Source organism: Pseudorhodoplanes sp. (assembly GCA_032027085.1).
Taxonomy (GTDB): Bacteria; Pseudomonadota; Alphaproteobacteria; order Rhizobiales; family Xanthobacteraceae; genus Pseudorhodoplanes.
The window spans coordinates 3,410,785-4,310,116 of sequence record JAVSMS010000001.1; the positions used below are offsets into that span (position 1 = coordinate 3,410,785).

The 899,332-nt window shown below is 62.3% G+C and carries 909 protein-coding genes, 12 tRNA genes, 10 pseudogenes and 3 riboswitches (2 of these 934 running past the window's edge); of the genes and pseudogenes, 445 read left to right on the forward strand and 486 right to left on the reverse strand.

Translation table 11 applies throughout. The features are described from left to right. Positions 1–134, reverse strand: the beginning of a protein-coding gene (locus RO009_16500; protein ID MDT3686634.1) for a P-II family nitrogen regulator. Its footprint begins 205 nt before the window's first position; 134 of the gene's 339 nt are visible here — the first part of the coding sequence; its start codon is at positions 132–134; its stop codon lies off the left edge, out of view. Positions 135–388: 254 nt separating this feature from the next. Between RO009_16500 and RO009_16505 the strand changes: the two genes are divergently transcribed. Next, entirely contained in the window at positions 389–1,888 is a 1,500-nt protein-coding gene (locus RO009_16505) for an NAD(P)H-hydrate dehydratase (protein ID MDT3686635.1), read from the forward strand. A 1-nt stretch (position 1,889) separates the two neighbouring features. On the opposite strand, the gene RO009_16510 is transcribed toward RO009_16505, so the two are convergent. Next, complete coding sequence (locus tag RO009_16510; GenBank protein MDT3686636.1) at positions 1,890–3,338, reverse strand: multicopper oxidase family protein; 1,449 nt, start codon at positions 3,336–3,338, stop codon at positions 1,890–1,892. Between the two features lie 236 nt (positions 3,339–3,574). Here RO009_16510 and RO009_16515 point away from each other — a divergent pair. From RO009_16515 to RO009_16545, 7 genes are all read left to right on the forward strand, one after another. After that, a tRNA-Leu gene (locus tag RO009_16515) sits at positions 3,575–3,659 on the forward strand. Positions 3,660–3,747: 88 nt separating this feature from the next. After that, positions 3,748–5,103, forward strand: a complete 1,356-nt coding sequence (gene tig, locus RO009_16520) for a trigger factor (protein MDT3686637.1) — start codon at positions 3,748–3,750, stop codon at positions 5,101–5,103. A 127-nt stretch (positions 5,104–5,230) separates the two neighbouring features. Beyond that, positions 5,231–5,863, forward strand: a complete 633-nt coding sequence (gene clpP / locus RO009_16525) for an ATP-dependent Clp endopeptidase proteolytic subunit ClpP (protein MDT3686638.1) — start codon at positions 5,231–5,233, stop codon at positions 5,861–5,863. A gap of 402 nt (positions 5,864–6,265) precedes the next feature. Further along, the gene (clpX, locus tag RO009_16530) at positions 6,266–7,540 is read left to right on the forward strand and encodes an ATP-dependent Clp protease ATP-binding subunit ClpX (GenBank protein MDT3686639.1); all 1,275 of its coding nucleotides are present in this window, start codon (positions 6,266–6,268) and stop codon (positions 7,538–7,540) included. A 295-nt stretch (positions 7,541–7,835) separates the two neighbouring features. After that, positions 7,836–10,262 (forward strand): endopeptidase La, encoded by a 2,427-nt coding sequence (lon, locus tag RO009_16535; GenBank protein ID MDT3686640.1) that lies wholly within the window; start codon positions 7,836–7,838, stop codon positions 10,260–10,262. Between the two features lie 133 nt (positions 10,263–10,395). Further along, positions 10,396–10,471 (forward strand) — tRNA-Val (locus tag RO009_16540). Positions 10,472–11,265: 794 nt separating this feature from the next. Continuing rightward, a complete protein-coding gene (locus RO009_16545) occupies positions 11,266–12,303 on the forward strand; it encodes a DUF4344 domain-containing metallopeptidase (GenBank protein ID MDT3686641.1) in 1,038 nt (345 codons plus the stop codon). A 267-nt stretch (positions 12,304–12,570) separates the two neighbouring features. On the opposite strand, the gene RO009_16550 is transcribed toward RO009_16545, so the two are convergent. Continuing rightward, positions 12,571–12,873: an HU family DNA-binding protein gene (locus RO009_16550; GenBank protein MDT3686642.1), complete on the reverse strand. Its 303-nt coding sequence runs from the start codon at positions 12,871–12,873 to the stop codon at positions 12,571–12,573. A gap of 222 nt (positions 12,874–13,095) precedes the next feature. Further along, positions 13,096–13,172: transfer RNA gene (locus RO009_16555), tRNA-Asp, on the reverse strand. 197 nt (positions 13,173–13,369) lie between these two features. Here RO009_16555 and RO009_16560 point away from each other — a divergent pair. After that, positions 13,370–15,082 (forward strand): sulfatase-like hydrolase/transferase, encoded by a 1,713-nt coding sequence (locus tag RO009_16560; GenBank protein ID MDT3686643.1) that lies wholly within the window; start codon positions 13,370–13,372, stop codon positions 15,080–15,082. Between the two features lie 2 nt (positions 15,083–15,084). Here the strand turns inward: RO009_16560 and RO009_16565 are convergent, their stop codons facing one another. The 4 genes from RO009_16565 to RO009_16580 all read right to left on the reverse strand — a co-directional run bounded on the left by RO009_16565 (position 15,085) and on the right by RO009_16580 (position 19,391). Further along, entirely contained in the window at positions 15,085–16,119 is a 1,035-nt protein-coding gene (locus tag RO009_16565) for a TIGR01620 family protein (protein ID MDT3686644.1), read from the reverse strand. 10 nt (positions 16,120–16,129) lie between these two features. Continuing rightward, positions 16,130–17,596, reverse strand: coding sequence for a YcjX family protein (locus RO009_16570; GenBank protein MDT3686645.1), 1,467 nt, complete (start codon positions 17,594–17,596; stop codon positions 16,130–16,132). Between the two features lie 67 nt (positions 17,597–17,663). Beyond that, entirely contained in the window at positions 17,664–18,041 is a 378-nt protein-coding gene (locus RO009_16575; protein MDT3686646.1) for a hypothetical protein, read from the reverse strand. A gap of 42 nt (positions 18,042–18,083) precedes the next feature. Next, positions 18,084–19,391, reverse strand: coding sequence for a patatin-like phospholipase family protein (locus tag RO009_16580; GenBank protein MDT3686647.1), 1,308 nt, complete (start codon positions 19,389–19,391; stop codon positions 18,084–18,086). Between the two features lie 328 nt (positions 19,392–19,719). Between RO009_16580 and RO009_16585 the strand changes: the two genes are divergently transcribed. The 40 genes from RO009_16585 to RO009_16780 all read left to right on the forward strand — a co-directional run bounded on the left by RO009_16585 (position 19,720) and on the right by RO009_16780 (position 62,940). Then, on the forward strand, positions 19,720–20,085 hold the full coding sequence (locus RO009_16585; GenBank protein ID MDT3686648.1) for an NADH-quinone oxidoreductase subunit A: 366 nt from the start codon (positions 19,720–19,722) through the stop codon (positions 20,083–20,085). Positions 20,086–20,107: 22 nt separating this feature from the next. Further along, positions 20,108–20,671, forward strand: a complete 564-nt coding sequence (locus RO009_16590; protein ID MDT3686649.1) for an NADH-quinone oxidoreductase subunit B family protein — start codon at positions 20,108–20,110, stop codon at positions 20,669–20,671. Positions 20,672–20,680: 9 nt separating this feature from the next. Further along, the gene (locus RO009_16595) at positions 20,681–21,304 is read left to right on the forward strand and encodes an NADH-quinone oxidoreductase subunit C (GenBank protein ID MDT3686650.1); all 624 of its coding nucleotides are present in this window, start codon (positions 20,681–20,683) and stop codon (positions 21,302–21,304) included. 1 nt (position 21,305) lies between these two features. Then, positions 21,306–21,734, forward strand: a complete 429-nt coding sequence (locus RO009_16600; GenBank protein ID MDT3686651.1) for a thioesterase family protein — start codon at positions 21,306–21,308, stop codon at positions 21,732–21,734. Continuing rightward, entirely contained in the window at positions 21,734–22,186 is a 453-nt protein-coding gene (locus RO009_16605; GenBank protein MDT3686652.1) for a GFA family protein, read from the forward strand. The genes RO009_16600 and RO009_16605 overlap by 1 nt, the downstream gene beginning before the upstream one ends. 13 nt (positions 22,187–22,199) lie before the next feature. Then, entirely contained in the window at positions 22,200–23,390 is a 1,191-nt protein-coding gene (locus tag RO009_16610; protein ID MDT3686653.1) for an NADH-quinone oxidoreductase subunit D, read from the forward strand. Positions 23,391–23,475: 85 nt separating this feature from the next. Beyond that, the gene (gene nuoE, locus RO009_16615; protein MDT3686654.1) at positions 23,476–24,219 is read left to right on the forward strand and encodes an NADH-quinone oxidoreductase subunit NuoE; all 744 of its coding nucleotides are present in this window, start codon (positions 23,476–23,478) and stop codon (positions 24,217–24,219) included. After that, positions 24,219–25,523 carry an NADH-quinone oxidoreductase subunit NuoF gene (nuoF, locus tag RO009_16620; GenBank protein MDT3686655.1) on the forward strand — a complete coding sequence of 435 codons (1,305 nt, stop codon included), beginning with the start codon at positions 24,219–24,221 and terminating at the stop codon, positions 25,521–25,523. The genes nuoE and nuoF overlap by 1 nt, the downstream gene beginning before the upstream one ends. Before the next feature lie 13 nt (positions 25,524–25,536). Next, complete coding sequence (locus RO009_16625) at positions 25,537–26,037, forward strand: hypothetical protein (protein ID MDT3686656.1); 501 nt, start codon at positions 25,537–25,539, stop codon at positions 26,035–26,037. A gap of 4 nt (positions 26,038–26,041) precedes the next feature. Beyond that, positions 26,042–28,120 carry an NADH-quinone oxidoreductase subunit NuoG gene (gene nuoG, locus RO009_16630; protein ID MDT3686657.1) on the forward strand — a complete coding sequence of 693 codons (2,079 nt, stop codon included), beginning with the start codon at positions 26,042–26,044 and terminating at the stop codon, positions 28,118–28,120. 4 nt (positions 28,121–28,124) lie between these two features. Next, positions 28,125–29,150 (forward strand): NADH-quinone oxidoreductase subunit NuoH, encoded by a 1,026-nt coding sequence (gene nuoH, locus RO009_16635; GenBank protein ID MDT3686658.1) that lies wholly within the window; start codon positions 28,125–28,127, stop codon positions 29,148–29,150. Positions 29,151–29,158: 8 nt separating this feature from the next. Further along, positions 29,159–29,647 (forward strand): NADH-quinone oxidoreductase subunit NuoI, encoded by a 489-nt coding sequence (gene nuoI / locus RO009_16640; GenBank protein MDT3686659.1) that lies wholly within the window; start codon positions 29,159–29,161, stop codon positions 29,645–29,647. Between the two features lie 8 nt (positions 29,648–29,655). After that, complete coding sequence (locus tag RO009_16645) at positions 29,656–30,267, forward strand: NADH-quinone oxidoreductase subunit J (GenBank protein ID MDT3686660.1); 612 nt, start codon at positions 29,656–29,658, stop codon at positions 30,265–30,267. Then, positions 30,264–30,572 (forward strand): NADH-quinone oxidoreductase subunit NuoK, encoded by a 309-nt coding sequence (gene nuoK, locus RO009_16650; protein MDT3686661.1) that lies wholly within the window; start codon positions 30,264–30,266, stop codon positions 30,570–30,572. Before RO009_16645 ends, nuoK begins: the two co-directional genes overlap by 4 nt. Positions 30,573–30,579: 7 nt before the next feature. After that, positions 30,580–32,508, forward strand: coding sequence for an NADH-quinone oxidoreductase subunit L (nuoL, locus tag RO009_16655; protein MDT3686662.1), 1,929 nt, complete (start codon positions 30,580–30,582; stop codon positions 32,506–32,508). A gap of 1 nt (position 32,509) precedes the next feature. After that, positions 32,510–34,072, forward strand: coding sequence for an NADH-quinone oxidoreductase subunit M (locus tag RO009_16660; protein MDT3686663.1), 1,563 nt, complete (start codon positions 32,510–32,512; stop codon positions 34,070–34,072). 3 nt (positions 34,073–34,075) lie between these two features. After that, on the forward strand, positions 34,076–35,512 hold the full coding sequence (gene nuoN, locus RO009_16665; protein MDT3686664.1) for an NADH-quinone oxidoreductase subunit NuoN: 1,437 nt from the start codon (positions 34,076–34,078) through the stop codon (positions 35,510–35,512). Positions 35,513–35,515: 3 nt separating this feature from the next. Then, entirely contained in the window at positions 35,516–36,307 is a 792-nt protein-coding gene (locus RO009_16670) for a biotin--[acetyl-CoA-carboxylase] ligase (protein ID MDT3686665.1), read from the forward strand. Continuing rightward, the gene (locus tag RO009_16675; GenBank protein MDT3686666.1) at positions 36,307–37,977 is read left to right on the forward strand and encodes a ribonuclease J; all 1,671 of its coding nucleotides are present in this window, start codon (positions 36,307–36,309) and stop codon (positions 37,975–37,977) included. Before RO009_16670 ends, RO009_16675 begins: the two co-directional genes overlap by 1 nt. A 16-nt stretch (positions 37,978–37,993) precedes the next feature. Then, positions 37,994–38,398, forward strand: coding sequence for a methylmalonyl-CoA epimerase (gene mce, locus RO009_16680; GenBank protein MDT3686667.1), 405 nt, complete (start codon positions 37,994–37,996; stop codon positions 38,396–38,398). A 3-nt stretch (positions 38,399–38,401) separates the two neighbouring features. Next, the gene (locus RO009_16685) at positions 38,402–38,668 is read left to right on the forward strand and encodes a DUF1467 family protein (protein MDT3686668.1); all 267 of its coding nucleotides are present in this window, start codon (positions 38,402–38,404) and stop codon (positions 38,666–38,668) included. Positions 38,669–39,458: 790 nt separating this feature from the next. Beyond that, positions 39,459–40,778 carry a proline--tRNA ligase gene (locus RO009_16690; GenBank protein ID MDT3686669.1) on the forward strand — a complete coding sequence of 440 codons (1,320 nt, stop codon included), beginning with the start codon at positions 39,459–39,461 and terminating at the stop codon, positions 40,776–40,778. 121 nt (positions 40,779–40,899) lie between these two features. Continuing rightward, positions 40,900–42,165, forward strand: coding sequence for a lipoprotein-releasing ABC transporter permease subunit (locus RO009_16695; protein MDT3686670.1), 1,266 nt, complete (start codon positions 40,900–40,902; stop codon positions 42,163–42,165). A 7-nt stretch (positions 42,166–42,172) separates the two neighbouring features. After that, positions 42,173–42,868: an ABC transporter ATP-binding protein gene (locus RO009_16700; protein ID MDT3686671.1), complete on the forward strand. Its 696-nt coding sequence runs from the start codon at positions 42,173–42,175 to the stop codon at positions 42,866–42,868. Between the two features lie 849 nt (positions 42,869–43,717). Further along, positions 43,718–47,149 (forward strand): DNA polymerase III subunit alpha, encoded by a 3,432-nt coding sequence (gene dnaE, locus RO009_16705; GenBank protein MDT3686672.1) that lies wholly within the window; start codon positions 43,718–43,720, stop codon positions 47,147–47,149. A gap of 198 nt (positions 47,150–47,347) precedes the next feature. Next, positions 47,348–48,346 carry a 30S ribosomal protein S2 gene (locus RO009_16710; GenBank protein ID MDT3686673.1) on the forward strand — a complete coding sequence of 333 codons (999 nt, stop codon included), beginning with the start codon at positions 47,348–47,350 and terminating at the stop codon, positions 48,344–48,346. Between the two features lie 56 nt (positions 48,347–48,402). Further along, the gene (tsf, locus tag RO009_16715; GenBank protein ID MDT3686674.1) at positions 48,403–49,326 is read left to right on the forward strand and encodes a translation elongation factor Ts; all 924 of its coding nucleotides are present in this window, start codon (positions 48,403–48,405) and stop codon (positions 49,324–49,326) included. A 36-nt stretch (positions 49,327–49,362) separates the two neighbouring features. Next, positions 49,363–50,079, forward strand: a complete 717-nt coding sequence (gene pyrH, locus RO009_16720) for a UMP kinase (GenBank protein MDT3686675.1) — start codon at positions 49,363–49,365, stop codon at positions 50,077–50,079. Positions 50,080–50,139: 60 nt separating this feature from the next. Next, positions 50,140–50,703 (forward strand): ribosome recycling factor, encoded by a 564-nt coding sequence (gene frr, locus RO009_16725; protein MDT3686676.1) that lies wholly within the window; start codon positions 50,140–50,142, stop codon positions 50,701–50,703. 27 nt (positions 50,704–50,730) lie between these two features. Further along, entirely contained in the window at positions 50,731–51,486 is a 756-nt protein-coding gene (locus RO009_16730; GenBank protein ID MDT3686677.1) for an isoprenyl transferase, read from the forward strand. Continuing rightward, positions 51,486–52,343 carry a phosphatidate cytidylyltransferase gene (locus RO009_16735; protein ID MDT3686678.1) on the forward strand — a complete coding sequence of 286 codons (858 nt, stop codon included), beginning with the start codon at positions 51,486–51,488 and terminating at the stop codon, positions 52,341–52,343. The genes RO009_16730 and RO009_16735 overlap by 1 nt, the downstream gene beginning before the upstream one ends. 22 nt (positions 52,344–52,365) lie before the next feature. Further along, positions 52,366–53,577 carry a 1-deoxy-D-xylulose-5-phosphate reductoisomerase gene (gene dxr / locus RO009_16740; protein MDT3686679.1) on the forward strand — a complete coding sequence of 404 codons (1,212 nt, stop codon included), beginning with the start codon at positions 52,366–52,368 and terminating at the stop codon, positions 53,575–53,577. 27 nt (positions 53,578–53,604) lie between these two features. Continuing rightward, positions 53,605–54,765 carry an RIP metalloprotease RseP gene (rseP, locus tag RO009_16745; GenBank protein MDT3686680.1) on the forward strand — a complete coding sequence of 387 codons (1,161 nt, stop codon included), beginning with the start codon at positions 53,605–53,607 and terminating at the stop codon, positions 54,763–54,765. Between the two features lie 158 nt (positions 54,766–54,923). Then, on the forward strand, positions 54,924–57,338 hold the full coding sequence (gene bamA, locus RO009_16750; GenBank protein MDT3686681.1) for an outer membrane protein assembly factor BamA: 2,415 nt from the start codon (positions 54,924–54,926) through the stop codon (positions 57,336–57,338). A 43-nt stretch (positions 57,339–57,381) separates the two neighbouring features. Further along, entirely contained in the window at positions 57,382–58,461 is a 1,080-nt protein-coding gene (gene lpxD / locus RO009_16755) for a UDP-3-O-(3-hydroxymyristoyl)glucosamine N-acyltransferase (GenBank protein ID MDT3686682.1), read from the forward strand. A gap of 8 nt (positions 58,462–58,469) precedes the next feature. Next, a complete protein-coding gene (gene fabZ, locus RO009_16760; GenBank protein ID MDT3686683.1) occupies positions 58,470–58,931 on the forward strand; it encodes a 3-hydroxyacyl-ACP dehydratase FabZ in 462 nt (153 codons plus the stop codon). A 10-nt stretch (positions 58,932–58,941) separates the two neighbouring features. Next, positions 58,942–59,760 carry an acyl-ACP--UDP-N-acetylglucosamine O-acyltransferase gene (lpxA, locus tag RO009_16765; GenBank protein ID MDT3686684.1) on the forward strand — a complete coding sequence of 273 codons (819 nt, stop codon included), beginning with the start codon at positions 58,942–58,944 and terminating at the stop codon, positions 59,758–59,760. Next, the gene (gene lpxI, locus RO009_16770) at positions 59,760–60,617 is read left to right on the forward strand and encodes a UDP-2,3-diacylglucosamine diphosphatase LpxI (protein ID MDT3686685.1); all 858 of its coding nucleotides are present in this window, start codon (positions 59,760–59,762) and stop codon (positions 60,615–60,617) included. Before lpxA ends, lpxI begins: the two co-directional genes overlap by 1 nt. After that, positions 60,614–61,780: a lipid-A-disaccharide synthase gene (lpxB, locus tag RO009_16775; protein ID MDT3686686.1), complete on the forward strand. Its 1,167-nt coding sequence runs from the start codon at positions 60,614–60,616 to the stop codon at positions 61,778–61,780. Before lpxI ends, lpxB begins: the two co-directional genes overlap by 4 nt. Before the next feature lie 122 nt (positions 61,781–61,902). Beyond that, positions 61,903–62,940: a beta-ketoacyl-ACP synthase III gene (locus tag RO009_16780; protein ID MDT3686687.1), complete on the forward strand. Its 1,038-nt coding sequence runs from the start codon at positions 61,903–61,905 to the stop codon at positions 62,938–62,940. Positions 62,941–62,966: 26 nt separating this feature from the next. On the opposite strand, the gene msrQ is transcribed toward RO009_16780, so the two are convergent. The 4 genes from msrQ to gltX form a co-directional block, all read right to left on the reverse strand. Further along, positions 62,967–63,617, reverse strand: a complete 651-nt coding sequence (gene msrQ, locus RO009_16785; protein MDT3686688.1) for a protein-methionine-sulfoxide reductase heme-binding subunit MsrQ — start codon at positions 63,615–63,617, stop codon at positions 62,967–62,969. A 2-nt stretch (positions 63,618–63,619) separates the two neighbouring features. Beyond that, entirely contained in the window at positions 63,620–64,570 is a 951-nt protein-coding gene (msrP, locus tag RO009_16790) for a protein-methionine-sulfoxide reductase catalytic subunit MsrP (protein MDT3686689.1), read from the reverse strand. Positions 64,571–64,828: 258 nt separating this feature from the next. Further along, entirely contained in the window at positions 64,829–66,142 is a 1,314-nt protein-coding gene (gene gltA / locus RO009_16795) for a citrate synthase (GenBank protein MDT3686690.1), read from the reverse strand. A 213-nt stretch (positions 66,143–66,355) separates the two neighbouring features. Beyond that, a complete protein-coding gene (gene gltX, locus RO009_16800) occupies positions 66,356–67,777 on the reverse strand; it encodes a glutamate--tRNA ligase (protein ID MDT3686691.1) in 1,422 nt (473 codons plus the stop codon). Positions 67,778–68,024: 247 nt separating this feature from the next. Between gltX and RO009_16805 the strand changes: the two genes are divergently transcribed. Continuing rightward, positions 68,025–69,704, forward strand: coding sequence for a glutamine--tRNA ligase/YqeY domain fusion protein (locus tag RO009_16805; protein MDT3686692.1), 1,680 nt, complete (start codon positions 68,025–68,027; stop codon positions 69,702–69,704). Between the two features lie 79 nt (positions 69,705–69,783). Continuing rightward, positions 69,784–72,042: a ComEC/Rec2 family competence protein gene (locus RO009_16810; protein ID MDT3686693.1), complete on the forward strand. Its 2,259-nt coding sequence runs from the start codon at positions 69,784–69,786 to the stop codon at positions 72,040–72,042. A 9-nt stretch (positions 72,043–72,051) separates the two neighbouring features. Here RO009_16810 and lexA read toward each other — a convergent pair whose 3' ends face one another. The 9 genes from lexA to RO009_16855 form a co-directional block, all read right to left on the reverse strand. After that, on the reverse strand, positions 72,052–72,747 hold the full coding sequence (lexA, locus tag RO009_16815) for a transcriptional repressor LexA (GenBank protein MDT3686694.1): 696 nt from the start codon (positions 72,745–72,747) through the stop codon (positions 72,052–72,054). Positions 72,748–72,888: 141 nt separating this feature from the next. Then, positions 72,889–74,100: a molybdopterin molybdotransferase MoeA gene (locus tag RO009_16820; protein MDT3686695.1), complete on the reverse strand. Its 1,212-nt coding sequence runs from the start codon at positions 74,098–74,100 to the stop codon at positions 72,889–72,891. 3 nt (positions 74,101–74,103) lie between these two features. Next, positions 74,104–74,595, reverse strand: coding sequence for a cyclic pyranopterin monophosphate synthase MoaC (gene moaC, locus RO009_16825; GenBank protein MDT3686696.1), 492 nt, complete (start codon positions 74,593–74,595; stop codon positions 74,104–74,106). A gap of 9 nt (positions 74,596–74,604) precedes the next feature. Next, positions 74,605–75,423: an indole-3-glycerol phosphate synthase TrpC gene (gene trpC / locus RO009_16830; GenBank protein MDT3686697.1), complete on the reverse strand. Its 819-nt coding sequence runs from the start codon at positions 75,421–75,423 to the stop codon at positions 74,605–74,607. Positions 75,424–75,430: 7 nt separating this feature from the next. Further along, positions 75,431–76,444 (reverse strand): anthranilate phosphoribosyltransferase, encoded by a 1,014-nt coding sequence (gene trpD / locus RO009_16835; protein MDT3686698.1) that lies wholly within the window; start codon positions 76,442–76,444, stop codon positions 75,431–75,433. Positions 76,445–76,456: 12 nt separating this feature from the next. Further along, entirely contained in the window at positions 76,457–77,050 is a 594-nt protein-coding gene (locus RO009_16840; GenBank protein MDT3686699.1) for an aminodeoxychorismate/anthranilate synthase component II, read from the reverse strand. 120 nt (positions 77,051–77,170) lie between these two features. Beyond that, on the reverse strand, positions 77,171–77,644 hold the full coding sequence (locus tag RO009_16845; protein MDT3686700.1) for a cupin domain-containing protein: 474 nt from the start codon (positions 77,642–77,644) through the stop codon (positions 77,171–77,173). 64 nt (positions 77,645–77,708) lie between these two features. Then, positions 77,709–79,229, reverse strand: a complete 1,521-nt coding sequence (gene trpE / locus RO009_16850) for an anthranilate synthase component I (protein MDT3686701.1) — start codon at positions 79,227–79,229, stop codon at positions 77,709–77,711. A gap of 1 nt (position 79,230) precedes the next feature. Then, complete coding sequence (locus RO009_16855; GenBank protein MDT3686702.1) at positions 79,231–81,135, reverse strand: SurA N-terminal domain-containing protein; 1,905 nt, start codon at positions 81,133–81,135, stop codon at positions 79,231–79,233. A gap of 165 nt (positions 81,136–81,300) precedes the next feature. Here RO009_16855 and tpiA point away from each other — a divergent pair, with 165 nt between their 5' ends. From tpiA to RO009_16870, 3 genes are all read left to right on the forward strand, one after another. Next, positions 81,301–82,056 carry a triose-phosphate isomerase gene (gene tpiA / locus RO009_16860; protein ID MDT3686703.1) on the forward strand — a complete coding sequence of 252 codons (756 nt, stop codon included), beginning with the start codon at positions 81,301–81,303 and terminating at the stop codon, positions 82,054–82,056. Positions 82,057–82,165: 109 nt separating this feature from the next. Further along, a complete protein-coding gene (gene secG, locus RO009_16865) occupies positions 82,166–82,537 on the forward strand; it encodes a preprotein translocase subunit SecG (protein MDT3686704.1) in 372 nt (123 codons plus the stop codon). A 115-nt stretch (positions 82,538–82,652) separates the two neighbouring features. Next, complete coding sequence (locus tag RO009_16870; protein MDT3686705.1) at positions 82,653–84,284, forward strand: CTP synthase; 1,632 nt, start codon at positions 82,653–82,655, stop codon at positions 84,282–84,284. 420 nt (positions 84,285–84,704) lie between these two features. On the opposite strand, the gene ctaD is transcribed toward RO009_16870, so the two are convergent. Further along, a complete protein-coding gene (gene ctaD, locus RO009_16875) occupies positions 84,705–86,309 on the reverse strand; it encodes a cytochrome c oxidase subunit I (protein ID MDT3686706.1) in 1,605 nt (534 codons plus the stop codon). 199 nt (positions 86,310–86,508) lie between these two features. Here ctaD and RO009_16880 point away from each other — a divergent pair, with 199 nt between their 5' ends. From RO009_16880 to RO009_16890, 3 genes are all read left to right on the forward strand, one after another. Further along, positions 86,509–87,381, forward strand: a complete 873-nt coding sequence (locus RO009_16880) for a VOC family protein (protein MDT3686707.1) — start codon at positions 86,509–86,511, stop codon at positions 87,379–87,381. A gap of 91 nt (positions 87,382–87,472) precedes the next feature. Further along, on the forward strand, positions 87,473–88,312 hold the full coding sequence (kdsA, locus tag RO009_16885; GenBank protein MDT3686708.1) for a 3-deoxy-8-phosphooctulonate synthase: 840 nt from the start codon (positions 87,473–87,475) through the stop codon (positions 88,310–88,312). 49 nt (positions 88,313–88,361) lie between these two features. After that, positions 88,362–89,528, forward strand: coding sequence for an MFS transporter (locus tag RO009_16890; protein MDT3686709.1), 1,167 nt, complete (start codon positions 88,362–88,364; stop codon positions 89,526–89,528). Here RO009_16890 and queF read toward each other — a convergent pair whose 3' ends face one another. After that, positions 89,529–89,996, reverse strand: coding sequence for a preQ(1) synthase (gene queF, locus RO009_16895; protein MDT3686710.1), 468 nt, complete (start codon positions 89,994–89,996; stop codon positions 89,529–89,531). A 112-nt stretch (positions 89,997–90,108) separates the two neighbouring features. On the opposite strand from queF, the gene eno reads away from it, so the two are divergent. Beyond that, entirely contained in the window at positions 90,109–91,398 is a 1,290-nt protein-coding gene (eno, locus tag RO009_16900; protein ID MDT3686711.1) for a phosphopyruvate hydratase, read from the forward strand. Here the strand turns inward: eno and RO009_16905 are convergent. Further along, the gene (locus RO009_16905; protein MDT3686712.1) at positions 91,383–92,207 is read right to left on the reverse strand and encodes an MBL fold metallo-hydrolase; all 825 of its coding nucleotides are present in this window, start codon (positions 92,205–92,207) and stop codon (positions 91,383–91,385) included. The genes eno and RO009_16905 overlap by 16 nt on opposite strands. An 89-nt stretch (positions 92,208–92,296) precedes the next feature. Here RO009_16905 and RO009_16910 point away from each other — a divergent pair, with 89 nt between their 5' ends. From RO009_16910 to RO009_16930, 5 genes are all read left to right on the forward strand, one after another. Further along, complete coding sequence (locus RO009_16910; GenBank protein ID MDT3686713.1) at positions 92,297–92,614, forward strand: septum formation initiator family protein; 318 nt, start codon at positions 92,297–92,299, stop codon at positions 92,612–92,614. A gap of 151 nt (positions 92,615–92,765) precedes the next feature. Then, positions 92,766–93,800, forward strand: a complete 1,035-nt coding sequence (gene pdhA, locus RO009_16915; protein MDT3686714.1) for a pyruvate dehydrogenase (acetyl-transferring) E1 component subunit alpha — start codon at positions 92,766–92,768, stop codon at positions 93,798–93,800. Between the two features lie 50 nt (positions 93,801–93,850). Next, the gene (locus RO009_16920) at positions 93,851–95,269 is read left to right on the forward strand and encodes a pyruvate dehydrogenase complex E1 component subunit beta (GenBank protein MDT3686715.1); all 1,419 of its coding nucleotides are present in this window, start codon (positions 93,851–93,853) and stop codon (positions 95,267–95,269) included. A gap of 21 nt (positions 95,270–95,290) precedes the next feature. Beyond that, a complete protein-coding gene (locus RO009_16925) occupies positions 95,291–95,584 on the forward strand; it encodes a DUF5076 domain-containing protein (GenBank protein ID MDT3686716.1) in 294 nt (97 codons plus the stop codon). A gap of 19 nt (positions 95,585–95,603) precedes the next feature. Then, positions 95,604–96,944, forward strand: a complete 1,341-nt coding sequence (locus tag RO009_16930; protein MDT3686717.1) for a pyruvate dehydrogenase complex dihydrolipoamide acetyltransferase — start codon at positions 95,604–95,606, stop codon at positions 96,942–96,944. Positions 96,945–96,947: 3 nt separating this feature from the next. On the opposite strand, the gene modA is transcribed toward RO009_16930, so the two are convergent. Beyond that, a complete protein-coding gene (gene modA / locus RO009_16935; GenBank protein ID MDT3686718.1) occupies positions 96,948–97,688 on the reverse strand; it encodes a molybdate ABC transporter substrate-binding protein in 741 nt (246 codons plus the stop codon). Between the two features lie 127 nt (positions 97,689–97,815). Between modA and RO009_16940 the strand changes: the two genes are divergently transcribed. The 5 genes from RO009_16940 to RO009_16960 all read left to right on the forward strand — a co-directional run bounded on the left by RO009_16940 (position 97,816) and on the right by RO009_16960 (position 101,544). Further along, complete coding sequence (locus RO009_16940; protein ID MDT3686719.1) at positions 97,816–98,058, forward strand: hypothetical protein; 243 nt, start codon at positions 97,816–97,818, stop codon at positions 98,056–98,058. A 1-nt stretch (position 98,059) separates the two neighbouring features. Continuing rightward, the gene (gene lpdA, locus RO009_16945) at positions 98,060–99,478 is read left to right on the forward strand and encodes a dihydrolipoyl dehydrogenase (GenBank protein MDT3686720.1); all 1,419 of its coding nucleotides are present in this window, start codon (positions 98,060–98,062) and stop codon (positions 99,476–99,478) included. Between the two features lie 21 nt (positions 99,479–99,499). After that, entirely contained in the window at positions 99,500–99,781 is a 282-nt protein-coding gene (locus tag RO009_16950; GenBank protein MDT3686721.1) for a GlsB/YeaQ/YmgE family stress response membrane protein, read from the forward strand. Between the two features lie 326 nt (positions 99,782–100,107). Further along, the gene (gene lipA, locus RO009_16955) at positions 100,108–101,064 is read left to right on the forward strand and encodes a lipoyl synthase (protein MDT3686722.1); all 957 of its coding nucleotides are present in this window, start codon (positions 100,108–100,110) and stop codon (positions 101,062–101,064) included. A gap of 6 nt (positions 101,065–101,070) precedes the next feature. After that, positions 101,071–101,544 (forward strand): SRPBCC family protein, encoded by a 474-nt coding sequence (locus RO009_16960; GenBank protein MDT3686723.1) that lies wholly within the window; start codon positions 101,071–101,073, stop codon positions 101,542–101,544. Positions 101,545–101,578: 34 nt separating this feature from the next. Here RO009_16960 and RO009_16965 read toward each other — a convergent pair whose 3' ends face one another. From RO009_16965 to RO009_16980, 4 genes are all read right to left on the reverse strand, one after another. Next, the gene (locus RO009_16965) at positions 101,579–101,992 is read right to left on the reverse strand and encodes a hypothetical protein (GenBank protein ID MDT3686724.1); all 414 of its coding nucleotides are present in this window, start codon (positions 101,990–101,992) and stop codon (positions 101,579–101,581) included. A 43-nt stretch (positions 101,993–102,035) separates the two neighbouring features. Further along, complete coding sequence (locus RO009_16970; GenBank protein MDT3686725.1) at positions 102,036–102,224, reverse strand: hypothetical protein; 189 nt, start codon at positions 102,222–102,224, stop codon at positions 102,036–102,038. A gap of 304 nt (positions 102,225–102,528) precedes the next feature. After that, complete coding sequence (locus RO009_16975; protein ID MDT3686726.1) at positions 102,529–103,038, reverse strand: CinA family protein; 510 nt, start codon at positions 103,036–103,038, stop codon at positions 102,529–102,531. Next, the gene (locus RO009_16980) at positions 103,035–104,210 is read right to left on the reverse strand and encodes a bifunctional 2-C-methyl-D-erythritol 4-phosphate cytidylyltransferase/2-C-methyl-D-erythritol 2,4-cyclodiphosphate synthase (GenBank protein ID MDT3686727.1); all 1,176 of its coding nucleotides are present in this window, start codon (positions 104,208–104,210) and stop codon (positions 103,035–103,037) included. The genes RO009_16975 and RO009_16980 overlap by 4 nt, the downstream gene beginning before the upstream one ends. Positions 104,211–104,356: 146 nt before the next feature. Between RO009_16980 and dusB the strand changes: the two genes are divergently transcribed. The 8 genes from dusB to hflX all read left to right on the forward strand — a co-directional run bounded on the left by dusB (position 104,357) and on the right by hflX (position 114,542). Further along, positions 104,357–105,427 carry a tRNA dihydrouridine synthase DusB gene (gene dusB / locus RO009_16985; GenBank protein MDT3686728.1) on the forward strand — a complete coding sequence of 357 codons (1,071 nt, stop codon included), beginning with the start codon at positions 104,357–104,359 and terminating at the stop codon, positions 105,425–105,427. Next, positions 105,424–106,581 (forward strand): nitrogen regulation protein NR(II), encoded by a 1,158-nt coding sequence (locus RO009_16990; GenBank protein ID MDT3686729.1) that lies wholly within the window; start codon positions 105,424–105,426, stop codon positions 106,579–106,581. The genes dusB and RO009_16990 overlap by 4 nt, the downstream gene beginning before the upstream one ends. Before the next feature lie 43 nt (positions 106,582–106,624). Beyond that, positions 106,625–108,067 (forward strand): nitrogen regulation protein NR(I), encoded by a 1,443-nt coding sequence (gene ntrC, locus RO009_16995; GenBank protein ID MDT3686730.1) that lies wholly within the window; start codon positions 106,625–106,627, stop codon positions 108,065–108,067. Between the two features lie 208 nt (positions 108,068–108,275). After that, on the forward strand, positions 108,276–110,477 hold the full coding sequence (locus tag RO009_17000; GenBank protein MDT3686731.1) for a PAS domain-containing sensor histidine kinase: 2,202 nt from the start codon (positions 108,276–108,278) through the stop codon (positions 110,475–110,477). A 7-nt stretch (positions 110,478–110,484) separates the two neighbouring features. Beyond that, positions 110,485–111,852 (forward strand): sigma-54 dependent transcriptional regulator, encoded by a 1,368-nt coding sequence (locus RO009_17005; protein ID MDT3686732.1) that lies wholly within the window; start codon positions 110,485–110,487, stop codon positions 111,850–111,852. Positions 111,853–111,862: 10 nt separating this feature from the next. Further along, positions 111,863–112,720 (forward strand): D-amino-acid transaminase, encoded by an 858-nt coding sequence (locus RO009_17010; GenBank protein ID MDT3686733.1) that lies wholly within the window; start codon positions 111,863–111,865, stop codon positions 112,718–112,720. A gap of 178 nt (positions 112,721–112,898) precedes the next feature. Beyond that, positions 112,899–113,159 carry an RNA chaperone Hfq gene (gene hfq, locus RO009_17015; GenBank protein MDT3686734.1) on the forward strand — a complete coding sequence of 87 codons (261 nt, stop codon included), beginning with the start codon at positions 112,899–112,901 and terminating at the stop codon, positions 113,157–113,159. A 33-nt stretch (positions 113,160–113,192) separates the two neighbouring features. After that, positions 113,193–114,542 (forward strand): GTPase HflX, encoded by a 1,350-nt coding sequence (hflX, locus tag RO009_17020; GenBank protein MDT3686735.1) that lies wholly within the window; start codon positions 113,193–113,195, stop codon positions 114,540–114,542. Here the strand turns inward: hflX and mazG are convergent. The 8 genes from mazG to RO009_17060 all read right to left on the reverse strand — a co-directional run bounded on the left by mazG (position 114,534) and on the right by RO009_17060 (position 123,091). After that, positions 114,534–115,373: a nucleoside triphosphate pyrophosphohydrolase gene (gene mazG / locus RO009_17025; GenBank protein ID MDT3686736.1), complete on the reverse strand. Its 840-nt coding sequence runs from the start codon at positions 115,371–115,373 to the stop codon at positions 114,534–114,536. The genes hflX and mazG overlap by 9 nt on opposite strands. Before the next feature lie 194 nt (positions 115,374–115,567). Continuing rightward, positions 115,568–116,365, reverse strand: a complete 798-nt coding sequence (locus RO009_17030; protein ID MDT3686737.1) for an MBL fold metallo-hydrolase — start codon at positions 116,363–116,365, stop codon at positions 115,568–115,570. Beyond that, positions 116,362–117,144, reverse strand: a complete 783-nt coding sequence (locus tag RO009_17035) for a TatD family hydrolase (protein MDT3686738.1) — start codon at positions 117,142–117,144, stop codon at positions 116,362–116,364. Before RO009_17035 ends, RO009_17030 begins: the two co-directional genes overlap by 4 nt. A 2-nt stretch (positions 117,145–117,146) precedes the next feature. Then, positions 117,147–119,039, reverse strand: coding sequence for a methionine--tRNA ligase (gene metG / locus RO009_17040; GenBank protein ID MDT3686739.1), 1,893 nt, complete (start codon positions 119,037–119,039; stop codon positions 117,147–117,149). Between the two features lie 75 nt (positions 119,040–119,114). After that, positions 119,115–120,155, reverse strand: a complete 1,041-nt coding sequence (locus RO009_17045) for a DNA polymerase III subunit delta' (protein ID MDT3686740.1) — start codon at positions 120,153–120,155, stop codon at positions 119,115–119,117. Continuing rightward, the gene (gene tmk, locus RO009_17050; protein ID MDT3686741.1) at positions 120,152–120,820 is read right to left on the reverse strand and encodes a dTMP kinase; all 669 of its coding nucleotides are present in this window, start codon (positions 120,818–120,820) and stop codon (positions 120,152–120,154) included. The genes RO009_17045 and tmk overlap by 4 nt, the downstream gene beginning before the upstream one ends. A 52-nt stretch (positions 120,821–120,872) precedes the next feature. Beyond that, entirely contained in the window at positions 120,873–122,096 is a 1,224-nt protein-coding gene (locus tag RO009_17055; protein ID MDT3686742.1) for a D-alanyl-D-alanine carboxypeptidase family protein, read from the reverse strand. 179 nt (positions 122,097–122,275) lie between these two features. After that, positions 122,276–123,091, reverse strand: coding sequence for a septal ring lytic transglycosylase RlpA family protein (locus RO009_17060; GenBank protein MDT3686743.1), 816 nt, complete (start codon positions 123,089–123,091; stop codon positions 122,276–122,278). Between the two features lie 292 nt (positions 123,092–123,383). Here RO009_17060 and RO009_17065 point away from each other — a divergent pair. From RO009_17065 to RO009_17105, 9 genes are all read left to right on the forward strand, one after another. Next, positions 123,384–123,473: transfer RNA gene (locus tag RO009_17065), tRNA-Ser, on the forward strand. A 188-nt stretch (positions 123,474–123,661) separates the two neighbouring features. Continuing rightward, entirely contained in the window at positions 123,662–125,041 is a 1,380-nt protein-coding gene (locus RO009_17070) for a hypothetical protein (GenBank protein MDT3686744.1), read from the forward strand. A gap of 32 nt (positions 125,042–125,073) precedes the next feature. After that, entirely contained in the window at positions 125,074–125,508 is a 435-nt protein-coding gene (locus tag RO009_17075) for a hypothetical protein (GenBank protein MDT3686745.1), read from the forward strand. 61 nt (positions 125,509–125,569) lie between these two features. Continuing rightward, positions 125,570–126,759, forward strand: a protein-coding gene (locus RO009_17080) for an IS3 family transposase (GenBank protein MDT3686746.1) whose coding sequence is annotated in 2 segments (ribosomal slippage) — positions 125,570–125,819 and positions 125,819–126,759 — 1,191 coding nt in all. Because the reading frame shifts where the segments join, the coding sequence is not laid out codon by codon here. 50 nt (positions 126,760–126,809) lie between these two features. Continuing rightward, a complete protein-coding gene (locus RO009_17085; GenBank protein MDT3686747.1) occupies positions 126,810–126,959 on the forward strand; it encodes a hypothetical protein in 150 nt (49 codons plus the stop codon). Between the two features lie 254 nt (positions 126,960–127,213). After that, positions 127,214–127,570: a transposase gene (locus RO009_17090; GenBank protein MDT3686748.1), complete on the forward strand. Its 357-nt coding sequence runs from the start codon at positions 127,214–127,216 to the stop codon at positions 127,568–127,570. Then, positions 127,567–127,911 (forward strand): IS66 family insertion sequence element accessory protein TnpB, encoded by a 345-nt coding sequence (tnpB, locus tag RO009_17095; protein ID MDT3686749.1) that lies wholly within the window; start codon positions 127,567–127,569, stop codon positions 127,909–127,911. Before RO009_17090 ends, tnpB begins: the two co-directional genes overlap by 4 nt. A 73-nt stretch (positions 127,912–127,984) precedes the next feature. Further along, the gene (locus RO009_17100) at positions 127,985–129,589 is read left to right on the forward strand and encodes an IS66 family transposase (GenBank protein MDT3686750.1); all 1,605 of its coding nucleotides are present in this window, start codon (positions 127,985–127,987) and stop codon (positions 129,587–129,589) included. Between the two features lie 422 nt (positions 129,590–130,011). Further along, a complete protein-coding gene (locus RO009_17105; GenBank protein ID MDT3686751.1) occupies positions 130,012–130,134 on the forward strand; it encodes a hypothetical protein in 123 nt (40 codons plus the stop codon). A 306-nt stretch (positions 130,135–130,440) separates the two neighbouring features. On the opposite strand, the gene RO009_17110 is transcribed toward RO009_17105, so the two are convergent. Beyond that, on the reverse strand, positions 130,441–130,860 hold the full coding sequence (locus tag RO009_17110; GenBank protein ID MDT3686752.1) for a hypothetical protein: 420 nt from the start codon (positions 130,858–130,860) through the stop codon (positions 130,441–130,443). A gap of 1,024 nt (positions 130,861–131,884) precedes the next feature. On the opposite strand from RO009_17110, the gene RO009_17115 reads away from it, so the two are divergent. Next, positions 131,885–132,190 carry a hypothetical protein gene (locus RO009_17115; GenBank protein ID MDT3686753.1) on the forward strand — a complete coding sequence of 102 codons (306 nt, stop codon included), beginning with the start codon at positions 131,885–131,887 and terminating at the stop codon, positions 132,188–132,190. 394 nt (positions 132,191–132,584) lie between these two features. On the opposite strand, the gene RO009_17120 is transcribed toward RO009_17115, so the two are convergent. The 15 genes from RO009_17120 to RO009_17190 all read right to left on the reverse strand — a co-directional run bounded on the left by RO009_17120 (position 132,585) and on the right by RO009_17190 (position 147,569). Then, on the reverse strand, positions 132,585–134,888 hold the full coding sequence (locus RO009_17120) for a tape measure protein (GenBank protein ID MDT3686754.1): 2,304 nt from the start codon (positions 134,886–134,888) through the stop codon (positions 132,585–132,587). A 7-nt stretch (positions 134,889–134,895) separates the two neighbouring features. Continuing rightward, positions 134,896–136,512: a terminase TerL endonuclease subunit gene (locus RO009_17125; GenBank protein ID MDT3686755.1), complete on the reverse strand. Its 1,617-nt coding sequence runs from the start codon at positions 136,510–136,512 to the stop codon at positions 134,896–134,898. Then, positions 136,472–136,882, reverse strand: a complete 411-nt coding sequence (locus tag RO009_17130; protein ID MDT3686756.1) for a phage terminase small subunit P27 family — start codon at positions 136,880–136,882, stop codon at positions 136,472–136,474. The genes RO009_17125 and RO009_17130 overlap by 41 nt, the downstream gene beginning before the upstream one ends. Next, the gene (locus tag RO009_17135) at positions 136,883–137,188 is read right to left on the reverse strand and encodes a head-tail adaptor protein (protein MDT3686757.1); all 306 of its coding nucleotides are present in this window, start codon (positions 137,186–137,188) and stop codon (positions 136,883–136,885) included. A 17-nt stretch (positions 137,189–137,205) separates the two neighbouring features. Beyond that, entirely contained in the window at positions 137,206–137,676 is a 471-nt protein-coding gene (locus tag RO009_17140) for a hypothetical protein (protein ID MDT3686758.1), read from the reverse strand. Beyond that, a complete protein-coding gene (locus RO009_17145) occupies positions 137,676–138,296 on the reverse strand; it encodes a hypothetical protein (protein ID MDT3686759.1) in 621 nt (206 codons plus the stop codon). Before RO009_17145 ends, RO009_17140 begins: the two co-directional genes overlap by 1 nt. A gap of 99 nt (positions 138,297–138,395) precedes the next feature. Further along, the gene (locus RO009_17150; protein MDT3686760.1) at positions 138,396–138,752 is read right to left on the reverse strand and encodes an HNH endonuclease signature motif containing protein; all 357 of its coding nucleotides are present in this window, start codon (positions 138,750–138,752) and stop codon (positions 138,396–138,398) included. Positions 138,753–138,948: 196 nt separating this feature from the next. Beyond that, complete coding sequence (locus RO009_17155) at positions 138,949–140,142, reverse strand: phage major capsid protein (protein MDT3686761.1); 1,194 nt, start codon at positions 140,140–140,142, stop codon at positions 138,949–138,951. Then, positions 140,139–140,681 carry an HK97 family phage prohead protease gene (locus RO009_17160; GenBank protein ID MDT3686762.1) on the reverse strand — a complete coding sequence of 181 codons (543 nt, stop codon included), beginning with the start codon at positions 140,679–140,681 and terminating at the stop codon, positions 140,139–140,141. The genes RO009_17155 and RO009_17160 overlap by 4 nt, the downstream gene beginning before the upstream one ends. Continuing rightward, positions 140,681–141,880 carry a phage portal protein gene (locus RO009_17165; protein ID MDT3686763.1) on the reverse strand — a complete coding sequence of 400 codons (1,200 nt, stop codon included), beginning with the start codon at positions 141,878–141,880 and terminating at the stop codon, positions 140,681–140,683. The genes RO009_17160 and RO009_17165 overlap by 1 nt, the downstream gene beginning before the upstream one ends. A 1,085-nt stretch (positions 141,881–142,965) precedes the next feature. After that, complete coding sequence (locus tag RO009_17170; GenBank protein MDT3686764.1) at positions 142,966–143,241, reverse strand: hypothetical protein; 276 nt, start codon at positions 143,239–143,241, stop codon at positions 142,966–142,968. Then, on the reverse strand, positions 143,238–143,417 hold the full coding sequence (locus RO009_17175) for a hypothetical protein (GenBank protein MDT3686765.1): 180 nt from the start codon (positions 143,415–143,417) through the stop codon (positions 143,238–143,240). Before RO009_17175 ends, RO009_17170 begins: the two co-directional genes overlap by 4 nt. Positions 143,418–143,866: 449 nt before the next feature. Next, complete coding sequence (locus tag RO009_17180; GenBank protein MDT3686766.1) at positions 143,867–145,099, reverse strand: integrase arm-type DNA-binding domain-containing protein; 1,233 nt, start codon at positions 145,097–145,099, stop codon at positions 143,867–143,869. A 653-nt stretch (positions 145,100–145,752) separates the two neighbouring features. Next, positions 145,753–147,042, reverse strand: a complete 1,290-nt coding sequence (locus RO009_17185) for a hypothetical protein (protein MDT3686767.1) — start codon at positions 147,040–147,042, stop codon at positions 145,753–145,755. Positions 147,043–147,308: 266 nt separating this feature from the next. Continuing rightward, a complete protein-coding gene (locus RO009_17190) occupies positions 147,309–147,569 on the reverse strand; it encodes a DUF6428 family protein (protein MDT3686768.1) in 261 nt (86 codons plus the stop codon). 45 nt (positions 147,570–147,614) lie between these two features. Between RO009_17190 and RO009_17195 the strand changes: the two genes are divergently transcribed. The 3 genes from RO009_17195 to arsB are packed head-to-tail and all read left to right on the forward strand — an operon-like array spanning position 147,615 to position 149,561. Next, a complete protein-coding gene (locus tag RO009_17195; protein MDT3686769.1) occupies positions 147,615–147,974 on the forward strand; it encodes a metalloregulator ArsR/SmtB family transcription factor in 360 nt (119 codons plus the stop codon). Next, complete coding sequence (locus tag RO009_17200) at positions 147,967–148,494, forward strand: arsenate reductase ArsC (protein ID MDT3686770.1); 528 nt, start codon at positions 147,967–147,969, stop codon at positions 148,492–148,494. Before RO009_17195 ends, RO009_17200 begins: the two co-directional genes overlap by 8 nt. Beyond that, a complete protein-coding gene (gene arsB / locus RO009_17205) occupies positions 148,491–149,561 on the forward strand; it encodes an ACR3 family arsenite efflux transporter (GenBank protein ID MDT3686771.1) in 1,071 nt (356 codons plus the stop codon). Before RO009_17200 ends, arsB begins: the two co-directional genes overlap by 4 nt. A gap of 134 nt (positions 149,562–149,695) precedes the next feature. Here arsB and RO009_17210 read toward each other — a convergent pair whose 3' ends face one another. The 9 genes from RO009_17210 to RO009_17250 all read right to left on the reverse strand — a co-directional run bounded on the left by RO009_17210 (position 149,696) and on the right by RO009_17250 (position 157,130). Then, positions 149,696–149,968, reverse strand: coding sequence for a hypothetical protein (locus RO009_17210; protein MDT3686772.1), 273 nt, complete (start codon positions 149,966–149,968; stop codon positions 149,696–149,698). A 55-nt stretch (positions 149,969–150,023) separates the two neighbouring features. Continuing rightward, positions 150,024–150,557, reverse strand: coding sequence for a DUF934 domain-containing protein (locus tag RO009_17215; protein MDT3686773.1), 534 nt, complete (start codon positions 150,555–150,557; stop codon positions 150,024–150,026). Then, positions 150,544–152,202, reverse strand: coding sequence for a nitrite/sulfite reductase (locus RO009_17220; GenBank protein ID MDT3686774.1), 1,659 nt, complete (start codon positions 152,200–152,202; stop codon positions 150,544–150,546). Before RO009_17220 ends, RO009_17215 begins: the two co-directional genes overlap by 14 nt. A 3-nt stretch (positions 152,203–152,205) precedes the next feature. Further along, complete coding sequence (locus tag RO009_17225; GenBank protein ID MDT3686775.1) at positions 152,206–152,523, reverse strand: DUF2849 domain-containing protein; 318 nt, start codon at positions 152,521–152,523, stop codon at positions 152,206–152,208. Next, positions 152,520–153,929 carry a siroheme synthase CysG gene (gene cysG, locus RO009_17230; protein MDT3686776.1) on the reverse strand — a complete coding sequence of 470 codons (1,410 nt, stop codon included), beginning with the start codon at positions 153,927–153,929 and terminating at the stop codon, positions 152,520–152,522. Before cysG ends, RO009_17225 begins: the two co-directional genes overlap by 4 nt. Positions 153,930–154,067: 138 nt before the next feature. Then, positions 154,068–154,880 (reverse strand): heme ABC transporter ATP-binding protein, encoded by an 813-nt coding sequence (locus tag RO009_17235; GenBank protein ID MDT3686777.1) that lies wholly within the window; start codon positions 154,878–154,880, stop codon positions 154,068–154,070. Further along, entirely contained in the window at positions 154,877–155,956 is a 1,080-nt protein-coding gene (locus RO009_17240) for an iron chelate uptake ABC transporter family permease subunit (protein MDT3686778.1), read from the reverse strand. The genes RO009_17235 and RO009_17240 overlap by 4 nt, the downstream gene beginning before the upstream one ends. Beyond that, positions 155,953–156,924: an ABC transporter substrate-binding protein gene (locus RO009_17245; protein ID MDT3686779.1), complete on the reverse strand. Its 972-nt coding sequence runs from the start codon at positions 156,922–156,924 to the stop codon at positions 155,953–155,955. The genes RO009_17240 and RO009_17245 overlap by 4 nt, the downstream gene beginning before the upstream one ends. After that, positions 156,921–157,130, reverse strand: a complete 210-nt coding sequence (locus tag RO009_17250) for a hemin uptake protein HemP (GenBank protein MDT3686780.1) — start codon at positions 157,128–157,130, stop codon at positions 156,921–156,923. Before RO009_17250 ends, RO009_17245 begins: the two co-directional genes overlap by 4 nt. A 258-nt stretch (positions 157,131–157,388) precedes the next feature. Between RO009_17250 and RO009_17255 the strand changes: the two genes are divergently transcribed. The 4 genes from RO009_17255 (at position 157,389) to hutX (ending at position 161,684) form a co-directional block, all read left to right on the forward strand. After that, positions 157,389–159,587: a TonB-dependent hemoglobin/transferrin/lactoferrin family receptor gene (locus tag RO009_17255; protein ID MDT3686781.1), complete on the forward strand. Its 2,199-nt coding sequence runs from the start codon at positions 157,389–157,391 to the stop codon at positions 159,585–159,587. After that, positions 159,565–160,650, forward strand: a complete 1,086-nt coding sequence (locus RO009_17260; protein ID MDT3686782.1) for an energy transducer TonB — start codon at positions 159,565–159,567, stop codon at positions 160,648–160,650. The genes RO009_17255 and RO009_17260 overlap by 23 nt, the downstream gene beginning before the upstream one ends. A gap of 195 nt (positions 160,651–160,845) precedes the next feature. Further along, positions 160,846–161,181 carry an antibiotic biosynthesis monooxygenase gene (locus tag RO009_17265; GenBank protein ID MDT3686783.1) on the forward strand — a complete coding sequence of 112 codons (336 nt, stop codon included), beginning with the start codon at positions 160,846–160,848 and terminating at the stop codon, positions 161,179–161,181. Positions 161,182–161,186: 5 nt separating this feature from the next. Then, on the forward strand, positions 161,187–161,684 hold the full coding sequence (hutX, locus tag RO009_17270) for a heme utilization cystosolic carrier protein HutX (GenBank protein ID MDT3686784.1): 498 nt from the start codon (positions 161,187–161,189) through the stop codon (positions 161,682–161,684). Between the two features lie 238 nt (positions 161,685–161,922). On the opposite strand, the gene RO009_17275 is transcribed toward hutX, so the two are convergent. Next, the gene (locus RO009_17275; GenBank protein ID MDT3686785.1) at positions 161,923–162,843 is read right to left on the reverse strand and encodes a LysM peptidoglycan-binding domain-containing protein; all 921 of its coding nucleotides are present in this window, start codon (positions 162,841–162,843) and stop codon (positions 161,923–161,925) included. Between the two features lie 302 nt (positions 162,844–163,145). Here RO009_17275 and rimO point away from each other — a divergent pair, with 302 nt between their 5' ends. Continuing rightward, a complete protein-coding gene (rimO, locus tag RO009_17280) occupies positions 163,146–164,468 on the forward strand; it encodes a 30S ribosomal protein S12 methylthiotransferase RimO (protein ID MDT3686786.1) in 1,323 nt (440 codons plus the stop codon). Positions 164,469–164,618: 150 nt separating this feature from the next. Here the strand turns inward: rimO and RO009_17285 are convergent, their stop codons facing one another. The 6 genes from RO009_17285 to RO009_17310 form a co-directional block, all read right to left on the reverse strand. Beyond that, positions 164,619–165,797, reverse strand: a complete 1,179-nt coding sequence (locus RO009_17285; GenBank protein ID MDT3686787.1) for a urate hydroxylase PuuD — start codon at positions 165,795–165,797, stop codon at positions 164,619–164,621. 5 nt (positions 165,798–165,802) lie between these two features. Continuing rightward, entirely contained in the window at positions 165,803–166,150 is a 348-nt protein-coding gene (gene uraH / locus RO009_17290; GenBank protein MDT3686788.1) for a hydroxyisourate hydrolase, read from the reverse strand. 64 nt (positions 166,151–166,214) lie between these two features. After that, positions 166,215–167,192 carry a quinone oxidoreductase gene (locus RO009_17295; GenBank protein MDT3686789.1) on the reverse strand — a complete coding sequence of 326 codons (978 nt, stop codon included), beginning with the start codon at positions 167,190–167,192 and terminating at the stop codon, positions 166,215–166,217. Positions 167,193–167,337: 145 nt separating this feature from the next. After that, positions 167,338–168,090 (reverse strand): TerC family protein, encoded by a 753-nt coding sequence (locus RO009_17300; protein ID MDT3686790.1) that lies wholly within the window; start codon positions 168,088–168,090, stop codon positions 167,338–167,340. 14 nt (positions 168,091–168,104) lie between these two features. Beyond that, positions 168,105–168,836 (reverse strand): CDP-alcohol phosphatidyltransferase family protein, encoded by a 732-nt coding sequence (locus RO009_17305; protein MDT3686791.1) that lies wholly within the window; start codon positions 168,834–168,836, stop codon positions 168,105–168,107. A 36-nt stretch (positions 168,837–168,872) separates the two neighbouring features. Further along, positions 168,873–169,688: an alpha/beta hydrolase gene (locus RO009_17310; GenBank protein MDT3686792.1), complete on the reverse strand. Its 816-nt coding sequence runs from the start codon at positions 169,686–169,688 to the stop codon at positions 168,873–168,875. Positions 169,689–169,805: 117 nt separating this feature from the next. Here RO009_17310 and RO009_17315 point away from each other — a divergent pair, with 117 nt between their 5' ends. Then, entirely contained in the window at positions 169,806–171,011 is a 1,206-nt protein-coding gene (locus RO009_17315; GenBank protein ID MDT3686793.1) for a UbiH/UbiF family hydroxylase, read from the forward strand. Here RO009_17315 and RO009_17320 read toward each other — a convergent pair. Beyond that, entirely contained in the window at positions 171,008–172,099 is a 1,092-nt protein-coding gene (locus RO009_17320; GenBank protein MDT3686794.1) for a CoA transferase, read from the reverse strand. The genes RO009_17315 and RO009_17320 overlap by 4 nt on opposite strands. A gap of 11 nt (positions 172,100–172,110) precedes the next feature. Then, on the reverse strand, positions 172,111–173,067 hold the full coding sequence (locus tag RO009_17325; GenBank protein ID MDT3686795.1) for an AEC family transporter: 957 nt from the start codon (positions 173,065–173,067) through the stop codon (positions 172,111–172,113). Between the two features lie 152 nt (positions 173,068–173,219). Between RO009_17325 and RO009_17330 the strand changes: the two genes are divergently transcribed. After that, on the forward strand, positions 173,220–174,260 hold the full coding sequence (locus RO009_17330) for a CoA ester lyase (GenBank protein MDT3686796.1): 1,041 nt from the start codon (positions 173,220–173,222) through the stop codon (positions 174,258–174,260). Positions 174,261–174,301: 41 nt separating this feature from the next. After that, entirely contained in the window at positions 174,302–174,673 is a 372-nt protein-coding gene (hspQ, locus tag RO009_17335) for a heat shock protein HspQ (GenBank protein ID MDT3686797.1), read from the forward strand. A 71-nt stretch (positions 174,674–174,744) separates the two neighbouring features. Here hspQ and RO009_17340 read toward each other — a convergent pair whose 3' ends face one another. Next, positions 174,745–175,512: an invasion associated locus B family protein gene (locus RO009_17340; GenBank protein MDT3686798.1), complete on the reverse strand. Its 768-nt coding sequence runs from the start codon at positions 175,510–175,512 to the stop codon at positions 174,745–174,747. Between the two features lie 301 nt (positions 175,513–175,813). Here RO009_17340 and RO009_17345 point away from each other — a divergent pair, with 301 nt between their 5' ends. Genes RO009_17345 through RO009_17360 form a run of 4 tightly spaced genes read left to right on the forward strand, consistent with a single transcriptional unit; the run spans position 175,814 to position 181,222 of the window. After that, positions 175,814–177,601: an extracellular solute-binding protein gene (locus tag RO009_17345; protein MDT3686799.1), complete on the forward strand. Its 1,788-nt coding sequence runs from the start codon at positions 175,814–175,816 to the stop codon at positions 177,599–177,601. A gap of 7 nt (positions 177,602–177,608) precedes the next feature. Then, a complete protein-coding gene (locus RO009_17350) occupies positions 177,609–179,174 on the forward strand; it encodes a class I adenylate-forming enzyme family protein (GenBank protein MDT3686800.1) in 1,566 nt (521 codons plus the stop codon). A 56-nt stretch (positions 179,175–179,230) separates the two neighbouring features. After that, positions 179,231–180,508 (forward strand): GGDEF domain-containing protein, encoded by a 1,278-nt coding sequence (locus tag RO009_17355; GenBank protein ID MDT3686801.1) that lies wholly within the window; start codon positions 179,231–179,233, stop codon positions 180,506–180,508. Between the two features lie 39 nt (positions 180,509–180,547). After that, positions 180,548–181,222 carry a DsbA family oxidoreductase gene (locus RO009_17360; GenBank protein MDT3686802.1) on the forward strand — a complete coding sequence of 225 codons (675 nt, stop codon included), beginning with the start codon at positions 180,548–180,550 and terminating at the stop codon, positions 181,220–181,222. Here RO009_17360 and mfd read toward each other — a convergent pair whose 3' ends face one another. Next, positions 181,223–184,726 (reverse strand): transcription-repair coupling factor, encoded by a 3,504-nt coding sequence (mfd, locus tag RO009_17365; protein ID MDT3686803.1) that lies wholly within the window; start codon positions 184,724–184,726, stop codon positions 181,223–181,225. It lies immediately after the preceding gene. After that, a complete protein-coding gene (locus RO009_17370) occupies positions 184,726–185,019 on the reverse strand; it encodes a succinate dehydrogenase assembly factor 2 (GenBank protein ID MDT3686804.1) in 294 nt (97 codons plus the stop codon). The genes mfd and RO009_17370 overlap by 1 nt, the downstream gene beginning before the upstream one ends. A gap of 113 nt (positions 185,020–185,132) precedes the next feature. On the opposite strand from RO009_17370, the gene recG reads away from it, so the two are divergent. After that, positions 185,133–187,232, forward strand: a complete 2,100-nt coding sequence (gene recG, locus RO009_17375) for an ATP-dependent DNA helicase RecG (protein MDT3686805.1) — start codon at positions 185,133–185,135, stop codon at positions 187,230–187,232. A 1-nt stretch (position 187,233) separates the two neighbouring features. On the opposite strand, the gene RO009_17380 is transcribed toward recG, so the two are convergent. The 4 genes from RO009_17380 to glmU form a co-directional block, all read right to left on the reverse strand. Continuing rightward, positions 187,234–187,599, reverse strand: a complete 366-nt coding sequence (locus tag RO009_17380; protein ID MDT3686806.1) for a DUF805 domain-containing protein — start codon at positions 187,597–187,599, stop codon at positions 187,234–187,236. 32 nt (positions 187,600–187,631) lie between these two features. After that, positions 187,632–188,408: a DUF502 domain-containing protein gene (locus RO009_17385; GenBank protein ID MDT3686807.1), complete on the reverse strand. Its 777-nt coding sequence runs from the start codon at positions 188,406–188,408 to the stop codon at positions 187,632–187,634. A 98-nt stretch (positions 188,409–188,506) separates the two neighbouring features. Continuing rightward, entirely contained in the window at positions 188,507–190,333 is a 1,827-nt protein-coding gene (glmS, locus tag RO009_17390) for a glutamine--fructose-6-phosphate transaminase (isomerizing) (protein ID MDT3686808.1), read from the reverse strand. Positions 190,334–190,450: 117 nt separating this feature from the next. Beyond that, positions 190,451–191,836: a bifunctional UDP-N-acetylglucosamine diphosphorylase/glucosamine-1-phosphate N-acetyltransferase GlmU gene (gene glmU, locus RO009_17395; GenBank protein MDT3686809.1), complete on the reverse strand. Its 1,386-nt coding sequence runs from the start codon at positions 191,834–191,836 to the stop codon at positions 190,451–190,453. A 142-nt stretch (positions 191,837–191,978) separates the two neighbouring features. Here glmU and RO009_17400 point away from each other — a divergent pair, with 142 nt between their 5' ends. Both RO009_17400 and RO009_17405 read left to right on the forward strand, forming a co-directional pair. Then, complete coding sequence (locus RO009_17400; GenBank protein MDT3686810.1) at positions 191,979–192,818, forward strand: hypothetical protein; 840 nt, start codon at positions 191,979–191,981, stop codon at positions 192,816–192,818. Between the two features lie 29 nt (positions 192,819–192,847). Continuing rightward, positions 192,848–193,246, forward strand: coding sequence for a hypothetical protein (locus RO009_17405; GenBank protein MDT3686811.1), 399 nt, complete (start codon positions 192,848–192,850; stop codon positions 193,244–193,246). Here the strand turns inward: RO009_17405 and RO009_17410 are convergent. Beyond that, positions 193,206–194,846: a beta-(1-6) glucans synthase gene (locus RO009_17410; GenBank protein MDT3686812.1), complete on the reverse strand. Its 1,641-nt coding sequence runs from the start codon at positions 194,844–194,846 to the stop codon at positions 193,206–193,208. The genes RO009_17405 and RO009_17410 overlap by 41 nt on opposite strands. A 218-nt stretch (positions 194,847–195,064) precedes the next feature. Between RO009_17410 and RO009_17415 the strand changes: the two genes are divergently transcribed. Together RO009_17415 and RO009_17420 are read left to right on the forward strand one after the other, a co-directional pair. Further along, the gene (locus RO009_17415; GenBank protein ID MDT3686813.1) at positions 195,065–195,559 is read left to right on the forward strand and encodes a beta-1-3, beta-1-6-glucan biosynthesis protein; all 495 of its coding nucleotides are present in this window, start codon (positions 195,065–195,067) and stop codon (positions 195,557–195,559) included. 157 nt (positions 195,560–195,716) lie between these two features. Next, the gene (locus tag RO009_17420) at positions 195,717–198,473 is read left to right on the forward strand and encodes a glycosyltransferase (protein ID MDT3686814.1); all 2,757 of its coding nucleotides are present in this window, start codon (positions 195,717–195,719) and stop codon (positions 198,471–198,473) included. 78 nt (positions 198,474–198,551) lie between these two features. Here RO009_17420 and RO009_17425 read toward each other — a convergent pair whose 3' ends face one another. Next, entirely contained in the window at positions 198,552–199,727 is a 1,176-nt protein-coding gene (locus tag RO009_17425) for a M20 aminoacylase family protein (protein MDT3686815.1), read from the reverse strand. Positions 199,728–200,115: 388 nt separating this feature from the next. On the opposite strand from RO009_17425, the gene RO009_17430 reads away from it, so the two are divergent. Beyond that, positions 200,116–200,191 (forward strand) — tRNA-Lys (locus RO009_17430). Between the two features lie 23 nt (positions 200,192–200,214). On the opposite strand, the gene RO009_17435 is transcribed toward RO009_17430, so the two are convergent. Beyond that, on the reverse strand, positions 200,215–200,928 hold the full coding sequence (locus RO009_17435; GenBank protein MDT3686816.1) for a DJ-1/PfpI family protein: 714 nt from the start codon (positions 200,926–200,928) through the stop codon (positions 200,215–200,217). A 192-nt stretch (positions 200,929–201,120) separates the two neighbouring features. Between RO009_17435 and RO009_17440 the strand changes: the two genes are divergently transcribed. The 3 genes from RO009_17440 to RO009_17450 all read left to right on the forward strand — a co-directional run bounded on the left by RO009_17440 (position 201,121) and on the right by RO009_17450 (position 203,221). Continuing rightward, positions 201,121–201,333 carry a hypothetical protein gene (locus tag RO009_17440; protein MDT3686817.1) on the forward strand — a complete coding sequence of 71 codons (213 nt, stop codon included), beginning with the start codon at positions 201,121–201,123 and terminating at the stop codon, positions 201,331–201,333. A gap of 82 nt (positions 201,334–201,415) precedes the next feature. Continuing rightward, positions 201,416–201,838 (forward strand): CHRD domain-containing protein, encoded by a 423-nt coding sequence (locus tag RO009_17445; protein MDT3686818.1) that lies wholly within the window; start codon positions 201,416–201,418, stop codon positions 201,836–201,838. Positions 201,839–202,039: 201 nt separating this feature from the next. After that, a complete protein-coding gene (locus tag RO009_17450) occupies positions 202,040–203,221 on the forward strand; it encodes a 3-hydroxybenzoate 6-monooxygenase (GenBank protein MDT3686819.1) in 1,182 nt (393 codons plus the stop codon). Positions 203,222–203,338: 117 nt separating this feature from the next. Here RO009_17450 and RO009_17455 read toward each other — a convergent pair whose 3' ends face one another. From RO009_17455 to RO009_17470, 4 genes are all read right to left on the reverse strand, one after another. Then, positions 203,339–204,190, reverse strand: a complete 852-nt coding sequence (locus tag RO009_17455; protein MDT3686820.1) for an amidohydrolase family protein — start codon at positions 204,188–204,190, stop codon at positions 203,339–203,341. A 19-nt stretch (positions 204,191–204,209) separates the two neighbouring features. Next, entirely contained in the window at positions 204,210–205,202 is a 993-nt protein-coding gene (locus tag RO009_17460) for a tripartite tricarboxylate transporter substrate-binding protein (GenBank protein ID MDT3686821.1), read from the reverse strand. 104 nt (positions 205,203–205,306) lie between these two features. Then, positions 205,307–205,768 (reverse strand): DoxX family protein, encoded by a 462-nt coding sequence (locus tag RO009_17465; protein ID MDT3686822.1) that lies wholly within the window; start codon positions 205,766–205,768, stop codon positions 205,307–205,309. An 85-nt stretch (positions 205,769–205,853) separates the two neighbouring features. Further along, complete coding sequence (locus RO009_17470) at positions 205,854–206,726, reverse strand: amidohydrolase family protein (protein ID MDT3686823.1); 873 nt, start codon at positions 206,724–206,726, stop codon at positions 205,854–205,856. Positions 206,727–206,955: 229 nt separating this feature from the next. Here RO009_17470 and RO009_17475 point away from each other — a divergent pair, with 229 nt between their 5' ends. After that, a complete protein-coding gene (locus RO009_17475) occupies positions 206,956–207,867 on the forward strand; it encodes a LysR family transcriptional regulator (protein ID MDT3686824.1) in 912 nt (303 codons plus the stop codon). Between the two features lie 38 nt (positions 207,868–207,905). Here RO009_17475 and tgt read toward each other — a convergent pair whose 3' ends face one another. The 5 genes from tgt to coaD form a co-directional block, all read right to left on the reverse strand. Then, entirely contained in the window at positions 207,906–209,030 is a 1,125-nt protein-coding gene (gene tgt, locus RO009_17480) for a tRNA guanosine(34) transglycosylase Tgt (GenBank protein MDT3686825.1), read from the reverse strand. 6 nt (positions 209,031–209,036) lie between these two features. Beyond that, positions 209,037–210,116, reverse strand: coding sequence for a tRNA preQ1(34) S-adenosylmethionine ribosyltransferase-isomerase QueA (gene queA / locus RO009_17485; GenBank protein MDT3686826.1), 1,080 nt, complete (start codon positions 210,114–210,116; stop codon positions 209,037–209,039). A 224-nt stretch (positions 210,117–210,340) separates the two neighbouring features. Continuing rightward, the gene (locus tag RO009_17490) at positions 210,341–210,802 is read right to left on the reverse strand and encodes a peptidylprolyl isomerase (GenBank protein ID MDT3686827.1); all 462 of its coding nucleotides are present in this window, start codon (positions 210,800–210,802) and stop codon (positions 210,341–210,343) included. A 28-nt stretch (positions 210,803–210,830) separates the two neighbouring features. Further along, entirely contained in the window at positions 210,831–211,364 is a 534-nt protein-coding gene (locus tag RO009_17495; protein MDT3686828.1) for a peptidylprolyl isomerase, read from the reverse strand. Positions 211,365–211,409: 45 nt separating this feature from the next. After that, the gene (gene coaD, locus RO009_17500) at positions 211,410–211,907 is read right to left on the reverse strand and encodes a pantetheine-phosphate adenylyltransferase (GenBank protein MDT3686829.1); all 498 of its coding nucleotides are present in this window, start codon (positions 211,905–211,907) and stop codon (positions 211,410–211,412) included. A gap of 190 nt (positions 211,908–212,097) precedes the next feature. Between coaD and RO009_17505 the strand changes: the two genes are divergently transcribed. Further along, positions 212,098–212,481 carry a hypothetical protein gene (locus RO009_17505; protein MDT3686830.1) on the forward strand — a complete coding sequence of 128 codons (384 nt, stop codon included), beginning with the start codon at positions 212,098–212,100 and terminating at the stop codon, positions 212,479–212,481. A gap of 3 nt (positions 212,482–212,484) precedes the next feature. Here the strand turns inward: RO009_17505 and RO009_17510 are convergent, their stop codons facing one another. From RO009_17510 to gyrA, 3 genes are all read right to left on the reverse strand, one after another. Then, positions 212,485–213,987, reverse strand: coding sequence for an aldehyde dehydrogenase family protein (locus RO009_17510; GenBank protein ID MDT3686831.1), 1,503 nt, complete (start codon positions 213,985–213,987; stop codon positions 212,485–212,487). A gap of 249 nt (positions 213,988–214,236) precedes the next feature. After that, positions 214,237–214,836 carry a DUF4337 domain-containing protein gene (locus RO009_17515; protein ID MDT3686832.1) on the reverse strand — a complete coding sequence of 200 codons (600 nt, stop codon included), beginning with the start codon at positions 214,834–214,836 and terminating at the stop codon, positions 214,237–214,239. A gap of 93 nt (positions 214,837–214,929) precedes the next feature. Next, positions 214,930–217,650: a DNA gyrase subunit A gene (gyrA, locus tag RO009_17520; protein MDT3686833.1), complete on the reverse strand. Its 2,721-nt coding sequence runs from the start codon at positions 217,648–217,650 to the stop codon at positions 214,930–214,932. Between the two features lie 213 nt (positions 217,651–217,863). On the opposite strand from gyrA, the gene RO009_17525 reads away from it, so the two are divergent. The 3 genes from RO009_17525 (at position 217,864) to RO009_17535 (ending at position 220,594) form a co-directional block, all read left to right on the forward strand. Then, a complete protein-coding gene (locus RO009_17525; protein ID MDT3686834.1) occupies positions 217,864–218,487 on the forward strand; it encodes a MarC family protein in 624 nt (207 codons plus the stop codon). A 219-nt stretch (positions 218,488–218,706) separates the two neighbouring features. Next, positions 218,707–219,129: a YciI family protein gene (locus RO009_17530; GenBank protein ID MDT3686835.1), complete on the forward strand. Its 423-nt coding sequence runs from the start codon at positions 218,707–218,709 to the stop codon at positions 219,127–219,129. A 202-nt stretch (positions 219,130–219,331) separates the two neighbouring features. Then, the gene (locus RO009_17535; protein ID MDT3686836.1) at positions 219,332–220,594 is read left to right on the forward strand and encodes an RNA polymerase sigma factor; all 1,263 of its coding nucleotides are present in this window, start codon (positions 219,332–219,334) and stop codon (positions 220,592–220,594) included. A 75-nt stretch (positions 220,595–220,669) separates the two neighbouring features. Here the strand turns inward: RO009_17535 and ipdC are convergent, their stop codons facing one another. After that, positions 220,670–222,313, reverse strand: coding sequence for an indolepyruvate/phenylpyruvate decarboxylase (ipdC, locus tag RO009_17540; protein ID MDT3686837.1), 1,644 nt, complete (start codon positions 222,311–222,313; stop codon positions 220,670–220,672). A gap of 73 nt (positions 222,314–222,386) precedes the next feature. Between ipdC and RO009_17545 the strand changes: the two genes are divergently transcribed. Further along, positions 222,387–222,878 carry a DUF1772 domain-containing protein gene (locus RO009_17545; GenBank protein MDT3686838.1) on the forward strand — a complete coding sequence of 164 codons (492 nt, stop codon included), beginning with the start codon at positions 222,387–222,389 and terminating at the stop codon, positions 222,876–222,878. Here RO009_17545 and RO009_17550 read toward each other — a convergent pair. Both RO009_17550 and RO009_17555 read right to left on the reverse strand, forming a co-directional pair. Beyond that, positions 222,875–223,354, reverse strand: coding sequence for a single-stranded DNA-binding protein (locus tag RO009_17550; GenBank protein ID MDT3686839.1), 480 nt, complete (start codon positions 223,352–223,354; stop codon positions 222,875–222,877). The two genes, RO009_17545 and RO009_17550, sit on opposite strands and share 4 nt — an antisense overlap. Before the next feature lie 393 nt (positions 223,355–223,747). Beyond that, positions 223,748–224,059: a hypothetical protein gene (locus RO009_17555; GenBank protein ID MDT3686840.1), complete on the reverse strand. Its 312-nt coding sequence runs from the start codon at positions 224,057–224,059 to the stop codon at positions 223,748–223,750. Between RO009_17555 and RO009_17560 the strand changes: the two genes are divergently transcribed. Beyond that, on the forward strand, positions 224,060–225,754 hold the full coding sequence (locus RO009_17560) for a class I SAM-dependent methyltransferase (protein ID MDT3686841.1): 1,695 nt from the start codon (positions 224,060–224,062) through the stop codon (positions 225,752–225,754). Here the strand turns inward: RO009_17560 and ligD are convergent, their stop codons facing one another. The 4 genes from ligD to RO009_17580 form a co-directional block, all read right to left on the reverse strand. Then, positions 225,755–227,641, reverse strand: a complete 1,887-nt coding sequence (ligD, locus tag RO009_17565) for a DNA ligase D (protein MDT3686842.1) — start codon at positions 227,639–227,641, stop codon at positions 225,755–225,757. It abuts the gene before it with no gap. Between the two features lie 4 nt (positions 227,642–227,645). Continuing rightward, positions 227,646–228,428 carry a DNA polymerase ligase N-terminal domain-containing protein gene (locus RO009_17570; protein MDT3686843.1) on the reverse strand — a complete coding sequence of 261 codons (783 nt, stop codon included), beginning with the start codon at positions 228,426–228,428 and terminating at the stop codon, positions 227,646–227,648. 2 nt (positions 228,429–228,430) lie between these two features. Then, a complete protein-coding gene (locus tag RO009_17575; protein MDT3686844.1) occupies positions 228,431–229,324 on the reverse strand; it encodes a Ku protein in 894 nt (297 codons plus the stop codon). A 127-nt stretch (positions 229,325–229,451) separates the two neighbouring features. Continuing rightward, positions 229,452–230,207, reverse strand: coding sequence for an SDR family oxidoreductase (locus RO009_17580; protein MDT3686845.1), 756 nt, complete (start codon positions 230,205–230,207; stop codon positions 229,452–229,454). A gap of 152 nt (positions 230,208–230,359) precedes the next feature. Between RO009_17580 and RO009_17585 the strand changes: the two genes are divergently transcribed. Both RO009_17585 and uvrA read left to right on the forward strand, forming a co-directional pair. Beyond that, entirely contained in the window at positions 230,360–231,250 is an 891-nt protein-coding gene (locus RO009_17585; protein ID MDT3686846.1) for an AraC family transcriptional regulator, read from the forward strand. A gap of 377 nt (positions 231,251–231,627) precedes the next feature. After that, positions 231,628–234,693, forward strand: coding sequence for an excinuclease ABC subunit UvrA (gene uvrA, locus RO009_17590; GenBank protein ID MDT3686847.1), 3,066 nt, complete (start codon positions 231,628–231,630; stop codon positions 234,691–234,693). A 3-nt stretch (positions 234,694–234,696) separates the two neighbouring features. Here the strand turns inward: uvrA and RO009_17595 are convergent, their stop codons facing one another. From RO009_17595 to dgt, 3 genes are all read right to left on the reverse strand, one after another. Beyond that, entirely contained in the window at positions 234,697–235,032 is a 336-nt protein-coding gene (locus tag RO009_17595; protein MDT3686848.1) for a hypothetical protein, read from the reverse strand. A 27-nt stretch (positions 235,033–235,059) separates the two neighbouring features. Beyond that, positions 235,060–236,192, reverse strand: a protein-coding gene (locus RO009_17600; protein ID MDT3686849.1) for an IS3 family transposase whose coding sequence is annotated in 2 segments (ribosomal slippage) — positions 235,060–235,931 and positions 235,931–236,192 — 1,134 coding nt in all. Because the reading frame shifts where the segments join, the coding sequence is not laid out codon by codon here. A 48-nt stretch (positions 236,193–236,240) separates the two neighbouring features. Then, on the reverse strand, positions 236,241–236,918 hold the full coding sequence (dgt, locus tag RO009_17605; protein MDT3686850.1) for a dNTP triphosphohydrolase: 678 nt from the start codon (positions 236,916–236,918) through the stop codon (positions 236,241–236,243). 522 nt (positions 236,919–237,440) lie between these two features. On the opposite strand from dgt, the gene RO009_17610 reads away from it, so the two are divergent. The 6 genes and pseudogenes from RO009_17610 (at position 237,441) to RO009_17635 (ending at position 241,654) form a co-directional block, all read left to right on the forward strand. After that, entirely contained in the window at positions 237,441–238,241 is an 801-nt protein-coding gene (locus tag RO009_17610) for a methyltransferase domain-containing protein (protein MDT3686851.1), read from the forward strand. A gap of 101 nt (positions 238,242–238,342) precedes the next feature. Beyond that, the gene (locus RO009_17615; protein MDT3686852.1) at positions 238,343–238,975 is read left to right on the forward strand and encodes a hypothetical protein; all 633 of its coding nucleotides are present in this window, start codon (positions 238,343–238,345) and stop codon (positions 238,973–238,975) included. A 251-nt stretch (positions 238,976–239,226) separates the two neighbouring features. Next, entirely contained in the window at positions 239,227–239,427 is a 201-nt protein-coding gene (locus tag RO009_17620) for a hypothetical protein (protein ID MDT3686853.1), read from the forward strand. After that, positions 239,424–239,680 (forward strand): annotated as a pseudogene (locus RO009_17625) (hypothetical protein). Before RO009_17620 ends, RO009_17625 begins: the two are co-directional and overlap by 4 nt. 80 nt (positions 239,681–239,760) lie before the next feature. Further along, entirely contained in the window at positions 239,761–240,405 is a 645-nt protein-coding gene (locus RO009_17630; GenBank protein MDT3686854.1) for a hypothetical protein, read from the forward strand. Positions 240,406–240,568: 163 nt separating this feature from the next. Beyond that, entirely contained in the window at positions 240,569–241,654 is a 1,086-nt protein-coding gene (locus tag RO009_17635; GenBank protein ID MDT3686855.1) for a fatty acid desaturase, read from the forward strand. A gap of 104 nt (positions 241,655–241,758) precedes the next feature. Here RO009_17635 and RO009_17640 read toward each other — a convergent pair whose 3' ends face one another. Continuing rightward, positions 241,759–241,884, reverse strand: a complete 126-nt coding sequence (locus RO009_17640; GenBank protein ID MDT3686856.1) for a hypothetical protein — start codon at positions 241,882–241,884, stop codon at positions 241,759–241,761. Between the two features lie 88 nt (positions 241,885–241,972). Between RO009_17640 and RO009_17645 the strand changes: the two genes are divergently transcribed. The 6 genes from RO009_17645 (at position 241,973) to RO009_17670 (ending at position 246,046) form a co-directional block, all read left to right on the forward strand. Next, positions 241,973–242,191, forward strand: a complete 219-nt coding sequence (locus tag RO009_17645) for an amphi-Trp domain-containing protein (GenBank protein ID MDT3686857.1) — start codon at positions 241,973–241,975, stop codon at positions 242,189–242,191. A gap of 821 nt (positions 242,192–243,012) precedes the next feature. Then, positions 243,013–243,411 (forward strand): hypothetical protein, encoded by a 399-nt coding sequence (locus RO009_17650; protein ID MDT3686858.1) that lies wholly within the window; start codon positions 243,013–243,015, stop codon positions 243,409–243,411. 95 nt (positions 243,412–243,506) lie between these two features. Further along, the gene (locus RO009_17655; GenBank protein MDT3686859.1) at positions 243,507–244,202 is read left to right on the forward strand and encodes an HAD hydrolase-like protein; all 696 of its coding nucleotides are present in this window, start codon (positions 243,507–243,509) and stop codon (positions 244,200–244,202) included. Positions 244,203–244,234: 32 nt separating this feature from the next. After that, positions 244,235–244,972 carry a hypothetical protein gene (locus RO009_17660; GenBank protein ID MDT3686860.1) on the forward strand — a complete coding sequence of 246 codons (738 nt, stop codon included), beginning with the start codon at positions 244,235–244,237 and terminating at the stop codon, positions 244,970–244,972. 56 nt (positions 244,973–245,028) lie between these two features. Further along, positions 245,029–245,814 carry an ion channel gene (locus RO009_17665; GenBank protein ID MDT3686861.1) on the forward strand — a complete coding sequence of 262 codons (786 nt, stop codon included), beginning with the start codon at positions 245,029–245,031 and terminating at the stop codon, positions 245,812–245,814. Between the two features lie 55 nt (positions 245,815–245,869). Continuing rightward, on the forward strand, positions 245,870–246,046 hold the full coding sequence (locus RO009_17670) for a hypothetical protein (protein MDT3686862.1): 177 nt from the start codon (positions 245,870–245,872) through the stop codon (positions 246,044–246,046). Between the two features lie 101 nt (positions 246,047–246,147). Here the strand turns inward: RO009_17670 and RO009_17675 are convergent, their stop codons facing one another. Together RO009_17675 and RO009_17680 are read right to left on the reverse strand one after the other, a co-directional pair. Then, positions 246,148–246,531 carry a hypothetical protein gene (locus RO009_17675; GenBank protein ID MDT3686863.1) on the reverse strand — a complete coding sequence of 128 codons (384 nt, stop codon included), beginning with the start codon at positions 246,529–246,531 and terminating at the stop codon, positions 246,148–246,150. 220 nt (positions 246,532–246,751) lie between these two features. Further along, the gene (locus RO009_17680) at positions 246,752–247,081 is read right to left on the reverse strand and encodes a hypothetical protein (GenBank protein ID MDT3686864.1); all 330 of its coding nucleotides are present in this window, start codon (positions 247,079–247,081) and stop codon (positions 246,752–246,754) included. Between the two features lie 133 nt (positions 247,082–247,214). On the opposite strand from RO009_17680, the gene RO009_17685 reads away from it, so the two are divergent. Both RO009_17685 and RO009_17690 read left to right on the forward strand, forming a co-directional pair. Then, the gene (locus RO009_17685) at positions 247,215–247,760 is read left to right on the forward strand and encodes a Spy/CpxP family protein refolding chaperone (protein MDT3686865.1); all 546 of its coding nucleotides are present in this window, start codon (positions 247,215–247,217) and stop codon (positions 247,758–247,760) included. A gap of 229 nt (positions 247,761–247,989) precedes the next feature. Then, positions 247,990–248,385: a GNAT family N-acetyltransferase gene (locus RO009_17690; protein ID MDT3686866.1), complete on the forward strand. Its 396-nt coding sequence runs from the start codon at positions 247,990–247,992 to the stop codon at positions 248,383–248,385. 64 nt (positions 248,386–248,449) lie between these two features. On the opposite strand, the gene RO009_17695 is transcribed toward RO009_17690, so the two are convergent. Both RO009_17695 and RO009_17700 read right to left on the reverse strand, forming a co-directional pair. Then, entirely contained in the window at positions 248,450–248,827 is a 378-nt protein-coding gene (locus RO009_17695) for an SPW repeat protein (protein ID MDT3686867.1), read from the reverse strand. A gap of 702 nt (positions 248,828–249,529) precedes the next feature. Then, a complete protein-coding gene (locus tag RO009_17700; protein MDT3686868.1) occupies positions 249,530–250,243 on the reverse strand; it encodes a haloacid dehalogenase type II in 714 nt (237 codons plus the stop codon). Between the two features lie 217 nt (positions 250,244–250,460). Here RO009_17700 and RO009_17705 point away from each other — a divergent pair, with 217 nt between their 5' ends. Together RO009_17705 and RO009_17710 are read left to right on the forward strand one after the other, a co-directional pair. Then, entirely contained in the window at positions 250,461–250,847 is a 387-nt protein-coding gene (locus RO009_17705; GenBank protein MDT3686869.1) for a hypothetical protein, read from the forward strand. 83 nt (positions 250,848–250,930) lie between these two features. After that, the gene (locus RO009_17710; GenBank protein MDT3686870.1) at positions 250,931–251,221 is read left to right on the forward strand and encodes a DUF2218 domain-containing protein; all 291 of its coding nucleotides are present in this window, start codon (positions 250,931–250,933) and stop codon (positions 251,219–251,221) included. 70 nt (positions 251,222–251,291) lie between these two features. On the opposite strand, the gene RO009_17715 is transcribed toward RO009_17710, so the two are convergent. Then, positions 251,292–251,531, reverse strand: a complete 240-nt coding sequence (locus RO009_17715; protein MDT3686871.1) for a hypothetical protein — start codon at positions 251,529–251,531, stop codon at positions 251,292–251,294. Between the two features lie 199 nt (positions 251,532–251,730). Between RO009_17715 and RO009_17720 the strand changes: the two genes are divergently transcribed. After that, on the forward strand, positions 251,731–252,129 hold the full coding sequence (locus tag RO009_17720) for a hypothetical protein (protein MDT3686872.1): 399 nt from the start codon (positions 251,731–251,733) through the stop codon (positions 252,127–252,129). A gap of 12 nt (positions 252,130–252,141) precedes the next feature. Here the strand turns inward: RO009_17720 and RO009_17725 are convergent, their stop codons facing one another. Together RO009_17725 and RO009_17730 are read right to left on the reverse strand one after the other, a co-directional pair. Beyond that, positions 252,142–252,936, reverse strand: coding sequence for a type II CAAX endopeptidase family protein (locus RO009_17725; protein ID MDT3686873.1), 795 nt, complete (start codon positions 252,934–252,936; stop codon positions 252,142–252,144). A 13-nt stretch (positions 252,937–252,949) separates the two neighbouring features. Next, on the reverse strand, positions 252,950–253,648 hold the full coding sequence (locus RO009_17730; GenBank protein MDT3686874.1) for a metal-dependent hydrolase: 699 nt from the start codon (positions 253,646–253,648) through the stop codon (positions 252,950–252,952). Positions 253,649–253,848: 200 nt separating this feature from the next. On the opposite strand from RO009_17730, the gene ruvX reads away from it, so the two are divergent. After that, on the forward strand, positions 253,849–254,328 hold the full coding sequence (gene ruvX / locus RO009_17735; GenBank protein ID MDT3686875.1) for a Holliday junction resolvase RuvX: 480 nt from the start codon (positions 253,849–253,851) through the stop codon (positions 254,326–254,328). Between the two features lies 1 nt (position 254,329). Here ruvX and RO009_17740 read toward each other — a convergent pair whose 3' ends face one another. From RO009_17740 to RO009_17755, 4 genes are all read right to left on the reverse strand, one after another. Then, positions 254,330–254,878, reverse strand: a complete 549-nt coding sequence (locus RO009_17740; GenBank protein ID MDT3686876.1) for a disulfide bond formation protein B — start codon at positions 254,876–254,878, stop codon at positions 254,330–254,332. Between the two features lie 2 nt (positions 254,879–254,880). After that, positions 254,881–255,033, reverse strand: a complete 153-nt coding sequence (locus RO009_17745) for a DUF5993 family protein (GenBank protein ID MDT3686877.1) — start codon at positions 255,031–255,033, stop codon at positions 254,881–254,883. 122 nt (positions 255,034–255,155) lie between these two features. Continuing rightward, complete coding sequence (locus tag RO009_17750) at positions 255,156–255,545, reverse strand: hypothetical protein (GenBank protein MDT3686878.1); 390 nt, start codon at positions 255,543–255,545, stop codon at positions 255,156–255,158. Positions 255,546–255,645: 100 nt separating this feature from the next. Beyond that, complete coding sequence (locus RO009_17755) at positions 255,646–257,253, reverse strand: acyl-CoA dehydrogenase family protein (protein ID MDT3686879.1); 1,608 nt, start codon at positions 257,251–257,253, stop codon at positions 255,646–255,648. Between the two features lie 121 nt (positions 257,254–257,374). Between RO009_17755 and RO009_17760 the strand changes: the two genes are divergently transcribed. From RO009_17760 to dprA, 4 genes are read left to right on the forward strand one after another with little or no spacing between them, the layout of a single operon-like run. After that, entirely contained in the window at positions 257,375–258,328 is a 954-nt protein-coding gene (locus tag RO009_17760) for an aspartate carbamoyltransferase catalytic subunit (protein MDT3686880.1), read from the forward strand. 2 nt (positions 258,329–258,330) lie between these two features. After that, entirely contained in the window at positions 258,331–259,638 is a 1,308-nt protein-coding gene (locus tag RO009_17765; protein MDT3686881.1) for a dihydroorotase, read from the forward strand. Between the two features lie 32 nt (positions 259,639–259,670). After that, positions 259,671–260,294 (forward strand): glycerol-3-phosphate 1-O-acyltransferase PlsY, encoded by a 624-nt coding sequence (gene plsY, locus RO009_17770; protein MDT3686882.1) that lies wholly within the window; start codon positions 259,671–259,673, stop codon positions 260,292–260,294. A 20-nt stretch (positions 260,295–260,314) separates the two neighbouring features. Then, positions 260,315–261,415 carry a DNA-processing protein DprA gene (dprA, locus tag RO009_17775; protein MDT3686883.1) on the forward strand — a complete coding sequence of 367 codons (1,101 nt, stop codon included), beginning with the start codon at positions 260,315–260,317 and terminating at the stop codon, positions 261,413–261,415. Here dprA and RO009_17780 read toward each other — a convergent pair whose 3' ends face one another. Beyond that, entirely contained in the window at positions 261,416–261,604 is a 189-nt protein-coding gene (locus tag RO009_17780) for a hypothetical protein (GenBank protein ID MDT3686884.1), read from the reverse strand. A gap of 260 nt (positions 261,605–261,864) precedes the next feature. On the opposite strand from RO009_17780, the gene topA reads away from it, so the two are divergent. From topA to rpmG, 5 genes are all read left to right on the forward strand, one after another. Then, a complete protein-coding gene (gene topA, locus RO009_17785; GenBank protein MDT3686885.1) occupies positions 261,865–264,603 on the forward strand; it encodes a type I DNA topoisomerase in 2,739 nt (912 codons plus the stop codon). Positions 264,604–264,639: 36 nt separating this feature from the next. Further along, complete coding sequence (gene rnr, locus RO009_17790; GenBank protein ID MDT3686886.1) at positions 264,640–266,928, forward strand: ribonuclease R; 2,289 nt, start codon at positions 264,640–264,642, stop codon at positions 266,926–266,928. A 19-nt stretch (positions 266,929–266,947) separates the two neighbouring features. Next, entirely contained in the window at positions 266,948–267,352 is a 405-nt protein-coding gene (locus RO009_17795; GenBank protein ID MDT3686887.1) for a DUF983 domain-containing protein, read from the forward strand. Beyond that, positions 267,349–268,080, forward strand: a complete 732-nt coding sequence (locus RO009_17800; GenBank protein MDT3686888.1) for an NUDIX hydrolase — start codon at positions 267,349–267,351, stop codon at positions 268,078–268,080. Before RO009_17795 ends, RO009_17800 begins: the two co-directional genes overlap by 4 nt. 77 nt (positions 268,081–268,157) lie before the next feature. Then, positions 268,158–268,325 (forward strand): 50S ribosomal protein L33, encoded by a 168-nt coding sequence (gene rpmG / locus RO009_17805; GenBank protein ID MDT3686889.1) that lies wholly within the window; start codon positions 268,158–268,160, stop codon positions 268,323–268,325. A gap of 404 nt (positions 268,326–268,729) precedes the next feature. On the opposite strand, the gene RO009_17810 is transcribed toward rpmG, so the two are convergent. Both RO009_17810 and RO009_17815 read right to left on the reverse strand, forming a co-directional pair. After that, positions 268,730–270,103 carry a PleD family two-component system response regulator gene (locus RO009_17810; protein ID MDT3686890.1) on the reverse strand — a complete coding sequence of 458 codons (1,374 nt, stop codon included), beginning with the start codon at positions 270,101–270,103 and terminating at the stop codon, positions 268,730–268,732. Continuing rightward, positions 270,103–270,474 (reverse strand): response regulator, encoded by a 372-nt coding sequence (locus tag RO009_17815; GenBank protein ID MDT3686891.1) that lies wholly within the window; start codon positions 270,472–270,474, stop codon positions 270,103–270,105. The genes RO009_17810 and RO009_17815 overlap by 1 nt, the downstream gene beginning before the upstream one ends. 139 nt (positions 270,475–270,613) lie before the next feature. Between RO009_17815 and RO009_17820 the strand changes: the two genes are divergently transcribed. The 3 genes from RO009_17820 to RO009_17830 all read left to right on the forward strand — a co-directional run bounded on the left by RO009_17820 (position 270,614) and on the right by RO009_17830 (position 272,985). Next, positions 270,614–270,916, forward strand: coding sequence for a DUF3572 domain-containing protein (locus RO009_17820; protein MDT3686892.1), 303 nt, complete (start codon positions 270,614–270,616; stop codon positions 270,914–270,916). After that, a complete protein-coding gene (locus RO009_17825; GenBank protein ID MDT3686893.1) occupies positions 270,913–272,190 on the forward strand; it encodes a DNA polymerase IV in 1,278 nt (425 codons plus the stop codon). Before RO009_17820 ends, RO009_17825 begins: the two co-directional genes overlap by 4 nt. 144 nt (positions 272,191–272,334) lie before the next feature. Then, positions 272,335–272,985, forward strand: a complete 651-nt coding sequence (locus tag RO009_17830; protein ID MDT3686894.1) for a glutathione S-transferase family protein — start codon at positions 272,335–272,337, stop codon at positions 272,983–272,985. A 1-nt stretch (position 272,986) separates the two neighbouring features. Here RO009_17830 and RO009_17835 read toward each other — a convergent pair whose 3' ends face one another. After that, positions 272,987–273,835, reverse strand: coding sequence for a cell envelope integrity EipB family protein (locus RO009_17835; protein ID MDT3686895.1), 849 nt, complete (start codon positions 273,833–273,835; stop codon positions 272,987–272,989). 157 nt (positions 273,836–273,992) lie between these two features. Between RO009_17835 and RO009_17840 the strand changes: the two genes are divergently transcribed. From RO009_17840 to RO009_17860, 5 genes are all read left to right on the forward strand, one after another. Further along, a complete protein-coding gene (locus RO009_17840; protein ID MDT3686896.1) occupies positions 273,993–274,460 on the forward strand; it encodes a RidA family protein in 468 nt (155 codons plus the stop codon). A 26-nt stretch (positions 274,461–274,486) separates the two neighbouring features. Then, entirely contained in the window at positions 274,487–275,233 is a 747-nt protein-coding gene (locus RO009_17845) for a glycerophosphodiester phosphodiesterase family protein (GenBank protein MDT3686897.1), read from the forward strand. Positions 275,234–275,253: 20 nt separating this feature from the next. Next, the gene (locus tag RO009_17850) at positions 275,254–276,513 is read left to right on the forward strand and encodes a GNAT family N-acetyltransferase (protein MDT3686898.1); all 1,260 of its coding nucleotides are present in this window, start codon (positions 275,254–275,256) and stop codon (positions 276,511–276,513) included. A gap of 3 nt (positions 276,514–276,516) precedes the next feature. Next, positions 276,517–276,945: an HIT family protein gene (locus RO009_17855; protein MDT3686899.1), complete on the forward strand. Its 429-nt coding sequence runs from the start codon at positions 276,517–276,519 to the stop codon at positions 276,943–276,945. An 80-nt stretch (positions 276,946–277,025) separates the two neighbouring features. Then, positions 277,026–277,463, forward strand: a complete 438-nt coding sequence (locus RO009_17860) for a VOC family protein (GenBank protein ID MDT3686900.1) — start codon at positions 277,026–277,028, stop codon at positions 277,461–277,463. A gap of 136 nt (positions 277,464–277,599) precedes the next feature. On the opposite strand, the gene RO009_17865 is transcribed toward RO009_17860, so the two are convergent. From RO009_17865 to RO009_17885, 5 genes are all read right to left on the reverse strand, one after another. Next, the gene (locus RO009_17865; protein ID MDT3686901.1) at positions 277,600–277,959 is read right to left on the reverse strand and encodes an AzlD domain-containing protein; all 360 of its coding nucleotides are present in this window, start codon (positions 277,957–277,959) and stop codon (positions 277,600–277,602) included. Continuing rightward, the gene (locus tag RO009_17870; GenBank protein ID MDT3686902.1) at positions 277,956–278,687 is read right to left on the reverse strand and encodes an AzlC family ABC transporter permease; all 732 of its coding nucleotides are present in this window, start codon (positions 278,685–278,687) and stop codon (positions 277,956–277,958) included. Before RO009_17870 ends, RO009_17865 begins: the two co-directional genes overlap by 4 nt. A gap of 508 nt (positions 278,688–279,195) precedes the next feature. Next, entirely contained in the window at positions 279,196–279,645 is a 450-nt protein-coding gene (locus RO009_17875) for a low affinity iron permease family protein (protein ID MDT3686903.1), read from the reverse strand. A gap of 348 nt (positions 279,646–279,993) precedes the next feature. Then, positions 279,994–280,230 (reverse strand): hypothetical protein, encoded by a 237-nt coding sequence (locus RO009_17880; GenBank protein MDT3686904.1) that lies wholly within the window; start codon positions 280,228–280,230, stop codon positions 279,994–279,996. Positions 280,231–280,449: 219 nt separating this feature from the next. Then, entirely contained in the window at positions 280,450–280,665 is a 216-nt protein-coding gene (locus RO009_17885; protein ID MDT3686905.1) for a hypothetical protein, read from the reverse strand. 170 nt (positions 280,666–280,835) lie between these two features. On the opposite strand from RO009_17885, the gene RO009_17890 reads away from it, so the two are divergent. Beyond that, on the forward strand, positions 280,836–281,456 hold the full coding sequence (locus RO009_17890) for a glutathione S-transferase family protein (protein MDT3686906.1): 621 nt from the start codon (positions 280,836–280,838) through the stop codon (positions 281,454–281,456). A gap of 217 nt (positions 281,457–281,673) precedes the next feature. Here RO009_17890 and RO009_17895 read toward each other — a convergent pair whose 3' ends face one another. From RO009_17895 to clpS, 4 genes are all read right to left on the reverse strand, one after another. Next, positions 281,674–282,138: a YidB family protein gene (locus RO009_17895; GenBank protein ID MDT3686907.1), complete on the reverse strand. Its 465-nt coding sequence runs from the start codon at positions 282,136–282,138 to the stop codon at positions 281,674–281,676. 55 nt (positions 282,139–282,193) lie between these two features. Further along, positions 282,194–282,457 carry a GlsB/YeaQ/YmgE family stress response membrane protein gene (locus RO009_17900; protein MDT3686908.1) on the reverse strand — a complete coding sequence of 88 codons (264 nt, stop codon included), beginning with the start codon at positions 282,455–282,457 and terminating at the stop codon, positions 282,194–282,196. Between the two features lie 165 nt (positions 282,458–282,622). Beyond that, a complete protein-coding gene (clpA, locus tag RO009_17905) occupies positions 282,623–285,064 on the reverse strand; it encodes an ATP-dependent Clp protease ATP-binding subunit ClpA (GenBank protein ID MDT3686909.1) in 2,442 nt (813 codons plus the stop codon). 75 nt (positions 285,065–285,139) lie between these two features. Continuing rightward, complete coding sequence (clpS, locus tag RO009_17910) at positions 285,140–285,472, reverse strand: ATP-dependent Clp protease adapter ClpS (GenBank protein ID MDT3686910.1); 333 nt, start codon at positions 285,470–285,472, stop codon at positions 285,140–285,142. Positions 285,473–285,849: 377 nt separating this feature from the next. Between clpS and RO009_17915 the strand changes: the two genes are divergently transcribed. Both RO009_17915 and RO009_17920 read left to right on the forward strand, forming a co-directional pair. Further along, positions 285,850–287,121 carry a VWA domain-containing protein gene (locus tag RO009_17915; GenBank protein MDT3686911.1) on the forward strand — a complete coding sequence of 424 codons (1,272 nt, stop codon included), beginning with the start codon at positions 285,850–285,852 and terminating at the stop codon, positions 287,119–287,121. Between the two features lie 196 nt (positions 287,122–287,317). Further along, entirely contained in the window at positions 287,318–288,700 is a 1,383-nt protein-coding gene (locus RO009_17920) for a TadE/TadG family type IV pilus assembly protein (GenBank protein MDT3686912.1), read from the forward strand. A gap of 73 nt (positions 288,701–288,773) precedes the next feature. On the opposite strand, the gene RO009_17925 is transcribed toward RO009_17920, so the two are convergent. Beyond that, complete coding sequence (locus RO009_17925; GenBank protein MDT3686913.1) at positions 288,774–289,109, reverse strand: phasin family protein; 336 nt, start codon at positions 289,107–289,109, stop codon at positions 288,774–288,776. Positions 289,110–289,405: 296 nt separating this feature from the next. Here RO009_17925 and RO009_17930 point away from each other — a divergent pair, with 296 nt between their 5' ends. Continuing rightward, positions 289,406–291,112: an SPOR domain-containing protein gene (locus RO009_17930; GenBank protein ID MDT3686914.1), complete on the forward strand. Its 1,707-nt coding sequence runs from the start codon at positions 289,406–289,408 to the stop codon at positions 291,110–291,112. A 35-nt stretch (positions 291,113–291,147) separates the two neighbouring features. Here the strand turns inward: RO009_17930 and RO009_17935 are convergent, their stop codons facing one another. From RO009_17935 to RO009_17945, 3 genes are all read right to left on the reverse strand, one after another. After that, positions 291,148–291,849, reverse strand: coding sequence for a DnaJ domain-containing protein (locus tag RO009_17935; GenBank protein ID MDT3686915.1), 702 nt, complete (start codon positions 291,847–291,849; stop codon positions 291,148–291,150). 3 nt (positions 291,850–291,852) lie between these two features. Continuing rightward, a complete protein-coding gene (locus RO009_17940; protein ID MDT3686916.1) occupies positions 291,853–292,590 on the reverse strand; it encodes a VWA domain-containing protein in 738 nt (245 codons plus the stop codon). A 95-nt stretch (positions 292,591–292,685) separates the two neighbouring features. Next, complete coding sequence (locus tag RO009_17945) at positions 292,686–293,606, reverse strand: division plane positioning ATPase MipZ (protein ID MDT3686917.1); 921 nt, start codon at positions 293,604–293,606, stop codon at positions 292,686–292,688. A gap of 154 nt (positions 293,607–293,760) precedes the next feature. Here RO009_17945 and panC point away from each other — a divergent pair, with 154 nt between their 5' ends. Further along, on the forward strand, positions 293,761–294,612 hold the full coding sequence (panC, locus tag RO009_17950; protein MDT3686918.1) for a pantoate--beta-alanine ligase: 852 nt from the start codon (positions 293,761–293,763) through the stop codon (positions 294,610–294,612). Positions 294,613–294,622: 10 nt separating this feature from the next. Here the strand turns inward: panC and RO009_17955 are convergent, their stop codons facing one another. The 5 genes from RO009_17955 to RO009_17975 form a co-directional block, all read right to left on the reverse strand. Next, the gene (locus RO009_17955) at positions 294,623–295,516 is read right to left on the reverse strand and encodes a dioxygenase (protein ID MDT3686919.1); all 894 of its coding nucleotides are present in this window, start codon (positions 295,514–295,516) and stop codon (positions 294,623–294,625) included. Between the two features lie 38 nt (positions 295,517–295,554). Then, complete coding sequence (locus RO009_17960; GenBank protein MDT3686920.1) at positions 295,555–295,992, reverse strand: DUF1489 domain-containing protein; 438 nt, start codon at positions 295,990–295,992, stop codon at positions 295,555–295,557. A 12-nt stretch (positions 295,993–296,004) separates the two neighbouring features. Next, positions 296,005–297,966 carry a biotin carboxylase N-terminal domain-containing protein gene (locus tag RO009_17965; protein ID MDT3686921.1) on the reverse strand — a complete coding sequence of 654 codons (1,962 nt, stop codon included), beginning with the start codon at positions 297,964–297,966 and terminating at the stop codon, positions 296,005–296,007. Positions 297,967–298,037: 71 nt separating this feature from the next. Then, a complete protein-coding gene (locus RO009_17970; protein ID MDT3686922.1) occupies positions 298,038–299,003 on the reverse strand; it encodes a hypothetical protein in 966 nt (321 codons plus the stop codon). 81 nt (positions 299,004–299,084) lie between these two features. Beyond that, the gene (locus tag RO009_17975) at positions 299,085–299,420 is read right to left on the reverse strand and encodes a GYD domain-containing protein (protein MDT3686923.1); all 336 of its coding nucleotides are present in this window, start codon (positions 299,418–299,420) and stop codon (positions 299,085–299,087) included. 80 nt (positions 299,421–299,500) lie between these two features. Here RO009_17975 and RO009_17980 point away from each other — a divergent pair, with 80 nt between their 5' ends. Beyond that, entirely contained in the window at positions 299,501–299,716 is a 216-nt protein-coding gene (locus tag RO009_17980) for a hypothetical protein (GenBank protein MDT3686924.1), read from the forward strand. A 21-nt stretch (positions 299,717–299,737) separates the two neighbouring features. On the opposite strand, the gene RO009_17985 is transcribed toward RO009_17980, so the two are convergent. Next, positions 299,738–299,938 carry a hypothetical protein gene (locus RO009_17985; protein ID MDT3686925.1) on the reverse strand — a complete coding sequence of 67 codons (201 nt, stop codon included), beginning with the start codon at positions 299,936–299,938 and terminating at the stop codon, positions 299,738–299,740. A 346-nt stretch (positions 299,939–300,284) separates the two neighbouring features. On the opposite strand from RO009_17985, the gene RO009_17990 reads away from it, so the two are divergent. From RO009_17990 to RO009_18005, 4 genes are all read left to right on the forward strand, one after another. Next, positions 300,285–301,346: a YeeE/YedE thiosulfate transporter family protein gene (locus RO009_17990; protein ID MDT3686926.1), complete on the forward strand. Its 1,062-nt coding sequence runs from the start codon at positions 300,285–300,287 to the stop codon at positions 301,344–301,346. Next, entirely contained in the window at positions 301,343–302,563 is a 1,221-nt protein-coding gene (locus tag RO009_17995; protein MDT3686927.1) for an MFS transporter, read from the forward strand. The genes RO009_17990 and RO009_17995 overlap by 4 nt, the downstream gene beginning before the upstream one ends. A gap of 127 nt (positions 302,564–302,690) precedes the next feature. Continuing rightward, the gene (locus RO009_18000) at positions 302,691–304,160 is read left to right on the forward strand and encodes a sulfotransferase (protein MDT3686928.1); all 1,470 of its coding nucleotides are present in this window, start codon (positions 302,691–302,693) and stop codon (positions 304,158–304,160) included. Positions 304,161–304,356: 196 nt separating this feature from the next. Further along, on the forward strand, positions 304,357–305,145 hold the full coding sequence (locus tag RO009_18005) for a porin family protein (GenBank protein MDT3686929.1): 789 nt from the start codon (positions 304,357–304,359) through the stop codon (positions 305,143–305,145). 96 nt (positions 305,146–305,241) lie between these two features. On the opposite strand, the gene RO009_18010 is transcribed toward RO009_18005, so the two are convergent. Further along, a complete protein-coding gene (locus RO009_18010) occupies positions 305,242–305,445 on the reverse strand; it encodes a cold-shock protein (GenBank protein ID MDT3686930.1) in 204 nt (67 codons plus the stop codon). Positions 305,446–305,689: 244 nt separating this feature from the next. On the opposite strand from RO009_18010, the gene RO009_18015 reads away from it, so the two are divergent. Next, complete coding sequence (locus RO009_18015) at positions 305,690–306,421, forward strand: MBL fold metallo-hydrolase (protein MDT3686931.1); 732 nt, start codon at positions 305,690–305,692, stop codon at positions 306,419–306,421. Between the two features lie 6 nt (positions 306,422–306,427). Here the strand turns inward: RO009_18015 and RO009_18020 are convergent, their stop codons facing one another. The 3 genes from RO009_18020 to RO009_18030 are packed head-to-tail and all read right to left on the reverse strand — an operon-like array spanning position 306,428 to position 308,329. Further along, the gene (locus RO009_18020; protein MDT3686932.1) at positions 306,428–306,553 is read right to left on the reverse strand and encodes a hypothetical protein; all 126 of its coding nucleotides are present in this window, start codon (positions 306,551–306,553) and stop codon (positions 306,428–306,430) included. Beyond that, positions 306,550–307,077, reverse strand: a complete 528-nt coding sequence (locus RO009_18025; protein MDT3686933.1) for a class I SAM-dependent methyltransferase — start codon at positions 307,075–307,077, stop codon at positions 306,550–306,552. Before RO009_18025 ends, RO009_18020 begins: the two co-directional genes overlap by 4 nt. Before the next feature lie 4 nt (positions 307,078–307,081). Beyond that, on the reverse strand, positions 307,082–308,329 hold the full coding sequence (locus RO009_18030) for a DUF3419 family protein (GenBank protein ID MDT3686934.1): 1,248 nt from the start codon (positions 308,327–308,329) through the stop codon (positions 307,082–307,084). Between the two features lie 97 nt (positions 308,330–308,426). On the opposite strand from RO009_18030, the gene RO009_18035 reads away from it, so the two are divergent. Next, positions 308,427–308,987, forward strand: a complete 561-nt coding sequence (locus tag RO009_18035) for a hypothetical protein (GenBank protein ID MDT3686935.1) — start codon at positions 308,427–308,429, stop codon at positions 308,985–308,987. A gap of 223 nt (positions 308,988–309,210) precedes the next feature. Here the strand turns inward: RO009_18035 and RO009_18040 are convergent, their stop codons facing one another. The 3 genes from RO009_18040 to RO009_18050 all read right to left on the reverse strand — a co-directional run bounded on the left by RO009_18040 (position 309,211) and on the right by RO009_18050 (position 310,612). Continuing rightward, the gene (locus RO009_18040; protein MDT3686936.1) at positions 309,211–309,450 is read right to left on the reverse strand and encodes a hypothetical protein; all 240 of its coding nucleotides are present in this window, start codon (positions 309,448–309,450) and stop codon (positions 309,211–309,213) included. A gap of 64 nt (positions 309,451–309,514) precedes the next feature. Beyond that, a complete protein-coding gene (locus tag RO009_18045; protein ID MDT3686937.1) occupies positions 309,515–310,228 on the reverse strand; it encodes an SDR family NAD(P)-dependent oxidoreductase in 714 nt (237 codons plus the stop codon). A gap of 72 nt (positions 310,229–310,300) precedes the next feature. Next, the gene (locus tag RO009_18050) at positions 310,301–310,612 is read right to left on the reverse strand and encodes a hypothetical protein (GenBank protein ID MDT3686938.1); all 312 of its coding nucleotides are present in this window, start codon (positions 310,610–310,612) and stop codon (positions 310,301–310,303) included. Positions 310,613–310,857: 245 nt separating this feature from the next. On the opposite strand from RO009_18050, the gene RO009_18055 reads away from it, so the two are divergent. Both RO009_18055 and RO009_18060 read left to right on the forward strand, forming a co-directional pair. Next, positions 310,858–311,898, forward strand: coding sequence for a tellurite resistance/C4-dicarboxylate transporter family protein (locus tag RO009_18055; protein ID MDT3686939.1), 1,041 nt, complete (start codon positions 310,858–310,860; stop codon positions 311,896–311,898). 156 nt (positions 311,899–312,054) lie between these two features. Further along, on the forward strand, positions 312,055–312,843 hold the full coding sequence (locus RO009_18060) for a cytochrome c (protein MDT3686940.1): 789 nt from the start codon (positions 312,055–312,057) through the stop codon (positions 312,841–312,843). Between the two features lie 42 nt (positions 312,844–312,885). On the opposite strand, the gene RO009_18065 is transcribed toward RO009_18060, so the two are convergent. Then, a complete protein-coding gene (locus tag RO009_18065; GenBank protein MDT3686941.1) occupies positions 312,886–313,938 on the reverse strand; it encodes a patatin-like phospholipase family protein in 1,053 nt (350 codons plus the stop codon). Between the two features lie 69 nt (positions 313,939–314,007). Next, the gene (locus RO009_18070) at positions 314,008–315,615 is read right to left on the reverse strand and encodes a carboxyl transferase domain-containing protein (GenBank protein MDT3686942.1); all 1,608 of its coding nucleotides are present in this window, start codon (positions 315,613–315,615) and stop codon (positions 314,008–314,010) included. A 91-nt stretch (positions 315,616–315,706) separates the two neighbouring features. Here RO009_18070 and RO009_18075 point away from each other — a divergent pair, with 91 nt between their 5' ends. The 3 genes from RO009_18075 to RO009_18085 all read left to right on the forward strand — a co-directional run bounded on the left by RO009_18075 (position 315,707) and on the right by RO009_18085 (position 317,422). Continuing rightward, the gene (locus RO009_18075; GenBank protein ID MDT3686943.1) at positions 315,707–316,054 is read left to right on the forward strand and encodes a hypothetical protein; all 348 of its coding nucleotides are present in this window, start codon (positions 315,707–315,709) and stop codon (positions 316,052–316,054) included. Positions 316,055–316,204: 150 nt separating this feature from the next. After that, complete coding sequence (locus tag RO009_18080) at positions 316,205–316,519, forward strand: hypothetical protein (protein MDT3686944.1); 315 nt, start codon at positions 316,205–316,207, stop codon at positions 316,517–316,519. Positions 316,520–316,768: 249 nt separating this feature from the next. After that, positions 316,769–317,422: a DUF1236 domain-containing protein gene (locus RO009_18085; GenBank protein ID MDT3686945.1), complete on the forward strand. Its 654-nt coding sequence runs from the start codon at positions 316,769–316,771 to the stop codon at positions 317,420–317,422. Between the two features lie 176 nt (positions 317,423–317,598). Here the strand turns inward: RO009_18085 and RO009_18090 are convergent, their stop codons facing one another. The 4 genes from RO009_18090 to RO009_18105 form a co-directional block, all read right to left on the reverse strand. Then, the gene (locus tag RO009_18090) at positions 317,599–318,318 is read right to left on the reverse strand and encodes an endonuclease/exonuclease/phosphatase family protein (GenBank protein MDT3686946.1); all 720 of its coding nucleotides are present in this window, start codon (positions 318,316–318,318) and stop codon (positions 317,599–317,601) included. Continuing rightward, complete coding sequence (locus tag RO009_18095) at positions 318,315–320,435, reverse strand: VTT domain-containing protein (protein MDT3686947.1); 2,121 nt, start codon at positions 320,433–320,435, stop codon at positions 318,315–318,317. Before RO009_18095 ends, RO009_18090 begins: the two co-directional genes overlap by 4 nt. 82 nt (positions 320,436–320,517) lie before the next feature. Then, a complete protein-coding gene (locus tag RO009_18100) occupies positions 320,518–321,171 on the reverse strand; it encodes a glutathione S-transferase family protein (protein MDT3686948.1) in 654 nt (217 codons plus the stop codon). Between the two features lie 90 nt (positions 321,172–321,261). Beyond that, the gene (locus RO009_18105) at positions 321,262–321,678 is read right to left on the reverse strand and encodes a rhodanese-like domain-containing protein (protein ID MDT3686949.1); all 417 of its coding nucleotides are present in this window, start codon (positions 321,676–321,678) and stop codon (positions 321,262–321,264) included. Positions 321,679–321,794: 116 nt separating this feature from the next. Between RO009_18105 and RO009_18110 the strand changes: the two genes are divergently transcribed. Beyond that, positions 321,795–322,478 carry a DUF599 domain-containing protein gene (locus RO009_18110; GenBank protein ID MDT3686950.1) on the forward strand — a complete coding sequence of 228 codons (684 nt, stop codon included), beginning with the start codon at positions 321,795–321,797 and terminating at the stop codon, positions 322,476–322,478. A gap of 65 nt (positions 322,479–322,543) precedes the next feature. Here the strand turns inward: RO009_18110 and RO009_18115 are convergent, their stop codons facing one another. The 10 genes from RO009_18115 to RO009_18160 all read right to left on the reverse strand — a co-directional run bounded on the left by RO009_18115 (position 322,544) and on the right by RO009_18160 (position 328,803). After that, positions 322,544–322,648: an LPXTG cell wall anchor domain-containing protein gene (locus RO009_18115; protein ID MDT3686951.1), complete on the reverse strand. Its 105-nt coding sequence runs from the start codon at positions 322,646–322,648 to the stop codon at positions 322,544–322,546. A 163-nt stretch (positions 322,649–322,811) separates the two neighbouring features. After that, entirely contained in the window at positions 322,812–322,979 is a 168-nt protein-coding gene (locus tag RO009_18120; GenBank protein ID MDT3686952.1) for a hypothetical protein, read from the reverse strand. 78 nt (positions 322,980–323,057) lie between these two features. Continuing rightward, positions 323,058–323,888: a YdcF family protein gene (locus tag RO009_18125; GenBank protein MDT3686953.1), complete on the reverse strand. Its 831-nt coding sequence runs from the start codon at positions 323,886–323,888 to the stop codon at positions 323,058–323,060. A 41-nt stretch (positions 323,889–323,929) separates the two neighbouring features. Then, positions 323,930–324,499, reverse strand: a complete 570-nt coding sequence (locus RO009_18130; protein ID MDT3686954.1) for a VUT family protein — start codon at positions 324,497–324,499, stop codon at positions 323,930–323,932. Further along, positions 324,496–325,209: a 7-cyano-7-deazaguanine synthase QueC gene (queC, locus tag RO009_18135; protein ID MDT3686955.1), complete on the reverse strand. Its 714-nt coding sequence runs from the start codon at positions 325,207–325,209 to the stop codon at positions 324,496–324,498. The genes RO009_18130 and queC overlap by 4 nt, the downstream gene beginning before the upstream one ends. Before the next feature lie 7 nt (positions 325,210–325,216). Beyond that, positions 325,217–326,038: an aldo/keto reductase gene (locus RO009_18140; protein MDT3686956.1), complete on the reverse strand. Its 822-nt coding sequence runs from the start codon at positions 326,036–326,038 to the stop codon at positions 325,217–325,219. A 72-nt stretch (positions 326,039–326,110) separates the two neighbouring features. Further along, positions 326,111–326,464 (reverse strand): helix-turn-helix domain-containing protein, encoded by a 354-nt coding sequence (locus tag RO009_18145; protein MDT3686957.1) that lies wholly within the window; start codon positions 326,462–326,464, stop codon positions 326,111–326,113. A 75-nt stretch (positions 326,465–326,539) separates the two neighbouring features. Beyond that, a complete protein-coding gene (locus RO009_18150) occupies positions 326,540–326,968 on the reverse strand; it encodes a thioesterase family protein (protein ID MDT3686958.1) in 429 nt (142 codons plus the stop codon). Between the two features lie 5 nt (positions 326,969–326,973). Further along, a complete protein-coding gene (locus RO009_18155; GenBank protein MDT3686959.1) occupies positions 326,974–328,146 on the reverse strand; it encodes an isovaleryl-CoA dehydrogenase in 1,173 nt (390 codons plus the stop codon). Between the two features lie 177 nt (positions 328,147–328,323). Continuing rightward, positions 328,324–328,803 carry a PaaI family thioesterase gene (locus tag RO009_18160; GenBank protein MDT3686960.1) on the reverse strand — a complete coding sequence of 160 codons (480 nt, stop codon included), beginning with the start codon at positions 328,801–328,803 and terminating at the stop codon, positions 328,324–328,326. A gap of 91 nt (positions 328,804–328,894) precedes the next feature. Between RO009_18160 and RO009_18165 the strand changes: the two genes are divergently transcribed. Further along, positions 328,895–329,485: a TetR/AcrR family transcriptional regulator gene (locus tag RO009_18165; protein ID MDT3686961.1), complete on the forward strand. Its 591-nt coding sequence runs from the start codon at positions 328,895–328,897 to the stop codon at positions 329,483–329,485. Positions 329,486–329,488: 3 nt separating this feature from the next. Here the strand turns inward: RO009_18165 and mgtE are convergent, their stop codons facing one another. Continuing rightward, the gene (gene mgtE, locus RO009_18170; GenBank protein MDT3686962.1) at positions 329,489–330,901 is read right to left on the reverse strand and encodes a magnesium transporter; all 1,413 of its coding nucleotides are present in this window, start codon (positions 330,899–330,901) and stop codon (positions 329,489–329,491) included. Positions 330,902–331,123: 222 nt separating this feature from the next. Here mgtE and RO009_18175 point away from each other — a divergent pair, with 222 nt between their 5' ends. Next, positions 331,124–332,182 carry a polysaccharide deacetylase family protein gene (locus RO009_18175; protein ID MDT3686963.1) on the forward strand — a complete coding sequence of 353 codons (1,059 nt, stop codon included), beginning with the start codon at positions 331,124–331,126 and terminating at the stop codon, positions 332,180–332,182. A gap of 41 nt (positions 332,183–332,223) precedes the next feature. Here the strand turns inward: RO009_18175 and RO009_18180 are convergent, their stop codons facing one another. The 4 genes from RO009_18180 to RO009_18195 all read right to left on the reverse strand — a co-directional run bounded on the left by RO009_18180 (position 332,224) and on the right by RO009_18195 (position 334,898). Then, entirely contained in the window at positions 332,224–333,726 is a 1,503-nt protein-coding gene (locus RO009_18180; GenBank protein ID MDT3686964.1) for a hypothetical protein, read from the reverse strand. Between the two features lie 8 nt (positions 333,727–333,734). Next, positions 333,735–334,232 carry a hypothetical protein gene (locus tag RO009_18185; GenBank protein MDT3686965.1) on the reverse strand — a complete coding sequence of 166 codons (498 nt, stop codon included), beginning with the start codon at positions 334,230–334,232 and terminating at the stop codon, positions 333,735–333,737. A gap of 181 nt (positions 334,233–334,413) precedes the next feature. Continuing rightward, a tRNA-Leu gene (locus tag RO009_18190) sits at positions 334,414–334,498 on the reverse strand. 157 nt (positions 334,499–334,655) lie between these two features. Then, positions 334,656–334,898 carry a FliM/FliN family flagellar motor switch protein gene (locus RO009_18195; protein ID MDT3686966.1) on the reverse strand — a complete coding sequence of 81 codons (243 nt, stop codon included), beginning with the start codon at positions 334,896–334,898 and terminating at the stop codon, positions 334,656–334,658. Positions 334,899–334,970: 72 nt separating this feature from the next. Here RO009_18195 and lipB point away from each other — a divergent pair, with 72 nt between their 5' ends. Both lipB and RO009_18205 read left to right on the forward strand, forming a co-directional pair. After that, positions 334,971–335,699, forward strand: a complete 729-nt coding sequence (lipB, locus tag RO009_18200; GenBank protein MDT3686967.1) for a lipoyl(octanoyl) transferase LipB — start codon at positions 334,971–334,973, stop codon at positions 335,697–335,699. Positions 335,700–335,858: 159 nt separating this feature from the next. Beyond that, complete coding sequence (locus tag RO009_18205; protein ID MDT3686968.1) at positions 335,859–336,767, forward strand: PepSY-associated TM helix domain-containing protein; 909 nt, start codon at positions 335,859–335,861, stop codon at positions 336,765–336,767. Between the two features lie 3 nt (positions 336,768–336,770). Here the strand turns inward: RO009_18205 and RO009_18210 are convergent, their stop codons facing one another. Beyond that, the gene (locus RO009_18210; protein ID MDT3686969.1) at positions 336,771–337,196 is read right to left on the reverse strand and encodes a tautomerase family protein; all 426 of its coding nucleotides are present in this window, start codon (positions 337,194–337,196) and stop codon (positions 336,771–336,773) included. A gap of 100 nt (positions 337,197–337,296) precedes the next feature. Between RO009_18210 and RO009_18215 the strand changes: the two genes are divergently transcribed. Then, entirely contained in the window at positions 337,297–338,151 is an 855-nt protein-coding gene (locus RO009_18215; GenBank protein MDT3686970.1) for a LysR family transcriptional regulator, read from the forward strand. A gap of 3 nt (positions 338,152–338,154) precedes the next feature. Here RO009_18215 and RO009_18220 read toward each other — a convergent pair whose 3' ends face one another. From RO009_18220 to RO009_18240, 5 genes are all read right to left on the reverse strand, one after another. Then, positions 338,155–338,451, reverse strand: a complete 297-nt coding sequence (locus tag RO009_18220; protein MDT3686971.1) for an acylphosphatase — start codon at positions 338,449–338,451, stop codon at positions 338,155–338,157. Next, complete coding sequence (locus tag RO009_18225; GenBank protein MDT3686972.1) at positions 338,451–338,915, reverse strand: gamma-glutamylcyclotransferase family protein; 465 nt, start codon at positions 338,913–338,915, stop codon at positions 338,451–338,453. Before RO009_18225 ends, RO009_18220 begins: the two co-directional genes overlap by 1 nt. 70 nt (positions 338,916–338,985) lie before the next feature. After that, positions 338,986–339,303, reverse strand: coding sequence for a hypothetical protein (locus RO009_18230; GenBank protein MDT3686973.1), 318 nt, complete (start codon positions 339,301–339,303; stop codon positions 338,986–338,988). 65 nt (positions 339,304–339,368) lie between these two features. Next, the gene (locus tag RO009_18235; protein ID MDT3686974.1) at positions 339,369–341,378 is read right to left on the reverse strand and encodes an acetyl/propionyl/methylcrotonyl-CoA carboxylase subunit alpha; all 2,010 of its coding nucleotides are present in this window, start codon (positions 341,376–341,378) and stop codon (positions 339,369–339,371) included. Positions 341,379–341,427: 49 nt separating this feature from the next. Then, positions 341,428–342,726: a DUF4010 domain-containing protein gene (locus RO009_18240; GenBank protein ID MDT3686975.1), complete on the reverse strand. Its 1,299-nt coding sequence runs from the start codon at positions 342,724–342,726 to the stop codon at positions 341,428–341,430. Positions 342,727–342,964: 238 nt separating this feature from the next. Between RO009_18240 and RO009_18245 the strand changes: the two genes are divergently transcribed. The 3 genes from RO009_18245 (at position 342,965) to RO009_18255 (ending at position 344,819) form a co-directional block, all read left to right on the forward strand. Next, complete coding sequence (locus RO009_18245; GenBank protein ID MDT3686976.1) at positions 342,965–343,624, forward strand: peroxiredoxin; 660 nt, start codon at positions 342,965–342,967, stop codon at positions 343,622–343,624. Between the two features lie 71 nt (positions 343,625–343,695). Then, positions 343,696–344,322: an alpha/beta hydrolase gene (locus tag RO009_18250; protein ID MDT3686977.1), complete on the forward strand. Its 627-nt coding sequence runs from the start codon at positions 343,696–343,698 to the stop codon at positions 344,320–344,322. Positions 344,323–344,420: 98 nt separating this feature from the next. After that, on the forward strand, positions 344,421–344,819 hold the full coding sequence (locus tag RO009_18255) for a PaaI family thioesterase (GenBank protein ID MDT3686978.1): 399 nt from the start codon (positions 344,421–344,423) through the stop codon (positions 344,817–344,819). Between the two features lie 6 nt (positions 344,820–344,825). Here the strand turns inward: RO009_18255 and RO009_18260 are convergent, their stop codons facing one another. Beyond that, positions 344,826–345,704, reverse strand: coding sequence for a DMT family transporter (locus tag RO009_18260; GenBank protein ID MDT3686979.1), 879 nt, complete (start codon positions 345,702–345,704; stop codon positions 344,826–344,828). A 202-nt stretch (positions 345,705–345,906) separates the two neighbouring features. Between RO009_18260 and RO009_18265 the strand changes: the two genes are divergently transcribed. The 4 genes from RO009_18265 to RO009_18280 all read left to right on the forward strand — a co-directional run bounded on the left by RO009_18265 (position 345,907) and on the right by RO009_18280 (position 348,420). After that, entirely contained in the window at positions 345,907–347,034 is a 1,128-nt protein-coding gene (locus tag RO009_18265; GenBank protein ID MDT3686980.1) for an S-(hydroxymethyl)glutathione dehydrogenase/class III alcohol dehydrogenase, read from the forward strand. Between the two features lie 299 nt (positions 347,035–347,333). Beyond that, a complete protein-coding gene (locus RO009_18270; protein MDT3686981.1) occupies positions 347,334–347,489 on the forward strand; it encodes a hypothetical protein in 156 nt (51 codons plus the stop codon). A gap of 50 nt (positions 347,490–347,539) precedes the next feature. Next, positions 347,540–347,983, forward strand: a complete 444-nt coding sequence (locus RO009_18275) for a hypothetical protein (GenBank protein MDT3686982.1) — start codon at positions 347,540–347,542, stop codon at positions 347,981–347,983. Between the two features lie 59 nt (positions 347,984–348,042). Beyond that, positions 348,043–348,420, forward strand: coding sequence for a hypothetical protein (locus RO009_18280; GenBank protein MDT3686983.1), 378 nt, complete (start codon positions 348,043–348,045; stop codon positions 348,418–348,420). An 11-nt stretch (positions 348,421–348,431) separates the two neighbouring features. Here RO009_18280 and RO009_18285 read toward each other — a convergent pair whose 3' ends face one another. Further along, positions 348,432–348,818, reverse strand: coding sequence for a carboxymuconolactone decarboxylase family protein (locus tag RO009_18285; protein MDT3686984.1), 387 nt, complete (start codon positions 348,816–348,818; stop codon positions 348,432–348,434). A gap of 14 nt (positions 348,819–348,832) precedes the next feature. After that, positions 348,833–349,774: a cyclase family protein gene (locus RO009_18290; GenBank protein MDT3686985.1), complete on the reverse strand. Its 942-nt coding sequence runs from the start codon at positions 349,772–349,774 to the stop codon at positions 348,833–348,835. A gap of 367 nt (positions 349,775–350,141) precedes the next feature. Between RO009_18290 and RO009_18295 the strand changes: the two genes are divergently transcribed. After that, positions 350,142–350,477, forward strand: coding sequence for a PRC-barrel domain-containing protein (locus RO009_18295; GenBank protein ID MDT3686986.1), 336 nt, complete (start codon positions 350,142–350,144; stop codon positions 350,475–350,477). Between the two features lie 169 nt (positions 350,478–350,646). After that, positions 350,647–351,102: a VOC family protein gene (locus RO009_18300; protein ID MDT3686987.1), complete on the forward strand. Its 456-nt coding sequence runs from the start codon at positions 350,647–350,649 to the stop codon at positions 351,100–351,102. Positions 351,103–351,136: 34 nt separating this feature from the next. Here RO009_18300 and RO009_18305 read toward each other — a convergent pair whose 3' ends face one another. The 6 genes from RO009_18305 to RO009_18330 form a co-directional block, all read right to left on the reverse strand. Continuing rightward, the gene (locus tag RO009_18305; protein ID MDT3686988.1) at positions 351,137–351,622 is read right to left on the reverse strand and encodes a pyridoxamine 5'-phosphate oxidase family protein; all 486 of its coding nucleotides are present in this window, start codon (positions 351,620–351,622) and stop codon (positions 351,137–351,139) included. A 651-nt stretch (positions 351,623–352,273) separates the two neighbouring features. Beyond that, positions 352,274–352,684, reverse strand: a complete 411-nt coding sequence (locus RO009_18310; protein ID MDT3686989.1) for a hypothetical protein — start codon at positions 352,682–352,684, stop codon at positions 352,274–352,276. A 39-nt stretch (positions 352,685–352,723) separates the two neighbouring features. Then, on the reverse strand, positions 352,724–353,170 hold the full coding sequence (locus RO009_18315; GenBank protein ID MDT3686990.1) for a DUF2214 family protein: 447 nt from the start codon (positions 353,168–353,170) through the stop codon (positions 352,724–352,726). A 16-nt stretch (positions 353,171–353,186) separates the two neighbouring features. Continuing rightward, positions 353,187–353,636: an FKBP-type peptidyl-prolyl cis-trans isomerase gene (locus tag RO009_18320; GenBank protein ID MDT3686991.1), complete on the reverse strand. Its 450-nt coding sequence runs from the start codon at positions 353,634–353,636 to the stop codon at positions 353,187–353,189. Positions 353,637–354,106: 470 nt separating this feature from the next. Then, positions 354,107–355,315, reverse strand: coding sequence for an OmpA family protein (locus tag RO009_18325; protein ID MDT3686992.1), 1,209 nt, complete (start codon positions 355,313–355,315; stop codon positions 354,107–354,109). 41 nt (positions 355,316–355,356) lie between these two features. Continuing rightward, entirely contained in the window at positions 355,357–356,889 is a 1,533-nt protein-coding gene (locus tag RO009_18330; GenBank protein MDT3686993.1) for an acyl-CoA carboxylase subunit beta, read from the reverse strand. A gap of 233 nt (positions 356,890–357,122) precedes the next feature. Between RO009_18330 and RO009_18335 the strand changes: the two genes are divergently transcribed. After that, complete coding sequence (locus tag RO009_18335; protein MDT3686994.1) at positions 357,123–357,494, forward strand: hypothetical protein; 372 nt, start codon at positions 357,123–357,125, stop codon at positions 357,492–357,494. Positions 357,495–357,544: 50 nt separating this feature from the next. Here RO009_18335 and RO009_18340 read toward each other — a convergent pair whose 3' ends face one another. The 3 genes from RO009_18340 to RO009_18350 all read right to left on the reverse strand — a co-directional run bounded on the left by RO009_18340 (position 357,545) and on the right by RO009_18350 (position 360,530). After that, positions 357,545–358,501: a hypothetical protein gene (locus RO009_18340; GenBank protein MDT3686995.1), complete on the reverse strand. Its 957-nt coding sequence runs from the start codon at positions 358,499–358,501 to the stop codon at positions 357,545–357,547. Between the two features lie 173 nt (positions 358,502–358,674). Then, a complete protein-coding gene (locus RO009_18345; protein MDT3686996.1) occupies positions 358,675–358,932 on the reverse strand; it encodes an EscU/YscU/HrcU family type III secretion system export apparatus switch protein in 258 nt (85 codons plus the stop codon). Beyond that, positions 358,929–360,530, reverse strand: a complete 1,602-nt coding sequence (locus tag RO009_18350) for a flagellar hook-length control protein FliK (GenBank protein ID MDT3686997.1) — start codon at positions 360,528–360,530, stop codon at positions 358,929–358,931. The genes RO009_18345 and RO009_18350 overlap by 4 nt, the downstream gene beginning before the upstream one ends. 139 nt (positions 360,531–360,669) lie before the next feature. Between RO009_18350 and RO009_18355 the strand changes: the two are divergent. Further along, positions 360,670–361,086, forward strand: a pseudogene (locus tag RO009_18355) (DNA starvation/stationary phase protection protein). Positions 361,087–361,100: 14 nt separating this feature from the next. Here the strand turns inward: RO009_18355 and RO009_18360 are convergent. Next, positions 361,101–361,874, reverse strand: coding sequence for an ATP12 family protein (locus RO009_18360; GenBank protein MDT3686998.1), 774 nt, complete (start codon positions 361,872–361,874; stop codon positions 361,101–361,103). Positions 361,875–362,238: 364 nt separating this feature from the next. Between RO009_18360 and RO009_18365 the strand changes: the two genes are divergently transcribed. After that, positions 362,239–364,065 (forward strand): alpha/beta fold hydrolase, encoded by a 1,827-nt coding sequence (locus tag RO009_18365; GenBank protein ID MDT3686999.1) that lies wholly within the window; start codon positions 362,239–362,241, stop codon positions 364,063–364,065. Positions 364,066–364,142: 77 nt separating this feature from the next. After that, positions 364,143–365,064 (forward strand): IS630 family transposase gene (locus RO009_18370; protein ID MDT3687000.1). Its coding sequence is split into 2 segments (ribosomal slippage): positions 364,143–364,493 and positions 364,495–365,064, totalling 921 coding nucleotides; the frame shifts between segments, so codons are not numbered across the junction. A gap of 66 nt (positions 365,065–365,130) precedes the next feature. Here the strand turns inward: RO009_18370 and RO009_18375 are convergent. Together RO009_18375 and RO009_18380 are read right to left on the reverse strand one after the other, a co-directional pair. Continuing rightward, complete coding sequence (locus RO009_18375; protein ID MDT3687001.1) at positions 365,131–367,377, reverse strand: SulP family inorganic anion transporter; 2,247 nt, start codon at positions 367,375–367,377, stop codon at positions 365,131–365,133. Further along, positions 367,367–368,092: an HAD-IA family hydrolase gene (locus RO009_18380; GenBank protein ID MDT3687002.1), complete on the reverse strand. Its 726-nt coding sequence runs from the start codon at positions 368,090–368,092 to the stop codon at positions 367,367–367,369. Before RO009_18380 ends, RO009_18375 begins: the two co-directional genes overlap by 11 nt. A gap of 420 nt (positions 368,093–368,512) precedes the next feature. Here RO009_18380 and RO009_18385 point away from each other — a divergent pair, with 420 nt between their 5' ends. The 3 genes from RO009_18385 to RO009_18395 all read left to right on the forward strand — a co-directional run bounded on the left by RO009_18385 (position 368,513) and on the right by RO009_18395 (position 373,330). After that, complete coding sequence (locus tag RO009_18385) at positions 368,513–370,315, forward strand: FAD-dependent oxidoreductase (GenBank protein ID MDT3687003.1); 1,803 nt, start codon at positions 368,513–368,515, stop codon at positions 370,313–370,315. Then, positions 370,288–372,129, forward strand: a complete 1,842-nt coding sequence (locus RO009_18390; protein MDT3687004.1) for a 2-oxoacid:acceptor oxidoreductase subunit alpha — start codon at positions 370,288–370,290, stop codon at positions 372,127–372,129. Before RO009_18385 ends, RO009_18390 begins: the two co-directional genes overlap by 28 nt. A gap of 145 nt (positions 372,130–372,274) precedes the next feature. Continuing rightward, complete coding sequence (locus RO009_18395; GenBank protein MDT3687005.1) at positions 372,275–373,330, forward strand: 2-oxoacid:ferredoxin oxidoreductase subunit beta; 1,056 nt, start codon at positions 372,275–372,277, stop codon at positions 373,328–373,330. Here the strand turns inward: RO009_18395 and RO009_18400 are convergent. The 9 genes from RO009_18400 to RO009_18440 form a co-directional block, all read right to left on the reverse strand. After that, positions 373,311–374,207, reverse strand: coding sequence for an arginine deiminase-related protein (locus tag RO009_18400; GenBank protein MDT3687006.1), 897 nt, complete (start codon positions 374,205–374,207; stop codon positions 373,311–373,313). The two genes, RO009_18395 and RO009_18400, sit on opposite strands and share 20 nt — an antisense overlap. Before the next feature lie 26 nt (positions 374,208–374,233). Further along, a complete protein-coding gene (gene rocD / locus RO009_18405) occupies positions 374,234–375,454 on the reverse strand; it encodes an ornithine--oxo-acid transaminase (GenBank protein MDT3687007.1) in 1,221 nt (406 codons plus the stop codon). A 123-nt stretch (positions 375,455–375,577) separates the two neighbouring features. Next, positions 375,578–376,087 (reverse strand): Lrp/AsnC family transcriptional regulator, encoded by a 510-nt coding sequence (locus RO009_18410; GenBank protein ID MDT3687008.1) that lies wholly within the window; start codon positions 376,085–376,087, stop codon positions 375,578–375,580. 69 nt (positions 376,088–376,156) lie between these two features. After that, complete coding sequence (locus RO009_18415) at positions 376,157–377,410, reverse strand: diguanylate cyclase (GenBank protein MDT3687009.1); 1,254 nt, start codon at positions 377,408–377,410, stop codon at positions 376,157–376,159. A 60-nt stretch (positions 377,411–377,470) separates the two neighbouring features. Continuing rightward, positions 377,471–377,902 carry a hypothetical protein gene (locus RO009_18420; GenBank protein ID MDT3687010.1) on the reverse strand — a complete coding sequence of 144 codons (432 nt, stop codon included), beginning with the start codon at positions 377,900–377,902 and terminating at the stop codon, positions 377,471–377,473. A 93-nt stretch (positions 377,903–377,995) separates the two neighbouring features. Further along, positions 377,996–379,282 carry an RluA family pseudouridine synthase gene (locus tag RO009_18425; protein ID MDT3687011.1) on the reverse strand — a complete coding sequence of 429 codons (1,287 nt, stop codon included), beginning with the start codon at positions 379,280–379,282 and terminating at the stop codon, positions 377,996–377,998. 164 nt (positions 379,283–379,446) lie between these two features. After that, entirely contained in the window at positions 379,447–379,797 is a 351-nt protein-coding gene (locus tag RO009_18430; protein MDT3687012.1) for a hypothetical protein, read from the reverse strand. Positions 379,798–379,825: 28 nt separating this feature from the next. Continuing rightward, the gene (locus RO009_18435) at positions 379,826–381,157 is read right to left on the reverse strand and encodes a replication-associated recombination protein A (GenBank protein ID MDT3687013.1); all 1,332 of its coding nucleotides are present in this window, start codon (positions 381,155–381,157) and stop codon (positions 379,826–379,828) included. Next, positions 381,154–382,506, reverse strand: coding sequence for a DegQ family serine endoprotease (locus RO009_18440; protein ID MDT3687014.1), 1,353 nt, complete (start codon positions 382,504–382,506; stop codon positions 381,154–381,156). Before RO009_18440 ends, RO009_18435 begins: the two co-directional genes overlap by 4 nt. A gap of 217 nt (positions 382,507–382,723) precedes the next feature. Here RO009_18440 and RO009_18445 point away from each other — a divergent pair, with 217 nt between their 5' ends. Then, the gene (locus tag RO009_18445; protein MDT3687015.1) at positions 382,724–384,283 is read left to right on the forward strand and encodes a fused MFS/spermidine synthase; all 1,560 of its coding nucleotides are present in this window, start codon (positions 382,724–382,726) and stop codon (positions 384,281–384,283) included. On the opposite strand, the gene RO009_18450 is transcribed toward RO009_18445, so the two are convergent. The 33 genes from RO009_18450 to guaD all read right to left on the reverse strand — a co-directional run bounded on the left by RO009_18450 (position 384,216) and on the right by guaD (position 405,778). Then, positions 384,216–384,842: an ankyrin repeat domain-containing protein gene (locus RO009_18450; GenBank protein ID MDT3687016.1), complete on the reverse strand. Its 627-nt coding sequence runs from the start codon at positions 384,840–384,842 to the stop codon at positions 384,216–384,218. The two genes, RO009_18445 and RO009_18450, sit on opposite strands and share 68 nt — an antisense overlap. Before the next feature lie 83 nt (positions 384,843–384,925). Continuing rightward, entirely contained in the window at positions 384,926–385,354 is a 429-nt protein-coding gene (gene rplQ / locus RO009_18455) for a 50S ribosomal protein L17 (protein ID MDT3687017.1), read from the reverse strand. Between the two features lie 124 nt (positions 385,355–385,478). Beyond that, a complete protein-coding gene (locus RO009_18460; GenBank protein MDT3687018.1) occupies positions 385,479–386,498 on the reverse strand; it encodes a DNA-directed RNA polymerase subunit alpha in 1,020 nt (339 codons plus the stop codon). A gap of 113 nt (positions 386,499–386,611) precedes the next feature. Next, entirely contained in the window at positions 386,612–387,001 is a 390-nt protein-coding gene (gene rpsK, locus RO009_18465) for a 30S ribosomal protein S11 (GenBank protein MDT3687019.1), read from the reverse strand. A gap of 60 nt (positions 387,002–387,061) precedes the next feature. Beyond that, complete coding sequence (gene rpsM, locus RO009_18470) at positions 387,062–387,430, reverse strand: 30S ribosomal protein S13 (protein ID MDT3687020.1); 369 nt, start codon at positions 387,428–387,430, stop codon at positions 387,062–387,064. A gap of 161 nt (positions 387,431–387,591) precedes the next feature. After that, positions 387,592–388,530 (reverse strand): adenylate kinase, encoded by a 939-nt coding sequence (locus RO009_18475; GenBank protein ID MDT3687021.1) that lies wholly within the window; start codon positions 388,528–388,530, stop codon positions 387,592–387,594. Further along, positions 388,527–389,858 carry a preprotein translocase subunit SecY gene (secY, locus tag RO009_18480; protein ID MDT3687022.1) on the reverse strand — a complete coding sequence of 444 codons (1,332 nt, stop codon included), beginning with the start codon at positions 389,856–389,858 and terminating at the stop codon, positions 388,527–388,529. The genes RO009_18475 and secY overlap by 4 nt, the downstream gene beginning before the upstream one ends. 55 nt (positions 389,859–389,913) lie before the next feature. After that, complete coding sequence (gene rplO / locus RO009_18485; protein MDT3687023.1) at positions 389,914–390,471, reverse strand: 50S ribosomal protein L15; 558 nt, start codon at positions 390,469–390,471, stop codon at positions 389,914–389,916. Positions 390,472–390,476: 5 nt separating this feature from the next. Beyond that, positions 390,477–390,674, reverse strand: a complete 198-nt coding sequence (gene rpmD / locus RO009_18490; GenBank protein ID MDT3687024.1) for a 50S ribosomal protein L30 — start codon at positions 390,672–390,674, stop codon at positions 390,477–390,479. Between the two features lie 80 nt (positions 390,675–390,754). Further along, entirely contained in the window at positions 390,755–391,336 is a 582-nt protein-coding gene (rpsE, locus tag RO009_18495) for a 30S ribosomal protein S5 (GenBank protein ID MDT3687025.1), read from the reverse strand. 39 nt (positions 391,337–391,375) lie between these two features. Beyond that, positions 391,376–391,729 carry a 50S ribosomal protein L18 gene (gene rplR / locus RO009_18500; protein ID MDT3687026.1) on the reverse strand — a complete coding sequence of 118 codons (354 nt, stop codon included), beginning with the start codon at positions 391,727–391,729 and terminating at the stop codon, positions 391,376–391,378. A gap of 5 nt (positions 391,730–391,734) precedes the next feature. Next, positions 391,735–392,268: a 50S ribosomal protein L6 gene (rplF, locus tag RO009_18505; protein ID MDT3687027.1), complete on the reverse strand. Its 534-nt coding sequence runs from the start codon at positions 392,266–392,268 to the stop codon at positions 391,735–391,737. A gap of 2 nt (positions 392,269–392,270) precedes the next feature. Next, positions 392,271–392,669, reverse strand: coding sequence for a 30S ribosomal protein S8 (rpsH, locus tag RO009_18510; GenBank protein ID MDT3687028.1), 399 nt, complete (start codon positions 392,667–392,669; stop codon positions 392,271–392,273). A 10-nt stretch (positions 392,670–392,679) separates the two neighbouring features. Beyond that, a complete protein-coding gene (gene rpsN, locus RO009_18515) occupies positions 392,680–392,985 on the reverse strand; it encodes a 30S ribosomal protein S14 (protein ID MDT3687029.1) in 306 nt (101 codons plus the stop codon). Positions 392,986–393,024: 39 nt separating this feature from the next. After that, positions 393,025–393,603, reverse strand: coding sequence for a 50S ribosomal protein L5 (gene rplE / locus RO009_18520; protein ID MDT3687030.1), 579 nt, complete (start codon positions 393,601–393,603; stop codon positions 393,025–393,027). Continuing rightward, positions 393,596–393,913, reverse strand: a complete 318-nt coding sequence (rplX, locus tag RO009_18525; protein ID MDT3687031.1) for a 50S ribosomal protein L24 — start codon at positions 393,911–393,913, stop codon at positions 393,596–393,598. Before rplX ends, rplE begins: the two co-directional genes overlap by 8 nt. Then, positions 393,913–394,281 (reverse strand): 50S ribosomal protein L14, encoded by a 369-nt coding sequence (gene rplN, locus RO009_18530; protein MDT3687032.1) that lies wholly within the window; start codon positions 394,279–394,281, stop codon positions 393,913–393,915. The genes rplX and rplN overlap by 1 nt, the downstream gene beginning before the upstream one ends. A gap of 44 nt (positions 394,282–394,325) precedes the next feature. Continuing rightward, complete coding sequence (gene rpsQ, locus RO009_18535) at positions 394,326–394,577, reverse strand: 30S ribosomal protein S17 (protein ID MDT3687033.1); 252 nt, start codon at positions 394,575–394,577, stop codon at positions 394,326–394,328. 10 nt (positions 394,578–394,587) lie between these two features. Further along, complete coding sequence (rpmC, locus tag RO009_18540; protein MDT3687034.1) at positions 394,588–394,809, reverse strand: 50S ribosomal protein L29; 222 nt, start codon at positions 394,807–394,809, stop codon at positions 394,588–394,590. Continuing rightward, positions 394,806–395,219 (reverse strand): 50S ribosomal protein L16, encoded by a 414-nt coding sequence (gene rplP / locus RO009_18545; GenBank protein MDT3687035.1) that lies wholly within the window; start codon positions 395,217–395,219, stop codon positions 394,806–394,808. Before rplP ends, rpmC begins: the two co-directional genes overlap by 4 nt. 11 nt (positions 395,220–395,230) lie before the next feature. Beyond that, complete coding sequence (gene rpsC, locus RO009_18550; protein ID MDT3687036.1) at positions 395,231–395,935, reverse strand: 30S ribosomal protein S3; 705 nt, start codon at positions 395,933–395,935, stop codon at positions 395,231–395,233. Between the two features lie 11 nt (positions 395,936–395,946). Then, positions 395,947–396,327: a 50S ribosomal protein L22 gene (gene rplV / locus RO009_18555; protein MDT3687037.1), complete on the reverse strand. Its 381-nt coding sequence runs from the start codon at positions 396,325–396,327 to the stop codon at positions 395,947–395,949. A gap of 17 nt (positions 396,328–396,344) precedes the next feature. Beyond that, entirely contained in the window at positions 396,345–396,641 is a 297-nt protein-coding gene (gene rpsS, locus RO009_18560) for a 30S ribosomal protein S19 (protein ID MDT3687038.1), read from the reverse strand. A gap of 12 nt (positions 396,642–396,653) precedes the next feature. After that, on the reverse strand, positions 396,654–397,493 hold the full coding sequence (rplB, locus tag RO009_18565; GenBank protein MDT3687039.1) for a 50S ribosomal protein L2: 840 nt from the start codon (positions 397,491–397,493) through the stop codon (positions 396,654–396,656). 12 nt (positions 397,494–397,505) lie between these two features. Next, complete coding sequence (locus RO009_18570; GenBank protein ID MDT3687040.1) at positions 397,506–397,805, reverse strand: 50S ribosomal protein L23; 300 nt, start codon at positions 397,803–397,805, stop codon at positions 397,506–397,508. Continuing rightward, entirely contained in the window at positions 397,802–398,422 is a 621-nt protein-coding gene (gene rplD, locus RO009_18575) for a 50S ribosomal protein L4 (protein ID MDT3687041.1), read from the reverse strand. The genes RO009_18570 and rplD overlap by 4 nt, the downstream gene beginning before the upstream one ends. A gap of 2 nt (positions 398,423–398,424) precedes the next feature. Then, positions 398,425–399,252 (reverse strand): 50S ribosomal protein L3, encoded by an 828-nt coding sequence (rplC, locus tag RO009_18580; protein ID MDT3687042.1) that lies wholly within the window; start codon positions 399,250–399,252, stop codon positions 398,425–398,427. Positions 399,253–399,277: 25 nt separating this feature from the next. Then, entirely contained in the window at positions 399,278–399,586 is a 309-nt protein-coding gene (gene rpsJ, locus RO009_18585) for a 30S ribosomal protein S10 (protein MDT3687043.1), read from the reverse strand. Positions 399,587–399,709: 123 nt separating this feature from the next. Beyond that, positions 399,710–400,900: an elongation factor Tu gene (gene tuf / locus RO009_18590; protein MDT3687044.1), complete on the reverse strand. Its 1,191-nt coding sequence runs from the start codon at positions 400,898–400,900 to the stop codon at positions 399,710–399,712. Between the two features lie 64 nt (positions 400,901–400,964). Next, positions 400,965–403,037: an elongation factor G gene (gene fusA, locus RO009_18595; GenBank protein MDT3687045.1), complete on the reverse strand. Its 2,073-nt coding sequence runs from the start codon at positions 403,035–403,037 to the stop codon at positions 400,965–400,967. Positions 403,038–403,061: 24 nt separating this feature from the next. Beyond that, positions 403,062–403,532, reverse strand: a complete 471-nt coding sequence (gene rpsG, locus RO009_18600) for a 30S ribosomal protein S7 (protein ID MDT3687046.1) — start codon at positions 403,530–403,532, stop codon at positions 403,062–403,064. A gap of 80 nt (positions 403,533–403,612) precedes the next feature. After that, a complete protein-coding gene (gene rpsL / locus RO009_18605; GenBank protein ID MDT3687047.1) occupies positions 403,613–403,984 on the reverse strand; it encodes a 30S ribosomal protein S12 in 372 nt (123 codons plus the stop codon). A 462-nt stretch (positions 403,985–404,446) separates the two neighbouring features. Continuing rightward, positions 404,447–405,778, reverse strand: coding sequence for a guanine deaminase (gene guaD / locus RO009_18610; protein ID MDT3687048.1), 1,332 nt, complete (start codon positions 405,776–405,778; stop codon positions 404,447–404,449). Positions 405,779–406,152: 374 nt separating this feature from the next. Here guaD and RO009_18615 point away from each other — a divergent pair, with 374 nt between their 5' ends. Then, positions 406,153–407,526, forward strand: coding sequence for a hypothetical protein (locus RO009_18615; protein ID MDT3687049.1), 1,374 nt, complete (start codon positions 406,153–406,155; stop codon positions 407,524–407,526). 60 nt (positions 407,527–407,586) lie between these two features. Here RO009_18615 and rpoC read toward each other — a convergent pair whose 3' ends face one another. The 14 genes from rpoC to RO009_18685 all read right to left on the reverse strand — a co-directional run bounded on the left by rpoC (position 407,587) and on the right by RO009_18685 (position 424,386). Continuing rightward, entirely contained in the window at positions 407,587–411,789 is a 4,203-nt protein-coding gene (gene rpoC / locus RO009_18620; GenBank protein MDT3687050.1) for a DNA-directed RNA polymerase subunit beta', read from the reverse strand. Positions 411,790–411,899: 110 nt separating this feature from the next. Beyond that, the gene (gene rpoB / locus RO009_18625; GenBank protein ID MDT3687051.1) at positions 411,900–416,018 is read right to left on the reverse strand and encodes a DNA-directed RNA polymerase subunit beta; all 4,119 of its coding nucleotides are present in this window, start codon (positions 416,016–416,018) and stop codon (positions 411,900–411,902) included. 303 nt (positions 416,019–416,321) lie between these two features. Then, positions 416,322–416,702 (reverse strand): 50S ribosomal protein L7/L12, encoded by a 381-nt coding sequence (gene rplL, locus RO009_18630; protein MDT3687052.1) that lies wholly within the window; start codon positions 416,700–416,702, stop codon positions 416,322–416,324. A 43-nt stretch (positions 416,703–416,745) separates the two neighbouring features. Beyond that, a complete protein-coding gene (gene rplJ / locus RO009_18635) occupies positions 416,746–417,261 on the reverse strand; it encodes a 50S ribosomal protein L10 (protein MDT3687053.1) in 516 nt (171 codons plus the stop codon). 496 nt (positions 417,262–417,757) lie between these two features. Beyond that, positions 417,758–418,462: a 50S ribosomal protein L1 gene (gene rplA / locus RO009_18640; protein MDT3687054.1), complete on the reverse strand. Its 705-nt coding sequence runs from the start codon at positions 418,460–418,462 to the stop codon at positions 417,758–417,760. Positions 418,463–418,464: 2 nt separating this feature from the next. Next, positions 418,465–418,896: a 50S ribosomal protein L11 gene (gene rplK / locus RO009_18645; protein ID MDT3687055.1), complete on the reverse strand. Its 432-nt coding sequence runs from the start codon at positions 418,894–418,896 to the stop codon at positions 418,465–418,467. Between the two features lie 196 nt (positions 418,897–419,092). Further along, a complete protein-coding gene (gene nusG / locus RO009_18650) occupies positions 419,093–419,623 on the reverse strand; it encodes a transcription termination/antitermination protein NusG (protein ID MDT3687056.1) in 531 nt (176 codons plus the stop codon). Positions 419,624–419,638: 15 nt separating this feature from the next. Continuing rightward, positions 419,639–419,836 (reverse strand): preprotein translocase subunit SecE, encoded by a 198-nt coding sequence (gene secE / locus RO009_18655; GenBank protein ID MDT3687057.1) that lies wholly within the window; start codon positions 419,834–419,836, stop codon positions 419,639–419,641. A gap of 203 nt (positions 419,837–420,039) precedes the next feature. Further along, positions 420,040–420,116: transfer RNA gene (locus tag RO009_18660), tRNA-Trp, on the reverse strand. Positions 420,117–420,220: 104 nt separating this feature from the next. Further along, positions 420,221–421,090 (reverse strand): isocitrate lyase/PEP mutase family protein, encoded by an 870-nt coding sequence (locus RO009_18665; GenBank protein MDT3687058.1) that lies wholly within the window; start codon positions 421,088–421,090, stop codon positions 420,221–420,223. A gap of 21 nt (positions 421,091–421,111) precedes the next feature. Continuing rightward, a complete protein-coding gene (locus RO009_18670) occupies positions 421,112–421,846 on the reverse strand; it encodes an ABC transporter permease subunit (GenBank protein MDT3687059.1) in 735 nt (244 codons plus the stop codon). 1 nt (position 421,847) lies between these two features. Beyond that, the gene (locus tag RO009_18675; GenBank protein MDT3687060.1) at positions 421,848–422,597 is read right to left on the reverse strand and encodes an ABC transporter permease; all 750 of its coding nucleotides are present in this window, start codon (positions 422,595–422,597) and stop codon (positions 421,848–421,850) included. Further along, positions 422,594–423,415: an ABC transporter ATP-binding protein gene (locus RO009_18680; protein ID MDT3687061.1), complete on the reverse strand. Its 822-nt coding sequence runs from the start codon at positions 423,413–423,415 to the stop codon at positions 422,594–422,596. The genes RO009_18675 and RO009_18680 overlap by 4 nt, the downstream gene beginning before the upstream one ends. Positions 423,416–423,441: 26 nt before the next feature. Continuing rightward, the gene (locus tag RO009_18685) at positions 423,442–424,386 is read right to left on the reverse strand and encodes an ABC transporter substrate-binding protein (GenBank protein ID MDT3687062.1); all 945 of its coding nucleotides are present in this window, start codon (positions 424,384–424,386) and stop codon (positions 423,442–423,444) included. Between the two features lie 142 nt (positions 424,387–424,528). On the opposite strand from RO009_18685, the gene RO009_18690 reads away from it, so the two are divergent. Then, positions 424,529–425,194, forward strand: a complete 666-nt coding sequence (locus tag RO009_18690) for a GntR family transcriptional regulator (GenBank protein MDT3687063.1) — start codon at positions 424,529–424,531, stop codon at positions 425,192–425,194. A 37-nt stretch (positions 425,195–425,231) separates the two neighbouring features. Here the strand turns inward: RO009_18690 and RO009_18695 are convergent. Both RO009_18695 and RO009_18700 read right to left on the reverse strand, forming a co-directional pair. Next, positions 425,232–425,305 (reverse strand) — tRNA-Gly (locus tag RO009_18695). A gap of 261 nt (positions 425,306–425,566) precedes the next feature. Further along, a tRNA-Tyr gene (locus tag RO009_18700) sits at positions 425,567–425,651 on the reverse strand. A 177-nt stretch (positions 425,652–425,828) separates the two neighbouring features. On the opposite strand from RO009_18700, the gene rlmB reads away from it, so the two are divergent. Further along, positions 425,829–426,668 carry a 23S rRNA (guanosine(2251)-2'-O)-methyltransferase RlmB gene (rlmB, locus tag RO009_18705; protein MDT3687064.1) on the forward strand — a complete coding sequence of 280 codons (840 nt, stop codon included), beginning with the start codon at positions 425,829–425,831 and terminating at the stop codon, positions 426,666–426,668. A 6-nt stretch (positions 426,669–426,674) separates the two neighbouring features. Here the strand turns inward: rlmB and RO009_18710 are convergent, their stop codons facing one another. Then, on the reverse strand, positions 426,675–427,241 hold the full coding sequence (locus RO009_18710; GenBank protein ID MDT3687065.1) for a hypothetical protein: 567 nt from the start codon (positions 427,239–427,241) through the stop codon (positions 426,675–426,677). Between the two features lie 32 nt (positions 427,242–427,273). Further along, entirely contained in the window at positions 427,274–427,747 is a 474-nt protein-coding gene (locus RO009_18715; GenBank protein ID MDT3687066.1) for a hypothetical protein, read from the reverse strand. A gap of 140 nt (positions 427,748–427,887) precedes the next feature. Between RO009_18715 and RO009_18720 the strand changes: the two genes are divergently transcribed. The 13 genes from RO009_18720 (at position 427,888) to RO009_18780 (ending at position 439,159) form a co-directional block, all read left to right on the forward strand. Further along, positions 427,888–428,157 (forward strand): hypothetical protein, encoded by a 270-nt coding sequence (locus RO009_18720; GenBank protein ID MDT3687067.1) that lies wholly within the window; start codon positions 427,888–427,890, stop codon positions 428,155–428,157. 69 nt (positions 428,158–428,226) lie between these two features. Then, a tRNA-Thr gene (locus tag RO009_18725) sits at positions 428,227–428,301 on the forward strand. Positions 428,302–428,463: 162 nt separating this feature from the next. Then, positions 428,464–429,693 carry an integrase arm-type DNA-binding domain-containing protein gene (locus RO009_18730; protein MDT3687068.1) on the forward strand — a complete coding sequence of 410 codons (1,230 nt, stop codon included), beginning with the start codon at positions 428,464–428,466 and terminating at the stop codon, positions 429,691–429,693. Between the two features lie 30 nt (positions 429,694–429,723). Continuing rightward, positions 429,724–429,915, forward strand: coding sequence for a hypothetical protein (locus RO009_18735; GenBank protein ID MDT3687069.1), 192 nt, complete (start codon positions 429,724–429,726; stop codon positions 429,913–429,915). Positions 429,916–430,021: 106 nt separating this feature from the next. Beyond that, entirely contained in the window at positions 430,022–430,942 is a 921-nt protein-coding gene (locus RO009_18740; GenBank protein MDT3687070.1) for a hypothetical protein, read from the forward strand. A 130-nt stretch (positions 430,943–431,072) separates the two neighbouring features. Next, positions 431,073–431,294, forward strand: a complete 222-nt coding sequence (locus tag RO009_18745) for a helix-turn-helix domain-containing protein (protein MDT3687071.1) — start codon at positions 431,073–431,075, stop codon at positions 431,292–431,294. Further along, positions 431,291–431,647 (forward strand): hypothetical protein, encoded by a 357-nt coding sequence (locus tag RO009_18750; GenBank protein ID MDT3687072.1) that lies wholly within the window; start codon positions 431,291–431,293, stop codon positions 431,645–431,647. Before RO009_18745 ends, RO009_18750 begins: the two co-directional genes overlap by 4 nt. Further along, positions 431,644–431,991 (forward strand): hypothetical protein, encoded by a 348-nt coding sequence (locus tag RO009_18755; GenBank protein MDT3687073.1) that lies wholly within the window; start codon positions 431,644–431,646, stop codon positions 431,989–431,991. The genes RO009_18750 and RO009_18755 overlap by 4 nt, the downstream gene beginning before the upstream one ends. Positions 431,992–432,191: 200 nt before the next feature. Beyond that, positions 432,192–433,937 carry a Mu-like prophage major head subunit gpT family protein gene (locus RO009_18760; GenBank protein ID MDT3687074.1) on the forward strand — a complete coding sequence of 582 codons (1,746 nt, stop codon included), beginning with the start codon at positions 432,192–432,194 and terminating at the stop codon, positions 433,935–433,937. Positions 433,938–434,036: 99 nt separating this feature from the next. Next, positions 434,037–434,477, forward strand: coding sequence for a hypothetical protein (locus tag RO009_18765; protein MDT3687075.1), 441 nt, complete (start codon positions 434,037–434,039; stop codon positions 434,475–434,477). A gap of 110 nt (positions 434,478–434,587) precedes the next feature. Beyond that, a complete protein-coding gene (locus tag RO009_18770) occupies positions 434,588–436,444 on the forward strand; it encodes a phage tail tape measure protein (GenBank protein MDT3687076.1) in 1,857 nt (618 codons plus the stop codon). A 99-nt stretch (positions 436,445–436,543) separates the two neighbouring features. Beyond that, positions 436,544–438,226 (forward strand): hypothetical protein, encoded by a 1,683-nt coding sequence (locus tag RO009_18775; GenBank protein MDT3687077.1) that lies wholly within the window; start codon positions 436,544–436,546, stop codon positions 438,224–438,226. 504 nt (positions 438,227–438,730) lie between these two features. Then, complete coding sequence (locus RO009_18780) at positions 438,731–439,159, forward strand: hypothetical protein (protein MDT3687078.1); 429 nt, start codon at positions 438,731–438,733, stop codon at positions 439,157–439,159. A gap of 203 nt (positions 439,160–439,362) precedes the next feature. Here RO009_18780 and RO009_18785 read toward each other — a convergent pair whose 3' ends face one another. From RO009_18785 to RO009_18800, 4 genes are all read right to left on the reverse strand, one after another. Next, positions 439,363–439,611, reverse strand: coding sequence for a hypothetical protein (locus RO009_18785; protein MDT3687079.1), 249 nt, complete (start codon positions 439,609–439,611; stop codon positions 439,363–439,365). 172 nt (positions 439,612–439,783) lie between these two features. Beyond that, a complete protein-coding gene (locus tag RO009_18790; GenBank protein MDT3687080.1) occupies positions 439,784–440,131 on the reverse strand; it encodes a hypothetical protein in 348 nt (115 codons plus the stop codon). A gap of 229 nt (positions 440,132–440,360) precedes the next feature. Further along, positions 440,361–440,816 carry a hypothetical protein gene (locus RO009_18795; GenBank protein MDT3687081.1) on the reverse strand — a complete coding sequence of 152 codons (456 nt, stop codon included), beginning with the start codon at positions 440,814–440,816 and terminating at the stop codon, positions 440,361–440,363. After that, entirely contained in the window at positions 440,813–441,106 is a 294-nt protein-coding gene (locus tag RO009_18800) for a helix-turn-helix transcriptional regulator (protein ID MDT3687082.1), read from the reverse strand. The genes RO009_18795 and RO009_18800 overlap by 4 nt, the downstream gene beginning before the upstream one ends. A gap of 164 nt (positions 441,107–441,270) precedes the next feature. On the opposite strand from RO009_18800, the gene RO009_18805 reads away from it, so the two are divergent. The 4 genes from RO009_18805 (at position 441,271) to RO009_18820 (ending at position 444,035) form a co-directional block, all read left to right on the forward strand. Then, positions 441,271–441,606, forward strand: coding sequence for a hypothetical protein (locus RO009_18805; protein MDT3687083.1), 336 nt, complete (start codon positions 441,271–441,273; stop codon positions 441,604–441,606). Positions 441,607–441,665: 59 nt separating this feature from the next. Further along, positions 441,666–442,355 (forward strand): TerC family protein, encoded by a 690-nt coding sequence (locus RO009_18810; GenBank protein MDT3687084.1) that lies wholly within the window; start codon positions 441,666–441,668, stop codon positions 442,353–442,355. Positions 442,356–442,465: 110 nt separating this feature from the next. After that, complete coding sequence (locus tag RO009_18815) at positions 442,466–443,578, forward strand: AI-2E family transporter (protein ID MDT3687085.1); 1,113 nt, start codon at positions 442,466–442,468, stop codon at positions 443,576–443,578. A gap of 202 nt (positions 443,579–443,780) precedes the next feature. After that, positions 443,781–444,035 (forward strand): hypothetical protein, encoded by a 255-nt coding sequence (locus tag RO009_18820; protein ID MDT3687086.1) that lies wholly within the window; start codon positions 443,781–443,783, stop codon positions 444,033–444,035. A gap of 119 nt (positions 444,036–444,154) precedes the next feature. On the opposite strand, the gene RO009_18825 is transcribed toward RO009_18820, so the two are convergent. Beyond that, positions 444,155–445,174: a tripartite tricarboxylate transporter substrate binding protein gene (locus tag RO009_18825; GenBank protein MDT3687087.1), complete on the reverse strand. Its 1,020-nt coding sequence runs from the start codon at positions 445,172–445,174 to the stop codon at positions 444,155–444,157. A gap of 159 nt (positions 445,175–445,333) precedes the next feature. On the opposite strand from RO009_18825, the pseudogene RO009_18830 reads away from it, so the two are divergent. Continuing rightward, a pseudogene (locus RO009_18830) lies at positions 445,334–445,945 on the forward strand (MBL fold metallo-hydrolase). Positions 445,946–446,073: 128 nt separating this feature from the next. Next, complete coding sequence (locus RO009_18835) at positions 446,074–446,313, forward strand: hypothetical protein (GenBank protein MDT3687088.1); 240 nt, start codon at positions 446,074–446,076, stop codon at positions 446,311–446,313. 59 nt (positions 446,314–446,372) lie between these two features. Here RO009_18835 and RO009_18840 read toward each other — a convergent pair whose 3' ends face one another. After that, entirely contained in the window at positions 446,373–448,478 is a 2,106-nt protein-coding gene (locus tag RO009_18840; protein MDT3687089.1) for a TonB-dependent receptor, read from the reverse strand. A 221-nt stretch (positions 448,479–448,699) separates the two neighbouring features. Then, positions 448,700–448,922, reverse strand: a riboswitch (cobalamin riboswitch). A 215-nt stretch (positions 448,923–449,137) separates the two neighbouring features. Here RO009_18840 and RO009_18845 point away from each other — a divergent pair. Together RO009_18845 and RO009_18850 are read left to right on the forward strand one after the other, a co-directional pair. After that, on the forward strand, positions 449,138–449,713 hold the full coding sequence (locus RO009_18845; protein MDT3687090.1) for a tetratricopeptide repeat protein: 576 nt from the start codon (positions 449,138–449,140) through the stop codon (positions 449,711–449,713). 24 nt (positions 449,714–449,737) lie between these two features. Beyond that, a complete protein-coding gene (locus RO009_18850; protein ID MDT3687091.1) occupies positions 449,738–450,310 on the forward strand; it encodes a tetratricopeptide repeat protein in 573 nt (190 codons plus the stop codon). 122 nt (positions 450,311–450,432) lie between these two features. On the opposite strand, the gene cutA is transcribed toward RO009_18850, so the two are convergent. Then, on the reverse strand, positions 450,433–450,768 hold the full coding sequence (cutA, locus tag RO009_18855; protein ID MDT3687092.1) for a divalent-cation tolerance protein CutA: 336 nt from the start codon (positions 450,766–450,768) through the stop codon (positions 450,433–450,435). An 80-nt stretch (positions 450,769–450,848) separates the two neighbouring features. Here cutA and RO009_18860 point away from each other — a divergent pair, with 80 nt between their 5' ends. The 3 genes from RO009_18860 to RO009_18870 all read left to right on the forward strand — a co-directional run bounded on the left by RO009_18860 (position 450,849) and on the right by RO009_18870 (position 452,826). Continuing rightward, on the forward strand, positions 450,849–451,628 hold the full coding sequence (locus tag RO009_18860) for an NAD kinase (GenBank protein MDT3687093.1): 780 nt from the start codon (positions 450,849–450,851) through the stop codon (positions 451,626–451,628). 74 nt (positions 451,629–451,702) lie between these two features. Continuing rightward, positions 451,703–452,248 carry a response regulator gene (locus tag RO009_18865; GenBank protein ID MDT3687094.1) on the forward strand — a complete coding sequence of 182 codons (546 nt, stop codon included), beginning with the start codon at positions 451,703–451,705 and terminating at the stop codon, positions 452,246–452,248. Next, entirely contained in the window at positions 452,248–452,826 is a 579-nt protein-coding gene (locus RO009_18870; GenBank protein MDT3687095.1) for an Hpt domain-containing protein, read from the forward strand. The genes RO009_18865 and RO009_18870 overlap by 1 nt, the downstream gene beginning before the upstream one ends. Positions 452,827–452,841: 15 nt before the next feature. On the opposite strand, the gene RO009_18875 is transcribed toward RO009_18870, so the two are convergent. Both RO009_18875 and RO009_18880 read right to left on the reverse strand, forming a co-directional pair. Beyond that, positions 452,842–454,032 (reverse strand): DUF2336 domain-containing protein, encoded by a 1,191-nt coding sequence (locus RO009_18875; GenBank protein MDT3687096.1) that lies wholly within the window; start codon positions 454,030–454,032, stop codon positions 452,842–452,844. A 145-nt stretch (positions 454,033–454,177) separates the two neighbouring features. Next, entirely contained in the window at positions 454,178–455,248 is a 1,071-nt protein-coding gene (locus RO009_18880) for a transglycosylase SLT domain-containing protein (GenBank protein MDT3687097.1), read from the reverse strand. Between the two features lie 138 nt (positions 455,249–455,386). On the opposite strand from RO009_18880, the gene RO009_18885 reads away from it, so the two are divergent. From RO009_18885 to RO009_18895, 3 genes are all read left to right on the forward strand, one after another. Next, positions 455,387–455,872 (forward strand): MaoC family dehydratase, encoded by a 486-nt coding sequence (locus RO009_18885; protein MDT3687098.1) that lies wholly within the window; start codon positions 455,387–455,389, stop codon positions 455,870–455,872. Between the two features lie 166 nt (positions 455,873–456,038). After that, positions 456,039–456,920: a CoA ester lyase gene (locus RO009_18890; protein MDT3687099.1), complete on the forward strand. Its 882-nt coding sequence runs from the start codon at positions 456,039–456,041 to the stop codon at positions 456,918–456,920. Between the two features lie 304 nt (positions 456,921–457,224). Continuing rightward, the gene (locus tag RO009_18895; GenBank protein MDT3687100.1) at positions 457,225–458,379 is read left to right on the forward strand and encodes a glutaredoxin family protein; all 1,155 of its coding nucleotides are present in this window, start codon (positions 457,225–457,227) and stop codon (positions 458,377–458,379) included. On the opposite strand, the gene RO009_18900 is transcribed toward RO009_18895, so the two are convergent. From RO009_18900 to folE, 3 genes are all read right to left on the reverse strand, one after another. Next, entirely contained in the window at positions 458,380–459,642 is a 1,263-nt protein-coding gene (locus RO009_18900; GenBank protein ID MDT3687101.1) for a D-amino acid dehydrogenase, read from the reverse strand. 53 nt (positions 459,643–459,695) lie between these two features. After that, positions 459,696–459,846: riboswitch (glycine riboswitch) on the reverse strand. A 3-nt stretch (positions 459,847–459,849) separates the two neighbouring features. Further along, positions 459,850–459,950: riboswitch (glycine riboswitch) on the reverse strand. A gap of 40 nt (positions 459,951–459,990) precedes the next feature. Further along, the gene (gene hisI, locus RO009_18905) at positions 459,991–460,422 is read right to left on the reverse strand and encodes a phosphoribosyl-AMP cyclohydrolase (GenBank protein ID MDT3687102.1); all 432 of its coding nucleotides are present in this window, start codon (positions 460,420–460,422) and stop codon (positions 459,991–459,993) included. Between the two features lie 160 nt (positions 460,423–460,582). Beyond that, positions 460,583–461,254 carry a GTP cyclohydrolase I FolE gene (gene folE, locus RO009_18910; GenBank protein ID MDT3687103.1) on the reverse strand — a complete coding sequence of 224 codons (672 nt, stop codon included), beginning with the start codon at positions 461,252–461,254 and terminating at the stop codon, positions 460,583–460,585. Between the two features lie 177 nt (positions 461,255–461,431). Here folE and RO009_18915 point away from each other — a divergent pair, with 177 nt between their 5' ends. Next, entirely contained in the window at positions 461,432–461,884 is a 453-nt protein-coding gene (locus RO009_18915; protein ID MDT3687104.1) for an iron-sulfur cluster assembly scaffold protein, read from the forward strand. 99 nt (positions 461,885–461,983) lie between these two features. On the opposite strand, the gene RO009_18920 is transcribed toward RO009_18915, so the two are convergent. Further along, positions 461,984–463,147 carry a hypothetical protein gene (locus RO009_18920; GenBank protein ID MDT3687105.1) on the reverse strand — a complete coding sequence of 388 codons (1,164 nt, stop codon included), beginning with the start codon at positions 463,145–463,147 and terminating at the stop codon, positions 461,984–461,986. A gap of 368 nt (positions 463,148–463,515) precedes the next feature. On the opposite strand from RO009_18920, the gene yidD reads away from it, so the two are divergent. After that, entirely contained in the window at positions 463,516–463,875 is a 360-nt protein-coding gene (gene yidD / locus RO009_18925) for a membrane protein insertion efficiency factor YidD (protein MDT3687106.1), read from the forward strand. Positions 463,876–464,060: 185 nt separating this feature from the next. On the opposite strand, the gene RO009_18930 is transcribed toward yidD, so the two are convergent. Together RO009_18930 and RO009_18935 are read right to left on the reverse strand one after the other, a co-directional pair. Then, positions 464,061–465,056, reverse strand: coding sequence for a hypothetical protein (locus RO009_18930; protein ID MDT3687107.1), 996 nt, complete (start codon positions 465,054–465,056; stop codon positions 464,061–464,063). 377 nt (positions 465,057–465,433) lie between these two features. Beyond that, positions 465,434–466,621, reverse strand: a complete 1,188-nt coding sequence (locus RO009_18935; GenBank protein MDT3687108.1) for a TAXI family TRAP transporter solute-binding subunit — start codon at positions 466,619–466,621, stop codon at positions 465,434–465,436. A gap of 1,251 nt (positions 466,622–467,872) precedes the next feature. On the opposite strand from RO009_18935, the gene thrS reads away from it, so the two are divergent. Next, the gene (gene thrS / locus RO009_18940; GenBank protein MDT3687109.1) at positions 467,873–469,843 is read left to right on the forward strand and encodes a threonine--tRNA ligase; all 1,971 of its coding nucleotides are present in this window, start codon (positions 467,873–467,875) and stop codon (positions 469,841–469,843) included. Here thrS and RO009_18945 read toward each other — a convergent pair whose 3' ends face one another. Together RO009_18945 and RO009_18950 are read right to left on the reverse strand one after the other, a co-directional pair. Then, positions 469,844–470,185 carry a cytochrome c gene (locus tag RO009_18945; GenBank protein ID MDT3687110.1) on the reverse strand — a complete coding sequence of 114 codons (342 nt, stop codon included), beginning with the start codon at positions 470,183–470,185 and terminating at the stop codon, positions 469,844–469,846. Positions 470,186–470,378: 193 nt separating this feature from the next. After that, the gene (locus RO009_18950) at positions 470,379–471,422 is read right to left on the reverse strand and encodes a hypothetical protein (protein MDT3687111.1); all 1,044 of its coding nucleotides are present in this window, start codon (positions 471,420–471,422) and stop codon (positions 470,379–470,381) included. Between the two features lie 84 nt (positions 471,423–471,506). Here RO009_18950 and RO009_18955 point away from each other — a divergent pair, with 84 nt between their 5' ends. From RO009_18955 to RO009_18965, 3 genes are all read left to right on the forward strand, one after another. Next, the gene (locus RO009_18955) at positions 471,507–472,076 is read left to right on the forward strand and encodes a nitroreductase (GenBank protein ID MDT3687112.1); all 570 of its coding nucleotides are present in this window, start codon (positions 471,507–471,509) and stop codon (positions 472,074–472,076) included. Positions 472,077–472,082: 6 nt separating this feature from the next. Continuing rightward, positions 472,083–472,685: a flavin reductase family protein gene (locus RO009_18960; protein MDT3687113.1), complete on the forward strand. Its 603-nt coding sequence runs from the start codon at positions 472,083–472,085 to the stop codon at positions 472,683–472,685. 79 nt (positions 472,686–472,764) lie between these two features. Then, positions 472,765–473,766, forward strand: coding sequence for a patatin-like phospholipase family protein (locus tag RO009_18965; GenBank protein ID MDT3687114.1), 1,002 nt, complete (start codon positions 472,765–472,767; stop codon positions 473,764–473,766). Positions 473,767–473,772: 6 nt separating this feature from the next. Here the strand turns inward: RO009_18965 and RO009_18970 are convergent, their stop codons facing one another. Together RO009_18970 and RO009_18975 are read right to left on the reverse strand one after the other, a co-directional pair. Then, positions 473,773–474,204, reverse strand: a complete 432-nt coding sequence (locus RO009_18970) for a CBS domain-containing protein (GenBank protein MDT3687115.1) — start codon at positions 474,202–474,204, stop codon at positions 473,773–473,775. Positions 474,205–474,346: 142 nt separating this feature from the next. Beyond that, on the reverse strand, positions 474,347–475,090 hold the full coding sequence (locus RO009_18975) for a rhomboid family intramembrane serine protease (protein ID MDT3687116.1): 744 nt from the start codon (positions 475,088–475,090) through the stop codon (positions 474,347–474,349). A 398-nt stretch (positions 475,091–475,488) separates the two neighbouring features. Between RO009_18975 and RO009_18980 the strand changes: the two genes are divergently transcribed. The 4 genes from RO009_18980 (at position 475,489) to RO009_18995 (ending at position 478,296) form a co-directional block, all read left to right on the forward strand. Continuing rightward, entirely contained in the window at positions 475,489–476,070 is a 582-nt protein-coding gene (locus RO009_18980; protein MDT3687117.1) for a PAS domain-containing protein, read from the forward strand. A gap of 102 nt (positions 476,071–476,172) precedes the next feature. After that, positions 476,173–476,805 carry a PilZ domain-containing protein gene (locus RO009_18985; protein ID MDT3687118.1) on the forward strand — a complete coding sequence of 211 codons (633 nt, stop codon included), beginning with the start codon at positions 476,173–476,175 and terminating at the stop codon, positions 476,803–476,805. Positions 476,806–477,134: 329 nt separating this feature from the next. Next, positions 477,135–477,788, forward strand: coding sequence for a transglutaminase-like cysteine peptidase (locus tag RO009_18990; protein MDT3687119.1), 654 nt, complete (start codon positions 477,135–477,137; stop codon positions 477,786–477,788). 307 nt (positions 477,789–478,095) lie between these two features. Beyond that, a complete protein-coding gene (locus tag RO009_18995) occupies positions 478,096–478,296 on the forward strand; it encodes a hypothetical protein (protein ID MDT3687120.1) in 201 nt (66 codons plus the stop codon). Between the two features lie 17 nt (positions 478,297–478,313). On the opposite strand, the gene RO009_19000 is transcribed toward RO009_18995, so the two are convergent. Then, positions 478,314–478,844: a gamma carbonic anhydrase family protein gene (locus RO009_19000; GenBank protein ID MDT3687121.1), complete on the reverse strand. Its 531-nt coding sequence runs from the start codon at positions 478,842–478,844 to the stop codon at positions 478,314–478,316. A 67-nt stretch (positions 478,845–478,911) separates the two neighbouring features. Then, positions 478,912–479,241 (reverse strand): hypothetical protein, encoded by a 330-nt coding sequence (locus RO009_19005; protein MDT3687122.1) that lies wholly within the window; start codon positions 479,239–479,241, stop codon positions 478,912–478,914. Between the two features lie 168 nt (positions 479,242–479,409). Between RO009_19005 and RO009_19010 the strand changes: the two genes are divergently transcribed. Then, the gene (locus RO009_19010) at positions 479,410–480,129 is read left to right on the forward strand and encodes a hypothetical protein (protein ID MDT3687123.1); all 720 of its coding nucleotides are present in this window, start codon (positions 479,410–479,412) and stop codon (positions 480,127–480,129) included. 161 nt (positions 480,130–480,290) lie between these two features. On the opposite strand, the gene RO009_19015 is transcribed toward RO009_19010, so the two are convergent. The 3 genes from RO009_19015 to RO009_19025 form a co-directional block, all read right to left on the reverse strand. Next, positions 480,291–480,503, reverse strand: coding sequence for a DUF3126 family protein (locus RO009_19015; GenBank protein MDT3687124.1), 213 nt, complete (start codon positions 480,501–480,503; stop codon positions 480,291–480,293). 50 nt (positions 480,504–480,553) lie between these two features. After that, on the reverse strand, positions 480,554–481,375 hold the full coding sequence (gene cysE / locus RO009_19020; GenBank protein MDT3687125.1) for a serine O-acetyltransferase: 822 nt from the start codon (positions 481,373–481,375) through the stop codon (positions 480,554–480,556). 180 nt (positions 481,376–481,555) lie between these two features. Continuing rightward, positions 481,556–482,440, reverse strand: a complete 885-nt coding sequence (locus tag RO009_19025; protein ID MDT3687126.1) for an alpha/beta fold hydrolase — start codon at positions 482,438–482,440, stop codon at positions 481,556–481,558. A 136-nt stretch (positions 482,441–482,576) separates the two neighbouring features. On the opposite strand from RO009_19025, the gene RO009_19030 reads away from it, so the two are divergent. Both RO009_19030 and RO009_19035 read left to right on the forward strand, forming a co-directional pair. Further along, positions 482,577–483,059, forward strand: coding sequence for a DUF1801 domain-containing protein (locus RO009_19030; GenBank protein ID MDT3687127.1), 483 nt, complete (start codon positions 482,577–482,579; stop codon positions 483,057–483,059). Between the two features lie 7 nt (positions 483,060–483,066). Next, on the forward strand, positions 483,067–483,546 hold the full coding sequence (locus tag RO009_19035) for a DUF1801 domain-containing protein (protein MDT3687128.1): 480 nt from the start codon (positions 483,067–483,069) through the stop codon (positions 483,544–483,546). A 37-nt stretch (positions 483,547–483,583) separates the two neighbouring features. Here RO009_19035 and RO009_19040 read toward each other — a convergent pair whose 3' ends face one another. Both RO009_19040 and RO009_19045 read right to left on the reverse strand, forming a co-directional pair. Beyond that, complete coding sequence (locus RO009_19040) at positions 483,584–484,336, reverse strand: alpha/beta hydrolase (GenBank protein ID MDT3687129.1); 753 nt, start codon at positions 484,334–484,336, stop codon at positions 483,584–483,586. A gap of 159 nt (positions 484,337–484,495) precedes the next feature. Continuing rightward, complete coding sequence (locus tag RO009_19045; protein ID MDT3687130.1) at positions 484,496–485,656, reverse strand: hypothetical protein; 1,161 nt, start codon at positions 485,654–485,656, stop codon at positions 484,496–484,498. Between the two features lie 106 nt (positions 485,657–485,762). Between RO009_19045 and RO009_19050 the strand changes: the two genes are divergently transcribed. Genes RO009_19050 through RO009_19060 form a run of 3 tightly spaced genes read left to right on the forward strand, consistent with a single transcriptional unit; the run spans position 485,763 to position 488,270 of the window. Further along, positions 485,763–486,011: a zinc-finger domain-containing protein gene (locus tag RO009_19050; GenBank protein ID MDT3687131.1), complete on the forward strand. Its 249-nt coding sequence runs from the start codon at positions 485,763–485,765 to the stop codon at positions 486,009–486,011. A gap of 22 nt (positions 486,012–486,033) precedes the next feature. Further along, on the forward strand, positions 486,034–487,227 hold the full coding sequence (locus RO009_19055; GenBank protein ID MDT3687132.1) for an FAD-dependent monooxygenase: 1,194 nt from the start codon (positions 486,034–486,036) through the stop codon (positions 487,225–487,227). A 23-nt stretch (positions 487,228–487,250) separates the two neighbouring features. Continuing rightward, positions 487,251–488,270, forward strand: a complete 1,020-nt coding sequence (locus tag RO009_19060) for a methionine synthase (GenBank protein MDT3687133.1) — start codon at positions 487,251–487,253, stop codon at positions 488,268–488,270. Positions 488,271–488,276: 6 nt separating this feature from the next. Here the strand turns inward: RO009_19060 and RO009_19065 are convergent, their stop codons facing one another. Beyond that, positions 488,277–488,693 carry a DUF488 family protein gene (locus RO009_19065; protein MDT3687134.1) on the reverse strand — a complete coding sequence of 139 codons (417 nt, stop codon included), beginning with the start codon at positions 488,691–488,693 and terminating at the stop codon, positions 488,277–488,279. Beyond that, positions 488,690–488,965 (reverse strand): metal-sensitive transcriptional regulator, encoded by a 276-nt coding sequence (locus RO009_19070; GenBank protein ID MDT3687135.1) that lies wholly within the window; start codon positions 488,963–488,965, stop codon positions 488,690–488,692. Before RO009_19070 ends, RO009_19065 begins: the two co-directional genes overlap by 4 nt. A gap of 47 nt (positions 488,966–489,012) precedes the next feature. Between RO009_19070 and RO009_19075 the strand changes: the two genes are divergently transcribed. Further along, the gene (locus tag RO009_19075; protein ID MDT3687136.1) at positions 489,013–491,370 is read left to right on the forward strand and encodes a heavy metal translocating P-type ATPase; all 2,358 of its coding nucleotides are present in this window, start codon (positions 489,013–489,015) and stop codon (positions 491,368–491,370) included. Positions 491,371–491,675: 305 nt separating this feature from the next. After that, positions 491,676–493,181: an AMP nucleosidase gene (locus RO009_19080; GenBank protein ID MDT3687137.1), complete on the forward strand. Its 1,506-nt coding sequence runs from the start codon at positions 491,676–491,678 to the stop codon at positions 493,179–493,181. A 15-nt stretch (positions 493,182–493,196) separates the two neighbouring features. On the opposite strand, the gene RO009_19085 is transcribed toward RO009_19080, so the two are convergent. The 7 genes from RO009_19085 to RO009_19115 form a co-directional block, all read right to left on the reverse strand. Beyond that, on the reverse strand, positions 493,197–493,358 hold the full coding sequence (locus RO009_19085; protein MDT3687138.1) for a Thivi_2564 family membrane protein: 162 nt from the start codon (positions 493,356–493,358) through the stop codon (positions 493,197–493,199). A gap of 95 nt (positions 493,359–493,453) precedes the next feature. Further along, a complete protein-coding gene (locus RO009_19090) occupies positions 493,454–493,804 on the reverse strand; it encodes a twin-arginine translocation pathway signal (protein ID MDT3687139.1) in 351 nt (116 codons plus the stop codon). 23 nt (positions 493,805–493,827) lie between these two features. Further along, positions 493,828–493,912: transfer RNA gene (locus tag RO009_19095), tRNA-Leu, on the reverse strand. A gap of 102 nt (positions 493,913–494,014) precedes the next feature. Continuing rightward, positions 494,015–494,518, reverse strand: coding sequence for a xanthine phosphoribosyltransferase (gene gpt / locus RO009_19100; GenBank protein ID MDT3687140.1), 504 nt, complete (start codon positions 494,516–494,518; stop codon positions 494,015–494,017). A gap of 187 nt (positions 494,519–494,705) precedes the next feature. Beyond that, complete coding sequence (locus tag RO009_19105) at positions 494,706–495,302, reverse strand: intradiol ring-cleavage dioxygenase (protein MDT3687141.1); 597 nt, start codon at positions 495,300–495,302, stop codon at positions 494,706–494,708. Between the two features lie 201 nt (positions 495,303–495,503). After that, entirely contained in the window at positions 495,504–496,076 is a 573-nt protein-coding gene (locus RO009_19110) for a histidine phosphatase family protein (GenBank protein ID MDT3687142.1), read from the reverse strand. A 156-nt stretch (positions 496,077–496,232) separates the two neighbouring features. Then, entirely contained in the window at positions 496,233–497,000 is a 768-nt protein-coding gene (locus RO009_19115) for a competence/damage-inducible protein A (protein MDT3687143.1), read from the reverse strand. A gap of 232 nt (positions 497,001–497,232) precedes the next feature. On the opposite strand from RO009_19115, the gene RO009_19120 reads away from it, so the two are divergent. Both RO009_19120 and RO009_19125 read left to right on the forward strand, forming a co-directional pair. Beyond that, entirely contained in the window at positions 497,233–498,651 is a 1,419-nt protein-coding gene (locus RO009_19120) for a circularly permuted type 2 ATP-grasp protein (GenBank protein ID MDT3687144.1), read from the forward strand. A 164-nt stretch (positions 498,652–498,815) separates the two neighbouring features. After that, complete coding sequence (locus RO009_19125) at positions 498,816–499,757, forward strand: alpha-E domain-containing protein (protein MDT3687145.1); 942 nt, start codon at positions 498,816–498,818, stop codon at positions 499,755–499,757. 59 nt (positions 499,758–499,816) lie between these two features. Here RO009_19125 and RO009_19130 read toward each other — a convergent pair whose 3' ends face one another. Beyond that, positions 499,817–501,796, reverse strand: coding sequence for a hypothetical protein (locus RO009_19130; GenBank protein MDT3687146.1), 1,980 nt, complete (start codon positions 501,794–501,796; stop codon positions 499,817–499,819). Between the two features lie 326 nt (positions 501,797–502,122). Next, the gene (locus tag RO009_19135; GenBank protein ID MDT3687147.1) at positions 502,123–503,088 is read right to left on the reverse strand and encodes an AraC family transcriptional regulator; all 966 of its coding nucleotides are present in this window, start codon (positions 503,086–503,088) and stop codon (positions 502,123–502,125) included. A 217-nt stretch (positions 503,089–503,305) separates the two neighbouring features. On the opposite strand from RO009_19135, the gene RO009_19140 reads away from it, so the two are divergent. From RO009_19140 to RO009_19160, 5 genes are all read left to right on the forward strand, one after another. Continuing rightward, on the forward strand, positions 503,306–504,133 hold the full coding sequence (locus RO009_19140; GenBank protein MDT3687148.1) for a transglutaminase family protein: 828 nt from the start codon (positions 503,306–503,308) through the stop codon (positions 504,131–504,133). Positions 504,134–504,204: 71 nt separating this feature from the next. Then, positions 504,205–504,951, forward strand: coding sequence for a peptidase (locus RO009_19145; protein ID MDT3687149.1), 747 nt, complete (start codon positions 504,205–504,207; stop codon positions 504,949–504,951). Between the two features lie 151 nt (positions 504,952–505,102). After that, positions 505,103–507,385, forward strand: a complete 2,283-nt coding sequence (locus tag RO009_19150; GenBank protein ID MDT3687150.1) for an EAL domain-containing protein — start codon at positions 505,103–505,105, stop codon at positions 507,383–507,385. A 97-nt stretch (positions 507,386–507,482) separates the two neighbouring features. Next, entirely contained in the window at positions 507,483–508,238 is a 756-nt protein-coding gene (locus RO009_19155; protein ID MDT3687151.1) for an SDR family oxidoreductase, read from the forward strand. Positions 508,239–508,322: 84 nt separating this feature from the next. Then, complete coding sequence (locus RO009_19160; GenBank protein MDT3687152.1) at positions 508,323–509,573, forward strand: nucleoside transporter C-terminal domain-containing protein; 1,251 nt, start codon at positions 508,323–508,325, stop codon at positions 509,571–509,573. Positions 509,574–509,599: 26 nt separating this feature from the next. On the opposite strand, the gene RO009_19165 is transcribed toward RO009_19160, so the two are convergent. Further along, entirely contained in the window at positions 509,600–509,902 is a 303-nt protein-coding gene (locus RO009_19165; protein ID MDT3687153.1) for a hypothetical protein, read from the reverse strand. A gap of 113 nt (positions 509,903–510,015) precedes the next feature. Then, positions 510,016–510,285 (reverse strand): usg protein, encoded by a 270-nt coding sequence (locus tag RO009_19170; protein MDT3687154.1) that lies wholly within the window; start codon positions 510,283–510,285, stop codon positions 510,016–510,018. 303 nt (positions 510,286–510,588) lie between these two features. Between RO009_19170 and groES (RO009_19175) the strand changes: the two genes are divergently transcribed. The 7 genes from groES (RO009_19175) (at position 510,589) to RO009_19205 (ending at position 516,954) form a co-directional block, all read left to right on the forward strand. After that, complete coding sequence (gene groES, locus RO009_19175; protein MDT3687155.1) at positions 510,589–510,903, forward strand: co-chaperone GroES; 315 nt, start codon at positions 510,589–510,591, stop codon at positions 510,901–510,903. Between the two features lie 28 nt (positions 510,904–510,931). Beyond that, entirely contained in the window at positions 510,932–512,569 is a 1,638-nt protein-coding gene (groL, locus tag RO009_19180; GenBank protein MDT3687156.1) for a chaperonin GroEL, read from the forward strand. A 519-nt stretch (positions 512,570–513,088) separates the two neighbouring features. Then, entirely contained in the window at positions 513,089–513,532 is a 444-nt protein-coding gene (locus tag RO009_19185; GenBank protein MDT3687157.1) for a thioesterase family protein, read from the forward strand. A gap of 67 nt (positions 513,533–513,599) precedes the next feature. Next, positions 513,600–513,932 (forward strand): hypothetical protein, encoded by a 333-nt coding sequence (locus tag RO009_19190; GenBank protein ID MDT3687158.1) that lies wholly within the window; start codon positions 513,600–513,602, stop codon positions 513,930–513,932. Positions 513,933–514,363: 431 nt separating this feature from the next. After that, entirely contained in the window at positions 514,364–514,978 is a 615-nt protein-coding gene (locus RO009_19195) for a peptidoglycan-binding protein (GenBank protein ID MDT3687159.1), read from the forward strand. Positions 514,979–515,098: 120 nt separating this feature from the next. After that, positions 515,099–515,386, forward strand: coding sequence for a hypothetical protein (locus tag RO009_19200; GenBank protein ID MDT3687160.1), 288 nt, complete (start codon positions 515,099–515,101; stop codon positions 515,384–515,386). A gap of 365 nt (positions 515,387–515,751) precedes the next feature. After that, positions 515,752–516,954, forward strand: a complete 1,203-nt coding sequence (locus RO009_19205) for an NAD(P)/FAD-dependent oxidoreductase (GenBank protein MDT3687161.1) — start codon at positions 515,752–515,754, stop codon at positions 516,952–516,954. A 121-nt stretch (positions 516,955–517,075) separates the two neighbouring features. Here the strand turns inward: RO009_19205 and RO009_19210 are convergent, their stop codons facing one another. After that, positions 517,076–518,509: a DUF1254 domain-containing protein gene (locus RO009_19210; GenBank protein MDT3687162.1), complete on the reverse strand. Its 1,434-nt coding sequence runs from the start codon at positions 518,507–518,509 to the stop codon at positions 517,076–517,078. Between the two features lie 416 nt (positions 518,510–518,925). Next, positions 518,926–519,780 carry a GNAT family N-acetyltransferase gene (locus RO009_19215; GenBank protein MDT3687163.1) on the reverse strand — a complete coding sequence of 285 codons (855 nt, stop codon included), beginning with the start codon at positions 519,778–519,780 and terminating at the stop codon, positions 518,926–518,928. 385 nt (positions 519,781–520,165) lie between these two features. Here RO009_19215 and RO009_19220 point away from each other — a divergent pair, with 385 nt between their 5' ends. Then, positions 520,166–520,972, forward strand: coding sequence for a DUF72 domain-containing protein (locus RO009_19220; protein MDT3687164.1), 807 nt, complete (start codon positions 520,166–520,168; stop codon positions 520,970–520,972). Between the two features lie 421 nt (positions 520,973–521,393). On the opposite strand, the gene RO009_19225 is transcribed toward RO009_19220, so the two are convergent. Genes RO009_19225 through RO009_19235 form a run of 3 tightly spaced genes read right to left on the reverse strand, consistent with a single transcriptional unit; the run spans position 521,394 to position 524,873 of the window. Continuing rightward, entirely contained in the window at positions 521,394–522,353 is a 960-nt protein-coding gene (locus RO009_19225; protein MDT3687165.1) for a DUF1775 domain-containing protein, read from the reverse strand. Positions 522,354–522,376: 23 nt separating this feature from the next. Further along, positions 522,377–524,494 carry a TonB-dependent receptor gene (locus tag RO009_19230; GenBank protein MDT3687166.1) on the reverse strand — a complete coding sequence of 706 codons (2,118 nt, stop codon included), beginning with the start codon at positions 524,492–524,494 and terminating at the stop codon, positions 522,377–522,379. A gap of 49 nt (positions 524,495–524,543) precedes the next feature. Next, positions 524,544–524,873: a hypothetical protein gene (locus RO009_19235; protein ID MDT3687167.1), complete on the reverse strand. Its 330-nt coding sequence runs from the start codon at positions 524,871–524,873 to the stop codon at positions 524,544–524,546. Between the two features lie 233 nt (positions 524,874–525,106). On the opposite strand from RO009_19235, the gene RO009_19240 reads away from it, so the two are divergent. After that, positions 525,107–525,745, forward strand: a complete 639-nt coding sequence (locus tag RO009_19240) for a cyclic nucleotide-binding domain-containing protein (GenBank protein MDT3687168.1) — start codon at positions 525,107–525,109, stop codon at positions 525,743–525,745. 11 nt (positions 525,746–525,756) lie between these two features. After that, positions 525,757–526,221, forward strand: a complete 465-nt coding sequence (locus RO009_19245) for a DUF488 domain-containing protein (GenBank protein ID MDT3687169.1) — start codon at positions 525,757–525,759, stop codon at positions 526,219–526,221. Between the two features lie 10 nt (positions 526,222–526,231). On the opposite strand, the gene RO009_19250 is transcribed toward RO009_19245, so the two are convergent. Then, positions 526,232–527,464, reverse strand: a complete 1,233-nt coding sequence (locus RO009_19250) for an MFS transporter (protein MDT3687170.1) — start codon at positions 527,462–527,464, stop codon at positions 526,232–526,234. A gap of 159 nt (positions 527,465–527,623) precedes the next feature. On the opposite strand from RO009_19250, the gene RO009_19255 reads away from it, so the two are divergent. Both RO009_19255 and bcsS read left to right on the forward strand, forming a co-directional pair. Next, positions 527,624–528,382: a helix-turn-helix transcriptional regulator gene (locus RO009_19255; GenBank protein ID MDT3687171.1), complete on the forward strand. Its 759-nt coding sequence runs from the start codon at positions 527,624–527,626 to the stop codon at positions 528,380–528,382. A gap of 75 nt (positions 528,383–528,457) precedes the next feature. Further along, a complete protein-coding gene (bcsS, locus tag RO009_19260) occupies positions 528,458–529,195 on the forward strand; it encodes a cellulose biosynthesis protein BcsS (protein ID MDT3687172.1) in 738 nt (245 codons plus the stop codon). Positions 529,196–529,197: 2 nt separating this feature from the next. On the opposite strand, the gene RO009_19265 is transcribed toward bcsS, so the two are convergent. The 9 genes from RO009_19265 to RO009_19305 all read right to left on the reverse strand — a co-directional run bounded on the left by RO009_19265 (position 529,198) and on the right by RO009_19305 (position 537,631). Next, the gene (locus tag RO009_19265) at positions 529,198–530,343 is read right to left on the reverse strand and encodes an ABC transporter permease (protein ID MDT3687173.1); all 1,146 of its coding nucleotides are present in this window, start codon (positions 530,341–530,343) and stop codon (positions 529,198–529,200) included. After that, positions 530,340–531,272: an ABC transporter ATP-binding protein gene (locus RO009_19270; protein ID MDT3687174.1), complete on the reverse strand. Its 933-nt coding sequence runs from the start codon at positions 531,270–531,272 to the stop codon at positions 530,340–530,342. Before RO009_19270 ends, RO009_19265 begins: the two co-directional genes overlap by 4 nt. Continuing rightward, a complete protein-coding gene (locus tag RO009_19275; protein MDT3687175.1) occupies positions 531,269–532,042 on the reverse strand; it encodes an efflux RND transporter periplasmic adaptor subunit in 774 nt (257 codons plus the stop codon). Before RO009_19275 ends, RO009_19270 begins: the two co-directional genes overlap by 4 nt. Beyond that, a complete protein-coding gene (locus RO009_19280; protein ID MDT3687176.1) occupies positions 532,039–532,704 on the reverse strand; it encodes a TetR/AcrR family transcriptional regulator in 666 nt (221 codons plus the stop codon). The genes RO009_19275 and RO009_19280 overlap by 4 nt, the downstream gene beginning before the upstream one ends. 110 nt (positions 532,705–532,814) lie before the next feature. Further along, on the reverse strand, positions 532,815–534,437 hold the full coding sequence (locus tag RO009_19285) for a molybdopterin-binding/glycosyltransferase family 2 protein (protein ID MDT3687177.1): 1,623 nt from the start codon (positions 534,435–534,437) through the stop codon (positions 532,815–532,817). Further along, positions 534,434–535,126 carry an XdhC family protein gene (locus RO009_19290; protein ID MDT3687178.1) on the reverse strand — a complete coding sequence of 231 codons (693 nt, stop codon included), beginning with the start codon at positions 535,124–535,126 and terminating at the stop codon, positions 534,434–534,436. The genes RO009_19285 and RO009_19290 overlap by 4 nt, the downstream gene beginning before the upstream one ends. A gap of 6 nt (positions 535,127–535,132) precedes the next feature. Beyond that, a complete protein-coding gene (locus tag RO009_19295; GenBank protein MDT3687179.1) occupies positions 535,133–535,456 on the reverse strand; it encodes an XdhC family protein in 324 nt (107 codons plus the stop codon). A 43-nt stretch (positions 535,457–535,499) separates the two neighbouring features. Next, positions 535,500–536,699 (reverse strand): VWA domain-containing protein, encoded by a 1,200-nt coding sequence (locus RO009_19300; protein ID MDT3687180.1) that lies wholly within the window; start codon positions 536,697–536,699, stop codon positions 535,500–535,502. A 2-nt stretch (positions 536,700–536,701) separates the two neighbouring features. Beyond that, positions 536,702–537,631, reverse strand: a complete 930-nt coding sequence (locus RO009_19305; protein ID MDT3687181.1) for a MoxR family ATPase — start codon at positions 537,629–537,631, stop codon at positions 536,702–536,704. Positions 537,632–537,738: 107 nt separating this feature from the next. On the opposite strand from RO009_19305, the gene RO009_19310 reads away from it, so the two are divergent. After that, positions 537,739–538,230 (forward strand): VOC family protein, encoded by a 492-nt coding sequence (locus RO009_19310; protein MDT3687182.1) that lies wholly within the window; start codon positions 537,739–537,741, stop codon positions 538,228–538,230. A gap of 54 nt (positions 538,231–538,284) precedes the next feature. On the opposite strand, the gene RO009_19315 is transcribed toward RO009_19310, so the two are convergent. The 5 genes from RO009_19315 to RO009_19335 form a co-directional block, all read right to left on the reverse strand. Next, positions 538,285–539,103 (reverse strand): xanthine dehydrogenase family protein subunit M, encoded by an 819-nt coding sequence (locus tag RO009_19315; GenBank protein MDT3687183.1) that lies wholly within the window; start codon positions 539,101–539,103, stop codon positions 538,285–538,287. A gap of 10 nt (positions 539,104–539,113) precedes the next feature. Then, positions 539,114–541,477 carry a xanthine dehydrogenase family protein molybdopterin-binding subunit gene (locus RO009_19320; protein ID MDT3687184.1) on the reverse strand — a complete coding sequence of 788 codons (2,364 nt, stop codon included), beginning with the start codon at positions 541,475–541,477 and terminating at the stop codon, positions 539,114–539,116. Between the two features lie 47 nt (positions 541,478–541,524). Next, positions 541,525–541,995 carry a (2Fe-2S)-binding protein gene (locus RO009_19325; protein ID MDT3687185.1) on the reverse strand — a complete coding sequence of 157 codons (471 nt, stop codon included), beginning with the start codon at positions 541,993–541,995 and terminating at the stop codon, positions 541,525–541,527. Between the two features lie 194 nt (positions 541,996–542,189). After that, the gene (locus RO009_19330) at positions 542,190–542,636 is read right to left on the reverse strand and encodes a carbon monoxide dehydrogenase subunit G (GenBank protein ID MDT3687186.1); all 447 of its coding nucleotides are present in this window, start codon (positions 542,634–542,636) and stop codon (positions 542,190–542,192) included. 21 nt (positions 542,637–542,657) lie between these two features. Further along, positions 542,658–543,308: a polysaccharide deacetylase family protein gene (locus tag RO009_19335; protein MDT3687187.1), complete on the reverse strand. Its 651-nt coding sequence runs from the start codon at positions 543,306–543,308 to the stop codon at positions 542,658–542,660. A 129-nt stretch (positions 543,309–543,437) separates the two neighbouring features. Between RO009_19335 and RO009_19340 the strand changes: the two genes are divergently transcribed. From RO009_19340 to RO009_19350, 3 genes are read left to right on the forward strand one after another with little or no spacing between them, the layout of a single operon-like run. Then, on the forward strand, positions 543,438–544,805 hold the full coding sequence (locus tag RO009_19340; protein MDT3687188.1) for a 3-carboxy-cis,cis-muconate cycloisomerase: 1,368 nt from the start codon (positions 543,438–543,440) through the stop codon (positions 544,803–544,805). A 38-nt stretch (positions 544,806–544,843) separates the two neighbouring features. Then, positions 544,844–545,629, forward strand: a complete 786-nt coding sequence (gene pcaD / locus RO009_19345) for a 3-oxoadipate enol-lactonase (GenBank protein ID MDT3687189.1) — start codon at positions 544,844–544,846, stop codon at positions 545,627–545,629. Positions 545,630–545,646: 17 nt separating this feature from the next. Beyond that, entirely contained in the window at positions 545,647–546,033 is a 387-nt protein-coding gene (locus RO009_19350; protein MDT3687190.1) for a carboxymuconolactone decarboxylase family protein, read from the forward strand. A gap of 6 nt (positions 546,034–546,039) precedes the next feature. Here the strand turns inward: RO009_19350 and RO009_19355 are convergent, their stop codons facing one another. The 4 genes from RO009_19355 to RO009_19370 form a co-directional block, all read right to left on the reverse strand. Continuing rightward, positions 546,040–546,687, reverse strand: a complete 648-nt coding sequence (locus RO009_19355) for a hypothetical protein (protein ID MDT3687191.1) — start codon at positions 546,685–546,687, stop codon at positions 546,040–546,042. Between the two features lie 103 nt (positions 546,688–546,790). Then, a complete protein-coding gene (locus RO009_19360) occupies positions 546,791–547,711 on the reverse strand; it encodes a helix-turn-helix domain-containing protein (protein MDT3687192.1) in 921 nt (306 codons plus the stop codon). Between the two features lie 115 nt (positions 547,712–547,826). After that, entirely contained in the window at positions 547,827–547,964 is a 138-nt protein-coding gene (locus RO009_19365) for a hypothetical protein (GenBank protein ID MDT3687193.1), read from the reverse strand. A gap of 76 nt (positions 547,965–548,040) precedes the next feature. Beyond that, positions 548,041–548,817: a sterol desaturase family protein gene (locus RO009_19370; protein MDT3687194.1), complete on the reverse strand. Its 777-nt coding sequence runs from the start codon at positions 548,815–548,817 to the stop codon at positions 548,041–548,043. Positions 548,818–549,025: 208 nt separating this feature from the next. Here RO009_19370 and RO009_19375 point away from each other — a divergent pair, with 208 nt between their 5' ends. The 7 genes from RO009_19375 (at position 549,026) to mgtA (ending at position 558,260) form a co-directional block, all read left to right on the forward strand. Continuing rightward, positions 549,026–549,943 (forward strand): branched-chain amino acid ABC transporter permease LivH, encoded by a 918-nt coding sequence (locus RO009_19375; GenBank protein ID MDT3687195.1) that lies wholly within the window; start codon positions 549,026–549,028, stop codon positions 549,941–549,943. Position 549,944: 1 nt separating this feature from the next. Continuing rightward, a complete protein-coding gene (livM, locus tag RO009_19380) occupies positions 549,945–551,330 on the forward strand; it encodes a high-affinity branched-chain amino acid ABC transporter permease LivM (protein MDT3687196.1) in 1,386 nt (461 codons plus the stop codon). Next, positions 551,327–552,229, forward strand: a complete 903-nt coding sequence (locus RO009_19385) for an ABC transporter ATP-binding protein (protein MDT3687197.1) — start codon at positions 551,327–551,329, stop codon at positions 552,227–552,229. The genes livM and RO009_19385 overlap by 4 nt, the downstream gene beginning before the upstream one ends. Continuing rightward, positions 552,226–552,993 (forward strand): ABC transporter ATP-binding protein, encoded by a 768-nt coding sequence (locus tag RO009_19390; GenBank protein ID MDT3687198.1) that lies wholly within the window; start codon positions 552,226–552,228, stop codon positions 552,991–552,993. The genes RO009_19385 and RO009_19390 overlap by 4 nt, the downstream gene beginning before the upstream one ends. Continuing rightward, positions 552,994–553,380 (forward strand): hypothetical protein, encoded by a 387-nt coding sequence (locus RO009_19395; protein ID MDT3687199.1) that lies wholly within the window; start codon positions 552,994–552,996, stop codon positions 553,378–553,380. Between the two features lie 83 nt (positions 553,381–553,463). Beyond that, positions 553,464–554,597 (forward strand): branched-chain amino acid ABC transporter substrate-binding protein, encoded by a 1,134-nt coding sequence (locus RO009_19400; protein ID MDT3687200.1) that lies wholly within the window; start codon positions 553,464–553,466, stop codon positions 554,595–554,597. Positions 554,598–555,716: 1,119 nt separating this feature from the next. After that, positions 555,717–558,260, forward strand: a complete 2,544-nt coding sequence (gene mgtA, locus RO009_19405) for a magnesium-translocating P-type ATPase (GenBank protein MDT3687201.1) — start codon at positions 555,717–555,719, stop codon at positions 558,258–558,260. A gap of 3 nt (positions 558,261–558,263) precedes the next feature. Here the strand turns inward: mgtA and RO009_19410 are convergent, their stop codons facing one another. Then, positions 558,264–558,998 carry a cytochrome c biogenesis protein CcdA gene (locus tag RO009_19410; protein ID MDT3687202.1) on the reverse strand — a complete coding sequence of 245 codons (735 nt, stop codon included), beginning with the start codon at positions 558,996–558,998 and terminating at the stop codon, positions 558,264–558,266. Positions 558,999–559,279: 281 nt separating this feature from the next. Between RO009_19410 and RO009_19415 the strand changes: the two genes are divergently transcribed. Both RO009_19415 and RO009_19420 read left to right on the forward strand, forming a co-directional pair. Then, positions 559,280–560,269, forward strand: coding sequence for a P1 family peptidase (locus RO009_19415; GenBank protein MDT3687203.1), 990 nt, complete (start codon positions 559,280–559,282; stop codon positions 560,267–560,269). Between the two features lie 35 nt (positions 560,270–560,304). Continuing rightward, a complete protein-coding gene (locus RO009_19420) occupies positions 560,305–560,511 on the forward strand; it encodes a KTSC domain-containing protein (GenBank protein MDT3687204.1) in 207 nt (68 codons plus the stop codon). Between the two features lie 3 nt (positions 560,512–560,514). Here the strand turns inward: RO009_19420 and RO009_19425 are convergent, their stop codons facing one another. Then, a complete protein-coding gene (locus tag RO009_19425) occupies positions 560,515–561,759 on the reverse strand; it encodes an FAD-dependent oxidoreductase (protein MDT3687205.1) in 1,245 nt (414 codons plus the stop codon). A 232-nt stretch (positions 561,760–561,991) separates the two neighbouring features. Between RO009_19425 and RO009_19430 the strand changes: the two genes are divergently transcribed. The 7 genes from RO009_19430 to purB all read left to right on the forward strand — a co-directional run bounded on the left by RO009_19430 (position 561,992) and on the right by purB (position 568,218). Next, positions 561,992–562,960 (forward strand): Na+-dependent transporter, encoded by a 969-nt coding sequence (locus RO009_19430; protein MDT3687206.1) that lies wholly within the window; start codon positions 561,992–561,994, stop codon positions 562,958–562,960. Positions 562,961–563,186: 226 nt separating this feature from the next. Further along, positions 563,187–563,870 carry a ribulose-phosphate 3-epimerase gene (gene rpe / locus RO009_19435; GenBank protein ID MDT3687207.1) on the forward strand — a complete coding sequence of 228 codons (684 nt, stop codon included), beginning with the start codon at positions 563,187–563,189 and terminating at the stop codon, positions 563,868–563,870. Then, entirely contained in the window at positions 563,867–564,409 is a 543-nt protein-coding gene (locus RO009_19440; protein MDT3687208.1) for a hypothetical protein, read from the forward strand. The genes rpe and RO009_19440 overlap by 4 nt, the downstream gene beginning before the upstream one ends. A 262-nt stretch (positions 564,410–564,671) precedes the next feature. Beyond that, the gene (locus RO009_19445) at positions 564,672–565,343 is read left to right on the forward strand and encodes a hypothetical protein (GenBank protein ID MDT3687209.1); all 672 of its coding nucleotides are present in this window, start codon (positions 564,672–564,674) and stop codon (positions 565,341–565,343) included. Positions 565,344–565,441: 98 nt separating this feature from the next. Next, a complete protein-coding gene (locus tag RO009_19450; GenBank protein ID MDT3687210.1) occupies positions 565,442–565,834 on the forward strand; it encodes a DUF930 domain-containing protein in 393 nt (130 codons plus the stop codon). Positions 565,835–565,860: 26 nt separating this feature from the next. Beyond that, positions 565,861–566,631, forward strand: a complete 771-nt coding sequence (locus tag RO009_19455) for a DUF2259 domain-containing protein (protein MDT3687211.1) — start codon at positions 565,861–565,863, stop codon at positions 566,629–566,631. 273 nt (positions 566,632–566,904) lie between these two features. Next, positions 566,905–568,218 carry an adenylosuccinate lyase gene (purB, locus tag RO009_19460; GenBank protein ID MDT3687212.1) on the forward strand — a complete coding sequence of 438 codons (1,314 nt, stop codon included), beginning with the start codon at positions 566,905–566,907 and terminating at the stop codon, positions 568,216–568,218. A gap of 46 nt (positions 568,219–568,264) precedes the next feature. On the opposite strand, the gene RO009_19465 is transcribed toward purB, so the two are convergent. The 4 genes from RO009_19465 to RO009_19480 form a co-directional block, all read right to left on the reverse strand. Continuing rightward, entirely contained in the window at positions 568,265–568,666 is a 402-nt protein-coding gene (locus RO009_19465; GenBank protein MDT3687213.1) for a DUF4168 domain-containing protein, read from the reverse strand. Between the two features lie 188 nt (positions 568,667–568,854). Beyond that, positions 568,855–569,145 carry a hypothetical protein gene (locus RO009_19470; protein ID MDT3687214.1) on the reverse strand — a complete coding sequence of 97 codons (291 nt, stop codon included), beginning with the start codon at positions 569,143–569,145 and terminating at the stop codon, positions 568,855–568,857. Between the two features lie 186 nt (positions 569,146–569,331). Further along, positions 569,332–569,724, reverse strand: a complete 393-nt coding sequence (locus tag RO009_19475) for a hypothetical protein (GenBank protein MDT3687215.1) — start codon at positions 569,722–569,724, stop codon at positions 569,332–569,334. Positions 569,725–569,810: 86 nt separating this feature from the next. Beyond that, a complete protein-coding gene (locus RO009_19480; GenBank protein ID MDT3687216.1) occupies positions 569,811–570,458 on the reverse strand; it encodes a pyridoxamine 5'-phosphate oxidase family protein in 648 nt (215 codons plus the stop codon). Positions 570,459–570,535: 77 nt separating this feature from the next. Between RO009_19480 and RO009_19485 the strand changes: the two genes are divergently transcribed. The 3 genes from RO009_19485 (at position 570,536) to RO009_19495 (ending at position 572,393) form a co-directional block, all read left to right on the forward strand. Then, positions 570,536–571,069, forward strand: a complete 534-nt coding sequence (locus tag RO009_19485) for an AprI/Inh family metalloprotease inhibitor (protein MDT3687217.1) — start codon at positions 570,536–570,538, stop codon at positions 571,067–571,069. 59 nt (positions 571,070–571,128) lie between these two features. Beyond that, positions 571,129–571,713, forward strand: a complete 585-nt coding sequence (locus RO009_19490) for a carboxymuconolactone decarboxylase family protein (GenBank protein MDT3687218.1) — start codon at positions 571,129–571,131, stop codon at positions 571,711–571,713. 335 nt (positions 571,714–572,048) lie between these two features. Then, positions 572,049–572,393 (forward strand): hypothetical protein, encoded by a 345-nt coding sequence (locus tag RO009_19495; protein ID MDT3687219.1) that lies wholly within the window; start codon positions 572,049–572,051, stop codon positions 572,391–572,393. Here RO009_19495 and RO009_19500 read toward each other — a convergent pair. From RO009_19500 to RO009_19515, 4 genes are all read right to left on the reverse strand, one after another. Beyond that, entirely contained in the window at positions 572,371–572,679 is a 309-nt protein-coding gene (locus RO009_19500; protein MDT3687220.1) for a septal ring lytic transglycosylase RlpA family protein, read from the reverse strand. The two genes, RO009_19495 and RO009_19500, sit on opposite strands and share 23 nt — an antisense overlap. Positions 572,680–572,887: 208 nt before the next feature. Continuing rightward, positions 572,888–573,775 carry a hypothetical protein gene (locus RO009_19505; protein ID MDT3687221.1) on the reverse strand — a complete coding sequence of 296 codons (888 nt, stop codon included), beginning with the start codon at positions 573,773–573,775 and terminating at the stop codon, positions 572,888–572,890. Positions 573,776–573,958: 183 nt separating this feature from the next. Then, the gene (locus tag RO009_19510) at positions 573,959–574,543 is read right to left on the reverse strand and encodes a protein-S-isoprenylcysteine O-methyltransferase (GenBank protein MDT3687222.1); all 585 of its coding nucleotides are present in this window, start codon (positions 574,541–574,543) and stop codon (positions 573,959–573,961) included. An 11-nt stretch (positions 574,544–574,554) separates the two neighbouring features. Continuing rightward, entirely contained in the window at positions 574,555–575,754 is a 1,200-nt protein-coding gene (locus tag RO009_19515) for a hypothetical protein (protein ID MDT3687223.1), read from the reverse strand. A 252-nt stretch (positions 575,755–576,006) separates the two neighbouring features. Here RO009_19515 and RO009_19520 point away from each other — a divergent pair, with 252 nt between their 5' ends. The 6 genes from RO009_19520 to RO009_19545 all read left to right on the forward strand — a co-directional run bounded on the left by RO009_19520 (position 576,007) and on the right by RO009_19545 (position 581,640). Next, positions 576,007–576,288 carry an acyl carrier protein gene (locus RO009_19520; protein MDT3687224.1) on the forward strand — a complete coding sequence of 94 codons (282 nt, stop codon included), beginning with the start codon at positions 576,007–576,009 and terminating at the stop codon, positions 576,286–576,288. A gap of 62 nt (positions 576,289–576,350) precedes the next feature. After that, positions 576,351–576,821 carry a beta-hydroxyacyl-ACP dehydratase gene (locus tag RO009_19525; GenBank protein ID MDT3687225.1) on the forward strand — a complete coding sequence of 157 codons (471 nt, stop codon included), beginning with the start codon at positions 576,351–576,353 and terminating at the stop codon, positions 576,819–576,821. After that, positions 576,818–578,008, forward strand: coding sequence for a beta-ketoacyl-ACP synthase (locus RO009_19530; protein MDT3687226.1), 1,191 nt, complete (start codon positions 576,818–576,820; stop codon positions 578,006–578,008). Before RO009_19525 ends, RO009_19530 begins: the two co-directional genes overlap by 4 nt. Before the next feature lie 7 nt (positions 578,009–578,015). Next, the gene (locus RO009_19535; protein ID MDT3687227.1) at positions 578,016–579,296 is read left to right on the forward strand and encodes a beta-ketoacyl-ACP synthase; all 1,281 of its coding nucleotides are present in this window, start codon (positions 578,016–578,018) and stop codon (positions 579,294–579,296) included. A gap of 242 nt (positions 579,297–579,538) precedes the next feature. After that, positions 579,539–580,561, forward strand: a complete 1,023-nt coding sequence (locus tag RO009_19540; GenBank protein ID MDT3687228.1) for a zinc-binding dehydrogenase — start codon at positions 579,539–579,541, stop codon at positions 580,559–580,561. A gap of 176 nt (positions 580,562–580,737) precedes the next feature. Beyond that, positions 580,738–581,640 (forward strand): lipid A biosynthesis lauroyl acyltransferase, encoded by a 903-nt coding sequence (locus RO009_19545; GenBank protein ID MDT3687229.1) that lies wholly within the window; start codon positions 580,738–580,740, stop codon positions 581,638–581,640. 75 nt (positions 581,641–581,715) lie between these two features. Here RO009_19545 and RO009_19550 read toward each other — a convergent pair whose 3' ends face one another. The 5 genes from RO009_19550 to RO009_19570 all read right to left on the reverse strand — a co-directional run bounded on the left by RO009_19550 (position 581,716) and on the right by RO009_19570 (position 586,894). Further along, positions 581,716–582,768 carry a polyamine ABC transporter substrate-binding protein gene (locus RO009_19550; protein ID MDT3687230.1) on the reverse strand — a complete coding sequence of 351 codons (1,053 nt, stop codon included), beginning with the start codon at positions 582,766–582,768 and terminating at the stop codon, positions 581,716–581,718. A 74-nt stretch (positions 582,769–582,842) separates the two neighbouring features. Continuing rightward, positions 582,843–583,184 (reverse strand): rhodanese-like domain-containing protein, encoded by a 342-nt coding sequence (locus RO009_19555; GenBank protein ID MDT3687231.1) that lies wholly within the window; start codon positions 583,182–583,184, stop codon positions 582,843–582,845. Positions 583,185–583,244: 60 nt separating this feature from the next. Then, positions 583,245–585,167 carry a potassium transporter Kup gene (locus RO009_19560; protein ID MDT3687232.1) on the reverse strand — a complete coding sequence of 641 codons (1,923 nt, stop codon included), beginning with the start codon at positions 585,165–585,167 and terminating at the stop codon, positions 583,245–583,247. Positions 585,168–585,269: 102 nt separating this feature from the next. After that, entirely contained in the window at positions 585,270–586,100 is an 831-nt protein-coding gene (locus RO009_19565) for a flagellar motor protein MotB (GenBank protein ID MDT3687233.1), read from the reverse strand. A 20-nt stretch (positions 586,101–586,120) separates the two neighbouring features. Continuing rightward, positions 586,121–586,894 carry a MotA/TolQ/ExbB proton channel family protein gene (locus RO009_19570; protein ID MDT3687234.1) on the reverse strand — a complete coding sequence of 258 codons (774 nt, stop codon included), beginning with the start codon at positions 586,892–586,894 and terminating at the stop codon, positions 586,121–586,123. A 184-nt stretch (positions 586,895–587,078) separates the two neighbouring features. Between RO009_19570 and RO009_19575 the strand changes: the two genes are divergently transcribed. Beyond that, positions 587,079–588,575, forward strand: a complete 1,497-nt coding sequence (locus RO009_19575) for a CoA-acylating methylmalonate-semialdehyde dehydrogenase (protein MDT3687235.1) — start codon at positions 587,079–587,081, stop codon at positions 588,573–588,575. 74 nt (positions 588,576–588,649) lie between these two features. Here the strand turns inward: RO009_19575 and RO009_19580 are convergent, their stop codons facing one another. Beyond that, positions 588,650–589,828 (reverse strand): hypothetical protein, encoded by a 1,179-nt coding sequence (locus RO009_19580; GenBank protein ID MDT3687236.1) that lies wholly within the window; start codon positions 589,826–589,828, stop codon positions 588,650–588,652. Positions 589,829–590,050: 222 nt separating this feature from the next. On the opposite strand from RO009_19580, the gene RO009_19585 reads away from it, so the two are divergent. The 3 genes from RO009_19585 to RO009_19595 all read left to right on the forward strand — a co-directional run bounded on the left by RO009_19585 (position 590,051) and on the right by RO009_19595 (position 592,675). Continuing rightward, positions 590,051–590,461: a hypothetical protein gene (locus RO009_19585; GenBank protein MDT3687237.1), complete on the forward strand. Its 411-nt coding sequence runs from the start codon at positions 590,051–590,053 to the stop codon at positions 590,459–590,461. Positions 590,462–590,465: 4 nt separating this feature from the next. Continuing rightward, the gene (locus RO009_19590; protein MDT3687238.1) at positions 590,466–591,905 is read left to right on the forward strand and encodes a hypothetical protein; all 1,440 of its coding nucleotides are present in this window, start codon (positions 590,466–590,468) and stop codon (positions 591,903–591,905) included. A 122-nt stretch (positions 591,906–592,027) separates the two neighbouring features. Beyond that, positions 592,028–592,675: a glutathione S-transferase family protein gene (locus RO009_19595; GenBank protein ID MDT3687239.1), complete on the forward strand. Its 648-nt coding sequence runs from the start codon at positions 592,028–592,030 to the stop codon at positions 592,673–592,675. On the opposite strand, the gene RO009_19600 is transcribed toward RO009_19595, so the two are convergent. The 7 genes from RO009_19600 to RO009_19630 form a co-directional block, all read right to left on the reverse strand. Then, positions 592,672–593,991: a TRAP transporter large permease gene (locus tag RO009_19600; protein ID MDT3687240.1), complete on the reverse strand. Its 1,320-nt coding sequence runs from the start codon at positions 593,989–593,991 to the stop codon at positions 592,672–592,674. The genes RO009_19595 and RO009_19600 overlap by 4 nt on opposite strands. Further along, entirely contained in the window at positions 593,988–594,497 is a 510-nt protein-coding gene (locus RO009_19605; GenBank protein ID MDT3687241.1) for a TRAP transporter small permease, read from the reverse strand. Before RO009_19605 ends, RO009_19600 begins: the two co-directional genes overlap by 4 nt. 4 nt (positions 594,498–594,501) lie before the next feature. Beyond that, positions 594,502–595,548, reverse strand: a complete 1,047-nt coding sequence (locus tag RO009_19610) for a TRAP transporter substrate-binding protein (protein ID MDT3687242.1) — start codon at positions 595,546–595,548, stop codon at positions 594,502–594,504. Positions 595,549–595,627: 79 nt separating this feature from the next. Beyond that, positions 595,628–596,077, reverse strand: coding sequence for an urease accessory protein UreE (locus RO009_19615; GenBank protein ID MDT3687243.1), 450 nt, complete (start codon positions 596,075–596,077; stop codon positions 595,628–595,630). 21 nt (positions 596,078–596,098) lie between these two features. Continuing rightward, entirely contained in the window at positions 596,099–596,992 is an 894-nt protein-coding gene (gene pssA, locus RO009_19620) for a CDP-diacylglycerol--serine O-phosphatidyltransferase (GenBank protein ID MDT3687244.1), read from the reverse strand. 61 nt (positions 596,993–597,053) lie between these two features. Next, on the reverse strand, positions 597,054–597,752 hold the full coding sequence (locus tag RO009_19625) for a phosphatidylserine decarboxylase (protein ID MDT3687245.1): 699 nt from the start codon (positions 597,750–597,752) through the stop codon (positions 597,054–597,056). A 50-nt stretch (positions 597,753–597,802) separates the two neighbouring features. After that, on the reverse strand, positions 597,803–599,800 hold the full coding sequence (locus RO009_19630) for an ABC transporter ATP-binding protein/permease (GenBank protein MDT3687246.1): 1,998 nt from the start codon (positions 599,798–599,800) through the stop codon (positions 597,803–597,805). A 199-nt stretch (positions 599,801–599,999) separates the two neighbouring features. On the opposite strand from RO009_19630, the gene RO009_19635 reads away from it, so the two are divergent. Next, on the forward strand, positions 600,000–600,605 hold the full coding sequence (locus RO009_19635) for a TIGR00730 family Rossman fold protein (protein MDT3687247.1): 606 nt from the start codon (positions 600,000–600,002) through the stop codon (positions 600,603–600,605). A 30-nt stretch (positions 600,606–600,635) separates the two neighbouring features. Here RO009_19635 and RO009_19640 read toward each other — a convergent pair whose 3' ends face one another. The 6 genes from RO009_19640 to RO009_19665 all read right to left on the reverse strand — a co-directional run bounded on the left by RO009_19640 (position 600,636) and on the right by RO009_19665 (position 606,424). Further along, positions 600,636–601,010, reverse strand: a complete 375-nt coding sequence (locus RO009_19640) for a VOC family protein (protein ID MDT3687248.1) — start codon at positions 601,008–601,010, stop codon at positions 600,636–600,638. A gap of 144 nt (positions 601,011–601,154) precedes the next feature. After that, entirely contained in the window at positions 601,155–602,750 is a 1,596-nt protein-coding gene (gene cimA, locus RO009_19645; GenBank protein ID MDT3687249.1) for a citramalate synthase, read from the reverse strand. 203 nt (positions 602,751–602,953) lie between these two features. After that, positions 602,954–603,457, reverse strand: coding sequence for a GNAT family N-acetyltransferase (locus tag RO009_19650; protein MDT3687250.1), 504 nt, complete (start codon positions 603,455–603,457; stop codon positions 602,954–602,956). A gap of 196 nt (positions 603,458–603,653) precedes the next feature. Further along, on the reverse strand, positions 603,654–605,018 hold the full coding sequence (gene cysS / locus RO009_19655) for a cysteine--tRNA ligase (protein ID MDT3687251.1): 1,365 nt from the start codon (positions 605,016–605,018) through the stop codon (positions 603,654–603,656). Between the two features lie 243 nt (positions 605,019–605,261). After that, entirely contained in the window at positions 605,262–605,897 is a 636-nt protein-coding gene (locus RO009_19660) for a DUF6691 family protein (protein MDT3687252.1), read from the reverse strand. Between the two features lie 11 nt (positions 605,898–605,908). After that, the gene (locus tag RO009_19665) at positions 605,909–606,424 is read right to left on the reverse strand and encodes a YeeE/YedE thiosulfate transporter family protein (protein ID MDT3687253.1); all 516 of its coding nucleotides are present in this window, start codon (positions 606,422–606,424) and stop codon (positions 605,909–605,911) included. Between RO009_19665 and RO009_19670 the strand changes: the two genes are divergently transcribed. Continuing rightward, the gene (locus tag RO009_19670; GenBank protein MDT3687254.1) at positions 606,423–606,845 is read left to right on the forward strand and encodes a metalloregulator ArsR/SmtB family transcription factor; all 423 of its coding nucleotides are present in this window, start codon (positions 606,423–606,425) and stop codon (positions 606,843–606,845) included. The genes RO009_19665 and RO009_19670 overlap by 2 nt on opposite strands. Positions 606,846–606,956: 111 nt before the next feature. Next, a complete protein-coding gene (locus RO009_19675; GenBank protein ID MDT3687255.1) occupies positions 606,957–607,265 on the forward strand; it encodes a hypothetical protein in 309 nt (102 codons plus the stop codon). A 3-nt stretch (positions 607,266–607,268) separates the two neighbouring features. Here RO009_19675 and RO009_19680 read toward each other — a convergent pair whose 3' ends face one another. Further along, a complete protein-coding gene (locus RO009_19680) occupies positions 607,269–607,748 on the reverse strand; it encodes a CreA family protein (protein ID MDT3687256.1) in 480 nt (159 codons plus the stop codon). A gap of 211 nt (positions 607,749–607,959) precedes the next feature. On the opposite strand from RO009_19680, the gene RO009_19685 reads away from it, so the two are divergent. After that, positions 607,960–610,236 carry an ATP-binding protein gene (locus RO009_19685; GenBank protein MDT3687257.1) on the forward strand — a complete coding sequence of 759 codons (2,277 nt, stop codon included), beginning with the start codon at positions 607,960–607,962 and terminating at the stop codon, positions 610,234–610,236. A gap of 199 nt (positions 610,237–610,435) precedes the next feature. Here the strand turns inward: RO009_19685 and RO009_19690 are convergent, their stop codons facing one another. Continuing rightward, the gene (locus RO009_19690; GenBank protein ID MDT3687258.1) at positions 610,436–610,630 is read right to left on the reverse strand and encodes a DUF2783 domain-containing protein; all 195 of its coding nucleotides are present in this window, start codon (positions 610,628–610,630) and stop codon (positions 610,436–610,438) included. Positions 610,631–610,780: 150 nt separating this feature from the next. Between RO009_19690 and RO009_19695 the strand changes: the two genes are divergently transcribed. Beyond that, positions 610,781–611,200, forward strand: coding sequence for a four-helix bundle copper-binding protein (locus RO009_19695; protein ID MDT3687259.1), 420 nt, complete (start codon positions 610,781–610,783; stop codon positions 611,198–611,200). A gap of 57 nt (positions 611,201–611,257) precedes the next feature. On the opposite strand, the gene RO009_19700 is transcribed toward RO009_19695, so the two are convergent. The 6 genes from RO009_19700 to hmgA form a co-directional block, all read right to left on the reverse strand. After that, the gene (locus RO009_19700) at positions 611,258–612,868 is read right to left on the reverse strand and encodes an FAD-dependent oxidoreductase (GenBank protein MDT3687260.1); all 1,611 of its coding nucleotides are present in this window, start codon (positions 612,866–612,868) and stop codon (positions 611,258–611,260) included. Between the two features lie 280 nt (positions 612,869–613,148). Beyond that, positions 613,149–614,072, reverse strand: a complete 924-nt coding sequence (locus RO009_19705; protein ID MDT3687261.1) for an alpha/beta hydrolase — start codon at positions 614,070–614,072, stop codon at positions 613,149–613,151. Between the two features lie 206 nt (positions 614,073–614,278). Further along, positions 614,279–615,229: an MBL fold metallo-hydrolase gene (locus RO009_19710; GenBank protein MDT3687262.1), complete on the reverse strand. Its 951-nt coding sequence runs from the start codon at positions 615,227–615,229 to the stop codon at positions 614,279–614,281. Positions 615,230–615,237: 8 nt separating this feature from the next. Next, complete coding sequence (locus RO009_19715; GenBank protein ID MDT3687263.1) at positions 615,238–615,678, reverse strand: DoxX family protein; 441 nt, start codon at positions 615,676–615,678, stop codon at positions 615,238–615,240. A gap of 19 nt (positions 615,679–615,697) precedes the next feature. Further along, positions 615,698–616,714, reverse strand: coding sequence for a fumarylacetoacetate hydrolase family protein (locus RO009_19720; protein MDT3687264.1), 1,017 nt, complete (start codon positions 616,712–616,714; stop codon positions 615,698–615,700). Between the two features lie 6 nt (positions 616,715–616,720). After that, complete coding sequence (hmgA, locus tag RO009_19725; GenBank protein MDT3687265.1) at positions 616,721–618,139, reverse strand: homogentisate 1,2-dioxygenase; 1,419 nt, start codon at positions 618,137–618,139, stop codon at positions 616,721–616,723. A 319-nt stretch (positions 618,140–618,458) separates the two neighbouring features. Here hmgA and RO009_19730 point away from each other — a divergent pair, with 319 nt between their 5' ends. From RO009_19730 to RO009_19755, 6 genes are all read left to right on the forward strand, one after another. Further along, the gene (locus RO009_19730) at positions 618,459–619,862 is read left to right on the forward strand and encodes a DEAD/DEAH box helicase (protein MDT3687266.1); all 1,404 of its coding nucleotides are present in this window, start codon (positions 618,459–618,461) and stop codon (positions 619,860–619,862) included. Between the two features lie 15 nt (positions 619,863–619,877). Then, positions 619,878–620,150: a translation initiation factor IF-1 gene (infA, locus tag RO009_19735; GenBank protein ID MDT3687267.1), complete on the forward strand. Its 273-nt coding sequence runs from the start codon at positions 619,878–619,880 to the stop codon at positions 620,148–620,150. Between the two features lie 274 nt (positions 620,151–620,424). Next, positions 620,425–620,958, forward strand: a complete 534-nt coding sequence (locus tag RO009_19740; protein ID MDT3687268.1) for a MarR family winged helix-turn-helix transcriptional regulator — start codon at positions 620,425–620,427, stop codon at positions 620,956–620,958. Between the two features lie 57 nt (positions 620,959–621,015). After that, on the forward strand, positions 621,016–621,648 hold the full coding sequence (gene maiA, locus RO009_19745; protein MDT3687269.1) for a maleylacetoacetate isomerase: 633 nt from the start codon (positions 621,016–621,018) through the stop codon (positions 621,646–621,648). A gap of 54 nt (positions 621,649–621,702) precedes the next feature. Then, positions 621,703–622,590 carry a DMT family transporter gene (locus tag RO009_19750; protein ID MDT3687270.1) on the forward strand — a complete coding sequence of 296 codons (888 nt, stop codon included), beginning with the start codon at positions 621,703–621,705 and terminating at the stop codon, positions 622,588–622,590. A 109-nt stretch (positions 622,591–622,699) separates the two neighbouring features. Beyond that, complete coding sequence (locus tag RO009_19755; protein MDT3687271.1) at positions 622,700–623,815, forward strand: DUF2865 domain-containing protein; 1,116 nt, start codon at positions 622,700–622,702, stop codon at positions 623,813–623,815. A gap of 17 nt (positions 623,816–623,832) precedes the next feature. Here the strand turns inward: RO009_19755 and RO009_19760 are convergent, their stop codons facing one another. From RO009_19760 to rpiA, 7 genes are all read right to left on the reverse strand, one after another. After that, positions 623,833–625,575: an NAD+ synthase gene (locus RO009_19760; GenBank protein MDT3687272.1), complete on the reverse strand. Its 1,743-nt coding sequence runs from the start codon at positions 625,573–625,575 to the stop codon at positions 623,833–623,835. 51 nt (positions 625,576–625,626) lie between these two features. After that, a complete protein-coding gene (locus tag RO009_19765; protein MDT3687273.1) occupies positions 625,627–625,983 on the reverse strand; it encodes a diacylglycerol kinase in 357 nt (118 codons plus the stop codon). 72 nt (positions 625,984–626,055) lie between these two features. After that, positions 626,056–627,279 carry a chromate efflux transporter gene (chrA, locus tag RO009_19770; GenBank protein MDT3687274.1) on the reverse strand — a complete coding sequence of 408 codons (1,224 nt, stop codon included), beginning with the start codon at positions 627,277–627,279 and terminating at the stop codon, positions 626,056–626,058. A 92-nt stretch (positions 627,280–627,371) separates the two neighbouring features. Beyond that, positions 627,372–628,760 (reverse strand): 3-deoxy-7-phosphoheptulonate synthase class II, encoded by a 1,389-nt coding sequence (locus RO009_19775; GenBank protein MDT3687275.1) that lies wholly within the window; start codon positions 628,758–628,760, stop codon positions 627,372–627,374. A gap of 108 nt (positions 628,761–628,868) precedes the next feature. Then, entirely contained in the window at positions 628,869–630,254 is a 1,386-nt protein-coding gene (gene gor / locus RO009_19780) for a glutathione-disulfide reductase (GenBank protein ID MDT3687276.1), read from the reverse strand. A 34-nt stretch (positions 630,255–630,288) separates the two neighbouring features. Next, positions 630,289–630,798 (reverse strand): DUF2059 domain-containing protein, encoded by a 510-nt coding sequence (locus tag RO009_19785; protein MDT3687277.1) that lies wholly within the window; start codon positions 630,796–630,798, stop codon positions 630,289–630,291. 28 nt (positions 630,799–630,826) lie between these two features. Next, positions 630,827–631,519, reverse strand: coding sequence for a ribose-5-phosphate isomerase RpiA (rpiA, locus tag RO009_19790; protein MDT3687278.1), 693 nt, complete (start codon positions 631,517–631,519; stop codon positions 630,827–630,829). A 129-nt stretch (positions 631,520–631,648) separates the two neighbouring features. On the opposite strand from rpiA, the gene gph reads away from it, so the two are divergent. The 4 genes from gph to RO009_19810 all read left to right on the forward strand — a co-directional run bounded on the left by gph (position 631,649) and on the right by RO009_19810 (position 633,915). Further along, positions 631,649–632,353: a phosphoglycolate phosphatase gene (gene gph / locus RO009_19795; GenBank protein MDT3687279.1), complete on the forward strand. Its 705-nt coding sequence runs from the start codon at positions 631,649–631,651 to the stop codon at positions 632,351–632,353. Positions 632,354–632,518: 165 nt separating this feature from the next. Next, positions 632,519–633,019: a PEGA domain-containing protein gene (locus RO009_19800; GenBank protein MDT3687280.1), complete on the forward strand. Its 501-nt coding sequence runs from the start codon at positions 632,519–632,521 to the stop codon at positions 633,017–633,019. An 83-nt stretch (positions 633,020–633,102) separates the two neighbouring features. Continuing rightward, positions 633,103–633,177, forward strand: a tRNA-Val gene (locus RO009_19805). 141 nt (positions 633,178–633,318) lie between these two features. Next, entirely contained in the window at positions 633,319–633,915 is a 597-nt protein-coding gene (locus RO009_19810; GenBank protein MDT3687281.1) for a L,D-transpeptidase, read from the forward strand. Between the two features lie 131 nt (positions 633,916–634,046). Here the strand turns inward: RO009_19810 and RO009_19815 are convergent, their stop codons facing one another. Then, complete coding sequence (locus tag RO009_19815) at positions 634,047–634,427, reverse strand: DUF971 domain-containing protein (GenBank protein MDT3687282.1); 381 nt, start codon at positions 634,425–634,427, stop codon at positions 634,047–634,049. A 121-nt stretch (positions 634,428–634,548) separates the two neighbouring features. Here RO009_19815 and moaA point away from each other — a divergent pair, with 121 nt between their 5' ends. From moaA to RO009_19830, 3 genes are all read left to right on the forward strand, one after another. Next, a complete protein-coding gene (gene moaA, locus RO009_19820; GenBank protein ID MDT3687283.1) occupies positions 634,549–635,586 on the forward strand; it encodes a GTP 3',8-cyclase MoaA in 1,038 nt (345 codons plus the stop codon). Between the two features lie 157 nt (positions 635,587–635,743). Beyond that, positions 635,744–636,334 (forward strand): TRAP transporter small permease subunit, encoded by a 591-nt coding sequence (locus RO009_19825; GenBank protein MDT3687284.1) that lies wholly within the window; start codon positions 635,744–635,746, stop codon positions 636,332–636,334. A gap of 15 nt (positions 636,335–636,349) precedes the next feature. Further along, complete coding sequence (locus RO009_19830) at positions 636,350–638,002, forward strand: TRAP transporter large permease subunit (protein ID MDT3687285.1); 1,653 nt, start codon at positions 636,350–636,352, stop codon at positions 638,000–638,002. A gap of 54 nt (positions 638,003–638,056) precedes the next feature. On the opposite strand, the gene RO009_19835 is transcribed toward RO009_19830, so the two are convergent. The 5 genes from RO009_19835 to apbC all read right to left on the reverse strand — a co-directional run bounded on the left by RO009_19835 (position 638,057) and on the right by apbC (position 642,844). Continuing rightward, entirely contained in the window at positions 638,057–639,145 is a 1,089-nt protein-coding gene (locus tag RO009_19835) for a TRAP transporter substrate-binding protein (GenBank protein MDT3687286.1), read from the reverse strand. Between the two features lie 170 nt (positions 639,146–639,315). After that, the gene (locus RO009_19840) at positions 639,316–640,404 is read right to left on the reverse strand and encodes a TRAP transporter substrate-binding protein (GenBank protein MDT3687287.1); all 1,089 of its coding nucleotides are present in this window, start codon (positions 640,402–640,404) and stop codon (positions 639,316–639,318) included. Positions 640,405–640,867: 463 nt separating this feature from the next. Further along, positions 640,868–641,071 (reverse strand): hypothetical protein, encoded by a 204-nt coding sequence (locus RO009_19845; GenBank protein ID MDT3687288.1) that lies wholly within the window; start codon positions 641,069–641,071, stop codon positions 640,868–640,870. Between the two features lie 63 nt (positions 641,072–641,134). Continuing rightward, positions 641,135–641,716, reverse strand: a complete 582-nt coding sequence (locus RO009_19850) for a hypothetical protein (protein ID MDT3687289.1) — start codon at positions 641,714–641,716, stop codon at positions 641,135–641,137. 6 nt (positions 641,717–641,722) lie between these two features. Continuing rightward, positions 641,723–642,844: an iron-sulfur cluster carrier protein ApbC gene (apbC, locus tag RO009_19855; GenBank protein ID MDT3687290.1), complete on the reverse strand. Its 1,122-nt coding sequence runs from the start codon at positions 642,842–642,844 to the stop codon at positions 641,723–641,725. A 110-nt stretch (positions 642,845–642,954) separates the two neighbouring features. Between apbC and RO009_19860 the strand changes: the two genes are divergently transcribed. Continuing rightward, the gene (locus RO009_19860; protein ID MDT3687291.1) at positions 642,955–643,824 is read left to right on the forward strand and encodes an NAD(P)-dependent oxidoreductase; all 870 of its coding nucleotides are present in this window, start codon (positions 642,955–642,957) and stop codon (positions 643,822–643,824) included. Here the strand turns inward: RO009_19860 and RO009_19865 are convergent, their stop codons facing one another. The 3 genes from RO009_19865 to RO009_19875 all read right to left on the reverse strand — a co-directional run bounded on the left by RO009_19865 (position 643,825) and on the right by RO009_19875 (position 648,005). Beyond that, positions 643,825–645,327: a caspase family protein gene (locus tag RO009_19865; GenBank protein MDT3687292.1), complete on the reverse strand. Its 1,503-nt coding sequence runs from the start codon at positions 645,325–645,327 to the stop codon at positions 643,825–643,827. Positions 645,328–645,467: 140 nt separating this feature from the next. Beyond that, positions 645,468–647,285 carry a caspase family protein gene (locus tag RO009_19870; protein ID MDT3687293.1) on the reverse strand — a complete coding sequence of 606 codons (1,818 nt, stop codon included), beginning with the start codon at positions 647,283–647,285 and terminating at the stop codon, positions 645,468–645,470. A 108-nt stretch (positions 647,286–647,393) separates the two neighbouring features. Beyond that, positions 647,394–648,005: a glutathione S-transferase gene (locus RO009_19875; protein MDT3687294.1), complete on the reverse strand. Its 612-nt coding sequence runs from the start codon at positions 648,003–648,005 to the stop codon at positions 647,394–647,396. Between the two features lie 103 nt (positions 648,006–648,108). Between RO009_19875 and RO009_19880 the strand changes: the two genes are divergently transcribed. The 3 genes and pseudogenes from RO009_19880 (at position 648,109) to RO009_19890 (ending at position 650,692) form a co-directional block, all read left to right on the forward strand. Further along, entirely contained in the window at positions 648,109–649,707 is a 1,599-nt protein-coding gene (locus RO009_19880) for a HAMP domain-containing sensor histidine kinase (GenBank protein MDT3687295.1), read from the forward strand. Positions 649,708–649,776: 69 nt separating this feature from the next. Then, positions 649,777–649,980, forward strand: a complete 204-nt coding sequence (locus RO009_19885) for a DUF1289 domain-containing protein (GenBank protein ID MDT3687296.1) — start codon at positions 649,777–649,779, stop codon at positions 649,978–649,980. Between the two features lie 334 nt (positions 649,981–650,314). Next, positions 650,315–650,692: pseudogene (locus RO009_19890) on the forward strand (TIGR02281 family clan AA aspartic protease). A 9-nt stretch (positions 650,693–650,701) separates the two neighbouring features. Here the strand turns inward: RO009_19890 and RO009_19895 are convergent. Together RO009_19895 and dusA are read right to left on the reverse strand one after the other, a co-directional pair. Then, a complete protein-coding gene (locus RO009_19895) occupies positions 650,702–651,532 on the reverse strand; it encodes a sulfite exporter TauE/SafE family protein (GenBank protein MDT3687297.1) in 831 nt (276 codons plus the stop codon). Positions 651,533–651,555: 23 nt separating this feature from the next. Further along, positions 651,556–652,539 (reverse strand): tRNA dihydrouridine(20/20a) synthase DusA, encoded by a 984-nt coding sequence (gene dusA, locus RO009_19900; GenBank protein ID MDT3687298.1) that lies wholly within the window; start codon positions 652,537–652,539, stop codon positions 651,556–651,558. Between the two features lie 356 nt (positions 652,540–652,895). Between dusA and RO009_19905 the strand changes: the two genes are divergently transcribed. Further along, the gene (locus RO009_19905) at positions 652,896–654,251 is read left to right on the forward strand and encodes a ferric reductase-like transmembrane domain-containing protein (protein MDT3687299.1); all 1,356 of its coding nucleotides are present in this window, start codon (positions 652,896–652,898) and stop codon (positions 654,249–654,251) included. Positions 654,252–654,301: 50 nt separating this feature from the next. On the opposite strand, the gene RO009_19910 is transcribed toward RO009_19905, so the two are convergent. The 6 genes from RO009_19910 to RO009_19935 all read right to left on the reverse strand — a co-directional run bounded on the left by RO009_19910 (position 654,302) and on the right by RO009_19935 (position 661,336). Then, positions 654,302–655,030 (reverse strand): amino acid ABC transporter ATP-binding protein, encoded by a 729-nt coding sequence (locus RO009_19910; protein ID MDT3687300.1) that lies wholly within the window; start codon positions 655,028–655,030, stop codon positions 654,302–654,304. Positions 655,031–655,039: 9 nt separating this feature from the next. Continuing rightward, positions 655,040–655,732 carry an ABC transporter permease subunit gene (locus RO009_19915; protein MDT3687301.1) on the reverse strand — a complete coding sequence of 231 codons (693 nt, stop codon included), beginning with the start codon at positions 655,730–655,732 and terminating at the stop codon, positions 655,040–655,042. A gap of 7 nt (positions 655,733–655,739) precedes the next feature. Beyond that, positions 655,740–656,471, reverse strand: a complete 732-nt coding sequence (locus RO009_19920) for an amino acid ABC transporter permease (GenBank protein ID MDT3687302.1) — start codon at positions 656,469–656,471, stop codon at positions 655,740–655,742. 61 nt (positions 656,472–656,532) lie between these two features. Beyond that, the gene (locus tag RO009_19925; protein MDT3687303.1) at positions 656,533–657,435 is read right to left on the reverse strand and encodes an amino acid ABC transporter substrate-binding protein; all 903 of its coding nucleotides are present in this window, start codon (positions 657,433–657,435) and stop codon (positions 656,533–656,535) included. Between the two features lie 185 nt (positions 657,436–657,620). Next, positions 657,621–659,174 carry an indolepyruvate oxidoreductase subunit beta family protein gene (locus tag RO009_19930; protein ID MDT3687304.1) on the reverse strand — a complete coding sequence of 518 codons (1,554 nt, stop codon included), beginning with the start codon at positions 659,172–659,174 and terminating at the stop codon, positions 657,621–657,623. Between the two features lie 5 nt (positions 659,175–659,179). Further along, positions 659,180–661,336: an indolepyruvate ferredoxin oxidoreductase subunit alpha gene (locus RO009_19935; protein ID MDT3687305.1), complete on the reverse strand. Its 2,157-nt coding sequence runs from the start codon at positions 661,334–661,336 to the stop codon at positions 659,180–659,182. A gap of 298 nt (positions 661,337–661,634) precedes the next feature. Between RO009_19935 and RO009_19940 the strand changes: the two genes are divergently transcribed. The 4 genes from RO009_19940 to RO009_19955 all read left to right on the forward strand — a co-directional run bounded on the left by RO009_19940 (position 661,635) and on the right by RO009_19955 (position 668,691). After that, positions 661,635–662,336, forward strand: a complete 702-nt coding sequence (locus RO009_19940) for an ImuA protein (protein ID MDT3687306.1) — start codon at positions 661,635–661,637, stop codon at positions 662,334–662,336. Further along, positions 662,254–663,816 carry a DNA polymerase Y family protein gene (locus RO009_19945; GenBank protein MDT3687307.1) on the forward strand — a complete coding sequence of 521 codons (1,563 nt, stop codon included), beginning with the start codon at positions 662,254–662,256 and terminating at the stop codon, positions 663,814–663,816. The genes RO009_19940 and RO009_19945 overlap by 83 nt, the downstream gene beginning before the upstream one ends. A gap of 9 nt (positions 663,817–663,825) precedes the next feature. After that, entirely contained in the window at positions 663,826–667,143 is a 3,318-nt protein-coding gene (locus RO009_19950) for an error-prone DNA polymerase (GenBank protein MDT3687308.1), read from the forward strand. Between the two features lie 147 nt (positions 667,144–667,290). Next, positions 667,291–668,691, forward strand: coding sequence for a cation diffusion facilitator family transporter (locus RO009_19955; GenBank protein MDT3687309.1), 1,401 nt, complete (start codon positions 667,291–667,293; stop codon positions 668,689–668,691). Here the strand turns inward: RO009_19955 and RO009_19960 are convergent. Both RO009_19960 and RO009_19965 read right to left on the reverse strand, forming a co-directional pair. Next, a complete protein-coding gene (locus RO009_19960; GenBank protein ID MDT3687310.1) occupies positions 668,664–669,644 on the reverse strand; it encodes a zinc-dependent alcohol dehydrogenase family protein in 981 nt (326 codons plus the stop codon). The two genes, RO009_19955 and RO009_19960, sit on opposite strands and share 28 nt — an antisense overlap. A gap of 54 nt (positions 669,645–669,698) precedes the next feature. Further along, positions 669,699–669,971, reverse strand: a complete 273-nt coding sequence (locus tag RO009_19965) for a hypothetical protein (protein MDT3687311.1) — start codon at positions 669,969–669,971, stop codon at positions 669,699–669,701. 143 nt (positions 669,972–670,114) lie between these two features. Between RO009_19965 and pepN the strand changes: the two genes are divergently transcribed. From pepN to RO009_19980, 3 genes are all read left to right on the forward strand, one after another. Further along, complete coding sequence (gene pepN / locus RO009_19970) at positions 670,115–672,760, forward strand: aminopeptidase N (GenBank protein MDT3687312.1); 2,646 nt, start codon at positions 670,115–670,117, stop codon at positions 672,758–672,760. Between the two features lie 94 nt (positions 672,761–672,854). Next, complete coding sequence (locus RO009_19975) at positions 672,855–673,271, forward strand: MaoC family dehydratase (GenBank protein MDT3687313.1); 417 nt, start codon at positions 672,855–672,857, stop codon at positions 673,269–673,271. 318 nt (positions 673,272–673,589) lie between these two features. After that, complete coding sequence (locus RO009_19980) at positions 673,590–675,896, forward strand: ATP-binding protein (GenBank protein MDT3687314.1); 2,307 nt, start codon at positions 673,590–673,592, stop codon at positions 675,894–675,896. 141 nt (positions 675,897–676,037) lie between these two features. Here RO009_19980 and RO009_19985 read toward each other — a convergent pair whose 3' ends face one another. The 16 genes from RO009_19985 to RO009_20060 form a co-directional block, all read right to left on the reverse strand. Further along, a complete protein-coding gene (locus tag RO009_19985; GenBank protein ID MDT3687315.1) occupies positions 676,038–678,995 on the reverse strand; it encodes a bifunctional [glutamine synthetase] adenylyltransferase/[glutamine synthetase]-adenylyl-L-tyrosine phosphorylase in 2,958 nt (985 codons plus the stop codon). Next, positions 678,992–680,404: an ATP-binding protein gene (locus tag RO009_19990; protein MDT3687316.1), complete on the reverse strand. Its 1,413-nt coding sequence runs from the start codon at positions 680,402–680,404 to the stop codon at positions 678,992–678,994. Before RO009_19990 ends, RO009_19985 begins: the two co-directional genes overlap by 4 nt. Positions 680,405–680,411: 7 nt before the next feature. Next, the gene (locus RO009_19995; GenBank protein MDT3687317.1) at positions 680,412–681,092 is read right to left on the reverse strand and encodes a response regulator transcription factor; all 681 of its coding nucleotides are present in this window, start codon (positions 681,090–681,092) and stop codon (positions 680,412–680,414) included. A 256-nt stretch (positions 681,093–681,348) separates the two neighbouring features. After that, the gene (locus RO009_20000) at positions 681,349–682,854 is read right to left on the reverse strand and encodes a Do family serine endopeptidase (protein ID MDT3687318.1); all 1,506 of its coding nucleotides are present in this window, start codon (positions 682,852–682,854) and stop codon (positions 681,349–681,351) included. 160 nt (positions 682,855–683,014) lie between these two features. Then, on the reverse strand, positions 683,015–683,500 hold the full coding sequence (locus RO009_20005) for a cytochrome c-type biogenesis protein (GenBank protein ID MDT3687319.1): 486 nt from the start codon (positions 683,498–683,500) through the stop codon (positions 683,015–683,017). A 63-nt stretch (positions 683,501–683,563) separates the two neighbouring features. Continuing rightward, on the reverse strand, positions 683,564–685,543 hold the full coding sequence (locus RO009_20010) for a heme lyase CcmF/NrfE family subunit (protein ID MDT3687320.1): 1,980 nt from the start codon (positions 685,541–685,543) through the stop codon (positions 683,564–683,566). 37 nt (positions 685,544–685,580) lie between these two features. Next, positions 685,581–686,048, reverse strand: a complete 468-nt coding sequence (gene ccmE, locus RO009_20015; GenBank protein MDT3687321.1) for a cytochrome c maturation protein CcmE — start codon at positions 686,046–686,048, stop codon at positions 685,581–685,583. 60 nt (positions 686,049–686,108) lie between these two features. Beyond that, positions 686,109–687,236 carry a c-type cytochrome biogenesis protein CcmI gene (ccmI, locus tag RO009_20020; GenBank protein ID MDT3687322.1) on the reverse strand — a complete coding sequence of 376 codons (1,128 nt, stop codon included), beginning with the start codon at positions 687,234–687,236 and terminating at the stop codon, positions 686,109–686,111. Between the two features lie 57 nt (positions 687,237–687,293). Continuing rightward, a complete protein-coding gene (locus tag RO009_20025) occupies positions 687,294–688,700 on the reverse strand; it encodes a hypothetical protein (protein MDT3687323.1) in 1,407 nt (468 codons plus the stop codon). A 79-nt stretch (positions 688,701–688,779) separates the two neighbouring features. Beyond that, positions 688,780–689,265: an RT0821/Lpp0805 family surface protein gene (locus RO009_20030; protein MDT3687324.1), complete on the reverse strand. Its 486-nt coding sequence runs from the start codon at positions 689,263–689,265 to the stop codon at positions 688,780–688,782. A gap of 94 nt (positions 689,266–689,359) precedes the next feature. After that, entirely contained in the window at positions 689,360–690,727 is a 1,368-nt protein-coding gene (locus RO009_20035) for an ATP-binding protein (protein MDT3687325.1), read from the reverse strand. A 3-nt stretch (positions 690,728–690,730) separates the two neighbouring features. After that, a complete protein-coding gene (locus RO009_20040; protein MDT3687326.1) occupies positions 690,731–691,399 on the reverse strand; it encodes a response regulator transcription factor in 669 nt (222 codons plus the stop codon). A 29-nt stretch (positions 691,400–691,428) separates the two neighbouring features. Further along, on the reverse strand, positions 691,429–691,734 hold the full coding sequence (locus tag RO009_20045; protein ID MDT3687327.1) for a hypothetical protein: 306 nt from the start codon (positions 691,732–691,734) through the stop codon (positions 691,429–691,431). 73 nt (positions 691,735–691,807) lie between these two features. Further along, positions 691,808–692,143 carry a hypothetical protein gene (locus tag RO009_20050; GenBank protein MDT3687328.1) on the reverse strand — a complete coding sequence of 112 codons (336 nt, stop codon included), beginning with the start codon at positions 692,141–692,143 and terminating at the stop codon, positions 691,808–691,810. Positions 692,144–692,259: 116 nt separating this feature from the next. Beyond that, on the reverse strand, positions 692,260–692,694 hold the full coding sequence (locus tag RO009_20055) for a hypothetical protein (GenBank protein ID MDT3687329.1): 435 nt from the start codon (positions 692,692–692,694) through the stop codon (positions 692,260–692,262). A gap of 1 nt (position 692,695) precedes the next feature. Then, a complete protein-coding gene (locus RO009_20060; protein MDT3687330.1) occupies positions 692,696–693,709 on the reverse strand; it encodes a glycosyl hydrolase 108 family protein in 1,014 nt (337 codons plus the stop codon). 12 nt (positions 693,710–693,721) lie between these two features. Between RO009_20060 and RO009_20065 the strand changes: the two genes are divergently transcribed. Next, a complete protein-coding gene (locus RO009_20065; protein MDT3687331.1) occupies positions 693,722–694,246 on the forward strand; it encodes a hypothetical protein in 525 nt (174 codons plus the stop codon). 204 nt (positions 694,247–694,450) lie between these two features. Here the strand turns inward: RO009_20065 and RO009_20070 are convergent, their stop codons facing one another. From RO009_20070 to RO009_20090, 5 genes are all read right to left on the reverse strand, one after another. Beyond that, positions 694,451–695,446 (reverse strand): DUF2793 domain-containing protein, encoded by a 996-nt coding sequence (locus tag RO009_20070; GenBank protein MDT3687332.1) that lies wholly within the window; start codon positions 695,444–695,446, stop codon positions 694,451–694,453. Between the two features lie 97 nt (positions 695,447–695,543). Then, positions 695,544–699,428, reverse strand: a complete 3,885-nt coding sequence (locus RO009_20075; protein ID MDT3687333.1) for a glycoside hydrolase/phage tail family protein — start codon at positions 699,426–699,428, stop codon at positions 695,544–695,546. A gap of 39 nt (positions 699,429–699,467) precedes the next feature. Then, positions 699,468–699,944 (reverse strand): NlpC/P60 family protein, encoded by a 477-nt coding sequence (locus RO009_20080; GenBank protein MDT3687334.1) that lies wholly within the window; start codon positions 699,942–699,944, stop codon positions 699,468–699,470. Between the two features lie 182 nt (positions 699,945–700,126). Then, on the reverse strand, positions 700,127–701,020 hold the full coding sequence (locus RO009_20085) for a DUF2163 domain-containing protein (GenBank protein ID MDT3687335.1): 894 nt from the start codon (positions 701,018–701,020) through the stop codon (positions 700,127–700,129). A gap of 129 nt (positions 701,021–701,149) precedes the next feature. Continuing rightward, positions 701,150–701,794, reverse strand: coding sequence for a DUF2460 domain-containing protein (locus RO009_20090; protein ID MDT3687336.1), 645 nt, complete (start codon positions 701,792–701,794; stop codon positions 701,150–701,152). 142 nt (positions 701,795–701,936) lie between these two features. Between RO009_20090 and RO009_20095 the strand changes: the two genes are divergently transcribed. Further along, positions 701,937–702,173: a hypothetical protein gene (locus RO009_20095; GenBank protein ID MDT3687337.1), complete on the forward strand. Its 237-nt coding sequence runs from the start codon at positions 701,937–701,939 to the stop codon at positions 702,171–702,173. Between the two features lie 139 nt (positions 702,174–702,312). Here RO009_20095 and RO009_20100 read toward each other — a convergent pair whose 3' ends face one another. From RO009_20100 to RO009_20130, 7 genes are all read right to left on the reverse strand, one after another. Further along, positions 702,313–702,945 carry a phage tail tape measure protein gene (locus RO009_20100; GenBank protein MDT3687338.1) on the reverse strand — a complete coding sequence of 211 codons (633 nt, stop codon included), beginning with the start codon at positions 702,943–702,945 and terminating at the stop codon, positions 702,313–702,315. Continuing rightward, positions 702,935–703,129, reverse strand: a complete 195-nt coding sequence (locus tag RO009_20105) for a phage tail assembly chaperone (protein MDT3687339.1) — start codon at positions 703,127–703,129, stop codon at positions 702,935–702,937. Before RO009_20105 ends, RO009_20100 begins: the two co-directional genes overlap by 11 nt. Next, positions 703,126–703,446, reverse strand: a complete 321-nt coding sequence (locus RO009_20110) for a gene transfer agent family protein (protein MDT3687340.1) — start codon at positions 703,444–703,446, stop codon at positions 703,126–703,128. Before RO009_20110 ends, RO009_20105 begins: the two co-directional genes overlap by 4 nt. Before the next feature lie 18 nt (positions 703,447–703,464). Next, entirely contained in the window at positions 703,465–703,872 is a 408-nt protein-coding gene (locus RO009_20115; protein MDT3687341.1) for a phage major tail protein, TP901-1 family, read from the reverse strand. A 51-nt stretch (positions 703,873–703,923) separates the two neighbouring features. Next, a complete protein-coding gene (locus tag RO009_20120) occupies positions 703,924–704,343 on the reverse strand; it encodes a DUF3168 domain-containing protein (GenBank protein ID MDT3687342.1) in 420 nt (139 codons plus the stop codon). Between the two features lie 174 nt (positions 704,344–704,517). Continuing rightward, entirely contained in the window at positions 704,518–704,841 is a 324-nt protein-coding gene (locus RO009_20125; protein MDT3687343.1) for a phage head closure protein, read from the reverse strand. Next, positions 704,838–705,410: a head-tail connector protein gene (locus tag RO009_20130; GenBank protein MDT3687344.1), complete on the reverse strand. Its 573-nt coding sequence runs from the start codon at positions 705,408–705,410 to the stop codon at positions 704,838–704,840. The genes RO009_20125 and RO009_20130 overlap by 4 nt, the downstream gene beginning before the upstream one ends. A gap of 86 nt (positions 705,411–705,496) precedes the next feature. Here RO009_20130 and RO009_20135 point away from each other — a divergent pair, with 86 nt between their 5' ends. Next, entirely contained in the window at positions 705,497–706,249 is a 753-nt protein-coding gene (locus RO009_20135) for a trypsin-like serine protease (GenBank protein ID MDT3687345.1), read from the forward strand. Positions 706,250–706,479: 230 nt separating this feature from the next. On the opposite strand, the gene RO009_20140 is transcribed toward RO009_20135, so the two are convergent. Then, the gene (locus RO009_20140) at positions 706,480–706,644 is read right to left on the reverse strand and encodes a hypothetical protein (protein ID MDT3687346.1); all 165 of its coding nucleotides are present in this window, start codon (positions 706,642–706,644) and stop codon (positions 706,480–706,482) included. Between the two features lie 177 nt (positions 706,645–706,821). Here RO009_20140 and RO009_20145 point away from each other — a divergent pair, with 177 nt between their 5' ends. After that, positions 706,822–707,136, forward strand: a complete 315-nt coding sequence (locus RO009_20145; protein MDT3687347.1) for a hypothetical protein — start codon at positions 706,822–706,824, stop codon at positions 707,134–707,136. 192 nt (positions 707,137–707,328) lie between these two features. Here the strand turns inward: RO009_20145 and RO009_20150 are convergent, their stop codons facing one another. Further along, positions 707,329–708,189, reverse strand: coding sequence for a hypothetical protein (locus tag RO009_20150; GenBank protein ID MDT3687348.1), 861 nt, complete (start codon positions 708,187–708,189; stop codon positions 707,329–707,331). A 365-nt stretch (positions 708,190–708,554) separates the two neighbouring features. Here RO009_20150 and RO009_20155 point away from each other — a divergent pair, with 365 nt between their 5' ends. After that, a complete protein-coding gene (locus tag RO009_20155) occupies positions 708,555–709,010 on the forward strand; it encodes an MgtC/SapB family protein (protein MDT3687349.1) in 456 nt (151 codons plus the stop codon). 21 nt (positions 709,011–709,031) lie between these two features. Here the strand turns inward: RO009_20155 and RO009_20160 are convergent, their stop codons facing one another. The 3 genes from RO009_20160 to RO009_20170 form a co-directional block, all read right to left on the reverse strand. Further along, positions 709,032–710,282, reverse strand: a complete 1,251-nt coding sequence (locus RO009_20160) for a phage major capsid protein (protein ID MDT3687350.1) — start codon at positions 710,280–710,282, stop codon at positions 709,032–709,034. Positions 710,283–710,458: 176 nt separating this feature from the next. Continuing rightward, positions 710,459–711,040: an HK97 family phage prohead protease gene (locus RO009_20165; protein ID MDT3687351.1), complete on the reverse strand. Its 582-nt coding sequence runs from the start codon at positions 711,038–711,040 to the stop codon at positions 710,459–710,461. 183 nt (positions 711,041–711,223) lie between these two features. Further along, positions 711,224–711,400, reverse strand: coding sequence for a hypothetical protein (locus RO009_20170; GenBank protein ID MDT3687352.1), 177 nt, complete (start codon positions 711,398–711,400; stop codon positions 711,224–711,226). A 255-nt stretch (positions 711,401–711,655) separates the two neighbouring features. Between RO009_20170 and RO009_20175 the strand changes: the two genes are divergently transcribed. Then, on the forward strand, positions 711,656–711,946 hold the full coding sequence (locus RO009_20175) for a hypothetical protein (GenBank protein MDT3687353.1): 291 nt from the start codon (positions 711,656–711,658) through the stop codon (positions 711,944–711,946). Positions 711,947–711,957: 11 nt separating this feature from the next. Here the strand turns inward: RO009_20175 and RO009_20180 are convergent, their stop codons facing one another. From RO009_20180 to RO009_20195, 4 genes are all read right to left on the reverse strand, one after another. Further along, positions 711,958–712,143: a hypothetical protein gene (locus RO009_20180; protein ID MDT3687354.1), complete on the reverse strand. Its 186-nt coding sequence runs from the start codon at positions 712,141–712,143 to the stop codon at positions 711,958–711,960. A 92-nt stretch (positions 712,144–712,235) separates the two neighbouring features. Further along, entirely contained in the window at positions 712,236–712,499 is a 264-nt protein-coding gene (locus RO009_20185) for a hypothetical protein (protein ID MDT3687355.1), read from the reverse strand. Between the two features lie 117 nt (positions 712,500–712,616). Beyond that, positions 712,617–712,865 (reverse strand): hypothetical protein, encoded by a 249-nt coding sequence (locus RO009_20190; protein ID MDT3687356.1) that lies wholly within the window; start codon positions 712,863–712,865, stop codon positions 712,617–712,619. A 687-nt stretch (positions 712,866–713,552) separates the two neighbouring features. Continuing rightward, positions 713,553–713,726 carry a hypothetical protein gene (locus RO009_20195; GenBank protein ID MDT3687357.1) on the reverse strand — a complete coding sequence of 58 codons (174 nt, stop codon included), beginning with the start codon at positions 713,724–713,726 and terminating at the stop codon, positions 713,553–713,555. Between the two features lie 163 nt (positions 713,727–713,889). Here RO009_20195 and RO009_20200 point away from each other — a divergent pair, with 163 nt between their 5' ends. Beyond that, a complete protein-coding gene (locus RO009_20200) occupies positions 713,890–714,720 on the forward strand; it encodes a LuxR C-terminal-related transcriptional regulator (protein ID MDT3687358.1) in 831 nt (276 codons plus the stop codon). A 65-nt stretch (positions 714,721–714,785) separates the two neighbouring features. Here RO009_20200 and RO009_20205 read toward each other — a convergent pair whose 3' ends face one another. From RO009_20205 to RO009_20215, 3 genes are all read right to left on the reverse strand, one after another. After that, positions 714,786–715,955, reverse strand: coding sequence for a phage portal protein (locus RO009_20205; protein ID MDT3687359.1), 1,170 nt, complete (start codon positions 715,953–715,955; stop codon positions 714,786–714,788). Positions 715,956–716,661: 706 nt separating this feature from the next. Further along, on the reverse strand, positions 716,662–716,925 hold the full coding sequence (locus RO009_20210; protein ID MDT3687360.1) for a hypothetical protein: 264 nt from the start codon (positions 716,923–716,925) through the stop codon (positions 716,662–716,664). A gap of 343 nt (positions 716,926–717,268) precedes the next feature. Next, positions 717,269–717,871 (reverse strand): cupin domain-containing protein, encoded by a 603-nt coding sequence (locus RO009_20215; GenBank protein ID MDT3687361.1) that lies wholly within the window; start codon positions 717,869–717,871, stop codon positions 717,269–717,271. Between the two features lie 170 nt (positions 717,872–718,041). On the opposite strand from RO009_20215, the gene RO009_20220 reads away from it, so the two are divergent. Continuing rightward, on the forward strand, positions 718,042–718,869 hold the full coding sequence (locus RO009_20220) for a class I SAM-dependent methyltransferase (GenBank protein MDT3687362.1): 828 nt from the start codon (positions 718,042–718,044) through the stop codon (positions 718,867–718,869). Between the two features lie 41 nt (positions 718,870–718,910). Here RO009_20220 and RO009_20225 read toward each other — a convergent pair whose 3' ends face one another. After that, positions 718,911–719,678, reverse strand: coding sequence for a glucose 1-dehydrogenase (locus RO009_20225; GenBank protein ID MDT3687363.1), 768 nt, complete (start codon positions 719,676–719,678; stop codon positions 718,911–718,913). Between the two features lie 177 nt (positions 719,679–719,855). On the opposite strand from RO009_20225, the gene RO009_20230 reads away from it, so the two are divergent. Both RO009_20230 and RO009_20235 read left to right on the forward strand, forming a co-directional pair. Then, complete coding sequence (locus RO009_20230; GenBank protein MDT3687364.1) at positions 719,856–721,283, forward strand: GMC family oxidoreductase; 1,428 nt, start codon at positions 719,856–719,858, stop codon at positions 721,281–721,283. A gap of 104 nt (positions 721,284–721,387) precedes the next feature. Further along, positions 721,388–721,720 (forward strand): ATPase inhibitor subunit zeta, encoded by a 333-nt coding sequence (locus tag RO009_20235; GenBank protein ID MDT3687365.1) that lies wholly within the window; start codon positions 721,388–721,390, stop codon positions 721,718–721,720. Here RO009_20235 and RO009_20240 read toward each other — a convergent pair. Further along, positions 721,715–723,016: a terminase family protein gene (locus RO009_20240; GenBank protein MDT3687366.1), complete on the reverse strand. Its 1,302-nt coding sequence runs from the start codon at positions 723,014–723,016 to the stop codon at positions 721,715–721,717. The genes RO009_20235 and RO009_20240 overlap by 6 nt on opposite strands. Beyond that, positions 722,976–723,539 (reverse strand): hypothetical protein, encoded by a 564-nt coding sequence (locus tag RO009_20245; GenBank protein ID MDT3687367.1) that lies wholly within the window; start codon positions 723,537–723,539, stop codon positions 722,976–722,978. Before RO009_20245 ends, RO009_20240 begins: the two co-directional genes overlap by 41 nt. Positions 723,540–723,887: 348 nt before the next feature. On the opposite strand from RO009_20245, the gene RO009_20250 reads away from it, so the two are divergent. From RO009_20250 to RO009_20265, 4 genes are all read left to right on the forward strand, one after another. Continuing rightward, a complete protein-coding gene (locus tag RO009_20250; protein ID MDT3687368.1) occupies positions 723,888–725,285 on the forward strand; it encodes a peptidoglycan-binding protein in 1,398 nt (465 codons plus the stop codon). A gap of 194 nt (positions 725,286–725,479) precedes the next feature. Further along, positions 725,480–725,863, forward strand: a complete 384-nt coding sequence (locus RO009_20255) for a hypothetical protein (GenBank protein MDT3687369.1) — start codon at positions 725,480–725,482, stop codon at positions 725,861–725,863. A gap of 84 nt (positions 725,864–725,947) precedes the next feature. After that, on the forward strand, positions 725,948–726,265 hold the full coding sequence (locus tag RO009_20260) for a hypothetical protein (GenBank protein MDT3687370.1): 318 nt from the start codon (positions 725,948–725,950) through the stop codon (positions 726,263–726,265). 299 nt (positions 726,266–726,564) lie between these two features. Continuing rightward, positions 726,565–726,783, forward strand: coding sequence for a hypothetical protein (locus RO009_20265; GenBank protein ID MDT3687371.1), 219 nt, complete (start codon positions 726,565–726,567; stop codon positions 726,781–726,783). A 90-nt stretch (positions 726,784–726,873) separates the two neighbouring features. Here the strand turns inward: RO009_20265 and RO009_20270 are convergent, their stop codons facing one another. Next, complete coding sequence (locus RO009_20270) at positions 726,874–727,833, reverse strand: 1-phosphofructokinase family hexose kinase (GenBank protein MDT3687372.1); 960 nt, start codon at positions 727,831–727,833, stop codon at positions 726,874–726,876. Positions 727,834–727,884: 51 nt separating this feature from the next. Between RO009_20270 and RO009_20275 the strand changes: the two genes are divergently transcribed. From RO009_20275 to RO009_20285, 3 genes are read left to right on the forward strand one after another with little or no spacing between them, the layout of a single operon-like run. Beyond that, positions 727,885–729,429: a thymidine phosphorylase family protein gene (locus tag RO009_20275; GenBank protein MDT3687373.1), complete on the forward strand. Its 1,545-nt coding sequence runs from the start codon at positions 727,885–727,887 to the stop codon at positions 729,427–729,429. Then, positions 729,426–730,343, forward strand: a complete 918-nt coding sequence (locus RO009_20280; protein ID MDT3687374.1) for a ribose-phosphate diphosphokinase — start codon at positions 729,426–729,428, stop codon at positions 730,341–730,343. Before RO009_20275 ends, RO009_20280 begins: the two co-directional genes overlap by 4 nt. Next, on the forward strand, positions 730,340–731,962 hold the full coding sequence (locus RO009_20285; protein ID MDT3687375.1) for an MBL fold metallo-hydrolase: 1,623 nt from the start codon (positions 730,340–730,342) through the stop codon (positions 731,960–731,962). Before RO009_20280 ends, RO009_20285 begins: the two co-directional genes overlap by 4 nt. A gap of 55 nt (positions 731,963–732,017) precedes the next feature. Here RO009_20285 and RO009_20290 read toward each other — a convergent pair whose 3' ends face one another. The 4 genes and pseudogenes from RO009_20290 to RO009_20305 form a co-directional block, all read right to left on the reverse strand. Further along, positions 732,018–733,037: an LLM class flavin-dependent oxidoreductase gene (locus RO009_20290; protein MDT3687376.1), complete on the reverse strand. Its 1,020-nt coding sequence runs from the start codon at positions 733,035–733,037 to the stop codon at positions 732,018–732,020. Positions 733,038–733,207: 170 nt separating this feature from the next. Then, the gene (locus RO009_20295) at positions 733,208–733,558 is read right to left on the reverse strand and encodes a helix-turn-helix transcriptional regulator (protein MDT3687377.1); all 351 of its coding nucleotides are present in this window, start codon (positions 733,556–733,558) and stop codon (positions 733,208–733,210) included. Beyond that, on the reverse strand, positions 733,539–733,730 hold the full coding sequence (locus RO009_20300) for a type II toxin-antitoxin system RelE/ParE family toxin (GenBank protein ID MDT3687378.1): 192 nt from the start codon (positions 733,728–733,730) through the stop codon (positions 733,539–733,541). The genes RO009_20295 and RO009_20300 overlap by 20 nt, the downstream gene beginning before the upstream one ends. A 1-nt stretch (position 733,731) precedes the next feature. Next, positions 733,732–733,920, reverse strand: a pseudogene (locus tag RO009_20305) (hypothetical protein). 206 nt (positions 733,921–734,126) lie between these two features. Here RO009_20305 and RO009_20310 point away from each other — a divergent pair. The 3 genes from RO009_20310 (at position 734,127) to RO009_20320 (ending at position 737,583) form a co-directional block, all read left to right on the forward strand. After that, the gene (locus RO009_20310) at positions 734,127–734,579 is read left to right on the forward strand and encodes a cupin domain-containing protein (protein MDT3687379.1); all 453 of its coding nucleotides are present in this window, start codon (positions 734,127–734,129) and stop codon (positions 734,577–734,579) included. A gap of 531 nt (positions 734,580–735,110) precedes the next feature. Then, positions 735,111–736,031: a pirin family protein gene (locus RO009_20315; protein MDT3687380.1), complete on the forward strand. Its 921-nt coding sequence runs from the start codon at positions 735,111–735,113 to the stop codon at positions 736,029–736,031. A 598-nt stretch (positions 736,032–736,629) separates the two neighbouring features. Next, positions 736,630–737,583 carry a DUF4344 domain-containing metallopeptidase gene (locus RO009_20320; GenBank protein MDT3687381.1) on the forward strand — a complete coding sequence of 318 codons (954 nt, stop codon included), beginning with the start codon at positions 736,630–736,632 and terminating at the stop codon, positions 737,581–737,583. A 21-nt stretch (positions 737,584–737,604) separates the two neighbouring features. On the opposite strand, the gene RO009_20325 is transcribed toward RO009_20320, so the two are convergent. The 6 genes from RO009_20325 to RO009_20350 form a co-directional block, all read right to left on the reverse strand. Beyond that, positions 737,605–737,901 carry a hypothetical protein gene (locus tag RO009_20325; protein ID MDT3687382.1) on the reverse strand — a complete coding sequence of 99 codons (297 nt, stop codon included), beginning with the start codon at positions 737,899–737,901 and terminating at the stop codon, positions 737,605–737,607. Positions 737,902–738,038: 137 nt separating this feature from the next. Then, positions 738,039–738,431: a response regulator gene (locus RO009_20330; GenBank protein ID MDT3687383.1), complete on the reverse strand. Its 393-nt coding sequence runs from the start codon at positions 738,429–738,431 to the stop codon at positions 738,039–738,041. 179 nt (positions 738,432–738,610) lie between these two features. Beyond that, entirely contained in the window at positions 738,611–738,808 is a 198-nt protein-coding gene (locus RO009_20335; GenBank protein ID MDT3687384.1) for a hypothetical protein, read from the reverse strand. A gap of 211 nt (positions 738,809–739,019) precedes the next feature. Next, complete coding sequence (locus RO009_20340) at positions 739,020–740,354, reverse strand: globin-coupled sensor protein (GenBank protein MDT3687385.1); 1,335 nt, start codon at positions 740,352–740,354, stop codon at positions 739,020–739,022. Positions 740,355–740,480: 126 nt separating this feature from the next. Continuing rightward, the gene (locus RO009_20345; protein ID MDT3687386.1) at positions 740,481–741,356 is read right to left on the reverse strand and encodes a class I SAM-dependent methyltransferase; all 876 of its coding nucleotides are present in this window, start codon (positions 741,354–741,356) and stop codon (positions 740,481–740,483) included. A 151-nt stretch (positions 741,357–741,507) separates the two neighbouring features. Further along, complete coding sequence (locus RO009_20350) at positions 741,508–743,151, reverse strand: MDR family MFS transporter (protein ID MDT3687387.1); 1,644 nt, start codon at positions 743,149–743,151, stop codon at positions 741,508–741,510. 63 nt (positions 743,152–743,214) lie between these two features. Between RO009_20350 and RO009_20355 the strand changes: the two genes are divergently transcribed. After that, positions 743,215–744,381, forward strand: a complete 1,167-nt coding sequence (locus RO009_20355; GenBank protein ID MDT3687388.1) for a DUF2336 domain-containing protein — start codon at positions 743,215–743,217, stop codon at positions 744,379–744,381. Positions 744,382–744,500: 119 nt separating this feature from the next. Here RO009_20355 and RO009_20360 read toward each other — a convergent pair whose 3' ends face one another. Both RO009_20360 and RO009_20365 read right to left on the reverse strand, forming a co-directional pair. After that, positions 744,501–745,109: a hypothetical protein gene (locus RO009_20360; GenBank protein ID MDT3687389.1), complete on the reverse strand. Its 609-nt coding sequence runs from the start codon at positions 745,107–745,109 to the stop codon at positions 744,501–744,503. A 275-nt stretch (positions 745,110–745,384) separates the two neighbouring features. Continuing rightward, entirely contained in the window at positions 745,385–745,822 is a 438-nt protein-coding gene (locus RO009_20365; protein MDT3687390.1) for a hypothetical protein, read from the reverse strand. A 146-nt stretch (positions 745,823–745,968) separates the two neighbouring features. On the opposite strand from RO009_20365, the gene dcm reads away from it, so the two are divergent. Together dcm and RO009_20375 are read left to right on the forward strand one after the other, a co-directional pair. Next, a complete protein-coding gene (dcm, locus tag RO009_20370; protein ID MDT3687391.1) occupies positions 745,969–746,952 on the forward strand; it encodes a DNA (cytosine-5-)-methyltransferase in 984 nt (327 codons plus the stop codon). Continuing rightward, positions 746,945–747,415, forward strand: coding sequence for a very short patch repair endonuclease (locus RO009_20375; protein MDT3687392.1), 471 nt, complete (start codon positions 746,945–746,947; stop codon positions 747,413–747,415). Before dcm ends, RO009_20375 begins: the two co-directional genes overlap by 8 nt. 845 nt (positions 747,416–748,260) lie before the next feature. Here the strand turns inward: RO009_20375 and RO009_20380 are convergent. Both RO009_20380 and RO009_20385 read right to left on the reverse strand, forming a co-directional pair. After that, positions 748,261–749,393 (reverse strand): IS3 family transposase gene (locus RO009_20380; protein ID MDT3687393.1). Its coding sequence is split into 2 segments (ribosomal slippage): positions 748,261–749,132 and positions 749,132–749,393, totalling 1,134 coding nucleotides; the frame shifts between segments, so codons are not numbered across the junction. A gap of 911 nt (positions 749,394–750,304) precedes the next feature. Further along, positions 750,305–750,733, reverse strand: a complete 429-nt coding sequence (locus tag RO009_20385) for a YcgN family cysteine cluster protein (protein ID MDT3687394.1) — start codon at positions 750,731–750,733, stop codon at positions 750,305–750,307. A gap of 467 nt (positions 750,734–751,200) precedes the next feature. Here RO009_20385 and RO009_20390 point away from each other — a divergent pair, with 467 nt between their 5' ends. From RO009_20390 to RO009_20400, 3 genes are all read left to right on the forward strand, one after another. Then, positions 751,201–753,420, forward strand: coding sequence for a PBP1A family penicillin-binding protein (locus tag RO009_20390; GenBank protein ID MDT3687395.1), 2,220 nt, complete (start codon positions 751,201–751,203; stop codon positions 753,418–753,420). A gap of 63 nt (positions 753,421–753,483) precedes the next feature. Next, complete coding sequence (locus RO009_20395) at positions 753,484–754,062, forward strand: DUF1214 domain-containing protein (GenBank protein ID MDT3687396.1); 579 nt, start codon at positions 753,484–753,486, stop codon at positions 754,060–754,062. Next, positions 754,059–754,601, forward strand: coding sequence for a DUF1254 domain-containing protein (locus tag RO009_20400; protein ID MDT3687397.1), 543 nt, complete (start codon positions 754,059–754,061; stop codon positions 754,599–754,601). Before RO009_20395 ends, RO009_20400 begins: the two co-directional genes overlap by 4 nt. 2 nt (positions 754,602–754,603) lie before the next feature. Here the strand turns inward: RO009_20400 and RO009_20405 are convergent, their stop codons facing one another. After that, positions 754,604–755,341, reverse strand: a complete 738-nt coding sequence (locus RO009_20405; GenBank protein ID MDT3687398.1) for a hypothetical protein — start codon at positions 755,339–755,341, stop codon at positions 754,604–754,606. Positions 755,342–755,728: 387 nt separating this feature from the next. Here RO009_20405 and RO009_20410 point away from each other — a divergent pair, with 387 nt between their 5' ends. Then, positions 755,729–756,631: a hypothetical protein gene (locus RO009_20410; protein MDT3687399.1), complete on the forward strand. Its 903-nt coding sequence runs from the start codon at positions 755,729–755,731 to the stop codon at positions 756,629–756,631. A 4-nt stretch (positions 756,632–756,635) separates the two neighbouring features. Here the strand turns inward: RO009_20410 and RO009_20415 are convergent, their stop codons facing one another. The 3 genes from RO009_20415 to RO009_20425 form a co-directional block, all read right to left on the reverse strand. Next, positions 756,636–756,983 (reverse strand): DUF1491 family protein, encoded by a 348-nt coding sequence (locus RO009_20415; protein MDT3687400.1) that lies wholly within the window; start codon positions 756,981–756,983, stop codon positions 756,636–756,638. Positions 756,984–757,067: 84 nt separating this feature from the next. Next, positions 757,068–757,892, reverse strand: a complete 825-nt coding sequence (locus tag RO009_20420) for a peptidoglycan-binding domain-containing protein (GenBank protein MDT3687401.1) — start codon at positions 757,890–757,892, stop codon at positions 757,068–757,070. Continuing rightward, the gene (locus tag RO009_20425; protein ID MDT3687402.1) at positions 757,885–759,696 is read right to left on the reverse strand and encodes a PAS domain-containing sensor histidine kinase; all 1,812 of its coding nucleotides are present in this window, start codon (positions 759,694–759,696) and stop codon (positions 757,885–757,887) included. The genes RO009_20420 and RO009_20425 overlap by 8 nt, the downstream gene beginning before the upstream one ends. Before the next feature lie 428 nt (positions 759,697–760,124). On the opposite strand from RO009_20425, the gene RO009_20430 reads away from it, so the two are divergent. Further along, the gene (locus tag RO009_20430) at positions 760,125–760,550 is read left to right on the forward strand and encodes a DUF5330 domain-containing protein (GenBank protein MDT3687403.1); all 426 of its coding nucleotides are present in this window, start codon (positions 760,125–760,127) and stop codon (positions 760,548–760,550) included. Between the two features lie 94 nt (positions 760,551–760,644). Further along, entirely contained in the window at positions 760,645–761,073 is a 429-nt protein-coding gene (locus RO009_20435) for a SufE family protein (protein ID MDT3687404.1), read from the forward strand. A 2-nt stretch (positions 761,074–761,075) separates the two neighbouring features. Here RO009_20435 and RO009_20440 read toward each other — a convergent pair whose 3' ends face one another. Together RO009_20440 and RO009_20445 are read right to left on the reverse strand one after the other, a co-directional pair. Next, a complete protein-coding gene (locus RO009_20440) occupies positions 761,076–761,732 on the reverse strand; it encodes a DUF6456 domain-containing protein (GenBank protein ID MDT3687405.1) in 657 nt (218 codons plus the stop codon). A gap of 90 nt (positions 761,733–761,822) precedes the next feature. After that, positions 761,823–762,230, reverse strand: coding sequence for a MucR family transcriptional regulator (locus RO009_20445; GenBank protein MDT3687406.1), 408 nt, complete (start codon positions 762,228–762,230; stop codon positions 761,823–761,825). A 271-nt stretch (positions 762,231–762,501) separates the two neighbouring features. Here RO009_20445 and msrB point away from each other — a divergent pair, with 271 nt between their 5' ends. Continuing rightward, complete coding sequence (msrB, locus tag RO009_20450; GenBank protein ID MDT3687407.1) at positions 762,502–762,927, forward strand: peptide-methionine (R)-S-oxide reductase MsrB; 426 nt, start codon at positions 762,502–762,504, stop codon at positions 762,925–762,927. A 60-nt stretch (positions 762,928–762,987) separates the two neighbouring features. On the opposite strand, the gene RO009_20455 is transcribed toward msrB, so the two are convergent. Then, on the reverse strand, positions 762,988–763,809 hold the full coding sequence (locus RO009_20455; protein MDT3687408.1) for a hypothetical protein: 822 nt from the start codon (positions 763,807–763,809) through the stop codon (positions 762,988–762,990). A gap of 260 nt (positions 763,810–764,069) precedes the next feature. Between RO009_20455 and RO009_20460 the strand changes: the two genes are divergently transcribed. From RO009_20460 to RO009_20470, 3 genes are read left to right on the forward strand one after another with little or no spacing between them, the layout of a single operon-like run. Continuing rightward, positions 764,070–764,672: a superoxide dismutase gene (locus RO009_20460; GenBank protein MDT3687409.1), complete on the forward strand. Its 603-nt coding sequence runs from the start codon at positions 764,070–764,072 to the stop codon at positions 764,670–764,672. A gap of 26 nt (positions 764,673–764,698) precedes the next feature. Continuing rightward, complete coding sequence (locus tag RO009_20465) at positions 764,699–766,315, forward strand: glycosyltransferase family 39 protein (GenBank protein ID MDT3687410.1); 1,617 nt, start codon at positions 764,699–764,701, stop codon at positions 766,313–766,315. A gap of 11 nt (positions 766,316–766,326) precedes the next feature. Then, positions 766,327–766,992 carry a haloacid dehalogenase type II gene (locus tag RO009_20470; protein MDT3687411.1) on the forward strand — a complete coding sequence of 222 codons (666 nt, stop codon included), beginning with the start codon at positions 766,327–766,329 and terminating at the stop codon, positions 766,990–766,992. 31 nt (positions 766,993–767,023) lie between these two features. Here the strand turns inward: RO009_20470 and RO009_20475 are convergent, their stop codons facing one another. The 4 genes from RO009_20475 to RO009_20490 all read right to left on the reverse strand — a co-directional run bounded on the left by RO009_20475 (position 767,024) and on the right by RO009_20490 (position 771,777). Continuing rightward, complete coding sequence (locus RO009_20475) at positions 767,024–767,185, reverse strand: hypothetical protein (protein MDT3687412.1); 162 nt, start codon at positions 767,183–767,185, stop codon at positions 767,024–767,026. A gap of 271 nt (positions 767,186–767,456) precedes the next feature. Next, positions 767,457–768,689, reverse strand: a complete 1,233-nt coding sequence (locus RO009_20480) for an MFS transporter (GenBank protein ID MDT3687413.1) — start codon at positions 768,687–768,689, stop codon at positions 767,457–767,459. A 549-nt stretch (positions 768,690–769,238) separates the two neighbouring features. Then, on the reverse strand, positions 769,239–770,069 hold the full coding sequence (locus RO009_20485; protein MDT3687414.1) for an alpha/beta hydrolase: 831 nt from the start codon (positions 770,067–770,069) through the stop codon (positions 769,239–769,241). A gap of 436 nt (positions 770,070–770,505) precedes the next feature. Then, positions 770,506–771,777: a calcium-binding protein gene (locus RO009_20490; protein MDT3687415.1), complete on the reverse strand. Its 1,272-nt coding sequence runs from the start codon at positions 771,775–771,777 to the stop codon at positions 770,506–770,508. A 571-nt stretch (positions 771,778–772,348) separates the two neighbouring features. Between RO009_20490 and RO009_20495 the strand changes: the two genes are divergently transcribed. Further along, positions 772,349–772,507, forward strand: a complete 159-nt coding sequence (locus RO009_20495; protein ID MDT3687416.1) for a hypothetical protein — start codon at positions 772,349–772,351, stop codon at positions 772,505–772,507. A 208-nt stretch (positions 772,508–772,715) separates the two neighbouring features. Next, on the forward strand, positions 772,716–773,723 hold the full coding sequence (locus tag RO009_20500) for a metal-dependent hydrolase (protein ID MDT3687417.1): 1,008 nt from the start codon (positions 772,716–772,718) through the stop codon (positions 773,721–773,723). A gap of 9 nt (positions 773,724–773,732) precedes the next feature. On the opposite strand, the gene RO009_20505 is transcribed toward RO009_20500, so the two are convergent. The 3 genes and pseudogenes from RO009_20505 to RO009_20515 form a co-directional block, all read right to left on the reverse strand. Beyond that, the gene (locus RO009_20505) at positions 773,733–773,996 is read right to left on the reverse strand and encodes a hypothetical protein (protein MDT3687418.1); all 264 of its coding nucleotides are present in this window, start codon (positions 773,994–773,996) and stop codon (positions 773,733–773,735) included. Between the two features lie 27 nt (positions 773,997–774,023). Beyond that, positions 774,024–774,380 carry an ArsC family reductase gene (locus tag RO009_20510; protein ID MDT3687419.1) on the reverse strand — a complete coding sequence of 119 codons (357 nt, stop codon included), beginning with the start codon at positions 774,378–774,380 and terminating at the stop codon, positions 774,024–774,026. Positions 774,381–774,471: 91 nt separating this feature from the next. Continuing rightward, positions 774,472–774,687 (reverse strand): annotated as a pseudogene (locus tag RO009_20515) (LysR family transcriptional regulator). Between the two features lie 276 nt (positions 774,688–774,963). Here RO009_20515 and RO009_20520 point away from each other — a divergent pair. Next, positions 774,964–775,731 (forward strand): NUDIX hydrolase, encoded by a 768-nt coding sequence (locus tag RO009_20520; protein ID MDT3687420.1) that lies wholly within the window; start codon positions 774,964–774,966, stop codon positions 775,729–775,731. Positions 775,732–775,746: 15 nt separating this feature from the next. Beyond that, the gene (locus RO009_20525) at positions 775,747–776,574 is read left to right on the forward strand and encodes an alpha/beta hydrolase (GenBank protein ID MDT3687421.1); all 828 of its coding nucleotides are present in this window, start codon (positions 775,747–775,749) and stop codon (positions 776,572–776,574) included. Between the two features lie 26 nt (positions 776,575–776,600). Here the strand turns inward: RO009_20525 and RO009_20530 are convergent, their stop codons facing one another. The 7 genes from RO009_20530 to RO009_20560 form a co-directional block, all read right to left on the reverse strand. Further along, on the reverse strand, positions 776,601–777,953 hold the full coding sequence (locus RO009_20530) for an amidase (GenBank protein MDT3687422.1): 1,353 nt from the start codon (positions 777,951–777,953) through the stop codon (positions 776,601–776,603). 78 nt (positions 777,954–778,031) lie between these two features. After that, positions 778,032–778,406, reverse strand: a complete 375-nt coding sequence (locus RO009_20535; protein MDT3687423.1) for a cupin — start codon at positions 778,404–778,406, stop codon at positions 778,032–778,034. Between the two features lie 19 nt (positions 778,407–778,425). Further along, positions 778,426–779,124: a GntR family transcriptional regulator gene (locus RO009_20540; GenBank protein ID MDT3687424.1), complete on the reverse strand. Its 699-nt coding sequence runs from the start codon at positions 779,122–779,124 to the stop codon at positions 778,426–778,428. A 9-nt stretch (positions 779,125–779,133) separates the two neighbouring features. Beyond that, positions 779,134–779,892: a DUF2848 domain-containing protein gene (locus RO009_20545; GenBank protein MDT3687425.1), complete on the reverse strand. Its 759-nt coding sequence runs from the start codon at positions 779,890–779,892 to the stop codon at positions 779,134–779,136. Between the two features lie 298 nt (positions 779,893–780,190). Next, the gene (locus RO009_20550) at positions 780,191–780,685 is read right to left on the reverse strand and encodes a (2Fe-2S)-binding protein (GenBank protein ID MDT3687426.1); all 495 of its coding nucleotides are present in this window, start codon (positions 780,683–780,685) and stop codon (positions 780,191–780,193) included. After that, complete coding sequence (locus RO009_20555; GenBank protein MDT3687427.1) at positions 780,673–781,500, reverse strand: FAD binding domain-containing protein; 828 nt, start codon at positions 781,498–781,500, stop codon at positions 780,673–780,675. Before RO009_20555 ends, RO009_20550 begins: the two co-directional genes overlap by 13 nt. Positions 781,501–781,503: 3 nt before the next feature. Further along, complete coding sequence (locus RO009_20560; GenBank protein MDT3687428.1) at positions 781,504–784,452, reverse strand: molybdopterin cofactor-binding domain-containing protein; 2,949 nt, start codon at positions 784,450–784,452, stop codon at positions 781,504–781,506. 144 nt (positions 784,453–784,596) lie between these two features. On the opposite strand from RO009_20560, the gene RO009_20565 reads away from it, so the two are divergent. After that, positions 784,597–786,204 carry a benzoate-CoA ligase family protein gene (locus RO009_20565; GenBank protein ID MDT3687429.1) on the forward strand — a complete coding sequence of 536 codons (1,608 nt, stop codon included), beginning with the start codon at positions 784,597–784,599 and terminating at the stop codon, positions 786,202–786,204. A 38-nt stretch (positions 786,205–786,242) separates the two neighbouring features. Further along, a complete protein-coding gene (locus RO009_20570) occupies positions 786,243–786,731 on the forward strand; it encodes a thioesterase family protein (GenBank protein ID MDT3687430.1) in 489 nt (162 codons plus the stop codon). Positions 786,732–786,852: 121 nt separating this feature from the next. Here RO009_20570 and RO009_20575 read toward each other — a convergent pair whose 3' ends face one another. From RO009_20575 to glk, 7 genes are all read right to left on the reverse strand, one after another. Further along, positions 786,853–787,479: an ATP-binding cassette domain-containing protein gene (locus tag RO009_20575; protein MDT3687431.1), complete on the reverse strand. Its 627-nt coding sequence runs from the start codon at positions 787,477–787,479 to the stop codon at positions 786,853–786,855. A gap of 44 nt (positions 787,480–787,523) precedes the next feature. Beyond that, entirely contained in the window at positions 787,524–788,267 is a 744-nt protein-coding gene (locus RO009_20580) for an ATP-binding cassette domain-containing protein (GenBank protein MDT3687432.1), read from the reverse strand. Continuing rightward, complete coding sequence (locus tag RO009_20585; GenBank protein ID MDT3687433.1) at positions 788,264–789,199, reverse strand: branched-chain amino acid ABC transporter permease; 936 nt, start codon at positions 789,197–789,199, stop codon at positions 788,264–788,266. Before RO009_20585 ends, RO009_20580 begins: the two co-directional genes overlap by 4 nt. A 1-nt stretch (position 789,200) precedes the next feature. Next, the gene (locus RO009_20590; protein ID MDT3687434.1) at positions 789,201–790,097 is read right to left on the reverse strand and encodes a branched-chain amino acid ABC transporter permease; all 897 of its coding nucleotides are present in this window, start codon (positions 790,095–790,097) and stop codon (positions 789,201–789,203) included. A gap of 3 nt (positions 790,098–790,100) precedes the next feature. Beyond that, positions 790,101–791,306 carry an ABC transporter substrate-binding protein gene (locus tag RO009_20595; GenBank protein MDT3687435.1) on the reverse strand — a complete coding sequence of 402 codons (1,206 nt, stop codon included), beginning with the start codon at positions 791,304–791,306 and terminating at the stop codon, positions 790,101–790,103. Positions 791,307–792,144: 838 nt separating this feature from the next. Then, positions 792,145–793,332 carry a 6-phosphofructokinase gene (locus RO009_20600; protein MDT3687436.1) on the reverse strand — a complete coding sequence of 396 codons (1,188 nt, stop codon included), beginning with the start codon at positions 793,330–793,332 and terminating at the stop codon, positions 792,145–792,147. Positions 793,333–793,381: 49 nt separating this feature from the next. Then, positions 793,382–794,377: a glucokinase gene (gene glk / locus RO009_20605; protein ID MDT3687437.1), complete on the reverse strand. Its 996-nt coding sequence runs from the start codon at positions 794,375–794,377 to the stop codon at positions 793,382–793,384. A gap of 104 nt (positions 794,378–794,481) precedes the next feature. Here glk and RO009_20610 point away from each other — a divergent pair, with 104 nt between their 5' ends. The 5 genes from RO009_20610 to RO009_20630 all read left to right on the forward strand — a co-directional run bounded on the left by RO009_20610 (position 794,482) and on the right by RO009_20630 (position 798,030). Further along, positions 794,482–794,991, forward strand: coding sequence for a hypothetical protein (locus tag RO009_20610; protein ID MDT3687438.1), 510 nt, complete (start codon positions 794,482–794,484; stop codon positions 794,989–794,991). 376 nt (positions 794,992–795,367) lie between these two features. Then, positions 795,368–795,688, forward strand: a complete 321-nt coding sequence (locus RO009_20615) for a DUF2853 family protein (protein MDT3687439.1) — start codon at positions 795,368–795,370, stop codon at positions 795,686–795,688. Between the two features lie 78 nt (positions 795,689–795,766). Continuing rightward, positions 795,767–796,162 (forward strand): cupin domain-containing protein, encoded by a 396-nt coding sequence (locus tag RO009_20620; protein ID MDT3687440.1) that lies wholly within the window; start codon positions 795,767–795,769, stop codon positions 796,160–796,162. A gap of 48 nt (positions 796,163–796,210) precedes the next feature. Beyond that, on the forward strand, positions 796,211–796,693 hold the full coding sequence (locus RO009_20625; protein MDT3687441.1) for a TspO/MBR family protein: 483 nt from the start codon (positions 796,211–796,213) through the stop codon (positions 796,691–796,693). 119 nt (positions 796,694–796,812) lie between these two features. Continuing rightward, positions 796,813–798,030: an APC family permease gene (locus tag RO009_20630; GenBank protein ID MDT3687442.1), complete on the forward strand. Its 1,218-nt coding sequence runs from the start codon at positions 796,813–796,815 to the stop codon at positions 798,028–798,030. A 71-nt stretch (positions 798,031–798,101) separates the two neighbouring features. On the opposite strand, the pseudogene RO009_20635 reads toward RO009_20630, so the two are convergent. Then, positions 798,102–798,242 (reverse strand): annotated as a pseudogene (locus RO009_20635) (hypothetical protein). Positions 798,243–798,362: 120 nt separating this feature from the next. On the opposite strand from RO009_20635, the gene RO009_20640 reads away from it, so the two are divergent. The 13 genes and pseudogenes from RO009_20640 (at position 798,363) to RO009_20700 (ending at position 812,006) form a co-directional block, all read left to right on the forward strand. Next, positions 798,363–799,124 (forward strand): glutathione S-transferase N-terminal domain-containing protein, encoded by a 762-nt coding sequence (locus RO009_20640; GenBank protein ID MDT3687443.1) that lies wholly within the window; start codon positions 798,363–798,365, stop codon positions 799,122–799,124. An 11-nt stretch (positions 799,125–799,135) separates the two neighbouring features. Further along, on the forward strand, positions 799,136–799,738 hold the full coding sequence (locus RO009_20645) for a TetR/AcrR family transcriptional regulator (GenBank protein MDT3687444.1): 603 nt from the start codon (positions 799,136–799,138) through the stop codon (positions 799,736–799,738). A gap of 14 nt (positions 799,739–799,752) precedes the next feature. Then, entirely contained in the window at positions 799,753–800,040 is a 288-nt protein-coding gene (locus RO009_20650) for a hypothetical protein (GenBank protein ID MDT3687445.1), read from the forward strand. Between the two features lie 96 nt (positions 800,041–800,136). Next, positions 800,137–801,123 (forward strand): cyclase family protein, encoded by a 987-nt coding sequence (locus tag RO009_20655; GenBank protein ID MDT3687446.1) that lies wholly within the window; start codon positions 800,137–800,139, stop codon positions 801,121–801,123. Positions 801,124–801,219: 96 nt separating this feature from the next. Next, positions 801,220–801,831, forward strand: coding sequence for a DNA-3-methyladenine glycosylase I (locus RO009_20660; GenBank protein MDT3687447.1), 612 nt, complete (start codon positions 801,220–801,222; stop codon positions 801,829–801,831). A gap of 1,021 nt (positions 801,832–802,852) precedes the next feature. Continuing rightward, positions 802,853–803,524, forward strand: coding sequence for a Crp/Fnr family transcriptional regulator (locus RO009_20665; GenBank protein ID MDT3687448.1), 672 nt, complete (start codon positions 802,853–802,855; stop codon positions 803,522–803,524). 193 nt (positions 803,525–803,717) lie between these two features. Then, positions 803,718–804,014, forward strand: coding sequence for a GlsB/YeaQ/YmgE family stress response membrane protein (locus RO009_20670; GenBank protein ID MDT3687449.1), 297 nt, complete (start codon positions 803,718–803,720; stop codon positions 804,012–804,014). Between the two features lie 47 nt (positions 804,015–804,061). Continuing rightward, the gene (locus tag RO009_20675; GenBank protein ID MDT3687450.1) at positions 804,062–805,174 is read left to right on the forward strand and encodes a histidine kinase dimerization/phosphoacceptor domain -containing protein; all 1,113 of its coding nucleotides are present in this window, start codon (positions 804,062–804,064) and stop codon (positions 805,172–805,174) included. 147 nt (positions 805,175–805,321) lie between these two features. Next, positions 805,322–805,711 carry a hypothetical protein gene (locus tag RO009_20680; GenBank protein ID MDT3687451.1) on the forward strand — a complete coding sequence of 130 codons (390 nt, stop codon included), beginning with the start codon at positions 805,322–805,324 and terminating at the stop codon, positions 805,709–805,711. Between the two features lie 443 nt (positions 805,712–806,154). Beyond that, complete coding sequence (gene groES, locus RO009_20685; protein ID MDT3687452.1) at positions 806,155–806,469, forward strand: co-chaperone GroES; 315 nt, start codon at positions 806,155–806,157, stop codon at positions 806,467–806,469. A gap of 75 nt (positions 806,470–806,544) precedes the next feature. Next, on the forward strand, positions 806,545–808,176 hold the full coding sequence (gene groL, locus RO009_20690) for a chaperonin GroEL (protein MDT3687453.1): 1,632 nt from the start codon (positions 806,545–806,547) through the stop codon (positions 808,174–808,176). 1,172 nt (positions 808,177–809,348) lie between these two features. Next, positions 809,349–809,824, forward strand: a pseudogene (locus tag RO009_20695) (glycosyltransferase). Between the two features lie 22 nt (positions 809,825–809,846). After that, a complete protein-coding gene (locus tag RO009_20700; GenBank protein MDT3687454.1) occupies positions 809,847–812,006 on the forward strand; it encodes an amylo-alpha-1,6-glucosidase in 2,160 nt (719 codons plus the stop codon). Positions 812,007–812,341: 335 nt separating this feature from the next. Here the strand turns inward: RO009_20700 and RO009_20705 are convergent, their stop codons facing one another. Beyond that, complete coding sequence (locus RO009_20705) at positions 812,342–813,412, reverse strand: histidine kinase dimerization/phosphoacceptor domain -containing protein (GenBank protein ID MDT3687455.1); 1,071 nt, start codon at positions 813,410–813,412, stop codon at positions 812,342–812,344. Positions 813,413–813,698: 286 nt separating this feature from the next. On the opposite strand from RO009_20705, the gene RO009_20710 reads away from it, so the two are divergent. Continuing rightward, the gene (locus RO009_20710; protein MDT3687456.1) at positions 813,699–814,385 is read left to right on the forward strand and encodes a Crp/Fnr family transcriptional regulator; all 687 of its coding nucleotides are present in this window, start codon (positions 813,699–813,701) and stop codon (positions 814,383–814,385) included. Positions 814,386–814,495: 110 nt separating this feature from the next. Continuing rightward, entirely contained in the window at positions 814,496–814,654 is a 159-nt protein-coding gene (locus RO009_20715) for a DUF3309 family protein (GenBank protein MDT3687457.1), read from the forward strand. A gap of 722 nt (positions 814,655–815,376) precedes the next feature. Here the strand turns inward: RO009_20715 and RO009_20720 are convergent. Beyond that, positions 815,377–816,135, reverse strand: a complete 759-nt coding sequence (locus tag RO009_20720; GenBank protein MDT3687458.1) for a Crp/Fnr family transcriptional regulator — start codon at positions 816,133–816,135, stop codon at positions 815,377–815,379. A gap of 751 nt (positions 816,136–816,886) precedes the next feature. On the opposite strand from RO009_20720, the gene RO009_20725 reads away from it, so the two are divergent. From RO009_20725 to nhaA, 8 genes and pseudogenes are all read left to right on the forward strand, one after another. Further along, entirely contained in the window at positions 816,887–817,279 is a 393-nt protein-coding gene (locus RO009_20725; GenBank protein MDT3687459.1) for a BA14K family protein, read from the forward strand. 890 nt (positions 817,280–818,169) lie between these two features. After that, positions 818,170–819,276 (forward strand): glycosyltransferase family 4 protein, encoded by a 1,107-nt coding sequence (locus tag RO009_20730; GenBank protein ID MDT3687460.1) that lies wholly within the window; start codon positions 818,170–818,172, stop codon positions 819,274–819,276. Positions 819,277–819,441: 165 nt separating this feature from the next. After that, positions 819,442–819,675 (forward strand): hypothetical protein, encoded by a 234-nt coding sequence (locus RO009_20735; GenBank protein ID MDT3687461.1) that lies wholly within the window; start codon positions 819,442–819,444, stop codon positions 819,673–819,675. Between the two features lie 237 nt (positions 819,676–819,912). Further along, on the forward strand, positions 819,913–820,305 hold the full coding sequence (locus tag RO009_20740) for a PRC-barrel domain-containing protein (GenBank protein MDT3687462.1): 393 nt from the start codon (positions 819,913–819,915) through the stop codon (positions 820,303–820,305). 418 nt (positions 820,306–820,723) lie between these two features. Continuing rightward, positions 820,724–821,254: pseudogene (locus RO009_20745) on the forward strand (fatty acid desaturase). 243 nt (positions 821,255–821,497) lie between these two features. Further along, positions 821,498–821,929, forward strand: a complete 432-nt coding sequence (locus RO009_20750; protein ID MDT3687463.1) for a PRC-barrel domain-containing protein — start codon at positions 821,498–821,500, stop codon at positions 821,927–821,929. Between the two features lie 53 nt (positions 821,930–821,982). Next, positions 821,983–822,300, forward strand: coding sequence for a hypothetical protein (locus tag RO009_20755; GenBank protein MDT3687464.1), 318 nt, complete (start codon positions 821,983–821,985; stop codon positions 822,298–822,300). A gap of 99 nt (positions 822,301–822,399) precedes the next feature. Beyond that, the gene (gene nhaA, locus RO009_20760) at positions 822,400–823,755 is read left to right on the forward strand and encodes a Na+/H+ antiporter NhaA (protein ID MDT3687465.1); all 1,356 of its coding nucleotides are present in this window, start codon (positions 822,400–822,402) and stop codon (positions 823,753–823,755) included. Here nhaA and RO009_20765 read toward each other — a convergent pair. The 4 genes from RO009_20765 to RO009_20780 all read right to left on the reverse strand — a co-directional run bounded on the left by RO009_20765 (position 823,741) and on the right by RO009_20780 (position 828,980). After that, the gene (locus tag RO009_20765; GenBank protein MDT3687466.1) at positions 823,741–824,640 is read right to left on the reverse strand and encodes a transglutaminase family protein; all 900 of its coding nucleotides are present in this window, start codon (positions 824,638–824,640) and stop codon (positions 823,741–823,743) included. The genes nhaA and RO009_20765 overlap by 15 nt on opposite strands. Before the next feature lie 1,131 nt (positions 824,641–825,771). Further along, positions 825,772–827,004: a hypothetical protein gene (locus tag RO009_20770; protein ID MDT3687467.1), complete on the reverse strand. Its 1,233-nt coding sequence runs from the start codon at positions 827,002–827,004 to the stop codon at positions 825,772–825,774. Positions 827,005–827,192: 188 nt separating this feature from the next. Further along, the gene (locus tag RO009_20775; GenBank protein MDT3687468.1) at positions 827,193–828,170 is read right to left on the reverse strand and encodes a nucleotidyl transferase AbiEii/AbiGii toxin family protein; all 978 of its coding nucleotides are present in this window, start codon (positions 828,168–828,170) and stop codon (positions 827,193–827,195) included. Continuing rightward, entirely contained in the window at positions 828,171–828,980 is an 810-nt protein-coding gene (locus tag RO009_20780; GenBank protein ID MDT3687469.1) for a hypothetical protein, read from the reverse strand. 380 nt (positions 828,981–829,360) lie between these two features. Between RO009_20780 and RO009_20785 the strand changes: the two genes are divergently transcribed. From RO009_20785 to RO009_20805, 5 genes are all read left to right on the forward strand, one after another. Next, positions 829,361–829,924, forward strand: coding sequence for a hypothetical protein (locus RO009_20785; protein ID MDT3687470.1), 564 nt, complete (start codon positions 829,361–829,363; stop codon positions 829,922–829,924). Further along, the gene (locus RO009_20790; GenBank protein ID MDT3687471.1) at positions 829,924–830,277 is read left to right on the forward strand and encodes a hypothetical protein; all 354 of its coding nucleotides are present in this window, start codon (positions 829,924–829,926) and stop codon (positions 830,275–830,277) included. Before RO009_20785 ends, RO009_20790 begins: the two co-directional genes overlap by 1 nt. Further along, positions 830,274–831,551, forward strand: a complete 1,278-nt coding sequence (locus tag RO009_20795) for a hypothetical protein (protein MDT3687472.1) — start codon at positions 830,274–830,276, stop codon at positions 831,549–831,551. The genes RO009_20790 and RO009_20795 overlap by 4 nt, the downstream gene beginning before the upstream one ends. Before the next feature lie 890 nt (positions 831,552–832,441). Beyond that, the gene (locus tag RO009_20800; GenBank protein ID MDT3687473.1) at positions 832,442–835,093 is read left to right on the forward strand and encodes a PD-(D/E)XK nuclease family protein; all 2,652 of its coding nucleotides are present in this window, start codon (positions 832,442–832,444) and stop codon (positions 835,091–835,093) included. Continuing rightward, complete coding sequence (locus tag RO009_20805) at positions 835,090–838,395, forward strand: UvrD-helicase domain-containing protein (protein ID MDT3687474.1); 3,306 nt, start codon at positions 835,090–835,092, stop codon at positions 838,393–838,395. Before RO009_20800 ends, RO009_20805 begins: the two co-directional genes overlap by 4 nt. Before the next feature lie 29 nt (positions 838,396–838,424). Here RO009_20805 and RO009_20810 read toward each other — a convergent pair whose 3' ends face one another. The 11 genes from RO009_20810 to RO009_20860 all read right to left on the reverse strand — a co-directional run bounded on the left by RO009_20810 (position 838,425) and on the right by RO009_20860 (position 853,420). Further along, positions 838,425–838,946, reverse strand: coding sequence for a hypothetical protein (locus RO009_20810; protein MDT3687475.1), 522 nt, complete (start codon positions 838,944–838,946; stop codon positions 838,425–838,427). A 61-nt stretch (positions 838,947–839,007) separates the two neighbouring features. Then, the gene (locus RO009_20815) at positions 839,008–839,283 is read right to left on the reverse strand and encodes an ATP-binding domain-containing protein (GenBank protein ID MDT3687476.1); all 276 of its coding nucleotides are present in this window, start codon (positions 839,281–839,283) and stop codon (positions 839,008–839,010) included. A 321-nt stretch (positions 839,284–839,604) separates the two neighbouring features. Then, on the reverse strand, positions 839,605–841,698 hold the full coding sequence (locus tag RO009_20820) for a DUF87 domain-containing protein (protein MDT3687477.1): 2,094 nt from the start codon (positions 841,696–841,698) through the stop codon (positions 839,605–839,607). 50 nt (positions 841,699–841,748) lie between these two features. After that, entirely contained in the window at positions 841,749–843,038 is a 1,290-nt protein-coding gene (locus RO009_20825) for an SIR2 family protein (protein ID MDT3687478.1), read from the reverse strand. Then, positions 843,035–845,272, reverse strand: a complete 2,238-nt coding sequence (locus RO009_20830) for a 3'-5' exonuclease (protein MDT3687479.1) — start codon at positions 845,270–845,272, stop codon at positions 843,035–843,037. Before RO009_20830 ends, RO009_20825 begins: the two co-directional genes overlap by 4 nt. A 2-nt stretch (positions 845,273–845,274) precedes the next feature. Then, entirely contained in the window at positions 845,275–846,429 is a 1,155-nt protein-coding gene (locus RO009_20835) for a DUF3883 domain-containing protein (protein ID MDT3687480.1), read from the reverse strand. A 15-nt stretch (positions 846,430–846,444) separates the two neighbouring features. Next, on the reverse strand, positions 846,445–849,234 hold the full coding sequence (locus RO009_20840) for a site-specific DNA-methyltransferase (protein MDT3687481.1): 2,790 nt from the start codon (positions 849,232–849,234) through the stop codon (positions 846,445–846,447). A gap of 10 nt (positions 849,235–849,244) precedes the next feature. Continuing rightward, positions 849,245–852,277 carry a DEAD/DEAH box helicase family protein gene (locus RO009_20845; protein ID MDT3687482.1) on the reverse strand — a complete coding sequence of 1,011 codons (3,033 nt, stop codon included), beginning with the start codon at positions 852,275–852,277 and terminating at the stop codon, positions 849,245–849,247. After that, positions 852,274–852,468 carry a hypothetical protein gene (locus RO009_20850; GenBank protein ID MDT3687483.1) on the reverse strand — a complete coding sequence of 65 codons (195 nt, stop codon included), beginning with the start codon at positions 852,466–852,468 and terminating at the stop codon, positions 852,274–852,276. Before RO009_20850 ends, RO009_20845 begins: the two co-directional genes overlap by 4 nt. 133 nt (positions 852,469–852,601) lie before the next feature. Further along, positions 852,602–853,114, reverse strand: a complete 513-nt coding sequence (locus tag RO009_20855; GenBank protein MDT3687484.1) for a GNAT family N-acetyltransferase — start codon at positions 853,112–853,114, stop codon at positions 852,602–852,604. A 3-nt stretch (positions 853,115–853,117) separates the two neighbouring features. Next, on the reverse strand, positions 853,118–853,420 hold the full coding sequence (locus RO009_20860) for a DUF1778 domain-containing protein (GenBank protein ID MDT3687485.1): 303 nt from the start codon (positions 853,418–853,420) through the stop codon (positions 853,118–853,120). Between the two features lie 447 nt (positions 853,421–853,867). Here RO009_20860 and RO009_20865 point away from each other — a divergent pair, with 447 nt between their 5' ends. The 46 genes and pseudogenes from RO009_20865 (at position 853,868) to RO009_21090 (ending at position 892,655) form a co-directional block, all read left to right on the forward strand. Beyond that, positions 853,868–854,821 carry a zincin-like metallopeptidase domain-containing protein gene (locus RO009_20865; GenBank protein ID MDT3687486.1) on the forward strand — a complete coding sequence of 318 codons (954 nt, stop codon included), beginning with the start codon at positions 853,868–853,870 and terminating at the stop codon, positions 854,819–854,821. Beyond that, the gene (locus tag RO009_20870) at positions 854,818–855,189 is read left to right on the forward strand and encodes a DUF2958 domain-containing protein (GenBank protein MDT3687487.1); all 372 of its coding nucleotides are present in this window, start codon (positions 854,818–854,820) and stop codon (positions 855,187–855,189) included. Before RO009_20865 ends, RO009_20870 begins: the two co-directional genes overlap by 4 nt. 169 nt (positions 855,190–855,358) lie before the next feature. After that, positions 855,359–857,506, forward strand: a complete 2,148-nt coding sequence (locus RO009_20875; protein MDT3687488.1) for a ParB N-terminal domain-containing protein — start codon at positions 855,359–855,361, stop codon at positions 857,504–857,506. Positions 857,507–857,566: 60 nt separating this feature from the next. Further along, positions 857,567–857,788 (forward strand): hypothetical protein, encoded by a 222-nt coding sequence (locus tag RO009_20880; GenBank protein ID MDT3687489.1) that lies wholly within the window; start codon positions 857,567–857,569, stop codon positions 857,786–857,788. A 72-nt stretch (positions 857,789–857,860) separates the two neighbouring features. Further along, positions 857,861–858,511, forward strand: a complete 651-nt coding sequence (locus RO009_20885) for a hypothetical protein (GenBank protein ID MDT3687490.1) — start codon at positions 857,861–857,863, stop codon at positions 858,509–858,511. Between the two features lies 1 nt (position 858,512). Next, positions 858,513–858,707: a hypothetical protein gene (locus RO009_20890; GenBank protein ID MDT3687491.1), complete on the forward strand. Its 195-nt coding sequence runs from the start codon at positions 858,513–858,515 to the stop codon at positions 858,705–858,707. Positions 858,708–858,783: 76 nt separating this feature from the next. Then, positions 858,784–859,209, forward strand: coding sequence for a hypothetical protein (locus tag RO009_20895; protein ID MDT3687492.1), 426 nt, complete (start codon positions 858,784–858,786; stop codon positions 859,207–859,209). Then, a complete protein-coding gene (locus RO009_20900; protein ID MDT3687493.1) occupies positions 859,206–859,448 on the forward strand; it encodes a DUF6117 family protein in 243 nt (80 codons plus the stop codon). The genes RO009_20895 and RO009_20900 overlap by 4 nt, the downstream gene beginning before the upstream one ends. A 137-nt stretch (positions 859,449–859,585) precedes the next feature. After that, positions 859,586–863,932: pseudogene (locus RO009_20905) on the forward strand (strawberry notch family protein). Next, positions 863,932–864,993 (forward strand): toprim domain-containing protein, encoded by a 1,062-nt coding sequence (locus RO009_20910; GenBank protein ID MDT3687494.1) that lies wholly within the window; start codon positions 863,932–863,934, stop codon positions 864,991–864,993. Before RO009_20905 ends, RO009_20910 begins: the two are co-directional and overlap by 1 nt. Before the next feature lie 333 nt (positions 864,994–865,326). Then, positions 865,327–866,250: an SLOG family protein gene (locus tag RO009_20915; protein ID MDT3687495.1), complete on the forward strand. Its 924-nt coding sequence runs from the start codon at positions 865,327–865,329 to the stop codon at positions 866,248–866,250. A 72-nt stretch (positions 866,251–866,322) separates the two neighbouring features. Further along, complete coding sequence (locus RO009_20920; GenBank protein MDT3687496.1) at positions 866,323–866,817, forward strand: GNAT family N-acetyltransferase; 495 nt, start codon at positions 866,323–866,325, stop codon at positions 866,815–866,817. Positions 866,818–867,033: 216 nt separating this feature from the next. Next, positions 867,034–867,474: a hypothetical protein gene (locus tag RO009_20925; GenBank protein MDT3687497.1), complete on the forward strand. Its 441-nt coding sequence runs from the start codon at positions 867,034–867,036 to the stop codon at positions 867,472–867,474. Positions 867,475–868,051: 577 nt separating this feature from the next. Beyond that, positions 868,052–868,375, forward strand: coding sequence for a DUF736 domain-containing protein (locus tag RO009_20930; GenBank protein MDT3687498.1), 324 nt, complete (start codon positions 868,052–868,054; stop codon positions 868,373–868,375). A gap of 207 nt (positions 868,376–868,582) precedes the next feature. Beyond that, positions 868,583–868,834: a helix-turn-helix domain-containing protein gene (locus tag RO009_20935; GenBank protein MDT3687499.1), complete on the forward strand. Its 252-nt coding sequence runs from the start codon at positions 868,583–868,585 to the stop codon at positions 868,832–868,834. 138 nt (positions 868,835–868,972) lie between these two features. Beyond that, positions 868,973–869,218 carry a DUF2285 domain-containing protein gene (locus RO009_20940; GenBank protein ID MDT3687500.1) on the forward strand — a complete coding sequence of 82 codons (246 nt, stop codon included), beginning with the start codon at positions 868,973–868,975 and terminating at the stop codon, positions 869,216–869,218. A 126-nt stretch (positions 869,219–869,344) separates the two neighbouring features. Beyond that, positions 869,345–869,599, forward strand: a complete 255-nt coding sequence (locus tag RO009_20945; GenBank protein MDT3687501.1) for a DUF6499 domain-containing protein — start codon at positions 869,345–869,347, stop codon at positions 869,597–869,599. A gap of 136 nt (positions 869,600–869,735) precedes the next feature. Then, entirely contained in the window at positions 869,736–870,116 is a 381-nt protein-coding gene (locus tag RO009_20950) for a DUF2285 domain-containing protein (GenBank protein MDT3687502.1), read from the forward strand. Between the two features lie 131 nt (positions 870,117–870,247). Further along, a complete protein-coding gene (locus tag RO009_20955) occupies positions 870,248–870,523 on the forward strand; it encodes a helix-turn-helix domain-containing protein (GenBank protein MDT3687503.1) in 276 nt (91 codons plus the stop codon). Between the two features lie 10 nt (positions 870,524–870,533). Beyond that, the gene (locus RO009_20960) at positions 870,534–871,412 is read left to right on the forward strand and encodes a replication initiator protein A (GenBank protein MDT3687504.1); all 879 of its coding nucleotides are present in this window, start codon (positions 870,534–870,536) and stop codon (positions 871,410–871,412) included. A 208-nt stretch (positions 871,413–871,620) separates the two neighbouring features. Continuing rightward, positions 871,621–872,259, forward strand: coding sequence for a ParA family partition ATPase (parA, locus tag RO009_20965; protein MDT3687505.1), 639 nt, complete (start codon positions 871,621–871,623; stop codon positions 872,257–872,259). Next, on the forward strand, positions 872,256–872,510 hold the full coding sequence (locus RO009_20970; GenBank protein MDT3687506.1) for a hypothetical protein: 255 nt from the start codon (positions 872,256–872,258) through the stop codon (positions 872,508–872,510). Before parA ends, RO009_20970 begins: the two co-directional genes overlap by 4 nt. Continuing rightward, positions 872,507–873,016 (forward strand): DUF2840 domain-containing protein, encoded by a 510-nt coding sequence (locus tag RO009_20975; GenBank protein MDT3687507.1) that lies wholly within the window; start codon positions 872,507–872,509, stop codon positions 873,014–873,016. Before RO009_20970 ends, RO009_20975 begins: the two co-directional genes overlap by 4 nt. Continuing rightward, positions 873,013–873,558 carry a S26 family signal peptidase gene (locus RO009_20980; GenBank protein ID MDT3687508.1) on the forward strand — a complete coding sequence of 182 codons (546 nt, stop codon included), beginning with the start codon at positions 873,013–873,015 and terminating at the stop codon, positions 873,556–873,558. Before RO009_20975 ends, RO009_20980 begins: the two co-directional genes overlap by 4 nt. A gap of 45 nt (positions 873,559–873,603) precedes the next feature. After that, complete coding sequence (locus tag RO009_20985) at positions 873,604–873,939, forward strand: DUF736 domain-containing protein (protein ID MDT3687509.1); 336 nt, start codon at positions 873,604–873,606, stop codon at positions 873,937–873,939. A gap of 139 nt (positions 873,940–874,078) precedes the next feature. Then, a complete protein-coding gene (locus RO009_20990) occupies positions 874,079–874,720 on the forward strand; it encodes a lytic transglycosylase domain-containing protein (protein ID MDT3687510.1) in 642 nt (213 codons plus the stop codon). A 244-nt stretch (positions 874,721–874,964) separates the two neighbouring features. Then, positions 874,965–876,704 carry a DUF3363 domain-containing protein gene (locus tag RO009_20995; GenBank protein ID MDT3687511.1) on the forward strand — a complete coding sequence of 580 codons (1,740 nt, stop codon included), beginning with the start codon at positions 874,965–874,967 and terminating at the stop codon, positions 876,702–876,704. A gap of 28 nt (positions 876,705–876,732) precedes the next feature. Further along, positions 876,733–878,718: a conjugal transfer protein TraG gene (locus RO009_21000; GenBank protein ID MDT3687512.1), complete on the forward strand. Its 1,986-nt coding sequence runs from the start codon at positions 876,733–876,735 to the stop codon at positions 878,716–878,718. A 6-nt stretch (positions 878,719–878,724) separates the two neighbouring features. After that, complete coding sequence (locus RO009_21005) at positions 878,725–879,159, forward strand: CopG family transcriptional regulator (GenBank protein ID MDT3687513.1); 435 nt, start codon at positions 878,725–878,727, stop codon at positions 879,157–879,159. A 241-nt stretch (positions 879,160–879,400) separates the two neighbouring features. Next, positions 879,401–879,727 carry a helix-turn-helix transcriptional regulator gene (locus RO009_21010; protein MDT3687514.1) on the forward strand — a complete coding sequence of 109 codons (327 nt, stop codon included), beginning with the start codon at positions 879,401–879,403 and terminating at the stop codon, positions 879,725–879,727. Positions 879,728–879,738: 11 nt separating this feature from the next. After that, positions 879,739–880,464, forward strand: coding sequence for a hypothetical protein (locus RO009_21015; protein MDT3687515.1), 726 nt, complete (start codon positions 879,739–879,741; stop codon positions 880,462–880,464). 114 nt (positions 880,465–880,578) lie between these two features. After that, positions 880,579–880,812: a DUF2188 domain-containing protein gene (locus RO009_21020; protein ID MDT3687516.1), complete on the forward strand. Its 234-nt coding sequence runs from the start codon at positions 880,579–880,581 to the stop codon at positions 880,810–880,812. Positions 880,813–880,834: 22 nt separating this feature from the next. Continuing rightward, a complete protein-coding gene (locus tag RO009_21025) occupies positions 880,835–881,155 on the forward strand; it encodes a multiubiquitin domain-containing protein (GenBank protein MDT3687517.1) in 321 nt (106 codons plus the stop codon). Next, positions 881,130–882,311, forward strand: a complete 1,182-nt coding sequence (locus RO009_21030) for a ThiF family adenylyltransferase (GenBank protein ID MDT3687518.1) — start codon at positions 881,130–881,132, stop codon at positions 882,309–882,311. Before RO009_21025 ends, RO009_21030 begins: the two co-directional genes overlap by 26 nt. Further along, positions 882,308–882,742 carry a DUF6527 family protein gene (locus RO009_21035; GenBank protein ID MDT3687519.1) on the forward strand — a complete coding sequence of 145 codons (435 nt, stop codon included), beginning with the start codon at positions 882,308–882,310 and terminating at the stop codon, positions 882,740–882,742. Before RO009_21030 ends, RO009_21035 begins: the two co-directional genes overlap by 4 nt. Positions 882,743–883,038: 296 nt before the next feature. Next, the gene (gene trbB / locus RO009_21040) at positions 883,039–884,022 is read left to right on the forward strand and encodes a P-type conjugative transfer ATPase TrbB (GenBank protein MDT3687520.1); all 984 of its coding nucleotides are present in this window, start codon (positions 883,039–883,041) and stop codon (positions 884,020–884,022) included. Beyond that, on the forward strand, positions 884,019–884,378 hold the full coding sequence (locus tag RO009_21045) for a TrbC/VirB2 family protein (GenBank protein ID MDT3687521.1): 360 nt from the start codon (positions 884,019–884,021) through the stop codon (positions 884,376–884,378). The genes trbB and RO009_21045 overlap by 4 nt, the downstream gene beginning before the upstream one ends. Beyond that, on the forward strand, positions 884,375–884,656 hold the full coding sequence (locus tag RO009_21050) for a VirB3 family type IV secretion system protein (GenBank protein MDT3687522.1): 282 nt from the start codon (positions 884,375–884,377) through the stop codon (positions 884,654–884,656). The genes RO009_21045 and RO009_21050 overlap by 4 nt, the downstream gene beginning before the upstream one ends. 8 nt (positions 884,657–884,664) lie before the next feature. Further along, positions 884,665–887,103, forward strand: coding sequence for a conjugal transfer protein TrbE (gene trbE / locus RO009_21055; protein MDT3687523.1), 2,439 nt, complete (start codon positions 884,665–884,667; stop codon positions 887,101–887,103). Beyond that, complete coding sequence (gene trbJ, locus RO009_21060; GenBank protein ID MDT3687524.1) at positions 887,100–887,864, forward strand: P-type conjugative transfer protein TrbJ; 765 nt, start codon at positions 887,100–887,102, stop codon at positions 887,862–887,864. The genes trbE and trbJ overlap by 4 nt, the downstream gene beginning before the upstream one ends. Before the next feature lie 11 nt (positions 887,865–887,875). Next, complete coding sequence (gene trbK-alt / locus RO009_21065; protein MDT3687525.1) at positions 887,876–888,211, forward strand: putative entry exclusion protein TrbK-alt; 336 nt, start codon at positions 887,876–887,878, stop codon at positions 888,209–888,211. A gap of 4 nt (positions 888,212–888,215) precedes the next feature. Further along, on the forward strand, positions 888,216–889,568 hold the full coding sequence (gene trbL / locus RO009_21070) for a P-type conjugative transfer protein TrbL (GenBank protein ID MDT3687526.1): 1,353 nt from the start codon (positions 888,216–888,218) through the stop codon (positions 889,566–889,568). Further along, complete coding sequence (trbF, locus tag RO009_21075) at positions 889,568–890,251, forward strand: conjugal transfer protein TrbF (GenBank protein ID MDT3687527.1); 684 nt, start codon at positions 889,568–889,570, stop codon at positions 890,249–890,251. Before trbL ends, trbF begins: the two co-directional genes overlap by 1 nt. Then, entirely contained in the window at positions 890,248–891,228 is a 981-nt protein-coding gene (gene trbG, locus RO009_21080; protein ID MDT3687528.1) for a P-type conjugative transfer protein TrbG, read from the forward strand. Before trbF ends, trbG begins: the two co-directional genes overlap by 4 nt. Continuing rightward, positions 891,225–892,418, forward strand: a complete 1,194-nt coding sequence (locus RO009_21085) for a TrbI/VirB10 family protein (GenBank protein MDT3687529.1) — start codon at positions 891,225–891,227, stop codon at positions 892,416–892,418. The genes trbG and RO009_21085 overlap by 4 nt, the downstream gene beginning before the upstream one ends. Before the next feature lie 3 nt (positions 892,419–892,421). Next, positions 892,422–892,655, forward strand: coding sequence for a DUF2274 domain-containing protein (locus RO009_21090; protein MDT3687530.1), 234 nt, complete (start codon positions 892,422–892,424; stop codon positions 892,653–892,655). 135 nt (positions 892,656–892,790) lie between these two features. On the opposite strand, the gene RO009_21095 is transcribed toward RO009_21090, so the two are convergent. The 9 genes from RO009_21095 to RO009_21135 all read right to left on the reverse strand — a co-directional run bounded on the left by RO009_21095 (position 892,791) and on the right by RO009_21135 (position 897,586). Next, complete coding sequence (locus RO009_21095) at positions 892,791–893,096, reverse strand: antibiotic biosynthesis monooxygenase (protein ID MDT3687531.1); 306 nt, start codon at positions 893,094–893,096, stop codon at positions 892,791–892,793. 36 nt (positions 893,097–893,132) lie between these two features. Next, positions 893,133–894,053 (reverse strand): LysR family transcriptional regulator, encoded by a 921-nt coding sequence (locus RO009_21100; protein ID MDT3687532.1) that lies wholly within the window; start codon positions 894,051–894,053, stop codon positions 893,133–893,135. 291 nt (positions 894,054–894,344) lie between these two features. Beyond that, complete coding sequence (locus RO009_21105; GenBank protein ID MDT3687533.1) at positions 894,345–894,731, reverse strand: DoxX family protein; 387 nt, start codon at positions 894,729–894,731, stop codon at positions 894,345–894,347. A gap of 53 nt (positions 894,732–894,784) precedes the next feature. Next, positions 894,785–895,285 (reverse strand): SRPBCC family protein, encoded by a 501-nt coding sequence (locus tag RO009_21110; protein MDT3687534.1) that lies wholly within the window; start codon positions 895,283–895,285, stop codon positions 894,785–894,787. Positions 895,286–895,323: 38 nt separating this feature from the next. Continuing rightward, a complete protein-coding gene (locus tag RO009_21115) occupies positions 895,324–895,731 on the reverse strand; it encodes a VOC family protein (GenBank protein ID MDT3687535.1) in 408 nt (135 codons plus the stop codon). Next, a complete protein-coding gene (locus RO009_21120; protein MDT3687536.1) occupies positions 895,728–896,081 on the reverse strand; it encodes a metalloregulator ArsR/SmtB family transcription factor in 354 nt (117 codons plus the stop codon). The genes RO009_21115 and RO009_21120 overlap by 4 nt, the downstream gene beginning before the upstream one ends. A 220-nt stretch (positions 896,082–896,301) precedes the next feature. Continuing rightward, positions 896,302–896,742 (reverse strand): SRPBCC domain-containing protein, encoded by a 441-nt coding sequence (locus RO009_21125; protein MDT3687537.1) that lies wholly within the window; start codon positions 896,740–896,742, stop codon positions 896,302–896,304. An 80-nt stretch (positions 896,743–896,822) separates the two neighbouring features. Further along, a complete protein-coding gene (locus tag RO009_21130; GenBank protein ID MDT3687538.1) occupies positions 896,823–897,266 on the reverse strand; it encodes an SRPBCC domain-containing protein in 444 nt (147 codons plus the stop codon). Continuing rightward, positions 897,263–897,586 carry a metalloregulator ArsR/SmtB family transcription factor gene (locus RO009_21135; GenBank protein ID MDT3687539.1) on the reverse strand — a complete coding sequence of 108 codons (324 nt, stop codon included), beginning with the start codon at positions 897,584–897,586 and terminating at the stop codon, positions 897,263–897,265. The genes RO009_21130 and RO009_21135 overlap by 4 nt, the downstream gene beginning before the upstream one ends. Before the next feature lie 138 nt (positions 897,587–897,724). Between RO009_21135 and RO009_21140 the strand changes: the two genes are divergently transcribed. The 3 genes in view from RO009_21140 to RO009_21150 are tightly spaced (at most 15 nt apart) and all read left to right on the forward strand, a layout consistent with a single transcriptional unit that may run on beyond the window. Further along, on the forward strand, positions 897,725–898,444 hold the full coding sequence (locus RO009_21140; GenBank protein ID MDT3687540.1) for a DUF4440 domain-containing protein: 720 nt from the start codon (positions 897,725–897,727) through the stop codon (positions 898,442–898,444). Between the two features lie 15 nt (positions 898,445–898,459). Then, positions 898,460–899,164: a class I SAM-dependent methyltransferase gene (locus RO009_21145; GenBank protein ID MDT3687541.1), complete on the forward strand. Its 705-nt coding sequence runs from the start codon at positions 898,460–898,462 to the stop codon at positions 899,162–899,164. A 7-nt stretch (positions 899,165–899,171) separates the two neighbouring features. Beyond that, positions 899,172–899,332 carry the 5' portion of a hypothetical protein gene (locus tag RO009_21150; GenBank protein MDT3687542.1) on the forward strand. 310 nt of this gene lie beyond the right edge of the window, so the window shows 161 of its 471 coding nt (coding positions 1–161); it begins with the start codon at positions 899,172–899,174; its stop codon lies beyond the right edge, outside the window.

Sequence of the window (899,332 nt, forward strand, 5' to 3'; positions counted from 1 at the left end):
AGCTCGGTGTGACCCTTCTGGCGGCCGAATCCTTTCGCCTCGGTGACGGTGATGCCCTGCAGACCAACCTCCTGCAGCGCCTCCTTCACCTCGTCGAGTTTGAACGGTTTGATGATGGCCTCGATCTTCTTCATGGATGTCCTCTCCCGGTCCGCCGGTGGGGCGCACCGGAGGGGCCCGTTTGCCGTTAGCAGGTCTTGTGCCAATAACCAAACTTAAGAATAATCGTGCTTTATCAAAACGTTATGTCGTATTGGCGACAGCTTTTCCGACCACTGGGATGATCTCTGTCTATTTTATGTGCATTCTGCACATTTCATAGACAGCTCATTGCTGCAAGCCAAGGCGTGTTGTTCCCGTCTCGGGCTCCCCGTATTTTGCCTCGATGATCGAATTGCTGACCACCACGGAAATGGACGAAGCCGACCGCGCGGCCATCGCCAGCGGCATTGCCGGTATCGATCTGATGGAACGGGCAGGGACAGCGGTTGCCGATGCTGTCACCCTTGCCCATCCGGCTCGCGGGCGCGTCGTGGTTGTTGCCGGGCCGGGCAACAATGGCGGTGATGGGTTCATCGCCGCCCGCTGTCTGAGCGAACGTGGCTACACCGTTCGCGTGTTGCTCCTTGGAAAACCTTCGCAGTTGAAGGCAGATGCCGCCGAAGCGGCTCAACGCTGGGGCGGCGACACTGAAGCACTGGAACCGGAGCAACTGCAACGCACCGATGTTTTGATTGATGCTCTGTTCGGAGCCGGTCTCGCAAGGCCGGTGGACGGCGAAGCGCACGCGATGATCGAGGCGATGAACGCCAGCGGCGCGCATATTGTTGCGGTCGATCTCCCGAGTGGGATCAATGGCGACACCGGCGCGATCATGGGCGCCGCCGTGCAGGCGCACCAAACGGTCACGTTCTTTCGTCGCAAGCCGGGTCATGTCCTTTTGCCGGGACGTCTGCATTGCGGTCGCGTCGTAGTGGCCGATATTGGCATTCCGGCCGACGTGCTGACGTCCATACGCCCGCGTACATTTCTCAATTCGCCCGGTCAGTGGGGGAGCCTATTTCCAATACCCAAGATTGAGGGCCACAAATATGCGCGCGGCCACGCGGTGGTCATTTCAGGAGGGCTTTCCGCATCGACGGGCGCGGCCAGATTGGCGTCTCGCGGCGCGTTGCGGGCCGGAGCAGGGCTGGTGACCATCGCGAGCCCGCGGGATGCCCTGGTTGTGAATGCAAACAGCAGCCTGGCCGTGATGGTCCGTGCGGTTGATGGCGTCACCGAACTTCAATCACTACTTGAAGACCGCCGGATTAATGCGATCCTTCTTGGGCCCGGTGGGGGAACCGGCGCGTCGATGCGGGACAACGTCCTCTGTTCCCTGGAGGGTGAACGAGGTGTTGTCCTCGATGCCGACGCTCTGACCAGCTTTGGGGACAACCCGGAAAACCTCTTTACAGCGCTTTCGAATCGCTCGCGGCAGCCCACGATTCTCACGCCACACGAAGGTGAATTTTCTCGTCTGTTCAAGCAAATATTAAAAAATCATTCAGTTAAACAAAAGCTTGAGGTATGCCGTTATGCTTCACATGAAACACGCGCCGTCGTGCTCCTCAAGGGACCAGACACGGTGGTGGCGGCGCCGGACGGGCGGGCTGCGATAGCAGAGAATGCGCCCCCGTGGCTGGCCACGGCCGGATCCGGGGATGTGTTGGCTGGACTGGCGACGGGATTGCTGGCGCAGGGGATGCCGGCATTCGAGGCGGCCTGCGCCGCCGTCTGGCTGCATGGCGAGGCGGCAAATCGGGCAGGGCCCGGCCTGATTTCGGAAGACCTGCCTGAGGCGTTGCCCGCGGTTTATCGCCATCTGTTCCCGGAGATTGCCCGCTAGCTCAGATCACCTCGAACCAGGCGGCCATCCCGGTCTCCTGGTGCTCGAGCATGTGGCAATGGATCATCCATTTCCCCGGATTATCGGCGACGAAAGCAATGCGTGCAGTTTGCTGCGCATTGATCAGAACCGTATCCAGCCAGAACGGCTTCCAGCCGTCATCCAAACCGTCGAGAAGCCGGAAATGATGCCCGTGCAAGTGCATGGCATGCGGAAACGCCGTGTTGTTCTTGAAGGCCAGCATGACCGGGCGGCCGCGATTGACTGAAAACAGCGACGGGCCGTCGTGGCCGGAGGATGCAAAGCCGGCCATGGTCCATACGCGCGCGGAAGGATCGATGCCGTGCCCGGGGATAACCGCCCCGTCACGCATGCGCCCCATCATCATTCGGCTCATTGCCCCGCCTTCGAGCGGGACGTCGAGGCGATAGGCTGCTTTGAAATCGATCTTCGCGGGCAGCGGATTGGCGGGGAAGGGTTTGGGTTCGCCGCGCGGCGCTGGACGCGCTTTTTCTCCCACTTCGTAGACCAGGCGCGCAATGGCAATCTCGTCATTGCCGCCATTGTCAGCCAAGACCAGAGCCGTTGTGCCAGGATCGCGTGTGGCATCCACGAGAAGATCGATGCGGCTGCCAGGTCCGAGCGTGATGCGGCTGTCGCGGGCGGGGAATGGTTCGGTGGGCTGGCCGTCGATCGCCATCACCCGGGCCGCATGTTCCGCGACCCGAAGCGGAAAAACCCGCGCATTGGCGGCATTGATGAACCGCAGGCGCAGCCTTTCATTCGTCCGCACCGGGATGGTCATCGGATTTTGGCTGTTTGCGGTGAGCAATCGGCCATGCCGGCCAGCATGCGCGGCATCGTGGAACGACCGGAAACTTCCCTCGTGAATGGTGCCGTCTTCGGCGAGCCGCCAGTCGTCCAGGACGAGAACGATATCGCGGTCGACGTCCACGCCTTCCGGCTCGTCGACAATCAAGGGTCCGTAAAGGCCGCGTTCGAGTTGTTCGGACGAATAAAGATGCGAATGATACCAGTAGGTGCCGGCATCGGGGACTGTGAAGCGGTAGTCGAAGGTCTTGCCGGGTTCGACCGGATGCTGGGTGAGGTGCGGCACACCATCCATGGCGTTGGGCAGCCGCACGCCGTGCCAGTGGATCACAGTCGGCTCAGGCAGATCGTTGAACAGCCGGACCTTCAATTCATCACCGCGTTTCAGCCGCAAGGTAGGCCCCGGAACAAGTCCGTCATAGCCCCAGATCGGCGTCTCCGATTGTTCAGGGCCGCGCAGTCTCACCATTCCTTTGCGAGCCCGCAGCAGCCGGAAGCCGTTATCGGCGGCGGCGAGTGGCTGGGCGCCAGCGCCGCTCGGCATCGCGAGTGATACCAGCGTGACCGCCAGACCTTGCGCCACCTGCCGCCGGGAGAGAGACCTCGCTCGTCGCAACATTCCATCTGCCTGCTGGCTCGCCACGGCCGAGCTTGTGGTGCAGTTTCGGGCCGCCATCAACTCAACTCCGCGGCATCATGCAACCGGAGCGGCTTGCAAGCCTGCATCTAGGGGCTATTTTTATGGTGCGCCCGTGAAACCGCATGCTATAAGCCGCGCCGCTCGGCCGGAATTGCGGTGCCGCGCGATGCCCATCAAGCGGCGTCAGACTACGGCGTCCAACGCGGTGTCTTTGGGCGGGCGTGGCGGAATTGGTAGACGCGCTGGGTTTAGGTTCCAGTGACGCAAGTTGTGGGGGTTCGAGTCCCTCCGCCCGCACCATGCCCCTTGGGGATGCCGTTCGCTTTGGACGCAGTGAATTTGCTAGGAACGACGCCGCATGCGCGGCGACAAGGAAACGAAGACAGTCATGCAGGTGACAGAGACGCTTTCGGACGGCTTGCGGCGTGAGTATCGCGTGCTGATCCCCGCCGGAGAACTCGACTCCAAGGTCAACGACCGCCTCGGCGAAATGAAGGACCGCGTGCGTATCAACGGTTTTCGCCCCGGCAAGGTGCCGGTCGCGCATCTGAAGCGCGTTTATGGTCGTGCGGCGATGGCGGAAGCAATCGAGGCGGCGGTTCGTGACGCGAACGCCAAGATCGTCGCGGACAACAATTTCCGCTTGGCGATGCAGCCACAGGTCACGTTGCCGAACGAGGAGAAGGACGTGGAAGCCGTGATCGGCGGCAAGTCCGATCTGTCTTACACCGTTGCGCTGGAAATTCTTGCGCCCATCGAGTTCGGCGATTTCAAATCAATCTCGCTTACCAAGCTCGTGGCGGATGTCACCGATGAACAGGTGGACGAAGCCTTGAAGAAGATCGCCGAGCAGAATCGGCCTTACGCAGATAAGGGTGAGGGAGCCAAGGCTGAGAGCGGCGACCGCGTGATCATTTCCTTTGTCGGCAAGATCGACGGCGCGCCGTTCGAAGGCGGCACCGGCGAGGATGTCGCGGTGCAGCTTGGTTCGGCCACGTTCATTCCGGGCTTCGAGGACCAGTTGATCGGGATTGCGGCCGGTGAACAGCGCGTGGTGAAAGTGACCTTCCCGCAGAATTATCCCGCGGCGCATCTCGCCGGGAAGGAGGCCGAGTTCGACGTCACCGTCAAGACGGTCGAGGCGCCGAAGGAAGTGACCATCAATGATGACTTCGCCAAATCGCTCGGCCTGGAATCGCTGGACAAGCTGAAGGATGCCGTCAAGGAACGCCTAGCGCGCGAAAGTGATGCCCAGTCGCGACAGCGCCTGAAGCGCGAACTCTTCGACCAGCTCGATGAAATGCACAAGTTCGAGGTGCCGCAGGGGCTGTTCGAGCAGGAATTCCAGAATCTGTGGCAGACCGCGCAGAATGAAATGAAGCAGCAGGGCAAGAGCTTCGCCGACGAGAACACGACCGAGGAGGCCGAGCAGGCGGAATATCGCAGGATTGCCAACCGCCGGGTGCGGCTGGGCCTTCTGCTCGACGAGATCGCCCGCCGCAACGATCTCACCGTTACCGATGACGAGACGACGCGGGCGGTGGTGGAGCAAGTCCGCCAATATCCGGGCCGCGAACAGGAATTGTGGGACATGTTCCGGAAGAATCCGGAAGCCTTGGCCTCTATCCGCGCGCCGATCCTTGAGAACAAGGTCACCGACTTCCTGTTGGCCTTGGGCAACGTCACCGACAAGAAGGTGACGCGGGACGAGCTTTATCGCGAAGACGACGATAAGGCGGCTTAACCATCGCCTCTGGTCGACTTAACCATCGCTGCCTATATCTGCCTTCGTCCAGTCGCAGCGCGGGACGAAGGCGCTATGGTAAGGCATTGCGATTCGAGAGGCGGTCGCCACGGCCGCAGGAGATGTCATGAGAGATCCCGTCGACACCTATATGAACTACCTCGTCCCGATCGTAGTCGAGCAGACCAATCGGGGCGAGCGCTCCTATGACATCTATTCGCGCCTGCTGAAGGAGCGCATTATTTTTATCACCGGTCCGGTGGAGGACGGGATGGCGACCGTGGTTGTCGCGCAGCTCCTGTTCCTGGAAGCGGAAAATCCGAAGAAGGAAATTTCGATGTACATCAACTCCCCCGGAGGAGTGGTGACATCGGGCATGGCGATCTACGACACCATGCAGTTCATCCGTCCGGCCGTGTCGACCCTGTGCATAGGCCAGGCCGCGTCGATGGGGTCGCTGCTATTGACGGCCGGCGCCAAGGACCTGCGCTTCGCGCTGCCCAATGCGCGCATCATGGTGCATCAGCCATCCGGCGGCTTCCAGGGCCAGGCGACCGACATCATGCTGCATGCGCAGGAAATCCTGAACCTGAAGAAGCGCCTGAACGAAATCTACATGAAGCATACCGGCCAGCCGCTGAAGACGATCGAAGATGCGCTGGAGCGGGATTACTTCCTCACCGCCGACGCGGCCAAGGATTTCGGTCTGGTCGACAAGGTGATCGACAAGCGGATGGAAGATCTCCAGATCAAGGCTTGAGGGGTTCTAAGCTGTTCACGAGGCACCCGTCTGCAAGGGACGGATGGCGCGAATCGACGCAGCTCTGGCGAGGTTCGGCGGAGAAAGTTCCGATCCGTGCTGGCATTTCAAGCGGATGGGATGAGGGGATAGGGGTGTTTTCCCCATCAAATGACCGCATTCGTCGTCTGATTGGGACATTGGTCGTAGTGATGCGGCCGCCTATTCAACGTGCGGTTATCATTAATAGATTCTTGATTGTCCTGCCCTTAGCATGTTTGGCTAGTGTTAGGGTAAAGCTGGCTTTGGGGGAGGATTTCGGGGCTGCCTGTGCCTGCCAGGCAACATATTGGCAGGGATACGGGTGTTAAGTTTGGCCTGCGCTGCAAGGCGTGCGCCCTTGAGAAGCGAACGGAGACTGGAATGAGCAAAGCAGGCGGCAACGACTCCAAGAACACGCTTTACTGCTCGTTCTGCGGCAAGAGCCAGCACGAAGTCCGCAAGCTGATCGCAGGTCCGACGGTCTTCATCTGCGACGAATGCGTCGAACTGTGCATGGACATCATCCGCGAGGAAAACAAATCCTCGCTGGTCAAGTCGCGCGACGGCATCCCGACCCCGAAGGAAATCTGCAAGGTGCTCGATGACTATGTCATCGGCCAGCAGCACGCGAAGCGCGTGCTTTCGGTCGCGGTGCACAATCACTACAAGCGGCTGAATCACCAAACCAAGCACAACGATGTTGAGCTTGCGAAATCGAACATTCTGCTGATTGGACCGACTGGCTCCGGCAAAACCCTGCTGGCGCAGACCTTGGCGCGCATCCTCGACGTGCCGTTCACGATGGCGGATGCGACGACGCTGACCGAAGCCGGCTATGTCGGCGAGGACGTCGAGAACATCATTCTGAAGCTGCTGCAGGCCGCCGATTACAATGTCGAGCGCGCGCAGCGCGGCATCGTCTATATCGACGAAATCGACAAGATCAGCCGCAAGTCTGACAATCCTTCGATCACACGCGACGTGTCGGGCGAGGGCGTGCAACAGGCTCTGCTCAAGATCATGGAAGGCACCATCGCCTCGGTGCCTCCGCAGGGCGGCCGCAAGCATCCGCAGCAGGAATTCCTGCAGGTTGACACCACCAACATCCTGTTCGTCTGCGGCGGTGCCTTTGCCGGCCTCGACAAGATCATCTCTGCGCGCGGCCGCACCACCTCGATCGGCTTCGGCGCCACCGTGCGCGCGCCGGAAGATCGCAAGGCCGGTGAGATTTTCCGCGAAGTCGAGCCGGAAGACTTGCTGAAATATGGCCTGATACCGGAATTCGTAGGCCGCTTGCCGGTCGTGGCGACGCTGGAAGATCTGGACGAGGCCTCGCTCAAGAAGATTCTGGTCGAGCCGAAGAACGCGCTGGTGAAGCAGTACCAGCGTCTGTTCGAGATGGAGAATATCGATCTCACGCTGGCCGAGGAGGCGCTGGGCGCCATCGCCCGCAAGGCCATCGAGCGCAAGACCGGCGCGCGCGGGCTGCGTTCCATCATGGAAAGCATCTTGCTCGACACCATGTTCGATCTGCCGAGCCTGGAAGGCGTCGAGGAGGTCGTGATCTCGCGCGAAGTGGTCGAGGGTACGGCCCGGCCACTCTACATCTATGCCGACCGGTCCGACCGGGCGGGCGAGGCCCCAGCCAGCGCTTGATAACTTGCCGGCGGTGCGCGACACGGTCGAGAATCGCCTTAAGCTGAACTGTGCTAGGTATTCTGGGGGTGTCGGGCATGTGCTTGACACTGCCGCACTGCAACGCCACCTAAGGCATGCGAACGGAACGCGTACGAAGGCGAACTGACTATTCCGGGCGGGGTTTCGTACCCACCTCTCGCGCATGGTCCCCGTTGCTCTGGACCCTGCTCCCCCCGGTTCCCGATGGCACTCTCCTATGGCTGCGCACCAGGCGGGCCGCGGAGAGGGGCACAACAAAAAGGATATACGGGCTATGACCACGTCCAATAAGCCGCGCCCGCCGCTGATCGCCGGGGAAACCAAGGCCTATCCGGTTCTTCCGCTCCGCGACATCGTTGTCTTTCCGCACATGATCGTGCCGCTTTTCGTGGGCCGCGAGAAATCGATCAAAGCCCTCGAAGAGGTGATGCGCTCCGACACCTTCATCCTCCTGGCAACGCAGAAGAACGCGTCCGACGATGATCCGTCGACCGACTCGATCTATGAGGTCGGCACCATCGCGAGCGTGCTGCAATTGCTGAAGCTGCCCGACGGTACCGTAAAGGTGCTGGTCGAAGGCGCGCAGCGTGCCAAGGTTCTTAAATACACTGACCGGGCGGATTATTACGAAGCCGATGCTGTCGTCATCGAGGATGATCTCGGTGAAGCGGTCGAAGGCGAAGCGCTCGCGCGTTCGGTCGTCACCGAATTCGAGAACTATGTGAAGCTGAACAAGAAGGTGTCGCCTGAGGTTGTCGGCGTCGTCCAGCAGATCGACGACTACGCCAAGCTTGCCGACACGGTCGCGTCCCATCTGCAGGTCAAGATTCCCGACAAGCAGGCGATCCTCGAAATTCTCAGCGTACCCCAGCGGCTGGAAAAGGTTCTGGGCGTGATGGAAAGCGAAATTTCCGTCCTGCAGGTCGAGAAGCGGATTCGTACGCGCGTGAAGCGTCAAATGGAGAAGACGCAGCGCGAGTATTATCTCAACGAGCAGATGAAGGCGATCCAGAAGGAGCTCGGCGACGAGGACGGCAAGGACGAACTCGCCGAACTCGAGGAGAAGATCCGCAAGACCAAGCTCTCCAAGGAAGCGCGCGAGAAAGCGACGCACGAACTCAAGAAGCTGCGGCAGATGTCTCCGATGTCCGCCGAGGCGACAGTCGTGCGCAACTATCTCGACTGGCTGCTGTCGATCCCGTGGCAGAAGAAGAGCAAGGTCAAGAAGGACCTCAAGCTGGCGCAGGACATTCTCGATGCCGATCATTTCGGCCTGGAAAAGGTCAAGGAGCGCATCGTCGAATATCTTGCCGTGCAGCAGCGCGCTAACAAGCTGACCGGCCCGATCCTGTGCCTCGTTGGCCCTCCCGGCGTCGGCAAGACCTCGCTCGGCAAGTCGATCGCAAAAGCGACCGGCCGCGAATTCGTACGCGTGTCGCTCGGCGGCGTGCGCGACGAAGCGGAGATCCGCGGACATCGCCGGACCTATATCGGCTCGATGCCTGGCAAGGTCATTCAGTCGATGCGCAAGGCGAAGTCGTCAAACCCGCTGTTCCTGCTCGACGAGATCGACAAGATGGGCGCCGATTTCCGCGGCGATCCGTCATCGGCTCTGCTCGAGGTGCTCGATCCCGAACAGAATTCGACGTTCAATGACCATTATCTCGAGGTCGATTACGATCTCTCCAGCGTGATGTTCATCACGACGGCGAACACGCTGAATATTCCGGCGCCGCTGATGGACCGCATGGAGATCATCCGCATCGCCGGGTACACGGAGGATGAGAAGGTCGAGATTGCGCGCAGGCATCTGATCCCGCATGCGATCAGCAAGCACGGCCTCGAGTCCAAGGAATGGTCGATCACCGACGAGGCCTTGCTGACCATGATCCGGCGTTACACCCGCGAAGCGGGTGTGCGTAATCTCGAACGCGAAATTTCAACCCTGATCCGCAAGGCGGTGAAGGAATTGATGATCTCGAAGAAGAAGTCGGTGAAGGTCGAAGCCAAGGATCTCGCCGATTATCTCGGCGTACCGAAATATCGTTACGGCGAAGTCGAGGATATCGATCAGATCGGCGTCGTGACCGGTCTTGCCTGGACCGATGTGGGTGGCGAGCTGCTCACCATCGAAGGCGCGATGATGCCCGGCAAGGGCAAGATGACCGTCACCGGCAATCTGCGTGACGTCATGAAGGAATCGATCTCGGCGGCGGCCTCTTACGTCCGCTCGCGGTCGATCGCGTTCGGCATCGAGCCGCCGCTGTTCGACAAGCGCGACATCCACGTGCACGTGCCGGAAGGTGCGACGCCCAAGGATGGTCCGTCGGCCGGCGTCGCCATGGTGACTGCGATCGTTTCGGTGATGACCGGTATTCCGGTTCGCCGCGACGTGGCAATGACCGGCGAGATCACCTTGCGCGGCCGCGTGCTGCCGATCGGTGGCCTCAAGGAGAAGCTGCTGGCGGCGCTTCGCGGCGGCATCAAGACCGTGCTCATTCCGGAAGAGAATGCGAAGGATCTCGCAGACATTACCGAGAATGTGAAGAGCGGTCTGGATATCATTCCGGTCTCCCGTATGGACGAGGTCCTGGCGCGCGCTCTGGTGCGCAAGCCCGAGCCCATCCAGTGGGAAGAGGTGCCAACCAAGGCTGCCGAGGCGGCGGTTGAAGAAGATTCATCCGGTCTAACCGCTCACTAAGGGCATCTTTGAACTGCAAAAATGCCGAACGGCGGCGTCGAAAAGCGCCGCCGTTCATTTTGGGCGGCTTTACGTTTGAGTTCTACGTTTGGGGCTTGTCCCGGGCTGGGGTGACGCAATAAGAAGGGCGCACGGGCGGTTAGCTCAGCTGGCAGAGCGGCTCGTTTACACCGAGTAGGTCGGCGGTTCGATCCCGTCACCGCCCACCATCGCCAGACGAAAGTACCCGGCAAATCACCTGCTTTTCCAAAGAGCTGAGAGCGGCAATGCATGCGACATGGCATGTAGAAGTTGCGTTTGCAACGAAGCCGCAGTTTTAAGCACTGATCACCATATCATCACAAAAGCAAAATTTGTCTTCGTAAAAACAGCGGCAATCTCGCGCAAAAGCAACAAACGTTTCTTTGATCCGACTAGATTCACTTATCAACTTTTCGCAATCGTGTTGTCTCCTTGTCGTAAATACGGACGCGCTGACGTAAGGTCATCCTTGCTGAGCCGCGTTTCGATACTCGAATTGCCGGTGAGGCAAGATCGCGTTCGTCCCGCAAGGACGAAGCCGCGCGTATTGGAGACAATAAGATGTTGAAGAAGGCATATATCGCTGCGGCACTTGGGGTGCTCGTTGTGTCGAGCGCCGTCCCTGTGTTCGCGCAAACGAGACCCGAAAACCCTCCGGGTATGCGTCCTGAAAATCCTCCAGGAGCGCGGCCGGAGAATCCTCCAGGCATGCGGCCTGAGAATCCTCCGGGAGCGCGGCCGGAAAATCCTCCGGGAGCCCGTCCTGAAAATCCTCCAGGAGCGCGGCCGGAAAATCCTCCGGGCGCACGTCCGGAAAACCCGCCCGGAAAGAAATAAGAGGCGTCAGGCTGGTCTGAGCCGCTTCCTGCGGTCGGACAGCCGGAGTTCTCTTCACGGATTTCACATTGCGGTCGGAGCCATGCCCGGCCGCAATGTTCCGTGTCTGATGCATGTGTAAGTATTAACGAGGCCGAGGTGGGCCATGCAAGCATTGCTCAGGAACACGCTGTTGGCGGCTGCGACGTCAATTGGTTTGCTTTGTTGCCCGGTCCTGGCGGCGGCCTATGAGCCGATCCCGGCCGAAAAGCTGAAAACCAATCAATTCGACGTTGAATATGTCGAACCGAAAAACGAGGCGCATCGGCCGATTTACGAGATGCTGAAAGAGCAGCGCATGCTCGAAAAGTTTCAGGCCTTCCTCGCGCCGGTGAAGCTGCCGATCAGGATTAAGCTGAAGGTCGAGGGCTGCGACGGCGTCGCCAATGCCACGTTCTGGGATGACGCGATCAAGGTTTGCTACGAATATTTCGAATATATTTGGAAGCAGACTCCCAAAATGGCGACCAGAGGATTGTCGCCGAAGGACGCAATGATTGGGCCGACGGTCGACGTCTTTCTGCATGAAGCGGGGCATGCCGTTCTGGAAGTTCTTGATATTCCCTTCTTCGGACGCGAGGAAGAAGTCGCCGATTACTTTGCGACGTATCTTCTGCTGCAATTCTGCAAGGACGATGCGCGGCGGCTGATCCTCGGCGCGTCCTTTATCAGTGGCCGCGAAGCCATGGAGGAGCAGGACAAGACGCCGGAACTGCGATTATTGGCGGACACCCACTCCTTACCGGCGCAACGCCACTTCAATCGATGGTGCATGGCCTATGGGGCCGATCCGGTGCTGTTCGCGGATGCAATCAGCTTCGGCATGCTGCCGAAAAGCCGCGCGAAACATTGCCGGTACGAATATCAGACCAATCAATACGCGTTCCAGAATCTGATCTCGCCGTACATCGACCAGGAGCTGAAGCAGAAGGTTATGGCGCGGAAATGGTTCCAGTTTGAAACGCCGGTGGCGGCGACTTTCATGGACACGCCGACGGAAACCGCGACCGCCGTCTCTCCAGAGGACACGCCCAAGGCGTTCAGGCCTTTTGGCGACAGGACAGCTCCGAAAGAGGCCGCGACGGCCAGTCCTGCAGACGGCACGCCTAAGGCCATACGACCGTCCGGCGACAAGAAGCGCTAGTGTGGCGAATCTGGAGTTCGCTTGATTGTGCAGCATGCTCATTGAGCGAGCTTGGGATTCGCAGGACCCAAGGAAAACTATGCTTCTGGTGTGGTTTTGTTTCAGAACTTCGCGTGATGGATACGCCGCGAGAAGGAAGCGAACTTCTGAACCACCACATTAGGCCGGAAGGGATGGCAGCCTTCACAAATGAAACGCGCCGGCAAAGGCCGGCGCGTTCTGCGTTAGGAGGGCCATGCGCGCTGGTACTGCGCGGCTGGCAGGATTTCAGATGGCTTCCTTGAGTTCCTTGGCGGCGCGGAAGGCCACCTTCTTCGACGCCTTGATCTGAATTTGTTCCCCGGTCGCCGGGTTGCGGCCGATGCGAGCCGCCCGCTTGCGAACCTGCAGAATGCCGAGACCGCCGATACGGATACGGTCGCCCTTCTTGAGATGCTTGGTGATCGAGGTCACCAGATCACCGAGGATCGCCTCGCTCTGTTTCTTGGACAACTGGTGCTCCTCGGCCAGCTGAGCCGCGAGATGCTTCAGCGTAACGGTGGGAGCTGTCGCCGGCTTCTTGTCAGCCATGGTTGGCCCTCCTTTTCATCAAGCGGCGTTACGAAAATCCACAGAGTGTGGCCTTTAGACGATTCTGAGGCGGGGGAGAATGGCTTTTTCGCCTGAGTCCCAGGGGTTTTTGCAATTTTTGGTGAAAAAAGGTTGCAACCACAACGCGGTACAGCCCGGAATAGGTCGAATTGAACCGTTCAGGCGGTTGAAATCCGGAGGTATCGAATGCGGGATTTGGCATGGCGGGAGCGACGGGACTCGAACCCGCGGCCTCCGGCGTGACAGGCCGGCGCTCTAACCAACTGAGCTACGCCCCCATGCAAGGGAGTAGGGCGGACTTAAATGGCACCCCAGCGCAAGTCAACCCGCTTGCAGCGTCAGGCCTGCGACGTCCACGGCAGGCCGCGACAATGATCATGCTTGCCAGAGAAATTTGATTACAGAATTATGACGGTCGCTTTGCGCCGCCGGTCGCTCAAGGTTTCCATAATCCGGCGCCTGGTGTGCGTCGGTCATGTCGACTACAGATGATGTGCGGGTGCCCCAACGTTCCGGGGCCATAGCGGCGACGCAAAGGCTGGTGCGGTTCAATCTGGTCGCGGCGTTCCTGCTGCATCTGGCGGCGTTCGCCTGCCTGGTCCTGACCGAAGCCGACCCACTCGGACGGAGTCTGTTCCTCCTCACCTGGGGATTATTGAATTTCACCTGGCTCCTGCTGCTGCGCCGCCCTGTCATCTCGGCGGCGCTGTCGCTCGCGATGGTTGTGATCGTGATTCTGGTGTCGCAGTTCAAGTTCGACATCACCTGGATGACCATCACGTTTCTGGACATTCTGATCATCGATTCCGACACCTTCGCCTTTCTGCTGAAGATTTTTCCCGATTTGCGGACGTCGCTTCTCATCGCCGCTGCCGTCGCCATTCCCGTGGCGGGTCTGCTTTGGTTCTGCGACCGTTTCCGGGTCCGTCGGCGCACCTCGCTCGCCGGCGGTGCCTTATGCTTGGCGGGATTGATCACCCTGTCGAACCAATTTCCCGAACAGCCTTGGGAGCCGTTCCAGGGTGTCAACCATGTGTCGAATTTTGCTCGGTCGGGCGTATTGTCGGTCTCTGAATTGTCGACCAAGGGCTGGCTGGAATTCGATTCCGCCATCGCCAACCCGACCAGACCGGCCCGCGATCAGGCCTGCGCGCCGACCGCACGGCCGCCGCATATCGTGATGGTGCTGGATGAATCGAGTTTCGACATCACCATGGCGCCCGGCATCAAGGTGCCGCCCGACTACACCGATCATTTCCGCTCCTCTGACGGCAAGACGCGGCGGCTGCTCACCGAAGCGACTGGCGGCCCGACCTGGTACACTGAATACAATGTGCTGACCGGGCTGTCGGCGCGCTCGTTCGGGCGCCTGATGTTCTATGTCACACGCATCGCGGCGGGACGCGTGGAGCGCGGCCTGCCGCAAGCCTTGCGCCGTTGCGGATACAAGACCGTCTCGCTCTATCCCGCTTATGGCGCGTTCCTGAGCGCGCGGCGTTTCCAGAAGACCGCCGGCGTGGAGCGCATGATCGATTCGAAGGAAATGGGCGCCGGCGATGTCGAGCCGGACCGCTTTTATTACGACAAGGCGCTGCGCCTGATTGAAAAGGAAGGCAAGGACACGCCGCTCTTCATTTTTGTCTATACGGTCGCCAATCATTTCCCCTGGAATACGACCTTCCGCCCCGACCTGACGCCGAATTGGCGTCCGCTCGGCAACGTGCCGGAGGTCGATGAATATATCCGCCGGCAGACAATGAGCGCGCGCGACTATTCCGACTTTGCCGGCAAACTGAAAAAGCAATTCCCGGACCAGAAATTCCTGGTGGTACGCTTCGGCGATCATCCGCCCGCGATTGCGCATCGGATCATCGATCCTTCGCTCGACGACGAGGAGATCGCACGGCGGGTGATGAATTACGATCCGCGCTTCTACACCGCCTATTACGCCATCGACGGCATCAATTTCGAGCCGGTCGCGAGCCCCTCGGCGCATGAACGGCTCGATGCGCCCTATCTGCCTCTGGTTATTCAGGAGGCTGCCGGGCTTCCCCTCGACTCGACCTTTCTGGAGCAGAAGCGCATTCTGCAGCGCTGCGACGGCCTGTTTTACGCTTGCAAGGATGGCGCGGAGGCGCGCCGCTTCAACCGCCTTCTGGTCGATGCAGGCCTGATCAAGGGGTTTTGACGTCAATCATCCGCCGGGGCGCGGTCGGCACGCGTGCGTGGCTTGTCGGTTCGCAACAGGCCGCCGGCAAGATCAGCCAGGGTCGGGCGGGACAGGGCCGTGAATGGCAACGGCCGCGTCACCTCGATCGCCGCAAGTCCCAGCCGCGCCGTGAGAAGGCCGTTCAGCACGCCTTCGCCGAGCCGCGCCGAAAGCTTTGCCGCGACGCCGTGTCCGATCATCTGCTGAATCAGGCTGTCGCTCGCCGCCATCCCGCCGGTGATCGCGAGATGCGAAACCACCTGTCGGGCAAGACGGATAAGGCCCAGCGTGCCCGGCCGGCCGCCGTAGAGCAGCGCAAGGCGTCGCGCGAGCCCGAGCGCTGTGATCAAGACGAAAAACATGTCGACCGCGGCGCGCGGGCTGACTGCCGTGACAATGGAGACGCGCTTGGCGGCGGCGCTGACCAGCCGGCGGGCCTCTTGGTCCAGCGGCGTCATCAACTCACGTTCAGCGAGTTGAACAAGACCGGCACCGTCGATGATATCGCCCAGATGGCTTTCCAGCCGGGTTCGGGCGCGTGCCAGAGGCGCGGCATGCCGCTCAAGCGCAAGCAGATCGCGCACCACAGACCGCCCGTCGGTCAGGTCATCGCTTGCGAGCACGTCCGTCGCCCGCTGTCTCAGGCCTTCGATCGCCTTGAGGCGGGACAGCCCGCGCACTTCGCGGATCAGAATGGCGAGTAGTGCAATCACCGCCAGGACGGCAAGCGTCAGGCCGAGCCAGCCAAGCGGGGCAAAGCGCGCAAAGAGATCCTCGATCAGGCTAGTCACAGCGAGGCCAAGTCCGAGCGACACCAATCCGCCGGTGGCCCACCAGAATAGACTGCGCCATGACCAGGCGGGGCGGGGTGATGGGGTGCTCGGCAGCGCCGGCAATGCCGCATCATCGTCCGTGCGCAGATCGATCAACGACAGGTCATCGTTGGGCTCGGCAACAACGACATGCGGATCGTTCGGATCGAACATCGCCGGCTTGTGTTTGCGTGGCTGGCTCATGGCCGGTCCTTCATTGCAGTTTGTCGCCGATCAGAAATTGCAGCGTGCGATCGAGACGGATATGCGGCAAGGCGGGCGCGCCATTCTCGGCAGTTTCCAAGAGTGGCGGCCGGAAGCGCAGGAAACGGAAATCGGCGTCGTCCTGACCCGTGGATGCGAGCCCCCGGAATGAATTGCCTTTGCCTTCAAAGAACCCATCCGGCGTTGCCGGCAATTCGCCCGGATAGATCACCGTTTCGGTCGCGCCGTCGAATGTCTTGCCTCCGGCGATTTCGCCGGCCACGGGCGTGCCGACAATGGAGGCAAGGAGGTTGGCCCCGCGCTTGACCTGTGCCTCGCGTGTCGCGCGGACGGCGGCCAGCGCCACCACATCGATCTGCGCCCCGGAGAACTTGGCGCGCGCCACGGCGCGGTCGGTCATGCGCGAGAGGATGCGCTCAAGCCGGTCATGCGATGAGTGATGCAGGTGGTCCGCCTTGGTCGCGGCGAACTGGACGCGGTCGATCCGCGGCGCGAACATGGTGCTGAGCCAGCTATTCCGGCCGAAGTTGAAACATTCGAGGATGGCAGTCAGCGCGCGTTCGAGATCAGCCAGCGCGTCTGGTCCCGCATTGAGCGCCGCCAGCACGTCGATGAGGACGATCTGGCGATCAAGCCGCACGAAATGATCGCGGAAAAAAGGCCGCACCACCACATCCTTGTAGGCTTCATAGCGCCGCTTCATCATCGCGTGCAGCGAACCGGGCGCCGCCTCGCTGTCCGGCATAACGTTGAGGGGTGCAAAAGTTAGCGCCGGCGAATCCGCAAGATCGCCGGGCATCAGAAACCGGCCCGGCGGCAACAGGCTCATGGCGAAGCGCTCGTCGCGGCAGGCGCGCAAATAATCAGTGAACAATCTGGCGGCTGCGCGCGCATGATCTTCATCTTCCGGCGCCGAAGGCGCGAGGCCGGGATGTGACAGCCACGGCGCGGCGAGCGCCTTGCGTGGAGGCATATGCGCCAGCGTCAGCGTTTCTGCGGACCAGGTCTCGTAGCTTTTCTCGATGAGCGGCAGGTCGAGCAGCCATTCCCCCGGATAGTCGACAATATCCAGCGTGAGCTCGCGCAACGCGCCCTTCTTTGATTGGTATTCGATGACCAGGCGGATTTCGCTGATCTGACGGGTCGATTCCGGCCAGGCCCGCTCGGTCACCAGCGCATGAACATGCTTTTCGTAGTCGAACCGTGGAACGGCGTCGTCCGGCTGTGGCGACAGCCGCGCGCGGATGATGCGTCCGTTCGAGGCTTCGAAGACGGGGAAGCGTCCGCCGCGCAGCAACGCGTGGATCAGTGCCGTGATGAAAACAGTCTTGCCGGCGCGCGACAAGCCCGTCACGCCGAGCCGGACGGTCGGGTTGAACAGGGACGTGCCAAATTCGTACAGCGCCAAGGAGGCGGCACGAGTCTGTTCGGCCACCCGGGTCAGAGCGTTCGCCATCGAGCGCTTACCTAAGCGCAGGGAAGGGTGACTTCAATTGCCAGAGAAGGATGCGGCAGGAAGAGGCTCAGTTACCGCGTTTTTCGGCGCTCCAGATTCCGGAGCATTCCCCTTTGGACGAGCGCCAGGTCCCGGAGCCGGATGTTCTACTCATTCGTCCAGTGCCGTTAGCGCTCTTGTCGCCGCGGGTCACGCTGACCCGGATTCCGCCACCACGGGCGACGCGGCCCTGAATGCGAAAACTTGAACTGGCCGGATCAGCATGTCCAACGCGGCCATGCTTGATGCGGACGGCATAGCGATAGCCGCGATCGCAGGTGCCTTGCTCGGTGATGATCAGCACGCTCCACAGCCCGTCATAGCTCGCCACCTGCGCCCGCGCCGGCGTTCCTGCCAGGATGACCAGCATTCCCATCAGCGTAAGAGTCCTCAACAAGCGCGTCATGGCCTTGTCCCCAGCGGAAATGTCTAAATGTCTAGACGTGCGTCATCGCGCAGCTTTGGTTGGTCGTGTGAAAAAGTCGGGGGGTTCATTTCGGAACGCCAGCCCGCTTTTGCCTTGCGCGAAACCGAAATCGAATAAAGCCTTCATATAATCAGAATCGAAGGGTCCGCGGCTTGGCGCGCTGAAGGCCTCGTCAATGAAGGCGAGGTGAAAGGGCACATCGCTTCGTTGCGCCAGAACAAAGGCGCGGTCAATGGCATTGCGGGCCACGACCTTGATCGCCGCCGACACCGTGCGCCCAAGAATGCCGAGCGTGCTGCGCTCCGTCACCTGAAAGTCGGTTCCGAGCTTCATGTTGACGACGATATAGAGATCGGTGGCGGGAAGCTTGAAGCTGCTTGTGCTCATCTGCAGGGCATCTGGTGCGACGTAGAATTGCGCCCCAAGGCCGCCGTCGACATGCATTTCGTGAAAGCGCGCCGAGCCGGCCTCTGCCGGGATCAGAACAGGGGGAAACGCGCCCGGAATGCTGATCGCGGCCATGAGAATCTCGCGAACGAGTTCGAGCGCCTGCTGATCGCCTTTGCTGGCGATGGCGCCGATATCCCAGGCGACAGGCCGGCCAGCATCGAGGTTGGTGGTCAGAACGAACAGTCTGCGACCGCGCCTGTGCTCGGCGGCAACATCCGCAAGCAATTCCTTCGTAAACTGTTTTGCGACAAGCTCCTTCAGCGGCCAGGTGTCGAGCAGACTTTCGCCTTTGCCGCCGATCTCGAAGATGTCAGTGGCATTGATGGTTGTGTAGGCCGCGCGCAACTGGTCGTCGTATTTCGTGCCGGCAAATATAAAGGGCGCCATCAAGGCGCCCGTGCTGACGCCGGTGATGACTGAGAATTCCGGCCGCGTGCCCGCGGCGCTCCAGCCGGCGAGCAGGCCGGCGCCATAGGCGCCATCCTCGCCCCCGGTCGACAGGATCAGCCAGGGGCCGGAGGTCTGCGGCAACGCCCGGATAAAGTCCTGCGGTGAATCGGCCCAGAACCGTGCGTTCGGAATTCCCGGGATCACAGCCGCCGCCTGATCGGCTGCCGTGAATTCCTGCCGCGGAGCGATGGTGGGCTCTTCCGTCTTGGAGGACGGCGCGCGTTTTTGCGTTTTCTTGGCAGGGCCCTTTTGTATCTTCCTGCCAGATCGCTCCTGGCCGGAAAATTCGAGGAGGGGATCAGTTCGTGCGGAGGGCGATGCCAAATCCACGGCCCGGCTGGGCCGGGCATTTGCGGCGTTCAGGTCAAGAAAGACCGCCCCCATCAGTAGGGCTGAGAACAGGCCCGTCAGACTGACCATTGATGTCATCAAATGAGTCCGCATCGCGGTAATTTTGTAACAGGTGGTTCCACATGGCAATTCGGCACGGGTGCCGGCGGCTTTCATCCACATACGAAAGTTGATGCCCACAGTTTCAGAGAATGGTGGCAGGGCTGGGACACGGGAACGCTTGTTATTGTGTATGCACTGGGGTAAAGGGTCGCGCGTTCCCGCCGCGTCGCCATTTCGCACCGATTCCGGGGCTGTTTCGTGCTGGCGCCGTCCCACTGGCCGGCTGTGGTCCGGGGCGGGATTCCGCAAGGCGCGGGCGGCTATCCGTCCGCGCTCAGTCACTGAGGTGCGAGGCAGGGTCGGCATGAGCGAGCTTCTTCAGCAATATCTCCCGCTCGTGGTTTTCATTGCCGTTGCGCTGGGCCTGAGCGCCGCATTGCTGATCGCTCCCTTCATTGTCGCCTACAAGCAGCCGGATCCAGAAAAGTTGTCCGCATATGAATGCGGTTTCAATGCGTTCGATGACGCACGTATGAAATTCGACGTTCGCTTTTATCTGGTCGCCATCCTGTTCATCATTTTCGATCTGGAAGTCGCCTTCCTGTTCCCGTGGGCGGTGGCGTTCGGCAAGCTCGGTTTGTTCGGCTTCTGGTCGATGATGGTCTTTCTTGCGGTCCTGACCATCGGCTTTATCTATGAGTGGAAGAAGGGGGCGCTGGAATGGGATTGAGCGCGCACCCTGGGAATATCAAATGAGCGCGGTTATTGCTCCCGCCGCCAAAGGCATCATCGATCCGCGGACCGGAAAGCCGGCCGGCACGGATGATCCATTCTATGTCGGATTGAACCACGAGCTCTCCGACAAGGGATTCCTCGTCACCACCGCCGACGATCTCGTGACATGGGCGCGTACCGGCTCGCTGATGTGGATGACCTTCGGTCTCGCCTGCTGCGCGGTTGAGATGATGCAGATGTCGATGCCGCGCTACGACGCCGAGCGCTTCGGATTCGCGCCGCGCGCCTCGCCCCGGCAATCCGATGTGATGATCGTGGCCGGCACGTTGACGAACAAAATGGCGCCGGCTTTGCGCAAGGTCTATGACCAGATGCCGGAGCCGCGCTACGTGATCTCGATGGGATCATGCGCCAATGGCGGCGGCTATTATCACTATTCCTATTCGGTCGTACGCGGCTGTGACCGCATCGTGCCGGTTGACATCTACGTCCCAGGCTGTCCGCCCACGGCGGAGGCGCTGCTCTACGGCGTTCTGCTGCTGCAGAAGAAAATCCGCCGCGTTGGCACGATCGAGCGCTGAAGGTCGGTAATGCAGGATAAGCTTTCAGCTCTCGGTCAGACGATTGCCGACGCGGTTGCGGGATCGGTTATCGGACACGCCGTTGCGACCGGCGAACTCACCGTCACGGTGAAGGCGCAGGATATCGTCAAGGTCATGCGCTTCGTGCGCGACGATCCCCGCTGCCAGTTCGTGTGCTTTATCGATGCGACCGCGGTCGACTGGCCGGCCCGCGAAAAGCGTTTCGATGTCGTCTATCATCTGTTGTCGCCGAAGCTGAACGCGCGCATCCGCGTGAAGCTGGAAACTGATGAAGCGACTCCTGTGCCTTCCATCATCGAGGTGTTTCCGGGAGCCGACTGGTTCGAGCGCGAACTGTACGATCTTTACGGCGTGCTCATCACCGGCCACCCGGACATGCGCCGCCTGCTCACCGACTACGGCTTCGAAGGCCATCCCTTGCGCAAGGATTTCCCTCTCACCGGCTTTGTCGAGGTGCGCTGGGATGATTCGGTCAAGCGCGTGGTCTATGAGCCGGTGCGCCTGAACCAGGAATTCCGCAATTTTGATTTCCTGTCGCCCTGGGAAGGCACTGACTACCCTTTGCCGGGCGACGAGAAGGCCCAGGACGGGAAAGCCGGGAAGGGTAGCTGACGTGAAAGAAACCCTGAAACCGGGCCTCAAGCATCGCTTTAACTACCGTGTCCCGGACAACAAGACTGTTCCGCATCTCTATCCGGAAGCGGCGGATTTCCAGACCATGCCCCGGGTCCTCGCCACCGGCTATATGGTCGGATTGTTTGAATGGGCCTGCATCGACCTGATGAAGGAGCATCTCGATCCGGGCGAGGGCAGCTTGGGTATCCATGTTGACTTCAGTCATCTCGCAGCGACGCCGCCCGGGCTAACGGTGACGGTCGAGGCCGAATGCACCGCCGTCGACGGCAAGCGTTTGACCTTCCATGTGCGCGGCCATGATGGCGTCGACGTCATCGGCGAGGGCCGTCATGAGCGCGCAGTGGTGACCTGGGACAAGTTTAATGCGCGGGTCGCGGATAAAGCGGCCAAGGCAAGAGTGGCATGATGGCGAACGCTGCCTCTTATCGACAGTTACCCGGCGGCTGCCTGTGCGGCGGCGTGCGTTTTCGCGCAACCCCTAAGAATGGCGAATTCGGAGCCTGCCATTGCAGTATGTGCCGGAAGTGGACTGCCGGCCCGTTCCTCGCGCTGGAATGCGAAGGCCCGGTTGAATTCGAAAGCACAACGGCGTTGGGCGTCTATCGCTCGTCCGAATGGGCCGAGCGCGGCTTTTGCCGGCAATGTGGCACGCCGCTGTTCTACCGGCTCGTCGGGAAGGAATTCTACGCGGTGTCGACAGAGGCCTTCGACGACAGAAGCGGCTTCGCCTTCACAAGTCAGATCTTCATCGACGAGAAGCCGGCCTATTACGAATTCGCGAACAAGACGAAGACGATGACTGGCGCTGAGGTTTTTGCTGCCTTCGCGCAGGAAAACCAGTCAGCGGCGCAGGATTGATCGGTTACATTCGATGGCACAGACCGCCGAGCGCAATTTCACCATCAATTTCGGCCCGCAGCACCCGGCGGCGCACGGCGTGCTGCGCCTCGTGCTCGAGCTCGATGGCGAGATCGTCGAACGCGTCGATCCGCATATCGGCTTGCTCCATCGCGGCACCGAGAAGCTGATCGAGCACAAGACCTATCTGCAGGCGATCCCCTATTTCGACCGGCTCGATTACGTCGCGCCGATGAACCAGGAGCACGCCTTCTGCCTCGCGGCGGAGAAGCTGCTCGGTGTCACAGTCCCGAAGCGTGGGCAATTGATCCGCGTCCTCTATTGCGAGATCGGCCGGCTGCTGTCGCATCTGCTCAATGTCACCACGCAAGCGATGGACGTCGGCGCGCTGACCCCGCCGCTCTGGGGCTTCGAGCCGCGCGAGCAATTGATGGTATTCTACGAGCGCGCCTCCGGCTCGCGCATGCACGCAGCCTATTTCCGCGTCGGCGGCGTTCATCAGGACCTGCCGCAGAAGCTGATCAACGACATCGAAGCGTGGTGCGATCCGTTCCTGAAGACGCTCGACGATATCGACACGCTGCTCACCGGCAATCGCATCTTCAAGCAGCGCAATGTCGATATCGGCGTGGTGAAGCTGGAAGACGCCTGGGCCTGGGGCTTTTCGGGCGTGATGGTGCGCGGCTCCGGCGCCGCCTGGGATCTGCGCAAGGCGCAGCCCTACGAGTGTTACGGCGAGCTCGATTTCGACATCCCGGTAGGCAAGAACGGCGACTGCTACGACCGTTATCTCATCCGAATGGAGGAGATGCGCCAGTCGGTCCGCATCATGAAGCAGTGCATCGAGAAGCTGCGCGCGCCGGAAGGGCAGGGCCCGGTTTTGGTGGACGATAACAAGATCGTGCCACCCAGACGTGGCGAGATGAAGCGCACCATGGAGGCGCTCATCCATCACTTCAAGCTTTACACCGAAGGCTTTCACGTGCCTGCGGGCGAGGTCTATGCCGCGGTCGAGGCGCCCAAGGGCGAGTTCGGCGTCTATCTCGTCGCCGACGGCACCAACAAGCCCTACAAGTGCAAGATCCGCGCGCCCGGCTTTGCGCATCTGCAGGCGATGGATTTCATCTGCAAGGGCCACATGCTGGCCGACGTCTCCGCCATCCTCGGCTCGCTCGACATCGTGTTCGGGGAGGTGGACCGGTGATTGCCCGCTTCCTCCTTGCGCAGAATATTCGCGCGCTGCGAATCCTCCTTAGACAAGATTGCGTCTAGAAGACTGGAATTTGCCGATGGCCGTCCGCCGCCTTGCCCCCGCTGAAGTTCAGCCGAAGGAGTTTTCCTTCACGGCGGAGAATCTCGCCTGGGCGAAGACACAGCTCGAAAAATACCCGGACGGCCGTCAGGCCTCCGCCGTCATTCCGCTGCTCTGGAAGGCGCAGGAACAGTCCGGCGGCTGGGTGCCGGAAGCCGCGATCCGCTACGTCGCCGATTTCCTCAACATGGCGCATATCCGCGTCATGGAGATCGCGACCTTCTACACCATGTTCAATCTGGCGCCGGTTGGCCGCTATCACGTGCAGCTCTGCGGCACGACGCCCTGCATGCTGCGCGGCGCCGAGGAGCTGAAGAAGGTCTGCAAGAAGAAGATCGGCGAGCAGTTCGAGGTGACGCCGGACGGCGCGCTGTCCTGGGTCGAAGTCGAATGTCTCGGCGCCTGCGTGAATGCGCCGATGGCACAGGTCAATTACGACTTCTACGAAGACCTGACGCCGGAGAGTTTTGAACGCATTCTGGATGACCTGAAGGCAGGCAAAATGCCGCCGCCCGGTCCGCAGATCAACCGGCAATTCTCGGCGCCGGAGGGTGGGCCAACCACGCTGACCGATCCCGCGCTTTACGCGACCGCACCGAAATCCTCGGGCGCGCCCTTGAAAGACAGTAAGGCGAAGAAGCCGGGCGCGGCTGCCAATGTGCGGGAAGCGGCGGTGCCGGCAGGACCGGTCGGCGATTCCTCCGGCAAGGGACGCAAGTGATGCTCGCGGACAAGGATCGCATCTTCAGGAATCTCTACGGCCTTCATGACTGGGGGCTGGAAGGCGCGCGGGCCCGCGGCGCCTGGGACGGCACCAAGGGCATTCTGGAAAAGGGCCGCGACGCCATCATCAACGAGATGAAGGCGTCGGGCCTGCGCGGCCGCGGCGGCGCCGGCTTCCCGACCGGCCTCAAATGGTCCTTCATGCCGAAGGAATCCAAGGACGGCCGCCCAAGTTACCTTGTCGTCAACGCCGACGAATCCGAGCCGGGCACCTGCAAGGACCGCGAGATCATGCGGCACGATCCGCATCTGCTCGTGGAAGGCTGCCTGATCGCCGGCTTCGCCATGGGCGCGATTGCCGCATACATCTATGTGCGCGGCGAGTTCATCCGCGAGCGTGAGCGCCTGCAGGCCGCCATCGATCAGGCGTATGAAGCCAGGCTGATCGGCAAGAACAACATCCACGGCTATGACTTCGATGTCTACGTGCATCACGGCGCCGGCGCATACATCTGCGGCGAGGAAACGGCGCTGCTCGAAAGCCTGGAAGGCAAGAAGGGCATGCCGCGGCTGAAGCCGCCATTTCCGGCCAATGTCGGCCTCTATGGCTGCCCGACCACGGTCAACAACGTGGAGTCGATTGCCGTTGCGCCCGACATCATGCGTCGCGGAGCGGCCTGGTTCGCGGGCATCGGCCGGCCGAACAATGTCGGCACCAAGCTCTTCTGCATTTCCGGCCACGTGAACAAGCCCTGCAATGTCGAAGAGGCGATGGGCATCACCTTCCGCGAGCTGGTCGAAACGCATTGCGGCGGCATTCGCGGCGGCTGGGACAATCTGCTGGCCGTCATTCCTGGCGGCTCCTCGGTGCCGCTGGTGCCGGCGGACCAGATCGCCGACGCCTATATGGATTTCGACACGCTGAAGAATCTGAAATCCGGTCTCGGCACGGCCGCCGTGATCGTGATGGATAAATCGACCGACATCGTGCGTGCCATCGCGCGCTTGAGCTACTTCTACAAGCACGAGAGCTGCGGTCAGTGCACGCCGTGTCGCGAAGGCACCGGCTGGATGTGGCGCGTGGTCTCGCGCATGGCGGAAGGCCGCGCGCAGAAGCGCGAAATCGACCTGTTGCTGGAGGTCACGACTCAGGTTGAAGGGCACACCATCTGCGCGCTGGGCGATGCGGCGGCTTGGCCGGTGCAGGGTCTGATCCGGCATTTCCGGCACGAGATCGAGCGTCGCATCGACGAGTATGCAGCCAATCCGCATTCCGAACCGGTGCCGGTGGCGGCGGAATAGGCACGATTGGAACATGATCGCGATGGCATCCAACGGCACCATGTGGTGGCAGAAATGGGGAAACGCAGCGCAGATCGCTGCGGCGTTGGTCGCTGCCATCGGTTTCGCCGCGGTTCTTCTGCAATTCAACGAACTGCGACACAACAACCGGGCCACGAGCGCGCGTCAGGTCTATCTCGGCTATCTCGATCTGGAATTCAGGTACCCCGAGTTCACCGCACCCGATTACGACGCCATCAAGGCCGGCAATCAGGCCACACGGCTTCGTTACGAGTCGTTTGTGTCTTATCTGCTTTATGCGTGCGAAGAATCGCTGACCGCCTTCGCAGGATTGAAGGAATGGCAGAATTCCTGCGAGGGCGACGTCTCCGCTCATCTGCCGTTTCTGTGCGAGAAGTCCGTCCAGGAGCCGGGCTTCCTCAAGACCTATAGCGACAAGACGCAGAGCTTCGTGAAGGCGGCGATGGCCGCCGCGGGCGTGACGCCTCCCGACTGCAAGTTGAGAAAGACATGACGCGATGACCAAACTCATCGTTGACGGCACCGAAATCGACGTACCGGCGGAATATACGCTGCTGCAGGCTTGCGAGGCGGCAGGCGCCGAGATTCCGCGCTTCTGCTTCCATGAGCGGCTGTCGATTGCCGGCAATTGCCGCATGTGCCTGGTCGAGCTCGTGGGCTCGCCGAAGCCGGTCGCGTCCTGCGCCTGGGCCGTACGCGACTGCCGGCCGGGGCCGAACGGCGAGCCGCCGGTCGTCAACACCCGCACGCCGATGGTGAAGAAGGCGCGCGAAGGCGTGATGGAATTCCTGCTGATCAATCATCCGCTTGATTGCCCGATCTGCGATCAGGGCGGCGAGTGCGATCTGCAGGACCAGGCCATGGCCTATGGCGTCGATAGCTCGCGCTTTTGGGAGAACAAGCGCGCGGTCGAGGACAAGTATATTGGCGTCTTGGTCAAGACCTCGATGAACCGCTGCATCCATTGCACCCGGTGCGTCCGTTTTGTGACCGAGGTCGCCGGTGTTCCGGAGCTCGGCGCCATCGGCCGCGGCGAGGACATGGAGATCACCACCTATCTCGAAAGCGCGTTGACCTCCGAGCTGCAAGGCAACGTGGTCGACCTTTGCCCGGTGGGTGCGCTGACCTCCAAGCCTTACGCTTTCGTGGCGCGGCCGTGGGAGCTGAACAAGACCGAATCCATCGACGTGATGGACGCTGTCGGTTCGGCCATTCGGATCGATACGCGCGGCCGCGAGGTGATGCGCATTCTGCCGCGCAACAATGACAACGTGAACGAGGAATGGATTTCCGACAAGACGAGGCACGTTGTCGACGGCCTGCGCTCGCAGCGTCTGGATACCCCGTATATCCGGGAAGCCGGCCGCTTGCGCCCCGCCACCTGGAACGAGGCCTTCGCGCTGATCGCCATCAAGGTGAAGGATGCACGTCCCGATCGGATCGGCGCGATTGCAGGTGATCTTTGCGCGGTCGAAGAGATGTTCGCGCTCAAGGATTTGATGATGCGGCTCGGATCGAAAAACCTCGACGCGCGCCAGCGCGGCTCGATGATCGATCCGCGCTGGGGCCGCGCGCTTTACACATTCAATGCGACCATTCCGGGCATCGAGAAAGCGGACGCCGCCTTGATCGTCGGGTCAAATCCGCGTCACGAGGCGGCGATCCTCAATGCGCGCATTCGCAAGCGCTGGCGCATGGGACATTTCCCGATCGGTCTGATCGGCGAACGCGTCGATCTCACCTATCCATATCACTATCTCGGTGCCGGCCCCGACAGCCTCGCGGAAGTTGCGGCAGGGAGGGGCGATTTCTTCGATATTCTAAAGGACGCACAGCGTCCGTTGCTGATCCTCGGCGCCGGCGCGCTGGCCCGCAACGACGGTCCGCGCATCGCCTCGCTCGCTGCCCGCGCGGCGCTGAAGATCGGAGCTGTCAAGGATGACTGGAACGGCTTCTCGGTGCTGCACAGCGCGGCCTCCCGCGTCGGTGCGCTGGATATCGGCTTTGTCCCGGGCGACCACGCGCAGACCGCGTTGCAGATGGCCGATACCGGAAATCTCGACGTCTTGTTCCTGCTCGGCGCCGACGAGATCGACGTCATGCCGGGCGCCTTCGTTGTCTATATCGGCTCGCATGGCGATGCCGGCGCCCATCGCGCCGATGTCATTCTGCCCGGTGCCGCCTATCCGGAGAAATCCGGCATCTATGTCAACACCGAAGGCCGCGTGCAGATGGCGGCCCGCGCCGCGTTCCCGCCCGGCGACGCGCGCGAGGACTGGGCCATCATCCGCGCGCTGTCCGAACATCTCGGGCACAAGCTTGGCTATGACTCGCTTGCGCAATTGCGCCAGACTCTGTTCGCCGCGCATCCGCACATGATGCGGGTTGATCAGGTCGAGCCGGGCGATCCGGGTGACGTGCGGCGCATGGCGCAGGTCGACGGCGCGCCCGACAAGGCGCCGTTCACGTCGGTGATTGAAGATTTCTACCTTACAAATCCCATCGCCCGTGCCTCCGCGGTGATGGCCGAATGCTCGGCCCTTGCGGAAGGCCGGCGCAACGTGGCGGCGGAGTAGGGCGATGGCTGAATTCTTCACCGCCTATATCTGGCCGCTGATCATCATGGTGGCGCAGAGCCTGCTGTTGATGGTCATCCTGCTCGTGGCCATCGCCTATGTGCTCTATGCCGACCGCAAGATCTGGGCAGCGGTGCAGATCCGGCGTGGCCCGAACGTTGTCGGGCCCTGGGGTCTGTTCCAGTCCTTCGCCGATCTTCTGAAATTCGTGCTGAAGGAGCCGGTCATCCCGGCCGGCTCCAACAAGGGCGTGTTCTTGCTTGCGCCGTTCGTGACCTGCTTGTTGTCGCTGGCGGCCTGGGCGGTGATCCCGGTGCATCAGGGCTGGGTGATCGCCGATATCAATGTCGGTATCCTCTACATCTTCGCGATCTCCTCGCTCAGCGTCTACGGCATCATCATGGGCGGCTGGGCGTCGAACTCGAAATACCCGTTCCTCGCCGCGCTCCGTTCCGCCGCGCAGATGGTTTCCTACGAAGTCTCGATCGGCTTCGTGATCATCACGGTCCTTCTCTGCGCCGGCTCGCTTAATCTGAGCGCGATCGTCGAGGCGCAGAACGGGTCCTGGGGCCTGTTCAACTGGTACTGGCTGCCGCTGTTGCCGATGTTCGTGATCTTCTTCGTCTCGGCGCTGGCGGAAACCAACCGCCCGCCCTTCGACCTGGTGGAAGCAGAATCGGAACTCGTCGCCGGCTTCATGGTCGAATACGGCTCGACCCCGTATATGATGTTCATGCTCGGCGAATACGTGGCCATCGCCACGATGTGCGCCATGGCCACCATCCTGTTCCTGGGCGGCTGGCTGCCGCCGGCGCCGTTCGCCCCCTTCACCTGGGTGCCTGGCGTCGTCTGGTTCACGTTGAAATGCCTGTTCATGTTCTTCCTTTTCGCCATGGCGAAGGCGATCGTACCGCGTTATCGCTACGACCAGTTGATGCGGCTCGGCTGGAAAGTGTTCCTGCCGATCTCGCTGGCGGCGGTCGTCATCGTGGCCGGCGTTCTGCAATTCGCCGGTCTGGCGCCGAAATGAGGTCTGCGATGCGATTGGATCAGGCAGCGCGTTCGGTTTTCCTGACGGAATTCGTGCAGGCCTTCTTTCTCGGCATGCGCTATTTCTTCCAGGCCAAGCCCACGCTGAACTATCCGCACGAGAAGGGACCGATCTCGCCGCGTTTCCGTGGCGAGCATGCGCTGCGTCGTTATCCGAACGGTGAAGAACGCTGCATCGCTTGCAAGCTGTGCGAGGCGATCTGCCCGGCGCAGGCGATCACGATCGAAGCCGGCCCCCGCCGCAATGACGGCACCCGCCGCACCACGCGCTACGACATCGACATGGTGAAGTGCATCTATTGCGGGTTCTGCCAGGAGGCCTGCCCGGTGGATGCCATCGTCGAGGGTCCGAATTTTGAATTCTCCACCGAGACCCGCGAAGAACTCTATTACGACAAGGAACGTCTGCTCGCGAACGGCGATCGCTGGGAGCGGGAAATCGCCCAGAACATCCGGCTCGACGCGCCATACCGGTAAGCCCGCTCATGATCCCCTCCTTGTTCTTTTATCTCTTTGCGACCATTTGCATCGCCTCAGCGCTGATGGTGATCGCCTCGCGCAATCCGGTGCATTCGGTGCTGTATCTGATCCTCGCTTTCGTCAACGCGGCGGGACTGTTCCTGCTGCTCGGCGCCGAATTCCTCGCCATGATTCTGGTTGTGGTTTACGTCGGCGCGGTGGCGGTTCTGTTCTTGTTCGTCGTAATGATGCTCGACGTCGATTTCGCTGAACTGCGCGAGGGCTTTCTGCAATATCTGCCGGTGGGCGCGCTGGTCGGAGTGATCTTCCTCGCCGAAATCTTGCTTGTGGTCGGTGCCGTCAGCATCACCGGCGGCACCCCGCGTGTGATCGCCGAGCCGATCCCCGCCGATCTCAGCAACACCGAAGCCATCGGTCTCGTGCTCTATACGAAGTATCTCTATTTCTTCCAGCTCGCCGGTGTCGTGCTGCTTGTCGCCATGATCGGCGCCATCGTGCTGACGCTGCGCCATCGCGTCGGCATCAAGCGCCAGAGCATTTCCGCGCAGGTCGCGCGCACGCCGGCGACCGCAATCGAAATCCGCAAGGTCAAGTCGGGGCAGGGGCTGGACGCATGATCGTTGGATTGGGACATTACCTGTCGGTTGCCGCCGTCCTGTTCACGCTCGGGATTCTCGGCATCTTTCTCAACCGCAAGAACATCATCATCATCCTGATGTCGATCGAATTGATCCTGCTCTCGGTCAACATCAACTTGGTCGCGTTCTCGAGCTTCCTCGGCGACATCACGGGCCAGATTTTCGCGCTCCTGGTGCTGACTGTCGCCGCCGCCGAAGCCGCGATCGGGCTTGCCATTCTCGTCGTCTATTTCCGCAATCGCGGCTCCATCGCGGTTGAGGACGTCAATCTCATGAAGGGCTGAACCAGCGATGTATCAGGCGATCGTTTTCCTGCCGCTCATCGGCTGCCTGATCGCGGGCCTGTTCGGCCGCGTCATCGGCGCGCGCCCGTCAGAGCTCGTCACCACCATCCTGCTCTTTGCCTCGATGGTGCTGTCCTGGATCACGCTCGTGCAGGTCGGCTTTGGCCATCATGAAGAACGCGTCGTCCTGTTCAACTGGATGACCTCGGGCAGCCTGAAGGTCGACTGGGCGTTGCGCGTCGACGCGCTCACCGCTGTGATGCTGGTCGTGGTGACGACCGTTTCCGCGCTCGTGCACCTTTATTCCATCGGCTACATGCACGAGGATCCGCACCGTTCACGCTTTTTCGCCTATCTGTCGCTGTTCACCTTCGCCATGCTGGCGCTGGTCACCGCGGACAATCTCGCTCAGCTGTTCTTCGGCTGGGAAGGCGTCGGCCTCGCGAGCTATCTCCTGATCGGCTTCTGGTATCACAAGCCTGAGGCGAACGCCGCCGCCATCAAGGCCTTCGTGGTCAACCGGGTCGGCGATTTCGGTTTCGCGCTCGGCATCATGGCCGTGTTCATGATGGTGGGCTCGATCGATTTCGACATCATTTTTGCGCAGGCGCCGGCTTTGGTCGGCAAGACCATCAATTTCTTCGGCTGGCACGTCGATGCGCTGACCCTGATCTGCCTGTTCCTGTTCATGGGCGCCATGGGCAAGTCGGCGCAGTTCCTGCTGCACACCTGGCTGCCGGATGCCATGGAAGGCCCGACGCCGGTTTCCGCGCTCATCCATGCCGCCACCATGGTCACCGCCGGCGTGTTCATGGTCGCGCGGCTGTCGCCGCTGTTCGAGCTTTCGCCGGTCGCACTGACGGTCGTCACCTTCTTCGGCGCAACCACGGCTTTGTTCGCGGCGACGATCGGCCTCGTGCAAAACGACATCAAGCGCATCGTCGCCTATTCGACCTGTTCGCAGCTTGGCTACATGTTCGTCGCCATGGGCGTCGGCGCCTATTCCGTCGGCATGTATCACCTGTTCACGCACGCCTTCTTCAAGGCGCTGCTGTTCCTTGGCTCCGGCTCGGTGATCCATGCGATGCATCACGAGCAGGACATCCGTCACATGGGCGGGCTGAAGGACAAGATTCCCTTCACCTACTGGATGATGGTGATCGGCACCTTGGCGCTCACCGGCTTCCCCTTTACCGCCGGCTATTTCTCAAAGGACGCCATCATCGAAGCCGCCTATGCCGGCAAGAATCCGATGGCGGTCTATGCCTTCGCCTGCACGGTCGCGGCGGCGCTGTTGACGTCATTCTATTCCTGGCGCCTGATTTTCAAGACCTTCCATGGCAAGCCGCATGACCATCATCACTATGACGAGGCCCATGAAAGCCCGTTGGTGATGCTGGTGCCGCTTGCTGCGCTGGCCACCGGCTCGATCCTCGCCGGCTGGCCGTTCTACGAATATTTCGCCGGTCATCACGTCGCGGACTTCTTCCGCGAGTCGCTGAAATTCGGGCAGGGCAACACGATCCTCGACGACATGCATCACGTGCCGCTCATGGTTGTCGTCACGCCGACGGTGATGATGGTGATCGGATTCCTGATCGCGTATCAGTTCTACATCCGCAGCCCCGAAACGCCGGTCAGGCTCGCGCGCGAACATCCCGTGCTGTACCGGTTCCTGCTCAACAAGTGGTATTTCGACGAGCTGTACGAGCTCATCTTTGTGCGCCCTGCCAAATGGCTCGGCTACACGCTCTGGAAGCGGGGCGACGGCTGGCTGATCGACGGCTTCGGTCCGGACGGCGTTTCCGCGCGGGTGCTGGACGTGACACGCGGCGCGGTACGGCTGCAAAGCGGTTACCTCTATCACTATGCCTTTGCCATGCTGATCGGTGCCGCGTTGCTGATCACCTGGTTCATGTTTGCCGGAGCGCACTGACATGGCGAGCTGGCCCATTCTTTCCGTCACTACCTTCCTGCCGCTTGTCGGCGTTCTCTTCCTCATGGCGCTGCGCGGCGAGGACGAGGCGGCGAAGCGCAATGCGCGCTGGATCGCGCTGTGGACGACGATCGTTACCTTCGCCCTGTCGCTGATGCTGGTCTGGCGCTTCGATCCGACGACGGCCGATTTCCAGTTCGTCGAGAAGGCGCGCTGGCTCGGCGGGTATGCCTCCTATCACATGGGCGTCGACGGCATTTCGCTGCCGCTCGTGATCCTCACCACGGCGATCATGCCGTTCTGCATCATCGCCAGCTGGGATTCGGTGGAGAAGCGCGTCAAGGAATACATGATCGCGTTCCTCGTGCTGGAAGTGCTGATGATCGGCACCTTCTCGGCGCTCGATCTCGTGCTGTTCTATCTGTTCTTCGAAGGCGGCCTCATTCCGATGTTCCTGATCATCGGCATCTGGGGTGGCCAGCGCCGCGTCTATGCCAGCTTCAAGTTCTTCCTCTACACGCTCGCCGGCTCGGTGCTGATGCTGCTCGCCATCATGGCGATGTACTGGAGCGCGGGCACGACCGACATTCCGACGCTGATCAAGCACGACTTCCCGCACAGCCTGCAGACCTGGGTATGGCTCGCCTTCTTCGCGTCCTTCGCGGTGAAGATGCCGATGTGGCCGGTGCACACTTGGCTGCCGGATGCTCACGTGGAAGCGCCGACAGCGGGCTCCGTCATCCTCGCGGCCATTCTGCTGAAGATGGGCGGCTACGGGTTCCTGCGCTTCTCGCTGCCGATGTTCCCGCTGGCATCGGCCGATTTCGCGCCGCTGGTTTTCGTGCTCTCGGTGATTGCCATCATCTACACCTCGCTGGTGGCGATGATGCAGGAGGACATGAAGAAGCTGATCGCCTATTCGTCGGTCGCCCATATGGGCTTCGTCACCATGGGCATCTTCGCCGTTACCTCGCAGGGCGTCGGCGGCGGCATCTTCCAGATGGTGTCGCACGGAATCGTGTCGGGCGCGCTCTTCCTCTGCGTCGGCGTCGTTTACGACCGCATGCATACCCGCGAGATCGCAGCCTATGGCGGTCTCGTGGAGCGCATGCCGCTTTATGCGGCGGCCTTCATGATCTTCACCATGGCGAATGTCGGCCTTCCGGGAACCTCCGGCTTTGTCGGCGAGTTTCTGACGCTCATCGGCACCTTCAGGATCAACATTCCAGTAGCCACCCTGGCGACAACCGGCGTCATCCTCTCTGCCGCCTACGCGCTCTGGCTCTACCGCAAGATAATCTTTGGCAAGCTCGAAAAGCCGTCGCTGATCAACATCCAGGATCTCAACTATCGAGAGGTCCTCGTTCTGGGGCCGCTTGTCGTCCTGACGGTGCTGTTCGGCTTCTATCCGAAGCCAGTGCTCGACATGTCGGCGGTGTCGGTCGAGTCGCTGATCGCCAACTACAATCAGGCGGTGAACGGCAAGAAGACCGCCACGACCAAGCAGGAAGACGCGGACCACGCGATGCCGCGGCAACATACGCAGTTTCTTGTCCGGGATTGATCGATGACAGCATCCGCCCAAATCCCCAATCTGCTGCCGGTCTTTCCGGAGATCGTCCTCGTCGCCGGCGCGCTGCTGCTATTGATGTTCGGGGCCTATCGTGGCGAGCGCGCGTCACTGACGATCTATACCGGTGGCATCATGTTGCTGATTGCAGCGGCGGCGATCGTGCTTTGGCTGCCGGCCGGCAGGGTCGTCACGTTCAATGGCAGTCTGGTGCTGGATGACTTCGCACGCTTCCTGAAGGTGCTGGCCTTTGGGGGCTCCGCGGTCGCGCTTCTGATGTCGCTCGACTATTTCCGCAATGAGAAGCTTCTCAAATTCGAATATCCGGTTCTGGTGCTGCTCGCGACCGCCGGCATGGGCGTACTCGTGTCCGCGGGCGATCTGATCGCGCTCTATCTCGGGCTCGAGCTGATGAGCCTGTCGCTCTACGTCATCGCCGCCTTCCATCGGGATTCCGTGCGCTCGACCGAAGCGGGCCTGAAATATTTCGTCCTCGGCGCTTTGTCGTCTGGCATGCTGCTTTACGGTGCCTCGCTGATTTACGGCTATACCGGCACCGTCGCCTTCGGCGGCATCGCCAAGGTGGTGGCGCAGAGCGAGCTCGGCGTCACCTTCGGCCTTGTCTTCATCCTGGCCGGGCTTTGCTTCAAGGTCTCGGTGGTTCCGTTCCACATGTGGACGCCCGATGTCTATGAAGGCGCGCCGACTCCTGTGACGGCGTTCTTCGCATCGGCACCAAAGGTCGCCGCCATGGCGATCTTTATGCGCGCCGTCGTCGTTGCGTTTCCGACCATCGCGGTGCAGTGGCAGCAGATTCTGGTCTTCGTCGCCATTGCGTCGATGGCGCTCGGCGCCTTTGCTGCCATCGGTCAGCGCAATATCAAGCGTCTGATGGCCTATTCCTCGATCGGGCATATGGGCTTTGCGCTGGTCGGCCTCGCCGCCGGTACCCAGGAAGGTGTGCAGGGCGTCCTGGTCTATATTGCGATTTATCTCGCGATGACGCTTGGCACCTTCGCCTGCATCCTGTCGATGAAACGCCCGGGCGGCATGGTGGAAGAGATTTCCGATCTCGCCGGGCTCTCGCGGACCAGCCCGGGAATGGCGTTCCTCTTCGCCATGCTTCTGTTCTCGCTCGCCGGCATCCCGCCGCTCGCGGGATTCTTTGCCAAGTTCTATGTGTTTCTCGCTGCGATCAATGCCGGGCTTTACACGCTGGCGGTGATCGGTGTTCTCACCAGCGTCATCGGCGCCTATTACTATCTCGCCATCGTCAAGGTCATGTATTTCGACGAGCCGCAGAAGAGTTTCGATCCGATGCCGCGCGAGCAGGTTGTCGTCCTGGGGGTCGCCGGCCTGTTCAATCTTCTTTTCTTCGTCTATCCGGCGCCGCTGCTGGACGCCGCGACGGCCGCGGCCAAGTCACTCTTCTGAGACATGGCATTCGCGCTCGGGCCGCGGGCGGCGCAGGCAGGCTACCGTCTTGCCGGATATGACAGCATTGGCTCGACCAATACCGAAGCGCTGCAGCGCAGCCGCGCCGGGGAGCGCGGGCCGTTATGGATCGCGGCGCGTGCGCAAACGCAGGGGCGCGGCCGGCGCGGACGCACCTGGAGCAGCCCGGAAGGCAATCTCGCCGCCAGCTTGCTGATGACAGTCAATGCGCCGCTGTCTCTCGGCGCGACATTGGGATTTGTGGCGGGACTTGCGCTGTGGCGGGCGATTGAGAATTGCACCAGCGGACTTTCGGTGGCCTTGAAATGGCCGAATGATGTGCTCGCTGATGGCAGGAAATTCGCGGGCATTCTTCTCGAATCGGAAAGCGGCGATGCACCGGCCATTGTGGTGATTGGCATGGGCGTGAATATCGTGTCCGCACCGCATGACGTTCCGTTTCCGGCGGTGTCCCTGCACGCGCTCGGCCAGAACGTCGGCGCCGAACATGTTTTTGCGGAGTTGTCCGATGCCTGGGTCGATTTCTACGCGATATGGGACAATGGTCGCGGCATTGACGCGATCCGCGCGCAATGGCTGACCCATGCGGCCGGGCTCGGCCGGGAAATCACGATCCGAACGGGGGATACGACGTTGCAGGGCATTTTCCGCACGCTGGATGAGCAGGGCCGTCTGGTGTTGCAGACGGCCGATGGTGCGCAGGTTCCGGTGGCGGCGGGCGATGTCTATTTCGGGCCGGTTGCCACCAGTTCTATCGACGCGAGGCCGCATTGATGGCCGCAGCCGGAGAACTTGTTTTTACGCCGCTGGGCGGCGTCGGCGAGATCGGAATGAATCTCGCCCTCTACGGTCTGGGCGATGCTCGCCGACGCACTTGGCTCGCGGTCGATCTCGGCGTCTCCTTTGCCTCGGAAGAGCATCTTCCGGGCGTCGACCTGATCTTCCCGGACATCCGCTATCTGGTCGAGGAGCGTAAAAATCTTGCGGGCATTGTGCTGACGCACGCGCATGAAGACCATTTCGGCGCGGTGCTGGATTTGTGGCCGCAATTGCGGGTGCCGATCTATGCCACGCCGTTTACAGCGGCGCTGCTGGAAGCCAAGCGGCAGAGCGAGCCTGGCGCGCCGGAAATTCCGGTCAAGGTGGTCGACCTGGGGAGCCGGTTCACCGTCGGCCCGTTCGATATCGAACTCGTCTCCGTCGCCCATTCCATTCCGGAATCCAATTCGCTCATCCTGCGCACGCCGTTCGGCAATGTCTTGCATACCGGCGACTGGAAACTCGATCCGACGCCGATGATCGGGCAGGGGACCGACGAGAACAAGCTGAAGCGGCTTGGCGAGGAAGGCGTGCTCGCCTTTGTCGGCGATTCCACCAACGCCGTGCGCGGCGGGCGATCGCCGTCGGAGGCCGATGTCGCGAAAGCGCTGGCGGAGCTGATCGCTTCGGCTCCGGCGCGCGTCGCGGTGACGACTTTTGCCTCGAACGTCGCGCGCATCAAGGCCGTGGCGGACGCCGCGCACGCCTGCGGACGCGAGGTCGTGCTGGTCGGGCGCGCGATGGAGCGCGTGGCGCAGGTCGCGCGGGAGACCGGCTATCTCGACGGCGTGCAGCCCTTCCGCGGGCCCGACACCTACGGTTATTTGCCGCCGAACAAGGTGGTGGCGCTCTGCACCGGCAGCCAGGGCGAGCCGCGCGCGGCGCTCGCGCGCATCGCACAGGACGAGCATCCCGACGTCACCCTCAACAAGGGCGACCGGGTGATCTTCTCCTCGCGTACCATTCCCGGCAACGAGAAGGCGGTCGGCGCTGTCATCAACGGACTGATCGCGCAGAATGTCGATGTCATTACCGACCGCACGCATCTCGTCCACGTCTCCGGCCATCCGCGAGTATCGGAAATGGAAGAGATGCTCGGATGGGTGAAACCGCAGATCTTGGTGCCCGTACATGGCGAGGAACTGCATTTATACGAGCATGAACAAATCGGTCGTCGTCTCGGACTCAAGCATATCGTGCGCTGCCGCAACGGCGACGTGCTGAAGCTTGCGCCAAACGCCCCTGAGATCATTGATGAAATCCCGACGGGCCGACTCTACAAGGACGGCGCCCTTTTGATCCCGGCCGACGGCAAGACCATTTCCGAACGCCGCAGATTGTCCTTCGCCGGTATGGTTTTCGTCGCCATCGCATTGACCGAAAAAGGGATTCTCGCCGCCGATCCGGAAATCGATCTGATGGGCATTCCCGAAAAGGGCCGCGACGGTTCCGACCTTTCCGACATCGCCTATGATGCGGTGATGAGCACCATCGAGACATTGCCGAAACCGCGCCGGCGCGATCCTGATTCCATTGCGGAATCCATTCGCCGTGGCGTGCGCGCGGCCTTGGCGGCGCAATGGGGCAAGAAACCGGCCTGCCACGTGCATGTTCTGGTGGTGTGATGCAACGAGGACAAAAATGATCGGACGACTCAATCACGTAGCCATTGCTGTGCCGGATATCGTCAAGGCCGCTGACATGTACCGGAAATCGTTGGGTGCAGATGTCTCGGCCGCGGTGGCGCAGCCGGATCATGGCGTGACGACGGTGTTCATCTCACTGCCAAATACGAAGATCGAGTTGTTGGAACCGCTCGGTGCGGATTCGCCGATTAGCAAATTTTTGGAACGCAATCCCGACGGCGGGATGCACCACGTCTGCTATGAGGTCGACGATATTCTCGCCGCGCGCGACAAGCTGAAAGGCGAGGGTGCGCGCGTGCTCGGCGATGGCCAGCCAAGGATCGGCGCGCACGGAAAACCCGTGCTGTTCCTGCATCCCAAGGATTTCTGCGGCACGCTGGTCGAACTGGAGCAAGCCTGAGCCGTGTCGGTCACAACCGCCGTCGCCATCTATTTTTTGATCTGGTGGATCACGCTGTTTGCGGTTCTGCCGTTCGGCGTGCGGGCGCCAAATGAGGACGAGATGCCCCCTGGCACCGATCCGGGCGCGCCTGTCCTTCCCCGCATCATGGCGAAACTGTTCTGGAACACCATCGCTTCCGGCGTTATTTTCGCGATTTGCTACTGGGTCTATGTGAACCGGCTGGTCACGCTGGATGATCTGACGCGCTGGCTGGGTATGCCCAGCTAGTCCTGTGGATATCTATTCCGGCCGCCACGGAAGCGCCGCAGGACGCCCGGAACTTCGGATCGCGACCATCGTTAATCTGCGCTGAGATCAACGGGGAACCTGAGGAGCAATCCATGCCTCACTCACGGTATTTCATCGTCCAGGATCACGACGATTGGGTGATCCGCTTCCACGGCGAGGAATTCGGCCCCTATCTGAGCCAGAGAGAGGCGATTTTATTCGCGGTAGATGCCGCTCAGAMKSTCKSKKAKMMRSRYSWAGMYRYGKAWRWGWGMCWGATGGGCGAGAATGGCCATTTTCGCCCACAGTGGCGCTATGGCAAGGACAGCTACCCGCCCGCCCTGTAGCCCACTACGGGCGCAAAGGGGGCTGGAACCAACGGCGCGGTCGTCGGTTAAGGGATACGCAGCCCACCCGTCGGCTGCAGACCGCGCCGGACGGCCGACACCCCTCCCCCCCGACAGAGGTCGTCCGGCGCTTCCTTTCTCATTTCGCTAAAGAAAAAAGCAGGGCAACGGGCCCTGCTGATGTGATTTCGTGCGCTTCGTTGTGCTCTCTGGGTGAAGCGACGGCGGCGGTTTGCGCTCGCAATTCCCTCCCAAGACTTGGACCGGCCAGGCCCAGAGGCCCAACGCCCGCGGACGGTAGCCCGTGGCAAAAAAACTGGCAAGAGGTGGCTGCAACTGGAAGAAAATTAGTCCCCGCCATGGCCGAGCGTAGCCGCGCTTGTCTTTTCGGGCGCGATCCGCCACTCAGATCGGGTCCGGTCCCGATTCAGAAACCCCCTTATATGCGACTGTCGCGCTTCTTTCTGCCCATTCTGCGTGAAACCCCGAAAGAGGCGGAGATCGTCTCGCACCGCCTGATGCTGCGCGCCGGCATGATGCGGCAGGAGGCGGCCGGTATCTACGCCTTCCTGCCGCTCGGCCTGCGGGTGCTGCAGAAGATTTGCGGCATCGTGCGCGAGGAGCAGAACCGCTCCGGTGCCATCGAATTGCTGATGCCTACCTTGCAATCGGCGGATCTATGGCGCGAGAGCGGGCGCTACGACGATTACGGCAAGGAAATGCTGCGCATCAAGGACCGGCACCAGCGCGATATGCTGTATGGTCCGACCAACGAGGAGATGATCACCGACATCTTCCGCGCCTATGTACGCTCCTACAAGGACGTTCCGCTCAATCTCTACCACATCCAGTGGAAATTCCGCGACGAGGTGCGCCCGCGTTTCGGGCTGATGCGCGGCCGCGAATTCCTGATGAAGGATGCTTATTCCTTCGACGTTGACCAGCACGGCGCCGTCCATTCCTACAACAAGATGTTCGTCGCCTACCTGCGCACCTTCGCGCGCATGGGCCTCAAGGCGATTCCGATGGTCGCCGATACGGGGCCGATCGGCGGCAATCTCAGCCACGAATTCATCATTCTCGCCGAGACCGGAGAGAGCGAAGTCTTCTGTCACAAACAGTATCTCGATTTTGCGGTGCCGGATGAGAACGTGGATTTTGACGATATCCCCGGCCTGCAGCAGATCGTCGACAAATGGACGTCGCTCTATGCTGCGACGTCGGAGAAGCACGACACGGCTGCGTTCGACGCTTTGCCGGCGGAGGCGCGGGTGTCCGCGCGCGGCATCGAGGTCGGCCACATCTTCTATTTCGGCACTAAATATTCCGAACCGATGAAGGCCGTGGTGCAGCTCGCCGACGGCACCGAGAAGCCCGTGCATATGGGCTCCTACGGCATCGGGCCCTCGCGGCTTGTCGCCGCCATTATCGAAGCCTATCACGACGACGCTGGCATCAAATGGCCTGAAAGCGTGGCGCCGTTCAAGGTTGCAATCCTGAACCTCAAGCAGGGGGACGGCGCGACCGATCAAGCCTCGGAAAAAATCTACAACGCCCTGCGCGGAAAAGGCGTCGAGGTGCTGTATCATGATCTCGACGAGCGGCCTGGCTCCAAATTTGCCACCGCCGATCTGATCGGCATTCCCTGGCAGATCCTCGTGGGCCCAAAAGGACTCGCCAACGGGCAAGTGGAACTGAAAAAGCGCACCGACGGCAGCCGCGAGATGCTCAGCCCCGAGGACGCGGTTGCTCATCTGTCCTGATCGCCGCAGGGCGCCGCAAGGGCCATGGCGCGAAATATGGTGTGTGCTTCTGCCGCCCTCAGGTAATGGGCGGTGGCTTGAAAGCGCCAGAATCGGATGAGATCGGGGCTGGGGAGTGTTGATGAACGAACCCACCGGGACAAAACCCTTCGCGCCTTTCGAATGGATGCTGTCGCTGCGCTACCTGCGGGCGCGGCGCAAGGAAGGATTTATTTCCATCATCGCCGGATTCTCGTTTCTCGGCATCATGCTGGGCGTCGCGACCTTGATTATCGTGATGGCGGTGATGAACGGCTTCCGCAAGGAATTGCTCGGCAAGATTCTCGGCATCAATGGGCACGTGCTGGTGCAGCCGCTGGAATCGCCGCTGACCGATTGGGATGCCGTGGCCAAGCGCATTTCCGGCGTTGCCGGCGTGCGCCTTGCCGCGCCGATTGTGGAGGGACAAGCGCTGGCATCAGGCACTCAGGCGAGCGGCGTGCTGGTACGCGGCATTCGCGCCGCCGATCTTGAAAAGCTGCCGTCGATTGCCAAAAACATCAAACAAGGCACGCTGGAAGGATTCGACGAGGGGCAGGGGCTCGCGATTGGACGCAGACTCGCCGATCAGCTCTCGTTGCGCGCCGGCGACAACATCACGCTGGTCGCGCCGCGCGGCGCGGTGACGCCGATGGGCACGACACCGCGTATCAAGGCCTACAAGGTCGCCGCCGTGTTCGAGATCGGCATGTCAGAATATGACTCGGCCTTTGTGTTTATGCCGCTGCCGGAATCGCAGGCCTATTTCAACCGTTCCGGCGATGTCACGGCAATTGAAGTCTATATCGACGACGCCGACGCCGTGCAGTCGTTCCGCAAGCCGATCGCGGACGCGGCGCAACGTCCCATCTTCATGGTCGATTGGCGTCAGCGCAATGCCACCTTCTTCAATGCGCTGCAGGTCGAACGCAATGTGATGTTTTTGATCCTGACGCTGATCGTGCTAGTGGCGGCACTGAACATCATTTCCGGCCTGATCATGCTGGTGAAGGACAAGGGCCGAGACATCGCCGTCCTGCGCACCATGGGCGCTACACAGGGCGCCATCATGCGAATCTTCTTCGTTACCGGCGCATCCATCGGCGTGGTTGGCACCTTTCTCGGCGTCATTGTTGGCACTATTGTGTGTCTGAATATCGAGAGCATCAGGCAATTCGTGTCATGGCTGACGGCGACCGAATTGTTTTCACCCGAACTATATTTCCTCTCGCGTCTGCCGGCTGAAATGTCGGCCGGCGAAACCACAGCCGTGGTTCTGATGGCGCTGATCCTGTCCTTTGCTGCGACCTTGTATCCCTCCTGGCGTGCCGCCCGGCTCGATCCTGTCGAAGCCCTGCGGTACGAGTGAGGGCGCGATGGCTGAACGGAACAATCCGCCTGCCTTGTATCTGGATGCGATCGAGCGCCGTTATCACCAGGGCGACAACACCCTCGAGATCTTGCGCGGCGCCGAACTGGGCTGCTGGCTCGGCCAGTCGATTGCGCTGATCGCACCCTCTGGTTCCGGAAAATCGACGCTTCTACATATTGCCGGATTGCTGGAGCATCCGGATGCCGGAGAGGTCTACATCGACGGCGTGGCGACTTCCTCTTTGAGCGACGCCGAGCGTACCCAGATCCGCCGCACCGACATCGGCTTTGTTTATCAGGCGCATCATCTGTTGCCGGAATTCTCAGCGCTAGAAAATGTGATGTTGCCGCAAATGGTGCGGGGCCTCAGCAAGGCGGAAGCGAATAAACGCTCGACGGAATTGCTGGCTTATCTCGGCCTCAAGGCGCGCTTGACACACCGGCCGGCCGAACTCTCAGGCGGTGAGCAGCAGCGGGTTGCGATCGCGCGTGCAGTTGCCAACGCGCCGCGCATCCTGCTCGCCGACGAGCCGACCGGAAATCTTGATCCGCATACCGCCGATCATGTGTTCGACACCTTGATGCAACTGGTGAAAGCGTCGGGGCTTGCGGCGATCATCGCCACTCACAATCTCGACCTTGCCGCGCGCATGGACCGGCGTGTGACCATCCAGGAAGGATTGGTTGTCGAATTGGCGTAAGAGATTGGCAGCCCGCTCAGTCGTCAATGCAACACTGCGTCATGTGCCCGCAGGCAGCGCATTCAAAGGTCCAGATCGAGGCGTGATGCAGCATGTGGTGATGCCCGACGGCATCTCCCGTCAGCAGCACAAGATGGGCTTTGCCACCGCAGTTCTCACACGCAATCGGCGTGATATGCGGCAGGTTCGGAAAATGGACGTGCTGCGTCGACGACATACGGCGCCCCTTTCCCGTCAGCGGGAGCGCGAGTGAATTCTCACCCAGTGCTGAATTCCAACAACCGACAATAAAGTTTGTACCCGTTTGGCGAAGCTTGCGAGTGCGCATCGGGTGGGGGGCACTACCACTTTTTGAATAGCGGCTTAGGCCGGGCGGACCAGACGCATTTGGCGCCCTTAGTGCATCATTGCGGTTGACAATGAACAAAAGGGGAACTATGTTCCCTTTCTGTTCTTTAGGAGAGATCGATGTTTCGCACCGTTATTGCTGAAGCCGCCGCTCTGACCTCCATGGCACTGTTCTTAGGGATGATCGCCATTTGGGCGCAGGTGCTGGGGACCTTGTGAGAACCATGCCGCGCCTGCCGCTCGCGCGTCTGCCCCGCGTGAGCGGCCTCCTTGTCTGCCGTTGCCTCCGAGTATTCCCCAAGTGGCGTCTGGAGACGCCGTTTCGGCCGGGCGAGGCTTTGTTGCGTTGAGTTTGCGTAAGGCCTGCCCGGCCGCTTCTGGGATGATCCGCTCGTTTTGGGGACAGCGGGAATCCCGCCACGCCCGTCGTGAGGCACGGCTGGACTTGGCGCTCTGCAATCCCCACCATCGCGGCAAACCACAAAGATTCGCGAGGGCGTCATGGCGGATGCACCCTTCGTGCACCTGCATGTGCACTCTTCCTATTCCCTGCTTGAGGGGGCGCTGAAAATCGGCGCATTGGCTGATCTCGCCAAGGCCGACAAGCAGCCGGCGCTGGCGCTCACCGACACCGACAACATGTTCGGGGCGCTGGAATTCTCTGAAAAGATGGCGGCGTCGGGCATTCAGCCGATTGTCGGCTGCTGCCTGTCGGTCGACTTTGGCGATCAGGAGCGCGATCCGCGCAATCCGGGCCTCATGCGCAAGCTGCCGCGTCTTGTGCTGCTCGCTGCGCGGGAGGAGGGCTATCGCCGCCTGATGCGGCTCAACTCGCGCGCCTTCCTGGAAACGCCCGCGCACGAGGCGCCGCATCTCAAGCTCGATTGGCTGCAGGGTGAATCCGACGGGATCATCGCGCTGACCGGCGGGCCGCTCGGGGGCCTCGACCAGGCGTTGCTGTCCGGCCAGAAGGATCTGGCCTTGGCGCGAGCGGACAAGCTGCTGCGCCTGTTCGGCGACCGCCTCTATGTCGAGTTGCAGCGCCACGGCATGGCGGAGGAGCGGCAATGCGAGCCTTTGCTGGTCGAACTCGCCTACGCGAAGTCGTTGCCGCTGGTTGCAACCAACGAGCCGTTCTTTGCCGCCGCTGACGACTATGAGGCGCATGACGCGCTGATCTGCATCGCCGACGGCAAAGTCATTGCCGAAACCGATCGGCGCCAGCTCACACCCGAACATCGTTTCAAGTCGCAAGCCGAAATGAAGGCGCTGTTCGCCGATCTGCCTGAGGCCATCGCCTCGACGGCCGAGATCGCGCAGCGCTGCGCCTATCGTCCGCGCACGCGCGCACCCATTCTGCCGCGCTTCTCGACCGAGGCCAACGTTGTGACCGACGAAGCCGAAGAATTGCGCCGCCAGAGCGAAAGAGGCCTCGCGGCCCGTCTTGCGCATCACGGGTTCGCGCCAGGTCGCACCGCGCAGGATTATCAGGAGCGGCTGGCCTTCGAACTCGATGTCATCTCCCGCATGAAATATGCGGGCTATTTTCTGATCGTGTCCGACTTCATCAAATGGGCGAAGGAACAGGGGATTCCGGTTGGGCCGGGTCGCGGTTCGGGCGCAGGCTCGCTTGTCGCCTATGCGCTCACCATCACCGATCTTGATCCGATCCGGTTCAACCTGCTGTTCGAGCGGTTTCTCAATCCGGATCGCGTGTCGATGCCGGACTTCGATATCGATTTCTGCCAGGACCGCCGCGACGAGGTGATCCGCTATGTGCAGGAGCGCTACGGGCGCGATCAGGTGGCGCAGATCATCACCTTCGGTACGCTGCAGGCGCGCGGGGTGCTGCGCGATGTCGGCCGGGTGCTGGAAATGCCCTATGGCCAGGTCGACAAGCTCTGCAAGCTGGTGCCGCAAAATCCCGCCGCTCCGGTCACGCTGAAACAGGCGATCAACGATGAGCCGCGGCTGCAGGCGGCGCGAGATTCCGAGCCGGTGGTCAAACGCGCTTTCGATATCTCGCTGAAGCTCGAGGGGTTGACGCGCCACGCCTCGACCCACGCCGCCGGCATCGTCATCGGCGACCGCCCATTGTCGGAGCTTGTGCCGCTCTACCGCGATCCGAAATCCGACATGCAAGTGACCCAGTTCAATATGAAATGGGTGGAGCCGGCGGGCCTCGTCAAATTTGACTTCCTCGGCCTCAAGACCCTCACGGTGCTGCGGCAGGCGGTCGATCTCGTGAAGCGGCGCGGCATCGACATCGATCTGTCGGCGATCCCGCTCGATGACCCGAAGACCTACGAGCTCCTCGCGCGGGCGGAGGCGGTCGGCATCTTCCAACTGGAAAGTCAGGGCATGCGGCGCGCGCTGCTCGACATGAAGCCCGACCGTTTTGAGGACATCATCGCGCTGGTCGCGCTCTACCGTCCCGGTCCGATGGCGAATATTCCGACCTATTGCGCGCGCAAGCACGGCGACGAGGAGCCGGACTACATTCATCCGAAACTGGAAACGGTGCTGAAGGAAACCTTCGGCGTCATCGTCTACCAGGAACAGGTGATGCAGGCGGCGCAATTGCTCGCCGGCTATACGCTCGGCCAGGCTGACCTCCTGCGCCGCGCCATGGGCAAGAAGATCCGCAGCGAGATGCAGGCGCAGCGCGCCGAATTCGTGAAGGGCGCCACCGAGCGCGGCGTCGAACGCGCGCAGGCGGATGCGATCTTCGATCTGCTCGAGCGCTTTGCCGAATATGGCTTCAACAAGAGTCACGCCGCCGCGTACGCGCTGGTTGCCTACCAGACGGCGTATATGAAGGCGAACTACCCGGTCGAGTTTCTGGCCGCCTCGATGACGCTCGACATGAGCAATACCGACAAGCTGTCGGAATTCCGCGCGGAAGCGGAGCGTCTTGGGATCAAGATCGAACCGCCCTCGATCAACCGCTCATCGAAGAATTTCGAGGTCGAGGGCAACACGATCTTCTATGCGCTCGCGGCGCTGAAGGGAGTTGGCGGACAGGCGGTGGAATCGATCGTCGAAGTGCGCGGCAGGCAGCCTTTCCGCGATCTGTCGGATTTCGCACACCGCATCAATCCGCGCGCGGTCAACAAGCGCGTGCTGGAAAGCCTTGCCGCGGCGGGCGCCTTTGACGAGCTCGAGCCGAACCGCGCCCGCGCGCATGGCGCGGTGGAGGCTATATTGGCGACCGCGCAGCGCACGCACGAAGCCGCAACGATCGGTCAGGATGAATTGTTTGGTGGGCCGGCGCATCGGGAGGAATTGCGCATCCCCGCCCGCGAGCCTTGGCTGCCGTCCGAGCGGCTGCAGCGCGAATACGAGGCCATCGGCTTCTTCCTCACCGGCCATCCGCTCGATGACTATGCTGGAGCGCTGGCGCGGATGAAGGTGATGAACTGGGCGGATTTCTCGCGCTCGGTCAAAATGGGAGCGACCGCTGGAAAAACCGCTGCAACTGTCGTTTCCAGGACGGAGAGGCGCACGAAGACCGGAAACAAGATGGGAATAATCGGTCTTTCCGACCCGTCCGGCCAATACGAGGCGGTGCTGTTCTCCGAAGGCCTGCAGCAATACCGCGATTTGCTGGAGCCCGGCACGGCGGTTTTGCTGTTCCTGTCCGCCGAGGCCCAGGGAGAAGAAGTGCGCGCCCGCATCCAGTCGGTCGAACGCCTCGATCAGGCGGCCGAGAAGGTCCAGAAGGGCCTGCGCATCTTTTTGCGCGACGAGAAACCGCTGGAAGGCATCCATCGCCGCCTGGAGCCGCGCGGTGACGGGGATGTCAGCATGATTCTGATGCTGGCAGATGGCAGCGAGGTCGAGGTCAAGCTGCCGGGCCGCTTCAAGGTTTCCCCACAGGTCGCCGGTGCCATCAAAGCTGTCCCCGGGGTGGTCACGGTCGAGGCCGTCTAGATCGAAGGCGGAAAATCGGCCGTTTCCGGCGGTCCGGCTGGCTTTTCCTTGCATCTTGGGGAACCGGCGGCTATATGACCGCCCATCTCACACGCGGATCAAGGTTTTGGCCCCGACAACGGGCCTTCAAGCCGTCCGGTGGCGCCGGCCGGAAGGCGGGTGCTCACATATCCGCGGCGGATCAACCGGAGAATTTCTATGGCGCTTCCTGACTTCAGCATGCGTCAGCTTTTGGAAGCTGGCGTGCATTTCGGCCATCAGGCCCATCGTTGGAACCCGAAGATGAAGGATTACATCTTCGGCGTACGCAACAATATCCACATTATCGACCTGGCCCAGAGCGTCCCGGCGTTGCATCAGGCGCTGGCCGCGGTGTCCGAGACCGTGGCCAAGGGTGGACGTATCCTCTTCGTCGGCACCAAGCGGCAGGCGCAGGATTCCGTCGCCGACGCGGCCAAGCGGTGCGCGCAATACTATGTCAATTCGCGCTGGCTCGGCGGCACGCTGACCAACTGGAAAACAATTTCCGCATCTATCCAGCGCCTGCGCAAGCTGGAAGAAATGCTCTCCTCCAACGAGGCGCAGGGCTACACCAAGAAAGAACGCCTCGACCTGCAGCGCGAGCGCGACAAGCTCGACCGTTCGCTCGGCGGCATCAAGGACATGGGCGGCATTCCCGACATGCTGTTCGTGATCGACACCAACAAGGAAGACATCGCGATCAAGGAGGCCCGGCGTCTGGGCATTCCGGTTGCGGCGATCGTCGACACCAATTGCGATCCGCAGGGCATCACCTTTGCCGTGCCGGGCAATGACGACGCCAGCCGGGCGATTTCGCTTTATTGCGATCTGATTGCAAAGGCGGCCATCGACGGTATCTCACGCTCGCAGGGCGAACGCGGCATTGATATCGGCGCTGCGGCTGAGCCCGTTGCGGAAGACCTGACAGCCAAGACCAACGAACCGGGTTACGAAGTGCTGCCCGGGCCGCGCGGCGTCGCCGACGATCTCAAGAAACTGCCGGGCGTCTCGGGTGCGATCGAGAAGCAGCTCAACGACCTCGGCATCTTCCACTACTGGCAGATCGCAGACCTCAAGTCGGACGCGGCGCACGCGATCGGCGAGGAGGTGGGTCTGCCCGGCCGCGTCGATGGCTGGGTGGCACAGGCGAAGAAGCTCGTCGCCGAAACCGAATAACGTGATGCGCGGCGCAGGCCGCGTATCGTTTATCCTCAAGAGTTCGGACCTGAACAATGGCAGAGATCACGGCATCGCTGGTCAAGGAACTGCGCGAGAAAACTGGCGCAGGCATGATGGATTGCAAAGCGGCGCTCAACGAAACCCAGGGCGAATTGGAGGCCGCCGTCGACTGGCTGCGTAAGAAAGGTCTTGCAAAGGCGGCCAAGAAGGCCGGGCGCGTTGCGGCTGAGGGTCTTGTCGGCATTGCGCGTAGCGGCACCAAGGCGGCTGTGGTCGAGGTGAATGCCGAGACGGATTTCGTGGCGCGTAACGATCACTTCCAGGGGCTTGTGAAGATGATTGCAGACGTCGCGCTTTCCGCCGGCAGCGATATCGAGAAGATCAAGGCCGCCAAGGCTGGCTCGATGACCATCGATGAAGCGATCGCCCATGCGATTGCGACCATCGGGGAGAACATGACTTTGCGGCGCGCTGCGGAAATTTCCGTCAGCAAAGGCGCTGTCGGCATTTATGTTCACAATTCGATCTCGGATGGCCTTGGCAAGATCGGCGTCATCGTCGGGCTGGAATCGCCTGGGCAGGTCGATGAGCTGACTGCGCTCGGCCGCCTTGTTGCTATGCATGTCGCAGCTGCCAACCCGCTCGCCGTTGATGCGTCAGGGCTCGATCCCGCCGTGGTGGCGCGAGAGAAGAATGTTCTCGCCGACAAGTCCAAGCAGCAGGGCAAGCCGGCGAACGTGATCGACAAGATCGTCGAGTCCGGGTTGAAGACATACTACAAGGAAGTGTGTCTCCTTGAGCAGGCCTTCATTCATGACACCAGCAAGTCAGTGGCTCAGGCTCTCAAGGAAGCGGAAGGCAAGGTTGGTGGCCCGATCAAAGTCACCGGCTTTGTGCGCTACGCCCTCGGCGAAGGCATTGAGAAGCAGGAATCGGATTTTGCCGCGGAAGTCGCGGCGGCTGCCAAGTCCTCCTGATATCGGGATGCGGCGGTCGAACGAGGCGATCGCGTCATGACCGAGCCGACTTATCGGCGAGTCATCGTCAAGCTGTCGGGGGAAGCCCTGAGCGGGGCCGCCGGTTTTGGTATTGATCAGCCAACGCTCGATCGCATTGCGAAAGATCTGATCGCGACCACCAGGCTGGGTGTGCAGGTCGGTGTTGTTGTTGGCGGCGGAAACATTTTCCGCGGTGTTGAGGTGTCGACGCGAGGTGTATCGCGTGCGACCGGCGATTCCATGGGCATGCTGGCAACCGTCATGAACAGCTTGGCGCTGGAAGCGGCGGTCTCACGCGGCGGCTGCGAGGCGCGCACCTTGTCTGCCATCACGATGCCCGATATTTGCGAAAGCTTTTCGCGGCAGCGTGCGCTCAAGCATCTTCGTGAGGGGCGGATTGCCATTCTGGCGGGCGGCACCGGCAATCCATATTTCACGACAGATACGACGGCCGTGTTGCGCGCCGCCGAGCTCGATTGCCAGGCCGTACTCAAGGCGACGAATGTGGACGGCGTCTATAGCGCCGATCCGAAACGGGACAGGAACGCGACTCGTTACGAGCGCCTGACCCCGCAGGAAGCCATCGAGAAAAGCCTGAAGGTCATGGATGGTACGGCCTTCGCGCTTGCCCGCGAGACCCGTATGCCTATCATTGTCTTTTCGATCGGGGAGCCGGGGGCGGTCGAAGCGGTCATGCGCGGAAAGGGCCGCGCGACGATCGTTAGCGACTGAGCGCAGGCCGGCGAGCCAAAGCGGAATGCTGTGGCTGTTTGTAGGATAAATGAGAGAAACATGGCAGCGGCAACTCACGACTTGAATGAATTGAAGCGGAAGATGCAGAACACGCTCGGCGTTCTGAAGCAGGAATTTTCCGGCCTTCGCACCGGTCGCGCCTCCGCAAACCTGCTTGATCCGGTTCACGTGGATGCTTATGGCGCCAGCATGCCGCTGGCGCAGGTCGCAACTGTCAGCGTTCCGGAACCTCGTCTTCTCAGTGTTTCGGTATGGGATCGTTCCCTTGTTCATGCGGTCGAGAAGGCCATCACCGCGGCCAATCTCGGCCTCAATCCGCAGACTGAAGGGCAGACCATACGTCTTCGTATTCCTGAGTTGAACGAGGAACGCCGCAAGGAGCTCGTCAAGGTCGCGCACAAATATGCCGAAGCTGCCCGCGTCGCGATCCGCCATGTGCGCCGCGAAGGTCTCGATGTGATCAAGAAGCTGGAGAAAGATCACGCGATCAGCAAGGACGATCACGAACGGATGGGCGACGAAATCCAGAAGATCACCGATCAGATGATCAACGATGTCGATCATCTGCTGGCAGCCAAGGAAAAGGAAATCCTCACGGTGTGAGGAAGCGCGTCATGGCAGGAGCCCCCGATGTCGCTACCTGAAACGACATTGCCCGCAACGACTGGGGTTGAGATTCCGCGCCATGTTGCCATCATCATGGACGGCAACGGGCGCTGGGCGGCAGCGCGCGGGCTGCCGCGCGTCGAGGGACATCGCCGCGGCGTCGAGGCGTTGCGGCGAACCGTGCGGGCAGCGGGCGAGATCGGTATCCAGTTTCTGACCATCTTCTCCTTCAGCTCGGAAAATTGGTCGCGCCCCGCCACCGAGATTCGCGATCTCATGGGGTTGCTGAGACGCTTCATCCGCAACGATCTCGCCGAATTGCACAAGAACGGCATCCGCGTGCGGGTGATCGGCGAACGCGACAATCTCGACGCCGATGTGCGCCGGTTGCTGGAAGAAGCGGAAGATTTGACACGCGAAAACGATCTGTTGACGTTGGTCGTTGCCTTCAATTACGGCGCGCGGCAGGAAATCGCCGGTGCTGCGAGGAGGATGGCCGAGCAGGTCGCCGCGGGCAAACTCGACCCGGCGACCATCAACGCCGAGACGCTCTCGCGCTTTCTTGATGCGCCGGACCTGCCCGATCCCGATCTGATCATCCGCACGAGCGGCGAGCAGCGTTTGTCCAATTTCCTGCTCTGGCAGGCCGCCTATAGCGAACTGGTTTTCGTGCCGACCTTCTGGCCCGATTTCGATCGCGCCACACTTGAAAACGCAATCGCGGAATATTCAAAACGCGAGCGCCGATTTGGCGGTCTGTCCGCACAATCGGGGGCCTGATGATGGTCAGTGACCCTGCCACGGTGTCCGGCCAGAACACCAGCGTTCCTTCAAACCGCAACCTTCTGTTGCGCGTGCTGTCTGCATCGGTGCTGGCGCCGCTCGCAATTGCGGTGGCGTATTGGGGCGATTGGCCTTTCGCTGTGTTTTGGGCGATCGCCGCACTGGCCGTCTGGTGGGAGTGGGTGAGACTCATCGACCCTCGTGGGAGCCAGGGCGCGCTTGCACTGGGCGCTTGTGCTTTGATCTTGGAAGCTCTGCTCACGGCCAGTGATCGTGTCGACAAGGCCCCGATCATTATCCTGCTCGCGCTGTTCGGCATTGCCGTGACGGCGACGAAACATGCCAAATGGATCGCGGGCGGAATTGTATACGCAAGTGCCTTGCTCATTGCGCCGTTGGTCATCCGGGCCGATCCAGCATTCGGTTTTCAGGCCATCTTGTTTCTATTCGCCATCGTATGGTCGACAGATATCGGCGGCTATTTTGGCGGCCGGGCCTTGGGAGGGCCGAAGCTGTCTCCGGCCATCAGCCCCAAAAAGACCTGGTCGGGCGCAATCGTGGGAACGGCCGTCGCAGTGGGTGCTGCCTTGGCGATCGGGCGCTGGCAGGGATCGCCGATAATCCCGATTGCACTTGTCGCCATTTTACTGTCGATCGCGTCGCAGGCGGGCGATCTGTTCGAGTCGGCCTTCAAGCGTCGCTTCGATGCAAAGGACGCCAGCGGTCTTATTCCGGGCCATGGCGGCGTGATGGATCGTCTGGACGGATTTATCTTTGCGGGCTTGGTGGCGGCAATTTTCGGTGTTCTGCGCGGGGGACTGGAGAACGCTGGCGGCGGACTCATCGCATGGTGAGATCATGACGATCCGCGCGCCGATGGCGCAGCAAGCAATGGCGGGCAAGCGGGAGGCGCGATCCATCAGCCTGCTCGGCGCCACGGGCTCGATCGGCGCCAGCACCGTCGACCTGCTGCAGAGGGACCCGGGAGGATATTGCATTGAGTCCGTCACGGCGCATCGCAATGCGGCGGCGCTCGCGGCGTTAGCGCGATCACTCAACGCGCGGTTTGCGGCGATCAGCGATCCGGCGCACTACGCGGAGTTGAAAGATGCCTTGTCCGGGACCGGTATTGAAGCAGGGGCCGGCGGCTCCGCGTTGATCGAAGCCGCCCAGCGGCCAGCGGATTTGGTGATGGCCGCGATCATGGGCGCCTCCGGCCTCGCGCCGACCATGGCTGCAGTGGAACGGGGCGCCACAATCGCGCTCGCCAACAAGGAGTGTCTAGTATGCGCAGGGTCGTTGTTCATGCAGCGCGCGGCAACGGTCGGTGCGACGGTCCTTCCCGTCGACTCTGAGCATAATGGCGTCTTTCAGGCGCTGAAGGCGGGAGGGCGCAACGAGGTTCAGCGGGTCATTCTGACCGCGTCCGGAGGACCATTCCGGACCTGGGATGCCGCTGCAATTACCGCAGCCACGCCTGAACAGGCCCTGCGGCATCCGAACTGGTCGATGGGCGCCAAGATCACCATCGACTCCGCAACGCTGATGAACAAGGGCCTCGAACTGATCGAAGCGCATCACCTGTTTCAGTTGCCTCCCGACCAATTGGATGTCCTGGTTCATCCTCAGTCGGTCGTGCATGCCATGGTGGAATTCCGCGACGGTTCGCTGGTGGCCCAGCTTGGCGCGCCCGATATGCGCGTTCCGATTTCCTATTGCCTCTCCTGGCCCGACCGCAGCCAGCAACCAGCCTCCCGCCTCGACTTCAAGCAGCTTGCCACATTGACCTTCGAAGCGCCTGACTTTGCCCGCTTTCCGGCGCTTGCTTTGGCCCGGCAGGCACTTGCCGCAGGAAATGGGAAAACAACGGTGCTGAATGCCGCGAATGAGGTGGCGGTGGCCGAATTTCTCAACCGCCGCCTCGGATTTGCCGGTATTGCAATGCTCGTAGAGGCGACAATGCTCGCCGCCGAGCGCCGCAACATCAGCCGCGAGCCGACGAGCATCGAAGATGCTCTCGCCATTGACCATATATCGAGAAGCCTGGCCGCCGATCTCTTGCCAGAAATCGCGGCTAAGGCATCCTAGCCATCGTCCAGCCTGAGGTGCGCAATCATGAGTTTTGACCTTCTGTCTCCCCTCAGCGCGCTTGGCGGCGGCATCACCGGCTACCTGATCCCGTTTCTCTTCGTCCTTACCATCGTGGTCTTCTTCCACGAGTTGGGACATTTTCTCGTGGCCCGCTGGGGCGGGGTCAGGGTGCTCACCTTTTCTGTCGGCTTTGGCCCCGAACTCGTTGGCTTCAATGACCGCCACGGCACCCGCTGGAAGATTTCGGCCATTCCGCTTGGCGGCTATGTGAAATTCTTCGGCGACGAAAACGCCGCCAGCGCCCCCGACCAGGCGACCGTTGCAGCCATGACTGCGGCCGAGCGCAAGGAAAGCTTCCATCACCAGCCGGTGGCAAAACGCGCGGCCATCGTTGCCGCCGGGCCGATCGCCAATTTCATTCTGGCGATCGTGATTTTCGCCGGGATCTTCATGTTCCACGGCAAGCAGTCGACGACCGCCCGCGTGGATTCGGTGCAGCCGGACAGTGCGGCAGCCGCGGCCGGCTTTGTGGCCGGGGACGTCATCACCGCCATCAACGGCCGCCCGATCGCGACCTTCTCGGACATGCAGCGGGTGGTCAGCGGTAGCGCCGGCGAGCCGCTCGAAATCACGGTGGATCGGGGCGGCATGCGGCTGGTCCTGAAGGCGACCCCGTCTCTGCGCGAGGTGAAGGACAATTTCGGCAATGTGCATCGCATCGGCGTCCTCGGCATCAGCCGGGCGCTTGATCCGGGCGGTGCCAAGCTGGAAAAATCCCCGCCACTCAGGGCCTTGTCGGAAGGCGTTGAAGAGACATGGTTCGTGATTGAGCGCACCATGTCCTATCTGGGCGGCGTGATTGTCGGCCGGGAAGCGGCCGACCAGCTCGGCGGGCCGCTGCGGATCGCCCAGGTGTCGGGGCAGGTTGCGACGCTTGGATTTGTCGCGCTGATGAACCTGGCGGCCGTGCTCTCAGTCTCGATCGGCCTGCTCAACCTGTTCCCGGTCCCGCTTTTGGACGGTGGACACCTTTTGTTCTACCTGATCGAGGCCGTGCGGCGGCAGCCGCTCTCCGAGCGTAGCCAGGAGATCGGCTTCCGGATCGGACTGGTACTGGTTGCCGCCCTCATGATCTTTGCCACCCGCAACGACATCATGCATTTCCTCAAGGCGGCCGGGTCGTGACCTGATCTGTGTCTTGGGCGCAACTTGTTGAGGGCTCAGGGAAATGTGGCAGCCTATTTGTTTGCATGACCGATCAAAGCCTGTAAGAACATGGGGCGATTAGAGGCTTTTTTAACGATTCGGCGTTCGATAGAGGGCGGGGTATAGGGCGCGTGGGAATGGGAATTGCCCGGGTAATCCGAGGGCTCGGCCTTGCGGCCTTTCTCCTCGTGGGGAGCGTATTGGGGGGTGTTGCCACTGCCGTGGTGACGGCCGACGTAGCCTATGCTCAATCGATTTCGGTCGAAGGTAATCGCCGCGTCGAGGCGGACACCATCCGCTCGTATTTCCGGCCCGGTCCCGGCGGCCGTATTGGCCCGGTCGAAATCGACGCCGCGCTCAAGGCGCTTTACGCTACTGGTCTTTTCCAGGATGTGCGGATCAGCCAGCCCGGTGGCCGCATTGTCGTGACCGTGGTTGAGAACCAGGTTATCAACCGCATCGCCTTTGAGGGCAACAAGCGCGCCAAGGACGAACAGCTCCTCGCCGAAATCCAGTCGAAGCCGCGCGGCACGCTCTCGCGTCCGGTCGTGCAGAGCGACGTTCAGCGCATCGTCGAAACCTATCGCCGCAACGGCCGCTTCGATGTCTCGGTCACACCGAAAATCATCGAATTGCCGAACAATCGCGTCGACCTCGTCTTTGAAATCCGCGAAGGCGAGAAGACCGGCGTCAAGAAAATCCGCTTCGTCGGCAACAAGGCCTATTCCGATTTCCGGCTGAAGGACGTCATCAAGACGACGGAGAGCAATCTCCTCAGCTTCCTGAAGAATTCCGACATTTATGATCCGGACCGGATGGAAGCCGACCGCGACTTGCTGCGCCGCTTCTATCTGAAGCACGGCTTTGCCGATGTGCGCATCGTGTCCGCCATTGGCGAATACGATCCTGGCCAGAAGGGCTTCATCATCACCTTCACGATCGAAGAAGGCGACCAGTATCGCTTCGGCGCCGTCGAGCTGTTGTCGAATGTGCGGGCGATCGACGTCAACCAAGTGAAGTCCAGGCTGAAGACCAAGTCCGGCGCGGTCTATAACGCAGAGGCGGTTGAGAAGACGGTTGAAGACGTCTCGATCGAACTAGCCAGAGCCGGCTATCCCTTCGCCACTGTGCGGCCGCGCGGCGAGCGCGATTTCGAACGGCGTCTGATCAACGTCGCTTTTGTCGTCGACGAAGGTTCGCGCGCCTATATCGAGCGCATCAACATCCGTGGCAACACGCGCACGCGCGATTACGTCATTCGCCGCGAATTCGATATTTCGGAAGGCGACGCCTATAACCGCGCGCTGGTCGATCGCGCCGAGCGGCGCCTGAAGAACCTGAACTATTTCAAGACCGTCAAGATCACGAACGAGCCGGGCTCGGCACCTGACCGTATTGTTCTGAACGTCGATGTCGAAGAGCAGTCGACCGGCGAATTCGCCATCATGGGCGGCTATTCGACCGCGGACGGCTGGCTGGGCGAGGTGTCGGTCGGTGAGCGCAACCTCCTGGGCCGCGGCCAGTACGTGAGGGCGTCGGTGCAATACGGCCAGCGCGCCAGGGGCTTCGAGGTCGGCTTCGTCGAGCCCTATTTCCTCGGCTATCGCATGGCGCTGGGCCTCGACGTGTTCGCCAAGGAGACCAACAACAGCGACTACTCGTCGTATAATACCCGCAATATCGGCGGCGCCGTCCGGCTTGGATTCCAGTTGCGCGAGGACCTGACATTCCAGGTCCGTTATTCGCTCTATCAGCAGGAAATCACGCTGGATGATGATCTGAGCAGCTGCTTTACAACCATTCCTCAGACGCAGGCTCAGATCAACTCTTGCGCCTCCGCGGGCACCACGGTTCCCTCGCTTCCGGTGCGTATCACGCTGCTGGACGGTGCGACCCTCACGTCGATGGCCGGTTACAGCTTCATCTACAACACGCTCGACAACAACAAGAACCCAACCCAGGGCATTCGCGCCGAGTTCAAGCAGGATTTCGCCGGCCTTGGCGGCGACGTGAAATTCATCCGCACCACCGGTGACGCGCGCTTCTACCAGGAAGTGTTCCCCGACATCGTCGGCGTGCTTCGCCTTCAGGGTGGTCATATCGCCGGGTGGGGCGGCGGTGATTTGCGGTTCCTCGATCAGTTCCAGATGGGCCCCAATCTGGTGCGCGGTTTCCGCACCAACGGCATCGGCCCGCGCGACCAGACCCCCAATACGACGCAGGATTCCCTGGGGGGCACCATGTACTGGGGCGCCTCGGTTGAATTCCAGGTCCCGCTTTACTTCATCCCGAAGGATATCGGCATCAAGGCCGCCGTCTTTGCGGATGCCGGTTCGGTCTGGAATTACAAGGGACCGACCGCGTTCACGAGTGGCGGACTTACAGAAACCATGACCTTCGTTGACGAGAACGCCGTGCGCGCCTCGGTCGGCGCCGGCCTGATCTGGGATTCGCCATTTGGTCCGCTACGGTTCGACTACTCGATCCCGGTGATGAAGCAGAACTACGATATCGTTCAGGAATTCCGGTTCGGCGGCGGCACCCGCTTCTGATTATTCTTCACGGATTGGCCATCCCCGGCCACGGCATGGTGGCATGACCGAGCCGCACTTCTTCAAGGCAAAGAAAGGGCTGACGATCGGCGAGATCGCGGCCCTGACCGGCGCGACGCTCAGGAACGAGGGCGCGGCCGATCGCGTCATCACCAATGTGGCGCCGCTCGATCGCGCCGGTCCGCGCGACCTCTCCTTTCTGGAAAAAGGGCAGTATGCCGACGCGGCCGCCAAGACCCGGGCAGGGGCCTGCCTTGTCTCGGCGCGGCTCGCCGCGCGCGTTCCCGAGCATGTCGTCGCCTTGCAGGTGCGCGATGCGTTTCGTGCCTATGTGACGGTGTCGCGCGCGCTGTTTGCGGATGCGCTGCGTCCGTCATCTCTGTTCGAGGCACAGGGGGTCTCGCCCAGCGCCACCATCCACCCCACGGCGCGGCTGGAAGAGAATGTCACCATCGATCCGGGCGTCGTGATCGGGCCGCGGGCGGAGATCGGCGCCGGCAGCATCATCGGCGCCAATGCCGCCATCGGCACCGACGTCCGGATCGGACGCGACTGCAATATCGGACCCCAATGCTCGATCACACATGCCCTGATCGGCGACCGGGTCATCATTCATTCCGGATGCCAGATCGGCCAGGACGGCTTCGGCTATTCGATGGCGCCGACCGGGCATGTAAAGATACCGCAGGTGGGCCGCGTCATCATTCAGGACGATGTCGAGATCGGCGCCGGCACCATGATCGACCGGGGGGCCATTCGTGACACCGTGATCGGCGAGGGCAGCAAGATCGACAATCTCTGCCAGATCGCCCACAACGTCGTGATCGGCCGCCATTGCATCATCGTCGCCCACGCCGCGATCGGCGGCACCGTCACCCTCGAAGATTACGTGGCGCTGGGTGGACGGGTAACCATCGCGCCGCAGACCGTGATCGGCGAGGGGGCCCAGATCGCCGCCATGAGTGCACTGCACGGCATTGTGCCCGCAGGCGCCCGCTGGGCCGGCATTCCCGGGCGACCGGCCAAGCAATGGATGCGCGAAGTGTTTATACTTGAGCGCCTGGCCAAACGGGCCGACAAGGATCATTGGGACAATTCCGAAAAAGCCGATATCGACGAGTGAACTTTGCCATGAGTGATAGCCCAAGCCAGGTTGAAGCCGCCGATATCGCCAGAATCCTGAAGTCGTTGCCGCATCGCTATCCGTTTCTGATGGTGGATCGGGTGGTGCAGATGCGCGGCGCGCAGTCCGGCATCGGCATCAAGAACGTGACCTATAACGAGCCGCAATTCATGGGGCATTTTCCGGAAAATCCGGTCTTCCCCGGCGTGCTGATGATCGAGGGCATGGCGCAGACGGCGGGCGTCATCTGCATTTCGTCGGGCGAGGTCGGCGGCCCGTCCAACACGGTGTTCTTTCTCACCATCGACAAGGCCAAGTTCCGCAAGCAGGTGGGCCCCGGCGACACCCTGGAATATCACATGGCCAACATCGCCCGGCGCAAGAACATGTGGTGGTACCGCGGAGAAGCTAAAGTCGGCGACAACATTGTCGCCGAAGCCGAAGTCGGCGCCATGATTGTCAGCAAGTGAGCGAGCGCGCATGACGATGATCGATCCGACCGCCCGCGTCGCCGACGGCGCGGTCATCGCGAAAGATGTTTTCGTCGGCCCCTATTGCGTCATCGGCCCCGATGTGTCGATCGCCGAAGGCTGCCGGCTGACGGCACATGTGCATGTGACGGGGCATACGAGCATCGGCCCACGCACTAGGATCGCTCCCTTCGCGTCGCTCGGCACGCCGCCGCAATCGGCGCGCTACCGCGGCGGGCCGACGCGGCTCGTCATCGGCGCCGATTGCGACATCCGGGAACACGTGACGATGAATACGGGCACCGAAGACGATCGCGGCGTGACCGAAGTCGGCGACAAATGCTTCCTGATGGTCAACACGCATGTGGGGCATGATTGCAAGGTCGGCAACAACGTGATCATGGCCAACAATGCCGTGCTCGGCGGCCATGTGCTGGTCGAGGATTTCGTCTTCATCGGCGGCAATTCGGCGATCCATCAATTCGTGCGCATCGGCGAAAGTGTGATGATCTCCGGTGTGGCGGGCGTCGCCGCCGACATCATTCCCTTCGGATTCGCCATCGGACAGCGCGCCGTGCTGGACGGGCTGAATGTCGTCGGTCTGCGCCGGCGCGGTGTGTCCCGCACCGACATCCACAATCTGCGTCAGGCCTATCGCGCGCTCTTTCATGTGCGCGGCGTTTTCAAGGAGCGCGTGGAGGCAGTGTCGCGCGCCTTCGGAGAAGATCCGCTGGTGGCGAAAGTGCTTCAGTTCATTCGTGACGGCGGATCGCGTCCGTTGATGAAGCCGGACAGCGCCGGCCTCGAAAGCGAACCGGCCACCGTCTGATGAGCGCGGCCGCCGCGACCGAGACCGGGACCGTCGCCATCATTTGCGGCGGCGGCACCTTTCCGCAGACGGTGGCGGAAGCGGTGATGCGGCAGGGGCGGCGGGCCGTGCTATTTCCCCTGCGCGGTTTTGCTGACGCCGACGTGGTCGAGCGCTTTCCGCATCACTGGATGAAGATCGGCCAGGTCGGCTGGTTTCTGAAGACGGCGCGCAGCGAGGGCGTGCGCGATGTGATCATGATCGGTTCGCTGGTGCGGCCGGCGATTTCGCAGCTTGCGCTGGACTGGCAGACCCTGCTGGTGCTGCCGCGTGTGATCCGCGCCTATTATGGCGGTGACGATCATCTGCTGTCCGGCGTGGCGCGGATTTTCGAGCATCATGGCTTTCGCCTTCTGGGCGCGCATGAAGTGGCGCCGGACATTCTGGTGCCGGAAGGCGCGCTGGGGGCGCGCAAGCCCGATGACACCGACAATGCCGATATCGGGCGCGGCTTGGCGCTGTTGCATGCGATCGGGCCGTTTGACGTTGGACAAGCGGTTGTTATTGCGAACAATCATGTGCTGGCGCTGGAAGCCGCAGAAGGCACCGATCGCATGCTGGAACGCGTCGCCGAACTCCGGCGCAGCGGGCGTATTCGCAAGCAGAAGGGCGGCGTGCTGGTGAAGGCGCCCAAGCCCGGCCAGGACCGCCGCTTCGATCTGCCCTCGATCGGGCCGCGCACTATCGCAGGCGCTGCGCAGGCAGGACTCTCGGGGATTGCGGTAATCGCGGGCGGCACCATCGTCGCCGAGCCGCAGGCGTTGATCGATGCCGCCGACAAGGCCGGCCTGTTCGTGGTCGGGATGCGGGACACATGAAGGTCTTTCTGGTCGCGGGCGAGGAATCCGGCGACCGCCTCGGCGCGGCGCTGATGCGCTCGCTGAAGGCGAAAGAGCCTGGCATCGTGTTCCGCGGAGTGGGGGGCTTCGACATGGCGGCGGAAGGCTTGCCGTCGCTGTTCCGCATTGACGATCTCGCCATTGTGGGCCTCGCCACCATTCCGCAGCGGCTGCCGAAAATCCTGAGCCGGATTCGCCAGACTGCGCGGGCGGCAGTGAGCGAAAAGCCGGACGTGGTGGTGATCATCGACGCGCCGGATTTCACCCACCGCGTGGCACGGCGCATCCGCAAATATGCGCCGCAGATCCCGATCGTGGACTACGTCTCGCCCTCGGTCTGGGCCTGGCGGCCGCGGCGGGCGCGCGTGATGCGGCGCTATATCGATCACGTGCTGGCCTTGCTGCCGTTCGAGCCGGAAGTGCACCGCAAGCTCGGCGGGCCGCTCTGCACCTATGTCGGTCATCCGCTGGTGGAGCAGGCAGGCGATCTGCGGCCGGATGCGCAGGAGACAGCGCGGCGCACCGCCGATCCGCCGGTGCTCCTGGTTCTGCCGGGCAGCCGGCGCGGGGAGATCAAGCGGCTGATCGAGCCGTTCCGCCGCACCGTGGAGCTGATTGCGAAAAAGGTCTGGCCGCTCGACATCGTCATTCCAACGACAGCGCATCTTGCTGACGTGGTCACCCGGGAAACTGCGCATTGGCCGATACGGCCCCGTATTGTAGTGAAGCGGGAGGACCGCCACGCCGCCTTCCGTACGGCACGGGCAGCCCTGGCCAAGTCCGGCACGGTAACGCTGGAGCTCGCGGTGTCCGGAGTGCCGATGGTGACCGCCTACAAGGTGTCCGGCCTCGAGGCGGCGATCGCGCGGCGCCTGATCAAGGTTCCTTCGGTGATCCTTGCCAATCTGGTGCTGGCGGAGAACGTGGTTCCTGAATTCATCCAGCAGGATTGCCGGCCAGAGACGCTCGCCGCCGCCCTGCAGCCGCTCTTATCTGATACGCCGGAACGGCGGCGCCAGACCGACGCCTTTGCCCGGCTCGATGCCATCCTTGAGATCGGCACGGCCGCGCCGGCCGGTAAGGCCGCTGACATCGTCCTCGATCTCGCCCGGGCACCGTCGCAGGTCGGTTACAGACGGTGACAATTTGTTTCCAATGACGGCCGTGCATCGCGCCGAAAGGCTGGCATCCCGCGCTGCACCCGTCTAATTTGCCGCGGGGACGTGCCGGCGGATATTGCCGCGGTCGATGGGTCCGGGATTAGATGCAGAACGGCCATTTTCCAAAAAGAGCTGCAATTACAGGTGTTTACGGCTACCTTCCGGACTATGTCCTGAGCAATGCCGAACTCGCCCGCATGGTCGATACCTCTGACGCCTGGATCACCGAGCGCACCGGCATCAAGGAGCGCCGCATCCTGAAGGGCGAGGGGCTCGGCACCTCGCATATGGGGGCGGAGGCCGTGCGAGGGCTCTTGGAGCGGACCGGCACCAAGGCGAGCGAGATCGACCTTTTGATCTGCGCCACGACGACTCCCGATTTCGTTTTTCCTTCCACCGCCAATCTCATTTGCGACATGGTCGGTGTCGGTCCCATCGGCTCGTTTGACGTGCAGGCAGCGTGTTCGGGCTTTATCTACGCCGTCACCATCGCCTCGCAATTCATCGCCACCGGGCAATGCAGGAAGGTGGTGGTGGTCGGCGCCGACAAGATGTCCGCGATCATCGATTACACCGACCGCGCCACGTGCGTGATTTTCGGCGATGGCGCCGGCGCGGTGCTGGTTGAGGCGAGCGAGAACGGCGAAGGCATTATGGACACGCTGATCCGCTCCGACGGCTCCGGCATGATCCATCTGCACCAGAAGGCCGGCGGCAGCCGCCTGCCGCCAAGCGCCGAGACCGTCGCCAAGCGCCTGCACTACGTGCATCAAGAGGGCGCCGCGGTCTACAAATTCGCCATCGCCAAGATGGCGGAGGTGTCGCAGGAGATCATGTCGCGCAACAATCTGCGCGCCGACATGATCGACTGGCTGGTGCCGCATCAGGCCAACAAGCGCATAATTGAATCCACCGCCGAACGCATGGGCCTGCCGATGGATCGCGTGATGATGGTGATCCAGAAATACGGCAACACGACCGCCGCGACGATCCCGCTCTGCCTCTGGGACTACGAAGACAAACTGAAAGCCGGCGACCGTCTCGTGCTCGCCGCCTTTGGCGGCGGCTTCACCTGGGGCGCGGCGTATCTCACCTGGGCGTATGACGGGGCGCGTGCGAACGGAAACGGGAAGGTGCGATAGAGCGCCGCGAAGACCGCCGTCGGATATCAGACAGGCAACTTCGCTCGTGTCCGTCGGCGTTTGCGGAACGACATCACCAGCCGGAACAGCAGCAGTCCCGCAATCAGCGCGACATAAAGTGCCAGTTCCGGCGTCCACGATTTCACCAGCATCACAAAATGCAGGACGGCAGCCGCCGCCACGACATAAACTAGGCGGTGCAGCCGGTTCCAGGCCGAACCGCCGAGCCGGCGGATCATCGCGTTGTTGGAGGTGATGGCGAGCGGCACCAGCAGGGTAAAGGCCAGCATGCCGACGGTGATGAACGGACGTTTGATGATGTCGGCCCAGATCGCGGACCAGGCGAGCCCCTGATCCAGCAGCATGTAGACGCTCAGATGCAAGCAAGCATAGTAGAAGGCGAGCAGACCGATGGTGCGCCGCCAGCGGATCAGGTTGGGCCCGCCGAGCTGGCGCAACGGCGAGATGGCAAGCCCGATGATCAGAAAGCGCAAGGCCCAAAGACCGAGCAGCCGCTCGAGCGTCTTCTGCGGATCGGCGCCGAGCGTGTCGGTGACGCCGAGATAGAAATACCAGACTGCCGGAGTCAGCCCCATTATGTAGATGGCGCGACGCACCGGGTCGGTGCCGACGGCCAGACGGGTGAGCGGCGCGGGGATTGCGGCGGATATCGCCATGTTCAGTAATTGGCCTTCAGATCAAGGCCGGCATAGAGCGAGGCGACCTGTTCGCCATAGCCGTTGAACATCAGCGTCTCGCGCCGTTTCACGAACAGGCCGCTCTCGCCGATGCGGCGCTCGGTCGCCTGACTCCAGCGCGGATGATCGACCTTCGGATTGACGTTCGAATAGAATCCATATTCGCGCGGGTTCTGCAGATTCCACGACGTAGGCGGCTGCTTCTCGGTGAAGCTGATGCGTACAATCGACTTGATGCTTTTGAAACCGTATTTCCACGGCACTACGAGGCGAATAGGCGCGCCATTCTGATTGGGTAGGGTCTCGCCATAGAGACCGACCGCAAGAATGGTGAGCGGATGCATGGCCTCGTCCAGCCGCAGGCCTTCGACATAGGGCCAGGGCAGCGGTTGGAAGAATCCGCGCTGACCTGGCATTTCCTCCGGGCGCACCAGGGTTTCAAAGGCGACATATTTGGCGCTGCCTTGCGGCTCCACACGCTTGAAAATGTCAGCGAGCGGAATGCCGATCCAGGGGATCACCATCGACCAGCCCTCGACACAACGCATGCGATAGATGCGCTCTTCCAGTGCGGCGTTCCTGATCAGGTCGTCAAAATCATAGTCGGCGGGCTTGCCGACCAGTCCGTCGATTTTCACCGTCCAGGGCTTGGTCGTCAGCGTATGCGCGTTGCGCGCCGGATCATCCTTGTCGGCACCAAACTCGTAGAAATTGTTGTAGGCAGTGACGTCCTTGCGCGGCGTGAGCGGCTCCGTGGCGGACAGGGGGCTTTTGGAGAATTGTAGCGGCGCGGCCACTGCCGACGTCCACGGCATCATCGTGCCGACCAGCCCGGCCGAAACCGCACCAGCCACGAATTCGCGGCGCCGCAGATAGATGGCGCGCGGCGTGATTTCGGAAGGCGCAATGTCGGGGGTGAAGCGCTTGCCCATCGATCCTCACAAATGTCGTTCGCCTTAGGCCGAACAGCGGCGAGCCGGCAAAATTCCCGAACGTTAATGTCGGAGTTTGCCCGCTCCCCGTCCAGTCATTCGCTGGTGAGGACAACAATGTTACGCGCACACGCGTTCGTGAACGGACGCGACAGCTGCGACAAAAAGGCCGGTGCTCGGATAGTTCCGGCCTAGGCAAAACGATAATGACCGAACGCGGTAACCTCCGCGTTCGGCGTCAGCCGGCCTGACAAATCTTCACGATTTTCGCGTCGAAATCGGCACGTAGTCGCGCCGGGTGGCGCCGGTATACAGCTGGCGCGGGCGGCCAATCTTCTGGTGCGGGTCCTCGATCATTTCCTTCCACTGCGCGATCCAGCCGACGGTGCGGGCGACCGCGAACAGCACGGTGAACATCGAGGTCGGGAAGCCCATCGCTTTCAGCGTGATGCCCGAATAGAAATCGATATTTGGATAAAGCTTCTTCTCGATGAAATACTCGTCCGACAGCGCGATGCGCTCGAGCTCCATCGCCACTTCGAGCAGGGGATCATCCCTGTGGCCGACCTCGGCCAGCACTTCGTGGCAGGTCTTCTGCATGATCTTGGCGCGCGGATCATAGTTTTTGTAAACGCGGTGGCCGAAGCCCATCAGGCGGAAGCTATCGCTCTTGTCCTTCGAACGCTTGATGTATTCGGGGATCCGGTCGACGCTGCCGATCTCCTCCAGCATCTTCAGAGCGGCTTCATTGGCGCCGCCATGCGCGGGGCCCCAGAGGCAGGCAATGCCAGCCGCGATGCAGGCGAAGGGATTGGCGCCGGAGGAGCCGGCCAGCCGCACGGTCGAGGTCGAGGCGTTCTGCTCGTGGTCGGCGTGCAGGATGAAGATGCGATCCATCGCGCGCGCGAGAACCGGATTGGCCTTGTACTCCTCGCACGGCACAGCGAAGCACATCTTCAGGAAGTTCGACGAGTATTCGAGCGAATTGGTCGGATACACGAACGGCTGGCCGATAGTGTACTTGTAGGCCATCGCCGCCAGCGTCGGCATTTTCGCGATCATGCGGATCGAGGCGACCAGGCGCTGATGCGGATCGGAGATGTCGGTCGAGTCATGATAGAAGGCCGACAGTGCGCCGACCGAGCCGACCATCACCGACATCGGATGCGCATCGCGGCGGAAGCCCTGGAGGAAGCGGCTCATCTGCTCGTGCACCATGGTATGGTTCGTCACGCGCTTGACGAAATCCGCCTTCTGCGCGGCCGTCGGCAATTCGCCAAAGAGCAGGAGATAGCAGGTCTCCAGGAAGTCGCCGTGCTCGGCGAGCTGCTCGATCGGGTAGCCGCGATAGAGGAGGACGCCCTCGTCGCCGTCGATATAGGTGATCTTGGACTCGCAGCTCGCGGTCGAGGTGAAGCCGGGGTCATAGGTGAACATCCCGGCCTGGCCGTAAAGCTTTGCGATATCGAGCACGTCGGGACCGATGGTCCCCGGGTAGATCGGCATATCCCAGCTTTTCTCACCAATCGTGAGCTTGCCGGTCTTGGTATTGGCGCCCGTCTTCGCGTCCATGAAAATTTCCTCTGTGAGCGGGCAGACCTCATGACCCCGTCTGGTCGGGGCCGGGTGTCGGCCGCAAGCCCCGGAAACTTGCGGCGGGTGAGGTCTGTTGCCGATTGGCCTAGCCCATCCCATTCCGTGCTGCAAGATGCGGCAGGCGCGACCGGGGACCCCGACGAAAGGATGAAAATCGGGGGATGCCGGCGGGTTCACCGCGAGCCTGGATCAGGCCGCCTGATCCCTCAGACGCGCCAGGGTCTCGTCCTTCCCGAGAACCTCGAGCACCTCAAAAATGCCCGGCGAGGTGGTCCGGCCGGTCAGCGCGGCGCGCAATGGCTGGGCGACCGAGCCGAGCTTCACACCCGCGGCGTCCGCCACCGCCCGCACATCGAGCTCGGTCGAAGCCGCGCTCCACGTCGTGTTGGCTGACAGCTTCTCCACAAGCTGCGCAAGTAATTTGCGGGCATCGGGCGTGAGCAGGGCCTGCGCCTTGTCGTCGATCTGCAACGGGCGCTCGGCCCAGATGAAGCGCGTACCCTCGAACAACTCGATCAGCGTCTTGGCACGCTCCTTCAGCCCCGGCATGGCCTTCAGAAGCCTGGCCCGCAAGGCCGGCGTCATCTTCGCGGCCAGATCTGCGCCGCCGGCGATATGGGGCAGGGCCTGCTCCAGCGCCGCCAGCAAATCCGTATCGGCGCTCGCACGCATATAATGGCCGTTGAGATTTTCCAGTTTCGCGAAGTCAAATCGCGCCGGGGAGCGACCGATCTGCGGCAGGTCGAACGCAGCCACCATTTCCTCGGTTGAAAAAATTTCCTGGTCGCCGTGGCTCCAGCCGAGTCGCACCAGATAATTGCGCAAGGCCGCCGGCAAGTAACCCATCGCCCGATAGGCATCGACGCCGAGCGCGCCATGCCGCTTGGAGAGCTTCGAGCCATCCGGCCCGTGGATGAGCGGGATATGTGCCATGACCGGCACATCCCAACCCAGCGCCTCGTAGATCTGTTTCTGGCGCGCGCCGTTGGTCAGGTGGTCGTCGCCGCGGATGATATGCGTCACGCCCATGTCGTGATCGTCGACCACGACCGCGAGCATGTAGGTCGGGGTCCCATCGGAACGCAGCAGCACCAGATCGTCGAGATTTTCGTTCTGCCAGACCACGCGGCCCTGGACCTGATCCTCGACTACGGTCTCGCCGGTCAATGGCGCCTTGAGCCGGATCGCCGGTTTCGCGCCAGGCGGCGCCTCGCGCGGATCGCGGTCGCGCCAGAGGCCGTTGTAAAGGCGGGTCTTACCTTCGCTCCGCGCCTTCTCGCGCATCTCCTCGAGTTCCTGCGGCGTGGCAAAACAGCGATAGGCCTGCCCGCGCGCCAGCAATTCCTCGACCACCTCGCGATGCCGTGCCGCGCGGGAGAATTGATAAATGACGTCGTCATCCCAGGTAATGCCGAGCCAGGACAGGCCGTCGAGAATGGCGTCGATCGCCGCCTGGGTGGATCGCTCGCGGTCGGTATCCTCGATCCGCAGCAGCATCTTGCCGCCGCGTCCGCGGGCGTAGAGCCAGTTGAACAAAGCCGTACGTGCGCCGCCGATGTGAAGAAACCCGGTCGGGGACGGCGCGAAACGGGTAACGACGGTTTCAGTCATGGCAAGAGCGGCGGCGTCCCAATCGAAAGCCGCGTCCCTGTAGCACAGCTACAGGTCAGGGCAATGTGAAGGCGTGCCGCCGCAGGTGCTCGTAGGGTTTCCCGACGGTAAACGGCGGTTCCGTCCCCCGCTTCGGCGCGGAGTCGCCGGCCTTGGCGGATCGGCACGAAACTGGCAGATAGGCCGCGCATCGGGCCGCGCAACGGATGGCGGCGCGGCGCATAGACGACAGACAGGATCATTCAGAATGACGGCAGCCGAACCGGCCACGACGGAAGCAGGGCGCGATTTCATCCGCGACATCGTGCAGGCCGACCTTGCATCCGGGCGCCACAAACAGGTCGTCACCCGCTTCCCGCCGGAGCCGAACGGCTATCTGCATGTCGGCCATGCCAAGTCGATCTGCCTGAATTTCGGCATCGCGGAGGAGTTCGGCGGGCGCTGCCATCTGCGCTTCGACGACACCAATCCGACCAAGGAGGAACAGGAATATATCGATGCCATCGAGCGCGACGTGCGCTGGCTCGGCTTCGACTGGGGGGCGCATCTCTACCACGCCTCCGACTATTTCGAGCGGCTCTACGGCTGGGCCGAGGACCTCATCCGCGCCGGCAAGGCCTATGTCGACGACCAGACGCAGGAAGAGATGCGCGCCAATCGCGGCACGCTCACCGAGCCTGGAAAGAACAGTCCGTTCCGGGATCGCAGCGTCGAGGAAAATCTTGATCTGTTTCGCCGCATGCGGGCGGGCGAATTCCCGAATGGCGCGCGGGTGCTGCGCGCCAAGATCGATATGGTGTCGGGCAACATCAACCTGCGCGACCCGGTGCTCTATCGCATCCTGCACGCCACCCATCCGCGCACCGGTGACACGTGGAAAATCTATCCGAGCTACGACTACGCGCACGGACAATCGGACGCGATCGAAGGCATCACCCATTCGATCTGCACGCTGGAATTCGAGGATCACCGTCCGCTCTACGACTGGTTTATCGAAAATCTTCCGGTGCCGTCGCGGCCGCGCCAGTACGAATTCGCTCGGCTCAACCTGACTTACACGGTGCTGTCCAAGCGCGTGCTGAACGCGCTGGTGAAGGGCGGACACGTGTCGGGCTGGGACGATCCGCGCATGCCGACGCTGGCCGGCATTCGCCGCCGCGGCGTGCCGCCCTCGGCGCTACGCGATTTCATCAAGCGCATCGGCGTCGCCAAGGCGAACAGCCTCGTCGATCTCGGCATGCTGGAATTTTCCATCCGCGAGGTTCTCAACAAGACCGCGCAGCGTCGGATGGCGGTGCTGCGGCCGCTGAAGGTGGTCATCGAGAATTATCCGGAGGGGCAGAGCGAAGAGCTCGAGGCCGTCAATCATCCCGACGATCCGGCCGTGGGCACGCGGCGCCTGCGTTTCGGCCGCGAGATCTATATCGAGCAGGACGACTTCATGGAGAACCCGCCGAAGAAGTTCTTCCGCCTGTCGCCCGGCAGCGAGGTGCGGCTGCGCTACGCCTATTTCATCACCTGCCGCGAGGTGGTGAAGGACGCCGCCGGCAATGTGGTCGAGCTGCGCTGCACCTACGATCCGGCAACCAAGGGCGGAAACGCGCCGGACGGCCGCAAGGTGAAGGCGACGATCCATTGGGTCTCGGCCAAGGACGCCGTGCCCGCGGAAGTGCGGCTCTATAATCCGCTCTTTATAAAGCCGGAGCCGGATGCGGCGAATTTCGTCAACGATCTCAACCCGAATTCGCTGGAAGTGCTGAGCGATGCGCGGGTCGAGCCCGCCCTGGCGCAGGGCAATTCACCCGAGCCAGTGCAGTTCGAGCGGCAGGGCTATTTCTGCCTCGATCCGGATTCCCGGCCTGGACGCCCGGTTTTCAACCGCACCGTCGGCCTGCGCGACAGTTGGGCCAAGGTGCAAGGCACCTGACCTGCAACTTGCGGCTGTTCCCGCGGCCGCGCGCATGTCACAATGACGGTGGGCAGCATGCGCGGAACGGGGCCGCGCCATGGACAAGACGCGTGGGGGACAGGCGACAACCTGGCCGCCCGAGGCGCGGCAGCGCGCCGGGGCGATGCCGTGGCGGCTATCCGGCTTCGCCGACAGGGTCCGTGCGCAATTCAATCGCTGTCTTGCGGTTGATCTTGCACCGGGCCGGCCGATCCTCTGGCTGCCGGTCGCCTTCGGCAGCGGCATCATCCTGTATTTCACTGCCGCGCATGAGCCGTTCTGGTGGGCAGGTCTGGGGCTGACCTCGGCGCTTGCCGCTGCGGCCATCGCACTGCGCGCCAGTGCCGTCGGATTTCCGGTGCTTGTTGCCCTGGCGGCCATTGCAGCCGGCTTCACAACCGCAACCATGAGAAGCCGTTTCGTCGCACATCCGGTTCTGACGACGCCGATCTTCAGCGCGCAGCTCTCCGGCTTCGTCGAAGTTCGGGAAGAACGCGAGCGCAGCGACCGCATCGTGCTGCGCGTGCACCGCATGCAAGCGGGCAGGGTGACAGAAAAGCTCGAACGCGTCCGGCTCTCGGTGCGCAAGGGAACAGCGCCCGCCATCGGTGCCTTTGTCGAATTGCGCGCCCGGCTCAATCCGCCGCTCGCGCCCTTGCGGCCGGGCGGCTACGACTTCGCGCGAGATCTCTATTTCCAGCGCATCGGTGCGTCCGGTTTCGTGCTCGGTCAGATCAGACAGGTGACGCCGCCGGAGCCACCGGATTTGCGGCTGCGCTATGCCGCCGCCGTCAATAGCCTGCGCGACAGCATTGACGCGCGCATCCGCGCGGCACTGCCCGGCGACAAGGGCGCCATCGCATCGGCGCTGATCACCGGCAAGCGGGACACGATTTCGACGCCGGTCAATGACGCGATGTATGTCTCAAGCCTCGGTCATGTGCTGTCGATCTCCGGCTATCACATGGCCGTCGTTGCCGGCGTCGTCTTCTTTGTCATCCGCGCAGGGCTCGCGCTGGTCCCGTTGTTGGCCAGTCTTTATCCGATCAAGAAATGGGCGGCCTTCTGCGCGCTGAGCATGGCGGCGTTCTATCTGCTTCTGTCCGGCGCCGAAGTTGCAACCCGCCGCGCCTTCATCATGACCGCGATCGTGCTGATCGGCGTGATGTGCGATCGGCCGGCCCTGACCTTGCGCACCATTGCGGTGGCGGCTCTCGCCGTGCTGCTGCTCGCGCCGGAAGCCATTGTGCATCCGAGTTTCCAGATGTCGTTTGCGGCAACGCTGGCTTTGATCGCGGCCTATGAACGCGGGCTGCCGTGGCTGTCGGCGGCGCCAAAGACTTCGCTCGGGATGCGCGTCGCGCTCTGGGGTGGACGGGAAGTTCTCGGACTGGTGTTGGCGTCATTGCTCGCCGGTCTCGCCACCACGCTGTTTGCTGCCTATCACTTTCATCGTCTCGCGCCATACGGTCTGATCTCCAACCTTCTGGCCATGCCCATCGTCTCGGCCTGGGTCATGCCAGCCGGCCTTCTGGCGCTCGCCACCATGCCTTTCGGATTCGACGGCATGTTCTGGCATCTGATGGGCGGCGGCATTGACTGGATGACCGCCGTGGCTTTGTGGGTGGCGAGCCTGCCCGGTGCTGTCGGCCGCGTTCACGCTTTCGGGATCGGGCCGCTTCTGCTCGCGAGTTTCGGGCTGGTGGTGATCTGCTTGCTACGCTCGCCGCTGCGATGGGGCGGTGCGCTTCTGATTGGTGTCGCCTGTCTTGGCGCGTGGCGAGCGCCCTTGCCCGATGTTCTCGTGTCGCATGACGCGCGCATAGTGGCGGTGCGCGCGCCGGAAGGCCGCTTGTCCTTCATGAGCACGGAATCTGACGATTTCACCGTGCGGGAATGGCTCGCCGCTGACGCCGATCCGCGCCTTGTACGCGATGAGACGCTATCGAAACACGTGCGCTGCGACGATCTTGGCTGCACAGCGCCACTCATGAGCGGCGGCGTGGTAGCGATGGCAACAAGTGCGGAGGCATTCGCTGATGACTGCAATCGTGCGGCAATCGTCGTGACACAGCGGCAGGCGCCGCCGCATTGCAAGGCGCAGGTGATCGATCGCGACGTCTGGCGGCCTTACGGAGCCGCGACGCTGACTCGGGCAGCGGATGCGTTCGAGATCACCTATGCGCGTCCACCTGGATATGACAGGCCTTGGGCGAAACGCCTGCCAGGCACCAGCGAGAACCGGGCTGTTTCGTCTGCACAAACACCCGCGCGCGATGCCACGCCGCGTCGTGAGGACATGGAAGCAGGAGATTGACTCGCGCGATCAGTAACGCCGGAACAGGCCGATCAGCTTGCCCTGGATGCGGACCCGGTTGGGCGGAAGAATGCGCACTTCATAAGCGGTGTTGGCCGGCTCAAGAGCGATGGACGCGCCGCGGCGGCGAAAGCGCTTCAATGTCGCTTCCTCATCGTCGATCAGCGCCACCACGATATCGCCGGTATCGGCGGTATCGGACTTGCGGATCAGCGCCATGTCGCCATCGAGGATGCCCGCCTCGATCATGGAATCGCCGCGCACTTCCAGCGCATAATGTTCGCCCGAAGTGAGCAGATCCGGCGGCATGTTGATGGTGTGGCTGCGGGTCTGAATCGCTTCGATCGGCGTACCGGCAGCGATCCGGCCCATGACAGGCACCGGCACGGGACGGCCACTGTCCTCCTCGGATGCCGTACGGACGCGGCCGAGATTGCCTTCGATGACGCTCGGGGTGAAGCCGCGCCGCAATCCACTGGTTGGCGTCGCCGATTCGGGCAGCTTGATCACCTCGATGGCGCGCGCCCGGTTGGGCAGGCGGCGGATGAACCCGCGCTCTTCCAGTGCGGTGATCAGCCGGTGGATGCCGGATTTGGAGCGCAGATCCAGAGCGTCTTTCATCTCGTCGAAGGACGGCGGCACGCCGGCTTCCTTCAGGCGCTCATTGATGAAGCGCAGCAGCTCGAATTGCTTGCGGGTCAGCATCGGCAAGACACTCCAGGTTCGGCCTCAGGGCTCCGTTCGACGATCCAGCCTCAAGGGCTAGAAACAAATCATGAACGGACACTATATGTTCCATATGTGTTCCGCAAGTGTTTAATTTGGAGTGAAGAAATCTACAGATCTCTAAAGGGGAAGCTTAACAATGCGGCACGGCTCGCCGGCGCGCAAAGCCGGTGCAAAAGGCTCCCGCACGACAAGGCAGTCGGCCTTGGCAAGCGCCTGCATCATGGAGGAGTCCTGGGCGAAGAAGGGGGTGGCGACCGGGATTCCACCCGGACCGGCCTTCAGCGTTGCCCGCTGATAGTCGCTGCGCTCGCCATTTGCCGGCAGATCGATTCCCGCAACCGCCGGTTCGGTCAGTGGACCAAGGTCGCTGCGGCCTGACAGTCTGCGGATCAAGGGCGAGAGAAACAACACGGCACAGACGAAGGCGGATACGGGATTGCCCGGCAGTCCAAGCACATGCATCGCCCCGAGTCGGCCATGCATCATCGGCCGGCCGGGTCGCAGGGCGACTCTCCAGAAGGAGATATCGAGGCCTTCGGCGGACAGCGCCTGCTGCACCAGATCATAGTCGCCGACGGAAGCGCCACCCGTGGTGACAAGGATGTCGGCTTTCGCTTCCCGCGCCCGGCGGATAGCGGCGACGGTCTCCTCAACACGATCGGGCACGACCCCGAGATCAATCACCTGCGCGCCTTCACCGCGGGCCAGCGCCATCACCGAATAGCCGTTGGAATAGACGATCTGGCCGGGGCCGGGCTCGGTGCCGGGCATCACGAGTTCGTCGCCGGTCGCCAGCACGGCCACATGCGGCGCGCCATGCACCGGCAAAGTTGCGTGGTTCATCGACGCGGCCAACGAAATGTCGCGTCCCGTCAGCACGCGACCCTTCTTCAGCAGCACGTCACCCTTGCTGAAATCAAGGCCGGCGCGGCGAATGTGCTTGTTCAGGGGCGTCGCGATATTGATGGTGATCGTGTCACCCTCGCGCACGACATGTTCCTGAATGACAATGGTGTCGGCGCCGTCCGGGACGACGCCGCCGGTGAAAATGCGCGCCGCGCATCCCGGCGTCACCGATCCCGCAAAAGGCCGGCCGGCTGCGACTTCGCCGATCACCTTCAAGGTTGTCGGAACATGCGCGACATCGTCCGCGCGCGCGGCATAGCCGTCCATCGCCGACACATCTTCCGGCGGCTGCGTGCGGCGCGCGGCGAGGTCTTCGGCCAGCACGCGACCGTGCGCATCCTGCAATCCGACATGATGTGGCGGGAGCGGCGTGGCGTGCGCGAGGACACGGGCGAGCGCTTCAGCAACCGGCATCAGCGCCACGGGCTACTCCTTCACTTTATAGGGACCGGATTTGCCGCCCTGCTTTTCCACGAGGCGAATGCCTCCGATCACCATGTCGCGCTGGATCGCCTTCGCCATGTCGTAGATGGTGAGGCAGGCGACAGAGACTGCAGTCAACGCTTCCATTTCGACACCGGTTTGGCCCGATACCTTCACCGTGGCTTCGACCAGAATGCCAGGCAGTCGGTGATCCGGCGACAGGTCGACCGCCACCTTGGTCAGCGGCAGCGGATGACATAGCGGAATAAGCTGATGTGTTTTCTTCGCCGCCATGATTCCGGCAATGCGCGCGGCGCCCATCACATCGCCTTTTTTGGAATCGCCGGCGAGCACTTTGTCCAAAGTCTCGATCGACATTTCCACATGGCCTTCGGCGACGGCCATGCGCTCGGTGACATCCTTCCCAGACACATCCACCATGCGGGCCTCCCCGGCATTGCCAAGATGAGTCAGTTGCTTGTCGTCTTCAGCCATGATGTCAGTCTAACCAGTAGCGACGTGTCGACGTTGATCCTTCGCAACCAGCGCGCGTGTCGCAGCCGTCACATCCTGCGCGCGCATCAGGCTTTCGCCGACAAGGAATGTTGAAATGCCAACGGCCGACAGACGCGCCAGGTCGTCCGGGGTGAAGATGCCGCTTTCGCCGACCAGCACGCGATCTTTTGGCACGCGCGGCGCAAGTCTTTCGCTGACCGACAACGACGTCTCGAAGCTTTTCAGGTCGCGATTGTTGATCCCGACCAGACGCGACTTCAGTTTTAACGCGCGATCGAGTTCGGCTTCATCGTGCACTTCCACGAGCACGTCCATGCCATAGGCGAAGGCCGCGTCCTCCAGATCGCGCGCGGTTGCCTCGTCAAGGCTGGCCATGATCAGCAGAATACAGTCAGCGCCCCAGGCGCGCGCCTCCGCAACCTGATAGACGTCGTACATGAAATCCTTGCGCAGAGCGGGCAGGGCGACGGCGGCACGTGCATTGGTGAGAAATTCGGGACGGCCTTGGAATGAAGGCGTGTCGGTGAGGACCGACAGGCAGGCAGCACCGCCGGCTTCATAGGCTTTTGCCAGTGACACCGGATCAAAGTCGGAGCGGATCACACCGCGCGACGGCGACGCCTTCTTGATCTCGGCGATGAGCGCGTAGTGGCCGTCCGCGAGCTTGCGTTCGATCGCATTCAGAAATCCGCGCGGGGCGGAAGCGGCCTTCGCCGCCTGTTCAATCTCTGCAAAGGGCCGCGCGCGCTTGGCGGCGGCGATTTCCTCGCGCTTGTAATCCTCGATCTTCTTGAGGATGTCGGCCATGGCGGTCTCAGGCGTTGGACACGGCGATCAGGCGCTCAAGTTTCACCTTTGCCGCACCTGACTCAAGCGATTTCCGGGCCAGCGCCACGCCTTCCTTGATGTCTTTCGCCGCGCCGGCCACCACCAGCGCCGCACCCGCGTTCAGACAAGCGACGTTGAGATAGGCGCACTCCTTGTTGTCCAGGACGGCTTTCAACGCTGCCGCATTGGCGTCGGCATCGCCACCGCGCAGCGCTTCGGCTTTCACGGGCTTCATGCCGATCTCGTCAGGAGTGATTTCGAAGGTGCGGATTTTGCCGCCAGCGAGTTCAGCCACATAGGTGGGGCCTGCCGTTGTGATCTCGTCGAGACCGTCGGAACCATGCACAACCCAGACGCTCTCCGAACCGAGATTCTTCAGCACCTGCGCCAAGGGCTCGATCCATTGCCGCGAGAACACGCCGACGAGCTGCCGTTTCACGTTGGCCGGATTGGAGAGGGGGCCGAGCAGATTGAAGATGGTGCGCGTGCCAAGCTCGACCCGCGTCGGGCCGACATTCTTCATCGCCGGGTGATGCGCCGGGGCGAACATGAAACCGATGCCGGCCTCGCGGATGCAGCGGCCGACATCTTCAGGCGTCAGATCGATCTTGACGCCGAGCGCCATCAGCACGTCGGCGGCGCCTGATTTCGACGACAGCGCGCGATTGCCATGCTTGGCGACCGGGATGCCGGCAGCGGCCACGATGAAGGCGGCGCAGGTCGAGATATTGTAGGAGCCTGACGCATCGCCGCCGGTGCCGACCACGTCGACTGCATTGGCCGGCGCGTTGACGGTCAGCATCTTGGCCCGCATGGCGCTCACCGCGCCGGTGATCTCGTCCACCGTCTCGCCGCGCACACGCAGGGCCATCAGCAGGCCGCCCATCTGCGAAGGGGTCGCTTCGCCCGACATCATACGGTCAAAAGCCTGCGCGGATTCCTCACGGGACAACGCTGCGCCGGTGGCCGCCTTGGCGATGAGGGCCTTGAATTCGTCGATCATCGGAGACACTCAATGTGCACGGGTGGCATTCCAGGCGGCAGCAAGGTCGAGGAAATTCTTCAGGATCACATGTCCATGTTCGGAAGCGATGCTTTCGGGATGGAATTGCACGCCATGCACCGGCAACGTCTTGTGCGATAGGCCCATCACCAGCTCGTCATTGGTCTCTGCGGTGACCGCGAGATCGTCCGGCATGGTTTTGCGATCGACCACCAGCGAATGATAGCGCGTCGCCTTGAAGGGGCCGTTGATTCCCCGGAACACGCCGCCACCCTGATGCCGGATCTCATGCACCTTGCCATGCACCGGCTCCGGGGCGCGCACCACGCCGCCGCCAAAGGCCTGGCCCATCGCCTGATGACCGAGGCACACGCCGAGCATCGGGATACTTGCCGACGCCTTGTGAATCAGATCGAGGCAGATGCCGGCTTCGTTGGGCGTGCAGGGGCCGGGCGACAGCACGATGGCGTCGGGTTTTGCAGCGATCACCTCGTCGGCGCCGATCTTGTCGTTGCGATGGACGACAACATCCGCGCCCAGCCCACCGAGGTAATGGACCAGGTTGAAGGTGAAGCTATCGTAATTGTCGATCAGAACGATCATGACGCCCGCGTTTCCCGCGTTCATTCAAGGTCTTAGACGCGGCCTTCCGGGGGGTCAAGCGAGCCGCCATGCGCCTGACAGAATTGCCTTATCTGCGGACGCTGCCTCCAACGAGGGTGTTCAGCTGCGATGGATCGAGTCGATCCAGGGCACGTTCTCGGGCTTTTCGGCAGGCTCGATGTCGAGATTCACCACCACCGCCTCGTTATCGCTGCGGATCACCACGCATTCGAGCGGATCGTCGGAACTGGCGTTGATCTCCTGATGGGGCACGTAGGGCGGCACAAAGATGAAGTCGCCGGGGCCGGCCTCGGCGGTAAATTCGAGCTGCTCACCCCAGCGCATGCGCGCTTTGCCACGCACCACGTAGATCACGCTCTCGAGTGCGCCATGATGGTGTGCGCCCGTCTTGGCGTTGGGCTGGATACTGACTGTGCCGGCCCAGATCTTCTGCGCACCGACGCGCGCATAGTTGATGGCGGCCTTGCGGTCCATTCCCGGCGTTTGCGCCGTGTTGGGATCGAGCGAATGCCCGGGGATGACCCGGACGCCATCGTGCTTCCACTTCGGCTCATGCTCGTGATGATGGCTCATGACGCTGCTCTCGGGGAGGACAGGTGGCCAATCCTATCAGGCGAAGGAGAGGCCGGCCATGCGGTTACTGCCCGCGCCCAGCCGCGCTGGCGAAGCGGCGCGCTTCCTCGGCTGCGCGGAACAACGCCTTGGCCTTGTTGACGCATTCCTGTTGTTCGGAGGCCGGGTTGCTGTCGGCAACGATGCCGGCACCCGCCTGCACGAACATCCTGCCGTCCTTCACCAGAGCGGTGCGCAGGACAATGCAGGTGTCCATGTCTTCGCCGTTCGCCGAGAAATACCCGACGCTGCCGGCGTAGATCCCACGCTTCCCCTTCTCGAGTTCATCGATGATCTGCATGGCGCGGACCTTCGGCGCCCCCGAGACTGTACCGGCGGGAAAACCCGCGACGAGCGCATCCAGCGGGTCGCGATCCTTGGCGAGGTCGCCCTCGACATTGGATACGATATGCATGACCTGGCTGTAGCGCTCGATGAAGAACTGATCGGTGACGGTGACGCTGCCGATCTTCGCCACGCGGCCGACATCGTTGCGACCGAGGTCGAGCAGCATCAGATGCTCGGCGCGCTCTTTCTCGTCGGCGAGCAGCTCCGCTTCGAGTGCCTTATCCTCATGCGGCGTAGCGCCGCGCTGGCGCGTGCCGGCGATCGGGCGGATGGTGACGCGGCCCTCGCGCGCGCGCACCAGTATTTCCGGACTCGATCCGGCAATGGCGAATGAGCCGTAATCGAGAAAGTATAGAAAGGGTGCCGGGTTCACGCGTCGCAGCGCGCGATAGAGCGAGAAGGGCGGCAGGGTGTAAGGCGATTCGAACCGCTGCGACAGGACCACCTGAAAGATATCGCCGGCGAGGATGTAGTCCTTCGCCTTGCGCACCATGGATTCGTATTCGGCCGGGGTGGTGTTTGATTGCGGCGCGACAGCAATGGGTCCGGTGTCGATGCCGGCGGCCGATTTGTCGAGCGGCTTGTCGAGCGCATCGACAATTGCCGAGAGCCGCTCGGTTGCGCGCGTGAGTGCGATGTCGGCGCTGGCGCCTTTCTCGGGACGGACCGGCGTGACGACCGTGATGCTATCGGTCACCGCGTCGAACACAATCACGACTGTCGGGCGGATCAGGATCGCATCGGGTAAACCCAGCGCATCCGGATTGACGTCCGGCAGGTGCTCCATCTGCCGGACCATGTCATAGCCGAGATAGCCAAAAATGCCCGCGGCAGGCGGCGGCAAACCATGCGGCAACGCGATACGGCTTTCGGCGATTAGGCTGCGCAAGGCCTGCAATGGCTTTTCGCTGCACGGCTTGAATGCGTCAGGCGTCGCGCGGATCTTGCGGTTGATTTCTGCCTTGTCGCCGTTGGCTCGCCAGACAAGATCGGGATCAAGACCGATCACCGAATAGCGCCCGCGCACGGCGCCGCCTTCAACTGATTCCAGCAGAAAGCTCATTGGCTTTCCGCCCGCCACCTTCAGAAAGGCCGAGACTGGCGTTTCCAGATCAGCCACAAGCGTCGACCAGACCACCTGCGGTTCGCCGCGATTGTAGCGCCGGGCAAAATCCTCGGCGGAAGGCTCGATCCGCATGCTAGTTGGTTCTGGCGCCGATTGCCTGATTGAGCGCCGCCTCGTTGATGACGGCCCCGAGATCAGTCTGCAGCTGCCCGACATATTGCGCGATCAAGTCTTCGGCATAGGCCGTGCGCAGGCTTTCCCGAATCTCCTTCGTTTCGGCCGACTCCATGTTGAGCGGCGGCACGGTGATGTCAGTCAGGCGGAAGACGATCCATTGGGTCGGACTATCTCCCTCACTCGAACTGACGGCGCCTTTGGGAACCGAGAAGATTTCGCCGAGCGCGCGCGCAGGGACGCCTTCGGCGCTCTTATCGCGCTTCAAGCCGGAGGTCGTCTGCCATTTCAGCTCGCCGAGAACAGCGGCGTCGTTTCCGCCGGACATTTTCAGCTTGTCGGCGAGTTCGGTGGCCTTGGCGCGCAGACGCGCCGCGATCTGCTCCTGCCGCCAACGTTCGATCACGCGATCCTTGACTTCATCAAGCGTCCGCTCACGCGACGGCGTGATATCGAGCACTTCGTACCAGAGATAACCGCCGCCCGGCACTGACAAGGCGTCGTTCTCGGCGCCGACATCGGTTGTGAAGGCGTTGGAGATCAGGTCGACCCCTTGCGGCAGGCCGGTGACGGGTCCCCCCTCCGGATTGCGCCCGGAGCGATCGACTGCATCAATCGTGCGAGTCGGCAGGTTCAGCTTTTTCGCAATATCGGCGAGCGGTGCACCGGCCCCGCGCTCATCCTCGAACTTGTCGTGCAGGCTTGCGATCTGCGCGCGGGCGCGCTCCAGCGCCAGCTCTTTTTTAAGCTCGCCGGCCACTTCCTGAAAGGACCGTTCCTTACCTGGCTCTATTTTGGCCACCCGCACGATGGTGATGCCAAACCGCCCTTCGATCGGCGCGCTGACGCCGCCTTCGGCAAGAGCGAAAGCGGCCTCCGCAACCGCCTTGTCGAGAACGGCTGATTTCGCCAGCACACCGAGATTGAGGTCCTTTTCGGAAATCTTCCGCTCTGCGGCGAGTTGCGCGAAGGTCATGCCTTTGGAGAGTTGTTCGGCCGCGGCTTTTGCTTCTTCGGCGTTCGGAAAGACGATTTGCTGCAGTTCGCGCCGCTCGGGTGTCGCAAAGGTCGCACGCCGTTCCTCGTAGGCCTTCTTCAGATCATCGTCGGAGATTTGCGTCCAGGTGGCAATTTCCGACGGCGTCAGCGCGACATATTCGATCTTTCGAAATTCCGGCGCGCGGAAGACGGATTTGCGTTCGTCGAAATATTTGCTCAGCACATCCGGCGCCGGCGCTTCGATCTCGCCGGCCTGTTTGGTATCAAGCAGTACGTATTGAATCGTCCGCTCTTCATTGCGATACCGATGCTGGGCCTGCACAGCCGTGGCAGGAACATGCAAACCGTCGCTGAGAACGCCGGCAATCTGGCGCCGCAGGATCAGCTTGCGCTGTTCGGCGACGTAACGCTGCTCGGTGTAGCCTGCCTGGCGGATCAACGCCTGAAAGCGAGACTGGTCGAACTGGCCGTTGAAGCCGCGGAAATTTGGATCGTTGCGGATGCGGTCGGCAACCTGCGCGTCCGACACCGCGAGGCGCAGGTTCCGCGCTTCTTCGTCGAGCGCCGTTTCGGCGATCAACTGCGCCAACAATTGGCGGTGCAGACCCAGCGCCCGCAATTGCTCGGCATTCAACGCCCGGCCGAACTGACGGATCAATTGCTGCTGGCGGTCCGTATAAAGCTGCCGGAACTGATCAACCGTGATCTCTGTGCGGCCGATTTTCGCGACGGTGGATTGGCCGAAGCCGCGGAAGATGTCGCCGATACCCCAGACTGCGAAGCTGATTGCAATCAGGCCCAGGATCACCCCGGTGATGGCGCGGCCCAGCCAGTTGCGGGTCGCAGTGTGAATTCCTCGGAGCATCGGCGCTTTTATCTCGACTGTGGAAGGGGATAGTCCAAAGGGGGCGCATCATAGGGAGGGCGGTTGTGCCCCGCAACAGACGCAGCCGCCAGTCAGGAAAGCGCTGGCGCGGCTGCGGTCGGTTTGCTACCGCGTCTTCTACCGCCAACGCATGAGGTGTCAAAGATGGCGAACGCGCCGCGTCCGCTGGTCGCAGGTAACTGGAAGATGAACGGACTCAAGGCCTCGCGCAGCGAGCTTGAGAAAATCATTCAGGGGGCCAAGGCAAAGCCGACCAATTGCGACCTGATGATTTGTCCGCCGGCAACCTTGCTGGACAGTTTCGCGGCCACGGCGCAGGGATCACCGGTCGCCATCGGCGCCCAGGATTGCCATGCTGAAGTCTCCGGAGCGTTTACCGGGGATATTTCGGCGGAAATGTTGAAAGACGTGGGCGCCGGCGCCGTGATCGTCGGCCATTCCGAGCGCCGAACCCTGCACAAGGAAAGCGACGCCGATGTAAAGGCCAAGGCGGCGGCGGCGGCGCGGGCCGGGCTCATCGCCATTCTCTGCATTGGCGAAACGCAGGAGGAACGGCAGGCCGGAGCCACCCTGGCGCGCATCGAGCGCCAGCTCGATGGCTCTTTGCCGGACAGCTTTGATGAGCGGACCCTGGTGATCGCCTACGAGCCGGTCTGGGCCATCGGTACCGGCTTGACGCCCACGACCAAGGACGTGGCCGAGGTGCATGACTTCATCCGGAAACGGCTGGTCGGGGGCAATGCGCAGGCCGGCGAGGGCGTCCGCATTCTGTATGGCGGCTCGGTGAAGCCAGCAAATGCCAGGGAGCTTTTGGCGGTTCCCCATGTCAACGGCGCTCTGGTGGGAGGAGCCAGCCTGAAAGCAGAGGATTTTCTGGGAATTGTGGCTGCGTATCTCTGACAAGGGCGAGGGTGGAAATCTCGCGGGGGATCGTGTAGAGACGCGCCCGACTTCCTATATCGAGGCGGTTCCGGCGCGGCGCTGAGCCGGCCTTATCGGATTTTAGCTTATGCAGACCGTTGTGATCGTTGTCCACCTTATGATCGTGCTGGGTATTATCGGCCTGGTGCTTCTGCAACGCTCGGAAGGCGGCGGCCTTGGCATCGGTGGCGGCGGCGGCTTCATGAGCACCCGCGGCACCACCAACACCCTGTCCCGGACAACGGCAATTCTGGCAGGGCTGTTCTTTGCCACCAGCCTGATGCTGTCGTGGTTGGCGGGCTACGAGCGTCAGCCGACGTCAATTCTAAATACTGGGGCACCGGTGACGGCACCTGGCACGCCTGCCCCCCCGCTCAGCCAGGGAGGGGGGGTGCTCGACACCCTGCGACAGCAGGGACAGGGACAGCCATCGGGGCCACAGGTGCCTCGCTCACAGTAAGACCCATTCAGAAGGGCCGGGAAACCGGCCCTTCGAATTTGTGGGGATAGCCATACGGAAACAGGTAGATGCGCCTCTCGTCGAATCGAACGCCGATCGTTAAAGGTTAAGTCCCATGGCGCGGTATATTTTCATCACCGGCGGCGTGGTGTCCTCGCTCGGCAAGGGTCTCGCTTCGGCCGCGCTCGGTGCGGTGTTGCAGGCGCGCGGATACAAGGTTCGGCTGCGCAAGCTTGATCCCTATCTCAATGTCGATCCCGGAACGATGTCGCCGTATCAGCATGGCGAGGTCTTCGTGACCGACGACGGGGCGGAAACCGATCTCGATCTCGGCCACTACGAGCGCTTCACCGGGCGCCCGGCGACTAAGCGCGACAGCGTCACGACCGGCAAGATTTATCAGGACATCATCGCCAAGGAACGCCGCGGCGACTATCTCGGCGCGACCGTGCAGGTCGTGCCGCACGTAACCAACGCGATCAAGGATTTCATCCGCGACGGCAACGAGGATTATGATTTCGTCCTTTGCGAAATCGGCGGCACCGTCGGCGACATTGAGGGGTTGCCGTTCTTCGAGGCGATTCGCCAGTTTGGCAACGAAGTGCCGCGCGGTCACGCCATTTACATTCACCTCACTCTGCTGCCCTACATTCCGAGCGCCGGCGAATTGAAGACCAAGCCGACGCAGCACTCGGTGAAGGAACTGCGTTCGATCGGCATCCAGCCCGACATACTGCTCTGCCGTACCGACCGCCCGATCCCGCCGGAAGAGCGCCGCAAGCTTGGCCTGTTCTGCAACGTGCGCGAAAGCGCCGTGATAGAGGCGCGCGATGTCGACAACATCTACGCCGTGCCAGAGGCCTATCACGCCGCCGGTCTCGACCGCGAAGTGCTGTCGGCTTTCGGCATCGAAGACAAGACGCCGCCCGATCTGAAGACGTGGCGCATGATCAACGAGCGAATCCGCAACCCGGAAGGGCAGGTCACGATCGCCATCGTCGGCAAATATACCGGCATGAAAGACGCCTACAAATCGCTGATCGAGGCGCTTTCGCATGGCGGCATCGCCAACAAGGTGAAGGTCAATCTCGATTGGATCGAATCCGAAGTGTTTGAGCGCGAAGATCCGGCGCCCTTCCTTGAACACGTCAACGGCATTCTGGTGCCGGGCGGCTTCGGCCAGCGCGGCGCGGAAGGCAAGATCAGAGCCGTGCAATTCGCACGCGAGCGCGACGTTCCCTATTTCGGCATCTGTTTCGGCATGCAGATGGCCGTGGTGGAGGCTGCCCGCAATCTGTGCGGTATTGAGAAGGCCAACTCGACCGAGTTCGGCGAAACATCGGAACCTGTCGTCGGCCTGATGACCGAGTGGATGCGCGGCAACGAACTGGAGACGCGCAGGGCCGGCGGCGATCTTGGTGGCACCATGCGCCTTGGCGCCTACAAGGCGAATCTCAAGCGCGGCAGCCGGATCTCTGAAATCTACGACGGTGCGATCGAAATTTCCGAGCGCCACCGTCATCGTTATGAAGTGAATGCCCGCTACAAGGACCGGCTCGAGCAGCATGGGATGCGTTTCGCCGGCATGTCGCCGGACGGCCTTTTGCCTGAAACGGTTGAATACGAGAACCATCCCTGGTTCATCGGTGTGCAGTACCACCCCGAACTGAAATCGCGGCCATTCGAGCCGCATCCGCTTTTCGCATCCTTCATCGAGGCGGCCGTGGAGCGCAGCCGGCTTGTTTGATGCCCACCTTGATCTGGATCAAGGTCCTGGCACCGGCCGAGCATATCTTGCTCCATTGATGGGACACGAGCGATCAAAGTACGCGACCGCCGAAGACCTCGTGCGGCAGTGCACAGAGGCCATTCGGGATTCGGATTTCCCAACCGTCTGGCATTCCCTTCTGCGTCAACACCACTTGGTCGTCGGGCCGCCGGTGCAATACATGAACGGCGGCAACGCTGAATTGCACGTACGTCTGCTCAGCGGCCAGCGCTTGGTCTTTGACTCGGCCTCCAAGACATTTTCCGTAACTTGACCGTCAGATGAGAATGGACAACCGCGGGCCCGGCTTGGGGTCGGTCGGCGGTTGGAAACTGTCGGCGCGGCGTCCACGCAAAAAACCGTGGGCGTTTGTCACCCACGGTTCACGGGTCTTGCCGATCAGACGATCCGCGGCAGCTTCTCGAACTGATGGAAGGGCGGCGGCGACGACAGCGTCCATTCCAGCGTCGTCGCTCCAGCGCCCCATGGGTTGTTGGCGGCCTTTTCCTTGCGCGAGAATGCAAGAAAGACGCCGAGGAAGAAGACGACAAGCCCCGCCGCAAACGCATACGAACCGACCGAGGATAGGTAGTTCCAGCCCGCATAGGCGTCCGGATAGTCCACGATGCGGCGCGGCATTCCCGCCAAGCCGAGGAAATGCTGCGGAAAGAAGATCAGGTTGGCGCCGATGAACGCAAGCCAGAAATGCAGCTTGCCGACGAATTCCGAATACATGTAGCCGGTGATTTTCGGGAACCAGTAGTACCAGGCCGCAAAGATTCCGAATGTTGCTCCCAGCGACATCGTGTAGTGGAAATGCGCCACGACATAATAGGTGTCATGCAGCGAGCGGTCGATGCCGGCATTGGCCAGCACGACGCCGGTCACACCGCCGACGGTAAACAAGAAGATGAACCCAAGGGCCCAGACCATTGGCGCGCGGAACTCGATCGAGCCGCCCCACATCGTGGCGATCCAGGAGAAGATCTTTATGCCAGTCGGCACCGCGATCACCATGGTGGCGGCGACGAAGTAGGCCTGCGCACCAGTCGACATGCCGACCGTGTACATGTGGTGCGCCCAGACGATGAAGCCGACGGCGCCGATCGCGACCATGGCATAGGCCATGCCGAGATATCCGAAGACCGGCTTGCGCGAGAAAGTCGAGATAATCTGGCTGATGGCGCCGAAGGCCGGCAGGATCAGGATGTAGACTTCCGGATGACCGAAGAACCAAAACAGATGCTGGAACAGGATCGGATCGCCGCCTCCTTCGGGAGCGAAGAAAGTGGTGCCGAAATTGCGGTCGGTCAAAAGCATGGTGATGGCGCCCGCCAGCACCGGCAGCGACAACAGCAGCAGAAACGCGGTCACCAGCACCGACCACACAAAGAGCGGCATCTTGTGCATGGTCATGCCGGGCGCGCGCATGTTGAAGATCGTGGTGATAAAGTTGATGGCGCCGAGGATCGACGAGGCGCCGGCAATGTGCAGGGCAAGGATGCCGAAATTCATCGCCGGCCCAGGATGTCCCGTGGTCGACAGGGGCGCATAGACCGTCCAGCCCGCGCCAACGCCCGGCTCGCCGGGAGGTCCTTCCACGAACATGGATATCACCAGCAAGGCAAGTGCCGTCGGCAGCAGCCAGAACGAGATGTTGTTCATGCGCGGGAACGCCATGTCCGGCGCACCGATCATCAGCGGAACGAACCAGTTGCCGAAGCCACCGATGAGCGCGGGCATGATCATGAAAAATACCATGATCAGGCCGTGCGCTGTGACGAAGGCGTTGAAAGTGTGCGCGCTGGCAAAGACCTGCATACCGGGCTCTTGCAATTCGAGCCGCATGCCGATCGATAGGATGCCGCCGACAATGCCGGCAATGATCGCGAACACCAGGTACAGCGTACCTATGTCCTTGTGGTTCGTCGAATAGACATAGCGGCGCCACCCGGTTGGATGCGCATGTTCATCGTGTGTGGTTTGGATCGTCGCCGTGTCCATTGGCCCCTCGTCCCTATGTGGCTGGAAAATGCGAACGGTTTCAATTGCAACCATTGGCAATCAGGAACCCGGGCACGTCTTTGATTCAGATCAATGACAGCAATTCAGCGCATGCTCGCGCGGATGCGAATCTCGCCGTATATGCCGGGGGCCGGCGCGCCAGCCCGGCCAGCTGAAACCACCCTCGGATGCTTTATTCATGGCTCGCGGTCTTGATCACATCGTCCATGCCGTTCGCGACCTTGACGCGGCGGCGGATCTTTACCGACGGCTGGGCTTCACCGTGGGTGCGCGGAACCGGCATCCCTGGGGCACGCAAAACCACGTCGTGCAACTGCCGGGTTTCTTCATCGAATTGCTCACAGTTGCGGACCTCGAAAAACTTGGTCAGGACACCATCTCGATCCATTTCGGCCGGTTCAACCAGACCTTCCTCCAACATCAGCAAGGCTTCTCACTCCTGATCCTGGAAAGCCATGACGCAAAAAGGGATTCGGAGGAATTTTCAAAAAGCGGGTTTGGCCTCGGGACCGCCGCGCGCTTTGAACGTCTCGGCCGGCGGCCGGACGGTTCGGAGGTGAAGGTTGCGTTCTCGCTGGCCTTTGCGCGCGATCCTCGTGCGCCCGATTGCGGCTTCGCCGTCTGTCAGCAGCATTTTCCGGAAAATTTCTGGAACCCGGCGTTTCAACAGCATCGCAATGGCGTGACCGGCGTTGCAGGCGCCGTGCTGGTCGCTGACAACCCGAGCGACCATCATATCTTTTTGTCGGCGTTATCCGGCGAACGCGAATTGCTGTCGACCTCAAGCGGCATCAAGGTTGCCACACCGCGAGGCGACATCCAGGTCATGGATCGCTCCGCCTACAGCAATCATTTCGGCGCGGTACCCCCCGACGTTACCAAGGGCGCGCGGCTTGCAGCCCTGCGGGTAACGACGTCCGACATGAACAAAGCGCGTGAAGCCCTGTCGGAAGGACGTCTGCCTCTCCGGGAGGAACACGGACGCCTGGTCATCGGACCGGAACAGACGCTCGGCGCCGCGATTGCGTTCGAGACAGGGAATCCCGCCTGAAATCTGGGACCCGAGTGGCGCATGGGCGGTCCGTCCGGACCGTTGTTGATTCCGGGGCGGGCCGGAGGCATGGTCGCGGCCGCGAGGACAGATGGACGCACGACTTATTCCAAATCCCGTCGTTGAAGCGGGCCAGACCCGTTTCGGAAACGATTTGCCGCTGGCGCTGATCGCGGGGCCTTGCCAGCTTGAGAGCCGGGCGCACGCGCTCGAAATGGCGTCGGCGCTCAGGGAAATCGCCGCACGCGTCGGAATCGGCCTCGTTTACAAGTCATCCTTCGATAAGGCCAACCGCACCAGCGCCAAGGGCGCTCGCGGTCTCGGGCTGGAGGCCTCGTTGCCGATCTTTTCCGAGATCCGTTCGTCGCTCGGATTGCCGGTATTGACCGACGTACACGAGGCGGATCAATGCGCGCGCGTGGCGGAAGCCGTCGACGTCTTGCAGATACCCGCGTTCCTTTGCCGTCAGACCGATCTTCTGGTGGCGGCAGCGCAGACCGGTCGCACCATAAATGTGAAGAAGGGGCAGTTTCTCGCGCCCTGGGACATGAAGAACGTAGTCGAGAAGATCATCTCTGCCGGCAATCGCAACGTGCTGGTGACCGAGCGCGGCGTGTCCTTCGGCTACAACACGCTGGTCTCCGACATGCGCGCCTTGCCGGAACTCGCCAAGACCGGTGCGCCGGTCATCTTCGACGCGACACATTCCGTGCAGCAACCAGGCGGGCAGGGCACCTCATCGGGCGGGCAGCGCGAATATGTCGAGGTGCTGGCGCGCGCGGCGGTGGCGGTCGGTGTCGCCGGCGTATTCATCGAAACGCATCAGGACCCGGACAAGGCGCCATCCGACGGCCCCAACATGATTGCGCTGAAGGATCTGGAAGCCCTGTTGCGCAAGCTGGTCGCGTTTGACCGGCTCGCCAAGAACTGACCTTCCCGTTCCGCGTCCCTGAACTGCATTTGCTTCACGAATTTCCAATATGACCCGAGAATTGAGCGTCGTCGCGCTGATCGTGTTCGTGACGTCGCTGTTCACGCGTTCGGTTGATCCGGTCATACCGCAGATCGCGGATGGCTTGTCGGTCGAGATCGCGATGGCGGCCTTGCTGTCGACTGCCTTCGCGCTTCCCTATGCGATTGTCCAGCCGGTACTCGGCGCGCTCGCCGACATGATGAGCAAGACCCGCTTGATGACTGTCTGCCTCATCCTGCTGGTTCTCTCGACATTGGTCAGCGCGTTGGCGCCGAATTACACCGTGCTCATGGTGTCCCGTGCCGTGGCCGGCATTGCGGCTGGCGGCGTATTTCCAATTGCGCTGGCCGCCGCGGGAGACCGTGTGCCGGTGAAGATGCGCCAGGTGGCGATCGGGCGTCTGTTGGCCGCCGCGATGATCGGCAATCTCATGGGCGCCTCGGTCTCCGGCGTGATTGGCGATCTCGCCGGTTGGCGCGCGGTGTTCTTTGTGACCGGTGCGCTCGGTGTGCTTGTGATGATCACCGCCTTTGTCGGCTTCCGCAATGTGCCGAAGGAAGAAACCACAGGCTTCGATCTTTCCACCCTTGGTCCGAATTACCGCGCCATCTTCGGCAATCCTCAGGCGAAATATTGCTACAGCGCGGTGTTCTTCGAAGCGTTGTTCCTGTTCGGGCTGTTTCCGCATATGGCGGCGCTGCTTGTCGAATCGGGCGAGCCGCGCGCCTCGATCGCCGGCATCGTTATCGCGGGCTTCGGCGCGGGGGCTATCGTCTACACCTTCGTGGTCGGCTGGCTTCTCTCGCGTGTCGGCGAGATGAGGCTGATGCTGGGCGGCGGCCTGATCATGGCGCTCTGTTACCTGCTGATCAGCCTGCGACTGCCCTGGCCAATTGAATTCCTCGTCTTCGTGCTAATGGGCTTTGGCTTCTACTGGCTGCATGGCTGCATCCAGGTTTACGCCACCGAGCTAGCGCCAGCCGCGCGCGGCTCGGCCATGGCGCTCCATTCCGCATTCTTCTTCGTCGGGCAGGCAGCGGGACCAGTCGTTTATGGCGTCGGCTTCGCCTATCTGGGCAAGACACCGATGCTGCTGATCGCCGCTGTAGTCATTGCCGTGACGGGCTTTGTCTGTTCGCAACGGCTTCGCCGGGCGCCGGCGGTGACAACCTGATCATCCGCGCCCGCGATAGGAGGCGACGCCCTGATCCGGCACCCAGACGCCTGCAGGCAACTTGCCCGCTTGCCAGAAGACATCGATCGGCATGCCACCGCGCGGATACCAATAGCCGCCGATGCGCAGCCAGCGCGGCTTGAGCAGCCCAATCAGGGCCTTGCCGATCGTCACTGTGCAGTCCTCATGGAACGCGCCGTGGTTTCGGAAGCTGTTCAGATAGAGCTTTAGAGACTTCGACTCGATCAGGAGCTTGTTCGGAACGTAGTCGATCACGAAATGTGCAAAGTCAGGCTGGCCGGTGATGGGGCAGAGCGTGGTGAATTCCGGCATCACAAACCGGACGACATAGTCAGTGTCCGCATGCGGATTGGGGACGGCATCAAGCGTTGTCTCGTCCGGCGCCGCCGGGGGCGGGGTCGGTTTGCCAAGCTTCAGTGACGAGGGGGGTCTGCGGGGACCTTTCATAGTCTGTGTCTCCGGTGCGGCCGCCCGCCTGTCAAGGCCAGCGGTTGCGCGTTGCGGCCCATCCTGTAAAAGCAGCGCCATCCCAACCCGACCAACCTCCCGAAGAGCCATCATGACCGCCATCACCGACATTATCGGCCGCGAAATCCTCGACAGCCGTGGCAATCCGACCGTGGAAGTTGATGTGATACTTGAAGATGGTTCGATGGGCCGCGCGGCGGTGCCTTCCGGAGCTTCGACCGGCGCACATGAGGCGGTCGAATTGCGGGACGGCGACAAGGCCCGCTATCTCGGCAAGGGCGTGAGGAAGGCGGTGGAAGCGGTCGAGGCCGAGATTTTCGACGCCATCGGGGGCCTGGACGCCGAGGAACAAACGCAGATTGATGCGGTCATGCTCAAGCTCGACGGCACGCCTAACAAGGCGCGCCTGGGAGCCAATGCCATTCTCGGGGTCTCGCTCGCGGTCGCCAAGGCGGCGGCGGCGGCGCGCGGACTGCCGCTCTATCGTTATGTCGGCGGCACAGCGGCGCGGCTGTTGCCGGTGCCGATGATGAACATCGTCAATGGCGGCGCGCATGCTGACAATCCCATTGATTTCCAGGAATTCATGGTGATGCCGGTCGGCGCCAAGACCTTCGCCGAAAGCTTGCGGATGGGCGTGGAGGTCTTTCACACGCTCAAATCCGCATTGAAGGCGGCCGGCCACAACACCAATGTCGGCGACGAGGGCGGCTTCGCCCCCAATCTGCCGAGCGCGGAAGCCGCCCTCGACTTCGTCATGCAGGCGATCGGGAAGGCCGGCTACAAGGCCGGCGAGGATGTGTTGATCGCGCTCGACTGCGCGTCCACCGAGTTCTTCAAGAATGGCGCGTATCATTACGAGGGCGAGGGCAAGACACGCTCAGTCGAGCAGCAGGTCGACTATCTCGCCAAGCTCGTCTCGGCTTATCCCATTGCGTCGATTGAGGACGGCATGGCGGAGGACGACTTCGACGGCTGGAAATTGCTGACCAAGACGATCGGCGGCAGGTGTCAACTCGTCGGCGACGATCTCTTCGTGACGAATGTGAAGCGCCTGACGCAAGGCATTGCCGAGGGCATGGGCAATTCGATCCTGGTCAAGGTGAACCAGATCGGGTCGCTCACCGAAACGCTCGCCGCCGTCGAGATGGCGCACAAGGCGGGCTACACGGCGGTGATGTCGCACCGTTCCGGCGAGACCGAAGATTCAACCATCGCCGATCTCGCGGTTGCGACAAACTGCGGACAGATCAAAACCGGCTCGCTTGCCCGTTCGGACCGCACGGCGAAATACAACCAACTTCTGCGCATCGAGCAGGAGCTTGGTCCGCAAGCGCTCTATGACGGTCGCGCGGCGCTGAAGGCTTATCGTGCGGCCTGATCCCGCGATGCAATGGCTGCGACATAGCGCGCGGCCGATGTCTCAACTGCTGCCTTGGCGCCGGCCATGATCACGTTCTTGGCGAAGACGCCATAGATCGCATCGAATGCGAACGGCGCCAGCGCCGCGGTGATGCGCTGAACCTTATGCGCCGGCAGCGGAATGAGGTTCGGATAGCTGCGCATGAAGCTGACCGATTTGCGATCCGGTGCCACGTAAACGGTATCGCCGGAGCAGACGAGCCCACGCCCGCCGGCGCCTTGCGACCAGTGCAGCATGCTCGATCCTTCGAAGTGACCGCCGCCATGGATCAGCGTCACGTCCGGCATGAGCTCCAGCGTGCCGCCCTCCCACAGCCTCAGGATCGGATCAGGCCGCATGATCCATTCGCGATCCTTGACATACAGATGTACCGGCACGCCGAAGACGTGACCCCATTCCACCATGGTGGTGTAGAAATGCGGGTGTGAGATCGCCATCGCCTGAATCCCGCCGAGCGCCCTGATCAGCGTGATCGTCGCTGCATCCAGCATCGAGATGCAATCCCACAGGACATTGCCCTGCGCCGTGCGCAGCAGCATGGCGCGTTGGCCGATCCCAAAGCGAGGCTGCGTGACGAGGCCCATTACGCCCGGCTCGTATTCATGCCAGGCGTTTACATGGGTGAGGGGAAGTTGCTCCTGCGTGGTCCAGGTCTGCCCGGTTGGCAGAACATATTGACGTTCCTCGTCGCAGATCGCGCAGCGGGTCGGGGGCGTATCGGCGGGCGGGTATTGGGTGCCGCAGGTGGTGCAGATAAAGGCGGGCATTGCGCTTTCCGGCGCTGATTGTGCGTTAATTGGGAGCGCTGGCGCGTCCCATTAAAGACACCTTAAGACCGAATCCGCATGGTCGGCCAATGGTCTCCCGCCGTCGCCTAAAATCCGCTCTGACTGCGCTCGGGCTCTACGTCATGGCCGCGCTCATGATCGGCTATTTCTGGTTTCACGCCTATTCGGGCAACCGCGGCCTGCGCGCCAAGCAGGATATCGACGCCCAGATGGCCGAACTGTCGGCCGAGCTCGGGCGGCTCAAGCAAACGCGGGAGCAGTGGAACAAGAAAGTTGCGCTATTGAGGTCGGATAAGATCGATCCTGACATGCTCGATGAGCGAGCGCGGGCGCTCCTGAATCTTGTGCATCCAAACGACGCAGTGCTGATGCTGCATCGCCCCTGACGGGTTGCGGTGTCCGGAATTTCCTTGCACCGCCAGATATTTCGCCGCGCGGAAGCATTGGGATTGCATAGCTCTCGTGCTTCCGCCCCGGCATGATTTCCGCTATGGGAGAGGCCGAACAACCTCCCGTCGAGTTTGCCGAGGAACACGCATGGCCGTGGCCAAGAAGACGCAGGCGGCAGAGCCTGCCGCAACGCGTAGCCCTTCCGAGAAAGCGAAAGCCGCCGAATTTAGCAAGGAGCAGGAACTCCGGGCCTATCGCGACATGCTCTTGATCCGGCGCTTCGAGGAGAAGGCCGGCCAGATGTATGGCATGGGGCTGATCGGCGGCTTCTGCCACCTCTATATCGGCCAGGAAGCGGTCGTGATCGGCATGCAGATGGTGCTGAAAGAGGGCGATCAGGTCATCACGGGCTACCGCGATCATGGTCACATGCTCGCCTGCGGCATGGACGCCAAGGGTGTCATGGCCGAACTTACCGGGCGCCGCGGCGGCTATTCCAAGGGCAAGGGCGGCTCCATGCACATGTTCTCGGTGGAGAAAGCCTTCTATGGCGGGCACGGCATCGTCGGTGCGCAGGTCTCGCTCGGCACCGGTCTCGCCTTCACCAACCGGTATCGTGGCAACGATCATGTCTGCCTGACCTATTTCGGCGACGGCGCCGCCAATCAGGGTCAAGTCTACGAGAGCTTCAACATGGCGGAGCTCTGGAAGCTCCCGGTGGTCTACGTCATTGAGAATAATCGTTACGCCATGGGCACCGCGGTGCATCGTTCGTCGGCGCAGCAGGATTTTTCCAAGCGCGGTGTTTCCTTCAATATTCCAGGCGAGCAGGTCGATGGCATGGATGTCCGTGCCGTCAAGGCCGCAGGTGAGAAGGCGGTCAAATGGTGCCGTGAAGGCAAGGGCCCCTATATTCTGGAAATGATGACTTACCGCTATCGTGGACACTCGATGTCCGATCCCGCGAAATACCGAACGCGTGAAGAAGTGGAAAAGATCCGCGGCGAGCAGGATCCGATCGAGCAGGTGCGTCAGCGTCTCCTGAAGACCAAGATGGCAAGCGAGGACGATCTGAAGAAAATCGACGCTAAGGTGCGCGAGGTCGTCAACGAAGCGGCCGAATTTGCCACCCACGATCCCGAACCCGATCCGTCCGAACTCTGGACGGATGTCCTGCGCTGATGCCGCGTCGCTATTGCATAATCTGAATTGAACCGGATCAAGAAGCGTCCATGCCGATCGAAGTTTTGATGCCCGCGCTTTCGCCCACGATGGAGAAGGGCAACCTCGCCAAGTGGCTGAAGAAGGAAGGCGACGCCGTGAAGTCCGGCGACGTCATCGCCGAGATCGAGACCGACAAGGCGACGATGGAGGTCGAAGCCGTGGACGAGGGGACGCTCGGCAAGATTTTGGTGCCGGAAGGCACCGCCGACGTCGCGGTGAATACGCCGATCGCCGTCTTGCTCGGCGACGGCGAGAAGGCCTCCGACATCAAGGTCGGTGCAGCGCGCAAGGAAAGTCCCGCCGAGAAACAGAAGGACGAGGAATCCGCCGCGCCTGACGCACCCGCCGTGGCAAGGGCGGAAACGCCCGCCGAACCCGTCTCGGCCGTCGCAACGCCTCCGCAGCCGCAGGCTCAGCCCGAACCCGACGTGCCGGAAGGCACCGAAATGGTCACCATGACTGTGCGCGAAGCCTTGCGCGACGCCATGGCGGAGGAGATGCGCCGCGACGACACCGTGTTCGTTATTGGCGAGGAAGTCGCCGAATACCAAGGCGCCTACAAGGTGACGCAGGGCCTGTTGCAGGAATTCGGCGCGCAGCGCGTTGTCGACACCCCGATCACCGAGCATGGCTTCACCGGTCTCGGCGTCGGCGCGGCCTTCGGCGGTCTGAAGCCGATCGTCGAATTCATGACCTTCAATTTCTCGATGCAGGCGATCGACCAGATCGTGAATTCGTCGGCCAAGACGCTCTACATGTCCGGCGGACAGATGGGATCCTCGATTGTCTTCCGCGGCCCGAACGGCGCCGCTGCGCGCGTTGCCGCCCAGCACAGCCAGGATTACACCGCCTGGTATTCGCACATTCCCGGCCTGATCGTGATCGCGCCCTACACCGCTGCCGACTCCAAGGGTCTGCTGAAGTCCGCGATCCGCAATCCCAACCCGGTTGTTTTCCTGGAAAACGAAATCCTTTACGGCCATTCCTTCCCAGTACCGAAGCTCGACGACTATCTGGTGCCTATCGGCAAGGCGAAGGTGGTCCGGCCAGGCAATCACGTGACACTGGTGTCTTACTCCATCGGGATGACCTATGCGCTGAAGGCTGCTGAAGAGCTTGCCAAGAAGCATATCAACGCCGAGGTGATCGACCTGCGCACCATTCGACCGATGGACACGCAGACCATCGTCGATTCCGTGAAGAAGACGGGACGACTTGTCACGATCGAGGAAGGGTGGCCGCAATCGGGGGTCGGCGCGGAGATTTCCGCGCGCGTGATGGAAAACGCCTTCGATTACCTGGACGCCCCGGTGCTGCGCATCACCGGCAAGGACGTGCCGATGCCGTATGCGGCCAATCTCGAAAAGCTGGCGCTGCCGTCGGTTCCCGAAATTGTCGAGGCTGTGAAGGCCGTCACCTACAGGTGAGTGTCACTACAGGTAAGTGTCATGGCTGTGACCTATGACGCCTTGCAGATTTCGCCGACCGCCCAGGAGAGGGGCGGCATCGAGGTGTTGCGTGCGGGCGTGGTCGAAGGCGGTTTGCATGTCATGCTGCGCCGCGCCTTCAATGATCCCCGCGCTTGGGGAATCCTGCTCGCCGACGTGGCGCGACAGGTGTCGCGCATCTATGCGCAGGAGAAGAACGAGGAGGAAGCGCAGATGCTCGCCAGCATCCGCGACGCCTTTGCCGCCGAGATCAATGCGCCGGCCAATTCCGGCATGATCGGCCCCGCCGGTTGAATTCGAACGAGACGCAAGAATGCCGATCAACATCCTGATGCCCGCCTTGTCGCCCACCATGGAGAAGGGCAACCTCGCCAAGTGGCTGAAGAAAGAGGGCGACACGGTAAAATCCGGCGACGTTATCGCCGAGATTGAGACGGATAAGGCGACGATGGAAGTGGAAGCGGTCGACGAGGGCACGCTCGCCAAGATCGTCGTGCCGGAAGGCACCGCCGACGTGCCGGTCAACCAGGTGATCGCGGTGCTGGCTGGCGACGGCGAGGACGTGAAAGCGGCGGCCGCCGGTGTCGGCGCTGCACCAGCCGCGAAGCCGCAGCACCCAACCGAGTCGAAACCCGCACCCGCGCCTGCCGCCGCTCCGGCACCAAAAGCCGCGCCGTCGGCGCCTATCCCGCAGGCGCCGGCACCCGCGCCGCATGACGGCAATCGCATTTTCGCGTCTCCGCTCGCCCGCCGTCTCGCCAAGGAAGCCGGCATCGATATTGCGCGCATCCAGGGTTCCGGCCCGCACGGCCGCGTCATTCAGCGCGACGTTGAAGCGGCGCAATCCGGCAAGGGTCTGAAAGCGCCTGGGGCCGCGCCCGCCGCTTCGCCGGCCTATGTCCCGCCCGCCGGCCCGTCCGACGAACAGGTGCGTGCGCTGTTCGAGGAGGGCTCCTATGAAGTGGTGCCGCATGACGGCATGCGCCGCACCATCGCACAGCGCCTCGCGCAGTCGACGCAGACCATCCCGCATTTCTATCTCACGATGGACTGCAATATCAGCAAGCTGTTGCAGGCGCGCGAGGAGATCAACGCCTCCGCGCCGAAGGACAAGGACGGCAAGCCCGCCTACAAGCTGTCGGTCAACGATTTCGTCATCAAGGCGCTGGCGCTGGCGCTGCAGCGCATTCCAGATGCCAATGTAAGCTGGACCGACGCCGGCATGCTCAAACACAAGCATTCTGATGTCGGCGTCGCGGTCGCCATGCCAGGTGGCCTGATCACACCGATCATCCGCAAAGCGGAGACGAAATTGCTCTCGGCGATCTCGAATGAGATGAAGGATTTCGCCAGGCGTGCGCGCGACCGCAAGCTGAAGCCCGCCGAATATCAGGGCGGCACATCCGCCGTGTCCAATCTCGGCATGTACGGCATCAAGGATTTCACCGCCGTGATCAATCCGCCGCATGCGACGATTCTGGCGGTCGGCAGCGGCGAGGAGCGCGCGGTCGTGAAAAACGGCAAGATCGAAGCCGCCTGGATGATGAGCGTGACCTTGTCTTGCGATCACCGCGCGGTCGACGGCGCGCTCGGCGCGGAGCTGCTCGGCGCGTTCAAGACGCTGATCGAGAATCCGGTGATGATGGTGGTGTGACGCTCATTCCGGCGTCAGCCCTTTTTCTCTAATGACCGCTTGCGCCTCCGGCGTGCGCAGGAACGCAACAAGCGCCTTTGCGACATCCACGTCTGTCGCATCGACCAGCAGGCCAACCGAAAACTGTGTCGTTCCGTCAAGCTCCGACGGCAGCGGGCCGAGCAATTCCGCACCCGGCACGGCGATCAGTTCGGAGATCTGCTGCGCGGCGATATCGGCTTCTCCGCGCACCACAAAGCCTGCGGCCGGCGAGCCGAGTTTCGCTTTTGCCTTGATCGCATCGGTGATGCCAAGCCTGTTCAGGGCAGCCTCGAACAACGTGCCGCTCAGGCCGCCCTGCACATAGGCAACCGCTTTGGCGTCCAATAGCGCCCGTTTGACAGCTTCCGGCGTGGAAATGTCCGGCCGTTTGGCCCCGGCTTTGACGGCCAGTCCCACCTGGGCGCGGGCGAGGTCAGTGCGCGCGCCGGTGATCTTTCCCTCCTTCGCAAGCTCATCGATATTCGGCGCATTGGCGATCAAGAGATCGGCGGTTTCTCCCGCGCGCACCCGCTTCACCAACTGGCCGGACGGCGCCACCTCCAGCGTGACTTTGTGGTCGGTCGCCTTCTCGAAGTGGGGCGCCAGCTCCAGCAGGGAAGTCCGCAGCGCCTGGGTGCAGAAGACCTTGAGTTCGGCAGACTGTAATGGGGAGGGCAAGAGCGACAGTCCTAGGAACATGGTGAAACCAGCTGCTCTTACCATGATTGTCCTGCCGTCTGGTTTTCTTTGCAGGATAAACCTGCTATCCGGCCGCCTGCAAAGGCTCTGCACAAGGCAAACCCGGCATGGCCGCGTTTATTCGCCTCGCCGAATGTGAGGAGGGGACGCTATGACACGGCTGCCCTGGTTCACGCTGATTGCGGCCGCCGTCCTGATCCTCAATCCGCTGGGCCGTGACATCGTCGGCTCGGCGATTCGCTATTCCCCGACAGACTGGCTGCGGGATTTGTGGGTGACGGTGACGCTGATCGGGGTTGCGGTTCTGGTAGTGATGGGTGGCCTCGAAGCGTGGTACAGGGGGCGGCGCCTGCGGGCCAAGGCCGACTTGCTGAATTCGGGTACGGAGACATAGCGTGGCAGAAGCGTTCGACATCATCATCATCGGCTCCGGCCCCGGCGGCTACGTGACCGCAATCCGCGCCGCGCAGCTTGGCTTCAAGACCGCGGTCGTGGAGCGCGACTTCCTCGGCGGCATCTGCTCGAACTGGGGCTGCATTCCGACGAAAGCACTGCTGCGCTCGGCCGAAATCTTCCACTACATGCAGCACGCCAACGACTATGGACTGGCCGCGCAGAATGTCAGCTTCGATCCCGCCGCGGTTATCAAGCGTTCGCGCGGGGTTGCCGGTCGCATGAATACGGGCGTCGGATTTCTTTTGAAGAAGAACAAGGTGAGCGTGATCTGGGGCGAGGCCGTGATCGACGCCCCCGGCAAGATCACGGTGAAGGCGTCGAAGACCGAAGCGCCGAAAGGCGCGCTCGGTCCGGGCAGCTATCAAACCAAGCACATCATCATCGCGACCGGCGCCCGCCCGCGCGTGCTGCCGGGTCTTGAGCCGGACAAGAAGCTGGTCTGGACCTACTTTGAGGCGATGAATCCCGACAAGATGCCAAAGTCGCTCTTGATCGTCGGCTCCGGAGCCATCGGCATCGAATTCGCGTCCTTCTATCGCACGCTCGGCGCGGAGGTCACGGTCGTGGAAATTCTGCCGCAGATCCTGCCGGTGGAAGACGCCGAGATCGCTGCCTTCGCGCGCAAGCAGTTCGAAAAGCAGGGCATGAAGATCATCACCGGCGCGAAGGTGAGCAAGCTTGACAAGAAGGCCGACAGCGTCACAGCCACGATCGATGACGGCAAGGGCAAGACCGAGCAGATCACCGTCGACCGCGTCATCTCCGCAGTCGGCGTCGTCGGCAATGTCGAAAATCTCGGACTGGAAAAGCTTGGCGTGAAGACCGATCGCGGCACCATCGTCATTGATGGGTACTGCAAGACCAATGTGCCCGGCATCTATGCCATCGGCGACGTCGCAGGTCCCCCGATGCTGGCGCACAAGGCAGAGCACGAGGGCGTGGTCTGCGTTGAAGCGATCAAGGGTCTCAAGCCGCATCCAATGAAGAAGGAATTGATCCCCGGCTGCACCTATTGCCATCCGCAGGTTGCATCTGTCGGGCTCACGGAACAGGCCGCCAAGGAGAAAAAATACGACATCCGCGTCGGACGCTTCCCGTTCATCGGCAACGGCAAGGCGATCGCGCTCGGCGAGGACCAGGGCATGACCAAGGTCATCTTCGACAAGAAGACCGGCCAGCTCTTGGGCGCCCATATGGTCGGCGCGGAAGTGACAGAACTGATCCAGGGTTTCGTTGTCGCGATGAACCTGGAGACGACGGAAGAAGAATTGATGCACACGATCTTCCCGCATCCGACGATTTCAGAGACAATGAAAGAGGCGGTGCTGGATGCTTACGGGCGTGTACTGAACATGTAGCGATCTGAAGGGGAGGCGAAGATGGGCGACATCCAATACGCGCTGGGCCAGCCCGGTGTCGGCCTGTTTATGATGCTGATCATCGGCGCCATTGCCGGCTGGATCGCCGAAAAAGTCACCGCCTCCAATCACGGCATCTTCACCAATATCCTCGTCGGCATTGCAGGCGCCTTTGTCGGCGGCAAGCTAGCTGAGGTACTGAATGTACCCGTCTTCGGCTTCTGGCGCACGCTGGTGTCGGCGTCGATCGGTGCGATCATCATCCTGTGGATCTGGCAGGCGATCCGCACGCGATCAGCCTGACGGGCATCAGCACGCCCAGAATCGAAATCAGGGAGACGACAGCAGGTTTGCCGTTGTCGACATCGCGGCCGGCCCGAATAAACAGCGTGGTGGCCGCCGAGGCGAGCGTCTCGCCCACCAAAGAACCATCACCACGTACAGCGGAGCAGTACAGATAACGCAGGAATTCCAAGCGGCTGACAGGGTCGGTTCATTTGGGAAGTCCTGCATTTTCAGCTGATCTGGGTTCAATCCAGCGTGTTTTTTGTTCCTTGCGGTCGCGGCAAGGGCCCCGTAAGTAATTGACGCTACATTTCTTTGAACCCCGCCGACCCGGGAAACTCGCCTTGGCCGTTATCATCGACACCATTTCCAATCTGCGTCCGCGCCATCCCGAAAAGGTGCATCGGCCGGATGTCCCCGCGTTGCCCAAGCCGAACTGGATTCGCGTGCGTGCACCGGTGTCGAAGGGCTATGCGGAGACGCACAAGATCATCCGCGACAACAAGCTGGTGACGGTGTGCGAGGAGGCCGGCTGTCCCAATATCGGCGAATGCTGGGACAAGAAGCACGCCACCTTCATGATAATGGGCGACACCTGCACGCGGGCCTGCGCCTTCTGCAATGTGAAGACGGGCTTGCCGGGCGCGCTCGATGCGCTGGAGCCGGAGCATGTGGCCGAGGCGACCTTGAAGCTCGGTCTGCATCACGTCGTGATCACCTCGGTCGATCGCGACGATCTCGCCGACGGCGGCGCCGAGCATTTTGCGCAAACCATCGGCGCGATTCGTGCCCGTTGCCCGTCAACCACCATCGAAGTCCTGACGCCGGACTTTCTGCGCAAGGACGGCGCGCTCGAAATTGTCGTTGCCGCCAAACCCGACGTGTTCAACCACAATTTGGAAACTGTGCCGTCTCGTTATCTGACCGTCCGGCCGGGCGCGCGCTATTTTCACTCGATGCGTCTGTTGCAAAGGGTGAAGGAACTCGACCCGTCGATGTTCACCAAGTCCGGCATCATGGTCGGGCTGGGCGAGGAGCGAAACGAGGTCCTGCAATTGATGGACGATCTGCGTTCGGCCAATGTCGATTTTCTCACCATCGGCCAGTATCTTCAGCCGACCAAGAAACATCACCCGGTCGTGCGATTCATCACCCCGGAGGAATTCAAGGCCTACGAAACCATCGCTTATGCGAAGGGATTCCTCATGGTATCGGCATCGCCGCTGACCCGATCATCGCACCATGCCGGCGATGACTTCCAGCGCCTGAAAGCGGCGCGCGAGGCAAAGCTGTCGCGTTGACGACTGATGCCTCAATTCTCCACAACGCGACGGGTGCGGCACGCAGCGGCTGACATGTTCGCCCTCGTGGCCGATGTCGAGCGCTATCCGGAATTCGTGCCGCTATGTAAGTCGCTGCGCATTCGCAATCGGATCGACGAGCCAGAAGGCGTGCAAATCATCGTCGCCGACATGACGGTGTCCTTCAAACTGATCGAGGAGAAGTTCACCAGCCGTGTGACACTCGATCACGCTAACCTGCTTATTCTCGTCGAGTATCTTCAGGGTCCATTTAGCCGGATGCAGAACCGTTGGGAGTTTCATCCGGTTGAGGAGCAGATCTGCGACGTGAAATTCTTCATCTCTTACGAATTCAAGAGTCGCGCCCTTGGCTTTCTGATGGGCACCATGTTCGAGACCGCCTTCCGTCGCTTCTCGGATGCCTTCGAGCGGCGTGCCGACGTGGTTTATGGCAAACGCGACGTCCCACGGCGAGCGTAGCCGCGCGCCGTCAGAATGCGCGATTTGAATTTGCTCAGGCCGCCGCTTTACGGGGCGCTGGCTTGATATGCGTCTCAGTCGGCTTGGTTTCCCGCTCTTCTGCAAACCGGGTGGACGCGCCGAACGACGCCATGGCATATCGTTGACACGCCGTAACGTCTGCGATCACGCGTCCGAACGCGCCGGATGCCCAGTTCTGATACTCTCGCATCAGATCGAGCGGATTCTCCGCCTGGCACATGCGTTCTGCGGCCTCGAGGGCGTGGTGCGTGCCGGTGTGCCGCCGTTCAAACCAGCCGTTTGCAAATTCCTGCATCTCATTAAGAAGCTTGTCCTGGTTTTCCCAGAAGGTGCAGGCATTTTCCCGCATTGGGCCCGCCATGGTGCCGGGCAACGCAAGCATGCGTTGTATGGCATTCACCTGCTGCGCAAAAGTGGTCTCTGTCATCGCCTTTACTCCCTCTACTCGCGCTTGTTGGTTTTCTTTTATTTCAGTCTGTTTCCCGGGGAACGGTTAGAACACTGCCGGCAAGCGCCGACTCTTGCAGCGACATCTGCGTGCGATTGGCCTCGTCGTCGAGTCCCATCCAGCGCAGCTTTCGTGCCTGCTTCAGCAGCGCGTCGGAGATTTTCTGTTCCGGCGGAACTTCGGGTGTTGCTTCGCGTGGGTGATGAATCATGGACGAACTCCTCCTCTAATTTTGTCGTCGTTTCCGGCAAATGCCGGATAATCAACGACGCTTTTTTTTGGTGGTTGATGTGAGCGATCACTGCAGCGTCATGCTGCGAAGAGTTTTGCGACCTTTTAACGATCCAAGCTCGATTGAGTTTCAGGGCTGAATATAAAATGGAGAAAAAAAGCATTCCGAGCTTGATCTGGATCAATCGTGGATCTTTTACCCAGTTCGATGGATCGATTTCACGTGCCCCGAAGATATCGATGGATCATCAAAAAGCTGAATATCAATCGACTAAAAAAATAGTCTAGCGCCGCGCCGGCTCTTTCTCCGCCATTTCGTGCAGCATCACAAAGGCCTGCAGCACCGAGCGTTTCCGGATTTCTGCGCGGCCGGGATTACCGAACCGTCTTTCAACATGGTTCAGCAGCCCCGAGCGGGAAGCGGCGGCAAAATGCACAAGGCCGACAGGCTTGCCCCCTTCGTCTGCGGTTGGTCCGGCAATGCCGGTGACCGCGATCGTCAGATCGACCGGCGCATAGCCGAGCGCGCCTTTGGCCATGGCTTCGGCGGTTTCGCGGCTCACAGCCCCGTATTGCTTCAGGATATCTTCGGGCACGCCAAGCATCTCCTGCTTGGCTTCGTTGCTGTAGGTGATGAAGCCGCGGTCGAGCATGCCGGACACCCCCGGCACTTCCGTCAGCGTGCCCGCAACGAGGCCGCCGGTGCAGGATTCCGCTGTCGCAATCGTCAGTTTCTTGCGCTTGCAGATATCAAGCAGCCGCTTGGCCGCCTCGACAATGTCGTCGTCGATCATTGCGATGGCTCCAGGGGCAACCGAACAGTCGCAGTTGCATAAGCCACGATGCCTTCGCCGCGGCCGGTGAAGCCGAGACCTTCGCTGGTCGTCGCTTTCACCGCAACGCGCGACACGTCAATGGCGGCGATTCCGGCGATGCGCGCGCGGATCGCGTCGCGATGCGGGCCTATCTTCGGCGCCTCGCATACGATGGTCAGGTCGAGATGCGCGATCGTGCCGCCGCGGGCCCTGACACGTTCCACCGCGAATTCAAGGAAAAGATCGGACGAGGCGCCTTTCCACTTGGGATCGGAGGGAGGAAAGTGAGTTCCGATATCACCTTCCGCGAGAGTTCCAAGCAGCGCATCGACAAGCGCGTGTAGGCCGACATCGGCATCAGAATGGCCAGAGAGACCGCGGTCAAACGGTATACACACGCCGCCGAGCATGATGTGATCACCAGAACCAAAGGCATGCACGTCAAAACCCATCGCCGTGCGAACCTCAGTCTGGTTTGCGAGGGCCTGCGCGCGGACAAAATCTTCTGATGTCGTCAGCTTCATATTGGTGCTTTCGCCTTCAAATACGGTGACGCTCATTCCGGCCCATTCAGCCAGTGCGGCATCATCCGAAAAATCCATCAACCCGGCTTTTTCCGCCCGGCGATGCGCGGCAAGCAGCGCCTTGAAGTCAAACGCTTGCGGCGTCTGCACCGTGCGTAATGTCGCACGGTTGATAGTCCGCATGATACGCCCGGCCGCATCGACCTCCTTCACAGTATCGTTGATCGGCAAGGCCGGCACGGCTGCTCCGGACGCCCTGCCAGCCGCGATTGCGCGATCGATGAGTGCCGGCGTGGCAAAGGGGCGGGCGGCATCATGGACCAGGACCAGATCAGGAGTGTTTGCCTCCAACGCGGATAATCCAGCCAGCACCGAGGCCTGTCGGGTCGCACCACCGAAGACAGCCTTGGGAAGCTGAAATCCGTGGCTGGCAATTTCGAAGAGATCGACGTCATCCGGATGGATCACCGGCAGGACCCTGCCGACGTCGGGATGACCGAGAAACAATCCAAGACTCGCCCGGACCGCCGACGTTTGTTCTAAGTCCCTGTATTGTTTTGGTATTCCTGGTCCACTGCGCAATCCGCGACCAGCAGCAAGAACCAGAGCAGCAACAGAACTGGGCATGGAAATTCGGGTCCCCAGCGAATGGAGGTTTCCTTCTAACGCATAGGCCACCTGAACTCGCAAGTTTAGGATTTTGCACTGCAGCACTTGTGTTACTGCCAATTTTGGCTAAACTCTGAGCAGCTTCGAAATGGCGCCTAAAATATATGCAGACTGTGAGTATTTCCGTCGCAGACCATCGCCCGGCTGTCGGCAGAGTTGCCTTGCCGAACCGCGTCGTGCTCGCGCCCATGTCGGGGGTCACCGACGCCCCTTTCCGTAGACTGGTCGCGCGGCTGGGTGCGGGTCTGGTCGTTTCGGAAATGATCGCGAGCGAAAAACTGGTCGAAGGCCGTCGCGATGCCAAACTCCGCGCAGAGGGCGAGGGTGTCGGCATCCATGTTGTGCAGATCGCCGGTTGTGAAGCGCGCTGGATGGCGGAAGGTGCGCGCATTGCAGAAGCGTCCGGCGCGGCCATCATCGACATCAACATGGGTTGCCCGGCCAAACACGTCATCAACGGACAATCCGGCTCGGCGCTGATGCGCGATCTCGATCATGCATTGACGCTGATTGAGGCAACGGTTGCCGCGGTGAATGTGCCGGTCACCCTGAAGATGCGGCTTGGCTGGGACGACAGATCCATCAATGGGCCGGAGCTTGCGACACGCGCGGAGAATGCCGGCGTTCAGCTCATCACCGTTCATGGCCGCACCCGCTGCCAGTTCTACAAGGGCTTTGCGGATTGGTCGAAAGTGAGAACGGTCAAGGAGAATGTCTCGGTCCCGGTCGTTGTCAACGGCGACATCTGCAATACAGATCAGGCTGAGCGTGCGCTTACAGCGTCGGGCGCGGACATGGTGATGATCGGACGCGCTTCGCAGGGGCGGCCATGGCTCCCCGGACAGGTGGCGCGCTATCTGGAAAGTGGCGTGCGCGAAAATGATCCGGTCATTTCCGAACAGCATGACATCGTGTCGACGCTGTATCAGGAAATGGTGACGCACCATGGCGTCGACATCGGCCGCAAGCATGCACGCAAGCATCTGTCGTCGGCTCTCGATGTTGCCGCGGAGTATGTCAGTGCGCCGGCCGATGTGCTGAAGAAGCACCGCGCCGCAGTGCTCACGGCAGAAACGCCAGGCGACACGTTGAAATGCCTGGCAAATGCCTATTCTGCCTTTGCCGAACGCGAAGAGAAACCGTCAATGCTGAATGGTCTGAGGCCCGCAGCATGAAGATCGAACCCGCACTGGCTTCCTTCCCGGGCGTCGCTGATGCGGTCATCAATGCGTTGCCGCTGCCTGTGATCGTGGTTGCGCCAGACGGGCGCATTGCCGATGCCAATGTCGCCGCGGAGGCTTTTTTTGAATCTTCGGTCTCGCTGCTGAAACGGAACCTGTTGCGCGACATCATTCCATTCGGCAGCCCGCTGCTGACGCTGGTCGAGCAGGTCCGCGATCGCGGCGCGGCAGTCAATGAATATCGCGTCGACCTCGGCACGCCGCGTAACCCGGGCGAGCATGTCGTGGATCTTCATGTGGCGCCGTTGGTCGAACGGGCCGGCCACGTAGTTGTGATGCTGCAGGAACGCACGATCGCCGACAAGATGGACCGGCAACTCACGCATCGCGGGGCGGCGCGTTCCGTGATCGCGCTCGCGTCCATGCTGGCCCACGAGATCAAGAATCCGTTGTCCGGTATTCGCGGCGCCGCGCAATTGCTGGAACAGTCGGCCAACGACGACGATCGCACGCTCACGCGCCTGATCTGCGATGAAGCCGACCGCATCGTGAAACTGGTCGATCGCATGGAGGTGTTCGCCGACGAACGCCCGGTCGAACGCGAACCCGTCAACATTCATGTGGTGCTGGAGCATGTGAAACGGCTCGCACAGTCGGGTTTTGCACGGCATATCCGCTTCATCGAGGAGTATGACCCCTCGCTGCCGCCGGTGCTCGCTAACCGGGATCAGTTGATTCAGGTGTTCCTCAATCTGGTGAAGAATGCAGCGGAAGCTATCGGCGAGAATGCCATTGACGGTGAAATCCAGCTGTCCACCGCATTCCGGCCCGGAGTGCGGCTGACCTTGCCAGGCAGCAAGACAAGGGTCTCGCTGCCCATGGAATTCTGCATCAAGGACAACGGCCCCGGGGTTCCGGCGGACCTGTTGCAGCACCTGTTCGATCCGTTTGTGACTACCAAGCCCTCCGGATCTGGCCTCGGACTTGCATTGGTCGCCAAGATCATCGGGGACCATGGCGGGATCATCGAATGCGATTCCCAGACCCGCCAGACGGTCTTCAGGGTGTTGATGCCAATGTATGCCGCCAGCGAGAGCCGCCTGGACCAGTTCGAAGTCGCTGAAATGGCAAGCGAGGCCAATCCATGACCCGCAATAACGCAATAATGTGACAAGCGAGGTTGACGCCTAGATGCCCGCAGGAAGCATTTTGGTTGCCGACGACGACGCCGCAATCCGGACCGTGCTCAATCAGGCACTGTCGCGGGCGGGGTACGAAGTCAGGTCCACGAGCAATGCGGCGACCCTCTGGCGATGGGTCAGCCAGGGCGACGGCGATCTCGTGATCACCGACGTCGTCATGCCGGACGAGAACGCCTTTGAACTCATTCCGCGGATCAAAAAACTCCGCCCCGACCTGCCCATCGTCGTAATGAGCGCGCAGAACACCTTCATGACGGCGATCCGGGCGTCCGAGCGGGGCGCCTACGAATACCTTCCCAAGCCTTTCGATCTGAAAGAGCTGATCGGCATCGTCGGCCGCGCCTTGTCCGAACCCAAGGATAGGCCGCGCGCGAGCAGCAAGCCGGAAGACTTCGACGCGTCCATGCCGCTGGTCGGGCGTTCACCGGCGATGCAGGAAATCTACCGGCTGCTGGCGCGCCTGATGCAGACCGATCTGACGGTCATGATCACCGGCGAATCCGGGACCGGCAAGGAACTGGTGGCGCGGGCGCTGCACGATTTCGGCAAACGCCGGAACGGACCATTCGTTGCGATCAATATGGCCGCGATCCCGCGCGATCTGATTGAATCCGAACTGTTCGGTCATGAGAAGGGCGCCTTCACCGGCGCCAATGCCAAGAGTCCGGGGCGATTTGAACTGGCAGAGGGGGGGACGTTATTCCTCGACGAAATCGGCGACATGCCGATGGAAGCCCAGACCCGTTTGCTGCGCGTGCTGCAACAGGGCGAGTACACGACGGTGGGCGGGCGCACGCCCATCAAGACCGACGTCCGGATCGTGGCCGCAACCAACAAGGATCTGCGCATCCTGATCCAGCAGGGCCTTTTTCGCGAAGACCTGTTTTTCCGCCTGAATGTTGTGCCATTGCGCCTGCCGCCGCTGCGGGAGCGCACGGAGGACATTCCCGACCTGATCCGACACTTCTTTGCGCAAGCCGAGCGCGAGGGTCTGCCGCCCAAGCAGATCGATCAAGCGGCGCTCGACCGGCTCAAGCGTTATCCATGGCCGGGCAACGTCCGCGAACTGGAAAATCTCGCCCGGCGTCTGGCGGCGTTGTACCCGCAGGAGACCATTTCGCTCGCGGTCATGGAAACCGAGCTCGCCCAACCGGCCGTTGTGCAGGAGACTGGAAGCGCGGCGAATGACGGCCTTTCGGCGGCGGTGGAGCGCAATCTGGCCCGCTATTTTTCCACCTTTGCCGACGGCCTGCCGCCCCCGGGGCTCTACCACCGCATTCTCCGCGAGGTGGAATATCCGCTGCTGACGGCGGCCCTCGCGGCAACACGCGGCAACCAGATTCGGGCCGCAGACTTGCTCGGCGTCAACCGCAATACTCTGCGTAAGAAGATCCGCGATCTGGATATTCAGGTGATCCGGACTAGCAACTGAGCAATTCATCGGCCGATCGGATTTGTTCACCGGCCGATCGAACTGCTTGGGGCGGGTTCGCCCCGGAATTGTCGCAATCACGCAACATTGTTGTATAAATACATCAAGCCTTCTCCCAGAGGGCGCAATCGTCTATTCCCGCAAATGGGGCTTCATGGCGAGCACTGAGCAGACCGTGCCAATGGATCGATTGGCTGGCCCTCCCACCATGGGCAGATTCGCGACGCGCTGGATCGGCCCGATTGCCGTCGGCATCGCGCTCCTTTCGGCCCTGGCGACCTTTCTCGTCCTGTCGGGGCTGACCCCCTTCCTGCCGACGCACGACCTCGTCGTCAGCCTGCTGCTGGTCAACGCGGTGGCGGCGCTGGTGCTTGTTTTGGTGATCGCGCGCGAAGTGTGGGCGATCGTTCAGGCGCGGCGCCGGGGCAGGGCGGCGGCGCGTCTGCATGTGCGGATCGTCGGCTTGTTCGCCGTCATCGCCGCGGTTCCGGCCATCCTGGTCGCGATCGTGGCCAGCATCACCCTCGACCGCGGCCTCGATCGCTTCTTTTCCACCCGCACCAGGGCCGTCATCCAGAATTCGCTCGCTGTGTCGGAAGCGTATCTGCGCGAGCACGCGCAGATGATCCGTGGCGACATCATCGCAATGGCGACCGATATCAGCCGCGCCAAGACATTGTTCGACACCGATCGCGACCGCTTCCGCCAATTGTTGACTGCGCAAGCCACCGTTCGCGGCCTGCCGGCCGCCGTCATGCTTGACGGCGAATTGAATGTCGTCGAACGCAGCAATCTGCGCACCTCGCAGGACTTCAATGTTCCGTCCAAGGAAACGCTCGACACCATCACCGAGACCGAACCTCAGATCGCCCTGATCCCTGACGCCAATTACGTGGCGGCGATCATCCGGCTGCGTTCATTCGACAAAACGTTTCTTTACGTGACACGGCCGCTCGATCCGCGCGTCGTGGCACAGCTCCGCGAAACCCGCGCCAGTGTGAGCGAATATGCCTTGCTGGAATCCCGCCGGCTCGGCGTGCAGGTCGCATTTGGGCTGATGTACACGGTCATCGCGCTGATCGTTCTGCTGTCTGCAATTCTGATCGGTCTGAATTTCGCGAACAAGCTGGTGGCGCCGATCCGACGCCTGATCGGCGCCGCCAATATCGTCTCGACCGGCAACCTGCATGTTCAGGTCCCGGTTCGCAGATCGGAAGGCGACCTCGGCCAGCTCGGCGAAACCTTCAACCGGATGACGCATGACTTGCGCACCCAGCGCGACGATCTGATGCGGGCCAGCGAATTGATCGACAGCCGACGGCGCTTCACCGAGGCGGTGCTGGCCGGCGCCAGCGCCGGGGTGATCGGCGTCGATCACGACAGCCGCACCAGCATCCTCAACCGATCGGCCGAGCATCTGATTGGACGGACGGAAAACGAAGCGCTTGGCAAGCCGCTGCTCGAAATCTTCCCGGAACTCTCCGAGATCATGGGTCAGGCGGCCGAGAGCGGACAACGCCTGACGCAGGGGCAGGTCACGATCAACCGCCGCGGGCGCGAGCGAAATCTGTCGGTGCGGGTGACCAGCGAACAATCGGCAGAGGCCGAGCATGGCTATGTTGTCACCCTCGACGACATCACCGAGCTGGTGATCGCGCAACGCACATCGGCCTGGGCCGATGTAGCGCGCCGCATTGCGCATGAAATCAAGAACCCGCTGACGCCAATCCAGCTTTCGGCAGAACGTCTGCGCCGCAAATACGGCAAGGCGATCACCGAGGATCGCGCCGTTTTCGAACAATGCACAGACACCATCGTTCGGCAGGTCGACGACATCCGGCGCATGGTCGACGAATTCTCACGCTTTGCCCGCATGCCGAAGCCGGTGATGGAAGCGGAAGATGTCGCCGACACGGTCCGGCAGACCGTCTTTTTGATGCGCGTCGGACACGCCGATATCGATATTGATCTCAAACTTTCGGAGGACCCGATGCCTGCGCAATTCGATCGCCGGCTGATCTCGCAGGCGCTGACGAACATCATCAAGAACGGCACGGAGGCGATTGCGGCGCTTCCGGAAGGTTCGGAGAAGGGACGCATCGACGTGTCAACGTCGCGCGAGAATGGCGAGATCCATATCGATATTGTCGACAACGGGGTTGGGTTGCCCGAGAAAAACCGCTCCCGATTGCTGGAACCTTACGTAACAACGAGGGAAAAGGGCACCGGCCTCGGCCTTGCCATTGTCGGAAAAATTCTTGAAGACCATGGCGGCGGGCTTGAATTGCACGACGCCGCAGAAAAGAAGCCCGGCCAGCGTGGGGCATGGGTGAGAATTCGTTTCTTGGCCGATCCAAAGGCCGCCGCCGCTACACCTGACAAGACACCAACCATCCAGACCGCGGGTTAATGACGACATGGCTGCCGAAATTCTCATCGTCGATGACGAATCCGATATATGCGAACTGGTCGCCGGCATTCTGCAGGACGAAGGCTACGCCACACGAACTGCGCGCGACAGCGACGACGCGCTGAACGCAATCCGGAGCCGCCGTCCAAATCTGCTGTTTCTCGACATCTGGCTGCAGGGCAGCAAGCTTGATGGCCTGCAACTGCTTGAGGCGGCCAAGCAGGAATATCCCGATTTGCCGATCGTGATGATTTCGGGGCACGGCAATATCGAAACGGCGGTCGCAGCGATCAAGCAGGGCGCCTATGATTTCATTGAGAAGCCGTTCAAGGCCGACCGCTTGCTGCTTGTCGCGGATCGTGCGCTCGAAACGTCTCGCCTTAAGCGCGAGGTGAAGGCGCTCAAATCGCTGTCACCCATCGCATCGGGACTGATCGGACAATCCTCGGCCATGAATCAATTGCGGCAGACGGTGGAGAAAGTTGCTCCCACCAACAGCCGCACACTGATTATCGGCGCATCCGGATCAGGCAAGGAGCTTTGCGCGCGGTCCATTCATGCGCTGTCCGGCCGGGCCAATGGTCCTTTTGTTGTCATCAACGCGGCCGCGATCACGCCGGAGCGGATGGAGCTTGAACTCTTCGGCACCGAGCAGTCGAACGGCCAGGGCAAGAAAGCCGGCGCGCTGGAGGAGGCGCATGGCGGCACGCTGTTCATTGACGAAATCGCCGATATGCCGCGGGAAACCCAGAACAAGATTTTGCGGGTGCTGGTCGATCAGACTTTCGAGCGGGTAGGCGGCAACACCAAGGTATCGGTCGACGTCCGCATCATTTCGTCAACAGCACGCAATCTGGAGAGCGAAATTGCGGCCGGCCGGTTCCGCGAAGACCTCTATCACCGGCTGTCGGTCGTTCCGATCCGCGTGCCGCCGCTGGCCGAGCGGCGCGAAGACATCCCGATCCTCATCGACCACTTCATGGACCAGATTTCGCAGGCCACTGGCCTGCCGAAGCGGACAATCGGCGAGGACGCGATGGCCATTCTGCAATCGCACGATTGGCCGGGAAATGTCCGGCAATTGCGCAACAATGTTGAACGCCTGATGATCTTGGCCGGCGGTGATCCGGAGGCTGTGATCAATGCCAGTATGCTGCCGCAGGATGTCGGCTCCATGGTGCCGAAAATGCCGAACGGCAATGGCGGCGAGCAATTGATGGGCCTGCCCTTGCGCGAGGCGCGAGAAATGTTCGAGCGTGAATATCTCGTCGCGCAGATCAGCCGCTTCGGAGGCAATATTTCACGCACTGCCGAATTCGTCGGCATGGAGCGCTCCGCCTTGCACCGCAAGCTCAAGGCGCTGGGGATCGGCTGAGGATATCACGATGTCTCGCATTGCCTATGTAAACGGCCGCTATCTGCGGCGCGCCGAAGCCAGCGTGAATATTGAGGACCGCGGCTATCAATTCGCCGACGGCGTCTATGAAGTCTGCGAGGTGAGGGGCGGCCGGCTTGTGGACGAACGCCGCCACATGGAACGCCTGCAGCGCTCGCTGAAGGAGTTGCGGATCGCGCTGCCAATGTCGTTTGCTGCGCTCGGCGCCATCCTGCGCGAGACGGTACGGCGCAATCGCGTCGTCGACGGCATCGTCTATCTGCAGATCACGCGCGGTGTCGCCAGGCGCGACCATCCCTTTCCCACGGTCCCCGTTCCTCCGGCCGTCGTCGTCACCGCCAGTCGCCTCGATGTTCAGAAGATGGAAGCGATGGCGGCGGAAGGCGTGGCGGTGATCACTTTGCCGGACAATCGCTGGGACCGGGTCGATATCAAGTCAATTTCCTTGCTACCCAATGTCCTCGCCAAACAGACGGCCCGGGAGCAGGGCGCGCGGGAGGCCTGGTTTGTGGACAAAGCCGGCTTCATCACAGAGGGATCCTCCTCGAACGCCTGGATCGTGACCAAGGACGGCAAGGTCGTGACCCGGCAGGCCGATCACGCCATTCTCAAAGGAATCACCCGAGGCGTGGTGCTGGAGGCCATGCAGGCTCAAGGGTTGGAACTCGAAGAACGGCCATTCACGGTCGAGGAGGCTCAGCGGGCCCGCGAGGCTTTTTTGACCTCCGCCAGTCAACTGGTGCTGCCGGTCGTCCAGATTGATGGAAAACCCGTTGGAAATGGGGCGCCCGGGCTGATCGCATCGGCACTCCGGCGCGATTTCCACCGCTTTGCCGAAGTCTCGTGACGGACATATCGGCGCTCCTCTTGCTTCCATTGCAAGTTGGGCTTGCGTCGGTTCCGGCGCTGCCATCTAATAATGCGCCCCCAAGTCCTCGTGTGGGAGATTTTACGAGGGACGATGCGACTTGGCATAATCACTCGCGGGAAAAGGGGCCCGCGGGCAAAAAACGGAAACAACGGCAATGGCGGCCGAACGCGCTCAGAACCTTCAAGACACCTTCCTCAATCACGTCCGCAAGGCCAAAATCCCGCTCACCATCTTCCTGGTGAACGGCGTCAAGCTGCAGGGTGTGGTCACCTGGTTTGACAATTTTTGTGTCCTGCTCCGTCGGGACGGGCACTCGCAATTGGTCTACAAGCACGCCATCTCCACGATCATGCCAGGTCATCCGATCTCGCTGTTCGAAGGCGGCGAGGAGCCGTCAGCCGGAGAAAAGGTTTAGTTGGAGCAGAGAAAACGCGACCGAGAGGCAGGCCTGCCGATCCCCGGTGATTTGGGACGGCGGACCGGCCGTGCAATCGTGCTTGGGCCCTATCTGCGGTCACGGCCGGTCCGAGGCCCAGTCTCGGGGGCGAAGCACGCCGAGCGCGCGCCTGAGGCCCGGTTGTCAGAGGCGGTTGGGTTGGCGCAGGCCATCGACCTGGAGGTGGTCGAGGCCGGTATTTTGCCGCTGAGCGATATCCGGCCGGCCACCTATATCGGCAAGGGCAAGGTGGACGAGATCGCCGGGCTGGTGAAAAGCCTGGAGATCGAGCTTGTGGTGATGGATTGCGCCCTCAGTCCGGTTCAGCAGCGCAACCTCGAAAAAGCCTGGAACGCCAAGGTTTTGGACCGGACCGGGCTGATCCTTGAGATCTTTGGACGGCGCGCGCAGACGCGGGAAGGTGTGCTCCAGGTGGAACTTGCTCATCTGACTTATCAGAAGAGCCGCCTGGTACGGTCCTGGACCCATCTGGAACGACAACGCGGCGGCTTCGGCTTCCTTGGCGGGCCGGGCGAGACACAGATTGAAGCCGACCGCCGTGTGATCGCCGAGCGTATTGCACGCATTGAGGCGGAACTGGAAAAGGTCAAAGCGCGACGCAAGCTGCACCGGGAAAGCCGTAAGCATGTGCCTTATCCGATTGTCGCCCTGGTTGGATATACCAATGCCGGGAAGTCCACCTTGTTCAACCGCATGACGCGCGCCAGCGTGCTGGAAGCCGACATGCTGTTCGCGACCCTCGATCCGACGCTTCGCGCGATCAGCCTCCCGCACGGAGAGAAGGTGATTTTATCTGACACCGTCGGCTTCATTTCTGACCTGCCGACCATGCTCGTGGCCGCCTTCCGCGCCACACTGGAAGAGGTCATCGAGGCCGACGTGATCCTGCATGTGCGCGACGTGTCGCACGAGGATACTGAAGCGCAGTTGCAGGATGTCGAGACGGTGCTTCGCGAACTTGGCATCGACGATGACGCTCACGAGCGGCTGATCGAGGTTTGGAACAAGATCGATCTTCTCGACGCCGATGCGCGCGCGCAATTGGACAATCTCGCCGCGCGCCTGCCGCGTGACCGTCAGCCGGTATTAGTGTCGGCCGTGACCGGAGAGGGGCTTGACCAGCTTGCCGCCGTCATTGCCGAACGGCTGAGCCAAAAACGCACGGAAATGGAGCTCGTGCTCGATCCTGCGGATGGCGCCGGCATCAGTTGGCTGCATCGCAATACCGAAGTCGTCGATCGCCACACGGAAGCAGATGGTCGCGTCGCCATGACGATCCGCGCCGATCCCGCCAGAGCTGAGCAGGTGCGTGCGAAATTCAGCGCCGCGCTGCTACACTGAACGCTTTGCGGAGCCCGGCGCCGACTTTTCCGCGGCTTTGGCTTCGTTCCAAAGATCGTCCATCTCCGCCAGAGTCGCTTGCGACGGAGTCTTTCCGCGCGCTGCGAGCGCTGCTTCTATCGAGGCGAAGCGCCGTTCAAATTTCAGGTTGGTCGCCCGCAAAGCGGTTTCCGGATCGACATCGAGATGGCGCGCGAGATTGACCACGGCGAATAGCAGATCGCCGACTTCTGTGGCGGCCCGCGCGCTGTCGCCGCCTTCGATTTCCGCTTCAATTTCCCTGGTTTCTTCGCGGATTTTCGCGAGAACCGCCAGCGGATCGTTCCAGTCGAAGCCGACCTTGCCGGCTTTCTGCTGCAACTTGAGTGCACGCATCAGCGCGGGCAGGCCGGCTGGAATACCGGCGAGGGCGCCCGTCTCGTTCCCGGCCTTGCCGTTTGCGCGTCGCTCGGCTTTCTCTTCGGCCTTGATCTTGTCCCAGAGACCCTTGACTTCGTCTGGCGACAATCCGCGTACGTCGCCAAAAACATGCGGATGCCGGCGGATCAGCTTGCGCGTGATGCTGTCGACGACGTCGCCGAAATCAAACGCGCCTTGCTCCTGCGCCATGCGCGCGTGGAAGACAACCTGCAAGAGCAGATCGCCGAGTTCCTCGCGCAGATCATCGATATTGTTGCGCGCAATGGCGTCGGCGACCTCGTTGGCTTCCTCGATCGTGTATGGAGCGATGGTCCCGAAATTCTGCTGCAGATCCCAGGGACAGCCGGTGCCGGGCGTCCGCAAGGCGGCCATGATCTCGATCAGGCGGGCGATGTCGCGGGAAGGTTTCATTCGCTCGATGTGGCAAGGCCCAGCCACAGGCTACAAGGGCTTTTGCATGTCATCCCCAGCCGCCACCACTTGATTCGCATAAGACATATTATGGAACATGCGGGTTACCGCTCTGAATGACGCAACGGATGCGCCGCTGCGATTTATTCGCCAAATCAGACACATTTCGTCGGCCGTTGATGCGGACCTGAAACTCATGTCGAGATCTTCATTCCGTCAAAGGCCGGACGGATGTGGGCTGGCAGGCTTGTTTCCAGCGCCGTGTAGTCCAGGTCTGAATGCATGTTGGTCAGGATCGCGCGCCCGACGCCGAGCCGCTCGATCCAGGCCAAGGCGTCGCTCAGGCTGAAATGGCTGGGATGCGGCGCGTGGCGCAAGGCATCGACGATCCAGAGATCAAGTCCGGACAACGCCTCGATGCTTTGCGGCGGGATGTCGTTGAGATCGGCCGAATAAGCCACGTTGCCGAAGCGAAAACCCAAGGCCGGAATATCGCCGTGGTCCAGCAAAATCGGCAGCGCCGTGATCGGGCCGCCGGCGCCGTCGATGGTGACGGGCGTACCAGGCACCAGGCGGTGCTCGTTGGCGATCGGCGGATATTCGGAGCCCGGCGGCGTCATGAAGCAATAGCCGAACCGTGCGTGCATGGCGCGTGACGTCGGTTCGTCAAGATACAGGTCCAAGCGCTTGCGACGATGGATAAAAAGCGGCCGCAGGTCGTCGATACCGTGGGTATGGTCGGCATGCTCATGCGTATACAAGACCGCGTCCAGCGAGGTGACGGCGGCGTCCAGCAACTGCTCGCGCAGGTCCGGGCCGGTATCGACCAAAATGCTGGTTTTGCCTCCGTTTGCGCCATGGCGTTCAACCAGAATGGAGCATCGGCGGCGGCGGTTTTTCGGGTTTTTGGGATCGCAGGCGCCCCAGCCCAGCGCGGGTCGTGGGACACCGCCGGAAGAGCCGCAGCCAAGAATGGTGATCTCCAGACTCATGCAGGCCGCGGCACCTTGGAAAACAGGCGGAAGAAGTTTTGCGTCGTCTGTTCCGCGATCTGCTCCAACGAAACAGTCCGAATTTCGGCCAGAACTTTTGCCGTTTCCACGACGAAAGACGGCTCGTTGCGTTTGCCGCGCATTTTGCCCGGCGCGAGGTACGGCGCGTCGGTTTCGACCAGGATCCGGTCGGCCGGTAGCTCGGCAGCGATGGCGCGCAGCGCGTCGGATTTCTTGAAGGTCAGGATGCCCGTGAAGGAGACGTAGAGGCCGAGTTTGATCGCTTTCATCGCCAGCGCGCGGCCGCCGGTGAAGCAATGCAGCACGGCAGGGAAGGCCCCCTTCCCCATTTCGTCTTCCAGAATGCGCGCCATGTCGTCATCGGCTTCTCGCGAATGAATGACCAGCGGCAACTGGGTCTCGCGCGCGGCCGCAATATGCGCGCGAAAACCTTGCGCCTGCGCCTCGCGCGGTGAGTTGTCGTAGAAATAGTCGAGGCCGGCTTCGCCGATGGCGACAATCTTGATGTTGTCGGCCATGACGACAAGATCGGCGGCGGAAATGTCCAGTTCCTCATGCGCGTGATGCGGATGCGTGCCGACCGAGCAGAACACGTCCTCGTAGCGCTCGGCGATCGCCAACAGGCCATCGAGCTTCCTGACCCGGGTCGAGATCGTGACCATGCGGCGCACACCGGCGGCCCGCGCGCGATCCACCACGGCATCGAGCTCGGACGCGAAGTCCGGGAAGTCCAGATGGCAATGGCTGTCGACCAGCATGCTCAGGCGGTCTTGCTGACGTCAGGTTCGACGTAACGCGGGAAGACCGGGCTCGGGGCCGGAAGCGTCACGCCGCCGGCGAGCCGTGTCTTGCCGCCAAGCTGCGCGAAGTCGCGCGCATCCTGCGGCACCGCCAGGAGGTCAAGCAGCTTGCCGGCGGCCTCCGGCATGAAGGGCTGCGCCAGGATGGCGACCTGACGGATGACCTCGGCCGTCACATACAGCACCGTACCCTGCCGTACGGGGTCGGTCTTGGCCAAAGCCCAGGGCGCCTCGCCGGCGAAATAGCGGTTGGCGTCGGCGACGACGGTCCAGACCCCGTTCAGCACCTGATGCAGGGCCTGGCTCTTCATCGCCTCGCGCGCGTTGCGGATCATGTCATCGGCGGAGGCCAGGATGCCCTGGTCGTTATCGGAGAAGGCGCCCGGCTCCGGCAATTTGCCGCCGAATTGCTTGGCCACCATGGACAGCGAGCGCTGCGCCAGATTGCCGAGATCGTTGGCGAGATCGGCATTGATGCGGTTGACGATCGCCTCGTGGCTGTAATTGCCGTCCTGTCCGAACGGGATTTCGCGCAGGAAGAAATAGCGCAGCTGGTCGACGCCGTATTCGTCGGCCATGGTGAACGGGTCGACCACATTGCCGACCGACTTCGACATCTTCTCCCCGCGGTTGAACAGGAAGCCGTGGCTGAAGATGCGGCGCGGCACGGCGATGCCCGCCGACATCAGGAAAGCCGGCCAGTAGACCGCGTGAAAGCGCACGATGTCCTTGCCGATCACGTGCAGATCGGCCGGCCAATAGCGCCTGAACATCTCGCTCTCGGTATCGGGAAAGCCGACGCCGGTAATGTAATTGGTCAGCGCGTCGACCCACACATACATGATGTGTTTTTCGGCGCCCGGCACGCGGATGCCCCAGTCGAAGGTCGTGCGCGAGATCGACAGATCCTGCAATCCGCCGCGCACGAAGCTCGCAACCTCGTTCAGGCGCTCCTTCGGCATCACGAAATCGGGATGCTCCTTGTAGAGGTCGAGCAGCTTGTCCTGGTAGGCGGAGAGGCGGAAAAAATAGCTCTCCTCCTCGACCCATTCGACCGGCGTGCCGGTCTTGCTGGCAAGCCGCGTTCCCTGCTCATTCACATGCGTCTCGTCCTCGGCATAAAACGCCTCGTCGCGCACCGAGTACCAGCCGGCATATTTCGACAGATAGATGTCGCCGTTCTTCTGCATGCGCTCCCAGATCGCCATCGATGATTTGTGATGGCGGCTCTCGGTCGTGCGGATGAAGTCGTCGTTCGAGCAGTTCATGCGCGCGACCATGTCGCGGAAGCGCTGCGCATTGCGGTCGACGAGCGCTTGCGCGCTCAAGCCCTCCTTCGCCGCCGCCTGCTGGATCTTCTGGCCGTGCTCGTCGGTGCCGGTCAGGAAGAACACGTCATAGCCGTCCAGCCGCATGAAACGCGCGATCGCGTCGGTCGCGATGGCTTCGTAAGCGTGGCCGATATGCGGAACGCCGTTCGGATACGAGATGGCGGTTGTGACGTAGTAGCGGCGCGGCCCCGTGGGCGCAGCGGCTTTTGGCTGCGGCGCGGCTTTGGGTGCGGCCGGCTTTGCAGCCTTCGGTTTAACCGCAACCGGCTTTGCCGCACCGGATTTGGCCGGGGCCGATCTCGTGGATGTCCGCTTCGCCTTCGGTTTTGTCGCAGCCTTTTTCTTGCCGGCCCTCACCTTCTTTGCGGAGGTCCGCTTCGGCGTCTTCCTTGCGGTCTTCTTCTTGCTTGACGGTTTCGCTGTGCGCTTGCGGGCGGCCGCTTTTTTCTTCGACTTGCGAGCGGGCGCAGCCTTTCTGGCCTTCCTGGTTTTCTTCGTCCTGGATTTTGTTTTCTTCGCCATGGCCGACCCGTTCTATTGGGCTTCAGATCAAGATGCGAATGGCCGGGCAATCACCCGGCCAAATGCACTCAACAGCTAGCAGCCGCGCGCAGCATCGGCAAGCAGCCCGAATGTCTGGAAAATCAGCGGCTTGCGGTCGAGATTGAAGGTTGCAACCTCGCGCGCGGCCCGATTGATCTCCTCCGACACCTCGGCCATGCGCGCCATGCGCCTGCGGTCATTGTGGGCCGCGAGTTGGGCCGACAGCCAGCCGTTGATGGTATTGATGACATTGTCGAGCGCCTGCTGGTCGGTCCCGCCCAGCGCGTCGCCCAGGGCATGCAGCGCTTGCGGATTGAGCGCCGGCAATTGATCCAGCAAGGCGGCGACCTGCTGGTGCAGGGCCAGCATGTCGCCGTCGAGAAACGAGATTGTTCGCGCGACGCTGCCCTCCGCGAGCCGTGCGGCGGCAGCGATATCCGCCTCTCGCGGACTGCGGTTGAGGGCATTCGCGGTCGCCGCGATGACGTCTTCCTCCGACAACGGCCGCAATGTCAGCCGGCGGCAGCGCGAGCGCAACGTGGCGCGCACGCTCCCCGGCGAATGGCTGATCAGGAACAGCAGCGAGCGGGACGGCGGCTCTTCCAATATCTTGAGCAGCGCGTTCTCGCCTTCGGCATTCAGCTCGTCGACCGAATCCACAATGGCGACGCGCCAGCCGCCCTCTCCCGCGGTCGAGCCGAAAAACGTGACGCTGCGCCGAACATCATCCACCGCAATCGTCTTGCGCGGCTTGCCGCTTTCATTGAGACCGCGCTCCAGTGTGAGCAGGTCCGGATGAGCGCGGGCGACCACGCGGCGCACCGCCGAATTTTCCGGCGGCACGGACAGGTCGGATGCCGACTGGACGTCAGGAGACAAAGGATCGGGATGGGCCAGCACGAATTTGGCCATGCGGTAGGCGAGCGTCGCCTTGCCGATGCCGTGCGGACCGCCGATCAGGAAGGCATGCGGAATGCGTCCGCTGCGATAGGCCGCGAGCAAGGCCTGTTCGCAATCCGCGTGACCAAAGAGGCGTTCGGTCTCGCGCGGATGCGGCGCGTCGAGATTGCCTTCGGAGTCATCGACGGCGCTCACGAGATCTGATCCTCGAACACCATCGGAGCAGTCGCCGGATCGAGCCGCTCATTCACCAGACTCCAGATCTGCTCTGACACCTTCTCCCGCGGCTGGGTCGCATCAATCAGCACGCAGCGCCCCGGCTCGCTGGCCGCGAGCTGGCGATAGGCTTCGCGCAGCTTGCTGTGAAACTCGGCGGCCTCGCCCTCGAAGCGGTCGACCGCGCCCTCCCCGCGGCGCACATGCGCGCGCTGCAGGCCCTCCTCCACCGGCACATCGAGAACGATGGTCAGGTCCGGCCAGGTGTCGCCGATGATGATGCGCTCCAGCCGCTTGATCAGGCGCGGATCGACATGGCCCAGCACGCCCTGATAGACGCGCGTGGAATCGGCAAAGCGGTCTGAAATGACCCAGATACCCTTCTCCAAAGCGGGCCTGATCGTCGTCGCCAGATGATCGTCGCGCGCGGCCGCGAACAGCAGGGCCTCGGCTTCGGCACCGAGCGGCTTGGCGGCGCCGGACAACAGGATATGGCGGATGACTTCGGCCGCGGGCGAGCCGCCGGGCTCGCGGGTCAGCTTCACCCCGACGCCCAGCGTCTTCAACTTTTCGCCGAGGAGCCTCGCCTGGGTCGACTTGCCGGACCCCTCACCGCCCTCGAATGTGATGAATTTTCCGCGCATCTCGTGTCTCTGGCCGCCGGCAAACACCGGCTCCAAGCTTCTTGTTTTACACTTATAGCTTCTTGATGCCGGCGCGTACCATGCCGCCGAACAATTCGCCTACCGCATCGAAGGCCCGGCGCGTCAGCGAACCTTCATCCACACTCTCAGCGGCTTCCAGCGGCACTTCAAGAGCGACATTCTCGCCCCGCCAAACCTTGAGGACGCCGATCTGCTTGCCCTTCTCGACAGGCGCCGAAACCGGGCCGCGATAAACGATCCGCGCCAGAATCCGCTCGCCCGAATTCTTCGGCACCATCAAACGTACCGCCTTGCGTCCCGCGGCGACCAGCGGCACGTAACGGCTCTCGCCGCCAAACAGGCGCGCGTCGCCAATGCTCTGCCCTTCGGCGAAGAGCAGGCGCGATTCAAACCCGGTGAATCCGAAATTCAACAATTTGCGCGCTTCGTCCGCGCGTTCATTGGCGGTCTTGGCGCCGGCCACGACAACGATCAGACGCAGATTGTTCTGCACCGCCGATCCCACCAGATTGTAGCCGGCCTCGCTGGTGTAACCGGTCTTCAGGCCGTCGGCGCCGATGCCCATCGTCAGCAACGGATTGCGGTTCAGCTGCCGGATCTTGTTCCAGGTGAATTCGCGCTCGCCATACCATTTGTAGAATTCCGGATAGGTGGCGATCAGATGCTGTGCGAGCTTTGCCAGCTCGCGCACGGTGACGCGCATGTCCGGATCCGGCAATCCGGCGGCATTGGTGAAGTGCGACTTTTCCAGTCCGAGCTCGCGCGCCCGGCCGTTCATCAGGCGCGCGAAGGCCGCTTCATTTCCGGCGATGCCCTCCGCCAATGCGATGCAGGCGTCATTGCCGGATTGGATGATCACGCCCTGCAGCAGATCCGATACCTTGATGCGGCTGTGGATCGCCGCGAACATGGTCGAGCCGCCGGACGGTGCACCGCCCCGCCGCCAGGCATTCTCGCTGATGACGAATTCCTCATCGAGCTTGAGATTGCCTTCCTTGATTTCGTTGAACACCACTTCGCTGGTCATCAGCTTGGCAAGACTCGCCGGCGCGACCAGCTGATCGGCGTTCTTTTCGTAGAGAACGGTGCCGCTCTCCGCCTCGATCAGGATGGCGGTCGGCACGGAGGTCTGGAAACCGCCATCGTCTTTCTTCGTGGCCGACGACGGATTGGGCGCCGCGCCCGCGGACGCGAGAATGCCCGCCGTCAGCAACAAGACGGCCACCCTGCCGAATATGCGAGTGAAACGGCGCATGCCCATCATTACTGAAAATATCAACGGAGGCCGAAAATCCCCGCGGCCCGCCGATCAACCTGGTTGAAGTACCCATCCTCAGTCGGCCTCGAGACGCGCTCCTGGGGAGCGCTCCTCAGGATGAGGACGAACGAGATTTAACTCTGACTACACTTTCAACAAGAAGGAAATACGGCCTGTCAATAAAGGCCGCGGCCGCTGATGACACCGGCCGGCGCTGCATCGCGCGGGGCGGCAAAGGCCGACACCGGAGACGTCTGCGCATCGGCCATGGCCGGGCGCCGCACACGCGACAGCGACGTCATTTCCATGTCGGCGGAGGCGGCCGCAACCGGTTCACCCAAAGTGAAAGGCCGCGGTCCGGGCACCGGAACCGCGCCACGCGGCGCCCGCGCCGGCTCGGCGAGCGAGACGATGGGCCTGCTCGAGGCCACGAGAATCGGTGCCGGCGCCGGCTCGCCCTGACGCAATGTCGCCATCAGCTTGCGGTCGTCCGAGCCTTCCAGCGAGGCGGGGCCGACATATTCCACGCGCACGCGCGCCACGCCGTTATTGTGGAAGCCGAGCAGACCGGCGGCCTTGTAGGAAAGATCGATCACCCGGTCGGAATGGAACGGGCCGCGGTCATTGACGCGCACGATCAGCGACTTGCGGTTGCGCAGATTGGTGACGCGCACATAGGACGGCATCGGCAAGGTCGGATGCGCGGCAGAAATCGCTTCCTTGTCGAAGATTTCGCCGTTGGCGGTGAGACGGCCGTGGAAATCGGTTCCGTACCAGGAGGCGAGGCCCTCGGCGGCGTAATTCGGATTCTCTTCGGGGACGTAGTTGCGGCCGGCCACCACATAAGGCTTGCCGACCCGGTAGGTCCCGCCGCCCTTGGGAACGGGTTGTCCCTCCGCGATGACGCGCGGGCTCGAGGGCACGCCATATTTCGGATCGACCTTGCGGGCGAACTTGTCGGCGGAGCCGCAACTGGCGAGCAAGAGCCCCATCGCCGCAAGGCTCAGAGGCCAATACAGCCGCAAGGCGCGGTTCTGCCTCCCCCGATTCACCGCCATAACCCCGTACCCGTCCAAAAGGCTTCAAAAATGGGCCGTTTGCGGCAATTGTCCGCCTCCGGGTCCCGTCCCAGATTCACCATAGCGTGGCTTCCATGTCACGCAAATGGGCAGGACGCGGACGTAGTTAATGTCCGGTTGCAGGGCCGCTTTAGGCTCTTGTCATGGGGACCGCAATCCCCCATTGAAGCCGCGCATGTGAAGTGGACACATGCGAAGTGGACTTGGAGAGGTGGCCGAGTGGTTTAAGGCAGCGGTCTTGAAAACCGCCGTGGGTGCAAGCCCACCGTGAGTTCGAATCTCACCCTCTCCGCCAATTGGCGGCCTAAATTATTGATTTAAGCGGAATTTATTTAGACCAGCAATCTGTGCCCTATCATCTGCCCTAGCGTCACTTTGGGTCGGTGGATAGCGGGAATGGAGCCCGGATAAAGCCGCCCGAAGACTGGCGACGGCGAGGTACAATTTTACAATCCTGCCGCCCTATATCGGCGGAGGCTTATCTTGCGGTTATTTATCGCAAATGCGCTAGCGGCTATCTTCGCTCTGGTAACAACGGCCGCCGCGGCGTGGCTTGTATTTGTTGCCGCAGCGCCAATTTCCGAGCTGTTGCAAGATTTGGCTGCAATGGATTGGCGGCCATGGACGCTAGCTTTTCTCTTGCTGCTTTACCTGAATTTCGCGTTCTGGCGCTGGTCGAGATTGATTGTCGGATGGCGCCTCGAAACCTCTGTACGCAGCCGCATCGCGCAATCGATCGCCGCTATTTTTGGGCCGGTGAAAGATACTATCGGCTATCTGAAACAGGTTTCATGGTTCTTTGTACATATAGCATTTGCTCGGTTTCTTCATCGAGATTGGGACGTAATAATCAAAAGGGCGGCAGCAGTTTGCGCAATCATATGGATCACGACCTATTCGATTCTGTTTCTCGCCAACTTGTGGCCCCAGGGAATTGAAGCCTGCGCGTGGAAATTTCCGAAGATATTTGCTTGCGTTCTTACCCGTTATCAGGATCTCGCAGGAGGAGTGATAGGCGCAGGAGGAACAATCTTCGCAGGCTGGCTTGCATGGACCGCTGCCACCCTTGGGCAAAGGGCGCCTGATGATCAAACGCAACAACCTAACAATCTAACGACAGTTGCGCCACCGCAGCTCGTGTTGTTGCCCTCAACTCAACCTACACCGTCGGTGTGGGGACGAGCAGCAGTTATCGCGGTCGGCATCTACGTGGTGGCTATTCTTGCCCTTAATCTTGCTTATTTCGCATTTGGGCCAACAGCGGTCGAAGACGAAGGTGAGATATCGCTCGCTTCTTGTACCCCTCTCAAAGACGCGAGGGCTGTGGTACGTAATGGCGATGCAATTAAATCGGACTTTCCAATCGAGGTTTTGAACGAGACTTCAATTGTTCTGAGAAATTCGACAAATGCGGCTTTAAAGGCTGGGAAGTTGACGGTGCGACCGACCGGGTACCAATCCGGAGCACCTGAATTATTGTACTCAAGAATTTCAACAGACGCGTCCGAAAGGAATTCCTTTCAGGTCGCGCAAGACGCATCAACTTTGATTGTGCAATTTCAAGCATTGCCTGCCAGGAGCGCAGTTATCGTCCAGAATCATTTTAGCCGGCCGATTGGCTATATCGCTAGCCTCACTGCCGGCGAGGTAAATCAGCGTCAACATTTTGGAATTGGCTGCGACCAGAAACCTGAGCTGGAGGACGAGGAATCTGTGAACGTCGTTTACGAATATCTGAGCAATCGGTGTGTCAAATCTGGAACAGCTCTCATTCAATGTAATCTGCGATCGCCAAGCCAACAGATTCCTGCAGGGATATTGACCGCTGACGATACCGTTGAACAACTTATACTTCAGGATTGAGAACCGGGACTGCACTCCAAAGCGACCTCAGCATGGCAACAATACAATTCTTCCAGAGCTACTCTAAGGAAATTGTTTCGCTCCTGGTACCAATCGTCGGCGCCCTCCTTACGTATTTCCTGCGGCCTCGAGCGAAAATCATTTGGTCCGTCACAAGCTCAATGACTCTTCAAACTGAAGAGCCTCAAATTGGACCAGACGGGAAGGCCGTAGTTGATGAAACAGGCAAGCCCGTATTATCGCGTGCGATTGTACGAACTAAGTCGCTGTTCTTTAAAAATGTGGGCCGGGAAGCTGCGGTGGACGTTGAAATTGTTTTTAACTGGCGTCCTCCTCATTTCAATATGTGGCCACAACGCCATTACGAAGTTTCGATCAACCCAGAGAATCGATTTGTTATTCAGATCAAGAATCTGGCGGCTAAAGAATTCATCGGTGTTGAGACATTATCGGTGAATACTGTCTGACCTTGCCCCGTGGGCTTAATCCAGTTTGAAGTTCGCTCTGGGCCAAGCTGAGGACCGGAGCATGAAGCGCAGCCGTTTTTCGGAAGAACAGATCATCGGGATATTGAAGGAGAACGAGGCCGGCGTCTCGGTTGCGGATCTGTGCCGCAAGCACGGGGTCAGCGATGCCAGCATTTACAAATGGAAAGCCAGGTTCGGCGGCATGGACGTGTCGGAGGCCAAGCGGCTGAAGAGCCTGGAGGACGAGAACAGCCGCCTGAAGCGGTTGCTGGCGGATGCCATGCTGGACAACGTGGCCCTGAAGGATCTTCTGGGAAAGAAGTGGTGACGCCCGCGGCCAAGCGGACAGCTGTCGCGCATCTCAGGGAGGCCTACGGGATGAGCGAACGGCGGGCGTGTAAAACCATCGGCTCCTGCCGCATGACCATTCGATACGCTTCAACGCGGCCCGATGACGGCCGTCTGCGCGCGCGCATGAGGGCGATCGCGCAGGAACGCCGGCGCTTCGGCTATCGGCGCCTGCATGTTCTGCTCAAGCGGGAGGGCTTCGTGGTGAACCACAAAAAGCTGTTCCGGCTCTACCGGGAGGAAAGGCTTGCTGTCCGCCGTCGTGGCGGGCGCAAGCGGGCGATCGGGACCAGGGCGCCGATGATGATCCCGGTGGCGCCCAATGCGCGTTGGTCGCTGGACTTCGTGTCTGATCAGCTGACTGACGGCCGCCGCTTCCGCATCCTCACCGTCGTTGATGACTGCACGCGCGAATGCCTGGCGCTGGTGGCGGATAGCTCGCTCTCGGGCGCCCGCGTGGCGCGCGAACTCGATCGGCTGATAACCGAGCGCAGCAGGCCCGGGATGATCGTCAGTGACAATGGCAGCGAACTCACCAGCAACGCCATCCTCGCATGGGCGGAGCAAACCCAGGTCGAATGGCACTATATCGCGCCGGGCAAGCCCATGCAGAACGCCTTCATCGAGAGCTTTAATGGCCGCCTGAGGGATGAGCTTTTGAACGAGACGCTGTTCACGTCGCTCGCGCAGACCCGAATTGCCCTCGCTTGCTGGCGGGCGGATTACAATGGCACGCGCCCGCATTCCCAGCTCGGGTGGAAAACGCCGTCCGAGTTCGCCGCCATTTTCCACCCGCGCCGGGATCTGGCGCTGCGCTCCGCCAATGGCTCCGCGCCAGCTCCCGTCGCTCACACCGCCCCACAGGGCAATCAAAGTTCCAGAAGCGAACTCAGTCTTGGATAAAACCTGGGGGCAACGTCACCGTCCTACCCGAAATGATCCAAGCGAGATCAATGCAGGGTGTGGCGACCGAGATCGAGATGATTCCACAACAAGTTCATCCCAAGTGGAAGTTGATGCTTGTACTTTACGCGATGATTGCTGGCGCCGTAGCTAACGTTTACATGCTGATCACCGCGATACAATTTTTCGCCAATAATTGACGCTCCATCTTTTTCAGACGCTCCATCTCCTTTGGAAGAGCAATCGAATATAGCATTTTCAATGTAAATGGCGCGGCGGAATGGGACTAATCCGTTCGCCCGCTTTCCTTCATGGTACTCGTTGTCATCTCCGTAAGCGACAAGGACATCCCATCTAGCGTAGCGGGTGGCAAAGGAGCGATGGTGGCCCTGCTATTGCGAGCGGGGTGTCAATTTTCATGTCTACGCCTATGCCTGGAGATAGAAGCTTTCAGTTGATCGAGGCGGTTGCGGATCGCATCGAGGGTGCGCCAGTGGCGGGGCGCCGGCGCTGGTCGGATGCCTTCAAGGCGGAGATGGCGGCGCGGAGTTGTGAACCGGGCGCGAACGTTTCGGCGCTGGCCCGGGAGATCGGAATCAGCCCGTCGCAGTTGTTTGGATGGCGTTCGGTTTTGGTCCGGAAAGGCGCAATTGAGCGCCGTGACGCGGCGGGTTGCGGGGTCAGCTGTGAGCCGCAAAGGGCGCCGTCGCGGGTCATTGAGATCGACGTCAACGGCATGACGGTTCGCGCTGACGCGGATGTTGACGAAGCACATTTGCGGCGTTTTCTGCGCACGGTGCGTTCGGCATGATCCCGGCAGGCGTAAAGGTTTATCTGGCGAGCCACCCGGTCGACTTCCGCAAAGGAATCGATGGTTTGCTGGCGCTGGTGCGGGATGCTGGCTCGGATCCGTTCGATGGCGCACTGTATGTGTTCCGGGCGAAACGGGCGGACCGGATCAAGATCGTGTGGTGGGACGGCAGTGGCGCGTGTTTGTATTTGAAGCGGCTGGAGAAGGCACGATTTGTCTGGCCGCCGATCGGCCATCATCGGGTCCAGCTGCATCATGCCCAATTGATGGCTTTGGTCGACGGGATGGATTGGAAGCGGGTCCAGGCGACACCGATGGTGCGTCCGGAATCAGTCGGCTAGATATCGCTGCGGCACAGTGAATCAGGCCGCGAAAGCAGCGGGCAAACCATCGCCGGGTGTGCTCTGATTGGACATGGGGTCCCCTGAACCTGAGCTTCCGGATGACGTCGATGCGCTGAAGGCGATGATCCTCGCCATGGATGCGCAGCGGGCGCAGGTCGAGGCGCGGAATGTCGAACTCGAACAGCGCAACACCCATCTTGAGGCGATGACCAAAGCCGCCGACGAGCGCATTGCGCGGCTGACGGCGACGATCAAGGTCCTGGAACGGGGCCGCTTCGGTCGCCGCTCCGAACGGCTGGGCGCCGATGCGCTGAGCGAAGAGCAGTACGCGTTGGTGTTCGATGAGATCGCAACCGGCGTGGCGGCGATCAGGGCGCAACTCGCCAAGGCGGCGGGACCGTCGAAGAACCCGCGTGCACCGCGTCCACGCAAGAACTTTTCCGATCATCTCGAGCGAGTCGAGATCGTGATCGAGCCCGAGGTCCCGGTCGGTTGCGAGGGGCTGGAGCGTATTCTGATCGGCGAGGACGTCTCCGAACGGCTCGACGTGACGCCGGCGAAGTTCCGGGTGATCGTCACGCGCCGTCCCAGATACGTCTACAAGGGCTGGGATGGGGTTGCGCAGGCGGCTGCGCCCGCCCGCATCATCGAGAGCGGCATTCCGACGGAGGCGCTGCTGGCGCAGATCGCGGTGGCGAAGTATGCCGATGGCCTGCCGCTTTACCGCCAGGAAGCGATCTACGCGCGCGACAAGGTCGAGATCGACCGGGCGTTGATGGCGCAGTGGATGGGTCGGATCGGCTTCGAACTTGAGCCGCTGGCCGAACATCTGCTGCTGCGGATCAAGCAAGGCGAGCGGATTTTTGCCGATGAGACGACCTTGCCGACGCTGGCGCCGGGATCGGGAAAGACCAGGACAGCGTATCTTTGGGCGTATGTCCGGGACGATCGCCCCTTCGGCGGCAGCGACCCGCCGATGGTGGCGTATCGCTTCGAGGACAGTCGCGCCGGTGCATGCGTTGCCCGTCATCTGGATGGCTATAGCGGCATCCTGCAAGTCGATGGATATGCCGGATATCGGCGACTGGCCCGCACCGATCAGGGCAACGACGGCGTGACGCTGGCCGCGTGCTGGTCGCACGTGCGGCGCAAGTTCTATGAACTGCACGTCGCGGACCAGTCAGCGATCGCTTCGCACACGATCGCGCTGATGGCACCGCTGTGGACCATCGAGGCGGAGGTCCGCGGCCACGATCCCGAAATACGGATGAAAACGCGCCAGGATAAGTCCGCTCCCACCGTCGCCGCTCTCTTCGCGCTGTGGGAAAAGGAATTGCCGAAACTGTCGGGCAAGTCGAAGCTCGCTGAAGCGATCCGCTACGCCGTCTCCCGGCGCGGCGCACTCGAACGCTTCCTCACCGACGGCCGGATCGAAATCGATTCCAACACCGTCGAGCGTGCGATCCGACCGCAAACGATTACGCGCAAGAACAGCCTGTTCGCCGGCAGCGATGGCGGCGGTCAAACATGGGCGACCATCGCGACCCTGTTGGCGACAGCCAGAATGAACCAGGTCGATCCACTGGCCTGGCTCACCCGCACTCTTGAACGCATCGCCAACGGATGGCCCAATAGCCGTATCGATAAAATCATGCCGTGGAATTATCCACGCTGAACGGCCTCGGCTTCTCGCTTACTCATCTCCTGCATATCCAGGATCTGAACCGTGTCCGTCGGCCAACGCTTCTTGATCACGTGAGCTGCTGCATAGGCAGCCTGCTTGTCGTCTCGGAAGGTGCGGTTTACGCCGTTGACGAGGATATGGTAGCCCTAGTCGTCTTTCAGAATTCCACTTTTCATAAAGGCTGAGATAGCCGATTCCCGATTTTCTGAATGCGCTATGGTGCGCCCATGTAGGAACGCCTCATCAACTCTCCCGCGACTTTGGCGTTTATTCTGCATGGGCGCCGCTCAGACGTTGGGCGAAATAAAGCCCGCGATTGTGCGGAGCACGTCTTGTATTCGAGCCGCGCATTGCCAATTGAGGTATGTACCTGAGAAATCATTTTTGGGTTATTTCAAACGAGGACAATAAAAATGACAAACGAACCTCAGAAGACTCTCTCTCCCGATACGAAGCAGCCGGCGCAGAACCCGCAACAGAGCCAGGGCGATCCGAAGTCCGGCAGCGAAAAGTCTGACAGCCAGCAGCAGAAGTAACTGGCCCGAAAACGAAAGAGCCCGGCTTAGCAGCCGGGCTTTTGATATCTGCCAGTCCGGAGACAGGCGTTCTAGAAACAGAAAGAACCATGTATACACATCGTTTCGGACAAAAGATTAGACTGCCATCTACTGTGCAGATTAAACATCAGATTTTGATTTTAATGCTCAAGGACGAGATCAAAGCTGTTCCCCATGGATCACGTTTTGATGAAAAGAAGTCACCTGCATTGCTCAAATTACTACACTTGATAGATGCATGCGATGGTTCTTTCCACGTCGGTTCAGCTTGACGCATTCCGTCGATCAAGGGTTTTTTGCGGTAGACGGCATCGGTGCATGTTCACGGTGGGTGTGCAGGAAACGCGCGATCTGCCCGCGCAGATCGCCGGTACGCAACAATTCGCCCATCGAACTGGCACTATCGAAAAGCTCGCGGCGCAGCTTTGCGGGGATTGAGTTCCATTCCATGATCACCGCGGCACCAAGGCAGCGCAGTATATGCTCTTCGCCGTCCGCAATAGCGGCATGATCTGACGGCACCCATGCGCTTTCCGGCGCCCGTATGGTCTTTTCAAAATTCTTGGACAGCCATTCCTCGTTATTAGCTAACTCTGCGAAAGTGCGCTCAAGAGCTTTGAACTCGCGGATCTCGGCGGGGATTTGGGCCTGATTCGCACGTTTTCGATATTCTTGCTCCGTAGCTCGATATTTTGATGTGAACATGACGCCTCCTCCTGCGACAGGAACATACTGCGCTAGTGGCCACCGGGCGGCTGGACGTCAATGTCCGCTCGTCAGTGACACCCTCATATATGGATGATGAGGAGGACTTACGAGTAAATTCATGGCCACTGCGCAACCACAACTAGGCAGTTGATAAATGTCGCAGATAAATTCAATCGAGTGTCAAATGACGCACCAATTGAAAAAAGTGGCACCCTTCCGAGCAGCAAAAGCCTTGAGCTATCACGATTAGGTGCAGGGCCACCCTGCACCTCGCAATAAGGCCATTCGTGCCTATATCAGTACATCGCCGACAAACAGCCAATTCCGATAAGTCCGGGTCGCAGCGAATGGAAAATTCCAGCGCTCCCACCCGCCCACAGGTGGATCATGCCTCCAATTCAAGTCTATTCAGACGCGCACATTTTCCGCAACAAATCTGACCAGTGTCGTAATCTTGCGAATAAGACACGCTCCTTGCGCGATGGAAGTCGCTATCGAAAGATGGCACAGGCTTATTGGACGTTAGCTGCAACAGAAGACTGGCTCGCCGGGAAAATTGCCCCCTGTGAACAGGGGCACACCACATGACACTCTCCACATCTTTCGACACGCTCGCCCTGACTGCAGTTTTTATTTTCATCGCTGCGGTTCTGATCGGCGCCCTTTAAGTGCAACAGGAGAGGCCGCGTGAAGGACAAAGCAAGGAGAGATGCCTCTCAGAAAATCGCGAACAGCTACGCCCCCCGCCCTCAACACAGCCTCGTCATGTCCGCCATGGTTGGAGCTGTGCTTGCGGGGCTAGCTTTGTTGCTCTTTGGTAAGTTCTACACCATCAACATGGCGGCGCATCCCGTCATAGTCGGTGCTACCATCTGCTCAATAGCGGCGGGGTCGATTGTCGTATGGATCGTTAGACTACGTCAGCACAAAAACGCACATCGCAGAGAGTACGATAAGACAAACCCGGGTTGACACAGTTGCTACCATCATTGGGGCAGCGATCTCCCACATAGGAGCCGACATGGCCAGGATTCCAGTCAAGTTGCGTGAAAAGTCTGCGCCTGAAGAGGAAGCGATGTCGCAGACAAATGTCGCTGATGCAACAATTCAGAAGAAGCCTGAAGCCGAGGTCATATCCTCGCAAGCGCGAAAGCCTGAACTCGGGCGCTATTGGCTGCAAGTTGATCGCCAGACAAAGCGATCGTTTGACACACCTGCTGAAGCTGAAGCGGCAGGGCTATTGATTAAATCGGCCTTTTCTCAGCTTCAGGTGTCTGTATACGACAAGGAGGACGGCGCGAACAAGATTTTGGAGATACCCGTCTAGACTCCATGGCGAAGTAAGTCCTCATGTCGCTTTCTGCGACATCATGATACGGATGTTCGGAACTAAATCGATATGTTTGCCGGACAAATCGCGATTCCGTAGTTTGCGCAGCGCAACGGGACCAGTCAGGAACGATGGGTGTCCTAGTTCGTTTTCTGCATATGTTTGACTTGGCGACACTCATTACCTTTATTGCATCGCTTGTGGCGGGCATCGCGTCGCTGATTGGAGCGGCCGCCAAGCTCGCCGTGGCGTTAAAAAAAACAGGTAAGTGTTGGTTGTTGTGGAGCGTCGTCCAACGTTGACAATCAACATTGACGGTAACTGTACGCATAAGCAATGGCGGCTTAGTTGGCGAGCCAGTCCTGCACGGGCAAGCCCTAACTCGTCGCCATCACAGCTTCGGCTGAAGGCCGTAGCGACGCTCCAGCGACTTGTTCAAACGACTCTCGCCGCTATCGACGAGACCGGCGCTGGTGTCGTCGACCTGCCGGCGCATGATGACGTCAATGCGGCTTCCATCTGGCGACCGACGAACGTCCGCTTTATCACCGCCAGGCGCTTCATGGACGTGGATCTCCATGCCCGATCCACCGCCGCCGATGCGTGAGAGACCATCCATCACTCTCATGGTGCGGCCGGTGAGCTGGCGGGTCAGCACCGCCTCGCCCTCTTCGAGAATGCTCAAGAAGTTTCGCGGGCCAAGGCCGCTATCCGCAATCGGAATCGGACCTATCTTGGTCCTCGGACCGAACCCGACCATGCCGGCGATGCCGCCGCTGTCGTACTTGCCGCCGGTGAACATGCCTCCGATTGCGCCGAAAAGACCCCCCACGCCGCTGGGGCCAACATTGCCTCTCCCAAACGGGCCTGTTCCCAGAAGCGCAGCTTGAACGACTGCCTTCATAAGGTTCTTTGTGATGTCTTTCAGAACATCGTCGAATTTTTCACCGCTGAGCGCGAGCCGATCGAACGCATCGAATGCAGTCTCCGCAAAGAAGCGCTGCCGCTCATAAAGTCTCTCAAGACTGTTTTCCGCTTTCTCCAGACCCACGACATGGGTCGCATATTCATTGGAGAGGCGGGCGATCTCCTCTCTACGTTGAGCCGTGACCTGCGCGCCTGCCCGCTCGGCCGCGGTCAGAAGCTGGAGTTCAGCCCGGGATCTGGCTTGCTCGAACGTGCTGGCACCAATGGTCCTGGTCTGCCGCTCGATTTCTGCTGATCGGGTGCTGATCGATCTTGTGGCTCGCTCATACTCGTTGAGCGTTGCCGCGTTGTCCTGCTTGGCTGCTGGTGGCTTGAAGTCGGCCAGCGAGACTGGCTTCACCGACGGCACGTAGGGAGCACGGCCTTCCTGCGACAAGGCAAATTCCGGAATCCGTCGCGCGCTTGCCTGACTACCCGAGAGAAACGAATTCACCGCGGCCCGCGTCGTGGCACTGATGGCTTGTTCCTCTTCGCGCAAGGCCTTCACGGTCGCTTCAATCATTGAGAGACGCTGGCGGTCAACATCAAGGCCCGTTGCGGATGCCGTTGCCCGCGCGTCGGCAAGCTGCTTCTCCCAATCGGCAATTTCCTTTGTCAGCGAGACAAGCTTGCGAACCTCTTCGCTGTCGGCACCCGGCACATTGAGCGCCCCTGCCCGCAAAGCCTCTTCGGCGGAAAATTTTACGTTGGCGAGACGGCCCAGGAGACCGAAGAACGGATGAATTGCCAGGCGATCAAAGTATTTTTCAGTTCCTTTAAGTCGTGAGTTCAGAGCGTCGATCACTCCCGGCACGCGATCGATCACCGAAGCCACATTGTTTAGGTTTTGCGCAAAAGACTTCGATGCTCCGACCGTTTCATCAATTTTACCCACCAGGCCGATGAAGGAATTCGAAATACGGTTCGTTGCCTGTCCGACAGTGGCCTCCGTCATTGCAGCCTGAGCGCTCAATTGAGGCATACCCGCGAGAAATGCCCGGAAGAACGCCTCCGAGGATACTTTGCCCTCGAGCACAAGCTGGCGCAGCTTTGATACCGAATTGCCTGCTTCCAGAAGGCCAGCAGCGACCGCCTGCAGTATTGGGCGCGCGCCTTCGTTGACTGAGTTGAATTCCTCCGCTCGGACCGTACCGCTGCCCAAGGCTTGCGAAAGCTGCAGCAACGCTCCTGAAGCTTGTTCGGCATCGGAGCTCGAAACACGAAGCGCGAGCGCGACACCGTCGGTAAATTTCATCAGATCGGCAGACGAAGCGCCAAGTTCTTTCTGGACCTGCGATGCGCGCGAATAGAGGACTGCAAGCGGCGCGATGGCAGCGCCGTGTCGCTGTGCGATATCCGTCAGGCCTGAAATCGTGCTCTGAAGTTCCCTGCCCTGCAATCCTGTGACTTTAAGCTGGTTCTGAAGGGTAACGTACTGGCCAGCCGCTGACGTGATCGCGCTGACGGTTCCAGCCGCCGAAATGCCGAGACCAGCGACACCAAGCCCGCGAACCATGAACGCCTGTGCGTTTCCCAACGATCTATAGGCGGGCACCAATGTGGCGATCGACTTTGTCATCGCCGCATTGTGGGCAGTAACGGTCGCCAAGTGACGAGAAGTGTTCCTGCTGAACGCCGTGACGGTCCGTTCGCCACGCTGAAAATCACCGACGAACCGCTGCAGGTCCGCGGTCAATCCAACGTAAATGCTTCCAATTTGCGCGGCCATGGTTGCCTCACATTGTCACGACGTAGTTCTGTGGATCGAAGGTTTCGGATTCAAATATCGAGCGCCCGTTCTGCCCTGCACTGGCTCGTGATACGGCCATCGCGGCCGCGACCGCGCCATCGATGCTCAGCCAGCGTTTGGACTTGTGAAGGCTAGTTAGGTGACCGTGTTTGTTTCTTTCTGCCTCAGCATTGGCAAAACAGAACCGTAAAACGGGGTGCCCACCGTGGCGGAACCGTCCGGAAACAATTGCGCGTTCCAACTCAGTTAGCGCCGGCATCATGAGGCTCGGCACCTGCCTGAAATCCACAACAGGAAGGCCGTCCTCCAAGAGCTGAGGTTGCACCTGGCGCGCCAAGTAGGGATCGAATGCGATCTCCTGCACATCGAAACGATCGCACAGGTCGCGGATTGTGCGCTCGACCGCCCTAAAGTCGACGACGTTCCCCTCGGTTGTCGTTATCAATCCTTTGTTGGCCCAATCCAAGTAGGGCGCGCCCGTGCGGTCCTGGCGTTCTTGGAGGTTCGCCTTCGGACAAAAGAACCACGGCCGCACCGTGTAGCCGTCGTCATCGTCTCGCCAGACAGCGAGGATGACCGTCAGATCGGTGGTGGACGACAAATCCACGCTCAGCCAACACGGCCGGCCCTTCAAATCCGCAAGGCTGATCTGGTCACTGGCCTGATCATAGGCGGCCATATCGACAAACGGAGATAGCGCGTTATCGAGCCAAAAATTCAAATTGTACTGTTTGAAGTCATCTTCCTCGCCGGGCTTGTGCATTGCCTCTCGCACGGCCCCGCGCATTTCTTCGAGAACGGGAAATCCTTCCGTTAGCCCTGGATTGACGTAGTGCCAGAGATCCTCGTCTCGCCAGTCCGCGTTTGGCGGCGGCTCAAATATAATCGGCAAATAGGCGTCGTTTGGAATTTCGCCGGACGCTACGCGTCTAGCGTATTGGTATTCATCCCAAGCGAGACCCGTTTGGCTACGGCCGGCGGTCGTGGTGATGCAGAGCAGAGTTCCGGGGCTCTTGATCAGGCCAGTCTTTAGGGCACGCCAAAGTTTGCGGTTCTTGAAGGTATGCAACTCATCGAGGAAGACCGCCGACGGCGTGCTGCCGTGAGAAATATCGCCCTCAGCGGAAAGAAGCCGCAGCGTCGAGCCGGCGTCCTGGTGCTCCAGATAATCGCTGCGAATCTTCACCTTCTTTCTCAACGCCGGCGTTGAGCGCACCATGCCCACGGCTTCGTCGAAGGCGTATTCCGCTTGTTCCTCGCCACCGGCACCAAGCATAACCTGGCCAAGCGCAACCTTCTCGTGGCCCATCGAATGCAGCAGCCCCAGACCGCCACCAATCGTGGCTGTCTTGCGGGCCCCGCGCGGAATCATGATGAAAACGGTTCGGACAATGCGCCTGCCATCGAGGTGGCGTGGCCCGTAGATCCGGCGGACTATGCGCTCCCAGAAGCGGGGCAGACCGAAGCCTCGGTCCTGTGCAGTCGACAGAGGATGCTTCAGCGCACGGAAAAATCCGACCGCCCGCTCGCCATGACCGAGAGGATCCGGGATCGGCGAGTCATCAAACACCCAATGCGGTCGCGTCGCTGTCTGGCTTTTCATCGTGGCCCTGCATGCCCTTGCGAGAGCGCGCGGCCGGCGACAGGCCAAGCTCGCCTCCCAGCCTCGCCACGATCTCGTTTGCCTTGTTCATCAGGCCGTGAGCAGGATGCGGCTTGGGTTCGCCAGTCTTGGTGCGGACGAAGGCGCCATCTTTCTCGATAGCTTTCACACACTCCGCTATCTGCCAAATTGCGATCACGTATGACGCGATTAGAGGCAATGTGCTGTCGTGCAGCAGTTGTCGAGATCGAAGATCGGCAACGACTCGATCCCAATCGGGGCGTGCTGACTTCGGAATGTGAGACGGAGCTGGCGGAAGATCTGACAAGCCGCCCTCGATTGGCTTCAGTTCGGGATATCTGCCGCGCATTCACGTCTGCGCCTCGCAGACTATTTCCACACCTTCGCGGCGGCCGATTTCCCGAACGCCTTTCACATCGTATTGCGTGCCCTCGCAAATGACGCGGTCAGTGACATACACGGCGATATATCTTGTCTTGAAGGTCACCGCGCTGAACCCGTAGCGCTCCTTCGTGTGCTCATCGAAGCGCTCGGCCTCGCTGTTTTGCTTCTTGCCGGCCCAGACGCGATGCACGGGAAGCCATTCGTAGCGGGGCTCGTTGAAATCGTCGCGGCCGACGATCGTCGGCCTGAGGACCGAAATTATGCGATCCATGGAGCCTGCGGTCGGCATCAGCGTGCTACCTTTCTTGCAAGCTTCGCCGCCCTCGCCTCGATGGCAGGTCCGATACGCTCTCCGAACCGCTGAACGACAAGCTCCTTGGTTGCTTCGAAGGCCATGCGCAAGAAAGGCTTTGGCGTCGTTCCGGGATGCAGTGTGTCCGGGAACTGACCAGCGTTGGGATGCGGATCCGTCCCGAGCTCGACCAGATGCGCGTACCGGACCGCAGGACTGCCCGCACGCGGTCCAACGAGGTACCTCGGCCTGGTGCGCGGCGAGCGGTTGTCGCGCTTGATTGTGAGTGCGCGCTTGAGAAGCCCCGACAGGCTGATGTCCATCCGATCGATATTCAGCTTTGCTTCTGCCAGGAGCGGTCGCAGCGCATAGCGGCTCGCTTCGTTCGCTGGCGTAGCCACGTAGCGCGCCAGCTCTCGGAAGGCCGCTACGGTCTCGCGATCACCTCTGACATAGCGGGTGGCCATCAGAGTGCCCACACCCGGTAGTTTTCGAGCGCGTTCACTGCGGAGCGAGGCAGCATGAAGTACTGTGCCGCGGGCGTGATCGACTCCCGGAAGGCGTAGCGTGCGGCTACAATTTCCAGAATTGCGCTGCGAATAGTTGCGGGGACGTCCTCGGGAGTGTCGCCGTATCCTGCCCGGAACGTGATCAGGACAGCTTCAACATAGTCGCCCGTCTCCGGCCAATACGAGCCCGCCAGAGGCTCAATACGCCCTTTTCCTTCGTCACCGATGCCGGCAACCTGAAATGCCGTCTCAGGGAGCGTCTGAAGGGTGCCGGCAGGATCACGATAGGAGACTTCAAGCACTTCCTGAAGTGGCGGAAGTGGCAGTTCAACGACTCGCGGGAAGCGGTGGAGCCGCAATTGCCAAGTCTGGGTGATCAGCGCGCGCGACAGCAGACCGTTGATGCCGTCGACCTCTCCAATGGCCGCCTCGATCAACCCTCTGACGTGCGCCCGGTCCTCAGGGGCTTCCTCAGGCGGGCTAGTGCCCTGGTCAGCCAAAACCAGCCGGAGGTGATCCCAGACGGTTTGCTCGCTTACGGCCAAGGCCTGTGGGGCGCTGATCAGCTTAAGGCTCATCGGGCCCTCCATTTCCGGGGGCCGAATTCAAAAAAATCGCGCGCGACGGAACCCCCGCCGGTCCCGGCCTGTTTGGCAAAGTTTTGAACCGCCCCCCGCTCATGCGTGCGCTCTCCTCTCTTCACGCTGCTTCCTCGAGCTGTGACACTGGAACGCCATCGCCTGCCAATTGCTGCGGTCCCAGAAGAGCTCCCGATTACCCTTGTGCGGCTTGATGTGGTCGACCGTGTCAGCGCGGCGGCCGCAACCGCATGCGCAGTAGTAGTTCTCCGACTGCAGCAAGAACGCGCGCGATGCACTGTCCCACTCGGCTGTGTAGCCACGCTGGCGGGCAGACGGTCGACGCGCGTCGTGGCGCGCCTTGCGCTCATGCTCCCGCTTGCGTTCGCACGGGCATTGAGAGCCCGACGCGATGCGATAACCGCATCCGCATATCCGTGGTGCACGCATTGACATGCATCGCTCCTATTGAGGCGGCCGACGCTGAAAGGAAGCGCCGGCCGCTGTGAGCCCTTAACCGCTGAGGACGGCTGGTGCTCGCGATCCTGTCGGCCTTGGCTCCCACTGTCCCTTATGGGTGGCGCCGGAGAGGCCGACTTGCCGATGTTGGACCGACCGCAACGGCCCTCAATGAACACGGCGCCAAGCTCGTTTAGGCCGCTCCCTTCAACAGAACGATCGCTTCCGATTGCACCTTCTTGCCGCCGACGCGCCTCCGTGCGCGGATCTTCACGATGCCGTTGTCAGCGCCGGTGTAATCGTCGCGCATGATCTGCACTCCGACGCGGTCGACGATGCGATAGGCAGAAGCGAAGTCACCGAAGGCGATTGGATAAGTGTCTTCCGTCGGTGAGCCGCCGTGCTGCAGATCTTCCATGTCCACGGCTTCGCGTACCGGACGTCCCAGCAATGTCGCTGGCTGGCCATTTGCCAAGCCATCCGACCAGAGTGTTCCTTTGGTCGTCGTATCGGCCGCGGCGCGAATAATACCCATGGTCTTGCGGTTCATCTGCCACGCGCCGCGGGCCGCGTAGGCAGTCGGCAGTTTGTAGTAGAGTTCGATGATCCGTTCGATGATATCGGAGCCATCCTGAGCGGCACTCACCTGCTGATAGTCGGCAGGCGAATACAGAAAGCCCGTTGGCTTGCCGTTGCCGTCGCCAGTGACAAATGCCGCAGATTCTGCCTTGCCGAACTGCTGACCGATCTGGCCCGAGATATACGCGGACAGATCGATCATGGCGTCTTCGAGCAACTGAACGCTGATCGGCACGATTACCGCATGCTCGAAGGTCTTGATGTTGAGTTGGTCAAACACCGGCTCGCTAGACGGGCGTGCGCCGGTCTCGGTTACCCAGCCGCCCGCGATCTTCCCGGTAATGACCGGCAGATAGACTTCGGTTGTCCCGACGCCCATGATCGAGGCGAGCGCACGCATCGGGCTGAATTCAGTGATCGCCTCGATGATTTGTGTGGAATATTCGGGGGCAACGACGTAGCCGCCTGCCGCCGGAGTGGTGAGATTGAGAGTCTTGCGCTCCATGTCGTCCAGGGCGGCAGGACCAAACCGAAGGAACGTGTTGAGCGCTTTCCTCTCCAGAATGAGCGCCTCTTCCTTGCTGGCCGGTGCGGCCGCGCCAGGGCGCTGGACTTTGGCCTCGAGCTTGTCGATGCGTTCAACGACCTTGGCAATCGTCTTTTGCTCAAGATCGGTAAAGCGCGTGTCTTGTTTCTTCTGGAAATCTCCGAACTCGGTCGTGAGGCCGTCTAGGGCCTGCATCACCGGATCTTTCCCATCAACTTCCTGTGCGTTCTTTGTTTCAAGAGCTGGATTGACGTGCTTCATCGTCTGGCGGCCTCCTCGCCGCGGAGTGCCGCCTGGGCACGGTTGATAGCCCCCACTACCGCGCGCGCGTAATCGTCATCGCCCTTCACGCTGGCGATGCTAGCGCGTGGATTCATCGGGAACACGACCACGGAGATTTCGCGCAGGTCTATTTGTTCTAGAAAGCGAATGCCCTTCACCCGATCGATGCGATCCTTGATCGAACGATAGCCAATCGACAGCGCATCCAAGGCGCCTGCCTTCATCAACGCATAGGTCTCGCGTCCCTTTGTCGTGTCGAGAATAAGTTTGCCTTTGGCCAGGAGGCCCTTGCGATCCTCCTTCAACTCCGTCCAAACCCCGATTGGTTCGGAAGGGTCATGGGAACGAAGCATCTTCACCTTGCCAGCCGGACGGAGAGAAAGTGATTTCTCGAACGCTCCGGGCACGACAATGTCGCGGCCTAGATCTTCGTTGCTGAAGATCGACGCATAGCCGGTGAAAACGCCGTCCTCACCGACCGACTTGGTATCAATCTCGATGGCAAGGCGCTCGTTCATCACCGACCTCCCGCGGCCGGCGCCGGCGCAATATTGGGATTCACAAAGGCATCGCCGCCTTCGTAAGGCGGCATATTCTCCTTGGCGCGAACCTCATTTGGATTCACGACGCGCGCAGCGATCAGCTTGGTATAGCCTTCGGTCCGTGCGGCAAAATCAGCGCGAAGCAGATCATCCGTGATGAAATCAACGATATGAGTTTTGCGTTCCTCACGGCTCAGAAGCGTCCGGACATATCCGGCTTGCCACTGACGGAGCCACTCCAAGAGAGATGCCAACCATTCCTTTGCGGCAGCTTCTGAGTTGTTCCAGGTCGCACGGCCGTAATCCATAATGATCATCGGCGGTATGCGGAACAGCCGGGCAACCTCTTCGATAACGAGCCGCCAAATCTCAATCAGTTGCGCATCAACGCTCGTCAAGGCGGTTTGTGTGTAGTCAAAGCCATCCGTCAGAATGATCGCCTTTCCGGCGTTGCTCGATCCCGCATGCTGAGCTTCGAGCAATTTTCGGATGTTATTGATCGCTACCTCATTGAGGTTCTTTTCCGTTCGGAGAATGCCTCCCGGCTTCGCACCGTTCGAAAATAGACGTGCAACATGCTCTTGCACCGCTGACGCAATGCCGATGGTTTCGCGGCCAATCTGGATTGCTGCCTCACCTTTGAGGCCATTTAAGCTCAATCCAGCGATGTGGATTATCTCGTCATAAGCGTAGACGCGTTCGACGCCCGCCCTACTGCGATAGAGATACTGCGGCTCGCCCGTGACCTCGTTTTCTCGCGGCGTCACGCACTTTGGATCAAGGCGAATAAGCTCTATAGCTCGGCCAGTGACTTTGTTGGCCAGGGCATAGCCATTTCCTTCCAGCAGCGCGTCGACAGTGACTTGCTTTCGAAGCGCGCCCGCGGATTGCCAGTCGGACGCCCACGAGTGCACGAGCTCGAACGCGGGATGATTTGGATCCTGTTCTTTGCCACCCCCCTCAGTGCGACGAAACACCTTGCAAGGTAGCGTTCCAACCGTGTCGCTGATCGCTTTGACTGCGCATGCCACCGCGGGCACGCGAAGCGCGCTCACAGGCGTTATGTGCTTGCCCGCCGCCGTCGGTGCGGAACCAAACAGCTCGAACAGCCACGGCGCCGGCGCTGAAATCGCCGCGCTTTTTCGCTCGGAAGCGTGCTTGAACCAGTGGAGCATGCGCGGACAATGAGTCCACGTGAGTCACCATGCAAGTCAGCCTTAAAACGCTGTTTCAGGTTGTTGCGGCAAGTTTCATGTTGTTCGCGTTTCGACTCACATTCGCGAGGCAGTGCGCGTCACTCCGAATCACTGCGCTAGAAATCAGCTTCTGGAATCGCGCAGTTCGGGCGAACTCCACATCAATACCGAGCTTGAGGTAGACAACATCGAATGCGCCACTTTTGCGCTTCGAGGATTTTTCCAACATCACGAACCGGCCGGCTGAACGCCTCCGGCGTATGGGGGGCGCCGGCCGGTTCTGCTCAGCGCCCTGGGCTATCGGTTCTTGCGGTGTGGCACAGGTCCGTCCACCTACTGTCCTATTCCTTAGATTGTGGGTGGACACACTTGTGCCAGGCATTGGACAGCCTTTGCGATACCAAGTCCGACGCGAATAGCCGAACTCAGCCCAAGGCTCACGGGCGGAATTGCTTTGAGCTTCATACACTGGTCGCTGGACGGCGCCCTTGGCGGCCCGGGCACGTCTCTTGCGCTCCCTGTCTCGGCGACGCCGGTCATCCGCTAGCCGGCTCTTCCGCTCGGCCGCTACTTCGTCAACGCCGTGAAACGTTCGGAGGCCAAGGAGGAGCTTTTCCTCCGTCGTCACGTCGAGAAGGCGGCCCGCGACAGTCGCGTTAATGGGGCGATAAAACCTTCCCTTCCGCTCCATAATTGCGGAGGTTCGGCGGATTGCTCGCATCGCCGTCGCCTCGTCAATCTGAATGCCGACTTTCTCGGCCAAATCTGCAAATGTGAAATAGTCCAGCCCCCTCCTGCTGAACACGACAATATCGGCAATTATCGTTGCCCACGCCTGCGGATCAAATAACGCTGTGTGATGTTCAGCTCTATGGGCAACCAAGCTTCCAAGCTCCGCTCTTCGGCGGAACATTCGGATATGAAGGCGCGACAACCTTTTGATTGTTCGCGTCTGGCTTGCGGTGTTTTGTGACGGATTGTATATTCGTTGCGTGCTGCCAGGCACAATGGTTCTCCAAAAAGGCCCCGCCGTTTGCACCGGCGGGGCTTTTGTTTGCGACCGATTAGGCAGATCCCTCCGGATCCATCTGTTCCAGTCTCCATTTTCTGATCTGATCAAGAGCCATGATTTCGATTTCGTGAGCTCTTGTCTCAACTTCGGAGTCTGAGAGGCCAAGACGAGATAAGCCGTTGCGCAGAATGGCACCAAGTTTGGCTGCAATTGCATCACCTACCCCGGAGCGATCTTTCTCGGGGACGGTCAACTCAACCATCTTGATGCCGCCTAAAAGCGACTCTGCGAAACCTTCCGCGAAAGCTTTGATCTTCTCATCTCTCATCGCTCTGCGATCTCTATCGCTTCATCAATACGGTCGAGTGCGATGCGGAGCGCGTCAGCAATCGAATCAGCGGTGCCGTCGTCCTGCTCTGGCGAGCCATGCGCTGCGAGGTGTCCGACTTTCACCATCCTGCGCGCTGAATTCAGTGCATCGATGATATCAACTCGCTTGCTCATTGTTTATCCTCCGTGAGTGTTGGGTTTGTGCGGCTGGCCTTCCATGCGTTGTACGCGTCGACTCGAAAGCCCACGCGACCAGGCGACAACTGAACTTGCGACGGAAATTCGCCGCGTTTGATCATCCGCCAAATCGTGGCGTAGCCCAGCCCGGAATCGGCCATGACTTCTTTGAAAGAAAGGAAGTGAGGCGTCGGGGGTGGATGGCTAGCTTCAGGTCTACGTTGAGTTCTTGACACTACTGGCATCCTCTCGTTTCGAGGGTGCCTCCGCAGTGGCGGCCCTCAGTTAGGATCTCCCGCTGCGGCGGGTAGAAATCCTTCTGAGAGCCCGAACCATTTCGGACCGTCGATGTCTGCGACTATGCGTCAGACCCAGTGTTCGCTTTCGCGAACCGCGACAACCGAATCATTGCCACGCGTTTCGATCGATTTCAAGAGCTGCGAAACTCATCCAGTCGCTTTCAATTTTTTTTCCAACGCAACGACTTTATTTTCCTTGGGACTGCAAATTAGAAACGCTTCCCACGCATTCATCAACTTGCGACGACGGGCCAATGCGTCACCCCTGCGATATGCCGCCTCTGTAGCGTCATCGAGGGTGTGCGCCAAGGCAGCCTCGGCAAGCTCGCGTGGAAAGGTCGTGGCATCGAATACCCAGTCGCGGAACGAGCTGCGAAACCCGTGCACTGTGAATTGGCCGGCGCCCGCCCTTCTAAGCGCCATTGTCAGTGCCATCACGCTTAGCCCCGTACCTGGCGCTCTTCCGCTGAATACGAACTGATCACTTTCAAATCCGAGAGAAGCCGCCTGTTCGAGTATCTCCAGCATTCGATTGGTAAGTGGTACGCGATGCTCACGTTGCGCTTTCATTCGGACGGCAGGAATAGTCCAAACCTTATCGCGAAGATCAAGCTCGGCAGGAGCAGCGCCGCGGACCTCTCCGGATCTTGCGGCGGTTAGAATGACGAGTTCGAGCGCCAAGTTCGAAATCGTTACCTCAGAGCGAAGCTGTTGGATAAACGCCGGCACTTCTGCGAATGGCATTGCAGCATGATGGCCGCGAGATAGCTTCGTGCGAGCTGGCAGAACGGTACTGAGGTGGCCGCGCCATCGCGCCGGGTTTTCGCCCTTGAATTGGCCCTTTGCCTTAGCTGCGTCGATGACACGCTCAATCCGGCCGCGAAGGCGATGAGCTGTCTCCGGCTTTATATTCCAGATCGGCTTGATGACGCCCAAGACATCGTCTGTTGTCACCTTTGAGACCAGCAAATTTCGCAGGGGCGCAGCGTCTACGGTAAGAGTCGTCTTCCACTGAGCGACGTGCTTCTCATTTTTCCAACTCGGCTTCATCGCTTCAATCAGCGCATCTGCGACGTCGCCGAACGTTGGAACCGCGGTTTCAACTCTTCGCACTACGAGCGGGTTTTGGTCTTGAGCCAGCAGCTCGCGTGCTGCGGCGGCCTTCTTTCTGGCAATGGCTAGACTGACCGCTCTGGCGGATCCCAGACCCATCTCGCGGGTTTTGCCACCCCAGCGGAACAGAAAGACCCAGCGGCGCCCCCCGTTGGGGGAAACCGAAAGATATAGATTGCCGCCGTCTGCATGCCGGCCTGGAGCAGCAACGGTTGCAACGAACCGCGCCGACAATCGGTGAAGGGTGCGCGCCCCCGAAATCGTCATTCCAAGATCCTGCCCTAGCATCTGCCCTATCGGCAGCCTGCGCTTGGGTGAAAGAAATTGGAATCCGGTGAGAACTATTTCAACAGATATTCAATAAAAATCAGTGCGTTAATGACGCAGATGGAAGAACCTGAAACTCGGTGAGAGCTTCAGTTTAATTCCACCCTCTCCGCCAGTATTTCATCTATCTATTTGTACGGATTCATTTTTTTGCGAGCGAACGGATTTCGCCCCACATTCCGCCCCCTGTTTTTTTCCCGCTGCGCTCACCATCGGTGCTTCTTCTGCTCGTTGCTGCGCACGCGCTCCATGCACCTGCGCCGAAGCAAGATCTCTCGGCGCGCCAGGTTGGTGTGGTCGAATGTTGTGATCACGACCGCAAAGGAGCGATCCGATGGCGCACAAGCCTCTCACTCATAAACTGACGCGCGACCAACTCTATGCGCTCGTGTGGCAATCGCCCGTAGCGACCCTGGCAAAGCAATTCGGCGTCTCCGGCCGCGGTCTTGGCAAGATCTCGCCGGCGCCTGCACGTTCCCGTCCCGCCACGCGGCTACGGGGCCAGAAGGGCTGCCGATCCTGCACTTTGACCATCAATCCGTGGCTATGTCGTTGAGCCCGGCTGCAGACTGAGGCAGATCGCACGCGCAGGTCTAAATGACGAAAACCGGCGCGAATCCGCCACCCGGCGTTCTGAAGTTCGTTGTCTGGCCTTGGTAGAGGCGGGCCGCGGTGAGCAGCACCTGACCGTCATAGACGTAGAGCCGAACGTCAGTCTTTCGGGTCTGCGGCAAACCATCCAGCTTGATCATGCGCTCGCTGGGTGCTGCAAATTCTTGAGCAACGTATCCACCGCGAGCAATCTCCGCCCACACCCCCTTGGTCACCTTGTCGCCGCGATAGACCGCCTTGCTTCCATGTCCGCCCTCTGGCTTGAAGAACAACCGCTTCCTAGCCTCCCAAAGACGCTGCGCATTGTCGGGGGTAACAAGCACCGTGCGCGGCACTCCCCCAAGATCCGAAATCAACTCCGCAGGAATCCCCCAAGCGCGTAGTGCAGCGTGATCAGACAACAGCGACAAGTTACGCTTATCGGCATAAAGCGCATGCACGCGTGGATTCGGCGTGACGACAACAGCGTTATTTTCATATGCAGCGCGCAGAGCGACGTGTTCAGGACGATTGAGCGCGAAATCAACCAGCCGGTTGTACACCAAATCAATCGGTTCGCTTCCGATGAGTAGCTGACCGCGCTCATAGCGAAGCATTCCGGCATCGGCAATCACCGCTTCGATGCCGTGTTTCACAAAGACTCGCTGGGCCACGACAAACTCTGGATAGAGATACTGCTCCTCGGGCCGATCATCGACGATCGCGATCTTCCGCGGCACGCCACCCCCGCGCTGCAGCACCCACTCACGCTGGAACATATGCAGGACAGCCGCCTCAAAACCCGCAGCTTCGGATCTGCTCATCGCGACTTCGATTTCGCTGCAGCAGGCCAGTTGTGCCTTGGCCAGCAACGCATTCAAAAAGGCGCCGCCCGCGTTGGTATTGATTTCGATCAGCTTCGGCCCGTCAGCAGCAAGATGGAAGTCGTAACCCATGAACACGCCACGCGGTCCGAAATCACGTCGCGCAATCTCAGGGGCCCAAGACAACACGGCATCTTGATAGGCGAGCATTCGGGTCGCGGCTTCAATGGCATTTACGATCCGAACCATCCCCCCGGTGTCTGCCTCCGACAGGAAGACCGGAGCATTTGAGAACAGATGCGGCCGCGATTTGATAAAGGTTGCACAGAAGTCCGGATCGCCGACCTCCCGTTCGAGCGCGTGACACAGTGCGTCTCGGTCGAGCGTAATGCAGAAGCATTCCTGGTTGAGGCGCTCCGAAACCAGGCGGGCTGCAATTTTTGGCAACTGATCAAGTTCTGTTGTCATTCACGATTGCAATTTTAGCTACAAGACGAGATGCGGCACCACTCTCCGCTACCGAGGCCGCAAGTGAGTTTAGGCGCTCGACGCCGACGGGCTCTTCCGCTTGAAATGGGATCAACGCCACCCGCTTTGCAAGGTGCTCTTAAACTTTTGTATTTGCGCAATCTCCGCAGCCGCACGGGCTCGTGACGCCGTCGTTGACTTCAAATGTCAACTTGGCTTCGGGGTGAAAGGGAAGCCTCAGCGACCTTACCCATGATCGCCAGAAATTATCCAACCGGTATGTGCTGCCGATTTTGCTCCACGATGTCCCATAGCTGAATGAAGGTCTCGTGCCAGCTTTCGGGATTGGCACCGCAGTCTATCGCTTTGAACGCGCCGCATTTTACCTCGGTCACGTGATAGCTCGGGCGAACATTGCGACCGTTGTACTGAAAAATCAGCTTTTTGCCGCGTTGAACGTCAAGCGTCTCCAAAAGCTGAGCAATCGAAATTTCCGGTGCAGATTGGGGCTTGGCGAGTGCGAGCATTTGAGGTATCCATATTTCAACATTTGTTGAAGTGTAGGATGTTCAATGAACGAGCGTCAAGCAACAACTGCTTTTGGTGCGCTGTCTCAGGAGACCCGGCTACGGATTGTCCGGCTTCTCGTGCAAGCTGGCACGGATGGAATGGCGGCGGGCGCGATTGCTGAGGCGGTCGATGTTTCGCCATCCAACGTGTCCTTTCACTTGAAAGACCTGGAACATGCGGGCCTGATCACGGCACGACGTGAAGCGCGCTCGATCATTTATTCTGCGGACTATCCTGCCCTCACGGCCATTATCCAATTTTTGATGAAAGATTGCTGCGCGGGTCGCCCTGAGATTTGCGCGCCAGCGTTTGAAAAAGCCTTTTGCCCGCCTGCCAAAAAAGGAAAGCGCGCTTATGCCTGATCGGGTTTTGAACGTTCTATTTCTTTGCACCGGCAATTCGGCTCGCTCGGTGCTGGCTGAAAGCATTTTGAACAGAGTCGGAGCTGGCCGATTTCGGGCATTCAGCGCGGGGGCGCAGCCAAAGGGCGCAGTTCATCCGCAGACGATTGCTCTACTCCAATCTCTGGATTATGACGTTTCATCTCTGCGTTCGAAATCTTGGGACGAGTTCGCCAAGGCAGACGCGCCGCCTATCGATTTTATCTTCACCGTTTGCGACAACGCAGCAGGCGAAGCCTGTCCGGTCTGGCCCGGAAAGCCGATCAGCGCACATTGGGGCATTCCCGATCCGGCTGAAGCTGTCGGCTCCGACGCGGAAGTCGCCCTTGCCTTCAAAGATGCCTATCGAATGCTGAGACAGCGCATTGAACTGCTGACAGCATTGCCGCTCGAAAAGCTGAACAGAGTTGCGATCCAGAGCCGCCTCCGCGAAATCGGCCAGATCGAAGGTACTACCTCTCCGCGACCCAATGTAGCATGAACAATTTTGAACGATATCTTTCCGTGTGGGTCGCGCTCTGCATCCTAGTCGGCGTTGGGCTTGGACACATCGCCCCCGATCTGTTCGCGCTCATAACGAGCGCCGAGATTGCAAAGGTCAATCTGCCGGTGGCTGTGCTGATCTGGCTGATGATTATTCCGATGCTTCTCAAAATTGATTTTGGAGCACTTGGACAAGTTCGGGAGCACTGGCGCGGAGTCGGAGTTACGCTGTTTATTAATTGGGCCGTAAAGCCGTTCTCGATGGCATTACTAGGAAGCTATTTCATCGGCCATCTCTTTGCGCCATTGCTTCCGGCGGATCAGGTACAATCTTACATCGCCGGTTTGATCTTATTGGCCGCAGCGCCTTGCACAGCGATGGTGTTTGTTTGGTCAAATCTCTGCGAAGGAGAACCGCACTATACCCTGTCGCAAGTCGCGCTGAATGATGTGATTATGGTCTTTCTGTTTGCTCCACTTGTTGGCCTTTTACTCGGAGTCGCCTCGATCACTGTGCCTTGGGCCACGCTACTGCTGTCGGTAGCTCTTTACATCGTTATTCCCGTCATCATCGCTCAACTTCTCCGCAAATTTCTCCTCGCTGACGGACAACCAAGATTGGATGCCACGCTTAAGGCATTGCAGCCTATTTCATTGGTTGCGCTGCTTGCGACGCTCGTTCTTTTGTTCGGCTTCCAAGGAAAGCAGATACTCGAACAGCCGATCGTCATCGCCTTGTTGGCCGTCCCGATCCTGATCCAAGTCTACTTCAATGCCGGACTAGCCTATTGGCTCAGCCGTCGATTGGGCGTGGCGTGGTGCGTGGCAGCGCCTGCCGCGCTTATTGGAGCCAGCAATTTCTTTGAATTGGCTGTTGCCGCTGCGATCAGCTTGTTTGGATTGAATTCAGGCGCGGCGCTGGCAACGGTGGTCGGCGTGCTAGTCGAAGTTCCAGTAATGTTGTCCGTAGTGAAAATCGCGAAAGCCACGCGCGGCTGGTATGAACAGCATACTCCCTCAGTATCATTCTTCAAACAGAACAGAAAAGAATGTCCACGCGCTTGATGGTGTTGCACTGGAATTATGACTGATATGGAAGATTTCTATACCTCAAGAATCCTGATGGACGGGGCACCCGCGCCATGCGCAGTCTCCCGCCACTGGCGGCAGGTATCGTGATCTCAGTCTCTCCGCTACCGCTAACCCGAATTCGGGCGGCCGTTATAGTGCTCGTGTGACGGCACCTTCACCCGCTTGATCGCGTCATAGGGCATCCGCGCGGTGCAGCCGTCACGCCAGTTTTCAAAGCCGTCCTCGAAAAAGCGGAATTCGCCGGTCAGCGTGAGAATGTGATCCGAGGCATCCTGGATAATGAGCACACCGGTGCGCGCCACGGCCTCGCGGCACGCGGCGGCAACCTTCTGCCGGCGCCTGCGCAGACGGTAGGGCTCGAATTGCACAACGTTTGACATGCGAGACAAACGCAATCGGGGCCGCACCGGTTCCGCATGCCTCTTCCCCAAAAGGTCAGGCCGGAGACCGCTCCTTTGGTGCAAGCGCGGACATAGCCTTTCCGGCAAGACGCCTGCGGAAAGCGGTCAGGCTGCCGTCGCTTGCCGGCTGGTAAAAGACGCTGAAGCGCGACACTGCCTCGGCGAAGGCCATGGCGTCGGCGGCCTTCCTGACGTCGAATGAGTTGAAGCCGGCGCGCTGCAAAAACAGAAACTGGTCGCGCAGAATATTGCCGGTCGCGCGCAGCTCGCCGCGAAAATGATAGCGCTCGCGCAGGATGCGCGCCTGGCTGTAGGCCCGGCCGTCGCGAAAGCTGGGAAAGACCAGAGCAACCAATGACAGCCGTTCGATGTAAGGCGCAAGCTCACTGACCGGTCTGTTGTTCGGCCAGACCAGGCCGGTGCGGCCGCTGCGGTTTGCCACCGCGCCGGCGTCGGCGAGAAGCCGCTCCGCCGAAACGAGCGCGGAGACGCGGTCGGTAATCGGGGCATCGTCTCCCGCGTGCAGATAGGTGTCCTCGACAATCCGGCCGCTGCTAACGAGTGGCATAAACCCGCTCCTTGAACGGTTCGACGCCGACCCGCTTCACCGTATCGATGAACAATTCGTCCGGCCGGTTGCGCAATTCGACATAGGCAGCGACCACATCCTCGATCACGTCCGCCACCTCGGCGTAAGACACCGCAGGCCCGAGCAGCGCGCCGAGCTCCGCCTTTTCGTCGGCACGGCCGCCCAGCGTGATCTGGTAGAATTCCCGGCCGTTCTTTTCGACGCCCAGAATGCCGATATGGCCGACATGGTGATGGCCGCAGGCGTTGATGCAGCCGGAAATGTTGATGTGCAGCCGCCCAAGCTCGCGCGCGGAATCGAGATTGCGGAAGCGCCGGGTCAGTTCCTGCACCAGCGGAATCGAGCGGGCATTGGCGAGGCTGCAATAGTCCAGCCCCGGGCAGGCGATGATGTCGGAGACGAGGCCGACATTCGGCGTCGCCACGCCAATGGCATCGAGCTTGGCCCACAATTCCGGCAGATCGCGCTGGGCGACATGCGGCAGCACCAGATTCTGCTCGTGGCCGACGCGGATTTCGCCGAATGAATAGGCATCGGCGAGATCGGCAATCGCGTCCATCTGCTCCGCGGTGGCATCGCCCGGCGGGGTGCCGACCGGCTTCAGCGACAGCGTCACGATCGCATAGCCGGGCACCTTGTGATTGGCAACGGAATTGCCGAGCCAGGTCCTGAAACGCGGATTGCCGCCGCTCGCGCGCTTCAGCTCCGGCGGATCATCGTCGAGCCGCTCGTAATCGGGATAGCGGAACCGCGTCCTGATGTCGGCAATGATCTCCGGATCGAGCGCCAGCGCGCCCTCGCGGATCGCCTGCCATTCCGCTTCGACCTCGGCGGCGAATGTCTCGGCGCCGAGTTCATGCACCAGCATCTTGATGCGGGCCTTGTAGATATTGTCGCGCCGTCCGTACTGATTGTAGACGCGCAGAATGGCTTCCACATAACTCAAGAGATCGCGTTTCGGCAGGAACGGCTTGATGGTCTTGCCGATGAAGGGCGTGCGGCCGAGCCCGCCGCCCACGACCACTTCGAAGCCGGCCTCCCCCGCCCCGTTCCGGTGCAGCCGCAGGCCGATATCGTGGATGCGCACCGCGGCGCGGTCGTGCGCGCATGCCGTGACGGCAATCTTGAACTTGCGCGGCAGGAACGAGAATTCGGGATGCAGGGTCGAATATTGGCGTAGAATCTCGGCCCAGATGCGCGGGTCTTCGACCTCGTCGGGCGCGACGCCGGCCCATTGGTCGGTCGTGATATTGCGCACGCAATTGCCGCTGGTCTGCATGCCGTGCAGGCCGCCGCGCGCGAGGTCCGCCGTCGCGTCGGGCAGGTCTGCCAGCTTGATCCAGTTGTACTGGATGTTCTGGCGCGTGGTGAAATGACCATAGCCGCGATCGTAGCGGCGCGCCACATGCGCCAGCGTGCGCAACTGATCCGACGACAATGTGCCGTACGGTATGGCGATGCGCAGCATATAGGCGTGCAGTTGCAGATAGACGCCGTTCATCAGCCGCAGCGGCTTGAACTCTTCCTCGGTCAACTGGCCGGACAGCCGACGCCCGACCTGATCGCGGAATTCGCTGACGCGCTCCTCCAGCAGCGTACGATCGAAGTCGTCGTAAACATACATGGATCAGATTCCGAACGTGACCGGCAGATCAAAAGTGACGCCGCGCGCGCGGATGCGCTCGCGCAGATTGCCCGGTTCGATGCGGCCGGCATTCACGTCGACCGGCGCCACATAGGCGCCGACGGCGCCGACATCATCAGCAAGCGCCTCCGACAACAACTGCGTCGCGGCCGGCACCGTCGACACAACCAGCGCTTCCTCGAGGCTCGTCGACCATGTGCCCTCAGCCGTGCGATAGACCACGGCGCCGTCGCTCAGCCGGTTCGCCGTGACGACGACCGGACCGGTGATCTTGAGTTTGCGTTCCAGCGGCGATGTCATGCGGCGGCCTCGACAGGCGTTGCCTCGGCGTTCCACGCGCGCGACCGCGCCACGACATCGCCGATCACGAGCAGCGCCGGCCCCTCTCCCACCGCGCGGGCGAGCGCCGGAAGGTCACCGAGCCTGCCGAAGGCCGACCGCGCATCTGCGCGCGTCCCGCGCGCCAGCACCGCGGCGGGCGTGAAGGCGTCGCGGCCGGCTGCGATCAAGCCGTCGCGCACCGCTGTTGCGGCGGACAGGCCCATATAGACCACGACGGAGGTCTGCGGATCGCCCGACAGCGACCAGTCCACCGCGTCCGGCCCGTCCGCGGTATTCGCCGTGAGGAAAGACACGCGCGTCGCTTCGCCGCGGAATGTCAGGGGAATCCCCGCTTCCGCCGCGCAGCCCAACGCTGCGGTAATGCCGGGGACGACCACGACAGCGATGTCCGCCTGCTGCAGATAGTCCTGCTCTTCGCCGCCGCGGCCGAAAATGAAGGGATCGCCGCCCTTGAGACGGACGACGCGATGTCCGGCTCTGGCCGCGTCGGCAAGCCGCCGGTTGATCTCGTCCTGGCCGATTCCCGGCTCGCCCTTGCGCTTCCCGACAAAGACCTTGTGCGCATCGCGGCGCGCGCGCGCGAGAATGTCGGCGCCGATCAGATCGTCGTAGAAAATGACATCTGCGGATTGCAGCGCCTGCAAGGCGCGCAGGGTGAGAAGATCCGGGTCGCCGGGCCCGGCGCCGACCAGATGCACAATGCCTTGCTTTGCGGTTTGCGATGCGCCGGCTTTGTCGATCTCATTCAGCAAGGCTGTTTCCGCTTCGCGCGTGCGGCCGGCCAGAAAGGCGGCGCCGATCGGCCCGTCGATCACGCGCTCCCAGAACAGGCGCAGTGACAATCCGCGATGACGCAGCGGCGCCAGCCGGTCGCGATAACGTTGCATCAGGCCGGCGAAGTCGCCAAGCCGCGCGGGCAGGATCGATTCAATGCGCTCGCGCAGCCGTCGCGCCAGAACCGGCGAAGCGCCGCCGGTGCCGATCGCAACCACGACATCGCCGCGGTCGACGATGGCGGGAAAAATGAATGTCGACAGATCGGGGCGGTCGACGACATTGACCGGAATGTGGCTCGCCCGCGCCTGCGCGGCGATTGTCTCGTCGATCTCGCCGCCGGCGGCCGAGATCACGGCGAGAGCGCCTGCGATGTCGCCGGCCTCCGGCAGGCCGGCGCGACATTCAATTCGTCCGGCGTAATGGCTCGCCGCAAGCGGCGCCTCGCTTGCGTGCGCACCGGAGGAGAACCAGCGAACATTGGCTCCCGCCGCGCGGAGAAGCTGCAATTTGGCGATGGCCGGCGCGCCCGAACCAACCAGGATCACCTGTCCGGAAGACAGGTCCAAAAATACGGGCAGAAAGCGCATGGCAGAATCATCCGCTCCGAGAACATTCTTCTCCGGAAGAAGGAATATCAGCGCTGTTGCAGAATGTTCTGCCGAATATATCAGCCCCGCTAGAACGAAACTGATTTAAGCAGAAAGGATTTTGGGGATTTATATTTTTCAGATGCGCGGTGCGGCGGATCGGCCGCCGATCGAATGCGGCAGGACAAAGGGAATGCCGGACGGCGGCACGCGGCCGACCGCCGTCGACACCTTGAACACACGCTCCAGCCATTCGTCGGTGATGGTCTCCGCCGCTCGTCCGTCGGCGGCGACGCGCCCGCGATCGAGCATCACGATGCGGCTGGCAAACAGCGTCGCCAGGTTGAGATCGTGCAGAACGGCAATGACGGCCGTGCCCTTCGCGGCTCGTTCCCGCGCCAGCTTCAGCAGGTCGAGCTGATGGCGCAGATCAAGGCTTGCGGTCGGCTCGTCCAGCAGCAGGATGCCGGGTCCGTGCTCCGCCTCACCGTATGTCAATTGCAGGAGGATGCGCGCGAAATGCGCGCGCTGCTGCTCGCCGCCGGAGAGCGTGGTCATGATGCGGTGGCGACAGGCGCTAAGATCCACAGCGTGCAGCGCCTCTTCCACGCCGCGCGACACATCCGCCGTCTTGCGGTCGCCGGCGCCCATGCGCACGATTTCCTCGACCGTGAACGGAAATGTCAGCGTGATGCTTTGCGCCAGGACGACCCGATGCGCCGCCAATTCGCGCGGATGAAACGCGCCGGTGGGCCGCCCCTTGATCAGGACCTCGCCGCGCTCCGGCACCAGCTCGCCGGACAATATCTTGAGCAATGTCGACTTGCCGGCGCCGTTCGGCCCAACCAGGGCGACGGTCTCGCCGCTCTCGACCGACAGCGACACCTTGTCGAGCAGCGTCGCCGCGCCGGCCCGGAACAGAATGTCGGATGCGGACAGCATGGCGCTCATAGCGAAACCAGCGAGCGCTGCCGCAGCAGCAGATACAGAAAGAACGGCGAGCCGATCACCGCGGTGATGATCCCGATGGGAATCTCGGCGGGCGCCGCAAGAACGCGCGCCAGGCTGTCGGCGCCCATCATGAGGCTGGCGCCGAGCAGCATGGAGGCCGGCAGCAGCATGCGATGGCCGGGCCCGATGACGAGGCGCAGCAGATGCGGCACAACGATCCCGATGAAGCCGATGACACCGGACACCGAGACCGCCGCCCCGGTCACCGCGGCAATCAGGACAATCGACAGGCGCTTCAGGCGTTCGACGGCAATGCCGGAATGGAACGCTTCCGATTCTCCCAGGGCCAGAAGATCGAGCCCGCGGCAGATGATCCATCCCGCCATGATGGACGCGATCAGGAACGGAAAGATCGTCGCGACCTTGCTCCAGGTCGCGCCGCCGAGCGAGCCCAGCATCCAGAATGTGATGTCGCGCAGTTGACGGTCATCCGACAGGAAGACGAGGAGGCCAATGCCCGCATTGGCCAAAGCCGCGATGGCGAGGCCACCCAGCAGAAATATCGCAATCGAGGTGCGGTTATGGCGCGTGGCGATGCGGTAGAGGATCATTGTGGTGACAAGCGCACCGCAAAAGGCCGCGAAGGGCAGGATTTCAAACGGAACAGAAGCGAGGTGGCCGACAACATATCTGTCGCCGACCACGATGGTGATGGCAGCCGCGAGCGCGGCTCCGCTCGATACGCCGACCAGCGCGGGATCGGCCAAGGGATTGCGGAAAAGTCCCTGCATCGTGGCGCCACCCGCCGCCAGCAGGGCGCCGACAATGCCGGCCAGGGCGATGCGCGGAAAGCGGATAGACCACAGGACGACCTCATCGCGTGCGATCGCCGCCGCGTCGCCGGTTCCCAGCCCGAATGCCGCCAGCAGCCGCGGCAATGGGATCCCGGCCGCGCCGATGGTCATGGAGCCGACGGCGACCGCGATCAGCAGCACAACCAGAAACGCAAAGACAAGAGCCGGAGCGGGCCGATGCGCCCGCCCTGCCCGCGCATGTGCGTTCGCGACGCTGGTCATTCGCGACAGGAGACGACGCCGGAATGATCTGCCGCGGGTTTTTCCGCAGCCAATGCCGGGTAAAGCGCATGTGCCAGATCGGTCGCGGCCTGCGCCGTGCGCGGACCAAATCCCAGAAGATAAAGCCCGTCCATCGAGATGTAGGATTTGCGTTCGGCGGCCGGCGTCAGCGCAAAAGCGGCGTGCTCGAAGACGTCCGACGGCGTCATCCTGAAATCGGCGCGCTCCATGCCGAGGATCGCCTCCGGCCCCGCCGCGACCACGGCTTCGTCGCTGATCACCTTGTAGCCTTCGAAGTCGGTGATGGCGTTCACGCCGCCCGCGAGCGTGATGATGCCGTCGGCCGCTGTGTTGCGCCCCGCCACCATGGGCTTGCCGTTTGTGAATGAGAGAATGAACATCACCCGGGCCGGCTTGCCGATGGTTTTCCGCAAGACGGCGAGACGCGACAGGTTCGCCTCGACGTCTTTGGCAAGACATTCGCCGCGTGCGGGAACGCCGGTGGCCGCAGCCAGCAGGCGGATGCGTTCGACAATTCCCTTGGCTGTGTAATGATCCGGCACGCGCACGAACGGAACCGCAGCCGATTCAAGAACCGCCACCGCCTCCTTCGGACCCGCGCCGTCATTGGCAAGCACGAGAGTCGGCCCGAGCCCGAGCACGCCTTCCGGCGACAATTGCCGCATATAGTCGACATTCGGCTTTTCCTTCAGCGCCCGCGGCGGAAAGATGCTGGAGGTATCGACGCCGATGATCCGATCCTCGAGGCCCATCGCGTAAAGGATTTCGGTGATGGCGCCGCCGATGGAAATGATGCGGCTTGCATTCTCGATTGTGATGTCGCGCCCCTGGGCGTCCTTCACCTGAACCGGCGCGGCGTCCGCAGTTGCAGATATGAAGAGCGCCGCCACCGCTCCGATCGCAGTCCGCAGACATGCGCTTTGCGCAATGTGGGTCCGCTGCGTCATTTTGTGAGGATCAGCTTGTTCTGCGCCGTCAACCGCAGGCGATAGACGTCGTCGCCGTGAGCAATCGTCACTTCGCGCGTCGCGACGAACAGATCACGGCTGTCTATGCGATGATCAACGATTGCAACTTCGCGGCGCGAGTCAGGATTAGCCCCGATCCCGTTTCTGGTAATACCTCGATCATCTTGTCGCCCATCAGCATTCATGCGCGCTATTCTAAAGTATTTGTCAGTATATGATTGCCGATATTCTCACTTTAGAGAGCCTTCAAACTGATCATCTTGTAGTTTAGAGAGCTTATAAGCTGCCGTTACTCTTCTTGACTGAAGTATTACAATTGATTACCGAATTCAACACTTAGCAAATCCGGTCGAACCGGATGATGAGCCAGCAAGCGCCGTGTCCATCCACGGCAGCCCGCCAGCCGCCGGAAACACAAAAAACTTTGGGCACGGGGGCTCATCATGCGGAATGTCGGAGGCGCGCAAGCGCTGCTTTATGGAGTTTCGGTCGTCGCTTTGATGTCGGTGTCGTCAGTCGCAAGCGCGCAAACGGTGCTCGATACGATCACGGTGCTGGCCACGAAGACGGAAGAGAATGTGTGGAACACGCTGGCGCCGACCAGCTCAGTCCGACTGGAAGACATGAACCGGATCATGCCCACGACAGTGCGTGACGTCTTCTTCGGTGTTCCGGGCGTATCGTTTCAGGGACGACCGGACGATCCGGGTGCCGCGATCAATATTCGCGGCTTGCAGGATTTTGGCCGCGTCGCTGTTGTTATCGACGGAGCCCGACAGAATTTCCAGCGCAGCGGACACCACGCAGACGGTCAGTTCTATCTCGATCCTGAAATGCTGGCCGGTGTCGACGTGGTGCGCGGTCCAACCGCAAACATCTATGGCACCGGCGCGATCGGCGGTGTTGCGTCCTTCCGCACCAAGGATGTCGAGGACGTCCTCAGGCCAGGTGAACGTTGGGGCGTGCTCACGCGTGGCATGATCGGCTCAAACACCTATCAGGGCATGGGTTCGGCGTTCGCCGCTGCACGGCCGAATCAGAATGTCGATTTCATCGCCGGCGGCGTCTATCGCGACAATGCCGATTATAAGGACGGCTCCGGCAATACCGTCTTGAACAGCGCAAACGAAATGGCGTCAGGTCTCGCCAAGTTGACGGTTCGCCCGGCAGACGGTCACGAGGTCAAATTTACCGGCCTGACATCACAAACAAAATTTGAGAGCGGGACGCCGACGACTGTCAGCCCTCCCCCTGCAGGTACAAGAGGTTCTGTTTTCAGCAGCCTGGTGGAAAACAATATCGCGACGGCGCGCTGGCGCTATCATCGTCCCGAAGATCGCGTGTTCGATTTTGATGCCAACGTCTATTGGACAACAACAGAACTTGATCAGACCAAGGTTGATGGAACGAACAGTGCCAATTTCGGTCGGCTCGGCTCCACCAGAAACTTCAAGCTTGAAACCATCGGCAGCGATGCTCACAACACCTCGCGATTCGAGACCGGCCCGTTCCGCCACGCATTGACGTTCGGCGGCGACGTATTTACCGACAAGGTTGAAACAAACGACGTCACCGGAACCGGCGACCTTTTTACCCCGGCGGGCGAACGCACGGTCGGCGGCGGCTTTGCGCAGTTGAAGACGAATTATTCGTCTTGGCTCGAAGTGATTTCCGCGCTTCGCTACGACACCTATGAAATGTCCGGTGGCCCCAATAGCGCGTCGAGCGAGGGCGATCGCATTTCTCCAAAAATTACTGTCGGCTTGACGCCGGTTCAGTGGCTGACCCTCTATGGCAGCTATGCTGAAGGTTATCGCGCTCCGGCCCTGACGGAGGCGTTTGTTCTGGGGCAACATCCGTTCGCAGGACCGGGCTCCGATTTCCTGTTCCTGCAGAATACTGCCCTGCGCGCTGAGGTTGGAAAGAACAAGGAAATCGGCGTTAACTTACGCTTCGATAATCTCTGGGCACCTGCCGATGCGTTGCGCCTGAAAGCCAGCATCTTCAGAAATGACGTTGAGGACTTCATCGAACAAACAACTGTCCTCAACCAGCAGACGGGCGCTAATGGCCAGTTCTGCAATAATCCGCCTCTAGCGCCGATTTTCCCAAGTGGTAATTGCATCCAGTATCAGAACATCCCGCACGCGCGCATCGACGGCTTCGAGCTGGAAAGCAAGTATGACGCGGGAGCGTGGTTCCTGAATACGAGCTATACCAAGCTCAATGGCAAGAACGAAGATATTGGCGTGCCGCTTCTGAAGATCCCCGCCGACACCTTCACCGCGATGCTTGGTTTCCGGTTCCTGGATCGCAAGCTGACAACTGCGATCGGCCTGTTGAGCGTTGCCGCAAAAGACCCGAACGATATTCCAGGGGGCCCGGCAGATCCCAGCCTGCCGCCCGTTGCAGGCTACAACATCGTAAATCTGTATCTGGCCTACCAGTTCAACGAGGATGTGGCGTTCAATGCCGCGGTCGAAAATTTGTTCGACACCCATTATGAACGTTATATGGACGTCACGACCAAGGACAATTCTACCATCGCTTCCCCCAGTCCTGGCCTCACCTTCAAAGGCGCACTCAAGATTCGCTTCGGAGAACGTTTTACAAAGGCGGATGACCAAAACAAGCGTCCATAAGTCCCGCGGTCCTTCACCATCCGCGGATAACGGCACGCACCGCGCCGATGACCTCCTCGGCACGGTCGTGCCTCTGCGCGCGCGCGAGATGCCGGCGACCTCCGAAAAAAATGATCTCAGCAATGTCATTCCCTTTCACCCGCGCCTCCGCGCGGCGGAAAACGACAACAGCGGCAAGCCGGCGCCGGCTGTGGTCTGCGATCAGAGCACGCGGCCCTGCCCGTTTTTCTCCGGCTTTGACTGGCGCAGGCAATGGCTGCTGCTGCTCATCGGATCGGTCGCCGCCCATGCCAGCGTATTTGCCTGGTTCCTTAAGGAGCCGCCGCCGAAAGCCAGCATCGGACTTGAAGTGATTTCGGTGGAAATGGTTCTCGGCGCGCAGAACGAGGCCGGCACGGCACAGACACCGGGCGAGACGTCGGTTGAAAGCGCCTATTCCCCCGACCTTGGCAAGCCTGACGATACAAAGACCGAACTGACCGACCAACCCATCAAGGAAGTCAAGCAAGAGACAAAGCCCGAGGTCCAGGAGGAACCGAAGCCGGCTGTTCAGGAGGAAACCAAGCCGCAGATGCAGGCGGCCGCGCCGCCGGAGCCGCAACCCGAGCCGGAGCTGGCAGTCGATCCGGAGCCGAACAAGGAGCCACCTGTTGAAGCCGTCAAGGAGGTTCCGATGCCGGTGGCCAAGCCGGTCCAGGAAAAAGGCAAGGCCAAACGCCAGCGCATCGCCGCTCCCTCGCAGCACAGCGCTGCCGCCAACAGCATCGGCCGCGGCCGCTCCGATGCCGACGCGAATTACCGCGGCATGGTCATTGCCCACCTCAGCCGGCACAAGAAATTTCCCGCAGAGGCGCGCAATCGCGGCGACACCGGTGTTGCATCGGTGACTTTCAGCATCAGTGGCAGCGGCGCCGTGACGTCGGTGCGTCTTGCGCGCAGCTCCGGCAGTTCAATCCTGGATCACGAAGCACAGGCCATGGTCCGCCGTGCGTCGCCCTTTCCGCCGCCGCCCTCGGGACAGAGCATGTCCTTCACCGCGCCCGTCAATTTCAATCTGCGATAAGGAAAGGTCGCAAGTGTGTGATTCAGACGTTCGCTTCATCCTCGCGGCGTGTCTGCGAAGCGAACTTCAGTACCAAACCACACCAGTAAACATAACGAGTGTTCCGCGAATCCAAAGTTCGCAAGATGGGCTACACGATCAAGCGAACTTCGGATTTGGGACCCTCGCCAAATCCAGCAGCACAGGGAGATTGCAATGTTCATCGCGATGAATCGTTTCAAGGTGAAGAAGGGCTCGGAAGAAGCCTTCGAGAAGGTCTGGGCCAGTCGCGACTCCTATCTTGATCGCATGCCGGGCTTTGTGGAATTTCATCTGCTGAAGGGGCCCGAAGCCGAGGATCACACGCTCTATTCCTCGCACACCACCTGGCAGAGCAAGGCCGCCTTCGAGGCCTGGACCAAGTCGGATGAGTTCCGCGCCGCGCATGCGCGCGCCGGCAACGACAGCAGCTCGGCACCGCTCTATCTGGAACATCCGAAATTTGAAGGCTTTGAAGTGCGCCAGACCCAGGCCCGCACCAAGGCGGCCTGAAGCTGATGTCAGCCCGACAGGATCTGGTTCGTCTTCTCGCCGAGGATCCCGGCGCAATTGTCGAAGACGTCGCAAAGGGCCAGAACGCCACTGCGCGCGACGTTGTCGAAGCCCTACCCGCGCAGATGCGCAAATTTGCGCCCGGCAGCGCCTTCATCGACGCCATGCGGGATATCGCCGGCTGGGGGGATGTCACGCTGATCGTGCATACCGACGACGGCATCATGGAATTCGGCGGTCCGGTTCCCGCCGGCGAGGTTGGCCGCGGCTATTACAACGTGCCCGGCAGCAAGGGCTTTCACGGCCATCTGCGGCACGAGCGCTGCGCCGGTATTGCCTTTGTCGAGCGCCCCTTCATGGGCCGCCTGTCGGCGTCGGTGCTGTTTCTCAACACCGACGGCGGCATCATGTTCAAGGTGTTCGTCGGCCGGGACGAGAAGCGCGAACTGAAGGCGGATCAGCTCAAGCAATTCCGCCAGCTGGCGGACAGACTCTGCAATTGAATTGATGTGTCATGGCCGGGCTTGTCGCGGCCATCCACGTCTTTGCGTTGCTCAAGCAGCTTTGCAACCCGGATGGAGCGAAGCGAAATCCGGGGTAACATGTGCAGATGGTTCGATATCGGCGCAACAAGCGCGGTCCGACCTTAAACTCCGCGGAATCGGGGATCTTTGTGGAGAGGCTGCCCCGGATTTCGCTTCGCTCCATCCGGGCTACTGCTACTTGCTGAGTGCGCGAGCGTTACTGCCGCGGGGCAAAGCTGGTCAGCGGGCCCGTCGCCGGCGGCAGTGAATCCAGATAGCGCGGAATGATCAGCCGGTGCCCCGGCTCCAATGATGCCGACGTGCTGAGATTGTTGATCTGCGCCACCGCCCAGACCGGCACCGCGTATTTGGCCGCAATGGAACGCACGGTCTCCGGACCTTCCGTGCGAATGGGCAGGCCTGAATCCCACAATTCGATCTTCTCGCCGCGCGGCATCACGTAATGGATCGGCACGGTCGGCCCTTCGAGCTGCGGGGGCATGTTCACGATCTGCACCATCTTGGCGATGATCTGATCCTGCAGGCCGCGCATCTTCACCAGATTGACGTGCAGCACTTCCCAGTAATTCTTCAGGTCGATGCTGGCGTAATGTCCGCGAAAATCGGAGCCCGGCGCGACAAAGCCGCCGCCAAAGAAATTCATCGACTGGTAGATGTTGATGAAGCGGTCGACATTCGGCGGCACCGCCTTCGGCCGGCGCGTCGGGTCGAAGGAGACGATCAGGCTGACCGGAACACCGGCCTCTTTCAGTTTATATGCGAACGAAACCGACGCATCAGCACCGGCGGAATGCCCCACCAGCATGATGGGGAAGTTGCCGTTCTGACGCTTGTAGCGCGCGATCGCCTCGTCAGCGGGCCCGCTCCAGTTGAAATGATTATAGGTCTCCGCGTCGACGCCGCTCTTTTCCAGCTTTTCGGAGAGGCGGTCCATTTCGAACGAGGCAATGCGGCCGCCCATGCCGCGGAAAATGTAAACCTTTCCTCTGGCTTGCTGAACCGACCCGGTCGTCTCCGGGGAACTCGTGAAAAAACCCTCGAAGGTCGAAAGCGAGCCGCAACCAGCCAAGCCCACTGCGATCAGCAAAGCCCCAGCGAGACGACTGACGGTGAGCATGCAGGTCCGGCCTCTTCTTTTTCACCCCAAGCCAATATCCGGCTGACGCGGGTGGAGTGCGCCGTGGCAGCGCGCTTAACGAGCAGATGCGTTTTTCGTTAAAATTTTCCGAACCTCGCCCCTGGTATAAGCCAAGCTGCTGACAAATAAACATTATTTCTGTCAACGACGGTGGCGGCCGCAAGGCCAAATTTCGGTGCGATCAGGCCGGGAATCGCGTTTCGCACCAAACGACAAACCGGTTGACGTCCGGCCCGCCCTGCCCTAACGCCGCGTCTTTCCAACGGAAAGCTGCTGCTGCCATGTCCGCGCCCGCCCCGCGCATCTCCTTCGTTTCGCTCGGCTGCCCCAAAGCGCTGGTCGATTCCGAGCGCATCATCACCCGCCTGCGGGCGGAGGGATACGAACTCGCGCGCGGCCACGCGGGTGCCGACATCGCCATCGTGAACACCTGCGGTTTCCTGGAAAGCGCGCAGGAAGAGTCGCTCGCGGCAATCGGCGAGGCGCTTAACACCAACGGCAAGGTGATCGTCACCGGCTGCATGGGCGCCGAGCCTGACAAGATCACGTCGAAATATCCGAACGTGCTCGCGGTCACCGGACCGCAGCAATATGAAAGCGTGGTCGACGCCGTGCACCGCGCGGTGCCACCACAGCACGACCCGTTTCTCGATCTTGTGCCGCCGCAGGGGATCAAGCTGACGCCGCGGCACTACGCTTATCTGAAGATTTCGGAAGGCTGCAACAACCGCTGCAGCTTCTGCATCATCCCGAAACTGCGCGGTGATCTGGTGTCACGGCCGATCTCGGATGTGATGCGCGAAGCGGAAAAGCTCGCCGCCGCCGGCGTAAAGGAATTGCTGGTCATCTCGCAAGACACCTCGGCCTACGGCGTCGATGTGAAATACGCGGCCGGTGACTGGAAGGGGCAAGAGCTTCGCACCAAGTTCATCGACCTCGCGCGCGCGCTCGGCGAACTCGGCGTCTGGGTGCGCATGCATTATGTCTATCCCTATCCGCATGTCGATGAAGTCATTCCGCTGATGGCCGAAGGCAAGGTCCTGCCCTATCTCGACATCCCCTTCCAGCATGGCCATCCCGATGTGCTTCGGCGCATGAAGCGCCCGGCTGCGCACGAGAAGACGCTGGAGCGCATCAAGACCTGGCGCGATATCTGCCCCGATCTCACCATTCGCTCCACGTTCATCGTCGGGTTCCCCGGCGAGACCGATGCGGAATTCGACTTCCTGCTCGACTGGCTGGACGAGGCTTCGCTGGATCGCGTCGGCTGCTTCAAATATGAGCCGGTGCAAGGCGCGCCGGCGAACGATATCGCGCCGGCTGTCGCTCCTGAGGTGATGGACGAGCGCTGGCACCGCTTCATGAAGCGCCAGCAGGCGATCTCGGAAAAGCGGCTGAAAAAGAAAGTGGGCACGCGCCAGCAGGTCATCATCGACGAAGCGACTGCCACCGGCGGCAAGGGCCGCTCAAAGGCCGATGCGCCGGAGATCGACGGCGCCGTCTATGTGACCAGCCGCCGCCCCTTGCGCGTCGGCGAGATCGTGTCGGTAAAGATCGATGGCGCGGATGCCTATGACCTGCACGGCACCGCGTCGGGATTCTAGCACAATCGTCGAGCGCGGGCCCCGACCCGCGCATCCACCTTTCTGGAAGATGGATTGCCGGGTCGAGCCCGGCAATGACGCCCAAAACTTTGAGCAAATCCCCGCAGTGTCGCGCGTCGGATTCTGCAATGTCGATAGACGAAACCGCGCTCATCTGAGCGACCGGATCCAGCGCCCAAGCTGCTCGCGCTCTTCGTCCGTCATCTGCGTCTGATTGCCGAGCGGCATCGCCTTGTTGCGCACGGCCTGGATCATGATCGGCTGCGCGTAGCGCTTCAGGTCAGCCAATGTCTCCAGCGTGACATTCTTCGGTGGCTCCTGGAAGCTCTCGTGCGTCGGCCTTTTCGCATGGCACATGACGCAATGTTTCGTCGTCAGCGATAATGCCTCGGCATCCGTGACCGCGGGACCGCCCTCCGCCTGTTCGCTTGGCGCCGTGGCATAGATGGCGCAGAGCAGCGCAAAGATCGCGACCGGCGCCGCCCAGCCATATCTGTTCCAATCGTCGCCGGCGTCGATCCGATTCAGCACATGACGGAACAGCGAGCCGGTGATCAGGATCAGCGCGACGATCAGCCAGGCCTGCGGATGCGCCGCCAGAAAGGGATAGTGCGGCGACACCATCATCAGCAGCACCGGCAAGGTCAGGTAGTTGTTGTGCAGGGAGCGCTGCTTGGCGATCTTGCCGTATTTCGCCTCCGGCTCCTCACCGCGCAGCAATTGCCCGACCATGATCTTCTGGCCGGGAATGATTGTGACGAAAACGTTGAACGCCATGATGGTGCCGATCAGCGCACCGACATGGATGAAGGCGCCGCGGCCGGAAAAGACATGCATGTAGAATACGCTCGCGGCCATGATCAGAAGGAACACCGCGATCGCGAGCGGCACGGTGCGCTCGCCGAGAAACTTGCAGATCTGGTCATAGACAAACCACCCAACCAGGAGCGAGGCGACCGACAGTCCGACCGCCTGCAGCGTGCTCAGCGGCATCACCGCAGGGTCGATCAGATAGGCACTCGCGTGAAAATAATACTGGACGATGAGCAGGCCGAACCCGGTCACCCAGGTCAGATAGGCTTCCCATTTGAACCAATGCAGATGCTCGGGCAGATGCGGCGGCGCGACGGTGAATTTCTCGACGTGATAGAAGCCCCCGCCATGCACCTGCCAGGCGGTGCCGAACACGCCCGGGCTTTTGCGCTCCTTCTGGTTCAGCGAATAGTCGAGCGCGATGAAGTAGAACGAGGTGCCGATCCAGCCGATGCCCACGATCATGTGCGCCCAGCGCAGCAGCAGGTTGCCCCATTCTCCGAGAAAGACGTCCATCCGCGCTAGCTGCCCCGGTAGGTGGAATAGCCGTAGGGCGAGACCAGGAGCGGCACGTGGTAATGGGCGTCCTCGGAAATGCCGAAGCGGATCGGCACGATGTCGAGGAAGGCGGGATCTGCGAGAGTCACGCCGCGGGCGCGGAAATAGTCGCCGACATGGAATTGCAATTCATATTGTCCCGGCTTGAACGCAGGCCCCTCCAGCAGCGGCGTATCCAGCCGTCCGTCCGCATTGGTCACCGCTTCGACCGGCGCACCGGCCGGCCGGTCCAGCACCTTGAAGAGAATGCGCATCCCCGCCGCCGGCTTGCCGGCAGCGGTATCGAGGACATGCGTGGTCAAGCGTCCCATGCGTCACAAACTAGCAGGCGGCGTTTCGTCCGGCGACATCAACCGCGCCGGACGGCCCGTTCTGCTACGGGATGAGAATGGTCGAACCGGTGGTTTCGCGCGCCTCGAGGTCTTCATGCGCCTTGCGGGCGTCCTTCAGCGGGTATTTCTGATTGACCGGGATTTTCACCGCACCGCTGCCGACCACCTTGAACAGGTCATTGGCGGTGGCGACCAGATCTTCGCGCTTGGCAACGTAATTATTCAGCGTCGGCCGGGTGGCGAAAAGCGAGCCCTTGGCCTGCAGGATGTTGATGTTGAAGGCCTCGATCTGCCCCGAGGCGCTGCCGAAGCTCGCGAACATGCCGAGCGGCCGGATGCAGTCGAGCGAGGCCGGGAACGTGGTCTTGCCGATGCCGTCATAGACCACATCGCACAGCTTGCCGCCGGTGATCTCCTTCACCCGCGCGACAAAATCCTCCTCCCGATACAGGATCGTATGGTGGCAGCCGTTCTTCTTCGCGATCTCGGCCTTCTCCTTCGAGCCCACGGTGCCGATCACGGTCGCGCCCAGATGATTGGCCCATTGGCAGAGAATCTGGCCGACGCCGCCGGCGGCGGCATGCATCAGGATGGTGGTGCCTTTCTCGACCTTGAAGGTGCGGTTGAGCAGATATTGCGCGGTCATGCCCTTCAGCATCATGCCAGCGGCCTGCTCGTAGGAAATATTGTCCGGCAACTTCACAGCCCGCTCGACCGGCAGCAGGCGCTCGACGGAATAGCCGCCGAGCGCGACGACATAGGCGACTCGGTCGCCGACTTTCAGATCGCTGACGCCTGGACCAACGGCGATCACCTCGCCGGCGCCCTCATTGCCGGCCACGAACGGCAGGCCGACCGGCGAGGGATACATGCCCATGCGGAAATAGGTGTCGATGTAATTGACCCCGCAGGCATGCTGCTTGATCCGGATCTGTCCCTGACCAGGCGCGCCGACTTCGATGTCCTCGAAGGTCAGCACGTCCGGTCCGCCATGCTTGTGAACCCGGACCGCCGCAACCATCTATCCCTCCATCCCATTGAAATCGCGCACGAAACGGCGCGTTTGATCCGCGGCAAAGGCCGCGCCGGGATCATAGGGGCTGGCCGCCAAGACGCAAGCGCGGCTCACGATGATCCCCCACGCGCCGATCGCACGGCTTCCGACGTTACTTCTGTTTGGCGCTCTGCCCCATGCGCGGGCGCCGCCGCTTGTTACGCAGCGCCATGATGTTGAACGCTTCCACCGCTGCGGCGAAGGCCATCGCGGAATAAATGTAGCCGCGCGGGATATGGAATTCGAAGCCGTCGGCCACCAGCGCCACGCCGATCAGCAGCAGGAAAGCAAGCGCCAGCATCTTCGTGGTCGGGTGGCGATTGACAAAATCGCTGACCGGGCCGGAGGCGACATACATGACACCGATGGCGATCATCACTGCCGCCACCATGATCTCGATATCCTCGGCCATCCCGATCGCGGTGATGATGGAATCGAGCGAAAAGACCAGATCGATCACGATGAGCTGCGCGATCACCCAGCCGAGGGACGCGGCAGCGACGGAGACTTCGTGCTCCTCCTCGTATGTGCCTTCAACCTCCGAATGGATTTCATGCACGCCCTTGGCGATCAGGAAGAACCCGCCTGCGACCAGAATCAGGTCGCGCCAGGAGACGCCGCGGTCGAACAGTTCAAAGAGCGGCTGGGTCAGACTCATGACCCAGGTCAGGCCCATCAGCAGCGCGATCCGGAAGACAAGCGCGAGGCCCAGTCCGATCTGACGCGCCAATTTCCGCCTGTTCTCGGGAACGCGGCCGACCAGGATCGAAATGAAAATGATGTTGTCGATGCCGAGGACAATCTCCAGCACCGTAAGCGTCACCAGCGCGGCCCAGGCGTGAGGATCTGTCAGCAATTCGAGCATGTCGAACCCCGCATTTACCGTTCATTCGGCGCGCTGAAGAATCCCGCGCCAAGGAAATAGACGCCGATGGCCACCAGACACCATGCGACCCAGGGTCCCGGCTCCAGGCCGCTGATCAGCGCATATAAGGCCAAAGCCGACCACGCAATCAACGCAGCAATATTCAACAGCCGCAATCGCCGGACGCGAAACGGATGAATGACCCGTAACGGCAAGAACGTCATGATCACGAGAATCACAATGAGTGCAGCGGACAAGACAGGCGGCGGCTTGAGAACGAACAGGTAGAGAGCGATTCCGTTCCACAAGGCGGGAAAGCCGCGAAAATAATTGTCGGCCGTCTTCATGTGCTCGTCGGCGAAATACAGAGCGCTGGAGACGATGATGGCAAGCGCGATCGGGATCGCTGCGGCGTCAGGCACGAGCCCGCTCCTGGCGATCGCGAAAGCGGGCACAAACACATAGGTTGTGAAGTCGACGACGAGATCGAGCGCATCGCCCGACCAGCGCGGCAAGATTTCCGCAACCTTGAAACGGCGCGCCAGCGTCCCGTCGATACCGTCGATAAAGAGCGCCGCGCCGAGCCAGGCGAACATTTCCACCCAGTTCGCATCCGCCGCCGCCATCATCGCCATGAAGGCGCAGGCGGCGCCGCACGCGGTCAGAATATGGACGAGGAATGGCCGCACCCGCGCCTTCACGGGCGATGCTTGCAGACCGGCGGCAGGCGGCTCCTCATCCGACATGACGCTTCGTCCCGTTCGGGCATGATGGCCGCGCGCTCATCGCACAATATCCGCCAGAGCTTTTGCGATGACCGGATTGACCAGATCCGGGTACGCGACCGGCGCCATGTGCCCGCCTTTGTCAAACTCTTGCAGCGACCATTGCCGGTATGTGTTCGTCAGCAAGGACGCGATGGCAAATGTCGGCCGGCAAGTGTCAGCGGCGCGCAGGACATGAACTGGCCCAGGAATTCCGCCCCAGTCCTGCAACGGACGCGACGGTTCGATGACGGCGTCCCATTCATGCAGCACATTCGGCAGCATGAGCCGCAATGCGGCCTTGCGCTCATCAGACATCGCTGACCAGGCTCCCGCGCCCGACCAGTAATCGACGAATATTTCTCCGGCCTGATCCCATTCACCTGCCTTGCCGAGAGCACAGTATCGCCGGGAGAGATCGTGGATTTCCGTGAAGGCCTCCGCAGGCCCGTGGGTCTTCAGCAGCGAGAACAGGATCGGCTCGAAAACGATCAGTCCCTGCAGCCGGTCAGCCAGACGCAGGGCCGCTTCCATCGCGACCGCGCCACCCAGGGAGTGCCCCACCAGCGCGACGCGTCCTTCCACCTGCGCGGCAACCTGCGTCACGAGCCGCGCCTGATCGGCCAAGGTCTGAACCTTGCCGGCTGGCCAGGGGGATGTCGCGCCATAGCCGAACAAGTTGACGGCGATCACCCGGTAGCTGTCCTTCAACTGTTCGAACAGACGCCGCCATTGGCGTAAGCCGCTTGCCGAGCTGTGCAAAAGAATGACAGCGGGCCCGGTGCCCGCCTCCACATATTCGACGTCAAAGGTATCGCTCTTGATCAATGGCATCTGTCGTCCACCCGTCCGGGCACAGGCTAAATCATAAACACTCCGAAAAAGCGAACGGAACGGGCCTGCTCGTCAGCGCGGAACGGACACGCTACAAGGCCCGGCGAAGGACTGGACATGGCGGAACGAATTTCAGGCGACGTTGTCGTGGTGGGGGCGGGCCCGGCCGGCCTGACCGCCGCGGTCGCGCTCGCCGGTGCCGGCCTGAAAACGATTCTGGTCGCCGGCTCCCTCCCGTCGGACAACCGCACCACGGCGCTGGTCGCAAGTTCGGTGACGGCGCTTGAGACATTGGGCGTCTGGAAGGCCTGCCGGGACCAGGCAGCCCCCTTGCAGTCCCTTCGCATCGTCGACGATACGGCGCGTCTGCTCCGCGCGCCGGAGGCGCGTTTTGAGTCGCAGGAAATCGGGCTCGATGCGTTCGCCTACAACATCGAAAACTGCCATTTGATTTCCGCGCTGGTTGGCCGCTGCGCCGGCCTTCCCGCTTTGACACGCGTCAGCGCAGACGCCCAGGCGGTGGACATTTTTTCCGACCGCGTTCGCGTGCAGACAGCCCATCATGCGATCGACGCTTCGCTTGTGGTCGCAGCCGACGGAGCGCGCTCGATCTGCCGCGCGGCGGCCGGTATTGAGACACAGGGCTGGAGCTATCCGCAGACGGCGCTGACCTTCACTGTCGCGCACACGCGGCCGCATCATAATATTTCGACGGAATTTCACACCGAGCATGGTCCCTTCACCACGGTCCCGCTCCCTGGCCTGCGCTCCAGTATCGTGTGCGTGGTCGACCCGGCGGACGCGGACGTGCTGAAAGGGCTGTCCGATGGCGCGATGAACGCTGAAATCGAGCGGCGCTCCCATTCCATTCTTGGCAAGGTTTCCATCGAGCCTGGCCGTGGCGCGTTTCCCCTGGCAGCCGAAACGGCGCGGGTGTTCGGCGCGCGGCGGACCATGCTGGTCGGCGAAGCCGCACATCGCATTCCACCGATCGGCGCGCAGGGCCTCAATCTCGGTCTGCGTGACGCGGCGACGATCGGCGAACTGGTCGTCGCGGCAAAACACGCCAACGAGGATATCGGCTCAGATGAAATGATGGCGCGTTACGAGACGCTGCGGCGCCCGGACGTGACCAGCCGCACATTCGCCGTCGACCTGCTCAACCGCTCGCTGTTGTCCGCGCTTCTTCCGCTGCAAGGCGCACGCGGGCTCGGCCTCTATCTGATGAATAATGTCGGCCCGCTGCGGCGCGCCGTGATGCGCGAAGGGGTGGCGCCGATTGCCGCGCAGCCGCGGCTGATGCGCGGCGAAGCCTTGGTCTAGACGGCAGGCGGCGCGGTCTTCGCCTGCTCCGGGTCGTCCCTGAACGGCGCGGAGATCGGCACCGGCAGAGCCAAGATGGCGCGGGATCCCATCGCCAGTTTTCGTGCGAACAATCCGCGCTCCAGAAAATGCGGGTCGCGCCAGGCCTCCTCGAGCGTCGCGACGATCGTGGCGCAGCAATCGGCCTGCTGCAGAACCGGCGCCCATTCGGCCGCGGTCCGGCCGGCGATCAACCGCGCCACTTCGGCTTTGGTCTTTTGCGGATCACGGCGGTCATCCGAAAAAGCCTCGGACAGGCCGATCGCGGCTGCAAAGCTCTTCCAGAAATGATCCTCAAGTGCCGCGCAGGCCACGAGCCGGCCGTCCTGCGTCGGATAAAGCTGGTAGCGGGGCGATGCACCCGTCAGCATGGTTTGTCCCGAGCCCGGGTGATGTCCATTAGCCGCGCCATACGCCAGCGCATGCCAGGCAAAGGTGAACATTGCGTCGGTCATGGCGATGTCGAGATAACAGCCCTCGCCGGTGCGGTCGCGCTGGCGCAAGGCCAGGAGGATGTTCATCACCGCCGGAAAGCTTCCGCCCGCGATGTCGGCAATCAGAGCTGGCGGGACGACGGGATGCTCGTGCAACCTGTCCTGCAAAGACAGCAGGCCGGTCTGGCCGATATAGTTCAGATCATGCCCCGCTTCGCCGGCCCGCGGGCCGCCCTGGCCGTAGCCGGAGATGGAGCAATAGATCAGGCGCGGATTGCGGGCTTTCACTGTCTCATAACCCAGCCCAAGGCGCTGCATCACCCCCGGCCGGAATTGCTCAACCAGGATGTCAGCAGCCTCAAGCAATGGGTCAAGCTTTGCGCGGTCTTCTGCGGACTTCAGATTCAGAATGAGGCTGGTCTTGCCGCGGTTGAGCAATCCGAAGGCAGCGCTTTGGCCGTCCAGGAATGGCGGAAAAGAACGCATGTCGTCGCCGCCCGGCCGCTCGATCTTGATCACCTCGGCGCCCGCTTCCGCCAGTATCAGGGTGGCTAGCGGCCCGGGCAGCAGGGTCGTGAAATCCAGAACCCGAAGACCTGCAAGCGGCTGAACCATGGCGGCTCCGTTCAAAAGAGTTGCACCGGCAGCAATTCCGACTTGACCAGCCACATGACCGTGGTGAGCGTCAGCACCGAGATGACGGTTCCGATCAGCACCGAGCTGGAGGCCGGCTCGACCCAGCAGTCATATTGCCGCGCCAGAATGAAGACATTGAGCGCCGGCGGCAACGCCGCCATCAGCACCGCCGTGTAGATCCAAGTCTGCGGAAACGGTCCGAGCAGCGAAAGAAGAAGCAACACGATGACCGGATGCACCGTCAGCTTGACCAGCACGATCACGGGCACTTCCCAGGACATGCGCTGCAACGGTCGCAGCGCCACCGTCACGCCGAGCACGAACAGTGCGCAGGGCGCCGCTGCATTCTGAAGAAACTGCATGAGGCGATCGAGCGCCACCGGCGGCTCGAAATGCAGCGCCGCCGAGACGACACCCAAAGCCGTGGCAACGATGAAAGGATGCAGGACGATGCGCTTCACGACCAGCAGCGCGTTTTCGCCAAGACTCTTCTTGTCGGTGCCGGCCAGCGCCATCAGGAACGGCACCAGCGAAAACAGCAGGATACTGTCGAAACAGAAAATCAGCGCCACCGGCGCGGCGGCCTGCGGCCCGAGTGTCGACAGCGCCAATCCGGGACCCATATAGCCGATATTGCCATAGCCGCCCGCCAGTCCGGCGATGGTCGCATTCTCCAGCCGGTCGCGCGCCAGCAGGCTGATCGCAAAAGCAATGCCGAAAGCCGCCGTCGTCCCCAGCGAGGTGGCCACCACATAGGAAATGCGGGTCAGCTCTTCGAGCGGCGTCTTGGCGACGATCCGGTAGAACAGGCAGGGCAAGGCCACGTAGATGATGAAGAAATTCATCCAGGCGAGGCCGGTATCGGGAATGCGCTGGAGCTTGCCGCAGGCAAAGCCGAGGAAGATCAGCCCGAAATAGGGCAGCGCGAGATTGAGGACGTCGATCATCGAATCCCGTCACCGGCGGGCTGGCAGGGTCCGTTTGCTATCGGCCCCGTCCCTTGCGGTCAATCGCGGGCTGCAAGTCAGGCTTGGCGGGCGTCTCCACATGCTCTAAACGGCCCGGGCAGGCCCCTCCCACGACGTCCCAAATACCGCCCATGAAACTCCCCCGCCAGTTCTACAAACCGCTTGCCGTCGGTGCCCCTGCCCCGTTGCGGGACCTGCCCGTGCGGCTCGAGCGCATGATCCATTTCGTGCCGCCGCATCTTGAGAAGATCCGGGCCAAGGTGCCGCAACTGGTCAAGGAGGTCGACGTCGTCCTCGGCAATCTGGAAGACGCGATCCCGGCCGATGCCAAGGATGCCGCGCGCAAGGGATTCATCGAGATGGCGGGTGCGACCGATTTCGGCGCCACCGGTTTGTGGACGCGCATCAACGCGCTGAATTCGCCCTGGATGCTGGACGACGTGACCGAGATCATCGCGACGGTCGGCAACAAGCTCGATGTCATCATGGTGCCGAAGGTCGATGGCGAATGGGACATCCACTATCTCGACCAGTTGCTCGCGCAGCTTGAAGCCAGACACGGTGTGACAAAGCCGATCCTGCTGCACGCAATTCTGGAAACCGCGGAAGGCGTGAAGAATGTCGAGGCGATTGCTGCCGCGTCTCCGCGCATGCAGGGCATCAGCCTCGGTCCGGCCGATCTTGCAGCTTCACGCGCCATGAAGACGACGCGGGTCGGCGGCGGCCATCCCGACTACAAGGTTCTCGCCGATGCCGACGGCGACAAGCCGCGCGCGGCGTACCAGCAGGACCTGTGGCACTATACCCTCGGCAAAATGGTCGATGCCTGTGCCGCCGCCGGTATCAAGCCCTTTTATGGCCCGTTCGGGGATTTTGCCGACCCGGCCGCCTGCGAGGCTCAGTTCCGCAACGCCTTCCTGATGGGCTGCGCCGGCGCCTGGTCGCTGCATCCCACCCAGGTCGAGATCGCAAAGCGCGTCTTCTCACCCGATCCCGGCGAGGTCGCCTTTGCCCGCAAAATCCTCGACGCAATGCCGGACGGCACCGGAGCGGTCATGATTGACGGCAAGATGCAGGACGACGCGACCTGGAAACAGGCCAAGGTGGTGGTCGATCTCGCCCGTCTGGTTGCCGCCAAGGACCCCGCCATGGCCGCTGTCTACGGGCTCTGAACGCTGGTCCTGCCACAATTTTCAGGTATGTAGGCGTTCTCATGCCAAAGATCGTGCACACTAAAGCTGGCAACCACACGGACCTGAAAGCGCGGGTCGCCAAATACAAGATCGGACAGGTGGTCAAACACCGGATCTTTCCGTTCCGCGGCGTCGTGTTCGACATCGACCCCGTCTTCAACAACACCGAGGAATGGTGGCAGTCGATTCCGGAAGAGGTCCGTCCGGACAAGGACCAGCCCTTCTATCATCTGTTCGCGGAAAACGCGGAAACCGAATACGTCGCCTACGTCTCGGAGCAGAATTTGCTGCCGGACACGTCGAGCGAACCGATCCGCCATCCGCAGGTCGCTGAAGAATTCGTCAGGGATGCGAAAGGCGGCTATCGTCCGCGCGATTTCATCATCAACTGATCGAGTTGCAGCTATTCAAAACAAAAAAAGCGCGCTTCTCAGCGCGCTTTTTTATTTGTGGAGGGCGAGGCTTATTGCGGCTTCGCGCCGGGCGCCTGGCTCTGCGCCGGCTGCTGCTGTTGCAGCTTCTGCCGTGCTTCGTTGGCACGACGCTGCAATTCGTCCTGCAGCTTCTTCTGCTGCTCCTCGAACACCTTCGGGTCGGTGGGCGGGCCGTCATAGGCTTTCGCGAAATCCGCAAGCGGCAGGTTCAGGCTGATCGGCTGCCCATTGGAATTGATCGCCTGCACCGCAAGCTGCTGGCCCTTCTTCAGCCGGTTGATCAGGTCGGCACTGGCTTCATAGTCGGCCATGCAGCCATTGGTGAAGCAGATGACGTAAGGTCCCTGCGCCGGCTGGCCCTGGTCGACAATGATGCGGGTGCCGTGCACGATCTGCATCCCGAGCGGCAAAGTGACGCGCAACACCTTCTTCGGGTCGCCTTCCGGCTCAATCAGCACGGCCGCGACGACGGGCATGCCGGATTCAAGCCGAGCATCCTTGCCCGTAAAGCAGACCTGCTTGGCATTGGCTTCCTGGCCCTTCAGGCAGAACTTGGTCCAGGGCGAATAAATGAGCTGCGGCTGCTCGGCCTGCGCCTGTCCCTGCTGCGCTGCCGGTTTTTGTCCCTGGGCGGCAGGTTTCTGGGCCGCCGGCTTCTGGGCCGGGGCAGGCTTCGCGGGCTGCTGCTGCGCGAAAACCGATCCCGATGCGAGCAGCGCCATCAACGAAGCCGCTGTAAGCGTAGCGAGCGTCCTTGCAGCCGGCCGGGCCGGTGCGGACGCAATCCGATAGGTCATGTCGTACTGTTCCTCTCTCTCGCCGTGATGACGGCGGCAGGCCGATGGCCGTTCCGGGTGTCTCCTCGCCAAAAGCGGCGACAGCGTGACGGTCGGGCACCGTCTGTTAGCCGAATTTGCGGGGCGGATAAAGACATAGAGGTAAATGATGGTGATAACGCGGCTCCCGCCGCCCGGACCTTGGTCGCATCGGCGTCGGGGCCGGGGTTAGGATGTATGGTCCTGGTTGACCCCGAATCACCGCGTATCCGCCGTGCCCCAGTTCTCTGCCCCACGTCGCCTGCCCGGCCGCCTCTGGCGGATGGCGCTCGGCTGCGTCGTCGTGCTGGCGGGCCTGCAGGCGAATCTAGCCCTGGCCGGCCCCTCCCATGCCATCGCCATGCATGGCGAACCGGCATGGCCGAAGGATTTTGCGAGGCTTCCCTATGCCGACCCGCAAGCGCCGAAGGCCGGGCGGCTGGTGCAGGGCGTGCTCGGCACCTTCGATACGCTCAACCCCTTCGTCGTGCGCGGGCTCGCCGCGCAATCCATCCGCGGCTATGTGATCGAAAGCCTGATGGCACGCGGCTACGACGAGCCTTTCACGCTGTATGGACTGCTCGCCCAAAGCGTGGAGACCGACGACGAGCGAACCTTTGTCAGCTTCACGCTCAATCCGGCAGCGCGTTTTTCCGACGGCAAACCGGTCACCGCGGAGGATGTCGTCTTTTCATGGCAATTGCTGCGCGACAAGGGACGACCCAATCACCGCACCTATTATGCGAAGGTGAAAAACGCCGAGATCACCGCCGAACGCACCGTCCGCTTCGACCTCACCGGCAGCAACGACCGCGAGTTGCCGCTGATCCTCGGACTGATGCCGGTTCTGCCCAGACACGCAATCAATCCGGACACGTTCGAAGAAACCACCTTTGAGCCGCCGCTCGGCAGCGGACCTTATATCGTCAAGGACGTGCAGCCGGGTCGCAGCCTGCTTTTCGTCCGCAATCCGGATTATTGGGGGAAGGATCTTCCGATCAATCGCGGCTTCTGGAATTTCGACCAGATCCGTTTCGACTATTATCGCGACGACAACGCATATTTTGAAGCCTTCAAGAAAGGTCTTTACGATGTGCGCGCCGAGCTCGATCCCAGCCGCTGGCAGACTGGCTACGATTTTCCCGCCAGGCGTTCGGGACGCGTGATCAAGGATTCTTTCCCGACCGGTTTGCCCAAGGGACTGTCCGCTTTCGTCTTCAACACCCGCCGGCCGGTTTTCGCCGACAGCCGGGTGCGTGAAGCGATCGCCACCTTGTTTGACTTTGACTGGGTAAACCAGAATTTTTTCTTCGGTCTGTATGCGCGCAGCGCCAGCTATTTCGAGGGATCAGAATTGTCCTCGGTCGGCCGCCCCGCCGACGAACGCGAGCGTAAACTGCTTGCACCGTTTCCCGGCGCCGTACGTCCCGACATCATGAACGGCACCTGGCGTCCCGAAGCGAGCGATGGATCGGGACGTGATCGCGACAATCTGAAGAAGGCACTCGCATTGTTCGCCGCCGCCGGCTTTGATTTGAAGAACGGCGTCTTGCGCAATCAAAAGACCGGCCAGCCCCTCTCATTCGAATTTCTGGTCACCAGCAAGGATCAGGAGCGTCTCGCTCTGGCATTCAGCCGCGACCTCAAACGCGCCGGCATTTCCGTGCGGGTGCGCGTGGTCGACGCGGTCCAATACGATCGCCGGCGCCTGACCTACGATTACGACATGATCCAGAATCGCTGGGATCAATCGCTGTCGCCCGGCAATGAGCAGCACTTCTACTGGAGCTCCGAAGCGGCCGGCGTCGACGGCACGCGCAATTACATGGGCGCGCGCAGTCCCGCGGTTGACGCCATGATCGCGGCGCTTCTGCGCGCGCGTGGCCGCGAGGAATTCGTATCCGCTGTTCGGGCGCTCGACCGCGCGCTGATTTCAGGCTTTTATGTCGTGCCGCTGTTCCATCTGCCAGAACAATGGGTGGCGCGCTGGTCACATATCGAACATCCAAAGACGACATCGCTTTTCGGCTATTTGCCGGAAACCTGGTGGCGCAAGCCGGAAACGCAGTGAACCGTCGATGATCCTGGGCGACGCACCTGCAGACCAATCGAGCGCGCTCTCCGGCGCGGTGACCACGCTCGACGACATGTTCCGTCGCGCGATGATGCGTCATCCGGATTTGCCGGCGCTGGTCGATCCGCAAAATCGCGGAAGCTTCACCGACGGCCCGGCGCGCAGCATGACCTACACGCAGGCCGATGCCATGATCTCGGCGATCGCCTTGCGTTTGCGCCGCCTCGGACTGTCGACCGACAGCGTCATTGGCATCCAGCTTCCCAACACCATCGAAAATATCCTGACCATTCTCGGCGTGTTGCGCGCCGGCATGATCGCGGCGCCGCTGCCGCTGTTGTGGCGTCAGGCTGACTGCATCGCCGCCCTGTCGCGCGTCGGCGTGAAGGCGCTGATCACCTGCGGCCGCATCGGCAATGCCGATCATGGCCGGCTGGCCATGGACGTGGCGGCCGAGATTTTCCCCATCCGCTATGTCTGCGGCTATGGCGCGGAAACCGCCGACGGCATCATCCCGTTCGACGATCTGTTCGAGCAGACCGAGGTCCCCTACACCGCCGCCGCCGCGCCGGAGCGCAACGGCCACGCCGCCGACCATCTCGCGCTGATCACATGGGAAGTCACGCCAAAAGGATTGGCGCCGGTTGCGCGCAGCCACCGTGAGCTCATTGCGGCTGGACTCGCGGTGATCCTGGAAAGCCCGCTGGCCGAGAGCAGCGCCATTCTTTCGTCCATGATGCCGACGTCGTTTTGTGGATTCACGGTGGCGTTGATGCCGTGGCTCCTGAACGGCGGCACGCTTGTGCTGCATCATCCCTGCGATTTCGCGATCATGTCGGCGCAGTTGGCCCGGCATCATTGCGCCCTCGCCATCCTTCCCGGCTCGGTGATACCGCGTCTGGCGGAAGCGGGCGTGTTGTCCGAGGACCACGGGTTGCAGAGCTTGCTGGCGGTCTGGCGATCCCCCGAGCGCATTGGGACCGCGGCACCCTGGCGCAAATCCGACATGGCCCTGACCGATGTGCTGGCCTTCGGCGAGACGGCATTGCTGGCCGTTCGCCGTGACGCGGACGGCAGGCCGGGGCCAATCGGGCATGGCCCGATCATGGTGCCGCGCGATGCGCCGAACGCCGTGCAGATTGCGGAAATTTCAGTGACGGCAAAAAGCACCCTCGCCATCCGCGGGCCGATGGTGCCGCGCGCGGCCTTCCCGCCCGGCGCCGAGCGCAGCAATGGGCCCTGCCTGGAGATCGGCGCCGACGGCTATGTCGATACCGGCTATCCCTGCCGCTTCGACGGCGCGGCGTGGTCCACAATCATCAATGGCCCCCCGGCCGGCATTGTGAGCGTTGGCGGCTACCGCTTTGTGATGCGCGACTTGCAGAATCTCGTGGCTCGCGCCGGACCGATGAATACTCTCGCCGCCCTGCCGGATACCTTCGCCAGTCATCGTCTCGCCGGGAGCGCCGAGGATCGCGCCGGAATGCGCGAAGCTTTGGTCAATTACGGCGCCAATCCCCTGATCGTGCGCGCGTTCCGGGAGCGGTCCGACCGGGCCAATACAGGTTAGCTCCGAATTCTTGCTCCGAATTGACCGGCCATTAAGCACGCAGGGCGAAGATATGCGTGACTTCAACACGCCCGTACAATTCCATGTCCCTGCAAGGTCCGCTTGTCATCGTCGCCGAGGATGCTCCTACGGGGCTCGCGGACAGGCTTGGGTCGGACGGCGCCTTTCCGGTGGTCTGGACGCGGGCAGACCAGACCGCCGATGCCGTCGCGGCGGCACAGCCGTCCGCCATTCTACTTGCCGATACGGAAGCCGCGGGCAATGAGCGGGTTGCGCTGCTTCTTACGGAAACCATTACCGCGCGCATGCCAATCGTTCCGGTCATCGCTTGCGCGAGCGTGGACCAGGAAATTCCGTATCGCGAAGCGTTACCGCTGCCGGCCGACGCCTCTGCCGACATGATTTCGACGCGCATTTCATCTGCTCTGCGCGTGCGTGAATTGCACGCGGCCGTGCTGCGCCGGGCCGAACTGGCCAAGGAAAAAGGGCAGGCCCTGCCCTCACAACCGACGACCGATCCGCTTGAAGACGCGTGTATCATCGTCGCCGGACGGGGGCGCGACTATCCCGGCATTGCCACTGCTGTTGCCGAGCGGGCCGGCCTGATCGGTGCCTTCAGCATTGAGATCGCCGCCCGCTATCTGAAGGCGCGCGATGCCGACGGACTGTTGATCGCCGACGGATTCAATCCCTGGAATGTCGGCGCGCTGCTGACCGTGCTGTCGGAGGACAGCCGCTTCCGCGATCTTCCGGTCGGAATATTGGGCCAGCCGGCGCCGCCGACGAGCATCGGCCTCATTCACACAATTCACGCTACCGATCCGCAGCGCCTGGTGGCACGTCTGGCGCCACTGGCACGCCTGCACGCCTTCGAAGCGCGCCTCCGCCGCCTGATGGAGTCGTTCGACAGCAATGGCGTGATCGACCCGGTCACCGGCCTGCACGTCACGGACAGCTTTCTGCAGGCGCTTGATCACGCCTTGCGCAAGGCCGAGGAGCGCGGCACGGGATTGTCGATCGCGCGCTTCGTGTTTGATGGCGGCGGGCGCATGAAGGCGGATGCGGCGCGTCTCGTCAGCAAACTGATCCGCGGCGCGGACTTTGCCTGCCAGGATGACGACGGTTCGGTGCTGGTGGTGTTCACCGCGACCGATCTGAAGGACGCCCACATCGTGGCGCGCAGGATTGCCTCCGTGCTCAAGCACACCATGCTGGCGCCCGGCTCGTCCGCCACTCCAACAGCGCCGGACGTGATCTTGGCGGCACGCAAGGCCGACGACGATATCGCAACGCTGCTTGCACGGGTCAGTGCTCCGGCGGTTGCGGCGGAATGAGCGAAGGCATAGCTTGAGGCGAACTCACGGGAGTGCGCCATGCCGGTAACCAAAGAGCCGCTGATTGTCGACGTCGTCTCGGATGTCGTCTGCCCCTGGTGCTTTATCGGCAAGAAACGGATCGAAAAAGCGCTGGCGCTGATACCGGATATTCCGGTCGAATTGCGCTTCCGGCCCTATTTTCTGAATGACTGGATTCCGCGCGAGGGCATTGCGCGCGAGGACTATCTGAGCCGCAAGTTCGGCGGCGTCGAGCGCTACAAAGGCATTGCGCAGCGTGTCGCCGCCGCGGCCGCCGAGGAAGGCCTTGTCTATGCGATGGACAAGATCAGCCGTCAGCCCAACACGCTCGACGCGCATCGCCTGATCCACTGGGCGACGCCCTTGGGCAAAGCCGCGCAAATGAAACAGCGGTTGATGGACCTCTATTTCACAGAAGGAGCCGACCTGACCGACAAGGCGGTGCTGGCGCAGGCCGCGGCCGATGTCGGGCTCGCCCGCAATGAGGTTGCGCAATGGCTCGACAGCGACAAGGACGTGGCACTGATCACGCAACAGGCCGAGGCAGCGAAAGCGGCAGGCATCGAAGGGGTACCGACTTTCATTTTCGGCAATGTGCTGGCGACATCCGGTGCGCAGGCGCCGGAATATCTTGCCGACGCCATCCAGCGCGCGGCAGCCGAGCGCGACCGACGGAATGCTGCGGCAGAGTAACTATGCGGCTTTCGCCTGCTCCGCGATGCCGACCAGCTTGCGCAGGATTGCCGCCGTCCCTGTAAGGCGTTCGTCCGGCTGTTCCCAATCGTCGAGGAAAACAACCTTCATGTCAGGGCGGATTTTTGCAACCGGCCTCTGATCGTGCACGTAGCGCACCAGACCCTCCGGGTTGGCGAAAGAGTTGTCGCGGAAAGCCAGCACCGCCCCTTTTGGACCGGTATCGATCTTCTCGACATTGGCGCGGCGGCAGAGCGCCTTGATCGCCACGATCTGCAAGAGATGCCGGACCTCCTCCGGCATCGGCCCGAAACGGTCGACAAGCTCTGCTCCGAAGGAGTCGATCTCGCGATCGTCGTCGAGATCGGCCAGTCGGCGATACAATCCGAGGCGCACCGAGAGATCGGCGACATATTCGTCGGGGATAAGCACCGGTGTGCCGATGGTGATCTGTGGCGACCATTTGTCGGCAACCGGCTCGGTGATGCCGGCCTTCAGGCTTGCCACCGCCTCTTCCAGCATCTGCTGATAGAGTTCGAATCCGACTTCCTTGATGTGGCCTGACTGCTCGTCGCCGAGGAGATTTCCGGCGCCACGAATATCGAGATCGTGCGAGGCAAGCTGGAAGCCGGCGCCCAGTGTATCGAGCGATTGCAGCACCTTCAGCCGTTGCTCGGCCTGAGCGGTGATCTTGCGTTCCGGCAACGTGAGCAGCGCATAGGCACGAACTTTTGAACGTCCCACCCGGCCGCGCAACTGATAGAGCTGCGCGAGACCGAAGCGGTCGGCGCGATGCACGATCAACGTGTTGGCAGAAGGAATGTCGAGCCCGGATTCAACGATGGTGGTGGAGAGCAGCACGTCGAACTTTGCGTCGTAGAAGGCCGACATGATGTCTTCCAGTACCGTCGGCGGCATCTGGCCGTGCGCGACCGCGACCTTGATCTCCGGCACGTTCTTTTCGAGAAATTCCTTGGCGCCGGCCAGGTCCTCGATACGCGGACAGACATAGAAGGATTGCCCGCCGCGATAGCGTTCGCGCAACAGCGCCTCGCGCACGGTGAGCGGATCGAAGGGCGACACGAAGGTGCGCACCGCAAGGCGATCCACCGGCGGCGAGGCGATGATCGAGAGATCGCGCACGCCGGTGAGTGCGAGTTGCAGCGTGCGCGGGATCGGCGTCGCGGTCAGCGTCAGCATGTGCACTTCGGCGCGAAGCTGCTTTAGCCGTTCCTTGTGGGCCACGCCGAAATGCTGCTCCTCGTCCACGACGACGAGGCCTAGATCCTTGAAATGCACGTTCTTGCCGAGCAGCGCATGCGTGCCGATCACGATATCGATCTCGCCCGCGGCCATCCCCTTGCGGGTCTCCTTCAGCTCGGCCGCGCTCACAAGGCGTGACGCCTGGCCGATCTTCACCGGAAAACCGCGGAAGCGCTCGGTGAAGGTCTTGAAATGCTGGCGCGCGAGCAATGTCGTCGGTACCACGACCGCCACCTGCTTGCCGCTCATCACCGCAACAAAGGCCGCGCGCAGCGCCACCTCGGTCTTGCCGAAGCCGACATCGCCGCAGATCAGGCGATCCATCGGCGTGCCCTTGGTGAGGTCTTCAAGGGTGGCATTGATCGCGGCAAGCTGATCCTCGGTTTCCTCATAAGGGAAGCCGGCGCAGAATTCCTCGTAGGAGCCGGTTTCGACCGTCAGCTTCGGCGCCGCATGCAGCTTGCGGGCGGCGGCAATCTTGAGCAGTTCATTCGCCATCTCGCGGATGCGGCTCTTCATCCGCGCCTTGCGCGCCTGCCACGCACCGCCGCCGAGACGGTCGAGATCGACCTGAGTTTCCTCCGCGCCGTAGCGCGAGAGCAGCTCGATATTCTCCACCGGCAGGAAGAGCTTGTCGCCGCCGGCATAATGCAGCTCGAGGCAATCGTGCGGCGCACCGGCAGCCTCAACGGTTTTCAGGCCGACAAAGCGGCCGATGCCGTGGTCGACATGCACCACAAGATCGTTGGCCGCCAGACTCGTCGCCTCGGCAATGAAATTTTCGGCGCGCCGCGAGGCGCGGCGGGAACGGACAAGGCGATCACCCAGGATGTCCTGTTCGCCGATGACAGCCGCATTGTCGGTCTCGAAACCCGTTTCGAGCCCGAGGACGGCGAGTGCAATCTGCGGCTTCGGCTGGCCCAGCGCCTCCGGCCACGATCTCACATTGATAAGATTGGGCAAACCATGGTCGCGCAGCACATGGCTCATGCGCTCGCGCGCGCCCTCGCTCCACATCGTCACGATCACACGCTTGCCGTTCGCCTGCAGCGCGTGAATGTGCCTCGTCACCGCGTCAAACACATTGGCGTTCGGCTCAGCGCGCTCGGCGGCGAAGTTGTGGCCCTGCTTGGTGCCGCAATCGACAACAGCCCCTCCGCCCTCCGGCACCGCAAACGGCGTCACGCGGACCAGCGAAAAGGCCTCGAGCTTGTCCTTCCATTCCTGTTCGGAAAAATAAAGCCGGTCCGGCGGCAAGGGTTTGTAGGGCGCACCGCCGGCGGACGCCGGCACGTCCTTGCGTGCGCCGTAATAGTCCGTGATCTGAGCGAAACGCTCATGCGCGGCTTCTTCCGCCAGCGGTTCGATCGCAACAGGCGATCCAGGCACATAATCGAACAGGGTGTCGAGCCGGTCATGAAACAGCGGCAGCCAATGCTCCATCCCGGGATAGCGGCGGCCTTCGCTGACGGCTTCGTAGAGCACGTCGCCGGGCTCGGTCGCGCCGAAGGCTGCGACATAGCCGGTGCGGAATTTGCGGATAGTCTCGGTGGTGAGCTGGAATTCTGCGACCGGCACCAGATTAAGCGCGCGCATGTCGTATTGCGTGCGCTGCGTTTCCGGGTCGAAGGCGCGGATCGTCTCCAGCGTGTCGCCAAAGAAATCGAGCCGCACCGGATCATCCATGCCGGGCGGAAACAGGTCGAGGATGCCGCCGCGCACGGCGTATTCGCCCGGCTCGCGCACGGTCGATGCGCGCAGGTAGCCGTTCAGCTCGAGCCACGCCACGACATGATCCATGCCGAGTACGTTGCCGGGCGCCGCCGACAGGGATTGCCCCGAGACCCGGTCGCGCGGCGGCACACGCTGCAAAGCGGCGTTCACAGTCGTCAGCAGGATCGAGGCTTTCTCATGCCCGCGTGTTGTGGCGAGCCGCGCCAGCGTCATCATGCGCTGCGCCATCACTGCGGCATGCGGCGAAACGCGATCATATGGCAGGCAATCCCAGGCGGGAAATTCCAGCACGGGTATGTCCGGTGCAAAGAAAGACAGCCCGCGTGCCAGTGCCGCCATGCGTGCCCCGTCGCGGCAGATGACGACCAGACTGACGCCCGCCGCGTTCGGCTTTGCCGCCACCGCCCGCGCCAGATCGGACAGGACCAGCCCCTCCGCGCCGTCGGCTACGCCGGACAGGGTCAGCGGCTTGCCAGCGCGCAACAGCTCGCCCGGGGATTTCGCCATCAGCGCAACCCGTCATTGGCGTTATGGAAAGCGCGCAGCCGCTTCATCACCGTCGTGTCGTAGATCGCCGGAATGTCGATCTCGCCGGTGACCCAGACATAGAGATCATGGTCCGGCACCTCGAGCAGGCTTTCATATTGATCCAGCTCGGCGTCCGACATTTCCCCGATATGGGCGTCGGCAAAACGTCCCATGAGCAGGTCGGCTTCCCGGATGCCCCGGTGCCAGGAGCGGAACAGAAGTCGCCGCCGGCGCGGATCCAGCCCCTCACTCGATCGCGTCGTTCCGGTCATTCGTTCCTTCTCCTGCAACGCCAAACGCCCGGACGGGCCGGGCGCGGGTTATATATGCTGCGAGTCTGCGCCTGTCAGCCGCCATGAGTGCATAAACCCCTTCCGAAGCCCGCATGCGCCCATCTTTGCTCGATCCGTTCTTTGCCGCGATCAGTTCCCTGCCTGGGGTCGGTCCCAAGGTGGAGAAGCTGTACCGCAAGCTGCTCGGGCGCGAGGAGGAGCCGCGTGTTCTCGATCTATTGTTTCATATGCCGACGGGGGCGATTGACCGCCGCGACCGGCCGAAGCTGCGCGATGTCGAGCCGGGAAAGGTGGTGACTGTCGCTGTGACGATCGACAGGCATCGCCCGGCGCCGCCGGGCCGCGCGCGTGCGCCGCATCTGGTCTATGCCAGCGACGAGACCGGCGACATCGTTCTCACCTATTTCCACGCCCGCAAGGATTACCTGGAAAAGCTCCTGCCGGTCGGCGAGACTCGCTACGTCTCCGGCACGGCGGCGCTGTATGACGGGATGCTGCAGATGGTGCATCCCGACCGCGTCGTCGATGAAAAAGGCCTCGCAGCCCTGCCGATGATCGAGCCGGTCTATCCGCTCACCGAAGGGCTCGGCGGCAACCAAATTCGCAAGGCGATGGATGGAGCGCTCGCGAAGATTCCGGCGTTGCCGGAATGGCAGGATAAGGCCTGGCTTGCGCGCAACCATTTCCCCTCCCTCAAGGACGCGTTTCATGCTCTGCATCGTCCGGCCGAACCTGGCGGCGCGTTGCCCGACAGCGCAGCCTGGAAGCGTCTCGCCTATGACGAATTCCTCGCTGGACAATTGGCGCTTGCGTTGGTGCGCGCCGATCTGAAGAAGCGATCCGGGCGGCCCAGCGCCGGCGATGGACACATTCGAAAGAAGGTTATTGCCGCCCTGCCCTATTCGCTGACGCTGTCTCAGCGCCGCGCGGTCGATGTCATTGTCGAGGATCTCGGCAAGCCAGAACGCATGTTGCGCATGCTGCAGGGCGACGTCGGCTCCGGCAAGACCGTCGTGGCGCTGCTCGCAGCGGCAGCAGTGATCGAAGCCGGGCGCCAGGCGGCGCTCATGGCGCCGACCGAAATTCTGGTGCGCCAGCACTTCAAAACCATTGCGCCGTTCGCGGAGGCCGCCAAACTGCGCATCGCCATCTTGACCGGGCGGGAAAAAGGGCGCGAGCGTGACGAGCTTCTGCAAAAGCTTGAAGAAGGCGATATCGACCTTCTGCTCGGCACGCATGCCTTGTTTCAGGACGATGTTCTTTTCCGAGATCTGGCGCTGGCGATCGTGGATGAACAGCATCGGTTCGGCGTGCATCAAAGGCTGGCGCTTGCCCGCAAGGGCAATGCGGTCGATATGCTGGTCATGACCGCGACGCCCATTCCGCGCACCCTGGTGCTGACCTATTTCGGCGATATGGATGTATCGGAGCTGCGCGAGAAGCCGGCCGGACGACAACCGATCGATACCCGCACCATCCCGCTCGACCGGCTGCCTGAGGTCATCGACGCGGTCGGACGCGCGCTGGACGAAGGCAAGCGGGTCTACTGGGTCTGCCCGCTGATCGAAGAGTCCGAGAAAAGCGATCTTGCGGCCGCCGAAGATCGTTTCGCGGTCCTGAAGCAGCGTTTCGGCGGATTGGCCGATCTGGTCCATGGCCGCATGCGCGGCGCGGACAAGGATGCCGCCATGCAACGCTTCGCAAGCGGCAAGACCCGGTTAATGGTGGCAACGACGGTGATCGAAGTGGGTGTCGACGTGCCCGAAGCCACGGTCATGGTCATCGAGCATGCCGAGCGCTTCGGCCTCGCGCAGTTGCATCAGTTGCGCGGCCGCATCGGCCGCGGCAGCGGCCATTCCACATGTCTGCTGCTTTACAAGACGCCGCTCGGTGAAACCGCGAAGGCGCGCCTCGCCATCATGCGCGAAAGCGAGGATGGCTTCCGAATTGCGGAAGAAGACCTGAAGCTGCGCGGCGAAGGCGACGTGCTCGGCACGCGCCAAAGCGGCCTGCCGGGCTTTCGCATCGCCCGCATCGAGACCCATGGGGCGCTGCTCACCGCCGCACGCGATGACGCCAATCTGATCCTCAGTCGCGATCCTAAGCTCGCGAGCGAGCGCGGGAAGACGCTGCTGCATCTCCTCTATCTTTTCGAGCGCGATGAAGCGGTGCGGCTGATCCGGGCCGGCTGACCTACGCGGTCTTGGGCGCAGGTCCGCCGAACCGGTTGTCGCCCGGCTGGCCGGGCTGGCAATACCAGTAGATCAACAGGATGGTTCCAATGATTGTGAAAGCGATCAACTGCCACCAGCCGGTCCGATCGATATCATGCAGACGCCGCGCACCCACGGCGAGTGACGGCAGAAGCGTAACGACCGACGCGATGGAATTGAGCGGCGAAATCTCGTTGCCCGGGAAAATGGCCATGTCGAGGATGGCTGTCGCGGTTCCGAGGATGAAGCAGAACAGCACCCAGTACCAGAATTCCGACCTTACGGCGCGGCCGGAGAAATTCACGTAGTTCACAAAGCCGGATTTGATCGCATCTATGAAATTCATTGGTCAAACCCCGTTGATGAAAATTCACTACGCTATTTTGCGGGCTCCTTCATCTCCTGATTGCGGATCACCTGCGCTGCGCGCGCGGCGGCAGCCATTGCCGAGAGCTTCTGCTGTTCGCCGTTGCCGTTGCTGCCCGGCTGGATCATGCCAGCGGACATGATCAACGTCGCCGCAGATTCGACTGCGATGTCGAGCTCGATAATCCGCTTACGCGGCAGATAGAAAAAGAAGCCGGTTGTCGGATTGGGCGTGCAGGGCATGAAGACCGAAACATGTTCCTCTTCCCCCGGCAAGCGCGCGGCGACATCGGCGCTCGGCGGCTGCGAAATGAAAACCAGCGACCACATGCCGGGCGACGGAAACTCGACAAGGCCGACCTTGCGAAAGCTCGTTCCCGATTTCGAGAACAGCATGGTGAAGATCTGCTTCGCTGTCTTATAGATCGGCCGTACGATCGGCATGCGGTCGATCAGATTATCGCCCAGTTGCAGCAGCGTGCGCCCGACCAGATTTGCGGTCAGGAATCCGAGCAGGGTCAACGCAAAGAACGCAATCACCAACCCTGAGCCTGGGATCTTCCAGGGCAGATAGGTTTCCGGCCGGTAGATTTCCGGGACCAGCGGGCGCACCCAATCATCGACCCAGGTCACAAAGGCCCAGATCAGCCAAGCCGTCACCGCGACGGGACCGGCAACGATCAGGCCGGTCAGGAAGTAATTGCGGACGCGCCCGCCCAGACTTGTCGGGTGTTGATCGCTTTCGATGATGTCAGGTGGTGGCGTGCTGGGAGTGTGGTGGTCGCTCATGGTCTCGTCAATTCGCGGCAAATGCCGCAGGCGGATCAATATAGCCTATCGGCTGAGACTTGCGACGGAACTATGACCGCCCGGGTTCCGCGGCCGGATTACTCAACCGTGACCGATTTGGCCAGATTGCGGGGCTGGTCGATATCTGTCCCCAGCGCCACAGCGGTGTAATAGGCAAGTAATTGCACCGGAATGGCATAGACCAGCGGGGTGACCGAAGACGGCATGTCCGGCAGGACGATGGTAGTCAGGGAGGGCATGGTCGCCTCGCGCGCCCCCTTGGCGTCGGTCAAAAGGATGATTCGGCCGCCGCGCGCCGCCACTTCCTGCATGTTGGAGACGGTCTTCTCGAACACGCCGTCATAGGGCGCGATCACGATAACCGGCATGGTTTCGTCGATCAGCGCGATCGGACCATGTTTCAATTCGCCGGCGGCGTAACCCTCGGCGTGAATGTAGGAGATTTCCTTCAGCTTGAGCGCGCCTTCGAGCGCCAATGGATAGCTCGTGCCGCGGCCAAGATAGAGCACGTCGCTGCTCTTGCCGAGATCGCGCGACAGCGTCTCGATCTGGTGTTCCAGCAGCAAGGCTTCATTCATGTGCCGCGGGATTTCGATCAGCGCACGTACCAGCTTGCGCTCATCTTCGGCCGACAGAGCGCCGCGCACGCGGCCCGCAGCGATGGCGAGGCAGGCCAGCACCGACAACTGGCAAGTGAAGGCCTTGGTCGACGCAACGCCGATCTCCGGACCGGCCAGCGTCGGCATGATCACGTCGCTGTCGCGCGCGATGGACGAGGACTGCACGTTGACGACCGACAGCACATGCTGGCCCTGCTGCTTTGCGTAACGCAGCGAGGCGAGCGTGTCGGCGGTCTCGCCCGACTGCGACACGAAGATCGAAAGGTCGCCCTTGCGCAGCGGTGCCTCGCGATAACGAAATTCGGAGGCGATATCGATCTCGACCGGGATGCGGGCGTAGCGCTCGAACCAGTATTTGGCAACGAGACCGGCGTAATAAGCGGTGCCGCAGGCGGAGATCGAGATACGCTCGAGAGATTTGAAATCGAACGGCAGCTTGCCGGGCAACACCACGCACTCGTTGGTCATATCGAGATAATGCGACAATGTATGCGCGACGACTTCCGGCTGCTCGTGGATTTCTTTCGCCATGAAATGGCGGTGATTGCCCTTGTCGACGAGGAAGGCCGAGCCTGTCGTCTTGATGAGCTGGCGATTCACCTTGCGGCCTTCGGCATCGAAAATCTCGACGCCGCCACGCCGCACCACGGCCCAGTCGCCGTCCTCCAGATAGCTGATCGTGTCGGTGAAGGGGGCGAGCGCAATCGCATCGGAGCCGAGATACATCTCGCCGTTGCCATGGCCGATGGCGAGCGGCGATCCCTTGCGCGCACCGATCAGCAGATCGTCTTCGCCGGCAAACACAAAGGCGAGAGCGAAGGCGCCGCGCAAACGCGGCAGCGCCGCCTTCACGGCCTCGACCGGCGAGCGGCCCTTCTTTATTTCTTCGGTGACGAGATGTGCGACGACCTCAGTGTCTGTCTCCGAGCCGAATGTCGCGCCGCTCTTTTCGAGCTCCTCGCGCAATTCGCGGAAATTCTCGATGATGCCGTTATGTACGACGGCGAGCCGCTCAGTCGCATGCGGATGCGCGTTGTTTTCAGTCGGCTTGCCGTGCGTCGCCCAGCGCGTGTGGCCGATACCGGCGAGGCCGGTCAGCGGCTCCTTGCCGAGCCGCGCTTCCAGGTTCTTCAGCTTGCCCTCGGCGCGGCGGCGCTCAAGATGGCCATTCTCGACGGTGGCGACGCCCGCGGAATCATACCCGCGATATTCCAACCGCTTCAGCGCATCGACCAATTGGCCGGCGACGGCCTCACGGCCCAAAATTCCGACAATTCCGCACATCGATGGCGTGCCACCCTCTCCGTTCCCCGGATCGTCCTTAAAGCCGCCCGTCTCCGGTCACGGAAATCAAAAACCGTTTCGACATGTGACAGGCGGACAATGCCGCCGCCACACTCACTAACGCTGTTCCGACGGCACCCTCTTCTTGCCTGCCGCCTTCAGCTTGCGCAAGCGCTCCGCCCAACCTTCCTTAATGGTCTGCCGCACCCTGCCCAAAGCCAGGGCATCGGCCGGCACATTGTCGGTTATCACCGAACCAGAACCGATATAGGCGCCGTCGCCGACGGTCACCGGCGCCACAAGCGCCGAATTCGACCCGACAAAAGCGCCCTTGCCGATCTCGGTCCGGTGCTTTTGTACGCCGTCATAATTGCAGAAGATGGTACCGGCGCCGATATTGGCGTTCTCGCCGACGCGACCATCGCCGATATAGGAGAGATGATTGGCCTTGGCGCCATCCTCCATCACCGCTTCCTTCAGTTCGACGAAATTGCCGATCCTGACGCCCTTGCCGATTTTCGTTCCCGGCCGCAGCCGCGCATAAGGCCCGATGGACGCGCCTGCGCCGACATGTGCGCCGGTCAGGTGCGAGAACGAATGAATGACGGCGTTGTCGTCGACCGTGACATCCGGACCGAAGACAACATACGGTTCCACCGTCACGTCGCGCCCGAATTTAGTATCGGCTGACAGGAAAACCGTGTCCGGCGCGATCATGGTGACGCCGGAATCCAGCGCCGCCTTGCGCAAACGCTGCTGCAGCACGGCCTCGGCTTCGGCAAGTTGCGCCTTGGTGTTAATGCCTCTCACATCGTCCTCCTCGACCTCGACCACGGCGGCGCTCAGTCCCATGTCCCCTGCAAGCGATACCGCGTCGGTGAGATAGAATTCCTTCTTGCGGTTGTCGTCCTTGATGCGCTCCAGGAGCGATAGCGCATGCTTGCCGGAGAAGGCCATCAACCCGCCATTGCAGAGCGTGATCTTGCGTTCTTCTTCACTCGCATCGTTATGTTCGCGAATGGCGACAAGCTTGCCGCCCTTCAACACCAGCCGCCCGTAGCCGGTCGGATCGGCAGGACGAAACCCGGTCACGGCCACAGCCGCGCCCTGCGCGATCGGCGCGCGCAGACGCGCCAGATTGTCCGCAGTGACGAGCGGGGTATCCCCGAAGATCACGAGGATATCGTCAGCTCCCTTCGCCAGCGCCTCGCGTGCGGCCAGCACTGCATGCGCGGTTCCGCGGCGCTCCCTCTGCACCGCGATCGTGGCCTCCGGCACAAGACGCCGGGCTTCGGCTGAGACGGCATCATGATCCGGACCGATGACCACCGCGGTGGCGGTCGAACCTGCTGCTTTCACGGCGGTCAGCACATTGGCCAGCAAGGTGCGGCCGCCCACCTGATGCAGCGCTTTCGGCAATGAGGACCGCATGCGCGTACCCTCGCCGGCAGCGAGGACAATGGCCAGACAGGTCCGGGATGGTTTCGTGGTTTCGGCATTCATGGGGTCCTCTTATCCGAGCAGCCGGATGTGGAAAAGCCATGACCGCCGATTCGGCTGCCGGGAAGAGATATTGCCCGCTTCCTGCTAGCATTTCCGCTGGCTGATTCGCGAAGATGCAATGCCCGAACCCAACGACCGGACCATGAGTACGGACTCCCTGGCGCGCGAGGATATCGACTTGCGCGGGCTGATCCGTCTGGCGAGCTGGGGCGCCGCAGCCGCGGTTGCCCTGTTGCTAGCGGTCTTCGCGACACGCTCCGACATCGGCAGCCGGCGCATGACGGCCATGTTCGGTCCGGCGTCAGGGGCACAGACCGCGCGGCTGCAAGCCGAACTCTCGCCGGCCGCGACCCGCACCGCCGAACTCGAATTTGAAACCCAGCAGATGGCGGTCGCTGTGCGTTCTCTTTCGGCCGACCGCGACCGCCTGCTCGCGCGTGTCACCGTGCTCGAGCGAAATCTGGACGATGTGACGGGCTCAATTTCCCGACAGGCGAAACCGACGACGGAACCGTCACCGAAGCCCGAAGCTGTCGCGCAGACGGACACGACGCAGTCCGTTCCGGGTCCGGTTGCCATCGGCCCGTCGCTCGTTGCCACGATATCTTCGCCGCTGACCATTCCCTCGCCATCGCCGCAGGTACTGGCGAGCGTCGGGCTACCCTCCATTCCGACAATTGACGACGAAGAAAATACCGCGACGCGCACCGACTTCGGCGTCGATATCGGCAACGGTCCCAATCTGAAGACCCTGCGCAACGCATGGGTGTCCATCAAGCGGAGTCATGCCGATCTGTTCGAGGGACTTTATCCGGTGGTCGCCGTCCGCGACGGCGGCAAACCCGGTTCGGTCGAATTGCGGCTGATTGTCGGGCCGCTGAGCAATGCCGCGGCTGCCGCGCGGCTCTGTGGTCGCGTGGCGAATGCCGGCATGTCATGCCAGCCGGCGATTTTCGACGGGCAGCGCCTCGCCTTGCGCTGAGCCGTCGGCTGCGGTCATAGTGCCGCCTCATGCAGAACCCGAAGACCCGTCCGCTTTTCATGCCGACGCCGCGCCAGACAAACTGGCTGATCGCCGCCGGATTGCTGTCTGTCGGCTATGCGCTCTATCTGCGATATCTGGCCATCGAACTCTCGACCGTCGGCCTTGCCTGCCAGGCCGGCTTGCAGACTTGGCTTTGCTTCACCCGCAAGGTCGTCATCGCGCTGTTTTCGAATTCGGTCTTCGGCTTTGTTGCGCTGGGCGCGGCCCTGCTCAATTTGATCCGCCCCTCGCTGGTCCTGTTCGCTATCGGGCTGGTCGCTGCCGGTTTCGGCATTGTCCTTTACAATGTCGGACTGTCGGCATTGTCCGTGGGACTTCTGATCCTCAGCCTGGCGCGGCCGCGTCCCTCGACCGGAACAGAATAACGGCAAGCGCCACGATCAAGGCGCAGAACCAGACCGACTGCCAGTTCGCGAGGGTTTCGTTGAACACAATGTAGACGGCCGACAGGACAAGCGTTGCTGCGGATACGATCTCGGCCGCGCCATGCCTGCGTCCCGGCGCAGCCGTCGTCAGCGACAGCAGCAGGAACGGAGTAACGGCCGCAGACAGCGGCGCGTAAGGGAAATCCTTGTAGCGCGGATCGAAGACAAGGCCGAGCGCGACCTGGATCGCCACCAGTGTCAGCGCAACAAGCAGCAAGCCCAGCGCGATCGCCAGCGGGCGACGCGATTCCGGTCGGAATGTCGCGAGCACGACGGCAAAAGATGGGATCGTCGTTTTTTGCATCACGGCCGCCGACGCAACCGGCGGGATGGCGGCCGCCAGCAGCACCAGCGCGACGGAGCGTATCCACCCGCCAAGCCCAAGACTCTCGATGAACATCAGTTCAGTCGCCAGGATGATGAAAATTCCAGCGACGGCGGCATTCACGGCAACGGCAAGCCAGGCGCCGATGGAGGCTGTCAAAGACCCGGTGAGGCGCAGGCGCGCGATCCCGGCTGCGGCGAAGACGAGCCCCGCCAAGAGAATTCCGGCGATGGCCTGCCGCTGCCAATGCGGATGGTTCGATACCGCGACCCCCCAGGGAAATTTCTGCTCGCGTGTCCTCGCATCGAACAGGCCCCAGTAGCCGCCGACCGTTCCCTCGAGTCGACGCTTCCAGGGCTGATCGAATGCTTCGATCACGTTGATGCGGAAATTGTCGCGCTTGGCGAGCGCGAGAACGCCCTGGATGACCAGCGCCTGATTGGCGAGCGACGGCAGCGCCCCTTCGCGCATGCGCCCGGCGCTGGGCCAGCCGGTTTCACCGATTAGGATATCCTTGTTGGGGAACGCGGCGACCATTCGCCGGCGAATGGAATCCACATGCGCCACCGCCTCATTGGCGGGAATTGGGAAGTCCTCCCAATACGGCAGGATGTGAATGGTGATGAAGTCGACTGCATCATAGATTTCGCGATGTCGAAGCCAGAACTCCCAGACATCGGCATAGGTCACCGGCATGCTCACCTGTGCCTTCACCCGGCGGATGATGCCGGCAAGATCGGTCGCGGATATTTCACCACGCAGCAAGACTTCATTGCCGACCACGACGGTCTGAATCACGTCCGGAAAACGCTTTGCCAGTGAGATGGTGGTCGCGATCTGCGCTTCATTCTTGGCCGCTATGCTCGACAGCCAAAGGCCATGAATGACCTTCATCCCGTGCTTGCGCGCGATTTCCGGAATCTGCTCGAGGCCATGCTCGATCGAATAGGTGCGCACACAGTCGGTCAGGCTTTTGAGGCGCGCCAGATCCTCATCGATCTGCCAGGCCGGAATATGCGTCCCCTCCGACAGCGGGTTTTGGTCTCCGCGAAAGGGCGCATAGGACACGCAGTGCAGCTTCTCGCCTGCAACCAGCGGCGCCGCAGGCATCGGCACGGCCATCCCTATCCACCACCAAGCTGCCCCGACAACAGCGGCAGCAGCGGCCAGAAGTCCAAGCGGGATCGTCAACGAGATAAACAAACGTTCATACATGCGAATGAAGAGCCAGGCGCCTGAAGGTAGGGAAACAGAAAGCTTCGATGCTTTAAGCACAAGTGCGGCTGCCGCTGGACAAAAGTTTGGAAGTTGGATTTCCTTTTATCCTGCAAAGCCGTGCGGCAAGGCGCCGTATTGCTGACCGATTTAGATGAGAATTTGCGTCCGCTCAGAGCTGGATTCCCTGGCCCGACCTATCGAGAAATCACACCACCATGTCCGTTCGCGTCCTGCGCCTCTTACCCGCGCTTTGTCTTGCGGGAGTACTTGCTGCGGCTGGCAGCCAGCCCGCATTCGCCCAGAGCGGCGGCGATCAAGGAGCCGCTGACAAGGCGAAACAACAGCCGAGTGGCGAGGCCAAGAAAGAGCCTTCGCAGCGCAAGGCGGACGACTTGATGGAGGTGTCCCGTCAGATTACCGGCCCGGCGGGCAATCCGGAATGCGTCTGGCTCGGCCGCCGGGTGGTGAATTTGCTCTGGCGCGACGACATGGACACCGCTTTCCGTCATCTTGATCTTTATGACCGCTTTGGATGCCCGGGCGGGCACATTCAGGCGACCTTCCGCTGCGTCGTCAGGCAGGGTTCGATCGACCCGAAAGCACCAGATACCCTGCAGGGACGGGTGAACACCTGTTGGGTCAATCCTGCGGCACCGCCGGCGCCGGCGGCTGCAGCAAATTCACCGCAATCCGGAACATCCACACAGTAAAAGAGTTGTCTGTCCGGCTGCGTGCGGCGTCATTAAAACGCCACGTCCGGATTTAAATTGTAGAGCCGCCTCGTTCGAGGTATTTTGCATCGCAGCAGGCGCCTTCCCAGGGGACGGGGTGGACGCCTTCCTCACAGCCCCGTTGGTCTAGCGTATGATGCGCCTCGCCGTTTTCGTCGTCGCGCTTGTGGCAATTGTGCATACGGCACTCTGGGCTCTCGCTGAAAAGCGGGTAGCTGCGCCCGATATCGAAGGGCCGCTCGCCAGCGTTTCTTACGCTCCGTTTGCAGGCGCGACGCATGCAGACAAGACACAAACATCTGCCGCGCAGATTCGTTCCGACTTGCGCATACTCGCTCCGATCACGCGCGCGGTGCGTACCTATTCGTCTACGCAAGGCGTCGAATTGGTGCCGACCATTGCGAATGAATTCGGATTGAAGGTGACTGCCGGCGCCTGGCTCGACAACGACGCCAAGCGCAATGAACGTGAAATTCGCTCCGTCATCGATCTGGCGCGGCGCAATTCCAACATTCATGGCATTGTCGTCGGCAACGAAACTGTGTACCGCGGCGAGACTGTTCTCATCGGCGATGAGAAACTCGACCTTACCCCTGAGGAATTGAAGAACCTTCAGGACACGGAAGCTTCGGGCGATGCGATGCGCATCAACCGCGCCAAGGAAGACATCAATGTTGCCCGCCTTATCAAGGTGATTCAGCGGGTCAAGCGCGAAACGCAGGTACCGGTGACCACCGGTGAAATCTGGAGCGTGTGGCGCGATCATCCCGAACTGGCATCGGCCGTCGATTATATCGCCGTACACATCCTCCCCTACTGGGAAGGCGTACCCGACGCGAACGCCGTCGACAAAGGCATTGGCGGCTACCAAGAGCTGCGTCGTATGTATCCCGGCAAGCGGATCGTCATTGCCGAGTTCGGTTGGCCAAGTGCGGGCTACAACCTGAAAGATGCCAATCCCGGACGCTTCCAGCAGGCCAGCATATTGCGCGATTTCGTTGCCCGCGCGGATGCGCTTGGCATCGATTACAACATTGTTGAAGCCATCGATCAGCCCTGGAAGGTGTTCGAAGGAAGCGTCGGCGCCTACTGGGGCATGTTCGATGATGCCCGCCAACAGAAATTCGCCTTCAGCGGACCGCTCACCGATCCGGATCACTGGCGGCAGATGCTGCTCTCGGTCCTCCTCGGATTGCTTCTGTCATTGCCCGTCCTTGCAATGACCGGCGCGACCTTCGGTCAGGCCGCCCTGCTTGCGGTATCCGCGCACGCGGTCGGCGCCTGGTTCGCCACAGTTTTTGGCTTTTGGAAGGGCCACTATTTTGTCCCGGGCTCCGCCTTCGCGCTTGGTCTCGGCGTCACGCTGCTCGTGCCTATGGTGATGATCGCATTTGCACGCATGGAAGAGATCGCGGCCATCGCCTTTGGCCGCAAGCCGCAACGCCTGATCGTCTCGCCACCGTTGGCACCCGAAGGTTTCGGCCCGAAAGTCTCGATTCACATTCCCGCCTACAAAGAGCCGCCGGAAATGTTGAAGGCGACGCTCAATGCGGTGGCGAGCCTCACCTATCGGCATTTCGAATGCATCGTCATCATCAACAACACGCCGGATCCGGCCTTCTGGCAGCCGATCGAGGAGCATTGCCGTGCGCTCGGCGACCGCTTCAAGTTCGTGCGTGAGGACAACTTGCAGGGGTTCAAGGCCGGCGCGCTGCGCCTGGCGCTGACGCAGACGGCGCCCGATGCCGAAATTATCGGCGTGATCGACGCTGACTATATCGTCACGCCCGACTGGCTGACCAATCTTGTTCCGGTCTTCGCCGATCCGAAGGTCGGCCTGATCCAGGCGCCGCAGGATCACCGCGACGGCGACCGCAGCGTCATGCATTACGCGATGCAGGGCGAATATGCCGGCTTCTTCGACATCGGCATGGTCCAGCGCAACGAAAAGAACGCCATCGTCGTGCACGGCACCATGTGCCTGATGCGCCGCGAGGCGTTGGCCGCCGCCGGCAACTGGTCGAGCGACACGATCTGCGAAGACACCGACCTCGGCCTAACCATGATCGAACTTGGCTGGAAGACGCATTACACCAACCGCCGCTACGGCTTCGGCCTGCTGCCCGACACGTTCGGCCAGTTCAAGACGCAGCGTCACCGTTGGGCCTATGGCGGCATGCAGATCGTCAAGAAGCACTGGCGGCGTTTTTTGCCCGGCGTATCGAGTCTCAACCGCGAGCAGAAACGCGAATTCCTGCTCGGCTGGCTGAACTGGCTGGGAGCCGAGTCGCTTGGCGTCGTCGTCGCCATCTTCAATCTGCTCTGGGTTCCGGTCGTCGCATTTGTCGGCATCGCTATCCCGGACAAGATACTCACCATTCCGATTATCGCCTCGTTCGCGGTGTCGGTGCTGCATTTCATGACGCTCTATCGCCTGCGCGTCGACATCAACAAGAAGCAGACCTTCGGCGCGGTGATTGCCGCGATGTCGGTGCAATGGACGGTGGCGCATGCGGTGTGGGACGGTCTCGTTAAGGACCACCTGCCCTTCGCGCGCACCGCGAAAGGCGGCCGCGGCCGCCTGAAGACTGACTTCCAGGCCTTCTGGGAAGCGGTGATCGGCGGACTGCTCGTTCTTGGCGCCGCGATTCTGGTCGCCACCAACGACCGGCAGGTCAGCGAAATCTACGTCTTCGCCTTCGTGCTGATGATCCAGAGCCTGCCGTTCCTGGCGGCGACGATGATCGCGGCCTTCGACGGCAACCGGGTCAACGACTTCGCCTATTGGGCCGAACTGCGCAGCCGCGCCGTCGCGCTCGGCAAACGCCGCCCGGCGCTTGCCAAGGCGATCGCTGAAGCGCCCGCGGACAAGCAGATGGAAACGATTCAGTAGCGCCGCTGCACTCGAAAAATGAAAACGCCGCCCGATCGGGCGGCGTTTTGCTATAACAACGTACGTTCCTGCCGGCTGTTACGCCGGCAGCGCTTTCTCCACCAGGCGAGCCCAATAGGACGCGCCGATGGGAATGATCTCGTCATTGAAGTTGTATTTGGGGTGATGCAGCCCGGCGCTGTCGCCATTGCCGACGAAGATGAACGCGCCCGGCCGCGCATTCAGCATGAAGGAAAAGTCCTCCGCGCCCATCACCGGCAGGATATTTTCGTCGACACGCTCCTTGCCGACGATCTCGCTCGCGACCGATCCCGCGAAAGCCACCTGATCCGGGTGATTGCGGGTGACTGGATAGCTGCGCTTGTATGCCACCGTTGCCTTCGCCCCGTGCGCCCTGGCAACGTTCTCGACGATCTCGCCGACGCGCTTCTCAACCAGGTCCTGCACCTCCGGCGTCAGGCTGCGGCAAGTGCCGCGCAGCAAAGCCGTCTGCGGGATGACATTGTTGGTCGAGCCGGCCTGGAACTGGCATATCGACACGACCGCCGAATGCAGCGGATCGACGTTGCGCGACACAATCGACTGCAACTGATTGACGATCTGCGCTCCGACCATAACCGGATCGACGGTGAAATGCGGTCGCGCCGCATGGCCGCCGCGGCCCTCGATCTCGATATCGATATGGTCCGCCGCCGCCATGATCGGTCCCACGCGCATCGCGAATTGGCCCGTGGGAATGCCCGGATAATTGTGCATCCCGTAGACTTCCTCGATGCCGAACCGCTCCATCATGCCGTCGGCGACCATCAGCTTGCCGCCGCCGCCGCCTTCCTCGGCTGGCTGGAAGATCACGACCGCGGTGCCGGCGAAATTGCGCGTCTCGGCGAGGTATTTCGCGGCACCCAGCAGCATTGCCGTATGGCCGTCATGGCCGCAGGCATGCATCTTTCCCGGAATGGTCGACTTGTACGGCAGGTCGTTCGCTTCCTCGATCGGCAGCGCGTCCATGTCCGCGCGCAATCCGATCACCTTGGCGCGCCCGCCGTTGGCCGGCCTGCGGCCCTTGATCACGCCGACCACGCCGGTGCGACCAATCCCCGGCACGACCTCATCGCAGCCGAACGCCTTGAGCTTCTCCGCCACAGACGCCGCCGTGCGGTGCACATCGAAATCCAATTCCGGATGGGCATGCAGGTCATGCCGCCAGGTGGTGATCTCGGGATGAAACTCGGCGATGCGATTCACGATTGCCATTGGGCCGGAACTCTCAATTACGGGCGGAAATTCGAAGGAGCGGGATCTCGCGTCAACCTAGGCAATTCCCGCCGCGCTGACGAGCCCATGGCCGAAACCGGCCTGTCAAATCTGCGGCACGCGTTCTCAGAGCCCATCGCCGCGTCTCGGTTCCACTTATGTTCCGGCCGCACCGCTTCACTTCCATCTCCAACCCCGACGGCTTTCGGAAAGGCTGCATCTGCCCCAACCAAAGCCCTCCGGGAACGGAATTTTCCGTTGTCCGGGCCGCCCATTCGGCTTATGTGTCCGCCCAGCCGGTCGCGCCCTTCGGGTCTTATCCAGTCCCTTACGGCCCGGCCTCTGCACGGCGGCCACCGAACTCCGCCAGGCACCAGACACTCAACGCGAGCCCGTAGCTCAGTCGGTAGAGCATTTGACTTTTAATCAAAGGGTCCCGGGTTCGAATCCCGGCGGGCTCGCCAGTGTTCTTTGATCGCTCGGCGATTCACTTCTGGGTTTGTGCGGCCTTTGCCGTCCGCATCACAGCGACCGCCTGTTCGACGCGCCTTTCTCTCGCCGCGCGGCGCTGCATGGACGCTTGCTTCACCGCTTCGACGATCTCGGGCGTCGAGGTGAATGGCGTGCCGCCGGGAAATGGCGGCGCCGGATCGTATTCGATCTGCAACTGAATCTTTTGCGCGATCTCCTTGCCAGCCACGTCGCTGACCACGCGCAGCGCCATGTCGATGCCGGAGGTGACTCCGCCGGAAGTGTAATATTTCCCATCGACCACCATCCGGTCGTGACTGGGGATTGCGCCAAAATGCGCAAGCAGATCGCGCGCCTGCCAATGTGCGCCGGCCCGGCGCCCGGTCAGCAGACCGGCGGCCGCCAACAGCAGTGAGCCGGTGCAAATGCCGAATACATGCCTGGCGGCATCGGCCTGATCGCGCGCGAATTGCACCCAGGCTGGGTCAACCATGGCATCGTCGATTCCGGTGCCGCCTGGCACCACGAACAGATCCGGGCGCTGCGCCGCCTCGCGCGTCACGGTCGGCAGAATGGTCAGGCCGCGATCGGTGCGGACCGGATCGAGCGAGGCCCCCACCAGTTCGACCGTCCAGCCGGGAACGCGTGCCAGCACCTCGAATGGTCCGGTCAGATCGAGCTGGACCATGTCCTTCACCAGAACCATGTTCACCAGAAATCTGCCGCTCATGCCGGCACCTTTCACCGCATGCAGGGCCCTGTTGCAGTGCGGCATCATGTGCCGCCCTCGGCCATAGAGCAAATTGAAATCAAATCCTTCGGCTCACCACGAAACAATCCTCAAGGCGTCGTGATACTGCCACACAGGGTGGATAGCTTTTGGCGACGGTGGATGGGGTAGCTAGACTTGAAGGAGGAGGTCATGCAGTTGCACTTTGACTCTCCGGCCGGGTCTTCCCGTTTGGCCGTCATCCCTTTCTTTCAGCGTCCCGTCTGCCCCCGTTGCGGCGACACGATGTTCGCGGCGACAGCAACCGAATATTTTGGCAGTGGCCTCATCCGCCATTCCTGGTCCTGCGAAATTTGCCAGCACGAATTCCAGACCGCGGTGGAATTGCCTTCAGATCTGCAATAACGCGATGAATTGATGCATCCTGCCGGGATGAAACCTTGCAGCTGCGGGGTTTTATGCCTGATGTCGCAATGGGGGATGCATCATGGACCTCTATCGTTGGCGGTTTTTCGGATGCGTTTGTGTTCTGCTGCTGGCCTCGCCGGCGATCGCTCAGACAGTGAATCTCCGGGCCGAGCTGAAGGGCAGCAATGAAGTGCCGCCGCTCAATCTCGCCGGCAGCGGGCAAGTCGCTGCGATCTTCGATCCGGCGACCAAGAAGCTGTCCTGGAAAGGCAGTCTGTCCAACCTGACCGCGGCGCCAACCATGGCGCATTTCCACGGTCCGGCCGAGGCCAGCAAGAATGCCGGAGTCCAGGTAACCATCCCCGATCCGGGCTCTTCCTTCTCGGGCGAAGCCACCCTCACCGACCAGCAGATCCGCGATATGCTGGCCGGCATGTGGTACGTGAACATCCATACGGCCGCCCACCCAGCCGGAGAGCTTCGCGGCCAGTTGCTGAAATAAGGGGCGGCAAATCTCCAGTTTTCGCTCGCCGCGTTCAGGGAGAGGCCGGCGCTCCAATCCACCCAGCATGCGCTGTGAGAAGACCCGCCGGCCCCTGCCCGGCGGGTTTTGCATTTGTGCGGGATACAGCCCGCCGTTTATGACAGGTCTGCGCATGCTCGGCGCTTGCGGCGTTGCGGCAGAGGTGGACAGGAGACGAGAATGGCGAAGGCGAACGGGGATTTGCCCTTTCTGGTGGCGGGCGGCGGCATTGGCGGGCTGGTGACGGCCTATGCGCTGGCGTTGAAGGGGTTTCGAGTTCACGTCCTCGAACAGGCCGACGAATTCCGGGAGGTCGGCGCCGGCATCCAGCTCGGCCCGAATATTTTCACCGCCCTGGAGAAAATCGGACTCAAGGACGCCATGCTGGCGGATGCCTGGGTGCCGAACCGCCAGCAGATGCGCGACGGCCTGACCGGCAAGCTAATCACCGAGGTGCCGCTGGGCGAGGACTTCAAAAGGCGTTTTGGGCAGCCCTACGCCGTCACCCACCGCCACGACATTCTCGCCGTCTATCTGAAGGCCTGCCAAAGCAACAATCTGATCAGCCTGGAAACCGGCCGCGAGGTCGTCGATTTCGACGACGATGGCAGCAAGGTCACCGCCATCCTCGCCTCCGGCGAGCGCATCGAAGGCCGGGCTTTGATCGGCTGCGACGGATTGTGGTCGAAGGTCAGGCAGAAGATCGTCGGCGACGGCAAGCCGCGCGTGTCCGGCCATATCGCCTATCGCGCCGTCCTGCGGCGCGACGAGGTGCCGGAAGATCTATGGGGGCCGGATGTGGTTCTCTGGGCCGGCCCGCGCACCCATCTCGTGCACTACCCGCTGCGCCGTGGCGAGCTCTACAACCTCGTCGCCGTCTTCCATTCGGAGCATTACGTCGAGGGATGGAATACAGAAGGCGACAAGGCGCTGCTGGACGAGCATTTCAAAGGCCAGCGTCCCGAAGTTATGCGCCTCATCGAACGCATCAATGTGTGGAAGTTCTGGGTGCTGTGCGACCGCGAACCGGTGAAGAACTGGTCAAAAGGCCGCGTGACGCTCCTCGGCGACGCCGCGCATCCCATGCTGCAATATCTCGCACAAGGCGCGTGTCAGGCGACGGAAGACGCGGTGTGGCTGGCGGAGAAAGTCGCCGCGCAGCCCGACAATCTGCCCGCAGCGTTCGAGGCCTATCAGCAGCAGCGCTATCTGCGCACCGGACGCGTGCAGATCATGGCGCGAGTCTACGGTGAATTCTATCACGCACGCGGCGTCACCGCCGAACTGCGCGACATGATGCTGGCCGGACGCACGCCCGAACAATCCTTTGACGGCATCAGCTGGCTTTACGGCTCGATCTGAGAAGATGCGTCATGCCCGCGCCAATCGCGGGCATCCACGTGCTTACGACGAGCGCGCCAAAGATCTGGATGTCCGGGACAAGCCCGGCCATGATCATGACTTGGTCTGTACCGATCGTCAGAACCACCCGTAAAGTTTCGCCGGATTGTCGACCAGAAGCTTTTTCTGCAGTTCGGGCGACGGCGCGATGAGCGGCACGAGATCGACCAGATCGGCTTCGTCACAGACATGCGTTGAATTGGGATGCGGAAAGTCCGTGCCCCACAACACGCGGTCCGGAATCGCCTCGACGATCTTGCGCGCGATCGGCACCGCCTTGTCATAAGGCGGCAGATCGATGCGCTCCGAACCGCAGACCTTGATCCAGCAGCGGTCGAGCTTGGCGATATCAAGCAGTGCCTTCAATGGTTCCTGGTCAACGCCTGCCGCCGCCGGCACACGCGCCATGTGATCGATCACAAAGGTCAGCGGCAGCGCCTTGATCATGTCGGACAACGGAAGGACGTTGGCGGCATCAAGATGCAGCACCACATGCCATCCCAGCGGCTTGATGCGCTTGATGACATTATTGAACACGCTCATGTCCGGCGTGCCGCCGAGATGTTTCACGAAATTGAAGCGCACGCCGCGCACGCCGGCTTGGCTCATCTTCGCGAGATCGTCGCCGGAAATCGTGTCGTCCACAATCGCCACGCCGCGATAATTGTCAGGCCGCCAAGCCAGGGCATCGAGCATCGCGGCATTGTCCTTGCCGTGACAGCTCGCCTGCACGATCACCGCGCGTTCGATGCCAAGATGGTCGTGCAGCGCCGCAAGCGCCTCCTTCGGCGCATCTTCCGGCGTGTAGCGGCGGTTCGGTGCGTAGGGAAATTTGGCGGCGGGCCCGAAGACATGACAATGCGCGTCGGTCGCGCCCGCCGGCATCTGGTAGCGCGGCTTGCGCCGCGCCGACAGGTCGTGTGCAGTCATATAGTCTTGCTTTATCTTATCAACGCTTCTCGATCTTGGCGTCGGTGATCACCTTCGACCACTTGGCGATGTCCGCTTTCAGGCGATCCTGAATTTCCTGCGGGGTCGAGCCCTTGGCTTCGATGCCGAGTTCAAGCGCCTTCTTCTTCACTGCCGGATCGGAAAGCACTTCGTTCAGCGCCTTGTTCAAGGTCGCGATGACATCGGCGGGCGTGCCGGCCGGCGCGAAGATCGCGTTCCACGACGTAACTTCGAAGTTGGGCACCGTCGACTTGACCGTTGGAGCGCCAGGCAGATATTCGGCCTTGTTCGGGCCCGACGTGCCAACGGGGATGAATTTCTTGGCTTCGAGGCCGCCGCGCAGAGCAGCATAGAACTCGGCCGCCATTTGCACGTCGTTACGTTCAAGGCCGATGAGAACGTCACCCGACGTCTTGAAGGGTACGATCACAACGTTGATGCCCGCCGTCGATTTGAACAATTCGGCTCCCAGGTTCTGGCTCGATCCAGCGGCGATGGTGCCGAGGTTGAGTCCGCCGGGCTTCTCCTTTGCTGCCTTGATGAAATCGGCCAGCGTCTTGTAGGGACCATTGGCACTGGTCACGAAGATCAGGTCGAAATAGCCCATCGCCGAAACCGGCACGAAATCCTTCAGCGGATCGAAGGGCAGGCTCTTGAACAGGCCGACGCTGACCGCGGTCCCGTTCGACAACACAGCCAGCGTATAGCCATCCGCCGGCGACTGCAGAACCGCGCGCGCCGCGGTGATGCCGCCCGCACCCGGACTGTTCTCGACGACGAAGCGCTGGCCAAGTTTTTCGCTGAGCTTTTCTGCCACCAGTCGCGTGGTGATGTCGGCGACGCCACCGGCGCCAAATGGCAGGATCAGGCGTACCGGTTTCTCCGGATATTTGGCCTCCGCCTGGACCGGCAACGCCAGCGCAATGGCGGCCAGTCCGGCCACCAGAAATTTGCCAAGCAGCCCGCCGGTTAAGGTGTGATTGTGAGACATCAGCACTCTCCTTCGATCAAGGCATCAGAAAGCAGAATTTGCGGCGCGAGTTCAAGTGCGAAAACGCGCCGCTCCAAACTGCAGTAGATCAGATCAGGCCTGGATTAGACTTCCCTGCCAAGCTTGCGGTCGAGGGAATATGGCCCGCCGCCGCGCAAGACCATCGCAAGGAAGATGAGACCCCAAAACAGCGGATATTCGTAACCGCGAATGTTCCAGGCATAGCCGTTGGGAATGTGCACCCAGATGATGACGAGAAATTCGATCACAAGCAGGGCCGCGATCACGCGGGTGAACAGACCCAGCATGATCAGGATGGCGCCCGCTGTTTCGAGGAAGATCACGACATAAGCCAGCAACAGCGCCGGCTCTATGCCGCGCTTGGCGAGGCTGTTAGTGGCAAAAACCTGCGCGCCGGCCATCAGTTTCGGCCAGCCATGCGTGAACAGGATTGCACCCGCAGTGACACGAATGAGCGGCCAGTAAAGACTGGCGTAGTTCTCGTAGAATGAACCCAATCCCGTAATGACTGGTCTCGGATCGCGGCCCTTGTCTGCGTAAGTCATGGCGTCCCCCTCTTGGCTTCTCCCTGATTAACCGAGGCGCTGAAGGAGTATTCCCTTGCACCGCCTTCTGACCGGACGGGCGATCCTAACTCCATTTCAGCCGAGCGAGGATCGAACGGCCCATGATCCAGTCCTTGTCATCTTCCGAAAGGAATTTCAGCTCTTCCGTGAAATGCGCAAGGCGTTGGCGATATGAAGCCTTGGCGAATCCGTTGGTGACGTCGGTGCCCCAATAGCAGCGCTGTGGTCCATATGCGTCGAAAAGCCGCTGGATGTGGCCGGTCATGTCGCGGAAGGGATACGGCTCCGACGAATAGGCCGGCGCCGCCGAGAGCTTGACGGAGATGTTCGGATGCTTGGCCAAAGCCGCAGCCTGCTCGACCGCTTGGGGAATCTTCTGCTCCTTCACGACCTGAGATGAAATGCCCATGTGATCGATGATCAGCGTCAGATTGGGATGACGTTCGGCGATCGATCCGAAGAGTGGAAGCGTGCCCGCGGTGAGAAACATGATGGGAATGCCCGCTTTCTCCGCGGCCGGCCACAGCCAATCCGTCGTTCCATCCGTCAGCAACGCGGCTGCGCCTCCCAGAAATGTCAGCCGGATGCCGAGCATGCCCGGCTGCGCCTTCCATCGCGCGAGTTCTTCCGCGGTTTGCGGCTTCTTGAGTGGAATTCGGCCCATCACGCCAAACCGGTTCGGATATCGTTGGGCGGCCTCCAGCGCGTAATCGACCCGGTCACCTTCCCAGCTGGGCGGCACGATGATCGCGCGATCGACGCCGTTTTCGTCCAGCAGCGGTACCAGTTTTTCGATGGTGAAAGGCTCGGGCAGTTGTGGTGGGAGCCCGGGGACCCATGGCCGTTCCGGTGTATTCGCCTTCCAGAGATGGACCTGGGTATCGACAATAACCCTCTTGCGGGCCGGTTTGGTTTTTTCCATGGTCTGGGCGGCCAACGGCTGCGCTCCGTGTGATGCAAGGGCCGCGCCTGCGCCAAGGGCCCCGTTCATGAAACTGCGTCGTGACAGCATTTTTGATCCCCCCGCCAATTGATTAGGCCGGCATGGCCTCGGCCGCGAGCGACGGGCGCATCCGCCATCCCTTTTGACCGCACGATAGGGAGGCTTCTCTATTTTCCAAATTTATAGTATCAATTTGCCGCATTCATTTGGTGAATGAACTTTCGTGAATCTGAACAATCTTGATTTCAATCTGCTGCGGGTGCTCGACACCCTGATTGCGGAACGCAGCGTGACGCGATCCGCGGAGTTGCTGCGCCGGTCACAGCCGGCGGTCAGCAATGCGCTCCGCAGATTGCGGACCCTGCTGGGGGACGACCTGCTGGTCCGCGGCCCCAACGGACTGGTCCTGACCCCGCGCGCCGAAGCGATCCGGCAGCCTCTCCGGGACGCCATCGCCCAGATCGAAAAATGTCTCGGCGAAGAACAGCAGTTCGACCCCGCTCAGGCGAGCGGAACGCTGCGGCTGAGCGCGCCGGATCGCCTCAGTCTGGCGATCGTACCCGCGCTGTTTGACCGCTTGCGGCGGTTTGCCCCGCATATGTCGCTGCACATTGTCACCGCGGATCGCACGCGTGCGATGGATTTGCTGGATGCCGACCTGACCGACGTGGCGCTCGCCTGGTACGACGAGAAGCCGCATCATCTGAACACGGAGCGCCTATACGACGAAAAATTGTTCTGCGTGTTCCGTCGCGAACATCCGTTGGCAAAGGCTCGGAAACGCTTTGACATCGCGTCCGTGCTGTCATTTCCGCACCTGATCGTAAGCGCGACCGGTGCGCGGACCGCGATCTTTGACGAATTGCTCTCTCGTCACAATCTGCGGCGCGATCCGCTGGTGTCGGTATCGAACTTCACGGCGGTGCCCCACCTGCTGTCGCGTAGCGACATGATCGGTGTTTTCACCGAACTGGCGTCAGGTGTTTTTGAGAAGTCTTTCGGCCTCGTCAAACGGCCGGTGCCTTTGAACGTTGGCGTCATCACCACCAGCATGGTTTGGCATGTGCGCAATGACAGGGACCCCAAACATGCGTGGTTTCGAAAGCAGATCAAGGCGATCTATCGAAATCTTTAGCCGACGCCGGCCGGAGTGAAACACCCGGTCTTGTGCCCTCACCGGTCGCCTTCCGCCCACTGCGCCTTGGTCCGGACGCGGAATTCCTCAAACCGGCCGGCCTCAATGGCGTCCCGCATCCCGCGCATCAGCGATTGATAATAAGCGAGATTGACGGTCGACAGCAGCATGGCGCCGAGCGTCTCGCTGGCCTTCACCAGGTGGTGCAGATAGGCGCGCGAATAAGTGCGCGTGACCGGATCATCGCTCTCCTCATCCAGCGGGCGCGGGTCGTCGGCATGACGCGCATTCTTCAGATTAATCGCGCCGAAGCGGGTGAAGGCCAGCCCATGCCGGCCGTTGCGCGTCGGCATCACGCAGTCGAACATGTCGATGCCGCGAGCCACCGCTTCCACCAGGTCGTCGGGCGTCCCGACCCCCATCAGATAGCGCGGCTTGTTCACCGGCAATTCCGGGGCAACCGTCTCGATCATCGCCAGCATCACGTCCTGCGGCTCGCCGACAGCCAGCCCGCCAATGGCATAGCCATGAAAATCCATCGGCACCAGGGCGCGCGCGCTTTCGACGCGCAGAACCTTGTCATCGCCCCCCTGCACGATCCCGAACAGCGCCCGCCCCGCCGGCGCCATCTCAAACGCGCGCTTGCTGCGCTCCGCCCAGCGAAGCGACAATTGCGTGGCTCGCACGATGTCCTTGCGCTCCGCCGGCAGACGGATGCATTCGTCAAGCTGCATGGAAATGTCGGCACCGAGCAATTGCTGGATCTCGATCGAGCGCTCGGGCGTGAGTTCATACATCGACCCGTCCAGATGCGAGCGGAACGTCACCGCCTTGTCGTCAATCTTGCGCAATTGCGATAGCGACATGACCTGGAAGCCGCCGGAATCGGTGAGGATCGCGTGCGGCCAACTCATGAATTTGTGCAGGCCGCCAAGGGCGGCAATTCGCTCGGCACCCGGCCGCAACATCAGGTGATAGGTGTTGCCGAGCAGGATATCGGCGCCGGTCGCGCGCACATCCTCGGGTTTCATGGCTTTGACGGTAGCTTGCGTGCCGACCGGCATGAAAGCCGGCGTCGCCACCGTGCCGTGCGGGGTTGAAATCTCGCCGCGCCGGGCTGTGCCGTCGGTCTTGATCAGGTTGAAACTGAAGAGGCTCGACATTCGCTTTCAAAGCGCCGGATGAAGCAGGCAGGCGTCGCCGTAGGAATAGAAGCGATAGTCCGAGGACAGCGCATGCGCATAGGCGCGCTTCATCAGATCGAGACCGGAAAAAGCCGAGACGAGCATGAACAGAGTCGAGCGCGGCAGATGGAAATTGGTCATCAACAGGTCGACGGCGCGGAAGCGATATCCGGGCGTGATGAAAATGGCGGTCTCGCCGGAAAACGGCCGCAACTTTCCATCTTCATCCGCCGCACTTTCCAGAAGCCGTAGTGAGGTTGACCCGACAGCGACAATCCGCCCGCCTTTCGCCCTTGCCTCATTAAGAGCGGCGGCCGTGCTGGCGCTGATCTCGCCCCATTCCGGGTACATCTTGTGATCCAAGGTATCCTCGGTCTTGACCGGCAGGAAAGTGCCGGCGCCGACATGCAGGGTGACGCGGTGCGTCGCAACGCCACGATCCTGCAATCTTTCGAGCAGGTTGTCGCTGAAATGCAGCCCGGCGGTCGGCGCGGCGACCGATCCTTCATCGGTCGCAAACATGGTCTGGTAGTCGGTGCGGTCCTGCTCGTCGGCGGCGCGTTTTGACGCGATATAGGGCGGCAACGGCATGTCGCCGCGTTCTTCAATCGCCTGATCCAGCACCGGACCATGAAAAGCGAATGAAAGCGTCACTTCACCGCCCTCACCCTTTGCCTCAACAGTCGCGTCAAGCTGACCGAGAAAGCACACCTTGCCCTCGTCGCCAAAACGCAGCGTGTCGCCTGGCTCGAGCCGCTTGCCCGGCTTGGCGAAGGCCAGCCAGCGGGAGCCGTCCAGCCGCTTGTGCAGCGTCGCCTCGATCGTCACGTCCTCGCCGCGGCCGATCCTGCGGCCGGTCAGCCGTGCGGGAATGACCTTGGTGTCGTTGACGACCAGCGCGTCGCCCGGCTGCAGCAATTCGGGCAGGTCGCGCACCGAGCGGTCCTGCCAGTCCGGATCGGCACCCGGGGTGACGACCAGAAGTTTCGCCGCGTCGCGCGGCGATACCGGCCGCAGCGCAATGCGGTCGGGCGGCAGGTTGAAATCGAATAGATCGGTACGCATGATCTTCTCTTACCTTTCCCGGCCGAGCGGGAAGAGGTCGACTTTCGAACGAAGTGAGAAAGCTGGTGAGGGCGGCTCATTGCTTCCCACACACGCCCCCTCGCCCGGCGCAGCTTCGCTGCTCGCCACCCTCTCAACCGAAGTCGGATTTCTTCGACTTCGGCCTTGCTCTTAGTGTCGAAACTTAAGTGAAACCCAAGTTTCGGTGCAAGCGGGGCGCGGGTTTAGGCATCCGCGGCGATCGTCGCCTTGACGATCTTGTCGGGATTTTGCACCGGCTCGCCGCGCTTGATCTTGTCGACATTCTCCATCCCGGAGATCACCCGCCCCCAGACCGTATATTGCCGGTCGAGGAACCGCGCGTCGTCGAAGCAGATGAAGAACTGGCTGTCGCCGGAATCCGGATTGGAAGCGCGCGCCATCGACACCGTGCCGCGTTCATGCGGTTGGTTGTTGAACTCCGCCTTTAGTTTCTTGCCGGAGCCGCCGGTGCCGGTGCCTTGCGGGCATCCGGTCTGCGCCATGAAGCCCTCGATCACACGATGGAACACGATCCCGTCATAGAAGCCTTCGCGCACCAGTTCCTTGATGCGCGCGACGTGGTTCGGTGCGATGCCGGGCAGCATCTCAATGACGACATCGCCCTGGGTGGTCTCAAGCTTGAGGGTGTTTTCGGGTTCGGCCATGACACTACTCTCTTTCTTTTATTGTTGATCAGCGCTTAGCATCGGCCTGCACCGAGGCCTTCACGATGCGGTCGGGATTGGGCACAGGCTCGCCGCGATTGAGCTTGTCGACATTCTCCATGCCCGACACCACCTCGCCAATCACGGTGTATTGCCCGTTCAGGTGCGGTGCATCGGCGAACATGATGAAAAACTGGCAATTGGCCGAATTCGGGTCGGAGGCGCGCGCCATGCCGACAACGCCGCGCTTGAACGGCACTTTGGAAAATTCGGAGATGATGTTCGGATATTTCGATTTGCCGGTGCCGTTGCCCTTGTCGCCGTCGCCGGTCTGCGCCATGAATCCGGTGATCACACGATGGAACGGCGCGTTGTTGTAAAAGCCCTCGCGCGCCAGCGTCTTGATGCGCTCGGCATGCTTGGGCGCAAGATCGGGCCGCAAGCGGATCACTACATTGCCTTTGGTGGTTTCTAGCACCACCGTATTCTGCGGGTCGTTCTGTTGCGCGACGGCGGGCAGAGCGCAAACAAGCGCAGCCAGCACAGCGAGAATGCGGATCATGACGGCTCCTTGAACAAGCTTGAATCCAACCGGTCGATCAGCCGGCTATTTCGAAAATTTCTGTTTCAGACGCGCGGCGACGGCGGGCGGCACGAATTGCGAGACGTCGCCGCCCATGCTGGCGATCTGCCGCACGAGTGTGGCGGTGATCGGGCGCACCAAAGGTGTCGCGGGCAGGAAGACGGTCTGGATCTCCGGCATCATGGCGCCGTTCATTCCGGCCATCTGCATTTCATAGTCGAGGTCGGTGCCGTCGCGCAGGCCGCGGATCAGCAGGTTCGCCCCTTCCCGCTTGGCCGCCATGACCACCAGATCGGCAAAGGTGACACAGGCCAGATCGCAGCCGGCCTCCTTCGCCGTCTGCGCGCAGCTTTCCAGCAGCATGGCGACGCGGTCTTCCGGTGAAAAAAGTGGAGACTTGCCGGGATGAACCCCAATGGCCAGCACCAGCTTGTCGGCAAGGCGGGCGGCCTGGCGGACAACGTCGATATGACCGTTGGTGACGGGATCGAACGACCCCGCATAGAGGGCAACGCGCGGCATGGCTGGGGTCTATCCAAAGGCCGTCGGGGCCGCAAGGGCCGGTAACCCCACGTCTATCATCCGGTTCCTTAACAAAATCGGATATATTGCTTTAACCCTGCCCCGTTGAGCTGAACCAAATGGTCCCCTGAAGCGTCTAATGAACGGAAGCGGCCCGCCGAGGCCGTCAAGCGCAACAGGGACAGAGATCATGCTCAAAGCCGTTTCAGCCATCGCGGTCGCCGCCGCGCTTGCCGGGGCAGCCATGATCTTTCCGGCCATGACCCCGGAAGTTGCCGCCAGCGCGCCGGTCCCCGCCGCAAAGACCGACCGCGCCGACACCCCCGCCTCCTGCGAACGCCAGGGCTGGCCCTACTACGAAGCCAATTGCCTGCGCGACGAAAACCGCAATGCCGGCCGCGTACCGCAGATCCGCATCATCTCGACCGACCGCGTACATCTCAGCCAGCCTGACGCGCCGGTGTTCGAGCCGATGCCGTTGCCGACCGCGCATGCGGAATTGCCTGCCAACCCTCTGTCTGTGCCAGCTTGGCCCGAATATCTCGGTTCGCTTCAGGTGATGGTCACCCGCTAGCGCCTAGGCGTAGCGAATGATCACGCTTTTGGTCTCCAGATAGCCGTCCAGCGCCGCCCGGCCGTGTTCGCGGCCGATACCCGATTGCTTCATGCCACCGAAAGGCACGTTGGGATCGAGCGTGTTGTGGCTGTTGACCCAGACCGTCCCCGCCTTCAGCGACTTCACCACCTTGAACGCCTTGTTGAGATCGCGCGTCCAGACCGATGCAGCGAGGCCGTAGCGGCTGTCATTGGCGATCCTGATCGCCTCGTCGAGATCGTCGAACGGCAGCGCCGCGATCACCGGTCCGAAAATCTCGTCGCGCACCGCTTCGTCCTGCGGCTTCAACCCTGCCAATATGGTCGGCGCGATGAAATAGCCGCCATCCGGCACCGAGCGATTGCCCGCCACAAGACTGGCGCCGGCCTTCTTCGCCCGCTCGACAAAGCCGCTGACCCGGTCCTGCTGTATCTTCGACACCAGCGGGTTGATCTGGGCCTTGGGATCGAGGCCGGAGCCGAGCGACATGCCGTCGGCGACGCTGCCGAGTTTTGCCAGCGTCTTGTCGTAGATTTTCCGGTCGATCAGCACGCGGGTGGCGGCGGTGCAAACCTGGCCCTGATTGAAAAACATGCCAAGACCCGCGAGCAGGCCTTCCATGTTCTCGTCCATATCGGAGAACAGAATCATCGGCGACTTGCCGCCGAGTTCGAGCGTGAACCGCGCGAGATTGTCCACGGCCGCGTGTCCGATCAGTTTGCCGACCTCGGTCGAGCCGGTGAAGGTCAGCTTGTCGATGCCCGGATGCTTGGCGAGCGCCGCGCCCGTCGTCGGACCGTCGCCGGTGACAATGTTCACGACGCCCTTCGGGAAGCCGGCTTCATTGATGAGCTGGCCGAGATAGAGCGCGGTGAGCGGCGTTTCCTCTGCCGGCTTCAGCACAATCGTGCAGCCACAGGTCAGGGCCGGCGCGATCTTCCAGATCGCCATCAACAGCGGGAAATTCCACGGCACGATGGCGCCGACGACACCGACCGGCTCCTTGATGGTGCAGGCGAAATGCTGCGCGCCGGGCGGAATGGGAATGGTCGCGTCAAGCGTCGCGCCTTCGATTTTGGTCGCCCAGCCAGCCATGTAGCGCAGCCACTGCACCGATCCGGACACATCCACCGCGCGCGCATTGCCGATGCTCTTGCCGTTCTCCAAAGTCTCAAGCTGCGACAGCGGCTCAATATGCTGCTGGATGAGATCGGCGAGTTTCAGCAGCATCGCCTCGCGTGCCGCCGGCGGCGTCGCCGCCCAGGCGCCGTTCAGCGCTGCGCGCGCCGCAGCGACCGCCTGATCGATGCCGGCGGCCGTGACATTCGGCACTTCGCCGATCGATGTGCCAGTTGCCGGATCATAGACGGCGATACCTCCCGCATCCGGCAGCTTGCGATATTCGCCATCGAAGAAGGAATTCAGCGGGCCGGACAGAAACGCCTTGGTTTTCTCGCTCAGCCCGGCTGCGGCTGCGATATTCATGAGAGCCTCCCGTATGATGTCTTTCCATCAGCCTGCACTATACTGCATGATGCGGCAAGCGCGGACGGCCGCTGGTCGGCCACGTGTTGCGCCGCTAGGCGCGCCCGCGAATCAGGGGTCGTGGCACCGTTTTGCGGCCGACGCCGGCGACCCCCGTCTGGAGACGGCCGGACTCCCAAAGTGATGGAGATCCTGCAAACAGGCTCATGTTGATTGCGTGACGGGAGCTTCCAGCGATGAGTAAGGCGATCAGCTCAGGCCGGGAATTTCGACCAGCAGGGTGAAGCCGTTCAGCATCAGCAGCGTGCCGAGGAGGCCAAGCCCTCCGCCCACAAAGCTCAGCCAGACCAAGTCGGCAACGATTGCAACCGAAATGAGCACAATGGCGATCTGCAACAGCGCTTCGGCATAATCGAAATACGGGTCCTGCTTCAGCGCGTGATCGCGCAGCGCTTCATGCTGCTTGGCGCGCTGGATCAGTTCCTTCTTGCCTTCATTGGTCTCGGGCTCCGATTCATAGCGCGCCACCGTCTTGCGATAGCCGTCGATCTTCTGCTTCAGCGTCGCCTTGGCGTCCTCCGGCAACGCCGGGTCGTTCAGGAAGGCCAGTTCGAACTGGTCGGCCGCCAGCGCGATCGAGGTCTGACGCATATTCTTGGCCTGGAAGAAATTCCAGTAATTGGACGCCAGCACATTGTTGTTGACCGCTTCTTTGCCGGCATTGGAGCCGCCGAGGCTGGTGATCGCCAAAATCATCGCCAGAATGGCAATGACGATTGCGGCCCGCTGCCGGAATTTGTCGTGGGTCTTTTCCTGATCCATCATTTCGCTGGCGTCTTCAGCCTTCATGACATCCCTCGTCGCTGCGGCGCAAGCGGCGCCACAGCTCCCTTTGCATTCTTGATGTGAGTGGAATGTGAACCTTCGGGCTTGTGCGCCCGGCTACGATCCGTTCGACTCGTCGTCGCTTTCTTCCGACAGCCGCTCGACTGAGACGACGCGCTCGTCCTCGGCGGTGTCGAACACGATCACGCCTTGCGTGGACCGTCCGGCGATGCGAATGCCGTTGACCGGGCAGCGGATGAGCTGGCCCTTGTCGGTGACCAGCATGATCTGGTCGGCTTCCTCGATCGGGAAAGACGCGACCAGCTTGCCGTTCTTCTTGGTGATCGCCATGGCGGTGATGCCTTTGCCGCCGCGCCCGGTCGTCCGGTATTCGAAGGACGAGGTGCGCTTGCCGAACCCGCGTTCGGAAATGGTCAGTACGAATTGCTCGGCCGCCGACATTTCGACATAGCGCTGTTCACCGAGTTCGATCGCACCGGTGGTCTCTTCGGCCTCGGCCGGCGCTTCCTCGATTTCGGTTTCGCCACGCCGCACGGCATTCGCGCGCCGCAGATAGGCCGCACGTTCTTCCGCAGTCGCATCGACATGACGCAGGATGGAGAGCGAAATCACCTTGTCGCCGTCGGCCAGCGTGATGCCGCGCACGCCGCGCGAGGTGCGGCCGGTAAACACCCGCACCTCCGGCACCGGGAAGCGGATGCACTGCCCGCCGCTCGCCGTCAGCAGCACGTCGTCCTTTTCCGTGCAGATCTGCACGTCGACGATCGCTTCGCCCTCTTCCAGCTTCATCGCGATGATGCCGGAGCGCCGCACGTCGACGAAATCGGAGAGCTTGTTGCGGCGAACCGTCCCCGAGGTGGTTGCAAACATCACGTCGAGATTGGCCCAGGTCGTTTCGTCCTCGGGCAGCGGCATGATGGTGGTGATGCTTTCGCCCTGCTCGATCGGCAGGATATTCATCAGCGCCTTGCCGCGGGCCTGCGGCGCGGCCACCGGCAGCTTCCAGACTTTCTCTTTATAGACGCGCCCCTTGGACGAGAAATAGAGAACCGGCGCATGCGTCGAGGCGACGAACAGCCGCGACACGAAATCCTCATCGCGCGTCTGCATGCCGGCGCGGCCGCGGCCGCCGCGGCGCTGCGCACGATAGGTCGAGAGCGGCACGCGCTTGATATAGCCTTGATGCGATACGGTCACGACCATGTCCTCGCGATGGATGAGGTCTTCCTCTTCCACCGCGTCCATCTCGTCGACGATGGCGGTGCGGCGCGGGGTGGCGAATTCGTCGCGCACCGCCATCAATTCTTCCTTCACGATCGCCTGCACGCGTGCCCGCGAGCGGAGGATTTCGAGATAATCGCTGATTTCGGCCGCCAGCTTGTCGAGCTCATCCCTGATCTCGTCGCGGCCGAGCGCGGTCAGGCGCTGCAGACGCAGATCAAGGATCGCGCGCGCCTGCGCCTCCGACAGCCGGTAGGTGCCGTCATCGTTGATGCGGTGACGCGGATCGTCGATCAGGGTGATCATCGCCTCCACATCCCGCGCCGGCCAATCGCGCCCCATCAACGCTTCACGCGCCGCATTGGCGTCCCTGGAAGCGCGGATCAGCCTGATGATCTCGTCGATATTGGCGACGGCGATGGCGAGGCCGACCAAGACATGCGCGCGATCGCGCGCCTTGTTGAGCAGGAACTTGGTGCGCCGCGAGACCACTTCCTCGCGGAAGGCGATGAAGGACGTCAGCATGTCCTTCAGATTCATCACCAGCGGGCGGCCGCCATCGAGGGCCACCATGTTGGCGCCGAACGAAGTCTGCAACGGGGTGTAGCGGTAAAGCTGATTGAGAACGATGTCGGCAATGGCCTCGCGCTTGAGCTCGATCACCACGCGATAGCCTTCGCGGCTCGACTCGTCGCGCAGATCGGCGACGCCGTCGATCTTCTTTTCCCGCACCAGTTCCGCGATGCGCTCGACCATCGCCGCCTTGTTCACCTGATACGGGATTTCGGTGATGACGATGGCCTCGCGCTCCTTGCGGAGCGTCTCCATCTCGACCTTGCCGCGCATGATGATCGAGCCGCGACCGGTCTCGTAAGCGGAGCGAATGCCGCCACGGCCGAGGATAAGGCCGCCGGTCGGGAAATCCGGACCTGGCATGATCCGGATCAGATCGTCGACTGGCAAAGCCGGGTCGTTGATCAGTGCGATCGTGGCGTCGATGACCTCGCCGAGATTGTGCGGCGGGATGTTGGTCGCCATGCCGACGGCGATGCCGCCGCCGCCATTGACCAGCAGATTGGGAAATCGCGCCGGCAGGACGGCCGGCTCTTTCTCGTTGCCATCATAGTTCGGATTGAAGTCGACGGTGTCGCTGTCAATGTCGGCGAGCAGCGCCAGCGCCGGCTTGGCGAGCCGCGACTCCGTATAACGCATGGCGGCCGGGGGATCGCCGTCGACAGAGCCGAAATTACCCTGCCCGTCGACCAGCATCACGCGCATGGAGAAATCCTGCGCCATGCGCACCAGCGCGTCATAGATCGATTGGTCGCCGTGCGGGTGATATTTACCCATCACGTCGCCGACGATACGCGCCGATTTCACATACTTCTTGTCGGGTGTATGCCCGTTTTCGTGCATCGAATAGAGAATGCGCCGATGCACCGGCTTGAGCCCGTCGCGCACGTCCGGCAGCGCCCGCGACACGATTACGCTCATCGCGTAATCGAGATACGACCGCTTCACTTCCTCCGTGATGGAGACGGGACGAATATCCGAGGGAGAACCGTCCCCCGGACCGGGATTTTCGGGCTCAGACAAAGGAGAAATCCTGGCGAATCCAGAAGTGGCTTTCTAGCCCATTTGCCGTCTGAAAGCCAAGTAAAACCGCACCTGAAACGTTCTTATTATCCTTTACATATCAAAGACTTGTGACATATTTTTCGGGCGATGCGAAACCGCGTCACAATCTGCACGATTGCGACAAAATCCGGCTAGATTGGCGGGGCGCAGGACCCGCAACGAACATCCCCCATGCCGCTCGAATTTGCCGTTTCCGCGCTGGTGACGCTGCTGGTCGTGGTTGACCCGGTCGGTCTTGTTCCGGCTTTCATCTCCATGACCGAGGGCTTGCCGTCGTCGGCACGGCGACAGGTCGCGATCCGCGCCTGCCTGATCGCTCTCTGCATCCTGCTCGGCTCCGCGCTGATCGGCGACTGGCTCCTTAAACATCTCGGCATCGGCCTGCCGGCATTCCGCATTGCCGGCGGATTGCTGCTGTTCTGGATCGCCTCTGACATGGTGTTCGGCTGGCGCGTCGAACGCGATGCCCGAACCGCCGAACAGGCTGTGCACGAGCATGTGCGCAACATCGCCGCCTTTCCGCTCGCCATTCCGTTGCTGGCGGGCCCTGGGGCGATTACCGCTGTCATCCTTCTCGCCGGCCGGACGCGCGGCGATCTCGCCATGCTTGGCGGCATTCTCGGCGTGATCGTGCTTGTGATGCTGTCGTCGCTCGTTGTGTTTTTATTCGCGACCCGTATCGCAAAACTCCTTGGCGTCACCGGTAACATCGTGATGTCACGGCTGCTCGGCGTGATCCTTGCCGCACTGGCGGTGCAATTCGTGATCGACGGCGTCCGCGCGGTATGGAGCTAAAGTGTTTTTGCGGCGAAGTGGGAACCGGTTCGCCGCAGAAAACGCGATCAAATAAAGGAATCTGGAGCATGATCCAATCTGAGCGGATCATCTTTTGGTCCAGGTTCCGCCAGCAGGGCCCCTAAAAAAATTTCGATCGTATGTCGATCCCGCCGTCTGCCGTTCGTCGTGGGAGCAGGAAGGCCGCTGGGGCCTCCATGGATCTGAGGAGGCAGAACAATGCGTGTCATGGTGATGGTGAAGGCGACGAAGGACTCCGAAGCGGGCATCATGCCGTCGACCGAGTTGCTTGAGGCCATGGGCAAGTTCAACGAGGAACTGGTGAATGCCGGAATCATGCTGGCCGGCGACGGCCTGAAGCCGTCGTCTCAGGGCAAGCGCGTGGCTTTTGACGGCCCGGGCCGCACCGTCATCGACGGACCCTTCGCCGAAACCCGCGAGCTGGTCGCGGGCTACTGGATCTGGGAGGTCAAGGACATGGCCGAGGCAGTCGAATGGGTAAAGCGCTGCCCCAACCCGATGCCGGGTCCGAGCGAGATCGAAATCCGCCCGCTGTACGAGATGGCGGATTTCGACGAGGTGATGACGCCCGACGCGGCCGCACCGCACGATCGGGTCCGCGAAAAGCTGGAGCGGCGCTGAGGCAAGCCGTCCGGCGCTGGGGCGTGGTTGGCCGCGTCCCAGCCGCGCCGCCGCAACGCCTTTGTCGAGCGGGCGGCGCATTGCCTCCGTCCGCCCGGCGTAAAATCACTCACAAGGCGCAAAGGCCTGACGCCGCGACACCATCGGCAAGGTCAGCGCGACCAGCTTGCCTTGCGCCCCGCCTTTCCCTTAAGCGGGGCGCGTGGCAGCGCGCGAAACCCATAACGCGATCGAAACCGTATTTCGCATCGAGCAGGCGAGGCTGATCGCCGGCCTCACCAGGATGGTGCGGGACGTGGGGCTCGCCGAGGAGCTGGCGCAAGATGCGCTTGTGACCGCGCTCGCCGAATGGCCGAAGACCGGGGTTCCGGACAGGCCAGGTGCCTGGCTGATGGCTGCAGCCAAACGCCGGGCCATCGACGGGCTTCGCCGCGAAAAGATGCTCGCACGCAAGCACGCCGAGATTGGCCGGGACCTCGAGGACGAGCGCGACACCCGCATCGAGAAGATCGATGCCTCCTTGGACGACGACCTTGGCGACGAACTGCTCGGTCTTATCTTCGCCGCTTGCCACCCGGTCCTGTCGCCCGAGGCGCGTGCGGCGCTCACCTTGCGGCTGATCGGCGGGTTGACCACGGACGAGATCGCCCGCGCCTTTCTCTCGAACGAAGCGACCATTGCCCAGCGTATCGTCCGGGCCAAGAAGACCCTGCGTGAGGCCAACCTGACCTATCAGGTGCCACGCGGCAAGGAACGGCAAGCGCGCCTCGCTTCGGTGCTGGAGGTCATCTACCTGGTCTTCAACGAAGGCTATGCCGCCACCGCCGGCGAAGACCTGATCCGACCGGCCCTGTGCGCCGAGGCGCAACGTCTCGGCCGCATTCTTGCCGGCGTGCTGCCTGAGGAGCCCGAGGTGTTCGGTCTCCTCGCGCTGATGGAAATCCAGGCCTCGCGTCTTGCCGCCCGTACGGCGCCGGATGGCTCATTCATTCCCCTGCCCGAGCAGAACCGCGCCCGCTGGGACCAACTACTGATCCGCCGCGGCCTAGCCGCGCTCGAACGCGCGGAAGCGCTCGGCGGCACAAACGGACCCTATGTGCTGCAAGCCGAACTCGCCGCCTGCCATGCAAGGGCACGCAAGGCGGATGACACGGACTGGGCGAGGATCGCGGGGCTTTACGACACGCTCCGCGACGTCATGCCCACCCCCGTTGTCGACCTCAATCGCGCGGTGGCTCACAGCATGGCTTTCGGCCCGGAGGCCGGACTGACGCTGTTAGGCGAGATCGAACAGGCTGCGGCCCTGCGCAACTACGCGCCGCTCCCGGCGGCAAAGGGCGATTTTCTGTTTCGAGCAGGCCGACTGCCAGAAGCCAGGGTTGAATTCGAGCGTGCAGCAGACCTCACCCGCAATGTCCGGGAAAAGGCTTTCCTGCTCGGACGCGCGGCGGCCTGCGGCAACTGACCTTCAATCCGGCGTGTATTTGCTCTTGCGGAATTCCTCAAACGAACATCGTTCCGTCTTCGCGCAGCCGTCCTCTTATTGCTTCGCCGCCGCTTTCTCCCGCACCGCCTTGAAGCCAGCAACAAAGCGTGCCAGCGTTTTCGAGGTGACCCCGCGCGGCAGCATCACCTCGACCAGTGAAAACCGGTCACGCCGCTTCACCGCAGCTTCCAGTGCACCGACAAGCTCGCGGCGCGTGCTGACGCGCTCGCCGTGCCCGCCCATGGATGCAGCCATGTCGGCGAAATGCCAGTCGTCGAGATCGTTGAACTTTGATTCCGGCTGGAACGCGCGCAGCATCTCCCAGCTCGCATTGTTGAACAATACCACGATCGGCGCGAGACCGTAGCGGCGGCAATTGCCGAGCTCAAAGCCGGTCATCTGGAACGCGCCGTCACCAACCAGGATGAGCGGCCGGCGGCCGGTCGCGGCGGCAACGGCGATGCCGGCCGGCACACCAAATCCCATGCCGGCATAATAGCCGGGCGCGGCCAGCGCCGTGTTCTCGATTTCCATGGCGGTGAACAGGCAGTCGCCGACATCCGAGGTCATCGGCATCGGGCCGTGCTTGTCGAAGAGATCGTTGATGGCGCAGGCAATGTCGGAGGGAGTCAATGTCTCGTCGTTCGCCTTCAGACCGCGCGGATAAGGCGCGGCCGTCCTGACGCCATCGGTTTTTGCCGCGGCTTTCGGCGCCCGGGCGATCAGCGCATCCACCAGATCGTCCAGCGGCAGGTCCGGATATTGGTGATGTCCCACCCGCACCTGCCGATCAATCGCCAGCATCGTGCGGCGCGCATCGAGCGTGCGTTGCGACAATGCAAAATTGGTGTCGGAGAGAATGACGCCGAGCAGCAGCAGGGCGTCCGCCTGCTCCACCAGCTTGGTGATCCGAGGGTCGCCGGCCGCCGCGAGATAGGTGCCGGCGACCACGTCCGGCGCGTCCTCCAGCAGGCCGCGCCCCATGAAGGTCGTCACCACCGGAATGCCGAGCTTGCGGGCGAGAGTGGCGACGCGCTTCTCCATCCCATAGCGGCGGATTTCCACGTCCACAATGATGACCGGCGATTTGGCGGAAGTCAGCTTGTCGAGAATCTCCGCCGCGCATTCCGACAAGGCGGCGCGGTCTGCCGTACGCCGCGGCAGCACCGGCACCGCCTCGCAGGCCGCCGACACCATGTCGCGGGGAAATTCGATATAGACCGGCAACGAGCGCTCGCGCGCGCTGCGCAGCACGCGCGCGATCTCGACGGGCGCTGTGGCCGCATTGGTCAGCACCGCCTGATCGCAGGTGATCTCGCGAAAAACCGCAAGCTGGGTGTCGATGGTTTTCGCCTGATGATGCAGCAGGAAGCCGCTCGAGCGCTCCGCCGCGCCGGGCGCGCCTGCGATCACCACGACAGGCGAACGCTCGGCATAGGCGCCTGCGACCGCGTTGACGAGATTGAACGCACCCGCGCCGTAGGTCACGACCGCAACGCCGATGCCGGAATGATAGCGCGCGGCAGCATCTGCGGCGAAGCCGACGGCCGGCTCATGGCTCAACTGGAAATGCGGCAGGATGCCGCTCTCTTCAATCACTTTGTAAAAAGGCAGAACGAAATCACCGGGAATGCCGAAAATCTCTTTCGCGCCGTGATTCTTCAAAGCGTGCAGCAGAGCGGTGGCCAATGTGGGCATAACAATTCCCGGCGTTGCGTGGGAACGTTAGCCTCGGGATGTCGTTGATAGCAATGGCCTGCCGGATCGACGCATGCAGTCCAATGTGAAAATCCTGCATTTTCTGGCGATCATCCTCACCGCCCTCGCGCTGGTGCCCGGCGGAGCGCATCTCTTCTCGCTTCCCAACAAGATCGGGCTGGATGATGACAATTACTTGGTCGTGCAGGCCATCTATCGTGGCTGGGCCCTCTTCGGCATCGTGATTTTTGCCGCGCTGGCGGCCAATCTTCTGCTGGCTGCCATCGTGCGCGCGCAGAAAGCCGCGGCCGCCCTCGCACTTGTCGCCGCCCTCTGCATCGTCCTGTCGCTGGTCGTGTTCTTCACCTGGACATATCCGGCCAATGTCGCCACCGACAATTGGACCGCGATGCCGGATAACTGGGAAAAACTGCGGACGGCTTGGGAATATTCCCATGCCGCCAACGCCTTCATCACATTTGCCGCGCTTTGCGCTACGACCCTGTCCGCGCTGGTTTCGGCGCAGGGAAACGAGCGGAAAGACCTGGCGAGTGGAAAGATCTAGAAGGGGATCTCGTCGTCCATGTCGCCACGGCCACCGCCGGCCATGGCCGGTTTGCGCGCCGATGTCGGGCCGCTGGAGCCGAAATCATTGCCGCCGGAATAATCCGAGACCCGCTCGCCGCCGCCGCGGCCGTCAAGCATGGTGAGCTGCGAATTGAAGCCCTGCAGCACCACTTCGGTCGAGTATTTCTCGATGCCGTCCTTGTCGGTCCATTTGCGCGTCTGCAGCGCGCCCTCGATGTAAACCTTCGAGCCCTTCTTCAGATATTGCTCGGCGATCCGGCACAGGCCCTCATTGAAGATCACTACCCGGTGCCACTCGGTCTTTTCCTTGCGCTCGCCGGTGTTCTTGTCCTTCCAGCTTTCCGAAGTGGCGATGCGCAGATTGGCAATCGGCCGGCCGTCCTGGGTGCGGCGGATTTCAGGATCGGCGCCCAGATTGCCGATGAGAATGACCTTGTTGACGCTGCCTGCCATCGCACGCTCCCGTGTCTGTTCCGTACTGTCCGTAAATCGACCGCACCCTAAGCCCAAGGCTCACGCAAAGTCTCACGCGGCGGACACGGCCGCACAGCGGACCCGCCCTTTTCCACAACGCAGACATGGTGGAATCCGGCCAAGGTCGTCGCGTTCGTGTTCCCTTTTTGTTCCTATCATGCTCTCATCCATTACGCAAGCCGCCACCGGCGAAGAAAGCTCGAGACGCACGGGCTCCGCGAACGCACCCCAGTCCTTAATGATTTCGTTTACCGCCGCCTGCATTGTTCCAAACGGCAGGCAGGGGGTGATTCGATGAATCGTCAGCAGCGGCGCAAACTCAAACGGGCCGGCGGAGCCGACGTTTCGCTTCAGCAACCGCGGCAGAGCATTTCATCCGTCCAGCATCTTTTTGCGGCGGCGTTGCAGCACATGCAGGCCGGACGCCTGTCCAAGGCGATTGAGCTTTACCGTCAGATCCTGGTCGCCGACCCAAGACACACGGCCAGCTTGTACAATCTCGCCGTGATCGCTTTTCAAATCGGTCATATTGACGATGCAGTCAGTTTGAGCCGCGAAGCGCTCGGCGTTGATCCCAACCATGCCGACGCGCACGGCCATCTGGCGGCCGCCCTTGCCACAAAGGGCGAACTGGTGCGTGCAGCCGAACACGCCGAAAAAGCCGTCGAGCTGAACCGCGGGCATATGCGGGCCTACAAGACGCTCGCGGCGGTCTATGCGGCCGGCCGGGATATCCCGCGCGCACTCTACGCCATCATGCGCGGCCTGAAATTCAGGGAAACGCCGCAGCTAAAAGCGATGTTCGTTCAATACGTGAAGGGAGCAACCAACGTTCCGGAGATTCCCGAATTCCGCGAGTACCTCGTTCGCGCGCTGAGCGAGCCTTGGGGCCGTCCCAATTTCATCGCCCATACCTGTTCCAAGCTCGTCAAGCACGATCCCCGCATCAACGCCGCGATCAGGCGCGCCGCTGCGGTCTGGCCCAAGCGCCTCGCCTTCAACGAATTGTTCGGTGAGGACGGTTTCGTCGCCACAAGTCGCGATCCCCTCCTGCGTGCGCTGCTCGAGAATGGGCGGTTGCCTGACGTCGCGACGGAGTGTTTTCTCACGATGGTACGGACCGAGATGCTGGGCATCGCGGCCTCGCCGCATCGTGAGGTCATGTCCGATCCGGCCGCGCTCGACTTTTTCTGCGCCCTGGCGCGGCAATGCTTCATCAACGAATACGTCTTCGCGGAGACTGAGAGCGAACGTGAGGTCGTTGTCGGGCTGCGCTACAAACTCGCGGCAACGCTGCGGTTGAACGGCGAGATTGATCCGCTGTCGCTGGTCGCGGTCGCCGCCTACGAACCGCTCTGCAGTATCCCGGATTGCGAAGCGCTGCTGACGCGATCATGGCCGCCAGCCGTCGACGCCTTGTTGACGCAGCAGGTGCGCGAACCCGTGGCCGAGCGCAATATGCGCAGCAGCATCCCACGGCTGACTGAGGTCGATGACGGTGTTTCGGCCCTGGTGCAGCAACAATATGAAGAGAATCCGTACCCGCGGTGGGCAAAGACGGTTGCCGCCCACAGTGCGGGGCCGATTGATCGCAACTTCAAAGCCCAATTCCCGCACGCGCCATACCGCCCCCTTGAAAAGACGACCGTCGACGCTCTGATTGCGGGTTGCGGAACAGGCCAGCAGGTGGTGGACCTCGCCACCGCGATCACAGGGGCACGCGTTCTCGCTGTCGATCTCAGCCTGACCAGCTTGTGTTACGCCAAGTGTCGCACCGACGCGATGGGATTGACGAATGTTGATTATGGTCAGGCCGACATTCTCAAGCTCGGCTCACTCGGCCGCAGCTTCGACGTCATCGCCTGCACCGGCGTGTTGCACCATCTCCGGGACCCGCTGGAAGGCTGGCGCACGCTGCTCTCGCTGCTGCGGCCGAACGGTCTGATGCAAATTGCGCTCTACAGCGAAACGGCGCGCGCTAGTATCGTGGCTGCGCGGAACTTCATCGCCGAAAAAGGATATGGCGTCGGCGCTGAAGACATCCGCCGCTGCCGGCAGGACATCATGCGGCTGGATGTCCGCTCTCCGATCGCTCCCGTGGCGATGACGACCGATTTCTTCGGTACCAGCGATTGCCGCGACCTCCTGTTCCATGTTCAGGAGCACCGTTTCACAATTCCGAAGATCAAAGCCTTTCTGGCGGAGAACGGCTTGCAGTTTCTCGGCTTCTTCACGGCTGATCCGCTGATCCGCGAATATCCCAAAATGTTCCCGGACGATCTTGCCCGCATCAACCTCGACAATTGGCACGAGTTCGAACAGCGGCATCCGATGGCCTTCGCCAGCATGTATCAGTTCTGGGTGCAGAAGCAGGACTGATCATGCCCCCCTCATCTTCGGCAATGCCTGTCTCACCTTGAAATACCCCGCCCAGGGGTCGCGTTTGCCGATGAACCGCTTCGCCTCCCCCACCCGCACCGGATGGGCATTTTCCATCCGCGCAAGCTGCGCCCACGACACCGGCATGGCGACAAACGCGCCGCGTCGCGACCGCGTCGAGAACGGCGCGATGGCGGTGGCGCCGCGCTGATTGCGCAGGTAATCGACAAAAATCCGTCCCTTGCGTTTTGCCTTTGACATGTTGGCAACAAAGCGATCCGGCTCCTCTTCCGCCATGACGCGCGCCAGGGCCTCGGCAAATTCCCGATGCTGATCCCAGGAATGCCCGCGCGTGAGCGGCACCACGACGTGCACGCCTTTGCCGCCCGTCACCATCGGAAAGCTTTCCAGTCCGAGGTCCTGCAGGCGATCGCGCATGTCCCTGGCCGCTGCTCGCACATGCGCAAAATCAAGCCCTTCGTCCGGATCGAAATCGAAGATCATGCGGTCCGGCTTCTCCACGTCATCGACGTGACAGCCCCACAGATGCAGTTCCAGCACACCGACCTGCACCGCGGCGATCAGTCCGCGTTCGTCCTCGATATAGAGATATTGCGCGGAGCCGGATTTTTCGCGAATGCGCACCGGACGAAATTGCTCGGGAAAACCGTCGGAGGCGTGCTTTTGGAAAAAGCATTGCTTGCCGCTCCCTTGCGGACAGCGCACCAGGCTGATCGGACGATTGGCGACATGCGGCAGAATCAAATCCGCGATTGACAGATAATGTTCGATCAGTTCGCGCTTGGTGACGCCCTGATCGGCGAACAGGACCTTGTCGGGATGAGTGACTCGGACACCCGCGATCTCGTCGGCGCCGTCATCGGCCACTGACGAGCGCACGCTGCTGCGCGGCGCTGCCAGCTTGCGCCGCGCCGCGGTTTTCGCGGATCTGCCTTTCGTTTGTCTGCCTTTTGTTTTCTTGGCAGATCTCGCCGCCGCCTTCGCGATCTTGCGGGTCGGCATCGGCTCCTCCTTCACGATTTCGGTCGCCGGCTTGTCACCGCGCAATCCCTTGAACGCACCCTGGCGGACCAGTCCGTCCCGCGTCCAGCCGCGAAATTCGATCTCGGCGACAAGCTCCGGCTCAATGAAATGCGCGCGGCGCGCAATATCCGGCGGCACGTCCTTCACCGGCGGAATCTTGCGCACCCGCTTCTTGAACTCCTTCGACAGATGTTCGAGCCTTGCTCCAGTATAGCCGGTGCCGACGCGGCCCGCGTAGCGAAGCCGTTCGCCCTCCTTCACCGCCAGCAGAAGAGATGAGAACGGCCGGCCCGCCTTGGTCGAGGGTCGCCATCCGACAATGACGAATTCCTGCTCCATCCCGCATTTGCTCTTCAGCCAGCCCTTGCTGCGGCCCGAGCGGTAGGGGGCGTCTGCCAGTTTGGAGATGATGCCTTCCAGATGCAGGCCGCAGGCCTTCGCATAAACGTCGTCGCCATGCCCGACGACATGTTCGGAATAGGCCAGCGGCCCTCCATGCGCGCCTGATTCGATCAATTCCTTCAGGATCTGCTTGCGCTCGATCAGCGGCTTCTTGCGCAGATCCTCTCCGTCCAGATGCAGGATGTCGAACAGATAATACGCGATGCGGCCCTTGCCGCCCGACAAGGCATCCTGCAGCGCGCCGAAATCGGTCCGGCCGTGCTCATCGGCGACCGCCATCTCGCCGTCCAGGATGGCGGTGTCACAGTCAAGACCGGAGAGCGAGGGCACGATCGGTCGGAACTTGTCGGTCCAGTCCAATCCCTTGCGGGTGCGAAGGACAACCCGCCCACCGCCGAGCGAGGCGATCACCCGATAGCCGTCGAACTTGATTTCATGCACCCAGTCACCGCCTGCGGGCGGGGCGTCGACCAGGGTTGCGAGCTGCGGTTCGACGAACGGCGGAGGTGCGGCGTTTTTTTTTTACGCGGCTGGACTTGGCTGTCCGCGTCTTGGCTGCTTTCGGCGCCGCGGCCACCTTGCGGCGCCCGACGATTTCAATGTCATCGCCGTGCGCTTTTCGCGCCGGCTTGTTGGAGTGCCAGACCTTCCTGCCACCGGCGATTTCTTCCATCTCGCGGCCGGAGGCGACGCTGGTCATTTCCCGATCGACGATCAGTTTTCCGCGGCGGCGAACAAACTCATCGTTCTCCTTGATCAGCAGCCAGTTATCCTTGTCCTTCGGACTGCGCGCGCGCAGGCGCACCAGCGCCCAGTTGCCGTGCAGGCGTTCGCCCTGCAGCTCGAAGCTCAGCTTGCCTTTCTCCAGCGCGGCATCGACATCGTCCTGATGCGGCGTCCAGGTGCCGCGATCCCACAGCATCACCGTGCCGCCGCCATATTCTCCTTCCGGGATCGTCCCCTCGAATGTCCCGTATTCAATTGGATGATCTTCAACATGAACGGCGAGGCGCTTGTCGTCCGGATTTTCGCTGGGTCCTTTCGGAATGGCCCAGCTCATCAGCGTGCCGTTCCATTCCAGCCGGAAATCGTAGTGCAGCCGGCTGGCATCATGCTTCTGGATCAGGTAGCGCAGCTTGCGGCCGGATTTGCGCTGGACGCCTTTTGGCTCCGGGGTGCGCCGGAAGTCGCGCTTGGCCTTGTAGGCGCGCAGGCGATCCGACGCCATGATCAGGCTGCCGCTTTCTTGCGCGCGGATTTCTTGCGCGTCGATTTGGCGGATTTCTTCTTGGCCGCGGGCCGGCGCGAGGAGCCGGAGCTGCGGGTCTCGGATTTTTTGCCGCCCTCCTTGCCGACGGAGCGCCGCAGGGCATCCATCAGGTTGATGACGTTGCTGGCCGGCGGGGTCTCCTCGATCTCCTTTGGCGCCCGCTTCTCCAGCTTGGCGTCGATCAGTTCACGGAGCGCCGTCGTGTAGGTGTCCTTGAACTTCTCCGGCTGGAATTCACCGCTGCGCTTGTCGATCAGCTCTTCCGCGAGCTCTACCAGATCGGCGTCCACCTTCTTCGCCGGAATGTCGTCGAAAGCCGTGTCCGGCTTCTTCACCTCGTCGGCATAGCGCAGCGTTTCCATCATCAGGCCCTTGCCGCTCGGCTTGATGGCCACGATCGAGCCCTGCCCGCGCACCACGATCTGGCCGAGCGCCACCTTCTTGGTTTTGCGCAGCGCATCCCGCAGCACGAGATAGGCCTCGGTCGCGTCCTCATCCTCTTCGTCCGGCAGGATAAAGAACGGCCGCTCGAAATAAACCGGATCGATGGCATCCTCGTCCACGAACTGTACCAGATCGACCGACTTCTTGGCTTCCAGCTTCAGATCATTGATTTCCTTGTCGGTGAGCAGGACGTATTTGCCCTTCTCGACCTCGTAGCCCTTGACGATATCGTCAGCCTCGACCGGCCCGATGCCTGGCACCACCTTCTCATAACGGATGCGTTTGCCGCTCGGCTCATGGATCTGGTTGAAGGAAATCCGGCTCGATGACTTGGTGGCTGGGATCACTTCCACCGGAATGGACACCAGGGCCAGCCGCAGCCGGCCGGACCAATACGCACGCGTTGCCATGACGAAATTCCCCGCTCTTACGCTCGACAATTGGGGCTGGAACCCAACGGCAACGGCTGGAAGGCGGGTCCGGTTCCATCCGAGGTGCCGGCGAGACGCCCTCGCCGGCACCGCAAGAACGGCGGCCTCAGATGGCCTGACCGCCAGACACCTCGATCCGCTGCGCCGTCACCCAGCGATTGTCGGCCGACAAGAGGCTCGCGATCATCGGGCCGACATCGTCGGCGACGCCGACACGGCCGAGCGCGGTCATGTCGGCGAAGAACTTGTTGAATTCCGGCGTGTCGCGCACGGCGCCGCCGAAGAAGTCGGTCTCGATCGCGCCCGGCGCCACCGCGTTGACCGTGATTCCGCGACTGCCCAGTTCCTTCGCCATATAGACGGTGAGCACCTCCACCGCACCCTTCACCGCCGAATAGGCGGACCACCCGGGAGCTGAAATCCGGGTCAGACCGGAGGACAGGTTCACGATGCGGCCGCCGTCGGCGATCAGCGGCAACAGCGTCTTGGTGAGGAAGAACACGCCCTTGAAGTGGACGTTCACCAGCCTGTCGAATTGCTCCTCGGTGGTGTCGGCGATCAGGGCGTAGTCGCCGTGGCCGGCATTGTTCACGAGATTATCGAAGGTCTCGCGGTTCCAGGTGTCGCGCAAAGCCGCCCGCAGCTTCTCGGCAAACGCTGCGAAAGTGGCGACGTTGCCGGTGTCGAGTTGCAGCGCGACGGCCTTGCGCCCCATTGCCTGAATCTCTGCGACGACGGCCTGCGCTTCGTCGGCCCGGCTGTGATAGGTGAGCACGACATCGCCGCCATGACGGGCGACACTGAGCGCGGTGTTGCGGCCGAGACCCCGGCTGGCGCCAGTAATCAGGGTGATTTTCGTCATATCCATCTCCTGCTGCACGTGTTTTGCGATGGCCGTGTTATGCCGCCGAAGCAGCGGGGATTGTTGCCGGAACCTCGGCGTCTTTTGCCTGATCCTCCAAAAACATCGGAATAGGACGTGCAGAGCGGCCGAAAACGGGATAGGTTCGCGGCATGACATCATTGCTCGACGCCGTTCGCCGCTACGCGGATGCCCATGCCGACCAGGCCGGCGTCGCCCGGACCCTTATTCCAGGCCTCACCGCCCTTCGCGCGACCGCACCGAGCGATCTCGATTACGCGATTTCGCGTCCGCTGGTCGCGCTGGTCGTGCAAGGCACTAAGCAAGTCACCATGGGGGTGCAGGCCTTCACCTTCAGCGCCGGAGACTCGCTGCTGATCGCCGCCGACGTGCCGACCACGAGCCGGATTGTCCGCGCCAGCGCGGGCGTACCCTATTATTCGCTGGTGTTGGATCTTGATCCGGCCGTGATCACCGCGCTGACGACTGAAATGGCTTCAACACCTATGACCGACGACACGCCGGTGCGTGTCGAGCCGACGGAAGCAGAGGTGGCCGATGCCGCCCTGCGCCTCATGCGTCTTCTGGAGCGGCCCGCTTCGGTGCCGGTGCTGCAGGCGCAGCTCGTGCGCGAAATGCATTACTGGTTGCTGGCCGGACGGCATGGTTCGGCCATCCGCCGCCTCGGCTATCCGGACAGTCACGCGCAGCGCGTGGCACGGGCGGTCGCGGTGCTGCGGGCGCAGTTCGCGCAATCCTTGCCGGTCGAGCGCCTGGCCGCGATCGCCGGCATGAGCGTGTCATCGTTCCACCAGCATTTCCGCGCGGTGACATCCCTGTCGCCGCTGCAATTCCAGAAGCAGTTGCGCCTGATCGAGGCGCGGCGGCTGATGCTTGCGGAGGGCGTGTCGGCGAGCAGCGCGGCCTTTTCGGTCGGCTACGAGAGCGTGTCGCAATTCACCCGCGAATACGGCCGGATGTTTGGCCGCTCGCCGGTGCGGGATGCGAGGTCGGCCCGCGGCAGGACCATGGCGGCGGCCTGACCCGCGGACTATATCCGCCTCGCAATCAACGCCTCATCTCAAGCGCATGCCGGTTCGCCGCCTGCGGACAGGGAAGCGGTGATATGTGCGTTTTGGGGGTGGCGTCCCGCTTCCGTTCTCATTACGTTCCGGTGTCCGGATTCCGGAGTTCACACGCGTTTGCCGCGAGCGCGGGGGCGAATTTCGGGATCAAAGGACACCAGCAAACCTTTGATTCTGGTGTGGTCTGGTTCGGACATTCGCTCACAGGGGGGCGCCGCGAGAACGGAGCGAATGTCCGAACCACCGCACCAGTCATCAAACCATCCGAGTCTTGTGGCGCCGTGCCGGCCGGAGCACCGCGTTGATCTCGATATGCCCCGGAATTGGCCGCGTCCATGAACGACCTGTTCGACAAGAAGAAGCCTGCCCGCCCCGACAGCCGCGTCATCTCGATCCGCGGCGCGCGCGAGCACAACCTGAAGAATGTCGACCTCGACATCCCGCGCGACAGCCTCGTGGTGTTCACGGGTCTCTCCGGCTCCGGCAAGTCCTCGCTCGCCTTCGACACCATCTATGCCGAGGGCCAGCGCCGCTACGTCGAGTCGCTCTCCGCCTATGCCCGGCAATTCCTGGAAATGATGCAGAAGCCGGACGTCGACCAGATCGACGGCCTCTCGCCCGCCATCTCCATCGAGCAGAAGACCACCTCGAAGAATCCGCGCTCGACCGTCGGCACCGTCACCGAGATCTACGACTACATGCGCCTGTTATGGGCGCGGATCGGCGTGCCCTATTCGCCGGCCACCGGCCTTCCCATTGAAAGCCAGACCGTCTCGCAGATGGTCGACCGCGTGCTGGCGCTGCCGGAGGGCACGCGGCTCTACATTCTGGCGCCGGTCGTGCAGGACCGGAAGGGCGAATACAGGAAGGAGATCGCCGACTGGATGAAGCGCGGCTTCCAGCGGCTGAAGATCGACGGCAAGTATTACGAGATCGCCGAGGCCCCCGCGCTCGACAAGAAGTTCAAGCACAATATCGACGTGGTGGTGGACCGCATCGTCGTGCGCGCCGACATCAAGCAGCGGCTGGCGGAGTCGTTCGAGACGGCTTTGCATCTCGCCGAAGGCATGGCGGTGGCGGAGTTCGCCGACCCGGCGCAAGCGGCGGCACTATCCTCACCTCCCCCTGAAAGGGGGAGGTCGACCGCGAAGCGGTCGGGTGGGGGTCAGGATGATGACCCCTCCCCGGCGCTGCGCGCCGACCCTCCCCTTTCAGGGGAGGGTAAGGGCACGCGCAAGCTCCTCAAGGGCGCCCATCTCGAGGAGCGCCTGATCTTCTCGGAGAAATTCGCCTGCCCGGTCTCCGGCTTCACCATTGCCGAGATCGAGCCCAGACTCTTCTCCTTCAACAACCCGTTCGGCGCCTGCCCGAAATGCGGCGGCCTCGGCGTCGAGCAGGATATCGACGCCGACCTCGTCATCCCCGACAAGGACGCGACCCTGCGCAAGGGCGCGATCGCGCCGTGGTCGCGCTCCTCCTCGCCTTATTACCTGCAGACGCTGGAGGCGCTCGCCAAGCACTACAAGTTCACCCTCGACACCAAATGGAAGGCGCTGCCGAAGAAGACGCAGAACGCGATCCTGTTCGGCTCCGGCGATGACGAGATCAAGTTCACCTATGACGACGGCATGCGCTCCTACACCACGAAGAAGCCGTTCGAGGGCGTGGTGACCAATCTGGAACGCCGCTTCCGCGAGACCGAAAGCGACTGGGCGCGCGAGGAGCTGGCGAAATATTTCACCGACGTGCCCTGCGACGCCTGCGCCGGCCATCGCCTCAAGCCGGAAGCGCTCTGCGTGAAGATCGACAAGCTGCATATCGGCGAGGTCGCGCAGATGAGCATCCGCCGCGCGGCCGCCTGGTTCGAGAACGTTCCGAAGACGCTGACCAGGCAGCAGAACGAGATCGCTCCGCGCATCCTGAAGGAAATCCGCGAGCGGCTGAAATTCCTGGTCGATGTCGGCCTCGAATATCTCACCCTCGCCCGCGCCTCCGGCACGCTGTCGGGCGGCGAGAGCCAGCGCATCCGGCTTGCCTCGCAGATCGGCTCCGGCCTCACCGGCGTGCTCTATGTGCTGGACGAGCCCTCCATCGGCCTGCACCAGCGCGACAATGCGCGGCTCCTGGAAACGCTCAAGCGCCTGCGCGATCTCGGCAACACCGTGATCGTGGTCGAGCATGACGAGGACGCCATCCGCCTCGCCGATTACGTGGTCGATGTCGGCCCCGGCGCCGGCGTGCATGGCGGGCGCATCGTCGCGCAGGGCGCGCCCGGCGACGTCATGGCCGACAAGCATTCGCTCACCGGCCGCTACCTCACCGGCGAGCTCGGCATCGACGTGCCGGAGCGGCGCGCGCCGAACCCGCGCCGCACCCTGAAGGTCGTCAATGCGCGCGGCAACAACCTGAAGAATGTCACCGCCGACATCCCGCTCGGCCTGTTCACCTGCGTCACCGGCGTGTCCGGCGGCGGCAAGTCGACGCTCCTGGTCGACACGCTCTACAAGGCGATCGCGCGCAAGCTCAACGGCGCCAGTGACGCGCCCGCCCCGCACGACCGCATCGAGGGGCTGGAGCATCTCGACAAGGTCATCGACATCGACCAGTCGCCGATCGGCCGCACCCCGCGCTCCAATCCCGCGACCTATACCGGCGCGTTCACGCCGATCCGCGAATGGTTCGCCGGCCTGCCGGAGTCAAAAGCGCGCGGCTACGAGCCGGGGCGTTTCAGCTTCAACGTCAAGGGCGGCCGCTGCGAGGCCTGCCAGGGCGACGGCGTGATCAAGATCGAGATGCACTTTCTGCCCGACGTCTACGTCACCTGCGAGACCTGCAAGGGCAAGCGCTACAACCGCGAGACGCTGGAAGTCACCTTCAAGCAGAAATCCATCGCCGACATTCTCGACATGACGGTGGACGAGGCCGCCGAGTTCTTCAAGGCGGTGCCGCGCATCCGCGACATCCTCACCACGCTGCAGCGCGTGGGGCTGGGCTACATCCATGTCGGCCAGCAGGCGACCACCTTGTCGGGCGGCGAGGCGCAGCGCATCAAGCTCGCCAAGGAATTGTCCAAGCGCGCCACCGGCCGCACGCTCTACATTCTCGACGAGCCGACCACGGGCCTGCATTTCCACGACGTGGCCAAGCTCCTCGACGTGCTGCACGAGCTGGTCGCGAGCGGCAACTCGGTCGTCGTCATCGAGCACAATCTCGAGGTGATCAAGACCGCGGACTGGATTCTCGATCTCGGCCCCGAAGGCGGCGACGGCGGCGGCGAGATCGTGGTGGCCGGCCCGCCGGAAGACGTGGCGAAGGAAAAGCGCAGCTATACGGGTGCGTTTCTCAAGCCCGTGCTCGCGCGCGGCGGCCCGAAGAAGAAACGGATCGAGGCGGCGGAGTGAGAGTTAGTGCTGTTTTTGAATTGACGGCGCCGACCTTCCTAAGATTCTCTCGTAAAACTCGACGCAATAAGCATCAGTCATTCCAGCAATGTAGTCTGAAATCATTCGGCGCTTCCACGGCGTATTGTCGTTTCCGAATTCGACGAGATCTCGCCAATCTTCTGGCATCAGAAGATAACCGTCGTCAGCAATTAGCTGCTCAAATATTTGCTTGACGATTGATTGCCCGCGATTTTCAGCTGACTTCAGTCGAGAAGACATTATTACAGCTTCAAACGACAGATTCTTCAATATCTCGACCGCGATGAAAGCTCCGACCGAAAGCACTGGCTTCGACATCGCTGTGAGCTGCACCCCGTCTTTGGATCACGCGGCTGGGGAATTTCCAGCCTGTTCGACCAGTGGCGGGCCGTGCGCCGCTGATCGATTCAGCACGTCGATCGGCGGTCGGTTGCCGATCGCGCTGTGTGGTCGCTCCTCGTTGTAGTGTCTACGCCAAGCCTCGCATTTTCGCTGCGCATCGTCGAGGCTCATGAACCAGTGTGCGTTCAGACACTCGCTCCGGAACTTGCCGTTGAACGACTCGATGAATGCGTTGTCGGTGGGCTTGCCTGGCCGGGAGAAGTCGAGCGTGACGTCACGCTGGTAGGCCCAGAGATCGAGATCGCGCGAGACGAACTCGCTGCCCTGGTCGACCCGGATGGCCTTTGGATAGCCAAGCTGGCGGCCGACACGTTCAAGCACCTCGACAACATCGGCACCGCGAAAGTTGAAGCGCACTTCCGTCGCCGGCGAAAACCGGGAGAACGTGTCCACGATGGTGAGCACGCGCAACTTGCGGCCGGTGGCGAGTTGATCGTGCACGAAGTCCATCGCCCAGATCTCGTTCGAGCGGGTCGCTGGCTGACGGTCGTCTCGCAGCCTGGCCTTGACCCGGCGCCTGGGCGTTTTGTTGCGCAATTGCAGGCCCATCTCGCGATACAGCCGATAGACGCGCTTGGCGTTCACCGGCCAGCCCTCACGCCGCAGCAGCACATGAATCCGCCGGTAGCCGTAGCGCACCCGTGTTGCGGCGATCTCCTTCATCCGGTGGCAAAGGGGCGCCTGCCCAGCGCGGCGGCTCTTGTAGTGGTAGGTCGAGGGCTCCGTCACCAGGACTGAACAGGCGCGACGGATCGAGACCTTCCAGGTCGATCGCGCATGATCGACCAACTGCCGACGCCGGGCAGGCTTCATAGTTTGCGGCGAAGAACATCCTGCAGCATGGCGCGATCAAGCGACAGGTCGGCGACCAGCTTCTTGAGCTTGCCGTTCTCATCCTCGAGCTGACGCAGGCGCTTCATCTCCGAGGGCATCAGACCGGCATACTTCTTACGCCAGTTGTAGAACGTGGCTTCGGAGATCCCTGCCTTCCGGCAGACTTCGCCGATCGCGGTGCCGTCCTCCGCCTGCTTCAGCACGAAGGCAATCTGCGCCTCCGAAAACTTCGATCTCTTCATGGTTCGCTCCGTCCTCCGGCCGTTGCCGCAAAACTGGAATTTTCCAGCTTAGCGCAGTCCAGAAAACCGGAGGCAGGTCAGCGCATCTAGATTTCTCGGAATTTGGTGATCATACTTCAGTATGGAAGCAAGCGATCGATACGTGACGTTCAGTCCACATCGATTGTCAACGCCAGCGACGACAGCGACTGGTACGTCGTCCTCGTGAGGATACGTCAACGTTTGCTTCTTCTCGAGTCTGCTGAGAATGCGCAGTGTCTGTGCATTACCTTCAAAGCCACCATACTCAAGCATCTCTTGGTCAAGCTCATGTTCGCCGTTATGCCCGAACGGTGGGTGTCCAATATCGTGAGCTAATCCAGCAAACTCAACCAAGTCGGTGTTTATGTTGTGCTGCTTAAAGTAGGGGTTAATGTCGTTTAATCGTATCGCAATCGATTTTGCTATTTGAGCCACCTCGAGAGAATGAGTGAGGCGATTGCGGAAAAAATCGTTTTCTTGGCAAGGAAAGAGCTGGGCCTTTCCTTGGAGTCGCCGAAAGCTCGGACAATGGATGAGTCGTGCATAGTCGCGACGAAATTCGCTCCGATACAACTCCGGAGCAAGGTCACGCCCTAGGCTCGCCGCAGCAATCCGCTGAATATCTTTCTCAGTGTAAAGCGGCTTCCACGCCCCGTTACCGCCCTTTGGGGCCGCGGATCGTGATTTCTCCTGCTTTCGCCCCATGGGAAACAGAGATTGTTTGTTTGGATTGACCGCCAGACTCAGAAACTTTGATTGACGAGGAACGCGCTTGCAATGCCTCTTTTTTAGCACCTCTAGTTGCAGCCGAGTCAACCCGTTCCATGAGCCGCGTCATAGAGCCCTCCTGAAAACCGCACGAATTAGGATCGTTATCCTAAGTATACCGCTAATTTCAGTTTAGTCAAAATTCCTTTGATTCTCGTCAACGGAGTTGGACTACTACCTCAAAACCGGCTTCCGGGTCGCTTGGTTCCTAGGCCATCGCTTTCCACACCGACACACTGGGATTACGTGCGTGGCCGATCATTCCTGCGGCTCCTTGAATAACCGGTGTGACACATAAATCGGCCCCTTCTCCATCACCGCCTGCAACTGGCTGATCCGCCCGTCACAGGCGCGGCGCAAGCACGCGACATTGGCGCCGCAGGCGTTGCGCTACCTCCCGCGCGTTCGGAAAAGATGCAATACTGACGTCAACGGGACCAGGCTCCGAAAGGGCGGCCCATGACCGACACCGCACGTCACGACGTCTGGGCGCAGGGCGAGGCGTATGAGCGCTATGTCGGGCGCTGGAGCCGCCCGGTTGCCGACCAGTTCCTGCAATGGCTCGCAATTCCCTCCGGCAAGGACTGGCTCGATATCGGCTGCGGCACCGGCGCGCTCAGCCAGCGCATTCTCCAGCACAACGATCCTGCGCGCATTGTCGGCGTCGATTCCTCCGACGGTTTCGTCGCGCATGCGGAAGCCCATGTCGCCGATCCGCGCGCCTCGTTCCGCACCGGCGACGCGCGCGAGCTGCCGGTGGCGAACGATGAATTCGACGCCGCCGTGTCCGGCCTTGTGCTGAACTTCGTTCCCGATCAGCAACAGGCCGTGGCCGAGATGCGCCGCGCCACGCGCCCCAGCGGCACGGTCGCCGCCTATGTGTGGGACTACGAGCAGGGCATGGAGCTGATGCGCCGCTTCTGGGATGCGGCGATCGCGCTCGACCCCGCCGCGCGCGGGCTCGACGAGGGGCTGCGCTTTCCCCTTTGCCGCCCCGACGCGCTGAACGCGCTGTTCGCGGGCGCGGGCCTGTCCGATGTCGCGGTCACCGCCATCGACATTCCGACCGTGTTCGCGGATTTCGATGATTACTGGTCGCCGTTCCTCGGCGGCCAGGGGCCGGCGCCCGGCTATTGCATGAAGCTGCCGGAGGCCGGCCGCGACGCCTTGCGCGAGCGGCTGCGCGCATCGCTGCCGGCGGACGGCAACGGCAACATCCCCCTCACCGCGCGGGCATGGGCCGTACGCGGCACCGCATGATGCCGGACCGGCGCCGCCTGAACCTCCGCCTCTCTCCGATAGACGAAACCGAAATACACGCCTTTAATCGCGGCTGACATGCGCCGCGGATGGGGGGCTGCATGACCGACGTGCTCGGCAAGGTCACCGACGTCAACCAGACCCTGGCCTATGGCGGCCGGAAGATGGGCAAGAGCGCTTTGCGGCACGGGCTTCTGGCGCTCGCGTTGTGCGGCGTGCTGGTCTTGCTCGGGCTGGACTCGCCACTCGACTGGCTGATCGCGGGCGCCGGCCTGGTGCTCGGCCTTCCGCTCGCGATCTACGGCCTCGTGAAATGGCTGGCGCCGCCGACGCCCGCCATGGTGATCTCGCCGCAGGGTATCCGCCAGTATCTCGACTTCGTGAAGACCATCAACATCCCCTGGCACGAGGTGCGCGGAGTGGATTCGATCGACATCAGCGGCAAGGTCGGCCGCGACTTCCATCACCTGACCAACGTGACCGTGGTGCTGGTCACGCGCGCCTTCTACGACCGCCACGTCCATGTCGGCTCGTGGCTCGGCCGTGGCCCGGCCTGGCACATGCTCTATGTGCCGAAAGGCGACATGGTGCAGGTCGCCCTGCATCACCAGATGCTGGACGCGAGCGCCGCCGAATTGCGCGAGGCGGTGGAATGGCGCTGGAAGGCGTTCCGCGACAGGAAGCCGGTGCCGGTTACCGGCCCGCGCATCTTCGGCGGCTTCCGGCGGAAATAGCGCGGCCGCCGCGCGTGATGCGGCGCACCCCTCCACTCTCCTCGTCATGCCCGCGCTTGATCGCAAGTCGGGTTTACCCGACTTGCGCGCGTAACATCCGAAACTCGCATAGATGCGAGTTTCGATGCATCCCGCTTAGGCGGGCACTGCGCCCCTAAGCGGGATGGCCGGGACATAAGGCGTCAACGACGCCGTCTTCGACGGCTATGCCCGGCCATGACGATGCAGAGGGAATGTGCTAGAAATTTTCTATGACCAAACTCGAAGACATCGAGAAAGCCATCGCCACGCTCGCCCCTGACGAGCTTGCAAAATTTCGCGCCTGGTTTGCGGAATTCGACGCCGCGCGCTTCGACGAGAAGATCGCGCGCGACGCGGCTGGCGGGCGGCTCGACGCGCTGGCCGAACAGGCGCTTGCCGATTTCCGCAAAGGCCGCGCGCGCGAGCTATGAGGCATTTCGCCAGTCCGGCCTTCTGGGATGCCTATGCGAAGCTCCCCGGCAACGTCCGCGAACTGGCCGACAAGAACTACGCCCTCCTGAAGAGCGATCCGCACCACCCGTCGCTGCATCTAAGAAGGTCGGCCGCTACTGGTCGGTGCGCGTCGGCCTCCGCCACCGAGCACTGGCCGTCGAGGTCAATGACGGCCTGCTCTGGTTCTGGATCGGCTCGCATGCGGATTATGACGCGCTCATCAGGGGCTGAACCTCCGCCTCTCTCCGATAGACGAAACCGAAATACACGCCTTTAATCGCGGCTGACATGCGCCGCAGATGGGGGGCTGCATGACCGACCTGCTCGGCAAGGTGACCGACGTTCAGAAGACGCTGTCCTATGGCAGCGGCAAGGTCGGCCGCTACTACCTGCGGCTCGCCCTCACCTTGTTCGCGGCCTGCGGCGCGATCGTCTGGCTGCAGCCGTCCGACTTCAGCCGGCTCCAATGGTCGATGGCTTATGTCGGTCTCGTGCTTGGCGCCGGTGGCACCCTCTATGGTCTCCACCGCTGGCTGCGGCCCAGGGCGATGCTGGTGCTGTCCCCCAGCGGCATGCAGATCCACGTCGATATGGTGAAGACCTTCTTCATCCCCTGGCACGAGGTGAAAGGCGTCGAGACGGCCGACATCACCGGCACCTGGCGTGGCAGGAGGATCCTCGTGACCGGCGTCACCGTGGCGCTGATCTCGCGCGCCTTCTATGACCAGCACATCCACATCAATTCCTGGCTGGTGCGCGGCCCCGGCTGGGAGTTCATTTTTGTCCCCAAGGGCAACGTGGTGCAGGTCGCACTCCACCACGCGTCGCTGCCGGCAACGGCGGCCGAATTGCGCGAGGCGGCGGAATGGCGCTGGAAGGCGTTCCGCAATGCCAAGCCCGCCGATCAGAAGCCCACGCGCGGCCCGCGCATCTTCGGCGGCTTCCGGCGGAAATAAGTCGCTGCGAAGCTCGGGTTGAGCGCATTCGCCTGAAAACACTGGCGAATTAAAAACCCCATTGGCCCCGCTGGTGTGCTAGGTTTGTTTCGAACTCCCCTCATCAAAAGCGCGGGCGGCGCAATGCCGGTGCGAGCAGCATCGGCCAGAACGGAACATTTTTTTGACTGACACAAGCGAACTGAAAACGGCTGGCGCGCCTGGCGCGCCAGACCTGTCCACTTCCGATGCACGCAACTGGACCCGCATCCTCAACCGCTATCGCGAGCCGAATGGCGCGCGCAGCCTGATCGAACTTGCGATCACGCTGCTGCCGCTCGCGGTCTTGTGGACTGCGATGTGGGCGGCGCTGCATTTTGTCGGCTACTGGCTCGCCTTGCTGATCGCCGTGCCGGCGGCCGGCTTTCTGGTGCGGCTGTTCATGATCCAGCACGATTGCGGACACGGCGCCTTCTTCCCGCACAAGCAGGTGAATGACTGGATCGGCCGCGTCATCGGCGTCCTCACCATGACACCGTATGATTTCTGGCGCCGCACGCATTCCATGCATCACGCCACTTCCGGCAATCTCGATCGCCGCGGCATGGGTGACATCGACACCCTCACGGTGCGCGAATATCTCGCCCGCTCCTTCTGGGGCCGGCTGCAATACCGGCTGTACCGGCATCCGCTGGTGATGTTCGGCATCGGTCCCGCCTATCTGTTCCTGCTGCAGCACCGCCTGCCGGTCGGCCTGATGCGCGGCGGCTGGCAGCCCTGGATCAGCACCATGGCGACCAATGCCGCTTTGGCGCTGATCGCGGCGACGCTGATTTGGTTCATCGGGCTGCAGGCCTTCCTGCTGATTCACCTCCCCATCATCCTGATCGCTGCCTCGCTTGGCGTCTGGCTGTTCTATGTCCAGCACCAGTTCGAGGAGACCTCCTGGAGCGGGAACAAGGACTGGGATCTGCACGAAGCGGCCCTGCACGGCTCGTCGTATTACGATCTGCCGGCCGTGCTGCGCTGGTTCACCGCCAATATCGGCATCCATCACGTTCATCATCTGTGCAGCCGCATTCCCTATTACCGCCTGCCGAAGGTGCTGCAGGACCATCCGGAACTGCGCGAGATCGGCCGCCTTACCTTGCTGGAAAGCTTTGCCTGCGTGCGGCTAGCGCTGTGGGATGAAGATCGCAAGCAACTCGTGTCGTTCCGGCAAGCGGCCGCTACCCGCCGCCACCCGCCGCAGACATCACGAGCGGCTTGAGCGCAGTCCCCGTTTTCGCGGGATGCCAAAAAAGTCGACTCGGCCTCGTTGCCCGGATTGAGGGCAACGAAATCCGGGGGATCAATCGCGCCGCGTCGCCGGGCTCACCCGCTGCCGGCCACGGCGATCGAATTGCGCGAGGCGGCCAAGCCGTGCTGGCGGGCGTCCGTGATGCCAAGCCCGTCGATCAAAAACCCGCGCGAGGCCCGCGCATCTTCGGCGGCTTTCATCCGAAATAAACGCCCGCTCTGACAAGCACCCCTTGCCGCCGATGCAGGCACGCGCCATCTGCCATCATCATCATCGCAGAGAGGCCACATGAAACCCGTGCGCGACATCGAAAAGGACTATCCCCTCCCCGACTTCATCGAGAAGCTCCGCCGGCTGGCCGACGCGCTGGAGAAAGGCGAGCGTTTCGATATCCAGATCGCCGGGGAGCGCGTCTATGTGCCGGTGCGCGCGCGCTTCAATATCGAGCACGAGCGCGGCGAGGACGGCGAGGAAATCGAATTCCAGATCAAGTGGGACAAGACATAACGCTTGGAGGCAGAGCAGCGCACGAAGCAAAAGCGTAGCCCGGATGGAGCGCAGCGAAATCCGGGACCGCTCTGCCCGCATTCCGCTGCGCTTCATGCGGGCTACGAGACTCGCATGATCAGCGGACCGTGCAGATTCCGCTGCCGGGCGATTTCGATCGGAGCCAGCGCGCTTGCGGCTGATCGCCACGCACTGCAAGCACAGCGCGCCAAAGCCGTTCTTCTGGCAAGCGCAGCCTCGATGGACGATCCGGATTTCGTCGGGCAAAAATCGCCGGCCCACCCTTGACAATATTCCTATAGGACTATAATCTGTATCCACCTCGTCCGCTTGAGGGGCGCTTGTCGCGAGGCGTTGCGCAGGCGGGACGAAGGAAGGGGCGCCGCCGGAGATGCGGGGGCGCAGCCTTTCTGGACGGCGGCGGGCAATTCCCGCCCTCGGCCGGTGCGGCGCCCGCGGGCGAGCCTCGCAAGCTCGCACTCGGGCCACGCCGGGGCTCCGCCCGAGGCCACTATTGGGCCTCTGCCAGGAGCTGGCTGACCGCGAGGCGATCAGCGTTGCGTAGAGATCGCCCGCCGAAGCGCGGCCCGGCGTTGCAGTGAAGACGCCGCTGATGGTGCGCCGGTCGGCGCGGCGATCCGCAAGGATCGCTCACTTAAGGAAGGTTGCGCCGCCCGGCGCGCCATCCCCCCCTCTCTTTGAAGAGAGGGAAAAGGAATGAAGGCGGACCCGGCGCCTCAAACAATACGGGCGATGGCGCGCGCCTGCTGGCAGCGTCATCTTCGCGAATGCGAGGCGACACAGAAAGAGGATCACAGGACATGATCAAGACAGACGACACCACCTGCAGGCGCAAGTTTTCCGGCGACAAGACAGACGTCTTCGGCCGCTGGGTGAGCGATATGCATTGCCTCTGGCGCTATTGCGAGAAGCGCTCATGTCAGCGCAACCGCGCTTGCGGCGGCGACATCAAACACTGCCTGCATTTCATGCCGCTGGTGCCCTACGAGGCGCGCGAGTTCCTTTTTAGTTGGGACAGCGCGCAAGCGGCTGGCCTCAGCTTCGAGGAGATGGTGGAGGAGTATGCGGAAGAATGGCATACGCTGCTGGCTTGGCAGGAAATGGTACGCGATACCCTGCCGGAGAACAGATGGAAGGAGCGGCTACGCTTGGAGGCAGAACAGCACGCAAAGCTGAATGGGCAAGGCGGGCAGCATTGATGATCGTAGCAAGCGTAGCCCGGATGGAGCGCAGCGAAATCCGGGACCGCTCTGCCCGCTTTCCGCTTTCGCTGCATGCGGGTTACACATCACCCATGACCTTGACACCCATGCCTTACAAACTCGCCATCTTCGACCTCGACGGCACCTTGTCCGACAGCTTCCCGTGGTTTCTGCGCATCGTGAATGTGGTCGCCGACAGGCACGGCGTTCGCCGCATCAAGGACCATGAGATTGAAACCGTGCGCGGCAAGGGCGCGCGTGAGATCGTCAAATTCTTTCAGGTGCCGGCCTGGAAGCTGCCGATTATCGCGCGCGACATGCGTCGCATTAAAGCCGCCCAGCTCGACGAGATTCCGCTCTTTCCCGGCGTCGATCGCCTGCTGCAGGAGCTCACCGCCAAAGGCGTTGCCACGGCGATCGTCTCCTCCGACAGCGAGGAGAATGTCCGCCGCGCGCTTGGCCCGGAGAATGCGCGGCTGATTTCGCACTATGCCTGCGGCGCCTCGATCTTCGGCAAGGCGCAAAAATTCCGCCGCGTGCTGAAGCTGGCGGGCGTCGCGGCGGCCGACGCGATCTGCATCGGCGACGAAATCCGCGACATCGAGGCCGCGCGCAGGGCCGGTATTGCCTTCGGCGCTGTCACCTGGGGCTATGCGACCGCGCAGGCGCTGCGGGCGCGCAAGCCCGAGGAAGTATTTGCCAGCATGGACGACATGATCGCGCGACTCGCGCCTGAACCCGGTTGCCGGTCCGCGGCACCAATATCTATGATGAGCGCACAGGAATAGCTTGCCATCGTCTCGCGCTTGGGAGGGGCCGCATGAACGTCCCGACAGCAGACGTCCGCCGCGTTGTGACCTTCACAGACTCCCGGCTCGCCAGGCTAATGCTGATCCTGGCCGCCATCATGTTCGCGGTCGCCGTATTGTTCATCTCCACCTCCACGCCCGACGAGCCTCACTACCTGCGCGGCTGGCTGCTCGGCTTCGCAGGCATCGGCCTCGCCGTCTGGGGGCATTTCAGCCTGTTCAGGAACGCCAAGGCGCTGCTCACGCTCTCGCCGCAGGGACTTGTGCTGTCCAGCCTCGGCAAGGACATGTTCATTCCGTGGCGGGAGGTGCGCGGCATCGAGACCGTCAGTTTCAGAACGCTGACCTCGATCTGGACTTCGCTGCCGCCCATTCTGGTGCCGGTCAGGCTGAAGAATGTGAGCGCGGTGCTCGTCTCGCGCGATTTCTACGAGGACGAGATCCTTCCGACCTCGCCCGTGCTGGCGCACACCGCGGTGTGGGCCCGCACCTTCCGTCCCAAAGGCGACAACCTCATCCAGGTCTGCCTGCATCACAATCTGCTGCCGGCGACGTCGGAGGAGATTCGCAAGGAAGTGGCGGCGCGCTGGTATGCGTTTCGCGATGTGGATACGGCGGATGCTGCTGCGGACGCTGCCCCTGACATGGTCGCGCCCGGAACGATTGTGTCAGGCACGGCGGCATCGCCGCGCACCGCGGGCCAACACAGGAAACCCAAGTTTCTGGTCAGGTGGGGCAAGAAGACATGATAGAAAGCTCTGCCCGCTGGCGTGTCACGCCACCGGAGCAGCGCTCGAAAGTCGCCATGCCCACACGCCCGGTCCTCCATTTCCGCGACTGGTTGAAGAGCCTGTATGAGGGGCGTTCCCCCGAGGCGCATCGTTTCCGTTACGGCCTGCTGGTCTTCGACATCGTCACGCTGATGTTCATCGTGGGGACATCCTTCATTCCCCGCCACCCCATTATCGAATTTGCCGACGTCATCTTCGGTCTGTTGATCCTCTCCGATTTCCTCGCACGTCTTCTCATCAGCGACAGGCCGCTGCGCGAGTTTCTGAATCCCGTCACCTGGGCGGACGCGGCGTCCATTGTGTCGTTCCTCGCGCCGCTCACCGGCGAGCCGGCCGGCTTCCTGCGCATCCTTCGTACCTTGCGTCTTCTGCGCAGCTATCAATTGCTGTCGCGCCTGCGTGCCGACTTTCCCTATTTCCGCGCGCATGAAGAAGTCATCATCGCGGTCGCGAATTTCGCCGTGTTCCTGTTCGTGATGACGGGCTTCGTCTACGAGACCCAGCATCTGACCAATCCCGGGATCCGGAATTACGTCGACGCGCTCTATTTCACCGTCACTGCGCTGACCACGACCGGCTTCGGCGACATCACCCTGGAGGGCACGCTGGGACGGCTGATCTCGGTCGCCATCATGATCTTCGGCGTGACCCTGTTCTTCAATCTGGCCCGGGCGGTGCTGCGGCCGCGCAAGGTGCGGTTTCAGTGCCCGGATTGCGGCCTGATGACGCACGATCCCGACGCCGTCCACTGCAAGGCCTGCGGCCGGCTGCTGAAAATCCCGAACAAGGATCCGGACTGATAGGCATGAAACTCTTCCGGCCTGCGCTCATTGACGTCAAAAGCGGGAGCGCATCATGCCTGTTCGCGAAGGTCCGCCGCAGCCGGCGCCGCCACCGAAAACCGAGCCTTATCCTGCGCAAAAGGCGCGCGGCGGCGAAATCATTCTGCGCACGCCTTTGCGCCGCGCCATTTTCATCGGCGGGCTGGTCGGAATATTCTTACTGCTCCTCGTCCTGCGGCTGCTGTCATAGCCTTTGCTGCACCTGCGGCCGCAGTCATAGTTCAAAAAAGCAGCGTTCAAAAATCCAGCGGCCGGGAGGTCCCGGCCGCTGGATCGGAATGTGCTTATGGATCAGCACGCCCAATAATCGATCTTCCCGCCGTAATTGCCGCGCACCGCGCAACCGCGGTAGCCCTGACCATAATAATAGCGCGGGACAACGACCGTGGATTCATACGCGACGCCCGGCGCATAGGCGTACGAGTCATAAGCCGGTTCCGCATAGCCCGGCGCATAGGCGTAGCTCGAATAGGCCGGCGCATAAGCGTAGCCTGGTCCGTAGGCGTAGCCATAACGCGGCGCCGTCAGCGCCGAGCCGACAATCGCGCCGGCTGCAAAGCCTGCGCCCGCGGCCGCCCAAGGTTTCCAGCTTCGTGCCGACGCGGTTGTCATCACACCGGCCGTCATCGCGCCCGCAACAACGAGCGCCACAGCACCTTTCGAAAAGGGTGTCATGCATGCCTCCAAGTTTCGCGCCCGCTCGTCGGGCCGCATCTTGGCATCAACGCAGAGCGATGAGCCTCGTTCCGGCAAAACAGCCGCCGATCGTTCCCGCAATGTCAGGTTCCTTCGCAAAAACGACCTCCGCCGCGCAGAGGACATCGCCGCAAATTTCTGCATCTGCCTTAACAAGCATAGGAATCATTTCTTCATTCTTGCTAGATAGTGACGCGCCTCACCGCCCGCTCAGGACGCGATCCAGCCGCGCAATCAGCCACACCAGCCATCCCGCGGCGATGACCCCGCCCAGGACCGTGCAGAGGATGCTGACGATGATGATCTGGTCCTTGCCGTCGGCGCCCGCGGAGAATGTGCCTTGCGGGAAATAGACCGACGCGTCGCCGAACGCATATCTCGCCAGCAGCCACATGGCCGGAAACGACAAGGCCGTCACGGCCAGCGTGCTGGCAAGTCCTTGCATCGCGGCAACGCAGGTCGCGACGGTCAGTGCAAGCAGGATCGATGCGATCGCCGCGACCGCGCCCCAGCCGGACAGGATGCTCATGGTGCCCCCGAAAAGACAGTCCGGGGCTTGGTCGCGGCGCGGGCGCAGAAGGTTCAAGTTATTGTGCGTGCCCGTTTCTGTCCGCGAAAGCGGCTATAATGACGACGATAGCCAAAGCGCAAGGATGAATGGCATGCTGTCCCGTCTTGCTCTCGCAATGTCGATCCTGATGTCTCTCTCCATCCCGGCCTCGACCCAGCACGCGCAACCTTATGCCGGCTTGCAGACTCGTGCGGTGAAGGCGCTGTCCGATCAGCAGATCGCCGACCTGCGCGCCGGCCGCGGGATGGGATTGGCGCTCGCCGCCGAGCTGAACGGTTATCCCGGCCCGCTGCACGCCTTCGAATTGCGGCGCGAACTCGATCTCAGCGAAGCGCAGGCCGCCCGCGCGCAAGACCTGTTCGATGCGATGAAAATGGAAACCATTCCGCTGGGCGAAAACGTGATCGCCGCGGAAGCCGCGCTTGACCGGCAATTCGCCGGCCGCAGCATCACGCTGGCCAGCCTCGATGCCGCGACGCTGCGCATCGGCGAGGCGCAGGCGAAACTGCGCGCTGCGCATCTGCGCTACCACTTGGCGATGCTTGAGGTGCTGACGCCGGACCAGATCGCCCGCTACAGCGCATTGCGCGGCTATCCCAGCGGCACGCCGCATCGCGGTCACCACCAGCGGCACTAGTATGGTGGTCCAGACGTTCGCTTCGTTCTCACGGCGAGCCGTCAAGCGAATTTCGGAACCAAACCACACTGACTCATAGCTTTGCTGGGTCGTGCGAATTTGAATTCGCTTGATGGGCATGCTGCACAAGCAGGCGAACCTTCGGGGCGGGACGCTGGCGTTGGCACGAAATGCCACTACATTGCGTTCAGCACATTAGCTTGCATTCAAGATTTGCGGGTCAAAACCGATGAGGGATCAGGTCAAAGACAATCCTGCCGAGCACCGCTTTGAACTCGATATGGGCGGACATCTTGCCGGCGCCTATTACCGGCGCGAACCGGGCGTCATCACCTTCATCCACACCGAAGTGCCTCCGGCGTTGGGCGGCCAGGGCATCGGCTCGAAACTTGTTCGCGGAGCGCTTGAATTGGTGCGCAAGGAAGGTCTGCGCGTCGTCGCGAAATGTCCGTTCGTCGCCGCTTACATGGGCAAACATCCAGAATACAACGACCTGCTTGAAATGCCCGGTGCGACGGCGACCGGTCGCAACGACAAGAAACATCTTGATGATCTGCTGGAGGAAGGACTGAAACAAACCTTTCCGGCCAGCGATCCGCCGGCTGTCGTCGATCCAACGCGGTAGCGCTCAAACCTCTCCCCGCGCAGAACCGAAGCCGGGTGGGCCGGCTTCGGCAGCGTGCAAAAGATCAGTGACCGTAGCGGGCCAGGTCGGCGTCGCTCGCATTCCGGTCCTGCCAGAGTTCGAGCACAGCCAGCAGGATAACCGCTGCGCCGAGGACGTAATGCCAGAGGCTGAGCGCCCCGGCATAGGCGAAGATGAACGGCGAACCGATCAGCCAGGCACCGAGCGCAACCTCCCCGGTTTCTTCCCAGCGATGCAGATCAACCAGTTCGAGCCCGTTCAGCATCATGACCAACAGGCCAACAATGACTGCATTCCACGCCACCACCGGGTCGTCCTGTACCCCGGCGAGCCAGGGCGACAGCCCGATCGCCACGCCGAGGCAGATGCCAACCCAGTCTTCCCAGGTGCGATGAACATTAAAAAGCCGGATGCCTGCCATGGGACCCTCCATTGGAAAGCGCGTCCGGCTGGCCGGAAGTATGGGAAATTCCAAAAGCGGCGTCCGGTCAGGCGGACTCGCGTTAGACTAAAGTATAACAATCATGCTCCCGGCGCAAGAAGATGGTTTTAGGTGCGCGGCGGCCATTAGGCCGTTTAATCGGCCTGAATAGCCACCTCGCCCGTCAATCCGGCGCAACCGCCACGCATTTCCATGGGAAAACACCAAACTTTGAAGCCGGTGGCGGTCGGGGCCTGCAGGTTGTGCAGTTTCTCGAAGTAGCCGATTTCCGCCCGGCTTCGTGCCCTACCTAGATCAGGCTGGGGTCGCCCGTGGCGGCGCATTTCGCTCTGTGAAACCTCGCGCCCGCTCCAAGGGCGCTCCAGCAAAGGGAGCGTGACATCCCCCTCATGCCGCATCCGGTGCCGACACAGCCTCGATGTCCAGACATCGACCTAGCCCGCGCATTGATCAAAACGATGTTGAGCGGGTGCGGGACGTGTTCGATCCGTGCGAGTTGCACCTCTATCTCTGCCGAGGTGACCACATGTCCCTCGGGGCGCATCGGCCGACGACAAATTCAAGGACGATCAGATCTGGCAGCTTGGATTGGGCAACCACTAGACTGGATTATTTGCATTCGGCACGCAGCAATTCAAAGGCCAGCAAGCAAGTAAGCCGGACGCGCGGGGCAAAATCCGATTACGTCTCCAACTTGTCCGCCAGTTCCTCCAGACCTTTCACAGCCAGATCCACCTTCACGCTTGGCATGACTTCTCCGCGTCCCTTGCCGTGCTCGTCAGGCCGCGCCACATGCGCTGTCCGCAATCCCAGTGCAGCAGCAGCGGCCAGATCGCTCGAATGCGAGGCGATCATCATACATTGCCGCGGCTCGAGATCGAACGACTCGCAGGCCGCAAGATAGACTTGAAGCTTGGGTTTGAAATTGCGCGCGATATCAGCGCCCAGAATGGCGTCCCAGGGTAAACCGTTGCGCCGCGCCAGATCGACCATCAACGAGATGTTTCCGTTCGAGACCGGCGCGAGTCTGTATCTCGTTTTCAGCCGTATGAGACCTGGCGCCACATCCGGCCAGGCATCAAGCCTGTGCCAGGCAAGAGTGAGGCGATCCAGTGTCGCATCATCGAGCGGTTGAATATTGAAGCGCGGCAGAATGCGCTCGAGATTACGCCGGTGCAGGACGTCGAGCTTGCAATAAGGCTGGCGGCCGGCGCGCACTTCCTCCATCGCCGGCTGATATTCGGCGCGCCAGGCATCAGCCAATGCCGGCCAGTCCAGAACATGGCCCCGCGGACCCAGAATCGACTCCGCCTCGCGCGCGACGTTGCTTCGGAAGTCAACCAATGTCCCGAAGACATCGAAGAACAAGGCTCTGACATCTGCGAAAGTGTCCATGCGTTTTCCCGACTTGCCCCATTTGCAGGCTAGCCCGCTCTCAACTCCGATTTGCCGACAATTCGAGGCAAAAGCGCCCCGAAGGATAGACAAGTTCTGAACGCGAGCCATCTAGTTTTGGCACTCGTGAATGCCCCGGAATGAAATGCCCCGTTTGAAAGCCAAAGCGAGCCGGAGATTGCAGCCGGCGGGGTCCCGCCCTGCGCCCGGAACAGTCGTGCGCCAGGCGGCGCGTCAGAAATACAGCCGTCGCGAACGACGAATCGGTCTGATTCTGGTCGCGCTGTTTGGCCTCATCTTTACCGGCGGCTTTACCTGGACCGCGTCCGTGCAGTGGCGCAATTCGGCCGACGCTGAAGCTCTGGCTCTTTCCGCGATTGAAAAGGAACGGCGGCGCGCGGCTGTCCTGTTCGTGCCGTTGAGGGGAAATGTCTGCCGTCGCCGTGTGATCGACAATCAGACGTGGCTGATTGCAGATGCCGGCTTTGTCACCTGCGATGAGGCGGTGACCTGGAACTCGCATCATCCCAACGTCAAATTCCAGTTTGTCGAACGCGTCGAGCAATTGCGCTCCGGCTTCCGAACCAATTCCGGCGGAAAATAATCGCCACTTTTCGGTCCTGAACTAGCTATTGCCGCCCGGTTTGCTAAAAACTATCTGAATGATCCTGCAAACAGGATGGCAACATGCTCGTGTCTGAAGCCCGCATTCGCACCGCGTCCGCCAGCAAATATCTGCAGCAGCTTTGCAGGCACTGGAGTCACAAGTTCCAGGTTGAGTTCACGCCGGAAACCGGGCGCGTCCCGTTTGCTGCGGATCGCCTGTGCGACTTTGCAGCCACGCCGGACATGCTCACCCTTCGCGTGGAGGCGGCAGATGATGAATCACTGTCACGCACCGAGCGCGTGGTGATCGATCATCTGAGGCGGTTCGCTTTTCGTGAGCATCTGGGCAGCGTCGAATGGCGCAGGCTCTGACTGCAATCCGGCAAAAAGGCGGTCTCGCATTTCGCCGAGACCGCCAAAGTATCTGCGATCCAAAGCAGGCTCAGTTTCCGACGGCGTCGCTGACGCATTTCTTCATGTGACTGGTCTTCGCGGCGCCGGACAGTTTCTTGGCGGCGGAATCAGCCTCGCATTTGGCGGTTGCGTCTGCCTCGCATTTCTTCATGAAACTTGTCTGGGCTGCCCCGGCGAGTTTCTTGTTTGCCGATTCGACCTTGCACGAGGCCGCGTGCGCGCTGCCGGCTGCAAGGGAAATTGCGGCAGCGATTGCAAGCATCTTCATGGGGTTCCTCCTGAATGGCGGCCAATAACTCAGCCGTCCCTCTGACAGCCTTAAAGCCGAGTATGACGCTGTAAAGGCTCGGTCCTACTATATTACCCTAGTCGCCCGATATTCACAGTCGTCTCTTGTTTATTCAGCAATTCTTGAACAATTCGCGCCACCCTTCCCTGAGTGCTGCGTGCCGATGGCAGAGACCAGAATGGACTCAATCGCAAGCAAACGACGCCGTGTTCGTCGCAAAGTGCCCTACCGCGATTTTTATCGTGGGGTCCTGGCTGCGCTGCTTCTCATTTTCGTTTTTGCCGCAGCCTTCTACGATCACGACTGGCTGGCCGTTTTCGGCGGTGCCAGGGATGAATCCTATACTGTGGGTGATCCTTCGGATCACGCCCCGCGGACCGGCTCCATTCTTTTCGTGCCGCCGAGCGGAAACCGCTGTCGGCATCGTCTGATCGACAACTACACCTGGTTCATTCGCGACAACGGCTTCGTCAATTGCAATGAACTGGCCTCGCGCGGCTCCGACCCGGTCAGCCGCGAATACAATTCAAGCCCAAGGCTTGACGCGATCCGCGACGCCTTTAGCCGCAAGAAATAGCTTCTGCGAGGCTCACGCCGACAGGCGTTCAACGATGAAGGCTACCTGTAACAGCGACGTCAGGTTGATGATCGCATGCAGGAGCAGTGTCAGGGTGGTCGAGCCCGACCGCCAGCGCAGCCACCCGAGCAGCAGACCAATCACGAAAATATGCGTGAGGTAGAAGGCGCTGTACTGGATATGCATCACGGCCCAGATGCCGGAGGGAATCAGCACCGCTCCGAGGACACCCACACGCGACGCCGCCAGCCCGCGAAACATGAAACCTCTAAACACAAGCTCTTCGGCAAGCGGCGCGGCGACCACAAGCGCAATCGCCAGCAGCCAGATCGTGTCGGAATCCCGCGCCGTCAGATAGAGATTGCGTACGAAATCCGGAACGATGGGCTGGCCTGTCAGAAAGGATGACAAATCTGCCAGCGGCAGCAGCACGGCGATGCACACCAATCCAATGAAAACATCCCATCGTTGCGGCCAGACCAACGCAAGGTAATCCGCAAAGCTCCAGCGTTTTTGCCGCACGGCCAGCCAGATGACAGCGAGTTCCGCGGGCACCGCTGCAATCGATACAAGCGAGACGGCCATGGCGTGAGAGGCGAAGGTTTGGACTTCCGAATCCGACAGGTCCACCCCGACATCGAACCATAGCAGCAGGGCAACGATCACCAGAAACTGAACCGCCGTCCAGACAAGAATTGCCAAAGCGGTCCAGAGGCAACTGCCCCAGAATTTCCATGGCTCGCGCCGTCCGGAATCGGGCGCGACCGGATTGCCTTCGGTCGAGGCCGGCAAATCAATATCGGCCACGGATGCGGCTCCGTCAGACAGAAAATGCTTGGCCTTTTTCCGGCACAATCACCTTGGTTGCGCTACCCTTCATCTCCGCAACAAATTTATCGGCATTGGGCTCGATGATCGGGAAGCTGCCATAGTGGCAGGGTACGACGGCATCAAGCTTGAAAAAACGCCTGATCGCCAGCGCCGCAGTGCGCGGACTCATGGTGAAACGATCACCAATCGGCACGAATGCGATTTTCGGTTCATGGATTTCGGCGATCAGCGCCATGTCGGAGAAGATATCCGTGTCGCCCAAATGGTACACGGTCGGCTCCCCGTTCGCCTTGATGATCACGCCACAGGGATTGCCGAGATAGATCGGCATCCCGTCCGTGATGTCGCCGGAAGAATGATCGGCCCGCACCAGCGTCACCGTGAAGCCGCCCTGATCGGTCGTTCCCCCCGTATTCATGGGATCGAATGTCTTCAGGCCCTTGCCGGCCAGCCACATGCAGAGATCGTAGTTGGCGACAACGGTCGCGCCCGTCGCTTCCGCAACATCCAGAGCGTCGCCGACATGGTCGCTATGGCCATGGGTGAGAATGATGCGGGTGACGCCCTTCATTGCAGCGTTGCGATCCGACACGAACGCGGGGTTTCCGGTGAAGAAAGGATCGATCAGCACCGCATGGTTGCCGAAATCGAGACGGAATGCCGAATGGCCGTACCAAGTGATCTGCATGTTCTCTTCGTGTGCTTTCAGGTGAACCGGGCTAATACTAGAGCGTTTTCCGGCGAAGTGGGAACCGGTTCGCCGTGGAAAACGCGATCAATCAAGAAAATCTAGAACATGATTCGATTCAATCAACGCATCACGCTCTGGCCAGATTGCGCGGTCGGACAATCAATGCTCTGTCGCCCCGTATGAGGACGCCTGCCAAAATGCCCGCATCCATTGTCACCCTAGCGGAGGCTGCCACCCTTTGGCCGCCGCGCGGCACCCTGATCGGCCTTGATCTTGGCACCAAGACGATTGGGGTCGCATCCTCGGACCCGGACCGGAAGCTTGCGACCGGGGTCGAGACGATTGCGCGCAAGACCTTCACGGTGGATGCCAGCCGCATTCTCGCCTTGGCCGACGAGCGAAAGGCGGTTGGATTCGTGCTCGGTCTCCCCCTGAATATGGACGGCTCGGAAGGCCCGCGCGCCCAGTCGACGCGATCCTTCGCCCGCAATTTCTCCAAACTCTCCGATCTGCCTATCGCGCTCTGGGACGAGCGGCTTTCCACCGCTGCCGTTGAGCGGGACCTGATTGCAGCCGACGCCAGCCGCAGCAAGCGTGCCGCCGTCATCGACCAACACGCCGCCGCTTTCATCTTACAGGGCGCCCTCGACAGACTGGCGCGAAGCGCCGGCGGCTGACCTACCTCTTCAGCAACAGATACTCTGTCGGATTGTCCGGGCAGAGCCCGGCGCCACATTCGAGCAATGTCGAAATTCCGTTGCCCAAAGTCAGCAGTGCAAACAATCCAAAGACGGCGGCGGCAAAACCGCCCAGCGGCATCGCTACCTTTTCGGCGTCCTTGAACTGCCGGTCAGAGAGCAACATGGCCGCCGTTCCCGCCACTATCAGCCCGAACAGGATGAAGGCCCATGTATAGAAATGCAGGCCCAGGAAAGCGTTGCCGTACGAGCCGCTGCCGGGCACGACATGCAAGGCCACCTGACGCAGCGAGATCGCGCCGCCGGCCACCGCAGCCAGAATTGTCGTCGCGTAATGACTGGGCCGCGGACCAAAACGGAGATTGAGCGCAAGGCCAAAGCCCGCGGCAGCAAAACCGGCCCGCTGCAGAATGCAAAGCGGACACGGCAAATCCCCGAAAATGATCTGATCGGCGAAGGCGAAAGCAAGAACGCTGCTGATCGCAAGCAGGCCCAGCGCATTCAATCGCCATGACAGAAGTGGCGTCATTGTCACAAACCGAGCCCAAGCTGCGACGTGGCGTGAACGCGGAACAGCACAAGGATGGTCAGCAACGCTGTACCCCACAATACAAGCGCCAGGTTGCGATGACCCGACCAGATAGCGCCCAATGCCGCTGCGATTGCGAAAAACGGTATGGTCATCATGTTCTGTGACTTGCAACGAATCGCATTAGCGTCGCGCATCGTTGCCGAAAAGTCATCTGCTTTGCCAAAAAAAGAAGGCGGCCCGGCAGGCCGCCTTCTCTGAACTCGCTTAAACGCCGCTAGCATGCCCCGTAGTCGGTCTTGCCACCATAATTGCCGACCGTCGCACAACCGCTAATGCCGTCCGAACCATCGGAACGATAATTTCCGTAGCCATAGCTGCCGGGCGCGGGCGCCTGTCCTGGTGCATACGCATAGGCCTGATAGGCGGGCGCTTGTCCCGGTGCATAGGCATAAGCCGGATAGGCCGGTGCTTGTCCTGGTGCATCCGTATAAGCCTGATAGGCCGGCCCGTAAGCGGCAGCATTGGCGGCTGTTGCCCCGGCCACAAAGCCTGCGCCGGCAGCGGTCGCGGGCCGCCATGTGCGTGCCAATGTCGGCGAGGCGGCTGCAACAGTGATCGTTCCCACAAGAGCAAGCGCGAGCGAGTTTTTAATGACGGGTGTCATTACAAGTCTCCACGTTTTTTACACACAAACACCCCTGTGCAGTCACAAGGACCGCACCCTCCTCGCGTCTGCAACGCGACGCATTTTCTCCCGTTCCACATCAATCGAATGAAAGCGCGCGATCAAGCAAGCGTGATGCAGTTCCCGCAACGTCGCATGCACCGTAAGTTTCCTTGCGACACGCGCCCATGCGAATTCGGGTAAAATCGTCTGCGATCTGCGGTGCCGTGCCTGCAAGTGCATCAGCCGCTGCAAGATGAGCGATCTGTTCGACGATCATTCGTGCCTTGGATTCGGCACCGGGTTCTTTCAAAATCGCCGCAATTGAACGAGCCGCCTCAGCGACCGCCGGAAACTCTTTAGCCTCATGCGCAAGACCGGCAATGACCTCTAACGACGCCGGCTCCTTGCGGATGGCACGCAATATGTCGAGCCCCATGACATTGCCCGATCCTTCCCAGATGGCATTCACCGGAGCCTCGCGATAAAGGCGAGGCAGCATTGAATCCTCGACATAGCCGTTGCCGCCGAGACATTCCATCGCCTCATACACGAATGCAGGCGCAGTCTTGCAAATCCAGTATTTGATCGCGGGCGTGAGCAAGCGCGACCGCGCCGCCTCCAATTCATCCTGTGCAGCCAGGTCGAAGGATCGACACAAACGCAAAACAGCCGCGACCGCTCCCTCGACGGCGAGAGCCATATCGGCCAGCACATTCCGCATCATCGGCTGATCCACCAGTTTCTTCTGGAAGACGCTGCGATGACGCGCATGATGCAGGGCCTGTACGAGCGCCATTCGCATCATGCCGGCGGAGGAGATGGCGCAATCGAGCCGGGTCAATTGCACCATCTGCAGGATTGTCCGGATCCCGTTTCCCTCCTCACCCAGGATCACCGCGAATGCGTCCCGAAATTCCACTTCGGACGAGGCGTTCGAGCGATTGCCGAGCTTGTCTTTTAGCCTCTGGAAATGCAGTCTGTTGACCTGACCATCCGGCCTGAAGCGCGGCATGAAAAAGCACGTCAGACCGCCCGGCGCCTGCGCCAGCACGATGAATCCGTCGCACATGGGCGCCGACATGAACCATTTGTGGCCTGTGATCGAATAACCATCGCCGACGCGGATGGCTTGCGTTGTATTCGCGCGGACGTCGGTGCCGCCCTGTTTCTCCGTCATGCCCATGCCGAGCGTGATCGCCGTCTTGTCGCTCCATGGACGAAACGAGGGATCGTAGTCGCGCGAGGCAATTTTCGGCAGCAGCGACCGCAACAGATCCGGGGCGGCGCGAAGGGCGGCAACGGAGGCCCGTGTCATGGTGATCGGGCACATATGCCCATTCTCGACCTGCGCCACCATGTAGAACCGCGCCGCCCGGGCGACTTCCGAGGGTGGCTGCGCCGGTTTCCCCTGCGCCGTCCATGTTCCGCAATGAAGACCTGCCTGCATGCTTTCCGACATGAAATGGTGATAGGCGGGGTCAAACGTGATGACGTCATGCTCGAGCACCGGAGCATTGCGGTTGGCCATCCGGGCCAGTTCGAACATCCCGGCTGTCCCCCAGCGGCGCCCGAAGGCCGACAGAGCTTTCCCCTCGCCTGCGGCGCCGTTGGCAGCCACCGCTTCCTGAAGCGGCAAATCGCTCGCGAACAAATCGACGTCCACGTAGGGCGGTGTCTGGTTCATGTCGGTTGAACTCTCGGCCATGGCGGGCACCCCCGGATTTGGCCGAATTTTACCACGGCACCATGCCATCCGCCCGCTAGCTGGGGACCGCGCGTTTGTGATCTTGCGGGGCGATCTCAATCGGCCTATAGAGCCGGCTTTAATGAACATTGCCACGAAATCCTCCTTCGTCCTCAACCGCCGTCATCTGTTGGGGATCGAGGGGCTTTCGCATTCCGAGATTACCGGACTTCTCGACCTGTCCGAAGAATTCGTCGACCTGAACCGGCAGATCGAAAAGAAACGCACCTCGCTGCGCGGTCGCACCCAGATCAATCTCTTCTTCGAATCATCCACCCGCACCCAGTCCTCCTTCGAACTGGCAGGAAAACGGCTCGGCGCCGACGTCATGAACATGTCGGTCGGCTCGTCTTCGATCAAGAAGGGCGAGACGCTGATCGACACCGCGATCACGCTGAATGCCATGCATCCCGATATTCTGGTGATGCGCCATCACGCGTCCGGGGCGGTCGAGCTCCTGTCGCAAAAGGTGGACGGTTCTGTCATCAATGCCGGCGACGGTGCGCACGAGCACCCGACGCAAGCCTTGCTCGATGCGCTGACCATCCGGCGCAACAAGGGTCGCATCGAGGGCCTGATCGTCGCGATCTGCGGGGACATTCTGCATTCGCGCGTCGCGCGATCGAACATCATTCTGCTGAACACGCTGGGCGCGCGGGTGCGCGTTGTCGCACCTTCGACCTTGCTGCCGCCGGGCATTGAGCGTCTCGGTGTGGACGTGGTGCGCGACATGCGCGAGGGACTGGCTGACGCGGACATTGTCATGATGCTGCGGCTGCAGCGCGAGCGCATGAATGGTTCTTTCGTTCCCTCAACCCAGGAATACTTTGCGTATTACGGGCTGGACCAGCGCAAGCTTGCCTACGCCAAGCCGGACGCATTGGTGATGCATCCGGGCCCCATGAATCGCGGAGTCGAGATCGATTCGGCTGTCGCCGATGGAGCGCAATCCTTGATCCGCGAACAGGTGGAAATGGGGGTGGCAGTTCGCATGGCCGTCCTTGAAGCCCTGTCCCGGAATTTGCCGAACGCATGAGAATGTTGTCAGACCGCCGCCCGATCCTGCTTGCCAATGCCCGGATCATCGATCCGTCACGCGATCTGGATTTTCCCGGAGACCTTCTGATTGCCGACGGAGTGATCCGCGAGGCCAAGCGCGGCATTGGCGCCGCCGGTGTGCCGGAAGGCACGGAGATTGTCGACTGCAAGGGGCGTGTGGTCGCGCCGGGTCTCGTCGACATGCGCGCTTTCATCGGCGAGCCGGGTGCCGAGCATCGCGAAACGCTTGCGACCGCAAGCCAGGCGGCGGCCGCCGGCGGCGTTACCACCATCGTTTGCCAGCCCGACACCAATCCGGTGATTGACGACCATGCGATCGTCGATTTCATCCTGCGGCGCGCGCGAGACACGGCCATCGTCAACGTCGCGCCGATGGCGGCTTTGACCAAGGGTCTGGCCGGCAGGGAAATGACCGAAATCGGGTTGCTCAAGGCGGCGGGCGCGGTGGCTTTCACCGACGGGGTGAGAAGCGTCACCAACGCGCAAGTGATGCGCAGGGCGCTGACCTATGCCCGCGATTTCGACGTGTTGATCGTGCATCATACCGAAGATCCCGATCTCATCGGCGAAGGGGTGATGAATGAAGGCGAGCTGGCTTCGCGTCTCGGTCTCCAGGGCATTCCGAAAGCCGCCGAAGCCATCATGCTGGAACGTGACATGCTCTTGGTCGCGCTCACGCAAAGCCGATATCACGCGGCCTCGGTGACATGCAGTGAGTCGCTCGCAATCCTGCGCCGCGCCAAGGAAGCAGGGCTTGCGGTCACGGCCTCGGCGTCGATCAATCATCTGACCTTGAATGAGATCGACATCGGCTCCTACAGAACCTTCTTCAAGGTTTCGCCTCCGCTGCGCGCGGACCAGGATCGCGACCAGTTGGTCGAAGCCGTCGGCTCCGGTCTCATCGACGTGATCATGTCCGACCACAATCCGCAGGATGTGGAGACCAAGCGATTGCCCTTTGCGGAAGCGGCGCCCGGCGCCATTGGCCTCGAAACGATGCTGTCGGCGGGCCTGCGCCTGGTGCATTCCGAGCGGCTGTCGCTCGCCAGGCTTCTCTATGCAATGTCGACTCGCCCCGCCGAGCTGCTGGGCCTGCCGGGTGGGACGCTCCGTACTGGCGCGCCGGCGGACGTCATCGTGATCGACCTCGACACCGCCTGGGTGCTCGACCCCGCCGACCTCAAATCCAAATGCAAGAACACGCCATTCGATGAAGCCCGGCTTGAGGGCCGCGTGGTTCGCACCATCGTTGCCGGCCGCACGGCGTATGAGTACGCTTCGGCCTAAGCCGGCAATGATCGGCGCTCGGGGGCAACGGCATGGCTTTTCTGGGTGATGGTTCTGCCCTGCCCGCATTGGCGGTGGCTCTTGTGCTTGGCTATGCGCTGGGCTCGATCCCGTTCGGGCTTGTTCTGACGCGGCTGGCCGGCACGAAGGACATCCGCGCCATCGGCTCCGGCAATATCGGGGCGACCAACGTTCTGCGCACGGGACGCAAGGGCCTCGCGGCGGCAACCCTCCTCTGCGACATGCTGAAAGGCACGGCCGCGGTTCTCATTACACATTATTTTCTCGGGAAAGACGCCGCGCTGTTCGGCGGGCTCGGGGCATTTCTGGGTCACCTGTTTCCGGTCTGGCTGGGATTCAAGGGCGGCAAGGGCGTTGCGACCTATATCGGCATTCTGGCTGCCTTTTCGTGGTCCATTGCGCTGGGCTACGGCGCCATCTGGATCGTGACGGCTTTCCTCACGCGCTATTCGTCACTGTCGGCACTGGTGGCGACCGTTGCCACTCCGGTCCTGCTGTGGTGGTTTGGCTATCGGGCTGAAATGCAGCTTTTCGTGGTGCTCTCGGTGTTCATCTTCGTCATGCACCGCGCCAACATCACCCGCCTCTTTGCCGGCACGGAAAGCAAGATTGGTCAACCCGCGGTGACGCCGTGACCGGCGCCGGGCGAGCCTGCGTGCGTTTGACGGACGCACAGCGGCTCGACTGGCTTCGTCTCATCCGCAGCGAAAATGTCGGGCCGCGGACGTTCCGGAGTCTTATCAAGCACTTTGGCAATGCCGGCGAAGCTCTGAGGGCCTTGCCGGATCTGGCGCGACGTGGCGGTGCCGCCCGACCGGGGCGCATTTGCAGCGTTGAAGAAGCGGAGCGCGAACTTGAGACGGCGCGACGACAGGGCGTCCTCTATGTCGCCCTGGGAGAGCCTGACTACCCTGTCCGCCTGCGCATGATTGACGACGCGCCGCCTCTCATCGCAGTCGGCGGACAGCGGGGCATTCTTGCAAATCCGATGATTGCCATCGTCGGCTCGCGCAACGCGTCCGGCGCCGGCGCGAAATTCGCGGGCGTGATTGCGAACGATCTGGCAAAAGCCGGCTTTGTCATCGTGTCCGGTCTTGCGCGGGGCATCGATTCCGCCGCGCATCGTGCGAGCCTCGCGACCGGCACGGTCGCGGTTCTGGCCGGCGGCCACGGCCATATTTATCCGCCGGAACATCTAGATCTCTTCAAGGAGCTGCTCCGGCACGGCATTGCGCTGAGCGAGATGCCGTTTGACTGGGAGCCTCGCGCACACGACTTTCCACGTCGCAACAGACTGATTTCCGGATTGTCGCTTGGCGTGGTGATCATTGAAGCAGCACGCCGCTCCGGTTCCCTCATCACTGCACGCTTGGCTCTGGAACAGGGACGTGAAGTCTTTGCGGTGCCGGGCTCACCCTTGGACCCCCGCGCGGAAGGCACCAACGGGTTGCTCAAGCAAGGCGCGACGCTGGTGACAGAAGCAGCAGACGTGCTGGCGGTGTTGCAGCCGATTTTGGGGGCGCCCAGCGAATTGTCCGTCAGAGAACCGGAGATCGATATCCACGAGGAACCCGGAGAGCCTCAGCCCGAGGAAAGAAGCCGCATCATCGCGCTGCTCAGTCCCACACCGATCAGCATCGACGACCTGATCCGCCTGTCAGGCACCCGGCCGGCCATGGTCCGGACGGTACTGCTGGAACTGGAAATCGCCGGCAGGCTTGAGCGTCAGGCCGGAGGCTGCGTCGCCCTGCTCTGATCAGCTCTCTTTGCCATCAATATCACGAAGCATGCTTCTGGCTTCCAGCTTCGCCATATCAAGCAGATAGGCCAAAGCCTCGAACTGATGCAGTTGCGCGATATTGGATAGTTCGCCAGCCAGCTCCTCCACGAAGAGGAGAGCGCCACGTGCTCCTGCGTCCTCGCGCCTGACGCGATTGTCATGCATGGATTGCCACCGGCTGCCGGGATGGGCCTCCACCCCGGCGAATCATACCTCCGAAGTTTTCTATTAGTTGCAAATTCCCCTGCAATCAATTTTTGGTCGTGGCCATAACGCTTTGAGCTTCTTGGAGTATTGACTTTATTACAATGGTGCTTGCGCACAGCATTTGACTTCGGGGGTCGATTTACCCATGTTCCGCCACCATCTGACGGGCGGCTCTACTCGGCGCCCGCATCATTTGTGCCCTAAGTCTTTGGAATTTCATGAATCTCGTCATCGTTGAATCTCCGGCCAAGGCCAAGACTATTAATAAATACCTCGGCCCTGGCCATGAGGTGCTGGCCTCGTTTGGTCATGTGCGCGACCTGCCGCCGAAAGACGGGTCGGTCGATCCCGAAGCCGATTTCAAGATGATCTGGGAAGTGGATGCCAAGGCGCAGAAGCGCCTGAACGATATCGCGCGCGCGCTGAAAGGCGCCGACAAGCTGATTCTCGCCACCGACCCTGACCGCGAGGGCGAGGCGATTTCCTGGCATGTTCTCGAAGTCATGAAGGAAAAGGGCGTGCTCAAGGATCAGCAGATCGAGCGCGTCGTCTTTAACGCTATTACCAAGCAGGCCGTCAGCGAGGCGATGAAGAACCCGCGCAAGATCGACCGCGCGCTGGTCGATGCCTATCTGGCGCGCCGCGCGCTCGACTATCTTGTCGGCTTCACGCTGTCGCCGGTTCTTTGGCGAAAATTGCCGGGCGCCCGATCTGCAGGCCGCGTACAGTCAGTCGCGTTGCGGCTGGTTTGTGACCGCGAACTCGAAATCGAAAAATTCGTCGCCCGCGAATACTGGTCGCTTATTGCCAATCTCGCTACGCCGCGCGGCGATGTTTTTGAGGCGCGCCTTGTCGGCGCTGACGGGCAGAAGATTCAGCGGCTTGATATCGGTTCCGGTCAGGAAGCCGAGGATTTCAAGAACGCTCTGGAGAGCGCGACATTCTCAGTTGCTTCCGTGGAAGCAAAACCCGCGCGGCGCAATCCGCCCCCGCCTTTCACCACCTCGACGATGCAGCAGGAAGCGAGCCGCAAGCTCGGCTTTGCGCCCGCGCATACGATGCGGCTGGCGCAGCGCCTTTACGAGGGCATTGATATCGACGGCGAAACGACCGGCCTCATCACCTATATGCGAACCGACGGCATCGACATGGCGGAAGAAGCCATTGCTTCGATCCGCACGATGATCGGCAAGTCCTACGGCACCCAATATGTGCCGGATGCTCCTCGCCGCTATCAGAACAAGTCGAAGAATGCGCAGGAAGCGCACGAGGCGGTTCGTCCCACGGATGCCAATCGTACGCCGAAAGAAGTCGCCCGCTATGTCGAATCCGACCAGGCCAAGCTCTACGAATTGATCTGGAATCGCGCCGTGGCCTGTCAGATGCAATCGGCGGAACTTGAGCGCACGACCGTCGACATCGCCGCGAAAGTGAACGGCCGGACTCTCGAATTGCGTGCGACCGGCCAGGTCGTGAAATTCGACGGCTTTCTGACCCTGTATCAGGAAGGCCACGATGACGATGACGCCGATGAAGAATCCAAGCGTCTTCCCGCCATGTCCGCCGGTGAAGTGCTAAAGAAAGAGTCGATCGTCTCGACCCAGCATTTCACCGAGCCGCCGCCCCGCTTCACCGAAGCTTCTCTTGTCAAGCGCATGGAAGAACTCGGCATCGGCCGCCCTTCAACCTATGCCTCAATCCTCGCGGTGCTCAGAGACCGCGGCTATACGCGCCTCGACAAGAAGCGGCTTATTCCCGAGGACAAAGGGCGGATCGTCGTCGCATTCCTGGAAAGTTTCTTCCAAAAATATGTCGAATATGATTTCACGGCCGGGCTCGAGGAGCAGCTCGATAAGGTCTCAAACAACGAGCTGTTCTGGCGGGATTTGCTGCGCGATTTCTGGGAGGACTTCACTGCCGCCGTCGGCGAGATCAAGGATCTTCGCATCACGCAGGTTCTGGATGCGTTAAATGAGCTGCTTGGGCCTCATATCTTCCCGCCGCGTTCCGACGGCGCGCCGGCGCGCCAATGTCCGAATTGCGGCGAAGGCCAATTGTCGCTGAAAGTCGGACGCTTTGGCGCTTTCATCGGCTGCTCGCGTTATCCGGAATGCCGCTTCACCCGCCAGCTTGCGGCTGGCGAGAACGGCGCCGGCCCCTCGTCGCGCGCGCTTGGCATCGACCCGGACACGGGTCTTGAGGTGACCGTGCGCACGGGCCGCTTTGGTCCCTATATCCAGCTTGGCGAGGGCAGCAAGGAAGAAAAACCGAAACGCGCCGGTCTGCCGAAAGGCATGGCCCCTGACGACATCACGCTGGACGTCGCGCTCGGCCTCCTGTCCTTGCCCCGAGAGATCGGCAAACATCCGGAAGACGGCGAGCCGATCCTTGCCGGGATCGGGCGTTTTGGGTCCTATGTGAAACATGGCAAGACCTACGCCAACCTTGAGGCTGGCGATGAGGTGCTCAATATCGGGCTCAATCGGGCGGTGACGCTGATTGCGGAGAAGAAGCTGAAGCCGTCGAGCGGACGCCGCTTCGGCGCCGACCCAGGCCGCAATCTGGGCGATCACCCTGACAAGGGTGGCCCCATCATCGCCAAGAGCGGGCGATACGGTGCCTATGTCACCCATGACGGGATCAATGCCACGATCACCGGCGACAAAACGCACGAAACAATTACGCTGGAAGAGGCTGCTGCACTGATTGACGCCCGCATCGCCGCAGGCGCGGTGCCAAAAAAGAAGAAGGCCAAGACCGAAAAAACCGCAAAAGCGGAGAAACCGGCCAAGGCGGAAAAATCGGCCAAGGCGGAAAAATCGGCCAAGGCCGCTTCCGAAAAAAAGCCGGTGAAGGCAAAAGCAAAATCGAAGCCTGCCGGCGACAGCAAGACGCTATCGGGAACGGCAGCGCCTAAGCCCCGCGCGGCAAAAAAGAAGAAGGTCGCGACGGGCTAACTTTGAACTGCCGGAACAAACCGGCTGAAGGTCTCATTGGCGAAGGCACGACCAAAGAAACAGCCACCCTTCCCCGGCAAGGATGAATTGCTGGCCTTCATTCGCTCGGCTTCCGGAAAAGTCGGCACGCGCGAGATTGCACGCGCTTTCCATCTGAAGAACGAAGCTCGCGCACAGTTGAAGCGCGTCTTGCGCGAACTGGCCGATGAAGGAGAGATCGAAAATCGGCGCAAGAAGCTGCATCGCCCCGGCACCCTCGCTCCCGTCACGCTGGCCGATATCGTGGAACGTGATCGCGACGGCGAGCTGATCGCACTTCCAAACGAGTGGGATGAGGAGGAGCACGGCCCCGCGCCCAAAATCCGGGTGATGACGCCGCGGCGTGCCAAGCCGACAGAGATCGCCGGAATTGGCGATCGCGTTTTGCTGCGCGTCGAGCCACTCGACGATGAAGAAGAAGCCATTCGCCATACCGGGCGGGTCATCAAGATCCTGGACAGGGCCCGCCACCGCATTCTGGGTATTTTCCGCGCCAATCCCGCCGGCGGCGGACGGCTGGTTCCGGTCGACAAGAAAGCACTGGGCCGCGAGCTGTCGGTGCCACCGCACGCGACCGGCGAGGCGCAAGACGGAGAGCTGGTTTCTGCCGACATCTCGAAACAAGGACGCTACGGATTGCCGGTCGCCCGCATCAAGGAACGACTGGGCTCGTTGAAAAACGAGCGTGCAGTCAGTCTTATCGCCATCCATGCACACGGCATCCCGAATGTTTTCGCAGCGGACACTGTGGCCGAAGCGGAAGCTGCAAAGCCCGCCGCTCTCACGGACGGATACGAGGATTGGCGAAAAGTTCCGCTGCTCACCATCGACCCAATCGATGCCAAGGATCACGACGACGCTGTTTATGCAGAGCCGGACGAGGATGCGGGCAATCAAGGCGGACATGTTGTGTACGTCGCCATCGCCGATGTCGCTTATTACGTCACACCCGGCTCGGCGCTGGACCGTGAAGCGCTGGACCGCGGCAACTCAGTCTATTTTCCGGACCGTGTCGTCCCCATGCTGCCGGAGCGGATTTCCAACGATCTCTGCTCGCTGAAGCCGAATGCCGATCGCGCGGCGCTGGCGGTGCGTATGGTGATCGGCGCGGATGGCCGCAAACACTCGCACAGCTTTCATCGCGTTTTGATCAGGTCGGTAGCCAAGCTACATTACCAGCAGGCGCAGGACGCCATCGACGGCCGGACAGACGACGTGACCGGTCCCATCGTTGAAAAGATTCTTGCACCGCTTTACGCGGCCTATCACTCGATTCTGAAAGCGCGTAACGAGCGTGGCCCGCTCGATCTCGATCTGCCGGAGCGCAAGATCCTGCTCAAGCCGGACGGGACCCTCGATCGCGTCATCATTCCGGAACGCCTCGTTGCGCACAAGATGATCGAGGAATGTATGATTCTCGCCAATGTCGCCGCGGCGGAAACGCTGGAGCGCGCCGGCGTTCCGCTGATCTATCGCGTGCACGACGAACCTGGCTTGGAAAAGGTTGAAGCCCTGCGCGAATTGCTGCAGACCCTCGATCTGTCTTTTCCCAAAGGCAGCGTATTGCGTCCGTCCCTGTTCAATACGGTACTGGCGAGAGTGAAAGGCCAGGACGTCGAACATCTGGTGAATGAAGTCGTGCTGCGAACACAGTCGCAGGCCGAATACGCTTCAGAAAACTACGGTCACTTCGGCCTGGCCTTGCGCCGCTACGCGCATTTCACCTCGCCAATCCGCCGTTACGCCGACCTGATCGTGCACCGCGCGCTGATCGGCGCGCTCAAGCTTGGTAAGGGCGCCCTGCCCGAAAGCGCCGACATCGCCTCGCTGGGCGAAATCGCGGCCCGCATTTCCGCGGCCGAGCGGCGCGCCATGAAGGCGGAACGCGAGACCGTGGACCGGTTGATTGCACATCATCTGGTCGACCGCATCGGCGCGACATTTGAAGGGCGCATCAGCGGCGTGACCCGCGCTGGGCTGTTCATCAAGCTCGATCAGACCGGCGCCGACGGCTTCGTGCCGGCCCGCACCATTGGCGACGAGTATTTCCAGTATGACGAGGCTCGCCACGCCATGATCGGCCGCCGGAGTGGCGAAATCTTTCGTTTGGGTGACCGGGTGACGGTCAAGCTGGTCGAAGCCATTCCGGTGGCCGGGGCCTTGCGGTTTGAACTGCTCTCCACCGGACAGCATGACAGGGCTGCACGGAAAAGCTTGGGCAAATCGCCGCCGCGTCCTAAATATCGGTCGAAAACCAAACGGGTAAGACCCCGAAAGCGGGGCTGAGGACTCCAAGATGGGTATCATGATAGAGGGGCAGCAGCGTCACGGCGGGCGGGCGCTGCTGAACGGTTTCCGTGGTCGTTGCCCCGCTTGTGGCGAAGGACGCATGTTTCGCGCCTTTCTGAAGGTCAATGACAATTGCCCGTCCTGCAGCGAGGAATTGCACCATCATCAGGCGGACGACGCCCCTGCCTATTTCGACATCGCCATTGTCGGCCATACTGTCGTCCCGCTCGCACTCTCCGTCGAAACCGCATTTGCGCCGGCCTACTGGGTCCATCTCGCGCTTTGGCTGCCATTGACTCTCGGCCTCTCGCTTGGCCTTTTGCAGCCGATCAAGGGCGCAATCGTCGCCTGGCAATGGGCTAATCGCATGCACGGATTTGATACGGTGCCGGCGAAGGTGGTCAGTAATCCGCGGCCATGACTGATCTGGCGCAGTTACTGACCGCGGCGGAGCGCGAGCGCAAATCGCCGAATGTTCGTCCCAAGGATGCCGCCACGCTGATCCTGGTGGACCGCAGCGGACCGACGCCAAAGGTGTTGCTCGGCAAGCGCCACCACGGGCATTCCTTCATGCCTGGAAAATTCGTGTTTCCCGGCGGCCGGGTCGATCCCTCTGACCGTCTGATGCCGGTGGCGAGGTCGCTCAACACGCATGCCGAGCAGTTCCTGATGAGGAAGACCCTTCGACCCAGCGCGACCAAGGCGCGGGCCATCGCCCTCGCCGCCATCCGCGAGACCTTTGAAGAAACTGGTCTGCTCCTTGGTGCGCGACACGACAATCCCGAAAGCGCACCGGAAGGGCCCTGGGCCGAATTTGCGAAGGCGGGGTTCTACCCGGATCTTTCCGCGCTGCATTTCATCGTGCGGGCCATAACCCCGTCACGCCGGCCCAAACGGTTCGACACCCGGTTTTTTGCAGTCGACGCCAGCGCCATAGCATACAAGGTCGACAACGTCGTTCATGCCGATGCCGAGCTGGTGGAACTGGTCTGGCTGCCGATTGCCGAGGCCCTCAACCTTGATATGCCGACTATCACCCGCGTGGCCTTGAAGGAGCTGGAGGCTCGGGTCGCCGCCGGTTTTGGGCATGACTTGCCGGTGCCTTTCTACCAGATGCCCCGGAAGCGCTTTATGCGGGAGCTTCTGTAGCTCCCCGCGGCTTTCCTTGACATTCCGGCTCCGGAGGCTAGTTTCCGCGCCAACAAATCCCCTTTCCGAGGTTTTCCATGGCCAAGGCCGTCACCATCAAGGTGAAGCTCGTTTCCAGCGCGGATACCGGCTTCTATTACGTCGCCAAGAAGAATTCGCGCACCATGACCGACAAGCTCGTGAAGAAGAAATACGACCCGGTCGCGAAGAAGCACGTCGAATTCCGCGAATCCAAGATCAAGTAGGCCCAGTCACGTTGCGCTGTGCAGGGGCGCCGTTATGGCGCCCTTGTCTTTGGTGGCCACAGACTCGGTTTCGCCGCAGCGGGATCGTCCCTGGCTGTGCGCAGAGGTGGCCGGCCGGAAACGGTGACATGAGGAGGCCACTCACACCGCTCCCAGGCCGGCCGAACCCCACGGACCCAGGAGATGCGGCGGACCTGAGCATTCCGTAGGGTTATCAATAGCTTAGGAAGTATCGACCGGCGCCGCACTAGCCCAATTCAGCTGCAACTCTCCTGCAGCGTCCCGATTGAGGCTACCTCTGGAGATAGCCGAAATCAAAGGACAAGCCTTTGATTACTGAGGCAACTTTTTGTCAACCTCAACAATTAGGGTTTCCGGTTAGGGTTAGCCGCCGAGCTCGTGCGTTATGCCGCGTCGGCGACGACGCGGTTGCGCCCGTCCCGTTTCGCCCGGTACAGGGCCTGATCAGCTCGTTTCAGCAGATTGTTCGCAGAGTCGCCCACACCTTCCAGCGCTGCAATTCCGATCGAAATGGTCACGTCGATGGACCGCCGTCCCTGCTCGATCGGGAAGGCTTCCATGGCGATGCGACGGCGTAAACGCTCCGCCACGGTGGCGGCGACGGCGAGGTCGGTTTCCGGCATGACGATCACAAACTCCTCGCCACCGTGACGACATGCGAGGTCGATGCCGCGGATCGACTTGCGCACCCTGATGGCAAATTCGCGCAGCACGTCGTCGCCGGCGTCATGCCCATAGGTGTCATTGATCGACTTGAAATAGTCGATGTCCAGCACCAGCACCGTCAGCGGCTTGTGGCGGCCGGCGGCCTGCTCGATCAGCGTGGCGAGATGGCTCTCCATGTAGCGGCGGTTGTAGAGCCCGGTCAGGCCGTCGGTGATCGCGGCCTCGATCGAAAGCTGAACATTGTCGCGCAACCGCTCGGTGTAGCGCTTCTTGCGGATCTGCGTGCGCACCCGCGCCAGCATCTCGTTCTTGTCGATCGGCCGCAGCAGATAGTCGTTGATGCCGATCTCGAGACCGCGCATCAGCTTGGCGTTATCGTCCGGCTCACAGAGCGCGAGAATGGGAAGGCTGCGGGTCCGGTCGAGCGAGCGCAACTGGCTGCACAGGCGCAGGCCGTCAAAATTCTGAAGGCCGAGCGACACGATCATCAATTCATAATCGCCCTCGGCCGTGCGAAACAGCGCGCCATGCGGATCGGGCTCGACATCCACCACATGCTCGGATTCGAGCAGCGCGGCCAGACGCTCATAAGACGCACGCCGATCATCAACGATCAGGATGCGGCCATGCCGGCCGGTTTCCGCAATTGCCTCGCGTTCCGCACTCTCGATGCCGATCTCGCGCGAGGTCACGGCGCGCATGCGCAATTCGTCCGTCATCATCTTCAGACGCGTTAGCGAGCGCACCCGCGCAATCAGCGCCACATCGGAGACCGGCTTGGTCAGGAAATCGTCGGCGCCCGCCTGCAGACCGGCGACGCGATCGGACGGCTGGTCCAGCGCCGTGACCATGACCACGGGAATGTGATGCGTTGCCGGATTGCTCTTGATCCTGCGGCAGACTTCGAACCCGTCCAGGTCGGGCATCATCACGTCGAGCAGAACGATGTCGCATTCGGCACGGTCGCAGATGGCGAGCGCCTCGATGCCGTTTGTGGCGGTGACGACGTCGAAATATTCCGCCGACAGGCGCGCCTCCAAGAGCTTCACATTGGCCGGAACATCATCAACGACGAGAACGCGAGCGGTCATTAAGCATTACCCAGAAACTGGCGGACGGTTTCAATAAATTTGCCAACGGAAATCGGCTTGGAAAGATAGGCCTCGCAGCCGCCTTCGCGGATCCGCTCTTCATCGCCCTTCATGGCAAAAGCCGTCACGGCGACCACCGGAATGGATTTCAGTTCGGAATCGTCTTTGAGCCACTTGGTGACTTCGAGGCCGGAGACTTCCGGCAGTTGAATATCCATCAGGATCAAGTCAGGCCGGTGACGGCGCGCAAGATCCATTGCCTCGATGCCGTTGCGGGTGCCGACGGTCTGATAGCCATGCGCTTCGAGCAGATCGTGGAAGAGCTTCATATTGAGCTCATTGTCCTCCACGATCAGGACAGTCTTAGGCATTCCCGCCCCTCCTGGGCATTCCCACCCGGTCCCATTCGATCCAAGGCTCAAGTGCCGGATCGCCTCCAGGCGCGCGATCATGCATGATGGTATGATTCAAGGTAGGTCCGATTTCTTACGGAAACGCAAACGAAAAGCTATGGTTAAGAAAACATCAAAGCCGTCGCGGGATCGGGCCGAGGGCGTCGCCATAGCCGCCCTCACCTTCATTGCCGCCGATCCGGAGCGGCTTGGACGCTTTCTCGCGTCGACCGGCATTGGGCCCGCTGATATCCGCATCGCTGCACAGCAGCCGCTGTTCCTGGCTGGCGTCATCGGGCACATCGCCGCCGACGAGCAATTATTACTGGCCTTTGCGGCTGAAATTGGCGTGCAGCCCGATGAGATTGACCGCGCGCGAAAGGCGCTCAGCGGCCCGGACTGGGAACGCGACGCTCCATGACACCCGGATTCTGCCGCGATTGTCTCGGCGACGCGCCTGCCGGCATCGCGCGCTGCCGAAACTGCGGTTCCCCGCGCCTGCTCCGCCACAAGAGCCTCGATTCTCTCGCCATTGCGCATGTCGATTGCGATGCCTTTTACGCAACGATTGAGAAACGTGACAATCCGTCGCTGGCCGACAAGCCGTTAATCGTGGGCGGCGGTCGGCGCGGCGTCGTCGCCACGGCCTGTTACCTCGCGCGCACTTACGGCGTGCGCTCCGCCATGCCGATGTTCGAGGCAAAGCGGCTCTGCCCGCATGCCGAGATCGTTCCACCGAACATGTCGAAATATGTCGCGGTGGCGCGCGAGGTGCGCCGGCTGATGCTCGATCTCACCCCGCAGGTCGAGCCGGTTTCGATCGACGAAGCCTTCATGAACCTGTCCGGCACGACGCGCCTGCACGGAATGTTTCCGGCCAAGTCGCTTGCCCGGTTCGCACGGAATGTCGAAACACAATTGGGCATCACGGTTTCGATCGGACTGTCCGCGAACAAGTTTCTCGCCAAGATTGCCTCGGACCTCGACAAGCCGCGCGGCTTTGCCACGCTGGGGCAGGACGAAGCCGCCGCTTTTCTTGCTGACAAACCCGTTTCACTGATTTTCGGTGTCGGACGCGTCGCCCAGGAGCGGCTTGCGAAGGACGGCTTTCACAAGATCTCCGATCTGCAGAAAGCTGATGAGACCGACCTGATGCGCCGCTTCGGCGCCGAAGGACAGCGTCTGTGGCGGCTGGCGCGCGGGATCGACCATCGTCAGATCGTCCCCGATCGCGACGCCAAGACCATTTCATCCGAAACGACATTCAATGACGACATCGCCGACCTGCGATCCCTGGAGAAGATATTGTGGGCCTTGTCTGAAAAAGTCTCCGCCCGGCTCAAGGCCAAGGCGCTGGCCGGAGCGACCATCACTTTGAAGCTGAAGAGCGCCGATTTCCGTCTCAAAACGCGCGCGCGTTCACTCGACCATCCGACGCAACTGGCCGGCCGCATTTACGCGGCCGGTCGCGATCTGTTGGCGCGTGAGATCGACGGCACGAAATACCGACTGATCGGCATCGGCGTCGCTGCATTGACGTCTGATGAAAGAGCCGATCCGGCTGACCTGATCGACATCCGTGGCACCCGTGACGCCGCTGCCGAACGCGCGCTCGACAGGCTGCGCGAGCGCTTCGGGACACAGGCGATCCTCAAGGGGCTGGGGCTGGGCAGCGAAGCAAGCGACGAAGACTAGTGTCAGGACTCATTGCCGGAGCCAAGATGACGGTTGCCGCGACGCAGATTGCGCTGATGAATGTGTGGGCGCAGCGGTGCCAGCGCATCGAGCGCCGCCAGTCTTTTTGACACAGCCGAAGATCATCGCGAGGAGACATTCACGATGACCATAACCATTACCGCCTTTGAACGGTCACCCGATGGCGGCAAGGGACTGGCGCGTGATATGCGTGTTCGCTGGGCACTTGAAGAAGTGGGCCAACGCTACGAGGTTCGCCTTGTTTCGTTTGCGGCGATGAAGGAACCCGCGCATCGCGCGCTCCATCCCTTCGGGCAGATTCCGACCTATGAGGAAGGCGACCTCGTCCTGTTCGAGACAGGGGCGATCGTGTTGCACATCGCCGAGCGCACTGCGGGCCTGTTGCCGGACGATGCCAATGCCCGGGCGCGCGCGATCACATGGGTGTTTGCTGCGGTCAACACGGTGGAGCCGTCGATTCTTGAACTCGCGAACGCCAGGCTCCTCGAGCGCGACAAGTCCTGGTACGCCGAGCGCCTGCCGCTGGTCGAGGATCGCGTCCGCGATCGTTTGGGCCAACTTTCCACTCGCCTGGGCAATGCCGACTGGCTCGATGGTGCATTCAGCGCCGGCGACCTGATGATGGTGTCGGTGCTCCTCAGACTGAGGTCATCGGGCATTCTGAACGAATATCCAAACCTGGCCGCTTATGTGACACGCGGCGAAGCGCGGCCCGCCTACAAACGGGCCTTTGACGCTCAATTGGCGGTCTACACTGGCAAGGTAAACCATTGAGCTACTTGCACGGCTTGGCGTTGCCGATCTCGATCGAGGTCATTTCGCCGGCAATCACGAAATCATTGTAGTCGAGCGACAGATTGCGCGAGATTCCGTTCTCGTAGACTTCGAACTTGATCGAATAAACGGGCGTCTGCTCGCCGGTCTTCTTTGACCTGTCGAAATAGCTGATGCTCACCGGCCAGCGTTTCAGCCTGGACAGGCTGTCGGTCCGGCCGGCCGCATCATCCGGTCTCTTCTCAGGCGCGATCTCCTGCCCGATCACCGTGAGGGTGTCGTAGATCTTCTCGCCTGTTTCCGAGCCGTCATAGACCGGCAGTTCAAGAATGGTCTTGCCTTCCAGCGCCGCTTCGATGATCCGCCGCATGTGATCGGTCGGGAAAATGATCGTCGGCTCGATGTCGAATTTCTTGTTGCCCGGCTTGGTCAAGGCAATCGACACGCCGGCATTGCGGCGCTGCGCATTGCCGTCGACGGTATCGGTCAGGTTCTGGTTGATGAAGTTTTCCGACTTGAAGCGAAAACTGTTTGCCGCGCCCTCTTCCCAGGTCGTGGCGCGCAGATCGGTTGTCAACGTCTTGCCCTCGCCAAGATCGATTTCCGAAACCTGGCGGAATTGCAGGGCATAACCCTCGCAGCGGCTGCCGGAGAAATCATAGAGAATACGGCCGCGGACTGATTCGACAGGCCGGTTGCCGCGCGCTTGCGACAGTTTCAAGTCATATACGGCCCGGTGCGGCGCGAGTTCGATGCGGGGCTGGCTCCAGCCGGCCGCAGGCCATCCGAAACACAAGGCCGCAGCGAGCCCGGTTGCGCTGCAAAGGACGGCGCGAGAAGAAAAATTCATTGATCAACTCCGGGGCGGCTGCCTGCAAAATTAAAGGCGCCGCCGGCCTGCTGCAACATGGAACGGCTATTGTGCTGTCTTGCACGGGACACCATGATCAGCCAAGACAGGCCGGCTTTGCGGCGACAACGTGACCGTGCAACAAGAGGAGACGGGTATGGCGGGGGCAGTCGAGAAGAAACTGGCGGAACTGGGCATCACCCTGCACACACCCGCATCTCCGGTTGCCAATTATGTCGGTTTTGTCCGCACGGGGAACCTGCTGGTCGTTTCGGGGCAGGTCTGTTTCGACGCGGAAGGCAATCTGGTCGCCAAGGGAAAGCTCGGCGGCGAGGTGTCGGTCGAGGACGGGCAGAAGGCCGCGCGCGCCTGCGCCATAAACCTGCTGGCGCAGATCAAGGCCGCGCTCGGCGATCTCGACAAGGTGCAGCGCGTCGTGCGCCTCGGCGGCTTCGTCAACGCGGTGCCGACATTTCTCGACGGCCCCAAGGTGCTGAACGGCGCCTCCGATCTGATGGTCACGGCGTTCGGCGACAAGGGCCGCCATGCCCGCACCACCGTCGGTGTTTCCGTGCTGCCCATGGACGCCGCGGTTGAGGTGGAAGGCATGTTCGAGGTCGCGTGAGCTGAACAACACAGCGAACCGCACAAATGGCAGGCCTCGACTGGCTGACCGCAAGACCGGTGGCGCATCGCGGATTGCATGACGCCGGCCATGGCGTGATTGAAAACACCGCCTCCGCCTTCGCCGCGGCGATCGAGAACAACTATGCGATCGAGTGCGACCTGCGGCTTTCCGCCGACAACGAGGTCATGGTGTTTCATGACCGCACGCTGGATCGGCTGACCGAGGCGAGCGGCGAAGTCATCCGCAAGACCGCGGGTGAACTCGGCGCCGTGATGTTCAAGTCGACGGCGGATCGCATGATGACGCTGGCGCAGCTCTGCGAGCTCGTCGGCGGGCGGGTTCCGCTGATCCTCGAACTGAAGAGTGAATTCGACGGCGACCTGCGCCTGCCGCAGCGCGTGGCCGACATCCTGCGAGGCTATGCCGGTCCTGTCGCCGCAATGTCGTTCGATCCGGCACAGGTGGCGGCATTGGCCGCTCTCGCACCGGGGCTGCCGCGCGGAATCGTGGCCGAGCGTTACTACAAGCATCCGGAATGGAAGCGTTTGCGCGCCCATGACCGGTGGCGGCTGGCGCATCTTCTGCACGCCCTGCGTACTCGCCCGCATTTTGTGGCCTATGCGGTGAACGATCTGCCCGCCGCCGCGCCGCTGCTGGCACGGTGGCTGTTCGGCCTGCCGCTCCTGACCTGGACCGTGCGGACCGAGGCGCAGCGGACTTGCGCCGCACGCTGGGCCGACCAGATGATTTTCGAGGGATTTCGGCCATAAACGGCGGCTAGACTGCAGGCATGTCCTCTTCGGCCTCTTCCCCCGACACCGCAGCGACGGTCCAGCTTCGCGCGGTGTCCGATATCGCCGCCGTCGGCCCCGCGGCCTGGGATTCATGTGTCCAGCAATCCAGTGTTTTGCGGCCACAGCCTCATCTGTTGTCTCAGCAGAGCCAAGATGGATTGCGAAACATTTCCGCCAACCCATTCGTTTCATACGCTTTTCTGTATGCGCTGGAAGCCTCGCAATGCGTCGGACGCCGCGCCGGCTGGCTGCCTCAGCACCTCGTTCTTGAGGATGATCGCGGTCAGGTCCTTGGTGTCGCACCCTGCTATCTGAAGACGCATTCGCAGGGCGAGTATGTGTTCGACCATGCCTGGGCGGACGCCTATGAGCGGGCCGGGGGCGACTATTACCCCAAGCTGCAAGTGTCGGTGCCGTTCACGCCCGCGACCGGGCCTCGCCTGCTGCTCAATTCCACGACGCATGCCGAAACCGGCCGTGCCGCCCTGGCCGAGGGGCTGATCGCCCTCTGCCAGCAGCGGCAAGCCTCCGGCGTGCACGCCACCTTCCTGCAGCCGGCCGATCGCGACGCCCTTTCGGCGAAGGGATATCTGATCCGCACCGACCAGCAATTCCATTGGGACAATCCCGGTTATTCCTCCTTCGAGGATTTCCTGAGCGCCCTCTCCTCGCGCAAGCGCAAGTTCATCCGCCGCGAACGCCGCGAGGCCCTGGCTTCCGGCCTCAGCATCGACTGGCTCACCGGCTCCGACCTGACAGAATCCATCTGGGACACCTTCTTCGCCTTCTACATGGATACCGGCTCGCGCAAATGGGGCCGTCCCTATCTCAACTGCAAATTCTTCTCGCTGATCGGCGAGAGCATGCGCGACCGCATCCTGCTGGTGATGGCGAAGCGCGAGGGGCGCTACATTGCAGGCGCCATCAACTTCGTCGGCGATAGCATCTTGTTCGGCCGCCACTGGGGCGCGGTCGAGCATCATCCCTTCCTGCATTTCGAGGTCTGCTATTACCAGGCCATGGATTACGCCATCGCGCACAAGCTGCCGCGTGTCGAAGCCGGCGCACAGGGCGAGCACAAGCTCACGCGCGGCTATGCGCCGGTGACGACCTATTCCGCCCACTACATTGCCGATCCCGGATTGCGGCGGGCGATTGCCGATTACCTGAAGCGCGAGCGGCTGCATGTGGACGCCGCCGGCCGGGAACTTGCCGCCTACACGCCTTTCCGCAAAACTGCTGCCGCAGAGGATTGAGACATGCCGGCTTACGACCCCAACAACATTTTTGCGAAGATCCTGCGCGGCGAACTGCCGTGCCACAAGATCTACGAGGACGAGCGCGCTTTCGTCTTTCTCGACATCATGCCGCGCGCGCCCGGCCACACGCTGATCCTGCCCAAGGCTCCGGCCCGCAATGTGCTGGACGTGCCGCCTGACGACCTCGCGCATGTGATCAAGGTGGCGCAGAAGGTTGCGAAAGCCGCGATGACGGCGTTCGAGGCCGACGGCGTCACCATCCAGCAATTCAACGAAAGCGCCGGCGGACAGGTGGTGTTTCACCTGCACGTGCATGTCATCCCGCGCAAGGAAGGCGTCTCCATGAAGCCGCCGGCGAGCGAGAAGGAAAAGCCGGAAGTGCTGGCCGAGCACGCCAAAAGGCTGTCGGCGGCTCTTGGCTCCGTGTAGCGCCTTTTGAATCGAAGCGCACATCACCCCCGTTCCTTCCAGCGTAAGCGGGACCCCCAGACACTTTGTAGATTGGACCCATGGCGCTCAAACGGATGGACAACGTCGGAATCGTCGTCGATGATCTCGGAGGGACAATTGATTTCTTTCGCGACCTCGGCCTTGAGCTCGAAGGGCGGGCCACGATCGAAGGAGAATGGGCCGGACGTGTCACCGGACTGGGCAATCAGCGCGTCGAGATTGCCATGATGCGCACGCCGGACGGCCACGGCCGGCTGGAGCTATCCCGCTTCCTCACGCCGCCTGCCGTCGCGGATCACCGCAACGCCCCAGTCAACGCTCTAGGCTATCTTCGCGTCATGTTCGCCGTGGACGACATCGACGAGACGCTTGAAAGGCTGCGCAATCGCGGCGCGCAGCTCGTAGGCGAAGTCGTCCAATACAGGGACGCGTATCGGCTCTGCTATATCCGCGGGCCTGAAGGGCTTCTCATCGGACTCGCCCAAGAACTCAGCTGAGCGCAATACGACGACAATGATATAGGACCAAAGCCAGCGAGCGCGTCTTACAACGGGATCCGCCTTGCTGGACTGCTACTTTTGCACCTCTGAATCCCGGCTTGCGCGGGGACGAACAGAGAAATGATAATCGATTTCAGCCCCGCAACAGCCATTCGCTCACCAGGGTGCCGAGGATCAGTGTGGCAACACCTGTCGCGACGCCGGCGAAGACCGAGCGGCGGATGAGGGTGAAGGCGACAAAGCCGGCCGCGACCGCGATCAAGCGCACAGACAGCGGAATGGAGGCAAGCGCGCCAGGGGCGAAAATCGTCAGCCTGGCGATAACCGCAGCGAGCACCGCGGTCGCGACCGCGCGCACCCAGATCAGGATCTCCGAGCCTTCGTCAAGGCCGCGCGAGGCGACCAGACCGAAGGCGCGCCAGACTTCGTTCGGCAGAAAGCCGACCAGAACCAGCACCAGATAGGGCCAAAGCTGCTCCGTCAATACGCTCATCGCCGGCGCCCCCAAATCCTGTGTGCTCCATACGCCAGGGTACCGCCGATGACTCCGGACCACATGATGTCGAGATTGACCGCGTAATAGGCGAGGATCGGCCCGATGATCAGGCCGAACAGCAGCGCCAGCCGGTCGATCAGTTCGCGGCTGTTGCGGGCGATCGACACCAGAAACGACATCGGCGTCAGGAACAGGAGCGCGGCGGTCAAAAGCGCCGGCAATTGCGCGGCGAGATAATAGCCGCCGAAGGTCGCGATCAGCGCGGAGGAAAAATAACCGGCGCCGAGGCCGTTCACGAAGGGAATGCGCCGCTCCACCGCGACCAGCGGCGCCAGCCGCATCGATTCCACCCACATGCTGACCGCAGTCATGTGCGCCGGCAGGATCAATTCGCGAAAGCGCGTCTTCGGGCCTTTAAGGAGCGGCAGGAGCGAAACCACCATCGGCAGGAGGCGCACGCCGCTGAGACCGACCGCAATCGCCACCTCAATCAGCGGCGAACCGGCGCCGAGCGCAGAGATCAAAATCACCTGCGCCGGACCGGCCCAGATCAGGATGGTCGTCAGACCCACCCACCAGACGCTGAAGCCGAAATCGTGCGCCAGCGCGCCGACGCCGATATAGGTGCCAAACAGCACATAGGCAAAGACCGACAGCCAGGCCGAACGATAGCCGGCGAGGAAAGCGGAGGATGACGATTCGAAGTGCAGGCTGGGTCCCAACATCGGCCGCACCATGCGGCGGGCAGCCTGCGAAGGCAATCTGTGCGTGTGGCATGGGCAGCATGCAGTGGTCTCCGGCTTCGTCGCGACGCACAGACGCGCGTGATCGCAGCAATATTTGGGGCGCCGGGGTCACCTTCCTTCTCTTTCCCTTGCTTCAATAAGGTCGGGGGATTGGCGCGCCGGGCGCGACCTTGCTTTTCAGTGTGCGATCCCGTTTTTAGAATCGCCGCGTCGTCCGACGCGCCATCGCGACGTTTTTTCACTACGATGCCGGGCCTCGCTTCACTGGGTGATCAGTGCGGGCCCACAGTCAGCCAACTCCTGGCGGAGGCCATCAGTGGCCCCGGGCCGGGACCGGGAGGTCTTGCGTCGCGCCGAACCTGTTGCGGGTGAATGGAAATGATGTCTTGCCTGCGCGAAGGGTGGGGCGAAGCTGTATTCCACCGGGAATGACCGGGGATGAATGCTGCCGCAACCTGGCGGCGTGTTCGTGAAGAACCGGAAGCAATCAGGACGTGCTCGCCTGCTCAGCCTTACGCGCCGCCCGGTCGAGGCTGACGACCTTGTCATCGTCATCATCAGCCTTCGCGCGTTCCTCACACTTGGCCCGGATTTCTTCCAGCTCATCGTCGGTCAGGTGCTCGATGCCGACGAAGCGGTTGTGCGCCTTGCTGTTGCGGATCAGTTCATCCAGCTTGACCTGGATGGCGGCGCCGTCGCGATTCTGCGAATTCTGGATGAGGAACACCATCAGGAACGTTACGATGGTTGTCCCGGTGTTGATGACCAATTGCCAAGTGTCGGAGAAGCCGAAGATCGGCCCCGAGATGCCCCATACAAGCACGATCAACACGGCGATGCCGAAGGTCAACGCCTTGCCGGCAGCGTGCGAGGTAGCGTTGGCCACTTTTGTGAAGAGGGCACTGCTGCCGTTTTTTCCGTTTTTATAAGTAGACATGACCTGACCTGATGTCCCCCGGTGACGTGCCATACAAACAGAAAGCGGGACTGTTTGGTTCCACGGGGGAATACCCACATGGTCAATCACGGAACCTTGTCTGGAGCGGCTCATCGCCCAGTTGTCGAATGACTCGACCGCCCCGATTTCCTCGGGGCAGGATTCGCCGTTAGTCCACCGTGCGCGGATGATGTTCGTGCAAGAACGTTGCAAGCGGCTCGCGCTGGGATTCGCCAGCACGTCTCACCGTCGCCTCGAACAGCACGCGCTGAATGTCCTGAGGCAGTTCGCCCCAGGACTCGATGACCGCATTTCCCAAAAGGTGGGCGTATTGTTCATTCATGAAACTTACGCGTTGCCGCCACGCCGACCGCTTCGCGGGCCAAGCGGTCCCTTGCGCTCCCGTATCAGACCCTCGGGTGGTCCATCTTCACCTTCCACCGGCATTGTGCGTACATCCGCGCCGTCCTGTGCCTGCTGATGCTTTCCGATCGTCTCGTGTGCGCGCTTCTTCGGCACATCGCTGGTGTCGGTGTCGTAGGCGCCACCCCGTTTGTCTTTCAGATCGGCCTTAGCCTGTCGCATGCCAGCACCTAGTTGGGAGAGGCGGCGCACACCGCTTGCGCCACCAAGAGCACCGCCGTGATGCTGAGAATGGCCGCCGCTGTGGCTAGCAATGGCCAATCTTTGAATGCCTTGAGCATCGTGTTCTCCATGCCGGATAAGTTCGTGCGCCGGTGTGCCGTTCGTCACGCCGAACGTCGACTGTAAGGCGAACGGTTGGCCGGCCGCAGGGAAATTCCCTCACGCTGGGCTTTGCTGCGTATCGCGCCCTCGGGCCGCCGCAGTTTCAGGCTGATCACGCCGGTCGGCGTGTTTTTGCCTGACCAGCGAGCGCAATTCCTTGATCTCGCGATTTTCCCACGGCTCGCCGGACCGCTGCTTGTATTTCGGGTTTGCCTTGCGCGGACCCTTGCGCCCGATAGGAGAGCCCTGCCGCTTCCAATCTGATTTCGCCATCTCATGAATTCCCGTGTTTCCCAGCGGTACAGAGATGCAAATCCTGCCGAACCGCCGAGGTTCCCTGAGGGCCGAATGCGTCGCACGGCATTTTGCCTTTGGACGTGACAGGGTCTCATTGTTCCTGTCATGTTCTTTTTCAAGGATTCAGGACATTATTGGAGTTAGTCATGGCCGACGATCTCGTCCTCTACACCAACCCAATGTCGCGCGGACGCATCGCCCGCTGGATGCTGGAAGAGGTCGGCGCGCCCTACCGCGCCGAGATTCTGGATTTCGGCACGACCATGAAGGCGCCGGCTTATCTTGCACTCAATCCCATGGGCAAGGTGCCGACGATCCAGCACGGCGACACCGTCGTCACCGAATGCGCCGCGATCTGCGCCTACCTCGCCGACGCGTTTCCGGCTGCGAAGCTCGCGCCGCCGACCGACAGGCGCGGCAAGTATTACCGCTGGCTGTTCTTCACCGCGGGTCCGGTGGAAGCGGCGGTGAGCAACAACGCGCTGGGTTTGACAGTGCCGGCCGACCGAGAACGCATGATCGGCTACGGCACCTATGGGGCGGTGATGGACACGCTCGAGCGCGCGGTGAGCGCGCAGCCTTATGTGGCGGGCGATTCATTCACCGCGGCCGACGTCTATGTCGGCTCGCATATCGGTTGGGGTCTGCAATTCGGCTCAATCGAGAAGCGCAAGGCGTTTGAGGATTACTGGGGCCGGCTCAAGGACCGGCCCGCGCATCTGCGCGCGACCGAGCTTGATGACGCGGCGATGCCGAAGCAATCCTAAAGCATAGCGGTGCTATGAGGCTGACTATCGCCGCCAGCCTGAAGGGCGGTGGCGCAGCGGCGACCGCAAAGGACGGCGGCCGCTGAACGCGTTCTCGTGAATTGTTTTCACAGGTCGACAACCACACAACTTGTGGCCATTCATCCGCCAAGCCGCTTCGACCGCACCTTAAGATGACGGAGCAGGTGTTGGCGATTCAATCGAACGCATCCACGCGTCAGGCCGCGACGATACGGCCCTCGGGTGTATATTTGTCGACGGCCGCCGGAAGCTCGCGCGACAGCCGCGAGAGCAATTCATCCTGGCTCAATCCGGTGGCCTGGCTGAGCTGTTGCAGCACGTCCGGGCTCAGCGCTTTCTTCAGATCAGTCGGTGCGACGTCCTTGTTGGGACCTGTGCCGATCCAGGATTCGGCGGCGTCTCGCTGGCCGGACTGGGTGAATTGGTCGAGCAGTTCACTGAGGCCGCCGTTGAGCAGCGTGCCGGCACTCAATCCGCCGAGCAGGCCGCCGAGATTGCCAAGCCCGCCCTGCTGTCCCTGCGCCGGATTGTCTCCGGCTGCGGCACCGCCGCCCTGGTTCATGTTCCGGAGAAGATCGGCAATCTTGTCCCGGTTCTGATAGCCCAGGACAGCGAGCAGCCCGAGCAGGGCCGTCATCGAGGGATAACCGCGGCTGTTCATATTGCGCTCCCGCCGGTTCGTGATGAAGGGTTTGAGGCCCGCTGTAAAATCCGCCTCAGGCGTGGCTGCGCCTGGCGGCGACCATTCCCCAGATGGCGAGCACGATGACGGCACCGACAATGGCGCCAATCAATCCGGCGCCCTCACCCGCCTGATACCAGCCGATCGCTTGCCCGAGATAGGTGGCAACAAACGCGCCCACGACGCCGAGAATGGTGGTGAGAATGAATCCCGAAGGTTCGTTGTTGTCGCCCGGCATGATGAATTTCGCGATCACGCCCGCAACGAAGCCAATAATGATCGTCCAGATGATGCCCATGGGGATTCCTCGTGTAATCCGAAAGACGCCGCGCTTCCGCATAACGACGCAAAACCAGCCAGCGGCCGCAGGCGTTGGACGTAATGCACGGCGGAACCGATGGTTCCCTCAGATGCAAAAGCCGGGCATCGCGCCCGGCTTTCAATCACCCCTATCGTGACACCCTTACGCCTTTACCAGCGGCACTTTCGGCACCGAGCCGCGGCCCGGCCCGGAGGGGCCCGAGCCGCCGCCCTTTGGTCCGGACGGCTTCGGCTTGCGCGGCGCCGCCGCGCGCTTCGCGCGCGCGCGCTTGACGGGAATCTTTTCGGGCTTCGGCGTGACCGGCCCCTCCAGATATTCGAAGCCGAGCTTCTCCTTGCCGTCCTCTTCCTTGACGAGGATGACGCGGACATGGCCGCCGGCCTTCAGCCGGCCGAACAGCACCTCGTCGGCGAGCGGCTTCTTGATGTGCTCCTGGATGATGCGCGACATCGGCCGCGCGCCCATCAATTCGTCGTAGCCGTTCGCCACCAGCCAGCGCGACGCCTCCTCCGAGAGCTCGATGGTGACGTTGCGGTCGGCGAGCTGCGCCTCGAGCTGCAGCACGAACTTGTCCACCACCTGCTTGATGATTTCTTCCGACAGATGGTTGAAGGTCACGATGGCATCGAGACGGTTGCGGAATTCCGGCGCGAACAGCCGGTTGATCGCCTCGACGTCGTCGCCCTCGCGCTTGTTGCGAGTAAAGCCATACGTGCCCTTGGCGAGGTCGGCGGCGCCCGCATTGGTCGTCATGATCAGGATGACATTGCGGAAATCTACCTGCTTGCCGTTATGGTCGGTGAGCTTGCCGTGATCCATGATCTGCAGCAGCACGTTGAACAGGTCCGGATGCGCCTTCTCGATCTCGTCGAGCAGCAGCACGCAATGCGGATGCTGGTCGACGCCATCGGTTAGCAGGCCGCCCTGGTCGAAGCCGACATAACCGGGAGGCGCGCCGATCAGACGCGATACCGTGTGCCGCTCCATATATTCGGACATGTCGAAGCGGATCAGTTCGACGCCCAGCGCCTTGGCCAACTGCTTGGCAACTTCGGTCTTGCCGACGCCGGTCGGACCCGAGAACAGATAGCAGCCGATCGGTTTTTCCGGCTCGCGCAAACCGGCGCGGGCGAGCTTGATCGAGGCCGCCAGCGCCTCGATCGGCCGGTCCTGACCATAGACCGTGGTCTTCAGCGTGGTCTCGAGATGCTGCAGCACCTCGGCGTCGTCCTTGGAGACGGTCTTCGGCGGGATGCGCGCCATGGTCGAGATCGTGGTCTCGATCTCCTTGATGCCGATGGTCTTCTTGCGGCGGCTCTCCGGCAGCAGCATCTGCGCCGCGCCCGACTCGTCGATCACGTCGATCGCCTTGTCCGGCAATTTGCGGTCATGGATATAGCGCGCCGACAATTCCACCGCTGCCTTGATGGCGTCGTTGGTGTATTTGAGCTTGTGATAGTCCTCGAAGTACGGCTTGAGGCCCTTGAGGATCTCGATCGTATCCGGCACCGACGGCTCGTTGACGTCGATCTTCTGGAAGCGCCGCACCAGCGCGCGGTCCTTCTCGAAATATTGCCGATACTCTTTATACGTGGTCGAACCGATGCAGCGGAGCGTGCCCTGCGCCAAAGCCGGCTTGAGCAGGTTCGATGCGTCCATCGCCCCGCCGGAGGTGGCGCCGGCGCCGATCACCGTGTGGATCTCGTCGATGAACATGATCGCGTCCGGCGTCGCCTCGATCTCCTTGATCACCTGCTTCAGGCGCTCTTCGAAGTCCCCGCGATAGCGCGTACCGGCCAAGAGCGTACCCATGTCGAGTGAAAACACGGTCGAGCTTTTCAGCACGTCCGGCACCTCGCCGTGCACAATACGGCGGGCGAGGCCTTCCGCAATGGCGGTCTTGCCGACGCCGGCGTCGCCAACCAGCAACGGGTTGTTCTTCTGGCGGCGGCACAGCACCTGGATGGTGCGGTTGATTTCGGCATCTCGGCCGATCAGCGGATCGATCTTGCCGTCCTTCGCTTTCTTGTTCAGGTTGATGCAATAAGCGTCGAGCGCATCGCCCTTCTTCTTGCTGTCATCGCCAGTCTTAGTGTCGGTCTCATCGTCGACGCCGCGCACGGGACGTGATTCCGACATGCCCGGCCGCTTGGCGATGCCGTGGCTGATGTAATTGACCGCGTCGTAGCGCGTCATGTCCTGCTCCTGCAGGAAATACGCGGCATGGCTTTCGCGCTCGGCGAAGATCGCGACCAGCACATTGGCGCCGGTGACTTCCTCGCGGCCGGATGATTGCACATGGATGACGGCGCGCTGGATCACGCGTTGGAAGCCGGCGGTCGGCTTGGAATCCTCCGAGCCTTCGGTGACGAGGTTCTCCAGTTCGTTTTCCAGATACGAGATCAGGTTGCGGCGCAGCTTGTCGAGATCGACGTTGCAGGCGCGCATCACCGCCGCGGCATCCGAATCGTCGATCAGCGCCAGCAGCAGGTGTTCCAGCGTCGCGTATTCGTGATGGCGTTCATTGGCGAGCGCGAGCGCCCGATGAAGCGACTGTTCCAGGCTGCGCGAAAAACTGGGCATCTTATGTCCTTCAAGTCCCCGGCCTGTTCACCGGTTCCGTGTGGCCGCCCCCGGCCCCAACATTGCGTCCGCTACTCACTTTTTCTCCATGACGCATTGCAAAGGATGGTGATGTTTGCGGGCAAAGTCCATCACCTGCGTCACTTTTGTTTCTGCGACTTCATACGTATAGACGCCACATTCGCCGATCCCGTGGTGATGCACATGCAACATGATCTGGTTGGCGGCTTCGCGATCCTTGTTGAAAAAGCGTTCCAGCACGTGCACCACGAATTCCATCGGCGTGTAGTCGTCGTTCAGCAGCAACACACGGTAGAGATTGGGCCTTTTGGTCTGCGGCTTGGTCTTGGTGATGACCGCCGTGCCCGGTGCGCCAGGATCTCCCCGCCCCTTCTTGTCGTCAGCCATACGGGCCCCGGACCGGGAATCCTGGCCCGAAGCCAAAAACGTTATCGGAATCATGAGGCTCATAGTTCAGCCGGTCGCCCGCACTTTCGAAGCATTTGAAGGAACTCACGTTGCACACTTTGATAATAATGCCGGAGCAAGGCGGGTGCCAGATCGCCGGATTCAAGTCAGCTCCGCGCCCCGACCGGCCAGCGCACCGCACGATTCACCCGTTCCGTTCCGCGATTGACGGACCGAAATACGGACAAATCGCGGCAAATCGTGCCGAATCTTTCGGAAATACCGACACCAATCGTCAAAACCTCTTGGCCATGATCCGCGCCATGAAAGGCCCCGCCCGTAACGCCGCCCAGCCTAACCGCACCGGAGCTGTCAACATGTTGTTCACCCGTTTTGCCCGGAACTCGGACGGCGGCGCCGCTCCCCTGCTGGCCCTGGCGCTCCTGCCACTGATGGCGGCGACCGGCGCGGCGATCGACTACAGCCGCGCCAATTCGACCAGGACCGCCATCCAGTCGGCGCTCGACGCGACCGGTCTGATGCTGTCCCAGGAAGCAGCCACGCTGTCCACGGCTGATCTCGGGCCCAAGGCGACGACCTATTTCAGATCGCTGTTCAACCGGCCCGAAGCCAAGAATGTTTCGCTCAGTCACGAATTCAGTTCGCCGCAGCAAGGCAGCTTCTCGCTCAAGCTGACCGGCAGCGCGCAGGTGCCGTTGATTTTTGCGAGCATTCTCGGTCAATCGGAGCTGGCAATCTCGGCGACGAGCGAAGTGCTCTGGGGCATCAAGAAGCTCAATCTGGCGCTGGCGCTCGACAACACCGGCTCGATGGCGTCGAACGGCAAGATGTCGGCGCTGAAGACCGCGGCACACAATCTGCTCGACACACTGCAGGCGGCTGAGAAGGTTCCCGGCGACATCAAGGTGTCGATCGTGCCCTTCGCTACCGACGTTAATGTCGGGACCCAGAACGTGAACAGCGACTGGATCGACTGGACCGACTGGGAGGCGCGCAATGGCAGCTGTTCCACATACGGCTCCTCGCAGAGCAAATGCCTCGCCAACGGTGGAACCTGGACACCGAAGAATCACAGCAACTGGAACGGCTGCGTCAATGACCGCGACCAGAACAACGACGTGCTGAACACCGCGCCGGCGGGAACGGCCGCAACCATGTTCCGCGCGCATCAGGCGTCGAACTGTCCGGTGCCGATGATGCCGCTGAGCCAGACCTGGAGCGGTCTGCACAGCAAGATCGATGCGATGACACCCACCGGCAACACCAATGTCACGATCGGCCTCGCCTGGGCCTGGCAGGCGCTGTCGCCGGTGGCGCCGATGAACGCGCCGGCGCCGCAGCCCGATCTCGACAAGGTCATCATCGTGCTCACCGACGGCCAGAACACGCAAAACCGCTGGAGCTCATCGACTTCCTCGATCGATTCCCGCACGCAGGAAATCTGCGAGAATGCCAAGGCCGACAACATCAAGATCTACACGGTGCGCGTGATCGACGGCAACGGCACGTTGCTGAAAAACTGCGCAACCAAGCCCGACATGTATTACGACGTCGACGAGGCCGATCAGCTCAACGTCGTCTTCAAATCGATCGCGCAAAACCTCGCAAATCTGCGCATCGCGAAATAAGCGCGGGCCGGCACAGTTAACGGAATTCGAACACAAAGCCGAGATTTCGAGCAATGCGCTCTGCTTCGTTCACGATGGCGGCGCAAAGCCGCATGCTTAACGGCCGGTAAGCTTCTTTTTGCGTCGAGCTTTACGGCAATTTCACGCGCGCTGTTTACGACCTGTTGGAGAAATTCAGGAGCAGGTGAACAGAGCCATGACCATCACCTCATTCATTGCATGCTGGCGCGGCAGACTGCGCGACTTCAGGCAGGCGCAGGGCGGCAACGTCGCCATCATTTTCGGACTCGCGGCGATCCCGGTCGTTGGGTTGATGGGCGCGGCGGCCGATTACAGCCGCGCCAATTCCGCCAAGGCCGCCATGCAGGCGGCGGTCGACGCGACGGTGCTGATGCTGTCGAAAGAGGTCTCCGGCCTCACTACAGCGCAGCTTAACGACAAAGCCTTCAAATATGTCGTGGCCAATTTCAACAGGCCCGACGCAAAGAACATCGTCGTCACACCGGCCTATTCACAGGCGACGTCGGAGCTCACGCTGCTCGGCGAGGCGACGCTCGACACCCATTTCGTGAGCCTGCTCGGCAAGGAGTCGATGTCGGTCAGTGCCACCTCAACCGCCAAGTGGGGCAACTCGCGGCTGCGTGTGGCGCTGGCGCTGGACAATACCGGCTCAATGGCCTCCAGCAACAAAATGGTCGCTCTCAAGGCTGCGGCGCACAAGCTTCTCAATCAGCTCGAGAAAGCGGCTACCAAGCCCGGCGACGTCTATGTGTCGATCATTCCGTTCGCCAAGGACGTCAATGTCGGACCCGGCAATCCCACGGATCCGAATTGGACAGCGCCGGACTGGGTGGATTTTGGCGACCGCGGAAGCTGGCTGGGCTGGGACTCAAGAAACGGCAAATGCAAGAACAACGATTGGAAAACCAGTTGGGGCGGTCATGTCCGAACCAATTGCGATAGCGAATGGACGCCGAACAACCACAACACCTGGAATGGCTGTGTCGCCGATCGCGACGAGGATTACGACGTGAACAACACGCCGCCATCGACACAGCCAAAGCTCACGGAAACGCTGTTTCCGGCGGAGCAGCACAATGCCTGCCCGGTTCCCCTGTTGCCGCAGACCTACAACTGGGCCGATCTGCATGCGAAGATCGACGCCATGACGCCGACCGGCAACACCAATACGACCATCGGTCTGGAATGGGGCTGGCACTCGCTGTCTCAGAATGCGCCGCTCAATGCTCCACCCATCGTCAACAGCGGCGGCATCACCACGCAAAAGATCATCATCTTCCTGACCGATGGCGAAAACACCCAGAACCGCACGAGCACCAATCGCAGCACGATCGACGCGCGGATGAAGAAGGCTTGTCAAAACGCGAAGAGCGATAACATCGTGCTCTATACGGTGCTGGTGATGGAGGGCAACGAAAGCCTGCTGAAAGAATGCGCGAGCGCAGATTCTGACAAGCCGGTCGGCCCTAAATTCTTCAAGCTGACATCGTCGGATCAGCTCGTCACTACCTTCGAGCAGATCGGAACGGCGCTCTCGGCGCTGCGCATCGCGAACTGACGGCTGCGCCGACGTCAAACAAAAAGCCCGGCGAAGATGCCGGGCTTTTTCATTCATCGATGCAGGTGAACGGTTACTTTGCCGTCGCCTTCCCGAACAAACCTTCGTAAGGCTTGTAAGTTTCCTTGGCGAGATCGGCATACAATTCGCCGACCTTCGTCGCCTTGGATACGAAGCCCTCATACGCGTCCTTCAGATAGGTCTGTTGCAACTCGATTGCTTTCTCGAGCGACCTGACGCCGAGCAACTTTTCAAAAGCCGCGGCGCTATCCTCAAAAGCCTTTTTGGAATAGTCGGCGATCTCAAGGGCGATGGCCTGCGTGCCCTTGGAGACGGCGCCAAAGGATTTCAGCGCGACGTCCACATTCTCTTTCTGCAATTGCTGAATTTCATCGAAGTTCTTGATCATGACACTGCCCTTGTCCCGGCGGCCGGTCAGGGCCGCGTTGATGATGTTCCAGTTGGTGTAGTTCGATTCACTGGAAGCAATCTATGTTGCGTCGCACAATAAATCAAGGGAATTTTGTGCGACGCAAAATGATAGGCATTAACCATCAGTTTTTATTAACTTTTTAGCAATCGCGATCTCCTAGCCTTTCCGACTGTGTCGCAATAGCCATACTCGGACGGCCGCGGCACCAACGGGGTGGAATTCAGGCGCCGGCCGAGGCGCCCGGTTCGAAAGCGCGGAAGACAGGTAGGACCATGTATTGCGTAACGGTCGGCGCCTCTCCCAGGCTTCGCGGTGCACTTTCGGCTTTGCTTGCCGGTCTTGTCGTCCTGGCTGTGACCACCGACCCTGCCGACGCCCGCTGGCGAAAGAAACGCAGTACCTCGTCGGCGTCGTCATCCAGCATCACTTACAACCCGCAATACGCGGCCATCGTGGTCGATGCCAATAACGGCGACATCCTGCATTCCGCCAATCCTGACAGCCTGCGCCATCCGGCCTCGCTGACGAAAATCATGTCACTCTATCTGCTGTTCGAGCGGCTGGAGGCCGGCAAGATCAAGCTCGACACGCAACTCGAAGTGTCCGCGCACGCCGCCACGCAGGCCCCTTCGAAGCTCGGCCTGCGCCCCGGACAGACGATCTCGGTGCAAGACGCCATCATGGCGCTGGTGACGAAATCCGCCAACGATATCGCCGTCGTGATCGCCGAAGCTCTGGCCGGTTCGGAAGACGAATTCGCAAAGCAGATGACCCGCAAGGCGCGCGCGCTGCGCATGAGCAAGACCATCTACAAGAACGCCTCCGGTCTGCCCGACGACGATCAGGTGACCACCGCGCGCGACCAGGCGTTGCTTGGAATTGCCATCCAGGAGCGCTTCCCGCGCTACTATCAATATTTCTCGACGCGCAAGTTCACCTTCCGTGGCCGCAATATCGGCAACCACAATCGGCTGCTCGGGCGCGTTGAAGGCGTCGACGGCATCAAGACCGGCTATACGCGCGCTTCAGGGTTCAATCTTGTCACCTCGGTGCGGCGCGGCGGCCGTCACATCGTCGCGACGGTCCTCGGCGGTAAAACCGCCAGCCAGCGCGACGCCCGCATGCGCGAGCTGATCGAGGCGCGAATCGTCGAGGCCTCGACGAAGAAGACTGCGCCGAAGCCGGTCGAAGTCGCGGCCGCTCCGGAGGCCAAGCCCGTCCGTGTCGCTGCTGCTGCCGTGCCGATCCCAGAGCCAAAACCGGATGTCACGACGGGCGCGCGTGCCGAGAGCGAGGCTGCGCGCGTCGACCCGACAAAGCCGATCCCGCTGGCACCGCAACCGCAAGCCGGCTCCACCGAGCCGATCAAACCGCGCCTCGTCAAAACGCTGACGGTGCGTCCGGGATCAACGCAGGTCGCCGCCGTGGCGCCGCTAGCCCTCTTCTCCCCCGAGCCAATCACCGCGCAGACTGCAAACCAGGCGCCGGCCGAGGTTACCAACCCGGTGCGCACCGAATCCGCGGCCAAAACCGAATCCGCGGCCAAAGAGGAGAAACCCCTGTCGCCGCCGCCCGGCGCACGTCCCGGTGTGCTCGGCGTCCTGACGGCCAAGGATCTTGCAGCGGCCAAGGAGCCGGCGAACAAACCGGCCAAGGCCGCCACTGTTGCGCCGAGCGACGTCACCGCATCAGCGCCGACGCCCGGCAAGCCCGCGTCCCGCGAATCCAAGCCGCGCAGCGGCTGGATCATCCAGGTCGGTGCCTTCCCCGATGAAGACGAAGCCCGACAAAAGCTGAGTAATGCCAAGACCACGGCGCCCAAACTGCTCAGCGACGCCGACCCGTTCACCGAACGGGTGAGCAAAGGCGACAAGACCCTCTACCGGGCGCGCTTTGCCGGATTCAAGCAGCACGAGGCGCAGGCTGCCTGCCGTTATCTAAAACAAAACGATTTCGTGTGTATGGCTATCAGGAATTGATCCCGATGAGTCACGATTTCGATTCGGTGCGGAGTTCAGGTGCGATGACGCCGAAGAAGGATGTCCTTAGCTTCATTGACGCGCGCCGCGAGATACGTCGACCCCCCCTGGTCGGGATGGAGTTTCTTCATCAGCGCCCGGTGAGCGCGGCCGATGTCCTTCCGCCCCGCCCCCGGCTGCAGGCCAAGGATCTGATAGGCCTCCTCCTCCGTCATTTTTCCGGTACGCGGCGGCACCGTCCCCGCGTCCGCACCTCGGTCTGCGTGTTCACGCCATCCGGGCTCCCGGCGATCAAGATAAGCCATCAATAGCGCCCGGCTTTCCTCGTCGATATCGGGCAGTGTCGCGAGCAAGGTCGGCAAGTCCAGTGCATCCAGCGGCACGCCTTCGTGCTTGCCGGCCAGTATCCGCCCGCGCATGGCGCCCGTATCGTGGTCGAGCTCCATCTCGACAAAGGCCGACCGCACGCGCGAGACCTGCCCACCGCTCTTTTGCGTGCGCTGGCTGTAGCTCGCCAATCCGGGAAGCCAGCCCAGAAGACTCAAGCCGGCAAAACCGAGCGGCAGCGCCAGTCCAAACTGGCCGCGCACGGCCAGAAGCGCCGCTCCGCCAAGGGCGACAATGCCGCCGCCGGTACGCATGATCGGCACCAGTTGTTTGGGATCGGCCTTGCTGAAGACGTGCAGCGCCCACAGGCCGATGATCAAAACGGCAAGACCAAGCAAAAGACCCGGCATGGATCAGCTCATCTGCCGCAGCAACAATTGCGCGCCGGCATTCTTGCGCGCCGACAAGTCGGACAGGGCCTTCAGGCCGCCCGCCGCATAGGCTGCGGCGGCCCTGAGCAGTTCGGCAAGCTCATGCGCGGCGCCCGGTGCGAAGCGGCAATAGGCGCCGCGGCTCAGCCGCGCGATTTCGCGGAACGCGCGCTCGGCTACCGGTTCGGCGCCTTCCTGGAACATGAAGACCGGCACGCCCAGCAAACCGAGTTCGCCGGCGGCGGCACAGAGGTCATCAATCGGCTCTTCCATTGCGTCGCCGACAAAGACCACCGCCTGCACCTTGCGGCCTTCGCCTTCTTTCCGGGCGTGGCCAAGGATGCGGCCGATCTGGGTATGCCCGCCGCGGCAATCGATCCTTTCCATCAGCGAAGCCAGGCGCTCGGGCTGCGAAACCCATTGCGAGGCCCGACATTCGGCAAGCCCGCGGTAATAGACCAGTTGCACATCCAGGCCGCCGATGGCTCCCGCCTCCTTGAACATCTCCGCCTGCAGGTGACAGGCACTGTCCCAGGTCGGCTGGCGGCTCATGGTAGCGTCGAGGGCGAAGATCAGACGGCCGCGCTGGCCCGATGCGACGCTGGGCTGGAGTTTTTTGACCTGCGCGAGGAAGGCGTCGATCTCCGGCCGCGATGAAACCGGCGCTGTCTCTCCCCGGCCCAGAACAGGCGCGGGCGTGTCAATCGGGGATTTTGCCATCTCGCTGAGCCACCACTGAATCCTGTCCGACTATAAGTCGCAATCGGACCAGCCGGACGCAATGGGGCGCGACAACAGGCTGTGAACCCGTCCGGCTATTCCAGCAAGTCGTGTATTTCCAAGGGCTTATCGAGGGATGCAAACCATTCGGTGCGGGCTGCCGCTCGCCGCCGGCCTTTTTCATCGATCGGCAGTTTCAGGGCCGCCAGCAACCGCTGAACCTCTTCGCGCGCCGTGACGTGCGACATGTTCGGCCGGGTGCCGAGCGTGGATTCGTCGATGGTGTCGAGCGCCGTCAGGCCGCGCGGGAAGAACTCGCGGTAGACCACCCGCTCGGCAAAACCCTCGGCGCAGCGAAAGCCAAGCTGCAGACCAAGCTCGTTCAAACCCTCGGCGATCAGCCGCTTGTTGCGCGACCCGAGAGTGGAAAGGCGATTGCGGACCACGATCCAGTCGGTGTCCTCCTGGTCCACCTTGCGGCGCTGGCGGCGCGCCTCGCGCACCATTTCGGCGTAGTGGCTGATCCCGGTCAGCGCGTAGGTCTGCGGATCGACGGTGCCGAGCACGTCGAAATCAACGAAGCTGTCGTTAAGCGGGGTGATCAGGGTATCCGCCATCGCATGCGCGAGCCGCATGAGATAGGCGTCCGTACCGGGCGTATCAATCACCACGAAATCATGGCTGTGTTCGATCTCGGCGATGGTGCGCGCGAAGGAAGAGAATTCCGCCGCCTCGTTCTCGTCGGCACGCACCCCTTCGACACGGTCGACATAAAAATGGGTCGGCAGTTCCAGATCGAGACGGTTGCGCTTCGCCCAGGATCGGCGGTTCTCGATGTAGTGGGTGAAGCTCTTCTGACGCGAGTCGAGGTCGATGGTCGCGACCCGCTGGCCGGCCTTCAATAACGCGATGGCAACATGAACGGCGGTCGTGGACTTGCCCGATCCCCCCTTCTCATTGCCAACCACGACAACACTAGCGGATTTGTTCGGCCCCTTGCTGGACTGAAACAACATCCCACACCCCTCAATCTTAATCATCCGCACTTCGTCGGGGATTGGTCAAGGGACAGGATGGACCTGCGTCATCGTGCTTAACTGGCGTGGCGGCGCTGCAACGGCTTTGATAGTGTCCGCGCCCTTGCTGGGTTGGACAGAGGACGGGAATTCCATGGCTCGCACACCGCGTGTCATTCAAACTATTGCGGCGCTGCGCAAAGCGGTCAGCACCTATCGGAAGGGTGGTGACAAAGTCGCCCTGGTGCCAACCATGGGAGCGTTGCATGACGGCCATATGTCTCTCGTCGAGGCGGCGAACAAAAAGGCCGGCCGGGTCATCGTCTCGATCTTCGTGAACCCGCAGCAATTTGCCCCGACCGAGGACTTCGCCACCTATCCTCGTACAATGGATACCGATGTCGCCCGGCTGAAACGGCTGGAGGTCGACGCGGTCTGGGCGCCCGAGATCGCGGTCATGTATCCGGAGGGGTTCTCGACACGTGTCGCGCCGGGAGGCCCGGCCTATGCCGGACTGGAAGACGCCTTCCGCCCGCATTTCTTCGGCGGGGTCGCGACGGTCGTCTGCAAGCTCTTCATCCAGGTGAACCCGGATTTCGCATTCTTTGGGGAGAAGGATTATCAGCAACTCAAGGTGGTGACCCGCATGGCCGCCGACCTCGATCTTCCGGTACAGATCATCGGCGTGCCGACGGTGCGCGAGCCGGACGGTCTCGCCCTCTCCTCTCGCAATGTCTATTTGTCGCCGGACGAACGGCGCAAAGCGCCAATGCTGCACCGCGTGCTGCAGGACTGCGCTGGCAAGATCCAGCAGGGACACCCCCTCGATCGCGTCATGGCCGATGGCGGCCAGTATCTGACCTCGGAAGGATTCGTGCTGGATTACCTGGAAGCGCGCAATGCCGAGACGCTGGAGCCGGTGACCTCCGCGAAACAGGGGCCGTTACGGCTTCTGGTCGCCGCGCGCCTGGGCACAACGCGGCTGATCGACAATATTCCGGTTTGAGTTGCAAGCGCTATTCAATCGGCGCGCGCGGCAGCTTCGCCTCGCCCGGCTCCATGACAAATGTGTAGTCGAGCGAATACCACGGGGCTTTCACGTTCGGCGCAGGTCCGGGCCCGTCGTGCCGCACATAGTTTCCGATCAATGCCCTGGTCACACCGAACTGCACGTCTGTTTCCAGCCGCTCGTCGTCATGGGCGTAGATCTGCGAGATCAGCGTCTTGAAGCCGGGCTTGTAGATCAGGAAATGCAGATGCGCGGGGCGAAAATTGTGCGGCCGGCGCACGGCGCGGATCAGATCGCCGACCGGACCATCGACCGGGATCGGATACCCCGCCGGCTTCACGCTGCGGAATCCAAATGAGCCGTCGGCCTCGCTGGTGAATTTGCCGCGCAGATTCATATCCGCCTGGTTTTCCTGCTGGTTCTCATAAAAACCTTCCGGCGAGGAATGCCAGATATCGATTTCAGCGCCGGCGATCGGCCGCCCCTGCCCGTCCTGTACGCGCGCGGTGACGAACAATTCCGGCCCCGGCGTCGACGAGCGCACGATGGAGCCGCCGTTTTCCGTGCGCGGGGAATTCAGCCGCCAGAACGGGCCGAGCATCGAGGCGGAGGTTTCGGTCTGCCCCTTGTTGCCGTTATTCAGCAGACAAATCAAAGAGGAAAGGCCGAGCGAACCGGCCATCAGCACGGCTTCGTTATGGGAGGCATTCGATTTCTGGCCGATGCGGACGACGTAATTGCAGGCCTGATGGAATTCTTCCTCGGTCAGCCGCACCTCGCGTGCAAAGCCATGCAAATGCCTGACAAACGCAAGCAGGATTTCGCGCAATCGCGGGTCCGGCGTTTTCGAGAAGGCTTCGAGCACGGCGGCGGTGACGTCGTCCTGGCCGGAAATGATCATTCTTCCGCTCTTCCTCGCCGTATTCGGCGTCTTGCCTGTCAGAGCAGGCCCAGTTCCCGCAATTCTTTGCGCAGCGGTTCCGGCAGCGCGCCCATGCCGGACGCCACGCGATCGAGATCGGGCGGCGCGTCCTTCTCGGGGAGATAGCGCCAGCCCTGGAAGACGCGCCACGGCCGCGGCCGAACCAGCTTCACCTTGCCGTCCATCACGATCTGGCAGCGGGCAATGCCGGCCTTGTCGACGAACGGCCGGATGTCGAGGATGCGCTCGCGGCACATCAACTCGCCCTTGATCACCCAATAAAGTGATCCGCCCGCCAAAATCTCGCCGGAGCGCTTGGGCGTCATGCGGGTGGTGTGAATGTGTTCAGGCTTTTGGCCGCGCGCCTTGCGCTCTTTCAGCTTCTGCTTGATCCAGCTCTGCAGATCCTCGACGGACTCGCAACCGACGCACAGTTTGATGAGATGAAGCGGCATTTCCCAGTCGTCTCACTCGTCCTCTTTGGTCGTTTCGATCACCGCTACGATGGCGCCGTCGGCGACCTGAACGCCAGCGACTACACGGATGTCGACAATAACGCCACCAGCGGGCGCCGTCAGGGTGTGTTCCATCTTCATCGCCTCGATGATCGCAACCGGCTGGCCGCGGGTCACTTCTGCCCCGGATTCGACGAGCAGCGCCAGCACCTTGCCGTGCATGGGTGCCCTGACGATCCCACCTTGCTCGGCGTCGCCGCTGTCAGTCGCCTCGGCATCGCGCAGACGCACCAGGGTCTGCCGGCCCCGCCGCATCACATAGACGGCCTCGTCGGCGTCGATGACCGAGGCCTGCGGGTCCGCCGCCACACCGCCAACCGTGACTGTCGCGCCGGCCGGGCCGAACGTGACAAGCGCCTCGGCCGGCTTTCCGTCCACCAGCAGCGGGATTGGAGTCACGCGCGTCCCTGACAACTGAAAGGCATCGGCGATATCCCAGGGTGACGAAGGCGCTTCGGCACCGCGCCGCGCCGCCAGCCGCTGCCGGTCGCGCTCCATCAGATGCGCAGCACCACGCGCGATGGCCGCATTGTCGATCTCCTGCGGCCCGACCAAGAGCCCGGCGATGTTGCGATCGATGAAGCTGGTATCGAAGCGGCCGGCTCTAAAATCCTCTGCCCGACACAAGGCCGCGAGAAATCCGACATTGCTGCGCGGGCCGATGATGACCGTGCGATCGAGCGCAGCCGCAAGCTTGTCGAGCGCGGCCTCGCGCGTCGGCGCATGCGCGATCATCTTGGCGATCATCGGATCGTAATAGGGCGACACCTCGCCGCCGGTCTCGACACCGGTATCCACGCGCACGGTACCGTCCTCGGGAAAGTCCAGCGCCACGATCTTGCCGGTTGACGGCAGAAATCCGCGCTCCGGGTCTTCCGCATAGATCCGCGCCTCGACGGCATGACCGCGCAGGGCAATGTCCTTCTGCGCCGCTGGCAGCGTTTCGCCGGAGGCGACGCGAAACTGCCATTCGACGAGATCAAGACCGGTCACGCTTTCCGTCACCGGATGCTCGACCTGCAGCCGCGTGTTCATTTCCATGAACCAGAAGCCGTCCGGCCGCAGTCCTTTTTCGCCGTCGGCGATGAACTCCACCGTTCCCGCGCCGGAATAGCCGACGGCCTTGGCGGCCGCGACCGCAGCCGCGCCCATGGCGGTGCGAATCTCGCGCGTCATGCCGGGCGCCGGCGCCTCCTCGATGACCTTCTGGTGCCGCCGCTGGAGCGAGCAATCGCGCTCATTGAGGTGAATGGCGCTGCCGTGATTGTCGGCAAAGACCTGCACCTCGATGTGACGCGGCGCAGAGATGTATTTCTCGATCAGAACGCGGCTGTCGCCAAAGGCGCTTGCGGCTTCGCGCATCGCGCCTTCCAGCGACTCGTCGAAATCGGCGTGCTTGTCGACCCGCCGCATGCCTTTGCCGCCGCCGCCAGCCACCGCCTTGATCAACACGGGATAGCCGATCTCATATGCCTTGCGTTTGAGGAATTTCGAATCCTGCTGGTCGCCATGATAGCCCGGCACCACCGGCACGCCGGCTTTCTCCATTAGCGCCTTGGCGCGATCCTTGAGGCCCATGGCGCGGATGGCGTCGGGCGGCGGGCCTACAAAGACAAGACCGGCGCGCGCGCAGGCTTCGGCGAATTCCGCATTCTCCGACAAAAAGCCGTAGCCAGGATGGATGCAGTCAGCGCGCGCCTTCTTCGCCGCATCGATGATCTTGTCGATGACCAGATAGCTCTCGCGGGCAGGCGCCGGTCCGATGGGAAAAGCCTCGTCGCACATCCGCACATGCAGCGCGTTGGCATCCGCGTCCGAATAGACGGCCACTGTCCGCATGCGCAGCCGCCGCGCCGTGCGGGCGATCCGGCAGGCAATTTCACCGCGATTGGCGATTAGAACTGAAGACAACATGGGTTGCGGAGTGTAGCCGCCGCGCAGGCGCTTGCCATCGCTCTAGCAGGCCTATCCTCGACGATTTCGAACTATTGGGTCGCCGCGGCTCCGGAATTGGCTGCCGCCGGCCTTGCAGGGGCGATCGGGATCGGAAAACCGGGCTGCCCGGCCGGCGCCGGGGGTTCAGGCGCCCGCTTCGCCGCCGGGCGGCGCGCCTGCTGCGCGGGCTTGGCCGGCTCGGCTTTCGGGGCTTTGTTGTCCACCCCGTTCTGGCCCGGCATGCCCGGTTCGTTGTTCATGATGCTGATCGGCGGGATCGAATCGGCGCTCGGGAAATCCGCGGTCGTTGCAACGACCGGTGCCGCGGGCGTCGAAGGGGCCGCCGCGAGCGCCGGTCCGGCAGGCTGACCCCAGGCGACCGCATGCCGACCAACATGGCCTTGGAATACGCCGTCCTTCAGGTTGGCAAGGATGCGTGCGGGATCCTGCAACAGCAATTCGGCGGCATCGCAATTCTCGGCGGTGCAATTGTCGCGCACTGCAAAAGCCTGGGCGAAGAAGCCGAAACGGTCCACTTCCACGGGACGACGCAAAGTTGCGACGGCGTGTTCATAATCATTGCCGCGAGCGGCAAAATCGGCGGCGGCGGTGAGCAAATCAAGCCGCGCCTCGGCAAAGGCGAGCGCCGCCGCGACGGCCTCGGGCGAGGCAAAGAGCGATTTCTCACACGCCGCATCGACAGCATCACCGGCGCTTGTCGACAGACAAGCCAGGGCGGAATTCGGTGCAATGGCCTGCAAGGTGAGCGCGGCAAGCCGGCTGTCCAGCGCACGGCGCTCAGCGGCGCGATCACCCGCCGCAAGGCGCTCTTGAATATTCCAGCCAAGGCCGAGCGCCAGCGCGATGACACCGAACCAGGCGATCCCGGCAAGGCTGCGTCCGATCCCGTTGCGCATGACCAGGAAGATGCAGAAGAACAGCGCGCAGGCGGCCGCGACCGCCGCGATCCACCACGGCATGGTCAATATGCCTGTCACGGAATCGATTTTCGGCATCGCTCCGCCCCCTTCAAGGTTGCGATCCTGACGGCAAAACGGGCGGGATCAAGGCACGATTCTGCGAATTTGCCGCGCAGATCAACTTCCACCCGGGGCGCGATAAGCCGGCAACAGATCGCTGGCGGCGGCGAAAGCGCCTTTGCCTTCGATCGAGGTCATGGCCAAAGTGGTACGCAGGTCCGTCACGCCGGCACTTCCCCCGGCTGCCAAGAGCACCGCCGCCATCTGCGTTGCGCCAGGTGATTCGCAGACGACCAGAAAATCATACTCGCCGAAGGTCAGATAGTAGCTGATGAGGCGGCCGCCGGCTTTCGACAGCAACCGCGAGATGGCTTCCGCGCGGTCTTCCGGCTTGACCACCATGCCCTTGATGGCCTCGCGCGTGTAGCGGCCCTGCGTGATAAAAATCGGCATTGCCTATGTCCTCCTCGCCCCGCTGGAACCCTTTTGTCCGGCAAACGTTCTTGTCAGCTTATTAAATGGAGAGACCGGACGTGCGTTTGCTGCTCGGCATGATCCTCGGCGCGGTTCTTACTGTGGCTTTTGCCTATTCATATGACTCGATGCAGACCTCGTCGGTCGCAACGGGGCCTGCGGCCACCAAGCGGACCATGGTCAATTGGGACGTCGTCGAAGCCAACTGGAACAGCTTCAAGGTCAAAGCTCAGACCGGCTGGACCGAATTGAAAGCGCGCGTCGACCGCAGCTGAGTTTGCGAGCCTGCAAACGTCTTAGCGATAGCGGTCGAGTTGGCTTTCCTTTGCCACGCGCTCGAACGCCTCATCCGTGCTTTTGATCCGGTATTGATGCTCGTCGCCATCCGGCGGCATCAATTTCACGATCTTGAAGGTCCCCGACGCGGCGCCACGATTCAGCGGGCCAGCGATATAGCGCACGGTCTGACCAAGCGCATATTTGTGAGATTTCAACACGCTTACTTCTCCATGAAGCGCGCAGGCCGCCCAGCTGCGCTCAAGGGTTAAGGCCCTGAATTGTCATTTTAATTTTTGTATTATAGCAGTCCCCACGGCCGCCGGGGGAAAAATCGTCAACCTGCACCGGTCTATTTGGCCTTAATAGTCATAGTGTTAGGATTACGATCAGAGCCTTAGCAGGCAAGTTTGATTTTTCACATGAACGGGAAAGAAAAAACACGCCTGCAAGAGCCGGCGCCCGGGCGCCCGATGCGCGAGATAAATGATCTCAGGGACGATCCCGGCTAAGTTCCGCCAGGGTCAATCTGTTTGCGGAACTTTCAATGGGCATGCTGGACCGTCGATGATTGGCGCAGTCACTTTCGTATTCTGTTGCGTGCTGGCCGGAATTCTCGGATTTGCGGCTCATCGGGCCAGCGTCTGCACCGTGCGGGCGGTGGCCGAATACACGCATTCCGGCACCGGCTACATGATGGCGTCGATCGGCAAGTCGGTGCTCTGGGTGTTTGCCATCACCCTGCCCATCTTCTTCCTGCTGCCGCAGACCGCCAGCAATATCGCCGGCTGGCAATTGACCGCCATGGCCATGATTGGCGGCGTGTTGTTCGGGATCGGCGCCGGGGTGAACGGCGCCTGCGCCTATTCCACCATGGCGCGGATGGTGGACGGCGAAATCGGCATGCTGCTTGCGGTCGCCGGATTTGCGCTCGGGGTCGGCGCCTTCGTACTGCTGCTGGGCGGCGAAGTGCTGGCGCGTCCGGCGGCGGCGCCCGGACTCGTCCCGGCCATTGTGCCCTACGCCGGCATCCTCGGCGTCATGTTTCTAGCCTGGGCTCTGTACGAATTCATGCGGCTTTGGCGCACGCGTCCGAAAGACCGCTCGCTGCGGCAACTGGTGCTGGCGCCGCAATATCGTCTCTCCACTTCGGCGATGCTGATCGGACTCTGCGCCGGCACCATCTTCCTGCTGTTCGGCTCGCCCGGCTACACAACCACGTTCCAGCAGGTGGTCGAAGGCTATCTCGGCACACGTGACTGGCCGCCTTACGGGCGCTGGATCGTGCTGAGCGCGGTGCTGCTCGGCATGCTTTCCTCAACCTGGCAGCGCCGCAGCTTTCGCATCGACTGGCGGCCGCGCTGGTCATGGCTGCGCAACATCTTCGGCGGGGCGCTGATGGGGTTCGGCACCGCGCTGCTGCCGGGTGGCAATGACGCGCTGGTGCTGTACGGCATCCCGAGCCTGTCGCCGCATGCGATCCCCGCCTATCTGGCGCTGGTCGCCGGAATCGCGGTGGCGCTGCTCACTATGCGCGCCCTTTTCGGCCTGGAAATGCGGGTCGCCTGCCGCAACGATATCTACATCGCCGACGTCAGTGCCGATATCGCCAGGCGGGAGAAACAATGAGCACGCGCTCCGCGTCTTTGCCTTCGGTCGGGCTCTTGCTGGCGCTGATCCAGCTTTTCTTCACGCTGACCTGGACGGTCTACGCGATCTATCTGCCGAAGCTTGCCGCTCAAGTCGGCATTTCGGCGGGCGCCGTGATCCTCATCCTGATGCTGGATCAGGCGATCTTCACACTGTCGGATTTCGCAACCGGCATTGCTGCCGACAAAGTGTCGCGCACCATCGGACGCATCGGGCGCATTGTGGTCAGCGTCACAGTCGTCTCATGTCTGGCCTTTGTCGCACTGCCCTTGGTCGCGGGCGATAACCCGGTTTCGCTGGCGGCGTTTCTAGCCCTGACGGTGATCTGGACCGTGACGTCCTCGGCTCTGCGCGCGCCGCCGCTGATGCTGCTCGGCAAGTATGCCGCGAAACCGGCCATCCCGCTGCTGTCCAGTCTGGCGATGCTCGGCTATGGGATCGCCGGGGCCGCCGCGCCCTATCTCGCCATCACGCTGCGCGAGGTCGATCCGCGCTGGCCGTTCATCATCGCGAGCGTCGCCGTCTTGCTGGCGACGCTCAGTCTGTCCCATGTCGAGCGCACGCTGGTCGGTCAGGCCGCACAAGCCGGCCCGCCGCCACAATCCGCGCAGCCGAAGAATGATGTCGCGCCGCTGGTTTTCGCCATCGGGATGGTGGTGCTGGCCCTCGGCTATCAATTGCATTTCGCGGTGAATACGGCACCGCTGTTCCGCAAATTCAGCGACAGCATTGACCTGTTCATGCCGGTCTTCTGGATCGGATTCAACATCGCGATGTTTCCCGCCACTCTTCTGGTGAAGCGCTGGGGCGGCTTTGCCGTCATGGGCCTGTTCGGCGTCATTGGCGCATTGGCCATTGCTGCCGCCGCAACCGCCACCGCGCTCAACATGCTGGTCGCAGCGCAGCTGGCCGCGGGCGCCTCGTGGGGCTGCATCCTGATGAGTGCGTTCTGCGCCGCCTTCGACGCAGCGAAGCGCGACACGGCCGGCCGCTGGGTCGGCATCCTGTTTTCCGCCCTCGCTTTCGCGACCTTCACCCGCATGGCGGCCATCGCCACCGGATTGCAGCGCGATCCGAGCTGGACCGGATGGCTGCAATGGGGACCGACGATCTGCTGGCTGATCGCGGGCCTGCTCCTGCTCTATGTCGGCTTTGTGCGCATGCGGCGCTGGATGGCGGATGCGGCACCGGTGTAACCTGAATTCAGGCCGCGCGTTCGGCGGGCCGTCACTTTGTTTCTGATGACCTGATTTTGAAGGCATTACATTGGCGGCGCCACGAGACAAAAACAGACCATCTGCAGCCGGATTATCCGCCTCCGCTATGCAGGACGCACGCAATCAGCTCGAAGACGCCGAGCGCTTGCGCCAGCAGGGCAAACTCGATCGCGCGGAATCGACATGCCATGCCCTCACCCGGCGCCATCCCGGTTACATGGCCGCCTGGCACACGCAGGGCCTGGTCCAACTCGACAAGCGCAATTACGAGCGCGCGCTCGACTGCCTCGTGCGCGCAGTCATGCTCAATCCGCACAGCTGGATGACGCTGACGGCCCTGAGCAGGGTCTATGCGCGTCTGGGCGCGACAGAACTGGCCGCACAGACGCTCGAGCGTGCCATGTCCATCAAGCCGGAAGACCCGGCCATTCTGGTGTCGCTCGCGGAAATCCTGCGCGACGAGCGCGAATATGAGCGCGCCGTGGAGGTGTATCGACAGGCGATGGCGCTGGACCCAAGCCTCGATTCCGCCGCCATCGGACTCGGGCTGAGCCTCGGTGCGATTGGAGAAAATGCGGAGGCGCAGGCGGTGTTTGAATCGCTTTTGCAGCGCGGTTGCCGCACGCTTGACCTCTTTTTTGCGATGACCACGCTGCCGGCCGCCGCGATGAAAAACGGCATCCTTGGCCTGCTGGATAAACTGCAATTGGGAAAAGAGGACACCGAAGCCAGGCTCACCTATCAGTTCGTGCGCGGAGCAGCGCTGGATTCTGCGGGCCGGCATGCTGAAGCCTGGGAATGTTTCCGGGTCGCCAATCGCGCCATCGCGCCTACATGCGAAGACGAACTTCGCAGCTATGTCTCGCGGGAACAGGCGAATCTTGCAGCATTACGCGATATGCCGAATCGTACAGCCAAGCCGGATGACCGCTTGCCGATCTCGCTTTTCATTCTCGGACCATCACGCTCGGGCAAGACCTCGCTTGAACGGCTCGTCGGGTCTCTGGACGGCGTCAAGCGTGGATATGAGAACCCGAGCGTCGATATCTCGCTGCAGCGCACGTTTGATGCAGCCGCCTTGCCTCGCAGCAAATTTCTGGAGCAATTGCCGCCAGCTTATCTGCCAACCTTTCGCGACATCTACCACGAACAGATCGCGCGCCGGGCCGGATCCGCACGGGTCTTCACCAATACTATGCCCAGTCGCATTTACGAAGCCGGCCTGATTGCCGCCAACATTCCCAACGCACGTTTTGTGTTCGTGACGCGCGACAAGGATGACAATGCGTTGCGCGTCTATATGAAAAAATATTTGCGGGGAAATTCGTACGCCTATGACTTGAAGTCGATCTATGAATATCTGGATTGGTACGCGCAAATGGCAGAACTGCTTTCAGCGAAATTTCCAGACGCAGTCCGTCATGTCAGATACGAAACGATTGTCAGCGATCCTTTGGCAGCCGCGGCGGCTGCGGCCGACCTCTGTGGCATCGCCGTCAAGGATGCTCTGCCCCCGGTTGGCGACGATCGCGGCTGCGCTGAGCCCTATCGCGCTCTGATGAAATCCACGAAATAGTTGCCAGCAAAAAAAACGCAAAATTTGCGGATTTTGCAAGCTTTTGATTTTAAAAGAAAAAAGAGGGCATCGCCCAATTGGTAGATGTGGCAAAAATGCAAGACTTGTCGGGAAACGGCATTCATCGATCTTGCGGCACCGAAAGTTCCCTGATCAGTTGTCGCATATTCCTAAAAGACTTTGATGGGGCCTTTTCATGCGCCACGCGCGACTTGCAATTCTAGCCAGCACCGCCCTGACGCTCGCCGGCGCAGCCCAAAGCCACGCTGCTGATTGGAGCGGCTTCTATGTTGGAGGCAATATCGGCTATAGTTGGGGCGGCAAGGTCACCAGTGACCTCAGTCCATTTACTGTGCCTGCCGTTCCGGGGGTTTTCGACACCTTCGTGGTTCCAGGAGACACGTTTCGGCTGAAACCGGATGGCGTCATCGGCGGCGGTCAGCTTGGCCAAAACTGGCAATCGGGAACATGGGTCTTCGGAATTGAAACGGATCTGCAGGCGTCCGGCCAGAAGGACACGGACCAGCGCACACGGTTCTTCTTCGACATCGACTGCTCCAGCACCTGTGATGCAATCAGCAGCACCGCTATAACTGCCAAGCTAAGTTGGTTCGGAACGCTTCGCGGCCGCATTGGTCAGGATTTCTCCGGTTTGTTCGGCTATCTCACCGGAGGATTGGCTTACGGCGAGGTCAAGATCTCTGGCAATGACACGATCTCGGTTGACGAAGGTCAGGACGGGGACATCGATGCCGTCTTCCAACGCTCGTTCGCTTACACAAAAACCAAAGTCGGCTGGACGATTGGCGCCGGCGTTGAAGGACAGACAACGTGGAGCAACTGGACCTGGCGGATCGAATATCTCTATATCGATCTGGGGAACGTGAATTACAGCGACGCCAATTTCACGGTAAATTCCAGCGTCACCGATAATATTCTCCGCTTTGCCCTGAATTACCGTTTTGCGCCGCCGCCTCCACCGTGAGCGTGCGGCCTCCTGCAAACAGCAGATGCTCCGCTGCCGAATCAAAACGCCCGGCGCTGGGCAGCGCCGGGCGTTTCGACATTGCAGAATCAGGGATCAGGCGCGGGCGAGATTGCTGGCTGCCTGCTTTCCACGCTCGGTGACGAGCTCGTAGGACACCTTGTCACCTTCGTTAAGCGTGCCCAGACCGGCGCGCTCGACGGCGCTGATGTGCACGAACACATCGCGCGAACCGTCATCCGGCTGGATGAAACCGAAACCCTTTTGGGTGTTGAAGAACTTGACTTTACCGACGGCCATCGTGGCCTCTCCTTCAGCTATGCAGTCACCGCACGGAACCGCCGGGCGGCAGGTGAAACATCCGAGTTTTTGGAGATGACTTGAAGCAGCCCAAAAATCGGCAGCATAGCAAGGCAGCTAAAATCTCGTTGCGGGGCACCCTTACGATGAAACCTGGAATCCGTCAAATCGGGAGCGCCCGGCTGCCGATATGGTAGCTATCCGCCTCCCGGACAAGGGTTAACCGAACAGAAAGAAGGAATCGATGCGGCTGCAATTCATCGGGTCGGGAGACGCCTTCGGATCGGGCGGGCGCTTCAACACCTGCCTGCATCTCACCGGGCAGCACAGCAATCTGCTCATCGATTGCGGCGCGTCCTCGCTGGTCGCCATGAAAAAGGCGGGCTTCGACCGCGGCGCCATCGACACCCTCCTCATTACGCACTTCCATGCCGATCATTTCGGCGGCGTTCCGTTTTTCATTCTTGACATGCAATTCAACATCAAGCGGACGAAACCGCTGCTGATTGCCGGTCCTCCCGGCCTGCCGGGATGGTTCGAGCGCGCAATGTCGACGGCCTTTCCGGGCGAACGGCAATTGCCGTTTCCGCTGGCGCTGCGCGAGGTCGAGATCGGGAAGGACAATGTGTTTCCCGACATGCGGGTGACGCCGTTCCACGTTGTGCACGATGACCGGGCTGGTCCCTGCCTCGCCTACCGCATCGACATCGAAGGAAAAGTGATCTGCTATTCCGGCGACACCGAATGGACCGATACGTTGATCAACGCGGCGCAGGGCGCTGACCTGTTTGTCTGCGAATGTTACACGTTCGAAAAGCCGCGCAAGTCGCATATGTCGTTGTCGGTGCTGCGGCAGCATCTCGCGGCGATCAACGCCAAGCGCGTCATGCTCACGCATCTGAGCGAAGACATGCTGAGTCAGCGCGACAAAGTCGATCTGGACATCGCCGAAGACGGCATGATCGTCGAATTCTGACCGGTCTCAGCCGGGCATCGTCAATTTCGCAAATTGCGCATAGCCGCGATAAGGCTGCTCCATGGTCAGTGACGCATCCTTGCGATCGGCCAGAACGGTAAGCTCGAGCTCCAGTTCGGCTCGCGGCGTCACATGGAAAAGTGCAAGCCATTGCGCCACCGGAACCAGGCCGGCAACCTTTCCTGTCCGCCGAAATCCACAACCAGCATTTGCCCGGAGGCATCGAGGGATGCCGTCGCCTGTTCCAGCACCGTCCGCCACCGCGGAATCATCGACAGCGTGTACGACATGAAGGCGCGCTGGAACAGCGCGATCCCAAACAGCATCCCGGTATCGAAAGACGTGGCATCGGCCTGTGCGATCTGAATACGCGATGACAGTCCGGCGCGCCCGATCTGCTCGCGCGCAGTCGCCAGCATCTCGTTCGAAATATCGATGCCATAGAAGCGCGCCTGCGGATATTGCCGCGCCGCGCGGATCAGATTGCGTCCGGTGCCGCAACCGATTTCCAGAACGCAATCGCCCGGCTTCGGACGCAGCCGGTCGATGAGAAGATCGCGGCCGAGCAGATAATATTTGCGGGTGGCGTCATAGACGTGACGCTGATGACGGTACATCCGGTCCATCGCGCCGGCAGCTGCGAAGCTTCCGTTCATGCCTTCATCCGGCGAAAATATAGAGATGGAAGCCGCCATAGATCGCAGAACGATCACGCAGGGTGAAATCCTGCGACGCCTCCGCCTGATAGCTCCAGCGCGACAGCACCGCATTGTCGACGCGGTCCGGCAACAGCGACGGAATATCTGCGGTGCGGAAGATGACACGCGCGCCCGACCGCGCGGTCCGGGTGATTTCGTGCCACAAGGCGTTGAGCTGCTCGCCGGTCATCCAGTCCTGCGCATCGAGCAGGACATAGCGGTCGAGCGATACGTCCGGCCGGCCCTGCAGATATTCGGTGAACGAGCGGTTCAGTACCTCGACCCGCCCGGCCCGCGCCCGCACCAGATCGAAATGCTCATACCGCAGATACGACGGCACCGGTCCCTCACCATAGGAACGGCCGAAGGCCTGCCAGGCAAAGTAATTGTGCTCCAGGGCGAAATCGCAGGTCAGCCGGCGTAGCCGCTCGCGCACCACGGCGTTCATATCGCCGCCGCCGGCCGCCGCCAGCGAGGCATACTGTGCCGGCGGAATACCGAGCCCGAACAGCGATATCCGCCGCGACAGCGCCCATTTCATGAACCGGCGCTCGAAGATCGGCGCCAGCCTCGTTTCGAAGAAACGCCGCTGCTGATACAGCGAGCGCGATTCGAGAAACTCGCCTGGCTCCACGCCATAGGCGCGGGCAACGAAATGACCAAGCCCGATACAGCGACCGAGAAGGCCGTAGCAATAGACGTTGTTTGAAAACATCGAAATGCGCCGGCGACCGAACCCGCCATAGCGGCGTCCATCCCAGTAATCGCGCGTCGCCGGATCGAGCCGCGCGCGGATGAACTGGCGGTAGAGATCAACGTTGCGATCTTCGTCGGCTGCGTCGAAGAACCGAAAGAACTCGTCCCAGGACGGCAGCGACCGCGCTGCCGTGATCTTCAGACGATTGAGCGCGACATGGGCGGTGTTGAGATCGAGCGCTGTAACATACGCGGGATCGGCCGTGAGGTAGGAGAGAATATTGCAGCCGCCGGACGCGATCGCAACGACGTGGCATTGGGGCGTGATCGCCAGCGCTTCCATGTCGATCTCGGGATCTTCCCAGACCTGCGGATAGACCAGTCCCTTGAAGACGAAGGCAAAGAGATGTTCGAGCAGCCGATCCAGCGAAAGCCCCCGCCGCGACATGGCGGGCTTGCAGCCGACCGCCTGTTTCAACCGTTCGCTCGAACTGACATCCAGTATGGCGCTCAAAAAAAGCTCCGTCGACCGCGCGATTCCACGTGCCGTCGACCTAACGGCATTCGCATTTCAGTTTGATGACAGACGGCGGTGCGTGCAGAATAAGCAGATGAAATCGGATTCAACCGAACTGAACGGCGACACAGCCGAGATTGCGATCCGGCTGCGCAATATCAGCCAGATGTTCAGCACCTTCGATCCCTCTCCTTTCCTCGAAAAGGATATCGACGGTGAGGTCGAGGATTTCATCGTCGGCTGGGTGCGTGAATTGCCGCGTCATGCGCCATTCCGCATTGCCGTGCATTTACCGCTGGCGGAAGCAAACAGGCCCGAAGCCAGGAATATTGACGAGGCGCTGGCGCATTATTTTCGTTATCGCGCAGACATAACCGAGCGCGAACTGCGCGAATTGTTCCGCATGGGCCGGAGCGCGCTCACCATTGGCGCAGCCGTGCTCACCGCCTGCCTGGTCGCAAGCCAGCTGGTGCCTCGATTCATTGCCAATGCCACACTGGCGCGTATCATCGAGGAAAGCCTGATACTGGTCGGCTGGGTGGCGAACTGGCGGCCGATCGAGATCTACCTCTATGACTGGTGGCCAATCCGCCGCCGCGCACAGCTCTACCGGCGCATTGCAGCCGCGCCGGTGATCGTGAAGGCGATCGGATAAACCTGAGCCACTCAGGCAAGCTTGCTCAGAATTGCGTCAATCTCTGGCTGGGTGAACGCACGCAAGGTTTCCGTCCGCAGCCGGTGGTCAGGCCGAAGGAGATCATCGCCGTGTCCTCCGGCGCCTCCACCAAAAGCCACCACGTCATACTGGCCGATGGTCCAGGAAACCTCCACGGCCAAGGCTGCGCCGGGCCGCGCGACGATGCAAGCTGCCTAAAGGGTCACCATGCGCCGTGGGTCTGTTCATTGCCGCGCCGATGCAGCGCGCGGGCCAAGTCCTTGCGGTCCAGCCGAGTGCCATCGTCGCCTTCGACCAGAAGCACAACGCGGCCTGTCGTCTTTAGATGGTGGGCGAAATTCATGGCCTCATCGAGGCCGGTGAATTCCTTGAACAGATGCCGGCTTTTCTCGATCGGGCTAATCGGCTGCGAGCCGGCTGGCCCGCTGTAAACACGGTACATGCTGCGCCTCCTGTCCGAATTGTCCTTCTACAAGATTTAGGGACCATCACCGCGTCTGCAACCCTCAGAATTTTTCCACCCAGGGCCGCAATTCCACTTCCCAGGTCCAGGCGCTTCTCGGCTGCTGCAGCAGGTGCCAGTACGTCTGCGCGATGGCGTCAGGATCAAGCAGGGAATCCGGATTGCCGGGCGCTTCCGGCCGCCGGTCGGAGCGGATACCGCCATCGATCACAACATGCGCGACGTGGATGCCCTGCGGCGCAAGTTCGCGCGCCAGACTTTGCGCGAGGCCACGCAAGGCGAACTTGCCCATCGCGAACGGCGCCGATTGCGCATAACCCTTCACGCTGGCGGAGGCGCCGGTGAACAGGATCGCGCCGTGCTTCTTCGGAAGCATGCGGCGCGCAGCAGCTTGCGCAACCAGAAAGCCGCCAAAGGCCGAAACGGCGAGCGCTTTTTCGACATCCGCCGGGTCAAGGTCGATGAGCGCCCCGCGCGTGCGATAGCCGGCATTGTAGACGACGACATCGGGGGCGCCGAGCGCCGGCTCCGCGTCCAGCTCCTCGAACAGGGTCTCCACTTCATCACGGCTGGCAGCATCGCAGGTGAAGACGGCCGCACCGGTGTCCTTGATCAGTACGGCGAGATCATCGGTCGTCCGCGAAGCCAGCAGGACCCGAAGCCCGTTCCTCGCGAACAAGCGCGCCAGCGACGCGGACAGGCCTGCGCCGGCACCGACGATCAGGGCAAGCTTGTGACGTGGCGGCGTATCAGCCATGCCATGCTTATAAGGTTTGGGGCACGCGATGTCATCGCGCGCCCCAATCCGCCAGACTTACAAAGCACCTCGCTATGGCACCACGACATAGACGGTACGGCCGGCCTGGATGACCGGCTTGTAGACCACGGCGCCGCAGCGATAGACGCGCACGCCATTGACGATTGTGGCAACGCAGCCCGCCGGCAGCACCGTCACCGGACCCGGCACCGCCGCAGCACGCGCCACCGGCGCCCGCCGCACCACGCCTGGACCCGCACGCCCGACGCCGAGGCCGGGATCGATGGCGAAGGCGGTGTCGGGCATGGAGACGGCAAAGGCGCCTGCAATGAGCAACACAGTGAAAACGCCACGCGAGAAAGCATCAGGTGCACGAAAAATCATATCGGCCTCCATGAGCTGCATATGAGAGCAGCTGCTCGGAGTGGTGGCCTAAGCCCGCGTCGGGAGCGCCACAATGAAGATTTTTGGTTGTTTCCGCGTTGCGCCGTGACCCTGCAGGGCGCAGCGGCAAAGCCCTTGAAATGCTAGGCTGTGGCCCGATTCGAACACACCTCCTCCCGGCCATGCGCAAACGCCTTCCGCCTGCGTTTCCAATCCCTCCAGCGCGCCGGCAGATGCGGGCGGGCATGCGGGCCTGGTTCAAGCACGAAATCGACACGCTCTATCCCGGCTCCTTCGCCCTGGTAATGGCAACCGGGATCATCTCCAACGCGCTTCATTTCGAGAACGCGCACGGATTCTCCGACGTTCTCTTCGCCATCAACGTGATGGTTTATCCCTGGCTCTTGGCGGTCACGATCCTGCGCGTCCTGCGCGTGCCACGCGCCGTATGGAACGACCTGATCAACCCCCGCCTCGTCTTCTCCTTCTTCACCATGGTGGCCGCAACCGACGTACTCGGCGTCGGGATAATGCTGCGCGGCTTTGCCGGTGTTGCACTCGTCATGTGGCTGTTCGCCTTCGCCTTGTGGTTCATTCTGATCTATCTCAGCTTCGGCGTCCTCACCTTTCTCAACACCGCGCACGGCGCCAATGTGGTGCACGGCGGCTGGCTGATCGCCATTGTCGGCACACAATCTCTTGTCGTCCTCGGCACGCAGATCGCGCCTGCGCTTCCGTCCGCTCCGTTGATCTTCGTACTCCTGCACATGCTGTGGGGGATCGGTCTCGCGCTTTACGGCATCTTCATCACGCTGTTCGCGCACCGGATCTTCTTCTTCGACATCGAGCCGGACGACATCACGCCGCTGCTCTGGGTGGTGATGGGCGCGGCGGCGATCAGCACCAATGCCGGGTCCACGCTGATCCTGACCGACAGCGGCGTGCGCTTCCTCCTCACCATGCGCGGATTTATCGACGGCGTGACGCTGATCATGTGGGCCTGGGCGACCTGGTGGATTCCGCTGCTGCTGCTATTCGGCATCTGGAAGCACGTCGTCTGCCGGGTGCGGGTCCGCTACACGCCGACGTTCTGGAGTCTCGTCTTCCCGCTCGGCATGTATGCGCTGGCCAGCCTGCGGCTGTCGCTCGCAGCCGACGTCTCGGCGCTGCGGATGATGTCGGCGACAATGGTATGGGTCGCGCTGGCCGCCTGGGCGATGACGGCGGCCGGGCTGATCGCGTCGTCGTGGCGTAGCTATCGGGATTTCGGACGCGCCGTATCCTGAGTATTTCGAATTCGTCTCTTGGGCAATGGGCAATCCTTTGATCGCTTTCGTCGAACGAAAAAGCCCTGCTTTGACATTGTGCAAAGACACAAATTCAAATTTTCGCTTTGATGATTTATTGTCCCAGCCGGATCAAAGCCAAAACGGTTTCAAGCCATGACATCCACGAGATTCGCGCGCCTGCTTGCGGCCGTCGTCCTGCTGTCCTTTATGACGGCACATGCTCAGGAAACCAGGAAAGATATAGCCGACCAGCACACCATCGAACTCTACATTCACGGGGCGCCGACCAGTCCCACCGAAACCTGGCTGCGCGCAGCGGGTGGACGCATCTATGATAACTGGTGGGATGCCCTGGATCGCAAGAAACCCGAGACCACGCATCCGGCGTATCCCAAGAGTGCGAAGCGCAGCGGCGCCACGAGCTGGCGTTGCGTGGAATGTCACGGCTGGGATTACAACGGCAAGGATGGCATCTACGGCAGCGGCGAGCGCTATACCGGGATCAAAGGCATCCGTAAGGCGGCCGGCCGCGACATCACCCGTATCATGGCGCTGTTGCGCGCCGCGCCACACGGTTACACGCAGGACCAGATCAATGACGAGGAATTGCGGCGGGTCGCCATCTTTGTCAGCCGCGGCCAGGACAATGCCGACCGCCATATCGATCCCAGGACCGGCAATGTGAAAGGCGACACCAAGCGCGGCGCCGCCTTGTTCCAGACCACCTGCGCGGCTTGTCACGGCTTCGACGGGCGTGCACTCAACTGGGGCACCGCACAGGAGCCGGGCTATATCGGCACCGAGGCCAACAAATTCCCGCACGAGGTTCTGCACAAGATCCGCAACGCGCATCCGGGCGCGGCGATGATCAATTTGCGCGGTTTTCCGTTCAAGGATGCGATCGATATCCTCGCCTATTCCCGCACGCTGCCGGTCAAATAAGCAGTGAGGCACAGTGAAGCGAGACACAAACGGCTTGGCGCATCAGACCTGTTCCAGCAATATATCAAGATCGACCGATGATTTGACGCCAATATTCTTTGCATCGGCCTGCAAAAAAGCTTCGGCCGCCTTCCGCCCTTCCTGGTGCAGCATGCTGACAAAGTCCCATTCGGCGTTCAGCTTCGACGAATAGCCAAGTTTGTCCATGATGTCGTTGCGCACGACGTGGATGCGCATTTGCGCCCACAAAGCGCCTTCGCTGTTGCCGGCATCGGCCGCCTGGCGCAACAAAGCCATCATGCGCAGCTCCTTCAGTAGCACGGCGTTGAATGAAATCTCGTTGAGGCGATTAAGGATGTCCCGGGCATTGCTGGGCGTGCCCCGCCGTTCGATCGGATTGACCGGCACGATGATCGTGTCCTTGGAAGCGCATTCGCGCACCAGCGGCGTCATCGTCGGGTTGCCGGAATAGCCGCCATCCCAGTAGCTCTCGCCGTCGATCTCGATCGCCTGGAACAGCGTCGGCAGGCAGGCCGATGCCAGCAGGACATCGGGCGCGACCTCATTGTTTCGGAACACGCGCACACGACCCGTGCGGACATTGGTGGCGCTAACGAAAAGCTTAATCGGCGCGCGTTTGAGACGATCGAAATCGATCAGCTTATCTAGGATATTGCGCAGAGGATTGGTGCCGCCCGGATTGAAGTCGTAGGGCGAGAACACGCGCGACATCATGTCCATCGCGATGAAGAAAGGCGAGTTGTCGAGCGTCCAGCGCCCGAGCATGATGTCGAGCGGCGTACGGCGCAAGGGACTGAACTGTGCCGCCTCCGACACGCTGCGCCAGTAGCGCGCGAGCGCGCGGCGCGCGCCTTCGGCGCCGCCTTCGCAATATCCATCGGTCAGCACCGCGGCGTTCATGGCGCCCGCGGAAGTGCCGGATATGCCGTCGATCTTCAGCCAAGGCTCTTCCAGCAGACGATCCAGCACGCCCCATGTGAACGCACCATGGGCGCCGCCGCCCTGCAGGGCGAGATCGACCAGAACCTCGCTGCGAGGCGCCTTGGTTGCCGGCGCGGAGCCTTCATTCTGCATCACATCCCTGGATTTTCGGCAGAACGAACGAAAATGCGTGCACGGTCTGAGCGTGCTATACTACTTTTATCACATCCTAAATACACCAAATCGCGTTTCCTCGATCGGCGCATTCAGCGTCGCGGAAAACGCCAGCCCCAAGACGCGCCTTGTTTCGCTCGGCAGAATGATCCCGTCGTCCCAGAGCCGCGCGGTGGCATAATAAGGATTGCCCTCGCGCTCGTACTGGTCGCGGATCGGCGCCTTGAATTCCTCCTCTTCCACCTCCGACCAGGTGCCTCCGGATGCCTCGATATTGTCGCGCTTGACGGTCGCCAGCACCGAGGCCGCCTGTTCTCCGCCCATCACCGAGATGCGCGCATTTGGCCAGGTGAACAGAAAGCGCGGCGCGTAGGCACGGCCACACATGCCGTAATTGCCGGCACCATAGGAGCCGCCGACGATCAAAGTGATTCTCGGCACGCGGGCGGTGGCGACCGCCGTCACCATCTTGGCGCCATCCCTGGCGATGCCGCCGGCCTCGTAGTCGCGGCCGACCATGAAGCCGACGATGTTCTGCAGGAACAGCAACGGAATTTTCCGCTGACAGCACAATTCGACGAAATGCGCGGCCTTGAGCGCGCTCTCCGAATAAAGAATGCCGTTATTGCCGATGATGCCGACCGGCATGCCGTAGAGATGCGCGAAGCCGGTGACGATGGTTGTGCCATAGAGCTTCTTGAACTCGTCGAATTCCGAGCCATCGACCAGCCGCGCGATGATTTCGCGGACGTCGTATTGTTTCTTCAGGTCGACCGGAACGAGGCCTTCCAGCTCCGTCGCGTCATGCAGCGGCTCGCGTGCAGGAATAATCGTGACATCGTTCGGCTTTTTCGTATTCAGTTTGCCGACGATGCGGCGCGCCAGCGCCAGCGCGTGCATGTCGTCATTCGCCAGATGATCGGCAACGCCGGACTTGCGCGCGTGCAGGTCGCCACCGCCGAGATCCTCCGCCGACACCACCTCCCCGGTCGCCGCCTTCACCAAAGGCGGGCCGCCGAGAAAGATCGTGCCCTGGTTCCTGACGATGATGCTTTCGTCCGACATCGCCGGAACATAGGCGCCGCCGGCGGTGCAGGAGCCCATGACGACGGCAATTTGCGCGATGCCGGCCGCCGACAGATTGGCCTGATTGTAGAAGATGCGCCCGAAATGATCGCGGTCAGGGAACACATCGGTCTGATGCGGGAGATTGGCGCCGCCGGAATCGACGAGATAGATGCATGGCAGGCGGTTCTCGCGCGCGATCTCCTGCGCGCGTACATGCTTCTTCACCGTCATCGGGTAATAGGTGCCGCCCTTGATCGTGGAGTCGTTGGCCACGATCATGCATTCGCGGCCCTCGACACGGCCGATGCCGGTGATCACACCGGCGCCGTGGATGGCATCTTCATAGAGCCCGAATGCGGCGAGCGGCGACAATTCCAGAAACGGCGAGCCGGGATCGATCAGCCGCATCACCCGCTCGCGTGGCAACAGCTTGCCGCGTGCCACATGCCGTTCCCGCGCCTTCTCGTTGCCACCGAGGGCGGCGGCGGCGCGGCAGCTTTTCAGTTCCTCGGCAAGCTGTTTCCACGCTCCTGCATTGCTGCGGAAATCGCGGGCATCCCTGTCGATTGTGGTGTCAATACGAGCCACGCAAGCCTCCTCCGAATCCTAGCGAAACTATGGCGCGGCCCCGCGGGAAAGAAAACCGATCCATCACGGCACCGTGACAGGCTCTTGCCGGATGGGCGGGAACGGCCCGGTGTTTGTGCGCCGGGTGGGGGTTTCTCATGTCGGAGTAAACCCAATGAAAATTGTAACAATCACCACCTTCCTGCTGTTTGGCCTCACGGCAACCGCATTCGGGCAGGCTTCCGCCCAGATGCAGAGCCAGCAAAATCTCACGGCTCCGCCAAGCATGGCCAATCCAAACCGACCGAACACAAGGCGGCCGGCCACTATCGAACGCGAAACGACCGGCATGGGCAGCCGCGAACCGGCGGCGGAGTTTCTGTTCAGTCCGGGAGCAAGGGATCCGCAACGTAACGATCTGACTGTCAGCCCGTTCGGGCCGATGAACAATATCGACTGACCTTGTGCATGACCCCGAGGCGAGGACGGCTGAGCCGCCCTCGCCTTCGCTGATGTTCCATAGCAATGCAAGGGTTCCGAGTGGAACGATCGACTCTGGTCCTGCGTTTTCCAAGCGAGGGGATTCAATCAACATCGGTAAGGTGACGACATGAACAGGCTTCTTACACTTGCGGCGGCGACACTCTTGATGGCCGGCACCGCAGTGGCGCAAGAGACATCGCCTACGCCGGGTCAGCCGGGACCTTCGGCATCGCCGGGCACACCAACCTCGAGCGATAGAGACCCCAACAACCCGGCCGCATCGCGCGATGCAGGTCCGCAAGGTCCGATGGGCACCACCGGCTCCGGCGCACCGGCAGCCAGCGGTTCGCAGAATGACATGACCGCTCCCGCCACCAAGGCGCCGGAGAAAGAACCGCAGCGAAACGATCCAACACCGGATCGTCAGAAGAATGTGCAGTAGTGCGTTCCATTGATAAACGACGCAATAGGTACGGGGCGGAATGCATCCGCTCCGTACGAGTGCATGTCGTGCTGAGCGTGTTGCTTGGAACTGCGTTTAGAACCGTGTGCTGCTTGCAGATTTCGCCTGCGACATGAACGTCCGTTAAAGAGATAATTCTGGCGTCACAGGAACCGTTCCTTGCACGGAACGTTGCTGTCGCGACCGATTTGTCGGCGCACGAGGCAACGGGACTACAGAGAGGAACGCATGATGAAGAAGACATTTCTGATGTCCGCTTCCGCGATCGCGCTGATCGCCGGTGGAACATTTGCACTGGCCCAAGGCATGGGGCGCGAAGCGCCTTCGCCTGCACCGGGCGCGCAGCAATCCGCGCCGGCGGAAAAGATGGCACCGGGGTCAGGCGGTGCGCAGAGGGAGCAGCGAGCGCCTAACGCCAGCACGACCGGCCAAGGCTCCCCGCAGCGCATGGATCAGGACAGCCCGAAGGGTCAATCCGGGACGCGCGATCAGCAGCGGATGAGATCCGGGGATCCGAAGTCCGAGCCGAAAGCCGGCAGCAAGTCGAACGACAAGGCGACGCAAGGCGCCAAGGATCAGGGTTCGAAGGATCAAAGCACCACGGGCCAAGGCGCGGCTGCGACCGGCGCCAATCTGACCGCCGAGCAGCGGACAAAGATCAGCACGTCGATTAAGAAGGTCAACGTGAGGCCCGTAACCAATGTGAACTTCAATGTGTCGGTCGGGACAGTGGTGCCGCGCACGGTCGAACTGCATCCCCTGCCGGCGTCAATCATTGAAATCTATCCGGCCTGGCGCGGATACCGGTTCGTGCTGGTGGAGGACGAAATCATCATCATCGAACCGAGCACCTACAAGATCGTGGCGGTAATCGACGCCTAGTGTCCGCTCCGGTGTAAGCGCAACGGGCGGCCTTTTTCCTGGCCGCCCGTTCTTGCTGTCCGTAAACAGAGCCCTTGCAGATTGTCATATGGCTATTACATAAAAATGACAGATTATCAGGCGCGGTCGAGGACGGATGTACTCCCGGCATGCGACTGAGTGGGAAGCCCGGCTGTTCAGCCGGGTTTTCTGTTTTCGGGAGGATGAACGGGCATCAGGACATCCCCGATCACCGGCAGATGGTCGGAAAGGCTGCGCGCCTGCCCATCCGTCCAGCTCCTGAGCAAAGCGCGGCGCGGCCGGCAGTAGATGCGGTCCAGCCGCAGCAACGGGCACCACGACGGAAAGGTGCGATGGCGCGAGCGGCCGGGCATCGCCCTGCGCAGAACCGAGCGCACTGAGCCCGGCCAAAACCAGTCATTGAAATCGCCGAGCAAGACGACAGGCCCCTCACCTTCGATGAGCTTCAGCAGCGCCCGCGCCTGACTGCGGCGCTCGCGGATGCTCAGGCCCAGATGCGTGCCGACGATCCGCAAGGGTCCGAACGGCGTCATGATGCAGGTGCGGATGGCGCGGCGCGGCTCGAACTCTCCATAGGAGATGTCGGAAATCTCCGTATCGGTGAACGGCCAGCGGCTGATCAACATCTGCCCGTAGTCGCCGTCCTGCGTGACAATCGATTTCGCCCCGACGCCGTGTTTGCCGAGCCGCTGCGGCAACAGCGCGAAGGCATCTTGGCCGTGGCGGGAATCTATCTCCTGTAGCGCCATCACATCGGGATCGGCGCGGGCGATCAACTCGATGACGCGCGCCAGATCGTAGCGCGGATTGCGCCCGAGCGCGCCATGGATATTCCATGTCATCACGCGGACAGCACGTCGCCGGATTTCAGTCACGAGGCTTCCGGCCGATATCTGGCGATGGCCGCCTGAATGCCAAAGGACAACGCGATCCAGGCGATCAATCCGGCGACCAGCAATGCCACCTGTGTGATGCTCGGCGAGACAATGGTGCGCATGATCTGCGGTCCGAATGCCGCCATTGCGATCAGTCCGGGCCCAAGCCCCAGCAACGTGCCGGCGACATATTCGCGAAGACCAATGCCGCTCGCTCCCGCCACGAGATTCACCACGGTGAACGGCGCCACCGGCACCAGGCGAATAGCGGCGACAGCGACGACGCCCTGCTTCACGATACGCTTGCGGATCTCGTTCAGCCGCCCGCCGAGAAAATTCACCAAGGCTTCGCGTCCGAGCCAGGCACCGACGCCGTACATCATCAGCGCGCTCAGCATCGCGCCAAGCGTGGCATAGAGCAGTCCGTACCAGGGTCCGAAGGTGGCGGTCGTCGCGGCGATCAGGATGGTGAGCGGAAACGCAATCAGGCCGCCAAGCAGAAACGCTCCCAGCGCGAAGGCCGGCGCCCACAGGCTCGATCTCACCTCTGCCAGAGCCGCCTGCACGACCGAGGGCCGCGCATAGTCGGCCAACGGCGAATAATACCAAAGCAAGGTAAGCCCCAATAACAGAATTGCCAAAGCAACGAACTTGGTCGCCGGCAACACGGCCAGAAGGCGCAGACTGTTCCGCGTCCAGGAATAGAGCGAACGCTGCGGCCAAGGCCGCCGAGGATCTGCAAGGCTTTCCATATAGGCCGCCATTTCCGCAGGGTTCGGCTCTCCATCATCGATGGGACGCAGGCGATGGCCGCGCTCAGACAGCCGGTCGGCGACTGCGAGGAGCGAACCGGTTTTCCGCAGAGCGGCCTGCACCGCTTCAGCCGACGCCCCGCAATGCTCGCCCAGCAATGTATTGCGAATTCGCAGGACTGCGCTGCGGTCCTTCTCCGATTTCGCTTCGAGGATCAGATCGCATTCCGAATCCGCCCCCATGGAACGGTTATTGAGATTTGCAGAGCCGATGCGAAGCAACCGTTGGTCCACCGTCATCACCTTGGAATGCACCATGACAGGGACGCTCTCATCGTCCTTGCAAACTTCCGGTGCGACCAGCCGCACGCGATGCGCGACGCCGGCGTCTTGCAGAATGTTGCGAAAGCGAATGCGCCCGTTGCGCATGGTCCGCGCCTCTATCCATGATTCCGGCGTATCGGGCGCGACGATCACAGTCTCCAGGGATGGGCGTTCCTTCATTCGCTGAGCGATATGGCGGGCGATGTCCTCGGAGGTGAGAAACTGATTTTCGATATAGAGTTCGCGCTCGGCCGCTGCAATGCAATCATGGAACAGGGTCTCGACTTCACGCACCGCCGCCTCGCCATCGCAGCCCGGCCGCGTACGCGCGATGCCGATATCGATATCGGTGAAGTCAGGTCTGACACTCGAGGGCCAGCAGTCCCAGGTGGCATCGACGCGCGGCAGCCTCGCGCCATCGGCCTGGTGCCAGCGATGGCGGGCCAGTTCCGCCAGTGCCTGTGCCGCCTCGCCTGCCACCACTGCCTGCACGTCATGAAACGGCCGGTAGGCTTCTCCTGCAGGATCGATACGGTTTGGATGGATGACATCATGCGCCGGCGTGTCCCAGCGCCGGATGGTGAGATCGAGGCCGCCGGAAAAGGCGACCGCATCATCGACCACGACGATTTTCTGATGCTGGGAGCAGCCAAACGGCGCGCAATTGTCCAGGCAGAACCGGACCTGATCCGGCGTATTCCAATTCAGCGCCAGCGCCGGAAAGATTTCCCGCTCGAGTGCATAGAGCACCGAAAAATCCCAGAGCAGCAGGTGCACGGTGAGATCCTGCCGCCGCGTCACCAGTTCCGACAGAAATTCCGCGAGCGTTTCCGGAAGGCCGTCATCAGCACAGCCATCCTCGCCGACAAGACGGGTACGGCTATCGATGTCCCAGCCCACAATGGTAATGGAACGCCGGGCGCGCATCATGCTTTCGCGTACCGCCCGGAAGAATGCCGCGCCGTCGATCAGAACGGCGGCCCGCGACGCGCGCACAGCTCGCCAGACATTCCGGTTCGGGCGAAGAGTGGCCTGCGCCATGAGCGATCTTGCATGTTTCTATCGGTCGTCAGGGACGAATCCGACGAACAACGCGCTCACGCCCGCCCGGTTCCCGAAAAGGTCAGTCGCGCTCATTGCCGGGCATGACCCAGGGCTCACGCTCGCCCGAGGCTTCCCATTCCTTCCAGGCCGGCAACGACATCATCGTCGCCATGTAAGCCTCCGCGGCGGCGCCGACGCCGACGTCGTAGCTGAAAAAGCGGGAGACGATTGGCGCATACATGGCATCGGCCACGGAGAACGGCCCGAGCAAAAATGGCCCCGCTTCCCCGAAACGCGTGCGGCTGTCGGTCCAGATCACTTCGATCCGGCGCACGTCTTCCGCCACCTCCGGCGTCAGCGCGAGCTTGCGCCGCCGGCGCCGCATGTTCATCGGGCAATGCCGGCGCAACGCCCCGAAGCCCGCATGCATCTCCGCCGCGATGGCGCGACCATGCGCGCGCGCCGTCGCATCGGCCGGCCACAGCGCAGCCTTGGGATATTTCTCGGCAAGATGTTCGAGGATGGCAAGGCTTTCCCAGATCGGGATGCCGTCATCGATCAGCACAGGCACTTTGCCGGCGGGAGAATAGGTCAAAACTTTTTCGCGACTGCCCGGTTCGTAAAGCGGGATCACCTCTTCCTCGAAATCAAGGCCCGCATGACGCATGGCGATCCAGGGCCGCAGCGACCAGGACGAGTAATTCTTGTTGCCGAGAATGAGCTTCAGCGCCATCGGGGCCTCCGTGAATCGGAGTGATGATCACGGCGCGCACGGATATCGGCAAGCCAATTCTGCTGATCGGCAAATCACGCCGGCGAATGATCAGGATCTGCCGGGCTTGCGCTCCGGCTCCTCGACGGGACCGCCGGCCTTTTTCCACGCACCAAAGCCGCCTCTGATGTGAGCCACGGGCTTCAGTCCCATGCGCTGCGCGCTCTCGGCGGCCAGCGCCGAACGCAATCCCCCGGCGCAAAAGAAGACAAAGCGCTTGTCCTGGGCGAAGACACTCTTGTGATACGGACTTTCGGGATCGATCCAGAATTCGAGCATGCCGCGCGGGCAGTGAAATGCGCCCGGCACCTTGCCGTCGCGCTGCAATTCGCGGATGTCGCGGATATCGACGAGCACCACATCCTCGGCGCCATGCAAAGGCAGGGCCTCGTCGACCGTCAATGTCTCGATGACCCGTTCGGCCTGTTCAACCAAATCGCGGACGCTGGTGGTGATGGTCTGTGTCATGCGGAATTCCTTTGCAGGGGAATATGGTTGCAGAGCCGGCGCCGAGGTCAAGCCCGTTGCCACCCCATGCCCGCAATGGCAGCCTGATCCGAATCACAGGCGTCAAGAGGAGCCCCATGACGCTCTTTTTCGTGCTGGACCTGACCGCCCTCGCCGTCTTCGTCGGTGCCTGGATCGTCTACGCCATCATGCTGGAATGGACGCCGCATGGGCGCAACGGCCTCAATGCCCGGATGGACACCTATCGCGACGCATGGATGTTCCGCATGCTCGAGCGCGAGATGCGCATGCTGGACGGACAAATCATGGCCTCCCTGCAGAACGGGACCGCGTTCTTCGCCTCGACATCGCTGCTGGCGATTGGCGGCGCGCTGACGCTATTACGCTCGCCGGACGAATTGCTGACGGTCGTCGCGTCGCTTCCGCTCGGCATGCCAACCTCGCGCATCCTCTGGGAGATCAAAACCATCGGGCTGGTTGTGATCTTCATCTATGCCTTTTTCAAATTTGCCTGGTGTTATCGCCTGTACAATTACGTGGCGATCATGATCGGGGCAATGCCGCCTTTCAACGACAAGGACTCGGCGGAAGCGAAGGCGCACGCCACGCGCACCGGAAAATTATGCGAATCCGCCGGCCGCCATTTCAACCGCGGACAGCGCGCATTTTTCTTCGCGCTGGGTTATCTCGGCTGGTTTGTGAGTGCGTGGTTGTTTATGGCCACGACCGCCGCGGTGGTGCTGGTGATGTGGCAGCGGCAATTCACGTCTGATGCTCGCACAGCCATGTCCGCTGGCTGAGTAGGCTGAGTAGCCGTGTAGCCGTGAGGCGGCAGCGAGCTGCCGCCCGAGGCTGCACTGAAATCTTACATCAGGTAAAAGATCGCGAAGATTGCGACCACAATCAACGTGGCGCCGGTCCAAACCAGCGTCGACAACGTACTTTCTTGTCCGGTTTCGGGAGTGGCCATGAAAGCCTCCTGTTGCCTTACCCATCGGTCAGGCCACCGGTTCGGCTTCCTGGAACGTGCAACCGGAAGCATCCGGCGGGCATGTTTTTAACATTATACAACTTTCGTTCTAGAACGAAAGTCTAAAACGATGACGGAGCCTTTTAGCAATTACTTCAACCCCTTAGCTAAGGGATAACGACACCCAGACGGCAGAAATCACCACCGCGGCAAGTCCACCGGCCAAAGCAAGCAGGATTCGCTCAGCCTGCTCATGGACCGCACCCGCCTCGTCCTCGATTTCAACGGCGCGTGCTTGTGGATTGAATTCAGGCTGACCATCGAGCGGCATTGGACACGTTCCCCGCGACCCGATCCAATCTTGCTCTGAAGTGATTGCTTTTGCGTAAGCAGGGCGAACGGAGCCTTGTCAGCGCCGACAATCCGACGTGTCGCAGGCGACCGGATGAGGACCGGGCAGAAATTCCGACATGCGGCCGGTCAGCCAGTAAACCAGAATGCCGATCCATTCATGCACGGCGGCGTCCGTGCGCGCCAGGCCGCCTGCGACGCTGCGAAACGGCGTCCACAAATCCTCCGCGCCGTCCGTGCGCCAGTCGACCGGAAAAGCCTCGACCGGAAAATCCGCCGCGCGGAACACCCCGACCGAACGCGGCATGTGATGCGCGGAGGTCACCAGCAGCCAGCGCGAGCCGGGCCTGGGCTTCACCATGTCGCGGGTGAGCGCCGCATTCTCCGCCGTGGTACGCGAGCGATCTTCCAGGATGATGCGCTCCGGCGCGATCCCGAAACTCTCCAATATCCGGCGCACGAACTGCGCCTCGCTCGGTCCGCCGGGAATGAGGCTGGCATTGCCGCCGCTGAATACGATCGGGATCGACGGAAAGCGCCGCGCCAATTCGGCGATGATGGTCAGGCGCTCGGCCGATTCATTGAGCGCGGGTTCGCCGCGCGCTTGCGAGTTTGACGGACTGATGCTGCCGCCGAGAACGACAATGCCATCCGGCGCGCCGCGCGCGGCATCCCATTTGGGAAACCGCTGCTCCAGGGGAAAGATGAGCCAATTGCCGGCCGGCCCCAGTCCGAACACGACGATCAACGCCAGCGCGGCGACGAGCAGGGCCTTGCCGATTTTGGCGAAGCGGGTCGCCATCAGCAGAATGCCGACCAGCATCATCAGGAAGAACAGATTGGACGGTTGCGTGAAAAACGCGAACAGCTTGGACGTGACAAACAGCATGGCCGTCCCCTGTCCTATCCCCCGCGCGGCCTCGCCGCGGATCAAGCCGGCATCAGGCCGATCCGCTCGTCACGCCTGCGCAGCAGCGCGATCAGCGGAATTGACAGCAACACCATCCAGGATTTGCCGACGACCTGACCGGCAAGGAATTCCAGCGAGCCGAAAGCAAGCCAGAGAAAGACGATGGAGTCGACGACAAGCCCGACGATGCTGGAGGCGATGACCGCAAAAACCAGGCGGCGGCGCGCCAGCGGCGTGTAGACGACAAGATCCGCAAGCTCGGACATCAGGAAGGCGGTCGCCGATGCGGCGATCAAGGCGGCCGGCGCGAACAACCCGGACAAGGCCGCGCCGGCGAGGATCGCGGCGATGGATGCGGCAATGCCCAGGCGCCGCTGCAGCAGGTCCCGCAGCACAAAGGAAGCGCCGATCATCAGCACGCCGGACGGCGCGAGCAATCCGGGGGCGACCGGAATGAGGCATGGCGCGTCCGGCCTGCAGACCGTGCCGACATTCAGGATCATCCAGTTCGCCGCCGGCACGGTGAGACAGAAGAGGACCAGGAAAATCAGCCCTTCGATCCAGCGGCGCCATTCCAGCTTTCTCGTCACGTCTTGCGATCCTCTACAAATTTCCACCAGCCCTCCGCCCGCAGCCGGCAGGCCGGACAGTCGCCGCAGCCATAGCCCCAATCCTGGCGCCGCGAACGGTCGCCCAGATAGCAGCTATGGGTGTCCTCGACGATGACATCGAGAAACGCCTGACCGCCGATCTCGCGCGCGAGCGCAAAGGTCCCCGCCTTGTCGATCCACATCAGCGGCGTGTGCAGGACGAAACGACGGTCCATGCCGAGCGACAACGCAAGCTGGACGGCCTTGACCGTGTCGTCCCGGCAGTCGGGATAGCCGGAATAATCGGTCTCGCACATGCCCGCAACCAGATGTTTGGCGCCGCGCCGATAGGCCACGGCGCCGGCAAACGTGAAGAAGATGAGGTTGCGGCCGGGAACGAAGGTGGTCGGCAGGCCACTCTCCGACATCTCGATGGCGATGTCCCGGGTCAGCGCCGTTTCGGACACCTCGCCCAGCGCATCGAGGCGAATGAGATGATCCTCGCCGAACCGGCGTTTCCACGCTGGATCGAGCGCGGCGACCGCATCCCGGATGCGCGGGCGCAGATCCAGTTCAATGCGGTGGCGCTGGCCGTAGTCGAATCCAATGGTTTCCACCTGCGCGAAGCGCTGCAGCGCCCAGGCGAGACAGACGGTGGAATCCTGCCCGCCCGAGAACAGCACCAGCGCCTTGTCATCCCGGAGTGTCAACGGCGGCCTAATCCCATTGCGGCGACCACGCCCAGTCAACGATGCGGCCATCCGGCCGCGCTAGCGCACCGATCTGCGCCATTTCCTCGTCGCTCAGTTCGAAATCGAAGATGTTGATATTCTCGCTCAGCCGCTCGACCCGGCTGGTGCGCGGAATGACGCCGATGCCCCGCTGCACCAGATAGCGCAGCGACACCTGCGCGGCGCTCTTGCCATGCGCCTTGCCGATGCGCGCCAGCACCGCGTCATACTTCGCGCTGCCGCGCGCGATCGGCGCATAGGCAACCACCGCCATGTCGAGCGCACGGCAGGCGGCGATCACTTTCGACTGGTCGAGAAAAGGATGCATCTCGATTTGGTTGCAGACCAGACGTTGCTCAGCGAGACGATCCGCCTGCTCAAGCAGAGCTACGGTGTAGTTCGACACGCCGATCTGACGGGCCAGGCCGTCGCGCTTCACCCCGACCAGTGCGTCGATGGTGTCCTTGAGCGGCACCTCCTTGTTCGGCCAGTGCAGCAGCAGAAGATCGATTTCGCCAAGGCGCAATTGTCCGACGCTGTCCTTGACCGAACGTTCGAGCGCACGCGGTGCCAGATTCTCCGGCGACACCTTGGTGACGACAAACACCTCTTCGCGCTTGATGCCGGAGGCGCGCACGCCCTCACCCACCTCGCGCTCGTTGCCATACATCTGCGCGGTGTCGAAATGCCGGTAGCCGAGCTTGATGGCCTGCTGCACCAGACGGGCGCAGTCGCGTCCGCGCAACTCGAACGTGCCGAGTCCGACCGCGGGAATGCGCACGCCCTTGGCTTCGACGAAGGCAACCATGCCTATCCCTCGCTGAATGAGGCCGACACAATGCCGGGCCGCCAGCGCCCTGCCAACCGATCTGCCGGCAGATCAGCCCGGCTGTTTCGCCGGACCCAACACCGCGAAGGCGAGATCGGGCGCGCTGTCGATCAGCTTCAGCAAAGCGCGCGCCGGGCCGCGCGGGACGCGCTTGCCCTGCTCCCAGTTGCGCACGGTTTCCAGCGGCACGCCGATACGGGCGGCGAATTCGGCCTGGGTCAGCCTGGTCGCGGCGCGGATGGCACGGGCATAAGCCGCATCATCCATGACCGGCGGCGCCTTTGAGGCTCCAAAATGCGGAAGCTCTCGCAGGTTCGAGACATCACGTTCCAGCCCGCCGGGCAGGATTTCGACGATGCGTCCGTCGGCCTTCAGGCGCAGCCGCAAGTCCGGTTTGCGTTCCATGCCCCGAAGGTTACCCGATTCGGTCAATGCACCCTTAACGGGGATAACGAGGCGATTCGATCAGCCAATGGCTGATCAGCCATTGGCCGAGATGACGAGCGCCTCGGCCCGCGCCCTGAACTCGGCCGGAAACGACGTTGCACGCCGCGCTTTGGTGTCGAGATGCACGGCGGTGAGTATGGTGGTCGCGGCGATCTCGTCGGTGTCGGTCCTGCGCATCTCGTGCGTGAAGCGGATCACGCGGTCCTTGATCTCCAGAATGGCGGAATAAATGGTGACAATATCGCCAGCCATCAATTCCTTCCTGTAGGCGATGTTCTGCTCGACCGCTGCAAAGCCGCGATCGTGTGCGCGCAGAAAGGCCGGATCGAGACCGAGCATGGCAAAGAAATTCCACGTCGCCTCGTCGAATTTGCCGACATACCACATGACATTCATGTGACCCATGTGATCGCAATGCCAGGGATAGACGGCGCCGCGATAGGTCAGCAGCGGTTCGGGCATGTTGCTCACTTCGTCTTTTCAAAAATCTCGCGCCCGATCAGCATGCGGCGGATCTCGCTGGTGCCGGCGCCGATCTCGTAGAGCTTGGCGTCCCGCAGCAGGCGTCCGGCAGGAAATTCGTTGATATAGCCGTTGCCGCCCAGCGTCTGGATCGCCTCCAGCGCCGTTTGCGTCGCCTTCTCGGACGCGAACAGGATCGCGCCTGCTGCGTCCTCGCGCGTGGTACGGCCTTCGTCGCAGGCCTTGGCCACCGCGTACACGTAAGACTTGGCCGCATTCATGTTCACATACATGTCGGCGAGCTTGCCCTGGATAAGCTGGAAGCGTCCGATCGGCTGGCCGAATTGCTTGCGATCATGCACATAAGGGATGACCAGATCGATCGCCGCCTGCATCAGCCCGAGCGGGCCCGCGGCCAGCACCACGCGCTCGTAGTCGAGGCCGGACATCAGCACATTGACGCCGTTGCCGACCGCGCCCAGTACATTCTCTTCCGGCACTTCGCAATCCTGGAATACGATCTCGCCGGTATCGGAGCCGCGCATGCCGAGCTTGTCGAGTTTCTGCGCGGTGGAGAAACCCTTGAACTTCTTCTCCACGATGAAAGCGGTGATGCCGCGCGCGCCGGCGGTGGCGTCGGTCTTGGCATAAACAACGATGGTGTCCGCCAAAGGCCCGTTGGTGATCCACATTTTCGAGCCGTTGAGAATGTAGTTTTTGCCCTTCTTGTCGGCGCGCGTGCGCATCGACACGACGTCGGAGCCGGCGCCCGGCTCCGACATCGCCAACGCGCCGACATGCGCGCCGGACATCAGCTTGGGCAGGTAGCGCTTCTTCTGGTCGGGCGTGCCGTTGCGGCGGATCTGGTTCACGCAGAGATTGGAATGCGCGCCGTAAGAAAGGCCCACCGAGCCGGAGGCGCGGGAGATTTCCTCCATCGCCACGCAATGTTCGAGATAGCCGAGCCCCGTGCCGCCCCATTTTTCCTCGACGGTGATGCCAAGCAATCCGAGCTCGCCGAGCTTGGGCCAGAGGTCGCGGGGAAATTCATTCTTGCGATCGATGTCGTCGGCGCGCGGCGCGATCTTCGCCTGCGCAAAGCGGCGCACCGTGTCGCGCAGCATGTCGACATCCTCGCCCAAGCCGAAATCAAACCCGGTCCAGACATTCGACGTCATCGAAGCCTCCTGCCGCGTACCTTGTGGAGCGGATTTGACATTTGCTCACCGCTCGCCGCGAGTTACATTGGCGAATGTCAAATCCAAAGCTCCACCAGGCCTTTTTGCTAGTGGTTCTTTTAATTCCAACATTTGCATAAGCGTCCGCCAAGGCGGGATGAATTGGACCGCCAGGCACTATACCGCCGGCCGCTCGGGCGTGTCCGCGGTGTTTTCAAGACAGATCAGGGTGGCCAGCATCTTCGCGATCGGCTTTCGCAGGCCTTTCGCCTCGGCGAACACATCAGCGTCGACGATCGACAAGGTCTTGCCGGAGCGCAGAACCTGCGCCGTCGCGAAAAACCGCTCGCCAATTGCCGGCGCCAACAGGTTGATCTTCAACTCAACCGTCAACGGCGAGGAGCCTGGCGACATCAGCGTGAACGCGGCATAGCCAGCCGCCGAATCCGCAATCGCCGTGGTGACGCCGCCATGCAGGAAGCCGCGCTGCTGACAGAGATCGTCGCGATATGGCAATTCAATCGTCACCCGGCCGGGATGCACCTCCGCCAGCCGCGCACCGATCAGGCCCATATAGGCCTGCCGCGCAAAACTCTCGCGCACCACACGTTCCCAATCAGGATTGCGCGGCTGATAAAGCCGTCCGGCACCGCTCATTGTGCTTCCCGCTCAAATCCATACGTTACCGTATGTTGACATACGCGACCGTATGGCGGAAAGTCGATTTTGTCAAGTTGCGGCGGGGCGCATGGGGAAAACCGGCAAAACGGCAGAGCCGAAGCAGGAGCGGCTGGATGCGGCCGCCTGGGTTGCGGCAGCCTTGGAAGCCTTGGCTGACGGCGGCGTGGACAGCGTGCGGGTGGAGCCGCTGGCGAAGACGCTGAAGGTGACCAAGGGCAGCTTCTATTGGCATTTCACCGATCGCCGCGCCCTGCTCGACGCCATGCTGGTCCATTGGGCCGAGGGCCGCATCGCCGCGATCCGCGAACAGGTTTCCGGCGAAAAGGCGGGGCAGAATTCTCCGACCGTGATCCTGCTGCGTCTTGCTGACCTCTATACGCGGCATGGCAATACGCGGGGGCTGGCGATCGAACTCGCCATCCGCGCCTTCGCGCGCCGGGACGAAGGCGCCGCCAAGGCGGTGCGCGATGTGGACACCGAGCGTCTGACGCATGTGACGGCCTTGTTCGAGAAGCTGGGCTGGCCGGCGAAGGACGCACAGGCCCGCGCCATCCTTTTCTACAGCTATCTGTTCGGCCAGAGTCTTCTGGACAGCAGGGTCGTCACGCCGGCGACGATCGATATCGCGATTGAGATGCTGCTTGCACCACCGGGCTGAGAGTCATCTCAATCCGAACCACAACGTCGCGATTCCGAGAAACGAGAAGAAAGCGACCACGTCGGTGATCGTGGTGACGAACGGCCCGGAGGCGATGGCCGGATCGACGCCGAACCGCGTCAGCAAAAGCGGCACCACGATGCCGCCCAGAGCCGCGGCCGCAAGCACGCAGATCATGGCAAGCCCGATCACCACGCCGAGGTCGGCAATGCTGAACCAGACCGCGGCGATAGTGCCGAGCACCAGCGCAAAGCCGAGCCCGTTGACGATGCCGACCAGCAATTCGCGCCGTACCACGCGCCAGGAATTGGCGTCGCTCAGGTCCTGGGTCGCCAGGGCCCGCACCGCCACCGTCATGGTCTGCGTGCCGGCATTGCCGCCCATCGAGGCCACGATCGGCATCAGCACCGCCAGCGCCACCATTTTCTGAATCGAGCCTTCGAACTGGCTGATGACGAAAGCGGCCAGCAAGGCGGTGCAAAGATTGGCAAGGAGCCAGGGAAAGCGGCTGCGCACGATGTCCCAGACGGAGTCGGACAGCTCTTCGTCCGCCTTCACGCCGCCGAGCGCCTTGATGTCCTCTTCGGCCTCCTGCTCGATCACGTCGACGATATCATCGAAGGTGAGCACGCCGACCAGCCGGCCATTGTCATCCACGACCGGTGCGGCCACCAGATTGTAGCGCTCGAACTGGCGGGCGACCTCCTCCTGGTCCTCGGTGGCGAGCACGCGGCGGCGGTCCTCGTCCATCAATTCTACGATCGGGATCGGCCGCTTGCTGCGCAACAGGCGGTCGAGCGGGACCGCGCCCTGGAACCTGTAGGAGGGGTCCACGACGTAAAGCTCGTAGAAGCGGTCCGGCAGATCAGCGGTCTCGCGCATATAGTCGATCGCCTGCCCTACATTCCAGTGCGGCGGCACTACGATGAACTCGGTCTGCATCCGCCGGCCGGCAGATTCCTCCGGATAGAGCAGGCTGCGCTCCAGCGCGATGCGCTCGAAATGCGGCAACTGCTCGAGGATTTCCTCCTGCTCTTCCTTCGGCAGGTCCTCGAGAATGTAGACGGCGTCGTCGGAATCGAGCTCGCGCACGCCCTCGGCGACGGTCTCGGGCTCGAGTTCCTCAAGGATTTCCTCGCGCACCGTGTCATCGACCTCGGTCAGCGCCGAGAAGTCGAAATCCTTGCCCATCAGCTCGATGAGCCGCGGACGCAATTCCGGATCGAGGGCTTCGATCAGGTCGCCGGTATCGGCCTCGTGCAGATCGCCAACCACCGTGCGCAGCGTGCCGCTGTCGCGGGCCGCGATCGCCTCCTGCACCCGGGCGACAAAATCCGGACGAATCGCGCCGTCCTCGTCACGCAGCGTGTCCGCGGAGGTCTGGACCGGTCCGGTCATCTCTTTCTCGTCGAGCATGCACCGGCCCCACGCTTTACGGCTCATTCAGTGGTCATGCGGGGCTTGTACGCTGCGAGATTTCCGCTGGCAATCGCAATGGCGCGTAACCGGGGCGAGTGAGCATCTGATCCCGCACTGTTCACAGCGTCAGTCCGGCCACCGCGGCGAATGGCGGCACCGCGGTTAAGCTTGCATTCATCCGCGAATCCCTACCCGATACGTGGGACGGGATTTTCAGCAATGCACAGACGATTTCTCACGGCAATTGCGGCCGCCTTATTTCATGCGAGCCTGTTTCAGCCCGGCACTGCGCAGGCCGCAGATTGTCCAGGCAACCCAGATGCCATCGGTGTGAGCCGCACCATCGTCGTCGACCCACGCGAACATCCGCGCGTCGGCTCGTTTCAATATCCGGAAACGCTGCCGCTGAAGGACAAGGAAGTGGTGCTGACGCTGGATGACGCGCCGCGTCCAGCCTCCGCGCCGGCGCTTGACGTGCTTGCCGCGCATTGCGTGAAGGCGACCTATTTCGTCATCGGCAAGCATGCCCGCGACTATCCCGACATCCTGAAGAAGATCCAGGCCGCTGGCCACACCATCGGCACGCACAGCCAGACCCATCCCCTCAGCTTCAACCGCATGGCCGCCGCGCGGGCGGAAAAGCAGATCCACGAGGGCATCGCCTCGGTGCGATCCGTGCTCGGTGACGAGGCCGAGATCGCGCCCTTCTTCCGCGTGCCGGGCCTGCTGCGCGGCGAGACGGTGGAAAGCGTCGCCGCCGCGCGCGGGCTGATGGTGTGGAGCACCGACGTGATGTCGCATGACTGGAAGCGGCGCATCACCGTCGACGGCATCGTGCGGCGGACCATCGACCGGCTGGAGGCCAAGGGCAAAGGCATCCTGCTCCTGCACGATATCCATGCGAAGACGGTCGAGGCTTTGCCGCTGATCTTCAAGGAGCTGAAGCAGCGCGGTTACAGGATCGTGCATGTGCAGGCCGCGACCGAAACCCGGCTCGCCACGCCAACGGAGCCTCAGGACTGGCAATTCCAGGCGCCGACAACGGCCGTGTTGCCGGCGTTGCTGATGAGCGACCTGAAAAACCTCAACGGCAATCTCGCCGAGCAGCACGCCATGAGCAGCGTCGATTTCTGCGGCATGCCGCCCAAGAGCAAATCGGCGAGCCGGCTCGCGCGGCGGCATGCGCGGGCGCACGGCCGCGGGCAAAAGGCGTCGCACCGGCGAACGGCATCGGCGCGTGCCGCCACGACGGATCATGCGACGGTCGCGATGCCGTAAGAGATTTGCCAGTGCACGCCGGCACAGGCGGAGGACGTGGATTATTTTGCCTTCGGCGGTGAATCGACCGACCGCGTCTCCGGCTCGGTCACCTCGAAAGCGAAACGGAAGCGCGGCAGGTCTTCCCCCGGATGATCGTCGGCAAAGCTGAGCTGAGGCAGCCGGAAATTGATCGGGCGCTTCTCATCGCCTTTGTAGATCGCCGGATAGAGATCGATGAAATGCCATCCCGGCGCGCCTGTCGCCTGTAGCGTGATCTCGACATCGCCCTGGCTGTTGAAGCCGCACGCGTAGCCGATATAGCTGTTGTCATACACGACGGTGTAGATATTGGCGGTTTCGGTCCAGCCGACGCCTTTCAGGCGGATGGTGAACGGCGTGCCCGCCGGACCGCGCGTCACCTCGAGCGGCAATGCGGTCGGCAAAATCCAATAGCTTCCCGTTTTCTTCGATGCCCCGTCGTCAACCGACAGGCCATGCGCGCCGCCGAGATCGTCCGGCGCGTTGAACCGGAACGCGACGTTGCCCGAGGCATCAGCGGTGGCCTCGGCAATGACCCGCGATGACTCATCCCAACCTCCGCCGCCGACGCGGTTGCCGGTCACCGTGCCCCAGTTCAGCCTGTGCGTCTTGCTCGGCGTCAATCCGGAGCCCCGAACCGAAACCGACTGCCCGACCCCGGAGAAGCGTGGCGTTGCAAACAGCTCGCCCTGCGGCGGCAAGCCACGCGGGTTGGTCAGCGCCTGTTGTTCGATGGGCGGCGGCAAAGCCGCAGGTCCCGGTGTGACCGTGAAGTGCAAGACGAAGCGCGGCCGGTCGGGCTCCGGCGATTGCTGCATGTTGCGATAGGGAAAGGTGAAGTCGCCATGCAGGAGTTCCAGCACGTGCCGTCCCGGCCGGCCTGTGGCAGGAATGGTGAAGCTTGCGGAGCCAGCCGTCGTGACCGCGGAAATCCAGCCGGTGAAATTGTTGTCATACAAAAGGAGCCACGAATTCTGCAGTTGCCGCCAGCCAATGCCCTTGACGTCGACCTTGATCGGCGTTCCGACCGGGCCGCTCTGCGGCGACACGCTGACCGTCATGTCGAGATGGAAGTTCGCCTGCGTGAACAGCCGTCCGTCTTTCTGAAGCACGATATCGTGGGCGAAGCCGAAATCCTCCGGCACAGTGAAACGGGCCGTGAGTTGTCCGTCACTGTCGCTCTTTGCAGTAGCGATACGGTAGGCGACCTGCCGGTAGTCCCGGCCGTGATATTCCGCGTTGCTGACCTTCCACGCCCCAGTCACGGTCACCCAGACGAGGTCAAATTCCTCGTTGGCGGGCAATCCTTTCGCGTGCACGGTCACCGGCGTTCCTGCCGGCCCATGTTCGGGGGTGACCGTGAGCCGTCCGACGAAGCCGCCGGACGGGCGCCCCGCCGCTACTTCCGGTCCGAGCGCTGACGCGCGTGGCGCATCCATCGCGTGAGCGGCCAGAGCAAGGGGAAGCGCCAGCAGTGCGACGACCGCCTGAAGAATGAGTCTGCCTGTTCGCGCACGCTTCACGATAGGCGTCACTGCTTCGTGAACTCGACCTCGCCGGGGATCACCGTGAGCTGCGAGAGCTGAACCTTGAACGGCTCCCAGACATGCGAGCGTCCCTGAAGATCTGTGGCGATCACCCTGTAGGCAAAAGTCCCGGTTGGATAATCGGCTGGAATAATCCAGGACGCAGACCAGAAGTAATCGTCCGTGCGCCCGCGCGGATGCGGACCAAACTTCATGGGAAATTTCTGGCCATCGGACAATTCGACAACCAGACTCTTGAGCTGTTTGTCGTCGACCGGTTTGCCGGCGGCCTCGAGCGTGCGCACGCGCCAGACCACGGATTCCTTGCGTTTGAACTGGCTCGCCAGCACACAAACAGGGCCGGTCATGCCGGCCTTCTGTGCACCGCGCACCATATCTCCTTCAAAGAACAGCTTCGGGCCGTCTTGCGCCGCGGCGATCGTGGGCAATCCAAAAACGAGAGCCGCCGCCGCAACCATGCGCAAGTGATGTGAGAATGCCATGGCCAACTCCATGTGAAGCCTGATGCGAAAAACAATTCAGAGCCGACGACAAGGCAAGAATTCTTTGTCGCTGCTGTCCTTGATAGAGGTCAAAGCTCCGTGCCGGACGCGACGCCGCAAAGAGTTTGGAGGGACAAAGGTGTCGACTAGGGCTTGTCCCGCGAAACGGGTCGAAACAGGATGGTGCGGCCGAGAAGACTCGAACTTCCACGGGTTGCCCCGCTGCCACCTCAAGGCAGTGCGTCTACCAATTCCGCCACGGCCGCTAATTTTGGGGCGCCGGGCCGAAGCCGGGCGCGAGGTGGGCTGCATTTATCAAATCGGTTTCAGGGGGACAAGGGCGGCGAGGTCCCCTCCCGGCCTCGTCCATCCAGACGCCCGCCTTCGCTGACACTGCGGCGGGCTTCTCAGGGTGAGGCTTTTTCAGCGCATATCCACCGGCCGGGGCAGCAATTCCTTCACCTGGACGGCGATACGATTGCCGCTGACGATCACGTTGCCCTTGGCCACCGGAAAATTGTTGGCAAGGATCTGGACGTCGTCCTCCTCCCCCTGCGCCAGCTCGATGATCGCGCCGCGGCCCAGCCGCAGCACCTGGTGGATCGGCATGACGGTGGTGCCGAGGACGACGGAGATATCCAGGGAAACATGGTCTAGGGTGGGCAAAGCGACTACATCCTTCCGGTCGGAACTACGAGAATCCGCGTGTCCCTACCCTCGCCCCGACATGGTAAATTGATGGTTAATGCCCGCGAAAGCCTAAATTTTGGCATGAAACCCGGGTCCGGCGGGCGGGCGGTGGAATGGCGGATCAGCGAGGGGCTGGTTCCCTATGAAACGGCGCTCGCCGAAATGGATGCCCGCGCCGCCGCCATTGCCGAAGGTCAGGAACCGGATTTGGTCTGGCTGCTCGAGCACCCGCCCCTCTACACCGCCGGTACGAGTGCGAGCCCGGCCGAGATCGTGGAGGCCCGCTTTCCCGTTTACGAAGCCGGGCGCGGCGGGCAGATGACCTATCACGGCCCCGGGCAGCGGGTGGTCTATCTGATGCTCGACCTGAAACAGCGGCGGCCGGACCTGCGCGCCTATGTGGCGACGCTGGAGGAATGGATCATCCGCACGCTGGCCTCCTTCAACGTGCGCGGCGAACGGCGTGAGGATCGGGTCGGCGTCTGGGTGCGCCGGCCGGAGCTTGCCGCTGCGCGCGAGGACAAGATCGCCGCCATCGGCATCCGGGTGAAGCGCTGGGTGTCGCTGCATGGCATCGCCATCAATGTCGAGCCCAACCTGTCGCATTTCTCCGGCATTGTTCCCTGCGGCGTCCGTGAGCAGAATTATGGAGTCACCAGCCTTGTCGATCTCGGCTTGCCGGTCACGATAAGCGATGTGGACGTGGCGCTGAAGGCAGAATTCGAACCGCTCTTCGGCTCAGTGGCGTTGGCGGCAGAGCCCAGCCTGATTGATTGAGAACAACAAGACAGCGATGCCCGCGCATCGGTGAATGTGTCGTGACACCTTCGCGCCTTGCGCCAGATCAAACGTTGCAAATTAAGTATCTGTAATTTGTAAGGCTGTTGCGGGCGTGCGTAACCTGCGGCCACTGCCAACAGCATAAGACATCGTTCCATGTTCAAGATGTGGCTCTTGCGGATCCATCGCTGGATCACACTCGTATTCGCGCTGCCGCTCGCGATCTTGATCCTGACCGGACTGGTCCTGTCTTTCGAGCCGATGGTTGTGGCTTCGACCTCATCCACCGCTCCGCTCACGGCTGAGGCGATCAACGCCATTCTCGCCAAGCACGATCCGGATGCACAAGCGCGTTCGCTGGTGGTGCGCGCCTATGCCGGCAATGCGTCGATCGGCGGCGCGCAGCGCGGGGCCGCGCTGCATGTCGATCTTGCGCGCAACGAGCAAATCGCTTCACCCGGCGCGCTGGCGGAATTGTTCACCACGTCGCGGCGCCTGCATGAAACATTACTGATGGAACTCGGCTGGCTGGTCAGCCTGTCCACCTTCGTGTTGCTTGCGCTGATTGCAATCGGCGTGCTGATGGGCTGGCCGCGTCTGCGCAATACGCTCGCCGGCTGGCACAAGGGTACCGGCTGGTTCTTGCTGCCGCTTCTCATCGCGAGCCCGCTCACCGGCCTGTTTCTCGCTTACGGGGTCACGTTCACGTCGCCGCTGCCAAAGCCGCCGGCAGGCGCACCGGCGTCCCTGCGAAATGCAGTGCAGATCGTCGGCAGCGCGCACGATCTCGCCAACGTCGTCTGGATCCGGCCAATGGCCGGCGCGTTGCGTGCGCGCGTCAACGACGGCGGAGAGATGCGGGTGTTCACCGTCACCCAGTCCGGACTCGTTCCGACCCCGCGCAACTGGCCGCGGCTGATCCACGAGGGCAACTGGGGCGGCAACCTGTCGGCGCTGATCAACGTCGCGATCTCGGTCGCCTTCATCACGCTGCTGTCGACCGGCCTGCTGCTCTGGGCGCGCCGGAAATTCCGGCGCCGCTCAACGCGTCTTGCGCCCGCGTAGCGATCAAGCTGCCGTCTTCACCGCGCCCCTGAGCTTGCCGGCGATGTAGCGCTCGTTCTGCGTCATTCCGCCATAGCCATAGGCGTCGCCTCGCACCTCATTTACATAAACATAGCTTTCGCTGTGCAGCGGGCCGAGCAGCTCGCTCATTTTCGCAAAGGCAGCGGCGATGAAGGCGGCCTTCTGCTCGCGGGTGTTGGTACCGTCAACCACCCGAATGTCGAGCCAGAAGGCCGCAAGACCATGGTCGCGCAACGACTTGTTGCCGATCAGCCATTTGGCGGGATCGAGTTCCTCGACGGTGACGGCGGTGATCGACGGGTCCTTGCCCAGGAACTCGCTCGAAAGCCAGTTGGCGGCTTTGCCAACGACATCTGGGAGGCCAGCCGGCGCATTTGGCGCCGCGTATTGCACGGTGATCATTGGCATGCCGAAGTCTCCTTTCAAAAGTGATTGACAGCAGACTAATTCGCTGGCCATGATTTTAGAACGTTATCTTTAGGTATATCAGTGATTATGATTTCTTATGATTGATCGACCGCTTGATCTTGACGCCGTGCAGTCCTTCCTGCTGGTGGCGGAACTGCAGAGCTTTACACGCGCGGCGGAAGCTTCGGGCACCTCGCAAGCAGCGGTCAGCCTGAAGATCAAGCGGCTGGAGGATCGACTTGGCGCGCGTCTGATCGAACGTACGCCACGTCACGTGCGTCTAACGGCGCGCGGAGAGGAATTCCTCAGCGGGGCGCGCGATCTCATGGCCGCGCATGAGCGCGCAATCAGCGGCGGCCGCGACAAGGCTTTGCGTCTGCGGATCGGCTTCTCCGATCATGCAGTCGGCGCGCAATTGGCCGCTCTACTCGCACAACTGCACGCCTTCGACCGCGATCTATCGCTCGACGTCACCATTGGCTTTTCCCGCGCACTGCTCGATCAGTTCGACCGCGGCCGGCTCGATGCCGTGGTCGTCCGCAAGGAAGGGTCGCGGCGCGGCGGCGAGACCCTGACCCACGACGAAATGGGGTGGTTTGCCTCACCACGATTCGTCCACCGTCCCGGGGACGAGCTGCGGATTGCCACGCTTGCGGCTCCCTGCGGCGTGCGCGCCCTTGCCATCCGTGCGCTCGACCGCGCGCGCATCGGCTCGGTCGAGGCCTTTGTTGGTGGCGGCGTCAGTGCAGTCAACGCCGCTGTCCTGTCGGGGCTTGCGATTGCACCGCTCGCACACCGGATTGCACCAGTGGGCACAGTCGAAATGAGCCAGCAACTGTCACTGCCGCGGCTGCCGCGCGCACAAGTACTGCTCTATTCTCGGGTCAGCGACGCCGGCGCACGGGCCGCCCTGCGCGTCCTTGCCGCCACCTTCCGCGGCACCGTGCGGCGATAGACGCTAAGCCGTCGCCAGCACCGCAAAGCGATAGCCGCCGCGCATCTCCAATTCCTCGGAACTGGCTTCCCGCTCCTCGATTGCGTCCACGCGCGATCCGGGTGGGCCCTGATGGCAGAGGTCAATCATCTCGCGCACCATTCGCGGCTCGCCAGCGAACAACGCTTCGACAGAGCCATCCCGCCGGTTGCGCACCCAGCCGTCCAATCCGCGCCCTTCGGCGGTGTATTCGGTCCAGGCGCGATAGCCGACGCCCTGCACGCGGCCGCGGATGATGATCTGCCGGATGACGATCGGCATCATGCAATATCTCCGGGTTCCAACTCCCGCGTGCCGCCCATGCCGGCCGGCATCCAGCGCGACAGCCGGCGGATGTAGTCCGGCGGCAATCGCCAGTCACGGGCGGCAGCGACAATCGATTCCATATAGCCGCGTTTCGGTTTTCCTGCGCTGCGCGAGCGGCCGATATAGACCAGCGCCTTCACGCTGCGACCCTCGCACTGCACCGTCATGATGGCTGCGCTGTAAAGTCCGCTGGCCAGGCTTTCATAGGCGCTGAGCGCGGCAAGATCGCGCGGCGCCAGCCGCCACACTATGCCGTGCACAACTTCGCCGGACGCCGGGCGCACCGATGCATAGCCGTCGGTGCTGATCAGGAAGGCATGATCGTTGAGAACGGCCCGCCCGAGCACCGTGGCGCCAGGACAGCGCCGCGCCATCGCGGCGCGGTCCATGTTGGAGCCGTAGGAAAAGTGCAGTCTCACATCAGGCCGTTTTGACAATCACGCTGCCGGTAGAATAACGGGTTGCGAGCCATCCGGCCATGCAGCCGCATCAGGGCTTGTGCCTCCTGCCGATCCTTATCTCGCGCTCGACCTCGTATTTGTCAGTGGGATCGAAACCGCCCTTGGCGGCTTCGTCCATCATCTCCTCGAAATCGTCGGGTTCGAGGTCTTCGACGTCATCGTCGTGGATGGGATGCTCGGGCACCCCGCCGTCCTCGCTGGGGCTGATGGCGGTCTCGCGCGCATCTTCGTCGAGACGCGGCAGCGTGTCGGGTGCGATTGCATCCGGCTGATCGCGGCGCCGCGCCTTATCGGGCATTTCCCGCGCCGACATATCCGGTCTTTCGGATTTATGACGTTTGGCCATGGCTGCTCTCCGGAATGAGTGCAACCAATCAACCGGCGAGCACGGGTTGATGTTCCGACGCCGTGTCAGGCGAATTCCATGATCACCGCATCCACCGCCAGGCTGTCGCCCTTCCTGGCGTGAATTTTCTTGACCGTGCCGTCGCGCTCGGCGCGCAGCACGTTTTCCATCTTCATGGCCTCGACCACGGCGAGCGTTTCGCCCGCCTTGACCTCCTGCCCTTCGGCGACGTTGATCGAGACCACGAGGCCGGGCATCGGACACAGCACGCTCTTGCCGGTATCGGCCAGTTCCTTCACCGGCATCAGCCGCGCATAGGCAGCTTCGCTTTCGGTATAGACATACGCGCGTGTCTGCACGCCGCCATGCATCAGATCGAAGCCGTTCGGCACCGGGTTGACCTGCACCACAACATGGTTGCCATCGACCGTGCCGGTCCAGATCGGATCGCCCGGCTTCCAGTCCGATTGCAGGCGATGCACGTGCCCGGGCTTGCCACCATGAAACATGACCTCGATAACGCCATTCGCGCGCGTCACCAGCAGCCTGAATTCCTCTTCGCCCAACCAGACCGCGCGTTGCCGCTCCCGCATGACCAGACGATGCGGCATCTGGCCGGAAATCTGCCGCTTGCGCTCGCCGAGCACGTGATCCATGGCAGTCGCGACCGCAGCCAATAGATGTGCGGTCTCGCCCTCCGGCGCCACGCCATGGAAGCCGTCGGGAAATTCCTCAGCTATGAATCCGGTCGAGAGTTTGCCCGCGCGCCAGCGCGGATGCGCCATCAGTGCCGACAGGAACGGAATGTTATGGCGGATGCCGTCGACATAGAAGGCGTCAAGGGCATCGAGCTGCGCATCGATAGCCGCCTCCCGCGTCGGCGCGTGCGTGATGAGCTTGGCGATCATCGGATCGTAATAGAGCGAAATCTCGCCGCCCTCATAGACGCCGGTGTCGTAGCGGACGGTGACGCCGTCCTGCTGCGACTCCGCCGGCGGGCGATAACGCACCAGGCGTCCGGTCGAAGGCAGGAAATTGCGGTAGGGGTCTTCCGCGTAAACGCGGCTCTCCACCGCCCAGCCGGAGAGCTTCACATCGCTCTGCTTGATCGCAAGTTTCTCGCCCGCGGCAACGCGGATCATCTGCTCAACGAGGTCGATGCCGGTGATCATTTCGGTGACCGGATGCTCGACCTGGAGGCGGGTGTTCATCTCCAGGAAATAGAAGGAACGGTCCTGCCCGGCGACGAATTCGACGGTGCCGGCGCTGTCGTATTTCACCGCCTTGGCCAGCGCGACCGCCTGCTCGCCCATTTTCCGGCGCGTCGCCTCGTCGAGCAGCGGCGACGGCGCCTCCTCGATCACCTTCTGATTGCGGCGCTGGATCGAGCATTCGCGCTCGCCGAGATAAATGACATTGCCGTGCTTGTCGCCCAGCACCTGGATCTCGATGTGGCGCGGATCAACAATGAATTTCTCGATGAAGACGCGGTCATCGCCGAAGGATGACTTGGCTTCGGACCTGGCGCGGGTAAAGCCTTCCGCCACCTCCTCGCGCGAATAAGCGATGCGCATGCCCTTACCGCCGCCGCCGGCGGAAGCCTTGATCATCACCGGGTAGCCGATCTCGTCGGCGATCTGCACCGCCTCTGTCTCATCGGCGATGATGCCGAGATAACCGGGAACAGTGGACACCCTGGCCGCCGCCGCCGCCTTCTTGGATTCGATCTTGTCGCCCATGGCGGCGATGGCGCCGGGATTGGGGCCGATGAAGACAATACCGGCAGCGTCCAGCGCCTTTGGGAAGGCCTCGCGCTCGGAGAGAAAGCCATAGCCCGGATGCACCGCCTGCGCCCCGGTCGCCTTGCAGGCGTCAATGATCTTCTCAATCAGCAAATAACTTTCGGCGGCTGGCGGAGGTCCGATGTGAACGGCCTCATCCGCCATCTCAACATGCAGGGCGTCCTTGTCGGCGTCGGAATAGACGGCGACGGTCTCGATCCCCATGCGGCGGGCGGTCTTGATGACCCGGCAGGCGATTTCGCCGCGATTGGCGATCAGAATACGCTTGAACATGTAGTAGCCATTCCCCTCGCGCGGACTTTTCGGCGGTGTTACGGAAATGTCAATCGCCGCCTAAAAAGGCCAAGGCCGCGGCCAGCGCCAGCCCGCCGACCGCCAGGCAGGCGACGGATACGGCCATGATTTCCAGGGCGAAGCGGCCGCGTCCGACAATCGCCCCGATCACCATCTTGCTCAGGGTATTGCTGAGAACCGCCGCCAGAATGGCGAAAGACGCCTCCTGCAGGGACAGGGGCTGCGGCGCGAGCCGCGCCATCGACACCGTTACGGCATCGACATCGGCCAGCCCGAGCCCAAAGGCGCCGACGATCGCTCCGGCCGCGCCCAGTGTTTCACCGAGCACGCGGCCGAAAAGCACCACAATGCCAAGAAGGACCGCGAAACCAACAACTGACCAGAAGCTGAAGGGATTGCGGAACTTCACCGATTGCTGGGCCCTCGACGTCCTGCGCCAATAAACCGAAACGAAGGCATAGATCGTCGTCACGGCGCCGGCTGCCAGCAAGGGAGGCGCCAGCATCCGGAGCAGCGCCGGATTCATCACGGTTGCGACTGTGAGAACGCGCAAAAACGAGATCGTTGTCGCCAGCGCGACGCCCGCCGCCAGAATATGCGGTGCGCCTTCGCCGGCTGCTGCGTACCGCGCGTTGGCCGCAGTCACGGCGGTCGATGAAGCAAGGCCGCCGGCTGCCGCCGCAAGCAGCACGCCGTGATGTGCGCCAAAGTATTTCACTGACACATAGCCAAGGAACGACACACCCGCGAGCACGATGGCGAGCAACCAGATCTCGCGGAGATTGACGCCGCCGAATGGACCGACCGGATCGTCCGGTACCATCGGCAGGATGATGAACGTCATCGCCAGCAGAACGAGCGCAGACCGCAATTCGGTCCCGGTGATCTGCCTAAGCCAGCCATGCATCCGCTCGCGGCCGAACAGGAGCAGCGTCACGACGATGGCCGCCGCACCCGCCACCCGCATGTCGCCGACCACCGCATAGGCGCTGAGCACAAAGGTGCTCATGGCCGCGATCGCAGTCGTCGCCGAAAAATTCTTGTCGGCCCGGTTTTCTTCCAGGCAGAACACAGCGATGACCACCGAATAGGCGGCAAAGCCAAGGCCGAGCACAAGCCCGCCCCCCACACTGGCGGCTCCGCCTGACGCCTGCGCGATCGCACCCACGGTGCCGCCGAGAACGCCCGTAATCGCGAAAGTTCGGAAACCGGCCGTTCGGCTGCCTGGCTGGTCCTTTCGCGTCGTCCATCCCCGCTCCAGACCGATCAGAAGGCCGATGCCGAGCGCGACTGCAAACTGGGAAAGAATCTCCTGCAACGGCATCATGCGGCGCAATCCTGTCGTCAATCAACGGGAAGGAATGACTGTCATTCCGGAATGGGAATGGGCATCTCACCGAAAGTTGTTCCAAATACCTTGCCGTTTTCGAAATAATTCACGCCTTACCATCACCCGAACACCCTAATATATTGTGGCGCGCCGGTGTTCATACCCGGCCATCGTTTCATATTTGACGGCGCTCCCCGAAAGAGGCTCGATCGCCGCTGTTCAATGAGGTTGTTCCATGACGCTCCAGATCAACGACACCGCCCCCGATTTCGAGGCAGAGACCACCCAGGGCCGGATCAAATTCCATGACTGGATCGGTGACTCCTGGGCCGTCCTTTTCTCGCACCCGAAAGATTTCACACCGGTCTGCACCACCGAACTCGGCTACATGGCGCGCATCAAGCCGGAATTCGACAAGCGCGGCGTGAAAATTATCGGCCTCTCGGTCGACCCGGTCGACCGGCATGCAGACTGGTCGAAGGACATCGAGGAAACGCAAGGCTTCGCTCCCAACTACCCGATGATCGCGGACACCGACTACAACGTGTCCAAGCTCTACGGCATGCTGCCGGCGGCCATCTCAGGCGATCCCACGAAGCGCACGGCAGCCGACAATCAGACCGTGCGCAATGTCTTCGTCATCGGTCCCGACAAGAAGATCAAGCTGGTGCTGGTCTATCCGATGACCACCGGGCGCAACTTCGACGAAGTGCTGCGCGTGATCGATTCCCTGCAACTCACTGCCAAGCACAAGGTTGCGACGCCGGCGCAATGGAAGCATGGCGAAGACGTGATCATTTCCGGCTCGGTGAATGATGACGACGCCAAGAAAATCTGGCCTCAGGGCTGGAAAGCACCAAAGCCCTACATCCGAATTGTGCCGCAACCGCAGTAACAATCCCACTTTATTTCGGCTAGACTTGAAGGGCGCGGTGTGCACCGCGCCCTTTGTCGTGCGGGGACCATATGAGCGATACGGGATTCGTTCATCGCTTCGTGCCGGCAAAAGCTCCGGACTATCCACCGTTGCTGCTGCTGCACGGGACCGGAGGCGACGAGAATGATCTCATTCCGCTTGGCGAACGGCTGGCGCCGGGCGCCGCGTTGCTGTCGCCGCGGGGCAAAGTTCTGGAAGGGGCGATGCCGCGTTTTTTCCGCCGCCTCGGCGAAGGCGACTGGGACCTCGCCGATTTCAGAGCACAGACCGCCGCTCTTGCCGATTTCCTGCGGCAGGCACGCGCCGCCTATCAGTTCGGCAAACCTGTCGCAGTCGGATTCTCGAATGGCGCGAATATCGGCTGGTCGCTGCTGCTGCACGATCCGTCCCTGCTTGCAGGGGCCATTCTGATTCGCCCGATGGTCCCCTTCGACCCGCGCCCCCTGCCCGATCTCACCGGCTTGTCCGTCCTCATTCTGTCCGGGGCCGAGGATACGCTCATCCCGCGCGACCAGCCCGGCCTGCTGGCCGCGCTGCTCGGCGAAGCGGGCGCCGACGCAACCTATGAAGTGCTGCCGGCTGGGCATGGCTTGACTGCGCAGGACATCGTCCTTGCGGAAAGCTGGCTGCACTCGCGCAATTTTTTGCGGGGCTAACTGTCCGTCGCCCCTTCGCGGTCAGCCGAGGCAGGAACTGCCTGCTTGCGAACGGGCGCGAGCCGCCTAATGTGCGCGCATCGTTCACAGGATTTCACATGCGCGCTGATCAGCCACCTCCTTTCGCCTCCACTTTGGGTATCAAGGTCACACATTATTCGCCGGACCGCATTGAAGCCGAGCTCCCAGTGCGGCCGGAACTCGGCAACCGTAACGGCAATCTGCATGGCGGCGCGGTGATGGCCTTTGCCGACGATCTTGGCGGCGCCGCCACCATCATCAATCTGCCGAAGGGCATGACCACCGCGACGATCGAGAGCAAGACCAACTTCTTCGCCTCGATCTCCGTGGGAGATATTGCCAAGGCGGAATGCACGGCCTTGCATCGCGGACGCACGACCATGGTCTGGCAGACCAGAATCACCCGCGGCGACGGCAAGCTCGCAGCCATGGTGACGCAGACGCAGATCGTGATAGCGAACAAGCCGGCGAAATAACGCGCCTCAAGCCTTCTTGTAATTCACAATGAGCACGGCGCCCGCGCAAAACGCCATCCCGACGATCGCCAGCATATTGAGGCGCTCGTCGAATAGCAGCCACGCCATCAGCGCGGTCGTCGCCGGCACCAGATAGAACAGGCTTGCAACATTCGCCGCGGCGGCGCGGCGGATCAGCCAATACATTAATGCCACCGTGAAAACCGAAAGCACGATGACCAGCCATGCCATGGCCAGGATGAATTCTGTACTCCAGCGAATTCCGCCGGTCTCGAAGGTCAGCGCGGCTGTCAGGAAAAAGATCGTCACCGCGGCATATTGAATGAGATTGCCTGAGCGCCAGTCGATCTTGCCGCCAAACCGCTTCTGGTAAAGCGTGCCGATCGTGATCCCGAGCAGTGAGACCACGCTCGCGATCCAGCCAAGGGGCGTCCCTGCGCCAAAGATGGCACGATCGTTCAGCACCAGAAGGACTCCAAGAATGCCGAGCGCGAGGCCGGCCCATTGCCACGCCGTCACCCGCTCGCCCAGCCAGCGGTTGGCAATGGTCGCCATCAACACCGGCTGCAGGCCAGGCAGCAATGCCGAAATGCCCGCCGGCACGCCCTGGGCAATCGCGACGAAGACGCCGCCAAGATAGAGGCCGTGCACCAGAAGACCGACCACGATGCTGTGACCGGCTTCCGCCCTATTCGGCCAGCGCGGGCGCCAGATCAATGCGATCCCAGCGAGGATCGCGACCACACTGGCCATGCGGACCCACAAAAAGGTCAGCGGCTCGGCATAAGGCATGCCAAATTTAGCCGCGACGAACCCCGTGCTCCAGAAGAACACGAAGGCGAGCGGTGCCGAACGTATGATGAGATTATCGGCAGATCCCGACATGACCATCGGTGATTAGCGGATTCACCCATGCCGAGAAAGCCCTGCGCGGCGCGGGCTAGCCGTGTGGGAAAGACATGGGCCAAAAACAGTGGCGCGATCGGCGCCGCGCGGCGTCATCTTGATTGTGATTGCTCACTCTGTCAGAGACAGCTTTCTTCCGGATTTGACCCGATCATCTGCAATTCAATAACGGAGGCCGGTCATGGATGTGCGTGCGGCGGTGGCGGTTGCGGCGGGAAAGCCGCTGGAAGTGACCACGGTTCAGCTAGAGGGCCCGAGGGCCGGCGAAGTGCTGGTCGATATCAAGGCCACCGGCATCTGCCATACCGACGAATTCACGCTGTCCGGCGCCGACCCGGAAGGTCTCTTCCCCGCCATCCTTGGACACGAGGGCGCCGGCATCGTGGTCGATGTTGGGCCCGGTGTGACTTCGGTGAAGAAAGGCGATCACGTCATTCCGCTCTACACGCCGGAATGCCGGCAATGCCCCTCTTGCCTGTCGCGCAAGACCAATCTCTGCACCGCCATCCGCGCGACGCAGGGCCAGGGCCTGATGCCCGACGGCACCTCACGCTTCTCGCTCGGCGGCAAGCCTCTTCATCACTACATGGGCACATCCACGTTCGCGAATTTCACCGTGCTGCCGGAGATCGCGGTCGCGAAAATCCGTGAGGACGCGCCGTTCGAGAAGGTCTGCTATATTGGCTGCGGTGTCACCACCGGCATCGGCGCCGTGATCAACACTGCCAAGGTGCAGGCGGGTGCCACCGCCATCGTGTTCGGCCTCGGCGGCATCGGTCTCAACGTCATCCAGGGGCTGCGCCTCGTCGGCGCCGACATGATCATCGGCGTCGACATCAATAATGACAAGAAGTCCTGGGGCGAACGCTTCGGCATGACGCATTTCGTCAATCCGAAGGAGATCGGCAAGGACCTCGTGCCGTATCTCGTTGACATGACCAAGCGCGGCGCCGACCAGATCGGCGGCGCCGACTACACCTTCGATTGCACCGGCAATGTCACGGTCATGCGGCAGGCGTTGGAAAGTTGCCATCGCGGCTGGGGCGAAAGCATCATCATCGGCGTCGCCGGTGCCGGCCAGGAGATTTCAACGCGGCCGTTCCAGCTTGTCACCGGGCGCGTCTGGAAAGGCTCGGCCTTTGGCGGCGCCAGAGGCCGCACCGACGTGCCAAAGATCGTCGACTGGTATATGGAAGGAAAAATCCAGATCGATCCCATGATCACGCATGTGATGTCGCTCAATGACATCAACAAGGGCTTCGATCTCATGCACGAAGGCAAATCGATCCGCAGCGTGGTGACGTTTTGACATCGATCAGGCTCGCAAAGCCTGGATATCGTCTGGCCAGCACAAGCGCGAGCAGTGGGTCGAGACCATGTCGTTACCAGGCTGCCACGCCTATCAGCAAGACAATGTGCAAGACACAGCGCGATCAACGCGCGCCACCAACGCTGAAAGCTGTCTAGATCATCGACTTCGATATTCATGACCGGGCCATGCCGTCATTAAGGGAAAGACAAGCCGCCAAGGCTTACAAGTCGTCGACGAACAAGCCCGCCCTCCTCCGATATGCGCGCGACATAGTTGCGCGCTTTTCCGGAACGACCATGACAATGAATGGCAATGCGCCGACGCGCACGAGGCGGCCACCCGCCGCCGTGGCGCGCATCCCGGAGCTACGCAGCGAATTCGGCAAGCATTTCAAGGCTGTTCGCCAGCTCCGCCAGGTTAACGAAATGCAAACGCGTTTTGCCCACTTTTGACCACAGGGCCCTGCGAAGAGCCGGTTCTCACTTTTCTGTCGCGATTTCCGATGCGTCATCTCGCATGCCTCCTGATTTTGTGCGTCGTTTCTGCTGAGCCCGCCTTGGCGGATCTGCGGATCACGCGCGACCATGGCGGCCGGGTCGATGAATACAAGGCCCGCTACGCCAGGATCCGCGATGCCGGCGAGCGCGTGATCATCGACGGCATCTGCAATTCGGCCTGCACGCTTGTGCTCGGCATCGTGCCGCTGAACCGCATTTGCGTCACGCCGCGCGCCAGCCTCGGCTTTCACGAAGCTTATCTCGACAAGAGCTGGACCATGGGCGTGCGCGTTGCGAGCGCGTCGGGCACCGCCGATCTGATGTCCTATTATCCGCAAAGCGTGAAGGACTGGATCGCGCGTCAGGGTGGACTGAAACCGCAGATGAAACGCGTGAAGAACGGGCCGGAGCTCTGGAAGATGGTGGATTCCTGCCCTGAAGAATTTTGAGGGCGCCCGGAACGCTATCGTCGAAATGCGGGTTGTCACAGGTCATCACGGAGGTGCGCATGACTCCGACCGACAACCGTCATCCTCACGACCGTTATCCGGACAATGACTATCCGCGCGCGGCGGAAGAAAACGACGCTCGCCTGCAGCCCGATCCTGAACTCGCGCTGAGCGCCGGTCGCGCCAATCGCACGCAAATCTGGCTGGTTGCTATCGGCGTATGTGTGATCGCAGCCCTCGTTCTGTACGGCATCAGCCAGCCATCCAAGGACTCGCAAACGGCCGCAACACCTCCGGCGCAAACCACCGGCGCCGGGCCGTCCGCAGAACAGCCTCCGGCCCAGGAGCAACAGCAAGGTCAGAAGGCCGCGCCCGACCAGCCCGCGCAGGAGCCAGCCAAGCCAGGTCCGTCCGATTCAACGCGTTCGACGCAATAGCCGGCCCACCCTCATTCAAATTGCGGATCAATCGGCACGCGATAACCATTCGCGAGCCGGTTGGTTTCGTTGGCCATGCCGGTAACCGCCATCACCTCACCGAACATCGCGTCCGTCATCCCCGCCTTGCGCGCGGCGGCGGTATGGCTGGCAATGCAATAGGCGCAGCCATTGGTGACGCTGACAGCAAGATAGATCATTTCCTTGGTGAGCGGATCGAGCGCACCTGGCGCCATCACGTCTTTCACGCTTTCCCAGGTCCGCTTCAGCACGGCCGGATCGCGCGCCAGGTATTTCCAGAAATTGTTGACGTCGGGCACGTTGCGGCTCGCCTTGATGTCATCGAACACCGCGCGCACCGCAGGAGATGCATCTTCGTAATTGATCGCTTTCGACATTGACGGTCTCTCGTTCATTGCCCCGGCACGCCGATCGCCACCGGCCGCACCGGGGAGCCGGAGCCGCCCTGCGAGCGCAGCGGCAGGATGATCGTACAGGACAGCCACACGCGGTCGCGCGCCAGCGCACCGAGATTGGCGTTCTGGATGTTGTGGATCCCGGCCTGCACAAGATTGTGGTGGTGGATGGCAAACGGCAGACCGGCGGGCGTGCCCTCCGCCGGCTTCGCCTTGCCTTCCAGCATGCCGTCCGGCACCGGATCGGTGAAGGGATTGTCGAGCCCGACCAGCACGATCTGTTTCTCTTCCAGATACTTTGCCGCGTCAAAAGCGAGACCCGGCCCCTTGGTGTAGTAGGTCTTTTCGGTGTCGGGATCCTTCCAGCCCTCGCCCCACCCTGTGTAGATGTAAAGCACGTCGCCGGGCAGCAGGCCGCGATCGTTCAGCTTCTGCGCTTTCAGCATGTCCTGGATATGCGCAGCGGTGACGACGCTGCCGGCCGTCATCGGCTGACCCTTGCCGACATGCGCCCTGGCATCGAGCAGAATGGCGGTGGTGATGATCGGCGGCGCTTTCTCAATGCCGAGTTTCTGCAGCGACGAATCCGGCTTGGGCTTCACCTGTTTCTGCGTATAGCCGCCGTAATACATCGCCTTGTCGGACGGAAAATCGCCCTTGCCGTCCCATGGCTGCGGCAGCACCGCGAAATGACCAAGCGCGTCCATCTGTGTGCCCTGCGCGCCGGGCTCGCCGCTGACTGTTTCCTCGCCGTTGAAGGCATGCTTCGTGCCGGGAATGCCGACGGTCGGCCGGAATTTGTCGACCAGCGGCGTACCGAACGGCGATTGCGGCATGGTGTTGGAGCGGATGTGCGAGAGCTCGTAGGATTTTGAGTGCGGGCTGGCGAGATGCGGCGCGCAGCGCTGCCAGGTCTGCGTGCCAAGATTATTGGCCATGCCGATCTCGTCGCCTGCCGGCCAGCGGCTCTGCGCCCATGATGGCGACACCAAAATCAGAGAAACCAAAAGACAGCAGCCATGCGCGATCTGTCCCATTCTACCACCCCGTCAGTTTTCGAGTGCTGTCATTGTCTTGAGGAACGGAACACTGCGCCGCCGTCGCACACTCGACAAGAGGCACGAAGGAGTATTGATGAGGCATCACGTATTTCTCCCTGCCATCGCCGCCCCAACGGCGAGCATCCCGGAGCACTGCACAATCGCGACATCGTGATCCCTGGCCGCACCGGGAACGCCCCGGAGCTGTCCGGCATTGCGTAAAATGAGGTGAAATCCAACCACGAAGGAGAGCAAGGAGGAGACCATGACCCATCTCCTGGTTCCCAGCGATCGCGTGGAAGGGGCGGCGGTGTATGGCCGCGAAGGCGAGAAACTCGGCACCGTCGAGCGGCTGATGCTGGAAAAGACCACGGGCTCCGTCGCCTATGCGGTGATCCGGCATAGCGGCTTTCTTGGCGCCGACACGCATCATTATCCGGTGCTGTGGAAGGCGCTGAAATACAACCCCGACCGCCACGCCTTTGACGCCGACCTGTCGCTCGACGAATTGCGCGCCGGCCTGTGCGAACTCGACGGCGACAACTTCGACTGGGGCGACCGCTCGCCGCCCTATGCACAGCGGATGTATTGGGGGATTTAGGCGTCCGCCGTCACCGCGTGCAGGCTGCGCCAGGATGCGCGCGGCTGCCCGCGTGCAAAAACATCCCGGTTCCCTGCGCCGCCACATCTTCACCTGATCGGCGCAGAAAGGCCGATTTCGGCGCGACAATCAGGCGTCCGCAATCCAACGGCAACGCGAGGAGCGGCCCATGCCCGCAAAAGCAATTCCCGACGGCTATCACACCATCACGCCTTATCTGATCGTTCAGGGCGCAGCGAAAACGATCGATTTTGCACGGAAAGCGTTCGGCGCCGAGCTGGTGCATGAGCCGATGACCATGCCCGACGGACGGATCATGCATGCGGAGATGAAGATCGGCGATTCCCGCATCATGCTGTCGGATGCCGGCGACCGGCATCCGCCGATGCCCTCCATGCTGCATGTCTATGTACCGAATGTCGATGCGGTGTACCAGAAAGCGCTGAAAGCCGGCGGCGCATCGACCATGGAGCCAACCGACATGTTCTACGGCGACCGCGGCGCGTCGGTGAAAGATCCCGCCGGCATCGCCTGGTACATGGCGACACACACCGAGGACGTGCCGATGCCGGAGCTGGAAAAGCGCGCGCGCAAGCACATGGACGAGATGACGAAGACGCACTAGCCGCGGCTGACTGCGGGTTTCGTCGCGCGCCGTCTCAGCGCAACGGCACCTCTGCGACCTTGTCGCGATAATCCCGTTTGGGATCGGCGCCGAGCAGCATCTTCAGGCCGGAGAACAGGCTCGAGTCATCCTGCCAGATCTCCGCGCGCTCGGCGTCAAAACGCAGCAGCGCCAGCTTCGGATCGTCCTTGCCGCCCTCGAACCAGGCGGCGACGTAGGGATTCCACAGCTTCTCGATCATCGCGCGATTGTTGTCGAGATGCAGGCTGCCATGCAGCGTGGCGAAGAGATCGTGGCCTTTGGATGCGAAGGTCGCGATGGCGCGGTCGCCCTGCCCGAGATGTTCGACGATCTCGGTGTCCTTCGCGGTGAAGAACCAGATCGGACTTCTGTCGTCCTCCACCATCGCCGTCATCGGCCGCGCATGGCCGTCGTCCACGCCGTCGAGCCCGAGCATCATGGTGCGGTCGGATGACAACGCCTTCCAGAATTGCGCTTCGAGTTCCTGCGGCGTGGGCATGTCGTTCTCCGTTGCGAGGTTCACAGAGCGAACGGACGGCGCGCGCGAAGGTTCCTGCGAGGCTGCGGTTGCGGATTCGATTGTCAGACAGCGTGACGCGATCCCGCGGCGCTGAGGCGTCCGGGGTTTGCACCGTGGCTCCCGACACGGTCCTTGCGTTTCGCATCTCGGGCGAGCCCGACATGCGAGGGAGCGGAGCGCCGGAAGGCGCTGCTTCACCAACCACGCTGGACGGCCTTGAGCTTTCGCCTCCGGCCGCCCGGCGCCGGCATCCTTGCGCAGGATGCCCCGCCTTCCAGCGCTCCACTGCGGCGTTCTGATGGGGCCCGACAGCGCGGGACTGTTCCCCACCAACCCCGGGCCGCGCTTCCCGGACCGCGCACACGTGGCCGGTCCGACTTAAGCAGGCCTGCTGCGCCCCGATCATAGTGTCGGAGGGGCGGAGCCCCGGGGCCACCCGAGTGCGGATCGCACGTTACGACCCGCCCGCAGGGCGCCGCACCCACCCCGCGTTGTTGCAGCGTCCTGCAGAACGCCCCTCGCTGGGATGAGCACAAGAAGGTATATATTCTTATAGGAATTTTGTCAATAACCCGCGCCGAGAATTTTTCGGCGTCATTCCGGGGCGCGCCGAAGGCGCCGTTCCCCCGCCTAAAAAAATCCGCCGAGGAACGCCGCCGTCTCCTCCGAAATGCCGACGATCTTGTCCGTCGCCTGCCGATAGAACTTGAAATTCAGCTCCGTCTCCGGCCGGCCATCGTCCCAGTCGGTGAAAGGCTTCAGCTCGCTTCGCCCGAGCGGGCGCTTCGCCAGCGCGGTGCGCTTCACCGCGATGCTCACGCGCGGCGTCTGCCGGGCGAGGCCGCGCTTCTTCGCCACCGCCGCGGCGGCGGTGACGACCCCGCGCGCGACGAGGCCCTGCCCGCCCGCGTTCTCGCTGGCGAACAGGAAAATCGTGTCGCCTTCGGCGATCCGCTTGCCGCCATACATGGTCTTCTGCGCGGCGAAGGCGAAGGCCTTCGCCCGCGGATCGCGTATCTCGGCCTTGATCGCGAAGGCCATGCGCCGCCCCTCCCGAAAGATCGACCCCGACAACGCCGGTCAGACCCAGCCGCCGCGCGCCATGATCGCCGCGCACACCAGGATGACCACCACCGCCGCGAGCTCGCCGTGCACCGTCGCCTGGATCATGGCGAATCGTTTCGGTTCGATCTGCGGCAGACGGCCGGCGGCGAGGTCCTTGCGCCAGGAGAGGAAATTCAGCGTCGGCATCAGCGACAGCGCGCCGACGCCGAGAAACACGCCGAACTTGATGATGAAGGCGAGGCTGGAGAAGTAATAATCCGCGCCCTTCTCCAGCAGAAAGACGCGCACGAGACCGGCAATCAGCACCGTGCCGGCGGCGAGCCCCAGCACGGCGTCGGCCGCGAGCAGGCGGCGCAGATTGGCCTGCGTGATCTCCGCATGCACCAGCACGAATTCCGCCGCCAGCGCGCCGACCAGCGCGAAGGCGGCGAGATGATGCAGGAGGGCGAAGAAGGTGGTCACCGGCGCAACCGCCCGCTCACTTCACGCCGAGCAGTTCGACGTCGAAGATCAGCGTTGCGTTCGGGGGGATGACGCTGCCGGCGCCGCGCTCGCCATAGCCGAGCTGCGGCGGAATCACGAGCGTGCGCTTGCCGCCGACCTTCATGGTGGCGACGCCCTCGTCCCAGCCCTTGATCACGCGCCCGGCGCCGACCGGAAACTCGAAGGGCTGGCCGCGATCGACCGAGGAGTCGAATTTCCTGCCCTTCTGCCCGTTCGTGTAGAGCCAGCCGGTGTAATGCACCACGGCGGTCTGGCCCTGTTTCGGCTGCGCGCCCTTGCCGACCGTTGTGTCGGTCATCTGCAGGCCCGACGGCGTGGTGACAGGCTTTGACTGCGCGGCGGCTTCCTCTGTCATGACGGTGACTCCGATTGTGGTGAAGGTGAGCGCGGCGGTCATCAGAGCAGCGCGGGTGAATTTCATCATCGAGGCTTTCCTCCTGTCTGTTGCGGCATCGTAGCGTAGGTTGAGCGGAGCGAAACCCACGATCGCGCTCCTTGGACGTGACGATGGGTTTCGCTGCGCTCAACCCATCCTACGAATCCTCGACATTGCAGCCCGTACGGAGCGAAGCGGAATGCGAAATTGCGTCAGCTCGAACAAAACCCGGATTTCGCGGAGCCTGTCATCGGGCCGCGCTTCGCGCGGACCCGTTGGCTCCATCCGGGCTACGTCGCTTTCCTCCTGTCTGCTGCGACATCGTAGCGTGGGTTGAGCGCAGCGAAACCCACGGCTGCGCTCCTTTGGGTGACCACGATGGGTTTCGCTGCGCTCAACCCATCCTACCAAGCCTCGACATTGTAGCCTGCACGCAGCGTAGCGGAATGCAGGATTATCTGCACGCGATGAAAACCCGGAATTCGCTGTCGCTCCATCCGGGCTACGTCGCGACGCCGTTATCCCTTCACCAGTTCCACACGGCGATTTTTCGCGCGCCCTTCTTCCTTGTCGTTGTCGGCGACCGGCTTGTCGGGGCCATAGCCGGCGGCGCGCAAGCGGTCGGCGGCGATGCCCTGCGCGACGAGGGCGGCGACAATGGCGGCGGCACGCTGCTGCGACAGTTTCAGATTGTAATCGCGGCCGCCGATATTGTCGGTGTGCCCGCCGATCTCGAGCTTCAGGCCGGGATTGTCCTTGAGCAGCTTCACCACCTGCGCCACCACCGGCGCGGCATCCGGCTTCAGCGTCGCCTTGTTGAAATCGAAATTGACGTAGAGCGAAATCCGCCCGTCCTTGTCGAGCGCGGATTTCATCGCGCTCGCTTCCGGTGCCTTGATGCTCGCCTGGAACAGCTTCTCCTCGATGACATCGAGCTCGATATGGTCTTCCTGGCTGTAGACGTTGAGCCAGATGGTCTGCCCGTTATGCTCCAGCCGCGCGCTCGTATACTGTTCGTCGGCATACAGCACCTGGCCGCCGAGCGTCTCCACGACATGCCGATAGTTGGTGTGGATGTCGAGGTTGCTGGCCATGGTCGCGCCGTCCTTGATGCTGTAGGCGACGCTGTGCCGCGCGCCGCGCGCCTCGACCTCCTTCGTCTCCTCGCCGTCACGCACGCGGAAGGTGAACTTGTCGAAGTTCCGCTTCTCCGCCTTGCCGCCGTAATTCGGCATGTGGCCGAACAGGCGATGGTCGGGACCCGAGGACGGCAGCAGCGTCGGCTTGAACGGCTGCTTCTCGATGACCGTCACCTCGATGGAATCCCCCTGGCTGTAGAGCGCCAGCCACGTCTCCTTGCCGCCCTGCGCGAAGCGCGCATGCAGGTAGCGGTCGTCGGCGAGCAGTTTTTCGCCGCCAAGCTTCTTCAGCTGGCTGAGATAGTTCTCCTGGATCTCGACGTCGCTCGCCATTTCGGCGCCGTCCTTGATCGTGTAGTGCTGGCGGCAGGCGCGGCCGGCGACGATCACCGTCTCCTCGGCGTCACCCTTGCTGATACGGAATTCGGCGGCATCGTAATTGCGCAATTGCGGCTGCGCCTGCGTTTCGTAATTCGGCATCCGCCCGAAGGGCGGACAGTCACCCTTCCCCGCCTGCGCGGCGGCTACGGAGGGCAGCATCGCGACAATCGCAATCCAGCAAAGCGCGTGAATCCGGTGTTGGGTCATCGGCAGTTTCCTTGTGTTGATGTCAGTGAATTGGTCGGCGGTCAGAGCGGCAGGTTATCGTGCTTCCTCGCCGGCATCTCGACCTTCTTGCCCCGCAGCATGGCGAGGGCGCGGGCGAGGCGCTTGCGCGTTGAGTGCGGCATGATCACGTCGTCGATATAACCGCGCTCGGCGGCGACGAAGGGCGAGAGAAACCGCTCCTCGTATTCCTTGGTGCGCGCGGCGATCTTGTCCGGGTCGCCCATGTCGGCGCGGAAGATGATTTCCACCGCCCCCTTCGCGCCCATAACAGCGATCTGCGCGGTCGGCCAGGCATAGTTGAGATCGCCGCCGACATGCTTTGAGGCCATCACGTCATAGGCGCCGCCGAAGGCCTTGCGCGTGATGACGGTGACCAATGGCACGGTGGCCTGCGAATAGGCGAAGAGAAGCTTGGCGCCGTGCTTGATCAGGCCGCCATATTCCTGGCTCGTGCCCGGCAGGAAGCCCGGCACGTCGACGAAGGTGACGATCGGGATTTCAAACGCGTTGCAGAAGCGCACGAAGCGCGCCGCCTTGCGCGAGGCGTCGCTGTCGAGCACGCCCGCGAGCACCATCGGCTGGTTGGCAACAAAGCCGACGCTGCGCCCGGCGACGCGGCCGAAGCCGGTGACGATGTTCCTGGCGAAGTTCGGAGAAATCTCGAAAAAGTCGCCCTCGTCCACGACCTTCAGGATCAGTTCCTTCATGTCGTAGGGCTTGTTGGGATTGTCGGGAATGAGCGTGTCGAGCGAGTCGTCGATGCGGTCGGGATCGTCCTCGCTCGGCCATTGCGGAACGCCGGCCTTGTTGTTGGCGGGCAGAAAATCGATCAGGCGCCGCATCTGCAGCAGGCATTCGACATCGTTCTCGAACGCGCCGTCGGCAACCGAAGACTTCGTCGCGTGCACCGAGGCACCGCCGAGTTCCTCCGCGGTGACGACCTCGTTGGTCACGGTCTTCACCACGTCAGGGCCGGTCACGAACATGTAGCTCGTATCCTTCACCATGAAGATGAAATCGGTCATCGCCGGTGAATACACGTCGCCGCCCGCGCACGGCCCCATGATCACGCTGATCTGCGGGATGACGCCGGAGGCGATCACGTTGCGCTTGAACACCTCGCCATAGCCGCCGAGGGCTGCCACGCCCTCCTGGATGCGCGCCCCGCCGGCATCAAACAGCCCGATGATCGGCGCCCGTGCCTTCAGCGCCATGTCCTGCACCTTGACGATCTTCTGGGCATGCGTTTCGGAGAGCGATCCGCCGAATACCGTGAAATCCTTGGAGAACAGGAAGACAGTGCGGCCGTTGACCGTGCCCCAGCCGGTGACCACGCCGTCGCCGGGGATTTTCTGCTTCTCCATGCCGAATTCGTTCGAGCGGTGCTCGACGAACATGTCGAATTCCTCGAACGAGCCCTTATCCAGCAGCAACTCGATGCGCTCGCGCGCGGTGAGCTTGCCGCGCTTGTGCTGGGCCTCGATGCGGGACTTGCCGCCGCCGAGCTTTGCGTTGTCCCGGCGCTGTTCGAGCCTTTCGATAATGTCTTTCATTGCAGTCTTGCCGCCCCCTGCCCCTCGGTCCGCGAGGAGAGCCATAGCATGCCTAGGGGCTTGCGGCGATTGGGCTTTTTGGGGGCCGCGAACCGCTCCGGGCCCCCGGCGCGCTGGTGGCGGACCGCGCCCGATCACGCGCTTGTTCCGGGCGTCGGCGCCGCCGGATGGTAGGATCACATGTGCGGCTTGGGTCCCCTGATGAGGGTTGGTGAGGCGTAGGGAGATTGGTCATGCGAAAGACATTGTTGACGATCGCGGCCACGGCCAGCATTGCGGCCGCGGCGGTGACGGCGCCCAGTCCGGCAGAGGCGCGCTGCAGAGGCTGCTGGATCGGCGCCGGCATTGCGGCCGCCGCGATCGGCGGCGCCATCGTGGCGGGCAGTGCGTACCGCTATGGCGGCTACGGATATTACGGCGGCTACCGATATGCGCCGGCCTATTATGGCGGCTATGGCTACGCCCCCGCCTATTATTACGATTATCCGGTCTATGGGCCGACCGTGTATGGCTATTCCTATGCGCCGGCGCCGGTCTATTACGCGCGGCCGCGCTATTACCGGGCGTGGCGGCCCTATTATTGGGGACCACGCTATTATTGGTGAGGCCGTGAGTTTGCGGCGCGGGGCATCGCCGCGCCGCAAAGGATTTGCGGTCAGGCCTTGACGCGCCGGTTGAACATCCACAGGCCGATCGCGATGGCGAGCATGAGCAGGCCGCCGAGCAGCACGGACGCCGGGTTGGCGCCGAGCTTCTCGAACCACTGCGTGTAGAAATGGATGGCGCCGAACACGGCGGCGATGTTCACCACCCAGCGCCGGTTCTCGCGCGCGCCCCAGACGCCGACCGCGATCAGCGCCAGCGCCCAGCCGATGCTGAAGACATAAGGCGGGATGACGACGTTGAGCTTGGCGGCCGTGGCGGGCGAGCTTTCGCCCGGCCCCATGGCGCGCAACAGCCGCAAGCGATCTCCCCAGAGCGAGCCGATCCAGAATCCAAAATTGACGAGAAAGACCGAGGTGCGCGCGGCGATCAGGGCGATGCGTTCATAGTCCGCCCGCACCCGCTGCGAGATGAGATAGGTCGCAAGCGCCAGCGCCGAGAAGACAACGATGGTAACGCTCGGCTCCTGGATGGACAGCGAATACATGGCGTGCATGTAGCCGGTGCGGGCGCCGAAGCAGGCGGCGAGCGAAATGACGGCAAGCGCCGCGAGCATGCTCGAGCGCGCGATGACGGCGGAGACCGCGAGGCCGAGCGTGACGGCAATGGCCGCGCGCAAAGAGCCGTCATCCAGATAGAGCACCCCTCCCGCCAATGTCAGCGCGCCGATGACAAGGCAGATCTGCGCCAGCAGATCCCAGGCCTCAACGCGTTGCAGGATCAGCGCGAGGCCCGCGGCAAAGAGCGCCGCGCCGATCACGATGGCGGTGATCGCGCTCGGCACCAGCGCGCCGACGCCGGCTGCGACCGCGACCACGCCGAATCCGATGAGGATGTTGATGCCGAGCGAGCCGGTGTCGTGTTTGGCCAGCAACTTGAGGCGGTCGGCCTCGGCCGGCGAAAGCTTGCCCTCTTCCACGAGCCTGGAGAGGTCGAGTGTGATTTTCATGATGGATTCGCCCCGATGTTGTGGGCGTTAGTAGCACAAAGGCCGGTGAAGGTTCACGCCTGCCTCCGCCGTCATCCTGAGGTGGCGCAAAGCGCCCTCGAAGGAGATCGGCCGGGGCCGTCGCCCTTCGAGGCCGTCGCTTCGCGACGGCACCTCAGGGTGACGGAGCTCCGCTACCGCAGCCGGCCCGACACGCGCAGGATATAGGTGAGCACTTCCGCCACCGCGCGATAGAGGCTTTCCGGAATTTCCTGCTCCAGTTCGAGCTGCGACAGCGCCTCCGCCAAGGCCGGGTTGTCGGAGAGCGGCACGCCGTGCTCCTGCGCCGTCTCGATGATGCGCCGGGCGAGTTCGCCGCGGCCGATGGCGGTGACGCGCGGGGCGTCCGGTTTTTCGTATTTCAGCGCGACGGCGAGTTTCTGTTCGCTCATGAGGCGCGATCCACGAACAGCCCGGACGCCACGGCGGGCGTTGCCGGCGCACCCCTGGCGCAGCGAATGTCGCCCGGCTCGACCGCGGCTTCGGCAAGTCCCGCCTGCAGCAGCGGGATGTTGTCGCGGAGCGCCGCCGCGCTGTCGCCGCGCTCGGCGAACAGCGAGACATTGGCGGTGTCGCCGACCATGGCGACGCGCGCATGCACCGGCCCGAGCGGCTCGGTGTCGATCGAAAACATCGCCTGCCACACCGACGCCTTCTTGCCTTTCGCGGCTCGCTTCTCGTCGCGCTCGATGCGCAGTTGCACGATCGCCGTGCCTTGCGGCGTGACCAGCGGAATATCGAGCACAAGACGCTGCGCATTGTCGACGCTGCGCGGCGCCGCCGGATCGTCCGGGAGCGAGGCGATCTGCAGCATGGTGTGACGCGCGAGCGCGGCATCGGTCTCGGCGAGCAGGCGCAGCCCGGCCTCACGCAGCGGCAGCGCCGCGAGTCCCGGCAAGGCCGGCGGCTGCGGCACGGTCGGCCCGTTGCGCAAGGGCGGCGCGGGTGTATGCGCAGGCGCCGGCGCACTTGTCGCCGGCACCGGCAATGACGTTTCGGCTTTCGGCGCCAGCCAGGTCTGCAGCGCCTGGCGCAAACCGAGCAAGGCGGATTTCAGATCGCCCGCGGACGGCGGCATGGCGGCGTCGCGGGATAGCAGCGCCGTTTGCTGCAAGGCGTTCTGCAGCTTCAATGCATCGCCGGTGGCCGGGGCAGCCGGGCGCTGCCCGAGCACGGTCTGGATCGCGTCGCGCACCGCCTGCGGCAGCGGCGCGTCGGTGCGTGCCAGCATCGCCTCGAGATTGGCCTTCAGCGGCGTGTTCGATGTTGCCACTGGTTGCGCCATCGGGCGCTCCAGCATGGCGTCGGTTTCCGCCAGCAAACGCAAGGCCGCATCGCGCAGCGGCGTAGAAGGCGTCGGTGATAAAGCCTGCTTCAAAGCGGGCGCAGCGGAAGAATTCGGCTGAGGTAATGCCGGTGTTGTGCGCGGCTGCATGCCTTGCGGCACCGTTTGCGCCTGAGGCGTGGCCGGCGGCGCTGCATTCGGTACGGTCCTGATCGCGGCCTCCGCGCCCTGTGTCCCGAGCCAGGTCTGCAACGCCTGACGCAGACCAAGGAGCGCCGCCTTCACGTCGCCCTGCACGGGCTGGCCATTGGCCAGACTGGATTCCAGAAATGCGCCGGATTGCCTGACGGCGTTCTGCAGCTTGGTTGCGTCGACGCTGCCCTGCCCGACAAGCCGCGTCGCCAGCACATCCTGCAAGGCGGTTTTCACGTTTAGCGGCAGAGAGGATTTGTCCTGCGCCAGCATGGCTTCCGCATCCGCCATCAGCGGCGCCAATCCACCCTGACGCGGCGCCGCTTCGCCCAGAGCCTGCTGCAGGACAGCGAACAGCATGGCCTTCTGTTCGGACAGAACGGCCTGCAACGTCGCTGTTGCCTGCGGCGCAGAAGCGGCGGCCCCCTGGGGGGCGGGAGCGCTCTGGCCAGCCTGACCGGACTGGGTCTGTAGCGCGGCCGGCGAGACTGGTACGGGCCGGATGACGGTCATCGGGGGTCCCTGAATCGACGCCCCCGAAGCTAGGTCGCAAGCGTGAAGCCGGTCTTAACCGGCCCGGCAAAGGCTCCCGGAATACCGCCAATTCGCCTGCACAGGGCGATCATGCCGCTCGTTGGAGCGGATTTGGCACACCTTCGCGCTCTACATGAAGACGAAGAACTTCCACCGGCATGTGAGCGGGCCGAATTTCCGCGACCATCACCTGCTGTTCGACGAACAGGGCGAGCAGATTTTTGCCATGACCGACGTGATCGCGGAGCGTCTCCGCAAGATCGGCGGAGCGACCCTCCGCTCGATCGGCGACATCGCCAAACACCAGCGCCTGTCGGACAACGATTCCGCCAATGTAGAGCCCAACGGCATGCTGGCCGAATTGCGCGAGGACAATCAGCGCTTCATCGCGTCGATGCGCGCAGTGCATGATGTCTGCGACGAGCACAACGACGTCGCGACCGCGAGCCTCTTGGAGAATTTCATCGACGAGGCCGAGAAGCGCGTATGGTTCCTGCATGAGACCGGACGCCGCGCCGCGCCGACGGGGCAGTAATTCGATCCAAACCGCTAGGTGACAAGCGCAAGGATTTTCGCCGCCGCCTCGAATTCCTTCTGTCGGAATTCGCGCCGCGCCATCGCCTGCTCGTCGTGGCCCCAGGTCTGCATGTTGTGGTCCTCATCGACATGCGCCGCATTCCAGATTGCGTTCGGCGTCGCCGCGTTGGCCGCAAGCGCGAGCGCCAGCAGCGCCGAGCCGGTCAGCGTGGTGATGGAATGCATGGCCCCGAGGCGCCATGCGTCGGCGGGCATTGCCTTCCGCGCGGCGGCGATCGCTTCGTCCGGCTGCGCCACGTGAACAATGCCTTGTGCCAAGATGAAGCGCGCACCGAGCGCGTCGCGCGCCCAGGCGATCAGCGGGTCCCAGGTTTCTGTCTGCCGCTCAATCAGGCTTTCCGGTCCGTCGGCGCGATAGAACAACAGATCGCTGCCGAGATATTTGAGAATGTCGCCAGCAACCGCGGGTTCCTGTCCGGCCACACCGTCGATGATGGAATTGGCGAGGCGCGTAAGCGGCATGCGCGCGGGATCAATCACATCGGTCTGCGCCTCCCACTCGGACGCCAACGCCTCGGCGAGTGCACGTGTCGGCGCGGCCAGCGGCTTGCGCGCCGGCGTGCGCACAGCCTTGCCGTCAAGCAACACATGAAAGGCGCCGCCCTCCTCCTTCACGCCGGCGGATTGATAGAAGCGCTTGCGCAATGCGGGCCGCGCACCCTGGCGCGCGGCTTCCATCGGATCGAGCGGATTGTGCTTGTAGATGTCCTCGAAAATGTCGCGCATTGTCCGTTTTATTGTTGTTTCGTTCGGTATTAACAAAGCCAAATCGACAATGAATGCCCCTTCGGCCAAACGCAAATTTCCTGGCCTCATGGGAAGGCGGGGTTTTCGGCTCCTTTGGAACCCCAGACGCCTCGATACAAGTTTACAGGATTTTGCAGCGGATTGAGGCGTCCAGGCCCTTTCGGGGCGGCCTTGGGCACGGCCTGCGCGATGGCCGGGAACCCCTGCCTTTCCTGAAGGGATGCATTTTGACGGTGATCAAAGCTGAACCCGGTCTTTGGGCCCTATATTATTTAATTGAGCGACACGGGAGATCGGCCCCGCCAACGATACGGCTGCCCCGGATGGAAGGCGAGCGCAGACCATGAACATAACCGTGCCAGCGACAACATCAGATCCCGCACGACCGGGCAATCTGACCTCGCCACCCGTGCCGGAACGGCATACACCGCAACCACCATGCGAAACGAATGTGTCGTCGTTAGACACGCTCGATCGGGCCACCCGCGCCGTGACGGCGCGCCTCACGCGTGGCGCGTCACCACACGCGCAATTCACCGCATGGCATGATTGGATATCTCATCTTATGAGTTCGCCCGGCCGGCAATGGGAGCTGGGCCTGACCGCCGTTCAGAATGCAGGACGCTATCTGCGCTTTGCATCGCGCGCTCTTGCTGGCCATCCTGAAGAGCTTCCATTCCCGCCCCGCGAACAGGATCGCCGTTTCCAGCACGCCGCCTGGAACGCTTTACCTTATGTGCTGTGGCAGCAAGCCTTCCTAGCGCAGGAACGTTGGTGGTGCGACGCTACGCGCGCCGTGCGCGGCATGACGCCGAAGAACGCCGCGCGCGTCCGATTCATGATCAGTCAGACGCTCGACATCGCATCGCCCTCGAACATCCCCTGGCTCAATCCGGAGGTGACCCAACGGACGATCAAAGAATTGGGTGCCAATCTGGTCCGCGGCGCCGGGTATCTTTCGGAAGATGTGACACATGCTCTGCTGATGGAGCCGGAACCGGCCAACGGATTCGAAGTCGGCAAGCAGGTCGCAATCACGCCGGGCGAAGTCGTCTTCCGCAATGACCTGATGGAGCTCATCCAGTACAAGCCGGCCGGCGACGCCGTGATTGCCGAACCCATTCTCATCATTCCCGCCTGGATCATGAAATATTACGTCCTTGATCTGCGGCCGGAGAATTCGCTGGTCCGCTTTTTGGTTGAGCGGGGCTTCACAGTCTTCATGATCTCCTGGCGCAACCCGACTGCGGCCGATCGCGACATCACGTTCGACGACTATCGAAGGTCGGGCATGATGGCGGGGCTCAACGCCATCAACACCATTCTGCCGGGGCGAAAGGTGCACGCCTGTGGCTATTGCATTGGCGGTACATTGCTCGCGATCGCGGCAGCAACAATGGCGCGCGAGGGGGATGATCGGCTCGCCACGATATCGCTCCTCGCTGCGCAAACCGATTTCAGCGAAGCCGGAGATCTGATGCTGTTTGTCGACGAGAGCCAGATCGCCTTTCTTGAGGACATGATGTGGGATCAGGGCGTTCTCGATACGCATCAGATGGCGGGCGCGTTCAAGATGTTGCGGTCCAACGATCTGATCTGGTCGAAGGCGATGCGGGAATATCTGCTCGGCGAGCGCGAAGCAGCGACCGATCTGACCTCCTGGAACGCCGATCAGACACGCATGCCCTATAGCATGCATTCGCAATATCTGCGGGCGCTGTTTCTGGAGAACCGGCTGACCGCGGGCCGCTACGCCGTAGAGGGACGCGTGATCGCCCTAAAGGACATCCGCGCACCGATGTTCGTGGTCGGCACCGAGACCGATCATATCGCCCCGTGGCGATCCGTTTATAAGGTCAGTCTCTTCACCGACAACGAACTGACGTTTGTACTCACCAAGGGCGGGCACAATGCCGGCATCATTTCCGAGCCTGGCCATCGCGACCGGCATTTTCATATGGCGACGCGCAAGACGGACGACCGCTATGTCGATCCCGATACGTGGCTTACGCGCGCCGCGCGGCACGATGGATCGTGGTGGCTGGCCTTCGCGGACTGGCTGGCGGCGCGCAGCAATGCCGAAAAAGTCGCTCCGCCCGGCATCGGCGCGCCCGAGCACGGTCTTGTTCCGCTCTGCCCCGCGCCCGGCACCTATATTCATCAACGCTAGAGCCTCGTGCTGATTCTTTGAATCGAAGGGATTCCCTTTGAAGCTTGTCTGTGATTCACCGTTGTTGGAGGTGGATCATGGGTCGGAGCTATTCGCAGGACATTCGCGGACGTGTGACTTTGGCGGTGGCGGGAGGTTTGTCGCGGCGTGCAGCAGCTCGGCGTTTTGCGGTAAGCGAGAGCTCGGCGATCCGCTGGGCGGCGCGGACGGTGCGCGAGGGCAGCCCGGCAGCGCGCAAGCAGGGGCGGCCCTTGGGCAAAGGTCCGCTGGCCGATCATGTTGATTTCCTGATTTCGGCGGTGGAGGCGAAGCCGGACATCACCATGCCGGAACTGGCCGCTCTTCTTTCAGTCGAGCGCGGCGTCTCAGCGCATGCGGCCTCGCTGTCGCGGCTTCTGTGCCGGGCCGGGTTCTCATATAAAAAAACAACTGATGGCGTCGGAATGCGCACGCGCCGACGTCGCTGAACGGCGCAGGCTTTGGATCGACCGGCGCCAGCTGTGGATGCGCCGCCAGCCCGCTCGTCTGGTGTTCATCGACGAGACCGCAGTCACCACCAGGATGACCCGCTTGCGCGGCCGCGCCCGCCGTGGCGCGCGTCTCAAGGCGCAGGCTCCGTTCGGCAGATGGGGTACCCAGACCTTCATCGCCGGCCTGCGCAGTGACCGGCTGACTGCGCCCTTCGTGATCGAGGGCGCCATCGATCGTGACGCTTTCAATGCCTATGTCGAAACTCAGCTCGCACCCTGCCTGCTGCCGGGCGACATTGTCATTCTCGATAACTTGTCCGTCCACAAGAGTGCACAGGCCGAGGCTGCCATTCGCGCTCGCGGCGCCTGGCTGCTGTTCCTGCCGCAATACTCACCGGACCTGAACCCCATCGAGATGGCATTCGCAAAGCTCAAAGCGCATCTGCGCAGGACGGCAGCCCGAAACTTTGATGCTCTCTTCGAGGCCATCGGCGACGTCTGCAACCTGTTCGAGCCCAACGAATGCTAGAACTTCTTCAAGGCCGCAGGATATGCGTCAGATTAAATGCACGATGCTCTAGGTGGGCCGTCGCCGTCAGGAATCGGCCAGCCGCAAGTCTTCCGATGTCACGCGCAGGCGCTGTGCGAGCTGGCGCGCGATATTGGTCAGGATCGCCTGCCCGACGCGCGGATGATCGCGCAGCAAAGCCTCGAACTGCAGGCCGGTCAGCATAAAGGCCTCGACATCGTCGTCCGCCACCACATCGGCGGAACGCGGCTGATGTTCCAGCAATCCCATCTCGCCCACCGAGCAGCCGGGCGCAAGACTCGCCAGACGCCGGTCTCCGGTTGGCCCGGACACGCGAATGCTCACCGTGCCGCGCGTCAATATCCAGAGCCGGTCGGACGGATCACCGGCATGGCAGAGCGCCGTCCCGGCCGGATAGCTGATCGCGGTCAGGTGCCGTTTCAGGATGTCGATGTCAGCCGGCGGCATGCCCAGCGTCAGGTCGGCCTGGGCCAGATCCTGCTGGAACACCGAATGGCCGCCGGTGCCGGCGCGCAGAATGGCTTCCTCGGCCCATTCCATCGCGGCATCGACATCGTCGAGGATGAAGGCGTTGTCATTGTCGGCGATCGCGTCGCTGACGATGTTGGCATAGCCGGGCCGCACGCTGCAGACGATGAGCTGACGGTTGCGCTCGAGGCAGCGCTTAGCGGCCTGTTGCAGGGCAGTGGCGCCGGAGACATCGATGTCCGATACGCGCTTGAAATCGAGAATGATGATCACGGCGCGGTTAGCAATGGCGCGCAATTCGGTCACCAGATCGTCGGAATTGCCGAAGAACAGCACACCCTGCAGTTCCAGCACCGAAACCAAGGGCCCCGCCGTCTTCAGCACATCAAGGTCATGGCGGGAACGCACGCGCTTGGAATGCACCTGAGCGCCGCTCGTCCGGCGACGCACAATCGGGCGGCTCATGTCAGCAATGAAGATGAAGCAGGCGAGCAGCAGACCCACACCGGCACCGATGAGCGGCTGACCGAACACGGTGGCGGCGGCGACGGCGATGATGATCGCAAGGTTGCGGCGCGCACGATTCCGGCTCGCAGGGTCATCTGCAACAAACGCATCGCGCGCGATGCGCAGCGTCATCGCGTCGAAGGAGCGGATCGACACGATGATCAGCAGCGAGGCCAGCACGATCATCGGAATGGCGAAGAGCACCGACGGTGCCAGGAAAACGGCGCCGGCCAGCATCACCGCCGCTGAGATGGTGGAGATGCGGCTGCGGCCCCCGGCGCGATGGTTGGCGACGGTCACCGAATAGGAAATCGCGACAACCACTGCGCCGACGATGGATGCCACGATATTGCCGGCGCCGAGCCCGATCAGCTCGCGGCGGGGGCCGATGGGAATGTCGGACAGGTTCTGCGCGGCGCGCAGATCGAGGAACAGATCGAGTGTGCCGAGCAAGGCGAGGATCAGCGACGACAGAACGATGATGCGCAAGGCTTCCGCGTCGTTCCAGAGCGCGGCAAAGATCGCAAGGTCGAGCTTCGGCATGGCGCCGAAGGAACCGATCGAGACGGCGCCGATGGTCGGGCCGAGATCGAGTCCGGGAATGACCAGCCGCAACAGATGATAGCCAATGAAGCCGATCAGCAATCCCGACAGCAAAGCCGGAAATTTCGGGAAGATCCGCCCGACCACCATCACCGCAAGCACGCTCAGAAGACCAAACGAGGTGGTGAGCGGATGCGGCAGCGACAGGCCTTTTGCCAAACCGAGCAGATCGGAAAGCGACGCAACGCCGAACAGCACCGGCAGTTGCTTGAGCCCGATCAAGAGGCCGAGGCCGGTGACGAAACCGCCCAGCACCGGATAGGGCGTGAACTTGATGACGCGCGACAATCCGGAAATGCCGAACAGAATTTGCCAGAACGCGACCAGGAGCACGAAAACGGGATAAGCGGCGAGCACCAGAGCCGGATCACCTTTCCAGGCGCCCATCAGGGCGGCGCCGAAACTCGCATGCAAAAAGCCGATGGGATTGGTCGGAATATTGGTCACGAAGGACGAAGTGCGCAGAATGGCGGCGACGATGCCGCCGAACACCGCGCAGGTGAGCCCGGCCAAGGCACCCTGCGCGGCATATTCCGGACCGAGCGGCGAATAGGCCAGCACGCCGGAGGAAATGCAGATCGGCAGCGCGACACAGGCGACGGTCAGTCCGGCGCCGATTTCGTGCGCGACCGCGGTCCAGCCGCCGGCCGGCAAGATGCTTCGCGTCGGCGCGGCCAAATCCGGGCTTTCGGGCGCGGTTTCGTTAAGCGCCATGACGCTCTCGCAGCGTCGGCGCGCCCCAAACCGTCTCCAGCGCAGGAATGAGCGCGGCATAATCGTCGATCACCAGATCGGCGCCTTCCGCGTGCAGATCGCCGGCCGGGTGATAGCCCCAGGATACGCCGATCGCCCGCGCGCCGGCCGCACGCGCCATTGCGATGTCATAGCTGGTATCGCCGATGACAATCGTGTCGGCCGGTCCGACGCCGGCATCCCTCATCGCCGCCTGCACCATACCGGGATGCGGCTTTGAGGGCGCATCATCGGCGGTCTTGATGGTGTGGAAGCGCGCGAGCAGATCGTGATGGCCAAGCACCGCGCGCACCCCGCGCTGCGACTTGCCGGTGGCAATGCCGAGCAGGATGTCCGCGCGCGCCGAAAGCGCATCAAGCGCAGCGCGCGCGCCGGGGAACAGCGGCTCAAGATGATCCGGCGACTGCCGCAATCCGTGAAATGCCGCCTTGTAGCTCTCCACCAGCATCCCGAGCGGCACCCGGGTCTTGCCGTTGCCCAGACGCGCAAAGGCCTCCGTGAGCGAAAGGCCTACAATGGACAGAATGCGCTCGCGCGGCGGACAGGGCAGATCATGCGCGCCATAGGCCTCTTTCATGGCGGCGCAGATCATGTGCTGGCTGTCGACCAGCGTTCCGTCGCAATCGAAAACGATAAGTTTCAGTCGTCCCCTCCCGCAGGAACGGGCGGCAGCCAGCCGCGCGAGATTCCCCGGCGCACATTATTACAGCTTCCCGCACGCGATTTGCGGCCGGAATCGCGCCTAGCACTTTCGTATGACGCGCTCTCTTGTGCAGCGCAACACGGCGGCTGCGCAGTTCCTTCGCGCGACTGCCTGCATTCGCAAGGCCTTTATTTTATGGGCTTAAGCGCGGGCAGTTTCGTAACATGAAACAAGTCTGAGCTTCGAGCCCCGACGTGAACGCATTCGAGAGGTGGGATGGCAGCGGTGGTATTTGAGAATTTGTCTGACTAAAATTAATTTGGATTCGGCGTCATCTAAACAAGCCGGACCTGGGGATTGGAAAGGCCAGCAGGCCGAACGGCTTGCCGGTTGCGTAGATGAAACGTCTCCGTCCAGAGGACGTTGACGATATGGTCGCGTAACGAGGAGTCGATGAAACTTACGGACATCGGCGATCCAAATTACTTCCACAAGGTGGTGGATTGCCAATGGGCCTGCCCGGCACACACGCCGGTTCCCGAATATATCCGGCTGATCGCGCAGGGGCGTTACTCCGACGCCTACATGATCAACTGGAAGTCGAATGTGTTTCCGGGAATTCTCGGCCGCACCTGCGACCGCCCCTGCGAGCCGGCCTGCCGGCGCGGGCGCGTCGAAAAAGAACCCGTTGCGATCTGCCGTCTGAAACGGGTTGCGGCTGATTATAAGGACGACGTTCGCGCGCGATTGCCGCGACCCGCCGCGCGGAAGAACGGCAGGCGCATTGCGCTCGTCGGCGCAGGCCCCGCTTCGCTCACCGTGGCGCGCGACCTCGCCCCTCTTGGTTATGAATGCATCGTGTTCGATGCCGATCCGAAAGCCGGCGGCATGATGCGCACCCAGATCCCGAAGTTCCGCCTGCCGGATTCGGTCATCGACGAGGAATGCGATTATATCCTCAACCTCGGCATCAGCTTTCAGGGCGGGCGGCGCATCGACAGCCTGAAGGCATTGCTGGCGGACGGTTACGACGCGGTGTTCGTCGGCTCGGGCGCCCCGCGCGGCCGCGATCTCGACATTCCCGGCCGCAAGGAAGCGGCGAAGAACATCCATATCGGCATCGACTGGCTCTCCTCCATCTCGTTCGGCCATGTCGACAGGATCGGCAAGCGCGTGATCGTGCTTGGCGGCGGCAACACCGCGATGGATTGCTGCCGCTCCGCGCGGCGGCTCGGCGGCGAGGATGTCAAGGTCGTCGTGCGCTCAGGCTTCGATGAGATGAAGGCGTCTCCCTGGGAGAAGGAAGACGCCATGCACGAGGACATTCCGATCCACAATTTTCTCGTGCCCAAGGAATTCACCCACGAGAACGGCAAGCTGACCGGCGTCGTTTTCGAGAAAGTGAAAGCCGAATACGACGACAAGGGCCGCCGCAAGCTGGTGCCGGCCGGCGAACCCGATCAGCATTTCCCCTGCGACGACGTGCTGGTCGCGGTGGGGCAGGAAAACGCCTTCCCGTGGATCGAGCGGGACATCGGCATTCAGTTCGACAAATGGAACATGCCGGTCGTGGACGAGAAGACCTTTGCCTCGACCAACCCGAAAGTCTTCTTTGGCGGCGACGCTGCCTTTGGCCCCAAGAACATCATCTGGGCGGTGGCGCATGGCCACGACGCCGCGCTCTCGATCCACCGCATGCTGTCGGGCGAGGACATAAAGGAACGCCCGCTTCCTGAGGTGACGATCGAAAGCCAGAAGATGGGTATCCACGAATGGTCCTATGACAACGAGATCACGCTGGACCAGCGTTTTCGCGTGCCGCTGCGCGAGAAGAGTGCGGCCCTGAAGGACATCCGCGCCGAGGTCGAGCTTGGCTACGATCCCAATCTGGCGTTGGGCGAAGCCTGGCGCTGCCTGAATTGCGATGTGCAGACCGTCTTCACCGGCCAGCTCTGCATCGAATGCGACGCATGCGTCGACATCTGCCCGATGGACTGCATCACCTTCACCGAGAATGGCGAAGAGGATGAGTTGCGCACGCGCCTGAACGCCCCGGCCAGGAATCACACCCAGGACCTTTATGTCGCCGACAATTTGAAGACCGGCCGCGTCATGGTGAAAGACGAGGACGTGTGCTTGCATTGCGGGCTGTGCGCCGAACGGTGCCCGACCGGGGCCTGGGACATGCAGAAATATCTGATTTCGATGACTCACGCAGGTGACGGAAAATGCCAGGCGGCCCGATCAGCAGCGTAAACGATTTCGTCGTCCGCTTCGCCAATGTGAACGGGTCGGGCTCGGCCAGCGCCAATGAGATGTTCGCCCGTGCCATCATGCGCATGGGCGTTCCGGTGTCCCCGCGTAACATCTTCCCGTCCAACATTCAGGGATTGCCAACCTGGTACGAGGTGCGCGTCACCGAAGCTGGCCATCTCGGCGCGCGCGGCGGCGTCGACTTCATGGTGGCGATGAATCCGCAGACCTTTGAAAAGGACATGGCCGGCATCGATCCGGGCGGCTACCTGCTCTATGACTCGACCAAGCCCCTGCCCGCTTCCGCCTTCCGGGACGACATCACCGTGATCGGCGTGCCGCTGACTGCGATCTGCAACCGCGAATATACCGAGCCGCGGCAGCGGCAATTGTTCAAGAACATCATCTATCTCGGCGTGCTGTCGGCCCTGTTCGACATGGACCCGAAAGTGATCGAGACGCTGATCGGCGAGCAGTACAAGGGCAAGGACAAACTGATCGGGCCGAATGTCCACGCCCTGCATCTGGGACGCGACTACGCGCTGCAGAATCTAAAATGCCCGATCGGGCTGCGCGTGCAGAAATCCGACAAGATCGGCGACCGCATCTTCATCGAGGGGAATTCGGCGGCGGCGCTTGGCGCGGTCTATGGCGGCGCCACCGTCTGCGCCTGGTACCCGATCACCCCCTCGTCCTCGCTCGCCGATGCCTTCACACGGCATTGCGCGAAACTGCGCGTCGACGAGGACGGAAAGGCAAAATACGCAATCATCCAGGCGGAAGACGAGCTCGCCTCGATCGGCATGGTGATCGGCGCCGGCTGGAACGGCGCCCGCGCGTTTACCGCCACTTCGGGACCTGGCATCTCGTTGATGCAGGAATTCATCGGCCTGTCCTATTTTGCGGAAATTCCGGCGGTCATTTTCAATGTACAGCGGGCCGGCCCCTCCACCGGCATGCCAACCCGCACCCAGCAATGCGACCTTCTCTCCTGCGCCTATGCCTCGCACGGCGACACCAAGCATGTGATGCTGCTGCCCGAAGACCCGCACGAAGCCTTTGAATTCGGCGCCCTGTCATTCGATCTCGCCGACCGGCTGCAGACCACGATCTTCGTCATGCTCGATCTCGACATCGGCATGAACCACCGGCTTTGCGCACCGCTGCAATGGGACGACAGCCGCGTCTATGACCGCGGCAAGGTGATGACGGCGGAAGAACTTGAAGCCGGCAAGGAGTTCGGCCGCTATCTCGACGTCGACGGCGACGGCATTCCCTACCGCACCTATCCGGGCACGCATCCGACCAAAGGCTCGTTCTTCACCCGCGGCACCTCGCGCGACCGCTATGCCAAATATACCGAGGAAGGCGGACCCTATGTCGACAACATGCAGCGGCTGCTGCGGAAATTCGAAACGGCAAAGGACCTCGTCCCGCGCCCGCTGACCGCCAACGCCGACAAGCCGACCAAATACGGCGTGATCTATTTCGGCTCGACCTCGCCCGCGATGGACGAGGCAATCGAACTGATCGAGGCCAAGGGCCACCACCTCGACCGTATGCGCATTCGCGCCTTCCCCTTCCATTCCAGTGTCGCCAGCTTTATCGCCGACCACGATTTCGTGTTTGTCGTGGAGCAAAACCGCGACGCACAGATGCGCTCGCTGATCGTCAATGAATGCGGGATTGATCCGGTGCGGCTGGTGCCGATCCTGCACTTTGACGGCACGCCGATCACCGCGCGCTTCATTGCGAGGGCGATCGGCGAGGATCTCGACAAACTGAAGATCACGCCGCGTCGAACGGTGGGTGCGTGATGGACGCGACGACCTTCTACCGGCCCCATGATGAGGACCATCGCCTGGCGATGCACCTGGGGTCATGGGAGTCCCGTCCTTGCAGGCGCAGGCTTCGGGCCGCGCATCAGGATAAGACGAAAGCAGCTCTCAGCAGAGTGGCAGCATGACCTATCTCGCCAAACCGAAATTCCATCATCCCGAGCTCCCGCGCAACGCACTCGGCTATACGCATCGCGACTATGAAGGCACGGTCTCAACGCTTTGCGCCGGCTGCGGACATGACTCGATCACCGCGGCCATCATCGAAGCCTGCTTTGAATTGTCGATCCAGCCGCACCGGGTGGCGAAGATTTCCGGGATCGGATGCTCGTCGAAGACGCCGACCTATTTCCTCGGCAATTCGCACGGGTTCAACTCCGTGCACGGCCGCATGCCGTCGGTGCTGACCGGCGCCAATCTCGCAAACCGGGATCTGATTTATCTGGGCGTGTCCGGTGACGGCGATTCCGCATCGATCGGCTTTGGGCAATTTGCCCATGCGCTGCGCCGCGGCGTCAACATGGTCTATATCGTCGAAAACAATGGCGTCTATGGGCTGACCAAGGGGCAATTCTCCGCCACTGCGGATCGCGGATCGAAATCAAAGCGCGGCGTGATCAATACCGACAATTCCATCGACCTTGCCGCCATGGCGCTGCAGCTCGGCGCAACCTTCGTCGCCCGTTCTTTCTCTGGTGACAAGGCGCAGCTTGTGCCGATCATCAAGGCAGCGATCGAACATCCGGGCGCGGCCTTCCTCGATGTCATCTCGCCATGCGTTGCCTTCAATAACCATGCCGGCTCCACCAAGAGCTTCGACTATGTGCGCGAGCACAATGAAGCAGTGAATCGACTCGACGTGATCCCGGCTCGCGCACCGATCGCGGTCAGCTATGCCGAAGGTGCGGTGCAGATCGTGGAACAACATGACGGCTCGAAGCTCGCCCTGCGCAAGCTCGGCGCCGACTACGACCTGCATGACCGGACCGCGGCGATGGCATTCCTGCAGAAGCATGCCGCCGCGGGCCAGATTGTGACCGGCGTGCTGTTCATCCAGGACGAACCGCACGACCTGCATCATCATCTGAAAACGGCGGACAAGCCACTCAACGCGTTGACGGCAAAGGAGCTGTGTCCCGGCTCGACGGCGCTCGCCAGGATCAACGCCGGCTTGCGGTGAGCCGCGGCTGCGACGCCTGATACGACTGCTGATCGAGCCGCAAGGTCAGGCAGAAGGCCGCGCCGCCGCTGCGCAGGAATGAATTGAGCGGCACCGTAACGACCTGATAGCCGCGCTCTTCAAGTTTCGCGCGCAGGCGCTCGCTGCAACCCGACATCACCAGCGTTTTGCCGATGCAGACAGCATTGGCCGACAGCCGGCACGCATCCTTCATGCCGATCTCGATACGCTGGGGCTTGGGCACGTTGTGCCGGATGGCCGCCCGCCCTTCTGCCGTGAAAGCTCCCGGCACAAACATGACATCGCCATGCGGCAGGGGGCACAGGGCTGTATCCAAGTGATAGAAGCGCGGATCGCGCAGCTCGAGCGCCAGCGTTTCGACCCCGAATGTTCTCTGCACAACGGCTTGCGCGGCGGCATCGGACCGCGGCCCGTAGCCCAGCCAGAACATCTGGCGCGCGGCGTCCCACACGCAATCGCCGGCGCCTTCCAGCACGATATCGTCGGGGAGCGTCTGGATGGAATCGATCACGCCTCGTGCGTGGAATGATCGAAAGGCATCCCTGTAGTGGTTTTCCTCGCCGCGCCGTTGCGCATAGCGGAAGCGCGCCAACAATGCCTTGCGGTCGAGCACCACCGCGGAATTTGCGGTGAAGACAAGATCTGGAACACCTGATGCGGCAGGAACAAGCTCGATCTCCGCTCCGAGACCGGCCAGCGTGCGCCGCAAACCCATCCATTCCTGTCGCGATTGCGCGGCCAAGGCGCGCTCTTCCTGCTCCCAGTCCCTGGGATTCATCCAGGGATTGATCGCGTAGACCACCCCGAAATGCTCGGGACGGCACATCAGAAGACGTGGTCCCGCCTTTGGGATCATGGCATCAGCCTCCATCAGAGCGCCCGTCACGCTACCGCCGGCTGCCGCGTCCAGGCGATCTCGTTGAGCGTCTCCTCAAATATGTCGATCGCGAAGTTGAGATCGGCCCGCGCAATAACCAGAGGCGGCGCCAGACGCACCACCGTGTCGTGCGTGTCCTTCGACAACACGCCCTTCGCCAGCAGGCGGTGGCAAATATCCCGCGCGCTGGCATAGCTCGGATCAATCTCGGCGCCGGCCCAGAGCCCGCGCCCACGCACCTCTTTCAGGACCGGGTTTTTGATCGCGCGCAGGCGTTCATGCATATGTGCGCCGAGAATGCGGCTGCGCTCGACAAGGCCCTCCTCCTGGATGACCCGCAGCGCTTCGAGGCCGACCGCGGATGCAAGCGGATTGCCGCCGAAGGTCGAGCCATGCGAGCCGGGCGTGAATACATCCATCACCTCGGCGCGCGCGACAAAGGCAGAGACCGGCAATACGCCGCCGCCCAGAGCCTTGCCAAGGATGACGCCGTCCGGAGCGACGCCGTCATGCCGGAAGGCGAACCAGTCGCCGGCGCGGCCGAGGCCCGACTGCACTTCATCGAGGATCAGCAGCACATCGTGCGCGTCGCAGAGTTTGCGCAAGCCGGCGAGGTAGCCAGGCGGGGGCACAATGATGCCGCCCTCACCCTGGATCGGTTCGATCAGGATCGCCGCGGTTTCCGGCGTAATGGCCTGCTCCATGGCGACGAGATCGCCGAACGGCACGGCGCGAAAGCCCGGGGTGAACGGCCCAAAGCCGTCGCGATAATCGTCTTCCGAGGAAAACCCAACAATTGTGGTGGTGCGGCCGTGGAAATTGCCTCCGGCGACGATGATCTCGGCGCGGTCGCGCGGAATGCCCTTGACCTTGTAGCCCCAGCGGCGCGCCGCCTTGATGGCGGTTTCCACCGCTTCAGCACCGGTATTCATCGGCAAGGCGGCGTCGAGCCCGGTGCGCTTGCACAATTCGGCGAGGAACGGACCAAGCCGATCGTTGTAGTAAGCGCGCGAGGGCACGGCCAAGCGGTGCGCCTGTGCCTCGAGCGCGGCGAGAATGCGCGGATGGCCATGCCCATGGCTCGCCGCCGAATAAGCGCTCATCATGTCGATGTAACGCCGCCCCTCGACGTCCCACAGATATGCTCCCGATCCTCGCGTGAGGACGACAGGGAGCGGTTCGTAATTGCGCGCTACATAGCGGCTTTCCAACTCGAAGGGGTCCATGGCGCTCACCTCCATAGTTAATTTGGAGAGTCGCCGGCGCAAAGGCGGTCGAATACCGATCCTGCCGCAACAGATTCTGCTGCGCGTCCCCGCCGGCGCGACAGAAACGGTTGCGGCAATTTTTCAGGTGCGCTTGCGAGCGGACGCCGGCGATCCGAGCAGAGAGGCGGGATAACCCGAGAAGCGCCGCACTGGCCGCAACGCAATATGGCTGACGACGCGCGCGACGCCGAGATCGGGATCGTCGATCAGATCGGTGGTCAGCGTCTCATAGCGCGCAAGATCGCTGCAGACGAAACGCGCGAGGTAATCGAGATCGCCGCTCACTTCCCAGCATTCCACGACCTCGTCGATCGTGGTGAGACGTTTCTCCAGGCGGTCCTGCCGTCCCTGCTTCTCCAGCACGATTTCAGCGAAGACCGTCACCGGATTGGACAGACGTTCGAGCGCCAGCACGGCCTGATAGCCGGCGATAATCCCCGCTGCCTCGAGCCTGCGCACCCGCTCCAGGCAAGGCCGCGGAGTCAGTCCCGCCACACCGGCGAGCTTCTGAATCGTCATGCGTCCGTTGCGCTGGAGCGCGGCAAGAATCTTGATGTCGATCCGGTCCAGAGCAGGCGGTCGCTTGGCCATGAGACTCTCGATGCAAAAGCGGAGGCTGCAGCCTAACAGAAAACAGCGCCGGTTCGATTCGACTGTCCTTCACGCGACGCGTGTTTGGTCCGCTCCGTCCTGCACGTCGCCAACCGATGTCGGCGACACATGTGCCGAAGCGCCAAGTTGCCCACTCATAATGCCTTTGCGGCCCCGCTTCTTGGCCGCATAGAGCAGCCGGTCGGCCAGGTCCACCAAGGCTTCCGGAGATTCAGCCGGCGGATACGCCGATGCCACGCCGATACTGATGGTCAGACAGGGGCCGACGGGCGATGCCGGATGCGGAATGCGAGCGTGATTGATGATCGCCTGCAAACGCTCGGCGACCGAAACCGCGCCTTGTGGACCGGTATTGGGCAAAAGGCAGACAAATTCCTCGCCGCCATAGCGCGCCACCAGATCCCCGCCCCGGCGGGCGACCTGCGTCAACAGAACGGCGATCCGCCGCAGACAATCGTCGCCCTGCAAGTGGCCGAAACGATCGTTGTAGGCCTTGAAATAGTCGACATCGATCATCAGGAGCGACAACGGAACGCGGGCGCGGGCGCAGCGCCGCCATTCGTCGCGCAGCGCCTCATCAAAACGCCGCCGGTTGAAGATGCCGGTCAGCGAATCCGTGGACAGCAAGTGCTGCAGCAGCCGGTTCTGCGCGAACTGGATGCGCTGGCTGCGCTGCAGCGTGTTGGCGACCGAAAATCCCAGCACATTCGCCAGCATCAGGCGGAGGACGGTGCGGTAAATGTCATCCGGCGGCGGAACTGGCGCCACCGATATGGTCCAGGTCAGCGGCGCAATCAGGGTGTAACCTGTCGCCAGCACCACCATGGTAGTCAAACGAAGCGGCAGACAGAAATAGATGATGATCAGAATGCCGATCATCAGGGTCGGCCAGGTTGCGCCAAGCTGTGGATGCAGGTTGAGCAAAGCGAGCGACGACGCGCCGCCCGTCACCGCGAAGGCGATAGCGAGCCGTTCCAGGGATCGCCACGACTTCACATGAAAGGCGACCGGCAGGGCAATTATGATCACGATCGCCATGGAAATCTGCGGGACCAGTCCCCACCCCAGATCAATGCCGGAGCGGACGGCGTAGACATCGCCCGCAAGATTCAGGATGGTCGCCAAGCCGACAAAGAACAGGACGAATTGCAGTCTGCGCCGGTCGTCGGCAAAACGGCTGAGTCGGTAATCGCGCTCGCACTGATCGTCGACAAGGCACGCAGACCAGTGCGTCACCTTTACCGGAGCCACGTCTTGCGGCGCCGGGATTGTCACCTGCCCTGTCGGAGAAGGATCGCCCATCGCCCGCCGCCGAATCGTCGACGGTCACTAGAGCAAGGATGGCCGCAAAGGGCCAGCCCGTCAGTTCACACAGCCGCGCGTGTAAGCCCCGATTTGCCCGGCGCCGACGCCACTGGAACCGCCGGAATGAATACAGTTGATCGTGCGGTCCTGGAAGGATTGGCCGGCCGGCCGCGCCGGCGTGATCGCCGGGCCGGCATTCCCGGTGACGCCCGGGACCACCATCGGCGGTGAGGGTGCGTGTCCGAGGGGTCGGACGGTGCCGCCCGGGGGAACACGGCCAAGCGGGGTAAGTGGGGATTGATGAGGATTGGCGAGCCAGGGTTGGCGCGGCGAGGCGCTGCGCATCCCAGGTTCGTCGTTCATGATCGAATAAGGATAGCCGCGAACCACCTTCTTCTGCTTCTTGCGCTTGGCGGCGTCGGCAGAGACGCTGCCGAGAACCAGCGCAAAAACTGCTGAAAAAACGACGATTTTGGATAGCTGTCTCATCAAGATGGCTCGACCTGACTATCTTAAATAGGAACGCGCGGCGGCAAAATCAGGTCCGGCAGGGAGCATGACGTTTTCGTCATGCTCCCGGCCCTACTCTTCCGGCGATTCCTCAATCGGATCGTAGCGTTTGGCGTCGAAGCCAAGCAGGTTCCAGCTCTGCTGCATGTGCGGCGGCAGCGGTGCGGTGACATCGATCTTGCCGCCGCGCGGATGCGGAACCGCGATCCGCCGCGCCAGCAGGTGGAGCCGGTTCTGAACACCGCCGGGCAATTCCCAGTTCTCGATATTGAAGTATTTCGGGTCACCCACGATGGGATGCTCGATATGCGCCAGTTGCACGCGCAATTGGTGCGTGCGGCCGGTGACCGGCTTCAGCGACAGCCAGGCGAGTTTGTTGGCCGCTGTCTCCACCACTGCATAATAGGTGACGGCGTGGCTCGCGCCTTCTTCACCGTGTTTGGCCACCCGCATGATGGAATCGTCCTCGCGTTCCTCCTTGGCGAGATAGGTGGAGATGCGCCCTTGTTTCGGTTTCGGCACGCTCGGCACCAGAGCCCAGTAGATCTTGCGCGCCGAGCGCGAACGGAATGTCTTAGCCAGCGCCGCCGCCGAAAAACGGTTCTTCGCCACCAAGAGGCAGCCGGAGGTGTCCTTGTCGAGGCGGTGCACCAGACGCGGACGCTGGCCGTCGCGCGCGGTCAGCACCGCCAGCATGCCGTCGATATGGCGCGTGGTTCCGGAACCGCCCTGCACCGCAAGCCCCATCGGCTTGTTCAGCACCATCACGTCATCGTCTTCATAGAGGGTGATGGATTTCAGGAACGCCTTCGTCTCCTCGTCTTTGGGCGAACCGGGACGTGGCGGCGGCGCCTCCAGCCGAAGCGGCGGAATGCGCACCGCCTGTCCCGCTTCCAGCCGATCCTTCGGCTCGCGGCGCTTGCCATTCACCCGCAACTCGCCCTTGCGGATGATGCGCTGGATGTGACTGAAGGACAGACCGGGGAATTTCGCTTCCAGAAAGCGGTCAATGCGCATGCCGCCTTCGTCGGCCGTCACGGTGACAGTCTGCACACCAGTCGCCGCGGGAGCGGCGTCCGGCCGTCTGCTGCCTCCGCTCTCGGGGCTGAAGCCACGCTCCGGCGCCTGGCGATCCGGCCGTTTCCGGCTCTGGGAAAAGGGTTGGGATGCGGGCTTAGCCGCGGGGCCGCGCGACGGCTTGCCGGACGGACGACCATGCGATCCCGCCTCGCCGTGGTCCCGAGCCTTCGAGGATCGCTTGGATTGCGCCTCATGGCGCGACTTCTGACGGTTCCTGCGGCCCTGGGGGCTGGCTTTGCCTCGGCCGCCCTGTTTGCCTTGTCTGTGCCGCTCGCTCATGGCGCGGCCATAGCACAGGGCAACTTGCTTCGCTCGGGTTTGTTCACAGTCCCTATGCAACTGAAAAACCCGCGCCAACAATACGCGCGCGCATTCACGCTCCGACGAACCGTCGTCCCATACGGAAGCGCATGGTTAGGACCAAAAACGAGCCCGAAAGTGGATCACTTGCAGCGGCGCATCTCGCCGGCCGGCGTCTTGTCCCAAGTGACGCTGACCCTGTCCTTGCCGACCAGTCTTAAACCGATGGGCATAATGTGCATCTTGCCTTCGTTGGAGCATTGCGCCTGCAAAGCAAGCGTGTCGCCGATGCGGTAGGATTTCTTGATCAGGCAGTTCGCGACGAACCATTTCACCGTCTTGTCGGTGACGATCATCGGCGCAGTCGACGACGTGTCGCCATGAATGCTGCAACCGGCAGGATCGATCGCCCAACGGCCGAGAAAAGGATCGTCGGCGCGGGCCGGCTGCATCTGCAAGCCAAGCATCGCCGCAGCGACGATCGTCGCTTGCATGCACCTCCCTCGCATTTGGCCTGCCTGTTTATTGCCCGGTTCTGTCTTTCCGCAGCTTTGCCCAATATTCAAGCCGCTTCCTGATCTCGCGCTCGAAGCCGCGCTCGGGCGGATCGTAAAAAGTCTGGCGGCCGAGCTTTTCCGGGAAATAATCCTGGCCGGAAAACGCCTCTTCGGTGTCGTGGTCGTAGGCATAGCCCCGGCCATAGCCCTCGTCCTTCATCAGCCGCGTCGGCGCATTGAGGATGTGTTTGGGCGGGAGCAGCGAGCCGCCCTCCTTCGCCAGGCGGCGGGCGGCGCCGTAAGCCGTATAGGCCGCATTCGATTTCGGCGCGGTGGCGACGTAGATCACCGCCTGCGCGATGGCGAGCTCGCCTTCCGGGCTCCCAAGAAAATCGTAGGCGTCCTTCGCCGCGTTGCAGATCACCAGCGCCTGTGGATCAGCGAGACCGATGTCCTCTACCGCCATGCGCACCACACGCCGCGCGATATAGAGCGGGTCTTCGCCGGCGTCGAACATGCGCGCGAGATAATAGAGCGCAGCGTCGGGATCGGAGCCGCGCACCGATTTGTGCAAGGCGGAGATGAGGTTGTAATGACCGTCCTGCGACTTGTCGTAGATCGGGGGACGGCGCTGCACCACGCCCTGCAGGCCGGCGGTATCAAAGACCTCGCCCTTGCGTGCGGCACGCCAGATTTCCTCCACCAGCGTCAGCGACGCGCGGCCGTCGCCGTCGGCCATGCGAACAAGCGCGGCACGCGCTTCGTCGTCGAGCGGCAGCTTGCGGCCTTCAACCTGCTCCGCTCGCTGCAACAATTTTTCGATTGCCGCCTCGTCGAGCGACTTGAACACCAGAACCCGCGCGCGCGACAGCAGAGGTGCGTTCAACTCGAAGGAGGGATTTTCGGTTGTGGCGCCGACCAGCACGATGGTGCCGTCTTCCATCACCGGCAGAAAGGAATCCTGCTGTGCACGATTGAAGCGGTGGATCTCGTCGACGAAGAGCAGCGTGCCCTGCCCGCTTTCGCGGCGCGCGCGGGCCTGATCGAACACTTTCTTGAGATCGGCGACGCCTGAGAAGATGGCGGAAATCTGCTCGAAATGCAGATCGGTCTCCTGCGCCAGCAGCCGCGCCACCGTGGTCTTGCCGGTGCCGGGCGGTCCCCAGAAGATCATGGAACCGAGTGAGCGTGTTGCCAGCATGCGCGTCAGCGCGCCATCGGGACCGAGCAACTGGTCCTGTCCGACCACCTGCGACAGTTTCTGTGGACGCAGTCGGTCGGCGAGCGGACGCGGCGTGTCCGCCTCCAGCCCGGCGGCTGTGAACAGATTGGCTCCGCTGGTCGGGCGCCGTGTCATCCGCCGAACTGTGCCGTGATCCTCTGGCCGTTGCGCAGCACCGTGATCCGCCAGAGCCGGTGCTGTTCGCGCATCGCCCGGTCGAGATCGCGCGTGCGCGTCATCGGTTGTTCGTTCACGGCCTCGATCACGTCGCCGCGCTTGAAGCCGAGCCGCTGGGCCGGCGAGCCGTTGGCGACATCGAGAATAGCGACGCCTTCAACCGATGGATCGATGCGCAATTCGTCTGCCAGCGCCGGCGACAGATTGCCAATCTTGGCACCGGCAAAGGGTGAACGCGACCTGATGACAATTTCCTCGCGCGGGAAATCAGGCGCCGCCTCCAGCCCGACCGTCACCGTGCTCTCGCGGCCGCCCCGGATGATGCCGATCTGGGCATGGCCGCCCAGCGGCTTGGTGCCGAAGCGGTAGTCAAAGGCGTTCTGATCTTCCACGGCCTGCCCGTCGATCGACACGATCAGGTCCCCGGTGCGCAGACCACCACGTGCGGCCGGACTGTTCGCAATCAGACCGGCCACGAGCGCGCCGGTGGGACGCTTCAGACCCAGGCTTTCGGCGATCTCGGGTGTCACCATCTGCAAACGCGCGCCAAGCCAGGGACGTTTCACCGCTCCCGACCCAGTCCTGGCGGACGTCGCGACCACTTTCACCATATTGGCCGGGATGGCGAAGCCGATGCCCTGCGACCCGCCGGAGCGGGAAAAGATGGCGGTGTTGATGCCGACCAGCCGGCCGGACAGATCGACCAGCGCGCCGCCGGAATTGCCGGGATTGATGGCGGCGTCGGTCTGGATAAAGAACTGATAGTCGGTGATGCCGACCTGCGTGCGCGCCAGCGCCGAGACGATGCCGTGCGTCACCGTCTGGCCGACACCGAAGGGATTGCCGACGGCCAACACCAGGTCGCCGACCTGCAGATCGTCGGAATTGCCGAATTCGAGCGCCGGAAAACGCTCGCGCGCCTCCTTGATCTTCAACACGGCAAGATCGGTGCGCGAATCCTTCAGCACGATATCGGCCTCGAATTCCCGCTTGTCCGCCAGCGACACCTTGATTTCGGTCGCGCCCTCGATGACGTGGTTGTTGGTTACGATATAGCCGGCGACATCCACGATCACGCCGGAGCCGAGCGAGCGCTGCACCTGCTCGCGCGGGATGCCCTGGCCGAAGAAACGCCGGAAGATGGGATCGTCCAGCAGCGGATTGCGGTTTTCCACCACGCGTGCGGCGTAGACATTGACCACTGCCGGTGAGACGCGCCTCACCACCGGGGCGAAGGACAGTTTCACCTCCGCCGCTGATTGCGGCAAACGACGGTCCTGCGCCAGAGCGGCTGGCGCAATCGCCATCGCACTGCACATTAGAGCCACAAGAAAAGTCAAACCCCGCCGGACAAAATGCATGTCGGAAACCCCACTAGACCGCCAGATATAGGCCCAGCTCAACGGCAAATGAAGTGGCGAAGCCGCCTCCAAGCCGTGAAATCCCGACAAAAATGCCTTACGTTACGGGAGCTTGCGGGGAAGTTCCCCAGACAGGTAGAGGCCGCTGGCCGGGAGAACAGCCGTGGGAGCAAGACCGGGGTTGGGCGCGTTCGTGATTTACGTGGTCGCCTTCGTGGTCGGCGCGATCGTCATGAGTTTCGAAATGCTGGGCTCGCGCTATCTGAATCCCTATTTCGGCAGCGGCATTTACACCTGGGCGTCGCTGATCTCCACCGTGCTTGCCTCGCTCACGGTCGGCTATTTCATCGGCGGCTGGCTGGCGGACCGGCGCCCGTCCGCGCCGGTGCTGGGCGTCACCGTATTGATCGGCTCGCTCTATATCCTGTGTCTGCCGCTCTTCGCGCGGCCAATGCTGGAGGTCGTCATCGAGCGCATCGACGATATCAAGGCCGGAAGTCTGGTATCTTCCCTGGTTATTCTGTTCCTTCCGGTGCTTTTTCTGGGCATGTACTCCCCTTTTGCCATCCGTCTTCTGCTCACGTCCGCCCGACACTCCGGCATGGTGTCAGGCACCGTCTATGGCATCTCGACCGCGGGCAGCATTGTCGACACGCTGGGCACCACTTTCTATCTGATCCCCTCGATCGGTTCGCGCGCCATCACGCTGTCACTGGGCATTGCGGGCGTCGTCTCTGCCCTCCTGCTCATGGCGCTACCCGTCCTCACCCGCAAACGCGCGGCGGCGGCCGCGCTCGCAGTGTTCGCCTGTGCGGCGACGCTCGGCCAATCGCATGCCGAGGATCTGGTGGACGAGAAATTGCGACTGGACCTGCTCAAGCGGCCGGACGGCCAGCTCGCCCGCATCGAGACCGAATATAACGACATCTACATCAACAAACGCCGCAACGCCCTCACCATGTCATTCCAGCTCAAGGGCTGGCACTATACCGAATCGGTCACCAATCTGCGCGATCCAGACGATCTGCCGGTCGCCTACACGCAGATGATGACGGCAAGCCTGATTTATCCGCGCGAGCTCAGGCGCATTCTGATGATCGGACTCGGCGGCGGCTCGATCTCGACCTATCTCGGCCGCGCGATGCTAGATGCCGAAATCGACACGGTGGAAATCGACCCCGGCGTGATCGACGTCGCCCGCAAATTCTTCGGCATCAAGGATTCGCCGCGCGTGCGCTATCTCGACGGCGATGGGCGCGTTTTCCTCACCCGCAACAAGAAGCAATATGATCTGATCCTGATCGACGCCTTTCACGGCGGCTATGTGCCGTTTCACCTGCTGACCAGGGAATTCTACACACTGGTCAAACAGCGTCTGGCGCCGGGCGGCGCCGCGGCGTTCAATGTGCATGACGGCACGAAACTTTACGCCTCGACGCTTTTGACGCTGGGCGGCGTCTTCAAGACCATCGACCTCTATCCATCCGGCGAGGGTGAAATCAGTGTGGTGGCGACTGATGAAACGCTCAATGCCGAAACGCTGGCACGGAAGGCGTCCGCATTGCAGAATGATCACAGCTTCCGCTATGCCCTGCCGGCACTGCTCGCCAAGCGTCGAACCGACGCCAAGACCCAGAGTGTGAAGGGCGAGCTAATTACCGACGATTTCGCACCGGTCGATCTCTACGGCGCCTCCGGCGCGCCGGAAAAGAAGCGGCGCTAACGCCTGCCCTGCTTTCGAGGATGCGCGCGATCTGAGAATAGCCGTGCCGTTTGGCATGGGTGAGTGACGTGACGCCGTCACGGTCGGCGATGTTGACGTTGGCGCCGGCCTCGACCAGCAAACGCACAATTTCAGTGTACGTCCTACCGCCGTCGCCCAGAATCACGGCCTCCAGCAGAGCAGTCCAGCCCAGTGCGTTGACGTGGTCCTTGTCGATCGCGGTGGCGAGCAGGATTTTCACCGTCTCGGCATGACCGTGATGAGCGGCCGGGATCAGCGCCGTGCCGCCATAGCGGTTGGTGCTTTTCAGATCAGCGCCCGCTTCAAGCGTCATCTTATTGTCCTTGGCGTTCACGTCCGCGCCAGCTGCAATCAGCACCCGCGCCGCCTCGACATGGTTGCCGTGGGTGGCGAGCAGCAAGGCGGTGCGGCCGGATCCATCCCTCGCCTGCACCGATGCTCCCCCGTCCAACAGCCCCTTGACGCTGGCCGTGTCGCCGCGCGCAGCCGCCGCAAGCAAAGCCTGATCCTCTGCAGGTCCTGAATGCGCGGTCGTCATCTGCGATCCCAAAGCAAGGGCTGCACAGACAAAAAGAGCGGCGCACGGCGCCGCTCTTGAAATCCTTGCCGATAGAAGCGCGGTCACGCCGCCGCGGTCGCTTCTTCGCTCTCCTTCGCCTGCACCGGACCGGAATCCTGACCCTTGGCGTCGACGTCGCGATCCACGAATTCAATCACCGCGACCGGAGCGGAATCGCCATAGCGGAAACCTGCCTTCAGGATGCGTGTGTAGCCGCCCTTGCGTTCCTTGTAGCGCGGGCCGAGCACCTCGAAGAGCTTCTTGACCATGTCAATGTCGCGCATCTGCGCCACCGCCTGGCGGCGGGCGTGCAGATCCCCGCGCTTGCCGAGCGTGACCAGCTTCTCCACGACCGGGCGCAATTCCTTCGCCTTCGGCAACGTGGTGACGATCTGCTCGTGCTTGATCAGAGCGGCGGCCATGTTGGCAAACATCGCCTTGCGGTGTTCGGCCGTGCGGCCGAGCTTCCTGTGAACCTTGCCGTGACGCATCGAATTAATCCTTCTCTTCTCTGTGTCGCGACGGTTCGTCGGACGCTGTGCTCAGGTGGGCTTCCTGCGTTCGCCCCTGAAAGACGTCATGGCAGGACGAAGCCAGCCACAACGATCAACTCGCTCAGTAATGGTCTTCGAAACGCTTGGCGAGATCGTCGATATTCTCCGGCGGCCAGCCCGGCACTTCCATGCCGAGATGCAGGCCCATCTGCGCCAGCACTTCCTTGATCTCGTTGAGCGACTTGCGGCCGAAATTCGGCGTGCGCAGCATCTCGGCTTCGGTCTTCTGAACGAGATCGCCGATATAGACGATATTGTCGTTCTTCAGGCAATTGGCCGAACGCACCGAGAGCTCGAGCTCGTCCACCTTCTTGAGGAAGGCCGGGTTGAAGGCGAGATCCGGGATGGCTTCCGAGACGACTTCCTTGCGCGGCTCCTCGAAGTTGACGAACACGTTGAGCTGGTCCTGCAGGATGCGCGCGGCATAGGCCAGCGCGTCCTCCGGCGACACGGCGCCGTTGGTTTCGATCTGCAAGGTCAGCTTGTCATAGTCGAGGATCTGGCCCTCGCGGGTGTTCTCGACCTTGTAGGACACCTTCTTCACCGGCGAATAGAGCGAGTCGACCGGAATGAGGCCGATCGGCGCGTCCTCCGGGCGGTTGCGCTCGGCGGCAACATAGCCCTTGCCGGTATTGACCGTGAACTCCATGCGGATCTCGGCACCCTCGTCGAGCGTGCACAGAACCAGATCAGGATTCAGCACCTGCACATCGCCGACGGTGGAGATGTCACCGGCGGTCACGACACCCGGGCCGCTCTTCTTCACCACCATGCGCTTGGGACCATCGCCCTGCATCTTGATGGCGATGTCCTTGATGTTGAGCACGATGTCGGTCACGTCCTCGCGCACGCCGGCGATCGACGAGAACTCGTGCAGCACGCCGTCGATGTGAACCGACTGCACCGCTGCGCCCTGCAAGGAGGACAACAGGATACGGCGCAGCGCATTGCCGAGCGTGAGACCGAAGCCGCGTTCAAGCGGCTCGGCCACAAGCGTCGCCTCGCGACGCGGGTCATGGCCCGGCGTCACCTGCAACTTGTTGGGCCTGATCAGTTCCTGCCAATTTTTCTGGATCGTCACGTTCTCACCCGTTGCCTTGAGTGCCGCTGCGTCTGTCCGCGCGTCCCACTCCGCCCTGTGGTCAAGTTCAGCGGCGACGGACGGTGCATCCGTCCGCCGGATCAAAGTCTCGGTCATACGCGGCGTCGCTTTCGTGGGCGGCAGCCGTTATGCGGGATCGGCGTCACATCGCGGATCGACGTCACGGTGAAGCCGGCCGCCTGCAACGCGCGCAACGCGGATTCGCGGCCAGAGCCGGGACCCGCAACCTCAACCTCAAGCGTGCGCATGCCGTGTTCCTGCGCCTTCTTCGCGGCATCTTCGGCCGCAACCTGAGCCGCATACGGCGTCGACTTGCGCGAGCCTTTGAACCCCATGGTGCCGGCCGACGACCAGGCAATGGCGTTGCCTTGCGCGTCGGTTATGGTGATCATGGTGTTGTTGAACGACGCATTCACATGTGCGACGCCCGAGGCGATGTTCTTGCGCTCGCGGCGGCGGACGCGCGTGGCTTCTTTACCCATTCTCGTTCCCTTCGTGGCGCGTTCAGGCCCGCGCCGGACCGTTCGTTACAAAAGCTCGAATTACTTCTTCTTGCCGGCGATTGCTTTGGCCGGGCCTTTGCGCGTGCGCGCATTGGTGTGCGTGCGCTGGCCGCGCACCGGCAGGCCTTTGCGATGACGCAATCCGCGATAGCAGCCGAGATCCATCAGGCGCTTGATGTTGACGGAGACTTCGCGCCGCAGATCGCCTTCGACCGTGTAATCGCGGTCGATCATTTCACGGATCTGCAGAACCTCGGCGTCGGTCAGTTGCGATACCCGACGCTCGTAAGGCAGGTTGAGCGTCGTCATGATGCTATCGGCCGCTTTTTGGCCGATGCCGTGAATATACTGGAGCGCGATGACTACGCGCTTATTGGTCGGTAGATTGACGCCTGCGATACGGGCCACGATCTCACTCCTCTTGCCGGCAGGCTTGCTGCCGGGCGATCAAATTATCTCTCACCGTTCCGGAGGGGACCGCAAAGGGTTAAGACGACACCCTCCCCTGCCTCTCCGGGGCCCGGCATCGTCGGTCGTTCTCCTACTGAATGCCGGTGTTATTAGGGGATTCACCGCCGTTTCGTCAACCTCCGGGCGCGCGCCGAACCCCGCTTTTGAGTCCGTTTTGCGACCTTTTTCCGGGATTTAGGGGCCGTCTTGCGCTTGGCACCGGCCTTGGCAGCCTTTGCCCGGGATTTGGAACCAGACAGGCCGGCCCCTCTACTTTTCGCGGCTTTGGACGCCTTCCCGCGGGAGCCCCGCGCCTTGCTTTTTGCCGCTTTTGCCTTGCCGCCTTTGATGGACGTCGCGGCGGCTCGCTTCCGCCCGGACACCCGGCGGCCGGACGGACGGCCTCTCACCGGGCGCTTGCGCCCGAGCGCGCGGCCTTGGGAGCGGCCGGTGACCGCCTTCTTGCGCGGCGCCGGACCACGGCCAAGAAGGGCGTCGATGGCTTGGGTGACCTCGTCGATCGAGGCCATGCCGTCGGTCACCTTCAGCATACCCTTACTCCGGTAATGGGCTGAAAGCGGAGCGGTCTGGGCGTGATAGGCGTCGAGGCGCTTCTTCAACGCTTCCGGATTGTCGTCGGGCCTGACGCTCTCGCCGCGGGCCTGCATCTGCGCCACGCGGGTTTCGATCCGCTTCAGCAGCGCGCTGTCATCGACTTTCAGTTCGATCACCGCGTCGAGCTTCAAGCCCTTGCGCTCCAGCAGGCGCTCGAGCGCTTCCGCCTGCGCGACCGTGCGCGGAAACCCGTCGAGAATGAACCCCTTACGGGCATCAGGCTGCTCGATGCGATCCTCGATGATGGCGACCACCACCTCATCGGGAACCAGTTCGCCGCGCGCCATGATGTCCTTGGCTCGCAGACCGACCGGCGTGCCGGCGGCGACTGCAGCGCGCAGCATGTCGCCGGTGGAAAGTTGCACAATGCCGTGCTTGGCGACGAGGCGCTGAGCCTGTGTGCCTTTGCCGGCTCCGGGCGGTCCAAGCAGAATCAGCCTCATCGTCGGCGGCCCCGCAGTTTGGATTTCTTGATCAGGCCTTCATACTGGTGCGCCAGTAGATAGCCCTGCACCTGCGCCACCGTATCCATTGTCACGCTGACCACGATCAGCAGCGAGGTGCCGCCGAAATAGAACGGCACCGCGGCATAGGAGATCAGAATCTCCGGGATCAGGCAGACGATGGCGAGATAGGCCGCACCGACGACCGTAATACGCGAAAGCACGTAATCGATGTACTCCGCCGTGCGCTCGCCGGGACGGATGCCCGGGATGAAGCCGCCATGCTTCTTGAGATTGTCCGCGGTCTCGGTCGGGTTGAACACGATCGCGGTGTAGAAGAAGGTGAAAAACACAATCAGCGAGATATACATGATCAGGAACAGCGGCCGGCCGTGGCTGAGCTGCGTCGTGATGGTGGTGAGCCAGCCCGGTCCCTGCCCCGCGTTGAAGTTGGCGACCGTCGCCGGCAACAGCAGCAGCGACGATGCGAAGATCGGCGGGATGACGCCTGAGGTGTTGAGCTTGAGCGGCAGATGCGAGGACTGGCCCTCGAACATGCGGTTGCCGACCTGGCGCTTCGGATACTGGATCAGCAGGCGGCGCTGCGCGCGCTCCATGAACACGATGAAGGCGATGACGACGATCGCCATCACGCCGACCAGCAGGATCAGGCCGGTCGACAGCGCGCCTTGACGGCCGAGTTCGAAGGTGCCGACGAGGGCCGAGGGCAGTTCCGCGACGATGCCGGCGAGAATGATCAGCGAAATGCCGTTGCCGATGCCGCGCTGGGTGACCTGCTCGCCGAGCCACATGAGGAACATGGTGCCGCCCGTGAGCGAGACCGTGGTCGAGATGCGGAAGAACCAACCAGGCTCGGAAATGACATTGCCCGCGCCTTCAAGACCGATGGAAATGCCATAGGCCTGGAACGCAGCCAGAAGCACCGTCAGGTAGCGGGTATATTGATTGATGGTCTTGCGGCCCGCCTCGCCCTCTTTCTTCAGGGCTTCCAGCGTCGGCGACACCGTCGTCATCAACTGGATGATGATCGAGGCCGAGATGTAGGGCATGATGTTCAGCGCAAAGATCGCCATGCGCTGGATGCCGCCGCCGGCGAACATGTTGAACATGCCGAGAATGCCGCCCGCCTGGGTGCGGAAAATCTGTTCCCAGGCCGAGGGATCAATGCCGGGCAGCGGGATATAGGTGCCGAGACGATAGACAAGAAGCGCGCCGAGCGTAAACCAGATGCGCTTCTTCAGCTCTTCGGCCTTGGCGAGCGCCGAGAAGTTGATGTTGGCCGCCAATTGTTCCGCTGCAGAGACCATGCGTCGCTCCGGTTGCCGTCATGCGCCCCCTGCGCCCGTCGGGCGCATATGGGGATCACTCGGCCTTCTTGCCCTCTGCCTTCTCAGCCTTTTTACCGCCCAGCGCAGCGCGCTTGTTCTTGCCCCGCGGCTCCGCCTCTTCTTCCTTGGCGGGAGCGAGGATCGTCACCGAGCCGCCGGCCTTCTCGACCGCGGCAATGGCGGATTTCGACGCCCGCCACACCTTGAACTCGACCTTGGTCTTGATTTCTCCGCCAGCGAGCAACTTCACGCCGCCCTTGGCGCGGCTGAGCACGCCGGCCTTGACCAACGCCTCGATATCGACCGGGTTCTTGGCATCGAGTGTGCCGGCGTCGATCGCGGCCTGCACGCGGTTGAGATTGATCTCGTTGATGCGGGTGGCAAAGGCGGTGTTGCGGAAACCGCGCTTTGGCAGGCGGCGGTGCAGCGGCATCTGGCCGCCTTCAAAGCCCTTGATACTCACGCCCGAGCGCGCGGTCTGGCCCTTGCCGCCGCGTCCGCCGGTCTTGCCCTTGCCGGAACCGATGCCGCGGCCGACGCGGGTGCGCGCCTTCTTGGCGCCAGGACGGCCGGCGAGTTGATTGAGCTTCATGACGATCACTTTCCTTCTGCGCCGACGACGCGCACGAGGTGCCGCACCTTCGCGATCATGCCGTGGGTCGCCGGCGTGTCGGGAAGTTCGGCGACGCGGCCGATACGGTTGAGACCGAGGCCGATGAGGGTCTTCCTCTGAGACGCCTCGCGGCGGATCGGGCTGCCGGTCTGCTCGAGCTTGATGGTTTTCTTCGCTGCCATTGTGGGCCTGCTTGTCTCTTTACACTCTATCGCGCGATCGGACGGAAAATCGGTGCCACTTATCCTGATCGCGCTCCTTGTTATTCAGCCGTTGCGTCGGCCTCTCCGCCTTCGCGGCGGCGGGCCTGCAGGGCAGAAACCTTGATGTTGCGGCGAGCGGCGACGGAGCGCGGCGAATCCTGATGCTTCAGGGCATCGAAGGTAGCGCGCACCATGTTGTAAGGATTCGACGAGCCGAGCGACTTCGCCACCACGTCTTGCATGCCGAGCGAATCGAACACCGCGCGCATCGGACCGCCGGCGATGATGCCGGTTCCGGGAGGTGCCGCGCGCAGATGCACCTTGCCGGCGCCGTGACGACCGAAGACGTCGTGATGCAGCGTACGGCCTTCGCGCAGCGGCACGCGGATCAACGCGCGCTTGGCGGCGTCTGTCGCCTTGCGGATCGCTTCCGGCACCTCGCGCGCCTTGCCATGGCCGAAGCCAACGCGGCCCTTCTGGTCGCCGACAACGACGAGCGCGGCAAAGCCGAATCGTCGGCCGCCCTTCACCACCTTGGCGACGCGGTTGATGTGAACGAGCTTGTCGACAAACTCGCTGTCGCGCTCTTCGCGCTCTCCGCCGCGCTCACGGTCGCGTTTCTGCCTGGGTTCACGTGCCATATCGTTTTTCCTTCGGGCGGCTGCGCCCATATCGCCCGGTTAGAAGTTGAGCCCACCTTCGCGCGCGGCATCCGCCAGCGCCTTGATGCGGCCATGGAAGAGATACTGTCCGCGGTCGAACACCACGTCCTTGATGCCCTTCTGCACGGCGCGCTCGGCGACCAGCTTGCCGATCACCTTGGCGGCCGCGATATTCGCGCCCGACTTGCCGCGCAGATCCTTTTCCAGGGTCGAGGCCGAGGCAATCGTTACGCCCTTCTCGTCGTCGATCACCTGCGCATAGATGTGCATGGACGAGCGATGCACGGACAGACGCTTGCGGCCCTTGGCGGCGGCTTTCACCGCGCGGCGGGTGCGCGCCTTGCGGCGCTCTGAGGTTGTCTTGTGTGCCATCAGCGTTACTTCTTCTTGCCTTCCTTACGGAAGATGAATTCATCGGCGTATTTCACGCCCTTGCCCTTATAGGGCTCCGGCGAGCGATACCTGCGGATCTCGGACGCGACCTGGCCGACCTTGCGCAGGTCGATGCCGCTAATCACGATCTCAGTCGGCTTCGGCGTCGCCACCGTGATGCCTTCCGGGATCGGATAGACCACGTCATGGCTATAGCCGAGCGTGAGCTGCAGGTTCTTGCCCTGCACCGCCGCGCGATAGCCGACGCCGTTGATCTCCAGCTTCTTCTCGAAGCCCTTGGTCACGCCGGTGACCATGTTGTCGATCAGAGCGCGCGAGGTGCCCCACATGGCGCGGGCGCGCTTGGTCTGATTGCGCGGATCGACCTTGATTTCGCTCTTGTCCATAACGACCGCCACGCTCTCGTCCACGACGAAAGACAGCGTCCCCTTCGGGCCCTTCACGCTGACCGTCTGGCCCTGAATATTGGTGGTGACACCCGAAGGCACCGGAATTGGTTTTTTGCCGACGCGAGACATGATCAGAACACCGTGCAAAGGATTTCGCCGCCGACATTTGCGTCGCGCGCGGCGTGATCCGCCATCACGCCCTTGGGCGTGGACAGGATGGAAATGCCGAGACCGTTATTCACGCGCGGCAGATTCTTCACCGACACGTAAACCCGACGGCCGGGCTTCGACACGCGGGCGATCTCGCGGATCACCGGCGCACCGTCGAAATATTTCAGCTCGATCTCGACCTCGTTGCGTCCGTCCTTGTGCTCGACGGTCGAATAGCCGCGGATATAGCCTTCCGACTTCAGCACATCGAGCAGGTTCACGCGCAGCTTCGAGCTGGGCGAGGATACCTTGGACTTGTTGCGCATCGACGCGTTGCGGATGCGCGTGATCAAATCGCCGACCGGATCATTCACAGCCATCTGATCCTCCTTACCAGCTCGACTTCACGAGGCCCGGAATCAGGCCCTTGTTGCCGAGCTCGCGCAGCGCGATACGCGACAGCTTGTGCTTGCGGTAGTAAGCACGCGACCGGCCGCTCACCTCGCAGCGATTCTTGATCCGGCTCGGCGCCGAATTGCGCGGCAGCTCGGCCAGCTTGAGAGAGGCGGCGAAGCGCTCCTCCACCGGCTTGGTCTTGTCCATGACGATCGCCTTCAAGCGCGCGCGGCGGCCGGAAAACTGCTTGGCCATCTTGCGCCGGCGCTTGTTCTTCTCGATCGAACTAATCTTTGCCATTCTGGTCTCCTGGCTATCCGCGTCTGAAAGCTTTCGCTCTCACTGCCGGAACGGGAAGTTGAATGCATTCAAGAGCGCGCGCGCCTCTTCGTCGGTCCGCGCGCTCGTGCAGATGGTGATGTCCATTCCCCAGACGTCGGTCACCTTGTCGAAGTCGATTTCCGGGAAAATGATGTGTTCCTTGATGCCGAGCGAATAATTGCCCCGGCCATCGAAGCTCTTCGGATTGAGACCGCGGAAGTCGCGGATGCGCGGCAGCGCGATGTTCACCAGGCGATCGATGAAGTCGTACATACGCGCCTTGCGCAAAGTCACCTTGGCGCCGATCGCCTGACCGTCGCGCAGCTTGAAGGTCGCGATCGACTTGCGCGACTTGGTGATCACCGCCTTCTGGCCGGCGATCAAGGTCAGGTCCGCAGCCGCATTGTCGACCTTCTTGCGGTCATTGACGCCCTCGCCGATGCCCATGTTGAGAACGATCTTCTCAATCACCGGCACTTGCATGCGGTTGGCGTAATTGAACTGCTTCGTGAGCTCGCCGCGCACGACATCGTCGAAATGGGCCTTCAGGCGCGGGATATAGCGCTCGGCCTGACCGGCTTTCTGTGTCTCAGCCATCGATTTCCGCTCCCGAGCGCTTGGCGATACGTACCTTGCGCCCGTCATTCATGATCTTGAATCCGACACGCGTCGGCTTTCCGTCCTTGGGGTCGGACAGCGCGAGATTGGACAGGTGGATCGTCGCTTCTTTCGAGATGATCCCGCCTTCGTGCTGCGCGGTCTGCTTCTGGTGTCGCTTGACCATGTTGACGCCGCGCACCAGCGCGCGGCCCTCAACCGGGCGCACCTCGATCACCTCGCCGGTGCGACCCTTGTCGCGACCGGTGAGAACGACAACCTTGTCGCCTTTGCGGATTTTTGCCGCCATCACAGCACCTCCGGCGCAAGCGAGATGATCTTCATGTGGTTCTTAGCGCGCAATTCGCGCGGCACCGGTCCGAAAATACGAGTGCCGACCGGCTCCGACTGCGCATTGATCAGCACGGCGGCGTTGCGGTCGAAGCGGATCACCGAGCCGTCATTGCGCTTGATGTCCTTGGAGATGCGCACGACGACGGCTTTCATCACGTCGCCCTTCTTCACACGGCCGCGCGGAATCGCCTCCTTCACCGAGACGACGATGACGTCGCCGATGGTGGCGTATTTGCGCTTCGAACCACCAAGCACCTTGATGCACATCACGCGGCGTGCGCCGGAATTGTCGGCGACATCCAGGTTGGTTTGCATCTGAATCATGACGCACCTAATCCTTCATTGGCTTGTGAAGGCGAAATCCGCGCTCACAGCACCTTTTTCTTCTTCTCGCCCTGAACGACTTTCCAGCGCTTCAGCTTCGAGATCGGCTTGTGTTCTTCGATCCACACGATGTCACCGACGGAGTATTCGTTGGTGTCATCATGGGCATGGAACTTGGTCGTGCGGCGTATGGTCTTCTTCAGGACCGGATGGGTGAAACGCCGCTCGACCGAGACCACCACGGTCTTGTCTTGCTTGTCGCTCACCACGACGCCTTGGAGCTGCCGCTTCGGCATCACTTAACCCCTACTTCTTGGCAGCCGGCGCGGTGCCGGTGCGCTTCTGATTGGCGATCGTCTTCAGGCGCGCGATGTCACGGCGAACCGCACGCACGCGCGAGGTATTTTCAAGCTGGCCCGTCGCCCGCTGAAAGCGCAGGTTGAACTGCTCCTTCTTGAGCTTCAGCACTTCATCATCGATCTGGTCGATGGTCATCGCACGTACATCTTCGGTCTTCATGGCGGTCACTCGGCGATGCGCTCAACGAAACGGGTCTTGATCGGCAGCTTGGCGGCGGCGAGCGCCAGGGCTTCTCTGGCCAGAGCCGGCGGAATGCCGTCGATCTCGAAAATGATGCGACCGGGTTTGACGCGGGTCACCCACAATTCGGGTGTGCCCTTGCCCTTGCCCATGCGCACTTCAATCGGCTTCTTCGAAACCGGCACGTCCGGGAACACGCGAATCCAGACGCGGCCGGCGCGCTTCATGTGGCGGGTCAGCGCACGGCGGGCCGCCTCGATCTGGCGCGCGGTGACGCGCTCGGGCTCGAGCGCCTTCAGGCCGAACTGGCCGAAATCGAGGTGTGTCCCCGACGTCGCGACGCCGTGAATGCGGCCCTTGTGAGCCTTGCGGAACTTGGTGCGCTTGGGTTGCAGCATAACTCTGTCTCTTATCCAGCGGTGGCTTCGCGGCGCGGACGACCGGCGTCGGCTTCAGCCATCTTCTTGTCCTGGGCCATGGAGTCGTGCTCGAGAATCTCGCCCTTGAAGATCCAGACCTTGACGCCGCATGTGCCGTAGGTGGTGAACGCGGTGGCAACGCCATAATCAACGTCGGCGCGCAGCGTATGCAGCGGCACGCGGCCCTCGCGATACCATTCCAGACGCGCGATTTCGGCGCCGCCGAGACGACCCGAACAGTTGATACGGATGCCCTCGGCACCAAGCCGCATCGCGGTCTGCACTGCGCGCTTCATCGCGCGGCGGAACGCTACGCGGCGCTCGAGTTGCTGGGCGATCGACTCAGCGACGAGCTGCGCATCGAGCTCCGGCTTACGGATTTCGAGAATGTTGATGACGACGTCCGACTGGGTCAGGTCGGCCACCGACTTGCGCAGCTTCTCGATATCGGCGCCCTTCTTGCCGATGACGACGCCCGGACGCGCCGAATAAATGGTTACGCGGCACTTCTTGTGCGGCCGCTCAATCACGATCTTCGACACCGCCGCCTGCTTGAGCTGCTTCATCAGCGCCTTGCGGATCGCAATATCCTCGTGCAGCAGCGTGCCGTACTCGGTCTTGCCGGCATACCAGCGCGAATCCCAAGTACGGTTGATGCCGAGCCGCAGGCCAATCGGGTTGATCTTCTGACCCATGAGTGACTCCCTTAAGCCGCAGCCTCGACCTGACGAACCACGATCGTCAGATGCGAGAACGGCTTGAAAATGCGTCCCGAACGGCCGCGGCCGCGGGGGTGGAAACGCTTGATAACCATCGCCTTGCCGACATGCGCCTCGGCGACGATGAGATCGTCGACATCGAGGTCGTGATTGTTCTCGGCATTGGCAATTGCCGATTCAAGACACTTCTTCACGTCGACGGCGATGCGCTTGCGCGAGAACTGCAGATCAGCGAGCGCGGCCGCGACCTTCTTACCGCGGATGAGCTGCGCGACGAGATTGAGCTTCTGCGGCGACACCCGGATGTTGCGGGCGACGGCCTTGGCCTCGTTATCTGGGAGCGCGCGCTGGCGTGCCGGTTTACCCATGACGAACCTCTCTCACCTCAACCCGCAGCCGCGCCCGGAGCGCGCTTGGCCTTACGGTCGGACGAATGTCCATGGAACGTGCGGGTCGGAGCAAATTCGCCGAACTTGTGTCCGACCATTTCCTCGTTGACCTGCACCGGGATGTGCTTCTGGCCGTTATAGACGGCGAAGGTCAGGCCGACGAATTGCGGCAGGATCGTCGAGCGACGGCTCCAGATCTTGATGACCTCATGACGTCCGGACGAACGGGCCTTCTCCGCCTTCTTCAGCAGATAGCCGTCGACAAATGGACCTTTCCAGACCGAGCGCGACATACGGCCGATTCCTTACTGCTTCTTCTTCCGAGCGTGACGGCTCGAAACGATGAACTTGGTGGTGGACTTGTTCTTGCGGGTCTTCTTGCCCTTGGTCGGGAAGCCCCAAGGCGACACCGGATGACGGCCGCCCGAAGTGCGGCCTTCGCCGCCGCCATGCGGGTGATCGACCGGGTTCATGGTGACGCCGCGGTTATGCGGCTTGCGGCCAAGCCAGCGATTGCGTCCGGCCTTGCCGATCGAAATGTTCATGCGGTCCGGATTGGACACCGCGCCGACGGTGGCGCGGCAGCGGCCGTGCACCAGGCGCTGCTCCCCGGAATTCAGGCGCAGGATGACATATTCGCCATCGCGGCCGACGATCTGCGCATAGGTGCCGGCGGAACGGGCGATCTGGCCGCCCTTTCCGATCTTCAGCTCGACATTGTGCACGATGGTGCCGACGGGAATATTGGCCGCCGGCATGGCATTGCCCGGCTTCACGTCGACAAATTCGCCCGAGACCACGACATCGCCGACGGCCAGACGCTGCGGCGCCAGGATGTAGGCGAGTTCGCCGTCATCGTACTTCACCAGCGCGATGAACGCGGTGCGATTCGGATCATATTCCAGACGCTCGACCTTCGCCGGCACATCCGCCTTGGCGCGCTTGAAGTCAACCGTGCGATAGGCCTTCTTGTGGCCGCCGCCGCGGAAGCGCGACGTGATGCGGCCGTTATTGTTGCGGCCACCCTTCGACGGCTTGCCTTCCGTCAGTTCCTTGACCGGCGCGCCCTTGTAAAGGCCGGCGCGATCGACAAGCACAAGCTGACGCTGGCCTGGCGTGGTCGGTTTGTATTTTCTCAATGCCATGAGACGAATTCCTTACAGGCCGGTCGTCACGTCAATGCGGTGACCTTCTTCAAGAGTCACGATCGCGCGCTTGCTCGGCGACTGAATGCCAAGGCTGCCGCGGAAGGCCTTCACCTTGCCCTTGCGCACCAGCGTATTGACGTTCTTGACCTTCACGTCGAACAACTTTTCTACCGCTTCCTTGATCTGCGGCTTGGTCGCGGTCGAGGCGACCTTGAAGACGACCTTGTTGTGCTCGGACGCCGTCGTCGCCTTTTCGGTGATCACCGGCGACAGGATGACGTCGTAATGGCGCGGATCCTTCGAGCTCATTTGAAGCGCGCCTCCAGCGCATCGACCGCCGCTTTGGTCAGCACCAGCTTACCGTGACGGAGAATGTCGTAGACGTTGATGCCCTGGATCGGCAGCACGTCGATATTCGGGATGTTGCGCGCGGCGTTGCGGAAATTCACGTCAATTTCCGAACCGTCCACGATCAGCGCGTTGACGATCTCGAGCTTTCCGAAATTCGCGAGCAACGCCTTGGTCTTGGCTTCCTTCACGCTCGCCTTGTCGAGCACGATCAGGCTGCCGTCCTTGGCCTTGGCCGAGAGCGCGTGCTTGAGCGCAAGCGCGCGCACTTTTTTCGGCAAGCCGCTTTCATGGCTGCGCACGACCGGACCGAAGGAACGGCCGCCACCGCGGAACAGATTGACACGCGCCGAACCGTGGCGGGCACCGCCTGTGCCCTTCTGCCGATACAGCTTCTTGCCGGTGCGCATGATGTCGGCGCGGTTCTTGACCGCGTGCGTTCCGGCGCGACGCTTGGCGAGCTGCCAGTTGACGCAGCGATGGATCAGGTCGGCGCGCGGCTCGAGACCAAAGATCTCGTCCGAGAGCGTGACCGAACCGGCCTGCTTGCCGTCGAGGGAGAGCATCTTGAGTTCCATGATCACTCGCCCTCTTTGTTCTTGGCCGCAGCGAGCGCGGCGACTTCAGCCGCGGCGGCCTGTTCGGCCGCGCGCTTCTCGTCGATCGCCGTCTCGGCCTTGGCTTCGTCGCCCTTCGGCGCATCAGCCTTGGCCGGCGCAGTCGTCTCCGCACTCAGTTCGCGGAACTTGCCGGGCTTCGGCGCGTCCTTCGGCAGCTTCTTCTTCACGGCGTCGCGCACTGTGATCCAGCCGCCCTTGGAGCCAGGCACCGCGCCTTCCACAAGGATCAGGCCGCGCTCGACATCGAGCTGCACCACCTTGAGATTGAGCGTGGTGATGCGGTCGACGCCCATATGGCCGGGCATCTTCTTGTTCTTGAAGGTCTTGCCGGGATCCTGACGGCCGCCGGTCGAACCGATCGAGCGATGCGAGATCGACACGCCGTGCGAGGCGCGCAAGCCGCCGAAGTTCCAACGCTTCATGCCGCCGGCAAAGCCCTTGCCGATCGAGGTGCCGGTCACATCCACATACTGGCCGACGACGAAGTGATCGGCGGTGATCTCCGCGCCGACCGGAATCACGGCGTCATCGCTGACGCGGAATTCCACGATCTTGGCCTTTGGCTCCACCTTGGCGACGGCGAAACGGCCGCGCTCGGCCTTGGAGACGTTCTTGACCTTACGGGTGCCGGCGCCGAGCTGCAACGCGACATAGCCGTTCTGCTCTTTGGTGCGGTGGGCGACGACCTGGCATTGGCCAAGGCGCAGCACCGTGACCGGGACATGCTCACCGCTTTCGGTGAACACCCGTGTCATTCCGAGCTTCTGTGCGATCACTCCGGAGCGCATCGTCGTGGTCTTTCCTTCGTTCGGCTCAGAGCTTGATCTCGACGTCGACACCGGCGGCGAGGTCGAGCTTCATCAGCGCGTCCACGGTCTGCGGCGTCGGATCGACGATGTCCAAAAGGCGCTTGTGCGTGCGCATTTCGAACTGTTCGCGGCTCGTCTTGTCGATATGCGGCGAGCGGTTCACCGTGAACTTCTCGATCTTGGTCGGCAGCGGAATCGGTCCCCGCACCTGCGCACCCGTGCGCTTGGCGGTGTTGACGATTTCGCGCGTCGACGCATCGAGGATGCGGTGATCGAACGCCTTGAGCCGGATCCGGATATTCTGGCCGTTCATGTTGTTTCTCTCTGACCTGTCATCGTCCGCGCAAACGGACGATCCAGTAATCGCTAGCGTCTCAGTGGCCCGCGACCTCGCGGGTTACTGGGCCCCCCGCTTTCGCGGGGAGCGACAATTCAGTTACTCGATGATGCTTGCGACGACGCCGGCGCCGACAGTGCGGCCACCTTCACGGATCGCGAAGCGGAGCTTTTCTTCCATCGCGATCGGCACGATCAGGTGCACTTCCATCGCGATGTTGTCGCCCGGCATCACCATTTCCGTGCCTTCCGGCAGATGAACGATGCCGGTCACGTCGGTGGTGCGGAAATAGAATTGCGGGCGATAGTTGGTGAAGAACGGCGTATGACGGCCGCCTTCTTCCTTGGTGAGGATGTAAGCCTCGGCCTTGAACTTGGTGTGCGGCTTGACCGAGCCCGGCTTGCAGAGCACCTGGCCGCGCTCGACTTCCTCGCGCTTGGTGCCGCGCAGTAGAGCGCCGATATTGTCGCCCGCCTCGCCCTGATCGAGCAGCTTGCGGAACATTTCGACGCCGGTGACGGTGGTCTTCTGGGTCGGACGAATGCCGACGATCTCGATTTCCTCGCCGACCTTGATCACGCCGCGCTCGACGCGGCCCGTGCACACCGTGCCGCGGCCCGAGATGGAGAACACGTCTTCGACCGGCATCAGGAACGGCTGATCTTTCGGGCGCTCCGGCTGCGGGATGTATTCGTCGACGGCGCGCATCAGCTCGAGGATGGCTTCCTTGCCGAGCTTCGGATCCTTGTCCTCCAGCGCCATCAGGGCGGAACCCTTAACGATCGGGATCTTGTCGCCGGGGAAGTTGTACTTCGAGAGCAGCTCGCGGATCTCCAGCTCGACCAGCTCGAGCAGTTCCGGATCATCGACCATGTCGACCTTGTTCATGAACACGACCAGCGCCGGCACGCCAACCTGGCGGGCCAGCAGGATGTGCTCGCGGGTCTGCGGCATCGGGCCGTCAGCAGCTGACACGACCAGGATCGCACCGTCCATCTGGGCGGCGCCGGTGATCATGTTCTTCACATAGTCCGCGTGGCCGGGGCAGTCGACGTGTGCGTAGTGACGCTTGTCGGTCTCGTATTCGACGTGCGCGGTCGAGATCGTGATGCCGCGCGCCTTCTCTTCCGGCGCCTTGTCGATCTGGTCATAGGCGGTGAATGTCGCGCCACCTGTCTCGGCCAGAACCTTGGTGATGGCCGCTGTCAGCGACGTCTTGCCATGGTCGACGTGACCGATGGTGCCGATGTTGCAGTGCGGCTTGGTGCGTTGAAACTTCTCTTTGGCCATCGAACTCTCCCTTCCGGGTCTTTCTCGTAGTGGCGGTTAACGTGACTGGTGAACTTGCGGCGGATCAGGCGAATTTCGCCTGAACCTCCTGAGCGACGTTACTGGGCACCTGCTCGTAGTGATCGAACTGCATGGTGAAGGTCGCGCGCCCCTGCGACATCGACCGCAGCGTGTTCACATAGCCGAACATGTTGGCGAGCGGCACCATCGCGTTGATGACGTTGGCGTTGCCGCGCATGTCCTGGCCCTGGATCTGGCCACGACGTGAATTCAGATCGCCAATGACGGAGCCCGTGTAATCTTCCGGCGTCACCACTTCGACCTTCATGATCGGCTCGAGCAGGACTGAGCTGCCTCCCTGCAGTGCTTCGCGCAGAGCGGCGCGCGAGGCAATTTCGAAGGCCAGCGCCGAAGAGTCGACGTCGTGATAAGCGCCGTCGATCAGCGACACCTTGAGATCGACAACCGGGAAGCCGGCCAGCACGCCCGAACCCAGCACGGACTCGAGGCCCTTCTCCACGCCCGGGATGTATTCCTTCGGCACGGCGCCGCCGACGATCTTGTTCTCGAACTCGAAGCCCTTGCCCGGCTCCAGAGGCTCGACCACGAATTTCACACGCGCAAACTGGCCGGAACCGCCGGTCTGCTTCTTGTGCGTGTAATCCTTAATGACGGTGCGCGTGATCTTCTCGCGATAAGCCACCTGCGGCGCACCGATATTGGCTTCCACCTTGTAGGTGCGCTTGAGGATATCGACCTTGATGTCGAGATGCAGTTCGCCCATGCCCTTGAGGATCGTCTGGCCGCTTTCGGCGTCGGTCGAAACGCGGAATGACGGATCCTCGTTGGCGAGCTTGGCGAGCGCAACACCGAGCTTTTCCTGGTCGGCCTTGGACTTCGGCTCGATCGCGATCTCGATGACCGGATCGGGGAATTCCATCTTCTCAAGAATCACAGGCTTGTCGGGGTCGCACAGCGTGTCGCCGGTGCGGGTCTCCTTCAGGCCCGCCAGCGCGACGATGTCGCCAGCATAGGCTTCCTTGATGTCTTCGCGGTTATTCGCATGCATCAGCAGCATGCGGCCCACACGCTCTTTGCGCTCGCGCGTGGAATTGATCACGCCGGTGCCGCTCTGAAGGATGCCGGAATATATGCGGCAGAACGTGATGGTGCCGACGAAAGGATCATCCATAATCTTGAACGCGAGGAGCGACATGGGCTCCTTGTCGTCCGACTTGCGCACGACCTCCTCGCCCTTCGGATTGATGCCCTTGATCGCAGGCACATCGACCGGCGACGGCAGGAAATCGACAACGCCGTCGAGCAGGGGCTGCACGCCCTTGTTCTTGAAGGCCGAGCCGCAAAACACCGGATAAAAGGCGCCCGTCAGCACAGCCTTGCGAATCAGCTTCTTCAGCGTCGCTTCGTCCGGCTCATTGCCTTCGAGATAAGCCGTCATGGCGTCGTCATCGAGCTCGACGGCCGCCTCGATCAGCTTCTCGCGATATTCCTTCGCCTGATCGACGAGGTCGGCAGGAATATCGACGTCATTGAACTTTGCGCCGAGCGACTCGTCTTCCCAGACGACGCCCTTCATGCGGATCAGATCGACCACGCCCTTGAACTGGCTTTCCGCGCCGATCGGCAGCTGCAGCGCCACCGGCTTGGCGCCGAGACGCTTCACGATGTCGTCCAGACACTTGAAGAAGTCGGCGCCGATCTTGTCCATCTTGTTGCAGAAGACGATCCGCGGCACCTTGTACTTGTCGCCCTGGCGCCAGACCGTTTCGGTTTGCGGCTCGACACCCTGGTTGGAATCCAGAACACAGACCGCACCGTCGAGAACGCGCAATGAGCGTTCGACCTCAATGGTGAAGTCGACGTGGCCGGGCGTATCAATGATGTTCAGGCGCTTGTTCTTCCAGAACGCGGTGGTCGCAGCTGACGTGATCGTGATGCCACGCTCCTGCTCCTGCTCCATCCAATCCATCGTCGCGGCGCCTTCATGCACCTCGCCGATCTTGTGGCTCTTGCCGGTGTAGAAGAGGATCCGCTCCGTAGTCGTGGTCTTTCCGGCATCAATGTGAGCCATGATGCCGAAATTGCGGTAGTCCTCGATGGCATGCGTGCGGGGCATAGCGTGTCCTGCTCTGTTCGCCGGTTACCAGCGGTAATGCGAGAATGCGCGGTTGGCTTCCGCCATCCGGTGCGTGTCCTCGCGCTTCTTGACGGCATTCCCCCGGTTATTCGACGCGTCCAGCAGCTCCGCGGAGAGCCGGTCCATCATCGTCTTCTCGTTGCGCTCACGCGCGGCAGAAATGATCCAGCGGATGCCGAGCGCCTGACGGCGGGTCGAGCGCACTTCGACCGGCACCTGATAGGTGGCGCCGCCAACACGGCGCGAACGCACTTCGATCGACGGCATGACATTGTCGAGCGCCTGCTCGAAGACCTGCAACGGGTTCGACTTGGTCTTGCCTTCGATAATGTCGAAGGCGCCATAGACGATCTTCTCGGCGGCGGATTTCTTGCCGTCGTACATGAGCACGTTCATGAACTTCGAAACGACCAGATTTCCGAATTTCGGATCCGGGTTGATTTCGCGCTTTTCGGCGGAGTGGCGGCGGGACATCGCTCTCTATCTCTCTGCTTTTGCCTCGGCGATCCCGGATGTCGCTGCGCTCGCCCGGGATAACCTTCGCTTTGCTCCGGTTACTTCGGACGCTTGGCGCCGTATTTCGAACGGCGCTGCTTGCGGTTCTTGACGCCCTGCGTGTCGAGCACGCCGCGGATGATGTGGTAGCGGACGCCCGGAAGGTCCTTCACGCGGCCGCCACGGATCATCACCACTGAGTGTTCCTGCAGGTTATGACCCTCACCCGGGATGTAGCCGATGACCTCGAAACCGTTGGTCAGACGCACCTTGGCGACCTTGCGCAGCGCCGAGTTCGGCTTCTTCGGGGTCGTCGTGTAAACGCGCGTGCACACGCCACGTTTCTGCGGCGCGGACTTCAAAGCCGGCACGGCGTTGCGGTAGACCGGTTTTTCGCGACCCTTGCGGATCAACTGGTTAATCGTCGGCATTCGCTCAAGCCTTCACTGTCAACGTCTGGGGCGGACGCCCCGGCCGGCGCACGTTTCCACGCGCAAAACGAAATCGCGCCATCCGCTCCGGCGTTTGCGGAATGACGCTTGCGTTCCAGAGGACCCCGTCCGCCCAAAAGCGGCGAGGTCGTGAATCCTGCATTTCTGACACTTAAGTCAGCGGCAGCGTTTGAGGCTCATTCGTCGAGGCGAGGTGCCGTCCTGAAAAGCCGAAAGAGATTTAAGTCTCAATGACTTAGCGTGTCCGGGGATGCCGTGCCGACGAGGCGAAACTCACCGCCTGCCGAGAGTGGGCCGTATGTATCGGCCCGATTCCTGCAAGTCAAGGAGGATTGGCCGAAAAAGCGGCTCTTTCCGGCCCTCTACGTCATATTCCGCGCTTTCCCGATCCACCTTCAGCCTGTCATTCCCCCTGGCTTTCGGCCGGTCCTTTCGAGGCCGTCACCTTCCCGGATAGGCGAACATGTCCGGCCGGTCGCGAACATAGACCGCCTCACCCGCGACATAGGTGGCGCGCACGGCCCGGTCGTCCCCAAGGGTCATCAGCACGAATAGCTGCTCCAATACATTGCGGCAGAAGCCGCTGCGGAAATCGAGCAACGGCGTCGCCTTGAGATCCAGCACCACCAGATCCGCCTCGTATCCCGGCTGGATCGAACCGATGATATTGTCGAGATATAGCGCCTCCGCCCCGCCCCGCGTCGCCAGATAGAAAGCATGCGCGGCTGACAGCCGGGTGTCGTTCAGCGCCGCCACCTTGTAGGCCTCATTCAACGTCGCGAGTTGGGAGAAACTGGTCCCTGCCCCGATATCGGTCCCGAGCCCGAGGCGGACCGGACGGCTTTTCTTCTTCGCATCAAAGGCGCGAAACAGGCCGCTCCCCAGGAACAAATTCGACGTCGGACAATGCGCCAGCGCCGACCCGGTCTGATGGCATTGCGCGAAATCCTCCTCGTTCACGTGAACGGCATGACCGAAGATTGCCCGCGGTCCGGTCAGTTTCGCCCGATGATAGACATCGAGATAACTCGCGCTGTCCGGGAACAGCGTCTGCACCCAGGCGATTTCGTCCCTGGTTTCGCAGAGATGCGTCTGCATATAGGTGCCCGGATGTTCGTTCCAGAGAAGCCCGGCGGCGTCGAGTTGCGCCTCGCTGCAGGAACCTGCAAAGCGCGGCGTGATCGCATAAAGCTGGCGGCCCTTGTTGTGCCATTTCTCGATCAGCGCCTTCGACTCCGCATAGCCGCTTTCGGCGGTGTCGCGTAAAGCCTCCGGTGCGTTGCGGTCCATCAGCACCTTGCCGGCGATCATGCGGGTGTTGAAGCGCGCGGATTCCTCGAAGAAGGCATCAACCGATTGCGGATGCACGGTGCAATAGACGGCGGCCGTCGTCGTGCCGGCGCGCAGCAACTCGCGCAGGAAGACATGCGCAACCTTGCCGGCATGCGTCCTGTCGCTGAATTTCTGCTCAGTGATGTAGGTGTATTTTTCCAGCCATTCCAAGAGATGCGCACCAAAGGAGGCGATCATCTCGGTCTGCGGATAATGCACATGCGTGTCGATGAAGCCTGGCAAGATCAGCGCATTTTCGAAATGCGATACCGGCACTCCCGCGGGCGCCTGCACGGTAGCCGCATCTGCGATTGACGCGATGCGGCCCTCCTCAATCACGATCAGCGCGTCGGGATAATAAGTGTAACTGCCAGCCGGATCAGTCAGGAACGGGTCGCTGCGGAAGGTGAGCGCGGCCGCGCGCAGGGCGTGTCTTGTCATTGCTGGTGCAGTTCAATTCGCATGGGCACAAGGCGGCGCCGCAAAATCTGCGCGTTTCCAACTTGCCGGAAGGTCTCCTGACGAAGCAACATTCCTGCCTCTTTCAACTCCCCTCTCACCCACTCCCATGCGCAAGTTGGATGTTGCCGACTGTCGCTTCTTGAATAGTGGCTCAAGCGCCGCCACTTGCAAAGATTGCCGTGGCAATTCTTGAGCCTTTCTTAAGCATGTCTCACCAACCCCTTCGCTTCTCGCGTCTCGCAGGCTACGGTTCTTGAATTCTCAGAGGAACTCAGCACGTGCGCATCATGCGCCTTTCCTAATGAGCGCTCACGAGCTGTCGCATAAAGTTGCCAGCGCAGGGAGTGCCGGCGATGCGCGTTCGAACCGACATCTGGAATCAACTCGGCGGCAACACGGCAGGCAGCGGGTTCCGCCTCGTCAACAGTACAGTCGCCAATGCCTGGAAATGGGAATTTGGCAGCATCGGTGAATGCGGTACGCGAAGCCCCGTCATCGGGCCTGACGGAACGATCTTCGTCGGCAACGGCGGTGGCGAATTGATCGCGATTCAGCCCACTGGCTACGCAAAATGGAGAATCACTATCGGCGGCCCCGCGCTCGGCGTGCAAACCCCAGCGGTGGCAGACGATGGAGTGATCTATTGCGTTTGCACGCCGCCGCCGACTGTCACTGACCATCGAACCTCCGGCGAGCGGGGTCTGCCGAGTTTTGTCGTCGCAGTGCTGTCTGATGGAACAGTGCGCTGGCGCGTGCCGATCCGATCCCTCCCCGACCTGTACGGGAGCGCACACGGCGTTTTTCTGGGTGCACCCCGCGTTGTCTCGGGACCGCAAGGGGTTGCCAGAATCGTCTTCGTGCTGCGCTACGAACTGATGGTGCAGTATCCCGAGATCGGCGGTGTGGGGCCGTCATTCGTGCTTGCACTGGCGATCGTGGACGAGCGAGGGCGCTTTCTCCTGTTCAACCGTTATGAGGAACAGAAGCTCTTTGTTGATGCACATGGGGGCGGCGGCTTTGGCGACATCTTCGGCGCATCTCTCGGAGATGCGCCGGAACACGGGCTGGCGAAAGGTGCGCAGCCCTGCCTCGACACGCCCGTCGTTTTCGGATCATTTCCAGCGCGGGAGCCTTGGACGATCGTCGCACATGGACAACAGGGGCTCTACAAGTTTTCCTGGAGCGAAGCGGAAGGTGCGCTCACGCGCGCGCCAGAACTCTTTCCGCTTGCGAAGTCGTATCCCGCACCGGCCGCGTTTCCAAACGGGCTGATGACCGGCGGCAGCGTCAATTCGGCTACTCTGATCGATCCTGAGACGCTGACGCGGCATGTTCCGCAAGCAACTTCCCTTGGTGGCCGGAGCACAGTGGCCGGGGGTCTGCGGCAGATGTATTTCGTCGTTCGGTCCGGCACCCTTCTGGCAGTGGATTCCAACGGCAGCATCTGGATGCGGCGCAACCTCAGAGGCGCCAGCGTCGCATTCCCGGCGGTTTCAGCAAACCACGTGCACGTCTCAACAACGGAAGGGCTCGAGACATTCTCGCTCGATCTGGAGCCTGTAGCCTTCCGAAAAAATGGGTTGGCCGGCTATTCCTCGCCCGCCATCGGACCGGACGGCACCGTTTACATCATCGGCGGACAACGCCTCTTCGCAGTCTTCGATGCAAATACCCCGCCATCACCAAGAGTAAGAGATCACCGATCGCCGGGGAGCAATCACATCTAGTCCAGCAAAAAGGCCGCCCATTGCACCGGGCGGCCTTTTCGATGTCGTAGCCTGCGGCTGCTATTCGGCCGCCGGCAGAGCAGGCGTAAGCTGTCCGGCCTTCGCGGCATCCTTCTCGCGCTCGTCGAGAATGAGCTTGTCGCGCTTGCCGGCAACCTCGCGCAGCTGGTTCATGACCGAACCCGTTCCCGCCGGGATGAGACGGCCGACGATGACATTCTCCTTGAGGCCGTCGAGCGTGTCCGACTTGCCATTGACGGCCGCTTCGGTGAGCACGCGCGTAGTCTCCTGGAACGACGCCGCCGAGATGAACGAGCGGGTCTGCAGCGAGGCCTTGGTGATGCCGAGCAGTACCGGGTGACCGGTGGCCGGCTTCTTGCCCTCGGCAATCGCCGTGGCGTTGATCTCATCGAGTTCGACCTTGTCCATCTGGTCGCCGTTGATGAGATCGGTCTCACCGACATCGTCGATCTCGACCTTCTGCAGCATCTGACGAACGATCACCTCGATGTGCTTGTCGTTGATCAACACACCCTGCAACCGGTAGACCTCCTGGATTTCGTTGACCAGGTAGGCGGCGAGTTCCTCGACGCCCTTGATCGCCAGAATGTCGTGCGGGGCCGGATTGCCGTCGACGATGTAATCGCCCTTCTCGATCACGTCGCCATCCTGCAGATGGATGTGCTTGCCCTTCGGAATGAGGTATTCCGCCGGCTCGACATCCTTCTCGGTCGGCTCGATCGAGATCCGCCGCTTGTTCTTGTAGTCGCGGCCGAAGCGGACGGTGCCGGTGATTTCCGCGATGACCGCGGATTCCTTCGGACGCCGCGCTTCGAAGAGCTCCGCAACACGCGGCAGACCGCCGGTGATGTCGCGCGTCTTGGCGCTTTCGGTCGGGATACGGGCAATGATGTCGCCCGCCTTGACCTGGGCGCCGGTGTCCACCGACAAGATCGCGTCGATCGCCAGCGCGTAACGGGCATCGCCGCCGCGCGCCAGTTTCAGGATCTTGCCGTCCTTATCCTTGATCACGATCGAGGGACGCAGATCAGCAGCCCGGCTCGACGTGCGCCAGTCGGTGACCACGCGCTTCGTGATACCAGTGGATTCGTCCTGCGTTTCCGCGACCGACTGGCCTTCGACCAGATCCTCGAAATCGACGACGCCGTCGACCTCGGTGATGATCGGACGGGTATAGGGATCCCACTCCGCCAGACGCTGGCCGCGCTTGACCTTGTCGCCCTCCTCGACGCGCAGGCGCGCGCCGTAAGGCAGACGATGGGTCGCCCGCTCGGTGCCGTCGGGATCGACGACCGCCAGCGTGACGCTGCGGCTCATCACCACGAGATCGCCTTCCGAGTTCTTCGCCGTCGGCTTGAGCTGCTTGTCCTTGGACTTGAGCTTGATCGTGCCTTCGAAGTTCGACTCGATGAAGGACTGCTCATTGATCTGCGCCGCGCCGCCGATGTGGAAAGTGCGCATCGTGAGCTGGGTGCCCGGCTCACCGATCGACTGCGCCGCGATGACGCCGACCGCCTCGCCCATATTGACCGGTGTGCCGCGGGCAAGATCGCGCCCGTAGCAAGCGCAGCAGACGCCGGTGGGCGTTTCGCAGGTGAGCACCGAACGGATGCGCACTTCCTGCACACCCGCCTTGGTGATCGCGTCGACTTCCTTCTCTTCAAGCAAGGTGCCCTTCTTGGCGATGACCTTGCCGCTGGAAGCATCCTTCACGTCCTCGGCCGTGGTGCGGCCCAGAATACGGCTGCCGAGCGAGGCCACGACAGTGCCTGCATCGATGATGGCGCGCACCTTGATGCCGTTCTTGGTGCCGCAATCTTCTGTCGTGATGATGCAGTCCTGCGCGACGTCGACCAGACGCCGCGTCAGATAACCCGAGTTCGCGGTCTTCAAGGCGGTGTCGGCCAGACCCTTGCGGGCGCCGTGGGTCGAGTTGAAGTACTCGAGCACGGTCAGGCCTTCCTTGAAGTTCGAAATGATCGGGCTCTCGATGATCGAGCCGTCCGGCTTCGCCATCAGCCCGCGCATGCCCGCGAGCTGACGCATCTGGGCGGGCGAGCCGCGCGCGCCGGAGTGAGCCATCATGTAGATGGAGTTGACCTGGGCTTCCTGGCCGTCCGCCATCTTCTTCGGCTGCGAGATCTCGCGCATCATCTCTTCGGCGATCTGCTCGGAGCATTTGGACCAGGCGTCGACGACCTTGTTGTACTTCTCGCCCTGGGTGATCAGACCGTCGTTGTATTGCTGCTCGAACTCTTTGGCGAGTTCGCGCGTCTTGTCGACGATGCCCCACTTCTTCTGCGGCACCACCATGTCGTCCTTGCCGAACGAGATGCCGGCCTTGAAGGCGTGGTGGAAGCCGAGCGCCATGACGCGGTCACAGAAAATGACCGTGTCCTTCTGACCGCAATGGCGGTAGACGGTGTCGATCATGTTCGAGATTTCGCGCTTGGTCATCAGCTTGTTGACGACGTCGAAGGACACCTTCGACGACTTCGGCAGCACCTGCCCGAGAAGCACCCGGCCAGGCGTCGTGTCATAAAGCTTCGAGACGGGCTTGCCGTCCGCGTCCTCGCCGACCCAGCGATACTTGATCTTGGAATGCAGCGTGACGACTTTCTGCGACAGCGCATGCTCGATCTCGGCGATGTTGCCGAACAGCTTACCCTCGCCCGGCTGCCCTTCGCTGAACAGCGACAGATAGTACAGACCGAGGACGATATCCTGCGACGGCACGATGATCGGCTGACCATTGGCCGGATGCAGGATGTTGTTGGTCGACATCATCAAGACGCGGGCTTCGAGCTGCGCTTCCAGTGACAACGGAACGTGCACGGCCATCTGGTCGCCGTCGAAGTCGGCGTTGAAGGCGGCGCAAACCAGCGGATGCAGCTGGATCGCCTTGCCCTCGATCAGCACCGGCTCGAAAGCCTGGATGCCAAGACGGTGCAAGGTCGGCGCGCGGTTGAGCAGCACCGGATGCTCGCGAATGACTTCGTCGAGGATATCCCAGACTTCAGGCTTCTCCTTCTCGACGAGCTTCTTCGCCTGCTTCACGGTGGTGGACAGGCCCTTGGCGTCGAGCCGCGAATAGATGAACGGCTTGAACAGTTCGAGCGCCATCTTCTTCGGCAGGCCGCACTGGTGCAGCTTGAGCTCGGGGCCCACCACGATCACCGAGCGGCCGGAATAGTCGACGCGCTTGCCGAGCAGGTTCTGGCGGAACCGGCCCTGCTTGCCCTTGAGCATATCGGCGAGCGACTTCAGCGGCCGCTTGTTGGCGCCGGTGATGACGCGGCCGCGGCGGCCGTTGTCGAACAGAGCATCGACCGCTTCCTGCAGCATGCGCTTCTCGTTGCGGATGATGATGTCCGGCGCACGCAGTTCGATCAGCCGCTTCAGGCGGTTGTTGCGGTTGATGACACGGCGATAGAGATCGTTCAGGTCGGAGGTCGCGAAGCGACCGCCGTCAAGCGGAACCAGCGGACGCAGATCCGGCGGAATGACCGGAACATGCGTCAGGATCATCCATTCCGGCTTGTTGCCGGACTGGATGAAGGCCTCAATCAGCTTCAGACGCTTGGCGAGCTTCTTCGGCTTCAGCTCAGATGTCGATTCCGCGATCTCGACACGCAGGTCGGCAGCGAGCTTCTCCAGGTCCATCGCCTTGAGCATCTCGCGGATCGCTTCCGCGCCGATCGCCGCAGTGAAGCTGTCGGCGCCGTATTCTTCCTGCGCCTTCAAGTAATCGTCTTCGGACAGCAACTGACGATCCTGCAGCGGGGTCAGGCCCGGCTCCAGCACGACGTAATATTCAAAGTACAGAATCCGCTCGAGGTCTTTCAAAGTCATGTCGAGCAGCAAACCAATGCGGCTCGGCAGCGACTTCAGGAACCAGATGTGAGCGACGGGCGCGGCGAGCTCGATATGGCCCATGCGCTCGCGCCGCACGCGCGACAGAGTGACCTCGACCGAGCATTTCTCGCAGATGATGCCCTTGTACTTCATGCGCTTGTACTTGCCGCACAAGCACTCGTAGTCCTTGATCGGGCCGAAGATGCGCGCGCAGAACAGGCCGTCGCGCTCCGGCTTGAAGGTGCGGTAGTTGATGGTTTCCGGCTTTTTGATTTCGCCGTAGGACCAGGACAGAATCTTTTCCGGGCTCGCGATCGAAATCCGGATCTGGTCGAAGACCTGAGCCGGCGCCTGCGCGCTGAACAGATTCATGATTTCTTGGTTCATCGTCGTCTCCTCGACCGGCGGGCCAGGTCCTTTGAAAATCTTGCCCTGTGGTCGTCTATCGGTTTCGCAGTGACCGGGACGGCGCCTTCGCCGTCCCGTCTCGTTCGCGATTACTCGGCCGCTTCCGGCAACTCGCCCGGACGCTGCTGCTTGGAATTGTGCAAGTCGACATTGAGGCCGAGCGAGCGCATTTCCTTGACCAGCACGTTGAAGCTTTCCGGGATACCTGCTTCGAAGGTGTCGTCGCCGCGCACGATCGCCTCGTAGACCTTGGTGCGGCCGGCGACGTCGTCGGACTTCACCGTCAGCATTTCCTGCAGGGTATACGCGGCTCCATAAGCCTCGAGCGCCCAAACCTCCATTTCGCCGAAGCGCTGGCCGCCGAACTGCGCCTTGCCGCCCAGCGGCTGCTGGGTGACGAGCGAGTACGGGCCGATCGAGCGGGCGTGGATCTTGTCGTCCACGAGGTGGTGCAGCTTGAGCATGTAGATGTAGCCCACCGTCACCTTGCGGTCGAACTGCTCGCCGGTGCGCCCATCGAAGACGACGGACTGGCCGGAATGATCCATTCCGGCAAGGTCGAGCATCTGCTCGATGTCGGCTTCCTTGGCGCCGTCGAAGACCGGCGTCGCGATCGGCACACCGTGCTGGAGATTCTGGCCGAGTTCGATCAGACCCTCGTCGCTCAGCGACTTGATCGTCTCGTCCTCGCCGTAGATCTTCTTCAGCGTCTCCTTCAGCGGCTTGGTGTCGTGCTTGGCGCGATAGGCGTTCACCGCCTGGCCGATGCGCTTGCCAAGGCCCGCGCAGGCCCAGCCAAGATGCGTCTCAAGAATCTGACCGACATTCATGCGGCTCGGCACGCCGAGCGGATTGAGCACGATGTCGACCTGCTGGCCGTCGGCCAGGAACGGCATGTCCTCGACCGGAACGATCTTGGACACCACGCCCTTGTTGCCGTGCCGGCCGGCCATCTTGTCGCCGGGCTGGATCTTGCGCTTCACCGCGACGAAGACCTTGACCATCTTCATCACGCCGGGCGGCAATTCGTCACCGCGCTGTAGCTTCTCCACCTTGTCGAGGAAACGCTGTTCAAGCCCCTTCTTCGACTCGTCGTATTGCTTGCGGATCGCCTCGATCTCCGACATCAGCTTGTCGTTGGGCGAGGCGAACTGCCACCATTGCGAGCGCGGATATTCATCCAGTATCGCGCGGGTGATCTTGGTGTCCTTCTTGAAGCCCTTCGGACCGGCAATGCCCTGACGGCCTTCCAGCATTTCAGCCAGACGGCCATAGACGTTGCGATCGAGGATCGCCTGTTCGTCGTCACGGTCTTTCGCGAGGCGTTCGATCTCCTCGCGCTCGATCGCGAGCGCACGCTCATCCTTGTCGACGCCGTGACGGTTGAACACGCGCACTTCCACGACCGTGCCCTGCACGCCGGGCGGCACCCGCAGTGAGGTGTCGCGCACGTCCGAGGCCTTCTCGCCGAAAATGGCGCGCAGAAGCTTCTCTTCCGGCGTCATCGGGCTTTCGCCCTTCGGCGTGATCTTGCCGCAGAGGATGTCGCCGGCACGGACTTCCGCGCCGATATAGACGATGCCCGCTTCGTCGAGATTCTTCAGCGCCTCTTCGGAGACGTTCGGAATGTCGCGGGTGATTTCCTCCGGTCCAAGCTTGGTGTCGCGGGCAGAGACTTCGAACTCCTCGATATGGATCGAGGTGAAGACGTCGTCGCTCACGATCCGCTCGGAGAGCAGGATCGAGTCCTCAAAATTGTAGCCGTTCCACGGCATGAACGCGACGAGCACGTTCCTTCCGAGCGCCAGCTCGCCGAGTTCGGTCGAGGGACCGTCGGCAATGATGTCGCCCTTCTTCACGTGATCGCCCACCTTCACCAGCGGACGCTGGTTGATGCAGGTATTCTGGTTGGAGCGCTGGAACTTCATCAGACGGTAGATGTCGACGCCGGACTTGGTCGGGTCGAGATCTTCCGTCGCGCGGATGACGATACGGGTCGCGTCGATCTGGTCGACGATGCCGGTGCGGCGGGCGCCGATCGCGGCACCCGAGTCGCGCGCCACCACGCCTTCCATGCCTGTACCGACGAATGGCGCCTCGGCGCGGACCAGCGGCACCGCTTGGCGCTGCATGTTCGAACCCATAAGCGCGCGGTTGGCGTCGTCGTTCTCAAGGAACGGAATGAGCGCCGCCGCCACCGAAACGAGCTGTTTCGGCGACACGTCCATGTAGTCCACCTTGTCGCGCGGAACCGGCAGCACGTCGCCGGCGTGACGGCAGACGATGAAGTCTTCCGTGAAGCGGCCCTTGCTGTCGATCGGCACGTTCGCCTGCGCGACGGTGTAGCGCGCCTCTTCCATCGCCGAGAGGTAGACCACCTCGTCGGTGACGCGGCCGTCCTTCACCTTGCGATAAGGCGTTTCCACGAAGCCGTATTTGTTCACCCGCGCATAGGTCGCGAGCGAGTTGATCAGACCGATATTCGGACCTTCCGGGGTCTCGATCGGGCAGATGCGGCCGTAATGCGTCGGATGCACGTCGCGCACCTCGAAGCCGGCGCGCTCGCGGGTGAGACCACCAGGTCCGAGCGCCGAGAGACGCCGCTTGTGCGTGATCTCGGAGAGCGGATTGGTCTGGTCCATGAACTGCGAGAGCTGCGAGGAGCCAAAGAACTCGCGCACGGCGGCGGCCGCCGGCTTGGCGTTGATCAGGTCCTGCGGCATGACGGTGTCGATGTCGACCGACGACATGCGCTCCTTGATCGCGCGCTCCATGCGCAAGAGGCCGATGCGGTACTGGTTCTCCATCAGCTCGCCGACCGAACGGACGCGGCGGTTGCCGAGATTGTCGATGTCGTCGATCTCGCCCTTGCCGTCACGCAGGTCGACCAGCGTCTTCACCACAGCGAGGATGTCTTCCTTGCGGAGGATGCGGGTCGTGTCCGGCGCGTCGAGGTCGAGACGCATGTTCATCTTCACGCGACCGACGGCCGAGAGATCGTAGCGGTCGGCATCGAAGAACAGCGACTGGAACATTGCCTGCGCGGTGTCGAGCGTGGGCGGCTCGCCCGGACGCATCACGCGGTAGATGTCGAACAGCGCGTCTTCACGCGTCATGTTCTTGTCGACCGACAGCGTGTTGCGGATATAGGCGCCGACATTGATGTGGTCGATGTCGAGAATCGGCAGCTCTTTCAGGCCGATCTCGTTGATCGTCTCCAGCGTTTTCTCGGTGATCTCTTCGCCGGCTTCGATATAGATTTCGCCGGTCTTCGGATTGACCAGGTCCTCGCCGATATAATGACCGAGCAATTCCTCATCGGCCATGCGCAACGCCTTGAGGCCCTTCTCGGCGAGCTGGCGGGCCTGACGCACGGTGATCTTTTTGCCGGCCTCGACCACCACCTTGCCGGTGTCGGCGTCGACCAGATCGTTGATCGCCTTGTAGCCCTTCATCCGGTCGGAATTGAACGGCACGCGCCAGCCATCCTTCGCGCGCTTGTAGGAGATCGTGTCGTAGAAGGTCTTGAGGATTTCCTCTGCATCCATGCCGAGCGCGTAGAGCAGCGAGGTCACCGGGATTTTGCGGCGACGATCGATGCGCGCATGCACGATGTCCTTGGCGTCGAACTCGATGTCGAGCCAGGAGCCGCGATACGGAATGATGCGAGCAGCAAACAACAGCTTGCCGGACGAATGCGTCTTGCCCTTGTCGTGATCGAAGAACACGCCGGGTGAGCGATGCATCTGCGAAACGATGACGCGCTCAGTGCCGTTGACGATGAAGGTGCCGTTATTCGTCATGAGCGGGATGTCGCCCATGTAAACGTCCTGCTCCTTGATGTCCTTCACCGATTTGGCGCCGGTTTCCTCATCGACATCGAAGACGATCAGGCGCAGCGTCACCTTCAGCGGCGCTGCGTAGGTCATGCCGCGCTGGCGGCATTCATCGACGTCGTATTTCGGCGCTTCAAATTCGTATTTGACGAATTCGAGCATGGACGAGCCGGAGAAATCCGAAATCGGGAACACCGACTTGAAGACAGCCTGCAGACCCTCGTCGGGGCGGCCGCCTTCCGGCTCCTGCACCAGGAGGAATTGGTCATAGGATGCCTTCTGAACCTCAATGAGGTTCGGCATCTCCGCCACTTCCTGAATTTTTCCGAAAAACTTTCTTACGCGCTTGCGACCGGTGAATGTCTGCGCCATCGTGTCCTTCTCTCGCCTGCCTGTTGCGACAGCCGGGACGACTCTCCGAAAGGCCGCCATCATCGCGACCATCAGGACAGGCGTCGGGGATGCCTGCTTCTAGATGATTCGGGTCAGCCCGAACCGCAGCCTCAGTCTTTCAACTCGTCATGGTCGGCCTTGTATCAAAAGTCGGGTTTACCCGACTTTTGCACTTGGCCTTGACCAATTCAGGCAAGCCTGAATTGGTTGCCATCCACGTCTTGATAGCGATCCCCGGGTCGCGCAAAGCGCGCCCGGGGATTTCGCTTAAGTAACCTTCGGTTACTTAAGCTCAACCTTTGCTCCGACCTTCTCGAGCGTGGCCTTGATCTTCTCGGCCTCGTCCTTCGGAGCGCCTTCCTTGAGGGTCTTCGGCGCACCCTCGACCAAGTCCTTGGCTTCCTTCAGGCCAAGACCGGTGAGCGCACGCACTTCCTTGATCACCTCGATCTTCTTGTCGCCGGCAGCGGCCAGAACGACGGTGAATTCGGTCTTCTCTTCCGCAGCGGCGGCGGCGCCACCAGCCGCACCCGGCGCCGCTGCCACAGCCACGGCAGCGGCGGCGGAGACGCCCCACTTCTCTTCCAGCATCTTGGCGAGGTCTGCCGCCTCGAGGACGGTCAGGCTCGACAGATCGTCGACGATTTTCTGCAAGTCAGCCATTGTTCAGTACCCTATTGGTTCGAACCATTGAGATTGGTGTTGGTCACGCTGCGTTCTTGTTGGCATGAGCCTGGATGACGCGGGCTAGCTTGCCGGCCGGCGCGTTGGCGAGCTGCGCGAGCTTGGTCGCCGGGGCCTGAATAAGGCCGACGAGCTTCGCACGCAGTTCGTCCAGAGACGGCAGCGAAGCGAGCTGCTTCACGCCGTTCAGATCCAGACTGGTCTTGCCCATCGCTCCGCCGAGAATGACGAACTGCTCGTTCGCCTTGGCGAAATCGACAGCGACCTTCGGCGCCGACACCGGATCGCCCGAATAGGCGATCAGCGTCGGTCCCTTCAGGAGCGACGCAATGGTGGCAACGTCCGAGCCTTCAAGAGCGATTTTGGCGAGACGGTTCTTCGCGACCTTTACGGATGCGCCGGCCTGCCGCATCTGCCTGCGCAGAGTCTGCAGTTGGGCGACCGTGAGGCCGGAATAGTGAGCCACGACGACAACGCTGGAAGTCTGGAAGACTTCCTTGAGCGCGGCGACGGACTCCGCTTTTTCCGTTCGATTCACTAGCTCTCTCCGGTTGGCGGGTGCCACAGCGGCAGTCCGCCAGGTTGCGACTGCCATCCGCCCGGACATCGTCCAGATGAGGGGCAGGATGGCGCTCTCAGATGCCTGCCCCCCGGTCACGGCGCTTTCACGCCGCCTAGGGTTCGATAGGTTCGAACCAATGGGCTCTTCGCCCGAATTCGGTTGTCACCCGTCTATGCTGGCCGCCGTAAACTCAAGTTCTTGGCGATTAAGCCGGATTGCTCCGGCACCGGCAGTCTTGGACAGGACGAAGGAGGGCCGAAAGCCCTCCTCTTTTCTCCCGGGTCCCCCCGGCAGAAACCTCAAAACTCTTTGATTTAGAAGCCTTCCTCCGGTGCTGGTCCCGGATTCATGGCGGCTATATAGGCCCGTTTCTTGCTAGCCTCAAGTGGAGAATTTGCGGCGCACCCACAAGTCTGCGGGCCCGCAGCCTGAAAGCCGCGGACCCGGGATCAGTAGACAGATCGGCCCCGGATCAGGCCCCGCCGCCGAAGACCGTCGACGGCTCGACCTTGACGCCCGGGCCCATGGTGGAGGAGACCGAAATCTTCTCCACGAACTGACCCTTGGCGCCGGAAGGCTTCGCCTTGGCAACGGCATCCGCGAAAGCCTTGATGTTCTGCACGAGCTGCTGTTCGGTGAACGAGGCCTTGCCGACACCGGCCTGAACGATGCCGGCCTTCTCGACCCGGAACTCGACCGAGCCGCCCTTGGCGCCCTTCACCGCATTGGTGATGTCCATGGTCACGGTGCCGACCTTGGGGTTCGGCATCATGCCGCGCGGGCCAAGCACCTTACCGAGGCGGCCGACCAGCGGCATCATGTCGGGGGTGGCGATGCAGCGGTCGAAATCGATCTGGCCGTTGGTGACCCTTTCGACGAGATCCTCCGCGCCGACGACATCGGCGCCGGCCGCCTTGGCCTCGTCCGCCTTGGCGCCGCGGGCGAATACGCCGACGCGCACCGTGCGGCCCGAGCCGTTCGGCAGCGTAACCACGCCACGCACCATCTGGTCGGCGTGGCGAGGATCGACGCCGAGATTCATCGCGATCTCGATGGTCTCGTCGAACTTCGACTTGGCGCGTTCCTTGATCAACTTCACCGCTTCGTCGATCGCGTAGAACTTGTCGCGATCGATGCCTTCGCGGGACTTGCGATAACGCTTTCCGTGCTGTGCCATGATCAGCCTCCCACCACGTCGATGCCCATCGAGCGGGCGGAGCCTTCAATCATCTTCATGGCCGCTTCGATCGTGTCGCAGTTGAGATCCTTCATCTTCTGCTCGGCGATCTCCTTGACCTGCGCCTTGGTGATCTTGCCGGCCTTGTCGCGGCCGGGGAATTTCGAGGCGCTTTCGATCTTGGCCGCCTTCTTGATGAAATAGGACACGGGCGCCTGCTTCATCTCGAAGGTGAACGAGCGGTCCTGGTACACCGTGATGGTGACCGGGATCGGCATGTTCTTTTCGAGCTTGGCGGTCTGTGCGTTGAACGCCTTGCAGAATTCCATGATGTTCAGACCGCGCTGGCCAAGCGCGGGGCCGATCGGCGGCGACGGGTTGGCCGCGCCGGCCGGCACCTGCAATTTCACATAGCCGGTGATTTTCTTCGCCATACTCTCTCTCCATCAGGAGCCGGACCATTCCGGCTCTTCCGGCGCCGTGGTGCAGATCTTGAGCGGCTGGCGACCGCCCTCACCTCCCACGGCTCTTCACCTTCTGTCATGCCTGCACTCGTCGCGGGCATCCCGCTTAGGTTGGCACGGCTGTGCCCATTCAATCGGGTCGCCGGGACAGTCCGGCGATGACGAATTAAAGCTTCTCCACCTGTCCAAACTCGAGCTCGACCGGCGTTGCGCGGCCAAAGATCGACACCGCGACCTTCACGCGCGAACGCGCATCGTCGACTTCCTCGACCACACCGTTGAACGAGGCGAACGGGCCATCGGCCACGCGCACCTGCTCGCCGATCTCGAACGACACCGACGGCTTCGGCCGCTCGATGCCTTCCTGCACCTGCTGCAGGATATGCTCTGCTTCCGAATCCCGGATCGGCATCGGCTTGTTGTCGGCGCCGAGAAAGCCCGTGACCTTCGGCGTGTTCTTGATGAGATGAAATACCTCGTCGGTCAGGTCAGTCTTCACCAGCACATAGCCGGGAAAGAACTTGCGCTCGGCATCGACCTTGCGGCCGCGACGCACCTCGGTGACCTTTTCCTTGGGGACCAGGATTTCGTCAAACAGATGCTCGAGATGGCGCTGCTTCGCCTGTTCGCGGATCGATTCCGCGACCTTGTTCTCGAAGTTCGAATAGGCGTGAACAATGTACCAGCGCTTGGCCATGACCCGGCTAATCCCTTAACGACCAATGCCAAGAATGAATGTCACGCCGAGGCGGATGACCTGATCGGCGAGCAGAAAAAAGATCGCAGCAATGGTCACCATCACGAAAACCATCGCGGTCGTGATCATGGTCTCGCGGCGGGTCGGCCAGGTGACCTTTTCGGTCTCCGAGCGGACTTCCTGCAGGAACTTGAACGGGCTGATCTTGGCCATGAAACCGCTACTCTGGACCGTCGATTGAATGGTTGCACATGCCCTGTCGTGGCCCAATCCTCAGGTCGAGGATGAGGCCGCCAAGCGGGCCTTTTAGGGAATAATGTCGCCGCGGATGTCCGTGAGGGCCGCTAGGCGAGGTCAGCTAAGTACTGCGGATGAAGGCAAAAATCAAGCTGGTTCAAAAACGGCGGCTGGCGGGCTGGCAGGAGTGGAGGGAGTCGAACCCCCAACCCCCGGTTTTGGAGACCGGTGCTCTAGCCAGTTGAGCTACACTCCTACAACCAGCCCCGCCAAAGCGGGAACGGCGGCCCCTGAACCCGGTCCGCCGCCGCGTGGATATGCATGATCAAGGCCCGGTCTGCAAGCCAAGTCTGGCGCTGGTCAGGTCTCGGCGTGCTCGCGCTCAAAGGCCCAGACGCGCTCGAAGCCCATCAGTTTGGAGAAATCGTTGAACGGATAAAGTTCGCCGCTCCAGGACTTGCTCGACCCCTTGGAGAGGATTTCCCCGTACACCGAACGCAGAGCGGCGCCCATCGCCAAGAATCCCGAGGCCGGAAAAATGGCGAGCTTGAAGCCGAGCTTTTCGAGGTCGGCGCGGTCGAGGATCGGCGTGCGGCCGCCCTCCACCATATTCGCCACCAGCGGCACGTCGAACGTGCGGCCGATCCTTTCCATCTCCGCTTCGCTCTCCGGCGATTCAATAAAGAGGATATCGGCGCCCTCCTTTAGGAAAGCCTCGCCACGGCGCAACGCTTCGTCGAGACCAAGCGCGGTGCGCGCATCAGTGCGGGCGATGATGAGAAAATCCTTCGATGATCGTGCTTCGGACGCCACCTTGATGCGGCGCGCGGCGTCCGCGATCGGCACCACGCGGCGGCCCGGGGTGTGTCCGCATTTCTTCGGATATTCCTGATCCTCGATCTGGATCGCCTGCGCGCCGGCCTCTTCATAGCCGCGCACCGTGAAGTCGACATTCAGAAGCCCGCCATATCCGGTGTCGCCATCGGCGATCAGCGGCGTCGTCGTGCCCTGCGCGATCTGCCGCACGCGGCCGACCATTTCGGTGTAGCTCGCAAGTCCCGCATCCGGCAGACCGAGATGCGAAGCGACGACGCCGTAACCCGTCATATAGAGTGCGTCGAATCCCATGCCGTCGGCGATGCGCGCCGAGATCATGTCGAAGACACCGGGCGCCGAGATCAGGCCGGGCTCCTTGAAACGCGTAGACAATTTTTTCTTCGTGTTGGCCATGTGACTTCCAGAATGTTCGCCTCAGGCGGCGCGGTGATGCAGACGATGATCGAGCCAGAGCAGGACAGCGCTGGCGGAAACGGCGATGACGCCGAGCAGCAAGATGGTCGCCATGATGGTCGGCACGTCATGCAGGCCGATGGCGTTCATGATCAGAAAGCCGAGGCCGCGTTGCGAGGCGAACATCTCGCCGATGAGCACGCCGAGCAGCGTCAGCGAAAATCCGATGCGGAGGCCTGAGACAATCTCCGGCAAGGCACCGGGCATCACAACCGTAAGCAAGGTCTGGCTGCGCGACAGATGCAGCACGCGCGCTGTTTTGAGATGCACGCTGGCGAGATTGCGCACGGCGTTCATGGCGAACATCGCGATGGGGATGATGCCGTGGATAGTGCCAAAAGCGATCTTGGCAGGCAGCCCGAGACCGAAGATCAGCAAGATGACGGGATAGAGCGTCACCTTCGGCAGACTGTAGATCGACACCAGGATGGGTTCAGCGACCTGGGCGCCGGTACGGTGGAGACCGAGCGTCAGGCCGATCACCAGTCCGCCCGCGGTCGCAAGCAAAAGCGCGAAAACGAACGCCTTGCCGGTTTCCAACGCATGCGGCCAGAACGCAGCGCTGTTGAGCATGCTCCAGGCTTTGACCGCAGTGGCGGCCGGCGAGGTCAGAGCGAACGGCGCCGCAAGATGCAGCAATTGCCAGGCGGCAATTCCGGCGAGCAGCAGCAGCGCTATGTCGAGCAGACGCCGCATGTCAGCGCCCCAATCGCCGCAACAGCCGCTGCTCATAGCCATAGAACAGCGCGTTCACGACGGTCACCAGCACGATGACGAAGAGCATCAGCGCGTACATCGTGCGGTTGTCGAAATTGTTGAAGGCATAGGCGATGGAATAGCCGAGGCCCGACGAGGCCATGATGAATTCGGCGGCGATGACGCCGATGAAGGAATAGGCGATGGCGAGCTTGATGCCGGTGAAGAGATACGGGATCGCGCTGGGCAGCTTGATGCGCAAGGCGGCGGCGACCGGCCCCATGCCATAGACCTGCGCCGTTTTTTCCAGCACGCGCGGAATGCGGTCGAAACCGTTCAATGTGGCGATGATCATGGCGACCACGCCAAACAGGAAGCCGATCGCAACGATGGAGCCGCGGCCGAGGCCGAACAGCACGATGAACAACGGATAGAAAGCAAAGAACGGCAGCGCGTAATAGCTTGCCAGGAACGGATCGATCGCACGGCGCAGTCGCGGAAAAGCGTGGATGACGGCGCCGATGACAAAGCCGCCGATTACCGCCAGGACGAACGACAGCGCGACATTGCCGAGGGTTTCGGCGATATCGGCGTTGAACTTGCCGGACGTCAAAAGCTGCGCAAGCCGCGAGGCCATTTCCGACGGCGCGATGAGAATGCGCGGGCTGATCACACCAAGGCGGCACAGCACTTCGAGCACGAGCACGAAACTGCCCACCACAGCAAGGCGCAAGGCGCCAACGCGGCTCATCGCGCGCTCCCCTGCCCGATTGACTTCAGAGATTCCTCGCGCAGCACCGACCACAGCCGCGCCGTGATGTCGCCGAAGCCCGGATCGGCGGCCACGCGCGAATCCCGCTCGCGCGGCCAGCGTGTCTCGACTTCCTCGATGATGCGGCCTGGTCGCGCCGACATGATGCCGATACGGTCAGACAGCATCGCCGCTTCGTCCAGCGCATGCGTGATCAGCATCACGGTCGCGCCGGTCTCGCGCCAGACCTTGAGCAGTTCATCGCCCATGATCAGACGCGTCTGCGCGTCGAGGGCACCGAACGGCTCATCAAGCAAAATCAGCCGCGGCTGCATCACCAGCGTGCGCGCGATGCAGACGCGCTGGCGCATGCCACCGGACAATTGTGCCGGATAGGATTTTGCAAAGTCGACAAGTCCCATCAGCCGCAACGCATGATCCAGCCGGCGCGCGATTTCAGCCGCCTCCAGGCCTGCGCGGCGCAACCCGAAGGTGATGTTGTCGGCAACATTCATCCAGGCGAATGAGGCGTCCTCCTGGAATACAACGCCAATGCCCTGCGGCACCTGGCCGTCGACCTTGCGCCCTTCGAACGCGATCTCGCCGCTGGTCGGACGTGAGAGGCCGGCGAGCACGTCGAGCAAGGTCGACTTGCCGCACCCGGACGGACCGATCACCGAATAAAACTCACCACGCCGCAAAGTCAGGTCAGTCGGCGCCAGCGCGTGCACGCCCGCGCCGCCGCCTACCCCCGCATAGACGCGGCTGACGCCACGCATTTGCGCGTGCACGTCAGCGGTCACGTTTTTCGAGGGCATTATGTTCGCCGGAGAAACTGCGAGATTCACTTCACGAAGCTCTCGTCGACCACTTTCGCCCAATCGATCTTGCCGTCGACCTCGCCGATGATCTGCAAGCCCTTCACCATGTTGTCCATGGCCGGATATTCGAACTCGCCGGAGCCCCAGTATTTCAGCGCACTGAGATTCTTTACTGCGTTGAGGATCACCTTCTCGTCGGCGTTGTAATGCTTGGCCACGATCTTCGCGGTCTCTTCCGGATTGGCGTAGACGAATTGGACCGCCTTCTTGCGCGCCTGCACGAGTTTGTGCAGCTTGTCCTTGTTGGCTTTCGCGTATTCGGTGGTCGTCACGCCGACCGTCTGCACCATCGGCGGCAACTCGTCGGCGACATGGAAGACCGGCTTGAACTTGCTCTGCATCTTCGACCAGATCGGATCCATGACCGGTGCCGCGACGACGCCTTTCTGCTGCACCATGGTGAGGCCGGATCCGATGCCGCCCGCAGCGACCGTCTCGGCTTTGATCTTGTGCTTGTCCATGACCATGGTCAGCAGCATGTCGGTCACGGACTTGGGCGAGGTGAACGCCACTTTCTTCCCGGCAAGATCCTTCACCGAATTGATTCCGGAATCGGGCGTCGTGACCCAGAGGATTTCGCCGGCGGTGCGCACACCGGTGTGAATGATCTTGAGGTCGATCCCCTGCTTCATCGCGGCTATGACGGCAGACAGCGCGACTTCGCCGTAAGGCAGATCGGACGCCATGACGTTTCGCATGGTGGTGCCGCCGCCCTTGGAGGTCAGCACGCCGTCGATGTTGAGGCCCGCGTCCTTGTAATAGCCCTTCTCGATCGCGACCGCGTAAGGCGCGCCGTACATCAGGACGCCCCAATGGGTGACCGTGATTTGCTCGGCCACAGCCGGCCGCGGCACCGCCAGAAGCATCAGCCCGAACGCAAAAGTTACGATCCTGTACACAATGGACATGTCATTCCTCCCGTAAAGCAACGCGCGCTTATGTTTATCTCTAATATGCCGGGCCTTACAGGGCCGCGGCACTTGTCCCGATAGCTATCGTGTATACAATGGCGACCCGTGTCTACTGAAATTTGGTCCCTGGGCATGGCCGATGAACAAGCCTGAACGCCTGCGCGCCACCGACGTCGCCTACGGCTCGATACGCCAGGGCCTGATCGCCGGACGCTGGTCCGCCGGCTCGCATCTGCGCGAAACCGAACTCGCGGACGAACTCGGCATCAGCCGTACGCCGGTGCGCGAAGCGTTGCGCCGACTGGCCAGCGAACAGATGGTCATGTTCGAGCCGCATCTCGGCGCCCGCGTGCCGGGATGGTCGGAGCAGGAACTGGCGGAAATCTTCGCACTGCGCGTGGAACTGGAGAGCTACGCCGCCGGCGAAGCCGCGCGGCATGCCACGCCGCAACACATCGCCGAATTGCGCCAGCTTGCCCGCGAGATGGAACAGGCGGCGTTCGGCCTGGAGCAGCCCGACTACGTGCGCATCACCGAAGCCAATGAGCGCTTCCATCGGCTGATCGTGACGGCGTCAGACAACCGGCGGCTGATGAATCTGATCGGCTCGCTGATCGAATTGCCGCTGGTCATCCGCACGTTTGCGCGCTTCGACAAGCAGGCGATGGCGCGCAGCGTGCAGCACCACTTCGATCTCGCCGAAGCCGTCGCCACCCGCAACGCCGACTGGGCGATTGCAGTGATGCGTGCGCATATTCACGCGGGGCGGCAGGTCATGATGGGGAGCCCTACGCAGGTCGCTTAGCGTTATTTGGGGTAGACCTGAACTTCGAAGAGACTTTTGGAGCGGGTGAAGGGAATCGAACCCTCGTCATCAGCTTGGAAGGCTGTTGCTCTACCATTGAGCTACACCCGCGTCCGATCAAAGGCGCCGCTTCGAAAAGGCACGGCCGGTGGCCGCTTTCAAGGTACCTTTCAAAAGCAAGCGCCCGCGCTTCGTCAGAAGAGGCGATATAGGTTTTGAGTTTCCAGGGCAACCACTTGGATATGTGGAGAAGATCCCCGGGATTATCCCCCGCCGCCGCCCTGCGGGCTACGGCGCGGCAGCCTTCGCTCGCTTCGCTAGGACAGGTCTCGGCTGGCTTGCCGAGCCATAGCTCGTGAAGCGAGCGAAGGCTGGTGGAGGGGGTTGGATTCGAACCAACGTAGGCATAGCCAACGGATTTACAGTCCGTCCCCTTTAGCCACTCGGGCACCCCTCCGGGAGATCACCAGTCTTGGGCGGTCTGGCTGGTTAGTCGCTCCAGACCGATAGCGGGTTTACCCCGGATCGGCATCATATAAAACGCGATCCGGAACCCGCTGGCGCGGCTTTGGGCCGCGCGCCGCGTTATGGTGGCGGGTGCCTGTTAAGTCAATCCGAAGTCATGGAAATCAAGATGCGCGAGCGCAAGGGCCGGCCTTTTTCCCACCGCCGGGACGGCGACAAGCCGCGCTTTGGCCGCGACAAGGCTGCCGCCGGCCACCGCAAGGGTGGGAGGGATCTTGGCCGCGCCCGCCGTGCACCTGGCGAGGGCCCGGTTGTGATCTATGGCTGGCACGCCGGCAAGGCGGCGCTCGAAAATCCGGCCCGCCGCATCCGCCGCATCATGGCGACCGAGAACGCCGCCCGCCGTCTCACCGAAGAAGGCGTGCGGACGAAGACCACGCCGGAGATCGTGCGCCCGGAGGCGATCGCGCGGCTGCTCAGCGCCGATGCGGTGCATAATGGTCTGTGGATCGAGGCCGAGCCACTCGACCCACCGGATATCACGGAACTCGCACCGGAAGGCCTGGTGCTGGTGCTCGACCAGATCACCGACCCGCACAATGTCGGCGCCATCCTGCGCAGCGCAGCGGCCTTCGGTGTCAAGGCGCTGATCACCACCGCGCGGCATTCGCCGGAAGCGACCGGCGTGCTCGCGAAGTCGGCATCGGGAGCGCTGGAATATGTGCCGATGCTGACGGTGCAGAATCTCGCGCGCGGTCTCGCCGCGCTGAAAGAGCGCGGCTTCCTCACCGTCGGGCTCGACAGCGAGGGCGAGAGCGATCTCGCAGCCCTCACCCTGTCGGCGCCGCTCGCGCTGGTACTCGGTGCGGAAGGAAAAGGATTGCGGCAATTGACGCGCGACACATGCGATCATGTCGCGCGTCTTGATCTGCCGGGAGAGATCAAAAGTCTGAACGTCTCGAACGCCGCCGCGCTGTCGCTTTATATCGCGACGACGCGGCTGCGCTGAAGCAACTCACCTGTAGTGATAATACCTCGCGGCCGGCGCGCGATGATAGCGCGGCGCCGGACGATGATGATAGCCCGACCAGCGGTATGACCTGCGCACGCCGTAATACGGGCGATACGGGCGATGCCAGTACGAGCGGTACTTGCGATACGGGCGATAGACCGGCGCGCCGTAATAGCCGCCGCTGACATACGGATAAGCGGCAACCGGACGCGCAGGCTGATAATAGGCCGGACCGAAATCCGTGCCCGGGCCCGAATAGACCGGCCCCTGATTGACGGCATACGACTGAATGACCGGCTCCTGCACGACCACAGGCGTCGGCTGCACGATCACCTGCGGCTGCTGCACGATGACGGGTGCAGGCTGCACGACGACCGGCGCGGGCTGCACAAACGTGACAGCCGGTGCCACCGCAAATGAAGAGGCGCAGCAACCGCTGCCCCAGCCGGCGCTCCAGCCCCAGCCACCGCCCCAGCCGCCCCACGAATTGCAGCAACCGGCATCGGCCGGCTGCATGCTCAGCAGGCTGATAGCGCCCGCTGCAACCGCACTCAGATACACACGCGACATTTTACTCTCCCTGTTATTCCAGCTTGCAGATGTCATGGACGGTGCCGCGGTCTGCGCCGCGGCGAGATATCGACCTCGGGCGAAATGAACATCGGCCCAGTCGGCGCGTAGTCCGTCACTGGACTGTTCATGTCGGACTCCGCCGACCACGAGCGATGAAACGGCTGCGCCTGCGGCGGCAGCGGGCGATGTGCGGGCGGATTGATCTCGTAGCGGCCAACCTTCGGCGCGCCGCCGAGCGAAGGAAAATAGCGCGGCACCGGCCGGTAATAGGGTGGCTGCGGAATATAGGGCGACGGGATCACGGTTACCGGAACGGCGCCGGGCCGGTATAACCCCCAGTCCCCGACGGTAACGCCCCAGGAGGCGTCGTAGCCGTTAATCATGACCGGCACGTCGGAGCGGCCGGGCACCACATAGGCCGGCGCATGATCGGCTCGCGCCACGCCTGCAGACAGGGCAGCAAAAGCCGGTACAATCATTGACGCAGCAAGGCGCCTACGCATACGCAACCACCGAACAAAGCCGAATAATCGTCGTATTTTAGACGTTTAGGGCTTTGAAGGTGCTAACGTCGCGGGTAAATCGGTTATTAGCATTAATCGCGCGCTACCCGTCGGCGTGAGTGCGAGACGAATTAGGACCAATGCCGGACAACAACAAACCGCGCCCCTCTGCGGTCGCCGGAAAGATCAGCTTTCGCAAACACTATGACGAACTCGAGCGCCGGCGCGTCGCGCTGGCCGATCGCCTGGACAAACTCGGCGAATATGGACGCGGACATCCGTCCTTCCGGAAAGCGACGACGCTGCTCACGCGGACATTCCGTGACGCGAAGCTGGTTCAGCGCGCGGCGATCCTGCAAGCGGCCGACTGGATCATCAGTCTTATTGAAGCCGGCATGCCATTCGTTTGACGCTTGTCAGCGGCATTCGGATATCGCCAGCTTGCCGGAATGAAGCGATGCTGCTAGCTCTCCGGCCAAGCCGGGTTAGCTCAGCGGTAGAGCAGCGGTTTTGTAAACCGTTGGTCGGGAGTTCAATCCTCTCACCCGGCACCATTTACACCCTCACCGAGATTTCTCAACCACTCCCAAGCTTCCAGAAACGCCTGTGAATAAGGCGTTTCCGCTGTCTGTTAGTTTCCGTGGTTTTCTGGCGCGCTCTGGCTTTTCAGGGTACAAGTTAGGGTATCTCGCGAATCGTCGGGGAGAGATACCCTAATGCCGCGCCGCGTGCTTCCGCTGACGGAGTCAATCATCAAACGCGCCGCGCCTGCGGCGTCGGTTCGCAAGCTCACTGATGGTCAGGTGCGAGGACTCAAGTTGTGGGTCTTTCCAGATGGCGCCAAGCGCTGGCGACTAGCCTACACCTACGCCGGCAAACAGCGCGAATTTGCGCTCGGCACATGGCCGCAGATTTCGCTCTCGGAAGCGCGCCGGCTCGCTGATGAGGCTAGCCGGCTATTGCGCGACGGCAAGGACCCTGTTGCGGCGCGCCGCACGGCGCGAGAGCAGGCGGCCAAGGGTGACGCGACGTTCTCCGCGATGGCAGATGCGCTGAGGCGAAAGAAAGAGGCTGAGGGCAAGAGCGCACGCACGATCGAGAAGCACAAGTTTTTCCTTGCGCAGGTGAAGCCGCTGCACGCTCGGCCGGTGATGGAGATTACGGCTGTCGAGGTGCTGGATGCGCTCAAACCGATTGAGGCGGCCGGCAAGTATGAGACGGCAACCAGAACGCGGGCCTTTGTCGGCGAGGTTTTGCGCTTTTCGGCCGCACAGGGATTGCCGGTCACCGATGTCTCCCCGCTGTTGCGGGGCGCCCTCACGCGTCCGATCACGAAACACCGCCCCGCAATCACGGCGCCTGACGCCTTCGGTGCGTTGTTGCGCGCGATTGATGGCTATGAGCAGCCGCTCACCCGCGCGGCGCTGCAGATCTTGGCGCTGACGGCGGTTCGCCCCGGCGAGTTGCGCCGCGCCGAATGGTCTGAATTCGATCAGGCTGCCCGCACATGGGTTATTCCGGCGGCCAAGATGAAGATGCGGCGCCCGCACCGCGTGCCGCTCTCCGATCAGGCGATCGCCATACTTGACGCGCTGCGCCCGATTACCGGCTGGGGCCGCTATCTCTTCCCGGCGATGCGCGGAAAGGACGCCTACATGGGCGAGAACACGATGAATGCCGCTTTGCGGCGCCTCGGCTATAACGCCGATGAGGTGTCTCCGCACGGTTTCCGGGCGTCGTTTTCCAGCTTCGCGCACGGCTCACGCCGCTGGTCGCATGATGCAGTAGAGCGCCATCTGGCGCATGCCGAGCGGGACAAGGTAAAGGCCGCCTATGACCGCGACGACCGCTGGCAGGAGCGCGTCGCGATTTCGAAGTGGTGGGCCGATTATTGCGATGAGATGAAGCGCGGCGCGCGCGGGCAAGTCGTGACGTTGAGGGCATAGCCACAGTGGCGATCTCGCAGGGAGGCTGGAATGGCAAAACGGATGAACGCTGCCCCGGATGAGGTGTTTGTCGCCTCCGTACCGGCCGATTTCAGGTCTGACGGCGCCGCGCGCTGGCGAGTGGTCGCCGAGGATAGCGGCGATGTCACACAGGTGACGCTCGATCGCGAGACTGGCCTTGTAAAACTTGAAACGTGGCGCGTCCGCGCCGCGCGTCATTGAAGCCCCCGCTAACGGTGTGAATCGCCGGGGCTAGGGCGACGGCCCGAAAACCGCGTCCGCACGCGGCTGCCCCGGTGCCACTTTGCGGGCCGACTGCGGAGCGGCAATGGCGAAAGCGAACATTCCTCAGCCCGAGTATTTGGCCGCACGCGCGCGAGAGAACATCTTTGCAGAGGCCAAGCCGAACGCGCGCAAGATGTGGTTAGATGGTGCTGTCAGGCGCGTCTGGTTTCCCTTTGACGACACTATCGAAGCCGTCATCAATAAACTGAAACGCAAAAAGCAGCACAAGGCTTCAATCACAGACGCTCACAAAGCGGTGCGGAATGCGATCGTCAGAGCAGTTTCGCACGCTGCCATCCAGCACACTTTCGAAATCGGCACACCCAAGGGGCGTAGCGGAAAGCCTCTGGATTCCCGTGCGTCGCTCGGAATGAAAGATGCTGCAGCCTACCTCCGGAAATACGGGGCCAAGGCGGCGAAGCTCGCGCAAGCTCTCCGCGATTTCAAGCAAGAGGATCACGGCTACCTGAATTTCTGGCCGCAGCGCCGCTTGGCCCGCCGCGATCAGAGCGAGGCACGTGAGGTTGCGGCGATGATCGAGGCGTCACAGCAGGCGCTGTTATCGACCGCACAATCACTCGATCAATTGGCTAATCGGGCGAACGAGGAAGCTGCCCGGCTCGCAGGGGGTCCCGGCAGCGCGAAACATCGTTGGCAGGTTGAGTTCGTTATTTCGCTCGGCTTTTTCTGGCGCCACCTCACCGGAAAGGACCCGTCGCACGGTTCGCGGGATTTTGTCGGTTTGGTTGCTTCTGCCTATGCCGCAGCCGTTAGTGAGGGCGAGGAATACGACTGGGAATCGATTGTCCGCACCGCCTGCAAGCATGTGAACGAGCGTCCCGCATGGGATCGGTGGGATCGGTATGAAAAGGGCTACGATTCGCCGGGCACGGAATCGGCAACCCTGCGCAGCAGATTTATTTTCCCCAATAATGGCCGGCGCGTTCCTCGCGGGCATAGCTAAGCAATTCTCGAAAAACTCTTTTTTGGTGGTGTGATTGGCTGGTCAATTCCAGCCGTAATTCGCGCCATCCTTTGTCGCCGACACTCCGGCATTTCCATGACCACATGAAAATCAACATGGGGTCACGGAAATGAACTTGGCATCTTCCGCGTCTGTCAGCGAAAATTGGTTCACCCGCAAGGAAGCCGCCGCCTATTTGAAGCTCGGCGAATCCACGCTCGCCAAAGCGTTTATGTCCGGCGATTCGCCTCCCGCCGCAAAGATCGGCCGCAGCGTTCGCTACCGGCGCGCTGATCTCGACGCATGGATGGCTACACGGATGCGCCAGTCCACGCGGGAGTACGCGCAATGAGCCGCACCTCGCGCGCGCCGCGCAAAGCGCAAAGGCCAGAAATCAACGCCATTCCGGCGGTTCGCTTTCTTGGTGAGCATCGTTACTTTGCCGAAACAGGCCACCTTATCACCTCTGGTGTGGTCGAGGTCTGTGGCGTCATCGGCATGCCGGGTGCGCCAGCACCATCCGAATGCTTCGTATGCGATGGCCGTCTGCGCCACATCTATGAGCGCCCATGCAAGTCGCGCGGCTGTCGCTGTCTGACCTGTCAGGTTCATGATGTGGGCAGCGATGACATTGACGCCATCCTGCTCGCGCGGAAGCGATGCGGATGCATCAACTGCACACGGCGAAGGGCGAGGTCGAAATGACTCCCTCTGTCGTCGAAGATGTGCGGCAAACCGTACACGCGGCACCCACATCGCCGCCCCACCGCAATCTTGTCGTGCCGGCCTATTGGTACCGTGAGCATCCTGAGCGCAGCGATTACGTGCTGGCGTTTTGGTGCCCTTGGTGTCGAGAGATTCATAAGCACGTTAGTTCAGGTGCCCTGATCGAGCCGAGATTGTGCGAGTGGTACGAGCATCCGCGCTGCCGGTTCGCCGGCCACGGCTATCACCTGCTCAACATGGGTTTGGTGCGATCTCTCGACGATCTGCCGCGCCCGATCGATCGCAGGCATGCCGGTCAGCTTATCGAGTTGCTGTCAAAATAGTGGGCGCCTGCTGGCCTGCGATATCGCGCCTCTACAACGAAAGTGTGTATCCAATGGAAAATCTAGCTATCACAACTCGGCGCGCCGAGCTTCGCGCCGGGTCATACGACTCAAAATCCGGAACCTTCACGGCGATTGCGGCAACATCTTCGCCCGTTCAACGCCGCATCTTCGGTGAAGCCGTTCTTGAAGTCTTATCGATGCTGCCCGACTCCGTCCGCCTCGATCGGTTCCGATCTGGCCGCGCGCCGCTGCTCGATAATCATCGCGTTGGCTCGATCGCCGATCAGATCGGTGTCATCACGAATGCGCATATCGAAAATGATCAGCTTATCGTGAGCGTGAGGCTTTCCGACCGTAACGATGACCGAATGAAGCAAATTCGCGCCGATCTGGCCGCCGGCGTCATCCGTAACGTAAGCATCGGCTACAGCGTTTACGCGAGCGAAGAAGCCACAAGCGCAGACGGCAACACCGTCATCACCCGCACAGATTGGGAGCCGGCAGAGCTTAGCCTTGTGTCGCTTCCCGCCGATCCACGAGCCCATATCCGATCCATGATGAAAGGAAAGAACATGGACAAGACTGCAACTGTTACTGACGAGACCCGCGAAGATGAGATGATCGATACCGTCGATCTTGCGTCGGACGATGGCTCTGAATCGAAGCCGGCCCATCGCGCGATGTCCGATCGGCACGCTCGCGAAGCCTATACGATCGCCGCACGAGCCGGATATTCGGCCGAATTCGCACGCCGGCACATCGATTCTGGTGTTACGCTCAAAGAATTCCGGACGATCGTTCTCAACGAGAAAGCCAATGAAGCGGATCGCTCGCGCTCGGTCAGCGTGTCTCACGACCAGCGAAGCTTCAACAATCCCGATTTTCTCAGCCAGTCGATCGAGCAGGCCCTCTATGCCCGCATGGCCGGCACAGCACCCGAAGGTGCTGCCCGCGAACTCATGGGGCGATCGCTGCTCGATATGGGCGCCATGCTCTTGCAGGCCAATGGCGAGCGGGTGTCGTGGTCGAACCGTGAGGCATTGGCCTCGCAGATTCTCACGCGCAGTTACCACACCACAAGTGATTTTCCGGTTCTCCTGACGGGCGCCGGCAATCGCGTCCTCCTCGACGCTTACAAGGCGGCCGAGTCGCCGCTCAAGCGGCTGGCCCGCCGCCGAAATGCGGCCGATTTCCGGCCGATCTCGTTGGTGAAGCTGAGCGAGGCGCCTCGCCTGCAGAAGGTTGGCGAGGGTGGAGAGGTGACCTACGGCAGTCGCTCGGAGGCAAAAGAGGGTTTCAAGGTCGAAACCTTCGCGCGCATCTTCTCGCTTTCGCGTCAGGCGATCATCAATGATGATCTGGGGGCGTTCGCCGACTCGAACATGGCGTGGGGCCGCGCAGCGGCCGAGACAGAGGCCGATCTGCTGGTGTCGCTCTTTACCGCGAATTCCGGCGATGGCATCGATCTCGATGACGGCGATCCGATCTACACGACCGGACGCAAGAACAAGGCGGCGGCCGGCGCCGTCATCGACGTGGCGACACTCGGCGCAGGGCGTCGGGCGATGCGCGAAACCAAAGGCCTTGATGGCAAGACGCCGATCGGCGTCACACCCAAGCATCTTGTGGTTGGGCCGGCAAAGGAAACGGAAGCTGAGCAGGTTCTTGCTGCTATCGCCGCTGCACAAGTGGCAGATGCCAATCCGTTCAGCGGCAAGCTCACCTTGCATGTTGAGCCGCGATTCGCGGGTAATGCGTGGCGGATTTTTGCCGACCCCGCTGAGCTTGCGACGATCGTGATCGCGTACCTCAACGGCCGTGAAGGTCCGGCGCTGGAAATGCGCGAAGGGTGGTCCACGCTCGGAGCCGAGTTTCGCGCCGTCTTGGATTTTGGATGCGGCATTGCAGAATGGCGCGGCACGTATCTGAACTCCGGCAACTAACCTTTTGACGCGGCGGGGTCTCTCTTGAGGGCGCTGCGGCCCGTCCAATAGCGAAAGCTTTCCTCCCTTCCCCGCCGAGCTTGTCCGGCTAGCTGCCGGATGGCGCGTTTCGTGGGTCAAGGAAAGCAAGGCCGCACCAAATTCGCCTTGATGCTTCCTTATAACGCGGAGATTGAAATGACTGAGTCCACAATTCAGAAAACGTCCTTCACGGTCGCCGATGACGGGTCCCGGATCGTGACGCTGGAAAAGGCCATCACCAGCCACAGCGGTCCCGTTGCGCAATTGCGCCTCCGGTCTCCGACCTTTGCCGATTTCATGGCCGTCGGCGATCCGACGACACTCATCGTCGCGCATAATTCCATCATCCCGCACGATGATCTGGAAACGATCAAGGCTTATACGGTTCGCCTCTCTGGCGTCGATGAGATTTTGTTGAACCAATTGACGCTCAAAGATGCGTTGGCCGTCCGCGAGGCCATCAAGGATTTTTTCAAGGCGGGCTCGGCAAGCACCTCGACGAACTTGCCGACTTCCTAATCTTCGATCTTGGTTGGAAACCCGCCACCGTCCAAAAAATGTCGAGCCAAGAAATCTTCTATTGGGCCGCGCGCGCGTTGCGCCGGCGCAAGCAGCAAGCGAGCAAATAAATGGCCGTTCGCGTCATGGAAGCCAGCGCAGTCATTTCTGCGCACGATCGCACGGGAAATACGTTTCAGCGTATTGCCGCCAAAATGAAGGCACTCGAAAGCGGCGCGGCGGCTCTTGGCCGGCGTTCCGCCATGATCGATCGCGCGACGGCTGCGACCGAGCGCGGATCGACCGTGATTGCCGGCGCGGCAAGCCGGCTGCTGGCGCCGGCCGCGCTCGGTTATGCCGCAACGCGAGCCTTTCGCCGTTATGCCGAAACGGAAATGGCGATCACGCGCATTGGCATCACGGCCGATGCGACGGATCAGGAGATCAAGGCGCTGCATCGCAGCCTTCGCGATCTATCGGCGAACACCGGCAAGCCATTTGATGAAGTGGCAGAGGGCCTTAATCAGCTTGTGACTGGCGGCCTCGATTTACCGCAGGCGATGCCCGCCATGCCGGCGATCGTGCGCACGGCGCAGGCCGCCGGCGCCGAGGTGCGCGATATCGCGCAATCCTCGCTGGCCTTGTCGCAAGCGCTCGGCATCGCTGCCGATCGCATGCAGGATGCTTTCGATATCATGGTCGAGGGCGGCAAGGCTGGCAAATTTGAGTTGAAGGACATGGCCCGCTATTTCCCGTCCATCGCGCCGGCCGCCGCTGCCGTTGGCATGAAGGGTGAGGAAGGACTCAAGCGCATCGTCGCGCTGTTACAGGTAATCCGCAACGGCACCGGCACCGTCGAGGAGGCAGCCTCCTCCGTTTCCAACATCTTCGCGAAGATGGAGAGCGAGGAGACGGCGAAGCGGTTCCAGAAATTCGGAATCGACCTGCGCGCGGAGATGAAGAAAGGGCGCAAGGAAGGACGCGATCTATTGGAGGTTTTCACCGATCTGACCAGCCGCGCACTCGGAGGCGATCTGTCGAAAATCCCGCAATTGTTCTCCGATATGGAATTCGCGCGTGGCATGCGTGCGCTCTTGTCCTATCGGGACATGCTCGGCGAGGTGCTGTCGCGACTCGAAAAGGCCAAGGGTGCAACCGGGCGGGATTTCGATCGCGTCATGACGCGAAGCCAGATTTCTATCAATCGGCTTTCGGAGTCATGGGATCGCGCAACGGAATCGTTCGGGCGTCTGATCGATGTGATCGGCGGCTCCAAAGGACTGCAGACGCTCGCGGGGCTGCTGGAAAATTTGGCCGCCGCGCAGGAAAAGAGCCGCGAGAACGCGCCGAAAAGTTTGGATGAATTTCGCCAACGCTACCTCGACAAGCAGGACAGCGATCGCCTCGCCGCACTGGATCGCGAGATTACCGCCGCCGGCGATGATCTCACCGGAGCCGAGGCGATTGCAAAACAGCGCCGTGAGCGCGGGCAACCGCCACTGCTCGCCGGCCACACCGACGCGCGCAAAAGGCTTGAGCGATTGCGCACCGAACGCGAATTGCTGCGGCTCAATATGGCGGCGCGCAATCTGCCCTGGCCGGAGACGGCGCCAGTTATTGATCCCGATCTGCGACAGGTGCCCATGCCTGTGCCAAGTCCGCGCCGCGCCGCGTCGGCACTCGCCACACGGCAAGTACCGCTGCCTGTACCAAGTCCGCGCCGCACCACGTCCTTTCCGGCGTATGGCTCGATCGATGATCTTGTGACGGTCATCCGTAGCGAAAAGTCCGCGCCCGTTGAGGCCACGTTGAAAGGTGGGGCTGACGTGAATGTAAAGGTGACGGTTGAGCCGTCGCCGGACTTCTTTACGCGCGTCCGCTCAATCGTGAGCAGCGTGTTTGGAAATATCCGGATCAATGGGGGTAGGTCGGAAACTGGTAGCACCGGCTCAACGGGTGTCACCATGCCGGAGGCCGGTTCGCCCTGATGCAACAAAACGGGATGATCTGCCGCCGCATCGCCACCATGATCGAACGCGGCAGATTTTGATCTGCCTCGGTGTTTACGTTGAGAGCAACTAATCCATATGACAAAAGAAAATCAGACTCGCGGGCAGGACTTTAACGACACGCTGCAGTCGGGGCCGGCGGGCGTGATTGCCGACATGATCGAAAACTGCGATTTCGATCTGCCGCCAGCGCCTTCGCTTGCTCCTAGCGACGATGTTGGGGCCGTCGATGTAGCCGAACAGCATCCGAGTCCGCGTCGTGCAGCCGGTGCGCGAAAGTCGAATGCGAGCGCGATCCTCGGCGTCGCCGAGAGCGCCGAGTTGTGGCACGACGCGAATCGCACGGCCTATGCCACGGTGCCGGCGAGCGCGCATCTGGAAAACTGGCCGCTTCGGTCGCGCGATTTCAAGCTGTGGCTGGCAGGGCAGTTTTATGAGCGCACCGGCGGGGCGATTTCCGGTCAGGCGCTTGAGGATTCGGTGCGCATTCTGGAGGCGCGTGCTATTGCCGAAGGGTCGCGTCACGATCCGGCGGTGCGTGTCGGCCGCACTGGCGAAACGCTTTATCTCGATCTCGGCGACGCTTCTTGGCGTGCGGTCGAAATTACTGCGGACGGCTGGCGCGTGATTGATCGCCCCGCTGTCAAATTCCTACGCACGCCGGCGATGCGCGCGCTGCCGGAACCTGAGGCGGGCGAGTCGATCTCGACGCTGCGCCGCTTCGTGAACACGAAGAGTGAGGGCGACTTCTTGTTGACGGTCGCTTGGCTGGTCGCCGCTTTGCGCGACCGGGGACCATTCCCCATTCTCGTTGCCAACGGTGAGCAGGGTACGGGTAAAAGCGTGTTCTGTCGCATGGTGCGATCGCTCGTCGATCCTAGCTGCGCACCGATCCGCGCCGTGCCGAAGGATGACCGCGACCTGATCGTTTCGGCTGGCAATTCATGGGCGCTCGCGTTTGACAATCTATCGTCGGTGCCGCCTTGGCTGTCGGACGCACTCTGCCGACTCGCCACGGGCGGCGGCTTCGCCACGCGCGCGCTTCACACTGACCGCGAGGAGATCATTTTCGAGGCGCAGCGGCCGATCATCCTCAACGGCATTCCCTCATTGACCGATCGCGCCGACTTGGCCGATCGCGCACTGACGATCCATCTCGCGCCGATTGCGGAGAGCGAGCGGCGGCCGGAAGATGAAATTGCCGCCGATTTCGCGCAGCATGCGCCGTTTATCCTCGGTGCGCTGCTCGACGCTGTAGCTGGCGCGCTGCGGCATCTGCCGGAGGTGAAGCTTGATCGTGCGCCCCGCATGGCTGACTTCGTTAAGTGGATTACCGCCGCCGCGCCCGCACTTGGCTTCGAGGCTGCGGCGATCCTGTGCGCCTATGCCGATAACCGGCGCGACGTGTCCGGCGCCGCATTCGACGCCGATCCTGTCGCGGTCGCGGTACGTGATTTTATGGCCGAAAAGTCTCCGCGCGCGGCATGGTCGGGAACGCCGACGCAGCTCCTCGCCGCGCTGACGCCATACGTCGCCGAGAGCGTTCGCAAGTCGCGCCTGTGGCCCGTGACGGCGCAGGGATTGGGTGGGCGTATCGATCGCGCCGCGCCGGTTTTGCGAACAAAAGGTTTCTCGATCGAGCGGCGGCACAGCGGCGATCGCTTCATCATCATCACCCCACCAGAGGGACTGCAGCCCGCGCCAAGCGCTATGCCGGCCGCCGCGCCGGGCTATGACGGCAGCGAGATCGTGCCAGACTGATCCAAGCGCCGCGCGCGCCCCCGCCACCCCGTTGGCCCGCGAGCGTGGCGTATGCGTCCGCCGGCGGGCTCTGATCAAATGGAGCGGAGCGCGACTGCGGCCTGCAATTTCGCGGGTCCTTCCCCGGCCCACCCGGCATGCGCCCGCGCGGCGGCCCGAAATGTCGCTAGCGGCGCAGGGAAGAATTTGGGTTGACACACCTGACGGGTTGACAGCCATCCCGTCAGGTTAGCGATTTTAGCACGTAAAGGTTGTGCTTGGACGGCTGCGGACAGCAGTGGGCGGCTTCGCGACTTGCGACTTTTGCCCTTCCTACTTACGGTTGCGACGACTTGGACGGCTTGGACGGCTCGACTCTATTTTAGAAGAGAGAGAGAGTTATTAGTGAGGCGTTCTAGCCGCTGGCTGACGGCTAGGGCGTTAGGTGTGAGCGCAAGGGAGCGCGCATATAGCTAGTAGAGGACGGGAAAGCCGTCCAAGGTCGTCCAATCGACTTAAGTGCCGATGCAGTCGGGTAAATTGCCGGACTGCTGTGCCGCCCAAGGTCGTCCAGATGGACGGCTGACGTTGTGTGGCGTCACAGGTCCGCTCGATTCCGAGGTGATTGCCGTGCCATTTGTCGAACAGCCGAAAGAGCCCGTCTATCGCTCTGCGGTAACGCCGCTGGAACAGCGTCAGATGGACGAATTTATCGCCGTCAACCAGCAAAAGGCGGCGCAGGCGCGGAGTGTGGAACTCCTAATTCTGCTCGTATTTGCCGTGATTTGCGTCATCTTACTCGGTTTTCTCTACCGGCGCCGTTCAGCGATCATCGCAAGAGGTGAGCAAATTTCCGTGGAAATTGCTGCCACATGCCTGTCCATCGGTCGAAAGCTTACAGCCGCCGGCCGCCGCTTCGGCGCCAAGGTATCCGCTAGGGCTGACGAGAAGTGAATCGCGCGTCCTTGGCTGCCTCCCGCTTAAAGGGTACAGGTCAGGGTATGCGTTGCGGATATCCAATTTTGAAGCCAATATTTTCAATAGCTTGGGCGCTAAATTAAGCTCCCTCACCCGCACCACCAAATTCCTTCATTGCTCGCGTTTCTTGTATATCCGGCCGCCCGAGAAAGGCGAAACGGACAACTAGCGGACGGACGTCAGCACAGTCTGCTCGGCGCGATGACCCGTGCGCGATCTCCGGCGCGCGAATGACATCTGCAACGTTGCGGCAGCCTGCAAGGTAACGATGACGACGAACAATGCGCCACCAGCAGCGCCAGTTTCACAACCGCCCGGCAAGCCGGGAAATAAAGCCCAAGCAGCACCGCGACATTGGCGAAGGCAACGCCGAACACCGCCGACATGACGATGTCGATATAGGCCGCCGTCTCATCGCGAATGATCAAGAGCCTCGGCTGGCCGGGTCGTGGGCGAGATCAGCGCGTGCGTGAATGATGCTGCGGCAGAGGACATAGAAGAACCGGTCTCAACGCTGTTTTCAGCATTGAGTCGAGCGACGTCGAAGTCCTTTGGCGGGATTGTGCAAAAGGCGCGGAAATCTGCCCGCCAAGACGCCCCTCAGTAATCGTCGAGCTTGCCAAATTCGCAGCCCGGAGCGGCGTAGTAATATTTGCCGACGCCATAGGCGTCCTGGCGGATCACCGGGCTGCAGCGCGCCAGCCATTTGCGATCGCGCTCAAGCGCGGCCTCCAGCGCCTCGCCGCGCGGCTCTTCGACCTTGTAGATGCGCGCGATACCGCCGGGTCCGTTGCGCTCCATGAAAACGCAATTGGCGCTTCCGGTGAAGAAACTGCCGCCACTGATACAGCCGGCGCTGTAGGTGACGTCGGCCAGCGCCGATGTGAAAAACAAGGCCGGCAAGGCGATTCCGCCCGCCAGAGCCTGTACCCAACGCCCTGCTGACATCTGTCTCTCCCTGGAGCGGCTGCGATGCCGCCTTCGTTAATCCAGGGTAAAGATTGCAACCGAAATGCCAGCAAAAATGTGCCGCTTTGGCACAGAGCCTTGTGGAAGGTGCCGCGGCGGCTTGTGGAAAAGGTATCAGGACAGGGTAAGCACCCTGTCCTCTCACCCGTCCGCTCGCGGAATAGCCCCTGCGTGGGCAGGCTTGGCCCGCCCGCTCAGCCCCGCCGAATCAGGCCAGGGCCGCCAGTTGCGGAAAGAAATGGGTCGCAATCTCGATCGGCTCGGCCATGACTGGCTCGATTTTTTCCTCGAAAAACTCACGGGCGGCGATCCAGGCCAACCCTATCTGGGCAAAAAACGACGACTTGCGTAGCCCGGAGGTCATCCGCACGGCTTTGTCGGCAATCACCGACAGGCAACAGTTTTCCGCGACCACATATCCCTGCCCGTCCTCGAGAATGTACTCGTTTCCCATACGGGTGATGCTGATCATGCAGTCGAGATCGGGCTGCGCGCTGAGAATGTAAAATTGCGGCTCTTTGCGCTCGGTTTCGCCGGTGTCCCAGTCGCAGGCGTCGCCATGGGCCTCATGGGCGGCGTAGATCGAGAGGAGTTGTGACATCTCGTCGGGATGCCAGAGGCCTGACGGGGTGTTCGAGCGCGGGATGAAGGGGACGATGGTCATTTTTTTCCCTTGAACAGAAGCCGGTGCAGCTCGCGGTCGTAATACGACAGTAATTCCCGTGCAAATTCAGAGGGTTCTACACCAAGAGCCCTCGCCCATTCCTCCATGCTTTCACTCGGCACACGTCCGAACCCATTCTCAATTTGGGATATGAATGTATAGTACTTCAAGCCCAATTTCTGGGCCAGATCGATCTGCGACAATCCGGCCTTTTTTCGTAAATCCTGCAGCCAACGCCCTGCTTCCTTGCGCAATTGACGCGCCTCCGGGGCCGCTTTGGCGAAATGCATGGAAGTCCCCATCTTCGAAACCTATTGAGTGATACCGTATTTCAATTGTACTGAAGGTTTCAGAACCGCTAAACTTTGCTTTGAGTAACGGTTCCAGTCGAAACTATAGGTATCACGTTTCGACTGACGTGGAAATCGCGGCTGGGTGCCGCGCGGAGGACGCCATGCCGGTCGATCTGGGGCGCACGGCCCCGCAGGCCGTAAACGGCCCGCAAACGCTGGCTCTCGCGACATTGCTTGCGGGGTTCGGCGCTTTCGGTCTTTTGGTCCTGTTTCTGCCGCCGCCGCTGATCCTGCCGGCGATCAGCACCTTGCTGCTCATCGCCGCGGGCGGAATCGCCCTGATCGCCTGGCGCCGGCCCTGCCCCCACCGGTCATTGCTCAGCTACTGGGATCTCGCCGGCGCCGTGACCTTCATCGGCATTGCCGCGGCCCTCATGAGCGAACCCGATCAGGCGCTGCCGCTGCTCGAGGCCTCGCGCACCGCGAGCCCGGAATAACCCGACCATAGACCCGGACGTGCGCATGCCGTCCTCGGACTAATGAGGCAGACGTGAATATCTACAATGACCTTGTGACCCTGTTCGAATATCAGAACCTGGTCGCGCTCGCTCAGATCATCATTATCGACTTCGTGCTGGCCGGCGACAATGCCATCGTCGTCGGGCTGGCAGCGTCGCGCGTTGCGCCCGAATTGCGCTTGAGAGTGATCTTCTGGGGCATCGCCGGCGCCGTGGTGCTGCGTATCATGTTCGCGGCGGTCGCGACCCAGTTGCTCACCATTGTCGGTCTGACGCTGGCCGGCGGCATCCTGCTGCTATGGGTGTGCTGGAAAATGTACCGTGAGATTTCGGCGCACCAGCCGCAACCGGCGCTGGCCGGCCACCCGCACGGTGCCGACTCGCCCGACTACAAGGGCGTCACCGTTGGCGCGGCAATCCTGCAAGTCATCATCGCCGACGTCTCGATGTCGCTGGACAACGTGCTCGCGGTGGCCGGCGCCGCCAAGGGCAACGTGGTCGTGCTGGCGATCGGTCTCACGGTCGCGATCGTGTTCATGGCCGTCGCATCCGCCATGATCGCGAAACTGCTCGCGCGCTACCACTGGATCACCTGGATCGGCCTTGCCATCATTCTCTATGTCGCGCTGGAAATGATCTGGAAGGGGACGCATCAAGTCGGCTGCAGCCTGGTGCCGCAGCAGGTCTGCGACTCCGGGGTTTTGGCGACGCTCAGCGCGCTACTCTGATCCCGCACGTGTCTTGTGCTTCAAGGCCGGGAACAAATTCCCGGCCTTTTGCATTGCTCCCGACGCCGACCGGTTCGCAGCGGACGAATGCGGCTGTGGAGCCAGCGCCTTTGAATATCGAGCCGAAATCCTCGTCATGGAATTGGGGGACGCGCACTTTCCGGTTCGGCGCGCGCAATCCGGCCCCGCTGGAAGATGCCGCCACGTTCTGGAGGGTGACGGCGCAGATGGCCACCATCGTGATGGCTGTCATCATGTTCGGCGCCTTCCTCTATGTCGCGCGGGCGCTGCTGGTGCCTATCCTCGCCGCGCTGGTGGTCAGCCTGACGCTTGGACCTTTGTCCGCCCGTGCGATCAAGGCCGGCTGGCCCGCCTGGCTGCCCGCCATCGCCATCGTAGTGATGCTGGCGGCCCTGCTTTACCTGATGGCGATCATTCTGGTCGAGCCGGCATCCGATTTCATCGCCCGCTCGGACCAGATCAGCAACACGATCAAGGAAAAATTCCGCTTCATGGATCGCCCGCTCCTCGCCTGGCGCGAACTGCAGACCGCCATTTTGGGCGGCTCAGGCGTAAAGGTCGAGGTCAGCGACAACAAGATGCTGGAAGGCATCGTCATCGCCTTGCCAAATGCGGCGCTGCAATTGGTGCTGTTCTTCGCGACTTTGTTCTTTCTCGTTTTCGGCCGGCAGGCCTTTCGCCGCTACATCGTCAATCTGTTCGCAAGCCGCGCCGGCCGCTTGCGGGCGTTGAGGATCGCCAACGACGTCGAGGAGAATCTCAGCGTCTATCTGATCACCGTGACGGTGATCAATGCCGGCGTCGGCCTCGTCATCACCACGATCACCTTTGCAATGGGATTCCCGGCGCCGCTTCTCTGGGGCGTGCTCGCCTTTCTGCTCAATTACATTCCCTATGTCGGCCCGGGCATCATGCACGTGACGCTGTTTATCATCGGGCTGCTGACATTTCCCACCTTGCTGCCGGCGCTGGCCGCACCGCTGCTTTTCATGACCTTCACATTCTTTGAAGGCCATTTCCTTGTACCAGCCATCATCGGGCGTCAGTTGCTGCTGCATCCGCTGGCAGTGTTTCTGTCGCTGGCCTTCTGGGCCTGGCTGTGGGGGCCGGTCGGCGCATTTCTGGCGACGCCGATCCTCATCATCGCCATCGTGGCCATCGATCACATTTATCCGCGCGGCCTCAAGATGTTGCCGCGCTGACTGCGACCAAGGTCGATACGCCGCAAAAGCATGGCTTCAATTCGCGTATGCCGGCCTTCGTTTGCAACAACCGAATTGAAAAAACGGACGCGCCTGCACAGGTCACGGCGGGGCACCGGTCTGTCGTTGCGGCGTGATGCGCGATCTTCTGATCGACCAACTCTGCGCCGCGCGTCGGACTAAAGCAGTCGGAGATTTTGTCATGTTTGCCAAACTCAAGATGGTTCTTTCTGCCGCCTTGCTGCTGGGCACGGCCTCGGCCGCGCTCGCGGATGCGACCGAAGATTACTCAAATTATCCCCTCGCCAACGCCTACAAGTATTGCGATCGCGGCAATGCATTTGCCTGTCAGCAGGCACGGCGGCTCGGCGGCGAGGAAAATGCCAGAAGCGCCTACGGCGCTGCTTACCCCGTCACCCCCGCCCCGGTCCTTCGCTCAAGGCATCGCGCCAGGTAGCGGCACGTCCTCTGCGGATCGCCTCGATCCTGCTTACAAGTCCGCCAATGTCGATCTTGCGGAGACTGAAAAGCTCCGCAAGATTGACGGCCGTTCTCAGCCAGGCAGAGTGAGCGTGTCTAATTCGCCAGTTTCGCGCCCGCATCCGCGACCGCCTTCGACCAGCGTGCCAGCTCTCTCTTGTTCAGCTCCAGCAGATCTGCGGGCGAACCGCTGACCGGATCGATGCCCTGCATCGCCAGGCTCTTCTTCACCTCGGGCGAGTTGATGATGCCGGCAATGATGGTGTTGAGCTTGCCGACCACGTCGGCCGGCGTTTTCGCCGGCGCGTAGACACCGAACCAGGCCGACACTTCGAAATCGTCCATCCCCGCCTCCTTCATGACGGGAACGTCGGGCAGCGCATCGATGCGGCTCGCGCTGGTGATGGCGATGGCGCGCAGCTTGCCTTCCTTGATATGCGGCAACAGCGGCAGATAGTGGTAGAACATGAACTGCGTTTCTCCGCGCAACAGATCGGTGATCGCCTGCGCGCCGCCGCGATAGGGAATATGCGTCGCCTGCAGCCCGTTGCGGGCGGCGAACATCGCGCCGGAGAGGTGATTGGACGTGCCGTTGCCGGACGATCCGTAATTCACCTTGCCGGGATTGGCGCGGACATAGGCGATCAATTCCTTGACGTTTTTTGCCGGCAGCGACGGGTTTATCACCAGCACGTTCGGCGCCGTGCCGAACTGGATGATCGGCGCAAAATCCGCAATCGGATCGTAGTTGATCTTGGCGTAGACCGCCGGATTGATCGAATGGGTGCCGATCGTTCCCATCAGCAATGTGTAGCCATCGGGCGCCGCGCGCGCGACCGCTTCGGTGCCGATGGTGCCGCCCGCCCCACCGCGATTGTCGACCACGACATTCTGACCCAGCGACTTGGCGAGTTCGTCGGACAGGATGCGGCCGACAAGGTCGGTCGTGCTGCCGGCCGGGAACGGTACGACGAGCGTCACCGGGCGGCTTGGGAAATTTTGCGCTATGGCAGCCGACACCCAGCAGCACGCCGCCAAAACCGCAAGGCATGTTACCCGATTGACGATCCGCTGGCCCATCATGTCCTCCCGTATATTCTTGTCTTGCGATTTCATTGAATGCGCGAAGACTAGCGGGAAGCTCGCCGCTGAAACAAGACGCGGTCTGACGATCAAGTGTTTGTGCACACGGCCCACCGGGATGAACTGGAATATGCGTGGGCCACGGGTGTTGGTGGTGGTCGATTGGACGGCACTTCACGAAAGGAGGATCGCATGACTGCTTTGTCACGCCGCGCGCTGTTTGCAGCTTCTGCCGCTGCCGCAACCTTGCCGTTTTTCGGCACAACGCTTGCGCGGGCCGCAGCTCCTGCGGCGGGAAAGCAGGGACCCGGATTTTACAGATTCAGGATCGGTGATTACGAAATCACCGCCATCAATGACGGAACCTGGTACCGCGCGTTGGATGATAAGTTTGTGCGCAACGCAGCCTTTGCCGAAGTCCAGAAGGCGCTGAGCGAGGCCTTCCTCCCGACCGACAAGCTGCCAATCCCGTTCACGGCGCTGGTGGTGAATACCGGATCAAAGCTTATTGCGCTCGACACAGGCACCGGCGGCCAGTTGGGATCGATGGCGCCGCAATCGGGTACCTTCGCCGCCAATCTTGCGGCGGCCGGCATCGATCCGAAATCAATCGACACCATCGTCATCTCGCATTTCCATCCCGACCACATCAACGGCATCAAGACCAAGGACAACGCACTGTTCTTCCCCAATGCCGAGATCAACGTGCCGGCACCGGAATGGGCGTTCTGGATGGATGACGGCAACATGAGCAAGGCGCCGGAAGCGGTGCAGGGCTCCTTCCGCAATGCGCGCCGCATCTTCGCCGACATCGCCAAGGATGTGAAACGCTTCGAGCCCGGCAAGGAGGTCGCACCGGGCATCACGTCGATCGCCGCGTTCGGAATACGCTCGGCCACACGGCCTACACTATCGCCTCTGGCAACCAGTCAATGCTCTATCTGGCGGACACCACCAACAATCCCTGGCTGTTTGTGCGCAATCCGGGGTGGCAGGCGATCTTCGACATGGACGGCAACATGGCCGCCGACAACCGCAAGCGCCTGCTCGACCGCGCCTCGGCCGACCGGATGCTGGTGCACGGCTATCATTTCCCCTTCCCGGCCTCGGGCTACATCACCAAAACCGCGGCCGGCTATGATCTCATGCCGGTGATGTGGGCACCGATGTGAAGTCTGCTTGTGCGAGACATGAAAAGGGCCGCAGCGATGCGGCCCTTTCGTTGCGCTGATCACCATTTCACGCCGGCGCGCACCAGGAAGGTGCGGCCAGGCTGGGGATAGGCATTGTAGACATTCAATCTGCTGCCCGGTCCGAATGGGAATGCACTGGCGATTGCATAGTCGAAATAGTCTTCGTCGAAGAGATTGAGCACTGACACCGACCAGAAGAACTGATCGAGCTGGCCGCCGAGCCGCACGTCCACCGTGGTGAAGGATGGGATCAGCGGCTGCAGATTTATCTGGTCGTTATCCATGCGGCGCGAGCCGACAAAGCGGACTACGCCATCGAAGGTCAGGTATTTCTGCCAGATGTCCCATGCTAGTCCCACGCTGCCGGTGTGTTTCGACACCAGGGGCACTTCGTTGCCGGCGAAACGACCCTCGCGAAACGTCGCATTCGTATAGGCATAGCCGCCAGTCAGGCGCAGCGCGTCACTGAAATGATAGATCACACTTGTCTCATGGCCCCAGCGCCGGGTCGGGTCCAGATTCGTATTGGTCGACGTGGCCGGACTGAAGTGAATCTCATTCTCCAGCCGCATGTCATAGATGCTCCACTGCGCTTCCAGCGGACCGGCGCGGCCGCGCAATCCGATCTCCATGTCGTGCGAGGTCTGCGCCTTCAGATCGAAGGTCGTCGGCGTCAAGGGAAAGCTCGGCGCCATCGCCACCCGCTCGTCGACATTGGGCGTGCGGAAACTGCGGGCCGCGCGGCCGAAGATTGCGAGGGCAGGATTAAACCGATGCTCGAAGCCCGCGTGTAGCGCATAATTGGTATCGGTCGTATCGAGCGGCAGTCCCTCAATGCCATTCGGGAAACAAACACCGCCGAAACAGAAGGCGGCGCCCGGCGCGTTGACATCGAACCGGTCGCGCGCCGAAAGCTTCATCCACTCCACCCGGCCCCCGAAAGAGACATCTGTATCCGGCCGCACCCCGACCGTGTTCTGCCCGTATCCGGCAAGGGTCTGCTGCAGCAATGCGTAGCGATGGATGGGCGCTTCACCCTTGAAGCGGCTGCGGTCCTGATCGAAGTCAGCATTGTAATAGTCGATGCCCGCGATCAGTCTGGACGGCATGCCGAACAGATCGTGCTGATGGATGATGCGCGGCGTGATCGAAGCAGTGGTCAAGGTCGTATCGAGGTAATTCTCCTGGAATTCCAGCAGAGCGGCCGCCTGCTGTCCTTTCCAGCGCACGCCGCCATCGACGATCAACTCAGTCGATGGGTTCAGCATGCGGGTGAAGCCAGCAGTTGCGATCAAACCCTGCTTGTCCGCATAGTCGTTCGGTGTTGTGGCGCCGCGGCGGTCCGTGACCAGCTGATTGATCCCCATCGCAGGATCGACCCTGCGTGCCCCCGGCAAGCCGAGTTTCTGGTCGTCAGCGGAAAGTGTGAGGAAAGCGCTGCCTTGCGCGTCGCTGTAACGGATGTCCGCAATACCGTTGCGCTGCCGATATTCGTTATTCTCGCGATAGCCATCGGAATTGATCGCATTGCCGTAAGCCGACGCGGTCCAACCGCCGCTTGATCCATGTGCTGACGCGCTACCCTCCCTTTGCCCGAATGATCCGAAGGCAGCTTCGACCCGCGCCGATGCGGGGAGTCCAATATTCTTCTTGGTGACGATGTTGACTACGCCGCCCACGGCGTTGTCGCCGTAAAGCACGGCACCGCTATTGCCGCGCGTGATCTCGATCCGCTCGATGCTCTGGCGTGGGATCGCTGCAAGATCGACACCAGCGAGATCGACATCCGTCAGGCGCCGCCCGTCGATCAGGACCAGCGTATTGGACGGCGCCGCAGCACCGAAGCCGCGGATATCGATGACCGTCCTCGCCCCGTTGACAGCGCCGAATGTGCTCCAAGTCTGCACGCCGGGTTGACGCGACAATATCTCCTGCAGGCTTTCGGCGGGCGTCCGTTCAATTTCTTCGGCTGTGATGACACTTGTAGATGTACCGACAATGCCCTTGCCCAGCCGGCTGTCAGTCACATTGATCGTCGACAAAATTTCGGGCGACTGCGCGCCCGCTTGCCCGCCCGGCACCGCCGCCGCGAACGCCGCTAGCGCCAGTGCGCCAGCCGCTTGTTTGAATGAAATTTCCCCCATAACACGTCCTTCGTCTGGCCTCGCCTTGCGAGGTCCGGGTGAACACACCCGACGCGAAGGACACGAAGACGCAACACCGCTACGCACCGCCACAACGGCGATCCGCAAGCGGTCCACACCGTTCGCTCCTGGAAGGTCATGTGAGGAAAACTCGCACGGCCCCCGCGTCGGTATCGACGTCACCGCTGCGAAAGACCGCTCCGTATGGACGCCCCGCCCACCGGTTGGGTGACCGCGCTGGCAGGTCTCCTGGCTTGCGGGTCCTTACCTTCCTCCGGCCTTCCCGGTCGCCGGTTGCCCGGCTTTTCCAGTGGCCATTGCGGACGAAGGCTCGCCGCTTACAGTTGCGGGGGCAGCCACGGCTCTGCCGGTCAGACCGGCGACTTCCGTGTTCCCTCTTGCCTCCCCGGTGCGACGCGGGGAACCAGCACGTGCGCGGATGATTGCCGCTGCCCGGCAGCGGAGTCAATACGGCAATTCCGAGGCGATCACCCGCATGCGTCACCAATGTGCATTCACATGGATTTGAAATTGAACCGGGGGAATGTTGCCAGCGTCTGATATGTTAGCGCAGTTGACCGTCGCGTGATGGGATTTGCGGCGCGGCTGCGCGGTCGACGGGGATTTCTTTCATTTTTTTTCACCACAGAGAGAACGACATGACGAGGCAATTCCGTTTTCCTTTGCTTGCAGCCGCCGCGCTTACTCTGATTCTGGCGGGTGGTCCTGCTCTTGCGGCGGGCACGGACAATCCGTCGCCGCCCACCGACACCAAGACCGATACCAAGCCGACCGACAAGAAGGCGACCGGCACCAAGAGCGATGCCAAGCCCGCCGGAACAAAGCCTGCGACTGACAAGAAATCGCAGAACGAATTTCTCCAAGGCTACAAGCAGGCCTACAATCTCATCTACAAGAAGCACGATTATGCCGGCGGCATCGCGGCGCTGAAGGCGCTCGGCCATGACGACCACGCCGACGTCGCCAACCTGATCGGTTTCTCCAGCCGCAAGCTCGGTCGCTACGACGACGCAAAGCTCTGGTACGAGAAGGCGCTGGCCGCCGATCCGAAGCACACCCGCACCTGGCAGTATTACGGGATGTGGCATCTCGAACAGGGCAACCGCCTGAAGGCGGAAGAGCATCTGGAAAAGATCCGCTACATCTGCGGCGGCCAGGGCTGCGATGATTACAAAGCGCTGAACGATGCCTTGAACGGAAAAGGCACGTACTGACCTCCAGCCAATAGCGAGGTTGCCATGACGGCATTTCGCTTCATCATCATTTCGGCGGCGCTCACCGGCGCCGCCGTGTTCGTTTCCGGCAACGCCGGCGCGGTGGATACGCGCGAACCCTCGCCGACATTCCGCACCCAAAGCGGAAATCCGCCGCCAAAAACGGAGCAGACCAAAAAGCCCAAAAAGAAAACGCCGGCTAAAAAAGAAACGGACAAGGACAAGAAATCCGAGCAGCGATTTCTCGACGGCTACCGCCACGCGCATGATCTGATCTACAGGGACAAGGATTACGCGGCCGGCATCGAGGCACTGCGCGCGCTCAAACGCGACGAACATCCCGACGTCGCCAACCTGCTCGGCTTTTCCAGCCGCAAGCTCGGACGCTATGATGATGCCAGACTGTGGTACGAGAAAGCGCTGGCTGCTGATCCGAACCACACCCGCACCTGGCAATATTACGGGATGTGGCAGCTTGAACAGGGTAATCGCCTGAAGGCGGAAGAGTATCTCGGTCGGATTGCCGCGATCTGCGGCACGGGCTGCGACGACTACAAGTCGCTCAAGCTGGCGCTGGCCGGTGGCGTGAATTACTGAAGCGCAAGACGATCAGATACTGCGCAACAGACATAGCCGGGATGATCAACCGAGTAGCAATGCCGGCTGTCGCTGGAGTTCACCACCACTGATTCCAGCCGGCTAGATTCCCGGCGTCGCGCTCACGCCTTCACAGCCGCGCGGTCGGTCTCTGCCATCATCCAGCGCAGATAGGTGTCCTCGACACTTTCCACCGGCAACACCATGATCGCCGGCACGGAATTGGGATGGCCGGCCTTCAGCGCCTTGCGCAGCCGGTCGGCGAGCGAGGCGCGGGTCTTGAGGATCATCACCACTTCCTCGCCGCGCTCGATCTTCCCCTCCCACCAGTAATGCGACACCATGCCGGGCAGTATGTTCACGCAGGCAGCGAGCCGCTGCTCAACCGCCACACGGCCGGCTTTCTCCGCCTCGACAAGGGATGGATAGGTCGTATAGACGAGGACTGCGCGCTCCATGAATGCCTCTTGAATGCCTCTTGAATGTCCCTTCAGAGCCTTTGTTTGCGCCCTTTTCTAGCAAGTTCTAGCGAGATTGCATGAGCCCCGCCACCCGCTATGAGCGGATCGCCTTCGTCGCGAGCCCAAGCCCCGAAGCCGCCGAGGCGCGCACCCGCCTCGCCGCGCGCTATGGCGATGTGGCTCCGGCCGAGGCTGATGTGGTGGTGGCGCTCGGCGGCGACGGGCTGATGCTGCAGACCCTGCACAGCCTGATGCGCACCGGCATCCCGATCTACGGCATGCATCGCGGCACCGTCGGCTTCCTCATGAACGACTTCCGGGAAGAAGACCTGCTGGCCCGCCTGGCGGCGGCGGAAACCACGGTGATCCATCCGCTGCGGATGCAGACCATCGACACCGGCGGACAGACCCACGAACATCACGCCATCAATGAAGTGTCGGTGTTCCGCCAGAGCTATCAGGTGTCGCGGCTGAAAATCCTCGTCGACGGAAAGGTGCGCCTGCCGGAGCTGATGGCCGACGGCGTGCTGGTCGCGACCCCGGCCGGGTCGACCGCCTATAACCTCTCCGCGCAGGGCCCGATCATTCCAATCAACGCGCCGCTGCTGGCGCTGACCCCGATCAGCCCGTTCCGCCCCCGCCGCTGGCGCGGCGCCCTGCTGCCCGACAAGGCCTCGGTAACCGTCGAGGTGCTGGAGGCGGAGAAGCGGCCGACCGCGGCGGTCGCCGACCATGCCGAAGTGCGCAACGTGCTCCGCGTCGACATTCGCATGGATCACGGCATCTCCATGCACATGCTGTTTGACCCCGGCCACAGCCTGGACGAGCGCATTTTACGCGAGCAATTCGGGTATTAGCCGCTGAAATTGCCCTGATTTTCGGCTGCAAATTTTTGCCCGGCCGTGGTTATCTCGGCGGGGCTCGCCTCAGCATGATTCGTATTGACTTTAACCGCCTGCGCTTCGTGATCATCGACGACAACGCGCATATGCGGCGCATTCTGCGCACGCTGCTGCATGGCTTTGGCGTGCGTGAAGTGTTTGAAGCGGAAGACGGCGCCTCCGGCCTCGAAGCCTTCACCAACCAGATGCCCGACATCATCATCACCGACTGGGCGATGCCGATCTTCGACGGCCTCGAGCTCACGCAGATGATCCGCCAGCCCGGCGGCAACGCCAATCCCTTCGTTCCGATCATCATGCTGACCGCGCATTCCGAGCGCTCGCGCGTGCTCGCCGCGCGTGATGCCGGCGTCACTGAATTCCTGGTCAAGCCGATTTCCGCCAACGCGCTGCACGACCGCATCGTCAACGTGGTCTGCAACCCACGGCCGTTTATCCGCACCGCCACCTATTTCGGCCCCGACCGCCGCCGCAACATGGCGACCGGCTATACCGGGCCGGAGCGGCGCAAGGGCGTCAAAGCTGATGTCATCCGCCAAGTGCCACTGGCGGAAAAAGCCAGGATGATTGACTGATGCCGCCTCCGAAAGACGATAAGCCCAGCGTGCGCACCTACGCGGATCACGAGGTGATCACGCCGCCCAACAAGCTGATCAAGGTGATCGCCAAGCGGCAGGGCGACAATGGCGATCCGATCGCGCGCGCGCAGGCCGCGCTCGAAGAACTATCCAGCGATTTCGCCATCTGGATGCAGGACGAATGCGACCGCCTCAACGCCGCCCGCCAGAACGTCACGACCAACGGCTTCAGCAAGCAGAGCTTTGACGAAATCTTTCGCGCCGCCCACGACATCAAGGGCGATGCCGCGACCTTTGGCTATCCGCTGGCGGCGCCGATTGCGGAAAGCCTGTGCCGGCTGATCGAGCACACGCCTGACGCCAGCATAATTCCGCTCGCCCTGCTCGACCAGCATGTCGACGCCGTGCGCGCCATCGTGCGCGAACACGCCCGGCCGGATATCGAAAGTGTGGCCGCGGCTCTCAATGCCCGTCTACAGACGGTGACGCAGGAATTCCTGGTGCACGCGAACCGCCACCGCCCCAGCTATCTCGACGGCATTTTCTCGCCGTCGCTCGCGCCGACGTCGTTCTAGGAAACCGTTTCAGAGTTACGCGGCATCCTGCCTGTCGTAATCGCAGTAGCCGCCGTAATCCGGCACATAACCGGCGACCAGATCCTCGCAGAACATCCGCGCTTCTTCGCGGGCGGCTTCCGTTGCAAAGCGCCGCAGCAGCGTCATCAGCGGCGCAATGTCGCCCGGCACCATGTCTTCGCAGCGGGTGAGCACACGCTCGACCATGCGTCGCTTCAGGCGTGTCGCGCCGGCCGGATCGCCGAGATAGCCATCCTCCTGCAGGGTCGCGATCGCCTCGCGGAAAGCCGGATATGTCGACGTCGGCAGGCCCGCCTTCTCATAGACAGCGCGAAATCCCGCGCTGCCGCGATCGTGCACGAGGCCGACCACCCGTGTCAGCGGCAACCCGGACAGATCGGCCAGCGCCTCCTCGAACAGCGCCAGATTTCCGGACAGGAGCGCGCGCAAAATCAGTCCGGCGGTCAATTGTCCGGTTTCGCGCAGATGACCGATAAGAGACTCCAGTTCCGTTTCCGGCGCGTGTGCCGCCAGCATGACGGTCGCCTTTTCGCAGGCTTCGCTGGTCACGCGCCGGGCGCGGTCGGGCTTGAGCCAGTCGCGTGCGGTGACGAAATCGTACAGCGTTGCCGACAGCTTCACCATCAGCGCCTGCCGCGTGGCCACCGAAACGTCGCGGCGTGCCAGCAATGCCTCGCGGATGGCGGCGAGATGGCCGAACCGTTCGACGATGCGGTCGATCGAGAACGGCGCGACATCGGCATCGATGCTTTCAATCAGGATCAGGCAGGCTTCCGCCGACCCGACCTCAGCAACAGCGGCGGCGACCGAGCGCGGCAGCCGGATGCGACGTGCAATCGCTTCCTGCGCCAGCGGCCCCTGCGTCGCCACGGCGTCGACCAAATCGGCGTCGATCAGGAGCGGCGAATGCTCGAGCACGACCGACGAAATGCGCGGCTGCTCGGCGGCGAGCGCATAGACCACCGAAGCCGGCGCATCCGGGCTATAGGCCAAGGCTTCCGCCAGCGCCTGCCGCACCAGCGGCGACGGATCGTCGAGCAGCATGGTCATCGCGCCTTCGGCGGCGGCGCGATCATCCGGAGACAGGTCGGAATAGAGATAGGCGCGTGCGAGAGCGGAGGAAGCCTCGGCGCGGTCGCCGGCGGGAGCGGTACGCAACCATTGCAGAAACTGACGAACTATCATGCTCAACACCAACGCCACGCGGATCACTCGTCCCGCCGGCTCGGGTAGCATGATAGGCCGCCCCCCTTAACAAAGGGTTCAGCATAAATCTTTGCCGCTGCTTAAGATTTCTTAATGCCGGCGCGTGACCCGCAAGGCCCCGGGGTCAGCCGCGGGTGAACAGTGCCTGCACGTTCGGGCGCATATCCTGGAAGAGGCCAAGCGTTTCCTGGGAGGCGACCTGCGGCGGTGGCGGCGGCGTTGTCGGGAAATAGGCGCGCCGCACATTGTCATGGCCCGCGCGCACCACATCGTTGGCTGATGGCGCTTGCGCCGCCGTGGTTGCCACCGGCGCGCTCGGCTGCGTTGTCGCTGAGGCTGTCTGCGTCTGCGACGGTCGGGTGATCCAGCGCTCGCTCACGATCGACGACACCGGCTCGCGCCGTTCGCTCGCGCGATAGGGGTTGTGATAGACCGGCTCCTGCTGCGGCCCGGCGGCCACGTGCACTTTCAGCGGCGCCGACGATTCATAAGCGCGCGCCACCCGCGCCGTCTCCACGGCGAAACCGTTGCCCGGAATAGCGGCGACCGCATTGTCAGGCGTTGTGGTTCGCGTGCGCGCGATCTGGTAGCGGCCCGCCAGCGCCCGCGCGACTTCGGCGAAATTCCGCGCACTGCCTTTGCTGTCGAAGAAGATCGAGCGATTGGCACGCGCGGCATTCGGAAAGGCATCGGCAGCCCTGGCACCGGGTGCCGCCTCCGATTGCTCAATCAGCCGGGCCGCGCCGCCTGCCCCCATGAAATGCGCGATATAGAGCTCGCCCTCAGTGGCATCGCGCCCCAGCCGCTCCTTCAGATAGGCGGCATTGCTCTGGGTGAAGGCGCCGGCCATGACCGCATTGGCGGTGGGGTCCTGCCGGAGCGCCATGATCTCGCGGCGCATCGCCGGATTTTCGACAACGAATTTGCCCGCCTCGTTGCGGGTGATGGCATTGGCATAGCGGCCATAGCCGAGCGCCCCGCCCGACTCCTTCAGCGTGCCCAGCCAGGTCTGGTCGATGAACTGGAACAGCCCGCCAGCCGAAGAGGTCGGCGCCTTGGCGCCCGGATTGAGATTCGATTCGACCTTGGCGGTGGCGAGAAGATACTGGAAATTGGTCCCGGTGACCTGCGATGCCTTTCGGATCGCGCCGGTGACGTTCGAGGCCGCTATCTGCGAACTGGCATCGACCGCCATGGTGTCCTTCTCGCAGGCCGGTTCGGAGATCCCATCGCCGACTCTGGTCCGGCCGATAATCACCGTGCCGCAATTGTGGTAAACAGAGTATTAACGCTGGAGACGCCGGAGCCCCTCACCGGCGCGGGAGAACGACAGATGCCCCAGATCGACGCGGCGCGGCACAAACGCGGCGGCATGTATTTCGACGATTTCCAGATCGGCCACCTTTATGAGCACAAACTGACGCGGACCGTCACCCAGATGGACAACATGCTGTTCTCCAATATGACGCTCAATCCGCAGCCGCTGCATATCGATCGGCATTTCTGCGCCAATGAAACCGAGTGGGGCCAGCCGCTGATGAATTCGCTGTTCACGCTGGGGCTGATGATCGGCATTTCAGTAAACGACCTGACTGTCGGCACAACCATCGCCAATCTCGGCATGACTGACACCCGCTTCCCGCATCCCCTGTTCGAGAACGATACCGTTCATTGCACCACCGAGGTGGTCGGCAAGCGCGAATCCAATTCGCGCCCGAATGCCGGGATCATCGAATTCCATCACTGCGCCTATAATCAGAATAACAAGCTGGTCGCCGAATGCCGGCGGCAGGCGTTCATCATCAAGAGGCCGACTTAAACGAGACTGGCGTGAGACTAAGAATGATCTCGGCAGGCGCCTTGTATTTTCCGTCACCCTGAAGCGCCCCTGGCGAAGCGAGACCATCCAAGGGCGGCGGCCAGGCTCCCGATCTTCGATCGCCCGCATCTCGGATGACGGTTACAGGATTGTGGTGAAATTACACATGCGCTCCTATCTCTTTGTTCCCGGCGACTCCCCGAAGAAACTCGACAAGGGACTGACCAGCGGCGCCGATGCCGTGCTGATCGATCTTGAGGATTCGATCTCAGCCCAGCGCAAGGCGGAAGCGCGGCAGATCACGGCGGCATTTTTGATAGAGGCGATTGCGGCCGCCAACCGCCCGCGCCTCTACGTGCGTGTGAACGGCCATCAGACCGGACTGATCGACGACGATCTTGATGTGGTGATGGCCGCGAGGCCCGACGGCATTCTTCTGCCTAAGGCCGAGGGCGGCGCCTGCGTGACTCTGCTCGACGCCAAGCTGACCGCGCGCGAAGCCATTCACGGCATCCCGGACGGCGATACGAAAATCATGGTGCTGGCGACCGAGACCGCGGCGGCGATGTTCACCGCCGGCAGCTACAAGGGATCGAGTCCGCGGCTGATGGGGCTCACCTGGGGCGCCGAGGATCTGTCGGCCGAGATTGGCGCGGAAGCCAACCGCGACAAGGACGGACACTTCCTCGACCCCTATCGGCTCGCGCGCAGCATCTGCCTGACCGCTGCGGCGGCTGCCGGCGTGCAGGCGATCGACACGGTTTATGTCGATTTCAGGAATGTCGACGGCTTCCGCCGCGAGACGGAAGAGGGCCGCCGCGACGGCTTCACGGGCCGCATGGCGATCCATCCCGCGCAGGTGCCGATCATCAATGAAGTGTTCACGCCGACACAAGCGGCGATCAATCATGCGCAGCGCGTGATCGCCGCCTTCGCCGCGGCGAACGGCGCCGGCACGGTCGGCATCGACGGGATGATGTATGACCGCCCGCATCTCGTGCGCGCGCAGCAGCTCATGACGCGCGCGAAAACCGCGGGGTTGGCCTAAGGCCCGTATTCACGCCGATAGGTCACGAGATGGCGGCTTACGGATTGACCGCGGAGAGCGCCACGAAACCAGCGTCGATGGTCGTCAGCCGGCTCAGCGCGGAATCGTGCGTGCTCAAAAAGCGCGCGGCGTGACGATTTCACTCGCAACCGCATCGCGCAACGCAAGACCGGCGGCAAGCGCCGCGCCGCACCCGAGCGCGAGCTTGACAAGGATCAAGGCCACTCGCACCTGACGTTCTATTGAACAATAATTCTCCTGAGGCGGCGGCCTGGATTTGGGCGATTGGCGTCCGAGCAGTCAGATGATCCGGCTCACGTTCCTGACACCAGCCCGGTTTCGCATCGCGCTTGTGATCCTGCTCGGCCTGGTCTTCGTGGCGCTGCAGTTTACCAGCAGCGCTGCTCCTCCGCCTGAGGTTTCTCCGGCCTGGCAGCACGATGGGCGGCTTCACGTCTTCTTTCATCCGGACTGCCCGCATTGCCACGAGGCTATCGACTTTCTGAAAACCCGGCCCGAAATCGAGACTGTCCTTCATGATGTCTCGACGCCCGCAAACGAAGCGTTGTTGCTCACGGTTGCACGGCAGCACGGCATCTCGGATCTCGGCGTTCCGCTCTTTGTGCGCGGCTCGCGCTACCTGATCGGGTTCGAATCCGCGGAAACGACGGGTCGCGAGCTTGCTGCGATGGCATCCGACCAGGGCACAGGCGCGCCGCCGGAGGCTGCGGCCTCCCGCATTCATGTGCCGCTGCTTGGAGAGATCGACCCGTCGCGCTATTCGCTTCTGGCGCTCACCGTCCTGATGGGCCTGTCGGACGGGTTCAATCCCTGCGCCATGTGGGTTCTGATCTACCTGATCTCGCTGATTGCCGGCATCCAGGACCGGCGCAAAATCTGGTGGCTGGTCGGAACATTCGTGGTCGCTTCCGGCGTTCTCTATTTCCTGTTCATGACCGCCTGGCTGAACACGTTTCTGTTCATCGGCTACATTCGTCCGCTCACACAGCTGATCGCCCTGCTCGCCATCGGCTTTGGCGCAGACCATCTTTTCGAGGTGGCCGTGACGCGGGGAGTGATCGCCTGCGACCTTGGCGGCGCCGAGCAGCGGCGGCACACCATGCAGTGGGCGCGCGATCTGGTGGCCGCACCGGTCGGACTTGCCAGCATCATGCTGGTGATAGGGCTCGCCTTCACCGTCAACGCCATCGAATTCGTATGCTCGGCGGCGCTGCCTGCGATCTACACGCACCTCTTGACGCTAACCGACTTGTCGGCCGGTCAGTACTACGCCTACATCGCGCTCTACGTGACGCTCTTCATGCTCGACGATCTTGTTATTTTTGGCTTCGCGGCCTTTGCCGTTCAGAGTATCATCGACACGCGTTACGCCGCCGTCAGCCGTGTGGCTGGCGGGGCGATTTTGATCGGCCTCGGCCTTTGGATGCTTGCGCGCTAGCTAAGCCACCATCGGCCCCTCGCCCGCCGCGATCATGTTCGCCACGCGGAAACCCGATCCCGCGCCCAGCGTCCAGCCCAGCGTGCCGTGGCCGGTATTGAGCCAGAGATTGTGATAGCGCGTGCGCCCGACATAGGGAATGTTCGAGGGTGTCGCCGGACGCAGTCCGGTCCAGAAGGTCGCTTTTTCGAAATTTCCGGCGCGCGGAAACAGATTGCGCACGTTGCGCAAAATCGCCTGGCAGCGCGTCTCGTTGAGCTCGCGCGAATAGCCGGACAATTCCGCGGTGCCGGCGATGCGCAGCCGGCTGCCGAGATTGGAATAGACCAGCTTGAATTCATCGTCGGTCAGGCTCGTCACAGGCGCGATATTTGACCCGTCGGTCGGGATCGTCACCGAATAGCCCTTGGCCGGATAGATGTTGAGCCGCACCCCGTATGGACGCAGGAACGGCGCCGACCAGCTTCCCAGGCTGACGACGATGTCGCGCGCGCGCAACGTGCGGTAGCCGTCGGGACCACAGACCTCCACTGCATGCACCCGTCCGCTGGCGCGATCCGCATGCAGCGCGGTGATCTGATCGCTGTGGCGGAAAACGCCACCCATCTTCTCGCACACCTTGGCCAGTGCCTGCGTGAACTTGAGAGCGTCGCCGCTTTCATCCTCCGCCGTGTAGGTCGCGCCCGCAATCTCCTCGCGCTTCTCGGCGAAGGCCGGCTCGATCTCCACCACCTGGTCCGCATCGATGACGCGGCGATTGCAGCCTTGCCTGCACATCAGCTCGGCGACGCGCGCCGCCGACTCGAATTCGCGGGCATCGCGATAGAAATGCAGGATCCCCTTGCTGCGCTCGTCGTAGTGAAAGCCCTCCCGCGCCCTGGTCTCCTGGATCAATCGGCGGCTTTCCGTGGCGAGACGCACAATCTCCGTGGTGTTCCGGTCGGCGCGCGACGGCAGGCAGTCGACCAGGAATTTCGCGATCCACAGCCACTGATGAATGTCGAGCCGCGGCCGGAACAAGAGCGGCGCGTCGCTTCGGAACAGCCATTTGAGAACCTTCAACGGCGCCGACGGATTGGCCCAGGGCTCGGCGTGACTGACCGACACCTGACCGCCATTGGCGAAGCTTGTCTCAAGGCCGGCCGCAGGCTGCCGGTCAATGACGCAGACCGATTTGCCGTTGCGCAAATTCCAGTAGGCGGTGTTGACACCGACGACGCCGGCGCCCAGCACGATGACATCGAAATCGTTGGAAGAGGTCATTCTCAGGCCCTCCGAGGCATGGCGCGCATTCGTGCTGTGACGAACACGGCGCCCCCTCTGTCATTGGCCTGAGAGTTTCGTCGCGCCGCGTGATTGCGCCAGCGACTTACACCGTCGGCGGGAGCCTCTTGTCGTTGGTCGCGCGTCCGGGTGGAAAACCGGTTTCCACTTCCTGGCCGGCTCCCGGCTCCACTCTTCAGAGTGTCAATTTCCGGAGCGGTTCTTTTGCCTGAGAGATTCCGGGGCGGTTGCTCCTTCGGCGCCGACTTCGATCCGAAGACCAAGCCGGTCTCTCCCGCTCACATGTCAGCTATGCGATTCAGGACCGAAAGTCGATCCCCCTCCCCCTTACGGCTTGCGGCCATAAGCGCTTGCGGGGTCGAAAGCCCTGTCGGCGTCGCGGAATTCCAGCATCACCGCGCCAGATTGTCCCAAGGGGATCGCGCGGTAGAAACACGAGCGTCGCCCGGTATGGCAAGCGCCGGGTCCTGCCTGCTCGACCCTGAGCCACACTGCGTCCTGGTCGCAATCAACCCGCATCTCGACGACGCGCTGAGTGTGGCCGGAGTCCTCGCCCTTGCGCCAGAGCTTCCTGCGCGAGCGGCTGAAATAATGCGCCTCACCCGTGGCGATGGTTTTCTGCAGCGCCTCGGCATTCATGTGCGCGACCATCAGCAGATCGCCGGTCTTCGAATCCGTCGCGACCGCGGTGACAAGACCATCGGCATCGAATTTGGGGGAGAAGGTTTGGCCTTCCTCGATTTTGCTCTTGGAGGTCACGCCAGACTCCAACCTATCACCGTTACCCTGAGGTGCCCGGCGAAGCCGGGCCTCGAAGGGCGACGGCGACTGATAGCCGTCATCCTTCGAGGCTCGCTGCTGACGCAGCTCGCACCTCAGGATGACGGAGAAAGGTTACTGAAACAATCAGAAGCGGCGGCTACAGCTGACCCGACCGCACCGCGGTGATGAACCGCACCTGCTCGTTGGGATCGTCCTTGAACAGACCGCGGAATTGCGTGGTCAGGGTCAGCGCGCCGGGCTTGGTCACCCCGCGCATCGACATGCACATATGCTCGGCCTCGATCATTACGGCGACGCCGCGCGGCTTCAGTATCTCTTCGATCGCGGTGACGATCTGCGCGTTCATGTGCTCTTGCGTCTGCAGGCGCTTGGCGTAGACATCGACGAGGCGCGCGAGCTTCGACAGCCCCACCACCCGGCCGACCGGCATGTAGGCGATATGCGCCTTGCCGAAGAAAGGCATCATGTGGTGTTCGCAATGCGAGTTGAAGGCAATGTCCTTCACCAGCACGAAATCGTCATAGGCGCCGGTCTCGGAGAAGGTCTTGTCGAGTACCTCGGCCGGGCAATCGCGGTAGCCCGCATAGAGTTCGTCGAAGGCGTCGACCACGCGGCCGGGGGTCTCGAGCACGCCCTCGCGCGCCGGATTGTCGCCCGCATAAGCGATCAGGGTGCGCACCGCCTCCATCGCTGCCTCGCGGCTCGGCCGATTCTCCAGCGGCGCCGGCGCCGCCCGGACGTGGTCCGAGGGCTGTTCGGCCTTGTGTTCAGGCGAGTTTTTGGGCCAAGGCTTGATGATCGCGTCCATTGCGGTCTCTCCGTTCGACCGGCGCTCTCAGTGAAATTGGCGCCGGGGGTGTCACCGGGCGGCCGCGCCCCCGTTCCGGATGGGCTTGGACGCTGCATTCCCGACATCCTATATAAGAAAACGCGCCATCAAGACAATCCGATGGCGCTGCAAACAGCCAATTCGGCCCGAGCCGCCATGCTTAATGACGTCTACAACACCCGCATTCTGGAACTGGCCGGGTCGATCCCGCGGATCGGCCGGATGGCGCAGCCCGATGCCTCCGCCACCGCCCATTCCAAGCTGTGCGGCTCAACCGTCACCGTGGATCTGAAAATGGACGGGGATACGGTCACCGACTTCGCCCATGACGTGAAGGCCTGCGCACTGGGTCAGGCCTCCTCCTCGATCATGGCCCGCAACGTCGTCGGCTCGAAAGCCGACGAGCTGCGAAGCCTGCGTGAGACCGTCCGCCGCATGCTGAAAGAGAATGGCAGCCCTCCATCCGGCAAATGGGCCGACATCGCGGTGCTGGAACCGGTGCGCGACTACAAGGCGCGGCATGCCTCGACCATGCTGACCTTCGACGCCGTGGTCTCCGCCATCGATCAGATCGAAAGTGCGCGCCGGCAGAAGGTCGCGGCGGAGTAAATCCACAGCATCGTCAATCCAGCAGCACGCGTGGAGCAGGCGGCTGGAATCCGGGTTCGCGGGCGATGCCGCGCCCCAGGGTAACCAAGAGTACCCGGCTTACTTTCCCTGCAGTCCTGCGTGCTCCGTCCGCGCCTGCGTGCAGGCGGTGACGAGCTGCGGGAAATGCTGCGCCGCGCCGGTATTGCCGACCCGGATATTGGTGGTCGTGCTGTCGGCGATCAGGGTGCCAACCGTCAGCGAGCGGCTCGCATTGGCTGCGAAGCCCGAGATCATCGCGGCAGTGAGAACGGCGCTGGCCGATGACGACCGTTCCATGGCATTCGCCGTCGGTTCAGAGCGCTTGAGCGCCAGCGTCACGGTCTTGTAGCCGAGCCGCACCTGCACTTCTTTCAAGGTCGGCGGCGCGATGTCGCCGCGACCGCGGCGTGTCTCGTTATACGAAAGCCGGTATTCGTTCGGCTTCTCGCCGCAGGAAATGCTGACATCAAAGCTTCCGATATCCTCGCCTTCGATGGTGAGCGGATGGCGCCGTGTCAGCGCGATTTCGCCGCCCCGCTGGATCATGGCCCAGCCGGCGCGCTCTCCGCCGCCGGACATGCGGCGCACGCTGCCAGTCGTCGCGGGTGTCGTGCTGGTCGCGACCGGCGGCGACGGCGGCGTTTCCGGCGATTCCGCATTGTCGAGCTTCATGCGGCGCAGTTCCTCGCGGGTCAGCGACTTCATCGGCTCCCAGGGAGGAATGCGCAGCGAAGTCTCCAGCAACTCGACAGCGCCGCCCATCTCGATCGTGTATTGCGCGAGCTTGCCGATGTCGCGCTGCACCAGCACGAGATCCTCCGCCGAATAGCTGGCGGCGGTGGCGTCGTCGCGGCGGTCGCCGAGCCATATCTGATGCACCCGAACGCGCGCCTCGTTCGGCACCCAGCGCTTGGCACCACCGAGCAGCACAAAGGCGCACATGGATTCGCAATCCGCGCGCGGCAGCAGCGTCGCCTCGTTACCGCTCTTTGAGTTCGTCTCGATGGTGCGGCCGACGGTCGTCGTCATGCCGAGCTTGCGCACGGCACGGCCGAGCGCCAGCGCACCATGCACCGAGCCGCCTTCCGAATTCAGAACCAGAGTCAGTCCGCGCAAATCCTGCTTGGCAGCGAGCGCTTCGAAATCACGCACCGTGTCCGCCTTGATCATGCCGGTGGCGGAAACCCAGCTGCGGCATTTGTCGGCGCAGGCACCGGCTTCGTGCCGCAGTGCAAACTGCATCGACGCCGATCGCGCCGGATCGCTTTCCGCAACCGGCGCTGAAGCTATCGAAAAGAAACACACGAACGCGACGGCACCCGTCAGTCGTCGCAACATTGCCAATCCCCTCGTCTCGTTCCGGTCCAGGTCATCCTGAAGTGTCGGCTTTTCCACTCACGCGCTTTGCGCGGTGCATATTTTGTGCCGGTCGCCGCGGAACATTCTCGTCCCCCACTGCTTTTTAATATCGCCGTGGATTCCGGTCCAGTCTGGAGTTGATGCGACTTCTGATCTAGCCTACCTGCAGTCCAGCATGGAACTTTGAGTTCCATCAAATTTTCCACCCTTTTCCGCGACAGGAACCGGAACCAGTGCACTCGCCCCCGCGCATGGCGCATGCGAATTGCATGCATTGTGTCCGCCGGGCACCACGGCAGGCAGGCCGCGCGCTAGTGAAAGCTTATCGCTACACTCTGTCTCCACTTATCGGGTTCCACTGCCGACACCTGCCGACCTGCTCCGAATATGCAGACGAAGCCTTGTCCCGCTTTGGTCTTTGGGCCGGCGGCTGGATGACGCTCGCGCGATTGTTGCGCTGCCATCCTTATGGAACATCAGGGTTGGACTTCGTCCCGCGCGAGATGCCGAAGCGCGCGCGGTGGTTTTTGCCGTGGCGCTATGCAAGATGGCGCGGGACCAATTCGGTTCCGGCAGAGCAAAGCGGCACGCGCAACACCGGCTGCCACTGAGTCCTGTGCATTGCCATTTCCGCGGGAAGGCGGGATGCAGACATGCGCCAGCATGTACAAGCATCCGGATGATCGTAGCGAGGCGTGCAAGCGAAAGCGGCGGCGCTTGCAGCTACGGCATCCCGCACGCCGGCGGAGGCGTGCGCCCTCCCCGCAGAAAGCAGGAGGCTGGCGGATTCAGGCCATCATCTTCCTGATCCGGCCAAGGCTTCGAGCCGCACGGCAGCCTCCTTTATTCCGAGCTCTCGCGCACGTCCGTACCATTGCCGCGCGAGACCGACATCGCCGTTCAAACCCAGCACCGACAGATGCTTGAGCATGAGCGGATCGTATGTTGAAGCCAGTGCAAAGGCCGCGCCGCCATGACGTGCTTCCGCCGCGCGCTGCAACAGCAAGCGTGCGCCGGCGAGATCGCCGTTCTTCACAAGCTCCTCGCCGCGCCTGAGCATGACTGTGACTTCGGCGGGATCAAGCCGTCGCGCCGGTGCGTGGCTTTCTTCGGTTGCCGCAGTCGCTGGGTTTTGCGGCAGCGCGCCGATGGCTTCCTCGCCAGCGCGGCCCGACGGCGGCGCGGATGTCTGACTAGAACCCTGTGATGACGTCGGCTGCGAAGGTCCTACCGATGCCGGCGCAAGCCGCGCATTGACAACATCGAAGCGGACCGCCTTGCGATCGACCACCGCTGCATCGCCCCGGCGCAATTCGACGACAAGATCCATGCCGCCGGAAAAATTCGGCGGCAAATGCGCTTGCAGCTTGGGCAAGTCAGCGAGGCTGATGCGCCAGCCATTCGAACCAGCAGCCGCACCCATCGATAAGGTGGTGCCGGGCGCAAATCCGGTGATCACGGCGTCACCATCTGCCAGCTTCCCTTCGATCGCCATGTTGAGCGGAATCCAGTCCCCCGCACTTCCCCGGATATCGCCTGCCACGAGTTTGGCGCCGCTCAGCCTCGCCGCCTTCGGCGCGGACGCGGATTCGCTTGCGGGCACAACTAAAGACTGCTCGAGAAACGACTCCTTGAGAGGCTGCGGCACACCATAGACCAGCACATAAGCGCCACCCGCGGCCACCATCGTCAGTGCAAACGCCCGAACAGCGGAACCGAGGCGAAGGCGCGCCGGCTGCTCCAGCGGCGGCTCCGGCAGCGCGACTGGTGCGAGCTTGTGTGATTTTTGCATCCAAGGCGGCATTGCGTCGGATGCTTGCGGGCGCGTTATGCGACGAGCCTCGGGGCGTTCCGATTCATATCGCCATGCCAGAGGCGAGGCCTGTTCTGGCTGAGACAGATGATCGCGCGGCGGCAAAGACGGTGGCACAAGCGCTGCAAGTTGCGCGGCAAGCTGATCAAGATTTTGCGGTCGCGGTGACTCGGCGATCGGCGAGGTGGGAACAAACGGAATGTTTTCTGCGGTACGCCATTCATCCTCGTTCGCCCAGCGCGGTCGCGCGGCATCTGCTTGTCCGCGATCTCTCTCACGGTATTTGTCAATCGGAGCGTTCATCGTCCCCTCCCTATCGGTGTTTCTCGGTCCGGCCAGTCGAAGAGACGCTGCCGCTATTTCCTCCCTCGTGCTTCGCTCCATTTCAGGAAATCCTGAAACAATTGATCGCGCTGCTCCTCCGTCATTGCAGCCGGCCTTGCGCCGGTTCTCGCCGCTGTGAATTTCTCGAACTGCATGCGCTGCGTGTCGGCCTGCGCCTTGGCGCGCGAGAGCCAGGCCTCTGCAGGTTCAAAACGCTTCCAGCCGGGCAAAGTGGCGGCGAGGTTTGCCTCCTTCCATTTCGGATGGCGCGGCGCCTTCTGGAATTCGGCGAGCTGCGGGAAAAAGCGCTCGACGAATTTCTCCAGCCGCTTGTAGCGGTCTGTGCCCTTCGGCCAGTTATACGCAATCAGCACCGCGCCGACCGCAACCGTTTCCACCTGCGCCTGCGGATCGATCAGATTGGGATAGTCGACTGAACGCAGCGTTGCCGGCAGATAGTCGTTATGCAACGCTTTCGTATAAGGCACCGGCAGAAGGCGGAAGCCATCCGCACCCTTGAGCTTCGACATGGAGCCGGTTGGCTTGCCCGCAATCAGGATGGTCGCCGCAATCTCTCCGCGCTTGATCGCTTCGAATGCGTCGCCCTGGCCCATATTGACCTCGATCGGCGTGATACCGAGCCGGTTGAAAATATCGCGCGTCGAGAGCTGGGTTCCCGAACCGACATCGCTGAAATTGACCTTCTTGCCGTGCAGTTGCTCGATCGATGTGATGCCGGATTGCTCGGCAACGATCAGATGCAGTTCTTCGTTGAACAACTTGGCAATGTAGACGATCTTGTGATCGATATTGCCGAGCTCATTCGATTTGCGGAAAAGGCCAAGCAGCGGCGACTGGGTGATCCCGAGATCAATTCCCTTCAGGAAGCGCACATCCCGGATATTTTGGCCTCCGCCTTTGCCGATGACGGGCAGGACGCGAAACGAGTTGCCGTCATCGAGCACGGCGGAGAGATCGTAGGCAATCGACAGATAGGTTCCGTTCAGATTGCCGGAGACGATTGAAACCGTGTTGTTGTTGATCTCCTCGCCGATCGAAACGCGATCGTCGTCTCCCGGCGCCTTTGGTTGCACGACATTGCCGGAGCCGCGGCCCGCGGCTGCTGCGGAATAATCGTCGGCAATCGCGAAAAGCCCAATTGTCGCGAGGCAAAAGAAAACTCTCACCCAGCGCATGCGCCGGGAGCACACGTTACTCATCAGAACAATCCTCCCTCAGCGGTTCGTCGCCGCGCCAAAGCGAGCCGCTGCCTGCCGTCGTCTTGAACTGACGATCACGTTGTTTTGTGTGAGGAGAATAGTGTGATCAATTTTGACCGCGGCGTGGCGAAACATATCGCGGCTGTTAGGTATCAACATGCAGCAAAACGGTAACATTTTGCGACCGAGCGAAAATTCCGCCACCGCAGCTTGCAATATCACGGCGGCAATGTGGCGCAGCGGCCGTCGTCCGGCTCTGCACGGCACCGGCATAGTTTGCATGGGGACCCGTTACGCAACCATTTGAGATTGGCCGGCTCGCGCCCCACTCTGGCGGATGGTCTGGTGCGACCCTCTAGCAAAATGGTACGGCTTCACGCGCCTGCGTTATCAGAGCCTCATCCGCAACGCTCTGCATTTGCAGGGGCTGTGAATCTGTGCCGCGCCATCATCCTCGGCGTCTGGGTCGACCGCGGTCGGCAACACATGCCGGCCGCACGGCCTGGAAAGCCGGCCCGGCCATACCGGCCCCGGACGCCAGCTCGCAAATCAGCGAAATGGCCCGCTTCGCAAACCTGTCTTTTGTCTATTGACAATATTCCTAGATAGGACTATAAGCATATCACCTCGTCCGCTGAGGGGCGCTCTCATGAGGCGTCATGGAAGCGGGACGAAGGGGAGGGCGCCGCTGGAGATGCGGCGGTGCGGCTCCCCTGGACGGCGCCCGGTAATTCCGGGCCTCGGCCGGTGCGGCGCCCGCGGGCGAGCCTCGCAAGCTCGCACTCGGGCTATGCCGGGGCTCCGCCCGAGGCCACTGATGGGCCTCCGCCAGGAGCTGGCTGCCGTGGGCCCACACTGGATCACCCACCAAGCGCGGCCCGGCATCGTAGTGAAAACGCCGCGATGGCGCGTCGGACGACGCGGCGGTTCCGGAAACGGGATCGCACACTGAAAAAGGAAGGTTGCGCCGCCCGGCGCGCCATCCCCCTCACTTATTGAAAGTGAGGGAAAGAGCAGGAAGGCGATCCCGGCGCCTCAAACAATACGGGCGATGAGTCACGTCAGCATTCCACGGACCGTCCCCGCGAACGCGGGGACCTATATCGGATGGCGGGGCCCCGCTTTCGCGGGGGCGCCACCAGCATGAGGCCCGTCAGTGCAAAACATTGCGCATTAAAAATCCCCTGCTATATCCCTCACCTTTCCCGCTTACCTGCGCTCGTTCGCAGGAGTGAGCCACAGGAGACTTGAATGGTTGCCCTCACCTTCCCCGACGGCGCGCGCCGCGAATTCCCCGACAACATCACAGGCTTCGACATCGCCAAGGGCATCTCGCCCTCGCTCTTGAAGCGCACCGTGGCGATGGCGCTCGACGGCGTGGTCGCCGACCTGTCCGATCCGATCACGCGCGACGCCAGGATCGAATTCCTGACCCGCGAAGACCCGCGCGCGCTCGAGCTGATCCGCCATGACGCCGCGCATGTGCTCGCGGAAGCGGTGCAGTCACTTTGGCCCGGCACCCAGGTGACCATCGGCCCGGTGATCGAGAACGGCTTCTATTACGACTTCTTCCGCAACGAGCCATTCACGACGGAAGACCTGCCCGTCATCGAGAAGAAGATGCGCGAGATCATCGCGCGCGATGCGCCCTTCACCAAGGAAGTCTGGTCGCGCGAAAAGACCAAGGACGTCTTCCGCGACAAGGGCGAGATGTTCAAGGTCGAACTGGTCGACGCCATTCCCGGCAACGAGCCGATCAAGATCTACAAGCAGGGCGAATGGTTCGATCTCTGCCGCGGCCCGCACATGACCTCTACGGCCAAGATCGGCAGCGCCTTCAAGCTGATGAAAGTCGCGGGCGCCTATTGGCGCGGCGATTCCAGGAACCCGATGCTGACGCGCATCTACGGCACCGCTTTTGCCAAGCAGGAAGAGCTCGACGCCTATCTGCATCAGATGGAGGAAGCCGAGAAGCGCGACCATCGCCGGCTCGGCCGCGAACTCGATCTCTTTCATTTCCAGGAGGAAGGTCCCGGCACCGTGTTCTGGCACGCCAAGGGCTGGACGATGTTCCAGACCATCATCGCGTATATGCGGCGGCGGCTGGCCGGCGACTATGATGAGGTGAACGCCCCGCAACTGCTCGACAAGTCGCTGTGGGAGACCTCCGGCCACTGGGGCTGGTTCCGCGAGAACATGTTCCAGGCGACATCCGCTGGCGACGACACCGATGACGAACGTGTCTACGCCATCAAGCCGATGAACTGCCCGGGCCATATCCAGATCTTCAAGCATGGGCTGCGGTCGTATCGCGAATTGCCGCTGCGTCTTGCCGAGTTCGGCGTCGTGCATCGCTACGAGCCGTCCGGTGCGCTGCATGGCCTGATGCGCGTGCGCGGCTTCACGCAGGACGACGCGCATGTCTTCTGCACTGAGGACCAGCTCGCCGACGAGTGCCTGAAGATCAACGACCTGATCCTGTCGACCTATTCGGATTTCGGCTTCGAGGGCGACCTGACGGTGAAGCTCTCGACGCGGCCGGAACAGCGCGTCGGTTCGGACGCTGCGTGGGATCACGCCGAAAGCGTCATGCAGGATGTGCTCAAGCGCATCGCTGCGAGCAACAATCGGATCAAGACGGCGATCAATCCCGGCGAAGGCGCATTCTACGGACCGAAATTCGAATACGTGCTGCGCGACGCCATCGGCCGCGACTGGCAATGTGGCACCACCCAGGTCGACTTCAACCTGCCGGAACGGTTCGGCGCGTTTTACATCGACGCTGACGGCTCGAAGAAACCGCCGGTAATGGTGCATCGCGCAATCTGCGGTTCGCTGGAACGTTTCACCGGCATCCTGCTCGAACATTATGCCGGCCACATGCCGCTGTGGCTTGCTCCGGTGCAGGGCGTGGTCGCGACCATCACGTCGGAGGGCGATGACTATGCCGCCGAGGTGCTGGCGGCGGCGCGCAAGGCGGGCCTGCGCGTGAACCTCGACCTGCGCAACGAGAAGATCAATTACAAGGTGCGCGAACACTCGCTCGCAAAGGTGCCCGCGTTGCTCGTCGTCGGCAGGAAGGAAGCCGCCGAGCGCACCGTGTCGATCCGTCGTCTGGGCAGCGAGGGGCAGAAGGTGATGCCGCTCGATGTCGCGCTGAAGATGCTGGTGGAAGAAGCAACCCCGCCGGACCTCAAGCGCGGGCAGAGGGAAGCGGCCTAGCTATTTGCGCATCTGTGCGATGTAGGCGGCAAGATCGGCCGCCTCTCGCCGGGTGAGCGCCAGGTTTGGCATCACCGGATGCGGATTTAGCAGAAACAGTGCGAGCTGGGCGGCGTTGAAGCGCGATCGCTTGGCGATCTCTGCAAAGGATGGCACCGCAGCAGACGCTTGGCGTTGCGTGGGCGTGACCAGATGGCAGCTTGCGCACCATTGCAGCGCAAGGCGCTCGCCATTCTTCGCATTGGGCTTCGGGTCGACGCCCGTCGTCGGTTCTGCGAATGCGACACCTACAAACAGGATTGCAAATACGTACTGCAGCAGCGGATTGGAGACACGGCGCATGGCGAATCCTGACCAACTTTCTGAAGGATACCGCATCGCCGGCGCGCCGTCAGAAGAAAATTGCCGCCGGCCGAAACGTTCGGAAAAAGTCGAAATAACGCCGAACGGCTGCGTTCCAACAGCCTGCAGCTAATTGACGGGCCAAAGTGAACCGGCCGTATTCAATTGCAATGCAGAATGCGCACTGCAGGGGTCAGCGCGCGACCACGGAGATTTCCGAATCCACGCCGGTGACCACCTTGAAGTCGTGCTGGAACGACTTGCCTTCGTTGCGTGCGATCACGCGATATTCGCCCTCGGCCAGAACCACCCGCGGAAATGCGCCGATCGATTCCTTGATCACGTCCCCGCCCGGCGTCAGCACCGACCATTGCGTGTTGGCGATGGCCTCGCCGCCCGCCTTCTCCACCAGCTTGAGGGTGATGACGGCGGCGCGATGCGTCACCGTCACGTCGGTGACCCTGCCGGTCTGCACGCGGATATCGGAGCGCACCACCGCATTGCCGTCGCCGTAATGCGAGACGATGTGATAGGTGCCTTCCGGCACCAGCATCACGTCGCCGGTGACGACATTCTGCGCCAGCGGCCGCTTGTCGCCCGGCTCGAACTGGCTGCCGCGATAGATGTCGTAATGAATCTGGCTGTTCGGGATTTTGACGTCGCCGACCTTGCCTTCGATGCGGATGCCGCCGGCGGGAATATCGAAGACCTCGCGCACGGTTTCGGCGCGCAGACGCACCACCTTGGTGGCCTGGGCATGACCGAAGGCGGCATGCACGACGTAATTGCCCGCGGGCAAGAGGAAGGTGGGCGCCGCTGTCTTCTCCTCGCGCACCATCTTGAACACGCCGGTATTGTCCGGCTTTTCCGGGAAGATGCGCCAGACCATGCCGCCGGTGATCGGCGGCAGATCGCGGCCGAAACGGGCGTTGAGATAGAGGGCGACCTGCCCGGCGGGGACCATCGGCGCCGCGCTCGGCAGCGGCGCAACCTGCGCCGGCATCGAGGGCGGGACCATCGAGGCCGACGGAGCGGCAATGCCGCCGCCCGGCGACATCAGACTGAGCCCCGGCGAGGTCGAAATCATGCCGCCCGGCCCCGGTCCGCCAGGCCCCTGCGGCGCCGGTCCACCGGTACTGAGCGCCCCCCGCTGGGCCATGGCCGTACCGCCGGTCAGCGCCAGAAGCGCCAGCGCAATCAGTCCGACATATTTTCCCGTCCCGGCCCTCGCCCGCATGCGGCCCTTCTCGACCGAAATCGCGGCGAATTCAAGCCTGCGGGGATTTTCCCCGGTCTCCCGTTATGGTAGCGGCCATTCCGCATGCAGAACGCCCTTGATCTCCTGAAAACCCGCCGTTCCGTGAAGCCGATCGAGATGACCGGCCCCGGCCCCTCGCCCACGGAAATCGAAACCCTCCTGACAATCGCCTCGCGCGTGCCCGACCACGGCAAGCTCACGCCCTGGCGATTCATCGTGTTCGAGGGAGCGCATCGCCTCGCAATCGGCGAGGCGCTTGCGGCGCTCTTTCAGGCCGACCACCCGGACGCCACGCCCGACCAGATCGAGTTCGAGCGCCAGCGCCTCGCGCGCGCGCCGCTGGTCATCGCCGTGGTCAGCCGCGCCGCCCCGCATTTGAAAATCCCGGAATGGGAGCAGCTCATGTCGGCAGGCGCCGCGGCGATGAATCTGGTCACCGCCGCGCATGCGCTCGGCTATGCGGCCGCCTGGCTGACCGAATGGTACGCCTACGACCGCCGCGTGCTTGAAAAGCTGGGTCTCTCATCAGCGGAGAAGATCGTCGGATTCATCCATATCGGCAAGCCAGTGCGCCCGCCGGAAGACCGGCCGCGCCCGCCCCTGTCCGACATTGTCACCCGCTTCGGTGCGTGACCTGCAATGTTCTACGAGACCCGCAAGAACGATCACGGCTTGCCGCATGACCCGTTCAAGGCGATCGTCGCGCCGCGGCCGATCGGCTGGATCAGCTCGGTGAACGCCAAAGGCGATATCAATCTCGCGCCCTATTCCTTCTTCAACGGCGTCGCCAGCCGCCCGCCGGTCGTCATGTTCGCCAGCGAAGGCCGCAAGGATTCCCTCGCCTTCATCGCGGAGACCGGCGAATTCGTCTGCAATCTCGCGACCTGGGATCTGCGCCACGCGATGAACGCGACGTCGGCGCCGCTGCCGCGCGGCTCAAATGAAATGGTGCATGCCGGCCTCGCGTCGGCGCCGTCGCGCCTGGTGCAACCGCCGCGCGTCGCCGCCTCGCCCTGTGCGCTGGAATGCAAGTTGCTGCAGATCGTACAATTGTCCGATGTCGACGGCCGCGCGCTCGACAACCATGTCGTCTTTGGGCAGGTCATCGGCGTTCACATCGACGACCGCTATATCGCCGACGGCCTGCTCGACAGCGCCGCCATGAAGCCAATCGCCCGCTGCGGTTACCATGACTATTCGGTCATGGAGAGCACCTTCAGCATGCGTCGTCCGCAAGGCTGACGAGCTGCAAAGCCTTCACCATGACGCCACATCGGCCTTGTAAGCTGGCCCCGGACGGGTCGATCATGATGCAAGGGAGATGAAGGTGCTGCAGGGCTTGATCCGGCGCGCGACCAATGGAGATCGCGCCGTCGAAGCGACCGCTGAAAAGAAAACGCCCAAGGCGAGCATCGGCCTCGCGCTGGGCGGCGGCGCGGCGCGCGGATTCGCGCATATCGGCATCCTGCGAACCCTGATGGCGCATGGCATTCAGCCCGATGTCGTGGTCGGCACGTCAATCGGCGCGGTCGCCGGCGGCTGCTTCATCGCCGGTAATCTCGACGCTTTTCAGGACTGGGCGCACAGCCTCACCAAACGCGGCGTGCTCAGCTATCTCGATGTCAGTCTCGGCGGCTCCGGTCTCATCAGCGGTGGTCGCCTCACCGCGCGGCTGGAAGCGACCATCGGTGACTTGCTGATCGAAGATTTGCCGGCGCGCTTTGCCTCGATCGCCACCGAGCTCGGCACCGGCCATGAAATCTGGCTGACACGCGGCCGCCTCGTCGACGCAATGCACGCCTCCTACGCCCTGCCTGGCATTTTCACACCGGTGCGACTCGGCGGACGCTGGCTGGTCGACGGCGCTCTGGTCAATCCGGTGCCGGTGTCGGCGGCGCGCGCGCTCGGCGCCCGCATGGTGATCGCCGTCAACCTGAATTCGGAGCTGACAAGCCGCGGTGCCACCATTTCCAGTCACGGTCCCGACGCCGACGACGAGGCTGCGCTGAAGCAATTGCGCGAACAGGCGGAAGCGAGCGGCCTGTCGATCTTCAATCCCGAGCGATTCATGAAGCGGCACTTCCTCAACGCCGCACGCGGCCCGAACATTTCGAGCGTGATGGTGGACGCCTTCAACATCATGCAGGACCGCGTGACCCGCGCGCGGCTCGCCGGCGACCCGCCGGACGTGCTGATCAACCCGCGACTCGGCAAGATCGGCTTGTTCGATTTTCACCGCGCGAAGGAAACCACCGAGATCGGCACGCATGCGGCCGAACGTGCGATCGCCGACATCAAGGATGCGATTGCGACGCTGACGTGAAGATGCTCACGCCGTCTGGATGTAGTCGCGCATCGCGTTGTGCTCTTGCTCCATTTCCATCACGCGCATCTTGACGACGTCGCCGATGGAAATGATACCGACCATGCGATCGTCTTCCACCACCGGGATGTGACGGAATTTTCCGCCCGTCATGCGCTCCATCAGGCCGGAAATGGTTTCCGCGCAGGTGCAGGTCACCACTTTGCGAGTCATGAAGTCGGTCAATGGAAGGGAGAGCGCCTGCGTCCCGTGCTCTGCCAGCGCGCGCACAATGTCGCGCTCGGAAACAATACCGACAATGCGTTGTCCTGCGCCGGTCACCACGACGGCGCCGATGCGACGCTCGGCCAGGAGTTTGCTCGCCTCCGCCAATGTCGCTGTCGGATCGATCGTGACGACGTTGCTGCCTTTGGTTGCCAGTATTGTTTTGACAATCATCTCTGCCGCCTCCCTGCTGCGCGATCTCTGTCGCGCGTCGAAGCGCCGGCCGGCGACGCCGGCAAGCAGCGCTGAAGTTCACTTAGACATAAGTCTAAGGCTTCAATTTGTCATTGGAGAGACAGCCCGCATTTGAGGCGATTTAGAGCGGGCGCGCAGGATCGTTTTGCACCGCAACAGAGCGACGGACCGGATCAAAGAAACCGAACAGCAGAAGCCCGACGAGGAATCCGCCGACATGCGCCTGCCAGGCCACCGGTTGGTCGTTGCCAAGAAGCGGAACCGAGCCCAGACCGAACAGCAGGTTCAAGCCGAACCATACGCCCAGGAAGACCAGGACACGCACATCGCGCAAAGCCGTGAATAACGGGACTGCCGGCAGATGCATGTTGCCGCGCCATTGCATGCCGCCGCCGGGCTGGAAGGCAAACCGCATCGCCGCCGCCATCGCGCCGGAGATGATGGCGGAGGCGCCCACCATCGGCTGCACCTGTCCGGGATGAGTGAGCAAATGCGCAACAGCACCGGCGGCCGCGGTGACGGCGCAAAAAAGAACAAAGCGCAATACGCCGAATCTGCGCGCCAGCGGCGTGCCGAAAGCCAGGAGCCAGATGGCGTTGAAACCAAGATGGGTCAGGTCGGCATGGATCAGCGCGTAGGTGGCAAATGTCCAGATGTCGGCTGCGAGCCCGCCGGGCAGCGGGATGAAAGAGCCCTCGTATCGCGCGGGAATAAACGCAAAGAGTAGAAGCACCTCGAGATCGGCGCTGCGCGACAGAAGCGCACGCAAACCATGCACGAGCGCCATTACTGCCAGCACGGCGGTCACAACCGGCGGCACATTCAGCATTGGCTGGCGGGGAGAGGCCGGAAAAGGCTCAGACATGCCGGCCATAGGTCGCGCGCCGGTGGCCGCCTTGCAAGAGACTGAAACAAAAAAACAGGGGAGGACAAAAATGAGGGGAGGACTCGCGTCCTCCCCTTGAGCCATCTTCAGGACGTCAGCCCTTGCGAGCCATCACGTCCCCACTCTCCCCTCGGCTCTAAAGTCGCACCGCCGCCCGGAGCCACCTGACGGCGAAAACTTGGATCGGGGACAGGCTAGGCGAGGAACGGGCGGCTGCCAACGTCAACCTCCCGTTAACCTAAACAAGCGGGCGGCCTGTCCCGCTCTGCGGCGCAGAAAACGGCATGCAGTCTGCTCTGCCTGCAGGGACCGGAACGGCAAGCCATCGGAGTGTCCCGCTCCGGGACAACTCAGGCGTCGACGAGACAGGACCGAAGATGAAACTCGCTTCGACCAGGGACGTGTTTTCACATTGGGACAAATGCCGCGGCGTCCGGCAGGCCCCCGCGCGAGAGGATATCGAGCCCGGCGCCATCCGGCGGGCGCTTGGCGATGTCTTCATGCTCGATCTCGATGCCGGCTACGGCCATCCCTTCCGACTGGCCGGGACGCGGATTTGCGCCCTGTTTGGCCGCGAACTCAAAGCCACCGGCTTCTTCCCGCTCTGGTCGGATGTCGAACCGATCCGCGACCTGGTGAAAACCCTAACCGATGACGCCAGCGGCGCCGTCGCTCGCGTCACCGGCCGCAATGCCGACGGCGACATTGTGGGACTCGAATTGCTGCTTTTGCCGCTGGCGCATCGCGGCCGCCTGCCCGCCCGGTTTCTGGGATCGCTGGCGCCGATGGACATGCCGTGGTGGCTGAACGCCAAGCCGCTGACCGGATTGCGGCTTGAAACCCTGCGCTTTGTCGGCGGTGCGAGCGATGCCTACGACGCGCCGCGCCTGACAACCGGTCTGCCGCGCCCGCTGCAGCGTCCGACGCTGGTGGTGTATGAAGGCGGCCGCGCCCGCTAATTCACAAGCGGAATACGGCTAACGGGACATTAAGACTGCTTGCATAGCGTCGACGCGGCGCGTGTCTCGCACGCGAAATCTTCCCGGGCGTCAACCGCGTTCATGACATTGCTGCACACCGATCTGCCCCAAGGCACCGCGCGCATCCTGCCCCACAGCCAGGAGCGGCGCCGGTTCCAGCGCGTCGATGTCAATCTGCTCGGCCGCTACATGCTGGCGAACAGGCAGGAATATCCCTGCCAGGTGGTGGACATGTCGCCCGGCGGCATGGCCCTGATCGCGCCGGTGTCCGCCCAGGTCGGCGAGCGGGTCATCGCCTATATCGACCATGTCGGACGGCTGGAGGGCGTCTGTGCCCGCCTGTTTGAGAACGGCTTCGCGATGACCATCGCGGCCACCTTGCGCAAGCGCGACAAGCTCGCCGCTCAGCTCACCTGGCTCGCCAACCGGCATCTGCTGGCGCAGCCAGAAGACCGCCGCCACGGCCGCTTTGTCCCGAAAAACCCAATGACCATGCTGGTGCTGCCGAACGGTGTGAATGTTGGCTGCCGGCTGATCGACCTGTCGCTGTCCGGCGCCGGCGTCGCCACCCAGCACCGTCCAGCCATCGGCGCGCTGGTGACCCTTGGCAAGGTGCAAGGCCGCGTGGTGCGCCACCTCGAGGAGGGTTTTGCAGTCGAGTTCACCCGGCTGCAACATCCGGACTTCTTGGAAGAAAGCGTCACCAGCGGGTAAACGCCGGCCGCGGCTCAATCCCTTCAACTTGCCTCGAACGCGCGGCGAAGCCGTGGTTCCCGCGCGTCTTCACCCGCAAATTTTGTCGTTAATGGCGCCTGCGCAACGGTGCCGCGCGCCCGATAATACCGCGCTTGCGCGGGTTAATAGCTAAAGTTTGAATCAAATTCGGTTCTTCTGCATTTTACTCAATTTATCCGACAATTCGCAGCGTATTCGTCGCAACCTTTACTTGGTTTCTCTTCAAATCCACTTTGCGAGATTAGCGGCAAACCAAAGCATTTGTGGGAATTGTGGCTCCAACGACAGGGAACAGGGCCAACAAACCCATGCAGTATTCAGAAAGAATACTTGAGGCAGGAACAAAATGTGGCAAATGCGCGATTGGCGCCGTTGCCGCTTTCGGCATCTGGGCGATACTCGGCCTGTCAGCGCAGGCCAACGAACGCCCGCTGTTTGTTTCAATGGGTGAGAGTTCCCGCGCCCCGATTGGCTGGGTGGAATTCTGCTCCGACCAGCCCCAGGAATGCGCCGGACGGCGAACCGCGGCCCGCGACGTCGTGCTCACCACCAAGGCCTGGAAAGATCTGGCGCGCGTTAACAAATGGGTGAACGAGACCATCAGGCCGGTGACAGACTTGGAACAATGGGGCGTCGTCGAAAAATGGTCCTACCCAGACACTGGACGTGGCGATTGTGAAGACTATGTCTTGCTCAAGCGCCGGATGTTGATCCAGGCTGGCTGGCCGCGCGAAGCGCTGCTGATCACTGTAGTCCGCGAGCGGAATGGCGATGGACACGCCGTGCTTACAGTGAAGACCGACAAGGGTGAATTCATCCTCGACAATCAGAACGAGGAGATTCTCCTCTGGTCGGCCACGAATTATCGCTTCGTCAAACGCCAGTCACAGCAGGATCCGAATGTCTGGGTGGCGCTTGGCGATCCGCGCCCGACGATTGCGACGGCAACATCTTCGCGTTGAGGGAGTTAGAGCTACACGAGTCTGGTCACGTCCCCACCCCTCCCCGTCCCCCGACCGGATTCGTGCGCGGCCGGCCTTCCCCCGAGGCCGGCCGCAACTTTTTGTGATCCCGATTGTCAGGGCGAGCGCACGCGCCGGCGAGGTATCACGCGATCGTGTGCGGCGACAGCAAGCATTCATTTCGGAAAACTGTGAGCGAATTTCTGAGACTGTGAGCTATCTCACAGCCCCCCTCACCTTTTGCCATCAGGTTGTACGGAGTGTGAATTGCACGCGCAGAAATGCGCGGGAATGAGAGGGACGGGAAATGGCCGCGTTTCGCATCGGGCTCGAGCGTGTCATTTACGATCATACGGGGGACCCGGTCGGCATCGGCTTTACCGTCTATGACACCAACGAGGCTGTCGTCGGCCTCGCTTTCGCGAACTTCGACGATGCCAGGAAAGGGGCGGACCTGGTGCGGCAGCTTCTCGCGCTGGTCACTTCCATCACGCCATCGCGATACTAGAAACGCGCCAGCACAATTTAGCCAATGCGTTTCAAATTCGTCGCATATTGCTTCGAGCGCCGCACATAGATATCGGCGCCGCCTGCGATCATGGCCTTGGCCTTGTCGTCGAGCGTGCGCACCGCGCGGCCAGGGGCACCTACTATCAGCGAATTGTCGGGAAACTCCTTGCCCTCCGCGACGAGCGCATTGGCGCCGACGATGCAGTTGCGGCCGATCTTGGCACCGTTCAGCACCACTGCATTCATGCCGATCAGTGAATTGTCGCCGATCGTGCAGCCATGCAGCACAACGTTATGCCCGATCACGCATTCGCGCCCTATGACAAGCGGGAAACCCGGATCGGTATGCAACGTGCAATTGTCCTGGATCTGCGAGCGGATGCCGACCTCGATCCATTCATTGTCGCCGCGCAGCACGGCGCCGAACCAGACGCTCGCATCCTCAAGCAGCCGCACGCGCCCGATCAGCGCGGCGGTCTCGGCCACCCAATAGCGACCCTCCGCCGGAAATTCCGGCCGCGCTCCGTCCAGTTCGTAGATCGGCATTCCATCCTCCGTCAAAACGGCCGGGACATTGCCACGCGACCGTTCGCTTGACGAGGTTCGGATTTGCTCAGGCGTGGAAAATCCCGAGCAACTGCAGGCCCATGATCACCACGGTGCCCGACATCAGGCTCCAGAAGCCGGAGATGACGGTCGCGATCATGGCCGGCACGAAATTGCCGCGCTCGACGCGGCAGCCTAGCAAGGTGTTGCGCATGATGATGAAAGGCGCGGCGAACACCAGGAACGGCACCTGCGCCACCGCGGCGGGCCGCGTGCCGTCGCCGAAAATGTTGAAGCTTGCCGGCCGCGCCGTCAGCAACTGGTACCCGGACGAGAGCAGCCCGGCGACCGCAAAGCCGATCAGCAAGACCAGAAGCGAGGTCACGGTTCCAGGCACGCAAAACTCTCCGCACGAACGGCGTCTGGTATGCGCAAGCGGCGCCGGACCCGCCAGCGCTTCGTTAAGAAAGGGTTAATGCGACAGATCCATCGGCAAAAAGCTTGCCGGTGCAGGCGGTTGGCTGTGTGCGATACTGCCTGTGATTCGATCGAGCTGGAGACGGCCATGACCATGGCTCATGCGGACGGCGCGCGACGCGGCGCCCGGCGCACACGGCGCAACAAGCACAGCTTCCTGGCCCTGCCGGTGCTGATGCTGATGGCCGGGATCGTGCTGGCGCTGGCGGTGATCGCCTGGCTGCTGTGGCCGCGCTGGCCGGCGCCAAACGTGGCGGTCGACGCGCCCTCGCTTCCGATCACAATTCAGGGCATCACCTTCAACATTCCGCCGGGCGCGATTCGACTCAAGAGCCAGCGCCGGCCGGGCGCGCAGGACCGCATCGATCTCGTTTTCATGTGGCCGGGTTTGACGCCGCCCGAGGAACGTCCGGTGCCGGTCGCCTCGTCGAAGGGCATCGACCGCATCTTCCTGACCATCGCCGCCAGCGACAACACCTTGCCGCCGATGGAGCGATTCAAGACGATCTATCCGCGCTATCTCGAGGCCAGCATTAGCACCAGCGAGGGCGGACTGACGGTGCGGCCGTTCCGGACCGGCAGCCCCTACCAGGGCGAAGAGCTCTTCTACGACAACGACAATCCGGAGCGGTTTCTTGCCCGCTGCACGCGTGATGGTTCCACTGCGATCGGCATGTGTCTGTTTCAGCGGCGCATAGGCACCGCCGATGTCACGATACGCTTCCCGCGCGCCTGGCTGACCGACTGGCCGAATGTGCTGTCCGGCATCGAGCGGTTGCTGGCAAGTTTTCGCGCAAGCGGGCGATGAGCTTCTTCACTCTACTTGGGGAAAGTCGACTCGCGGCGAGAAAGTCGGATGAGAGCCCTCACCCGACTCGCAGCTCACGCCGCTCCCCCAACCTCTTTCCAAACCGAACTCGGTAAATCCGACTTCGGCTGGGAGAGGTGATAGGAGGCAGGTCAAGAGGGTTACGGCTCCAGATCCGTTTCCAGGATCGCCATCTGGAAATTGTAGGACTTGTCTTCGTCCTCATCGTCGACGAACAAAACGCCGATGAATTCCTCGCCGATATAGACCTCTGCGGAATCGTCCTTCTTCGGACGTGGCACCACGCGGATCTGCGGGTTGTTGAAACACTTCTTCAGATAGGAATCGAGCTTCTTGATTTCGGTGACGTCCACAATCCAACTCCTGCAAAGGCCCATCTGCGCGGCCGGATGAATCCCGGCGATCAATCGCCGATATTGAACATCATGTCCATGCTGCGCGAGGGCTCCGCGCAGCCAGCGGTGCCAACGACCCTGGCAGGGACGCCGGCGACCGTGACGTTGTTCGGCACCGGCTTGATGACAACGGAGCCGGCCGCGATGCGCGAGCAATGCCCCACTTCGATATTGCCGAGAATCTTGGCGCCGGCGCCGATCAGCACGCCGCGGCGGATTTTCGGGTGGCGGTCGCCGTCTTCCTTGCCGGTGCCGCCGAGCGTCACGTCATGCAGCATCGACACGTCGTCCTCGATCACCGCGGTTTCGCCGACCACAAGGCCGGTCGCATGATCGAGGAAAATGCCGCGGCCGATTCGCGCAGCGGGATTGATATCGCACTGGAAGACAGACGACGAACGGCTCTGCAGATAATAGGCAAAATCCTTGCGGCCGCGGCCGTAGAGCCAGTGCGCCAGACGATGCGTGACGATGGCATGGAAGCCTTTGAAGTACAGCAGCGGCTCGATGAAACGGTCCGCGGCCGGGTCACGGTCGACGGTCGCGACAATGTCGGCGCGGAAGGCGTCGCCGATTTTCGGCTCGGCCTCCAGCGCGTCGTCATAGGCCTGCCGGATCAGTTCCGCGGATACGTCGCGATGCTGCAGACGTTCGGACACGCGATGCACGACCGAGGCTTCCAGCGTGTCGTGATGCAGGATGGTCGAGTAAATGAAAGTCGCCAGTTCCGGCTCGCGGCGAACCACCTCTTCGGCTTCCACACGCACCCGTGCCCAGACCGGGTCGACCTTGTCGAGAGAACTGGCAAGTCTGCTTTGCTGCTGCGCCATAACACGCCCTAGAAAAAGGGTCCTTCGCGAAGTTCCAACATCTCTAGCACATAGACGCTAAAAATCATCTTCGCCAGAGCGGATCAATGCGCCACAGCAATATCGTTGACGAATTGCGGAGAATAATTTTCTCCCAAGCCTGCCCAATCTTTTCGCATGCTCGTTTTTCGGGCCGCCGGCTCAGGCCTTGGTGAGAAAGCCCAGGACCGCTGCGGAGAAATCATCGTTGCGATCGCCGGCCACCATATGCCGCGCGCCGCCGACGTCGACATATTCGGCGTGCGGGACGAGCTGAAGGAATTCCTTCACGTCCGCTTCCCGCACCAGCTCTGACGAGCCGCCGCGCACCAGCAGCGCCGGAATCCGGATCCGGCGCGCCGCCTCCACCAGAAGCTCCTCGATCTGCTCACGGCGTCTGCCGACGCTGCGCGGTCCGTCGATGAAATTGGGATCCCAGTGCCAGCGCCAGCGTCCATCCGGAGATAGGCGCAGATTCTTCTTCAGGCCTTCATTGTTCTTCGGACGCGGGCGGTGCGGCAGATAATCGGCGACCGCTTGCGCGGCGTCGTCGACCGACGCAAACCCTTCCGCCGCGTGCAAGCGCATGAAGCCCTGGACCTTGTCGACTCCCCTGGGGTCGACGCGCGGCGTAATGTCAACCAGCACCAGCGAGGAGAACAATTCATCGCCGGTGCTGCGCTCGGTTTCACCTTCCGCGAGGAGCGAGGCAATGCCGCCGAGCGACGCGCCGATCGCCGCCGGACGCGTGCCGGAACGGCGATATAATTCAAGCGCGACCGCTTTCGCGTCCGATGCAAAATCGGGGAAGGAATAGGCGAGATCGGCAATCCAGTCGGAGTCGCCATGACCGCGCTGATCCATCGCGTAGGCGGTCCAGCCTCTGCGCGCAAGCTCTTCCGCGGTCTTGCGCCAGGCATGCCGCGTCTGCCCGCCGCCATGCAGCAGCAGAACCGGCGGGCCGTGGTCGCCGAAGACATCGGCGACCAGCCTGTTGCCGGCGGCGCCGGTGAATGTCGCGGTGGCGGGTTCGGGGCGGCGGGTCATGGAAATTGCCTAAGCTGCAGATGACGTAACGTCATTATCAACGATCAAAATTCCTGTGAACGGGGCTCTGAAAATTGTTGAACTGCCCGACTGAACGCCCTGCCAGATTGAGGATCCATCAGTTGGAGTGCACGCAATGGCCAAACAAATGTCCAGGAAGCCAGCGAAGGTCCCGAGGAAGGTCGCAGCCAAGCCTGGCACGGCGAAGCTTAGCGCTGCCAAACCAGTCCTTCTCTCGGGCGGAAATCCTCAGATCGCGAAGGGCTACGGCGACGCCCCCGTACAGGCCTACATCGCGGCCATGCCGGGCTGGAAACGCGACATCGGGCGCCGCCTCGACGCGCTCATCGCGCGCACCGTCCCCGGTGTGCACAAGGCGGTCAAATGGAATTCACCCTTCTATGGCGTCGAGGATAATGTCTGGTTCCTCAGCTTTCATGTCTTCACGAAATACGTGAAGGTGACATTCTTCCGTGGCGCATCGCTGCGACCGGTTCCGCCCGGCGCATCCAAACACAAGGACGTGCGTTACCTCGACATCCACGAGGACGGGTTCGACGAAGCACAGCTCACTGCGTGGGTGAAGCAAGCGAGCGAATTGCCCGGCGAACGCATGTGAGAGGCCCATGAAGAAAGCGACAACCAAGACAAAGAAGACGGAAACCGCCCCGAAAGACGGAAAGGCTGACTCTCCCTCTCAACTGATCGGCGCGAAGATCAAGAAGCTGGGCGATTGGCGCGGCGAGACGCTTGCGCGGGTGCGCGCCATCATCAAGCAGGCCGACCCGGACATGGTTGAGGAGGTAAAATGGCGGAAGCCGTCGAACCCGCTGGGCGTTCCGGTGTGGGAGCATGACGGCATCATTTGCACAGGCGAGACCTACAAGGACAAAGTGAAGCTGACCTTTGCCAAGGGTGCCGCGCTGGATGATCCTTCAGGCCTCTTCAACGCCAGCCTCGACGGCAACGTGAGACGTGCCATTGATTTTCATGAAGGCGACAAGATCAATGAATGGGCGCTGAAGGCGCTCATCCGCGCCGCCGTGGCGCTGAACACGTCGAAGTGGGCAACCACTCGCCCCCTCCGCTCTCGCAAGCGCATCTAGGTAGCGCCGAAGGCGCGTAACCCACCGACTGACGAGGCTACGGCCGCTGCCCGAGGAATTCCAGCACGCCGGTCTTGAACACCTTGTCGCCGACCGCGAGCATGTGGTCGCGGCCGGGAATGTCGAGCGCCTTCGCGCCCGGAATGAGCGTGGCAAGTTCGTGCGGCGATCCCGCGATCGGATCGCTGGTGCCGACCGCGATCAGCATCGGCACCTTGATCTGCGCCACTTCGCCCGCGGTCAGCACCTGCCGCGAGCCGCGGATGCAGGCGGCGAGCGCCTTGCGGTCGGATTTTGTCTGGTCGGCGAAGGCGCGGAACATGCGGCCCATGGTGTCGGTGACATCGGCGAGCGACGGCGATTCCAGCGCAATGGCGATATCTTCCGGCAGGCCGACACCATTGACCAGTTTGACGCCGAGCCCGCCGAGAATGGCCGAGCGCACGCGGTCGGGATATTTCAGCGCCAGGAATGCAGTGATGCGCGCACCCATCGAGTAACCCATCACATCGGCGCGCTCGATCTTCAGATGATCAAGCAGCGCGCGCACGTCTTCCGCCATCTTGGCGGTGTGATAATCGGCCGGATCATAAAGTTTGCCGGATTGCCCATGCCCGCGATTGTCGAGCGCGATCACCCGCCGTCCCGCGCGCGTCAGCGTCGACACCCAGCCGGGCGCCACCCAGTTCACGTCCTTTGTTGAGGCGAAACCATGCACGAGCACGATCGGCTCGCCCTCGCCTTCATCGAGATAGGCAATCTCGACATTGTTGTTCTTGAAAGTCGGCATGACTCTGTTGCTTTGTCATGGCCGGGCTAAACACTCGTCCCGGCCATCCACGTCTCTCCGTTGATCACCCTAAGACGTGGATGCCCGTGACAAGTTTACACGCTGGCCGGCCTTCGGCCGGACCGGGGGCGCGGGCATGACGGCTGAGAGTAATTTGTTCTAAACCTGCCTTGCCGCCATTGCCAAGCGCTGCTGTTCCACAGCCCGGCGCAATTTCTTCGCTTTCCGCCGCCGCAGATGCCGCGAGGTGGTGCGCTCGACTGCACTCTTGAACGACGAGAGGAAGCCCCAGACAAGCAACGCCGCCCAAAGCACCCACAACGCGAGATCGAACGCCGCCGCCGTCAGCGCGATGGCACTGCGGCCGAGGAATTTCAACACCGCGCGTGTCTTGCCGCCCTGTTTCTCGGCGAGCTTGGCAACGCGCGCCATTTCGCGTGGATTGTCGGCGATCTTCAGCCCGTCGAATGCGGCGCGCGCGCCGGCCTTGGTCTGCACCCGCCCGACATCGCGGGTCAGCCGCAGCAGATCGTCGGCTTTCTCGATCTTCACCGCCCCGCGCACCGCGCGCACGGCGACCGCGGGCTCGGTCAGCGAGGCACCGGCCAGCGCCTTGCGCAGGGCAGGTCCGTCGACCACGCCACGCAGCGAGCGCATGATCGATTCGCCCATGCGTGCGCCGAGCCGGCCGGTCTTGCGCGCGGCCTTCACCACCGACAGACCGACGCGCGCCGGCGTACCGGCGCCGAGCGAGACATAGGTGCCAGCGGTGATGGCAATGCCCACAGCCGAGAGGCCGAGGATGAGGTGATCGACCTCCTCCCCCGACGCCCAGCGACTGCCCTCGCGAATGGCGTCGCGGATATCGCCGAAGACGAACAGGTCGCCGAGGGCGGTGCCGGCGAGGCTCACCAGGTCGTCCGGCTCGCCGGTGATCAACCCGCGGGCAAAGCTCTCCGCCTTTGCGGTGGCGCCGGCCGCCGCTTTGGCCGCGGCGTCCACTTTGGTGAGCAGTTCGGCGGAAAGGGGGACGTTCCGCGCCTGTGCCAGTTCGACGAAGCTCCGCGCCAGGTCCGCGTCGCCGGCCGCCAGTGCCGCCTCGATTTCACGCGCGGCCGCACCGGTGTTGAAGCTGCGGTCGAGCTGCCGCTCGGCCAGCTCGGCTGGATCGTCCTGCACCCAGAGCAGCACGGCCGATTCATAGGCCCGGGGCAGCATTGCGAAGGCGGCGACGGCGCAAATCAGCGCAGCGATCGCTAAAATGCCGATCCGCAGCCGGGAGGCCTTAGCGGGAACCGGCGTCAGATCGGGGACAAGCATGCGCGGATGATCTCGGCTGCAAAAGCGGCATTGATTAACGGACATTCGCCGCTATGGTGCCCGGGAATATAGGGTGAAGTTCCCGAGGAACGAGGTTTCTACGAGCATGGCGGACCACGTCGTACCCCACTTTCACAACGATCCAGGCGTTTCCGTGATCGAAATCGGCGCCAAGGAATTCATGTGCACCGGCGCCCGCCCGCCCTTCGGCCACCCGCGCATCTTCTGCGACATGGGCGACGAGAATGAGATCATCTGCAGCTATTGCTCGACGCTCTACCGCTACAATCCGGCGCTCGATCCGCATGCGGCGATCCCTGCGGAATGCGCTCTGACCGAGAGCGAAGCCGCCTGACTTCAGCTAACCTCGGCGTGCCGTGGCGTCATCGCGAACCATCATCGTCGCAGGCGCCGGCATCGGCGGATTGACGGCGGCGCTTGCGCTGGCGCGCAAGGGATTTCGTATCGTCGTCTGCGAACATGCGCCGGAATTGTCGGAGACCGGCGCCGGCCTGCAGCTTTCGCCCAATGTTGCGCGGCTGCTGATCGAACTCGACCTTGCCGAAAAGCTGCAGCCGCATGTCGTCGCGCCGGAATTGCTGTCGGTCCGCCGCGCGCGGACCGGCGGTGAAATCACGCGCATGCAGCTCGGACGCGAAATCGCATTCCGCTACGGCGCACCCTACTGGATCATTCATCGCGCCGACCTGCAGGCGGTGCTGCGCGACGCGGTGCTCGCCACCCCGGATATCGTGCTGCAGCTTGGCGTACGGGTGCAGGATTTCGCCACGCACCAGAACGGCGTCACCGTGCAGGTTCAACGCGGAGATCAGGTGACCGACGAACGCGCCGTCGCCCTGATCGGCGCCGACGGCTTGTGGTCGGTGACCCGCCGCGTCCTGGGTGATGCGAGCAGGCCGCGTTTCAGCGGACGCACCGCCTGGCGCGCGACGGTGCTGGCGTCGGCTATGCCGGAGGAATTCCGCGCGCCCGCCGTGCATCTGTGGCTCGGACGTGGCGCGCATCTTGTCCACTATCCCGTGCGTGCGGGCGCGCTTGTCAACATCGTCGCGATCGTCGGCGATGCATGGCAGGGCGAAGGCTGGTCGCTGCCGGGCGCGCCCGACGATCTGCTCCGGCGTTTCGGCAAGCTGTCCTGGAGCGCTGTGGCGCGATCGATCCTGCAAGCGCCGGACTCATGGCTGAAATGGGCCTTGTTCGACCGGCCGGCGCTGCGGCGCTGGGGACATGGCAACGCGACATTGCTTGGCGACGCTGCGCATCCGATGATGCCGTTTCTTGCTCAGGGCGCCGCGATGGCGATCGAAGATGCCATGGTGCTTGCCGATTGTCTGGCATCCGATCCCGAAAACGTTTCCGGCAGCCTGCGCCGTTACGAATCCCTGCGGCGCGGCCGCACCGCACGGGTGCAGCGTGCGGCCCGCTTTACCGGCGAAATCTATCACCTCGACGGCCCACTCGCGGTTGCCCGCAACATGATGTTGCAGGGGATGGGCAGCGAAAATCTGCGCGCGCGTTATGATTGGCTGTATGATTGGCGGCGTCGCTGAAATGTTTGCATCGGGACCTGCACATGTTCGAAACGACCATTGCCGGCAGTCTGCCGAAACCCGCCTGGCTCGCCGAAACTGAAAAGCTCTGGGCGCCGTGGCGCCTGCAGGGCGACGCGCTCCTCTCCGGCAAGCGCGACGCCACGTTGCTGGCGCTCAAGCTGCAGGAAGATGCCGGCATCGACATCGTCACCGACGGCGAGCAGGCGCGCCAGCATTTCGTGCATGGATTTCTCGAGCGCGTCGAGGGAATCGATTTTGAGCACAAGGTCGAAATGGGGATCCGCGACAACCGCTACAAGGCGATGGTCCCGGTCGTCGGCAGCAGCCTGCGGCTGAAAGGCCGCGTGCACGACATGGAAGCCAAGGCCGCGCGCGCTCACACCCGGCGCAAACTGAAATTCACCCTGCCCGGCCCGATGACCATCGCCGACACCGTCGCCGACCGGTTCTATGGTGATCGCGTGAAGATGGCTTTCGCCTTCGCCGACCTCCTGAATCAGGAGGCGCGCGCGCTTGAACGCGACGGCGTCGACGTGATCCAGTTCGACGAGCCGGCCTTCAATGTCTTTCTCGACCAGGTTGGCGGCTGGGGCATCGACGCCCTGCACCGCGCCATCGACGGCTTGCGATGCAAGACAGCGGTGCACATCTGCTACGGCTACGGCATCAAGGCGAATGTGGACTGGAAGGAAAGTCTCGGCGGCGAATGGCGGCAATATGAAGCGATCTTCCCGGCGCTGGCGCAAAGCCGCATCGATCAGGTGTCGCTGGAATGCCGCAACTCGAAAGTGCCGCTCAGCCTGTTGTCGCTGCTCAAGGGCAAGGACATCCTGGTCGGCGTGATCGATGTCGCAACCGACGTTGTCGAGACGCCGGAAGATGTCGCTGCGACGATCGAAGCCGCGATGGCATACGTTCCGAAGGAGCGCATCGTCGCCTGCACCAATTGCGGCATGGCGCCGATGCGGCGGGATATTGCGGAAGCGAAACTGAAAGCGCTGGGCGACGGCGCGCGACTCGCGCGCGAACGGTTCGCATAGCGCCTATCACCGACCGCCCAACACTTCGCGCAGTACCTCGGCATGGCTGAGATCGAGTTCGCGTGTCGCGGTTACAAGCGTCACGCCATGCCCGCGCAGCTTTGCGCGCAGCCCGTCGAGAAATTCCTTTTGCTCCGCAAGTTCGGCGAGATAGCGCCGGCGGAATTCCGCGAAGCGCTCGGGATCATGTCCGTACCATTGCCGCAAGGCTGTTGAGGGTGAGATCTCCTTCGCCCAGAGATCGAGCCGCATCGCCTCCTTCTTGATCCCGCGCGGCCACAGGCGATCGATCAGGATGCGCATTCCGTCCGCGGCGGTCGGCGGATCGTAGACGCGTTTGACGCGGATTGGTGTCCGCGCCCTCCGCTTCGGCTCGCGCGGCTTTGCCTTCCCTGTGGTTTGTTTCAGCCGCCGTTTCGTCACCGCTCCGCCCGTACCAGCACCTGCATCAGTTCCTCGACCTTCTTGCGCTGTTCGGCGCGATCGCCGGACGCGATCGCACCATGCACGCAATGCGCGACGTGATCGCGCAACACTTCCTCCTCCACCCGGCGAAGGGCCGCACGAACGGCAGAAATCTGAGTAACAATGTCGATGCAATAGCGGTCCTCGTCGACCATGCGCGCGAGGCCGCGCACCTGGCCCTCGATTTTGTTCAGCCGTTTTTGCACGGAGGCCTTGGCATCTTTCTGCATGCGCTTTATATACCCCCCTAGGGTATAAATTTCAAGCCGGACCGGCCATGACACACGACCATGCTTCGCCTCAATCCTGCTCGCACGGGCACAATCACGCGGCCAAAACATCGCCCGGCGCAGTGAAGGATCTCGTCTGCGGCATGAGCGTCGATCCGCACACCGCCAAGCATCGGCACACGCACAAGGGGCAGACTTATTATTTCTGCTCGGCGGGCTGCCGTACCAAATTCATCGCCGATCCCGACAAATATCTTTCACCCGAGCAGCGCACGGCCGAACCGCTGCCGGAAGGCACGATCTATACCTGCCCGATGCATCCGGAGATCCGGCAGATCGGTCCGGGCTCCTGCCCGATCTGCGGCATGGCGCTGGAGCCGGAGATCGCCAGCGCCGATACCGGGCCCAATCCCGAACTGATCGACATGACGCGCAGGTTCTGGATTGGCCTCGTGCTGACGTTGCCAGTCTTCGCGCTGGAAATGGGTAGTCATCTTATCGGCCTGCACATGATCGTCGGCCAGACCACATCAAACTGGCTGCAATTCGCGCTGGCGACGCCGGTTGTGCTGTGGGCAGGCTGGCCGTTCTTCGTGCGCGGCTGGCAATCGCTCGTCACGCGCAACCTCAACATGTTCACGCTGATCGCGATGGGAACGGGCGTCGCTTGGATCTACAGCGTCATCGCGACATTCGCGCCCGGCATTTTCCCGCCGGCGTTCCGCGGATCGGACGGCGCGGTGGCGGTCTATTTCGAGGCGGCCGCCGTCATCACCGTTCTTGTTCTGCTCGGGCAGGTCCTTGAACTGCGCGCGCGCGAAGCGACCTCCGGCGCCATCAAGGCGCTGCTCGATCTCGCGCCCAAGACCGCGCGCCGGGTCGCGCAGGATGGCAATGAAGAAGATGTTTCGCTGGATTCCATTGTTGTCGGCGACAGATTACGCGTGCGGCCGGGCGAAAAGGTTCCCGTGGACGGCGAACTGATCGACGGCCGCTCCTCCCTCGACGAATCGCTGGTCACCGGCGAATCCATGCCGGTCACCAAGGAGATGGGCAGCAAGGTCATTGCTGGCACGCTCAACCAGTCCGGCTCATTCGTCATGCGTGCCGAAAAAGTCGGACGCGACACGCTGCTGTCGCAGATCGTGCAGATGGTGGCGCAGGCGCAGCGCTCGCGTGCCCCGATCCAGCGGCTGGCCGATCAGGTGTCGGGATGGTTCGTGCCGCTGGTGATCGCCATTGCCGCGCTTGCTTTCGTCGCCTGGGCCATGTTCGGGCCGGAGCCGCGCTTCTCTTACGGCCTTGTCGCCGCGGTGGCCGTGTTGATCATCGCCTGCCCGTGTGCGCTCGGCCTCGCCACGCCGATGTCGATCATGGTCGGCGTCGGGCGCGGCGCGCAGGCCGGCGTACTGATCAGGAATGCGGAAGCGCTGGAACGCATGGAGAAGGTCGACACCCTGGTGATCGACAAGACCGGCACGCTGACCGAAGGCAAGCCGAAGCTTGTGCAGATCGTCGCCGGCGAAGGATTCAACGAGACCGACCTGCTGAAATCTGCCGCCAGCGTCGAACGCGCGAGCGAGCATCCGCTGGCGGCCGCCATCGTCAGGGCGGCGGCCGAACGCAACATCGCGCTCCTCCCCGTGGACGGCTTCGATTCTCCGACCGGAAAAGGCGCGCTGGGCATGATCGACGGCAAGCGCGTCGTACTCGGCAATGCCAGATTTCTGCAGGAGGCCGGCATCGACACCGCGACGCTTGCCGTGCAGGCTGAAGCACTGCGGCAGGACGGCGCCACCGCCATTTTCATTGCCATCGACGGCAAGCCAGCCGGCATCCTCGCCATTGCCGACCCGGTCAAGACCACGACGCCGCAGGCGCTCGCGGCGCTCAAGGCGGAGGGCATCCGTGTCGTCATGCTGACCGGCGACAACCGCACGACCGCGCAGGCGGTTGCGCGCAAGCTTGGCATCGACGAGGTGGAGGCCGATGTCCTGCCCGATCAGAAGAGCGCGGTCGTGGAGAAGCTGCGGAAGGAAGGTCGCGTGGTCGCCATGGCCGGCGACGGCGTCAACGATGCGCCGGCTCTTGCCGCCGCCGAGGTCGGCATTGCCATGGGCACCGGCACCGACGTCGCCATGGAAAGCGCTGGCGTCACGCTGCTGAAAGGCGACCTGATGGGCATCGTCAAGGCGCGCACGCTGTCGCACGCGGTCATGCGCAATATCCGGCAGAACCTGTTCTTTGCTTTTGTCTACAACGCGGCCGGCGTGCCGATCGCAGCCGGCATTCTCTATCCCGCCTTCGGCATTCTGCTGTCGCCGATTATCGCGGCAGCGGCGATGGCGCTGTCCTCGGTCAGCGTGGTCGGGAATGCATTGCGCCTGCGAGCGACCCGCCTGTAAAGCGTGCGTTTTCAAACTGAATCGCCGGAGCCGCCGCCCTTCGAGACCGTCGCACGCAAGCCGGCTATCGCCGATTCGCGGATGTGGAATTGCCGGTCTCGGGTAAACCCGCGATCGGTGCGAAGGCGCCTCAGCGTGACGGGGAAGCAAGGGTAGTTTCAGCGCAAGACAACTGTTTCCGACATTTTCCGGCATTAACCAGCCTCATGGCGGTCGGCGGTCACAGCCCTTATCTCATCAAATGGGAAGCAGACTGTCCGGTCCGGAACTGCGCCTGGCCGCATGAAGAATAGCATCAAGTCGCCATGACCAAGTTCGTCAATATCAGCAGCGGCGTTCGCACCTTCACAGATGCAGTGGCCGCCGTGAATGCCATCGCCGAGATCTACGAACGCAATGTGACCTATCTGCGCGACGCCTTCGCCGCCTATGCTGCGGGGAAGGAATTCGGCGAGCACATTCGCGCGCATTATCCGTTCATCCGGATCTCGGCCGATCACTCTTCCCGCATCGACCCGCGCACGGCCTATGGCTTCCTTCCGCATGCCGGCGTCTATTCCACGACCGTCACCCGTCCCGACATTTTCCGAAAATATCTGCAGGAACAGGTCAGCATGATCCTGCATAACGGCGCCCGCGAGATCGAGGTCGGCGAAAGCACGACGCCGATCCCGATCCATTTTGCGCTCGGCGAAACGTTTCACGTCGAAGGCGGCCTGACGCCTGAGCGCATCAGCCGGCTGCCGCAGGTATTCGACGTCCCCGATCTCGCGATCATGGACGACAACATCGCGAACGGGCTCGACGTTCGCAGCCCGGATGGCGCCGTCCCGCTGTCACTCTTCCCGGCGCCGCGCATCGACCTGTCGCTCTTGCGACTGCGTCATTATTGCGGATCGTCGACAAGACATTTCCAGAATTTCGTGCTCTTTACGAACTACCAGTTCTACATCGACGAATTCATTAAGCTCGGCCACCACATCATGGCAGGAGAAACGCTGAGCGGCTTCGTTCCGCGCGGCGAATATACCGAGTTTGTCGAACCCGGCGACGTGGTCACCTGTGCCAAAGGCGTCACACCCCCGGCCGGAACGCTTCCGGGTACCGTCCCGGTCCACACGCCGCAAATGCCCGCTTATCACCTCAAGCGCGCCGACGATGATGGCATCACCATGATCAATATCGGCATCGGTCCGTCCAATGCCAAAAACATCACCGATCATGTCGCAGTGCTGCGCCCGCATGTCTGGCTGATGCTGGGCCATTGCGCAGGCCTTCGCAACACCCAGGCGCTCGGCGATTACGTGCTGGCACACGCCTATCTGCGTCAGGATCATGTCCTCGATGCCGATCTGCCGCGCGAAGTGCCGATCCCCGCTCTCGCCGAAATCCAGACCGCGATCCAGGCCGCCGTTGGTCACATCACCGGCCTGACCGGCTATGAACTGAAAAAGATCATGCGTACCGGCACGGTTGCGACGGTCGACGACCGGAACTGGGAGCTGCGTCCGTCCACCGTTCAAAATTTGCCGTTCATCCAGAGCCGCGCCATCGCACTCGACATGGAATCGGCGACTATCGCCACCAACGGCTTCCGCTTCCGCGTGCCTTACGGCACCCTGCTCTGCGTCTCCGACAAGCCGCTGCACGGCCATTTGAAGCTGCCCGGCATGGCCGACAGCTTCTACCGCCAGCGCATTTCGCAGCAGCTTGCCATCGGCCTCGAGACCATGGCGCTGTTGCGCGAAGGCGACCGCGCGCAACTGCATTCGCGCAAGCTGCGCAGCTTTCACGAAGTGCCGTTCCAGTGACGGCAGCAGGCGGCGTCAGAAGATCGCCAGATATCTCAGGAGATACAGCACGCCAATCAGGATGACGATGATGCGAATGATCTGCTTGGCGCGGCCATCCACCGGCAGCATGTTGACGAGATAAAGAACCAGGATGATGACCAGAAACGTGATCAGCACATTGATCAAAAGGCCCATGTGCAAACTCCCCTGCAAAATCAATTTGGTCTGAAAAAACTTCAGCCCACCGGCAGACGTAATCGTCTCGCGCGCGAATAGTTCCACCCGGTCGCCTACCGGACGGCTCGCTCCGAATCCGTGCGCCACGGCATCTTGCAGTTCTTTTCGACGGCGGCGGCTTCCAGCTCCCGCAGATTGCCCTGCGTGGTAAGGTATTCGTTCCGGTAAGCGAGCGCGATGGCAAGCTCACCACCGGGTCCTTGCGCGGCCTTGTCCATCAAAGCCTTCAACTCGCTTTCGCGCGCCACCTGTTCTTGTCCGGCGATGGCGAGCTGGTCGCAATTATAGATGGAGTATTTGGCGGGCCTGACGATCGCCGACGACAATTGCTCGCTGGCGCAGCCGGCAAGGCCGAGCGCCAGCAGACCGATCATCGCAGCCGACACCTGCGACACGCGAAACATTCCGCGAACAGCTCCTATCTCTTTGGTGCGGACGGAGGGAATCGAACCCTCATGCCTTGTGGGCCGCAGATTTTAAGTCTGCTGCGTATACCATTCCGCCACGTCCGCGCGGCCAGCCTTCTAGCATCGTCCGCGAGAAAGCCAAAAGCGCGGGCGAATGGTGGCGGGACGTCGGCAGACCGTCGCTGCAACCGAGACGTCGTAAAGCGGTCAGCCGCCCTCGCGAATCGGCGGCACGAAAGCGAGCCCGGTGTCCCAGGGGAAGAAGATCCAGGTGTCCTGCGAGACTTCGGTGATGAAGGTGTCGACCAGCGGCCGGCCCATGGGCTTGGCATAGACGGTGGCGAAATGCGCCTCCGGAATGAGGTCCCGCACAACGCGTGCGGTCTTGCCGGTATCGACCAGGTCGTCGACGATCAGCACGCCCTTGCCGGAGCCGCCACCGACCTCGACCACTTTCTGGTCGATCCCCTTCAGGATTTTCAGGTCGCCCTGCTTGCCAACCCCAAGATAGCTCTCGACGCATACCGTCTCGATCAGCCGCACGTTCAGTTCGCGCGCCACGATCGCCGCCGGCACAAGGCCGCCGCGGGTGACGCAGACGATGGCGTTGAAGGGCCCGGCCGCCGCCAGCCGCCAGGCCAAAGCGCGGCAGTCACGGTGAAACTGGTCCCAGGACACCGGAAAGTGTTTCTGGGTTTGCGCCTCCGCCATCCTGCCGTCTCCCGTCGCGTTTGCGGCCACCATCCCGGTGGCGGGCACCGTTGCCAACCGGCGCAGGTCGCGATCCACAGGAAAAGAGCCGTTCAGGGCGCGATCAGCAAAAGTGGGAACCCGTTTTTGCGTCCATCGTGCGCCAACTTATGAACCTGCTCCCTGATCTTCCTTGAAGATCATGGGGCTAAGAGAGGTCCAGCACAAAATTGAAGCGGGCTGCAAGCCCATCCTGCCGCTCCACCACCCGCATCAACAAGTCACGCCGGAACAAGCCGTCGCGCGCATTGCCGGCCTCGCCGGGGAAATAAAGCTGCGTGGTCAGCACCGGCCGGTTCGGCGCCTGCACCTTGACGTGATAGTGCCGCGTCCGCCCGGGATAGAGCGCCGGCTTGATGGTCAGGAAGCGGAAGCGGCCGTCGCCGTCCGCGAAAACATGCCCGCGATAGCGAAAGCCTTTGTTGTCGTAGTCGCCTTGCGCATCGGCATGCCAGAGATCGACCAGCGCGCCGGCCACCGGACGGCAGGATCGCGTGAGCACCACGCCCGTCAATTCGACCGGCTGGCCGCTCACGCTCTGCTCGCGCAGATCGCTGCGCTGCGGCGAGCGCGGCTTGTAGAACGGCCCTTCGGTCTGGCGCGGCGTCGGCGCGTCGCCGTCGTCGCATTGCGGCGTCGGCTTGAGCTCCTGCGCGAGCCCCGATCGTGGAAGACCTAGGCCTGCGGCGACGGCGGCACCAGTGATCAGAAAGCGGCGACGGTCAGAGTTGTTTGAGCCCGACATGATACGGTCCTTTTGTTCACCCGCCCCTGGTGTCCTGACGTTCTGGTGTCCCGAATCCGAAGTCCGCGTCTGAGGCCTGGTCATGAGCGGATTTCGGATTCGAAAAGCACCAGGAAACCTATGATTCTGGTTTGGCAGACATTCGCTTGCAGGACTTGCAGCAATAACGAAGCGAATTTTTGAACCACGTCTCAGAATCGCTTACGAGGAGCCCGGCGCAATCCTCGCGATCACAGACAATCTGTCGGGCAATTCTGCGGCAGCCTGCACGACGACAATCTCGCCCGACGCCGGCGAGATGCCGGTGAGGAGTGCAATATTTTCGCCATGCGTCACGACAACCAGCACGCCCGGCCCACGCCAGCTCGCAATGAAATCGCGCGCCTCCCGGCGCAGCGAGGCGCGTTTGTCACGCAACATATAGGCGTTGTTGAACGCCGAAACCTCTTCGACATCACCGAGATTCATTAGACGCGCCGTTTCAACGGTGCGGCACCATTGCGACGACACCACCTTGCCAACCGATACCGCTTTCTCGTGAAATTTTTCGCCCAACGCACGGGCCTGCGCGCGGCCACGTTCGCTGAGATTGCGCTGTGTCGTGCAATCACCGATCCGCCAGCCGGGCGGATCGCCTGATCCTGGCGCATCCGCGTGGCGGATCAACGCCACGCGGCCGTCCTGCTTCAGGTGCTCCCAAGATGCGCCCGCACGTTGCGGCACGATCGTCACACACAGGCAACCGAGACAGAAGGCAGCCGCAAGCCATCGCATGGTCGCGATGCTAGCGCGTTGTCACCTCCCGCCTTAATCACAAGCACGTCAGGCGGCCTGCGAAACATCCGCGGTACACCGCAGGAAATCCGTCACCGTCTCGACCGGACGATCTCGGGCGCGGGGCATGACAACGACGCGACGGACGTGATTGCTTCACCCAGCCTTCAGCTTCGCCTTCACCTCGCGCAGCATCTGCTCGACCGCGACCTTTGCCGCGGCGAGTTTTTCCGCATCGCGCGAGCGCACGACGACATGGGTATTGGGACCGAACTTGTCGTCGAAGAACGGATAGCTGCCGATCGTCACATCGGGATGCGCGCGGGCGATTTCGCCGAGCTCGGTGCCGATGTCGCCCTCGCGCAAGTCCGCGCGCACCGATTCCGACAGCATCTGTTTGCCGGTCTTCAGTTTCGGACCGACTTCATCCAGCATCGCCTGCATGATGTTGGGCACGCCGGCCATGACGATGACGTTTTCGATCCAGAAGCCGGGCGCCAGCGACACCTTGTTGGTCACCAGTTCGGCACCCTGCGGTATTCGCGTCATGCGCATGCGCGCTTCATTCAGATCGGGGCCCTTGAAGCGCTGCCGCAGCAGCGCCACGGCGCGCGGGTCGTAATCGATGGGGACACCGAACGCTTTTGCCACGCAGTCGGCGGTGATGTCGTCGTGCGTCGGACCGATGCCGCCGGTGGTGAAGACATAGGTGTATTTGTGCCGCAGTGCATTGAGTGCGGGGACAATCTCGTCCTCGACATCCGGCACCACGCGCACCTCGCGCAGGTCAACGCCTATCGCCGTCAGATACTCGGCAATATAGCCGATATTCTTGTCCTTGGTCCGCCCCGACAGGATTTCGTCGCCGATGACCAGAAGCCCGGCATTCACGAGGGTGTCGGATGGCGCGGATGAAGCAGTCATGCAGGATCCCGGTCTTGTAACATGTCGTCTAGCCCGCCACCGGCGGTGGCTCAAGCACCTCCGGTCCCGCCCCTGCCTTAATCAGCGCGATTATTCTCTGGGCAAATCATTTCCGTCTGAAGCCCTCGCCACCGTCCTGGCCAGCCGGCCCAAATGGCGCAAAGCTTGCATTTCACGTCTGTGTGTTTTGGGTGTGTTGTGCCAGGGCCGCCTCGTCAGGAAGGCTTGAGGAATGCCGGTGGCGTTTGATGAAATGCATGGGACAGAAGGCGCGGTCCGTCCCGCCTATGCCCTGTTGTCAGACTGGCTCTCCGAAATCCGCCCCGATGTGCTTGATTATCGCCGCCGCGAGGCCGAGCTGGTCTTCCGCCGCATCGGCATCACCTTCGCGGTTTACGGCGAGGCCGAGGCGCAGGAACGGCTCATTCCCTTCGACGTCATACCCCGCATCCTGACGGCTTCCGAATGGGCCACCCTGTCGCGCGGGCTCGAGCAAAGGGTGAAGGCGCTCAACCTTTACATTAAAGACGTCTACGGAAAGCGCGAATGCCTGCGCGCCGGTATCGTGCCGGAGGACCTCGTCTTCCAGAATCCCGTCTTCCGTCCGGAAATGAACGGGCAAAAAGTCCCGCACGGCATCTACGTGCATATCGCCGGCATCGACATCGTCCGCGTCGATGCAAACACCTTCTACGTTCTTGAAGACAATGCGCGGACGCCCTCCGGAGTCTCCTACATGCTGGAGAACCGCGAGATCATGATGCGGCTGTTCCCGGAATTGTTTTCCCGTCATCGGGTGACGCCGGTGGAGAATTACCCGGACGAATTGCTTGGCACATTGCAGTCGGTGGCGCCGGATTCGGCGCCTGGCGAGCCGACCGTGGTGCTGATGACACCCGGCGTTTTCAACTCCGCCTATTACGAGCATTCGTTTCTGGCTGACAAGATGGGCATCGAACTGGTGGAGGGACGCGATCTCTTCGTCAGGAACGAGACCGTCTATATGCGCACCACCCAGGGGCCGAAACGCGTCGACGTGATCTACCGTCGCATCGACGACGACTTCATCGATCCGCTCGCCTTCCGGCCGGATTCAGCGCTCGGCGTGCCGGGCCTGATGTCGGCTTACCAGGCCGGCAATGTGACGCTCGCCAACGCGGTCGGCACCGGCATCGCCGACGACAAGGCCGTCTACAGTTACATGCCGGATATCGTGAAATTCTTCCTCGGCGAAGAGCCAATCCTGAAGAATGTGCCGACCTGGCGCTGCCGCGAGCCGGAACATCTTTCCTACGTGCTCGACAATCTCGAGCAGCTTGTGGTCAAGGAAGTGCACGGGTCCGGCGGCTACGGCATGCTGATTGGACCGAGTGCCGACAAGGCCACGATCGCGGCGTTCCGCGCCAAACTGAAATCTTCTCCGGAGAACTTCATCGCGCAGCCGACGCTGGCGCTATCGACATGCCCGACCTGCGTCGATTCCGGCTTGGCGCCGCGCCATGTCGATCTGCGGCCGTTCGTGCTCACCGGCCGCGACCGCGTGCGCATCGTGCCCGGCGGATTGACGCGCGTCGCAATGATGGCGGGTTCATTGGTGGTGAATTCCAGCCAAGGTGGCGGAACGAAAGACACATGGGTGCTGGCGGGATGAGACTTGAAGCTCCGGTCGTCCCCGCGAAATCGGGGACCTATAAACGCAAGCCTCGGTCAATTCACGCCGGTCGCGGTTATGGGTCCCGGCTCTCGCGTAGCCTGTCCTCGGGCCGCGCTGAAGCGCGGACCCGTGGGCTCGGCCGGGGCGACGGAGACGAGTAGATGCTCTCCCGCACGGCCGACAATCTTTACTGGCTCGCACGTTACGTCGAGCGCGCCGAATATCTTGCCCGCATTCTCGAAGCCACCCAGCGCCTTACCGCCGTGCCGATCGACACCGCCGGCGAGAGCAATGAATGGGAATCGGCGGTCGCGACCGCCGGCTGCGCCCACGCCTTCCACGCCGCCTATGACGAAGCCAACGAAGACAATGTCATCGATTTCCTCGCGTTCTCGACGGCCAATCCGTCGTCGATCCGCTCCTGTTTCGAAGTTGCCCGCACCAATGCCCGCGCCGTGCGAACCGCCCTTACCATGGAAATGTGGGATGCGATCAACGGCACCTGGCTCGAGCTGAAGCGGTACGGCAACGGTCCGACCTCGCGCGAGGAATTCTCGCGCTTCCTGCGTTGGGTGCAGGAATCCTCCCTGCGCTTCGACGGCTCAGCGTACAGAACGATGCTGCGCAATGATGCCTATTGGTTCACGCGGCTCGGCATTTATCTCGAGCGCGCCGACAACACGGCGCGCATTCTCGACGTCAAATATCACCTGCTGCTGCCGGCGCAGGAGCATGTCGGCGGCCCGCTCGACTATTTTCAATGGGCCGCAATCCTGCGCTCGGTCTCCGCGCTCACGTCCTATCACTGGGTCTACCGCGAGAGTCTGAAACCCTGGCTGGTCGCCGATTTGCTTATGCTCAAGGAGGAGATGCCGCGCTCGCTGGCGAGCTGCTACGAGAATATCGTCCGCTACCTCGACGAAATCGCCGCTGCCTACGGCCGCCAAGGTCCGGCACAGCGGCTGGCCCGCGGCATCCGCACGCGGCTGCAGAACAGCAAGATGGACAGCATTTTCCAGAGCGGCCTGCACGAATTCATTCAGGAATTCATCGCCGACAACAACCGCATCGGTCAGACCATCACGCAGCAATATCTGACCTGACGCCGCAACGGCTGCGAGGCGCCGTTGCCGGCGCTTCGCAGTTCGTGATGCCCGTCGCCTTAGCGGCGGTTCAGGTGCATGCCCGGCCGGAAGGATGGCTGCCGGGCTTGCGGGGCCACGGCGACCGGTGCACGCGGCGGCAGGGCCGCACCGAACCGGGATGGCGGAGCCTGGTCGCGCACCAGCGGCGGCCGCGGAACGATCCGGCGCTCGGGCGCAACCTGCGTCGCCGGCATGCAGCGCCAGGCATTCTGGCCCGCCTGCACCGGCGTCAGCGGCGGCCGGCAAAAGCAATTGCCCGCCTTCACGATGCCGCCCGCGCAGGACAGCGGCGGCAGCGTCGTCACCTTGCCGCCTGTCGGCTTGCCGTGCGTCGGATGGTCCTGATCCACGACCGCGCCCGGACGCCGCGGCAGATCCGGATTCACATTCACCGTCGGCGCCGTCTTGATGCCGGCTGGCGTGCGCGCCTTGCAGGTGAAGTCATAGGTCGCGACGTTCGAGGTGAACGACGGGTTGGACCCCACCATCTGCACGCTGCCCTGGTAGCGGCCGGCCTGATTGCCGCCATTCCCCGGCAGCGACCACATCCCGGACTGGTCGATCCACACGCCCTCGCCGCTCTTCGAGAAGTCGAAGTAGGTGAGGAAGTCCGCGATGTTGTTCGGCTTCGACGTTTTCAGGATCTGCCATCCCGACGGCACGCCCTGATGGTTCTTCAGACGGAACTTCACGTCGACATTCTTCACATTGGTCTGCACGAGACCGGAGACCGTGATGCCGCACGTGCGGCCGTCGGATGACGCCTTCGGAAACACGGAGATGACGGCCTGCGTGACGTCGATCTTGGTCGCAACGCCATCCGGAAGGCGGCCGACATCGGGATTTTTTTTCGGATCGCAGGTGACCTTGTAGTTCCACCACTTCGAGTAGACGAAGCCGTTGCCGTTCTTCACCGCGAGGCGCACGGCGCCGCGATGCTCGTTCTGCGCCTGGCCGGTGGAGAAGCCGCTGGGGGCTTGCGGCTGTCCGGCAGGGTCGATGTCGTCATTGTCATTGGTCGGCGCGGCTTCGCCACTCGGACCGGCGGGCGGCCCAGCCGGCGCGCCGCCGCCGGACAGGAACGCGATCGGCACGCGCAGCTTGTCGTTGAACTGGCGCACCCATGTGCCCTTGGTGCCGTTCGGTTGCGAGGTCTCCAGCGTGACGAACGGCGACTTGCCGCCATTGTCGGCCTCGACGCGCGCCTCGAACGTGCCCTTGATGTTGCTTTCGACGCCCATCGTCAGCCGAAGATCGACCGGGCACGACCCGCGATAGGTCGCGGGATGTCCGGTCAGCGTCGCATTGAGGATCTTGAAGTCCGGCTGCTTGCCGGTCAGCTGATCGGCCTTGCCCACAACGCCTTCGCAGGTGACCGGAACGTTGACGTTGATGGTTTTCTGGACGTCGATTTCGGCAATCGCGGGACCACCAACCTCGGATTCATGGTGTCCGGTCTCTCCATCGACCACAAGCGTCATCGGTATTGTCTCGGAGAAACCATACGATTTGTTGATGGAGCCGCCATTGGCGAGATGCGCATTGCATTTCGCAACGATGGCATTTCCAAATGGCGACACAGCGATCCCGCCGCTATCGCTGACCGGAAACTTCGAAGCCGGAATCGCAAACCAGATGTCCTTGTCGATCTCCTTGACGTTATTTCCTCCATTTTCCTTGTAAACGCTATTAAATGCGCCGCCGTTCAGCGAAAGGCAGTCTTGACCGGCGCATTGTCCGATGAAGATGCCCCAAGCGTTGATCTTGCCTCTTCCCATCTCAATCGACACATGACCGTTGAGATGAAGGTTCTGATCCTTCAGCTTGCTCCATGTCTTGCCGTCTTCCGAAATCACTCGCACCGCGCTGAAAATGTCGGCGTTGAGCTGGAGCGACATGTTCTTCACGCTGCCGTCCCCTGCGAGGGACGGCGTGGCCAGAGGTGCCGCCAGCAACAGCGCGGCGGCCGCCGAGGCCGATCTCAATAGCTTGCGCATTTCAATCTCCATGACGTTTCGCTGCCGCGCGACCATCGCGAAGGCATCGGCCTTTCGTCATGGCGTTTAGCGCCGCCGTTCAACGCGGCAAGGCGCAAGCGTTTGAGAATAAAACACTTTTCGCTCTCGGAGTTTGGACTGGAGCGAAATGGATTTGCACAGCCGCGAAAACGACGGCGCGCGGCACGCGAGATGATCCATCAGTCGCGAAATGTTCCGCGGAATTCGGACGCACGGAAAAACATCCATGCGACGTTCTGCCGCGACGGCAAAAGAAACGGCCGCCCGATACGGGCGGCCCGGATACGCAACATCGGATTGGAAAACTACACGGCAGAGCCGCGATACTGCGTCGGCGTCGTGCCGAACCTGCGGCGGAAGCAGCGGTTGAAATAGGTCGCATCGGCAAAGCCGCAGGCGAGCGCGATTTCGCCAATCTTCAGGCGATCGCATCTTTGATCCGCCAGCATCGCACGCGCCTTCTGCAAGCGCAGTTCCAGCACGCGCTCCGAGAAGGTCGATCCGCTCTCCTCCAGCAAAAGCTGAACGCTTCGCGGCGTCACGCCGAGCTTTGACGCCGCGGCCGCCGCGGAAAAGGATGGATCGCAGAACCTCGCCTGCATGAGATTCAACAGCTCGTGCAATCTGGCGCCGCGCACCCCGCGCATCGACGCAACCACCGCCGCATCGCGATCGGCGCCGAGTGCGAGTGCTACCAGATCGACGATAGCCGTCCCGGCGAAGGACCGCAGTTGCGGCGACTGTCCGAGGCCGTCGGAGTCTTGCAGCAGGTCGAGGTATCCGCAGAGATGCCGCATGGCCGGAAGGTCCGCCGGAACACCGTGGGACATGCGATCCAGTGCATCCGGAACCAGTTCGAGCAGCGCGCGCTTGGGAAATGTCAGGCTGGTAAAGATCAGGTCGCCGCGGGTCTCGCCGCCATTGCAGCTCCTGCCTTCAAAAAGCATTGCCGAACCGGGCGTCAGCGTGAACTCCTGCGGCCCATCCCAGCAAAGGGTTGGCTCGCTTCCGCCAGCAATCAGCAATGCAAAATTGTCATCGGCACGCGGATCGCGCGGCCTCGACGCGCGTGTGAGCGTGCTTGAAACGCTGCCAAGTCCGACATTGCCCAAAAATTCGAAACTCATGTTCAGCGAGAATGGGCGGTCGGGGGACTTGGTGCAGTCGAGCGAACCGTAAACCGCCGCCGCGAAATCCTGCCAATGCGCCAGCCGCGCCGGTTCGTCGTAGTCAGGCGGCAGATCGTCGGTGGAATAGGCAAGCTTCTGCATCGTGTCCCCTTCCGATTCAGACCTTTGCCTTTGTCACGCGAGACCGCCGTTTGGTTCAGCGGACAGGCCCTGCAACCATAGCCTAAAGACCGCGCAGACGGCCCCCTCATGGCCGGACATGACGGTGGACATCCCCGCGCCATTGGGCATTAGTTTTGCAGGAGAAACCGCGTCAGAACCGCCATTTCGGACTGCATTTCCCTCCACCACGGGCCCTATGCGCATCCAGATCGCTCACGACACCAGCTACCGCTATGCGCAGCCGGTCTCCAGCATCATCCAGACGCTGCGGCTGACCCCGCGCAATCACGACGGGCAATATGTGGTGTCGTGGCGCATCCACCTCTCCGCCGATTGCCCGCTCATCGGCCACGACGACGCGTTCGGCAATCTTACTCACACCTTCACCACTGACACGCCGGTGCAGGAGCTCGTCGTCCGCGTGGAAGGCGAGGCCGAAACGGAAGACACGCAGGGTGTCATCCGCGGCGCCATCGAGCGATTTCCGCCATCCCTGTTCCTGCGCCAGACGCAACTGACCGCCGCAGACGAGCCCATTACAGAGTTCGCCGCACAGATCGCGGCCGAAAGCGGCAAGGACGAATTGAACCGGCTGCATGCCATGCTCTCGGCCCTGAACAGGGAAATCACTTTCGATACCGATCCGACGCATCCCGCCACCACCGCCAGCGAGGCCTTCGCAATCAGGCGCGGCGTCTGTCAGGACATCACCCACATTTTCATTGCCGCCGCGCGCAGCCTGCAGATCCCGGCGCGCTATGTCAGCGGCTATTTCCATCGCGCCGACGGCGTCGTACAGCAGGAAGCCGGCCATGCCTGGGCCGAAGCGCATGTTCCACATCTCGGCTGGGTGGGTTTCGATGCCACCAACGGAATTTGCGCAACTGACGCCCATCTGCGGGTGGCGATCGGACTGGATTATCTCGGCGCGGCGCCTGTGCGCGGCGCGCGCTTCGGCGGCGGTGCCGAAGACATGTCGGTCGTCATCAATGTGGATCAGGCTATGCGCCAGACGCAGAATTGAGGGCCTCGTTGTTGCCGCCCGCGCGCAATGATGGCTATATCGCCGCGCCGGAACAAAAGGCGCATTTGAACATGACGTATTGCTGCGGAATTCTGGTCCGCGAAGGCCTGGTGATGATCGCCGATACCCGCACCAATGCCGGGCTCGACAATGTCTCCACCTTCCGCAAGCTCCATGTCCTCAAGCATCCCGGCGAACGCGTCATGGCGATCGCCTCGTCAGGCAATCTGGCGTTGAGCCAATCGGTGATCAGCATTCTCACCGAAGGCCTGGAGAACAAGGAGACCGGCGAACTGGAAACCCTGATGAACGCGCCGACCATGTTCCAGGCGGCGCAGCGCATCGGCAAGGTGATCCGCAGCATTCACGACACCGAAGGCGCCGCCCTGGAATCCGCCGACGTGAAGTTCGACGTCTCATTGCTGTTCGGCGGCCAGATCAAGGGCGAGCGGATGCGCCTGTTCATGATCTATTCAGCGGGCAATTTCATCGAATGCACAACCGACACGCCCTATCTGCAGATCGGCGAGCACAAATACGGCAAGCCAGTGCTCGACCGTGCGATCTCCTATGGTGTCGATCTCTATGACGCCCTGAAGATCGGACTGATCTCCATGGATTCCACCATGCGCTCCAATCTCGGCGTCGGCATGCCGATCGACATTTTGGTGGCACGGCGCGACACCTGCGACGCCGAATTGTCCTACCGCATCGAGCCGGGCGAGCCGTATTTCCACGATCTGCGCGAGCGCTGGTCGGCCGCCTTGCGGGCGGCGCACATCGCCATTCCGCGTCCGCCTTACGCCGGATCGGCCTGAAACCGGAAGTTGTAGCAACGCTTCGTTAACCACGTTGGCTAAAAGACCGCTGTGGTGCGCCGGTGCGGCAAGGCACGGCTTCCTCAACAACCATTTACAAGCATTCTGTCCCTAATTTTCGGGCCAAATCCGAGAGGTTAGGGGCAGCACGGTGACGGCCACCCGTTCACAGTTGGCCAACGGCGGAGTGAAGTCGAGCTGGGATCGCGCGCGGCTCGGCATCGTCATTCCCATCAGCGTTATCGTGGTGGTTGCGATCATCTGCATCGTGGTCGCGGTGACGACGTCGGCGAGACGCGCCGACGAGGTTGCGCTCGATCACGAGAAGCGTCTGTTCACGCGCGCGATTGTGACGCACGGCGAACAGATTCTGCGCGAGTTGGCAAGTGTCGCGTCGACCCCGCAGGCCATCCGCTCCATTCGCAATAATTTCGATCCCTCCTGGACCCAGCGGCGGCTCGGCCTCTGGCTGAAGACCCATTTCGATCACGACTTCATTTTCGTCGCCAACGACTCAGATCATCTCATTTATGCGCTGCTCGGGCGCAACAGCGTCGAACCGAGCTGGTTCAATACCATCCTGCCGGAACTGAATCCGACCATCGATTATATTCGCGGACGCTCCGGCAACCACCCGAGCGGCGCCGTCACCATCATCGAGCATGACCGGCAGACGCAAGGCGATCCGTCCAATCGGGCTTCGCTGATTCAAAAGTTTCTCGGACGCCCCGCCATTGTCGCCGCGGTTCTGGTCACACCCGACGGCAATGTCACCGCCGAAGACCGCCGCACCTCCCCCATCGCCATGTCGGTCAAGTTTATCGATGAAGACGTTCTTTCGATGATTGCCGGACGGTTGCAGTTGATCCGGCTGCGCGGGGAAGGCGCCGAACCTGTGGACGAGTCCGACTACGCCTTTGAGCTGAAGGATGATCACGACCGGAAGATTGCCGGATTTGTCTGGACGCCGAAGCGGCCCGGTTCGGAAATCGTCGCCAGCGTCGTTCCGTTCATCGCGGTTGCGTTTGCCGGCTTCGCGCTGCTGACGGTGCTGGTCTATGGCTATATCCGCCGCAGCGCCGCGACCATTGCCTCCGGCGAGGAGCGGTTGCGCTATCTCGCCATGCACGACGCCCTATGCGGGCTGCCGAACCGCAACTATTTCGGCGAAGCGCTGGAATCGGCGATCCGGAACGTTCGCCGTGGCGGTGAGCCGGCGGCGGTCTTCTATATCGACCTCGATCATTTCAAGGATGTCAACGATACCCTCGGTCATCCCGTCGGCGACGAATTGATACGCTGCGTCACCGCGCGCCTCAGCGGCACCCTCAGGCCGGACGATCTCGTGGCGCGGCTTGGCGGCGACGAATTCGCGGTGATCACGACCCTCGCCACCGACATGCCGACCCTGCAGCGGATTGCCGACCGCATCATCTCGGCCTTGTGCGCCCCCTATTGCATTAACGGCCACGATATCCTGATCGGCGCCAGCATCGGCATCGCAGTCATCGATAGCCGCTCCGGCACCGGCGCGGCCGACATCATGCGTTACGCCGACATGGCGCTTTACCGCGCCAAGAATGAAGGCCGCAACCGCGCCTGCATCTACGACGCGGCGATGAATGCCGATCTCTCGAACCGCAAATCGCTGGAGCATGACCTGCGTCAGGCCATCGACAATAACGGCCTGCGTCTGCTCTATCAGCCCATCGTGAATGCCTCCGGCGACACCATGATCGGCGTCGAGGCGCTGGCGCGCTGGTCGCATCCGGAGCGCGGCGATGTCGAGCCGTCGCAATTCATCCCGATTGCCGAGCATTCCGGCCTGATCATTGACCTCGGCGAATGGGTGCTGCGTCAGGCCTGCCTCGACGGCAAGGCCTGGCCCGCCCTCACCATGGCGGTCAATGTCTCGCCCATCCAGTTCCGTCGGCCGGACTTTGTCGACATGGTCGAGCGCATTCTTGCGGAGACGGCGTTCAATCCCTCGCTGCTCGAACTGGAGCTCACCGAAAGCACCCTGCTCGGCAATGTCGATTCCGCCGAAATCGCGATGCACCGTCTGAAGGCGATCGGCGTGCGGCTGGCGCTGGACGATTTCGGCACCGGCTATTCCAGCCTCGCCTATCTGCGGCGCTTCCCCTTCGACAAGCTCAAGATCGACCGCAGCTTCGTACGTTCGATCGAGCGCGCGCCGGACGCCGCCGCTATCGTGCATGCCATCGTGAGTCTGGGGCGCGGCCTCGGCATGAAGGTCACCGCCGAAGGCGTCGAGACGGCCGAGCAGCAACTGTTCCTGCGCGCAGCCGGCGTGCACTGCATGCAGGGCTACCGCTTCGGCAAGCCTGGCTCGGCGAATATCGTCGGCACGCGCCTTGCCATGCGCTCAACTCACCGCAGCATCGTCAGCGACGCCGCCGCGCTCGCGGGCTGACGCCCACCCCATTTGTCGTCATTGCGTATTGCGGTGAGTTGAGCAGCCTTTAGGATGGCCGGCCGACCGATGCTGTTTTCATAAAAAGGAGTTTGTTATGGCGGGTGGGAAAATCGCGCTTGTCACGGGCGCGGGAACGGGCGTTGGGCGCGCGGCTGCCCTGGCGCTGATGAAGGACGGGTTCGATACCGTGCTTGCCGGCCGCCGCAAGGAGCCGCTCGAGGCCGTCGCCAATGAAGGCAAATCCTTCGGCGTGAAAACGCTCGTCGTGCCGACCGACGTCACCGACCCGGCCTCGATCAAGGCGCTGTTCGCCAAGACCAGGGAAACTTTCGGACGCCTCGACGTGCTGTTCAACAATGCCGGCGTCGGCGCGCCGGCGGTGCCGCTGGAAGATCTCCCCTTCGACAAATGGAAGGCCGCCGTCGACACGAATCTGACCGCGCCCTTCCTGTGCACGCAGGAAGCCTTCCGCATCATGAAGGACCAGTCTCCGCGCGGCGGACGCATCATCAATAACGGCTCGATCTCGGCGTACGCACCGCGGCCGATGACCGTCGCCTATACTGCGACCAAGCACGCCATCACCGGCCTCACCAAATCAACCGCGCTCGACGGCCGCCCCTATGACATTGCCTGCGGCCAGATCGACATCGGCAATGCAATCTCGCCGCTCACCGAACGGATGGCGGAAGGCGTGATGCAGCCCGACGGCACCAAGCGGCCGGAGCCGCGCATGCCGGCGGAAGATGTTGGGCGCGCCATCAGCTACATGGCGAGTTTGCCGCTCGAGTCCAACGTGCTGTTCATGACGGTGATGGCCACCAAGATGCCGTTTGTCGGACGCGGCTAGCGGCCCGCACGCGGCAAAGAGTTCGGGCTCGGATTGCGCCGAACGGCTATGCTGCCCCTCGGGATTTTTGGCCCGGGGGAGAGGATGCAGATCTTGCAGTCGCTGGCGGGCGTCGCCGTCCTGCTGGCCGTTGGCTGGCTGATCAGTGAGAACCGATTTGCGGTGTCCTGGCGGCGTGTGGGCGTCAGCCTCGCGCTGACAGTCCTGCTCGCCGTCCTGCTGCTGAAAGTGCCGCCGGCGCGCGCGGCCTTCGCAGCCGCCAACGGCGCGGTCGATGCCATAGCGGCGGCGACCCGCGCCGGCACGAGCTTCGTCTTCGGCTATCTCGGCGGCGCGCCACTTCCATTCGAGCCCAAATTTCCCGGCGGCGAATTCATACTCGCCTTTCAGGCGCTGCCGATCGCGCTGGTGATGAGCGTGCTCACCACCATTCTGTTCTACTGGAAGATATTGCCGCCCATCGTGCGCGGTTTCTCCTGGGTGCTGGAGCGCACGCTCGGCATCGGCGGCGCGGTCGGACTGTCCACCGCCGCCAACATTTTCGTCGGCATGGTGGAAGCGCCGCTGTTCATCCGCCCGTACATGGCGAAGCTGACCCGCGCCGAATTGTTCATCGTGATGACCGGCGGCATGGCCGGCATCGCCGGCACCGTGCTGGTGCTCTACGCCACGATCCTCAAGCCGCTCATTCCCGACGTCGCCGGACACCTGCTCATCGCCTCGGTGCTCGGTGCCCCTGCCGCCATCCTGATCAGCGAGTTGATGGTGCCGGAGACGCGCACAAAGAGCACAGGCGCCCAATTGGACGAATTGCCGCCCATCGCCACGAGCACCATGGACGCCATTGCCAAAGGCACCAGTGTCGGCCTTGAGCTTCTGCTCAATATCATCGCCATGCTGCTGGTGCTGGTGGCGCTGGTTCATCTCGCCAATGCGATACTGGGTCTTGTTCCCGACATCGGCGGAGCGCCGGTGACATTGCAACGCATGCTGGGCCTCGTCATGGCGCCGGTCTGCTGGCTGATGGGCCTGCCCTGGCGCGAGGCGGTGACTGCCGGCGAGCTGATGGGGATAAAGACCATCCTCAACGAGTTCATCGCCTATGTGGAATTGTCCAAGCTGCCGCCCGACGCGCTCGGCGAACGCTCGCGCCTGATCATGCTCTACGCGCTGTGCGGCTTCGCCAATTTCGGCTCGCTCGGCATCATGATCGGCGGGCTCACCGCAATGGCGCCCGAGCGCCGCGACGAGATCGTCTCGCTCGGGCCGAAGACGATTGTCTCGGGCACGCTCGCGACCTGCGTGATCGGGGCGATTGTGGGTGTGCTCTACTGAAAACTGACTCGCCTCATTCTGAGGAGCTAACGCACGCTGGACCAGACGATATAAAGACCGTCATTCGTCTGTACATCGTGCGCGATCAGCGCGTGCGTCTTCGTGCCCGCGCCGCTGGCGGCGACGCCGTTGGCCAGCGCGAAAATGTCACCGACCTTCTGCGCCGCTTTCGCTTCGGCCACGAGTTGCTGTGCGCGGTCGGACAAGGTGACGATGGTGGCGGGCGTGTCGGCCGCAGCAGACGTCTCTGCCGCAGGCGGCCGCGCAGGATGCGCGGCGCTGCCGCCGGTATGCAGCGCAAGTCCAGTCAGCGTCGTGATGGCGACCATGATAGGGCCTCAAGCGTCGGTGACGTGAGGCCACGCTAGAATGCGAAGATTGAATCAACGGTGAATCGCCAGCGCAGAACGTCCGGTATAATGGTGCGATCTGCCTGCGGCTATTAGTGTAGCCGGAAGACGCCGTCGACCGCCTTCAATTCCGCCGGCTTGATCAGTCGTGAATGCGCGATCGTCACTGAATGCAGGATGCCTTCCAGCGACTTTTGCCAGAAGTCGAGAAAGCCCTGCAGTTCGGGGAAATCCGGGCAAAGATCGTAGCTTTGCCAGACATAGGTCTGCAGAAGCCAGGGATGGTCGGGACGCCGATACAGGATCTGTGCGGTGGTCAGGCCGTAGCCGTTAACCTGTCGCCGAAAATCTTCCGAAATCATGCGAATCCTCAGAGCTGATTGCGCTATAAGTCTTTCGCCGCGGCTCGCTTATCTCAAGCAAAAAAAGTAAATAAAGTTCCTAGAATCAAGGCGTTAGCAGCATCCGGGCGCGATTGCTGACACTCGTGTTAACGCTCCCGCGAGATGGTTACGGCTACTAGCAATCACCCTTGACGAGTGCTAAAAATTCCGCGAAACCCTCTTGCGCAGGGTCAAGCCGCGCCTAAATCCGCGGCCAGACGGGCTTCCAGCCCGTCTTCCGTTTCCGAAATTGCAGACTCTTCAAAATCTTAGGAGGATCCCATGAAGTTTCGTCCGCTTCACGACCGCGTTGTCGTCAAGCGCATCGATGCCGACGAAAAAACCGCCGGCGGCATCATCATTCCTGACACCGCGAAGGAAAAGCCGCAGACCGGCGAAGTAATCGCCGTGGGTCCTGGCGGCCGTGACGAAACCGGCAAGCTCACTCCGCTCGATGTCAAGGTCGGCGACCATGTCCTGTTCGGCAAGTGGTCCGGCACCGAAGTGAAGCTCGATGGCGTCGATTACCTCATCATGAAAGAGAGCGACATCATGGGCGTGCTGGAAGGCAGCGCCGCCAAGAAGAAGGCCGCCTGAGGCCAAACCGATTTAGAGGATCACAAACATGGCAGCTAAAGACGTCAAGTTTTCCGTCGAAGCGCGCGAGAAGATGCTGCGCGGCGTCGACACTCTTGCAAATGCGGTCAAGGTGACGCTGGGCCCGAAGGGCCGCAACGTCGTCCTCGACAAGTCCTTCGGCGCGCCCCGCATCACCAAGGACGGTGTGACGGTCGCCAAGGAAATCGAGCTGGAAGACAAGTTCGAGAATATGGGCGCGCAGATGGTGCGCGAAGTCGCCTCGAAGTCCTCGGACCTCGCCGGTGACGGCACCACCACCGCCACCGTGCTCGCCCACGCCATCGTGCGCGAAGGCGCCAAGTCGGTCGCGGCCGGCATGAACCCGATGGATCTGAAGCGCGGCATCGATCTTGCCGTCGAAGCCGTCGTCGAGCATCTGAAGACCAACTCCAAGAAGGTCACCTCGAACGAGGAAATCGCCCAGGTCGGCACCATCTCCGCCAACGGCGACACCGAGATCGGCAAGTTCCTCGCCGAGGCCATGAAGAAGGTCGGCAACGAGGGCGTGATCACGGTCGAGGAAGCGAAGTCCCTCGAGACCGAGCTCGATGTCGTGGAAGGCATGCAGTTCGACCGCGGCTACATCTCCCCCTACTTCATCACCAACGCCGACAAGATGCGCGTCGAGTTCGACGACGCCTACATCCTTGTCTATGAGAAGAAGCTGTCGGGCCTGCAGGAATTGCTGCCGCTGCTCGAGGCCGTGGTGCAGACCGGCAAGCCGCTGGTCATCATCGCCGAGGAAGTGGAAGGCGAAGCGCTGGCGACCCTCGTCGTCAACAAGCTGCGCGGCGGCCTGAAGGTTGCCGCCGTGAAGGCGCCGGGCTTCGGCGACCGCCGCAAGGCCATGCTGCAGGACATCGCGATCCTGACCGGCGGCCAGGCGATCTCGGAAGACCTCGGCATCAAGCTTGAGAATGTGACGCTGGCCATGCTCGGCCGCGCCAAGAAGGTGATGATCGAGAAGGAGAACACCACGATCGTCAACGGCGCCGGCAAGAAGGCCGACATCGAGGCGCGCGTGAACCAGATTAAGGCGCAGATCGAGGAGACCACCTCGGACTACGACCGCGAGAAGCTGCAGGAACGTCTCGCCAAGCTCGCGGGCGGCGTCGCGGTGATCCGCGTCGGCGGCGCGACCGAGGTCGAGGTGAAGGAGCGCAAGGATCGCGTTGATGACGCGATGCATGCGACGAGAGCCGCGGTCGAGGAAGGCATCCTGCCGGGCGGCGGCGTCGCCCTGCTCCGTGCCACCGAGGCGCTGAAGCGCGTGCGCACCCATAACGACGACCAGAAGACCGGCGTCGACATCGTGCGCAAGGCCCTGCAGGCACCGGCCCGCCAGATCGCCCACAATGCGGGCGAAGACGGCTCGGTCATCGTCGGCAAGATCCTGGAGAAGGATCAGTATTCCTACGGCTTCGACGCCCAGAACTCAGAGTATGGCAACATGCTCACCAAGGGCATCATCGACCCGACCAAGGTCGTGCGCGCCGCGATCCAGAATGCCGCGTCCGTCGCCGGCCTTCTGATCACGACCGAAGCCATGGTCGCCGAACTGCCGAAGAAGCAGGCGGCCGCTCCGGCGATGCCGGGCGGCGGCATGGGCGGGATGGATTTCTGATCCAGCCGCGAATACGAGGTTTGAAAGGGGCCGCTCACGCGGCCCCTTTTGTTTTGCCGCCGCCCGGCGAACGCAACGATTCCGAAATCGGCTTCGCCGATTTCGGGCGGCCGGCGGCATGGTCGGAATGGACTTTTAAGTCCATTCCGACCGACTTCTTTAAGTGCCGAAGTCGGGCAAGCCCGACTTCGGTGGCGGGATGGATTTCTGATCCAGCCGCGAATACGAGGTTTGAAGGGGGCCGCTCACGCGGCCCCTTTTGTTTCGTGTATTCGTAGGGTGGGCTGAGCGCAGCAAAGCCCACCGTTCATTGCGGTGGGCATTGGTGCAACGCACTGATGCCCTGCCTACAATCTGCTATGCCTTCTCCATTGAACTACGCAATCTGAGAGAAGACTTCACCGCCTTGTTCATGCCTTTCCCCGGAAGAGACGGAGCAAGCAGATGGCGGCCGTGCCTGCAGGCTTGATCAGGCAATGACGTACAGACTGAATAACCAAAGCGACTGGAGGATGGTTCATGATGACAAGTCAGGATGACGGGGCCGCGCCACTTTTCACCTTGCGCTTGCCGGTCCGGTTCACCCATACCGATCCGGCGGGCTATGTATTTTTTCCGCGCTATTTCGAGATGCTGCAGGCCGTGGTCGAGGAGTGGTTCACCCATGCCTTGCAGCAACGATATGCCGACCTGATCAACAAACGTCGGCTCGGCACTCCCACCGCCACGACTCAATGCACTTTCCTGAAACCGTCACGGCTCGGCGATGAAATTGCCCTGGCGGTCAAGCTGGAGCATATTGGCAACTCGTCCTTCCGGCTGCGCTTTATCGGCACCGTCGAAGGCAATCTTCGGCTTGAGGCGGTATCGACGCTGGTGATGATCTCCCTTGATGACGGCGCTCCCCGCCCAATCCCCCAGGATCTGCGCGCACGCATGGAAGCTTATCAGGCTGGCAAGTGAAGCAGCCAGCGGGAACCAGTCACGGTTCTGATCGCGACAGACAAGTGAAAGCCGAGGTCTCTTGAGAATGTCATTCAGAGTGTTTTTGGCAGCCGCTGTTTCTTTCGCCATGACCATCCCCGCGCATGACGCACTGGCGGCCGGCAAGAAAAAGCCGACCAAGGTCATCGTGAAGAAGCATGTGTGGAAGGGGTACGGGTTCCTGCCCGGCTATCCGCGCAACGCACGCGAGCGCCGGCGCGACAAAGTGTTCTCGGAGCCGCGCTATTTCGACTGGGACGGCCGCGTTTATTACGGCTTCGGTAGGCCCGGCTTCTATCGCGGGCAATATAACGGCGGCAGCTTCGGCCCGTGCTGGACCTCGACGCCGATCGGCTGGATGTGGAATTGCGGGATGTGACGGTTCGGCGGGATCGCAAATACCGGCCGCGCGAAGCGGTTTCTTCGTTCGGCATGCATTGCGCTCTCAACGGCGCCTTTCGATCACATTCTTGTGGAGCCGGTCTTTCCCCTGTCATTCGACTCGGAAACGACGTACGTTCGCGCACAGCTCAAGCACGCGCTTGAACCGAGATCTGCCCAAAACGGCGACGCACAGAAGTCTCCGCTTATAGCAATTGGCAGTCCTGGTGCCCCTTGGCCGGCACGTGCTCAAACAGAAAAATCGACTTGTTGCGCATCGCGGAGGCGCTGAGACAGCGCGATGCCATCAACATCATTCCACGCGGTTTACAAAAGCGACCGCCGCAGCGACGGCGTTCCTCGCTCCCGCTTGCCGACGAGAGCTGAGTGCAGGCCCGAACGTCGGATAAGCCGATCAGGAGAACGATGATGAAACCGTCACTCAAAGCAATGTACTTCGGCGCAGTTGCGCTTGCAGCCGTTGCAGCCGCCCTTGCAACGTTCCCGACCGCTTCCTTTGCCCAGACACAATCGCCCGCCGCATCCACAACAACGGCCGTTCCTGAAGCCACCGTCAAGGCGCTGCAGGAGGCCCTCAACAAGCAGGGCATTGCGGTGAAGACTGACGGCGTTCTGAACGAGGAAACGCGTGCGGCGATCAGAACATATCAGACGCAGCATCACCTGCCGGTCACGGGCGAGCCCGACAACGCAACTCTTGCAAAACTTGCCGTCCGCCAAAGCGCAGCCCCTGGACAAACGACGACCACAGGCGCCTCGCCTCACATGATGAGCCCGCAGCAGATGATGCAGGGCGGCATGATGCCGGGCGGAATGATGAACTGCCCGATGATGCAGGGTCAGGCGCAGTCCGGCGCAATGCAGGGCCAGATGCAGCGGGGGCAGATGCCGGCAGGCTCGATGCAGCAGGGCGCGATGATTGCGAATGCCCAGGTGATGCAGGGAATGATGCAGATGATGCAAGGCATGATGCAGGTCATGCAGGCACAAATGCAGCCGGGACAGGCCCCGACCGCACAATGAGGTCAGCGGCCGCCGGGCCAGGTGTCAATGAGCGCAGCGGCCATCATGACGGTCGGCACAAGGACCGGCACAAGGTATGTGCAAAACGGTGTGATACATCGTGTCGTGATGGAGGTGACAATGACAAAGTTGCCTTATCTTCGGACAATGTTTGCAACCTGCATGCTGTTTCAGGTTGTTTACGTCCTGTGCGTATTTCTTTGGCTCACAAATCCGGACCTCAAGGGTCATGCGCTGCTGCCGGCCTTCTTCCCGAACTTCACGCTGCTGACGCTCGGCAGTTTCATCTACGGTCTGATAGCAAGCATGATCTACGGTTGGATCACAGCAATCATCTTCGTGTTCTTCTTTAACCTGTGGCCGGCGGTAGCGGCGCCAGTCGTCGGGCCAAGGACTGCTTCACTGTAGAGTCGGTCCTCGCCCGGTTTTTATGCTTGCCCATCCCATGACGCATCCGCCCGTCATGGCTGCCGCACCAATCGCGAGTCATCTGCTGCGTAGCGCGGGGTGTGATGTCTTGACTGAACAGCTGCGGGCGGTCGGCGCGATCACGCCCCTCGACAGCAATGCGCATCTCATCTGAATTGGTTCAGAAACGGACGCTTCTTCCGATCGATAAAGGCCCGCCTCTTCTGTGTGAACCGGCTCACAAACTTCTCCGCTCATAAACGCTAGCCCTTCCGGACTTTCCGTTCGCGGAATGGCGGATCAAACCGCCGCGCACACTGTTGTGCGCTTGATGACACCCGCTTGTCACAAAGGGGAGAAACCGCATGACCAAACCATTCGACGCAATAGTCGTAGGCGCACGCTGTGCCGGGTCACCGACGGCGATGTTGCTGGCTCGAAAGGGCTATCGGGTCCTCCTGGTCGACCGCGCAACCTTTCCGAGCGACACGGTGTCCACGCACATCCTGCACCCCCTCGGCGCAGCAGCCTTGGCAAGATGGAGCCTTCTCGACCGACTGGCCACGACCGGGTGCCCGCCGATCCACACCTATGCCTTCGATTTTGGCCCCTTCACGATTGCCGGCGCGCCAGGGACAGCGGAAGCACCGGTCGCCTACTGCCCGCGGCGGACGATACTCGACAAGCTGCTGGTCGACGCCGCGGCTCAATCCGGCGCGGAGATCCGCGAAGGTTTTGGCGTCGAGGAGGTCTTGATCGAGGATGGGCGTGTGGTTGGCATCAAGGGTCGCTCGAAGCATGGCGGCTCCGCGGTCGAGCGCGCTCAGATTGTCGTCGGCGCCGATGGCAGACGCTCGTTTGTGGCCGAAGCAGTCCAACCCGAACACTATGACGAGAAGCCCCCGCTCCTCGCCGCATATTACACTTACTGGCGCGGGCTGCCGATGGACGGCCGATTCGAAACCTATATCCGCGAGAGACGTGGATTTGCGGCCGTTCCAACGCACGAAGACCTGACGCTGGTCATTGTCGGATGGCCCTACGCGGAACTCGCGGAGATCAAGAGAGACATCGAGGGAAACTACCTGAAAGCGATCGCGCTCGCGCCGGCTTTCGCTCAGCGCTTGCGCGGCGCCAGGCGGGAGGCGCCCTTCGCCGGTGCGGCCGTGAAAAACTACTTTCGCAAGCCTTTCGGCCCCGGCTGGGCGCTGGTGGGCGATGCGGGCTACAACAGGGACTTCATTACCGGGCAGGGAATCATGGATGCCTTCCATGACGCCGAGCTCTGCGCGGCCGCGCTCGACGATGCCTTTTCCGGAAGGCGGCTGTTCGACACCGCGATGGGTGAGTACCAGCGCACGCGTGACGCGCGGGTCAAGGCCATGTACGACTTCACCTGCGAGCTGGCGACGCTCGAGCCCCCGCCGCCAGAGATGCAGCAACTGTTTGGCGCGATCCACGGCAACCGCAACGCCATGGACGCATTCGTGCGGATGAACGCCGGGACCATATCGCCGGCAACGTTCTTCGCGCCGGAGAATGTCAGCGCGATCATGGCCGCCGCTTGAGGCACGGTCGGGCGATGACAAGGTCGCTCCTCGCTTGCGGCGGATAGCGACGATCGCACGCACGCGATGCAAAAGGCCCGGGAGATCCCGGGCCTTTTCAGTTGTCATCAAGGCTGCGTAACTATTCAGCCCCCATGCCGGTAAGAGAGTGATTGCGTGTCACGGCCGGCGGATTCCACCTCCCGGTGAGCGCCTCCGATTTCGGCGCGTAGAGCCGCATCAGCAGGTTGAACGGACCTTTCGGCGCCGGAAGCCAATTCGCCTGCTTCGTTGGTCCAGGATTCTCGTTCTGGAAATACAGGTCGAGCGAGCCGTCGGCGTTGTAGTTCAGCGGCATCCAGCTGCTGAGATTGAAGCGGTTGAGCGGGTTCGGCACCTGAAAGCCATCGGAATTATAAAGCGTGATCGACCAGAAGGCATTTGCCGGCGGCAGGCTTCCCTTGTCGAAGTGGAGCGCATAGACGTTGGCACCGTCGAGTGGCCGGCCGAGGTCATCGGCAAGGTTCATCGGGTAGATCGCGTCCTCGGGCAGGTTCGCGCCAAGACCCACTTTGGCGACGATGGCGCGTTTCAGATAGTAATTGCCATACACGCCCATGGTGTCGGTATTCATCGACCAGCCGTTGGCAACGCGCGCGACCGTCGGCATTTTCCACTCCATCAGCCGTTGCGCCTCCTGCGGCGCGCTGGTCAGGGCCTTGCGGACGACAGGATCAAGTTTCTCAACCTCAAAACTCTTGCCGGGCTCGAAACCGATCTTGCCCAATTGCGCCATCATCGGTTCGTCGGTGACGTGCGGCGGGATCGTCTTCATCAGTTCGGCCGCGTAGGCGAAATACTTGTCCGCCGGCATGGTGTCCACCTGAACCTTGGGCGGCGTTTTCATGTCCACGACCGGATCGATGATTGCGGTCACCGGCACCGGCGGCTTGCCCCATTGCGACAGCGGCGTGACCTTGTATTGCGCCTGGATCGTGTTGACGGCTCCGTAGTCGGACGGGCCGTCCGTCTTGGTGCGGCCGATGATCCAGACGATGGGAGTCGGCGCCTTGATCTGCGCCATTCCTGACGGCACGGTGCCGCTCCAGCCGGGCGGGGTTACCAGAAAATTGCCCGCCTGCGCGCCGGTGGTCCGCCAGCCGGGTGAGGCAAACACGTCGCTCCACATGTCCAGCATTGGCAGAAGATAGTAGCGGCCATTCGTGTCGGGCGCCGACACCACCATCGGCTCCTTGTTCATATCGAGCCATGCCGCGGAATAGAGCGTGTCGAAGTTGTAGCGCACGACACTTTTGTCGGTCGCCGGTGGATATGATGACATGCTCCAGAACGCATTCATCGGGCCTCGGCCGGGCACCTTGCCGGGCTCCATGTTTGTGAACTGCTTCCTGGTCACGTCCATCGTGACCAGAGGATAGAAATAAAGATAAGCGTCGACGCCGATGGCGCGCGCCTCCTCTTCCGTGACGGCTCGTGGGTGATCCTGCGCTATCGCACTTGATGCAAGCGCGAAGGCCGTCAGCATGCTGAGCGTCAGCATGAGCTTCCTAGGCATATCCCTGCTCCTTCAGCTTGATGCGTCTCGACCGAAATGTTTCATTCGTGGATGACGGCAATAGCTGACCTCGCGGTGTACCGCTGGTCACATCTCGTAGAAATGTGCTGAATTGTTTGCTGAAGGCGTCGATCAATCAATTCAAAACAGGCTACGTCGAAAGCGGTAATCGACGCAAAGAAGGCCTACATCATGCCCAACGCATTACAACTGTCGGAGATCACGGGATTATCCAATGTCCCGCATATCTGGCCGTCATGAGCGCGGCGGCTCACATTGATGTGATTGTCTCAGCGCGGCCTTTGAAAGAGATTTTTCTCAATTGATTATTTTCGAACGCTATGCCTCACCGCTAAATCAGCGTGGATGAATCGCAGTAGATTCGCGCCCGCCGCGCAAGCGGATGAGCGCCGCTCTTATCCGAGTTCGAAGGTGGTGACGCCGAAGACGCGGTCGATCCGAAGCGGCGGGACGGGTGCCGTATACATGCGCGCGGTCTCGAAGACAGGCGCGAGACCAAACGCCTTTGCCAGTGCGACCGCCTTCTTGTTGATAGCCGGAACATCAAGGAAGATGTCGCCGCCTCCCGTCGCTGTGAGCAGCGCGAGCAGCACCGCTTCGGCTGCGCCACGATCGTCGGCGACCAGCGGCCCGATCTTGAAGCCGGTGCGGCACGGGCGGATGACACCCCACCCCGCAAGTATGCCGTCTCGTATCAATGCGCGACCGATATGTCCGGCAGAGCCAACCCAACTGCGCAGGAAGGCCGGCCGGCGCGCCGGAAAGACCGTCGCGTCGCTCGCTGCGATATGGTCCAACGGCACGTCGGTGAGAGCAACGATGCCTTCGCGTGGTGCGGCAGCCGGGGCACGTATGGTGCCGCCATGGCGGATATTCGCATAGGCATACACAAAGCCGGACCTTTCGTAATTGCGCTGCTGCGCGACCACGCCGTCGAGACCGATCACGCGCGCGCCTGCATGGGCGGTCGCCTCACTCCAGATCCGCAAGCCGTAGCCTCGTCCGCGCAGATCGGGCCGAACGATGTAGAAGCCAAGGAATGAGAACCGCGCATCGTAGTTGACGCAGGAGACGGTCGCAGCCGGCGCGCCGTCGATCTCGCCGATCAGGAAACCGTCGGGATCGACGGTGGCAAAGCAGGCCGCATCGCCAAGACCGGGATTCCAGCCCTCCGTCGCCGCCCAATCGACGGCGATGGCAACTTCGCCGGGTCGCATCGGACGGATGTGAAGGTCAGCCTCGTGTGCCATTTTCGCTGTGCATGTCAAATACAAGCTGGTCGAAAGTCCGGTCCTTGTGACGTTCCTGATGTTCGCCCGCTCAATATGTTGCCCTGAACGGCCCCTTGCCGTAGCCCCAGTCGAACTTGTAGTTCAGACCGGCGCGCACAACCTGCATGTCACGTCGTCGTGGTCATGCATATAGCAGACGTCCGTGAAAACATTATTGCACGACCTGGTCTGGACGTCGCCGAATACGGCATAGAGATATTCAGCCGCCAACCCGGAAGCGGCTAAGATTGGGGCAGATTGGGCGTCAAGGCACCCCAAGCTGAAAAGAAAATCAAACTGACCATACCCACCGTCCATTTGACGCGTGCCATTCTTCGCGGCTGAATGGCGCCACGGAGGACGCATGTCAGCAAAACAAGGGCATATCTATACCGGCATCGGCGGCTGGAATTACGAGCCGTGGCGCGGCGTGTTCTATCCGAAAGGACTGCCGCACGCGCAGGAACTGCGCTATGCAGGCGAACGGCTGACCTCGATCGAGGTCAACTCCACATTCTACAGCACACAGAAGCCCGCGACTTTCAGGAAATGGGCGGGCGAGGTGCCGGACGGCTTCATCTTCTCGCTGAAAGGACCGCGCTACGCGACCAATCGCCGTGTGCTGGCGGACGCCGAAGATTCCGTTAAGCGTTTTGTCGAGTCCGGGATCGCAGAACTCGGCGACCGGCTCGGACCCCTGCTCTGGCAGTTCGCGCCGACCAAGAAATTCGACGCCGCCGATTTCGGCAAGTTTCTTGAATTGCTGCCTCCCAAAATCGGCAAACAGAAACTCCGTCACGTTGTTGAAGTGCGGCATGACAGTTTCTGCACGCCCGACTTCATCGCCCTCTTGCGCAAATTTAATATGCCGGTCGTGTTCTCCGAACACGCGACCTATCCGGCGATCGCCGACATCACCGGCGATTTCGTCTATGCGCGCCTGCAGAAAGGCCAGGAGAAGCTCACCTCCGGCTATCCGCCGAAGGCGCTCGACGCCTGGGCGAAGCGCGCGCAGCTTTGGGCCAAGGGCGGCGCGCCGGACGATCTGCCGGTCATCGACGCCAAGTCAAAGCCTGCGAAGCAGCCGCGCGATGTCTTTGTGTATTTCATCCACGAAGCGAAAGTGCGCATGCCGGCGGCGGCGATGGCGCTGATCGAACGGCTGCGGTGACGACGACAAATTGAGGGTTGGTTTGGGCGAAGCGAAACCCGTACGAACCGAAATCCACCCAATGTAGTCGTGAAACTGATGGGTCGCGCCTCCACGCCCCCGCTCTGCAAGCCCCCAATCTTCTACCTGCGAGCAACGCGGCGAATATCCGAACCTCACCGCGAGGAAGACGCACTCGCGGCCCGAGGATCGCATGTTCTATGAGCATGACAGAGGCAGAATCCGGCCGGAACACCGTCTCAATACCGCGCGGAATTTCGGTCGCTCGCGCGAGGGGCCCCCGGAGACAGCCGAGGAATACCGGAACAACACGCTGTTCGGCGTGCGCTACCTTCGGCGCAGCGACAAGGCTTATAGGAATTTTGTCACGTGAAACGACGGCCGATCCCGTTGAATCTGCAGCGGGATCGGCCTGGTGTCGTCAATGACCGGAGTGGCCGCCCGCCGCCGGCGCGCCGCCGCCGATCGGCCCGACCTTGTATTGAACCTCGATCGTTCCCGCCTTCTCAAAAACCAGCGTGCCCTTCGCCGTTTCGCCTTCCTTCAGGCCGCGCTTCAGATCCATGAACATCAGGTGATAACCGCCGGGTTTGAGTTCGACGCTTTCTCCCGGCTTGATCTCAAGGCCTTTCGCAAGGTGGCGCATCTTCATGACGCCGTTGTCCATGGCCATTTCATGCACCTCGAAACGGCCGGCGGCCTCCATGCTGCCTCCCACCAGCCGGTCGGGCTCCCGGCCGGTGTTGGTGATTTTCATATAGCCGCCGGCGACCTTCGCGCCGCCGGGCGTCGCCCTTATCCACGGCGCCTCGACTGTCAGCGCGCCGAACTTGACGTTCTGCGGCGTCTTCTCCACTGCCTGCACCAGAATGGTAAGCGACGGCGCCGGAAATTTTAGCGCATGCGCATGCTGTCCCGCCGCCGGAATTTCGCTCCAGCGCGCTTCGCCTTTCTCGCATTCCTGCGTGACCGGCACATGCAGCTTGCCCGCCGGCAGTTCGGCAGCGACATAACCTGAAAACACGAATTCGTCGTAATGCGCGTCGGACAGCTTGCCGGTCCAGATGATTTCCTTCACGCCCTCCGACAATTGCGCGCCATGATAATAGGCATAGGTCCTGGCATATCGCCCTTTCACGGTCTCGAGTTGCCAGCCGGCCTTCGGCATCGGCTTGACGGCGATCATGCCCTCCGGAATTTGCGCCTTCACCTTCAGCGTCGGAGTGCCGTCGCAACCATGCGGCACCCGTAGCACCGCCTTGTAGGGCGCGCCGGCTTTCGCATCGCGCACTTCCAGCGTGACATGCGCCGAAGCCGCCATTGCCAGGCAGGGCAGCGCAAGCAGGGAGATTGCGGCTTTCTTCATAAAGCGATGCATCATCATGATCCTCATTGTCATCCTCATCACCATTTGAATTTGGCGCCGGCATAAACCGCACGGCCTGTTCCCGGTTCGAATAATGCGCTGCTCGTATTGGCCGTCTGAGCGATGCTCGCGCTCGAGATATAGGCCCTGTCGGACAGATTCCGCGCCTCGACGTAGAACGAAAAGCCCCTCTCGCTGTCGTAGCCCGCCTTCATGCCCCAGATCGCATAGGGGTCGGTCATGAACGTGTTGGCGGCATCGACAAAATAGCCCTCGGGAACCCATTCAACATTTGGGCCAATGTAGAAACCAGAGGGGTGCTTGTAGAGGATTTCGCCACGGAAATAGTGCCGCGGCGCGCCCGGCAGCGTGTTGTTCCCCCACCTCGCATCGTCATCGTAATAGAAATCGTTCAGCGTATAGGCGACGTTGATCCACAGCCGGTCGGTATCGTTGCCATTTACGAATAGCGATCGCATCACCGCAGCGCCAAAGCCGGCCTCGATGCCCTGGTGCACGGTGCGGTCGGCATTGAGAACGTCGCAGGCACCGGTCATCGCCGGATTGCTGAAGCACTGCAGCTCGTTGCGGATCTGGGCCCGATACAGAGCAAAATCCCACGTGTAATCAGGCCGCTGTCCGCGCGTGCCGATTTCATATGTCGTGGCGCGCTGGGCCTTGATGCTGGTGAAAGGCACATTGAAGAACATCGATCCTTCGCCAAAGCTCGGTACTTCGGCGCTGCGCGAGACATTCGCAAAGACCTGCGCGGTCGGGTCGATATCCCACAACAGGCCGAATTTCGGGCTCCAGAGATCAAAATCGGTGCGGCCCGACGTGGTGCCGAAGCGTGCGAGGCGTTCACGCGTGGCCGATAGAAACTGGGTGCCGGCGACAACAGCGACCGCCGGCAGGATGTAAAAAGAGTTCTCGGCATAGGCCGACGTATTCCTCGACTTCTCCAATGCGGAGTATGCGAGCGCGCCTTTGACGGCGCCGGGCCCATTGCCGAAGCGCAGGCTGTCATTGTCGCCATTGTGGATGTTGACGCCCGCGACCAGCCGGTTCTTGAAGCCCCACAGATTGCGCTCGTCGACCATGCGGCCAAATCCGCCGTAACCGTCGACGGTCTGGTCGATCCACTGGAAGATCGGATGCATCAGATGGCGGTTGGTATTGAACAAGCCAATTTCAAATATTGCGGTGTCGGTCCGGAACGTCGTCTTGTTGGCTACCCGGTTCGAATTGATGTTGCGCTGATAGTCATTGGTAGCGTTGATCGCGGCCGCTTTCTTCGGCGTGTTGAGTGCACTGGATTTGGTCACCGCCCCCGGAATGCGCTGCTCGATCGTATTGCCGTTGAAATAGAATCGCGTCTCCACATTTGGCGAAAACTGGTAGCCGACATTGCCAGACCCGCGCATCAAATTGCCGTTGCTGTGATCGCGGAAACCGTCCTCGGACTGCCAAGAGCCGGTGACGAAATAGTCGAATGGCCCATAAGTAGCGCCAGAACTCGCTTGCATGCGACGAAAATCGAAGCTGCCCCTATCGGCGCTTGCCGCCACCAAGTTGGCATCGCGCCCGCTCGGCACCACGAAGTTGATCGCGCCGCCGAGCGAATTCGCGCCGAAACGCAAGGCGTTCGCGCCGCGGAAAACCTCGACATACCTGTAGGCCGTCGGGTCGATCTCCTGCAGATCGAAATAGCCATCGGCGGTGTTGATCGGAATACCGTCCATGTAGAGTTGCAGGCTGCGACCATGGAAATTCCGCGACAAGCCGGAGCCGCGGATCGAGAGCCGCGAATCCTCGCCCCATTTCGGTTGCGCCCACACGCCGGGCACATAACCCAACATGTCCTTGACCGTCGTCGCCTTGGTATCCTTCCAGGCATCTGCTGGAACCACGGCGACCGCGCCGGGCGCGCGCTGAATCTGCCGGCTTGCCTGAACCACCGTTGGAATGGTCAGGCTGCCGCCAGGCGTAACGATCACCGACGCGCCGGAGGACGAAGGTGCTGCCTCGCCGTCGCGGTTTGCGTTGTCGGTGACCGTGATGGTGGGCAGTTGAGTTGCGGATTGGGCAAATGCGGTCGACAGGTCACCTAAGACCAAGGCCGATAGCGCGCACGACGCGCGCAGAAAATAAGACAAGGCACTCTCCAGACGTGATGACGCGTTGCGGCCGGCAGGCCGGTTCGGATCACACGGTCTGGGGAGGTCCTTGGGATAAGCGAGGTGATGGCGGCGCCTGTGCCAGGCTTGGGCTCGTCGCCTGGTCTTCAAAAACGACGTCCTGGCAGCAATAGGCGGGCGTCACGGAGACGACCACCGGATCGACGGATGTCGACAAGCCCATGCTGCACAGGATGCAGGACGCCTGATGCAGCGGCATCACGCCGTTCTGCCCTTCCCCGTCGTTCAGCGCGGCGCCGTAGCAAATCGGGGAAGAACCGGGTGGCGCAGCGGCCATCTGGCCGGCCACGGCCGCGGTTAGCAACATCTGCAATGCAACGGCGTAGGCCGCGATCATGGCGATCCACGGCCGGCCCTTGCGCTGAAGATGGCTAAAATTCTTCACGACACGCGGTCCTTTGTTTATCCCTTAGCACTTGGTTCGGCAGGCTGTGAAGCCCTGCCGGTCTTCCCCTCCATTCTCCTTGTGCCAAGACAACTTCGGCGCATTGCTCAAGCGCGGCGGAGCGTCGACAATCCGACCACGATTCAGCGGCGCTGCACCGGCACCGGCGGCTTGCGGAGGATAGGATGGAAATTGCCCACATTGCCCAAGGGGCGGCCATCGTCGGAATTGTCCTGACGGTCGTGCAATACTGGATGAAAACCATGATCCCGCTCCGGGTCGTGGGCATTATCACCAATGTCTTTTTCCTGATCTATTCCTCCCTCTCCGGCATCTATCCGACCCTGGTCCTCAATTGCATCGTCTTGCCGCTGAACCTGTACCGGCTGCGGGAGATGCGCGAGCTGATCCGCCGTACAAAACGGGCCGCCCGGTCCGATCTCGACATGACCTGGCTGCAGCCCTTCATGACCAAGCGCCGCACGCAAGCCGGCCAAGTCCTGTTTCGCAAAGGGGATCTGGCCGAAGCCATGTATCTTGTCGTGTCCGGCCGCTTTCTGCTCGAGGAAATCAATCTCGAATTGCAGTCCGGCGCCGTGGTCGGAGAGCTGGGCCTGCTGCAGCCGGAGGGCGTCCGCACCCTCAGCCTCGTTTCGGTTGACGAGGGGGAAATCCTGGCCCTGTCCTATGAAAAATTCGAGGAACTCTATTTCCAAAATCCTGAATTCGGCCTGAGTTTTCTCAAACTCACCAGCAAACGTCTGTTCGAGAATATCGCGCGGCTTGAAAAGGAGCTGGGCGAAAGGCCGAAAGCTCCTGCATAAGGCGTCGATCCATGGCTCGTGCAGCGTCCCCGCTTTTCACCATCGGCTACGAAAAGGCGACGCCTGCTGCCGTCCAAGCCGAGCTGAAAAAAGCCCGTGTGTCCCTGCTCGTTGACACCCGCGCCGTCACATCATCGCGCCGGCCCGGCTTTTCGAAGAAGCAACTTGCCGCCGCCCTCGACGAGATCGGCATCGCTTATCTGCATCTGCAGAAACTCGGCACGCCCGCCGAGGGCCGGCAAGCCGCCCGGAAAGGCGATGCCAAGACGCTCTGGCGCATCTACAACAAGCATCTGAAAACGCCCGAGGCAAAAGAAGCCATGGACGAATTGCTGTCCTTGCTGCGCGGCAAGCAGCGCGTCTGCCTGCTGTGCTTCGAACGGTCGCCGGAGACCTGCCACCGTAGTCGCATCGCCGAAATCGCGCAGGAAAGAATTGGAATGAAAGTCGAAAATCTTTTTCCTGCGCTGTTCTGAGTTCGGCGGTTCACTCCGCTGGCACGGCTGCCCGTTTGTGCCCATCGACACCCGCCACCAGAATGGCGACGCCGACAGTAGCGGCAAAGAATACGAAGGAAATTCCCGCAGTCGCCAGGAGGACCAGATTGAATCCGCCGCGCGCATGCAGATAGGCAATCGCCGCCACCGCCGCCCCCGACGAAATGAAAACCAGAAAATACCGCACGGCATAGACGCGGCCGCGCCAGGCGTCGGCGGTGTAGCGCGCGATCACCACGTCGTTGACGGTGACCTGCCCGTAGAGGCCGATCATCGCCACTGCGAGCGCCGCGATCAGCATCGCGCCGCTGGCATAAACCGACCAGAACACGCCGGCGAACAATGTCGCAGTAACCAAGGTGAGCAGGATGGTCGGTGCGATCCGCTCGACCAATCGCCCCATGGCAAGCTGCGCAATGGCGCCAACCAGAAAGACGGCGGTCGCCAAGCCGCCCACGGCCATCAGGTTGATGTCATGGCCGACGCGCTCATCGATCAGCTTCGGCAGCGCTACGGAGATCACATTGAAGGCTAACCCTGCGCCCAGCGCGATCAGGATGAACAGGCCGAACATGATGGCGGCGGCCCGCTTCGACAACTTCACATCGGGCGCGGTCTTGCGCGTCGCGGTGCGGTGATGGTCATCCGGGATCATCCACAAATAGAAAATCCCGGTGGCAATACACAACACCGCGGGCACAACGAATGCCATGCGCCAGCCGAAATAGGTGGCGATCACGGCGGTGATGCCGGCCGCAAGCGCGGCGCCAAGATTGCCGCAGACACCGTTGAAGGCCAGCACGCGCCCGCGCGCCTGCGACGCCTCGATCAGCATCGCCATCCCGACCGGATGATAGATTGAGGCGAACATGCCCAATGCGGCGAGCGCCACGGCCAGGATGTAGACATTGGGCGACATGCCAGCTGCAATCAGGGACATGCCGCAACCGACGAAAAACACCGCCATGATGTTGCGCCGGCTCCAATGGTCAGCCAGCCACCCGGCGGGCAGCGAAAACACGCCAAATGCGACAAAGGAGGCCGTGGAGAGAGCGATCAGTTCGCTGTAGCTGCGGCCATAGACCACCTGCAGCCCGATCACCACGGTCGGGAAAATCAGCATCACATAATGGTCGACGGCATGGGCCCAGTTCAGAAAGCCGATCGAAACCCGGCTCTCCCGGGACAGGCCGCCGGTGGCAAGTTTTTCCTTCGTAGCCATGCGCGTTTTCCGGCCTGAATCGGTGACAGCCCAGCCAATATAGACTTGCCAAGGTGCGATGTTCGGTCGAATTTCGTCGCGAACAGGCCAACACGCAGGCTCTGCATGCGCCCGGAATACCGCAAGAATCTCGACGACGCGCCGCGCCCCGTGGCGGCCATGGCCAAGGCCTGGAACGACGGCGATGCTATTCCTCTACATATCCACCGGCGCGGCCAGCTCATCCATGCCATGACCGGCATCATGCGGATCGAAACGGCGACTGCGGTCTGGATCGTGCCGCCCGCCCTCGCCCTCTGGATGCCGCCGCAATATCCGCACAGCATGGTGATGCGCGGCCGTCTGGAAATGCGCACTGTCTATATTGATGAGCAGGTCTGCACGGATCTGCCGGTTCGGCCGACCCTGATCGAGATTGATCCGCTACTGCACGAGCTTGTCCTCGCCGCCCTGGAAGAACCGCTCGATTACGAGGAGGCCGGTCGCGGCGGCCTGATCGCGCGGCTGATCCTGACCGAGCTCGGCCGCATGCAGGAGCGCAAGCTGGTGGTGCCCATGCCACGCGATCCTCGGGCGTTGCGGGTCGCGCGCAGCCTATTGGAAAACGTGGACAATGATCAGGACTTGGACGATTGGGCCAACGTCGCGGGCGCCAGCCGGCGCACGCTGGCGCGACTGTTTCGCGCCGAAACCGGCTTCAGCTTCAGTGAATGGCGGGCGCGCCTGCGCGCCATCGATGGACTGGCCCGGCTTGCCACGGGCGCCTCTGTCGCAAGCGTCGCCACGTCCGTCGGCTATGCCAGCCCGAGTGCATTTTCCGCGATGGTCCGGCGCAATTTCGGTCACCCGCCCCGGCAGGTTGCGAAGCGGCCCCCCTCGGGGCGACTCAACCAGCGGTTGATTTTGCTGGTAAATTGAAACCACTGATTTAAGCTACTATTAGGGGATGTGGCAGCGTTTCCGGCCAACCCGCCGTTGTGCGTGGGTTTCAGCATGCGTCGCGTTGTGGAGTTCGTCCGGGCGATCCTGCTCGGCACGATCCTGAGCAGCGTTTGCGTCAATGCCGCGTCGGCCGATGTCGAGATCGACGACGAGAAGACCGTTTTGTTCTTCTCCGGCCGGGATATTTGGTATCATGGCGCATTCACGCATGGCGGCTTGCTCTGGTCGCCGCGCGGTCTCGACCGACCGGGATTCACCCTCAAGGTTCTGCTGGGCGCAGGAATCTATAGATACGTTTCCGGCGCGCTCGGAGACATCCCGGTCGTTGGATACCAAGCGATCGGGTTTGCATTGCCCGGCTGGCGCTTCCAGCAGGACCGCGTCACGTTCACGCTCTTTGCCGGCGTTGACGTTCAGCATCACCGGTTCTTTCCGGACGATCCGTCCAATTCCCTCCGGGGCACACGCGTTGGAATTCGCGGCGGCTTCGATCTGTGGTTCGAGCCCAAGCCTCACACGATGATCAGTATGGACCTTTCGGTCTCATCGGTGGGTCCGAGCTATTCCGCCCGTCTCGCCCTTGGATGGCGTCTGGCTGACATTGTTTACATCGGCCCCGAAATGGGCGGTTTCGCCCATGGCGACAACTACAACCAAGTCCGGCTCGGCCTGCACTTGACGGGTGTGAAAGTGAATGAACTCGAATGCTCCGTGGCCTTCGGCTGGGCTTTCGACAACAGCGATCGCGACAGCCTGTACGGCCGTGTGGGCGTTCACGTCCGCAAATAAGCTTAATCGAGGGTGCGTCGGAAGCGCGTGACAGCGATGATCATCGCCACCAGCATCAAAAAGAACAGGGCCATCGAATCGTATCGCAAATCGGCAAGGGTCGCGCCCTTCAACATGATGGCGCGAACGATGCGAATATAGTGCGTCAGCGGCAGCGCTTCGCCGATCCATTGCGCCCAGAACGGCATGCCGGCAAACGGAAACATGAATCCTGACAAGAGAATATTCGGCAGAAAAAACATGATCGACATCTGCATCGCCTGCAACTGGTTCTGCGCGACGGTCGAAAAGGTGTACCCGACCGACAAGTTGGTCGCGATGAACAGCGTGCTCAGTGCCGCCAGCAGCCCGATGCTTCCGATGATCGGCACTCCGAACAACACCACGCCGGTTCCGACGATGAGGCTCGCCTGGATGAATCCGACCATGATGTATGGCGCGATCTTGCCCAGCATGATTTCCAGTGGCGTGATCGGCATGGACAAGAGGCTTTCCATCGTGCCGCGCTCGATCTCGCGCGTTACCGACAGGGCAGTGAAGATCAACATGGTCATGGTCAGGATGGTGCCGACGAGACCGGGCACGATATTCAGCGCGGTGTCGGCCGCGGGATTGTAGCGTGCGTGCTGGCGGATCTCGAAGACCGACGCGCCAGCATCGGGAATCGCCCGGTCGTTCTGCAGGGCCGTCCGCACAAGCTGGCTGAGCGCGCCCAGCGCCGACCCGGACGCCACTGGATCGGTCGCGTCGGCTGCCACCAGCAAGGCCGGCCTTTCTCCGCGCCGCAACGCGCGCTCGAAGCCGCGCGGAATTTCGACACCGAAAAGGACTGTCCCCGATTGAATCAGCTGATCGAATTCGGCTTCGTCGGTGACCTGATGCGTGACCTTGAAATACCGCGTGTTTTCCAGCGCCTTGAGGATCGAGCGACCGACGTCGCTGCTTTCCTGCAGCAGCACGGCGGTAGGCAGATCACGCGGCTGGGTGTTGATGGCATAGCCGAACAAAATGAGCTGCATCAGCGGGATCACCACGATCATCGCGAAGGACACCCGGTCGCGCCGCAACTGGATGAATTCCTTGATCAGCATCGCCCAGGTGCGGCGCCAAAAACCTCTCGATACGGCGTTGTTTTCGGTCACGCTCATTGGAAGTTATCCCGCGCGCGGCTCATCAGATCGATGAATACGTCTTCGAGCGACGGCTCGGATTTTGTCCAGATCAAACCTTTGCCGTCGCGATACGGGGCGATGGCAGCGTCCAACGCCGCCGCGTCGCGGCTGGAGACATGCAGGCTGGTGCCGAAGGGTGCCACCATATCGACGCCCGGTTTGCCGTCGAGCTCGTGCAGCAGGCCGTTCAGATCATCGCCGCTCACCGTATAGGTGACCAGTGCCGAATGCTCGATCACCTCATCCACCGTGCCATGAACAAGCAGCTCGCCATAGGCGATATAGGCGATCTCATGGCAGCGTTCGGCTTCGTCCATGTAATGCGTTGAAACCAGGACAGTCAGCCCCTCGGCGGCAAGCGCATGAATCTCGTTCCAGAATTCGCGCCGCGCCTTCGGGTCGACACCTGCCGTCGGCTCATCGAGCAAGAGAAGCTTCGGATTTGGCAGCGTGCAGGCCCCAAGCGCCAGACGCTGCTTCCAGCCGCCCGACAGCGAGCCGGCCAGTTGCTCTTCCCGCCCCTGCAGACCGAGCCGCGCAATCATTGCGCGCGCGGCACCGACCGGATCAGGCAGACAATAGAGCCGCGCGACGAATTCGAGATTCTCGCGTACCGACAGATCCTGATAAAGGCTGAAGCGCTGCGTCATGTACCCGACATGCAGCTTGATCTTGTCGGCCTCTGTACGAATGTCGTAGCCAAGGCAGGTGCCGGCGCCCTTGTCGGGCGTAAGCAGGCCGCAAAGCATGCGGATGGTCGTGGTCTTGCCGGAGCCGTTGGGTCCCAGGAACCCGTAGATCGTCCCGCGCTTCACCTGCATCGACAGATCGCGCACCACGACCCGGCCATCAAATGACTTCGTCAGGCCGTGAACATCGATGGCGATGTCGGACTGCACCGTCACTTCGCAACCTCGCGCGGATGCACACGCACATCGACCGGCTGACCGACGCGCAATTTGTCAACATTCTCGGCGCGCGCTTCAACCAGATAGACCAGCTTGTTGCGCTCATCGATTGAATAGATCACCGGCGGGGTGAATTCGGCATTGCGCGAAATGAAGCTGATCCGCGCCTCGATTGGCGCCCCGCAACCGTCGCAGCTCACCTCGATCGTGTCGCCGAGCGCGATGCGCGGAAGCATGACTTCCGGGACAAAGAAACGCACTTTGATGTTGCCCGGCGGCAGCAAAGCAAGAACCGGCTTGCCGGCAGGCACGGTTTCGCCGGGGCGGTAGTAAATTTGATGTACGGTGCCGGTGACCGGACTATAGGCGCGACGGCGCTCAAGGCGCGTGCGCGCCGCGTTCAGGCGCGCCTCGGTGTCGCGATAGGAAGCAAACGCGTCATCGTAGGCCTTTTGCGTTCCGGCCGCGGCTTTCAGCAGATTTTGCGCGCGCTCGAAATTCTGTTTGGCTGCCGTATAGGCCGCTTCCGCCACGCCAAGATCTGCGCGCTGCAAATCGGAATCGAGCGTGAAGAGGAGCGCGCCGGCCTCGACGCGATCTCCCTCCCGCACCTTCATATCCTCAACACGACCCTGCTCGTCCGGGCTGACGAAAATGAAATCGGCCTCAATCCATCCCTGCACCACATTTTCATCAGTCTTGCTGCAGGCGCCGACGGCAAGCGCAAGAAAGAGCAAGCCCAGTCCTGCGGCATAATGCCGGATCATGATGCGGTCCTTTCGGAAAAAAGAATATCGAGATGCGCCCGCATGAGTGCGCGCGCGTCGAGCGGAGAAAACCGCTCGAACAGGCTATTCCAGACGATGGTCATCAATGCGGGCGCGAACAGCAATTGCGGGAACTGCGCCAGGGCCTTGTGGCTGATCTCTCCGCGATCGACGGCGCGCTGGATGATCACCTGCAATGCGGCCAATGCACGAACAATCACCTGCCGATAGTGAAATTCCACAAGCTTCGGAAATCGCGGCCCCTCGGTGATGATGAGGCGGAGAATATTCTTGCGGTCAGTCCCAAGGATCTCGTCGATGAACAATCCGGCAATCTGCTCAACGATGGTCCGGAACGGAAGATCGACATTGCGCAGGTCTTCCAGGTGACCAACAAGCGGGGTCAGCATCGACCGCACGATTTCCTGGAACAACGCTTCCTTGTCGGCAAAGTGCAGATAGATGGTACCCTTGGCCACTGCGGCGCGCCGCGCCACGTCGTCAAGCCGGGTGGCTGCAAAGCCAGCGGCCGAAAACTCTTCCAGGGCCGCTTTCAGGATCGCCTCGCGACGCGCCGCGCTTTGCGCAGCCCGGTCCTTCCCGCGCGGAGCCTTGCCCGCGCCGGAAGGGCGCCTGGTCTTTCCGGATCTCTCGATTGGCACAGGCTCAACTCTCAATGACTGACTGGTCAGTCATATTCACTCTAACGCACGATCACAAGGGGTGGCCAAGGAAATATCACCGGCAGGAATTCATGATGCAGCCCAGCGGCTTAACGGCGCTCAAGCTCGCTCTTCGCCGCGTTGAGGGCCTCCGGGGTGTCCACATCGGTCAAAACCGCCTTTCCGGACACAGGCACCTCGACGATGGCTTCCGCGTATTGCCCGATCAAATGGCGGGCGCCGACATCGCCTTCCACGGCCATCAACTCGGGAAAGAAACGACGCGACCACAACACCGGGTTGCCGCGCTTGCCCTCGATCGTCGGAACAACGGCCAATGCCCCCTTCCCAGGATCGAATGCAGTGATCAGACGGTCGATCAGCGCGGCGTCGACCTGAGGCATATCAGCGAGCAGAATGACAACGCCGTCCGCGTTTTCCGGCAACGCGCGCAGTCCGGCGCGCAGCGACGTCGAAAGGCCCTGCGCATAATCCGGATTGTGCACGGTCTTGACCTTCAGACCCTGCAGCGCCGCCTCCACACGTTCGCGCTGATGACCGGTGACAATAACAACAGAATCTGCACGCGAGGCCAGCGCTTCGTCCACGGCAATGCGCACGAGCGGGCGCCCGCTGATTTCCGCAAGCAGCTTGTTCGGTCCGCCCATGCGGGTAGAGCGCCCCGCCGCCAGCACGAGAGCCGCGATGCGATGATCTTCCACGGCAACCGGCTCCTCGCGCGGCTGCGGCCGCGTGACGATTTCCATCAGCAGGCCGCCGACGCCCATCCCGGTAATATCGTTGCGCGACACCGGCAATCCGGCCAGCAGGCGCATCAAAATCCAGTCGAATCCGTTTTCCTTCGGCGAACGCGCGCAACCCGGTGCGCCCAGCACCGGATGACCATTGGCTTGGCCGATCAGCATGAGATTGCCGGGATCGACCGGCATGCCGAAATGTTCGACCTTTCCGCCGACGGATTCGATGGCGGACGGAATAACGTCGCGCCGATCGGCGATCGCAGAGGCGCCAAAGACGATCACAAGCTCCGCTCCCATGCGCAGAACATCGTCGATGACTTTTGCCAGTGCGCCCTGCTCATGCGGAACACGCTTGTCAGCGACAATCGTTGCACCTGCCGGTGCCAACCGCTCGGCCGTGATTTTCAGCGTCTTGTCGATGACCTTGTCGGCAAGACCAGGGAGCAACGTCGACACGATGCCGACTTTCCTGATCCTGTAAGCGGCAACGCGCAGAATTGATGTGGCCTTGCTCGCGACCGCCAAGGCCTTTTCGTGAACATCTGTTCCGACGGCAAAAGGAATGATCTTGACGGTCGCGATCATCTCGCCTTCGACGACCGGCTTGAAGGCCGGGAGGGTGGCGAAAGTGATCGCCTCGTCAATGAGATTGATTTCATCAATGGCGGCCTTGTCGACGACAAGCACGCCCGCGGTCTCCGCAAACAGATTGCAGCGCCCGGTGAAAGCATGGTCGGTGCGCACATTGTCGCCTGCGACCGCAGCCGCGATCTCGGCCGCCGCAATGTCCTCGGATACGTCGCCCGCCTCCAGCCGAGCGACGACGATTTCGCCGATCCCCGCCGCCTGAAGCGCCGAGACATCCTCCGGGCCGATGACTTTTCCTTTTTTTAGGACGAACCCGCCCTTGCGGATGCTGTGCACCGCCGTGCCGCCGATTGCCTCTGACACCGGAACGGAGCCGAATTTCACGCTTTCACCTCCGGAGACTGACGCAAACGCGCGATAATTTCGGCCATGATAGCGACCGCAATTTCCGGCGGCGAAGCCGCGCCGATCGACAGCCCGATCGGCGCATGTATGCGTGCCAGTTGATTGTCGTCGATGCCCTGCGCCTTCAGACGTTCGACCCGCCGGCCATGCGTCCTCTTCGACCCCAGGGCGCCGATATAGAAACACTCGCGCGAGAGCGCATGTATCAGCGCCGGATCGTCGATCTTGGGATCATGCGTGAGTGCGACAAATGCCGTGTAGCGGTCGATGCCGAGCGACGGCAACGCGTCGTCCGGCCATTGCGCTAGAACCTTCACGTCCGGAAAGCGTTCGGGCGTTGCAAACGCGGTGCGCGGATCGACGATGGTCACGTCATAGCCAAGCATCTTGGCCATCGGCCCCAAGGCCTGGCTGATATGGACCGCACCCGTGATCACCAGTTTCGGCGGCGGCACATAGACCGTCAGAAATACGTTGCCCTGCGGCGTGTCCTCCATGCCGCTCTTGCCGCTGCGCAAGCGTTTATCGAGCAAGTCGGCGAGCGGATCAGCCTTCATGTCAGTCGCCTTGACCAGCCGCTGCTCGCCGCTGGCGACGTCGGTGACGATCACGACAGCACGCCTTGCAGCGCGCTCGGTATTCAGAGAGGAAAGGATGTCCAGACGCAAAACAGGCTACTCCACCCTTTCGACGTAAACGCGGATCGTGCCGCCGCACGACAACCCGGCCCTCCACGCCGTTTCATCCGCCACGCCGAATTCCAAGGTCTTCGGCTTGCCGCTTCCGATGACGTCCAGCGCCTCGGTGATGACATCGCCCTCGACGCACCCCCCGGAGACGGAGCCAAGGAAATTGCCCTCCTCGTCAACGACGAGGTTTGAGCCGACGGGCCGCGGCGCCGAGCCCCAGGTTTGGACAACCGTCGCAAGTGCCACGCCGCGCCCGGCCTTCCGCCAGTCCTCGGCAGCTTTCAGGATATCCTCGTCGCGCGCGAGCAATTTTGAATCCATGATCAGATCCCTGCCTGCAGAACTTCAATCATCACGCAATCTTCCTCAACCAGTTTCTCGAATCGTCGGAACGCACATGATCCGACAGCGCCCGGCACAGGTCGGCCATGGAGTCGAGATTGTGAATGGCCCGCAATTCGTCAACATGCGGCAAAATGGCCTTGATACCGCTGGCCTTCGCCTCGAATCCCTCAAATCGTAACAGAGGATTGAGCCAGATCAGCCGTCGGCATGATCGCTGCAGCCGGTCCATCTCGAAGCCAAGCCGGTCGCCGGGATCGCGCTCCAATCCGTCGGTGATCAAGAGCACGATGGCGCCCTGCGCCAGGACGCGCCGCGCCCAGTGCTTGTTGAAGGCTTCAATCGAGGTCGCGATCCGCGTTCCGCCCGACCAGTCGAGCACGCTGTCGGAACAGGCCGCCAGCGCATCGTCAGGATCGCGTTCGCGCAAGGCCCGCGTGACATTGGTCAGGCGGGTGCCGAACAGGAAGGTCGACACGCGCTTGCGCGCGTCAGTCACCGCGTGCAGGAAATGCAGAAACAGCCGCGTGTACTGGCTCATCGAGCCGGAAATATCGAGCAAAGCCACGATCGGCGGCTGGCGTGTCTTGGGGCCGAGATATTTCAGGTCGATCACCGCGCCGCCGCCCTTCAGGCTGGCGCGCATGGTGCGGCGCATGTCAATGACATGCCCGTGCCGCGAGGCGGCAAAGCGCCGCGTCCGCACCTCGTCCAGCGGCAATACGAGTTGCTTGATTGCCTGCTTGGCCTCGGCAATTTCGGCCGCCGACATCTGCGCAAAATCCTTTTTCTCCAGCATTTCACGGTCAGAGACTGTCAGCCGCGCGTCGATCTCGATGTCCTGTTTCCTTTCCGCCATCTTGCGTTCGGATTCAGGAAACAGAGCTTCGAGAACACGTTGAGCAGCCGGCGGCGGCACAGGATCGCTCGCAGCAACGGCCTGCGGCATCATCATTGCCATCATCTGCTCGAGATAGGCGCGCTTGCGGAAGAATATGCGGAAAGCCTGGTCGAACAGGATGGAATGCTCGTGTCGTTTCACGAACACCGCATGCAACGTCCAATAGAAGTCCTCCTTGCTGCCAATGCCGGCGGCCTTCAGCGCCTCGAGTGCGTCCATCACCGCGCCCGGCCCGACAGGAATCCCGGCTGCGCGCAAGGCCCGCGCGAAGTAAAGAATATTTTCTGCGAGGCGGCCGTCCTGCTGCATGGTTATTCTGCGGCGCGCAGCTCCGCGCGCACGTCGTCGAGGATATCCTTCAGTTTGCTGCCGTCGAGGCGTGCAATATCGTCCTGGTACTTCAGCAGGACGCCGAGCGTATCCGACACCGTGGCGGGATCGAGCGCGACAACATCGAGTTCGGACAAGGCGGACGCCCAATCCAATGTCTCGGCGACACCGGGCGACTTGAACAGATCCTCGCGCCGCAGCTTCTGCACAAAATGTACGATTTCCTGCGACAGCTTTTCGGCGATACCCGGCAGCCGCGCGCGAACAATCGCGAGTTCGCGCTCTGCATTCGGATAGCCGACCCAGTGATAAAGGCAGCGCCGCTTGAGCGCGTCGTGGATTTCACGGGTCCGGTTCGAGGTGATGATGACGATCGGAGGGTGTTCCGCTTTCACCGTTCCCATTTCCGGTATCGTCACCTGGAAATCCGCCAGCACTTCCAGCAGAAACGCCTCAAAGGCCTCGTCGGTGCGGTCGAGTTCGTCGATCAAAAGCACCGGCGCGCCGGCGGGATCTGGTTCCAGCGCCTGCAGCAGCGGCCGCTTGATCAGAAAACGGTCGGAAAAAATGTCATGCTCCAGCCGCTCGCGGTCGGTATTGCCTTCTGCCTCGCCGAGCCGGATCGCGATCATCTGCGCGGCATAGTTCCATTCATAGACTGCAGCGGAGACATCCAGTCCCTCGTAGCATTGCAGGCGAATGAGCCGACGCCCCAAAGTCTCGCTCAGCACCTTGGCGATCTCGGTCTTGCCGACTCCCGCTTCCCCTTCCAGAAACAGCGGCCGACCCATTTTCAGGGCGAGAAACAGCACCGTCGCCAGTGACCGGTCGGCGACATAGTGGCCGGCCTTGAGCAGATCGAGCGTCGCGTCGATCGAAACAGGCAGGGACCGGGGCTCACTGGTTGTCATCAACATCTCATCAAGAGCAGCACCGATTGCAGGGCGGAATGCGATTGTCTTGCGCCGACGCCATCTTACATATCGATTTACTGGCCGTCTTTGTATGGGTTTCCAGCATGAACGATATGCCTAACAGAGCTATCGATCCGGGAGTGCGGATCGGCCGTGTCCATTTGAAAGTGGCCGATCTCGACCGGGCGCTGGCGTTTTATCGCGGTATTCTGGGCTTCGAGATCACCCGCCGCCGCGGCGGGGCCGTTTTCATGTCGGCCGGCGGCTATCACCACCATATCGCGCTCAACGTCTGGGAAAGCCAGGGCGGCTCTCCGCCCCCACCCGGCACGACGGGCCTCTATCATGTCCCGATTCTCTATCCGACCCGCCGCCTGCTGGCCGACGCGCTCAAGCGCCTGATCGAGGCCGGCATTCCGCTCGAGGGCGCGTCCGACCATGGCGTCAGCGAAGCGCTCTATCTGCGCGATCCCGACGATAACGGCATCGAACTCTACTGCGACCGTCCCAAGGAGATGTGGAAACGCGATTGCCAACGGCATGATCGAGATGCCGACGGGCTGCTCGCCGAACTCGACAAGCAACCTGCGGCCTAAACAGTTGGCGCGTTTTCGGCGGCGAACCGGTACCCACTTCGCCGGAAAACGCCATCAGTCTTCCGCCCCACCCTTCTCGTTTGCCGCCGCTACCGCACGCCGCGCCATCACGCCGATGAGATGCGCGCGATATTCCGCGCTGGCGTGAATGTCGCTGTTGAGACCGTCCGCCGTGTGCGTCAACCCCTCCAGCGACTTCGGCGAGAAGCGCTTCTTCAATGCCTCCTCGAATGAGGGCACGCGGAAGACGCCGTTCGCACCCGCGCCGGTCACGGCCACGCGAATCTCCGAGCCACGCTTAGAGACAAACACGCCGACCAGCGCAAAGCCCGACGCCGGGTGCTTGAATTTCTGATAAGCCGCCTTCTTGGCAATGGGGAACGAGACCTTGGTGATAATCTCATCCGGTTCCAGCGCCGTCTCGAACATACCCTTGAAATATTCGTCCGCCGGAATCTTGCGCTTCGACGTAATGACGGTGGCGCCGAGGCCGAGTACCGCTGCCGGATAGTCGGCATTGGGATCGTTGTTGGCGAGCGAGCCGCCAATCGTGCCGACATTGCGCACATGCGGGTCCCCGATCGAGCCGGGTACCGCGGCAAGGCCCGGCATGACCGCCTGCAGCTCCTTTGAATTCGCAACGTCGGCGTGCCTGGTCATCGCACCGATCACCACCGAGCGCGGCGAGATTTCGATGCCCGACAAGCCCTCGACTTTCGACAGATCGATCAGCATTGGCGGATTGGCGAGGCGCAGCTTCAGCACCGGAATGAGCGAATGTCCTCCGGCCAGCAGCTTGCCTTCATCGTTCTTTGCCAGAAGATTGACCGCCTGACGCACCGTCGTCGGCCGCTCGAATTTGAAAGCGTACATGCGAAGACTCCTATTCCGCCGCAATCTGGTTGCGTTTGACGGCTTGTAACACGCGCCACACAGCCAGCGGCGTTGCCGGCATTTCAATATTTTCCGTGCCAAGGGCATCGGTGATGGCATTCATCACGGCCGCCGGGGCGGCAATAGCGCCGGCCTCCCCACAGCCCTTGATACCGAGCGGGTTGGATGGGCATTTCGTTTCGGTCGTGTCGACCCTGAAGGATGGGAAATTATGGGCGCGCGGCATGGTGTAATCCATGAATGATCCGCTCAGCAATTGCCCGTCCTTGTCGTAGACCGTGTGCTCAAGCATCGCCTGGCCGACGCCCTGCGCGATGCCGCCATGCACCTGACCTTCCACGATCATGGGATTGATCAGCGTCCCGAAATCGTCGACCGCCGTCCAGCCGACAATCTCTGTTTCACCGGTCTCCTGGTCGATCTCCACTTCGCAGATGTGACACCCGGCCGGGAAGGTAAAATTGGTGGGATCGTAGAAGGCGCCCTCTTTCAGGCCGGGCTCGATCTCCTGCGTCGGGAATTTGTGCCCGACATAGGCCGCAAGCGCGACCTCGCCGAACGCCATCGACTTGTCGGTGCCGGCAACCGTGAACTTGCCGTCCTTGAACTCGATGTCGCCTTCCGCCGCTTCCATCACATGCGCGGCGATCTTCTTCGCCTTGGCTTCGACCTTGTCGAGCGCCTTCACGATCGCCGACATGCCGACCGCGCCGGAACGCGAGCCATAAGTGCCCATGCCGAACTGAACCTTGTCGGTATCGCCATGCACAACCGACACCTGATCGATCGGGATGCCAAGGCGCTCCGACACAAGCTGGGCGAAGGTCGTTTCATGCCCCTGCCCGTGCGCATGGCAGCCGGTCAACACCTCCACCGTGCCGGTCGGATTGACCCGCACTTCCGCGGATTCCCACAAGCCGACGCCGGCGCCGAGCGAGCCGACCGCCTGCGACGGCGCAATGCCGCACGCTTCGATATAGGTCGAATAGCCCAGCCCTCGCAGCTTGCCATGGCGGGCGGCGTCGCGCTTGCGCTTGCCGAAGCCTTTCACATCGGCAAGCTCCATCGCCTTCTTCAGCGAAGCGAGATAATCGCCAGCGTCATAAGCCATGATTACCGGGGTCTGGTGCGGGAAACTCTTGATGAAATTGCGCTTGCGTAACTCGGCGGGATCCATGCCGAGTTCGCGGGCGCCGACTTCCACCAGCCGCTCGACGACGAAGGTCGCCTCCGGTCTCCCTGCTCCACGATAGGCGTCGACCGGCACCGTGTTGGTGTACACGGCATCGACCTCGCAATAGATATTCGGAATTGCGTACTGCCCCGACAGCAGCGTCGCATAAAGATAAGTCGGAACCGACGACGAGAAGGTCGACATGTAGCCGCCCAGATTGGCAATCGTCTTCACCTTCAGCGCTGTGATCCTGCCCTCCGCATCGAACGCCATTTCGGCATGCGTGACATGATCGCGGCCATGCGCATCGGCGAGAAACGCTTCCGAACGATCGGACGTCCATTTCACCGGCCGGTTGACCCGGCGCGACGCCCACAGGCACACGACTTCTTCCGGGTAAATGAAAATCTTCGAGCCGAAGCCGCCACCGACATCCGGAGCTATCACGCGCAGCTTGTGCTCCGGCGCCATGCCGACAAAGGCCGAGATGACCAGCCGCGCCACATGCGGATTCTGCGACGTGTTCCAGAGCGTCAGGCTGTCGGTACCGGAATCGTATTCAGCCAAGGCCGCACGCGGCTCCATGGCATTCGGCACCAGCCGGTTATTGGTCAGATCGATCCGGGTGACATGCTTCGCCGACGCAATTGCAGCATCGGTCGCTTTCGCATCGCCGAGATGCCACTCGTAGATCGTGTTCTTCGGCGCGACATCATGGATCTGCCCGGCGGTTTTTGCCTGCGCCGGATCGCTCACCGCAGACAGCACTTCGTAATCGACAACGACTTTCTCAGCCGCGTCCTTCGCCTGCGCCAGCGTTTCGGCAATCACCACCGCCACCGGATCGCCGACATAGCAGGCCTTAGTCGCCGCTAGCGCCGGATGCGGCGCCATCTTCATCGGCGAGCCGTCCTTGGAATGGATCATCCAACCACAGATCAGATTGCCAATCTTGTCGTCAGCGAGATCCCTGCCGGTCAGCACCGCCAGAACGCCGGGCATGGCCGCCGCCGCGCCACTGTCGACGCTGCGAATCTTCGCATGCGCGTGCGGAGAGCGAACAAAATATGCGAAAGTCTGTCCGGGCCGGGAGACATCGTCGGTGTAATGTCCCTTGCCGATAATGAAACGCTGGTCTTCCTTGCGGCGCACCGCCGCGCCGATTCCGGTCGCAGTCATGGCGGTTCCTCCCTCGTTTCGTTTTTATCTTTGCAGTTTCGGCGCGTTTATCCTTTCATCGCCTGCGCACCGGCGGCGATCGCCTTGACGATATTGTGATAGCCGGTGCAGCGGCACAGGTTGCCTTCCAGCTCGTGCCGAATGGTGGTGTCGTCGAGGTCATGACCCTTGCGGTTGACCATATCGATCGCGGCCATGATCATGCCGGGGGTGCAGTAACCGCATTGCAGGGCGTGATGCTCGCGGAAAGCCTCCTGCATCGGGTGCAGTTGCGCACCGGTGGCGATGCCTTCGATCGTCGTGACCTTGGCGCCTTCAGCCTGCCAGGCGAACATGGTGCAGGATTTGCGTGCGACTCCGTCGACATGCACAACGCAGGCGCCACACTGGGAGGTATCGCAGCCGACATGGGTGCCGGTCAGCCGCAGATTGTCGCGGAGATACTGAACCAGCAGGGTGCGGGGATCGACGGTAGCGGTGACAGCCTTGCCGTTCACCGTCATCGAGACGGGAAGCATCGCAATCCTCCTCGGACTAGAAATTGGTCAGTTTCTGGGCCCGTTTCTTCCGGCGCCAGCCTTTTTAATCTGAAATCGAGCCGATTTTCGGTATTTTGAACTATCCAAGTCTGGACCCCGAGCCTCGCCCCGGTCAAGAGCGCAATCGGCCGTCCATGCCGAAGGCACGGACCTGCCCGGACCAGCCGGCAGGGTCAGCCTTTGACCGCGGTGGCGAAATTCTCGAAGAACTGGTCCGCCAGCTTCTTGGCTGCGCCATTGATCAGCCGCTGGCCAAGTTGGGCGAGCTTCCCGCCGATCTGCGCTTCCACATTGTAGGTCAGGAGCGTGCCGCCATCCTTTTCGGTGAGCGCGACCGCCGCGGCGCCCTTGGCGAAGCCGGCCACACCGCCGTCGCCCTGCCCTGAAATCTTGTAGCCGTTCGGTGGGTCGAGGTCTGAGAGCGTCACGCGGCCTTTGAACTTCGCCTTCACCGGACCGATCTTGTTCACAGCTACTGCCTCGAATTCCGTCTCCGACAGCATGTTCAATTCTTGGCAGCCCGGAATACAGACCTTGAGCGTCTCAGGGTCGTTGAGCTTCGCCCATACCGTTTCGCGGGACGCCGGAAGCTGGACCTCGCCGGTCATTGTCATGGCCATGAGCGATCACTCCTCAAATTTTCAGGCAGCGGCGACGTAACTGTCGATGGGGCGCACGACTATCCCGTCCACGATGGGCACGCAATCCGGCGGGAAATCCTGGTGCAGGCGCCCGCCAAGCTCTCCGACCTTATCGAGGAAGCGGTCAAGGTGACGCATTGCTCCCGTCGGCAGGTCGTGAAGGACCATCAGAGTCCAGGGCTGGCGTTGACAATGTTGAATTGCGCGTTCGACCCAGCCGTCGGGATCATTCCAGTCGCGCGGAATGGAATTCCACAACACACAGGTGAAGCGACCCGCCTTGAGAAAATTCACGATGTCGGAGTTCATCAGTCTGCTGTCGAGATTTCCCCCACCGCCGAACGGCCGGAAGAGTTTGTGCGGATGCGCGAGAGCGCCGATGATGCGCTGCGTCTGGCCGATTTCAGTCTCGGCAAGGTCCGGTGTCTGGCGCCGCTCGCCCAGCGGCACCGAATGTGTCCAGGAATGATTGCCGATCCAGTGACCTTCGGCATGCGCCCGCTCCGCCAACGCGCGGCGCTTCGGATCCGCGAGCTTCTGGCCGATGATGAAGAAGGTTGTCTTGAGTCCCCGGCGCGCCAGGATATCCAGCACCTGCGGCGTGACATCGGGCTCGGGGCCGTTATCGAATGAGAGGGTCAGATCGAACATGGCCCGGTATCGTCAATTTATGGTGCGACCGCAATGGCCAGGCTATGCGCCTGTGGTCTGTCGGGCGTGTGACTTGGCGGATGGAAGCTCTCCCCTTACTGTGTCCGCTCTCTCAGATCGCATCCCGCCATGACCAGTCCGCTCATCCCCCCCACCCTGCTTGCGCCGCTCTTTTCGAGCGCGGCCATGCGCGCCATCACGTCGGATGAGGCGCGGCTGCAGCGGATGCTGAATGTCGAGGCGGCGCTGGCGCGGGCAGAGGCCGGACTGGGGGTGATCCCAAAAGGCGCTGCCGAGCCGATCAACAAGGCCTGCCACGCCAATCTGTTCGATATAAAGGCCTTGAGCGAGGCCGCCGTCGCCGCCGGCAATCTGGCCATTCCGCTGGTCAAGGCGCTGACTGCCGAAGTCAAGAAAAGCAACGCCGAAGCTGCCGGCTACGTGCATTGGGGCGCAACCAGTCAGGATGTCATCGACACCGCCCTGGTGCTGGAATTGCGCGCGGCCATCGACGCACTGACCAGCGAACTCGACCGCGCCATCGTCGGGTTTACCACGCTCGCCGAAAAACATAGGCACACGCCGACCGTCGCCCGCACCTGGCTGCAGCAGGCGCTGCCGATGCCGTTCGGTCTCAAGCTCGCGGGCTATGGCGCGGCCCTCGCCCGCTCGCGTACGCGGCTCGCGCGACTGCGCGAGGAGGCCTTGGTGCTGCAATTCGGCGGCGCGGCGGGCACGCTTGCGGCGCTCGGCGAACGCGGCCTCCAAGTGTCCGAGAACCTTGCGAAGGAACTCAAGCTTCCTCTGCCGGAAGCGCCCTGGCACACGCATCGCGACCGCCTGGCCGAGATTGCGTCGGCTCTGACCATTCTCGCCGGAACATGCGGAAAGATTGCACGCGATGTCTCCCTTCTGATGCAGACCGAGGTCGGTGAAGCCTTCGAGCCGGCGGGTGAAGAACGCGGCGGTTCTTCCACCATGCCGCACAAACGCAATCCCGTCGCCGCCGCGGCTGCGCTCGCCGCGGCGACCATCGCGCCGCAACTTTGCGCAACACTGCTGGCTGCCGAAATCCAGGAACATGAGCGCGCGGCAGGCACCTGGGCGGCAGAATGGCCGACCTTTCCGGCTTTGTGCCTTGTCACGTCCGGCGCGCTCGCAGCGATCGTCGATATCGCGGAAGGTCTTGATGTCGATGTGGAACGCATGAACCGCAATCTCGATCTGACCGGCGGACAGATCATGGCGGAAGCGATTTCATTCCGGCTTGCCGAAAAGCTCGGCAAGTCGGTCGCCCACAAACTGCTCGAGGATGCCAGCAAGCGTGCGCATGCGGAAAGGCGCAGCCTGAAGGATGTGCTGCTGCATGATCCCCGCGTGACCGCCCATATCCCGGCGGCCGAATTGCCGAAACTGTTCGATCCGCTCAGTTATCAAGGCATCGCGCAAACGCTGATCGACCGTCTGGTGGCATCCGCGGCCGGCAACCACCATTGACGGCAACTGCTCTCAGTAACAAACACCCGGAGGATTTCATGCCCGTGATTACCGCCGATGATGGCTGCCCGCTCAATGTAAGGGTCGAAGGTGCAGACAATGCGCCGGTTCTGATGCTGTCCAACTCGCTCGGCACCAATCTGCACATGTGGGATCCGCAAGCGAAGGCCTTCGCCGAAAAATTCCGACTCGTGCGTTACGACCGCCGCGGCCACGGCAAATCCGGCGCCCCAAACGGCCCCTACAGCATGGAGCGCTTCGGCCGCGATGTACTCGCAATCCTCGACGGGCTTGGCATCAACACCATCAATTGGTGCGGACTCTCGATGGGCGGCATGGTCGGACAATGGCTCGGCGCCCATGCGCCGGACCGCATTGAGAAACTGATCCTGTCCAACACAACCTGCTACTATCCCGACCGTACGCCATGGGTGGACCGCATCAAATTTGTGCGTGAGAAAGGCCTTGCCGCCATCGTGCCAGGCAACATGGAACGCTGGTTCACGAAGGAGTTTCGCGAACGCGCGCCCGACACGATGAAATGGATGAGCGATATGTTTCTCACCACGTCAGTCGAGGGCTATATCGGCTGCTGCGAGGCGATCGCCGCCATGGATCACCGCGATCTGCTGCCGAAGATCAAGGCGCCGACGCTGGTGATTGCCGGCAAATACGATCCAGCAACCAATGTCGACGTCGGCGAACACATCAAGTCGAAGATCCCCGGCGCGAAAATTTCAATCATCGAGGCGGCGCATATCTCGAATGTCGAGCAGCCGGAGATCTACACAAAGACCGTGCTGGACTTTCTGTCGTCCAGATAATCGTCACGAGGCAAGACATGGACGAGAAGGAACGCTACGACAAAGGCATGGTCCGACGCCGCAAGGTGCTAGGCAATGACTGGGTCGATCGCGCCAATGCCGGCAAGAATTCCTTTAACGAGGAGTTCCAGGATTTCATTACCCGCTATGCCTGGGGCGAAATCTGGACCCGCCCGCACTACGACGAGCGGACACGGCGCGTGCTCGTGATCGGCACCATGCTGGCGCTCGACAAGTGGGCGGAGTTCCGCATGCATGTGCGCGCCGCTTTGGTGGAAGGCGGTTTCACCGCCGACGACATCAAAGAGATCATCTTCCAACAGGCGGTCTATTGCGGCGTGCCGGCCGCCAACCATGCCTTCAAGGAAGCGGGCGAGGTCATCGCCGAGTTTAAGAAGCGTTGAGGAGCGTCACGCCGCGGAGCGTGATAGCCGAATCGGCTGCCGCGGCCTGATCGCCACTGGATCGGCTGCAACATTGGCCGTGCGGCGGAGAGCGTCCCAGCGAAGCGTGCTCACGCCGTTGCGTTTCGGCGGCAGCGTCACGTCATAAACCGTGAACCGCTGCCGCGCTGCAGCGGCAAGTTCCAATGCCTTTTCGTCGGCAAGCACACGCTCAATCATGCTCAGCGTAACAGCCAGCCCGCCGAGCCACAGCGGCAGACGATATTGGCCAAGAAGACCCATCTCTCCGTCAAACAACGCCGGCGTTGCAGCAATGATGGTGAGCGAGGCGACCAGCAGCACCGCCGCATCCACGACTTCGTGGTCTGTCTCGTGCCCCAGCAGGGATTTGATGCGGCTGACGAGATAGACTGCGAACAGCGCTGCAACGGACAATTTCAGAGCGCCCAGAAAAGCCGCGGTCCGTATCAGGCCGGTCGCCTCCAGACCGAACCGGCGGCCGATCCCGTGCACGACATGGGCGAAACCCGGCAGGTCCAGCCCGTAGACCGGCGAGGCCAGAATACGCACGGCCTCGATGCCGAAATGGATCGTGAAATACAGGGCAATACTGACCACGAGGAAAGGAATCGATTTCGGAAGCCACCGCCTCATCACGCCCTCCAGCAGGGCCGGCCTTAAGACTCTCAACGATACGCGCCGCCCTCATCCACTACCTTCGGTTGTTCCAATTGCGAGGGCAACGGAAACCATTTGTTTACCTTAAGGCGAGCTCCGGCTCCCCGGAGCTGCGCGCTGCACGGCCTAACCGAAAATCATGCGGCGTCATGCCGGTCTGCTTGCGGAAGAAACGGGCAAAGTGGGACGGATCGGTAAATCCCAGATCATAGGCAATGTCGTGGATTGCGCGGCTGGTGAAAACCAGTTCGCGTTTGGCCTCGGTCAGGACGCGCTGCCGGATCAGGTGACCTGCCGTGACCCCCGCCGCCCGCTTGACGTGATCGTTAAGGCGATCCGCCGTCATGGCCAAAGCTCCGGCATAAAAACCGATCTGGCGCTGCTTCCGGAAATTATCTTCAACCAGACGCTGAAGTGCTTCAACCGTTGCATCAGCGAGTGAGAGCGTAATGCTGCCGCTGCGCGCGCGGCTGGCTGCGAAGCGTCCAATCTCGACTGCAATCAGCGCCAGCAAGGCGCGCATCGCCAGCCGGTGCCCTTCGCGCGCGAGCAAGCCCTCCCGATGGAGATTGTTGCACAGCCCCGACAGCCGGCGGACATCGTCGTCACTCTCGAGCGGGAGGCAAGGCTGGCTTGCAATCGCCTTCAACTGTGCGACCGCCTCGCCCGTGCGCTCCCCCATTGCCGCGGCGACGTCTTCGGTAAAACTGACGATCCAGCCATTCGTGACATTCGGATTGAAGCGGAATCCATGCGCGACATTCGGTAGAACAACAAAGGCCGCAGGCGCAGTGAAGGCCATGGTCGACGCTTCGAAAATCATTTCGCCGCCCCCGCTCTCGATCAGCAGAAACTGATAGAGATTGCGGTGACGATGCGCGCGGATCAGCCAGTCATGCGCGGAAGATCGCGAAACAATCGTCTCGACATGGATGAAATTAAACGCCTGCTCGTCAGGCGGATCGCCATAGAGATGAAAGAGCGGAAGAGTTGCAACCATGCCCGACAGCATAATCGGAGCGACGGAGAGAGCCAATCCGCATTCGCCGAGCAGAGCGGAAGCCCCGCTGTTGCGGAGCTTCCTGTTGCATGAGCAACACTTTTCTCAGATCACATCAGCGGCTCTGGCCGCCCTGCTGCCCGCCTTGCTGGCCGGGCTTCTGACCGCCCTGTTGCTGCCCGCCTTGGCCCGGTTGCTGGGTCTGCTGACCGGGCTTCTCTTTGGGATTATTCTGTTGCTGTTGGCTGCCCATCTACGCTCTCCTAGAAGTTGGCCCCGCACTCCAACGTCGGGCCGGGCACCGTCGTTCCTCCCTCGGCTAATTTTGCTCAATTGCGGCGAAACGGCTGTGTCAGGAGGCGATCGATGCGGAGTTCGCGCAAATTGCGGAAGACAGGCAGGCCGATGGTCATGCGCTGGTGACCTGCCGCCGGTTGCGCACGGTAGGTTCCGAACAGACGATCCCACCAAGGAAGATTGAAGCCGAAATTGCTGTCGGTCTCCACCCGATCGATCGAATGATGGACGCGATGCATATCAGGTGTGACCACGACAAGGCGCATGCTCCGATCAAGCCAAGCCGGTATCGCCACATTCGCATGATTGAAAACCGACGTGGCGTTCAGAACAATCTCAAAAACAAGAACCGCGACAGGAGGAATGCCGAACGCAAGCACGGTCACGATCTTGATCACGAGCGAGATCAAGATTTCAATCGGATGAAAACGGACGCCGGTGGTCACATCCACGTCGAGATCGGCGTGGTGTACGCGGTGCAAGCGCCACAACCAAGGCACGTGGTGAAAGACATAGTGCTGGGCGTAAATCACGAAATCGAGAATGAGAAAGCCGGCAAGCCCGGCGAACCATCCCGGCAGGCCAGCCAAATTGAACAGGCCCCAGCCATGCGTCGACGCCATGACCGCGACGCCGACAACCGCGGTAGGGACCAGCAGCCGCACCGTCAGTACGTCGACGGCAAGCATCCCCAGATTGCCGGGCCAGCGGGGGCCGCGCCCAACCAGCAATGCCCGGCATGGACTGACGAGCTCCCAGCCGGCCATGAGCGCAAAAATCGCGCCGAAAGACCCGACACGGATCGCCATTTCAATTAAGGGTTCCACGCCGGCGATGATCTATTTTCGCCCCCTTCCGGGCAAGACCCTGCGACGCTGCGCATGTGGTTAGACCAGCCGAATGCGTTGCTGGGCGTAGGCCGCGCTGCTAAGAAAAAGCCTTTGCCGCGGGCCTGCATCGTTCGTCGGCATGGCCGGGCGCAGCGTGATTGCGGGGAGTGGGAGGCGCATCGGATTCATGGAAGTCTTTGTCCAGCAGATCATCAACGGCGTCACGCTGGGATCGATCTACGGCCTGATTGCCATCGGCTATACGATGGTCTTCGGCATCATCGGGATGGTGAATTTCGCCCATGGCGACGTCTTCATGGTGTCGGCGTTCATTGCGCTGATCACCGTTCTTATTCTTTCGACCTGGCTGGGGATCAGTTCCGTCTTTCTTTCCCTGTTCATTGTCCTCATCGTCGGCATGCTGATCACCTCGCTGGTGAGCTGGGCGATCGAGCGCGTGGCCTACCGGCCGCTGCGCGGCTCGTTCCGGCTGGCGCCGCTGATCTCCGCCATCGGCATGTCGATCTTCCTGTCGAATTTCGTGCAGGTCGCACAGGGCCCACGCAACAAATCGATCCCGCCGTTCTTCCAGAACGTGATCGTGGTGATGGAGCGTGACGGTTACGAAGTCACCCTCTCCTACCGCCAGATCATCATCTGGGTGGTCACGGCGCTCCTGCTGACCGCCTTCTGGTACGTCGTCGCCAAGACCTCGCTCGGCCGCGCGCAGCGCGCCTGCGAGCAGGACCAGAAGATGGCGGCTCTAGTCGGCGTCGACGTCGACCGCACCATTTCCATCACCTTCATCATCGGCGCCGCGCTCGCCGCCGTCGCCGGCACCATGTATCTGATGTATTATGGCGTGGTCAGTTTCTCCGACGGCTTCGTCCCCGGCATCAAGGCGTTCACCGCGGCCGTGCTCGGAGGCATCGGATCAATCCCCGGCGCCGTGATCGGCGGCCTCCTGATCGGCATGATTGAAACCCTGTGGTCGGCCTATTTTTCGATCGACTACAAGGATGTCGCCGCCTTCTGCATTCTCGCTGTCGTTCTGATCTTCCTGCCGCAAGGATTGCTGGGGCGGCCGGAAGTCGAGAAAGTCTGATATGACCTTGCAGGCATCGGCGCCAAAGCAGGGCGTAAATGTCGTGCGTGCCGTCCGCGATGCGGCGCTCGCGGGTCTGGTCGCCTTCGGCGTTCTGCTGCCGCTGGTCGGCTTCAAAGCCGTCCAGAACATGCGCAATGAGCTTGCGCTCGAGACGCGGCCGGTCTTGCTCGCGGTCATGGTCGCATTGGTCATAGCCGCCAGCCTGCTGTCGTCGCTTGTCATTCGCCCATGGTCACAACGCCGCGCGACCGCGCGTCCGGCGGGAGCGAGCGTCAAAGCCGCCGCCTGGCGCGCCACACTGGCGAAATTTTTTACACCATTCGCGCTTGGTTTCGCCCTTGTCTATCCGGTGCTGGTGGTCTGGCTTACGGGCTTTGGCGGCGCCGTGAAATGGATCGACAATTTCGGCATCCAGCTTCTGATCTACGTGATGCTCGGCTGGGGCCTGAACATCGTGGTCGGCCTCGCCGGTTTGCTTGATCTCGGCTATGTCGCCTTCTACGCGGTCGGTGCCTATTCCTACGCTCTCCTCGCAAAGACATTTGGCTTCTCGTTCTGGATTCTGCTGCCGCTCGCCGGAATCCTGTCGGCCTTCTGGGGCATCCTGCTCGGCTTTCCGGTGCTGCGCCTGCGCGGCGATTATCTTGCCATCGTCACCCTCGCCTTCGGCGAGATCATCCGCCTTGTGCTGATCAACTGGGTCGATCTCACCAGCGGCTATGCCGGCATTAGCGGCATTCCGCGTCCGACATTTTTCGGCATTCCATTCACTGCCAACGAGGACGGCTTCGCCGCCGTTTTTGGTCTGGAATTCACCCCGCTCTACCGCACCATTTTTCTTTATTACGTCATTCTCGGCCTGGCGCTGCTGACGGCATTCGTCACCATCCGTTTGCGGCGCCTGCCGATCGGGCGCGCCTGGGAAGCGCTGCGCGAGGACGAGATCGCTTGCCGCTCGCTCGGCATCAACACCACAAACACCAAGCTGACCGCCTTCGGCATCGGCGCGATGTTCGGCGGCTTTGCCGGCTCGTTCTTCGCGGCCCGCCAGGGATTTATCTCGCCGGAAACCTTCACCTTCATGGAATCGGCGATCATCGTGTCGATTGTCGTGCTGGGCGGCATGGGCAGCCAGATCGGCGTTGCCATCGCCGCCGTCGTCATGATCGGCGGCACCGAGCTTTTGCGCGACCTCGATTTCCTGAAGCAGATTTTCGGCTCGGGCTTTGATCCGACGCAATACCGCATGCTCCTGTTCGGACTTGCGATGGTCCTGATCATGATCTGGAAGCCGCGCGGGCTGATCTCCACGCGCGAGCCGACGGCATTTCTGCATGAGCGCAAGACGGTGGCCGCCAAGTTTGTCGAGGAAGGCCGCGGATGACAGCGAGCGACGTGCTGCGGGTTGAGCATCTCACCATGCGCTTCGGCGGCCTGCTCGCCATCCATGATCTGTCGTTCAATGCCCGCCAGGGCGAGATCACCGCACTGATCGGACCGAACGGTGCGGGCAAAACCACCGTGTTCAATTGTATCACGGGCTTCTACAATGCGACCGAAGGCCGGATCTCCCTGCAGCACGGCGATCCGCGCATCTGGGACGAACTTGATGCGCTGACTGCGAGCTCCGTCCGCAGCCGAGTGCGTCCCGATGGCGCGCTGTTCCTGCTCGAACGAATGCCGGATTATCTGGTGACCAAACAGGCCCGCGTCGCCCGCACATTCCAGAATATCCGCCTGTTCAAGGGCATGACGGTGCTGGAAAACCTGCTGGTGTCGCAGCACAACCCTTTAATGCAGGCATCCGGCCTGACCTTCATCGGTCTTTTCGGGCTTGGCGTTTACAGGCGCGCGGAGCAGAACGCGATCGACAAGGCGATCTGGTGGCTGGAGCGGATCAAGTTGATTGATCGTGCCGACGATCCGGCCGGCGACCTGCCTTATGGCGATCAGCGCCGGCTCGAAATCGCACGCGCCATGTGTACCGACCCGGTTCTGCTGTGCCTTGATGAACCAGCGGCCGGCCTCAATCCGCGCGAAAGCGCCGAACTGAGTGAATTGCTGCTGTCGATCCGCAAGGACACGAAGACGTCGATCCTGCTGATCGAGCACGATATGTCGGTGGTGATGGAAATTTCCGATCATATTGTGGTCCTCGACTACGGCATCAAGATTGCCGACGGGACCAGTGAGGAGATCCGCAACGATCCGAACGTCATCGCGGCGTATCTCGGCGTCGAGGAGGCCGAAGTCGAAGACGTCATAACCGAGGTGGTGCCATGAGCATGCCCGCTCCGGCACAACCGACGATGACGAGCACACGACCGCTGCTTTCCATCCGCGGCCTGCAGACGCATTACGGCAACATCGTCGCGTTGCACGGCATCGACCTTGATGTGAACGAAGGCGAGATCGTCACATTGATCGGCGCGAATGGTGCGGGAAAGTCGACGTTGATGATGACGATCTTCGGCAATCCGCGCGCGTCGCACGGCCGTATCGTATTCGACGGCCAGGACATCACCGAACTGCCGACTCACGACATCGCCCGCCTCAACATCGCGCAATCGCCGGAAGGCCGCCGCATTTTTTCACGCATGACGGTGCTTGAAAACCTGCAGATGGGGGCCGCCATCGCCGACCCCGGATTGTTCGCGCAGAATCTCGAGCATGTGCTTGCCTTGTTTCCCCGCCTGAAGGAGCGACTGACCCAGCGCGGCGGCACATTGTCGGGCGGTGAACAGCAGATGCTTGCCATCGCGCGCGCCCTGATGAGCAATCCGCGCCTGCTTCTGCTGGACGAGCCATCCCTGGGTCTGGCACCGCTGATCGCACGGCAGATTTTCGACATCATCGCCGACCTCAACCGCCGCAGCGGCCTGACGGTTCTTCTGGTCGAACAGAATGCATTTCATGCCTTGCGGCTGGCGCATCGCGGCTTCGTGATGGTCAACGGCCGCATCACCATGAGCGGGACCGGCCGCGAATTGCTGCAGAGGCCGGAAATCCGCGCCGCTTATCTCGAGGGCGGGCGGCGGGAGGCATAGATGGACCTAAACCTCGCCAAATTCCTCTATGAGGAGGACTCGCTCGGGGTTTTTATTCTGCTCAGCCTGATCATGGGCGGCGGGGCGGCCTACCTGTCCGGCCGGGCGATCGCCGGTACGTGGCGACCGTTGTGGCAGGTTTCGGTCTATATGCTGGTGCTGGGCGCGGCGGTCCGCTTCATGCACTTTGCCCTGTTTGAAGGCACCCTGCTCTCGCCGCACTATTATCTTGTGGACACGGCGATCTGCCTCATCTTTGGCTGGCTGGGCTACCGCGCCACCCGCGCCGGTCAGATGGCCACCCAATATGGCTGGCTCTATAACCGTTCCGGCTGGCTGGAATGGCGCCCAAAAACAAGGTCAAATGCCGCCAACAAATCCGGCTGACCTTTTGCGCCGATTGTCGTTTAATCACACCGAAAGCGGGCCGGCCAAACGCTCGCAAAACATTCACCAGGGGAGATGTCTGCATGAAGAGAATTACCACGCTCGGCCTTGCGCTCGGTCTGGCCGTCGCCGTGTCGGGCGCCGCGCAAGCCCAGGTCAAGTTCGCTGTCGGGGGCCCTTTGACCGGATCGAACGCGGCCTTCGGCGCCCAGTTGAAGAACGGGTTTGACCAGGCGGTGGCCGACATCAATGCCGCCGGCGGTATCCTTGGCCAGAAGATTACGACACAGACCGGCGACGATGTCGGCGACCCGAAACAGGGCGTCTCGATCGCCAACAAATTCGCCGCCGAGGGCGTCAAGTTCGTGGTCGGCCACTTCAACTCCGGTGTGACCATGCCCTCTTCCGAAGTCTATCAGGAGAACGGCATCCTTTCGATCACGCCGGCGTCCACCAACCCCAAGGTGACCGACCGCGGCATGTGGAACATGTTCCGCATTTGTGGCCGTGACGACCAACAGGGCGGCGTGGCCTCGGACTACATCCTCAAAAACATGAAGGGCAAGAAGATCGCGATCGTGCATGACAAGACCACTTATGGTCAGGGTCTTGCCGACGAGACGCGCAAGGGCATCAACAAGGGCGGCATGAAGGAAGTGCTCTACGAGGGCATCAATATCGGCGACAAGGATTTCTCGGCGCTGGTCTCCAAGATCAAGGCGACCGGAGCCGACCTCGTCTATTGGGGCGGCCTGCATACCGAGGGGGGATTGCTGGTGCGGCAGATGCGCGACCAGGGCGTGAAAGCACCCTTGTTCGGCGCCGATGGCATTACCTCGGACGAGTTCGCTGCGATCGGCGGTCCGGGCGTGGAAGGCACGTTGATGACGTTCGCACCGGATCCCCGCAAGCGGCCGGAAGCCAAGGCGGTGATCGAGAAGTTTCGCGCCAAGAAATTCGAGCCGGAAGCCTATACGCTCTATAGCTATGCCGCGGTGCAGGTGATCCAGCAGGCCGCGGAAGCCGCCAAGTCGCTGGACCCCAAGAAGGTCGCTGCGCAGATCAAATCCGGCCAGAAGTTCAAAACCGTGATCGGCGAACTCACCTTCGACAAGAAGGGCGACATCACCCGACCGGACTATGTCGTGTACGTCTGGAAGAAAGGCGCTGACGGCAAGATCACCTATGTCGAGTTGGATTCAAAACCGAAGTCGTAATTCGATATTCTCTGTTTCGGAAAAGCCCGCGCGTCAGCGCGGGCTTTTTTGTTGATTTCGCGCTCAGCCAATTTCGAGTCGTTCCAGTGCGGCGCGAACATTTGATCGCCTGTCACTCGATATGGGGCCCCGCCTGCGCGAGGACGACTCGGAGAGATTCAAATTTCAAACAGCCAACGCTCCGCCGCCCGTATTGTTTGAGGCGCCGGGTTCGCCTTATTCCCCTTATCCCTCTCTCAATGAAAGAGGGGGATGGTGCGCCGAGTGACGCAACCAAGTCCGTGTAAAGACGACCTCCTCTCGAAGGCCGCCGCGTCTCTCGACGCACCATCGCGGCGTCTTCACTGCAACGCCGGGCCGCGCTTTGTCCGGAGCCGCACTGTGCGGACGGATCAGCCAGCTCCTGGCGGAGGCCCGTCAGTGGCCTCGGGCGGAGCCCCGACGTGGCCCGAGTGCCGGTTTGCGAGACCGGCCCGCGGGCGCCGCACCGGCCGAGGCCCGGAATTACCGGGCGCCGTCCAGGACGGCCGCGCGGCGCATCTCCGCCGCGCTCCGTCCTTCGTCCCGCTGTCATGACGCCTCATGAAAGCGCCCCTCAGCGGACGAGGGTGTTAGGAATATAATCTGTATTAGGAATATTGTCAATAGACAAAACACAGCTTTGCGAAGCGGGCCACTTCGCTGAATGATTTGCGAGCTGGCGTCCGGGGCCGATATGGGCGGGCTGGCTTTCCAGGCTGTGCGGCCGGCATGCGTTGCCGACCGCGGTCGACTCAGGCGCCGAGGATGATGGCGCGGCGCAGATTCACAGCACCTGCAAATGCAGAGCGTTGCGGGTGAGGCTCTGATAACGCAGGCGGCGTGTCGTCGTACCATTTTGCTTGAGGGTCGCACCAAACCATCCGCCAGAGTGGGTTATCCAAATCCCCGCCGTATCAAATCCTCTCCAAGCTGTTGCCATCAGAGACTCGCGCGCAAAACTCAAATAACCGCTCGTTTCGCAAAGCTCTCAAATGTCCAAGACTCGCCCGATCCACTCGCCGCAACGTCCGCTCTCAGGGCTCTGGTTGCCCAGCGGGGCCGTGCCATATTTGCGGAACCCAAAGTCCGAGGCGAGACGTGCCGCCACAAACTGCCTTCTGGAGCCAGGACACCGCCAGCCTGCTGGCAGCGCTCGGCACGAGCCTGCAGGGCCTGCCCACGCGCCAGGCTGCCGAGCGGCTGCGCGTGCACGGTCGCAACACCGTGGAGGACCGCACCGAGACCTCGGCGCCGCGGCTTCTGCTGCAGCAATTTCGCAGCCCCCTGGTCCTCATCCTGATTTTCGGTGCTGCCGCTTCTCTCCTGCTGCGCGACTGGCTGGATGCGGCAATCATCCTGGCGATCGTCTTTGGCAGCACTCTGCTCGGATTTAGCCAGGAATATCGCGCCAGCACCGCCGTCGCCGCGTTGAAGCGCCATCTGGCGCTGACGGTGAAAGCGATGCGGGAGGGCGAAATCTGCAAAATCCCGGCCTCCGACATCGTGCCCGGCGACATCATTTTCCTGGCAGCGGGAAATCTCGTTCCCGCGGACGGCCTGGTTCTGGAGGCCAGGGATTTTCTCGTCACGGAAGCCTCCCTCACCGGAGAATCGTTTCCGGTGGAAAAACGTCACGGGACGCTTCCCGCCGAAACGGCCATCGCCGGGCGCACCAATTGCGTGTTCCTCGGCACCTCCGTCCGCAGCGGCACCGCGACCGTCGTCGTCGTCGAGACGGGCCGGCGCACCGCCTTCGGCGACGTCGCGGCGCGGCTGCGCGGCACGCCGGAGGAAAGCGAGTTCACCCGCGGTATTCGGCAATTCGGATTCCTGCTGGTGCGGGTGATGATTGCGATCGTGCTGTTCGTGCTCACGGTCAATTTCGTGCTCGAACGCCCGGCGATCGACTCATTGCTTTTTGCCGTCGCTCTCGCTGTCGGGCTGACGCCGGAACTTCTGCCCGCCATCATCAGCATCACCCTGTCGGCCGGCGCGCGCGCCATGGCGCGTGGCGGGGTGATCGTCCGTCAGCTCGACGCCATCGAGAATCTCGGCAGCATGGATATTCTGTGCACAGACAAGACCGGCACGCTCACCAAAGGCGTGATCGAATTGAGCGATGCCGTCGATCCGGACGGACAATCGTCGCAGGATGTGCGCCGCCTCGCCTTCCTGAACGCTACGTTTGAAACCGGGATCGAAAACCCACTCGATGCCGCGATCACCGCCGCCGGCGTGCCGGCCGGAATGCGGATCGCGCGCTACGACAAGATCGACGAAATCCCCTACGATTTCATGCGCAAGCGGCTGACCATTATGTTGGCCGACCGCGAAAATCCGGCGCAGCATCTGGTCGTCGCCAAGGGTGCTTTCGACAATGTGCTGTCGATATGCAGCCGAATCGTCCGCAACGGCCAGGACATCGAGCTGAGCGAGGCCGAGCGCCAGCGCCTCAACGACTATTACCGGGTCCAGGGATCAAAGGGCTTCCGCGTCCTCGCCGTCGCGACCCGGCAGGTCGCGGCCAAGTCGCGCTATGAGCGCAGCGACGAAACCGCGATGACTTTCGCCGGCTTTCTGCTGTTTTCCGACCCGCCAAAACCGGACGCCAGGCACGTCATTGACCACCTGCGCGCGCTCGGCATTCGCGTCAAGATCGTCAGCGGCGACAACCGCTATGTCACGGGACATCTCGCGCAAGCGATTGGTCTCGATGCCCGCGCGATGCTGACTGGCGATGAAATTGCGGCGATGAGGGATGAATCGCTCTGGCACATGGCCGAACGAACCGAACTGTTCGTGGAGGTTGATCCGCAGCAAAAGGAGCGGATCGTGCGCGCCTTGCAGCGTGTGGGTCATGCCGTCGGCTATCTCGGCGACGGCATCAACGACGCGCCCTCCTTGCACGCCGCCGATGTCGGCATTTCGGTCGACCAGGCGGTCGATGTCGCGCGCGAAAGCGCCGATATCGTGCTGATGCAGGCCGATCTCGACGTGCTCAGGCGCGGCGTGGAGGACGGCCGGCGCACCTTTGCCAACACCATCAAATATATCTGCATCACCACCAGCGCGAATTTCGGCAATATGGTGAGCATGGCGCTGGCGACGCCATTCTTGCCGTTTCTGCCGCTTGCGGCCAAACAGATTCTTCTCAATAATTTTCTGTCCGATTTTCCTTCAATCGCCATTTCCAGCGACAATGTCGATCCCGATCGGATTCGAAGCCCGCAACGCTGGCACATCGGGGATGTGCAGCGATTCATGGTTGTCTTTGGCCTGATCAGTTCTCTGTTCGATATCCTCACCTTCGTCGCGCTGATCAAGTTGTTTGAAGCCGGTCAGACCGTGTTCCAAACCGCTTGGTTTGTTGTGTCGCTGCTGACCGAGCTGGCTGTCGTGCTGGTCCTGCGGACACGCGGACCGGCCTGGCGCAGTGCGCCAAGCCGACTCTTGCTGGGAACGACTTTGGCGGTGTGCGGCATCGCGATTGGCCTGCCTTATCTGCAACCATTCGCGCCTGCATTTGGATTCATCGCGCTGCCGGCGCATCTCCTGCTGGCGATGCTGATGGTCGCGACCGGCTATGTGGTGACAACGGAGATCGCGAAGAGCTGGTTCTATCGCGGCGGACGCGGACCGTGATGGCTAGCCGATCCGCCCCAGAATCGGGAACGTCTCCAGCAGCCAGAAGCTCATCTGCGTGATGGTGCCGGTGAGGAACATGATGCCGGTGAGCACCAGCAGCGCGCCCATGATGCGCTCGACATGCGCGAGATGCTTGCGGAAACGCGCGAGGACCGCCGCGAACGGCTCCGCCGCGAAGGCGGCGAGCACGAATGGAATGCCAAGCCCGAGCGAATAAATTGCGAGCAGCCCCGCCCCTTTTGCAACGGTCGCTTCCGAGGCCGCGACCGCAAGAATGGCGGCGAGGATCGGGCCGATGCAGGGGGTCCAGCCGAAGGCGAAGGCGAGCCCCATGGCATAGGCGCCCCACAGGCCCACAGGCTTGGCCATGCCGACCCGTTTCTCGCGCATCAGGAAACCGATCCGCGTCAGGCCGAGAAAATGCAGGCCCATCACGATGATGACGATGCCGGCGATGGTGGCGAGATAATCCGAATAGGCGCGGATCAGCCCGCCGATCAGGCTGGCGCTGGCGCCCAGCGCCACGAACACGGTGGAAAAGCCGAGCACGAACAGGCAGGCCGCGAAGACCGCGTCGCGCCTGACTTCGGGTTCGGGTTCCTTGTCGGCAAGCCGCTCCAGCGAGGCACCGGCGAGATAGACCAGATAAGGCGGCACCAGCGGCAGCACGCAGGGGGACAGAAAGCTGATCACTCCCGCGAACAGGGCGGCAAGGATGGAGACGTCGGCGGCCATAGAGCCCTCGTTTCTTGGCGCTCTCGTTTGCACGGCGCGCGACGAGGCGCAAGCGCGCAGGACGCGATCTGGCGGGGATGTGATGAGACTCGACTCCGTGATTCTGACATGGAGGGCCAACGGGTCCGCAAAGCGCGGCCCGATGATAAACTCACCCGTGCCTCGATGGATGACGGCCCTCTTGGGTCATTGCCCTCAAGGCCCGGCTGCTTGGCGGCCTCGCGCCTCAGGGTGACGGATTGCGTTTGACGCGAGGCACGAATTCGTTTCCGTTACAGCTCATGCGCAATCTCATCACCGATGTCCCCGGCATCCGTGTCGGCCATGCCAACGATGCCAAGCTTGCCTCCGGCGTGACGGCGATCCTTTTCGATCAGCCGGCGGCGGCGGCGGTCGATGTACGCGGCGGCGGACCGGGCACGCGCGACACCGAATTGCTGGATGCGGTGATGACGGTCGAGCAGGTGCAGGCGATCTGCATTTCGGGCGGCTCCGCCTTCGGGCTCGACGCGGCGACCGGCGTGCAATCCTGGCTCGCCGAACGCGGGCGCGGCTTTGCCGTGGGCGAGGCCATCGTGCCGATCGTTCCCGCCGCGATCCTCTTCGATCTGCTCAACGGCGGCGACAAGAAATGGGGGCGCTTTCCGCCCTACCGCGATCTCGGCTACGAGGCGGCGGCGAATGCAGCGGACACCTTCGCGCTTGGCAATGCCGGCGCGGGATATGGCGCGACCATTGTCAACCTGAAGGGCGGGCTCGGATCGGCGTCGGCGAAGACGGCGCAGGGATTCACCGTCGGTGCCATCGTCGCGGTGAATGCGGTCGGCGCCGTCACCATCGGCGACACGCCGCATTTCTGGGCCGCGCCCTTCGAGCAGCACGGCGAATTCGGCGGCCGCGGCCTGCCCTCACCGTTTCCGGCAAATGCGCTCGATGCGCGCATGAAAGGCGGCGCGCCGCAAAGCACGACGCCCGCAATGATCGCAACCGACGCCGCACTGACCAAGGCGCAATGCAAGCGCCTCGCGGTGATGGCACAGACCGGAATGGCGCGCGCGATCTATCCGGTGCACACGCCGCTCGACGGGGACATCGTGTTTGCCGCCGCGACCGGCGCAAAGCCGCTGACTGATCCTCTCGCCGACATCACGGCGCTTGGCGTCGCCGCCGCCAATGTGCTGGCGCGCGCGATTGCACGCGGCGTGTATGAGGCGAAAGCATTGCCCTTTGCCGGCGCATTGCCGGATTGGAGAACAAAATTCGGCGGCTAAAGCGAACCTTTGACCGCATGCGGCGTTCAATTCGCATGCCGTCGACCGCCATCAGAAACATTGTTTATGACGCCTCGGCAAAACGGATGCTGGTGACTTTCGTCACCGGCCGGAAATATATCTATGACGACGTGCCGCCGGAGGTGCATGCCGCGTTTCAGGCTGCGCCATCCAAGGGCCCATTCTTCAACGCGGAAATCCGCGACCGCTATGCCTTCCACGAAGTGAAGCGGCATGCATGACAATCAGGAAAACCTCTCCGCTGCATAAGGCGCGGGATCGGTGAAGGGTGTCTTCCCTGTCATCATCTCGGCGAGCAGACGTCCGGCGACCGGGCCGAGCGTCAGTCCCCAATGCGCGTGACCGTAGTCCAGCCACAGTCCCGGCTGACCGGGCGCGCGACCGATCACCGGCATGGAATCGGGAAAGCACGGACGCCGGCCCATCCAGGGCTCTGCCTCTACCGGCGCGCCGAGCGGAAAGAGTTCACGCGCCTTCGGCATCAGGCGATCAAGTTGCACAGGTGTCGCCGGCGCGTCGCGGTCGGCGAATTCGGCGCCGGTGGTGAGCCGTAATCCCTGCTCCATCGGCGCGACGAGATAACCCACCTCCGCATCCAGCACCGGTCGCGCCAGCCCCTTGTTGCCGGTTGGTTTGAAATGACGGTGATAGCCGCGTTTCACCTGCAGCGGCAGCTTGATGCCAAGCGGATCGAGCACATCCGGCGCCCAGGGACCGAGCGCGATCACCGCCTCCGAAGCATCGACAGCGCCCTCGTCGGTGTCCACGCGCCAGCGGCCCTCTGAGCGGTGCAGCGAACGGGCGTCGCCGTCGAGCACGACGCCGCCGAGCTTCCGGAACAGCGCGACATAGGCGCGCGTCACCGCCAGCGGATTGCTGACGCTGGCCGCCTCGGGCCAGAACACCGCGCGCTCGAAGACCGGCGCGAGATCGGGTTCGAGCTCCAGAGCTCCATTGGTATCGAGGCGCTGGCAAGAGATGCCGGCTGTTGCGATGGTGTCCAGGTCGCGTTGCACGTCGTTGAAGCCGGCGACACTGCGATAGATTTTCAGCCAGCCGTTCCTGCGCAGATATTGCTCGGCGCCGGCCTCGCGCAGCAGCGCCGCGTGCTCAGCGACGGCATTCGCAAAAAGCGGGCGCATCCTGCGCGCGAAATCGAGCATGCCCGATCCGCGCGAATGCAAGAGATAGGAGAACAGCCAGGGTGCGAGCTTCGGCAGATGCGATAGATGGTAGTTCGCCTCCGGCGCCAGCTTGAAGGCGATCTTCAGCAGCGCCACCGGATTGAGCGGAAAGGGATAGGGGAAATAGGTGTTGCCCTCGATGATCCCGGCATTGCCGAAGGAGGTCTCCTCACCCGGCGCGCGGCGGTCGACCAGGGCGACCGCCAGTCCCTGCTTGGCGAGATGCAGAGCGGCCGAAGCCCCGACCACGCCCGCTCCCAGAACGATTGCATCAGTTCGCGCCACGAATGAAATCCTCCGCCGATATCCCGAATCCGAAGTCCGCTCCAATCTGCGGCCTGGCTGTGAGCGGACTTCGGATTCGAAGAACACTGGTCGGCCATGGTCATAGCAGCCTACGTTACGCAGACCAGCCACGCCGCTGCATGACAGCCTTTATATGGATCGTGCGTGGCAACCGCGCTACAAGCAGTCCTTCCAGCAGTCAAAGATTCGTCATTCTCCCGCCGGAGCGTGCATGGCTTTTCTCACCACTCTGGCGGCGATTCTCGCAGCAATCCTGGCCTGGCTCGGACGACAGGGGACGCGCGCGGTCGCGGTCTCGGTCTTTGCCGGCATCGCATTGCCGCCGCTCGCCGCGCTGTTCAAGCCGGTCTTCGCCGAGGCGCTGGTGGTGCTGCTGGCACTGGCGTTTCTGCGCGTCGATCCGGCGGCCTTGCGTGGACATTTCGTGCGGCCCGGGCCGGTCATCGCGGCCAGCATCTGGACCCTCGTCGCCGTTCCGCTAATGGCCGGGCTGATCCTGCGCCTGCTCGGGGTCGAGTCGTTTTCGCAGGCCTTGTTTGCCGCGCTGGTGCTGCAGGCAGCTGCGCCGCCGGTGATCTCCTCCCCCGCTCTGGCGGCGCTGATGGGGCTCGACGCGGCGCTGTCGCTGGCCACGCTGATCGTGGCGACCACGGCAACCCCGATTACCGCGCCGGTCTTTGCGGCGCTGTTTCTCGGTCCGTCGATGGAGATTTCGCCGCTCGGCCTTGGGCTGAAGCTGTTCGGAATGCTCGGCGGCGCCGCGGTCGCCGCGTGGCTGGTACGCCGGATCAAGGGGCAGGACTGGGTCGAGCGCCAGCAGCAGAAGATCGACGGCCTGTCGGTGATCGCGCTGTTCGTGTTTGCGGTGGCGCTGATGGACGGCGTTGCCGCCAACATCATCAGCCGTCCGCTGACCGTGCTGGCGCTGCTGGCGCTGGCCTTCGTGCTGGCGCTCGGGCTGATCGCCCTGACCTATGCGGTCATGATCCGCGTGGGACGATCGCCCGCGCTGGCGTTGGGCTTCGCCGTCGGCAGCCGCAATATGGGATTGATGCTGGCGGCAGCGGGTACGGCGGTGCCAGACCTGATGTGGCTCTATTTCGCGCTGGCCCAGTTTCCAATCTATCTGCTCCCGCAATTGCTCAAGCCGCTGGCACGGAGAATTAACACCGGGAAGTGAGCCGCGTTGCTCCCTCGGGAGGGGGGTGGTAGGCATACCCCCACTCCGTCATGACCGGCCTTGTGCCGGGCATCCATCTCTTTCTTGCCATGCGGCCAAGACGTGGATGGCAACGGAAGTCGGGCTTGCCCGCCTTCCGCACGTGTTGGACAGCCGCAAGTCGGGTATACCCGACCTGCGGTGACAAGCACGACCATGACGACAGGTAAGTCCGAGAGAGACATTCATGACCCGTCCGCTGCTTATCGCGCCCTCGATCCTGGCCTCCGATTTTTCCAAGCTTGGCGAGGAAGTGCGCGCCACCGATCAGGCCGGCGCAGACTGGATCCATCTTGACGTGATGGACGGGCATTTCGTCCCTACCCTGACGTTCGGCCCGGACGTGGTGAGGGCGCTACGCCCGCATTCGAAAAAGATCTTTGACGTGCATTTAATGATCGAGCCTTGCGACCCGCATCTGGAGGCGTTCGCCAAGGCCGGCTCCGACATCATCACCGTGCATGTCGAGGCCGCGCCACACCTGCACCGCACGCTGCAGGCGATCCGCGCACTCGGCAAGAAGGCCGGCGTCTCGCTCAATCCCGGCACGGCGGAGACCGACATCGAATATGTGCTGGATCTGTGCGATCTCGTTTTGGTGATGTCGGTCAATCCCGGTTTCGGCGGACAGGCTTTCATTCCGGCGGTGGTGGAAAAGATTTCGCGTCTGCGCGCGATGATCGGTGGACGTCCGATCGATCTGGAGGTCGACGGTGGCATCACGCCGGACACCGCGCCGCTCGTCACGTCGGCCGGTGCCAATGTGCTGGTCGCGGGCTCGGCTGTATTCAAAGGCGGTGCTTCAGCCTATCGCGGCAACATCTCCGCGATCCGCCATGCCGGCGCGCTCGCGCGCGGGGAAGCCGCGTGATCGTTCCGGGAGCGGACACCTCCGCTCTCGCCGGCATTCTGCAGCCCGACGAACGCGTGATCTGGGCGGGACGGCCCGACCCCGCCGCAACCTTTCGCACGCAGCTGTTCTGGTGGTGGCTCGGTGTGCCGGTGCTCGGGATCACGGTCGGTCTGCGTCATGCTGGAATCATCTCACCCGATATCAGCTACATTGCACTCGTGATCGCTTTCACCTTTCTGGTCGCGCCGGCCGTAATGGTCGCCGTCGCCTATGGCACCACCTACGCCATCACCGACCGGCGCGTGATCATCAAGTATGACACGGTCAGAACAAGACGGCGGCTGGTATGGTACAGCCTGGAGACGCTGGACAAGGAATTCGAAATCCTCAATAGCGGCGAGAATGTCGGGCATCTCTATTTTTTGTCCGGTGCCCGCTCGAAAGTGCCGGACGCCGATTACACGGGCAAGGTCGCGTTCCGCGAGGTGCGCAACCCGCGCGAGGTCGCATCATTGCTCGAAAGCGCACGGAAACACCTGCAAACGAGGCCATCGTGACTTGATTTCGGCTTGGCACGATCGATCGCGCGCATCCGCACCATGATCGGCGGCCCGCCTGATCGATCTGGAAGTCGAAGGCGGAATCACTCCGGCCCCGCCCCGCTCGCGGCGGCGATCTGCCGGCAGTGTCCGATTCCGAAATCCGCAGCTCTCAAGCGAATTTCTGAAACGCCATACTGGACCTTCTCCGGATATTGCGGCTCAATAGGGATGCAAGCGGCACAATTCTCCCAAATCCGTAAATGTGGATGGGGGTCAATTGAAACTATTCGCGATCTCGACTCGAGACGATTGTCGGAGGACGCGCGCACGGCGCGCGGGTATTATTGTCGTCCTCGCCGCGACTGTGCTGGCTTTCGGAACCAACCCCGCGCCGGCTATCAAGCTTTCGCCCGCTGTGGCGCAGATGTATGCCGCAACGGAGGCGCAGCCGCCGACGGCGGATCAGATGATGGTCTGCTACGGCTTCGTCTGCCGGCGCAAGATAGTCCTCCATTTCTCGCCGGCCGAGCGATCGACGCTGAAAAACATCCTTACAAGGGGCCGCACCTCCGCGGCCGATGAGCGCAAAGCGCTGCAGCGCGCCTTCGTGTGGTTCGACCAAAGGGTCGGCCGCGAAATCGGCACATCGCGGCGCGTGGCGCGGGCCGATTTTCGCGCGGGGGACGATGCGCACAACTTCGATTGTTTCGACACCACGCGCAATGCGGTGAGTCTGCTCCTGATCTTTCAGGAATGGGGATTGCTCAATCACCACATTGTCGCCGACCCGGAATTCCGGGGCAATGTCCTGGTCGGGCAGACGCCGCATAACACGGCCGTTCTGATCGATAAGAAGACACGGCAAAAGTGGGTGATCGACATGTGGACCACGGCTTACGGCCAGGTCCCCGACGTGATGCCGCTCGACAAATGGATGACGGAGAACTAGCTGCGCGAAACAGCCGCCCGATCTGATCCGCGGCGCCTCACTTCAAATCGCGGCCTCTGCATGCTAGTGAACCGCGAGTTCCACAGCCCCGATTCAGCATGAAAACAGAACATCTTGCAGCGCTGATTATGTTTGCGCTCGCTCCCGGCTATGCCCAGGCAGAGACCTCCCGCTTCGACCGCAGCCTTCTTCATCTCGATCCGATGACGCGGCTGGAACAGGTCTGCGCGATTGAAACCATGGCGCGCGTAAACCGCGACGACAATCCGTACAAGCCCGATCGCGCCGTCATTTATGCCGTATCAAAGCCGAATCTCGTCGGCGACACCGTGGCCGGCAATGGCGGGGCATTTCGCAGCAAGGGAAAATGGTATCAATATTCCTTCGTCTGCAAGACGACGCCAAACCACATGAAGGTCTCTTCGTTCAGCTATAAAATTGGAAAAGAGATTCCCCAGAATATGTGGGACGCTTACGGACTGTATCGTTGATGTTCTCTCCTTCCGGAGTGCGTAACATGTGCCGTGTCAGCGTTTACGCGCTCGCCGCTTTCATGGCGCTGGGCGGCGCCGCGCAGGCGGGCGATGCCGCTGCGCGGCGCTTCATCGGCTTCTCACCGGACGGGCGGTTCTTCGCCTTCGAGCAATACAGCATGATTTACGACGAGGCCGCGGCGTTCTCGGAATATGTGATCATCGATACCGAAAAGAACCGCTTCGTGCCCGGCGCGCCGGTGCGCGTCTTCATCCGCGACGAGGCTGACGGGCTGGATGAGGAGAAGGCGCGCGCCGACGCGGAAAAGAAGGCAAAGCCGCTGCTGGACAAATTCAAGGTCAGCGAGCCCGGCAGCTACGTCGCCGGCCAGCCGTCGATGGATCTCGACGAGATCGGCGTCTACCAGATGGAGCCGAAACCGCTGGCGAAGACACTGGACGTGCCGCTGCCCGGCGGGCGCAAGGCGCGGCTCGCGGCCTCAAGCCACCCGCTCGGCACCGCCGTGTGCGAAGGCTTTGGCGGCCGCGGACGGGCCGGCCGGGCGAAAGTGGCCGGGCTGAAGCTGACCCTCAGCCTCGACGGCTCAGCGCCCGTCATCCTGCAACAGGACAACGCCCTGCCGAAAAGCCGCCGCTGCGCCGCGAATTACGGGATCGCCGAGGCCTATCTGCATGCGGCAGAGGACGGGACGATCACCCTCGCCGCCCTGATCGAATATGCCGACAATGACGGCTACCATGCCGGGCCGAACCGGCGCTTCATGGCTGTGACCAAGCGGCTGGCGAAGCTTTAACACTCATGGTGCCGCCCCGCCCCTGTCGGGCTTGACCGACATGGGTATTGATGAGCGCAAGTCGGCCAAAGCCGACTTGCGGGGCGCAGCGTCTCGACCCGCCACCGATCTCGGGTTTACCCAAGATCGGATTTAGGGTGACGCTAGTCGGTCGCGGCCGACTTGCGGTGCTGCACGCCTTCGGCGGGCTGATGAGGACAAGTGGATAAACTCTGTTTTGCGACGCGAGGCTGGCTCTGCTAGAGCGCACTCATTCGGAGAAAGAACAACCGCATGATTCCCCGTTATTCCCGCCCCGAAATGGCCGCCATCTGGTCGCCCGAGCAGCGTTTCCGCATCTGGTTCGAGATCGAGGCGCATGCGACCGAGGCGCTGGCGGAGCTGGGCGTGGTGCCGAAAGAGGCCGCCCGCATCGTCCGCGAAAAAGGCCAGGCCGCGACCTTCAACGTCGCGCGGATCGAGGAGATCGAGGCCGAGGTCAAGCACGACGTCATCGCCTTCCTCACCCATCTCGCTGAAATCGTCGGACCTGAAGCCCGCTTCGTGCACCAGGGCATGACCTCCTCCGACGTGCTCGACACCTGCCTGAACGTACAGCTCGTGCAGGCCGCCGACATCCTGATCGCCGATGTGGACAAGCTTCTGGCCGCGCTGAAGAAGCGCGCCTTCGAGCACAAGCTGACGCCGACCATCGGCCGCTCGCACGGCATCCACGCGGAACCCGTAACTTTCGGGCTGAAGATGGTGCAGGCCTATGCGGAATTCTCACGCGCGCGCGAGCGCCTGGTCGCGGCGCGCAAGGAGGTGGCGACCTGTGCGATCTCCGGCGCGGTCGGCACCTTCGCGCAGATCGACCCGCGCGTGGAGGCTCACGTCGCCAAAGCGATGGGTCTGGAGGTGGAGCCGGTTTCGACGCAGGTGATCCCGCGCGACCGGCACGCAATGTATTTCGCAACGCTCGGCGTCGTCGCCTCCTCGATGGAGCGGCTGGCGATCGAGATCCGACATCTGCAGCGCACCGAGGTGCTGGAGGCGGAAGAGTATTTCTCGCCGGGCCAGAAAGGCTCTTCGGCGATGCCGCACAAGCGAAATCCGGTGCTAACGGAAAATCTCACCGGCCTCGCCCGCATGGTGCGCGCCTATGCGCTGCCGGCGATGGAGAATGTCGCGCTTTGGCATGAACGCGACATCTCGCATTCGTCGGTGGAACGCATGATCGGACCGGACGCGACCGTGACGCTGGATTTCGCGCTCAATCGTCTGGCCGGCGTGATCGACAAGCTCGTCGTCTATCCGGAGAACATGCTGAAGAATCTCGACCGCCTCGGCGGCCTCGTACATTCGCAGCGCGTCTTGATCGCGCTGACGCAGAAGGGCGTCGCGCGCGAAGAAGCCTATCGTATCGTGCAGGACAATGCGATGAAGGTCTGGCGCGGCGAAGGCGACTTCCTTACCTTCCTGAAGAACGATCCGCGCGTGACGGCGAAAATGTCAGCCACGGAGATCGAAGAGAATTTCGATCTCGGCTATCACTTCAAGCACGTGGATACGATCTTCCAGCGCGTGTTCGGTACGGCTACTGCCTAACAGAAAAAGCCCCGCGGATCATTCCGCGGGGCTTTTTTCACGTCTACTATTTCGTCTTCACCCGGCTCAGGATTTTCTGCCGCACCTGCGGATCGTTCTGCGCCACCTGGATGATCGAGTTGTATTCCTCAACCGACAGGCCCTGATCGGTGACGGCCTTGGAGAGCGCCGTATTCGCTTCCTTGGTGATGCGCTCCTGATCGGCGGCGGGCGCGGAGGTCAGCTGCTTCTCATAGTTGCGCTTCAGGTCGGTGACCTTTTCAAGCGCGGCCGCTGCGGCATCCAACTTCTGATCCGGAATGTTGGACGGCTGCGCCTGCGGCTGGGTCTGCGCGGGCGCATTCGGCGCCGGAGATTGGGCGAAAGCGGCTGACGCAAGAACAAGCGCCGCCGCCGAAAGACCTGCGACCGCAAGGCGGCGGGCATTCATTGCCGAAAGTGACTGCATATTGCTCTCCTTCATGCGCTGAAACATCCGTTCCCCGCATTCGCATGTCATTGGGTCCGTTGACGCAGCGCTGGCTGCGTCAAAAACCATGATGGGCAATTTGTCGCGGCGAGATGTGTGGAAAGTATGGACTGAAGGCGCTCACACTGCGACAAGATCGCGCCGCGACAATGGCTTTGCCACTGCGATCAGTGTTCCGTTCCGAGAACAACCACCACATCAGTCACTTCAGGCCGATGCGGCGCCAGGCTCGTGTGATTCGCGTCGCTCCAGCTCGCAAGTTTCACCACTTTCCCCGACTGAACGCCTGTTTCCGTCGGCTCGACCGGCTCGACGATGTGAAGTCCGTTGCCGTCCAGAAAGAAAGTGTGATCCCCGAACATGTTGTTGAGCTGTGGAATGGCGGGATGCGTCTCCGGAATGGTCTCTGCATCGAACTGGCTGACCGTCCGTTTCACGAGTTCGCTTGTCAGTTTCATATGCATTCCTTTCGATTGGGCTGTGCCCTTCGATTGGATTACGCAACGCAAGCGTAGCGTCACGCCGCGACCGCTTCCCGATCGCGTAGCCGGCACATGGGGTGATCGGTCAAGCGATCAAGGATTTTTTCCAACTTTTCCTGCCGGCGAAATTTGAGGCTATGAGGGGAACCGCAGCGGCGGGAATCAAGCTTCTTGAATAAAGACGAGCCGGTCGGGCCGTGTCACGAAGCGGCCGACAATCACGCGCTCCATGCGGCCCGACACAAGTTCGATGTCGACCGTGAATTCGCAGATATGGCCGCCGCTTTCCGCCCCCGGCCGGCACGCGCGCTTGCGGAAGGAGGCGATCCTGAACCGGTCAAAGCCCCTGTCGCGGATCGCCGCAACCGCCGCAGGCCCGCCCGTTTCGGCGGCAAAATCGAGGGCGTTGCGTACCTGCCGCGTCAGGATCTCCTCAAAGGCGAGACGCATCTGCATCTCGCTCGGCTCGCCGCCGGTGGCGGCCGGCGCGGCGACGCTCAGCGCGGCAAGCAGGCCCGCCAGCAGCAGACAGAAAACAAGACAGACCGCGCGCATCGCCACCCTCGTCGCCCCGTGCAGGCCGGGGCATGTCGAAGGTACCAAAAGACCTTTGCGGTACGGTGTTATGGATCGCTCTAATTTTACCGATCCAACCCGTGTTCCTGAGCGGCGTCTGACTGGTGGCCGATCTGGCCTGCCGGCGCGCGCGGGTGCACCACATCCTTGAAATCGGCAAATCCCTTCCAGGCCGGCTCAAGCGGCGCGCAATCCGGCCTCGGGATGTAGTCGGAGGACGACATCATCTGCATGTTCGGGATGTAGCGTGGGCAATTCGGGAAGATCGCGCGCGCCGTCACCCGCACCATGAGCTGCGCGCCGACCGTATCCGCCAGCAGCGGGTCATCCCGGCTGATCAGGGCGGTGCCGTTGACGCGCAGGCGCTTCGGCTTGTCATGCATGGCGATGAACAGCAGACCGACATTGGGATTGACCAGCACATTGCCCAGGCTCTTGAACATGCCGTTGCCATCGTAGTCGGGAAAGGCAAGCTCGGACGGCCCGGTCACACGCACGAAACCGGGCGGGCCGCCCTTGAACGAGCAATCGGGGCGTCCTTCCGCATCGGCCGTCGCAAGGAAGAAGTATTGAACGCCTTCGAGATACAGCTTGTCGTCGGCGGTAAAGGCCGTGCGCGTCAGCTTTTCTTCAAGACGATCGGAGATGCGGCGCGACGCGAATTCGTCCTGCAGCTGCCGGTTTCCCTCGTGAAACATGATGGAGTGCGACATGACAAAGCCTCATGGGTCCAACTGCTTGCCTCTCCGCCTATTCTGCCGCAAATTGCCGTGCTGCTGCAGGGGGGACCATGACGAAAACCGCATTCACCGCGGGAGCTGCAATATTGCTCGCAGCGACAACCGGGATGGCTCAGACGTCGGGCACCACAACCCAATCCAAGACCACAACGACCACCACCAAATGGCAAAGCCCCGATGGCACCCGGGGCGGATCGAGCGCGACCACCCATACCAACACGCAGTCGAAAAGCGTGACCATCGGCACATCCGCCCCGCCGCGACCGCACAATTCCGGATGGCACAGTCCGCAGCGTCCTTCCGCTGGAACCCCGTTTGCCGGCGGCTGGAGCATGGTCGTGGGCAAAGGCCGCCCCTGCGTCCTGACGCTCTACGCCGGGTTCAGCCCGGAGGGAGGTGGCGCCACCACGAGCGGCTGCGCGTCTGCCGACCTGCAGGCAATTGGCAACTGGGTGATGCAGGGCGGGCATACATTGACGCTGACCAAAGGCCTGGTCTCGACCGTGGCCACGCTCACACGTAGCGGGCCAGGGCGATTCCAGGGAATGACCAAAGCCGGCGAACCCATCACCGTGTGGCGCTAGCGCCCACCAGGTGCTCATGAGCAAAATGAAAAGTGCAAAAAAAGAACACAAAGACAAGAATGAAGAAAACTTCCAAGGTCACGCTGAAGCCGCGCCTGAAGGAGATTCCCGAATCCGAGATGACGCCGAAGCAACGTGAGGTCATGGCGGAAATCCAGGCCTCCCGCGGCCGCGCCACGTTGGGCGGGCCGTTCGGGGTCATGCTGCACGCACCTGAATATGGCGACCTGGCGCAGAAGCTCGGCGCCTTCTGCCGCTACAAGACGGCGGTGCCCCCGCGCCTGTCCGAATTCACCATCCTGGTGATCGGGCGCATCTGGCGCTCGCAATATGAATTCTGGATACATGCGCCGATTGCCGAAAAAGCCGGCGTGCCAAAACAGACCATCGCCGATCTGCGCGCGGGGCGGCGGCCGAAAAAGCTGAGCAAGGACGAGCGCGCGATCTACGATTTCGTGGAAGAGCTGCACAGGACGCGGCGGGTCTCGAACAGAACATACAGCAAGGTGCACGCTTTGTTCGGCGACGCCGGCATGGTCGAATTCGCCGGCATCCTTGGCTATTACACGCTGGTTGCAATGTCGCTGAACGTCTTCAACGTGCCGATCCCGGCCGGCGAAGCTTTGCCCTTCCGCGAGAAATAGTGTGCGCTATTCAGAGGCTGGATTAAGCTGCAGGTCCTGCAGCGCATCCGTGACGCGCCCGTCGCGATAAAGGCCGCCAGCCGCCTATTCCGGTTCGGCGAGAGTTTCACAACCTCTCCGCGTGCCGGAATCCGCGTGAGCGCCGCATGTCCCGGCCCGGCAGGGCTGGCATCAAGGCTGAGATGCAGATGAACTTTCCAGCCCGCAGGCACATTGCTTCGCGCAGCGTGGAATAGCCGTTACCGCCAACATGCGGCAAACAACGAAACGTCAGCGATTCGGCGTTCGCGTGCGGATCGGTTATAATGGCGTTTCGTTATCCGTCAGGATCGCCAATGCCTGATCGCTCCTCCGATTCCGACCATCGTGTGATCGTCTTTCCGCGCCAGTCCGCGCGCAATACGGCCGCGGGACAGCGGTTGCAGGAATCCTCTCCGGTCGGAGATTTGCGGAAATTCGAACAGACGCAAGAAGCCGACGATTACCGTCACCGCATGATGGTCAATATCGCGGCGGCTGCCGTTACGCTGCTGCTGATGATTGCGGGACTCTGGCTCGCCGACGCGCTGTCGTCGATGCGCAAAGATCAGGATTGTGTTCTGTCCGGCCGGCGCGGCTGCACACCTGTTGACGCGCCTGTGCAGCCGCGCGGCGAGATCAGTTCACCACTGCAACGCTGACCGGCGCCAGTCCGGAGAAAGACAATGCGGACGCCGCTTGCGGGGTCAGATCGATGATGCGTCCCTTGATGAAAGGACCGCGATCGTTGATGCGCACGACAACAGATTTGCCGTTGCGCTTGTTGGTGACCTTCACGCGCGTCCCAAACGGCAATGTCCGATGCGCAGCGGTGAGACCATGTTTGCTTGCGCGTTCTCCGCTTGCGGTCTTGCTGCCATGATAAGCATAAACTGAAGCAATTCCGGTCTGCGACTTGCCGGTATCCGCCGTTGCGGCGGAGAACATGAAAGGCAGGGCCAAGATGGCAATTGCTTTCACGCTGATCGGATGAGCGATCATTCAGTGTGTCCCCTAACTGCGTTGAAGAATGAAGCCGCTAGGTTCTGAATCGTTCCATTTCGCGGCGTAATCGGGGATTTGTTCGGGCGTGAATATGAAAAAGGCCGGCGCGGAAGCCCGCGCCGGCACAATGAAAAGTAATTATTGCTGCGTATCAGTGACGCAATTGCACTTTTTCATCTGGCTTTTGCGCAGGCGTCGTGCCTGTCACCGCGGGCGACGATGACGAGATGTCGCTCGCCGGGGTGGCGCTCGCCGAACGCGAACTCGACTCCGCCGATCCTGAATTACCGGATGGTGCGGCTGCAGGCGCGGCAGTCGGCGCCGTGCTCGGCGCGGATGCCGGCGCAGCCGCGGGGCGAGGTTTGGGCGCGTCGGGTGCAGCCGTGCGCGTTCCGCCACCGCGGCCAACGATGCCAACGATCTTGTTGATCACCATGCTGTGCAGCCTCGCCGACTTGTCGATGTCGGTATGGCCATAGCCCTGCCCGCTCACATCGATATTCGCCAATTCGCCGCGGAAACCATGGCCGCGCTTCATGTAGGCGTAATCGCGCTGCGTGAGATTCATCACCCGCTGCACATTCGAGCTGGCCGCGAACGACCCGGTGCCGTCGAACGGCACGATCAGCGCCACCGGCACGCCCTTCTTGCCGAGATACTCGCCCATGAACATCACGGCGTCGGCGCCGAGCGAATGACCGACCAGGATGATCGCGCCCCTGTTGCCGGCCTTGTATTTCGCCGCGATCTGATCAGAGAGAGATTCCCATTCGGAGTGATTGTGCACCGAAGTGCGGATGCCACGCGCTTCGAGCTTCTGCGCCAGATCATCCATGCCCAGCGAAAAGATGTTGAGCAGGCCGCGCAGCAGATAGACATGCGACTGGCTGCTGACCGCGTTCCGCTTCTGCGAACTCGCGACCGACGCGGTGCGCTTTTCTGGTGCGGCGATGTCCTGACCGAAAACTGGCGCGATGCCGCCGAAAACAAGACTAGCCGCCACTGCCCAGATGGCCGGCGAATGTACGATCCTGATCATCGTCCGCCCAAGCTCCGCAATATTTTCAACTCAAATCAGGACCGGCCCGAACACCAGGCCCCCATGCACGCGATTTACAACGCGTTTGGCGGGAAAGGCCAGCGTGGCCCCAGAATTTTACCTGGAAGCCGGACCGGTGTTGCCTGATTGCAACGAATAGATCAGGAACTTGTGAATATGCCGCTAATAGAGCCAGGGAATGAGGCGCGCGGTACGGCCCATATAGGCGCGGTATTGATCCCCGAAGGCATCGATCATCATCTGCTCTTCGCGGCCGACCCGGAACCCAAACAGGATGGCAAAGCCGACAAGACCGGCCGGCCCGGCGATCCAGTTCGGCAGCAGGAAAAGTTGCGCCAGACCCCATAGAAAGAATGCCGAATACATGGGATGGCGGACGTAGCGGTAGAGGCCTTCGGTTACCAGCGTATGGGTTTCGCGCACCTGCAGAGAATCAGACCAGTTCCGCCCGAGCTCGCGGTGCACGCGGTAAAAGAGGGCAAGCGACAGCGCCATGATCACGGCGCCGATGACGGCGAGCACCGGCTGGAAGGGATAATCGGCGAAGCGCGGAAAGCCAGTGAAGGCATAGACAAACGGAATGACGCCAAGCCCGAGGAAATTGGACAGAAGCAGCAGCTTTTCCCGTGTCGTCCGCTGGCTCTTCGACACCGGCGTTTTCCATGACCGCCGCTGATGCGGCCAGCGGATGATGAACCAGGCAATCGCACCGGCGATCAGAATGGTCTTGGCAATCAACGGAGTCATTGTCGGCGGCCTTATTGTGTCGGTTGCGCGGTATCGTCCAGAGCGCCGTCCGCGGAAAAGACGATCACCCGCTCGGGATGATCGGCGCGGGTCTGCAGCCGGAACGGGCCGCAGCAGACCATGAAGTAATCGTAGAAGTACCGCTTGTCGTTACCCATCACGAGCTGGCGGTGCAGCCGGAAGAAATTGCCCTTGAAGCGGCGATAGGTCTCCGGCTTGAGCATGTCGCGCACATGCACACGGCGGATCGTCGGCCGCCCGGTATCCGGCAAACGCAGCGCCTGCAGCGGGTTCACCTTGTAGAAGCTGATGATGTCAACCATCGTCTGGTATTCGACCCAGAACACGGCCGCATTCTGCGACACCCGTGCGACCGCCTCCTTCAGCCAGGCCGCCGCCGGATGAAGCGCGATCTTTAGCAGCGAGGAGCCGGTGGAGAGGACGCTCAGTTTCTCTCCGCCAGCACCAAATTCAGGGACCAGCCGCAACGCGCGATCGAGCACATCGGCTTTCAGGGCGCAGCCGAGGCTGTGACCGGAAAAGACGATTTCGTCGACGCCCCCTGCGCGCAGCCGCGCGGCCACGTCCTTCGCGAAAAGATCGAGGCGTTCGTCCAGGCCGGGACGCGAGCGATGCACCAGCTCGTAGGCGAACAGCCAGTCATCCAGCATATAGGGCAGCATCAGGTACCGGCCCGGCCAGACGGTCAGAAGGGCAAACACGGCCAGGGCGGCCAGCGGGACCAACATGGGCGGCAAGCCATGGCTGGTGGCATACCAAGCCAGCCCCACGCCGATCGCCGCAAAGGCCAGAAGGATCAGGATCGGGTAGAGAAAGAACAGCCCGTAACGCCAGTTGACCGCGAAATAGCGGAAGGCGGTTCCCGACCCGATGAAGTCGGCAAAGGCTCGGATGGCGCAAGGGACCCGCTCCCAGTCCGAGCGCTCGAAATCGGTGGCGACCAAGTCCCCCCACAACAGGGAGCGGTATTCGGTCTCGACGGCCCAGTTGGGCCCCCGGGTGTCCACCCGCCAGGATGCCACCGCCCCGCCCTCGGAAAGCGTCAGGTCCGAGACCGTCGAGGCGACCTGCCAGGTCTCTTGAAACCGGGCCAGCTCCCGGACGAACCGCTCATGCTGACGCTGCGGGGGAATCGGCTCGTAGCCGCCCAGAAAGAAAACGCAGCGTTTCTTGACCTCCTGAGCCGCCATGTCCCGCCCCGGCCTCCATTGATCAGGCTCTAAGGGAAATCGTGGCCAATGTACAAGCCGAAGCCGAATTCGGCTCCCGGCAGCCGGGCCGCCGTTGAACTCGCGGCTTTCCTTCGCTATAGGGGCATCCAAATCCCTCCACCGGAAGGCTTTTGCCGTTCCTCGCCGGGCTTGCACGACGGGCTTGCACGACTTGGACCCTACCGGCTACCTAAAGCTCCGTCCGGCCCCCGTGATCACCTGAGAGCGCCAATGTCCACAACGTTCGATAAAGTCGCCGATATCATTGCCGAGACCTGCGATATTCCGCGCGACACGATCACGCCGGAGAGCCACGCCATCGACGACCTGAAGATCGACAGCCTCGACTTCCTGGACATCGCCTTCGCCATAGACAAGGCCTTTGGGATCAAGCTGCCGCTCGAGCAATGGACGCAGAAGATCAATGACGGTCAGGCGACCACCGAGCAGTATTTCGTCCTGAAGAACCTCGTCGCCCGCATCGACGAACTGATCGCCGCGAAGGGTGCGTGACGCACGACGGATGACAGGATTCCGTCGCCCAGCGTTATTCGACCTGAGCCAGGCAGGCGATCATGCGGCTTGAATATTTTCAGATGCTCGACCGTTTCGTCGAGGTCAAAGCCGATGAGCGCTGGATCAAGACCGTGTCGAAGGTGCCGCTGGAAAGCCCGGTCTTTGAGGGCCATTTCCCCGGTTATCCGCTGATGCCGGGCGTCCTGCTGATCGAGAACATGGCGCAGACCTGCGGCTGGCTGGTCAGCGCGATCACGGGCTTCACCGGCCTGCCGGTGCTGGCCGGCGTGAAGGAAGCGAAAATTCGCGGTGCAGTATTTCCAGGCATGGACATCGCGACCGAAGGCAAGATCGTGCATGACGGCTCGGGCTTTGCCATCGCCGACGGCAAGATTTCCTCCGGCGATACCGCGATCGCCGATGCGCGTCTGACCTACCGCATCATCCCCTATCCAAGCCCGGAATTTCAGAACACCATGGTCACCTGGGCCAAGCAGCTCGATTTCCCGCTGCAGGAATTCAAAAAGTGAGCGATCGGCGCGACGTCTGGATCACCGGTATCGGCATTGTCTCAGCCCTCGGTGAGGGCCTGGAGCAGCATTGGTCGCGCCTGAATGCGGGCGGCGAGCCGACCTATGATGACAAAACCTTTGCGCCCTACATCACTTTCCCGGTGCCGCCGCTCAATCTCGACAGCCAGATCCCGAAGAAGGGCGACCAGCGCCAGATGGAAGCCTGGCAGCGAATCGGCGTCTATGCCGCTGGTCTCGCGCTGACGGACGCCGGCGTCGCCAAGAATACCGACATCCTTGACAAGATGGACATGATCGTCGCGGCCGGCGGAGGCGAACGCGATGTCGCAGTGGATTCGGCGATCCTCACCGACGTGCGCAAGGCGGAAAAGCCCGAGGCCTTCGTCAACGAACGGCTGATGAGCGATCTGCGCCCCACTCTCTTTCTCGCGCAATTGCCCAACCTGCTGGCCGGCAACATCTCGCTGGTGCATGGCGTGGTCGGCTCCTCGCGCACCTTCATGGGCGAGGAATCCTCCGGCGTCGATGCTTTGCGCGTCGCGCACGCGCGCATCGCCGCGGGCCAGAGCGAGATCAGCCTGGTCGGCGGCGCCTATAACGGCACCCGCTGGGACCTCGTGCTTCTGTTCAAGCTCGGCACCCCGCTCCTGGAAGGTCCGTTCAAGCCGGTCTGGGACCGTGGCCCCAATGGGGCGATTGCATTGGCCGCCATGGGCGCCTTTGTCGTGCTCGAGAGCCGCGAGCATGCCGAAAAACGAGGCGCCAAGCCGATTGCGAAACTGACCTCGGTCTTGTCCAGCCGCAACCTGCGCACGCCCGGCGATGCCGAGACGACATTGCGCGATGAATGGAATGAAATCGCCGGCCGGGTCAAAAAGGACGCTGCCGTCGTGATTTCCGGCGCGTCCGGCGCGGAACCTGCGACAGCGGAAGAACGCAAGGTTTTATCCGAGATCGGGCTTCCGGTGCGGGCAACGGCCACCCATATCGGGAACGGGATGGAGGCGCAGTTTCTCGCCAATATCGCACTGGGTTGCCAGGCTCTTCGCTCGGGAACACTCTTTCCGGCGTCCGGCAGCGGCGATGTCGGTGAGGCGCCTGCGCATGGCATCCGCCAGGCGCTGGTGACCAGCGTCGGACATTGGCGCGGCGAAGGCCTCGCCCTGGTTGAACGGATCGATTGAGGACCACATGGCTGAGCATCGTGACAAGAAAAGCCGCCCCATCGTTGCGATCACCGGCATGGGCATCGTCACCCCGCTCGGCACCGGCAAAACCGACAACTGGAAGAAGCTGACCGCCGGCGAATCCGGCATTCGCACCATCACCCGCTTCGCGACCGACGGGTTGCGCACCACCATCGCCGGCGCGGTCGATCATGTCTTCGAAGACGGCATGACGTCGTCGCATCTGTCGCAGAAGCTGGCGCTGCTCGCCGGCAATGAGGCGATCGAGGAATCCGCGATCGGCAGCAAAGGCAATTTTCCGGGGCCACTCTTTCTCGCCTTCCCGCCAATCGAAATCGAATGGTCGCAACGCTTTGCCATTGCCGCCGCCTCGGGAGCGAATGACAAGATCGAATACAGCGACCTCGTGCGCGCGGCGCAGAATCCGCAATTCAGTTCGTTCTACGAGGCGTCGAAATACGGCGTCGTTCCCGAATATCTGGCGCAGCATTTCGGCACCAAGGGCTCGCCGATCTCGCTGACCACCGCCTGCGCGTCGGGTGCGACCGCAATCCAGCTCGGCCTTGAGGCGATCCAGCGTGGCGAATGCGACGCCGCGCTCGCGATCGGCGCCGACGGTTCGATCACCGCGGAATCGGTCGTGCGCTTCTCGCTCCTCTCCGCGCTGTCGACCAATAATGCTTCGCCGCAAGGCGCCTCGCGTCCCTTCTCCAAGAACCGCGACGGCTTCGTGCTGGCGGAAGGCGCAGCGGCGCTGGTTCTTGAAAACTATGATCATGCCCTCGCGCGCGGCGCGAAAATCCTCGGTGTGGTCGAAGGCGTCGGCGAGAAAGCGGACAACTTCCACCGCACCCGCTCAAGCCCGGACGGCAAGCCGGTGATCTCCTGCATGCGCAATGCGCTGGCCGATGCCGGCGTAACGCCGGAGGATGTCGACTACATCAACGCGCACGGCACCTCGACGCCGGAGAATGATCGGATGGAATATCACGGCGTCTCGACCGTGTTCGGCGAGCGGCTCAAGGACATTCCGATCTCCTCGAACAAGTCGATGATCGGCCACACGCTGACCGCAGCCGGCGCGATCGAGGCCGTGGTCTCGGCGCTGACCATTCTCAACCAGCGCATTCCGCCGACCATCAATTACGAAATCCCCGATCCCGCGATCCCGCTCGACGTCGTGCCGAACAAGGCACGCGACGCCAAGGTGCGCCGGGTGATCTCGAACTCGTTCGGCTTCGGAGGGCAGAACACCTGCCTGGTGTTGACCGGCGAGCCGGCGTAAGGCGTCTCATCAAAACATCCGTCATGGCCGGGCTTTGTCCCGGCCATTCACGTCTTAAAGGTCGGAATTTGCATCCAATACGTGGATGCCCGACCCAAGGGTTACACTCGGGCCGCGCTTTGCGCGCTGCCGGGCGCCAGGCGTGACAACGACAGATGCGGGTTGACGCCGCCCTTCGCCGGGGGCTACCCAAGCGCACGTTTTCCCGCCCTTTTCGGCCGTTTCCCGGAGATATCGCGTCCATGCGTGCGCTTGCCTTGCTCGGTGACCGGAAGCTCGAGCTCACCGACCTGCCGCCCCCGCCCCCGCCCGGCCAGGACGAGGTCCAGATCCGGGTGCGCGCGGTCGCCCTGAACCACATCGACGTGTGGGGCTATCGCGGCATGGCTTTCGCCAAGCGCGCCTATCCGGTGGTGGTGGGCGTGGAAGCGGCCGGCGAAATCGCCGCGATCGGACCGGGCGTGACGCGGTTCAAGACCGGCGATCCGGTCGTGATGTATGGCGCGCTGACCTGCGGCAAGTGCAAATACTGCCTCGAAGGCCGCGACAATCTCTGTGAGAATGTCGGCGGCATCATGGGCTTCCATGTCGACGGTTTTGCGCGCGAATTGCTCAACATGCCCGAGCGTCTGGTGATTCCGGTGCCGAAGGGCGTGTCGATGCGCGACGCGGCCTGCGCGCCCGTCGCCTTCTCCACCGTCGAGCACATGCTGTTCGACAATGCCAAGCTGCAGCCGGGCGAAACCATCCTCGTACACGCCGCGGGGTCAGGCATCGGCTCGGTTGCGATCAAGATGGCGAAACAACTCGGCTGCACTGTCATCACCACCGTCGGCAGCGACGACAAGATCGAGAAGGCGAAGGCGATCGGCGCCGATCATGTCATCAATTACCGCACCGACCGGTTTGAAGGCCGGGTGCGCAAGCTCACCAACAAGAAGGGCGTCGATGTGGTGTTCGAGCATGTCGGCGGCGAAGGCTTCAACGGCTCGCTGCTCTGCCTGAAGAAGGGCGGGCGCCTTGTCACTTGCGGCTCGACCGCGGGCCCGACCGTGACCATCAACCTGATGCAGCTTTTCCAGCAACAGTACAAAATCCTTGCGTCGTTCGGCGCGTCGATGAAGAACATCCGCGACAGCCTCGACAAGATGGCGGGTGGCTTGTTGCCGGTGATCGACACGGAGGTTGGATTGGAGGACCTTGAGAAAGGCCTGGCACGCCTCGAAGGCCGGCAGGTGTTCGGCAAGGTGATCGTCAACTTCTGATGCACGAGTCCGCTTACAGACCTAACGGGTCGTCGCCGCGAAAGCGGGGATCCATAGCGACAGACAATGGTGTCTGCACTATCTGCACGCGGTTCTCAGTGCTGCCTGGGCTCAGTGCTTCAAGTTTGTCGCTCAGAGAGGATGGGTCCCCGCTTTCGCGGAGACGACGGTGAGGCATGCGCATCCGGATTCCAGACGGCATCCGTGACGCCGTTGTCGGCAATCTCGCGGTCGGGCTGATCAAGCTCGTCCGTCTCACCGATCCGCACAAGATGTCGGATTTCGCCGGCTGGGTGATGCGCAAGATCGGCCCGAAGCTGCGCGAGCACAGGATCGGCCGCGCCAATCTCATTGCTGCATTCCCGGAAAAGTCGCCGGAGGAAATCGAGAAAATTCTTGCTGGCGTCTGGGACAATCTCGGCCGCATCGGCATCGAATTCGCCCATCTCGACCGCATCTGGGACCACGATCCGAACAATCGCGGCAAGAGCCACATCGACTTCTCGCCCGAGAGCGAGGAGCGCTTCATCCGGCTGCGCGACGACGGCAAGCCGGCGCTCATTTTTGCCGCGCATCTCGGAAACTGGGAAATGCCGGCGCTTCCCGGCGCGGCGCATGGGCTGCCGAGCGCGGTACTCTACCGCGCGCCGAATATCGGCGCGGTCGCCGACATGGTGCTGAAGACCCGCGGCGTGAATATGGGACGCCTGATCAAGACCGGCCTTGACGCGCCGATGAAGACCGCTGACGCGCTCGCCGAAGGCCTGCATGTCGGCATGCTGGTCGACCAGTATTATGTGCGCGGCGTGCCGGTGACCTTTTTCGGACGCCAGACCAATGCCAACCCGCTGATCGCCCGCCTCGCCCGCCAGGTCGATTGCCCGATCCACGGCGTGCGCGTGATCCGCCGGCCCAACCGCCGCTTCTTCGCCGAACTGACCGAAGAGGTGAAGCCGGTGCGCGACGCCGAAGGCAAGATCGACATCGCCGGCACCATGCAGGCGATCACCGATGTGGTGGAGGCTTGGGTGCGCGAAACGCCGGAGCAATGGCTCTGGCTGCACAGAAGGTGGCGGTAGTTTTTCCCTCCCCCTTGTGGGGAGGGTGGCGAGCGAAGCGAGCGACCCTCCCCACAAGGGGGAGGGTAAGAATCCTCACCGTCCCGTCTTCACCCTGGTCCAGAGCCGGTTCAACAGCCGCTGCGTCTTCTGGTCGTGCGCGGTGATGATGTAGAGGCTCTTCATCGTCTCGGCGTCGGGATAGACCGAGCGATCTTCCAGCACCGCCTTGTCGATGAGTTTCTGGCTCGCCAGATTGCCGTTGGCGTAGGAAATGAAATTGGAATTCTTCGCCGCAACCTGCGGGTCCATCATGTAATTAATGAAGGCGTGCGCCTCCTCGACATTCTTCGCGTCCTTCGGGATCGCGAAATTGTCGAACCACATCTGCGCGCCTTCCTTCGGGATCGCGTAGCCGATCTCGATCTTGTTCCTGGCTTCCTGCGCGCGCTTCTGCGCCTGCTTGATGTCGCCGGACCAGCCGACCACCAGACAGATTTCGCCGGTGGCGAGCGAGGTGATGTATTCGGAGGAATGGAACTTGCGCACCGAGGGGCGCACCTTGGTGAGAAGCTCGGCCGCCTTTTCGAGATCGGCGGGGTTCTTACTGTTGGGATCGAGGCCGAGATTGCGCAAGGCGGCCGGCATGATGTCATCCGAGGAATCCAGCATCATCACGCCGCAATCCTTGAACTTCGCGAGATTCTCCGGCTTGAAGACGATATCCCAGTTATCGATCTTCGCGTCCTTCCCGAGGATTGCCTTCGCCTTCTCGACATTGTAGCCGATGCCGGTCGTTCCCCACATGTAGTTGACCGCGAATTGGTTGCCCGGATCGTAGGTCGCGAGGCGGTTCGTCACCTCCGGCCATGCATGCGACAGGTTCGGGATCTTGCTCTTGTCCAGCTTCTGGAACAGACCAGCCTTGATCTGGCGCTCCAGGAAATAGGCCGTGGGCACCACCACGTCATAGCCGGACTTGCCGGCGAGCAGCTTGGTTTCCAGCGTGTCGTTGGAATCGAAGGTGTCGTAGCGGACCTTGATGCCGGTCTTTTTTGTGAAGTCGGCGATCACGTTCGGATCGATGTAATCCGACCAATTGTAGATATTGACCACCCGTTCGCTTTGCGCAGCGGCGGGACAGGCCATCAGCGCAGCGAGAGACGCGGCTGCGACAGCCGAAGCAAAGGACAATCGTCGCATGATGGTTTGCCCGCTCTGCTTCAGGAACCGGTCTTGGTGGGAAGGCCCGCCGCCTTCCATGCCAGAATGCCGCCGGCGAGATGAGAGTCATAAGGCAAACCGGCCTCCTGCGCGGCGAGCGAAGCCGTGACCGAGCGCTTGCCGGACCGACAGGCGAAGACCACCTGCTTGCCCTGAGGATCGGGAATGGCGGAGAGGTCGAAGCCCTGCAGGGGCACCAGAACCGCGTCCGGATAACTTTCCACCCCCGTCTCGTTGGGCTCGCGCACGTCGACCAGCAGCATCCGACCTTCGGTGATGCCGCGGGCCACCTCCTCCGGCGTCAAATCCCTCACACTCGGCTTGCGACTGAAAAGACCCATCAGACACCTCAATCGACCACTGCGCGCCAGCTTTGATTTAGGACGTTCGGAACGTGAAAGCTACACCGTCACCTGTGTCCCGACCTCGACCACCCGTCCTGTCGGAATCTGGAAGAAGTCCGTCGCGTCGCTCGCCCCCCTAGCCAGCTTGATGAAGAGACGGTCCTGCCAGGCGGGCATGCCCGACTGCGGGGTCGGCTTGAGCGAACGACGGGAGAGGAAGAACGACGTGGACATGATGTCGAACGTCCATCCTTGCTTGCGGGCGATCGCCAGCGCTTTCGGCACGTTGGGCTGTTCCATGTAGCCGAACTTGAGTGCGATGCGGCTGAAGTGGGGCGAAACCGGCGTGATGGTCACGCGCTCCTCGTCGGTCACGCGCGGCGTGTCGGACGTGACGATCGTCAGAACCACGTTGTGTTCGTGCAGAATCTTGTTGTGCTTGAGATTGTGCATGAGCGCCGTCGGCGCGAAGGCCGGATCGGCTGTCAAGAACACGGCCGTACCTGCCACGATATTCGGCGGCTTTTTTTCCAGGCTGCGCAGCAGCGAGTCGAGCGGTACTTCGTGCTTGCGGGTCTTGTCCGCCAGCAAACGGGTTCCGCGCCGCCAGGTCAGCATGATCAGGACGATCACGGCGCCGAGCAAGACCGGGACCCAGGCGCCTTCCAGCAGCTTCAGACCGGTCGCGACGAAAAACGCCAAATCGACCACCATAAACGGCACCATGAGCAACAACACCGTCGTCAATCGGTATTGCCAGAATTTCCAGATCACAACGAAGCCAAGGATGGTTGTCATGAGCTCTGTCGCCGCAACGGCCAACACATAAGAGGAGGCCAAGGCGCTGGAGCTGCGGAACATCAGCACCAGCAAGAGCACGCCGATCAAGAGAATCGTGTTCACCCGCGGCATGAAAATCTGGCCGTAATGCGCGGCCGACGTGTGCCTGATCTCGAGACGCGGCAGGAGACCGAGCTGAATCGCCTGCTGCGTCAGGGAATAAGCGCCGGTGATCACCGCCTGGCTTGCGATGACGGTCGCGATGGTCGCAAGCCCGATCATCGGCAACAGAAATCCTTCCGGCACCAGATTGTAGAAGGGATCGCGGATCGCAACCGGATTCGCCAGCACGAGTGCGCCCTGACCAAAGTAATTCAAGAGCAGGCAGGGCAACACAACCACCAACCATGCCATCTGGATCGGCTTGCGCCCGAAATGCCCGAGATCGGCGTATAATGCCTCGCTGCCGGTCGCGACCAGAAACACCGCGCCCATGGTCAGCAGTCCGATCAATCCATTCTGCCACAGGAACACGACGCCGTAATAAGGATTCAGCGCATAAACGACGCGCAGGTCGTCGGCGATATGAAACGCTCCCAAAGCCCCGATCGTAATGAACCATACAAGGGTGATCGGGCCGAAGAGAATTGCGACCTTTCCGGTTCCATGCGACTGGACCGCAAACAGACCGGCAAGGATCACCACCGTCAGCGGCACGATGTAATGATCGAAATATGGTGAAACTTCCTTCAGTCCTTCAACCGCCGACATGACCGACAGAGCGGGCGTGATGAACGAGGAGCCGTAGAACATCGAGGCGCCGATAACACCCAAGATCAACACCAGAGGTGCCCGGTGTCCGAGAACGCGGAAGGCCAATGCCGTAAGCGAAAGCGTGCCTCCCTCACCGTTGTTGTCGGCACGCAGCAGGATCACGACGTATTTGATGGTGACCACAAGGATCAGCGTCCAAATGATCAGGGACAGGATGCCCAGCACTGTCGCTTCGGTGATGAATCCTTCGGCGTCGCCGTTCGCGGCTTTTGCCGCTTCACGGAAGGCGTAAAGCACGCTGGTACCGATGTCACCATAAACGACGCCGACGCTGCCAAGCGTCAGAGCCAGGAAATTCGGCTGAGCGCTCACCCCGGGGCCGCTGGTTTCCGGACCGGCCGAGACACTCACTGGGGCGTTCGTCATGGAACCGACTAATGATGCGCCACGAGACGCGGCGGCTTATCCCACCCTGCTGGCGCCTGCAACATGCTTTTAGAAGGCGATGTTGCAGTCACCCGAACATCCTCAGGGTTTGAAATTGGCAGGGAGCGGCGGCTCTTCCTTCATCAGGGTGATCGTGACCCGGCGATTGGCCGCAATATAGGGGTCGTCCGGGAAGAGCGGCTGCGTGTCGGCCCGGCCGGCGATCATGTAAATATGGGATGGAGGGACCCCCTCCTCCTCCAGAATCTGCCGGATGGCGTTGGCACGATCGGCGGACAGATCCCACGGCCCGTAACCGCGGCGCGGCGGCAGCTTGCTCGCGGAGGTATGGCCGGTGATGGAGAGGCGGTATGGCATGCCGCGCAACTGCGTGGCCAGTTTCTGGACGACGCGGCGCGTGCGCTCATAGGGCTCCTTGGCGCCATCGGCGAACATCGAGCGGCCATCCTGATCCACGATCTCAATATTGAGCCCGTCCTTGGTTTCCTCAAACATGATGTGTTTGGAGATTTCCGACAATTCCGGCATCTCCTGCATCGCCTGTCGCAGCGACGCCGCGGCCAGCGCGAAAGCGCGCTCCTGCTTCAGCTTGAGACCATATTGCCGATTGTGATCCTGCTCGTCGGGGGCCGGCGTGTTGGTTGAATCTTCCGGATTGATGCGCGCGGCGTTCTTGAGACGCGGCCGCGTTGGCAGACCATCCACCTCGATGATGCCGGAATAGCGCACATTCTGCTGCACGCCGAATGCATCGCGCATGGAGCCAGCCACGATCTGCAGCTTGGCACTGTCCTGAGTGGAGAACGCGACCAGCATTACGAAGAAGGCGACAAGCAGGCCCATAAGGTCGGCGAAGGTGACAAACCACCCGTGCCCGCCGCCATGCCCGCCGCCGTGTTTTTTCCTAGCCATGATCGTCGCCCGGCGCCGCGCTAGGCGGCCGCCAGCTCGCCCTCTTCGTGGCGATGTTTCTCAGGGAGATAAGCCAGCAGCATTTCACGCACCAGGGCCGGCGACTTGGCGTCGCGGATCATCAGGATGCCGTCGATGATCAAGGTACGGTTGATGTCCTCATCATGCAGCTTGAGCTGCAGCTTGTCGGCGATCGGCAGGCAGAACAGGTTGGCGACGGCGGCGCCGTAGAAGGTCGCGAGCAGCGCCACCGCCATATAGGGACCGAGCTTGGAGGGGTCAGTCATGTTGGCAAACATCTGCACCATGCCGATCAGCGTACCGACCATGCCGAAAGCCGGCGCGCAATCGCCGATGGCGCGGTAGATTTTCTGGCCTTCGTCGAGGTGGGTGATGAAATTGTCGCGGTCGCGCTCGAGATTGTCGCGGATGAAGTCCGCGTCATAGCCGTCCGCGACATAGCGCACGCCCTTGGCGAGAAAGGGATCGTCGACCTCCACGCGTTCAAGGCCGATGGGTCCCTGCTTGCGCGCGATTTCGGCCAGGGCTGCGATCTCGTCGACCAGATCGCGCTGCGTCATGCGGCGCAGCGTGAAGGCGAATTTCATGCCGATCGGAACGCCGTGAAAGATCGACGTGAGCGGGAAGCGGATCAGGGTTGCGGCAAACGAACCCCCGAAAATGACGATTGCGGCGTGCGAATCCAGAAACATGCCGAGATCGCCACCCATCAAAATAAGGGTGACAAGAACGACGAGCCCGGCGAGAAGACCCAGACCGGTTGCAATATCCATAAAACGCTACCCCAACGCCACGCAATACATGCCCTTCCTGGGCAGACCCTTCTGGGCCTTGGCACATTAGGCTGCGTGCGCTTAAAGGAGCGTAAAGCCTAACGGCGGGCATGCCGCCGCGGGGCCGCCGGTCTTTCGCGACCGGCAGTTAATCGTTAAGAAAAATCAAGAGCGGAGAGAGCACATGCGTGAAATTGGCCACTTCATCGGCGGAAAGTCCGTCTCAGGCAAATCAAGCCGGTTCGGCGAGGTGTTCGATCCGAATACGGGTGAGGTCCAGGCCAAGGTGGCGCTGGCCAGCCGCGCCGAGGTCGAGGCTGCCATCGCCAATGCCGAGGCGGCCCAGCCCGCCTGGGCGGCGACCAACCCGCAGCGCCGCGCCCGGGTGATGTTCAAGTTTCTGGAGCTGATCCAGAAGGAAATTGAGCCGCTCGCCAAGGTGCTCTCCTCCGAGCATGGCAAGGTGCTGTCCGACGCCAAGGGCGATATCCAGCGCGGCGTCGAGGTGGTGGAATTCGCCTGCGGCATTCCGCATCTGATGAAGGGGGAATACACGGACGGCGCCGGTCCCGGCATTGACCTCTATTCGATGCGGCAGCCGCTCGGCGTGGTCGCCGGCATCACCCCGTTTAATTTCCCGGCAATGATCCCGATGTGGAAATTCGCGCCGGCCATCGCCTGCGGAAATTCCTTCATTCTCAAGCCGTCGGAGCGGGATCCTTCTGTGCCGATGCGGCTTGCTGAACTGATGCTTGAAGCGGGCCTGCCGGCGGGCGTGCTCAATGTCGTCAACGGCGACAAGGAAGCGGTCGACGCCCTGCTGACCGATCCGCGCGTGAAGGCCATCGGCTTTGTCGGCTCGACGCCGATTGCCGAATACATCTACACGACAGGCTGCGCGCACGGAAAGCGCGTACAGTGCTTCGGCGGCGCCAAGAACCACATGATCGTGATGCCGGACGCCGACATGGATCAGGCGGTCGATGCGCTGGTCGGCGCGGGCTACGGCGCGGCCGGCGAGCGCTGCATGGCGATCTCGGTCGCTGTGCCGGTCGGCGAGAAAACCGCCGATGCGCTGGTGAAAAAACTGATCCCGCGCGTCGAGGCGCTGAAGATCGGCACCTCCACCGACCCCAGCGCCGATTACGGCCCGATGGTCACCAAGGCGCACCTCAACAAGGTGAAGGGCTATGTCGATCTCGGCATCAAGGAAGGCGCCAAGCTCCTGGTCGATGGCCGTAATTTCAAGCTGCAAGGCTACGAGAACGGCAATTTCATGGGCGGCTGCCTATTCGACCAGGTCAAGCCAGACATGAAAATCTACAAGGAGGAGATTTTCGGCCCTGTCTTGTCCGTCGTACGCGCCAAGGATTACGAAGAGGCCGTGCGTCTCCCCTCCGAGCACGAATACGGCAACGGCGTCTCGATCTTTACCCGCGACGGCGACACCGCGCGCGATTTCACCCAGCGCGTCAGTGTCGGCATGGTCGGCGTCAACTTCGCGATTCCCGTGCCGCTCGCCTATCACACCTTCGGGGGCTGGAAGCGCTCCGGCTTCGGCGATCTCAACCAGCACGGCCCGGATTCGATCCGCTTCTACACCAAGACCAAGACCGTCACCTCGCGCTGGCCGTCCGGCACCAAGGAAGGGGCGGAATTCACCATTCCGACGATGCGATAGGACGGATATTCGCGAAATACCCCACCCGCGAAGCGAACCGCGGGTGGGGTAAAATTTTGCGGAATGCAGGCGGGCTAATGTCCCGCCGGATGATTCCATTCCGGCAGCAACACGATGCTGTTCGGATTGAAACCCTGATCCTTCAGCGCGTTGACGCTGTCCACCACCTCGCCCTTGGTGAGATCGATAACCGTGATCGAGCCGTCGCTCATGCCGGGCAGATTGAGCAAGGAGTTCTGCACGAAGGCGAACTTTTCATCTTTGGTGATCGCGACATGATGGGCGCCCTCGGCCGCCGGAATTGACTTCTGCAATACCGGCTGGGCAGGCGACCTGCTGATGTCGAAGACATGCAGATGCCCTGGCTTGGCGGTCGTAACATACAGCCGGTCCGCCTTGCCGTTGAAATAGATCTCAAGCGGAACGCCGGCTTTGACCGTCGCGAAGTCGAATGCCTGCGCGACGTCGAAATCCTTCTTCTCCGCGTTCCATGTGGCGGTCCAGAGCGTTCCGCCATTCATGTTGGTGATGTAAGCCACCGGCGGATTGGCACCCGGGACGAACAGGATCTCGACCGGAGCCTCGCCCGAGGGTGACGGCTTGCTCGAGAGCTTGTGGCTCGACAGCACGTTGCCTGTGCTGGCTTCGACAACGGTAATCGTCTCGCCGGGATCGCCGAGGTCCGTCGCGCGGACGGTGCTGGTCAGCAGCAGGCGATCGATGCCGTTATGCACCGCGATGCCATGCGGATAAGGCTTCGGCAACGTAACGGATTTGGCCGGCTGATCGGTGACCGCGTCGCCAATGATCAATTTCCCCGATCCCATGCAGGTCAGGTACCAGGTCTTGTTGTCGTCCGAAAAAACGACGTCCTCCCCCACCTGGCAATCCGGCACCAATACCGTCTTCGCCGCGAAAGGCCGCTTCGACATGTCGATCACGCGCAATTCCGGTTTGCCCAGAGCGTTGACATATGCCTTGGAGGAATCACGATTGTAGAAAATATGATGCGCGACCAGATCGGGTGGCAACGGAAGGTTTTCCACGGTCTTTCCGTAATTCGGCGAGGCCGGATTAACGTCGATGACGGCGATACCTTCCTGCCGTTTTTGCCCGGGGACCGGACTCTTGAAGGCTTTCAGGGCCTCGGGTGATTTGCTTTCGTAATTGAGCATCGCGAGGATTTCGGCATGTCCGGCAGATGGCCAAGCGAGACTGGCCGTTAAAGCCGCGACAGCAAAGGCGCGCTTCATGGTAGCCTCCCGTGAGAACTGATCTCGAATTTTTCGCTTCTAAATTTTCACCGCCGGGCGGGCTCAGCCCGCGATAAAATCAACGGCGGGTTTCAGTTTGGCCCGCGCCCGGAGCAACATCTTTTCGGCACGATGCATTGAAGGCATACATCATGTCCGCGCCGGTACCTGCGCAGGTCGATGAACCGTACAATGTTTCCGTCTGGATCGGAAGCGCGATTCATGATCCCGGGACGCGGGCCTGAAACAATGGTCTTCCGTGCAACCAAGGCGATGTATTTGTTGGCCTTGATTTTCTTCGGATTCATTGAGCCGTGTTCGGCGCAAGTCAGCACCGGCAATATCCGCCGCTTCGATTTGCGGATTGAAAACGGCAAGGTCATCGCCAACCTGCGGGCGATCACAGTGCGCCGCGGCGACGCCGTCGAACTTGCATGGAGCGCCGACCAGCGCACGACATTGCATCTGCATGGCTATGACATCGAAACCACGGTCGATCGCGACACGCCTGGCGTGATGGCGTTCATGGCGCGCGCGACGGGCCGCTTTGCCATCGAGATCCATTCATCTGATGGCAGTGGAGCGCCCGGCCGTCACAGAACATTGATGTATCTCGAAGTTCATCCGCGGTGATCAATTGATCGCGCTGGCCGCCATAAGAGTTGCTGCAGGCCTTGGCCTCCTCGCGGCCCTGCATACTGAGGCAGCGGCGCATGGACTCGGCCAGCGCTATGACCTGCCGCTGCCGCTCAACTTCTATCTGCTTGCGTCCGGTGCGGCGGTCGCCGTGTCCTTTGTCATTCTTGCTGTGTTCATGCGCCGGCCGCAGGATGCTTCGTACCGCTTATCTGCACATCCCTTGCTCCACGGCACCATTTCTTCTCCGGTCGTCATCGCCGTTCAAATTCTATCCGTCGCCATTCTGGCGTTGCTGGTTGCCGCCGGCCTGTTCGGGCGTCAGAATCCTTTCAAGAACATCACACCCGTCACGACTTGGGTGATCTATTGGGTGGGCGTGACCCTGCTGTCGGCCTTTGTCGGAAATTTATGGCCGCTGTTAAGTCCCTGGACCGCGGCCTTTGATTTCGCCGAAAGCGCGGTGCAGCGCCTTACAGGCAAGAGCCTGCAGTTGCACCTTCCCTACCCGGCCCGGCTTTCCGCATGGCCGGCCTGCATACTGTTCCTCATCCTTGTCTGGTTCGAGCTCGTGGCGACCGATCGCGACGTGCCGCGCTATATCGCGACCGCACTCATCATCTATTCCGGCCTCACCTGGGCCGGGTTCGTCATCTTCGGACGCGACATCTGGAACACGAACGGCGAAGCCATTTCGGTCGCTCTCGGACTCTTTGGCCGGTTTGCTCCATTGCGTGTGCATCGCGATCAATGCTGGCACTGGAGCCTGCATCCTTATGGCTCCGGCCTGCTCGCTCAACAGCCGCTCGATCCGGCGATGACGGCATTCACACTTCTGATTCTGGGAAGTGTTACAGTCGATGGCCTGATGGAAACGCCTCTGTGGGCCGCGACGGCGGAATGGCTGCTCGGCACAAACGGCGCCAGCTTTCAGCGAACCTACAGCCTGCTCGCAACGGCGCTGCTTGTTGCCGGTCCGCTCGCCCTGGCCGCCCTCTATCTCTTTGTCATCGCATTGATGACACGGATCGCAGGCGGCAAGGGCTTTGTGGCGCTGGCCGGCCTGTTCGTTCTCACCCTCGTGCCCATCGCCATCGCCTATCATCTCGCCCATTATTTTTCGCTGCTGATGATTGCTGGTCAATTCATCATCCCGCTGGCTTCCGATCCCTTTGGTTTTAAGTGGGACCTGTTCGGCACTACGCTTTACCGGATCGACATCAGCATCGTGGATGCGCGGTTCATCTGGTATCTGTCGGTGATCGCTATCGTCTGCGGCCACATCATCGCGGTATGGCTCGCGCATGTCATCGCCTTCCGCATCTACTACAATGCGAGCATCGCGCGGCGCAGCCAATATCCCATGCTGGCCCTGATGATCGGCTACACGATGCTGAGCCTGTGGATTCTCGCCCAGCCGATCGTCGAGCCGGCGAGATGATAGGCCTGTGAATCTTGTTCGCGGGACGCCATGCTGCCGATTTTCCTTTTCAGCCGTCAACCACGGACTAGAATGGCTCCGCTGCTCTCCGCGCTTCACCGCATTTCCCCGAAGGATCGCGCATGTCCGACTACAAGCTTTATTGTTTTGCCCAATCCGGCAACGCCTATCGCGCCGCGCTGATGCTCAACCTGATCGACGCCAAATGGGAGCCGATCCATGTCGATTTCTTCGGCAAGCGCGAGCAGCTAACCCCCGCCTATCGGGAAAACGTCAACGAAATGGGCGAAGCGCCCGTGCTCGTCCATGGTGAGAAGAAGCTCACCCAGTCCGGCGTCATTCTCACCTATCTCGCGGAACATACCGGCAAATTTCACCCGCAGACAGAAGACGAGCGGCTCGAGGCGCTGCGCTGGATCATTTTCGACAATCAGAAGGTGAACGGCTTTCTCGGCCCGTATCGTTTCCTGAAAAACTTCGCCAAACCTGCGGCTGATCCCGCGGTGCTCAACTTCCTGAAAGGACGCATCGACAACAATCTTGCCATCGTCGACAAGCGGCTGGGCAAAGCGCCGTATCTCGTCGGCGACCATCCGACCATCGCCGACATCTCAATGACGGGCTATCTCTATTATCCGGTCGAGGAATTCGGCTTCGATATCGCCGGCACGCACAAGAACATTGCGGCCTGGCTCGGGCGCATCAAGGCCCTGCCCGGCTGGAAGCATCCCTATGATCTGATGCCGGGGCATCCTTTGGCGGCCACCTAATCCAGCACCCGCACCAGCCAGAGCGCCAGTGCCGGAAATGCGGCCACCAAACCCAGCCGCACGATATCGGCGGCGATGAACGGCACGACGCCGCGATAGGTCGCCATCATCGGCACGTCGCGAGCAATGGCCGACACGACGAAGACGTTCAGTCCTATTGGCGGACATGTCAGCCCGATGCCGACAACGATCAGCACCAGGATGCCAAACCAGATCGCAGTCTCGTCCGGCGGCAGGCCGAAATCGAGCGCGGAGACAATCGGGAAGAACACTGGCAGCGTCAGCAGGATCATCGCCAGTTCGTCCATGACGGCGCCCAACAGAATGTAAAACAGCATCAGGACGGCGATGACGCCGAGCGGTGGCAGGCCGAATCCAGTCACGAATTGCGCGGCCTTTTCCGGCAATTGCGAGCGGCCGAGAAAGGCATCGAACACTTCAGAGCCGAGGATGATGATGAAGATCATTGCCGAGGTTTCCGCCGTCTGCAGCAGCGAATCCCTGAATTCCGCCCAGCCGAGCGTGCGCTGCGCCAGCGCGATCACGATCATCGAAACGGCGCCGACGCCGGCGCCTTCCGTCGGCGTGAACACGCCGCCATAGATGCCGCCGACCACGACCACCGCGACCAGCAGCACCGGCCAGACCGCCAGCAACGTCCTGACGCGCTCCTTGCCGCCCACCTTGCCGTGCGCCGGCGCGACGTCGGGATTGCGATGAGCGATCAGCGCAATCACGATGCAATAGAAAACGGCCGCCATCAGCCCCGGAACGAGCGCAGCCTTGAACAGCTTGGCGATGTTCTGTTCGGTCGTGATCGCATAGACGACCAAAATGATAGATGGCGGAATGAGAATGCCGAGCGTGCCGCCGACGGCGATGGCGCCGGTGGCAAAGCCCGGCGCGTAGCGATAGCGCTTGAATTCCGGCAGGGTGGCGCGCGCGAACGTCGCCGTGGTTGCGACAGAAGAGCCGCAGATCGCGCCAAACGCCGTGCAGGCCCCGATCAGGGCCATGCCGAGCCCGCCGCGCCGGTGCCCGATTAGGCCTGCGGCGGCCGTGAACAATTTGGTCGAAAGGCCGGAGCGTTCCGCGATCGCGCCCATCAGGATGAACAGCGGAATGACCGACAAGGTGTAGTTGGAGAACAGGTAGAACGGCGTCGTGTTCATGTAGCTGAGGAACGCCGTCCAGCCGGAGAAATAGACAAAGCCGGCGCTGCCGGTGATAAACATGGCGAGACCGACCGGCATGCGCAGCGCGATCAGCACCAGCATGGCAAGGAAGCCGAATCCGGCAACCGTAGCAGGATTCATGCCCGACCCCGGATCAGGCGCAGCGATGTCGCGACGGCAACGACGCCGAGAAACCCTGCGGCAACCGCGCACGCGGAAACCGCCCAGCCGGTCGGCAGACCAAGAATCATCGACACGGTGTTGCTGCGCATCGTGTCCCAGGCGCCGACGGCCAGACGCCAAGCGATGACAAATGCCGTGCCGGCATAGACAAGGTCCCAGAGCGCGTCGAGCAGATCACGTGCGCGCGGCGACATATGCGTGGTGAAACTGTCGACCACGATATTGCCGCGGCGCGACTGGCAGAGCGGAAAGAACGCAAAGATGGTCAGCGCGGTGCCAATCTGCACGAGCTCGATATCGCCCGGCACCTGACTGTTGAACAACCAGCGCAGGCAGACATGAACAGTGACCATCGCCGCAAGGCCCACCGACAAAAGTCCGCCGGCAATCGCCAGCAGGCGTGTCGGGGCGGCCAGCGGTCTGTCACGGATCCGCTGTCCGCCCTCCCCGATGGTGTCGGTCATTCGCTCAGCTCTTGCCGTATTTGGCAATCGCCGCCTTGGCGTCGGCGAGCAGCTTCTCGCCCTTCAGCCCCTTGTCCTTGGCCTGTTTCAGCCAGTTGTCGACGACCGGCTGGGTCGCCTTCTGCCAGCGCGCCGATTCTTCCTTGGACAGTTCGGTAACGGTGTTGCCGCGCTTCCTCACCGCCTCCTCGACGGCGATCGCCTGCTCATCCCACATCTTTCCGGCGAGTTCAGCAAAGGCCATACCGGAATTCTGATCCAGTACCTTCTTCAGATCGGCCGGCAGACCGTCATATTTCGGCTTGTTCATCGCGATGACGAAGGTTGCGGTGTAGAGCGTCGGCGAACCGAAAATCTCGGTGTGATACTTGACCAGTTCCTGCACCTTGATCGCCGGCACGACTTCCCACGGCACCACGCAGCCGTCGATCACCCGCTGTGCCAGCGCTTCCGGCACCTGCGGGATCGGCATCGGAATGCCATTGGCGCCAAGCGCCTTCAGCGCCTCGCCGGCAAGGCGTGTCGGCGAACGCAGCTTCAGGCCCTTCAGGTCATCCATGCTCTTGACCTGCTTGGACGCATGGACAAGCCCATGATCGTGCGCCCAGACGCAAAGCGCCTGCGTCTCCTTGAACTCGTCGCGCAGATTGTCAGCGTAGAAATCCTGCACCGCTTTCGCGTTCACGATCGCGTTCTTGTGCGGGACGAAGGGCAATTCGAACACTTCGATCTTCGGGAACCGGCCGGGCGTCGATCCCGGCAGGGTCCACACGATATCGGCGACGCCATCGCGCGCCTGATCGTAGAGCTGCGGCGGCGTTCCACCGAGCTGCATGGAGGGAAAGATATCGATCTTCAGCTTGCCGCCGGAATCCTGCTCGATCTTCTTTACCCACGGCGTCAACAACCGCGTATGCACGTTCGAAACGGGCGGCAGAAAATGATGCAGTCGCAACGTCACTTGCGACTGACCGAAGGCCGTGCGGGAGACAGCCGGCGCGGCAACGGCCGCACCCGCGAGTTTGATGAATTGACGACGATGAAATGCCATGGGGTCCCTCCCTTGCGCCGACTTCTACGGTCGGTTTCATTTGCAACTATGCTACCCATTTTCACAGCGCGGTAAAGGCCTAACCTCCGCTCGGCACACCAGCATAGGCGCCGCCTTCCGGCTCGAACGGTGCATCGATGGCGATGATCCTGACCGTGGCGTCGCTTAGCAGGACGCTGACAGCCGGATCGCGCCTCACACGCAGACGCCGCTCCGAAATATCGACGGGAAGATGGCGGTCACCGAGCATCCAGGCGATCCGCGCAAGATCGGACGAACTGGCCGCGCGTACTTCATAGAGTGGCTCCGGACGCGCGACAATTTCGATCAGCGCATCGTCGTCCAGGATCAATCGGTCGTCGGTCTGCAGGCGCACCGATTGCGTCAGGGCCATCTCGATCCGTGTGCCGCGCAGGGCAGTATGCGAACCTTCCGGCCTCTGTCGCTGCTCATAATTGAGCAGCAGGGTATCGACGAGACGCAGATCGCTTACCGTTCCGGCCGGCAGCACGGCAATCGCGCGTCTCATCGCAGCCACATGAGATTCCGGTTAGTTCAAACGGCCCGGACGTTCGCTGTCTTCGCCGCCTGGCAACATCGGCGACACCGGCGGTGAACCGGCGGCTCCCGCCGCCGGGGCCGCGGCAGTTCCGGCAGCGGCGGTCGCTGCGTCCTGCGCCTTGTAACGCTGATAGGCGAGCCAGCCGAAGGGGAGCGAGGCAAGATAACAGACGGTGCCGATGGTCAGCACCCACCACGGATAGCTGACGAGCAAGGCGACAAACAAAACCACGACAACAAAAATCGGCAGCACCCGATCCGGCGGCACCCGTTTGCCAAACTGCTTGCCCGAAAACACCGGCAAGGTCGACACCAGCAGGAATGAAACGATCAGCGTGTAGATCAGCGCGACGACGGTGAACCGCTGCATGCCGAGCAGATTGAGATAGATCGGCAGCATGACGATGATGGCGCCGGCCGGCGCCGGCACGCCGGTGAAGAAATTGCCGGCCCAGGCGGGCTTTGTCGGATCGTCCGCCATCACATTGAAGCGGGCGAGCCGAAGTACCATGCAGATGGCGAAGACAAGCGAGGCGATCCAGCCAACCGAGCCCAGATCGTTCAGCCCCCAGAAATAGAGAATGAGGCCCGGCACCACGCCGAAATTCACGAAGTCGGCCAGGCTGTCGAGTTCCGCCCCGAAGCGGGACTGGCCCTTGAGCATGCGCGCAAGCCGACCGTCCACGCCGTCCAGCATGGCGGCAAACACGATGGCGCCCAAGGCCCATTCCAGGCGCCCCTCAATGGCGAGTCGGATCGCCGTCAGGCCGGCGCAGAGCGACAGCAGGGTGATGAAGTTGGGCAGCAGGACCCGCACCGGAATGGCGCGAAAACGCTTTTTCCGGGCGGCCAGGCGGTCGGGATCGATCGGTGGGAACAGCATATCGGCAATATAGCGAGCCGCGCGGGAACTTGCCATCGAATGCGGCGGCGCTTCCTTAACGTCAGCCTACCCGGTAGGTGCGCAGAGGATCGGGGGCCTTGAGATCGGCGATGATGGTTTCGCCGGCGAGCGAGGTCTGCCCCTCGGCCACCAGCGGCTTCGTTCCCTCCGGCAAATAGACGTCGAGCCGCGAGCCGAAGCGGATCAGGCCGAAACGGTCGCCGGCGGCGAGCACGTCGCCCTCCCGCGAAAACGACACAATGCGCCGGGCCACAAGGCCGGCGATCTGCACCACCCCGATGCGGACATTGCCGTTGCCGATCACCAGCGAATTGCGCTCGTTGTCCTCGCTCGCCTTGTCGAGATCGGCATTCAGGAATTTGCCGGCTTTGTAGACGATGCGCTCGATGCGGCCTGCCATCGGGCTGCGGTTCACGTGACAGTCGAACACGCTCATGAAGACGGACACGCGCGGCAGCGGCCTGTCGCCGAGCCCAAGCTCCGCCGGCGGCACCACATTGGTGACACGACTGACGCGGCCGTCCGCGGGCGATACGATCAGACCTTCACGGACCGGCGTAACCCGTTGAGGATCGCGAAAGAAATAGGCGCACCAGGCGGTGAGAAAAGTGCCGATCCATCCGAGCGGCGTCCAGATCCAGAACAAGACCAAACTCAGCAGCGCGAAGGCGCCGATGAACGGATAGCCCTCCGGATGGATGGGCGCGAGCTGGGAGCGGATAGAATTGGCAATCGACATGGCGGTTTAGTTGCCTGACTTTAAGCGCCTTCGCAAGTTGGCGCGCAGCATCACTCAACGATATCGACCGGCGCCACGGATCGCGGTGCAGCCGCGGCCGCCGATATCTCGTCCTCCACGGGCGGTGGAAGACGGTTGGGGGCAGACTCCTGCTCTCCGATTTCCGCAAGTTTCTCGCGCGCTTCCTCGGCTTTCCGCTGCTTATTCCACATGCTTTCGTAGAGACCTTTCCGGGCCAGCAACTGGCCATGCGTCCCACGCTCGGCGATCTCGCCCCGGTCGAGCACAATGATCTCGTCGGCGCCGACAATGGTCGAGAGCCGGTGCGCGATCACCAGCGTGGTGCGGTTGCGCGAGACGCGCTCGAGTGCGTCCTGAATTTCCTTCTCAGTGTGGCTGTCGAGGGCGGAGGTCGCCTCGTCGAGCAGCAGAATCGGCGGCCCCTTCAGAATCGTGCGCGCAATGGCGACACGCTGTTTTTCGCCGCCCGACAATTTCAGGCCGCGCTCGCCGACTTCGGTCTCGTAACCTTTCGGCGACAGCCGAATAAAGGTATCGATCTGCGCCAGCCGGGCCGCCTCCTCCACTTCTTGGTCGGTCGCTTCCCAGCGGCCGTAACGGATGTTGTAGCGGATGGTGTCGTTGAACAGCACGGTGTCCTGCGGCACCATGCCGATCGCGGCGCGCAACGAGGATTGCGTCACATCGCGGATATCCTGTCCGTCGATCAGGATGCGACCGCCCGTCACTTCATAGAAGCGGAACAGGAGCCGCGAGATCGTGGACTTGCCGGCGCCCGAGGGACCGACAATCGCCACCGTCTTGCCGGCCGGCACGTGCAGGCTGATGCCCTTGAGGATGGGCCGGTCCGGTTCGTAGGCGAATGACACATTCTCGAAACGGATATCGCCGGCGGCCACATGCAATGGTCTTGCACTCGGCTTGTCGTTGATCTCCGGATCGCGCGCGAGTATGGAGAACATGGTCTCGATATCGGTGATAGCCTGCTTGATCTCACGATAGACCATGCCCATGAAATTCAGCGGCACATAAAGCTGGATCATCATCGCGTTGATCATGACAAAATCGCCGACCGTGTTGGTCCCGGCCTTGATCCCATAGGCGCACATCACCATGGTGGCGGCGAGGCCGAACGTAAAGATCAGCGCCTGTCCGGCATTCAGCCAAGCGAGCGAGGTGTAGGCCTGAACGCTGGCATCCTCGTAACGCGCCATGGAACGGTCATAGCGGCGCGCCTCGCGTTCCTCGGCGACGAAGTATTTGACGGTTTCATAATTAAGCAACGAGTCGATCGCCTTGGTGTTGGCGTCGGTGTCGCTGTCATTCATCTTCCGGCGGATGGCGATGCGCCATTCGGTGGCGATATAGGTAAACCACATATAGGCGGCGACGGTGATCACGATTACCGCCACGTAGCGCCAGTCGAATTGCCAGAGCAGGACCGCGACGATCAAGGCGAGCTCGATGATCGTCGGCATCAATTGCAGGATCACCATCCGCACGATGATTTCGATACCGTTGCGCCCCCGCTCGAGCACGCGCGTCAGGCCGCCGGTCTTGCGCTCCAGATGGAAGCGCAGCGACAGCTTGTGCATGTGTTCAAAGGTGAGAATGGCGAGACGCCGCACGGCATGCATCGCCACCTTGGCGAACAGGCCGTCGCGCAATTGCGTCAGCGCCGCCATCAGGATGCGCATGCCGCCATAAGCCAGCGTCATGGCGATCGGCGCGGCGATCACCCAGGTGAGCCAGTGATCAAGCCAGGAGGCGTCGCTCGCAGGCGCAGGCGCCTGCCCGCTGAGCGCGTCCACCGCCCATTTGTAGGTGAAGGGCACTGTGACGGTCGCGAGCTTGGCCAGCAGCAACAGGACCATCGCCCCCACGACGCGCAGCTTGAGATCGCCCCGGTCCGACGGCCAGATATAAGGCCAGAGCTTGAGCAGCGCAGTGAACAAACCGCCGCCCCCGATGGATGCATGCGATGAGGACGGGTCGGGCGGCGTCACGGACCTGGAGCGAGGTGTCATCAGTGTTTAACCGGCGGGCTCAAGCATGGCTGGCAGGGCGAGATGTCATATAGGTATTTTGCCCTCTCCGCCCAGCGGTTTGGCCGCCAATCGGCCGGCCAGACACAAGAGCGGCACTTGGAATAGGCATATCAGGGTCCTACATCAACGTCCGGCCCGCCTTTGACGCCCTTTTGCATCCAGTGCCACAGTCCGCTGCATGACCGAGATTCGAAATATCTGTGTCTATTGCGGTTCCGGACCCGGAACCGATCCCAGTTTCATCAACGCCGCGCATACTTTCGGGGCCATCATGGCCGAAAGCCATGTGCGCCTGATCTATGGCGGCGGCTCGGTCGGCCTGATGGGCGCGGTCGCCGCGTCGGTTCTGGCCAAGGGCGGACAGGCGACCGGCATCATTCCGGAATTCCTGGCCGGCAAGGAACGGCCGATGGTCGATGTGCAGGAGCTGATCGTCACGCGCGACATGCATGAGCGCAAGCGCATCATGTTCGAGCGCTCGGACGCTTTCGTTGCCCTGCCAGGCGGCATCGGCACGCTGGAAGAACTGGTCGAGCAGCTCACCTGGGCGCAGCTTGGCCGTCACAAGAAGCCGATCCTGATTGCGAATATCAACGGTTTCTGGGACCCGCTGCGTGCGTTGCTCGACCACATGAAGGAGCTCGCATTCATTCACACGGCCAACAACGTCAATCTGCTCTGCGCCGACCATGTGGAAGAGATCCTGCCGATGCTGCGGAAAGCCGCGCGCAGGGTTTCGGAAGCCGAGAAGCTGATGGAAGCGGGAACGGCGGAGAGGTTGTGATCTCCCTTCCCCGCGCAGCGGGAAAGGTGTTCATTTCACAAAGGTCACCGCTTCGATGCGATTGCCGTCCGGATCACGGATGAAGGCGGCATAATAGCCCTCTCCGTGCTGCGGACGCAGACCCGCCTCGCCATCGGATGCTCCGCCGGCCTTGAGCGCTGCCGCGTGAAAGGTATCGACCATTTCCTGTGACGATGCACGCAGGGCGATGTGCATGCCTGAATCGTCCTCGACTTTTTTCATCCACGGACGATGATTGATCCAGAATTCTGGATACTTCTTTCCGAAGGCAATGGTCGCCGGACGCGTTTCCAGCTTTTGATAGCCGAGCGCGCCAAGCACCGTTTCGTAGAATTCGGCAGAGCGATCGAGGTCGCTGACAGAGACGGAGATGTGGTCGATCATGGTCATCTTTCCTTCGTCATGTCCGCGCACCCCGGTCCGGCCGAAGACCGGCCGGAGTGTAAACTTGTCGCGGGCATGCACGTCTTTCTTCGCTGCAGCCGATCAAGCCGTGGAAGGCCCCGACAAGCCCGGCCATGACGGTCTCTATGCCGTCGCGCCGGACTTCACCAGCTTGTACACGACGGAATCCATCAGTGCCTGGAACGAAGCGTCGATGATATTCGGCGACACGCCGATGGTGGTCCAGCGTTCGCCGTTCTCGTCCTCGCTTTCGATCAGCACCCGCGTCACCGCCCCGGTGCCCGCGTTGAGGATACGCACGCGATAATCGCGCAGCTTCAGCCCCTCGATATATTTCTGATACTTGCCGAGATCTTTTCGCAGCGCCACGTCGAGCGCATTGACCGGCCCGTTACCCTCGGCCGCCGAGATCAGCGTCTCGCCCGCGACCTTCACCTTCACCACCGCCATCGCCACGGTGACGCGCTTGCCAACGGCATTGTAGCGCTGCTCGACATTCACATCGAACTGATCGACGTCGAAATAATCGGGCACCTTGCCGAGAATGCGCCGGGCCAGCAGGTCGAATGACGCATCGGCGCTTTCGTAGGCATAGCCGGACGCCTCGCGCTCCTTCACCTCATCGAGCAGGCGCGCGACGCGCGGATCGTTCTTATCGACCTGGATACCGATGCGCTCCAGCTCCGACAGCACATTGGAACGCCCGCCCTGATCGGACACCATCACCTTGCGGTGATTGCCCACTGTTTCCGGCGCGACATGCTCGTAGGTCGCGGGATCCTTGAGGATCGCCGAGGCATGAATGCCGGCCTTGGTGGCGAAGGCGCTATCGCCGACATAAGGCGCATGGCGATTGGGCGCGCGGTTGAGCATGTCGTCGAGCCTGCGCGAGGCCGCGGCAAGATTCTTGAGCTGCTCGTCCGAGATGTTGATCTCGAATTTGTCGGCAAATTCCTTTTTCAGCCTCAGCGTCGGAATAATGGACACCAGGTTGGCGTTGCCGCAGCGTTCGCCGATGCCGTTCAGCGTGCCCTGGATCTGGCGGGCGCCGGCGCGCACCGCGGCGAGAGAATTCGCCACCGCCTGCTCGGTGTCATTATGCGCATGGATGCCGACATATGCGCCGGGAATGTGTTTGACCACCGCGCCGACGATCTCTTCGACCTCGTGCGGCAGCGTGCCGCCATTGGTGTCGCACAGCACCACCCAGCGCGCGCCGGACTCATAGGCGACCCTGGCGCAGGCCAGCGCATATTCCGGATTGCTCTTGTAGCCGTCAAAGAAATGCTCGCAGTCGACCAGCACCTCGCGGCCCGTGTCCTTGGCCGCCTTCACGCTGTCGCGGATGGAGGCCAAATTCTCCTCATCGGTCGTCTCCAGCGCGACGCGCACGTGATAGTCCCAGGATTTGGCGACAAAGCAGATGGCATCAGCCTTCGCGTGCAGCAGCGCGGAGAGCCCGGGATCATTCGAGGCAGAACGGCCGGGACGACGGGTCATGCCGAAGGCCGTGAAGGTGGCGCCAAGCTTGCGCGTCTCGCTGAACAATTCGGTGTCTGTGGGATTGGCGCCGGGATAGCCGCCCTCGACATAATCCAGGCCGAGCTTGTCCAGCATCTCCGCCACCACGAGCTTGTCGTGCAGGGTGAAATCCACGCCGTTCATCTGCGCGCCGTCGCGCAAGGTGGTGTCGAAAAGATAGAGCCGCTCTCTGGCCATTACAGCAATCCATACACATAAAGCGCCAGCAGAACGGCCGCCGCTATGATGATCACCTTCAGCGCAATGTAATAGAGCCAGTGGCGCGGGAATGGCGTGTCGGGACGTTTCATGGCCTCCTCACCACAGGTAATAGTTCGCTGCGAGCGCAACGGCGACGACGATGGCGATCGCCGAAACAATGATGTGATGGCGCTGCAGATTCATTGCACGTCCCGCTTGCCGCCGAGCGGCTTTTCCATGCTGGTATTGGCGAGCCATTCGCCGCCGCGCGACACCGAATTGCGCTGCATTGGGACGTAGCCGCGCTTCCTGAAGAAATCATGCGCGGTGTCGCTGGCTTCGACCTTCAGTTTCGTCGCGCCGCGCGCGCCGGCGAGCTTTTCCAGCGCATCAATGAGCATGGAGGCTGCGCCCTGCCCGGTGGCGGCGGGGTGAACGTAAAGCATGTCGATGCCGTCATTGCCTTTCAGCGAGGCGAATCCGACCGGCGAGCCGTCGAGTGTGGCGATCAATGTGAGTTGCTCGCCGAGCAGCTTACCGAAGGCCGCCTCGTCGTCGACAGCGGTGAGCCAGGCTTCGATTTGCGCGTCGGAATAATCTTCCGCCGCAAGCTCCTCGACGCTGGCGCGGAAGATTTCCGTGAGCAGCGGCGCATCCGCGGCAAGGAAGGGGCGCATGGCGAGGGTGGGATTGGCGCTGGCCATTATCGAGCGCCTTTCTCTTCTTTGCCTCTCCCCGCGTGCGGGGAGAGGTCGATTGCCAGGCGAGGCGAAGGCGATCGCGCGAGGGGCAATCGGAATGAGGGTAATGCCCCCTCACCCGCCTCGCGCCTACGGCGCTCGGCACCCTCTCCCCGCATGCGGGGAGAGGGAAAGACTGCGCGCTCCGCCTTCATAGCCATCATCGCGCGATCTCCCAGGCGGTGCCATCCTTGGAGTCCTTCAGCACAACGCCCATCTTGGCGAGTTCGTCGCGAATGCGGTCCGATTCCTTCCAGTTCTTTGCCGCGCGCGCGGCATTGCGGGCGGCAATATAATCATTGATCTGCTTTTCGCTGACCGCGAACGATGCCGGCCGCCATGCAGCCCAGCTCGACGAGGAATTGTGCAACAACCCCAAAACTTGCGCGCTGGCCTTCAGGCTTGCCGCAGCTCCTTTGTGCCCCTTTGCAGCCTCACTGCGCAATTCATGGAGAGCGGCTATTGCCTTGGGCGTATTGAGATCGTCCGTGAGAGCGTCAATCGTGTCGGCACATTGCACTCCGGAGTCGGTATCTTCGGTCAAAGAATACCAATGATCCAATATTCGCTTGGCCTCGCGTAATCCGGCCTCAGTCCAGTTAATCGGCTGACGATAGTGAGTTTGCAGCATCGCAAGCCGGATTGCTTCGCCGGGCCACTCACACAGCAGATCCCGGATCGTGACGAAGTTGCCGAGGCTCTTGCTCATCTTCTCGCCTTCGACCTGCAGGAAGCCGTTATGCATCCAGACATTTGCCATCACGGGCGTATGAAACGCGCAGCGCGACTGCGCGATCTCGTTCTCGTGGTGCGGGAAGACAAGATCGATGCCGCCACCATGGATGTCGAAAGTCTCGCCGAGATGCTTCCATGACATCGCCGAGCATTCGATATGCCAGCCGGGACGGCCCGGCGTTTTGATACCCGACGGCGACGACCAGCCCGGCTCGCCTTCCTTGCTTGGCTTCCACAGCACAAAATCCTGATCGTGCCGCTTGTAGGGCGCGACATCGACACGCGCGCCGGCGATCATTTCGTCGAGCGGACGTTTTGAAAGCTGTCCGTAGTCGGGCATCGACGGCACGCTGAACAGAACATGCTCCTCGGCGACGTAGGCATGGCCGGAAGCAACGAGACGCTCGATCAGCGTCTTCATCTCCTCGATATGCTCGGTCGCGCGTGGCTCAACGTTCGGCGGCAGGCAGCCGAGCGCCGCCACGTCGTCCTCGAAATTTCTATAAGTCTCTTCGGTCAGATCCCGGATGGAAATGCCGCGCTCGGCCGCGCGCGCATTGATCTTGTCGTCGACATCGGTGATGTTGCGGACGTATTTGACGTGGTCCTTGCCGTAGAGATGCCGCAGCAGGCGATACAGCACGTCGAATACAATGACCGGCCGCGCATTGCCGATATGGGCGAAGTCATAGACCGTCGGCCCGCACACATACATGCGCACGTTGGTCGAATCGAGCGGCACGAAGGACCGCTTCTCGCGCGTCAGCGTATCGTAGAGCCGAAGTTCCATGCGAAGTCTGTCCCCTGGCGCCTGCTGGCCCCGGGCGTTCTCTTTATCGCAATGGACAAAAGACGGCCGCAGCCAGCGTGAGCGCTAGCGAATAATCTCCCGGCAAATGCCGAAAATTGCGTTGCGGCCGATCATGGGGCGGACAATGGCCGAACCCCCATTGCGCCGTCAAGTGGCGGGATTCGGCCGTAGCAGGAGGTTCGATGGCAAAAGCCCGCCCCTTTGACCGGGCGGGCCTTGGTTTCATTCGGCCGGCGCGGTGTAACGGGTCACGATGCCGGGGCTGCGGCCGGGGCCGCCGGTCGGATCGTGCCGTTCCATCTCCACCCGCCAGGGCCGCCAGCGTTCCAGCGCAACCAGACCGACAACGATCAGGGCGGCAAAGATCAGCGCCAGGGTGACGAAACCACCGGGCAGCAGATCGACCAGCGTCATCTTGCCAAGATTGCCAAGCCCGATCCCGGACCAGTCCAGCGCCCTGTCGATCTCCTTCTGGTAAAGTCCGTACGTGTAGCCGCCGGCCAGACCTCCAGCGATGACCGCCCAGGCATCCTTGTAGCCGGCCCCGAGCTGCGCCAGCGCGGTACCGGGACACGCGCCGGCGAATACGATGCCGGCACCGAGCAGCAACCCACCGACAATCATGTGGCCGACGAGCGCCGCCTTCACACTGAGCTGCACGACGCCGAGGCCATGCAGAACCGCAAGCACGACGAGGCCGGTGGCGATCGCCGACAGCATCACCTTGATCATGGTGAAGTTGGTCATTTGAAACTGGCCGATTAAGAAGCCGGGCTCCATTACCCGCGCCTTTTCAAGCGCAAGCCCGAACAGCACGCCCATGACGAGGCCGAGAAGAATGGCGGGAATAAGTGACATGACAGCCTCCGTTACGCGCGCTTGAGAAAGGCAGAGATCGCGATGCCGCTGGCAAATATCGCCGCCATCGCGATCAGCGACGACACCGCAAGTTGCGACAGACCGGACAGACCGTGCCCGGAGGTGCAGCCATTGGCGATGCGCGCGCCGAGCAGGAGAACGAAACCGCCGGCAAAGGCCACCAGCAACCGAAGCGTGAATGAATGGAGGCCCATCACCCTGCCCCACATTTCCGACATGGCCGGACGCATGGTGCGCGACATTCTTGCGGACATGAACGCGCCGACGGCGACGCCGATCACAAGCGCCACCTGCCACCAATCCTTGGCGGTGGAAACATGTGACTTGAAATAGGGAATGGCCGCGACGGCGGGATCAAAGACGGCGGCGATGCTTGCAGCCACCGTCACGAAGGACGAGGAGGCGCCAAGCGCGGTATTCATCAGAAGAAAGGCAGGAATCTGCAGGAGCCCGATCAATATGCCTGCTGCATAAGGCGACCAGACCCGGGCGGCGAGAATCGACATGGCGATGCTCCCTGTTATGCCTTGTAAAGTCCCACAATGCTCTTTTATATTCATAAGTATGAATATTCAAGAGTTTGAATATAACGCACAGGCCGCGGCTGCGCTGTTGAAGGCGCTGGCCTCAAAGCCGCGCCTGATGGTCCTTTGCCATCTCTCAGACGGGGAAAAATCGGTGGGCGAAATTGCCAGCTTGACCGGACTACGTATGGCGGCCGTGTCGCAAAATCTGGCGGTGCTGCGGGCGGAGCGGCTGGTCACCCAGCGGCGGGACGGCACCACAATCAATTACCGGCTGTCGGACCCGACGGCGCGCGAGCTGATCGGAGTCCTGTACCGGTCCTTCTGCAAGGGCGGAAAAAAGAGCGGCCCGGCGGGACGCCAGGTCCGTGGGCGTGGCCGGCACGCATCACTTGGCGTCTAACCACCCCTGTCAGCCACAGTCGGTCTTGTCCGGACCTGCGGGAATCGGTTTACAGACCCTTAACAATTTCCAGCCAATTTACGGCAATACCTCCAACAGCGAGCGATCCCCATGCGGGCCCTGCTGGCAATGTCCTGTCTTGCCGCCCTGCTGGCCGCCTCCGCGGCGCAGGCGGAAAAGCGCATTTTCATCATTGCGAATGATGCCGACGGCTACGGCGTCGACCGTTGCCTCGCCTCCGGCGCAAGCTGCGGCGCCGCCGCGGCGACCGCCTATTGCCACTCCAAGGAATTCACTCAAGCGGCGTCCTACCGCAAGCTCGACCGCGACGAAATCACCGGCGCCGTGCCGACCGCGAGCGGCGCCGCCTGCCGTGGCGGCGCCTGCCTGGAATTCGTCGCCATCGAGTGCACGCGCTGAGGCTCACTTCTCGACCCAGTCGGCGCAGCGCGGCACCTCGCCATTGCCACCCCACGGCATGATCGGCACCGAGGACGTCGAATTCTTCGGCGAGCCTTCGATGAGACGATCGGAATAAACCATGTAGACCAGAACGTTGCGCTTCACGTCGCAGCCGCGCACGATCTGCATCTTCTTGAAGAGCAGTGAGCGGCGCTGGCGGAAGACATCCTCGCCCTGCTCGAACCTCGCCTTGAACCTGATCGGGCCGATCTGGCGGCAGGCGAGCGAGATGTCCGAGACCTCTTCCGCAATTCCGATCCAGCCCTTGAAGCCGCCTTTCTCCGGCACGGTGAAATGGCAGGCTACGCCTTCGACGTCCGGATCGTCGATGCCATAGGTCGCGAGCTTGTCATTGGGGGAAAGCCATTTGAAAACAGTAGACCGCTTGAACAAGAGGTCCGGGTCTTCCGCAGCATACCCTGGCGCGGAACTCCATAGCATCGACACAAAAACAGACAGAATCGCCGCGATGGAACCCCGGCGCAGACACTGGAACATGCGAAACCCTCCCGCTGACGGTCGCGATATGGGGTTGCCGCGCCACCGATGCGAGCCGGGCCGGAACCAGCATTGAACTGATTGCCATGAGCGGGTACCAAAAGGACCATTCCGACTGAATATTGCGGGCGGACATCTGGCCTTGGCAAAGCCCATGAAAAAAGCCGCCGCGGAGGATATCATCACTTCGCGCGACATGGCGGATGCGGTGCGGCCGCTGCGGCTTCTGGTCGTCGCGTCGCTGCTGTTTCCGATCGTCATTTTTGCGATCGCCGCCTGGATCGGCTACCGGCAGCAATTCGAGGAGGCCACGGTCCGGCTCGAGCGCACGCTTGATGTCGTCTACGAACACGCAACCAAGGTCTTCGAAACCTTCGATCTGGCCGCGCGCTATACCGACGAAATCGTCAATCTACCGGATTCGGATATCCGAGGCCGCGAGCGTGAATTCAGCCAGCGTCTGCGCATTCTGACCAATTCGATGCCGCAACTTCTCGACATCTGGGTGATTGGCGCGGACGGCAAGCTGCTGGTCTCGGGCACCGTCTTTCCAATGCCCGATCTCGACCTCAGCAATCGCGAATATTTTTCCGTGCTGAAAAAGAATTCCAATCTCCTCATCTATGTCAGCGAGCTATTGGATTCGCGTGTTCAGGACCTGCGTTTCTTCGCCTACAACAAGCGCCGGACAACACGGGACGGGGCGCCCGGCTTCAACGGCCTGACGACGATTTCAGCGAGACCGGACTATTTTTCGCGATTCTATGCCACACTGCCGCGACACGACGTCGATGTCGTGCAACTGATCCGCGCCGACGGCGCCTTGCTAACGCGGTTTCCCGCCATCGCGCAAATTCCAAAACACCTGCCCGAAGAAAGCGACCTGGTTCCGACAATGAAGGCCGACAATTCCGGACTGATCCAGACGGTCTCGCCGCTCGACGGCAAAGAGCGCATTTACGCCTATCGCCGACTGGCCAATATCGATGTCTTTGCCATGGTCGGCCTTGACCGCGAAACGGTCATCACCGACTGGCTCATGAATATGTCGCGCTATCTGATCTTCGGAGTGCCGGCGACGATCGCGCTCTTTATCCTCTCGCTCATCGCTCTGCGCCGCACGCGCAACGCGGCGCTCGCCTTGGCGCGGCTGAAGCAAGAGGTGGCGCGGCGCGAACGAACCGAATTGGCGCTGCGGCAATCGCAGAAGATGGAAGCGGTCGGCCGTTTGACCGGCGGCATCGCGCATGATTTCAACAATCTGCTCACCGCCATTCTGGGCAATGTCGATTTGGCGCTGCGGCGAGCGCCCGAAAATGATGAGCGGCTGAAACGCACGCTGAATTCCGCGCGGCTGGCTTCGCAACGCGCGGCAACGCTGATCCAGCGCCTCCTCGCCTATTCACGTCAGCATCCGCTGGAGGTCAAATCAGTCGATCTCAATCGCCTTGTCCAGGGCATGTCGGAATTGCTGCGCCGCTCGATCGGCGAGAGCATCACCGTCGAGACAGTGCTGGCCGGCGGATTGTGGAGGACCGCGATTGATCCGAACCAGCTGGAAAACGCCATTCTCAATCTCGCGATCAATGCCCGCGATGCGATGCCAGACGGCGGTCGGCTGACCATCGAAACCGCCAATACCTATCTCGATGAAGCCTATTCCGCGGCGCAGGGCGGCGAGGTCGAACCCGGTCAATACGTCATGCTGGCGCTGACAGATTCCGGCACCGGCATGACCAAGGAGATCGTCGACCGTGCGTTCGAGCCGTTTTTCACGACAAAGCCGACCGGCGTGGGAACGGGCCTCGGCCTCAGCATGGTCTACGGCTTCATCAAGCAATCAGGCGGTCACATTAAAATCTACAGCGAAATCGACGAAGGCACGACGATCAAGCTTTATCTCCCACGCCTGATGGATGAGACGAATGTCGAGCCGTGGCTGCCGCCCGAAGCCGAGCAGACGGACGCGCCCGCCGACGACCTTAGGGAGACCATCCTTCTCGTCGAGGACGACGAGGAAGTGAATCGCTTCGCCACCGAAGTGCTGCGAGAAGAAGGCTATAACGTGATCTCGACGCATGAGGGCTCAAGCGCGCTCAGGCTGTTCGATGCCAATCCGCATATCAAAATGCTGTTCACCGACGTCGTGTTGCCCGGCGGCATGAACGGCCGTCAGATCGCCGACGAGGCGCGCCGGCGGCGGCCCGACCTGAAGGTCCTGTTCGCCACCGGCTATACCCGCAATGCCATTATTCATCAGGGCCGGCTCGACGCCGATGTCGATCTCTTGACCAAGCCGTTCACCCCCGATGACCTGATCAAGAAGGTGCGCCAGATTCTTGATACGGATTCGAAGGATCCGATCGCGCGCGCCAGCGCGATCATTGAGAAGATCATGGAGGCGCCGCAAAATTCCGATGATGGCGCTTGATGCGCGTGGCCTCACTGCCGCCGAATGACGCGACCCTGTGCTAGGGTCCCGAATTCGAAAATTCGCAAGAGCCTGCTGCAAGCTCTCAAGCGAATTTCGGAATCGAAGGACACTAGCAAGTTATTCATTCTCGTGTGGCCTGGTTCGCCTGGAGGACTCGCCGCAAGAATGAAGCGAATGTCTGAACCGCCACGCTGGCTCAGCGTCCGCCCTTGGCGAGCGCAATCGCTTCGTTCAAGACAACCATATCTCCGATATGGTTGGCGAGGATGAGCACGAGCCTGGTATCCAGAGCCGCCGCTTCGGCATCGGAGAGACCGCGCCGCGCCTCAACCAGCGCGACATAAGCCGCATCGGGATCCTTGAAACGTGACTCGGTCAGCAGCGCAGACATCGGCCCTCCAAATGGAACTTGGCGTTATGGCGCCACACTAGCGCCGGCAAAACCGCGGTCAATGTCGGGAACTTTGCGCTGCAGCGGAACCAATGGCCCGGGCGCCCGTTGCCTCGAAGCCATCACGTCATCAGACCCACGGAGACACTCATGTCAGCCGTCGCCGTTCGTGCCATGGTCAAGGCGCATCCTGACCGGCCGGGCCACGCCGAATCCATCAGCCGCTGCATCGACGCCTGTTTCGCCTGCGTGGAGGCCTGCACGGCGTGTGCCGACGCCTGCCTCGCGGAACCCGACGTGGACAAGCTGATCACCTGCATTCGCCTCAATCACGATTGCGCGGCCGTTTGCGCTGCGACGGGCGCGATCATGTCGCGCACCAACAAGGTCGGGCACCGGCAATTGCTGGAAGCCCAGCTCACCACCTGCATCGCCTTCTGCCGCACCTGCGCCGCCGAATGCAAACGGCATGCGGACATGCACAAGCATTGCTCCGTCTGCGCCAAGGTGTGTCATGACTGCGCCGAAGCCTGCAATGACATGTTGCTGTCGATGCGCATGCCGGCTTGACGTTATGAACGTTCGCGCGATCAGGCGAAAAACCGGTACCCGCTTTTAGTGATAGCGCTAGTGCCCGAGCGCGCGAGCGCGCGCCGCCCCCACTTTCCCCGGATCATAGCTGCGCCAGCGCGCGCACAAATGCTGATCGGGGCGCAGCAGATAGCTCGCGCCGGGCGTCGCATCGAAGCGCTGCGTGAAATAGCCACGTGAATCCTTCAAATCCTCGCCGATCACCGTCAGCTTGACGCCCGCGGGCAGCGACGGCGTCGTGCCATCGCGGACATAAAGCAATTCGAACTCGTTCGAGAGTTGCGCCACCAGATGACACGGCGTTCCGTCCGGCTTTTGCACTTCCGCATCCGGCACCGGCGCGCCGAGCCGGGCCGCTCCCGCAAAGGGCTGCTCGTCCGGTGTCGACAGCGGCGTGTCGTAGACAGTCGCAACGGAGAGGCGCCCGGAATTGACCATGCGGCGTGCGAAGTCGCAGCGCGGCGCAAGGGCCAGCACGGCGTTGCGCAATGCGTGTTCGGCCGGCGAATGCGGCGCGATGAAATCGGTCGAGCGCGTGGAATGACCGATGTTCTCGTCCGCCGCCTGGGTGCGTTCTGTTTCATAGCTCTGGAGGAGGCGTAAATCGCCCTCGCCCTTCAGAACCGACGCCAGCTTCCAGGCCAGATTCTCCGCATCCTGCACGCCGGAATTGGCGCCGCGCGCTCCAAAAGGCGACACCTGATGCGCGCTGTCGCCTGCGAAAATAACCCGGCCGTGCACGAAGCGGTCCAGCCGGCGGCAATTGAAGCGATAGATCGACACCCATTCCAGTTCGAATTCGCGGTCGCCCAGCATCTTCTTCAGGCGCGGGATGACGCGTTCCGGCTTCTGCTCGGCCTCGACATCGGCATCCGGGCCAAGCTGCAGGTCGATGCGCCAGACATTGTCGGGCTGGCGGTGCATCAGCGCCGACTGCCCGGAATGGAACGGGGGATCGAACCAGAAGCGCCGCTCGGTCGGAAAATCCGCCGTCATGCGAATGTCGGCGATGAGGAACTTGTCCTCGAACGTGACGCCCTTAAATCCCAGCCCCATCAGGTCGCGGATGGTCGAGCGCGCGCCGTCGGCCGCGATCACCCAGTCGGCGTCGACTTGATATGTGCCATCCGGCGTCTCGATGGTCAGACGAACATCGTCATTGCGGCGCTCCAGCCCGACGACCCTGTTGCGCCAGCGCAGATCAATGTTGGTCAGTCGTAGCGCGCGGTCAACCAGCGCCTTCTCAAGATAATATTGCTGCAGATTGATGAAGGCCGGCATCTTGTGCCCGTCTTCCGGGAGAAGGTCGAAGGAATAAACAAGGTCGTTGCCGAGGAAGACCTTTCCAAGTTTCCAGGTCACGCCCTGTTTGACGAGATCCTCGCCGACGCCGAGACGGTCAAGTATCTCCAGCGTACGCTTGGCGTAGCAGATGCCGCGCGAGCCTTCTCCGATCTTGTCGGAATCGTCGAGCAGCACCACCGGCACGCCGCGCAGGGCCAGATCAATCGCCGCCGTCAACCCGACCGGGCCGGCGCCGACCACGACAACCGTATGGCGCGCAGGCGCCGTCGCGTCCTGATCGCGCGAGCGGCGATAGCTGTAGTGATAGATCGTCCTGCGTTCGCTGGAGGCGGTTGACGCCATGTGTCCTCCGCTGCGTGCCCTCCCCGGTGGCGCGATTCTTGGCTGCCGCGCCGAACGGTTTCAACTGCAGCTGATAGCGCGCTTCCTGGGATGCGGCAACATTTTGCCGGCCGGACGTCGGGGCGAGAGCGCGAGTGTTCCAAATCCGAAATTCGCAGGAATTTGTAGCAAGCCCTCAAGCGGATTTCGGACCACTAACGCGTTATTGCTCCAGCTTGGCTTGATTCAGAAATTCGCTTGGACTCGCCGCAAGAATGAAGCGAATTTCTGAACCGCCACACTAGTTCAGCGGCTGCGTGCCGGTATAGGACGGCGCCGCCTGGTCGATGGCCCGGCGAATTTCCGCACGGACGCCGGCATGCGACAGAAAGAGATCATGATTAATACTGCCGACAGCCACTTTCGACGCGTCGATGACGCGCAGCCCCAGCGCCTGAAGCCTCTCCGCCTCGACGGTGCCGACCCGTGTCACACCGCCGGCAAGCTGCCTCATGATATCGAGCGCGCGATCATTCGAGGCGACCAGCACGGTGATCCTGTCCTTCAGCGGACCGATACGATTCACCGAAGCCGAAAAGCTGTCGATATCGATGTCAGGCGCCGCCAGCACAACGGCGCCGAGGCGATCAACGACGGCGCGGCCGCGCCGGTCGTAAAGCTGGCGCAAGACTTCCACCGTCAACATAGTTCCCATCGAATGGGCGACAATGTTGATCCTGCCGACCTGCGGGTCGGCGATCAGATGATCCACCATGCTTTCAAAAGCGTCGCGCGACCATAGCGCGCTTTCGCGGTCGTAGATGTAGTCCGATAACCGCGCCTTCGACGGCCAGGAAAACAGCATAGTTTCGCCGCGGAACTTGATGCTGTCGGAGAGCCGCGCCGCATCGAGCGCCGCGGTCTCGAAGGTCTGGTTGAAACCGTGCACATAGATCAGCACGTCCTTGCGGCCGGAGCCGCGCGCGAGCCCGGTGCCGACCGGAATGGCTTCCACCGAGGTGATGCCCCAGTCGCCAAGGCCGACGGCCGCAAAAGCACTTTCCCGCGGAGCCGCCAGTTGAACGCGCGCCTGGCTCGCGCTGGCGCGCTCCGAGCCGAACCAGGGAGAACTACGCGCACTCCTGACCGGGTTGCGCGTGGTGACCACCGTCAGCGTCGGATCGCCGCCGATGGCTGAGACATCCGCACGTGTGGTGGTGGACAAAGCGGGGCTGCCCGGCGCGTTCGAGCAGGCGGCGAGACAGGCCAAGAGGCCGGCGCAGCCCAGGAGGCTTACGCATCGGCGCAGAAAACGAGCGGGTGTCGCGAACGCGGCGAAGACCATTGGCTATGGAACCGGAAAGAAAGGGCCCTGTCCCCTTCCCCGCTATCCATGCTGGCCCATCAAGGCGGCAAGGTGGCGTGGGTGTGTCAGCCCTGCAGCGCCGACCACATCTCGCGGTCGCGTTCCGCGGTCCAGATGACCGGCCATGCAATACCTTTCGCCTCATCATAGGCGCGCGAGACATTGAACGGCAGGCAATGCTCGTAGATCGCGTAGTCGGAGAATTTCGGATCCATCACCTCGCGCGCGGCGGCGAAGGCTTCCTTCAAAGTCAGGCCTTTCGCGACGCTGTCCTTCGCCGAACCGTAAAGCGTGGAGAGGAAATCGCGGGTACCGTCGATACCGGCCTGGACCTTGCCGGGGGTCGCCAGCGCCGCGCCGCGCCCCGGCACCAGCGCATTGGCCTTGAACGCGGCAAGCCGGTCCAGCGTCACCGGCCAGTCGGTGAAATGCGCGTCGCCGCAATAGCAGGCCGAGTGATACTCGACGAGATCGCCGGAAAAGACGACGTTGGAATCCGGAACATAGGCGATGACGTCGCCGGCGGTGTGGCCGCGGCCGATATGCATGATCCGCACTTCGCGGCTGCCGAGCCAGACCGACATCTGCTGCGGAAAGGTGATGGTCGGCCAAGTCAGGCCGGGGATGGATTCGACCGCGCGAAACAGACGCGGAAAACGGCCGATCTCGGAATCCATGTCCTGCTGGCCGCGCTCAGCGATCATGTCGCGCGCGGCATCGGATGCAATGATTTCGGCATTCGTGTAGGCCGATGCGCCAAGCACCCGCACGGCGTGATAATGCGTGAGCAGGACGTATTTGATCGGCTTGGCGGTGACCTTGCGCACACGCTCGATTACCTCGAGCGCCATGACCGGAGTCGCTTGTGCATCGACGACCATGACTCCGTCGTCGCCGACGATGATCCCGGAATTCGGATCGCCTTCCGCGGTGAAGGCATAAAGCCCCTTGCCGATCTCGTCGAAGGAGACTGTCTTGTCGCTTGTGTCAGCAGTCGACGCGAAACCCTTTGCCATTTTCACACTCATATTTCGCGGCCGAGCCAATGGTCGACCGACCATCTTCCGCCGCCATGGATCAGGAAATGAAACACCACGATGGACCAGAATAGCGGATATTCAAAGCCGCGAAGATTCCAGTAGAACCCGAACTGCGAGTGATAGGTGATCGCGGTGATCAGAAAAATCAGGATCGGGACGGACACAAGGCGAGTCAGGAACCCCACCGCCAGACACAGACCGCCGACGACTTCCGTCAATCCGACCGCCACCGCCCAGAACATGCCGGGGCCATAACCGGTCTTCTCGAAATACTCAGCCGTCTGCGCCATGGCGAGAAATTTCGGAATGCCGTGCGCCACGAGCGACAACCCGGCGACAAGACGGATCAAAAGTTCGGTGACCGACGCGACCGCGCGGTAAAATCCGCCGAACGCCGGAACAAGAAGACGGGGTCGTTCGCCCATAACGCCCTCCGGTGATCATTTATTTTTCGCGATAGTGTACAACTTCCTGATCGATCGCGCCGAAGATCGATCGCCCCTCCCGATCCAGCATTTCGATCCGCACGCGGTCGCCGAATTTCAGAAACGACGTCGACGGCTTTCCGCTGCGGATGGTCTCCACGGTCCGTTGTTCCGCGAGGCAGGAATAGCCGAGCCCGCCTTCCGCGATCGGTTTGCCCGGCCCGCCATCGGCGTCGCGGTTGGACACCGTACCGGCGCCAAGAATGGTGCCGGCGCCGAGCGCCCGCGTCTTCGCGGCATGCGCGATCAGGGTCGGAAAATCGAAGGTCATATCGACCGAGCAGACCGGCTTTCCAAACGGCTTGGCGTTGATGAAGCTGAGCAGCGGCAGATCGACCTTGGCGCCGTCCCACGCCTTGCCCAATTCGTCGGGTGTGACGGCCACCGGCGTGAAGGCGGAGGACGGTTTCGATTGCAGGAAGCCGAAGCCTTTCGCCAGTTCCGGACCGGTCAGATTGCGCAGAGTCACGTCGTTGACCAGCATGATCAGACGAATGGCTTTCGCCGCCTGTTCACGGCTCGCGCCCATCGGTACGTCACCGAGAATCACAACGACTTCCGCTTCCAGATCGATGCCCCATGCCTCATCCTCCACGACGATCGGATCGCGCGGCCCGAGAAAAATATCCGAGCCGCCCTGATACATCAGCGGATCGGTCCAGAAGCTTTCTGGCACCTCGACGCCCCGCGCCTTCCGCACTAATGCGACATGGTTCACATAGGCAGAGCCGTCGACCCATTGATAAGCCCGCGGCAAAGGCGAAGCGCATGTCGCCGGATCAAACGGAAGATGCACACCCCGCCCGGCTTCCAGGGTGTCGGCAATTTCGGTCAGACGCGGCATCACCGCATCCCAATTGTCGAGCGCGACCTGCAAGGTCGGCGCCACCGCAGAGGCGTCCGCACAACGCGACAAGTCACGCGAAACGACGACAAGGCGGCCGTCGCGGCCATCCTTCAAGGATGCAAGCTTCATTGACTTCTACTTCGGCTCGCGCCGCTTCGGATCGAAGTGTTTCTTCAAGCCCTTCCAGCAATCCATGTAGTCGGTCTGCAGGGTGCCGGACTTGGCGGCGAATTTCGTCACCCGCTGACGGAACCGCGTCTCGAACATGAAGGCAAGCGTGTTCTCGAGCTTCACCGGTTTGAGGTCGACATTGCTGTTGTACTCGAAGGCCTCGGTGTCCGGCCCATGCGGCAACATGGTGTTGTGCAGGCTCATGCCTCCGGGGACGAAGCCTTCCGGCTTGGCGTCATAGACGCCGTACACAAGGCCCATGAATTCCGACATGATGTTGCGGTGATACCAGGGCGGGCGGAACGTGTTCTCGGCGACGCCCCAGCGCTCCGGGAAAATCACGAAGTCGATATTCGCCGTCCCCGGCGTCTCCGACGGAGAGGTCAGCACCGTGAAAATCGATGGATCGGGGTGATCGAACAGCAACGCGCCGACCGGCGAGAAATGCCGCAGATCGTATTTGTAGGGCGCGTAATTGCCGTGCCAGGCGACGACATCGAGCGGCGAATGTGGAAGCTGCGTCTTGAACAGCTCGCCGCCCCACTTCACGAACAGCGTGCAGGATTGCTCGACATCCTCGTACCAGGCAACCGGCGTGTGGAAGTCGCGCGGATTGGCGAGACAATTGGCGCCGATCGGCCCACGATCCGGCAGCGTGAAGCCGCCGCCGTAATTTTCGCAGATATAGGCGCGCGCCGGTCCGTCGATCAGTTCGCAGCGGAAGATGACGCCGCGCGGAATAATGCAGATCTCGCCGGGCTCGATCTCGATCACGCCGAATTCGGTGCGAAAGCGCAACTGCCCCTGCTGCGCGACGATCAGCATTTCGCCGTCGGCATTGAAGAAATGTTCGCGCGTCATCGATTCGGTGACGAGCAGCACATGCGCAGCCATGCCGGACATGGATTCGCAATCGCCGGCAACCGTCATCGTGTGAATGCCGGTGACGAAAGTCATTTTCTTCTTCGGGAACGGGGTCGGCCCCCAGCGCAACTGGCCGATGGCGAGATCGGAGTCCTCGCGCTCTGGCGCGGTGCGGATATAGCCTTTGTCGATCTTCTTGAAGCGTCCGGTATGACGCACCGTCGGACGGATGCGATACAGCCAGGAGCGCTGGTTCGACGCCTGCGGCGCCGTGAACGGCGAGCCGGACAATTGCTCGGCATAAAGACCGAAATTCACCTTCTGCGGCGAGTTACGTCCGATCGGCAGCGCGCCGGGCAGCACTTCGGTCTCGAAGCTGTTGCCGAACCCGGACATGTAGCCGTCCAGCAGGGCGGAGGTCCGTTCCTTTTTCCGGCTCGTCGACCGGGATTTGCCAACGCCCAAGGACGGAGCGGCGGGCCGCGCGATGCGCGGACGGGTGTCGAGCTCGCTTGCCATGACGTCCTCCTTTGCCCACAAGGCGGTCATTATCGTTGGTTGAGCAAATTAGTTACAAATGAAACTATTGTCAATGTGAGCGCTATTGCCTTGAAATCAACACGCATACCGACGATATAGGCACATCGGAGTCGGCTTGAAGCCGCCTGCGGGCCGCGTGAACGAAAGCCAGCTTGGATTAAAGCAATTTGGTTTTCTGCCCGCCATTTTCCCCGATCCTTCATCGGCAGCCCAGACCACGCGGGGTGTCTTTTTAACCCGCGGACACAACTGCGCGCCACCCGGCGGCGGCTGTTTCGCTGCATGTGAGACTTGCATTTTGACGTCTTTTACCGAACTCGGCCTTGCAACGCCGATCACCCGCGCTCTCAGCGAAGAGCGTTATGAAACACCGACGCCGATCCAGGCGCAAACCATTCCCCACGTCATGGCCGGCCGCGATGTGGTCGGCATTGCCCAAACGGGCACCGGCAAGACCGCAGCTTTCGCGCTGCCGATCCTCAACCACCTTGCCCATCACAAGAAGCGCGCCGAGCGGCGCACCTGTCGCGTTTTGGTGCTGAGCCCGACCCGCGAATTGTCGGGCCAGATCGTCGACAGCTTTCGCACCTATGGGCGGCACCTGCGCCTGCAAGTTGCACTAGCCATCGGGGGCGTTCCGATCAATCGCCAGCGCAGCGCACTTGCCAATGGCGCCGATATTCTGGTCGCAACGCCCGGCCGCCTGCTGGATCTTGTGCAGGGCGGCGCACTGCGGCTCGACCATGTCGATATTCTCGTGCTCGACGAAGCCGACCGCATGCTCGACATGGGCTTCATCCATGACATCCGCAAAATCATCAAACAGGTCCCGGTGCAACGGCAGACACTGTTTTTCTCGGCCACCATGCCGAAGGAGATCGAGGAACTGGCGCGGCACATGCTGCGCGACCCGGCGCGCGTCGCGGTGACGCCGGTCGCCTCCACCGCAGAGCGCATCGCTCAGCGAGTCGTGCATGTGGAGAAAGCCGGCAAGCTGGCCTTGCTGGCTGAAACGCTGAGGACGGAGAACATCGATCGCGCGATCGTCTTCACCCGGACCAAACACGGCGCCGACAAGGTGGTGCGTCAACTCGAGCAGCGCGGCATTGCCTCAGCCGCAATCCACGGCAACAAGTCGCAGAACCAGCGCGACCGCGCCCTCACCGACTTCCGCAACGGCCGTGTGCGGACGCTGATCGCAACCGACATCGCGGCGCGCGGAATTGACGTGGACGGGATCAGCCATGTCATCAATTATGATCTTCCGAATGTGCCGGAGAGTTACGTGCATCGCATTGGGCGCACGGCGCGCGCGGGCGCGGAGGGCGTCGCTATCTCGTTCTGCGATGGCGAGGAGCGTGCCTATCTGCGTGACATCGAGAAGCTGATCCGTATGCGCGTTCCGGCGACCGACAGAAACGGTCAGGCCGCGCCGGAGGCGCAGCCGCTGCCGCAAGAGCAGCGCGCCCGCCGCCCGCACAATGGCGGCAAACACCATGGCAAGCCGCACGGCGCCAGGACTGGCGACCAGAACGGCGCGCATAAGAAGCGCCGCCGCCGGCCCGGCGGCAATGGCGGACGCCCAGCGGAGACGCAGGGCCAACGTCCCATCCACAATGGCGAAATCTCGTCAGTTGCCTTCATGCGGGACCGGCGCGACAAGGGGCGCAAAGACACCCGCAACTTGGGCGGCACCGTCTAATCAAGAGGATCGTTCATGGCCAAAGAAGAAATGCTTGAGTTCGATGGCACCGTCACGGAGGTCCTTCCGGACGGCCATTTTCGGGTGAAGCTCGACAACGAGCACGAAGTGCTCGCCTACACCGCGGGCAAGATGCGGAAATTCAAGATCCGCACCGGCGTAGGCGACCGCGTCATCGTCGAGATGTCGCCCTATGACCTGTCGCGCGGCCGCATCAGCTTCCGTCACCGCGGCAACGCCATGGCAGCCCCACCCACCCGCCGGCAGACGGTCGTCCGGAAGCGGTAAGAACGGCCCGCGGTCCTGCCGGCCCCCTTCGCCCGAGCCCGTTGCGCAGTACTGAAACTTCAGCCATGTTCCAGACCAGTGTCTCGAATCTGCGGTCCGCTTCAATCTGCGGCCTGGCCGTGAGCTGACTTCGGATTCGGAGGACACTGACAAACTTACGATTTTAGTGTGGTGTGGTTTGGTTCGGAAGTCCGCTGAAGAGCATGCGCCAAGAATGAAGCGGACTTCCGAACCGCCACACTGGTCTGGAGCAGTTCGGGCACACATTGCCTTCATGGCGACACAGGCAAAAACAGACCTGAATCCGGGCGCCGGTCCGGCGGATCAGGCGGCGTCGCACAACGCCGCGCTGAAGCTGGAGGAATTCCTCCCCTATCAGCTCAACGTCGCTTCCAGCCTTGTGTCGCAGGCCCTCTCCCGAATCTATGTCGAACGCTATGGCATCGGTGTGCCGGAATGGCGGGTGCTGGTTACGCTCGGACAATTCGGCGTCATGACCGGCAAGGCCGTCGGCGCGCACAGCCATATGCACAAGACCAAGGTATCGCGCGCGGTGGCCAATCTGGAAAAAGGCAGACTGGTCCAGCGCCGGTCCAACAAATCCGACCTGCGCGAATCTCTGTTGTCCCTCACGCCGGAAGGCCGCGCGATCTACGATGATCTCGCGCCCGGCGCCCGCGATTTCGCCGATCACCTGCTTGACGCCATCGCACCGGCGGATCGGCCCGCTTTTGCCCGGGCGCTGGAGCAGCTCATTGCGCGGGCGATGACCCTTGCGGCTAAAGTCGAAAAAGGCGAACACGACTGATGCCTGCGCCCGCCCGACGCAGGGCGCGCGCCGAGACGAAATCCTCCAGGAGGACACGTGAAGCTTTACACCTATTTCCGCTCGTCCGCCGCCTATCGGGTGCGGATCGCGCTCAATCTGAAGGACATCACCTATGAGGGCGTGTCGGTCCATCTGACCAAGGACGGCGGGCAGCACAAGAAGCCGGACTATCGGACCATCAACCCGCAAATGCGGGTGCCGGCACTGGAATTGTCCAGCGGCGAGAAGCTGATTCAATCGCTCGCTATCATCGAGTATCTCGACGAAGTCTTTCCTGACCCGGCGCTGCTGCCTCGGGATGCCATCGAGCGCGCGCATGTCCGTGCCGTCGCCCAGATCATCGCCTGTGACATCCACCCCCTCAACAATCTCGTCAGCCTGCAATATCTGCGCAAGCTCGGCCACGACGACGCAACCGTGAATGAGTGGTACGCGTCATGGATCCTGTCCGGCTTCGAGGCCATTGAGCGTCTCCTGAAGCCGGGCCCCTATGCTTTCGGATCGCATGTCACGCTGGCGGATATCTGCCTCGTTCCGCAGGTCTTCAATGCGCGGCGGTTCAAGGTCCCGCTCGACCGCTTCCCAAAGATCCTTGCGGTGGATGCTGCGTGTGCGAAATTGCCAGCCTTCGACAAGGCGCGGCCGGAAAATCAGTTCGACAGCGAATGACAGCCGCGCGCCGCGCGCGTATCTCTCGCGGCGCCGGCGTGTTACCAGCAGCGCGTGACCGCCCACCAGATCAGCCGGGTCCTCTTCTGGATGACCGGCACGCTCCTTTCATTCTCCGTCATGGCCGTATCAGTGCGCGGCCTCGCGGGAAATCTGTCCATTTTTGAAATCCTGACGATCCGCAGCTCGATTGCGCTTGTTATCCTGTTGACGCTTGCGGCCTTGCGCCCGGAATTGCGCCTACAATTTGCTCCCAGCCAACTGGGCCTGCATTTCACGCGCTCCCTTTTTCACTTTGGCGGCCAGTTCTGCTGGGCGCTGAGCATCACGCTGCTGCCGCTTGCGGTCGTCTTCACGCTGGAATTCACAATACCGGTCTTTGTCATCATTCTCGCCGTGATCCTTCTCGGCGAGCGCGCGACACTGGGTCGTATCGTCGTGATCGTGTTTGGCTTTATCGGCGCGCTGGTGATCCTGCGTCCGGGGCTGGAAGCGTTCCAGCCGGCCTCTCTGCTCGTTCTGCTCGCGGCGTTTCTCTATGCGGTGTTCTATGTTCTGACCAAGAAGATGACGTCGAATACCGGCACATTCCCGATCGTGTTCTGGATGAACCTGATGCAACTTCCGATGGGACTTGCCGGCAGCGATCCCCTCTTTCCGCTCAAGCTCGAAGCCTGGCAAATTCCGTCGGTGCTGGGCGTCGGGATCGCGGGCCTGACCGCTCATTATTGTCTTGCCAACGCCCTCCGTTGGGGCGATGCCAGCCTCGTGACCCCGCTGGACTTCCTGCGCATCCCGCTCATTGCCATCGTCGGCTGGTGGTTCTTCGGGGAAGCGCTGGACATCTGGGTCTTTGTCGGCGGCCTTATTATCCTAGCCGGTATCCTGTGGAATCTGCGCGCCGAAACCCGCCCCAAAGTCCCGGTTGTTAAACTGGGCTAAGCCCGCGACATTGACCTTCGCGGCCGGCTATGCTGGTTGGCGCGGGGGATTAACGCTTTGATAACCACAGGCGCCTCAGGGCCGCACGCGACCATGAGGAACCGGACAATTGTCGACGGGGACGATGGTATTGGCGCTGTTCCGCACATCTGGTCTTGCTGCGATCCTGCTGACGGCCGCGACCCTGGCCGGCGCGCAGACTTTTTCACCGCCCCCGGGCGGGTCGCGCGACCAGGTCTGTAATCACCTCGAGGCGCAGTTGTCCGGCATCGACCGCGCCAGCGGCGACCCCGCTCGCGTCGAACAGCTTCGTCGCTACGAAGACGCCATTGGCCGCCAGCAGGGCGAGCTCGACCGCGCGGTGGCGCAGTCGCGCCGCCTCGGCTGCGAAAGCTCCGGCTTCTTTCAGCTCTTCAATCCGCAGCAATCGCAGCAATGCGGCCCGCTGACCAGGCAAATCCAAGACATGCGGAACAACATGACCCGCATCCAGGCCGACCTGCAGCGCATGCAAGGCGCCGGCGCCAATTACGAGCGCGACGGCCAGCGCCGGGCCGTGATCGCCGCATTGGCGCAGAATGATTGCGGGCCGCAATACCGGCAGGCGGCGGCGCAGTCGCAGGGACGCGGATTTTTCGAGCAATTGTTCGGCGGACCCGGTTCCATTCTGGCGCCGGAGCAATCACAGGACATGGGCTCCGGCTATCGCACGGTCTGCGTGCGCACCTGCGACGGCTCGTTCTTCCCGATCTCGTTCTCGACCTCGCAGGATCGCTTCCGCGAAGACGAACGCACCTGCCAGCGCATGTGCCCGGCCTCCGAAGTCGTGCTCTTCTCCTACCGCAATCCAGGCGAGGACATTTCGAAGGCTATCTCCATCAACGGGCAGCCCTACACGGCGCTGCCGAATGCGTTCAAGTTCAAGCAGGAATACAACCCCGCCTGCAGTTGCAAGCGCCCCGGCGAAAGCTGGGCCGATGCGGTGAAGCATCTTGACGATCGCCAGACGGTGCTTGAGCGGGGCGACATCATAGTGACCGAGGAACGCGCGAAGGTGATGAACGCGCCGCGCGACGCCAAGGGCCGGCCGATCGTGGCGCCGAAAAACAGCTCGCCCGCAGTAACACAGGCCGCAGCGCCCGCCGCGGTCGGCGCGGAGACTCCAACGGACGGCAGTCAGAAGCCGATCCGCCGCGTCGGTCCGAAATTCCTGCCGACGCAATAAGCGCGTTCGGATCAGAATCAGAAATCGAAGGCTTCGGTCTTCACCACCTGCCCCGTCACCACTGACATGTCGGGCTTCGGCAAGGGCATGCCGGAATCGCGGAATTTGTTGGTGATCGGGTAGCGGCGGTCGCGGCCAAAATTGCGCAACGTGACCTTCACACCGGGCGCCGCCTGCCGCCGCTTGTATTCGGCGATATGCAGAAGCCGCTCCACCTTCATCACCGTATCGCGGTCAAAACCGGCCTCGGCAATCGTCGCGACCGCCTCCTCGCGCTCGACCAGGCGCTCCAGAATAGCGTCAAGCACATCATAGGGCGGCAGCGAATCCTGATCGGTCTGGTTCTCGCGCAATTCGGCGGATGGCGCGCGCGTCAGAATATTTTCGGGGATCACGCGCCCGGCTGGGCCGAGCGCGAACGCGGGTTTCCATTCGTTGCGCAGGCGCGACAACCGGTAGATTTCGGTCTTGTAGAGATCCTTGACCGGATTGAAGCCGCCGTTCATGTCGCCATAGAGCGTCGCATAGCCGACCGACATTTCGGACTTGTTGCCGGTGGTCAGCACCATCAATCCGAATTTGTTGGAGACTCCCATGACAATGACACCGCGCGCGCGTGCCTGCAGATTTTCTTCCGTCACGTCACGCGGCAGGCCGGCGGTTAACGGCTTCAGCGCGGCCTCAAGTCCTTCCACCGCGCTCGCAATCGGCAGCGTATCGTACTGCACGCCGAGCGCTTTCGCCACTTGCGCAGCGTCCTCAACCGACTCGCGGGATGTATATTTGTAAGGCAGCATCAGACAGCGCACACGCTCGGCGCCCAGCGCATCGACCGCCATCGCCGCAACCAGCGCCGAATCCACTCCGCCTGAAAGCCCCAGGACAACCCCGGGAAATCCGTTCTTGTTCACGTAATCTCGCAGGCCCAGCACGCAGGCGCCGTAGTCCGCCTTTTCCTGCGGCAAGAGACTTGCCATCGGCCCGCGCTCGCAATGCCAGCCCGCCGCCGCGCGTGACCAATGCGTCGTGACGACCGTTTCTTCGAAGGCCGGAAGCTGCGCTCCAAGCGAGCCGTCGCCGTTGAGCACGAAGGACGCACCCTCAAATACGAGTTCGTCCTGACCACCGATTTGATTCAGATAGATCAGCGGCAATCCGGTTTCCTTCACGCGAGCGACGGAGACGCTGAGCCGCTGATCGATCACACCCCGCCGATAAGGTGAACCGTTCGGCACCAGCAGGATTTCCCCACCGGTCTCGTGAATGCATTCGGCCGGCTCCGGACCCCAGATGTCCTCACAAATCGGCACGCCAAGCCTTACACCGCGGAAGCTGACCGGACCCGGCATCGGACCCGATGCGAAAACGCGCTTCTCGTCGAACACGCCGTAATTGGGCAGATCGACCTTGAAACGCAGGCCGGCGATGCGTCCTCCTTCCAGGAGGGCGGCTGCGTTGTAAAGCTTGCCACCTTCTGGCCACGGGGTGCCGATCACAAGAGCCGGGCCGCCATCGGCGGTTTCCCGCGCCAGCGTTTCGATCTCGGTACGGCAGGCCGCCTGGAAAGCCGGTTTCAGCACCAGATCCTCGGGCGGATAGCCGGCAATGAACAATTCGGGAAACAGCACCAGATCCGCGCCTTGGCTTTTCGCCTGTGCGCGGGCTTCACGGACTTTTCTGGCGTTGCCCGCAACGTCCCCCACGACAGGATTGAGCTGCGCGAGAGCAATGGCGAGGCGATCGACGGGACGCTGGTTCATGGGGATGGTCTAGCCCGAGGGGTGCCCGGGCCGCAATGAGGCCTGCCTGCCCTAAAGGACGGTGAGTAGCCAGTCCCAGATGGCGAGCAGCCAGAACAGGCCCGCCAGCAGCAGACTGAGGCCGACGGCGGCCGAGCCCATATCTTTTACCCGACCGATCACCGGGTCGTGCTCCAGCGTCACACGGTCAGCCAGCTTTTCGACGGCAGTGTTGAGCAACTCCACCACCATCACAAAGACGATCAGGGCGATCAGGAGCAGCCGTTTCCAATTGTCGGTCGCAATCAGCAAGGCCAGCGGAAACGCCACGATCAGAACCGCCAATTCCTGGCGGAACGCCGCCTCGCTGCCGATGACGGCGCGCAGCCCGTTCAACGTGTGGATGGTGGCGCGCAGGATACGTTGCACGAGGTCGCCCAACTTCGGTCTGAACGACACCTAAATCAGAATGCGCCGCCTGTCATGTAGGGACAAGCAGACCTACATCATCGCAAGCGCCGCGCCGCCGATGGCGCACAACGCCACGACCAGCCACGGCGGCGTCTGCCACATGAACAGCAGCAGGAATGCCGCGGCGGCAAGTGCGAAATCCCCTGCACTCGTGATGCCCGCGGTCCAGACCGGATGATAGAGCGCAGCAAGAAGAAGCCCGACCACCGCCGCGTTTACGCCGCGTAGCGCGGCCTGGGCGCTTGCATGCCGGCGAAAGTCTTCCCAGAACGGCAGCGCGCCGATCACAAGAAGAAATGACGGCACGAACACGGCCACAAGGCACAGCGTGGCTCCGATCCAACCGTTCGGCTGCGGCCCCATGACGGCGCCGAGGTAAGCCGCGAAGGTGAAGAGCGGTCCGGGCACCGCCTGCGCGGCGCCATAGCCAGCCAGAAAGGCGTCGTCCGTCACCCAGCCCGGCGGCACGACCGCGGCCTGCAGCAACGGCAGAACAACATGGCCGCCACCGAACACCAGCGAGCCCGCGCGGTAGAAAGCTTCGAACAATGCGATGGACTGGTTCGGGAATGCAGCCGCCAGCAGCGGTAACCCGAGCAACAGCGCAAAGAAGACCACAAGCGCCAGCATCCCTGCGGTCCGGCTGACCGGATGCGGCAATGATACGTGGTTTTCCGGCGCCGCGCTGCGCAGAAGCGTCACGCCGATGATGCCGCCGATCACGATCGCGGCGATCTGCCCAAAGGCGCTCGGGACCGCGAGCACCAGAGCGGCTGCGGCAACAGCCAGCGTGGCGCGCTGACGGTCAGGCGCGAGCGAGCGCATCATCAATAGTACCGCCTGCGCAACCACGGCAACGGCGGCGACTTTCAGTCCATGCAGCCAGCCGCTGCCAAGCGTATCGCCCAGCGCCGTGAGCCCATAAGCAAACAAGACAAGGGCGATGGCCGACGGCATGGTGAAGCCGATCCAGGCCGCGAACGCGCCGGCATAGCCAGCGCGCGACAGACCGATCGCGATGCCGACCTGGCTTGACGCCGGACCCGGCAGAAACTGGCACAGCGCCACGAGGTCGGCATAGGTCTTCTCGTCCAGCCACCGCCGCCGAACGACGAAATCATCATGGAAATAGCCGAGATGGGCGATCGGCCCGCCGAAGCTGGTCAATCCGAGCCGCAGAAAGGCGGAGAACACCTCCCACATTGAGCCACGTCCGCTTGCCAACGCGGCCGGGATTGCCGAATTCTCCGTCATTGCTTCGCTTTCCCGTCGAGACGCTGGCAGGACATCACCCTGCCAGAACCACACTTGCGGCGCAGCGTGAAAGGCGTGTGAACTGCCAAACGTCAGAAGCTCGCGACCGCCGGCACCGGTTTCGCACGTGTGGAGCGTTCCTTCTTGAGAAGCTCGGCCACCAGAAATGCCATGTCGATCGACTGTTCCGCATTCAGGCGCGGATCGCAGAAGGTGTGATAGCGATCGTTCAGATCGGCATCGGTGATCGCGCGCGCGCCACCGGTGCATTCGGTCACATTCTGCCCGGTCATTTCCAGATGCACACCGCCCGCGTAGGTGCCTTCGGCCTGATGCACGGCGAAGAAGTCCTTCACCTCGGACAGGATGCGGTCGAAAGGCCGCGTCTTGTAGCCGTTGCCGGCCGTGATGGTGTTGCCGTGCATCGGATCGCAAGACCAGACTACGACCCTGCCCTCGCGTTTCACGGCGCGGATGAATGCAGGCAGGTGCTCGCCGACCTTGTCGGCGCCGAAACGGCCGATCAGCGTGAGCCGGCCGGGCTCGTTGTCCGGATTGAGAATGTCGATCAGCTTCAGCAACTCGTCCGTCTTCAACGACGGGCCGCATTTGAGACCGATCGGGTTCTTGATGCCGCGGCAATACTCGACATGCGCATGATCGGGCTGCCGTGTGCGGTCGCCGATCCAGACCATGTGGCCGGAGGTCGCGTACCAGTCGCCAGTCGTGGAATCGATGCGCGTCATCGCCTGCTCGAAGCCGAGCAGCAGCGCCTCATGGCTCGTATAGAGATCGGTCGTGCGCAGTTCCGGATGACTTTCCAGATCAAGCCCGCAGGCGCGCATGAAATCGAGCGCCTCGGAAATGCGGTCGGCCAGTTCCTGGTAGCGGCGCGCCTGCGGCGAATCCTTCACGAAGCCGAGCATCCATTGATGGACGCTAGCGAGATTGGCGTAACCGCCATGCGCGAAGGCGCGCAGGAGATTCAGCGTCGCCGCCGATTGGCGGTACGCCTCGATCTGCCGCCGCGGATCGGGTACTCGCGCTTCCGGCGTGAAGTCGATGCCGTTGATGATGTCGCCGCGATAGCTCGGCAGCTCAACGCCATTCTTTTTTTCGGTCGGGGAAGACCGCGGCTTGGCGAATTGCCCGGCGATGCGGCCGACCTTCACCACCGGCGAGCCGCCGGCAAAGGTCAGGACAACGGCCATCTGCAGGAAAACACGGAAGAAATCGCGGATATTGTTGGGGCCGTGCTCGGCGAAGCTTTCCGCGCAGTCCCCACCCTGCAAGAGAAAAGATTCGCCTAGAGCCACACGGGCCAATGCTTTTTTCAGGCTGCGCGCCTCGCCTGCAAAAACCAGCGGCGGAAAGCTCGCGAGCTGCTGCTCGACCGCCTGCAAGGTGGCCTGATCCGGATAGTCCGGAACCTGCACAATAGGCTTTCTGCGCCAGCTATCTGGCGTCCAACGCTCAGGCACGACTTTAACTCCCGCACGGGGCCTGATGCCCCAATGGCGGCGTTATAGCGGGCCTTTTCGCGGAAAACCACAAGCGCCGAACAGGCCGGATTTGCGGTCCTGCGCCGCCTATTCGGCGGCTTCTTTCACGTAGCTCGCGGCTTTCTCGCGCATTGTCACGAGCTCTTCCGACGCGGTCGGGTGCACCGCCATGACCGCGTCGAAATCCGCCTTGGCCGCCTTCATCTTTACCGCAATGCCGACGAGCTGGATCATCTCCCCGGCATCCGGCCCGACGATGTGGCAGCCGACCACCCGGTTGGTCGAGCCGTCGACCACCAGCTTGAAGAAAGACCGGGTGTCGCGGGCGGCGAGCGTCGCCTTCATCGGCCGGAAACTGGTCTTGTAGATGTCGACGCGCGCCAGGCGCTTGCGCGCCTCGGCCTCGGTCAGGCCGATGACGCCGACTTCCGGCTCGGAAAAAACCGCGGTCGGGATATCGCTGTGATCGACCTTGGTCTCCTTGCCGCCGAACACGGTATCAGCGAAGGCGTGCCCCTCCCGGATCGCGACCGGCGTCAGCGCGACACGGTCGGTGACGTCGCCCACCGCGTAGATATGCGGCACGCTCGTCCGAGAATAGGCGTCGACCTTGATTGCGCCCTTGTCGTTCAACTGCACGCCCGCCTTCTCAAGGCCGATCCCTTTCACATTCGGCCGGCGGCCGGTCGCGAACATCACCTGATCGACCACAATCGATTCATGGTCTGATAGTCCGACGCAGAGACCATGATCGACCTTCTCGACCGACTCGACGATGTTGTTGGTCACGATCTTGATGCCGCGCCGGGTCATCTCGTTGTGAAGGTGTTCGCGCACATCGTCATCGAATCCGCGCAGGATGTTGTCGCGGCGATAGACCAGCGTGACCTCCGATCCAAGACCGTTGAAGATGCCGGCAAATTCAACGGCGATGTAGCCGCCGCCCTGGATGAGGATGCGCTTGGGCAATTCCTTGAGATGGAAGGCTTCGTTTGAGGAAATAACATGCTCGATGCCGGCGATGTCGGCACCCGGATGCGGCCAGCCGCCGGTGGCGATCAGAATGTGTTTGGCGCGCAAGGTCTCACCGGTCGCGAGCAGCCGCACCGTGTGCGGTCCGTCCAGCACGGCGCGGCTCTTGACAATCTCGACCTTGGCCCGTTCGAGATTGGTCGTATAGGCCGCTTCCAGGCGTGCGATTTCGCGATCCTTGTTCGCGATCAGCGCCGTCCAGTCGAAGGACGGCTCCGGCACCGTCCAGCCATAGCCGGCGGCATCCTCGAATTCGTCGGCGAAGCGCGATGCATAGACCAGAAGCTTCTTCGGCACGCAGCCGCGAATGACGCAAGTGCCGCCCATCCGGTATTCTTCCGCGATCATCACGCGGGCGCCGTGATTGGCCGAAATCCGGGCGGCGCGCACGCCACCAGAGCCTCCGCCGATTACGAACAGATCGACTTCGCGTTCATCCATTGCACTGCATTCCGATTAAACAGCTCCGGCACCGTCAGATCGTGTGGCCCTTCTTTTTCATTTCCGCCCGGAACAGGCTGATCACTTCCTCCGACAGCCGGTTCGCCCAGTCCTGCGCCATCTTCAGCGTCTCATCCACGATCTTGGGCTCCTGCTCGAGCATCTTCTTGCCAAGCGGCGTCTTATAGAAGGCGGCAATTTCCTTGAGCTCCTGCTCACTGAAATGCGAGGCATAGACCTTCGCCGCTTCAATCTTCAGATTGCCGAGACGCAGTCCCAATTGCTTGCGCAGATTGGTCGCGACCTCGTTGAGATCCTTGGACAGGTTGGGGTTGGTCTGAAGGAACACGTTCTTCGCCTGCTCGATCACGCCGGGCACTAGCGGCTCGAACAGCACCATCGAGCCCTTCACATCGAGGATCTCGTTCGCGGCCGCGATCGATGCAGCGGACGGCTGCTGCGCAGATGCCGGCTGTGTCAGCGCGAGGCAGACTCCCCCAATGCATGCAATCCAGCACAAGCGGGCGAATGCTGCGAATCTCATAATTCTAACTCCCGTTGAGTAAGCGATATCAGGGACGTTCAACGACACGGACGCCGTTGACGCCGGCGAGAACGACGGCACTTGCCATGCCAATAAACAGGCCATGCTCGACCACACCCGGAACGGCCGCAAGCCGGTCGGCGAGCGCACGCGGTGCAGGAATGCGTTCAAGCGAGGCGTCGAGGATGAAGTGTCCACCATCCGTGACAAAAGGATGGCCGTCTTTTCCAATGCGCAGAGTGATTACACTGTCTCCGATGCCAAGGGCCGAAATGACCTGGCGGCGGGTCGCAGCAAGGCCGAACGGCACGACCTCGATCGGCAGCGGGAATTTGCCGAGCACAGCCACCCATTTGGATTCATCGGCGATCACGACCATGCGCGCGGATGCCGACGCGACAATCTTCTCGCGCAGCAACGCGCCGCCGCCGCCCTTGATCAGCGTGAGATCCGGCCCGACTTCATCGGCGCCGTCGATCGTCAGGTCGAGTTCGGGAATATCATCGAGCGTTGCCAGCCTGATGCCGCATTTCTCGGCCTGCAGCCGGGTCGCTTCCGAGGTTGGCACCCCCACGACGTCAAATCCCGCCCGCACCTTCTCGCCAAGCAAATCGACAAGATGCCGTGCCGTTGATCCCGTCCCGAGCCCCAGCCGCATGCCCGGCTGGACCCAGTCGAGGGCGCGGGCGGCGGCCTGCCGCTTCTGCAATTCAATATCCATGGGGGCGAGAGGGGGTCCTTAGCGCGTTTGGGTGTCTCTCTAGCCCTGATCCGGCCTAGAACCTAGCCCCCAAATGACCATACCAAGAAGGCCCCTTGCCAGCGCAGGGCGCCGGGGCTAGCGAGGGGCATGTCCCGCCCCATCGTCGTTTTTGACCTCGACGGCACACTTGTCGATACCGCGCCCGACCTGGTCGATACCCTGAACGTAATCCTGACCCGCGAAGGCATTCCGCCGATGGCCTACGACGCCGCGCGGATGCTGATCGGGGGCGGCGTTCGGCCAATGCTGGAGCGCGCGCTGGCCGAACAGAACCGCGCGCTTCCAGTGGCCGAACTCGACGATCTGTTTCAGACATTTCTCAAACACTACGCAGACCATATCGCCGACCGCTCGCGCCCGTTCCCCGGCGTGGAACAGGCGCTGGATATTCTCGCGGAGCGCGGCTGCATGTTGGCGGTCTGCACGAACAAGTTTGAATGGCTGTCGCGCCGGCTGCTCGACGCATTGCAACTCACGCAACGCTTCGCAGCCATTTGCGGGCAGGACACCTTCGAGGTGAAGAAACCGCATCCGGACGTGCTGCGAAAAACGGTTGCGCGCGCTGGCGGCGAGATGATGCAAACCGTCATGGTCGGGGATTCGGCAACTGATATTCGCCTGGCGCAGGCGGCGGAGGTGCCCGTGGTCGCCGTCGATTTTGGCTACACCGACACGCCGGTGGCCGCCTTCCAGCCGGACCGGGTGATCAGCGGCTATGCCGCGCTTCCCGCCACGATCTTCGAACTCGTGCCGATGGCAGGGCGCGGGCGCGCGACCGTTAACCACAATTGAGGCAAAGGGAGGCCTTCGCATGTCCATTGCGGCGGCTATTTCTAAAAATTGCCCCGCGCGATCAATGACTGCCTAACCGTGTTGCACCGGCAGAGCCTCGCCCGTATGGTTAGGTGGGGTGGAACGGCGGTCACGGGCCGCGCGCGAAGGGACGGAATCAACCTTATGCACAAAATGCTAGCGATCGCGGCATGCGGTTTCGCGCTGGCGGCGTGCTCGTCGTCGGGCGATATGCTGAAAACCGCCACGCCGACGGTGCCTCTACAATTTGAATCTGAACCGGCCGGCGCCGAGGTGAAGACCTCGGGCGGGCAGACCTGCAAGACACCTTGCGCGCTTGCGGTGCCTGCGGCCGATTTCATGGCGACCTTCTCGCTGACCGGCTATCAGCCGCAAACCGTCAATGTGAAGATGATGCCACCGGATGATCCGCGCGGCGACAGTGAGACCGCGGCGATCGTGTCAAACCTGCCGCGGTTCGACCCGAGCCCGGTCTACGCCGAACTTGTGAAGGCGCCGCCGCCGCGGCGGCCCGCAAAGAAACCGAGAGTCGCGCGCCCGGCCGCAGAACCGGCACCACCGGCCAGCGCGCCAGCCCCGGCGCAACCCGCCCCGCCGCCGCCCGCAACGTCGCCCTGGCCGCCGGCGGCCAATCCGATCCGATAATTTGCCGACTTTCAGGATTCTGGCAGGCGCAGCCTGCTTGACACCCTTCCGACCGATTCCTTAAATCCCCCACCCTTTGGTCGGGGCGCGTAGCTCAGCGGGAGAGCACTCCCTTCACACGGGAGGGGTCACAGGTTCAATCCCTGTCGCGCCCACCATTTCACATCCAGCCTGTTCCGATTTGTCGCGGCCGTATCACTCAGGTGTGACCCAGTGGTCTTGCTGCGGCGTGAAAATCATGGCTTTAAGTTTTCAAGACTGATTGTCGAAGATGCCGGTTTGAAACGAGAGGATTGAAAATGCTGCGGCGGGATTTTGCTGTCTGTGCGATGGCCTGTACTGCGTTGATGTTTTCCAGTCTGGCGGCGCAGGCGCAGTTTTTGCCTTTTGAAGTCGACGAGCGCTTCACCGGCGGCGCGCCGCGCGGAAAAGTCTACAGCATGTTCGGCATGTCGCCGGTTCCGCGCACGATGGTGAGTTTTTCGAGCGGGGAAAAGCCGGGCACCGTCATCATCAACACGAGTGAGCGCCGACTCTATTACGTTCTCGGCGACGGCCGTGCGATTCGCTACGGCATCGGAGTCGGCCGCGACGGTTTTCGCTGGTCCGGCGTGAAGACGGTCAGCGCCAAGCGCGAATGGCCGGACTGGACGCCGCCGGCGCAGATGCTGCAGCGCCGGCCTGACTTGCCGCGCCATATGCCGGGCGGGCCGGAAAACCCGCTCGGCGCGCGCGCGCTGTATCTGGGCTCGACGCTCTATCGCATTCACGGCTCCAACGAGCCGGAGACAATCGGACAGGCGGTGTCGTCCGGCTGTTTCCGCATGACCAATGACGACGTGATCGATCTCTACAATCGGGTGCGGCTCGGTGCCAAGGTGGTCGTGCTGCGATAGCCGTCGTTTGGATTGACTGAAAGCGTTTTCGAGGCCGTCGCCCTTCGAGGCTTATGCTTCGCGCAAGCACCTCAGGGTGACGGCGATAGTCAACGCGTTTCAATCTGAGGCGTTTCTCAGCGTTGCTGAAACTAGCGGCGAATGCGATCGCGGCTCAGGCCCTTTGCCGCCAGTTCGTCCAGATAATCCTGCCAATAGACATCGTATTTGCGCCCGATTTCGGCAAAGTAGTCCCAGGAATAGATTCCTGTCGAGTGCATGTCGTCAAAGACGAGACGCACCGCATAATTCCCGACCGGCTGGATCTCCAGGATCATCACATCGCGCTTGCCGGGCACGGTCTTGCGTTCGTCCGGCGAATGGCCCTGCACCTCGGCGCTCGGGCTTTTGACCCGCAGATATTCGGCGGCAAGCTCGAAACGCTCGCCATTGTCGAAGGCGACGGTGAGGCTCTTGCGGTCTTTGGCCAGCCGCAGCTCGGTGGGCCAGGGTGTGGGGGATTTCTCGGTCATGATCCTCACATATCGTTCGGCCGGTTCAAAAGCCACTTCGTTGAGCCAGCTCAAAGCCTCTTCAAGAACGGGTTTTACCTGCGCCGCCAAACCCCTATATTGGCGATCTCAGGTGCCAGGCATGACCATACGTCCCAACGATCTCACCCCCTCCACCACGCGCCCTGCCCTCATCGACCCGTTCGCGCGAGCCATCACCTATCTGCGGGTCTCGGTCACCGACCGCTGCGATTTCCGCTGCTTTTACTGCATGTCCGAGCACATGTCGTTTCTGCCGAAGGCGGAATTGCTGTCGCTGGAAGAGCTCGACCGCGTCTGCAGCGCCTTCGTCGCGCGCGGCGTGCGCAAGCTGCGGCTGACCGGCGGCGAGCCGCTGGTGCGGCGCGGCATCATGACGCTGTTTGCCTCGCTGGCGCGCCACCTCGAGAGCGGCGCCCTCGACGAACTGACGCTGACCACCAACGGGTCGCAGCTCGCCAAATATGCGTCCGAACTCAAAAGCTATGGCGTGCAACGCATCAACGTATCGGTGGATACGCTCGACCCGGACAAGTTCCGGACCATCACCCGCTGGGGGGAGCTCGACAAGGTGCTGCGCGGGATCGACGCTGCACTGGCGGCGGGCCTGAAGATCAAGATCAACGCCGTCGCGCTCAAGGACGTGAATGAAGACGAGATTCCGGCGCTGCTGGAATGGGCGCATGGGCGCGGCATGGACCTCACCCTGATCGAGGTGATGCCGCTCGGCGAAGTCGATGGAGACCGGCTCGACCAATACCTCCCGCTGTCGATGGTGCGCGCCCGCCTGGCCGAGCGGTATTCGCTGCAGGAGATCGACTACAGAACCGGCGGGCCTGCGCGCTATATGCAAGTCGCCGAAACCGGCGGGCGGCTCGGCTTCATCACGCCGATGACACATAATTTCTGCGAGAGCTGCAATCGCGTGCGGCTGACCTGCACCGGAACGCTTTTCATGTGCCTGGGGCAGGAAGACGCGGCCGATTTGCGCGGGCCGTTGCGGACCTCCGAGGCCGACGATCTGCTGCATGCCGCAATCGATGCGGCGATCTCCCGCAAGCCCAAGGGTCATGATTTCGTGATCGACCGCCGCCATAAACGGCCGGCCTTGCCCCGGCACATGAGTGTCACCGGCGGCTAGGCTCACCCCTACGACCTAAGTTTTCGTTGACGCCCGGCGCAGGGTCTGAATTAAGCTTGGGCGGGCGCGTCCGAGGGGGAAGCGGACGCCCGTCACCAAGAAAAGCACGGCCACACGCGCTCTCAGAAAAAGCGGGCAGACAGAGGGACGCCTCACAGTGCAAATGCTTCTTGCGCTTAGCCGCGCCATCGATGCCGTCAACTCGCGCCTCGGGCGATGGCTCTCCTGGCTCGTCCTTGTCGTCGTCCTGGTTTCGGCCACCAATGCGACGGTGCGCAAGGTGTTCGACACCTCATCGAATGCCTGGCTCGAATTGCAGTGGATCCTGTTTGGCGTGATCTTCCTTCTATGCTCGCCATGGACGCTGCTGTCGAACGAGCATATCCGCATCGACATCGTGAACAGCATGTTTCCGAAGAAGGTGCGCGACATCATCGACGTCGTCGGCCACGCGCTGTTCCTGCTGCCGCTCACCGTCGTGATGATCATCACCTCCTGGCCGTTCTTCACGCGGTCCTACGCGGTCAACGAGCAATCGCTGAATGCCGGCGGTCTGCCGCAATGGCCGGCCAAATCGCTGATCGTGATCGGCTTCACGCTGTTGTTCTTCCAGGGCATTTCCGAACTGATCAAACGTGTCGCGGTGATGCGCGGCCTTATTCCCGATCCCTACGCTTATGTTCATCATGCGGCCGAAGCAGAGGCGGAGCGGATCGCGGCTGAAATCAAGTCCGCGCGCGAACAGTGAACGGGTGAGCCCAAGATGGTGGAATTTCTGATCCATAACATGGCTCCGATCATGTTTGCGGCCCTCGTGGTGTTTTTGCTGCTGGGCTATCCCGTGGCATTTTCGCTGGCCGCCAACGGCCTGCTGTTCGGCCTGATCGGCATCGAGCTCGGCCTGTTTCGCCCGGATTTTCTGCAGGCCCTGCCCGAGCGCGTCTACGGCGTGATGAACAACGACACGCTGCTCGCGATCCCCTTCTTCACCTTCATGGGGCTGATCCTCGAGCGATCCGGGATGGCGGAGGATCTGCTCGACACCATTGGGCAATTGTTCGGCACCATCCGTGGCGGCCTCGCCTATGCGGTGATCTTCGTCGGCGCCCTGCTCGCCGCCACCACCGGTGTCGTCGCGGCCTCAGTGATCTCCATGGGCCTGATCTCGTTGCCGATCATGCTGCGCTACGGCTACGACCGGCGGGTGGCGACCGGCGTCATCGCCGCCTCCGGCACGCTGGCGCAGATTATTCCGCCCTCGCTCGTGCTTATCGTCATGGCCGACCAGCTCGGGCGCTCGGTCGGCGACATGTATGAAGGCGCCTTCATCCCCGGCCTCGTGCTGTCGGCGCTCTACGCCTTCTATGTTTTCCTGGTGACGATTTTCGCGCCGAAGGCCGCGCCCGGCCTGCCGCTCGAGGCGGTCATCTACAAGGAGCCGAACGGCAAGCGCGGCGTGATATCGTTGTTGATCGTGACCGTCTTCTCGGGCGTTGCCGCCTATCTCTATATGCGCACGACCGACGTGCGCGCCGGCGCGGATTTCGTGGTGCTCACCATGTCGATCGGCGTCAGCATCGCCTTCGCCATCGCAGTCCTGAACCGGCTGTTGCGTCTGCGCCTTCTGTCTGCGCTCGCCGAGCAGGTGATCTTTGTTATGGTGCCGCCGCTGGCGCTGATCTTCCTCGTTCTCGGCACGATCTTCATCGGCGTCGCTACGCCGACCGAAGGCGGCGCTATGGGCGCGGTCGGCGCCCTTGTGCTGGCGATCATGAAGGGCCGTTTGCGCTGGGACCTCGTGCGTCAGGCGAGCGAGTCGACCGCCAAGCTGTCAGCCTTCGTCGTCTTTATCCTGATCGGCGCGCGCGTCTTCTCGCTAACCTTCTACGGCGTCGACGGTCACCGCTGGGTCGAGGAATTGCTGGTTGGGCTTCCAGGCGGACAGACCGGCTTCCTGATCTTCGTTAATCTCTTTGTATTTGTGCTGGCCTTCTTCCTTGATTTCTTCGAGATCGCCTTCATCGTGATCCCGCTTCTGGGGCCGGCGGCCGAACGACTTGGCATCGACCTGATCTGGTTCGGCATCATCCTCGGCGTGAACATGCAGACATCGTTCATGCATCCGCCGTTCGGTTTCGCACTGTTCTATCTGCGATCAGTCGCGCCGCGCGAGCCTTACACCGACCGCGTCACCGGCCTTCGCATGGAGCCGATCACGACCGGGCAGATTTATTGGGGCGCGGTGCCGTTCGTCGTGATCCAGTGCATCATGGTGGCGCTGGTGATCGCCTTCCCCGGCATGGTGATGCACTACAAAGGGACCGGCGCGACCGTCGATCCGTCCAAGGTCAAGATCGACATCCAGATGCCCGACCTGCCGCCGCTGCAATTCGACACACCGCCGAAAATTCAATAGCGGCAAAAAAACCCCGGAGCAGGCTCCGGGGTTTTCAATTGGCATCGGCAGACGTTATCCGCGGCCGCGTGCGCGGATCATGAAAGTGTCGAAGCCGTATTCCGCCACCTGCCACCACAGATATTGATCGCCACGGAAGGTCACCATGGCATCGTAGACCTTCTTGAAGTCCGCGTTATTTGCCGATGTTTCGGCATAGACTTCGTTGGCGGCCTTGTAGCAGGCCTCCATGACCGTCTGCGGGAATGGCCGCAATTGCGCCCCGCTTGCCACCAGCCGCCGCAACGCCGCAGGATTTCCAGCATCATAGCGCGCCATCATTATGGTGTTGGCGATATGCGAGGCCGCATACACGATCGCCTGATAGTTCTTCGGCAGTTCGTTCCATTTCCCGAGATTGACGAAGTTGTGCAGCATCGGGCCGCCTTCCCACCAACCGGGATAATAGTAATACTGGGCGACCTTCTGAAAGCCGAGCTTCTCATCGTCATAGGGGCCAACCCACTCGGCCGCATCGAGCGTTCCCTTTTCCAGCGACGGATAGATATCGCCGCCGGCGAGTTGCTGCGGAACAACGCCGATCTTCTGCACCACCCGGCCGGCAAAGCCGCCGATGCGCATTTTCAGGCCTTTGAGATCGGAAATATCCTTGATCTCCTTGCGGAACCAGCCGCCCATCTGCGCGCCGGTATTGCCAGCCGGAATCGCATGAATGTTGTACTTCTTGTAGAAGGCATTCATCAGGTCCAGGCCGCCGCCTGAATACATCCAGGCATCCATCATGCGCTGGTTGAGGCCGAACGGCACTGCCGTTCCGAAGGCGAAGGTCGGATCCTTGCCGACATAATAATAGGATGCGGTATGGCACATCTCGACGGTGCCGTTGGTGACCGCATCGGCCGCCTGCAGACCGGGCACGATTTCACCCGCTGCGAAAACCTGAATCTGGAACTTGTTGTCGGTCGCTTCCGCTACCGATTTGGCAAAAATCTCGGCGGCGCCGTAAATCGTGTCGAGCGATTTTGGAAAGCTCGAGGTCAGACGCCATTTAATATCCGGCATGGATTGCGCAATCGCGGGCTTTGCAATCGCGCTGGCGGCAAGGCCGACGCCTGCCGCCGTCAGGAATTGACGACGTTTCATTAGCTGATGATCTCCTCTGGTTCCTCCCCGCATTGCGGGACGCACAGCCGGCCTTCTGCGTGCCGGTCGGGTGTCTGCTAGCATGGCTGAGCCGCGGACCGTTATCCAGAGGCTCCTCAAAAAAAAAGCCGGCCCCGAGGGGCCGGCTTCGCCGTAAGCCTGAACCGCTGCTATGTACGGGTGCGGGCGCGGATCATGAAGGTGTCGAATGTGTATTCGGCGACCTGCCACCACAAATACCCGTCGCCCCGGAAAGCGACCAGATTGTCGTAAATCTTCTTGAAGTTGGCGTTGGAAGCCGAAGTTTCCGCGTAAACTTCGTTGGCAGCCTTCAGGCAGGCTTCCATGATCGGCTGCGAGTAGGGACGCAATTGCGCGCCGGACGCGACCAGACGCTTGAGCGCACCCGGGTTCACCGCATCGTATTTGGCAGTGGTCGACAGATTGGCTGTATCGCAGGCACTGCGCAGGATTGCCTGATAGTGCTTCGGCAATTGATTCCACTTGTCGATGTTGATGAAAGCGTGGATCGCGGTGCCGCCTTCCCACCAGCCGGGGTAATAGTAGAACGGCGCGACCTTCTGGAAACCAAGCTTCTCGTCATCGAACGGGCCGACCCACTCGGCGGCATCGATCGTGCCTTTCTCTAGTGCCGGATAGATGTCACCGCCGGCGAGTTGCTGCGGGACGACGCCGAGCTTCTGCAGCACGCGGCCGGCAAAGCCGGCGATGCGGAATTTCAGGCCGCTCAGATCGGAGACATCCTTGATCTCCTTGCGGAACCAGCCACCCATCTGGCAGCCGGTATTGCCGGCCGGAAGCGCATGAATACTGAACTTCTTGTAGAATTCATTGAGCAGCTCGGTGCCGCCGTGCTGATACATCCATGAATTCTGCATGCGCGTGTTCAGGCCGAACGGCATGGCAGACGCGAGCACGAAGGTCGGATCCTTGCCGACATAGTAATACGACGCCGTGTGGCACATCTCGACCGTACCATTGGTCACCGCGTCGGCGGCCTGCAGGCCGGGAACGATTTCGCCGGCCGCGAAGGTCTGGATCTGGAACTTGTTGTCGGTGGCTTCAGCGACGGACTTGGCGATGGTCTCAGCGCCGCCCCAGAGCGTGTCGAGCGACTTCGGGAAGCTCGAGGTCAAGCGCCACTTCACCTCGGGCATTGACTGGGCGATCGCGGGCTTTGCAATCGCGGTTGCCGCGGCGCCGGCGCCGATAGCTGAAATAAATTGCCGACGTTTCATTCTTCCTCTCCATTTCCATTGGATTTCAGCCAGGGACGCCTGATTCTGATCGTTCTTCGGGGTCGCCTGCCGTCTACAAATTGGCGGTAACATGAAGTGGCGGTAGAACCGGCGCAAGGGTTCGCCTTTCACAAATCAATGAGGCCGCGTCAATGCGAAAAAGGGCGCACCTCCGGCGGGCGACCGATCGCCGATCGGACCGCCCACTCGTCGACTGCCCACTTGGTCCCGACCGGTCCTATTCGAGACAGCCAGCTTGGCGCCAGAGGCAGCAGCGAGTAGCTCGGACACCCGCACTTTCGCCGGCGTCCGGCCGCCCGATGCCGGGAAAGGCCTGCGCCGTCAGCGCCAGCGCCCTGTTCACAGTCTTCTCCTTTTGCGCGTCCAGCTTGCGCAGCCAGGGCAAAATGTCCTTGGCCTGACTGCGCGCGGCGATCGCGAAACCCAATCCATCAAGATATGGCTAAAGGCTCTGGTCCTTCTGAATGACGGCATATTGGGCCGCCGCGGGCGTTCCGCTGGCTGCTTTGATCGATGCGCTAAAGCGTGCCAAGCGACTGAAAACGTTTTGCCCATCATCCTGAAAGTCTGACTGACTCAAAATGCAGCCGATGAAATCAGGCCTTCGCAATTGAGCGTCATGCCCGCGCTTGTCGCGGGCATCCACGTCTTAGTGTCATTGCCGCAAGAAAGACGTGGATAGCCGGGACAAGCCCGGCCATGACGAAAACTAAAGCCCCGCGCCGAACCGCGCCATCACCACCATGATCGCGACCTGCATCACGCCCTGAAAGGCGACGATGCGGACATAGGTTTTCATCCAGCGCCCGATTTTCTCGCCGTCCGGCTTCGGTTTCTGCATTTCCAGAAACACACGGATGTTCGTGGGTGTGAGAATGCCGAGCCCCTGCACGGTCAGGATGGTGACGATCACAAGCGCAGCGGCGACCCAATAGAATTCCGGATAGCCGAGATCGAGATACCCCATGCGCTGGGCCAGAAACCAGCCGGCGGTGCCGGTGATGATGGCAAGCGTGGGCATGAGAATCATGATGCGCGGAACGAGCGCGGAAGTGATCAAACGTCGCGTGTCGAACGGCAGCCGCCGCATGATTGGTCCCAGCACGAAGCCGAGAAACAAATCGATGCCGGTCCATAGCACGCCGGCCATGACATGCACGAAATTGAGAAACCAGATATTGTCGATTGCAATCGCCGCGAACATGGCGGCGAAGGCGGCGATTGCTGCGATCACATAGGCAGGGCGGATGGAGACAGCCGGCGCAGGCTGCGGCAGAACGCTGTCGCTCATGCGCCCCTATGCCTCGATCACGATCTTCGGCGCCGCGCGGCTGGGCCCGGCCAGCGCGTTGCGGATATTCTCGGCGATACCGCGATAGATTTTGGCATGCGCGCTGTCGGGCTGCGTGGCGACGATCGGCAAGCCGGAGTCGGAGGTTTCGCGGATCGACATATCGAGCGGCACCTCGCCGAGGAACGGCACCTTGAGGCGCTCGGCTTCATGGCGCGCGCCGCCATGTCCGAAGATGTCGGAACGCGTGCCGCAACTCGGGCACAGGAAATAGCTCATATTTTCGACCACGCCGAGGATCGGAACGTTGACGCGCTGGAACATGGCGATGCCGCGCCGCGCGTCGATCAGCGCCAAATCCTGCGGGGTCGAGACGATGACGGCGCCGGCGAGCGGCACCTGTTGCGCCATGGTGAGTTGCGCGTCGCCGGTGCCGGGCGGCATGTCCACGACCATCACGTCGAGTTCACCCCAGGCCACTTCGCGCAGCATCTGCGTCAGCGCCGACATTACCATCGGGCCGCGCCAGATCATCGGCGTCTCTTCCTCGATCAGGAAGCCGATCGACATGACGGTCAGGCCGTAACGCTCGATCGGCTTCAGCTGATTGCCCCCAATGGTCTGCGGCTTTTCCCGGATCGCGAGCAGCTTGGGCAGCGACGGGCCATAGATGTCGGCATCCAGCACGCCCACCTTCAAGCCAACGTCGCGCAGGCCGAGCGCCAGATTGATCGCGGTGGTGGATTTTCCGACCCCGCCTTTGCCCGAGGCGACAGCGATGATGGATTTGACGCCGGGCACCCCGGACGGGCCCGCCGGGGCATGGCCATGCGGACGAGGTCCGCCTGGTGCAGATGCCTGCCGTGCCCCAGGGCCGCTGGCCGCCCGCTCGGCGGTCAGCGCGATCATGGCCGAGGTCACGCCGGGAACAGAGCGGACCGCGTCCTCGACCTGCTTGCGCACCGGCTCCCACGCCTTGACGGCGGCGGCATCGACGCTGAGTGAGAAAAATACCTTGCCATCACTGACTACGATATCCGACAGCGCTCCGGTTTCGGTGACCTTGCGCCCGTCCGGCGCGGCTACCGCCGCGAGACGATCGAGAATCTGTTGTTTGGTGGGCGCCATTGGCACGTCTCCGGCTTGATTTGACATTGTCTAGATAGCGGGTTGACGGGCGCGCACAAGCCGTCACATTGCGCGCAATCAAACAAGAGCGACGGTCCAAGGAGGAAATAATGGCGAAGGTTGCGTTTCTCGGGCTCGGGGTCATGGGCTATCCGATGGCGGGCCATCTGAAGACCAAAGGCGGCCACGAGGTCACGGTCTACAACCGCACCAGCGCCAAGGCCGACGCATGGGTGGCTAAATTCGGCGGCCAGAGCGCCAAGACCCCCAAACAGGCAGCGGAGGGGCAGGATTTCGTCATGTGCTGCGTCGGCAATGACGACGATCTGCGGCAGGTGACGCTGGGGCCGGACGGTGCCTTTGCCGGCATGAAGAAAGGCGCGATCTTTGTCGATCACACCACCGCCTCCGCCGAGATCGCACGCGAATTGTATGACGCGGCGAAGAAAGGCGGCTTCGATGTCGTCGATGCGCCCGTTTCCGGCGGTCAGGCCGGTGCCGAGAACGGCGTACTGACGGTCATGTGCGGGGGCGACGGCGAGCCTTTCGCGCGCGCCGAGAAGGTGATCGCCGCTTATGCCCGCGCCTGCAACCTGATGGGATCGCCCGGCTCCGGCCAGCTTGCAAAAATGGTCAACCAGATCTGCATCGCCGGTCTGGTGCAGGGACTGTCGGAAGGTCTCCACTTCGCCAAGAAATCCGGCCTCGATATCGAAAAACTGATCGCCACCATTTCCAAAGGCGCGGCACAGTCCTGGCAGATGGAAAACCGCTACAAGACCATGACCGAAGGCAAGTTTGATTTCGGCTTCGCCGTCGACTGGATGCGCAAGGATCTCGGCATCTGCCTCGCGGAAGCGCGCCGCAACGGGGCGCATCTGCCGGTCACTGCGCTGGTCGACCAGTTCTATTCCGAAGTGCAGAAGATGGGCGGCAAGCGCTGGGACACGTCAAGCCTGATCGCACGACTCGAGCGCTGATCAGCGGAATTGCCGGCACGGCGCGCCAGGAGGACATGACGTGGGCGGCCGCTGATTGATTGCCGGCGGACGCCTATTCGGAGGATAATGCGTCACCGGCGGCCGCGGCCGGCCTGGGCCGGTGACAATGCCGATCGACGAACCGGGCCCTGTCACGCGCGGCGGCGGACGCCGGATGATGACGTCCTCCTCATCCTCGATCACCGGCGGCCGCGATCCGCGCGGCGGGCGCGTTGGCCGCTGCGGCTTGACCGGTTCGGCGCGTTTCGCCGGAACGGGACATGAGCACGCTGCGGGCGCAGCCGGCAGACTCGCAGGAACGACAGCCGGCGTCGCTGTGTTGCCCATTCCGGGAAAGCCGCGGGCGAGATTCGCCGATTGCGCGCGGTCTCTGGCGCGGTCGCGCATCTTGCGCGCGGTTGGCGCCAAATCGCTATCCGGATAGCGTGCAAGGAAGGCGTCATAAGCGGTCACGGTGTTGACCGTCACAGCCGTGTACCAGGCCATCATTTCGCGGCGGCGCTCCAGCAATCCGCGCACGCGCGGCGCGAACGCCGTCTTCGCATGCAGCGACAGGAATTCCTCATAAGCGTCGGCGTCATCTTCCAGGATGACAAATTCAAACGCCTCCTGCGGCGAACGCCCCTGCAATTGCTTGCGCCAGAATCCCGCCGGCTTGCCGGCGCTTGCAGCGGCGCCGATCGCTTTCGGCAGCGTTGCCGCACCCGAGGCGACCGTTGCGCTCGGCGATCCGAAAAATGCGAAATCGGAGGTCAGCGAAGAACTCTCCCACGGCGTCTGGCGGCCTTCTGTCGCGTTATGCACGTTGAGCCGAATGCGTTTCAGCGCCTGCTCGATGGGCAGATTGGGTTCTTTCGCGACGTCGACCAAAGCCGCGGTGAACGGAGAATTGTCGCCGGCGCCATCCAGCGCCTCCATGCCCGGCGCTGTCGCATAGGAGACGATCGAGCCGGTCGGCGCATCGACGATCGCGAGCCCCCTGCCCGTCGTCTTGCTGATCGACGAGAACGGGTTGTTACGGCATGAATCCAGAATGACGATGCGCGTGCGGCTGGGCGTGGAGGCCAGCGCAGCCATCACGTCGGCGAGGCGTACCGCTTCAATTGCAACATCGGCTTCACGTTCAATCTTCGCATCGACCGGTACGAGATAATTCTCGCCTTCGATCTGCAGGCCGTGACCGGCAAAATAAACCAGCGCAACCGTATCGGGCCCCTTCAACGCGACATTGGCCGCGAAATCGCGCAGCGCCCGCCGCATGTCCGCTTGCGACAGATCGGGCGCATCCACCAGCTCGAAACCTGCCGCCCGCAACATTACGCCCATGACCCTGGCGTCGTTCGCCGGATTGGGCAAAGCCGTGACGGTCTTGTAAGCGGAATTTCCGATCACCAGCGCCAGGCGGGATTCGGCGGTGGCGGGATTGATCCAAAGCAAAAGGCCGATCAATCCAAGAAGCATTCCAAGAGGGTTGAGCCACATCGGACCACTCCTCTGCCCATGACATTCGCTTTGCACTTTGCTCTTCGCCTGCTTTTCACAGCCTACGCCCGCGGCTGGAGCGTCAGAATTCACTTTTCGGTGGCGAGGAGCGCCGCACGTCCGCGCGCCGCTCCGATTGCTCAGCGGAGCCGCCCGGTGAAGCCGCCGGCGCTCTGCCGGAAGCTTTGCTCACGCTGAACCGCCTTGCGTTGAATTCCGATCTCGCGGCGGACCTTTACATTGCTGATCGGTTTCGGCTGCACCTTGATCTTCGGAGCAACGATGCCGGTATTGCCGTTCGGCAGATCGCGCCTGATCACCGGGCGGTCCCTGTTCACAGGCAGGGTGGTGATCTTGGCGCCATTCGGCAGCTTGACTATGCCGGTATCCTTGTTTGCGCCCTCGCCTGGCTTTGGCAACGTCACAACCTGACCGTTGTTCGGCAGCCTGGTGCCGATGCCGTCCGGCTTCGGAAGCGTGGTCACCTTGCCCGGTGTGCTGCCGTTCTGGCCATTCTGCGGATTCTGCGGAAAAGGAATGAGCGGGCCATTCGGCTTCACGATCGGACCGGTCTTGATGCCGCCGGCCGAGCCATTCTGGCCGTTCGGCACATTCACAACCGGGCCGGTCTTAATGTTGTCATTCTTAGGAAAACCGATGACCGGGCCGGTCTTGCCATTGTCGTTTTTCGGGAAGCCGATGACAGGGCCCGTCTTGACGTCGATCTTCGGCGCGACCGGCAGCGAGACAAGGCGCGGACGTTCGAGCAGCTTCTTCGCGTTGCCCGCGAAATCACCGTTGCCGTGTTTCGAGAGGAACGTCTTATAGGCATCGGCCGAGTTGGACTTCGTGGCCTTGCGCCAGGCGATCATCTGCAGCCGCAGCGACAGCAGGCGGCGGATGCGCTCACAGAGCGGATGCGCCGGATAGATGCGCACGAACTCTTCATAGTATTCGACCGAGTCTTCGGCGACGACGACCTCGTAGGCCTTCTCGACCGAGCGCGTCGCGAGCTGCGCAACCGCAACCTTCTCCGGCAAGACAGCCGGAACAGCCGCGACATTGGCATTCGGGTCGGTGGCAAAGAACACAAAATCGCTGGTGAGCGAGGAGCTTTCCCACGGCATCTGTTTCGCATCGGTCGCGTCGGCGACCAGAACGCGCACGCGCTTGAAGAGCTGCTCGATCGGAAGGCCGGGCTGCTTGACACTCTTGATGAAGGCGGCCGTGTACGGGCTGTGCTGCCCGGCGCCGTCGAAGGCTTCGGTGCCTGGCGCGGTCGCGTAGGCGACGATCGAACCCGCCGGCGCGTCGACAATCGCAAGACCTTTGCCGCTCGCATCGCCGAGCGCGGAGAACGGATTGTTGCGGCAGGCGTCGAGAATGACGATGCGGATGCGGCTTGGCGCGTTTTCCAGCGCCTGCATCACGTCAGCAAGACGGACGGCCTGCTCCGGAACGTCTTCTTCCTTCTCGATCTTTGCATCGACCGGCACCAGGAAGTTTTCACCATCGACCTGCAGACCATGACCGGCATAGTAGACCAGCGCCGCGGAATTTGGCCCCGACTCGGTGATGCGCGCGCTGAATTCGCTGACCACCTGACGCAGAGTGTCGCGGTTGAGATCGAAGGCCATAACCACTTCGAAGCCGGCGGTGTTCAAAAGCTGTGCGACGGCGCGGGCATCGTTTGCCGGATTGGGAAGCGCTTTCACCGCTTCATAATTCGAGTTGCCGATCACCAGCGCGAGGCGCTTTTCCTTGGCGTTGCTCACCTGTGCAGCAGCGCCGTTTTCGAGCGACGCGGTCCGCAACGGCGAGCCGGTATTGATCTGGCGCGCAGCGCCGGCGGTTTCGACCAGACGCGGAGACACCTGCGCGGCGGCCGGCTTCTGCCACAGGCAGAATGCAGCAGCGAGCAAGGCAAAAAGCCTCAGTGCAAAACCTGTCCGTGACATGACGTCCCTCCAGGGAGATCGGGCGGCATTTTCCAATGCCTCTGGAGTTCGTCGTCGCCGCCCGGACGTCGGTTCACGGGGCTGCCTTCTGTCCTCGGAAGGCCGGCTTCAGGCCTTGGCGCTGGGACGAGCCGCCAGATCGCCATGCCAGCGGGCCACATGCGTCAATTCGGTGGGCAAAGTCAGCTTGGCCGGTTTGAAGAAATCCAGCGTCACCAGGCCCGTGATATCGGCGACCGAGAAATCGTCCCCGGCAATGTAGCGGCGGCCGGCCAGTTCCCGATCCAGCAGCGCCAGAAAATCCATCACCCGGGGCCTGTTCGCCTCGCCCCATTCAGCGACTTGCGGGACTTCGAATTCCTTCATGGCCGGGTGCAGATGACGGAAGACCGCCTGGACCGGAAGGTAGAGAGTGAGCTCCAGCCGCCGCTGCCACATCTCGATCAGGGCGGTGCTCTTGGCGTCCGTTCCGAAAAGCGGCGGCTGCGGATGCAGAACCTCGAAATATCGGCAAATCGCGATGGATTCGGTGAGGACGGTGCCGTCATCCAGGATCAGCACCGGCAGCCGCTGCAGCGGGTTGATGGCAGTGAAAGCCTCGCTCCGATGCGCCTTGGCGCCGATGTCCACGGGCTCGAGGGGCACCGAAATCCCCTTCTCGGCCAGAAATACCCGGACACGCCTCGGATTGGGCGCACGGCCCCCGTCATAAAGTTTCATGCCCTCTCCTTTGCGTTAACCGGCGGTTTTACCTTTTAGTTAAGGTTGCCCTTAAGGATTTTGGGACAGTTTAGCCTGACGTCCTGCGTAACCGCGTACCCCCATGACGAGTACCGCCACAGATCAGCGCCAGTTTTTGCTGTCGAAACGCCGGCGCGCCGCGGCACAACGCGTCCGGGATGCCCGCGACCGCCTGACCTCGACCACCGGTACGCGGCCGGTTTTCGACTACGAATTGCTGCGTCTTTTCGCACAAAACCGCCTCTCCGCGTCGCTCGTTGTCATCCTGCTGGTCGGCATGGTCGGCCTGCTGTCCAGCCTGTGGACCGGCGCCCTGATCGCCAGCATCTGGACCGCGAGCGTCCTGCTCATTCACCTCGTCATCATCGCACGATGCCGCAAATTCCTCGCGACGCCGCAATCCGAGGTCAACATCAAGAAGTCGCGGCTTGGCTTCATCACGCTCGACATGTTCTTCGGCTTGGCCTGGATGTTCAATCTCATCCAGCCGGTCGGCGTCAGCGAGAGCACCGGCACCTTCATGCTGTTCGTCATGCTGCTGGTGGTGGCGGTATCAAGCATGCTGGCGTGGAGCCTGCCGATTGCGGTCTTCGCATCGACCGTTCCGGTCACGGCCGCGGTCGCAATCAACTTCGCGACAAAGGGCGACCTCAACAATTACATTCTCGCCGTCATGGCGATCACGGCGGAGGGCTATTTCCTGCTGCTCGCCTACCGCCTGTATTCGTCCGCGCTGGCAACGCTGCAGGCGCGCGCGGAAAAGGATCTGCTGATCGGCGAACTGGAGCAGGCGAAGGCGATTTCCGACGAGGCGCGCAGCCGCGCCGAAGCCGCCAACATTTCCAAGTCGCGTTTCCTGGCGCAAATGAGTCACGAATTGCGCACGCCGCTGAACGCCATTCTCGGTTTTTCGGAAGTGATGAAGTCGGAGATTTTCGGCCCGCACTCGGTGCCGTCCTACAAGGAATATTCCAACGACATCCACACGTCCGGCCAGCATCTCTTGGGCCTGATCAATGAAATTCTCGATCTGTCGCGCATCGAGGCCGGCCGCTACGAGCTGAATGAAGAGGCCGTGCCGCTCGCGCTGGTGGTGGAGGATTGCCATCATCTGATGAAGTTGCGGGCCAAGAACCGCAACATCACCATCCACGAATTGTTCGAGCAGGATCTGCCGCGGGTCTGGGCGGATGAGCGTGCGATACGGCAGATCTGCCTTAACCTTCTCTCGAACGCGATCAAGTTCACGCCGCAGGGCGGCGAGATCTGGATCAAGGTCGGCTGGACCGCCTCCGGCGGTCAATATTTCAGCGTGAAGGATACCGGCCCCGGCATCCCGGAAGACGAAATTCCGGTCGTGCTGGCCTCGTTCGGCCAGGGCTCCAACGCTATCAAGTCGGCGGAGCAGGGCGCCGGCCTCGGTCTGCCGATCGCCAAGAGCCTGGTCGACCTGCACGGCGGCACCTTCACCCTCAAATCGAAACTGCGCGTCGGCACCGAAGTCATCATCGCCCTGCCCCCTGAACGCGTCATGTCGGCGCTGGCGCCGCTCGAGGAACCCGCGCCGACCCTGCAGCCGGAAAAGCAGACCGCGCCGGAACTGCCTGCGTCATCGCGCGACGAGCGTACCGACTATCGCAAAAAGACTTCCTCTCTGATTGCCGGCCTGCGCGGCAACTGATTGTCGGGCCTTTGCCTTTGTTGCCGGCGCCCTTATGTTGCGGATCGATCCTGTAGGCCGGCAAGGCGAATGTCCGACATTCTCACTCCCTGCAAGAAAATCTGCATCCTCGACCTGCCGTCGGGACTCTGCCGCGGCTGCGGCCGCAACGGCGCTGAGATCGCAGCCTGGACGAACATGAGCAATGGCGAACGCGCGCGGATCATGGCTCTCCTTCCGGACCGGCTTGCCGCCCTCGGCCTTGCGCCGGCGAGCCACCCCGATGGGCGGTGAGGTGCATCCCTTGCGTCATCGTCTTCTCTGGATTCTCCTGGCCGGGCTCGGGCTTTCGCTGACGATCCTGATCGTGCGCCACGAACAGGGAACCATTGGCTCTCTCACCTCCGACGATTTCGCGTCGCTCACAGTGAAGATCGCCTTCCTGGCCTTTCTCGGCGGGACCGTGCTGGTGTTGTTCCGGGAAAGTTTCTGGAAGGCGTTTCAGGCGATCATCTTCTGGGTCGTGGTCGCCTTGGTGCTGGCGCTCGGCTACGCGTACCGGTTCGAGTTGCGCACCGTCTATGACCGGGTCATGGCCGAAATGGTCCCCGGTTATGCCGCCACGCAAAGCCGCGTTGTCGAAATCGCGCGCGGGCGCGCCGGCGAGTTCAACATCATGACGCAAGTGAATGGCGGCCGCATTCCGATGGTGCTCGACACCGGCGCCACCGCGGTCGTGCTCACCCAGGACGCCGCAAAGGCGGCGGGGCTTCCGCTGGAAATTCTGAGCTATAATGTGACCGTCGACACCGCGAATGGACGCACGCAGGCGGCGTCGGTGACGCTCGACCGTCTCGCGGTCGGCGGCCTTGTTGAGCGCAATATCCCTGCCCTGATCGCGCGGCCGGGGCAATTGCGCACCAGCCTCCTTGGCATGAGCTTTCTCAACCGTCTGGAAAGCTGGGAAGTGCGCGGCGACAAGCTGATCATGCGCGGCTATCCGTGACCGGAACGGTCACAGCAGGCTGATGACGAAGCGCAGCCCGATTAGCAGCAGGAAGCATCCGAACGCAATTTCGAGTTTCCGCTTTGACATCGCATGCGCGATGCGCGCGCCGATCGGCGCGACCAGTGACGTCACCGGCGCCATCAGCGCAAAGCCGATCAGCGAGACATAGCCGATGGATAATGGCGGCATCAGCGCCTGATGCTGCAGGCCGGCGGCCATGAAGCTCAAGGCTCCGGTGAGCGAAATCAACACGCCGACACCCGCAGACAGTCCGATCGCGGTCAGAATCGGCTGGCCATAGAGCGTCAAAATGACGGTGGAAACGGCGCCGCCGCCGACGCCCATCAGCGCTGAATAGAGTCCAATGACGAGGCCATAGAGCGTCATCAGGACACGTCCCTTCGGCAACTCCTCGCCAAGTTTCCAGCCACCGGAACCGAACAGAAAGCGGATGGCGAGCAGAGTGGCGACCACGACGAAGGCTGCCTTGAAGACGGCCGGCGGCGCGACTGCCGCGATCAATCCGCCAATCACGACGCCGCCGATGATCGGCAACGCCCAGCGCCGCAGAATGCCGGCGGGCAGATTGCCGAGTCTGCGATGCGCGCGGAACGAGCGAATGGAGGTCGGGATGATGATGGCGAGCGAGGTGCCGACGCAAAGCTGCATGCGCACCTCTTCCGGCACATGCATCAGGCGAAAGACTTCGTAGAGGACCGGCACGATCACCGCGCCGCCGCCGACGCCGAAGAGTCCCGCGAGCAATCCGGTCGCGGCCCCGCCCGCGACGATCATGGCGGCGAACAAGGCAAATTCGCCGGCAGGAATTCCAAGCATCGCCGCAGCTCCGAATAACGGGATCAGGCTGCAGCGGTGTGCGTCAATTCCGCAGGCGTGTCCACAATCAGGTCCAGCGCCTCGCGCAGGACACCTATGCCCGCGCCGGGCTTCACTGCATGGACCGAGAGATGACGGCGGAAGGCGCGCGCACCCGGCACGGCGCGGAAGGCGCCGAGGATATGCCGGGTGATGGCATGCAGGCGTGCGCCCTGCGCCAGCTCGCGCTCGATATAAGGGAAGAAGGCTTCGATCGCCGCTTTCACCGACGGGAACGGTGCGGGCTCGCCGAACAGTTCCGGATCGACCGCAAGCAAACGCCACGGTTCCTGATAGGCGGCACGGCCCATCATCACGCCGTCGACATGGCGCAGATGCTCGCGCGCCTGGTTGAGATCGGCGATGCCGCCGTTGACGGCAATCGTCAGGTGCGGATGCGCGCGTTTGAGACGATAGACACGATCATAGTCGAGCGGCGGGACATCGCGGTTCTCGCGCGGCGAAAGTCCCTCAAGCCAGGCTTTGCGTGCGTGCACGATCAGCGCATCGACGCCGGCGGCCTTCACCTTCACCGTCAGCGTATCGAGCGACTGCTCGGGATCCTGATTGTCGATTCCGATGCGGCACTTCACCGTCACCGGAATCGAAACCGCCGCCTTCATCGCGGCGACACAATCGCCGACAAGCTCCGGCTCCGCCATCAGGCAGGCGCCGAAGCGGCCTTCCTGCACGCGGTCGGACGGACAACCCACATTGAGATTGATCTCGCGATAGCCGAAATCGGCGCCGATGCGCGCTGCTTGCGCGAGCTGCTTCGGATCGGAGCCGCCAAGCTGCAACGCCACCGGATGTTCTTCCGCATCGAAGCCGAGCAGCCGGTCGCGCGGGCCGAACAGGACTGCCCCGGTCGTCACCATCTCCGTATAGAGCAGAGCCCGGCGCGTCAGCAGGCGATGGAAGAACCGACAATGCTTATCGGTCCATTCCATCATCGGGGCGATGGACATTTTTCTATTAATATCAGTCACTTACAGAGCCATTCGCGCTTGAGCTTGATGAGCGGCATGTCACTCGCCGATTGGTATAAATACCGATCACCGTGAAGCAAGCGCCAGCGCGCCCAAGGCCGGCGGTTCCTCGTCCGGCATGTTGTGTTCAGTGCTACAATATTTTTAGCAGGCGCGCTGCGCAGGTGCCGAGAAATCCTCCATCGCCGCATCCCCGACGATCTCGCACCGGCGCTGTTTAGCAAACTCAACTCAACTGGCATGGCGCCGCTTCGGTGTCAGGCCCCTGCAGTGTCGCTGCTGACCCGGCACGAGATTCATAGCATTATTGAGCCGCAGCAGTCCGAGGCTTTTTCGTGAAACACATCAAGATTGCATTCTGGAGCGCGCTGGCTCTTCTTATCGCGCTCTGGCTTACGGCTGAGCCGCTCGCCCTCCGATCTTCAGGGTTCTTTGCGCTGCGCGGGTCGATGGTCCAGCTCAGCGGTATCCTGGCCATGACCTGCATGAGCCTTGCGATGGTCCTCGCGCTCCGGCCGCAGTGGCCGGAGCGGTGGCTTGGCGGGCTCGACAGGATGTACCGCCTGCACAAATGGTTGGGCATCGGCGGGCTCGTGCTTGCGATCGCGCATTGGCTCTGGTCGGAGGCGCCGAAATGGGCCGTGGGCTTCGGCTGGCTCGCTCGCCCCGAGCGGGGCGCGCGGCCGGCTGCCGCCGGCGCAATCGAGCAGGCTTTCCGATCATGGCGTGGCACCGCCGAGGGCGTCGGCGAATGGGCCTTCTACGCCGCAGTGCTGCTGATCGCCGCGGCGCTCATCCATCGCATTCCCTATCGCCTCTTCTACAAGACCCACCGACTACTCGCGGTCGTCTATCTGGTGCTGGTCTTCCACACTGTGGTGCTCATGAATTACCCCTACTGGGCTTCGCCGCTCGGCTTGGTCATGGTGGCCCTCCTCGCTTACGGAACATGGGCCGCGATCGTGGTGCTTGCGCGCCGTGTCGGGGCGGGCCGAAAGGTGGAAGGTTCAATCACGCGACTCCATTACTTTCCAAGCCTTCGCGTCATCGAAGGCGAGATCGACACCCCGCATGGCTGGCCCGGCCACAAGCCCGGACAATTCGCCTTCGTCAATTGGGACGAAGACGAGGGCGCGCACCCCTGCACGATCGCCTCAGCCTGGAAGCCTTCCGAGCATCGGCTGACCTTCATTACCAAGGAGCTTGGTGACTTTACGCGGCGCATGCCCACGACGCTGCGTGTCGGGCAACCGGTGAAGGTCGAGGGTCCTTATGGCTGCTTCACCTTCGACGACGACCGCCCTCGACAGATCTGGATCGGCGGCGGCATCGGCGTCACGCCCTTCATCGCACGCATGAAGCAACTTGCGATGGATAGAAAAGGCTATGTGGGCCGGCCGAATTTGCAGAGCATCGATCTGTTTCACACCACCGCCGACTGGAGCGAGGAGGCCATCGCCAAGCTCACGGCCGATGCGCAGGCTGCCGGCGTGCACCTGCACCTCCTCCACGATGCCCGCGACGGTCTGCTGACTGGCGAGCGAATTCGCACCGCCGTGCCGGACTGGCGGGAGGCCAGCGTCTGGTTCTGCGGTCCGGCCCGATTCGGCGCGGCGCTGCGGGCCGATCTCGCCTGTCACGGCCTGCCTGTGGACGAGCGCTTCCACCAGGAACTGTTCTCGATGCGGTGAATATGAATACCTGACGCCGCGCCGCACCGAATTTCAGCTCGGCTTTGTGTTCAGTGCTGCAATATCTTCGACAGGAACATCTGCGCGCGCTCGCTGCGCGGCTTGCCGAAGAAATCCTCCTTGGCCGCGTCCTCGACAATCTCGCCCTTGTCCATGAAGATGACCCGGTCGGCGACCTTGCGCGCGAAGCCCATTTCGTGCGTGACCACCATCATGGTCATGCCTTCGCGCGCCAGCCCGATCATCACATCGAGAACCTCTGTTACCATTTCGGGGTCGAGCGCCGACGTTGGCTCGTCGAACAGCATGACGATCGGGTCCATCGCCAGCGCGCGGGCAATGGCAACGCGCTGCTGCTGCCCACCCGACAGTTCGCCGGGATATTTTTTGGCATGCTCGATCAGGCCGACCCGCTCCAGCAGCTTGCGCCCCCTCGCCTCCGCATCGGCGCGCGAGCGGCCCAGCACCTTCTGCTGGGCGAGACACAGATTGTCGATCACGCGCAGGTGCGGAAAGAGTTCGAAATGCTGAAAGACCATGCCGACGCGCGCCCGCAATTTCGGCAGATCCGTTTTCGGATCTGACAGGCTGATACCGTCAAGCACGACATCGCCGGACTGAAACGGTTCGAGCCCGTTGACGCACTTGATGAGGGTCGATTTCCCGGAGCCGGACGGACCGCAGACGACGACGACCTCGCCTTTCGCCACGTGCGTCGAGCAGTTTTTAAGGACCTGCATTTGTCCGTAGTATTTGCTGATGGACTTGATCTCGATCATGGCAGGCCTTCACCGAATAACAGCGACACGCGTCTGCAGATGCTTGACGAAGCGGGACGCGGCATAGGACATCACGAAATAGACCAAGGCAACGAACAGATACATCTCCACAAGACGTCCATCGCGCTGGGCCACCTTCGAGGCGGCGCCGAGAAAGTCCGTGATGGAGAGCACATAGACGAGTGAGGTGTCCTGAAACAGAATGATCGTCTGCGTCAGCAGGACCGGCAGCATATTGCGGAAGGCTTGCGGCAAAACGATATTGCCCATCACCTGCCAATATGTGAGCCCCAGCGCATAGCCGGCCGCCACCTGGCCGCGCGAGATCGACTGGATGCCCGCGCGCATGATTTCCGAGAAATAAGCCGCTTCAAATAGCGTGAATGTCACCAATGCGGACATGAAGGCGCCGACAGAAATCGGCCGTGAGGCGCCTGTGATCCATTGTCCGACATACGGAATCAGAAAATAGAACCAGAAGATCACCAGCACGAGCGGCAGCGACCGCATGAGGTTGGTGTAGGTGGCCGCGATCTGCGGCAGGATCGGCAGGCCGGACAGCCGCATCATCGCGAGCAGCGTCCCGAAAATGACACCGCCCGCCGTCGCCATCGCGGTCAGCATCAGCGTGAAGCGCATGCCATCGAGGAAAAGATAGGGCAGCGACCGCCAGATCACATCGAGATCGATATTCGAAAACATACCGACCTCACTTGCCTGTGATGTAGCCGGGCACCGCGACGCGGCGCTCGATGAAATGCATCGCCACGACAACAACGGCATTCACAATCAGATACAGGATCGTCGCCGCGGTGAAGGCCTCGAAAACCTGAAAAGAGAATTCCTGCATCGACCGCGCACGCCCGGTCAGTTCCAGAAGTCCGATCGTCAATGCGACGGCCGTGTTCTTGATGGTGTTCAGGAATTCAGAGGTGAGTGGCGGCAAAATGATCCGATAGGCCATCGGGAGCAGCACATAAACATAGATTTGTGCCGTCGTCAGTCCGAGCGCCTTGCCGGCCATCGACTGCCCGCGCGGCAAGGCATTGATGCCGGCGCGCAATTGCTCGGCGACACGCGCTGACATGTAGAAGCCAATGCCGATGGCGGCCGTCCAGAACGCCGCGTTCGGAAGCTGCTTCAGCCAAAGGCCCGCCGCCTGCGGCAGCAATTCCGGCAACACGAAGAACCACAGAAACAACTGCACCAGGATCGGAATGTTTCTGAAGAATTCGACATAGGCCGATGCGAAATAGTTCGCCGACTTCGAGGGAAGCGTCCGCATGACGCCGATGATCGAACCGAGCAGCAACGCCAGCACCCAGGCGAGCAACGCGGTTGCGATCGTCCACCTGAGCCCCGAGAGCAGCATATCAAAATAGGTGCCGGTCCCCTCCGGCGAGGGCTCCCAGAAGATTCCCCAGTTCCAGTTATAGTTCATTGCCCCTCTCCCCATTGCACCTGCGGCGGCAAGAAGCCGCCGCAGGCCAGGCCGGCGGGGCCTAGTAAGCGGCCGGATCGGGCGAATCGATCGGCTTGTCGAAGATCTTCTTCATTTGCGCGCTCATCGGCACATTGAGATTGAGGTTGCGCGGCGGGATCGGCTTCGTGAACCACTTGTCGTAGATCGCCTTGCCTTCCGGACTCTTGTAGAGCGCCGACGTCGCACCATCGACAACCTTTTTGAAAGCGGCGTCATCCTTGCGCAGCATGATCCCGTAGGGCTCAGGCAGCGAGAAAGCGTCTTCCGAGATCACGTAAGCCTTGGGATCCTTGGAGGACGCGACGAGGCTGGCCAGCAGGATGTCGTCCATCACGAAAGCCACGGCACGGTCGGTCTCGACCATCAGAAACGCTTCCGCATGATCCTTGGCCGGAATGATGTTCATGCCGAGCTTGCGCGCAACATTGGCCTCGGTGGCCTGCTTGATATTTGTTGTACCGGCCGTGGAGACGATGGTCTTGCCCTTGAGATCGTCGATCTTGCCGATCTTGTTCGCGCGCTTGGTGACGTAGCGGCTCGCCGTCAGGAAATGCGTGTTTGTGTACCAGACCTGCTTCTGGCGCTCAGCATTATTCGTCGTCGAGCCGCATTCAAGATCGATGGTCCCGTTGGCCATCAGCGGAATGCGCGTTGCCGAGGTCACGGGATTGAGTTTGACCGCGAGCTTGTCGAGCTTCAGCTCCTTCTTCACCGCATCGACGATTTTGTAGCAGATGTCCATCGCATAGCCGACCGGCTGCTGCTTGTCGTCGAGATAGGAAAACGGCACCGAGGACTCACGATGGCCAAGCGTGATCTCGCCGGTCTCCTTGATCTTTTTCAGGGTGCCGCTCAGTTCCTGCGCCGTTGCCGGCTGCGCCAGCAATCCCAGGACGACCGCCACTGCTGAGACATATTTCATGCTTGTTTACCTCCACCGGAATGCTGGCTTCCCCCGCCAGAAAGGGTAAGATTTCTAATCCCTTGCAAAGGACGTTCCAGTCACAACCCTTAGGTTTGATGCAATTGTTGCATCATGCGCGGGACCGTTCCAGAGGCAGGATCACAGGTAGTGGATGGAAAAGGGCGGCGGCCTCGCCGCCGGCGTCAGACCTTGCTGACGGCCTCGGCCTGCTCTGACCGCAACGCGGCAATCGCCGCCGTCAATGTCAGGCCGGTCTCATCGGCATTGGCAGCCTGGCGCAGCCTCGCCAATTGCCGGGAGGCATCGGGGCGGCCAGTCAGTTCGGGCAGAACCCTCATCAATTCGTCGAACCGGGCGCCGCCGCGCTCATGCGTGTCGCCATAGCCCTTGACTAGGTTGCGGCAGGCGGCGACCTCGACCGCGAGATCGTAATTGGTGCCGGCGCAGCGCTCGACTGCCTCAAGCCAGGTCTGCAACGCGCGTTGCTCTGTCTCAAACCGCAGCGAGCGGGGACGCAGCGGCTTGAGCATGGTGACAATATAGAGAAGCAGGAAGCCGCGCAGCGATGTCGTCTTCACGGTCCGGCCTGATGAGGTAAACCGGTCGATAAGGCGTCGTACCCATCTGGTGCGCAGGATGAAGCGCCCGAGCGGCGCCGGCAGCGTGTCGGCGATTTCCTCGGTGCGCGGATGCATGAACTCGGCGATTTCGAGAATTTGCCCCTGTGCGAGCTTCACCTCCTCCCGCACCCGAGCAAAACGCGACGGCCTGATCTTCAGTTCGGCAACGCGGATCGTGTCCTCATAGGCCATGCCGAGCGCAAGCTGGCGGGCTGTCTCCTGCAACAGGCGATGCGTGCCGTCGCCGTGTTTTTGCTCGAGGGAGATGAAGGGCGCGAGCCGGTCGAGATAGAGCCGCGCATAGCTTGCGTTCTGATAATCCGCCGTGCGCAGAATGCCGGCGCGGACCACCGGCTGGACCGTCGGCGGTACGCTGCGTTCGGCCTCGGCGCAAAGCGTCGCGATCGCGTCCGGCAGATGCGGCGTCTCGGCAGCCTGCGGCTCGCCTGCAGGCAAAGGCGAGGCCGCACCGCTTATCGCCGCCTCAAACCCGGCAGTGAAAGCGGCAAGGCTTGTCGCAACACCGACATTGCCGCGCCGGATCGCCGCCTCGAAAGCCGTGCGCTGGAACGGCAGCACATTGGCCCCCGCCAGGGCGCCGAACAGCACCGCGCTGATGACGCTGCCGGTCGCCTCCGCCAGCGCCGCCATGTCGAACGCATAAAGCTGTCGCGCCGCCGTCCGGCAGGCCTCGAGCAATTTGGCGTCGTCGACGCGTCCGTCGGCCAAAGCCAGCTTCTCGGTCATGGAGAAGGTGCGATTGATCGACGCGATCAGCGTCGTACGGTCTGGCGTCACCAGTCCGCGCTGGATGGCGCGTCCGGCTTCCATCAATTCGGAAGCGACGACGATGTCGACATCGCCCGGCGTCGGCATCAGCGCAAGGACCGGCTCGCGTCCCGCCCCGTTGATCGCCGCACGCGGAAACATCTCCAGATAATAGATGGTCGCGCCGGTCCGCTGGGCGACACCCGGCACCGAGGTGGTCTGCGCGAGATAGCCGCTGTGCTCAGCCAGATCGACAAGCCATTCTGCGAGCACCCCGCCACCCTCACCCCCCATCGCAAGGATGGCAAGCGTGATCGGCCTCGCTTTCTGCGAAATCGGCGCGTTCATGACAATCAGGCCGCCGCGAGCTGGCGCTTCTCAAGCCGCCGCTGCAGGAAACCGATGACGGCACCGCGGAGCCTTTCCTTGAGGCGGTCCCACCGGTTTGGATTGTTGATGATCGAGGCGCGGTAGAAGGACGGACACAGCACGGCGGCATGCGCCACCTCGCCGCACAAGCCGCAGCCGACGCAGGAATTGATCACCTTGGTGACAGGCTCGGTGCGCAGAGGATCGGGATTGGGTGCCACCGTCAGCGACGGGCAGCCCGACAGCCGGATGCAGGAATGATCGCCGGTGCAGGTGTCGGGATCGACGCCGAAACGCTCGCGCACCACGCGTTGCCCGCCCTTGATCGCCTTGCTCATCAGCGGCTTCACCCGGCGCTGCTTGTTCAGCATGCATTCCGACTGCGCGATGATGACCTTGGGGCCCTGCTCCGGCGTGGTCAGCGCCTCGCGCAAGGTGTCGCGCATCTTGGCGACATCGTAAGTGCGCGTGATCGTCTTCACCCAGTCGACGCCGACGCCGCGCACCGCCTTCTCGATCGGGTTCTTGGTCGTCCGGATCGCATTGTCGGCAGCCGAGGACAGCACATCCTGCCCGCCGGTCGCGGCGGTGTAGCCATTGTCGATGATGATGTGGACGTTGTTCGACTTGTTGAAGACGGCGTTGCCGATCGAGGAGGTCAGGCCGTTATGCCAGAAGCCGCCGTCGCCCAGGATGGCGATCGCGCGCTTGCCGTCGTCGGTGTTGAACGCCGACGCGCCGGCGCCGCCAAGGCCATAGCCCATGGTGGTGGCGCCGATATTGAAGGGCGGCAGGATCGAGAACAGATGGCAGCCGATGTCGCAACTGACATGATGCGGCCCAAGCTCGCGCTCGACCAGTTTCATGGCGGTGAAGATCGGCCGTTCCGGACAGCCGGTGCAGAAGGACGGCGGCCGCGGATGCACCTGACCTTCGCTCGCCTTCGCAGCGGCCGCGAGCCGCACCGTCGCCTCGTTTGACGGCGCCGTGTGCGGCAATTCGCCGAGCAGGTCGGGACGATAGGCGCGCACGAACTTGCCAAGCCCCTCGCGCATGATGCCGCCGGTATATTCTCCGACCATCGGCAACATGCCCTTGCCTTCGACCCGGGTCTGGATATCGGCGCGGCGCAGGATGGTATTGACCGCCTGCTCGATATATTCGGGCGCTCCCTCCTCCACGATCAGGATCGCGCGCTTGCCGGTGGCAAAACGGATCAGTTCGTCATCGATCAGCGGATAAGTGACGTTCATCACATAAAGCGGCACGCGCGAGCTGCCGAGCGCATCGGCGAGCCCCATCAACTCCAGCGCGCGCAAGGCGGTATTATACATGCCGCCCTGCATGACGATGCCGATATCAGAAATCTCGGCGTCGAAGAACTCATTGAGTGCATTGTCCTTGATGAATTTCACCGCCGCCGGCCAACGCTGTTCGATCTTTTCTTTCTCCTGCAGATAGGTCGCCGGTGGCAGCGGAATCCGATTGACGTCGCGCTGCGGTTTCTCCAGCGCGTCCTTCAGCGTGAAGTCAGGACGCACATTCTCCTGCACGGTGAAGCGGCCATAGACATGGCAGGCGCGGATGCGCACTTCCAGCATCACCGGCGTGTTGGAGGCTTCCGACAGTTCGAAGCCTTTCTTCACCGCATTCACGATCGACGGCAGATTCGGGCGCGGATCAAGGAGCCAGACCTGTGACTTCATCGCGAAGGCGTGGCTGCGCTCCTGCATGATCGAGGAGCCCTCGCCGTAATCCTCGCCGACGATGATCAGCGCGCCGCCCTTGACACCGCTGGAGGCAAGATTGGCGAGCGCGTCGGAAGCGACATTGGTGCCGACCGTGGATTTGAAAGTGACGGCGCCGCGCAAGGGATAGTTCACGGATGCCGCAAGCGTTGCCGCGGCGGTCGCTTCGCTGGCGCTCGATTCGAAATGAACGCCGAGTTCTTTCAGGATGTCATTCGCGTCGCTGAGCACATCCATCAGGTGCGAGATCGGCGCTCCCTGATAGCCGGCAACATAAGAGACACCGGATTCGAGCAGCGCCTTGGTGATGGCGAGGATGCCCTCGCCGCGGAACTCTTCTCCGGCGCCGAGGCGAAGTTTTCCCACTTCTTCCTTGAACGAGCGTTCCGCCATGAACTCTCCGTTGTCCGCCGCTCCGAAGGGCTGCTCCTGGGGCAAGCGTATAGGATGATTTTTGTTCGCATGGGCAATTATATTCAAACGAATATAATTTGCCACAGCTTGGCTCGACGCGGTGCAGCAAGCCGACGCTGGGGGTCGGCCGGGATGCCCGACCCAATCAAGATCGTCAGGGGCCGGCTTGTTCGTCTCTTGAAATGTTCTCTATTTGTTCTATGATTGCATCATGCGATCAGCTTCTACTCCGAACGGCCGAAAACGGGCTGAAATCGTGCATGAATTACGCCGGCTAATGCCTCGGCAGGAGGGGATTTCCGCCTCCGGCCGGGTTCTCCCCCTCGGCCCCCCGGAGCTGGATGTCTTTCTTCCGCAGGGCGGTCTGTCTCTCGCCGCCGTGCATGAAATCCTGCCCCGGGCCGCAACCGATGCGCCTGCCGCCTGTGGGTTCATCATCGCCCTGCTCGGGCGACTTGTTCGTGCCGGGTCGACCTTCTTCGTCGCCTCGCGCGGAGAGATCTTCTCCACGTTGCATGGGCATGGCCTGAACGGCCTTGGTCTCGATCCCGCTCGCGTCATCCTTGTGGAAACGGACGGCGGCAAGCAGGCGCTCTGGGCGATTGAAGAAACCTTGCGATCGGGCGTGCCAGGCGCGGTGGCCGGCCTGGTGGACAGCAATCTCGATCTTCTCGCCGGCCAACGTCTACACCTGGCCGCCGCCGATTCCGGCATCCCGCTTTTCCTGCTGAGACCACCGGATCAGCCGGGGACGAATGTCGCGGCGACGCGCTGGCGCGTCGCGACGGCGCCGGGCACGCGCGACCGCTTCGGCCTCGCGACTCACTGGCGATGGCATCTCCGGCTCGAACGCTGCCGCAACGGGCGCACGGGAGAATGGTTGGTGGAGTTCGATCATGCCGCGTATCGTTTCAGTCTTCCTGCCGCGATGGCCCATCCAGCGTTTTCTTGCCGCGCAGGTGCGCAATCCGTCGCATAAGCCGGCTGATCCCCAGCGACCCTTCGTCCTGTCGTCGGAAGACTCCGGCACGCCGCGCATCCTCGCCCTGAATGAAGCGGCGGAACAGGCCGGGCTGATGCGTCACGACATCCTCGCGGATGCGCGGGCAAAGATCGGATTCCTGCAGGTGCATCCCGCGGATCCCGTGGCTGACGACGCCGCCTTGAAACGGCTCGCGCTCTGGGCCACACGCTACACGCCTGCGGTGTCCTGCTGGGGCGAAGAGAATGGCGCGGACGGTTTCTTTCTCGATGTGACGGGCGCCGCGCATCTGTTCGGCGGCGAAGAAAGCCTGCTGCAAGATATCGGTGAACGGCTCGCCCATTTCGGTTTGCCCGCAAGGCTTGCGATCGCCGACACACCGGGCGCCGCCTGGGCCCTGTCGCGTTGCGGCGCAAAGCCCATTGTCATCGTCTCTTCCGGGACAGAAGCCGAGGCGCTTGCGCCTCTGCCGGTCGAGGCTCTGCGCCTGTCGCACGACACTTGCGTCACCTTGCGGCGGCTCGGCTTCAAGCGCATCGGTTCGCTGATCGGCACGGCGCGCGCTCCTTTTGCCGCGCGTTTCGAAAAGGAGTTGCTGCTGCGGCTGGATCAGGCGCTGGGATATGCATCGGAGCCGCTCGATTTCATCGTGCCGCCGCCGGTCTATCACAGCGCCCGCTATCTGATGGAGCCGATCTTCACCACCGATGCAGTGATCAGAATGGCAACGCGTCTGATGCAGGATATCGGTCATGCGCTGGCGCGCGACGGCGTCGGCGCGCGCGATCTGCGCCTGTCACTCTATCGCGTTGATGGCGAGGCCACATTGATCGATCTCGGCCTCACGCGTCCGACGCGCGATGCGTCCCATGTCGCGCGGCTGCTCGACCTGAAGCTTGAACGCATCACCAGCGAAGTCGAGGCTGGTTTTGGCTTCGAGACGCTGGATCTCGCCGTCACCAAGGCCGAGCCGATGCAGAACTGGCAGGCTGAGCTGATTGCCGATGCCGAAACCATGGCTGGCTCGGAACAATGTGCTGCATTGATCGACCGCCTGCGGCAGCGGCTTGGCCCGCGCAGCGTGCGGCGGCTGGAACCCGCCGAGAGCCATCTGCCGGAGCGTGCGGAGCAATCCGCCAGTGTGATCGGCGACGCGCCGACCTGGCCCGCGCCGGATGCGGCACGTCCGCGCCCGCTGATCCTGCTGTCAAAGGCCGAGCGCATTGAGGATGTCCTGGCGACGGTGCCGGAAAGCCCGCCCAAACGCTTTCGCTGGCGCGGCGTGCTGCACAAGGTCGCGCAGGCGCAGGGTCCGGAACGCATCGCCGGCGAGTGGTGGCGCGACGGCCAGCAGCCGACGCGCGACTATTATCTTGTCGAAGACGAGGACGGCCACAGATTCTGGCTCTATCGCGCGGGGCTTTACGGGCGCGAGACCCGTGAAGCGCAATGGTTTCTGCACGGCCTGTTCGCCTGAGGATCGGCCATGACCGCCTACGCCGAACTTGCCGTCATCACCAATTTCTCTTTCCTGCGCGGCGCCGCGCATCCGCGGGAAATGGTCGAGACGGCTGACGCCCTGGGCCTGAAAGCCGTCGGCATCGCTGATCGCAATTCCTTCGCCGGGGTGGTACGCGCTTATGAAAAATGGAAAAAGATCCGAGATCAAAAAAGCGCGGAAGCCGGAAAATCAAAGGAAGAGATAGCCAAAAAACATCTGGTCAAGCTCCTGGTCGGCACCCGCCTTGTCACCACCGACGGCTTCGAGGCGATCACCTATCCGACCGACCGCAAGGCCTATGGCCGCCTGTGCCGGCTGATCACGCAGGGCAACAAGCTGCTCGACGGAAAAAAGGGCGAATGTCTTCTGAGTTTCGAAGACATTCTGACGGCCAGCGAAGGACAGATCTTCGTTGCGATCCCGCCGGATGGAATGTCAGCAACGTTCGAGGCGCGGCTGGCAACGCTCGCACATACAGCGTCAGGACGCTGCTTCCTTGCGGGTTGCTATCGCTATCATGGCGATGAGAGCCGGCGACTCGGATTGCTGAACGAGCTTGGTGCGCACCTCGGTGCGCCGATGGTCGCCGTCAACGATGTGCATTATCACGTTCCGAAGCGCCGCGCGCTGGCCGACGTACTCACCTGCATCCGCGAGAAATGCACTGTTCAGGAAGCCGGATTCCGGCTGGCGCGCAACGCCGAGCGTCATCTCAAGACAGCGGAAGAAATGGCGCGATTGTTCGCGGATTATCCTGAGGCCATCGCGCGCACGATCGAGATCGTAAATGCTTGTCATTTCGATCTTGGCAAGCTCCAAAACGAATATCCCGACGAGCCGGTGCCACCGGGCAAAACGCCGCAACAGCATCTGGAAGATATGACTTGGGCCGGCGCTAAGCGGCGCTACCCCGACGGCATTCCGAAGAAAGTCGTCACGCGTGTCAAAGAGGAATTTGCGATCATCGCGAAGCTCGATTTCGCGCGCTATTTTCTAACGGTGCAAGATGTTGTCGCACATGCGCGCAGCATCAGCATTCTGTGCCAGGGTCGCGGCTCTGCCGCCAACAGCGCCGTCTGCTATTGTCTTGGAATCACGGAAATCAACCCTGAAACCAGCCAGTCGCTGTTTGCCCGCTTTGTCTCCGAGAACCGCGGCGAGCCGCCCGACATCGATGTCGATTTCGAGCACGAGCGGCGTGAAGAAGTCATTCAGTATGTGTACAGCCGCTATGGCCGCGAGCGCGCCGCGATCTGCGCCACTGTCGTCCATTACCGCTCCCGCCGCGCCATTCGCGAGGTTGGGAAGGCCTTAGGACTGACGCCCGACATTACAGCCGCCATTGCCAAGACGGTTTGGGGCAGCCATGACGACGGATTGCCAGACCAGCACATCCGCCAAGCCGGCCTCGACGCTGGAAACCCGGCTATCCGCCAGACTATCCTTTTGGCGCGTCAACTGCTCGGCTTTCCGCGCCATCTGTCACAGCATGTCGGCGGCTTCGTGCTGACGCGCGAACGGCTGGACGAAACCGTGCCGATCGGCAACGGCGCGATGAAGGATCGCACCTTCATCGAATGGGACAAGGACGATATCGATACGCTCGGCCTGATGAAGGTCGATGTGCTGGCGCTCGGCATGCTGAGCTGTCTGCGGCGCAGCCTCGATTTGCTCAAATTGCATTACAGCAAGGAATACACGCTCGACACGCTGCCCAAGGAAGACCGAAAAACCTACGACATGCTCTCGCGCGCGGATTCGGTCGGCGTGTTCCAGGTGGAAAGCCGCGCACAGATGTCGATGCTGCCGCGCCTGAAGCCGGCAACATTCTACGATCTCGTCATCGAAGTGGCGATCGTGCGCCCCGGCCCGATCCAGGGCAACATGGTGCATCCCTATTTAAGACAACGAGAAAGGGATCCTGAAACCATTGAATATCCGCATCCTTCGCCCGAACACGGCGACAAGGACGAACTGAAAAATGTTCTGAAGCGCACGCTCGGCGTCCCCCTGTTCCAGGAACAGGCCATGCAGATCGCCATCACCGCCGCAAAATTCACGCCCGACGAGGCGGACGGATTGCGTCGCGCCATGGCCACCTTCCGTCACACCGGCAACGTGCCTTTGTTCCGCGAGAAATTCGTCAACCGCATGGTGGCCCGCGGCTACGATCCCAAATTCGTTGAAAATTGCTTCGGCCAAATTGAAGGCTTTGGCGAATACGGTTTTCCCGAGAGCCACGCGGCAAGTTTCGCTTTGCTTGTCTATGCGTCCGCCTGGATCAAGTGCCATTACCCGGACGTGTTCTGCGCCGCGATCCTGAACAGCCAGCCGATGGGATTTTATCAGCCGGCCCAGCTTGTGCGCGATGCGCGCGAGCATGACGTCGAGGTGCGGGAGGCCGATGTGAATTGCAGTGAGTGGGATTGTACGCTGGAGCCCGCCCAAGAAGGCAGCAGACATTGCTATGCCGTGCGTCTCGGCTTCCGACAAATTCAGGGACTGCAAAAGGAAGAGCTGGACAGACTCATCAACGCGCGCGGCAACGGCTATGCCAGTATCGAGCGGCTCGCCGCCGTGGCCGGCATCTCGCGCTTCACCATCGAGCGGCTTGCGGCGGCCGATGCGTTCAGGTCACTGGATCTCGATCGCCGCAAGGCGCTCTGGGTGGCGCGGCGGCTTGACGCCATCGGGCTTCGCACCGGCAAAATGCCGAAACCATCTTCAACAAAACCGGACAGCCGGCTCCCCCTGCTTGCCCCGCATATGAGCGACGATCTCTTCCCCGAGCCAAAGGTCGCTCTGACAGCCATGCCGCTTTCCGAGCATGTGGCGGAGGATTATGTCGCAACCGGCCTGTCGCTGAAGGAACACCCGATCCGCTTTTTTCGCGACGAGCTCGCGCGGCTCGGCGCCATCCGCAATGTCGATCACCGCAAGGATGACCTGCCGCAGAACAGCCTCGTGACCATCGCCGGCCTTGTCCTGATGCGGCAGATGCCCGGCACCGCCAAGGGTGTCGTCTTTGCGACGCTGGAGGACGAGACCGGCATCGCCAATATCGTGATCTGGCCGCAGGTATTCGCGCGCAACCGCCGCGTCGTCATGACCTCGCGCTTTCTCGCCGTGCGCGGGCGGCTGCAGCGTGCGGGACTCGTGGTGCATGTGGTGGCGGAAGAATTTGTCGACCTGACATCGCAATTGTGCAGGCTGCGTGACGGCGGCATCGCCCTGCCGGACGCTCGCATGCTTTCCTCCAAACAAGGCGAACTGCCCCTTATTAAAAGTCGGGATTTCCATTGAGGTCTGGCGGTCAGGATATCTGAACCACGCAATTCATTTGCAAACGACTCGCATCTGCAGCGATTTTGGTTGCGGTTTTCCGCGCAAGAAGCCAGATGCAGGCGCAGCTTCCAACGGCACAGGCCTCCAAACGGCTGCTTTTTTCCCATGTCCAGCGAGAAAGAACGCGTCGCCATCGTCTCGGTCTTTGCCAGCGGCAGCCTGGCGGCGGCGAAATTCATTATCGGGGTGATGATCGGCAGCCTGGCGCTGATTTCCGACGCCCTGCACAGCCTGATCGATCTCGGGGCGACATTGGTGACATGGTACGCGGTCCGGGTCGGCGACAAACCGCCGGATGCCGAGCACCATTACGGCCACGGCAAGATAGAGAATGTTGCCGCTTTCGCCGAAACTGCCTTGCTTCTGCTGCTCGCCGGCGGCGTCACCGTCGAGGCGGTCAAACGCCTGATCGAGGGTGGCAGCCCGGTCACCTTTTCCATCATCCCGTTCATCGTTCTCGGCATCGAAATGGCAGTCAATGCCTGGCGCGCTCAGGTGCTTTGGACCGCGGCCAAGAAACACGGCAGCCAGGCTCTCGCTGCCGATGCGCTGCATTTTGCATCCGACTTCTTCGGATCGATCCCGGTCATCATCGGGCTGATCCTCGCCGCCTATGGTTACCAATGGGGAGACTCGGCCGCGGCGCTTGTGGTCGCCGCCATGATTACCATCCTGGCCATCCGCATGGGCCGCCAAACCGTTGACGCGCTGGTCGACACCGCCCCGGAGGGCGATACCGAACGGGTCGAAGCCGCATTGCAGACCGTTCCCGGCATTGTCGGCATTGAGCGCGTGCGCATGCGCAAGGTCGGTCCGCGCTATTTCATCGATGCCGCCGTTCGTATTCCGCGCACCTATCCGCTCGACCGCGTTGCAACCGTCAAGACCGGTGTCGAGAAAAAGCTGGACTCGCTCCTGGGCGATGCCGACGTGACTGTCACGGCAACGCCCGTCGCTCTCAGCGACGAGACGGTGCTGCAACGGGTCAATGTGATCGCGCGCAACCGCGCGCTCGCGGTGCACCACGTCACCGTGCAAAATCTGCAAGACAAACTCGCGGTTTCCCTCGATCTGGAAGTGGACGGACATCTGTCGCTCGGCGCGGCGCATGACATTGCCGACGGCCTCGAACGCGCGATTGAAGAGGAACTCGGCAACGGCGTGGAAGTGGAAACCCATATCGAGCCGCTGCAAGTCACGGACCTGTCCGGACGCGACGCATCGCTAGCGCGCGTGCGCGAGATCGAGGCGGCGCTGGTCGAGATTGCGGGTGAGATCGGCACGATCCGCCAGGTGCACGACGTGCGCGTGCGCGAGACGGACGACGGGGAGATGGTGAATTTCCATTGCCGCGTCGATCCGGCGCAAACCGTCCATACTATCCACGAAAAGGTCGACGATCTGGAACGCGGGCTACGCGATCGCTGGCCGTCGATCCGGCGTGTGATCGGTCACGCCGAGCCTTTGACGTCTTCCACTCAGGGTATCAGCACGGCGGCGCCCTGAAGACGCCCCTCGCGCAGGACGGCGAGCGCCTCATTGGCCTGCTCAAGCGGATAGCGCACGATTTCGGTCTTGATCCCGGCCTGCGGCGCAATGGCGAAAAATTCGCGCGCGTCTTCGCGCGTGAGATTGGCAACCGACAGGATCTGCCGTTCTTCCCACAGCAGACGATAGGGAAAGCTCGGAATATCCGACATGTGAATGCCGCCGCAGACGACGCGCCCGCCTTTCCTCACCGCGCGTAGTGCCGCGGGCACCAATGCGCCGACCGGTGCGAAGATGATCGCGGCATCGAGCGGCTCCGGCGGCGCTTCATCGGAGGCACCTGCCCAGACAGCGCCAAGCGACTGCGCAAAATTTTGCGCAGCCACATCGCCTGGCCGCGTGAAGGCGTAAACCTCGCGTCCATGCCAGATCGCCATCTGCGTCAGGATATGTGCGGCGGCGCCGAAGCCGTAGATGCCGAGCGAGTGCCCGTCTCCGGCCAGGCGATAGCTGCGCCAGCCGATCAGCCCCGCGCAAAGAAGCGGCGCGGCATGCGCATCATCCATCTTGTCCGGAAGCGGAAAGCAATAGCGCGCATCGGCAATGGTGTGGGTGGCGAAGCCGCCGTCCCGGGTGTAGCCGGTGAAGAGCGGTGCATCGCAGAGATTTTCCTGCTCGCGCTGACAGTAGGAGCACACACCGCAGGTGTGACCGAGCCAGGGAACGCCGACACGGTCGCCGAGCGCAAAACGCGTAGTTGAACCTACCTTTTCGACCGTACCGACGATTTCGTGTCCCGGCACGATCGGCATTTTCGCATGCGGGAGTTCGCCGTCGACCACGTGCAGGTCGGTGCGGCACACGCCGCAGGCACTGATCCTGATCAGAATTTCGCCGGGTCCGGGCTCGGGCAATGGCCGCTCCCGCATGACGAGCGGCGTACCGGTCTTTTCCAAAAGCATGACACGCATATCGGGTATTGTCGGCCCGGCATGCGTGTCTTTCAACTCAAATGCAGCAAGACGTCACTTTGCGGCGATGCCGGCGGCCACGAACAGCTTGCTGTGGCGGTCGGTATCGTTCTTGATGATGTCGAACCGTGTCTGCGTTGCGGCCACAACAGCAATGATGGCGCCGTGCTTGGCCAGACCCTCCTGCAGGGTCCTGCAGCCGGCGACGGCGTCCCGGTTGACCTTGTGGATGATCGTCCTCGGTATGCCAGCCGGGACCATAAAGTCGAACCAGGATTGCTCCCGCCGCGCCTGTCCGTTTTGCTTGGGATCGACAGGCGGCAGCAAAGCAAATACCCCGTTTCAGGCATTGGCAAACGTTTGTTGTATCCTCACATGCTGCTGCCGCATCTTACTCTTGCCCTTGTGTTGCGGCCCATTGTGCTAAGACGCCTGCTGAATCCATCCCGCTTTTCATTAGCTGAAAGAACATGCGCACCGAGCAAGCCCGTCCCATCCGCCTGCAGGATTATCGCCCGCCAGACTGGCTCGTGGATAAAGTCGATCTCGATGTTGCGCTGCATCCCGGTGCCTCGCGCGTGCGCAGCGTCCTGACACTGCGCCCCAATCCGGCGGCCCGTCATCCGGCGCCGCTTGTTCTGGATGGCGACGGTCTGACGCTCAAAAGCCTGTCGATCGACGGACGTCCCCTTGAAGCCGACGCCTTCGCCGCGACACCTGACAAGCTGACGATTGCGCAGCCGCCGCAAAGCGCCTTCCGCCTCGAGATCGAGACGCTCGTCGATCCGTCCGCCAACACGCAATTGATGGGGCTGTACCGCTCGAACGGCGTCTATTGCACGCAATGCGAGGCCGAGGGCTTTCGCCGCATCTCGTATTTTCCCGATCGCCCGGATGTGATGGCGGTCTACACCACGCGCATCGAAGCCGACAAAGGCGAAGCGCCGATCCTGCTGTCGAACGGCAACCTGGTGGAGTCGGGCGATCTTCCCGGCGGCCGTCATTTCGCGGTCTGGCACGACCCCTTCCCGAAGCCGTCCTATCTGTTCGCGCTGGTCGGCGGATCACTGGCCTGCGTGGAAGACAGCTTCACCACCATGTCCGGCCGCAAGGTGGCGCTGAAAATCTATGTCGAGCCGGGCAAGGAAGACCGCTGCGCCTATGCGATGGATTCGCTCAAGCGGTCCATGCGCTGGGACGAAGAGGCCTTCGGCCGCGAATACGATCTCGACATCTTCATGATCGTCGCGGTGTCGGATTTCAACATGGGCGCGATGGAGAACAAGGGGCTGAACGTCTTCAACGACAAATACGTCCTCGCCTCGCCCGAGACCGCGACCGATACCGACTTCGCCTCGATTGAAGGCATCATCGCCCACGAATATTTCCACAACTGGACCGGCAACCGCATCACTTGCCGCGACTGGTTTCAGCTCTGCCTTAAGGAAGGCCTCACCGTCTATCGCGATCAGGAATTCACCGCCGACCAGCGCTCGCGGCCGGTGAAGCGCATCGGCGACGTGCGCGGCTTGCGCGGACATCAATTCATCGAGGATTCCGGCCCCCTCGCCCATCCGGTGCGGCCGGAACTCTATCACGAGATCAACAACTTCTATACGAGCACGGTCTACGAAAAGGGCGCCGAGGTCGTGCGCATGATCCGCACCCTGCTCGGCCCTGATCTGTTCCGCCAAGGCATGGATCTCTATTTCGCGCGCCATGATGGCGAAGCGGCGACCATCGAGCAATTCGTGCAATGTTTCGCCGACGCGTCGAAGCGCGACTTTTCCCAGTTCATGCGCTGGTATTCACAAGCCGGCACGCCGGAGGTGATCGCGAGCGGACACTACGATGCGAAGGCGAAAACCTACACGCTTGATCTTCAACAGACCCTGCAGCCAACGCCGGGCCAGCCAAGCAAGGAACCCATGGTCCTTCCGCTCTCGCTTGGCCTCATCGGCAGCGGCGGGCAGGACCTGCCGCTGCAGATCGGCGGCCGCACGGTGGAGCGCGGTGTCATCGTGCTCGACAAGCCCTCGCAATCCTTCGTGTTCGAGAATGTCGGCGAGACGCCGGTGCTGTCGCTCAACCGCGGTTTCTCCGCGCCCATCAAGCTGACGGCCAACCTGTCCGCGGCCGATCTGCAGCTCATGGCGGCGCGCGACAGCGACCCCTTCAACCGCTGGCAGGCGTTGCAGACGCTGGCGACGCGGGGCCTGATCCAGAATGTCGCGGCCTTGCGAGCGGGCAATGCCGCGCAGTCCGACGACGGGCTGGTCGCGGCGCTGGCCGCGATCCTCACCGACACCTCGCTGCAGCCGGCCTTTGTCGCGCTGGCGCTCGCGGTGCCGAGTGAAGCCGATATCGCGCGCGAGATCGGCAAGGATGTCGATCCCGACGCGATATTTCGCGCGCGATCCTTCCTGCGGGCCGCGATCGGGCGACGCCTGGCGAAGCCACTGGCCGAAACCTATGCCGCGATGACCAATAGCGGTCCCTTCAGCCCCGACGCGGCCAGCGCCGGACGCCGTTCACTCAAGAATATTGCACTCGATCTCCTGGCCGCAGACGCCAATGCGCAAGGCATCGCCCGCGCCTACGCGCAATTTCAGGCGGCCGACAACATGACCGACCGCATGGCCGCGCTCGCGACGTTGTCACTGCACGACGTGCCGCAGCGGCAGGCGGCTCTCGAGGATTTCTACAATCGTTACTCAGCCGACCCGCTGATCATCGACAAATGGCTGGCGCTGCAGGCCGCCATCCCGGAAGCCGGAACGCTCGACCGCGTGAAATCGCTGACCGGGCATCCCGCCTTCTCGATGAGCAATCCCAACCGCGTGCGCTCGCTGATCGGCGCCTTCGCGCAGGGCAACGCCACGCAGTTCAACCGCGCCGACGGCGCCGGCTATGATTTCGTGGCAGAGAAAATTCTTGAGCTCGACCCGAAGAACCCGCAAGTGGCCGCGCGGCTGATGACCGCTTTTCGCTCCTGGCGCGCGCTGGAAAGCGGCCGTCGCGCCAACGCGAAAGCCGCGTTGCAGCGCGTGGACGCGACCGCCTCCCTCTCCGCCGATGTCAAGGACATCGTCAGCCGCGCGCTGGCGGACAGCTGACTCACCCCGTCACCCCACCGCGAAAGTCAAAAGCAATACGACCGCCATGCACGCACCAATTCCCAAACGATATTTCGAGGACTTTGCGCCCGGAATGATTTTCGAGTTCGGCGACTACCTGATGACCGAGCAGGAGATCGTCACCTTTGCCCAGGCCTACGACCCGCAGCCCTATCACCTTCGCCGCGATCCCGGCCCGCACGCCGCGGTCAACGAACTGATCGCCAGTGGCTGGCACACCTGCGCCGTGACCATGCGCATGATGGTGGACCATTTCAATCCGCCGGAAACCATCCTGCCCGCCGGCGGCGTCGAGTCCTTGCGGTGGCTGCGCCCGGTTCGACCGGACGATCGTCTGCGCGTCAAGCTAACCGTCCTGGAAACGCGCGCCTCGACCAGCAAGCCGGATCGAGGAGTCGTGAAGGTCCAGGTGGAGGTGTTCAATCAGCGCGACGAGGCGGTCATGACCGAGAATGTGGTCAAGCTGTTCCGCAGGCGCATCCCGGCCTGACAGCCGGCGCTGCGCGTCCACCGACATCCGTGCGCGCCTTTCAAGATGCGCTGCACAATTGTCGCCTCGCGCTCTTGCGCGCGCACGAGCAGCTAACCGATTCTGAAGACTCGATTTCTTCACATCGCGTGCGCGGGCAGCGGCGTGCTGCGCCGGTCTGCGCACGCTGCTGTTCATATCTTTCTCGCGGTAATTGACTGTTAAGACTCTCGACAAATCAGCGCGCATCGATTCCAATCGGCATGTGATTCGGAGTGATGCGGCACATCCTTCCGGTCGGGGTGGCGTTAAGGGGATCCATCATATACGGGGGCCAGCATGGCGCGCGTCGAGGCGGCGAGCGCGTCTGTACGATCTGATTCGATCAAGGGCATGGCACAATCTATTGCCAAGCCCGCATACAGACGCCTGCTGACTGCCGAACCGGCGCTGCGCCGTGCGGTCCCCGCGCTGATCATCGCCTTCCTACTCACCATCGCAATTGGCGCCTTTGTGCAGGTGCTGGATCATCGCCGCCAGGCGATCGCCGATGCGAGCAAGGACATCGAAACCATCGCCGAAGTGCTTTCGGACCGTTTCGATCGCCCCCGCCGGGAGGACGCCGCGCCGCTCTGGCGCAGCGCACAGCAGGTTCTTGACCAGGCGCGCACCGCCCGCACCACGGCGGCGGGCCGCTATATTCTGGTCAGCAATCCGGAAGGCCTGGTCGTCGCCGCGGCGCCCGCCACCCCCGGCTTTGTCGGCCGCAAGCTGCTGGACATTCTTGGCGAAGCGCAGCCGCTGACTGCGCTCGGTGTGGATGCCGGCGTCATGGAAATCCACCTCTCCGATGACCGCCCGGCGCTGGCCACGGTGCGCCAGTTGAACCCGCCTTACGGCCAGCTCGCGGTCTTTCAACGCCGTTCGGATGTGCTTGCGGCCTGGCGTTCCGACACCACGCTAACGGTGACGCTCTCGGCCACCACCGGCTTCGTCCTTCTCATTCTCGGCTTTGCCTTCCACTGGCAGGCGACGCGCGCCCGCGAAGCCGATATCATTTATGACACCGTGCGCAGCCGCATCGACACCGCGCTCAATCGCGGCCGCTGCGGCCTATGGGACTGGGATCTCGCGCGCGGGCGCATCTTCTGGTCGCATTCCATGTTCGCCATTCTCGGAATCGATCCGAAGGACGATCTCTTGCCCTTCTGGGAAGTGAACGGGCTGGTCCATCCCGACGACATCAATCTCTATGATCTTGCCGCGCAGCTTGCCGAGTCGCGGACCACCTCTGTCGACCACGACTTTCGCATGCACCATGCAAGCGGCAAATGGATCTGGCTGCGCGTTCGCTGCGAGCTGGTGCAGCAGCAGCACGGCGAGCCCGGCCTGCATCTGATCGGCATCGCCGTCGACGTCACCGAACAGAAGGGTCTGGTGGAAAAAACCGTGGCGGCCGACCTGCGCCTGCGCGACGCCATCGAGACGATTCCGGAAGCCTTTGTGTTGTGGGACGCTGACAACCGGCTGGTCCTCTGCAATTCGAATTTCCAGGCCCTGCACAATCTGCCTGACGAAGCTGTCGCCGCCGGCACGCCTTACGAAGACATCGTTTCCCTGGGCCGCAAGCATGTGATCCGCACCAAGATCAGCGCCGCGGGTGCCGACATTCCCGGCGCCCGCACCTTCGAGGCGCAGCTCGACGACGGCCACTGGCTCTATATCAGCGAGCGGCAGACCAAGGATGGCGGCTATGTTTCCGTCGGCACTGACATCACCGCGCTGAAACAGAACGAGCGCAAGCTGATGACCAGCGAGAAGCGCCTGCTCGCGACCATTGAGGACCTGCGGCAATCGCAGCAGCAATTGCAAGACTTGGCGGAGAAATATGCAAAGGAAAAGGACCGCGCCGAGGACGCCAATCAGGCGAAGTCGAAATTCCTTGCGAATATGAGCCACGAACTGCGCACGCCGCTCAACGCCATCATCGGTTTTTCCGAGATCATGGAAAAAGGCATGTTCGGCGACCTGGGCGCGCCGAAATACAAGGAATATTGCCGCGACATCCACCAGAGCGGACAATACCTGCTCGACGTCATCAACGATGTGCTCGACATGTCCAAGATCGAGGCGGGCCGCTTCAGGCTCGAGCCGCAGGAGGTCGAGCTCGACCAGATTCTTGCCGACGCCATGCGCGTTGTCTCTACCACCGGCGAAGAAAAATCCCTGTCGCTGAATGCCCGCATCGCGCCCGGCATCCGGATGCGCGCCGACCGCCGCGCACTCAAGCAGGTGGCGCTGAATCTCTTGTCGAATGCGGTGAAGTTTACGCCCGATGGCGGCCGCGTCACCGTGCGCGGGCGCGCCCGCGGCGGCTGCGTGCTGATCGCGATCAGCGACACCGGCATAGGCATTCCGCGCGAGGCGCTGAAGAAACTCGGTAAGCCCTTCGAGCAGGTCGAAAGCCAATTGACCAAGACCTATCATGGTTCCGGGCTTGGCCTCGCCATCGCAAAGTCATTGGTCGAATTGCACAACGGCACGATGCGCATCCGCTCGACGCCCGGCGCGGGCACCGTTGTGCTGGTGCGGCTGCCGGTCGAAGGACCGGCGCTGGGACAGCCGCAAACTGCGACGGTGCACTGAGGGAGCGCGCGCACCTTTATGTGAGTTGTCACCGCCCGCGAAAGCCGGCGATCCCGTAAGCACAATATTTTCACCAGTTTACTGGATGCCCCGCTTTCGCGGAGCATGACAGAACGGGCAAATGATCGAAGGAAAAACGTTCTAACCCGCCTGTCCCAGGATCCGCAGAAAGCTCCGCCGCACCTTTTCCTGCGTCTCGATCACATAGGCATCGAGCGTTGCGAAATCCGGCACGTCTCCCGCGCGCGCGAGAAGGCGCAGCAGCCCGGCGCCGGCCTGTTTCGGATCGAAGGGACCTGACAGGCACAGCCGCAGGATCTGGCTGAGGTCCTGATAAAGCTGCGCCGCCGGCCGCAGCACTTCGGAGTCTTCCGGCGCCAGGAGCCCAAGCCGCGAGGCCTTTTCCAGGCAGCGCACCGTCGACGGATCGAGAATCTCCGGATGCGCGGCGGCATGCACGAGCTGCAGGTATTGCGCGATGAACTCGACATCGATCAGACCGCCGGCCGCATATTTCAGATCCCAGCGGTCCCCCTCGCCCTTCTCCTGCGCGATGGCGCGGCGCATTTCCGCGGCATCATCGGCAATGGTGCGCGCGTCCCGCGCACGGCTCAGTACGTCGCGGATCACTGCCTCCGCTTTTTCCCGAAAACCCGGCGTCGCCGACACCACGCGCGCGCGCGTCAGTGCCATATGCTCCCAGGTCCAGGCCTCGTTCTCCTGGTAATCCCTGAAGGAGTCGATCTTGGTCGCAACCGGCCCGGATCGCCCCGATGGCCGCAGCCGCATGTCGACCTCATACAGTGCGCCATGGTTGGTGCGCGCCGTCAGCGCACTGATCAGGCGCTGGGTGAGCCGGGCAAAATATTGCGCGCCATAAAGCGGCCGGCCGCCTTGCGATTCGGGCTGCGCCTCGTCGAAATCATAGAGCAGGATCAAATCGAGATCCGAGCTCGCCGTCATCTCGCGTCCGCCGAGTTTGCCGAGCGCCAGCAAGGCGGTTTTCTGCCCGGCAATACGGCCATAGGTTTCAATGAACCTGTTTTCGACCGCGACATGCAGCGCGCCGATGATCACGTCGGCCAGCCGCGCAAACACCTCCCCCGCCTGCACCGCCGTCACCGTGCCGGACAGGATGCGTGCGCCGATCAGGAACATCTGCTCCTGGCCGAAGATGCGCAGCCGGTCGAGCATATCCTCGTAGGACGACGACTGGTCGAGCGAGCGATAGAGCGTATCGGTCAGTTTCTGCTCGTCCGGCAATTCGCCGAAGAAGGCCGGATCGATCAGCGCGTCCATCACCTGCGGATGCTGCGCCAGAATCTCGGCGAGCCGCGGCGCATTGGTTAGGATAAGCATCAACAGCGACAAGAGGTCCTGATTCTGGCGCAGCAGCGAAATGAGCTGGCCGCCGCCCATGCCGTGCAGGCTGACAAGAAAGCGATCGAAACCGAGCAGCGCCGCGTCCTTGTTCTCCGATCGTGCCAGATGCGCGATCAGAAAAGGGACCAGTTCGTTCAGCTGCGTGCGCGCGAATTCGCTGCGCAGCGCCATGTATTGTCCGGAAAACCAGGTCCGGATGATCGCCGATATTTCCAGCGGATTGCGAAACCCCATCGCGGCCAGCCGGTCGAGCGTCTCCGGATCGTCCGCATCCTTCGGAAAAACGAAGATCTGGTCGGCGCCTTCCGGCAACGCCTGCTCGAACAGATGCGAGTAATGGTCCTGCACCTTGTGCAAGTGCTGCAGCAACGCCTCCGCGAATTCCTTGGCTGTGGCATGGCCGAGAAATCGCGCAAAGCGCTCCAACTCCTGCGGATCATCCGGCAGGATATGCGTCTGCTCGTCCGCCACCATCTGCAGGCGATGCTCGACCGTGCGCAAGAACAGATAGGCCGCCTCCAGATCGCGCGCCGCGGTCTCGGCGACCCATTTGCCGGCCACGAGCACGCCCAGCGTCGCCAAGGTGCGGCGCTGGCGCAATTCCGGATGACGGCCGCCGGCGATCAGTTGCTGGGTCTGGACAAAAAACTCGATCTCACGAATGCCGCCGCGTCCAAGCTTGATATTATGGCCGGCGACCGCGATCTCGCCGTGCCCCTTATAGACATGGATCTGCCGCTTCATCGCATGGATGTCGGCGAGCGCGGCGAAATCCATGTATTTGCGCCAGACGAAAGGCGACAGTTCTTTCAGGATGGCCTCGCCCGCGGCGATGTCGCCGGCGCAGGGCCGCGCCTTGATCAGCGCCGAGCGTTCCCAGTTCTGTCCGCGATGCTCGTAATAATCGAGCGCGGCCGGCGTTGAGATCGCGATTTGCGTTGAGGCCGGATCGGGCCGCAGCCGCAGATCGACCCGGAAGACATAGCCGTCGGCGGTGCGCTCAGAAAGCAATTTGACAAGGCCGCGCGTGACGCGGATCGCGATCGACGCCGCGTCCGCATCAGGTGCGAGCGCCGGTGCCTCCGGTTCGAAGAAAACGATGAGATCGATGTCGCTGGAATAATTGAGCTCGAAGGCGCCCATCTTGCCCATGGCGAGGACGATATAGCCGGAGCCGATATCCGGCCGCGCCGGATCGGCGGGCATGAGCTTGCCGCGGCGAACCGCATCGCCCAGCAAAAAATTCACCGCGCCGCCGACCGCCGTGTCGGCGAGTTCGGTCAGCGCCAGCGTCACCTGCATGATCGGCCAGACGCCGCCGATATCGGCCAGCCCGATCAGCAGCGCGGCTTCTGATTTCATCCGGCGCAACAGCCGCATGGCCTCCGCTTCGTCCTGCGTCGCCGCCAACGCCGCTCTGGTCTCCTGCAGCAATGTGCGGAAGCGCGCGTCCGGCGACGCCAGCAGCAACGCTGCCAGCCGGTTCGGTTCTGCGGAGGCGAGGTCCCAGAGATGCGGAGAATAAGCCGCAAGGCCGGCGATCAGCGCTTCGGTTTTTGGGTGAGCTTCGAAAGTTGTCTTGAGCGCGACCGCGTCCTCGAGGCCCGACAGCCATTCATCGAATTTGCTGCGTGCGGACGGATCGTCGGATGCATAGGGTCCCGCGGCGATGGCCGCGGCCAGAGTGGCCGCCGATGGACTTGCGGGGGATGTCATCCCGCCCCCTGCGGTCCCCCCCGCGGCACCACGATCACCGCCCGCAATCCGGGTTGGTTGTCATGCAGGCGCAGTTCCCCGCCATGCAGGCGCGCCACCGCCGCCGCAAGGCTCAGGCCCAGTCCGGAGCCGGGCACCGACCGGCTCTCTTCCAGCCGCACGAAGCGCTCCACCGCGCGTCCCCGATCGCCTTCCGGGATTCCCGGGCCGTTGTCCGCAACGCTCAGCAAGACCCGATCTCCTTCCGCCGCCGCTTTGACCACGATTCCCGTAGCCGTACCATTCTTCTGCGCGTCCGGCGCAGCATATTTGATCGCGTTGTCGACAAGATTGGCAAGCGCCTGGCTGACCAATTCGCGGTTGCCGGTCACCGGAACCGGGTTCGGCGCGTCGGCGTCGAGCGTGAGGCCTTGTTCTTCCGCCAGCGGTTCGTAAAGCTCGCAAATCCCGCGCGCGACCTCGCCGGCGTCGAAATCGCTCATGTCCTCGCGCGCCTGGCCGGATTCGGCGCGCGCGATCATCAGAAGGGCGTTGAATGTCCGGATCAGCCCTTCGGATTCGTCGATGATCGATTCCAGGGCTTCGCGATATCCCGCCTCCTCCTGATGCATCCGCAAGGCTTCTTCCGCGCGGTTGCGCAGGCGAGTCAGCGGCGTCTTCAGGTCATGCGCGATGTTGTCGGAGACCTCCTTGAGGCCATGCATGAGCGCCTCGATCCGGTCGAGCATGGCGTTCAGATTTTCTGCAAGGCGATCCAGTTCGTCCCCCGTGCCTGCCACCGGCAGGCGTCCGGAGAGATCGCCCTCCATGATCGTGCGCGTCGTCGCCGTCATAGCGTCCACGCGGCGCAGCACGCGCCGTGCGACGAAAAATCCGCCGGCCAGTCCCAGGATGACGACGATCGCCGCCGACCATTTTCCGGCATCAAGGACCACGTCAAAAAGCCGGTCGCGTTCTTCCAGATCGCGCCCCACAAGCAAGCGGAACCCGCCGGGCAGATGCTGCACGCGCACCAGCGCGCGGTGCAGATCGGAGACATCGCTTTCATCGATGCGGCGATAGACGGTTTCCGTCCAGCCGGCCCTCCCCATCACGCCCTGCGGCAGCGAGCCGACATTGCCGGCCAAGCCTTCGCCTGTCGGCGTCGTGACAAGATAGAGCGAGGAGCCGGGACGGCGTGATCGCGCCTCCACGATCACCACCAGCCGCCTGATGCCGGCGGCGTTGAATTGCGCCGTCAATCCCTCGACATCGAGATCGACCGTCTGCGTGATCTGCTCGTTGAACAGCCGCCGCGTGTTGAACGCGAAATAGCCGAGCAGAAACACCGCGAACAGCGCGAAGATGACCAGATAGACCAGCGTCAGCTTGAACGCCGTCGTGCGGAGAAGCTTGCCGAGCGCCGTCACCTGAATTTTACCGTGCGCCGTCACGGATCATGTAGCCGGCACCGCGCACCGTATGCAGCAGAGGCTGCGCAAATCCCTTGTCGATCTTGGAGCGCAGCCGCGAGATGTGAACGTCGATCACGTTGGTCTGCGGATCGAAGTGATAGTCCCACACATTTTCCAGCAGCATGGTGCGGGTCACCACCTGCCCCGCGTGTTTCATGAGATATTCGAGCAGCCGGAATTCGCGCGGCTGAAGCACGATTTCCTCAGGCCCGCGCCTGACCTGATGCGACAGGCGGTCGAGTTCGAGATCGCCGACCCGGTACACAGTCTCCTCGTTGCGTCCGCCGCGGCGGCGCGCCAGCACCTCGACCCGCGCCAGCAGCTCGGCGAAGGAATAGGGCTTGGGCAGATAGTCGTCGCCGCCGGCGCGCAGGCCTTTCACGCGATCATCCACCTGCCCGAGCGCCGACAGGATCAGCACCGGCGTCTCGACGCCCTTTTCACGCAAGGCGCCGATGACAGACAGGCCGTCGCGTTTCGGCAGCATCCGGTCGACGATAAGGACGTCATAGTCGCGATCGAGCGCCATGACGAGACCCTCCTCGCCATCCGGGGCATGGTCGGCGACATGGCCGACCTCCCGGAAGGCGCGAACGACGTAATCGGCCGCATCGCGGTCGTCTTCGATGATCAGGAGACGCATGGGAGTCCGCTCAACAATGGATTCGCTGGATAATAGCGAATTCCCGGGCGTCATGTGCTGGTTGGGAAATGAGGGCATGAGGGGGCGGCGACTGTAACTCTACACCACCGCCCCCTCACTTGACCTCGAGCCGGCGGGGGCGACGATTGCCGGGTGTCGAGGCTACATTGCAGGGACGGGCCTTTCGGCCCGTCCCCCGGGGTCCCGTGTCACCGGCGGGGGCGACGATTGCCGGATCCACACGCCCCTATCCCGTTCAACCGCGACCGGCCGGCAGCGCGACGAAGCGGCTGTTCTCGCCGGACTTCACCCGCATCAGCACGGTGCGTTTTCCGTCGCTGCGCGCATCGGCCAGTGCCTTGCGCACATCGGCCGGCGTGGAGACGGTCTTGCCGCCGACCTCGAGGATCACGTCGCCGGTCTTGAAGCCGCGCTCGGCCGCCGGACCGTTGGGATCGACGTCGGTCACGACGACACCCTCGGTATTTCCACCAGCTACGGAGCTCGCCGGCGCAAGTTGCAGACCAAGGCGCGCACCGTCATTGGCCGGGGATTCGCGATCTTGGGAGGCCTTCTTCGGGTCGCGCGGCAATTCGCCGAGCTTCAGCGTCACGGTCTTCTCGTTGCCCTTTTGCAGGAGCGTGAGTTTGACCGAGGTGTTCGGCGACATCGTTCCGATGCGGCGCGCGAGGTCTCGTGCGTTCTCGACCTTCTCACCGTTGACGGCGGTGATGACGTCGCCTGCCTTGATGCCGGCCTTCTCGGCGGGGCTGCCCTCCTGCGGTTCAGCAACCAGCGCACCCTCAGCCTTCTTCAGACCGAGACTGTCGGCGATGTCCTTGGTGACCGGCTGGATCTGGACGCCGATCCATCCGCGTGTGACCTGGCCCTTTTCCTTGAGCTGGGTCACGACCGAGTCCACCGTCGCGGCGGGAATCGCGAAGGCGATGCCGACCGAACCGCCCGAAGGCGAGAAGATCGCGGTGTTCACACCGACGACATTGCCTTCGGTGTCGAACGTCGGGCCGCCGGAATTGCCCTTGTTGACCGGCGCGTCGATCTGGATGAAGTCGTCATAGGGGCCTGCGCCGATGTCGCGGCCGCGGGCCGAGACGATGCCGGCGGTGACGGTGCCGCCAAGGCCGAACGGATTGCCGACTGCGAGCACCCAATCGCCGATGCGCGGCGCCTTGTCGGCGAGCTTGGCATACGGGAAGTTGTCGCCATCGACCTTGATCAGCGCAAGATCGGTGCGCGGATCGGCACCGATGACCTTTGCAGTGTGGGTCTTGCCGTCGTCGGTCTGCACTTCGACTTCGTCGGCCTTGTCGACGACGTGATTGTTGGTCACGGCATAGCCGTCAGCCGAAATGAAGAAACCCGAGCCCTGGCCGGAGCGGCGCGGGCTGCGCTGCGGGCCTTGCGGAAGATCCGGGAACATGTCCGGGCCGAAGCGGCGGAAGAAACGCTCAAAGCCGCGCGGCAACTGGCCGCCTTCGTCGGAGGAAAGCTGCGCTCCGCCATTGATCTTGACGCGAACCGAAATCACAGCGGGTTTTACTTTTTCAACGATGTCGGCGAAGCCGACGGGACGCTGCACGGTCTGCGCTTGCTGGGTGACGTTCTGGGCGAACGCGCCATGGCGGGCGGCGTCGGGCGCAATCAGCGCACCGGCAACGCCCAGGCTGAGAATGGTCGTTCCCAGCAACATCACGCGGCGTGCCGAGAGGCCGCTCGGTTTCGGAGGCAAGTTGGGAGTCATGAGTGGTCTCTCCATGTTCAGTCGAACTTGTGGGGTGGTTCGTCAGCCGCCCGTTGCGGCTAACATGGGGAGGCCCGCCTTACGGAAAACTGACGGCGGGATTAAATGTTGGTAACGTGTGGAGCGCCGATATTATCAGCAATATCAGCTACTTAGCTCGTCAGCGCCGCCCGTCGACAAACTCCGCCAGCCGCTTTTGCTCGTCCGCCGTTAATGCCTGCGCCGAATCCGGCTGGCCCGGCTGCCCTCCGCCTTGGCGCTGGCGCCGCAGAAACACGGCGAGTGCGGCCGCACCGCCGAGCAGCACCAGCGCCGGCAGCGACCAGAGCAAGGCGGTCTGCGCGTTCAGGCGCGGCTTCAGCAACACGAAATCACCATAACGGTCGGTGAGGAAATCGATCACCTGCTTGTCGCTGTCGCCGGCCTGCAACCGCTCGCGCACCAGGATGCGCAGATCGCGCGCCAGCGGCGCATCGGAATCGTCGATCGACTGGTTCTGGCAGACCATGCAGCGCAATTCTTGCGAGAGCGCGCGGGCGCGCGCCTCCAGCGCCGGGTCTTTGAGGATTTCATCCGGCTGCACCGCAAGCACGGGCGTGGCGCTGACAAGCGCAACACCCACAATGAGCGCACACAGTTTCCTCATCTCATCCTCAATCCTCACCCTCGGGAGGCTGCGTAGCAGCCGTCTCGAAGCGTGAGTTGGATATTATTCCGCCGGCTGCATCGCGGATTTCTTCGCCGGCTTCGGCGCACCGACACGCAGCCGGCGATCCGAAAGCGACAGCGCACCGCCCAGCACCATGATCATGCAGCCGACCCAGATCAGCAGCACCAGCGGCTTGTGATAGAGGCGCACGGAGATCGTGCCGTCCGCCGCCGGATCGCCAAGTGACATATAGATCTGGCTGAAGCCACGCGTCAGCAGCGCCGCTTCCGATGTCGACATGCCGCGCGTAGTGAAGCTGCGCTTGGACGGCTCGAGCGTGCCGATCACCTCGCCGTTTTGCCGCACGACAAATTTTGCGACCAGCTCGCGATAATTCGGTCCCTGCCGCGACACCAGGCCATCAAACGCCACGTTGTAGTCGCGGATGGCAACCGACTGGCCGGGCTTCATCGCCAGGATCCGCTCGGCATTGTAGCTTGCCTCGCCGGCGATTCCGAACAGGCATACGCCGAGCCCGAAATGCGCCAATGCGGTGCCGAAGGCGGAGCGCGGCAGACCGCGCAGTCGCCGCAACGAGGTTGTCGCCGGCACGCGAAACAGCTGCGCGCGCTCGGCGAGATCGGTGAGCGCGCCCACCATCACGTAGACGGCCAGCCCAATCGCAAAGGGCGCGAGCACCGGCCCGCCTTGCACCACCGCGAAGGTCGCGGCGATCGCCACAAGTCCCGCGGCAAAGGCCGCCATCAGTCGCTGCGCGGCGCCGAGGAGATCGCCGCGCTTCCAGGCCAGCAGCGGCCCGAACGGGACCGCCAGCAACAGCGGAACGATCAGCGGCCCGAAGGTTGCGTTGAAGAACGGCGCGCCGACCGAAATCTTGTCGCCGGTCAGCGCCTCCAGCGCCAGCGGATAGAGCGTGCCGACGAAGACGGTCGCCAGCGCCGTGGTCAGCAGAAGATTGTTGAGAACGAGCGCCCCCTCGCGCGAGATCGGCGCGAAGATGCCACCCTGTTTCAGGAGCGGCGCGCGCCAGGCGTAAAGCGCCAGCGAGCCGCCGATGAAGAAAACGAGAATGGCGAGGATGAACACGCCGCGCGTCGGATCGCTGGCGAAGGTGTGTACCGAGGTGAGCACGCCCGAGCGCACAAGGAATGTGCCGAGCAGCGACAGCGAGAAGGTGAGGATGGACAGGAGAATGGTCCACACCTTCAACGCATTTCGCTTCTCCATCACCACCGCCGAATGCAGCAGCGCGGTACCGGCGATCCACGGCATCAGCGACGCATTCTCGACCGGATCCCAGAACCACCAGCCACCCCAACCGAGTTCGTAATAGGCCCAATAGGAGCCCATCGCGATGCCGAGTGTGAGGAACATCCAGGCCGCGAGCGTCCAGGGCCGCACCCAGCGCGCCCAGGCGGCGTCGATCCTGCCCTCGATCAGGGCGGCGACAGCGAACGAGAAGGAAATCGAGAAACCGACATAGCCGAGATAGAGCAGCGGCGGATGCACCGCGAGACCGATATCCTGCAGGATCGGATTGAGATCGCGGCCTTCGAACGGCGCCTGCGGCAGCCGCGTGAACGGATTGGATGTGAACAGGATGAAGAAATAGAACGCGGCGGCGATCCAGGACTGCACGCCGAGCACATTGACGCGCAGGGTTTCCGGCAGGTTGCTTCCGAAGATGGCGACGAAGGCGCCGAACGCGCTCAGGATCAGCACCCAGAGCAGCATCGAGCCTTCATGATTTCCCCAGACGCCGGTGATCTTGTACAGCAGCGGCTTCGCCGAGTGCGAATTCTCAAAGACATTCAGCACCGAGAAATCCGAACTCACATAAAGCGCGGTTAGCGACGCAAAGGCAACCGCGACAAAGGCGAATTGCGCCAGCGCCGAAATATCGGCGACACCCATCAGCGCGCGGTCGCGCGTCTGCGCGCCGATCATTGGCACGCTGCCCTGGATCAGCGCCAGCGCGAGCGCAAGCACCAATGCGTAATGGCCGATCTCGGCGATCATGAAGCTCGCAGCCTCAATCCGTCATCCTGCGCCGGCATCACTGCTTCTTTGCCTCCGCGCCGCCCTTCTTGTCGTAATCGTCCTTCCAGTGGCCCTGCTTCTTCAGCGCGTCGGCCACCTCCTTCGGCATGTAGGTTTCATCATGCTTGGCGAGCACGGTGTCGGCGCGGAAGGCGCCACCCTCGACCAGCGTGCCCTCGGCGATCACGCCCTGCCCTTCCCGGAACAGGTCGGGAAGAATGCCGGTATAGCTGACACGAATGGCGGTCTTGCCGTCGGTGACCTCGAAGCGCGCATTCAGGTCCTTGCGGTCGAGCGTGCCGGGCTGCACCAGCCCGCCGAGACGAATGCGCGTGCCCGGCTTGACCTGCTTTTCGACGACGTCGGTCGGCGAATTGAAGAACACGATGGAGTCCCTGAGCGCGCTCAGCACCAGCACAGCCGCCAGCGCCAGCACGCCGAGGCCGGTTCCGATCAGCGCCAATCTCCGTTGCTTGCGCGTCATCTCACCTCTCGTTCATCCGGGCGTGCCGACTATATGGGTCTGTTTCCGGCAGCATTGCGTTCAACCCTCGATCCCCAATCCTTTGGCGGCTTCATCGAGCTTCTTGCGCTTGTCGGCGTCCGTGCCGATGGCCTTGCGCGCATCGGCCAGCGCCGTGCGCGCCTTGTCGGGTTCACCGAGCACGATATAGGCGCGCATCAGCCGCAACCAACCATCGAGATCGCTGCCGTCCGCCTTCAGCTTTTCGGCGAGGCGGTCCACCATGCCGCGGATCATCTCGCCGCGCTGTTCCGGCGTGAGTTGCTGTGCGGCGGCGACATCGTCCGCAGACGGATCGGCCGGCGCGCTTGCAGGCGGCGCGCCCGGATCGACGCGTGCGAGCGAATCCTGAATCAGCGGACGATACGGCGCATTCGGCGGCGCCCTTTCCAGCAGATCGCGCCAAATGCGCGCGGCGTCCTGCGGCTTGCCGTCCTGCTCTGCCGCCAGCCCGACATAATACTGCGCCCTGACGTCGGAGGTGTCGCGCGCAAGCGCGCGTTCGAACGCGGCCTTCGCTTCCGCCGTCACCATGCCGTTTGCCGCCGCCACCATCGCTTCGCCGAGATTGGATTCACGCTCGCCGGTCGAGCCCAGGAGACGCAACGCATTGCTGCGCGCGCGCACGGCGTCGGTGAAACGGCCGGCGCGCATATAGACCGGCGCCAGCACTTCCCAGCCGCGGCCGTCATCCGGATTGCGTTCGAGATGCGCCTCGACCTGCGCCACCATGCTTTCGATGGAGCGCGTATCCGGCGACTGATTGACGCGTGCAGCGTGCGGCAGGCCGGGAAGATTGGGAGAACCGACGCTGAGATAGAGCGCCGCCGCGCCGATGGGGAGAAGGATGAGCGCCGCAAGCGACACCGCCCGGCGGCGCCAGAGCGCGGCCGCCTGCGGCGCTGCGGGGGCCGGTTCCGCGTGGTCGGCGGCGGCCAGGAGCCGGCGCGAAACCTCGATCCGGGCAGCCTCGGCTTCCTGGGTTCCAATCAGCCCGGCCGCCAGATCGCGCTCAATTTCCGCCAACTGGTCACGGTACACGGCGAGATCGCTGCCGGAACGGGCCTTTCCGCCATGCCGCGACAACGGCCAAAGCACCGCGAAAATGGCCGCGGCGGTCATCAGAACCAGGATCAGCCAGAGGATCATGGCCCGCTTACATCACGGGGCAAGGCGGGCTGCAACTAGGGCGCTTAACGGAGGCTTTTAGCCCTTCGCGATCTTGCGTTCGCCCTGAGCGGCGAGATCCGCAGCCTTCTGCAGGGTGGCGGCATAGTCCTCGCCAAACACTTTGGCGCAGAAGCGGGCGGCCGCCTCGACCTGCGCATGCCGGAAGGCCCGGTCGGTGTCCCCGGCGGCACGCAAGGCATCGATCAGCGGCTGGGTCGAGGTGTCGAGATAATTCTGCACGTCGGAATAGACCCGCTGGGTCATCTCGTTGATGGCAAGCTCGCCGGCATAGTTGCGGCAGATACCGACAAACTCGATCAGCGCCTCGGTTTCGGCGACGTCGGTGGCGTCAAGACGGGCGGCGGAGGTGATCTCCTTCGCCGGACGTGGCCGCAGCAGACGCCGCACGCGCCCCGGCAGGGAATCGATCTCCGCCTTCAGCATGTCGGAGATTTCGGTGCGGATCGCCGACAATTCCCGCCCCCAGGGCGAATCCGTCGACAGGTTGATCTCGGTGCGCAATCCGCGCGCGGCATCGTGAATGGCTTTCAGCAACGCGCCGACGGCGACGCCCTTGCCGCTACGCAATTCGGCTTTCAATTCGCCGACCATGCGCTCCATTTCGGAAAGCACCATCGACACCGTGATCTCGTAATTCGTTTCCGCAATGCGCGCCGCGGAATCGCTGCCGGCGGCGCAGGTGGCAAGGCGGATCAGCTGCCATGGCGCCGCCAGTCGGCTCATCACGATCACAAGCACATACAGAAACAGCGGCGATCCGCCGCCGACCGGCGATTCCACCAGCGCCTTCACGTCATCGACCATGTCGTCGGAGAAATTCTTGATATGCCCTGGCAGCCGCGCCGAAAATGCCGCCAGCTTGTCGCGCGACTGCAGCACTTTCAGGATTGCCTGCAGATCCTCGAGCGCGCGCGGGGTCGCCACCTGGCCTATCAGCCGGCGCATCGCCTTGTCATCCTGCCAGGCGGCGTTGAGCGCCTGCTCCATCCGCACGGCGACGCGGTCCTGAAAGGCGCGTGCGGCCTCCTCGGCCTTCTTGCTGTCATTGGCGGCATAGGCGCGCGCAACCTGCTCGGTCGCCGCTTTCACCTCGCCGGGCAGCAGATCGCGGCCAATCCAGGTCCAGATCGGATCGAGCGACACCCGCGCGATGCGGCCCGGATGTTTGTGGGTCGCGGCGTCGTCGACGAGAAACGGTTCAAGCGGCTGGAAGAACAGGCGGGCGAGGTTGCCGGCGCGCGGTGACGGGCGGCCAGATTCGCGGGCGAAGCGGCGCAACTCCTGCAGCACCAGTTCGGCGCCGGTCGTCTCCTCGCCGCGCAACAGGCTGCGTTCAAGCTCTGCGATCAGCATAGCTTGAGCGTCCGGCTTGAGCTCCCGGAGAAACTGACGCAAACGGTCGACGAGCGGTTCGTCGCCCATGGACATACCCTAAACGCACACACCAAGATGTCTTGATAGAGGTAGGGCGTTAAGAAGCCGTTGAGTGGAAAATTCGGGACTAAGTGACCGGCGTCCAGCTGCCATCCGGGTTCCGGCAGGCCTGTCCGCGCGCGATCTGCGGCCGCCCGTCGATATAGATGGTGTGGGTATAGTCGCGGCAGCGGCTGCCGCGGCGGTCATAATAGGGGCCGGGCACGATGGAACCCCGCCGGCCGGAATCCGGATTTTCCCAGCCGACAGGAGCGCCCGGCGCCCCGCTTTCCAGCGCCGCCATCTGCGCCTCATAGGCGCGCTGGCGATCCTCGTCGTCGAGCGCGGCGCCGATCCGGTTGCCGATCATGCCGCCGAGCACGGCACCGGCGACACCGGCCGCGACGCGCGAGCGTGTGGACCCGCCGATTTGCGAGCCGACGATCGCGCCCAGAGCCGCGCCTGCCACCGTGCCGCTGGTCTCCTTCGGAGCTTCCGCAAAGCGTTCGCTGTTGGCGCAACCGGCAAGGACCGCGCCGATCGACACGGCCGCCAAGACTTTAAGAGAACGCATGCAGGGAGCCCCTCGGAAGTGACTTACTGAATATGTGTAAAGCCGATCGATTGCCGGCCGGTTACCTTGCGGGAGGGATTGCGGCGAAACTCTGTCAGGCGGCGGGAATGACCAGCTCCGCCCGCAGACCGCCGAGCGGCGCTGAGCCCAGTGTCAGCCCGCCACCATAGAGCCCGGCGAGTTCGACCACAATTGACAGGCCCAGCCCCGACCCCGGCTTGGTCTCGTCCAGCCGCCGGCCGCGGCGGGCCACCTGCTCGCGCTCGGCCGGGGTCAGCCCGCGGCCGTCGTCATCCACCAGAATGCGAATGACCTGGCGCTCGGCATCGACGCGCTCGGTCGAGAGTTCGATCGACACCCGCGCCTGCGCCCATTTGCAGGCATTGTCGACGAGATTGCCGACCATCTCCTCAAGATCCTGCCGCTCGCCGCGGAAGCGCACATCCTCGGGCGCCTCCATCTTCAGCGTCACCGCCTTTTCCGGATGCGTCTTTTCCATGGTGCGGACCATCGCCTGCATGACCGGCAGCACTTCGGTGATGGTCGCGACCACGGTCAGGCGCGCGGCCATGCGCGCGCGTTCGAGATGGCGCGCGACCTGATCGCGCATGATATCGATCTGCTCGCGCACCTTCTGCGCCAACGGATCGTCGCCGCGCGCGGTGGCCTCATTGACCATAACCGAGAGCGGTGTCTTCAGTGCATGCGCCAGATTGCCGACATGCGTGCGGGCGCGCTCGACGATCTCCCGGTTGGCGTCGAGCAGCGCATTGGTCTCACGCGCGAGCGGGGCGATTTCGACCGGGAATTCTCCCTCCAGCCGTTCCGCACGGCCGGCGCGGATGGCGGCGAGGCTTTGCGAAATGCGTTTGAGCGGCAACAGGCCGAAACGCACCTGGAAGGCTGTGGTGAGAAGGAGGATGAGCGCAAGTGCGGAAAAGGTCAGACCGAGCGCGCGATCGAAGGAGTGGATGTCGTCCTCGATCTCGGCGGCGTCACCCGCGACGGACACCAGGAAGGTGCCTTCATCGCCGAGGTCGATGGTGCGCTCGACAATGCGCAGCTTCTGATCTTCCGGCCCGCCAGCATAGCCGGTGCGGATGGCGACGGCGGCGGCCGCGTCGGTGACCAGCAGCCGCGGCAGGCTGCCGTCCCACAGCGAACGCGAGGCGCGCACGTCGTGCTTGCCGCCGTCGATGCGCGTAACTTGCCAGTACCAGCCCGACAGCGGCAATTCGAACAGCGGCTCGGAGACCGATTGCGGAAACGGCTCGTTGGGATTTTCGGGAGATGCGACGTCGGAAATCAGCGTGCGCAGATAGACGCCGAGGCGGGAATCAAAGGCGCGCTCGACGCCGGCGCGATAAAGCGAGGAGAGGATGATGCTGGTAGCGAGCAGGATCGCCACCGTCCAGACGGTCGCCCAGAGAAACAGGCGCAGCGCGAGGGAGTTGGAGCGCATGCGTCAGCGCGCATCGGGCGGCGTGAGGAGATAGCCGAGCCCGCGCACGGTCTGGATCACGTCGACGCCGAGTTTCTTGCGGATACGGCCGACGAAAACTTCGATGGTGTTGGAATCGCGGTCGAAGTCCTGATCGTAGAGATGCTCGACCAACTCGGTGCGCGACACCACGCGCCCTGTGTGATGCATGAGATACGACAGGAGCCGGTATTCGTGGCTGGTCAGCTTCACCGGATGGCCGTCCACGCTGACGCGCCCCGTGCGGGTGTCGAGCCGCACCGGCCCGCAATTGAATTCGCTTTTGGCGTGTCCGGCCGAGCGGCGCAGCAGTGCCCGCACCCGCGCCAGCACCTCTTCCATGTGGAAGGGCTTGGGCACGTAATCGTCGGCGCCGGCGTCGAAGCCCTGCACCTTGTCGCTCCAGCGGTCGCGTGCGGTCAGCATCAAGACTGGCATGGCGCGGCCGGCGCGACGCCAGGCCTCCAGCACCGAGATGCCGTCCATCTTCGGGAGCCCGATATCGAGGATCACCGCGTCATAGGGCTCGGTCTCGCCGAGATAATGCCCCTCCTCGCCGTCGAAGGCACGGTCGACGACATAGCCCGCGTCGGTCAGCGCGGTGGCGAGCTGGCGGTTGAGATCGGGATCATCCTCGACGACGAGGAGACGCAAAATGGAACCCTCCGGATCAGTCGGCCTGGTCAGCCGCCTTCGACCGGCTTGCCGGTCTGGGCGTCGATGGCCGTCCGCGTCACCTTGCCATCGCGCGCGACGACTGTCAGCAGGTAGACGAGACCTTTTGAACCCTGGCAGAGCCGGGCATTGACCACTTCATTGCGGCGCGCCTTCGCGGCGCGGATGGCCTTGGATAGCGGTACAACCTTGCCGGAGGCCACCACCGTCCGCCGCTGATCAGGCGTCAGACACTGGCCCGGCTCGGCCTTGACCGGCGCGACAAGGCCGGTGGCGGCCAGGACCGAGGCGAGAATCAGGACTGAGGGAAACATGGTGTGTCCATAGGTATCCGCCGCTGAACCCGGGATGAATACGGATCGAGACGGATTGAGAGCGGAGACACAACTAGGCATCATAGATCGCATCATCGCCTTCACGCAGGTCGCGGATGCCGGACGGCACCGGGAAGCCGTATCCTCGCCCCGGAGCTTCGTGCATCAGCTTCCCGGACTTGTGATAGCTGCTCGTATAAATGTCAGCTCCAATCATCTGCAGCGCAAGCACGATGGCCTGCACTGAATCGGTGCCCCATGCTATTGACTCCTGGCGACCTTCGGGCCAGTCGATTTCGTATCGACAGAACCACGCCGCTTCACGCTGCTCAGGCGCGAAAAGTCTGACCGCGATATCTACGGTGTCGCTCAATTCACGCAGCTTGAGAATGCGAGTCGCAATAATCATCGAGGCACCTCAATAATTCAGAGGCGGAACGGGGCGTCCGGCAAGACAATTCGATAATCGTAACGCGGCTTGAGCATAGCATGCCCGTAATCCGACCATCTTGCATTGGAACATCCTCATCCCCGCCCCGCCGTGAACACCCGCGCCACCTTCTCGAATGGCCGCGCGATGAAGAAGGACAGGATGATGGCCTGCTCGTAAGTGTCGTAGGGCGCCGGCAGTTTTGAAATTCCCCAGCCGAGCGGAAACGTTGAATCGAGCACAATGGCGCCAAAATGAATGACGCAGGGGTAGACCAGCAAAGGCCGGATCCAGGCGGTCACGCGCCAGCCGCGATCGGCCTGCAGAATCTCGGCCTGTTTCCGCCGCGCCTCGAGTTCGGCATTGATCTGCGCCAGCGCGATCTGGGTGTCGGCTGCAGCGCCCGTTTGAAAGCGCGCCAGATCCTCGCTCGCCTTCTGTCGGAAATGTTCGGCGACGCGCGTCACGATGCTCTCAATGACGCCGCTGCCGAAGAGGCCCAACAATTTCAGAAGAATGCCGCCCGTCATCTCAGCCGTCCTTCTGGCCGACGCGGCCGGTGGTGGCTAAACGCAGAATGATGGTGAGGACGCCGATGATGGCGATGATCTTCACCGCATAAGCCGGCGGCAGGAGCGGCGCAAGATCGACGGCCTGCAGCGCATCGAGGATATCGGCGACAACGCCCGCTCCGGCGATGACCGCACCAAAGACGAGCGTCTTCCATCCCTTCAGTGTCTCGCGCAGTCGCGACAGCAGGCCCCGCGCGTCGAGCGGCGCATCCTGCTGCCGGCGCTGCCACCAGCGCCAGAACATCCAGCCGGCGACAGTCATGATCGCGATCACCGCAACACAGGCGATCGTCACCGGCCAGCCCGCGCCCGCCTGATGCGACGCCTGCGCCGCCGCGCCGCCGGCAACAACAATCGCGGCTGTCGCTGTTCTCCGCGCCGTCTTCGCAATTGGCACCTCGCCCCGGCCCCGCGCCGCAGAGACCGCGCCGATGTCCTGCGCGTCAATGTCCTGCGCGCCGTTGGCCATCGCCAGCGCCGCGCGCCGCACGTCGGCGACGCGGCGGCTCCAGCCGACGCCGAAGACCGGCCAGGTGCGCAAGGATTTCAGAAAGGCCAGCCGCTCATCGCAAATCCGCGCGATCAGATCGTCGGTATCGTGCGTCGTCGCGGCGGCGATGACCGCATCGCTGACGCGGCCATCATCGGGCAGGCCGAGCAGCCGCTGCAGCACTTTCGCCGCGCGCGAGATGCCGCTGTTCACGCCATAGTCAAACACGGCATAGTCAAGCCCGGCTGGCAAGTCGTCGCAGCGCAGGGCGTCCCAGTATTTGTCGCGATAGATCGCCTTGGCATCGGCGAGCGGCATCGCCCGCACGTCCTCGGCGGTCGCGTCCGGCTTCACGTATTTGCGATAGTCGTGAATGGTGATGCCGAAATTGGTCGGCCCGCCGGGATCGCTGGGGTGATTGGCATAGCCGCCTTCATGCCCCAGCAGGCGCCGCAGCGCCTCATCGTAAGTTGAAACTGCCATGCCGCTTTCCTCATGAAAAAAGCCGCGCACAGCGCGGCGGCCAAAACAAAAGGGCCGGCGTGCAGCCGGCCACTTGAGTTCTCGATGTGCATTTCGCAGATGCGCGTCTTGCGGTGCGCCGCCTCACCCCCGCGAGGCGAAGGCCGGATCGCTCAGCCGCTTCACTTCCTGCACCACCCTCGCCTGCAACAGAGCATCGTCATCGAGCCGGCTGTGAATGCGCGAATGCTGTTCCTGGACGAGCTCGCCTGTGAAGCCCGGCCCCGCGCGCAGGACGCCGCGGCCGAGCGGTGTGATCTTCTGATAAAAGCAGAGCGCGCGGCCGACATTTTCGGCACCGGCGGCGGTCCGAACAGAAGCCTGAACGACGTCGGGTCGAAACACACGATCAGCGGCACGTTGATGCTGCGCGCAGCAAGCAGGGTGGCGACCTTCAACGCGGCGTCCGCCCCCATCGAATGGCCGATCAGGACGGGACGCGCGCCCTCTTCCGCCGCGCGCGACGCGGCCGCAAAGATGCGCGGCACCTCGCCATAGGGCCGCAAGAACGATCCCTGGTCGAAGACATCGCACGGCACGCCGCTGCGTCTGAGCTTTGCAGCGATGGCGTCCATGCCGCCGGAAAAATAGAAAGGCGCGCCGCCCGCGAGCCCGCGGATGGCGAAGGCCTGAACTTGTGGCATGAGATCCTGCAAAAGGTTTGGTGATAAAAAATCGCGTTTCACGGCAACGCAGGCGCGATCAGCCGCTGCCGGCGAGCCAGGCCCAGCGGCTGACAGCGGCGTCGTACCAGAGAATGACCGACCGCTTCGCGGCCAGCGTGATGTCGGCGCCGAAGCGAAAGCGATTGCCGGCCGCCGATCCGGCATGCTCGTCCTTCATCACAATCGGTTGCGTTCCGACATTCATCAGTGCCAGCACCCGTCCCTCGCCGCCACCGGACAATCCGGTGATGTTGCGCGCAGCGTCCGATGACAGGCGCAGCACGCTGGCGCCGGCGAGTCCCGCGGGATTGTAGTCGTTCTGGTCGGCGGCAATCTGCGCGGGCGTGATGTTGCCGGTCAGGAACAGGCCCGCGTTGAACTTTGCCGCGCCGCTTGTCCGGTCGAACAGCATCGCGTCGAACCAGGTGCCGCCATCCGGCGATACCTTGACGTGCAAATCGTCGTCTCCGGTCAGGCCGATTTCGGCGCGGCCGGACCAGCCACTCTGCATCAGCAGCGAGAGCGTGTGGCCGGCGCTCTCCTTGTTCAGCTTGTAGCGCAGGTCGCCGTCGCCGCCCTCGCCGGCCGTGCGGGCGGTCCACAGCGCATTGTTCAGCTTGGCGGCGAAAGGATTGTTGACGTCGGCGCTGGTGCCGATACCCAGACGTGTGAGGTTCTGCAACTCGCTGGCCTCGACGATCGCTTCCGTCCATTCACTTCCATTATAGGCAAGCAACAGAGATTCATCGGCGACAAAGCAGATCCACCCCGTCTGCGGCGCGTGGAACAGCCAGCCGCCATCTGAATATTGCGCGATCTGGTCGTCCTTGCCGGCGAAGCCGCCGCTGCCCGGCGCTTTCACAATGTAGCGCGCGGCCTCGACCGGTGCCGGCGGCGGCGCGGTGAGATCACGGTCCTCCACGCTGAGCATCACCAGCGCGTCGAGCATGCGCAGCGCTTCGTTGTGGGTGACATGCTTCTGCGCCTGGCCGGATTCGAGATAGGGCAGCGACAGATGGGGTGTGCTGGTCATGAATATTCCTGACAGATCATTATGAACTTGCGCCGTCACCCTGAGGTACCCGAGCGGAGCGAGGGCCGCTGCGCGGCGAGCACCTCAGGATGACGAACTAGATGCTTGCGCTCATTTCAGAAGGGAATCCCCTTCCTACGCTCGCCGACATCTGCGCCACACGGAAGGTGATGCTGGCCTGCGGCGATCCGAAATCGGCGAACTCATCCACATTCACATAAAGCACCGACGGCGATGACGCCGTCAGCTTGCGCACGACATTTCCGCCGTCGAGAATGTCGATCTCATACGCCTCCCCCGCCTCGCCGAGCGGCACGTCCTGTGTCTCCCAGGAATCGCCGTCGATGCGCGTGCGCCGGATCCAGCGCAGCAGCACGCCGTCGTCGGTGCGGCGTGCCGCCAGATGCACCGGCGACAGCGGCCGCAGCGCCGTTGCCTGCGGCGTCAGCGTCATCGCGACGGCCGCGACATCGCCGTGATCGCGCCCCGCCGCGACAATGCGTAGATGCATGCTCCGCCCGAGCGTCTCGAGCCCGCGCGCCAGCGGAATGACATGCTGGTCGAGCAGCACAAACGGCGCGCTCGCCGGCAACGGATAGCCGATCGCGCTTTCGCTGCCGGCCTGTCCGCGCAGCAGGCGTGACAATATATAAGTGCGCTCGCCAACCAGCTCCGCACGCGCAAATTGCACGACCTCCCAGGCGCCGTCCGGCCGCTGCAACGCCGCGACATTGGCGCCGTTCAGCAGTGCCGCATCCGAGACCGAGACCAGCGCGCCGCCATGCAGTTGCACGCGCACCGCAGAAGCATGGTCGAAGCGGCCCGCCGGACCTGCCGGCAGATCGTCAAGCGTCACGCCGATGATCGACGGCGCCAGAGCCAAAGCCGCGCGCGTATAGCTCAGGCCGTCGCCCGACGACCAGATTGCCACCGGACCCGGCCAGGGATCGGCGAACACCGCGATGCGCGTCAACACTGGCGGTTCGCTCGCGTCGAGCGTCGGCAGATCGAGCAGATGCGCCTGCACCGGCCCGACCGCCGGCGGCAGATCGGGCGAGCGGTGGCGCGGCACGGGCAGCGGCAGATCGAACACTTCAGGATCGATCGCCCGCGCCGTCACCGCGCGGCTGTCGGTGTCGACGATCTCACGGATTTCAAACAGCCGCCGCCGTCCGCTCACCGTCAGCGCGATGACGTCGCCCGGCATCAGGCGCAACAGGCTTGGCGGCAGCGCGAATTCCGCGCTCTCGCGCCCCGCCCAGACATCCTGCAGCCAGATGTCGGCGCGCCGCGCCGCGGCGGCATCGTTCGTCACCATCGCGACATTGTGCTGGACGACACGCGACGCGGCGCCGACCAGGCGCCGCGAGGAGGCCGCCGCACGGCGATAATCGGCGCCTGCATCGATGTAGCCGAGCGTGACTTCGCGCGGCAGGTCTGTTTCCTGCGCCCGCTGCAGCCGCACCGGCGCGCCCTCGCGCGGCAGCACCAGATCGTTCTCGTTGAGCTCGATCACAGGCGGCCCGCCGCGCGGCCGGAATGTCAGCGCGCTTTCGCCTTCGACGGCGTCGAACGCATAAGTGAGCGCCAGCGGCTCGATCGCCGCGCGCGCCGCCATCGGTCGATCGATGACATAGCCGTCCGGCCCCTCGCCCAGCGCCGAGGCGTCGCCTGCGTCGGCTTCCGCATCGCTCAGAATATTTGAAACAAGCCCTTCAAGCTGCGAAGCGCCAAGCCGCCCGGTCAGCCAATGTCCGGTCGCCCAGTTCGGTCCGTCGCTCCACACATCGGTGGCGGCGGGAAACACCGGATAGGGCCGCGCATCCCAGGTCCACAGATGAATGCCGGACGGATCGACCATGCGCCCTGTATAAAGAGACGACGCCGGATTGAGATCGCTGTCCTCCGCGAAAGCGCTCAGCACGGTTTCCAGATAGCGCCGCTGCATGACATCGTCGCGCCGTCCGTTGGAGAAATGCGGAAAGCCGCCATTCGCCGATTTGAGATCGGGAAAGATGCTGGGCTGGTTGCCGCCCTTGTCCACCGCCGGACAGCCGGTTTCGGTCAGCCAGAACGGCTTGCTCTGCGGGATCCAGTCCGTCGGCGACGCCAGCTCCGTGCCGCCCACGCGCTCGTAATGTTGGTTCGACCAGAAACTCCACAAATCTTTCTGCCGGAAGATCCATGGCTTGCCGAGCCCGTCCGTGATCGGCGTGCGCGTCTGCGCGCTGCGCGCCGCGGCGTCTGCATAGAAGAAGTCGTAAGCCTCGCCGCCCGCCAGATTGCGCTTCAGATAGTCGCGGTCATGGATCGACGCCGCCAGCGCGCGGTCGAGATGATCATGCGTGTCGCGCCAGTCCGCCAGCGGCGGATAATAGTCGATGCCGATGGCGCCGATCGCCGGCGAGGCCCAGAGCGGATCGAGCGGAAAACGCACTTCGTTGGCGCCAGCGTCGACGACATGCGCGCCATATTCGGTCCAGTCGGCAGCATATATGACGACGCAGCCGCTGCCGAGAATGGCTTTCACATCGGCAGCAAGCGACACAAGCTCAGTCACTGCCGGATAGACGCCTGACGCCGAGCGCACGCGTGTCAGGCTCTTCAACTCCGAGCCGATCACGAAAGCATCGACTCCGCCTGCCGACGCGGCGAGAGCCGCGTAATGCAGGATCATGCGCCGGTAATTCCAGTCCGACGGTCCGCCGCCGGCGAAGAACGCCGCGATCTGTTCGCCCGCCGCCGCCGTGCCGTCGGGCGAACCGGGCATGCCGGGCGCCGGATCGCAGGTGATGTCGCCGCGCCAGGGATAGGCCGGCTGCGAGGGCGCACCGCTCCAGGGATCGGGCCGCGCATTGCCTTCCGGAATGTCCATCATCACGAACGGATAGAGCGTCACCTTCAGCCCGCGCGCCTTCAGCTCATGGATGAGATGAATGACACTCGCGTCCGACGGCGTGCCGCCAAAGGCCGGCCGGCCGTCGATCTGCGACACGAGAGTGGCGCTGCCGCGCGTCAGGCCGGCGACGTTCCAGTTCGCGCCATGCGTCGATTTCTGTACGTTGTCGATGCCGGGCCGCAGCTTGCACCGCCCCGCGCGCAGGTCGTCGCCGAACCAGGCGACAACAATCGCCACGCGTTCGAGATGCGGACACACCGCCTGCAATTCGTCGAGCGAGGCGATGACGTCGGACGGCGCATGCGCAACATGCCGGTTCTCCGGCGCGGATTGCCCCGGCCCTGTCACCTGCACCACGGTCGCCGGCTCGTAGCCGAATTCGGTCGCGCCGGGGATCAGCGTCACCGCGCGGACCTGCTGTTCGAGCCGGCCCACAGGCCGCAGCACTTCGAACGACAATTGCGGAATGCGGTTGCCGAAATTGGCGAGCGGCAGGCGCTCGAACACGACGTAAGCGAGCCCGCGATAGGCCGGCGTGTTGTTCGCGCCTTCCTTGGCGACGATCAGCGGATCGGGGGCCTGCGTCTCGTCGCCCTTGTGGATACGACAGGTCACGCCGGAAAGATCGAGCGGTTTGCCGTCGGCCCAGATGCGCAGGACGTGTCCGATCGGACCTTCGCAGAGGCCGACCGCAAAATTTCCGAAATAGCTGTAAGTCGTGGTCGTCGTGGTGACGGCGGGACTTCCGCCGCCGCCTCCGCCGCCCTTGCCGCCACCGCCGCCGCCGGTCGTCTCGCTGCGGGTGGAGACGACTTCCTCGAGCTTCGTCGCCCAGATCACCTGGCCGGACAACCGCACGCGGCCATAGATGCGCGGGATCGGCGCGCCCTCGCTTGAGGCCATGACGTCGAGATCGGCAAGGCGCGGTCCTTCCTGCGAGCGATGAATGGTGTCGGGGCCGAACAGCGCGCGGTCGAGATAACTGCCGGCAATCGCACCCGCAATCCGTCCCACCATCGCGCCGGCCGGCCCGAACGTATTGCCGAGCGCTTGTCCGGCAACGGAAAGAAGAAGAGCGGCCATGCGGAAACTCGTTGTCTACCCTCCCCCTTGTGGGGAGAGTCACTCACGACCCTCCCCACAAGGGCGAGGGTAAAGAAGAAAGTCGCTCACTCCCGGAAACGCGAACGCATACGCAATGCGCCGCCGCCACCATGGCGCCAGCGTCACCTCGGCGACGGCGGCGCCGTCATGCGCATGAATCATTGTGTCGGGCGCGGACACGATCGCGGCATGCTTCGCCACCATCCCTGCGCGCCAGCGGAACAACAGCACGTCGCCCGGCGCAAAATCGTTCGCATTGACGGCGATGAGATGCCGCAATCCCGCTTCCGCCAGCGGCTCGTTCGTCGCCACCTCCGCCCAGTCGCGCGCATAGGGCGGCGCGCGTTCCGGCTCCTCGCCGTAAAGCGCACGCCAGACGCCGCGGATGAGTCCGAGGCAATCGCAGCCGACGCCTTTCAGCGACGCCTGGTGCCGGTACGGCGTGCCGATCCAGGAACGAGCTTCGGCGATGATGCGGGAGCGGATGAGAGTCATTGCACAATCTCGATCGTCATCCCGCGCGCGCTCGGGTTTACCCAAGCTCAGAATGGTGTGTGCACAAGTCGGCGACAGCCGACGTGTGATGGGGCAGCCAGTCATCACTGAACGGAATGCGAGCCTGTACTCCGGCCGCACCTGGCGGACCCGTTGCGGACGATGACGAGACCTTCGGGACATCAAGTCTGCAAACGTCCTCCGTCATGCCCGGGCTCGCCTTCGATGGCGTACCGCATGACGAAATCATTGCCGGGGATATGCGGAAAGCCGCGGAAGTTGACGACGTTGTTGAAGCGGTTGCGGCAGGTGTCGAATCTCTTGTCGCAACCGGCTGGAACCACGAAGGAATCGCCGGCGGAGACCGGCTCCGGCATGGCCTGCCAGAGCTCGATCACGACATCGTCTTCCTCGAAGCGGTGCCGCTTCACTTCCATGGCGAGGCCGGCATTGCCGCCGCTGGTGAATGTCAGCCTGCCGGCGTCGAACCAGCCGTCATCGAACGCGTCGACCCCCGACGCCGCAAACGCCGACGTCCCGCGCAGCGCAGTCACCTGTCCCTCGCCGCGATAAAGCGGTTCTGACAGATCGATGCGGCAGCGCGCATCGCCGAGATCGGCCGCACAGCTTGCGGTGAACAGTCGCCCGCTCTCCTGCACCAGCGCGTCGGCCAGGCTGCGCATCTCGGCGACGAAGGCCGCGCCCTCGCGCCGCACTTCGCCGAGCGTCGCTGTGCCGAGCCGCATATGCAGCGCCGGCTCGCTCCAGTCGACAAGAAAAGTCTCCACTTTCGCCGCGTCGTAACGGCCGGCCGCGAGGTCAGCCTCGGTCAGACCGTCATCGGCGAGCGCGCCGGATATTTCCGCGCCGTCGACCGCGAAGCCGAGTCGCGCCGTCGCCTCCGACGCCGTGAGGCCGGTGCCGGCGCGGCACGTGACGCCGTTCAGCACGATGTCCTCATCGTGATCGGTGAAGCCCTGCACCACGCCGTCGCGCCGCGTGAGCACGAAGCAGCGGCAGAGCGTCGTGACGCCGGAATTGAGCTTGGTTTGGAGAGCGGGTGGGATCGTGCGCATGTTGTCTTCCTTTACCCTCCCCCTTGTGGGGAAGGTCGACCGCCGAGCGAAGCGAGGCGGTCGGGGTGGGGGTCGTGCCTTCATCGCAACCGCGACGACCTCCCCCACAAGGGAGGAGGCAAGAGAGAGTCACACCTTGATCTCCACCACCGGAATCTTCGGGATCGCCCCCGCCGCAAAGGCCGACAGATCCACTTCCAGATAATCGGTGTCGAACCGCACCGGCACGTCGAACAGGAATCCTGCCGTCACCGCCTCGCCCATCTGCGGCAGATGGCCTTCGAGAAACGTAATCATGCCGGTCGCGGCATCGAGGGTGAAAGCCGCGCCCTCCTCCGCTTCGTCGCCGTCCACCGCGACGCGCACGCTGTCCGGCACCGGCTTCTGCACCGGCCGCCGGTAGGGCGCATGCAGTCCGCCATAGGTCTTGCCCAGAGCGAATTGCGCGGTCACGCCGTCGCCCGTGCCGATCACCTGGTCGAACGGCGTCGGCATGGCGCCCGGCGCGGCGGAGGAATGGTCCAGGCGGTCGCGCCAGCGGAAGCCGTGCAGCCGCCCGCGCCGCTCCTCGAAAAACTCCACCACCTGCGACAATTCGGCAAAGGTCTTCACGCCATAGCCGGCGTCATAGCGGCGGCGCGAATGCGCCCAGCGCGCGTTGCGTTCCTCGCGGCCGGAGCCGAGCGCGACGATGTCGGTGCGCCGCTCCGGACCGCCGGCGCTTTTCAGTGCAATGTCGAGCGGAAACAGGATGTCGTGGAAAGCCGATGTCATGGGTCTGATCCGGGAACCGAAGCGGCCGGCTGCGCTTTGATCTTGCTAGTGCCCTTTGGCTTCCGAAGTTCGCGCAGGAGATCGCTGCGATGTCACACCAACTTCGGCACTAGCGGGGCTGCCTTTGCACGGGAGAAATGCCATGGCCACCTGCGAAACCTGCGGCAATGATTACGACAAGACCTTTCAGGTCATGATGAACGGCAAGTCCCATACCTATGACAGTTTTGAATGCGCCATTCAGGCGCTGGCGCCGACCTGCAAGCATTGCGACGTGCGCATTGTCGGCCACGGCCTGGAAAAGGACGGCACCTTCTTCTGCTGCGATCATTGCGCCGAGAAAGAAGGCGTCAGCGGCCTGCGCGACCGGGTGAACTAGCGATTGTTCCGTTCTGATCGGGATCGCATGCCACCTACTCCGTTCATTCCCGCGCAAGCGGGACTCTAGCATTGCTTGGCTCTGGGTTTCCCCTTTCGCGGCGACGAACGGAAACTGGTCGATCTGATCGGAATTAGCGCTACAGTCCGCGCTGCCCGCGCGCCACCGCGCGGGCGATCTGGCCGGTGATATAGACGTCAGAGCGGCGGAAGCCGTCCACGTCGGGCGTTGCGATATTCACCACGATATTGGCAGGCGCGCCGCCGCCCGCCGCCGCGACGCCAAGCCGGCCGCCCGCGGTGCGCGTCAGCGGCAGGATCGCTTCCGGTCCGGCCTCACCCGCAAGCCCGAGTCCGCCCGACGACAGCGGAAAATAGGTCGGCGCGCCGATGACGCCGCCGCGGGCGAAGGGCTGGATCGGGATGACACCAGCCGGAATCTCGGCGCTGCCGCCTCCGCTGCGCCCTCTGGTCTTCGGCGGCCAGGTGAAAATACCCGAGAAGACCCTGGTCAGGATCGATGAGGCCTGCTTCTCCAACGGCTTGAGCGCCGCCTGCATCGCAACGTCGGACAGGCGCATATACAAGCGCTTCAGTGTATCATCGAAATTCTTGCCGCTCGCGCTGCCCTGCGCAAATGCGCCGGTGATCGTGCGGCCGAACATGGCGGCAAGCCGATTCAACTCGCGCATCTGCCGTTCAGCCTCGCTGATTTCACCCTTCCGCGACGGATCGAGAAAGGGATGCAGCGCGTAGCTATAGTCATCGGACATCGGGAAATCTCGTCATCATCTGGTCAAACTGCTCCCGCGCCAGAGGCGCACCGCGTCCGGTCACCGCCTGAATCGCGAGCGCGAGTTCGCGCGGCGTCATCTTCCAAAAGGCGTCCGGCGAAAGCCGCAGCACGCCGAGGCCAAAGCCGATCGCCTCATCCCAGGGAAATGGTCTTGGCGTCATGCCGCTTGCGCTCCGCCGAAGGTTGCTTCGATCAGCGCCACCGCGATCCGCACATAATCCGCCGCCCCGCCGGGCACGCGCATGCGCGCGACCTCCTCGTCCGACACCGTCTCGCCCGCGCCGCGAAGGCCGGCGGCGATGATGCGGACGAGATCCTGCGCGCTCATGCGCCCGGCGCCGAAGCGCTCCGCCAGCGCCGTGAGATCGCTGGCGCCGAACGCGGCCTCCAGTTCGGCCAGCGCGCCGAGAGTCAGCACCAGGCGGCGTGTCGCGCCGCCGATCTCGGCCTCGATTTCACCGCGATGAAGGTTGGGCATGAAAATACTCCGACGCATTTAGATTGACGTGAACGTCAGCGCCCCCGCCGATTCCAGCGCGAGTTCATACGTCACTTCGCCGTCATGCTCGCCGGCGAATTCCAGCGACGCGATCTGGAACGGCCCTTCGACATTTCCGAAATCGGGAATCACGATCTGAAAATCCTTCACCGCGCCGTCGAAGAAGGTCTGCCGCATCAACGCGTCGGTCGCTGCATCCTTGAACAACCCGCGGCCGGCGATCGAGGCGCGCCTGATGCCGGCGCCGTCCAGCAATTCGCGCCAGCGCCCGGCGGATTCCGCATGCGTGATGTCGACGCTCTCGGCATTGAAGGCGAGCCGGCGCGAGCGCAGTCCGGCGACGGTGACGAAGCTCGTGCCGTCGTGAATCTTGATCAGCAGGTCCTTGCCTTTCTGGGCGGTCATGTTGTCTCCTTCGGATTCTTTTTTCATCGCCCGTGCAAGCGGGCGATCCAGTCACCACGACGGCTGGAGTGGCTCCGTCACCGCACGGAAGCGCACCACCGCGTGATACGTACGCCCGTCCGCTTCGCGGCGGATATCGGCGAGCGCGAAGCGCAGGTTGACGAGGTGATGTCCTTCCGGCGCGAGCGGCGCGTCGTCGAGCGCCTGCAGCAAGGTGCCGGCGATGACATGCGCCTCGCGGTGCCCGCCATGCCGCGACCAGGCGTGCAAGGTGAGCTGGTGTTCTTCGCCCTCCTCCTCGCCCGCGGAATAGTCGGCAACGCGCGCCTCGCCCAGCGTCACATATGGAAAAGCCGCCGTCGCCGGCGGCTCGTCGTAGATTTTGGGCCCGCCCAGAACGGCGATGAGCGGCGCATGCGCGGACAGGGTGGAATGAATGGCGGCGCGCAACGCCGCGGAGGATGGAGTCATGTGGTGACAACCTTGAGGCAAACTCGGTGACCCTCCCCCTTGTGGGGAGGGTGGCGGGCGCGAAGCGCGAGCCGGGTGGAGGTCGTACGGTGAATCCCGGAGACCCCCACCTCGCCCGCAAAAAAAAACAAACCCGGCATCAGCCGGTTTTGATTGGGGAGGGAAAGACACACGTCACGCGCCGCGTTCTTCCGCCTGGATCTCCAGAAAGCGCTTGCGGCCGTTGCGGTCGCGCAGCGTGACGATGCGGAAGAGGCGCGCACCGTCGCGCAAGCGATGGCGCGGCGTGATGTCGGCGGAATAGCGAAGCGTGATGCGGTGCGTGATCGCGACGCCGCGCTGCGCCGCCGCGATCTCTTCGCGCGCGGAGACCGGCGTCACCGCCGCCCACAAGATCGCGACACTCTCATAAGTCCGCGTCACGCCTCCCGCTCCGTCGGGAGTTTCAACCGGCGCTTCCAGCGCCAGCCTTCGATTGAGTGCGCCGGGATCGCTCATAGCGACACCACGCGATACGGCGCGATCATGCCGGCGACCGCGCGCGGCACGCTCGCCACCTCCCCGCTCGCCGCGATCAGCGCGCGGTTCTCGTACCAGTGCGCGGTCAAGAGCCGGATCGCCTGCCGCAGCGGCTGCGGCACATCGTCGGCGTCCCCGCCATAGCCGGCTTCGATGTCGATTTCGATGCCGCCGAATGGCCGCCCCGGCATCGGCATGGCGCCGGGCACAAAACTCAGCACAGCCGGCGCCGCCACCTTGTCGATCGCGAGACTGTCGTCATCGACGAGCTCTGCGCCATTGGCGGTGAACACGCGCACGGCGATCACTTGCCGCAGCGGCGCCGGCAAGATCGGCAGCGCGCCGCTTGCGGGCCAGACGTCGCGCGTCAATCGCCAGACCTGCGTGATCAGCGCGCGGCGCGTCTGCGCCTCGACGTGCAGGCGCGCGCCCGCGATCAAGGCTGCGATCACCTCGTCATCGTCATTGTGCTCGACGCGCAGAAAGGCTTTCGCCTCCGCCAGCGAGACAGGCTCGCCGGCCGGATGCGTGAGAATGATGGAGGGCATGTGTTGAACCCACAGACGTGCGCACCTCTCGGGGAGAGGGACAACCAGCATTGACTTCACCGGCAGAACCGGGCTCAACACGCGGCATGACCCGCCGCCTGCTCGCCCCCATCCTGCTCGTCTCGTTGAATGTTCCCGCCGCCGCCATGGTCGGCGGCGCGGCGCCGGTGAACGGCGCGCACGCGGCGGTCACCATCGTCGGCTCGCGCGGCAATTTCTGCACCGGCGCCTATATCGCGCGCGATCTCGTGCTCACCGCCGCGCATTGCGTGCTGCCCGGCGCCGATTACAAGCTCGTCGCCTATGACGCGCAGCGCCAGCCTTCGCTGCGCGACACCGCGCGCATCGAGCGCCATCCGCAATTCAATCTCGACAATTACAACAAGGCGCGCGTCACCGCCGACGTGGCGCTGATCAAGTTGCCCGCGCCCGCCAATGTCACGCCGGTGCCGCTCTCCGGCGCGCGGCTGAACGTGCAGCCGGGCGACCGCTTCATTGTATCGGGCCTCGGCGTCGCCATCCGCGGCGACGGCAAGAGCGGCGGCACCTTGCGCCAGGCGACGCTTGCCGCCACCGGCAAGCCGGGCAATCTGCAGATCCGCCTGATGGACCCGGCAACCAGGAACGAACGTTCAGGGCTCGGCGCCTGCACCGGCGATTCCGGCGCGCCGGTGTTTCAGGAGAACGGCGGACGCTATGTCGTGATCGGCGTGGTGAGCTGGTCGACCGGCCCCAGGAATACGGACGGCTGCGGCGGCCTCACCGGCGTCACACCGCTGCAGCTTTATTATCCCTGGATCGCGGAGACCGCGAAGAAACTCGGCTCGCCGCTGCCGTGAATTCAGGATTGTCATGCCCCGCGAAAGCGGGGCATCCAGTAAACTGAGGACGATTGTGTTTACTGGATCGCCCCATCACAAGTCGGCTGTAGCCGACTTGTGAACCTTAAAAGCCGATCTCGGGTAAACCCGAGATCGGGCGCGGGCGATGACAACACGCGCAAAGCGATTCGGCCCTTGGCCGCCGACCTCCCCTTTCAGGGGGAGGTACGTCAAACTCCCGAGCCGCATCACTCCGTGCGGCCGTAGAAATTGACCTGTTGCTGCTGGTCGAGCCGCACCGAACTCGGACTTGAGGCGGCGGTGGCGATGCTCTCCTGGAACGCATTCAGGCTGTAGGCCGCGACCACGGCGAGAACCACGGCAACCAGGGCGGCCAGCAAAAAAGCGCGCATTAAACTGCTCCATTTCTCGCCCCGGATATGGCGATTGTGGCGATCACTTGCCGGTCACATTATTGCGAATCCCGGGAGGCAGATTGCCACGCCGGTTGCGGTGTTGGTGTCTATGGAACGAACACCCGCCTGTCCGGTTGCCGGACAGACCTTTAGGCCCGGATCATGAGGATTGTCATGAAAACACCTTTCAAGCTCTCCGCCGCCTGCCTCGCAGCCGCCGCGCTGCTCGCTTTCGCGATCCCGCAACCGGCGTCGGCATCAGATAACGGCCTCTCCAGCTCCGACATTTCGGCGGCCAAGAAGAAAAAGTCGAAACGCTCTCAGGTCTACATCTACGGGCCGGCGCGCGGCGCCTATGGCTACCGGCCCTACGGATTCAGGAACGACCCCTCCTTCGATCCCTATGGCCGGCCCTGGCGGCCGAATTTCTACGCGAACTGCTACGAGGATCTCGGCTACGGCCGCTTCCGCGATTGCGCGGATTTCTGAGCGAGGCGGTCAATCGGCGCCCGCCGCTGTCATGCCCCGCAAAAGCGGGGCATCCGGTATTACTGAAACCGTTGTGTTTACTGGATCGTCCGCTTTCGCGGACGACGATGACACGCAGCAAGCAGCCTCACATCCCGCCGCCGACGCGCCCGTCCGGTTTTCGGCGTGAACTTGCTTCCACAGATATGTGACTCACGCTGCCCAGCGACGGCGCAACAGCAGAGACGGCGACAGCTCTTCATCGCGGTGGCGGCCGCCTGCGCAGGCGGCGAACCATGCCGCTGCCGCGCCCAGCAACGCCGCCGCTCCCGCCATGAAGGCAAGGATCACCGCATTGCGGCGCGCGCGGGCGATGTTGTCTCGCACCGAGGCGATCGCGGCGTCCACCCGCTTCTCCGCGTCTGGTGGTGCGATCCCGGTCGTGCTTGCAGTCAGGCGCGCGAGATAGCTGCGATCCTCCGCAGTGATGCCGGTATGCCCGGACGCGGTAAGCAGGATGCGCGCCGCCTCCGCCCGGGTGTAGCTCATGTCCACATTGGCCGGCCGGCGCTCCGTCCGGAACAGCTTGTCGAGATCGAAGGCGATAAGGTTTTCGCCGCCGACCGACGCGTTCGGGCCCGCCGTTCCGCCCGAAGGAGCCGCGAGTTGCGTCGCCGACTGCGCGGCGCCAAGCGCGAGCAGTCCGGTCAGCAGGACGGCGAGCGCCCAGACCAGCAATCCATGCGTTCCGTCGCGAAATTCGACTTCATCCGGCGTGGCGTTGCTCAGCCTTGCACGCATGCGGCCCGCGATGTAACCGCCCAGACCAAAGCTCGCCAGGGCGACAAGCAAGAGATAAAGGCCCGATGTGAGCCATAAGGCGCTCGAGGCGTCGCGCCATGTCGGCGCCGTCGACGCAACGGCGAGTCCGATGGTAGCCGCGAAGCTGTGCAGCACAAAGGCGAAACCGGCAGCCGCAACAGCGCCGGCAATGATCGGCCCCCACTGGACATAGGAAAAGGATGGACCAGCCTGGACAGTCGGCGGGTTTGTCGCCGGGCTTGCGGGCGCCATGTTTGCCTCCGTCAACGCAGGCCGAAGAAAGACAGAATAGCCATGATCACGACAATCAGTCCGATCAGGTAAATCAGACCATGCATTGGAGCCTCCTCGCATGTCCGTTCAGACAGCCGGCAATGTTCGCCGCATGCAGACTGAACGGTTGCATGTGTCAAAGGTTCCACATGCCCGTGGCGATGCCGGCCGCCGGCGGCGGCGATCGTCACGGCGCCGAACACTGTGCGCGCTGTTGTCGACGCGTCGAATGACAGCGATGTGCGTTCGCGGCCTCTCCGGTCCGAATGATGGAACCACTTGCCGGCACGAAGGTTGCGCGAGGGCGGTTTTCCGCCCCGACACCGGAGCGCATGTGAGGATCAATGATACTCGAATGGACCGACATCCTTCTGCGGCTGGGCGGCGCGGCGGCCGCGGGAGTCGTGCTCGGCATCAATCGCGACCTGCAGAACAAGCCGATCGGCTCGCGCACGCTCGGCCTTGTCGGACTGGGTGCGGCCATCGTCGTCATCGCCACCATTCAGGTGCCCGGCATGGCGGAAAATCCCGACGCCCTGAGCCGCGTCGTTCAGGGTGTCATTCAGGGTCTGATGACCGGCATCAGCTTCATCGGCGCCGGTGTCATCCTGCGCGACTCCAGCCGGCAGAGCGTCGAGGGACTGACCACCGCCGCAACCGTCTGGGTCACGGCGGCGCTCGGCATCGCCTGCGGCCTCGCCATGTGGCGAACCGTGCTGCCGGCGATTCTCATTGCGCTGGCCTTGCTCGTCGTCCTCGCCTGGATCGAGGCCACGCTGGAGCGGCGCAGGAAGGGATGAGCGCCGCTCGCGTTGTCCGCATCAATTCGCGGAAAACTTCAGCAGCTTGATCGCGTCGTAATCCTGCACCCCGCCGCCGACCCGTTTCGTGGTGTAGAACAACACGTAGGGCTTGACGGAATAAGGATCGCGCAGCACCCGCACGCCCTGCCGGTCCACGATCAGATAGCCGCGGTTGAAGTCGCCAAAGGCGACGGAATAAGAATCCGCCGCGATCTCCGGCATGTCCTCGGCCTCCGCCAGCGGGAAGCTCATCAGCGTGGCGCGGCCGCCCGCCTGCGCCGGCGGCTGCCAGAGATAATGTCCGTCCGCCGCCTTGAACTTGCGCACCGCGCTCTGCGTCTTGCGGTTCATCACGAACAGGCCGTTCTGGCGATAGCCCGCCTTCACCGCATAGATCAGGTCGATCAGTACGTCGGACGGATTGCTCGCCGGAAACGCGCCGGCCGCTCCGGTCGCGATATAGCCGATCTGTCCCCACGCCCAGGCGCTGTTGGCGACATTGGTGTAGGAGAGAAAGCCCTTCGGCTTGTTGACGCCGTCGCCGGCAACGAAGGCCGCGCCTTCCTGCTCGGCGAACACCTGGTCGATCTCGCTCGCCAGCCACTCGTCGAGATTGACCGCGGCATCTTCCAGGAGGCTCGCCGTCGCCGCCGGCATGGCATAGAGCTCCATCGCCGGAAACGCGAGCTCATCGAGCACGGGCGAGGCGGTCTGCGGGCGCGCCGCCGTCTCCCCCACCCAGCCGGTCGCAGGTCCGCTCGTCATCATCGGCTTGCGATAGACGCTGGCGGAGATTTCGCGCACGCCGGAAATGGCGCGGATCGGAGAGATGTCGCGCAGCCGCTTGCCGATTTCGGTTTCGAGTTCGGGCGGCGCCAGATAGCCGCCGTCCGGATTGGACGAGACCGACATCGCCTTCACTTCAAGCTGGCGCAGGCCCGCGCTTTCTCCGGTGCGGATATAGCTCTCGAACGCCGCCTTGTGCTCGCGCGCATCGTCCGCGCGCGGCCTGTTCTGGTCGAGCGTCGGCCGCGCCGCCTTCAGCGCGAGGTCGTCAAGCCGGCGCTGCTGCGCGTCGATGGCGGCGTCGATGCGCGCCACCTTCTCCTCCAGCAGCACGTCGCCGCGCTTGCGCTCGATCTGTTGAAGGCGTGCGTCATTGGCCTCGCGAAACGCCTCGAAGGCGCGCATCATCTCCGCATGCGTGACGACCGCCTCCGGCGGCAGCCCGGCCTTGGTTTCGAGATGGTCGTTCGTGTCGATGTCCATGTGGTTCCTCGTTGGGGTTGAAAAAGAAAAAGCGCTCTCATCAGGAGAGGCTGGCCGAAAACTTGCTGTTCTCCGCGTCGTCCCCGCGCAAGCGGGGACCCATAAACACCTCGCTAGCTATGTGGCTATGGGTCCCCGCTTGCGCGGGGACGACTCCAGAAATGGCTGAGGAGCCCTCATCCTTTTTCGGTCAGACTTTCAGGATGAGGCGCGCGAAAAAACGTCCGCCACTCCATCTCCGCCCGCCTCCGCGCGACGGAAAAAGGCCGCGCGGAAAACCCGTTCTCCTTCACCGCATGCACGCGCGCGCCGCTCAGCAGCGGAAAGGTGACCAGCGAGATTTCCCAGAGATCGAGCTCGATGAGCTTGCGCACGCGCGTCTTCGGGTCGACGCGCGCCTTCAGCGTCTTGAAGCCGATGGAAAGCCCGTCCGCCGTGCCGGCCTTGAGCAGCGCCAGAAGTTCGCGCGCCCGCATCACGTCGGGAATGAGCCGCCCGCGCGCATAGAGTCCGCGATGATCCTCGCGCAGCTCCAGCCAGATGCCGACGGGTTCGGCCGGATCGTGCTGGAACAGCATCGGGATGCGCCGCAACCCGCGCCGCTTCAGCGTGCCGGCAAACGCGCCCGGCATCACCATGTCGCGCGAGGCGTCGATCTCGCCGAACAGCGAGGCATAGCCTTCGATGCTGCCGTCCGCCGCGATCGTGGTGCGCGGACGGAAGACGCTGTCGATGGTGGGGTCGTTTGGTGCGAGCATGGATAATCTCACTGCGTCGTCCCGGCCAAGCGACGGCAACGGGTCCGGCCGAAGGCCGGCCCCGTTGGCGCCGCGCGAGCCGGGACCCATACCCACGGCGTCTACGCGCGTTCGCAAGCGCAGAGGCTATGGGTCCCCGCGTTCGCGGGGACGACGGCTGAATTGAATTGCGGCCTGTCGACTTTAAGACTTCCCGCGCCGGCTTTTGCCCTTGCCATTGCGCAACGCCTTCACGTCGCGCGCGGTCTTGCCGCGGCCGATGCGGTCCAGGTGATTGAGGAATTCGCGAAACACGCTGAGATGATCGCGCCGCGGCGCCGGCTGCCGGATCGCACGCAAGACGCCATGCAATGAGTCCATCGCTCGTCTCCAGATAAGTGATCGAAATGCAAAAACCCGCGCGCGACATCGCCGCTGCCGCGCAGGGCGGCGGCGCTCGCGCATCGCGAAAATCGAACATGACAATCGGACATGACGCGGACGCCGACGTCCGCAGACAGCACGGGAGGCGCGAGATCGCCGCGCGTCCTTGAATGCGGCCGGCAAACCGGTCATGCTGGCGACGGCGCATGCCGGCGCGCGAAACCCGCCTGCATCGTCCGGAGTGAACGCCCCATGCGGATCCTGTTGTCGTTTGCCCTGCTGCTCGCGACCGCCCATGCCGCCACGGCGGAGATCCGCATTCGCGAGTCGCGCTTCAGCGACGGCATGCTGATCGTGCGCGGCGAGACCGCGCCTGGCCGCGAGGTGACGCTGCAGGGGAAATTCAGCACGACGGCCAACGAACAGGGCCGATTCACCTTCAGCGTCCCCTACAAGCCCGTTGATTGCCTCGCCGATATCCGCTCCGGCCCCGACCGCTATTCCGCCTTCATCACCGATTGCTTCAAGGCAAGATCGCACTGACGCAGCGCTGCTTACTTGCCGCCGAACCGGCGATTGAAACGCGCGAGCTCGCGCACGAAATCGTCAAAGCGCCGCATCGCGGCGACCAGTTCGCGCAGCGCGAAAATCAGCAGCACGCTCGCGCTCGACGCCCACAGAAACAAAGCCAGATGCGCGAGATCGCCGCGCTCGACGAAGATGCGGGTGAGATCGCCCATGATCCTTTGCCCATCTGGCCGTTGGCCCAAAAAAAAAGCCCCGCCAGGCGGAGCTCGTTTCCCGTCTCTTGCCGCGCCTGCCGGCGCGCGTTCTATTTCATCGCAGCAGCGGCCGGCCTGACCGTCGCTTGCAACTCCCGCGCCCGGTCTTGCGATAGGCCGTCCTGCATGTTGCGCGGCTCGCCGCATCCGGATTTGCCGGACAGCCAGTCCGCGGTCTCTGCCAGCGTGAGGAACGCGACCTGCATCTCCATCAGGCGCTTGCGCTCCTCCTCGCTGCAGGCGGGATTGTCCGCTTGCGCGCGACAGCGCATGGCATAGCGGCGCAATTCCGGCCCGCTCAGTGTATTCAGCATGATTGCCTCCATTGCGTTGGAGGCACCCTGCGCCCTTGCCTGCGGGAAAGCGACCGCCTTGGAGTCTAAGAGCAAAGGTCAACTACACCGACAATGTCCCTGCTTGCTCAATCGGTGCTACTGGGTCCCGTGGCGTTTGCGGTCGCTTTGCTCGGAAAGCACTCCGATCTCCGATGACTTGAGGCCTTCGGCCGGCAGCGAGACCCCGGCATTGGCGAGCCCCAGGCGAAACAGCTCGCGCACCGCGGCGGCACGGCTCGGCATCCGCTTCTGGAAACGGAAATCGTCCACCGCGGACAATTCGTCGGGACTGAGCATGATCTGCAGCCGCTCGCCGCGGCCGCCGTATTCCCTGCGAAACGGCATCACGCCCTCCTGAGTAGGAAACATTGATTGAACAACTCACTGTCAATGCGTTACTTACTCATTGGTTCCCGGTGCGCCGGACTGGACTATCCTTTGTTTGATCATGCTGGCGCAGTACGATCTCGCGAAATTGCAAAGCTTCCACATGCAACCGCGTCACTTGGCCGACCCGCGCAACACGCGCGCTCATAAAAATGCCCGGCATTCGTGCGAATGCCGGGCCTGGGAAGGGCCATGACGGAAGGGCCTCGGCGTCGGGGGTTGGGGGATTGCCGGTGAGCCCTTCCGGAGGTGTCCGGACGTACCCTGCTGTAAAACGCCGCGCGGTGGTATCTCGTTCCAAGCCGTGGCAACCAACTCTGCGTTCAACGCGAGATGCGTCGGATTGCCGCCCTCGCAGAAGCTGCGGGTCAGTTCGGGCATGCGCGCTGCTCATAAAAAAAAGCGCCGGCGCAGACCTTGGCCGGCCATTCGACATCGCGCGTGGATGGCAACATCAGGTCAAATCTTGATCGGCTGCGCATGTCGTTTGCGGCGCTGCGCCGGCCGGCAGAATGCCCCCGCGAAAGGGGGGCGGCCGGCTTCCATGTGGAAGGGGGAGGAAGCCGGCCGAACGAACCTGGCGCACGGGGGGGACCGCCAGGTCCGGAACTCTATCTGTCGGAAACGTTCAAGCCGCGTGCAGCCTTACGAATTTCGCAGATCGGCCATCTGATCGGCGAGCAGACGCAGGATCCTCCGGCGTTGCGCCTCGTCGGCGCTGGCCGCGAGCAGTTTGCGGTAGAGTTTGATGTTCTGCTCGCTGATGAATTTTTCCAGATCGTCGGGCAGCATTACGCAGCGTTTGTGCATCACGGCCATGCGTCTTTCCTTGATCGGTATCAACACCTGACGATCTCCAATGTCATATCCAAGTAAGGAGGAACAATAGCCCAAAGCGGCTAGACCTCGCCGCGCCGCGCCCGGCCGCGATGCAGCAATGCAGCAACATGGCGCAACGAAATCCATCAAACGGGAATGACGCATGACAGACCCCGCGATGCCTTTCGAAAAATTGAATTCGTTGCCGGCCAGCGCTGTCATTCTCGACGCATCGGGCACGATCGTGGCCGTCAACGACGCCTGGAAGGAGTTTGCCGAGCGCAACGGCCTGCGCCTTCCCGCTTTCGCGATCGGCGCAAATTATCTGCAATATTGCAGCTCCGCCGACGCGCTCTCGCGCCGCTTCCTGAAGGAGCTGAAATCCCTGCTCGCCGGCCGGCTCGGCCTGCTGACCTACATCTATCCCTGCCACTCGCCGACCGAGCAGCACTGGTTCTCGCTGATCGGCCTGCCGCTGTCGCTGGAGAAGCCGGCCGGCGTCGCCCTCCTGCATGTCGACCTTACCGGCATGTTGCCGCGCGCCGCCGCGCTGCCGAACGGCAGTCGCGAGCGCAAGGCGCTTGTCGGTCGGGCCGCGCTCGACGCAATCACCGGCGCGGTTGAGCGCACGGTGTCGGAAACGCTCGCCTCGCAGCTCAATACGCTCATCGCCGCGCCGCCGGCGGAAGCGCCGCTGCGGCCGGAACCATCGGCCGGCAAGGAAGAGAGCGCGCTGGCGCGCGCGGGCCTCAGCCGGCGGCAATTGCAGGTTCTGCAATTGCTCGGCGAGGGCAAATCCAACAAGGAAGTGGCCCGCGCCCTCCTCCTCTCGCCGCACACCGTCAAGCTGCATGTCTCCGCCATCCTGCAGCGATTGAAGCTCAACAGCCGCACGCATGCGGCGCTGCTCGCCTCCCGGCTCAGCCAGGAGGATTGGGACACGCTGAATGGCGGCGACATTTACACCTGGAAGAAGAATTCGACCGCGGCATGACACTTGCGCGGGTTTTGCTCGCGACCCGCACCGCCTCATGCGTTGAGATGGCGAAGCAGAAGGAATTACTGGAACACATCCCCGCCCTCGACCGGCGCGTAGCCCACCGCCGCGCGCTTCTCGTTCACCGTCAGGAACGGCGCCGCGCTGACGCGCTCCCAGAGCGCGGCGCGATCGAACGACAGCGCCTCGATGCGGTCGGTGTCGACCACGAGCCGCACCTCGCCGAAAGCCGGCTGCAGCCATTGCGCGATGGAAGCGCCGAGCCGCTGCGCCAGCGGCAGCACGGTGGCGCGGAAGAAGCCGCGGTTCGCCTCCTGGTAATTCGCGTAGGTGTTGTCGCCGGGAATGCCGAGCAGCATCGGCGGCACGCCGAAGGCGAGCGCGATCTCGCGCGCGGCGTTGTGCTTGGCGTCGAGGAAATCCATGTCCTTTGGCGTCAGCGACATCGGCTTCCAGTCGAGCCCGCCTTCCAGCAGCATCGGCCGGCCGGCATTCTTGGCGCCCTGATAATGTTCGTCGAGCTCGAGCTTCAGCCGCTCGAACTGGTTGTCGGTGAGGAGCGAGGCGTCCGGCCCCGCATAGACCAGCGCGCCGGAGGGCCGCGCCGCATTGTCGAGCAGCGCCTTGTTCCAGCTTGCCGCCGCGTTGTGCGTGTCGACCGCGATCGCCGCCGCTTCCAGCGCGGAGAGGCCGTAATGGTCGTCGAGCGGATGAAATTGCAGAAGATGCAGGATCGGCGGCAGCGGCGCGTCCTGCGCGAAGCGCACGCTGCGGCCACCGGCATGATACTCATACGCCTGCGGCCAGCCGTCGGCGCCCGGCACGACGCGCATGCGGTCGGGCCGCAGCGCATGCAGCTCGCGCAACGTTCCGTCGAGCGACACGTTTTCGATATAGGCGTTGCCGGCGAGCAGGAGATGCGCGGTCACGCTCTCGAGGAACGCGGCGCCGTCCTGGCGCGGATTGGGCCGCTGCAGCAGATCGAGCAGCGGATGCGTGTCGCGCTCGGCCTCGCCTTCGAAGGCAAGCCAGGTCACCGAGCCGACATTCTCGGCGATGAGCCGCACCGCGCGATGCACGATGGCGTTCTTCATGTAGCCTTCGCGCGCCAGCGCCGCGTAGTCATGCGGCGTCCAGCGCGCGCGGCCCGCGCCCTGCAGCGCGACGATCTGCGCCGTGCGCGAGGCCTTCGCCTCCGGCGCGCGGAAGAGCGATTTGAAATAGCTGATCATGTCGATGTCATCCCTTCCGCCCTCGTCCTCAGAGGCGGGCCGAGAATGCGTGACGGCGCGTCAACAAGCCGTGGCGACGCGCGCCAACAATCTGTGGCGATGCGTGTCAACAAGCAGCGGCGACGCACAATCTGTGGCGATGCGTGTCCACAATCTGTGGCGCGTCCCCGCGAAAGCGGGGACCCATACCTTGCCATTCTCTCCGAGTCGTTCCCGCGCAAGCGGGAACCCATAAACATCACACTAGCAATGAGGCTGCGCTCCTCACGATGTAGGCGGAGGAGATTCATCAGGTACATTTGTGGAGAATGCCGCAACCCTAACGCAGCAGACGCACGCTGTCAAGGATTATTTTCCCATTTATCTATCGCGTTCCGCTATAGTCAACGCGTCGGCTTGGGCCATAGCGACATTGACCGCACGTTCGCAGCGATCCGCTGCAACCCCACCACAACATATGGTAATATTGTAACGTAATGGTTGCTTACGTATAAAAAGACGACCTTTGCGTGTATCACTGCCAGCCTCATCCAAACGAGGAGGGATGAAATGGCCTACCGGAGACGTAAGGGCGGCGATACGTGGCACTGGTGCCGGAATTGTTCGAATTGGCCAACTCTAGCCGAGTCAGAGGAACGGCCCACCAAACCGGCCGGCGGCGAACTCTGTAACGAGTGCCTAGCGAAGGACAAAGCCGGCAACTGCACTAAGTAATCGACATAACATCAAGCCGCAGGACGGCTTGATCGCCAGCGAAGTATATCGTGCGCAAGGACGTGGCGTAATTCACGCCCTTGTCGCGCGCGAAGTCGTCAAAACAGCCCAGACAAACCACGTAGCTTTGTAAGTGATGCGGGACGACCGCGCACCATACGTCCTGCGGTACATTAAAATCAAACTTGTCGGCAACGCCGCACGCCTTGCATGTTTGGCGCTGGCAATTGTTCCAGCCTGACAGCCGATTGGTCATAATAAAGCAATAGATCGCCTACAGGGATTGTTCCCGCCAACGTACAAGATCACAACGCGAGTACCGCGCGGGTAACACCACCCATTCCCAGTCCGGTTTGATCAAGTCGTGCTCGACAGGAAATCAATCGTGCCCTTGCATGAAAAAGAAAAGCCCGCACGCAGCGGGCTTTTCGATTCACTTTCCCTGCAGCCGGTCAGATCACGCCGACCAGCGCCAGGATCACGACAATACTGAGCGGGACGCCCAGCAACCACAGAATAACCGGCATGGTTCAGCTCCTCATGTGTCCGCCATATCTCCGACGAAACAACGTGAAGAGCGCACGCCTGTTCCGCAAAAATTATTTTGCCGACAGCGGGAACCGTTTGATGTCGTCGGCAATCTTGGGAAATTGCGCAGCAAGCTCCTCCGCCTTGCCGAGCTCCACATCTTCCGGCAGCACGCCCGGCCATTCGGTCGAGCCGCCGAGAAACCATTGCCGCGTGCCGATCACGCGCGCGGTGTGAAAGGTGTTGCCGGGAATGAGAAACTGCACGTGCTGGCCCGCACGCAGATCCGGCCCCATGACGATGCGCTCGCCCTCCCCGCGCAGCAGCAGAACCTCCAGCGGGTCGCCCATGTAATAATGATAGAACTGGTCGTTCCGGATGCGGTGCAGCTTCACCGGCTCGTCCGGCGTCACCATGAAGTAAAGTCCCGATCCCACCGGCCGCTTGTCGGCGAAGGGCGGCTGCATCCCGCCCGCTGCGATCTCGTTCTTCGCCACATAGGTCACCCGCACATAGCCGCAGGTCGCGTTCGGCGAAAGGTCGAGAGCTTTGCGCACATCCTGCGCACTCATTCCGTTATGCATGTCGCGTCCTGTCTGCACGTGAGCCGGCGTCAGCGCCGCGGCGCCGGTGAGCGAAGCGCCGGCGAGAAATCCGCGGCGGGTGGAATCCATGCCACATCTCCCTCGGCTGGTGACGGTTTTTTGAAAAGCGCGCCAGTGTCGGGGCGCACGCCTTGCCCGTCAAGCCGGCGGCCCCGGCGAAAGCGATGCCCCTGCTTTTCTCTTCGCGGCGGTGCTGCTAGATTTCCATGCAGGACCGGCCAGCACGCGAGGCTGCTCCGATGACTCTCGAACATTCCGTTGCCCGTCACTATCGTCACGGCGGACTGGAGCAGGCCATCCTCCAGGCTCTTGCCGCCAGCGGCAAGGATTCGGCGCGCATCAACGCCGACGATCTTGCACCCGCCGACGAATTTCACATCGGCGGCCGCGAGGCCACCGCGGATTTCGCCAAGGCGCTCGGCGCGCGTCCCGGCATGCAGCTTCTCGATATTGGCAGCGGCATCGGCGGGCCGGCGCGCTATTTCGCGCAGCATCACGGCTGTCATGTCACCGGCATCGACCTCAGCGACGAATATGTCGAGGTGGCGCGGTCGCTGTCGCGCCGCGCCGGACTCGACGACCGCGTGTCGTTCCGCCAGGGCAGCGCGCTCGATCTGCCCTTCCCGCCCGCGAGCTTCGACGGCGCCTACATGCTGCATGTCGGCATGAATATCGAGAACAAGGCGGCGCTGTTCGCGCAAGTCCGCCGCGTGCTCAGGCCCGGCGCGCCGTTCGGCATCTACGACATCATGCGCGAGAGCGAGGGCGAATTCGTCTATCCCGTTCCCTGGTCCGCCGCGCCGGAGACGAACTTCATCGCCGGCGCGGACACCTACCGGACGCTGCTCGCCGCCGCCGGATTCACCATCTTGCACGAGCGCAACCGCCGCGATTTCGCAATCGACTTCTTCCGCCGGATGCAGGCGCGCATGGCGGAGAGCGGCCCTCCCCCGCTCGGCCTGCAGATCATCATGGGACCTTCGGCGCCGCAGAAGATCGGCAACATGGTCGCCCTGCTCAACAGCGGCGTGATCGCGCCGATCGAGATCGTCTGCCGTCCAACATAGGACACGCCGCAGGTCGCGTTCGCACGACCGTGCCTCCGCCCCTAAAGGCCAACGCTGCCTTGCATGAGGCCGCCGTCTGCGAAAATGGTCGTGGCGGTTAGATAGCTCGCGCCATTGCCGGCGAGGAAGCCAACCACGCTGGCGATCTCCTCAGGGCGCGCCATGCGCCCGAGCGGAATTGCGGCGTTGAGCCGATTGAGCTTGGCCGGATCGTCCATCGTGCTGAGGTTGATCGGCGTCGCCACCGCGCCCGGGCCCACACCGACAACCAGAATGCCGTGGGGTGCGAGTTCTACTCCGGCGGTGCGGGTGAGCATCCGCATCCCGCCTTTCGACAGACAATAGGGGGCGTTGCCGGGCATCGGCCAGTCCTCATGCACCGATGTAATGTTGATGATGCGGCCGCCCCCACCCTGCTTGATCATCTGCTTTGCAGCGATCTGTGTGCCGAAGAACGCGCTCTTGAGATTGACCTCCAGGACGCGCTCATACTGATCCTCGGTGGTATCGAGGACCGAGGTGCGGGTTTCGATACCCGCATTGTTGACCATGATGTCCAGCCGCCCGAATTTACTGACGGCAGTGTAGACCAGCTTCTGCAGGTCGGCGACCTTGCTGATGTCGGCTTCGACGCCAACGGAGCGAGCGCCCAGCTTTCCGACCTCTCGCTCCAGCGCCTCCGTCGCCTCCGGGTGAACCACATAGTCGATGACAACGGCGGCACCTTGTCGTGCCAGCTCAAGAACAATCGCCTGACCGATTCCACTATTGCCGCCAGTGACGATCGCGACCTTGTTCTGCAACGACATGCGTGGCGCTCCATCTGGCGGGTCGTGTCGTAACGGGACACGCGTTACGGCCACTTGCGAAAGACAAAACTACGCATTGGAGATAGGATCGGCAACCTTGCTATCGTCCGGACTTCCGGGATTTTGCCTGCGCCTTTGACGCGGCGCGCTGGTCTGCTCTTGATGGCGGAGAGAACCATGACGGCGAAACATGATGTGATCATCATCGGCAGCGGCGCGGGCGGCGGCGGCGTCGCCTATCAACTGGCGACGGCCGGCAAGCAAGTGCTCCTCATCGAGCAGGGTCCGTTTCTTCCACGCAACGCTTCCACGCTGAGCGTCAGACAGGTGTTCGTGGACGGCGTATTCAAGAACCATACCGTTTGGCGCGACGGAAACGGAGGCGAGTTCGTCCCCGGCGAGTTCTACAACGTGGGCGGAAAGACCAAATGGTACGGTGCGGTGCTGCTCCGCTTCCGGCCCGTCGAGTTCGAGGCCGAGCCGGACTTTGACTTGCTGGGCTGGCCGTTCGGCTACGAGGAGCTCGAGCCCTATTACGATCAGGCGAGCGAACTTCTCAGGATCACCACGTTCAGGAACGAACCCGAACTCCAGGCATTGCTCGACAGGATCACGACCGCCGATCCGGGCTGGAAACTCGAGCCGCTGCCGCTCGGCCTGTCGAAGGACGTTCTCTCCAATCCGGAGGAGGCGAAGCATTTCGACGGGTTTGCGTCGCCCTCAGGCTACAAGTCGGATTCGGAACGCAACCTGATCGACCACATTCGGGACAAGCCGAATTTCAGGCTCATCGCCGGCGTTCCGGTGTCCGAGCTTGTTGCCGAGCCAAGCGATCCGCGCAGAATCATCGGTGTGAAATGCGCCGACGGCTCGGCGCATGAAGCGGAAGCAGTCGTGCTGGCCGCCGGTGCCATGACAAGCCCGCGCATTCTCCAGGACTATCTCCGTGCGAGTGGACTCACGCTGCCATGCAGCGACCTGGTGGGCGCAAATTTCAAGATGCACCTCAACTCGGCGGTGCTCGGCTTCTCGCCGTTCAAGGACGAAGATGTGCTGCGCAAAACGGCCATCCTTTTTAACGACAGGTTCCCGCATTCCTCGATCCAGTGTCTCGGCTGGATCGACGGCGAGCTTCTCGCCACGCAGGTGCCGCCGGAGATGCCGCGCTTTCTCGACGGATTCCTCGGCCAGCGCGCAATCGGGTTCTGGGCCACCACGGAGGACTCCTCCACTCCACATAACCGCATCATCTCAGGCGGCCCGGGCGGGCAACCGGTCATGGATTACAGCCTCGACCGCATGGAGACAGCGAGGAAAGAGCACAAAGCGCTGGTCGATGCCTGGATCGACCGCCTGCTGCACGCGGGCCTGGTCGGCTTCAAGAAATACATGGGCATGGCGGGCACTGCGCATGCGCTGGGCAGCATGGTGACCGGCAGCGATCCCAGGACATCGGTGATCGACCCGCACGGCAAGGTCCACGGTATGCAGGGCCTCTATGTCGGCGACGGCAGCGCACTGCCGCGCGCAAGTCGGGTCAATCCATCGCTGACCATCTATGCCTGGGGCCTGCGTTTGGGCGACCATCTTGCCGCTGTCGGGTAAGGCGCCGTCTCCGCTTCAGCCCGTCGAGAGCGCTAAAATTGCCTTGTTGTTCTGCCAACAAAGACATCGCCCTGCCGCGCACCAACCAGGATCGAGAGGCGCGAATGAGCAGCCTCGATGAACTCAAAAGAACCATCCGCCGCAACAAGCTCTTGGGCATGTGGGCGGCCGAAAAGCTGGGACTTTCCGATACGGACGCAGAGGCGTATTCGGATGCCCTTGCTGTGGGCACACTCGATCCCGAAGGCGGCGACGTGTTCGGCAAGGTCCGGAAAGACTTTGACGCAGCCGGCATCGTGCAGACGGACGAGCAAATCCTTGCGGTCATGACCGAACTTCTGCTGCAGGCCGACAACCAGGTCAGATCTGGAGACTGCTCCGGCGCCGCCGCGCTTGCGATCGTGCGCAATCTCACGTCGCGTTCCGGCGCGTCATAACGTCCTGATCCGCGGCCCCTGCCCCGCCCCGAAGCTCAGATGCGTCACCGCCCAGACCAGCGCATCGAGCCGGTCGGGCGAGCAGCCGGACGACAAACCATCGAGCCCGAAATCGCACATCTCGTCTTCGAGTTCGGGAAACGATCCCGCATGCTTCACCTTGCCCTGCTCGTACAGGGCCGCGACCGGCTCGGCGCGCAGCCATTTTCCCCGCTTCGCGTGCACCGCGGTCACCGGCACCGTGCGATCCTGTTCGGAAATCACCGCGCGCACCATGTCGCCGCCCTGGTTGACCTCGACCACCAGCGCGTCGGCCGAAAGCCGCCGCCACAGCGCGATCGCCTTCGCCGCCCACTGCGCGGGCGACAGCCCCGACGCGCTCTCGTCGGCGATCACATAAATCAGTCCGTTCTCCGCGCGCCCGGCGGCCACGAGACCACAGGCGTCGGCGCCCTTGCTTGACGACGCCGGCGGGTCGACCGCGACCACGATGCGCGCAAGCTGCGGCGCCGCATTCACCCGCGCCGCTTCGATCAGCGCGCGCGGCCACAGCGCGTCCGGCCGGTCCTCGATCAGCTCGCCGAGAATCTCCTGCCGTCCCAGCCGCGTGCCCTGATAGCGTTGCAGGATCGTGTCGACAAAGGCCGGCGCCAGAAAGCGGGCATTGTCGTGCGTCGTCGCCCGCGTCACCGCCGTGCGCGGATCGGCGATCAGCTTCTTCAGGAGCGGGATCGGCCGCGGCGTGGTGGTGATCACCTGCCGCGGCCGTTCGCCAAGGCGCAGTCCGAATTGCAGCATGTCGAAGGTTGCTTCGGCATGACGCCACTTGGCGAGCTCGTCGAGCCAGGCCGCCTCGAATTGCGGCCCGCGCAGGGAGTCGGGGTCGTCGGCGGAGAAGGCGGAGGCCACCGATCCATTCGGCCACTCGAAACGTTTGCGCTGCTGCATCCAGCACGGGGCGGGCCAATAGGGATTGACGCGCGACAGCCCCGAGATGCCTTCGATCATGATCTCGCGCACGTCATGCGCGTCTTCGCCGATGATCGCGATGTGCCGGTGCTCGCGTTCGGCGAAGGGCGGAAGTCCGAGCGCCTGCGCCGTCACCCATTCCGCGCCGGCGCGGGTCTTTCCGGCGCCGCGTCCGCCCAGCAGCAGCCAGGTCAGCCAGGGCGCATCGATTGATGGCGGCCTCTGGTGACGATGCGCGAGCACATCCCACTTGCGCTCCAGGTGATGAAGTCTGTTCGGATCAAGGTCAGCCAGAAATTTCGTTCTGTTGCTCGGCGATAAGAGCATCCAGCCGCGAGTGAAGATCGCGTCGCAGTTCGTCATAGTCCCGGACAAAGTCATATTCCTTCTGCGGCAGCGGTTGCGTCTGCTCGGCGCGCATGGCGGCTTGCAGCGTGCGTGAAAGCCCGGTGAGCATGCGGCTCACCACCAGCAGCCGCTGGTAACCGGCCGCATCGGTGCTGTCCCGCATGCGCTCGATCGACTCCAGCTGGTGATCGATCTCGCGGCGGAGACGCAGTGCCAAGGCTGCGGTCTCGGCCGGCTCGCGGTCGCTGGCGACAGGCTGCAGCGCCGCACTCACCATCATGTGCGGACTGGGCGGCAGTGCCGGCTTCGGCTTGCGGGGAATGAACCTTCGTCCGAGACGATCGACATGCTTCGGAACGGCGCCGATTTCGCGGATGCGCCTGACGAACGTGGCGCGGCACATGCCGCAGCGGGCGGCAAGAGTCTCATAGGGTGTCTGTCCCGCCTCGACGTCCTCTACGACCTGCGGCAACAGAGCCTCGGGAATTTCCTTGCGTCGCATGTCGGCTTTGCCTCCGGGTTTTCCCTGCATGCAGGGCTGAAAATGCAAACGCCGGCGGCCCGCGGCTTGGAAAGCCACGGCGTCACCGGCGCATTTGTGGAGTGTGCGCAAACCCTATCAGAGCAGGGTCACCCTGTCAAGGACTTTTTTCCTGCCGCGATTTCCCGGCAGGAACCTTGTTCTTCATGACGCGCGCCTCTGTATGCGCCGCAACATTCGCAATCCGGCATGGTTCGGGAACGCTGCCTGCCGCCAAACGTTTTGTATCAGGCGCGGCATGCAGCAACGCATCGCGCGTATGACTTCCCGATGGGAACCACATGATACGACATAAACGGAGGCCCTCACATGAAGAAGGCAGCATTGTTAGGTACGGCTGCGCTTTTCGCCAGCGTGACGCTCGCGGCAGCGCAAATGTCATCGCCGAGCGGCGGCGGCGACAAACAGATGCCCGGCGCCGCCGGCGAGCGCTCGCAGGCTCCGGCCGGCGAAAGCGGTAAGGCGCAGGAGCGCGGCGGCGGCGCGGCGCGCGAGATGCAGCAGAAGGGCGGCGAATCCCGCGAAGCGCCCCGTGCGCAGCAGAAGCAGGAACGCCCCTCCACCACCGGTCAGGGCCAGCGCGACAGCGACAGCAAGCCGCAGCGTCAGGAGACGCAGCAGAAGGCCGATCCGCAGAAGAAGGATCAGCAGCGCGCGCAAGACCGCAAGCAGGATCAGAAAAAGGAACGCGCCACCACCGGTCAGGGACAGCGTGACCAGGGCCAGCGCGAGCAAGGCCAGCGTGACCAGAGCCAGCGTGATCAGAACCGGCAGCGTCAGGAGACGCAGCAGAACAAGGATCAGCAGCAGCAGGATCAGCGTGCGCAGGACCGTTCACCGCAGCAGCAGCAGGGCGGTCAGGCGAATATGCAAAGCGATGCGCAGGGCCGCGTGACGCTCAACAATCAGCAGCGCACGCGCATCCAGCAGACGGTTCTCGCAAGCTCCGATGTTCCGCGCGTCAGGAATGTCGACTTCGCCGTCCGCGTGGGCACCGTGGTGCCGAGCCACGTGCACTTCGTCGACGTCCCGCCGGCGCTGATCGAGATCAACCCGGCCTGGCGCGGACACAAATATGTGGTGGTCGAGGAGGAGATCATCATCCTCACGCCCGAACGCCGCATCGTCGCGGTGGTCCCGGTGGGACGCGGCCACGCCAGTGGCAGCAGCACCAGCGCGACGGTGGTCGAACTGCCGCCAGACGAGATTCGCATCCTGCAGCAAGTGCTGGTCGATCGCGGATTCTCGGTTGAGGTCGACGGCGTCTTCGGGCCGCGCACGCGCGAAGCACTGATTTCCTTCCAGCGGCGCGAAGGTCTGCAGGCCACCGGCCAGATCGATGCAAGGACGGTGACCGCGCTTGGCGCGCAGGGCCGCATCAACGTGTCCGGCGAAGCGCAGCAAGGCACTACGGGCAGCGGGCAGTCATCGCAGCAGCCGGGTGCGCAACAGCAAGGCCAGCAGCAGCAAGGTCAGCAGCCTGACACCAACCGGTCGCAGCAGGGCACGACCGGCAGCGGCAGTGGCCAGCAGTCGCAGGAGCCCGCGCAGCCGCAGCAAGGCACCACGGGAAGCGGCGGCAGTGAGCAGCCGCAAGGCTCTGAGATGAAGCGGCAGCCGGACGCCGGCAAGCAGCAGGCGCCAGGCGGTCGGAACTCGACGCCGCAAAACCGCCCGGCGCAAAGTCCGTCAGGCTCAAAATATTGATGTCTTGAATAGGTCGCGAGTGCGAAGCCCCGCCGTAGAACGGCGGGGCTTTTTTGCTGGCGGCCCGCCGCGACCCCGCGTCGCCGGCGCGATCATGGAGCATGCGCAAACCTTAGCGGAGCAGTGTCACGCGACCCACGGCGGCGCTGTGCAGAATCCTCAATTGTACACTTGCAGGCCGTGGAACATCCGCCTTGTCCCCGCGTTCATCGCTCATGCCGATTGTCGGACCCTTGCTGCTGGTGGTGGTTGCCACGATCACGGGCGTTGCCGCGGCGAGCTACCACGTCGCACAGGAACGCAGCGACCGCCTCTATGGCGACCTCGAGGCCGATATCCGCGAGACGTTGCGGCAACACGAGCTGCGCAAGATCGAGCTCGCCACGCTGGAACAGGTGCCGCCGGTCACGACCGGTGCGACCGCCAAGGCGTCTGACGAGAAGGTCCATGAGGACAAGGCGCGCAAGGCCAAGATCGGCTCCATCAAAAAGTGGGCCACCGGCCATCGGCGCGAGCGTTTCGTTCCGCCGGATTTTGCGCGCCTGCCGATCGCGATCATGCGCGGCTTCCTGCGCTGACAGTCCGGCGCGGCGGTGGGTCGCAATGTGAGGTCCGCGCGTCTGCTCTATGATATCTTGAGGACACCAAGCTGGGAGACTGGCATGGCCCATATCGAAAGCACTTCGCACAAACTCGTGCTCAAGCAAGGTTCGACAACGCTGACACTCGACAAGGACGCCGGCGTGGCGCTGCTGCAGCATAGGATCCTGCTGTGGAACAGGAAGCCGCTCACGTTTCCGCTTGCCGATATCGACGACATCGCGGTGAAATCGGAAAAAGACGGCCTCTCCGGCGCATCGATCTATCACAGCGTCCTGCATCGACGCTCCGGCGAGACCGCCGTGCTCACCACCGAGGAAGTGAAGGAGGCCGAGGCCACGGTGAGAACGCTGCGCGACTTTGTCGGGCTGCGGGCGTAACCGGCAGAAGCGCGGGGCGCCGCCAACTCCCTTCATTCCGTACTCGGGTTCGGCCGCCCGCCGACCCGAGCATAGGAGCGAACGCGCTGATCCGAGTTGATTGGAATTCGCTCTAAGCTGCTTTTCTTGAATCAAACTCTGAATCACTTCATAGGCCGCATGAAGCATCGCGTGGTGCGGGGATGCCGCCCGGCTCCCTGCGGCATGTGCGCGCTGTGCGCATCCGCGTCATGGCTGCGGCCGCGCGCCTCTGTGAGGCTTTCATCCTTCGAACAGCCCCCCGCCACTGAAGACCTCCGATGAGACTGCGCAAGCAAATGGTCAAGGAAACGGCCAAGGAAGCGTCCAAGGAAGCGCCCCAGGGTATTTCCAAGAGGCCGCCGAGGGGGCTACCGACGGAGCCGCCGACAACTCTCCTCGAATATGGCGTCTACGCGCTGGGCATCGTCATCCTCTGCGCGCTGCTGGCTGCCTTTTACTTTATCGACAAGCCCACGGCTTTCCGCCGCTTCTGGTAACGCGATACGCAAAACCCGAGTCCCGCGATTCGCTTGCGGTCAAGGACTGACTCACAATCTCAACCGCTTCATGCGTCGCACGAAGACTCGTTATGCCCGCAAAGGCGGAAACGCGGCCTCGCGCACCACGACCTGCGGCAGCAGGCGCGCGACATCCTCCAGCCGGCAGAGTTCGGTCCCTGGACTCAGGAGCGCCGCCGAGCCGGCCGCCACCGCGTATCGGAGCGCTGCGTCCGGGCTTTTGTTCTGCGCCAGCGCCAAGACCATCGCGCCGGTGAAGCTGTCGCCCGCCCCCACCACGCTCACCGCCTCGATCGGCAAACCCTCCGCGCGCCAGACCCGGTCGCGGCCGATCAGCAGCGCGCCCTCCGGCCCGCGCGTGAGCGCGATCAGCTCGACGAGACCAGCGCCAATGAGCTTGCGCGCCGCGCGCACCAGGGCCGCGTCGTCGCGCGACGTCTCTCCGGTCAGTTCACAGAATTCGCGCCTGTTCGGTTTAATCAGATAGATGCCGCGCGCCACCGCCGCCTTCAGCGCCGCGCCCGAACTGTCCACCACCACCTTCGCGCCCCTGGCTTTGGCAATGTCGGTCGCGCGTGCGAAGAAATCCTCCGGCAGCCCCGGCGGCAGGCTGCCGCTGGCGACCAGGAAGTCGGGCGCAGGATCGGCACTCTGAAGCCACGATAGACATTCGTCCGCTTCCGCCTCGCTCAGCGCCGGCCCCGGCAACAGGAAGCGATATTGCCGGCCGGTCGAGTCCTCAAAGACCGTAAAATTCTCCCGGGTCTCCTCGCGTGCGGCAATGACCAGGCTCTGCACCCCCTCCTGATCAACCAGACTTCGCAGCAACCCGCCCGCAATTCCGCCGGCCGGATAAATCGCCGCGACCTCGCCGCCGAGCCGCTTCACCGCGCGGGCGACATTGATCCCGCCGCCGCCCGGATGGCGGCGTGCCGGCGCGCAGCGCAATTTGGTGAATGGCTCGATCTTGCCTAGTTTCGTTGAAATATCGATGGCCGGATTCGCGGTCAGGGTGATGATCTTGGTCAATGGCGCTTCGTGCTCGGAAGATTATGAGTTCATGGAAGAGAGCTTGATAGCATGACTGACAACGGCACGTCGCGCCCGCAACTGAAGATCCGACGGATCAATCTTGATACCGGGCGGGAAAACGTCGCAGTGATCTCGCGCCGATCAAAGGCGCTGCGGCCGGAGGTCTTCCGCGGGTTCAGCCGCGTCGAGGTGCGCCGGGATTCGAAGGTGCTGCTGGCGACGCTTCTGATCACGGACGATGACGCGCTTGTTGGCCCCGACGAAATCGGCCTGTCGGACCCCGCCTTTCGCCGCTTTGGCTGCCCGGCCGGAGGATTCGCGAGCGTGACGCCGTCGGCGCCGCCCGCCAGCATGGATTCCGTCCGCGCCAAGATCCAGGGGCGCACCCTCACCGGGGGGGAGATCGCCGGCATCGTGAGCGATCTCACGCATTATCGCTATTCGGATATGGAGATCGCCGCATTCCTGTTTGCCTTCGCCAGCTTCACCACCAGCGACGAATTGCTGGCGCTCACGCAGGTCATGGCCAAGACCGGCACGGAGCTGCGTTGGGACACACCGATCGTCGTCGACAAGCATTGCATCGGCGGAATTCCCGGCAATCGCACCTCGATGGTCGTGGTGCCGATCGTGGCCGCGCACGGGCTGATGATTCCCAAAACCTCCTCGCGCGCCATCACCTCGCCCGCCGGCACCGCCGACACTATGGAAGTGCTCGCCCGCGTCGATCTCGGCGTCGACGAGATGAAAGAGGTCGTCGGCGCCTGCAACGGCTGCCTGGTCTGGGGCGGGCATGTCAATCTGGCGCCGGCCGACGACATTCTCATTTCGGTGGAACGCCCGCTGAGCCTCGACACCCGCGAGCAGATGGTGGCCTCGATCATCTCCAAGAAGCTCGCTGCGGGATCGACGCATCTCCTGCTCGACGTGCCGGTAGGCCCGACCGCCAAGGTGGCCAATGCCACCGAAGCCATGCGCCTGCGCAAGCTGTTCGAATTCGTCGGCGACCGTTTCGGCATTTCCATCGAAGTCGTCACCACCGACGGCCGCCAGCCGATTGGGTCGGGCATCGGGCCGGTGCTGGAGGCGCAGGATGTCATGGCGGTCCTGTCCAACGATCCCGCGGCGCCGCCCGATCTGCGCGAGAAATCGCTGCGGCTCGCCGCGCACTTGCTGGAATACGACCCGAAGCTGCGCGGCGGCGCCGGCTATACGCGCGCCCGTGACTTGCTGGCGAGCGGCGCCGCCCTCAAGCAGATGCAGAAGATCATCGATGCGCAGGGTCCCTCGGTCTGCCGCACCGATCTCGGCACGCTGACCATCGACGTGCCGGCGCCGGCCGACGGAATCGTCATGTCGATCGATTGCCTGCGGCTCAACCGCATTGCGCGCACCGCCGGCGCGCCGATCGACAAGGGCGCCGGCATCAGGATTTTCAAGAAGATCGGCGACCGCGTGGAGCAAGGCGAGCCGCTCTATCGCATCCATTGTCTTGACCAGCCTGAGCACGGGCTTGCGGCGGCGGCGGCCAGGAGCGACGCAGGCTATGTGGTCGACGGGCACCGGACGCGGCAAGGCGACGCACAGCCGTGACCGCAGCCCTCATCCATGCCTTGTCGTCTGCGGCCGGCGACGCCAAACGGCTGGGCGACTCGCTCGGCATCGCCACGCATGACATTGCCGTTCACGGCTTTCCCGACGGCGAATTGCGCGTGACGGTCGCCGCCGCCTCGCCCGTCGCCATCGTCTATGCGCCGCTTGACAGGCCGAATGACAAGCTCATCACGATCCTGTTCGCGGCCGAGGCCTTGCGGCGCAATGGCGCGCGCCGTGTCATCCTGGTTGCGCCCTATCTCTGCTACATGCGCCAGGACGCCGCGTTTCGCGCCGGTGAAGCGATCAGCCAACGCGTGATCGGCCGGCTGCTCGCCGATGCATTCGATCGCATCGTCACCGTCGACGCGCATCTGCATCGCACGCGCGATATTCGCAAAGTGTTTCCGGGCGCGGAGGCGGACGATCTGTCGGCGGTGCCGGCGATTGCCGCCGCCTTGCGAAAGTCCGGGCTCGATCCGGCGACCATCGTCGTGGGACCGGACTCTGAATCCCGCGCCTGGGTCGGCCACCTCGCCGCCGAGCTCGGGCTTGCCGCGACGGTGGCCGACAAGCGGCGGCACGACGACCTCTCGGTCGACATCACCTTTGCCGACACGGCAAAGCTCGCGGAGCGTCCCGCTTTGCTGCTGGACGACATCGTCTCCTCCGGCGGCACTCTGATCGCATGCGCGAATGCGCTCGGCGCGGCCGGCGCGCGCTCGGTCGACGCGATCGTCACCCACGCCTTGTTTCCGATGGACCTGATGCCCTCTTTCAAAGCCGCCGGCATACGCTCGCTGCGCTCGACCCACAGCGTTCCGCATCCCACGAACGCCATTCCGCTCGATGATATTCTTGCCGAAGCGCTGCGCGGCGAGCTTGTCGACCGCGTCGCCGGAGACATGCCATGACGGTGACAATCCGCTTTTGCGGCGCGGCGCGCACGGTCACCGGCTCCGCCTTTCTGTTCGAAAACGGCCACGGCCGCCTCCTGGTCGATTGCGGGATGTTTCAGGGCTCGAAGACGCTGAAGGCCCTGAATTACGGCGACTTCCCGTTTCGGCCGGCTGAGATCGGCGCCGTGCTGCTGACCCATGCGCATATCGATCACAGCGGCCTGATCCCTAAGCTGGTGAAGCAGGGCTTCGCCGGACACGTTCATGCCACGCGCGGCACCATCGACCTGTGTTCTTATCTCCTGCCGGATGCCGGCAGCATCCAGGAATCCGAAGTATCCTCGCTCAATTACCGCAACCGCGCGCGCGGCCGTTCCGAGGTCACGCCGATCTACACCCAGGCCGACGCCATCTGGACGCTGAATGCATTCCGACCGGTCGATTACGAAACCTGGTTTTCACCCATGCGCGGCGTGCGTGCGCGCTACTGGAATGCCGGCCACCTGCTCGGATCGGCCTCGATCGAGCTCGAATTTGAGAACGAAGGCAACAAAGGCGAGGCCTTGCGCATCCTGGTCTCCGGCGATATCGGCCCCGATTCCAAGCTGCTGCAGGGCGAGCCCGAGGCGCCGGCCGGATTCGATTACGTCATTTCCGAATCCACCTATGGCGACACCGACCGCCCGGCGGTGACCGACGATTCACGCCGCGCGCATCTTGCGGCGGAAGTGCGCGACGCCGCCGCTTCCGGCGGCGCCTTGCTCATTCCCGCCTTTGCCGTCGAGCGCACCCAGGAATTGATGATCGATCTGATCAGTCTGATGGAGCGCGGCGAGATTCCGGCGGCGCCGATCTTTCTCGATTCGCCGCTCGCCATTCGCGCGACCGAGGTCTTCCGCCAGCATGCCGCCAGTCTGGAGGGCGGCGCCGACCTCGCCCGCCTCTTCAACTCGCCGCATCTGCGCTTCACCGAAAGTGTCGAGCAGAGCAAGGGGATCGAAAAGCTCTCCGGCTTTCACATAATCATCGCCGCCAGCGGCATGTGCGACGCCGGACGCATCCGCCATCATCTCAAGCGCTGGCTCTGGAACCGCAGCGCCACCGTGCTGCTGACCGGATTCCAGGCGCAAGGCACGCTCGGGCGTTTTCTCAACGACGGCGTCAAGGCCGTGCGCATCCAGGGTGAGGAGATCAAGGTCGCCGCCCGCATCCGGCGCATCGACGATTATTCCGGTCACGCGGACGGTCCGGAGCTCGCGCGCTGGATTGCGTCGCGCCGCGCCATCCGGCGCGGCGTGTTTCTGGTGCATGGCGAGGAGCCGGCGCTGGCCGGCCTTGCGGAACGCATCGTCGAACGGACGGTGCCCGCGGCGCGCATCTTCATTCCGGTGCTGGACGACATCTACGACCTGTCGAGCTCGGCGCCGACGGCGCTCGACGTGTCGCACCGGCGGCGGCTGTCGCCGGAATCGGTGGTCCGGCTCGACTGGCACAATGAGATGTCCGAGCTCATTCTCGACATCAATGAACGCATCGAGAAGGCCGCCGACGACCGCGCCCGCGGCGTCATCATCCGCCAGTTGCGGCGCGCGCTGGAAGAGAAGCCCGGACCCCGCTCGAAACGCAGTTCGTGAGGGCGGATTATTCGCTAATCCGCCCTACGGTCTACGGTCATGCAAGACGGCCACCTCACCGCCAGCCCAGCCCCGGCGCGACATGTTTCAGGATCGCTTCGATCACATGCGCGTTGTAGTCGACGCCGAGCTGGTTCGGCACGGTGAGCAGCAGCGTGTCGGCTTCCGCGATCGCCTCGTCCTCTTTCAACTGCGCGATCAGCTTGTCCGGCTCGGCGGCGTAGCTCCGTCCGAAAATGGCGCGCTCGGTCGCACTCAAGAATCCGATCTGGTCCTCGCTCTGATCGCGCCCGAAATACATGCGGTCGCGGTCGTCGACCAGCGCGAAGATCGAGCGCGACACCGACACCCGCGGCGCGCGTGCGTGCCCCGCCTCTGTCCACGCCGCGCGAAAGAGCCTGATCTGCTCCGCCTGCTGCACATGGAACGGCTTGCCGCTCTCGTCGATCTTCAGCGTCGAAGATTGCAGATTCATGCCGAGCTTGCCCGCCCATTGCGCCGTCGCGTTGGTGCCGGCGCCCCACCAGATGCGCTCGCGCAGGCCTTCCGAATGCGGCTCGAGCCGCAGAAGGCCGGGCGGGTTCGGAAACATCGGCGTCGGATTCGGGCGCGCAAAGCCTTCGCCCTTCAGCACTTCGAGCAGCACCTCGGTGTGACGCCGCGCCATGTCGGCGTCGCTCATGCCTTCGGGCGGCGCGTAGCCAAAATGACGCCAGCCGTCGATCACCTGCTCGGGAGACCCACGGGAAATGCCGAGCTGCAGCCGCCCGCCGGCGATAAGGTCGGCTGCACCCGCATCCTCCGCCATGTAGAGCGGGTTCTCATAGCGCATGTCGATCACCGCGGTGCCGATCTCGATGCGCTTCGTCTTCGCGCCGATCGCCGCCAGCAGCGGAAAAGGCGATGCGAGCTGGCGGGCGAAATGATGCACCCGGAAATAGGCTCCGTCGGCGCCGAGCTCCTCGGCCGCGACGCTGAGCTCGATCGATTGCAGCAGCGCGTCCGACGCCGAGCGCGTCTGCGATTGCGGCGACGGGGACCAGTGGCCGAAGGAGAGGAAGCCGATGTGTTTCATGCGGATGTTTGAGAAGTGAGGCGGTGGCTGGCCGCCTTATCTAATGCAAAATCTGAATTGGAACAGGGCCGCGTCCTCACCTCCACCGGAAAGGGGGAGGTCGGCGCGAAGCGCCGGGTGGGGGTCCAGAGCCGCATCCTGTAACGGCCGCATGGATGTGTCAGCCGCCATCACGCCGCCACCACGCTGATGCGCGCCGCGGCGCGTGAGCGCGGCTTCTTGCGAATGACGATCTCGACATCCTGGTCGAGCGCCGTGAGCAGCGTCATCAGCCGCTCCACCGAAAATCCTTCGAGCTTGTAGTTGCGGAGCGCCGACACCTTGGGCTGATTGAGGCCGAGCTTTGCCGCGGCCGCGGCCTGCGTCAGGCGTTGCGCATCCATGATCGTGTTCAGCGCGTAAGCGAGCCGGAGCTTGGTCTGCCGCTCGTCGGCGTCGGCGAATCCCAGATCCGCGAACACGTTGCCGCTGCCGCGGGCGATCTCGCGCGTCTTGTCCTTGTCAGCCTTCGCTCTTGCCATGACGGGCCTCATAGTCCTGTCGCGCGAGCTTGAGTCGCCGCGCGATCAGTTCGATGTCGGTGCGCGCGGTTCTTATCCCGCGCGGCGACTTTTTCTGGAACGCGTGCAGCACGTAGACGACCTGCCGAACGTACCGTATAGACCGCCCGGTAGGTATCGCCGTCGAAATCATCGGTCATCTCGAACACACCCGGACCCTCGCCCTTCCAGGGCTTGGCCTTTGGATGCTTGCCGCCAAACTGAGCCAGTCCAAGCGCGTTTCCGATCTCGCGCTGGACCGGCAGCGGAAAGGCGAGAAAATCCTCTTTTGCTGAGCCGACCCAATCGAGCGGCTTTTCGCCGACGGCGAGACGCAGGCGCATGAATATATATCCCAGAATTGGGATGATCGCAATGATGATGGCAAGAGTAATGTTCTTGTTTTGTTCTTAACATGAAAAACTGCAATATCCAAGACATTCACAGTTCTGATCTGTCGCACACCATCGTTTCATCAATGCCGCCACGTCCCTGGAAACAAGACGAACGCACCACGTTTTCCCTGCACGATCTGTGGAAAGGAAAAGACATGAGCGACAGCAGGGAATTTGTTCTTGCAGGCGTCGTCATGAAACGCCTCTTGTCGGGAGAGCAGACTGCAGGGCAGTTCTGCCTGTTCGAGAACTCCAGCGCCGGCAACACGACAACGCCGATCCATGTTCACGCCGAGGACGACGAGACGCTCTACATGATGGAAGGCGAGCTGACGGCTTTCCTCGACGGCAAGCCACGGCGCCTGACGGCCGGCGAGAGCCTCTTCCTGCCGCGCGGCATTCCGCACCAGCTTGTCAACATGAGCGGCAAGCCTTGCCGATACATCCTGATCGGGACGCCCGCGCTCTTCGAGCGGTTTGTCGCGGCGGGCGGCCATGAACGCCAGCCGGACGAGGTCGCAGGGCCGCCGACACAAGCGGAGATCGCGCGTCTGCGCGAAGCTGCGCCACGGTTCGGCATCACCCTCCTCCCGGATTGGCCCAAGTGACGCAAGGCGTAGCAAGCGAGGCGTAACTCGCCATCCCACGCTTGGATTGGCGGATTACGCTTCGCTAATCCGCCCTGCGTTCGCGCGTGCCACGCCTCAACGGCGCCGTTTGTTCTCGACACGCACCGGATTGGGATCCGCGGCAATGTCGATCAGCCCACTCAGGATGATGTAGGGAAACCAGAACAGGAAGGGCATCACGTCTCTCCATGACCCCCTTCGTGCGTATGTCATCAACGCCATATCTGCCCTGCCGTTCCGCAGGAACAGCGGACATGAAGTTGCCGCAATCCCGCTCGGCATAATTGAGGCCATTCGAGCGAATTCCCGGCCGGCATTGAATCGGACTGTGAATCGCTTCAACCATCCTCTGAGCATGTGCGAACGCGCATCGGCCTGGTGTGGTGGTTCAAGGCCGCCTCATGACGTGCCGCACAATCAAGCGAAATTTGGATTACGCACGAGCGCGCCGCACTTGCCTGCTGCTGGCATTGGGTCTGAAATGCCGCGCACCCATACCCGGAGTCTCCCATGTCCTGGCATCCCACCGAAGACCCGATCCTCGGCGACACGCGCTCCTGCAACGCGCTCGAGCTTGTCATCGTGCCGCGCGTGCGCGATCTCGGCGACGGCTTTCAGGTGCGCCGCGCGCTGCCGCATGGCCGGCGGCAGATGGTCGGGCCGTTCATCTTCTTCGACCAGATGGGGCCGGTGCAGTTCATGGACGGCCAGGGCATGGACGTGCGCCCGCATCCGCATATCGGGCTCGCCACCGTCACCTATCTCTTCGACGGCCGCGTCACCCACCGCGACTCTGAAGGCAACGCGCTCGACATCGTGCCGGGCGAAATGAATCTGATGACCGCCGGCCGCGGCATCGCGCATTCGGAGCGCACGCCCGCCGACGCACGCAATCCGCAGACGAAGATGTACGGCATCCAGAGCTGGATCGCGCTGCCGGCAACGCATGAGGAGATCGATCCCTCGTTCCAGCATTTCGCGGCGGATAATCTGCCGCTGGTCACCGACAGCGGCGTGACCGCGCGCGTCATCGCCGGAAAAGCCTTCGGCCAGACCTCGCCGGTCGGCATGGTATCGGACTGGCTTTACGCCGAGGTGCTGCTCGATGCGGGCGCGCAGGCGCCGCTCGATCCCGATACCGAGGAGCGCGCGATCTATGTCGCCGACGGCGAGGTCGAGATCGCCGGCGACAGTTTTGAAGGACCGCGCCTTCTGGTTTTCAGACCCGGCGACAGAATCACGGTGCGCGCGAAGACGAAAGCGCGGATGATGTTCCTCGGTGGCACCGCGCTGGAAGGCCCGCGCTACATCTGGTGGAATTTCGTCTCCTCGCGCAAGGACCGCATCGAACAGGCGAAGGAAGATTGGAAAACCGGCCGCTTCTCGCCGGTTCCCGGCGAGCATGAATTCATCCCCCTGCCGGATAAGTGAGTGCCGATCACGACGTTTTGCGGGTCCAGCCGCCTCATGATCTGGATCAAAAGCGGCGTGGGCTCTTCAATTAGACTATATTTGTAAAGCCAACTTCGGCCCGAACCGCGGGCCGTACAAATTCCTTGCTGTCTCAAGAGACAGGCAAGAAGGAGGACAAACAGATGTCCAGGAAAGCTTGGCTAGCTGCGGCGGTAGGTTTACTCGTCATCGCGAGCGCCGGTCCTGTTGCCGCACAGACGACGCGCCCCGAAAATCCGCCGGGGGCCCGACCTGAAAATCCGCCTGGTGCGCGTCCCGAAAATCCGCCCGGAGCGCGGCCGGAGAACCCGCCGGGAGCGCGGCCGGAGAATCCGCCCGGCGCACGTCCGGAGAATCCACCCGGACAACGACCGGAAAACCCGCCCGGACAGAAACCGGAAAATCCACCCGGCAAGAAGTGATGGACGATAAGTGACAGAGGCTCCGAATCGCTCTTCGCGACCGGACATTTCCTCAGATGCAGCAAGAGCGCTTCATCTCATTGCGGCCGGGCCTCGCGTCCGGCCGCAATTTTGCAGCCTCGCAAAATAGAAGCTCGCGTTTGGCAAGACGTGTCATGACAATCGCCGTGAGAACGCTCGCGCTCCTTTGTACCGCCGCATCTTTACTTGCGCAGCCCGCGCCTGCGTATGAGCTGAAGACTGGTCTGAAGACTAATCAATTCGACTATGAATATGTCGAACCGAAGAATCCGGCGCATCGTCAGATCCACGAGACGATGAGGGAGAAGCGCGTTCTCGAGAGCTTTCAGGAGTTCCTTGCCCCGCTCCGCCTGCCTATTCGCATTACATTGAAACTGGAAGGCTGCGATGGCGTCGCAAACGCCACCTTCTGGGACAGCGCGATCAAGGTCTGCTACGAATATATCGAATATCTCCGCAGCCAGGCGCCCAAGGCGCAAAAATGGGGACTGACTGTCAGGGATTCGATGATCGCGCTTGTGGTTGACGTCTTCCTGCACGAGGTCGGACATGCGGTGCTGGAGGATCTCGACATTCCCTTCTTTGGGCGCGAGGAAGACGCCGCCGACTATTTTGCGAGCTATCTGCTGCTGCAATTCTCCAAATCCGATGCCCGCCGGCTCATTCTCGGCACCTCGTTTCTCGGCGATGCCGAGTCGATGGAGCGGCATATGAGCGCCGGCGAGCGGGAGATGCGATCCATGAAAATGCAGATGGTCGCGGACCCGCATTCCCTGCCAGGGCAGCGTTACTTCAACCGGCTCTGCATGGCCTACGGCGCCGATCCTGCTCTATTCGCGGATGCGATCAGCGTCGGCGGGCTGCCGGAAATTCGGGCGAAGCATTGCCGTTACGAGTACCAGGCCAATGCGCACGCCTTCAAAAGCCTAATCGCGCCTTACATCGACGAGGAACTCCAGCAGCAGGTGATGGCACGCAAGTGGTTTGAATTCGAGACGCCCGCCGAAAGCATGGACAAGCCGGCGGACACTTCGGCGGCGCCCGCCGGCGACGGCACCAAGGCGTTCAAGCGTTCAAACAACAAGTGATCCCGTCAGAAGCCAAAAGTCCTACGCGGTTTCCGACTCGCCCGGCGGCTCCAGCCGGTCGCGCAACTCGCCGGTTTCCCTCACCGTTTCAATGACGGTCTCCGCGGCGCGCGACAGCGTTTCCGACACGCTTCTCTGTTTGGTCTTGCGCACCGTTCTGCGCGCGGGCTTCGCCGCCTTGCGCCGGCTCGCAACCTTTTTGCGAGCCTTGGCCTTTCCGCGCCGGGCCGATGCGGCGGCCTTTCGCGCTGGCCTGCGCGCGCTTTTCGCTTTTGCCAGGGTCTTGCGCTTTGCCTTCTTCTTCCGAGCTTTCGCCATGACGTTCCCCCTCAGCCCATTCTTCGTCAGACTAGAGCGCGCCGGCGCGCCGCGCCAGCCAAAGTCAGACTGTCGAGAATGTGCAATGCCGGCTTGATGCGGGTCAATGCCGACCGGGCAAGATGCCCCTGCGTGGATCAATGCCGCGACTGATCCGTCGCCTTCCCGGCTTCGACCAGCAGATCGAGCGGACGCCACGGCTTCTGCAAATGCGCGACATCGCGCGGCAAGGCGCGCAGGCGCTCGGCTGTCATGCCACCCGAAGTCGTCACGATCCGCACCTTCGGCCAGCGGCGCCGCACCTCCTTCGCCAGATCAATTCCGTCGCGCATGCCGGCAAGATTGAGGTCCGTGAACAGGAACAGGACGTCCTTGCCCATCGCCTCGAGGACGGACAAAGCCGCCTCGGCGCTGTCGCATTCGATCACCTTGAGTTCGCATTCCTCCAGCAACACGCCAACCAGTTGCCGCTGGGCGACATCTTGTCCGACGATCAAGGCGCTCGATTGCGAAGGATAGGCCCGGCCCATGCTCGGCCTCCTCTATGCTGCATGCCGACATGCAGTGCTGCGCTCCGCACGCGTATTGTTCTCAACGTCTGCGCGCCGCGCATTGTTTCAGAGGCCACGAAATTATTCAAATTTCCTCAATCAAAATTGCCTGGCTCTGGGTTTGCCGGCAACATCTCTGCCTCCCCCACTACCATTTCTCAGCCGGCTGACGTCCCGTTCAGCCAGTCTTCATTCGCGGCAAGACTCAGCAAGGCTTCCCGCATCTTGAGAAGCCGGCCGCGTTCGGTCTCGTCGGCGTCCGGCATGTCCGCCTGCGCCGCGCATTGCATCGCCATCCGCCGAAGATCGGCGGCAGATGCGGCAGCAGGAAAATGGTTGGATGTTTCAACACGCATGGCAGCACCCCTTGTCCTGGCTGCAGGCAGGAGCGCAACGCATCTCTTGATCACCGCCATCCCCAGGACCCTCATGGTTTTCAAGTGTGGCACGGGGAAAAGCGCCGTGGCGACTTTATCTTTGGAGGTATGTCTTTGCGGATGATCGCTGCGGCGAATGCGCGCAGCGCGCGCAGTGTCACGCTCAACCGAAAGGCCTGACGGCCAAGTGTCAGGCCGCGCGCACGCTTTCGAAAAACGCGGCGACTTTCTGTTCCAGATCGGACGCACGCGAGGACAGGCTCTCGCTCAGCGTCACAACCTGCTGCACCACTTCCAGCGAGCGGCCGGTCGATCCTTCCACGGCGCGGACATCCTCGCTGGCGCGAACGGTATATTGCGCCGCCGCCTGGACCGAATGTGCGATGTCGCGCGTCGCCGCGGTCTGCTCCTGCACCGAGCTCGCGATGCGCCCCGCCATGGCGGCGATCTCCCGCACCGCCTGCGCCACCGAGCCGAGCTGGGCGGACACGTCCTGCGAGGCCTGCTGGATCGCCGCGATCTGGCGCGAAATCGATTCCGTCGCCTTCTCGGTCTGGTTGGCCAGCGCCTTCACCTCGCCCGCGACCACCGCAAAGCCCTTGCCGGCGTCGCCTGCGCGCGCCGCTTCGATCGTGGCGTTCAGCGCCAGGAGATTGGTCTGTCCGGCAATGTCCGAGATCATGCCGGCGACCGACTGGATCTGCTCCACCGCCTTCGACAGGGTGGCGAGATTTTTCAGCGAAGTGTCCGCATCGCGCGCGGCGCTCGAGGCCAGTTGCAGACTGCCCGTGCTCTGCACGCCGATCTCCTCGATCGACTGCGACAATTGCTCGGCCGCCGCCGCGCTCTGCTTCATCACTGCGGTCGTCGCATTCGAGGCTTCGGCCGTGGATTTCATGCTGCGCGAGGTGTCCTGCGCGGTCTGCCGCATCTCGGCGGAGCCGCGGCTGAGCGCGTCTGACACGCCCTTCACGGCGGCGATGGTGTCGTTGATGGTGGTCCGGAAATCGGTGATCGCCTGCTCGAGCTGCTGGCCGCGCGCCTGCGAGGCGTTGAGCGCGGCGTCCTGAATGAGCGTCATCGTGGTGGCGGCATCGAAGGCGAGCGCCTGCGACACCAGCTTGCTCGCCTCCGCCAGCTTGCGCGGCGAGAAGCGGAATCTCGCGGCGAGCGCGTCGATTGCCGCGCGCAGGATGATGTTGGCGACGAAGATCTGCGTGCGCGGCGTGAGACCGATCCGTTTGCGCTGTGCAGAAGCCTGCTGGCAGGATTCGATATAGCGGTTGTCGAAAACACCCGACAGCACCACACACATGTGCTTCAGGGTGAGGTCGCGGATCAGCTCAGCATGCTGCGCGAACACCGCGGCAACGCTCGGCATGTCCCGCTCGGCGGCGATGAACGCGTCGACCGCTTTGCTGATGGCCGGCTCGACCACGGGCCACAGCTGCGCAAGCCGCCGCCCGGCGGCTTCGTCGAGCCCGTAAAGGTGCAATCGTTCCTGAAAATGCGTGGGCAACTGCATCAAGAGAGCCAGCGATGTCCGGAAAAAGACCCCGTCCGGAAGACGCAGAAGCTATAGGCGCGGCCCGGTTAAGATTTTGTTTAGATTACCGCCGGCCCTGGGCGAGGCGCCGACCGGCGCTATTCCTCACCCCGGATTTGTCGCCGTCACCTTCCAGGAGCTTGAGTCCATCATGATGCCGTTGGCGCGGCGATACTTGACCAGCTCCGCCTTCAGCGCGGCCGCGATCTCGTCGTGGCGCCGCTCGGCGAGCGGTCCCGCCTCGCGATAGACCTCGCCCGCCGGCCCGATCGCGAGCTGAAACTCAACCGCATCGTCGACATCCCTGCCGACAAACACCTGCGCATCGACGCGCACAAAATCGATATCCTTGTAGCCCGCGATTTCGAGTTGCTTGGTGACGACGCCGGTATCGGCCATGGAGAACGGCCCGGGCCCGCATGTCTGCGCGTTCTCGCCGGGCGGTGGCAGGAATTGCAGCACGATCTCCTTGGCATGGCCGAGCCACGGATTGTCCTTGACGCCGCGCCAGACGATCATGGTCATGATGCCGCCGGGCTTCAGGCTCCTGCGCATGTTGCGCAAGCCCGCCACCGGATTCTCGAAGAACTGCGTGCCGAACCGCGAGAAGCAGAAATCATGCACCGGCTCGAACGGATAGGTCTGCACGTCCGCTTCCAGGAACGAGACGTTGCCGACGCCCGCCGCCTGCGCGTCGCGTCGTCCATAGTCCAGAAAGCCCTCGCAGCAATCGACCGCCAGCACCGATCCGGACGGCCCGACGCGGCGCGCGAGTTCGATCGCGGTGTCGCCGAAGCCGCATCCGGCGTCGACCACCTTGTCGCCTTCGCGCACGGCGAGCGAGGGAAACACCTTCGCGCTGTGCAGCGTCAATCCGTCGACCAGGATGTGGCGCCAGCGCACGAATTTGGGAACGAGGATCCGGTTCCAGAAATCGACATATTCGCTCTTGGGAGCCTGTGTGGTTTGCGCGATGCTCATGGACACCTCCCGGCGATCGGACCACGTTTCGACATCATCCTGCAAAGGCGTCGCGCGTCATAGCGCGCGGATCGCGGCGGGCATCACGATCACGCGACCGACGCGGAACACGTCTGGCGCCAGTCCGCCAGCCGCCCGCACTTGCAGGTCGTCAGCTGGTCTTCTTCGGAGGGGTTCGTCGCGGCTTGTCGGCGTCGAGCGGTTCCTGCACCGGTGTCGCCGGCGCGTCCGGTTGCGGCGGCTGCGCCACGGCGGGGCCGCGCAGCGGCTTCTGCTCCATGCCGACGATGAAGGCGAGCGCGAAGGCGAGCACCAGCGCCGCGGCGAGGAACACGAAGCGGAAGGCCTGCGTCAGGTTCGCTTCCGAGGCGGTGCGCGCCAGCATCTCCACCGACACGCCGGTCGCCCCGCCGATGCCGCCGAGCACGATGGCGCCGAGAATGGCGACGACCAGCGCCGCGCCGAGCGAGCGGAAGAAGTTCATCGCCCCGGTCGCGACCCCCATCAGCTGCCGGGGCGCGGCGTTCTGCATGCTCACCGTCGACACCGGAAACACGCAGCCGACGCCGAGCCCGATCAGCGCCAGCAGCATCACCACCAGCGGGATCGGCAATTGCGGCCAGATCGAGAGCGCCGAGAGCGCGACCATGGCGAGCAGCGCGCCGGCCGCCGCCATGATCTTGTAATTCTCCACATGCGTCATTGCCCGCCCGGTGAGCGTCGAGGAGACCACCGTCGCGCCCATCAGCGGGATCAGCGCGAGGCCCGACTGGCTGGCGGAAAGATGCACCACCACTTCGAAATAGAGCGGGATGAAGATGGTCATGCCGACCAGCGTGCCCATCGCGCAGGTGCCGGCGAGCGTCGCGCAGCGCACCACCGGATTGGCGAGCACGCTGAGCGGCAGGAACGGCTCTTTCGCCGCCATCAGCCGCCACGCGAACAAGGCCCACAGCGCGACCGAGCCGAGCAGCAGCAACCCGATCGGCGCCGACAGCCAAGCAAAGCGCGTGCCGCCCCAGGTCAGCGCCAGGAGCAGCGCGATCGCCGCCGCCATCATCAGCAGCGCGCCGATGATGTCGAGCGCATGCTTGCGCGGCTGATACGGCACGCGCTTGAGCACGCTGTTGGTCATGAACAAAGCCGCGGCGCCGAGCGGCAGATTGATCCAGAAGATCAGCGACCAGTGCAGATGCTCGGTGAGAAAGCCGCCGAGCACCGGCCCGCCGATCGAGGACGAAGCGAACACCGCGCCGATATAGCCCTGATAGCGCCCGCGCTCCTTCGGGGTGACGATGTCGGCGATGATGGTCTGCGACAGCGACATCAGCCCCCCGCCCCCGAGCCCCTGCAGCCCGCGCCCGAGAACGAGCGCGGTCATCGACGGCGCCAGCGCGCAGGCGATGGAGCCGAGGATGAAGATGCCGATGCCGGTCAGCATCACCGCGCGGCGGCCATAGATGTCGGACAATTTGCCGTAGAGCGGGGTCGAGGCGGTGGCAGTGAGCAGGTAGGCGGTCACCACCCAGGACAGGTTCTCGACATCATGGAAGGCGCGGCCGATGGTCGGCAGCGCGGTCGCGACGATGGTCTGGTCGAGCGCGCCGAGGAACATCGCCAGCATGATGCCGATCACGATCGCCCGCACCTCGGCATGGCTCAGCGGCGCGGCCGGCCGCGTCCCCGCCTTCGCCGCGGCGCGACCGGGCTCCTTGGCGGAAGGCGGCTTTTTCGGGCCTTTCGGGGGTTTTGCGCCGGTCATGATCAATAAAAGCAATGTGACGCGATTAAGCACTTCCTAAACGACTCCGCACTAGAGTCCTAATCCCCGTTAACGCTACCGACGGCAGAACGCCGCATGCCACCGCCGATCGCCTTCCTGCAGGACGTGCAAGCCGCCATCGCGCACGGATCCTTTGCGCGGCGCGCGGAGATTTTGCGCGCGGTCACCGACCTGTTCGTGGACCAGCACCCGCAATATTCGGAAGACGAAATCGAGGTCTTCGACGAGGTGATCGCGCTGCTCGCGGCCGAGATCGAAACCTCGGCCAAGGTGCTGCTCGCCTCGCGCCTCGCGCCCATTCCCAATGCGCCGGCGAGGACGATCAGGACGCTGGCCGCCGACGACACCATCGAGGTCGCCTGGCCGGTGCTCGCGCATTCGCCGCGGCTCGACGAGCGGGCGCTGATCGATCTCGCCTGCACCAAGAGCCAGCAGCATCTCCTCGCCATCGCGCGCCGCAAACATCTCTCGCCCACCCTCACCGATGTCCTGATCGCGCGCGGCGAGCGCCCGGTGCTGGCCGGGCTCGCCAGCAATGCCGGCGCCAGCTTTTCCGGCGAAGGCTATGCGACGCTCGTCGACAAGATCAACGGCGACCAGGATCTGATCGTGCGGCTCGGCACCCGCGCCGACATTCCGCGCCCGCTCTTTCTCAAGCTGCTCTCGCGCGCCTCCGAGGTTGCGCGCGCGCGGCTCTGCGCCGCGCATCCCGACAAGGCCGACGCGGTCGACGCCGCCGTTGGCGAGGCGACGCATCGCCTGCAGAACGAGGTGCGCGAGGAATCATCGCGCTTTGCGGTGGCGCAGGCGACGGTCGAGGCATTGCACGACAGCGGCCGCCTGCGCGACGCCGATATCGAGGGCTTTGCCAAGACGAGGAATTTCGAGCAGACCGTGGTCGCCCTCGCGCTCCTCTGCGATCTCGATGTCGGCGTTGTCGAGCGCGCGATGATGCACGAACAGGCGGAGACGATCCTGGTCTTCGTCAAGGCGGCGGGCCTGTCCTGGGCGACTGCGCGCGCCGTTCTCTTGATGCGCGCCGGCGAGGCCGGGCTGTCGGCGGCGGCGGTCGAACAGAATCTCGCAAGCTTCGAGCGCCTGAAGCCCGCGACCGCGCAGGAGCTGGTGCGCTTCTATCGCCTGAAGGAAGCGGCGATGTTTTCACGCAAGGCGAGCGTCGCCGCGCAACAGGCGGTGATGCGGCAGGTGGCGGCGGCGCCCATGCCGCAGAAGAAGCAGTAAGCGCCACTCATTTTATCCTCTGCCCCGTCACCCTGAGCTGCTCGACGCGCAGCGTCGAGCCTCGAAGGGCGACGGCCCGCTCATTGGCTGCCGTGCTTCGAAGGCCGCGGAGGAGTTGATCATCGGGCCGCGCTCTGCGCGGACCCGTTGGCGGCCGCCTCAGGTGACGGGTCAGAGCCCTCCTCGCCCTCCTGCTCCAGGAGCAGGGCGTTGAGGCGGTGCAGCAGGTCCTCGCGCAGCGCGTCCCAGTTCCTGATGACGTCGTCTGTCATCTTCTTATGCGCCGCAAGGGGATCCTCCGGCGCCGTCTCTTCACCTGTGAGTCTTTGCAGATCGCGCAGGCTCTTCACCGCCATGCCGAGCATGCGCATGTCGCGCTCGCAGTCCGGCCCGGAGCGGCCCGTCTGCGACAATCGCAATTCGATGTCGCGCACCTGCCGCTCGGCGGTGCGGATCAGCCGGTTGCGCAGCGAGTCGGGATCGGTGCGCAGCGCGCGCGTGCGCTTGCCGAGGATGTTGCGCCGGCGCGGGAGCGGCGGAAAGCGCAGGCCGTCCTCCCCGAACGGGATGCCGTCGAGACACTTGTAGAGCGTGCCGAGCGACATCAGGCATTGCGAACAGATGCGCGCGACGGTGAAGCCTTCAACATACATCGCGCGCGCCAGCTCGACGCGTTCGACGGTCAGCGGCGGATTGGGCTCGGGGCGGATGGTGTCGGTGAGTGGCATGGGATGATCCTTTCAGCGAACGTTTTGGCGCGAAGCGCACCGCAAATTGACCTCCCCCTGCAAGGGGGAGGTCGACGCGCGAAGCGCGTCGGGTGGGGGTCAAAATGAAAAAAACGCGCCGCGATCGCGGGCCTGCCGATGATCGGCAATGCCCGCGCTTCCGGCGCATGTCTGGAGAATACCGCCAGCTTAAGCGACGAGGCGCACCCTGTCAAGGATTATTTTCTTATTTATGGAGGTCTGTTTTGTAGTTACTGACCGCGCCGGCCGGCGCATCACGACTGTTGCTGTCGCTTTCTGTGCTTGCCGCGCGCGAAGCCGTTCGAGATCGAAGCCTTCAGGCGCTCCTGCTCTTCTTCAAGAAAACTGTTCGCGATCAGCAGCGACCGGATGGTGGCGCGCAAGTCGCCGCCGCACGCCGCAATGGCTTCGTTCATGGCCGCGTCCGGCTGATCCGGCGCGCCGCTGCGATCCTGCAGGAAGCGCGTCCAGTCCTCCATCACCCGCGCCATGTCGTGCCGGATGGTTGTCTCGACGCGGCGCTTCGCATCCTCCAGTTCCTTGAAGTGCCCAAGGAAGCTGGTGTTGACCATGGCGCCCCAGGCCCCGTGATAGGGCGGAAAATCATAGGGCACGACGGTCCCGCGCAGGGCCGCGCCGATATCCAGTTCCCACGCCTCGCCCCTCTCCCATTTGATCCACCGGCCGCTCATGAATCACCCTGAAAGCCCCTTGCCGTCCTGTGATTTCCGTATAGATCAAAGCAGGAACATCGGAGTCAACATCCTGCTGGTTGAAACCCTGGGACAGAGGCCCATATGCCCCGCTCCCATCATTCCGCTGAATTTGAAGCCGATGCGTGTTCACGTCCGAATGGGACAAGTATTCGCAAAAGACCTACATCGCGAATTTCGGAGCACACGAGATACACGGCGATATCAGACCATTCTCTGCAACGCCTTCCCTGATCCCGCAGCATGATGTGCTCGTCGCAGGCTTCCCCTGCCAGCCGTTCTCGATCGCTGGCGTTTCAAAGAAGAACGCACTCGGACGGCCGCATGGCTTTCTGTGCGACACACAGGGCACGCTTTTTTTTGATCTCGCGAAGATCATTGCCCATCATCGTCCGCCCGCGTTTCTTCTGGAGAACGTCAAGAACCTAGAGCGCCACGATCAGGGCCGCACGTTTGCAACGATCCGGAACGTCCTGCAGAACGAACTGGGCTATCATGTCCAGCACAGGATCGTGAGTTCGGAAGCGTGGGTGCCGCAACGGCGCGAGCGTGTCTTTATCGTCGGCTTCCGAGACGAAACGAGGTTCGACTTCAACAAGCTGGTCATTCCGGAGAACCGCCCGAAACTCGGCTCCATTCTTGAACCGCATGACTCGGTCGATCCGAAATACACATTGACCGCCCATCTCTGGAAATATTTGCGGGATTACAAGAAGAAACACGCTTCGCAGGGCAACGGCTTCGGTTACAGCCTGTTCGGGCCCGACGATGTCGCGCGCACGCTATCGGCTAGGTACTTCAAGGATGGATCGGAAGTCCTGATTGCACAACCCGGCAAGCGACCACGACGCCTGACACCACGCGAGTGCGCCCGCTTGATGGGGTTTGATGCGCCGGGCAAAAGCGAGTTCAATATTCCCGTATCCGATACGCAGGCTTACAAGCAGTTCGGAAATTCGGTGGTTGTCCCGGCGGCGACAGCAGTTGCCAAACTCATGCTGCCGCATATCATTTCCGCGCTGGCGTCAAAGAACGCCGGCCCCAGGAAAAGGCAGTTAAGACTGCCATTGACATCGGAAATCGGCACAAGCGCTTCTGCTCATGGCTGACATTGTTTCTCCGGAAGTCCGCAGTCGCATGATGGCAGGAATCCGGGGGAAGAATACAAAACCTGAATTGTTGCTCCGCCACGGGTTACACGCTCTCGGGTTTCGCTTCCGTTTACACGGCAAAAACCTTCCGGGACGGCCTGACATCGTCTTTCCCAAGCATCGGGCAGTTATTTTTGTTCATGGATGTTTTTGGCACGGGCATGATTGCCCCCTGTATCGCTTGCCGGCAACTAGGACTGAATTCTGGCGCCAAAAAATTACACGCAACAAGAATGTGGATATTCGCGTGGAGCAAGCGATCGAAGCGCTCGGCTGGCGCCAAGGCGTAGTTTGGGAATGCGCTCTAAAGGGACGTCACCGTCGGCCTCTTTCGCAGGTGATCCAAAAATGTGCCGTTTGGCTACTTTCCACCAATAAACGCATGAAAGTGCGGGGCAAGATGAACAAGCCGCGACGCTAGACCCTACTGGTAAAATGTGATCCCCTTAAATATTCAACCGAAAATCAAGATGCAAGGAGCGGAACATCAAATATGGCATTCGAAAGTTTATCGGAGCACGCCGAGTTTTTGATTGAAGACTTTCCGCCGCAGTGGATACCACTCATCCACCTCTACGATCCGGATCTCCCACTCTACCCACTTCTTTATTTCCATGCTTTGGATCCGGATCTGCCACCATCCACGAGGCCTGGAGAACGGGATCGAATCTTTGGTTTCATTCATCACGTAAATCTGGAGGAAACCCATCTCCGTGTGAGAGTTGCTATCAATAAGGATTTGAACAAAGGCGCACACGCACGATATAGGCCCGTCGTTGAACGTCTAATTAGAGAACGTATCGGCTTGGGCAATCCAATAACTCTGGATCAGCTTTCCGGCGCATTTAAAGGCCAGCTGTCAAATTCGGAATCAGTCTTGAAGGAGCTGTGGTACCAAATAGTAGATCGGTCGTTTGGAAAATCACTTCCGTTCGGGAGCATATGGGACCCAATGATGGGTCTTCCGCGATTTATTGCCAGTTGGTTCTCGCAAGGCGGCAGAAAAGGAGAACTAATTCAAACACATTATTTTTGCTCGACCTTTGGCGCGCGGATCGCGACAGGCGGAGACATACACGTTGACTTTTATCTTCTTCCTACGTTCGAGGAGTTTTCAGACTTAAGCAACCCGCTGAGCCTTTTTCCACGGCTTGCCGAGCTCATCAACGCTGCCAAAATCTTTTGCGCCCGCTTCTGCGAAACTATCGACGTGGGCCCATTCAAGTTTAGTGCATTTCGCCTAGTGAGCTGCACCCCGTCTTTGGATCACGCGGCTGGGGAATTTCCAGCCTGTTCGACCAGTGGCGGGCCGTGCGCCGCTGATCGATTCAGCACGTCGATCGGCGGTCGGTTGCCGATCGCGCTGTGTGGTCGCTCCTCGTTGTAGTGTCTACGCCAAGCCTCGCATTTTCGCTGCGCATCGTCGAGGCTCATGAACCAGTGTGCGTTCAGACACTCGCTCCGGAACTTGCCGTTGAACGACTCGATGAATGCGTTGTCGGTGGGCTTGCCTGGCCGGGAGAAGTCGAGCGTGACGTCACGCTGGTAGGCCCAGAGATCGAGATCGCGCGAGACGAACTCGCTGCCCTGGTCGACCCGGATGGCCTTTGGATAGCCAAGCTGGCGGCCGACACGTTCAAGCACCTCGACAACATCGGCACCGCGAAAGTTGAAGCGCACTTCCGTCGCCGGCGAAAACCGGGAGAACGTGTCCACGATGGTGAGCACGCGCAACTTGCGGCCGGTGGCGAGTTGATCGTGCACGAAGTCCATCGCCCAGATCTCGTTCGAGCGGGTCGCTGGCTGACGGTCGTCTCGCAGCCTGGCCTTGACCCGGCGCCTGGGCGTTTTGTTGCGCAATTGCAGGCCCATCTCGCGATACAGCCGATAGACGCGCTTGGCGTTCACCGGCCAGCCCTCACGCCGCAGCAGCACATGAATCCGCCGGTAGCCGTAGCGCACCCGTGTTGCGGCGATCTCCTTCATCCGGTGGCAAAGGGGCGCCTGCCCAGCGCGGCGGCTCTTGTAGTGGTAGGTCGAGGGCTCCGTCACCAGGACTGAACAGGCGCGACGGATCGAGACCTTCCAGGTCGATCGCGCATGATCGACCAACTGCCGACGCCGGGCAGGCTTCATAGTTTGCGGCGAAGAACATCCTGCAGCATGGCGCGATCAAGCGACAGGTCGGCGACCAGCTTCTTGAGCTTGCCGTTCTCATCCTCGAGCTGACGCAGGCGCTTCATCTCCGAGGGCATCAGACCGGCATACTTCTTACGCCAGTTGTAGAACGTGGCTTCGGAGATCCCTGCCTTCCGGCAGACTTCGCCGATCGCGGTGCCGTCCTCCGCCTGCTTCAGCACGAAGGCAATCTGCGCCTCCGAAAACTTCGATCTCTTCATGGTTCGCTCCGTCCTCCGGCCGTTGCCGCAAAACTGGAATTTTCCAGCTTAGCGCAGTCCAGAAAACCGGAGGCAGGTCACTAGGGAAAGTCGGCGGAACATCCAAACTGGATACACCAACTGTTGTAAAAATCTGGGAAGCAGAAACTGGAGCGACACGAGACGCGCTTTTTGAAAACTATAACGCATTTGATCGAGGACCACCTCGATCTGTCATTTCACTAATGATGTTCAATGATCTGCGGTCTGGTTATTGGCATCCAAAAAAATTTACCCCCGATTTGTGCGCACGCATGTACTCGGAACTTGAAAAGAGTTGGCAAACTCCAAAAGTAATCCAATTGTATGCACAGCAATGTTTTGGAATTCATGCCGCGCTCCCCATTGATAACTGGGTGAAAATATTCTTTTCTTGGCCATTTAACTTCAGGCCTTCAACCAAAAAACTATTCTATTCTGAATTGTTCGCATGCAGCGACATCTGGGGCAAAATCGAGCGCCTAATTTGGCTGGCAGCCCAAGCACGAAAAGTTCATTCGTCGGTTGCCGCAGACATCTTGTGGTGTGTGCGATATGGCAGTCGTCGCGAAGGGAAAATGCGAGGCGCGAATCCGCTATCATGCAAAATCTGCGCGTCGCACGTAAGAGATCAGTGCCCCGCGTATGAGGCAATAAAAGATCAGATGGTGGGATTCAATCTGCCTAGCAACAGCAAATCGGTGAGCTTCATAATTCGCACATCAAAGTCAAACAATACAAGTCCAGCACAGACCTTCGTCTCGTGTGAGGGTTCTACTACAAAGGATGAGTACTCAACTCGGGATCGCCCGGACAGGTTTCGTCTCTATCCGGCGTTAGGTCATAAAGGCGAAGCCATTTCAGTTCAGCAATTTTTGAGTGATTACTGAACCTTACCCTCGGGCCTTCCGCGGCACCTTCCCCGGCCAGCTCACGATCCACTTCTCCAGCTCCTCGTCCGGCACCTGGGTCTCGCAGGCGCCGACGCGGCCGCGCACGGAGATGCCGGCGGTATGCACCGTCTCGGGGTCGCCGGAGACGAGGGGGTGCCACCAGTAGAGGTCGAGGCCGCGGGCGAGCCGCACATAGGCGCAGCTCGGCGGCAGCCAGGTGATCTCGCGCAGCGACTGCGGCGTGAGCAGCACGCAGTCTTCCACCAGCGCCGCGCGGTTTGCGTAGTCCTTGCAGCGGCAGCTGTCGTGGTCGAGCAGCTTGCAGGCGACATCGGTGAACAGGGTCTTGTCCGAGCCCTCCTCCATCAGCTTGTTGAGGCAGCAGCGGCCGCAGCCGTCGCACAGGCTCTCCCATTCGGCCGGGGTCATCTCCTCCAGCGTCTTGGTCTTCCAGAACGGCAGGTCCTCCGGCGCGGCCGCGCGCAGCACGGGCGTGTCGGCAGGCGCGCGGGTCTTAGGGCTTGGCAGCTTGCGGGCGGCTTTCGGCATGGGCGTTACTTATAGTGACTCGGGCCGATGCTCCATGCCCGGGCTGAAGCTCGCGCTGCAATCTCTTCTCACCCTCCCCCTTGTGGGGACGGCCGGCGCGCCTTGGCGCGCCGGGGTCGGGGTCCACGCGATGGTCACAAAACCCCCTTCCCCAGTTACCCCCACAAGGGGAAGAGAACGCGCCGCGTTTTCGTCCCCCTCAATTCGCCGCAAATCTCGCGACATTGGAACCTCGTGGCCAGGGACTTGTTATTGGCCGCCCGACGGCGGATCGGATAGAAGCGGGATTCCGGGCGGCGCGCCGCCCGGTCCAGCGCCCCCTGTTGCGTCCTCTGCGAGAGCCCGACGTGCCCAACGACCCGACCAGTGTCAGCGAGCGCCTGAAGCGCTTCTTCCTCGATCTCGATGCGCGCATCGATTCGGGGCTGTTCTTCGCCGGGCGCTGGTTCCGCGAGATCTGGGAGCGCTTCACCACCTTCATGGACCGCTTCCATGTCGCCGGCTGGAAGCGCTGGTGCGTGGTCGAGCCGCTGTCGGAGGGCGCGACCTGGGGCACGGGCGGGCTGATCCTGGCGCTGGCGCTGGCGCTGCCGGCCTTCTACGAGACCTCGGACGAGGACTGGCTGAAGAAGTCGGAGCTCGCGGTGGTGTTCCTCGACCGCTACGGCAACGAGGTCGGCGCGCGCGGCATCAAGCATAATGACTCGATCCCGCTCGAGGATTTTCCAGATCATCTGGTCAAGGCGACGCTCGCGACCGAGGATCGGCGTTTCTACGAGCATTTCGGAATCGATATTCCGGGCACGTTCCGCGCCATGCTCACCAATGCGCGCGCGGGGGGCGTGGTGCAGGGCGGAAGTTCCATTACGCAGCAATTGGCTAAGAACCTTTTCTTGAGTAACGAGCGAACCATCGAGCGCAAGGTGAAGGAGGCGTTCCTCGCCATCTGGCTGGAAACGCGCTTGAAAAAGAACGAGATTCTCAAGCTTTACCTCGACCGCGCCTATCTCGGCGGCGGCGCCTTCGGGGTCGACGCGGCCGCCCAATATTATTTCGCCAAGTCCGCGCGCGACGTGAATCTGGCGGAATCGGCGATGCTCGCGGGCCTTTTCAAGGCGCCGACGCGCTTTGCGCCGCATATCAATCTGCCCGCCGCCCGCGCCCGCGCCAACACCGTGCTCGATAATCTGGTCGAGGCCGGGTTCATGACCGAAGGCCAAGTCTACGGTGCCCGCCGCAATCCTGCGAGCGCCATCGACCGCCGTGACGAGCGCGCGCCGAACTATTATCTCGACGCCGCCTTCGAGGAGATGAAGAAATTCGCCGAAAAACTGCCGAAGAACGTCACCGAACGGGTGTTCGTGGTGCGCACCGGCCTCGACGTCAATCTGCAGCGCCAGGCGGAAGCCGCAGTCGAGGAAATGCTGCGTCAATACGGCCGGCAATACGGCGCCAAACAGGCCGCGACCGTTGTGATGGAAAATGATGGCACTGTACGCGCCATCGTTGGCGGCCGTGATTACGCGTCGAGCCAGTTCAACCGCGCAACCGATGCGCAGCGCCAGCCGGGCTCCTCGTTCAAGCCTTACGTGTATTCCGTTGCCTTCATGAACGGCTTCAAGCCGTCATCGGTCGTGGTCGACGGCCCCTTCTGCATCGGCAACTGGTGCCCGAAGAACTATTCTGGCGGCTATTCAGGCTCTGTCACCCTACAATTGGCGCTGACGAAGTCGATCAACATTATTCCCGTCAAGCTTTCGGTAGCCGTCGGCAACGGCAACGCCAGAGCCGGGCGCGCGAAGATCGTGAATCTGGCAAAGCAGATGGGTATACGTTCGCCGCTGCCGGACACGCCGTCGCTGCCCATCGGCGCAGACGAAGTCACCGTGTTTGATCACACAGCCGCCTACGCCGCCTTCCCCAATGGCGGCAAGGCGGTCACGCCCCACACCATTCTGGAAGTGCGCAACGCCACCGGCGATCTGATCTGGCGTTTCGATCGCGACGGACCAAAGCCGCGACAAGTGATGCCGCCTCAGGTGGCTGCCGACATCAACATGATTCTCAACAAGGCGGTCGAAGAAGGCACCGGCCGCCGCTCCATCATCGACGGCGTAAAATCGGCCGGCAAGACCGGGACCACCAATGCGTACCGCGACGCCTGGTTCGTCGGATATACCGGCAACATGGTCTGCGGCATCTGGTACGGGAACGACGACTACGCGCCGACCAACCGCATGACCGGCGGCTCCTTGCCAGCCATGACCTGGAAGAAAATCATGGGCTACGCGCATCAGGGCGTCGAGTTGAAGACCATGCCCGGCGTGGCACCCTCCCCTGGCCCGGTCGGCCCGCCGCTGCCTGTCGCGGAAACACGTCCGGGCGACGAGATTCCAAAGCCCACTTTGCTGACCAAGCGCGGCACCGACATTCTGATCCGTCTTGAAAAATCGTTTGAAGACGCCACCCGGGCACTGGCCGCCCGCGGGAAAACTGCAGATGGCCGCGACGCCAGCCCTCCCTTGGTCGCCGAGCGCGAACAAACCAACGCGGTGCGCGGAAACTGAAATCGTGTGGTATGCCGGCATGTCGACCGGGTTAGTCTGATCATTCTTTAGCCGGAAACCAACGTGCGATTGCTGCTCGGATTATTGCTGGCTTTTGCCGTCGCCGCGGTGGTCGGACTCGGCACAACCTTGCTCGCGCTGTCGCACGGGATGGCCTTTGGCGCATTCACCATCGGCTCATGGACGGCATGGCCGCGCACTGGCACGGCCGACATTGATCCCTATGCCCGCGCGGTGTTGGCGCGAACCGGCGAATTGCCGATGGGTTCGGGAGACGGAATCGCCTTTCTCGCCAAGACCGATGACAATGGCTGGCCGTTGGACGGACGCTGCGAGGTCATCGTGAGCGGAACGACACCGCAGGCGCGATTCTGGACGATCACGCTTTACGATCCCGAAGGCCGGCTGGTGGGCAATTCGCTGAACCGGCAAGGCTTCACCAGCCAGGAAATCGTCCGCAAGGCGGATGGTTCATTCGAGATTGCAATCGCGCCGCGCGCACGCTCCGGCAATTGGCTGCCGTCAGGTGGCACCGAACGTTACGTGCTAGTGCTCCGGCTTTATGACAGTCCGGTCAGCCTCGCCAGCCGCACCGGCCGCGAAACAATCCTTCCTGTCCTCGAAAGGAAGGCCTGCTCATGATCCGCTGGGTGTTGTGGCTTGTAGGAGGCACGCTGATGGGCGGAATCGTCCATCTCGGCACGGTTCTGTATTTGCCGGCCACCGCGACACAGGATGCCTATGCGCGCATCTCGCCGCTGTCTCCGGTGAATGCCATGGTCGCGCTGCCCGCCCCTTCTTCAGAGAGCAGCATTGTGCCGTTCATGGACCCGGCTTTCACCGCAGCCGTCTGCCGCTATGATCTCGCAAGCGGGCCCATCAAATTGCGTGCGCCTGTGAGTCCCGCCTATACCTCGGTGTCCTTCTATACCAACAAGGGCATTGCCTATTACGCCATCAATGATCGCGCGGCGGGCCGCCGCGTCATTGAGCTGGAATTGATGACCAAGGCGCAGCGCGACGAATTGCCTGAAGATGAGGAAACAGCCGCAGCCGACCGGCTGATCGTCGAGTCGCCGTCCGACAAGGGGCTGATCGTGCTGCGGGCGCTGGCGCCCGAACCCGGCATGATGCCGGCCGCGAAAGCGGCGCTGTCGTCGGCGCGTTGTGAAACGCACTGACTTTATTTGGTGACGAGACTGCCGAGCCTCGGTCCAGGCGCGACGCGCGTACTCGCGATGCGCATCTGCATCAGCTTCAACTGGCGTTCCGCTTCCGCGGCCTGACGCGACGGCGCCGAAATCACCAGCCGCTCAAGCGCCAGCCGGTAGGAAATCGCGCGTTCATTCAGCGATTGATGAACCCAACGGACAATCAGCGCATTCTCGTTCATCCGCGCGACAGCATTTGCATGCTCGGGCGGCGTCAGCAGGGTCACATGATCGAGGCTGATCTTGCGCTTGCTGTCCATATCTCGGACGCGGTTGACGACTTCCAGAAAAGGACCGATGCGGACAACATCGTTGCTGATATCGTCGATCAGCCGGCCGTACAGTGCGTCAGTTGTGCGCGTCACGGAGCCGAGAAGTTTTCGGGTATAGGCCATTTCGTCGTAGACCCACCAGCCCGGCTGGAAAATGGTAGTCAGCCCATACTCATTCAGGACCGCATACCATCGCTGCCGTTTGTAAGGCGGCTCGATCAGCGGATAGGCAAGATCGCGCAGCAGGCGTTCGTCTTCGGTCAGGCGATAGACCGATGCGGGTTCTTCAAGGCGACTGGCCGCAGCCGGCCCCATCCAGGCATGGATGTCGTCCGTGACGAGCGACTGCCGGACCCGCCCAAAATCCGTGTTGAGGCAACCGATCAGGGGCACGCAAAACAGCATGCGGCTGAACCGGATCGGTCGTCGTGCTGTCACACTTTGCTCCGATGATGGCCACCCTTGCGGCCATGACAAATCTCAGGAACGCGATATGCGGCGACGGCGTTTGCGTCCCGGCGTGCGGTGGGTGCCGTCGAGCGCGTCGGTGGGTTGCCCGCCTATCGTCCGTTCAACTCGGATCACCGGCAGGATCACGACTTGCCCCGCCTCACGCAGTTCCGCGGATTCCATACGTGCTGACTGACGCTGAGTGGCCGGGAAACTGATAACCATTCCCATATGATTCCCCCCGCCGGATGCACCGACATCATGATCCGGCATACGGATCGTCCTGAATCGAATTTAGAAAGGCGCAAGGTTAACGCTCTGCTAACGGACGGCTGAATATTGTCCGACTGTCTTTGTTGCGTCAGGGTGGAATGCGTGTCGCGTCATCCATTTTCCGACTATCGAGGCCTATCCAGCGGCTCCGATCTCCGGCCGGCGCTGCTGCGCGAGCTGACCAACCTCTATGTCCAGAAGCCTGCGCATACCCCCGAGGAAGTGCGGCTTTTCACGGAACTGGCACTGCGTTTGATCGAGCACGTCGATGCCGCCGAACGCGCCTGGGTCGGCGCGCGGCTCGCCACCTATCCCGGCGCGCCCCTGGTAGTGATCCAGCGGCTGGCGGAACCGGATGCGGTTCCCTCTTCCCCACAATCGGAATGGTCGAGGGGCACTCTGGCGCAAAATCTACCACGTATCGAAGATGCGCCCCCTCAGGAAACACTGAGCGAGACATTCTTTAATGCATCGGCGTCGGAACGCCGGCTCATTCTTCGCCATCTCGACTATGCCCCGGTTTCTCCTGCGCTCATGGACATGCAGGGTGGGATCATTACGCAGGTCGAACAGGCCGCGATCGGACGTCGGCCAGACGAACTTGCCCAGGTATTTGCGCAAGCACTCTCAATTTCCTTCACCTGCGCAAATCGCATTGCAGGCGACACCACCGGTGAAGCGGTGATTGCCGCGTTGAAGGCTTTGGCCGTGCCTTCACCCGCGTTGCAGCGCATTTTGCTCTTCCTTGATCCGGCCGTCGGCCAGTCACCCGACACTTATTTTGCGCTGGTACAGCTTTATGACGACACCGGCATGGATACTGCGCGGCGTCTCGTTGCAATCTGGCGCCGCGACCATCCTGCATCCCGCAAGGGTGAACACCGCCCTGAATTCATCGAGGACCGACCCGCTCGCGCGCGCGACTTCGCGCGTCATGATCCTCGGCCTGTCGGTGGCAATCCGTCCTCGGAAGAGCTGCGCCGCAAGGGGCAAACCGAAAGCTGAGCAATCAGCGCTCGATCCGATCGAGAAAATTGCGGCCCTGGCGATCCTCGACTTCCACAATCCAAATATCCGGATCAAAACGCAACTGACTGGCCAGGTAGTTTTCTATCGCCGCGTTATCGGCAGGAAGCGTCTTCAAACAGGCTGCAAAAATACGCTCCGATGGCTGCGCCTCGTCGAATACGGCTTGTGGCGCCGGACCGAACAGATCGGCGGTGCCGTCCAGGCGATCAATCTTCACGAAGACAGCCCCTGCCTCGTCCGCTCCGCGGCGGCGCACAACTGCATAAGCACCTTCAATGGCGCAGCGGCGAATATAGGCCTGGACCCAGATTCCGGATTTGAGGCGCATGATCCGCCCCTCTCTCACACAAAAGCGCCGCTCGGCAAAGTGGGGATACCGGCCTTTCGTGCGACAAAATACAAAGCGCGCAAGCTATTCCAGCGGCCGCCCGGTTGTGGCTGACAATTCCCGCAAAAGCCGCGGCGAAATCTGGCCGGTGACCGGCATTTTCTTGGAATGCTCGAACTGCTTGATCGCCTCCTGCGTCGGCGCATCCAGCGTGCCCGTGGGCTTGATCTGGCCATAGCCGAAATCGGACAAGGCACGCTGCACCGACAGAATGCGCTTCGAAGGCGACGGGGCAATCAATTCTGCGATCGGATCGTGTCGCGGCGTCGACGCAATCGTCGCCGGCTTCGACTTGGCGTTTGATTGCATGATCGCGCGCAGCAAGTGTTCGCTCGGCTCGCCATGCCTCAGCCCGGCGCTCTGTTCGAAGTCGCGAATCGCCGCGTCCGTCTTCGGACCATGAACACCGTCGGCGGCGCCATCATAGAATCCGCGCTTGGCCAGTTCCTTTTGGATATCCGCAATCAGTTCAAGGCGCGAGCGTGCCGGTGCGGCGTCCGTTTTTGCTGCGGTTTCGGTTTTCGCAAGCTCCGGTTCTTGCGGACGCGCACGCGGCAAGGCCGTCGCGCCCGTCAGCTCGGCGCCGACGGTCCGGACCGGTTTCGCAGAGGTTCCTGCAGACGCTTGCGGCGGCTGGGTGGCGACCGGCTTGGCGCTGAAGATCGGTGCTGGGTGCGGCCCCTTCTGCAGAAATAGCGCATTCACCAGGATGCCGCAGATCGCGGCACCGGCCAGCGCAAGCGCAATGATGTCTTTCCGGCGGCCGCCCGCTGGTTCCTCGTCTGCGTCATAATGGTCGTCGTAATCGTCGACGACTATTGCGCCTGATCTGCGGCTCGCCTTAAGCACTTTTCCTCACAAATGTTTCGCTCTGTTGAAATGGTCGGACAACCGGAGCAGGAAATTCGGATACAGGCTGTATCCTGCGGGCCGATTCGCAATTGACCGGCATCGTGATCACGATACGCGTGCCCTTGCCGAGCGCGCTATTGATCTCGACGTCGCCGCCGTGCAGCGCGACCAGCCCCTTGACGATCGACAACCCCAGTCCGGTCCCGTCATGACGCCGGTCATAAGCGGAGCGCGCCTGAAAGAACGGGTTGCCAAGCTGCGGCAGGTCGCTGTCGCTGATGCCAATGCCGTTATCCTCCACCGCGATCACCATGCGGTTCATCTCTGCGTGAGCGCTGACTGTGACTTGTCCGCCCCGATCCGTGAACTTGACGGCGTTCGACAACAGGTTGAGCAGGACCTGCTTCAGCGCGCGCTTGTCGGCGGTTACATCTGGCAGATCGTCGGGCACGCGCAGCACCAGATCGAGGCCGGCCTCGCGCGCCTTCAGCGCCAGAAGATCGCAGCAATTGCGGATCACCTCAGCCGGCGCAAACGGCTCCGGCGTGATCTCGAAATCCCCCGTTTCCATTTTTGACATGTCGAGGATGTCGTTAACTACCGCCAGCAGATGATGACCGGAATCGTTGATCAGCTTGGCATAGTCGCGCCGCCGCTGCGCATCAAGGCGCATCTGCTCGTCCTTGGTCAGCATTTCTGAGAAGCCGATAATGGCATTCAACGGCGTGCGCAATTCATGACTCATGGTGGCGAGGAAGCGCGATTTCGCCGCATTGGCGCGATCAGATTCCGTACGCGCAATCTCGATGGCCTCCTCCTGTATCTTGCGCGCCGTGATGTCGCGCATCACCGAGACGACTTCTCCGGCATGTGCCACGGACTCCTGGTCCAGCGGGCGACACCGCATCTCGACCCAGACAAAGTCGGAACCGCCAGATGCGTTGGACGCCGTGCGGCGCATGCGGAATTCAACAGATTTGGTATCTCCGTTCGCGGATGCGTCGGCGAGCGCCGTAAGATAGGCGGGGCGGTCGGCCACATGCACCCGATCGAACAGGCCATGGCCGAGCAACTGATCGGCGCGAATTCCGAGCAGGGATTCGGCGGCGGGAGAAATGAAGCGGATCGCGCCATGCGGACCGTGGCGGGCGATCACGTCGGTCATGTTGCGCGCCAGCAGGCGGTAACGGTCTTCTTCGGCACCGAGCAGCCTGAAGCTGACACGCGCCAGCGATTCTGCGCCGAGCGCCAGACAGATAGCGTAAAGCGACGCCAGAAGGACACCAAGCGCTGCGAGCGCGGCCTGATCCTGGGCACTGATCGCGGAATCCAGCAAAAGACCGGCGAAATTCGCAGTCACCAGTAGTGCGGCGGCCGATAGTGCAAAACTCGCCGCCAGTGCCACCACGCGACGCGAAGCCGACAATGCGGCCTCGAGCGGCACCACAACCAGCCAGATCGCGGCGAAAGACGCGATTCCGCCAGTGTTCCACGCCACTGCGGCGATGAGAATCGTCAGCGCCAGAGACGAAATGACGTGCGCATCCTCATAGCGTCCGGTACGCGACAGGAAATAGGCGGCGAAAATCGGAACGATCAGCCAGGCGAAAACCGCAACCTCGAATAGGGTCGGCACGCCGCGCATAACGATGAAGGCCGGAAACGCCGCCAGTGCGATCAGCGAACCGAGAAGCCGTGGCGCGATGAAAGCACGATGGCGCGCCGCCGCAAGCGGCTCCTGCTGCACCGACGGGTGCACAAGGCTGTCAATATACTCGCGAACAGGCTTGGCTACGCTCAACTGACCCGTTGCGCGCGGCAACGAGCCGCGGCACTCCCCATTTACGCGCGGGATCGTGTCAGAGGCCACTTAAGCGAACGCTAAGGGAGCGGGCCGCGGCGCCTGCAAAACCCGGCTTTGCCCCGCTCAGACCAGCGCCGCCTTCACAATCGTCGGGTCATGGTGAACACACGGTTTCCAGGGCCGGGCGGCGGCAATGTGGCGCGGCTTGCCTCGCGCCGGCTCAGGCCTGGAAGCAGCCGGATCGGCCGTTTCCGAAACAGGTCGGCATTCATTCAAATTGTCAGAAAACTGGGCTCAACTTTTCTGAAAATACCCTGCGAATTCTCTTCGAATAAGCCCAAAAACGCGAACGGGCTTTTCAGCCGGGCCTGCTAGCTTGCGCGATGAAGCGGCATAGAAAGCGCCGCGGGGAATAGGGTTGCGTCATGTTTTTCCTGTTGCGGGTGGCCTTCTGGCTGAGCATCGTGCTCGTGCTGATGCCGAGCGGAGCGCCGCAGCCGAATGCACCGAAGATCGACGCCGGCGACGCGGTATCGGCCGCCTTCGCGGCCGTTTCTGACATGAGTGGCTTTTGCGAGCGGCAGCCGGAGGCCTGCGACGTCGGCGGCAAGGCGGCAGTCGCTTTTGGACAGCGGGCGCAGGCGGGCGCCAAATTCTTGTTTGACGTCCTGAGCGAGAAAATGGCCCCGGCGGAAACCGGCTCCATCAAGGGCGGGAAAATGCCAGCTTCACAAGACACCCTGACCGCGGAGGATATGAAACCGGCATGGCGCGGGACCACGGCTGCCGAGGGGCAAAAGCCGGTCTGGCGCGGGCCTCTGCCGCCGAAAGATCCCCGCAGGTCCGCCTGACCGGCCCGCCTAGGGCCAGAAGGCGCTTTTGCGCCGGAGCGGCCGTCAATATATGTGTGGCTGAGGATTCACCCCGACACCGGGCAGCAGGCGCATGTCGATTGACGAAATCATCGGAAATTTCGAGCTCATGGATGAGTGGGACGACCGTTACCGCTACATCATCGAGCTCGGCCGCAATTTGCCGGAATTGCCGGACCGGGCGCGGACAGAAGCCAACAAGGTGCAGGGGTGCGCCAGCCAGGTCTGGATGGAGACAGAGGTCAAGCCGAACGGCGCCGGGGGGCCCGTGCTCACCTTTGTCGGCGACAGCGACGCTCATATCGTCAAGGGCCTGATCGCGATCCTTCTCGCGTTCTATTCAGGGCAGACTGCCAAGGAGATTCTGTCGCGCGACGCGGTGGCGCTTTTCACCCAGCTCGGGCTCGGCGAGCATCTGACCCCGCAACGCTCCAACGGTTTCCGATCCATGGTGGAACGCATTCGCCGCGACGCGCAGGCGGCGCTGGCGCCGGTGGCGTAGCTTCATGGTGACCCCATCTCCGATTTTGTTTCATCGCAGACTTCAGATGCGTTCGCGCTCCAGATCCTGATTTTTGCGCCCGCCTTCCCGACTGCCTTCTCCCCATAACCATAATGCCGCGCCAGACATTCGAGGCCGAGCTGCAATACGATTCGTGCGGTGCTGCGCGGCCACAGCCGCTCGCGCTCGACATCTTCGAGGCCCTTGAGGAAGCAGCAGATGTCGAGCAGCAAGCCGGAAAATTCCGGACCCGCCGCATCAAGCGCCTGGCGGACGCGTTGACGCGCGGAGATTGTGGCTTCAGTGAAGGTCATGGCGGGCGCCCCGCCACGGCGCTCCCGCGATACGGACAGATCCCAATTCGATGTCGTTCGCGGCATTAACTGCGCTGTGGTGAAATCCGCGCGTAAGCGTTCGCCAGCCAGGAATTGATGTGGCGCGATCAGAGCCCGGCCATCCTTGCCCTTGCGCCTCGCCAGCCAGATGAGCGGGCTTTCGGCCTCATTGACCAGTACCCTCGCCAATCCCCCTGGCACCTCGGCCACACGATCGGCCAATGCCAGGTGCTGTTCCAGGAACGGATCGACGCCGGATCGGTGCAGGCGGTCCTGCTGCGCAACGCGCGGGAGACGGTGGGGCTTCGATTGAGAACTGATCATGCGGCACCTCTATAGGATTTAATACCTATATCGACACCACAGACAAGTCAATCAGAAAATAGGAAAATAGTCAAATCGACTGTGGATGGCCTAGCGCCGGCGACGCCGCTGCTGTCCGAGCCCCATCTGCTTGGCCAACTGGGATCGGGCCTGGGCGTAATTCGGAGCCACCATGGGGTAGTCGGCCGGCAGGCTCCATTTTTCGCGATATTGCTCCGGCGTCATGTTGTATTGCGAGCGCAGATGGCGCTTGAGTGACTTGAACTTCTTCCCGTCCTCCAGGCAGACCAGATAGTCGGGGGTAATCGACTTCTTGACCGGAACGGCGGGCCTCAACGGTTCGGCGCCGGCGTCGCCCTGTCCGGCCGCAACCCGCACCAGCGCTGCGTGGACCTGATTGATCAGCGCGGAAATCTGGTCGGCGGCAACCGTGTTGTTGCTGACATAGGCCGACACGATGTCAGCCGTTTGGTCGATAAATTTGTCCTTGTCGTCCATAAGCTGGTCTGTCCGGCAACCCTGCGCCACGGGCGGGAAGCCCCCTGTATTCGAGGCGCAATTAGTGTCGCATTGCTTGGGTATGGGATGCAAGATTGCAGGAAATACAATTTTAACGCTTCGATTTATTGTCCAAGCGAAAGATTTCGGCGGCACCCTCCGTGGCAGAATCTTCCAATCACAGCTCATTGACCAATCGTGATTTGAAGGCCTCGGTCAATCTACTTACGTCCGAGGTCTGGGCTCTGGTCCCTAACCGACGGGTAAAACAATGGCAGACGACGCGACACCGAAGCCGAAAGTCGTGAAAACGGATGCGGAATGGCGCCAGCAATTGACTCCCGAGCAATTTCACGTCACCCGCGAACACGGAACCGAACGCGCCTTCAGCGGTCCCCATTGGGATGAAAAGCGTGAGGGCCTCTACCGCTGCATTTCCTGCGGCACGCCGCTGTTTTCCTCGCGCACCAAATTTGATTCCGGGACCGGCTGGCCGAGCTTCTTTGCCCCGATTAGCGAGGACGCCGTCACCGAACATGAAGACCGCGCCTTCTTCATGCGGCGGGTCGAGATCCGTTGCGCCACCTGCGACGCGCATCTCGGCCACGTGTTCCCGGACGGTCCAAAGCCGACCGGGCAGCGCTATTGCATGAACGGCACGGCACTGGATTTCTCGCCGGAAGGCGGCAAGCGCTGACGCAGGAAATGAGAGGCGAGAAGCCTCGTCCCTCTCATTTACGCCTGATCGGCAGGCGAATTAGGACGCGCTTTTTTCGAGGTGATTGCGCAATTCCTCGATCGAACCGAAGCGTACGACCCCCTGTGCCAACTCCGCCTCAATCGAGCCGTCGGTATAGAGCGTGTAGGCCATCCCGTCGACCACGCCGGATTTCAGGACCGACACCGGCTCGGGCCGCGCATTGGGTGTGGCGTCGCCATCCGCCTTTGCGGTGACGCGTGGCTCTGCCACCTGCGGCTCAGTGCGCTCCGGCGGAGAGGTGCGGCCTTCCGCCGGCCAGATTGCGTCGTACGCAGCCTCGGTGCCTCGCCGCTCCGGCGATGGTGTGCGCGGCGTATCCTTGCGGGGCGAGACTTCCGGCGCCGGTCGAGGGGGGCGCCAGCTTGGCATATCGAGACTATCGTCCGGAGCTGGCCCCAATGGCCGCATTGGCGCTCGCGGCACGGGAGCCTCGGCTGCAATGTCAGAAGGTGACTCGGCACCAAGACGCGGCTCGGGCGCTCGCGGCGGGCGCGGCTGAGGTATCTCCGGACGGGCGGGCACAGGTGTCGGCATGCGCGGTGCAGTTGCACGCGGCGATGGCGATGGCTCGATCGGTTCGGCCGGCAACCGTCCGCTTGCAGGCACGCCCGGTCGTGCCGCCATCGCCGCAGCTAGATTGCCCAATTGCCGCAGCGCCAAGGCCAGCCCAATGACAATCAAACCGCCCATCAGGGCGGTCGTGCCGGCAATGATCAGGGTGTTGCCCAAACTGAACTCGTTGATCGGAATGCCAAATCCGACCATGATCGCCCCGATCGCGGTTGCCAGGCCCCCAATCACCAACAAAACAAAAGACATTCGATGCCTCACGCCCCGCCGCGAAAATTCAGCGCAATTGTGACTTTATTCACGCCCGCAAGCAAGGGCTTGTCAAAATTGCCTGTGAGCAGATTTCACCCGCTCGAAAAAAGATAACGCCGGACAAAAGCTTTTCGTTCCGAATGGGCGGGCCGCAAGAATTCTCGGAAAGCGTTGCCGAGTGGCGCCTCAGAGCCTAATGAAGAGGAAGTTAGTGGTCCGGTTTTGGACAAGTCCTTTGTTTGAGGGAGAATCGTCCCATGTCTTTTTCGCTGCCTGAGCTTCCTTATGCCTATGATGCGCTGGCGCCCTACATGTCGCGCGAGACGCTCGAATATCACCACGACAAGCATCATCTGGCATATGTCAATAACGGCAATAACCTGCTCAAGGGCAGTGAGTGGGAGGGCAAGTCGCTCGAAGAGATTGTCAAAGGCTCCTTCGGCAAGAATGCCGGCCTCTTTAATAATGCCGGTCAGCATTACAACCACATTCATTTCTGGAAATGGATGAAGCCGAATGGCGGGGGCGACAAGATTCCCGGCGCGCTCGAGAAGAAGATCGTGGCCGATCTCGGCTCCGTGGCCAAAATGAAGGAAGACTTCATCCAGGCCGGCGTCACTCAGTTTGGGTCCGGCTGGTGCTGGCTCGCCGTCAAGGACGGCAAGATTGCCGTCATGAAATCGGCAAACGGTGAAAGCCCGCTGGTGCAGGGCGCACAACCAATCCTTGGCTGCGACGTCTGGGAACACTCCTATTACATCGACTATCGCAATCGCCGGCCTGACTATCTGAAGGCCTTTGTCGATCATCTGGTGAACTGGGACTACGTCGCCGAGATGTTCGAGAAGGCGGCGAAGTAATCGCATCGGGGACTCAGACGCGCCCGATGCCGCGATCGGAGCGCCTTTTGGATAGGACCGCGATTGCCGTTCTGGCGGCAGTCGCGGTCATTGCCTTGCTGACGTTCCGGGACTACGGCCTCGGCTGGGACGACTATACTCATGCACAATTCGGGCAGATGCTGCTCGACTTCTACGGTTCCGGATTTCGCGACACACGCGCCCTCTCCTTCGTCAATCTGTACATGTATGGTGGCGGCTTCGACATGTTCGCGGCGCTGCTCGCGAAGATTCTGCCGTTCGACTTGTTCGAGACACGCCGCCTGGCCGGCGCGATCGTTGGACTGATCGGATTGTTTCTCACCTGGAGGCTGGCGCGGCGAATCGGCGGCCCCCTCGCCGGTCTGCTGGCGCTGCTGCTGCTCGCCTGCAGCCCGCATTATTACGGCCACATGTTCTTCAATCCGAAGGATGCGCCTTTCGCGGTGGCAATGCTCGTCCTGCTTTTCGGATTGGTCCGCGCATTGGAAGACTATTCAAGACCCAAACCTGTCACGGTTGGGATTTTCGGCCTTGGCCTGGGCCTGACCATCGGCACCCGCATCATGGGCGGAATTGCTTCGCTCTATATGATTGTGCCGATGCTGATGATCATTTTGGAGGATGCGCGTGCGGCAGGCGCCAAGAAGGCCGCCGTCAATCTCGGTCAGTTCCTGCTTTTTCTGCTTCCGGGATTTGTTCTTGCCTATGCGGTGATGGCCTTGCTCTGGCCATGGTCGGTGCTGGAACCGCTCAATCCCGTTCGCGCCGTCGGCTATTTCACCGAGTTCTTTGAGAAGCCATGGAAGGAAATGTTTGAAGGCATGCCGGTGTCTGTGCCGGACATGCCGCGCAGCTACCTGCCCGTCCTGCTGTCGCTCAAGATGCCGGAGCTTTTTCTGGTCCTGTCGATCGGTGGCATCATCGCCATTGCGGTCGCCACTGTGATACGCAGCATCCCGATCCGCCGTCGCGCGATCCTCTTGCTGATCGCGATGGCCGCCGTGCTCCCGCTTGTCATCGCCATCATCACGCGGCCGGCCATGTATAACGGCATCCGCCACTTCACCTTTGTCCTCCCTCCTCTCGCCATCGTGGCCGGATTGGCCGGTGCATGGCTGGTGGATTACCTGATCCGCGTGTCACGCTCGGCCGCCATCGCCGCCGGTCTCGTGATCCTGGTCGGCCTGCTCATGCCCGTCGCCGGCATGTATCGGCTGCACCCCTATCAATATGCCTATTTCAACTGGATCGCGGGCGGCACGCGCGCGGCCGACGCGCGTTTCATGCTCGATTACTGGGGACTGGCGCTCAAACAGGCGTCACTTGAATTGCGCGCACAGCTTGCTGCGCGAAAAGAAATGCCGCCCGGCGGACGTCAATGGCGGATTGCGATCTGCGGTCCGCATTCTGCGGCCGAAGCCGTGCTGGGTCCGCAATTCTTCGCCACTTGGGATCCCAAAGGCGCGGATTTCGTGATGGAGCTCGGTGAATTCTATTGCGCCGAGCTGAAGGCGCCTGTTCTGGTCGAGGTCGTGCGCGACGGCGTCGTGTTCGCGCGGGTCTACGATATCCGGGGGCTTACGATTACAGACATGTTCACGCTGCCGCCCGTCACCCGCTGACAGGAGAGGTCATGACTCTGCCCGTCTATATTTTCGACGCCTATGGCACGCTGCTGAACGTCCATGCCGCGATCGGCCGCCATCGTGACGCCTGCGGCGCAGACGCAGACCGCTTGTCAGACCTCTGGCGCAGCAAACAGCTTGAATATAGCTGGACGCTCACGTTGGCGGGGCAATACCAGGATTTCTGGACGCTCACCGAGCGTGCGCTTGATTTCGCGCTGGCGCGATACCCTTCCGTGGACAAGGCAATCAAGCCCAAGCTCCTTGACGCCTATTTCGCGCTCGAGGCGTTTGCGGACGCCCGCCCCGTCCTGCAGTTGCTGAAGGAGCGCGGGCATCGCACCGCAATCCTGTCCAACGGGTCGCCGCGAATGCTTGCCGCAGCAGTCGCCGCTGCGAAGATGGAGAGCGTGCTCGATCAGGTTCTCTCGGTGGACGCAATCCGCATCTACAAGCCGCGCCCGGAAGTCTATGCGCTGGTGACGGACACGTTTGCGGTTGCGCCGGCCGACGTGATTTTCGTCTCGTCCAATCGCTGGGATGTGATGGGAGCAGCCGCTTTTGGCTTTCGGCCGGTCTGGATCAATCGTGCGGCGATGCCCGACGAATATCCCGATCAGGCTTATTGGCGTGTCATCGACACGTTGTCAGCGCTCCCGTCAGTTACTAACTGACGGCAACAAGCCAGGCGGAACTGCGAAAATCCTATTCGACGTAGGCCTCGCTCGCCTTCACCTGATGCGAACTTGCGCAATAGGGGCACCAGAGCGAGAGCTTGAGCGACCGCATTTCCAGCAACACGACCTCATCCGTCTTGATACTGGTCCGGACTTCCTGACGATTATTCGGGCACCGATACTTCAACATGACTGACGCAACCTCCGCCTCTTACGCAACCATGCTCATGTCATCCTAATCCCACACTGGATGATTCTCTGTGCCGATGCTTGTTTTCCACCGCTTGTCCACAGAAGCCGTGACTGCATTGTGATAAGCGGCCACGCTTCGCATCGCGATGCGCGGGCAACCCGTTGACCGTGAAAGGCGTTTCGTTTCGCAAGCGGAATTTCGTCACGCTTGCGTGAACGATAGCGGCACCGCGATAGGGAAGAACGAATTAATCTGCAGGGACAAGCGCTTAAGCGAGCCGATCCTTTTGCGCGCCGTGCGCGACCGTGATCATCACCGTCGGGATCGCCGCAAGGGAACACAAGGCCGTCGCCAGGATGACGATATGCGGCGCGCCGTGATCCATCATGTAACCGAAGATCGGCGGGGCGACGATGCCGCCAATATTGAAACCCGTGGTTACGAAGCCGAACACCCGGCCGAAGGCGCCGGGTGGCGTCACCGCCTTTACGATCATGTCGCGGGAGGGCTGGATCAGCCCGTTGAAAAAACCGGACACGGCCATGAGGCCGATCAGCAACGCCATGTTGAAGTCGATGAAGGCGACCGGCAGCAAGGCCACGCCGCTGGCGGCAAGCCCAATCATGGCGACAAGGTCGTGCCGCGCGGTGCGCGACGCCAGAATGCCGCCCGCCAGCACGGCGAAGGCGCTAAAAGTCAGATAGACGGTCAGCGCGGTCGCCGCTTCCGGCAGAGGCGTGCCCCAGAGCGCGCCGAGCGCGACAATGGCGTAATTCTGCGTGCCGACCGACACGCAGGCGATCAGCATGAAGAAGAAGAGGTTGAGAATGACCGGCATGGTCATCAGTATCCGCCGGTCGCCACCCGACGCGCCAGCATCGGCCGCGGTCTTGGCATGCGCGGCTTCGCGGCCGGCCAGCACGCCCCCGAACACCACGATCGCCACGGCGACCGCAACCCCCAGCAAGGCCCCGGCGACGAATGCTCCGCGCCAGCCGAACGAGGCCGCAAGCAGAAGCATGACCGCCGGCGTGATCGCGGTACCGATGAAGCCTGCGAAAATGTGAATCGAAAAAGCCTGTCCGGTGCGCGCAGTCGAGATCCGGGTCGACAGCAGCGCGTAATCCGCCGGGTGATAAACGGTATTGGCGATGCCGAGCACGGCGAACATCAGTGTGAACAGAATGAAATTCGGCGCCATCGACGCCGCCAAAAGCGACGCGGCGCCGAGCACCAGCCCGCCCACCAGCACCGTGCGCGCCGATGTGCGGTCGACCAGATAACCGGCCGGCGTCTGCAACGCAGCGGAAAGAACATTGAACAGCGCGATCGCCGCGCCGAGTTCCGTATAGCTGACACCGAATTCGGCGCGCAGGAACGGAAAGAGCGGCGGCAGGATCAGGATATAAATGTGGCTCACGAAATGCGCGCTGCCGACGAGCCCGATGATCCTGAAATCGACCGCGCGTGAAGAAGCGCCGTTGAGTGTGGTGGATGTCATGTCTGATGTTCCGGCGGCGCAGACTATACGACCCGATCCTCGTCCTGCCATGCTTTGCCGGAAGGGCGGGCATCCGGTTCCCGACTTTCCTACAGACGCGCGTCATCGCCCGTATTGTTTGAGGCGCCGGGATCGCCTTCCTGCTCTTTCCCTCACTTTCAATAAGTGAGGGGGATGGCGCGCCGGGCGGCGCAACCTTCCTTTTTTAGTGTGCGATCCCGTTTCCGGAACCGCCGCGTCGTCCGACGCGCCATCGCGGCGTTTTCACTACGATGCCGGGCCGCGCTTTCGTGGGTGATCCAGTGTGGGCCCACGGCAGCCAGCTCCTGGCGGAGGCCCATCAGTGGCCTCGGGCGGAGCCCCGGCATAGCCCGAGTGCGAGCTTGCGAGGCTCGCCCGCGGGCGCCGCACCGGCCGAGGCCCGGAATTACCGGGCGCCGTCCAGGGGAGCCGCACCGCCGCATCTCCAGCGGCGCCCTCCCCTTCGTCCCGCCTCCATGACGCCTCATGAGAGCGCCCCTCAGCGGACGAGGTGATATGCTTATAGTCCTACCTAGGAATATTGTCAAGCGCATTGTTGATCGACGCCGCGCCCACTTTCGGCCCGGGAGGCTGCGCCTTTTCCGGTTTTTCCCGGCGCCCGCCAAGGCTTTGACCAAGCGCGGTGAGCGCGGCTTCGAGTTCATCGCCATCTTTCAAATTGAAGTGGAGCATCGGCGAAAAATGATTGTGTCCTGCGAGGAACAGCAACCGCGTCCCGGCCGCTGTTTGCGCCTGCCTTGCAGAGAGGAGACGCAACGCATGCTCATGGAATGCCGGAGGATCGAGTTCCGCCACTCCAACCAACAAAGGCACAGGGCTGCGGGCCAGACCCGCCAAAGGGGATCGTTCCGCATAGCGGTCAGATCGGTCGCCGAAATATGCAATTTGCCCCTTGGAGATCTGCGGACCTTCCAGATGATAGATTCCGGAGACCAGTACGGCACATTGAATATGCGTCAAGCCCCGGGCATCGGGATCGGCGATATAGGTCGCGACATGCGTCGCGCCGGCCGAATGGCCCATGAGAACGATCCGCGCCGGATCGCCACCGCGCCCGGCAATATTGGCGCTCACCCAGCCGACCGCTGCGGCAAGGTCTTCCTTCGCCGCCGGCCATGGATATTCAGGCGCGAGACGATAGGTGATGTTGACGCCGACAAATCCGTTTCGAGCCGCCCAGATCCCGATATTGTCGTAGAAAATCCCGTCGTCCGATGTCTTGTCGCCGCCGGTAAAGCCTCCCCCATGCACGAACATGAAGACCGGGCGAGCCTGTGATCGATCTTCCGTCGATCGGAAGACATCAAGCCGGTGCCGCGCGTGCGGACCGTAGGACATGTCGCGCTCGAGTCTGACCGCTCCGGAATCAAGGTCGCCGTGGAGTTTCGCAAAAAGGGCCCGAGTCGCTGCGATCGAGGACGGCGTTATCTCCCGCGGGATTGAACGAAGGCCGTCAAAATGCGCAAAATCTTCCATAAATCCTGTCTCCTGCGGCAGCGTCTCAGAGCGTGCATAGCTCGTCATTGCGGGACGCGTTTAAGCATGCGGACCCGGACTGCGGCCATGACGTCGGAATTCGTCGCTGATTCCGCGGCGCGGGCTGACGCCCGCGCCCCGGAAAGAACGCCCTCAGATTAGAACCGCAAAGGAAACAGATTTCCCGTCGCATCGCGAGTCTGCACCGATCCCGAATTACCGGGATCGGCAAGCGATGTCACGCAAGCCGACGGTCATAGCCGGCTTGCGTGCGTCGCGGAAGACCTGGTCTTGCGAACTACACAAACAGGAAGTCGTTCGCGGTCAGCGAGGCGACGGCTGTGTCCTCGATGAGCAGGCTGTCATTCGCATCGAACTTCACCAGCACATCGGAGCCGATCTGGAACAACACGAGATCCTCGAACGAATCCAGCGCGTCGAAGCCGGAGACCTGGATCACGTCTTCCGTACCGCCGACGGTGAAGTCGTTGATCCTGTCGCCGCTGACTTCGCCATTGGCAAAGACAAAGGTGTCGTTGCCGGCGCCACCGGTAAGGATATCGGTGCTGAGACCGCCTGACAGCTCGTCGTCGCCCGCGCCGCCAATCAGCGTGTCCTGCCCGGTGCCGCCGACAAGCTGATCATTGCCGTCACCGCCGTCGAGCGTGTCATTGCCAGCATCGCCCTGCAGCGTGTCGGCACCGGCGCCGCCGAACAGTTGATCGTGGCCACCCGCGCCGATAAGCGTGTCGTTGCCGCCGCGGCCATCGAGCGTGTCGTTGCCCTCATTGCCGTCAAGCTCATTCACGCCGGCATCGCCCGAGAGCGTGTCGGCCAGGCGAGAGCCCGCAAGGTTCTCAATGCTGATGAGGTTGTCGCCCTCGGCATCGCCGCCTGTAGCGGTGCGGGCCTGCAGGTCGACTGAGACACCGGCGGAGGACAGACTGTAGAGCGCCCAGTCGCCGATGGCGTTCGGGCCACCAAAAATATCGCCGTTGATCACATCGGCGCCGGCGCCCCCTTCCAGATAGTCGATGCCGGCGGCGCCGATGAGGGTGTCGTTGCCCTCAGCGCCCCAAACGATATCGTTGCCGTTGCCGGCCTGGACATAGTCATTGCCGCCGCCGCCAATCAGCACGTTGCTGTGGCCGTCGCCGACGATCGTGTCGTTGAAATTGGAGCCGATCACGCTCTCAACCGAAATGAGCGTATCGGTGCCACCCGTGGCGCCGCCGAGCGCGGCGCCGGTCACAAGATTGATATTCACGCCTTCCTGCGCGGCGAAATAAGTCACCGTATCGAAATCGGCGCCGCCATTGATGATGTCGTTGCCCTGCCCGCCATTCAGGAGATCGCGGCCGAAGCCGCCATTCAGCGTATCGTTGCCGGTATTTCCGATGAGGTAATCGTCGCCCACTTCACCATTCAGCGTGTCATTGCCGCCGCGACCATCAATGCCGTTATTGGCGGCATCGCCGGTGAGAATATTCGCCGCTTCATCGCCGACAATCGTAACCGGCGTGTTGGCCGCGCGAATATAGAAATCGACGAGATCATGCAGATCCTTCATCCAACTCTCCTCATGTTACCATTTGCGATGGTCCCCATCGCAACGCGAATGCTCCCGCTTGACCACGGCACCGCGATGACAGCGGCGCGTAGAACTTGTCGCAGGACATCACTTCTTGTGTCGCTCGGAGTCAGTGCGATCGATGTTCTGGTATCTTCTTGCGGATATCTATCCGACGATACCGTTTGCAACACACTGCAGGGTAAGAACGTGCCGCTACACAAGACCAACAATCTGATTCCGCGTAGACAGAATCATCATTCGTCAAGCAATCGCGCGAGCAGTGTCGGTAAATTTTCACCGGTGATGCAGCAGACGACGCATCGCACGATCCGTCGCGAAGCGAATGATACCGCACGGTGATTCATAATGACGCAGGCTTGGTGAAGAAGAATGACGCAGGCCCGGTGGAAGGGTTCCACTCCGCCAGTGCGACTTCGCTCCAAATCCAGACGCTAAAGCGAGTCTCTCCTGTGTGACGTCCCTTACAAACTTCTGAGCTCGCACGCGCTAGTCATTCGTCACGCTTTCCAATCTGAGAAGGCGGATCAAACACTCAGGGAGACGCACCATGACCTATCTTCGTATCGCGGCCGCCGCCGTTGCGGCCCTGGCGACCTTCGCCACCACTGCTCAGGCCCAGGACGCCGGGAAAAGAGGCAATGCGGCGAGCCAGTATGAAATGAGCGCGCCGTTCAGCCGCGAGGCGCTCGAGAAATACATCCCGTAAGAGCGCATGCGCGACCGCCGGCGAGAGGATCCTTTCGCCGGCATTCCTCCAATGCCTGTCGCGCGGACGCCTCGGCAACTCACGCGCTTGACGCTGCAACCGCACACCTTCCCTCCCGGCAAATTTTGCGGTAAGCCCCGCCCATCTGACGCCGAAATCCCCTGATCACCTTGCCGCACGCCGTCGCGTGAAAGGCTAAACTTAGCTTATGGATTCACTCTCGCAGGCCGCGCTCGGCGCCGCCATCGGCCTCGCCGTCATGGGACGGCGCACCCGGCCCTGGAAGGCCGCCGCCATCGGTGCGCTCGTCGGTACCCTGCCCGATCTCGACGCCTTCTATGATCACGGCGATCCGATCAGCAACATGACCTATCACCGCGCCAACAGCCACGCGCTGTTCTGGCAGACATTGGCGTCCGTGCCGATCGCGCTCATCGCCGCCAAAGGCCTGCGCGAGATGCACCAGTTCGGCCGCTGGTGGCTGACCGTGTGGCTCACGTTGATCACGCACGCGCTGCTCGACTGGACCACGGTCTATGGCACCCAGCTTGGCCTGCCATTCACCGACACGCCGTTCGCGATCGGCAGCATGTTCATCATCGATCCGCTCTATACGCTGCCGCTGTTGATCGGCATCGCCATTGCGCTGCGCCAAAGCGATCTGCGCGGCCGGCGCTGGAACACGGCCGGTCTGCTGCTCAGCACCGCCTATCTCGGCTGGAGCATGCTGGCCCAGCAACAGGTGAAGGGCATTGCCGAAGAGCAATTGCGGGCGCAGGGACAGCAGGTCGAGCATCTCCTGGTGACGCCGGCGCCGCTGAACACGATCCTGTGGCGCGTGGTGGCGATGACGCCGCAGGGTTATCTGGAAGGATTTCACTCGCTGCTCGACCGCGACCGCACGATCACCTTTGAATCATTCCCGCGCGACGAAAAACTTTACGACTTGCTGCGCGGCAACCGGCATGTCGACCGCATCGCCTGGTTCACTCATGGATTCTTCAAGATAAGCGAACGCGACGGCCGCGCGATCATCACCGATCTGCGCATGGGCCAGGAGCCCTATTACAGTTTCAACTTCGTGGTGGCGGAGCGGCAGAGCCCGACCTTCGCTTTCGTGCCGCCGCGTTTGTTCAGGGAAATTCCGGATATCGGCGCGACCGCCGGCTGGCTCTGGCGCCGCATCCTGGGCGAGGCCGTGCCGCCACCGCGCTGAGGCGGCGCGCTAGCGCTTCGGCTTCGCCTTGCTGTCGGCGGAGGAAGACCCCACTTCGCGCACACCGCCCCAGGGATCGTTGACCGCCTTCTGCTCCGGGATTTTTCTGAGGCTGTCACGGTAGGCCTTTTCCTGCTGCTCTTTCTTCTCAACCTCTTCCTTCGTGACCGGCCGGGCCAAGCCAGGGTCGGCAAGGTTCACCTGCGCCGTCGCGGTCTGCGCAAAAGACACTGTCATTGCGACCGCTACAGCCATCCGCACATATGTCATCATCAAGCTCTCCTCCGCAGTCCTGCATCTTCATTTCGACGTCTTCAGCGCAGCCTTATACTCATTCGGCTTGAAGCCGACCAGCAGGGTCTTGCCGAGATCCAGCACCGGCCGCCTGATCATCGAGGGTTGAGCCAGCATCAGCTTGATCGCCTTGGCAGCGGTGAGCCCTTCCTTGTCCTTGTCCGGCAATTTTCGAAAGGTCGTGCCGGCGCGGTTGAGCAGGGTTTCCCAGCCGACGTCTTTGCTCCAGCCTTCAAGGCGCTTCCTGTCGACGCCCTCTTTCTTGTAGTCGTGGAAAGTGTAATCGACGCCCGCCTTGTCGAGCCAGGCGAACGCCTTCTTCATGGTGTCGCAATTCTTGATGCCGTAGATGGTGATGGTCATTGTAGGTCCCTTCGCCCCGCAATCGATAAATTCACTTCCCTATCATGGCAACGATAGCCAGACCCAAGACCCGGCAGGAGACAGTCGAAGTTCACCCCGGCTGCACTTTGAGGAAATCCACAAACGCCCGCAGCGGCGCCGGCATGTGGCGGCGGCTGGCGTAATACAGAAACGGTCCGGGAAAACTCTGCCACCAGTCTTCCAGCACCGGCTCCAATTGCCCGCTGCGCATGGCCGGCGCGAGAAAATCCTCAAAGCTCGATACCACGCCAAGGCCGGCAATCGCGGCTCCGAGCCGCAGTTCGACGCGCCAGCGCGATTTTTCGACCCTTGCGGTGTGCTCAATTATGACGCGCCGCGGAGAGGTGCCGCCACCGCGCCGAGCATTAGAAATCACTGCCCTTTTTGCTGGTAAAAGGCGCTTCTTTTCAATGATTTATCGAAAAATCAAAGGCTGATTGACGTTGTCAAATATCTGCTTAACTTGCGATCGACAGGCAGCCTCAGGAATGAGTTCGTTACAGCTAACGGAGAAATTCATTAGCGATTGAGCTCATAGGTCATTCACCGCCCCATTGTACTTATGAGCGCTTCACGCAAATACTCACATTCCCGACCGCTGGGCCATCCTAACAGAGAGCCTGGCCAGAAACCTGCCAAGCCGGCTGATGCGGCGATATTGATTGCCTGGCGAAAGAGCCGGAGCGCCGGAGTCGAGGTGCTGATGGGGCGGCGGACCAGCCGGGCGGCGTTCCTGCCAAGCTTTTTCGTTTTTCCTGGGGGTCGCCTTGATCCACTTGACTACGCGGTGGGGATTGCAACTCCGCTGGAGCCGGCTCTCACCCGCAGCATGGGTGTGCGCGGGAACAGGAGAATGGCACAGGCTCTCGCCGTCGCCGCCGTTCGCGAGACTTTCGAGGAGACGGGACTGATCCTCGGCGCACATGGCGATGTTGGGGATCTTCCACAGACAGACTGGCAGCCCTGGAGGTCAAGAAGCTTGGCGCCCAGTTTGCAGCATCTTCACTATTTCGGACGTGCCATCACCTCGCCGGCGAGTCCAATACGCTTTAACGCCAGATTTTTCATTGTTCATGCTGACCGGCTGGAGGGGGAACTCGCAGGATCGGGAGAGCTCTCGGATCTCGCTTTCTACGCTGTCGATGACGTGATGCAAAACAAACCTATCGTTGATGTTACGGAATTCATGCTCACGTCGTTGACCAATTTCGCCGACGAACCACAGCATTTCTACTCGGCTGCGCCGGTCTTCTCCTATCGAGGTCTTGCGCCCTTCATTCGTTATGAAGCGATCAGCGGCATCACTGCAACCGCGGACGTCACCGGCTAATCGAGGAGAACACACTTGCAGGCGCAAGCGAGCAAAACCTATTTGTCGGTCGGCGACATGCGGCTCGAATACCGGCTGATCGGCGAAAAGCCGGCGCATTCGCCGACGATCGTCATGTTACATGAAGGGCTGGGCTCTATTCGGACATGGGGCGAGTTTCCGAGATTGCTCTCCGAGGCGACCGGCGCGAGCGTGTTCGTTTATTCTCGGGACGGGTACGGTTCTTCCCCGCTGGCTCAGGAGAAGCTGCCGATCGATTACATCAGGCGGCATGCATCGGCGGTGCTCCCGCGCATATTGGACGAAATCGGGTTCTCGCGCGGGATATTGCTGGGACATAGCGACGGCGCCTCCATGGCAGCCGCATATGCCGGGACGGCCAACGATCCGCGCGTCCGCGGTCTGGTGCTGATGGCTCCCCATTTCTTTGTCGAAGAAGCAACTCTCGCCGAGATCCGCAATGCCCGGGTCGCCTACGAGAATCGCGACCTGCGGCAGAGGCTCTCTCGCTATCATGAAGATGTTGATGCCGCATTCCTCAGATGGAACGATGTCTGGCTCGATCCTCAATTCCCCTCCTTTGATCTGTCGGCGGAACTGTCGAATATAAAGGTTCCGACATTGATCATTCGGGGCGATGACGACCGGTACGGCACGCATCAGCAGGTATGGGAGGCCGAGAAACTTCATCGCGGAACGTTGAAAACATTGCTGATGCCCGATTGCGGTCATGTCCCGCACCGCGAGAAACCTGCACAGACGATTGAAGCGATCGCGACATTCTGCAAGCCGCTTCTGGCGACGGCAGACGAAAGCGCCGACGTCGCAACTCAATTGAGATAGCGGCGCGACCGGGGAGCGCCTGTCGATCAATTCGCTTGATCGGATATCTCTTTCTCGATCGCTTCACCGATGGTCAGCAAGCGATGATCATCATGGTCGAAACGGGCGAGCATGAATCCCACAGGCGCCTCTCCGGCGACGTGGCAGGGAATGCTCAGCGCGCAACCGTCGAGAAAATTGACGTAGGTCGGGTTGCGTAGCATGAGAAGATTGATCTTGTGATAGCGATCATCATCGGTGTCGAGGTCGGCAATTGCCGGTGCAACGATCGGGACCGTGGGCATGACCAAGGCGTCGAAACCCTGCACGCGTGACTGGATCGACCGAATGAGCGCGGCGCGCTTTTCGCACAGCCACAGATAGTCTGCCGCACTGATCGTCTCACCGCGCGCAATCCGGACGGCGACCCGCGGGTCGTAGCGGTCCGTGTAGCGTTTCAACAGCTCCCGGTGCCAGGCGAAGGCCTCGGCGGCAGGAAAAGTCGCGATCCTGGCGGCGCTTTCAATCTCGACAAATTCGGTTACATCGATCTCGGTTATCTGCGCTCCGGCGCTTGCGAGCCGGCTCAGCGCCCGTTCGAATGTGTGCCCGACATGTGGGTCGACATCGTCCAGCGCCCGAGTCTTCGGAACCGCAAGACGCAATCCCTTTACAAGGACCTCCTCCGCCGGTTCGACGGCGCACCCGCTCAGCACGCCGTCGAGGATGCGGCAACATCGAACGCTCGCAGCCAACGGTCCGATCGAATCAAGCGACGACGACAGCGGCAAGGTGCCGGATGTCGGAATTCTGCGCGCGGTCGGTTTGAATCCGACAAGTCCGCAGAGCGCCGCCGGAATGCGGACTGATCCTCCGGTATCGGTGCCAATGGCGCTCAGCGCCATGCCGTCAGAAACGGAAACGGCTCCCCCGGACGAGGAGCCGCCGGGAATGCGACGCCCCTTGCGATCAAATGGATTGGCCGGGGTTCCGTAATGCGGGTTCAGACCAAGACCGGAAAAGGCAAACTCGGTCATATTCGTTCGCCCGACAATGACCGCGCCGGCCGCGCGCAAGCGCGCGACGACCACCGCGTCCCGATCGGCGGGCGCGGCGTCAGAGAGCACAACCGATCCGGCCGTCGTCGGCAGCCCGCGAACGTCAAACAGATCCTTGACTGAAACTGGAATTCCGCCGAGCGGCCCGGTCCATATGCCCGCTTTGCGGCGGCGGTCCACTGCATCCGCCTCGGCGCGTGCCGCCTCCGCAAGCAATTTTGTAAAGACAAGAGCTCCCTCGCCCTCAGACGAGGTCGCTTTCTCCAGACATTGATCAGTCAATGCTCGGCTTGAGAGCTTGCCGTCTTCGAGCGCCTGTAGGGTCGATTCAATCTTGCGCATCGTCCATCCGCCGCCGTTCATTCAGGAGATGGAGCTCAGCGCACCCGATTGCGGACCGACCGTTGGTCTCGAATACGCTCAGACATAATAATGGATCTCGAACAACACGCACCCGCCGATCGATTTGAACGGGCCGTGATGAACACCCGGCGGACGGCAAGCGTAGGTGAACGGAAGAAAGCTTTCTCCGCCCTCCCCCTTCTCATCATTTCCAACAATGAGATCGCCAGACACCAGGAAGACTTCTTCCCAATAGTCGTGAACAAAGGGCTTGATCGTATATACACCGGGCGCAAAGCGAAGCAGACGGGATCGGTTTCCACTCTTGCCCTGCTCGTCAAGCGAGCCTGACAGGATTTTCTGCTGAATCCCCGAAGGATAGCCGGGCGGTGTCTCCCAACCCGATTCCATATCGACGGCCTTGAACTCGTCGTGCAACTTGGGATTTTTCATCGCGCCGACAGCCTCCTACTCACACTTGCTGGGTAATGTTGCGCTGAAAAGCGTTGATATGTTCGCGCATGGCGTGCTCCGCCGCTTCCGGCTTTCGGCTCCGGAGCGCTTCGACAATCGAGCGATGCTGCGTCAGTACGCGCCGGTGATGATCCGGGTCACGGAGCGATATGAACCAGAAACGCAATGAGCGTTCGTGAAGGTTGCGCAAGGTATCGGCCAGGACCTTGTTTCTTGCAGCTCGGGCCAAGGTGTCATGAAATTCGCGATCCAGCAGCATTAACCGTTCAACGTCGCGCGTTTCGGTCGCTTCTTCCGACTCGTCCAGGATTTCCTGCAGACGCTGCAATTCGGCATCATCGGCTCGCTCCGCCGCGAGCCGCGCGCAATAACCCTCGGTCACCGTGCGCACGCCGACAATTTCCATCGCCTCGTCGATACTGACCGGGCGAACCATGATGCCCTTGCGGGGCAGGATCGAAACGAGATCGTCCATCATCAGCCGGTGAATCGCCTGATGGATCGGAGTCCGTCCGATCTTCAGTTCGGTGGATACCGACGCCTCACTCAGCACCTCGCCAGGACGATAGTGGCAGGTAATGATTCGGTGCTTGATTTCATTATAGGCCTTGTCGAGGAGCGAGCCCCCGCGCCGCCCGCCAGCCGCCTTGCGATCGGGGGCGGTACCGCTCCGCTTTGATACCGACCGCTTTTTCATATGCTCTCCCTAGCCAACGATCGGCAGCGCAACAATTTCATATGAATGCGAGATTTTACGCCCCAGGACAGGGTCAGATAGCTCAAATGAGAACCCGCTTGAAGGCCGAATACCACCGATCGCGGCCAATGTTCCACAGAACATCGCCGACCCGTCAGTCAGTTTGCCATCCGCCTGATACCCGGCAACGATATCGGCAGGCGCAAGCATGGCGGTTACGGACCCTTCCTGATAGATGCGCCACTCACCATTCTCCTTTATCCAGGAGCGCAACTGAAGCGAATCCCAGTGTCCGATGACATCCTCAAAGTCCCAGAGATCGGGAGCTAGTGGTTTCTCGCAAAGCTGCTTCGATACCGTGATATTGTAGGTTTCAACCTTGCGGTCGGTATGATCCGAACCGGCACCCAGCCACATTCGATCGCCATCGCGAATCAGCACAAACTCCACCTCGCCGCTCGAACTGTCGCCGACGACCTCAATTTGCCCGGCAGTCGTCAACAGCGATCTGGAAACCCGATAATAGATGGGAGTCGAGGACGGGCGAGCCACCCCAAGCGCCTCAAGCTCGGCAATGTGCTTTTCACGTGCGACGGGATCGCGTCCGGTCCAGCCGGCAATAATCGCCGAATTCAGCACAATCGGCCGGTTCTCAACGTTGTTGCGGCCATGGACGCGAAACGTCAAAGGCCGCTCAGCAGTCTTCTCCTGGAAATCAACTTGCATAGTGTCGCCGACGGGTCGCTCCAGTTCGATCTTCAACGCCATTCCGTGTCCCTAGTCCGCAGCTTTCCGGATTTGCCTTGCGCGTCTGCTGAAGATCCCAATTCAGCTTGGGACGGCCCATCCAACGTGAGGCGTCCATAAATCCTCCTCGGGACAATGGACGCAGCCCGAACGACATCATGAGGCGGCCTTGATGTCAAGGTGATATTTCACAACAATTTAGGAAAAGCGAGGCTGCGTTTACCGCTTAGGACCTCACCTGCGCGCAATATCTCGCTCATCCGGGCATCCGGCTCACCAGCCCTGACGCACGGCGACCGGCGCCGCAATCAAACGCGCCTCACCCAGCGCGCTTCTTCGCCGTCTCCAGCACGGCATCCACCATGCCGGCGTAGCCAGTGCAGCGACAGATGTGACCGCTCAACATTTCACGCACGTCCTGCTCCGACGGCGACTTGTTCTTCTCCAGATACGACTCTGCGGAAACCAGGATACCGGGCGTGCAATAGCCGCACTGTAATCCATGATGGCGACGAAACGCCTGCTGCAGGTCATTCAGCGATCCATCCTGGCTCGTGAGGCTGCGAACCGTGGTCACCTTCCGACCTATCGCCTGGACGGCAAATACCAGACAGCTTCTGGCCAATTTGCCGTCAAGAAGCACGGTGCAGGCTCCGCATACGCCTTGCTCGCATCCGACGTGCACTTCCGGGCGCCCCAGCTCTTGTCGCAGGAAATCACTGAGGAGCATTCGCGGTTCGGCAAAGCCGCGCACTTGTTCTCCGTCCAACGTGAAGGTGACTGCGTGTCGTTCGCCTTCTTTCAGTTCGAGCATTGTGCAGCCTCCTCAATCACTTTGCGTCCAAGCCGCCGCACCAGATCCCGGCGATAGGCAGCGGTCGCATGCTGGTCGTCGGAGCCTCCCAAATCCCAGGCAAAGTCATTCAGTGCGTCGTCCATTTCTGCCGTCTGCAATTTTGGCCAGTCGCGTATCGTCGGCTTGTCCGCGACTCCTCCGATTCCAAGCCTTACCGATTCTCCCGACACAATCGCAGCGGCGGCGCAGATGGCAAAATCTCCATGCCTCTGGGTCATTTCCGTGAATGCATATCCGGTCCGCGGCTTTCGCTTCGGAAAGCGGACCGCGACCACCAGCTCATCGAAATTGCGAGCTGTCGTGAGCATCCCGCTCTGGAACTCAGATGCCGGCAACACGCGTTTTGTGCGCGTCGATTGCAGCACCACGCTGCCGCCCAGCGTCGCAAGGCAAAGCGGCAATTCGGAACTCGGATCCGAGTGAGCGATGCTTCCGCAGACGGTGCCACGGCTGCGCGTCTGCAGATGGCCAATATGAACCATGGCTGCGGTCAGCAGCGGCACCGTGTCTGCCAGCTTCGGCCAGGCCATGAGCTCGGCTTGCGTGGTGGCGGCCCCGATTTCAATCGAATCGCCGTCTTCGCGAATATAAGCGAGCGCTTCGAGACGCGAGATATCGACCAGCGCTTTCGCTTCGATCAAGCGAAAGTTCATCATCGGAACGAGAGACAATCCGCCGGCGATGACGCGGGCGTTGTCGCGATATCGTTCCAACGCCTGCAATGCCTCATCGAGATTGGCCGGGCTTACATAGGTGAATGGACGCGGTTTCATGTATTAAAATCCGAGAGCTTTGAGAAAGCGCCGCCACCAAGACAATCTTGGCGCACGATCCTCACCCAGCTCGGCGGTCAGACGCTGGAAGAACTGTGCAATCACGACCTTTGTGGCGCCGTCGAGCATTCGGCCGCCGACAGCCGCCACCTTTCCGCTCACCTCCACTGTGTAATCGTAGTCAATCCGGGTTCCCTCGCCTTCCGATGTCAGTCGCACACGCCCCGAGCCCACTGAAATGCCGAGTGGCCCATCAAGACCGCCGGACAGGGTTGCTGCGTTCGGCGGCTCAAGATCCGACAGGGTGACATTGGCGGTGAACCGCCCCTTGATGACGCCGACGCCAAGCGACACTTCCGCGCGATAGCTGTTCGGCGCAACCTGATCGAGCTGGTGACAGCCGGGTATGGTGCGCGCCAGCACTTTGGGATCAAGGAGTGCGCGCCACACCGCGTCCTGCCGTGCGGGGACAAGGAGGGATCCCGTTCCCGACAGAGCCTTCGCGCCTGGCCGCGCCTGAAGCGGAGCCGCGGCTGCTGGCACAGAATCACGTGGCACGGTCCGCCGCGGCTTCTCGGTTTCACCCATCAGCGCCTTGACGCGCGACGGAGACAACGGAAGCTTCACATCCTTGACGCCGAGAGCGTCCGCGACTGCGTTGGCGACGCAGACGGGAGTGCTCATGACGTTGCCCTCCGCAATCCCCTTCGCTCCCAGAGGAGAGAGCGGGGACGGGCTCTCCATGTGCAGAATCACGGGCCGCGGAACTTCGCATGCTGTCGGGCACAAATAATCGGCGAACGTGCCGGACAAGAAGCTGCCGTCGGAGCTGTAGACAAACTCTTCATAAAGCGCACAGCCAATACCCCAGCCAAACGAGCCGAGCACCTGGCCTTCGGCCAGGAGCGGATTCAGCAATCGTCCGGAGTCGTGCATCGTCACATACTTGTCGATGCGCACCTCGCCCGTATCCCGATCCACCTCAACGCCGCAAAAGTCGAACACGAACCCGTAGGTCAGCGACGTATTTATCTGGTCGGCATCGTTTGGCGGCTCCAGCTCGGGCGCAGAATAGGACGCGGTCTCGGAAATTCCCGGCGACATATCCATGGGCAGTTCGCCAGGCGACCAATGCGCGGTCCCCGCCAGCCGCGAGAAGCGAATGGAATTGTCCGGATTGCTCCTCGAAAACACCATCCCGCGACCAAATTCGATGTCGTCCACCGATACGTTGAGCGTTTGTCCGGCGATCTGCGCAAGCTTGGTTCGAATCTTCTTCGCCGCGAGTTGTGCGGCAACGGCTGTCGATGACGAAAACCGGCTCGAATAGTTGCCGGTTGCGATCGACCACGCGTCCCTCTGCGTATCTCGCTCCATGTTGCAGCGGATATCGTAGGGATTGAGGCCAAGCTGATCGGCTACGATCTGGCTGAGAACCGTGGCGTGGCCCTGCCCTTGCGGGAGACTGTCGGCAGTGACACTTACCGTGCCCAGGCAATCGACATGTACGGTGGCATAGGCGACGTTGCCGCCTTTGGGCCCCGCTTTCTTGCGCTCCTCGACCGGTACGATGGTGCTCAGATATCCCATATTTGACTGAGCAGGCTCGACCACCGCCGCAAAACCGATACCGTAGAGCCGCCCCTCGGCCCGCGCTTTGTCGCGCCTCTGCCGAAGAGCCTCGAGTTCACCGTCACGTTCGGCAATTGCGATGGCAGTCTGATAGTCGCCCGAGTCAATCAGTGCTCCGGCAGGCGCGCGGTAGGGAAACGAACCCGCCGGAATCAGATTCTTGCGGATGACGTCGAGCGGATCGAGTCCAAGCTCGACCGCAACCCTCTGCATCAAACGCTCTAATCCGAAATAGATTTGAGGTCCGCCAAAACCGCGAACCATTCCCGAGGGAGTTTTGTTCGTCATCACCAGCTTGTTGGTGATGCTCATGTTCTTAACGGCATAGGCACCGGTCATGATGCCATGTTGCCGGTAAAGCGGACCAGGCATCGGCGGCCGCAAATAGGCGCCGTAGTCGTCGATCTGCTCAAAGCGCAGCGCAGTGACGGTCCCGTCGCGCTTCACCGCCGCTTGCGCGTGTATGACGCGGTTGGGTGCGGCGATTGCCGCAGTAAGATGCTCAAAACGATCCTCGACCCATTTTACCGGTCGGCCGGTTCGCTTCGAGGCAATGCACATCAAGACGACGTACGGGAAAATTGCCTGTTTGACCCCGAACCCGCCACCGGAATAGGCAGGAGTCCGAATGCGCAATTGCGAACCTTTGCACCGCAGCGCTTTTGACATCACCGGGTGAACTGTGAACGGTCCCTGAAAATTGCAAAGGACGTCGTAAACGCCTTCGCCCCCCTGGTAATCAGCAACGACAACATAGCCTTCGAGAGGCGTCTGCGAGTTGCGCGGATAATCGACTGTCAGCGAAACAACCCGATCCGCCTCCGCGAAGCATCGATCTGGGTCGCCGTAGGTGAAGTGCCGCTCGGACGGTACATTGGATCCCACGGCGGGATGGACAAGCGGTGCGTCTTTCTCCAGCGCCGCCAGCGGCGCAATCACTGCCGGCAGCTTTCGATATTCAACCTTGATGTCGTCCAGAGCATCTTCGGCAATGTAGCGATCATCGGCGACCACGACGGCAACCGCCTCTCCCACAAATCGCACCCGATCCACCGCAAGCGACCACTGGTCCATCGGTTGGCGAAGCACGATCAGGAATGGATCCGAATCTTCTTTGATCTCGCGTCCGGTGAGCACTGCCACGACACCGGGGCGCTTCAGCGCGGCTGTCGTGTCGACACCCACGATCTCGGCATGCGCATGCGGCGATCGCAGGATCGCCGCATGCAGGGTTCCCGACCGCACAGGCAAATCGTCGGTGTAATAGCCGCGGCCGGCAAGCAAAGTCGCGTCTTCGATCCGCTCGACTGGACGACCCACCCAAGGGCCTTCACCCGCGGATTTGGAGCTTGGCGTCACGGTAGACATGCCTATTGCAACCTGTAAAACTATTGTGATATTTCTTATATCCTCCAGTTTGGAGACCATGTCAACGGCGATTTCAGGCATTGGCCGAGACGCGTGATGGCTAGGAAGAACGAAATGGCAGGCGATAGAATTCACCGCGTCGACATTGATGAAAGCACAATCCCCAATACCCTGAATTTCTCGTCCCCTTTCAATGTCGCCGTGCCGTTTATCGATCGGCATGTCGCCGAGGGACGAGGACAGACGGACGCTTTGCGCCATCCACACGGAAGCGTCACATATTCGCAGTTGGCGGAGAATGTCAGCCGAGCAGGCAACGCACTGCTCGACCTGGGTTTTAGGCCCGGCGAACGCCTGCTAATGGCCTCGCTTGATGATCCGATGTTTTTTTATGTTTTCTGGGGCGCGATCAAGGCCGGGATTATTCCGATTGCGGCAAGCACCTTCCTGAAAGGCGGCGATTACCGTTTTCTCGTCGCGGACTCGCAGTGCGCGGGCTTCGTTTATTCTTCAGCTTTGGCCACTGAAGCAACTGCTGCAAGGGATTCTGATTCGAATTTGCGGCTCATGCTTCCAATGGATGGCGACAATTCGATTGCCGAACGCATGAAGGGGGCTTCCCCGCATCTGGAACCGGCGCCCACGACTGCCACAACGGACTGCTTCTGGCTCTACTCCTCGGGCTCGACCGGCAACCCAAAGGGAGTCGTACACGTTCATCGCGACATGATCGTAACCAGCGAAAGGTACGGGCGGCGCATTGCGGGTATTGATCCTGACGACATCGTGTTCTGTGCCAGCAAGTTGTTCTTCTCTTTCGGATTTGGCGGCGGCATGACCTTCCCGCTTTGGCGTGGCGCGTCAATCGTCGTGCAACCGGAAAGAACCACCGCGACCCTGGCGCTTGACTATATCGAGAACTCCGGCGCCACAGTGTTCTTCGGCGTTCCGACGCTCTATGGTCAAATGGTTCAAGAGCTGGAGAAGCGCCCTCGAAAGCTGCCCCGACTGCGGCGCTGCCTGTCGGCCGGCGAAGCGCTGCCAGCGCCCATCTTCAACAAATGGAAGGATTTGACCGGCGTTCCGATTCTGGACGGCATTGGCTCGACCGAGGTTCTGCATATTTTCGTGTCGAACCGGATCGACGACATCAGGCCAGGCACGTCCGGCCGGCCGGTCCCCGGCTACGAGGTCAAGATCGTCGATGAAAACGGCCAGCCGGTCAGACCGGGCGAAGTGGGCACGCTCTGGGTCAAGGGTGAATCGAACGCGCGGTGCTACTGGAATAATCCGGAAAAAACAGCCGAGACCATGCGCGGCGAATGGCTGAATACCGGGGACGTGTACTACGTCGATTCCGATGGTTATTACGTCAACGCCGGGCGCGGCGATGACATGCTCAAAGTCGGCGCCATGTGGTGTTCTCCCATCGAAATCGAATCGAAGCTGCTTGAACATCCCAAAGTGCGTGAAGCGGCGGTGATCGGACGCGCTGACGAAAACTCACTGATAAAGCCCGCGGCTTATCTGGTTTTGTCCGATCCAAAGGATGAAAACGAGCAAACCGTCGCTGAGCTGCAGAAATTCTGCAAGGACCAGCTTGCCGGTTACAAATACCCGCGCTGGTTTCATTTTGTCTCCGAACTTCCAAAAACCGCAACCGGCAAGATTCAGCGGTTCAAGTTGAGACAGTTGCCCGCCTGATCATCGTTCACTCCCAGTCTCAGAAGAAGGAATTAGCAATGGCGTTTGAAGCACCAATTTCGAGATGGCGGGAGCGCGTTCTGCCGGAATGGCTCGATTACAACGGTCACATGAATGTTGCCTATTTCGTCCTGATCTTCGATCACGGAACGGACGCGTTCTATCCCCTCATCGGATTGGGGAAACCTTATCGGCAGCGGACCGGAAAATCGACTTTCGCCGTGGAGACGCACATCACGTATCAGCGTGAGTTAAGCGTCAACGAAGAGGTGCTCGTGACCACGCAATTGTTGGGATATGACGAAAAGAGAATCCATTACTTTCACCGCATGTGGCATGCGGAGAAGAACGTGCAGATGGCGACGCTCGAGCAGCTCGCGCTGCATGTCGACCTGACGACCCGCAAGGTCGAGCCCATGCCTGAGGAATCTCAACGGTTGCTGGCTGAGGTCTGGCAAACGCACAAGGATTTACCACAGCCCAAAGAAATGGGCAGCGTCATGTCGGTTCATTCTAGACGGAAGTAAAAGCGGTAAGAAACGCCTGCCCTGTGACCGCGGCGTTTTTTGTGTCAAGGTAAAGCAGCGTCAGGCCTCGGAGTATTCCGCAGACCTCGCTGCTTTATCTCCCAGCAGAACCTGTCTGAATTCAGGCCGCCTGCCGCTGATAGGGGCTGATTTCACCTCGCTCAATCAACAGCGAACTATCGACGATCTTGTCGAGAAGCTTTGGCGTTGATTCCGTGATCAGCAGTCCAAGTTCCGGACGGCTTTTGCGCAATCGGACAAGTGTTTCGGCGTAGGAAAGCGCCAGCGCGGGCGCCAGGCCCTGAAACGGTTCGTCGAGCAGGACATAACGCGTGCCGATCATGAGCGCGCGTCCAAGCGCGACCATTTTGCCCTGGCCGCCCGACAATACGCCGCCAGACCGATTCCTGAATGCACCGACCTCCGGCAGCAGCGTGAAGATTTCGTCCAGCCGGCGCTTGCGCTCCTCGTTTGACAATCGCAGCGCGACTGCCGGCAACAAAAGGTTATCCTGCACAGAAAAATCAGGAATTAACCGCCGGTCTTCGGGGGCATAGCCGACACCCAGACGAGCCCGGTCATGTGAGGGAACGCCAGTGAGATCCTGGTCGTCGAGCAATATCCGGCCGCCTTGCAGCGGTAGAAGCCCCATGATTGACCGCAATGTCGTCGTCTTGCCGGCACCGTTGCGACCAATAAGCACCGTCGTCTGCGACGCCGGGACGTCCATGTTGACGTCGCGGAGCACGATCTGGTCATGAAAGCGGACGCGGACCTGTTCGAGGCGAAGCATCAACCCACTCCAATAACGCGTTCAAGCACGTCGGCGCTACGCAGAATTTCTCCTGGCGCGCCCGCGGCAAGGACTCGGCCCGAGCCCCATACCAGGACCCGGTCGGCATATCGTTCGACCATGTCCATGTCATGCTCGACGAAGAGCGCGGTGATTTTCTCCGTGCGCAATACCGAGACGATCTTGTCCATCAGCGAGAACTTCTCGGCCGTGCTGACACCACTGGTCGGCTCATCAAGCAACAACAGCCGCGGCTTCAGTGCCAATGCGATTGCAATATCCGCAAGCTTGCGCATGCCCTCTGGCAGAGTCGCGGTCGGATGCGCCGCGGCATCCTCCAGCGACAGAAGGCTCAGCGTCTTGCGAGCCTCCGCCAGATAGTCCTGCTGCGCCAGCGGTCGCATGGCTTGCCAGATTCCCCGCCGAGCCGCGATCGCAAGCATCACGTTCTCGATCAGCGAGTGACCGGTGAAGAGTTGGGGGATCTGGAAGGCGCGCGCGATGCCGCGCCGCGTAATCTGGCGCGGAGAGAGATCGGTGATTGAATGACCTTCAAAGGTCACGCTTCCTTGCGTGGGGCTGATATAGCCCGTGCATAAGTTCAGGAAGGTGGTCTTTCCAGATCCATTTGGGCCAATGACAGCAACAAGTTCGTGCGGGTGAATATCCAGATCAACCCCATCGGCGGCCCTGACGCCGCCGAAGTTGATGTGAAGATCACGAACGGAAAGGATCGGGGTCATTGCGCCTTTTCCTGCTTCCTGACGCGCATGAGCAAGCCATAAAGGCCCTCCGGCAGAAAGAAAATCACGACCAACAGCGCAATGCCAATAATGGCATTCCACGCATCGGCCGCAAAGCCGACCGCGAATGTGCGGATCAGTTCAAGAAAGAACGCGCCGATGAACGCACCCGGCGTCCCGCCGATCCCGCCGAGCACGGCAATCAGAACCAGTTGACCCGATATTGTCCAGTACGACAGTTCCGGAACAATGTGACCAACCGCCATCGCCGTCACAGCGCCCCCCAGCCCCGCTAGAGCCGCCGAGGCCGTGTAGGCGATGAGAATGACGCTGCGCGCTGAAACACCCAGATATTCCAAACGCACTTCGTTACTGTGAACCGCGCTGAGCGCCTCGCCCAGCGGGCTTCGCAAGTAGCGATCAACAATCAGCGCTGTGCCGACCATCAGCAACAGAGAACCGTATTGCAGGATCGGATTGAAAGCTGCGCGGCTGAGTTCGAATCCAAGCAATGTTGGTGTTGCGACGCGAAGCCCGTCGGTGCCGCCGGTCAGGTGGTACATCTTGGACAATAACGTGAAGAACACCATCGAAACGGCAAGATTGAGCATGGCGAAGAAGATCGCGCGGTAGCGCACCATGAACGCACCGACCAGCAACCCGGCCATTGTCGCAGTGATTGTCGACAGAACGAGCAGCAACAGCAGGTCCTGAACGCGGCCATCGCGCATCAAGAACGCCGTGGCATAGGCGCCTACGGCAAAATACAAGGCATGGCCAATCGAGATCAGGCCGCCCCGCAAGAGCATTGCAACACCAAGCGCGGCCAGGCCTTTTCCCACCGCCAAGACAAAGACAAAGCCCAGCCACGGAACGGCCAATGGCAAAATGGCGGCGGCGACGGCAAGACCGATAATATGACGAAAAACCATCTCAGATCCGCCTCAGACCAACTGAGCCGAACAATCCATAGGGACGCACCAAGAGGACGGCGAGCATGACGAGATAAGGAGCGACCGGCTGAAATTCGGGCGCAAAGTATATGGCTGCCGATCGCGTCAGCCCCACGAGGATCGCGGCGAGCGCGGCCCCCTCGATCTGTCCAAGGCCACCGATCGCGGCCACCGCAAAGGCAAGCACGATCGTCTCAGATCCGAGTCCGGGCGCAACGCCGACAGTTGGAGAAGCCAGGGCGCCGCCCAGAGCTGCAAGAAAAACACCGAGGGAAAATGCCAGGATGAATACGCGTGAGGAATCGATGCCGAGCGTCTGCGCAACTTCCTGGTCGGCAACCACCGCCACGATGAGCTTGCCGATGCGCGTATGTTTGAGCATCAGGCGCAGCCCTATCGCAACTCCTATCGCCATTGCAATCAGCAGAAGCTGATAATTAAGATAAACGATTCCGCCGATCTGGCTGATGCCGAAAATTTGCATAGGCGCGGCGTTGGAATAGGGTTGCACGCCAAACAGCAGCTTCTGTGCATCTTCCAGGATGAGGAACAATCCGAACGTCACCAGGATTTGCAACGCCTCTGGACGTCCATAGGTCCAGCGCAGCAGCGTTCGTTCAATCAAGGGTCCTAGCAGAACCGCGATCAAGATCGGGCTGACCACGAGCGCGGCGAGGCCCAAGATGGGTCCGCCGCGCCCGGTCAACCAGATGCCGATGACGACACTGGCGTAGGCACCAAGGGCGTAAAAACTCCCATGGGCCACGTTGAGGATCCGCATGACGCTGAAGACAAGCGTCAACCCAACGGCGACAAAGAAGATCAGTGCCGCGTCCGCCAAACCGTCGACGACCAAAGGAATGTAGGCAGAAAGCATCGTTTATTTATAGGAGCCGGGCTTCGGCAATGTGGCCAGCACGTCCGGCTTGAGTTTCGCGATCCATGCGATTGGATCGATGCCGGCAGGAGGCGTGACGGCCCTGGCCGGGTAGCGAACCATTTGCCCCATGATCGGGAACGGATAGGCGGGATCCTTCACGGTGACGCCGACAATCTGATCAACGAGACCGTCATGGTCGGGGCGCAGCTCCAGTGTTCCTGTCAGGGTTTCCGTCTTCAGATTCCCGGCGGCTGCGATCAAGTCCTCGCGGGTCGGCCAGCGGTCCTTGTTGGTCGCCAGCGCCTTTTCATAGATCGCCTTCACGGCATAGAGCGTGTTTGCCATCTTGAAGGACGGGAACACCGGATACTCATTATAGCGCTTGCGATAGCTTTCGACGAAATCCCGGGTTAGCGCGTTCGCCTGCGCATGCGGGGATTTCCACCAGCCGTCGCCAATCACGCCGACGATCACACCTTCCGGAAGCAACGTGCCGACCCGCTGCAGAACGGATTCGCCGAGCGCCAGGATCACCTTCCCCCGGCTGAACAATTGGCGGGGCGCCGCCTGGCGGACAAAGTTCTCAAGGTCCGCTCCCCACAAGTTGGAGAAGATCACGTCCGGCTGGGCCGCCGACAAGCGCGAGATCTCGGTATTGAAGCTCGGCGAGCCGAGCTTTGGATACAGCTCGGCGACGATTTCAACGTCCGGCTTAAGCGCCTTAAGAGTTTCCTTGAAGATCAATCCGGCATCGCGACCGAACGCATAATCCGGATTGATGATGGCGGCAGTCTTTACGTTTGGATTGACAGAGAGAAGATACAGGACGGAAGCAATAAACTCCGGAACCGTGCTGCTGTTGGTTCGGTAGACATATTGATACTTATCCTTCAAGAACAACTGATGCGTGTCACAATTCCACATGAATGTGGGCATCTTCAATTGCTCGGCAACGGGCGCCAGGGCCAGACAATTGCCGCTGGATAGTGCCGCAATCATTGCCTGATTGTTTGTGTCTGCAGCCAGACGCCGAAACTCGGCAACGACGCCGTCAGTCCCCTGCCCCTCGTCGACATAGATCGGCTTGACCTTGACACCGCCAATGCCGCCCTGGGCGTTTATCTTTTCAAGCACCAATTCTGCGGCGTTGCGACCAGGCATGCCGTACGCGGCCGCGGGGCCCGACGTGAACGTAAATATCCCCATTCCTATCTCAGCGGGTTTACCGGTCTGAGCTGGCACCGACGTTGAGCCCGCAAGGGCAATAGCGAAAGCAAGGGCCAAGCGCTTCATATTTAGTCCTCCCATGTTTTCCCAAAGGCATTTGGCCGACGAAATGAGGGGCGCGGCAAACCCGAGTGGAAAATCCTGCGCTTCATGCTACCTACCACATCGGTGATGTCAAGGTGATATTTCAGATGCGAAGCAGAGCACTACCGCTCTCATTTCCGAATGGTCCGCGGCCGTGAAACTGACCCTCCTTGAGGCAGCGGAGGATGAAGGATCTAAGATTTTTTGGGCAATCAAGAAGCGCTTATCTGAAGCAAGATGTCGCGGGGTGCTTCGTTCTTGCGTCCCCTCTTGCACAGGGACTGCCAGCCAGGGTTCAGGTCCAAACGTTCAGATACGAACCGCGCTGACTGTTCGCGCGCGCGTCGTTTCCTCTCGGCCTCCTCGGCGTGGCGGCGCAATTCGGCTGCCCTGGCAGACACGTGTTCACGCGCGTCCATGATTTCCTGCGCCCGTCATCGCGACGCACCGCACCGACTTTTCGGAGCGCCGCGGATGCTGAGTGATCCTTGCAAAGGCCCCTTTTTAAGACTCCTTGCAAAGTTTGTGCCTGAACTCGGCGGTCACAGGGGCATCGCCATCCACGTCAGGCAACGACACTTGATCTTCTCGCGTTCCGGGATGACCGCCAGCATTTCGCGCAGGTGATCTTCGGACATTGCCGCGTTGGTTCGCTTCGGTCAGAAGCAGGCAAGGCGATCCCTATCCGGTCTCGTCAAATTCCGCTTCGCACCGCAGGCGGCGCGTGCCCAGCCTACGATGCGCGATGCAGAAAGACAGGCAGCCCTCTCTTGTTTGTATATAGGGGACGGTAGCGCTCGATGTTGTACGTGGTGGCGACATCCATCTTGCGCGGCCCGAGCTTCGGATCAGGGATGGGCACCAGCTCGTATTTGCCCTCTACAAGCGCCGACATGACGCCGGTCTTGCCATCCAGCATGGCGTCGTAGGCCATATTGCCAAAGGTCAAGCCCACAAGCTTGTCGAGGAAGTCCGGATTGCCTGAGCGCAGATCGTAGGTGAGGTCGGACACGATCGTCTCCTGGCCGGTGCGCCGACCAATCTCGTCGGCAAGCATCTCAGCCACATTCGCCTTTTTACGGTGCCCAAATGCGTCGGGTTCGCCGTATTCCCGCGTTTCATAGCCCTTCCACTCTGCGCCTTCGCTGAGCACAACCAGGGCGTAATTGCCCGGGCTCGTTTGCTTGTCCTCAACGAGCAGCCGGATGAGTTTTCCAAGATCGACCTTGTATTCGGGAATGACACAACGGATCGAGGTAACATACGCGGTGTAGAGCGCCGTAAATCCGGCATCGCGGCCGAAGACGCGGAAAATGCCGATCCGCTCGTGCGACGCGACGGTGGTTCGCTGACGCTGAATAGTGTCAGTTGCGCGGGTGATTGCTGTCGAGAAGCCGATACAGTACTCGGTGTTGCGGACATCGTTATCCATCGTCTTCGGGACGGCTACGATCTTGACGCCGAGCTTGCTGAGTTCGGCCGCATAGCCGAGCGTATCATCGCCGCCAACGACTATAAGGTGCTCGATGCCCAGCGCCGAAAGGTTCGCCAGCACTTGCTTAGAGACATCCCAGGTCTTGGCGGCGGCGTCGCTATTGGCACTCGGGGTAACCGGAAAATCCTCGGCCGCGAGGTGATCGGGAAGCCTTTTCATTTTGGACGGGTTGGTCCGGCTCGTATGCAGCACGGTCCCGCCGCTCCGGTCGATGGTGCGCGTGTTCTCGCGGTCCAGGATCATGACATAGCGCCTCCTGCTTGCCGGGTCCTCGAGATTGAGGTGCGTAAGTCCCTCCCAGCCACGACGGAAACCGATGACCTCAATACCGTTCTCGCTGCCGCGGTAGGTCACGGTCTTTATGACCGCGTTGAGGCCAGCGACATCACCGCCGCCAGTGAGAATGCCGATACGCTTTCGAGGCATGATCAGACCCTCAATCGCACTTTGCGAACTCGTCCGGTCCCTACTCCGTTCAGCGTGAGTTCGGTTGGTCTCGTTGTTGCAACCGAAGTCCGCATTTCGCAATTGACTGCAAACCCATGAATGTCGCCGCTGGGTGCAAGATGATGCTTGACGGAATAGCTTCGATGTACTTTCGAAAGCGTCCTTTCTGTTCGAATCGCGCGCGGAATTTCGAGCGTGCCATGAATTCGGTGAGCCGCGGGGCAATCCCACCTGCGATATAGATGCCGCCCCGAGCGCCGAACATCAGAGCAACATTTCCGGCGACCGTTCCCAGCATTGCACAAAACAGGTCCAGCGCCGAGTTCGCGACTGGGCAGGTGCCGTCCAGCGCTGCCTTCGTAATCTCGGCGGCATTGCGCTTTGGCGCGCTAACTCCATCAAGCGCAACGACGGCGTCATACAGATTTTCTAGCCCGCTACCAGAAACGACCCGCTCCGCCGATACGTGGCCGAAACGCCCGCGCAGATAATTGATGATGGCATCTTCACGTTCGGAACTGGCTGCCATTGTCGCGTGGCCGCCTTCGCTTGCAATGACAATTGGGCCTTGAGCTCCCGGAACAATGCAGGCCACGCCGAGACCGGTTCCAGGCCCAAGCACCGCCATTGGTTTCCCCGGTACGCCTTCGCCATCCCCCAGCGGATATAGATCTGCTGTTGTCAGGAGCGGCAATGACATGGCGGTTGCCTGAAAATCATTGAAGATACGCACCTTCTCAAAGCCAAATGCCGCACGCAGCTCTGCAACATCGACTGTCCACGGGCAATTCGTGAACACGCAACGATCTTCGTCAATCGGACCGGCGACAGCAAGTAACGCCTCAGACACCGACATCTGCCGACAATGACGGTCCAAGTAAGCTTTAACGGCATCGGCAAATCGAGGGAAATCAGCTACCGCAAACCAGCTGATCGGGCCAAGGGCACCATTCGACAATAGTGCAAATCTCGCGTTCGTGGCACCAATATCGCCCAATAACAGGTGCTCGCCTGCGAATGCCATCGAATCCTCCAGCGGTGCTTGTATAAATTATACGCGCCTTTCTGAGGCGCAAGCGAGACGGCTCAACGGACGCGAACGCCGCTATTGAACTAACAGGACGCTGGATGCGCCGCCGCATTGTCATCGTCAACGACAAGATGCAGAAGGGCTATCGCTACGTTCTGTCTGCGTCGGCCGGCCGTGATTTTGACCCGCAGTTCCGCCCCGATTTGACGCCCAAGCAGATGCTTGAACTCGGCGTGTTCTGCGGCAAATACCTGACCGATTGTCGTGACGAATTTCCTGCCAGTTGGTTCGCACGCGCGAAACTATCGCCTTCGGGTCGCGACAGCTCCTTGAACTATTTCGGCGTGGACGCCAGCCAACCCTTGTCGGAATGGCGAAGAATGGGCTGGATACATCCGGACGATCCGCGCGGCTGGTTCCAGTGGTACTGCCGGTACTACATGGGTCGGCGCCTTCCCGAAGAGGACGCTCGCCAGATCGGACGCTGGAAGGCGATCAGGCGACACGTCTCACAAATCAGGAAGCATTGCGAACCGGGCGATCCGACTTGCCGGCCGCGCCAGCGCCAAGCGCTGCTGCATTGGGCCTACGACAGCCGAAGAATTTAGAGATCAAATCGTCGTTCGTAGCGGCTACCGGCCGTCGCCACTCAAGGCGTCGACACCGACATCATAACCGTAAAGCAAGAACAAAAACTCGGGGCTTGGGCTCGCTCAGCCGGGGCGATAAGCCGCCGATTGCGCTGCTGAATCACGACGGCGCAACGAACCCGCCATCGTGACAGAGCCGGGCCTGCTGCCGGTGTTCGAGATCCCTCCACGCAGGCGACGACGCTCACCCGAGCGATGGGCAGCTTGCGTGAGCACAAAGGCATTCTCTACGGAGGGTTTCCGCCGTTTGGCAATTGACCTGGCGCAATGACGGGCTTGGATTTAGGTTACTCACTGCAACTTCCGCGAGGAATTGACTCAAAGGAGGAAGATCATGGCTGAAGACTGGGCTGCCGACGTCAAAAAATACGCGAGCAACGCGGACGACAATACGATTGCCGGGATTGTCCGCTATTGCGGGATCGCACTGCAAAAAAGAGATTCGTCACTTGTGTCCTTAGCGGACAAAGAGGAAGTCGGACGTGTACGCGAAAATTTTCTGAAGAAAAAGCTCGGCTTGACGAACACGGACACTGAACTGGATGAAGCGATCTCGGCAGTCGCAGCCAAGATGAAGGGCGATCGTACGAAGAACCGGGTTACGCTCTACTATCTTCTGGCCGAACATTTCGGGAAGCTCTCGGCTTTCACCTGATCAGACTTGCATGAAGTGCCGCTGCGCGGAAGGAGGAGCCGCCATGTCAGGAACAATCATCATTCCGGGAGGAATGTGATGTACGGCTTCGTCGCTGATATTGAGAAACTAACGGAAGAGAATGGCGATTTCCGGCGAGTGCTCTACACGAGCAAGAACCTTCAACTTGTGCTGATGGCGATCAAACCTGGTAGCGAAATTGGCGAAGAGATTCACACCGACCGCGACCAGTTCTTCCGCATTGAAAAGGGCACGGGAGAGGTCGTGATTGACGGACATCGCTCGAAGATCAAGGGCGACGATGCCATCATTGTGCCGGCAGGTGCTCGCCACAACATCATGAATACCGGCGAAGAACCCTTACGGCTGTACACCCTCTATGCGCCGCCGGAGCATCGCGACGGCACGGTGCACGTGACAAAAGCTGATGCCGAAGCTTCGGAAAGGCATTTTGACGGCAAGACAACTGAGTGACGCCCCTAAGTCCTGAGGCCCACTGCGGTCGCGATGGAGTACGTGGTGATGGATGCGTCTTCCTGGTTCTCGCTGCTGGGTTTCGCCGCCGCGTGCTTCCTCGTGGCCATGACAGGCAGCTTCTTCCGGCCGGGTGACTGGTACGAGGGCTTGAAGAAGCCAACGTGGCGACCGCCTAACCGGCTGTTTGCACCGGTGTGGACCGTTCTCTACTTGATGATCGCTGTATCCGGCTGGCTGGTTTGGCGGGAGGCCGGGTTTGCCGGTGCCGCACTGCCGCTCGCAGTCTATGCCGTTCAACTCGTTCTCAATGCCGCGTGGACGCCACTGTTCTTCAGCCTCCGCCGTCCTGATCTCGGGTTCGTCGACATTGTTCTAGTCTGGCTATCAATTGTGGCGACGATTGTACTCTTCATGCCGATCCATGTCGGAGCCGCCTTGCTGCTCCTGCCCTATCTTGGGTGGGTCACATTCGCCACGGCGCTCAATTTTGCGATCTGGCGACTCAATCTTTCACCATCACAGAGCTAGCAAGAAGCAATGCTCGACCGCTGCTCCCCATATTTCTCTCAGATTGATTGAACGCTGCAGAGCATTCTCTCACCTGACCCGCCGGGATGCGGTGGCGCCGCGACGAAGGACTGCCGATTATGCCCCAGGACGCCGCGACGACAATCGAAGATGACTCGGCACACCCGCAGGTCGCACTGCGGCGCTCGCTCACGGTTGCGTCGCTTCTTTTTTACGGGATCGCCATCATCGTAGGAGCGGGAATTTACGTCGCGATCGGTTCGGTGATCGACCGGGCCGGTGCGGCGGCGCCGCTGTCGTTCCTGCTCGCGGGCATCGCCGCGACAATGACCGGCCTGTGCTACGCGGAACTGGCCAGCCGGTTTCCGGAAGCCTCCGGCGCCGCAGCCTACGTTAAGCAGGGCTTCGGTTCCGACCGCGCAGCACAGGTGACCGGTGTCGCTTTGACGCTCACGGTCGCGATCGCCGCCGCCTCGATTGCTAGCGGTGCGGTCCATTATCTCTCTCTGCTCATCCCCCTACCGCCAACCGCCCTGATCGTGCTGTTGGTGGCAAGCTTCACACTGCTGGCGATGGCGGGGGTACGGGAGAGCGTCGGCTTCGCGGCGGTTATCGGCGCGGTCGAGATCCTGGGCCTTGTCATCGCGGCCGGGGTGGGTTTCCTCGCTGCCCCTGCCTTCGACGTCGTGGCCATGTTACCGGTAAGCCTCGCCGCATGGCAGAGCGTTGTGAGCGGCGCCTTCATTGCGTTCTTCGCCTTCATCGGCTTTGAGAGTCTGGCCAATATGGCGGAAGAGGCCAAGGACCCTCGCCGCACGGTCCCCTACAGCATTGTCGGCGCGGTCTCGCTCAGCACGTTGCTTTACGTCGTGGTCGCAGCGGCCCTGGTCTTCGCCGGTCGTGGCGGCCAAAGCCCCCTGATCGACCTGTTCCAGGGCTCACACGCAACGCTGTTCGCCGCCGTGGGTGCTCTCGCCATCGCCAATGGCGTCTTGGTCGAGATCATGATGTTGGCGCGACTCTTCTATGGCATGGCCCGTCGGCGACAACTTCCCGCCGTGCTCGGCCGCGTCCATCCGGGAAGCCGCACACCGGTCGTGGCAACTTTACTCGCCGGCGGTATCGTGTTGGTAACCGCATTGCTGATTCCGTTCGAGCGGCTGCTCGCGCTTGCCAATGCTCTGACGCTGGGCATTTTTTTGGTCGTCGATCTCGCGCTGTGGCGCATCCAGCGCAGGCAGCCAGCTGGCGAGGGCGTCTTTGCAGTGCCGCGTTGGGTGCCACCAGCCGCCGCGGCGCTTGCCGGCGGGTTAATCGTGGCGGAGGCTATCTCATGACGGCAGCGTTTTGAGACGAGGGTGCGGTGAATATGGTTCGCCCGGAGCTGCTATTGCAGCTGCTTGCACACCTATTCCGATTCGATCGTGCCCGGCGGCTTTGACGTGACATCATAGACGACGCGATTGACGCCTTTCACTCCGTTGATGATGCGGGTGGCGACGTGGCCCAGGACCTTCATGTCGAAGGGATAGGAATCCACCGTCATGCCGCAGTCCATCGCGGCGCTTCTATCCCAAAGGCTCCCTCCGCCGCGCTTGACAGATTTGGACCGTCGTCCTAATAATTAGGACATTCGTCCAACTCACTCACACAAGCAAACGGGTTCGCCATGTCCGCACCAATCGATATCTATGTCTGGGCCACGCCCAATAGCTGGAAGATTACGATTGCGCTCGAGGAAATGGCGCTTCCCTATAATGTGCGACCGGTCGCGATCGTCAAAGGCGAGCAGTTCAAGCCTGAATTCCTCGCAATCTCCCCGAACAACCGGATTCCCGCAATCGTCGATCCCGACGGCCCGGACGGCGCACCGGTGTCCGTGTTCGAGTCGGGCGCAATCCTGAGCTATCTCGGCCGCAAGACCGGAAAGTTCTATCCCGCCGACGAGCGCGGCCGCACCGAGGTCGAGCAATGGCTGTTCTGGCAAATGGCAGGTGTCGGACCGATGTTCGGCCAGGCGAGCCACTTCCGGAACTACGCGCCCACTCTCGTCGACGACCCGATCAAGATCGACTATTCGGCCAAACGCTACGACAACGAGGTAAGCCGGCTGCTCGGCGTGCTCGATGCGCGGCTGTCCGGCTGCAGTTTCGTTGCAGGCGACTACTCGATTGCCGACATGGCGATCTATCCCTGGGTCGGCTATGCCGGACATCTCGGTCAGGACCTGGACGCGTTTCCGCGTGTGCAGGCCTGGCTCAAGCGGGTTGGCACTCGCCCGGCGGTCGTCCGCGGCATGGCGGTCGGGGCTGACCTGCCGCGCTCGTCGCCGCCGGCCGGCAGCGAGGAGCACCGCGAGTTCGCCAAGGCGCTGTTCGGACAGAATGCACAGACCGTCGTCGCCGCGCGACAGCAAAGTCCGCAGACATGAAAGACAGAGCGATGAGCGACAAGTCGACCCGCGACCACATCGTTGAAGCTGCCGATCAGCTCTTCTACCACCACGGCTACGAGCACACCTCGTTCTCGGACATTGCCGACGCGGTCAGCATCTCGCGCGGCAATTTCTACTACTACTTCAAGACCAAGGACGAAATTCTCGACGCAGTGATCGCGGCGCGGCTGGCGAACACGCAGCAAATGCTTGATCGATGGGAGCGCGAGGGGCAGACGCCGGTGGACCGCATTCGAAGCTTCATCCACATCCTCATCGCCAACCGTGCCGACATCAAGAAATTCGGCTGCCCGGTCGGAACCCTGAATATGGAACTCGCCAAGCTCGGCCACGACTCGCGCGCCGAAGCGAAGTCGCTGTTCACGCTGTTCCGCACCTGGCTGCGCAAGCAATTCACCCTGCTCGTCGGCAAGGAGGATGCGGACGCGCTTGCGATGCATGTCCTCGTCATCAGCCAGGGCGTCGCCACGCTCGCCGCCACGTTTCATGACGACAGGTTCATCGAGCGCGAAGTACAGCGGATTTGCGACTGGCTGTCGGCCTATACCCGCGCCGGCGCGCCTAAGACGCGACGGTCACGCACCAACTAGATGGAGCTATCGCAATGTTTATCGTGCTGCTGAAGTTTTCCGAGAACAAGGCCAAGGCCGCCGAATTCATGAGCGGCCACAATGACTGGCTCGGGCGCGGTTTCTCCGACGGCGTGTTTCTTCTTGCGGGAAGCCTCAAGCCCAGTCTCGGCGGCGGTATCCTCGCATACAACACGACGCGCGCGGAGCTTGAGCGCCGCGTGAATGAGGATCCCTTCGTGACGCAGGGCATTGTCGAACCCGACATTCTCGAAATCACCCCTTCAAGAGCCGGCGACCAGCTCGGCTTCCTGCTCGGCTGAACCCCGCAATTGGCCGCAAGGATCGCGCTGCACCCGGCGGCGCGCTTTGCTCCGACCCAGCTGCCACGCCAACCACGTGAGAAAGGAAAGCATCCAATGAATCCCCTGATTGGTCATGTCACGAGGTTCTGCGCCGCTTTGGCCATCACGGTTGCGAGTGCGGCTGCGCATGCGCAGATCGCGAAAGACGCCGTGTCGAAAAGCCCCTGGGGGCCCGCCGACGAGATCGGAGCTCTCAACATGATGAGCGATCAGTCGAGGCTCGATGCCCTGAAGATGGTCGCCGGCGGCAAGGTCTACGATCTCGCCGTCGACCTGTTCGTCGGAATGCCGACCTGTTGCGCCGACGCCTTCGGAGATCCGAGCTACCAGATCTGGAAGACGCATGAACCGCTCCGTCGCGAAGGCGAGCGCCTGGTTTCCCACTCGAGCGACGCAATCCTGATGAACACCCACACCGGGACGCATATCGACAGCCTCAACCATTTCGGACTCCAGGGCAAAATCTGGAACGGGGTCAGCGCAAGCGATGCGATCGGCGATCGCGGATGGGCCAGATCCGGCGCCGACAAATATCCGCATATCGTGGCCAGAGGAGTGCTCATCGACGTCGCGGCGGCAAAAGGCGCCAAGCACCTGCCCGCGTCCTATGCCATCTCGGTGGCGGACTTGCGGGACGCGCTGGAGAAGCAGCGCTCGAGGCTTCGGCCCGGCGACGTCGTCCTGATCCGGACCGGTCTGATGACGCTGTGGCCCGACAGATCGAAGTACCGCATCGCCGATCAGGCCGGCCTGAGCCTGGAGGCCGCGCGGTGGCTGGTCGAAGAGCAGAAGGCGATGCTGCTCGGCGCCGACAATTTCGGCGTCGAAAGCTTCCCTTCCAGGAATCCCGCGAATTTCGCTCCCTTGCACACCTATCTTCTGGCCGAGAAGGGCGTGTCGTTCATGGAAGTGCTGTGGCTGGAAGATCTGGCGAAGGATCGCGTGCATGAGTTTCTCTTCATTGCATCCCCGCTGAAACTCCGCGGTGCGACCGGATCGCCCATCCGGCCGCTGGCGATACCAATTCGGCGCCCAGGGTGATGTGTCGCCACCTCCTCCATTGAACGCACTCCTTTGCCGTCGGCTCCGGGCACGCCCGGAGGCCGGCGGAGACGACCAAAGCCGGATACAGTGCTGATGAGCAAAACGATCACAGGTCCCGACGGCAGGCCGCGCTGCCGCTGGTGCGCCGCGGCGCCCGAGTTCCTCGCCTATCACGACACCGAATGGGGATTCCCGGTCGCCGATGACCGTCGCCTATTTGAGAAGCTCAGCCTCGAGGGTTTCCAGTCGGGCCTGAGCTGGCGCACCATCCTGACCAAGCGTGACAACTTTCGGGCCGCGTTCCACGATTTCGATGTCGACAGGATCGCCCGCTTCACGCAACGCGACGTCGCGCGGCTGCTGAAGGACGCCGGCATCGTGCGCCACCGCGGCAAGATCGAAGCGGTCATCAACAATGCCAGGCGCGCCCGCGAGCTCATCGAGCAGGAAGGCTCGCTGGCGGCCTTCATCTGGCGCCATGAGCCGGACGCGAAACGGCTTGCGGCACCGCAGACCGCTTCGACCTCGGCGGAGTCCGTCGCATTGTCGAAAGAGCTGAAGAAGCGCGGCTGGGCCTTTGTCGGCCCAACCACTGTCTATGCCTTCATGCAGGCGATGGGGCTTGTCAACGATCACGTCGAGGACTGCGTGATCCGCATCAAGGTCGAGCGCGCCCGCAAAGCGTTCAGGCGGCCGAGAGGGTGACTACTCCCACTCGATTGTTTTAAGCCATGGTAACGCGATGAATTTTCAGCGCAAATTTTTTCTGTTGCGATGAAGGACCGTCTCGCCGATCCGTCACAAATTTGCGCTCTTGATTTCAAACACGAATTTCGACGATCCGCAGTTCGCTCGGTTTCATCGACTATCGATAACGATCGGTCGATTTCTTAAAATCTCTGATGACTACGGCGTCGCCGGCCGGCCTCAAAAAAGACCGTCAGCCACGGTTCAAGACTTCACCGACTCCCAAGCGTCGTCGAGTTGGTCAGCCTCGAACATCTGTAGTTCACCCTTCATCACCAGGCTGGCAACTCTCACGCACCATTCCTCCCATGCCGAGGCACCCTGCACATCACAAGCCTGCGACCGCGTCTAGACTAACCCTTGCTCTGACGGTGGCGCCGCGCGTTCGAAGCGTGCCGGGTGCGCCATCTCATTTCGGGCAGCATCTCGGGCGTAAAGTTCTCGAGACTGCGCCATCCGGACGTTGGTGCGTCCCGGCTGGCATCGGTTGCGCGTTTGTGCGGGAGGTCGTACCCGTGAGGGACGCAATGTCAGCCTGTATTGCCGGGATTGCAGCCCTGTTGCTCGTAATTGGCGTGCTTTTCATGTTTGGAAAGACTGAGCGCCCCACTCAGCCACCGCCGCCCGCTATATCTAGCGGCACTTGTCCATCAGCGATCACCATGAATGGCAGGGAGGCCGAAATACCTCAGTGCACGGAGCGATTTGGCATCCGTTTCGAATCAAATTGGCTCTGCCGCCCTGAGTTATCCAGCCGGGCGAGCACCGAAACGTCCGACAGTACCGACTACCTGCACCGCGAACGGACTGTCGATGCTGAGCGTGCAGAGACAAACCTCTGAATCGGTTGAAGGCTACGGCCAGGTAGCGTCTCCATAGCGGCGACTTTTGCACTCGCTCCTGGTGCTGTTTCTGCCGTCAAAATCGCGCTACAATGTTGAATGATTTCGCCCGAGGCCTCTCGGCTGGAAGGAGCGTTATGGCGCCAAAACCCCGACGGCCATTCGATCCGAAAGCGTTTCTCGCGCATGTGGGCGATGGCAGGAGCATTGGGCGGTACCAGAAGGGACAGATCGTCTTCTCGCAGGGTGAGCCCGCCGATGCGGTCTTTTTCATTCAACGAGGCAAGGTCAAGATCACCGTCGTATCGGAACAAGGCAAGGAGGCGGTCGTCGCGCTCCTTGGGACCAACGATTTCTTCGGCGAAGGGTGCCTTGCCGGACAGAAGCACCGGATGGCAACAGTCACAAGCGTGACGGATGCAATGATAGCACGACTGGAGAAGGCCGCTGTCGTGAGTGTGATTCATCAGGAGCCAGCATTCGCAGAGATGTTCATTGCCCATCTTCTGGCTCGGACAATTCGTGTCGAAGCTGACCTTGTCGATCAGCTGTTCAATTCAAGCGAGAAGCGGCTCGCTCGGCTGCTTCTGCTGCTGGCCAACTTTGGCAACGCAGGGGAGCCGGAGCCGATGTTAGCTAAGATCAGCCAGGAGACGTTGGCAGAGATGATCGGCACGACCCGCTCACGCGTAAGCTTCTTCATGAACAGGTTTCGCAAACTTGGTTTCATTGACTACAACGGCGGCATCAAAGTCCACCGTTCATTGTTGAACGTTGTTTTGCACGACCAGCCGCAGATCAAGACGTAAGCCGTCATTTTGCCGACAGGCGGCCCGGTCCACTGGATCAGCGAATTCCGTCGACGTGAGCAATTCAGCACAGTCTTGGCCTCAGCGTAGGCATAGCGTTCAGGCATAGAATTTCCGTCCGCCTTGATGCTTGGCTGAACGTCTAGGACGTCCGGTCACGGCTGGATCGGGAACGAAACCAAAGGACGCGAAGATGCACATCTCGGGCGAAAGCCTGGTGATCATACTTGCGGTCGGCCTCATTGCTGGATGGTTGGCGGGTCAGATCGTGCAAGATACCGGATTTGGGATCATCGGCGACCTCATCATCGGCATTGTGGGCGCCTTCATCGGCAGCTGGCTGCTGCCTCAGCTCGGCATCCATCTCGGCGTCGGCATTGTTGCAGCAATCATCAACGCCACGATCGGTGCGCTCATTCTGTTGCTGATTATCCGGCTTGTGCGCGGTAGTGGATGGCGATGGGGCGGAAGTTGGGGCCCGCGTTGGTAGACAGTGTCTGCTCCACACAACGTGAATTCGTGCTTGGAGGGCCGGTCATGGATATCAAGTCGCTCGAACGCGCGTCGCCCGATGTTTCCCTGGCCTCGTCAGATAAGGAGCCGTTCCTGAATGAAGATAATGGGCACGCTCTTGCCCAAGCGATCGTGGACACGATCCGCGAGCCTCTGATGGTCCTTGACAAGGACCTGCGCGTCGTCACCGCAAATCGCTCCTTCTATCTGACATTCACGATGAATCGTCAGGACGTTCAAGGTCGTCCACTCTACGCACTCGGGAACGGCCAGTGGAATATCCCGGAGCTTCGGTTGCTACTGGAAAACATCGCACCCCGACATGCCGTGATGGAGGCTTATGAGGTCGAACAGGAAATCCCTGGCATCGGCCGCCGCACGATGATCCTGAACGCACGAAAGGTGTTCTACGAGGAGAATGCTCACACCACGATTCTGCTGGGCATCGAAGACATTACCGAGCGGCGGGCAAGAGAGGTCGGGCTGAGGGATCTGCTGGAGCAGAAAGAGGTGCTGCTGCAAGAGATGCAACACCGAGTTGCCAACAGTTTGCAGATCATTGCGAGCATTCTTCTTATCAAGGCCCGCACGGTACGCTCGGAAGAGACACGGCTGCATCTTGAGGATGCCCACCAGCGCGTCATGTCGGTGGCCGCCGTGCAGCAGCAGCTCCATGTCTCGGAGCCTGACGCGATGATCGAGCTCGGTCCCTATCTAACGAGGCTGTGTGAGACTCTGGCGGCATCGATGATCGGTGATCGTCGGCCAATTTCCCTGCAAGTCCACGTCCAAGAAGGCACCGCTTCGTCAGCCCAGGCCGTTAGCCTCGGTCTCATCGTAACGGAACTCGTCATCAATGCCCTCAAGCACGCGTTCCCTGGCGAACGCGCCGGCGGTACTGTGAACGTGGCTTACGATATAGCCGGACCAAACTGGAGACTGTCGGTTTCTGACGACGGCATCGGAAAGCCGACGAGCCATTCAGACAAGCCAAATCCGGGTCTCGGCACGACGATAATCGAAGCGCTAGCTCGGCAATTCGATGCGAGTGTGGACGTGGCGATGGACCCACAAGGAACGACAGTGTCGATCACGCACGCTTCTTTTGCCGTCTTTCGACTGCCGGCTGCCGCCTAAGGACGTACACGGAGCATGTCGGTCCTAAGCCTCAATGCGTGAACCGGCCTCGCTATTTGCCGTTGCCATAGCCATATCAGTAATTCCGCTTCGAACAATCATGACGCCGACCACCGGCGGGCGGGGGCCTCAAGGAAAGGACTCTGCATGTTCACGCCAGGACAATACCGCGAAAAGGCAGTCGGATACGGCGAGCTCGTAAAGATTGCGAACGGTCCAGATGAACGACGTGAATTTCTGGCACTGGAACAGCGCTTTACGGTGCTTGCGGATAACGAGCAATGGCTCGCTGACAATCACGAAAAGACGGTTCGCGCGAACGCGCCCGACATAGAGGGTCTTGCAGAGGAAGAGGAGCGTATCCTGCGTTGCCTCGGCGCTGCGCTGATCCTGCAGTGGAATACCCTGCCAAGAAAATTACGCAGGGAACTCTTCGACAACGCAGGCACCATGGGCGAGCTGTTGGAGACGACGGAGCTCAGGGCACAAATTGCGCGCTTCCTCCACAAAAACAGGAATGACGGAGCAGTCACATGACCACACTTCCAAAGCACGAGGATCAGCAGAGCCGGCACGCTGCGGCTATCGAACGGTGGGACAATGAGGGTGGCGCGTCCTCCCAGGTTTCGCAGCAAGAAAAGATAGACAAGGGACGAAAACACCGGCGTTCCGTGTCTACCAATCGCGAAGAGCAGGAGGATTCCTAAAGCCGCTCACTGGGCTAGTCGTCGACGACGATTTACCCGCCACAACACGACCCTACGCGGGATGGTCCTCAACCAGGAGACATCTTGAACGATAGCGTCCCGAAACTGGGAGATATCGCGTAGCAGCCTATCCGTCTCAAAATAAATACACGGAATCGACTGCGCTGCTATCGCAAGTGAGCCTGTTGCTCGCATTCCGATCAGCTTTCAGTCCGGATAGTCGCCTCCGTTGCTTCGAAATTGCTGCTCGTAATTATACCGAGGAATAGAACGATGAAATTCCGTCCGCTTCACGATCGTATCGTAATCAAACGTATTGAAGCCGAGGCAAAAAGCGCTGGAGGCATCATCATTCCCGACACCGCCAAGGAGAAGCCCCAGCAAGGGGAAGTTGTCGCTGTTGGTCCGGGTGGACGCGATGAGGGCGGTAAGCTCATTCCGATCGATGTCAAGGCTGGCGACCGAGTGCTGTTCGGCAAGTGGTCCGGCACCGAGGTCAAGATCGATGACGAAGACTATCTGATCATGAAGGAAAGCGACGTGATGGGGGTTCTGGTCGAGACAGAGGCACGCAAGAAGGCTGCGTGACAACGCTTGCCGCGTCCGCGCCAAGAAGTCGTAAGCAAAGTGAACACAAATACGTTCTTCTGAGGAGTTACGCCCATGTCTGCCAAGGAAGTCAGGTTTTCCGTCGACGCCCGCGACAGGATGCTGCGCGGCATTGATACGCTGGCCCACGCGGTTCGGGTAACGCTCGGTCCCAAGGGCCGCAACGTCGTGCTCGACAAGTCCTACGGCGCGCCGCGCATCACCAAGGACGGAGTAACGGTCGCCAAGGAGATTGAGCTTGAGGACAAGTTCGAAAATATGGGCGCGCAGATGGTGCGCGAGGTCGCATCCAAGACATCGGATATTGCGGGTGACGGCACCACCACCGCCACCGTACTCGCCCACGCGATAGTACGGGAAGGTGCCAAGGCGGTTGCCGCCGGCATGAATCCGATGGACCTGAAGCGTGGTGTCGACCTTGCCGTTGAGACGGTCGTACAGGACCTCAAGAAGAACTCTAAAAAGGTCACATCCAACGAGGAGATCGCCCAGGTCGGGACTATTTCCGCGAACGGGGATGCCGAGATTGGGCGCTTTCTTGCTGATGCCATGAAGAAGGTCGGCAATGAGGGCGTCATCACGATCGAGGAAGCACAATCTCTCGAGACCGAGTTGGAAGTGGTCGAGGGCATGCAGTTCGATCGTGGATACGTCTCCCCTTATTTCGTCACCAACGTGGAGAAGATGCGGGTCGAAATGGATGATCCCTATGTCCTGATCTACGAAAAGAAGCTGTCGGGACTGCAGGAAATGCTGCCTCTCCTTGAGGCGGTGGTACAGTCGTCGAAGCCCTTGGTCATCATTGCCGAGGAGATCGAGGGGGAGGCCCTTGCCACCCTTGTGGTTAACAAACTACGCGGCGGCCTCAAGGTCGCGGCTATTAAAGCGCCCGGCTTCGGAGACCGCCGCAAGGCGATGCTTCAAGACATCGCGGTCTTGACCGGTGGTCAGGCGATCTCGGACGATCTCGGAATCAAGCTCGAAAATATCACGCTCGCCATGCTCGGGCGTGCCAAGAAGGTGACGATCGAGAAGGAAAGCACCACGATCGTCAGCGGCGCCGGCAAGAAAGCCGATATTGAAGCGCGCATCCACCAAATCAAGGCACAGATCGAAGAGACCACCTCCGACTATGATCGCGAGAAGCTGCAGGAGCGGCTCGCCAAGCTTGCGGGCGGGGTAGCGGTGATTCGGGTCGGCGGAGCCACTGAGGTCGAAGTCAAGGAGCGCAAGGATCGGGTTGACGATGCGATGCACGCGACCCGCGCGGCCGTCGAGGAAGGGATCCTGCCGGGCGGCGGCGTGGCATTGTTGCGCGCCAGCGAAGTGCTCAAGAAACTGCGCACAAACAACGATGACCAGAAGACCGGCGTCGAGATCGTCCGCAAGGCCCTCTCGTGGCCGGCGCGGCAGATTGCACTCAACGCCGGCGAGGACGGTTCCGTCGTGGTCGGTAAGATCCTCGAAACGGATCAGTACGGCTTCGGCTTCGACGCACAGTCGGGCGAGTATGTTAACATGATGTCGAAAGGCATCATTGATCCGACCAAGGTAGTGCGCGCAGCATTACAGGGCGCCGCATCGGTCGCCGGTTTGCTTATCACCACTGAGGCGATGGTCGCTGAGCTACCGAGTAAGAATGGCATGCCACCTGGAATGTCGGCGGGTGGGGGCATGGGCTTCTAAAAGACGATGTCAGGCCGGGTACGACAGTTTGCTAATATCACGGAACACGCAAATTTTAAAGGACGGGTCATCCCATGCGTCACACAGCCGACCACAACCAAGAACTGGTGCACCATCGATTTCCTCCGGGAGACAAGGCCCGATTAAATGGGCCGAGGCATTACACGAACGCAGTCCCTGGTGTTTACGACATCGTGGAATTACTCCCGGAGCGGGATGGCGAACTCCAATACCGGATTAAGAGCGATCTGGAGGGTTACCATCGGGTGGTGAGAGAGAGTCAAGTCGAGAAGGCATGATTTCGCTTTCGTGGATAGGGATTCCGACGTCGTGCCAAAGAGTGCACCCTGACGCGAGCGGGAACGGGACCAGTCGGCATCGTGGTCAGACCAGCGTCGAAGCGATCTGCTTCGCCCCTCTCGGGCCGCCACCCGGGAACAAGTGCCATCTCATCTTCGGCGGATAGCAAAGCGACGCCGTCGTCACCATGTGTTCATAGTCGATTGGCGCAAACACATCCCGCCACTAAGTCGAGGAGGCCCGTATGCGAGGCCAACGCTTCGGAAGCAAGATCAAACTCCCGTCTACCATAGCAATCAAACATCAACTGTTGACGATGATGTTCGAGGACGAGATCAGGGCGATTCCACCGGGTGGCGCTTTCAACGAGAACGCGTCTCCAGCGCTCGCCAAGTTGAAACGGCTTAGAGGTTCGCCTCTTGCGCGCCGCCCTGCTAGCTGAAGGAACGGCCATTCCCCTCGCCGCCGTCTTTCGTTGTTTTTGGAAATGCGGCGCCACTACGTCGTTGGGAGGCGTTAAGCTTGGGGCCGCGCGTCCTTGCAGTGAGCGCTGGCGAGGGCATACGTCGGTTCAATGGTCAATTTTGCACAGATCGAATTACTCGCGGGGCTAACTTAGGCCAGCGGCCGGCATCGCCAACGCCAGTTCGCCCATGAGTCAGAGGCTCGGCGCTTCTGCTAAATGGAGGAAGCCAGTGAAAGTTGTGCGTGCCTTAGCGGCAGCGGGTTTGATCGTCCTTCCCACAATGCAGGTCGCGGCCGCATAACAAGCGGTATTGGGGCAAGGTAATGTGTCCTGCAGGACATGGAGCTCCGATCGGGACAGTAGTGAAGCCTCTGGCCACGTTGCCTGGGTTCTTGGCTTCGAAATCTACTTTCGGAGCCAGATCGAACCAATGCTTGATGGTCCGGGCGTGGAGTTCATCGGCGAAATCAACGAGCACCAGAAGACGCAATTCTGGGCGACGCGCGGGCGCTGTTGTTTCCTGTCGACTGGCCAGAGCCGTTCGACCTGTCCATGATCGAGGCAATGGCGTGCGGCACGCCGGTTCTGGCTTTTCGCTCCGGGTCGGTTCTGGAAATCATTGAGGACGGCGTTACCGGTTTCATGGTGGATAACATCGAAGAAGCAATTGTGGCACTGTCGCGCGTCATGGCGCTCGACCGGAGAAAAGTCCGCCAGCGTTTCGAGGAGCGGTTTTCCGCTACGCGCATGGCGACTGACTATGTCAAGGTCTATCACTCGCTGATTGCAGCGTCAGGTGCCCATCACGGCAACAAGACGGATATCGCGCCCGCCCTGATTGAAGGACTTGATGCCGGCATTTTGAGGACACACATTGCTTAAGCAGGAATCCACCGCTGCGCTGATGGAAGAAATTCCGGAAACTCCCTTTTATATTCCGGGCACCGGCTCCTCGACACGGCCTCGTCGCACGCTCAAGCATGGCGACTCCTTCGCGGTGCTCGATAGTCATGCCGACATTGGCGCGACGGCTGGAGGCCCCGACGGGATCTTTTTTTCCGATACACGCTATCTCTCGCGCCTGGAGATGCTTCTTAACGGAAAGCAGCCTTTGCTGCTCGGCTCGAACGTCCGCGACGACAATTCGATGCTGACCGTCGATCTGACGAACCCGGACATCTACGTCGATGGGACGCTCATATTACCGAAGGACATGCTGCACGTCGTGCGCACGCTGTTCCTGTGGCGTGGCGCAGTCTATCAACGATTGCGGATGCAGAACCATGACGACCGCCCGCTCAAGGTCCAGCTTACTTTTGATTTCTCGAGCGACTTCGCTGATCTGTTCGAGGTCCGCGGCCTACGGCGCGCGCGCCGGGGCGTCGTCACCTCCGGAATTTTCGGGAACAGCGGAGTCACGCTGAACTATCAGAGTCTCGACGGCAATAGACGGCGCACGACACTGCTGTTCGAACCGGCGCCTGCGCGGCTCTCCACCCGCACTGCCACCTACGAGTTCGAGTTGCAACCGCACGAGAGCTGCCCAATCTATGTAACGGTGAATTGCAGCCTCGGCGCCGACGACCGCCCTTCCCTGCCATTCCGCAAGAGCCTGCGCGCGGCATTTCAGGAGCACAAGACCGCGAGCCGCGACATGGCCACGATCTCCAGCTCAAACTCGATCTTCAATGAGGCGGTGTGCCGCTCGATGGCCGACCTCGCGATGCTCACGACGCACACTCCGCAGGGCCCTTACCCTTACGCCGGCATTCCCTGGTACTCGACCACGTTCGGCCGCGACGGGATCATCACCGCCTTGCAAATGCTGTGGTGCGACTCCCGTATCGCCAAAGGCGTGCTCCGACGGCTCGCCGCTTATCAGGCCACGGGATTCGATCCGCTGGCCGATGCCGAGCCGGGAAAGATCCTGCATGAAATGCGCGGTGGAGAGATGGCGGCGCTCGGTGAAGTCCCGTTCGGTCTGTATTACGGCAGCGTGGATGCGACACCGCTCTTCGTGATGCTGGCCGGGCTCTACACCGAGCACACCGGCGACGTCGAGACCCTGCGTGAGCTGTGGCCCAATATCGAAGCCGCGCTGGGCTGGATCGATGGCTCGGGCGACCCCGACCGCGACGGCTTCGTCGAATACCAACGGGCAGATGAAACGGGGCTCGTCAACCAGGGCTGGAAGGATTCACAAGACGCAATTTTCCACGCCGATGGCTCGCTCGCCCAGGGGCCGATCGCGCTCTGCGAGGTCCAGGGCTATGTCTACGCGGCAAAACGTCTGGCAGCACGCGGTGCGTGGAGGCTCGGCAAGCACGCTCTGGGCGACGCTCTCGACGCTCAGGCGGCAAAGCTTGCCAAGCAATTCGAAGCAGCGTTTTGGTGCGAAGACATTGGCACCTACGCGCTCGCGCTCGACGGGCGGAAGCAGCCATGCCGCGTTCGGACCTCGAATGCCGGTCAGTTGCTGTTCAGCGGCATCGCTGCGCCCGAGCGCGCGGAAGCCGTGATGCGCGATCTAATGCGCCCGTCGTTCTTTTCCGGATGGGGCATTCGCACCGTGGCGCGCGAGGAGCGCCGCTACAATCCAATGTCGTATCACAACGGCTCGGTGTGGCCACACGACAACTCGCTGATCGCGGCCGGATTTGCCCGCTACGGGCACAAGGACGCGATCGACCGCGTGTTCAAGAGCCTGTTCGATGCGGCGAGCTACATGGACCTGCGGCGTCTACCTGAACTCTATTGCGGCTTCCAGCGCGGGCACCAGCGCGGACCGACCCTCTATCCGGTCGCCTGTTCGCCGCAGGCCTGGGCCGCGGGCACGCCGCTTCTGCTTCTCCAATCTTCACTCGGCCTGGAGTTCGATCCGGACCGGCACGAGATCCTGCTGCGCAACCCGCGGCTGCCGCCGTTTCTCGGAGAAGTGACTCTGCGCAACCTCCGGCTCGGCCAATCAACCGTCGACCTGATGCTGCGTAGGCATGACACCGATGTATCGCTGCAGGTGCTGCGAAATGACGGGCATATTAGGATCGCGGCTGTGTATTCGTAACGAAGGCGGCGCCGAACTTTGGTTGAACCTGGCTTGCTAGAGCTCCACCGGTGTTCTTGTCTCCATAGAGGAGAATCATATGTCAAAGAAATCTCTCGAATCGGTCGACGAGAAGCGGCCGGCGAATGTATGCACGGACATCCCGCCAACTGAAGGTTATTCGGTGGAGGCCGACGGTAAGTTGAAAACGCAATTTCCCCAATCAGGGCAGCGCCTTCGAAGCAGGCACCCAGCTCAAGAAGCAGTTTCCCTCCGTTCAGGTTAACATCTACGATGCCAAGGAGCGAACGCCAGTCAACCTGACGAAAGCGTAACAACGCGAGCGCATCTGCGCCTTACGCGGCATGGACTGCGTTCGTGGCGAACGTCGCGTGGGTGATCGCCACGGTCGTTCCCGCAGGGCCGACCACAGTCTCGACAGTGGCACCGAGTTGTTGGGCGAGCGCTTTGACGATGCCCGTCCCGAGCCCGGTTTTGGGTTGAGCAAAGACGCCGTCCGGCTTGCCGACGCCATTGTCCGCAACCGAAAGTTTCCAGTTCGCTCCATGGACTTCATACGCAACGGAAATCCGACAATCGGCCCTGTTGCTGGGAAACGCGTGCTTCAGGGCATTCATGACAAGTTCGGTGACGATCAAGCCCAGACTCTCGGCCTGACGGGACGTCGCATTGCCTCCCTCGCCCACCACTTTCAGCGAGACAGGTCGCGCATCACCAATCATCGACGTCGCGAGCGTGTCGCATAAGCTGGTAAGATAAGGCACCATCTCGATCGGTCCGCTGGCCCCGGATCCGTGGAGTTGTCGCTGCACAGCCGCAACCGACAGGACGCGCTTGTGGGCGTCTTGCAAGTGGACGCGCGTCTCCTCCGACTCCACCGTCTTCGCCTTCATCAAGATGATGCTGGCGATGATTTGCAGGCTGTTGGAAATCCGGTGCTGAAGCTCATCAAGGAGCACGTCTTTCTGCCGCAACAACTCGTCCTTGTCGCGCTCCAGGGCGCGTCGCTCCGTGACGTCTACCATGCCCAGCAGAATGGTTGCGCCGGCGCCATGCTCGTAGAACACTTGGCGTGCGTTCAGACAGATCCGGCGGTGTCCGAGATCGGGGAATTCATGCTCGACCTCGTAGTCCTCCATCACCCCGTGCTGGGGTATGATTTTTTCGAGCAGTTCCCGAAGTTTCGGAATGTCCCATTGTCCGTCCCCCAAGGCATACAAATGCCGGCCTTGGGTGTTCTCCGCGCTGACCTTGAATACCGAATAAAAGGAGCGGCTCGCGGCCACCACGCGCAGCTCCTCGTCCAGCACCAGAACGGGCTCGCGGACAGTGTCGACGATGCCCTGAGCGAGCGCGCACGCGTCGGCAACGTCGGTGAACTGCTCTCTGAAGGCGGTTGAGTGCATAAATTGTCGCAGTACCCTGTACACGCTGCGAACACCCCGGCGGCGCGACCGCGTCGAGGCTCACTGGATCAACGCAAGGGTCGGCAAACCCGCAAAACGTCCAGCGTTTGAAGCGTAGCGTCGATGCCGGCGGACAACTGTATAAGATTGCTCACGGGCAGCGGGCGGCGGGCGCCGTCATGAAAACTTCCCACCCGGTTGCTTCAGAATTATCTAAAGTGCGACCAACTCAGATTTCCTCCACACGTTTCCGGTGCATTGGGAGGCCAACGAAAGGAGACCCATCATGACACGGAAAGCGGCACCGACGTTCGACCCCAAGGTCTTTCTCACCAAGGCTGATGGGCGGCGGACCATCTCCAAGTACAAAATCAATCAAGCCATCTTTGTGCAGGGTGATCCAGCCGATTCGGTTCTTTATATTCTTCATGGGAAGGTCAAAGTGACCGTTAATTCCGCACAAGGCAAGGAAGCGGTGGTCGCCATCCTTGGGCCGGATGAATTCTGCGGCGAAGGTTGCCTGACCGGCCAGCCTCGGCGCATGGCGACTGCGACGGCAATGACGGACTGCGAGGTCATGCGGCTGGAAAAGAGCACCATGGTCCGCGTCCTCCACGACGAGCCGGCGTTTTCCGAGTTGTTCGTCGCGCATCTGTTGGCCCGGACCATTCGCGTCGAGGAGGATCTGGTCGATCAACTGTTCAATTCGAGCGAGAAGCGCCTGGCGCGGGCACTCCTTCTGCTGGCCAATTTCGGCAAGGAAGGCAAACCCGAGCCGATCATTGCCAAGGTCAGCCAGGAGACGCTGGCGGAGATGGTCGGCACCACTCGGTCGCGCGTGAGCCATTTCATGAACAAGTTCCGGCAACTGGGCTTTATTGAGTACAACGGCGCTTTGAAGGTCCACAGCTCGTTATTGAGCGTCGTTCTGCACGATCATCCACAGATCAGGCGTGACGGTGAGCAAAATTGACCAACCCACCACACGGCCATCCACTATATTGACGTTTGCTGGATGCCATCACACCCGTTCCGATCTTGTTGGATCAGGGCTGGAACGGCCGCCCCGCGAACGGAGATGAGATCGGACTTATCCTTATCATCATTCTCGTCATCTTCTTATTGGGCGGCTTCAGCGGCCGTTTCGGCGGCTACGGTTATGGCTTCGGTCATGGCGGCGTCGGTGTCATCGGCATCATCCTGATCATTCTCGTCGTCCTGCTTCTGACGGGACGACTTTGATCTAACAGGCGAGCTGTGCGGGCCCAATCCCGCGCTTGTTGCCGCATCTGACCATCCCTCTTCACTCACCTGATCGAAGGGGTATATTGGTCGAAACCATCTACATGCTTCGTGAGATGACGAGCGCATAGAGGATGCCGGGCGGGCGTTGGCAAGTCCATTGTTTCGCGGACGCGGTGACCGCTCGTAACGCGTCCCGCCATTCAAGCTGCACGATCACGCCTTCGTGCGGGTTCTAGATAGGATTACCTCGGAAATAGTGCGCGGGTCCACCGACAGGAGGGACCTGGTGTCATCAGTCGCACTGCCAAAATCTTCGCCTTCTTTGTGGTGTGGACCACCGACACGGCGCGCAGTGACGTGTAACGATCAGTCATCGGTGCTCAAAGGCGGCGCACTATGACGGAGCCGGACAACCAGCGAAAACGTGACTTGGAATGTCTCCGCCTGGCGGCAGACTGCCGGCAATTGGCAAGCGACGTTCATAGCCCTGCGTTGCAGTTGTGCTTCCTCCGAATGGCGGGAGCATGGACCAGCCTGACGAAGCGTGAACCAGCCCCCGATGCTGAGACCAACGTTAAGCCAGATGGATCTCGCTAAGTTGGGCCCACCTTGGCAATTGGGCGCGACGTTCCACAGTCCTTTCTTTCCAATTCACAGAACTCGTGGACGGATGATTTAGACATGTGCGGCTGACGTGTGGCAGACACCCAAACGGAATTTCACGTCTTGCGCCGCCCCTTTGTATTGCCTTGAACCGCAGTTGACGGCGGTTTCAGGAAGGCGTCGAACCGCTCCTTGACGATGGCGTAGCACTCGCACGATGCCTTTTCGAGGCCCGGACGATCATGAACGCGAATCCTCCCCCGACGATAACTGATGAGTCCGGCCGTCTGCAGCGACTGCGCTGCAAGCGTCACCGATTTACGATTGGCACCCAGCATGTTGGACAAGAACTCGTGCGTGTATGGCAGGGCTTCACCTTCAGCTCGATCATGCATCATCAAGAGCCATCGGCACATTCTCTCTTCCGTCGTATGCAAGGCATTACATGCCACAGTCTGCTGAACCTGTGACAGCAGCGTCTCCGAATAGCTGACGAAGAGATCGCGCACATGTTCGCTGCGCTTGAATTCCGACTGCAACACTTCGATCGGACAGCGAAGCGTGCCACCCTCCAGTTGAACAAGACACCGATTGAAAGAAACACGACTATACATGGCCGCGAAGAGGCCGAATGCGCCTTCGCGTCCTATGTTTGCCGTCTCTATTGCCGAGCCGTTTTCCAGAACGGTTAACAGAGAGAGGACGGCGCCCTGTGGGAAGTAGGCGTGCTTGAGGAGCCCACCCGCCTCGCAGACGACGGCACCAAGCTTGAACTTGATGGGCTCAAGGTGGGGGTCGATCTGCTTGCGGCTGGCGCTCTCCATTGCGCCGAGCAACCAATTGGCTTGCGCATCATTTGTTCGACCTTTGGACATGGCGCGTCATCAATTCTGGTAATTGGTTCGGTTAAGTCCGCCCGATCGGACTACTGCGGCGTTTAATCCAGCCAATTATCCGCCCATCAACAAACCTGAGTCTGTACAAGACAGATCATCTTTTGGCTAACTTAAGCTCTTAAATGAGGGTTTGGACGTTGCGTTATCGCGCGACGGCACCGACCAGCACGCCGATATCGATCGTCGGAAAACTCTCGGCAGACGAGCAAAATGCGATTTAGCGGATCGTAAGCGAAGCCATGTAGCAGCTTTGCGATCAGGTACGCGAGCGTAAGACAGCTTGTGCGTTTGTCCGAAAACTCGCGCGGCGAACTCGGTGGAAAAACTCGCTAGCTTTTTTAAGCGCCCAAAGAATTCGAACGTCCTCCCCCTAGATTGACGGAACAACTGCAGATCTCTTCGCAAGCCAAGTAACGCAAAATAAGTACGTCGACTTTGCAATTGTCATCGCAACTAACTTTGCAATCGGACCCATCCCGGGGCCGTCCATGAGGAAGTCTTTTGGGTCGAACGGCGGTGGACGTGTGGCCGCCAAGGCACGTCCTTCCGCATCGTGAGGCACCGCCGCGGGTCTCGGTCTTGAATCACAGGTAACGTCCGACTGTTTTTGACTCGTGAGCAATATAGCACAGATTGCCGCACCGTCCGGCTGTAACTTCGCAGCCTATGCACAGATCGTCACCCCGCTGGATGCGATCGAGCTACTCAATTGGTATCAGGAGTTCTTGTCATGAACAAATCGTTTGGAATTGTTGTCGCAGCCTCGATTGCGGCTACTGCACCGTGGCTCGTCGCGCCCGCAACTGCAGCACCAATATCGTCGCCGTCAGCTTTGCAGAATGCCATGCCGTTGGCAGTCGAAGCCGTGCAGTACCGTCGCCACGGCTATCGCGGCCAAAGAGGCGGCTATCGCGGCTACAGCGGCGGCTATCGTGGCCACAGAAACAGAATGGGAGGTGCCGGCCTCGGTCTCGCCGCGGGCGCATTAATCGGCGGTGCGATCATCGGGGCGACGCAGCCTCGCGCCGACGGCCGCGCATACTGTCTGCAGCGTTTCAGGTCCTATGACGTGGCCTCGGGGACCTATCTCGGCTTCGACGGCATGCGCCATCCTTGCCCGTGACGATCAAGGGCACAAGTCTTAGTGGGTCTGCCTTGGGTCAGTTGACAGCAGGAAATGACCGGAGTTTTTCTCCGCGCAATCTGCGTCTACTGGCTTGGGGCTTGACCCAGCACTGACGGAGGAAATCATGGATAAGGACCGAACGGCCGGGTCGGCGAAGCAGGTCAAAGGCGCTCTCAAGCAGGCGGTCGACAGGGTAGTTGGTGATGCTAAGCTAAGTCGGAGGGACAGGCGGACAAGGTCGAGGGCAAGATTCAGAACTCCATCGGCGGGCTCAAGGACACGCTCAAAGGGAAATAGGAGGCACCGCTGATTGCGGTCTGATCAAGCAGCTTGTTCCATAGGCCATTTCGTATCTTTCGGCACGTGCAGCAAGTTCGGCTGAATGCCCTACCTTGAGCAATATGGATCAGATTCCGCTTCGTTCGGCCGGTAAGCTGATCATCTTAGTGCTTTCAATGTTGAAGGCGCGCGCACGCTGTAATCGGAGCGCCAATGAACATTTTCTACATTCTCGGCGTCGTGGTCGTGATTGTCCTCATTGCGGGCTTCTTAGGACTACGCGTTTGAACGAGCAATTCGAAAAGCGACTTCGGACATGATCTCCTCGTGCTGCGGATGCCACCAGGCAGCACGAGAATGAACGGCCGGTGACCGATCCTGTATTGTCGGATGGCGACAGGCCTTGATCGCGCACTAAGACAACCGTCCTTTCGAAATTACTAACATTGCAGCCGCGCCGCTGAGCGCTCTCTTCTTGATGTTTGCTTGTCAGCACTGGGTGCGAAGGGGCACGGGGGCAACCCGATCAATATCCGAGACATTCGACAAGAGCCGGAACGTTAAGGCCCAGCAGAGAGTTGAACATGCGGGGCGACTGAAAGCACAAAATGAAAATCGCGCAGATCGCGCCCCTCGTCGAAAGCGTACCTCCACGCCTCTATGGCGGAACCGAGCGCATCGTTTCCTACCTGACCGAGGAACTGGTAGCGCTAGGCCACGACGTGACGCTGTTCGCGAGCGGCGACTCGATCACCGCGGCGACGCTCGCGTCCTGCGTGCCCAAGTCGCTGCGGCTCGACGCCGGTGTCCGAGATCCGATCCCCTATTACATGCTGATGTTGGACCGGGTGCGTCAGCGCGCCAGCGAGTTCGACATCTTCCACTTCCATATCGACCAGTTCCATTTCCCACTTTTTCGTCCCTTTGCAGAGCGCACCGTCACCACGCTGCACGGCCGGCAGGACTTGCCCGATCTGCTCCCGTTGTACCTGGGTTTCGGTGACATGCCGCTGGTATCGATCTCGAAGGCACAGCGACGCCCGGTGCCGAAAGCAAACTTTGCGGCCACCGTCTATCACGGTCTGCCGTTGGCTCTGCATCACTTCAACGAGCATCCGCGACAGGATTATGTGGCCTTTCTCGGGCGCATCTCGCCGGAAAAACGGCCCGACCGAGCCATCTCGATTGCGCGCGCGCTTGGCATTCCGCTCAAGATCGCAGCCAAGGTGGATCGCGCCGACGAAAACTATTTCCGGACGGAGATCGCGCCATTGCTCGATGGTCCCGGCGTCGAGTTTATTGGAGAGATCAACGAGCAGCAGAAGACCCGGTTTCTGGGAGAGTCGCAGGCGCTATTGTTTCCTATCGACTGGCCGGAGCCCTTCGGTCTCTCCATGATCGAGGCCATGGCCTGCGGCACGCCGGTACTGGCATTTCGCTGCGGCTCGGTTCCGGAGATCGTCGATGACGGCATCACCGGCGCCATTGTCAATACGCTGGAGGAGGCGGTCGCGGCGCTGCCGCGAGTCATTGCGCTTGATCGCAAGAAGGTGCGGAAGCGTTTCGAACAACGCTTCTCCGCCAACCGCATGGCAAATGACTATGTCAACGTTTACCGCCAGCTTTTGGCAGCGCCGCATCGTATCGGTAACGGGCGAGATACCCGGCAGCATCCAGATGACGGCGCCGATGTCTTGAGGTCCCACGTTGCTTAAGCACGCCCAGAGCGCAACGCTAGTCGACGAAGACACCGAGACTCCGTCCTACATTCGAGAAAACCGCGTCCTCCACGAGGCTCGATGCTCGACAGCCATGTCCACATCGACGCGGATCCTGGAGGCCCGGCAACTTCAATAATGAGGAACAGGGAGAATTCGCGTATGACGACCCTCAATATGCCGAAGAGAACCAGCCCGAAGGCCGTTCCTTCCAAGGATCAAGGCCACCCAACTGAGAGGCGGTTCAGGCTTCAAGTCGATCGACAAACAAAAGCATCGTTCTCAACGCTTGCCGATGCCGAGAAAGCCGCGGCTTCGATCAGGGCGGCGCACCCGATCGTCAAAGTTGCCATCTATGATGCCGAAGAGAGCCAACAAGTCGTGCTTGGCGTCTAGGAATGCGGGAGCATCGTCGATGCCGGGTCGGCGGCGCACTCTTGATGTTGACCTGAAATTTTCGCACGTTGCTGAGCTATTTTATACAGATCGCCGTTCTGCAAATCGCTAATTTTCATACCTCGAAGATCGGAGTGTCAGTCGTTGGCTTCATCCGTGGCAAACGACAAATTCGCGTCTCTCGAGTGCAGACCGATCGTTCAGCGGATTGGAAGCCCATAGCAAGGGAAAAACGCCATGAAGAAAGCAATGATACTCGCCAGTGCAGCGCTGGCTAGCATAGCTCTTTTATCCGGTCCGGCAGGAGCACAAGGAGCGCCGCAGACGGTGGGAGTAGCCGCGGTTGATGCTAATAAGTTATCAGTCGGCCACCGCGCGTCCAAACTCATCGGCAGCACCGTGTTGAACAATGCCAATGAATCGATCGGCAAAATCGACGACATCCTCGTGAGCTCCGACGGCAAGGAGCCATACGCCGTGATCTCGGTGGGGACGTTTCTAGGAATGGGCGGGCGCCTGATCATTGTGCGGTACGACAGCCTTACGCTCGTCGACAAAAAGGTCGTGTTGGCGAACGGCACCAAGGAAGGGCTCACGGCGTTGCCCGAGTTCAACTACGCCGTTCAATGATCTGCCCGAGGCAGTGTGCAATTTTGCACGGACGGGCATAGAACCCACACCTAAGCTTCACTTTCTGGGCGTCCTCAATGTCCCCCATTTGCCCCCCAGACGCCCCGTCAGGGCCCCGGCTGGCACGAGCCCGCCGGGGTTCCTACTGCCTCTGGCCCAAAGGCAGAGCCTATGCACGACCAATCGATTCTGGATACGAGCGTGGCAATCGATCATATCGAGCGCGAATTTTTCAGAGCAAGCCAGCCGCGACTACAGGGCGTCAGTGTCGGCTTCGGTGGCCATTCGGCGACTACAGCTATAGCTTCGGTCATGGGTCGCGACCATCGGCAACATGTCGCTGCTCTGATCTGAGAGAATCCGAAGCGACCGAAGGACAAGGTTAGGCCAAAAGGGCAAGCTGGTTAGGTATCTGCGCATGGATCAACACGGAATCAATGCTCATGAAGCGTCCGATTCCTGGGCCCTGGCGCATGGGCTGGGCCGCTATCGAGAGCCGGATTGCACGCGGAGCATCTTCGAGGTCATGATCACGGCAGGACCGTTTGCCCTCTTGTGGGTCTTGATTTGGGCCGGTCTCGATGCCGGCTATTGGATTGGCTTGCTGCTTGCCATTCCGACCGCAGGCTTCCTCGTGCGCCTCTTCATGATCCAGCACGACTGCGGCCATGGATCGTTCTTCCGCCATCGTCTCGCAAACGATTGGGTAGGACGTGTCATCGGCGTGCTGACATTGACGCCGTATGACTTCTGGCGGCGTGCCCACGCCTTGCATCATGCTGGCTCGGGCAATCTCGATCGGCGTGGAATTGGCGACATCGATACACTGACCGTGCGCGAGTTCCTGGCGCTGCCCAAGGGACGTCGGCTCTTATACCGCTTGTACCGGCATCCGATCGTGATGTTCGGCGTTGGACCGGCGTATCTGTTTATCTTTCGGCATCGGCTGCCGCCACAAGGACATAATTATCATGGATATCACCACTCTTCTCATCATTGTAGTCATCCTTCTGCTCCTTGGCGGCGGCTGGTACGGCCGTGGACGCTGGTTCGGCAGGTGATTGCAGGCTGAGTTAAGGCAAGCTTTCTAAAGCAGTACGATTAGAGAATTCGCCAGCGATCGCAGGATCGCGCGTGCTCTTTCGACGCAATGTTTTTGCGTGGCTCATCAGCCACTTCCCAGGAGGGAATCATGACGGAAATTATGACCAACGCCACCCCACATGCTGATTCTCGGAACACCGCCTCAGATCATGAGGCCCCACTGACAACGCCGATAGCGGGCATCGACGATGCCGCGTTGGCCGGTAGCGCGAGGGCCAGCAAGCTGATCGGCAGCGATGTCTACAAGGGCGACGCGGCCATAGGCCAAATCGAAGATGTTTTGGTTGAGCTTGATCACGCCACGTCGACAGCATTTATCCTTTCTCTTGGTGGCTTCCTTGGGATCGGGCGGAAACTGGTTGCCGTGCCGGTTAATCAAATCAAGGTTGGCAGCGAGGGCAGGATCATGACTGACCTTACAGAAGCGCAACTTGCCAGTGCGCCCGCCTTCGACTTTGGAGCGGTTGATCAGCATTTCCCGGAGGACGCGACCACCCGCGCCGTTTCGCACACCGGTTAGGGACTTGTTTTGCGCTGCCTGAATTTGCACTGAAACCTGTCGATAGTACTGCAATGGCGAAGAAGCAGTTGCAACGCGCGCAAGCCGCAAACCAGATGACTAAAGATCTCGGCCGTTGGGACGACGAAGGCGGGGCGCCCGCCGTGCCGTCACCCTTGCGCTACGATGTGGCTGGTTTGCCAGACACGGAGCGCCGCGTTTTGGAATGCCTCGGCGCCGCCCTGGTCGAGGAGTGGAGTAATCTGCCGACCGATATTCAGCGGACCATCTTTCAGCGGGCGACTGCCGACAAAGCCTATGATCCCGCAGAATTGAGCTCTCGAATCGCGCGCTTCCTGCATGATCACAAGGGCGCTTCCGGCGCCGGGTAGGCGCTGCGGAGACGCGCGCACCTATCTCCCCGGCTGATATCCGGCCAGAGTCGGATATTTGGCAATTCCCGCCGGCAGATAGAACGAGAGTTTGTGGAAATGAACAACCATCTCACGCGGCTTCCCAGGGAGCCGGCAGATCGGCTTACGAGGCCGTTCATGCGGTTCCTGCGCATCGAGGCGATGGCCGGCGTCGTCCTGTTGCTCAGCACGCTCCTCGCTCTGGTACTCTCCAATACAGCGTGGTCCGAGCAATTCCTGGCCTTCTGGGAGATGCACGCGGGGTTCACCCTTGGCGGACTTGAGTTCTCGCGCTCGCTGAAGCACTGGGTCAACGATGGGCTGATGACGCTCTTCTTCTTCGTCATCGCCCTCGAGCTGAAACGCGAGCTGGTGCTGGGAGAGTTGCGAAATCCGCGGATGGCGGCGCTGCCCGTCGCCGCCGCTCTCGGCGGAATGGTGGTTCCGGCTGGCCTATTTCTGCTGCTGGTCGGTGGCGGACCGGGTGCGAGCGGCTGGGGCACTGTCATGTCCACCGATACCGCCTTCGTCATCGGGTGCCTCGCTATCTTGGGGTCGCGCGTTCCGCAAAGCTTACGGCTGTTCCTGCTCTCTCTTGCGATCTTCGACGACATCGGCGCTATTCTGGTCGTTGCGATCGGCTATGGCGGAGCCTTGAACTGGATCGCGATCGGGCTGATCGGGCTCGGGCTTGCCGTCGTGGCTGGGATCGCCCGCCTGGGCATTCGCAGCATCCCGGTCTATTTCGCCGTCGGCGGCGGCATATGGCTGGCGTTCGACACATCGGGCGTCCACGCGACGCTTGCAGGCGTGATTCTCGGATTGATGACCCCAGCGCGAAGCTGGGTGAGCGACACGCGTCTGCATGCCATATTCGACCGTGTTGTCGCCTATCCTCCCGGTGACCACTGGAGTGGCGACAAGGTGGCGCGCCGCGACCTCCGTCAGGCCGGCGTTGCTGCCCGCGAAGCCCTGTCCCCGATCGAGCGCCTGGAATTCGCTCTTCATCCGTGGGTGGCGTTCATGATCATGCCGCTCTTTGCCCTTGCGAACGCTGGCGTTCCGATAGCGGCTGCGAGCTTCGACCACACTCTCACGACGACCATCTTCGCCGCCTTCGTGGTCGGCAAGCCCGTCGGGGTCGTTCTGTTCAGCGTCCTGGCCGTGAAACTGCGCGCGGGAATCCTTCCGAGCGAGTTGTCATGGGGCCTGCTGATCGCCGGAAGTCTGTTGACCGGCATCGGCTTCACCATGGCACTGTTCATTGCCGAATTGGCCTTCGACTCCGTTCTCCTGGACTCTGTCAAGCTCGGCGTGATGGGCGCCTCAGTCATCTCGGCCGCGGCAGGGTTCCTCGCGTTGGTCTGGCTGACATCGTCTAGCAGGCAAGAACGCCACAAGCAGCCTGCCGTGCCGCCCTCACGACAATGGTGACTCCTGTTCTGACGGGCGGAACGTGGAACTGACGCTAACTTCCACCGACATCCCGTCGAAGGCATCGCTCATCCCGACGAAGCTGCCGGCTACGGGAGTCACCTGCCGGATGTCTCGCCCCACTGCGACGGGAATGAGATTGACACCACCAACGCTGCGGTTCGTCGGATCGAAGGTGATCCAGCCCGCGCCCGGCACATAGACTTCCGCCCAGGCATGGGTTGTACCTGCACCTTCGGATCCGACAATCTCCTGAGCCAGATTGTGAAGATAGCCCGACACGATCCGCGCTCCAAATCCGAGCGTCCGAACCGCCTCGATGAAGAGGACGGCGAGGTCGCGGCAGGAGCCCCATCCGCGCTCCAGAGTCTGCACGGGTGACTGCGTGCCCTCCTCGTCGCGACCCTGGTAGGAGACCCATGCCAGGATGCCGGCATTGATGTCCTTGAGGAGCGAAAGCGTGTCGGTCGGATTGCTGCGCACGAAAGCTTGAGTCCATTCGCGCAGTCGTCCTGTTGGATCAGGATGCTGAGGAATTGCCAAGGCACCGAGGTCCGTCCAGTCGTCGTCGCTGTATGGAAAAGGATAGAAGATTGCAGATGCTGCGACATCGAAGATCGGCCATGGGATGGCGTCGAGCTCCAATTCGGCAACGCTATCGATGATCAGGCTCTCGGCCATGCTCTGGAACGGGGCTGTCGCGACCATGTTGCCTGCAACATCCTGCGCCCAGGTCACGACCGCATGTGGCTCTACGGTCAGTTCCATCGACAGCAGATGGAGTTCGCGGCTCTCCCGCGGCCGAAGCATGAGGCGATGAGGGCGCAGGCCGACGGGTTTACCGTAGCGGTAGGTCGTCTTGTGGCGGATTCTCAAGGTGACCATGGCACTCTCTTGTGCGGCGTCCGCACTGCGAATCTTCCACTCATACGGTAGGGCAACCAAATCATGCTGGTGGCATCGCCTGGCGAAGGCCTGAAAGAAATAAGATGTATTCTACGCTTTTGCGATGAACCTGGTGAAATCCTGCCTTTTGGCGGAAAGAGGCCTTGACCTTGTCCGCGAGAGCTAAATGCCCGGCTCAGAGCAACCGCGCAACGATATCTCAAGCTGACCGGGCGTGAGTGGCCGCTGCCGCGCTGACACTGGATATCAAGGCCCTATCGGACCGGCATGGTCGAGAGAGCTTCGCCCGGGATGCGCCGAGCCATTGGGATGACTGTCCGCGAAAGCTGGCGAGACAGAAACACGAGACGATGCATCACCTCGTGCTTCGTGCTGATTGGCGACGATGGTCGCATTCCGATCGGCGATTATACGGTCGCAACGCCAGGTGTCGTGCTATCGGACTGCCCGAGGCGCTCGCGAGACGCCCGCCCTGCTATCAGCGCGTCCAAGTGCCGGTCAGAAAAGTGTAGACATTTTCCTGACCGCATCCGCGCGGATCTGGTGGACGCTTCACTCGTCCTCCATTTGACGTGGCGCGCTCACGAGTGCACTTTCGCCTTTCCTCGCGACGTAGACCTTTCTAACGAATTGCCTAATTGCACTCCACGATACGCTGTAGTTCTCCGGCGACTCAATCGCTCTTTACATCCGCGCGGCCTCGCTTAAATGAAAACAAGAGCGCTTCTTGGAGGAAGAACCTTTCGCGGAAGATACAAGCCGAATATGAGAGCATCGAAACTACTCCAACCTACGCTACCGCCGCCGATAGTACCCTCACGCCCACTCATCTATTTTTGGCTATGTTAATGCGCTGATTTTTCAGCGCAATTTTTTTCGATCGCGCGTCGCGATCCGAACTGCGAACCGACAAAAATTTCTGATGCTGATTTTCAACAGAAAATCGCGCGATTCCGATTCAACGAGGTTTCAGCGACTATCGACAACGATCGGTCGATTTCTTCGCTTCGTCGATCACGCAACGCATTGCACGCCAGCGTGAGAAATACCGTCATCGCTTTAGCACGATCAGCAATCATTCGCCATCGGCCCGCACGCCAAGTCTCTCGCTTAGTACCATCTCGACGGCGTGAAGGCGTGATCGTCGTCGTCGCCGAACAAATGCGCGGCCGCGAACCGCTCCTCGATCGCCTGCGCAGAAAGCCGCGCTTCGCGCTTTGCCAGATGATCCTGTGCCCAGGAGAGGAACGTCGTAAGGCGTGCCGTCGGCTCGGCCGCAACTCCTGTCGTGAGCATGGCGATGAGCCGGCGCAGCCGATCGAGCTCGTCGAGTTCCGCCAGGATGGCCTTAAGCCCGGCGATGCGACGATCCTCGATATGCTTGGCGCGCTCCGCCAGTTCGCGCCGGCGTCGCTCTTCCTCCCTTCTCCGCTCCTCCGCTTCCCTCTTGAGCCGTTGCTCTGTCTTTGCCGCAGCGAGCACCGCTAGCCCGACGCCGATCTCGCTCGCCATGGTCTCGAGCCGTTGGATCTTGGCGTCGCGGAAGCTGCGACGAGGGCCCGCGCCTCCTCCGAACACATAGACCTGCTCGAACTCGAACGAGAGCCGACCTGTCGGGTGATAGTCCCATTCCGGAAATCGCGGCCTGTCGAGGAGCACCGCATCCCAAGCATTGCGCCGTGCCGCCAGGTCGCGCTTGCGTTGCCACGCCTCCTCCTTGCTACGCTCGGCGTCGGTCAACACATGCTTCTCGCGCTTGACCAGCTCGGAGATCGAAAAACCGATGACTTCGGTCTCAGATTTGAAGTGCGCCGCGCCCTCACCGCCGACAAGCTGGAATCTCTGCAAGGAAGCCGCCCGTACAATCCGCGGCAGGATGACTGCGAGGCGATCGACAGATCGCGGCGCAACCTCGCACCTGATGAGTCCACCTTGGCTGACGGCGACCAGTCCGATATCGGATGGTTTCGCCTTTCTGAGCGTGGCGATGGTGCGTTCGACGATCGGGTGCGGCGGTGCCGCTTCGTTGTCGTCGCCGTCGGATGCCTGTATGCGTGCCTGTTCGCGTGCGGCTGCCAGATTGGCCGATTCACGACTGAACTCACCATCGGCAATCGTGATCCTGTCGGGACCACCGGGCTTGGCTTCCGGCAATGACGTCTGCTTCACCTTCTTTCCGGCCCCCTTCTTCGCCCACCAGCCAAGCGGTGGGTTGGGGATGCCATGCTTTCTGCAGATCTTGTGGAGCGCAACATCGGAGATGGCGAAGTCTTTCGCCAAATGCGTCATCGGCTTGGACCAGACGAGCTCGTAGAATTGCTCACGCGTGAAGACTCGGGCCACGGTCACCCTCTCGTCAATCCGTACACCTCCGGAGGAGCAATAAAATTCGTTGTTAGGTCAGGTGTTGCCGCACTTCGTGCCGCCACCCAGCGCAGCTCCGTCAGAGAATGTATGCACACTTTCGACGGTTGAGGTCGAGACTCACTCGAGCAGCGACGAAGGTACGTCATCGTCCATTAAACCGGACATCAACTGTCGAGCCCACGATGCTTCCGCACGTTCTGGCACTTCCAGGCAAGCATCGGCATGGCCCCCATGCGAGCGCGGATCTCTGGTGCAACATCCAGCAGATCGGTATTGACCTCCCCACGGTCGAGTACGCAGTCGAGGAACTCCCTCTCGGCCGTCGTCAAGTCGAGAAGGAAGGCAAATTTCTCTCGGCAGAGCGCGACGGTTTCCTCAACCCAAGTGTCGATCGCACGCCGGTCAGCGAAATAGCCGCGCGGCAGACAAATCATAAGCTTTTGCCGAAGCTCGCGCGGATCACCTTTGATGGAATCGATTGACACTGTTCGCCAGTCTCGGCGCCCGCAGGCGCCAAAAGCGAGCATGGCGGCCTTGATCTTTTTCCAGTCGAGTCCATCGAGCGACAGGATGCGGCGCGCGTCAAAAAGATCGCGCGCTGCGTGCCGGTCGAAGAGTGCAACAAGCTTGCCGGCGACGATCTCATGGAGGTCGAGGACCAGCACTTGTTCTGCTCGTACGCCACCAAGCGCTGTAGAAGGCATACGAGCGGCGCCGAACAACGGCTGTCGCGCCATATAATTCACATCGAGCTCCAACGTGGCGTTTCCGCCCAACGCGGAGGCAAAGCGCAGAAGCCACTTGCCGCCCGCATGCTCGTCAGGCCGGCGTCGAACGACATAGCCTTGAGATGCGAGGAGACGGTTCAGAGCAGCTTCGACCTCTGGCCGCTCAGCTTCCATCGCCGATCGCTCAAGCGCGCCGATATAGTTGAGGTCGATATCAACCGACAGCCGGTCGAGACCGAGATGAAAGACATTGAGCGCCGTGCCGCCCTTGAGAGCGAGCCGTTCACTCAAGATGGTATCGCCCGCGGTTTCCTGCAGGATATCGAGCAGCCGGAGTACCTTTTCGAGCGTCCCGGCCTGATGACCGGTATCGTCGGCAATCCGCTGAAGCGTCTGAATCGAAGGCGCCGCCATTCACAGCCCCTCGAACCGGCGTTCTACGACGTCGACGGGCAGGATTACGTTCCAGCCCTTGGCCGTCCTCCCCTCTCCCGGCCTGGCGCCCAGGGCATAACGAGCCTGACGCGGTGCCATCGCGTGCAGTTGCCGGAGCGCTGCGTCGGGAATGCCAAGCCGCTTTTGTTCGCGCTCGAGCCAGAAGCCCAGCGCACCGGCCGCCGCCGCGTTGCCGAGCGCGCGCATGTGGCGAACCAGTGCTGCAGCATCGACCCGTGCCACGAGGTCGAGAGAGTTGAACAGCTCATCCGCCCCGCCGGCGAGTTCGTAGCGGTCGAACAGATCTGCGATCGTGCGCTCGACTGTCGTGACGCGAACGTCGAGCCCCATGCGGTCAACTACCGTCACCCCGTCCTTCAATTCTCCATCTCGTCGGGCGAAGCCGCGCGGCGGCTTGACGAAGCGGCAGGAGAAGCCGGCGGCTTCGAGCACGCCTGGCTCACCGGGTGCGATCACCTGGACCTCATACCCCTCCGTGTAGGCGGAGCCGTGCAGCTCCAGCGCCGAGTGATAGGCGATGACAGCGCCCCGGCGCAGTCGGGATGCTGCCAAGAACCGATCGACCGACCACTTTCGGGCGTCGGCGTGTTTGGGAACGGAAGCGAAGACGCCCCGCGCGACCCGCTTGATGTTGCCGGCTTGAAGGTGCTGAGCAAGCATCGCGGTGACGACCTTGTCACTCGGGTCCCGGCCTACCGCAGCCGCGTACTCCGCGCGGTCGAAGACCGGATGCGCGCTAAAGAAAGGGGCGGAGACGAGCCGGGACATGACATGAACTACTTTGTCTCAGTCTGACATAACCATATATGAGATATGGCTCAATCCGTCAACGGAAGAGTCCAGCTTCCCAATGTGATCCTTCTCGTACACAGGCCTTAGCCACATCTCATATATTGCTTCATACAGTCGCAACAAAGTTATGACCTGGGCGGCCTGAGGCGGAGGCAGTCCATTCGGTGCGCCATTCTCTTCACTATCGATTGCCGCAGCGGGGATCAGTTCGTTGCTCCTGCTACGAATCCAAATCGGGCGAGAAACGGGCCACGAGGGAAGCGGCGGCTGTATGTAACCGAGGCGGAGAACCGAAAGACCTTGACGGTGATCGGCCGACTCACGATATTCACTGCGCGCAGTGAGGATGATGAGTCGTGCTTTTGCCGATAAATGAGCTTACCGATCACCAGGAGATTCTGTCAGGAGCGCAGGACGGACGACGGCTGTTCGCGAAGCTGGTCGCCAACGCGCCGGCGCCGAACGAACCGGAGCCGGCGTTCCTCGATTTCTCCGGCATCCGCGTCGCGACCGCCTCCTTTCTGCGTGAAAGCGTGATCGCGTTCCGCGACTATGCGCGATCCACCCTGCCCAATCTCTATCCGGTGATCGCCAACCCGAACGAGGCGGTCGCCGAGGAGCTCACCTTCTTTCTGCGCCATCGCGCCGATGCGCTGTGGGCGTGCGACCTGGACAAGGGCCGTCCGGTCAATGCGCGCCTGCTCGGCGAGCTGGACGAAGTGCAGCGCGCCACCTTCGAGCGTGTCCTCGAGTTGCGGTCGGCCAGCGCGCCGGCGCTGGCCGCCGAAAGCAAAGGGGAGTTCGGGGTCGGCGCCACCGCCTGGAACAACCGGCTTTCCAACCTCGCCGCGCGCGGCCTCCTCATCGAGCGGCGCGGCGGCAAGACCAAGACCTTCACTCCTGTCCTGGAGACGAGCTGATGGGCCTCGACTACATCCGAAACGCCGCGGGCAAGCCCTATGTGAAGCGATGGGCGAAGGGGCTGGACCGGCTGAAGACGCCTTCGCTTCTCGACGTGCAGATCAGCGAGGTCAGCCAGACTGTCACGGCGACCTTGGTCCCGGGCTGCGCGGCGAAGACGGGCGACGCCTTCCTGATCCAGTCCCGCGGCGACAGCGACCTCGTCGTGCTCGACGGACATCGCGAGATCGCCCGGATCGACAAGCCGCCCGCCGGGCTCGCCGAGACGATCAAGTCCTGTCACGGCGCGATGCCGGCGACGGTCGAGCGCGTCGGCAGCTTCGGCGACACCGCGGAGCTCAAGCTCAAATGAAGTTCCGGCCGCCGCACGAACCCACCCGCGACTTCCATCCCTCACATCGTCTGCATGACGATGCGGCGCGCAATCCGCGCTCGCTCGGATGCCGCGGCTGCCCCGATCTCGATCAGTGCGGCGGCCTGCACACCGACGCCGGGATCTTCGATTGCGGCGATCTGTGCTCGTGCGCCGATCGCAGCAAGTGCGACATGGTCTGTCGCCGCAAGCCGCACGCCTTCTTCGAGCGGTTGCAGGAGGTCGAGGGTTTCGATCTCGCGACCATCCCCCGCGTCGCTCCGGTGGCGCGGCCGCCGTTTCCTGACCTGGTGCCGCTGATCGACCACAAATACAGCCGGACCAAGACGCTCGGAGAAGCTGTCGTTGCCGTCCCGCTCTACGCGCTCTTCCATATGGGCACCGGCGAGCCGTTGGTGCGAACTCGGGCCGAGCTCGCCGGACGCTTCCTGATCCCCGAAAGCGCCAAGGTGATTGCGAGCGGTGTCGCCCGCGACGTGAAGGTCGAAGCCTGGTGGGCCTTCGCCGGCCGTGCGCGGGTGATGCAGACGCTCCGCGACCTCGGCATCGCCCTGGTCACGGTGCCGAACTTCAGCCTGTTCGTCAACGTGCCGCGGCCTGACAATCTGCACGGGATCAAGCGGATCGGCTTGAGCTGGGCCGAGCTCATGGCGGGCGGCATTCCCGCCGCGCTCCATCTCAACGCCCGCACCGATTTCGACTATCAGCGCTGGACGCGCTTCATCGCCGAGCGGCCGGAAGTCGAGTGCGTCGCCTTCGAGTTCGGCACCGGCGCCGGCTATACCGGCCGCATCGACTGGCACGTCGAACGTCTCTGCGCGCTGGCGCGCAGCGTCGGACGGCCGCTGACGCTGGTCGTTCGAGGCGGCGTCCAGATGCTGCCGCGCCTGCGGGCTTGCTTCGGTCAGGTCGTGCTCATCGAGAGCGACGCCTTCAGCCGCGCGCTGAAGCGGCGGCGCGCCGTCATCACCGAGGCGGGCCGCCTGCGCTGGACGCGGATGCGCACGCCCAACGGCGCGCCGATCGACGATCTCCTCATGCATAACATCGCGACCGTCCGCGCCGCGCACGGCCTGCGGCGCGCCGCGGTCAGCACGCCGTCACGCGCTGCCCTGCCGCCCAGCCGGCGCTCGGCACAGCACGCTGATCGTCATCCCGCCCAGATGAGCTTTGTGGCTCAGCTCGACATGACCCTGCAGGCTCGGGTTGTGGCCCCAGACCGTCAGCGCATGGTCGTCACTGCGAAAGCGTAGCTCGCCGTCATGATTGGCCAGCGCGCGAAACATCTGCCCCATGCCGAACCCATGCCCGCTGGCGCGCCCGAACCGGCTGTTGCCGTCCTCAACCGCCACCTTGAGCGCAGCGCCTGCATCCCGCAGTGGCGCATAGTCTGCACATTCGCGCAGGCTCGCCAGAACGCCGATCCCAGCATCGGCGACCACGATCTCGAACACACCCGCGGTCGCCGCATAAGCCACAAGGCCCGTTGCCGGCCGGCGACTGTGGCAGAAGACATTGTCCTGCAGTTCGCCCATTGCCCCGACAATCCCGGCGGCAAGCGGCCTCGGAAAGCCAGACGCCATGGCCGCCTGCTCGGCCCGCATCTTCCAGAGCGACCAGAGGTCGGCGCCATCGCCTTCGGCCGCATATCGGCTGAGTGGAAAGACGCCGGATCGCGCCTCAAAGCCTGTGCCGCTGATCTCGCCCTTTGCAAGGGCCGCTTCGATCGAGACCGCGAAGGGGGCTGCCAAGGTCACCGTGGCGAGCGCCGCCGAATCGGCGCGGCGGGCCATGAGGATTTCGACGAGCGGCCCGATGCGGCCGGAGCGCACGACGCGCACAGGGCCAAGCCGCTCCAAGCGGCCCGTCTGCGCCGCCCACAGCAGATCGTCGGCGCCTGCAAAGTCGCCAATCAGCTCCCGGCCTGTGTCCTGAGCATCGCTCACCCCGGACCTCGTTTCGCGACGGGGTGTGCGCCTTCTGTCTCAGTCGTCTGCGGAAATGGTCCACGCCCCCCGGTTGTCCTTCATAGCAGATTGTCGCCGCCGGGTGTGCGCCGTTTCGGTGCAAAGGGCCACGAGCGCGGACCGAACGGCAACCGTGCGCCGGCAACGCGCGCCGATGCGGTCTCCGGCGAGGTCCGATGATCCGGCGGACCGTCATCGTCGAGGGGCCTTTGGCCTTCCGAATGCGCCGAATCGAGGCCGCGCAGCGCGGCGAAGCCGGCGTGCAGATTCTCACTCTACCGCAGCTCGCCGCCCGTCTCGCTGGCGGCTTCATCCGTCCGGCACGCTCCCAGGATCTCGATCCCGCCATCCGCGCCGCGCTCGAGGCGGGCAGTTTCGCGGAGCTCGAATGCGTCCGCCAGCTTCCCGGCACGACGCGCTCGATCGGCTGGACGCTCGCCAAGGTCTGGCAGGCCGATCTCGCGCTTGAGGACCTCGCCCAAGGCAGCGCGCGGCTTGCCGACCTCGCCGAGATCGAGCGCCGCGTTCGCGCGAGCCTCGCCGCCGGCGTGCTGACGCCGCGCGATCTGCGCGATGCCGCGCTCAAGCGCGTCGCCCTCGCGCCCGCGACGCTCGGCGCGATCGAGATCGATGGTCTCCCGGCCATCGCCCCGGTCTGGCGCCCATTGCTGGTTCCGCTCGCCAAGGCCGTTCCTCTGACTTGGCAAAATCCCGCTGGTGATGCGAGCTGGTTTGCAGGGTTAGCCGTCGACAGCGATCGCGCGCCGGCCGCCGACATATCGATCGTCACCTGTGCCAATCCGCGCGCCGAGGTCGTCGAAGCGCTGCGCTGGATGCGCGAGCTCATCGCGTCCGGCCGCGCGCGTCCCGAAGAGATCGCGATCTGCGCCACCGCCACCGAGGAGTGGGACGAACACTTCCTCGTGCTGGTCGCCGATGCCGGCCTGCCGCTCCATTTCTCGCACGGAGTGCCGGTCCTCGCCTCGCGCGAGGGACAAGCGTGCGCAGCGCTCGCCGACGTGCTGCTCAACGGCCTCAGCCAGGATCGCATCCGCCGCCTCTTCGGGCACGCCGCCGGCCGAAGCCGTGCGCTCGCCGACTTGCCAGAAAGCTGGTCGTACGGCCTCGAGCCCGGCGCCGCGCTGTTCGAGCTCGACCAGTGGCGCCGCGCGCTCGATAAGGCGACCGGCCGCCGGACAGACGGGGTCGACCCGCGGCCGAGCATGATGCCCGTTCTCGAGTTGCTTGCGCGAGGCCCCGAGGCCGCCGCGGAGGTCGGCGCGATGCTGCTGGGCACGGCGGCCCGCGCGCTCTGGACCGAGGCGCTTCGACGCGCGCCGGCCGAAGCGCTCGAATTCTCGCTGCAGGACTTGCGCCTGCCCGATGGACGCGATCCGGGCGCGTGCGCCGTCTGGTGCCCAGCGAGCCACCTCGCGGGCGCGCCGCGCCCCTGGGTGCGCTTGCTCGGCATGACCTCGCGCTCCTGGCCGCGCCGCGCGGCGGAAGACCCGCTGATCCCGGCCCATATCCTGCCGCGCCATATGCTCGATCCCGACCCCATCACCGAGCAGGACCGGCGCGCCTTCGCCATCATCACCGCGCACGCCGCGCACGGCTGCGTCCTTTCCCGAAGCCGGCGCAACGCCCAGGGCGGGCAGCTGTCCGCTAGCCCTCTGATTCCCCAGGGCGCATCTGCACAGATCCTGAAGCGGGCGCGCATTCCGCAGCATGTCTTCAGCGAGGCCGATCGGCTCCTCGCACGGTCCGACGAGGCGGCGGCATCGCCCGCGCTCGCCGCCGCCAATCGCTGCTGGCGCGACTGGCGACGCCCAGCGGTCACCGCGCACGATGGCCTGGTGCGAGCGAACCATCCGCAGATTGCCCGCGCCATCGGCGAGATCCAGTCCGCCACCTCCTTGCGGCTGATGCTGCGCGACCCGCTCGCTTTCGTCTGGCGCTACGCGCTGGGTTGGCGCGCAGTGCCCGAAGACGATCAGCCCCTCACGCTGGACGCGCGTGCCTATGGCGAGCTGGTCCACGAGTTGCTGAAGCGCACCGTCGATGCCCTCGAACCCGTGCCAGGCTATGCGCGCGCGTCGCGGCAGGAAGTCGAAGCGGCGCTCGCGGCGTCCACCGAGGCGGTTCGACTCCATTGGCCAATCGAGCGATCGGTGCCGCCCGCCTTGCTCTGGCAACATACGCTCGCCGCCGCGGCGCAGTTCGCCCTCAAGGCGCTGACGCTCGACGAGACGTTCCAGCCCGGGACGCGCAGCTGGACCGAGCTTGCCTTCGGCCAAGCTAGCGATGACGCCGCAGCGCAAGACCTGCCCTGGCGCCCCGATGCAGCGGTGACGATCCCCGGCACCGAGGTGCGCATCCGGGGCAGCATCGATCGGCTCGATCTCACCGGCGATGGTCGCGCCGTGCGCGTGTCGGACTACAAGACCGGCGCCGAGCCGCGCCGCGCGGATGAGATCGTGCTCGGCCGCGGCGCGGAGCTTCAACGCGTCATCTATGCGATCGCGGCCGGTCGGCTTCTCCCCGACAATCCGCGCGTGATCGCACGCCTCGTCTTTCTCGGCGACGAAGAGCCGAAGCCTTATCGCCTGCCGGACGTCGATCAGGCGATCGCCGAGCTTGCCGCGCACGTCACGGCGGCCATGGGGCTCTTGCGCGCCGGCCACGCCTTGCCCGGCCCGGATGCGCAGGAGGAGCACAATGATTTCCGCATCGCGCTGCCGGCGTCGCCCACGACCTACCTCCAGATGAAGAACGCCGCGTTCATGCAGGCCTTCGGCGCGTTCGCCCGGATATGGAGTTGCCGATGACATTCGCCGACGGCTCCGCGCGGCTGCGCATCCTCACCGATCTCGGCGTCACCTTGCTCGTCGAGGCCGCCGCCGGCACGGGAAAGACGGCGCTGATGGCCGGACGCCTGACCATGCTGCTTGCGCGCGGCGCCGAGCCCGGCTCGATCGCTGCAATCACCTTCACCGAGCTTGCCGCGAGCGCGCTCTCGGCACGCGTGCATCGCTATGTCGACGAGCTGCTGGCGGGCCGCGTGCCCGACCCCCTCCGGGTCGCTTTACCGGAGGGACTCGACACCGACCAACGACTCGCGCTCTCGGCCGCCGCGGCCAAGTTTGACGAGCTCACCACCGCCACCATCCACGCCTTCTGTCAGACGATCATCTCCAACTACGCGGTCGAGGCCGACATCGATCCGGGCGCGCGCATCCTCGACGCGGTGCAGGCTGCGGCCGCCTTCGACTCGGTCTTCGAGCAGTGGTTGAAGCGGCGATTGAATGCGCCGGAGCGGCCCGGCGATCCTATCGCGACGCTCTCGCGCGACGATCCGCGCCGCATCGTCGGGACCCTCCAGGAACTCGCCCGCTTCCGCCTGAGATATCGCGGCGCGCGCACCTTGCCCGCCGACCTCGGCGGCCGCCCCGACATCGACCTGGTCGATGCAGTGGCGGATTTCCGGCGCTGGATCTCGTCGCAACCCGCCGAGCCCAAGAGCCTGGAGCTGGTCGGCGAGCTTGAGACGCTCGCCAACTTCTATGCGGGCAGCTTCGATCCTCCGCCCGATTTTGCGATGCTTTGGCGACTCGCGCATCCGCCGCAGCTGGACTGCATGCGTCGGCACAGCTTCGATCTGCTCACCCCAAGGCGGAGATCGGCCTGGGAGCGGGTCGCCGGCAAGGAGCAGGGCGCACGCCTCAACGCGGAGGCGAGCGCATGTTTCGATCGGGTCGATCGCTGCTACCGCACCCTGCTGGGGCGGATCGCGACCGCGCTCGTCGCCCAGCTCTCCGCCGAGCTCGACGAAGTGCTCGACGACTATGCCGGCTTCAAGCGCGCCGCCGCAGTCCTCGATTTCGACGACCTGCTCGAGAAGGCGCGCGCGCTGGTGCGCCAGCATGACGATGTGCGGCGCGCGCTTGGGCAGCGCTACCGTCACATTTTCGTTGACGAGTTCCAGGACACCGATCCGATCCAGACGGAGATCCTGTTCCGGATCGCCGCAGAGGATCGTGCCGAGCGTTGGCAGGACAGCGTGCTGCGCGCTGGGGCGCTGTTCATGGTCGGCGACCCCAAACAGGCGATCTATCGCTTTCGGGGCGCCGACATCGGCTCCTATGCGCAGGCGCGGGCCTCCATTGAGCGGCAGTGGCCGGACAACATCGTCCAGGTCACCGCCAATTTCCGCTCGCGCCCCGACATCCTCGCGCACATCAACCGCTGCTTCGCGCGTCCGCTGTCTGGGGACGGCCAGCCCGGTTACGTGCCGCTCGCGCCGACGCTCGAGGCCCCCGACCATGATCTGCCTTGCGCGGCGCGGATCACCGTGGATGTGCCGCCCGACTCGCGCCCCGCCCAGATCCGCGACGCCGAGGCCGAAGCCGTCGCCGACCTCTGCACGCGTCTCATCGGCAACTTACGCATTCGCGACGAGCAGGACGCGGTCGTGCCGCTCACCGCCGGCGGCATCGCCTTGCTTGCGCCGACCGGCGCCGAGCTCTGGCGCTATGAGCGCGCGCTCGAGCAGCGCGGCCTCCCGATCGCCTCGCAGGCCGGCAAGAGCCTGTTCCGCCGGCAGGAGGTGCAGGATCTGCTCGCGCTGGCCCGCGTGCTCGCCGACGCCGGCGACACGCTGGCCTTCGGCGCGTTGATGCGCGGACCGCTGGTCGGGCTGACCGAGGAGGAGCTGCTCGACATCACCGCCGCGCTTCCACCACATCCCGATCGCACGCAAGCGCCGCTGCGCTTCTCGCTGCTCACCGATCTCGATGATGTCGCACATCCGCTCGCGCGTCGCACGCTTGCGATCCTGCAGGATCTCAGGCGCCGCGCCCGGGCGACCACGCCGGCGCTGCTCCTCGCCGAAGCGGTCGAGCGCCTGGCGGTCCGCCCCATTCTCGCCGCGCGCGAAGGCGATCGCAGCGCCCGCGCGGCCGCCAATGTCGAGGCGTTCCTGGAACGCGCGCGGCCCTATGGCGTGCGGGGCCTCAAGAAGTTCGTCCGCGATCTCGCCCGGGAATGGCGCGATGGCGCACCCCACAATGAGGGTCGCGTCGACGCGGAAGGCGACGCGATCGAGATCATCACCATTCACAGCGCCAAGGGCCTGGAATGGCCGGTGGTGATCCCGATCAACACCGGCACCTTGGTCCGCTCGCGCGAGCCATTCGTCTATCGCGCCGCCGACGAGACGCTGCATTGGCTGATCGGCGATGTCGTTCCGCCCGACCTGCTTCGCGCGCTCGAGTCCGAAGACGACAGCCTCGCGCGCGAACGGGAGCGCCTCTGGTATGTCGCCTGCACGCGCGCCCGTGAGCTTCTGGTCGTTCCTGAATTGCCGCAGGCCGAGCAGCGGTCCTGGGCGCGGATCGTCGATCTCGCCCACCGCGACTTGCCGCAGATCGACCTGTCGCGCCTGACGTCCGCCGCCCGCACGATCGACATCGAGGCCCCGAACGCGCAGACACAGGCGCTGTTCGAGACGGAACGCGCCGCCATTGCCGCCGCTGCGACACCGCTGCAATGGGTGCGGCCCAGCGATCACGACCCGGATCGCCTCGCGATGGCTGAGGCGATCGCGATCGAGCTCGGCGATACCCCTGAAACGGAGTTGCCGGTCGGCGCCGGCCGGGTCCGCGGCCTCGTCCTGCACAAGGTGATGGAAGAGGTGCTCACCGGCGAGCTGCCCGAGGACGCATCGGCCTTCGCCGCACGAGCGCGCATGCTGATGGCGGAGCTCGTCATCGATGCCGACAATAGCGCGCCGCTTCCCGACCCGGATGAGATCGCGGCGACCACGCTACGCACGCTCGCGCTCCCCGAGATCGCCGCGCTGAGGCCGAGCCTCGTCTCCGAATGGCCGATCTACGCGATGCTCGCGGGGCCGCCTGAGCCGACCGCGCTCGCCGGGCGGATCGACGCGATCGCGCTTCAAGAGGGGCGGCCGTCGGTCGTGCTCGACTGGAAGAGCGATGTCGCGCCAAGCGAGCAGGAAGTCCGGGAGCATGCGCGCCAGCTCAAGGACTATCTTGATGCCACTGGCGGATCACGCGGTGCGCTCGTGTATATGACCCCCGGACTCATTCGATGGGTTCCGATTCCGTGACCCCGGCGGCCATCGGTGCACAGGTGTGACTACCGCCTCCGCCAAGGCTCGCTGTGCTTCATGCCCGTCATCGCATCGAATGCGGCCAGCTTCGCTTCGTCGGCGCTCTTATATGGCCGTTTCGACGTCCGCTGATAGCCGCTCGCGCGGTGCTCGACACGAGCGCCCCAGATTGCGCCTCTGGGATAGACGACGACGTTGAAGCCGTCGTTGGTGTTCAAGAACTCGTTCCCTGCTGCGGAAACACGCCAACGCCGGCTAAGCCAGCGCACGCGACGACTGCGCTCGCTTTTGAACCCGGCCTCGCGTTTTCGCGCGCCGACCAGATTCTCCTCCATATGGCCCGCGCAGACGCAGCCCACGCGCAGCGTGTCCGGATAGTTCGGGTGCTCCATCACATGCACGAAGCGCACGTAACGTGCCTCGCACATCTCGCAGAGATGGTCCTGCTCCTCGAGTTCCTCGATGTCCACGCAATGCCAACCACGATGGGGCACGCCAGGCTGTGTCCACTTGCCGGTCGCAGTCGTTTCCCCTGGTTCGTGCGTCATTCGGCTCCTCCAGGCGCCGCAGGACGTTCGCAATGGCGCTCGCGCAAACGCGCTTCCGCACCTAGATCATGATCAGCGGGCTTGGCGCGTTTTGCGAGATGACGAGCATCAGGTGACGCTTCGCTCGACTGCGTGCGACATAGAGAAGGCAGCGCGCTTCCTGCCTGTCCGGAAAGGTTTGCGCGTCGCACGGCATGACGATGACACTGTCGCACCCCAAGCCCTTGGCCTTGTGGACCGTGCTGATCGTTTTGGCCGGAGGCTTCGACCGCGCATAGGTCCGATGATGCGTGATCTGGGCAAAACCTTCATCCAGATCAACCTTGAACCAGGGCAATCGGCGATAAGCTGGTTTACCTCCTCCCAAACGTTCGGGTAGTCTGAACAGCTTATCGGATCGGGTCGTACGAGCAGCATCTGACAGACAATCGGCGCATGGGCTGTGGGAGTCATGCCGGCGTCCTGCGCGATCAGGGGAATGGCAAGACGCACGTCTTCAGGCGCATCCTCGCGGATAGAGATTTCTTGCTGCTCCGCCCGATATCCTTGGCGATCTGAAAACCGGTCTGTCATGAGCCTATTCCCGTCGAATCAAATGCTCCAATGCTCCTCAAAATGGAATTTCGTCGTCCAGATCATCGGACGCTTGCCCTGCCGGCTACGCCGGAGATTGATCGCCGTGTGCTGCCTCCTTGTTCGCCTGGGCGCCCTCAACCTGCGTCCGTTCCCATGACGCAGCGAGTGTTGGCCAGTCGGGCGGGGAACCTTGCCGGCCCAGCCACGTCGCCCAGAAAGCGGGATCGGCGGAGCGTGGTCGCTGCGCCAGATCGCGAATTCGAACCAGGACAGGTGTTGGCACGGCCCAGCCCAGAAGAATAGCCTGCTGAGAAGGGAGCGTCGGCAACTCCCCCAACAATCCCCCCAAGGCGTCGGGCACAAGACGGCGGACCAGATTCTGATCGACATCGTTGACAATGCGGTGGAGAAGAAAGGAATTGCACTGCGCGAGCACGGTAGGCGAAAGCTCGGACGGCCGCTGTGACGCCAGGACGAGACCAAGACCGAACTTGCGACCCTCTCTGGCGATGCGCTCGAAAGTCTGCCGGCACAAATCAGCGGCCTGTGCGCTTGCCCCGACATCGGCGTCCTTGCGGACGAAACTGTGCGCCTCCTCCAGAACGAGCACCGTGGGGAGCGGGGCATTCCCCGCTTTGAGGTGGCGCTGCAACGCCTCAAAAACGAGACGTGAGATCACCGCAACCGCGATGTGCACAATGTCTGACGGCACAAGCGAGAGGTCGAGGATGGCAAGAGGTTCGGGCGTTCCTTCGACTGGGCCGAGCAGATTGTTCAGCCAGTCGGCGAGTGATGCGGCTCCGCCCGTATCAATGACCGGCTGGAGTCCGGCATCACCGAGCATGACCTGGATACGGTTTATCAACGGCTCAACGTTGGCAAGGGCCTGGCCACCGGTTGCCATCGCGACTTCATGAATGCGCTCGGGCAATGCTGCTACGTCAAACCGGACAGGAGCGTCCTCACTGATCTCGCCATGCGTTGCGGCAATGGGAAAAGCATCAGCGATCGTCCGCAGTGCGGCCAGAACATTAAGCAAATCATTCGGCTGAAAATCGTTGTAACCGGACGAATTTGCTGAAGTCCAATGCCGCGAAGCTCTGACTTGCTCGATCGGCACCCGAGTCCCGACGATGGCCGTAATAAGATCGGCGGTGACGGCGCCATAAGCGGCCAATGCAGTTTCGTCCGTATGCGTCAGTCCGAGAAGCCCTTCGAGCATGTGCCCGAATTCGCGATTGCGGGGGAAGCCCGCAACACTCTGGGGCACGTCGGCATAGAGCTGCTCAACCTGGCGCACGTATCCCTGATAGCGCCGGACAGCCTGAGCTCTGGCGGTCATGGCTGATGATCCCGCATTGCGCAGGAGCCGAAGCGCCCTGAGCAACATGGGCCGCTGCACTCCCGGCTGAGCGGACGTGAATGCGGCCCATTCCTGGCCATTCCAAAGCCAACCCGGAACAGTCAGCGGCCTCGCGCCCCCCTCTCCCCCGACTGCATAACGGCGAACAGGCAGCGTGCCGTCTTTGAAGGCTTCCGTGTACTCGCCGTTGGGGTCAAGGATAATGAAGCGGGTATTGGGGGGTCTGGAGTCAGTGCCTTGCGGCGCGCACGCGGAAACGGCTTCGAGCGACCACCGGATGATCCCGGCGACAGAACAGGACTTGCCACTGCCGGTGTTGCCGAGGACGGCGAGATGACGGCCGAACAGCTTATCGGGATGCACCCAGACGCGGGCATTGCCGGCAAACGGTGCGGTGCCGACCTGAATGAGCCGGTCGTCCGCCTTGGCTTCGACAATCGAGCGCAACTGCGTGGCCGTCGGCAGCAACACCGGATCGCCGACCGATGGCAAGACGGGGACACCACGCTCAAGCGCGTAAAGGGGCTGGCGGTCATCGTCGTGCCCGTCATGCAGAAGAGTGCCGAAGGGTATGGCAATGACCGAACGCGCGGGGAAAGGCAGATCGACAAGCGCCTCGTCCTGCCTGCCGGAAGCCGGCGGCCTGGCGCGGACGATCGTTATCTCCTTCACGACGGCGACAACAGCCCCGGTTTCGTTGGGGACGAGCACATACGCGTTAATGCGGGGAAATCCGGTCGGCACGCCTGTGTTGAGAGCCGTCGCCTGAGGAGTTTCGTTAAACAGGACAATGCGTAGCTCGGCGGCCGTCACGGCCTCGATACGGCCAACGGAGAGTGCGCCGACACGTTCGACGATGCTGGTCATGACACCGCGCCGCCGGCGCCTTGCTCGGTGCCCGCGAGTTTGCCGCGCCGCTCAACCAGCTCGGTCATGCGGATGGTGAGCGGATCGATGGCAGGCTTCGGCAGGTAGTGCTCGACCAGTTGCCGGATGTCGCCGAAATGTGTGCCAACGAGCAGCGACAGCTGCTGGGGCCGCCCTACACGCGCAACAAACGAAGCGATTCTTTCGTGCGGTTTCTGATCCCAAGCCAAGATTACCAGGTGGGTTGACGGGATCGTCAGCATGTCTGCGATGACCCTGTTGACGTGATCGTCGCCATAACCATAGCCGTAAGTGACGAGCACGCAGTTCGGCTGGCAGATGGCCGACGAGAAATCACGGAATAGGTCAGCATATGGATAGGCGGCGGTCTCCACATCCTTGATCGCGTTCGGATAGATCATCACCGACTGACGCGGACTCGCAGGAACAGCCGGGTGCGTGTCGTCGGCGCCGAAAGGCAGTGAGGTGCGGTACAGGCGTGGTTGTTCGTACCGCCAGTCCAACGACCCATGCAGCTTGCTGACATGCACGACGCCTTCCAGGTGACGAGGTTCGCCGCGTATACCCGGCGGCGTGTAATGCATATCGACCTGAAGGCGCGAGGATCTGAATTCGGGCTCAATTGCCCCAACGAAGCGGTCCACGATTCTCAGGCCCGCGAGGTCACAGCCGCGCTCGATCAGGCGGTCGTAGTTGGTGGTAAATATGCGCAACCGTTCCCTTGATGCGGCGCGGCTTGCAAAGCTCATCAGGAAGGAAACTAGAATTTCCCGCGCGAGCGGGCCGCCTGAAGCAGGCGACTTATCCAGTCCATCGCGTATGCCCTTTTCAGTCGCAAGTACTTCTTTGATGAACTCGGTAAGAACCTTGTCAATGGCTGCTTCCCATGCCGCCGCGTCTGCATGCTCCAGAATCTGCAAACCCGACAGCAGAGAAAGCGCAGCCGAGAGCTGGTCTTCGATATTCGCTGCGCCACGACCCATTGCAGACGCCATTTTATCTGCATGGGCGTTGACCCTATCCTCATGAGCACAGCCGAACACAGCCTTATTCATGCCGACGGCCGCACCCCCCGCGTTAATCGCAATGCTGGTCGTGAAACCGCTGCCAAGAAGGAGAGCGAGGTGTTCGGACTGAAAGATGGCCGATAACCACGGTTCGATTCGCTTGCGCCATGCCCCGGTTTCGCTGGCCGGATCGGCGGGCGTCTCCGTTTCGCCGCCAATATGGACAATATGATCGTGCTCCCATTTCGCGCCGGTCATCGCGACCACCTTTCCCGCATTGCATGAGGGAAGCCCTCCCCTATCGGAAAGTGCTCAACCGCGTTCATGGCGCGCTCCCCCGCAGCGTTTCGCGCCGAGGCCATGCCGCTTGCCTCATGACCGGCACCAGGCTCGGCCGTGCTGACGGTCAGGTCCGCAAGAAACTCCGATGCCGGGGCAACGCCGGTGATCAGCAGGCAGTCGCGGGCGCGGGTGCAGGCGATGTAAAGCAGATGGCGCTCCGTGTTGTAGACCTCTTCGAGATCGGATTCGTCGGAGACGGCCTCGATCCGCTCTTCGAGCGGCAGCACACCGTCATCGCACGCCATGACGGAGACGCCGCGGAACTCAAGGCCCTTGGCAAGGTGCATCGTGCTGATGGCAACCTTGCCCGCAGCCGAGGCGGCGTCTTCGCCCAATTCAACGCAATCCGCCTTGGCAAGCCGCACGGCCTTCCGGGCGCGCTCCATCTGCGGCTCGGCCCTGACAAACACGCCGATTTCATGCAGCTGATAACCTTCACGCAGGCGCTCGCTAATCCAGGCAGCGACCACTTCCGTCTCCTTCTCCGCGTTCGGCACGACTTTGATCACGGGTGGCGGGCCGTTGAAGACGGAGACCGTGCCTCTGCGGCTTTCGACAAGCCCGTCAACGTCGGCGAGTGCCTGCGGCAGCAGGCGGTCGGCCTGCGCCCTGATCTGGTGCGAGGTGCGGTAGTTGATGCGCAGCGTGTGCGATCGCCCCCGAACATCCACGCCGAGCGCCTTCCATGAAAACGGCGTCTGGAAAATGCGCTGCCCCAGATCGCCGGCGAGGAAGAGACCATCCGGCCTCCCTCCCGCAAGCGCCGCAAGAAAGCGCAGCGGCGCAACGCCAAGGTCCTGCGCCTCGTCGGCAACGACGAAGTCGAATGGCCGCTTGCCGCCATCGGACAGGCCAGCGGTCAGGCGCGCAAACACGCCCGGCCAGGTGGTCAGACCGCGCGCGTCGAGCGCCGTTCGCAGCCCACTGAATATGTCCCAAAGCTGCTCGCGCTGCTTGCCGCCGATCCTGGTCTTGCGTCCAAGACGCGCGACATCGCGGTATTCTTCCCAGCTTTGCAGGCTCCAGGCGTCAACGACATCGGTCCATTCATTCAGCAGAAAGTTCGTATCGAACCGCGCCGGCTCTGCCTTCCTGGCGGCGTCAGCCAGCATCGCCCGGATCGCATCCTCCGCCGCAATCGACGGGGCGCCGAAGCGCTCGGTGTAAAGACGGCGCGCGAGGTCGAAGATTCCTTCGATGACGATGCGCCCGGCGACGGATGGCTCATTGCCGGCAAGGTGGCTGAGCCTGACCCGCAGGGCATTGGCAAGTGCGGTCGAGAACGTCGTCAGCAGCACCCGTGAGTCCGGCGATTGTCGCGCAAGGTGCACGGCACGATGCAGCGCGACGATGGTCTTGCCGGTGCCCGCCGACCCTGAAATCCGGGCCGGCCCGCCGAAAGAGCGTTCCACCAAAGCGCGCTGGTCTGGATGAAGAAAGACGGCCCATTTTTCCCAAGGGTATTCGAGGGCGCGTTCGAGTTCCTCGACATTGGTGAGCACGCGGAAGCGCCGCTGCGCATCCGGGTGCGTGAACGGATCGGCCTCGACCGGCAACACCTTCGGCGGCTCGGGCCTTTCGCCGACCGCAAGCCTCAGGATCGCTTCCTGCGCCTCTTGCGGCAGATGCGTGATGACATCGAACAGCGTGTCTTCATCGGCTGCCCGCACGTCATCTATCCATTCCTCCGGCACGCCGAAGGCCATCAGCTCAAACTTGCGCAGATTCTCGAACAGCTTCGGCTTAATCGGCGTGGGTGCGGCCGCAGCTACAGGCTCGGGCTCTTCCGCCGCGAGCCGCGGAACCTCGATCTCCTGGACCCGCTCGCGAATCTCCACAAGCTGCATCGCCCCCGTCGTCGGGTGGCGTTCGATCTTGCGCCGCTCAGCCCATTTGTAGGCGTCATCATGATGATCGACATACACAAGCAGCAGGCTGGCTGCCGACTTGTGCACGATCAGGCGGATGTCCGCGTTAACGCGCACCGACCAGAAATTCGGGTCCCTCGCGCGGTCGATCTTGTGGAACTTCATGCCCGGCGCCGCCGGGTTGAGCTGAAGATCGAACGCCGTCGTCTTCACGGCCTTCTGCTCCTGCGCCGTCAGACGCAGCAGAGAATCCGTGAAAGTATCGGCGATCCGGAACTCCACGTTCAGTACTCCACCAACCAATTTGCTGCTCTTCGTGTAAGTACGCCGCTTTCCAGCAAGGCGACCGGGTCTACGAAGATCTTTAAGGCGGGATATGTCTCTAATGAAGTCACTCTATAGATGTTATAACTCGCGCGTAGCGATTGTGCTGAAGCCCACTCGTTTTCAGTCATTTCAAACTTCCGGCGGCCTGAAATAGTAGCCTTGACTTCGATGTGCCGACGATCTCCGCTAGCGTCGAATGACGAGATATCAAAGCCGGCAAAAGGGCTGGTTTGGCTCACCCATTCAATCTTATCCGCGAGGTCGTGGCGGCCGGCCCGCTTCAATCGGCGTCTTTCATATGAAAGCACCCAGCGTTCACCATTAAGACCAATCTCGTCACAACGTCGTTTCAACTCCAGAAGCTGCTCACGCGTAATCTCGCGACCCTTAACGTCTGCGATCAAGCCATCCTGATAAGCTGAAATAAGGCTAGTATTTACGGCTATTTTTTTCCTTCGAGGCACCGGCGCACGGAAAACGATATCATCGCCGCAGAGCGTATCGCTGCGAACAGAAAGTCCCACCGGCGCTGGTTTCGATATGGCGCCCGAAAATATTCCGGCTCCATTGTACGTGCCTGCGTGTATCTGTTCGGCATTGAAAATGTACTCCGCGAGCTGTTCTGCATGAAAGAACGCAGCGAATTCGGTTTCGAATAGATTTGTTTCCATCGGAAGAATAGTGATGTCGCCCCTGACGATCTTCTTAAACCCAGACGAGGGGACAAAAGACGAGGCATTGTGTGTCGGACCGCCGTGCGACAATCGTCTATTGTCCAGCCCAACCCATCCATTCGATTCCCGGTCAAACGCCACCACCACGTCTGTGTAGTGCCTGGCGATCGGTAAGCCACCGGGATACGTACTAGTGATCTCTACACGACGTTCATGGGGCCTGTTTCGACTGGATTCCGTTACGGTGTAGGCGAAGAGACGAACTCTCTTGTCTTCCGTGCCGGCCAACAGACTCAATGTCTGGCCGTTTCGTGGTAATGAGCGCGCCGCTGGGGCCGCTTCAACTCGCCAGCCGGTGGTGACCAGCCCAGCCAAGGCTAACGGAAGCCGGCTGAGGCCATGAAATCTGAGTTCGCAGTAATCGAGCCCCCGCGACACGTCGTTTCCCCACCACTAAATCGAAAAGACCTTCATCACCTCGTCGCCAAGGTGATTTATGACCTTCACAGCGATGCGGCCTGAGGCCGGTCTTGGGAACGGACGTGACACGTCGCGGTTCAGGCTTGCCCACGCCTCCTCGTCGATCTCGGCTTTGAGCGTTGTCTTGAGCGCCCTGTAGGGACCGTTTGCGCCTAGGAAGTAAGCGTGGCGAACGAAGAAGCTCTCCTCGTTGTAGTCGGTGTCGATCATCCACAGAGCGATCGATTCCGGCCCACCGCTTTCGATCTCCCCGGTCTGCGGCTTGAACACGTCGATGCCGTTGATCTTGACGCGGATCATCCCGTCCTTGAGATTCTCGATGTCGATGTCGGGCTCGCCGAACACGACGAACAGATTGCCCGCGCCTGTTGCCTTCAAATCATCGCCCATGTGCAGGTCGGGATTCATACGCGCCTTGAGCACGGGCACGCGTCCCAGCTTGTCGAACTCGGCCGAATGGGCATCGTAGTTGAAGGCGCAGGCGATCAGCACATCGAACCCCGCATCGCCGGCCTCGCGGGCGGCCGCGACAAGGTCGGGGCGCGAGACAGTGCCGAACTCGGGACCGACGAGAATGCCGGCTCGCCTCTCCTTGTCGCCCTCCATGAATTTGCCTTCGGCGCAGATATATCTCCCTGGCCAGCCGGTGAGCGAAGCAAATGTGATCCGGTCTTCCTTCTGCGCCTGCTGCACGCCGGCGGCCTTGAGGTTCTCGAGGATCATGTCCGCGAAGTCTTCCGGCGTGCCAGAGCCGTTGTGGCGATACCGGCGTCCGGGCTCGGCCACACCCTCCATCAGCCGATCGTCCGCATCGATCGCGACGACGCGATGCGGCGACAGGCTTTCGACCGTGAACGGCCCGGCGACGCGCACGCGCGAGCTGTCGGTGTAAGGCTTGTCGTAGAGATACGCGAACTCGGCCCTGGCGGCGATCGAGGCGTCAATTTCCTTCTGCCGGGCGATGCGCGCTTCCCACCATTTGGCGTGCGCCTCCTTCGCGGCCGTGGGCCACTTCTCCTCCGCTTCGCGGGGGATTTCCCATTCCTCCCAGGATTTCGACAGCGCCTTGTTGAGCACAGAGCGATGCGGCTCCAGCGTCTCCTGCCACTTCTCCCAAATCACATCGATCTCGGCATTGTTGGCGATGGATTTCAGCGTGATGTGGGGCACGCGCTCATAGACGAAACCTAGGCGGATATTGCCGTGGGTCGGCGTCGTGCGCGGGGCGGAGCGCGTGATTTCCGCTTCCTTCATTTGCCCTTCGGGCGAGTCGGCCAGCAGGTAATACGGATATCGTGCGCCCATGATGCGCGATCGAGCGAGCGCCATCGCGACGCGGGATGTATCAATTGTGATCCAGCGCCGGCCCCATTGCTCAGCAACATAAGCGGTCGTGCCGGAGCCGCAGGTAGGATCAAGAACCAAGTCGCCCGGATCAGTCGCCATTAATATACAGCGCTGAACGATATCAGTATTTGTCTGGACGACGTAAACCGGCGATGATTGACCTAGGAAGCCGTCCCAAAGATTCCCGATTGCCGTAAGGCTGCTTTCATCCAGATATCGAAGGTGCCTGAGAGAGTTCCCAATAACAATGATCCGACCTGTCTTGAGTGCCCTCTCAAGTTGGGCCTTGGTTGTGCCCCACCACCGTCTCCCCGAGTCAAATATCCTGCCACGGTATTCAATCTCGTATTTTGCGCCGGGTCCCGGCTTTGTAAGTGATACGTCCTGACCGAGGCGACTTCCTGCGGGCTTCGGCGAACCATTCTTTTCCCACTCGGTAACTCTCACCCGCTCGCCGGTAGGGAGTATCAACCAGGAGAAGTTTGGATCATCCTCTGCGTTCTTAAGCGTATAGAGTTGACGGAATTTGACCGGTACGCTCTCGCTCCTGCCGTACCAAAGTATGTAGTCCAATCGCGCCGGCATACGATCACTGGCTGACAGACCTGTAGCACCCTTTGTGAACGCAATCATCGCCACTGCATTACGCTCACCAAATACCTCGTCCATCAGCGCCCGAACGCGATGCACATTCTCGTCGCCGATCTGTACGAAGATGCTGCCGCTCTCGTGCAGGAGGTCACGCGCCACAGTGAGGCGATCGCGAAGATAAGTGAGATAGGAGTGGATGCCGTCGCGCCACGTATCCCGAAACGCGCGCACCTGCTCGGGCTCGCGCGTGATGTGATCCTTCGCGCCGTCCTTCACGTCGCGGCTGGTCGTCGACCACTGGAAGTTGGAGTTGAATTTGATGCCGTAGGGCGGGTCTATAAAGATGCACTGCACCTGCCCGCGCAGTCCTTCGCGCTCGGCGAGGCTTGCCATAACGCTTAAGGAATCGCCCAGGATCATGCGGTTAGACCAGTTCTGGTCGTGGGCATAGAACTCGGTCTTCGCCTCGATGTCGTGGAGGCCGTTGAAGTCGCCGAATAGGTCCGGCAGCGGCGGCGCCTTCTCCTTCGCCCGCTCCTTCGACTCGCGGCGCAGATCGTCGATCAGGACCTTTGGGTGCACCTTCTCCTGGATGTAAAGCGGCGGGGCTTGAACGATCAGATCGGACCAGTCCTGCTCGTCCTTGCCGCGCCAGACGAGCTGCGGGTCGAGATCGCGGTTGCGGCGTTCGTAAGCGAGCTGGATGGGAGACTTGTCTTCCTCCCGCATCAGGCTCTCGAACTCGGCGGTCGGGATGTTGCGGCGCTTCGCATCCTTGTGAGTGAGGGCTTCGACCTCGATCGTCTTGTTTCTGCTCCTGCTCATTCAGGCCCCCTCACGCCGCCTTCTTCTTCACGAATTGATCGACCAATGCTTTGAAACCCGCGTCCATCTCATAGACCGCCGTGAACTCCGCGAACGCCCACCGGCCGAACTTCCCGAGATTGTTCACGCCCGGCACCCAATAGGCGCGCATGGTGTTCGCCTTCTCCTTCGCGTTCTCGTCGCGATAGCCCTTCACCTCGACAATCAGATTGAGCGGCTCTTCCTCGCCGTCATCGATCCGGACGATAAAGTCAGGGATGTAGCGGCGCGGCGTCGCGCCCGTCAGATACGGCACTTCCAGGCCGAGGTTCTGGTTCTTCACATAGGCGCGCACACGCGGATGCGATTCCACGACACGGCAGAATTCGGCTTCCCAGTCGCTGTCGCAGATGACCCAGTTGATGTGGCATTTGCGCGGATCGGTCTGCCAACGCGTCTCCTTCGACGTCGTGAAGTTGACGTAGCGCGTCGAGCCGGTCGGGTTGTACGGATCGAGGATGGCCTTGACGGGATTGTCGCCGGCGAGCGTCACAGTGATGGCGGCCTTGATTCGCTCGCAGGCCATATCGGCGATCTCCTGATAAAGGAGCTGCGCCGGATAGGTGCCGCCGGTGCACTTGAGGTAGCCGCCCTCCAGCCACTGGCGGGCGATCGCCTTGAGCTGACCGAAGAGGTGCAGCTTCGGCGCCTCGCCGGGATCGCGGTACTTCTGATAGAGAAGGTGCTTGGCCAGGTGGAAGAGGATGGTCGAGCGGCGCATGTCGTTGAGGTGCTCGACCGTCAGATCCACGCCCTCGCCGATGATGCCCTGGTTCTTGGTGATGGACGGCCCGACAAGGGCGGGCGTCAGCTCCAGAACCGAATCCTTGTCGAAGCGGGCGGTCAGCTGCTCGTTCGGCAGCTCGACGCGATACCCCTCGACGCGCGGGAACCGGATTTCCAGCGCATCCCTCTCCGGGCTGACGGCATGGACGCGGATCGTTTCGCGCGGCTTGGCCGGCGGGGCGACGACGGGTTTCGCGGCGAAGTCGAACGGGATGCCGAGAATGTCGGCATATTCCACATTGAAGAGACCCTCTTCATTCAGGTCGTATGACTGGCGGCGCAGGCCGCGGCCGACGACCTGCTCGCAGAGAAGCTGCGTGCCGAAGGCGCGGATGCCGAGAATGTGCGTGACCGTGTTGGTATCCCACCCCTCGGTGAGCATCGACACCGAGACCACGCAGCGCACCTGCTCGCCCAGGCGGTCTTTCTTGCCGACGGTGTTCATCACCTCCCGCAGAAGATCCTGGTCGGTGATGTTGTCGGCGGCGCGGACGTCGCCGGTGCGCTCGACGATCTCCCGCCGGAAGCGGTCGATTTCGTCGGCAGCCATTTCCCGAAAGTCCTTATCTAACGCTTCGCCGGATTCGAGCTGTTCGCTGTCGATCAGCAGCGTGCGCGGCCGCGGCAGACGGTTGCCGTGCTCATCGAAATTCCGGAACAGCGGAAGCCGGCCATTCTCCAGCGTGCTGGTGCCGTCATCATTCTCGCGCTGGAAGCCGGATATATAGTCATAGACGAGTTTCGAAGTCGCGGTGTTGTTGCAGACCACGATGAAGACCGGCGGCACGGCAATGCCGGCCTGCTCCCAAAGGTCGAAGGTCTTTTGATAATGACCATACAGGGCGTCGAGCGCGGTTTGCAGCTCGACGGGAAGGCTCAGCGGATCGAGCTTGGCGCCGGCGCCGCGCCCCTTCTTCGGTAGCTTCTTGCCGATGTGCTCCCACAGATTTCTGAACTTCGGCGTATCGCCGCCCGGCACATTGTCGGCGACGGGCACGCGTGGCAGCTTCACGATCCCGCACTCGATCGCATCCATCAGCGAGAAATCGCTGACCGTCCACGGGAAAAGCGTGCCTTCGGCATAGCCGGAGCCGCGCAGGAAGAAGGGCGTTGCGGACAGATCATAGACCGCGCGCACACCAAGTTTGCGCTTGACCGCCTCGATCCCAGAAATCCAGAGCCTCGCCGCCTCATTGTTCTTCTTCGCTTCGTCCTTTTCTTCGCCCTTGAGATCTTCAACGTCCTCAGCCTGCGCCCGCTCGCGATAGCAGTGATGCGCTTCGTCATTCAGGACGACGACGTTCTTGAGCCCCATCAGCTCGGGCATGACCCGCTGGATCATCTGCCCTTCGGTCTCGAGCGTCTGGAGCGTTTCGCCGCGCCAGCCTTCAATGGCGGCGCGCGTTCCTTTCGACACCTCCATACGCTCGCGCAGCTTGAAGGCGTGATAGTTGGTGATGACGATCTTGGCGCGGTCGATATCGGCGATCATGTCACTCGGAACAAGCTCGCGGCTCTTGTAGTAGCTGTCGGGATCGTTGGGCATCAACACCCGCAGGCGGTCGCGGATCGTGATGCCGGGGGCGATGATCAGAAAGCCGCGCGAGAAATGTTTGCTGCCCGGATGGCGCACGGCATTGACGGTCTGCCAGGCGATCAGCATCGCCATGACCGTTGTCTTGCCGGCGCCGGTCGCGAGCTTCAGGGCAAGGCGAAGCAGTTCGGGGTTCGCCTGGGCGTTCGCTCCTTCGATATGCGCCCAGAACTTCTCGGTACGTTTGCCGAGCTTCGGCGCGACCTCCGTCAGCCAGATCGCCGTTTCGACGGCCTCGACCTGACAGAAGAAGGGGCGCTGGCTCTGGAAGGGATGATGGCGCCAGTGCTGAAGTAGCCGCGCCGTCTCAGGTGTCACCTGCCAATCGTTCGGATTGGGCAGGTTGCGCCAGCTATCCACGTAGGAGCGGATTTCATTGATAATCGGGGTGGGGTTGTACTCCTGCTCCTCGGTCGACAGGCCCTTGCCTTCGTCGAAGACCATTTCCTTTTGGCCGCGCTTCTGCCGCCGCTTCTTGGGCTGCGGCACCGGCGTGATGAGCTCCGAGCGCCGTCTTGTCTCGAGGATTCTGTTCGTGGGCTGCCCGTCGACCAATTCCCAATGGTGGGCGGGATAGCCGTATGGCGAATTCAGAATCGGATGTTCAAAGAAGTGCTGCGTCACCGCTGATCCCCCCGATCGGCAGGCAGCTTTCGGCCTGCCTCGCGCGCCGCCTCGTTCTCGGAGACGTATCGCCGCATGAACTCCCGTATCACCTGAGCCGCCGGCCTATCCTGGGCACGACAGATCTCAAGGAAATCGTCACGCAGCCCGCGCTCAACCCTTATGCGAAGTCCGGCGTCCTTACCTGCCATTGTGGTAGTGTAGCCAATGGATACACATTTGCATAGCGGCGACTACGGGAAGCGGGGCTACAGTCACTCCAGGTTCCCCGGAGACCCGGAAGCTGCTCCAGATGCGGCACGTCCAGGAATCGCAGCCAGTAATTCAATCGAACAGTCTTCGTATATCCGCCATCGGCCGAAACAGCTTCATTGGCTGATCCGGAAATGGCAAGAAGCTCTCGCGTTCGTAGAAGCGCCGCGCGTTCTCATACTTCGCATCCACGATCACCGCGAATGAGGCGATCTCGCTCCGGGCCGCCCGATGCAGGGCATCGGCCAAGAGAAACCGTCCATAACCTTTTCCCTGATGATGCCGATCCACTGCGAGTCGCCCCACAAGCGTCGCCGGGACCAGCGGATATCTCGACAGCTTCCGCACCGTTTGCGCCGGCAGCTCGCCGAGCTGCACAGACGTTGCGGAGAGCGTGTAGTATCCCGCGATCGTCGCATCCGACAGCACCAGGACGAAAGGCGCGGCCATGTTCTTCCGCGCGCCCTGCCCAGCCTGCGTCCGAAAGTATCTGTCGAGCGGCTCTACCCCGCTCTCGAACTCCGATCGGTCATGGCTCGAAGACAGCGGCTCGACGCGGAGCTTTGCTTCGATCCTGCGAGGCACGCGTCAGACGCCGGCACGTTCGCGATAACGGCGGACCGTCTCACGAAGGCGATCATTGACCGGCTTCGGGTTCAGCAGCGCATCAACGAACGCCTCGCTGTCACGCAGTGAGAGAGCGAGTTGGCTGTGTTCCTCGATCGCGCGTCGGGCCGCGTCCTGCACGCTCGTCAGCACGAAATCGGTCACGGTGCGCCCCTGCAGCGCCGCGGCGCGCTCGATGAGTTTCTTCTGCTCGACCGTCACGCGGGTCTCGAGACGTTCACCGCGAACCCGGCCGCGAGTCGGCTTCCGTATTGCTTCGGCCATCCAAGTACCTCCATCTCCCCTTAATGTACGGCCAATGGCCGGGCAATTCAAGAGACCTTCGCGCTCGGGGTCACGAGGATTCCTGTGTCCTTCTGGTCCTGCTTCACGGCTTCAGCATCCATCACCTAACGGGACACCCACGGCCGATCGCTGCCTTCGGCAACTGGGATGGACCGAGCTTGGCCCAGGGCTGAGAAAGCTCCCGGCCGAAGTGCAACCGTGGCGGGTTTGAATTCCATGACTGGATCGTAGCCAGGCTACGATATCCCGCATCAAACTAAATGAGGGAAAGCCTTCCCCTGCGGCCAAGCCAAGGTCTCGGCCGACCCCTTCTAGCGGGGAGCCCCCCGCAACGCCCCCTATAGAGAGTGAGAGTGCGGACCGGGTTTGCCGTGACGGGTTGAGGGCTGGAGGAGAGGCCTCCGGCGCCCGTCGCGGAGAACCGCGATGTCCAGACACCAACGCAATACTCGCTCCGGCGCCGACCGGGCGAGCCTCTACGACGACATCACCAACAAGATCATCGCCGAGCTGGAGGAAGGCCGCGTGCCCTGGGTTCAGCCGTGGGGGACGGCGGCGGCGAAGGCGCCGCTCGCCATGCCGGCGAACGCCGCCACCGGCCGCACCTACTCAGGGATCAACGTGCTGATCCTCTGGGGCGCGGTCATCGAGCACGGCTTTCCGGTCCAGAGCTGGCTGACCTTCCGCCAGGCGCTGTCGCTCGGCGGCCATGTCCGCAAGGGCGAGCGCGGCACCACCGTCGTCTACGCCGATCGCTTCATCCCCGACGATGAGAAGAAGCGCGCGCAGGAGACCGGCGAGGAAGCGCAGGCCATTCCGTTCTTGAAGCGCTTCACCGTGTTCAACGTCGCGCAGTGCGAGGACCTGCCCGATGATCTTGCCGTCGCGCCGCCTGCGCCTGAGCCCGGCCTGATCGAGCCGCGCGTCGAGGCGCTGATCACGGCGACGGGCATCGACTTCCGCATCGGCGGCGATCGCGCCTTCTATGTGCCCGCGCAGGACTACGTCCAGGTGCCGCCGCCGCAGGCGTATTTCGAGACCATCAACTGGCACCGCACGGCTCTGCATGAGCTCGGCCACGCGACAGGCCATGCGTCCCGCCTCGGCCGCGATCTCTCCGGCTCCTTCGGCTCGAAGAAGTACGCCTTCGAGGAACTGGTCGCCGAGATGAACGCCGCCTTCTGCTGCGCCTCCCTCGGCATCACTCCCACGGTGCGCCATGCCGACTACATCGGCTCCTGGCTGGAGGTGCTGCGCGAGGACAACCGCGCCATCGTCCGCGCCGCATCTCAGGCCAGCAAGGCCGCCGACTGGCTGCTCGCCTTCCTCCCCGAAGCCGAGACGGCCAATGAATCCGGGAACGACAGGAGGGCGGCATGATCCTCCTGACCGACGACCTGCGCGAGCGCCTGCTCGCCAATGGGCTTGAACGCGGCGCTGACCATGTGCCTGTCGTCAAGTTCTTCAATCCGCTTGGCGAAGGCATCTGGCTCGTGACCGAGCTGGACGCGGATGGCGATACGCTCTTCGGCCTCGCCGACCTCGGCTATCCGGATTTGGGCAGCTTCTCGCTCGAGGAACTGACCTCGATCGTCCTGCCGTTCGGCATGGGGATTGAGCGCGACATCCTCTTCACCGGCGACTTTCCGATCTCGGTCTGGGCGGAGGCCGCCCGCCAGGCCGGAAGCATCCGCGCGGCCGAGCGCATCCTCTACCGAGCGGCTTCGCCTCAGCGTGATGATGCGTGATGCCCATCCTGAAACCCGCGGAACCGGAGATGAGCTTTTGCGCATCTCCGGTTCTACGTCCCGGATCGCCGGAAGGCGCCGTCCTCAGAGTGAGAGGGCGGCGCTTCGCTTCGTGACGGGTTGGAAGCCGGGAGAGAGGCTCTCGGCGCCCGTCGCGGAGTATCCCGACATGGCAAAGGCTGCCAGGAAGATCGTCTTCTCGCGCTCGCGCGACATCCCTTTCAACAAGCTCGTGCTCTCGGAGTCCAATGTCCGGCGAACCCGGCCGGAGGCCGAGCTCGACGAGCTGGTCCACGACATCGACCGGCGCGAGGACCTCGTGCAGGGCCTCAACGTCCGCGCCATCCTCGACGCGGACGGCAATGAGACCGGCATGTTCGAGGTGCCAGCCGGCGGGCGCCGCTATCGCGCTATCGAGCGCCTGGTCAAGGCCAAGCGCTTCCCGAAGGACGGACTCGTCCCCTGCATTGTGCGCAAGTCCGACACCAGAATCCTCGCCGAGGACGACTCCCTCGCCGAGAACCTGCTGCGCGCCGGACTTCATCCGCTCGACCAGTTCCGGGCGTTCCAGGACATGCTCGACAAGGGCATGACCGAGGAGGAAATCGCCGCGGCCTATCTCACGACGGTGCAGGTCGTGAAGCAGCGCCTCCGTCTCAACGCGGTCTCGCCCGTGCTGCGCGATGCCTATGCCGAGGAGCGCATGACGCTCGACATGCTGATGGCCTTCACCGTCAACCCGGACCACCAGCGCCAGGAGCAGGTGTGGGAGGCCGTGCAGCATTCCTACAATCGGCAGCCCTGGCATATCCGCCAGTTGCTGATCGAGACCACGATCCCCGCCTCCGACAAGCGTGCGCGCTTTGTCGGCATCGACGCCTATGTCGCCGCCGGCGGCGCGGTGCTGCGCGACCTGTTCGAGGACGATAACGGCGGCTGGCTCGCCGACCCGGCGCTGCTTCACCGCCTGGTCAGCGAGAAGCTCAAGGCCGTGGCCGACGAGATCGCCAACGAAGGCTGGAAGTGGATCAAGGTCGATCTGGATCTGCCCTATGGCTACGACCACGGCCTGCGCAAGATCGGCGGCGCCTTCGTCGATCTCACCGAGAAAGAGCGGGCCGAACGCGAGGCGCTGCGCGCCGAGTACGACCGGCTCGAAGCGGAGTATGACGGCGCCGACGAGCTGCCGGACGAGATCGACCAGCGCCTGGGCGAGATCGAGGAGGCGCTCGAAGCCTTCGAGAAGCGTCCCGTCGTCTACGATCCCGCCGACATCGCGCGCGCCGGCGTCTTCGTCAGCGTCGATCGCGACGGCGACGTCGTGGTCGATCGCGGCTATATGCGACCGGAGGACGAGGCGCCCGTCGCCGTCGACGGGGGTGACGCCGAGGTCGATCGAAAGGACGGGGGGACTGGTGCTTCTGCAACGCCGTCCGTTCAGCGCGCTGTTATCACCATCGGCGGACAAAAGCCAGAGGGCGACGATGATGAGGACGATGATGCCGTCAAGCCGCTGCCCGAGCGGCTGGCGATCGAGCTCACGGCCCACCGCACCCTGGCGCTGCGCGACGCCGTCGCCAGCCACCCGCACGTCGCTCTGACGGCGCTCCTGCACAAGCTCGTGCTCGATGCCTTCAAGCGCAACGCGCACGGCTGCGCCGTCGAGGCCTCGGTCCGGGAGGTCCACTTCCCCGTCCAGGCCCCCGACCTGAAGGACAGCGCCTCCGCCAAGACCATCCAGGCGCGCGTGGAAGCCTGGAAGGCGGACATGCCGCTCGATGACGACGATCGGCTGTGGGACTGGATTGCCGTGCTCGACGATGCGAGCCGCCTCGCGCTGCTCGCGCACTGCGTCAGCTACGGGATCAACGCTCTCTACGAGCGTCCGAATCCCCATAGCGGCTATGGCGTCACGCAGCACGGTCTCGACCGGCGCATGCGCGATGCCGATCGGCTGGCGCGCGCCACCGGTCTCGACATGGTGGAGGCCGGATGGCGGCCGACGGTGGCGAACTATCTTGGCCGTGTGACGAAGAGCCGGATCGTCGAAGCCGTTCGCGAAGCCCTCGGCGAGGAGAAGGCGCAGCTCATCGACCACCTCAAGAAGCCGGAGATGGCGAGGGAGGCCGAGCGCCTGCTCGCCGACACCGGCTGGCTGCCGGAGCCGCTGCGGTCCGCCGATCCCGACACGGCAAACAACGCCGAGGCGAGCGGGGGCGACGGTGATGAGGCGCTGCCGGCTTTCCTCGCGGACGACGAGGAGGAGCAGCCGGGCGACGGCGAAGTCGACGACCCGGCGATGATCGCCGCCGAATGACGGAACCCACGGCGGGGCGGCTCCGGCCGCTCCCGCCACCCCTCGATCAGGAGCAATCCGATGACCAAGCTCAGCTCGGCCACGCCTCGCCGCGTCGTATTCCAGTATCTCGTGCCCGTCCATGTCGAGGTCGAGGACGGCCTCGTGTGCAGCGTGACGGTCATCGACGAAACGCCCGTCGAGAACCCGACAGTCGTGGAAGGCGATGCCGACTATCTCGAGGAGGCGGTGAAGGCCGCTGATGACGGCCAGCCCTGGCCGTCATGGCAGTTCGGCTACTAGCCCGACCTTCTCTCCATCCAACCCCAACAGCCCGGCCATCGCGCCGGGCTTTCGCGTTTTCAGGAGCCTGTCATGCCCGCTTACACCGTCGAAACGACCTACCGCGTGCCGGTCTACCGGCACCGCACCTATCACGCCGCGACGCCGGCAGAAGCGTGCCGCCAAGCCATCGAGGACGACGACTGGTCCGACGAGAAGCTCGACTACGAGGCCGCCGGCGAAACCTACGTCACCGGCATCTGGCTCGGGGCCGACGCCTATTCGGGTGAGACCGTCCCGGTCCCGTCGCACTTCGATGAGACCGTCCAGCGCAAGGCCGCGCATTTCGAGGTGTTATTCGGCCTCCTCAAGATCGTCGTTGCGGACCAGGTCACCCAGCGAGGGACGGACGCCTATTGGCTCGCACGGGCGAACGCCGCGGTCGCGAAGGCCGAGGCGATCATCGAGGGCGCCCGCGATCCCGACGAACCCGTCACGGCTCCACGCCCACGTCACGTCCTCGCGCAGCTCCAGGAAGACCGCGTTCGCGACCAGACCGCCGCGATCGTCGAGACGGATCCCGAGTTCGCGAGTCTCAGCCTGCACGCTGTGTCGGACGGTGACATTCACGCCGCCTGCGTGTCCGTCGCCGTCAGCATCGATCTCTCGGAGGAAATCGGCGCCGCCGAGTTCCGCGCAGCGCTCGCCACCCTGCGAGCCGTCAAGAATTCGAAGGGAGGCTGAGATGTACGGCACCTATCTCCGCCTCGGCGTCACGGTCTGGGCCAGCGACCGCACGGTGATCCGCGCGGCACGGCGCAAGCTCACACGATCGGCGCGGCGTGATACGGCGAAGCGGGAGGCCCGCAAGCGCTTCTACCGCGAGATGCTGGAGCATCACGCCAATGCGCAGCGGCTCGTCGCCGAATTCCGGCTCTGACGCCGACAACCGCCAACCCTTCTTTCTTCAATCTGCCCGGCGATCGCGCCGGGCTTCGTCGTTTCAGGAGCCTGACATGGCCGACTTCTTCACGCACTTCTCCTGCCTTCTCGATGTCCGCACGCCGGAGAACGCCGCGCGTGCGCTCGATCTCTACAATCGCATGATGGAGGAGAACACCGCCGAGGACCCGCCATCCGAGGCGTTTCTTCTTTCCATCCAGCCCGAGCATGGCGGAACGCAGCTCTGGATTCGCGATGACACGACCGGCGATCCTCAGGCTGTCATCGAATTCGTGCTCCGCTGCGCCGAGGAATTCGGCCTCACCGGACGGTGGGGCTTCCAATGGGCGACCACCTGCTCGCGTCCGCGCGTGAACGCCTTCGGCGGTGGCGCGCATGTGCTCGATCTCGGCCGCCGCAAGACCGTCGCCTGGATCGCGACCAATGGCTGGCTCGACCGCACCTTGTCGAGCGAGCGCGGAAAGCGAGGTGCGCGATGAGCATCCCCGACCACGCGCGGGCGAATTTTGCGACGCTGCTGCGAGCGGCGGCGGACGGCAACCTCGCACTCATGGAATGCACCGACGCCGTCACCGGCGAGCCGCGCTACGTCATCTGCGCCGTGGGGCGCGACGGCACGGATTTCGTGTTCACGCCGTTCGGCCATCTCGCTGACGGCAACCCCTTCGACGCCTACGTGCCGCCATCGGCAACCCTGCCGGACGAGCCGACCCCCTGATCCTCGCGTGCGTGGCGGCGCGCGGTGAAGGCTGCGTGACGAGAGGGAGAGCCTGGCCGGGACGGGTTTGAGCCGGTGCGGTCCAGAGAGAGCGCCGGCCGGCTCGCCCGTCTCCGCTCTCCCAGAGGTTCCCCGACATGACCCCGTCCACCGCTCTCGCGGCCGCGCCCGCGGTCGCGGCGTCGCCGCTTGCGTCTCCCTCCGATATCGCTCGCTGCATCGGCGCAGCCGCGCACCATCTCCTTCCGCATCTCGAACACGGCCGTCAGGTCGACGCGGCAACCCTTCGCGCTGCGATGGAGCAGGCCTTCGGCGCCTCCGACGCGTCCGGCGCCTGGGACTGGAAAACGGCCTACGACGCCTGCGAGGCGGCGACCGTCCTGTTTCTCCGCAAATACGGAAAGGCGCTTTTGCGCAAGGCCGGTTCTCCGGCCCTGGCCCTCCCCATGCTGGAGAAGATCGTCGGCCTCCTGCCGACGCATACGCGCCGCTCGGCCGAGAGCGAGGCCCTCCAGCAGTTCTCGACGCCGATCCCGCTCGGCCTCGCGGTCGCGACGGCCGCGGCGGTCACGCCAGCCGACCGCGTGCTCGAGCCTTCGGCCGGCACCGGCCTGCTCGCCATCCTCGCCGAGATCGCGGGCGGATCGCTCGTCATCAACGAGCTGGCGGGGACCCGCGCCGGCCTCCTCTCCCTCCTCTTTCCGGACATCGCCGTGAGCCGGCATGACGCCGCGCAGATTCACGACCACCTCGACGCCGCCATCGTGCCGAGCGTCGTCATCATGAACCCGCCGTTCTCGGTAATGGTGAATGTGCAAGGCCGCATGGCGGACGCAGCGCTCCGCCATATCGCCTCGGCGCTGGCGCGGCTCGCCGATGGCGGCCGCCTGGTCGCGATCACCGGCGCCAATTTTGCGCCCGACGCACCGGCCTGGCGCGACGCCTATGTCCGGCTGCAGGAGCGCGGCCGTGTCGTCTTCTCCGCGGCCATCGACGGCCGCGTCTATTCCAGGCATGGCACGACTTTTCCGACGCGGCTCACCGTCATCGACAAGCAGCCGGCCGACGATCCGACGAGGCTGCCGGATGCGCCCGGCATCGCGCCGGACGTCGCCACACTGATTGCCTGGATCGCGGAGCACGTTCCCGCGCGACTGCCGCTCGATGCCTCCGTCGGTCTGCCGGCTGTCACGACGCCCCGCACCGTTCGCCGCTACCTCCCACGCGCCGCACAAGCTGCAACGCGGCTGAGCCTCGCCGAGCCTGAAGGTGTCGAACTCACCTACGAGACCGTCGATTGGACGCCACCGCAAGGCACGCGCCTCTCCGATTCCATCTACGAGGACTACGCGCTCTAGAGCATCCGGATTCCCGGCGCTCAGGACCATCCGACCCAGCTCGTCCAGTCGGCAGCCATGGCCTCGGTCGCGCCGCCCAAACCGAGCTACCGGCCGCGCCTGCCGGCGAACATCCTGAACCTGCTCTCCGGCACCCAGCTCGAAACCGTGATCTATGCCGGCGAGGCGCATTCCGGCTATCTCTCCGGCGCCTGGACCGTCGACGAGACCTTCGACGTCGTCACCGCCGCCGCCGAGGACGCCGAGGGCGCGGTCCGCTTCCGGCGCGGCTTCATGATTGGCGACGGCACCGGGGTCGGCAAAGGGCGCGAGGCCGCCGGCATCATCCTCGACAACTGGCTGCGGGGCCGCCGCAAGGCGGTGTGGATCTCGAAAAGCGACAAGCTGATCGAGGATGCGCAGCGGGACTGGTCCGCGCTCGGCATGGAGCGCCTCCTCATCACGCCGCTTTCCCGCTTCCCGCAGGGCAAGCCAATCACGCTGCGGGAAGGCATCCTATTTCTAACCTATGCCACGCTGCGCTCCGACGACCGCGGCGAAAGGCTTTCCCGCGTCAAGCAGATCGTCGAATGGTTGGGCCCGGATTTCGACGGCGTGATCATTTTTGACGAAGCCCATGCCATGCAGAACGCGGTCGGCGCCAGGAGCGAACGCGGCGATCAGGAGCCCTCACAGCAGGGCCGCGCGGGCCTGCGGCTCCAGCACGCGCTGCCGGACGCACGCGTCGTCTACGTCTCCGCCACCGGCGCGACCACCGTGCACAATCTCGCTTATGCGCAGCGGCTCGGCCTCTGGGGGAGCGATGACTTCCCGTTCTCGACGCGCGCGGAGTTCGTGGAGGCGATCGAAGCCGGCGGTGTCGCCGCCATGGAGGTGCTCGCCCGCGACCTGCGCGCGCTCGGGCTCTACACGTCCCGCTCGCTTTCCTTCGACGGCGTCGAATACGAGCTGGTCGAGCACGCGCTGACGCCCGAGCAGATGCGCATCTATGACGCCTACGCCGACGCCTTCGCGATCATTCATAACAACCTCGATGCGGCCATGCGGGCGGCCAACATCACCGGCGGCAGCGAGGGCGGATCGGGCACGCTGAACCGGCAGGCCAAGGCCGCCGCGCGCTCGGCCTTCGAGAGCGCCAAGCAGCGCTTCTTCGGGCACCTGCTCACCAGCATGAAGACCCCGACCCTGATCCGCGCGATCGAGCGCGATCTCGAGCAAGGCCATGCCGCCGTCATCCAGATCGTCTCGACGGGCGAGGCCCTGATGGAGCGCCGCCTCGCCGAGCTGCCGACCGAGGAATGGAACGACGTCCGCGTCGACATCACCCCGCGGGAATACGTCCTCGACTACCTCGCTCATTCCTTCCCGGTCCAGCTCTACGAGCCCTACACCGACAGCGAGGGCAAGCTGTCGTCGCGTCCGGTCTATCGCGACGGACAGCCGGTCGAGAGCCGCGAAGCGGTTGCACGTCGTGACGCTCTGATCGCCAGGCTCGCGAGCCTGCCGCCCGTTCCCGGCGCGCTTGACCAGATCGTCCAGCACTTCGGCGCCGACAGGGTGGCCGAAGTGACGGGGCGCTCCCGCCGCATCGTCCGCAAGCCGGGCAGTGCCGGCCGAGGCGATCGTCTCGTCGTCGAGACGCGCGCGGCGTCCGCCAACCTCGCCGAGGCGCAGGCCTTCATGGATGACCACAAGCGCATCCTGGTCTTCTCCGACGCCGGCGGCACCGGGCGCAGCTACCACGCCGAACTTTCCGCGAGGAATACGCGCCTGCGCGTGCACTACCTGCTCGAGCCCGGCTGGAAGGCGGACACCGCCATCCAGGGCCTCGGCCGCACGCACCGGACCAACCAGAAGCAGCCGCCGCTGTTCAGGCCGGTCGCGACGAACGTCAAGGCCGAGAAGCGGTTCCTCAGCACCATCGCGCGCCGGCTCGATACGCTCGGCGCGATCACGCGCGGCCAGCGCGAGACCGCCGGCCAGGGCCTGTTCCGGCCGGAGGACAATCTGGAGTCCCACTATGCGCGCGACGCCTTGCGCCAGCTCTATCATCTGCTCGCCCGCGGCAGGATCGAGGGCTGCTCGCTCGAACGGTTCGAGGCGGCCACCGGCCTGACGCTCACCGATACGAGCGGGCTCAAGGACCAGTTGCCGGGCATCAGCACGTTCCTCAACCGTATGCTCGCGCTGACCATCGATCTCCAGGGCGTGCTCTTCACCGCGTTCGAGCAGCTCCTCAACGCCCGCATCGAGGGCGCCATCGCCGCGGGCACCTACGATGTCGGTCTGGAGACGCTGCGCGCCGAGAGCTTCGTCGTCACCGGCCGGCAGACGATCTATACCCATCCCGGCACGGGCGCCGAGACGCGGCTCCTCACCATCACGCAGCGCCAGCGCAACCGGCCCGTCACGCTCGACGAAGCCTTGAGCCGGCTGCGCGAACGCGGCGCGCGGCTTCTTGTCAACGCGCGGTCCGGCCGTGCGGCCGTGCAGGTCCATGCCCCATCCGTCATGATCGACGACGGCGAAGTCGAGTACCGCGTCCGCCTGATCCGGCCGATGGAAGCACCGAACGTGCCCGTCCGCACGATGGCGGAGAGCCACTGGCAGGATGCCGACGAGGCGAGCTTCGCGGCCGCCTGGACGGCCGAACTGGCCGAGGTGCCCGCGTTCACCGACTCCACCCTGCACATGGTCTCGGGCCTGCTGCTGCCGATCTGGAAGCGGCTCCCGAACGAGTCGACGCGCGTCTATCGCCTGCAGACCGACGACGGCGAGCGCATCATCGGCCGCAAGGTCTCCCCGGCCTGGGCGGCCACCGCGACCGGCCTGCCTTCGCTGACGCCGGACGACGCCTTCGCCGCCTTGATCGAAGGCAAGACCGTCATCGACCTCGCCGAGGGTCTTCAGCTTCGCCGTGTCCGCCTGATGGGCGGCCATCGCATCGAGCTGGCGGGCTTCACCGACACCATGCGCGAGCGGCTCACGGCCTACGGGCTCTTTCACGAGATCATCTCGTGGAAGCTGCGCATGTTCGTGCCCACCGACGCCAGCGGCCCCGCGATCCTCGCGAGGGTGCTGGACCGCTATCCGATCCAGCGCGTCGGCGAACGGGAGGCGGTGTGATGTCCCGACTCGACGCTTCCGAACTGGCACGCCGGCTCGCGCGCAATGCCGAAGCGGTGTGCCGCCACTATCTGTCCAACGGTCATCGCGAAGGCCGCTACTGGATGGTGGGCGACGTGCGCAACACGCCCGGCCGCTCGATGTTCGTGCGCCTCATCGGCCCGGGGAGCGGCAAGGGCGCGGCCGGCAAGTGGACCGACGCCGCCACCGGCGAGCACGGCGACCTGCTCGACGTCATCCGCGAGACCTGCGGCCTCGTGGATTTCGCGGACGTCGCGAGGGAGGCGCGCGCCTTCCTCAGCCTGCCGCAACCCGAACCGCAAGCGCACGAACATCGTCGCGCCATCCAGCCAGCCCCAACGGGTTCGCCGGAAGCCGCGCGGCGGCTGTTCGCCATGTCGCGGCCGATCCACGGCACGCTCGCCGAGACATATCTCCGCCGGCGCGGCATTACGTCTTTACACGGAACCGGATCGCTGCGCTTCCACCCGCGCTGCTACTACCGGCCGGACGAGCATTCCGCCACGGAGACCTGGCCCGCCATGATCGCCGCCGTCACCGATCTCGATGGCCGCCTCACCGGGGCGCACCGCACCTGGCTCGATCCCGACGGCTTCGACCCCGTCCGCCTCGGCAAGGCGCCGATCGACACGCCGCGCCGCGCGATGGGCGATCTTCTCGGACACGCCGTCCGCTTCGGCGTGGCGGGCGACATCATGGCCGCCGGCGAAGGCATCGAGACCATGCTTTCTCTCAGGGTGGCGCTCCCCGGCATGCCGATGGTCGCCGCCCTCTCGGCCGCCCATCTCTCGGCCATCCTCTTCGCCGACACACTGCGCCGGCTCTACATCGCGCGCGACGACGATCCGGCCGGCGATGGAGCGATGGCGACGCTGATCGAGCGCGCGTCCGGCGACGGCATCGAGGCGATCGTGCTGTCGCCCAGGCTCGCCGATTTCAACGAGGATCTCCGCATGCTCGGCCCCGCCGCGCTGCAAGCCGCCCTTCGGGCGCAGATCGCGGCCCGGGATGCCGCCCGCTTCATGGCCGAGGCCGCGTAGCTCTGATGAACGTGGACGTGCGGCCGGAACGGATGATGGGGCTCGCCGTCACGCCGGCGGCGATGCTCCTCGGGCCGGGACAGAGCCGCGCCCGCGGCCTTCCTGAGAGGCGAACGGGACGGCAAGCGGCCCGGCCCGGCAATGGCTGCGGCCGGCTATTTTCCGCCGGCGCTGACGCGCCTTTGCATCGCCAAGCAAAATAGCCGGCCTTCGCCATCCTCCGCTGGCGCTTCGGCCCTCCGCTTCGCTCCGGGTGCAGAGCCGGCCCGCCCGCCGTCTTCCGTCGCCATGAAGGCCGCGAGGGTCGCGGCCAATCCAGCGACGGAGCATCCCATGACCAGCGACGACGACTTCGAGCCCCACCACAGCTCCTCCCCGACCGATCACGTCCTGACCGAGCTTCAGCTCTACGGCTTCCGCCCCTTCCAGGACGAACCCGACCCGCGCCCGCTTCCCGAGGGCAATGCCGTTGCCGGGGCCATCGCCGACATCTTCGACGCTCTTGTTGCCACGCTCGGCGACACCCGCCTCGAGCCCGATCTCGAGGACCTGCTCTGGTCGACCGTCAACATCTTCCACCGCGCCGCCGACCGCATCGCGCGCGAGCTCGACGACAACGAGCAGGCGCAGCGCCGGAGCCAGCAGGAGCAGGACGGCACCGAGATCAAGTCCGTCGAGCTGGAGCGGCTCATCGCCGAGGGACAGACGCTCATCGAGCGCCGCGACGCCTTCGAGCTGATGCGCGACCAGGCCTGCGAGCATTTCGAGCGCCACACCGGCTCGGCCTGGCGGCCGCGCAGCGGCTCGCTTGTCAACCACCGCGCCATGACCGCAGCGATGATCGACAGCCGCGACTTCCTCGCCGCGAAGAAGCGCGCCGAGACCGAGGTCATGCTGCCGCCCGGCCCGAAGGTCGCGCTGAGCGGCGGGCTCGACTTCAACGATCATCGCCTGATCTGGGCCAAGCTCGACCAGGTGCACGCCAAGCACCCGGACATGGTGCTCATGCACGGCGGCTCGCCGAAGGGCGCCGAGCGCATCGCGGCGCGCTGGGCCGATCACTGCAACGTGCCGCAGATCGCCTTCAAACCGGACTGGACGAAGCACGCCAAGGCCGCACCCTTCAAGCGCAACGACGCCATGCTGGAGGTGCTGCCGATCGGCGTAATGATCTTCCCCGGCACCGGCATCCAGGAGAACCTCGCCGACAAGGCCCGCAAGCTCGGCATTCCGGTCTGGCGGTTCGGCGGCGCGTGAGCGCCGCCAGTCAAGTAACTTGCACCGTCGACTCTCTGCCAAATGGCATCGGGCAGAGTTATGAGAGGAAGCATGCAACCGCACTACGAACTTCGGCCTGTCGATGTGAGCGATCTGCCGTTGCTGGCCAAGTGGTCGTCAAGACCTCACGTGGCGCGTTGGTTTGGTGGCGCCGGCCCAGACGCCGACGAATTGAACGACACCCGCATAGCCATGTGGATCGCTATGCTTGGATCCCAGCCCTTTGCTTATATTCATGACTACGATGTCCACGCATGGTCACCTCACCACTTCGATTTCCTGCCTCCCGGCTCACGTGGCATCGACATGTATATCGGCGACCCCGAACTGGTTGGTCTGGGTCATGGCTCGCGACTGCTGCGCCAGCACTCAGATGTTCTCATGAGCCGTGGCGCACCGGCGCTTGGAATAGACCCACATCCCGACAATCATGCCGCCATTCGGGCGAACGAGAAGGCAGGCTTCGTCGTTGTCAGCGGGCCGACCGAGACGCAATGGGGACGCGTCCTCCTTATGACGCGGAACCCAAACAGGCCCCAAATGTGAACTCCTTCAGTCGAACCGGCCAATAGCCGCTAGGACGCCATCCTTTGCGAGATCAACCATAGCGTTCGTTGGCTCAACGTGTGCGGCAGCCAGACCGCGGAGCTTACCGCGCGATCCGGCTCGCACAGACGCCCTATTTTCGGCTACACTACCAATGTGCCGTGGTGGTGGTGGAAGGCGCGACCGTCAGATCCTTGTCTCACGGAGACCACCCCCATGATTGTTCTCAACGTGCTCGCCAGCATCGCCGTCATCGGCGTCATCTGCTGTCTCTTGTTCTATCTCGCGGTTTACGCGCTGCCGCTGTTCGCGGGCGTCACGGCAGGCGCCTGGGCCTATGGTACAGGCGCCGGCTGGCTCGGCGGAATCGCCTTTGGGGCCGTCGCGGGCCTCGCCACCCTCCTTGCCGGCCACCTCCTGCTCGCATTCGTTAGGCCGCTCTGGCTGCGGCTCATGATTGCCGCCGCTTTCGTCGCGCCGGCCGCCATCGCCGGCTATCACGCGACACATGGCATCGTGAAGCACACGATGCCCTCGGAAACCTGGCAGGTCGTCTTCTCGCTGGTCGGAGCCGTCGTCGTCGGCATCACCGCCTTCGCGCGGCTGGCGACGCTGGCCCCGCCCGGTGGGACCGGCCAGGGCGTGGCGCGCGCCTGAGGCCTTTTCAGCGGTCTGGGCGTGACCAGGTCACGCCGCCTGTGCGCTCCTCCTCGCCTGTTGGCAATTCGGGGGTGGAAAAGCGCCGGATCGCGCTGAACCCAAGGTCGCGGACCGCATTGGAACGCGGTTTTGGCCGCGTGACAGATCTCCATGCCCTCGAAGGCATCGGGCTGGTCGAACGCCTGTCCCTGCTTATCGGGAGCATCGATGCGGCCGGTCGCCTCGACGCGGGATGAGCGCCGTGCACCGACGCCGCCGACCCCCTCGGTTGCACGATGGAGTCGCCAGGTTCTCCTTGATCCTCTCTGCCTGATCGAGCGCTCCATGCGGCCTCTTTGATGGGCTGATCTGGCCGCACGCCGGCTTCGCCTCGATCGCCTATGCCGCAATGGCGCCGATCGACTTTCTTCCCCTGGGCTGCGCCCATTCCTCGCGAAACAAGAAAGTCTCCCGGCCGCCATCCTCCGCTGCGCTGCGGCCTGCAAGCAGGTGCGGCGTCGATCGCCTGCGGCCTGCCGATCGCCATCGAGGCCGCAATGGTGCGGGCTCGAAACAGACATCAAGGAGAACCATCATGGCGACCATCGGCACCTTCAAGAAGTCCGGCAACGAGTTCGTCGGCCAGATCGTCACCCTCAGCGTCCAGGCCAAGAACGTCCGCATCGTCCCCGAAGCCAACCGCTCCGGCGAGAACGCCCCCAGCCACCGCGTCTTCGCGGGCCGCGTCGAGATCGGCGCCGCCTGGGCCAAGCGCTCCAACGAGGGCCGCGACTATCTGGGCCTCAAGCTCGACGATCCGAGCTTCACCGCCCCGATCTACGCCAACCTCTTCGACGATGAGGACGGCGACGGCTACAGCCTGATCTGGTCCCGCCCGAACCGCCGCAACGGCGAATGAGGCGCAAGCCCCAGGCCCCGCCCGGACAGCCGGGCGGGGCTAGGCCAGCTCGTTGCAGCCGACACGGCGGGGCGACCGAATCGGTTCGGCGCGATTCGCCCAACTTCCCGTCTTTGGCTGCCAATTTTGCTCGCCTCGTTGGCCAAGAGCGACTATTTTAGTCGTAGTTCTGGCACGCTCGATCGGCCCGGTGGGAGGTGATCATGCATGATCACCGCCCGACAATCGCGGGCCGCTCGCGCGCTGCTGGGATGGACGCAGGAGACGCTCGCCGACAAGGCCCTGGTATCGCTGACGGCGCTGAAGCGCCTGGAGTCGGGCCATCGCGCCGTTTACGAGTCGACGGAAGATCAGGTCCGTCGCACGCTGGAGGCCAACGGCATCGTCTTCCTGTCGTCAGACCAGGGCGAAGGAGTGATGCTTGTCCGCGCGAAGGTCGAGACCCGCAAAAACCGATGATGCCGCGGGGCGCCGCGGGCATCGATCCTTCGTGCCGACGCGTCGCCTTGCGCTCAGCGCCCGTGGGCGTAGCGTCAGCAGCTCGTCGACGCGCGCCAGCGTCGGCCCGCGGGGTTCAATTTGACACACGATCCGTTCATGGACGAACCGCCGCAGAGCGCCGTTCTGACCAGCTACGACCGCGCGCACATGAAGCTCTATCTGCGCCTGCTCGACGCCGAAACGGACGGCGCTGACTGGCGCGAGGCGGTCGAGGTCCTCTTCGGGATCGATCCCGCAAAAGAACCGGAACGCGCCAGCCGCGTGCACCGCAGTCATCTCGCGCGCGCCCGCTGGATGACCGAGCAAGGCTACCGGCAACTCGCCCGTGAGACGGACAAGTGATGCCCATCCGTGATGCCGTCACGGCATCGCGTGTTGCGCAAAACGGGACTTCCCCAACTCCGATGGCCTCGCAATCGTACAGCTCCTTCGCACGCGCCCGGCCTGCGGGTCGGGGGAGGAAGCAGAATGGGGCCCGACACATCGCGCTGGCGCTCGTCCGACACCTACGACTACATGGATCAGCTGGTCGCGCCTGACCTTGCCTGGGAATGCCTGAGGCGCAACGCCGTCTATCAACGGGATTTTGCCGAAAGCACGCGCTCCCCCGACGCGACCGAGCACCTTGCCGCGGCAATCCAGCGGCGCTGGGGGCTGCGCTTTCGCGATCGACCCGGCGCTCGACGCGACCGCAGCGACCGTATTCTGGGCGCCAGACATTGACCCGGGCACAGTTATTCTCACGACCGTTCCTGCCGCATCGACCGTCGAGAGCACCGTCCTTCCCGAACTCGATCCGGATACCGCGCGCGCCAGCCCCGACGGGCTCAGCTTCGTCCATGGCCGCGGGCCGAGGGCCGTGCGGCTCCTGCTCCTGTCCGATGCTTCGCCGGCGGGCCCGCTCGTGGCCCTGGTTTCGCTGGGACCCGACGGGCTTGACCGGATCGAGGCAGTCGCCCGCCTCTGGCGGGCCATCAACGGCCGGCGCGTCCCGGCCGACGCGAGGCTGACGAGCCAGCAACGACGTCGGCTTCGCCGCATGCTGCAGGCCGTCGACGGCCGCCACGAGGGCGCGAGCTATCGCGAGATCGCCGAGGCCATCTTCGGCGCCGCGCGCGTTGCTGATGCTCCCTGGAAGACCTCCGCCCTTCGCGACGCGACCATCGACCTCGTGAAGGACGGCCTCGCGCTGATCGCCGGCGGCTATCGCTCCCTCCTGCGCCGGCGCCGCCGCCCATAGCTCGGGCCGCCGCAGGCGTGCGATTTTAGCACCCGCATCTTCGCCATCCCCCAACGCAGTGCCCCTCCGCCACCGTGGCCGCCGTTCGCCGGACCTCGCCGGCGACCTGAACGAACGCCCGGAGGTGCGACATGACGAATCTGGCCGGCTTTCCGCCGCGCTTCTTGCGGACGCCGGAGGCCGCCGACTTCCTCGGCCTCTCCAGCCGGACACTCGAGAAGCATCGCACCTACGGCACGGGTCCCGCTTATCGAAAGCTGGGGGGCCGCGTCGTCTATGCCCTCGACGATCTCAAGGCCTGGGCCGACCGCGGCGCGGTCACATCGACGTCCGACCCGCGCGGCTCGGTGCTGCCGGCGAAGCGCCACGGCCCGGCCCCGGTGCAGGCCGGCCGGGACCGCCGTTGAGGTACGGGCCATGTCCTCGGCGCGACGCAATGGCGAGCGGGAGCAGCTCGATCTCTTCCGGGCGCTGCCGGGCGACCTCGCGCCACGCGACGCGCAGGACCTCATGGCCTATCCGTTCTTCTCGCTCGCCAAGTCGAAGCGGCTGACGCCGATTGACTTCAAGGCCGGCCCGATTGTCATCCGCGTCGAAGCGGTCCCGGAGCACGGAATGGCGACCATCTGGGACGCCGACGTGCTGATCTGGGCGGCCTCGCAGATCGTCGAGGCGCGCGATCTCGGCCTGCGGCCGTCACGCCTGATGGCGGCGACGCCCTACGAGATCCTCTCCTTCATCGGCCGCGGCGTGAGCGTGCGCGACTATGACCGGCTGAAAGCCGCTCTCGACCGCTTGCAGTCGACCACCGTGGCGACGTCGATCCGCCAGCCGACCGAACGGCGGATGCATCGCTTCTCCTGGATCAACGAATGGAAAGAGCGAGCGGACGCGCACGGCCGTCCGCTCGGCCTCGAGCTGATCGTGCCGGACTGGTTCTACGCGGCCGTGCTCGACGACGCCCTCGTGCTGACGATCGACCGCGCCTACTTCCGCCTGACCGGCGGACTGGAGCGCTGGCTCTACCGCCTGGTGCGCAAGCACGGTGGCCGCCAGCCGTCCGGCTGGAGCTTCGACATCGCGTATCTCCACGCGAAGTCCGGCAGCCTCTCGCCGCTCAAACACTTCGCCTACGACCTGCGCGAGATCGTCCGCCGGCAGACGCTGCCCGGCTACCGGCTGACCATCGAGCAGCCGCCGGACGCCCCAGAACGCCTCGCATTCGTTCCCGTCGCTTCCGCGGCCCTCGCTCCGCTGCGGCCGCGCGGGACCTCGCGCGCTGGGGATAAGCTGTGAATCGTGTCGTGCTATCGGGGACCCGGCCTGTCGTGCCATCGGGGACCCGATCCTCGTGCTATCGGGGACCGGATTCATCGAATCCGAGCGTCGATTCAAAGCAATGCGCGCGGCCTAACTCTTCTAACCAGGATTCCTTTGGAATCTTTCTAACGGCCGCTCCGCGTTCCACACTTGTGGACGAGTGCCGCCAACGGGAGGCGGCGCCATGATCGTCGCGCTGCTCAACCAGAAGGGCGGCGTCGGCAAGACGACGCTCGCCCTCCACCTCGCCGGTGAGTGGGCGCGACGCGGCCAGCGTGTCACCGTCATCGATGCCGACCCGCAGGGTTCCGCTCTCGACTGGTCGCAGCAACGCGCCCGCGAGAGCCTGCCGCGCTTGTTCGGCGTCATCGGCCTGGCGCGCGACACGCTTCATCGCGAAGCGCCCGAGCTTGCGCGCAATGCCGATCACATCGTCATCGACGGTCCGCCCCGCGTCGCCGGGCTCATGCGCTCGGCGCTGCTCGCGGCCGACATCGTCCTGATCCCGGTGCAGCCGTCGCCCTTCGACGGCTGGGGATCGGCCGAGATGCTCACGCTGCTGAGCGAGGCGCGCATCTATCGCCCCCAGCTCGTCGCCCGCTTCGTCCTCAATCGATGCGCCGCTCGCACTGTCATCGCGCGCGAGACCGCGCTCACCCTCGCCGATCACGACCCGCCGCTGCTCGCCTCCAAAATCGGTCAGCGTGTCGCCTTCGCCGAGGCCGCGCAGTCCGGCCGCCTCGTCTGGGAAGCACACACGGAAAGTCCGGCGGCGCGCGAGATCACCGCTCTTGCGGCCGAAGTCGGGAGGCTGGCGCGATGACGCAGCGCTCTTCCAAACGCGCCTTCATCGCGCGGCCGGCCGATCCCGAACGCTGGATCAAGACACCGGAACCGCGCTCCAGCGGCAACGGCGACGCGGCCGCATTCACCGCGCGGCTGACGATCGACATCACGCCAGCGCTGCGCGGCCGCATCAAGATCGCAGCCTTCCAGCGCGGCCTGACCGTCGCTGACATGCTGCGCGACCTGCTCGCCCGCGAATTTCCTCCAGCCGAAGGAGACCAGCCATGAACGGTGCGCCCCACCTGCGCCTCGTGCCGTCGCCGCTTCCCGCCGACGGCCTGACACGCGTCGAGCTGACCTGGATCGAGAAGAAGGTCGAATACTGGATCCGCTTCGGCAAGGAGAAGGACGAGCAGATCCTCGACCGGCGCCGCCGCGTGCTCGCCTTCGCGCCCAACAGCGTCTTCGCCTTCGTGCGCTGGGCCTCCAACGACCACGGCACCATCATCTCGCGCATCGACATCGTGCGCGCGATCGCACCGGGCGAGCGCTATCAGACGCTGCCCTTCGTGCGGCCCGGCGGCGACATCCTTCTCAAGATGGAGGGCTGGCCGAAGGTCGCGCGCGTCCTCCAGATCGTCGATGCGATCGAGGCGATCGGCATTGACCCGAGCGAGGTGTCGCCGCATCACTGGCGCCACGTCCACAACCGCCTGACCGCCGGCCAGGAGCCGCGCAGCTACACCGTCGAGCAGCATCGCGCGATCCTTCTGCGGCGGAGGGTCGAGCCGTGACGCGCTTCGGCTACATCGTGACGACCTCCTTCACCGTGCTGGCGGTCGGCGTCCTCTCCTTCCTTCCGGTCGTCCCGAAGCTCATCTGGAACGCGTCGGCCAGCGTGCCGCTCGGCCTCTATTCCATCGCGCCGGCGCGTCATCTCGAAGTCACCGACCTGGTCGCGGTCGAGACGCCCGAGCCGCTCGCCTCCTTCATGGCCGAACGCCGCTATCTGCCGCGCGGCGTGCCGCTGATGAAGCGCGTCGCCGCCATTGCTGGCCAGCAGGTCTGCCGCGACGGCGCACACATCACGATCGACGGCATCGACATGGGCGAGGCGCTGGCGCGCGACCGCGCCGGCCGTGTCTTGCCGTCCTGGCAGGGCTGCCGCCGCATCGTCGACGGCGAAATCTTCCTGATGAACTGGGCCGCTCCCGACAGCATGGACGGCCGCTACTTCGGCCCGCTCGCCACCAAAACGATCATCGGCCGCGCGGTCCCGCTGTGGACCGACGAGGACGGCGACGGCCGCTTCCAATGGCACGCCGCAACGCGGTGACGGCGCGCCAAGCACGTCCCCTTCACCGCACATAGGGAGCTTTCAATGCCACAGATCGGAGAGTTTACACGCACCAAGAACGGCTATACCGGCCATGTCCGCACGCTCACTCTGAACAGTGAGATCGTGCTCATTCCGGCCGAACATTCCGACGCCGAGAACGCGCCGGACTATCGCGTCCATCTCGGTGACAGCAACGGACCCGAGATCGGCGCCGGATGGAAGCGTACCGGCGAGAAGGCGGGCGACTACGTCTCCGTCCAGATCGACGACCCGGCGCTCAGCCAGCCGATCCGCGCCAATCTGTTTCAGTCGGGCGACGCAAAGTCTGTCTGGGGCCTGCACTGGAACCGTCCCCAGAAGCGGCCGGAGCGGGACTGAGGCGATGCTCGTCCGCTTGATTTCGCGGAGACGGAGTGAGGCCGCCGGGCGACGCTCGCTCGTCCGGCGTCTTCCCGCACTTCTCCTTTCCGGCCTGCTAACAGTCGGGCCGGTCACCGGCGCTGCGCTTGCGCAGAGCGTGCCTGACGCACGTGCTCCGAGCAGTCACACGATCGCCGATTACATCGCCGAAGCCGCGTGGCGCTTCGGCGTTCCCGCCGCATGGATACGGGCCGTCATGGACGCGGAAAGCGCCGGCGATGCGCGTGCCGTCTCGCGCAAAGGCGCGATGGGCCTGATGCAGATCATGCCGGATACCTGGTCGGAGCTGCGCATGCGCTACGGTCTCGGCCGCGATCCGTTCGATCCGCGCGACAACATCCTGGCTGGCGCGGCGTACCTGCGCGAGATGCACGACCGTTACGGATCGCCGGGCTTCCTCGCGGCCTACAATGCGGGCCCGCAGCGTTATGACGAATACCTCGCCGGGGTACGCGCATTGCCGGCGGAGACCCGCGCCTATGTCGCTTTGCTGGCGCCCCTTATCGGCGGCAAGCCGCTCGGGCGCGCGACCACAATTTCGGCCGCTGATCCGCTCGCCTGGACTCGCTCGCCCTTGTTCGTCGTGCGCGCGAACGGCAGTCCGAATGCAGAACCATCGCAAGACCAGCGCGTGCGCGGTGACAACGCGACGGCACCACGAGCGCGGGACGCGGCAGCGCTTTCACCGCGCTCCTCCGGCCTCTTCGTCGCGCAAGCGAGTCCGGACCCGCAGCAATGACGCGCTCGTTGCCCAATCGCGATGTAGCGACCCCCAGCGCACAAGAGCGTGTGGTGAGGCGGGAGGGCGCAACCACGTCCGCACGATGGCAGGATAAAGGGGCGCGATGTGCGCGCCATGACGGTCGTGGTTTTTCAATAGCTTGCATGCCGAAACCGCGAGGTGCGCCGTCCCGGCGCAGCCTGCGGCTTCGGCACTTCTGCAATGAATTCCGGCTCTTGGCGCGATGTGCGGGGCCGCGGCCATGAGCACCGAGGACGACTTCCGCATCCGGCCTGGCCGCATCCGCTCGACGCGCGCGCAGCGGGCGCGGCCCTTCATCGCCCAGGCGCTCGCCGCCGCGCAGCGCGCCGGCGGCTCCGTCTCCCGCAAGGGGACGATCGGTCCCGGCCATCGCTCGCGCCTCGGCCGCGGCCAGCGCGCCTCGATCCAGGCCAACCGGCTCATCACGTCACGCTCGCGCGGCGCCGTCGTCAAGGCGCGCGTCGTCCGCCACAGCGCACGCGGCGCCCCGCTCGCGACGCATCTCGGCTATCTGCGGCGCGAGGGCGTCACCCGGGACGGAGAGAAGGCGCGGCTCTTCGGTCCCGGCACCGATGAAGCCGATCCGAAGGCGTTCGCAGAGCGCTGCGCGGACGACCGCCATCACTTCCGCTTCATCGTGTCGCCGGACGACGCGATCGAGATGGCGGACCTCAAGCGGTTCACCCGCGACCTGGTCGGCCAGATGGAGAAGGATCTCGGCACCAAGCTGGACTGGGTGGCCGTCGACCACTGGAACACCGAGCACCCGCATGTCCACCTGATCGTCCGCGGCGTTCGCGACGACGGCGAGAACCTCGTCGTCGCGCGCGACTACATCAAGGAAGGCATGCGCGACCGGGCGCGCGACCTGATCACCCAGGAGCTGGGCCCCCGCACCGATCACGACATCCGCACCACGCTAGAGCGCCAGATCGAGGCCGAGCGCTGGACCAATCTCGACCGCCAGCTCGCGCGCGATGCCCATCGCACCGGTATCGTCGATCTCGCGCCGCATGCCGGCCGCCAGCCCGACGAGTTCCACGCGCTCAAGGTCGGACGCCTGCGCAAGCTGGAGGGTCTCGGCCTCGCCGAGCAGATCGGCCCGGGCCAATGGGTCATCTCTGAGTCTGCCGAGAAGCGCCTGCGCGAGCTCGGCGAGCGTGGCGACATCATCAAGCGCATTCATCGCAGCCTCGCGGAGCGCAGTATCGAACGCGGCGCGGCGAGCTACGTGCTGGCCGGCGAGAGCCTGGACGAGCCGATCGTCGGCCGCTTGCTGGCGCGCGGGCTCGACGACGAACTGAAGGGCACCGCCTACGCCGTCGTCGACGGCGTCGATGGCCGCACCCACCACATCAGGCTCGCCGATCTCAACGCCGCCGGGGACTCCGCCCCAGGCTCCATCGTCGAGCTGCGAAAGTTCGACGACGCCCAGGGCCGGCGGCGCGTCGCGCTCGCCGTCCGGTCGGACCTTCCGCTCGAGCAGCAGATCACGGCGAACGGCGCCACCTGGCTCGACCGCCAGGCCATCGCGCGTGCGCCGGTCCCGCTCGGCGCCGGCGGCTTCGGCGCCGAGGTTCGCGACGCGCTTGATCGCCGCGCCGGGCATCTCATCGGCCAGGGGCTGGCCGAGCGGCAAAGCCGCGGGGTCAGCTTCAGCCGCAACCTGATCGAGACGCTGCGGCGTCGCGAGCTCGATGCGCTGAGGGAGCGCCTCGCCGCCGAGACCGGACGGACGGCCGTCAAATCCAATGCCAGCGAGTACGTCGCGGGCACCTACCGCCGCCGCTTCGATCTCGCCTCTGGACGCTTCGCGATGCTCGACGACGGCCTCGGTTTCCAGCTCGTGCCCTGGTCGCCCTCGCTCGAACAGCATCTCGGCCGCCATGTCTCCGGCGTCGCACGCGGCGACGGCGGCATCGACTGGAGCTTCGGCCGCAAGCGGGGCATCGGCCTGTGATGAGACGATCGCCCAAGGAGAGCACGTGATGTCCGCGACGAAGATTCTCTGGGGTCAGATTCTGGTCGTCGCGCTGATCATCCTCGCGACGACCTGGGGCGCGACGGAATGGACGGCATGGCGATTGGGCTTCCAGGCGCAGCTCGGCGCGCCCTGGTTCATCCTGTTCGGCTGGCCGGTCTACTATCCCCCGTCCTTCTATGCGTGGTGGTTCTTCTACGACGCCTATGCGCCGGCGATCTTCGTCGAAGGCGCCTATATCGCGGCGTCGGGCGGGTTCATGGCGATCGCCGCCGCGATCGCCATGTCGGTATGGCGGGCCCGCGAGGCGAAGAACGTCGACACCTATGGCTCGGCGCGATGGGCCCGGCCCGATGAAGTGAAGGCCGCCGGCCTTCTCGGCCCCGACGGCGTCGTGCTCGGCAAGCTCGGCCGCGACTACCTCCGGCACGACGGACCCGAGCACGTTCTCTGCTTTGCACCTACCCGGAGCGGCAAGGGCGTCGGGCTCGTCATCCCGTCCCTGCTCACCTGGCCGGGCAGCGCCATCGTTCACGATATCAAGGGCGAGAACTGGCAGCTCACGTCCGGCTTCCGCGCCCGGCACGATCGCGTGTTGCTGTTCGATCCGACCAACGCCAAGTCTTCTGCCTACAATCCTCTGCTCGAGGTCCGGCGCGGCGAATGGGAAGTCCGCGACGTTCAGAACATCGCCGACATCCTGGTCGACCCGGAAGGATCGCTGGAGAAGAGGAACCATTGGGAGAAGACCTCCCATGCGCTGCTGGTCGGCGCCATCCTCCACGTGCTCTACGCGGAGGAGGACAAGACGCTCGCCGGCGTCGCCTCCTTCCTCTCCGATCCCCGCCGACCGATCGAGTCGACGCTCGCCGCCATGATGAAGACCCCGCATCTCGGAGAAGGCGGACCGCACCCGGTCATCGCGAGCGCCGCGCGCGAACTCCTCAACAAGTCGGACAACGAGCGAAGCGGCGTGTTGAGCACCGCCATGTCCTTCCTCGGCCTCTACCGCGACCCCGTCGTCGCGGCCGTCACGCGCCGCTGCGATTGGCGCATCACCGACATCGTCGGCGGCGCGCGGCCGACGACGCTCTACCTCGTCGTGCCGCCGTCCGACATCGCGCGCACCAAGCCGCTGATCCGGCTGATCCTCAACCAGATCGGACGACGCCTGACGGAAGATCTCCATACCAAGGCCCGCCGTCACCGCCTGCTTCTCATGCTCGACGAGTTTCCCGCGCTCGGCCGCCTCGACTTCTTCGAGAGCGCACTGGCGTTCATGGCCGGCTATGGGTTGAAGTCGTTTCTGATCGCGCAGAGCCTCAACCAGATCGAGAAGGCCTACGGCCCGAACAACTCGATCCTCGACAATTGCCATGTGCGAGTGAGCTTCGCGACCAACGACGAGAGGACCGCCAAGAGGGTCAGCGACGCGCTCGGCACGGCGACCGAGCTGCGCGCCATGCGCAACTATGCCGGCCATCGCCTGAGCCCCTGGCTCGGACACCTGATGGTGTCGCGTTCGGAGACGGCGCGCCCGCTGCTTACGCCGGGCGAGATCATGCAGCTCCCGCCCACCGACGAGATCGTGATGGTCGCCGGCACACCGCCCATCCGCGCCAAGAAGGCGCGCTACTTTGAGGACCGGAGATTACAGGCGCGCATCTTGCCGCCGCCGGCACTGAAGGCGGCGGAACACCAGCAGGCGAATGACTGGATCGGCAGGCCGCTGCCGCCTCGACCTTTGCCGGAAGCCGCGCCACCCGTGAGCGGCATGGATGACGAGGACCCGACCGGCTCCGAGAAGCGGCGCCAGCCGGAGCTCAGCCGCGTGGCTCCGATCGACAAGAAGCCGCCGATCGACAACGAGTTCGACATCGACCCCAACGATGACGAGCCGGACGATGCCGCGCGGCTGAGCCGCATGAACCGTCTCGTCCAAGGCCTCGCGCGCCAGGTCTCCCTCGATCCCAATGACGGCATGGAGCTGTAGGCCGCCATGCCGAACCCGAACAAGAAGCAGCGGCTCTCCGTCTATCTCGAACCCGGCGTGACCAAGGCGCTGGCGGAATACGCCGCACGCCGCGCCCAGTCGCGCTCGCTCGTCGCAGAGGCAGCCATCGCCTCATTCCTCTCACCCGACGCCGCGGAGCGGCAGGAGGCGGCGCTCACCAGGCGCCTCGATCAGCTCGACCGGCGCATGGCGCGCCTGGAGCGCGACCTCGGCATCGCCGTCGAGACGCTTGCCGTCTTTGTCCGCTTCTGGTTGACCACCAACCCGCCGCTGCCAGAGCCCGCGCAGGCCGCCGCGCGCGCGAAGGCCGGCGAACGCTATGACGCCTTCGTCGCCGCGCTCGGCCGGCGGCTCGCCCAAGGCCCGAAGCTTGGGCAGGAGATTTCCGAAGATATTGGCCCAGCACACAACACAGAGTAATCGAAGCTGGTCTTTCGAGCCGTTGTAGCCACCCAGGCGTGCCGATGCTGGCGACACTCGCGGCCGACCGTGAACATCCCCACCGTAGGAGCCCCGAGTATCAACGGATCGCCTGCCAGTCACCGGCATCGCGCGGTCGCAGCGCTCTGCGAGCATCTTGGTCTTAGACTAGGGTCGTCTTGACCCCGATTCACGCCTGGAATACGCTGATTAGCGAATAAGCGTATCGTGAAGGAGCGACATGAGTGCCAAGGCAGACACCTTCGGGCGTGCCATAAGCCAGGCGCGCAAGGCGCGCGGCTGGAGCCAGAAAGAGCTTGCCCAAAAAATTCTTCGGGAGGACGAGGAAGCCATCTCCCCGCAGTATCTCAACGACATCGAGCACGACCGGCGCAGCCCTTCGTCCGACCGGATGGTCCAGCAATTCGCCGACGTGCTCGGTATCGAGGCGGACTGGCTCTACTACCTCGCTGGCAAGTTTCCGGCCGACCTGCGGGAACGGAAGCTCTCGCAGCAGGAAGTCGCGAAGGCGATGGTCGCCTTTCGCGGTAAGCCGAAGAGCAAGTAAGGCGGCAGCGGATGGTGAGATACGTTCGTGATACAACGGGGCGTTTCTCTCAGCGTCCGCACTACAAGCCCGAAGAACTCGACCGTGAATGCGAGAACATCATCACGGGATTCCTGAAGGACAAATACGGCAAGGCCGGGTTCCCGGTCACCACCGAGGATCTTACGCTCTTGATCGAGCGCGACACGGATGATTTCGACGGTTACGCCGACCTGTCCGCATACGGCCATGACGTGGAGGGCGTGACCGAGTTCCAGCCGGGCCGGAAGCCGATCGTCCGCATTGCCGAGAATCTTTCCAACGACGAACGGCGCGAGAATCGGCTCCGCACGACCCTGACCCACGAATACGGGCATGTGCATTTCCATGCCTATCTGTGGGAGGTTGAGCCGCCCGGCGCCGATCTGCTCCGGCGGAATCCGAACGCCAACAAACAGATTTGCAAGCGCGACACGATGCTGGAAGCCGTCCAGACAGACTGGATGGAATGGCAGGCGGGCCATGCCTGCGGCGCGCTCTTGATGCCGGTGTCCTATCTGCGCCGCGTCGTCGGCGCTTATCAGGAAGCCAACGGACTGTTCGGCGTCATCGGCACCGGCACCGAACACGGCCAGGCCCTGATCGCGCGGGTTCAGGAAGCGTTCCAGGTGTCAGCGGATGCCGCGCGGGTGCGGCTCCTGCGGCTGAACATCCTGGGCGCAACGTCCGCCGGTCCCTCCCTCTTCGACTGCCTGTAAACAACGCCGGCAGCCGAAATATCGGCTGCCCTTGTGTTTGGCTCCAAAATACGCTAATTAGCAGATATGCGGAACAGCGGTTCCGCGAGCCAGCAAAACAAGGAGACCAGACCGATGAGCAAAGGGCCGAAGACCCACCATATCGTCCCGAACCCGAACGGGGGATGGGACGTGAAACGCGGTGGCGCTGAACGGGCCAGCAGCCACCACGAAACCAAGCGCGAAGCCATCGAGAGCGGCCGCACCGTCAGCCGCAATCAGGGCACCGAGCTGCGGATCCACAACCAGGATGGCCGCATCGCCAGCACCGACAGCCACGGCGGCGACCCGTTCCCGCCCAAGGGCTGAACTGAAGAAGGGACGAAAGAAGATGACCGACAATCACAAACCCGGCCATAACGGCAACGACCACCACGATGACCACGGCCACGGCGGTCACGACAACCACCACGACAAGGACATCACCATCGTCGTGAACGGCCGCGAGAGGACCGTGGCTGGCAAGGAACTTTCCTTCGCGCAGCTCGTCGCACTCGCCTTCGACACGCCGCCGACGGGCGAGAACATCGTCTTCACGATCACCTACCGGCGCGGCCACGGCGACAAGCCGGAAGGGTCGCTGGTCGAGGGCGAGACCGTGAAAATCAAGAAGGGCATGATCTTCAATGTCACCGCCACTGATAAGTCGTAGCCCCGACCTCGCCAGGCTGAAGGAAGATGGATACGAGGTGGAGATCAGAGCCAACCACCTCGTTCTCTGCAACGTGCCCTACGTGAACGCCAAGCGCGAGGTGAAACCCGGACTGCTGGTCTCGACACTGAATCTCGCCGGACAGGTGACGGCGAAGCCCGACACCCACGTCGCCTTGTTTGCGGGCGAGCACCCCTGCGACCGGCACGGGCGTCCTCTGACCAAGATCGTCAATGGCAGCAGCCGCCAGAGTCTTGGCGACGGCTTGGTGGTGGACCACTCGTTTTCGAGCAAGCCCGCCAGCGGGTATCAGGACTACCATCACAAAATGACCACCTATGCCGACATACTGTCGAGCCACGCGGCGGCCATCGATCCGACGGCCACGGCGAAGACGTTCCGGGTGATCGAGGCCGACGACCCCGATTCCGTATTCGAGTATCTGGACACGGCCTCAAGCCGCGCGGGCATCTACGCCCTGTCGCAAAAGCTGGCCCTGCCCAGGGTGGCGATCATCGGCCTTGGCGGCACGGGTTCCTACGTCCTCGACCTGGTGGCGAAAACGCCGGTCCATGAGATCCATCTTTTCGACGGCGATCATTACCTCCAGCACAATGCGTTTCGCTCGCCCGGAGCCGCGACGCTTGCCGAACTGAAGGCCACGCCGAAAAAGGTCCATTACTTCCGCGACCGCTATGCGCCGATGCGCCGGAACATTGTGGCGCACGATTTCCACATCGACGCCGCGAATGCGGACTGCCTCAACGGTATGACTTTCGTCTTCCTTTGCGTCGATCGCGGTGATGCGAAGCGGCCGATCATCGAGAAGCTGGAGGCCCTAGGCGTCCCCTTCGTCGATGTCGGGATGGGCATCGACCTCGTGAACGACAAGCTGCAGGGCATCGTAAGGACGACGACAAGCACCGACCGAATGAGGGTGCATGTCCGAGACAAGAAGCGCATCGGCCTTTCCGCCGCCGCGGCCGAGAACCTGTACGCCAAGAATATCCAGATTGCCGACCTTAACGCGCTGAACGCGGCCCTGGCGGTCATCAAGTGGAAGAAGCTGTTCGGGTTCTACCTTGATCTGGATGACGAACACCACTGCACCTACACGCTCGACGGCAACATGCTCCTGAACGAGGACAAGTCATGAAGCAGACCATCGTCCTCGACACGGAATTTGTCACCGGCATCCCGGACAGGCTCGCCGAGCATACGCTTTACGTGTCGATGAAATACGCCACGGTCGCGCATAAATGCTGCTGCGGCTGCGGCCAGGAAGTGGTGACGCCGCTCAGCCCGACCGACTGGAAACTGACCTATGACGGCGTGTCCGTGTCCCTTAATCCCTCGATCGGCAACTGGAGCTTTCCCTGCCGCTCCCACTACTGGATCGACAAGGGCAAGGTCCGTTGGGCGGGCGACATGACCCAGGAACAGATCGACCACGTCCGTGCCCACGACCGCCGCGCCAAGGCGCGCTATTTCAGCCAACCGGCACAGACGATCAAGTCTGATAGCCCATTGACGCCCTCCAAGCCGAAGGGCGGATTCTGGTCGTGGCTTTCGTGTTTCTGGCGCTGACAAAACCGCAGTCCATCGGTTTCGTCGACAAGCGCCCGTAAGGGCGTCTTATACAAACTGGCCTGAAATTCGGCTTTGCTAGGCCTGACCGCCGTCCGTGTTGACGCGCCGCTTCCAGCAGAGCAGGCGCGTGAGATCGGCCGTAGCTTGAGCACTTTGTTCCGCCGTTTCCCTGTCTTTATACGCTAGACTGCGACGACCCCATCGCGCTTGTTGCGCCGCCCGATTTTCTGCCTCTTCTACTCATCCCCGATCCAGGGCCGCTCGCGAGCGGTCCCGCGCAGAACGGGGACGACATGGCGGTTTCATTCCAGCAATCCGAGGCGGTCCTTCGCGGTACGCGCATGCTGCGCACGGCGCTTGGCCCGGCCATCGCCGGATTCCTGGAAGACCCGTCGATCGTCGAGGTGATGCTCAACCCGGACGGGCGGCTCTGGATCGACCGGCTCTCGGGGGGCCTGGCCGATACGGGTGAGCGACTGTCGCCCGCCGACGGCGAGCGCATCGTGCGGCTCGTCGCCCACCATATCGGAGCCGAGGTGCATTCCGGCAGCCCGCGCGTCTCGGCCGAGCTGCCCGGAACGGGAGAGCGCTTCGAGGGCCTCCTCCCGCCAGTGGTGGCCGCGCCGGCGTTTGCGATCCGCAAGCCGGCCGTCGCCGTATTCACGCTGCAGGACTACGTGGCTGCCGCGATCATGACGGCCGACCAGGCGGAGATACTTCGCCGCGCCGTCGCTGACCGCAGCAACATCCTGGTCGCCGGGGGAACGAGCACCGGCAAGACTACGCTCACCAACGCGCTCCTCGCGGAAGTGTCGAAGTCGGCCGATCGTGTCGTCCTGATCGAGGACACGCGCGAGCTTCAGTGCGCGGCGCCCAATCTTGTGGCCATGCGCACCAAGGACGGCGTGGCCACGCTGTCCGATCTCGTGCGCTCGTCTCTGCGCCTGCGGCCCGACCGCATTCCCATCGGCGAGGTGCGCGGCAGCGAGGCGTTGGACCTTTTGAAGGCTTGGGGCACCGGACATCCCGGCGGGATCGGCACGATCCACGCTGGCACCGCCATCGGCGCGCTGCGCCGTCTCGAGCAGCTCATCCAGGAAGCCGTCGTCACGGTCCCGCGCGCTCTGATCGCCGAGACCATCGATCTCGTCGCCGTTCTGAGCGGCCGCGGCGCTTCCCGCCGTCTCGCCGAGCTCGCCCGCGTCGACGGCCTCGGTCCTGGCGGCGACTACCGCATCATCCCCGCGACAGCAGCCTCAGCAGGAGATCACGCATGATCACGGCTCGACAGCCATCATTCAAGCAACGTCTATTTGCCGGCCCGGTTCGCGATCGGATCGGCCGCATCGGTTTGATCGCGGCAGGGCTCCTCTACGCGGCGCCGGCCTATGCCAGCGGCTCGTCCATGCCGTGGGAGCAGCCGCTCCAGCAGATCCTGCAATCGATCGAAGGCCCGGTGGCCAAGGTCATCGCGGTGATCATCATCATCGTCACCGGTCTGACGCTCGCCTTCGGCGATACGAGCGGCGGCTTCCGCAGGCTGGTGCAGATCGTGTTCGGCCTGTCCATCGCGTTCGCCGCGAGTTCGTTCTTCTTGAGCTTCTTCAGCTTCGGCGGCGGGGCGCTGGTATGACCGCTGGTGCCCTCGACACCGCCGAGGTGCCCGGCTTCTCCGTGCCGGTGCATCGGGCGCTCACCGAACACATCCTCCTCGGCGGCGCGCCGCGCTCGATCGCCATCCTCAACGGCACGCTCGCGGCCGCGCTCGGTCTCGGCCTGCGGCTCTGGCTCGTCGGCCTCGGCCTATGGGCCGTCGGCCATTTTGCGGCCGTCTGGGCGGCAAAGCGCGATCCGATGTTCGTCGAGGTCACGCGCCGGCACCTGCGCATTCCGGGCTTCCTGGGCGTGTGAGGCGGGCGATGATGAACCTCGCCGAATATCGCCACACGTCTTCGCGCCTCGCCGACTTCCTGCCCTGGGCGGCGCTCGTCGCAGAGGGCGTCGTCCTCAACAAGGACGGCAGCTTCCAGCGCACGGCACGCTTTCGCGGCCCCGACCTCGACTCCGCCGTGCCGGCCGAGCTGGTCGCCGTCGCCGGTCGCCTCAACAACGCCTTCCGCCGACTCGGCTCCGGCTGGGCGATCTTCGTGGAGGCGCAGCGTCACGGCGTCGGTGCCTATCCATCGAGCCGCTTTCCCGATGCCGCCTCCGCGCTGGTCGACGCCGAGCGCAAGGCGGACTTCGAGGAGGCGACCGCGCATTTCGAGTCGAGCTATTTCCTCACCTTCACCTACCTGCCACCGGTTGAGGACGCCGCGCGCGCCGAGAACTGGCTTTACGAGGGCAAGGCCGACCGCGGCGTCGATCCGCACGAGGTCCTGCGTGGCTTCGTCGATCGCACCGACCGCGTGCTGCAGCTCATCGAGGCCTTCATGCCCGAATGCGCCTGGCTCGATGACGGCGAGACGCTGACCTACCTCCATTCCTGCATCTCGACCAGGCGCCATCGCGTGCGCGTGCCCGAGACGCCGATGTATCTCGACGCGCTGCTGGCCGACCACCCGCTCACCGGCGGCCTCGAGCCGCGGCTCGGCGACGCGCACCTTCGCATCCTGACGATCGTCGGTTTCCCGACAGCAACCACGCCGGGCATTTTGGATGAGCTGAACCGGCTGGCGTTTCCTTATCGCTGGGCGTCGCGCGCCATCCTGCTCGACAAGACCGACGCGACCAGGCTGCTCACAAAAATCCGCCGGCAGTGGTTCGCCAAGCGCAAGAGCATCGCGGCGATCCTGAAGGAGGTGATGACCAACGAGGCCTCGGCTCTCGTCGACACCGATGCCGCGAACAAGGCGGCCGACGCCGACCTCGCGCTCCAGGAGCTGGGCGCTGATTACGCCGGAGAGGCTTACGTCACCGCGACAGTGACGGTCTGGGACAATGACCCCCGCATCGCCGCCGAGAAGCTGCGGCTGGTCGAGAAAGTCATCCAGGGCCGTGACTTCACCGCCATGCCCGAGACGATCAATGCGGTCGACGCCTGGCTAGGCTCGCTGCCCGGGCATGTCTACGCCAACGTGCGCCAGCCGCCGATCTCGACGCTCAATCTCGCCCACATGATCCCGCTGTCGGCGGTGTGGGCGGGACAGGAACGCGATGAGCACCTCGCTGCGCCACCCTTGCTGTTCGGCAAGACCGAAGGGTCCACCCCGTTCCGGTTCTCTTTGCATGTCGGCGATGTCGGGCACACGCTCGTCGTCGGCCCGACCGGTGCCGGCAAGTCGGTGCTGCTGGCGTTGATGGCGCTGCAATTCCGGCGCTATTCCCGCTCGCAGGTCTTCGCCTTCGACTTCGGTGGCTCGATCCGCGCCGCCGCATTCGCCATGGGCGGCGACTGGCACGACCTCGGCGGCGGTCTCACGGAAGGATCGGCCGAGAGCGTTTCACTGCAACCGCTCGCCGGCATTCACCATGTCCCCGAACGCGCCTGGGCCGCCGACTGGATCGTCGCGATCCTGATGCGCGAGGGCGTCGCCATCACGCCCGAGGTCAAGGAGCATCTCTGGACCGCGCTGACCTCGCTCGCGAGCGCGCCCGTCGCCGAACGCACGATCACCGGCCTCGCGGTGCTCCTGCAATCGAACGATCTCAAGCAGGCGCTGCGGCCCTTTTGTGTCGGCGGGGCCTATGGCCGCCTCCTCGACGCCGAGCACGAGCATCTCGGTGAAGCGTCGGTCCAGGCGTTCGAGACCGAGGGCTTGATCGGGACCGGCGCGGCGCCGGCCGTGCTCGCCTATCTGTTTCATCGCATCGAGGATCGCCTCGATGGCCGGCCGACACTTCTTATTATCGATGAAGGCTGGCTCGCCCTCGACGATGAGGGCTTTGCGTCACAATTGCGGGAATGGCTGAAGACGCTCCGCAAAAAGAACGCCAGCGTCGTCTTCGCCACACAGTCGCTCTCCGACATCGACAATTCGCCGATCGCGCCGGCGATCATCGAGAGCTGCCCGACCAGGCTGCTGCTTCCGAACGAGCGGGCGATCGAGCCGCAGATCACCGCAATCTATCGCAGATTCGGCCTCAACGACCGCCAGATCGAAATCCTCGCCCGCGCCATGCCGAAGCGCGACTACTACTGCCAGTCCCGCCGCGGCAATCGGCTCTTCGAGCTCGGCCTCTCCGACGTCGCCCTCGCGCTCTGCGCTGCGTCCTCCAAGACCGACCAGGCCGCCATCGACCGCATCCTCGTCGAGCGCGGCCGCGAGGGCTTCCTGCCCGCATGGCTGCGCCACCGTGGGGTCGAATGGGCCGCCGATCTCATCCCAAGCCTCACCAATCTGGAGACTCCGTCATGATCATCCGTCGCTCACGCGCGGCGCTTCTCGCCGCGACGGCTCTTTCCCTTCCGCTGGTACTGTCACCCGTCCTGGTCGCGCCTGCTTCAGCCCAGTGGATCGTCTACGATCCGACCAACTACGCGCAGAACGTGCTGCAGGCGGCCCGCGCGCTGGAGCAGATCAACAACCAGATCACCTCGCTTCAGAACGAAGCGCAGATGCTGATCAACCAAGCGCGCAATCTCGCGAGTCTGCCGTATTCATCGTTGCAGCGTCTGCAACAGTCCATCCAGCGCACGCAGCAGCTCCTCGGCCAGGCCCAGAACATCGCCTTCGACGTCCAGCAGATCGATCGCGCCTTCCAGACCACCTACGGCACTGCCTCGCTGTCCGCGTCCGACCAGCAGCTCATCGCCGATGCGCGAACACGGTGGCAGAACACGGTCGGCGGCTTGCAGGACGCGATGCGTGTCCAAGCCAGCGTCGTTGGCAATCTCGACACAAACCGGACAGAGATGTCGGCGCTGGTCGGCCAGAGCCAGGGCGCGACCGGAGCGCTGCAGGCAACGCAGGCCGGCAACCAGATCCTCGCGCTCCAGGCCCAGCAGCTCGCGGACCTCACCGCTGTCGTGGCGGCCGATGGACGCGCACGCGCTCTTGCCGATGCCGAGCGCGCGGCCGCGGCTGAACAAGGCCGCGAGCAGCGTCGGCGTTTCCTCACGCCCGGCGCCGGCTATCAGCCCGGCAATGCCAGCATGTTCCCGGGCAGCGGCAACTGAGGGGCGCGGCGGTGGATTCCAAACTCCTCGCCCGGATCGGAGCGGTCGCATTTGTCGCCGTCGCGATCACGGCCACGGTCATCGAGCTGACCCGGAAGGAGGAGCGGCCGGAGGCAGCGCTGCCGCGACCGGCACAGACGGGTGCGGCGGACCCGCTGCGCGACGAGCTGTTCCGCTGCCAGAGCCTTGGCGAGGCCGGCCCGCGCGATCCCGCGTGCCCGCGCGCCTGGGCGGAGAGCCGCCGGCGCTTCCTCACGCCGAGCACAACACGCCCGCAGGCCGGGTTCGGATTGCCGAGATTCAGCGGGGAGACGCGCAGCCGCGGCGCCGCGCCAGGCGGCGAGTAGCGCCATGGGGGGCACGGGCGTCATCGACCATTTCCTCGAGGTCTTCACCCGCTACATCGACAGCGGGTTTGGCCTCCTTGGCGGCGAAGTCGCCTTCGTTGCGACCACGCTGATCGTGATCGACGTGACGCTCGCCGCTCTGTTCTGGAGCTGGGGCGCCGATGACGACATCCTCGCCCGCCTCATCAAGAAGACGCTGTTCGTCGGCGTATTCGCCTATCTCATCGGCAACTGGAACAACCTCGCGCGGATCGTCTTCGAGTCCTTCGCCGGCCTCGGACTGAAGGCGAGCGGAACCGGCTTCACGACGGCTGATCTGCTCCGCCCGGGCCGCGTCGCGCAGACCGGCCTCGACGCCGGCCGGCCGTTGCTCGACTCGATCTCGGGCCTCATGGGCTACTGGTCGTTCTTCGAGAACTTCATCCAGATCGCGTGCCTGTTCCTCGCCTGGGCGCTCGTCCTGCTCGCCTTCTTCATCCTCGCCGTCCAGCTCTTCGTCACGCTGATCGAGTTCAAGCTGACGACGCTCGCGGGCTTCGTCCTCATTCCATTCGGGCTGTTCGGGCAGAGCGCGTTCATGGCCGAGCGCGTGCTCGGCAATGTGATCAGCTCTGGCATCAAGGTGCTGGTGCTCGCCGTCATCATCGGCATCGGCTCGACACTGTTCTCCGAGTTCACGGCCGGCTTCGGCGGCGCCAGCCCGACCATCGATCAGGCGATGGCGATCGTGCTGGCGGCGCTGTCGCTTCTCGGCCTCGGGATCTTCGGGCCTGCCATCGCCAATGGCCTCGTCGGCGGCGGCCCGCAGCTCAGCGCCGGCGCGGCCGTGGGCACCGGCCTTGCGGCGGGCGGCGCGGTGGTCGCAGCGGGTGCCGCCGGCGGACTCGCTTTGCGCGGCGGCGCGGCCGCGATCTCGGGCACCGCCGCGGCAGCGCGCGGAGGCGCGACCCTGGCGGGAGGCGCGGCAACTGCCTACAGCCTCGGGGCGGCCGGGCAGTCCGGCGCAGCCGGCATCGCCTCCGGCCTCGGCGGTGTCGCGCGCGCCACCGGGAGCGCGGCCGTCTCGCCGCTTCGCCGCGCGGTCTCGCGCGCGGCCGACAGCATGCGCTCCAGCTACGCGCGAGGCGCCCAGTTCGCTTTCGAGGCGACCGGCGGCGCTTCCACGATGGGCACGATCGGCGGCGGTGACTCGGCTGCATCCACGAGCCCTGCGGCGGAGGGTCCCCCAGCTTGGGCCCGGCGCATGAAGCGCTCCCAGCAGCTCCATCACGGCGTCATGGCCGCCGCGCACGCGATCCGCAGCGGCGACAGCCATGGCGGCGGCGCCTCCGTCAATCTCTCCCAGCGAGATCAATGATGTTCAAACGACCTTCCACGCACTACGGAAAGACCCCAGAATCGGAAACACCCTACCAGCGCGCCGCCCAAGTCTGGGACGAGCGTATCGGCTCGGCGCGCGTGCAGGCGAAGAACTGGCGCCTCATGGCGTTCGGCTGCCTGTTCCTGTCCGCCGGGTTCGCCGCAGCTCTCGTCTGGCAGTCGGCACGCGGCACGGTCGTGCCCTGGGTGGTGCAGGTCGACAATCTCGGTCAGGCGCAGGCGGTCGCGCCCGCGGTTGCCGACTATCGCCCCACCGATCCCCAGGTCGCGTTCCATCTCGCGCGCTTCATCGAGCAGGTCCGCTCCATCCCGGCAGATCCGATCGTCGTCCGGCAGAATTGGCTTCGCGCCTACGACTTCACGACCGACCGCGGCGCCGCGGCCTTGAACGACTACGCGCGCGCCAACGACCCCTTCACCAAGGTCGGCAAGCAGCAGGTCGCGGTCGACGTCTCGAGCGTCATCCGTGCCTCGCCCGACAGCTTCCGCGTGGCCTGGACCGAGCGGCGCTACGAGAACGGCCAGCTCGCATCGACCGAGCGCTGGACCGCCATCCTCACCATCGTCGTGCAGCCGCCGCGTGACGCCGAGCGGCTCCGCGCCAATCCGCTCGGCATCTACGTCAATGCGATCAACTGGTCGCGGGAGCTGGGGCAATGAGCCGAAAGAATGTCCGCGCCGCAAATGCGGCTTTCCGTAAATCCGCAATTCCGGCCGCGCTTCTGTCGGCCACACTGCTCAGCGCATGCGCCACACAGCGGCCGCCGCAAATCACCTACGACTCCGATGTCCCGCCGCTGCCGCCCGTTCCGGCCGTGCTCACCGATGAGCGGCCACGTCCGCTGCACATCCCGCCCGCCTGGACACCCAGCCATGGCGGGGCCGCCGCCAATTCGCCGACGGCGCGCGTGGCGAATGCCAATGCCGCCGCCCGCGTCGAGCCGCGCCGCGAGGGCTATTATAACGCCATCCAGATTTACCCATGGTCGGAGGGCGCGCTCTATCAGGTCTACACCGCGCCGGGACAGATCACCGACATCGCGCTGGAGCCCGGCGAAAGCCTGACCGGCGCCGGCCCGATCGCCGCCGGCGACACCGCGCGCTGGATCATCGGGGACACCGAGAGCGGATCGGGGATCACGCGCCGTGTCCACGTGCTGGTGAAGCCGACGCGGCCCGACATCACGACCAACCTGGTCATCACCACCGACCGCCGCACCTACATGCTCGAGCTGCGCGCCGGCGCCAACCCGTACATGCCAGCGGTGTCGTGGGCCTATCCGCAGCCGACCGCTTCGCAACGTCATGCCGTTCCGGCGACGCCAGTCATTCCCGCCGCCGCGGCGCGCAACTACCGCTACGCCCTGAGCGGCGACAATCCGCCCTGGCGGCCGGTCGCTGTCTACGACGACGGCCGTCGGGTCTATGTCGAGTTTCCGCGCGGCATCGTCCAGGGCGAGATGCCGCCGCTCTTCGTCATCGGCTCGGAAGGCGAGCTCCAGATCGCCAACAGCCGCATCTACCAGAACATCCTGATCGTCGATCGCCTCTTCGGCGCTGCCGAGCTTCGGCTCGGCAGCGGCGACCATCAGCAAACGGTCAGGATCTCACGCAGCGACGGGAGGCCGTCCTCATGAGCGACACCGACGATCGCCATCTCGGAACGAAGGGAGCGAGCGATACCGCGGCCCCCATGCGGCTGCGCGGCGATCCGCCCCGCGTCACCCGATTGTCCCGCAAGGCGTTGGCGGGGATCGGCCTGGTCGCGTCGATCAGCCTCGGCGGCGCCCTGATCTACGCGCTGCAAACCCGCGATGCCGGCCCCCGCAACGAGGAACTCTATTCCACCACCAACCGGCCCACGGCCGATGGACTCGCCGGGCTGCCGCGCGACTACACCGGCCCGCGCCTTGGACCGCCTCTGCCGGGTGACCTGGGCCGCCCGATCCTCAACGCCCAGGATCGTGGACAGCCGGTCGTGCCGCCTAGCATCCAGCCGACCGTGGATGCGGCCGAGCAGCGCCGGCTCGCCGAAGCGGAAGCAGCACGCACGAGCCGTGTTTTCTTCCAGACACAAGCACGGACGGTTGCGGCTTCGACGGCGCCAGGCGGCACCGCAACCAACGCGAACCTGACCGGACTCGGGCTTCCCGGCCAATTCAACACGCCGACGGCGCAAGAGCGCGCCCAGGAGCGGCAGCTCGCCTTCCTCAATGCTGCCGCCGATCGCCGCACCGTCGCCCCGGACCGCCTGATGCCGCCGGCCTCACCCTACGTCCTGCAAGCCGGCGCGGTGATCCCGGCCGCGCTGATCACCGGCATTCGCTCCGATCTGCCGGGGCAGATCACGGCGCAGGTCACCGAGAACATCTATGACAGCCCGACCGGGCGGATTCTTCTCGTGCCGCAGGGCACCCGCATTATCGGCCAGTACGACAACGCCGTGCAGTTCGGCCAGCGCCGCGTGCTGCTGGTGTGGAACCGGCTGATCTTCCCCAACGGCCGTTCGATCGTCCTGGAGCGCCAGCCGGGCGCGGACGCGGCGGGCTATGCGGGCCTCGAGGATGGTGTCGACTATCACTGGTGGGACCTCGCCAAGGCTGCCGGTCTTTCCACGCTGCTGAGCGTCGGCGCCGAGCTGGCGATCGACGACGATGACCGGTTGCTGCGCGCCATCCGCAACGGCGGCCAGGACACGATCAACGATGCGGGTCAGGAAATCATCCGTCGGCAGCTCAACGTTGCGCCGACGCTCACCATCCGGCCCGGCTTTCCGGTCCGCGTGATCGTCACCCGCGACCTCGTTCTCGAACCCTATGGAGCATGAGCAATGGCAAAGCTGAAGCTCGGCGCGCTGGAGGACGACAAGCCGGTCAAGATGACGGTGGAACTGCCGGCAGCGGTCCACCGCGAGCTGCTCGCCTATGCGGAAGTGCTTGCGCAGGAGACTGGTAGGCCTGTCTCCGATCCCGTGAAGCTCATCCCGCCGATGATCGCGCGGTTCATGGCGACCGATCGCGGATTCCTGAAGGCGAAGCGCGCTAGGAGCACCAACGCACTGTGAGTGTCGGGCGCGCGTCTGGCCAAGATTTGGAAGGACCGACGGGCCTTCTACGACGCAGCCTCCAACGCGCCAATGCTCTCCTATGGGCTATGAGCGCAAGGCTGTAAGAGTAGTTCAAACGACTCGTCGCAGAGCCTAACTTGCTTGAAAGCGACGTATCGCCGGGTCAACGCAGGAATAAACGACGTAGCTCTCGTAGTAGGTCAATCTCGCTCGGGCCTGGACGGCGGCGTGCTCGGCGTTACGCGCCCAAGCATGGGCATCTTCCTCGGTCTCCCACTCGGAGATCGACAGCGCCTCTCCATCGGATGCCAAATATCGCTTGAATGCGATGAACCCCTTCTGCAGACGCGCCAACTCTTCCATGCGTGCAGCGTCGGCCGCATAGGCCTCAGCATCCATGTCGGCCCGTTTATAGTTGCGAAAAACGTTGAGATACATGGCAGCAGATCCTCATCGCCATACTTGTCTTCCAAATCAAGATTCGCTCGAGCGCGCACTCAGCGGGGGACAACGCTCTTCCAGAACCTGAATAAATTTGCGCAATGCTGGGTTCTTGTTGCTCGGCATCCAATACGCGCAAAACCCCACGCGGGTTGATCCGTTACCATCACGCGTCTCGCGAAACACGATGCCGGGCGGGGCCGATCCCATGCACGATTCGCAGACCACGGTGATGCCGCGTCCGACACTAACCAAGCTCTTGAGGCTCTCCGCGTTGACGTCCTGATGATCGATGTCGAGTGACTCCCCAGGCGTCACGAGCTTTGCTATGAGAATAGCCTCGATCTCAGGTCCGGGGTCACGCGAACTAAGCACGAAGCGCTCACGCTTCAGGTCGGCCCAATTAAGCACATCTTTGCTGGCGAGCCGATGCGCCTCCGGGAGTGCAATCAAGATCCGTTCGCTCCAGAGCGCCATCGACCTACCGCTTTCCGCGCCTGGCTCTCCAGTAACGATCGCAATATCGATGGTCCCGTTCCGCAGGCCGATATGCAAGCGAGAGCGTTCGTCCTCGACCGTGTTGATGCGAACTTGTGGAAAGCGGTTCGAATAGTCGAATAGTGTGCTACGGAGATTGCCGGCAGAGAGCGAAGTATAGAAGCCGACGACCAGATATCCGGCCTCGCCGCGTCCAGCAGCCTTGGCGTCGTCGATGACGAGCTGTAGTTCGTTGAGCACCCGCCTCACGCCACTGACAAAATCTCGGCCTGCTAACGTCGGCCTGACACCGCCGCTCGTCCGTTCAAACAGCGCGATCCCGAGTTGCTCCTCCAGCTGTCGCACCCCCCTGCTGAGGTTGGATTGCTTGAGGGCGAGCGAGTCAGCGGCCTTACGGAAGCTGCCACAACGCTCAGCGACGTCAGCGTATCGCAAATGTTTGATGTCGATTGACACAAGAGCGCTCGCCCTATCGCGCTAGAAGGGCGCCACAGGAGCCCGAACCGTGTGATAGGCGGCCGCGAAGCGCTCGTGGTCCGCCGACGGGCCGCCTCATCATTGCGTGACGTTTCCCATTCCAGTCGGAGCGTCGCCTCCAATGGCTTACTCCGTGCTCGAACTCATTATCCTCGACGCCGTTAGCTCCTCTCCCAGACGATGAAGTGAGCTGATACATGATTGGCCAAACTACCGGCCGACCCGTGAAGAGTGAGACGCACGCCATTAGCCGGTGAAGGCTCCAGGGCCTCATGCCGGGGCAGCATCCATGATCGGTTGCGGCCTTGTGCAGTAGAGTGCATAAGCGCCGCCGACGAGGACTACGCCAAGCAACGCACCCCACCATTGGCTTAGCGCGTCGCCAACAGAGATGTGCGAGTACACCGCACCTAGGGAATCAAACGCGAAGCCCGCATACGCCCATTCCTTGATGCGCCACGGCACACGCAGCAAGATCGCGGCCACGCCGAACAGTTTTGCGACGCCGATGAACGGTAAGAGGTAGAGCGGATAGCCAAGGCGCTCGAAGACGACAACAGCTTCGGGCACGGACAGAAGATCCGGAATGCTTGCCAGCGTCATAAACGCCGCCAGCAAGCCGTTGACGACCCAAAATGCAATGTTCGCTCTCTTCATTACGCAATCCTTTGCCAATCTAAACCCCAGTGGGCCCGCGGCGGGCCGCAGCCCTAATTGATCGTTCGGGTCTTGATGTGTTCCACGAGCTGCTCGAGGGCAGTGCCCCAGCCATTGAGGAAGCCCATGTCCTCGTGCCGGCGACGGCTTGTCTCGTCCCGATGAAGAGCAGTGGCGGTATAACGAGTCTGGTGTCCGAGCGATTCGAGGCCGATCACTACAGTCATCCCAAACCGCGCTTCATCCGCCGGTCGCCAGCCAGGAAGCAATGTGTCGGTCCAAACCAGCCGTTCGTTTGGGAGTATTTCTAGATAGCAGGCAACATTGTTAACCTCAGCGCTGTCATTGGGCCCCTGCATTACGGTCCTGAATATCCCGCCCGGCCGCAGATCGATTTCGCATTCGATCGTTCGCCAGGGTCGCGGGGTGAACCACGCCTTTAAGTGCTCCGGCTGTGTCCACGCTTCCCACACGAGTTCGCGCGGCACATCAACTACACGCTCCAAGACCAGATCGAGCTTGGGATCGGGCTTCTGTAGTGGCGACTTTCTCATGTGCCGACATCCTGCAATTGACGGAACTCGCCGCGAGCTCAGTTCTGAGGCTTCACATGAGCGGGGTTCATGTACATGACTTCCCAATGATGCCCGTCGGGGTCGAGGAAGCTACGCACTTGCATAAAACCATAGTCCTGCGGGGGCTTGGCTTCGCTCCCGCCAGCTTTGAGAGCCGCGTCGGCGATGCGCGCGACCTCCTCCTTGCTGTCTACGCCGACGGCAATCAGTGCTTCCGCCACTGAGGGTTCCGCGATCGGTTTGTTCGTGAACCCAGAAAACTTTTCGTGGGTTAGCAGCATCGCGTAAATGTCGTCGGAGATCACCAGGCACGCCGCCGTCTCGTCGGTGAATTGAGGATTGAACGTCCAACCAAGCCTTTGGAAGAAATCCTTTGATTTGCTCAGATCTTTGACTGGAAGATTCACAAAGATTTTCGTGCTCACGGAGCGTCCTTTCGATTCGCCTTGAGATGGATGAGATACTCGTCGAGCTGATCGAGGCGGCGTTCCCACAGATCACGCTGTCGAGCCAGCCAGTCTTCCGCGAGCCGCAGCCGCTTCGGCGCCAGCCGGTAGATCCGCACGCGCCCCATTTTCTTTGAACTCACCAAGCCGCTGCCTTCGAGCACGCTGAGATGCTCGACGAACGAAGGCAGCGCCATAGCAAACGGCGCGGCCAGTTCGCTGACAGACGCTGGACTTTCGCTTAGCCGCTCCAGCACCTGCCGCCGCGTCGGGTCGGCGAGTGCCCGGAACACGCTATCGATCGGTTGGAGTGCGGGGGCGGCACTCATTGACTAGACCTTTCCTCCAATAGCGCCACGATCCTACAGGTATGACATAGTTAGGGCAATACCTAAGTGAATCGGGCATGCTTCAAGCGAAACGTTAGGGCCTGACGCAGAACGTAGGTTGATCCCTAAGTCTTTGCCACGAACGGCGGGCACCGTGCGAACTTCCGGCCCTTGGATGCAGTGCGATGGCGAGGTGCCAGCGTGTGCGAACCGCCACGAGCTATTCTATGCCAACCAGCAAGTTTTCGAGGTTTGCGATGAACCGTTGCCAACCAAATTGAGCACCCTGATAGCCGCCTTCGTCTTCTGGCCGGAAACCGGATTGCTCCATGCGAAGCAGAACCCCATTCTGCGTCGGAGTGAGCGTCCAAGTGACGATTGTCTTTAGGCCTGATTCACCCTCACCCGCCGCGTTCCAGCTATAGGCGAGGCGTTTATTCGGCTCTACGGCCAGCACCTCACAATCGACCACACCGTTCCAGTGCGGCATAGGAGTAGTGCGGAAATTGAAACGGCGACCGACGACCGGCTCAAAGTCGTTCTTCATCAGCCATTCCTCCAGCAACGCACCTTGCGTCAACGCACGCCAGATCTTTGCGGGAGGGTGGCGTATCTCACGTTCAACGATGACCGAGCGTACGGCCGTGTGAGCTCCGCTCATCAATTCCTCCCTCAAATGGGATCCCAGTTGATCAAGATGTCTGCCCGGGCGCGATTAAGGCTCCCACACAATCGAGGGTCTCAAGCTTGAGGGGTGCTTGATCCGATCACGCGCTCGAGATTCGTAAAGAGCCTCTCCCAACCATAGCTCGGCCCCTTCGCTTCATCTTCGGACCGGAATCCCGACTGTTCCATCCGCACCAGGGTCGCGTCGCCGTCCACGCGGGTCAGTGTCCAGGCAACAACTGTCTTCAATCCCTGTTCTGCCTCTTCTCCAGAAGCATTCCAGTCATAGAGGAGCCGCTTGTTAGGTTCGACAAACAAGACCCGGCCATCAATGATGCCGTTCCAGTGAGGCCTCGGCTTTCCGCGAAAGTTGAATCGATGGCCTGCTGCCGGCTGAAAGTCGTTCTCATACAGCCACTGAGCGATCAGCGGAGCTTCGGTCAGCGCGCGCCATATCCTTTCCGGCGGATATGGCATCTGTTGCTGAAAGACGATTGAGCGCAAAGAGTCGTTCTTCATTGGTCCATCCTGTTCAGTAGGTCTTCGAGGCGATCGAACCGGCCCTGCCAAAAGGCGCCATAGTGGGCCATCCAGTCGATAAGGGGCGCGAGGCCTTGCAACTCCGCTCTGTAGTGAGTTTCCCGCCCCGCGCGCCGATCACGCACCAGGCCGGCAAGTTTGAGGACTCCAAGATGCTTCGAGACGGCGGGCTGCGAGACGCCCGCTTGGCTCGTCAGCGCATGGACGGTCTGCTCCCCGTCACGGGCAAGCCGCTCGAAAATCGCCCGACGCGTCGGGTCGGCCAGGCTCTTGAAAATGGCATCGGCAGCAGGGTACATGGACAACCCATAACCAAGCAGATATGAATCTACTGATAACCGACCGGCTATGGTTGAGTCAAGCCCGTTGGGCGCGACCTTCGACTGGCTGCCTCGCAGCGGCGGACCGGGCTCGGCGCGTGGAGGGAGAAGGACGGGATGAAGGGTGCGCTTGTACTTGTGCTGCCGCTGTTCGTAGCCTGCTCAACGGTCGCGGAATCGCGCGGCAGCGATGCCTCGCAACTGGAGCATGCGAGCCAAGCGTTGCTCGATGCCGTCACCAGCGGTGACAAAGCCGTATTCGCCCGCACGCTTGATCCCGAGGGCCTCTTCTCAGACGAAGATGGCAACGTGCGCACGGGCGCGGCAGTCGTTCAGGAAGTGCGTGGCTTGCCGTCAGGCTATTCCGGAAATTTGCGGATGGTCGATCCGCACGTTCGCATTCGCGGCGACGTGGGCATCGTAGCATTTGACGTTGCTGAAACACTTGAACTGTTCGGCCAGCGCCTAAGCACGCGCTTCCATACGACCGACGTCTATCAACGCACCGATGAGGGTTGGCAGCTCGTCGCATCGCAAACGTCTGTACTCCCTAGCGAGTTGTCGCGCGCCGCCGTCGATCCCACCGTATTCGATGACTACATCGGGACATATCGGCTGTCTGCGGAGATCAGCGCGCGCATCTGGCGCGAGGACGATCAGCTTTTCATGCAGCGCACCGGACGAGCGCGTGAAGAACTGATTCCAATCGGCAATGATCGGTTCGTCCGAGCTGGAGCGCCCAGAGGCGAGCGATTCTTCCGCCGCGACAACGGGGGCAACGTGGTCGCGCTCGTCGACCGACGTGACAACAATGATCTCATCTGGCGTAGAGACTGATCGGAGTGAAATACCATGGTTTCGGCGGCGTCGAAGTTCGATAGCTCTCGTGCCGAAGAGTATGCAGAACAGAGTCGTATTGCGCTCGCCGGTTATGAGGCCTGTCATGAGCTGGCGGCCTGCTTGTTGTCCAGCATCCTGGGGCGAGGTAGCCGAGGCCATCTTCTTGTCGTGGGCGCTGGCGGCACCGGTCAAGAAATATTGGTGGCAGGCCGCCTTGAACAAGACTGGCGCTTCACAGCGATCGATCCCTCAGCGCCGATGCTGCAGGGTGCGCAGGCTGCAATCGAGTCCGCCGGTCTGTCCTCCCGCACCGAGTGGCACTTAGGACTTGTGGAGGGTTTGGGTGAGCGCGAGCCCTTCGATGCCGCAACGCTCATCGGCGTGTTGCACCACGTGCAGGGTGACGAAGCCAAACTATCCTTGCTGAGAGACATCGCCTCTCGCCTGAAGCCAAATGCGCCCATCATTCTCGCATGCAACCGCGGAACCTATGCTGATCAACCGCTCTTCCTCGACGCCTGGGCGACGCGTTGGCGCATGGCCGGAGCACCTGAAAGCGAAATTCAAGGCAAGATCGGAAAAATTCTTCAAGGTGCCGATCCGCCGGCGTCGAACAAGGCAGTCGTGAAGCTGCTCGAACTTGCGGGCTTCAAGGAGCCCAGGCTGTTCTTCTCGAGCCTGTTCTGGGGCGCGTGGATCGCCAGATGCGAAGGATGAATATCGCATGAAGCAACGTCTCCGAAAACAAATGCAATACCACGCAGCACGCGAAGCAGTTGGCAGCCGACCTCATCGTGGACCGTGCGCAGCCATGATCCTATGCACGATCGCGCTCGCATCGGGTAGCGTGGCGAATGGCCAAGAATGGAAGCGGCCCGATAGTCC

What these genes read in the sequence shown, in the direction of transcription:
- RO009_16675 (MDT3686666.1), top strand. Translation starts at nt 36,307, where the DNA reads ATGGCCGCAGCCGGAGAACTTGTTTTTACGCCGCTGGGCGGCGTCGGC.
- RO009_17665 (MDT3686861.1), top strand. Translation starts at nt 245,029, where the DNA reads ATGCCCACACGCCCGGTCCTCCATTTCCGCGACTGGTTGAAGAGCCTG.
- rplL (MDT3687052.1), bottom strand. Translation starts at nt 416,702, where the DNA reads ATGGCTGACTTGCAGAAAATCGTCGACGATCTGTCGAGCCTGACCGTC.
- RO009_19575 (MDT3687235.1), top strand. Translation starts at nt 587,079, where the DNA reads ATGCGTGAAATTGGCCACTTCATCGGCGGAAAGTCCGTCTCAGGCAAA.
- rimO (MDT3686786.1), top strand. Translation starts at nt 163,146, where the DNA reads ATGTCCGCGCCCGCCCCGCGCATCTCCTTCGTTTCGCTCGGCTGCCCC.
- RO009_20865 (MDT3687486.1), top strand. Translation starts at nt 853,868, where the DNA reads ATGTCCAGACACCAACGCAATACTCGCTCCGGCGCCGACCGGGCGAGC.
- RO009_19975 (MDT3687313.1), top strand. Translation starts at nt 672,855, where the DNA reads ATGATTTTCGAGTTCGGCGACTACCTGATGACCGAGCAGGAGATCGTC.
- RO009_20585 (MDT3687433.1), bottom strand. Translation starts at nt 789,199, where the DNA reads ATGGTTTTTCGTCATATTATCGGTCTTGCCGTCGCCGCCGCCATTTTG.
- pepN (MDT3687312.1), top strand. Translation starts at nt 670,115, where the DNA reads ATGCGCACCGAGCAAGCCCGTCCCATCCGCCTGCAGGATTATCGCCCG.
- RO009_17180 (MDT3686766.1), bottom strand. Translation starts at nt 145,099, where the DNA reads ATGACGATTTCGGGGGCGCGCACCCTTCACCGATTGTCGGCGCGGTTC.
- RO009_19185 (MDT3687157.1), top strand. Translation starts at nt 513,089, where the DNA reads ATGATGACAAGTCAGGATGACGGGGCCGCGCCACTTTTCACCTTGCGC.
- RO009_20080 (MDT3687334.1), bottom strand. Translation starts at nt 699,944, where the DNA reads ATGACTCTCATCCGCTCCCGCATCATCGCCGAAGCTCGTTCCTGGATC.
- RO009_21095 (MDT3687531.1), bottom strand. Translation starts at nt 893,096, where the DNA reads ATGTATCTCAACGTTTTTCGCAACTATAAACGGGCCGACATGGATGCT.
- rpsK (MDT3687019.1), bottom strand. Translation starts at nt 387,001, where the DNA reads ATGGGTAAAGAAGCCACGCGCGTCCGCCGCCGCGAGCGCAAGAACATC.
- rpmG (MDT3686889.1), top strand. Translation starts at nt 268,158, where the DNA reads ATGGCCAAGGCCGTCACCATCAAGGTGAAGCTCGTTTCCAGCGCGGAT.
- RO009_18970 (MDT3687115.1), bottom strand. Translation starts at nt 474,204, where the DNA reads ATGATTGTCAAAACAATACTGGCAACCAAAGGCAGCAACGTCGTCACG.
- RO009_20100 (MDT3687338.1), bottom strand. Translation starts at nt 702,945, where the DNA reads ATGTCCGATGACTATAGCTACGCGCTGCATCCCTTTCTCGATCCGTCG.
- RO009_18010 (MDT3686930.1), bottom strand. Translation starts at nt 305,445, where the DNA reads ATGGCCGTCGGTAAAGTCAAGTTCTTCAACACCCAAAAGGGTTTCGGT.
- RO009_17575 (MDT3686844.1), bottom strand. Translation starts at nt 229,324, where the DNA reads ATGGCAACGCGTGCGTATTGGTCCGGCCGGCTGCGGCTGGCCCTGGTG.
- rseP (MDT3686680.1), top strand. Translation starts at nt 53,605, where the DNA reads ATGAGTTTTGACCTTCTGTCTCCCCTCAGCGCGCTTGGCGGCGGCATC.
- RO009_18320 (MDT3686991.1), bottom strand. Translation starts at nt 353,636, where the DNA reads ATGATGAAATTCACCCGCGCTGCTCTGATGACCGCCGCGCTCACCTTC.
- livM (MDT3687196.1), top strand. Translation starts at nt 549,945, where the DNA reads ATGACCTTGCAGGCATCGGCGCCAAAGCAGGGCGTAAATGTCGTGCGT.
- RO009_19670 (MDT3687254.1), top strand. Translation starts at nt 606,423, where the DNA reads ATGGCGATGCTCCCTGTTATGCCTTGTAAAGTCCCACAATGCTCTTTT.
- apbC (MDT3687290.1), bottom strand. Translation starts at nt 642,844, where the DNA reads ATGGCGCCCACCAAACAACAGATTCTCGATCGTCTCGCGGCGGTAGCC.
- RO009_20055 (MDT3687329.1), bottom strand. Translation starts at nt 692,694, where the DNA reads ATGACGGGCGGCATTCTTCTGAAATTGTTGGGCCTCTTCGGCAGCGGC.
- RO009_20185 (MDT3687355.1), bottom strand. Translation starts at nt 712,499, where the DNA reads ATGCTGAATACACTGAGCGGGCCGGAATTGCGCCGCTATGCCATGCGC.
- RO009_19545 (MDT3687229.1), top strand. Translation starts at nt 580,738, where the DNA reads ATGCGCATCCGGATTCCAGACGGCATCCGTGACGCCGTTGTCGGCAAT.
- RO009_19145 (MDT3687149.1), top strand. Translation starts at nt 504,205, where the DNA reads ATGACGTATTGCTGCGGAATTCTGGTCCGCGAAGGCCTGGTGATGATC.
- rpsQ (MDT3687033.1), bottom strand. Translation starts at nt 394,577, where the DNA reads ATGCCGAAGCGGCAGCTCCAAGGCGTCGTGGTGAGCGACAAGCAAGAC.
- RO009_19310 (MDT3687182.1), top strand. Translation starts at nt 537,739, where the DNA reads ATGAACGATATGCCTAACAGAGCTATCGATCCGGGAGTGCGGATCGGC.
- RO009_19205 (MDT3687161.1), top strand. Translation starts at nt 515,752, where the DNA reads ATGACCAAACCATTCGACGCAATAGTCGTAGGCGCACGCTGTGCCGGG.
- RO009_18670 (MDT3687059.1), bottom strand. Translation starts at nt 421,846, where the DNA reads ATGCGGCGTCTGCTCGACATAGCGCTGCTGCTGCTCGCCGGAATTGCC.
- RO009_18840 (MDT3687089.1), bottom strand. Translation starts at nt 448,478, where the DNA reads ATGGGGGAAATTTCATTCAAACAAGCGGCTGGCGCACTGGCGCTAGCG.
- RO009_19060 (MDT3687133.1), top strand. Translation starts at nt 487,251, where the DNA reads ATGTTCGAAACGACCATTGCCGGCAGTCTGCCGAAACCCGCCTGGCTC.
- RO009_18270 (MDT3686981.1), top strand. Translation starts at nt 347,334, where the DNA reads ATGACAATGAATGGCAATGCGCCGACGCGCACGAGGCGGCCACCCGCC.
- rpsJ (MDT3687043.1), bottom strand. Translation starts at nt 399,586, where the DNA reads ATGAACGGCCAGAATATCCGGATCCGGCTCAAGGCGTTCGATCACCGC.
- pssA (MDT3687244.1), bottom strand. Translation starts at nt 596,992, where the DNA reads ATGCTGTTCCCACCGATCGATCCCGACCGCCTGGCCGCCCGGAAAAAG.
- RO009_17460 (MDT3686821.1), bottom strand. Translation starts at nt 205,202, where the DNA reads ATGTCTCACAATCACACCTTAACCGGCGGGCTGCTTGGCAAATTTCTG.
- nuoF (MDT3686655.1), top strand. Translation starts at nt 24,219, where the DNA reads ATGCTCGCGGACAAGGATCGCATCTTCAGGAATCTCTACGGCCTTCAT.
- RO009_18220 (MDT3686971.1), bottom strand. Translation starts at nt 338,451, where the DNA reads ATGCCGATCGTCATCCGGCAGATCATCATCCGCGGCCGCGTGCAGGGC.
- RO009_19085 (MDT3687138.1), bottom strand. Translation starts at nt 493,358, where the DNA reads ATGGGCCTTTTGATCAATGTGCTGATCACGTTTCTGGTCATCATCCTG.
- moaC (MDT3686696.1), bottom strand. Translation starts at nt 74,595, where the DNA reads ATGGCTGAAGACGACAAGCAACTGACTCATCTTGGCAATGCCGGGGAG.
- RO009_20235 (MDT3687365.1), top strand. Translation starts at nt 721,388, where the DNA reads ATGAGCAGCCTCGATGAACTCAAAAGAACCATCCGCCGCAACAAGCTC.
- RO009_18000 (MDT3686928.1), top strand. Translation starts at nt 302,691, where the DNA reads ATGCAGGACGCACGCAATCAGCTCGAAGACGCCGAGCGCTTGCGCCAG.
- RO009_20810 (MDT3687475.1), bottom strand. Translation starts at nt 838,946, where the DNA reads ATGACGCACGAACCAGGGGAAACGACTGCGACCGGCAAGTGGACACAG.
- RO009_17105 (MDT3686751.1), top strand. Translation starts at nt 130,012, where the DNA reads ATGACAAACGAACCTCAGAAGACTCTCTCTCCCGATACGAAGCAGCCG.
- RO009_19400 (MDT3687200.1), top strand. Translation starts at nt 553,464, where the DNA reads ATGAAGAGAATTACCACGCTCGGCCTTGCGCTCGGTCTGGCCGTCGCC.
- RO009_17440 (MDT3686817.1), top strand. Translation starts at nt 201,121, where the DNA reads ATGCAGTTGCACTTTGACTCTCCGGCCGGGTCTTCCCGTTTGGCCGTC.
- RO009_21105 (MDT3687533.1), bottom strand. Translation starts at nt 894,731, where the DNA reads ATGAAGAGAGCGAACATTGCATTTTGGGTCGTCAACGGCTTGCTGGCG.
- RO009_19835 (MDT3687286.1), bottom strand. Translation starts at nt 639,145, where the DNA reads ATGAAACGTCGTCAATTCCTGACGGCGGCAGGCGTCGGCCTTGCCGCC.
- RO009_20290 (MDT3687376.1), bottom strand. Translation starts at nt 733,037, where the DNA reads ATGAAACACATCGGCTTCCTCTCCTTCGGCCACTGGTCCCCGTCGCCG.
- RO009_18165 (MDT3686961.1), top strand. Translation starts at nt 328,895, where the DNA reads ATGGGGAAAACCGGCAAAACGGCAGAGCCGAAGCAGGAGCGGCTGGAT.
- RO009_20250 (MDT3687368.1), top strand. Translation starts at nt 723,888, where the DNA reads ATGAAGAAGGCAGCATTGTTAGGTACGGCTGCGCTTTTCGCCAGCGTG.
- RO009_17160 (MDT3686762.1), bottom strand. Translation starts at nt 140,681, where the DNA reads ATGAACGAGCGCCTTGCCATCGAGATTGATACCAAGTCGGTCGGTGAG.
- RO009_16950 (MDT3686721.1), top strand. Translation starts at nt 99,500, where the DNA reads ATGGGCGACATCCAATACGCGCTGGGCCAGCCCGGTGTCGGCCTGTTT.
- RO009_19540 (MDT3687228.1), top strand. Translation starts at nt 579,539, where the DNA reads ATGCGTGCGCTTGCCTTGCTCGGTGACCGGAAGCTCGAGCTCACCGAC.
- trbL (MDT3687526.1), top strand. Translation starts at nt 888,216, where the DNA reads ATGGGGGGCACGGGCGTCATCGACCATTTCCTCGAGGTCTTCACCCGC.
- RO009_17310 (MDT3686792.1), bottom strand. Translation starts at nt 169,688, where the DNA reads ATGCCATTGATCAAGAGCGATACCTTTGACGTCGAATATGTGGAGGCG.
- RO009_17135 (MDT3686757.1), bottom strand. Translation starts at nt 137,188, where the DNA reads ATGGATCGCATAATTTCGGTCCTCAGGCCGACGATCGTCGGCCGCGAC.
- RO009_20150 (MDT3687348.1), bottom strand. Translation starts at nt 708,189, where the DNA reads ATGGCGCCCGCAAGCCCGGCGACAAACCCGCCGACTGTCCAGGCTGGT.
- RO009_20340 (MDT3687385.1), bottom strand. Translation starts at nt 740,354, where the DNA reads ATGCAGTTGCCCACGCATTTTCAGGAACGATTGCACCTTTACGGGCTC.
- RO009_19555 (MDT3687231.1), bottom strand. Translation starts at nt 583,184, where the DNA reads ATGGGTCTTTTCAGTCGCAAGCCGAGTGTGAGGGATTTGACGCCGGAG.
- RO009_20775 (MDT3687468.1), bottom strand. Translation starts at nt 828,170, where the DNA reads ATGGCGGCGCCTTCGATTCAGACGCTTCAGCGGATTGCCGACGATACC.
- RO009_17655 (MDT3686859.1), top strand. Translation starts at nt 243,507, where the DNA reads ATGACCTTGACACCCATGCCTTACAAACTCGCCATCTTCGACCTCGAC.
- nhaA (MDT3687465.1), top strand. Translation starts at nt 822,400, where the DNA reads ATGAACAACCATCTCACGCGGCTTCCCAGGGAGCCGGCAGATCGGCTT.
- dusB (MDT3686728.1), top strand. Translation starts at nt 104,357, where the DNA reads ATGCAGACTGTGAGTATTTCCGTCGCAGACCATCGCCCGGCTGTCGGC.
- RO009_19700 (MDT3687260.1), bottom strand. Translation starts at nt 612,868, where the DNA reads ATGGCGTCAACCGCCTCCAGCGAACGCAGGACGATCTATCACTACAGC.
- RO009_17255 (MDT3686781.1), top strand. Translation starts at nt 157,389, where the DNA reads ATGCGGAATGTCGGAGGCGCGCAAGCGCTGCTTTATGGAGTTTCGGTC.
- cysS (MDT3687251.1), bottom strand. Translation starts at nt 605,018, where the DNA reads ATGGAACTTCGGCTCTACGATACGCTGACGCGCGAGAAGCGGTCCTTC.
- RO009_19130 (MDT3687146.1), bottom strand. Translation starts at nt 501,796, where the DNA reads ATGCGCAAGCTATTGAGATCGGCCTCGGCGGCCGCCGCGCTGTTGCTG.
- RO009_18080 (MDT3686944.1), top strand. Translation starts at nt 316,205, where the DNA reads ATGAACAGGCTTCTTACACTTGCGGCGGCGACACTCTTGATGGCCGGC.
- trpC (MDT3686697.1), bottom strand. Translation starts at nt 75,423, where the DNA reads ATGGCCGACATCCTCAAGAAGATCGAGGATTACAAGCGCGAGGAAATC.
- RO009_20225 (MDT3687363.1), bottom strand. Translation starts at nt 719,678, where the DNA reads ATGTCGTTGCAGAACAAGGTCGCGATCGTCACTGGCGGCAATAGTGGA.
- RO009_19075 (MDT3687136.1), top strand. Translation starts at nt 489,013, where the DNA reads ATGACACACGACCATGCTTCGCCTCAATCCTGCTCGCACGGGCACAAT.
- RO009_19385 (MDT3687197.1), top strand. Translation starts at nt 551,327, where the DNA reads ATGACAGCGAGCGACGTGCTGCGGGTTGAGCATCTCACCATGCGCTTC.
- RO009_18930 (MDT3687107.1), bottom strand. Translation starts at nt 465,056, where the DNA reads ATGCAAAAATCACACAAGCTCGCACCAGTCGCGCTGCCGGAGCCGCCG.
- RO009_17995 (MDT3686927.1), top strand. Translation starts at nt 301,343, where the DNA reads ATGAGCACGCGCTCCGCGTCTTTGCCTTCGGTCGGGCTCTTGCTGGCG.
- RO009_17340 (MDT3686798.1), bottom strand. Translation starts at nt 175,512, where the DNA reads ATGACCTATCGGATTGCGTCCGCACCGGCCCGGCCGGCTGCAAGGACG.
- lpxD (MDT3686682.1), top strand. Translation starts at nt 57,382, where the DNA reads ATGACCGAGCCGCACTTCTTCAAGGCAAAGAAAGGGCTGACGATCGGC.
- RO009_20130 (MDT3687344.1), bottom strand. Translation starts at nt 705,410, where the DNA reads ATGCCCTCCATCATTCTCACGCATCCGGCCGGCGAGCCTGTCTCGCTG.
- RO009_19830 (MDT3687285.1), top strand. Translation starts at nt 636,350, where the DNA reads ATGGTGGAATTTCTGATCCATAACATGGCTCCGATCATGTTTGCGGCC.
- nuoE (MDT3686654.1), top strand. Translation starts at nt 23,476, where the DNA reads ATGGCCGTCCGCCGCCTTGCCCCCGCTGAAGTTCAGCCGAAGGAGTTT.
- RO009_20220 (MDT3687362.1), top strand. Translation starts at nt 718,042, where the DNA reads ATGACTCTCGAACATTCCGTTGCCCGTCACTATCGTCACGGCGGACTG.
- RO009_20705 (MDT3687455.1), bottom strand. Translation starts at nt 813,412, where the DNA reads ATGCACTCAACCGCCTTCAGAGAGCAGTTCACCGACGTTGCCGACGCG.
- RO009_19370 (MDT3687194.1), bottom strand. Translation starts at nt 548,817, where the DNA reads ATGGCGATCCGTGTCGGGTCTTTCGGCGCGATTTTTGCGCTCATGGCC.
- RO009_17740 (MDT3686876.1), bottom strand. Translation starts at nt 254,878, where the DNA reads ATGACGCCACTTCTGTCATGGCGATTGAATGCGCTGGGCCTGCTTGCG.
- RO009_18035 (MDT3686935.1), top strand. Translation starts at nt 308,427, where the DNA reads ATGAAATCGGATTCAACCGAACTGAACGGCGACACAGCCGAGATTGCG.
- RO009_18920 (MDT3687105.1), bottom strand. Translation starts at nt 463,147, where the DNA reads ATGCAGTTTGCACTGCGGCACGAAGCCGGTGCCTGCGCCGACAAATGC.
- RO009_19335 (MDT3687187.1), bottom strand. Translation starts at nt 543,308, where the DNA reads ATGTTCGATCTGACCCTCTCATTCGATAACGGCCCCGAGCCCGATGTC.
- RO009_18300 (MDT3686987.1), top strand. Translation starts at nt 350,647, where the DNA reads ATGCCCGCAAAAGCAATTCCCGACGGCTATCACACCATCACGCCTTAT.
- RO009_19110 (MDT3687142.1), bottom strand. Translation starts at nt 496,076, where the DNA reads ATGCGATGGCTTGCGGCTGCCTTCTGTCTCGGTTGCCTGTGTGTGACG.
- coaD (MDT3686829.1), bottom strand. Translation starts at nt 211,907, where the DNA reads ATGCCGCGCGTTGCCCTCTATGCGGGGTCGTTCGATCCCGTCACCAAC.
- RO009_18235 (MDT3686974.1), bottom strand. Translation starts at nt 341,378, where the DNA reads ATGTTCAAGCGTATTCTGATCGCCAATCGCGGCGAAATCGCCTGCCGG.
- RO009_19135 (MDT3687147.1), bottom strand. Translation starts at nt 503,088, where the DNA reads ATGCAGAAGCTTGCCTATTCCACCGACGATCTGCCGCCTGACTACGAC.
- RO009_19255 (MDT3687171.1), top strand. Translation starts at nt 527,624, where the DNA reads ATGGCCAAGGCCTGGAACGACGGCGATGCTATTCCTCTACATATCCAC.
- RO009_18915 (MDT3687104.1), top strand. Translation starts at nt 461,432, where the DNA reads ATGCTTAATGACGTCTACAACACCCGCATTCTGGAACTGGCCGGGTCG.
- RO009_18245 (MDT3686976.1), top strand. Translation starts at nt 342,965, where the DNA reads ATGACGCTCCAGATCAACGACACCGCCCCCGATTTCGAGGCAGAGACC.
- RO009_20090 (MDT3687336.1), bottom strand. Translation starts at nt 701,794, where the DNA reads ATGACATCGGCTTTCCACGACATCCTGTTTCCGCTCGACATTGCACTG.
- RO009_18345 (MDT3686996.1), bottom strand. Translation starts at nt 358,932, where the DNA reads ATGAGCGAACAGAAACTCGCCGTCGCGCTGAAATACGAAAAACCGGAC.
- rplO (MDT3687023.1), bottom strand. Translation starts at nt 390,471, where the DNA reads ATGAAGCTCAATCAACTCGCCGGCCGTCCTGGCGCCAAGAAGGCGCGC.
- RO009_18115 (MDT3686951.1), bottom strand. Translation starts at nt 322,648, where the DNA reads ATGGCCACTCCCGAAACCGGACAAGAAAGTACGTTGTCGACGCTGGTT.
- RO009_20060 (MDT3687330.1), bottom strand. Translation starts at nt 693,709, where the DNA reads ATGGCAGTTTCAACTTACGATGAGGCGCTGCGGCGCCTGCTGGGGCAT.
- RO009_17425 (MDT3686815.1), bottom strand. Translation starts at nt 199,727, where the DNA reads ATGGCAATCGTGAATCGCATCGCCGAGTTTCATCCCGAGATCACCACC.
- RO009_21120 (MDT3687536.1), bottom strand. Translation starts at nt 896,081, where the DNA reads ATGAGTGCCGCCCCCGCACTCCAACCGATCGATAGCGTGTTCCGGGCA.
- trpE (MDT3686701.1), bottom strand. Translation starts at nt 79,229, where the DNA reads ATGCGGATCGAGCCTTCCGCCGAGGATTTTGCCCGGCGCTACAATCGC.
- RO009_17515 (MDT3686832.1), bottom strand. Translation starts at nt 214,836, where the DNA reads ATGAAGGCTGAAGACGCCAGCGAAATGATGGATCAGGAAAAGACCCAC.
- RO009_19040 (MDT3687129.1), bottom strand. Translation starts at nt 484,336, where the DNA reads ATGCCGACTTTCAAGAACAACAATGTCGAGATTGCCTATCTCGATGAA.
- RO009_17855 (MDT3686899.1), top strand. Translation starts at nt 276,517, where the DNA reads ATGCCGGCTTACGACCCCAACAACATTTTTGCGAAGATCCTGCGCGGC.
- infA (MDT3687267.1), top strand. Translation starts at nt 619,878, where the DNA reads ATGGCCAAAGAAGAAATGCTTGAGTTCGATGGCACCGTCACGGAGGTC.
- topA (MDT3686885.1), top strand. Translation starts at nt 261,865, where the DNA reads ATGAATCTCGTCATCGTTGAATCTCCGGCCAAGGCCAAGACTATTAAT.
- RO009_17610 (MDT3686851.1), top strand. Translation starts at nt 237,441, where the DNA reads ATGACCGACACCGCACGTCACGACGTCTGGGCGCAGGGCGAGGCGTAT.
- RO009_20435 (MDT3687404.1), top strand. Translation starts at nt 760,645, where the DNA reads ATGTCGATTGACGAAATCATCGGAAATTTCGAGCTCATGGATGAGTGG.
- RO009_20925 (MDT3687497.1), top strand. Translation starts at nt 867,034, where the DNA reads ATGATTGTTCTCAACGTGCTCGCCAGCATCGCCGTCATCGGCGTCATC.
- RO009_17730 (MDT3686874.1), bottom strand. Translation starts at nt 253,648, where the DNA reads ATGCAGATCACTTGGTACGGCCATTCGGCATTCCGTCTCGATTTCGGC.
- RO009_19600 (MDT3687240.1), bottom strand. Translation starts at nt 593,991, where the DNA reads ATGAATCCTGCTACGGTTGCCGGATTCGGCTTCCTTGCCATGCTGGTG.
- RO009_20800 (MDT3687473.1), top strand. Translation starts at nt 832,442, where the DNA reads ATGATCCGGCGGACCGTCATCGTCGAGGGGCCTTTGGCCTTCCGAATG.
- RO009_17875 (MDT3686903.1), bottom strand. Translation starts at nt 279,645, where the DNA reads ATGTCTACTTATAAAAACGGAAAAAACGGCAGCAGTGCCCTCTTCACA.
- RO009_18290 (MDT3686985.1), bottom strand. Translation starts at nt 349,774, where the DNA reads ATGGCCAATAATCTTGGCACGCAGACCTGGCAGCGCTGCGCGCCGCAT.
- RO009_20915 (MDT3687495.1), top strand. Translation starts at nt 865,327, where the DNA reads ATGACCAGCGACGACGACTTCGAGCCCCACCACAGCTCCTCCCCGACC.
- RO009_17175 (MDT3686765.1), bottom strand. Translation starts at nt 143,417, where the DNA reads ATGAGCAAGCGAGTTGATATCATCGATGCACTGAATTCAGCGCGCAGG.
- RO009_19305 (MDT3687181.1), bottom strand. Translation starts at nt 537,631, where the DNA reads ATGACAACCAGTGAGCCCCGGTCCCTGCCTGTTTCGATCGACGCGACG.
- RO009_17235 (MDT3686777.1), bottom strand. Translation starts at nt 154,880, where the DNA reads ATGAGCGCCATGCTGTCCGCATCCGACATTCTGTTCCGGGCCGGCGCG.
- RO009_18475 (MDT3687021.1), bottom strand. Translation starts at nt 388,530, where the DNA reads ATGAGGCTGATTCTGCTTGGACCGCCCGGAGCCGGCAAAGGCACACAG.
- RO009_18800 (MDT3687082.1), bottom strand. Translation starts at nt 441,106, where the DNA reads ATGCATTTCGCCAAAGCGGCCCCGGAGGCGCGTCAATTGCGCAAGGAA.
- lexA (MDT3686694.1), bottom strand. Translation starts at nt 72,747, where the DNA reads ATGCTGACCCGCAAGCAATTCGAGCTGCTGCGCTTCATCAATGAGCGC.
- RO009_16645 (MDT3686660.1), top strand. Translation starts at nt 29,656, where the DNA reads ATGATCCCCTCCTTGTTCTTTTATCTCTTTGCGACCATTTGCATCGCC.
- RO009_19945 (MDT3687307.1), top strand. Translation starts at nt 662,254, where the DNA reads ATGCCGCGTATCGTTTCAGTCTTCCTGCCGCGATGGCCCATCCAGCGT.
- RO009_20885 (MDT3687490.1), top strand. Translation starts at nt 857,861, where the DNA reads ATGCCCGCTTACACCGTCGAAACGACCTACCGCGTGCCGGTCTACCGG.
- tgt (MDT3686825.1), bottom strand. Translation starts at nt 209,030, where the DNA reads ATGTCGAGCCTCTTCAGTTTCAACCTGATCAAGACCGACGGCACAGCC.
- RO009_16925 (MDT3686716.1), top strand. Translation starts at nt 95,291, where the DNA reads ATGGCTGTGACCTATGACGCCTTGCAGATTTCGCCGACCGCCCAGGAG.
- RO009_17620 (MDT3686853.1), top strand. Translation starts at nt 239,227, where the DNA reads ATGACCAAACTCGAAGACATCGAGAAAGCCATCGCCACGCTCGCCCCT.
- RO009_20110 (MDT3687340.1), bottom strand. Translation starts at nt 703,446, where the DNA reads ATGCCCAACCTTCATCGCGGTGAAATCGAGGCCGAGATCGGCGGCGCG.
- RO009_20330 (MDT3687383.1), bottom strand. Translation starts at nt 738,431, where the DNA reads ATGGGCCGGGCCTATCCTTCGCAATCGAGCGCCTTGATCGTCGGACAA.
- RO009_18230 (MDT3686973.1), bottom strand. Translation starts at nt 339,303, where the DNA reads ATGGCCAAACGTCATAAATCCGAAAGACCGGATATGTCGGCGCGGGAA.
- RO009_17820 (MDT3686892.1), top strand. Translation starts at nt 270,614, where the DNA reads ATGGTTAAGAAAACATCAAAGCCGTCGCGGGATCGGGCCGAGGGCGTC.
- RO009_19465 (MDT3687213.1), bottom strand. Translation starts at nt 568,666, where the DNA reads ATGCAGTCACTTTCGGCAATGAATGCCCGCCGCCTTGCGGTCGCAGGT.
- RO009_17380 (MDT3686806.1), bottom strand. Translation starts at nt 187,599, where the DNA reads ATGAATTTCATAGATGCGATCAAATCCGGCTTTGTGAACTACGTGAAT.
- RO009_20710 (MDT3687456.1), top strand. Translation starts at nt 813,699, where the DNA reads ATGACACGGAAAGCGGCACCGACGTTCGACCCCAAGGTCTTTCTCACC.
- RO009_19595 (MDT3687239.1), top strand. Translation starts at nt 592,028, where the DNA reads ATGTCCGACTACAAGCTTTATTGTTTTGCCCAATCCGGCAACGCCTAT.
- RO009_17400 (MDT3686810.1), top strand. Translation starts at nt 191,979, where the DNA reads ATGAGTACGGACTCCCTGGCGCGCGAGGATATCGACTTGCGCGGGCTG.
- RO009_18850 (MDT3687091.1), top strand. Translation starts at nt 449,738, where the DNA reads ATGACGGCATTTCGCTTCATCATCATTTCGGCGGCGCTCACCGGCGCC.
- RO009_18350 (MDT3686997.1), bottom strand. Translation starts at nt 360,530, where the DNA reads ATGACCGTCATCCGGCCCGTACCAGTCTCGCCGGCCGCGCTACAGACC.
- groES (MDT3687155.1), top strand. Translation starts at nt 510,589, where the DNA reads ATGAAGTTTCGTCCGCTTCACGACCGCGTTGTCGTCAAGCGCATCGAT.
- RO009_19870 (MDT3687293.1), bottom strand. Translation starts at nt 647,285, where the DNA reads ATGTCACGGACAGGTTTTGCACTGAGGCTTTTTGCCTTGCTCGCTGCT.
- RO009_17170 (MDT3686764.1), bottom strand. Translation starts at nt 143,241, where the DNA reads ATGAGAGATGAGAAGATCAAAGCTTTCGCGGAAGGTTTCGCAGAGTCG.
- RO009_20805 (MDT3687474.1), top strand. Translation starts at nt 835,090, where the DNA reads ATGACATTCGCCGACGGCTCCGCGCGGCTGCGCATCCTCACCGATCTC.
- RO009_17835 (MDT3686895.1), bottom strand. Translation starts at nt 273,835, where the DNA reads ATGAATTTTTCTTCTCGCGCCGTCCTTTGCAGCGCAACCGGGCTCGCT.
- RO009_16565 (MDT3686644.1), bottom strand. Translation starts at nt 16,119, where the DNA reads ATGAGCCAGCCACGCAAACACAAGCCGGCGATGTTCGATCCGAACGAT.
- RO009_20030 (MDT3687324.1), bottom strand. Translation starts at nt 689,265, where the DNA reads ATGCGTTCTCTTAAAGTCTTGGCGGCCGTGTCGATCGGCGCGGTCCTT.
- RO009_20505 (MDT3687418.1), bottom strand. Translation starts at nt 773,996, where the DNA reads ATGATGACATATGTGCGGATGGCTGTAGCGGTCGCAATGACAGTGTCT.
- msrB (MDT3687407.1), top strand. Translation starts at nt 762,502, where the DNA reads ATGGCAGACGACGCGACACCGAAGCCGAAAGTCGTGAAAACGGATGCG.
- RO009_21145 (MDT3687541.1), top strand. Translation starts at nt 898,460, where the DNA reads ATGGTTTCGGCGGCGTCGAAGTTCGATAGCTCTCGTGCCGAAGAGTAT.
- nuoL (MDT3686662.1), top strand. Translation starts at nt 30,580, where the DNA reads ATGTATCAGGCGATCGTTTTCCTGCCGCTCATCGGCTGCCTGATCGCG.
- RO009_20895 (MDT3687492.1), top strand. Translation starts at nt 858,784, where the DNA reads ATGGCCGACTTCTTCACGCACTTCTCCTGCCTTCTCGATGTCCGCACG.
- RO009_17940 (MDT3686916.1), bottom strand. Translation starts at nt 292,590, where the DNA reads ATGGCAAAATCCCCGATTGACACGCCCGCGCCTGTTCTGGGCCGGGGA.
- RO009_17795 (MDT3686887.1), top strand. Translation starts at nt 266,948, where the DNA reads ATGATAGAGGGGCAGCAGCGTCACGGCGGGCGGGCGCTGCTGAACGGT.
- RO009_16810 (MDT3686693.1), top strand. Translation starts at nt 69,784, where the DNA reads ATGGACAAGACGCGTGGGGGACAGGCGACAACCTGGCCGCCCGAGGCG.
- RO009_20940 (MDT3687500.1), top strand. Translation starts at nt 868,973, where the DNA reads ATGGACGAACCGCCGCAGAGCGCCGTTCTGACCAGCTACGACCGCGCG.
- RO009_20495 (MDT3687416.1), top strand. Translation starts at nt 772,349, where the DNA reads ATGACCTATCTTCGTATCGCGGCCGCCGCCGTTGCGGCCCTGGCGACC.
- RO009_20700 (MDT3687454.1), top strand. Translation starts at nt 809,847, where the DNA reads ATGGAAGAAATTCCGGAAACTCCCTTTTATATTCCGGGCACCGGCTCC.
- RO009_19115 (MDT3687143.1), bottom strand. Translation starts at nt 497,000, where the DNA reads ATGACTGCTTCATCCGCGCCATCCGACACCCTCGTGAATGCCGGGCTT.
- RO009_17580 (MDT3686845.1), bottom strand. Translation starts at nt 230,207, where the DNA reads ATGACGAAAATCACCCTGATTACTGGCGCCAGCCGGGGTCTCGGCCGC.
- RO009_19665 (MDT3687253.1), bottom strand. Translation starts at nt 606,424, where the DNA reads ATGTCGATTCTCGCCGCCCGGGTCTGGTCGCCTTATGCAGCAGGCATA.
- RO009_21125 (MDT3687537.1), bottom strand. Translation starts at nt 896,742, where the DNA reads ATGAGCGGAGCTCACACGGCCGTACGCTCGGTCATCGTTGAACGTGAG.
- RO009_18280 (MDT3686983.1), top strand. Translation starts at nt 348,043, where the DNA reads ATGACTCCGACCGACAACCGTCATCCTCACGACCGTTATCCGGACAAT.
- RO009_20675 (MDT3687450.1), top strand. Translation starts at nt 804,062, where the DNA reads ATGGATATCAAGTCGCTCGAACGCGCGTCGCCCGATGTTTCCCTGGCC.
- RO009_17645 (MDT3686857.1), top strand. Translation starts at nt 241,973, where the DNA reads ATGAAACCCGTGCGCGACATCGAAAAGGACTATCCCCTCCCCGACTTC.
- RO009_17385 (MDT3686807.1), bottom strand. Translation starts at nt 188,408, where the DNA reads ATGAGCGACCACCACACTCCCAGCACGCCACCACCTGACATCATCGAA.
- RO009_18040 (MDT3686936.1), bottom strand. Translation starts at nt 309,450, where the DNA reads ATGTACCGTGTTTACAGCGGGCCAGCCGGCTCGCAGCCGATTAGCCCG.
- tmk (MDT3686741.1), bottom strand. Translation starts at nt 120,820, where the DNA reads ATGCGCGGAAAATTCATCACATTCGAGGGCGGTGAGGGGTCCGGCAAG.
- RO009_18865 (MDT3687094.1), top strand. Translation starts at nt 451,703, where the DNA reads ATGATTCGTATTGACTTTAACCGCCTGCGCTTCGTGATCATCGACGAC.
- tuf (MDT3687044.1), bottom strand. Translation starts at nt 400,900, where the DNA reads ATGGCCAAAGAGAAGTTTCAACGCACCAAGCCGCACTGCAACATCGGC.
- RO009_18295 (MDT3686986.1), top strand. Translation starts at nt 350,142, where the DNA reads ATGACCCATCTCCTGGTTCCCAGCGATCGCGTGGAAGGGGCGGCGGTG.
- pyrH (MDT3686675.1), top strand. Translation starts at nt 49,363, where the DNA reads ATGACCGAGCCGACTTATCGGCGAGTCATCGTCAAGCTGTCGGGGGAA.
- RO009_19035 (MDT3687128.1), top strand. Translation starts at nt 483,067, where the DNA reads ATGAAGAAAGCGACAACCAAGACAAAGAAGACGGAAACCGCCCCGAAA.
- tig (MDT3686637.1), top strand. Translation starts at nt 3,748, where the DNA reads ATGCAGGTGACAGAGACGCTTTCGGACGGCTTGCGGCGTGAGTATCGC.
- RO009_19865 (MDT3687292.1), bottom strand. Translation starts at nt 645,327, where the DNA reads ATGTGGCTCAACCCTCTTGGAATGCTTCTTGGATTGATCGGCCTTTTG.
- tsf (MDT3686674.1), top strand. Translation starts at nt 48,403, where the DNA reads ATGGCAGAGATCACGGCATCGCTGGTCAAGGAACTGCGCGAGAAAACT.
- glmU (MDT3686809.1), bottom strand. Translation starts at nt 191,836, where the DNA reads ATGAATGCCGAAACCACGAAACCATCCCGGACCTGTCTGGCCATTGTC.
- RO009_17155 (MDT3686761.1), bottom strand. Translation starts at nt 140,142, where the DNA reads ATGAAGCACGTCAATCCAGCTCTTGAAACAAAGAACGCACAGGAAGTT.
- RO009_18880 (MDT3687097.1), bottom strand. Translation starts at nt 455,248, where the DNA reads ATGGCGGTCGATGCCAGTTCGCAGATAGCGGCCTCGAACGTCACCGGC.
- RO009_20400 (MDT3687397.1), top strand. Translation starts at nt 754,059, where the DNA reads ATGATCCGCTGGGTGTTGTGGCTTGTAGGAGGCACGCTGATGGGCGGA.
- RO009_17825 (MDT3686893.1), top strand. Translation starts at nt 270,913, where the DNA reads ATGACACCCGGATTCTGCCGCGATTGTCTCGGCGACGCGCCTGCCGGC.
- trbE (MDT3687523.1), top strand. Translation starts at nt 884,665, where the DNA reads ATGATGAACCTCGCCGAATATCGCCACACGTCTTCGCGCCTCGCCGAC.
- RO009_18085 (MDT3686945.1), top strand. Translation starts at nt 316,769, where the DNA reads ATGATGAAGAAGACATTTCTGATGTCCGCTTCCGCGATCGCGCTGATC.
- trbF (MDT3687527.1), top strand. Translation starts at nt 889,568, where the DNA reads ATGTTCAAACGACCTTCCACGCACTACGGAAAGACCCCAGAATCGGAA.
- RO009_20860 (MDT3687485.1), bottom strand. Translation starts at nt 853,420, where the DNA reads ATGGCCGAAGCAATACGGAAGCCGACTCGCGGCCGGGTTCGCGGTGAA.
- RO009_19740 (MDT3687268.1), top strand. Translation starts at nt 620,425, where the DNA reads ATGGCGACACAGGCAAAAACAGACCTGAATCCGGGCGCCGGTCCGGCG.
- RO009_18710 (MDT3687065.1), bottom strand. Translation starts at nt 427,241, where the DNA reads ATGTCGCGTGTGTATCTGAGTGCGGTTGCAGCGGGCGCTATCAGCCTG.
- lipB (MDT3686967.1), top strand. Translation starts at nt 334,971, where the DNA reads ATGGTTAATGCCCGCGAAAGCCTAAATTTTGGCATGAAACCCGGGTCC.
- RO009_20795 (MDT3687472.1), top strand. Translation starts at nt 830,274, where the DNA reads ATGAAGTTCCGGCCGCCGCACGAACCCACCCGCGACTTCCATCCCTCA.
- RO009_20230 (MDT3687364.1), top strand. Translation starts at nt 719,856, where the DNA reads ATGACGGCGAAACATGATGTGATCATCATCGGCAGCGGCGCGGGCGGC.
- RO009_20075 (MDT3687333.1), bottom strand. Translation starts at nt 699,428, where the DNA reads ATGGCCGCTCTTCTTCTTTCCGTTGCCGGACAAGCGCTCGGCAATACG.
- RO009_18415 (MDT3687009.1), bottom strand. Translation starts at nt 377,410, where the DNA reads ATGGGCGATCCTTCTCCGACAGGGCAGGTGACAATCCCGGCGCCGCAA.
- RO009_19355 (MDT3687191.1), bottom strand. Translation starts at nt 546,687, where the DNA reads ATGAGGCGGTGGCTTCCGAAATCGATTCCTTTCCTCGTGGTCAGTATT.
- RO009_20375 (MDT3687392.1), top strand. Translation starts at nt 746,945, where the DNA reads ATGGCTGACATTGTTTCTCCGGAAGTCCGCAGTCGCATGATGGCAGGA.
- RO009_17215 (MDT3686773.1), bottom strand. Translation starts at nt 150,557, where the DNA reads ATGCCACTCGTTAGCAGCGGCCGGATTGTCGAGGACACCTATCTGCAC.
- RO009_19910 (MDT3687300.1), bottom strand. Translation starts at nt 655,030, where the DNA reads ATGATCGAGATCAAGTCCATCAGCAAATACTACGGACAAATGCAGGTC.
- RO009_19720 (MDT3687264.1), bottom strand. Translation starts at nt 616,714, where the DNA reads ATGAAGCTTGCATCCTTGAAGGATGGCCGCGACGGCCGCCTTGTCGTC.
- thrS (MDT3687109.1), top strand. Translation starts at nt 467,873, where the DNA reads ATGGTTGCCCTCACCTTCCCCGACGGCGCGCGCCGCGAATTCCCCGAC.
- RO009_20285 (MDT3687375.1), top strand. Translation starts at nt 730,340, where the DNA reads ATGACGGTGACAATCCGCTTTTGCGGCGCGGCGCGCACGGTCACCGGC.
- RO009_20245 (MDT3687367.1), bottom strand. Translation starts at nt 723,539, where the DNA reads ATGCGACGCAAGGAAATTCCCGAGGCTCTGTTGCCGCAGGTCGTAGAG.
- cysE (MDT3687125.1), bottom strand. Translation starts at nt 481,375, where the DNA reads ATGGCGCAGCAGCAAAGCAGACTTGCCAGTTCTCTCGACAAGGTCGAC.
- rpoC (MDT3687050.1), bottom strand. Translation starts at nt 411,789, where the DNA reads ATGAACCAAGAAATCATGAATCTGTTCAGCGCGCAGGCGCCGGCTCAG.
- RO009_20265 (MDT3687371.1), top strand. Translation starts at nt 726,565, where the DNA reads ATGAGACTGCGCAAGCAAATGGTCAAGGAAACGGCCAAGGAAGCGTCC.
- trbG (MDT3687528.1), top strand. Translation starts at nt 890,248, where the DNA reads ATGAGCCGAAAGAATGTCCGCGCCGCAAATGCGGCTTTCCGTAAATCC.
- RO009_19420 (MDT3687204.1), top strand. Translation starts at nt 560,305, where the DNA reads ATGCCGTCGACCGCCATCAGAAACATTGTTTATGACGCCTCGGCAAAA.
- arsB (MDT3686771.1), top strand. Translation starts at nt 148,491, where the DNA reads ATGAACAATTTTGAACGATATCTTTCCGTGTGGGTCGCGCTCTGCATC.
- RO009_20645 (MDT3687444.1), top strand. Translation starts at nt 799,136, where the DNA reads ATGAGCGACAAGTCGACCCGCGACCACATCGTTGAAGCTGCCGATCAG.
- RO009_20115 (MDT3687341.1), bottom strand. Translation starts at nt 703,872, where the DNA reads ATGACCGCCCAGAAAGGCAAGGACCTGCTGATCAAGATTCACGACGGC.
- RO009_19500 (MDT3687220.1), bottom strand. Translation starts at nt 572,679, where the DNA reads ATGTTCTCCGCCGCAACGGCGGATACCGGCAAGTCGCAGACCGGAATT.
- RO009_16580 (MDT3686647.1), bottom strand. Translation starts at nt 19,391, where the DNA reads ATGACATCAATGGTCAGTCTGACGGGCCTGTTCTCAGCCCTACTGATG.
- RO009_17745 (MDT3686877.1), bottom strand. Translation starts at nt 255,033, where the DNA reads ATGACCATACCGTTTTTCGCAATCGCAGCGGCATTGGGCGCTATCTGG.
- RO009_19550 (MDT3687230.1), bottom strand. Translation starts at nt 582,768, where the DNA reads ATGGCCTGTCCCGCCGCTGCGCAAAGCGAACGGGTGGTCAATATCTAC.
- RO009_20345 (MDT3687386.1), bottom strand. Translation starts at nt 741,356, where the DNA reads ATGAGCATCGCGCAAACCACACAGGCTCCCAAGAGCGAATATGTCGAT.
- RO009_20615 (MDT3687439.1), top strand. Translation starts at nt 795,368, where the DNA reads ATGGCTGAAGACTGGGCTGCCGACGTCAAAAAATACGCGAGCAACGCG.
- rpsL (MDT3687047.1), bottom strand. Translation starts at nt 403,984, where the DNA reads ATGCCGACGATTAACCAGTTGATCCGCAAGGGTCGCGAAAAACCGGTC.
- bcsS (MDT3687172.1), top strand. Translation starts at nt 528,458, where the DNA reads ATGCGTCGCGTTGTGGAGTTCGTCCGGGCGATCCTGCTCGGCACGATC.
- cimA (MDT3687249.1), bottom strand. Translation starts at nt 602,750, where the DNA reads ATGGCCAGAGAGCGGCTCTATCTTTTCGACACCACCTTGCGCGACGGC.
- rpsS (MDT3687038.1), bottom strand. Translation starts at nt 396,641, where the DNA reads ATGTCGCGCTCGGTCTGGAAAGGTCCATTTGTCGACGGCTATCTGCTG.
- RO009_19395 (MDT3687199.1), top strand. Translation starts at nt 552,994, where the DNA reads ATGGACCTAAACCTCGCCAAATTCCTCTATGAGGAGGACTCGCTCGGG.
- RO009_19760 (MDT3687272.1), bottom strand. Translation starts at nt 625,575, where the DNA reads ATGAACCAGCGTCCCGTCGATCGCCTCGCCATTGCTCTCGCGCAGCTC.
- parA (MDT3687505.1), top strand. Translation starts at nt 871,621, where the DNA reads ATGATCGTCGCGCTGCTCAACCAGAAGGGCGGCGTCGGCAAGACGACG.
- RO009_16975 (MDT3686726.1), bottom strand. Translation starts at nt 103,038, where the DNA reads ATGATCGACGACGACATTGTCGAGGCGGCCAAGCGGCTGCTTGATATC.
- RO009_20740 (MDT3687462.1), top strand. Translation starts at nt 819,913, where the DNA reads ATGAAGAAAGCAATGATACTCGCCAGTGCAGCGCTGGCTAGCATAGCT.
- lpxB (MDT3686686.1), top strand. Translation starts at nt 60,614, where the DNA reads ATGAAGGTCTTTCTGGTCGCGGGCGAGGAATCCGGCGACCGCCTCGGC.
- RO009_19240 (MDT3687168.1), top strand. Translation starts at nt 525,107, where the DNA reads ATGGAAATTGCCCACATTGCCCAAGGGGCGGCCATCGTCGGAATTGTC.
- RO009_20355 (MDT3687388.1), top strand. Translation starts at nt 743,215, where the DNA reads ATGCCACCGCCGATCGCCTTCCTGCAGGACGTGCAAGCCGCCATCGCG.
- RO009_19155 (MDT3687151.1), top strand. Translation starts at nt 507,483, where the DNA reads ATGGCGGGTGGGAAAATCGCGCTTGTCACGGGCGCGGGAACGGGCGTT.
- RO009_18250 (MDT3686977.1), top strand. Translation starts at nt 343,696, where the DNA reads ATGAGCGATACGGGATTCGTTCATCGCTTCGTGCCGGCAAAAGCTCCG.
- RO009_18240 (MDT3686975.1), bottom strand. Translation starts at nt 342,726, where the DNA reads ATGATGCCGTTGCAGGAGATTCTTTCCCAGTTTGCAGTCGCGCTCGGC.
- RO009_20095 (MDT3687337.1), top strand. Translation starts at nt 701,937, where the DNA reads ATGGCCACCTGCGAAACCTGCGGCAATGATTACGACAAGACCTTTCAG.
- RO009_20720 (MDT3687458.1), bottom strand. Translation starts at nt 816,135, where the DNA reads ATGTCCAAAGGTCGAACAAATGATGCGCAAGCCAATTGGTTGCTCGGC.
- gor (MDT3687276.1), bottom strand. Translation starts at nt 630,254, where the DNA reads ATGGATGAACGCGAAGTCGATCTGTTCGTAATCGGCGGAGGCTCTGGT.
- mce (MDT3686667.1), top strand. Translation starts at nt 37,994, where the DNA reads ATGATCGGACGACTCAATCACGTAGCCATTGCTGTGCCGGATATCGTC.
- RO009_17935 (MDT3686915.1), bottom strand. Translation starts at nt 291,849, where the DNA reads ATGCCGGGTCTTTTGCTTGGTCTTGCCGTTTTGATCATCGGCCTGTGG.
- RO009_18950 (MDT3687111.1), bottom strand. Translation starts at nt 471,422, where the DNA reads ATGCGGGCGAGGGCCGGGACGGGAAAATATGTCGGACTGATTGCGCTG.
- lpxA (MDT3686684.1), top strand. Translation starts at nt 58,942, where the DNA reads ATGACGATGATCGATCCGACCGCCCGCGTCGCCGACGGCGCGGTCATC.
- RO009_20415 (MDT3687400.1), bottom strand. Translation starts at nt 756,983, where the DNA reads ATGCGCCTCAAATCCGGAATCTGGGTCCAGGCCTATATTCGCCGCTGC.
- RO009_17880 (MDT3686904.1), bottom strand. Translation starts at nt 280,230, where the DNA reads ATGCGACAGGCTAAGGCCGATCTGAAAGACAAACGGGGTGGCGCCTAC.
- RO009_19875 (MDT3687294.1), bottom strand. Translation starts at nt 648,005, where the DNA reads ATGAAACTTTATGACGGGGGCCGTGCGCCCAATCCGAGGCGTGTCCGG.
- RO009_17035 (MDT3686738.1), bottom strand. Translation starts at nt 117,144, where the DNA reads ATGCTGGTCGACAGCCATTGCCATCTGGACTTCCCGGACTTCGCGTCC.
- msrP (MDT3686689.1), bottom strand. Translation starts at nt 64,570, where the DNA reads ATGGGCAAGCGCTTCACCCCCGACATTGCGCCTTCCGAAATCACGCCG.
- RO009_16695 (MDT3686670.1), top strand. Translation starts at nt 40,900, where the DNA reads ATGAACGAACCCACCGGGACAAAACCCTTCGCGCCTTTCGAATGGATG.
- RO009_18285 (MDT3686984.1), bottom strand. Translation starts at nt 348,818, where the DNA reads ATGTCGAAAGCGATCAATTACGAAGATGCATCTCCTGCGGTGCGCGCG.
- RO009_16610 (MDT3686653.1), top strand. Translation starts at nt 22,200, where the DNA reads ATGGCACAGACCGCCGAGCGCAATTTCACCATCAATTTCGGCCCGCAG.
- RO009_16595 (MDT3686650.1), top strand. Translation starts at nt 20,681, where the DNA reads ATGCAGGATAAGCTTTCAGCTCTCGGTCAGACGATTGCCGACGCGGTT.
- RO009_19660 (MDT3687252.1), bottom strand. Translation starts at nt 605,897, where the DNA reads ATGTCACTTATTCCCGCCATTCTTCTCGGCCTCGTCATGGGCGTGCTG.
- RO009_18615 (MDT3687049.1), top strand. Translation starts at nt 406,153, where the DNA reads ATGCGCGTTCGAACCGACATCTGGAATCAACTCGGCGGCAACACGGCA.
- RO009_17190 (MDT3686768.1), bottom strand. Translation starts at nt 147,569, where the DNA reads ATGCTCGCACTCGCCAAGCCCCAATCTGCACCGGAAATTTCGATTGCT.
- RO009_20850 (MDT3687483.1), bottom strand. Translation starts at nt 852,468, where the DNA reads ATGGCAGGTAAGGACGCCGGACTTCGCATAAGGGTTGAGCGCGGGCTG.
- RO009_16570 (MDT3686645.1), bottom strand. Translation starts at nt 17,596, where the DNA reads ATGGCGAACGCTCTGACCCGGGTGGCCGAACAGACTCGTGCCGCCTCC.
- RO009_20910 (MDT3687494.1), top strand. Translation starts at nt 863,932, where the DNA reads ATGTCCCGACTCGACGCTTCCGAACTGGCACGCCGGCTCGCGCGCAAT.
- RO009_16980 (MDT3686727.1), bottom strand. Translation starts at nt 104,210, where the DNA reads ATGCCCAGTTCTGTTGCTGCTCTGGTTCTTGCTGCTGGTCGCGGATTG.
- RO009_16990 (MDT3686729.1), top strand. Translation starts at nt 105,424, where the DNA reads ATGAAGATCGAACCCGCACTGGCTTCCTTCCCGGGCGTCGCTGATGCG.
- RO009_20660 (MDT3687447.1), top strand. Translation starts at nt 801,220, where the DNA reads ATGAGCAAAACGATCACAGGTCCCGACGGCAGGCCGCGCTGCCGCTGG.
- frr (MDT3686676.1), top strand. Translation starts at nt 50,140, where the DNA reads ATGGCAGCGGCAACTCACGACTTGAATGAATTGAAGCGGAAGATGCAG.
- RO009_20025 (MDT3687323.1), bottom strand. Translation starts at nt 688,700, where the DNA reads ATGGGCGACGAACCGCTCGTCGACCGTTTGCGTCAGTTTCTCCGGGAG.
- RO009_17700 (MDT3686868.1), bottom strand. Translation starts at nt 250,243, where the DNA reads ATGGACACTTTCGCAGATGTCAGAGCCTTGTTCTTCGATGTCTTCGGG.
- RO009_17220 (MDT3686774.1), bottom strand. Translation starts at nt 152,202, where the DNA reads ATGTATGTTTACGACGACTTCGATCGTACGCTGCTGGAGGAGCGCGTC.
- RO009_20545 (MDT3687425.1), bottom strand. Translation starts at nt 779,892, where the DNA reads ATGGCGTTGAAGATCGAACTGGAGCGACCCGTCGGCGACACTATGCAA.
- mazG (MDT3686736.1), bottom strand. Translation starts at nt 115,373, where the DNA reads ATGAAACCTTCCCGCGACATCGCCCGCCTGATCGAGATCATGGCCGCC.
- RO009_18395 (MDT3687005.1), top strand. Translation starts at nt 372,275, where the DNA reads ATGACCTATCTCGCCAAACCGAAATTCCATCATCCCGAGCTCCCGCGC.
- RO009_21030 (MDT3687518.1), top strand. Translation starts at nt 881,130, where the DNA reads ATGTCACCGCCACTGATAAGTCGTAGCCCCGACCTCGCCAGGCTGAAG.
- RO009_20170 (MDT3687352.1), bottom strand. Translation starts at nt 711,400, where the DNA reads ATGGACTCATTGCATGGCGTCTTGCGTGCGATCCGGCAGCCGGCGCCG.
- RO009_18875 (MDT3687096.1), bottom strand. Translation starts at nt 454,032, where the DNA reads ATGATAGTTCGTCAGTTTCTGCAATGGTTGCGTACCGCTCCCGCCGGC.
- RO009_19025 (MDT3687126.1), bottom strand. Translation starts at nt 482,440, where the DNA reads ATGACCCGCCGCCCCGAACCCGCCACCGCGACATTCACCGGCGCCGCC.
- RO009_17345 (MDT3686799.1), top strand. Translation starts at nt 175,814, where the DNA reads ATGGCGCTCGGCTGCGTCGTCGTGCTGGCGGGCCTGCAGGCGAATCTA.
- RO009_18995 (MDT3687120.1), top strand. Translation starts at nt 478,096, where the DNA reads ATGGCCGCGTTTCGCATCGGGCTCGAGCGTGTCATTTACGATCATACG.
- secY (MDT3687022.1), bottom strand. Translation starts at nt 389,858, where the DNA reads ATGGTCTCTGCAGCGGAACAATTGGCGGCCAACATCAACTTCTCGGCG.
- guaD (MDT3687048.1), bottom strand. Translation starts at nt 405,778, where the DNA reads ATGACAAGACACGCCCTGCGCGCGGCCGCGCTCACCTTCCGCAGCGAC.
- RO009_17885 (MDT3686905.1), bottom strand. Translation starts at nt 280,665, where the DNA reads ATGGCGAAATCAGATTGGAAGCGGCAGGGCTCTCCTATCGGGCGCAAG.
- RO009_20510 (MDT3687419.1), bottom strand. Translation starts at nt 774,380, where the DNA reads ATGACCATCACCATCTACGGCATCAAGAATTGCGACACCATGAAGAAG.
- RO009_18365 (MDT3686999.1), top strand. Translation starts at nt 362,239, where the DNA reads ATGAACATAACCGTGCCAGCGACAACATCAGATCCCGCACGACCGGGC.
- RO009_17955 (MDT3686919.1), bottom strand. Translation starts at nt 295,516, where the DNA reads ATGATCATTTCCGGCCAGGACGACGTCACCGCCGCCGTGCTCGAAGCC.
- rpoB (MDT3687051.1), bottom strand. Translation starts at nt 416,018, where the DNA reads ATGGCGCAGACATTCACCGGTCGCAAGCGCGTAAGAAAGTTTTTCGGA.
- secG (MDT3686704.1), top strand. Translation starts at nt 82,166, where the DNA reads ATGCAGACCGTTGTGATCGTTGTCCACCTTATGATCGTGCTGGGTATT.
- RO009_18420 (MDT3687010.1), bottom strand. Translation starts at nt 377,902, where the DNA reads ATGAGACAGCTATCCAAAATCGTCGTTTTTTCAGCAGTTTTTGCGCTG.
- RO009_18155 (MDT3686959.1), bottom strand. Translation starts at nt 328,146, where the DNA reads ATGACGTCGAATGTCTGGACCGGGTTTGATTTCGGCTTGGGCGAGGAT.
- rplN (MDT3687032.1), bottom strand. Translation starts at nt 394,281, where the DNA reads ATGATTCAGATGCAAACCAACCTGGATGTCGCCGACAATTCCGGCGCA.
- RO009_17055 (MDT3686742.1), bottom strand. Translation starts at nt 122,096, where the DNA reads ATGCGCCGTTTCACTCGCATATTCGGCAGGGTGGCCGTCTTGTTGCTG.
- RO009_18275 (MDT3686982.1), top strand. Translation starts at nt 347,540, where the DNA reads ATGCGTCATCTCGCATGCCTCCTGATTTTGTGCGTCGTTTCTGCTGAG.
- RO009_18140 (MDT3686956.1), bottom strand. Translation starts at nt 326,038, where the DNA reads ATGGTTGCCTTCGTCGAAGCCAAGGGCGTGCGCATTCCCGCGGTCGGA.
- RO009_20930 (MDT3687498.1), top strand. Translation starts at nt 868,052, where the DNA reads ATGGCGACCATCGGCACCTTCAAGAAGTCCGGCAACGAGTTCGTCGGC.
- RO009_20335 (MDT3687384.1), bottom strand. Translation starts at nt 738,808, where the DNA reads ATGCGTGTTGAAACATCCAACCATTTTCCTGCTGCCGCATCTGCCGCC.
- fusA (MDT3687045.1), bottom strand. Translation starts at nt 403,037, where the DNA reads ATGCCCCGCACGCATGCCATCGAGGACTACCGCAATTTCGGCATCATG.
- RO009_20260 (MDT3687370.1), top strand. Translation starts at nt 725,948, where the DNA reads ATGGCCCATATCGAAAGCACTTCGCACAAACTCGTGCTCAAGCAAGGT.
- RO009_18330 (MDT3686993.1), bottom strand. Translation starts at nt 356,889, where the DNA reads ATGAAAGACATTATCGAAAGGCTCGAACAGCGCCGGGACAACGCAAAG.
- modA (MDT3686718.1), bottom strand. Translation starts at nt 97,688, where the DNA reads ATGGTAAGAGCAGCTGGTTTCACCATGTTCCTAGGACTGTCGCTCTTG.
- RO009_17495 (MDT3686828.1), bottom strand. Translation starts at nt 211,364, where the DNA reads ATGATCCGCATTCTCGCTGTGCTGGCTGCGCTTGTTTGCGCTCTGCCC.
- RO009_20730 (MDT3687460.1), top strand. Translation starts at nt 818,170, where the DNA reads ATGAAAATCGCGCAGATCGCGCCCCTCGTCGAAAGCGTACCTCCACGC.
- recG (MDT3686805.1), top strand. Translation starts at nt 185,133, where the DNA reads ATGCGCCCATCTTTGCTCGATCCGTTCTTTGCCGCGATCAGTTCCCTG.
- RO009_17860 (MDT3686900.1), top strand. Translation starts at nt 277,026, where the DNA reads ATGGCGCTCAAACGGATGGACAACGTCGGAATCGTCGTCGATGATCTC.
- RO009_16660 (MDT3686663.1), top strand. Translation starts at nt 32,510, where the DNA reads ATGGCGAGCTGGCCCATTCTTTCCGTCACTACCTTCCTGCCGCTTGTC.
- RO009_19915 (MDT3687301.1), bottom strand. Translation starts at nt 655,732, where the DNA reads ATGTTTTCGAATATCGATCTCGATGTGATCTGGCGGTCGCTGCCCTAT.
- RO009_17695 (MDT3686867.1), bottom strand. Translation starts at nt 248,827, where the DNA reads ATGGCAGGCATCCGGCTTTTTAATGTTCATCGCACCTGGGAAGACTGG.
- dnaE (MDT3686672.1), top strand. Translation starts at nt 43,718, where the DNA reads ATGGCGGATGCACCCTTCGTGCACCTGCATGTGCACTCTTCCTATTCC.
- RO009_19165 (MDT3687153.1), bottom strand. Translation starts at nt 509,902, where the DNA reads ATGGTCGCCATCACGACGCTGACTGGACTTGCGCTGCATACCGGCGGC.
- RO009_18765 (MDT3687075.1), top strand. Translation starts at nt 434,037, where the DNA reads ATGGCGCGTTTCGTGGGTCAAGGAAAGCAAGGCCGCACCAAATTCGCC.
- RO009_17490 (MDT3686827.1), bottom strand. Translation starts at nt 210,802, where the DNA reads ATGGCCGAACCCGAAAACACCCTCAAGCTTGAGACCACCCAGGGCGAT.
- RO009_18210 (MDT3686969.1), bottom strand. Translation starts at nt 337,196, where the DNA reads ATGCCAATGATCACCGTGCAATACGCGGCGCCAAATGCGCCGGCTGGC.
- RO009_17370 (MDT3686804.1), bottom strand. Translation starts at nt 185,019, where the DNA reads ATGACCGGAACGACGCGATCGAGTGAGGGGCTGGATCCGCGCCGGCGG.
- RO009_20735 (MDT3687461.1), top strand. Translation starts at nt 819,442, where the DNA reads ATGACGACCCTCAATATGCCGAAGAGAACCAGCCCGAAGGCCGTTCCT.
- RO009_20610 (MDT3687438.1), top strand. Translation starts at nt 794,482, where the DNA reads ATGCGCCGCCGCATTGTCATCGTCAACGACAAGATGCAGAAGGGCTAT.
- RO009_19160 (MDT3687152.1), top strand. Translation starts at nt 508,323, where the DNA reads ATGCAGATCTTGCAGTCGCTGGCGGGCGTCGCCGTCCTGCTGGCCGTT.
- RO009_21015 (MDT3687515.1), top strand. Translation starts at nt 879,739, where the DNA reads ATGGTGAGATACGTTCGTGATACAACGGGGCGTTTCTCTCAGCGTCCG.
- RO009_18770 (MDT3687076.1), top strand. Translation starts at nt 434,588, where the DNA reads ATGGCCGTTCGCGTCATGGAAGCCAGCGCAGTCATTTCTGCGCACGAT.
- rpsG (MDT3687046.1), bottom strand. Translation starts at nt 403,532, where the DNA reads ATGTCCCGCCGCCACTCCGCCGAAAAGCGCGAAATCAACCCGGATCCG.
- RO009_17195 (MDT3686769.1), top strand. Translation starts at nt 147,615, where the DNA reads ATGAACGAGCGTCAAGCAACAACTGCTTTTGGTGCGCTGTCTCAGGAG.
- RO009_18790 (MDT3687080.1), bottom strand. Translation starts at nt 440,131, where the DNA reads ATGTCAGCAGGGCGTTGGGTACAGGCTCTGGCGGGCGGAATCGCCTTG.
- metG (MDT3686739.1), bottom strand. Translation starts at nt 119,039, where the DNA reads ATGGCGAAGAAAACAAAATCCAGGACGAAGAAAACCAGGAAGGCCAGA.
- RO009_20165 (MDT3687351.1), bottom strand. Translation starts at nt 711,040, where the DNA reads ATGCTCGCACCAAACGACCCCACCATCGACAGCGTCTTCCGTCCGCGC.
- RO009_17465 (MDT3686822.1), bottom strand. Translation starts at nt 205,768, where the DNA reads ATGACTTACGCAGACAAGGGCCGCGATCCGAGACCAGTCATTACGGGA.
- RO009_18265 (MDT3686980.1), top strand. Translation starts at nt 345,907, where the DNA reads ATGGATGTGCGTGCGGCGGTGGCGGTTGCGGCGGGAAAGCCGCTGGAA.
- RO009_17285 (MDT3686787.1), bottom strand. Translation starts at nt 165,797, where the DNA reads ATGGACGTCTTTCTCGGAGAATGGGGCAACCTGCTGCTGCGCTGGGCG.
- RO009_18440 (MDT3687014.1), bottom strand. Translation starts at nt 382,506, where the DNA reads ATGGCGATTGCGCCAGCCGCTCTGGCGCAGGACCGTCGTTTGCCGCAA.
- RO009_17145 (MDT3686759.1), bottom strand. Translation starts at nt 138,296, where the DNA reads ATGAGCCTTAAGCTGATCAGCGCCCCACAGGCCTTGGCCGTAAGCGAG.
- RO009_20000 (MDT3687318.1), bottom strand. Translation starts at nt 682,854, where the DNA reads ATGACTCCCAACTTGCCTCCGAAACCGAGCGGCCTCTCGGCACGCCGC.
- RO009_19105 (MDT3687141.1), bottom strand. Translation starts at nt 495,302, where the DNA reads ATGTCGGGCTCAAACAACTCTGACCGTCGCCGCTTTCTGATCACTGGT.
- RO009_20630 (MDT3687442.1), top strand. Translation starts at nt 796,813, where the DNA reads ATGCCCCAGGACGCCGCGACGACAATCGAAGATGACTCGGCACACCCG.
- RO009_19200 (MDT3687160.1), top strand. Translation starts at nt 515,099, where the DNA reads ATGACAAAGTTGCCTTATCTTCGGACAATGTTTGCAACCTGCATGCTG.
- RO009_17890 (MDT3686906.1), top strand. Translation starts at nt 280,836, where the DNA reads ATGGCCGACGATCTCGTCCTCTACACCAACCCAATGTCGCGCGGACGC.
- RO009_18960 (MDT3687113.1), top strand. Translation starts at nt 472,083, where the DNA reads ATGTTCTACGAGACCCGCAAGAACGATCACGGCTTGCCGCATGACCCG.
- RO009_20460 (MDT3687409.1), top strand. Translation starts at nt 764,070, where the DNA reads ATGTCTTTTTCGCTGCCTGAGCTTCCTTATGCCTATGATGCGCTGGCG.
- RO009_20625 (MDT3687441.1), top strand. Translation starts at nt 796,211, where the DNA reads ATGGATGCGTCTTCCTGGTTCTCGCTGCTGGGTTTCGCCGCCGCGTGC.
- RO009_17525 (MDT3686834.1), top strand. Translation starts at nt 217,864, where the DNA reads ATGCCGCTCGAATTTGCCGTTTCCGCGCTGGTGACGCTGCTGGTCGTG.
- RO009_20010 (MDT3687320.1), bottom strand. Translation starts at nt 685,543, where the DNA reads ATGATCGCCGAGATCGGCCATTACGCATTGGTGCTTGCGCTCGCGCTG.
- chrA (MDT3687274.1), bottom strand. Translation starts at nt 627,279, where the DNA reads ATGACGGAGAATTCGGCAATCCCGGCCGCGTTGGCAAGCGGACGTGGC.
- RO009_19000 (MDT3687121.1), bottom strand. Translation starts at nt 478,844, where the DNA reads ATGCCGATCTACGAACTGGACGGAGCGCGGCCGGAATTTCCGGCGGAG.
- RO009_20455 (MDT3687408.1), bottom strand. Translation starts at nt 763,809, where the DNA reads ATGTCTTTTGTTTTGTTGGTGATTGGGGGCCTGGCAACCGCGATCGGG.
- rpiA (MDT3687278.1), bottom strand. Translation starts at nt 631,519, where the DNA reads ATGGATATTGAATTGCAGAAGCGGCAGGCCGCCGCCCGCGCCCTCGAC.
- RO009_19390 (MDT3687198.1), top strand. Translation starts at nt 552,226, where the DNA reads ATGAGCATGCCCGCTCCGGCACAACCGACGATGACGAGCACACGACCG.
- rpmD (MDT3687024.1), bottom strand. Translation starts at nt 390,674, where the DNA reads ATGGCAGCGAAGAAAACCATCAAGCTCGAGCAGACCGGCAGCCCGATC.
- RO009_19510 (MDT3687222.1), bottom strand. Translation starts at nt 574,543, where the DNA reads ATGACTCCGTTGATTGCCAAGACCATTCTGATCGCCGGTGCGATTGCC.
- RO009_18900 (MDT3687101.1), bottom strand. Translation starts at nt 459,642, where the DNA reads ATGACCTCTTCCAACGATTTCGATGTCATCGTGCTGGGCGCCGGCGTC.
- RO009_17260 (MDT3686782.1), top strand. Translation starts at nt 159,565, where the DNA reads ATGACCAAAACAAGCGTCCATAAGTCCCGCGGTCCTTCACCATCCGCG.
- RO009_17945 (MDT3686917.1), bottom strand. Translation starts at nt 293,606, where the DNA reads ATGTTGTTTCAGTCCAGCAAGGGGCCGAACAAATCCGCTAGTGTTGTC.
- rocD (MDT3687007.1), bottom strand. Translation starts at nt 375,454, where the DNA reads ATGGACCCCTTCGAGTTGGAAAGCCGCTATGTAGCGCGCAATTACGAA.
- RO009_18690 (MDT3687063.1), top strand. Translation starts at nt 424,529, where the DNA reads ATGAACAAGCCTGAACGCCTGCGCGCCACCGACGTCGCCTACGGCTCG.
- RO009_20870 (MDT3687487.1), top strand. Translation starts at nt 854,818, where the DNA reads ATGATCCTCCTGACCGACGACCTGCGCGAGCGCCTGCTCGCCAATGGG.
- RO009_20325 (MDT3687382.1), bottom strand. Translation starts at nt 737,901, where the DNA reads ATGGCGAAAGCTCGGAAGAAGAAGGCAAAGCGCAAGACCCTGGCAAAA.
- RO009_19195 (MDT3687159.1), top strand. Translation starts at nt 514,364, where the DNA reads ATGAAACCGTCACTCAAAGCAATGTACTTCGGCGCAGTTGCGCTTGCA.
- RO009_18675 (MDT3687060.1), bottom strand. Translation starts at nt 422,597, where the DNA reads ATGAGCCGCGTTGGCGCCTTGCGCCTTGCTGTGGTGGGCAGTTTCGTG.
- RO009_17415 (MDT3686813.1), top strand. Translation starts at nt 195,065, where the DNA reads ATGTCCGTTCGCGTCCTGCGCCTCTTACCCGCGCTTTGTCTTGCGGGA.
- RO009_20535 (MDT3687423.1), bottom strand. Translation starts at nt 778,406, where the DNA reads ATGAAAAATCCCAAGTTGCACGACGAGTTCAAGGCCGTCGATATGGAA.
- RO009_18065 (MDT3686941.1), bottom strand. Translation starts at nt 313,938, where the DNA reads ATGCAGAATGAAGGCTCCGCGCCGGCAACCAAGGCGCCTCGCAGCGAG.
- RO009_17660 (MDT3686860.1), top strand. Translation starts at nt 244,235, where the DNA reads ATGAACGTCCCGACAGCAGACGTCCGCCGCGTTGTGACCTTCACAGAC.
- RO009_19120 (MDT3687144.1), top strand. Translation starts at nt 497,233, where the DNA reads ATGCCGGTGGCGTTTGATGAAATGCATGGGACAGAAGGCGCGGTCCGT.
- RO009_18750 (MDT3687072.1), top strand. Translation starts at nt 431,291, where the DNA reads ATGAGCCGCACCTCGCGCGCGCCGCGCAAAGCGCAAAGGCCAGAAATC.
- RO009_19495 (MDT3687219.1), top strand. Translation starts at nt 572,049, where the DNA reads ATGCCTGATCGCTCCTCCGATTCCGACCATCGTGTGATCGTCTTTCCG.
- RO009_18435 (MDT3687013.1), bottom strand. Translation starts at nt 381,157, where the DNA reads ATGACACGGCGCCCGACCAGCGGAGCCAATCTGTTCACAGCCGCCGGG.
- nuoH (MDT3686658.1), top strand. Translation starts at nt 28,125, where the DNA reads ATGGCTGAATTCTTCACCGCCTATATCTGGCCGCTGATCATCATGGTG.
- RO009_17930 (MDT3686914.1), top strand. Translation starts at nt 289,406, where the DNA reads ATGTATTGCGTAACGGTCGGCGCCTCTCCCAGGCTTCGCGGTGCACTT.
- RO009_19880 (MDT3687295.1), top strand. Translation starts at nt 648,109, where the DNA reads ATGACGAGTACCGCCACAGATCAGCGCCAGTTTTTGCTGTCGAAACGC.
- RO009_20600 (MDT3687436.1), bottom strand. Translation starts at nt 793,332, where the DNA reads ATGCCTCGAAAGCGTATCGGCATTCTCACTGGCGGCGGTGATGTCGCT.
- RO009_16855 (MDT3686702.1), bottom strand. Translation starts at nt 81,135, where the DNA reads ATGCTCCGAGGAATTCACACTGCGACCCGCAACTGGCTGGGCCGCGCC.
- queF (MDT3686710.1), bottom strand. Translation starts at nt 89,996, where the DNA reads ATGAAAGGTCCCCGCAGACCCCCCTCGTCACTGAAGCTTGGCAAACCG.
- RO009_18820 (MDT3687086.1), top strand. Translation starts at nt 443,781, where the DNA reads ATGTTTGCCAAACTCAAGATGGTTCTTTCTGCCGCCTTGCTGCTGGGC.
- RO009_20665 (MDT3687448.1), top strand. Translation starts at nt 802,853, where the DNA reads ATGGCGCCAAAACCCCGACGGCCATTCGATCCGAAAGCGTTTCTCGCG.
- RO009_16550 (MDT3686642.1), bottom strand. Translation starts at nt 12,873, where the DNA reads ATGGCTGACAAGAAGCCGGCGACAGCTCCCACCGTTACGCTGAAGCAT.
- trbJ (MDT3687524.1), top strand. Translation starts at nt 887,100, where the DNA reads ATGATCATCCGTCGCTCACGCGCGGCGCTTCTCGCCGCGACGGCTCTT.
- RO009_17000 (MDT3686731.1), top strand. Translation starts at nt 108,276, where the DNA reads ATGGGCAGATTCGCGACGCGCTGGATCGGCCCGATTGCCGTCGGCATC.
- RO009_19220 (MDT3687164.1), top strand. Translation starts at nt 520,166, where the DNA reads ATGTCAGCAAAACAAGGGCATATCTATACCGGCATCGGCGGCTGGAAT.
- rplK (MDT3687055.1), bottom strand. Translation starts at nt 418,896, where the DNA reads ATGGCGAAGAAAATCACCGGCTATGTGAAATTGCAGGTGCCGGCCGGC.
- queA (MDT3686826.1), bottom strand. Translation starts at nt 210,116, where the DNA reads ATGCGTACCGATCTATTCGATTTCAACCTGCCGCCCGACCGCATTGCG.
- RO009_20315 (MDT3687380.1), top strand. Translation starts at nt 735,111, where the DNA reads ATGTCCTGGCATCCCACCGAAGACCCGATCCTCGGCGACACGCGCTCC.
- RO009_17760 (MDT3686880.1), top strand. Translation starts at nt 257,375, where the DNA reads ATGAACATTGCCACGAAATCCTCCTTCGTCCTCAACCGCCGTCATCTG.
- RO009_20300 (MDT3687378.1), bottom strand. Translation starts at nt 733,730, where the DNA reads ATGATTTCGACGGCGATACCTACCGGGCGGTCTATACGGTACGTTCGG.
- RO009_19920 (MDT3687302.1), bottom strand. Translation starts at nt 656,471, where the DNA reads ATGAACTATAACTGGAACTGGGGAATCTTCTGGGAGCCCTCGCCGGAG.
- RO009_17680 (MDT3686864.1), bottom strand. Translation starts at nt 247,081, where the DNA reads ATGAGCATCCTGTCCGGCTGGGGCGCGGTCGCGGCGATCGCATCGATC.
- RO009_19980 (MDT3687314.1), top strand. Translation starts at nt 673,590, where the DNA reads ATGGCGCGCGTCGAGGCGGCGAGCGCGTCTGTACGATCTGATTCGATC.
- RO009_21090 (MDT3687530.1), top strand. Translation starts at nt 892,422, where the DNA reads ATGGCAAAGCTGAAGCTCGGCGCGCTGGAGGACGACAAGCCGGTCAAG.
- RO009_17915 (MDT3686911.1), top strand. Translation starts at nt 285,850, where the DNA reads ATGTTGTTCACCCGTTTTGCCCGGAACTCGGACGGCGGCGCCGCTCCC.
- RO009_20445 (MDT3687406.1), bottom strand. Translation starts at nt 762,230, where the DNA reads ATGGACGACAAGGACAAATTTATCGACCAAACGGCTGACATCGTGTCG.
- RO009_18720 (MDT3687067.1), top strand. Translation starts at nt 427,888, where the DNA reads ATGCCGGACAACAACAAACCGCGCCCCTCTGCGGTCGCCGGAAAGATC.
- RO009_18740 (MDT3687070.1), top strand. Translation starts at nt 430,022, where the DNA reads ATGGCGAAAGCGAACATTCCTCAGCCCGAGTATTTGGCCGCACGCGCG.
- RO009_18985 (MDT3687118.1), top strand. Translation starts at nt 476,173, where the DNA reads ATGACATTGCTGCACACCGATCTGCCCCAAGGCACCGCGCGCATCCTG.
- cysG (MDT3686776.1), bottom strand. Translation starts at nt 153,929, where the DNA reads ATGCGCTTTCTGCCCGTATTTTTGGACCTGTCTTCCGGACAGGTGATC.
- RO009_18430 (MDT3687012.1), bottom strand. Translation starts at nt 379,797, where the DNA reads ATGCAAGCGACGATCGTCGCTGCGGCGATGCTTGGCTTGCAGATGCAG.
- RO009_17405 (MDT3686811.1), top strand. Translation starts at nt 192,848, where the DNA reads ATGCAGAACCCGAAGACCCGTCCGCTTTTCATGCCGACGCCGCGCCAG.
- RO009_17120 (MDT3686754.1), bottom strand. Translation starts at nt 134,888, where the DNA reads ATGGCCGCGCAAATTGGAAGCATTTACGTTGGATTGACCGCGGACCTG.
- RO009_19810 (MDT3687281.1), top strand. Translation starts at nt 633,319, where the DNA reads ATGCTGCGGCGGGATTTTGCTGTCTGTGCGATGGCCTGTACTGCGTTG.
- mfd (MDT3686803.1), bottom strand. Translation starts at nt 184,726, where the DNA reads ATGGCGAAATCCCCGGGCGAGCTGTTGCGCGCTGGCAAGCCGCTGACC.
- RO009_18680 (MDT3687061.1), bottom strand. Translation starts at nt 423,415, where the DNA reads ATGCCCTCGAAAAACGTGACCGCTGACGTGCACGCGCAAATGCGTGGC.
- RO009_18100 (MDT3686948.1), bottom strand. Translation starts at nt 321,171, where the DNA reads ATGGCGCTGAAGCTCATTCTCGGCAACAAGAATTACTCGTCCTGGTCG.
- RO009_17595 (MDT3686848.1), bottom strand. Translation starts at nt 235,032, where the DNA reads ATGTCGAAGCCAGTGCTTTCGGTCGGAGCTTTCATCGCGGTCGAGATA.
- RO009_19450 (MDT3687210.1), top strand. Translation starts at nt 565,442, where the DNA reads ATGAAAACAGAACATCTTGCAGCGCTGATTATGTTTGCGCTCGCTCCC.
- RO009_21005 (MDT3687513.1), top strand. Translation starts at nt 878,725, where the DNA reads ATGCCGAACCCGAACAAGAAGCAGCGGCTCTCCGTCTATCTCGAACCC.
- RO009_18665 (MDT3687058.1), bottom strand. Translation starts at nt 421,090, where the DNA reads ATGGCCAACACGAAGAAAAAATTGTCTACGCGTTTCAAGGAGCCCGGC.
- RO009_19430 (MDT3687206.1), top strand. Translation starts at nt 561,992, where the DNA reads ATGGCTTTTCTCACCACTCTGGCGGCGATTCTCGCAGCAATCCTGGCC.
- RO009_19080 (MDT3687137.1), top strand. Translation starts at nt 491,676, where the DNA reads ATGACCAAGTTCGTCAATATCAGCAGCGGCGTTCGCACCTTCACAGAT.
- RO009_20755 (MDT3687464.1), top strand. Translation starts at nt 821,983, where the DNA reads ATGGCGAAGAAGCAGTTGCAACGCGCGCAAGCCGCAAACCAGATGACT.
- RO009_20470 (MDT3687411.1), top strand. Translation starts at nt 766,327, where the DNA reads ATGACTCTGCCCGTCTATATTTTCGACGCCTATGGCACGCTGCTGAAC.
- RO009_17185 (MDT3686767.1), bottom strand. Translation starts at nt 147,042, where the DNA reads ATGACAACAGAACTTGATCAGTTGCCAAAAATTGCAGCCCGCCTGGTT.
- RO009_16965 (MDT3686724.1), bottom strand. Translation starts at nt 101,992, where the DNA reads ATGACAGAGACCACTTTTGCGCAGCAGGTGAATGCCATACAACGCATG.
- RO009_17960 (MDT3686920.1), bottom strand. Translation starts at nt 295,992, where the DNA reads ATGCCGCTTCATCTCATCAAACTGTGCGTCGGTTGCGAGTCCGTCGAG.
- RO009_19695 (MDT3687259.1), top strand. Translation starts at nt 610,781, where the DNA reads ATGTCAGCCGTCGCCGTTCGTGCCATGGTCAAGGCGCATCCTGACCGG.
- RO009_20120 (MDT3687342.1), bottom strand. Translation starts at nt 704,343, where the DNA reads ATGACTCCATCCTCCGCGGCGTTGCGCGCCGCCATTCATTCCACCCTG.
- RO009_18160 (MDT3686960.1), bottom strand. Translation starts at nt 328,803, where the DNA reads ATGAGCGGTGCCGGACGGCTTTATCAGCCGCGCAATCCTGATTGGGAA.
- RO009_19485 (MDT3687217.1), top strand. Translation starts at nt 570,536, where the DNA reads ATGACGAAAACCGCATTCACCGCGGGAGCTGCAATATTGCTCGCAGCG.
- kdsA (MDT3686708.1), top strand. Translation starts at nt 87,473, where the DNA reads ATGGACGCACGACTTATTCCAAATCCCGTCGTTGAAGCGGGCCAGACC.
- RO009_20955 (MDT3687503.1), top strand. Translation starts at nt 870,248, where the DNA reads ATGACGAATCTGGCCGGCTTTCCGCCGCGCTTCTTGCGGACGCCGGAG.
- RO009_19800 (MDT3687280.1), top strand. Translation starts at nt 632,519, where the DNA reads ATGCACAAAATGCTAGCGATCGCGGCATGCGGTTTCGCGCTGGCGGCG.
- RO009_17970 (MDT3686922.1), bottom strand. Translation starts at nt 299,003, where the DNA reads ATGCCGAAAATCGATTCCGTGACAGGCATATTGACCATGCCGTGGTGG.
- RO009_19840 (MDT3687287.1), bottom strand. Translation starts at nt 640,404, where the DNA reads ATGAAACGTCGGCAATTTATTTCAGCTATCGGCGCCGGCGCCGCGGCA.
- RO009_19850 (MDT3687289.1), bottom strand. Translation starts at nt 641,716, where the DNA reads ATGAGCGACAGCGTTCTGCCGCAGCCTGCGCCGGCTGTCTCCATCCGC.
- RO009_17755 (MDT3686879.1), bottom strand. Translation starts at nt 257,253, where the DNA reads ATGGCCGAGAGTTCAACCGACATGAACCAGACACCGCCCTACGTGGAC.
- panC (MDT3686918.1), top strand. Translation starts at nt 293,761, where the DNA reads ATGGCTCGCACACCGCGTGTCATTCAAACTATTGCGGCGCTGCGCAAA.
- RO009_18885 (MDT3687098.1), top strand. Translation starts at nt 455,387, where the DNA reads ATGCCCCAGATCGACGCGGCGCGGCACAAACGCGGCGGCATGTATTTC.
- RO009_17325 (MDT3686795.1), bottom strand. Translation starts at nt 173,067, where the DNA reads ATGATCGACGTCCTCAATCTCGCGCTGCCCTATTTCGGGCTGATCTTC.
- RO009_18715 (MDT3687066.1), bottom strand. Translation starts at nt 427,747, where the DNA reads ATGCGTAGGCGCCTTGCTGCGTCAATGATTGTACCGGCTTTTGCTGCC.
- RO009_16780 (MDT3686687.1), top strand. Translation starts at nt 61,903, where the DNA reads ATGCAGAACGGCCATTTTCCAAAAAGAGCTGCAATTACAGGTGTTTAC.
- RO009_18935 (MDT3687108.1), bottom strand. Translation starts at nt 466,621, where the DNA reads ATGAGTAACGTGTGCTCCCGGCGCATGCGCTGGGTGAGAGTTTTCTTT.
- yidD (MDT3687106.1), top strand. Translation starts at nt 463,516, where the DNA reads ATGGCGCATGCGAATTGCATGCATTGTGTCCGCCGGGCACCACGGCAG.
- RO009_18185 (MDT3686965.1), bottom strand. Translation starts at nt 334,232, where the DNA reads ATGGCATTCTCACATCACTTGCGCATGGTTGCGGCGGCGGCTCTCGTT.
- RO009_19680 (MDT3687256.1), bottom strand. Translation starts at nt 607,748, where the DNA reads ATGCTATGGAGTTCCGCGCCAGGGTATGCTGCGGAAGACCCGGACCTC.
- RO009_17085 (MDT3686747.1), top strand. Translation starts at nt 126,810, where the DNA reads ATGCAGGGTGTGGCGACCGAGATCGAGATGATTCCACAACAAGTTCAT.
- RO009_20880 (MDT3687489.1), top strand. Translation starts at nt 857,567, where the DNA reads ATGACCAAGCTCAGCTCGGCCACGCCTCGCCGCGTCGTATTCCAGTAT.
- RO009_20725 (MDT3687459.1), top strand. Translation starts at nt 816,887, where the DNA reads ATGAACAAATCGTTTGGAATTGTTGTCGCAGCCTCGATTGCGGCTACT.
- RO009_20155 (MDT3687349.1), top strand. Translation starts at nt 708,555, where the DNA reads ATGATACTCGAATGGACCGACATCCTTCTGCGGCTGGGCGGCGCGGCG.
- tpiA (MDT3686703.1), top strand. Translation starts at nt 81,301, where the DNA reads ATGGCGAACGCGCCGCGTCCGCTGGTCGCAGGTAACTGGAAGATGAAC.
- RO009_20970 (MDT3687506.1), top strand. Translation starts at nt 872,256, where the DNA reads ATGACGCAGCGCTCTTCCAAACGCGCCTTCATCGCGCGGCCGGCCGAT.
- RO009_19315 (MDT3687183.1), bottom strand. Translation starts at nt 539,103, where the DNA reads ATGTACGCTTTCAAATTCGAGCGGCCGACGACGGTGCGTCAGGCGGTC.
- RO009_19615 (MDT3687243.1), bottom strand. Translation starts at nt 596,077, where the DNA reads ATGAGACGCGCGATTGCCGTGCTGCCGGCCGGAACGGTAAGCGATCTG.
- RO009_18045 (MDT3686937.1), bottom strand. Translation starts at nt 310,228, where the DNA reads ATGGCTGATACGCCGCCACGTCACAAGCTTGCCCTGATCGTCGGTGCC.
- uvrA (MDT3686847.1), top strand. Translation starts at nt 231,628, where the DNA reads ATGAACGACCTGTTCGACAAGAAGAAGCCTGCCCGCCCCGACAGCCGC.
- fabZ (MDT3686683.1), top strand. Translation starts at nt 58,470, where the DNA reads ATGAGTGATAGCCCAAGCCAGGTTGAAGCCGCCGATATCGCCAGAATC.
- RO009_17130 (MDT3686756.1), bottom strand. Translation starts at nt 136,882, where the DNA reads ATGCGCGGCAGATATCCCGAACTGAAGCCAATCGAGGGCGGCTTGTCA.
- RO009_20555 (MDT3687427.1), bottom strand. Translation starts at nt 781,500, where the DNA reads ATGAAACCGCGTCCATTCACCTATGTAAGCCCGGCCAATCTCGATGAG.
- RO009_18760 (MDT3687074.1), top strand. Translation starts at nt 432,192, where the DNA reads ATGCTGCCCGACTCCGTCCGCCTCGATCGGTTCCGATCTGGCCGCGCG.
- RO009_20780 (MDT3687469.1), bottom strand. Translation starts at nt 828,980, where the DNA reads ATGTCCCGGCTCGTCTCCGCCCCTTTCTTTAGCGCGCATCCGGTCTTC.
- RO009_16510 (MDT3686636.1), bottom strand. Translation starts at nt 3,338, where the DNA reads ATGTTGCGACGAGCGAGGTCTCTCTCCCGGCGGCAGGTGGCGCAAGGT.
- RO009_17110 (MDT3686752.1), bottom strand. Translation starts at nt 130,860, where the DNA reads ATGTTCACATCAAAATATCGAGCTACGGAGCAAGAATATCGAAAACGT.
- RO009_16890 (MDT3686709.1), top strand. Translation starts at nt 88,362, where the DNA reads ATGACCCGAGAATTGAGCGTCGTCGCGCTGATCGTGTTCGTGACGTCG.
- RO009_18360 (MDT3686998.1), bottom strand. Translation starts at nt 361,874, where the DNA reads ATGCGCGACATTTTCGAGGACATCTACAAGCACAATCCGCTCGATCCG.
- RO009_17850 (MDT3686898.1), top strand. Translation starts at nt 275,254, where the DNA reads ATGTCCTCTTCGGCCTCTTCCCCCGACACCGCAGCGACGGTCCAGCTT.
- RO009_17315 (MDT3686793.1), top strand. Translation starts at nt 169,806, where the DNA reads ATGGCGGAACGAATTTCAGGCGACGTTGTCGTGGTGGGGGCGGGCCCG.
- RO009_19625 (MDT3687245.1), bottom strand. Translation starts at nt 597,752, where the DNA reads ATGTCGATTGCCAATTCTATCCGCTCCCAGCTCGCGCCCATCCATCCG.
- RO009_18845 (MDT3687090.1), top strand. Translation starts at nt 449,138, where the DNA reads ATGACGAGGCAATTCCGTTTTCCTTTGCTTGCAGCCGCCGCGCTTACT.
- RO009_18260 (MDT3686979.1), bottom strand. Translation starts at nt 345,704, where the DNA reads ATGTCGGGATCTGCCGATAATCTCATCATACGTTCGGCACCGCTCGCC.
- nusG (MDT3687056.1), bottom strand. Translation starts at nt 419,623, where the DNA reads ATGGCCAAGCGCTGGTACATTGTTCACGCCTATTCGAACTTCGAGAAC.
- RO009_16670 (MDT3686665.1), top strand. Translation starts at nt 35,516, where the DNA reads ATGGCATTCGCGCTCGGGCCGCGGGCGGCGCAGGCAGGCTACCGTCTT.
- RO009_18375 (MDT3687001.1), bottom strand. Translation starts at nt 367,377, where the DNA reads ATGGCGCTTAACGAAACCGCGCCCGAAAGCCCGGATTTGGCCGCGCCG.
- RO009_19045 (MDT3687130.1), bottom strand. Translation starts at nt 485,656, where the DNA reads ATGCTTGTCCCCGATCTGACGCCGGTTCCCGCTAAGGCCTCCCGGCTG.
- RO009_19635 (MDT3687247.1), top strand. Translation starts at nt 600,000, where the DNA reads ATGACCGAGATTCGAAATATCTGTGTCTATTGCGGTTCCGGACCCGGA.
- RO009_20750 (MDT3687463.1), top strand. Translation starts at nt 821,498, where the DNA reads ATGACGGAAATTATGACCAACGCCACCCCACATGCTGATTCTCGGAAC.
- RO009_20945 (MDT3687501.1), top strand. Translation starts at nt 869,345, where the DNA reads ATGGGGCCCGACACATCGCGCTGGCGCTCGTCCGACACCTACGACTAC.
- RO009_19570 (MDT3687234.1), bottom strand. Translation starts at nt 586,894, where the DNA reads ATGGATATTGCAACCGGTCTGGGTCTTCTCGCCGGGCTCGTCGTTCTT.
- RO009_17450 (MDT3686819.1), top strand. Translation starts at nt 202,040, where the DNA reads ATGGCGAAGGCGAACGGGGATTTGCCCTTTCTGGTGGCGGGCGGCGGC.
- RO009_20590 (MDT3687434.1), bottom strand. Translation starts at nt 790,097, where the DNA reads ATGCTTTCTGCCTACATTCCTTTGGTCGTCGACGGTTTGGCGGACGCG.
- RO009_19245 (MDT3687169.1), top strand. Translation starts at nt 525,757, where the DNA reads ATGGCTCGTGCAGCGTCCCCGCTTTTCACCATCGGCTACGAAAAGGCG.
- RO009_16960 (MDT3686723.1), top strand. Translation starts at nt 101,071, where the DNA reads ATGCCTCAATTCTCCACAACGCGACGGGTGCGGCACGCAGCGGCTGAC.
- RO009_19560 (MDT3687232.1), bottom strand. Translation starts at nt 585,167, where the DNA reads ATGACGAACGCCCCAGTGAGTGTCTCGGCCGGTCCGGAAACCAGCGGC.
- RO009_20070 (MDT3687332.1), bottom strand. Translation starts at nt 695,446, where the DNA reads ATGACCAGCACACCCCATCTGTCGCTGCCCTATCTCGAATCCGGCCAG.
- rpsE (MDT3687025.1), bottom strand. Translation starts at nt 391,336, where the DNA reads ATGGCACGTGAACCCAGGCAGAAACGCGACCGTGAGCGCGGCGGAGAG.
- rplV (MDT3687037.1), bottom strand. Translation starts at nt 396,327, where the DNA reads ATGGGTAAACCGGCACGCCAGCGCGCGCTCCCAGATAACGAGGCCAAG.
- RO009_18060 (MDT3686940.1), top strand. Translation starts at nt 312,055, where the DNA reads ATGACATCCACGAGATTCGCGCGCCTGCTTGCGGCCGTCGTCCTGCTG.
- RO009_20540 (MDT3687424.1), bottom strand. Translation starts at nt 779,124, where the DNA reads ATGAAAAAGCGGTCGGTATCAAAGCGGAGCGGTACCGCCCCCGATCGC.
- RO009_20210 (MDT3687360.1), bottom strand. Translation starts at nt 716,925, where the DNA reads ATGACCAATCGGCTGTCAGGCTGGAACAATTGCCAGCGCCAAACATGC.
- RO009_19140 (MDT3687148.1), top strand. Translation starts at nt 503,306, where the DNA reads ATGCGCATCCAGATCGCTCACGACACCAGCTACCGCTATGCGCAGCCG.
- RO009_19565 (MDT3687233.1), bottom strand. Translation starts at nt 586,100, where the DNA reads ATGGCTAGGAAAAAACACGGCGGCGGGCATGGCGGCGGGCACGGGTGG.
- RO009_21045 (MDT3687521.1), top strand. Translation starts at nt 884,019, where the DNA reads ATGATCACGGCTCGACAGCCATCATTCAAGCAACGTCTATTTGCCGGC.
- RO009_19480 (MDT3687216.1), bottom strand. Translation starts at nt 570,458, where the DNA reads ATGTCGCACTCCATCATGTTTCACGAGGGAAACCGGCAGCTGCAGGAC.
- rplX (MDT3687031.1), bottom strand. Translation starts at nt 393,913, where the DNA reads ATGGCGGCAAAAATCCGCAAAGGCGACAAGGTTGTCGTTCTCACCGGT.
- RO009_20900 (MDT3687493.1), top strand. Translation starts at nt 859,206, where the DNA reads ATGAGCATCCCCGACCACGCGCGGGCGAATTTTGCGACGCTGCTGCGA.
- RO009_19650 (MDT3687250.1), bottom strand. Translation starts at nt 603,457, where the DNA reads ATGGCCAGCGCCAATCCCACCCTCGCCATGCGCCCCTTCCTTGCCGCG.
- groES (MDT3687452.1), top strand. Translation starts at nt 806,155, where the DNA reads ATGAAATTCCGTCCGCTTCACGATCGTATCGTAATCAAACGTATTGAA.
- RO009_19170 (MDT3687154.1), bottom strand. Translation starts at nt 510,285, where the DNA reads ATGATTTCGGAAGATTTTCGGCGACAGGTTAACGGCTACGGCCTGACC.
- RO009_20005 (MDT3687319.1), bottom strand. Translation starts at nt 683,500, where the DNA reads ATGAGGAAACTGTGTGCGCTCATTGTGGGTGTTGCGCTTGTCAGCGCC.
- RO009_19210 (MDT3687162.1), bottom strand. Translation starts at nt 518,509, where the DNA reads ATGCCTAGGAAGCTCATGCTGACGCTCAGCATGCTGACGGCCTTCGCG.
- RO009_18890 (MDT3687099.1), top strand. Translation starts at nt 456,039, where the DNA reads ATGCGCTCCTATCTCTTTGTTCCCGGCGACTCCCCGAAGAAACTCGAC.
- RO009_18205 (MDT3686968.1), top strand. Translation starts at nt 335,859, where the DNA reads ATGTTCAAGATGTGGCTCTTGCGGATCCATCGCTGGATCACACTCGTA.
- RO009_19895 (MDT3687297.1), bottom strand. Translation starts at nt 651,532, where the DNA reads ATGCTTGGAATTCCTGCCGGCGAATTTGCCTTGTTCGCCGCCATGATC.
- RO009_17225 (MDT3686775.1), bottom strand. Translation starts at nt 152,523, where the DNA reads ATGACATCGCCGCTGGAACGCAAACTCAAGATCACCGGTCCGGTCGTC.
- RO009_18895 (MDT3687100.1), top strand. Translation starts at nt 457,225, where the DNA reads ATGATCCGGCTCACGTTCCTGACACCAGCCCGGTTTCGCATCGCGCTT.
- RO009_17690 (MDT3686866.1), top strand. Translation starts at nt 247,990, where the DNA reads ATGAGGGATCAGGTCAAAGACAATCCTGCCGAGCACCGCTTTGAACTC.
- RO009_19250 (MDT3687170.1), bottom strand. Translation starts at nt 527,464, where the DNA reads ATGGCTACGAAGGAAAAACTTGCCACCGGCGGCCTGTCCCGGGAGAGC.
- clpS (MDT3686910.1), bottom strand. Translation starts at nt 285,472, where the DNA reads ATGGCTGACGACAAGAAGGGGCGGGGAGATCCTGGCGCACCGGGCACG.
- RO009_17555 (MDT3686840.1), bottom strand. Translation starts at nt 224,059, where the DNA reads ATGCCCGCGGTTCAGCTCGACGGCTTTTTCGGCGTGTTCGGCTGCACG.
- RO009_19785 (MDT3687277.1), bottom strand. Translation starts at nt 630,798, where the DNA reads ATGAGATTCGCAGCATTCGCCCGCTTGTGCTGGATTGCATGCATTGGG.
- RO009_18425 (MDT3687011.1), bottom strand. Translation starts at nt 379,282, where the DNA reads ATGAGCGAGCGGCACAGACAAGGCAAACAGGGCGGCCGAGGCAAAGCC.
- bamA (MDT3686681.1), top strand. Translation starts at nt 54,924, where the DNA reads ATGGGAATTGCCCGGGTAATCCGAGGGCTCGGCCTTGCGGCCTTTCTC.
- RO009_17765 (MDT3686881.1), top strand. Translation starts at nt 258,331, where the DNA reads ATGTTGTCAGACCGCCGCCCGATCCTGCTTGCCAATGCCCGGATCATC.
- RO009_17360 (MDT3686802.1), top strand. Translation starts at nt 180,548, where the DNA reads ATGCCGGTAACCAAAGAGCCGCTGATTGTCGACGTCGTCTCGGATGTC.
- RO009_19215 (MDT3687163.1), bottom strand. Translation starts at nt 519,780, where the DNA reads ATGGCACACGAGGCTGACCTTCACATCCGTCCGATGCGACCCGGCGAA.
- RO009_20920 (MDT3687496.1), top strand. Translation starts at nt 866,323, where the DNA reads ATGCAACCGCACTACGAACTTCGGCCTGTCGATGTGAGCGATCTGCCG.
- rplE (MDT3687030.1), bottom strand. Translation starts at nt 393,603, where the DNA reads ATGGCTGAGACACAGAAAGCCGGTCAGGCCGAGCGCTATATCCCGCGC.
- RO009_16970 (MDT3686725.1), bottom strand. Translation starts at nt 102,224, where the DNA reads ATGATTCATCACCCACGCGAAGCAACACCCGAAGTTCCGCCGGAACAG.
- RO009_17320 (MDT3686794.1), bottom strand. Translation starts at nt 172,099, where the DNA reads ATGGTTCAGCCGCTTGCAGGTCTTCGGGTTCTGGATTTCACGACCCTG.
- RO009_18945 (MDT3687110.1), bottom strand. Translation starts at nt 470,185, where the DNA reads ATGCGCCGTGTCTCCAATCCGCTGCTGCAGTACGTATTTGCAATCCTG.
- RO009_19630 (MDT3687246.1), bottom strand. Translation starts at nt 599,800, where the DNA reads ATGACACCTCGCTCCAGGTCCGTGACGCCGCCCGACCCGTCCTCATCG.
- RO009_18860 (MDT3687093.1), top strand. Translation starts at nt 450,849, where the DNA reads ATGAGCCCCGCCACCCGCTATGAGCGGATCGCCTTCGTCGCGAGCCCA.
- RO009_17030 (MDT3686737.1), bottom strand. Translation starts at nt 116,365, where the DNA reads ATGAGTCTGGAGATCACCATTCTTGGCTGCGGCTCTTCCGGCGGTGTC.
- RO009_16905 (MDT3686712.1), bottom strand. Translation starts at nt 92,207, where the DNA reads ATGCCCGCCTTTATCTGCACCACCTGCGGCACCCAATACCCGCCCGCC.
- RO009_19585 (MDT3687237.1), top strand. Translation starts at nt 590,051, where the DNA reads ATGATCCCGGGACGCGGGCCTGAAACAATGGTCTTCCGTGCAACCAAG.
- RO009_18305 (MDT3686988.1), bottom strand. Translation starts at nt 351,622, where the DNA reads ATGCCCACGCCGCAGGAACTCGAAGCGCAATTCTGGAAGGCGTTGTCA.
- RO009_18450 (MDT3687016.1), bottom strand. Translation starts at nt 384,842, where the DNA reads ATGACGACCGCGCATTCAGGACCTGCAGAGGATCAGGCTTTGCTTGCG.
- RO009_18150 (MDT3686958.1), bottom strand. Translation starts at nt 326,968, where the DNA reads ATGCCCGAACCGCTGCTGACCTATCGCGGCGCCGTCTATCCCTGGCAT.
- RO009_17350 (MDT3686800.1), top strand. Translation starts at nt 177,609, where the DNA reads ATGATCCTGGGCGACGCACCTGCAGACCAATCGAGCGCGCTCTCCGGC.
- RO009_17670 (MDT3686862.1), top strand. Translation starts at nt 245,870, where the DNA reads ATGCCTGTTCGCGAAGGTCCGCCGCAGCCGGCGCCGCCACCGAAAACC.
- RO009_20960 (MDT3687504.1), top strand. Translation starts at nt 870,534, where the DNA reads ATGTCCTCGGCGCGACGCAATGGCGAGCGGGAGCAGCTCGATCTCTTC.
- RO009_17530 (MDT3686835.1), top strand. Translation starts at nt 218,707, where the DNA reads ATGCGTGTCATGGTGATGGTGAAGGCGACGAAGGACTCCGAAGCGGGC.
- RO009_20050 (MDT3687328.1), bottom strand. Translation starts at nt 692,143, where the DNA reads ATGATTATTGCGACTCGCATTCTCAAGCTGCGTGAATTGAGCGACACC.
- RO009_18755 (MDT3687073.1), top strand. Translation starts at nt 431,644, where the DNA reads ATGACTCCCTCTGTCGTCGAAGATGTGCGGCAAACCGTACACGCGGCA.
- cutA (MDT3687092.1), bottom strand. Translation starts at nt 450,768, where the DNA reads ATGGAGCGCGCAGTCCTCGTCTATACGACCTATCCATCCCTTGTCGAG.
- RO009_20890 (MDT3687491.1), top strand. Translation starts at nt 858,513, where the DNA reads ATGTACGGCACCTATCTCCGCCTCGGCGTCACGGTCTGGGCCAGCGAC.
- RO009_17630 (MDT3686854.1), top strand. Translation starts at nt 239,761, where the DNA reads ATGACCGACCTGCTCGGCAAGGTGACCGACGTTCAGAAGACGCTGTCC.
- rlmB (MDT3687064.1), top strand. Translation starts at nt 425,829, where the DNA reads ATGCGCGAGCGCAAGGGCCGGCCTTTTTCCCACCGCCGGGACGGCGAC.
- rplQ (MDT3687017.1), bottom strand. Translation starts at nt 385,354, where the DNA reads ATGCGTCACGGCAAGGTTCACAGGAAGCTCGGCCGCACGGCCGAACAC.
- RO009_20580 (MDT3687432.1), bottom strand. Translation starts at nt 788,267, where the DNA reads ATGACCCCGATCCTTTCCGTTCGTGATCTTCACATCAACTTCGGCGGC.
- pcaD (MDT3687189.1), top strand. Translation starts at nt 544,844, where the DNA reads ATGCCCGTGATTACCGCCGATGATGGCTGCCCGCTCAATGTAAGGGTC.
- RO009_18975 (MDT3687116.1), bottom strand. Translation starts at nt 475,090, where the DNA reads ATGTCTGAGCCTTTTCCGGCCTCTCCCCGCCAGCCAATGCTGAATGTG.
- lon (MDT3686640.1), top strand. Translation starts at nt 7,836, where the DNA reads ATGACCACGTCCAATAAGCCGCGCCCGCCGCTGATCGCCGGGGAAACC.
- RO009_18795 (MDT3687081.1), bottom strand. Translation starts at nt 440,816, where the DNA reads ATGACCATCGTCCCCTTCATCCCGCGCTCGAACACCCCGTCAGGCCTC.
- nuoG (MDT3686657.1), top strand. Translation starts at nt 26,042, where the DNA reads ATGACCAAACTCATCGTTGACGGCACCGAAATCGACGTACCGGCGGAA.
- RO009_19325 (MDT3687185.1), bottom strand. Translation starts at nt 541,995, where the DNA reads ATGCTTCCCGTCTCGATGACGGTGAACGGCAAGGCTGTCACCGCTACC.
- RO009_17965 (MDT3686921.1), bottom strand. Translation starts at nt 297,966, where the DNA reads ATGTTGTCTTCAGTTCTAATCGCCAATCGCGGTGAAATTGCCTGCCGG.
- RO009_16870 (MDT3686705.1), top strand. Translation starts at nt 82,653, where the DNA reads ATGGCGCGGTATATTTTCATCACCGGCGGCGTGGTGTCCTCGCTCGGC.
- RO009_19360 (MDT3687192.1), bottom strand. Translation starts at nt 547,711, where the DNA reads ATGGTTGCAACTCTTCCGCTCTTTCATCTCTATGGCGATCCGCCTGAC.
- RO009_18400 (MDT3687006.1), bottom strand. Translation starts at nt 374,207, where the DNA reads ATGATCCCAAAGGCGGGACCACGTCTTCTGATGTGCCGTCCCGAGCAT.
- RO009_20360 (MDT3687389.1), bottom strand. Translation starts at nt 745,109, where the DNA reads ATGCCACTCACCGACACCATCCGCCCCGAGCCCAATCCGCCGCTGACC.
- RO009_19125 (MDT3687145.1), top strand. Translation starts at nt 498,816, where the DNA reads ATGCTCTCCCGCACGGCCGACAATCTTTACTGGCTCGCACGTTACGTC.
- RO009_17895 (MDT3686907.1), bottom strand. Translation starts at nt 282,138, where the DNA reads ATGAACAGCCGCGGTTATCCCTCGATGACGGCCCTGCTCGGGCTGCTC.
- RO009_20550 (MDT3687426.1), bottom strand. Translation starts at nt 780,685, where the DNA reads ATGCTCGAACTGAAAGAAGGCGAACGACACGCAGTCACCTTCACGTTG.
- RO009_16735 (MDT3686678.1), top strand. Translation starts at nt 51,486, where the DNA reads ATGATGGTCAGTGACCCTGCCACGGTGTCCGGCCAGAACACCAGCGTT.
- plsY (MDT3686882.1), top strand. Translation starts at nt 259,671, where the DNA reads ATGGCTTTTCTGGGTGATGGTTCTGCCCTGCCCGCATTGGCGGTGGCT.
- RO009_18340 (MDT3686995.1), bottom strand. Translation starts at nt 358,501, where the DNA reads ATGAAAATCACACTCGACCTCTCCAGGCTCGTGGAAGAGGGCAAGCTT.
- RO009_20985 (MDT3687509.1), top strand. Translation starts at nt 873,604, where the DNA reads ATGCCACAGATCGGAGAGTTTACACGCACCAAGAACGGCTATACCGGC.
- RO009_18745 (MDT3687071.1), top strand. Translation starts at nt 431,073, where the DNA reads ATGAACTTGGCATCTTCCGCGTCTGTCAGCGAAAATTGGTTCACCCGC.
- RO009_19030 (MDT3687127.1), top strand. Translation starts at nt 482,577, where the DNA reads ATGGCCAAACAAATGTCCAGGAAGCCAGCGAAGGTCCCGAGGAAGGTC.
- ipdC (MDT3686837.1), bottom strand. Translation starts at nt 222,313, where the DNA reads ATGCCCACATTGGCCACCGCTCTGCTGCACGCTTTGAAGAATCACGGC.
- clpA (MDT3686909.1), bottom strand. Translation starts at nt 285,064, where the DNA reads ATGCCCAGTTTTTCGCGCAGCCTGGAACAGTCGCTTCATCGGGCGCTC.
- RO009_19070 (MDT3687135.1), bottom strand. Translation starts at nt 488,965, where the DNA reads ATGCAGAAAGATGCCAAGGCCTCCGTGCAAAAACGGCTGAACAAAATC.
- RO009_18050 (MDT3686938.1), bottom strand. Translation starts at nt 310,612, where the DNA reads ATGATTTTTCGTGCACCTGATGCTTTCTCGCGTGGCGTTTTCACTGTG.
- RO009_17010 (MDT3686733.1), top strand. Translation starts at nt 111,863, where the DNA reads ATGTCTCGCATTGCCTATGTAAACGGCCGCTATCTGCGGCGCGCCGAA.
- RO009_17455 (MDT3686820.1), bottom strand. Translation starts at nt 204,190, where the DNA reads ATGACTGCACACGACCTGTCGGCGCGGCGCAAGCCGCGCTACCAGATG.
- RO009_18335 (MDT3686994.1), top strand. Translation starts at nt 357,123, where the DNA reads ATGCGAAAGACATTGTTGACGATCGCGGCCACGGCCAGCATTGCGGCC.
- RO009_16690 (MDT3686669.1), top strand. Translation starts at nt 39,459, where the DNA reads ATGCGACTGTCGCGCTTCTTTCTGCCCATTCTGCGTGAAACCCCGAAA.
- RO009_19985 (MDT3687315.1), bottom strand. Translation starts at nt 678,995, where the DNA reads ATGACATCCCCCGCAAGTCCATCGGCGGCCACTCTGGCCGCGGCCATC.
- clpX (MDT3686639.1), top strand. Translation starts at nt 6,266, where the DNA reads ATGAGCAAAGCAGGCGGCAACGACTCCAAGAACACGCTTTACTGCTCG.
- RO009_20640 (MDT3687443.1), top strand. Translation starts at nt 798,363, where the DNA reads ATGTCCGCACCAATCGATATCTATGTCTGGGCCACGCCCAATAGCTGG.
- RO009_18825 (MDT3687087.1), bottom strand. Translation starts at nt 445,174, where the DNA reads ATGAAATCGCAAGACAAGAATATACGGGAGGACATGATGGGCCAGCGG.
- moaA (MDT3687283.1), top strand. Translation starts at nt 634,549, where the DNA reads ATGACCATACGTCCCAACGATCTCACCCCCTCCACCACGCGCCCTGCC.
- RO009_21000 (MDT3687512.1), top strand. Translation starts at nt 876,733, where the DNA reads ATGTCCGCGACGAAGATTCTCTGGGGTCAGATTCTGGTCGTCGCGCTG.
- RO009_19995 (MDT3687317.1), bottom strand. Translation starts at nt 681,092, where the DNA reads ATGCGTCTCCTGATCATCGAAGACGACCGCGATGCGGCCGATTACGTC.
- RO009_20310 (MDT3687379.1), top strand. Translation starts at nt 734,127, where the DNA reads ATGAGCGACAGCAGGGAATTTGTTCTTGCAGGCGTCGTCATGAAACGC.
- RO009_20215 (MDT3687361.1), bottom strand. Translation starts at nt 717,871, where the DNA reads ATGGATTCCACCCGCCGCGGATTTCTCGCCGGCGCTTCGCTCACCGGC.
- RO009_18955 (MDT3687112.1), top strand. Translation starts at nt 471,507, where the DNA reads ATGCAGAACGCCCTTGATCTCCTGAAAACCCGCCGTTCCGTGAAGCCG.
- RO009_17295 (MDT3686789.1), bottom strand. Translation starts at nt 167,192, where the DNA reads ATGGTTGCGGCGGTCCGGGTTCACAAGCATGGCGGACCGGACGTGCTG.
- msrQ (MDT3686688.1), bottom strand. Translation starts at nt 63,617, where the DNA reads ATGGCGATATCCGCCGCAATCCCCGCGCCGCTCACCCGTCTGGCCGTC.
- RO009_21085 (MDT3687529.1), top strand. Translation starts at nt 891,225, where the DNA reads ATGAGCGACACCGACGATCGCCATCTCGGAACGAAGGGAGCGAGCGAT.
- RO009_19365 (MDT3687193.1), bottom strand. Translation starts at nt 547,964, where the DNA reads ATGGGCAGCCAACAGCAACAGAATAATCCCAAAGAGAAGCCCGGTCAG.
- RO009_20490 (MDT3687415.1), bottom strand. Translation starts at nt 771,777, where the DNA reads ATGAAGGATCTGCATGATCTCGTCGATTTCTATATTCGCGCGGCCAAC.
- RO009_18015 (MDT3686931.1), top strand. Translation starts at nt 305,690, where the DNA reads ATGCGGCTGCAATTCATCGGGTCGGGAGACGCCTTCGGATCGGGCGGG.
- RO009_21110 (MDT3687534.1), bottom strand. Translation starts at nt 895,285, where the DNA reads ATGAGAAAGTCGCCACTACAGAAGCCCGATCCCAAGCTCGATCTGGTC.
- RO009_19860 (MDT3687291.1), top strand. Translation starts at nt 642,955, where the DNA reads ATGGCGAAGGTTGCGTTTCTCGGGCTCGGGGTCATGGGCTATCCGATG.
- RO009_20565 (MDT3687429.1), top strand. Translation starts at nt 784,597, where the DNA reads ATGGCTAGGAAGAACGAAATGGCAGGCGATAGAATTCACCGCGTCGAC.
- RO009_18775 (MDT3687077.1), top strand. Translation starts at nt 436,544, where the DNA reads ATGACAAAAGAAAATCAGACTCGCGGGCAGGACTTTAACGACACGCTG.
- RO009_19930 (MDT3687304.1), bottom strand. Translation starts at nt 659,174, where the DNA reads ATGAACGCGCCGATTTCGCAGAAAGCGAGGCCGATCACGCTTGCCATC.
- RO009_19415 (MDT3687203.1), top strand. Translation starts at nt 559,280, where the DNA reads ATGCGCAATCTCATCACCGATGTCCCCGGCATCCGTGTCGGCCATGCC.
- RO009_20485 (MDT3687414.1), bottom strand. Translation starts at nt 770,069, where the DNA reads ATGTCCTACGGTCCGCACGCGCGGCACCGGCTTGATGTCTTCCGATCG.
- RO009_19535 (MDT3687227.1), top strand. Translation starts at nt 578,016, where the DNA reads ATGGCTGAGCATCGTGACAAGAAAAGCCGCCCCATCGTTGCGATCACC.
- RO009_21050 (MDT3687522.1), top strand. Translation starts at nt 884,375, where the DNA reads ATGACCGCTGGTGCCCTCGACACCGCCGAGGTGCCCGGCTTCTCCGTG.
- RO009_19815 (MDT3687282.1), bottom strand. Translation starts at nt 634,427, where the DNA reads ATGACCGAGAAATCCCCCACACCCTGGCCCACCGAGCTGCGGCTGGCC.
- RO009_19265 (MDT3687173.1), bottom strand. Translation starts at nt 530,343, where the DNA reads ATGAGCGTGACCGAAAACAACGCCGTATCGAGAGGTTTTTGGCGCCGC.
- RO009_18965 (MDT3687114.1), top strand. Translation starts at nt 472,765, where the DNA reads ATGAAGGTGCTGCAGGGCTTGATCCGGCGCGCGACCAATGGAGATCGC.
- rplB (MDT3687039.1), bottom strand. Translation starts at nt 397,493, where the DNA reads ATGGCATTGAGAAAATACAAACCGACCACGCCAGGCCAGCGTCAGCTT.
- RO009_18055 (MDT3686939.1), top strand. Translation starts at nt 310,858, where the DNA reads ATGCGGGCCTGGTTCAAGCACGAAATCGACACGCTCTATCCCGGCTCC.
- RO009_20295 (MDT3687377.1), bottom strand. Translation starts at nt 733,558, where the DNA reads ATGGCAAGAGCGAAGGCTGACAAGGACAAGACGCGCGAGATCGCCCGC.
- RO009_20765 (MDT3687466.1), bottom strand. Translation starts at nt 824,640, where the DNA reads ATGGTCACCTTGAGAATCCGCCACAAGACGACCTACCGCTACGGTAAA.
- RO009_16700 (MDT3686671.1), top strand. Translation starts at nt 42,173, where the DNA reads ATGGCTGAACGGAACAATCCGCCTGCCTTGTATCTGGATGCGATCGAG.
- RO009_20500 (MDT3687417.1), top strand. Translation starts at nt 772,716, where the DNA reads ATGGATTCACTCTCGCAGGCCGCGCTCGGCGCCGCCATCGGCCTCGCC.
- hmgA (MDT3687265.1), bottom strand. Translation starts at nt 618,139, where the DNA reads ATGGCAAGCGAGCTCGACACCCGTCCGCGCATCGCGCGGCCCGCCGCT.
- hfq (MDT3686734.1), top strand. Translation starts at nt 112,899, where the DNA reads ATGGCGGCCGAACGCGCTCAGAACCTTCAAGACACCTTCCTCAATCAC.
- RO009_20035 (MDT3687325.1), bottom strand. Translation starts at nt 690,727, where the DNA reads ATGCGCTCCAACTCCCTCGCGCTGCGCCTGTTTCTCTGGGCGACCGTC.
- trbB (MDT3687520.1), top strand. Translation starts at nt 883,039, where the DNA reads ATGGCGGTTTCATTCCAGCAATCCGAGGCGGTCCTTCGCGGTACGCGC.
- RO009_20570 (MDT3687430.1), top strand. Translation starts at nt 786,243, where the DNA reads ATGGCGTTTGAAGCACCAATTTCGAGATGGCGGGAGCGCGTTCTGCCG.
- RO009_19605 (MDT3687241.1), bottom strand. Translation starts at nt 594,497, where the DNA reads ATGACCGACACCATCGGGGAGGGCGGACAGCGGATCCGTGACAGACCG.
- RO009_16585 (MDT3686648.1), top strand. Translation starts at nt 19,720, where the DNA reads ATGAGCGAGCTTCTTCAGCAATATCTCCCGCTCGTGGTTTTCATTGCC.
- RO009_17165 (MDT3686763.1), bottom strand. Translation starts at nt 141,880, where the DNA reads ATGCTCCACTGGTTCAAGCACGCTTCCGAGCGAAAAAGCGCGGCGATT.
- RO009_21140 (MDT3687540.1), top strand. Translation starts at nt 897,725, where the DNA reads ATGAAGGGTGCGCTTGTACTTGTGCTGCCGCTGTTCGTAGCCTGCTCA.
- RO009_18005 (MDT3686929.1), top strand. Translation starts at nt 304,357, where the DNA reads ATGCGCCACGCGCGACTTGCAATTCTAGCCAGCACCGCCCTGACGCTC.
- RO009_17115 (MDT3686753.1), top strand. Translation starts at nt 131,885, where the DNA reads ATGGCCAGGATTCCAGTCAAGTTGCGTGAAAAGTCTGCGCCTGAAGAG.
- gltX (MDT3686691.1), bottom strand. Translation starts at nt 67,777, where the DNA reads ATGACTGAAACCGTCGTTACCCGTTTCGCGCCGTCCCCGACCGGGTTT.
- RO009_20175 (MDT3687353.1), top strand. Translation starts at nt 711,656, where the DNA reads ATGCGGATCCTGTTGTCGTTTGCCCTGCTGCTCGCGACCGCCCATGCC.
- RO009_17250 (MDT3686780.1), bottom strand. Translation starts at nt 157,130, where the DNA reads ATGAATGCTGATGGGCGACAAGATGATCGAGGTATTACCAGAAACGGG.
- RO009_20935 (MDT3687499.1), top strand. Translation starts at nt 868,583, where the DNA reads ATGATCACCGCCCGACAATCGCGGGCCGCTCGCGCGCTGCTGGGATGG.
- dxr (MDT3686679.1), top strand. Translation starts at nt 52,366, where the DNA reads ATGGCGCAGCAAGCAATGGCGGGCAAGCGGGAGGCGCGATCCATCAGC.
- RO009_17505 (MDT3686830.1), top strand. Translation starts at nt 212,098, where the DNA reads ATGCTCAAAGCCGTTTCAGCCATCGCGGTCGCCGCCGCGCTTGCCGGG.
- RO009_20125 (MDT3687343.1), bottom strand. Translation starts at nt 704,841, where the DNA reads ATGAGCGATCCCGGCGCACTCAATCGAAGGCTGGCGCTGGAAGCGCCG.
- RO009_19300 (MDT3687180.1), bottom strand. Translation starts at nt 536,699, where the DNA reads ATGCAGCAGGACGGCCGCCTCGCAGAAAATATTCTTTACTTCGCGCGG.
- RO009_20085 (MDT3687335.1), bottom strand. Translation starts at nt 701,020, where the DNA reads ATGCGCACGATCCCACCCGCTCTCCAAACCAAGCTCAATTCCGGCGTC.
- RO009_19955 (MDT3687309.1), top strand. Translation starts at nt 667,291, where the DNA reads ATGTCCAGCGAGAAAGAACGCGTCGCCATCGTCTCGGTCTTTGCCAGC.
- RO009_19580 (MDT3687236.1), bottom strand. Translation starts at nt 589,828, where the DNA reads ATGAAGCGCGCCTTTGCTGTCGCGGCTTTAACGGCCAGTCTCGCTTGG.
- RO009_20200 (MDT3687358.1), top strand. Translation starts at nt 713,890, where the DNA reads ATGACAGACCCCGCGATGCCTTTCGAAAAATTGAATTCGTTGCCGGCC.
- uraH (MDT3686788.1), bottom strand. Translation starts at nt 166,150, where the DNA reads ATGGGACGCTTGACCACGCATGTCCTCGATACCGCTGCCGGCAAGCCG.
- dusA (MDT3687298.1), bottom strand. Translation starts at nt 652,539, where the DNA reads ATGTCCATCGCCCCGATGATGGAATGGACCGATAAGCATTGTCGGTTC.
- rplA (MDT3687054.1), bottom strand. Translation starts at nt 418,462, where the DNA reads ATGGCACAGCACGGAAAGCGTTATCGCAAGTCCCGCGAAGGCATCGAT.
- RO009_17560 (MDT3686841.1), top strand. Translation starts at nt 224,060, where the DNA reads ATGCGGGCCTACAAGACGCTCGCGGCGGTCTATGCGGCCGGCCGGGAT.
- RO009_20160 (MDT3687350.1), bottom strand. Translation starts at nt 710,282, where the DNA reads ATGGACATCGACACGAACGACCATCTCGAAACCAAGGCCGGGCTGCCG.
- RO009_18410 (MDT3687008.1), bottom strand. Translation starts at nt 376,087, where the DNA reads ATGGCCAAGCGACCGCCTGCTCTGGACCGGATCGACATCAAGATTCTT.
- RO009_20240 (MDT3687366.1), bottom strand. Translation starts at nt 723,016, where the DNA reads ATGCTCTTATCGCCGAGCAACAGAACGAAATTTCTGGCTGACCTTGAT.
- RO009_17715 (MDT3686871.1), bottom strand. Translation starts at nt 251,531, where the DNA reads ATGAAGATGCTTGCAATCGCTGCCGCAATTTCCCTTGCAGCCGGCAGC.
- RO009_20135 (MDT3687345.1), top strand. Translation starts at nt 705,497, where the DNA reads ATGACCCGCCGCCTGCTCGCCCCCATCCTGCTCGTCTCGTTGAATGTT.
- RO009_17300 (MDT3686790.1), bottom strand. Translation starts at nt 168,090, where the DNA reads ATGCTCGAATTGCTGACAGATCCTCACGCCTGGGCCGCGCTGGTGACG.
- RO009_17840 (MDT3686896.1), top strand. Translation starts at nt 273,993, where the DNA reads ATGGCGGGGGCAGTCGAGAAGAAACTGGCGGAACTGGGCATCACCCTG.
- RO009_19490 (MDT3687218.1), top strand. Translation starts at nt 571,129, where the DNA reads ATGAAGAAAACTTCCAAGGTCACGCTGAAGCCGCGCCTGAAGGAGATT.
- RO009_18125 (MDT3686953.1), bottom strand. Translation starts at nt 323,888, where the DNA reads ATGCTGTTTGTCACGTCCAAGCTGTTCGCGTTTTTCACGCAACCGTCC.
- ntrC (MDT3686730.1), top strand. Translation starts at nt 106,625, where the DNA reads ATGCCCGCAGGAAGCATTTTGGTTGCCGACGACGACGCCGCAATCCGG.
- RO009_16560 (MDT3686643.1), top strand. Translation starts at nt 13,370, where the DNA reads ATGTCGACTACAGATGATGTGCGGGTGCCCCAACGTTCCGGGGCCATA.
- clpP (MDT3686638.1), top strand. Translation starts at nt 5,231, where the DNA reads ATGAGAGATCCCGTCGACACCTATATGAACTACCTCGTCCCGATCGTA.
- RO009_20465 (MDT3687410.1), top strand. Translation starts at nt 764,699, where the DNA reads ATGCCGCGATCGGAGCGCCTTTTGGATAGGACCGCGATTGCCGTTCTG.
- rplF (MDT3687027.1), bottom strand. Translation starts at nt 392,268, where the DNA reads ATGTCTCGCGTCGGCAAAAAACCAATTCCGGTGCCTTCGGGTGTCACC.
- RO009_17800 (MDT3686888.1), top strand. Translation starts at nt 267,349, where the DNA reads ATGACTGATCTGGCGCAGTTACTGACCGCGGCGGAGCGCGAGCGCAAA.
- RO009_19525 (MDT3687225.1), top strand. Translation starts at nt 576,351, where the DNA reads ATGCGGCTTGAATATTTTCAGATGCTCGACCGTTTCGTCGAGGTCAAA.
- RO009_16930 (MDT3686717.1), top strand. Translation starts at nt 95,604, where the DNA reads ATGCCGATCAACATCCTGATGCCCGCCTTGTCGCCCACCATGGAGAAG.
- mgtE (MDT3686962.1), bottom strand. Translation starts at nt 330,901, where the DNA reads ATGCTCGACGAGAAAGAGATGACCGGACCGGTCCAGACCTCCGCGGAC.
- glk (MDT3687437.1), bottom strand. Translation starts at nt 794,377, where the DNA reads ATGGCATTCGCAGGCGAGCACCTGTTATTGGGCGATATTGGTGCCACG.
- RO009_19455 (MDT3687211.1), top strand. Translation starts at nt 565,861, where the DNA reads ATGTGCCGTGTCAGCGTTTACGCGCTCGCCGCTTTCATGGCGCTGGGC.
- RO009_17240 (MDT3686778.1), bottom strand. Translation starts at nt 155,956, where the DNA reads ATGACCAGCGTCGCGAACGCACATGCGCGGGCAGGGCGGGCGCATCGG.
- RO009_17330 (MDT3686796.1), top strand. Translation starts at nt 173,220, where the DNA reads ATGAAACTCCCCCGCCAGTTCTACAAACCGCTTGCCGTCGGTGCCCCT.
- RO009_17075 (MDT3686745.1), top strand. Translation starts at nt 125,074, where the DNA reads ATGGCAACAATACAATTCTTCCAGAGCTACTCTAAGGAAATTGTTTCG.
- RO009_19950 (MDT3687308.1), top strand. Translation starts at nt 663,826, where the DNA reads ATGACCGCCTACGCCGAACTTGCCGTCATCACCAATTTCTCTTTCCTG.
- ccmE (MDT3687321.1), bottom strand. Translation starts at nt 686,048, where the DNA reads ATGACGCGCAAGCAACGGAGATTGGCGCTGATCGGAACCGGCCTCGGC.
- RO009_20825 (MDT3687478.1), bottom strand. Translation starts at nt 843,038, where the DNA reads ATGACCGGCGCGAAATGGGAGCACGATCATATTGTCCATATTGGCGGC.
- RO009_18025 (MDT3686933.1), bottom strand. Translation starts at nt 307,077, where the DNA reads ATGAACGGAAGCTTCGCAGCTGCCGGCGCGATGGACCGGATGTACCGT.
- RO009_19925 (MDT3687303.1), bottom strand. Translation starts at nt 657,435, where the DNA reads ATGAAATATGTCTCAGCAGTGGCGGTCGTCCTGGGATTGCTGGCGCAG.
- RO009_19940 (MDT3687306.1), top strand. Translation starts at nt 661,635, where the DNA reads ATGCCTCGGCAGGAGGGGATTTCCGCCTCCGGCCGGGTTCTCCCCCTC.
- groL (MDT3687156.1), top strand. Translation starts at nt 510,932, where the DNA reads ATGGCAGCTAAAGACGTCAAGTTTTCCGTCGAAGCGCGCGAGAAGATG.
- gph (MDT3687279.1), top strand. Translation starts at nt 631,649, where the DNA reads ATGTCCCGCCCCATCGTCGTTTTTGACCTCGACGGCACACTTGTCGAT.
- RO009_20670 (MDT3687449.1), top strand. Translation starts at nt 803,718, where the DNA reads ATGCACATCTCGGGCGAAAGCCTGGTGATCATACTTGCGGTCGGCCTC.
- RO009_20205 (MDT3687359.1), bottom strand. Translation starts at nt 715,955, where the DNA reads ATGATCAGCTATTTCAAATCGCTCTTCCGCGCGCCGGAGGCGAAGGCC.
- RO009_16880 (MDT3686707.1), top strand. Translation starts at nt 86,509, where the DNA reads ATGGCTCGCGGTCTTGATCACATCGTCCATGCCGTTCGCGACCTTGAC.
- RO009_17675 (MDT3686863.1), bottom strand. Translation starts at nt 246,531, where the DNA reads ATGACACCCTTTTCGAAAGGTGCTGTGGCGCTCGTTGTTGCGGGCGCG.
- RO009_17570 (MDT3686843.1), bottom strand. Translation starts at nt 228,428, where the DNA reads ATGGCGTCGGATCGCCTGCGCGCCTACAAGGCCAAGCGCGACTTCCGG.
- tnpB (MDT3686749.1), top strand. Translation starts at nt 127,567, where the DNA reads ATGATCCCGGCAGGCGTAAAGGTTTATCTGGCGAGCCACCCGGTCGAC.
- RO009_16920 (MDT3686715.1), top strand. Translation starts at nt 93,851, where the DNA reads ATGCCGATCGAAGTTTTGATGCCCGCGCTTTCGCCCACGATGGAGAAG.
- gpt (MDT3687140.1), bottom strand. Translation starts at nt 494,518, where the DNA reads ATGGCGGAGGCGCAAACCCAGAAACACTTTCCGGTGTCCTGGGACCAG.
- RO009_18835 (MDT3687088.1), top strand. Translation starts at nt 446,074, where the DNA reads ATGCTCTATCTGGCGGACACCACCAACAATCCCTGGCTGTTTGTGCGC.
- RO009_17710 (MDT3686870.1), top strand. Translation starts at nt 250,931, where the DNA reads ATGCTCGTGTCTGAAGCCCGCATTCGCACCGCGTCCGCCAGCAAATAT.
- RO009_21020 (MDT3687516.1), top strand. Translation starts at nt 880,579, where the DNA reads ATGAGCAAAGGGCCGAAGACCCACCATATCGTCCCGAACCCGAACGGG.
- RO009_16805 (MDT3686692.1), top strand. Translation starts at nt 68,025, where the DNA reads ATGACGGCAGCCGAACCGGCCACGACGGAAGCAGGGCGCGATTTCATC.
- RO009_20045 (MDT3687327.1), bottom strand. Translation starts at nt 691,734, where the DNA reads ATGTTTCCCTCAGTCCTGATTCTCGCCTCGGTCCTGGCCGCCACCGGC.
- RO009_20385 (MDT3687394.1), bottom strand. Translation starts at nt 750,733, where the DNA reads ATGACCCCGGCCGAATGGGAGAGCCTGTGCGACGGCTGCGGCCGCTGC.
- RO009_17410 (MDT3686812.1), bottom strand. Translation starts at nt 194,846, where the DNA reads ATGTATGAACGTTTGTTTATCTCGTTGACGATCCCGCTTGGACTTCTG.
- RO009_19885 (MDT3687296.1), top strand. Translation starts at nt 649,777, where the DNA reads ATGTCCGACATTCTCACTCCCTGCAAGAAAATCTGCATCCTCGACCTG.
- RO009_17005 (MDT3686732.1), top strand. Translation starts at nt 110,485, where the DNA reads ATGGCTGCCGAAATTCTCATCGTCGATGACGAATCCGATATATGCGAA.
- glmS (MDT3686808.1), bottom strand. Translation starts at nt 190,333, where the DNA reads ATGTGCGGAATTGTCGGAATTTTGGGCCGTGAGGCCGTCGCCGGCCAA.
- RO009_17265 (MDT3686783.1), top strand. Translation starts at nt 160,846, where the DNA reads ATGTTCATCGCGATGAATCGTTTCAAGGTGAAGAAGGGCTCGGAAGAA.
- RO009_18075 (MDT3686943.1), top strand. Translation starts at nt 315,707, where the DNA reads ATGGGCGGGAACGGCCCGGTGTTTGTGCGCCGGGTGGGGGTTTCTCAT.
- RO009_19690 (MDT3687258.1), bottom strand. Translation starts at nt 610,630, where the DNA reads ATGTCTGCGCTGCTGACCGAGTCACGTTTCAAGGATCCCGATGCGGCT.
- RO009_17435 (MDT3686816.1), bottom strand. Translation starts at nt 200,928, where the DNA reads ATGAGCGGCAGATTTCTGGTGAACATGGTTCTGGTGAAGGACATGGTC.
- ccmI (MDT3687322.1), bottom strand. Translation starts at nt 687,236, where the DNA reads ATGATCCTCTGGCTGATCCTGGTTCTGATGACCGCCGCGGCCATTTTC.
- RO009_21010 (MDT3687514.1), top strand. Translation starts at nt 879,401, where the DNA reads ATGAGTGCCAAGGCAGACACCTTCGGGCGTGCCATAAGCCAGGCGCGC.
- RO009_20620 (MDT3687440.1), top strand. Translation starts at nt 795,767, where the DNA reads ATGTACGGCTTCGTCGCTGATATTGAGAAACTAACGGAAGAGAATGGC.
- RO009_20440 (MDT3687405.1), bottom strand. Translation starts at nt 761,732, where the DNA reads ATGATCAGTTCTCAATCGAAGCCCCACCGTCTCCCGCGCGTTGCGCAG.
- nuoK (MDT3686661.1), top strand. Translation starts at nt 30,264, where the DNA reads ATGATCGTTGGATTGGGACATTACCTGTCGGTTGCCGCCGTCCTGTTC.
- RO009_20530 (MDT3687422.1), bottom strand. Translation starts at nt 777,953, where the DNA reads ATGCGCAAGATTGAATCGACCCTACAGGCGCTCGAAGACGGCAAGCTC.
- rplP (MDT3687035.1), bottom strand. Translation starts at nt 395,219, where the DNA reads ATGCTGCAACCCAAGCGCACCAAGTTCCGCAAGGCTCACAAGGGCCGC.
- RO009_19375 (MDT3687195.1), top strand. Translation starts at nt 549,026, where the DNA reads ATGGAAGTCTTTGTCCAGCAGATCATCAACGGCGTCACGCTGGGATCG.
- RO009_20320 (MDT3687381.1), top strand. Translation starts at nt 736,630, where the DNA reads ATGACAATCGCCGTGAGAACGCTCGCGCTCCTTTGTACCGCCGCATCT.
- RO009_20975 (MDT3687507.1), top strand. Translation starts at nt 872,507, where the DNA reads ATGAACGGTGCGCCCCACCTGCGCCTCGTGCCGTCGCCGCTTCCCGCC.
- RO009_20790 (MDT3687471.1), top strand. Translation starts at nt 829,924, where the DNA reads ATGGGCCTCGACTACATCCGAAACGCCGCGGGCAAGCCCTATGTGAAG.
- RO009_20195 (MDT3687357.1), bottom strand. Translation starts at nt 713,726, where the DNA reads ATGGCCGTGATGCACAAACGCTGCGTAATGCTGCCCGACGATCTGGAA.
- RO009_17550 (MDT3686839.1), bottom strand. Translation starts at nt 223,354, where the DNA reads ATGGCAGGCAGCGTCAACAAGGTCATTCTCATCGGCAATCTGGGCGCC.
- rpsN (MDT3687029.1), bottom strand. Translation starts at nt 392,985, where the DNA reads ATGGCAAAGATTAGTTCGATCGAGAAGAACAAGCGCCGGCGCAAGATG.
- RO009_19515 (MDT3687223.1), bottom strand. Translation starts at nt 575,754, where the DNA reads ATGGCGGCTCAGGAGGTCAAGAAACGCTGCGTTTTCTTTCTGGGCGGC.
- RO009_16730 (MDT3686677.1), top strand. Translation starts at nt 50,731, where the DNA reads ATGTCGCTACCTGAAACGACATTGCCCGCAACGACTGGGGTTGAGATT.
- RO009_20145 (MDT3687347.1), top strand. Translation starts at nt 706,822, where the DNA reads ATGAAAACACCTTTCAAGCTCTCCGCCGCCTGCCTCGCAGCCGCCGCG.
- RO009_18110 (MDT3686950.1), top strand. Translation starts at nt 321,795, where the DNA reads ATGACGCTCTTTTTCGTGCTGGACCTGACCGCCCTCGCCGTCTTCGTC.
- nuoI (MDT3686659.1), top strand. Translation starts at nt 29,159, where the DNA reads ATGCGATTGGATCAGGCAGCGCGTTCGGTTTTCCTGACGGAATTCGTG.
- RO009_16910 (MDT3686713.1), top strand. Translation starts at nt 92,297, where the DNA reads ATGGTCTCCCGCCGTCGCCTAAAATCCGCTCTGACTGCGCTCGGGCTC.
- nuoN (MDT3686664.1), top strand. Translation starts at nt 34,076, where the DNA reads ATGACAGCATCCGCCCAAATCCCCAATCTGCTGCCGGTCTTTCCGGAG.
- RO009_17845 (MDT3686897.1), top strand. Translation starts at nt 274,487, where the DNA reads ATGGCAGGCCTCGACTGGCTGACCGCAAGACCGGTGGCGCATCGCGGA.
- folE (MDT3687103.1), bottom strand. Translation starts at nt 461,254, where the DNA reads ATGGACGCGATCATCAAGCCTTGGCCCAAAAACTCGCCTGAACACAAG.
- RO009_17650 (MDT3686858.1), top strand. Translation starts at nt 243,013, where the DNA reads ATGATCAAGACAGACGACACCACCTGCAGGCGCAAGTTTTCCGGCGAC.
- RO009_19330 (MDT3687186.1), bottom strand. Translation starts at nt 542,636, where the DNA reads ATGGCCATGACAATGACCGGCGAGGTCCAGCTTCCGGCGTCCCGCGAA.
- RO009_17865 (MDT3686901.1), bottom strand. Translation starts at nt 277,959, where the DNA reads ATGAGCGTATTGACGGAGCAGCTTTGGCCCTATCTGGTGCTGGTTCTG.
- RO009_17305 (MDT3686791.1), bottom strand. Translation starts at nt 168,836, where the DNA reads ATGTCGGATGAGGAGCCGCCTGCCGCCGGTCTGCAAGCATCGCCCGTG.
- RO009_17830 (MDT3686894.1), top strand. Translation starts at nt 272,335, where the DNA reads ATGACCATAACCATTACCGCCTTTGAACGGTCACCCGATGGCGGCAAG.
- RO009_18385 (MDT3687003.1), top strand. Translation starts at nt 368,513, where the DNA reads ATGAAACTTACGGACATCGGCGATCCAAATTACTTCCACAAGGTGGTG.
- RO009_20065 (MDT3687331.1), top strand. Translation starts at nt 693,722, where the DNA reads ATGAAAAAAGCCGCGCACAGCGCGGCGGCCAAAACAAAAGGGCCGGCG.
- RO009_19935 (MDT3687305.1), bottom strand. Translation starts at nt 661,336, where the DNA reads ATGGCGGAACGCTCGTTCAAGGAAGAAGTGGGAAAACTTCGCCTCGGC.
- RO009_18980 (MDT3687117.1), top strand. Translation starts at nt 475,489, where the DNA reads ATGAAACTCGCTTCGACCAGGGACGTGTTTTCACATTGGGACAAATGC.
- rplC (MDT3687042.1), bottom strand. Translation starts at nt 399,252, where the DNA reads ATGCGCTCCGGAGTGATCGCACAGAAGCTCGGAATGACACGGGTGTTC.
- RO009_19235 (MDT3687167.1), bottom strand. Translation starts at nt 524,873, where the DNA reads ATGATCGCGGCCTACGCCGTTGCATTGCAGATGTTGCTAACCGCGGCC.
- RO009_18780 (MDT3687078.1), top strand. Translation starts at nt 438,731, where the DNA reads ATGCAGTCGGGTAAATTGCCGGACTGCTGTGCCGCCCAAGGTCGTCCA.
- RO009_17900 (MDT3686908.1), bottom strand. Translation starts at nt 282,457, where the DNA reads ATGGGCATCATCTGGACGATCATTATTGGCTTCGTTGCGGGCGTGATC.
- rpe (MDT3687207.1), top strand. Translation starts at nt 563,187, where the DNA reads ATGACCCGTCCGCTGCTTATCGCGCCCTCGATCCTGGCCTCCGATTTT.
- RO009_17780 (MDT3686884.1), bottom strand. Translation starts at nt 261,604, where the DNA reads ATGCATGACAATCGCGTCAGGCGCGAGGACGCAGGAGCACGTGGCGCT.
- secE (MDT3687057.1), bottom strand. Translation starts at nt 419,836, where the DNA reads ATGGCCAAGATCAGCCCGTTCAAGTTCCTGCAGGAAGTCCGCTCGGAG.
- pdhA (MDT3686714.1), top strand. Translation starts at nt 92,766, where the DNA reads ATGGCCGTGGCCAAGAAGACGCAGGCGGCAGAGCCTGCCGCAACGCGT.
- RO009_17060 (MDT3686743.1), bottom strand. Translation starts at nt 123,091, where the DNA reads ATGGGGCTCTTGCTCGCCAGTTGCGGCTCCGCCGACAAGTTCGCCCGC.
- RO009_18685 (MDT3687062.1), bottom strand. Translation starts at nt 424,386, where the DNA reads ATGTCCATTGTGTACAGGATCGTAACTTTTGCGTTCGGGCTGATGCTT.
- RO009_18730 (MDT3687068.1), top strand. Translation starts at nt 428,464, where the DNA reads ATGCCGCGCCGCGTGCTTCCGCTGACGGAGTCAATCATCAAACGCGCC.
- RO009_20275 (MDT3687373.1), top strand. Translation starts at nt 727,885, where the DNA reads ATGACTGACAACGGCACGTCGCGCCCGCAACTGAAGATCCGACGGATC.
- RO009_19685 (MDT3687257.1), top strand. Translation starts at nt 607,960, where the DNA reads ATGAAAAAAGCCGCCGCGGAGGATATCATCACTTCGCGCGACATGGCG.
- RO009_20595 (MDT3687435.1), bottom strand. Translation starts at nt 791,306, where the DNA reads ATGGGGATATTTACGTTCACGTCGGGCCCCGCGGCCGCGTACGGCATG.
- RO009_18325 (MDT3686992.1), bottom strand. Translation starts at nt 355,315, where the DNA reads ATGACCCAACACCGGATTCACGCGCTTTGCTGGATTGCGATTGTCGCG.
- RO009_17720 (MDT3686872.1), top strand. Translation starts at nt 251,731, where the DNA reads ATGGACTCAATCGCAAGCAAACGACGCCGTGTTCGTCGCAAAGTGCCC.
- rpsH (MDT3687028.1), bottom strand. Translation starts at nt 392,669, where the DNA reads ATGGCTGTGAATGATCCGGTCGGCGATTTGATCACGCGCATCCGCAAC.
- RO009_17245 (MDT3686779.1), bottom strand. Translation starts at nt 156,924, where the DNA reads ATGACGCAGCGGACCCACATTGCGCAAAGCGCATGTCTGCGGACTGCG.
- RO009_17810 (MDT3686890.1), bottom strand. Translation starts at nt 270,103, where the DNA reads ATGACCGCTCGCGTTCTCGTCGTTGATGATGTTCCGGCCAATGTGAAG.
- RO009_21025 (MDT3687517.1), top strand. Translation starts at nt 880,835, where the DNA reads ATGACCGACAATCACAAACCCGGCCATAACGGCAACGACCACCACGAT.
- RO009_17140 (MDT3686758.1), bottom strand. Translation starts at nt 137,676, where the DNA reads ATGGCCACCCGCTATGTCAGAGGTGATCGCGAGACCGTAGCGGCCTTC.
- RO009_19505 (MDT3687221.1), bottom strand. Translation starts at nt 573,775, where the DNA reads ATGATCAGGATCGTACATTCGCCGGCCATCTGGGCAGTGGCGGCTAGT.
- RO009_19715 (MDT3687263.1), bottom strand. Translation starts at nt 615,678, where the DNA reads ATGGGCGAACGACCCCGTCTTCTTGTTCCGGCGTTCGGCGGATTTTAC.
- RO009_18120 (MDT3686952.1), bottom strand. Translation starts at nt 322,979, where the DNA reads ATGCCGCTCGATGGTCAGCCTGAATTCAATCCACAAGCACGCGCCGTT.
- RO009_17200 (MDT3686770.1), top strand. Translation starts at nt 147,967, where the DNA reads ATGCCTGATCGGGTTTTGAACGTTCTATTTCTTTGCACCGGCAATTCG.
- RO009_18390 (MDT3687004.1), top strand. Translation starts at nt 370,288, where the DNA reads ATGCCAGGCGGCCCGATCAGCAGCGTAAACGATTTCGTCGTCCGCTTC.
- hspQ (MDT3686797.1), top strand. Translation starts at nt 174,302, where the DNA reads ATGCCAAAGATCGTGCACACTAAAGCTGGCAACCACACGGACCTGAAA.
- lpxI (MDT3686685.1), top strand. Translation starts at nt 59,760, where the DNA reads ATGAGCGCGGCCGCCGCGACCGAGACCGGGACCGTCGCCATCATTTGC.
- groL (MDT3687453.1), top strand. Translation starts at nt 806,545, where the DNA reads ATGTCTGCCAAGGAAGTCAGGTTTTCCGTCGACGCCCGCGACAGGATG.
- RO009_18105 (MDT3686949.1), bottom strand. Translation starts at nt 321,678, where the DNA reads ATGACACAGACCATCACCACCAGCGTCCGCGATTTGGTTGAACAGGCC.
- RO009_19960 (MDT3687310.1), bottom strand. Translation starts at nt 669,644, where the DNA reads ATGCGTGTCATGCTTTTGGAAAAGACCGGTACGCCGCTCGTCATGCGG.
- RO009_20840 (MDT3687481.1), bottom strand. Translation starts at nt 849,234, where the DNA reads ATGAGCAGGAGCAGAAACAAGACGATCGAGGTCGAAGCCCTCACTCAC.
- RO009_16605 (MDT3686652.1), top strand. Translation starts at nt 21,734, where the DNA reads ATGGCGAACGCTGCCTCTTATCGACAGTTACCCGGCGGCTGCCTGTGC.
- RO009_18255 (MDT3686978.1), top strand. Translation starts at nt 344,421, where the DNA reads ATGCGCGCTGATCAGCCACCTCCTTTCGCCTCCACTTTGGGTATCAAG.
- RO009_17125 (MDT3686755.1), bottom strand. Translation starts at nt 136,512, where the DNA reads ATGAAAAGCCAGACAGCGACGCGACCGCATTGGGTGTTTGATGACTCG.
- eno (MDT3686711.1), top strand. Translation starts at nt 90,109, where the DNA reads ATGACCGCCATCACCGACATTATCGGCCGCGAAATCCTCGACAGCCGT.
- RO009_17925 (MDT3686913.1), bottom strand. Translation starts at nt 289,109, where the DNA reads ATGATCAAGAACTTCGATGAAATTCAGCAATTGCAGAAAGAGAATGTG.
- ctaD (MDT3686706.1), bottom strand. Translation starts at nt 86,309, where the DNA reads ATGGACACGGCGACGATCCAAACCACACACGATGAACATGCGCATCCA.
- RO009_17210 (MDT3686772.1), bottom strand. Translation starts at nt 149,968, where the DNA reads ATGTCAAACGTTGTGCAATTCGAGCCCTACCGTCTGCGCAGGCGCCGG.
- RO009_16625 (MDT3686656.1), top strand. Translation starts at nt 25,537, where the DNA reads ATGATCGCGATGGCATCCAACGGCACCATGTGGTGGCAGAAATGGGGA.
- RO009_17990 (MDT3686926.1), top strand. Translation starts at nt 300,285, where the DNA reads ATGATTGGCGCAGTCACTTTCGTATTCTGTTGCGTGCTGGCCGGAATT.
- RO009_17615 (MDT3686852.1), top strand. Translation starts at nt 238,343, where the DNA reads ATGACCGACGTGCTCGGCAAGGTCACCGACGTCAACCAGACCCTGGCC.
- purB (MDT3687212.1), top strand. Translation starts at nt 566,905, where the DNA reads ATGATTCCCCGTTATTCCCGCCCCGAAATGGCCGCCATCTGGTCGCCC.
- RO009_19520 (MDT3687224.1), top strand. Translation starts at nt 576,007, where the DNA reads ATGTCCACAACGTTCGATAAAGTCGCCGATATCATTGCCGAGACCTGC.
- RO009_19610 (MDT3687242.1), bottom strand. Translation starts at nt 595,548, where the DNA reads ATGGCATTTCATCGTCGTCAATTCATCAAACTCGCGGGTGCGGCCGTT.
- RO009_16575 (MDT3686646.1), bottom strand. Translation starts at nt 18,041, where the DNA reads ATGACGCGCTTGTTGAGGACTCTTACGCTGATGGGAATGCTGGTCATC.
- RO009_20140 (MDT3687346.1), bottom strand. Translation starts at nt 706,644, where the DNA reads ATGCGCGCTTTTTTGCTGGCCGCCCTGGTTGCCGTGGTTCTCGCCGTG.
- RO009_17975 (MDT3686923.1), bottom strand. Translation starts at nt 299,420, where the DNA reads ATGCCGATTTTTATCACGCAGGGCCGCTACACGCGCGAGGCCATCAAG.
- RO009_18175 (MDT3686963.1), top strand. Translation starts at nt 331,124, where the DNA reads ATGCACAGACGATTTCTCACGGCAATTGCGGCCGCCTTATTTCATGCG.
- RO009_17870 (MDT3686902.1), bottom strand. Translation starts at nt 278,687, where the DNA reads ATGTTGGGACCCAGCCTGCACTTCGAATCGTCATCCTCCGCTTTCCTC.
- RO009_17445 (MDT3686818.1), top strand. Translation starts at nt 201,416, where the DNA reads ATGGACCTCTATCGTTGGCGGTTTTTCGGATGCGTTTGTGTTCTGCTG.
- RO009_16545 (MDT3686641.1), top strand. Translation starts at nt 11,266, where the DNA reads ATGCAAGCATTGCTCAGGAACACGCTGTTGGCGGCTGCGACGTCAATT.
- rplR (MDT3687026.1), bottom strand. Translation starts at nt 391,729, where the DNA reads ATGGCACACAAGACAACCTCAGAGCGCCGCAAGGCGCGCACCCGCCGC.
- RO009_17275 (MDT3686785.1), bottom strand. Translation starts at nt 162,843, where the DNA reads ATGCTCACCGTCAGTCGTCTCGCTGGGGCTTTGCTGATCGCAGTGGGC.
- RO009_16845 (MDT3686700.1), bottom strand. Translation starts at nt 77,644, where the DNA reads ATGAGCCATCATCACGAGCATGAGCCGAAGTGGAAGCACGATGGCGTC.
- RO009_19010 (MDT3687123.1), top strand. Translation starts at nt 479,410, where the DNA reads ATGACCATGGCTCATGCGGACGGCGCGCGACGCGGCGCCCGGCGCACA.
- RO009_19340 (MDT3687188.1), top strand. Translation starts at nt 543,438, where the DNA reads ATGACCAGTCCGCTCATCCCCCCCACCCTGCTTGCGCCGCTCTTTTCG.
- RO009_20365 (MDT3687390.1), bottom strand. Translation starts at nt 745,822, where the DNA reads ATGAGCGGCCGGTGGATCAAATGGGAGAGGGGCGAGGCGTGGGAACTG.
- RO009_19320 (MDT3687184.1), bottom strand. Translation starts at nt 541,477, where the DNA reads ATGACTGCGACCGGAATCGGCGCGGCGGTGCGCCGCAAGGAAGACCAG.
- ruvX (MDT3686875.1), top strand. Translation starts at nt 253,849, where the DNA reads ATGCCCGCATCCATTGTCACCCTAGCGGAGGCTGCCACCCTTTGGCCG.
- RO009_19470 (MDT3687214.1), bottom strand. Translation starts at nt 569,145, where the DNA reads ATGAAACTGACAAGCGAACTCGTGAAACGGACGGTCAGCCAGTTCGAT.
- RO009_18310 (MDT3686989.1), bottom strand. Translation starts at nt 352,684, where the DNA reads ATGGCCTTCGCGATCAAGGCCGAGATACGCGATCCGCGGGCGAAGGCC.
- RO009_19225 (MDT3687165.1), bottom strand. Translation starts at nt 522,353, where the DNA reads ATGATGCATCGCTTTATGAAGAAAGCCGCAATCTCCCTGCTTGCGCTG.
- RO009_20430 (MDT3687403.1), top strand. Translation starts at nt 760,125, where the DNA reads ATGTTTTTCCTGTTGCGGGTGGCCTTCTGGCTGAGCATCGTGCTCGTG.
- RO009_17585 (MDT3686846.1), top strand. Translation starts at nt 230,360, where the DNA reads ATGACATCATTGCTCGACGCCGTTCGCCGCTACGCGGATGCCCATGCC.
- RO009_18570 (MDT3687040.1), bottom strand. Translation starts at nt 397,805, where the DNA reads ATGAGCTCGAAGGATCCGCGCCATTACGACGTCATCCTGTCGCCGGTG.
- RO009_19710 (MDT3687262.1), bottom strand. Translation starts at nt 615,229, where the DNA reads ATGGCAAAGGGTTTCGCGTCGACTGCTGACACAAGCGACAAGACAGTC.
- RO009_18870 (MDT3687095.1), top strand. Translation starts at nt 452,248, where the DNA reads ATGCCGCCTCCGAAAGACGATAAGCCCAGCGTGCGCACCTACGCGGAT.
- RO009_17920 (MDT3686912.1), top strand. Translation starts at nt 287,318, where the DNA reads ATGACCATCACCTCATTCATTGCATGCTGGCGCGGCAGACTGCGCGAC.
- RO009_21035 (MDT3687519.1), top strand. Translation starts at nt 882,308, where the DNA reads ATGAAGCAGACCATCGTCCTCGACACGGAATTTGTCACCGGCATCCCG.
- RO009_18145 (MDT3686957.1), bottom strand. Translation starts at nt 326,464, where the DNA reads ATGGAACGCAAACCGGACTTGCGGCTGCGCCTGAAGGCCGACGGACGC.
- hutX (MDT3686784.1), top strand. Translation starts at nt 161,187, where the DNA reads ATGTCAGCCCGACAGGATCTGGTTCGTCTTCTCGCCGAGGATCCCGGC.
- rpsC (MDT3687036.1), bottom strand. Translation starts at nt 395,935, where the DNA reads ATGGGTCAGAAGATCAACCCGATTGGCCTGCGGCTCGGCATCAACCGT.
- RO009_16840 (MDT3686699.1), bottom strand. Translation starts at nt 77,050, where the DNA reads ATGATCGTTCTGATCGACAATTACGATAGCTTCACCTTCAACCTGGTC.
- RO009_17545 (MDT3686838.1), top strand. Translation starts at nt 222,387, where the DNA reads ATGCAGTCCAATGTGAAAATCCTGCATTTTCTGGCGATCATCCTCACC.
- RO009_16590 (MDT3686649.1), top strand. Translation starts at nt 20,108, where the DNA reads ATGAGCGCGGTTATTGCTCCCGCCGCCAAAGGCATCATCGATCCGCGG.
- RO009_20875 (MDT3687488.1), top strand. Translation starts at nt 855,359, where the DNA reads ATGGCAAAGGCTGCCAGGAAGATCGTCTTCTCGCGCTCGCGCGACATC.
- RO009_19350 (MDT3687190.1), top strand. Translation starts at nt 545,647, where the DNA reads ATGGACGAGAAGGAACGCTACGACAAAGGCATGGTCCGACGCCGCAAG.
- RO009_19190 (MDT3687158.1), top strand. Translation starts at nt 513,600, where the DNA reads ATGTCATTCAGAGTGTTTTTGGCAGCCGCTGTTTCTTTCGCCATGACC.
- RO009_21130 (MDT3687538.1), bottom strand. Translation starts at nt 897,266, where the DNA reads ATGAAGAACGACTCTTTGCGCTCAATCGTCTTTCAGCAACAGATGCCA.
- RO009_20995 (MDT3687511.1), top strand. Translation starts at nt 874,965, where the DNA reads ATGAGCACCGAGGACGACTTCCGCATCCGGCCTGGCCGCATCCGCTCG.
- dgt (MDT3686850.1), bottom strand. Translation starts at nt 236,918, where the DNA reads ATGGGGCGAAAGCAGGAGAAATCACGATCCGCGGCCCCAAAGGGCGGT.
- RO009_18735 (MDT3687069.1), top strand. Translation starts at nt 429,724, where the DNA reads ATGGCAAAACGGATGAACGCTGCCCCGGATGAGGTGTTTGTCGCCTCC.
- RO009_17815 (MDT3686891.1), bottom strand. Translation starts at nt 270,474, where the DNA reads ATGCCTAAGACTGTCCTGATCGTGGAGGACAATGAGCTCAATATGAAG.
- RO009_20105 (MDT3687339.1), bottom strand. Translation starts at nt 703,129, where the DNA reads ATGACGCCAAGACCATTTCCCTGGGATGAGGCGATCGGCTTTGGCCTC.
- RO009_19475 (MDT3687215.1), bottom strand. Translation starts at nt 569,724, where the DNA reads ATGCGCGCGGTCTGTCTTGTTTTCTGTCTGCTGCTGGCGGGCCTGCTT.
- RO009_18805 (MDT3687083.1), top strand. Translation starts at nt 441,271, where the DNA reads ATGCCGGTCGATCTGGGGCGCACGGCCCCGCAGGCCGTAAACGGCCCG.
- RO009_17420 (MDT3686814.1), top strand. Translation starts at nt 195,717, where the DNA reads ATGCGCCTCGCCGTTTTCGTCGTCGCGCTTGTGGCAATTGTGCATACG.
- RO009_19050 (MDT3687131.1), top strand. Translation starts at nt 485,763, where the DNA reads ATGGCGGACCACGTCGTACCCCACTTTCACAACGATCCAGGCGTTTCC.
- RO009_18990 (MDT3687119.1), top strand. Translation starts at nt 477,135, where the DNA reads ATGCAGTATTCAGAAAGAATACTTGAGGCAGGAACAAAATGTGGCAAA.
- RO009_19640 (MDT3687248.1), bottom strand. Translation starts at nt 601,010, where the DNA reads ATGATCGACCACATCTCCGTCTCTGTCAGCGACCTCGATCGCTCTGCC.
- RO009_20475 (MDT3687412.1), bottom strand. Translation starts at nt 767,185, where the DNA reads ATGTTGAAGTATCGGTGCCCGAATAATCGTCAGGAAGTCCGGACCAGT.
- RO009_20650 (MDT3687445.1), top strand. Translation starts at nt 799,753, where the DNA reads ATGTTTATCGTGCTGCTGAAGTTTTCCGAGAACAAGGCCAAGGCCGCC.
- RO009_20480 (MDT3687413.1), bottom strand. Translation starts at nt 768,689, where the DNA reads ATGACATCCACCACACTCAACGGCGCTTCTTCACGCGCGGTCGATTTC.
- RO009_19410 (MDT3687202.1), bottom strand. Translation starts at nt 558,998, where the DNA reads ATGGCCGCCGACGTCTCCATCCTTGCCGCCCTGTTCGCGGGAGTGATC.
- RO009_20520 (MDT3687420.1), top strand. Translation starts at nt 774,964, where the DNA reads ATGAGCGCTTCACGCAAATACTCACATTCCCGACCGCTGGGCCATCCT.
- RO009_17640 (MDT3686856.1), bottom strand. Translation starts at nt 241,884, where the DNA reads ATGAAAGCCGCCGAAGATGCGCGGGCCTCGCGCGGGTTTTTGATCGAC.
- RO009_19090 (MDT3687139.1), bottom strand. Translation starts at nt 493,804, where the DNA reads ATGTTTCGCGTGTCGCAGGTGTCGGCTGCGATGATCGGTCTGCTGGCG.
- RO009_21135 (MDT3687539.1), bottom strand. Translation starts at nt 897,586, where the DNA reads ATGTACCCTGCTGCCGATGCCATTTTCAAGAGCCTGGCCGACCCGACG.
- RO009_19275 (MDT3687175.1), bottom strand. Translation starts at nt 532,042, where the DNA reads ATGATCCGGCATTATGCCGCAGGACTGGGCTTGCTCTTTCTTGCGCTT.
- RO009_20680 (MDT3687451.1), top strand. Translation starts at nt 805,322, where the DNA reads ATGTTCACGCCAGGACAATACCGCGAAAAGGCAGTCGGATACGGCGAG.
- RO009_17685 (MDT3686865.1), top strand. Translation starts at nt 247,215, where the DNA reads ATGCTGTCCCGTCTTGCTCTCGCAATGTCGATCCTGATGTCTCTCTCC.
- RO009_17750 (MDT3686878.1), bottom strand. Translation starts at nt 255,545, where the DNA reads ATGACACCCGTCATTAAAAACTCGCTCGCGCTTGCTCTTGTGGGAACG.
- RO009_20655 (MDT3687446.1), top strand. Translation starts at nt 800,137, where the DNA reads ATGAATCCCCTGATTGGTCATGTCACGAGGTTCTGCGCCGCTTTGGCC.
- RO009_17150 (MDT3686760.1), bottom strand. Translation starts at nt 138,752, where the DNA reads ATGTCAATGCGTGCACCACGGATATGCGGATGCGGTTATCGCATCGCG.
- rplD (MDT3687041.1), bottom strand. Translation starts at nt 398,422, where the DNA reads ATGGAACTCAAGATGCTCTCCCTCGACGGCAAGCAGGCCGGTTCGGTC.
- gltA (MDT3686690.1), bottom strand. Translation starts at nt 66,142, where the DNA reads ATGGACGCGAAGACGGGCGCCAATACCAAGACCGGCAAGCTCACGATT.
- RO009_17100 (MDT3686750.1), top strand. Translation starts at nt 127,985, where the DNA reads ATGGGGTCCCCTGAACCTGAGCTTCCGGATGACGTCGATGCGCTGAAG.
- RO009_17510 (MDT3686831.1), bottom strand. Translation starts at nt 213,987, where the DNA reads ATGAATATCGCAGCCGCAGCCGGGCTGAGCGAGAAAACCAAGGCGTTT.
- RO009_16710 (MDT3686673.1), top strand. Translation starts at nt 47,348, where the DNA reads ATGGCGCTTCCTGACTTCAGCATGCGTCAGCTTTTGGAAGCTGGCGTG.
- RO009_20190 (MDT3687356.1), bottom strand. Translation starts at nt 712,865, where the DNA reads ATGCCGTTTCGCAGGGAATACGGCGGCCGCGGCGAGCGGCTGCAGATC.
- RO009_19675 (MDT3687255.1), top strand. Translation starts at nt 606,957, where the DNA reads ATGCGGGCCCTGCTGGCAATGTCCTGTCTTGCCGCCCTGCTGGCCGCC.
- RO009_16940 (MDT3686719.1), top strand. Translation starts at nt 97,816, where the DNA reads ATGACACGGCTGCCCTGGTTCACGCTGATTGCGGCCGCCGTCCTGATC.
- RO009_18095 (MDT3686947.1), bottom strand. Translation starts at nt 320,435, where the DNA reads ATGGCGCAGGCCACTCTTCGCCCGAACCGGAATGTCTGGCGAGCTGTG.
- RO009_20180 (MDT3687354.1), bottom strand. Translation starts at nt 712,143, where the DNA reads ATGGGCGATCTCACCCGCATCTTCGTCGAGCGCGGCGATCTCGCGCAT.